Source organism: Agromyces badenianii (assembly GCF_003070885.1).
GTDB lineage: Bacteria > Actinomycetota > Actinomycetes > Actinomycetales > Microbacteriaceae > Agromyces > Agromyces badenianii.
Window position 1 is genome coordinate 1 of the sequence record NZ_CP028913.1, and the last position, 907352, is coordinate 907352.

The 907352-nt window shown below is 70.0% G+C and carries 860 protein-coding genes, 15 tRNA genes, 3 rRNA genes, 7 pseudogenes and 2 riboswitches (1 of these 887 running past the window's edge); of the genes and pseudogenes, 494 read left to right on the top strand and 391 right to left on the bottom strand.

Going from position 1 to position 907352, the window contains the following annotated elements; genetic code table 11:
* Positions 1-150: 150 nt before the first annotated feature.
* The 9 genes from dnaA (at position 151) to DCE93_RS00045 (ending at position 10580) form a co-directional block, all read left to right on the top strand.
* Complete coding sequence (gene dnaA / locus DCE93_RS00005; RefSeq protein ID WP_108594083.1) at positions 151-1572, top strand: chromosomal replication initiator protein DnaA; 1422 nt, start codon at positions 151-153, stop codon at positions 1570-1572.
* A 582-nt stretch (positions 1573-2154) separates the two neighbouring features.
* On the top strand, positions 2155-3303 hold the full coding sequence (dnaN, locus tag DCE93_RS00010; protein WP_108594084.1) for a DNA polymerase III subunit beta: 1149 nt from the start codon (positions 2155-2157) through the stop codon (positions 3301-3303).
* A 161-nt stretch (positions 3304-3464) separates the two neighbouring features.
* Positions 3465-4694 (top strand): DNA replication/repair protein RecF, encoded by a 1230-nt coding sequence (recF, locus tag DCE93_RS00015; protein WP_108594085.1) that lies wholly within the window; start codon positions 3465-3467, stop codon positions 4692-4694.
* Complete coding sequence (locus tag DCE93_RS00020) at positions 4687-5169, top strand: DciA family protein (protein WP_108594086.1); 483 nt, start codon at positions 4687-4689, stop codon at positions 5167-5169. The genes recF and DCE93_RS00020 overlap by 8 nt, the downstream gene beginning before the upstream one ends.
* A gap of 123 nt (positions 5170-5292) precedes the next feature.
* A complete protein-coding gene (gene gyrB / locus DCE93_RS00025) occupies positions 5293-7311 on the top strand; it encodes a DNA topoisomerase (ATP-hydrolyzing) subunit B (RefSeq protein WP_108594087.1) in 2019 nt (672 codons plus the stop codon).
* Positions 7301-9895: a DNA gyrase subunit A gene (gyrA, locus tag DCE93_RS00030; protein ID WP_108594088.1), complete on the top strand. Its 2595-nt coding sequence runs from the start codon at positions 7301-7303 to the stop codon at positions 9893-9895. Before gyrB ends, gyrA begins: the two co-directional genes overlap by 11 nt.
* A 6-nt stretch (positions 9896-9901) precedes the next feature.
* Positions 9902-10306, top strand: a complete 405-nt coding sequence (locus DCE93_RS00035; protein ID WP_108594089.1) for a DUF3566 domain-containing protein — start codon at positions 9902-9904, stop codon at positions 10304-10306.
* Positions 10307-10370: 64 nt separating this feature from the next.
* Positions 10371-10444, top strand: a tRNA-Ile gene (locus DCE93_RS00040).
* Positions 10445-10507: 63 nt separating this feature from the next.
* Positions 10508-10580 (top strand) — tRNA-Ala (locus DCE93_RS00045).
* A gap of 82 nt (positions 10581-10662) precedes the next feature.
* Here the strand turns inward: DCE93_RS00045 and DCE93_RS00050 are convergent.
* Positions 10663-11127 (bottom strand): hypothetical protein, encoded by a 465-nt coding sequence (locus DCE93_RS00050; RefSeq protein WP_146184894.1) that lies wholly within the window; start codon positions 11125-11127, stop codon positions 10663-10665.
* Between the two features lie 15 nt (positions 11128-11142).
* On the opposite strand from DCE93_RS00050, the gene DCE93_RS00055 reads away from it, so the two are divergent.
* Entirely contained in the window at positions 11143-11592 is a 450-nt protein-coding gene (locus tag DCE93_RS00055) for an NUDIX hydrolase (protein WP_108594091.1), read from the top strand.
* Between the two features lie 171 nt (positions 11593-11763).
* On the opposite strand, the gene DCE93_RS00060 is transcribed toward DCE93_RS00055, so the two are convergent.
* Positions 11764-12015, bottom strand: coding sequence for a hypothetical protein (locus DCE93_RS00060; RefSeq protein WP_108594092.1), 252 nt, complete (start codon positions 12013-12015; stop codon positions 11764-11766).
* 647 nt (positions 12016-12662) lie between these two features.
* Positions 12663-13181: a hypothetical protein gene (locus DCE93_RS00065; protein ID WP_108596477.1), complete on the bottom strand. Its 519-nt coding sequence runs from the start codon at positions 13179-13181 to the stop codon at positions 12663-12665.
* A gap of 118 nt (positions 13182-13299) precedes the next feature.
* Between DCE93_RS00065 and DCE93_RS00070 the strand changes: the two genes are divergently transcribed.
* A complete protein-coding gene (locus DCE93_RS00070; RefSeq protein WP_108596478.1) occupies positions 13300-13839 on the top strand; it encodes a peptidylprolyl isomerase in 540 nt (179 codons plus the stop codon).
* A gap of 238 nt (positions 13840-14077) precedes the next feature.
* On the top strand, positions 14078-14704 hold the full coding sequence (locus tag DCE93_RS00075; protein ID WP_244284194.1) for a rhomboid family intramembrane serine protease: 627 nt from the start codon (positions 14078-14080) through the stop codon (positions 14702-14704).
* Between the two features lie 185 nt (positions 14705-14889).
* On the opposite strand, the gene DCE93_RS00080 is transcribed toward DCE93_RS00075, so the two are convergent.
* Positions 14890-15129, bottom strand: a complete 240-nt coding sequence (locus tag DCE93_RS00080) for a cell division protein CrgA (protein WP_108594094.1) — start codon at positions 15127-15129, stop codon at positions 14890-14892.
* Positions 15130-15201: 72 nt separating this feature from the next.
* Between DCE93_RS00080 and DCE93_RS00085 the strand changes: the two genes are divergently transcribed.
* Genes DCE93_RS00085 through DCE93_RS00090 form a run of 3 tightly spaced genes read left to right on the top strand, consistent with a single transcriptional unit; the run spans position 15202 to position 16822 of the window.
* Positions 15202-15993 carry a class E sortase gene (locus tag DCE93_RS00085; protein ID WP_108594095.1) on the top strand — a complete coding sequence of 264 codons (792 nt, stop codon included), beginning with the start codon at positions 15202-15204 and terminating at the stop codon, positions 15991-15993.
* Between the two features lie 3 nt (positions 15994-15996).
* Positions 15997-16158 (top strand): hypothetical protein, encoded by a 162-nt coding sequence (locus DCE93_RS14470; protein WP_168186140.1) that lies wholly within the window; start codon positions 15997-15999, stop codon positions 16156-16158.
* A 1-nt stretch (position 16159) separates the two neighbouring features.
* Positions 16160-16822, top strand: coding sequence for an anthranilate synthase component II (locus DCE93_RS00090; RefSeq protein ID WP_108594096.1), 663 nt, complete (start codon positions 16160-16162; stop codon positions 16820-16822).
* A 91-nt stretch (positions 16823-16913) separates the two neighbouring features.
* Here DCE93_RS00090 and pknB read toward each other — a convergent pair whose 3' ends face one another.
* The 9 genes from pknB to DCE93_RS00135 form a co-directional block, all read right to left on the bottom strand.
* The gene (gene pknB, locus DCE93_RS00095) at positions 16914-18608 is read right to left on the bottom strand and encodes a Stk1 family PASTA domain-containing Ser/Thr kinase (protein WP_108594097.1); all 1695 of its coding nucleotides are present in this window, start codon (positions 18606-18608) and stop codon (positions 16914-16916) included.
* A 38-nt stretch (positions 18609-18646) separates the two neighbouring features.
* Positions 18647-20335: a protein kinase domain-containing protein gene (locus tag DCE93_RS00100; protein ID WP_108594098.1), complete on the bottom strand. Its 1689-nt coding sequence runs from the start codon at positions 20333-20335 to the stop codon at positions 18647-18649.
* Positions 20332-21786, bottom strand: coding sequence for a peptidoglycan D,D-transpeptidase FtsI family protein (locus DCE93_RS00105; RefSeq protein ID WP_108594099.1), 1455 nt, complete (start codon positions 21784-21786; stop codon positions 20332-20334). The genes DCE93_RS00100 and DCE93_RS00105 overlap by 4 nt, the downstream gene beginning before the upstream one ends.
* On the bottom strand, positions 21783-23117 hold the full coding sequence (locus tag DCE93_RS00110) for an FtsW/RodA/SpoVE family cell cycle protein (RefSeq protein WP_108594100.1): 1335 nt from the start codon (positions 23115-23117) through the stop codon (positions 21783-21785). The genes DCE93_RS00105 and DCE93_RS00110 overlap by 4 nt, the downstream gene beginning before the upstream one ends.
* 58 nt (positions 23118-23175) lie before the next feature.
* A complete protein-coding gene (locus tag DCE93_RS00115; RefSeq protein WP_108594101.1) occupies positions 23176-24408 on the bottom strand; it encodes a PP2C family protein-serine/threonine phosphatase in 1233 nt (410 codons plus the stop codon).
* A gap of 3 nt (positions 24409-24411) precedes the next feature.
* Complete coding sequence (locus DCE93_RS00120) at positions 24412-24963, bottom strand: FHA domain-containing protein FhaB/FipA (RefSeq protein ID WP_108594102.1); 552 nt, start codon at positions 24961-24963, stop codon at positions 24412-24414.
* Complete coding sequence (locus DCE93_RS00125) at positions 24960-25703, bottom strand: FhaA domain-containing protein (protein ID WP_108594103.1); 744 nt, start codon at positions 25701-25703, stop codon at positions 24960-24962. Before DCE93_RS00125 ends, DCE93_RS00120 begins: the two co-directional genes overlap by 4 nt.
* A 78-nt stretch (positions 25704-25781) precedes the next feature.
* The gene (locus DCE93_RS00130; protein WP_108594104.1) at positions 25782-28292 is read right to left on the bottom strand and encodes a glycoside hydrolase family 65 protein; all 2511 of its coding nucleotides are present in this window, start codon (positions 28290-28292) and stop codon (positions 25782-25784) included.
* Positions 28289-29029, bottom strand: a complete 741-nt coding sequence (locus tag DCE93_RS00135) for an HAD family hydrolase (protein WP_108596479.1) — start codon at positions 29027-29029, stop codon at positions 28289-28291. Before DCE93_RS00135 ends, DCE93_RS00130 begins: the two co-directional genes overlap by 4 nt.
* 327 nt (positions 29030-29356) lie before the next feature.
* Between DCE93_RS00135 and DCE93_RS00140 the strand changes: the two genes are divergently transcribed.
* Positions 29357-29443: transfer RNA gene (locus tag DCE93_RS00140), tRNA-Leu, on the top strand.
* A gap of 359 nt (positions 29444-29802) precedes the next feature.
* On the opposite strand, the gene DCE93_RS00145 is transcribed toward DCE93_RS00140, so the two are convergent.
* The gene (locus tag DCE93_RS00145) at positions 29803-30501 is read right to left on the bottom strand and encodes a helix-turn-helix transcriptional regulator (RefSeq protein ID WP_108594105.1); all 699 of its coding nucleotides are present in this window, start codon (positions 30499-30501) and stop codon (positions 29803-29805) included.
* A gap of 73 nt (positions 30502-30574) precedes the next feature.
* Here DCE93_RS00145 and DCE93_RS00150 point away from each other — a divergent pair, with 73 nt between their 5' ends.
* Positions 30575-31306, top strand: a complete 732-nt coding sequence (locus tag DCE93_RS00150; RefSeq protein ID WP_108594106.1) for an alpha/beta fold hydrolase — start codon at positions 30575-30577, stop codon at positions 31304-31306.
* 66 nt (positions 31307-31372) lie between these two features.
* Positions 31373-31480, top strand: a pseudogene (locus tag DCE93_RS00155) (IS481 family transposase); the annotation flags it as partial.
* Positions 31481-31620: 140 nt separating this feature from the next.
* Here the strand turns inward: DCE93_RS00155 and hxlA are convergent.
* Together hxlA and hxlB are read right to left on the bottom strand one after the other, a co-directional pair.
* Entirely contained in the window at positions 31621-32244 is a 624-nt protein-coding gene (gene hxlA, locus DCE93_RS00160; protein WP_108594107.1) for a 3-hexulose-6-phosphate synthase, read from the bottom strand.
* 53 nt (positions 32245-32297) lie between these two features.
* Positions 32298-32879, bottom strand: a complete 582-nt coding sequence (gene hxlB, locus DCE93_RS00165) for a 6-phospho-3-hexuloisomerase (protein WP_108594108.1) — start codon at positions 32877-32879, stop codon at positions 32298-32300.
* Positions 32880-32982: 103 nt separating this feature from the next.
* On the opposite strand from hxlB, the gene DCE93_RS00170 reads away from it, so the two are divergent.
* A complete protein-coding gene (locus tag DCE93_RS00170) occupies positions 32983-33822 on the top strand; it encodes a helix-turn-helix transcriptional regulator (RefSeq protein ID WP_108594109.1) in 840 nt (279 codons plus the stop codon).
* A gap of 26 nt (positions 33823-33848) precedes the next feature.
* Here the strand turns inward: DCE93_RS00170 and DCE93_RS00175 are convergent, their stop codons facing one another.
* Both DCE93_RS00175 and DCE93_RS00180 read right to left on the bottom strand, forming a co-directional pair.
* Complete coding sequence (locus tag DCE93_RS00175) at positions 33849-34703, bottom strand: SDR family oxidoreductase (RefSeq protein WP_108596480.1); 855 nt, start codon at positions 34701-34703, stop codon at positions 33849-33851.
* Positions 34700-35782 (bottom strand): SDR family NAD(P)-dependent oxidoreductase, encoded by a 1083-nt coding sequence (locus DCE93_RS00180; RefSeq protein WP_108594110.1) that lies wholly within the window; start codon positions 35780-35782, stop codon positions 34700-34702. The genes DCE93_RS00175 and DCE93_RS00180 overlap by 4 nt, the downstream gene beginning before the upstream one ends.
* Positions 35783-35870: 88 nt before the next feature.
* Between DCE93_RS00180 and DCE93_RS00185 the strand changes: the two genes are divergently transcribed.
* The 9 genes from DCE93_RS00185 (at position 35871) to DCE93_RS00225 (ending at position 44936) form a co-directional block, all read left to right on the top strand.
* On the top strand, positions 35871-36449 hold the full coding sequence (locus DCE93_RS00185; protein WP_244284196.1) for a TetR/AcrR family transcriptional regulator: 579 nt from the start codon (positions 35871-35873) through the stop codon (positions 36447-36449).
* Between the two features lie 129 nt (positions 36450-36578).
* The gene (locus DCE93_RS00190; RefSeq protein ID WP_108594112.1) at positions 36579-37496 is read left to right on the top strand and encodes a DNA-3-methyladenine glycosylase family protein; all 918 of its coding nucleotides are present in this window, start codon (positions 36579-36581) and stop codon (positions 37494-37496) included.
* Positions 37497-37641: 145 nt separating this feature from the next.
* The gene (locus DCE93_RS00195; protein WP_108594113.1) at positions 37642-38121 is read left to right on the top strand and encodes a hypothetical protein; all 480 of its coding nucleotides are present in this window, start codon (positions 37642-37644) and stop codon (positions 38119-38121) included.
* Positions 38122-38314: 193 nt separating this feature from the next.
* On the top strand, positions 38315-38992 hold the full coding sequence (locus DCE93_RS00200; protein WP_108594114.1) for an NADPH-dependent F420 reductase: 678 nt from the start codon (positions 38315-38317) through the stop codon (positions 38990-38992).
* Between the two features lie 297 nt (positions 38993-39289).
* Positions 39290-40291, top strand: coding sequence for a BMP family ABC transporter substrate-binding protein (locus DCE93_RS00205; RefSeq protein WP_168186142.1), 1002 nt, complete (start codon positions 39290-39292; stop codon positions 40289-40291).
* A 6-nt stretch (positions 40292-40297) separates the two neighbouring features.
* Positions 40298-41920 (top strand): ABC transporter ATP-binding protein, encoded by a 1623-nt coding sequence (locus DCE93_RS00210; protein ID WP_108594116.1) that lies wholly within the window; start codon positions 40298-40300, stop codon positions 41918-41920.
* On the top strand, positions 41917-43029 hold the full coding sequence (locus DCE93_RS00215; protein WP_108594117.1) for an ABC transporter permease: 1113 nt from the start codon (positions 41917-41919) through the stop codon (positions 43027-43029). Before DCE93_RS00210 ends, DCE93_RS00215 begins: the two co-directional genes overlap by 4 nt.
* On the top strand, positions 43026-43946 hold the full coding sequence (locus DCE93_RS00220; protein ID WP_108594118.1) for an ABC transporter permease: 921 nt from the start codon (positions 43026-43028) through the stop codon (positions 43944-43946). The genes DCE93_RS00215 and DCE93_RS00220 overlap by 4 nt, the downstream gene beginning before the upstream one ends.
* A gap of 3 nt (positions 43947-43949) precedes the next feature.
* The gene (locus tag DCE93_RS00225; RefSeq protein WP_108594119.1) at positions 43950-44936 is read left to right on the top strand and encodes an alpha/beta hydrolase; all 987 of its coding nucleotides are present in this window, start codon (positions 43950-43952) and stop codon (positions 44934-44936) included.
* On the opposite strand, the gene DCE93_RS00230 is transcribed toward DCE93_RS00225, so the two are convergent.
* From DCE93_RS00230 to DCE93_RS00240, 3 genes are all read right to left on the bottom strand, one after another.
* On the bottom strand, positions 44907-46040 hold the full coding sequence (locus DCE93_RS00230) for a DmpA family aminopeptidase (RefSeq protein WP_108594120.1): 1134 nt from the start codon (positions 46038-46040) through the stop codon (positions 44907-44909). The two genes, DCE93_RS00225 and DCE93_RS00230, sit on opposite strands and share 30 nt — an antisense overlap.
* 19 nt (positions 46041-46059) lie before the next feature.
* On the bottom strand, positions 46060-46485 hold the full coding sequence (gene rbsD / locus DCE93_RS00235) for a D-ribose pyranase (protein ID WP_108594121.1): 426 nt from the start codon (positions 46483-46485) through the stop codon (positions 46060-46062).
* A gap of 99 nt (positions 46486-46584) precedes the next feature.
* Positions 46585-47586, bottom strand: a complete 1002-nt coding sequence (locus tag DCE93_RS00240) for a LacI family DNA-binding transcriptional regulator (protein ID WP_108594122.1) — start codon at positions 47584-47586, stop codon at positions 46585-46587.
* Positions 47587-47681: 95 nt separating this feature from the next.
* Between DCE93_RS00240 and DCE93_RS00245 the strand changes: the two genes are divergently transcribed.
* The 5 genes from DCE93_RS00245 to DCE93_RS00265 are packed head-to-tail and all read left to right on the top strand — an operon-like array spanning position 47682 to position 52904.
* Positions 47682-48734, top strand: a complete 1053-nt coding sequence (locus DCE93_RS00245; protein WP_108594123.1) for an LLM class flavin-dependent oxidoreductase — start codon at positions 47682-47684, stop codon at positions 48732-48734.
* The gene (locus DCE93_RS00250) at positions 48727-50166 is read left to right on the top strand and encodes an amidohydrolase family protein (protein ID WP_108594124.1); all 1440 of its coding nucleotides are present in this window, start codon (positions 48727-48729) and stop codon (positions 50164-50166) included. Before DCE93_RS00245 ends, DCE93_RS00250 begins: the two co-directional genes overlap by 8 nt.
* A gap of 28 nt (positions 50167-50194) precedes the next feature.
* On the top strand, positions 50195-51208 hold the full coding sequence (locus DCE93_RS00255; RefSeq protein WP_108594125.1) for a zinc-dependent alcohol dehydrogenase family protein: 1014 nt from the start codon (positions 50195-50197) through the stop codon (positions 51206-51208).
* Positions 51205-52194: a ribokinase gene (locus DCE93_RS00260; protein WP_108594126.1), complete on the top strand. Its 990-nt coding sequence runs from the start codon at positions 51205-51207 to the stop codon at positions 52192-52194. Before DCE93_RS00255 ends, DCE93_RS00260 begins: the two co-directional genes overlap by 4 nt.
* A complete protein-coding gene (locus tag DCE93_RS00265; protein ID WP_108594127.1) occupies positions 52191-52904 on the top strand; it encodes a hypothetical protein in 714 nt (237 codons plus the stop codon). Before DCE93_RS00260 ends, DCE93_RS00265 begins: the two co-directional genes overlap by 4 nt.
* Before the next feature lie 32 nt (positions 52905-52936).
* Here the strand turns inward: DCE93_RS00265 and DCE93_RS00270 are convergent, their stop codons facing one another.
* Positions 52937-53833 (bottom strand): carbohydrate kinase family protein, encoded by an 897-nt coding sequence (locus DCE93_RS00270; protein WP_108594128.1) that lies wholly within the window; start codon positions 53831-53833, stop codon positions 52937-52939.
* 69 nt (positions 53834-53902) lie between these two features.
* Positions 53903-54127, bottom strand: coding sequence for a hypothetical protein (locus DCE93_RS00275; RefSeq protein ID WP_108594129.1), 225 nt, complete (start codon positions 54125-54127; stop codon positions 53903-53905).
* Between the two features lie 130 nt (positions 54128-54257).
* On the opposite strand from DCE93_RS00275, the gene arr reads away from it, so the two are divergent.
* The 3 genes from arr (at position 54258) to DCE93_RS00285 (ending at position 57070) form a co-directional block, all read left to right on the top strand.
* Entirely contained in the window at positions 54258-54692 is a 435-nt protein-coding gene (gene arr, locus DCE93_RS00280) for an NAD(+)--rifampin ADP-ribosyltransferase (protein ID WP_420836958.1), read from the top strand.
* Positions 54693-55139: 447 nt separating this feature from the next.
* Positions 55140-56099 carry a cupredoxin domain-containing protein gene (locus tag DCE93_RS14365; RefSeq protein WP_146184896.1) on the top strand — a complete coding sequence of 320 codons (960 nt, stop codon included), beginning with the start codon at positions 55140-55142 and terminating at the stop codon, positions 56097-56099.
* A gap of 548 nt (positions 56100-56647) precedes the next feature.
* Complete coding sequence (locus DCE93_RS00285) at positions 56648-57070, top strand: GntR family transcriptional regulator (protein ID WP_244284307.1); 423 nt, start codon at positions 56648-56650, stop codon at positions 57068-57070.
* Between the two features lie 291 nt (positions 57071-57361).
* On the opposite strand, the gene DCE93_RS00290 is transcribed toward DCE93_RS00285, so the two are convergent.
* Positions 57362-57559: a hypothetical protein gene (locus tag DCE93_RS00290; protein WP_146184897.1), complete on the bottom strand. Its 198-nt coding sequence runs from the start codon at positions 57557-57559 to the stop codon at positions 57362-57364.
* A gap of 154 nt (positions 57560-57713) precedes the next feature.
* Positions 57714-58007, bottom strand: a complete 294-nt coding sequence (locus DCE93_RS00295) for a hypothetical protein (protein WP_205647445.1) — start codon at positions 58005-58007, stop codon at positions 57714-57716.
* A 253-nt stretch (positions 58008-58260) separates the two neighbouring features.
* Between DCE93_RS00295 and DCE93_RS00300 the strand changes: the two genes are divergently transcribed.
* The gene (locus DCE93_RS00300; RefSeq protein WP_108594133.1) at positions 58261-59184 is read left to right on the top strand and encodes a BadF/BadG/BcrA/BcrD ATPase family protein; all 924 of its coding nucleotides are present in this window, start codon (positions 58261-58263) and stop codon (positions 59182-59184) included.
* Positions 59185-59238: 54 nt separating this feature from the next.
* On the opposite strand, the gene DCE93_RS00305 is transcribed toward DCE93_RS00300, so the two are convergent.
* Genes DCE93_RS00305 through DCE93_RS00315 form a run of 3 tightly spaced genes read right to left on the bottom strand, consistent with a single transcriptional unit; the run spans position 59239 to position 61470 of the window.
* Entirely contained in the window at positions 59239-59703 is a 465-nt protein-coding gene (locus DCE93_RS00305) for an SRPBCC family protein (RefSeq protein ID WP_108594134.1), read from the bottom strand.
* The gene (locus DCE93_RS00310; RefSeq protein WP_108594135.1) at positions 59700-60050 is read right to left on the bottom strand and encodes an ArsR/SmtB family transcription factor; all 351 of its coding nucleotides are present in this window, start codon (positions 60048-60050) and stop codon (positions 59700-59702) included. Before DCE93_RS00310 ends, DCE93_RS00305 begins: the two co-directional genes overlap by 4 nt.
* A 46-nt stretch (positions 60051-60096) precedes the next feature.
* Complete coding sequence (locus tag DCE93_RS00315) at positions 60097-61470, bottom strand: pyridoxal phosphate-dependent decarboxylase family protein (RefSeq protein WP_244284308.1); 1374 nt, start codon at positions 61468-61470, stop codon at positions 60097-60099.
* A gap of 348 nt (positions 61471-61818) precedes the next feature.
* Here DCE93_RS00315 and DCE93_RS14475 point away from each other — a divergent pair, with 348 nt between their 5' ends.
* From DCE93_RS14475 to DCE93_RS00355, 9 genes are all read left to right on the top strand, one after another.
* Positions 61819-65589 (top strand): SCO7613 C-terminal domain-containing membrane protein, encoded by a 3771-nt coding sequence (locus DCE93_RS14475; RefSeq protein ID WP_168186143.1) that lies wholly within the window; start codon positions 61819-61821, stop codon positions 65587-65589.
* A gap of 124 nt (positions 65590-65713) precedes the next feature.
* Complete coding sequence (locus DCE93_RS00320) at positions 65714-66448, top strand: ATP-binding cassette domain-containing protein (protein ID WP_165906058.1); 735 nt, start codon at positions 65714-65716, stop codon at positions 66446-66448.
* Positions 66448-68619 carry a YhgE/Pip family protein gene (locus tag DCE93_RS00325; RefSeq protein WP_108594138.1) on the top strand — a complete coding sequence of 724 codons (2172 nt, stop codon included), beginning with the start codon at positions 66448-66450 and terminating at the stop codon, positions 68617-68619. The genes DCE93_RS00320 and DCE93_RS00325 overlap by 1 nt, the downstream gene beginning before the upstream one ends.
* 40 nt (positions 68620-68659) lie before the next feature.
* A complete protein-coding gene (locus DCE93_RS00330; protein ID WP_108594139.1) occupies positions 68660-69214 on the top strand; it encodes a TetR/AcrR family transcriptional regulator in 555 nt (184 codons plus the stop codon).
* 110 nt (positions 69215-69324) lie between these two features.
* Positions 69325-70077, top strand: coding sequence for a GAP family protein (locus DCE93_RS00335; protein WP_244284197.1), 753 nt, complete (start codon positions 69325-69327; stop codon positions 70075-70077).
* Positions 70078-70122: 45 nt separating this feature from the next.
* Positions 70123-70923 carry a DNA/RNA non-specific endonuclease gene (locus tag DCE93_RS00340; RefSeq protein WP_338027584.1) on the top strand — a complete coding sequence of 267 codons (801 nt, stop codon included), beginning with the start codon at positions 70123-70125 and terminating at the stop codon, positions 70921-70923.
* 98 nt (positions 70924-71021) lie between these two features.
* Entirely contained in the window at positions 71022-72596 is a 1575-nt protein-coding gene (locus tag DCE93_RS00345; protein WP_108594140.1) for an FAD-dependent monooxygenase, read from the top strand.
* A 30-nt stretch (positions 72597-72626) separates the two neighbouring features.
* Positions 72627-73616: an EamA family transporter gene (locus tag DCE93_RS00350; RefSeq protein WP_108594141.1), complete on the top strand. Its 990-nt coding sequence runs from the start codon at positions 72627-72629 to the stop codon at positions 73614-73616.
* Between the two features lie 88 nt (positions 73617-73704).
* Positions 73705-74625: an NAD(P)-dependent oxidoreductase gene (locus tag DCE93_RS00355; RefSeq protein WP_108594142.1), complete on the top strand. Its 921-nt coding sequence runs from the start codon at positions 73705-73707 to the stop codon at positions 74623-74625.
* Between the two features lie 33 nt (positions 74626-74658).
* Here the strand turns inward: DCE93_RS00355 and DCE93_RS00360 are convergent, their stop codons facing one another.
* The gene (locus DCE93_RS00360; protein ID WP_108594143.1) at positions 74659-75141 is read right to left on the bottom strand and encodes a MarR family winged helix-turn-helix transcriptional regulator; all 483 of its coding nucleotides are present in this window, start codon (positions 75139-75141) and stop codon (positions 74659-74661) included.
* A 47-nt stretch (positions 75142-75188) separates the two neighbouring features.
* Between DCE93_RS00360 and DCE93_RS00365 the strand changes: the two genes are divergently transcribed.
* The 3 genes from DCE93_RS00365 to DCE93_RS00375 all read left to right on the top strand — a co-directional run bounded on the left by DCE93_RS00365 (position 75189) and on the right by DCE93_RS00375 (position 76591).
* The gene (locus DCE93_RS00365; RefSeq protein ID WP_235825180.1) at positions 75189-75416 is read left to right on the top strand and encodes a hypothetical protein; all 228 of its coding nucleotides are present in this window, start codon (positions 75189-75191) and stop codon (positions 75414-75416) included.
* An 87-nt stretch (positions 75417-75503) separates the two neighbouring features.
* Entirely contained in the window at positions 75504-75932 is a 429-nt protein-coding gene (locus DCE93_RS00370) for a cupin domain-containing protein (protein ID WP_108596484.1), read from the top strand.
* Between the two features lie 32 nt (positions 75933-75964).
* On the top strand, positions 75965-76591 hold the full coding sequence (locus DCE93_RS00375; protein WP_205647446.1) for a class I SAM-dependent DNA methyltransferase: 627 nt from the start codon (positions 75965-75967) through the stop codon (positions 76589-76591).
* A 42-nt stretch (positions 76592-76633) separates the two neighbouring features.
* On the opposite strand, the gene DCE93_RS00380 is transcribed toward DCE93_RS00375, so the two are convergent.
* A complete protein-coding gene (locus tag DCE93_RS00380) occupies positions 76634-77212 on the bottom strand; it encodes a GIY-YIG nuclease family protein (protein ID WP_108594145.1) in 579 nt (192 codons plus the stop codon).
* Positions 77213-77327: 115 nt separating this feature from the next.
* On the opposite strand from DCE93_RS00380, the gene DCE93_RS00385 reads away from it, so the two are divergent.
* From DCE93_RS00385 to DCE93_RS00410, 6 genes are all read left to right on the top strand, one after another.
* A complete protein-coding gene (locus tag DCE93_RS00385) occupies positions 77328-77993 on the top strand; it encodes a hypothetical protein (RefSeq protein WP_108594146.1) in 666 nt (221 codons plus the stop codon).
* A 97-nt stretch (positions 77994-78090) separates the two neighbouring features.
* Entirely contained in the window at positions 78091-78978 is an 888-nt protein-coding gene (locus DCE93_RS00390; protein WP_108594147.1) for a metalloregulator ArsR/SmtB family transcription factor, read from the top strand.
* Between the two features lie 14 nt (positions 78979-78992).
* Positions 78993-79754 (top strand): MIP/aquaporin family protein, encoded by a 762-nt coding sequence (locus DCE93_RS00395; protein ID WP_108594148.1) that lies wholly within the window; start codon positions 78993-78995, stop codon positions 79752-79754.
* Positions 79755-79776: 22 nt separating this feature from the next.
* Positions 79777-80190, top strand: coding sequence for an arsenate reductase ArsC (locus tag DCE93_RS00400; protein WP_108596486.1), 414 nt, complete (start codon positions 79777-79779; stop codon positions 80188-80190).
* 2 nt (positions 80191-80192) lie between these two features.
* On the top strand, positions 80193-81209 hold the full coding sequence (trxB, locus tag DCE93_RS00405; RefSeq protein ID WP_108594149.1) for a thioredoxin-disulfide reductase: 1017 nt from the start codon (positions 80193-80195) through the stop codon (positions 81207-81209).
* 76 nt (positions 81210-81285) lie between these two features.
* Entirely contained in the window at positions 81286-82218 is a 933-nt protein-coding gene (locus DCE93_RS00410) for an alpha/beta fold hydrolase (RefSeq protein WP_108594150.1), read from the top strand.
* A 25-nt stretch (positions 82219-82243) separates the two neighbouring features.
* Here DCE93_RS00410 and DCE93_RS00415 read toward each other — a convergent pair whose 3' ends face one another.
* The gene (locus DCE93_RS00415) at positions 82244-83605 is read right to left on the bottom strand and encodes an NAD(P)/FAD-dependent oxidoreductase (protein WP_108596487.1); all 1362 of its coding nucleotides are present in this window, start codon (positions 83603-83605) and stop codon (positions 82244-82246) included.
* Between the two features lie 93 nt (positions 83606-83698).
* Here DCE93_RS00415 and DCE93_RS00420 point away from each other — a divergent pair, with 93 nt between their 5' ends.
* Positions 83699-84067, top strand: a complete 369-nt coding sequence (locus DCE93_RS00420; protein ID WP_235825222.1) for an ArsR/SmtB family transcription factor — start codon at positions 83699-83701, stop codon at positions 84065-84067.
* Between the two features lie 98 nt (positions 84068-84165).
* On the opposite strand, the gene DCE93_RS00425 is transcribed toward DCE93_RS00420, so the two are convergent.
* Positions 84166-85485 carry an FAD-binding oxidoreductase gene (locus DCE93_RS00425; protein ID WP_108594151.1) on the bottom strand — a complete coding sequence of 440 codons (1320 nt, stop codon included), beginning with the start codon at positions 85483-85485 and terminating at the stop codon, positions 84166-84168.
* A gap of 112 nt (positions 85486-85597) precedes the next feature.
* Between DCE93_RS00425 and DCE93_RS00430 the strand changes: the two genes are divergently transcribed.
* Positions 85598-86203, top strand: a complete 606-nt coding sequence (locus DCE93_RS00430; protein ID WP_108594152.1) for a dihydrofolate reductase family protein — start codon at positions 85598-85600, stop codon at positions 86201-86203.
* Between the two features lie 60 nt (positions 86204-86263).
* Here DCE93_RS00430 and DCE93_RS00435 read toward each other — a convergent pair whose 3' ends face one another.
* Positions 86264-88414, bottom strand: coding sequence for a S9 family peptidase (locus DCE93_RS00435; RefSeq protein ID WP_108594153.1), 2151 nt, complete (start codon positions 88412-88414; stop codon positions 86264-86266).
* Positions 88415-88524: 110 nt separating this feature from the next.
* Here DCE93_RS00435 and DCE93_RS00440 point away from each other — a divergent pair, with 110 nt between their 5' ends.
* A complete protein-coding gene (locus DCE93_RS00440; RefSeq protein ID WP_108594154.1) occupies positions 88525-91215 on the top strand; it encodes an AMP-binding protein in 2691 nt (896 codons plus the stop codon).
* Positions 91216-91261: 46 nt separating this feature from the next.
* Here DCE93_RS00440 and DCE93_RS00445 read toward each other — a convergent pair whose 3' ends face one another.
* Genes DCE93_RS00445 through DCE93_RS00455 form a run of 3 tightly spaced genes read right to left on the bottom strand, consistent with a single transcriptional unit; the run spans position 91262 to position 94997 of the window.
* Entirely contained in the window at positions 91262-92371 is a 1110-nt protein-coding gene (locus tag DCE93_RS00445) for an ABC transporter ATP-binding protein (protein WP_108594155.1), read from the bottom strand.
* A complete protein-coding gene (locus DCE93_RS00450; protein ID WP_244284198.1) occupies positions 92368-93894 on the bottom strand; it encodes an ABC transporter permease in 1527 nt (508 codons plus the stop codon). The genes DCE93_RS00445 and DCE93_RS00450 overlap by 4 nt, the downstream gene beginning before the upstream one ends.
* Before the next feature lie 59 nt (positions 93895-93953).
* Positions 93954-94997, bottom strand: coding sequence for an iron ABC transporter substrate-binding protein (locus tag DCE93_RS00455; protein ID WP_108594156.1), 1044 nt, complete (start codon positions 94995-94997; stop codon positions 93954-93956).
* Between the two features lie 146 nt (positions 94998-95143).
* On the opposite strand from DCE93_RS00455, the gene efeU reads away from it, so the two are divergent.
* The 4 genes from efeU to DCE93_RS00475 all read left to right on the top strand — a co-directional run bounded on the left by efeU (position 95144) and on the right by DCE93_RS00475 (position 99450).
* Positions 95144-96052 (top strand): iron uptake transporter permease EfeU, encoded by a 909-nt coding sequence (gene efeU / locus DCE93_RS00460; RefSeq protein WP_108594157.1) that lies wholly within the window; start codon positions 95144-95146, stop codon positions 96050-96052.
* A gap of 40 nt (positions 96053-96092) precedes the next feature.
* Positions 96093-97301 (top strand): iron uptake system protein EfeO, encoded by a 1209-nt coding sequence (gene efeO, locus DCE93_RS00465; RefSeq protein WP_108594158.1) that lies wholly within the window; start codon positions 96093-96095, stop codon positions 97299-97301.
* On the top strand, positions 97301-98593 hold the full coding sequence (efeB, locus tag DCE93_RS00470; protein ID WP_108594159.1) for an iron uptake transporter deferrochelatase/peroxidase subunit: 1293 nt from the start codon (positions 97301-97303) through the stop codon (positions 98591-98593). The genes efeO and efeB overlap by 1 nt, the downstream gene beginning before the upstream one ends.
* Before the next feature lie 122 nt (positions 98594-98715).
* Positions 98716-99450: an alpha/beta fold hydrolase gene (locus DCE93_RS00475; protein ID WP_108594160.1), complete on the top strand. Its 735-nt coding sequence runs from the start codon at positions 98716-98718 to the stop codon at positions 99448-99450.
* A gap of 27 nt (positions 99451-99477) precedes the next feature.
* Here DCE93_RS00475 and DCE93_RS00480 read toward each other — a convergent pair whose 3' ends face one another.
* Both DCE93_RS00480 and pdxR read right to left on the bottom strand, forming a co-directional pair.
* Positions 99478-99951: a LysM peptidoglycan-binding domain-containing protein gene (locus tag DCE93_RS00480; protein WP_146184898.1), complete on the bottom strand. Its 474-nt coding sequence runs from the start codon at positions 99949-99951 to the stop codon at positions 99478-99480.
* A 126-nt stretch (positions 99952-100077) separates the two neighbouring features.
* On the bottom strand, positions 100078-101661 hold the full coding sequence (gene pdxR / locus DCE93_RS00485; RefSeq protein ID WP_108594162.1) for a MocR-like pyridoxine biosynthesis transcription factor PdxR: 1584 nt from the start codon (positions 101659-101661) through the stop codon (positions 100078-100080).
* Positions 101662-101737: 76 nt separating this feature from the next.
* On the opposite strand from pdxR, the gene DCE93_RS00490 reads away from it, so the two are divergent.
* From DCE93_RS00490 to DCE93_RS00500, 3 genes are all read left to right on the top strand, one after another.
* Positions 101738-102436, top strand: a complete 699-nt coding sequence (locus DCE93_RS00490; protein ID WP_205647448.1) for a pyridoxamine 5'-phosphate oxidase family protein — start codon at positions 101738-101740, stop codon at positions 102434-102436.
* A 292-nt stretch (positions 102437-102728) separates the two neighbouring features.
* Complete coding sequence (locus DCE93_RS00495; RefSeq protein WP_108594164.1) at positions 102729-102917, top strand: hypothetical protein; 189 nt, start codon at positions 102729-102731, stop codon at positions 102915-102917.
* Positions 102918-103009: 92 nt separating this feature from the next.
* Entirely contained in the window at positions 103010-106009 is a 3000-nt protein-coding gene (locus DCE93_RS00500; RefSeq protein WP_244284199.1) for a helix-turn-helix transcriptional regulator, read from the top strand.
* A 24-nt stretch (positions 106010-106033) separates the two neighbouring features.
* On the opposite strand, the gene DCE93_RS00505 is transcribed toward DCE93_RS00500, so the two are convergent.
* Both DCE93_RS00505 and DCE93_RS00510 read right to left on the bottom strand, forming a co-directional pair.
* Positions 106034-107557, bottom strand: a complete 1524-nt coding sequence (locus DCE93_RS00505; RefSeq protein WP_108594165.1) for a leucyl aminopeptidase — start codon at positions 107555-107557, stop codon at positions 106034-106036.
* The gene (locus DCE93_RS00510; protein ID WP_108594166.1) at positions 107554-109290 is read right to left on the bottom strand and encodes an MFS transporter; all 1737 of its coding nucleotides are present in this window, start codon (positions 109288-109290) and stop codon (positions 107554-107556) included. The genes DCE93_RS00505 and DCE93_RS00510 overlap by 4 nt, the downstream gene beginning before the upstream one ends.
* Positions 109291-109433: 143 nt before the next feature.
* Between DCE93_RS00510 and DCE93_RS00515 the strand changes: the two genes are divergently transcribed.
* Complete coding sequence (locus DCE93_RS00515; protein ID WP_108594167.1) at positions 109434-111014, top strand: SLC13 family permease; 1581 nt, start codon at positions 109434-109436, stop codon at positions 111012-111014.
* Positions 111015-111060: 46 nt separating this feature from the next.
* On the opposite strand, the gene DCE93_RS00520 is transcribed toward DCE93_RS00515, so the two are convergent.
* On the bottom strand, positions 111061-112014 hold the full coding sequence (locus DCE93_RS00520) for a carbohydrate kinase family protein (protein WP_108594168.1): 954 nt from the start codon (positions 112012-112014) through the stop codon (positions 111061-111063).
* 93 nt (positions 112015-112107) lie between these two features.
* Between DCE93_RS00520 and DCE93_RS00525 the strand changes: the two genes are divergently transcribed.
* Entirely contained in the window at positions 112108-112845 is a 738-nt protein-coding gene (locus DCE93_RS00525; RefSeq protein WP_108594169.1) for a TetR/AcrR family transcriptional regulator, read from the top strand.
* Between the two features lie 4 nt (positions 112846-112849).
* On the opposite strand, the gene DCE93_RS00530 is transcribed toward DCE93_RS00525, so the two are convergent.
* The 5 genes from DCE93_RS00530 to DCE93_RS00550 form a co-directional block, all read right to left on the bottom strand.
* Positions 112850-113878, bottom strand: a complete 1029-nt coding sequence (locus DCE93_RS00530; RefSeq protein WP_108594170.1) for a DUF2804 domain-containing protein — start codon at positions 113876-113878, stop codon at positions 112850-112852.
* Between the two features lie 113 nt (positions 113879-113991).
* Positions 113992-116868: an immune inhibitor A domain-containing protein gene (locus tag DCE93_RS00535; RefSeq protein ID WP_108594171.1), complete on the bottom strand. Its 2877-nt coding sequence runs from the start codon at positions 116866-116868 to the stop codon at positions 113992-113994.
* Between the two features lie 213 nt (positions 116869-117081).
* On the bottom strand, positions 117082-117774 hold the full coding sequence (locus DCE93_RS00540) for an HAD hydrolase-like protein (RefSeq protein WP_338027585.1): 693 nt from the start codon (positions 117772-117774) through the stop codon (positions 117082-117084).
* Positions 117775-117945: 171 nt separating this feature from the next.
* Entirely contained in the window at positions 117946-118641 is a 696-nt protein-coding gene (gene nucS, locus DCE93_RS00545; protein ID WP_108594172.1) for an endonuclease NucS, read from the bottom strand.
* A 20-nt stretch (positions 118642-118661) separates the two neighbouring features.
* Positions 118662-119912 (bottom strand): MFS transporter, encoded by a 1251-nt coding sequence (locus DCE93_RS00550; protein ID WP_108596492.1) that lies wholly within the window; start codon positions 119910-119912, stop codon positions 118662-118664.
* 260 nt (positions 119913-120172) lie between these two features.
* On the opposite strand from DCE93_RS00550, the gene tdh reads away from it, so the two are divergent.
* The 4 genes from tdh to DCE93_RS00570 all read left to right on the top strand — a co-directional run bounded on the left by tdh (position 120173) and on the right by DCE93_RS00570 (position 124626).
* On the top strand, positions 120173-121216 hold the full coding sequence (gene tdh / locus DCE93_RS00555; RefSeq protein ID WP_108594173.1) for an L-threonine 3-dehydrogenase: 1044 nt from the start codon (positions 120173-120175) through the stop codon (positions 121214-121216).
* Positions 121216-122412, top strand: coding sequence for a glycine C-acetyltransferase (locus DCE93_RS00560; RefSeq protein ID WP_108594174.1), 1197 nt, complete (start codon positions 121216-121218; stop codon positions 122410-122412). The genes tdh and DCE93_RS00560 overlap by 1 nt, the downstream gene beginning before the upstream one ends.
* Before the next feature lie 57 nt (positions 122413-122469).
* Positions 122470-123546, top strand: a complete 1077-nt coding sequence (locus tag DCE93_RS00565) for a LacI family DNA-binding transcriptional regulator (RefSeq protein WP_108594175.1) — start codon at positions 122470-122472, stop codon at positions 123544-123546.
* A gap of 141 nt (positions 123547-123687) precedes the next feature.
* Complete coding sequence (locus DCE93_RS00570) at positions 123688-124626, top strand: phosphotransferase (RefSeq protein ID WP_108594176.1); 939 nt, start codon at positions 123688-123690, stop codon at positions 124624-124626.
* A 32-nt stretch (positions 124627-124658) separates the two neighbouring features.
* Here the strand turns inward: DCE93_RS00570 and DCE93_RS00575 are convergent, their stop codons facing one another.
* Together DCE93_RS00575 and DCE93_RS00580 are read right to left on the bottom strand one after the other, a co-directional pair.
* Positions 124659-125417 carry an SDR family oxidoreductase gene (locus DCE93_RS00575; protein ID WP_108594177.1) on the bottom strand — a complete coding sequence of 253 codons (759 nt, stop codon included), beginning with the start codon at positions 125415-125417 and terminating at the stop codon, positions 124659-124661.
* A gap of 274 nt (positions 125418-125691) precedes the next feature.
* Positions 125692-127038 (bottom strand): MATE family efflux transporter, encoded by a 1347-nt coding sequence (locus DCE93_RS00580; protein WP_108594178.1) that lies wholly within the window; start codon positions 127036-127038, stop codon positions 125692-125694.
* A gap of 171 nt (positions 127039-127209) precedes the next feature.
* Here DCE93_RS00580 and DCE93_RS00585 point away from each other — a divergent pair, with 171 nt between their 5' ends.
* Both DCE93_RS00585 and DCE93_RS00590 read left to right on the top strand, forming a co-directional pair.
* Positions 127210-129267, top strand: coding sequence for a M13 family metallopeptidase (locus tag DCE93_RS00585; protein WP_108594179.1), 2058 nt, complete (start codon positions 127210-127212; stop codon positions 129265-129267).
* Positions 129268-129362: 95 nt separating this feature from the next.
* The gene (locus DCE93_RS00590; RefSeq protein ID WP_108594180.1) at positions 129363-130271 is read left to right on the top strand and encodes a serine hydrolase; all 909 of its coding nucleotides are present in this window, start codon (positions 129363-129365) and stop codon (positions 130269-130271) included.
* A 16-nt stretch (positions 130272-130287) separates the two neighbouring features.
* On the opposite strand, the gene DCE93_RS00595 is transcribed toward DCE93_RS00590, so the two are convergent.
* The 3 genes from DCE93_RS00595 to DCE93_RS00605 all read right to left on the bottom strand — a co-directional run bounded on the left by DCE93_RS00595 (position 130288) and on the right by DCE93_RS00605 (position 133712).
* Positions 130288-131913, bottom strand: coding sequence for an alpha/beta hydrolase (locus DCE93_RS00595; protein ID WP_108594181.1), 1626 nt, complete (start codon positions 131911-131913; stop codon positions 130288-130290).
* Positions 131914-131933: 20 nt separating this feature from the next.
* Complete coding sequence (locus DCE93_RS00600; protein WP_108594182.1) at positions 131934-132341, bottom strand: NUDIX domain-containing protein; 408 nt, start codon at positions 132339-132341, stop codon at positions 131934-131936.
* Positions 132342-132410: 69 nt separating this feature from the next.
* Complete coding sequence (locus tag DCE93_RS00605; RefSeq protein WP_108594183.1) at positions 132411-133712, bottom strand: alpha/beta hydrolase; 1302 nt, start codon at positions 133710-133712, stop codon at positions 132411-132413.
* A 137-nt stretch (positions 133713-133849) separates the two neighbouring features.
* Between DCE93_RS00605 and DCE93_RS00610 the strand changes: the two genes are divergently transcribed.
* Positions 133850-135235 (top strand): glycine--tRNA ligase, encoded by a 1386-nt coding sequence (locus tag DCE93_RS00610; protein WP_108594184.1) that lies wholly within the window; start codon positions 133850-133852, stop codon positions 135233-135235.
* A gap of 162 nt (positions 135236-135397) precedes the next feature.
* On the opposite strand, the gene DCE93_RS00615 is transcribed toward DCE93_RS00610, so the two are convergent.
* The 3 genes from DCE93_RS00615 to DCE93_RS00625 form a co-directional block, all read right to left on the bottom strand.
* Positions 135398-136084, bottom strand: coding sequence for a GNAT family N-acetyltransferase (locus tag DCE93_RS00615; RefSeq protein ID WP_165906060.1), 687 nt, complete (start codon positions 136082-136084; stop codon positions 135398-135400).
* 82 nt (positions 136085-136166) lie between these two features.
* A complete protein-coding gene (locus tag DCE93_RS00620; protein ID WP_108594186.1) occupies positions 136167-137594 on the bottom strand; it encodes a glutamyl-tRNA reductase in 1428 nt (475 codons plus the stop codon).
* 57 nt (positions 137595-137651) lie between these two features.
* Positions 137652-138374 carry a hypothetical protein gene (locus DCE93_RS00625; protein WP_108594187.1) on the bottom strand — a complete coding sequence of 241 codons (723 nt, stop codon included), beginning with the start codon at positions 138372-138374 and terminating at the stop codon, positions 137652-137654.
* A gap of 262 nt (positions 138375-138636) precedes the next feature.
* Here DCE93_RS00625 and hemE point away from each other — a divergent pair, with 262 nt between their 5' ends.
* The 6 genes from hemE (at position 138637) to DCE93_RS14480 (ending at position 143575) form a co-directional block, all read left to right on the top strand.
* Positions 138637-139788: a uroporphyrinogen decarboxylase gene (gene hemE, locus DCE93_RS00630; protein ID WP_108594188.1), complete on the top strand. Its 1152-nt coding sequence runs from the start codon at positions 138637-138639 to the stop codon at positions 139786-139788.
* On the top strand, positions 139785-141305 hold the full coding sequence (gene hemG / locus DCE93_RS00635; RefSeq protein ID WP_108594189.1) for a protoporphyrinogen oxidase: 1521 nt from the start codon (positions 139785-139787) through the stop codon (positions 141303-141305). Before hemE ends, hemG begins: the two co-directional genes overlap by 4 nt.
* A gap of 98 nt (positions 141306-141403) precedes the next feature.
* A complete protein-coding gene (locus DCE93_RS00640) occupies positions 141404-141892 on the top strand; it encodes a hypothetical protein (RefSeq protein ID WP_108594190.1) in 489 nt (162 codons plus the stop codon).
* Positions 141893-141911: 19 nt separating this feature from the next.
* Entirely contained in the window at positions 141912-142322 is a 411-nt protein-coding gene (locus tag DCE93_RS00645; protein WP_108594191.1) for a phage holin family protein, read from the top strand.
* Complete coding sequence (locus DCE93_RS00650; protein ID WP_108594192.1) at positions 142306-142617, top strand: DUF3618 domain-containing protein; 312 nt, start codon at positions 142306-142308, stop codon at positions 142615-142617. The genes DCE93_RS00645 and DCE93_RS00650 overlap by 17 nt, the downstream gene beginning before the upstream one ends.
* 43 nt (positions 142618-142660) lie before the next feature.
* Positions 142661-143575 (top strand): GntR family transcriptional regulator, encoded by a 915-nt coding sequence (locus tag DCE93_RS14480; RefSeq protein ID WP_168186144.1) that lies wholly within the window; start codon positions 142661-142663, stop codon positions 143573-143575.
* A gap of 24 nt (positions 143576-143599) precedes the next feature.
* On the opposite strand, the gene DCE93_RS00660 is transcribed toward DCE93_RS14480, so the two are convergent.
* Genes DCE93_RS00660 through idi form a run of 7 tightly spaced genes read right to left on the bottom strand, consistent with a single transcriptional unit; the run spans position 143600 to position 149220 of the window.
* Positions 143600-144484 carry a prenyltransferase gene (locus tag DCE93_RS00660; protein WP_108594193.1) on the bottom strand — a complete coding sequence of 295 codons (885 nt, stop codon included), beginning with the start codon at positions 144482-144484 and terminating at the stop codon, positions 143600-143602.
* On the bottom strand, positions 144474-144779 hold the full coding sequence (locus DCE93_RS00665) for a lycopene cyclase domain-containing protein (RefSeq protein WP_108594194.1): 306 nt from the start codon (positions 144777-144779) through the stop codon (positions 144474-144476). Before DCE93_RS00665 ends, DCE93_RS00660 begins: the two co-directional genes overlap by 11 nt.
* Positions 144776-145108, bottom strand: coding sequence for a lycopene cyclase domain-containing protein (locus DCE93_RS00670; protein ID WP_108594195.1), 333 nt, complete (start codon positions 145106-145108; stop codon positions 144776-144778). The genes DCE93_RS00665 and DCE93_RS00670 overlap by 4 nt, the downstream gene beginning before the upstream one ends.
* Positions 145105-146670, bottom strand: coding sequence for a phytoene desaturase family protein (gene crtI, locus DCE93_RS14485; RefSeq protein WP_165906061.1), 1566 nt, complete (start codon positions 146668-146670; stop codon positions 145105-145107). The genes DCE93_RS00670 and crtI overlap by 4 nt, the downstream gene beginning before the upstream one ends.
* Complete coding sequence (locus DCE93_RS14490; protein WP_168186145.1) at positions 146667-147587, bottom strand: phytoene/squalene synthase family protein; 921 nt, start codon at positions 147585-147587, stop codon at positions 146667-146669. The genes crtI and DCE93_RS14490 overlap by 4 nt, the downstream gene beginning before the upstream one ends.
* Positions 147584-148660: a polyprenyl synthetase family protein gene (locus tag DCE93_RS00680; RefSeq protein WP_108594196.1), complete on the bottom strand. Its 1077-nt coding sequence runs from the start codon at positions 148658-148660 to the stop codon at positions 147584-147586. Before DCE93_RS00680 ends, DCE93_RS14490 begins: the two co-directional genes overlap by 4 nt.
* Positions 148657-149220, bottom strand: a complete 564-nt coding sequence (gene idi / locus DCE93_RS00685; RefSeq protein WP_108594197.1) for an isopentenyl-diphosphate Delta-isomerase — start codon at positions 149218-149220, stop codon at positions 148657-148659. The genes DCE93_RS00680 and idi overlap by 4 nt, the downstream gene beginning before the upstream one ends.
* A gap of 76 nt (positions 149221-149296) precedes the next feature.
* Here idi and DCE93_RS00690 point away from each other — a divergent pair, with 76 nt between their 5' ends.
* Positions 149297-149848 carry a MarR family winged helix-turn-helix transcriptional regulator gene (locus DCE93_RS00690; protein ID WP_244284200.1) on the top strand — a complete coding sequence of 184 codons (552 nt, stop codon included), beginning with the start codon at positions 149297-149299 and terminating at the stop codon, positions 149846-149848.
* Here the strand turns inward: DCE93_RS00690 and DCE93_RS00695 are convergent.
* The gene (locus DCE93_RS00695) at positions 149839-150306 is read right to left on the bottom strand and encodes a pyrimidine dimer DNA glycosylase/endonuclease V (protein WP_108594199.1); all 468 of its coding nucleotides are present in this window, start codon (positions 150304-150306) and stop codon (positions 149839-149841) included. The two genes, DCE93_RS00690 and DCE93_RS00695, sit on opposite strands and share 10 nt — an antisense overlap.
* A 116-nt stretch (positions 150307-150422) precedes the next feature.
* Here DCE93_RS00695 and hemQ point away from each other — a divergent pair, with 116 nt between their 5' ends.
* The 7 genes from hemQ to DCE93_RS00730 all read left to right on the top strand — a co-directional run bounded on the left by hemQ (position 150423) and on the right by DCE93_RS00730 (position 157058).
* Entirely contained in the window at positions 150423-151160 is a 738-nt protein-coding gene (gene hemQ, locus DCE93_RS00700; protein WP_108594200.1) for a hydrogen peroxide-dependent heme synthase, read from the top strand.
* Positions 151160-152428 (top strand): ferrochelatase, encoded by a 1269-nt coding sequence (locus tag DCE93_RS00705; RefSeq protein WP_108594201.1) that lies wholly within the window; start codon positions 151160-151162, stop codon positions 152426-152428. The genes hemQ and DCE93_RS00705 overlap by 1 nt, the downstream gene beginning before the upstream one ends.
* Positions 152425-153378 (top strand): hydroxymethylbilane synthase, encoded by a 954-nt coding sequence (hemC, locus tag DCE93_RS00710; RefSeq protein ID WP_108594202.1) that lies wholly within the window; start codon positions 152425-152427, stop codon positions 153376-153378. Before DCE93_RS00705 ends, hemC begins: the two co-directional genes overlap by 4 nt.
* 14 nt (positions 153379-153392) lie before the next feature.
* Positions 153393-154187: a uroporphyrinogen-III synthase gene (locus tag DCE93_RS00715; RefSeq protein ID WP_108596493.1), complete on the top strand. Its 795-nt coding sequence runs from the start codon at positions 153393-153395 to the stop codon at positions 154185-154187.
* Between the two features lie 53 nt (positions 154188-154240).
* On the top strand, positions 154241-155239 hold the full coding sequence (hemB, locus tag DCE93_RS00720) for a porphobilinogen synthase (protein ID WP_108594203.1): 999 nt from the start codon (positions 154241-154243) through the stop codon (positions 155237-155239).
* The gene (gene hemL / locus DCE93_RS00725) at positions 155236-156588 is read left to right on the top strand and encodes a glutamate-1-semialdehyde 2,1-aminomutase (protein WP_108594204.1); all 1353 of its coding nucleotides are present in this window, start codon (positions 155236-155238) and stop codon (positions 156586-156588) included. Before hemB ends, hemL begins: the two co-directional genes overlap by 4 nt.
* A 98-nt stretch (positions 156589-156686) precedes the next feature.
* Positions 156687-157058 carry a hypothetical protein gene (locus DCE93_RS00730; RefSeq protein ID WP_108594205.1) on the top strand — a complete coding sequence of 124 codons (372 nt, stop codon included), beginning with the start codon at positions 156687-156689 and terminating at the stop codon, positions 157056-157058.
* A 68-nt stretch (positions 157059-157126) separates the two neighbouring features.
* On the opposite strand, the gene DCE93_RS00735 is transcribed toward DCE93_RS00730, so the two are convergent.
* The 5 genes from DCE93_RS00735 to DCE93_RS00755 all read right to left on the bottom strand — a co-directional run bounded on the left by DCE93_RS00735 (position 157127) and on the right by DCE93_RS00755 (position 161801).
* Positions 157127-157507 (bottom strand): DUF1304 domain-containing protein, encoded by a 381-nt coding sequence (locus tag DCE93_RS00735; protein WP_108594206.1) that lies wholly within the window; start codon positions 157505-157507, stop codon positions 157127-157129.
* A 67-nt stretch (positions 157508-157574) separates the two neighbouring features.
* Positions 157575-158699: a winged helix DNA-binding domain-containing protein gene (locus tag DCE93_RS00740; protein WP_108594207.1), complete on the bottom strand. Its 1125-nt coding sequence runs from the start codon at positions 158697-158699 to the stop codon at positions 157575-157577.
* Positions 158700-158714: 15 nt separating this feature from the next.
* Positions 158715-159545, bottom strand: coding sequence for an ABC transporter permease (locus DCE93_RS00745; protein WP_108594208.1), 831 nt, complete (start codon positions 159543-159545; stop codon positions 158715-158717).
* Positions 159542-160441 (bottom strand): ATP-binding cassette domain-containing protein, encoded by a 900-nt coding sequence (locus DCE93_RS00750; RefSeq protein WP_108594209.1) that lies wholly within the window; start codon positions 160439-160441, stop codon positions 159542-159544. The genes DCE93_RS00745 and DCE93_RS00750 overlap by 4 nt, the downstream gene beginning before the upstream one ends.
* A 151-nt stretch (positions 160442-160592) precedes the next feature.
* Positions 160593-161801, bottom strand: coding sequence for a cysteine desulfurase-like protein (locus tag DCE93_RS00755; protein WP_108594210.1), 1209 nt, complete (start codon positions 161799-161801; stop codon positions 160593-160595).
* Between the two features lie 83 nt (positions 161802-161884).
* Between DCE93_RS00755 and DCE93_RS00760 the strand changes: the two genes are divergently transcribed.
* Positions 161885-162841 (top strand): LssY C-terminal domain-containing protein, encoded by a 957-nt coding sequence (locus tag DCE93_RS00760; protein ID WP_108594211.1) that lies wholly within the window; start codon positions 161885-161887, stop codon positions 162839-162841.
* Positions 162838-163380 carry a hypothetical protein gene (locus tag DCE93_RS00765; RefSeq protein ID WP_108594212.1) on the top strand — a complete coding sequence of 181 codons (543 nt, stop codon included), beginning with the start codon at positions 162838-162840 and terminating at the stop codon, positions 163378-163380. The genes DCE93_RS00760 and DCE93_RS00765 overlap by 4 nt, the downstream gene beginning before the upstream one ends.
* A 65-nt stretch (positions 163381-163445) precedes the next feature.
* On the opposite strand, the gene trhO is transcribed toward DCE93_RS00765, so the two are convergent.
* The 3 genes from trhO to DCE93_RS00785 form a co-directional block, all read right to left on the bottom strand.
* Complete coding sequence (gene trhO / locus DCE93_RS00770) at positions 163446-164345, bottom strand: oxygen-dependent tRNA uridine(34) hydroxylase TrhO (protein ID WP_108594213.1); 900 nt, start codon at positions 164343-164345, stop codon at positions 163446-163448.
* Between the two features lie 437 nt (positions 164346-164782).
* A complete protein-coding gene (locus DCE93_RS00780; protein ID WP_108594214.1) occupies positions 164783-165217 on the bottom strand; it encodes an ArsR/SmtB family transcription factor in 435 nt (144 codons plus the stop codon).
* Between the two features lie 51 nt (positions 165218-165268).
* Positions 165269-165907: a LysE family translocator gene (locus tag DCE93_RS00785; protein ID WP_108594215.1), complete on the bottom strand. Its 639-nt coding sequence runs from the start codon at positions 165905-165907 to the stop codon at positions 165269-165271.
* A 49-nt stretch (positions 165908-165956) separates the two neighbouring features.
* On the opposite strand from DCE93_RS00785, the gene DCE93_RS00790 reads away from it, so the two are divergent.
* The 6 genes from DCE93_RS00790 (at position 165957) to DCE93_RS00815 (ending at position 172282) form a co-directional block, all read left to right on the top strand.
* On the top strand, positions 165957-167081 hold the full coding sequence (locus DCE93_RS00790) for an enoyl-CoA hydratase/isomerase family protein (RefSeq protein ID WP_168186146.1): 1125 nt from the start codon (positions 165957-165959) through the stop codon (positions 167079-167081).
* Positions 167082-167196: 115 nt separating this feature from the next.
* On the top strand, positions 167197-167862 hold the full coding sequence (locus tag DCE93_RS00795) for a GntR family transcriptional regulator (protein ID WP_108594217.1): 666 nt from the start codon (positions 167197-167199) through the stop codon (positions 167860-167862).
* A gap of 27 nt (positions 167863-167889) precedes the next feature.
* The gene (locus DCE93_RS00800; RefSeq protein WP_108594218.1) at positions 167890-169428 is read left to right on the top strand and encodes an MmgE/PrpD family protein; all 1539 of its coding nucleotides are present in this window, start codon (positions 167890-167892) and stop codon (positions 169426-169428) included.
* Entirely contained in the window at positions 169428-170327 is a 900-nt protein-coding gene (prpB, locus tag DCE93_RS00805) for a methylisocitrate lyase (RefSeq protein WP_108594219.1), read from the top strand. Before DCE93_RS00800 ends, prpB begins: the two co-directional genes overlap by 1 nt.
* Positions 170328-170384: 57 nt before the next feature.
* A complete protein-coding gene (locus DCE93_RS00810) occupies positions 170385-171509 on the top strand; it encodes a bifunctional 2-methylcitrate synthase/citrate synthase (RefSeq protein WP_108596494.1) in 1125 nt (374 codons plus the stop codon).
* 209 nt (positions 171510-171718) lie between these two features.
* Positions 171719-172282 carry an acyl-CoA thioesterase gene (locus DCE93_RS00815; protein WP_108596495.1) on the top strand — a complete coding sequence of 188 codons (564 nt, stop codon included), beginning with the start codon at positions 171719-171721 and terminating at the stop codon, positions 172280-172282.
* Positions 172283-172292: 10 nt separating this feature from the next.
* Here DCE93_RS00815 and DCE93_RS00820 read toward each other — a convergent pair whose 3' ends face one another.
* Positions 172293-173393 carry an AI-2E family transporter gene (locus DCE93_RS00820; protein ID WP_108594220.1) on the bottom strand — a complete coding sequence of 367 codons (1101 nt, stop codon included), beginning with the start codon at positions 173391-173393 and terminating at the stop codon, positions 172293-172295.
* 85 nt (positions 173394-173478) lie between these two features.
* Positions 173479-173985: an SRPBCC domain-containing protein gene (locus tag DCE93_RS00825; protein WP_108594221.1), complete on the bottom strand. Its 507-nt coding sequence runs from the start codon at positions 173983-173985 to the stop codon at positions 173479-173481.
* 87 nt (positions 173986-174072) lie between these two features.
* Here DCE93_RS00825 and DCE93_RS00830 point away from each other — a divergent pair, with 87 nt between their 5' ends.
* Positions 174073-174432, top strand: coding sequence for a hypothetical protein (locus DCE93_RS00830; protein WP_108594222.1), 360 nt, complete (start codon positions 174073-174075; stop codon positions 174430-174432).
* Here DCE93_RS00830 and DCE93_RS00835 read toward each other — a convergent pair.
* Positions 174429-174884, bottom strand: coding sequence for a winged helix-turn-helix transcriptional regulator (locus tag DCE93_RS00835; RefSeq protein WP_108594223.1), 456 nt, complete (start codon positions 174882-174884; stop codon positions 174429-174431). The genes DCE93_RS00830 and DCE93_RS00835 overlap by 4 nt on opposite strands.
* A 118-nt stretch (positions 174885-175002) precedes the next feature.
* Between DCE93_RS00835 and DCE93_RS00840 the strand changes: the two genes are divergently transcribed.
* Complete coding sequence (locus tag DCE93_RS00840; RefSeq protein WP_108596496.1) at positions 175003-175362, top strand: DoxX family protein; 360 nt, start codon at positions 175003-175005, stop codon at positions 175360-175362.
* 70 nt (positions 175363-175432) lie between these two features.
* On the opposite strand, the gene DCE93_RS00845 is transcribed toward DCE93_RS00840, so the two are convergent.
* The 4 genes from DCE93_RS00845 to DCE93_RS00860 all read right to left on the bottom strand — a co-directional run bounded on the left by DCE93_RS00845 (position 175433) and on the right by DCE93_RS00860 (position 180129).
* Positions 175433-177040 carry a phytoene desaturase family protein gene (locus DCE93_RS00845; protein ID WP_108594224.1) on the bottom strand — a complete coding sequence of 536 codons (1608 nt, stop codon included), beginning with the start codon at positions 177038-177040 and terminating at the stop codon, positions 175433-175435.
* Positions 177041-177104: 64 nt separating this feature from the next.
* Complete coding sequence (locus tag DCE93_RS00850) at positions 177105-178058, bottom strand: septum formation family protein (RefSeq protein WP_168186147.1); 954 nt, start codon at positions 178056-178058, stop codon at positions 177105-177107.
* 209 nt (positions 178059-178267) lie between these two features.
* Entirely contained in the window at positions 178268-179050 is a 783-nt protein-coding gene (locus tag DCE93_RS00855) for an ABC transporter permease (RefSeq protein WP_108594226.1), read from the bottom strand.
* Between the two features lie 95 nt (positions 179051-179145).
* Positions 179146-180129 (bottom strand): ATP-binding cassette domain-containing protein, encoded by a 984-nt coding sequence (locus DCE93_RS00860; RefSeq protein WP_205647449.1) that lies wholly within the window; start codon positions 180127-180129, stop codon positions 179146-179148.
* 60 nt (positions 180130-180189) lie between these two features.
* Here DCE93_RS00860 and DCE93_RS00865 point away from each other — a divergent pair, with 60 nt between their 5' ends.
* On the top strand, positions 180190-181182 hold the full coding sequence (locus DCE93_RS00865) for a helix-turn-helix transcriptional regulator (protein WP_108594227.1): 993 nt from the start codon (positions 180190-180192) through the stop codon (positions 181180-181182).
* Positions 181183-181185: 3 nt separating this feature from the next.
* Here the strand turns inward: DCE93_RS00865 and DCE93_RS00870 are convergent, their stop codons facing one another.
* Together DCE93_RS00870 and DCE93_RS00875 are read right to left on the bottom strand one after the other, a co-directional pair.
* The gene (locus tag DCE93_RS00870) at positions 181186-181575 is read right to left on the bottom strand and encodes an META domain-containing protein (RefSeq protein WP_244284201.1); all 390 of its coding nucleotides are present in this window, start codon (positions 181573-181575) and stop codon (positions 181186-181188) included.
* Positions 181576-181600: 25 nt separating this feature from the next.
* The gene (locus DCE93_RS00875; RefSeq protein ID WP_108594228.1) at positions 181601-182617 is read right to left on the bottom strand and encodes a LysR family transcriptional regulator; all 1017 of its coding nucleotides are present in this window, start codon (positions 182615-182617) and stop codon (positions 181601-181603) included.
* A gap of 156 nt (positions 182618-182773) precedes the next feature.
* Here DCE93_RS00875 and DCE93_RS00880 point away from each other — a divergent pair, with 156 nt between their 5' ends.
* Entirely contained in the window at positions 182774-186406 is a 3633-nt protein-coding gene (locus tag DCE93_RS00880) for a proline dehydrogenase family protein (protein WP_108594229.1), read from the top strand.
* A 13-nt stretch (positions 186407-186419) separates the two neighbouring features.
* Here DCE93_RS00880 and DCE93_RS00885 read toward each other — a convergent pair whose 3' ends face one another.
* Entirely contained in the window at positions 186420-186920 is a 501-nt protein-coding gene (locus DCE93_RS00885) for an ATP-dependent zinc protease family protein (protein WP_108594230.1), read from the bottom strand.
* 25 nt (positions 186921-186945) lie between these two features.
* Here DCE93_RS00885 and rimK point away from each other — a divergent pair, with 25 nt between their 5' ends.
* A complete protein-coding gene (gene rimK / locus DCE93_RS00890; protein ID WP_108594231.1) occupies positions 186946-188136 on the top strand; it encodes a 30S ribosomal protein S6--L-glutamate ligase in 1191 nt (396 codons plus the stop codon).
* A 116-nt stretch (positions 188137-188252) separates the two neighbouring features.
* Here rimK and DCE93_RS00895 read toward each other — a convergent pair whose 3' ends face one another.
* A complete protein-coding gene (locus tag DCE93_RS00895; RefSeq protein WP_108594232.1) occupies positions 188253-188615 on the bottom strand; it encodes a GntR family transcriptional regulator in 363 nt (120 codons plus the stop codon).
* Between the two features lie 2 nt (positions 188616-188617).
* Positions 188618-189055: an Lrp/AsnC family transcriptional regulator gene (locus tag DCE93_RS00900; RefSeq protein ID WP_022890985.1), complete on the bottom strand. Its 438-nt coding sequence runs from the start codon at positions 189053-189055 to the stop codon at positions 188618-188620.
* On the opposite strand from DCE93_RS00900, the gene DCE93_RS14370 reads away from it, so the two are divergent.
* The 3 genes from DCE93_RS14370 to rocD are packed head-to-tail and all read left to right on the top strand — an operon-like array spanning position 189054 to position 191708.
* The gene (locus tag DCE93_RS14370; protein WP_146184900.1) at positions 189054-189566 is read left to right on the top strand and encodes a hypothetical protein; all 513 of its coding nucleotides are present in this window, start codon (positions 189054-189056) and stop codon (positions 189564-189566) included. The genes DCE93_RS00900 and DCE93_RS14370 overlap by 2 nt on opposite strands.
* 1 nt (position 189567) lies before the next feature.
* Positions 189568-190464: a dimethylargininase gene (ddaH, locus tag DCE93_RS00905; RefSeq protein ID WP_108594233.1), complete on the top strand. Its 897-nt coding sequence runs from the start codon at positions 189568-189570 to the stop codon at positions 190462-190464.
* Entirely contained in the window at positions 190461-191708 is a 1248-nt protein-coding gene (gene rocD / locus DCE93_RS00910; protein ID WP_108594234.1) for an ornithine--oxo-acid transaminase, read from the top strand. The genes ddaH and rocD overlap by 4 nt, the downstream gene beginning before the upstream one ends.
* Here the strand turns inward: rocD and DCE93_RS00915 are convergent.
* Positions 191695-192444 carry a DUF4097 family beta strand repeat-containing protein gene (locus DCE93_RS00915; protein WP_168186148.1) on the bottom strand — a complete coding sequence of 250 codons (750 nt, stop codon included), beginning with the start codon at positions 192442-192444 and terminating at the stop codon, positions 191695-191697. The two genes, rocD and DCE93_RS00915, sit on opposite strands and share 14 nt — an antisense overlap.
* A 41-nt stretch (positions 192445-192485) precedes the next feature.
* Positions 192486-193499 carry a hypothetical protein gene (locus DCE93_RS14495; RefSeq protein WP_168186137.1) on the bottom strand — a complete coding sequence of 338 codons (1014 nt, stop codon included), beginning with the start codon at positions 193497-193499 and terminating at the stop codon, positions 192486-192488.
* A gap of 4 nt (positions 193500-193503) precedes the next feature.
* On the opposite strand from DCE93_RS14495, the gene DCE93_RS14970 reads away from it, so the two are divergent.
* The 3 genes from DCE93_RS14970 (at position 193504) to DCE93_RS00930 (ending at position 198978) form a co-directional block, all read left to right on the top strand.
* Positions 193504-193593, top strand: a complete 90-nt coding sequence (locus tag DCE93_RS14970; RefSeq protein ID WP_165906065.1) for a Rho termination factor N-terminal domain-containing protein — start codon at positions 193504-193506, stop codon at positions 193591-193593.
* 73 nt (positions 193594-193666) lie between these two features.
* The gene (locus tag DCE93_RS00925) at positions 193667-197608 is read left to right on the top strand and encodes a Pls/PosA family non-ribosomal peptide synthetase (RefSeq protein WP_235825188.1); all 3942 of its coding nucleotides are present in this window, start codon (positions 193667-193669) and stop codon (positions 197606-197608) included.
* The gene (locus DCE93_RS00930) at positions 197608-198978 is read left to right on the top strand and encodes a M1 family metallopeptidase (protein ID WP_108594237.1); all 1371 of its coding nucleotides are present in this window, start codon (positions 197608-197610) and stop codon (positions 198976-198978) included. The genes DCE93_RS00925 and DCE93_RS00930 overlap by 1 nt, the downstream gene beginning before the upstream one ends.
* Here the strand turns inward: DCE93_RS00930 and DCE93_RS00935 are convergent.
* Complete coding sequence (locus DCE93_RS00935) at positions 198950-199615, bottom strand: 4'-phosphopantetheinyl transferase family protein (protein WP_108594238.1); 666 nt, start codon at positions 199613-199615, stop codon at positions 198950-198952. The two genes, DCE93_RS00930 and DCE93_RS00935, sit on opposite strands and share 29 nt — an antisense overlap.
* A 7-nt stretch (positions 199616-199622) precedes the next feature.
* Positions 199623-200456 (bottom strand): alpha/beta fold hydrolase, encoded by an 834-nt coding sequence (locus DCE93_RS00940; RefSeq protein ID WP_108596500.1) that lies wholly within the window; start codon positions 200454-200456, stop codon positions 199623-199625.
* A 139-nt stretch (positions 200457-200595) separates the two neighbouring features.
* Here DCE93_RS00940 and DCE93_RS00945 point away from each other — a divergent pair, with 139 nt between their 5' ends.
* The 3 genes from DCE93_RS00945 to DCE93_RS00955 all read left to right on the top strand — a co-directional run bounded on the left by DCE93_RS00945 (position 200596) and on the right by DCE93_RS00955 (position 203504).
* The gene (locus tag DCE93_RS00945; RefSeq protein ID WP_108594239.1) at positions 200596-201096 is read left to right on the top strand and encodes a CGNR zinc finger domain-containing protein; all 501 of its coding nucleotides are present in this window, start codon (positions 200596-200598) and stop codon (positions 201094-201096) included.
* A 5-nt stretch (positions 201097-201101) separates the two neighbouring features.
* Positions 201102-202625 carry a peptide MFS transporter gene (locus DCE93_RS00950; protein WP_108594240.1) on the top strand — a complete coding sequence of 508 codons (1524 nt, stop codon included), beginning with the start codon at positions 201102-201104 and terminating at the stop codon, positions 202623-202625.
* Positions 202626-202688: 63 nt separating this feature from the next.
* A complete protein-coding gene (locus DCE93_RS00955; protein WP_108594241.1) occupies positions 202689-203504 on the top strand; it encodes a glycosyltransferase in 816 nt (271 codons plus the stop codon).
* On the opposite strand, the gene DCE93_RS00960 is transcribed toward DCE93_RS00955, so the two are convergent.
* Complete coding sequence (locus DCE93_RS00960; protein ID WP_108594242.1) at positions 203456-204742, bottom strand: ROK family protein; 1287 nt, start codon at positions 204740-204742, stop codon at positions 203456-203458. The two genes, DCE93_RS00955 and DCE93_RS00960, sit on opposite strands and share 49 nt — an antisense overlap.
* A 70-nt stretch (positions 204743-204812) precedes the next feature.
* Positions 204813-205391 (bottom strand): TetR/AcrR family transcriptional regulator, encoded by a 579-nt coding sequence (locus tag DCE93_RS00965; RefSeq protein WP_108594243.1) that lies wholly within the window; start codon positions 205389-205391, stop codon positions 204813-204815.
* 289 nt (positions 205392-205680) lie between these two features.
* On the opposite strand from DCE93_RS00965, the gene DCE93_RS00970 reads away from it, so the two are divergent.
* The 4 genes from DCE93_RS00970 to DCE93_RS00985 all read left to right on the top strand — a co-directional run bounded on the left by DCE93_RS00970 (position 205681) and on the right by DCE93_RS00985 (position 207999).
* Positions 205681-206172 carry a hypothetical protein gene (locus tag DCE93_RS00970; RefSeq protein ID WP_108594244.1) on the top strand — a complete coding sequence of 164 codons (492 nt, stop codon included), beginning with the start codon at positions 205681-205683 and terminating at the stop codon, positions 206170-206172.
* Between the two features lie 114 nt (positions 206173-206286).
* Positions 206287-206619 carry a hypothetical protein gene (locus DCE93_RS00975; protein ID WP_244284203.1) on the top strand — a complete coding sequence of 111 codons (333 nt, stop codon included), beginning with the start codon at positions 206287-206289 and terminating at the stop codon, positions 206617-206619.
* Between the two features lie 35 nt (positions 206620-206654).
* Positions 206655-207215, top strand: coding sequence for a methyltransferase family protein (locus DCE93_RS00980; protein ID WP_168186150.1), 561 nt, complete (start codon positions 206655-206657; stop codon positions 207213-207215).
* 85 nt (positions 207216-207300) lie between these two features.
* Positions 207301-207999: an RraA family protein gene (locus DCE93_RS00985; RefSeq protein ID WP_108596501.1), complete on the top strand. Its 699-nt coding sequence runs from the start codon at positions 207301-207303 to the stop codon at positions 207997-207999.
* Positions 208000-208026: 27 nt separating this feature from the next.
* On the opposite strand, the gene DCE93_RS00990 is transcribed toward DCE93_RS00985, so the two are convergent.
* The 4 genes from DCE93_RS00990 to DCE93_RS01005 all read right to left on the bottom strand — a co-directional run bounded on the left by DCE93_RS00990 (position 208027) and on the right by DCE93_RS01005 (position 212350).
* On the bottom strand, positions 208027-209427 hold the full coding sequence (locus tag DCE93_RS00990; RefSeq protein ID WP_108596502.1) for an alpha-hydroxy acid oxidase: 1401 nt from the start codon (positions 209425-209427) through the stop codon (positions 208027-208029).
* A 71-nt stretch (positions 209428-209498) separates the two neighbouring features.
* Positions 209499-210290 carry a FadR/GntR family transcriptional regulator gene (locus DCE93_RS00995; protein ID WP_108594246.1) on the bottom strand — a complete coding sequence of 264 codons (792 nt, stop codon included), beginning with the start codon at positions 210288-210290 and terminating at the stop codon, positions 209499-209501.
* 98 nt (positions 210291-210388) lie between these two features.
* Positions 210389-211117, bottom strand: coding sequence for a CAP domain-containing protein (locus tag DCE93_RS01000; protein ID WP_108594247.1), 729 nt, complete (start codon positions 211115-211117; stop codon positions 210389-210391).
* Between the two features lie 120 nt (positions 211118-211237).
* Positions 211238-212350 carry an NYN domain-containing protein gene (locus tag DCE93_RS01005; RefSeq protein ID WP_108594248.1) on the bottom strand — a complete coding sequence of 371 codons (1113 nt, stop codon included), beginning with the start codon at positions 212348-212350 and terminating at the stop codon, positions 211238-211240.
* Positions 212351-212524: 174 nt separating this feature from the next.
* On the opposite strand from DCE93_RS01005, the gene DCE93_RS01010 reads away from it, so the two are divergent.
* The gene (locus DCE93_RS01010) at positions 212525-213493 is read left to right on the top strand and encodes an aldo/keto reductase (RefSeq protein ID WP_108594249.1); all 969 of its coding nucleotides are present in this window, start codon (positions 212525-212527) and stop codon (positions 213491-213493) included.
* A gap of 58 nt (positions 213494-213551) precedes the next feature.
* On the opposite strand, the gene DCE93_RS01015 is transcribed toward DCE93_RS01010, so the two are convergent.
* From DCE93_RS01015 to DCE93_RS01025, 3 genes are read right to left on the bottom strand one after another with little or no spacing between them, the layout of a single operon-like run.
* Positions 213552-214535, bottom strand: coding sequence for a serine hydrolase domain-containing protein (locus DCE93_RS01015; protein WP_108594250.1), 984 nt, complete (start codon positions 214533-214535; stop codon positions 213552-213554).
* 54 nt (positions 214536-214589) lie between these two features.
* The gene (locus DCE93_RS01020; protein ID WP_108594251.1) at positions 214590-215516 is read right to left on the bottom strand and encodes a 2-hydroxyacid dehydrogenase; all 927 of its coding nucleotides are present in this window, start codon (positions 215514-215516) and stop codon (positions 214590-214592) included.
* Positions 215517-215573: 57 nt separating this feature from the next.
* Complete coding sequence (locus DCE93_RS01025) at positions 215574-216215, bottom strand: TetR/AcrR family transcriptional regulator (RefSeq protein ID WP_146184901.1); 642 nt, start codon at positions 216213-216215, stop codon at positions 215574-215576.
* Positions 216216-216325: 110 nt separating this feature from the next.
* Here DCE93_RS01025 and DCE93_RS01030 point away from each other — a divergent pair, with 110 nt between their 5' ends.
* Complete coding sequence (locus DCE93_RS01030) at positions 216326-216826, top strand: pyridoxamine 5'-phosphate oxidase family protein (protein ID WP_108594253.1); 501 nt, start codon at positions 216326-216328, stop codon at positions 216824-216826.
* Positions 216827-216882: 56 nt separating this feature from the next.
* On the opposite strand, the gene DCE93_RS01035 is transcribed toward DCE93_RS01030, so the two are convergent.
* The 8 genes from DCE93_RS01035 to DCE93_RS01070 all read right to left on the bottom strand — a co-directional run bounded on the left by DCE93_RS01035 (position 216883) and on the right by DCE93_RS01070 (position 227021).
* On the bottom strand, positions 216883-218358 hold the full coding sequence (locus DCE93_RS01035) for a rhamnulokinase (RefSeq protein WP_108594254.1): 1476 nt from the start codon (positions 218356-218358) through the stop codon (positions 216883-216885).
* Positions 218355-220391, bottom strand: coding sequence for a bifunctional aldolase/short-chain dehydrogenase (locus DCE93_RS01040; RefSeq protein ID WP_108594255.1), 2037 nt, complete (start codon positions 220389-220391; stop codon positions 218355-218357). The genes DCE93_RS01035 and DCE93_RS01040 overlap by 4 nt, the downstream gene beginning before the upstream one ends.
* A gap of 155 nt (positions 220392-220546) precedes the next feature.
* Positions 220547-221713, bottom strand: coding sequence for an L-rhamnose isomerase (gene rhaI, locus DCE93_RS01045; protein WP_108594256.1), 1167 nt, complete (start codon positions 221711-221713; stop codon positions 220547-220549).
* Between the two features lie 48 nt (positions 221714-221761).
* Entirely contained in the window at positions 221762-222127 is a 366-nt protein-coding gene (locus DCE93_RS01050) for an L-rhamnose mutarotase (protein WP_108594257.1), read from the bottom strand.
* A gap of 160 nt (positions 222128-222287) precedes the next feature.
* A complete protein-coding gene (rhaS, locus tag DCE93_RS01055; RefSeq protein WP_108594258.1) occupies positions 222288-223322 on the bottom strand; it encodes a rhamnose ABC transporter substrate-binding protein in 1035 nt (344 codons plus the stop codon).
* Between the two features lie 65 nt (positions 223323-223387).
* Positions 223388-224464: an ABC transporter permease gene (locus tag DCE93_RS01060; protein WP_108594259.1), complete on the bottom strand. Its 1077-nt coding sequence runs from the start codon at positions 224462-224464 to the stop codon at positions 223388-223390.
* Positions 224464-225489 (bottom strand): ABC transporter permease, encoded by a 1026-nt coding sequence (locus tag DCE93_RS01065; RefSeq protein WP_108594260.1) that lies wholly within the window; start codon positions 225487-225489, stop codon positions 224464-224466. The genes DCE93_RS01060 and DCE93_RS01065 overlap by 1 nt, the downstream gene beginning before the upstream one ends.
* Positions 225486-227021: a sugar ABC transporter ATP-binding protein gene (locus DCE93_RS01070; RefSeq protein ID WP_108594261.1), complete on the bottom strand. Its 1536-nt coding sequence runs from the start codon at positions 227019-227021 to the stop codon at positions 225486-225488. Before DCE93_RS01070 ends, DCE93_RS01065 begins: the two co-directional genes overlap by 4 nt.
* A gap of 165 nt (positions 227022-227186) precedes the next feature.
* Here DCE93_RS01070 and DCE93_RS01075 point away from each other — a divergent pair, with 165 nt between their 5' ends.
* Together DCE93_RS01075 and gdhA are read left to right on the top strand one after the other, a co-directional pair.
* The gene (locus tag DCE93_RS01075) at positions 227187-228194 is read left to right on the top strand and encodes a LacI family DNA-binding transcriptional regulator (protein ID WP_108596503.1); all 1008 of its coding nucleotides are present in this window, start codon (positions 227187-227189) and stop codon (positions 228192-228194) included.
* A 100-nt stretch (positions 228195-228294) separates the two neighbouring features.
* Complete coding sequence (gene gdhA, locus DCE93_RS01080) at positions 228295-229653, top strand: NADP-specific glutamate dehydrogenase (RefSeq protein WP_244284204.1); 1359 nt, start codon at positions 228295-228297, stop codon at positions 229651-229653.
* 19 nt (positions 229654-229672) lie between these two features.
* On the opposite strand, the gene DCE93_RS01085 is transcribed toward gdhA, so the two are convergent.
* Together DCE93_RS01085 and DCE93_RS01090 are read right to left on the bottom strand one after the other, a co-directional pair.
* The gene (locus DCE93_RS01085) at positions 229673-231199 is read right to left on the bottom strand and encodes an MFS transporter (RefSeq protein WP_205647450.1); all 1527 of its coding nucleotides are present in this window, start codon (positions 231197-231199) and stop codon (positions 229673-229675) included.
* A gap of 67 nt (positions 231200-231266) precedes the next feature.
* Positions 231267-231689 (bottom strand): MarR family winged helix-turn-helix transcriptional regulator, encoded by a 423-nt coding sequence (locus tag DCE93_RS01090; protein ID WP_108594264.1) that lies wholly within the window; start codon positions 231687-231689, stop codon positions 231267-231269.
* 105 nt (positions 231690-231794) lie between these two features.
* On the opposite strand from DCE93_RS01090, the gene DCE93_RS01095 reads away from it, so the two are divergent.
* Positions 231795-232643 (top strand): alpha/beta hydrolase, encoded by an 849-nt coding sequence (locus DCE93_RS01095; RefSeq protein ID WP_108594265.1) that lies wholly within the window; start codon positions 231795-231797, stop codon positions 232641-232643.
* Positions 232644-232670: 27 nt separating this feature from the next.
* On the opposite strand, the gene DCE93_RS01100 is transcribed toward DCE93_RS01095, so the two are convergent.
* Entirely contained in the window at positions 232671-233315 is a 645-nt protein-coding gene (locus tag DCE93_RS01100; protein WP_108594266.1) for a histidine phosphatase family protein, read from the bottom strand.
* Between the two features lie 67 nt (positions 233316-233382).
* On the opposite strand from DCE93_RS01100, the gene DCE93_RS01105 reads away from it, so the two are divergent.
* Genes DCE93_RS01105 through DCE93_RS01115 form a run of 3 tightly spaced genes read left to right on the top strand, consistent with a single transcriptional unit; the run spans position 233383 to position 235730 of the window.
* Entirely contained in the window at positions 233383-234432 is a 1050-nt protein-coding gene (locus DCE93_RS01105) for a lipoate-protein ligase LplAB (RefSeq protein ID WP_108594267.1), read from the top strand.
* Between the two features lie 55 nt (positions 234433-234487).
* Positions 234488-234823, top strand: a complete 336-nt coding sequence (locus DCE93_RS01110) for a hypothetical protein (protein ID WP_108594268.1) — start codon at positions 234488-234490, stop codon at positions 234821-234823.
* A 22-nt stretch (positions 234824-234845) separates the two neighbouring features.
* Positions 234846-235730 carry a DNA-methyltransferase gene (locus DCE93_RS01115; RefSeq protein WP_244284205.1) on the top strand — a complete coding sequence of 295 codons (885 nt, stop codon included), beginning with the start codon at positions 234846-234848 and terminating at the stop codon, positions 235728-235730.
* Positions 235731-235914: 184 nt separating this feature from the next.
* Here the strand turns inward: DCE93_RS01115 and DCE93_RS01120 are convergent, their stop codons facing one another.
* The 5 genes from DCE93_RS01120 to DCE93_RS01140 form a co-directional block, all read right to left on the bottom strand.
* Positions 235915-236934 (bottom strand): LacI family DNA-binding transcriptional regulator, encoded by a 1020-nt coding sequence (locus tag DCE93_RS01120; RefSeq protein WP_108594270.1) that lies wholly within the window; start codon positions 236932-236934, stop codon positions 235915-235917.
* Between the two features lie 25 nt (positions 236935-236959).
* Positions 236960-238411, bottom strand: coding sequence for a glycoside hydrolase family 1 protein (locus DCE93_RS01125; protein WP_108594271.1), 1452 nt, complete (start codon positions 238409-238411; stop codon positions 236960-236962).
* A gap of 2 nt (positions 238412-238413) precedes the next feature.
* On the bottom strand, positions 238414-239244 hold the full coding sequence (locus DCE93_RS01130; protein ID WP_108596504.1) for a carbohydrate ABC transporter permease: 831 nt from the start codon (positions 239242-239244) through the stop codon (positions 238414-238416).
* Positions 239245-239363: 119 nt separating this feature from the next.
* Positions 239364-240407, bottom strand: coding sequence for a carbohydrate ABC transporter permease (locus DCE93_RS01135; protein WP_108594272.1), 1044 nt, complete (start codon positions 240405-240407; stop codon positions 239364-239366).
* Between the two features lie 79 nt (positions 240408-240486).
* Positions 240487-241788, bottom strand: coding sequence for an ABC transporter substrate-binding protein (locus DCE93_RS01140; RefSeq protein WP_108596505.1), 1302 nt, complete (start codon positions 241786-241788; stop codon positions 240487-240489).
* Positions 241789-242018: 230 nt separating this feature from the next.
* On the opposite strand from DCE93_RS01140, the gene DCE93_RS01145 reads away from it, so the two are divergent.
* The 3 genes from DCE93_RS01145 to DCE93_RS01155 all read left to right on the top strand — a co-directional run bounded on the left by DCE93_RS01145 (position 242019) and on the right by DCE93_RS01155 (position 245448).
* Entirely contained in the window at positions 242019-242843 is an 825-nt protein-coding gene (locus DCE93_RS01145) for a M15 family metallopeptidase (RefSeq protein WP_244284206.1), read from the top strand.
* 4 nt (positions 242844-242847) lie between these two features.
* Positions 242848-244173: an MFS transporter gene (locus DCE93_RS01150; protein ID WP_108594274.1), complete on the top strand. Its 1326-nt coding sequence runs from the start codon at positions 242848-242850 to the stop codon at positions 244171-244173.
* Positions 244174-244290: 117 nt separating this feature from the next.
* The gene (locus DCE93_RS01155; RefSeq protein ID WP_108594275.1) at positions 244291-245448 is read left to right on the top strand and encodes an amidase domain-containing protein; all 1158 of its coding nucleotides are present in this window, start codon (positions 244291-244293) and stop codon (positions 245446-245448) included.
* Here DCE93_RS01155 and pgm read toward each other — a convergent pair.
* Together pgm and DCE93_RS01165 are read right to left on the bottom strand one after the other, a co-directional pair.
* On the bottom strand, positions 245426-247066 hold the full coding sequence (gene pgm / locus DCE93_RS01160) for a phosphoglucomutase (alpha-D-glucose-1,6-bisphosphate-dependent) (protein ID WP_108594276.1): 1641 nt from the start codon (positions 247064-247066) through the stop codon (positions 245426-245428). The two genes, DCE93_RS01155 and pgm, sit on opposite strands and share 23 nt — an antisense overlap.
* A gap of 28 nt (positions 247067-247094) precedes the next feature.
* Complete coding sequence (locus DCE93_RS01165; protein WP_108594277.1) at positions 247095-248372, bottom strand: DUF445 domain-containing protein; 1278 nt, start codon at positions 248370-248372, stop codon at positions 247095-247097.
* 80 nt (positions 248373-248452) lie between these two features.
* Here DCE93_RS01165 and pheA point away from each other — a divergent pair, with 80 nt between their 5' ends.
* Complete coding sequence (gene pheA, locus DCE93_RS01170) at positions 248453-249406, top strand: prephenate dehydratase (protein ID WP_108594278.1); 954 nt, start codon at positions 248453-248455, stop codon at positions 249404-249406.
* Positions 249407-249434: 28 nt separating this feature from the next.
* Entirely contained in the window at positions 249435-250247 is an 813-nt protein-coding gene (locus tag DCE93_RS01175) for a hypothetical protein (RefSeq protein ID WP_108594279.1), read from the top strand.
* Here the strand turns inward: DCE93_RS01175 and DCE93_RS01180 are convergent.
* Positions 250204-251211 (bottom strand): diacylglycerol/lipid kinase family protein, encoded by a 1008-nt coding sequence (locus tag DCE93_RS01180; protein WP_244284207.1) that lies wholly within the window; start codon positions 251209-251211, stop codon positions 250204-250206. The genes DCE93_RS01175 and DCE93_RS01180 overlap by 44 nt on opposite strands.
* Before the next feature lie 94 nt (positions 251212-251305).
* On the opposite strand from DCE93_RS01180, the gene serS reads away from it, so the two are divergent.
* The 6 genes from serS to DCE93_RS01210 all read left to right on the top strand — a co-directional run bounded on the left by serS (position 251306) and on the right by DCE93_RS01210 (position 256468).
* A complete protein-coding gene (gene serS, locus DCE93_RS01185; RefSeq protein ID WP_108594280.1) occupies positions 251306-252571 on the top strand; it encodes a serine--tRNA ligase in 1266 nt (421 codons plus the stop codon).
* An 11-nt stretch (positions 252572-252582) separates the two neighbouring features.
* Positions 252583-253410, top strand: coding sequence for an HAD family hydrolase (locus DCE93_RS01190; protein ID WP_108596507.1), 828 nt, complete (start codon positions 252583-252585; stop codon positions 253408-253410).
* 74 nt (positions 253411-253484) lie between these two features.
* Positions 253485-254744 carry an LCP family protein gene (locus tag DCE93_RS01195; protein ID WP_108594281.1) on the top strand — a complete coding sequence of 420 codons (1260 nt, stop codon included), beginning with the start codon at positions 253485-253487 and terminating at the stop codon, positions 254742-254744.
* Between the two features lie 136 nt (positions 254745-254880).
* A tRNA-Ser gene (locus DCE93_RS01200) sits at positions 254881-254965 on the top strand.
* 127 nt (positions 254966-255092) lie between these two features.
* Positions 255093-256301, top strand: coding sequence for an LCP family protein (locus DCE93_RS01205; RefSeq protein WP_244284208.1), 1209 nt, complete (start codon positions 255093-255095; stop codon positions 256299-256301).
* 78 nt (positions 256302-256379) lie between these two features.
* A tRNA-Ser gene (locus tag DCE93_RS01210) sits at positions 256380-256468 on the top strand.
* A gap of 240 nt (positions 256469-256708) precedes the next feature.
* Here DCE93_RS01210 and DCE93_RS01215 read toward each other — a convergent pair.
* Positions 256709-258583 (bottom strand): hypothetical protein, encoded by a 1875-nt coding sequence (locus tag DCE93_RS01215; protein WP_146184902.1) that lies wholly within the window; start codon positions 258581-258583, stop codon positions 256709-256711.
* Complete coding sequence (locus tag DCE93_RS01220; RefSeq protein ID WP_108594284.1) at positions 258580-259479, bottom strand: hypothetical protein; 900 nt, start codon at positions 259477-259479, stop codon at positions 258580-258582. Before DCE93_RS01220 ends, DCE93_RS01215 begins: the two co-directional genes overlap by 4 nt.
* A 344-nt stretch (positions 259480-259823) precedes the next feature.
* On the opposite strand from DCE93_RS01220, the gene DCE93_RS14505 reads away from it, so the two are divergent.
* The 3 genes from DCE93_RS14505 (at position 259824) to DCE93_RS01235 (ending at position 262059) form a co-directional block, all read left to right on the top strand.
* Positions 259824-259964 carry a hypothetical protein gene (locus DCE93_RS14505; protein ID WP_168186151.1) on the top strand — a complete coding sequence of 47 codons (141 nt, stop codon included), beginning with the start codon at positions 259824-259826 and terminating at the stop codon, positions 259962-259964.
* Positions 259965-261109: 1145 nt separating this feature from the next.
* Positions 261110-261682: a hypothetical protein gene (locus DCE93_RS01230; RefSeq protein WP_146184903.1), complete on the top strand. Its 573-nt coding sequence runs from the start codon at positions 261110-261112 to the stop codon at positions 261680-261682.
* The gene (locus DCE93_RS01235; RefSeq protein ID WP_108594287.1) at positions 261682-262059 is read left to right on the top strand and encodes a hypothetical protein; all 378 of its coding nucleotides are present in this window, start codon (positions 261682-261684) and stop codon (positions 262057-262059) included. Before DCE93_RS01230 ends, DCE93_RS01235 begins: the two co-directional genes overlap by 1 nt.
* Before the next feature lie 328 nt (positions 262060-262387).
* On the opposite strand, the gene DCE93_RS01240 is transcribed toward DCE93_RS01235, so the two are convergent.
* From DCE93_RS01240 to DCE93_RS01250, 3 genes are all read right to left on the bottom strand, one after another.
* Positions 262388-262780: a hypothetical protein gene (locus DCE93_RS01240; RefSeq protein WP_108594288.1), complete on the bottom strand. Its 393-nt coding sequence runs from the start codon at positions 262778-262780 to the stop codon at positions 262388-262390.
* 16 nt (positions 262781-262796) lie between these two features.
* Positions 262797-263627, bottom strand: a complete 831-nt coding sequence (locus DCE93_RS01245) for a hypothetical protein (RefSeq protein ID WP_108594289.1) — start codon at positions 263625-263627, stop codon at positions 262797-262799.
* 78 nt (positions 263628-263705) lie between these two features.
* On the bottom strand, positions 263706-264029 hold the full coding sequence (locus DCE93_RS01250) for a hypothetical protein (RefSeq protein WP_108594290.1): 324 nt from the start codon (positions 264027-264029) through the stop codon (positions 263706-263708).
* 415 nt (positions 264030-264444) lie between these two features.
* Between DCE93_RS01250 and DCE93_RS01255 the strand changes: the two genes are divergently transcribed.
* A complete protein-coding gene (locus DCE93_RS01255) occupies positions 264445-264726 on the top strand; it encodes a hypothetical protein (protein ID WP_146184904.1) in 282 nt (93 codons plus the stop codon).
* A gap of 18 nt (positions 264727-264744) precedes the next feature.
* On the opposite strand, the gene DCE93_RS14375 is transcribed toward DCE93_RS01255, so the two are convergent.
* Together DCE93_RS14375 and DCE93_RS01260 are read right to left on the bottom strand one after the other, a co-directional pair.
* A complete protein-coding gene (locus DCE93_RS14375; protein WP_146184905.1) occupies positions 264745-265632 on the bottom strand; it encodes a hypothetical protein in 888 nt (295 codons plus the stop codon).
* Positions 265629-266165, bottom strand: coding sequence for a hypothetical protein (locus DCE93_RS01260; protein WP_108594292.1), 537 nt, complete (start codon positions 266163-266165; stop codon positions 265629-265631). The genes DCE93_RS14375 and DCE93_RS01260 overlap by 4 nt, the downstream gene beginning before the upstream one ends.
* A gap of 683 nt (positions 266166-266848) precedes the next feature.
* On the opposite strand from DCE93_RS01260, the gene DCE93_RS01265 reads away from it, so the two are divergent.
* A complete protein-coding gene (locus tag DCE93_RS01265) occupies positions 266849-267307 on the top strand; it encodes a hypothetical protein (protein ID WP_108594293.1) in 459 nt (152 codons plus the stop codon).
* A 52-nt stretch (positions 267308-267359) separates the two neighbouring features.
* Here the strand turns inward: DCE93_RS01265 and DCE93_RS01270 are convergent, their stop codons facing one another.
* Positions 267360-267632: a hypothetical protein gene (locus DCE93_RS01270; protein WP_146184906.1), complete on the bottom strand. Its 273-nt coding sequence runs from the start codon at positions 267630-267632 to the stop codon at positions 267360-267362.
* Positions 267633-267745: 113 nt separating this feature from the next.
* Positions 267746-268072, bottom strand: a complete 327-nt coding sequence (locus DCE93_RS01275) for a PadR family transcriptional regulator (protein ID WP_108594295.1) — start codon at positions 268070-268072, stop codon at positions 267746-267748.
* Between the two features lie 731 nt (positions 268073-268803).
* On the opposite strand from DCE93_RS01275, the gene DCE93_RS01280 reads away from it, so the two are divergent.
* The 3 genes from DCE93_RS01280 to DCE93_RS01290 all read left to right on the top strand — a co-directional run bounded on the left by DCE93_RS01280 (position 268804) and on the right by DCE93_RS01290 (position 272859).
* Complete coding sequence (locus DCE93_RS01280; RefSeq protein ID WP_146184907.1) at positions 268804-269835, top strand: hypothetical protein; 1032 nt, start codon at positions 268804-268806, stop codon at positions 269833-269835.
* 4 nt (positions 269836-269839) lie between these two features.
* Complete coding sequence (locus DCE93_RS01285; protein WP_146184908.1) at positions 269840-270133, top strand: hypothetical protein; 294 nt, start codon at positions 269840-269842, stop codon at positions 270131-270133.
* Between the two features lie 1388 nt (positions 270134-271521).
* Positions 271522-272859 carry a hypothetical protein gene (locus DCE93_RS01290; protein WP_146184909.1) on the top strand — a complete coding sequence of 446 codons (1338 nt, stop codon included), beginning with the start codon at positions 271522-271524 and terminating at the stop codon, positions 272857-272859.
* Positions 272860-273873: 1014 nt separating this feature from the next.
* Here the strand turns inward: DCE93_RS01290 and DCE93_RS01295 are convergent.
* The gene (locus tag DCE93_RS01295; RefSeq protein ID WP_108594299.1) at positions 273874-274740 is read right to left on the bottom strand and encodes a hypothetical protein; all 867 of its coding nucleotides are present in this window, start codon (positions 274738-274740) and stop codon (positions 273874-273876) included.
* Between the two features lie 163 nt (positions 274741-274903).
* On the opposite strand from DCE93_RS01295, the gene DCE93_RS01300 reads away from it, so the two are divergent.
* From DCE93_RS01300 to DCE93_RS01315, 5 genes are all read left to right on the top strand, one after another.
* Complete coding sequence (locus DCE93_RS01300) at positions 274904-276517, top strand: SIR2 family protein (RefSeq protein WP_108594300.1); 1614 nt, start codon at positions 274904-274906, stop codon at positions 276515-276517.
* Between the two features lie 315 nt (positions 276518-276832).
* Positions 276833-278176 (top strand): hypothetical protein, encoded by a 1344-nt coding sequence (locus DCE93_RS14380; protein ID WP_146184910.1) that lies wholly within the window; start codon positions 276833-276835, stop codon positions 278174-278176.
* A 454-nt stretch (positions 278177-278630) separates the two neighbouring features.
* Entirely contained in the window at positions 278631-279593 is a 963-nt protein-coding gene (locus DCE93_RS01305; RefSeq protein ID WP_108594301.1) for a manganese catalase family protein, read from the top strand.
* A 150-nt stretch (positions 279594-279743) separates the two neighbouring features.
* Positions 279744-281006, top strand: coding sequence for a hypothetical protein (locus DCE93_RS01310; protein ID WP_108594302.1), 1263 nt, complete (start codon positions 279744-279746; stop codon positions 281004-281006).
* 205 nt (positions 281007-281211) lie between these two features.
* Positions 281212-281649, top strand: a complete 438-nt coding sequence (locus DCE93_RS01315) for a hypothetical protein (protein WP_108594303.1) — start codon at positions 281212-281214, stop codon at positions 281647-281649.
* 81 nt (positions 281650-281730) lie between these two features.
* Here the strand turns inward: DCE93_RS01315 and ku are convergent, their stop codons facing one another.
* Complete coding sequence (gene ku / locus DCE93_RS01320; protein WP_108594304.1) at positions 281731-282621, bottom strand: non-homologous end joining protein Ku; 891 nt, start codon at positions 282619-282621, stop codon at positions 281731-281733.
* Positions 282622-282731: 110 nt separating this feature from the next.
* On the opposite strand from ku, the gene DCE93_RS01325 reads away from it, so the two are divergent.
* Positions 282732-285197: an ATP-dependent DNA ligase gene (locus DCE93_RS01325; protein WP_108594305.1), complete on the top strand. Its 2466-nt coding sequence runs from the start codon at positions 282732-282734 to the stop codon at positions 285195-285197.
* A gap of 24 nt (positions 285198-285221) precedes the next feature.
* Here the strand turns inward: DCE93_RS01325 and DCE93_RS01330 are convergent, their stop codons facing one another.
* From DCE93_RS01330 to DCE93_RS01340, 3 genes are read right to left on the bottom strand one after another with little or no spacing between them, the layout of a single operon-like run.
* Entirely contained in the window at positions 285222-286205 is a 984-nt protein-coding gene (locus DCE93_RS01330; RefSeq protein WP_108594306.1) for a DNA topoisomerase IB, read from the bottom strand.
* 13 nt (positions 286206-286218) lie between these two features.
* The gene (locus tag DCE93_RS01335; protein ID WP_108594307.1) at positions 286219-286485 is read right to left on the bottom strand and encodes a DUF7218 family protein; all 267 of its coding nucleotides are present in this window, start codon (positions 286483-286485) and stop codon (positions 286219-286221) included.
* A gap of 46 nt (positions 286486-286531) precedes the next feature.
* Complete coding sequence (locus DCE93_RS01340; RefSeq protein WP_108594308.1) at positions 286532-287416, bottom strand: SDR family oxidoreductase; 885 nt, start codon at positions 287414-287416, stop codon at positions 286532-286534.
* A gap of 267 nt (positions 287417-287683) precedes the next feature.
* Here DCE93_RS01340 and DCE93_RS14510 point away from each other — a divergent pair, with 267 nt between their 5' ends.
* The gene (locus DCE93_RS14510; RefSeq protein WP_165906132.1) at positions 287684-287848 is read left to right on the top strand and encodes a hypothetical protein; all 165 of its coding nucleotides are present in this window, start codon (positions 287684-287686) and stop codon (positions 287846-287848) included.
* Between the two features lie 152 nt (positions 287849-288000).
* A complete protein-coding gene (locus DCE93_RS01345) occupies positions 288001-288393 on the top strand; it encodes a DUF7882 family protein (protein ID WP_235825333.1) in 393 nt (130 codons plus the stop codon).
* 51 nt (positions 288394-288444) lie between these two features.
* Here DCE93_RS01345 and DCE93_RS01350 read toward each other — a convergent pair whose 3' ends face one another.
* A complete protein-coding gene (locus tag DCE93_RS01350; protein ID WP_108594309.1) occupies positions 288445-288768 on the bottom strand; it encodes a DUF7882 family protein in 324 nt (107 codons plus the stop codon).
* A gap of 61 nt (positions 288769-288829) precedes the next feature.
* Positions 288830-289084 (bottom strand): hypothetical protein, encoded by a 255-nt coding sequence (locus tag DCE93_RS01355; RefSeq protein WP_108594310.1) that lies wholly within the window; start codon positions 289082-289084, stop codon positions 288830-288832.
* A 205-nt stretch (positions 289085-289289) separates the two neighbouring features.
* Here DCE93_RS01355 and DCE93_RS01360 point away from each other — a divergent pair.
* The 3 genes from DCE93_RS01360 (at position 289290) to DCE93_RS01370 (ending at position 291356) form a co-directional block, all read left to right on the top strand.
* A tRNA-Arg gene (locus tag DCE93_RS01360) sits at positions 289290-289362 on the top strand.
* Positions 289363-289759: 397 nt separating this feature from the next.
* Positions 289760-291082, top strand: coding sequence for a hypothetical protein (locus tag DCE93_RS01365; protein ID WP_108594311.1), 1323 nt, complete (start codon positions 289760-289762; stop codon positions 291080-291082).
* A complete protein-coding gene (locus DCE93_RS01370) occupies positions 291063-291356 on the top strand; it encodes a GNAT family N-acetyltransferase (RefSeq protein WP_108594312.1) in 294 nt (97 codons plus the stop codon). The genes DCE93_RS01365 and DCE93_RS01370 overlap by 20 nt, the downstream gene beginning before the upstream one ends.
* Before the next feature lie 287 nt (positions 291357-291643).
* Here the strand turns inward: DCE93_RS01370 and DCE93_RS01375 are convergent, their stop codons facing one another.
* The 3 genes from DCE93_RS01375 to upp form a co-directional block, all read right to left on the bottom strand.
* Positions 291644-292108, bottom strand: a complete 465-nt coding sequence (locus DCE93_RS01375; protein WP_108594313.1) for a MarR family winged helix-turn-helix transcriptional regulator — start codon at positions 292106-292108, stop codon at positions 291644-291646.
* A 368-nt stretch (positions 292109-292476) separates the two neighbouring features.
* Positions 292477-293268 carry a winged helix-turn-helix domain-containing protein gene (locus tag DCE93_RS01380; RefSeq protein WP_108594314.1) on the bottom strand — a complete coding sequence of 264 codons (792 nt, stop codon included), beginning with the start codon at positions 293266-293268 and terminating at the stop codon, positions 292477-292479.
* Between the two features lie 501 nt (positions 293269-293769).
* Positions 293770-294402: a uracil phosphoribosyltransferase gene (upp, locus tag DCE93_RS01385; protein WP_108594315.1), complete on the bottom strand. Its 633-nt coding sequence runs from the start codon at positions 294400-294402 to the stop codon at positions 293770-293772.
* Between the two features lie 43 nt (positions 294403-294445).
* On the opposite strand from upp, the gene tadA reads away from it, so the two are divergent.
* The gene (tadA, locus tag DCE93_RS01390; protein WP_420836980.1) at positions 294446-294913 is read left to right on the top strand and encodes a tRNA adenosine(34) deaminase TadA; all 468 of its coding nucleotides are present in this window, start codon (positions 294446-294448) and stop codon (positions 294911-294913) included.
* Positions 294914-295004: 91 nt separating this feature from the next.
* Here tadA and DCE93_RS01395 read toward each other — a convergent pair whose 3' ends face one another.
* Complete coding sequence (locus DCE93_RS01395) at positions 295005-295778, bottom strand: glutamine amidotransferase-related protein (protein WP_108594316.1); 774 nt, start codon at positions 295776-295778, stop codon at positions 295005-295007.
* Positions 295775-296737 carry a cation diffusion facilitator family transporter gene (locus DCE93_RS01400; RefSeq protein WP_108594317.1) on the bottom strand — a complete coding sequence of 321 codons (963 nt, stop codon included), beginning with the start codon at positions 296735-296737 and terminating at the stop codon, positions 295775-295777. The genes DCE93_RS01395 and DCE93_RS01400 overlap by 4 nt, the downstream gene beginning before the upstream one ends.
* Before the next feature lie 81 nt (positions 296738-296818).
* Here DCE93_RS01400 and proC point away from each other — a divergent pair, with 81 nt between their 5' ends.
* Both proC and DCE93_RS01410 read left to right on the top strand, forming a co-directional pair.
* Positions 296819-297670: a pyrroline-5-carboxylate reductase gene (gene proC, locus DCE93_RS01405; RefSeq protein ID WP_108594318.1), complete on the top strand. Its 852-nt coding sequence runs from the start codon at positions 296819-296821 to the stop codon at positions 297668-297670.
* The gene (locus tag DCE93_RS01410) at positions 297667-299292 is read left to right on the top strand and encodes a beta-N-acetylhexosaminidase (RefSeq protein ID WP_108594319.1); all 1626 of its coding nucleotides are present in this window, start codon (positions 297667-297669) and stop codon (positions 299290-299292) included. Before proC ends, DCE93_RS01410 begins: the two co-directional genes overlap by 4 nt.
* On the opposite strand, the gene rlmC is transcribed toward DCE93_RS01410, so the two are convergent.
* The 8 genes from rlmC to DCE93_RS01450 form a co-directional block, all read right to left on the bottom strand.
* Positions 299270-300427 carry a 23S rRNA (uracil(747)-C(5))-methyltransferase RlmC gene (gene rlmC / locus DCE93_RS01415; RefSeq protein WP_108594320.1) on the bottom strand — a complete coding sequence of 386 codons (1158 nt, stop codon included), beginning with the start codon at positions 300425-300427 and terminating at the stop codon, positions 299270-299272. The genes DCE93_RS01410 and rlmC overlap by 23 nt on opposite strands.
* A 120-nt stretch (positions 300428-300547) precedes the next feature.
* Positions 300548-301234, bottom strand: a complete 687-nt coding sequence (locus tag DCE93_RS01420; RefSeq protein ID WP_108594321.1) for a response regulator — start codon at positions 301232-301234, stop codon at positions 300548-300550.
* Positions 301231-303723 carry an ATP-binding protein gene (locus DCE93_RS01425; protein WP_108594322.1) on the bottom strand — a complete coding sequence of 831 codons (2493 nt, stop codon included), beginning with the start codon at positions 303721-303723 and terminating at the stop codon, positions 301231-301233. Before DCE93_RS01425 ends, DCE93_RS01420 begins: the two co-directional genes overlap by 4 nt.
* A 14-nt stretch (positions 303724-303737) precedes the next feature.
* Positions 303738-304343 carry a potassium-transporting ATPase subunit KdpC gene (kdpC, locus tag DCE93_RS01430; protein WP_108594323.1) on the bottom strand — a complete coding sequence of 202 codons (606 nt, stop codon included), beginning with the start codon at positions 304341-304343 and terminating at the stop codon, positions 303738-303740.
* 25 nt (positions 304344-304368) lie between these two features.
* Positions 304369-306549, bottom strand: a complete 2181-nt coding sequence (kdpB, locus tag DCE93_RS01435; protein WP_108594324.1) for a potassium-transporting ATPase subunit KdpB — start codon at positions 306547-306549, stop codon at positions 304369-304371.
* 2 nt (positions 306550-306551) lie between these two features.
* Positions 306552-308225 (bottom strand): potassium-transporting ATPase subunit KdpA, encoded by a 1674-nt coding sequence (gene kdpA, locus DCE93_RS01440; protein WP_108594325.1) that lies wholly within the window; start codon positions 308223-308225, stop codon positions 306552-306554.
* A complete protein-coding gene (locus DCE93_RS01445) occupies positions 308225-308314 on the bottom strand; it encodes a potassium-transporting ATPase subunit F (protein WP_022891167.1) in 90 nt (29 codons plus the stop codon). Before DCE93_RS01445 ends, kdpA begins: the two co-directional genes overlap by 1 nt.
* On the bottom strand, positions 308311-308502 hold the full coding sequence (locus DCE93_RS01450; RefSeq protein WP_108594326.1) for a hypothetical protein: 192 nt from the start codon (positions 308500-308502) through the stop codon (positions 308311-308313). Before DCE93_RS01450 ends, DCE93_RS01445 begins: the two co-directional genes overlap by 4 nt.
* Before the next feature lie 129 nt (positions 308503-308631).
* On the opposite strand from DCE93_RS01450, the gene DCE93_RS01455 reads away from it, so the two are divergent.
* Positions 308632-309027: a hypothetical protein gene (locus tag DCE93_RS01455; RefSeq protein ID WP_108594327.1), complete on the top strand. Its 396-nt coding sequence runs from the start codon at positions 308632-308634 to the stop codon at positions 309025-309027.
* Between the two features lie 58 nt (positions 309028-309085).
* On the opposite strand, the gene DCE93_RS01460 is transcribed toward DCE93_RS01455, so the two are convergent.
* Positions 309086-309754 (bottom strand): potassium channel family protein, encoded by a 669-nt coding sequence (locus tag DCE93_RS01460; protein ID WP_108594328.1) that lies wholly within the window; start codon positions 309752-309754, stop codon positions 309086-309088.
* Entirely contained in the window at positions 309747-311189 is a 1443-nt protein-coding gene (locus DCE93_RS01465) for a TrkH family potassium uptake protein (protein WP_235825332.1), read from the bottom strand. Before DCE93_RS01465 ends, DCE93_RS01460 begins: the two co-directional genes overlap by 8 nt.
* Before the next feature lie 71 nt (positions 311190-311260).
* Here DCE93_RS01465 and DCE93_RS01470 point away from each other — a divergent pair, with 71 nt between their 5' ends.
* Positions 311261-311701, top strand: a complete 441-nt coding sequence (locus DCE93_RS01470; protein ID WP_108594330.1) for an ArsR/SmtB family transcription factor — start codon at positions 311261-311263, stop codon at positions 311699-311701.
* 6 nt (positions 311702-311707) lie between these two features.
* Here DCE93_RS01470 and DCE93_RS14735 read toward each other — a convergent pair whose 3' ends face one another.
* Positions 311708-315253: an efflux RND transporter permease subunit gene (locus DCE93_RS14735; RefSeq protein WP_108594331.1), complete on the bottom strand. Its 3546-nt coding sequence runs from the start codon at positions 315251-315253 to the stop codon at positions 311708-311710.
* Positions 315254-315484: 231 nt separating this feature from the next.
* The gene (locus DCE93_RS01480; RefSeq protein ID WP_108594332.1) at positions 315485-315994 is read right to left on the bottom strand and encodes a GNAT family N-acetyltransferase; all 510 of its coding nucleotides are present in this window, start codon (positions 315992-315994) and stop codon (positions 315485-315487) included.
* Positions 315995-316112: 118 nt separating this feature from the next.
* Here DCE93_RS01480 and DCE93_RS01485 point away from each other — a divergent pair, with 118 nt between their 5' ends.
* The 3 genes from DCE93_RS01485 to DCE93_RS01495 all read left to right on the top strand — a co-directional run bounded on the left by DCE93_RS01485 (position 316113) and on the right by DCE93_RS01495 (position 318187).
* Complete coding sequence (locus DCE93_RS01485; protein ID WP_003792170.1) at positions 316113-316211, top strand: 30S ribosomal protein bS22; 99 nt, start codon at positions 316113-316115, stop codon at positions 316209-316211.
* Between the two features lie 82 nt (positions 316212-316293).
* Positions 316294-316563: a glutaredoxin family protein gene (locus tag DCE93_RS01490; RefSeq protein WP_108594333.1), complete on the top strand. Its 270-nt coding sequence runs from the start codon at positions 316294-316296 to the stop codon at positions 316561-316563.
* A 76-nt stretch (positions 316564-316639) separates the two neighbouring features.
* Positions 316640-318187 (top strand): FAD-dependent oxidoreductase, encoded by a 1548-nt coding sequence (locus tag DCE93_RS01495; protein WP_108594334.1) that lies wholly within the window; start codon positions 316640-316642, stop codon positions 318185-318187.
* 345 nt (positions 318188-318532) lie between these two features.
* Here the strand turns inward: DCE93_RS01495 and DCE93_RS01500 are convergent, their stop codons facing one another.
* The gene (locus DCE93_RS01500; protein WP_108596509.1) at positions 318533-319438 is read right to left on the bottom strand and encodes a formylglycine-generating enzyme family protein; all 906 of its coding nucleotides are present in this window, start codon (positions 319436-319438) and stop codon (positions 318533-318535) included.
* A gap of 32 nt (positions 319439-319470) precedes the next feature.
* The gene (gene aspS / locus DCE93_RS01505) at positions 319471-320814 is read right to left on the bottom strand and encodes an aspartate--tRNA(Asn) ligase (protein ID WP_168186152.1); all 1344 of its coding nucleotides are present in this window, start codon (positions 320812-320814) and stop codon (positions 319471-319473) included.
* Between the two features lie 89 nt (positions 320815-320903).
* On the opposite strand from aspS, the gene DCE93_RS01510 reads away from it, so the two are divergent.
* From DCE93_RS01510 to DCE93_RS01540, 7 genes are all read left to right on the top strand, one after another.
* Entirely contained in the window at positions 320904-321548 is a 645-nt protein-coding gene (locus DCE93_RS01510) for a histidine phosphatase family protein (protein WP_108594335.1), read from the top strand.
* 17 nt (positions 321549-321565) lie between these two features.
* Positions 321566-322141: a TlpA family protein disulfide reductase gene (locus DCE93_RS01515; protein ID WP_235825330.1), complete on the top strand. Its 576-nt coding sequence runs from the start codon at positions 321566-321568 to the stop codon at positions 322139-322141.
* A gap of 3 nt (positions 322142-322144) precedes the next feature.
* Positions 322145-322897: a cytochrome c biogenesis CcdA family protein gene (locus DCE93_RS01520; protein ID WP_108594337.1), complete on the top strand. Its 753-nt coding sequence runs from the start codon at positions 322145-322147 to the stop codon at positions 322895-322897.
* On the top strand, positions 322881-324629 hold the full coding sequence (resB, locus tag DCE93_RS01525) for a cytochrome c biogenesis protein ResB (protein ID WP_108594338.1): 1749 nt from the start codon (positions 322881-322883) through the stop codon (positions 324627-324629). The genes DCE93_RS01520 and resB overlap by 17 nt, the downstream gene beginning before the upstream one ends.
* Before the next feature lie 57 nt (positions 324630-324686).
* Positions 324687-325634 carry a c-type cytochrome biogenesis protein CcsB gene (gene ccsB / locus DCE93_RS01530; RefSeq protein ID WP_108596511.1) on the top strand — a complete coding sequence of 316 codons (948 nt, stop codon included), beginning with the start codon at positions 324687-324689 and terminating at the stop codon, positions 325632-325634.
* An 81-nt stretch (positions 325635-325715) separates the two neighbouring features.
* Entirely contained in the window at positions 325716-328298 is a 2583-nt protein-coding gene (locus DCE93_RS01535) for a LuxR family transcriptional regulator (protein ID WP_108594339.1), read from the top strand.
* Between the two features lie 137 nt (positions 328299-328435).
* Entirely contained in the window at positions 328436-328666 is a 231-nt protein-coding gene (locus DCE93_RS01540) for a hypothetical protein (RefSeq protein WP_108594340.1), read from the top strand.
* A gap of 79 nt (positions 328667-328745) precedes the next feature.
* Here DCE93_RS01540 and DCE93_RS01545 read toward each other — a convergent pair whose 3' ends face one another.
* Entirely contained in the window at positions 328746-329966 is a 1221-nt protein-coding gene (locus DCE93_RS01545; RefSeq protein ID WP_108594341.1) for an MFS transporter, read from the bottom strand.
* 69 nt (positions 329967-330035) lie between these two features.
* Here DCE93_RS01545 and DCE93_RS01550 point away from each other — a divergent pair, with 69 nt between their 5' ends.
* The gene (locus tag DCE93_RS01550) at positions 330036-330398 is read left to right on the top strand and encodes a MerR family transcriptional regulator (protein ID WP_108594342.1); all 363 of its coding nucleotides are present in this window, start codon (positions 330036-330038) and stop codon (positions 330396-330398) included.
* Here DCE93_RS01550 and DCE93_RS01555 read toward each other — a convergent pair.
* On the bottom strand, positions 330388-331380 hold the full coding sequence (locus DCE93_RS01555) for an o-succinylbenzoate synthase (RefSeq protein ID WP_108594343.1): 993 nt from the start codon (positions 331378-331380) through the stop codon (positions 330388-330390). The two genes, DCE93_RS01550 and DCE93_RS01555, sit on opposite strands and share 11 nt — an antisense overlap.
* A 187-nt stretch (positions 331381-331567) precedes the next feature.
* On the opposite strand from DCE93_RS01555, the gene DCE93_RS01560 reads away from it, so the two are divergent.
* The 3 genes from DCE93_RS01560 to DCE93_RS01570 are packed head-to-tail and all read left to right on the top strand — an operon-like array spanning position 331568 to position 334822.
* Positions 331568-332536: a 1,4-dihydroxy-2-naphthoyl-CoA synthase gene (locus DCE93_RS01560; protein ID WP_108594344.1), complete on the top strand. Its 969-nt coding sequence runs from the start codon at positions 331568-331570 to the stop codon at positions 332534-332536.
* Between the two features lie 16 nt (positions 332537-332552).
* Complete coding sequence (locus DCE93_RS01565) at positions 332553-333731, top strand: AMP-binding protein (protein ID WP_108594345.1); 1179 nt, start codon at positions 332553-332555, stop codon at positions 333729-333731.
* A gap of 38 nt (positions 333732-333769) precedes the next feature.
* Positions 333770-334822, top strand: coding sequence for a 1,4-dihydroxy-2-naphthoate polyprenyltransferase (locus DCE93_RS01570; RefSeq protein ID WP_244284209.1), 1053 nt, complete (start codon positions 333770-333772; stop codon positions 334820-334822).
* A 54-nt stretch (positions 334823-334876) separates the two neighbouring features.
* Here the strand turns inward: DCE93_RS01570 and DCE93_RS01575 are convergent, their stop codons facing one another.
* Positions 334877-335152 carry a DUF4229 domain-containing protein gene (locus tag DCE93_RS01575; RefSeq protein ID WP_108594347.1) on the bottom strand — a complete coding sequence of 92 codons (276 nt, stop codon included), beginning with the start codon at positions 335150-335152 and terminating at the stop codon, positions 334877-334879.
* 73 nt (positions 335153-335225) lie between these two features.
* On the opposite strand from DCE93_RS01575, the gene DCE93_RS01580 reads away from it, so the two are divergent.
* The 3 genes from DCE93_RS01580 to DCE93_RS01590 all read left to right on the top strand — a co-directional run bounded on the left by DCE93_RS01580 (position 335226) and on the right by DCE93_RS01590 (position 338495).
* Positions 335226-335663, top strand: a complete 438-nt coding sequence (locus tag DCE93_RS01580; protein ID WP_108594348.1) for a PLDc N-terminal domain-containing protein — start codon at positions 335226-335228, stop codon at positions 335661-335663.
* Positions 335656-337536, top strand: a complete 1881-nt coding sequence (gene menD / locus DCE93_RS01585; protein ID WP_108594349.1) for a 2-succinyl-5-enolpyruvyl-6-hydroxy-3-cyclohexene-1-carboxylic-acid synthase — start codon at positions 335656-335658, stop codon at positions 337534-337536. The genes DCE93_RS01580 and menD overlap by 8 nt, the downstream gene beginning before the upstream one ends.
* 104 nt (positions 337537-337640) lie before the next feature.
* Positions 337641-338495: a PPK2 family polyphosphate kinase gene (locus DCE93_RS01590; protein WP_108594350.1), complete on the top strand. Its 855-nt coding sequence runs from the start codon at positions 337641-337643 to the stop codon at positions 338493-338495.
* A 27-nt stretch (positions 338496-338522) separates the two neighbouring features.
* Here DCE93_RS01590 and DCE93_RS01595 read toward each other — a convergent pair whose 3' ends face one another.
* Positions 338523-339812: an isochorismate synthase gene (locus tag DCE93_RS01595; protein ID WP_244284210.1), complete on the bottom strand. Its 1290-nt coding sequence runs from the start codon at positions 339810-339812 to the stop codon at positions 338523-338525.
* A 41-nt stretch (positions 339813-339853) separates the two neighbouring features.
* On the opposite strand from DCE93_RS01595, the gene DCE93_RS01600 reads away from it, so the two are divergent.
* The 6 genes from DCE93_RS01600 to DCE93_RS01625 all read left to right on the top strand — a co-directional run bounded on the left by DCE93_RS01600 (position 339854) and on the right by DCE93_RS01625 (position 346272).
* Complete coding sequence (locus DCE93_RS01600) at positions 339854-340561, top strand: class I SAM-dependent methyltransferase (RefSeq protein ID WP_108594351.1); 708 nt, start codon at positions 339854-339856, stop codon at positions 340559-340561.
* 74 nt (positions 340562-340635) lie between these two features.
* Positions 340636-341760: a polyprenyl synthetase family protein gene (locus DCE93_RS01605; RefSeq protein ID WP_108596513.1), complete on the top strand. Its 1125-nt coding sequence runs from the start codon at positions 340636-340638 to the stop codon at positions 341758-341760.
* A 16-nt stretch (positions 341761-341776) separates the two neighbouring features.
* A complete protein-coding gene (locus DCE93_RS01610; RefSeq protein WP_108594352.1) occupies positions 341777-343159 on the top strand; it encodes an FAD-dependent oxidoreductase in 1383 nt (460 codons plus the stop codon).
* 67 nt (positions 343160-343226) lie between these two features.
* On the top strand, positions 343227-343877 hold the full coding sequence (locus tag DCE93_RS01615) for a prepilin peptidase (protein ID WP_108594353.1): 651 nt from the start codon (positions 343227-343229) through the stop codon (positions 343875-343877).
* Between the two features lie 73 nt (positions 343878-343950).
* Complete coding sequence (locus DCE93_RS01620; protein ID WP_108594354.1) at positions 343951-344979, top strand: alpha/beta hydrolase; 1029 nt, start codon at positions 343951-343953, stop codon at positions 344977-344979.
* Between the two features lie 240 nt (positions 344980-345219).
* The gene (locus DCE93_RS01625; protein ID WP_108594355.1) at positions 345220-346272 is read left to right on the top strand and encodes a type IV toxin-antitoxin system AbiEi family antitoxin domain-containing protein; all 1053 of its coding nucleotides are present in this window, start codon (positions 345220-345222) and stop codon (positions 346270-346272) included.
* Positions 346273-346416: 144 nt separating this feature from the next.
* Here the strand turns inward: DCE93_RS01625 and DCE93_RS01630 are convergent, their stop codons facing one another.
* The 3 genes from DCE93_RS01630 to DCE93_RS01640 all read right to left on the bottom strand — a co-directional run bounded on the left by DCE93_RS01630 (position 346417) and on the right by DCE93_RS01640 (position 348783).
* Positions 346417-347190 carry an NUDIX domain-containing protein gene (locus DCE93_RS01630; RefSeq protein ID WP_244284211.1) on the bottom strand — a complete coding sequence of 258 codons (774 nt, stop codon included), beginning with the start codon at positions 347188-347190 and terminating at the stop codon, positions 346417-346419.
* A gap of 14 nt (positions 347191-347204) precedes the next feature.
* Complete coding sequence (locus tag DCE93_RS01635; protein ID WP_108594356.1) at positions 347205-347693, bottom strand: YajQ family cyclic di-GMP-binding protein; 489 nt, start codon at positions 347691-347693, stop codon at positions 347205-347207.
* 70 nt (positions 347694-347763) lie between these two features.
* A complete protein-coding gene (locus DCE93_RS01640) occupies positions 347764-348783 on the bottom strand; it encodes a LacI family DNA-binding transcriptional regulator (protein ID WP_108594357.1) in 1020 nt (339 codons plus the stop codon).
* 185 nt (positions 348784-348968) lie between these two features.
* Between DCE93_RS01640 and DCE93_RS14515 the strand changes: the two genes are divergently transcribed.
* The 6 genes from DCE93_RS14515 to DCE93_RS01665 all read left to right on the top strand — a co-directional run bounded on the left by DCE93_RS14515 (position 348969) and on the right by DCE93_RS01665 (position 353966).
* Positions 348969-349133, top strand: a complete 165-nt coding sequence (locus DCE93_RS14515; protein ID WP_022891221.1) for a hypothetical protein — start codon at positions 348969-348971, stop codon at positions 349131-349133.
* A gap of 4 nt (positions 349134-349137) precedes the next feature.
* The gene (locus DCE93_RS01645; RefSeq protein WP_108594358.1) at positions 349138-349788 is read left to right on the top strand and encodes a PH domain-containing protein; all 651 of its coding nucleotides are present in this window, start codon (positions 349138-349140) and stop codon (positions 349786-349788) included.
* 133 nt (positions 349789-349921) lie between these two features.
* Positions 349922-350006: transfer RNA gene (locus tag DCE93_RS01650), tRNA-Tyr, on the top strand.
* Positions 350007-350117: 111 nt separating this feature from the next.
* On the top strand, positions 350118-350990 hold the full coding sequence (locus DCE93_RS01655) for an inositol monophosphatase family protein (RefSeq protein ID WP_108594359.1): 873 nt from the start codon (positions 350118-350120) through the stop codon (positions 350988-350990).
* Positions 350991-351394: 404 nt separating this feature from the next.
* A complete protein-coding gene (locus DCE93_RS01660) occupies positions 351395-352810 on the top strand; it encodes a M23 family metallopeptidase (RefSeq protein WP_146184911.1) in 1416 nt (471 codons plus the stop codon).
* Between the two features lie 328 nt (positions 352811-353138).
* On the top strand, positions 353139-353966 hold the full coding sequence (locus DCE93_RS01665) for an endonuclease domain-containing protein (protein WP_146184912.1): 828 nt from the start codon (positions 353139-353141) through the stop codon (positions 353964-353966).
* Between the two features lie 220 nt (positions 353967-354186).
* Here the strand turns inward: DCE93_RS01665 and DCE93_RS01670 are convergent, their stop codons facing one another.
* Positions 354187-355869: a glycoside hydrolase family 13 protein gene (locus tag DCE93_RS01670; RefSeq protein ID WP_108594362.1), complete on the bottom strand. Its 1683-nt coding sequence runs from the start codon at positions 355867-355869 to the stop codon at positions 354187-354189.
* Between the two features lie 264 nt (positions 355870-356133).
* Here DCE93_RS01670 and DCE93_RS01675 point away from each other — a divergent pair, with 264 nt between their 5' ends.
* From DCE93_RS01675 to DCE93_RS01710, 8 genes are all read left to right on the top strand, one after another.
* Positions 356134-357366, top strand: a complete 1233-nt coding sequence (locus DCE93_RS01675; protein ID WP_108594363.1) for a sugar ABC transporter substrate-binding protein — start codon at positions 356134-356136, stop codon at positions 357364-357366.
* A 78-nt stretch (positions 357367-357444) separates the two neighbouring features.
* Entirely contained in the window at positions 357445-359064 is a 1620-nt protein-coding gene (locus tag DCE93_RS01680) for an ABC transporter permease subunit (RefSeq protein ID WP_108594364.1), read from the top strand.
* Positions 359064-360056, top strand: a complete 993-nt coding sequence (locus tag DCE93_RS01685) for a sugar ABC transporter permease (protein WP_108594365.1) — start codon at positions 359064-359066, stop codon at positions 360054-360056. The genes DCE93_RS01680 and DCE93_RS01685 overlap by 1 nt, the downstream gene beginning before the upstream one ends.
* 66 nt (positions 360057-360122) lie before the next feature.
* Positions 360123-362027: a glycoside hydrolase family 13 protein gene (locus DCE93_RS01690; RefSeq protein ID WP_108594366.1), complete on the top strand. Its 1905-nt coding sequence runs from the start codon at positions 360123-360125 to the stop codon at positions 362025-362027.
* 96 nt (positions 362028-362123) lie between these two features.
* Positions 362124-362195: transfer RNA gene (locus DCE93_RS01695), tRNA-Thr, on the top strand.
* Between the two features lie 35 nt (positions 362196-362230).
* Positions 362231-362304: transfer RNA gene (locus DCE93_RS01700), tRNA-Met, on the top strand.
* Between the two features lie 479 nt (positions 362305-362783).
* A complete protein-coding gene (locus DCE93_RS01705) occupies positions 362784-363089 on the top strand; it encodes a hypothetical protein (protein WP_146184913.1) in 306 nt (101 codons plus the stop codon).
* A gap of 228 nt (positions 363090-363317) precedes the next feature.
* The gene (locus DCE93_RS01710; RefSeq protein ID WP_168186153.1) at positions 363318-364811 is read left to right on the top strand and encodes an excalibur calcium-binding domain-containing protein; all 1494 of its coding nucleotides are present in this window, start codon (positions 363318-363320) and stop codon (positions 364809-364811) included.
* Positions 364812-364995: 184 nt separating this feature from the next.
* Here the strand turns inward: DCE93_RS01710 and DCE93_RS01715 are convergent, their stop codons facing one another.
* Entirely contained in the window at positions 364996-365544 is a 549-nt protein-coding gene (locus DCE93_RS01715; protein ID WP_168186154.1) for a HutD/Ves family protein, read from the bottom strand.
* The gene (locus tag DCE93_RS14860; RefSeq protein WP_276329508.1) at positions 365541-365675 is read right to left on the bottom strand and encodes a hypothetical protein; all 135 of its coding nucleotides are present in this window, start codon (positions 365673-365675) and stop codon (positions 365541-365543) included. The genes DCE93_RS01715 and DCE93_RS14860 overlap by 4 nt, the downstream gene beginning before the upstream one ends.
* Positions 365676-366036: 361 nt before the next feature.
* Between DCE93_RS14860 and DCE93_RS01720 the strand changes: the two genes are divergently transcribed.
* From DCE93_RS01720 to DCE93_RS01735, 4 genes are all read left to right on the top strand, one after another.
* Positions 366037-367431, top strand: a complete 1395-nt coding sequence (locus DCE93_RS01720) for a tryptophanase (RefSeq protein ID WP_108596516.1) — start codon at positions 366037-366039, stop codon at positions 367429-367431.
* A gap of 50 nt (positions 367432-367481) precedes the next feature.
* Positions 367482-368987: an amino acid permease gene (locus DCE93_RS01725; protein WP_205647451.1), complete on the top strand. Its 1506-nt coding sequence runs from the start codon at positions 367482-367484 to the stop codon at positions 368985-368987.
* Complete coding sequence (locus DCE93_RS01730; RefSeq protein ID WP_338027588.1) at positions 368984-369394, top strand: Rid family detoxifying hydrolase; 411 nt, start codon at positions 368984-368986, stop codon at positions 369392-369394. Before DCE93_RS01725 ends, DCE93_RS01730 begins: the two co-directional genes overlap by 4 nt.
* A 134-nt stretch (positions 369395-369528) precedes the next feature.
* Entirely contained in the window at positions 369529-370029 is a 501-nt protein-coding gene (locus DCE93_RS01735; RefSeq protein WP_108594370.1) for an aminoacyl-tRNA deacylase, read from the top strand.
* 109 nt (positions 370030-370138) lie between these two features.
* On the opposite strand, the gene DCE93_RS01740 is transcribed toward DCE93_RS01735, so the two are convergent.
* Positions 370139-370909 (bottom strand): helix-turn-helix transcriptional regulator, encoded by a 771-nt coding sequence (locus DCE93_RS01740; protein WP_146184914.1) that lies wholly within the window; start codon positions 370907-370909, stop codon positions 370139-370141.
* A gap of 353 nt (positions 370910-371262) precedes the next feature.
* Between DCE93_RS01740 and DCE93_RS01745 the strand changes: the two genes are divergently transcribed.
* Genes DCE93_RS01745 through DCE93_RS01755 form a run of 3 tightly spaced genes read left to right on the top strand, consistent with a single transcriptional unit; the run spans position 371263 to position 373922 of the window.
* A complete protein-coding gene (locus DCE93_RS01745) occupies positions 371263-371667 on the top strand; it encodes a hypothetical protein (RefSeq protein WP_108594372.1) in 405 nt (134 codons plus the stop codon).
* Positions 371664-373481: a DEAD/DEAH box helicase gene (locus DCE93_RS01750; RefSeq protein WP_108594373.1), complete on the top strand. Its 1818-nt coding sequence runs from the start codon at positions 371664-371666 to the stop codon at positions 373479-373481. The genes DCE93_RS01745 and DCE93_RS01750 overlap by 4 nt, the downstream gene beginning before the upstream one ends.
* Positions 373482-373487: 6 nt before the next feature.
* Complete coding sequence (locus DCE93_RS01755) at positions 373488-373922, top strand: ribosomal maturation YjgA family protein (RefSeq protein ID WP_108594374.1); 435 nt, start codon at positions 373488-373490, stop codon at positions 373920-373922.
* 11 nt (positions 373923-373933) lie between these two features.
* Here DCE93_RS01755 and DCE93_RS01760 read toward each other — a convergent pair whose 3' ends face one another.
* Positions 373934-375487, bottom strand: coding sequence for a glycosyltransferase (locus DCE93_RS01760; protein WP_108594375.1), 1554 nt, complete (start codon positions 375485-375487; stop codon positions 373934-373936).
* Complete coding sequence (locus DCE93_RS01765) at positions 375484-376551, bottom strand: alpha/beta hydrolase (RefSeq protein ID WP_244284212.1); 1068 nt, start codon at positions 376549-376551, stop codon at positions 375484-375486. Before DCE93_RS01765 ends, DCE93_RS01760 begins: the two co-directional genes overlap by 4 nt.
* 191 nt (positions 376552-376742) lie before the next feature.
* Between DCE93_RS01765 and DCE93_RS01770 the strand changes: the two genes are divergently transcribed.
* Both DCE93_RS01770 and cls read left to right on the top strand, forming a co-directional pair.
* Positions 376743-377699 (top strand): metallophosphoesterase, encoded by a 957-nt coding sequence (locus DCE93_RS01770; protein WP_108594376.1) that lies wholly within the window; start codon positions 376743-376745, stop codon positions 377697-377699.
* Between the two features lie 124 nt (positions 377700-377823).
* On the top strand, positions 377824-379293 hold the full coding sequence (gene cls / locus DCE93_RS01775; protein ID WP_108594377.1) for a cardiolipin synthase: 1470 nt from the start codon (positions 377824-377826) through the stop codon (positions 379291-379293).
* Positions 379294-379324: 31 nt separating this feature from the next.
* Here the strand turns inward: cls and DCE93_RS01780 are convergent, their stop codons facing one another.
* Positions 379325-380914, bottom strand: coding sequence for a stealth family protein (locus DCE93_RS01780; RefSeq protein ID WP_108594378.1), 1590 nt, complete (start codon positions 380912-380914; stop codon positions 379325-379327).
* 225 nt (positions 380915-381139) lie between these two features.
* Here DCE93_RS01780 and DCE93_RS01785 point away from each other — a divergent pair, with 225 nt between their 5' ends.
* From DCE93_RS01785 to DCE93_RS01860, 16 genes are all read left to right on the top strand, one after another.
* Positions 381140-381760: a DJ-1/PfpI family protein gene (locus tag DCE93_RS01785; RefSeq protein WP_108594379.1), complete on the top strand. Its 621-nt coding sequence runs from the start codon at positions 381140-381142 to the stop codon at positions 381758-381760.
* A complete protein-coding gene (locus tag DCE93_RS01790; RefSeq protein ID WP_108594380.1) occupies positions 381760-382224 on the top strand; it encodes a MarR family winged helix-turn-helix transcriptional regulator in 465 nt (154 codons plus the stop codon). The genes DCE93_RS01785 and DCE93_RS01790 overlap by 1 nt, the downstream gene beginning before the upstream one ends.
* Positions 382225-382363: 139 nt before the next feature.
* A complete protein-coding gene (locus DCE93_RS01795) occupies positions 382364-383464 on the top strand; it encodes a fatty acid desaturase family protein (protein ID WP_108594381.1) in 1101 nt (366 codons plus the stop codon).
* A gap of 142 nt (positions 383465-383606) precedes the next feature.
* Entirely contained in the window at positions 383607-385061 is a 1455-nt protein-coding gene (locus DCE93_RS01800; protein WP_108594382.1) for an NtaA/DmoA family FMN-dependent monooxygenase, read from the top strand.
* A gap of 65 nt (positions 385062-385126) precedes the next feature.
* Positions 385127-386770, top strand: a complete 1644-nt coding sequence (locus DCE93_RS01805) for a TIGR04028 family ABC transporter substrate-binding protein (protein ID WP_108594383.1) — start codon at positions 385127-385129, stop codon at positions 386768-386770.
* Between the two features lie 115 nt (positions 386771-386885).
* Complete coding sequence (locus DCE93_RS01810) at positions 386886-387824, top strand: ABC transporter permease (RefSeq protein WP_108594384.1); 939 nt, start codon at positions 386886-386888, stop codon at positions 387822-387824.
* Positions 387821-388756 carry an ABC transporter permease gene (locus DCE93_RS01815; protein ID WP_108594385.1) on the top strand — a complete coding sequence of 312 codons (936 nt, stop codon included), beginning with the start codon at positions 387821-387823 and terminating at the stop codon, positions 388754-388756. Before DCE93_RS01810 ends, DCE93_RS01815 begins: the two co-directional genes overlap by 4 nt.
* Positions 388753-390405: a dipeptide ABC transporter ATP-binding protein gene (locus tag DCE93_RS01820; protein WP_108594386.1), complete on the top strand. Its 1653-nt coding sequence runs from the start codon at positions 388753-388755 to the stop codon at positions 390403-390405. The genes DCE93_RS01815 and DCE93_RS01820 overlap by 4 nt, the downstream gene beginning before the upstream one ends.
* Positions 390402-391430 (top strand): putative FMN-dependent luciferase-like monooxygenase, encoded by a 1029-nt coding sequence (locus DCE93_RS01825; protein WP_108594387.1) that lies wholly within the window; start codon positions 390402-390404, stop codon positions 391428-391430. Before DCE93_RS01820 ends, DCE93_RS01825 begins: the two co-directional genes overlap by 4 nt.
* An 80-nt stretch (positions 391431-391510) precedes the next feature.
* On the top strand, positions 391511-392107 hold the full coding sequence (locus DCE93_RS01830) for a CMD domain protein (protein WP_108594388.1): 597 nt from the start codon (positions 391511-391513) through the stop codon (positions 392105-392107).
* Positions 392104-392778 carry an alkylhydroperoxidase domain protein gene (locus DCE93_RS01835; RefSeq protein ID WP_108594389.1) on the top strand — a complete coding sequence of 225 codons (675 nt, stop codon included), beginning with the start codon at positions 392104-392106 and terminating at the stop codon, positions 392776-392778. The genes DCE93_RS01830 and DCE93_RS01835 overlap by 4 nt, the downstream gene beginning before the upstream one ends.
* Before the next feature lie 122 nt (positions 392779-392900).
* Entirely contained in the window at positions 392901-394361 is a 1461-nt protein-coding gene (locus DCE93_RS01840; protein ID WP_205647452.1) for an aminotransferase class V-fold PLP-dependent enzyme, read from the top strand.
* A gap of 87 nt (positions 394362-394448) precedes the next feature.
* Positions 394449-395318 carry a hypothetical protein gene (locus DCE93_RS01845; RefSeq protein ID WP_108594390.1) on the top strand — a complete coding sequence of 290 codons (870 nt, stop codon included), beginning with the start codon at positions 394449-394451 and terminating at the stop codon, positions 395316-395318.
* A gap of 61 nt (positions 395319-395379) precedes the next feature.
* On the top strand, positions 395380-396294 hold the full coding sequence (locus tag DCE93_RS01850) for a bile acid:sodium symporter family protein (protein ID WP_244284213.1): 915 nt from the start codon (positions 395380-395382) through the stop codon (positions 396292-396294).
* A 16-nt stretch (positions 396295-396310) separates the two neighbouring features.
* Entirely contained in the window at positions 396311-397186 is an 876-nt protein-coding gene (locus DCE93_RS01855) for a hypothetical protein (RefSeq protein WP_146184915.1), read from the top strand.
* A 35-nt stretch (positions 397187-397221) separates the two neighbouring features.
* Positions 397222-397719, top strand: coding sequence for an FBP domain-containing protein (locus tag DCE93_RS01860; protein ID WP_108594393.1), 498 nt, complete (start codon positions 397222-397224; stop codon positions 397717-397719).
* A 65-nt stretch (positions 397720-397784) separates the two neighbouring features.
* On the opposite strand, the gene DCE93_RS01865 is transcribed toward DCE93_RS01860, so the two are convergent.
* Both DCE93_RS01865 and DCE93_RS01870 read right to left on the bottom strand, forming a co-directional pair.
* Positions 397785-398555, bottom strand: a complete 771-nt coding sequence (locus DCE93_RS01865) for an SGNH/GDSL hydrolase family protein (RefSeq protein WP_108594394.1) — start codon at positions 398553-398555, stop codon at positions 397785-397787.
* 113 nt (positions 398556-398668) lie between these two features.
* On the bottom strand, positions 398669-398863 hold the full coding sequence (locus tag DCE93_RS01870; RefSeq protein ID WP_108594395.1) for a DUF1918 domain-containing protein: 195 nt from the start codon (positions 398861-398863) through the stop codon (positions 398669-398671).
* A 111-nt stretch (positions 398864-398974) separates the two neighbouring features.
* On the opposite strand from DCE93_RS01870, the gene DCE93_RS01875 reads away from it, so the two are divergent.
* A complete protein-coding gene (locus DCE93_RS01875) occupies positions 398975-400441 on the top strand; it encodes a GH1 family beta-glucosidase (RefSeq protein ID WP_244284214.1) in 1467 nt (488 codons plus the stop codon).
* A gap of 51 nt (positions 400442-400492) precedes the next feature.
* On the opposite strand, the gene DCE93_RS01880 is transcribed toward DCE93_RS01875, so the two are convergent.
* Positions 400493-402076 carry a PucR family transcriptional regulator gene (locus tag DCE93_RS01880; RefSeq protein ID WP_235825323.1) on the bottom strand — a complete coding sequence of 528 codons (1584 nt, stop codon included), beginning with the start codon at positions 402074-402076 and terminating at the stop codon, positions 400493-400495.
* Positions 402077-402167: 91 nt separating this feature from the next.
* On the opposite strand from DCE93_RS01880, the gene gabT reads away from it, so the two are divergent.
* The 8 genes from gabT to DCE93_RS01920 all read left to right on the top strand — a co-directional run bounded on the left by gabT (position 402168) and on the right by DCE93_RS01920 (position 411412).
* Positions 402168-403526: a 4-aminobutyrate--2-oxoglutarate transaminase gene (gene gabT, locus DCE93_RS01885; protein WP_108594397.1), complete on the top strand. Its 1359-nt coding sequence runs from the start codon at positions 402168-402170 to the stop codon at positions 403524-403526.
* Between the two features lie 182 nt (positions 403527-403708).
* Entirely contained in the window at positions 403709-405178 is a 1470-nt protein-coding gene (locus DCE93_RS01890) for an NAD-dependent succinate-semialdehyde dehydrogenase (RefSeq protein ID WP_108594398.1), read from the top strand.
* 83 nt (positions 405179-405261) lie between these two features.
* Positions 405262-406626 carry a flavin monoamine oxidase family protein gene (locus DCE93_RS01895; RefSeq protein WP_108594399.1) on the top strand — a complete coding sequence of 455 codons (1365 nt, stop codon included), beginning with the start codon at positions 405262-405264 and terminating at the stop codon, positions 406624-406626.
* The gene (locus DCE93_RS01900) at positions 406626-407525 is read left to right on the top strand and encodes a universal stress protein (protein ID WP_108594400.1); all 900 of its coding nucleotides are present in this window, start codon (positions 406626-406628) and stop codon (positions 407523-407525) included. The genes DCE93_RS01895 and DCE93_RS01900 overlap by 1 nt, the downstream gene beginning before the upstream one ends.
* A gap of 11 nt (positions 407526-407536) precedes the next feature.
* A complete protein-coding gene (locus DCE93_RS01905; protein ID WP_108594401.1) occupies positions 407537-409090 on the top strand; it encodes an APC family permease in 1554 nt (517 codons plus the stop codon).
* 249 nt (positions 409091-409339) lie between these two features.
* Positions 409340-409786 (top strand): MaoC family dehydratase N-terminal domain-containing protein, encoded by a 447-nt coding sequence (locus tag DCE93_RS01910; protein ID WP_108594402.1) that lies wholly within the window; start codon positions 409340-409342, stop codon positions 409784-409786.
* Positions 409786-410211 (top strand): MaoC family dehydratase, encoded by a 426-nt coding sequence (locus DCE93_RS01915; protein WP_108594403.1) that lies wholly within the window; start codon positions 409786-409788, stop codon positions 410209-410211. Before DCE93_RS01910 ends, DCE93_RS01915 begins: the two co-directional genes overlap by 1 nt.
* Position 410212: 1 nt before the next feature.
* Complete coding sequence (locus tag DCE93_RS01920; RefSeq protein ID WP_108594404.1) at positions 410213-411412, top strand: UDP-N-acetylmuramate dehydrogenase; 1200 nt, start codon at positions 410213-410215, stop codon at positions 411410-411412.
* Between the two features lie 25 nt (positions 411413-411437).
* Here DCE93_RS01920 and DCE93_RS01925 read toward each other — a convergent pair whose 3' ends face one another.
* Together DCE93_RS01925 and DCE93_RS01930 are read right to left on the bottom strand one after the other, a co-directional pair.
* Complete coding sequence (locus tag DCE93_RS01925; RefSeq protein WP_146184916.1) at positions 411438-411818, bottom strand: hypothetical protein; 381 nt, start codon at positions 411816-411818, stop codon at positions 411438-411440.
* Between the two features lie 2 nt (positions 411819-411820).
* The gene (locus DCE93_RS01930) at positions 411821-413431 is read right to left on the bottom strand and encodes a PspC domain-containing protein (protein ID WP_168186155.1); all 1611 of its coding nucleotides are present in this window, start codon (positions 413429-413431) and stop codon (positions 411821-411823) included.
* A 115-nt stretch (positions 413432-413546) separates the two neighbouring features.
* Here DCE93_RS01930 and DCE93_RS01935 point away from each other — a divergent pair, with 115 nt between their 5' ends.
* Positions 413547-414791: an ATP-binding protein gene (locus DCE93_RS01935; RefSeq protein WP_108594406.1), complete on the top strand. Its 1245-nt coding sequence runs from the start codon at positions 413547-413549 to the stop codon at positions 414789-414791.
* The gene (locus tag DCE93_RS01940; protein WP_108594407.1) at positions 414784-415452 is read left to right on the top strand and encodes a LuxR C-terminal-related transcriptional regulator; all 669 of its coding nucleotides are present in this window, start codon (positions 414784-414786) and stop codon (positions 415450-415452) included. Before DCE93_RS01935 ends, DCE93_RS01940 begins: the two co-directional genes overlap by 8 nt.
* Here DCE93_RS01940 and DCE93_RS01945 read toward each other — a convergent pair.
* From DCE93_RS01945 to DCE93_RS01975, 7 genes are all read right to left on the bottom strand, one after another.
* Complete coding sequence (locus tag DCE93_RS01945; RefSeq protein ID WP_244284215.1) at positions 415418-417064, bottom strand: bifunctional phosphatase PAP2/diacylglycerol kinase family protein; 1647 nt, start codon at positions 417062-417064, stop codon at positions 415418-415420. The genes DCE93_RS01940 and DCE93_RS01945 overlap by 35 nt on opposite strands.
* A gap of 61 nt (positions 417065-417125) precedes the next feature.
* Positions 417126-418829 (bottom strand): long-chain-fatty-acid--CoA ligase, encoded by a 1704-nt coding sequence (locus DCE93_RS01950; protein ID WP_108594409.1) that lies wholly within the window; start codon positions 418827-418829, stop codon positions 417126-417128.
* Positions 418830-418971: 142 nt separating this feature from the next.
* A complete protein-coding gene (locus tag DCE93_RS01955) occupies positions 418972-419604 on the bottom strand; it encodes a response regulator (protein ID WP_108594410.1) in 633 nt (210 codons plus the stop codon).
* A 61-nt stretch (positions 419605-419665) separates the two neighbouring features.
* Positions 419666-420856: a sensor histidine kinase gene (locus DCE93_RS01960; RefSeq protein ID WP_108594411.1), complete on the bottom strand. Its 1191-nt coding sequence runs from the start codon at positions 420854-420856 to the stop codon at positions 419666-419668.
* A 21-nt stretch (positions 420857-420877) separates the two neighbouring features.
* Positions 420878-421687 carry an ABC transporter permease gene (locus tag DCE93_RS01965; RefSeq protein WP_108594412.1) on the bottom strand — a complete coding sequence of 270 codons (810 nt, stop codon included), beginning with the start codon at positions 421685-421687 and terminating at the stop codon, positions 420878-420880.
* Positions 421684-422574, bottom strand: coding sequence for an ABC transporter ATP-binding protein (locus DCE93_RS01970; RefSeq protein ID WP_205647453.1), 891 nt, complete (start codon positions 422572-422574; stop codon positions 421684-421686). Before DCE93_RS01970 ends, DCE93_RS01965 begins: the two co-directional genes overlap by 4 nt.
* A 105-nt stretch (positions 422575-422679) precedes the next feature.
* Entirely contained in the window at positions 422680-423294 is a 615-nt protein-coding gene (locus tag DCE93_RS01975) for a LysE/ArgO family amino acid transporter (RefSeq protein WP_108596523.1), read from the bottom strand.
* 78 nt (positions 423295-423372) lie between these two features.
* Between DCE93_RS01975 and DCE93_RS01980 the strand changes: the two genes are divergently transcribed.
* Positions 423373-424278: a LysR family transcriptional regulator ArgP gene (locus DCE93_RS01980; protein ID WP_108594413.1), complete on the top strand. Its 906-nt coding sequence runs from the start codon at positions 423373-423375 to the stop codon at positions 424276-424278.
* Positions 424279-424318: 40 nt separating this feature from the next.
* Here the strand turns inward: DCE93_RS01980 and DCE93_RS01985 are convergent, their stop codons facing one another.
* Both DCE93_RS01985 and DCE93_RS01990 read right to left on the bottom strand, forming a co-directional pair.
* Positions 424319-425536, bottom strand: a complete 1218-nt coding sequence (locus tag DCE93_RS01985) for a pyridoxal phosphate-dependent aminotransferase (RefSeq protein ID WP_108596524.1) — start codon at positions 425534-425536, stop codon at positions 424319-424321.
* Between the two features lie 80 nt (positions 425537-425616).
* Positions 425617-427134 (bottom strand): deoxyguanosinetriphosphate triphosphohydrolase family protein, encoded by a 1518-nt coding sequence (locus DCE93_RS01990; protein WP_108594414.1) that lies wholly within the window; start codon positions 427132-427134, stop codon positions 425617-425619.
* A 243-nt stretch (positions 427135-427377) separates the two neighbouring features.
* Between DCE93_RS01990 and DCE93_RS01995 the strand changes: the two genes are divergently transcribed.
* The 6 genes from DCE93_RS01995 to DCE93_RS02020 all read left to right on the top strand — a co-directional run bounded on the left by DCE93_RS01995 (position 427378) and on the right by DCE93_RS02020 (position 430896).
* A tRNA-Trp gene (locus tag DCE93_RS01995) sits at positions 427378-427450 on the top strand.
* A gap of 40 nt (positions 427451-427490) precedes the next feature.
* Positions 427491-427766 carry a preprotein translocase subunit SecE gene (secE, locus tag DCE93_RS02000; RefSeq protein WP_108596525.1) on the top strand — a complete coding sequence of 92 codons (276 nt, stop codon included), beginning with the start codon at positions 427491-427493 and terminating at the stop codon, positions 427764-427766.
* A gap of 64 nt (positions 427767-427830) precedes the next feature.
* Positions 427831-428757 carry a transcription termination/antitermination protein NusG gene (nusG, locus tag DCE93_RS02005; RefSeq protein WP_108594415.1) on the top strand — a complete coding sequence of 309 codons (927 nt, stop codon included), beginning with the start codon at positions 427831-427833 and terminating at the stop codon, positions 428755-428757.
* A gap of 156 nt (positions 428758-428913) precedes the next feature.
* The gene (gene rplK, locus DCE93_RS02010) at positions 428914-429342 is read left to right on the top strand and encodes a 50S ribosomal protein L11 (protein WP_108594416.1); all 429 of its coding nucleotides are present in this window, start codon (positions 428914-428916) and stop codon (positions 429340-429342) included.
* Between the two features lie 146 nt (positions 429343-429488).
* Entirely contained in the window at positions 429489-430178 is a 690-nt protein-coding gene (gene rplA / locus DCE93_RS02015; protein WP_108594417.1) for a 50S ribosomal protein L1, read from the top strand.
* Positions 430179-430575: 397 nt separating this feature from the next.
* Positions 430576-430896, top strand: coding sequence for a hypothetical protein (locus DCE93_RS02020; RefSeq protein WP_133411868.1), 321 nt, complete (start codon positions 430576-430578; stop codon positions 430894-430896).
* A gap of 3 nt (positions 430897-430899) precedes the next feature.
* Here DCE93_RS02020 and DCE93_RS02025 read toward each other — a convergent pair whose 3' ends face one another.
* Positions 430900-431169 (bottom strand): acylphosphatase, encoded by a 270-nt coding sequence (locus tag DCE93_RS02025; RefSeq protein ID WP_108594419.1) that lies wholly within the window; start codon positions 431167-431169, stop codon positions 430900-430902.
* 114 nt (positions 431170-431283) lie between these two features.
* Between DCE93_RS02025 and DCE93_RS02030 the strand changes: the two genes are divergently transcribed.
* Entirely contained in the window at positions 431284-431640 is a 357-nt protein-coding gene (locus DCE93_RS02030) for an iron chaperone (RefSeq protein ID WP_108594420.1), read from the top strand.
* Between the two features lie 62 nt (positions 431641-431702).
* On the opposite strand, the gene DCE93_RS02035 is transcribed toward DCE93_RS02030, so the two are convergent.
* From DCE93_RS02035 to DCE93_RS02045, 3 genes are all read right to left on the bottom strand, one after another.
* Positions 431703-433067 (bottom strand): NAD-dependent succinate-semialdehyde dehydrogenase, encoded by a 1365-nt coding sequence (locus tag DCE93_RS02035; RefSeq protein ID WP_108596526.1) that lies wholly within the window; start codon positions 433065-433067, stop codon positions 431703-431705.
* Positions 433068-433153: 86 nt separating this feature from the next.
* Positions 433154-433906, bottom strand: coding sequence for a PDC sensor domain-containing protein (locus tag DCE93_RS02040; RefSeq protein ID WP_146184917.1), 753 nt, complete (start codon positions 433904-433906; stop codon positions 433154-433156).
* Entirely contained in the window at positions 433887-434648 is a 762-nt protein-coding gene (locus tag DCE93_RS02045; RefSeq protein ID WP_108594422.1) for a FadR/GntR family transcriptional regulator, read from the bottom strand. The genes DCE93_RS02040 and DCE93_RS02045 overlap by 20 nt, the downstream gene beginning before the upstream one ends.
* Positions 434649-434759: 111 nt before the next feature.
* Here DCE93_RS02045 and DCE93_RS02050 point away from each other — a divergent pair, with 111 nt between their 5' ends.
* The 3 genes from DCE93_RS02050 (at position 434760) to DCE93_RS02060 (ending at position 438880) form a co-directional block, all read left to right on the top strand.
* Positions 434760-435962, top strand: coding sequence for a CaiB/BaiF CoA transferase family protein (locus tag DCE93_RS02050; RefSeq protein ID WP_205647454.1), 1203 nt, complete (start codon positions 434760-434762; stop codon positions 435960-435962).
* Positions 435959-437155 carry an acyl-CoA dehydrogenase family protein gene (locus DCE93_RS02055; protein ID WP_205647455.1) on the top strand — a complete coding sequence of 399 codons (1197 nt, stop codon included), beginning with the start codon at positions 435959-435961 and terminating at the stop codon, positions 437153-437155. Before DCE93_RS02050 ends, DCE93_RS02055 begins: the two co-directional genes overlap by 4 nt.
* Before the next feature lie 189 nt (positions 437156-437344).
* Positions 437345-438880 carry an aldehyde dehydrogenase family protein gene (locus DCE93_RS02060; protein ID WP_108594423.1) on the top strand — a complete coding sequence of 512 codons (1536 nt, stop codon included), beginning with the start codon at positions 437345-437347 and terminating at the stop codon, positions 438878-438880.
* Positions 438881-438948: 68 nt separating this feature from the next.
* Here DCE93_RS02060 and DCE93_RS02065 read toward each other — a convergent pair whose 3' ends face one another.
* Entirely contained in the window at positions 438949-439278 is a 330-nt protein-coding gene (locus tag DCE93_RS02065) for a hypothetical protein (RefSeq protein WP_108594424.1), read from the bottom strand.
* Between the two features lie 287 nt (positions 439279-439565).
* On the opposite strand from DCE93_RS02065, the gene DCE93_RS02070 reads away from it, so the two are divergent.
* From DCE93_RS02070 to DCE93_RS02085, 4 genes are all read left to right on the top strand, one after another.
* Positions 439566-440384, top strand: a complete 819-nt coding sequence (locus DCE93_RS02070) for a transporter substrate-binding domain-containing protein (RefSeq protein ID WP_244284216.1) — start codon at positions 439566-439568, stop codon at positions 440382-440384.
* A 33-nt stretch (positions 440385-440417) separates the two neighbouring features.
* Positions 440418-441080, top strand: coding sequence for an amino acid ABC transporter permease (locus DCE93_RS02075; protein WP_205647456.1), 663 nt, complete (start codon positions 440418-440420; stop codon positions 441078-441080).
* The gene (locus DCE93_RS02080; RefSeq protein ID WP_108594425.1) at positions 441067-441867 is read left to right on the top strand and encodes an amino acid ABC transporter ATP-binding protein; all 801 of its coding nucleotides are present in this window, start codon (positions 441067-441069) and stop codon (positions 441865-441867) included. Before DCE93_RS02075 ends, DCE93_RS02080 begins: the two co-directional genes overlap by 14 nt.
* A 71-nt stretch (positions 441868-441938) precedes the next feature.
* Complete coding sequence (locus DCE93_RS02085) at positions 441939-442694, top strand: Pr6Pr family membrane protein (protein WP_108594426.1); 756 nt, start codon at positions 441939-441941, stop codon at positions 442692-442694.
* On the opposite strand, the gene DCE93_RS02090 is transcribed toward DCE93_RS02085, so the two are convergent.
* From DCE93_RS02090 to DCE93_RS02105, 4 genes are all read right to left on the bottom strand, one after another.
* Entirely contained in the window at positions 442591-444114 is a 1524-nt protein-coding gene (locus tag DCE93_RS02090) for a flavin monoamine oxidase family protein (RefSeq protein WP_108594427.1), read from the bottom strand. The two genes, DCE93_RS02085 and DCE93_RS02090, sit on opposite strands and share 104 nt — an antisense overlap.
* A gap of 30 nt (positions 444115-444144) precedes the next feature.
* A complete protein-coding gene (locus tag DCE93_RS02095; RefSeq protein ID WP_108594428.1) occupies positions 444145-445350 on the bottom strand; it encodes an aminotransferase class I/II-fold pyridoxal phosphate-dependent enzyme in 1206 nt (401 codons plus the stop codon).
* Between the two features lie 135 nt (positions 445351-445485).
* Positions 445486-446901 (bottom strand): aspartate aminotransferase family protein, encoded by a 1416-nt coding sequence (locus tag DCE93_RS02100; RefSeq protein ID WP_108594429.1) that lies wholly within the window; start codon positions 446899-446901, stop codon positions 445486-445488.
* 32 nt (positions 446902-446933) lie between these two features.
* Positions 446934-448499 carry a CoA-acylating methylmalonate-semialdehyde dehydrogenase gene (locus DCE93_RS02105; RefSeq protein ID WP_108594430.1) on the bottom strand — a complete coding sequence of 522 codons (1566 nt, stop codon included), beginning with the start codon at positions 448497-448499 and terminating at the stop codon, positions 446934-446936.
* 139 nt (positions 448500-448638) lie between these two features.
* On the opposite strand from DCE93_RS02105, the gene DCE93_RS02110 reads away from it, so the two are divergent.
* The 4 genes from DCE93_RS02110 (at position 448639) to DCE93_RS02125 (ending at position 452286) form a co-directional block, all read left to right on the top strand.
* A complete protein-coding gene (locus DCE93_RS02110; RefSeq protein WP_244284217.1) occupies positions 448639-450279 on the top strand; it encodes a PucR family transcriptional regulator in 1641 nt (546 codons plus the stop codon).
* A 96-nt stretch (positions 450280-450375) separates the two neighbouring features.
* Complete coding sequence (locus tag DCE93_RS02115) at positions 450376-450828, top strand: VOC family protein (RefSeq protein WP_108594431.1); 453 nt, start codon at positions 450376-450378, stop codon at positions 450826-450828.
* Positions 450829-450839: 11 nt separating this feature from the next.
* A complete protein-coding gene (locus DCE93_RS02120) occupies positions 450840-451547 on the top strand; it encodes a winged helix-turn-helix transcriptional regulator (RefSeq protein WP_108594432.1) in 708 nt (235 codons plus the stop codon).
* A gap of 100 nt (positions 451548-451647) precedes the next feature.
* Positions 451648-452286 (top strand): hypothetical protein, encoded by a 639-nt coding sequence (locus DCE93_RS02125; RefSeq protein WP_146184918.1) that lies wholly within the window; start codon positions 451648-451650, stop codon positions 452284-452286.
* 59 nt (positions 452287-452345) lie between these two features.
* Here the strand turns inward: DCE93_RS02125 and DCE93_RS02130 are convergent, their stop codons facing one another.
* On the bottom strand, positions 452346-453794 hold the full coding sequence (locus DCE93_RS02130) for an NAD(P)/FAD-dependent oxidoreductase (RefSeq protein ID WP_108594434.1): 1449 nt from the start codon (positions 453792-453794) through the stop codon (positions 452346-452348).
* 149 nt (positions 453795-453943) lie between these two features.
* On the opposite strand from DCE93_RS02130, the gene DCE93_RS02135 reads away from it, so the two are divergent.
* Complete coding sequence (locus tag DCE93_RS02135) at positions 453944-454732, top strand: glycoside hydrolase family 16 protein (protein WP_168186156.1); 789 nt, start codon at positions 453944-453946, stop codon at positions 454730-454732.
* A 36-nt stretch (positions 454733-454768) separates the two neighbouring features.
* Here the strand turns inward: DCE93_RS02135 and DCE93_RS02140 are convergent, their stop codons facing one another.
* The gene (locus DCE93_RS02140; protein ID WP_108594436.1) at positions 454769-456286 is read right to left on the bottom strand and encodes a helix-turn-helix transcriptional regulator; all 1518 of its coding nucleotides are present in this window, start codon (positions 456284-456286) and stop codon (positions 454769-454771) included.
* Positions 456287-456470: 184 nt separating this feature from the next.
* Between DCE93_RS02140 and DCE93_RS02145 the strand changes: the two genes are divergently transcribed.
* From DCE93_RS02145 to aceB, 3 genes are all read left to right on the top strand, one after another.
* On the top strand, positions 456471-457331 hold the full coding sequence (locus DCE93_RS02145) for an NAD-dependent epimerase/dehydratase family protein (RefSeq protein WP_108596532.1): 861 nt from the start codon (positions 456471-456473) through the stop codon (positions 457329-457331).
* A gap of 184 nt (positions 457332-457515) precedes the next feature.
* Entirely contained in the window at positions 457516-458835 is a 1320-nt protein-coding gene (gene aceA / locus DCE93_RS02150) for an isocitrate lyase (RefSeq protein WP_108594437.1), read from the top strand.
* A gap of 63 nt (positions 458836-458898) precedes the next feature.
* Positions 458899-460590, top strand: a complete 1692-nt coding sequence (gene aceB, locus DCE93_RS02155; protein ID WP_244284218.1) for a malate synthase A — start codon at positions 458899-458901, stop codon at positions 460588-460590.
* A 108-nt stretch (positions 460591-460698) separates the two neighbouring features.
* Here aceB and DCE93_RS02160 read toward each other — a convergent pair whose 3' ends face one another.
* Positions 460699-462087, bottom strand: coding sequence for an ATP-binding protein (locus DCE93_RS02160; protein ID WP_108594439.1), 1389 nt, complete (start codon positions 462085-462087; stop codon positions 460699-460701).
* Positions 462088-462178: 91 nt separating this feature from the next.
* A complete protein-coding gene (locus DCE93_RS02165) occupies positions 462179-463552 on the bottom strand; it encodes an MFS transporter (protein WP_244284219.1) in 1374 nt (457 codons plus the stop codon).
* A 56-nt stretch (positions 463553-463608) separates the two neighbouring features.
* Here DCE93_RS02165 and DCE93_RS02170 point away from each other — a divergent pair, with 56 nt between their 5' ends.
* On the top strand, positions 463609-464568 hold the full coding sequence (locus DCE93_RS02170; protein WP_108594440.1) for an ArsR/SmtB family transcription factor: 960 nt from the start codon (positions 463609-463611) through the stop codon (positions 464566-464568).
* 50 nt (positions 464569-464618) lie between these two features.
* On the opposite strand, the gene DCE93_RS02175 is transcribed toward DCE93_RS02170, so the two are convergent.
* The 4 genes from DCE93_RS02175 to DCE93_RS02190 form a co-directional block, all read right to left on the bottom strand.
* Complete coding sequence (locus DCE93_RS02175; protein WP_108596534.1) at positions 464619-465581, bottom strand: NADP-dependent oxidoreductase; 963 nt, start codon at positions 465579-465581, stop codon at positions 464619-464621.
* Between the two features lie 185 nt (positions 465582-465766).
* On the bottom strand, positions 465767-466567 hold the full coding sequence (locus tag DCE93_RS02180) for an alpha/beta fold hydrolase (RefSeq protein WP_108594441.1): 801 nt from the start codon (positions 466565-466567) through the stop codon (positions 465767-465769).
* Between the two features lie 59 nt (positions 466568-466626).
* Positions 466627-467232: a YqaJ viral recombinase family protein gene (locus DCE93_RS02185; RefSeq protein ID WP_108596535.1), complete on the bottom strand. Its 606-nt coding sequence runs from the start codon at positions 467230-467232 to the stop codon at positions 466627-466629.
* A gap of 101 nt (positions 467233-467333) precedes the next feature.
* A complete protein-coding gene (locus DCE93_RS02190; protein ID WP_205647457.1) occupies positions 467334-468521 on the bottom strand; it encodes an ROK family transcriptional regulator in 1188 nt (395 codons plus the stop codon).
* 116 nt (positions 468522-468637) lie between these two features.
* On the opposite strand from DCE93_RS02190, the gene DCE93_RS02195 reads away from it, so the two are divergent.
* The 7 genes from DCE93_RS02195 to DCE93_RS02225 all read left to right on the top strand — a co-directional run bounded on the left by DCE93_RS02195 (position 468638) and on the right by DCE93_RS02225 (position 476882).
* On the top strand, positions 468638-469744 hold the full coding sequence (locus DCE93_RS02195) for a Gfo/Idh/MocA family protein (RefSeq protein WP_108596537.1): 1107 nt from the start codon (positions 468638-468640) through the stop codon (positions 469742-469744).
* Positions 469741-471408: a sugar ABC transporter ATP-binding protein gene (locus DCE93_RS02200; protein WP_108594442.1), complete on the top strand. Its 1668-nt coding sequence runs from the start codon at positions 469741-469743 to the stop codon at positions 471406-471408. Before DCE93_RS02195 ends, DCE93_RS02200 begins: the two co-directional genes overlap by 4 nt.
* Positions 471405-472478, top strand: a complete 1074-nt coding sequence (locus DCE93_RS02205) for an ABC transporter permease (RefSeq protein ID WP_108594443.1) — start codon at positions 471405-471407, stop codon at positions 472476-472478. Before DCE93_RS02200 ends, DCE93_RS02205 begins: the two co-directional genes overlap by 4 nt.
* Entirely contained in the window at positions 472475-473674 is a 1200-nt protein-coding gene (locus DCE93_RS02210; protein WP_205647458.1) for an ABC transporter permease, read from the top strand. The genes DCE93_RS02205 and DCE93_RS02210 overlap by 4 nt, the downstream gene beginning before the upstream one ends.
* Positions 473674-474879: a substrate-binding domain-containing protein gene (locus tag DCE93_RS02215; RefSeq protein WP_108594444.1), complete on the top strand. Its 1206-nt coding sequence runs from the start codon at positions 473674-473676 to the stop codon at positions 474877-474879. The genes DCE93_RS02210 and DCE93_RS02215 overlap by 1 nt, the downstream gene beginning before the upstream one ends.
* An 87-nt stretch (positions 474880-474966) precedes the next feature.
* On the top strand, positions 474967-475836 hold the full coding sequence (locus tag DCE93_RS02220) for a sugar phosphate isomerase/epimerase family protein (RefSeq protein ID WP_108594445.1): 870 nt from the start codon (positions 474967-474969) through the stop codon (positions 475834-475836).
* Positions 475833-476882: a sugar phosphate isomerase/epimerase family protein gene (locus tag DCE93_RS02225; RefSeq protein ID WP_108594446.1), complete on the top strand. Its 1050-nt coding sequence runs from the start codon at positions 475833-475835 to the stop codon at positions 476880-476882. The genes DCE93_RS02220 and DCE93_RS02225 overlap by 4 nt, the downstream gene beginning before the upstream one ends.
* Positions 476883-476892: 10 nt before the next feature.
* On the opposite strand, the gene DCE93_RS02230 is transcribed toward DCE93_RS02225, so the two are convergent.
* Positions 476893-477612 (bottom strand): amidase domain-containing protein, encoded by a 720-nt coding sequence (locus tag DCE93_RS02230; protein WP_168186157.1) that lies wholly within the window; start codon positions 477610-477612, stop codon positions 476893-476895.
* A 194-nt stretch (positions 477613-477806) separates the two neighbouring features.
* On the opposite strand from DCE93_RS02230, the gene DCE93_RS02235 reads away from it, so the two are divergent.
* The 4 genes from DCE93_RS02235 to DCE93_RS02255 all read left to right on the top strand — a co-directional run bounded on the left by DCE93_RS02235 (position 477807) and on the right by DCE93_RS02255 (position 482152).
* Positions 477807-478160, top strand: a complete 354-nt coding sequence (locus DCE93_RS02235) for a hypothetical protein (protein ID WP_108594448.1) — start codon at positions 477807-477809, stop codon at positions 478158-478160.
* Between the two features lie 26 nt (positions 478161-478186).
* Positions 478187-479275, top strand: coding sequence for an alpha/beta fold hydrolase (locus tag DCE93_RS14740; RefSeq protein ID WP_108594449.1), 1089 nt, complete (start codon positions 478187-478189; stop codon positions 479273-479275).
* Between the two features lie 472 nt (positions 479276-479747).
* On the top strand, positions 479748-480497 hold the full coding sequence (locus DCE93_RS02250) for a response regulator transcription factor (RefSeq protein WP_108594450.1): 750 nt from the start codon (positions 479748-479750) through the stop codon (positions 480495-480497).
* The gene (locus DCE93_RS02255; RefSeq protein ID WP_108594451.1) at positions 480494-482152 is read left to right on the top strand and encodes a sensor histidine kinase; all 1659 of its coding nucleotides are present in this window, start codon (positions 480494-480496) and stop codon (positions 482150-482152) included. Before DCE93_RS02250 ends, DCE93_RS02255 begins: the two co-directional genes overlap by 4 nt.
* A gap of 143 nt (positions 482153-482295) precedes the next feature.
* Here DCE93_RS02255 and DCE93_RS02260 read toward each other — a convergent pair whose 3' ends face one another.
* The 3 genes from DCE93_RS02260 to DCE93_RS02270 all read right to left on the bottom strand — a co-directional run bounded on the left by DCE93_RS02260 (position 482296) and on the right by DCE93_RS02270 (position 485021).
* Positions 482296-482781, bottom strand: coding sequence for a MarR family winged helix-turn-helix transcriptional regulator (locus tag DCE93_RS02260; protein WP_146184919.1), 486 nt, complete (start codon positions 482779-482781; stop codon positions 482296-482298).
* 10 nt (positions 482782-482791) lie between these two features.
* Positions 482792-484552: an MDR family MFS transporter gene (locus DCE93_RS02265; protein ID WP_420836959.1), complete on the bottom strand. Its 1761-nt coding sequence runs from the start codon at positions 484550-484552 to the stop codon at positions 482792-482794.
* Positions 484553-484631: 79 nt separating this feature from the next.
* Complete coding sequence (locus DCE93_RS02270; RefSeq protein ID WP_108594453.1) at positions 484632-485021, bottom strand: RidA family protein; 390 nt, start codon at positions 485019-485021, stop codon at positions 484632-484634.
* Between the two features lie 309 nt (positions 485022-485330).
* Here DCE93_RS02270 and rplJ point away from each other — a divergent pair, with 309 nt between their 5' ends.
* Positions 485331-485846, top strand: coding sequence for a 50S ribosomal protein L10 (gene rplJ, locus DCE93_RS02275; RefSeq protein WP_108594454.1), 516 nt, complete (start codon positions 485331-485333; stop codon positions 485844-485846).
* Positions 485847-485896: 50 nt separating this feature from the next.
* Positions 485897-486286, top strand: a complete 390-nt coding sequence (gene rplL / locus DCE93_RS02280; RefSeq protein ID WP_108594455.1) for a 50S ribosomal protein L7/L12 — start codon at positions 485897-485899, stop codon at positions 486284-486286.
* A gap of 104 nt (positions 486287-486390) precedes the next feature.
* Here rplL and DCE93_RS02285 read toward each other — a convergent pair whose 3' ends face one another.
* On the bottom strand, positions 486391-486837 hold the full coding sequence (locus DCE93_RS02285; protein WP_108594456.1) for a DUF805 domain-containing protein: 447 nt from the start codon (positions 486835-486837) through the stop codon (positions 486391-486393).
* Positions 486838-487040: 203 nt separating this feature from the next.
* Here DCE93_RS02285 and DCE93_RS02290 point away from each other — a divergent pair, with 203 nt between their 5' ends.
* Positions 487041-487499, top strand: coding sequence for a MarR family winged helix-turn-helix transcriptional regulator (locus DCE93_RS02290; RefSeq protein ID WP_108594457.1), 459 nt, complete (start codon positions 487041-487043; stop codon positions 487497-487499).
* Positions 487496-488743 (top strand): MFS transporter, encoded by a 1248-nt coding sequence (locus DCE93_RS02295; protein WP_244284220.1) that lies wholly within the window; start codon positions 487496-487498, stop codon positions 488741-488743. Before DCE93_RS02290 ends, DCE93_RS02295 begins: the two co-directional genes overlap by 4 nt.
* A gap of 87 nt (positions 488744-488830) precedes the next feature.
* Here DCE93_RS02295 and DCE93_RS02300 read toward each other — a convergent pair whose 3' ends face one another.
* Positions 488831-489853 carry a LacI family DNA-binding transcriptional regulator gene (locus DCE93_RS02300; protein WP_165906124.1) on the bottom strand — a complete coding sequence of 341 codons (1023 nt, stop codon included), beginning with the start codon at positions 489851-489853 and terminating at the stop codon, positions 488831-488833.
* A 269-nt stretch (positions 489854-490122) separates the two neighbouring features.
* Between DCE93_RS02300 and DCE93_RS02305 the strand changes: the two genes are divergently transcribed.
* The 5 genes from DCE93_RS02305 (at position 490123) to DCE93_RS02325 (ending at position 497386) form a co-directional block, all read left to right on the top strand.
* A complete protein-coding gene (locus DCE93_RS02305; protein WP_108594459.1) occupies positions 490123-491481 on the top strand; it encodes an ABC transporter substrate-binding protein in 1359 nt (452 codons plus the stop codon).
* Between the two features lie 114 nt (positions 491482-491595).
* Positions 491596-492561: a carbohydrate ABC transporter permease gene (locus DCE93_RS02310; RefSeq protein ID WP_108594460.1), complete on the top strand. Its 966-nt coding sequence runs from the start codon at positions 491596-491598 to the stop codon at positions 492559-492561.
* On the top strand, positions 492558-493553 hold the full coding sequence (locus DCE93_RS02315; protein ID WP_108594461.1) for a carbohydrate ABC transporter permease: 996 nt from the start codon (positions 492558-492560) through the stop codon (positions 493551-493553). The genes DCE93_RS02310 and DCE93_RS02315 overlap by 4 nt, the downstream gene beginning before the upstream one ends.
* Before the next feature lie 110 nt (positions 493554-493663).
* A complete protein-coding gene (locus DCE93_RS02320; protein ID WP_108594462.1) occupies positions 493664-495388 on the top strand; it encodes an alkaline phosphatase D family protein in 1725 nt (574 codons plus the stop codon).
* 66 nt (positions 495389-495454) lie between these two features.
* Positions 495455-497386, top strand: a complete 1932-nt coding sequence (locus tag DCE93_RS02325) for an ABC transporter ATP-binding protein (RefSeq protein WP_244284221.1) — start codon at positions 495455-495457, stop codon at positions 497384-497386.
* Positions 497387-497413: 27 nt separating this feature from the next.
* On the opposite strand, the gene DCE93_RS02330 is transcribed toward DCE93_RS02325, so the two are convergent.
* Together DCE93_RS02330 and DCE93_RS02335 are read right to left on the bottom strand one after the other, a co-directional pair.
* Positions 497414-498166 carry a DUF305 domain-containing protein gene (locus tag DCE93_RS02330; protein WP_244284222.1) on the bottom strand — a complete coding sequence of 251 codons (753 nt, stop codon included), beginning with the start codon at positions 498164-498166 and terminating at the stop codon, positions 497414-497416.
* Positions 498163-498846 (bottom strand): DUF3105 domain-containing protein, encoded by a 684-nt coding sequence (locus DCE93_RS02335; protein ID WP_108594463.1) that lies wholly within the window; start codon positions 498844-498846, stop codon positions 498163-498165. The genes DCE93_RS02330 and DCE93_RS02335 overlap by 4 nt, the downstream gene beginning before the upstream one ends.
* Before the next feature lie 234 nt (positions 498847-499080).
* On the opposite strand from DCE93_RS02335, the gene DCE93_RS02340 reads away from it, so the two are divergent.
* The 12 genes from DCE93_RS02340 (at position 499081) to DCE93_RS02395 (ending at position 514386) form a co-directional block, all read left to right on the top strand.
* Entirely contained in the window at positions 499081-500448 is a 1368-nt protein-coding gene (locus DCE93_RS02340) for a cystathionine beta-synthase (protein ID WP_108596542.1), read from the top strand.
* Positions 500449-500511: 63 nt separating this feature from the next.
* Positions 500512-501720, top strand: coding sequence for a cystathionine gamma-synthase (locus tag DCE93_RS02345; RefSeq protein ID WP_108594464.1), 1209 nt, complete (start codon positions 500512-500514; stop codon positions 501718-501720).
* Positions 501721-501858: 138 nt separating this feature from the next.
* Positions 501859-502668, top strand: a complete 810-nt coding sequence (locus DCE93_RS02350) for a slipin family protein (protein WP_108594465.1) — start codon at positions 501859-501861, stop codon at positions 502666-502668.
* Between the two features lie 57 nt (positions 502669-502725).
* Positions 502726-504153 carry an APC family permease gene (locus DCE93_RS02355; RefSeq protein ID WP_244284223.1) on the top strand — a complete coding sequence of 476 codons (1428 nt, stop codon included), beginning with the start codon at positions 502726-502728 and terminating at the stop codon, positions 504151-504153.
* Positions 504150-505136 (top strand): cyclase family protein, encoded by a 987-nt coding sequence (locus tag DCE93_RS02360; RefSeq protein ID WP_108594467.1) that lies wholly within the window; start codon positions 504150-504152, stop codon positions 505134-505136. The genes DCE93_RS02355 and DCE93_RS02360 overlap by 4 nt, the downstream gene beginning before the upstream one ends.
* 114 nt (positions 505137-505250) lie before the next feature.
* Positions 505251-506081 carry an aldo/keto reductase gene (locus DCE93_RS02365; RefSeq protein ID WP_108596543.1) on the top strand — a complete coding sequence of 277 codons (831 nt, stop codon included), beginning with the start codon at positions 505251-505253 and terminating at the stop codon, positions 506079-506081.
* A gap of 69 nt (positions 506082-506150) precedes the next feature.
* Positions 506151-507641 (top strand): MFS transporter, encoded by a 1491-nt coding sequence (locus DCE93_RS02370; RefSeq protein ID WP_108594468.1) that lies wholly within the window; start codon positions 506151-506153, stop codon positions 507639-507641.
* Positions 507642-507790: 149 nt separating this feature from the next.
* Positions 507791-508852 (top strand): LacI family DNA-binding transcriptional regulator, encoded by a 1062-nt coding sequence (locus tag DCE93_RS02375; RefSeq protein WP_108594469.1) that lies wholly within the window; start codon positions 507791-507793, stop codon positions 508850-508852.
* Positions 508853-509006: 154 nt separating this feature from the next.
* Positions 509007-510551, top strand: coding sequence for a multiple monosaccharide ABC transporter ATP-binding protein (mmsA, locus tag DCE93_RS02380; RefSeq protein ID WP_108594470.1), 1545 nt, complete (start codon positions 509007-509009; stop codon positions 510549-510551).
* Positions 510548-511903 (top strand): multiple monosaccharide ABC transporter permease, encoded by a 1356-nt coding sequence (mmsB, locus tag DCE93_RS02385; protein WP_108594471.1) that lies wholly within the window; start codon positions 510548-510550, stop codon positions 511901-511903. The genes mmsA and mmsB overlap by 4 nt, the downstream gene beginning before the upstream one ends.
* A gap of 77 nt (positions 511904-511980) precedes the next feature.
* Positions 511981-513099: a substrate-binding domain-containing protein gene (locus tag DCE93_RS02390; RefSeq protein WP_108594472.1), complete on the top strand. Its 1119-nt coding sequence runs from the start codon at positions 511981-511983 to the stop codon at positions 513097-513099.
* 342 nt (positions 513100-513441) lie between these two features.
* Positions 513442-514386: a type IV toxin-antitoxin system AbiEi family antitoxin domain-containing protein gene (locus DCE93_RS02395; protein ID WP_108594473.1), complete on the top strand. Its 945-nt coding sequence runs from the start codon at positions 513442-513444 to the stop codon at positions 514384-514386.
* Positions 514387-514504: 118 nt separating this feature from the next.
* Here DCE93_RS02395 and DCE93_RS02400 read toward each other — a convergent pair whose 3' ends face one another.
* A complete protein-coding gene (locus DCE93_RS02400; protein WP_108594474.1) occupies positions 514505-514888 on the bottom strand; it encodes a glyoxalase superfamily protein in 384 nt (127 codons plus the stop codon).
* A 168-nt stretch (positions 514889-515056) separates the two neighbouring features.
* Between DCE93_RS02400 and DCE93_RS02405 the strand changes: the two genes are divergently transcribed.
* Positions 515057-515632, top strand: a complete 576-nt coding sequence (locus DCE93_RS02405) for an HhH-GPD-type base excision DNA repair protein (protein ID WP_108594475.1) — start codon at positions 515057-515059, stop codon at positions 515630-515632.
* Between the two features lie 12 nt (positions 515633-515644).
* Here the strand turns inward: DCE93_RS02405 and DCE93_RS02410 are convergent, their stop codons facing one another.
* Positions 515645-516442, bottom strand: a complete 798-nt coding sequence (locus tag DCE93_RS02410; RefSeq protein ID WP_108594476.1) for an alpha/beta fold hydrolase — start codon at positions 516440-516442, stop codon at positions 515645-515647.
* 487 nt (positions 516443-516929) lie between these two features.
* Here DCE93_RS02410 and nrdH point away from each other — a divergent pair, with 487 nt between their 5' ends.
* From nrdH to DCE93_RS02440, 6 genes are all read left to right on the top strand, one after another.
* On the top strand, positions 516930-517163 hold the full coding sequence (nrdH, locus tag DCE93_RS02415; RefSeq protein ID WP_056005481.1) for a glutaredoxin-like protein NrdH: 234 nt from the start codon (positions 516930-516932) through the stop codon (positions 517161-517163).
* 60 nt (positions 517164-517223) lie between these two features.
* Positions 517224-517640, top strand: coding sequence for a class Ib ribonucleoside-diphosphate reductase assembly flavoprotein NrdI (gene nrdI / locus DCE93_RS02420; protein ID WP_108594477.1), 417 nt, complete (start codon positions 517224-517226; stop codon positions 517638-517640).
* A gap of 5 nt (positions 517641-517645) precedes the next feature.
* Positions 517646-519778: a class 1b ribonucleoside-diphosphate reductase subunit alpha gene (gene nrdE, locus DCE93_RS02425; protein ID WP_108594478.1), complete on the top strand. Its 2133-nt coding sequence runs from the start codon at positions 517646-517648 to the stop codon at positions 519776-519778.
* Between the two features lie 259 nt (positions 519779-520037).
* Positions 520038-521060 (top strand): class 1b ribonucleoside-diphosphate reductase subunit beta, encoded by a 1023-nt coding sequence (nrdF, locus tag DCE93_RS02430; protein WP_074262001.1) that lies wholly within the window; start codon positions 520038-520040, stop codon positions 521058-521060.
* Between the two features lie 10 nt (positions 521061-521070).
* Positions 521071-521955, top strand: coding sequence for a hypothetical protein (locus DCE93_RS14395; RefSeq protein WP_146184921.1), 885 nt, complete (start codon positions 521071-521073; stop codon positions 521953-521955).
* Positions 521956-522358: 403 nt separating this feature from the next.
* Positions 522359-524149, top strand: coding sequence for a hypothetical protein (locus tag DCE93_RS02440; protein ID WP_146184922.1), 1791 nt, complete (start codon positions 522359-522361; stop codon positions 524147-524149).
* Between the two features lie 302 nt (positions 524150-524451).
* On the opposite strand, the gene DCE93_RS02445 is transcribed toward DCE93_RS02440, so the two are convergent.
* Positions 524452-524859 (bottom strand): VOC family protein, encoded by a 408-nt coding sequence (locus DCE93_RS02445; protein WP_108594480.1) that lies wholly within the window; start codon positions 524857-524859, stop codon positions 524452-524454.
* A gap of 35 nt (positions 524860-524894) precedes the next feature.
* Here DCE93_RS02445 and DCE93_RS02450 point away from each other — a divergent pair, with 35 nt between their 5' ends.
* Positions 524895-525368, top strand: coding sequence for a DNA alkylation repair protein (locus tag DCE93_RS02450; RefSeq protein WP_108596544.1), 474 nt, complete (start codon positions 524895-524897; stop codon positions 525366-525368).
* A gap of 31 nt (positions 525369-525399) precedes the next feature.
* Complete coding sequence (locus DCE93_RS02455) at positions 525400-526143, top strand: formylglycine-generating enzyme family protein (protein WP_205647459.1); 744 nt, start codon at positions 525400-525402, stop codon at positions 526141-526143.
* A 42-nt stretch (positions 526144-526185) separates the two neighbouring features.
* Here DCE93_RS02455 and DCE93_RS02460 read toward each other — a convergent pair whose 3' ends face one another.
* From DCE93_RS02460 to DCE93_RS02480, 5 genes are all read right to left on the bottom strand, one after another.
* Complete coding sequence (locus DCE93_RS02460; protein WP_108594481.1) at positions 526186-526659, bottom strand: GNAT family N-acetyltransferase; 474 nt, start codon at positions 526657-526659, stop codon at positions 526186-526188.
* 45 nt (positions 526660-526704) lie between these two features.
* Positions 526705-527094: an MmcQ/YjbR family DNA-binding protein gene (locus DCE93_RS02465; RefSeq protein WP_108594482.1), complete on the bottom strand. Its 390-nt coding sequence runs from the start codon at positions 527092-527094 to the stop codon at positions 526705-526707.
* 173 nt (positions 527095-527267) lie between these two features.
* The gene (locus DCE93_RS02470) at positions 527268-527609 is read right to left on the bottom strand and encodes a RidA family protein (RefSeq protein ID WP_108594483.1); all 342 of its coding nucleotides are present in this window, start codon (positions 527607-527609) and stop codon (positions 527268-527270) included.
* Positions 527610-527784: 175 nt separating this feature from the next.
* Positions 527785-528093 carry a pyridoxamine 5'-phosphate oxidase family protein gene (locus DCE93_RS02475; protein WP_338027590.1) on the bottom strand — a complete coding sequence of 103 codons (309 nt, stop codon included), beginning with the start codon at positions 528091-528093 and terminating at the stop codon, positions 527785-527787.
* 118 nt (positions 528094-528211) lie between these two features.
* The gene (locus DCE93_RS02480) at positions 528212-529960 is read right to left on the bottom strand and encodes an L-aspartate oxidase (RefSeq protein ID WP_108594484.1); all 1749 of its coding nucleotides are present in this window, start codon (positions 529958-529960) and stop codon (positions 528212-528214) included.
* A gap of 77 nt (positions 529961-530037) precedes the next feature.
* Here DCE93_RS02480 and DCE93_RS02485 point away from each other — a divergent pair, with 77 nt between their 5' ends.
* Positions 530038-530973, top strand: a complete 936-nt coding sequence (locus DCE93_RS02485; RefSeq protein ID WP_108594485.1) for a LysR family transcriptional regulator — start codon at positions 530038-530040, stop codon at positions 530971-530973.
* A gap of 39 nt (positions 530974-531012) precedes the next feature.
* On the opposite strand, the gene DCE93_RS02490 is transcribed toward DCE93_RS02485, so the two are convergent.
* On the bottom strand, positions 531013-531399 hold the full coding sequence (locus DCE93_RS02490; protein WP_108596546.1) for an SHOCT domain-containing protein: 387 nt from the start codon (positions 531397-531399) through the stop codon (positions 531013-531015).
* Between the two features lie 321 nt (positions 531400-531720).
* On the opposite strand from DCE93_RS02490, the gene DCE93_RS02495 reads away from it, so the two are divergent.
* The 4 genes from DCE93_RS02495 (at position 531721) to DCE93_RS02510 (ending at position 535331) form a co-directional block, all read left to right on the top strand.
* The gene (locus DCE93_RS02495) at positions 531721-532797 is read left to right on the top strand and encodes an ice-binding family protein (protein WP_108594486.1); all 1077 of its coding nucleotides are present in this window, start codon (positions 531721-531723) and stop codon (positions 532795-532797) included.
* A 210-nt stretch (positions 532798-533007) separates the two neighbouring features.
* Positions 533008-533652: a hypothetical protein gene (locus tag DCE93_RS02500; RefSeq protein ID WP_108594487.1), complete on the top strand. Its 645-nt coding sequence runs from the start codon at positions 533008-533010 to the stop codon at positions 533650-533652.
* Positions 533649-534422, top strand: coding sequence for a PspA/IM30 family protein (locus DCE93_RS02505; RefSeq protein ID WP_108594488.1), 774 nt, complete (start codon positions 533649-533651; stop codon positions 534420-534422). Before DCE93_RS02500 ends, DCE93_RS02505 begins: the two co-directional genes overlap by 4 nt.
* 108 nt (positions 534423-534530) lie before the next feature.
* A complete protein-coding gene (locus DCE93_RS02510; RefSeq protein WP_108594489.1) occupies positions 534531-535331 on the top strand; it encodes an alpha/beta fold hydrolase in 801 nt (266 codons plus the stop codon).
* Positions 535332-535339: 8 nt separating this feature from the next.
* On the opposite strand, the gene DCE93_RS02515 is transcribed toward DCE93_RS02510, so the two are convergent.
* A complete protein-coding gene (locus tag DCE93_RS02515; RefSeq protein WP_108594490.1) occupies positions 535340-536032 on the bottom strand; it encodes a YdeI/OmpD-associated family protein in 693 nt (230 codons plus the stop codon).
* Between the two features lie 94 nt (positions 536033-536126).
* Here DCE93_RS02515 and DCE93_RS02520 point away from each other — a divergent pair, with 94 nt between their 5' ends.
* From DCE93_RS02520 to DCE93_RS02540, 5 genes and pseudogenes are all read left to right on the top strand, one after another.
* Complete coding sequence (locus tag DCE93_RS02520; RefSeq protein ID WP_108594491.1) at positions 536127-537110, top strand: oxygenase MpaB family protein; 984 nt, start codon at positions 536127-536129, stop codon at positions 537108-537110.
* 9 nt (positions 537111-537119) lie between these two features.
* Complete coding sequence (locus tag DCE93_RS02525) at positions 537120-538499, top strand: FAD-binding oxidoreductase (protein ID WP_108594492.1); 1380 nt, start codon at positions 537120-537122, stop codon at positions 538497-538499.
* Positions 538496-539851 carry a class I SAM-dependent methyltransferase gene (locus tag DCE93_RS02530; RefSeq protein WP_108594493.1) on the top strand — a complete coding sequence of 452 codons (1356 nt, stop codon included), beginning with the start codon at positions 538496-538498 and terminating at the stop codon, positions 539849-539851. The genes DCE93_RS02525 and DCE93_RS02530 overlap by 4 nt, the downstream gene beginning before the upstream one ends.
* Positions 539852-540014: 163 nt before the next feature.
* Positions 540015-540755: an RHS repeat-associated core domain-containing protein gene (locus tag DCE93_RS02535; protein ID WP_205647460.1), complete on the top strand. Its 741-nt coding sequence runs from the start codon at positions 540015-540017 to the stop codon at positions 540753-540755.
* A gap of 834 nt (positions 540756-541589) precedes the next feature.
* Positions 541590-541766, top strand: a pseudogene (locus tag DCE93_RS02540) (IS481 family transposase); the annotation flags it as partial.
* Positions 541767-542151: 385 nt separating this feature from the next.
* Here the strand turns inward: DCE93_RS02540 and sufU are convergent.
* Together sufU and DCE93_RS02550 are read right to left on the bottom strand one after the other, a co-directional pair.
* Positions 542152-542640 carry a Fe-S cluster assembly sulfur transfer protein SufU gene (sufU, locus tag DCE93_RS02545; protein ID WP_108594495.1) on the bottom strand — a complete coding sequence of 163 codons (489 nt, stop codon included), beginning with the start codon at positions 542638-542640 and terminating at the stop codon, positions 542152-542154.
* Positions 542637-543932, bottom strand: a complete 1296-nt coding sequence (locus DCE93_RS02550; protein WP_244284224.1) for a SufS family cysteine desulfurase — start codon at positions 543930-543932, stop codon at positions 542637-542639. The genes sufU and DCE93_RS02550 overlap by 4 nt, the downstream gene beginning before the upstream one ends.
* A 152-nt stretch (positions 543933-544084) precedes the next feature.
* Here DCE93_RS02550 and DCE93_RS02555 point away from each other — a divergent pair, with 152 nt between their 5' ends.
* Together DCE93_RS02555 and DCE93_RS02560 are read left to right on the top strand one after the other, a co-directional pair.
* Entirely contained in the window at positions 544085-544597 is a 513-nt protein-coding gene (locus DCE93_RS02555; RefSeq protein WP_108594496.1) for a MarR family winged helix-turn-helix transcriptional regulator, read from the top strand.
* A gap of 90 nt (positions 544598-544687) precedes the next feature.
* Positions 544688-545707: a CPBP family intramembrane glutamic endopeptidase gene (locus DCE93_RS02560; protein ID WP_244284225.1), complete on the top strand. Its 1020-nt coding sequence runs from the start codon at positions 544688-544690 to the stop codon at positions 545705-545707.
* Between the two features lie 3 nt (positions 545708-545710).
* Here DCE93_RS02560 and DCE93_RS02565 read toward each other — a convergent pair whose 3' ends face one another.
* The 5 genes from DCE93_RS02565 to DCE93_RS02585 are packed head-to-tail and all read right to left on the bottom strand — an operon-like array spanning position 545711 to position 550572.
* Positions 545711-546637 (bottom strand): prenyltransferase/squalene oxidase repeat-containing protein, encoded by a 927-nt coding sequence (locus DCE93_RS02565; protein WP_108594497.1) that lies wholly within the window; start codon positions 546635-546637, stop codon positions 545711-545713.
* Positions 546638-546697: 60 nt separating this feature from the next.
* On the bottom strand, positions 546698-546901 hold the full coding sequence (locus DCE93_RS02570; RefSeq protein ID WP_108594498.1) for a hypothetical protein: 204 nt from the start codon (positions 546899-546901) through the stop codon (positions 546698-546700).
* Entirely contained in the window at positions 546894-548231 is a 1338-nt protein-coding gene (locus tag DCE93_RS02575) for an LLM class flavin-dependent oxidoreductase (RefSeq protein ID WP_108594499.1), read from the bottom strand. Before DCE93_RS02575 ends, DCE93_RS02570 begins: the two co-directional genes overlap by 8 nt.
* The gene (locus DCE93_RS02580) at positions 548228-549556 is read right to left on the bottom strand and encodes an LLM class flavin-dependent oxidoreductase (protein WP_108594500.1); all 1329 of its coding nucleotides are present in this window, start codon (positions 549554-549556) and stop codon (positions 548228-548230) included. Before DCE93_RS02580 ends, DCE93_RS02575 begins: the two co-directional genes overlap by 4 nt.
* The gene (locus DCE93_RS02585; protein WP_108594501.1) at positions 549553-550572 is read right to left on the bottom strand and encodes an LLM class flavin-dependent oxidoreductase; all 1020 of its coding nucleotides are present in this window, start codon (positions 550570-550572) and stop codon (positions 549553-549555) included. The genes DCE93_RS02580 and DCE93_RS02585 overlap by 4 nt, the downstream gene beginning before the upstream one ends.
* Before the next feature lie 282 nt (positions 550573-550854).
* Here DCE93_RS02585 and DCE93_RS02590 point away from each other — a divergent pair, with 282 nt between their 5' ends.
* The 7 genes from DCE93_RS02590 to DCE93_RS02620 all read left to right on the top strand — a co-directional run bounded on the left by DCE93_RS02590 (position 550855) and on the right by DCE93_RS02620 (position 559515).
* Entirely contained in the window at positions 550855-551646 is a 792-nt protein-coding gene (locus DCE93_RS02590; RefSeq protein WP_108594502.1) for a DUF427 domain-containing protein, read from the top strand.
* A 44-nt stretch (positions 551647-551690) separates the two neighbouring features.
* Positions 551691-553229 carry an ABC transporter substrate-binding protein gene (locus DCE93_RS02595; RefSeq protein WP_108594503.1) on the top strand — a complete coding sequence of 513 codons (1539 nt, stop codon included), beginning with the start codon at positions 551691-551693 and terminating at the stop codon, positions 553227-553229.
* A 2-nt stretch (positions 553230-553231) separates the two neighbouring features.
* The gene (locus DCE93_RS02600; RefSeq protein WP_108594504.1) at positions 553232-554281 is read left to right on the top strand and encodes an ABC transporter permease; all 1050 of its coding nucleotides are present in this window, start codon (positions 553232-553234) and stop codon (positions 554279-554281) included.
* A 2-nt stretch (positions 554282-554283) separates the two neighbouring features.
* Positions 554284-555138 (top strand): ABC transporter permease, encoded by an 855-nt coding sequence (locus DCE93_RS02605; protein ID WP_108594505.1) that lies wholly within the window; start codon positions 554284-554286, stop codon positions 555136-555138.
* Positions 555135-556760, top strand: coding sequence for an ATP-binding cassette domain-containing protein (locus tag DCE93_RS02610; protein WP_108594506.1), 1626 nt, complete (start codon positions 555135-555137; stop codon positions 556758-556760). The genes DCE93_RS02605 and DCE93_RS02610 overlap by 4 nt, the downstream gene beginning before the upstream one ends.
* An 86-nt stretch (positions 556761-556846) precedes the next feature.
* The gene (locus DCE93_RS02615; protein ID WP_108594507.1) at positions 556847-558199 is read left to right on the top strand and encodes an O-acetylhomoserine aminocarboxypropyltransferase/cysteine synthase family protein; all 1353 of its coding nucleotides are present in this window, start codon (positions 556847-556849) and stop codon (positions 558197-558199) included.
* Positions 558196-559515 carry an LLM class flavin-dependent oxidoreductase gene (locus DCE93_RS02620; RefSeq protein WP_108594508.1) on the top strand — a complete coding sequence of 440 codons (1320 nt, stop codon included), beginning with the start codon at positions 558196-558198 and terminating at the stop codon, positions 559513-559515. The genes DCE93_RS02615 and DCE93_RS02620 overlap by 4 nt, the downstream gene beginning before the upstream one ends.
* 145 nt (positions 559516-559660) lie before the next feature.
* Here the strand turns inward: DCE93_RS02620 and msuE are convergent, their stop codons facing one another.
* The 5 genes from msuE to DCE93_RS02645 all read right to left on the bottom strand — a co-directional run bounded on the left by msuE (position 559661) and on the right by DCE93_RS02645 (position 563846).
* A complete protein-coding gene (msuE, locus tag DCE93_RS02625; RefSeq protein WP_108594509.1) occupies positions 559661-560248 on the bottom strand; it encodes an FMN reductase in 588 nt (195 codons plus the stop codon).
* Between the two features lie 218 nt (positions 560249-560466).
* Positions 560467-561828 carry an FAD-binding oxidoreductase gene (locus tag DCE93_RS02630; protein ID WP_108594510.1) on the bottom strand — a complete coding sequence of 454 codons (1362 nt, stop codon included), beginning with the start codon at positions 561826-561828 and terminating at the stop codon, positions 560467-560469.
* 74 nt (positions 561829-561902) lie between these two features.
* Entirely contained in the window at positions 561903-562478 is a 576-nt protein-coding gene (locus DCE93_RS02635) for a GNAT family N-acetyltransferase (protein WP_108594511.1), read from the bottom strand.
* A 66-nt stretch (positions 562479-562544) separates the two neighbouring features.
* Positions 562545-562916, bottom strand: coding sequence for a hypothetical protein (locus DCE93_RS02640; RefSeq protein WP_108594512.1), 372 nt, complete (start codon positions 562914-562916; stop codon positions 562545-562547).
* A 51-nt stretch (positions 562917-562967) separates the two neighbouring features.
* A complete protein-coding gene (locus DCE93_RS02645; RefSeq protein WP_108594513.1) occupies positions 562968-563846 on the bottom strand; it encodes an aldo/keto reductase in 879 nt (292 codons plus the stop codon).
* A 147-nt stretch (positions 563847-563993) separates the two neighbouring features.
* Between DCE93_RS02645 and DCE93_RS02650 the strand changes: the two genes are divergently transcribed.
* Together DCE93_RS02650 and DCE93_RS02655 are read left to right on the top strand one after the other, a co-directional pair.
* On the top strand, positions 563994-564491 hold the full coding sequence (locus DCE93_RS02650) for a DUF2975 domain-containing protein (protein WP_108594514.1): 498 nt from the start codon (positions 563994-563996) through the stop codon (positions 564489-564491).
* Positions 564491-564772 carry a helix-turn-helix domain-containing protein gene (locus DCE93_RS02655; protein ID WP_108594515.1) on the top strand — a complete coding sequence of 94 codons (282 nt, stop codon included), beginning with the start codon at positions 564491-564493 and terminating at the stop codon, positions 564770-564772. Before DCE93_RS02650 ends, DCE93_RS02655 begins: the two co-directional genes overlap by 1 nt.
* A gap of 54 nt (positions 564773-564826) precedes the next feature.
* Here the strand turns inward: DCE93_RS02655 and ectB are convergent, their stop codons facing one another.
* The 3 genes from ectB to DCE93_RS02670 form a co-directional block, all read right to left on the bottom strand.
* Positions 564827-566101: a diaminobutyrate--2-oxoglutarate transaminase gene (gene ectB / locus DCE93_RS02660; RefSeq protein ID WP_108594516.1), complete on the bottom strand. Its 1275-nt coding sequence runs from the start codon at positions 566099-566101 to the stop codon at positions 564827-564829.
* A 70-nt stretch (positions 566102-566171) separates the two neighbouring features.
* Positions 566172-566846 carry a VOC family protein gene (locus DCE93_RS02665; RefSeq protein ID WP_244284226.1) on the bottom strand — a complete coding sequence of 225 codons (675 nt, stop codon included), beginning with the start codon at positions 566844-566846 and terminating at the stop codon, positions 566172-566174.
* A 57-nt stretch (positions 566847-566903) separates the two neighbouring features.
* Positions 566904-567371, bottom strand: coding sequence for a VOC family protein (locus tag DCE93_RS02670; RefSeq protein ID WP_108594517.1), 468 nt, complete (start codon positions 567369-567371; stop codon positions 566904-566906).
* Positions 567372-567537: 166 nt separating this feature from the next.
* Between DCE93_RS02670 and DCE93_RS02675 the strand changes: the two genes are divergently transcribed.
* Positions 567538-569130, top strand: a complete 1593-nt coding sequence (locus DCE93_RS02675) for an ABC-F family ATP-binding cassette domain-containing protein (RefSeq protein WP_108594518.1) — start codon at positions 567538-567540, stop codon at positions 569128-569130.
* 57 nt (positions 569131-569187) lie between these two features.
* Here the strand turns inward: DCE93_RS02675 and DCE93_RS02680 are convergent, their stop codons facing one another.
* Positions 569188-570795, bottom strand: a complete 1608-nt coding sequence (locus DCE93_RS02680; RefSeq protein ID WP_108594519.1) for a PucR family transcriptional regulator — start codon at positions 570793-570795, stop codon at positions 569188-569190.
* Positions 570796-570893: 98 nt separating this feature from the next.
* Between DCE93_RS02680 and lysA the strand changes: the two genes are divergently transcribed.
* From lysA to DCE93_RS02700, 4 genes are read left to right on the top strand one after another with little or no spacing between them, the layout of a single operon-like run.
* Entirely contained in the window at positions 570894-572204 is a 1311-nt protein-coding gene (gene lysA, locus DCE93_RS02685) for a diaminopimelate decarboxylase (RefSeq protein ID WP_108594520.1), read from the top strand.
* A 39-nt stretch (positions 572205-572243) separates the two neighbouring features.
* The gene (locus DCE93_RS02690; protein ID WP_108594521.1) at positions 572244-573182 is read left to right on the top strand and encodes a transporter substrate-binding domain-containing protein; all 939 of its coding nucleotides are present in this window, start codon (positions 572244-572246) and stop codon (positions 573180-573182) included.
* A complete protein-coding gene (locus tag DCE93_RS02695) occupies positions 573179-574156 on the top strand; it encodes an amino acid ABC transporter permease (protein ID WP_244284227.1) in 978 nt (325 codons plus the stop codon). Before DCE93_RS02690 ends, DCE93_RS02695 begins: the two co-directional genes overlap by 4 nt.
* Positions 574153-574956: an amino acid ABC transporter ATP-binding protein gene (locus tag DCE93_RS02700; RefSeq protein WP_108594523.1), complete on the top strand. Its 804-nt coding sequence runs from the start codon at positions 574153-574155 to the stop codon at positions 574954-574956. The genes DCE93_RS02695 and DCE93_RS02700 overlap by 4 nt, the downstream gene beginning before the upstream one ends.
* A 45-nt stretch (positions 574957-575001) precedes the next feature.
* Here the strand turns inward: DCE93_RS02700 and DCE93_RS02705 are convergent, their stop codons facing one another.
* Positions 575002-575658, bottom strand: a complete 657-nt coding sequence (locus DCE93_RS02705) for a winged helix-turn-helix transcriptional regulator (RefSeq protein WP_205647461.1) — start codon at positions 575656-575658, stop codon at positions 575002-575004.
* Between the two features lie 80 nt (positions 575659-575738).
* On the opposite strand from DCE93_RS02705, the gene DCE93_RS02710 reads away from it, so the two are divergent.
* Together DCE93_RS02710 and DCE93_RS02715 are read left to right on the top strand one after the other, a co-directional pair.
* Entirely contained in the window at positions 575739-576710 is a 972-nt protein-coding gene (locus DCE93_RS02710; protein ID WP_108594524.1) for an alpha/beta fold hydrolase, read from the top strand.
* Between the two features lie 81 nt (positions 576711-576791).
* Entirely contained in the window at positions 576792-578003 is a 1212-nt protein-coding gene (locus tag DCE93_RS02715; protein ID WP_108594525.1) for an MFS transporter, read from the top strand.
* 43 nt (positions 578004-578046) lie between these two features.
* On the opposite strand, the gene DCE93_RS02720 is transcribed toward DCE93_RS02715, so the two are convergent.
* The 4 genes from DCE93_RS02720 to DCE93_RS02730 all read right to left on the bottom strand — a co-directional run bounded on the left by DCE93_RS02720 (position 578047) and on the right by DCE93_RS02730 (position 581605).
* Complete coding sequence (locus tag DCE93_RS02720) at positions 578047-579210, bottom strand: hypothetical protein (RefSeq protein WP_108594526.1); 1164 nt, start codon at positions 579208-579210, stop codon at positions 578047-578049.
* Entirely contained in the window at positions 579207-579335 is a 129-nt protein-coding gene (locus DCE93_RS14865) for a hypothetical protein (RefSeq protein ID WP_276329509.1), read from the bottom strand. The genes DCE93_RS02720 and DCE93_RS14865 overlap by 4 nt, the downstream gene beginning before the upstream one ends.
* Before the next feature lie 187 nt (positions 579336-579522).
* Positions 579523-580458 carry an NADP-dependent oxidoreductase gene (locus DCE93_RS02725; protein WP_108594527.1) on the bottom strand — a complete coding sequence of 312 codons (936 nt, stop codon included), beginning with the start codon at positions 580456-580458 and terminating at the stop codon, positions 579523-579525.
* Between the two features lie 64 nt (positions 580459-580522).
* Positions 580523-581605 carry an alkene reductase gene (locus DCE93_RS02730; protein ID WP_108594528.1) on the bottom strand — a complete coding sequence of 361 codons (1083 nt, stop codon included), beginning with the start codon at positions 581603-581605 and terminating at the stop codon, positions 580523-580525.
* Positions 581606-581703: 98 nt separating this feature from the next.
* On the opposite strand from DCE93_RS02730, the gene DCE93_RS02735 reads away from it, so the two are divergent.
* Positions 581704-582210 (top strand): MarR family winged helix-turn-helix transcriptional regulator, encoded by a 507-nt coding sequence (locus DCE93_RS02735; protein WP_108594529.1) that lies wholly within the window; start codon positions 581704-581706, stop codon positions 582208-582210.
* Positions 582211-582216: 6 nt separating this feature from the next.
* Here the strand turns inward: DCE93_RS02735 and DCE93_RS02740 are convergent, their stop codons facing one another.
* The 4 genes from DCE93_RS02740 to DCE93_RS02755 all read right to left on the bottom strand — a co-directional run bounded on the left by DCE93_RS02740 (position 582217) and on the right by DCE93_RS02755 (position 585226).
* Positions 582217-582639: an acyl-CoA thioesterase gene (locus DCE93_RS02740; protein WP_165906123.1), complete on the bottom strand. Its 423-nt coding sequence runs from the start codon at positions 582637-582639 to the stop codon at positions 582217-582219.
* Positions 582640-582699: 60 nt separating this feature from the next.
* A complete protein-coding gene (locus DCE93_RS02745) occupies positions 582700-583104 on the bottom strand; it encodes a DUF6855 family protein (RefSeq protein WP_108594531.1) in 405 nt (134 codons plus the stop codon).
* 105 nt (positions 583105-583209) lie between these two features.
* Complete coding sequence (locus tag DCE93_RS02750; protein ID WP_108594532.1) at positions 583210-584727, bottom strand: multicopper oxidase family protein; 1518 nt, start codon at positions 584725-584727, stop codon at positions 583210-583212.
* Positions 584711-585226 carry a hypothetical protein gene (locus DCE93_RS02755; protein WP_108594533.1) on the bottom strand — a complete coding sequence of 172 codons (516 nt, stop codon included), beginning with the start codon at positions 585224-585226 and terminating at the stop codon, positions 584711-584713. Before DCE93_RS02755 ends, DCE93_RS02750 begins: the two co-directional genes overlap by 17 nt.
* A gap of 197 nt (positions 585227-585423) precedes the next feature.
* On the opposite strand from DCE93_RS02755, the gene DCE93_RS02760 reads away from it, so the two are divergent.
* The 4 genes from DCE93_RS02760 to DCE93_RS02775 all read left to right on the top strand — a co-directional run bounded on the left by DCE93_RS02760 (position 585424) and on the right by DCE93_RS02775 (position 589285).
* Positions 585424-587571 (top strand): GAF domain-containing sensor histidine kinase, encoded by a 2148-nt coding sequence (locus DCE93_RS02760; RefSeq protein ID WP_146184924.1) that lies wholly within the window; start codon positions 585424-585426, stop codon positions 587569-587571.
* Positions 587564-588256 carry a response regulator transcription factor gene (locus tag DCE93_RS02765; RefSeq protein WP_168186138.1) on the top strand — a complete coding sequence of 231 codons (693 nt, stop codon included), beginning with the start codon at positions 587564-587566 and terminating at the stop codon, positions 588254-588256. The genes DCE93_RS02760 and DCE93_RS02765 overlap by 8 nt, the downstream gene beginning before the upstream one ends.
* Complete coding sequence (locus DCE93_RS02770) at positions 588253-588711, top strand: nitroreductase/quinone reductase family protein (RefSeq protein ID WP_108594536.1); 459 nt, start codon at positions 588253-588255, stop codon at positions 588709-588711. The genes DCE93_RS02765 and DCE93_RS02770 overlap by 4 nt, the downstream gene beginning before the upstream one ends.
* 88 nt (positions 588712-588799) lie before the next feature.
* On the top strand, positions 588800-589285 hold the full coding sequence (locus tag DCE93_RS02775; protein WP_108596550.1) for a recombinase family protein: 486 nt from the start codon (positions 588800-588802) through the stop codon (positions 589283-589285).
* Positions 589286-589510: 225 nt separating this feature from the next.
* Here the strand turns inward: DCE93_RS02775 and DCE93_RS02780 are convergent, their stop codons facing one another.
* Together DCE93_RS02780 and DCE93_RS02785 are read right to left on the bottom strand one after the other, a co-directional pair.
* Positions 589511-590083, bottom strand: a complete 573-nt coding sequence (locus DCE93_RS02780; protein WP_108594537.1) for a DUF6036 family nucleotidyltransferase — start codon at positions 590081-590083, stop codon at positions 589511-589513.
* Positions 590080-590655, bottom strand: a complete 576-nt coding sequence (locus tag DCE93_RS02785) for a helix-turn-helix domain-containing protein (RefSeq protein WP_108594538.1) — start codon at positions 590653-590655, stop codon at positions 590080-590082. The genes DCE93_RS02780 and DCE93_RS02785 overlap by 4 nt, the downstream gene beginning before the upstream one ends.
* Before the next feature lie 172 nt (positions 590656-590827).
* On the opposite strand from DCE93_RS02785, the gene DCE93_RS02790 reads away from it, so the two are divergent.
* From DCE93_RS02790 to DCE93_RS14520, 3 genes are all read left to right on the top strand, one after another.
* Positions 590828-591421, top strand: coding sequence for a carboxymuconolactone decarboxylase family protein (locus DCE93_RS02790; RefSeq protein WP_108594539.1), 594 nt, complete (start codon positions 590828-590830; stop codon positions 591419-591421).
* The gene (locus DCE93_RS02795) at positions 591418-592293 is read left to right on the top strand and encodes an RNA polymerase sigma-70 factor (RefSeq protein ID WP_108596551.1); all 876 of its coding nucleotides are present in this window, start codon (positions 591418-591420) and stop codon (positions 592291-592293) included. Before DCE93_RS02790 ends, DCE93_RS02795 begins: the two co-directional genes overlap by 4 nt.
* A gap of 106 nt (positions 592294-592399) precedes the next feature.
* Positions 592400-592573: a dihydrofolate reductase family protein gene (locus DCE93_RS14520; protein ID WP_168186158.1), complete on the top strand. Its 174-nt coding sequence runs from the start codon at positions 592400-592402 to the stop codon at positions 592571-592573.
* A gap of 23 nt (positions 592574-592596) precedes the next feature.
* On the opposite strand, the gene DCE93_RS02805 is transcribed toward DCE93_RS14520, so the two are convergent.
* From DCE93_RS02805 to DCE93_RS02815, 3 genes are all read right to left on the bottom strand, one after another.
* Positions 592597-593307, bottom strand: coding sequence for a hypothetical protein (locus tag DCE93_RS02805; protein WP_108594541.1), 711 nt, complete (start codon positions 593305-593307; stop codon positions 592597-592599).
* Between the two features lie 71 nt (positions 593308-593378).
* The gene (locus DCE93_RS02810) at positions 593379-593789 is read right to left on the bottom strand and encodes a hypothetical protein (protein ID WP_108596552.1); all 411 of its coding nucleotides are present in this window, start codon (positions 593787-593789) and stop codon (positions 593379-593381) included.
* A gap of 96 nt (positions 593790-593885) precedes the next feature.
* Positions 593886-594281 (bottom strand): hypothetical protein, encoded by a 396-nt coding sequence (locus DCE93_RS02815; RefSeq protein ID WP_146184925.1) that lies wholly within the window; start codon positions 594279-594281, stop codon positions 593886-593888.
* A 249-nt stretch (positions 594282-594530) separates the two neighbouring features.
* Between DCE93_RS02815 and DCE93_RS02820 the strand changes: the two are divergent.
* A pseudogene (locus tag DCE93_RS02820) lies at positions 594531-594967 on the top strand (VOC family protein).
* A 120-nt stretch (positions 594968-595087) separates the two neighbouring features.
* Positions 595088-595888, top strand: a complete 801-nt coding sequence (locus DCE93_RS02825) for a bestrophin-like domain (RefSeq protein ID WP_108594543.1) — start codon at positions 595088-595090, stop codon at positions 595886-595888.
* Positions 595889-595981: 93 nt separating this feature from the next.
* Here the strand turns inward: DCE93_RS02825 and DCE93_RS02830 are convergent, their stop codons facing one another.
* The 4 genes from DCE93_RS02830 to DCE93_RS02845 all read right to left on the bottom strand — a co-directional run bounded on the left by DCE93_RS02830 (position 595982) and on the right by DCE93_RS02845 (position 600019).
* On the bottom strand, positions 595982-596377 hold the full coding sequence (locus DCE93_RS02830) for an amino acid-binding protein (RefSeq protein ID WP_108594544.1): 396 nt from the start codon (positions 596375-596377) through the stop codon (positions 595982-595984).
* Between the two features lie 283 nt (positions 596378-596660).
* On the bottom strand, positions 596661-598433 hold the full coding sequence (locus DCE93_RS02835) for an ABC1 kinase family protein (protein ID WP_108594545.1): 1773 nt from the start codon (positions 598431-598433) through the stop codon (positions 596661-596663).
* 5 nt (positions 598434-598438) lie between these two features.
* Positions 598439-599008, bottom strand: coding sequence for a PadR family transcriptional regulator (locus DCE93_RS02840; protein ID WP_205647462.1), 570 nt, complete (start codon positions 599006-599008; stop codon positions 598439-598441).
* A 105-nt stretch (positions 599009-599113) separates the two neighbouring features.
* The gene (locus tag DCE93_RS02845) at positions 599114-600019 is read right to left on the bottom strand and encodes an SDR family oxidoreductase (RefSeq protein ID WP_108594546.1); all 906 of its coding nucleotides are present in this window, start codon (positions 600017-600019) and stop codon (positions 599114-599116) included.
* A 99-nt stretch (positions 600020-600118) separates the two neighbouring features.
* Between DCE93_RS02845 and DCE93_RS14400 the strand changes: the two genes are divergently transcribed.
* The gene (locus DCE93_RS14400; RefSeq protein WP_146184926.1) at positions 600119-600379 is read left to right on the top strand and encodes a hypothetical protein; all 261 of its coding nucleotides are present in this window, start codon (positions 600119-600121) and stop codon (positions 600377-600379) included.
* Positions 600380-600502: 123 nt separating this feature from the next.
* Positions 600503-601549: a DUF4062 domain-containing protein gene (locus DCE93_RS02850; RefSeq protein WP_108594547.1), complete on the top strand. Its 1047-nt coding sequence runs from the start codon at positions 600503-600505 to the stop codon at positions 601547-601549.
* Between the two features lie 103 nt (positions 601550-601652).
* Here DCE93_RS02850 and DCE93_RS02855 read toward each other — a convergent pair whose 3' ends face one another.
* Together DCE93_RS02855 and DCE93_RS14405 are read right to left on the bottom strand one after the other, a co-directional pair.
* The gene (locus DCE93_RS02855) at positions 601653-602228 is read right to left on the bottom strand and encodes a hypothetical protein (protein ID WP_146184927.1); all 576 of its coding nucleotides are present in this window, start codon (positions 602226-602228) and stop codon (positions 601653-601655) included.
* Between the two features lie 46 nt (positions 602229-602274).
* On the bottom strand, positions 602275-603267 hold the full coding sequence (locus DCE93_RS14405) for a hypothetical protein (RefSeq protein WP_146184928.1): 993 nt from the start codon (positions 603265-603267) through the stop codon (positions 602275-602277).
* Between the two features lie 211 nt (positions 603268-603478).
* Between DCE93_RS14405 and DCE93_RS02870 the strand changes: the two genes are divergently transcribed.
* Positions 603479-606085 (top strand): ATP-dependent Clp protease ATP-binding subunit, encoded by a 2607-nt coding sequence (locus DCE93_RS02870; protein WP_108596554.1) that lies wholly within the window; start codon positions 603479-603481, stop codon positions 606083-606085.
* Between the two features lie 132 nt (positions 606086-606217).
* On the opposite strand, the gene DCE93_RS02875 is transcribed toward DCE93_RS02870, so the two are convergent.
* A complete protein-coding gene (locus DCE93_RS02875; protein WP_108594551.1) occupies positions 606218-606832 on the bottom strand; it encodes a TetR family transcriptional regulator in 615 nt (204 codons plus the stop codon).
* Positions 606833-606875: 43 nt separating this feature from the next.
* Here DCE93_RS02875 and DCE93_RS02880 point away from each other — a divergent pair, with 43 nt between their 5' ends.
* Positions 606876-607820 (top strand): SDR family NAD(P)-dependent oxidoreductase, encoded by a 945-nt coding sequence (locus DCE93_RS02880; RefSeq protein WP_108594552.1) that lies wholly within the window; start codon positions 606876-606878, stop codon positions 607818-607820.
* A 279-nt stretch (positions 607821-608099) separates the two neighbouring features.
* Entirely contained in the window at positions 608100-609164 is a 1065-nt protein-coding gene (locus DCE93_RS02885) for a hypothetical protein (protein ID WP_108594553.1), read from the top strand.
* Positions 609165-609384: 220 nt separating this feature from the next.
* On the opposite strand, the gene DCE93_RS02890 is transcribed toward DCE93_RS02885, so the two are convergent.
* Together DCE93_RS02890 and DCE93_RS02895 are read right to left on the bottom strand one after the other, a co-directional pair.
* On the bottom strand, positions 609385-609897 hold the full coding sequence (locus tag DCE93_RS02890; RefSeq protein ID WP_108594554.1) for a hypothetical protein: 513 nt from the start codon (positions 609895-609897) through the stop codon (positions 609385-609387).
* 9 nt (positions 609898-609906) lie between these two features.
* Complete coding sequence (locus DCE93_RS02895) at positions 609907-610308, bottom strand: nuclear transport factor 2 family protein (protein WP_108594555.1); 402 nt, start codon at positions 610306-610308, stop codon at positions 609907-609909.
* A 166-nt stretch (positions 610309-610474) separates the two neighbouring features.
* Between DCE93_RS02895 and DCE93_RS02900 the strand changes: the two genes are divergently transcribed.
* From DCE93_RS02900 to DCE93_RS02915, 4 genes are all read left to right on the top strand, one after another.
* Entirely contained in the window at positions 610475-611833 is a 1359-nt protein-coding gene (locus DCE93_RS02900) for a serine hydrolase domain-containing protein (protein ID WP_108594556.1), read from the top strand.
* 73 nt (positions 611834-611906) lie between these two features.
* Entirely contained in the window at positions 611907-612719 is an 813-nt protein-coding gene (locus DCE93_RS02905) for a CPBP family intramembrane glutamic endopeptidase (protein ID WP_108594557.1), read from the top strand.
* 113 nt (positions 612720-612832) lie between these two features.
* Positions 612833-613243: a DoxX family protein gene (locus DCE93_RS02910; RefSeq protein ID WP_108594558.1), complete on the top strand. Its 411-nt coding sequence runs from the start codon at positions 612833-612835 to the stop codon at positions 613241-613243.
* A 20-nt stretch (positions 613244-613263) separates the two neighbouring features.
* Positions 613264-613941, top strand: coding sequence for an NUDIX hydrolase (locus DCE93_RS02915; RefSeq protein WP_108596555.1), 678 nt, complete (start codon positions 613264-613266; stop codon positions 613939-613941).
* Between the two features lie 48 nt (positions 613942-613989).
* On the opposite strand, the gene DCE93_RS02920 is transcribed toward DCE93_RS02915, so the two are convergent.
* Complete coding sequence (locus tag DCE93_RS02920; protein WP_108594559.1) at positions 613990-614280, bottom strand: DUF4287 domain-containing protein; 291 nt, start codon at positions 614278-614280, stop codon at positions 613990-613992.
* A 159-nt stretch (positions 614281-614439) separates the two neighbouring features.
* Here DCE93_RS02920 and DCE93_RS02925 point away from each other — a divergent pair, with 159 nt between their 5' ends.
* From DCE93_RS02925 to DCE93_RS14525, 3 genes are all read left to right on the top strand, one after another.
* On the top strand, positions 614440-615315 hold the full coding sequence (locus DCE93_RS02925) for an LLM class flavin-dependent oxidoreductase (RefSeq protein WP_108594560.1): 876 nt from the start codon (positions 614440-614442) through the stop codon (positions 615313-615315).
* A 64-nt stretch (positions 615316-615379) separates the two neighbouring features.
* Complete coding sequence (locus tag DCE93_RS02930) at positions 615380-616903, top strand: ATP-dependent DNA ligase (protein WP_108594561.1); 1524 nt, start codon at positions 615380-615382, stop codon at positions 616901-616903.
* Between the two features lie 66 nt (positions 616904-616969).
* Positions 616970-617107: a hypothetical protein gene (locus DCE93_RS14525; RefSeq protein WP_168186159.1), complete on the top strand. Its 138-nt coding sequence runs from the start codon at positions 616970-616972 to the stop codon at positions 617105-617107.
* Here the strand turns inward: DCE93_RS14525 and DCE93_RS02935 are convergent.
* Entirely contained in the window at positions 617070-617783 is a 714-nt protein-coding gene (locus tag DCE93_RS02935) for a TetR/AcrR family transcriptional regulator C-terminal domain-containing protein (RefSeq protein ID WP_108594562.1), read from the bottom strand. The genes DCE93_RS14525 and DCE93_RS02935 overlap by 38 nt on opposite strands.
* Before the next feature lie 124 nt (positions 617784-617907).
* Here DCE93_RS02935 and DCE93_RS02940 point away from each other — a divergent pair, with 124 nt between their 5' ends.
* A complete protein-coding gene (locus DCE93_RS02940; RefSeq protein ID WP_244284228.1) occupies positions 617908-618912 on the top strand; it encodes an NAD(P)-dependent alcohol dehydrogenase in 1005 nt (334 codons plus the stop codon).
* 61 nt (positions 618913-618973) lie between these two features.
* Here the strand turns inward: DCE93_RS02940 and DCE93_RS02945 are convergent, their stop codons facing one another.
* Positions 618974-619594 (bottom strand): dihydrofolate reductase family protein, encoded by a 621-nt coding sequence (locus DCE93_RS02945; protein ID WP_108596557.1) that lies wholly within the window; start codon positions 619592-619594, stop codon positions 618974-618976.
* Between the two features lie 137 nt (positions 619595-619731).
* On the bottom strand, positions 619732-620253 hold the full coding sequence (locus tag DCE93_RS02950; protein ID WP_108594563.1) for a gluconokinase: 522 nt from the start codon (positions 620251-620253) through the stop codon (positions 619732-619734).
* A 113-nt stretch (positions 620254-620366) separates the two neighbouring features.
* Here DCE93_RS02950 and DCE93_RS02955 point away from each other — a divergent pair, with 113 nt between their 5' ends.
* Positions 620367-620798: a VOC family protein gene (locus DCE93_RS02955; protein ID WP_108594564.1), complete on the top strand. Its 432-nt coding sequence runs from the start codon at positions 620367-620369 to the stop codon at positions 620796-620798.
* 100 nt (positions 620799-620898) lie between these two features.
* On the opposite strand, the gene DCE93_RS02960 is transcribed toward DCE93_RS02955, so the two are convergent.
* The 6 genes from DCE93_RS02960 to DCE93_RS02985 all read right to left on the bottom strand — a co-directional run bounded on the left by DCE93_RS02960 (position 620899) and on the right by DCE93_RS02985 (position 626242).
* Entirely contained in the window at positions 620899-621159 is a 261-nt protein-coding gene (locus DCE93_RS02960; RefSeq protein WP_108594565.1) for a hypothetical protein, read from the bottom strand.
* 31 nt (positions 621160-621190) lie between these two features.
* Positions 621191-622075, bottom strand: coding sequence for a class I SAM-dependent methyltransferase (locus tag DCE93_RS02965; protein WP_108594566.1), 885 nt, complete (start codon positions 622073-622075; stop codon positions 621191-621193).
* Positions 622076-622297: 222 nt separating this feature from the next.
* Positions 622298-623377 (bottom strand): ABC transporter ATP-binding protein, encoded by a 1080-nt coding sequence (locus DCE93_RS02970; RefSeq protein WP_108594567.1) that lies wholly within the window; start codon positions 623375-623377, stop codon positions 622298-622300.
* A complete protein-coding gene (locus tag DCE93_RS02975; protein ID WP_108594568.1) occupies positions 623374-624204 on the bottom strand; it encodes an ABC transporter permease in 831 nt (276 codons plus the stop codon). The genes DCE93_RS02970 and DCE93_RS02975 overlap by 4 nt, the downstream gene beginning before the upstream one ends.
* Entirely contained in the window at positions 624201-625118 is a 918-nt protein-coding gene (locus tag DCE93_RS02980; RefSeq protein ID WP_205647463.1) for an ABC transporter permease, read from the bottom strand. The genes DCE93_RS02975 and DCE93_RS02980 overlap by 4 nt, the downstream gene beginning before the upstream one ends.
* Positions 625118-626242, bottom strand: a complete 1125-nt coding sequence (locus tag DCE93_RS02985; protein ID WP_420836960.1) for an ABC transporter substrate-binding protein — start codon at positions 626240-626242, stop codon at positions 625118-625120. The genes DCE93_RS02980 and DCE93_RS02985 overlap by 1 nt, the downstream gene beginning before the upstream one ends.
* Positions 626243-626444: 202 nt before the next feature.
* Between DCE93_RS02985 and DCE93_RS02990 the strand changes: the two genes are divergently transcribed.
* On the top strand, positions 626445-627629 hold the full coding sequence (locus DCE93_RS02990) for a hypothetical protein (RefSeq protein ID WP_108594570.1): 1185 nt from the start codon (positions 626445-626447) through the stop codon (positions 627627-627629).
* Positions 627630-627650: 21 nt separating this feature from the next.
* Here the strand turns inward: DCE93_RS02990 and DCE93_RS02995 are convergent, their stop codons facing one another.
* Complete coding sequence (locus DCE93_RS02995; protein ID WP_476723705.1) at positions 627651-628367, bottom strand: helix-turn-helix transcriptional regulator; 717 nt, start codon at positions 628365-628367, stop codon at positions 627651-627653.
* Between the two features lie 69 nt (positions 628368-628436).
* Positions 628437-628661: pseudogene (locus DCE93_RS15000) on the bottom strand (helix-turn-helix domain-containing protein); the annotation flags it as partial.
* Between the two features lie 41 nt (positions 628662-628702).
* Between DCE93_RS15000 and DCE93_RS03000 the strand changes: the two are divergent.
* Positions 628703-629845: an epoxide hydrolase family protein gene (locus tag DCE93_RS03000; protein WP_108594572.1), complete on the top strand. Its 1143-nt coding sequence runs from the start codon at positions 628703-628705 to the stop codon at positions 629843-629845.
* Between the two features lie 69 nt (positions 629846-629914).
* On the opposite strand, the gene DCE93_RS03005 is transcribed toward DCE93_RS03000, so the two are convergent.
* Positions 629915-630685 carry an EI24 domain-containing protein gene (locus DCE93_RS03005; protein ID WP_108594573.1) on the bottom strand — a complete coding sequence of 257 codons (771 nt, stop codon included), beginning with the start codon at positions 630683-630685 and terminating at the stop codon, positions 629915-629917.
* 97 nt (positions 630686-630782) lie between these two features.
* Here DCE93_RS03005 and DCE93_RS03010 point away from each other — a divergent pair, with 97 nt between their 5' ends.
* Together DCE93_RS03010 and DCE93_RS03015 are read left to right on the top strand one after the other, a co-directional pair.
* On the top strand, positions 630783-631388 hold the full coding sequence (locus tag DCE93_RS03010) for a class I SAM-dependent methyltransferase (RefSeq protein ID WP_168186160.1): 606 nt from the start codon (positions 630783-630785) through the stop codon (positions 631386-631388).
* 62 nt (positions 631389-631450) lie between these two features.
* Positions 631451-631645, top strand: coding sequence for a hypothetical protein (locus tag DCE93_RS03015; protein WP_108594574.1), 195 nt, complete (start codon positions 631451-631453; stop codon positions 631643-631645).
* A 94-nt stretch (positions 631646-631739) separates the two neighbouring features.
* On the opposite strand, the gene DCE93_RS03020 is transcribed toward DCE93_RS03015, so the two are convergent.
* Positions 631740-632570: an alpha/beta hydrolase gene (locus DCE93_RS03020; RefSeq protein WP_108594575.1), complete on the bottom strand. Its 831-nt coding sequence runs from the start codon at positions 632568-632570 to the stop codon at positions 631740-631742.
* A 122-nt stretch (positions 632571-632692) separates the two neighbouring features.
* Between DCE93_RS03020 and DCE93_RS03025 the strand changes: the two genes are divergently transcribed.
* Both DCE93_RS03025 and DCE93_RS03030 read left to right on the top strand, forming a co-directional pair.
* Positions 632693-633280 (top strand): TetR/AcrR family transcriptional regulator, encoded by a 588-nt coding sequence (locus tag DCE93_RS03025; RefSeq protein ID WP_108594576.1) that lies wholly within the window; start codon positions 632693-632695, stop codon positions 633278-633280.
* A 193-nt stretch (positions 633281-633473) separates the two neighbouring features.
* Positions 633474-634310, top strand: coding sequence for an alpha/beta fold hydrolase (locus DCE93_RS03030; RefSeq protein ID WP_108594577.1), 837 nt, complete (start codon positions 633474-633476; stop codon positions 634308-634310).
* 112 nt (positions 634311-634422) lie between these two features.
* Here the strand turns inward: DCE93_RS03030 and DCE93_RS03035 are convergent, their stop codons facing one another.
* The gene (locus DCE93_RS03035; RefSeq protein WP_108594578.1) at positions 634423-635415 is read right to left on the bottom strand and encodes a transposase; all 993 of its coding nucleotides are present in this window, start codon (positions 635413-635415) and stop codon (positions 634423-634425) included.
* Between the two features lie 153 nt (positions 635416-635568).
* On the opposite strand from DCE93_RS03035, the gene DCE93_RS03040 reads away from it, so the two are divergent.
* A complete protein-coding gene (locus DCE93_RS03040; protein WP_108594579.1) occupies positions 635569-636264 on the top strand; it encodes an NAD-dependent deacylase in 696 nt (231 codons plus the stop codon).
* A gap of 112 nt (positions 636265-636376) precedes the next feature.
* Here DCE93_RS03040 and DCE93_RS03045 read toward each other — a convergent pair whose 3' ends face one another.
* Positions 636377-636850, bottom strand: a complete 474-nt coding sequence (locus DCE93_RS03045; protein WP_108594580.1) for an NUDIX hydrolase — start codon at positions 636848-636850, stop codon at positions 636377-636379.
* Positions 636851-636918: 68 nt separating this feature from the next.
* On the opposite strand from DCE93_RS03045, the gene DCE93_RS03050 reads away from it, so the two are divergent.
* From DCE93_RS03050 to DCE93_RS03065, 4 genes are all read left to right on the top strand, one after another.
* Entirely contained in the window at positions 636919-637557 is a 639-nt protein-coding gene (locus DCE93_RS03050) for an NAD(P)H-binding protein (RefSeq protein ID WP_108594581.1), read from the top strand.
* Between the two features lie 321 nt (positions 637558-637878).
* Complete coding sequence (locus tag DCE93_RS03055; RefSeq protein ID WP_108594582.1) at positions 637879-638106, top strand: hypothetical protein; 228 nt, start codon at positions 637879-637881, stop codon at positions 638104-638106.
* A gap of 165 nt (positions 638107-638271) precedes the next feature.
* A complete protein-coding gene (locus DCE93_RS03060) occupies positions 638272-639207 on the top strand; it encodes a cytochrome b/b6 domain-containing protein (protein ID WP_108596560.1) in 936 nt (311 codons plus the stop codon).
* Between the two features lie 136 nt (positions 639208-639343).
* Complete coding sequence (locus tag DCE93_RS03065; protein ID WP_108594583.1) at positions 639344-639646, top strand: DUF1540 domain-containing protein; 303 nt, start codon at positions 639344-639346, stop codon at positions 639644-639646.
* A 5-nt stretch (positions 639647-639651) separates the two neighbouring features.
* Here DCE93_RS03065 and DCE93_RS03070 read toward each other — a convergent pair whose 3' ends face one another.
* On the bottom strand, positions 639652-640170 hold the full coding sequence (locus DCE93_RS03070; protein WP_108594584.1) for a MarR family winged helix-turn-helix transcriptional regulator: 519 nt from the start codon (positions 640168-640170) through the stop codon (positions 639652-639654).
* A 100-nt stretch (positions 640171-640270) separates the two neighbouring features.
* On the opposite strand from DCE93_RS03070, the gene DCE93_RS03075 reads away from it, so the two are divergent.
* Positions 640271-640843 (top strand): NADPH-dependent F420 reductase, encoded by a 573-nt coding sequence (locus tag DCE93_RS03075; RefSeq protein WP_108594585.1) that lies wholly within the window; start codon positions 640271-640273, stop codon positions 640841-640843.
* An 86-nt stretch (positions 640844-640929) separates the two neighbouring features.
* Here DCE93_RS03075 and DCE93_RS03080 read toward each other — a convergent pair whose 3' ends face one another.
* Positions 640930-641796, bottom strand: a complete 867-nt coding sequence (locus tag DCE93_RS03080) for an MBL fold metallo-hydrolase (protein ID WP_108594586.1) — start codon at positions 641794-641796, stop codon at positions 640930-640932.
* A gap of 58 nt (positions 641797-641854) precedes the next feature.
* On the opposite strand from DCE93_RS03080, the gene DCE93_RS03085 reads away from it, so the two are divergent.
* Genes DCE93_RS03085 through DCE93_RS03095 form a run of 3 tightly spaced genes read left to right on the top strand, consistent with a single transcriptional unit; the run spans position 641855 to position 645537 of the window.
* Positions 641855-642583: an NUDIX domain-containing protein gene (locus DCE93_RS03085; RefSeq protein WP_108594587.1), complete on the top strand. Its 729-nt coding sequence runs from the start codon at positions 641855-641857 to the stop codon at positions 642581-642583.
* A 38-nt stretch (positions 642584-642621) separates the two neighbouring features.
* On the top strand, positions 642622-644064 hold the full coding sequence (locus tag DCE93_RS03090) for a phytoene desaturase family protein (protein WP_108594588.1): 1443 nt from the start codon (positions 642622-642624) through the stop codon (positions 644062-644064).
* A gap of 33 nt (positions 644065-644097) precedes the next feature.
* On the top strand, positions 644098-645537 hold the full coding sequence (locus DCE93_RS03095; protein WP_108594589.1) for a lipase maturation factor family protein: 1440 nt from the start codon (positions 644098-644100) through the stop codon (positions 645535-645537).
* A gap of 3 nt (positions 645538-645540) precedes the next feature.
* Here DCE93_RS03095 and DCE93_RS03100 read toward each other — a convergent pair whose 3' ends face one another.
* Positions 645541-646917: an MDR family MFS transporter gene (locus DCE93_RS03100; protein ID WP_244284313.1), complete on the bottom strand. Its 1377-nt coding sequence runs from the start codon at positions 646915-646917 to the stop codon at positions 645541-645543.
* Between the two features lie 238 nt (positions 646918-647155).
* Between DCE93_RS03100 and DCE93_RS03105 the strand changes: the two genes are divergently transcribed.
* Positions 647156-648283, top strand: coding sequence for an AI-2E family transporter (locus tag DCE93_RS03105; protein WP_108594591.1), 1128 nt, complete (start codon positions 647156-647158; stop codon positions 648281-648283).
* 49 nt (positions 648284-648332) lie between these two features.
* Here the strand turns inward: DCE93_RS03105 and DCE93_RS03110 are convergent, their stop codons facing one another.
* Both DCE93_RS03110 and DCE93_RS03115 read right to left on the bottom strand, forming a co-directional pair.
* On the bottom strand, positions 648333-649664 hold the full coding sequence (locus DCE93_RS03110; RefSeq protein ID WP_108594592.1) for a GNAT family N-acetyltransferase: 1332 nt from the start codon (positions 649662-649664) through the stop codon (positions 648333-648335).
* Between the two features lie 95 nt (positions 649665-649759).
* A complete protein-coding gene (locus tag DCE93_RS03115) occupies positions 649760-650812 on the bottom strand; it encodes a LacI family DNA-binding transcriptional regulator (protein WP_108594593.1) in 1053 nt (350 codons plus the stop codon).
* A 252-nt stretch (positions 650813-651064) separates the two neighbouring features.
* Here DCE93_RS03115 and DCE93_RS03120 point away from each other — a divergent pair, with 252 nt between their 5' ends.
* The gene (locus tag DCE93_RS03120) at positions 651065-652213 is read left to right on the top strand and encodes a glycerate kinase (RefSeq protein ID WP_108594594.1); all 1149 of its coding nucleotides are present in this window, start codon (positions 651065-651067) and stop codon (positions 652211-652213) included.
* A gap of 72 nt (positions 652214-652285) precedes the next feature.
* Here DCE93_RS03120 and DCE93_RS03125 read toward each other — a convergent pair whose 3' ends face one another.
* From DCE93_RS03125 to DCE93_RS03140, 4 genes are all read right to left on the bottom strand, one after another.
* The gene (locus DCE93_RS03125) at positions 652286-652588 is read right to left on the bottom strand and encodes a hypothetical protein (RefSeq protein WP_146184930.1); all 303 of its coding nucleotides are present in this window, start codon (positions 652586-652588) and stop codon (positions 652286-652288) included.
* A 175-nt stretch (positions 652589-652763) separates the two neighbouring features.
* Entirely contained in the window at positions 652764-653054 is a 291-nt protein-coding gene (locus DCE93_RS03130) for a WXG100 family type VII secretion target (protein WP_108594596.1), read from the bottom strand.
* Between the two features lie 133 nt (positions 653055-653187).
* A complete protein-coding gene (locus DCE93_RS03135; RefSeq protein ID WP_108594597.1) occupies positions 653188-655020 on the bottom strand; it encodes a sensor histidine kinase in 1833 nt (610 codons plus the stop codon).
* Between the two features lie 31 nt (positions 655021-655051).
* A complete protein-coding gene (locus DCE93_RS03140; protein WP_022894322.1) occupies positions 655052-655744 on the bottom strand; it encodes a response regulator transcription factor in 693 nt (230 codons plus the stop codon).
* Between the two features lie 119 nt (positions 655745-655863).
* Between DCE93_RS03140 and folP the strand changes: the two genes are divergently transcribed.
* Entirely contained in the window at positions 655864-656736 is an 873-nt protein-coding gene (gene folP, locus DCE93_RS03145) for a dihydropteroate synthase (RefSeq protein WP_108594598.1), read from the top strand.
* Positions 656733-657455, top strand: a complete 723-nt coding sequence (locus tag DCE93_RS03150; protein WP_108594599.1) for a pyrimidine reductase family protein — start codon at positions 656733-656735, stop codon at positions 657453-657455. Before folP ends, DCE93_RS03150 begins: the two co-directional genes overlap by 4 nt.
* Before the next feature lie 13 nt (positions 657456-657468).
* Here the strand turns inward: DCE93_RS03150 and DCE93_RS03155 are convergent, their stop codons facing one another.
* The 3 genes from DCE93_RS03155 to DCE93_RS03165 form a co-directional block, all read right to left on the bottom strand.
* Positions 657469-659112, bottom strand: coding sequence for a DNA repair helicase XPB (locus DCE93_RS03155; protein WP_108594600.1), 1644 nt, complete (start codon positions 659110-659112; stop codon positions 657469-657471).
* Between the two features lie 121 nt (positions 659113-659233).
* Positions 659234-661096 carry a helicase-associated domain-containing protein gene (locus DCE93_RS03160; protein WP_108594601.1) on the bottom strand — a complete coding sequence of 621 codons (1863 nt, stop codon included), beginning with the start codon at positions 661094-661096 and terminating at the stop codon, positions 659234-659236.
* Positions 661097-661105: 9 nt separating this feature from the next.
* On the bottom strand, positions 661106-661378 hold the full coding sequence (locus DCE93_RS03165; protein WP_108594602.1) for a multidrug ABC transporter ATPase: 273 nt from the start codon (positions 661376-661378) through the stop codon (positions 661106-661108).
* 109 nt (positions 661379-661487) lie between these two features.
* Here DCE93_RS03165 and DCE93_RS03170 point away from each other — a divergent pair, with 109 nt between their 5' ends.
* Positions 661488-661868: a cold-shock protein gene (locus tag DCE93_RS03170; RefSeq protein WP_108596561.1), complete on the top strand. Its 381-nt coding sequence runs from the start codon at positions 661488-661490 to the stop codon at positions 661866-661868.
* A complete protein-coding gene (locus DCE93_RS03175; RefSeq protein ID WP_108594603.1) occupies positions 661861-662577 on the top strand; it encodes a DUF3027 domain-containing protein in 717 nt (238 codons plus the stop codon). Before DCE93_RS03170 ends, DCE93_RS03175 begins: the two co-directional genes overlap by 8 nt.
* Here the strand turns inward: DCE93_RS03175 and DCE93_RS03180 are convergent.
* A complete protein-coding gene (locus tag DCE93_RS03180; protein WP_108594604.1) occupies positions 662550-662816 on the bottom strand; it encodes a DUF2530 domain-containing protein in 267 nt (88 codons plus the stop codon). The genes DCE93_RS03175 and DCE93_RS03180 overlap by 28 nt on opposite strands.
* A gap of 5 nt (positions 662817-662821) precedes the next feature.
* Positions 662822-663937, bottom strand: a complete 1116-nt coding sequence (serC, locus tag DCE93_RS03185) for a phosphoserine transaminase (RefSeq protein ID WP_108594605.1) — start codon at positions 663935-663937, stop codon at positions 662822-662824.
* A gap of 71 nt (positions 663938-664008) precedes the next feature.
* Here serC and DCE93_RS03190 point away from each other — a divergent pair, with 71 nt between their 5' ends.
* The 4 genes from DCE93_RS03190 to DCE93_RS03205 all read left to right on the top strand — a co-directional run bounded on the left by DCE93_RS03190 (position 664009) and on the right by DCE93_RS03205 (position 667724).
* Positions 664009-664701 (top strand): iron-dependent transcriptional repressor DtxR, encoded by a 693-nt coding sequence (locus tag DCE93_RS03190; RefSeq protein ID WP_108594606.1) that lies wholly within the window; start codon positions 664009-664011, stop codon positions 664699-664701.
* Between the two features lie 204 nt (positions 664702-664905).
* Positions 664906-665763 (top strand): C40 family peptidase, encoded by an 858-nt coding sequence (locus DCE93_RS14680; protein ID WP_235825303.1) that lies wholly within the window; start codon positions 664906-664908, stop codon positions 665761-665763.
* Between the two features lie 360 nt (positions 665764-666123).
* Positions 666124-666621, top strand: a complete 498-nt coding sequence (locus tag DCE93_RS03200) for an HNH endonuclease (protein ID WP_108594607.1) — start codon at positions 666124-666126, stop codon at positions 666619-666621.
* Between the two features lie 239 nt (positions 666622-666860).
* Positions 666861-667724 carry a CHAP domain-containing protein gene (locus tag DCE93_RS03205; protein WP_108594608.1) on the top strand — a complete coding sequence of 288 codons (864 nt, stop codon included), beginning with the start codon at positions 666861-666863 and terminating at the stop codon, positions 667722-667724.
* Between the two features lie 49 nt (positions 667725-667773).
* Here DCE93_RS03205 and DCE93_RS03210 read toward each other — a convergent pair whose 3' ends face one another.
* Entirely contained in the window at positions 667774-668814 is a 1041-nt protein-coding gene (locus DCE93_RS03210) for a lactonase family protein (protein ID WP_108594609.1), read from the bottom strand.
* 133 nt (positions 668815-668947) lie between these two features.
* On the opposite strand from DCE93_RS03210, the gene DCE93_RS03215 reads away from it, so the two are divergent.
* Positions 668948-669019: transfer RNA gene (locus DCE93_RS03215), tRNA-Arg, on the top strand.
* Positions 669020-669096: 77 nt separating this feature from the next.
* On the opposite strand, the gene DCE93_RS03220 is transcribed toward DCE93_RS03215, so the two are convergent.
* The 6 genes from DCE93_RS03220 to DCE93_RS03240 form a co-directional block, all read right to left on the bottom strand.
* Complete coding sequence (locus DCE93_RS03220) at positions 669097-672438, bottom strand: DEAD/DEAH box helicase (RefSeq protein ID WP_108594610.1); 3342 nt, start codon at positions 672436-672438, stop codon at positions 669097-669099.
* 108 nt (positions 672439-672546) lie between these two features.
* On the bottom strand, positions 672547-673242 hold the full coding sequence (locus DCE93_RS03225; protein ID WP_108594611.1) for a TMEM175 family protein: 696 nt from the start codon (positions 673240-673242) through the stop codon (positions 672547-672549).
* 73 nt (positions 673243-673315) lie between these two features.
* Positions 673316-673588, bottom strand: a complete 273-nt coding sequence (locus tag DCE93_RS03230; protein ID WP_108594612.1) for a hypothetical protein — start codon at positions 673586-673588, stop codon at positions 673316-673318.
* Positions 673585-673749 (bottom strand): hypothetical protein, encoded by a 165-nt coding sequence (locus DCE93_RS14530; protein ID WP_165906118.1) that lies wholly within the window; start codon positions 673747-673749, stop codon positions 673585-673587. The genes DCE93_RS03230 and DCE93_RS14530 overlap by 4 nt, the downstream gene beginning before the upstream one ends.
* Positions 673750-673877: 128 nt before the next feature.
* Positions 673878-674924 carry an ATP-dependent DNA ligase gene (locus tag DCE93_RS03235; protein ID WP_244284229.1) on the bottom strand — a complete coding sequence of 349 codons (1047 nt, stop codon included), beginning with the start codon at positions 674922-674924 and terminating at the stop codon, positions 673878-673880.
* 81 nt (positions 674925-675005) lie between these two features.
* The gene (locus tag DCE93_RS03240; protein WP_108594613.1) at positions 675006-675521 is read right to left on the bottom strand and encodes an Lrp/AsnC family transcriptional regulator; all 516 of its coding nucleotides are present in this window, start codon (positions 675519-675521) and stop codon (positions 675006-675008) included.
* A gap of 145 nt (positions 675522-675666) precedes the next feature.
* Here DCE93_RS03240 and ald point away from each other — a divergent pair, with 145 nt between their 5' ends.
* Positions 675667-676764, top strand: a complete 1098-nt coding sequence (ald, locus tag DCE93_RS03245; RefSeq protein ID WP_108594614.1) for an alanine dehydrogenase — start codon at positions 675667-675669, stop codon at positions 676762-676764.
* A 27-nt stretch (positions 676765-676791) separates the two neighbouring features.
* Here ald and DCE93_RS03250 read toward each other — a convergent pair whose 3' ends face one another.
* Positions 676792-677085: a metal-sensitive transcriptional regulator gene (locus DCE93_RS03250; protein ID WP_205647464.1), complete on the bottom strand. Its 294-nt coding sequence runs from the start codon at positions 677083-677085 to the stop codon at positions 676792-676794.
* Entirely contained in the window at positions 677082-677390 is a 309-nt protein-coding gene (locus DCE93_RS03255; protein ID WP_108594615.1) for a rhodanese-like domain-containing protein, read from the bottom strand. The genes DCE93_RS03250 and DCE93_RS03255 overlap by 4 nt, the downstream gene beginning before the upstream one ends.
* Before the next feature lie 173 nt (positions 677391-677563).
* Here DCE93_RS03255 and DCE93_RS03260 point away from each other — a divergent pair, with 173 nt between their 5' ends.
* Together DCE93_RS03260 and DCE93_RS03265 are read left to right on the top strand one after the other, a co-directional pair.
* Complete coding sequence (locus tag DCE93_RS03260; protein ID WP_420836961.1) at positions 677564-681337, top strand: AAA family ATPase; 3774 nt, start codon at positions 677564-677566, stop codon at positions 681335-681337.
* Complete coding sequence (locus DCE93_RS03265) at positions 681334-681534, top strand: hypothetical protein (RefSeq protein WP_108594617.1); 201 nt, start codon at positions 681334-681336, stop codon at positions 681532-681534. Before DCE93_RS03260 ends, DCE93_RS03265 begins: the two co-directional genes overlap by 4 nt.
* 9 nt (positions 681535-681543) lie before the next feature.
* On the opposite strand, the gene mscL is transcribed toward DCE93_RS03265, so the two are convergent.
* Complete coding sequence (mscL, locus tag DCE93_RS03270) at positions 681544-681978, bottom strand: large conductance mechanosensitive channel protein MscL (RefSeq protein WP_420836962.1); 435 nt, start codon at positions 681976-681978, stop codon at positions 681544-681546.
* A gap of 144 nt (positions 681979-682122) precedes the next feature.
* Between mscL and DCE93_RS14960 the strand changes: the two genes are divergently transcribed.
* Entirely contained in the window at positions 682123-682263 is a 141-nt protein-coding gene (locus tag DCE93_RS14960) for a hypothetical protein (protein WP_338027626.1), read from the top strand.
* A 62-nt stretch (positions 682264-682325) separates the two neighbouring features.
* Here the strand turns inward: DCE93_RS14960 and DCE93_RS14965 are convergent.
* Both DCE93_RS14965 and DCE93_RS03280 read right to left on the bottom strand, forming a co-directional pair.
* Positions 682326-682418: pseudogene (locus tag DCE93_RS14965) on the bottom strand (FmdB family zinc ribbon protein); the annotation flags it as partial.
* Between the two features lie 42 nt (positions 682419-682460).
* Positions 682461-683039: a 5-formyltetrahydrofolate cyclo-ligase gene (locus DCE93_RS03280; RefSeq protein ID WP_108594620.1), complete on the bottom strand. Its 579-nt coding sequence runs from the start codon at positions 683037-683039 to the stop codon at positions 682461-682463.
* 80 nt (positions 683040-683119) lie between these two features.
* Between DCE93_RS03280 and galU the strand changes: the two genes are divergently transcribed.
* From galU to DCE93_RS03300, 4 genes are all read left to right on the top strand, one after another.
* Entirely contained in the window at positions 683120-684019 is a 900-nt protein-coding gene (galU, locus tag DCE93_RS03285) for a UTP--glucose-1-phosphate uridylyltransferase GalU (RefSeq protein WP_108594621.1), read from the top strand.
* 2 nt (positions 684020-684021) lie between these two features.
* The gene (locus tag DCE93_RS03290) at positions 684022-684684 is read left to right on the top strand and encodes a GNAT family N-acetyltransferase (RefSeq protein ID WP_108594622.1); all 663 of its coding nucleotides are present in this window, start codon (positions 684022-684024) and stop codon (positions 684682-684684) included.
* 52 nt (positions 684685-684736) lie between these two features.
* Positions 684737-685777 carry a hypothetical protein gene (locus tag DCE93_RS03295; RefSeq protein WP_108594623.1) on the top strand — a complete coding sequence of 347 codons (1041 nt, stop codon included), beginning with the start codon at positions 684737-684739 and terminating at the stop codon, positions 685775-685777.
* Positions 685778-685830: 53 nt separating this feature from the next.
* Positions 685831-685906: transfer RNA gene (locus tag DCE93_RS03300), tRNA-Ala, on the top strand.
* Between the two features lie 178 nt (positions 685907-686084).
* Here the strand turns inward: DCE93_RS03300 and DCE93_RS03305 are convergent.
* The 12 genes from DCE93_RS03305 to DCE93_RS03360 all read right to left on the bottom strand — a co-directional run bounded on the left by DCE93_RS03305 (position 686085) and on the right by DCE93_RS03360 (position 696589).
* Positions 686085-686816, bottom strand: coding sequence for a DUF981 domain-containing protein (locus tag DCE93_RS03305; protein WP_235825301.1), 732 nt, complete (start codon positions 686814-686816; stop codon positions 686085-686087).
* An 86-nt stretch (positions 686817-686902) separates the two neighbouring features.
* Positions 686903-687868, bottom strand: coding sequence for an amidohydrolase family protein (locus DCE93_RS03310; protein WP_108594625.1), 966 nt, complete (start codon positions 687866-687868; stop codon positions 686903-686905).
* The gene (locus DCE93_RS03315) at positions 687865-688767 is read right to left on the bottom strand and encodes a fumarylacetoacetate hydrolase family protein (RefSeq protein WP_108594626.1); all 903 of its coding nucleotides are present in this window, start codon (positions 688765-688767) and stop codon (positions 687865-687867) included. The genes DCE93_RS03310 and DCE93_RS03315 overlap by 4 nt, the downstream gene beginning before the upstream one ends.
* Positions 688764-689171, bottom strand: a complete 408-nt coding sequence (locus tag DCE93_RS03320) for a RidA family protein (protein ID WP_108594627.1) — start codon at positions 689169-689171, stop codon at positions 688764-688766. The genes DCE93_RS03315 and DCE93_RS03320 overlap by 4 nt, the downstream gene beginning before the upstream one ends.
* A 23-nt stretch (positions 689172-689194) precedes the next feature.
* Complete coding sequence (locus tag DCE93_RS03325; RefSeq protein ID WP_108594628.1) at positions 689195-689737, bottom strand: cupin domain-containing protein; 543 nt, start codon at positions 689735-689737, stop codon at positions 689195-689197.
* Positions 689734-690450 (bottom strand): cupin domain-containing protein, encoded by a 717-nt coding sequence (locus DCE93_RS03330; protein WP_108594629.1) that lies wholly within the window; start codon positions 690448-690450, stop codon positions 689734-689736. Before DCE93_RS03330 ends, DCE93_RS03325 begins: the two co-directional genes overlap by 4 nt.
* A 3-nt stretch (positions 690451-690453) precedes the next feature.
* On the bottom strand, positions 690454-692100 hold the full coding sequence (locus DCE93_RS03335) for an FAD-dependent monooxygenase (RefSeq protein ID WP_108594630.1): 1647 nt from the start codon (positions 692098-692100) through the stop codon (positions 690454-690456).
* Positions 692101-692177: 77 nt separating this feature from the next.
* A complete protein-coding gene (locus DCE93_RS03340; RefSeq protein ID WP_108594631.1) occupies positions 692178-693245 on the bottom strand; it encodes an Ldh family oxidoreductase in 1068 nt (355 codons plus the stop codon).
* Between the two features lie 62 nt (positions 693246-693307).
* Positions 693308-694006, bottom strand: coding sequence for a GntR family transcriptional regulator (locus DCE93_RS03345; protein WP_108594632.1), 699 nt, complete (start codon positions 694004-694006; stop codon positions 693308-693310).
* Positions 694003-694812, bottom strand: a complete 810-nt coding sequence (locus tag DCE93_RS03350) for an ABC transporter permease (protein ID WP_108594633.1) — start codon at positions 694810-694812, stop codon at positions 694003-694005. The genes DCE93_RS03345 and DCE93_RS03350 overlap by 4 nt, the downstream gene beginning before the upstream one ends.
* On the bottom strand, positions 694809-695579 hold the full coding sequence (locus DCE93_RS03355; RefSeq protein ID WP_108594634.1) for an ABC transporter ATP-binding protein: 771 nt from the start codon (positions 695577-695579) through the stop codon (positions 694809-694811). Before DCE93_RS03355 ends, DCE93_RS03350 begins: the two co-directional genes overlap by 4 nt.
* The gene (locus DCE93_RS03360) at positions 695576-696589 is read right to left on the bottom strand and encodes an ABC transporter substrate-binding protein (protein WP_108594635.1); all 1014 of its coding nucleotides are present in this window, start codon (positions 696587-696589) and stop codon (positions 695576-695578) included. Before DCE93_RS03360 ends, DCE93_RS03355 begins: the two co-directional genes overlap by 4 nt.
* 152 nt (positions 696590-696741) lie before the next feature.
* Between DCE93_RS03360 and DCE93_RS03365 the strand changes: the two genes are divergently transcribed.
* Positions 696742-698235 carry an MFS transporter gene (locus DCE93_RS03365; RefSeq protein ID WP_108594636.1) on the top strand — a complete coding sequence of 498 codons (1494 nt, stop codon included), beginning with the start codon at positions 696742-696744 and terminating at the stop codon, positions 698233-698235.
* Positions 698236-698247: 12 nt separating this feature from the next.
* Here the strand turns inward: DCE93_RS03365 and DCE93_RS03370 are convergent, their stop codons facing one another.
* Both DCE93_RS03370 and DCE93_RS03375 read right to left on the bottom strand, forming a co-directional pair.
* Entirely contained in the window at positions 698248-698943 is a 696-nt protein-coding gene (locus DCE93_RS03370) for a DNA alkylation repair protein (protein ID WP_108594637.1), read from the bottom strand.
* Positions 698944-698947: 4 nt separating this feature from the next.
* On the bottom strand, positions 698948-699601 hold the full coding sequence (locus tag DCE93_RS03375) for an NADPH-dependent F420 reductase (protein ID WP_205647465.1): 654 nt from the start codon (positions 699599-699601) through the stop codon (positions 698948-698950).
* Between the two features lie 201 nt (positions 699602-699802).
* On the opposite strand from DCE93_RS03375, the gene DCE93_RS03380 reads away from it, so the two are divergent.
* Complete coding sequence (locus DCE93_RS03380; RefSeq protein WP_108594639.1) at positions 699803-700933, top strand: LLM class flavin-dependent oxidoreductase; 1131 nt, start codon at positions 699803-699805, stop codon at positions 700931-700933.
* 15 nt (positions 700934-700948) lie between these two features.
* Here the strand turns inward: DCE93_RS03380 and DCE93_RS03385 are convergent, their stop codons facing one another.
* The 9 genes from DCE93_RS03385 to hrpA form a co-directional block, all read right to left on the bottom strand.
* Positions 700949-702151: a cation:proton antiporter gene (locus DCE93_RS03385; protein ID WP_108594640.1), complete on the bottom strand. Its 1203-nt coding sequence runs from the start codon at positions 702149-702151 to the stop codon at positions 700949-700951.
* A 10-nt stretch (positions 702152-702161) separates the two neighbouring features.
* Complete coding sequence (locus DCE93_RS03390; RefSeq protein WP_108594641.1) at positions 702162-702656, bottom strand: cation:proton antiporter regulatory subunit; 495 nt, start codon at positions 702654-702656, stop codon at positions 702162-702164.
* A 44-nt stretch (positions 702657-702700) separates the two neighbouring features.
* Positions 702701-703516, bottom strand: coding sequence for an alanyl-tRNA editing protein (locus DCE93_RS03395; protein WP_244284230.1), 816 nt, complete (start codon positions 703514-703516; stop codon positions 702701-702703).
* A 72-nt stretch (positions 703517-703588) separates the two neighbouring features.
* The gene (locus DCE93_RS14535) at positions 703589-703765 is read right to left on the bottom strand and encodes a hypothetical protein (RefSeq protein ID WP_165906117.1); all 177 of its coding nucleotides are present in this window, start codon (positions 703763-703765) and stop codon (positions 703589-703591) included.
* A gap of 109 nt (positions 703766-703874) precedes the next feature.
* Positions 703875-705053 carry an acyl-CoA dehydrogenase family protein gene (locus DCE93_RS03400; RefSeq protein ID WP_108594643.1) on the bottom strand — a complete coding sequence of 393 codons (1179 nt, stop codon included), beginning with the start codon at positions 705051-705053 and terminating at the stop codon, positions 703875-703877.
* 9 nt (positions 705054-705062) lie between these two features.
* Positions 705063-706058: a DUF4349 domain-containing protein gene (locus DCE93_RS03405; protein ID WP_108594644.1), complete on the bottom strand. Its 996-nt coding sequence runs from the start codon at positions 706056-706058 to the stop codon at positions 705063-705065.
* 173 nt (positions 706059-706231) lie between these two features.
* Positions 706232-707065 carry an aldo/keto reductase gene (locus DCE93_RS03410; RefSeq protein WP_205647466.1) on the bottom strand — a complete coding sequence of 278 codons (834 nt, stop codon included), beginning with the start codon at positions 707063-707065 and terminating at the stop codon, positions 706232-706234.
* Positions 707066-707115: 50 nt separating this feature from the next.
* A complete protein-coding gene (locus DCE93_RS03415; RefSeq protein WP_108594645.1) occupies positions 707116-708324 on the bottom strand; it encodes an MFS transporter in 1209 nt (402 codons plus the stop codon).
* 7 nt (positions 708325-708331) lie between these two features.
* Positions 708332-712348 (bottom strand): ATP-dependent RNA helicase HrpA, encoded by a 4017-nt coding sequence (gene hrpA, locus DCE93_RS03420; RefSeq protein ID WP_108594646.1) that lies wholly within the window; start codon positions 712346-712348, stop codon positions 708332-708334.
* Positions 712349-712469: 121 nt separating this feature from the next.
* On the opposite strand from hrpA, the gene DCE93_RS03425 reads away from it, so the two are divergent.
* The 8 genes from DCE93_RS03425 to pnuC all read left to right on the top strand — a co-directional run bounded on the left by DCE93_RS03425 (position 712470) and on the right by pnuC (position 723307).
* A complete protein-coding gene (locus DCE93_RS03425; protein ID WP_168186161.1) occupies positions 712470-713258 on the top strand; it encodes a DUF1684 domain-containing protein in 789 nt (262 codons plus the stop codon).
* 55 nt (positions 713259-713313) lie between these two features.
* Positions 713314-714144, top strand: coding sequence for an aldo/keto reductase (locus DCE93_RS03430; protein WP_108594648.1), 831 nt, complete (start codon positions 713314-713316; stop codon positions 714142-714144).
* Between the two features lie 537 nt (positions 714145-714681).
* Positions 714682-716210 (top strand): 16S ribosomal RNA (locus DCE93_RS03435).
* A gap of 471 nt (positions 716211-716681) precedes the next feature.
* Positions 716682-719785: ribosomal RNA gene (locus DCE93_RS03440) — 23S ribosomal RNA — on the top strand.
* A 213-nt stretch (positions 719786-719998) separates the two neighbouring features.
* Positions 719999-720115, top strand: a 5S ribosomal RNA gene (rrf, locus tag DCE93_RS03445).
* Together the 16S, 23S and 5S rRNA genes form the textbook arrangement of a ribosomal RNA operon.
* 148 nt (positions 720116-720263) lie before the next feature.
* Positions 720264-722153 carry a thioredoxin domain-containing protein gene (locus DCE93_RS03450; RefSeq protein WP_108594649.1) on the top strand — a complete coding sequence of 630 codons (1890 nt, stop codon included), beginning with the start codon at positions 720264-720266 and terminating at the stop codon, positions 722151-722153.
* 54 nt (positions 722154-722207) lie between these two features.
* Entirely contained in the window at positions 722208-722627 is a 420-nt protein-coding gene (locus DCE93_RS03455; protein WP_108594650.1) for a DUF3054 domain-containing protein, read from the top strand.
* Positions 722624-723307 (top strand): nicotinamide riboside transporter PnuC, encoded by a 684-nt coding sequence (gene pnuC / locus DCE93_RS03460; RefSeq protein ID WP_108594651.1) that lies wholly within the window; start codon positions 722624-722626, stop codon positions 723305-723307. Before DCE93_RS03455 ends, pnuC begins: the two co-directional genes overlap by 4 nt.
* Here the strand turns inward: pnuC and DCE93_RS03465 are convergent.
* The gene (locus DCE93_RS03465; protein WP_108594652.1) at positions 723258-723590 is read right to left on the bottom strand and encodes a hypothetical protein; all 333 of its coding nucleotides are present in this window, start codon (positions 723588-723590) and stop codon (positions 723258-723260) included. The two genes, pnuC and DCE93_RS03465, sit on opposite strands and share 50 nt — an antisense overlap.
* 237 nt (positions 723591-723827) lie before the next feature.
* Between DCE93_RS03465 and DCE93_RS03470 the strand changes: the two genes are divergently transcribed.
* Entirely contained in the window at positions 723828-725489 is a 1662-nt protein-coding gene (locus DCE93_RS03470; protein ID WP_108594653.1) for a DUF7059 domain-containing protein, read from the top strand.
* Positions 725490-725512: 23 nt separating this feature from the next.
* On the opposite strand, the gene DCE93_RS03475 is transcribed toward DCE93_RS03470, so the two are convergent.
* Positions 725513-725941, bottom strand: coding sequence for a DUF1761 domain-containing protein (locus tag DCE93_RS03475; protein WP_108594654.1), 429 nt, complete (start codon positions 725939-725941; stop codon positions 725513-725515).
* 104 nt (positions 725942-726045) lie between these two features.
* Here DCE93_RS03475 and DCE93_RS03480 point away from each other — a divergent pair, with 104 nt between their 5' ends.
* Together DCE93_RS03480 and DCE93_RS03485 are read left to right on the top strand one after the other, a co-directional pair.
* Positions 726046-726984, top strand: a complete 939-nt coding sequence (locus DCE93_RS03480; RefSeq protein WP_108594655.1) for a DnaJ domain-containing protein — start codon at positions 726046-726048, stop codon at positions 726982-726984.
* A 50-nt stretch (positions 726985-727034) separates the two neighbouring features.
* Positions 727035-728306 (top strand): M18 family aminopeptidase, encoded by a 1272-nt coding sequence (locus tag DCE93_RS03485; RefSeq protein ID WP_108594656.1) that lies wholly within the window; start codon positions 727035-727037, stop codon positions 728304-728306.
* A gap of 27 nt (positions 728307-728333) precedes the next feature.
* On the opposite strand, the gene DCE93_RS03490 is transcribed toward DCE93_RS03485, so the two are convergent.
* Positions 728334-729998, bottom strand: a complete 1665-nt coding sequence (locus DCE93_RS03490) for a cation:proton antiporter (RefSeq protein ID WP_108594657.1) — start codon at positions 729996-729998, stop codon at positions 728334-728336.
* A gap of 125 nt (positions 729999-730123) precedes the next feature.
* On the opposite strand from DCE93_RS03490, the gene DCE93_RS03495 reads away from it, so the two are divergent.
* The gene (locus tag DCE93_RS03495; RefSeq protein WP_108594658.1) at positions 730124-730648 is read left to right on the top strand and encodes a rhodanese-like domain-containing protein; all 525 of its coding nucleotides are present in this window, start codon (positions 730124-730126) and stop codon (positions 730646-730648) included.
* A 123-nt stretch (positions 730649-730771) separates the two neighbouring features.
* Here DCE93_RS03495 and DCE93_RS03500 read toward each other — a convergent pair whose 3' ends face one another.
* Both DCE93_RS03500 and DCE93_RS03505 read right to left on the bottom strand, forming a co-directional pair.
* On the bottom strand, positions 730772-731659 hold the full coding sequence (locus DCE93_RS03500) for a sulfurtransferase (protein WP_108594659.1): 888 nt from the start codon (positions 731657-731659) through the stop codon (positions 730772-730774).
* A 99-nt stretch (positions 731660-731758) separates the two neighbouring features.
* Positions 731759-733132: an L-serine ammonia-lyase gene (locus DCE93_RS03505; RefSeq protein ID WP_108594660.1), complete on the bottom strand. Its 1374-nt coding sequence runs from the start codon at positions 733130-733132 to the stop codon at positions 731759-731761.
* 173 nt (positions 733133-733305) lie between these two features.
* Here DCE93_RS03505 and DCE93_RS03510 point away from each other — a divergent pair, with 173 nt between their 5' ends.
* A complete protein-coding gene (locus tag DCE93_RS03510; protein ID WP_108594661.1) occupies positions 733306-734358 on the top strand; it encodes a GNAT family N-acetyltransferase in 1053 nt (350 codons plus the stop codon).
* 4 nt (positions 734359-734362) lie between these two features.
* Here the strand turns inward: DCE93_RS03510 and DCE93_RS03515 are convergent, their stop codons facing one another.
* The 4 genes from DCE93_RS03515 to DCE93_RS03530 form a co-directional block, all read right to left on the bottom strand.
* Positions 734363-736456: a glycoside hydrolase family 9 protein gene (locus tag DCE93_RS03515; protein ID WP_168186162.1), complete on the bottom strand. Its 2094-nt coding sequence runs from the start codon at positions 736454-736456 to the stop codon at positions 734363-734365.
* A 154-nt stretch (positions 736457-736610) separates the two neighbouring features.
* Entirely contained in the window at positions 736611-737231 is a 621-nt protein-coding gene (locus DCE93_RS03520; protein WP_108594663.1) for a CoA-binding protein, read from the bottom strand.
* Positions 737228-738523 carry an O-acetylhomoserine aminocarboxypropyltransferase/cysteine synthase family protein gene (locus DCE93_RS03525; RefSeq protein WP_108594664.1) on the bottom strand — a complete coding sequence of 432 codons (1296 nt, stop codon included), beginning with the start codon at positions 738521-738523 and terminating at the stop codon, positions 737228-737230. Before DCE93_RS03525 ends, DCE93_RS03520 begins: the two co-directional genes overlap by 4 nt.
* 96 nt (positions 738524-738619) lie before the next feature.
* On the bottom strand, positions 738620-739183 hold the full coding sequence (locus DCE93_RS03530; RefSeq protein WP_108594665.1) for a cysteine hydrolase family protein: 564 nt from the start codon (positions 739181-739183) through the stop codon (positions 738620-738622).
* 109 nt (positions 739184-739292) lie between these two features.
* On the opposite strand from DCE93_RS03530, the gene DCE93_RS03535 reads away from it, so the two are divergent.
* From DCE93_RS03535 to DCE93_RS03560, 6 genes are all read left to right on the top strand, one after another.
* Complete coding sequence (locus tag DCE93_RS03535) at positions 739293-739592, top strand: antibiotic biosynthesis monooxygenase family protein (protein ID WP_108594666.1); 300 nt, start codon at positions 739293-739295, stop codon at positions 739590-739592.
* Positions 739593-739681: 89 nt separating this feature from the next.
* Positions 739682-739747, top strand: a riboswitch (guanidine-III (ykkC-III) riboswitch).
* Positions 739748-739760: 13 nt separating this feature from the next.
* A complete protein-coding gene (locus tag DCE93_RS03540; RefSeq protein WP_108594667.1) occupies positions 739761-740087 on the top strand; it encodes a DMT family transporter in 327 nt (108 codons plus the stop codon).
* A gap of 131 nt (positions 740088-740218) precedes the next feature.
* Entirely contained in the window at positions 740219-740650 is a 432-nt protein-coding gene (locus tag DCE93_RS03545) for a hypothetical protein (protein ID WP_108596566.1), read from the top strand.
* Positions 740644-740883 carry a helix-turn-helix transcriptional regulator gene (locus DCE93_RS03550; RefSeq protein WP_108594668.1) on the top strand — a complete coding sequence of 80 codons (240 nt, stop codon included), beginning with the start codon at positions 740644-740646 and terminating at the stop codon, positions 740881-740883. Before DCE93_RS03545 ends, DCE93_RS03550 begins: the two co-directional genes overlap by 7 nt.
* A complete protein-coding gene (locus tag DCE93_RS03555; RefSeq protein ID WP_108594669.1) occupies positions 740880-741944 on the top strand; it encodes an NAD(P)-dependent alcohol dehydrogenase in 1065 nt (354 codons plus the stop codon). The genes DCE93_RS03550 and DCE93_RS03555 overlap by 4 nt, the downstream gene beginning before the upstream one ends.
* Positions 741941-742906, top strand: a complete 966-nt coding sequence (locus tag DCE93_RS03560) for an NAD(P)-dependent alcohol dehydrogenase (RefSeq protein ID WP_108594670.1) — start codon at positions 741941-741943, stop codon at positions 742904-742906. Before DCE93_RS03555 ends, DCE93_RS03560 begins: the two co-directional genes overlap by 4 nt.
* A 67-nt stretch (positions 742907-742973) precedes the next feature.
* Here DCE93_RS03560 and DCE93_RS03565 read toward each other — a convergent pair whose 3' ends face one another.
* Both DCE93_RS03565 and DCE93_RS03570 read right to left on the bottom strand, forming a co-directional pair.
* Positions 742974-743942, bottom strand: coding sequence for a YeiH family protein (locus DCE93_RS03565; RefSeq protein ID WP_108594671.1), 969 nt, complete (start codon positions 743940-743942; stop codon positions 742974-742976).
* Positions 743943-743997: 55 nt separating this feature from the next.
* Positions 743998-745677, bottom strand: a complete 1680-nt coding sequence (locus DCE93_RS03570; RefSeq protein WP_108594672.1) for a dolichyl-phosphate-mannose--protein mannosyltransferase — start codon at positions 745675-745677, stop codon at positions 743998-744000.
* A gap of 51 nt (positions 745678-745728) precedes the next feature.
* Here DCE93_RS03570 and rsmI point away from each other — a divergent pair, with 51 nt between their 5' ends.
* The 11 genes from rsmI (at position 745729) to DCE93_RS03625 (ending at position 757535) form a co-directional block, all read left to right on the top strand.
* Positions 745729-746553, top strand: coding sequence for a 16S rRNA (cytidine(1402)-2'-O)-methyltransferase (gene rsmI, locus DCE93_RS03575; protein ID WP_108594673.1), 825 nt, complete (start codon positions 745729-745731; stop codon positions 746551-746553).
* Positions 746554-746672: 119 nt separating this feature from the next.
* Positions 746673-747785 (top strand): NADP-dependent oxidoreductase, encoded by a 1113-nt coding sequence (locus DCE93_RS03580; protein ID WP_108594674.1) that lies wholly within the window; start codon positions 746673-746675, stop codon positions 747783-747785.
* 10 nt (positions 747786-747795) lie between these two features.
* Positions 747796-749355: a methionine--tRNA ligase gene (gene metG, locus DCE93_RS03585; RefSeq protein ID WP_108594675.1), complete on the top strand. Its 1560-nt coding sequence runs from the start codon at positions 747796-747798 to the stop codon at positions 749353-749355.
* A gap of 22 nt (positions 749356-749377) precedes the next feature.
* Positions 749378-750343 (top strand): TatD family hydrolase, encoded by a 966-nt coding sequence (locus tag DCE93_RS03590; protein ID WP_205647467.1) that lies wholly within the window; start codon positions 749378-749380, stop codon positions 750341-750343.
* The gene (gene rsmA, locus DCE93_RS03595; RefSeq protein WP_108594676.1) at positions 750340-751212 is read left to right on the top strand and encodes a 16S rRNA (adenine(1518)-N(6)/adenine(1519)-N(6))-dimethyltransferase RsmA; all 873 of its coding nucleotides are present in this window, start codon (positions 750340-750342) and stop codon (positions 751210-751212) included. Before DCE93_RS03590 ends, rsmA begins: the two co-directional genes overlap by 4 nt.
* 20 nt (positions 751213-751232) lie before the next feature.
* Positions 751233-751802, top strand: coding sequence for a DUF4287 domain-containing protein (locus tag DCE93_RS03600; protein ID WP_205647468.1), 570 nt, complete (start codon positions 751233-751235; stop codon positions 751800-751802).
* Between the two features lie 9 nt (positions 751803-751811).
* Positions 751812-752744 carry a 4-(cytidine 5'-diphospho)-2-C-methyl-D-erythritol kinase gene (locus DCE93_RS03605; protein WP_108594678.1) on the top strand — a complete coding sequence of 311 codons (933 nt, stop codon included), beginning with the start codon at positions 751812-751814 and terminating at the stop codon, positions 752742-752744.
* Positions 752745-752770: 26 nt separating this feature from the next.
* A complete protein-coding gene (locus tag DCE93_RS03610) occupies positions 752771-754618 on the top strand; it encodes an ABC-F family ATP-binding cassette domain-containing protein (protein WP_108594679.1) in 1848 nt (615 codons plus the stop codon).
* 181 nt (positions 754619-754799) lie between these two features.
* Positions 754800-755711, top strand: coding sequence for a MetQ/NlpA family ABC transporter substrate-binding protein (locus tag DCE93_RS03615; RefSeq protein ID WP_108594680.1), 912 nt, complete (start codon positions 754800-754802; stop codon positions 755709-755711).
* Between the two features lie 136 nt (positions 755712-755847).
* Positions 755848-756876 (top strand): methionine ABC transporter ATP-binding protein, encoded by a 1029-nt coding sequence (locus DCE93_RS03620; RefSeq protein WP_108596568.1) that lies wholly within the window; start codon positions 755848-755850, stop codon positions 756874-756876.
* On the top strand, positions 756876-757535 hold the full coding sequence (locus tag DCE93_RS03625) for a methionine ABC transporter permease (RefSeq protein ID WP_108594681.1): 660 nt from the start codon (positions 756876-756878) through the stop codon (positions 757533-757535). Before DCE93_RS03620 ends, DCE93_RS03625 begins: the two co-directional genes overlap by 1 nt.
* 9 nt (positions 757536-757544) lie before the next feature.
* Here DCE93_RS03625 and DCE93_RS03630 read toward each other — a convergent pair whose 3' ends face one another.
* On the bottom strand, positions 757545-758036 hold the full coding sequence (locus DCE93_RS03630) for a MarR family winged helix-turn-helix transcriptional regulator (RefSeq protein WP_108594682.1): 492 nt from the start codon (positions 758034-758036) through the stop codon (positions 757545-757547).
* 116 nt (positions 758037-758152) lie between these two features.
* On the opposite strand from DCE93_RS03630, the gene DCE93_RS03635 reads away from it, so the two are divergent.
* From DCE93_RS03635 to DCE93_RS03655, 5 genes are all read left to right on the top strand, one after another.
* Positions 758153-758224, top strand: a tRNA-Gln gene (locus tag DCE93_RS03635).
* A 42-nt stretch (positions 758225-758266) separates the two neighbouring features.
* A complete protein-coding gene (gene glmU / locus DCE93_RS03640; RefSeq protein WP_108594683.1) occupies positions 758267-759712 on the top strand; it encodes a bifunctional UDP-N-acetylglucosamine diphosphorylase/glucosamine-1-phosphate N-acetyltransferase GlmU in 1446 nt (481 codons plus the stop codon).
* Positions 759713-759746: 34 nt separating this feature from the next.
* Positions 759747-760724, top strand: a complete 978-nt coding sequence (locus DCE93_RS03645) for a ribose-phosphate diphosphokinase (protein WP_108594684.1) — start codon at positions 759747-759749, stop codon at positions 760722-760724.
* Between the two features lie 10 nt (positions 760725-760734).
* Positions 760735-762435, top strand: a complete 1701-nt coding sequence (locus DCE93_RS03650) for a long-chain-fatty-acid--CoA ligase (protein WP_108594685.1) — start codon at positions 760735-760737, stop codon at positions 762433-762435.
* A 3-nt stretch (positions 762436-762438) separates the two neighbouring features.
* A complete protein-coding gene (locus DCE93_RS03655; protein WP_108594686.1) occupies positions 762439-762972 on the top strand; it encodes a hypothetical protein in 534 nt (177 codons plus the stop codon).
* A 24-nt stretch (positions 762973-762996) separates the two neighbouring features.
* On the opposite strand, the gene DCE93_RS03660 is transcribed toward DCE93_RS03655, so the two are convergent.
* From DCE93_RS03660 to gndA, 4 genes are all read right to left on the bottom strand, one after another.
* A complete protein-coding gene (locus DCE93_RS03660; RefSeq protein ID WP_108594687.1) occupies positions 762997-763365 on the bottom strand; it encodes a hypothetical protein in 369 nt (122 codons plus the stop codon).
* Positions 763362-763700 (bottom strand): DUF202 domain-containing protein, encoded by a 339-nt coding sequence (locus DCE93_RS03665; RefSeq protein WP_108594688.1) that lies wholly within the window; start codon positions 763698-763700, stop codon positions 763362-763364. Before DCE93_RS03665 ends, DCE93_RS03660 begins: the two co-directional genes overlap by 4 nt.
* A 24-nt stretch (positions 763701-763724) precedes the next feature.
* Positions 763725-764078 carry a YidH family protein gene (locus tag DCE93_RS03670; protein ID WP_108594689.1) on the bottom strand — a complete coding sequence of 118 codons (354 nt, stop codon included), beginning with the start codon at positions 764076-764078 and terminating at the stop codon, positions 763725-763727.
* Between the two features lie 96 nt (positions 764079-764174).
* Positions 764175-765635 (bottom strand): NADP-dependent phosphogluconate dehydrogenase, encoded by a 1461-nt coding sequence (gndA, locus tag DCE93_RS03675; RefSeq protein ID WP_276329510.1) that lies wholly within the window; start codon positions 765633-765635, stop codon positions 764175-764177.
* Positions 765636-765976: 341 nt separating this feature from the next.
* Here gndA and DCE93_RS03680 point away from each other — a divergent pair, with 341 nt between their 5' ends.
* Both DCE93_RS03680 and pth read left to right on the top strand, forming a co-directional pair.
* Entirely contained in the window at positions 765977-766609 is a 633-nt protein-coding gene (locus DCE93_RS03680) for a 50S ribosomal protein L25/general stress protein Ctc (protein WP_205647469.1), read from the top strand.
* Between the two features lie 100 nt (positions 766610-766709).
* The gene (pth, locus tag DCE93_RS03685) at positions 766710-767339 is read left to right on the top strand and encodes an aminoacyl-tRNA hydrolase (RefSeq protein ID WP_108594691.1); all 630 of its coding nucleotides are present in this window, start codon (positions 766710-766712) and stop codon (positions 767337-767339) included.
* A 10-nt stretch (positions 767340-767349) separates the two neighbouring features.
* On the opposite strand, the gene DCE93_RS03690 is transcribed toward pth, so the two are convergent.
* Positions 767350-768090: an RNase H family protein gene (locus DCE93_RS03690; RefSeq protein ID WP_108594692.1), complete on the bottom strand. Its 741-nt coding sequence runs from the start codon at positions 768088-768090 to the stop codon at positions 767350-767352.
* A gap of 137 nt (positions 768091-768227) precedes the next feature.
* On the opposite strand from DCE93_RS03690, the gene mfd reads away from it, so the two are divergent.
* Positions 768228-771941: a transcription-repair coupling factor gene (mfd, locus tag DCE93_RS03695; protein ID WP_108594693.1), complete on the top strand. Its 3714-nt coding sequence runs from the start codon at positions 768228-768230 to the stop codon at positions 771939-771941.
* Between the two features lie 38 nt (positions 771942-771979).
* On the opposite strand, the gene DCE93_RS03700 is transcribed toward mfd, so the two are convergent.
* Both DCE93_RS03700 and DCE93_RS03705 read right to left on the bottom strand, forming a co-directional pair.
* Positions 771980-772276, bottom strand: a complete 297-nt coding sequence (locus tag DCE93_RS03700) for a hypothetical protein (protein WP_108594694.1) — start codon at positions 772274-772276, stop codon at positions 771980-771982.
* A gap of 20 nt (positions 772277-772296) precedes the next feature.
* Entirely contained in the window at positions 772297-773496 is a 1200-nt protein-coding gene (locus DCE93_RS03705) for a Na+/H+ antiporter NhaA (RefSeq protein WP_108594695.1), read from the bottom strand.
* A 179-nt stretch (positions 773497-773675) separates the two neighbouring features.
* Here DCE93_RS03705 and DCE93_RS03710 point away from each other — a divergent pair, with 179 nt between their 5' ends.
* The 9 genes from DCE93_RS03710 (at position 773676) to DCE93_RS03750 (ending at position 782637) form a co-directional block, all read left to right on the top strand.
* Complete coding sequence (locus DCE93_RS03710; protein ID WP_108594696.1) at positions 773676-774371, top strand: nucleoside triphosphate pyrophosphohydrolase; 696 nt, start codon at positions 773676-773678, stop codon at positions 774369-774371.
* Positions 774372-774415: 44 nt separating this feature from the next.
* Positions 774416-775681, top strand: a complete 1266-nt coding sequence (hisS, locus tag DCE93_RS03715) for a histidine--tRNA ligase (RefSeq protein WP_108596570.1) — start codon at positions 774416-774418, stop codon at positions 775679-775681.
* A gap of 258 nt (positions 775682-775939) precedes the next feature.
* Entirely contained in the window at positions 775940-776860 is a 921-nt protein-coding gene (locus DCE93_RS03720) for an endonuclease domain-containing protein (protein ID WP_146184931.1), read from the top strand.
* 261 nt (positions 776861-777121) lie between these two features.
* Positions 777122-778402 carry a phosphopyruvate hydratase gene (gene eno / locus DCE93_RS03725; protein ID WP_108594698.1) on the top strand — a complete coding sequence of 427 codons (1281 nt, stop codon included), beginning with the start codon at positions 777122-777124 and terminating at the stop codon, positions 778400-778402.
* A gap of 77 nt (positions 778403-778479) precedes the next feature.
* Entirely contained in the window at positions 778480-779202 is a 723-nt protein-coding gene (locus DCE93_RS14745; RefSeq protein ID WP_244284231.1) for an FtsB family cell division protein, read from the top strand.
* Positions 779202-779738 carry a DUF501 domain-containing protein gene (locus tag DCE93_RS03735; RefSeq protein WP_108594699.1) on the top strand — a complete coding sequence of 179 codons (537 nt, stop codon included), beginning with the start codon at positions 779202-779204 and terminating at the stop codon, positions 779736-779738. The genes DCE93_RS14745 and DCE93_RS03735 overlap by 1 nt, the downstream gene beginning before the upstream one ends.
* Positions 779735-781066, top strand: coding sequence for a S8 family serine peptidase (locus DCE93_RS03740; protein WP_338027601.1), 1332 nt, complete (start codon positions 779735-779737; stop codon positions 781064-781066). Before DCE93_RS03735 ends, DCE93_RS03740 begins: the two co-directional genes overlap by 4 nt.
* A gap of 46 nt (positions 781067-781112) precedes the next feature.
* Positions 781113-782510 carry an NAD(P)/FAD-dependent oxidoreductase gene (locus DCE93_RS03745; protein WP_108594700.1) on the top strand — a complete coding sequence of 466 codons (1398 nt, stop codon included), beginning with the start codon at positions 781113-781115 and terminating at the stop codon, positions 782508-782510.
* A 53-nt stretch (positions 782511-782563) separates the two neighbouring features.
* Positions 782564-782637, top strand: a tRNA-Leu gene (locus tag DCE93_RS03750).
* A 58-nt stretch (positions 782638-782695) separates the two neighbouring features.
* On the opposite strand, the gene DCE93_RS03755 is transcribed toward DCE93_RS03750, so the two are convergent.
* Entirely contained in the window at positions 782696-783136 is a 441-nt protein-coding gene (locus DCE93_RS03755) for an iron chaperone (RefSeq protein WP_108594701.1), read from the bottom strand.
* Between the two features lie 116 nt (positions 783137-783252).
* On the bottom strand, positions 783253-784179 hold the full coding sequence (locus DCE93_RS03760) for a Ppx/GppA phosphatase family protein (protein WP_108594702.1): 927 nt from the start codon (positions 784177-784179) through the stop codon (positions 783253-783255).
* Positions 784180-784264: 85 nt separating this feature from the next.
* Between DCE93_RS03760 and DCE93_RS03765 the strand changes: the two genes are divergently transcribed.
* The 4 genes from DCE93_RS03765 to DCE93_RS03780 are packed head-to-tail and all read left to right on the top strand — an operon-like array spanning position 784265 to position 788769.
* Positions 784265-784861 (top strand): TetR/AcrR family transcriptional regulator, encoded by a 597-nt coding sequence (locus tag DCE93_RS03765; RefSeq protein ID WP_165906157.1) that lies wholly within the window; start codon positions 784265-784267, stop codon positions 784859-784861.
* Positions 784858-786150: an MFS transporter gene (locus DCE93_RS03770; RefSeq protein WP_108594704.1), complete on the top strand. Its 1293-nt coding sequence runs from the start codon at positions 784858-784860 to the stop codon at positions 786148-786150. The genes DCE93_RS03765 and DCE93_RS03770 overlap by 4 nt, the downstream gene beginning before the upstream one ends.
* Positions 786150-787397, top strand: a complete 1248-nt coding sequence (locus tag DCE93_RS03775; RefSeq protein ID WP_108594705.1) for an alanine racemase — start codon at positions 786150-786152, stop codon at positions 787395-787397. Before DCE93_RS03770 ends, DCE93_RS03775 begins: the two co-directional genes overlap by 1 nt.
* Positions 787398-787455: 58 nt before the next feature.
* Positions 787456-788769: a D-arabinono-1,4-lactone oxidase gene (locus DCE93_RS03780; protein ID WP_108594706.1), complete on the top strand. Its 1314-nt coding sequence runs from the start codon at positions 787456-787458 to the stop codon at positions 788767-788769.
* A gap of 33 nt (positions 788770-788802) precedes the next feature.
* On the opposite strand, the gene DCE93_RS03785 is transcribed toward DCE93_RS03780, so the two are convergent.
* Genes DCE93_RS03785 through DCE93_RS03795 form a run of 3 tightly spaced genes read right to left on the bottom strand, consistent with a single transcriptional unit; the run spans position 788803 to position 790971 of the window.
* The gene (locus tag DCE93_RS03785; protein ID WP_108594707.1) at positions 788803-789537 is read right to left on the bottom strand and encodes an ABC transporter permease; all 735 of its coding nucleotides are present in this window, start codon (positions 789535-789537) and stop codon (positions 788803-788805) included.
* A complete protein-coding gene (locus DCE93_RS03790) occupies positions 789534-790319 on the bottom strand; it encodes an ABC transporter ATP-binding protein (protein ID WP_108594708.1) in 786 nt (261 codons plus the stop codon). Before DCE93_RS03790 ends, DCE93_RS03785 begins: the two co-directional genes overlap by 4 nt.
* Complete coding sequence (locus tag DCE93_RS03795; protein ID WP_108594709.1) at positions 790309-790971, bottom strand: TetR/AcrR family transcriptional regulator; 663 nt, start codon at positions 790969-790971, stop codon at positions 790309-790311. Before DCE93_RS03795 ends, DCE93_RS03790 begins: the two co-directional genes overlap by 11 nt.
* Positions 790972-791123: 152 nt before the next feature.
* On the opposite strand from DCE93_RS03795, the gene DCE93_RS03800 reads away from it, so the two are divergent.
* Both DCE93_RS03800 and DCE93_RS03805 read left to right on the top strand, forming a co-directional pair.
* A complete protein-coding gene (locus tag DCE93_RS03800; RefSeq protein ID WP_108594710.1) occupies positions 791124-791690 on the top strand; it encodes a LemA family protein in 567 nt (188 codons plus the stop codon).
* Between the two features lie 9 nt (positions 791691-791699).
* Positions 791700-792575 (top strand): M48 family metalloprotease, encoded by an 876-nt coding sequence (locus DCE93_RS03805; RefSeq protein ID WP_108594711.1) that lies wholly within the window; start codon positions 791700-791702, stop codon positions 792573-792575.
* A gap of 10 nt (positions 792576-792585) precedes the next feature.
* Here DCE93_RS03805 and DCE93_RS03810 read toward each other — a convergent pair whose 3' ends face one another.
* Positions 792586-793881: a winged helix-turn-helix domain-containing protein gene (locus tag DCE93_RS03810; RefSeq protein WP_338027602.1), complete on the bottom strand. Its 1296-nt coding sequence runs from the start codon at positions 793879-793881 to the stop codon at positions 792586-792588.
* A gap of 22 nt (positions 793882-793903) precedes the next feature.
* On the opposite strand from DCE93_RS03810, the gene DCE93_RS03815 reads away from it, so the two are divergent.
* On the top strand, positions 793904-795130 hold the full coding sequence (locus DCE93_RS03815) for an AI-2E family transporter (RefSeq protein WP_108594713.1): 1227 nt from the start codon (positions 793904-793906) through the stop codon (positions 795128-795130).
* A 5-nt stretch (positions 795131-795135) separates the two neighbouring features.
* A complete protein-coding gene (gene ilvA, locus DCE93_RS03820) occupies positions 795136-796374 on the top strand; it encodes a threonine ammonia-lyase (protein ID WP_420836963.1) in 1239 nt (412 codons plus the stop codon).
* Positions 796375-796412: 38 nt separating this feature from the next.
* Here the strand turns inward: ilvA and greA are convergent, their stop codons facing one another.
* Both greA and DCE93_RS03830 read right to left on the bottom strand, forming a co-directional pair.
* Positions 796413-796904, bottom strand: coding sequence for a transcription elongation factor GreA (greA, locus tag DCE93_RS03825; RefSeq protein ID WP_108594715.1), 492 nt, complete (start codon positions 796902-796904; stop codon positions 796413-796415).
* Between the two features lie 107 nt (positions 796905-797011).
* Positions 797012-797422: a DUF4307 domain-containing protein gene (locus DCE93_RS03830; protein ID WP_165906158.1), complete on the bottom strand. Its 411-nt coding sequence runs from the start codon at positions 797420-797422 to the stop codon at positions 797012-797014.
* 56 nt (positions 797423-797478) lie between these two features.
* Between DCE93_RS03830 and DCE93_RS03835 the strand changes: the two genes are divergently transcribed.
* The gene (locus DCE93_RS03835; RefSeq protein ID WP_244284232.1) at positions 797479-797832 is read left to right on the top strand and encodes a hypothetical protein; all 354 of its coding nucleotides are present in this window, start codon (positions 797479-797481) and stop codon (positions 797830-797832) included.
* 58 nt (positions 797833-797890) lie between these two features.
* Here DCE93_RS03835 and trhA read toward each other — a convergent pair whose 3' ends face one another.
* Entirely contained in the window at positions 797891-798694 is an 804-nt protein-coding gene (trhA, locus tag DCE93_RS03840; protein WP_338027603.1) for a PAQR family membrane homeostasis protein TrhA, read from the bottom strand.
* A gap of 73 nt (positions 798695-798767) precedes the next feature.
* On the opposite strand from trhA, the gene DCE93_RS03845 reads away from it, so the two are divergent.
* From DCE93_RS03845 to DCE93_RS03855, 3 genes are all read left to right on the top strand, one after another.
* Positions 798768-799553 (top strand): isoprenyl transferase, encoded by a 786-nt coding sequence (locus tag DCE93_RS03845; RefSeq protein WP_108594718.1) that lies wholly within the window; start codon positions 798768-798770, stop codon positions 799551-799553.
* A gap of 69 nt (positions 799554-799622) precedes the next feature.
* Positions 799623-800741, top strand: coding sequence for an aminotransferase class V-fold PLP-dependent enzyme (locus tag DCE93_RS03850; protein ID WP_108594719.1), 1119 nt, complete (start codon positions 799623-799625; stop codon positions 800739-800741).
* Between the two features lie 178 nt (positions 800742-800919).
* Positions 800920-802287 (top strand): PhoH family protein, encoded by a 1368-nt coding sequence (locus tag DCE93_RS03855; RefSeq protein WP_108596574.1) that lies wholly within the window; start codon positions 800920-800922, stop codon positions 802285-802287.
* 134 nt (positions 802288-802421) lie between these two features.
* On the opposite strand, the gene DCE93_RS03860 is transcribed toward DCE93_RS03855, so the two are convergent.
* From DCE93_RS03860 to xseA, 5 genes are read right to left on the bottom strand one after another with little or no spacing between them, the layout of a single operon-like run.
* Positions 802422-803834, bottom strand: a complete 1413-nt coding sequence (locus tag DCE93_RS03860) for a class II fumarate hydratase (RefSeq protein WP_108594720.1) — start codon at positions 803832-803834, stop codon at positions 802422-802424.
* A gap of 59 nt (positions 803835-803893) precedes the next feature.
* The gene (locus tag DCE93_RS03865; protein ID WP_108594721.1) at positions 803894-804550 is read right to left on the bottom strand and encodes a carbonic anhydrase; all 657 of its coding nucleotides are present in this window, start codon (positions 804548-804550) and stop codon (positions 803894-803896) included.
* Positions 804551-804560: 10 nt separating this feature from the next.
* Positions 804561-805202 (bottom strand): DUF4245 domain-containing protein, encoded by a 642-nt coding sequence (locus tag DCE93_RS03870; RefSeq protein WP_108594722.1) that lies wholly within the window; start codon positions 805200-805202, stop codon positions 804561-804563.
* Positions 805202-805450: an exodeoxyribonuclease VII small subunit gene (locus tag DCE93_RS03875; protein WP_108594723.1), complete on the bottom strand. Its 249-nt coding sequence runs from the start codon at positions 805448-805450 to the stop codon at positions 805202-805204. The genes DCE93_RS03870 and DCE93_RS03875 overlap by 1 nt, the downstream gene beginning before the upstream one ends.
* A gap of 1 nt (position 805451) precedes the next feature.
* The gene (gene xseA, locus DCE93_RS03880) at positions 805452-806729 is read right to left on the bottom strand and encodes an exodeoxyribonuclease VII large subunit (protein WP_420836964.1); all 1278 of its coding nucleotides are present in this window, start codon (positions 806727-806729) and stop codon (positions 805452-805454) included.
* Between the two features lie 88 nt (positions 806730-806817).
* Here xseA and DCE93_RS03885 point away from each other — a divergent pair, with 88 nt between their 5' ends.
* Complete coding sequence (locus DCE93_RS03885) at positions 806818-807858, top strand: 4-hydroxy-3-methylbut-2-enyl diphosphate reductase (protein WP_108594724.1); 1041 nt, start codon at positions 806818-806820, stop codon at positions 807856-807858.
* Positions 807859-807894: 36 nt separating this feature from the next.
* Here DCE93_RS03885 and DCE93_RS03890 read toward each other — a convergent pair whose 3' ends face one another.
* Entirely contained in the window at positions 807895-808539 is a 645-nt protein-coding gene (locus tag DCE93_RS03890; RefSeq protein WP_108594725.1) for a DUF6264 family protein, read from the bottom strand.
* Positions 808540-808546: 7 nt separating this feature from the next.
* On the bottom strand, positions 808547-809575 hold the full coding sequence (fbaA, locus tag DCE93_RS03895; protein ID WP_108594726.1) for a class II fructose-bisphosphate aldolase: 1029 nt from the start codon (positions 809573-809575) through the stop codon (positions 808547-808549).
* Positions 809576-809680: 105 nt separating this feature from the next.
* Here fbaA and DCE93_RS03900 point away from each other — a divergent pair, with 105 nt between their 5' ends.
* The 4 genes from DCE93_RS03900 to DCE93_RS03915 all read left to right on the top strand — a co-directional run bounded on the left by DCE93_RS03900 (position 809681) and on the right by DCE93_RS03915 (position 814139).
* Positions 809681-810694 carry a fructose-bisphosphatase class II gene (locus DCE93_RS03900; RefSeq protein ID WP_108594727.1) on the top strand — a complete coding sequence of 338 codons (1014 nt, stop codon included), beginning with the start codon at positions 809681-809683 and terminating at the stop codon, positions 810692-810694.
* 143 nt (positions 810695-810837) lie between these two features.
* A complete protein-coding gene (gene glpX / locus DCE93_RS03905; protein ID WP_108594728.1) occupies positions 810838-811839 on the top strand; it encodes a class II fructose-bisphosphatase in 1002 nt (333 codons plus the stop codon).
* Between the two features lie 123 nt (positions 811840-811962).
* Positions 811963-813342, top strand: coding sequence for an MFS transporter (locus tag DCE93_RS03910; RefSeq protein ID WP_108594729.1), 1380 nt, complete (start codon positions 811963-811965; stop codon positions 813340-813342).
* A gap of 164 nt (positions 813343-813506) precedes the next feature.
* Positions 813507-814139 carry a MurR/RpiR family transcriptional regulator gene (locus DCE93_RS03915; RefSeq protein ID WP_108594730.1) on the top strand — a complete coding sequence of 211 codons (633 nt, stop codon included), beginning with the start codon at positions 813507-813509 and terminating at the stop codon, positions 814137-814139.
* Positions 814140-814163: 24 nt separating this feature from the next.
* Here DCE93_RS03915 and DCE93_RS03920 read toward each other — a convergent pair whose 3' ends face one another.
* Both DCE93_RS03920 and DCE93_RS03925 read right to left on the bottom strand, forming a co-directional pair.
* Positions 814164-815525 carry a DNA recombination protein RmuC gene (locus DCE93_RS03920; RefSeq protein WP_108594731.1) on the bottom strand — a complete coding sequence of 454 codons (1362 nt, stop codon included), beginning with the start codon at positions 815523-815525 and terminating at the stop codon, positions 814164-814166.
* A 55-nt stretch (positions 815526-815580) separates the two neighbouring features.
* The gene (locus DCE93_RS03925) at positions 815581-816198 is read right to left on the bottom strand and encodes a 3'-5' exonuclease (RefSeq protein WP_108594732.1); all 618 of its coding nucleotides are present in this window, start codon (positions 816196-816198) and stop codon (positions 815581-815583) included.
* A 158-nt stretch (positions 816199-816356) separates the two neighbouring features.
* Here DCE93_RS03925 and DCE93_RS03930 point away from each other — a divergent pair, with 158 nt between their 5' ends.
* The 3 genes from DCE93_RS03930 to ychF are packed head-to-tail and all read left to right on the top strand — an operon-like array spanning position 816357 to position 818411.
* Positions 816357-817154, top strand: a complete 798-nt coding sequence (locus DCE93_RS03930) for a class I SAM-dependent methyltransferase (protein ID WP_108594733.1) — start codon at positions 816357-816359, stop codon at positions 817152-817154.
* A gap of 45 nt (positions 817155-817199) precedes the next feature.
* A complete protein-coding gene (locus DCE93_RS14870) occupies positions 817200-817331 on the top strand; it encodes a hypothetical protein (protein WP_268876783.1) in 132 nt (43 codons plus the stop codon).
* A gap of 6 nt (positions 817332-817337) precedes the next feature.
* Complete coding sequence (gene ychF / locus DCE93_RS03935) at positions 817338-818411, top strand: redox-regulated ATPase YchF (protein WP_108594734.1); 1074 nt, start codon at positions 817338-817340, stop codon at positions 818409-818411.
* An 11-nt stretch (positions 818412-818422) separates the two neighbouring features.
* Here the strand turns inward: ychF and DCE93_RS03940 are convergent, their stop codons facing one another.
* Entirely contained in the window at positions 818423-818767 is a 345-nt protein-coding gene (locus DCE93_RS03940; protein WP_108594735.1) for a LysR family transcriptional regulator, read from the bottom strand.
* Positions 818768-818937: 170 nt separating this feature from the next.
* Here DCE93_RS03940 and DCE93_RS03945 point away from each other — a divergent pair, with 170 nt between their 5' ends.
* Positions 818938-819243 carry an NIPSNAP family protein gene (locus DCE93_RS03945; protein ID WP_108594736.1) on the top strand — a complete coding sequence of 102 codons (306 nt, stop codon included), beginning with the start codon at positions 818938-818940 and terminating at the stop codon, positions 819241-819243.
* Between the two features lie 20 nt (positions 819244-819263).
* Here the strand turns inward: DCE93_RS03945 and DCE93_RS03950 are convergent, their stop codons facing one another.
* Complete coding sequence (locus DCE93_RS03950; RefSeq protein WP_108594737.1) at positions 819264-819491, bottom strand: hypothetical protein; 228 nt, start codon at positions 819489-819491, stop codon at positions 819264-819266.
* Between the two features lie 96 nt (positions 819492-819587).
* The gene (locus DCE93_RS03955; protein WP_108594738.1) at positions 819588-820463 is read right to left on the bottom strand and encodes a hypothetical protein; all 876 of its coding nucleotides are present in this window, start codon (positions 820461-820463) and stop codon (positions 819588-819590) included.
* Between the two features lie 245 nt (positions 820464-820708).
* Here DCE93_RS03955 and DCE93_RS03960 point away from each other — a divergent pair, with 245 nt between their 5' ends.
* The 5 genes from DCE93_RS03960 to DCE93_RS03980 all read left to right on the top strand — a co-directional run bounded on the left by DCE93_RS03960 (position 820709) and on the right by DCE93_RS03980 (position 824758).
* The gene (locus DCE93_RS03960) at positions 820709-820891 is read left to right on the top strand and encodes a CsbD family protein (protein ID WP_108594739.1); all 183 of its coding nucleotides are present in this window, start codon (positions 820709-820711) and stop codon (positions 820889-820891) included.
* 34 nt (positions 820892-820925) lie between these two features.
* Complete coding sequence (locus DCE93_RS03965; protein ID WP_108594740.1) at positions 820926-821183, top strand: DUF6458 family protein; 258 nt, start codon at positions 820926-820928, stop codon at positions 821181-821183.
* 92 nt (positions 821184-821275) lie between these two features.
* Positions 821276-822133 carry a DNA-formamidopyrimidine glycosylase family protein gene (locus tag DCE93_RS03970; protein WP_108596576.1) on the top strand — a complete coding sequence of 286 codons (858 nt, stop codon included), beginning with the start codon at positions 821276-821278 and terminating at the stop codon, positions 822131-822133.
* A gap of 58 nt (positions 822134-822191) precedes the next feature.
* Positions 822192-823052 (top strand): Fpg/Nei family DNA glycosylase, encoded by an 861-nt coding sequence (locus DCE93_RS03975; RefSeq protein WP_108594741.1) that lies wholly within the window; start codon positions 822192-822194, stop codon positions 823050-823052.
* Between the two features lie 29 nt (positions 823053-823081).
* Positions 823082-824758 carry an ABC-F family ATP-binding cassette domain-containing protein gene (locus tag DCE93_RS03980; protein ID WP_108594742.1) on the top strand — a complete coding sequence of 559 codons (1677 nt, stop codon included), beginning with the start codon at positions 823082-823084 and terminating at the stop codon, positions 824756-824758.
* Positions 824759-824830: 72 nt separating this feature from the next.
* Here the strand turns inward: DCE93_RS03980 and DCE93_RS03985 are convergent, their stop codons facing one another.
* Entirely contained in the window at positions 824831-825289 is a 459-nt protein-coding gene (locus tag DCE93_RS03985) for a hypothetical protein (protein WP_146184932.1), read from the bottom strand.
* An 89-nt stretch (positions 825290-825378) separates the two neighbouring features.
* A complete protein-coding gene (locus tag DCE93_RS03990; protein ID WP_108594744.1) occupies positions 825379-827337 on the bottom strand; it encodes an anthranilate synthase family protein in 1959 nt (652 codons plus the stop codon).
* Between the two features lie 184 nt (positions 827338-827521).
* Between DCE93_RS03990 and DCE93_RS03995 the strand changes: the two genes are divergently transcribed.
* Positions 827522-828361 (top strand): putative protein N(5)-glutamine methyltransferase, encoded by an 840-nt coding sequence (locus DCE93_RS03995; protein ID WP_108594745.1) that lies wholly within the window; start codon positions 827522-827524, stop codon positions 828359-828361.
* Positions 828362-828388: 27 nt separating this feature from the next.
* Here DCE93_RS03995 and DCE93_RS04000 read toward each other — a convergent pair whose 3' ends face one another.
* A complete protein-coding gene (locus DCE93_RS04000) occupies positions 828389-829039 on the bottom strand; it encodes a phosphoribosyltransferase (protein WP_108594746.1) in 651 nt (216 codons plus the stop codon).
* A 266-nt stretch (positions 829040-829305) separates the two neighbouring features.
* Here DCE93_RS04000 and DCE93_RS04005 point away from each other — a divergent pair, with 266 nt between their 5' ends.
* A complete protein-coding gene (locus tag DCE93_RS04005) occupies positions 829306-830994 on the top strand; it encodes a substrate-binding domain-containing protein (protein WP_146184933.1) in 1689 nt (562 codons plus the stop codon).
* Between the two features lie 65 nt (positions 830995-831059).
* On the opposite strand, the gene DCE93_RS04010 is transcribed toward DCE93_RS04005, so the two are convergent.
* From DCE93_RS04010 to DCE93_RS04040, 8 genes are all read right to left on the bottom strand, one after another.
* Positions 831060-832517, bottom strand: a complete 1458-nt coding sequence (locus DCE93_RS04010) for an MDR family MFS transporter (RefSeq protein WP_108596577.1) — start codon at positions 832515-832517, stop codon at positions 831060-831062.
* Positions 832518-832756: 239 nt separating this feature from the next.
* Positions 832757-832897, bottom strand: a complete 141-nt coding sequence (locus tag DCE93_RS14540) for a hypothetical protein (RefSeq protein WP_168186163.1) — start codon at positions 832895-832897, stop codon at positions 832757-832759.
* Positions 832894-834039 (bottom strand): cysteine desulfurase family protein, encoded by a 1146-nt coding sequence (locus DCE93_RS04015; protein ID WP_108594748.1) that lies wholly within the window; start codon positions 834037-834039, stop codon positions 832894-832896. Before DCE93_RS04015 ends, DCE93_RS14540 begins: the two co-directional genes overlap by 4 nt.
* Positions 834036-834890, bottom strand: coding sequence for a carboxylating nicotinate-nucleotide diphosphorylase (gene nadC / locus DCE93_RS04020; protein WP_108594749.1), 855 nt, complete (start codon positions 834888-834890; stop codon positions 834036-834038). Before nadC ends, DCE93_RS04015 begins: the two co-directional genes overlap by 4 nt.
* Before the next feature lie 123 nt (positions 834891-835013).
* Positions 835014-836525, bottom strand: a complete 1512-nt coding sequence (gene nadB, locus DCE93_RS04025) for an L-aspartate oxidase (protein ID WP_108594750.1) — start codon at positions 836523-836525, stop codon at positions 835014-835016.
* A gap of 1 nt (position 836526) precedes the next feature.
* Positions 836527-837870 (bottom strand): quinolinate synthase NadA, encoded by a 1344-nt coding sequence (nadA, locus tag DCE93_RS04030; protein WP_108594751.1) that lies wholly within the window; start codon positions 837868-837870, stop codon positions 836527-836529.
* Complete coding sequence (locus tag DCE93_RS04035; RefSeq protein ID WP_108594752.1) at positions 837867-838583, bottom strand: NUDIX hydrolase; 717 nt, start codon at positions 838581-838583, stop codon at positions 837867-837869. Before DCE93_RS04035 ends, nadA begins: the two co-directional genes overlap by 4 nt.
* 288 nt (positions 838584-838871) lie before the next feature.
* Complete coding sequence (locus tag DCE93_RS04040; RefSeq protein WP_146184934.1) at positions 838872-839819, bottom strand: endonuclease domain-containing protein; 948 nt, start codon at positions 839817-839819, stop codon at positions 838872-838874.
* Between the two features lie 266 nt (positions 839820-840085).
* Positions 840086-840207: riboswitch (glycine riboswitch) on the top strand.
* Between the two features lie 170 nt (positions 840208-840377).
* On the opposite strand from DCE93_RS04040, the gene gcvT reads away from it, so the two are divergent.
* From gcvT to gcvP, 3 genes are all read left to right on the top strand, one after another.
* Positions 840378-841547: a glycine cleavage system aminomethyltransferase GcvT gene (gene gcvT / locus DCE93_RS04045; protein WP_244284233.1), complete on the top strand. Its 1170-nt coding sequence runs from the start codon at positions 840378-840380 to the stop codon at positions 841545-841547.
* Positions 841548-841608: 61 nt separating this feature from the next.
* Positions 841609-841980, top strand: coding sequence for a glycine cleavage system protein GcvH (gcvH, locus tag DCE93_RS04050; RefSeq protein WP_108594755.1), 372 nt, complete (start codon positions 841609-841611; stop codon positions 841978-841980).
* An 8-nt stretch (positions 841981-841988) separates the two neighbouring features.
* Entirely contained in the window at positions 841989-844886 is a 2898-nt protein-coding gene (gene gcvP / locus DCE93_RS04055) for an aminomethyl-transferring glycine dehydrogenase (protein ID WP_108594756.1), read from the top strand.
* Between the two features lie 18 nt (positions 844887-844904).
* Here gcvP and DCE93_RS04060 read toward each other — a convergent pair whose 3' ends face one another.
* Positions 844905-845420, bottom strand: coding sequence for a DUF2231 domain-containing protein (locus DCE93_RS04060; RefSeq protein WP_108594757.1), 516 nt, complete (start codon positions 845418-845420; stop codon positions 844905-844907).
* Positions 845421-845536: 116 nt separating this feature from the next.
* Between DCE93_RS04060 and DCE93_RS04065 the strand changes: the two genes are divergently transcribed.
* The 3 genes from DCE93_RS04065 to DCE93_RS04075 all read left to right on the top strand — a co-directional run bounded on the left by DCE93_RS04065 (position 845537) and on the right by DCE93_RS04075 (position 847355).
* Positions 845537-846043 carry a sigma-70 family RNA polymerase sigma factor gene (locus DCE93_RS04065; RefSeq protein WP_108594758.1) on the top strand — a complete coding sequence of 169 codons (507 nt, stop codon included), beginning with the start codon at positions 845537-845539 and terminating at the stop codon, positions 846041-846043.
* Positions 846040-846741 (top strand): anti-sigma factor family protein, encoded by a 702-nt coding sequence (locus tag DCE93_RS04070; protein ID WP_108594759.1) that lies wholly within the window; start codon positions 846040-846042, stop codon positions 846739-846741. Before DCE93_RS04065 ends, DCE93_RS04070 begins: the two co-directional genes overlap by 4 nt.
* A 113-nt stretch (positions 846742-846854) precedes the next feature.
* Positions 846855-847355, top strand: a complete 501-nt coding sequence (locus tag DCE93_RS04075; RefSeq protein WP_108594760.1) for a COG4315 family predicted lipoprotein — start codon at positions 846855-846857, stop codon at positions 847353-847355.
* Positions 847356-847366: 11 nt separating this feature from the next.
* On the opposite strand, the gene DCE93_RS04080 is transcribed toward DCE93_RS04075, so the two are convergent.
* Complete coding sequence (locus DCE93_RS04080; protein ID WP_133411897.1) at positions 847367-847558, bottom strand: hypothetical protein; 192 nt, start codon at positions 847556-847558, stop codon at positions 847367-847369.
* 180 nt (positions 847559-847738) lie between these two features.
* On the opposite strand from DCE93_RS04080, the gene DCE93_RS04085 reads away from it, so the two are divergent.
* Complete coding sequence (locus DCE93_RS04085; protein WP_108594762.1) at positions 847739-848194, top strand: hypothetical protein; 456 nt, start codon at positions 847739-847741, stop codon at positions 848192-848194.
* On the opposite strand, the gene DCE93_RS04090 is transcribed toward DCE93_RS04085, so the two are convergent.
* Positions 848140-848904 carry a CPBP family intramembrane glutamic endopeptidase gene (locus DCE93_RS04090; protein ID WP_108594763.1) on the bottom strand — a complete coding sequence of 255 codons (765 nt, stop codon included), beginning with the start codon at positions 848902-848904 and terminating at the stop codon, positions 848140-848142. The genes DCE93_RS04085 and DCE93_RS04090 overlap by 55 nt on opposite strands.
* 205 nt (positions 848905-849109) lie before the next feature.
* Here DCE93_RS04090 and DCE93_RS04095 point away from each other — a divergent pair, with 205 nt between their 5' ends.
* The 6 genes and pseudogenes from DCE93_RS04095 (at position 849110) to DCE93_RS04120 (ending at position 857718) form a co-directional block, all read left to right on the top strand.
* Positions 849110-850732 carry a peptide ABC transporter substrate-binding protein gene (locus tag DCE93_RS04095; protein ID WP_108594764.1) on the top strand — a complete coding sequence of 541 codons (1623 nt, stop codon included), beginning with the start codon at positions 849110-849112 and terminating at the stop codon, positions 850730-850732.
* A gap of 188 nt (positions 850733-850920) precedes the next feature.
* Positions 850921-851852 (top strand): annotated as a pseudogene (locus DCE93_RS04100) (ABC transporter permease).
* A complete protein-coding gene (locus tag DCE93_RS04105; protein WP_108594765.1) occupies positions 851842-852795 on the top strand; it encodes an ABC transporter permease in 954 nt (317 codons plus the stop codon). The pseudogene DCE93_RS04100 and the gene DCE93_RS04105 overlap by 11 nt, the downstream one beginning before the upstream one ends.
* Complete coding sequence (locus DCE93_RS04110; protein ID WP_108594766.1) at positions 852792-854561, top strand: dipeptide ABC transporter ATP-binding protein; 1770 nt, start codon at positions 852792-852794, stop codon at positions 854559-854561. The genes DCE93_RS04105 and DCE93_RS04110 overlap by 4 nt, the downstream gene beginning before the upstream one ends.
* A gap of 232 nt (positions 854562-854793) precedes the next feature.
* Positions 854794-856698 carry a translational GTPase TypA gene (gene typA / locus DCE93_RS04115; RefSeq protein ID WP_108594767.1) on the top strand — a complete coding sequence of 635 codons (1905 nt, stop codon included), beginning with the start codon at positions 854794-854796 and terminating at the stop codon, positions 856696-856698.
* A 204-nt stretch (positions 856699-856902) separates the two neighbouring features.
* Entirely contained in the window at positions 856903-857718 is an 816-nt protein-coding gene (locus tag DCE93_RS04120; RefSeq protein ID WP_168186164.1) for a M23 family metallopeptidase, read from the top strand.
* A gap of 61 nt (positions 857719-857779) precedes the next feature.
* Here the strand turns inward: DCE93_RS04120 and DCE93_RS04125 are convergent, their stop codons facing one another.
* Positions 857780-858586, bottom strand: coding sequence for an enoyl-CoA hydratase/isomerase family protein (locus tag DCE93_RS04125; protein WP_108594769.1), 807 nt, complete (start codon positions 858584-858586; stop codon positions 857780-857782).
* A gap of 156 nt (positions 858587-858742) precedes the next feature.
* Between DCE93_RS04125 and DCE93_RS04130 the strand changes: the two genes are divergently transcribed.
* The 5 genes and pseudogenes from DCE93_RS04130 (at position 858743) to DCE93_RS04150 (ending at position 862547) form a co-directional block, all read left to right on the top strand.
* Positions 858743-859189 carry a hypothetical protein gene (locus DCE93_RS04130; protein ID WP_133411898.1) on the top strand — a complete coding sequence of 149 codons (447 nt, stop codon included), beginning with the start codon at positions 858743-858745 and terminating at the stop codon, positions 859187-859189.
* Positions 859186-859569 (top strand): hypothetical protein, encoded by a 384-nt coding sequence (locus DCE93_RS04135; protein WP_108594771.1) that lies wholly within the window; start codon positions 859186-859188, stop codon positions 859567-859569. The genes DCE93_RS04130 and DCE93_RS04135 overlap by 4 nt, the downstream gene beginning before the upstream one ends.
* A gap of 38 nt (positions 859570-859607) precedes the next feature.
* Positions 859608-859928: a ferredoxin gene (gene fdxA, locus DCE93_RS04140; RefSeq protein ID WP_108594772.1), complete on the top strand. Its 321-nt coding sequence runs from the start codon at positions 859608-859610 to the stop codon at positions 859926-859928.
* Between the two features lie 2 nt (positions 859929-859930).
* Entirely contained in the window at positions 859931-861046 is a 1116-nt protein-coding gene (dapC, locus tag DCE93_RS04145; protein ID WP_108594773.1) for a succinyldiaminopimelate transaminase, read from the top strand.
* Between the two features lie 201 nt (positions 861047-861247).
* Positions 861248-862547: pseudogene (locus DCE93_RS04150) on the top strand (citrate synthase).
* A gap of 72 nt (positions 862548-862619) precedes the next feature.
* Here DCE93_RS04150 and DCE93_RS14875 read toward each other — a convergent pair.
* From DCE93_RS14875 to dapD, 3 genes are all read right to left on the bottom strand, one after another.
* Positions 862620-863366: a penicillin acylase family protein gene (locus tag DCE93_RS14875; RefSeq protein ID WP_276329511.1), complete on the bottom strand. Its 747-nt coding sequence runs from the start codon at positions 863364-863366 to the stop codon at positions 862620-862622.
* On the bottom strand, positions 863342-865216 hold the full coding sequence (locus DCE93_RS04155; RefSeq protein ID WP_276329512.1) for a penicillin acylase family protein: 1875 nt from the start codon (positions 865214-865216) through the stop codon (positions 863342-863344). The genes DCE93_RS14875 and DCE93_RS04155 overlap by 25 nt, the downstream gene beginning before the upstream one ends.
* A gap of 124 nt (positions 865217-865340) precedes the next feature.
* Positions 865341-866294, bottom strand: a complete 954-nt coding sequence (dapD, locus tag DCE93_RS04160) for a 2,3,4,5-tetrahydropyridine-2,6-dicarboxylate N-succinyltransferase (protein ID WP_108594774.1) — start codon at positions 866292-866294, stop codon at positions 865341-865343.
* A 74-nt stretch (positions 866295-866368) separates the two neighbouring features.
* Here dapD and dapE point away from each other — a divergent pair, with 74 nt between their 5' ends.
* The 3 genes from dapE (at position 866369) to DCE93_RS04175 (ending at position 869041) form a co-directional block, all read left to right on the top strand.
* Positions 866369-867469 carry a succinyl-diaminopimelate desuccinylase gene (gene dapE, locus DCE93_RS04165; RefSeq protein ID WP_108594775.1) on the top strand — a complete coding sequence of 367 codons (1101 nt, stop codon included), beginning with the start codon at positions 866369-866371 and terminating at the stop codon, positions 867467-867469.
* A 25-nt stretch (positions 867470-867494) separates the two neighbouring features.
* Positions 867495-868727: a hypothetical protein gene (locus DCE93_RS04170; RefSeq protein ID WP_235825384.1), complete on the top strand. Its 1233-nt coding sequence runs from the start codon at positions 867495-867497 to the stop codon at positions 868725-868727.
* A gap of 140 nt (positions 868728-868867) precedes the next feature.
* Positions 868868-869041: a DUF3117 domain-containing protein gene (locus DCE93_RS04175; RefSeq protein ID WP_108594776.1), complete on the top strand. Its 174-nt coding sequence runs from the start codon at positions 868868-868870 to the stop codon at positions 869039-869041.
* 70 nt (positions 869042-869111) lie between these two features.
* Here DCE93_RS04175 and DCE93_RS04180 read toward each other — a convergent pair whose 3' ends face one another.
* A complete protein-coding gene (locus DCE93_RS04180; RefSeq protein ID WP_108594777.1) occupies positions 869112-869744 on the bottom strand; it encodes an O-methyltransferase in 633 nt (210 codons plus the stop codon).
* A gap of 52 nt (positions 869745-869796) precedes the next feature.
* Here DCE93_RS04180 and DCE93_RS04185 point away from each other — a divergent pair, with 52 nt between their 5' ends.
* The gene (locus tag DCE93_RS04185) at positions 869797-870228 is read left to right on the top strand and encodes a twin-arginine translocase TatA/TatE family subunit (RefSeq protein WP_205647470.1); all 432 of its coding nucleotides are present in this window, start codon (positions 869797-869799) and stop codon (positions 870226-870228) included.
* Positions 870229-870262: 34 nt separating this feature from the next.
* Here DCE93_RS04185 and DCE93_RS04190 read toward each other — a convergent pair whose 3' ends face one another.
* Complete coding sequence (locus tag DCE93_RS04190; protein ID WP_108594778.1) at positions 870263-871813, bottom strand: succinic semialdehyde dehydrogenase; 1551 nt, start codon at positions 871811-871813, stop codon at positions 870263-870265.
* Positions 871814-871868: 55 nt separating this feature from the next.
* Here DCE93_RS04190 and DCE93_RS04195 point away from each other — a divergent pair, with 55 nt between their 5' ends.
* Both DCE93_RS04195 and DCE93_RS04200 read left to right on the top strand, forming a co-directional pair.
* Positions 871869-873248: an MFS transporter gene (locus DCE93_RS04195; RefSeq protein ID WP_108594779.1), complete on the top strand. Its 1380-nt coding sequence runs from the start codon at positions 871869-871871 to the stop codon at positions 873246-873248.
* A complete protein-coding gene (locus tag DCE93_RS04200) occupies positions 873245-874780 on the top strand; it encodes a pyridoxal phosphate-dependent decarboxylase family protein (protein WP_108594780.1) in 1536 nt (511 codons plus the stop codon). Before DCE93_RS04195 ends, DCE93_RS04200 begins: the two co-directional genes overlap by 4 nt.
* Before the next feature lie 57 nt (positions 874781-874837).
* Here the strand turns inward: DCE93_RS04200 and DCE93_RS04205 are convergent, their stop codons facing one another.
* The 5 genes from DCE93_RS04205 to DCE93_RS04225 are packed head-to-tail and all read right to left on the bottom strand — an operon-like array spanning position 874838 to position 879081.
* Positions 874838-875125 (bottom strand): hypothetical protein, encoded by a 288-nt coding sequence (locus tag DCE93_RS04205; RefSeq protein ID WP_146184936.1) that lies wholly within the window; start codon positions 875123-875125, stop codon positions 874838-874840.
* Between the two features lie 47 nt (positions 875126-875172).
* Complete coding sequence (locus DCE93_RS04210) at positions 875173-876063, bottom strand: hypothetical protein (protein ID WP_108594782.1); 891 nt, start codon at positions 876061-876063, stop codon at positions 875173-875175.
* A 4-nt stretch (positions 876064-876067) separates the two neighbouring features.
* The gene (locus DCE93_RS04215) at positions 876068-877246 is read right to left on the bottom strand and encodes an Mrp/NBP35 family ATP-binding protein (protein ID WP_108594783.1); all 1179 of its coding nucleotides are present in this window, start codon (positions 877244-877246) and stop codon (positions 876068-876070) included.
* A complete protein-coding gene (locus DCE93_RS04220; protein ID WP_108594784.1) occupies positions 877233-877766 on the bottom strand; it encodes a DUF1003 domain-containing protein in 534 nt (177 codons plus the stop codon). The genes DCE93_RS04215 and DCE93_RS04220 overlap by 14 nt, the downstream gene beginning before the upstream one ends.
* Entirely contained in the window at positions 877753-879081 is a 1329-nt protein-coding gene (locus DCE93_RS04225) for a magnesium transporter MgtE N-terminal domain-containing protein (RefSeq protein WP_108594785.1), read from the bottom strand. Before DCE93_RS04225 ends, DCE93_RS04220 begins: the two co-directional genes overlap by 14 nt.
* A 102-nt stretch (positions 879082-879183) precedes the next feature.
* Between DCE93_RS04225 and DCE93_RS14685 the strand changes: the two genes are divergently transcribed.
* The gene (locus DCE93_RS14685) at positions 879184-879918 is read left to right on the top strand and encodes a YflT domain-containing protein (RefSeq protein ID WP_205647471.1); all 735 of its coding nucleotides are present in this window, start codon (positions 879184-879186) and stop codon (positions 879916-879918) included.
* Positions 879919-879987: 69 nt separating this feature from the next.
* On the opposite strand, the gene DCE93_RS04235 is transcribed toward DCE93_RS14685, so the two are convergent.
* On the bottom strand, positions 879988-881556 hold the full coding sequence (locus DCE93_RS04235; RefSeq protein ID WP_205647472.1) for an aminopeptidase P family protein: 1569 nt from the start codon (positions 881554-881556) through the stop codon (positions 879988-879990).
* 90 nt (positions 881557-881646) lie between these two features.
* The gene (locus tag DCE93_RS04240; RefSeq protein ID WP_108594787.1) at positions 881647-882669 is read right to left on the bottom strand and encodes an endonuclease/exonuclease/phosphatase family protein; all 1023 of its coding nucleotides are present in this window, start codon (positions 882667-882669) and stop codon (positions 881647-881649) included.
* 97 nt (positions 882670-882766) lie between these two features.
* Here DCE93_RS04240 and DCE93_RS04245 point away from each other — a divergent pair, with 97 nt between their 5' ends.
* Positions 882767-883636 carry a PHP domain-containing protein gene (locus tag DCE93_RS04245; RefSeq protein ID WP_108594788.1) on the top strand — a complete coding sequence of 290 codons (870 nt, stop codon included), beginning with the start codon at positions 882767-882769 and terminating at the stop codon, positions 883634-883636.
* A 158-nt stretch (positions 883637-883794) separates the two neighbouring features.
* Here the strand turns inward: DCE93_RS04245 and DCE93_RS04250 are convergent, their stop codons facing one another.
* On the bottom strand, positions 883795-885336 hold the full coding sequence (locus DCE93_RS04250) for a DEAD/DEAH box helicase (RefSeq protein WP_108594789.1): 1542 nt from the start codon (positions 885334-885336) through the stop codon (positions 883795-883797).
* Between the two features lie 143 nt (positions 885337-885479).
* Here DCE93_RS04250 and DCE93_RS04255 point away from each other — a divergent pair, with 143 nt between their 5' ends.
* Positions 885480-886193, top strand: coding sequence for a ferritin-like fold-containing protein (locus tag DCE93_RS04255; RefSeq protein ID WP_235825341.1), 714 nt, complete (start codon positions 885480-885482; stop codon positions 886191-886193).
* Positions 886194-886244: 51 nt separating this feature from the next.
* Here the strand turns inward: DCE93_RS04255 and DCE93_RS04260 are convergent, their stop codons facing one another.
* Both DCE93_RS04260 and DCE93_RS04265 read right to left on the bottom strand, forming a co-directional pair.
* Positions 886245-886550, bottom strand: coding sequence for a hypothetical protein (locus DCE93_RS04260; RefSeq protein ID WP_108594791.1), 306 nt, complete (start codon positions 886548-886550; stop codon positions 886245-886247).
* 1 nt (position 886551) lies between these two features.
* Positions 886552-886776, bottom strand: a complete 225-nt coding sequence (locus DCE93_RS04265) for a DUF3107 domain-containing protein (protein WP_108594792.1) — start codon at positions 886774-886776, stop codon at positions 886552-886554.
* Positions 886777-886869: 93 nt separating this feature from the next.
* Between DCE93_RS04265 and DCE93_RS04270 the strand changes: the two genes are divergently transcribed.
* Both DCE93_RS04270 and DCE93_RS04275 read left to right on the top strand, forming a co-directional pair.
* Complete coding sequence (locus DCE93_RS04270) at positions 886870-889977, top strand: UrvD/REP family ATP-dependent DNA helicase (RefSeq protein WP_108594793.1); 3108 nt, start codon at positions 886870-886872, stop codon at positions 889975-889977.
* Positions 889974-893252 (top strand): ATP-dependent DNA helicase, encoded by a 3279-nt coding sequence (locus DCE93_RS04275; RefSeq protein WP_108594794.1) that lies wholly within the window; start codon positions 889974-889976, stop codon positions 893250-893252. Before DCE93_RS04270 ends, DCE93_RS04275 begins: the two co-directional genes overlap by 4 nt.
* Here the strand turns inward: DCE93_RS04275 and DCE93_RS04280 are convergent.
* The gene (locus tag DCE93_RS04280; RefSeq protein ID WP_146184937.1) at positions 893174-894475 is read right to left on the bottom strand and encodes a phosphotransferase; all 1302 of its coding nucleotides are present in this window, start codon (positions 894473-894475) and stop codon (positions 893174-893176) included. The two genes, DCE93_RS04275 and DCE93_RS04280, sit on opposite strands and share 79 nt — an antisense overlap.
* Before the next feature lie 93 nt (positions 894476-894568).
* Here DCE93_RS04280 and nudC point away from each other — a divergent pair, with 93 nt between their 5' ends.
* On the top strand, positions 894569-895522 hold the full coding sequence (gene nudC / locus DCE93_RS04285; RefSeq protein WP_108594796.1) for an NAD(+) diphosphatase: 954 nt from the start codon (positions 894569-894571) through the stop codon (positions 895520-895522).
* Positions 895507-897369 (top strand): ATP-dependent helicase, encoded by a 1863-nt coding sequence (locus tag DCE93_RS04290; RefSeq protein WP_108594797.1) that lies wholly within the window; start codon positions 895507-895509, stop codon positions 897367-897369. Before nudC ends, DCE93_RS04290 begins: the two co-directional genes overlap by 16 nt.
* 855 nt (positions 897370-898224) lie before the next feature.
* Here DCE93_RS04290 and DCE93_RS04305 read toward each other — a convergent pair.
* On the bottom strand, positions 898225-899595 hold the full coding sequence (locus tag DCE93_RS04305) for a zinc-dependent metalloprotease (RefSeq protein WP_108594800.1): 1371 nt from the start codon (positions 899593-899595) through the stop codon (positions 898225-898227).
* 168 nt (positions 899596-899763) lie between these two features.
* Between DCE93_RS04305 and DCE93_RS04310 the strand changes: the two genes are divergently transcribed.
* The 3 genes from DCE93_RS04310 to DCE93_RS04320 all read left to right on the top strand — a co-directional run bounded on the left by DCE93_RS04310 (position 899764) and on the right by DCE93_RS04320 (position 904206).
* Positions 899764-900879 carry a YlbL family protein gene (locus DCE93_RS04310; RefSeq protein ID WP_108594801.1) on the top strand — a complete coding sequence of 372 codons (1116 nt, stop codon included), beginning with the start codon at positions 899764-899766 and terminating at the stop codon, positions 900877-900879.
* 58 nt (positions 900880-900937) lie between these two features.
* A complete protein-coding gene (locus DCE93_RS04315; protein ID WP_108594802.1) occupies positions 900938-903841 on the top strand; it encodes a UPF0182 family membrane protein in 2904 nt (967 codons plus the stop codon).
* An 83-nt stretch (positions 903842-903924) separates the two neighbouring features.
* Positions 903925-904206 (top strand): hypothetical protein, encoded by a 282-nt coding sequence (locus tag DCE93_RS04320; protein WP_108594803.1) that lies wholly within the window; start codon positions 903925-903927, stop codon positions 904204-904206.
* Positions 904207-904239: 33 nt separating this feature from the next.
* Here DCE93_RS04320 and DCE93_RS04325 read toward each other — a convergent pair whose 3' ends face one another.
* Positions 904240-905604, bottom strand: a complete 1365-nt coding sequence (locus tag DCE93_RS04325) for a glycoside hydrolase family 18 protein (protein WP_108594804.1) — start codon at positions 905602-905604, stop codon at positions 904240-904242.
* A 286-nt stretch (positions 905605-905890) separates the two neighbouring features.
* On the opposite strand from DCE93_RS04325, the gene DCE93_RS04330 reads away from it, so the two are divergent.
* Positions 905891-905967, top strand: a tRNA-Met gene (locus tag DCE93_RS04330).
* 140 nt (positions 905968-906107) lie between these two features.
* On the opposite strand, the gene DCE93_RS04335 is transcribed toward DCE93_RS04330, so the two are convergent.
* Entirely contained in the window at positions 906108-906383 is a 276-nt protein-coding gene (locus tag DCE93_RS04335) for a hypothetical protein (protein ID WP_205647473.1), read from the bottom strand.
* Between the two features lie 84 nt (positions 906384-906467).
* Complete coding sequence (locus DCE93_RS04340) at positions 906468-907040, bottom strand: SRPBCC family protein (RefSeq protein WP_108594805.1); 573 nt, start codon at positions 907038-907040, stop codon at positions 906468-906470.
* A 128-nt stretch (positions 907041-907168) separates the two neighbouring features.
* Here DCE93_RS04340 and DCE93_RS04345 point away from each other — a divergent pair, with 128 nt between their 5' ends.
* On the top strand, positions 907169-907352 hold the 5' portion of the coding sequence (locus tag DCE93_RS04345) for a hypothetical protein (protein WP_108594806.1). Its footprint extends 44 nt past the window's final position; 184 of the gene's 228 nt are visible here — the first part of the coding sequence; it begins with the start codon at positions 907169-907171; its stop codon lies off the right edge, out of view.

Consider the following 907352-nt stretch of genomic DNA (forward strand, 5'->3'; position numbering starts at 1 on the left):
CCCAGCTTGGTGCGCGGAATCTCGGGCTTCTTCCGAATTCTCCCCACAGGGCGTGGAGAACACAGACAACACTCGCCTCGCGCCGCTTGCTCAGTCGATCGGGGGATCGATGAGCGGCAGACGACGGCACCGGATTGAATGCGGGGAACAATGACAGAACAGCCCATCTCGGATACGTGGGCGACGATCCTCGATCGGCTGTCAGACGACGACGCGATCACCCCGATGCTCCAGGGATTCCTCAATCTCGTCGAGCCGAAGGGCATTGCGGCCGGCACCTTCTACCTCGAGGTGCCGAACGATTTCACCGCGAGCATGCTGAACCAGCGCATGCGGGTCTCGCTGCTCTCGGCGATGAGCGTGGTCGAGGCTCCGGCGCCGGTGACCTCGTTCTACGTCGTCGTCAATCCCGAGCTCGAAGAAGCCAGGGCACCCGAGCCGCAGTCGCCGTTCGTCGACGAGATGCTCGATCCGGTGGAGATGCCCGCGTCTCCGCAGTCGGTCTTCGAGAACACGAACCCCGTCGCGTCGCGCGACACGCGACTGAACCCGAAGTACGCGTTCGAGAGCTTCGTGATCGGTCAGTCCAACCGCTTCGCCCATGCGGCGGCGGTCGCGGTGGCCGAGGCGCCGGCGAAGGCCTACAACCCGCTCTTCATCTACGGCGACTCGGGCCTCGGCAAGACCCACCTCCTGCACGCGATCGGCCACTACGCGATGAGCCTGTATCCGGGCATCCGCGTGCGGTACGTTTCGTCCGAGGAGTTCACGAACGACTTCATCAACTCGATCGCCAACAACCGCGGCTCGCTCTTCCAGCAGCGATACCGCAACATCGACATCCTGCTGATCGACGACATCCAGTTCCTGCAGGGCAAGGCCGAGACGCAAGAGGCGTTCTTCCACACCTTCAACACCCTGCACGATCACAACAAGCAGGTCGTGATCACGAGCGACGTGCCGCCGAAGCACCTCACCGGCTTCGAAGACCGCATGCGCAGCCGCTTCGAGTGGGGCCTCATCACCGACGTGCAGGCGCCCGACCTCGAGACCCGCATCGCGATCCTCCGCAAGAAGGCGCAGTCCGAGCGCCTCCAGGTGCCCGACGACATCCTCGAGTACATGGCCTCGAAGGTCTCGAGCAACATCCGCGAGCTCGAGGGCACCCTGATCCGCGTCACCGCGTTCGCGAGCCTCAACCGCACGCCGGTCGACATGCCGCTCGTGCAGACGGTCTTGAAAGACCTCATCACGGATGACTCGGACAACGTCGTCTCGCCGGTCGACATCATCACCGCGACCGCCGACTACTTCAAGCTCACCGTCGACGATCTCTACGGGTCCAGCCGATCGCAGGCCGTGGCGACCGCGCGCCAGATCGCGATGTACCTCTGCCGCGAGCTCACGAGCCTGTCGCTGCCGAAGATCGGACAGCTGTTCGGCAACCGCGATCACACGACCGTCATGTATGCGAACAAGAAGATCTCGGAGCTCATGAAGGAGCGGCGCTCGATCTACAACCAGGTGACCGAACTCACCGCGCGCATCAAGCAGGTCAGCCGCTACCGCTGAGCACGGCGGTGCGAAGGGTCGAGTGAACCGTGCACCGGGGTCTCGACACGGCACAGGCGCCACGGCACGCCTGCTCGACCGACCGGGCGGATTCTCGATACGGCGCCGGCCCGCCGACTCGACCAGCAAGCGAGGGTGATCGGCGCGCCCGCACCCTCGGAATCGGGGTCTGCACGGCCACTGCAGATCGTTTCAACGCAATTCCCACAGTTGTGGAGAACCTGTGGATTGTTAACGAGCAACCGCGCCACGCCTGTTGAGACCGGCCCCTCGCCTGTGCAGAACAGTGTCATGCGTTCGGCACCGCGCCGGGACATCCGCTCGCGAACCCACACACTGTGCACAGATCGGATGCCCCGAGATCGGCGTCGTTCCGCGGGTCTCCGAACACCATCCACAGTTTCCACAGCGGTTAACACTGTTAAGAGTTAAGGGTTTAAGGGGGGATTCCCACAACCTCGAGATCGGCGGGCTTCGGTCGACGCCTGGCGCGCCTGCACGTCGTGATCGATTCGCCCCGCGACGCGGTCGGCTCTGCGGATAACATGGGACGCACCCAGCGCCATCCACGACGGGAGAACCGTGAAGTTCCAGGTCAACCGCGACGTCTTCAGTGAGGCCGTTTCCTTCGCCGTCAAACTGCTGCCGCAGCGCACCACGCTGCCGATCCTCTCGGGCGTACTGATCCAGGCGAATGCCGACGGTCTCGTGCTCTCCTCCTTCGACTACGAGGTCTCATCGCAGACCGAGATCCAGGCCGACGTCGAAGAGCAGGGCACCGTGCTCGTCTCGGGCCGACTCCTCGCCGAGATCGCCGGCCGCCTGCCGAATGCCCCGGTGCGCGTCGCGACCGAAGAGAGCCGCATCTCCGTGAGCTGCGGCTCGGCGAGCTTCACACTCCTGTCGATGCCGGTGGAGGAATATCCCTCGATCCCCGAGATCGGCCCCGAGTCCGGCGTCGTGCCGGCCGAGGAGTTCGCGGCCGCAGTGGCGCAGGTCGCCGTCGCAGCATCGCGCGACGACGTGACGCCGGTCATCACGGGTGTGCAGCTCGAGGTGCGCGAGAACAACCTGAGCCTCGTCGCCACCGACCGCTACCGCGTCGCGGTGCGCGAACTCGATTGGGACGGCGGCGGCGTCGCGAGCGAAGAGACCGTCACGGCGCTCGTGCCCGCGCGCACCCTGCAAGAGGTCGGCAAGACCTTCGGTCACTCCGGCACGATCTCGGTCTCGATCACGAACCGCGACGACCGCGAGCTGATCGCCTTCAGCGCCGAGAAGAAGACTGTCACCTCGCTGCTCATCAAGGGCAACTTCCCGCCCGTGCGGCGGCTCTTCCCCGAGACGGTCGACAACTACGCGGTGGTCAACACGGCCGAGCTGATCGAGGCCACCCGCCGTGTCGCCCTGGTGCTCGAGCGCGAGGCGGCCCTGCGCTACAGCTTCACGGCAGACGGTCTCACCCTCGAAGCCATCGGCAGCGAACAGGCCCAGGCGTCGGAGTCGATCGACGCGATCCTCACCGGCGACGACACCGTGGTGTCGCTGAAACCGCAGTTCCTGCTCGACGGCCTCGGCGCCGTGCACTCGGAGTACGTGCGCGTGTCGTTCACGAAGACCGAGAACCCCAACAAGCCGGGCCCGGTGCTCATCACGAGCCAGTCGTCACGCGAGCAGGCCGGCGCCGACAGCTACCGCTACCTGCTGCAACCCAACCTCCTGCTTCGCTGAGCGGTTCCGGGCGCCGGTCGGGCGCGGCCGCGGTGCCGTGGGCCCGCAAGTGCTCGGAGACTCCGACCCGCGTGGAGGTCAGTGGTGCGGGGTAGCGTTGTGAATTGCGATTCCGGCGGCCACGGGGCATCCGGATGCCTCGTCGTGGAAGGGAGCCCAACGTGCACGTCGCCCGGCTCTCACTGACCGACTATCGCAACTATGAGCGCGCCGAGCTCGAACTCGGCCCGGGGGCGACCGTGCTCGTCGGCCGCAACGGCCAGGGCAAGACCAACCTCGTCGAAGCGATCGGCTACCTGGCCACCCTCGGGTCGCACCGGGTCTCGGGCGATCAGGCCCTCATCCGGGCCGGCGCCGACGCGGCGATCGTGCGGGCACTGCTCTCGCACGGCGACCGCGAGCTACTCGTCGAGCTGCAACTGAACCGGCAGGGCGCCAATCGCGCACAGCTGAACCGTTCGCCGGTCAAGACGCGGGAGCTTCCGCGTTATGCGCACAGCGTGCTCTTCGCACCCGAAGACCTCGCCATCGTGCGCGGCGAACCCTCGGTGCGCCGGCGGGTGCTCGACGAACTGCTCGTGCAGCGCACTCCGCGGCTCGCGGGAGTGATGGCCGACTACGAGCGCGTGCTGAAGCAACGCAACTCCCTGCTGAAGAGCGCTCGGGCACGAGGGCTGGCCGTCGACAAGCTGACGACCCTCGACATCTGGGACGAACGACTCGTCGCGCTCGGCTCGGAGCTCATCGACCAGCGTCTCGCGCTCGTCGCCGAGCTCCGCGAGCCGCTCGCCGCCGCGTACCGCTCGATCGTCGATGCCGATCACGCCCCGGGCATGACGTCCCTGCTCTCGATCGACGGCGCCGACCCCGATGCCGAGCCCGAGGCATCCGCTGCCGTGTCAGAGCAGGTATCGGGCACGCGTGAGCGATTCGCCGAGGCCCTGCGGGTGCTGCGGCCGAAAGAGCTCGAACGCGGTGTCACGCTCGTCGGTCCGCATCGCGACGACGTCGTGCTGCTGCTCAACGGTCTGCCGGCGAAGGGCTATGCGAGCCACGGCGAATCCTGGTCGTTCGCCCTCGCCCTGCGACTGGCCTCGGCCGAACTGCTCCGCCGCGACTCGATGACCGGCGACCCGGTGCTCGTGCTCGACGACGTCTTCGCCGAGCTCGACCGCCTGCGGCGCGATCGCCTGGCCAGTGCGATCGCCGGCTTCGAACAGGTGCTCGTGACGGCCGCGGTGCTCGAAGACGTGCCGCGTCCGCTCATCGCGCGCATCGTGCACATCGAGGCGGGGCACATCGTCGACGAGGCAGCGGCCGAGCCCGACGCCGAGCCCGAGCCCGACCCTGACGCACCGTCGACTTCAGAGCCCGAGGCCGCCGATGTCTGAGGCCTCCCGCGTCTACCAGCACTTCCGCGAGATCTTCGGGGGCGAGCCGCGCACGCGCACCGGCCGCCCGGGTCGGGTGCGCACCCGCGACACCTCCGGCAGCGAGCCGTTCACCCCCGGCCGCGATCCGAAGCCGCTCGCCGACTCGATCGACTCGCTGAGCACGCAGCTCGGCTGGAACGGCCCGCTGTCGCAGCACGACGTGCTCGCGTCGTGGGCCGACATCGCCGGCGACGAGACGGCGCGGCACTCCGAACCGATCGCCATCGAGGGCGGCGTGCTCCAGGTGCGCTGCGAGTCGACCGCGTGGGCGACGCAGCTGCGCATGATGCGCACGCAGATCCTCACCGAGATCACGACGAGATTCCCCGGAGCCGGGGTCGACATGATCCGTTTCCAAGGGCCGGATGCCCCCACCTGGAAAAGGGGCCCCAGATCGGTTCCAGGGCGCGGTCCGCGCGATACCTACGGGTAGGCAGGCAAATTCGGTCACTTCGCAGTTGATATCGCCCCAGATCGGCGCTTCAAGCCTTGCGTCGACCCTCGATTTGATAGGATCGAGAGTCGCCAGAATGACGGTCAGGAGCCCGATTCACACATGACAGCGGAACCGACGAAGGCCCAGCAGACACCGGCATACGGTGCTGATGAGATCCAAGTCCTCGAGGGCCTCGAAGCGGTTCGCAAGCGGCCGGGTATGTACATCGGCTCGACGGGTCCCCGAGGCCTGCACCATCTCGTCTCCGAGATCGTCGACAACTCGGTCGACGAGGCGCTTGCGGGCCATGCCACCACCATCGATGTCACGATCCTGCCCGACGGCGGTGTGCGGGTCATCGACGACGGTCGCGGCATCCCCGTCGACATCCACAAGACCGAAGGCCGCTCGACGGTCGAGGTGGTGCTCACGGTGCTGCACGCCGGCGGCAAGTTCGGCGGTGGCGGCTACGCCGTCTCGGGCGGGCTGCACGGCGTCGGGTCGTCCGTCGTCAACGCGCTCTCGACCAAGCTCGACGTCGAGGTGCGCCGGCAGGGCCATGTCTGGCGGCAGTCGTTCACCGTCGGTGTTCCCGACGCGCCGCTGTCGCAAGACGAGCCGAGCGACGAGACCGGCACGACCATCACGTTCTGGCCGAACGCCGACATCTTCGAGACCGTCGAGTTCGACTACGAGACGCTCCGCAGCCGCTTCCAGCAGATGGCCTTCCTCAACAAGGGCCTGCGCATCACGCTCACCGATGAGCGCAGCGGCCACGTCGAGATCGATCCCGACGACACCGCGGCGAGCGAAACGGATGACGCGGCTCCTGCTCCCCGTACCAACACGTTCCTCTACGAGCGCGGGCTCGTCGACTACGTCGAGTATCTGAATCGTTCGAAGAAGTCCGACCTGGTCAACGAAGAGATCATCTCCTTCGAGTCCGAAGACACCGACCGCAAGATCGCGCTCGAGGTCGCGATGCAGTGGACGACGTCGTACACCGAGTCGGTGCACACCTACGCGAACACCATCAACACCCACGAGGGCGGCACGCACGAAGAGGGTTTCCGTGCTGCGCTCACGACGCTCGTGAACAAGTACGCCCGTGAGAAGGGCATCATCAAGGAGAAGGACGACAACCTCTCCGGCGACGATGTACGCGAGGGTCTCACCGCGGTCATCTCGGTCAAGCTCTCCGAGCCGCAGTTCGAGGGTCAGACGAAGACCAAGCTCGGCAACACCGAGGCGAAGTCGTTCGTGCAGAAGGTCACGGCCGATCAGCTCGGCGACTGGTTCGAGCGCAACCCGGCCGTAGCCCGCGACATCATCCGCAAGGCGATCCAGGCCGCAACCGCGCGCATCGCGGCACGGAAGGCGCGAGAGGCGACCCGGCGCAAGGGCCTGCTCGAGTCGGGCGGCATGCCCGGCAAGCTGAAGGACTGCTCGTCGAAAGACCCCTCGGTCTCCGAGATCTTCATCGTCGAGGGCGACTCGGCCGGCGGCTCGGCCGTGCAGGGCCGCAACCCCGAGACGCAGGCGATTCTCCCGCTTCGCGGCAAGATCCTGAACGTCGAGAAGGCCCGACTCGACCGCGCCCTCGCCAACAACGAGGTGCAGGCCATGATCACGGCGTTCGGCGCCGGCATCGGCGAGGACTTCAACACCGAGAAGGCCAGGTACCACAAGATCGTGCTCATGGCCGACGCCGATGTCGACGGCCAGCACATCACGACCCTGCTGCTCACGCTGCTGTTCCGCTACATGCGCCCGCTCATCGAGCTCGGCTACGTGTACCTCGCGCAGCCGCCGCTCTACCGGCTCAAGTGGACGAACGCCGAGCACGAGTACGTCTACTCCGACAAGGAGCGCGATGCGCTGCTCACGGCCGGTGTCGCCGCCGGCAAGCGCATCCCGAAAGACAACGGCGTGCAGCGCTACAAAGGTCTCGGCGAGATGAACCACCAAGAGCTGTGGGAGACCACGATGAACCCCGAGACCCGCACGCTGCTGCAGGTCACCATGGACGACGCGGCCGCCGCCGACGAGATCTTCTCCACCCTGATGGGCGAAGACGTCGAGAGCCGCCGCAACTTCATCCAGAAGAACGCGAAGGACGTGCGTTTCCTTGACATCTGATGTGATCAACCCCGGCGGCGACGAGACCGTCGAGGGGCCCGGCATCCACGGCAGGATCGACCAGGTCGACCTGCAGCTCGAGATGCAGCGCTCGTACCTCGACTACGCGATGAGCGTCATCGTCGGCCGCGCCCTGCCCGACGTGCGCGACGGACTCAAGCCGGTGCACCGGCGCGTCATCTACGCGATGTACGACGGCGGCTACCGACCCGACCGGGCGTTCTCGAAGTGCGCCCGCGTCGTCGGCGACGTCATGGGCCAGTTCCACCCGCACGGCGACACCGCGATCTACGACGCGCTCGTGCGCCTCGTGCAGCCGTGGAGCCTGCGCTACCCGCTCGCGCTCGGTCAGGGCAACTTCGGCTCGCCCGGCAACGACGGCGCGGCCGCTCCCCGATACACCGAGACGAAGATGGCTCCGCTCGCGCTCGAGATGGTGCGCGACATCGAGAAGGAGACCGTCGACTTCCAGGACAACTACGACGGTCGCACGCAGGAGCCGTCGATCCTGCCGTCGAGGTTCCCGAACCTGCTCGTCAACGGCTCGGTCGGCATCGCGGTCGGCATGGCCACGAACATCCCGCCGCACAACCTCCGCGAAGTGGCATCCGGTGCCCAGTGGTACCTCGAGCACCCGACGGCGTCCCGCGAAGAGCTGCAAGAGGCGCTGATCCAGCGCATCAAGGGCCCCGACTTCCCGACGGGCGCGCAGATCCTCGGCGTCAAGGGCATCAACGACGCTTACCGCACGGGTCGTGGCTCGATCACGATGCGCGCGGTCGTGTCGGTCGAAGAGCTGCAGGGGCGCACCTGCCTCGTCGTCACCGAGCTGCCGTACCAGGTCAACCCCGACAACCTCGCGATCAAGATCGCCGACCTCGTGAAAGACGGCAAGGTCGGCGGCATCGCCGACATCCGCGACGAGACCTCGGGTCGCACCGGCCAGCGCCTCGTGATCGTGCTGAAGCGCGACGCGGTCGCGAAGGTCGTGCTCAACAACCTGTACAAGCACACGCAGCTGCAAGAGAACTTCGGCGCGAACATGCTCGCGATCGTCGACGGCGTGCCGCGCACGCTCTCGATCGACGGGTTCATCGCCCACTGGGTCGACCACCAGATCGAAGTCATCGTGCGGCGCACGCAGTTCCTGCTGCGCGAGGCCGAGGCCCGCATGCACATCCTGCGCGCCTACCTGAAGGCGCTCGACGCCCTCGACGAGGTGATCGCCCTGATCCGGCGATCGCCCACCGTCGAAGACGCCCGCGACGGGCTCATCGAGCTCCTCGACATCGACGAGCTGCAGGCCCGAGCCATCCTCGAGCTGCAGCTGCGCCGCCTCGCCGCGCTCGAGCGGCAGAAGATCAACGAGGAAGCGCAGCGGCTCGCCGAGGAGATCGCCGATTACCAGTCGATCCTCGCGTCGCCCGAGCGGCAGCGCACGATCGTCTCCGACGAGCTCGCCGAGATCGTCGCGAAGTACGGCGACGATCGCCGCACGCACATCATGCCCGGCTACGACGGCGACATGTCGGTCGAGGACCTCATCCCCGAAGAGGAGATGGTCGTCACCGTCACCCGCGGCGGCTACGTCAAGCGCACGCGCAGCGACAACTACCGCTCGCAGCACCGCGGTGGCAAGGGCGTGAAGGGCGCGCAGCTGCGCGCCGACGACGTCGTCGAGCACTTCTTCGTCACGACGACTCACCACTGGCTCCTGTTCTTCACGAACATGGGGCGCGTGTACCGGGCGAAGGCCTACGAGATCCAGGAGGCCGGTCGCGACGCGAAGGGCCAGCACGTCGCGAACCTGCTCGAGATGCAGCCCGACGAGCAGATCGCCGAGATCCTCGACATCCGCGACTACAGCGTCGCGCAGTACCTCGTGCTCGCGACGCGAGACGGACTGGTCAAGAAGACCGAACTGACCGCCTACGACACGAACCGCTCGCGGGGCGTCATCGCGATCAACCTGCGTGAGGGCGACGAGCTCGTTTCGGCGATGCTCGCCGACGAGCACGACGAGATCCTCCTCGTCTCGAAGAAGGGCATGTCGCTGCGCTTCGAGGCGACCGACGAGGCGTTGCGGCCGATGGGCCGGTCGACCTCGGGCGTGAAGGGCATGTCGTTCCGTGCGGGCGACCAGCTGCTCGAGGCATCCGTCGTCGCCGGCTCGCAGCACGAGGCCGCGCCGGCCGACGACGACGACTCGAGCGACGACGACGCCAGATACGTCTTCGTCGTCACCGAGGGCGGCTACGCCAAGCGCACCGCTGTCGACCAGTATCGACTGCAGAATCGCGGCGGTCTCGGCATCAAGGTGGCCAAGCTGAGCGATGATCGAGGCGACCTCGCGGGCGCCCTGATCGTCGGCCGCGACGACGAGGTGCTTGTGGTTCTTGCCAGTGGCAAGGTGGTACGCTCTGACGTCGCCGAGGTTCCCGCCAAGGGCAGGGACACGATGGGAGTGGTGTTCGCGAAATTCGCGGACGACGACAAGATCATCGCCATCGCGAAGAATTCCGAACGGAATCTCGTGGAGGAGGCCGCAGAGTCCGAAGCGGCCGAGCCCGCGCGAGAGGAGTAACCCTACATGAGTAGCGTCGCCGAGAAGCTGGCCCGCAAGTCCAATCGCAAGACCCCTGCCAAGCAGGTGCGGCTGCGACTCGTCTACATCGACTTCTGGTCGGCGGTGAAGCTGTCGTTCCTCGTCGCCGTGTGCCTCGCGGTCGTCAGCATCGTCGCCACGTTCCTCATCTACACGGTGCTGAACTCGACCGGAATCTTCGAAAAGCTCAACGAGCTGGTGCAAGACGTGGCCGGTGCGGGCGGCGACCTCACGTCGATCCTCTCGCTCGGCAACGTCATGGGCTTCGCCGTCGTCGCGGCACTGCTGAACCTCGTCGTCACGACGGCTCTCGGTGCGATCCTCGCGGTGCTCTACAACCTGAGCGTCAAGATCACGGGCGGCATCCTCGTCGGCTTCACCAACAACTGACGCCGCGCTCGGCCGATTCGGAGATTCCTGCCACGTCCGGTAGTCTTTCCTTCGGCCGAAATTCGGGGATATAGCTCAGGCGGTTAGAGCGCTTCGCTGATAACGAAGAGGTCCGAGGTTCAAGTCCTCGTATCCCCACTCTGAAAATTCCATACATATATAAATTCCATACATATATATAGGATGCCTCGGCATCCGCCCGGGGCCTTAGCTCAGTTGGTAGAGCGCCTGCTTTGCAAGCAGGATGTCAGGAGTTCGAATCTCCTAGGCTCCACAGTTTCCCACCTCGGGCGTCTGATCGCCGATGCGTTCGCGCCGTCGCTCCACTGTCGCGCGGGTGGCCGTCGGGCCACCGCTCACAGGCGAAGCCAACGGTCGATCAGGCTCACGATGGACGCGAGATGCCGGTCGATCTCGTCTGCGGGCAGGGTGATCACGCCGCGATCGGCAGCCGCCCAGCGCACGAGTCCGGTGTCGTCGTCGAAGCTGAACCCCTCGGCGTCGACGATCTTCACGCCACGGTGCATCACGACCCGCACCTTGCCGCGGGGATCGATGCCGAGGGTCACGCGATCGGTGCCGTCGAGTGCGTAGTTCGGCCCGTTCCACTTGATGTTCTCGATCGTCCCGGCAGGGGCGATGCCGCGGATGCCGCCGCACAGGCGCGAGAGCGGACCGCCCTGCTCAGGCGCGAGGCCGGCGAGATAACGGTCGACGTCGGGCGATGCCGGAACCGGCGTCGTCGCATCGGTCATCGGGTTGCTCCGTTCGAATGAGGATGCCTCGACCATAGCCGCCCCCGGCTCGTTCGTCGATGCCACGGCTACAGTGTCCGAATGGACATCCGCATCGCTGCCTACGGGGTCATCATCGCCGACGGCCGGATCCTGCTCTCGCACTGGAACGAGCACGGCCGGTCGGGATGGACGCTGCCCGGCGGAGGAATCGAGGGATCCGAGCACCCGGTCGAGGCCGCGCGGCGCGAGATTCGCGAGGAGACGGGGTACGAGGCATCCGTCGACCGACTGCTCGGCATCGACACGATAGTGGTGCCGCTCTCGAAGCGCCACTCGGGCTCGTCGCCGCTGTACGCGATGCGCGTCGTCTACCGGGCGAGCGTGCTGGGCGGTGAACTCCGCAACGAGATCGGCGGCTCGAGCGATGAGGCTCGCTGGTTCCCGCTCCGCGACGTGCCGCGACTGAAGAGAGTGAGCCTGCTCGACGTCGCGCTCAGGTTGAACGAGGCCGAGCCGCCCGACGGCGTGCCGCCGGCCGCCTCGGCCTAGCTCGCGGACTCGATCCCGCGGCCGTGACGCCGACGTTCCGGCCATGCCGGCCGAACCGTTCGCGACACGGCCGCGGGGTGCCGAGCTCCCCGAGGGTCGACGTCGTCGCGTGGGCGATGACCTCGACCCGCGGGGGCCGGTCTCGGGTGCTGGTGATGGTCTGCATGACGCTCAGATCATCGGGGTGGCGATGAGCGCCATGCGCTGGAACTCGGCGGCCTGCAGCCGTGCCGCGAGCAGTTCGTTGCGACGACGCTCGGAGTTCGCCGAGTGGGTGCGCCGCTCGTCTTGGCGACGGCCCCACGCGATGAGGGCGAGGCCCGTCCGGCGCGCGATGCGCTCGCGCAGCAGTCGTGCGTCGGCCCGGAGAGCGACGGCCTGGCCCTGTGGGCTTCGACCGGCGGTGAGGGTACTCGTATTCACGGTGATTCCTTCGTGTGTGTTGTGTGTGTGTGTTGCGTGTTGTGCGGTGTTGCGATGTGTACGTCGTGGTCGGCGCGCACTTGCCGAGCCGTCGGACGGACGACTCGGGGCCTCGGCGGGCGAGCGTGCGCGCCGGCGGCTCTCGGTGCGGTGCGGTGCGGTGCGGCCGGCGTGCGGCCATCGAGCGGCTGGCCCCGAGAGGCCCGGACGATGTTCCCGGGGCATCCGCCCGTCACGGTCGTGACGATGGCGATGAGGTCGCCGACGGATGCACGGCTGGCGCCGCGGGGATCACGCCCGAGGGGCGGAGTCGACGATCAGGCGCGAGTGCGCGTGACGTCGGGGTGAACCGCTAGCAGGCCCGAGATGCGAGGAGGACTCCCGTGTGGGCCGCAGCGAATGCTGTCGTGAAGATGTGCTTCATCATGGGTATCAACTCCTCTCTCTTGGCGTGTTGGACACCGGTTGTAGACGTTAGCGGGACTTTCGCGTCGACCGCAAGGTGAATTCTCAGATTCGTCGAGAATCAGGGGCAGCACTGAGCGGCGTGCGCTCAGCTCGAAGGATGCGCGCACGCCGAAACGGAGCCGGCATCCCGGGGTGACCCGGGGGAGTGCCGACTCCGTCAGGAGTGGATCAGGCGTGTATCAGACGCCGGCGGGCGTCGGGGGCGTCGGCTCGTCGTCGGCGACCCAGAGCTCGTCGTCGGCGCGGAAGGTCTGCCAGACGGCGTAGGCGACGCCCGCTGCGGCGATGATGCCGGCCCCGATCGCGAGATAGGTGCCCACGCCGGGGCCCCTCTTCTGGTTCACGACGGCGGCGGCACGAGGCGACAAGCGCCCGATGGCACGACGGACCCGCGCGTCGTTGGCGATGTCGCCGATCGAGAGCACCGACCCGAGCGCGGTGCCCACGGTGCGCTCCACGGTGTCGCCTGCGGTGCGGGCGACGCGGCCGGCCTGCTCAACCCCCGGCCGGACATAGCTCTCGTACCCGGTGCGAACCCGCGGAACGACCTCTTCTCGCGTGAGTTGACCGAGTTGGCGGCTGGCTTCGCGGGCGACGGCGTTGGCGTGCTCGAGCACATGCTGCTGGTTCTCCCACAGCTCCCCCGCGTGGCTCTGCAGTCGCTTGAGTTCCTTGCGGCGCTTGCGTGACAGGCTCATCTCGACCTCCATCGTTGTGAGCGAACTCCTCCATCTTGCCATCGATACGGCTGGAAGCGAGGTGGGAGTCCGAATCCGGCATGCGGGTTGACGAATCCACCCGTGACAGAATATGAAGATGCCGATTCACACCGCAGTCGCGACGCTCAACACCAACCACGGACCCATCAAGGTCGACCTCTACGGCGATCACGCGCCCAAGACGGTCAAGAACTTCGTCGGCCTCGCCACGGGCGAGATCGAGTGGACGCACCCCGCCACCGGCGAGAAGTCGACCGCACCCCTCTACGACGGCGTCATCTTCCACCGCATCATCCCCGGCTTCATGATCCAGGGCGGCGACCCGCTCGGCCAGGGCGTCGGCGGCCCCGGCTACCAGTTCGACGACGAGATCACCTCAGAGCTCGACTTCACCGAGCCTTACGTGCTCGCCATGGCGAACGCCGGCATCCAGATGGGCCGGGGCACCAACGGCTCGCAGTTCTTCATCACGGTCGGACCCACCACGTGGCTGCAGGGCAAGCACTCCATCTTCGGCAAGGTGACCGACCCCGCGAGCCAGGCCGTCGTCGACAAGCTCGCCGCCGTCGCGACCGACGGGCGCGACAAGCCTCTCGAGGACATCGTCATCGAGAGCATCTCCGTCGAGCCCGTCTGACCCGCAGGTGAGCGACTCGGGGCCTGATCGGGCGAACTTCTGCTATCGGCATCCCGACCGGCCGAGCTACATCCTGTGCCAACGGTGCGGGCGCACGGTCTGCCCCGAGTGCCAGACCCAGGCTCCGGTCGGAGTCATCTGCCCCGAGTGCATGCGCGAGCAGCGGGCCTCGGCGCCTCGCACGAAGCCGGCCGCACTGACCCGCATGCGCTCGGCGGCGGGGCGAGGCGCCCCCGTGGTGACGTATTCCCTGATCGGCATCACCCTGGCCGTCTTCGTCTTGCAGCTCATTCCCGGGCTCGGCGTCACGAACCTGCTGTACTTCACGCCGATCGCGGTGAGCGACATCGCCCTCCATCCGTGGCGGCTCATCACCACGGTGTTCGTGCACTCCACCGGGCTGATCTTCCACGTGCTGCTCAACATGTACACGCTGTGGATCTTCGGTCAGCTCCTCGAAGGGCTTCTGGGGCGCTGGCGCTTCCTCGCGCTTTACCTGCTGTCGGGTCTCGCCGGTTCCGTCGGCGTGGTGTGGTTGTCGGATCAGAGCGCGGGTGTCGTCGGCGCATCCGGGGCGATCTTCGGGTTGATGGGCGCCTTCCTCGTCATCCAGCGGCGCCTGGGCGGTCAGACGACCCAGTTGTTCGTGCTGCTCGGCATCAACCTCGTGATCGGCTTCGTGCCGGGTCTCAACATCGCCTGGCAGGCGCACCTCGGCGGACTCCTCGGCGGAGCGCTCATCGGGTTCATCTTCGTCGAGACCCGCAAACGCTCGCAGCAGACCCTTCAGACCTGGCTCCTGGTCGCCGTCGGCATCGTGCTCCTGCTGCTCAGCATGCGCTACGTCTTCCTGCCCATCGGCTGACGGCGTTCGAAGTTATCCACAGCACTCTCCACAGCTGGGGAGAGTTACACCGGTGTAATTGTCGTCGTTTCGGGGGACGCGGCGTCATTCCGTTCTCCACAGGCTGTGGGGAACCACGTGAACGCAGACGAAAGAGGGGCGGATGCCGCAGCATCCGCCCCTCTTCGCGTGTGTCGTGACGCCGGCTACCGCCAGCGAGTGGTCATGAGGAAGCCGATGAAGGCGATGCCGAAGCCGATGAGGATGTTCCATGAGCCGAGGTCGGCGATCGGAAAGCGGCCCTGGCTGACGTAGAACACGATGATCCAGGCGAGCCCGACGAGCATGAAGCCGAACATGACCGGCTTGAACCACACCGGGTTCGGAGCCTCTTCGCCGCTCACCTGTTCTGCGCGCGCGGGCTTCGGAGATTTCGTACGTGCCATGCGGGTGATTCTAGCCGAGCCCGGGGCCGCAGGCACATTCGGTTCCCCGTCGCGCGGGCTAGAATCGCCCCTGTGTCCGAGTCGCAGCCCGAAGCCGGGCGCTCGCGCCGCTCCGCGGGTGGCCAGCGCCCCCGTGTGAGCGTCATCGGCGTGCTCGGTGAACTGCTGCTCACGGCCGGCGTGCTGATCCTGCTGTTCCTCGGATGGCAGCTGTGGTGGAACGACGCGATCATGGCCGGGCAGCAGTCCTCCGCGGCATCCGAGCGAAGCAGCCAATGGCTGGAGCAATCGCGCGCGACACGCGACGATGCGCCGCAACCGGAGCCGGCCGACTACGGCGACCCGGTGGTCGACACGACCGAGTACGGCAACGGCGAGGCATTCGCGGTGATGTACGTGCCGCGGTTCGGCGAGGACTCCCAGCGCAACATCGCCGAGGGCTACGGACTCGACGTGCTGAACAGCTTCGACCTCGGCGTCGGCCACTACCCGCAGACGCAGATGCCCGGCGAGGTCGGCAACTTCGCGATCGCCGCGCACCGCAGCGCCTACGGCGGGGGCATGCACGAGATCGAGCAGTTGCAGCTCGGCGATGCCATCTACATCCAGACCGAAGACGGCTGGTACACGTACCGATTCCGCGACTTCGAGTACGTCACCCCCGAGACGGTCGACGTGCTCGCGCCGGTGCCGCACCGCCCCGAACTCGCGCCGACCGACCGCATCGTCACGCTCACGAGCTGCAACCCGCTCTACTCGACCGCCGAACGCATCATCGCCTACGGCGTGCTCGAGTCGTGGCAGCCGAGCGCGGCCGGACCGCCTGCGGAGATCGCCCCGATCGTCGCGACCTGGGGGAGCTGAGACATGTACGGCGCACTCTGGCGCATCCTTCCCGGGCCCGTGTGGCTCCGCATCATCCTGCTGCTCCTCCTCGTCGTCGCCGTCGTGTTCGCCCTCTTCACGTGGGTGTTCCCGTGGGCCGACGGCATCCTCAATCCGATCAACGTCACGGTGGAGCCGAACTGACATGGAAAGCACCGGGACCCGCGTCCTCGTCATCGACAACTACGACAGCTTCGTCTACACGCTGGGCGGGTACCTTCAGGAACTCGGCGCGGAGACCGAGGTCGTGCGGAACGACTCGTTCGACGTCGCCGAAGCTCCCGCTCGCATCGCCGAGTACGACGCGGTGCTCATCTCCCCGGGGCCGGGCAAGCCATCGGATGCCGGTGTGTCGATCCCGATCGTCGAGGCCGCCCTCGCCTCGGGGCAGCCGCTGCTCGGCGTGTGCCTCGGGCACCAGGCGATCGCCGAGGCCTTCGGCGCGGTCGTGACGAACGCCGAGGAGCTCATGCACGGCAAGACCTCCCGCATCACGCATGATGGGAGCGACTTCTACGACGGCGTGCCACAGCCGTTCACCGCGACGCGCTACCACTCGCTCGCGGTCGTCGACGGCACCGTGCCGGCCGAGCTCATCCTGACGAGTCGCACGCAGGGCGGAGTGATCATGGGATTGCGTCACGAGCGTGCGCCGATCTTCGGCGTGCAGTTCCACCCAGAGTCGGTGCTGACCGAGGGCGGATACCGCATGCTCGGCAACTGGCTCGCGGTGGCCGGACTGCCCGAGGCCCGCCAACGCGCTGTCGGCCTCGGCCCGCTGGTGCGGTCGACGGCCACGACGGCGTGATGAGCCGGGGTTCGCTCGGCTGAGGGGCGGGCGGGTCTCGATGCGCGCTTCGGTCGATGCGCTCGCTACTCGACCGGCGAGGGCGGGCGGATCAGCCCGCGCAGTAGGTGAGCTCGACCGAGGAGTGCTGCGGCACGTCGCCGGGCGCCAACGACTGCTGGGTGACCGGTGAGCCCGGCTGCGACTCGCACGACGGATCGGGCTTGGGAACCGCGCTCAGCTGCAGGTTCTCGGCCGAGAGGTACGACGAGGCCGCCGCGAGCGCCTGCCCGGTGAGGTCGGTGAGCGTCACCATGCCGCTGGAGATGCGGAAGTCCACCGTGGAACCGGCCTCGACCGATGAGCCGGCTTCGGGCGTGGTGCCGAGCACGGTGTCTCCGGGCACGGTGGGGGATGCCTCCCGCGTCTCGGTGCCCGGCACGAGCCCGACGGCCTGCAGGTCGGCCTTCGCCTGTTCGAGCGTCTTGTTGCGCACGTCGGGCACGGCGACCGCCTGCCTGCCGGTCGAGACGTAGACGGTGACCGCGGTATTGGAATCCACGATCTCGCCCGCGGGCGGGTCGCTCCTGGTCACCTCACCCGCCGGCACGGTGTCGCTCGTCTCATCGATGCGGGTCGCGGGGAGGCCGAGCTCTTGCAGTTTGGCCACGGCGTCTTCGTAGGTGCCGCCCGTCAGCACCGGGATCTCGCGGGCGTTCGACGGCAACTCGCTCGTCGGCTGCAGGTTGAACGCCCAATACATGACGGCGATCACGATGACGATCACGCCGATGATGCCCGACCAGATCCAGATCGCCGGCGGGCGGCGCTGGGTGCGGGTCATCGTCTCGTCTTCGGCGAGCTGTCGGAGTGCAAGCTCGGAGCTCGACAGCGAGGCCGTGGGGGCGCCGAAGAGCATCGTCGCCTGATCGGGCTCGCGGTGCACCGGCACGCGGCCTGCTGCGGCGGTGTCGACGTCGGCTCGGAACTCCGCCGCCGTCTGGTATCGCTGGTCGCGGTTCTTCGCGAGGGCGTGCAGCACGACGGAGTCGAGTGCCGGCGACACCTTCGGGTTGATGACGCTCGGCTTGATCGGCCGCTCGCTGACGTGCTGGTAGGCCACCGCGACCGGCGTGTCGCCGCGGAACGGCGGACGACCGGTGAGCATCTCGAAGAGCACCACGCCGGTGGAGTACAGGTCGGTGCGGGCGTCGACGACCTCGCCCTTCGCCTGCTCGGGCGAGAAGTACGCCGCCGTGCCGAGGATGGCCGTGGTCTGGGCGACGGTCGTCGACGAGTCCGAGACGGCACGGGCGATGCCGAAGTCCATGACCTTCACCTGGCCGGCGGTCGTGATCATGATGTTGCCGGGCTTGATGTCGCGGTGCACGACGCCGGCCCGGTGCGAGTACTCGAGCGCCGTGAGCACGCCGTCGATGACGCGAACCGCGGCGGAGGCCTCGAGCGGCCCGTCGTGGATGATGTCTTTCAGGAGTCGCCCCTCGACGAACTCCATGACGATGAAGGGCAGCTGCACCTCTTGGCCGGCCGCGTCGACGACGGTCTCCTCGCCGGCATCGAACACGCGCACGATCGTGGGGTGGGCCATGCGTGCTGCCGACTGCGCCTCCTGTCGGAAGCGCATGCGGAAGGCAGGATCGGTCGCCAGCTGCGGCTTCAGCAGCTTGATCGCGACCTGGCGGCCCAGCCTGGTGTCGGTGCCGACGTGCACGTCGGACATGCCGCCTCGCCCGATGAGGGCGCCGACGCGGTACCGACCCGCGAGCACTCGTCCTTCATCGTTCACCGTGCGGCTCCATCCCTTCTCGTGTCGCGAACTGAACTCTAGTCGTTGGAGGCGACCGTCACGGTGAGAGAGGGCGATGCCGGCGAGCTGACCTGGCCGCAGAAGTACTGGAACGTGACCTGGAACTCCTGCTGGCCCGCCATGACCTGCGCCGAGGTCGTGCCGGCGCCGACCGGCGCGGGAGCCGTCGCGTCACCGGTCACCTGCACCGCGTAGCCCGACAGAGTCTGCCCGGCGGGGCACGACTGCGTCTGCCACGACACGTTCACGGGAACCTTCGCGTTGGGGTCGCTCGAGGGCGTGAACGGGTTCGGGGTCGCCGTGGGCGCCGTCGACGGAGCACTCGGAGCGACCGGGGCGGCGTAGTAGGTGATCGTCACTTCGGAGCCGATGCTCATGTTGCCGGTCGGGTTCACGTCGTAGACGCGGCCGGCCTCGTCGGCGGTTGCTGCGGGGTTGCCCTCGGCGGCGTTCACGACCATGCCGAGGCCCTGGAGCTTCGCGCGCGCCTCGTCGACCGTGAGGCCGAGGTAGTCTTCGCGGGTCACCTGTGCGGTCGTCGGGGCTGCCGGGGTCGACGGCGGTGCGCTCGACGGCGAGGCTGATGGCGTGCTCGGGGTCGACGGCGCCGTCGACGGAGCGTCATTGTCGCCGTTGCTCAGCGCGAGCGCGATGATCGTGCCGATGAGCACGATCGCGAGCAGCGCGATGAGCACGATGAGCGGCCACGTCCACGGGCTGCGCTTCTTCTTCTCTTCGACGGGCTCTTCGCCCTCGGGTGCGGCACCCGCGGCAGACGGCAGCACCGTCGTGGCCGCGGTGGCACCCGACTGCGGCATGAGCATCGTGGCGGCGGTCGCACCGGCGGCGCCGAGCACGGCGGGCACCGCGGCAGCGGCGGCCTGCACGTCGCCCCGGCGGAGCGCCGTGGCGGCGCGGGCGAGGTGCGCGGCGGACTGCGGACGATCGGCCGGGTTCTTCGCGATGCACGCGTAGACCAGGTTGCGCACCGGCTCGGAGACGGTGACCGGCAGGTCGGGCGGAGTCTCGTTGATCTGCGCCATGGCGATCGCCACCTGCGACTCGCCCGTGAAGGGGCGGCGGCCGGCGAGCGCCTCGTAGGCGACGATGCCGAGCGAGTAGATGTCGGTGGTCGGCGACGCGGGGTGACCCGACGCCTGCTCGGGCGAGAGGTACTGCACGGTGCCCATGACCTGACCGGTCGCGGTCAACGGCACCTGGTCGGCGATGCGGGCGATGCCGAAGTCGGTGATCTTCACCCGGCCGTCGGGCGTGATGAGCAGGTTGCCGGGCTTGATGTCGCGGTGCACGAGGCCCGCCGCGTGCGCGGCCTGGAGCGCCGCCGCGGTCTGCGCGACGATGTCGAGCACCTTGTCGGTGGAGAGCACGTGCTCGCGCTCGAGGATCGTGGACAGCGCCTCACCGGGCACGAGCTCCATGACGAGGTACGCGCTGCCGTCTTCTTCGCCGTAGTCGAAGACGTTGGCGATGCCCTCGTGGTTCACGAGTGCGGCGTGACGGGCCTCGGCGCGGAACCGCTCGAGGAAGCCCGGGTCGCCGAGGTACTCGTCTTTCAGAATCTTGATCGCGACCTGGCGACCGATGACGAGGTCGGTGGCCTGCCACACCTCGCCCATCCCGCCGATCGCGATGCGGGATTGCAGTTCGTAGCGCCCCCCGAAGGTGAGCCCTGCGCTCGGTCTCATTTGTTCAGCACCGCCTCTAGTACCTGCTTTGCGATGGGTGCGGCGATGAGATTGCCGTACCCCTCCTGACCAAGTCCCCCGCCATCCTCAACGAGCACTGTGATCGCATACTGAGGATTGTCGGCGGGGGCAAAACCGGTGAACCAGAGAGTGTAGGGGTCACTCTCGCCGTTCTCCGCTGTACCCGTTTTACCGGCCACGCTGACGCCGTCTATTCTTGCATTACTCGCGGCCCCGTTCTCGACGCCGTTGATCATCATCTGCACCATCGTGCTCGCCGTCGCCTCGCTGATCGCGCGGCCGAACTCGCGGGGTTCGAACTCCTGCAGCGGAGTGAAGTCGGGGGCCGTGATCTGTTCGATGAGGTTGGGGTCCATCACGATGCCGCCGTTCGCGATCGCGGCCGACACCATCGCCATCTGCATCGGCGTGGCACGCACCTCGTACTGGCCGAACGCCGACAGTCCGGTCTGCGCGTCGTCGAGCACGCGCGGATAGGTGCTGACCTCGGTGGCGGTCGGAATCTCGAACTCCGAGTTGAACCCGAACTTCTCGGCCTGCTCGCGGATCGCCGCGTCGCCCAGCTCGATGCCGAGCTCGGCGAAGGGGATGTTACACGAGAGTCGCAGGGCGGTCGCGAGGCTGACGGTGGCACCGCCGCCGCAGTTGCCGCCCTCGGTGTTGCGCACGACCGAATCGGTGCCGGGCAGCGTGAAGGTGGCGGGGTTCGGCAGCTGGCTGTCGGGCGTGTAGTTGCCCGATTCGAGCGCCGCCGCGGTGACGACGAGCTTGAACACCGAGCCGGGCGGGTTCATGTCTCCGCCGGTGGCCCGGTTGAAGAGCGGGTCTTTGGGGTCGGCGAGCAGTCCCTCGTAGGTGGCGGTGGCCTCGGCGCTGTCGTGCACGACGAGCGCGTTCGGGTCGAAGCTCGGCTTGGAGACCATCGCGAGGATGCGCCCCGTCGCCGGTTCGGTGACGATGACGGCGCCCGTCTGGTCGCCGAGCGCGTCCCATGCGGCCTGCTGCGCCACCCCGTCGATCGCCACCTCGACGGATGCGCCCATCGGGTCCTGCCCGGAGATCAGGCGATTGAGCGAGTCGAAGAACTGGCTCGACGACTGGCCGCTGAGGTAGTCGTTGACGGAGCGCTCGAGGCCGGTGGCCTCGCCGTTGACGGGGATGTACCCGGTGATCGGCACGTACAGCGCCCCGTTCGAGTAGACGCGCTGGAACCGGTAGTTGTCGTCGGAGGGCTGCGAGTAGGCGATCGGCTCGCCGTCGAGGAGGATCGGCCCGCGCTCGATCGAGTAGCTCTCGTAGAGGGTGCGCGAGTTGCGCGGGTCTGCTGCGAGAGCCTCGGCCTGCACGTACTGGATGATCGTCGACGAGACGAGCAGGGTGAGGAACATGATGAGCGCGACGATCGAGACGCGCTTGAGTTCGCGGTTCATCCGTCGATCACCAGCCTCGGGTGGTTGCGCACGGTATCGGACAGTCGCAGCAGCAGCGCGACGATGATCCAGTTCGCGACGAGCGAGGAACCACCCGCCGCGAGGAAGGGCGTCGTGAGGCCGGTCAGCGGGATGACCCGGGTGACGCCGCCGACGACGATGAAGACCTGCAGCGCGACGACGAACGCGAGGCCGACGCCGAGGAGCTTGCCGAAATCGTCTTGACCGGCGAACCCGATGCGGAACCCGCGTGCCACGAAGAGCAGGTACAGCGCGAGGATCGCGAAGATGCCGGCGAGGCCGAGCTCCTCGCCGAGGCTCGCGATGATGTAGTCGCTCTGCGGCACGGGCGTGATGTCGGGCCGCCCCTGACCGAGTCCGGTGCCGATGAGCCCGCCGTTGGCGAGCCCGAAGAGCCCTTGCACGAGTTGGTAGCTGCCGCCGAACTCCTGGTCGAAGCGCTCGGGGTTGAAGGGGTCGAGCCAGTTCGCGAAGCGGTTGCCGACGTAGTCGAGCGTCTGGCTCGCGATGATCGCGCCGCCGATGAAGAGGCTGAGCCCGAGCACCACCCACGACAGCCGGCTCGTCGCGACGTAGAGCATGACGAGGAAGAGGCCGAAGTACAGGAGCGCCGTTCCGAGGTCGCGCTGGAAGACGATGACGGCCATCGACAGGGCCCACACGATGAGGAGCGGACCGAGGTCGCGAGCGCGCGGGAACTGCATGCCGAGGAACTTCGTGCCGACCATCGACAACGAGTCGCGGTTGCGCACGAGGTAGCCGGCGAAGAAGACCGCCAGCGCGATCTTCGCGATCTCACCCGGCTGGAAGGTCGCGATGTCGCCGATGCCGATCCACACCTGGGCGCCGCCGCGGGCCTGGCCGAGGCCCGGCACGAGCGGCAGGATGAGCAGGATGATCGCGACGAGCCCCGCGAGGTAGGTGTAGCGGAAGAGCACGCGGTGGTTGCGGATGACGAGGATCGTCGCGATCGCGCAGATGATCGCGATCGCGCTCCACACGATCTGTCGCACGGCGGCGCTCTCCCAGCCCGTATCGCCCTCGGCGATGTCGATGCGGTAGATCATCGCGATGCCGAGGCCGTTGAGCACGGTGGCGATCGGCAGCAGGAACGGGTCGGCGTCGCGGGCGACGAAGCGCATCGAGATGTGCAGGCCGAACACGAGGGCCGAGAGCCCCGCGCCGAGCAGCACGAGCTGCGTATCGACGCGCCCGAGTGCGCCGAGCTGCACGAGCACGATCGCCGCCGCGTTGATGCCGCACGCCACGAGGAGCAGCCAGAATTCGAGGTTGCGCAGCTTCTGGGGCATCCGGATGCGCCGGATGCCCTCTGGGGGCGTCTCGGTGCGTGCCGCGGCCGGGCGTGCGTCACTCAACGGAGTCCTCCAACCGCTGCACGATGCGAGAGGCCTCTGAGAAGGAGCCCGCGCTGATGGTCTGCCCGACGCGCTGCTGGTCGTAGGTGCGCAGCTCGGCGACGTCGAGGTCGGTCTCGGTGTGCAGTTCGTGCAGCGAGATCGGCCCCAGGTCTTGCTGGATGCCCTGGAAGATCGCCACCCGGCCGTTGGACTCGCCGACGTAGTAGCGGGTCTGCGTCCACTGGTAGCCGAGGGCGAACGCCGCCACGATCGCGGCGATGAGCAGCACGATCCAGAAGCCCCACGTCCAATGGCGGCGACGGCGACGACGAGCATCCTCTTCGATGATCTCGTCGAAGTAGTCGGCCGAGTCGGGCTCGAAGTGCGTCTCTTGCACGGGATGCGGCCGGAACGTCGTGAGACGGATGCCGCGGGGCCGCGCCTGCTCGGAGGGCTGGCCGAAGGCGAGAGGGGCGGCAGCCGAGCCGACGACGAGCGGCGGTGTCGCCGGTGCCGGGGGCTCGCCGATGTCGAGCACGACCACGGTGACGTTGTCGGGCGCGCCGCCGTCGAGCGAGGCCTTCACGAGACGATCGGCGACCTGCTTCGCGCCCGCATCGGCCGACATGAGCTCGTGGATCTCGTCGAACGAGACGACGCCCGAGAGGCCGTCTGAGCAGAGCATCCACCGATCGCCGGAACGGGTGTCGAGCACCATCGCGTCGATCTCGGGGGAGACCTCGACATCGCCGAGCACCCGCATGAGCACCGAGCGTCGCGGGTGCACCATCGCCTCCTCGGCGGTGATGCGGCCCGCGTCGACGAGGCGCTGCACGAAGGTGTGGTCGGTGGAGATCTGGCTGAGCTCGCCCGAGCGCAGCAGGTAGATGCGGGAGTCGCCGATGTGCGAGATCACGACCCGGTCGCCGACGAGCAGCAGCGCGCTCACGGTCGTGCCCATGCCGGTGAGCTCGGAGTGGTCGGCGACGGTCGCGGCGAGCTGGCGGTTGGCGGCGATCAGGGCGCCCTCGAGGGATGCCCCGGCCTCTGCCGTGTTGCCGTAGTCGACGTCGGCCTCGGCGATGCGCCGGGTGGCGATCGCACTCGCGACGTCACCGCCGGCGTGGCCGCCCATGCCGTCGGCGACCATGAACAGCCGGCGCCCGGCGTATCCGGAGTCCTGGTTGTTCGAGCGGATCCGCCCGACGTGCGAGACCGCAGCGCTCGCCTTGACCGTGGCCATGGGCTACCGCCGCAGCTCGAACGTCGTCGCTCCGACTTTGACGGTGGCTCCGAGCGGAATCGGTGTGGGCACGGTCACTCGGGAGCCGTTGAGGAGGGTGCCGTTGGTCGAGTCGAGGTCTTGGATCATCCAGCGCCCGTTCCACTGCATGAGCCGGGCGTGGTGGGTCGAGGTGTAGTCGTCGCGGATGATGATCGCCGAATCGCTCGAGCGGCCGATCGTGATCTCGTCGTGGCCGAGCGGGAACTCCGCGCCGGCCTTCGCGCCGCTCGTGATGACGAGCCGCGTGGCATTGTCGCCCGAGGCGAGCTCGCCGTTGCCGCCGCCGGATGGTGCGGGCGCGTGCGCCACGGGGGCGGTGGCCGCCGCCGCTGCGGCCGGCGAACTCGGGAACGCCGCAGCCGCCACCGGCACGCTCGCCGCCGCCTCGGGCTGCAGCTTGCGCACCCGCTGGCCGAACAGGTCGCTGCGCAGCGCGTAGACGATCGAGAAGATGAACACCCAGAGCAGCAGCAGGAAGCCGAGCTGGAGCACGAGCAGGGTCAGTTCGCTCATTCGCCGGGCCCCCAGAACCCGCCCATGTCATGGCGCTCGGTGGCCGGATCGGCGCGCCGGCCGGCGTCGCCGCCCGAGGCCTGCGCGAGCACCCGGAAGACGATGCGGGAGCGGCCGATGGTGATGACCGAGTCGGGTTCGAGGATGGCGTCTTTCACGGGCGATCCGCCGAGCTGGGTGCCGTTCGTGGAGCCGAGGTCGCGCACGCGTGCGCGACTGCCGTCCCACTGCACCTCGGCGTGCCGACGTGAAGCCCCGGAGTCGTCGAGGGTGATGTCGGCCTCACTGCCGCGGCCGATCACCGTGCGACCCTTCATGATCGGGTAGCGCTTGCCGTTCACGTCGAGCACCGGGGTCCAGGCGACCTGGCCCTTGACGTTCTGCGAGTCGACCTGCACCATGCCCTCGGCGAGGCTCTGGTCGGGCTGCAGCGTGATCGTGATGCCGCCCGCGAACTGGAAGCGCTGGCTCGCGGCGTGCTTCTGCACGAGGTCGATGAGTTCGTCGATGAGTGCCGGGCCGAGGCCCGTCATGCGCGCGTAGTCGGCGGGCGCCATGCGCACGACGAAGCTGTTCGGCACGAGTACGCGATCGCGTGAGACGACTGCAGCCTTCGTGTCGATCTCCCGCTTCAGGGCGGAGGTGATCTCGACGGGTTGCAGCCCCGAGCGAAAAGTCTTCGCGAACGCGCCGTTGACCGCGCGCTCGAGACCCTTCTCGAAGTTGTCCAGTAGGCCCACAGGTCTCCCGCTCCAGAATATGCACCGACGCTCTCGTGACTGTGACATGGTAGCCCGAAGGGCTGGGAAGACTCGTGATCAGTCGATCTGGATCGCCGAGTCCGCTTCGTCGACATCGAGCGAGAGCGTCGGGATCGACGCCGTCAGCAGGGTACCGTCGGCGCGGCGCGAGCCCGTGACGTCGCGCATCGTCGGCGCGCCGTAGAGGCGCGGCCCCTGGCCCTCGAGCGGCACCGAGACATCCGTGCCGGTCGTCACGAGCACTTCGGCGCCCCGCACCCGCACGCGTGCCTCGACCCCGTCTTCGACCGAGAACGAGATCGAATCGGCTTCGAGCGTCACCCGCAGCCGCGTGCCGCGGAGGGTGATGCGGAACGTCAGCCGCTGCCACCCGTCGGGCAGTCGCGGATCGAAGCTGAAGACGCCGTTGTGGTCGCGGAAGCCGCCGAATCCCGAGACGAGCGCGCTCCACACGCCGCCCGTCGAGGCGACGTGCACGCCGTCGGACGCATTGTGGTGGAGGTCGGCGAGGTCGACGAAGAGCGCAGCACGGAAGTACCGCATCGCGAGCTCGTGGTAGCCGACCTCGGCGGCGATGATCGACTGCACGACCGCCGAGAGCGTCGAATCGCCGGTGGTCAGCGGGTCGTAGTACTCGAAGTTCGCCCGTTTCGCCTCGGTCGAGAACCGGTCGCCCTGCAGGTAGAGCGCGAGCACGACATCCGCCTGCTTGAGCACCTGGAAGCGGTAGATGACGAGCGGGTGGTAGTGCAGCAGGAGCGGGCGGCGGTCTTCGGGGGTGTTCTCGAGGTCCCACAGCTCCTTCTGCAGGAACGCGCTGTCTTGCGGGTGGATGCCGAGCTGCTCGTCGAACGGGATGTGCATGTGCGCGGCCGCGCGGCGCCAGCCCGCGACCTCGGCGGGCGTCACCCCGAGCCGCTCGACGAGCCGGTGGTACGCCACCGGATCGAGCACCTGCAGGTTGTCGACGGCGGATGCCGCGGAGGCGAGGTTCGCCCGGGCCATCACGTTCGTGTACAGGTTGTCGTTGACGACGGTCGTGTACTCGTCGGGGCCGGTGACGCCGTGGATGTGGAACACGTCGTCGGCGTTCGAGCGCCAGAAGCCCAGGTCTTCCCACATGCGGGCCGTCTCGACGAGGATGTCGATCGCACCCCGGCCGAGGAAGTCCTGGTCGCCGGTGGCCGTGACGTACTGGCAGAGCGCATACGCGATGTCGGCGTCGATGTGGTACTGCGCCGTGCCCGCCGCGTAGTACGCGCTCGACTCCTGCCCGTTGATCGTGCGCCACGGGAACAGTGCCCCGAGCTGGTTCAGCTCGAGCGCCCGGGCGCGGGCGGCAGGAAGCATCCGCTGCCGGAATCGGATCACGTTTCTCGCGACGATCGGGGCCGTGTAGCTGAGGAACGGGAGGACGTAGACCTCGCTGTCCCAGAAGTAGTGGCCGCCGTAGCCGGAGCCCGAGACGCCCTTCGCGGCGACGCCGTCGCCGTCGGTGCGCGCGGTCGCCTGCGCGAGCTGGAAGAGGTTCCACCGGGTCGCCTGCTGGATCGCGGCCTGGCCGGCGATCTCGACGTCGGAGCGGGCCCAGAAGTCGTCGAGCCAGGAACGCTGCTGTGCGAACAGCCCCGCGACCCCCTGCTCTGCGGCGCGGTCGAGCGTGCGATCGGCGCGGTCGACGAGTTCGCGCGTCGGCACCGTGCGCGCCGTGTGGTAGCTGACGGTCTTCGTCACCCGGATCGGCCGGCCCCGCTTGGCCTGCACCCGGTAGGTGTGCTTCGCGAGGTCGTCGCCGATCGAGCTCGACTCGCTGAACTGGTTCTCGGTCGCGATCTGGTGCTCGGCATTCACGGCGATCGTCATGCCCGAGTTCGTGGTCTGGTAGCCGAGCACGTATCGGCCGTTCTCGGCGCGCTTCACCCGCGGTTGCAGCACCCGCTCGTTGAACATCTCGGCCTTGCGCGGGTCGAACGCGCCCACCGGTTCGAGCACGCCCGAGCGGTACTCGTCTCGCCCGTCTTGACGGTTCAGGATCTGGCTCGAGATCGTCACCGCGGCATCCGCGTCGAGCATCTCGACCTCGTAGTCGAGCACGGCGAGGTGCCGGTCGGTGAAGCTCACCATGCGCCGGCTCGTGATGAGCACGCGCTTGCCCGACGGCGTGCGCCACACGATGGAGCGGCTGAGCGCGCCCAGTCGGAAATCGAGGCGGCGCTCGTACGAGAGGATCTCGGCGACCGTGAGCACGAGCGGCTCGTCGTCGACGTAGAGGCGGATGACCTTCGCATCGGGCGCATTCACGATCGTCTGCCCGACCCGGGCGAAGCCGAACGCCTCTTCGGCGTGCCGGATCGGCCAGGTCTCGTGGAAGCCGTTCACGAACGTGCCGTGCATGTGGCCGTCGCGGCCCTCTTCGACGTTGCCGCGGAGACCCAGGTAGCCGTTGCCGACGGCGAACAGCGTCTCGGTGCGGCCCATGTCGGACTCGTTGAACTCGGTCTCGACGAGCGCCCACTCGTCGATGGGGAACCGGGTGCGGTTCAGCGGGTCGTGGTCGGCGAACCTCATGCACGTTCCTCTCGCGGGGTGTCGTCGGGTGTCGGTCGCAGCAGCGGGATCAGTTCATCGAGCTCGTCGACCACGATGTCGGCGCCGAGTGCTTCGAGCACCTCGCGGCCGACGCCCCGATCGACGCCGATGACGACCCCGAACTCGCCGGCTGCGCCGGCCTTCACGCCCGACTCGGCGTCTTCGACGACCGCGCACGCCGTGGTCGGCAGCCCGAGCAGCTCGGCGGCGCGCTCGAAGGTATCGGGGGCGGGCTTGCCCGGGATGCCGTCTCGCGCGGCGACCGCGCCGTCGACGACGACCCCGAAGCGATCGGCGAGCCCCGCGGCCGCCAGCACCGAGGGGGCGTTCTTCGAGCTCGAGACGACCGCCACGCGGCATCCGCTCGCCTGCACCGCGTCGAGGAACGCGACGCTCGCCGGATACGCCGCAACGCCCTCGTCGGCGAGGGTCTCGTTGAAGGCCTCGTTCTTGCGGTTGCCGAGCCCGTGCACGGTGTCGGCCGTCGGGGGGTCGGTCACCTCGCCCTCGGGCACGTGGATGCCCCGGCTCTCGAGCAGGCTGCGCACGCCGTCGTAGCGGGGCTTGCCGTCGATGTACGAGAAGTAGTCGCCCTCTTCATACGGCGCGGCGCCGTGCTGCGCGAGATACGGAGTGAACAGACGCGCCCAGGCGTGCATGTGCACGGTGGCGGTGGGCGTCAGCACGCCGTCGAGGTCGAAAAGGTAGCCGCGGATGCCGCTGAGCGTCGCCGCCGCGGATGCAGTGCGCGTGGCCGCGCCGCGGTCGTGGTTGCCGGGGGTCGGAGTGGACTCGCTGAGCGAGGTCACGGACGGTCCTTTCGTCGCATCGGTCGGGGCACACAACCCGCTGAACGATGGTATTCCTGCGCGGCGGCGCAGCGCGAGATGCGGGCCAGACTCGGAGGAATCGTGGAGGCGCGAGTCAGGGTTCGGGCGGCTCGTGCTGCGCGTCGCTGACGGGGCATCCGGTGGCCGAATGGCTTTGCCGGGCGCGAGATGTTAGTCTCGCGTGGTTGGACGCACCACGGTGCGACCACACGTGCGCGAGTGGCGGAATTGGCAGACGCGCTGGCTTCAGGTGCCAGTACTCGCAAGGGTGTGGGGGTTCAAGTCCCCCCTCGCGCACCACCACCACGGGGAATTAGCGAAGTTCCCGTGAACAGTTAGCGATATCGAGTCGGCCCGGGCCTCAAATGAGGATTCGGGCCGTTTTCATAAACGCACGCTGAGCCGGTGGCGGGCCGGCGGCAAAAGGGCGACGCATCGGTATGGTTCACGTGTGGACTCCCCGGTAACGGTGCGCCCCGCTCGACCCGAGGACGCCGCCGCCATGGCGCGGGCGCACGTCCGTATTCTCAATATCAGATATGTCTCGAAACGACCGATCAACCGAGGGATGTTCTGATGGCTGACACCAAGGAGCGGGAGCGCCCTCGTCGGCGAAAGGGTGATCTAGTTGTACTGACCGGAGCGGTTGATTGAGTGGCTCACTCGCCACGACCGTGTACCGGTCTGGCGTTCGCGGGGGGTTCTCCGACCTCGTGGATGGTATGGCCGCTGCAGGCCGCCTTAGTTACGGTGGCCTGCTCGATGCGCGACACGGCAAACCATCGCATTGCGTCGCGCATTCGGCACCATCCAATTAAGTACCACTGGCCGTTCGTGGAGCCGAACAGCACGGGCTCGACGTCACGAGTGGTCGTGGTCCCGTCTCTCGATGTGTAGCGAATACGGATTACTCGCTGCTCGGCCATCGCCTCCTCCAGTGCCGACTTAATCGCGCGCGAGGACGAGGGAAGCGCGTTGACCCATACACGGCGGGCCAGCTCGTCAGCTCTTGCTCGGGTTCTGGGATCGAGGACGTCCAGGATCTTCTGGACACCGGCTGCCGCCAGATCAGCGTAGGGGGCATCAGACGCTGCGGACACAGCCGCCATGAGCGCCACAGCCTGCGCCGGAGACAGGCTGACGGGTGGCAGGGACGCGCCGAGAGCCAATCCGTAGCCACCGCCCGGACCCGGGCGCGACCATAGAGGCGCACCGCTGTTCTCCAGCGCATCGAGGTCTCTTTTGATTGTGCGCACGGACACCTCGAACTCTCTCGCCAACCGTTCGGCGGAGACCCCCCGCACGCCGCTGCGGCGCAACATCTCTGATAGAGCATGGAGCCGTTCTGCTCGCTTCACTGCTCAGACCCAGGCAAATTCATGACATAAATAGTGACACACCATTGTCCGTAGGGCCTGCGAGATTTGTGACATGGCAACCACTACGAGCAGCCCGACCATCATTCTCATCGCCGGCCACTGGCTGGGCGCTTGGGCCTGGGATGAGGTTCTTGAACACTTGAAAAGCGACCACCCTCGTGCCATCGCGATGACACTGCCCGGTCTCGACGCGCACGATCCTGAGCGTGCGACGAGAACCCTCGACGCCCAGGCTGAAGCAATCCTGGGCGTCATTACTCAGCACGGTGGTCAGCCTGCAATTCTCGTCGCCCACAGTGGGGCCAACGCTCCCGTCAGCCTCGTCATGGACCGATACCCTGAGCTTGTCCACCGGGTAGTGTGGGTCGACTCCGGCCCTGTAGCGACGGGAAGTGTCTTCGCCCCAGACCTCCCGGAGGAGTTGGAGGAGCTTCCGCTGCCGCCCTTCGACGTCCTTGCACAGCAGGCGAGCCTCGAAGGCCTGAGCGCAGAGGTCCTCGAGCAGTTTCGGGCCCGAGCCGTCCCCGAGCCCGGCCCCGTGCTTCGTCAGCCCATCGAGCTCACCAACGACGCCCGCCGCAAGGTCCGGACGTCCTTGGTCTGTTGCTCAATCCCTAGTGCGCAGGTGCTAGAGCTGGCCCAAACCGGTCATCCCATGTTCACCGAAGTCGCGCAGCTTGAACACCTCGACGTCGTTGACCTCCCGACGGGCCATTGGCCTATGTGGAGCAGTCCCCGCGACCTCGCCAAGGCCATTCAGTCAGAGGCTTCTCGAAACAACTGAACTGCACGCACAACCTGAAGGGGTCAGCCGAATCCGGCTGGCCCCTTTCCGTCTCCGAGGGAATTCATGACCCACCCTAACGCTGCTCTCACACCGCGCCACCGGCTAAAGGTCGCCCACCTCGTCGTCGATGACGGTTGGCCGATCAGCGAAGTTGCCGCCCGATTCCAGGTTGACCCACTTCTGGAGCACAAAGCGAACCTCGGCGTGTGCGGGGCGAGGAGGCCACCTTCGAGGGATGTCGACACCGGGAACGCAGCGTGCCCGCCGACCGGGTGGTCGACGGGCACGTGGAGTTCGCGGCGGTCGGGTGATCAGACGATCGCGGCGCGGAGCGCTGCTGCTGCGGCGCCCACGTCGGGTGCGCCGTAGATCGCGCCGCCGGCCACGGCAATCTGGGCGCCAGACTCCTGAACGGCGGCGATGGTGGCGGCGTTGATGCCGCCCGCGACCGAGAAGGGCACGCCCGCGGTCGCGCCGTCGCGAAGGAGGGTGTCGAGCGTGAAGCCGTCTTCGGCCTGTTCGTCGAGACCCGCGTGCATCTCGACGAACTCGACGCCGAGTGCGACGACCTCCTTGGCGCGCTTGGGCTTGTCGGCGACGCCGATGAGGTCGACGACCACGCCCTTGCCGTGCTTCTGCGCGGCCTTCACGGCGCCGACGATGGTGCTGTCGCCCGCCGAGCCGAGCACGGTCACGAGGTCGGCGCCCGCGGCGAAGGCGATCTCGGCCTCGAGCTCGCCGGCGTCCATGGTCTTGAGGTCGGCGAAGACGATCTTGTCGGGGTGCGCGGCCTTCACCGCGGTGATGGCCGAGAGGCCCGCGCTCTTGATGAGCGGGGTGCCGAGCTCGAGGATGTCCACGTGCGGCGCGGCCGCCGCGGCGAGTTCGAGCGCCGCCTCGGTGGTGAGCGTGTCCATGGCGAACTGCAGTTTCATCGTGTGCCTTTCATCGTGTGGGTGGGAGGGTGGAACACAGGTGGAGGCGAGCGTCACTCGAGGTTCGCGTGACGGGGCCAGAGTTCTTCGGCGCTCGCGCCGGAACGTTTCCAGAGCGCATGGAAGACGGCGTCGCCGAGCAGCACGACCATCTGTTCGAAGAGGCTGCCGGCGTACTGCCCCGAGGCGGCGCCGGTGCGGTCGAGCTTGGCGGCGGCCGGCACGACGACGGTGACGGATGCCAGTTCGGCCAGTGGGGAAGTCGGCGCGGTCGTGATCGCGGCGATGCCCGCTCCGACCGAGTGCGCGGTCTGCGCGGCCCTGACGATGTTGCCGGTCGTGCCGGAGCCGCTCGCCGTGAGCAGCAGGTCACCGGCGCGGATCGCCGGTGCGGTGACCTCGCCGACGACGTGCACCTCGAGGCCGAGGTGCATCAGCCGCATGGCGGTCATGCGCAACGCGAGTCCTGAACGGCCGGCGGCGAGCACGAAGATGCGCGGTGCATCGTCGATCGCGTCGGCCAACGCCGAGAGCGCCGCGGCGTCGTCGCCGGCGATGCGATCGATGAGGGTCGAGAGTTCACGGCCGATGTTCGTCAGGGCGGAACCGACTCCATCGTCGTCCAGTGCGTTCATGCCTCAATGGTGGATCTCCCGAATCGCGGAGCAGCCCACCCGAACATTCAGTTCTTCCTACTCCAAAGAATGGGATTGCGGACCGGCGGGTAGCGTGTCGGGCATGAGCGCCAGTACCCACTCGCCCGCGGAGCTGTCGACGCCCGCCTCACGCCGCACCGTCAGTGAGCACGCCCGCACCGTCGCGGAACAGGCCGATCGCCATGCCGTCACGCTCGAATCGCTGCTCGCGATCCTCCGCTCCCCGCGCCTCGACGACCGCATCGCCCGGAACATGGCGATCGACGTTGCCGCGAACGCGCTCGTCGGCTTGCGAATGGCCACGGATCAGCAGCGCAGCGGCTTGCTCGAGCCGGTCGTCGGTGCCTTCGCCCGGCTGCGCAACGACCTTCGGCCCCTCGTGCGATTCGGCGATCTCGACGTGCAGTTCGTGGAGCCGCCCGCCACGGGCCGGGCGCTGCCCGGCGACGTCGCCCACGCGGCGCGTGCCATCGTGCGCAATGCGGTGCTCGCCTTCGTCGATGCCGGCGAGACGCGTCGCGTGCGAATCCAGTGGGACTGCGACGGGCTCAACCTCCTGATCGGCATCAGGGACGACGGGCTCGGCCAGCTCTCGGCCCATGACGATTCGCTTCGCCCGATCGTCGAGCGCGTCGCGGTGCTCGACGGTTCGCTGAGCGTCGCGTCGACGCCCGGCTGGGGCTCCTCGCTCAACATCCGGATCCCGCTCGACCCGCCGGTCGAACCCGAGCCGATCGTGTCGGCGGCGGAACTCTCGATCCGCGAGCGGGAGGTGCTGCGCCTGGTCGCGAGCGGTGCCCGGAATCACGACATCGCACGAGAGCTCGGCATCAGCCTCAACACGGTGAAGTTCCACGTGTCGAACCTGCTGAAGAAGGCCGGTGCCCGGTCGCGCGCGGAGCTGGGCGCGCTGACGCGCTGACGTGATCGGCCCCTCTGGGTCTCGTGCTACTGCCCGCCGCGCAGGTCGAGCCGGCCCGTGCTGACCGCGGCGACCACGCCGCCGTCGACCAGCAGGTCGGTGCCCGTGATGAAGCTCGCATCGGGGCCGAGCAGGAACGCCGCGGCATCCGCGATGTCGTAGGGAGTGCCGACCCGGCCGGTGCCGGAGGCGGCGATCATGGCGCGCATCTGGCCGCCCGACTCGCCGGCGAGCTCCTGCTGGCCCATCGGCGTGGAGATCACGCCGGGGCTGATGCTGTTGACGCGCGCGCCACGAGCACCCCATGCCGAGCTCGCCGCTCGCACCCGCAGGTGGTTGGCGTGCTTGGCGAACGGGTAGGCCGCGGCGGCCTCGGTGATCGAGGCGAACACCGGCAACGACAGGAGCTCGTCGCTCGGCGTCGTCGCGAGGGCGTGCGCGACCTCGGGCGGCAGCGGCGGCATGAAGTGGCCGGCCATGCTCGCGATGACGAGGCCGGCGCCGCCAGGGGCGATCACCCGCTCGAACTCGTCGAGCACGAGCGCCGTGCCCAGCAGGTCGACGGCGAGGATCGCATCGCGCGGCGCCTGCACGGGGGAGAGCCCCGCCGTGTGCACCACCTGGGTCACCCGGCCGAGTGCCGCCGCGGCGTCGGCGAGCTCGGCGACCGAGGCGCGCGATGAGACGTCGACCGTGCGGGTGACGACCTCGAAGCCGTCGCCGCGCAGCGCGCCGCCGACGCGCTCGAGCGCCTGCTCGCTGAAGTCGGCGAGCACGACGGTGCGACCCGTCGCCTGGCGCCGGGCGATCGCCTCGCCCATGCCGCCGACGCCGATGACGACGAGCACCTTGCGCACGCCGCCCTCCGCTCCGGCCGTCATGCCGCGGACCATCCGCCGTCGCTCGCGAGCACGACGCCGTTGATGTTCACGCCGTCGTCGCTCAGGAGGAAGGTGATGGATGCCGCGAGCGCCTCGGCCTCGGCGGCATCCGGCAGGATCGCCATGGCCTGGCGCACCCGCTGGGCGCCGAGCGGGGAGGCGAAGGTGGCCTCGATGTTCGTGATGGTCGCGCCGGGGGCGACCGCGTTGACGCGGAGGCCGCTCGGGCCGTACATGAACGCCGTCGACTTCGTGAGGCCGACCACCGCGTGCTTCGAGGCCGTGTAGGCCACGCCCGCTGCCGAACCGCGGAGCGCGGCCTCGGAGGCGGTGTTCACGATCGAGCCGGTGCCGCGTGCGAGCATCACGGGCACGACGGCGCGCATGAGCTTCATCGTGCCGTCGACGTTGACCGAGAAGACGCGCTTCCACACGGCGTCGGTGAGCTCGCCGATCGGCGTCATGTCGTCCATGATGCCTGCGATGTTCGCGAGGCCGTCGATGCGGTCGCCCGCAGCCGCGACGATCTCGGCGACCTTGGCGTCGTCGGTGATGTCGGCCACGAGGGTCACGACGTCGGCGCCGTCGTGCTCGGACACGAAGTCGTCGAGGCGCTCCTGCGAGACGTCGACGGCGATGACCCGGCCGCCCTCGCGGGCGATGCGCGATGCCGTCGCGCGGCCGATGCCCGAGCCTGCACCCGTGACGATGACGGTCTTGCCGGCGAATCGGCCCTGGTCGAGGCGTTCGACCCACTCGGGGCGCTCGACCACGGGGGCATCGTCGACGGCGTCGGCCGACTCGGTCGTCGGCTCGGGGGCCTTGGCTGCGACATCCGCTGCGCCACCGGGAACGTCGCCGGCCGCCGCGCGCGCGACGAGCTCGTCGACCATCTCCTGGCTGAACTGACCCTTGCTGAGCTTGACCAGTCGCTTGATCGCGAGGCGCTGCACGGGGCGCAGCACCTCGGGGCTCTGGCCGGACTGCGCCAGCAGGTCGCGAATGATCGGGCCGCCGACGGGGTGCTCGAGCCAGGTCTTGATCGAGTCGTCGCCCGAGAGGGGCTTTGGGGTGCTCATGCCAGTGCTTCCTTCTGTTCGTCGTGCCGCGCTCGTGGTGCAGCGAATCACACACCGGACATCGTTGTCCGGTAGTAAGGTTACACCCGTGCGAGAGCGTGGGGAGGGGTCGTCGGAGACGCGGAAGGCCAACCGCGGCCCCAGCGCCGGCCCCGAGAATCGGCGCGCGATCATCGCCGCCGCGCGCGAGGTGTTCGCCGTCGACGGGCTTCAGGCGCCGTTCAACGCGATCGCCAAGAAGGCCGGCGTCGGGCAGGGCAGCCTCTACCGGCACTTCCCCGATCGACTGGCGCTCGCCGTCGCCGTCTTCGACGAGAACATCGACGAGCTCGAGACATCCGTCGAGCCCGAGACGGCGACGCTCGACGACCTGCTCGACGCGATCATCGAGCAGGCGGTCGTCTCCACCGCGCTCATCGACCTGATCTGGCGCAACCAGCACGACGAGCGCGTGACGCACCTCGGCGAACGACTCTCGCGCGTCGCCGGCACCGTGCTCGACCGCGAACGCAGCGCCGGTCGCATCGGCGGGCACATCGCCGTCGAAGACGTGCTGCTCGCCGTGACGATGCTCGCCGACGTGGTCGCTCGCACCGACCCGGCCGATCGCGCGCGCGTCGCGCAGCGCGCGTGGTCGCTCTTCCACGCGGCGTTCGCGCCGCGCTGATCCGTTCCGGCCGAAGTGCCAGCGCCGGCCGTCCTGGCCGCGCCGGTCGTCCTGCACGCGCCGATCCTCCTGCCCGTGCCGGCCGGACCTTCCGCCCGCGCTGTCAGGCGCGTGAGGCACACTGGAGCCGTGCTCGCCGACCACGCCCTCAGCTGGCGGCCGCGGCATCCGACCGATCTGCGGCAGACGATCGGGGTGCTGCGCCGCGGCGGCGGCGACCCGTCGTTCCACCTCGACTCGAGCGGCGCGGTGTGGCGCGCGACCCGCACCCCCGACGGGGACGCGACGCTGCGACTGACCCAGCCGGAGGCCGACGAGCTGCGCTGCGAGGCCTGGGGGCCTGGTGCCGCGGCGGCGGTCGCGCAGGCGCCCGAACTGCTCGGCGCGGGCGACGATCCGACCGGGTTCGTGCCTGGGTTGCGGCTGCTCGACGACGCGCATCGCGGAAACCCCGGACTCCGCATCCCGCGCACCGCGCAGGTCTTCGAGGCGCTGGCGGCTGCGATCCTCGAGCAGAAGGTCATCACGCTGCAGGCGCACGACTCGTGGCGCCGGCTGCTGACCCGGTTCGGCAGCCCGGCGCCGGGCCCGACTCCGCGGCCGATGCGCGTCGCGCCGTCGCCCGAGGCGTGGCGGTCGATCCCGAGCTGGGAGTGGCACCGGGCCGGCGTCGACCCCAAGCGGGCCCGCACCCTGCAGAACGCCGCACGGTACGCACCGAAGCTCGAGGCGGTCGTCGAGATGAGCCCAGAGGATGCCGCGGCTCGCCTCACCCTCATGCCCGGCATCGGCCCGTGGACCGTCGCCGAGGTGGCCCAGCGCGCGCTCGGCGATGCCGACGCCCTCTCGGTGGGCGACTACCACCTCTCGAACTACGTCGGCCACGCCCTCGCGGGGCGCGACATGACCGACGACGAGATGCTCGAGACGCTCGAGCCCTGGCGCGGCCACCGGCACCGCGTGGTGCGGTTGCTCGGCGCTGCCGGCGTGCGCGGCCGACCGCGACGCGGGCCGCGCATGACGTTCGTCGACCACCGGGCGATCTGACGCATCGCTGCTCGCGCCGCGCGCTTCGCCGGCCCTTCGGCTCGCACGGAATCTCCCCGCGACTCATAGGACAGGCATAGGCTCACCCAATAGCTTGCCCTGAGGTCGATCCTGGCCCATCCCGACAGCGAAGGACGTCATCACCGTGAACACAACCGCCAACTCCAAGGTCAACGTGCCGCTGATCCTGCTCTGGGTCGCGGCGGTGGCCCTGATCGGCGGGGGCTTCTGGCTCCTGACCTCCTCGAATGCCAACCAGATCGATCTCTACTCGACCGGTTCGCAAGACGTCGCCGCCCTCCTCAGTGCGCAGACGGCCACGACGATCGCCGGCCTGCTGCTCGCCGTCGGCGCACTCGCCGTGGTCATCGCCCTCGCCGTGCACGCCCTCGCACACGTGAGCGCCCGTGCCGCTGCGACGACGGCGACGGATGCCGCGGCGTTCGCCGCCGAGGAGAACGCCGTGTTCGACGAGGCCTACGCCGGCGACGACGCGACCGTCGCGCCGATCGTGCCCGCGCCCGCCGCCGCCGTGCCGGCTAAGCCCGCCGCGTCCGCTGAGCCCGCCGCGCCGGCTGAGCCCGCCGCGCCGGCTGAGCCCGCAACTGAGACCGACCCCAAGTAACCCCTACGGGCCTTCACCAGCGCGAACGCGTCACTTCGCGACGTTTCCACGTCGATGCGCGCCGAATTCGGCGGGAAGTGACGCGTTCGCGCTGTCCGGGGCCTGTGCGGGCGTCAAGCTGCACGTCCGTGCAGATCGGCAACGCGAGCGGCCTGTCGCGGAATCGATCCGCCGCGGCCGCGTTGCATCGACCATGACAAACATCGCACCCACAGACATCGGAATCATCGGCGCCGGCCACATCGGCGGCACGCTCGCACGAGGGCTCGTGGCACTCGGCCACCGGGTGACCATCGCCAACTCGCGCGGCCCCGAGACGCTCGCCGAGCTCGTCGCCGAACTCGGCCCGAACGCGAAGGCCGGCACGCCGACCGAGGCGGCCGAAGCCGGGGAGTTCGTCATCGTGACGGTGCCCTTGAAGGCGTACCGGGACATCCCGGCCGAGCCGCTCGCCGGCAAGATCGTGATCGACACGAACAACTACTACTGGGAACGCGACGGCCACGTGGCCGAGCTCGACGCCGGAGAGGCCACGGTGTCGGGGCTGCTGCAGGCGCACCTGCCCCAGTCGAAGGTCGCGAAGGGCTTCAACCACATCACCTCGACGTCGATCCTCACCGACGGCACGCCGGCCGGTACGCCCGAGCGCCGGGCCCTCGCCACGGCGAGCGACTTCGAGGAGGCGGCGGCGCTCGTGACCGCACTCTACGACGACCTCGGGTACGACACGGTCGTCATCGGCCCGCTCGAGGAGAGCTGGCGCGCCGAGCGCGACCAGCCCGCCTACGTGTCGTCGCAGAACCGCGACGAGCTCGTCGCGAACCTCGCGCGAGCGGAGCGCGCCGGAGCGGAGCGCGTCACCGCGGAGTAGGCGCCACAGCACATCGAGAGCCGGTCGGGCGGATCATCGCCCGGCCGGCTCTCGTCGTGCCCGGGCAGGCCGTTCATCGGTGCGAAAAGGCTTTGCATCGATTCAATTGTTTCGGGCGTGGAACGAATGACGATTGGCTCTAGACGGGGCCGAGAATTGGTCCTACTCTTGCAAAAACGTTTTTGGGAACCTTCTCACGACGTTCCGCAACGCCGCGGGGCATCACGCGGCCTACCCCCAGGAGTGACCATGCGAGCTCGCCGTTCCACAGCTATCGCCGCAGCCGCGGTATCCATCATGTTCCTCGCCGCGTGTTCGGGAGCAGGGGGAGGTGGTGAGGAGACGGCCGCAGCCGACGCGCAACGCGTGCTGCTCGTCTCGAACCAGCCGCTCGACCCCGGCACCTCGGGCGGCGAGATCGTCGCCGACGGCCTCGACGTCTGCGCGGAGGAGGGCTGGGAGACCCAGTCGATCGTCGTGGCCGACGTCAACCAGTACGAGTCGACGCTGCGCACCGCGGCGCGCGACGGGTACGACCTCATCGCGACGACCTTCCCGCCGATGAGCGACGCCACCGTCGCCGTCGCCGACGAGAGCGCCGACACCGACTTCGTCGCGATCTACCAGTTCACGAACATCGAGTCCGACGACGTGCACCCCAACATCGCCAGCAGCAGCTTCTCGTACGAGCAGACCGGCTACCTCTGGGGCGTCGCCGCGGCGACCCTCAGCGAGTCCGGCCTCGTCGGCGTCGTGAACGGCATGGCGGAGCCCGGCAGCAACACGGTCATCAACGGCGCCATCCAGGGCGCTGCGAGCGTGCGGCCCGACCTCGAGTTCACGGTGACCTACACGAACTCGTACACCGACCCGGCCAAGGGCAGCGAGAACGCGGCGGCCCTGCTCAACGAGGGTGCCGACGTGCTGTTCGCGATGGCCGACCAGTCGAACATCGGTGTGATCGACACCGCGAAGGACGCGAGCACGATCGTGATCGGCGACACGGCGCAGCGCATCGAGAGCTACCCCGAGGGCATCGTCGCGACCCAGCCGCTGACCTTCGGCGAGCCGCTCGCCGACGCCTGCCGCGGTGACTTCGCCGGTGGCGAGCACACCGTGTACGAGTTGAGCACCAAGGGCGCGCAGCAGATCCTCGACGAGGTCGCGGCCTGGGCCGAGGCATCCGGTTCGCCGAAGGGCGCCGACGTGGTCGAGGCCGTCAACGCGGCCTGGGCGGCGATCGAGTCCGGCGACGTCGTCGTCGAAGCCGACCCCGCCGAACCCGGCACCGGGAACTGATCCGACGTGACGAACACCCGAACCCGACCCGAGACCATGCGCGACACGATGGCGGTGGAACTGAGCGGCGTCACCAAGCGGTATGGCGAGCTCACCGCCCTCGACGATGTCTCGCTCGTCGTGCGACCCGGCACGGTGCACGGACTGATCGGTGAGAACGGCGCAGGCAAGTCGACGCTCTCGAAGATCATGTTCGGCATGGTGGCGCCGGATCGCGGGTCGGTGAGGGTGCTCGGCACCGACACCACGTCCACCTCGGCGGCTCGCGCCGCCGGGGTGGGCATGGTGCACCAGCACTTCGCGCAGGCTCCGTCGATGAGCGTGCTCGAGAACCTGGCGCTCGCGGCGCGCGCGAGCGACGAACGGAGGATCCTGAGCCTTCGCGAGGTCGGCCGACGGGCACAGGATGTCGCGGGCCGCCTCGGCTTCGACCTCGACCTCCGAGCGCGCGTCGAGAAGCTCTCGGTCGGCGCCCGCCAGCGCATCGAGATCGTGAAGGCCCTGCAGCACGGTGCCCGCGTGCTGCTCCTCGACGAGCCGACCGCGGTGCTCGCCCCCGCCGAGATCGCCGAGCTCGTCGAGCTCATGCGCGGACTCGCCGAGACCGGCACCGCCGTCGTGTTCGTCTCCCACAAGCTCGAGGAGGTGCGAGCCGCCTGCGACGAGGTGACCGTGCTGCGGCGCGGCCGCGTCGCCGCGCGCCTCGACGGCGCCGGGCTCAGCGCCCGAGCGCTCGCCCGGGCGATGACGGGCGACGACCCCGTGCGTGCGCCCAAGGCTGCAGTCGACCCGGGGCCGGCGGCTCTCCTCGTGCGCGAGCTGCACGCGCGGGACGACCGCGGCCGCCCCGCGGTGACCGGCGCGGGACTCTCGATTCACGAGGGCGAGATCGTCGGCATCGCCGGCATCGACGGCAACGGGCAGGAGGAGTTCGTCGAGGCGATCGCAGGTCTCCGCGGCGTCGAATCCGGAGGCATCGAGCTTCACGGAACTTCCCTCGCCGGGCGCAAGCCGCGCGAGATCCGCGGTCTGGGGGTCGCGCACATCGCTTCGGATCGACTCGAGACGGGCGTCGCGCCGACGCTCAGCATCCAGGACAACGTCGTCGCGGCCCGCTACTGCGACCCCGAGCACGCGCGATTCGGGTTCACCCGCCCCCGCCCAGCTCGCGAGGCCGTCGAGCAGGCGATCGCCGACTACGACATCCGCGGCGCGTCGCCGGCACTGCCGATCGGTGCACTCTCGGGCGGCAACATGCAGAAGGTCGTCGTCGCTCGAGAGCTCGCCAACTCGCCCGCGGTGCTGCTCGCGGCGCATCCGACCCGCGGCGTCGACCTCAAGGCCATCGAGCGCATCCACGCCGCGATCCTCGGAGCGAGGGCGCGGGGCTGCGCCATCATGCTCCTGTCGACCGAGCTCGACGAACTGCTCGCCCTCTCCGACCGGATCGTCGTGTTCTCGCGGGGCCGCATCGTCGCCGAGCTCGATCCGGCGAAGACCGACCCGGCCGAGATCGGCGTCTACATGACCGGTGCCACGCCGACCGCCGTGACGCCGGCTATCCCACCCACCCCACCGGCCGCACCAGACGCCGGTCACCTCACCGAGCGAACGGCAGTGCCATCGTGAACACCAGGATCCTCCGCTCAGTCGCACTTCGCCTGGTCGGGCTCGCAGCCGGGCTCGCGGCATCCACCCTCGTCATGCTCGTGACCGGCAACGACGTCGGCGGATTCATCGACGCGATCGGTGCCGGCTTCGGCTCGAACCTCGACTCGACCCTGCGCTGGTTCGCCCCGCTGCTGCTCGCCGGCGTCGCCGGAGTGATCGCGTTCCGCGACGGCGCCTTCAACCTCGGCCTCGACGGCCAGATCTACCTCGGCGCCGCGGCGAGCAGCGTCGTCGCACTCGGGGTCGGCCGTGATCTCGACCCCTTCCTCGGCGTCAGCCTCGCGATCGTCGCGGCGATTGCCGCGGGAGCGGCCGTCGCCGGGGTGTGCGCACTGCTCCGCCTGCTCTTCGGCACCCCCGAGGTCATCACGACCCTCGTCATGAACCCGCTCTGCGCGATCGTCGTGACCCTGCTCGTGACCGGTCCGCTCGCGCCGGGCGGCGCCGCGGGCAACACCGAGTCGAGCGAGGTCATCCCCGAGCAGCTGTGGCTGCCGTCACTCTCGCCGCACTCGCTCGCCACGGCGGCCGTCTCGATCGCGCTCGCCGTCGTCGCCATCGTCGCCGTGTACTACCGCTTCACGATCTGGGGCTTCGAGTCCCGGCTCTTCGGTGCGGCCCCGACGTTCTCGTTCTACGCCGGGGTTCCGAACGTGCGGGTCTTCCTCCGCGCGATGCTCGTGAGCGGCGGCATCGCGGGTCTCGTGGGCGCGACCGAGGTGCTCGGCGTGCAGCACCGCCTGGCGAAGGGCTTCAACCCGGGCCTCGGGTTCGACGGCATCGCGGTCGCCCTCGTGGGCGACCTCTCCGTCGTCGCGCTCGTCGGTGTCGCGTTCCTCTTCGCCTTGCTCCGACAGGCCGGGGAGGTCTCGCAGATCACCCTCGGCATCCCCTCGGAGCTCGTCGACGTCATGATCGCGCTCATCATCCTGACGACGAGCGCGCACGTCGTGATCCGCTGGACGGCGCGTCGACGCTTCGCGCCCCCGCCCCCGCCTCAGCCGTCAGCCGGCGACGCACCACCCGCGGACCGCCACGAGAAGACATCGGAGCCGGCACAGCCATGACCATCGACGCACAGTTCTTCGGCTCGGTGCTCACCACCATGACGCCGCTCGTGCTCGCCGCCCTCGGCGCGCTGCTCTGCTTCCGTTCCGGGTTCTTCAACATCGCCATCGAGGGCCAGATGCTGGTCGCCGCGTTCGCCGCGGCGGCCACCGCCGTCGCCACCGGCAACGTCATGCTCGCGGTGCTGGCCGGCGTCGCGGCATCCATCGCGCTCGTCGGGGTGGTCGCGCTCGCCACGTACTGGGCCGGCGTCGACGCGATCGTCGCAGGCATCGCGGCGAACCTGCTGGCCGCCGGTCTCACCGCGCTGCTGACCCGCGAGATGACGGGCGGAAGCAGCTCGATCGTGGTGACCGACGGCCGGCTTCCCCGGGTCGAGACCGGCTGGGTCGCCGGCTGGGGCGTGTTCGGCGACCTCTTCCGCGGGCAGACGCCCCTCGTGCTCGTCGCCTTCCTCGCGATCCCCGCCACCTGGTGGTTCCTGACGCGCACCCGCACGGGCCTCGGCATCCGGGCGCTCGGCGAGAGCGAGCTCGCGGTGCGCTCCTCGGGCCTCTCGGTGCTCCGGGTTCGCGTGATGACCACGCTGCTCTGCGGGGCGTTGAGCGGCCTCGCCGGGGTCCAGCTCTCACTGGGGCCCGCGACGAGCTTCTCGGTCGGCATGACCAACGGCCGCGGGTTCACCGCGATCATCGCCGCGATGATCGGCACGACGGTGCTCGCCGCCGTGCTCGGCTGCGCCCTCTTCGGCATCGTCGAGGCGCTCGGGCTGCGCATCCAACTCGGCGACACCGGTCTTCCCCAAGTCGTCGTGCAGGCGATCCCGTACCTGCTCGCGCTCGTGGTGCTCTCGGCGGCCTCCGCCGTGCAGCAGCGCAGGGTCGACCCGGTGCGACGACGCGTCCTGCGGCACTGAGCCATGGTCGAGCGACGAGTTCACGGCGTGCCGCCGAGCGACGAGTTCCTGCGGCTGCGGCGCACCCTCGAGGTGCCGACGCCCACGCCGACGCCCATGCCTTCGCCCCCGACGCAGTTGGGCGACGAGCGCTGGTCGTTCCGAGTGTGGGCGGCCCGGCTGCCGGTCGCGCGCGAGGTCGTCGTCGAGCCGACGACCGAGATGCCGGAGCCCGGGTCGGAGTGGATCCGCCCGACACGGCCGGCATCGCGCCGGGACGTGATCCTCTACCTGCACGGCGGTGGCTTCCGCGTGGGTTCGCCTGCGACCGCGCGCTCGATCACCAGTCACCTCGCGGTCGCGAGCGGCCTCGAAATCGCGAGCGCCGCCTATCCGCTCGCCCCCGAGGCCACGATGGACGAGATGGTCGCGAGCGTGACCCGCAGCTACCGCGCACTTCGCACCCTGCGACCCGACGCGCGCGTCGTGCTCGCGGGCGATTCGGCCGGCGGATACCTCGCGCTCGCGCTGCTCGACCAGCTCGCCCTGCAGGGTGAGCCGAGGCCGGCGGCCGTCGTGCTGTTCTGCCCGCTGACGACGCTCGACGCGCGCGCCGACGAACGCCGCGAGGTGCGCGACCCCATGCTGAGCGAGGCGATGCTGACGTCGGTGCGCCGCGATGTGCGCCGGCCCCGTCGCCCCCGTCAGGCCCGGCCCGGCGCGCCTGCATTGCTGCCGCCCTGGCCTGGGCGGGCGGTGCCGCGGAGGACGGCGGCGACCGTCGGCGCCGCCTCACTCTCGGGCGTGCCGCTGCTCGTGCAGTACGGCGGTCACGAGCTGCTCGCCTCGTCGATCGAGGCCTTCGCCGAGCAGGCCCCCGACCACGCCCCGGTGGTGGTCGAGGAGTGGCGCCACGCGTTCCACGTCTGGCAGTTGTTCGCCGGGCTGCTGCCCGAGTCGGATGCGGCGATCGCCTCGGCGTCAGCGTTCCTGCGGGATGCGCTCGGGTGAGGCATCCGTGTCGAAGATCTCGCGCAGGCGGTCGTGGGGCATGGCATGGGCGGTCGCACCGTCGCGACCGGTCATCGTGGTCGCGCCGAGCATGGCGTTGACGACGGCCTCTTCGGTGGCGTCGACGACGGCGTCGAAGAGCTGGCCGACGGCTCGGTTCGCGAGCGCATCGAGCGTGAGCCGGTCGGCCCGGCCATCGTGCCCGTCGTCGGGCGGAATGCTGCCGCGGGAAGCCGTCGAGAAGGCGAGGAAGAGGTCGCCGCTCGAGTGCTCGCCGACCGCGCCGCAGCGCGCGATGCCGAGGCCCGCGCGTTGCGCGAGGCGACGGCACTGGTGGGGGAGCAGGGGTGCGTCGGTCGCGATGACGCCGATCACCGATCCGGCGCCCTGGCCCGGAGCCGAGTGGGGCACGGGCACCTCGGCGTCGGGGATGAGCCGGCCGACCGGCACGCCGGCGATGGTGAGGCGCTCACGGCGGCCGTGGTTGGCCTGGAGCAGCACGCCGACGGTGTACTCGGTGCCGCCGATGGCGACGACCCGCGAACTCGTGCCGATGCCGCCCTTGAATCCGTGGCAGATCATGCCGGTGCCGCCGCCGACCGATCCCTCGGCCACCGGGCCGCTGTGGGCGTACCCCCACGCCTCGCGCACGTGGCGCGGGGTGACGTGCTGCCCGACGATGTCGTTCAGCACGCCGTCCCACGTCTCGCCGACGAGCGGCAGGAACCACTCGTCGCCGCGCGAACCGAGGCGCGTGGCGGTCATGTCGACGAGGGTGTCGCGCACGACGCCCACCGAGTGGGTGTTCGTCAGCGCGATGTCGCCGGTGACGAGGCCCGACTCTTCGACCCAGTGGATGCCGGTGAACTCGCCGTTGCCGTTCAGTCGGTGGAAGCCGCCGAAGACCGGCTCGCTGAAGGGCTCGCCGTCGTGCGGCCGGATCACGGTGACGCCGGTGCGCACCGGACCGCGGCCGACGTGCAAGTCGCCGTCGCCCTCGATCACGGTGCTGTGCCCGACGAGCACGCCCGGTACGTCGGTGATCGCGTTCAGCCGCCCGCGCTCGAGGCTGCCGAACTGCAGACCGAGCTCTGACGCCCTCATGTGCCGGTCTCCTCGCCGATCAGTCGCCGTCGGCCATGCCGAGTGCGAAGAAGTCGAGCCCGCCGACCAGGAGCACGTTGCCGTACGGCGTCGTCTCACCCGTCTGCACGATGAGCCGGGCGGTCGGCAGCAGCTCCTCGATGTCGTCGTGCGGCAGTTCGCGCACGCGCGTGCCGGTGAACACCTCGTCGACCGTGGCGCTCACGGTGGGGTTGACCTTGCGCATCTCGGCCGCGATGATCACCTCTTCGATGACGAGCTCCTCCTTGAGCACGCGCACGACGGCGTCGACCGAGGGGATGCCGTTCGTGAGGGCCAGGTCGAGGGTGGCCACGCCGGCGGGCACGGGCAATCCGGCGTCGGCGATGACGATGATCTCACCGAAGCGCAGGCCGGTGACGGCGGCACTCAGCTGCTGGTTGAGAAGGGCACTGCCACGCTGCATGATCTCTCCTTTTTGCTAAAACGTTATTGCACGAGTACAGCGCGCGCAGGGCTCGTCTGTCAAGCGCGTGACACGAGGAGCGGATGCCGCGGCGACGGGTCAGCCGGTCGCCTTCGTCGATTCGCGCACGATGAGCTCGGGCTGCAGCAGCACGTGCCGGCCCGGGCCGACGTTGCGCTCGAGCAGCAGACGCGTCGCCTCGATCGCGATGCGGTCGACCGGCTGGCGCACGGTGGTGAGCGGCGGCCACGAGATGCCCGAGTACGAGATGTCGTCGAAGCCGACGATGCTGAGGTCGTCGGGCAGTGCGATGCCCTTGCGATGCGCTTCGGCGAGAGCGGCCAGGGCGAGCAGGTCGTCACCGGCGCACAGAGCGGAGAAGGTCGACGCGCGGTTGATGATGCGCTCGGCCTGGTCGACGGCGTCTTCGATCGTGAAGCTGCTGAAGCCCTCGGTCACGACGGCGAGTCCGTGTTCGGCCATGCGGGCGCGCACGGCGGCGTGGCGGGCGCGGGCGCTCGAGAGCTCCTGGTCGCCCGCGAGCTGGGCGATGCGGGTGTGGCCGAGGGAGACGAGGTGGTCGACCATCATCTCGCCGCCGCGCCGGTGGTCGCAGCTGACGAAGTCGCCCGTCCAGCCGTAGACCTCGCGATCGACGACCACGGTCGGCACGGCGTCGGCGAGCGTGTTGAGCCGGGCGAGCTTCGTGCCCGCGGTGGGAATCAGCAGGAGTCCGTCGACGCGGCGATCCTCGAACGCGCGCAGGTAGTGCTCTTCGCGGCCGGCATCGTTGCCGCTGTCGCCGATCAGGAGCGAGAGGCACTCTTCGGCGACCGCGCGCTCGACGCCCCGCACGAGTTCGGTGAGGAACAGGTCGGTGACGTCGGGCACGATGATGCCGATCATGCCCGAGCGCTTGCTCGCGAGCGAGCGGGCCACGAGGTTCGGTTCGTAGCCGAGCTCGTCGGCGATGCGACGCACCTTGGCCCGCGTATCGGCATTGACCCGGCGCACGCCCGTCAGCGCATTGGAGGCCGTGGAGACCGACACGCCTGCAGCCTTCGCCACGTCGACGATCGTCGGTCGCTGCGACTTCGCCATCAACCCTCCAGCGCCCGTTGAGGAGTCATTCCGTAACCGACCCTAGACCAACGGCCGCTCCGGGCGTATGGTTGCAAAAACGTTTTAGGAGCAGCGTGGACCTGAAATTCGGATTCAGCATGAACCCCAGCGACCTCAGCGAGGTGCGCGACGTCGGTCGCGCCGCCGAGCGCGCCGGGTACGACCGTGTCGGAGTGTGGGACTCGCCCGCGCTCTTCCATGACCCCTGGGTCACCCTCGCCTCGCTCGCCGAGCACACCGAGCGGATCCGCATCGGCACGTGGGTCACCAACCCGCTCACGCGCCATCCGGTCGTGACGGCGAGTGCCGCGGCCGCGCTCGACGAGCTCGCGCCCGGCCGAGTCGTGCTCGGCATCGGCACCGGCGACAGCGGCGTGTACAACCTCGCGCGCACGGCGGCCCCGCTCGAGGCGCTGCGGGAGTACGTCGAGGCGGTGCGGAGCCTGCTCACCGACGGCGTCGCCACGTGGCAGGGCGGCACACTCCGCATGCGCCCGGCGGCCAACCCGGTTCCGATCTGGGTCTCGGCGCACGGCGCACGATCCATCCGCATGGCGGGGCGCATCGGCGACGGGGTCATCTTCGGCCTCGGCGTCAGCCCCGAGGTGGTCACCGAGTGCCGAGCCATGCTCGCACGCGGCGCCGACGAGGCCGGACGCGATGCCGCAGAGCTCGAGCAGTGGTACACCGCGCCGTGGTACGTCGACACGGATCGCGTGAAGGCCCGCGAGGGCGCCCTGTGGCACGTCGCGAGCCTCGCCCACCACATCGCCCGCAGCGGCGTCGTCGGCAAGTTCATCCCCGAGCAGATGGTCGAGGGCGTGCTCGAACTCGGCAACGCCTACGACCTCATGTCGCACGGCGACCCCTCCGAGTCGCTGCGCGCCGAGTACCGGGCGCTCGCCCGCTCGTCGGGCGTCGCCGACTACCTCATCGACCGGTTCACCATCTCGGGCACCCCCGAGGAATGCGCCGGCCGAGTGCTCGCCGCCGCCGAAGCCGGCGCCGAGCGCCACGACTGCGCGAACGACTCACCCCCCGGCTCGCTCGGCGACCGGCCCGACGCCTGGGCCAACGCCGTCATGCCGCTGCTCACCCCCCACATCGAGAGGACCCTCCATGCTTGACCTCGCCATCCGCAACGGCCATGCCGTCACCCCCGAGACCGAAGGGCCGATCGACATCGGCGTGCGCGACGGCCGGATCGTCGAGCTCGCCGCCGCGGGCACCCTCGGCCCCGCCCGCACCGACATCGACGCCACCGGCCTGCTCGTGCTGCCCGGCGGGGTCGAGGCGCACGCCCACATCCTCGAACCCGCCCACCGTGGCTGGACCAAGGGCGAGGAGGTGTGGCTGCAGGGTCCCGAGGGCGCCAGCCGCGCCGCGGCCTTCGGCGGCACCACGACCGTCGCCTCCTTCGCCTTCCTCGGCGTGCACGACCTGAACAGCGACGACCCCGTCGAAGCCGTGGCCCGCCGCCGCGAGCTCTTCGAGGGCAAGTCCTACGTCGACTTCACCTTCCACCCCGGCATCGTCGGCAATCCGTCGGCGAAGCTGCTCGAGAACGTCGGGCGCGCCGTCGAGGCCGGCATCCCCACCTTCAAGGCCTTCACCACCTGCGTGACCACCGCGCAGGAAGGCGTGAAGATGGACGACGGGCCGCTGCTCGAACTCATGGAGGTGCTGAGCGCCTCGGGCGGCATGCTGCTCGTGCACGCCGAGTCCGACGAGCTGGTGACCCACATGGAGGCCAAGCTCAAGCACGACCACCACGACGAGTGGTACAACCTCCACCTCGTGCACTCCTCGCTCTCGGAGGAGCTCGCCTTCCACAAGGTCTGCCGCCTCGCCCGCGAGCACGGCACGGCCGTCTACTTCGTGCACGTCACCGGCGAGAGCGGCGCGCAGGTCATCGCCGCCGCTCGTGCGGGCGGCCAGCCGATCTACGGCGAGGTGCTGCACAACTACCTCTGCTTCACGGCCGAGGACTACAAGCAGCCAGACGGGGGCAAAATCCAGACCTACCCCGCGCTCAAAGAGGACCGCGACCGCGACGCGCTCTGGAACGGCCTGATCGACGGATCGCTGACGACCGTCGCGACCGACGAGTACACCACCGACTACGCCACGAAGGTGGGCGGCAAGACGATCGAGACCGCCTGCGGCGGGCACGCGGGCATCGAGACGCGCGGCATCATCACCTACACCGAGGGGGTCGCGACCGGGCGCATGTCGTTGCGGCAGTTCGTCGACGTCTTCTCGACGAGGCCGGCGAAGGTGCTCGGCTTGTACCCGAGGAAGGGTGCGATCGCGATCGGCTCCGACGCCGACTTCGCGATCTGGGACCCGTCGGTCGAGCGCACGATCACGATCGACGACCTGCACCACGACGGCGACTACAGCATCTGGGAGGGCTGGGACGCCCGCGGATGGCCGCTCACCACGATCGTGCGCGGCGAGGTCGTCGTCGACCGCGGTCAGCTCGCCGGCTCGCCCGAGCACGGTGAATGGCTGACCCGGAGGCTGACAGCCGAGGTCCTCCAGGGCCCCGGTGCCTGAACCGATCACGACACGAGAGAGACGAACCATGAAAGCAGTGGTCTACAGCGCCCCGACCGAGTTCGAGGTGACCGACATCCCCGACCCCGTTCCCGGACCCGGGGAGATCCGCTTCCGCGTGGAGCTGGCCGGAGTCTGCGGCACCGACCTGCACGTGCACGACGGCACCTTCTTCGCCGAGTTCCCGCTCACCCCGGGGCACGAGCCCGTCGGTATCGTCGATGCGATCGGCGAAGGGGTCGAGGGCTTCGAGATCGGCCAGCGCATCGTCGCGACCGGCGTCGGCGGCTGCGGTGAGTGCGAGAACTGCCGGCGCGGCAAACGCCTGCTGTGCACCTCGCTCACCGCGCTCGGCGTCACCGGGCCGGGCGGATTCGCCGAGTACATGATCGCCCCGGCGCGCTGGTGCTTCGATGCCTCCGACCTCGACCCCGAACAGGCCGTGCTCGCCGAACCGACGGCGTGCGCGATCCACGGCGTCGAACGGCTCGCGCCGCGGCCCGGTTCGAGCGCCCTCGTGATCGGCGCCGGCCCGACCGGGCTGATCCTCGCCCAGCTCCTCGCGCACGGCAACGCGGCGACCGTCACCGTGGCCGCGCCGTCGGCGCACAAGCTCGAGCTCGCGGCCAGGTTCGGCGCCGACGAGGTCGTGCGCATCGGCCGCGACGGCTCGGGCTACGACGAGCTGCGCAGGATCGCCCCGAACGGCTTCGACATCGTCGTCGACGCGACCGGTGCGGCATCCGTCACCCAGCGTGCGCTCGGCCACGTGCGCGACGGGGGCACGCTGCTCGTCTACGGCGTCACCGACCCCTCGGACACGGTTGAGTTCAGCCCGTTCGACGTGTACCGCCGTGAGATCACGATCACCGGGTCGTTCGCCCAGATCGACTCCTTCCCGGCGGCGCTCGCGGCGCTGCGCTCGGGCCGGGTGGCGACCGAAGGCCTGATCAGCCACGTCTTCGCCATCGAGGACTTCGAGCAGGCGCTCTCGACGCTGCGCTCCGACCCGACGGCGCACAAGGTGGTGATCCGTCCGTGAGTGACGGGCCGCACCTCGTCGTGGCCGGGAGCTACGGCTGGAGCACGCGGTACGTGCTCGCCGCCGCGCCCGGCCCCGGCGAGACCCTGCTCGCCGACGAGGTGCAGTTCGAGCACGGCGGAAAGGGGTCGAACCAGGCCGTCGCGGCGGCTCGGCTCGGGGCATCCGTCGACTTCGTGACGGCCGTGGGCCACGACCACCCGGGTGAAGCGGCCATCGCGCTCTGGCAGGGCGAGGGCGTGCGGGCCGATCCGGTGCGGCCCGCGGGCCTGCCCACGATGACCGGCACGATACTCGTCGAGCGCGACGGCGAGAACCGCATCGTGGTGGCGCTCGGCGCCATGCTCGCGCTCGGCGCCACCGACGCGCACCTCGTCGGTCGGCTGGTCACCGCGGACTCCACCGTGGTCGTGCAGAACGAGGCGCCCTACGCCTTCACCCGCGCCGTGCTCGAACGCGCCGCCGCGGCGGGTGCGCGCACCGTCTACAACCCGGCACCGGTCAGCGCCGCGCTCGACCACCGCGACCCCGTGTGGCAGGCCGTCGACGTGCTCGTGCCCAATCAGCACGAGGCGCGTTCACTGCTCGGCGATTCCGACCTCGCACCGGATGCCTCGGCTGAGGAGCTCGCCCGCGAGCTCGCCGAGCGCACCGGATGCCGCGTAGTGCTCACCCTCGGAGCTGAGGGAGCGGTCTTCGTGGCGGGCGGGGCGGTCGAACGCGTGCCCGCCGTGCCGGCGACGGCCGTCGACACGACGGGCGCCGGCGACTGCTTCACCGCGGCGCTCTCCGTCGCGCTCGCCGAGGGCGCCGTCATGCGCGATGCGGTGCGGTTCGCGTGCCTCGCCGCGTCGCGAGCCGTGCAGCAGCCCGGCGTGATCGACGGGCTGCCCCGCCGTGCCGAGCTGGCCGAGGAAGTCGTGGGGCACCAGCGCGAGTGGATCACGGAGTTCGGTCGCAGCGTCATCCCGCGGTTGCGACGTTGAGCGGCGCATCAGCGCGCGCCTGGACCGTCATCGTGCCGCTCTTCGGGCCGGAACCCGAGCAGCGACCCGCCTGGCAGTCGCCGGCACTCGTCTCGGCGATCGCGCTCGACACGATCGAGGCGGTCGCGTCGGCCGCATCGGTGGGCCGCATCGTGCTCGTGACGGATGCCGCGGCGCACCGCCGGCTCGGAACGCTGAGTGAGCACGCGGCAGCCGTGAGCCAGGTGCTCCTGACCACGCCGCTCGCACGCAGCGGCGCGATCGAGCTCGCGCGCCGACACATCCATCGCACCTGGGGGTCATGCTCGGTGGCGGTCATGCCCGCCGCCGTGCCGTTCCTGCGGCCGGCGGAGCTCGACGCGGCGCTCGCCGAGGCGGCGCGCTACCCGCGTGCCGTGCTGGCGGCGGCCGACGAGCGCGGGCCGGCGCTGCTCACCGCGAGGGAGCACAGCCTGCTGCCGAACGGCGAGCCCGACTCCTACCGCGGCCACCTCGCGCTCGGCTTCACCGAACTCACGCGCGCGGGCAGCCGCTCGCTGCAACGTGACGTGGGCACGCTCGACCGACTCGCCGCGGCGGTGGCGGCGGAGGCGGCGGAACTCGCGGATGAGCCCGGGGGAGTCGCGCCCGCTCCGCGCACCAGGGCGGTGCTCCGAACGCTCGCGAGCGCCGGAGTGGCACCGATGAGCGGGTGGCGCGCGCTCGGCTGAGGTGCGCCCGCGGCGCGGCGCGTCGCCGGGCGTCAGGCCGGCTGGGCCGGGCCGTCCAGCACCCGGTCGAGCACCGGGTGCAGGTGCCGGGTCGTCAGCACCGTTGCCGCGTGCCGCGCCCCGGCGCCGAGCGCGTCGACGAGCGAGGCGCCGGCCAGGTGCGCGTCGAGCACGCCGGCCATGAACGCGTCGCCGGCCCCGTTGGTGTCGAGCACGTCGACGGGAACGGAGGCGACCTCGGTCAGCCGCAGCCGGCGGTCGGGGTCGGCGTCGCGATCGATCGCGATCGCGCCCCGCGCACCGAGGGTGCAGACGACGACGGATGCCCCGCCCCGCACGCACTCCTCCATGAACGGCTTGGGGTCTGCGCCGATGCGGTCGGCGTTCATGAAGATCCAGTCGGCCGCCTCGATGAACGGCCGGTGGAACTCGGCGCTGCCGTCGTAGTCGTGGATGTCGGTCCAGATCGGCGACCCGGCCCTGCGCGCCGCGTCGATGAGCCCGCGGGAACGCTCCGAGAGGTCGAGCACGATCGCCGGGGCATCCGCCATCGCCTGCGCCAGGTCGGCCGACGGCGGCGTGCCTGGGTCGGCGGGCGCGCTGAGGTAGAGCGAGACCCGCTCGCCCTGCCGCGTCATGAGGTTCAGATGGCTCTCGGTGCGCGCGGCCGGCAGGCTCGCGAGCCCGACACCGGATGCCTCGAGCGCGCCTCGCACGCGGCGCCCCTCGTCATCACCGGCGATGAGCGTGTGCAGCAGCACGGGCCGGCCGAGGCTCGCGAGACCGAGCGCCTTGCCGGCCGAGGTGCCGCCGACGGTCTCGTAATCGTCGAGCGCGAACTGCATGTGCGGCACGGGCTCGGGCAGGTGCTCGAGGTAGACGATGCGATTCCAGGCCGCCGGGCCCGAGATGACGATGGGTGCGCTCATGGTGGTGTCAGCGTAGGCAGACCACGCCGTGATTCGGCACCCATCGATCGGCTTCGAGCACTCAGCGACCTACCGGCTGAAGAGCTGGGGGAGGAGAATGACCGCGAGTACCACCACAGGAATGAGCGCGATGACGGCAAGCGCGCGATTGATGCGCTGGCGACTGACCGTGCCTTTTCTGAACGATGATGACGAGATGTGGTCCAGGTTCGGAAAGAGGGCCTGATACGGCGGCTCCTTCTCAGGGGCAACGTCGGGTTCGCGTTGGGGCGGGTCGTCATTGAGGTTCCCCATTTTCTGATCGTACGCAGCGCCCGGCAGTGACGCGAGGCGCGATCGTCTCGCGCTGCCCGCGCCATCAATCGATCCTTCAAGGCGACGAGGAATATCTGCAGATCCGGTTCGGTGGCCGCTGTGCTGACGGATGTCGTCTGCTTACACTGTCGCAGTGAGCCAAACGCTGGACGAGGGGCCGTTCTTCCACGGCACGAAAGCCCATCTCCGAGACGGTGATTTCCTGACGGCCGGCTTCCGGTCGAACTATCGTCCCGAAGTCGTGATGAATCACATCTATTTCACCGCTCTCCTCGACGGTGCCGGACTCGCTGCGGAACTCGCGGCCGGTGACGGTGCCCCGCGCGTCTACGCCGTCGAGCCGACCGGGCCGTTCGAGGACGACCCGAACGTGACCGACAAGAGGTTCCCCGGCAACCCCACCCGCTCGTACCGCAGCAGTGCCCCGCTCAAGGTCGTTGGCGAGATCACCGATTGGACGCGTCAGACTCCCGAGGCGCTGCAGGCGTGGAGAGAACGGCTGGCAGCGCTCCGCGCCGACGAGCGAGGCGAGATCATCAACTAACAGGCAGTACTCCATTGAGGCGAGAATCCGTCCCGCGCTGCATATGGGTATCGATGGCGAGCACCTCATCGTCTGCCCTTCGGGGAAGGAACGTCGACCGGGGCGATTGCGTGACTAAGCGGGCTGTTTGACGGTCAGAAACGAAGGCGGTCTCAATGGGCCAGTGCATTACTCGGGTCGCGTCGATCGTAGCGACGAGCGACTCAACCGACTACTCGCCGGGCGCGCCAATTGGTAGCACTGGAGCACGCACACCATGACGTCCGGCGTCGGGGCTCGTTTGTTGCATGGAACGCCGTTGCGTGCCAAGGAACCGCTCGGCAACGTCTGGCAACGACGGCTAGGGGCCAGGTGACTTCTCGGCGTTGTGGAGGATGACCTCAGTCCCGGGGTTGGTCATTGTTTAGCAGTTGAGGCCCACGATATTGGTCGCGCTCGCAATCCGTGGTGCTGACGCTCGACGTATGTGTGCTTTCGGCCGATCCGTCGATCCACAGGATCGAAACACGGGATACATGCAGCCAATGCGGGTTGGCTGAGCGAATGAGAACGGGCAGACTGCATCAGCGGCGTTTGGTTGTTGCCGCGACGTGCCTCATTTTGGCCACTTTCACCCTCGCAGCCTGCTCGTTCCGCACGGAACCTCCACAAGCATCACAGCAAACGGCGGCGGACCTCGCCGCATCTGTGGAGGAACTTCGCGGCGTCCATTCGGCGAAAGCGACGGTCAACGATGTTGATTTGAAAGACAAGCCAGGCGAGTGGTACGTCCAGCTGACGGTCGACGCCGATTCAGCCGCTGACATCAATGGCTTGCCGTTCGCACTCGCCCCAGTCCTCGACGACGCACAGTTGCACGGTCAGAGGATACGGCTCGCTCTTCGTATACCAGGTGGCCCTGGCATCGCCTCAACCACGCTCGGTGCGATTTCGGGCGGCAATGTCCGCACTGCGATCGCGCTTCGGTCGGTCCCCGGGGTTCTCTCTGTAGATGGGGCGTCATACTCACCGAAATTGCTTGCATCAATGGCTCCGTCAACAACGCTCACGACCATCCTGCCCACGCTGCGAGACGCGTTGCGTGCCGGCGGCGACGAGGTCCCCTCGGTGATGGCGGCCTGGACCGGCGAGGTGAACACTCGCTTTTCCGTCGATGTCTCCTCAGCTTGGCCGTCAGAAGAGTTGGTCACCGCATTGGAGAAAGTCGGTCGCATGAGCTCGTTGAGATACCTCGCCGCGTTGCAGCGCACCGAGTCGATGCCAATGATTACTGCTGATCTGACGAAGTCAGCAGACGTGACCGTTGTTGCCGATTTGCTTCGAGAAGTGACAGACAGCGGCAGCCCTGCCGGAACACACTTTTCGGTCAACGGCCCTAATGGCGAGCAACTCACAGGAACGATCTGAACGCGTATCCAAACCGCAGTGAGGGATCCCTATGTGCGTTGGTGAGCTGTTCTGAGTTCTGGGCGGAAGCGGTCCGCTGCGGTGTCCCACCCGAGGACGCGTTGCGGTCGGGTCTTGATCCGTTCGGCGATGTCGTCGAGCTGCCGGAGCGAGAACCGGTTCAGGTCTTCACCGTTCGCGAGGTACTGGCGCAGGAGGCGGTTGGTGTTCTCATGCGACCCACGCTGCCATGGGCTCCGTGGGTCGCAGAAGCAGACCTGGCCGAGCTCGGCGGCCAGTTCTTGTGCTCTGCCATCTCGCGGCCGCGGTCCCAGGTCAGCGACAACCGCAGCGTTGGCGGTACGCCCCGGAGGTCCTCGACGATGGCCCGGTGTACAGCGTCGGCTTTTATCCGTGCGGGAGGGGCACGATCCGCACGAACCGGGTCTGCCGCTCAACCAGAGTCGCCACCGCCGAGGGGCGACGACCCATGACCATGTCGCCTTCCCAGTGCCCGAGCGCACGATGCGAGTCCAGCACTGGATATCTATCGGCAGTTCCGTGGTCTGATCGTCTCAGGCCAGCTCGGCGCCGGCGAACGATTGCCGACCATGCGACAGACCGCAAGTGACCTCGGAGTTGCGCCCGGCACCGCGGCGAAGGCATACAAGATGCTCGAGCGAGACAGGCTCGTCGTCACCCGCACTGCAGCGGGCACCCGTGTGGCGAGTTCGGCAGCGGTCCTCCCTCGGTCGGTGGTCCGGCGCATTCGCGATCTCGTCGCGGAGGCAGAGGCGGCCAGCGCTGACACTGACGATGTGATCGATGTGCTGCGCGTCATCTGGCAAGCCGAGGTCGGTACACCGGCACCGCCCCACACCGGCGAGAACCGTCACCGAATGCGTGTCCTGCGTGAACTCGACATCGTGTTTCAAGTGCGGGTGGAACGCACCGCCTCTTCGGCGTCAGCCGAAGAGAAGCCTTCGTCTTGAAGCTCTTCAACGAGTTGTCTCTCGCGCTGAGCCCGGGCCAGTGCCTGGCGTGCGGCCCGATTCACGGTTACGAGGGTGGATAAGAGTCGGTAGCTCAGGTACGCGATCAGCATGAGCGCACCGAGAAGTGCGGCCACGAGAACCGCTGAGCCGAACGCCGCGATACTCTCCATGAGATCACGCTAGAGCCTCATGGATTTCCCTCCTAGTCGCAGCCGGCAGAGACGTGTGTCACCACCGATCGTTCCGACTCTCGAACATCAGCGTGAGGACCGGTCGGGCAGGTCTGGTTCAGCCGGCCGGTGTGTGGCCCGGGGCGATGAGATCGTCAGCGGCGGCCTCAGCGAGGAGCAGCGCCGTGCGCGCGCGCTGGCCGTCGGTGTAGGCGTTGAGTGCCCGGATCGCCGCGATGACGAGCCAGGCGAGCGCGACGACCGCCGCGAGCGCGACCACGATGTAGATGACACTGAAGAGGCTGAACATATCCATGCCCCGAAGGTATCGGGCAGGCGCGCGTCTGTGCGTCGGCCGGTTGCTGACATCCTTCGAGGCGCCGACTTTGGGTCGCCGCCAGAATCGACAGCGAGTAGTCGCCGCCAGAATCGACAGTGCGTAAGCGTCGTCGGTACCGATCGTTTGAGGTCTACCCAGCCGGAGAAGCATTCGGGTCGGTTCCCGCGAGACGCACCAAAGTCGTCTCGCGCGGATGGTTGCCAGCGGGCTCAGGTTCCACCTCCGCGAATAGCTCGAATCGTCGCTCTTTTGCGTGGTCCTCGGCCCACCGGATGGCCTCCAAAACGTCGGCGGTGCCGCTAAGAGTCCACGCATCGAGATTCCATCCGAAGCCAGGAGCAGGCCGCTCCCAGTAGTTCACCCGGTACACCGGATCATTCACTTCTTGTCGGGACTCGCTATGCGTCGTCTGGCGGGCGTCCATGGTCGCCAGCGTAGGCCCAAGTGCCCAATGGCGACGCGCGTTTCAAACGACCGGTTCTGAATATGCAGGGTTCGGCACCCGCCGCCATCGAACGTCTGGTCGTGCGCACTGAACATGAGTGTTCGTCCGAGTTCACGCGACACCAACCCCGAGGGATGGACGGATTATTACCAGCACCGAGCTGGCGGCGACCCCGGGTGACCGCGGCGCCCGGTCGGTTCCACGACGCGACCCAGCTGGTAGCGTCGCACGCGTGAATCCGACGAGCACGCTCGCGATCGACGCGGGCCAGTCCGGCATCAAGGTCAGGCACACGGATGCCGCGGGCTCGAGCGAATGGTCGGCTCCGGGCATTCGCACCGACCTGCCGCTGCTGCCGCAGCTCGCCCGCATCGTCGCGCAGGCGCATGAGGGCGGTCGCACGGCCGAACGCATCGGGCTGGGTGTCTCGGGGCTCACCGAAGACGAGACCGACGCCGGGTACCTGCTCGCCGCCGCGACGCCGATCGGCGCCCGCAGCGTGCACCTCGCCCACGACTCGATCACCGCCTACCTCGGTGCGCTCGGCGACGAACGCGGAGTCGTCGTCGCGGCCGGCACCGGTGTCGTGACGCTCGCCGTCGGCGCCACCGAGATCGCCAGGGTCGACGGGTGGGGCTACATCATGGGCGACGCCGGCAGCGGGTACTGGCTTGGTCGGGCCGGACTCGAGGCGGTCATGCGCGCCCACGACGGCCGCGGCGACGCGACCGCACTGAGCGATGTCGTGCGCGCGGATTTTCCCGACCTCGAGGCGGCCTACATCGAGCTCCAGGGCGACCCGGGGCGGGTGCAGCGCGTCGCGTCGTACGCGCGTGCGGTGGCTGACGCGGCTGCGGCCGGTGACGCGGTCGCCGAGGCGATCGTGACCGATGGGGCGCGCGAGCTCGCGGCATCCGCAACCGCCGGGCTTCGCCGCGTCGGCGAACTGGGCGTGCCCGACTCGCGGGTTCGCGGGGTCGGCGGCCTGTTCCTCGGTGAGGTGCTCGGGCGAGAGTTCGTCGCCGCGATTCGCGCCAGGCTCCCCGGTGCCGAGGTCCGGCTCGGCGAGGCGCACCCGCTCGACGGTGCCGCGGCGCTCGCCGATGTCGCGCCGACGAGCGCGCTCGCGGCCCACATCGCCGTCGCGCACGTCTGAGACGGCGGCGCGGGCGCCCGCGGTGCACCCGCGCGACGCCCGCTGCCCGGGTGTTCAGCCGCGGGTGAGGTACGCCTCGATGCGGTCGAACGCGCCGATCCAGGCCTGGGTCTGGAAGAAGTCGCGCAGTTCGGGTGTCGGGAAGCCGGTCTGCTCGACCGTCATGAGGGTGCCGCCGTCGTTCGGCTCGAAGGTGACGACGACGTGCGTCGTCATGGCGGCGCCGTCGGGCCCGCTGCCGGTCGACTCGGTGACGAGCCGGTGCGGGCGATCGATCTCGAGGAAGGTCTGCACCTCGCGGAACAGGGTGTCGCGGTCGGGCCCCCAGACGGCGGTCTGCGTGCCGCCGACACGAAGATCGACCTCGATCTCGACGACGCCGGGCTCGTCGTCGAGGATGGAGTACCAGATCTTCTGCTTCCCGGCGTCGGTGTAGGCGTCGAAGACCTCGCCGGGTGACGCGGGGAGCTGTCGCTGGAGCCGGAGCCCGATCGTCTCGTTGGTGTCGGTGTCGCTCATGATTCCGTTCCTTTCGTGAGGGTGAAGTAGGCATCGAGACCGTCGAGGCGACGCTCCCAGAGCCGCTGGTAGAAGGTGATCCACGCCATGGCGTCGTCCAATCGCTCGGTGCCGAGGCTGACCTGCCGCGCACGGCCGACCTTCTCGGTCGTGACGAGGCCGGCGGCTTCGAGCACGTCGACGTGCTTGCGGATGCCGGTGAGCGTCATGCCGCTCGGTGCGGCGAGCTCGGTGATCGTGGCTGCGCCGGAGCCGAGCCTGGTCAGGACGCCGCGCCGCGTCTCATCGGCGAGGGCCGCGAAGGCCCGGTCGAGGAGCGCCGGATCGGATGTCTGTTGCTGAACCATGTGGTTCAGTGTACGACACTGAACCGAAGAGTTCAATGATGTGGTCTCACATCGTGTCGAGGATCGCCACCAGGTGCTCGAACGTCGTGTTGGGGTTCACGATCGCGAACCGCGTGTTCGGCCGCCCGGCGTGCGAGCTCGGCGTCACGAACGCACGCTGCTCGTCGAGCAGCCGCGCCGACCACGCGTCGTAGTCGGCCTTCGTCCAGCCCTCGCGCTCGAACACCACGACCGACAGTTGCGGCGCCCGCACGAGGCTGAGGCCCGCACGCGACTCGATCTCGTCGGCGATGCGCTGCGCGAGCGCGAGCGAACTCGAGATCGCCTCGCGGTACGCGGCGCCGCCGTAGCTCGCGAGCGAGAACCAGAGCGGCAGCCCGCGCGCACGCCGCGTGAGGTGCGCGGCGTAGTCCGACGGGCTCCAGTCGCCGCCCTCGGTGAGCGTGTCGAGGTACTCCGCGTGCTGGGTGTGCGCACGCCGGCCCATCTCGGGGTCGCGGTAGATGAGCGCGCACGCGTCGAACGGAGCGAAGAGCCACTTGTGCGGGTCGACGATCACCGAGTCGGCGTGCTCGACGCCCGCGAAGCGGTGCCGCGCGAGCGGGGAGAGCATGCCCGCGAGCCCGTAGGCGCCGTCGACGTGGAACCAGAACTCGAAGTCGCGCTTCAGCTCGGCGATCGAGGCGAGGTCGTCGACGATGCCGAAGTTCGTCGAGCCGGCGGTCGCGACCACGGCGAAGACGGATGCCCCGTGCTCCTCGAGTGCCGCCCGCACGTCGTCGCCCCGCAGCATCCCATCACCGGCCGGGGTCACGGGCACCACGTCGACGTCCATCACGCGCGCGGCCGACGCGATCGAGGAGTGGGCCTCGGCGCTGCACACGATCTTCCAGCGACCACCGGGCGGGGCGGGCACCGGGGCATCCGTCTCGCCCTGGCTCAGCCGGTGCCGCGCGTGCTCGCGCGCCGCGACGAGGGCGGAGAGGTTGCCGAGCGTGCCGCCCTGCACGAACACGCCGCCCGAGCCGGCGGGCAGGCCGAACTCGCGGCCGAGCCACGAGAGCACCTCGTTCTCGGCGTGCACGGCGCCGGCGCCCTCGAGCCACGAGCCGCCGTAGAGGGCGCTCGCCGAGACCACGAGGTCGAACGCCGTCGCCGCCTTCGTGGGCGCCGTCGGAATGAAGGAGAGGTACTGCGGGTGGTCGGTCGTGATGCACGCCGGGGCGAGCACGTGCTCGAAGAGGGCGAGGGCGCGGGCCGCCCCGATGCCCTGCTCGTCGATCGTGCGCCCGGCGAGGCGGCGCAGCTCGGCCTCGGACACGGGCTTGTCGAGCGGGGTGTCGTCGCTCAGGATGCGCCGGCGCGAGTAGGCGAGCACGAGGTCGACGAGGTGCGAAGTCTCGTCGGAGGTGGAGTGCATGCGCGTCGCGGGGTCGCGGGGTTCGCGCTCGGCGGTGAGGTCGGCGTTGGACCCGCGGGCGGGTTCGTTGCGGTGCATCCGGATGTCCCTTTCGACTCGGCGCGGCCGGGACGCCGGCGGGCCAGAGGAGAGTTTCACATACCGCGGCCGAACTGCAAAAAAACCTCACGATTCCTGCGTCATGCGCGGCTTCCGTGTGCAAAACGGCGACGGCGCGCAATGGATGCCGCGGTCGACGCAACGCCGCCGGCAGGTGTTCCCCGGGGCACACGACTCGTCTCGGTCTTCGGCGCCGAGCGCGACCCCGAAGCCGGGCGTGTCGGTGGCCGGCGTGAATAGACTTCGCCAATGGTGAGCGCATGGAACCAGCAGGCGGCCCGATACCTGCTGGCCTCGACGATCTGCCCGCGGTGCGACGCCGAGATGCGCGACAGCGCGATCTGCCCGTCGTGCCGCGCCGACCTGCGCGGCGCCGAAGGTGCGCTCGTGTGGGGTGCCTCGCAGCGCGCCGCCGAGGCGGTGCTCGAACGGCAGCGGCTCATCGCGGCGCTGCCGACGGCGTCACCGGCCACGGCCGCGCAGGTGCGGGCGGCGGCCGGAGCGTCCGTGCCGTCGCCCGCAGGTTCCGAGCGCCGCACCGGGGCCCGCGTGGCGCCCGTGCCGCGAGCGGATGCCGCGGTGCCGACCGCGACCTCGCAGCTGAGCGTGCAGTCCGTGCTCGCCGTCGCCGGCGCGGGCCTGTTCGCGGTCGCGGCGATCGTCTTCACGTTCCTGAACCCCGACGTCGGATTCGGAATGCGCACGGCGGTGATCGCCGTCGTCACGGCGGTCTTCCTCGGCGGCGCCTGGGTGCTCCGGCGCCGCGGCGTGCGGTTCTCGGCGGAGGCGATCGGTGCGCTCGGCATGGTCTTCGTCGCCCTCGACGTGTGGGCCTTCTCGGAGCTCGCGCCCGCTGCGGTGAGCGGTTGGGCGTTCGCGGCGCTCGGCACGTTCGTCGCCGCCGTCGTGATGCTCGTGGTCGGGTGGCGTGCACGCATCCGAAGCTGGTGGTGGACGGCGCTCGTCGGCCTCACCCTCGTGCCGGCGTTCTTGGGCTACGCCGCCGGCGGGTGGGCGACTGCGTGGGGCCATCTCGGCCTGATCGCGGTCGCTCTGGGTGCCCAGCAGCTCGTGCGGGTCGCAGCTCCTCGCTTCGGCACGGTGCTGCGAACCGATCGCGTGACGCTCACGGTCGTGCAGGTGCTGGCAACCGTCGTGGTGCTCGCGCAACTGGCCGTCCTCCCATTGGCTGAGGTGCAGAGCCCGGTGCTCGTGCGTGCGGCGATCCTCGCGCTGCTCGCCGTGCTGGCCGCCCTCGCGGCCCGCAACGGACTGCCGAGATTCTGGAGTTTCGCCGCGGGCGCGCTCGGCACGGCGGCCCTCGTCGTGCTTCCGCTCGCGCCGGTGAACCTCGATGCGGTGTGGCTCACGACGCTCATGCCCCTCGCCGCAGCGCTCGCAGTGGGGGCGTCGGGGCTCCTCGGAGCCGGGGGAGTCGTGCGCGCTCGCGCCCTGCAGGCCGGAACCCTGACCGTGGGCCTCGCCGCTGCGCTGCCCGCCGTCATGATCTCCCTCGGCGCACTCGGCTCGGTGGCCGTGGCGTTCCTCGACGACGGACTCGCGCCGTTCCGAGACAGGGTGACCGCCGACCTCACCGCTGCAGACGTGGCATCGTTCGCCCCGCCGGCCGATGCGGCGCTGGCCGCCGTGCTCGGACTCCTCGCGGCGGCGTTCGGCGTCGCCCTTCTCGCCGCGGGCGCCCGTCGCGTGGAGTGGGCCGGGACCCGCTCCGGCTTCCCCGTCGGCGTGCTCGAGCTCGCGCTCTGGATCGGCGCGCTCGCAGCCGCGGCCTTCGTCGGCTGGCCGGCGTTCGTGCCGCTCGCGGGCGCCGTGGTCGGCATCGCGGTGAGCGTCGCCGCCACCGCCGCGGTGCTCGTGGCGTGGTCGCCGTTCACCGGCGTGCGCGCGAGCATCCGCGCGCCGTTCATCGCGCTCGCCCACGTCGCACTGATCGGTGCCGCCCTGCTCAGTTGGGTCGACCCGGCCATCACCGTGCCGGTCGGGGTCGTCATCGTCGCTGCGATCCTCGTCATCGCCCGCCCGATCGCCGCGGGCGCGCGAGTGCTGCACGTCGGCGCGGCGTACGCCTACGCGCTCGTGATCTTCGCAACGGCGCTCGACCGGGTGGGTGTCGTGACGATCGCGGTGCTCTGTCTCACCACGACCGCCGCGGCGCTCTGCGCGCTCGCCGCGACGCTCGTGCGGCGGGTCGACGCGCGCTCCTGGTACGCGATCCTCGTCGTGACGGCCGTGCCGTTCCTCATCGGCGTCGCCACCGTGCTGCGCGAGCCGAACGGCTGGACCGCGCTGTCGACCGGGGTCACGTTCCTGCTCGCCCTCGCGCTCGTGCTCACCCGGCGCCCGGGCCTGAACCGCCTCGTGCGCTCCGCCGCGGCCGCGATCCTCGTGCCCTCGCTCGCCGTGGTCGCCGTCTGCCTCGGCTCGGAGTTCCTCGAGGTCAGCGGCTCACCCGTGGTGCTGCCGATCATCGCCGTGATCGTCGCGACCGTGCTGCCCGCGACGAAGGCCGTCGAGGCGGCGCTCGTGGCTCGTGGTCAGAACGCGGGCACCGCGGCATCCGTGCGCCTGTGGATCGAGATCTCCTCGCTCGTGACCGCGGCGATCGCGGTGCAGCTCGCGCTCGTGCGCGATGCCGCCGGACCGGGCACCGCGATGGCCGTGCTGGTCGTGCTCGGTCTCGGCTTCGCGGCGACCCGCATCGTCGCCGGCCGCCGCTACGGCTGGTGGCTCGCCGCCGCGAGCTGGACGGGCGCGCTCTGGTGCGTGTGGGCGATGCTCGACATCGACGTCGTGGAGCCCCACACCCTGCCGCCGGCGCTCGCCGCGGCGCTCGTCGGCGCGATCCTCGTCGCGCGTCGCGGGCGGGGGCTCGCGCTCGCCGCGACCGGGCTCGCGTGCGCTCTCGTGCCCTCGCTCGTGCTGCTCGCCGCATGGGGAACGGAGCCCGGGGCGTTCGCGTGGCGCACCGCGGCGCTCATCGCGGCATCCATCGCCCTGCTCGCGGCGGGTTGGGCCCTGGGCCGCTCTGCGACGGAATCGAAGGCGCGGATGCTTCGCGTACCCGTGCTCGCGGCGGCACTGCTCGCGGCGGCCGCGGCGCCGATCCAGGCGGTGCGCTGGGGTCTCGAGCGCGACGTGGTGGCGCTCGCCGATTCCGGCCTCGTCATGCTCCCGGTGCTCGGCCTCACGCTCGCGGGCGTCGTGCTCGCGGTCGCCGCGGTGTGGTTGCTGCACGATGGCGCGACGAGCGCCGGTGCGAGCTTCGACGCGTGGCTGCTCGGCACGAGGTGGTTGTTCGCCCCGGCGCTGCTGTTCCTCGTCGCGGGGCCGATCACGGCGATCAGGCGCGAGTGGTTCGCGATCTGGACCCTCTGGGTGCTCATGGCGCTGCTGCTCGCCCTCTCGCTCGCCGCAGTGGCCCTCGCGCGCCGGGCGCGACCCGTGCTGCCGCCGTTCTGGTTCATCTACGCGCTCGCCTGGGTGACCGGGGTCCAGGGCTGGAGTGAACGCGACCTTCGGGTCGAGGTGTTCTCGCTGCCGCTCGGGCTCGCCGTGCTCGCTGCGGGCATCATCGCCATGCGACCGGCGGCGCCGGCCGCGATGCCGGCGCGCCCCTCGCTCAACTCGTGGCCGATCGGCTTCAGCGGCAGCTGGTTCCTGCTCGCTCCCGGCATCGTGCTCACATTCCTGCCGTCGGTGCTCGCCACCGGCACCGACCCGCAGCTGTACCGGCCGATCCTCGTGATCGCGCTTGCCCTCGTCGCCATCCTCGTGGGCTCGTCACGCAAGCTCGCCGCCCCCTTCCTGCTCGGGCTCGCGGTGCTGCCGATCGAGAACATCGTCGTGTTCTCGGCGCAGGTCGACCGTGCCGTCGGAGCGATGCCGTGGTGGATCACGCTCGCGACGGCGGGCGCGGTGCTGCTCGCGATCGCGGTGGGATCGGAGCGCCGCACCAACCAGGGCGGCGGCGTCGCGGCGCGGCTGCGCGAGCTCGAGTAGGCCGCGACCGCCGAGTTGCCGAGCCGCCGAGCCGCCGAGCCGCCGAGTCGCCGAGTCGCCGAGTTGCCATTCTCTGCTTCTGCGTTCTAAACTGACTAGTCAGTACAAACGAGAAGGATGCATCGTGTCGATCATCGTGCGGGCGCACGACCTCGCCCTCCACTCCAAGCGCGGCGCCGTCTACGGCCCTGTGAACGTCGTCGCCGATGACGGACTCACCGTGCTCCACGGCCCGGCCGGCAGCGGCCGGACGAGCCTGCTGCTCACCCTCGCCGGGCGCATGAAGCCCACGAGCGGCGTGGCAGAGGTGCTCGGCCACGAGCTGCCCCGTCGCGCACGCCCCGTGCAGCGCGCGACGGCGATCGCCGGCTTCCAGGGCATCGACACCCTCGAGGAGTCCGTCACGGTCGGCGCCGCAATCCGCGAGCGGGCCGCCTGGCTCGCGCCCTGGTGGGCGATCGTTCGACGCACCGACGACGCCGAGCTCCGCCGCGTGCTGGCCCCCGTCTTCGGCCATGTGCCGCTGCCGACCGCCGACACCCTCATCTGGGACCTCGACGAGGTACAGACCGTGCTGCTCCGCATCGCCCTCGCGATGATGAGCGAGCCGAAGCTGCTCTTCTTCGACCAGATCGAACAGCTGCAAGCGCCCGCCGCCCGGCTCGTGCTCTGGCAGCGCCTCGACGCGATCACCCGTGCAGGCACCGCCGTCGTGGCATCCGCTGCCGCGCCCGACATCGAGCTCTGGAACGAGCTCGGCATCGCCCCCCTCGCCTTCGACATCTCCATCACCGCGCCAGAGGCCCCGGCGATCGCCGACCCCGATGACGCCATCGACCTCATTCTGGAGCACGCCTGATGTTCGCCTTCCTCTCCTCCGGCACCGAGCTGCGCCGCTTCCGCAAGGGCGTGCTGCCCAAGATCGCGCTCGTCGTGCTGCTCTTCATCCCCCTCATCTACGGCGCCCTGTACCTCTGGGCGTTCTGGGCCCCGACCGACGAGCTGAAGAACTTGCCCGTGGCCCTGGTGAACGAAGACACGGGCGCGAGCCGCGATGGTGAGGCGATCACCGCGGGCGATGACCTCGTCGACGAGCTCACGAGAGGCGGCGAGCTCGACTGGCGGGTCACCGATGCCGCGGATGCCACGACCGGCGTGACCGACGGCGACTACTACTTCGCGGTGACCATTCCGCGCGACTTCTCGACGAGCGCCGTCTCGGTGGGCACCGACGACCCGAAGCCCGCGACCGTCGAGGTCGAGTACAACGACTCCAACAGCTTCCTCGCCTCGACGCTCGGCAAGTCGGCGATGGTGCAGCTCCGCGACGCGGTCGCCGAGCAGGTCGGCCGGCAGACCGCCGATGCGATGCTCGTCGGCCTCAACGACGCCGGCGCGGGCATCCGCGCCGCCGCCGACGGCGCCGGCACCCTCGCCGACGGCTTGACGACCGCGAACGACGGCGCCGGGCGACTCGTCGTCGGCCTCGGCGACCTCTCGAGCGGCGCGAACGCCCTCGACGCGGGCGCGACGAAGCTCGCCGACGGCACCGGCACCCTCGCCGGCGGGCTCGACCAGCTCGCCTCGGGCGCAGGCACGCTCTCGGGCGGGGCCGGCACCCTGGCCACCGGGCTCGACCAGCTCGCCGCCGGGGCCGGGACCCTCTCGACCGGTGCGTCGAAGGTGGCGAACGGCGCGACCGAGCTCTCGGGCAAGGTGAACGACGCCGCGACCGGGTCGACCATGCTCGCGGGCGGCGCGCATCAGCTCGCCGACGGTGCGGGCTCGATCGCAGCCGGCACCCAGCAGGTCTCCGCCTCCGTGGCGGCACTGCTCGCCGCGATGCAGGCCCACCCCGAAGTGCCCGCGGCGGCGTACCTCGATTCGCTGCAGCAATTGAGCGATGGGGCCTCGACCCTGAATACGGGAGCGCAGAGCTTCGCCGACCAGAGCTCCGCCTATGCGGGCAAGGCCGACGAGCTCTCCGCCGGGCTGAACGCCGGAGCCCCGAAGGCGGCCGAACTCGCGGCGGGCGCCGCACAGGTGCGCGACGGCGCGGTGACCCTCGCGGGGAAGTCGGGCGAAGCGGCATCCGGCGGACGCACGCTCGCCAGCGGTGCGTCGACGCTCTCGGCCAAGTCGGGCGAGGCGGCATCCGGTGCCCGCACCATCGCGACCGGCGCGGCGACCCTGAGCGCCGGCACCGGCGACCTCGTGAGCGGCACCGGGCAGCTCGCCGACGGCGGCACCCAGCTCGCCTCGGGTGCGACCCAGCTCGCCGACGGCGCGGGCACGCTCGCCGACAAGCTCGACGAGGGCGCCGCCGAGGCGCCGCAGCTCACCACTGCCGACATCGAGGCGAAGGCCGACATCATGGCGGCGCCCGTGCAGCTCGACCAGAGCTGGCAGAACGAGTCGAAGAGCTTCGGCGAGGGGTTCGCCCCGTTCTTCATCGCGCTCGCGACCTTCGTCGGCGGCCTCATCACGTGGCTGATCCTGCGCGCCCTGCCGACCCGGGCGCTCGCCGCCTCGGCCAGCGGCCTGCGCGCCGTCATGACGGGTTTCCTCCCGGCCATGGCGATCGGCCTCGGCCAGGTGGTGATCATGGTGCTCGTGCTGGTCTACGGCATCGGCCTCGAACCTGCGTACTGGCTCGCGACCTCCGCCTTCATCTACCTCGTCACCCTGGCATTCCTGGCACTGCAGCAGATGTTCATCATCGTGCTCGGCACCGCCGCGGGCCGGGTGGTGAGCCTCGTGCTGCTCATGCTGCAGCTGAGCTCCTCGGGCGGCACCTACCCGGTCGAGACCACGCCGCAGTTCTTCCAGGTGCTGCACCCGTTCATGCCCGCCTCCTACGTGGTGAGCGGCCTGCGCGAGCTCATCACCGGCGGCGTGGACTCTAGACTGTGGCTTTCGGTGCTCGTGCTGGCCGGCATCCTCGTCGGTTCGCTCGCGATCAGCGCCTGGAGCGCGGGCAAGCAGCGCATGTGGAGCGTCAGCCGCCTGCACCCCGAGCTGGCGATCTAGGCCGCGGCCACCGACTCGAACGGAACGACGAGGAGACACCATGGCCCGCGCCAACACCACCAAGCGCGCCATCCTCGACGCCGCGCTCGAGCTGGCGGCCACGAAGGGCATCACCGGCACGACCATGGACGAGGTCGCCGAGCTCGCCGGCGTCGCCAAGGGCAGCCTGTACTACAACTTCAGCTCGAAGGATCAGCTCTTCGAGGCCCTGCTGCAAGAGGGGGTCGGCGCGCTCGCCGACTCCCTCCGCAGTGCGAAGGGTGAGTTGCGCGGCTGGGACGCGGTCGACGCCCTCGTGACCAGATTGCTCGACCTCATCGCCGCGAACGCCCCGCTCGCCAAGCTCATGGCGTCGGAGATCTTCCGCACCGACCGCGCCTGGCAGGAGACCCTCTTCGCGCTTCGGCACGACGCGCTCGCCGTGTTCGCCGAGGCGATCGACGAGACGGATGCCGCGGCCGGACGCAGCGGCATCATGGCCTCGGGCGTCTTCGGAGCGGTGCTCATGTCGGGGCTCGAGTGGCTCGTGTTCGAGCCCGAGCGCGACCGCGACGAGGTCGCTGCCGCGATTCTCGCGACGCTGCGGGTGCGCTGAGCCCGAGCGGGCCCACGGTGGCTCGCTCGACCAGCTCGCGAGGGTGACCGCCCCGCGACATCCGTCGCCGGGGGGATTCGCCGGCCCGCGGCATCCGACAGGCTGGGCGGGTGGAATTCGATCTTCTGAGCGGTGCCGCCCTCACCGGCCCCGCCCTCCTCGGCACGCTCGCGCTGCTGGCGCTCGTCGACTCGACGAGCTTCGGCACCCTGCTCATCCCGACCTGGCTGCTGCTCGCGCCCGGCAGGTTGCGGCCGGGGCGCATCCTCATCTACCTCGCGACGGTCGCCGGGTTCTACCTCGCGGTCGGCGTCGTGCTGCTCACGATCGCGGCGACGGCGGTGCCGCAGCTCATGGAGCTCTCGGCGACCCCGGCGTTCCTCTGGGCGCAGCTCGTCGTCGGCGCCGCATTGCTCGTGGGTTCCTTCTTCATCGGCGGCAAGCGCAAGCGATCCGGCCCGGGCCGATTCGCCCGCTGGCGCGAGCGCGCCGTCACCGATGTCGCCGACGAGGCGGGCAGCGTGCTGCCGCTCATGGGTCTCGCCGTCGCGGCCGCCGCCGTCGAGGTCGCGTCGATGCTGCCGTACCTCATCGGCATCGGCCTGCTCTCGACGTCGGAGTACGACGCCGGCACCCGCCTGCTGGTGCTCGTGGGCTACTGCGTCGTCATGGTGCTGCCCGCGCTCGTGCTGCTCGGGCTGCGGCTCGTCGCCGCTCGCGCGATGGAACGACCCCTCGCGAGCTTCGGCGCCTGGATGGAGAAGAACGCCGCCGAAGCGACGGGCTGGATCGTGGGCATCCTCGGCTTTCTGCTGGCCCGAGCGGCGGCCGTCGAACTCGGCCTCTTCGAGGGCGTTCTGTGACGAACTGAGATGCGCCGTGTCGGCGGATCATGGTCGACTCGGGGCATGGGCTTCGATGCGCAGTTCCTCGGTGTTTCAGCGGCGATGCCGCACGTGAGCGAGACGGATGCCGCGGCGACCGTCGAACTCGACTACCTCCACTTCTCGGTGCTGCTCGACACCGGCAGGCGCCTCGCCCGGGTCACGGGGGTCAACGTCGACGGGCCATCGCTGATCGACCTTCCGCGCGGCGACGACTGGCGTCTCGACGAGCGCATTCCCGCCGACTGGCAGGCCGGCCCCGAGATCTACGCCCGCAACGACTTCGATCGCGGCCACCTGGTGCGGCGCCGCGATCCCGTGTGGGGTGCACCCGAGGTGGCCGCCCGCGCCAACGCCGAGACCTTCCGCTACCCGAACGCCGCGCCGCAGGCCTCGGGGTTCAACCAGTCGAAAGAGCTCTGGCTCGGCCTCGAAGACCACGTGCTCGAGCACGCCGAGGCGCACCGGCTGCGACTCAGCGTGTTCACGGCGCCGGTGCTCGCCGCGGGCGACCCGCCCTATCGCGGCATCCGCGTGCCCGTGCGGTTCTGGAAGGTCGTCGCGTGGAACTCCGGCGGTGCACTCGCGACGACCGCCTTCGTGGTCGACCAGGCGCCACTCGTCGACACGAGCGAGGTCGCAGCCCCGCGGCCCGGGCAGGCACCACCGCTCGGTCCGTTCCGCACCTTCCAAGTGGCCGTGTCGGATGTCTCGGGCATCACCGGCCTCGTCATGCCCGAGCTCGTCTCGGCCGACGTGCTGCCGCGCACGGTCGTGGCCGCCGGGTGGCGCCGGCTCGAGTCATCCGACGACATCGTGCTCTGAGGTCGGGCGGCGGAGAAGAACCCACCGCCGCGAACAACCCCGCGCTCTTCCCCCGGTTCGGTCTGGCATCACGAGCTGCGCGGTGCGAGAGTTGAATCATGGGCGAGGGCGCCGAGGCACCGGTCACCGAGGCATCCGTCGGGCGTATCGACGCCGACGTGCTCATCGTCGGTGCGGGCCCGAGCGGACTCATGCTCGCGGTGTGCCTCGCGAAGCTCGGCGTCGACGCCGTCATCGTCGATGGCAAGAGCGGCCCCACCCGCGAGTCCCGTGCCCTCGCCGTGCAGGCGCGCTCGATGGAGATCTACGCCCAGCTCGGGCTCGTCGACCGGGTGCTCGCCGCGCGTTCCTCGGCCACGGCCGTCGTGCCGGGGGCGGGCCGGGGCCGCCGGCCGTTCGGGCGCATCGAACTGCGGGCGATCGGCGAGGGAGTCACGCCGTACCGCGAGATCACGATCTTCGAGCAGAGCCGCAACGAGCAGCTGCTCGTCGACGCGCTCGGCGAGCTGGGCCACGAGGTGCGGTGGGGGCATCGGCTCGACCACCTCGAGATCGACGGGGCGGATGCCGCGGCATCCGTCACCGCGACGCTCGCCGCGCCGAGCGGTGCCGTGACCGTGCACGCCCGCTACTGCGTCGGCGCCGACGGAGCGCACTCGCCGGTGCGCGACGCGCTGGGCATCCCGTTCGAGGGGGTGACGAACGAGCACACCTATTGCATCGTGGATGCCTCGGGCGTCACCGGTCTCGTCGGCGGCGCGATCAACGTGCGCATCACGGCCGAGCACTTCCTGCTCGCCTTTCCGATGGGCCCGGGGCGCATGCGACTGCTCGGGGTCGTGCGTGATCGCGATCGCGACGAAACGGGCGAACTGCCGGAGTCGCTCGTGCGCGGGCTGCTCGACCGGGAGTTCGGCGTGCGGTACGCGGCATCCTCGTGGTTCACCACCTATCGGCTGCACCACCGCCTCGCCGCGCGTTTCCGTGCGGGGCCGTGCTTTCTCGTCGGCGATGCCGCGCACATCCACTCGCCGGTCGGCGCCCAGGGCATGAACACCGGCCTGCAGGAGGCGCACGGTCTCGCCTGCGCGCTCGCCGACGTCGTGGTCGGCGGCATGCCCGATGCGCGACTCGACCACTACGAGGCCGAGCGGCGGCCCGTCGGCAGGGTGCTCGTCGCCACGACCGACCGGGCGTTCGCCGTCGTGACCTCGGCATCGCCGCTCGCGCGTTTCGTGCGCGGGCGCATCGTGCCGGTCATCGGGCCGATCGTCGTTCGCGTGCTGCCGCGCATCATCGGCGGCCGTCGGGTGTTCGGCTACGTCTCGCAGACGCGCATCCGGTATCCGGTGCCGGATGCCGCGGGCACCCGTCGCGACGGTGCCGTCGGCCTGCGGCTGCCGTGGACCGGCGGCAACTTCGACGCACTGCGCTCCGTGCAGTGGCAGGTGCACGGCTACGGCGTGCCCGGCCGTGCCGTGCGGCGCATCGCCGCGGAACTCGGCGTCGAGGCGCACGTCTTTGCGCGGCACACGAGCGGGCCGCGCAGCCGCCGCCTCCGCCGCGACCGGGTCTACCTCGTGCGCCGCGACGGCTTCGTCGTCGCCGAGGTGCTCGCGCCGGGAACCGGCGCTGCCCTCGACGCCGCGTTCGCCCGGCTCGCGGGGGCGTGAGGGTCGCCGCTCGGCGCGTATCGTCGGAGGGTGACTGACGAGACTGGTGCCGCCGCGTCGGATGCATCGTCGTCGGCGGCATCGACCGGGTCGCCGTCGTCGACCGCGTCGCAGGCGACGGATGCCGCGGCCCGGCGCCGCGGCCTCGCGGGCGCCGCGACGCAGCTCGGCACCGAGGTGTCGATCAACTTCGGCTCCTCGCTCGCGGGCCTCGTCATCCCGGTCGTCGGCTCGTTCGTCGTCGTCGCCGTGCGACAGCTCGTGATGGTCGTCGCCGTGCTGCCCTTCTACCGTCCCAAGCGGGCCGAGCTCACGTGGCGACGCCTCTGGCCGGCGATCGCGCTCGGTGTGGTGCTCGCCGTGATGAATCTCGCGTTCTACGAGTCCGTGCACCTGCTGGGTCTCGGCGTCGCGGCGACGATCGAGTTCCTCGGGCCGCTCGCCCTGGCCCTCGCGAGCTCGCGACGGGTGCTCGACGTGATCTGCGCGCTCGCCGCGGGCGCGGGTGTGTTCCTGCTCATCGGCCCCGGAGCGTCGGATGCCGCGGGCATCGACCCGTGGGGCGTCGCACTCGCGCTCACCGCGGCGGCGGCGTGGGCCGGGTACATCCTGCTCACCCGTCGCGTGGCGGTCGGGCTGCCCGGACTCGAAGGGCTCACCGTGGCCAGCCTCGTGAGCCTCGTGCTGCTCGTGCCCTTCGCCGCGGCGACGTTCGACCCCGCCGTCATCGACTGGTCGATCGTCGCGATCCTGCTCGGGGTCGGCGTGCTGTCGTCGGCGCTGCCCTACAGCCTCGACACGTTCATCCTGCGCCGCATCTCACCGCGCATCTACGCGATCATCACGAGCTTCGGGCCCGTCATCGCGGCGATCTTCGGATGGCTCGTGCTCTCGGAGACCTTCACGTTCATCGAGGTCGTCGCGATCGCCGTCGTCTGCGGAGCCGCGGGCACCGCGCTCGCGACGCAACGCGGGCGGCCGAAATCGCAGCTCGAGCAGACGGCCGAGGGCATGGCCTGAGCCGCCTCAGGCGTATCGCACGGTGACGTCTCGGACGTATCGTTGAAGCGGAGCGTGCTTCGCAGCGACGACGACGTCGGGAGGGACCATGGCCACCATCGCGTGGATCGGTCTGGGCAACATGGGCGGCCCGATGGCGGGTCACCTCGTCTCGGCGGGGCATGTCGTGCGCGGTGTCGATCCGGTGCCTGCGGCGCGCACCGCGGCCGCCGAGCGCGGCGTGCGAGTCGTCGCGACCGTGGCCGCGGCGGTGCTCGACGCCGACGCCGTGATCACGTCGCTGCCACGGAGCGAGCACGTGCGCGAAGTCTACGGCGGCGAGGACGGCGTGTGGGCGACGGCGTCGCGCGCCTCGCTGCTGCTCGACACCTCGACGGTCGACATCGCGACGTCGAGCTTCTGCCACGAGGCATCCGTCGACCATGGGTTCCGGTTCGTCGACTCGCCCGTCTCCGGGGGCATCGCGGGCGCCGAGGCGGCCACGCTGACGTTCATGCTCGGCGGTGCGCCGGCCGACGTCGCCGAGGCCACCGAGCTCGTGGCACCGCTCGCGGGGCACGTCTTCGACCTCGGCGGGCCGACGATGGGCATCGCCGCGAAGCTCGCGAACAACCTCATGCTCTTCGTCTCGCTGCTCGGCGTCGCCGAAGGCTCGCAGCTCGCCGAGGAGCTCGGGCTCGACCCGGCGAAGTTCTACGAGGTGGCATCCGTCTCGTCGGGGGAGTCGTGGCCGTTGCGCACGTGGTACCCGGTGCCCGGAGTCGTGCCGACGAGCCCGGCGAACCGCGGCTTCGACGCGACGTTCACGACCGTGCTCGCCGAGAAGGACCTGTCGTTCGCCGTCGCGGCCGGGGATGCGGCGGAGCTGCACCTGCCGGCGGCGCGCATCGCGCTCGAGCAGTTCAGGCGGCTCATCGACGAGGGCCTCGGCGGCAAGGACGCGAGCCTGATCGTGAAGTACGCCTCGGCCGACGGCCGAGTCGCGGGCTTCGAGCCCGACGAGGCGTGACCGGGCGCGGGTCGCGGGGCTCGCGCCGACTGGTCAGCCGTGCTGCACGGCGGCGATCACCTCGGTGAGGCGGTCGCGCAGGCGCCCGAGCTCGTCGAGGCTCATGCCGAGACGGTCGACGACCTGCGGCGGGATCGCGAGCGCCTGCTCGCGCAGCGCCCGGCCCGTGTCGGTCAGTGCGACGTCGAGCGCCCGCTCGTCTCGTGCGCTGCGCTCCCTCGTGAGGTAGCCCTGCGCCTCGAGTCTCTTGAGCAGCGGGGAGAGGGTGGCGGGCTCGAGTTGCAGGGCGTCGCCGAGGTCGCGCACGGTGCGGGGGCTGCGCTGCCAGAGGGCGAGCATCACGAGGTACTGCGGATGCGTGAGGCCGAGCGGTTCGAGGATCGGCCGGTAGACGCCGATGACGCCGCGCGCGGCGACGGCGAGGGCGAAGCACACCTGGTTCTCGAGGGCGAGCAGGTCTTCGGATGCCGCGGCGGTCGCTGCGGCGGAGCCGTGGGGTGCGCTTCGGGCGTTCATGGACTCCCAGTATGACGTGGTGGCTAATAGTTAGTACACTAATGATTGTGACACGAAGAAAGCGGGACACGCCACCCGGAGCCCAGCGCGGCTACGCCGGCTTCATCGACCGGTTGAACGCCAAGCTGCTGCCCTACATCGGCCCGCCGCCGCTCGGCCCCTACGACGAGGAGCCGGCGCAAGCCGCACCTCCCGTGTGCCCGCTGTGCGGCGCGCCGATGTCGGCCCACACCATCGACCGTTCGGGCGAGCGCACCCAGCTGTACTGCCCCTGAACGTTGGTGCGGGCATCCCTCGACGGGCCTCTCGCGATGCGCCGAAGGGGCCTGCCGTTCGCCGAGGCCTGCCGTTACAGTGACATCGTGAGCGACTACGAAGTGCTGGAAATGGGCGGGCTCGACGAATGGCGGGGGCACTACGGCGGCTTCCGGCCCGAGAGCTCGCGCGATGGTCGACGGGTCGTCGACCACGACCTCACGATGCAGTACATCGGCATGACCGCGAACGCGCTCGAGCCGGGTGAAGAGGCCGGGTACTGGCACACGCACTCGCGCGTCGAGGAGCTCTACGTGTTCCTCGCCGGCCGCGGGCAGATGGGCCTCGACGACGAGGTCGTCGACGTCGGGCCGGGCACGGTCGTGCGCGTCGGACAAGACGTCTGGCGCACCTGGCGCTGCGTGCCCGACAGCCCCGAGCAGCTGCGGTGGCTGTGCATCCGTGCGGGCGGCTCCGAGCTGCCGCACCTGCCCGACGACAGCCGGCGCGACAACGACCGCCCGTCGCCCTGGTAGTCGGCAACACAACGACTGAAGAGGAGGGTGACGTGTCGGTCGCCGAGGTGCGCGATGCGTACACGCGGCGAGCCGAGGAGTACGTCTCACTGCTCGGCTCGGTGGCCGACATGCATGAACTCGACCGCGAACTCATCTCCCGATGGGCCGAGCACCTCGATGGACCGTTGCTCGACGCCGGGTGCGGGCCGGGCCACTGGGCCGACCACCTCTGGCGGCTCGGCCACGAGGTTGAGGGCGCCGACCTCGTTCCCGCATTCGTCGCTCGTGCCGAGGAGCGATTCCCCGAGGTGCCGTTCCGAGTGGCGTCGTTCGACGACCTCGGCGTCCCCGATGCCGGGCTCGCCGGAATCCTCGCGTGGTACTCGCTGATCCATCTCGAACCGGAGCGGGTGCCGTCGGCACTCGACGAGTTCGCGCGGTGCATCGCCCCCGGCGGAAGCATGCTGCTCGGCTTCTTCGACGGAGTGAGCGTCGAGCCGTTCCCGCACAAGGTCGTGACTGCTTACCTCTGGCCGCCCAGCGAAATGGTGGAGCGCGTCGAAGCCGCGGGATTCACGGTCGAAGAGGTGCACACCCGCACCGACCCCGGCAGCAGGCCGCTTGCCGCGATCGTCGCGCGCCGCACCGGCGCCGAGCCGGCATCGCCGACCGGGTAGCTCGCCACGTGGCTGCCCGGGCGGCGACGAGGCATCGGCCTGTTAGTTCTGCGCCGCGAGGCGCCGGCTCACCCAGCGGTCGTACTGCTGCCACGGGTCGGCGACGCCGAGCCTCAGCTCGGCGATGTGCGCGAGCAGTTCGTCGTGCACGGCGAACCACTCGGTGCCCGCGAAGCGGCGGGCGGCGAATTGCGCGTGCCGTCGCTGCTCGACCAGCCGGTCGCCGAGCTCGAACGCGAGCACCTCGTCGTGCGGCAGGCTCGCAACCCGCAGACGCGGATTGCCCGAGGTGCCGATCTTGATCTGGTCGCGGTAGCGGAGGTAGTAGACGACGTCGACCCGAGGGTCGGCGACCTCGAGGTCGGGCACGTCGCCGACCCGCCACTCGCAGTTCGCGCAGATGCGACCCGACGGGTAGGCGACCCCCACCCATGAGCCGCACACCGGGCACGGCCCGGGCATCAGATCGGTCTCGCCGACTCCGCGGGCGACCCAGTCGTACGCCTCGAGCAGGTGCCGCGTGCAGAGGTCGAGCGGTGCGCCGGGCTCGACCGGTGCCGGGCACCGACCCTCGGCGAGGGTGATGCTGCACGCCCGCCCCGCGGCATCCACTCGGCTCATCTCAGCAGGCTAGCCGCGACCACCGACTCGTTACCGGCGTGACAGACGTGCGCGATAGGCTCGACCCCCGGCCGCTGAACGGCGGGCGCGCATCGAGGTTCGGAGGTCGACCGGCATGCCCCTGTGGCGCAGACGTTCGCGACGGCGATTCAAGCCGTTCGACCGCAGCGCGCTGCCCGAGGCGCCGTCACCCACCTTCGATGAGATGCTCGCCGAGGGTGTGCTCGTCGCCGAATCCGCCGGGCGCATGGCTTTGAAGAACCGGCTGATCGTCGAGGCGTTGCGCGGTGACGAGCCGTTCGCGCCTGAGCGGGCTGCGGCCGCCGCGCGCGCCGTGCTCTACGAACTCGTGCAAGAGGCCGACGAGGTGGCCGAACGCACCGGCGAGGCCCGCTCCGAGGCGGCGAGCCGCGACGGCCGGTCGGCGCACGAACACGACTACCGGCGAGCGGATGCCGCGAACCTGCGCCGACGCGAGCAGGTCTATGCCGCGGTGGCCAGAGAGCTGTGGCTGCGCCGAAGCGATCCCGACTACCTCAACGAGTTCGCCGAGCGGGCCCGTCGAGAGGCGTGGGAGGAGGTCTCGGGCGCCATCGAGACCCGACTCGAACGCGAGTGGGGCGAGTGGCCGCAGATCGAGGTCGACGAGACCTACGAGGCCGAGCGCGACGACCGGGTGCGCGAGCTGCTCGGCGACCTCGATCGTGGGGTGCGCGCCGCCGAGGCCGAGCGCGCTCGCCGCGAAGAGGAGAACGACCCCTTCCGGGGGTTCGTGGGCTGAGGGATGCGGCCGCGCGCGTGGTCACCGCGACGCGAAGTTCTTGCTCGGTGTCGTGGTGCTCGACGCTGGCCGGGCTCCGTGCCATAGACTTTGGTCTATGGGTGATGTCGCTGAGGCCACGCGCGAGCTCCGGCTCGTGGCCGATCCGACGCGCGCTCACATCCTCCGGAGCATCCTCGCCGCCCCCGACGGCCGGGTGCTCGTCGGTCGACTCGCCGAGGAGCTCGGGCTGCGGCAGCCGACCGTGAGCCACCACGTGAAGGCGCTGCTCGATGAAGGGCTGCTGCAGCGTGAGCCCGATGGGCGCCGCACCTGGTACTCCCTGGCGCCGGCTCATGCCGACCGGATCGCCGAGATGCTCGGCCGGCCCGAAACCGAGGTCGCCGTCGAGCCGATCCTCGACCGGGTCGTGCAGAATCTCAGCGAACGGTTCCGGGGCGTGTTCAGCTCCGAGACGGTCGAGCGGTACGTGCACGAGAGCTACGAGCTGCTCGCGGCACGGCCGACCCCTGGCCAGCGCGTCCCTTCGCTCGCGGCGCAGTTCGCGGCGGATCGCCTCGAGGCGCTCGCCCGGGATGACACGGCGCCGAGTACCGGCGCGCCGGAGGTGCTGTTCGTCTGCGTGCAGAACGCCGGCCGATCCCAGATGGCCTCGGCGATCCTCCGGCACCTGGCCGGTGACCGGGTGCACGTGCGCACCGCCGGCTCGGATCCCGCCGGCGAGGTGCGCAGCTCCGTCCTGACCGCGCTCGACGAGATCGGCGTGCCGCTGGCCGGCGAGTACTCGAAGCCGCTGACCGACGAGGTGGTCCGCGCGGCGGATGTCGTGATCACGATGGGGTGCGGCGACGCCTGTCCGATCTACCCGGGCCGCCGGTACCTCGACTGGGAACTCCCCGACCCGGTGGGCAAGCCCCTCGCTCAGGTGCGGGAGATCCGGGATGACATCGAGCGCCGCATCCGCGAGCTGCTCACCACCCTCTGAGATCGACAGGACCGATGACCGCCGACGTGTCACCCCAGCCCATCCCTGCCCCGCTCACCCGTCGCCTGGTCGCCGAGTTCCTGGGCACCGCCCTCCTCGTCGCGATCGTCGTCGGCTCCGGAATCGCCGCCTCGGAGCTCTCTCCGAACGACGTCGGACTCCAGCTGCTGCAGAACAGCATCGCCACGACCCTCGGTCTGGCGGTGCTCATCGCCGTGCTCGGGCCGCTGTCGGGCGCGCACTTCAACCCCGTCGTCTCCCTGGCGGACTGGTGGCTCTCGCGCCGTTCGGGCCAACCGGGATTCTCCGCTCGCGATGTCGCACCGTACGCCGTCGCGCAAGTGCTCGGCGCGATCGTCGGCGCACTGCTTGCGAACGCCATGTTCGACGTGCCCGCCGCGATCTCGTCGACCGAGCGCGCGGCGCCCGGCACCCTCCTCGCTGAGATCGTGGCGACCGCCGGGCTCGTGCTGGTGATCTTCGCGCTCGTGCGAAGCGGCAACGCGCGGATCATCCCGGCCGCTGTGGGTGCGTACATCGGCGCGGCCTACTGGTTCACCAGCTCGACCTCCTTCGCCAACCCGGCTGTGACCGTCGGTCGCATCTTCTCCGACACGTTCGCGGGCATCGCGCCGGCGTCGGTCGCACCGTTCCTCGGTGCGCAGCTCGTCGGAGGATTCCTCGGTGTGCTGCTCGTGAGCTTCCTCTTCCCGACCGCGGTCGCCGCCGCAGAGCCGGTCCGAACGAAAGTCTCGGTCGCAGTAGCCAAATCATAGATGTACGTCTATCATTGTGGTCATGAGCACTGAGAAGAAGCCCTCCGTCCTGTTCGTCTGCGTTCACAATGCCGGTCGCTCCCAGATGGCCGCGGGGTACCTCCGCGCGCTCGGCGGCGACGGTGTCGAGGTCCGCTCAGCCGGCTCGGAGCCGAAGGATCAGATCAATCCCGTCGCCATCGAGGCCATGGCCGAGGAGGGCATCGACATCACCGGCAACACCCCGACGATCCTCACCCTCGACGCCGTGAAGGAGTCGGACGTCGTGATCACGATGGGCTGCGGCGACGCATGCCCGATCTTCCCCGGCAAGCGCTACGAAGACTGGGTGCTCGAGGATCCGGCGGGCAAGGACCTCGAGACGGTGCGACGCGTCCGTGACGACATCCGACGCCGAGTCGAGGCGCTTCTCGCCGAGATCGCCCCGGCGGCGTAGCCATGGTCGAGCTCGACTCCGCCGGGCGACGCAGCCTCCCGGGTCCCACCGAGAACGTCGTCGTCATCGGCTCGGGCCCCTCGGGGTACACGGCCGCCGTCTACCTCGCCAGGGCCGGCCTCGCGCCGGTTGTGCTCGCGAGTTCGGTCGAGGCGGGCGGGGCGCTCGTCACGACGACCGAGGTCGAGAACTACCCCGGGTTCGCCGAGGGCATCATGGGGCCCGAACTCATGGAGCAGATGCGGCAGCAGGCAGAGCGATTCGGCGCCCGCATCGTCTACGACGACGCGACCGAGGTCGAGCTCACCGGCAATGTGAAGACGATCCGCACCATCAACGGCGTCGAATACCGGGCGCACTCCGTCGTGCTCGCCATGGGCTCGGCCTATCGCAAGCTCGGCGTCGAAGGCGAGGAGCGACTGACCGGCCGCGGCGTCTCCTGGTGCGCCACCTGCGACGGCTTCTTCTTCCGTGGCAAGGACATCGCGGTCGTCGGCGGCGGCGACTCGGCGCTCGAAGAGGCCATGTTCCTCACCCGGTTCGCCGACTCCGTCACCCTCGTGCACCGGCGCGACTCGCTGCGGGCGTCGCGCATCATGCAGGAGCGGGCGCTGTCCAACCCGAAGATCCGCCCGTACTGGAACGCCGAGGTCATCGCCGTCGAAGGCGCCGACGGCCTCGAGCGGCTGCAGCTGCGCGACACCGCAACCGGTGAGCAGAAGGCCATCGACGCGACGGGCCTGTTCATCGCGATCGGTCACGACCCGCGCAGCGAGATCGTCGCCGAGCAGGTCGAGCTCGACGCCGACGGGTACGTGAAGGTGGCGCATCCGTCGACCCGAACGAATCTCGAGGGCGTCTTCGCGTGCGGAGACCTCGTCGACAAGCGCTACCGCCAGGCCATCACGGCGGCGGGCACCGGTTGCGCCGCCGCCCTCGACGCCGAGCACTTCCTCGCCGAGCGAGGGCTTGCGACGCCGGTCGAGGAGCAGCCGGCGATCATCCTCGAAGCGTCCTAGTACCGAGGGAGCCTCCGGGCGTGGCTCGGAACCATAGGCTGGCAGGCGATCCCCGAGTCATCGACGAAAGAGGCAGATGTTGCGGTCGACATGCCCCCCGGCCGAAGCCGAGCCGCGGGTCCCGGTCGCCCGGTCGCTCCGAGGCGCCCTCGCCGACCTCGCGCGCACGATGCCGACCGACATCGCGACGGCAGTCGACATCGCCGCCTACCGGCGCGCGGGCGCGGCGCGCGGCACCACGGCCGAGGCGGTGGCGGCTCGACTGGGTCTGACCGCAGAGGGCCATGAGCTCGAGGATGGCTCGGCCGTCACCGTGTTCCGGGGTGAGCGGGTTGCCGCGCGCGTGGTGTTCCTGCACGGCGGGGGGCTCATCGCCGGCAACCGCTTCGACGGCGTCGATGTCGTCGCGCGTCACGCCGACGCGCTCGACCTCGAGGTGTGGACGGTCGAGTACCCGTTGGCTCCCGAGCACCGTCTCGAGCGCATGGTCGAGACGGTGATCGAGGCCGTCGTGGCGTGCGCAGACGATGGCTTGCCGGTCGTGCTCGCCGGGCAGAGCGGTGGCGGCGGGCTCGCCGCGGCCACCGCTATGGAGTGTCGAGACCGCGGCATCCCTCTCGTGGGCCAGCTGCTGATCTGCCCCATGCTCGGCCGTGAACCGACCCCGGCGATCCGCCAGTTCGCCCAAGACCCCTCGTGGAGCGAACTCAGCAACGCGACGGCCTGGGCGGCCGTCTTGGCGGGGAGCGAGCTGGTGCCGCCGGCTGAGCGCGACGACCTCGCCGGGCTCGCGCCGAGCTTTCTCGACACGGGTTCCGCCGAGCTCTTCCGCGACACGATCGTCGGCTACGCCGGCGGCCTCTGGGCGCACGGATGCCGCGCCGAACTGCATGTCTGGTCGGGCGCCTTCCACGGCTCCGACTGCGCCGCCGAGTCGCCCGTGGTCTCGATCGAAGCGCATCGCGCGCGGCGCGAGTGGTTGCGGCGACTGCTCACCGACGAGCTCTGAGTCATCCCGGCCCGAGCCGGTCGACTCAACTGCAGCAGGCGGTGCCCCCCGCGCCGGCTCGGCCGGGTTCGCCGGCTTCGCCGGGTTCGCCGGTCGAGCACACGCCGGTGGCGGGCAGCACGAGCTCGACGTTGCGCGCGGCTGCGGCGTCGCCGGCCAGCCAGGCCGAGACCGAGCGCACCTGCTCGTAGCCCGTCGCGAGCAGGAACGTCGGCGCCCGGCCGTAGCTCTTCATGCCGACGATGAAGAAGTCGCGCTCGGGCTGGGTGAGCTCGGCGAATCCGTGCGGCTCGACGGTGCCGCACGAGTGCAGGTTCGGGTCGATGAGGGGAGCGAGCCGCCGAGGGGCTTCGACGATCTCGTCGAGCTCGAGCCGGATCTCGCGCAGCATGTCGAGGTTCGGCCGGAACCCCGTGGCGTTCACGATGCGGTCGGCCGAGATCGTCTCGAGCCCGTCGCCGCGCCGGCCGGTGATGCGAACGACGGATGCCCCGTCGTCTCCGCCGCGAGCGAGGCGAACGATCTCGAAGCGGTCGACGAGCTCGATGCGGCCGGCCGCGACGAGTGCGTCGACGCGGGCGCCGATCGATGCCCGCGCCCGCAGTTCGTCATCGGGCGAGGTCGAGACGCGCGCGGCGGTGGCGTTGCGGATGACCCAGGTGATGCGGGTTCCGGCATCCTGCTCGGCGAGTTCCGCGAGCTGTAGGAGCGTATTGGCGGCGGAGTGTCCGGCACCGACGACGACCGTGTGGCGGCCGGCGAACGCGGCCCGATCGTGGCCGAGCGCGTCGGGCAGGGCGTGGCTCACGAGCTCGGCGACCTCGTCGAACCCGAGCGGGTCGAGGCCCGAGGAACCGAGGCTGTTGGGGCTGCGATAGGTGCCCGAGGCGTCGATGACGGCGCGGGCGGTGAGCTCCTCGACGCCGTCGGCGGTGCGAACGCGCAGGAGGAACGGCGCCTGCGCACGGGCGGCGGTGCGCGTGCGGTCCATGCCCTCGCGGGAGACGTCGGTGACGTCGACGCCGAGGCGGGTGCGGGCGGCGATCGCCGGAAGCGCGGCGAGCGGCGCGAGGAACCGCGCGACGAGTTCGGCGCCGGTGGGGAGCGAGTCGCCGGGCGGTGCCACCCAGTCGGTCTGGTCGAGGAGGAGTCGCTGCGCCGCCGGGTCGATGAGGTGCTTCCACGGCGAGAAGAGCCGGGTGTGGCCCCACTGCAGCACGCTCGCGCCGATGCGGTCGCCGGCTTCGAGCAGTACGAAGTCGAGCCCGCGCTCGGCGAGGTTCGCCGCGGCGGCGAGGCCGATCGGGCCCGCGCCGATGATGGCGACGGGCAGCGCTTGCAGCCGCGGGGCGAGGGTCGTCGGTGGGGTGAGGTCGATGAGGGTCATCCGAGTGCTCGCATTCATTGAAGTTCGTCGATATACCGAGTGTGGCGACTATATCGACGAATGTCAATATACGGGTAGACTCATCGTGTGACGATCGTCGAACTACCTCTCGTGAACCGCGACGCGGTCGCGCCCGCCGCCGCGCCGGTCGCCTGCTGCGCGCCGCTCACCCGCGAGACGATCACGCCCGGCGACGCCGAGCTCTTCGCGCGAAAGCTCAAGGCACTCGCCGACCCGGTGCGACTGCGGCTCGTCTCGATCGTCGCGGCATCCGAGGGTCAAGAGGCGTGCGTCTGCGATCTCATCGAGCCGGTCGGGCTCAGTCAGCCGACGGTCTCGCACCACCTGAAGATCCTCACCGAGGCGGGCTTCCTCACCCGTTCCAAGCGCGGCACCTGGGCCTACTTCCGTCTCGTTCCCGGGGCGCTCGAAGCGGTGGCCGCCCCGCTCGTCACCGTCTGACGCGCGCTGGCGCGGCCCGGCGCCGCGTCGATGCGATGCGATGCGGATGCCGCGAGCCGCCGCCAAGCCACAGCCCCGGGCACCCGCCCGCCGCGACATCAGCCCGCGGGCGTGATGTTGTGGTTCTGCCGGAACACGTTGCCCGGGTCGAGCTGTGCCTTGACCCGGCGCAGGCGCTCGAGCGTCGCGGGCGGATACATCGACGCGGTCACCTCGTCGCCGCGCTCTGGCGCGAAGTTGCCGTAGACCCCGCTCGTGAACGCGATGGCCGCGTCGCTGCCGACCTTCGTCGCTGCCACGAGTTCGGGCGCCGCGTCGAGCGCCAGCACTCCGTTGACGATCAGCAGTGCTTCGGCGTCGCGGTGGGCGATCGCCGTCGCCTCGGGCGCGACGCGGGAGAACGCGCCGCCGAGGGCCCGCAGCAGCACCATGGTGGGCACCTCGCGGTCGTAGGCGGTGGCGATCGCGTCGAGCGCCGCATCGGAGAGCTCGGGCACGAAGCCGTTGCCGCCGACGAACAGGAACGGCGGACGCCCGGGCGGGGCGTCTTCGAGCAGCTCGCCGTAGGCCACCGGGACCAGGGCGACCTCGAGCACCGACGGCAGCTCGAGGAGCGGCGCGAGCAGTTCACGCAATTGCTCTTCGCTTCCCTGCAGGGCGACGCCGAGTTGCGGGCCGCCGGGCATCTCGGGGCCGAACGGCGGCATCAGCACGAGCGACGAGTTCAGCTCGTCGGGGCCGGCCCGCATCACGTCGCGCCACGCCCGCAGCACGGCGGGCACATCGGACCGGTCGAACTGCACGTGCCCGCCGACGAGCCCTTCGGCGGGCATCGCCTGGAACGTGAAGCGCGTCGCCACGCCGAAGTTGCCGCCGCCGCCGCGGAGCGCCCAGAACGTCTCGGGGTGCAGGGTCTCGTTCACGATCAGCACCTCGCCGGCTGCAGTCACGAGCTGGATCTCGCGCAGGGCATCGACGGCGAGACCTTGCGCGCGCACCAGCCAGCCGATGCCGCCGCCGAGCGCGATGCCGCCGACGCCCACGTCACGGGTGTCGCCCGAGCTGATGCAGAGCCCGTGCGGGGCGAGGGCCGCCGCGACATCGCCCCAGCGCGCGCCGCCGCCGACGGTGACGAGGCCGTCGGCGCCGACTTCGATGGCGGTGAATTCGGCGAGGTCGACGACGAGTCCGTCGTCGACCGGGAGGAGGCCGTGGCCGCCGCTGCGCACGGCGATGGGAATGCCCGCCGCAGCGGCGAGGCCGACGGCGGACGCGACGTCGTCGGCGGTGTGCGGCCGCACGACCGCTTCTGGCTCGCCGATGCCGGCGAAGACGGTGCGGCCGGCGTCGTACTCGGTTGCGCCGGGACCATGCACCCGGCCTGGAATTCGCTCGCTCAGATCAGAGAGAAGAGACATTTCGTCAGTCTGGCACCGGCCCGCGACATCCGGAATCGTGCTCGCTCAGCGCTGAATCCGTGCGTTCGCATGCAGTGCTGCGCTGCTCGGGCGCTGGGCGTAGTGTGCCCTCATGACCCTCGACGACGGTCTCGTCACCGCCAACCTGACGATCTCGCTCGACGGCTTCGTCGCCGGACCTCACCAGTCGCTCGACGATCCGCTCGGCGAGGGCGGTGAGGACATGCATCGGTGGATGTTCGAGCAGCCCGATGAGAACCAGTCGATCGTCGACCAGATCCTCGCCCCGAGCGCCTACATCATGGGGCGCAACATGTTTGGCCCGATCCGGGGCGAGTGGCCCGACGACGAGTGGAAGGGATGGTGGGGCGACGATCCGCCCTACCACGGGCCGGTGTTCGTGCTCACGCATCATGCGCGCGACCCGATTCCGATGCAGGGCGGCACCACGTTCCACTTCGTCACGACCGGCATCGACGATGCGCTCGCCCGGGCGAAGGCCGCCGCCGGCACGGGCCGGGTCTCCATCGCCGGCGGCGCCAGCACGGTGCGTCAGTACCTCGCCGCGGGTCGCATCGACCGCATCATCCTCAGCATCGCGCCGATCATGCTCGGCGACGGCGAGCGACTCTTCGACGGGCTCCATGTCGAGATGACGCCCGTCGAGGTGCTGAACACCGAGCTCGCGACGCACATCACCTACGACGTGCGGCACTGACGCCGGACGTGCGGCACTGACGCCGAGCGGGCGGATGCCGCGGCATCCGCCCGCCCTCGATCACTCCCCGCTCGGGTGCGCTCCGGCCGCGTCGATGACCCAGGCGTAGGCGAACGCCCGCTCGCGCCACGCCGAGTACCGCCCGGAGACGCCGCCGTGCCCGGCCGCCATCTCGATCTTCAGCAGCGGGTCGGCGCCGGCGTCGCGCAGCTTCGCGACCCACTTCGCGGGCTCGACGTAGAGCACGCGGGTGTCGTTGAGCGAGGTCACCGCGAGGATCGGCGGGTAGTGCCGGCCGCCGTGGGCGCCGTCGTGCACGTTCTCGATGGGGGAGTACGACTTCATGTAGAAGTAGACCTCCTCGTCGTCGAGCGGGTTGCCCCACTCGTCCCACTCGATCACCGTGAGCGGCAGCGACGGGTCGAGGATCGAGGTCAGCGGGTCGACGAAGGGCACCTCGGCGAGGAACCCCGAGAAGTACTGCGGTGCGAGGTTCGCCACGGCGCCGATGAGGAGGCCGCCGGCGCTGCCGCCCTGCGCCACGAGCCGGTCGGCGGCGGTGATGTCTTGGTCGATGAGGTGCCGGGCGGCCGCGACGAAGTCGGTGAAGGTGTTGCGCTTCTCGAGCTTCTTGCCGTGCTCGTACCAGAGCCGGCCCATCTCGCCGCCGCCGCGCACGTGCGCGACCGCGAAGACCATGCCGCGATCGAGCAGCGACAGGCGCGGGATGCCGAAGCCGGGGTCGATCGAGTACTCGTACGAGCCGTAGCCGTAGAGCAGGGTCGGCGCGGGGGTGCCGAGGTCGACGAGGTCGTGCCGGTACACGAGGGAGATCGGCACGCGGGTGCCGTCGTCGGCGATCGCCCACTCGCGGCGCTGCGCGTACCTCGTGGCGTCGTAGTCGCCGAGCACGGCCTGGCGCTTGCGCAGCTTGCGCTCACCGGTGGCGACGACGACGTCGTACACGGTCGAGGGCGTCACGAAGCTCGTGTAGCCGATGCGCAGCGTCGGCTGCGTCCAGTCGGGGTTGCCCGAGAGACCCACCGAGAAGAGCGCCTCGTCGAAGTCGAGTTCGTGCAGCGTGTCATCGGGGGTCGCGGTTTCGGGCAGGCCGCTCTCGGGCACCTTCGCGATCGCCACACGCGACAGCCCCTCGCGCCGGTACTCGACGGCGACGAAGTCGCGGAACCCGTCGACTCCCTCGAGGCGCACGGCGGGATCGTGCGGCAGCAGCACCCGTCGCCGGCCCTGCGGGTCGGATGCCGCGACGCTCACGAGCTCGAAGTTGACGGCCCCGTCGTTGTGCACGATGAGGAGCCGGTCGATGCCGCCGGCCACGACGTGCTCGACGTCGTACTCCACTCCGTCTTTGCGCGGCCACACGACGGCGAACTCGCCGCTCGGATCCTCCGCGTCGAGCAGCCACGTCTCACTCGTGACGTTCGACCCGGCCTCGATGACGAGGAACCTGCGGCTGCGGGTGACGCCGACGCCGAGCCAGAAGCGCTCGTCGGGCTCGTGGAAGACCGAGACGTCGTCGGATGCCGCGGTGCCGACCTCGTGCCGCCAGATCGTGTCGGGCCGCCACGACTCGTCGACCGTCGCGTAGAAGACGTGGCGGCCGCTCGGATCGAACGTGGCACCGCCGGCCGTGCCCTCGATGACGTCGTCGTATTCGCGGCCCGAGCCGTCGAGCGAGCGGAGCCGGAGCGTGTAGCGCTCGTCGCCCTCGACGTCGATCGCGTACAGCAGGGTCGAGCCGTCGGGCGTCACGTCGAAGCTGCCGAGCGAGTAGAAGTCGTGGCCGGCGGCCTCGGCGTTGTCGTCGAGCAGCACCTGCTCACCGGGCAGCGGCGAGCCGGAGTCATCCGTCACCGGGGGCTCCCAGTCGTCGGGCCCGGCGGCCGGAACCCGGCAGTGGATGCCGTACTGCTTGCCCTCGATCGTGCGAGTGAAGTACCACCAGTCGCCCTCGCGCGTGGGCACGCTGAGGTCGGTCTCCTTGGTGCGGGTCTTGACCTCCTCGAAGATCTGCTCCTGCAGGATCGCGAGGTGCTCGGTTCTCGCCTTCGTGTAGGCGTTCTCCTCGTGCAGGTGCGCGACGACGGCGGGGTCGTCTTTCTCGCGCAACCACTCGTAGTCGTCGACGACGACGTCGCCGTGGTGCGTGCGTTCGATGGGTCGCTTGTCGGTGTTCGGCGGAGTCAGCACGTTCCAACGCTACGCCCAACGTGCGAGTTGCGTCGGTGGCGTCATGTGACGGTCAGGGAATGTAGGTGAGGCTACTCTTACCTGAGCTATCCACGACTTCCAGGAGTGCCATGTCCGCGCGATCTTCCGAGACGACCCGTCTCAGGCTGCTGCGCGGACGTGCGAGCGACGACGCGCTCGTCGTCGGCGGCGTGCCGCTCACGTACGGCGAGATTCAGGCGCGGGTCGATGCGCGACGCGATGAACTCGGCTCGACGCGCCGACTCGTGATGATCGAGGGTGGCAACGCGCTCGAGCCGGTCGTCACCTACCTCGCTGCGCTCGAGGGCGGGCACGTGGTGCTCTTCGTCGACGGCGACCCCGCGCGGTCGGCCGAACACCGGCGGGGGCTCATCGAGCGGTTCGATCCCGACATCGTCGCGACCGGTCCGAACGGGGCGGGCACCGCGGCATCCGTCGCCCCCTGGCACCTCGACGAGCGCCGCGAGGGCACGCGTCACGAGCTGCACCCCGAACTCGCGATGCTCGCGAGCACCTCGGGCTCGACCGGTTCGCCCAAACTCGTGCGGCTCTCGCGAGAGAACGTCGTGAGCAACGCCATCGCGATCGGCGACTCCCTCCAACTCGGACCGAGCGACCGCGCGATCACCACGCTGCCGCTGCATTACTGCTACGGACTCTCGGTCGTCAACAGCCATCTCGTGTCGGGTGCCGGTGTCGCGCTCACCGAGCGATCGGTCGTCGACGACGGCTTCTGGAACGAGTTCACGGCGTCGGCGGCGACCTCCTTCGCGGGCGTGCCCTACACGTTCGAGCTGCTCGAGGCGACGGGATTCGCCGGCCGCCACCTTCCGAACCTGCGCTACATCACGCAGGCAGGTGGACGCCTCGACCCCGAGCGGGTGCGCCGCTTCGCCCGGCTCGGCCGCGAGCGGCACTTCGACTTCATCGTGATGTACGGCCAGACCGAGGCCACCGCGCGCATGGCGTACCTGCCGCCGCACCTGGCCGAGGCGTCCGCCGGCGCGATCGGCATCCCGATCCCGGGCGGCCGGTTCACGATCGACGCACCCGCCGGCGAAGACGTGGGCGAGCTCGTCTACGGCGGGCCGAACGTGATGATGGGCTACGCCGAGCAGCCCGCCGACTTCGCCCTCGGCCGAGAGATCGAGGAGCTGCGCACCGGCGACCTCGCGCGCGTACGCGACGACGGGCTCTACGAGATCGTCGGCCGCAACAACCGTTTCGCGAAGATCTTCGGGCTGCGGCTCGACCTCGATCGCGTCGAGCGGCTCCTCGCCGACGAGGGCTCGAGTCACGCCGGGGGGCACGAGGTGAGGGCCGCCAGCTGCGACGAGCGTCTGCTGCTGTTCGTGCTCGCCGAGCGGTTCGCCGGGCCGGTGCGCGATCGCGCGGTGGCGTTGTTCGGGCTGCCGGCGCACGCGATCCGGGTGCACGCGGTCGCCGAGTTCCCGCGCACGTCGAGCGGCAAGCCCGACACCGGGGCGCTCCTGCGCCACGCGGCGCTGGCCGAGCAGCACGAGCAGCACAGCGCACCGGGTGGCGTCGCCGGGGCCACCGGCACCGACGCTCGCCGCACGCCCCTCGATGTCATCTTGGCCCTGTACGCCGAGGTGCTCGGGCGCCCGGACGCCACGCCCGAGGACTCGTTCGCCGGGCTCGGCGGCGACTCGCTGAGCTACGTCGAGGTCTCACTCCGGCTCGAACAGCTCGTCGGCGAACTGCCCCGCGGCTGGCCGAGCCTGTCGGTCGGGAAGCTCGCGGACGTTGCGGCCGGTGCAGCTGCGGCCGGTGCGGGTGCGACGGTTGCGCCAGGTGCGACGGGTGCAGGTGCGACGGGTTCGCGCTCACTCGACGCGCCCCGCCGCCGTCGACGGATGCCGCGGATCGAGACCCCCGCACTGCTTCGTGCCATCGCCATCGTGCTGATCGTCGGCACGCACGCGAACCTCTTCTTCGTGCAGGGCGGAGCCCACCTGCTGCTCGCGGTCGCCGGCTACAACCTCGCGCGCTTCCAGCTCGCCGACGCGCCCGGCCGACGGCGTGTGGCGGGGCTGCTCAAGAGCACCGCCCAGGTGGTCGTGCCCGCCGCCCTCTGGATCGGTGCGGTCGGCCTCGTCACGGGCGGCTACCGGCCGACCACGGCGCTGTTCGTGAACAACTTCCTCGGCGACGAATCGTGGAATCGACAGTGGCAGTTCTGGTTCCTCGAGGCGATCGTGTGGACGATGGTGGCACTCGCCGCGGTGTTCGCCGTGCCGAGGGTCGATCGGCTGGAGCGGCGGCATCCCTTCGCCTTCGCTCTCGGCGTGCTCGGCGTGGCGCTTGCGGCGCGTCTGCTCCTCACCGGCGGCGTCGAGGCTGAGGGCATACCGGCGTACATGACGCTCGGCGTCGTGTGGTGCATCGCTCTCGGATGGCTCGTGGCGCGGTCGTCGACCCTCGCCCAGCGGCTCACGGCCTCGGCGTTGACGCTCGTCACGGTGCCCGGGTTCTTCGGCGAGCCGGGCCGCGAGGCGATCGTCGTCGCCGGCGTGCTCGTGCTGCTGTGGCTGCCCGCCGTGCCGGTGCCGCGGCTGCTCGTGCCGGTGATCGGCCTGCTCGCCGGCGCTTCGATGTTCATCTACCTGACGCACTGGCAGGTGTACCCGCCGCTCGAGTACCACGTGCCCTGGCTCGCGACACTGCTGTCGCTCGTCATCGGGGTGCTCGTGTGGAAGGCGTACTCATTCGTCGTCGCGCGCGGCGCGGCGGTTCTCGCACGGCGGCGGCGGCGCTGAAGGCACCCCGCCCCGCGCTGCGCCGCTCTGCGCAGCTCAGCTCAGCTCACGCCCCGACCGGGTGCGGCGCCTCGTCGCCGACGCGGTCGAGCTCGAGGGGCTCGTCGGCCGGGTAGAAGACGGCTCCGCCGTCGACGCGCACCGCGACGCGCGACCCGGGCCGCAGTCCGTTGAGCTGGTGCAGGGGCACGCGCACGTCGATGAGCACGGGGTCGGTGTCGCCCGCGAGCAGCGAGACCTCGGCGATCGGTCCCATGGGGCGCACCTCGCGCACGAGGGCGTTCAGCTCCGCGGCATCCGCGCTGGTGCTCAGGTCGATCTGCGCGGGACGCACCATCGCGAACCCCACGACCGCCCCGTTGCTGCGGTCGTGGCGCAGTGGAATGCGGCCGATCGCGCAGTCGACGCATCCGTCGCCCGGGCTCGCGGGCAGCAGCACGGCCGGGCCGAGGAAGGCGGCGATCTCGGCGGTCTCGGGGTCGTCGAACACGGCGTCGGGGGCGCCGGCCTGGGCGAGGCGGCCGTCGACCATCACGCCGATGGCGTGGCCGAACGAGAGCGCCTCGTCTTGGTCGTGCGTGACGAGCACCGCGGTGATGCCGCTGCGTTCGAGCGCGTCGATGACGGCACGGCGGGTCTGCTCGCGCAGCCCCGTGTCGAGCGCGCTGAACGGCTCGTCGAGCAGGATGATGCCGGGCCGCGGCGCGAGGGCGCGGGCGAGGGCGACACGCTGCTGCTGCCCGCCCGAGAGCTGGTGGGGATAGCGGTCGGCAAGGTCGGGGCTGAGTGCTGAGAGCTCCATGACCTCGCGCACGCGGGCGTCGCGGGTGCGGCCGCGGCCGCGCGGGAGGCCGAACGCGATGTTGCCCGCGACGGTGAGATGGGGGAACAGTGCACCGTCTTGCGCGACGTACCCGATGTCGCGCCGATGCGCAGGCACTGACGTGCCCGGCGCCGCGAGCGTGCGGTCGCCGAGCCGGATGCTGCCGGCATCGGGCTGCTCGAAGCCCGCGATGAGCCGCAGCAGCGTGCTCTTGCCACTTCCGGATGCGCCGACGATCGCCGTGCGCGACCCCTGGGGCACGGCGAGCGAGACGCCCTCGAGCACGGGGGTGCGGCCGAACGACTTCGAGACGCCGGAGACGGTGAGCATCATCGGGCGCGACCTCCTCGCGTCTGTGCGAACATGAGCGCCACGGCGGGCACCGAGAGCAGGATCAGCAGCAGCGCGTACGGCGCGGCCCCCGGGTAGTCGATGGCCGACGCGGCCGACCAGAACTGGGTCGCGAGCGTGCGGGTGCCCGTTGGAGCGAGCAGCAGCGTGGCGGTCAGTTCGTTCGCCGCGCCGAGCGCGACGAGCGCCCCGCCGGCGGCGACGGCCGGGAGCAGCAGCGGGGCGGTGACGCGCAGCCGGGCCACGATCGGCGCCGATCCGAGCGAGCGCGCCGCCTCTTCGAGCGACTCGGGCACCTGGGCGATGCCGGCCCGCAGCGAGACGAGCGCGCGCGGCAGGAAGATCACGACGTACGCGGCCATCACTGTGGCAGCGGTCTGGTAGAGCGCAGGCACGAAGCGCAGCGTCACCGTGACGAGCGCGAGCGCGACGATGATCGCCGGCAGGCTGCTCGCCACGTAGTACGGCGCCTCGAGGCTGCGACTGAGCCGCCCCGGGAACCGCGCCGACAACCACCCGACCGGCAGCGCCACGAGCAGCGCACCGACGGCCCCACCGGTCGCGAGCAGCACGGTCTGCACGATGGCGGCGGGCATCGCTTCGAAGGCCGAGGGGTCGGATGCCGCGAGCCACCGCACCACGTTCACGAGCGGCACGACCGTGGCCGCCGCGCCCAGCACGACGAGCGCGGCGATCGCGAGCGGTGTCGCTCGGCCGAGCCGCGCGGGCACGGCAGGGTGCGGACTCCCGGTGCCGACCCGCGCATACCGCGCGCGCCCGCGCGCGCCGGCCTCGATCACGAGGAGCACGAGGCAGAGGGTGGCGAGCACCACGCCGAGCGCCGCGGCGGATGACCCGGCGAACGTCGACTGGTAGGCGACCACGATCGCCGTGGTGAACGTGTCGAACCGGATGAATGCGAACGCGCCGTACTCGGCGAGCAGATGCAGGGCGACGACCAGTCCGCCGCCGAGGATGGCGAGGCGCAGCTGCGGCAGGATGACGCGGCCGAACACCGCCCACGAACTCTGTCCGAGCGACCGGGCCGACTCCTCGAGCGCCGGGTCGAGACCGCGCAGCGTGGCCAGCGCGGGGAGGTAGACGAGGGGGGAGTAGGCGAGGGTCGCGACGAGCAGCCCGCCGGCGAGCCCGTTGATCGACGGGATCGCGCTCGCCCAGCCGTAGCTGCTCACGAACGCCGGAATGGCGAGCGGCGCGACGAGCAGCACCGCGAAGAACCGACGACCGGGCAGGTCGGTGCGCTCGACGAGCCAGGCGCCGCCGACACCGAGCACGATCGTCGCCGGCACGCCCAGCACGAGCAGCAGCACGGTGTTCACGAGCAGCTCGCCGACTCGCGGACGGAAGATCAGCGGCGCGAGCTCCGCCCAGCCGATCTCGACCGCCGTGGCGACGACGTAGCCGACCGGCACGAGCATGGCGACGGCGAGCACGGCGACGAGCGCGAGGAGCGTCGCCGACGGCGTGCGACCGTCGCCGGTCACCGCCCGGCCCGCGTCGCGGGTCGGCGCCGTTCGGCTCTCAGCCGGTGTCGCCGTGAAGGTCAGAGCAGCCCCGCCTCCGTCATGAGGTCGATGACCTCGGGGCCGTTGAGCGTCGACGGGTCGACGGCCGGGGCGTCGAGGGTGTCGAGGGCGGGCAGCGGCGGCTTCGCCGGGACATCGCCGATGACCGGGTACTCGAAGCTGTAGCCCTCGCCGAGGATCGTCTGGCCCTGCACGCCGGCGAGGAAGGCGAGGAACTGCTGCGCCTCTTCCTTGTGGGCGCTCGATTTCAGCACGCCGCCGCCGGAGACGCTCACGAAGGCGCCCGGGTCCTGGTTGCCGAAGTAGTGCAGCTCGGTGTTCGCGCTGTTCTCCTCGGTGCCGTCCTGGTCGCGGTACCAGTAGTAGTGGTAGATCACGCCTCCCGGAACCTCGCCGGCGTTCACGGCCTTCATGGTCGCGATGTTGTTCTGGTAGATCGTGGCGTTGCTCTTCATGCCCGCCAGCCAGTCGGCAGCGGCATCGGCGCCCGTGAGTTCGACGATCGCCGAGACGATGGCCTGGAAGTCCGCGCCGCCGGGCGCCCCACCCCAGCGGCCCTTCCACGAGGCGTCCGCGAGGTCGAGGATCGAGGCCGGAAGCTCCGACTCGTCGAGCAGCTCGGGGTTGTAGACGAACACCGTCGAGCGCGCGGCGATGCCGGTCCACAGGCCGCTCGACGGGCGGTACTCCTCGGGCACGAGGTCGAGCGTCGCCTGGTCGACGGGCGCGAGCAGGCCGGCGTTCTCGACGAGCGAGATCGCGGGCGAGTTCTCGGTGAGGAACACGTCGGCTCGAGAGGCCTCACCCTCTTCGACGAGCTGGTTGCCGAGTTCGCTGTCGTTGCCGTGGCGCACGACCACCTCGATGCCGGTCTCCTCGGTGAAGGCCGCGACCCATTCCTCGGTGAGCTGCTCGTGCTGGGCGTTGTAGACGACGAGCGCGTCGTCGGAGGCCTCGGCCTCGGAGCCGCCGTCGACGGCGCCGCCCGCCGCGCAGCCGCTGAGCACCATCGCCGCGAGTGCGACGGGCGCGAGGGTCAGGAGGAATCGACGAGGGGTCATGAGGCTCTCTCGGAATCGCTAGCAGGAAAGGCTAGCCTAACCCGGCGCAGCCGGGATGACGTTCTGCGTCGGCCGACCGCAGTGCGACGCTCCGAAATTAGGTTAGCCTTAGCTCAATCCCACTCGTTCGCATCCAGGAGACGCGTGTGCTCGCCAACTACCTGATCGGCCTCCGCGAAGGCCTCGAAGCAGGCCTCATCGTCGGCATCCTCATCGCGTACCTCGGCAAGATCGGGCGCCGCGACCTCTTCGGCCGGCTCTGGATCGGCATCGGCATCGCGATCGCCGTCTCGCTCGGTGTCGGCGCCCTGCTCACCTGGGGTCCGTACGCGATGACCTTCCAGGCCCAAGAGGTGCTCGGCGGCGTGCTCTCGCTCGTCGCGGTCGCGCTCGTCACCTGGATGATCTTCTGGATGGGCACCCACGGTGCCGGCCTCTCGAAAGAGCTGCGCGGCCAGGTGGATGCCGCGATCGACCGCTCCTGGTTCGCGATCGTGCTGCTCGGGGCCCTCTCGGTCGGCCGCGAGGGCATCGAGACCGCCCTCTTCGTCTGGGCGAACGTCTCGGGCGGCAGCGACCCCGTGCTCGGCACGGCCGGGGCCCTGCTCGGCATCCTCACCGCCGTCGTCATCTCGTGGGGCATCTCCCGCGGGCTCGTGCGCATCAACCTCTCGGTGTTCTTCACCTGGACGGGGCTCTTCCTGATCCTCGTCGCCGCCGGGGTGCTCGTGTACGGCATCGGCGACCTGCAGGAGGCCTCCGTCATCCCCGGCTGGGGCACCCACGCGTTCAGCCTCGTCGAGCTCGTGCCACCGGGCAGCTGGTACGGCACCCTGCTCGGCGGCATCTTCAACTTCACGCCCGAGCCGACCTGGGCCCAGGTCATCGGCTGGATCGTGTACGTCGCCATCACGAGCTCGCTCTACCTCGGCATGCTGCACCGGCGGCGACGCCGGGCCCCCGCCGGCCGAGAGGCGAGCACCCCCGAGCGTCTCGAGACTCCCGCACCGGGTCTCGGCACGGCGCTGCGCGCCCGCTCCGCCGGCGCATCCTGACCCGCAGTTCCACCGCAACACCGACAACCCAGGAGTCCCCATGACCCGACGTGCCCTCGCGGCATCCGCTGCCGTGACCGCACTGGCGCTGGCCCTGACGGGCTGCGTCGCGAAAGCCGACCTCGCCTCGGCGATCGCCGTCGACATCACCGATGACGGATGCGCCGTGGCCGCCGCGACCGCGCCGGCCGGCGCCGTGACGTTCGCGCTCGCCAACAACGGCTCCGACGTGAACGAGTTCGAGATCCTCGCCGACGACCAGCTGCGCATCGTGGGGGAGAAGGAGAACGTGACGCCCGGGCAGGAGGTCGAGTTCACCGCGCAGCTCGGCCCCGGCACCTACTACACGGCGTGCAAGTTCCAGCAGGTCGGCGCCCCGATCGGGCTCGCCGAGTTCACCGTGACCGGTGAGGCCTCCGCCGTCTCGGCCGACGAGCAGGAGCTCGCCGACCAGGCCGTCACCGAGTACCTCTCTTATGTGCGGTCGCAGTCGGCCGAACTGCTGCCGCTCGTCGAGGCGTTCACCGCCGCCTACGCCGCCGGCGACGACGACGAGACCGCACGGTCGCTGTTCGCCGCGACCCGCGTGCCGTACGAGCGCATCGAGCCGACCGCCGAGGCGTTCGGCGACCTCGACCCGAAGATCGACTTCCGCGAGGTCGACGCCGTCGCCGACGGCCTCGAGTGGACCGGGTTCCACCGCATCGAGAAGGACCTCTGGCCGCCGGCCGCCGGTGACCTCAACTCCGACGGGCAGGACGCCCTGAAGGACTGGGCGCCGTCGACGCCCGACGAGCGCCAGGTGTACGCCGACGGTCTCGTCGCGGATGTCGCCGAGCTGCACGAGCTCGTGACCGCAGACGACTTCACGGTGTCGCTCGCCGACATCTCCAACGGCGCGATCGCCCTGCTCGACGAGGTCGCCGCGGGCAAGATCACCGGTGAAGAGGACTGGTGGTCGGGCACCGACCTCTCGGACTTCGCCGCGAACGTGCAGGGCGCGGGCGTCGCATTCGGCGCGGTGCGCGCGCTCGCCGAGTCGAAGGGCGACGAGGGCACGGCGCTCGCGACCGAGATCGACGAGCAGTTCACGGCGCTCGAGGACGCGCTCAGCGAGTACGGCTCGCTGGAGTCGGGCTTCGTCGACTACGCGACCCTGACCGACGCCGACAAGAAGGCGCTCAGCGACCAGGTCAACGCGCTCGCCGAGCCGCTCTCGAAGCTCACCGCGACGGTGCTCGGGGTCTGATGAGCGCCGATCGTTCCAGCGGCGGCGGCGTGAGCCGTCGGCAGCTGTTCGGTGTCCTCGGCGCGGGCGCGGCCGGGGCGGTCGTCGGTGCCGCCGGCGGGGCAGGGGTCGCGCTCGCCGCGACCGGCGGTGGCACGACGGACGCCTCGGGCGCCGCGGCATCCGTCTACCCGTACTTCGGGGCGCACCAGGCCGGCATCGTGACCCCCGCTCAAGACCGCCTGCACTTCGCCGCCTTCGACGTCGCCGACGCGCTCGACCGCGAAGGCCTCATCGGGCTGCTCACCGAGTGGACGGATGCCGCGGCGCGCCTCAGCCAGGGCCTCGAGGTCGCCGAGGGCGGGGCGGTCGGCGGCTCCGACTACTCGCCGCCGACCGACACGGGCGAGGCGCTCGGCCTGCCCGCGAGCGGGTTGACGATCACCTTCGGGTTCGGGCCGGGCCTCTTCACCGATGAGTCGGGCGCCGATCGCTTCGGCCTCTCGGCACGCAGGCCCGCGATGCTCGAACCGCTGCCGCGGTTCCAGGGCGACGCGCTCGTGCCCGAGATGTCGGGCGGCGACCTCTGCATCCAGGCGTGCGCCGACGATCCGCAGGTCGCGGTGCACGCGATCCGCAACCTCAGCCGCATCGCGTTCGGCCGGGCGAGCCTGCGCTGGTCGCAGCTCGGATTCGGCCGCACCTCGTCGACGTCGACGACGCAGGCGACACCGCGCAACCTCTTCGGCTTCAAAGACGGCACCGCGAACGTCAAGGCCGAGGAGACGGCGATCGTCGACGATCACGTGTGGGTGCACGCGTCCGACGAGCCGGCGTGGCTCGCGGGCGGCTCCTACCTCGTGGCCCGCCGCATCCGCATGATCATCGAGAACTGGGATCGCGTGCAGCTCGGCGAGCAGGAGATGCTCGTCGGCCGCTCGAAGGGCGAGGGGGCACCGCTCTCGGGCGGCACCGAGTTCACCGAACCCGACTTCGACAAGACCGGGGCGACCGACGCGCCGCTCATCGACGCCGACGCGCACGTGCGACTCGCGCATCCCACGAGCAACGGCGGTGCACGGATGCTGCGGAGGGGATACAACTTCGTCGACGGCAACGACTCGCTCGGCCGGCTCGACGCCGGGCTCTTCTTCCTCTCGTTCCAGCGCTCGCCGCAGCAGTTCATCGACGTGCAGACGAGCCTCGCGCGAGACGGCCTGAACGAGTACCTGAAGCACGTCGGCTCCGCGATCTTCGCGGTGCCGGGCGGGGTGGCCGAGGGCGAATTCGTGGGGCAGGCGCTCTTCGCCTGAGCACCGTGGCCCGCGACGGTACCGGGAAGCGCCGGGCTTCGCTATCGTCGGAGCGGTCGGAGAACCGGTGCACGTCGCCGCACTCGACACCGACCGTCGTGGCAGAGAGAGGGCCGGCCCCCATGGACATCATCCTCGTTCCCGGAATGTGGCTCGACGCGTCCTCCTGGCACGACGTCGTTCCCGTGCTCGAAGCGGCCGGCCACCGCGCGCACCCGGTCACGCTGCCGGGCATGGAGTCGCGTGAGGCGGACCGCTCGAAGGTCGCCCTCGGCGATCACGTGAACGCCGTCGTCGAACGCATCGACGCGGCATCCGCGCCGGTCGTGCTCGTCGGCCACTCGGCCGGCGCCGACCTCGTCTGGGCTGCGGTCGATGCACGCCCCGACCGGGTGGCGCGGGCGATCCTCGTCGGGGGAATCCCGTCGGCCGCCGGTGCGGCGCTCGTGAGCGGCTACGACGCCGTCGACGGCGCGATCCCGCTGCCCGAGTGGTCGGCGTTCGACGACGCCGACCTCGCAGGCCTCGATGACGCGATGCGCGCCCGGTTCCGTGAGCGCGCCATCCCCTCGCCCGCGCAGGTGCTCGCCGGTCCGCAGCGCTACACCGACGAGCGCCGCCGCGACGTGCCCGTCACGGCAGTGAGCACCGAGTACTCGAGCGACGAGCTGCGCGGGTGGATGGTCGAGTACGCCGACGCCATGCGGGAGTTCACGTCGATCCGCGACGTCACGCTCGTCGATCTGCCGACCGGCCACTGGCCGCAGTTCTCCCGGCCGGTCGAGCTGGCCGAGCTCATCCTCGGTCAGCCGCCGCTCGCTGCGGGCGACTCGGGCGCCGCGGCATCCCGCCGCTGAGACGGTCGCGGCAACGCGGCCGCCCGTTCACCCCGTCTTGGTCCAGTCGAGGTTGACGACATCGCCGATGTAGACGTTCTCGCCGTAGTCGTGCACCTGCGGGTTCATGCGCAGCAACTGCTGCTGCGGCAGGTCGAACCGCTGGGCGATGTCGAAGAAGCTGTCGCCCGAGACGACGGTGTAGCTGATCGGCATGCCGCCGCCGTCGAGCACGGGGGAGCCGTTGGCCCCGTCGCGTGCGCCGAGGTCGTAGGCGGGCCCCGGCTCGTAGACGGGGGCCGGGGCGTTCGGCACGGGGTCGGGTGCCGGCGCCGGGGCGGGCTCGGGCGCCGCGGTCGGCGTCGGCGTGGGAGTCGGCTTCGGGGTCGCGGTGACGGTCGCGACGATCGTGACCGGAGGCGGGGCGGGGGCGCCGACGCACCCGCTCAGCACCAGCACGGCCGAGGCCGCGAGCACTCCGATGGCGATCGACGCCGCTCTCTCGCCAACCGCTCGCCGCACCGGGCCTCCAACCGTAGGGTGGCGCACCGCCCTCGGCGCGCCGGTCGGTTCACCCTACCGGGTCGTTCGACGGTTTCGACAGGTCGCGAATCGTCGCGTTCGCGCGGCGAGGAGCGCGTCGACCGGTCATCTCAGCCGATCGAGGATCGCCGCGCGAATGCGCGCGAGCCCCTCGACGAGCTGGGTGTCGCTCGGCGCGGCGTAGCCGAAGACGATGCCCGACCGCTCCTCGCCGGGCACCGCCGAGTAGTCGGAGAGCGGGGCCACGCCGATGCCCTCGGAACCGAGCCGGGCCACGACGGCAGCGGATGCCGCGGCATCACGCATCTCTACGACGGCGTGCAGTCCGCCGTCGAGGCCCGAGAGCGGCGCTCCGCGCAACCCGTCGAGCGCGGTCAGCACGAGGCGGCGCCGATGAGCGTACTCGCGGCGAGAGACGGCGATGTGCCGGCGCACGGCGCCGCTCGCGAGGAGGGCGGCGACCGCCTCCTGCGCGATGCCGGGCACGGGGCAGGTCTCGTCGGCACGGGTGCCGGCGATCGCTTCGCGCAGCGCCGGGTTCGCGCCGGCGGGCGGCAGCACGAGGTAGCCGAGCCGGAGCCAGGGGGTCAGCACCTTCGAGAAGCTGCCGACGAGCACGACCCGGCCGGCGTCGTCTCGCGAGGCGAGCGAGGCGAGCGCGGGCAGTGGCGGGCCGAGGTGGCGGAACTCGCTGTCGTAGTCGTCTTCGATCACGAGTGCGCCCGCGGCGCGCGCCCACGCGAGCAGTTCGAGTCGCGTCGCGACCGGCAGGCGCCCGCCGAGCGGGTACTGATGGCTCGGCGTCACCATGACCGCGTCGGGTGCTCGAGGCATCCGTCGCAGGGCGTCGACGACCAGCCCGTCGGCGTCGACCTCGACGGGAGCGGTGTCCGCGCCACGGCGTTCGAGGGTGCGTCGGGCGGAGGGATAGCCGGGGTGCTCGACCGCGACGACGGGCGGGCGGGCGGCGATCGTGGCGACCGCGAAGGCGGCGAGCCCGACCGCTTCGCTCGTGCCGGCGGTGACGACGATGTCGTCGGGCGAGCACGAGACGCCCCGCGCGAGCCGCAGGTGGTCGGCGATCTCCGAGCGCAGGCGCGGCACGCCGAACATGGGCGGGGCGTCGGCGGGGATGTCGAGGGCGGCGGCGTGCCGCCAGGCCGAGCGCCACGCGCGGGTGTCGATGCGCGAGGTCGAGGGCCGGCCCGGCAGCAGGTTGATGCGCGGCTCGTCGGGCGATGCGGGCGCTGCGGGCGACGCGGGCGCTCCCTGCACGGCTAGGGCAGCGAGCGATGCGGGCGCGGTGCGCGATGCGGGTGCGGCGGGGGTTGCCGACGCTGCCGGCGTCGAGGCCGCTGACGAACCGGATGCCGCGACCGCCGGCTCGCCGTCGTGCGCCGCCTCCCGGTGCCGGGCCTGCGCGGCGACCGACGTGGTCGCTCCCAGTTCGGCCACCCGGGTCGCCGCCCCCTGCCGCATCTCGAGGTAGCCCTCGCCGGCGAGCTGTTCGTACGCCGTCACGACGGCGCTGCGCGAGACGCCGAGCTCGCTCGCGAGTGCGCGCGTCGAGGGAACGGGGTCGCCGGGGCGGAGGGCGCCGCCGAGGATGCCGCGGCGCAGTCCTTCGACGAGCTGAACGCCGAGTGGCGTGCCGGCCTTCCGATCGATGGCGAGGATCGGTCCGTCCATGCTTCCCTTACTGGACTGGTCGAGTCTGCGGCAACTGGACTGCAAGTTGAACCAGTGTAACGCCGAGACTCGAATTGTGACCACGATCGAACCCGCCACTCCAGTCGCCTCCCGCGAGCCCCGCCGCATCCACCGCCTGTCGGAGCGTCAGACGACCGACCCCGATGCGCTCTACGAACTGCTCGACACCGAACTCGTCGGCCACCTCACGGCCGTCGTCGACGGCGTGCCGCTCGTCGTGCCCATGGGCTACGCCCGCGACGGCGATCACCTGCTCGTGCACGGCTCGAGCGGCGGCGGGTTCGCGTTGCGCGCGGCATCCGATCGCCAGACGGTGGCCTTCGCGGTGACCGCCCTCGACGGGCTCGTCTTCGCCCGCTCGCTCTTCGACAGCTCGATGAACTACCGCAGCGCCGTGGCCTACGGCGTGCTCGAACCGGTCGAGGGCGAGCGAGCGGATGCCGCGCTCGTCGCGTTGGCGGAACGGCTGATGCCGGGTCGCAGTGCCGAGGTGCGCGCGATGACCCGCAAGGAGATCGCCGCCACCCGGGTTTTGCGGCTGCGCCTCGACGACGTCGTCATGAAGACGCGGGCGGCCGGGGCATCCGAGGCGCCCGACGACGGCGAGGATCATTCCGTCTGGGCCGGCGTCGTGCCGCTCGGCAGGGTGTGGGGCACGCCCGAGCCCTCGGTGCTGACCCCGACGGGCACCCCGACACCCGATTCGGTGGTCGCCCTGACGAACCCGCCCGCCGAAACCGGCAAGCTTCCATGAGGTTTCGTCAGATTCCGTAGGACTCACACAGAAGGGAGGTGCGCGATGTTCGCGACCCTGTTCCTGCTCTCGCTCGCACTGATCGCCGTCGTGGCGGTCTCCGCCGCGGTCGTGCAGTTCGGCCGAGACGGCTACCGCCGTACCCCGACGCTCGCCCGCTGAGCACCCGCCCTAGGTCGCCGCAGGCCTCTCGCCGCGGGAAATAGGGCGATCACCCGATGAGCCTCAGGTGCCTCAGAGCGCACGCTGGAGGCATCCGGTCGACAGGATCGGAGACACCCCAGGAGGAATCATGCAGTTCTCGGCAGACTTCGTGGCATTGCACTCGCACCAGTCCGACGTGCAGCTCGCCGAGCGGGAGATCAGCCGGCAGCGCAGCGCCGACGAGAACGGCTCCGGCGATGCGGTCGCGTCGCCGGAGCCGGTCCGGCGCCACCGTCAGCACCGCGCGCACCGCGCTCTTCGACTCGCCCTGCGCTGACCGCGGCGGTGGCCGCAACGGTGATTCAGCCGAGCGCGATCACGGATGCCGCGACAGCCGCCGATGTCGGCGGTACGTGGCACGATGAGATCGTGACCACGTCAGCGGCGGCCATGGTCGGTCGCGACGCCGACCTCTCGAGACTCAACGAGCGACTCGACGAGGTGCGTGCCGGTGCGCCGTTCACGGTCGTCATCGGCGGCGAGGCGGGCATCGGCAAGACCCGGCTCATTCGCGAGTTCCAGCTCGGCCTGCCGTCCGACGTGCGCCTGCTCGCGGGGCAGTGCGTCGACCTCGGCAGTGTGGCTGCGCCGTACGCGCCAGTGAAGGCGGCGCTCCGCACGCTCGTCGCCGAGGTCGGGCCCGAGCGCGTGCTCGAAGCGGCGGGCCCCGGTCGCTCGGCGCTCGCCGCACTGCTTCCCGAACTCGCGGCCGCCGAGACCGCGATCACGGCGATGGCAGCCCCTGCCGGGGGCGGTGCGGCCACCGGCCAGCTGCACGAGGGCATCGCGGTGCTGCTCGAGACGTTCTCGCGTGAGCGGCCCATCGTCTTCGCCATCGAAGACCTGCACTGGGTCGACGCCGCGACGCTCGCACTGCTCCGCTTCCTCATGCGCGCGCTCGGCTCGAGTCGGGTGCTCACGGTGCTCACCTATCGCAGCGAAGACGTCACCCGGGGGCATCCGCTTCGCCCCTTCCTCTCCGAGGCCGAGCGCGACCGCTGGGTCGAGCGCCTCGATCTCTCGAGGCTCACCCGCGCGCAGGTGCGAAAGCTCACGAGGTCGCTCATCGGCGAGGCACCCACCGACAAGGTCATCGACACGGTCTTCAGCCGCAGCGACGGCGTTCCGTTCTTCGTCGAAGAACTCGTCGGGCTCGACGGCTGCCGTGACGAGAGCGGGTTGCCCGACACGCTCCGCGAACTTCTGCTCGCGCGGTACGAGCGACTCTCCGAGGGTGCGCAAGCACTGCTGCGCGTCGTCAGCGTCGGCGGTGTGCGCATCTCGCACGCACTGCTCGAGGCGGTCTTCGACGGCACTGCCGGTGAACTCGATCTCGCCGCGCGCGAGAGCGTGCTGGCCGGGGTGCTCACGATCGACGGCGACGACTACACGTTCCGGCACGCGCTCGTGCGCGAGGCGATCCTCGCCGACCTCCTGCCCGGTGAGCGGGCCCGCTTCCACGCGAGATACGCCGAGGCCTACGAGACCGCCGCCGCGGCCGGCACCCGCCGCCTCGCGGCCGAGATCTCCTTCCACTGGCTCGGGGCGCACGACGCGGCTCGCGCCTTCCCCGCCGCGATCCAGGCGATGCGCGAGGCGCGCGCCGCCGCCGCGTTCGCGACCGCCGCGCAGCTCGGGGAGCGCGCGCTCGGCCTCTGGGACGTGGTGCCCGACCCGGTAGGGGCCGCCGGCATGGTCAAGCTCGAGCTCATGGGCCGCACCGCCTCGCACCTGCGCAACGCCGGCGAGGGCGAGCGAAGCCTCGCGCTCGTGAAGGCCGCCCTCGCCGAGTGCCCGCGCGACGACCCGCAATACCCGCGGCTCCTGCGCGACAAGGCGGTGTACCTCGCCAACGTGGGGCGCCCGGGGTCGATCCCGGTGCTCGAAGACGCCCTCGAGGCGCTCGGCGAGCACGGGTCGAGCGAGCTCCGCATGACCGTGCTCACCGTGCTCGCCGGCAGGTTCATGATCGAGGGCCGGCTCGACGAGGCCGTCGACACCGCAGAGCGGGCGCTCGCCGCCGCGCTCGAGATCGATTCGCCGCGGTACGCCTCGATCGCCACCAACGTCGCCGCCGTCAGCCGCGCGAGCCGCGGCGAGGTCGAGGCCGGGCTCCGCGGTCTCGAACGGGCGCGTGAACTGGCCGAGGGCGACGGCTCCGCCCTGCTGCGCTACTGGGTGAACGCCTCCGACCTCCAGTTCCTCGTCGGCAATCACCACGAGGCGGTGCGCCTGGCCGAAGCGGGGCTCGAGCAGGCGCGTGCCCAGGGCGTCGAGCGCAGCTCCGGCGTGATCCTCGCGTCGAACGCCGTCGACCCGCTCTTCGCACTCGGCGAGTGGGACCGGGCCGCCGCGCTCATCGAACGCGCGCTCGCGCTCGACCCACCGGGGCCGTTCGGCGTCTACCTCCAGCGCGCCCGCATCTGGGCCATCCTCTGGCTCGGCGAACCGGTTCGGGCCGCCGAAGAGCTGCGCGGCGTGCGCTCCGTGATGACCGAGATCATGAAGGTCGAGACGCAGACGCGGCTGAGCGTGAGCCGCGTCACCGCCGAGATCGCACTCGCGAACGGCGACATCGCCGAGGCGTGGCGAGAGGCGAAGCGGGTGCTCGATCGCGGCGACGTGCCGCTGCCCGGCTACGGCCTGCCCCTGATCTGGGTGGCGGCACGGGTCATCGGCGCCGCCCGCGCAGGTGCCGTCGAGCGTGCGGGCGGGTTGCCCGATGTTCTCACGGCCGAGATCAGCGCCGCCGAGCCCGAGCTGCGCGCGGCGCTCGATCGCATGCACGGGTGGCCGACGCACGCGCTCTGGGCGGCGTTCTTCGACGCCGAGCTCGCCGAGGCGCCCGGCAGCACCGCCGGTTCGGATGCCGCGGCGTGGCAGGCGGCAGCCAAGGAGGCAGCCGCTCCCACCGCACCGGGCTACCTCGCACCGTACGCGCTGCTTCGCCAGGGCGAGGCCGAACTCGCCTGCGGCGATCGCGCCAGCGCCAAGGTGACGTTGCAGAGCGCCCTCGACCTGGCGCTGAGCGGCGGGGTCGGTGCGGTGCGCGATCGCGTCTCGCGGGTGGCCACCGCGGCCGGGCTCGCGCTCGAGGGCGGCATGGGCGCCGGCCGGGCGAAGACGGCGGGCGGCGGCGCTCCGGGCATCGCGGGCGCCGCGGCATCCGACGATCTCGCCACCGCCGAGCTCACCGCCCGTGAACGCCAGGTGCTCGAACTCATCGCCGAGGGGCTCAGCAATCGTCAGATCGGCGAGCGGCTCTTCATCAGCGGCAAGACGGCGAGCGTGCACGTCTCGGCGATCCTGCGCAAGCTCGGCGCGGCGACCCGCACCGAGGCCGCCTACCGCGCGGGCGTGCTGCGCTGACGTTCGCTCGGGGGTGCCGGGCGTTCAGCGCGCCGGCTGGAAGCCCCGGGCGACATCGATCAGGATGCGCGTGCCGAAGCCCGTCGCGCCCTTGGAGCGCCACGAGTCGTCGGCTTCCGTCTGCATCGTGCCGGCGATGTCGAGGTGGGCCCACGGGGTGGCGCCGACGAAGTGATCGAGGAAGAGCGCCGCCGTCGTGGCACCGGCGAACGGGCCGCCGAGGTTCGCGATGTCCGCGACCTCCGAGTCGAGCTGCTTGCGATACCGGCGCTCGAGCGGCAGCCGCCAGACCTGCTCGTCACTCGTCGCCGCGGCGCGTTCGACGGTCGCGAGCATCGTCTCGTCGTTGCCGAGCAGCGCCGCGATCGAGGGGCCGAGCGCCATGAGCGCGGCACCGGTGAGCGTCGCGATGTCGACGATCGCGTCGACTCCGTCTTCGTTCGCGAGGGCGATGGCGTCCATCATCACGAGCCGGCCCTCGGCGTCGGTGTTCTTCACCTCGACGGTCGTGCCGCCCCGCGCGGTGAGCACGTCGCCGAGCTGGTAGGCCGAGCCCGACGGCATGTTGTCGGTGCACATGAGCCAGCCGCTCACGGTCGCGGTGGCGCCGAGCGCGCGCAGGGCGGTGAAGGCGCCGAGCACGGATGCCGCGCCGCCCATGTCCATCTTCATGAGCAGGTGCATCGGGTCGGACGGCTTCAGGCTGATGCCGCCCGAGTCGTAGGTGATTCCCTTGCCGACGAGGCCGAGGTGCCCGGTCGACGTTCCCGGCGGGGTGTAGCGCAGCTTCACCATGCGCGGTTCCTCGGTCGAGCCGCGGTTCACGCCGAGCAGTCCTCCGCAGCCCAGCTCGATCAGCTGCTGCTTGTCGAAGACCTCGACGTCGAAGCCGAAGCGTGCGCCGAGCGCGACGGCGACCTCGGCCAGGTCGACCGCCGTGAGATGACCGGGAGGGGTGTTCGCGAGGTCCCTGGCGATGTTCGCCGCGCGCGAGGTGATGAGGCCCGCTTCGATGCCCGCCCTGAACTCCGCGGTGGCCGCGCGCGCCGGCTCGATGTCGCCGATGCGCACCGCGAGCCGCTCGAGCGGGGCATCGGGCCGCTTCGACGCGAGGCCGCTGTAGCGGTATCGGGCGAGCGCCGCCCCCTCGGCGATGGCCTGGCCGGCCGCCGCGGGGTCGAGCTCGCCGAGCGACGGGATCTCGAAGCCGAGTCGCCCCGTCTTCGAGGTCGCGCGCACGAACGCGGCAGTGGCATCGCGCAGGCCGTTCACCGTCAGCCCGGCAGCTGCGCCGCCGCCGACGAGCACGGTCGGCTCGTCGCCGGGGATGAGCAGGGTCTGGCCGGGCTCGGCCTCGAAACCGGCCCGCTGCCAGGCCGACGGTGAGAGGCCCGCGATCGGCGCCGCGTCGGCGACCGGCGTGAAGACGAGCACGCCGGTCGTCTCGACGCCGCCGAGCGCGTCGTCGAGCACGACCACGGGCGAGTCGGCGAGCGACGGGGTGGCGGTGAAGCCGTCGGGGATGAGCTTGCTCGGGCTGCGGGTCATGCGCGTGCTTCCGTTCCATCGGCGAGGCCGCCACCGGCGAGGCCTCGATCGGCGAGGTCTCGATCGGCGAGGTCGAGTGGGTCGTCGTGCTCGACCGGGTCGATGGGGTCGTCATCGTCGGGTTCGAGCTTCTCGGGCAGCTCGTCGCGCCGTCGCCCCGGCATGCGCGTCGCGGGCACGATCGCGAGCAACGACAGTGCGGCGAGGCCGAGCAGCGAGACCTTCAGCGCCTGCAACCGTGCTTCGGCGTTGACCGCGATGGCCGCGTCGAGCTCGGGGCCGGTGGCGCGTGACGCGAGCAGCGCGGCGAGCTGCTCGTTCGTGAGGAAGTCGGCTTCGTTGAGGTTCACCTGCGCGATGAGCTCATCGGAGATCTCGGGGTGATCTTCAGCCCCGCTCAGCAGCATCGTCGAGAGCATGCCGACCGCGAACGCGGTCGCGACGGCGATGCCGACACTGCCCGAGAGGTTGTGCACGAGCCCGCGCCAGGCGCCGACGTCGCCGGCGAGCTGCTTCGGCGCGGCGGAGAGCAGGGTGTTGAACACCAGGGCGACGATCGCCCCCTGGCCGAGGCCGAGCAGGATGAGACCCGCGACGACGAAGCCCTGGCTCCACTCGCCGCGCACCGTGAAGGCGAGCAGGGTGAGGGCGGCGGCGACGACCACGAACCCGGTGCTCGCGATCACCCGTGGCGCGAACCGGCCGTAGAGCGAGGCGACGAAGGTCGACGCGAGGAAGATCGACAGCGTGTAGGGGATGATCGAGAACGACGTCTCGATGCTCGACCGGCCCTGCACGACCTGGATGTAGAGCGGGATCAGGAAGTTCGCGGCGGTGCCGACGAAGAGCATGATGGCCATGCAGGCGGTGATCGCCCGCTCGGAGCCGGTGGCGAGCACCCGCAGGTCGAAGATGCGCGGCTTGCCCTCGCGCCCGCGGCGGCGCAGCCACGAGAAGAACACCTGGCCGACGACGAGTCCGGCGATGACGAGCAGCGGCGCGGGCGAGATGCCCAGGATGTCGAACGGCGCCTGGTCGGTGGCGAGCCAGACGCCCCACGTCGAGAGACCCGAGAACCCGAAGCTCAGCAGGATCACCGCGACGGCTGCGAGCACGGCGCCCGTCCAGTCGATCGAGAGGCCGGGCTGCGCTGGCACGCGCTTCAGCCGGAAGCTCAGCAGCAGGTTGATCACGGCGAGGCCGACCATGAGCGCGAACGACCAGCGCCAGCCGATCGTGGTCGCGAACCAGCCGGCGAGGATGAGCGCGAGCACTCCGGCAGCGGGGATCGCCGCGGCGAGCAGGCCGATCGCCCGGCCCTGCTGGGGGCCGTGATAGTTCGTGGCGATGAAGACCGTCAGTGCCGGTGCGATCAGGGCGATGACGGCACCCGACGAGGCCTGGGCGATGAAGAGCATGGCCGGTGAGACGCTGAGCGCGACGGCGAGCATCGCGACGCCGTGGATCGCGACGGCGATCTGGAAGACCCCGCGGCTGCCGAAGCGGGAACCCACCTTCGCGCCGAGCAGGATGAACGCGGCCATCGCGAAGGTGCCCGCGGTGATCGCGGTGCCGACCGAGCTCGCGGGGGTGTCGAGGTCGGTCGTGATGCCGGACATCGACACCGTCAGGGCGTTCACCGCGAACGACGCCTGGATCTGCGTCAGCACCACCACGGCCAGCGGCAGCCATGACGTTCGCACTCCGGTTGCCGCGACATCCGTTGCCGTCATCAACGCCCCCTGCCGATGTTCGACGCGCGACTCGCTCGTCTGTCTGGCTCTCACCCTAGGGCTGACGGCACGGCCGGTGGTAGACACGACCCGCCATTCGCGGAGTTCCGTGCCGGTGCGCGCCGCACCACTAGCCTGAGCGCATGGACCCGGTCGTGGTGACGTTCGTGATTCTCGGCCTCGCCGTGGTCGCGTTCGTGTCTGGGCGCATTCCGATCGCGGTCGTGGCGATCGGGGTCGCCCTCGCCCTCTGGGCGACCGGCGTGCTCACGCTCGAGCAGTCGCTCGCCGGGTTCGGCGACCCCACCGTGCTCTTCATCGCCTCGCTCTTCGTCGTGAGCGAGGGGCTCGACGCCACCGGCGTGACCGCGCGCCTCGGCCGGCTCGTGGTGGCCAGGGGCGGCGCGAGCCGCAACCGCGTGCTGCTGCTCGTGATGGCACTCGTCGCCCTGCTCACGGCCCTCATCAGCGTGAACGGCGCGGTCGCAGCGCTGCTGCCGATGGCCGTCGTCGTCGCCGTGCGCATCGGCCTGCCGCCCTCGCAGTTGCTGCTGCCGCTGGCGTTCTCGGCGCACGCGGGTTCGCTGCTGGCGCTGACCGGCACGCCCGTGAACGTCATCGTGTCGGAGTTCGCAGCCGAAGAGGCCGGCGGTCCGTTCGGGTACTTCGAGTTCGCGCTCGTGGGTGCGCCGCTCGTCGTCGGCACCCTGCTGCTCGCGATGCTTCTCGGCAAGCGGATGCTTCCGGCGCGGAGCGCCGACACCGTGCCCCGCGACCTCACCGATCACGCTCGCACCCTGCTCGCTGACTACTCGGGTCTCGCCGAGGCCGACGGCGGGGGCCGCGCGGTGCTCATCGATGCCGAGAACGGGGTGGCCGAGGTCATGGTGCCGCCCCGCTCGGAACTCGTGGGCATGCGGGTCTTCCCCGGCATGGCCACGCCGAGCGGCAAGCTCGTGATCCTCGCGCTGGCGCGCAACGGCCGTGAGCTGACGGGCCCCGCTGCCGAGGTCGAGGTCGGCGACGTGCTGCTGTTGCAGGGCACGTGGGACGACCTCGAGGCGAACACCGGGGGCGACGAGGTGCGGGTCGTCGACGCACCCTCGGCGGTGCGCGGACAGGCGGCGCCGATCGGCACGCGCGGCGTCGCGGCGATCGTGGTGCTCGCCGCGATGGTCGTGCTGCTCGCGACCGGGCTCGTGCCCGCGGTCGTGGCGGGCCTCCTGGCGGCGGGCGCGATGATCCTCACCCGGGTGGTCTCGATCGGCCGCGCGTACCGGGCGATCTCGTGGACGACCGTCATCCTCGTGGCCGGCATGATCCCCCTCTCGACGGCGTTCACCACGACGGGAGCCGCCGAGATCGTCGGCAACGCGCTCGTCGCGGCGGCCGGTCCGGGCGGGCCGCTCGTGGTGCTGCTCGCGGTGTGCGTGCTCGTCGTCGTGCTCGGGCAGTTGATCAGCAACATGGCGACGGCGCTCATCGTCGCCCCCATCGCGCTCTCGGCCGCGGCCGAGCTCGGCGTCTCGGGCAGGCCGTTCCTGATGGCGCTCACGGTGGTGGCCGCCGCGGCGTTCCTCACGCCGATCGCGACGCCCGTGAACCTCATGGTCATGGGGCCCGGCGGGTACCGCTTCGGCGACTACGCGCGGTTCGGATGGCCCTTCACCCTGCTGTTCCTCACGGTCGCGGTGCTGCTCGTGCCCCTCATCTGGCCCTTCTGACGCGGGGCGGTCGCCGCGGCCGACGGCGCGGCCGGTGACGCTCCGGTCAGCTTCCGCGCATGGGCGGGGATGCCTCGGGCGGCAGTCGCAGGAGCGCCCCCTCGTGGCGCACCGTGGCGGCGGCGATCGCCATCGCCGACTCGAGCGCGTCGGCCCATTCCTCGGTGCTTCCCGGCACCCCGTGCACTGCGAGGTGATGTACCACCGCCGACAGCGTCGCGTCGCCGGCGCCCATGGTGTCGACGACCGCACCGGGCAGTTCCACGATGCCCGCGCGCACCACCCGCTCGCCGTCGAAGAGGGTCGCGCCGTCGCGCCCGGCGGTCGCGAGCACCGCGGGGCCCGCGCCCGATGCGCCCGCTCCCGATGCACCCGCCGCGCGAACACGGTCGACGAGCTCCGGCAGCGGGGCGCCGATGAGGAGCTCGGCGTCTTCGTCACCGACCTTCGCGAGCAGCGCCCCGCCCGCGACGCGGGTGAACTGCTCGAGGAAGGCGTCGCGATCGTGCAGCATGCCCGCACGCGGATTGCCGTCGATCGCGAGCCGCTCGCCGGGCCGGGCGACGGCGTCGACGAGCTCGGCGACCTGCTCGTCGTCGTCGAAGGGGAAGCAGCTGACCACGACGAGGTCGGCCTCGTCGATCGCGGCCCTGGTGGTCTCGTCGAAGCGGATGCGGCGGCGCTGCGCAGCTTCGTTGAACTCGTAGCGCGGCTCGCCGTCGGCGCGATCCGAGATCGCCCGCGAGGTGCCGTGCGCCGAGGGGCTCTCGACGAGGCGCACGTCGTAGTCGCGGAGGTACGAGCGGATGCGGGTGGCCGGCTCGTCGTCGCCGAGCATCGCGACGAGGGTCACCTGCTCGCCGAGGAGGGCGAGCCCGACGGCCACGTTGAGGGCGGCGCCGCCGACGAACTCACGGGAGCCGTGCGGGTCGCGCAGCTCGTCGATGAGCGCGTCGCCGATGACGGTCACTCGGGCGGGTCGGGCTGATGCGGTCGTCATCGACGGTCCTCTCGACATGCGGCACTCCAGCGTGGCACACGGCTCGCGGCCGGTGCACCTGCGGGTACGGTGGTGAAGACCACGAGGAGCACCATGAAACCCGGACCGAGACGCAGTGTCAGCCAGGTCGACATCGTCGACGCCGCGTTCGAGATCCTCGAGCAGAAGGGCTTCGCCGCCGTCTCCGTGCGGGGCGTCGCCGCGGCGCTCGGGCTCACGCCCACCGCGATCTACACCTACTTCCCGTCGAAGAACGCGCTGCTGCGCGCGATGGTCGACGAGCTGCTGTCGAGCCTCGACCTCGCCGCGGCATCCGACCCCGCCGTCGACTGGCGGCAGCGCGTGCACGCGCTCGCCGCGGCCCTGCGCGCCCGGCTCGCCGAGCACACCGGCGCCATGGTGCTCGTGACGAGCGGACCGCTCGACGGACCGCACGCGCTGAGCCTCAACGAAGCGCTCATCGCGGGCTTCATGGGCGAGCGGATGCCGCTCGACGACGCCGCCCGCGCGGCGCACGCCGTGCTCGCCCATGTGCTCGGGGTCGCCGCGCTCGACGCCGCCGAGCGCGCGGGCGATGTCGAGGCATCCGCCGGCCGGACCTCGTCGGGTGCGCTCTGGTCGGATGCCGCGAGCCATCCGCTCACCGAGGCGACCGCGCACCTCGTGGCCGGCAGCGCCGGCGGTGCCGTTGGTGTCGTTGGTGCCGGCGGCGCAGACGCCGTCTCGGCGAGCGATGACGGCCGGGCCGATTCCGCCTTCGCCTGGGGCCTCGACCGCCTGCTCGACGGGGTGCTCGCGAGCGTCGCCGAGCCGGTCACGGCCGGAGCCTGACCCACTACCAGCGGTTCTTCACGAACTCCGCCCAGCCGGTGAGCGCGTCGATCGGCACCACGTCGCCCGAATCGTCGGTCACCGTGCCGCGGTAGGTGCCGAAGCACTGATGCGTCTCGGAGTGGATGACGCCGAACGCGCTCTTCGAGAAGCGATCGTGGAACGGCTCGAAGCGCAGTTCCACGCGGTCGCCGGTGATCGACCACGGCCGCAGCCAGTCGGTCGGATCGAAGCGCCATCGCAGCTCGGCGCCCAGCTTGTGCAGTCGGCCGTCGACCGAGAGCGCGTTCTCGGTGGAGCCGGTGCCGTCGGTCCAGAGGCCGCCGAGCTGCAGGCCGAGCCGGTGGCCGTGCTCCATGCCGGAGGCCGCGCCCCAGTGCCACGTCATGCTGTAGGGCCAGCGGCCGCGGCCGTGGTCGAGCACCGCCCAGCTCTCGCCGGCAGGCAGCTCGTGCGCGACCCCGTCGATCGTGATGGTGCCGCGGGCCGGGCGCGCGACATCCTTCACCGTGTACTGGAACCTCGTGTCGCTCCACGGCACGACCACGCCGAGCGCCTCGTGGCCATCGGGTCGCTCGGCGAAGACGTCGAGCGCGACGCGTTTCGTGGTCGCGACGATGCGGGTGCCGTCGCCCGATTCGGTGATCGCCGTCTCGATGCCGGGCACCCTCGCGGTCGCCGGAGCCGCGCCGAGCGTGCCGGGCAGGTCGACGCCGCGGGAGAGGGGGGTGATCGCGCCGGCGTCGACGTCGGTCGCGGTGCGCCGGTCGAACACCCACACCTGGTTCAGCGTCGCGTAGTCGAGCATCGCGACCGTCACGGCGACGATGTGGTCGGGAGTCGTGATGCCCCAGTACTCCCAGCGCTTGTTGCGGCCGCGGCCGAGCCGGCCGGTGCCGATGCCCGAGGTGTCGTGCAGCGGATGCCGCGTCCACCCCACGGCGGCGGGATTCAGTCGCCCGTTCGGCAGTGTGAGCGAGACGGGTTCGGTGATCTCCCGTTCGTGCGTGAGGGTGGTTCGCGCGTCGTTCACGGCACCTCCATGTGCGTCGAGAGTCAGTGTAGGGGCGCCGAGACGCGCCCGGACGCGGCGAGGCGCCGACTCCCCGAAAGAAGCCGACGCCTCGTCGTGTGCCTTGCCGTGAATCAACCCGCGGCGGGCGGGGTGATCTTGATCAGCGCGGCGATGTTGCCCTTCTCGGCCTTCTTGACCTCGATGACCGTGCCGTAGCCGACGCCGGCGTCAGCCGGGTTGCCGGTGCCGAGTACGCCAAGTTGAGTCTCGGAACCGTACAGCTCGGGCAGCGGGTTGCCGTCGAAGTCGACGATCCGCGTGGAGTACGGCGCGTTGCCGACCGAGGGAACGACCGCCGAGCCGTCGCGGAAGCGGCGGGCCAGGCGTCCGTCGGGGAGCACCTCGAGGCCCGACGTCCAGCCGAGGTCGTCGGTGAACGTCGAGACTCCCGCGCGAGCGGGCACCTTGGTGCAGTACTCGTCGGTCAGCTCGGCACCGGTGATGCACTCCGTGAACTTGTAGGTCTTGCCGAGGCCGAAGGCCACGTCGGACGACTGCGAACGCGACGGCAGGTTGTGCTGCAGCGTTCCGTCGGCCGCGGCCGCGTCACCGGTTCGGCGCAGCGGGTCGAAGTGACTGTCGACGAGCAGCAGCCCGCCCTTCGCCCCGTAGCTCGGCAGCGCCGTCTCGTTCGTGCGAACGTGGTTGGTATTGCCGTAGGTGGTGTCGCGGTACCAGATGAGCGCTCCGGGAGCGTTGTAGGCGATCTTCTCGACCTTCCACGCGCCGGTGCTGTACACCGAGTTGTAGCCGTACTTCAGGCCCTCGTCGAAGCCGTCGAAGTTGCGCCACTCGACCATGTAGTACTGCGCCTTGTTCGAAGTGCCGGTGTCGATGCGCCAGCCGGGGCCGGTCGTGTCGGTGAACGACTCGACCTCGGCGGTCCAGCCGTTGTCGCCGCTCTCGACGTCGTCGCTCCACACCGTGTCGGCCCCGCTCGTGAGAGCGAAGTCGTCGGAGAACCAGCCGCGCTCCTGGAACGCGGCATCGGTGGCCAGGCGCAGGCGCACGCCGACGGTCGTGCCCGAGTACTCCGCGAGGTCGATGTACTGTCGCGTCCAACCACCCGAGGTGCCGGTGAGCCCGAACTTCTTGTTGCCGAACGTCGCCAGGTTGCCGTTCGGGTCGGGGTAGCCGTCGGGCGTGGTCGCCTCACTGCCGTCTTCGTTGAAGACCTTCACGTCGGTCCAGGTGGTGCCGCCGTCGGTCGAGACCTCGACGAAGCCGTAGTCCCAGTCCTGCTCGATGACGAAGTTGTTGCTCATCCAGAACTTCGCATCGGCGGGCACGTCGACGCTCCGGGCGATGCGGATGTCGCCCCAGTCCTGATCGGAACCGCTGAACCACATGTTCTCGCCGCTGGCCGGCTCGGCGAGCGTGATCACCTTGTCGGGCAGGTTGATCTTCACGCCGTCTTCGGTGCCCTTCGGCGACCGAGACGTCTGGCCGATCTTCAGCGTCTTGGCGGCGTCACCCGGGTTCATCTCGACGGGGTCGACCCAGCCGAGCACCCACTTGTCCCAGATGCCCATGTGCGTGGGCATCGACTGGAAGATGGGGCCGGAGTGCGAGCCCGACGACATGAGGTCCCAGAAGTCGATGTCGGAGTTGCCCTGGTTCGACGTGTCGTAGAGGTCGGGCAGGCCGAGGTCGTGGCCGTACTCGTGTGCGAACACGCCGACGCCCGAGTCTTCGGGCTGCACGATGTAGTTCGACAGCTTGAGGTCGGTGCCGGGGATGTCGGCACCGCCGGCGACGGCCGAGGAGTGCGCCCAGAGGGCGTACGTGCCCTGCTCGCCGCCGCCGCCCGACTTGTCTTCGCCGGCGTGCACGAGCACGACGTGGTCGATCACGCCGTCGGGCTCGTTGAAGTCGCCGTCGCCGTCGCGGTCGCCCTGGTCTTCGATGTCGTAGTCGGCCCAGGGGAAGTCGGGCTGGGCCTCAGCGAGCGCCGCCACGGCGTCGATCGGGAGCTGGCCCGCGCCGAGGGGGTTGTCGGGGTGGCCCTGCTGGTCTTGGATCTCGCCGGCCTCGTAGACACCGTCGGCGTTCTGGAAGCAGAGGCTCGCGCCGTACCAGGCCTCGGAGTGGGGCACGGTGATCCACGGGGTGGCCTCGCCGGTCACCGTGTAGGCGCCGCGCGACATCTCCTCGTACATGTTCTTCATCGTGTAGCCCGAGATGTCGATGCCGCGGCGGCCGTCGGGACCCTTCAGGTCCTTGCGCACGCGCTCGGTGATGCCGCGCTCGGAGAACAGCATCTTGTTGAAGTGCTCCGAGGAGAAGTCGGACACCCACATCGTGTTGTTGTCTTCGAGCTCGTAGTCGGCGGGGTTCGGGATGTTGTTGTGCACGGGGCCGTTCTGCACGTCGCCGGGCTTGCACTCCGTGGCACCGAACTCGTTGGGCACGTACGATCCCGTGAAGTCGTCGTTCGCGTTCTGGTCGAACTCGACGAGGATCGTGAGGAGCTTCGCCTCCTGCGTCGTCTCGGCCTCCTTGTACTCGGGCTTCTTGTGGTGCCGGCCCTTGCCGTGGTGACCTTTGCGGTGCTCCTGCTTGAGCTGGCGCGGGCTCTTGCCCGTCGCGATCGAAGACGCTTCGAGCGAGGCCAGCCCCTTGGCTGCGACCGGGTTGCCCTGCGAGTACTTCTGATCGAATTCCTCGGCACGCTCGATCGCTTCGGCCTGCGCGGCTTCGGGCGTCGCTGCCCTGAGCTGGTTGCCGGAGTCGACCAGGACGTCGCCGTCGGTGTCGAACTGATCTTCAACTCGAGGCGCCACATAGTTCATGTAGTACTCGGAGTCGCTGATCACCGGTGGCGAGACCGGTGATTCAGCAGCGGCTGCCCCGCTCGCACCGAACGACACCAGACCGGTGGCGGCGAGCGCGAACACTGGGATGACCGCAACCGCGCGCCTGCGCGCGCGGCCCGTGAATCCAGACATGCTTCTCCCTTCGAGCGACCCTGCGGAGGTGACCACGGGGTCGCGTACGACGCTCGTCGGTGGGCGAACGTACTCGGAATCCTGCCGTGACAGGCGTCGTCTATGGAAGAGCTGTGCGCGGGTTGTGAGACACGACGCACGACTGTTGCGTCGCGGCGGGTTGTCGCGCCGATCGCGCGCGCGTGTCACCCGAATGGGGGGGATTGTTGCGGCTCAGCCGAGCAGCAGGCTCCGCAGCTGGTCGGCCGAGTGCACGACCGCCATCGCGTCGGCGGCCTCGGCGGGTGAGCCGTAGCCCCACTCGACGAGGATCGTCGGCACGCCGTTCGCGAGCGCGCCGAGCGTGTCGTAGCCGCGGTCGCCGACCATGACCGAGTGCTCGGTGCTGATGTCGAGGGCGTGCAGACGTCGCAGCGCTTCGGCGACGACATCGGCCTTCGTGCTGCGCTCCTCGTCGTCGCTCGCTCCGGCGATCACGGTGAAGTACTGGCTGAGCCCCGCGTGGTCGAGCACCCGGCGTGCCATCGACTCGGGCTTCGAGGTCGCGAGCGCGACGGGGATGCCGGCCGCGTGCAGGCGCTCCAGCACGCCGGCGACGCCGGGGAAGACTGGGGAGCGCAGCACGTGCTCGCCGTAGTGGTCGCGGTAGACGTTCAACGCCTCCCACGCCTCGGCGTCGTTGAACCCGGCCGTCATGCGCAGGCTGTCGAGCAGCGGCGGGCCGACGAAGGAGAGGAGCACCTCGTCGGTCGGCACGGGCAGGCCCAATTCGGTGAACATGTGCGCGAGCGACGCGGTGATGTCGGACGCCGAGTCGACGATCGTGCCGTCGAGGTCGAACAGCACGGCCGACCACGTGCGGGTCGGCGTGATCGGCGTCGGGCTCGTCATGGTCTCGGAGGTCACCGTGACATCCTAAGGCCCCGGAGTTCGAGCCTTACTCAGCTTATCGACAGCCGATTCTGCTTGCCGGTCGCGGGGCGGCTCGCTCAGACCAGCCGGGCAGGCCGCTCAGAACAGTCGGGCAGGCCGCTCAGAACAGCCGGGCAGGCCGCTCAGAACAGTCGGGCAGGCCGCTCAGAACAGTCGCGCGTGCCCGTCGTCGACCCCGCGCATCGCGTCGTAGTCGAGCACGACGCAGCGGATGCCGCGGTCCTCCGCGAGGGTGCGCGCCTGCGGCTTGATCTCCTGGGCGGCGAACACGCCGGTCACCGGGGCGAGGTGCGGGTCGCGATTCATGAGCTCGAGATAGCGGGTGAGCTGCTCGACGCCGTCGATGTCGCCGCGACGCTTGAGCTCGACGGCGACCGAGGCGCCCGAGGCATCCGTCGCCAGGATGTCGACCGGGCCGATCGCCGTCATGTACTCCCGGCGCACGAGCCGGTGGCCGTCGCCGAGGAGTTCGATCTGCTCGGCGAGCAGCTTCTGCAGGTGCGCCTCGACCCCGTCCTTCTGCAGGCCGGGGTCGATGCCGAGCTCGTGGGCGGAGTCGTGCAGCACCTCGTGGATCGACACGATCAGCTGGTCGGCGGTCTTCTGGTGCACGACCTTCCACAGCTCGACGATGCCGGCGGCGCGCTGGTCGTCGTCGGGCTCGAGGGTCGTGAGGGTGCAGGGCGGGCTCATCCAGTTGAGCGGCTTGTAGCTGCCGCCGTCGGAGTGCACGAGCAGGCTGCCGTCGCCCTTCACCATGAGCAGGCGGGTGGCGAGCGGGAGGTGGGCGGCGAGGCGTCCGGCGTAGTCGACGGAGCAGCGGGCGATGACGAGACGCACCCGGTGAGTCTACTTGCGGGTCAGGCCGTGGGGCGCGAGCGCTCGCGGGCGGCCGGCGCGGCGAGGGCGGAGAGCACGAGCAGGCCGAGGAGCACGAGCAACGCGTTCAGGATGCCGAACTGCTGGCCGAGGAACCCGAGCAGCGGCGGCCCCGCGAGGAAGGCGCAGTAGCCGATGATCGCGACGGCGCTCACCCGCGCGGCCGAGCGGTCGGGGTCGTCGGCCGCCGCCGACATGCCCACCGGGAAGCCGAGCGAGCAGCCGATGCCCCAGAGCGCGGTGCCGGCGATGAGCATCCACGGCTCGGTGCCGAAGATGAAGAGGCTGAGTCCGGCGATGCCGACGATCGCGAGGGTGCGCAGCACCGGCACGCGGCCGAAGCGGTCGAGCACCGGCCCGCCGATCACCCGGGCGGCGGTGATGGCGACCGTGAAGACGCCGAACACGATCGCACCGGTGGTCTCGTCGAACCCGTGGCCGTCGACCACGGCGAGGGCGAGCCAGTCGTTGGCCGATCCCTCGGCGAACGACATGCCGAGCATGATGACGCCGATGAGCAGCAGTCGCACGTCGCCCCACACCTCGAGGTTCGCGCGCAGGCGCTCGGTCCACGGCGGCCGCGGGGCATCCGTGTGCGTGTCGTCGCCGACCTCGGCGCGCAGCGGCACGTAGCGCACCGCGATGAAGACGGCGACGGCGATGGCGAGGGCGATGACACCGAGGTGCAGCGACACGGGCAGACGGGCAGCGGATGCCGCGGCGGCGAGTGCGGCCCCGGCGACCGTGCCGAACGAGAAGAAGGCGTGCATGAGCGGCATCACGGTCTTGCCGATCTCGCGCTCGGCCTCTGCGCCCTCGACGTTCATCATGACGTCGACCGCGCCGTTGCCGAAGCCGAAGAGCGCGAGCCCGATCACGACGATCGGCACGGAGGGCACGGCCGAACCGCCGATGCCGAGGAGCACGAGGCCGACCGAGACGGTCAGGAGCGCGAGGATCATGCCGGTGCGGGCGCCGAACCGCGCGAGGAACCACGGGGCGGCGACGAGACCGAGGATCGAACCGATCGACCCGGCGAGGATGACGAGGCCGACGCCCTGGGTGCTGAGCCCGGTGTCGTCGCGGATCGCGGGGAGGCGAGCGACCCAGCTCGCCATGCTGAGGCCGCTGAGGAAGAAGATCGCGAACACGGCGTTGCGCCACGAGATGAGCTCACGTGCCGCGCGGGCGGCCGTGGCGGAGGTTTCGGGCGTGTGCGGCGTCTCGTTCATCGTCTCTGTCTCGTCGTCGTCGCGGGGGGAGTCGAATCGATTCGACAACCCTGACCCGAGAACGATATCGGCGCGGCCGCCAGCCTGCAAGCGTGCCGGGACGCCCGCGATGCCCGTGGTGGGCGAAGTGGGCTGCGGATGCCGCGGCATCCGTGGCTACCATGAACTGACTGGCGCTCGGGGTGACCGGACACGACCCGGAATCCCGACCCAGAGCCGCACACCCCCGGCTCGAGTACCAGAGAACGACGAGGTCATCGATGAAGGCACTCTTCAAACCCGCCCCCGGCGCCGGCCTGGAGTACGTCGAACGCCCCGAGCCCGAGACGGGCCCGGCCGACGTGAAGATCCGGGTGCTGCGCACCGGCATCTGCGGCACCGACCTGCACATCGAGAAGTGGGACGACTGGGCTGCGTCGACCATCGCCGCTCCGCTCATCCCGGGCCACGAGTTCTTCGGCGAGGTCGTCGAGGTCGGGCCGCTCGTGCACGACGTCGCCGTCGGCGACCGGGTCTCCGGCGAGGGGCACATCGTCTGCGGCATGTGCCGCAACTGCCGCGCCGGACGCCGCCAGATGTGCATCCGCACGAAGGGCGTCGGGCTGCACCGCGACGGCGCCTTCGCCGAGTACGTCGTGCTGCCCGGCGAGAACGTCTGGGTGCACCACGCCGACATCGACCCGGAGGTCGGCGCGATCTTCGACCCCTTCGGCAACGCCGTGCACACGGCGCTCGCCTTCTCGGTCGTGGGTGAAGACGTGCTCGTCACCGGCTGCGGCCCGATCGGGCTGATGTCGATCGCCGTCGCACGCCACGTCGGCGCGCGGTTCATCGTGGCGTCGGATGTCTCGCCGGCACGTCTCGGGCTCGCGATGCGGATGGGCGCGGATGCCGCGGTCGACGTGTCGCGCGAACGCATCCGCGACGTGCAGCCGCGACTCGGCATGCGCGAGGGCTTCGACGTCGGATTCGAGATGTCGGGCTCGGCGAAGGCGCTCCCCGAGATGATCGAGAACATGAACCACGGCGGCCGACTGGCGCTGCTCGGCCTCCCCGCCGAGCCGTTCGCGATCGACTGGGGCAAGGTCGTCACCCACATGCTCACCATGAAGGGCATCTACGGGCGCGAGATGTTCGAGACGTGGAACTCGATGAGCGCGATGCTGCAGACGAGCGAGACCCTGCGCACGAGCATCGCCTCGATCATCAGCGACCGCTACCCGGCACGGGAGTGGCGTGCGGCGTTCGATGCGGCCGCCTCTGGCGGCGTCGGCAAGGTCATCCTCGATTGGACGGAGCTCTGATGTACGGAACGGTTCGGGAACAGCTGCGCGCGGAGCTCGACGAGATCGAGGCCGCGGGCCTCACGAAGCGCGAGCGCGGCATCCACGGTCCGCAGTCCTCCGAGATCGAGGTGGCCGGGCGCGAGGTGCTGAACTTCTGCGCCAACAACTACCTCGGGCTCGCCAACGACCCGCGCATCGTCGAGGCGGCGCATCGCGGGCTCGACGACTGGGGCTACGGCCTCGCGAGCGTGCGCTTCATCTGCGGCACGCAGGAGCTGCACCTCGAGCTCGAGCGACGGGTCTCCGACTTCCTCGGCTACGACGACACGATCCTCTTCTCCTCATGCTTCGACGCGAACGGCGGCGTCTTCGAGGTGCTCTTCGGCGCGGATGACGCGATCATCTCCGATGAGCTGAACCACGCCTCGATCATCGACGGCATCCGGCTCTCGAAGGCGCAGCGCTACCGGTACAAGAACCGCGACCTGGCCGATCTCGAGGCGCAGCTCGTCGCGGCATCCGGTGCGCGCCGCCGCGTGATCGTGACCGACGGCGTCTTCTCGATGGACGGCTACATCGCGCCGCTCGCCGAGATCTGCGACCTCGCCGACCGCTACGACGCGCTCGTCTTCGTCGACGACTCGCACGCGGTCGGCTTCGTCGGCGAGCACGGGCGCGGCACGCCCGAGCACTGCGGAGTCGAGGGCCGGGTCGACATCACGACCGGTACGTTCGGCAAGGCGCTCGGCGGGGCATCCGGCGGCTACGTGGCCGCCCGTCAGGAGATCGTCGACCTGCTGCGCCAGCGCGCGCGGCCGTACCTGTTCTCGAACACGCTCGCCCCGGCGATCGTGGCGGGCACGATCGAGGCGCTCTCGCTCGTCGCCGGCTCCGGCGAGCTGCGCGAGCGGCTGCGCGCGAACGCCGCGCTCTTCCGCTCGCTCATGACGGATGCCGGGTTCGAGCTGCTGCCCGGCGAGCACCCGATCGTGCCCGTGATGTTCGGCGACGCCGTCCTCACCGCGCGCATGGCCGATGCACTGCAACGGCACGGGGTCTACGTCACGGCGTTCAGCTTCCCGGTCGTGCCGCGCGGGGCCGCGCGCATCCGCGTGCAGCTCTCGGCGGCGCACTCCGAGGAGGAGATCCGTCGCTGCGTCGCCGCCTTCGAGGCGGCCCGCGACGAGGTCGCCGCGACTCCGCCGGCCGAGTAGCCGACCACTCGTCCGTCGACCGCGTCGCTCGAATCGATTCGGCCTAGAATCGGGCGCATGGAGCCCGATGCCGTGACACGAACGACGCTCGCCGATGTCGCGGCGCGGGCCGGCGTGTCGCCGTCGACGGCGTCGCTCGCCTTCAGCGGCTCGGGCCCCGTGTCGGATGCCACGAAGGAACGCGTGCTCGCCGCGGCATCCGAGCTCGGCTATGCGGGCCCCGACCCCCGCGCCCGCTCGCTCCGCCGCGGCCGCTCGGGCATCGTCGGCGTGGTGCTCGAGGAGCGCGTGCGCGCGGCGTTCCTCGATCCGGTGAAGATCCAGATGCTCGACGGCATCACCGAGGGCATCGCCCCGCTCGGTGCCGGCCTGCTGCTGCTCACCGACACCGGCGAGCCCGGCGAACACGCGGTGAGCATCGAGAGCGCGCCGGTCGATGCGGTCGTGCTCATCGGCTGCAGCCCTCGGCTCGGCGTCTCGATCGAGGCGCTGCGGCGCCGCGGCATCCCGGCCGTCGCGATCGAGGGCGCGACCGGCGAGGACATCCCCGAGATCTCGATCGACAACCGTCAGGCGACGAGGCGAGGTGCCGAGTACCTGCGAGAGCTGGGGCACGCGGATGTCGCGATCGTGACGCTGCCCCTCGACGCCGGCCGCACCCGGGGCCCGCTCACCGAGGCGCTCCTGCAGGCCGGCACGAACACCACGGCGCTGGAGCGACTGGCCGGTGCGCGTGAAGTCTTTCCGGCCGCGACCGGCCGTGTCGCCGGTGCGAGTTCGATCGAACAGGGCCTCGAGGCCGCGCGGGCGCTGCTGACCGACGCCGCCGGGCGCCCGACGGCGATCATCGCGCAGAGCGACCTGCTGGCCGCGGGCGTCATCCAGGCGGCCGAGGAGCTCGGGTTGCACGTGCCGGGCGACCTCAGCGTGCTGGGCTTCGACGGCATCAGGGTCGACGGCCTGCAGCACGACCTCACTACGCTCGCGCAGCCGTCGGTCGCGAAGGGCCGAGCCGCGGGCGAGGCCGTCGTGCAGTTGCTCTCCGGCGAACCGCCCGAGTCGCGGTGCTTCACGAGCACGCTGCATGTGGGCGACACGACGGCGTCGCCCGGTGTCGTCCGGCGTCGCCGTTAGGGTTCCGTCAGGGACATTCACAAATTTGTGCACGCCCAGCGCGCGAGGCGTGAGGGCCGGTGTCACGGTGCGTGCGCAGGTGCGGGCGCAGGCTCGACGTCGACGCGAGTCGCGCGCTGCTTCCGCGCCTACGATGAAACGATGGCGGCCCGAGAACAGCTGCGTCTGAGGTGGGACGCGCTTCCCCGCGCGGTGCGCGACGGCATCGAGAAGGTCCTGGGCGGCGATGTCGTCGAGGCGCGAAGTCAACCGAGCGGATTCTCCTCCGGAAGCGCTGATCGCGTGCGAACACGGCATGGCCGTCGCGCCTTCGTCAAGGCCGCGCACATCGGGCACAACGCCGGCACGGTGGCACTGCATCGCCGCGAGCTCGCGTTCATGAGTGAGATGCCGCCTTTCGTCCCGGCCCCTCGGCTGCTCGGCACGTACGAGCGGGACGGTTGGATCGCCTTGGTCTTCGAGGACATCGTCGGAACTCACCCGGGCGCGGCCCTGGACGGTTCGGACGTCCCCCTCGTCCTGAATGCCCTGCACGCCTTGCCGCGAGTTCGAGGGAACATCTCGATCCCGCTCTTTGAAGTCGCAAACGAGGTTGCGGCTGACGGCGGGAGTTGGGACGAGATAGTCCGAGACGATGCGCTCGCGTCGCTGCCGAAGTGGGCGCAGATGAACCTCGAGCGCCTCGCCGTCGCGTCGCGTCGCGCGGGTGCGGCAGTTGCCGGCGACCATCTCGTCCACTTCGACTGTCGCGCTGACAACATGCTCATCGATACCGACGGGCAGGTATGGATCATCGATTGGCCATGGGCCGCAGTCGGGGCGAGGTGGTTCGACGGCCTGACCTATCTGCTCGATGCACGGCTTCGAGGTGAAGCGATCGACGCAGAGGCGGTGATCACGTCGCACCCGATGTTCGGTGACGTCGCGCCCGAGGACATCGATGCAGCTCTGGCCGCGACGACCGGGGCATTCTTCAACACTGCCCGTCGCCCTGCGCCGGACAGCATGCCGACGCTCCGAGCGTTCCAGCGCTCTGAGGCACTCGCCGGCATGGAGTGGTTGCGCGAACGCTGGGCCTGACGAGCGAGGAGTAGGACGGCGACCGCGCGGGCTCAGGCAGGAGCGTCAGGAGTGCGTCTCGGGCCGGCCGCGAGGAACTCGGTGAAGGTCCGGGTGCCCCATCCCGGGCCGGGCACGAGGTTGCCGCCGGCGGCGAAGGCCGCGAACGTCTTGCCGGGCAGCGAGAGCGGCACGATCCTGCGGCGCACGGACTTCGCGGCGGCCCAGCGCTCGGCCAGTTCGCGCGCCGTGAGCCGTTCGGGTCCGCCGATGTCGGCGACGCGTCCGGCGGGCCCGCCCGCCACGAGCTCGGCGAGCCGCGCGGCGACGTCGTCGGTGCTGATCGGCTGGAACGAGATGGTCGGCGCGACCACGACCGGCAGCCACCGCTGCGCGTCGAACACCCCGGCGACGAGTTGGTGGAACTGCGTGGCGCGGAGGATGGTGTGCCCGGTTCCGGATGCCTCGAGCAGCTGCTCGGCGGCGAGCTTCTGCCGGTAGTACCCGAGCGGAATCCGGTCGACCCCCACGATCGAGACGAAGACGAGGTGCCGCACGCCGGCCTCCCGCGAGGCGTCGACGACGGTGCGCATGAGTCGGGCGTCGCCGCTCGTGCCCGTGGCCAGGTGCACCACGGTGTCGGTGTCGGCCACCGCATCGGCGACGCCCTCGCCCGAGCGGAGGTCGCCGACGACGCGCCCGGCGCCCGCGTGCCGGCTGAGCGCGCGAACGTCGTGGCCGGCCGAACGGAGCCGATCGACCGTGGGGGTTCCGAGTCGGCCGGTTCCACCGGTGACGAGGATCGAGGTCATGTGGGTCCCTTCCCTCCCGCACCCGCTCGCGTCGTTCGCGCCGCGATGGTCACCCTCAGTCTGCCCCGCCGCCCCGCCGCCCGCCGCCCGCCGCCCGGCCGCCCCCCCACCCGCCGCCGGTCCTGTCGGAGGAACGTTGTCGTGTCGGAGGAAACGAATCCACGACCTCCGACGCGATTCGTTGCCTCCGACGTGCGGGCGCCGGCGGGCGGGCGGCGGACGGGCGGGGAGGCCGGCGCGGGCCGGGCGGCCGGGCGGGGCGGCGGGCGCCGGGTCAGCGACCTGCGCCGAGCACCATCCACGCAGACCCTCGAGCCCTGAGCCCGAGCGTCACCGCGCGCGCCCCGAGGAAGCCGATCGCGAAGGCGGCCATGAGCCACGCCGGCCCGGCCGCGCCCGGGGGTGCGACGGCCACTACCCACAGGGCGAGCGGCACGAACACGACGAGGTTCACGATGCCGGTCCATGCGAGGTATCGGGCGTCGCCGGCGCCGATGAGCACCCCGTCGAGCACGAAGACGACGCCGCCGAGCGGCGCCGAGAGCGCGAGCACGACGAGCGTCGGGGGCAGCAGCGCCGCGACATCCGCTGAGCTCGTGAAGAGCGCGGGCAGCAGCCAGGCCGTCGCCAGCACGACGACGCCGACGACCACGCCGCTGCCGACGCCCCACTGCAGGCAGCGGCGCAGCACTGCACGCACGCCGGCGACGTCGCCCGAGCCGAGGTCGCGCCCGACGAGCGCCTGGGCGGCGATGGCGAGCGCGTCGAGGGCGAAGCCGATCGTGAAGTAGATCGTCATCGCGACCTGGAAGGCGGCGAGCTCGTCGGAGCCGAGCGAGGTCGCGCCCCACGTGGCGAGCAGCAGCGCGAGCCGCAGGCTCAGCGTGCGGAGGAACAGCCATCCGCCCGAGGTCGCGCCGCGCAGCACTCCGGCGTGGTGCGGCCAGGCGCTCGCTCCCACGCGCGCCGCGTGCCGGGCGACGACGACGAGGTAGACCGCCACCATGCCCCACTGCGCGAGCACGGTGCCGATGGCCGAGCCGGCGATGCCCCAGCCGGCGACGTAGATGAAGACGTAGTTGAGCGCGATGTTCACGCCGAAGCCGATGCCCGCGACCCACAGCGGGGTACGGGTGTCCTGGAGGCCCCGCAGCAGCCCGGTCGCGGCGAACACCACGAGCATGGCCGGGAGTCCGGCCATCGAGATCGTGAGGTAGACGGATGCCTCGGCGGCGACGTCGGCGCTCGCGCCGAAGAGTCCCACCAGCGTGGGCGCGGCGAACCACCCGGCGACCCCGAGCACCGCCCCGAGGCCGAGCGCGAGCCACAACCCGTCGATGCCGGAGGCGACCGCACCGCGCTCGTCGCCGAGCCCGACCCGGCGTGCCACGGCCGGCGTCGTGGCATAGGCGAGGAACACCATGAGCCCGATGATCGTCTGCAGCACCGCGCTCGCGAGGCCGAGGCCCGCGAGCGGCGTGACCCCGAGGTGCCCGATCATCGCCGTGTCGGCGAGCAGGAACAGCGGCTCCGCGATGAGCGCGCCGAGCGCCGGCACCGCGAGGCGGAGGATGTCGCGGTCGACGCCGGTTCGTGCAGCGATCGGCAGTGGTTCGTTCATGGGCCCCTCGAGCCTATGGTGGGCCGGCGGGGCTCGCGGCCGACGTGATCGACCCGTTCGTCGCGGGCACGCCCCTCGACGGGCGCGAGGTCGCCCGCCGCGAGCGCACCGCCGCGAGCGCACCGCCCCGAGCGGGGTGCCAACGTCGGCACCCGCGCATAGGCTGGGGTGATGACCGATGTCGCGCTGCCCTCCGGAATCAAGCAGGACGAACTCGACGCGGGCATCCGCCCGCAAGACGACCTCTTCCGTCACGTCAACGGCAAGTGGATCGAACGCACCGCCATCCCGGCAGACAAGGCGAGGTACGGTTCGTTCCTCGTGCTGCACGAGGAGGCCGAGCAGGCCGTGCGCGAGATCATCGAGGAGTCGCAGAACGCCGAGCCGGGCACCGAGGCGCGCAAGGTCGGCGACCTCTACGCGAGCTTCATGAACGAGGAGCGTGCGAACCTCCTGGGGGCGACGCCCATCGCCGGCCAGCTCGTCGAGGTCGAGCTGATCAGCTCGATCGATGCGTTCCTCGAGACCCTCGGCAAGCTCGAGCGACAGGGGGTGCCCGGCTTCCTGCAGCTCTACGTCGACAACGATCCCGGCGACCCCGAGCGCTACCTCGTCTTCGTCGAGCAGGGCGGCATCGGCCTGCCCGACGAGAGCTACTTCCGCGAAGAGCGGTTCGAGCCGGTGCGCGAGGCGTACCGCGCACACCTCGAGCGGATGCTGCGGCTCGCGCAGCTCGACGATCCCGACGCGCGCGCCGCCCGGGTCTTCGAGCTCGAGACCGCGATCGCCGCGGCGCACTGGAGCAACGTCGACACTCGCGACAGCGAGAAGACGTACAACCTGTTCACGTGGAACGACGCGGTGGCCGAGGCATCCGTCGACCTGAACATCTGGCGCGATGCGATGGGCGTGCCCGACGGCGCGTTCGACGAGATCGTGCTGCGCGAGCCGTCGTTCGTGCAGGGCCTCGGCGCGCTGCTGACCGAAGACCGCCTGCCCGCGTGGAAGGACTGGCTCGCCTGGCAGGTCGTCCGCGGCAGTGCCGCCTACCTCTCCGACGACTTCGTCGAGGCGAACTTCGACTTCTACGGCCGCACGCTCACCGGCACCCCGCAGATGCGCGAGCGGTGGAAGCGCGGGGTCTCGCTCGTCGAGGGCGCGATGGGCGAGGCCGTCGGCCGCATCTACGTCGAGCGGCACTTCCCGCCCGCGGCGAAAGAGGCGATGGACGACCTCGTCGCCAACCTCGTCGAGGCCTACCGCCAGTCGATCAGCGCGCTCGAGTGGATGGGCGAAGAGACGAGGGCCAAGGCCCTCGACAAGCTCGCGAAGTTCACGCCGAAGATCGGCTTCCCGGTGAAGTGGCGCGACTACTCGGCGCTCGAGATCACCGACGACCTCGTGGGCAACGTGCGGGCGACGGCCGAGTTCGAGTTCAACCGAGAGCTCGGCAAGATCGGCAAGCCGCTCGACCGCGACGAGTGGTTCATGACACCGCAGACGATCAACGCCTACTACAACCCGGGGTTCAACGAGATCGTCTTCCCCGCGGCGATCCTGCAGTATCCGTTCTTCGATGCGAGCCGGGATTCCGCGGCGAACTACGGCGCCATCGGGGCCGTGATCGGGCACGAGATCGGGCACGGCTTCGACGACCAGGGCTCCAAGTACGACGGCGACGGCCGGCTCACCGACTGGTGGACCGAGGCCGATCGCGCCGCGTTCGAAGAGCGCACCACGGCCCTCATCGACCAGTACGACGCGCTCGTGCCCGCGCAGCTCGACGGGGCCGGCGATGCCGAGACCGCGGATGCCTCGGGCCCCGACCCTGCGGTCGCGGAGGCCTCCGGTGCGGGCGGGGCGGATGCCTCGGCCACCGCGCCGCACGTCAACGGCGCACTCACCATCGGCGAGAACATCGGCGACCTCGGCGGCCTCGCGATCGCGTGGCGGGCCTACGTGCTCTCGCTCGGCGGCGACGTCGACGCGGCACCGGTGATCGACGGACACACCGCCGCGCAGCGCTTCTTCCTGTCGTGGGCGCAGGCCTGGCAGATGAAGGGCCGCGACGAAGAAGTCATCCGCCTGCTCGCGATCGATCCGCACTCGCCGAACGAGTTCCGGTGCAACCAGATCGTCAGGAACATCGACGAGTTCTACGCTAGCTTCAATGTGACTCCAGATGACGCTCTCTGGCTCGACCCAGCCGAGCGGGTGACGATCTGGTAGTCGAAGAACCGCATCCGCAAGAACACCGAATTTCGAGCGCGCCGCTGACCGCGGTGGGGGAGCGCCGACCGCCAGAGGAAGGCCGTGGAATCACCGTGGTGACGTCGTCGCAAGGTTCGGAGCGGCGTGCACGGCATAGCGACCTCCGGCGCGGCAAGCACCGCACCGAAGAGCCGGGCGAGAACTTCGCACGAGGGTTCGACGCGCTCGGCGAGCTCGCACTCGCGGGCGTGCAGGTCTCGGCGCGAGCCACCGATCTCGCGACCGGCAAGGTGCTGTTCTCCGTCGACGATCACGTGGTGATGCCGACCGCCTCGATCGGCAAGGTGCTGCTGCTCGTCGAGGTCGCGACGCGGCTCGCGAGCGACAGCAGCGAGGCGTTCACCGTGCTCGACCGCGCGCCGCGCGACGCCGTCGGCGACTCGGGCATCTGGCAGCACATGCAGTCGTCGTCGCTGCCGCTCGCCGACCTCGCGGCGCTCGTCGGCGCCACGAGCGACAACCTCGCCACGAACGTGCTCATCCGCCACGTCGGTCTCGAGGCGGTGCGTGCACGCACCGAGGCCCTCGGCCTCACCCGCACGGCGCTGCTCGACCTCGTGCGCGATCACCGCGGCCCCGACGACGCCCCGCAGCTCTCGATCGGTTCGGCGAAAGAGCTCACGTGGCTGTTCGCGTCACTCGCGCGCGGCGAGATCGTCTCGCCCGAGGTGTCGCAACGCGTCGTCGGCTGGCTCTCGCTGAACGCCGACCTGTCGATGGTGGCGAGCGCGTTCGGCCTCGACCCGCTCGCCCACCGCACGCCCGACCACAACGTGCTGCTCATGAACAAGACCGGCACCGACGGCGGCGTGCGCAGCGAGGTCGGCGTGCTCCGCGGCCCGCGCGCGAGCGTCTCGTACGCCGTGTCGATGTACTACGCCGACACGATGATCTCCTCGCGTCTCGCGGTGCTCGACGGCATGCGTCAGGTCGGACTCGACCTGCTCGAATACGTGCACTGAGCCCGATGCCGGTTCGCTACGCATCCCCGATCGACGAGCTCTGATCGGGCGCGGCACCCGCGCGAACCCGGGCGAGCGACTCGACGCCCGCGATGACGGCCGCCTTCGTCGCGGCGGCCGCGAGGATGCGGAAATGGCCCGCGACCGGCACCTGCACGTTCGTCGCACCGGCGAGCACGCTGCCCTCGGGCACGTGCGGGTCGAAGGTGCCGAACACCGACACGATGTGCGAGTTGACGGATGCCGCGTCCGAGAGTTCGACGATCGTCGCCCCGTCGGGCAGGAACTCCCGCAACCGCGGATCGATGAGGTAGCGCGCGAGACGTGAGCCGCCGAACGGCGTGGCGACGGCGACGACCCCGAGCAGGCCGAGCCGTCGCTCGGCGTCGCCCAGCAGCATCCGCTTGCCGACGAGACCGCCCTTCGAGTGCGCCACGAGGATGCGCCCGCCCGCCGGCGGCGGGATGCGCTCGAGCGCACGGGTGATGCGCTCCGCCGTGTCGAAGATGCCGAGCAGGTTCGCGCCGAGGCCGTGCACCACTTGAACGCGATACCCCTCCTTGTTGAGTGCATCGCCGAGCGGTGCCATGAACGACCAGTGCTCGTAGACGCCGGGCAGCAGGATGACGGTCGGCCGGTCGGCTTCGCCGCGGGCCCATCGCTCCGGCGGCCGCCGTGCGGTGAGCACCCGGGCGTGCCGCCGCGCCGCGTCGAGGTAGTCGAGCGCCCACCAGCCGGCGGCGGCGAGCGGCGACAGCGGAGCGGGGGCGTCCGCCACCGTCGCAGCGCTCGCGATCGGGGCATCCGGCGCGGTCGAGGAGGATGCCCCGGCGTGCGCGGCATCCGGCGCGGTCGAGGCGAGTGCCCCGGCGCCCGCGGTCTCCTCGACCTCGCGCCCGACCGGCTCGCCGCGCGCGTGGCGGGCGACGAGGTCGGCGACCAGCGGGCCCGCCGTGATCATGGTCTCGTGCCCGCGCCCCGGCACCTCGACGTACCTGGCGTGCGGCACGAGCAGGGCGACCTGCTCGGCCCAGTCGCGGGGCACGATGCGATCGCGTTCGGCGCGGATCACGAGCGTCTCGGCCGCGATGTGCGGCAATGTGCTTTCGATCTCGTGCTCCATCACGGGGCTGAGCGTCTCGAGGTACCAGCCGAGGCCCGCCTTGGCGTACGACACGATGCCGAGGCCGAGCACCTTCGGGTGGGCGAGCACGAGGTCTTGCGCGAGCCTGGCGGCCTGCTTCGCCACCGTGCGCTCGCGGGGGTTCACCGTCGGCGCGATGAGCACGATGCGCTCGAAGAGCTCGGGATGCCGCGCCGCAGCCTCGGCCACGACCTGCGCGCCGGCGGAGTGGCCGACGAGCACGGGCCGTTCGATGCCCTCGGTGCGAACGAGCTCGGCGAGCAGGTCGCCCGCATTCGGCATCGACGTCGGATGCTCGGGTTCGGGTGCCTCGCCGAACCCCGGCAGGTCGAGGGCGTAGACGGTGCCGGTGCGGCCGAGGGCCTCGGCGACATCCGACCAGTACTCGTGCGCCATGCCGATGCCGTGCACGAGCACGTAGCCCGGCCCGTCGTCGATGCCCGTGCGGGTGATGAGCGTGACCCATTCACCGCTGCGGAACTCGCGGGTCGTCGCCATTCCCGAAGTCTACGAGAGGGTCAGTCGATGAGCCCGGCCGCGGCGAGCCGCTGGAGCACCTCGGCTCCGGCCGGCGGGCAGCGATCGACGTCGGCCGTCGTCACCCAGTGCAGGCTCCCGACCTCGGCCGAGGCGAGCGGCGCGGCATCCGTCTCGGCGCGGAAGACCCGCATGCGCACGAGCCGGCCGTCGGGCTCGCCGTGGGCCGCCGCGACGACTTCGAAGAGCTCCTCGAGGGCGGCGGGGTCGAGCACGAGTGCGACTTCTTCGAGGGCCTCGCGGGCGGCGGCCTCTGCGGCCGTCTCGCCCTCGTCGATCTTGCCGCCCGGCATGTAGTACACGTCGCGGTCGCGCGCGGTGACCATGAGCACCCGGCGGTTTCGCAGCAGGGCGATGGCGGCGACGCGGAGGTCGGTGAGCTGAGGCATCCGTTCCAGCCTAGGTCGTCTCGTCGAGACCAAGTCTTGGTCGCTCCCGGTGCGGTTCGATCGGGCCGGTCACGGCGCGGTGAGCCCGAGCCTGGGGAAGAGCACCTCGAACCCCTTCTCGAGCCCGCCGCGCAGCGCCCGGGCGTCGTGGTCGGCGCCGGGCACGAGGAAGAGGGTCGTCTGCATGCCGGCGGCGATCGCGGCATCCGCGAGGCGCTCGGTTCCCGCGACGAACGCGCCGTCGTTCTCGCCCACCGTGAAGACGGCGACGGTGTCGGGGTACGGCGCCTTCGAGGCCATGATGTTCGCGGGCTTCACCGCGTCGTAGGCGGGCTGAACGTCGTGGAAGACGGTCGAGAGCACCTCGTCGGCCTGCTCGGCACCGGCGAATTCCAGGGGTGAGACGGCGAGGAGGTTGCCGAACACCTCGGGGTGCTTCGCGCCGAAGTACGCCGCGCACTGGCCGCCGTTCGAGTACCCGGCAACCGTGGTGTACTGGCGCCCCTGCAGCACGCCGAGGCGCTGCTTCGCCCACGGCACGACATCCTGCATGACGTAGCTCTCGACCCGGCCGAGCTCGCTGTCGAGGCAGAGCGGGTCGACGCCGGGGTCGCCCAGCTGGTCGATCACGAGCGCGATCGGGGCGAGTCCGTCGTGCTTCGCCGCGAACTCGTCGAGCACGCCGCCGATGAAGCTCGCGTCGGGGTCGCCCGGCTGCCCCATCATCATGACGACGAGGGGCAGGCGAGGGGCATCCGCCACGAGCGCTGCCGGTGGCAGGTAGATCTGTGCGGGCCGCGCAGCGAAGCCCGACTGCGTGTTCGGCACACCGCCCTGCACGACGCCGATCTCGCCCGTGGCCGGCATGTCGGCCGGGGGCGTCCAGGTCAGGTAGAGCGGCTCTGCGGGGTCGGCGGTCTCAGCCGGGTCGGGAACCGGGGGGTCGATCGGGTCGGCGGTCGAGATGTGCAGCATCGAGCCGAGCGTCGGACTCAGGCCGTAGGCGGCGTTCACGCCGAACGCCGCGGCCGCCGCGAACAGCGGGATCGCGAGCAGGGCGATGAGCTTGCGCCACCATCTCGAGTACCAGAGGTTCCAGATCGCGAGCGTGATGCCGGCGGATGCCGCCGGCACCCAGAGCCAGGCCGAATCGTCGACGGGCCCGCCGAATGCATCGAACATGTTCACGGCGAGCCAGAGCACCGCGACGCCGACGAGCGCGCCCACGATGAGCAGCACGACGACCGTGAGCACCCACGACCAGCCCGGCCCGCGGAAGAGCAGATACAGGAAGACCAGTGCGGCGATCGCGCACACCGCGATGATGAACGGACCGTCGACCACGTTCAGCTCGAGCACGAAATCCCACACCGTCGCCCCCTTGGCTCTGGTCGTGTTTGGCCACAGCGTACCGACCGCGCGCTCATTCGGGCTCGCGCCCGCCCGTAGGATGGTGACACCGTGTCGTTTTCCGGCATTCGCCCGATCCCAGGACCATTGGAGCCACCGTGGCCGCACCCAGCCGTCTCGAGTCCGTCATCGCCCTCGCCCAGCACCGGGGCTTCGTCTTCCAGGCCGGCGAGATCTACGGCGGATCCCGGTCCGCCTGGGACTACGGACCCCTCGGCGTGGAGCTGAAAGAGAACATCAAGCGGCAGTGGTGGCGGTACATGGTCACCGGTCGCGACGATGTCGTCGGCCTCGACTCGAGCGTCATCCTGCCGAAGCAGGTGTGGGTCGCCTCGGGTCACGTCGGCGTCTTCACCGACCCGCTCGTCGAGTGCCTGCACTGCCACAAGCGCTTCCGCGAAGACCACCTGCTCGAGGCCTTCGAAGAGAAGAAGGGCCGCGCCCCCGAGAACGGCATGGGCGACATCGCCTGCCCGAACTGCGGCACCCGCGGTCAGTGGACCCCGCCCCGCGACTTCAACATGATGCTGCAGACCTACCTGGGTCCGGTTCAGGATGAGTCGGGGTTGCACTACCTCCGCCCCGAGACGGCGCAGGGCATCTTCACGAACTTCGCCAACGTGCTGCAGGCCGCGCGCATGAAGCCGCCGTTCGGCATCGGCCAGATCGGCAAGTCGTTCCGCAACGAGATCACGCCCGGAAACTTCATCTTCCGCACCCGGGAGTTCGAGCAGATGGAGCTCGAGTACTTCGTCGAGCCCGGCACCGACGACCACTGGTTCGAGTACTGGCTCGACTACCGGTGGAACTGGTACGTCGACCTCGGCGTCGACCCCGAGAACCTGCGTCGCTTCGAGCACCCGCAGGAGAAGCTCTCGCACTACTCGAAGCGCACCGTCGACATCGAGTACCGCTTCGGTTTCACCGGCGGCGAGTGGGGCGAGCTCGAGGGCGTCGCCAACCGCACCGACTTCGACCTCACGACGCACTCGGAGCACTCGGGCAAGGAGCTGTCGTACTTCGACCAGTCGAAGAACGAGCGCTGGATCCCCTACGTGATCGAGCCCGCGGCGGGCCTCACCCGCTCGCTCATGGCCTTCCTCGTCGACGCGTACCACGTCGAAGAGGTGCCGAACGCGAAGGGCGGCGTCGACACCCGCACGGTGCTGCGTCTCGACCCGCGTCTCGCGCCGGTCAAGGCCGCCGTGCTGCCGCTCAGCCGCAACGAACGCCTCTCGCCGCTCGCGCGCGAGGTCGCGGCATCGCTGCGCAAGCACTGGAACGTCGACTTCGACGACGCCGGTGCGATCGGTCGTCGCTACCGTCGCCAAGACGAGATCGGCACGCCGTTCTGCATCACGGTCGACTTCGACTCGCTCGACGACAACGCCGTGACGGTGCGCGAGCGCGACAGCATGGAGCAGGTGCGGGTGCCGCTCGCCGAGCTCGAGGGCTACCTGGCGGCGCGCCTCATCGGCGCGTAACCGCCCGGGTGGGGTGAGCCCAGAGCTCGCCCCGCGGCGCTGCACGCCCACTCTGCGGGACATTCGAACGTACGTTCCCCAGGCTGTGGATAACTCTGTGGAGACGTGGAATAGGAGGATCGTCTCCGGTGCGCGCAATCGACGCGCCGCGGAACGCCCCGACTACCCCCGCGCCGCCGCCCACTCCCGGCGGAGTACGCCGTAGACCGCGGTGTCCTGCCACTCGCCGTCGTTGTACTGCTCTTCGAGGATCGTCGCCTCGCGGCGCATGCCGAGCCGCTCGCACAGGGCGGCGGACGACCCGTTGCGCGCGTCTAGGAATGCCTGCACGCGGTGCGGATCGAGCGTCTCGAACACGAAGTCCCGCACCGCGAGACCGGCTTCGCGCGCGTAGCCGCGGCCCTGGAAGTCGGGGTGCACCACCCAGCCCAGCTCGAGCTGCGCGTGCGCGAGGCTCGAGACGCGCACCATCATGTCGCCGATCACGCGGTCGCTCGCGCCGTTCCCGGTCGACGGGGTGCCGAGCAGCGTCACCGCGAGCACGAAGAAGTCGCCGTCGGCCGCGAGCACACGGCCGGCCGCGCGGGTCGCGGTGTGCGCGTAGCCCTGGGCTCGGTCGCGCTCGGGCCACGGCAAGTAGCGGAGCACCTCGGGAATGCGCTGGTACTCGAAGACGTCGGGGGCATCGGATGCCTCGAGCGGGCGCAGCACGAGTCGTTCCGTGCTGATCGGCGACTCGGTCAGCACGGTCGCGTCGAACGGAACGCGCAGCGCCGGCGGCCCGTCAGCTGCGGCAGCGGCTGCGCGATCGGCGGGAGTCGGCTTCGCGGCCGTGGAGTTCTCGTGCATGGTCATGCAGCGTATCGCGCACCCCTGATGCGACGGATCCGGCCTGTGGTCCGGCCATCGGCAGCGGTCGAAGGGCCGTCAGTCAGCCGAGTCGGCGTTCCGTCGACCCTGCCCCGCCGGCGTCTGTTGCACCATCTGCGGCCGCACCGTCCAGGGCTGCTCCATCCGCGGGAGCGACACCGAAGATCGCCGCGATGCCGTCGATCCAGGCCTGCTGCTCACCGGCGCGCGCGAGTTCGCGCGAGCGCACCATGGGGGTGTGCAGCAGCACCCCCGCCATGTGCCGCAAGGCCTCCTCGGTGCGTCCGTCGGCATCGCCGCGGGTGCGGGCGCGCTCGATCTCGCCGTCGAGCAGATCGAAGACGTGGCGTCGCAGGGCGACGACGGCGGGCGCGAGATCCTGCTCTTCACGGGCCTCGCCGAAGGCGCGGGCGGCTCCGTCGACGATCGCGCGCGCGGCATCCGTCGCACCGAACTCTTCGAGCGGGGCGTGGATGCGGATGGTCTCGAGGTCGAGCAGCTCGACGCCGGGGAGCTCTACGACATCGGGGTCGACGTTGCGGGGCAGGCCGAGGTCGATCACGAGCTGGCGTGCGGCCGGTGCATCGACCGGCTGCGCGACGAGGCGGAGCGATGCCGGAGCGGCAGCGTCGGCACCGGCGTCGCCGCCCGCAGGGGCGCGGTCGGCACCGGATGCCTCGAAACCGGCCCGTCCGGACTCGAGCAGTGCGCGGTCGACCACGTGGTGCTCGGCCGTGGTGCAGGTCACGATGACGTCGGCGCTCGCCGCGGCCGCAGCGACCGTGCCGCGGGTGACCGCCTCGATTCCGTGGTTCGCGGCGAACTTGGTCGCGCGCCCCGACGGGGAGAAGACCCGCACATCGGTGACGCCCCGATCGCGCAGTGCCGCGAGCGAGGCGCCGGCGAACTGGCCCGTGCCGACGAGCAGCACTCGAGTGCCCGCCCAGTCGGTGATGCGGCTCTCGGCGAGTTCGAGCGCGAGGCGCACGACGGAGCGACCCTCGCTGCCGATGCCGGTCTCGTTCTTCACGCGGCGCGAGATCTGCGAGGCGCGCTGGAAGAGGCGATCGAGGTCGGGCGTCGTGGTGCCCTCGGTGCGGGCTCGTTCGAGCGAGCGGCGAACCTGGCCCGCGATCTCGCCCTCGCCGACGACGACCGATTCGAGGCCGGATGCCACCGCGAACAGGTGTCCGGCGACGGCGTTGCCGTGCACGAAGCCGAAGGTCGCACGGAGCTCGCCGGGTTCGAGTCCGGCGACGGAGCCCACCGCGCGGATCGCCTCGTGCACCGCCGGCACCGGCGACTCGCCGTCGGCGGCGTCGAGGTCGAGGTACGCCTCGAACCGGTTGCAGGTGGCGACGACGACGGCGCCCTGCACGGCGGAATGTCCGTTGCGAATGCGGGGGCCGGCGGCATCCGCGGTCGCTGAAAGCCGCTCGAGCATGTCGAAGCCGGCGTTCTTGTGACTCGCGGTGAGGCAGATGAGCACGAAGGGATTCTACTCGCGGTCGAATGCGGGTTCGCCCAGTGCCGTTCCTGAGCGAGGTCAGCGCGGGGCGAGCGCCGGGGTCTGCCGCATGATCTGGATCGGCGCGGTGAGCGGCGGCACTTCGAGCCCCTCGGCCGCGAGCGCGAGGCGGTGCTCGGCCTTCCAGCTGCGCACCACGGCGAAGAAGGGGGCGTCGGAGAGCGCGTAGCGACCGGGTCGCTCGGCCGCGAGCACGATCGGCAGTTCGACGCTCACACCGCCGCGGCGCACGCGCAGCACGAGCACGGAGAGCACCGAATCGCCCGCGATCATCGAGTCGCTGCGGATGCCGCGAACCTCCTGCCACGGGAAGTGCACCGCGCGCCGGGGGCGTCGCCCGCCGTTCCAGAACGACACGCCGAGCTCGTCGACCACGATCGAGTAGCGGGCCGCGAGCTTGACCGGGCGCGGGTCATCCGCCGTCAGTTCGTTCAGGCTCGCCACCAGTTCACGGCGACGGATGCCGCAGCTCACCTCGCCGCGCACGCCGGCCTCGAGTGCGCGACGGCGCGAGCGGGCCCTCGCGAGTCCGCCGAGTTGCACGAACATCCAGATGAACGCGACGAGCACCGCGGCGGCGGAGAGGCCCATGGCGACGCGTTCGAGGTCTGGAACCTCCGGGAGGCGGAACATGACGCGTTCGAGGGCTGCCGAACCGGCGACGAGCGCGCCGATGACGATCGCGGCAGCAGCGGCGACCACGAAGGTGATGCCCGTGCGATGCGGCGTGGCCGCGTTCATCGGGCGACTCGAACTGATCGGGTGGGCGGGGTGCAGCACGACAGTGGGGGCATGGGTTCTCCGTGGGTGCGGAGGCGCACGAGCCGGGACACGCGCGTCGTCGTGCTCGGGGGGCGCACAACGTCTCGACCATAGCGCCGATGGGAGCGGAAATGTAAGGGTTCCGAACGAATTACTGCGGCGGTGCAGCGCGCCGGGCGCGGAACCCGGGAGATGGCGCCGGCGTTCAGGTCGGGCGAGTTCCTCAGGCCGATACGCGACAATGTCAGGCGTGATCCTCTCCCCGCAGCATCCGCTCTCCGCCGGCCTGACCTCCGACTCGCGTCTCGTGCGCGCATACCGAGGAGAGCGCTCCGACGCGACCCCCGTGTGGTTCATGCGGCAGGCGGGGCGCTCGCTGCCCGAATACCGCGACCTCCGCGTCGGCACGCGCATGCTCGACGCGTGCCTCGACCCGGCGATGGCGAGCGAGATCACGCTCCAGCCGGTGCGCCGGCACCGGGTCGACGCGGGCATCTTCTTCAGCGACATCGTCGTGCCGCTGAAGCTCGTCGGCGTCGACGTTGAGATCCAGCCGGGCCGCGGCCCGGTCTTCAGCAGGGGCTACGCGGATGCCGCGGGCGTCGCCGAGCTCACGGCGATCGACCCGGCGCGGCTCGACGAGGCATCCGGGCCCATCAGCGAGGCCGTCACGCTCACGGTCGCCGAGCTGAACACGACCGACCACGGCGCCGGAACGGCGACCCCGCTCATCGGCTTCGCGGGCGCGCCGTTCACGCTCGCGGCCTACCTCGCCGAGGGCGGCCCGTCGAAGGACCACCTCGCCGCCCGCACCCTCATGCACGCCGACCCCGGCGCGTGGCGCGCCCTCATGGACTGGACCGCAGAGCTCACCGGCCGCTTCCTGCGCACGCAGGTGCTCGCCGGGGCATCCGCCGCCCAGCTCTTCGACTCGTGGGCGGGCGCCCTCTCGCTCACCGACTACGAGACCCACGTGGCGCCCGCCTCGGCGGCGGCTCTCGCGCACGTGCACGACCTCGCCTACGAGACGACGGATGCCTCGGGCGCCGCGGCGCCCGCCCGCAGCGTGCCCGTCGTGCACTTCGGCGTCGGCACCGGCGAGCTGCTCGGCGCGATGCACGCCATCGGCGTCGACACGGTCGGGGTCGACTACCGCATCCCGCTCGACGTCGCCGCCCGGCGCGTCGGCGAGGGCGTGCCGCTGCAGGGCAACCTCGACCCCGCGCTGCTCGCCGCCCCCTGGCCCGTGCTCGAGGCGGCCGTGCGCGAGGTGCTGCGCCGCGGCGAGGTTGCCCCCGCCCACGTCTTCAACCTCGGCCACGGCGTGCCGCCCGAAACCGATCCCACCGTGCTGACGCGCGTCGTCGAGCTCGTGCACGAGGCGTCGGCATGACCGAGCCGACGCACCCCGCTGCCCCTGCCGAACCCGCCGTCGAGCGATCGAGCGCCGATGTCGTCGTGGTGGGCGGCGGCGTCGCCGGCCTCGTCGCCGCACTCGAGTGCGCGAAGGTGGGCCTGCGAGTCACCGTGCTCGAGCGGCGCGACGAGCTGGGCGGATGCGTCGGCCGCATTGAGCTCGACGGGCTCACGCTCGACAGCGGCGCCGAGTCCTTCGCGACCCGCGGCGGCGCCGTCGCCGAGCTGCTCGGCTCGCTCGGCCTCGACGGCGACATCGAGAACCCCAACCCCGCCGGCGCGTGGCTCGTCATGCCCGGCAAACCCGGCCGCCCCGACGCGGCCCCACTGCCGAAGACGGGCATCCTCGGCATCCCGGCGAACCCGCTCGGCGACGACGTGCGCCGCATCATCGGCTGGAGCGGGGCGATCCGCGCCTACGGCGACCGCCTCATACCGATCCTCCGCATCGGCCGCGCCCGCAGCCTCGGCCAGCTCGTGCGCTCGCGCATGGGCCAGGCCGTGCTCGACCGGCTCGTCACGCCCATCTCGGCCGGCGTCTACTCGACCGACCCCGATGAGCTCGACCTCGATGTCGTCGCCCCCGGCCTCAACGAGGCGATGACCCGCACCGGCTCGCTCTCTGGCGGCGTCGGGCAGCTCGTCGAGGAGCGAAAGGCCGGGGGAGCCGTGCGCGGCATCCGCGGCGGCATGCACACCCTCATCGACGCACTCGAGCGCGAACTCGGGCGCTTCGGCGCCACGGTCGTGCGCGGGGCCGAGGTCACGGGGCTCGAGCGCGAGTCCGCGCCGTCGTCGGGCGAGGCATCCGGATGGCTCGTCACCGCCGCCGCTGCGAGCGGCGAGCTGCTCGTGAGCGCCCCCGACGTCGTGCTCGCCGCCTCGGGCCACGCCGCACTCGACCTCGTCGACGCCGCGCTCGACGGCTGGGCCCCAGTCGCCGACACCGCACGGGCCGAGTGGCCCGCCGCAGCATCCGTCGAGCTCGTCACCCTCGTGCTCGACGCGCCGGCTCTCGACGCCGCGCCCCGGGGCACCGGCGTGCTCGTCGCCGCCGACACCCCCGAGGTGCAGGCGAAGGCGCTCACGCATTCGACCGCGAAGTGGAACTGGCTCGCCGAGGCGGCCGGCGGCCGTCACGTCGTGCGCCTCTCCTACGGTCGGGCGGGAGCGCCGAATCCGCTCGACGGACGATCGGACGCCGAGGTCGCCGTACTCGCGCTCGCCGACGCCTCCCTCCTGTTCGGAGTGCCGCTCGACGGGCGGATGCTGCGCGCCTCGGGCCGCACCGCCTGGCGCGACGCCCTCTCGCAGGCGGCCATCGGCCAGCGCGACCGGGTGCGGGCACTCGAAGACGCGCTCGCCGCGGAGACCGGCATCGAGGCCACCGGTTCGTGGATCGCCGGTACGGGCCTCGCCTCGGTCGTACCCCACGCGCTCGAGGCGGCACGCCGCATCCGGCACCGCCGGGTGCACCCCGACGGCGTCGCATAGCCCGAACGGAATATTTCAGCGCAACCCCCTTGCGCGTCTTCGTGCTGGGTCTACGCTGGAACAGTCGCTGTGATGAATCACAGGGAGATGGGGTGCACATGAAAGGCAAGATCCTCTTCGTCGTGGGGCTCGGAACCGGCTACGTGCTCGGCACGCGAGCCGGTCGTGAGCGCTACGAGCAGATCCGCAAGGCGGCCGAGGGTGTGTGGAACACGCCGGCCGTGCAGCAGGGCGTCGACACCGTCAAGGGGTTCGCGGCCGACAAGGTCGGCGACCTCTCCGGCACCGTGCTCGATGGGGTGAAGTCGCTCATCGGCAACGCCACGCGCGGCTCCGGCGCCACGAAGCACGACGTCAGCAGTGCGGCGAGGGCTGCCAAGCAGAACGTCTCGAAGACGGCTGCGGCTGCGAAGTCCGCGCTCGATGACGCGGCATCAGCGCTCGACGAGGTGATCGACGACGCGGCCGATGTGGCGGCGTCGTCGGCCCGCCCGAAGAGCACCGCGGCTGCGACGAGCAGCGCGAAGCGCCCGCCGGTGACGCGCAACGGGGCGGGCTCGTCGAAGCCCGCCGCATCCGATTCATGACGGTGGAGGTGACGACGCGATGACCGCACCGTCGAACGACGACGACCGCTCACTGTTCACGCTGATCGGCGAGCTGCCCGACACGATCTCGTCGCTCGTGCGAGCCGAGATCGACCAGATCAAGGCCGAGGTCTCGTACAAGGTCAAGCACTTCGGCATCGGCTCGGGGCTCGTCGCCGGCGCCGCGGTGGTCGGCATCTTCCTGCTCTTCACCCTGATCATCACCGGCATCTTCGCGCTCGCGCTCGTGATGCCCGCGTGGGCGGCCGCCCTGACCGTGTCTGGCGCGCTGCTGTTGATCATCGTGATCCTGCTCTGGATCGCCTACATCAACTTCAAGCGGGGCGCCGAGCCCCTCGAGTCGATCGACAGCTTGAAGGCCGACCTCGACGCACTGAAGGGAACGGGTGACTATGACCGTCGTTACTGATGCCACCGGCCCCAGCCCCTCCAAGCGCGACAGTGCCACGCGCGAGCGAAACCTCACCCGCGTGCAGGCGAGAATCGCGTCGCAGCAGGCGCGGGCCGACTTCGCCGAGACGCTCAACGCGCTCGAAGACAAGCTCAATGTGCCGAAGCAGGTGGGCAGGCGGGCCGCCCGCGCGAAGGTGAAGCTGCGCCGGTTCGCCGACGAGCAGCCGGCCGTCGCGTTCGCCGCAGCGGTCGGTCTGGTCGCCGCCGTCGGGGCCACGGTGTGGCTGGTCGTGCGAGCGAACCTCGACTGATCGCCGCGTCGATCAGGGCGAACCAGAGCGAGCGGATGCCTCCGTGCCGACGACCCGACGCGGGGTGAGCGCCCGGGCGGCGGCCGAGACCACCGTCGACCGCGTGGCGGCCTCGGTGCGCGCCGACATCTTGAGCGGGGTGCTTCCGCCCGGCGCGCCGCTGCGGGAGGAAGCCGCAGCGGAACAGCACGGGGTGTCGCGGCACACGGTGCGCGCCGCGTTCCAGCGGCTCGTGGCCGAGCGGCTCGCCGTCGCCGAGGCCTACCGCGGGGTGCGCGTGGCGAGCTTCGATCGGGCACATGTGATCGCGCTGCAGCAACTGCGTGCCGCGCTCGAGGTCGAGGCCGTGCGCATCGCGGGCGAGCGCCTCGGCGACGCGTGGCCCGACGAGGTGCTCGCGCCGGCGCGCGCGGCCCTCGACCGGCTCGACGTGCTCGCACGCACCGCACGCGACGCCGCGCGTCACGAGCACGACGCCGAGCGTCACGCGCACGACGCCGCGCGCGACGCCGAGCGTCACTCGCACGACGCCGCGCGCGACTCCGAGCGTCAGAGGGACACTGTCGCGTCAGAGGCAACGGATTCCCTTCCTCCGACGCGACAGCGTTCCTCTGACGGCGGCGGCGGGGGCATCGGCGGGAGCGACGGCGGCGACGACGGGGGCGGCGGCTCCGACGGCGGCGGCGGCGGGCGAGACGAGGGGTGGCTCGAGGTCGAGCGCATCCACGCCGACTTCCACCGGGCGATCGTCGCGGCATCCGCGAGCCCCCGCATCATCGAGGCGCACGTCGCCCTCGGCAGCGAGCTGCTCCTCTTCCTCCTGCACGTGCGCCCGCACTACACGCTCGAGAGCCTCATCGCCGAGCACCGGGCGCTCCTCGACGAGGTGCAGCACCGAGGTCCGGCCGCGATGCGCGAGCACCTCGAGCACTCCACGCGACTGCTCGTCGGCGGCTGAGCGTTCGCCCCGAGCGGGCAGCGCTCAGGCCGTGATCGCCGCGTACCAGATCAGCAGCATCGTCACGAGGAATCCGACGACGTAGTTGATGCCGAGGAATCGCCTCCAGCCGGCGTTCGCCGAGCCCGATTCGGCGTCGGTCACGCCCGTGAAGGGCGCCGCCGCGACGATGTACGGCACCACGAGCACCGCCGCGAGCGGACCGGGCCACGACGTCGCGAGCATGAGCACGCCGGCCAGCGCCCACATGCCGATCGCGAACCACACCGTGCGGCGCGCCCCCAGCACGGTCGCGATCGAGGCGATGCCGCCGGCGCGGTCGGGCACGACGTCTTGCACGGCGCCGAACGCATGGCTCGCGATGCCCCACGCGAGGAACGCGAGGAGCAACGCGAAGAGCTGCGGCGTGAACGCCGCACCGGCGAGCACCAGTCCGTAGACCGCGGGGCTCACGAAGTGCACGCTCGAGGTGAGCGAGTCGAGGAACGGCACCTCCTTGAACCGCAGGCCCGGCACCGAGTACGCCGCGACCGCGAAGAGGCTGACCGCGAGCACCGCCCACGACGCCGGTCCGCCGAGCACGACGAGCGCCGCGACGAACGGCATGCACGTCGCGATCGCGGCGATGATCGTGAGCCGGTGGCGGCCCGGCACGAGCAACGCGCCCTCGACGCCGCCCTTGCGCGGGTTCGCGGCATCCGATGCGTAGTCGAAGACGTCGTTCACGCCGTACATCGCGAGGTTGTACGGCACGAGGAAGAAGAGCGTGCCGATGACGAGCGCGGCATCGATCTCACGGGTTGTGAGCAGGTACGCTGCGGCGAAGGGGAACGCGGTGTTCACCCAGCTCAGCGGGCGAGAGGCGGTGACCAGGTCGGCGACCGCGCTGCGGCGGGCGTCAGTCGGCATCGGTCCGCCCTCCGAGGAGATTCCAGAGCCCGCTGAGCAGCAGGATGCCGGCGATCGGGTACGCGAGGTCTTCGATGGGGGCGAGGCCGAGGCGCACCCCCCAGATGTGCGCGTCGGCGTAGTCGAAGAGGCCCGTGGCGATCATGATCGAGTCGAAGGCGATGGTCAGCGCCACGAGCACGAGCGCCGAGATCAGCACCGCCCGCCCGTGGCCCCTCGGCGCGCGTCGCCAGCCGAGCGCCGCGACGACGACGGCGACCGCGAGGAACACCGCGGAGAGCAGCAGGTAGGTCACCGGCGGGCCTCCTTCGCCGCGATCAGGCGCAGCACTCCCGTGTAGAGCACGAGCGTGAGGTAGCAGAGGAACGCCAGGAACACGAGCTCCTCGAGCGGCAGCTCGGGCGCCAGCAGGATGCCGGTGCTCACCGTGTTCTCGGCGCGGTGGAAGATGCCGAGGCCGATGCCGGCGAGGTCCCACACGAGGAAGAAGACGAGACCGATGACGAGCACGACCGCTGCGCGCCAGCGCCGGCGGGCCGCGGCGAACACGAGCCGGAAGCGAACGTCGAGCAGCACCATGCACGCGATGCCGCCGAGCAGCACGCCGAGGTAGACGAAGGTCATGCCGGCACGCTCCGCACCTCGGGCTCGGCGAGCGGGCCGGCGCCGCGGTCGCCGCGCAGGGCCTTCGCCACGAGCTCGGCGCTGATGAGGCACATCGGCAGTCCGATGCCGGGCACCGTGGTCGCGCCGGCGAAGTACAGGTCGCTCACCGTCCGCGAGGCGGTGCGGCCGCGCAGGAAGGCGCTCTGGCGCAGCACGTGCGCCGGCCCGAGCGCCGAGCCGCGCCACGAGTTGAACTCCGAGGCGAAGTCGCCCGGCCCCACGGTTCGGCGCACGACCACGCGGTCGGCGAGGTCGGCGACGCCCGTCCAGGCCGAGATCTGCTCGATCGCGGCGTCGGCGATGCGCTCGACGGTCGCGTCGCCGGCACCGTCGACCCCGCCGTGCCCGATGCCCGGGTCGGCCGGCACCGGCACGAGCACGAAGAGGTTCTCGTGCCCGGGCGGCGCCGCCGTCGGGTCGGTCGCGCTCGGCTTGCACACGTACAGCGACGCCGGGTCGGGCACCGACGGGTTCCGACCGAAGATGCGGTCGAAGTTCTCGCCCCAGTCCTCGGTGAACAACAGGTTGTGGTGCAGCAGCTGCGGCAGCCCGCCGCGCACGCCGAGCATCACGAGCACGGCGCCCGGCCCGGGATCGGCTCGGCGCCACGAGGCATCCGACCTGCTTCGCAGCTCTGGCGGCAGCAGCGCCGTCTCGGTGTGGTGCACGTCGGCCGCCGAGACGACGAGGTCAGCGTCGACCAGGTGGGCGGTGCCGTCGCGATCGAGGTAGCGGATGCCGCGGGCCGCCCCCGACTCGACCCGAATCTCGGTGACCCGGGCGTTCGTCACGATCTGCGCGCCGGCCCGCTGCGCCAGCCGGGCGACGCTGTCGATGACCTCGCGGAAGCCGCCCTGGGGGTAGTAGACGCCGTCATCGAGGTCGAAGTGGCTCATCAGGTGGTACATGCTCGGCGCCGCCGACGGCGAGGTGCCGAGGAAGACCGCGGGGTAGCCGAGCACCTGCCGAAGCCGCTCGTCGCGGAATCCGCGCGCGACGAAGCGGTCAAGCGGCTGCAGGAGCAGTCGGCCGAGCCGGCCGAGCCGCCGCAGCACCGGCGGCACGAGCAGCGAGCGCGGCGACGAGAAGTCGTTGTAGAGGAAGTGGTCGAGCGCCAGCTGCGTCGTCTCCTCGGCCGAGTCGAGGTGGCGCTCGAGCGCCCGGCCGGCACCCGGCTCGATCGCCTCGAACGTCGCGGCGGCGCGTGCCCGGTCGGCGACCACGTCGAGGGGCTCGTCGTGGCGCTCGAAGAACACGCGGTAGCCCGGTTCGAGTCGCACGAGGTCGAGCTCGGCGTCGGCGCTCGTGCCCATCAGCCGGAAGAAGTGCTCGAACACCTCGGGCATGAGGTACCACGACGGGCCGGTGTCGAAGCTGAAGCCCTCGGCATCCCACCGTCCGGCGCGACCCCCGACGGTGTCGTGCGCCTCGTAGACCGTGACCTCGTGCCCGTCGCGAGCGAGGAGTGCGGCCGTCGCGAGGCCGGCGATGCCGCCTCCGACGACGGCGACCCGGCTCATGCCGTCGCCTCGGGCACCGGCGCAGCTGCCGGGGCGTGCGCCGGGCCGCGCGACCGCGACCCGGCGGCGCGCGCGAGCAGCAGGAGCTTCTGCGGCGTCGGCACGCTGACCCTGACCGTGAGCAGTTCGCTCGCCGGGGTGCGGCGCAGCCGCTCGGAGAGGGCGGAAAACAGGGCGTGCGCGGCGGCGACGGCCCTGCGGCATCCGCTCGGAAGTTCGGGAATCACCTCGCCCGCGATCCGGAGGTCTCGATCGATGTCGTCGAGCAGCCGCGCCTTCTCGGCCTCGCTGAGGTGCGCCGGGTCGATTCCGGGAAAGTAGCGGCGCCCGAGCGACTCGTAGTCGTCGGCGAGATCGCGCAGGAAGTTGACCTTCTGGAATGCGGCGCCCAGATGACGGGCACCGCGCTGCCACCGCTCGTCGCGGGCGGCGTCGGCGGGCAGCCCCTCGCTGAACGCGCGCAGGCACATGAGCCCGACGACCTCGGCCGAGCCGTGGATGTAGTCGCGCAACTCGTCGTCGTCGAACTCGACCGGGTCGAGATCGCGACGCATCGACGCGAAGAACGGGCGGGTCAGCTCGCTCCCGAACCCCGTGGCGCGTGCGGTCTGCGCGAAGGCGTGCACGACGAGGTTCGAGCTGTACCCGCGGGCGATCGCCTGCTCGGTCTCCACCTCGAGCGCGTCGAGCATCGCACGGCGTTCCTCGAGCCCGAGCCCGGCTTCTTCGGCCGGACCGTCGACGATCTCGTCGGCGATGCGCACGAGCGCGTAGATGTCGGCGACGTGGACGCGAACCGTTCGCGAGCACAACCGGCTCGCGAGGCCGAACGAGGTCGAGTAGTGCGAGATCACCTGCGCTGAGCCGAGGCGCGCTGCGCGGTCGTAGAGGGCGAGGCCGGTCGTCGGCGCGGTCATCGCGCACGCTCCACGCACGCGCGGGCCGTGAGCGTCAGCGCCTCGTGCAGGCCTTGGGGCAGGTCCGACCCGGTGATGGCGTCGACGGCGGCGGCGCAGCGCTCGTCGATGAGTCGCTCGACGCGTTCCCTGGCGCCGCTCGACTCGATCGCCGAGCGAAGCCGGGCCGCCTCGGCGTCATCGAGCTCGGGCGTGCCGAACCCCGCAGCGGCCTGCGCCCAGTCGGGATGCTCCCGGGCATACGCGATGAGCAGGGTCTCCTTGCCCTCGCGCAGGTCGCTGAGCGCCGACTTGCCGGTGACCTCCACGGAACCGTAGACGCCGAGCACGTCGTCTCGCAGCTGGAACGCGACGCCGAGATGGCGGCCGATCTCGCCGAGGCGCGCGACGGATGCGGCGGAGGCTCCGCCGAGCATCGCCCCGGCCTGGAGCGGTGCGCTGAACGAGTACGACGCGGTCTTGTTCTCGATCATGGCGAGGATGTCGCGCTCGCCGGGTGCATCGCCGGCATGACGGACGGCGTGGCGCACGTCGGCGTGCTCGCCGGCGGCCGCGAGGAAGACGCACTCGTCGACGATCTCGAGCACCGCCCTGCGCACCGCCCGCGGTGCCTCGAGTTCGGCGACCACCCGCAGCGCACCGCTGATGAGCAGGTCGCCCGCGAGGATCGCGGATGCCTCGCCGTACTCGTGCGCCCAGTCGGCGGGCAGCCCGCGGTCGATGCTCTCGAGGGCGAAGCGCCCGGCGACGTTCGGCGCTCCCCGGCGCACGAGGTCGTGATCGATCACGTCGTCGTGCATGAGGAAGGCGGTGTGCAGGAGCTCGAAGGCGGCGGCGAGTCGCACGGCCTCGGTCGTGCTCGAACCCGCGTACGCGGCATGGGCGGCGAGCACGAGCTCGGGCCGGATGCGCTTGCCCCCCGCGGCGCCGTCGCGCGCGGACTCCCAGAGCCGCACATAGTCGTCGCCGTGCCGGGCGGCCCGTTCGAGGCGTTCGGCGAAGAACTCGTCGATGAACTCGCCGACCGCGGCGGTGCCGGCTTGGAGCGGGCGGGCGAGGGTTGCGCCGATCATGACGCCAAGGCCGCGCGCTGATCGAGGGAACCGCCGAGGAACGGCAGCAACTGCGCCTGCAGCACGAGCCACGGGCTGAACACCCAGGGCGCATGCTCGATGGCCGGAGCGAGGCGATCGGGATGCACCCAGGCGAAGTCCATCACCTCGCCGGGGTGCGGTTCGAGGTCGGATGTCGCACGCGCCGTGTAGACGGGGCAGAGCTCGTTCTCGACGAGCCCCGAGGCATCCGTCGCCCGGTAGTGGAAGAAGGGAAGCACCGGCTCGATGGCGTCGAGCGAGAGGCCGAGCTCGAACTCGCCGCGGCGGCGGATCGCATGCACGAGGGTCTCTGCTGGCGCCGGATGGCCGCAGAACGAGTTGGTCCAGACGCCGGGCCACGTCTGCTTCGACAGCGCGCGACGGGTCACGAGGAGTTCGTCGCGCTCGTTGAAGACGTGGCAGGAGAAGGCCAGATGCCGGGCGGTGTCTGCGCCGTGCACGCTCGACTTCGGCGCCCGGCCGATGGGACGGTCGTCAGCGTCGAGTAGGACGACCTCTTCGATGTCACTGAGGGTCATGCTGACTCCAGACATTCACTGAATAGGATAATAATTAGCTTAGCTAGAAATATACTAGATTGGCTAGAATCACACCATGGCAACTGAGCGGGAGGGGCGGCACGACATCGCGGCCGCGATGCACGACCCCCGCATCTCCGACCACGACGAGCAGCTCGTGGATCGGCACGGACTCGACGACGAAGCCGTCGACCAGATCGTGCGCGTGATGCAGAGCCTGCGCGGCTGGCACGACGCCGAGCGTCGCATGAGCGAGGCGTCGAGCCGGTACATGAAGCTCAACACCACCGACATGCGCGCCCTGCGCTTTCTCATCGCCGCGCGCAACCAGCGCGAGATCGTCACCCCCGGCGCTCTCAGCGAGTACCTCGGCATCTCGAGCGCGTCGACCACGAAGCTCCTCGACCGGCTCGAGCACGGCGCACACCTCGTGCGCGCACCGCACCCGACCGACCGGCGGGCGCTCGCCATCTCGGTGACCGACGCAACCCGCATCGTCGCCCGCGAGACCGTGGGCCGGCAGCACGCCCGGCGGTTCGCCGCCGCCGCCGCGCTCGCGCCGGCGGAGCGCGAGGTCGTCATCCGGTTCCTCGACGCGCTCAGCGCGACCGAACTCGATCAGGACTGAGGCGATGCGCTCTCCGCGGCAGGCAGGGTCGCGCGCTCCCACGAGGCGACGGCCCCTGCGGTCACCGTGAAGAGCGGGTGCGGTGCCGGCAGCTCCACGCCGGCCCAGCGCAGCGCCAACTCGGGACTGCGGGTCGCCAGCTTCCGCCGCAGGTGCTCCCACTCGAGCGCCAGCTGCCCGCTCGTGACCTCGAGCAGCACCGGCGTCTCGCTGCGCCGATGCACCTTGCCGCCGTCGAAGCGGTAGCCGCGCGCCGTCGCCTCATCGGCCACCCCGGCGAGGTAGTCGCCGATCGCGCCGAGCGGGTCGGGCAGGTCGCGGAACCGCTCGAGCTGCGGGTGACGCGTGTAGCCGCGGGTCGCCCCCTCGAGCACCGCCTGCGCGAGCAAGGTCTCACGCCAGCAGGCGGTCAGCCCCTGGCGATCGAGGTAGCGCGGATGCAGCGACCAGATCCTCATCCGACGAGCGTACGTGCTGGCGGCACCCGACGAGCGTCCGTCGTGCCGGCACGCACCGGCCACGGGCCGGCCGACTCCCTTTTGGCCGATCACTGAGAAAGAGAGAGACTGGAGGCATGTCTTCCCCCGCTGCCGAAGCGGCAGCCGACGCGCTCCGTCCCCAGTCCGAAACCGGCGATTCTCCCGAGGGGTTCACGGTGTTCGCCGTGTTCCGCCGCGACCCGGCGAGGCCCGATGACTACGACGGCCACGACGTGCGCCGCATCGTCGACGAGCTCGACGGCGTCATCGCGCTCGTCGAGAACGAAGGGGTGACCCTTCGCGGCATCTACGACGTCTCCGGCCTGCGCGCCGACGCCGACGTCATGCTGTGGCTGCACGGACCGAACGCCGAAGGGCTGCAGTGGGCGCTCCGAGAGCTGCGCCGCGCCCGCATCCTGAAGCACCTCCTGCCGACGTGGAACGCCATGGGCGTGCACCGCGACGCCGAGTTCAACAAGGCGCACGTGCCCGGGTTCCTCCGCGGCGTCGAGCCCAAGGCCTGGCTCACGGTCTACCCGTTCGTGCGCAGCTACGAGTGGTACCTCCTGCCCGGCGAGGAGCGCAGCCGCATGCTCGCCGAGCACGGCCGCAAGGGCGCCGCGTTCCGCGGCGCGATCGCCAACACCGTGAGCGCCTTCGCGCTCGGCGACTACGAGTGGCTGCTGCCCATCGAGTCCGACGAGCTCACCGAGCTCGTCGACCTGATGCGCGATCTGCGTGCCACCGACGCCCGCCGTCACGTGCGCGAAGAGGTGCCCTTCTACACGGGTCGCCGCATCACCACGGCCGAGCTCGTGGAGGTGCTGCAGTAATGGCGGCGGTCAACCTCGGCTCGACCGGCGCCGGCGCGGCGGATGCCACGGAGACGCGGGCCCGCGGCCACAAGCCGGCCCCGGCGGCATCCGCTCCCTGCGCTCCCGGCGCGATCGTGCCCGGTGCCACGCCGGCGGCGCAGAGCGGCCCTGCGCACGTCACCGAGCCCGTCGCCTACGACGCGATCCTGCTCGCCGGCTTCGGCGGACCCGAGGGTCAAGACGACGTCATCCCGTTCCTGCGGAACGTGACGAGCGGTCGGGGCATCCCCGACGAGCGTCTCGAAGAGGTCGCGCACCACTACCGGCACTTCGGCGGCACGAGCCCGATCAACGCGCAGAATCGCCGGCTCAAGGCGTCGCTCGAGGCCGAGCTCGCGATCCGGGGCATCGACCTGCCCGTCTACTGGGGCAACCGCAACTGGGACCCGTACCTCAACGACGCGCTCGCCGAGGCGAAGGCCGCGGGCCACTCGAAGCTCATCGCGATCGCCACGAGCGCCTACAGCTCGTACTCGAGCTGCCGCCAGTACCGCGAGGACTTCGCCGACGCGCTCGCCGACACCGGGCTCGGCGACGAGATCCAGATCGACAAGGTGCGTCAGTTCTTCGATCACCCCGGTTTCGTCACCCCCTTCGTCGAGGGCGTGCGCGACGGGCTTCAGGGGCTCGAGGCATCCGCCGGCCTCGACCGCACGACCGAGATCGAGGTGCTCTTCGCGACCCACTCGATCCCGTCGACCGACGCCGCGAAGTCCGGGCCGGCCGAACGCGGCTTCGGCGAGGGCGGCGCCTACGCCGCGCAGCACCGCGCGGTCGCCGAGGTCGTCATGGCCAAGGCGGGGGCAGCGGATGTCCCGTGGCAGCTCGTGTACCAGTCGCGCAGCGGCCCCCCGTCGATGCCGTGGCTCGAGCCCGACATCAACGACGCCATCGAAGAGCTGCCCGCGGCCGGCCGCAAGGCCGTCGTCATCGTGCCGCTCGGCTTCGTGAGCGACCACATGGAGGTGCTCTGGGACCTCGACAACGAGGCGCTGGAGACCGCCGAGCAGCACGGCCTCGCCGCAGTGCGGGTTCCGACGCCCGGCACACACCCCGCCTATGTCACCGGGCTCGTCGACCTCGTGCTCGAGCGGGTCAACGGCACTCCGGTCGCCGAGCGGCCCGCCGAGACCGAGCTCGGCCCGTGGTACGACGTCTGCCGCCCGGGCTGCTGCGAGAACGTGCGCCTCGGCTTCCGCCCCGCGCTCGCCGGGATCGCGCCATGAGCCAGGTCATCCGCGTCGGCACCCGGGGCAGCGCGCTCGCGATGGCCCAGACCCGCCAGATCTCCGAGAGACTCGGCACGGCCGCGAACGCCGAGATCGAGCTCGTGCCGATCACGACGCAGGGCGACACCTCGCGGGCGTCGCTCGCGACGATCGGCGGCACCGGCGTGTTCGCGGCCGCGCTCCGCGAAGCGCTCCTCGCCGGCGAGTGCGACGTCGTCGTGCACTCGCTGAAAGACCTGCCGACGGCCGAGCACGAGGGGCTGCGCCTCGGCGCGGTGCCGAAGCGCGCTGACGCCCGCGACGCGATCTGCGCGCGCGACGGGCTCACCCTCGCGACGCTGCCCGAGGGCGCCCGGGTCGGCACCGGCTCGCCGCGCCGCATCGCACAGCTCGGTGCGGCCCGCCCCGACATCGTCGCCGTCGACATTCGCGGCAACGTCGACACTCGCCTCGGCAAGGTCGAATCGGGCGAGCTCGACGCCGTGCTGCTGGCGGCGGCCGGTCTCGGCCGGCTCGGGCTGGCAGATGCGGCGACCGAGCTGCTGCCGCTCGCCGAGTGGCCGACCGCACCGGGTCAGGGTGCGCTCGCGATCGAGGTGCGGCGCGAGAAGGGCGACCGATCGCTCGAGCGGGCGCTCGAGGCGATCGACCACAACACGACCCGGGCGACGGTGCTCGCCGAGCGGCTCGTGCTCGCCGGACTCGAGGCAGGGTGCTCCGCTCCCATCGGTGCCACGGCATTCATGGAGGACGAACTTCTCTTCCTGACGGCGACCGTGTACAGTGCCGACGGAGCCCGGCGAATCGTGAGTTCGCACGCGGCCACCCCCGACAGCCGCTCGGCCGCCGACTTGGCGGATGCGGCGCGCGACGTCGCCGAACGTGCCGTCGCGGAACTCCTCGGCAACGGCGCCGCCGAACTTGCACCACCTGAGGAGTCGCCGTGAGCGAATTCGAATCGATGACGGGTGCCGTCAACCTGCCCGCTTCGGTGGGCAAACCACTCGCCGGCTGGCGAGTGCTCGTGCCGCGCGGCGGGCCCTGGGGCGACGGCGTCGCCGCGGCGCTGCGCGCTCGCGGCGCCTCGCCGCTGGTCGCCCCGCTCATCAACTTCGCACCCACCGACGACCAGCCCGCCCTCGAGGCGGCACTCGCGAAGCTCGCTGCCGGCGGGTTCGACTGGCTCACCATCACGAGCGCGACGACCGTCGACGTGCTGTCGTCGTACGACGCGGTGATCCCTGAGACGACGAAAGTCGCAGCGGTCGGCGAGACCACCGCTGCCGCTCTCGTCGCAGCCGGGTACCACGTCGACATCGTGCCCTCCGAAGACAACTCCGCCCGTGGCCTCCTCGAGGAGTGGGAGGCGGCGACCGAGGGCCGAAAGGGCCTCCGGGTGCTGGCCCTGCGCTCGGCGATCGCGAAGCAGGTGCTCTCGATCGGCCTCGCCCGGGCCGGGCACCACGTCGAGGCGGTCGTCGCCTATCGAACCATCGGCGTGCCCGTGTCGTCGAAGGTCGCCGACGATGTGCGGTCGGGCCGGGTCGATGCCGTGCTCGTGACGTCGGGCAGCGTCGCCGAGCAGGTGCAGCAGCAGCTCGGCCCGATCCCCGAGTCGATCCTCGTCGCCGCCATCGGCCCGCAGACGAAGATGGATGCCGCGCAGGTCGGCCTCCGGGTCGACGTCGTGGCCCGCGAGCGCACCGCCGAGTCGCTCATCGACGCGGTGGTCGACGCCGCGACGGCGAAGGCCTGATCGAGCCCATCGCGCCCGGCGCTCGCACAGACGCCGCGACGTAGGCTTGACGGGTGAGTTCCACGCCCGTTCCCCGTGTCCGCCCGCGCCGTCTGCGCGAGACGCCTGCGCTTCGCCGGCTCGTCTCCGAGACCCGGCTGCACCCCGCCGAGCTCGTGCTCCCGATCTTCGTGCGCGAGGGCGTCACCGCCCCGGTGCCGATCGGCTCGATGCCGGGTGTCGTGCAGCACTCGCTCGACAGCCTGCCGCGAGCGGTGTCGGATGCCGCGGCCGCGGGCGTCGGCGGCGTGATGCTCTTCGGCGTGCCCGAGGTGCGCGACGCGCGCGGTTCGGGAGCCACCGATCCCGACGGGATCCTCAACCTCGCCACCCGGGTCGCGGTCGAGGCATCCGCCGGACGGCTCGTCGTGCAGACCGACCTCTGCCTCGACGAATTCACCGACCACGGCCACTGCGGCGTGCTCGACGAGCGCGGCCGGGTCGACAACGACGCGACCCTCGAGCGGTACGCGGCGATGGCGCTCGAGCAGGCGCGGGCGGGCTCCGAGCTGCTCGGCCTCTCGGGCATGATGGACGGCCAGGTCGCCGCGGTGCGCGACGCACTCGACGACGCCGGGCATGCCGACACCGCGATCCTCGCCTATTCGGCCAAGTACTCGAGCGCGTACTACGGCCCGTTCCGCGAGGCCGTCGAGTCGACGCTCGAGGGCGACCGACGCTCGTACCAGCTCGACCCCGGCAACCGCCGCGAGGGGTTGCGCGAGGCGATGATCGACATCGACGAGGGCGCCGACGTCGTCATGGTCAAGCCCGCGGGCGGCTACCTCGACGTGCTCGCCGACGTCGCCGCGGCATCCGAGGTGCCCGTCTGGGCCTACCAGGTGTCGGGGGAGTACGCGATGATCGAGGCCGCCGCCGCACACGGTTGGATCGACCGCAAGCGCGCCGTGATCGAGTCGGTGCGCGGCATCCGCCGTGCCGGCGCAGACGCCGTGCTCACCTACTGGGCCGTCGAGCTCGCCGACTGGATCCGCAACGGAGACCTCGCATGACCGCCGCGAACACGACCGCCGCAAGCACCACCGCCACGAACGCCGAGCTCTTCGCCCGCGCCCAGGCCGCGATCCCGGGCGGGGTCAATTCGCCCGTGCGGGCGTTCCGCTCGGTCGGCGGCACGCCGCGCTTCTTCGTCTCGGCGAAGGGCCCGTACGTCACCGACGCCGAGGGCCGCGAGTACGTCGACCTCGTCGCGGGCTGGGGTCCCGCGATCCTCGGCCACGCCGACCCCCGCGTCATCGCGGCGGTGACGGATGCCGCGGCCCGCGGACTCTCGTTCGGCGCATCGACTCCCGCAGAGACCGAGCTCGCCGAGCTCGTCGAGCAGCGCATCGGCCCCGTCGAGAAGCTGCGCCTCGTCTCCACTGGCACCGAGGCGACGATGAGCGCGATCCGTCTCGCCCGCGGCTTCACCGGGCGCGACCTGCTCGTGAAGTTCGCCGGGCACTACCACGGTCACTCCGACGGCCTGCTCGCCGAGGCCGGCTCGGGCCTCGCGACGTTCGCGCTGCCGGGTTCCGCCGGCGTGCCGGCCGACATCGCGGCACTCACGCTCGTGGTGCCCTACAACGACCTCGACGCACTGCGCGCGGTGTTCGCCGAGCACGGCGACCGCATCGCCGCCGTGATCACCGAGGCGGCGGCGGCGAACATGGGCGTCGTGCCGCCGGCACCCTGGTTCAACCGGGCCGTCGTCGAGCTCGCGCACGCCAACGGCGCGCTCGTCATCTCCGACGAGGTGCTCACGGGCTTCCGCGTCTCGGCCGCCGGCTGGTGGGGGCTCGAGGCCGGCACCGACGGCGACTACACGCCCGACCTGATGACCTTCGGCAAGGTCATCGGCGGCGGCATGCCGGTCGCGGCACTCGGCGGTCGCGCCGAGATCATGGAGCAGCTCGCCCCGCTCGGCCCCGTGTACCAGGCGGGCACCCTCTCAGGAAACCCCGTCGCGGTCGCGGCGGGCGTGGCAACGCTCCGGGCAGCGGATGCCTCGGTGTACGCGCAGCTCGACGCCGCGGCCGAGACGATCGGCGACGCGGTCTCGGCGGCGCTCGACGCCGAGGGGGTGGCGCACCGCGTGCAGCGGGCGGGCAGCCTCTTCAGCTTCGTGTTCGGCGCGGAGGCGGCGTCGGCCGAGGTGCGCGACTACGCCACGGTGCAGCGGCAGGAGTCGTGGCGCTATGCCCCGTTCTTCCACGCGATGCTCGACGCGGGGGTCTCGCTGCCGCCGAGCGTGTTCGAGGCGTGGTTCGTCACCGCCGCCCACGACGACGACGCGATCGCCCGCGTGTTCGAGGCGCTCCCGGCCGCGGCGCGCGCCGCGGCATCCGCTCGCCCGTCGTAACCGGCAGAGCCGGTACCGAACGATTCCTGCAGCAATCCGTTCTTCGTTTGTGGGGCGTCGACACGACACCGGGCGCTCGACTCGGGCAGGATGGAAGCATGGCGAAACTGCGCGTGCACACCGACCGGATCGAGGTACACCTCACTCCGGCCGAGAAGTCGCTCGCGCTCCGCGCCGACGACCTCGTGGTGCAGCGCGACGACATCCGCTCGGCGACCATCACCGACGACCCGTGGATCTGGATCCGCGGCATCCGTCGTCGCGGCACCGAGATTCCGCTCGTCGTCGCCGTCGGTGTGTGGAAATACCACGGCGGCAGCGACTTCGTCATCGTCAAGGGCAAGCGTCCGGCGGTCGTGCTCGAGCTCGCCGGGGGCGAGTTCGCGCGCATCATCCTGAGCACGAACCATGCCGCAGAGCTCATCGACCGGTTGAAGCTCGGCGCGGCGCCCGACGAGACTCAGGACTGATCGGCCCGGTCGCGCCGATCCTCCCGGTCGCGCCGATCCTCTCCCGAGGCGCCGATGCATCCGCTCGCTCAGGCGAACGCGAAGAGCACGAAGCCGATGAGCGGCAGCGTGCCCTGCACCAGGGCCGGCCGCAGGTAGCCGCGGCCCGTCGTCGTGAGCACCGCGGCGGCGAGCACCATGCACGCCGTCGTGAACAGCACGAGGGTCTTGCCGACCGGCATCGCGCCCGCCCAGTAGAGCGCGAGCCCGACCGCGGCGCCGATGCCGAGGAAGAGGTTGTAGAAGCCCTGGTTGTAGGCCATGGGCTTCGTCACGTCGGCAGCGGCCTGGTCGGCGACGCCGAAGCGCTTCCAGGTGGAGGGGCGCGTCCACCACACGCTCTCCATCAGGAAGATGTAGCCGTGCAGCAGCGCGGCGAGAGCGACGAACACGCTTCCGATGACGGCCATGCCGCGATCGTACGGCCATGCCGGTGCGATTCCCGAGATCCCACGCGGCCCGCCGGGGCCACGTGCGTCACTCGGTTAGCGCCTCGCGCTCGACCGTGACGGGCAGGCCGAGAAACCGCTCGACCTCGGCGACGGATGCCGCGAGCGCCTGCTCCTCGCGGGGCGTGAACGCCCGCCATGGCACGAGCTTGACCACCGCGCGTCGTCCGTTCGACGTCGGCGCCCAGCGCCCGGCCATCACGCCGTCGAGCATCAGGGCGTGCAGCGGGAACTCGGGGTGCACCGGGGTGGCCCGGCCCGCGGGTTGCAGGTACGCGCGGGGCGCGGCGTAGCCCATGATGTACTCGTCGTACGCCTGCAGCAGGTCGACGACGCCGGCAGCCGGTGAGCCGCCGAACGCACGGGCCTCCGAGGTCGCCTCGGCGTCGTGCCAGTGCGTGGCTCCCTCGACCTCGACCGTTTCGATGCGGCCGCCGCTCGCATCGCCGACCGCGGCGAACGCCTGGCGCGTGTCGCCGAGCGTGAACCCCGACCACGCCGAGAAGTCGCGGTCGGTCACCGGCCCGCGGGAGCGGATGAATCGTGCGGCGAGTTCGCCGAGTGCCGCCTCGCGCGTCTTCGGCGCCGAGGGCGGCACTCGTTCATTGAAGGCCGCGTAGGTGCGCTGCTTACCGGCCCCTGCGCCGGAGATCGCGACCCGTTCGAGCTCGGCGAGCATGAGCAGGTAGGTGAAGGCGAGACCGGTGAACGGCTGCCCGGCCGCCTCGAGTGCGGCGGAGAGTTCGGCCCGCGTGCAATGCGCCCCGGCGAGCGCCTCGGCCACGATGTCGAGTCCGCGGGTGGCGGCATCGCCGTCGACACCGGTGCGCCGGTAGTAGGTGGCGTTGGCCCGATGCACACGCTCGGCCGAGAGCTCCATCAGCCATCGGGCATCCGCCGGGTCGACGAAGTGCCAGGTCGGGCGCAGCACGTGCGTGCGCAGGATCTCGCCCCGGTCGAGTGCCGCCCCGACCTCGGCGAGGTCGGGCCTGCGTTCGGCGGGCACCCGCATCGCGAGACCCCACTGGGCGGGCACGAACTCCTGCGACTGCACGGCGACGAAGCCGCGCACGACCTCGGCGGCCGAGGCGGCGCGCACCTGCCGCAGCCCTTGGACGTGCAGCCGCACCCGGCGCAGTTCGGCGAGTTCCACGCCTACGCCACGCTCCTACGCCACGTCCCGGCGCCACGTGGTGGCGCCGCCGATCACGGTGGCGACCACCGCGATGCCGAGCAGCACGAGCCCGCCCTGCCACCAATCGAGCGTCTGGGTCGACCCGAGCGAGGCGATGTTGTAGAAGGATGCCCCGACGAGCGCGTCGCTCGCCGCGCCCGGCAGGAACCGGCCGATCGAGGCCGTGACGTCGCTGAGCGAGGCGACGATCCGCAGGATCGGCTCGAGGAACTGGGTGAACGCGATCACGATCACGATCGCCGCCACCTGGTTGACCACGAGCACGCCGAGGCCGACGCCGATCGCGCCCCACAGGGCCATGGCGAGCACGCCGCGGCCGACGAGCGCCCAGGTGTCGCTCGAGTCGAGTCCGGTGTCGAGGCCGAAGCCGGCGAGGGCGGCTGCACCGGCACCGACCGAGACGGCGAAGGCGATGACGCCGAGGCCGGCGCCGACGACGAGCTGAGACAGGAACTTGGCGCTGAGAACGACGGTGCGGTGCGGTTCGGCGAGGAAGGTCGGCGTGAGGGTCTTGTGCCGGAACTCCCCGGTCACGGCGAGCGCACCGAGCAGCACCGGGAACACGTAGCCGACCGACGACGCGAAGCTGTAGATCAGCAGCGCCAGATCGGCACCGGGCGGCACCGTGGTCGTGCCGCCGGTGGCCGCAGCGGCATCCGGATTCTGGGTCGCCCAGCCGAGGAAGGCGCCGAATCCGCCCGACATGAAGGCGACGTATGCCGCGAGGAGGATGGCGAGGAGCCACCACATGCGGGTCGTGAAGACCTTCTGGAACTCGGAGCCGATCGCACGCACGACGCTCACGCCTCCTCACCTCCGCCGACGAGGGAGAGGAAGGACTCCTCGAGCCCCGATCTCAAGCGATGCAGGGCCGCGAGCTCGACGCCGCCGACGAACGCGGCATGCCCGACCCGGGCGGGGTCGGGCTCGGTGACGATGAAGCCGTTCCGACCCTCGGTGTACTCGAGCCCCGCGGCCTCGAGCGCTGCGGCGAGGGCCGGCCGGTCGGGCGAGTCCGCGATCGTGCGCGGCGCCGAATCGAGTTCGAGGCTCGCGAGCGTGCCGGTCTTCATGAGCCGGCCCTTCGCGATGATCACGACCTCGTCGACGCTCTGCTGCACCTCGCTGAGCAGGTGGGAGGAGACGAGCACGGTGCGGCCCTCACGGGCGAGGCTCTGCAGGAACCCGCGGATCCACTTGATGCCCTCGGGGTCGAGACCGTTGATCGGCTCGTCGAGCACGAAGACGCCGGGGTCGCCGAGCAGGGTGTAGGCCAGCGCGAGCCGCTGCCGCATGCCGAGCGAATATCCGCCGACCCGGCGGTCGGCGTAGTCCGCGATGCCGACCTGCTCGAGCACCGCCTGCACGCGAGCCGTCGGCAGGCCGGCGGCCGTCGCGTACACCTTGAGGTGATTGCGAGCGCTGCGCCCCGGGTGGAAGTTCGCGTCGAGCGCGGCACCGACCGTCTCGATGGGCTTCTCGAGCGCCGAGTACGGCGTGCCGCCGAACGTGGCGGTGCCGGCGCTCGCGCGCTCGAGCCCGAGCAGCACCCGTAGGGTCGTCGTCTTGCCGGCGCCGTTGGGGCCGAGGAACCCGGTGACCTTTCCCGGTTGCACGGTGAAGCTGAGATCGTCGACCGCGGTCACCGGCCCGAAGTGCTTGCTGAGCCCCGAGATCTGGATGGGGATGCCGCTCGCCATGCGCTCTCCTCACGTGGGGGGCGAACTCGGCCGCGCAGGCCGCACCCCCGCACGACCCGGGCGGCACGCCGCCTCACGCTCACACTAGCGAGCAAGCGGAGCGCAGGGCATCCGTCTCGCGGGGGATTCGCGGATTCGCGGGGTTCCCGCGTCAGCCGAGCGCGCTCGCGAGGCCGGCGAGCAACCGCTCGACGTCATCGTCGTCGGTGTAGGGCGCGAGCCCGACCCGCAGGCCGCCGGCGTCGCCGAGGCCGAGGTGCCGCGACGCCTCGAGGGCGTAGAAGTTGCCACTCGGCGCGAGCACCCGGTGCTCGGCCAGGCGCTTCGTGACCTCGGATGCCTCGTGGCCGGCGAAGGTCATGAGCAGCGTCGGCGTGCGCCGCGATGCCCTCGACCACACGGTGACGCCGGGCAGGGCGGCGAGTCCCGACTCGATGCGGGTTCGGAGTCCCTCCTCATGCCCGTGCAGTGCCGTGTACGACGCGGCGAGCCGCGCGCGGCGGGAGCTCGCGGCATCGGGCGACCCGTCGAGGCCGGCGAGCGCATCGACCGCCGCCGTGGCGCTGGCGAGCAGCTCGTAGGGCAGGGTGCCGAACTCGAACCGCTCGGGCACGACGTTCGTCGACGGCAGCAGCTTGTCGGGTGCGATGGTCTCGAGCAGTTCGGGCGCCGCCGCGAGCACGCCGAAGTGGGGGCCGAGGAACTTGTACGGCGAACAGGTGAAGAAGTCGGCGCCGAGGGCCTCGATGTCGGGCAGTTCGTGTGCCGTGGAGTGGACCCCGTCGACGTAGACGAGCGCGCCGACTCCGTGCGCAGCGGCGGCGATCGCCGGAATGTCGGGCTTCGTGCCGATCAGGTTCGACGCCGCTGTGACCGCGACGATCCGGGTGCGGTCGGTGAGCAACGCGGTGACCGCCTCGACGGGCAGCTCACCCGTGGCGGGGTCGAAGTCGGCCCAGCGCACCGTCGCGCCGACCCGCTCGGCCGCCTGCACCCACGGGCGCACGTTCGAGTCATGGTCGAGCCGGGTCACGACGACCTCATCGCCCGCGCCCCATTGCTTCGAGAGGTGCCGCGAGAAGTCGTAGGCGAGCTGCGTGGCGCTGCGCCCCTGCACGATGCCGCGCGGGTGGCCGTTGACGAGGTCGGCCATCGCGAGCCGGAAACCGTGCACCGCCGCTTCGGCGCGTTCCTCGGAGACCCCGATGGTGCCGCGGTTCGAGAGCGGGCCGGTGAGCACGGATGCCACGGCGTCGCCGACCGACCTCGGCGTCTGCGTGCCCCCCGGCCCGTCGAACTGGGCCCAGCCGCTCTCGAGCGAGGGGAACTCCGACCGAATGCGTGCGACGTCGTAGGCCATGCAGCGAGACTAACGAGTCGGCGCATTCGTCGGCAGTGGCTCGTGTCGGTCGGGTCGCGGCCCGTCGTCGCTAGCATGGGCACATGTCGGAGGTGGGGGCCGGGGCATCCGGTGACAGGATCGGGAGCGCTGCCGTCGACCCTGCTCCCGCGCGCAGGGTCTCCTTTACCGTGCTGCTCGACGGCTTCTTCTTCATCTATGCGGGCATCGCAGCCGTCTGGCTCGCCTGGCTGGTGCTCACCGAGTCGTTCGCGTTCGGCTGGTTCGGCATCGCCTTCTTCGTGGTGTTCTGGCTCGTGCTCGCCTATCTCGTGCTGCCTCGGCTGCACCGCATCCTGACGGCCGTCTACGTGCCCGACTACTTCATCGGGCGGGCCCGCACGAGCGATGGACTGCTCGGCGACCCGGTGAACCTCGCCTTCGACGGCGAGGAGGCGTCGCTGCATGCGGCGATGCGCGCGGCCGGCTGGACCCGGGCCGACGACGTGACGGGCGCGTCGAGCTGGCGCATCGTGGCGTCGACCATCACCCGTCGCAGCTACGACGAGGCGCCGGTCAGCCCGCTCTTCCTCTTCGGGCGTCAGCAGGACTTCGCCTACCAGCAGGAGGTCGAGGGCAATCCCGCCCGCCGTCACCACGTGCGGTTCTGGCGCACCCCCGAGAGCTGGCTGCTGCCGGGCGGGCGCCGGGTCGACTGGCTCGCGGCGGGCACCTTCGACCGCGCGGTCGGCTTCTCGTTGTTCACGCTGCAGATCACGCACAAGATCGACGCCGACATCGACATCGAGCGCGACCACATCGTCGACACCGTCATCGCGGCGAACCCCGCAGCGCGGGTCGATGTGCTCGCCGACTTCTCGACGGGCTACCACTCCCGCAACGGCGGCGGCGACACGATCCGCACCGACGGAGATCTGCCGGTCGTCGACGTCAGCGCGGTGCCGGTCGAGGCGGTCGACGCGGTCGAGGCAGCGGATGCCGCTGAGCCGCGGTTGCCCGTCGAGACCCGCGTCGCGCGCGAGACGGGGGCGGCGCGATGAGCGTCGAGAAGCGCCCGGCGTTCGAGTCGCCGGCGGTGCTCGTGGCCCCGGCGCCGGTCGCGCCAGTGATGAAGCGGCCGACGGCGACCGTGTTCGGCGCGATCCTCGTGGTCTGCCGGGTGGTCGCCGGCATCGTCTGGCTCATCTCGCTCGCGGTGCTGTGGCGGCGGGTGCTCATCGACGACCTCGGGCTCGCGCTCGACTTCGACGCGCAAGCCGAGGCCGGCTCGAATTTCGCCCTCCTGGTCGTGCTCGTCGTGGGCGGCATCGTGCTCGCCGTGCAACTCGTGCTCGCACTGCTCATCTACCGCGGCAGCAATTGGGCGCGCATCACCGTGATGGTCTTCGCGACGCTCAGCATCACGTGGTCGGCATTCGACTACTTCGCAACCGACACCGAGATCACGCTGCGCACGACGCTCATCACGCTCGCGCTCGACATCCTGGTGCTGCTCGCGCTCTCGAGCCGGGCCGCCCGCGCGTACGCCCGGCGCCCGCGGTCACGGCCGCGCGACGTCTCGGCCCGCGCGACGGGGTGACGTGAATCGACCCTCGCGAGGGTGGGCCGGCCACTCGGTCGGCAGCGGTCACGCGGCGGCGGAGGTCACGCGGCGGCGGAGGCATGCGCCGGGCAGGCGCCCGCCCCGCACGCTTCGCACCGCACGAACTCGACGTCGCACCCGGCATCCGTGCAGTTGGCGGTGCGGTTCGTGGGATCGCCGCAGCTCGAGCACGTGCCGATGACGGCGGCGTGATCGCTGAAGTCGAGCGAGCCGCGTCCGTCGAAGACATAGAGCGAGCCCTGCCAGAGGCCGTCGTCGCCGAAGCGCTCGCCGTATCGCACGATGCCGCCGTCGAGTTGGTAGACCTCGCCGAAGCCGCGGCTCGTCATGAGGCTCGAGAGCACCTCGCAGCGGATGCCGCCGGTGCAGTACGTGACGACGGGGCGACCCTTCAGCTCGTCGTACTTTCCGGACTCGAGCTCGTCGACGAAGTCGCGGGTCGTCTCGACATCGGGCACGACGGCGCCGGCGAAACGGCCGATCGCCGCCTCGAGCGCGTTGCGACCGTCGAAGAAGACGACCTCGTCACCGCGTTCAGCGATGAGCTCGTGCAACGCGTCGGGGCTCAGCTTCGTGCCGCCGCCGACGACGCCCTGCCCGTCGACACTCAGCTCACCGGGCGCGCCGAACGAGACGATCTCCTCGCGCACCTTGACGCTGAGCTTCGGGAAGTCGAGGCTCGCGCCGGTGTCGTCGAGTCCGCTGCCGCCGCTCCACTTGAAGTCGATGTGCTTGAACGCGGGGTAGTCGCGGGTCTTGCGCACGTAGCGCTTGAGGGCGGCCATCTCGCCACCGAGGGTGCCGTTCAGGCCGTGCTCGGAGATCAGGATGCGACCGCGGAGCCCGAGCGACTCGGCGAGGTCGCGCTGCCACAGCCGCACGGCGTCGGGGTCGGCGAGCGGCGTGAAGGCGTAGTAGAGGAGGATCTTGGCGACGGCCACCCGTCGATGCTACGTCGTGTCGCCTGAGCGCGGCCTCCCCGTCCGCCCCGGCCTCCCCGACCGCCCGACTTTCCCGGCCGCCCGGCCGCCCGACTTTCCCGGCCGCCCGGCCGCCCGGCTCTCCCGGCCGCCCGGCTTCCCGGCCTTCCTGGCCGCCCACTCCCGCATCTCCGCCGCGGGTTCAGATTCTGCACGATGTTTCCCGAAAACGGCATGCCAGTTCCGCCTCAGTCGATGAGGCGGAACTGGCATGCCGATTTCGCAGAACTTGTCGCGGCGATGTACAGAGCGGTCGTGTCGAGAAGTGGTCGTCCCAGGGTTAGAGGGTGAAGAGGGTGGTTGTCTCGGGGTTCGAGGGTGAAGTGGGTGGTCGTCTCGGGGTTCGAGGGTGAAGTGGGTGGTTGTCTCAGGGTTCGAGGGTGAAGTGGGTGGTTGTCTCAGGGGTTCTGGCCGAGGGGCTCGTCGAAGCCGGGGGAGCGGCGCCCGCGCATGCCCTTCCGACCGGCGCGGTGCGAGTGCGGAGCTCGGGTGGGCGGCAACGGTCGGGCCGGGAACTCGGGAGCCCGGCGCACGCCGGTGCCGTACCGCTGATCCCAGAGGGCGAAGAGCGCCCCGACGGCGTCGTCGAGACGTTCGAGGAAGTCGCCGTCGAGCACGTACAGCCGCGATTGCGGCAACCCCTGATCCTGCGCGACCGTGACGACGCCCTCGTCGCGCAGGATCCGCAGGTGATGCGACACCGCCGACCGCGAGATGCAGAACTCCATCGCGATGACGTCGTTGAGCACGCCGACGGGGTGTTCACCCACCGCGAGCACCTCGATGAGCCGCCGTCGCACGGGGTCGGCGACGAGCTCGAACGGATGCATCATCGCGGCAGCGTACCGAGTACGGCACGCCGTCGGCTCTCGCCATCCACAGGCTCAGTGCTTGTTGCCGCTGAGCGCCAGCACTCCGCCGAGACCGATCATCATCACGCCGCCCGTCGCCGAGAGGTGGGCGAGCCGCTTCGGCGAGCGGGCGAACCAGCCGCGCGCGGCACTCGCGGCGAGCGCCCAGACCGAGTCGCACGCCAGCGCGAGCACAATGAACACCACACCGAGCTCGAAGAGCTGCAGCGGGATCGACCCCGCCGTGAACGACACGAACTGCGGCAGCACGGCCACGAAGAACGCGATCGTCTTGGGATTCGTGACGCCGACGACGAAGCCCTCGCCGAGCTGGCGCCAGTGCGAGTTCGGTGCCGCCTTGCGATCGACGGATGCCGCGGCATCCGCTCGGTGCCTGATCGCCTGCACGCCGAGGTAGACGAGGTACGCCGCGCCGGCGAACTTGATGATCGTGAACAGCACCACCGACTGGGCCACGATCGCGCCGACGCCGAGCGCCACGGCGGCGACGAGCGGCAGCATGCCGAGGGCGTTGCCGATGACGCTGAGGAGCCCGCCGAGACGACCGAGTGCGAGCGAGCGGCCGATGACGAACAGCACGCTCGGTCCGGGGATCACGATGAGCACGACCGACGCGACGACGAACGCCCAGAGGTTCTCAGCGGGGACCATTCCCGAATGCTACGCGTTCGACGTCGCGGATGCCGCTACGGTGTCACTCGTGAGCGACCACATCTCCGCGAGCGTCGCCGACGGTGTCGGCCACGTGACGCTCGACCGCCCCCAGGCGCTGAACGCGCTCAGCTACGAGATGATCCGCGCGCTCACGGCGGTGTTCGACGCCTGGCGCGACGACACCGAGGTCGGCCTCGTCGTGATCGACGGCGCGGGGGAGCGGGGCTTCTGCGCGGGAGGCGACATCCGCGAGCTCTACCACTACGCGTCGAACGACGATCACGCCGAGGCCCGTCGGTTCTTCCGCGCCGAGTACCGGCTCGATGCCACGATCGCCCGCTACCCGAAGCCCGTCGTGGCGATCATGGACGGCATCACGATGGGCGGCGGCATCGGCCTCGCCGGCCACGCCTCGGTGCGCGTCGTCACCGAACGATCGCGCGTCGCGATGCCGGAGACCCGCATCGGCTTCACCCCCGACGTCGGCGGCTCCTGGCTGCTGGCGAACGCGCCGGGCGAGCTCGGCGTGCACCTCGCCCTGAACTCCCGCACGATGGATGCCGCCGACGCCCTGCACGCGGGCTTCGCCGACTCGTTCGTGCCCTCCGAACGGCTGCCGCACCTGCTGCAGGCGCTCGCCGAACGCGCCGACCCCGGCACCCCGGCCGAGATCGTCATGCTCTTCGACGAGACACCCGGCCCGTCCGCCCTGGCGCTCGCCCGCGATTGGGTCGACGCCTGCTACTCGGCGCCCTCGGTCGGCGAGATCATCCGTCGCCTCCGTGCCTTCGCCGAGGGGCGAGTGACGGTGCCGGCTGACGGGAACCCGTCGGGCTCGTTCCCGCTGCATCCACTCGACCCGGCCGCCTCCGCTTATGCCGCATCGGCCGCCGACGAGCTCGAGACCCTGTCGCCGACGGCGCTCGCCGTGACCCTCGAATCGGTGCGCCGCGCCCGCACGCTGCCGAGCCTTGAAGCCGCCCTCGAGCAGGAGTTCCGTGCGGTGTCGTGGTTCATCGAGCAGCACGACCTGCGCGAGGGAATCCGCGCGCAGGTCATCGACAAGGACCGGCAGCCGCGGTGGAATCCACCCGAGCTCGGCGACCTCCCGCCGGGTCTCGCGGCACGCGTGCTCGACGAGGCCCGCTACGACCCGGTGTCGCCCGCGTAGCGTTCGCCGTGCACTGGCGATGATCGCCGCCCGTATGTATACAAAAGCTCGGAAACGATCGCGGATTTGCGGGATTGCGGACTGAAGCGTATACATAAGTCGGGGAGGTGAGACGATGCGAGCCAGCGAGCGAGCCTACGAGATCCTCCGCGAGGAGATCCTCGACGGAGTGCTCGAGCCCGGTGCCGCGCTCGCCGAGGTCGAGCAGGCCACCCGTCTCGGCGTCTCCCGAACCCCCGTGCGCGAAGCACTCGCCCGGCTCGAGGCCGATGGCCTGGCGACCGCCGCGTCGGCACGCGTGCTGCAGGTGAGCGAGCTGACGGCCGCGAGCATCACAGCGCTCTACGAGCTTCGCGAGGCACTCGAGGAGCGGGCCGCCCGCCTCGCGGCGATGCGACGCGATCCGGCGCGGTTCGAGGGGCTCCGCCGGCGGCTGCAGCAGACCCCGGCCCAACTCGCCTCGGGCGACGCCGGGCTTCGCGACTACTACGACACCGTCGACGCGTTCGACCGCGAGATCGACGCCGCGGTCGCGAATCCGCTGCTCACGGGCGCCCTCCGCAGCGCGCGTCTCCACTCGGCACGGGTGCGGCGGCTGGCCCGTCACAATCCCGAACGACTGCGCGCCGCGGCATCCGAGCACCTTCTGATCGTCGAGGCGATCGTCGCCGGCGACGCGTCGCTCGCGGCCCATGCCAGCCATGTGCACCTGCACCTGAGTCTTCGCCACGCACTCGCTTCGGTCGAGGCTCGTCAGCCCGACGGGCACCGCGTAGCCTGACCGATGGAACAGTCAGAAAGGTCCACCATGCACCTCCACCACGTCCGCACGCACCGCAGTGACGAGAACCTCGACCGTGAGGGCCAGCTCGCCTGGAAGCTCGCGGGCGTCGCGACCGACCCGGTCGAGCTCGACGACGACGTCGTCGACATGGTGGTGAACCGGGTCATCGACAACGCCGCCGTCGCGGCCGCGTCGATCGCCCGCGGCCCGGTCGTCTCGGCGCGCAGCCAGGCCCTCGCGCATCCGGTCTCGATCGGCGGCGACGGCGCCACGGTCTTCGGTGCGGATGCCGCGCGGCGCACCTCGCCCGAGTGGGCGGCGTGGGCCAACGGGGTCGCCGTGCGCGAACTCGACTTCCACGACACCTTCCTCGCGGCGGAGTACTCGCACCCCGGCGACAACATCCCCCCGATCGTCGCCGTGGCCCAGCACCTCGCGGCCAGCCGCGGGCTCACCGGGCGCGACGTCGTGCGGGCGATCGCCACGGGCTACGAGATCCAGATCGACCTCGTGAAGGCGATCTCGCTGCACAAGCACAAGATCGACCACGTCGCCCACCTCGGCCCCTCGGCCGCTGCCGGCATCGGCACCCTGCTCGGCCTCGACCAGGAGACGATCTTCCAGGCCATCGGCCAGGCCCTGCACACCACCACCGCGACCCGGCAGTCCCGCAAGGGCGAGATCTCGACCTGGAAGGCGCACGCTCCCGCGTTCGCCGGAAAGATGGCCGTCGAGGCGGTCGACCGGGCGATGCGCGGCCAGACGAGCCCCGTGCCGATCTACGAGGGTGAGGACGGCGTCATCGCCTGGCTCCTCGACGGACCGGATGCCTCCTACGACGTGCCGCTGCCCGGCGCGGGCGAGGCCAAGCGCGCGATCCTCGACTCGTACACGAAGGAGCACTCGGCGGAGTACCAGGCGCAGGCCTGGATCGACCTCGCCCGCAAGCTCCACGACGAGTACCCGCTGATCCTCGACGACCCCGAGCGCATCGAGTCGATCACCCTGCACACCTCGCACCACACGCACTTCGTCATCGGCTCGGGCGCGAACGACCCGCAGAAGTACGACCCGGATGCCTCGCGCGAGACCCTCGACCACTCGATCCCCTACATCTTCACCGTCGCCCTGCAAGACGGCGCCTGGGACCACGCAGAGTCGTACTCGCCCGAGCGTGCGCACCGGCCCGACACCGTGGCGCTCTGGAGGAAGGTCTCGACCGTCGAAGACCCGGAGTGGACCCGTCGCTACCACTCCGACGACATCGCCGAGAAGGCGTTCGGCGGACGGGTGGTCATCAAGCTCGCCGACGGCGGCGAGATCGTCGACGAGATCGCCGTCGCCGACGCGCATCCGCTCGGGGCCCGGCCGTTCGCCCGCGAGCAGTACGTGCAGAAGTTCCGCACGCTCGCCGAGTGGGCGCTCACGCCCGACGAGATCGAGCGCTTCCTCGACGTCGCGCAGCGCCTGCCCGAGCTCGGCCCCGACGAGCTCGGCGGCCTCACCTTCACCGTCGCGCCGGGCGCGCTCGTCGGCGTCGAGATCCCCGAGGGGCTGTTCTGATGCTGTACGCCACGACCCCGCCCGCCGAGAAGCGCCGGCTCTTCCGCGAACGGCTCGCGGGCGGCGAGCTGCTCCGGTTCCCGGGAGCGTTCAACCCGCTCTCGGCGCGACTCATCGAGCAGAAGGGCTTCGAGGGCGTCTACATCTCGGGTGCCGTGCTCTCGGCCGACCTCGGCCTGCCCGACATCGGCCTGACGACGCTCACCGAGGTCGCCGGGCGCGGCAGGCAGATCACCCGGATGACCGAGCTGCCCGCGATCATCGACGCCGACACGGGTTTCGGCGAGCCGATGAACGTGGCCCGCACCGTGCAGGAGATGGAGGATGCCGGGCTCGCCGGCCTGCACATCGAAGACCAGGTGAACCCGAAGCGCTGCGGGCACCTCGACGGCAAGCAGGTCGTCGACGAGTCCACGGCGCTGCAGCGCATCCGCGCTGCGGTCGACGCCCGCCGCGACCCGAACTTCCTGATCATGGCGCGCACCGACATCGCCGCGGTCGACGGGCTCGCCGCCGCGGTCGACCGCGCGAAGGCGCTCGTCGACGCGGGTGCCGATGCGATCTTCCCCGAGGCGATGCGTTCGCTCGCCGAGTTCGAAGCGGTGCGCGACGCCGTCGACGTGCCCCTGCTCGCCAACATGACCGAGTTCGGCAAGAGCGAGCTCTTCACCGTCGAGCAGCTCTCGAGCGTCGGCATGAACATCGTCATCTGGCCGGTGTCGCTGCTGCGCCTCGCGATGGGCGCGGCGGTGCGCGGCCTCGACGAACTGACGGATGCCGGTGCGCTCACCGGCAGGCTCGACGAGATGCAGCACCGCGCCGAGCTCTACGAACTGATCGACTACGAGGGCTACAACCACTTCGACACGAGTATCTTCAACTTCACCGTCGACCGCTGACGCGTGAACCGCACGAGCACGACTACGAGCACGAGCAACGAGCAGAGGAGCACGTCCATGGCAGAGCAGCCCGAGATCTTCAAGGGACTGGCCGGCGTGCCGGTCGACTACACCGCGATCTCGAAGGTGAACCCCGAGTCGAACTCGCTGCTGTACCGCGGGTACCCCGTGCAGGAGCTCGCGGCGTCGGCCACCTTCGAGGAGGTCGCCTACCTGCTCTGGTACGGCGAGCTGCCGGATGACGTGCAGCTGGCCGCCTTCGAGGAACGCGAGCGCTCGTTCCGCGGCCTCGACCACGAGGTCAAGCGCATCGTCGACGAGCTGCCGCTCACCGCCCACCCGATGGACGTCGTGCGCACCGCCGTCTCCGTCATCGGCGCGAGCGACCCGGCGACCCCCGACGACAGCGTCGAGGCGAACCTCGACAAGTCGATCCGGTTGCTCGCGAAGCTGCCCTCGATCATCTCGTACGACCAGCGCCGTCGACACGAGCTCGAGTTCATCGAGCCCCGCGACGACCTCGGCTTCTCGGCGAACTTCCTCTGGCAGACCTTCGGCGAGGCCCCCGAGCTCGCGGTCGTCAACGCGTTCGACGTGTCGATGATCCTCTACGCCGAGCACTCGTTCAACGCCTCGACGTTCACCGCCCGGGTGATCACGTCGACGCTCGCCGACCTCTATTCGGCGGTCACCGGTGCGATCGGCGCGCTCAAGGGGGCGCTGCACGGCGGCGCCAACGAGGCCGTCATGCACACCTTCGCCGAGATCGGCTCGGCCGATGCCGCGGAGGGCTGGCTCGATGCCGCGCTCGCCGAGAAGCGCAAGATCATGGGCTTCGGGCACCGCGTCTACAAGAACGGCGACTCGCGCGTGCCGACCATGCGCGATGCGCTCGAGCGCATGGTCGAGCACTACGAGCGGCCCGACCTGCTCGAGCTCTACCTCGCGCTCGAGACGGCCATGGCCGAGCGCAAGGGCATCAAGCCGAACCTCGACTATCCGGCCGGTCCCGTCTACCACCTGATGGGCTTCGACACTCCCACGTTCACGCCGCTCTTCGTCGCGAGCCGCATCACCGGCTGGACGGCGCACATCATGGAGCAGGCCGCCTCGAACGCGCTCATCCGCCCGCTGTCGGTGTACCGCGGCGTCGACGAGCGGCACGTTCCCGTGAAGGGGTGACCGTGTGGGGCACGCCTTCATCGAGATGACGATGACGCTCGACGGCTTCACGGCCGCGCCGGCGACGCATCTGCGCTCTCGGCTCCTCGCGGTCGCCGAGTAGGCGATCGCGGCCTCGCACAACGGGAGCCGCGGCATCCGTCGCCCTGACTGTGGCGACCCACCAACCTTCGATGACCCACCACGATCTCGGCATACAGTCGTTGATCATGCACATGTTCTTCCGCACCCTGCTCCACGTGCTGTTCCTCTCGCGGCGCAAGCCCGAGCTCGGGCACTTCGAGGTCGCCCGCACGAACTTCATCACCCTGCCGACCGACCTCGACATCAACCGGCACATGAACAACGGCGTCTACTTCTCGATCATGGACGTCGCCCGCTTCGACATGCTCGTGCGCAACGGCGTCTGGGCGATGATGCGCGAGAAGGGGTGGTACCCGGTCGTCGCGAGCGAGACGATCACGTTCCGGAAGTCCTTGCAGCTCTGGGATCGCTTCACGATCGAGTCCCGCCTCGTCGGCCACGACGACAAGGCCGTCTACATGGAGCAGCGCTACGTGCGCCCCGGCGCCGACGGCGAGCCCGAGATCTACGCGCAGGGCTTCATCCGCGCCCGGTTCCTCAAGAAGGCGGGCGGCACGGTGCCGATGTCCGAGATCGTCGAGGCGCTCGGCGTCTCGGGCGCCGACGAGATTCCCGACTGGATGGAGCAGTGGGGCACCGATGTCGCGCTGCCGCCCACGCGCGCGGCGGCGCCGTCGGTCTGGCACTGATCGCCGGTCGTCAGGAGCGGGCCTTCTGCGGGATCACGACCTCGCGGATGATGAGCAGGATGCCGGCCGAGATCGGGATCGCGACGAGCGCGCCGAGCAGCCCGAGCAGGGTGCCGCCGGCGAGGGCCGAGATGAGCACGATCGTGCCCGGCACCTGCACCGCCTTGCCCATGACCTTCGGGGTCAGGATGTAGGCCTCGACCTGCATGTAGACGAGCATCACGAGCAGCACGATGAGCCCTGCCGCGGGTGAGGTGAAGAGGGCGATGATCGTCATCAGCGTGGTCGTCAGCACCGTGCCGATGAGCGGGATGAGCGTCACGAAGAGGGCGATCACGCCGATGATGAGCGCGTACGGCACCCCGACGAGCGTCAGCAGGATGGTCGAGAACACCGCGTTGAGGAACGCCAGCACGACCATTCCGCTGAGGTAGCGCCCGACGGAGTTCATGATGCGCTCGGCGTAGTCGACGACCCGGCTGCGGTGCGATGCCGAGATCAGCAGGTAGCAGGCGCGCTTCGTCGTGTCGAGCGTGGCGATGAAGTAGATCGAGAGCACGACGACGAAGACGCTCGTCGAGACGGCGTTCACCAGGGATGCGCCGAGCTGCAGCGCCCCGCCGCCGATCGTGGCCCAGGTGTTGGGGTCGCCGAGCAGCTTGCCGACCCAGGCGATGGCCGCGGAGGCGAAGCCGTTGGTCGTCTCGTCGACCTGCTCGAACCAGTCCGAGCCCTGCAGCTTCGTGATCTGCGAGGGGAGGTTCTTGATGAGGGCGGTCGCCTGCTCGATGACGGGCGGCACCACGATCCAGACGATGCCGAGCACCACGACGATGAAGAGGATGATCACCGTCACGATCGCGCCGCCGCGGGAGAGCCCGCGACGCTGGAACCAGCGGATGAGCGGGTCGAGCCCCAGCGCGACGAACGCGGCGATGAAGACCGAGAGCAGCACGCTCTGCAGGTTCACGACGATCATGGCGAGCAGCACCGCGAGCAGCACACCGAGGGTGACGATGAATCCCCACCGGAACGGGTTGTTCGCGAAGAGCCCGGTGGTGCGCGTCTCGGAGTCTGCGGAGCGACGCCGCAGTCGTTCAGTCGTGTTCACTGGCACAGTCTAGGGTTCGGGATGCGGCGGAATCGGGACATCCGTCGCCCGTCGCCGGCGGTGCGCGCGTGGGGGAACGGCTCGATCACCGCACCGCGCCGGGAACGGCGAGTTCCCGGTAGTGCGGCGAGAACGAGGGGTAGTAGGTCTCCCAATCGGGCAGCGGCGCTCGCGCCCGGGTGGCGGCGAGGCTGTCGAGGTAGTAGTCCCAGCCGGGGCCCATGTCGGCGGCTTCCGCCGGGCTGTGCAGTCGCTGGCCGAGCGTGAGCGTGGTCATGCCGCCGCCCTCGACCAGGTGGCAGAAGAGCCGGATGCCGGTCGGGCCGGGCCCCGAGTCGGCGGTGAACCGGTGCGGCGGCGCGCACTCGAGGATGCTGACGTTCTGCCACTCGGCCTCGCCTTCCGACCCCATGCGGAAGCGCACCCCCCCCGTGGCGGGCCTGCCGGTGTAGGTGCCGATCCAGGCCTGCATGGCCGTCGGATTCGTGAGGCTGAACCACACGTCTTCGATGGGAGCGTAGAACAGGCGGTCGAACTGCAGGTACAGACCGTCTTCTTTCAGGACGTAGTGCCCGGTCGGTCTCGCGGTCATCTTCGGCCCCCGTTCGCTCGTTCCCTCAGGCTAATCCCGTCGGTGTCGATCTACCAGAGCGCCGCGGCTCGACACTAGAGTGAGCGAATGAATTCCAAGGGTGCGACGCACGAGCAGGCGATGGACATCACCGAGGGCAAGTCCGGGCTGTGGGGTGCGCTCGCCGGCCTCATCGTCGCGGCGCTCATCGCGGTGCCGCTTTCAGCGGCCTTCGCCTTCGCGACCCACCCGGGCACCGAGCAGTTGTTCGGCGGGCGTCTCGGCGATGCATCCCCGGCCGGGTACTCGGCCTTCTGGTGGATCGTGACGGTCTTCCTCGTGGCGCTGCCGTTCCTCGTCGGCTTCGGCGTCGCCAAGCTGTCGGTGAAGTCGCTCACGATCGTCGGCGCCGTCGTCGTGCTCTTCATCATCGCGATCATGGTGCTCGGGCAGCTCTTCGTCTTCTAGCGAGGCTGCGGCGCAGGGCCGTCGGCGTCGTCGTCGAAGGCGTCGCGTGCCGCCGTGATCTGTTCGTGATTCGCCGCGGCCCAGCCGACGAGGCCGAGCACGGGCTCGGCGAGCGAGCGGCCGAGCGGGGTCGCGGCGTACTCGACCCGCGGCGGGATCTCGGGATAGCTCGTGCGCGACACGAGTCCGTCGCGTTCGAGGTTGCGCAGGGTCTGCGTGAGCATGCGGTGCGAGATGCCGTCGACCTTGCGGTGCAGTGCGGTGAACCGCAGCGGCCGGTCGTGCAGCAGGCCGACGACGAGCAGGCTCCACTTGTCTCCGACCCTCGACAGCACGTCGCGGATGACGGCGCTCGCCGGGTGATCGGTGCTGCAGGTCGACGAACCGACATGCGGATGGTCGACGATCGGCACATCGTCGGCGATGCGGAGCGTGGCATCCGTCGCGCCCATGGGGCTCCTTCCGTTACGCACTTCGAGGTGCGTGACGCACGGTAAAGTGCGCGGGACCTCTCGGTTACAGTCACGAATCGTGCGTCACGCACTCATCGTAACCGAAGTGGAGAACCCCATGATCATCGCCCTGTGGATCGTCACCGTGCTGCTCGCCCTCGTCTTCCTCGCCGCCGGCGTCACGAAGTCGGCCACCCCGCGCGAGAAGCTTCTGCCCAAGATGGCGTACATGGAGGACCTCTCCGACGGCCAGGCGCGCGCGGTCGGAATCCTCGAGTTCCTCGGGGCGCTCGGGCTCGTGCTGCCCGCGGCCACCGGCATCCTGCCCTGGCTCACGCCCGTCGCCGCCTTCGCCCTCGCCGTCACGATGGGCGCCGCCATCGCGCTGCACGTGAAGCGCAAGGAGCCCGTCGTGCCGGCGGTCGTACTGGGAGTGCTCGCCCTCGTCGTCGGCATCGGCTGGGTCGTGCTCGGCTGAGGTCGGCTCGGGGGTCGGCTCGAGGGTCGGGCCGGGGTCGGCTCGGGGTCGGGCCGGCGAGGCGCGCGCCTCAGCCGACGGATGCCTCGAGCACCGCCATCGCCGCATTGTGCCCGCCGATGCCGCTGACCGCGCCGCCGCGCACCGCGCCCGAACCGCAGAGCAGGATGCCGGGGTGCGCCGTCGCGACGCCCCACCGCTCGGCCGGAGTCGCGAGCGGTGCGCCCGGCTCGGCCCACGGCCACGAGAGCGGCCCGTGGAAGATGTTGCCACCGGGCATCGCGAGCGACTCTTCGATGTCGCGCGTCGTCTTCGTCTCGATGCAGGGCCGGCCGGCGGCATCCGTCGCGATGACGCCCTCGATCGGCTCGGCGAGCACCGAGTTCAGCGAGGCGAGCACGGCCGCCTGCAGCTCGGTGCGCAACTCCTCGTTGCCGTAGCGCTCGAGCAGGCGGTGCGGCACGTGCAGGCCGAAGACCGTCAGGGTGTGGGCGCCGGATGCCGCGAGCTCGGGGGAGAGGATCGACGGGTCGCTCAGGGTGTGGCAGTAGATCTCGCACGGCAACGGCGATGGGATGCGCCCGCGGGCGGCGTCGCCGTAGGCTGAGGCCAGCTGCGACTCGAGCTCGTTGATGTGGAAGGTGCCCGCGAACGCCGCCTCGGGTGCGACGTCGGCATCGCGGAGCCGCGGCAGGCGGGTGAGCAGCAGGTTCACCTTCACCTGGGCGCCCTCGGGGGCGTTCAACTCGCGCAGGCGTTCGCGCACGACCGCGGGCACCGAGTGCGCTGGCCCGGCGGAGACGAGCCGGTCGAGCACTGCGGGCGCGACGTTCGCGAGCACGACGCCGGCCTGCGACATCCGCTCGCTCGCATCGCCGCGCTCTCGCCACCGCACCTCGCCCGACGGATCGACGGCGATCACTTCTGCGCCCGTCACGAGTTCGGCGCCGGCCTCGCGCGCGGCCCGCGCGAGCTCGCCAGTCACAGCGCCCATGCCACCGACGGGCACGTCCCAATCGCCGGTGCCGCCGCCGATCACGTGGTACAGGAAGCAGCGGTTGGCGTCGAGTGCCGGGTCGTCGAGCTCGGTGAAGGTGCCGATCAGGCCGTCGGTCGCGACGACGCCGCGCACGAGGTCGTTCGTGAAGCGCGCGTCGATCGCGGCGCCGAGCGGCTGCTCGATGAGATCGCGCCAGATGCGGTCGTCGCCGACCAGCATGCGGGCCTCGTCGCGCGTCGGAAGGGGCTCGGTCAGCGTCGGGAAGAGCCGCTCGGCGAGGCGTGCGGTGTCGGCGGAGAGATCGTTCCAGGCGGCGAAGTCGGCGTCGGCGCCGACCCGTGCGAAGGCCGCGAGTGCAGCGTCGGGGTCGGCCTCGCGGTCGACGAGCAATCCGCGCGCGGGATCGGACGGGTCGGGGGTGTACGAGGAGAAGCGCCGCCGCACGAGCTGAATGTCGAGGCCGAGATCGTCGATGATGCGCTGCGGCAGCAGGCTGACGAGATACGAGTACCGCGAGAGGCGCGCGTCGACCCCGTCGAACGCCTGCGCCGAGACGGCGGCACCGCCGAGCTGGTCGCTGCGTTCGAGCAGCAGCACCCGCTGGCCTGCGCGAGCGAGGTAGGCGGCTGCGGTGAGGCCGTTGTGGCCACCGCCGATGATCACGACGTCGTGGGGCATTCCATGAGCGTACGTGATCCAACGGATGTCACGCCCGGCGCCCGAATGGGGCGAGTGAGCCGACCTAGCGCGCGGCGGCGCGGAGCGTGCCGACCGTGTCGCCGGCGCTGTCGTACACGATGCAGACGAGATGGCGCTCGCCGGCGGTCCACTGCGCCTCGGTGGGGAACACGACCAATCGCGAGAGGCTGCTCTGCTCCATGGGGACTCCGACGTAGGCCCCGAACGGGTCCGTGCACTGCACCTGAGACTCGAGGGAGAGCCATTCCGCGCCCGGGAAGAGTCCGTCGCCGTTTCGACCGTGCGTCGTGCCGACGTGCACGACCTCGCCGAAGTGCGGGTCCGAACATGGGACGAGCCGAGCGGTGCTTTCCTGCACGACTCCCTGGACCGCCACCTCGCCTGAGGCGCAGTCTCCGACCGCGAAACCGTATCCGAGGCGAGCTTCGGCCGTCGCCGGAGTGAGCGCCGGAACGAATGCCTGAGCGGCGATCGCGAGCGCGAGGCCGAGCACGGAGATCCCCAGCTCGGCCGCCCGCGAGAACGTGCGACCGGTCGTCGCCGACCACAATGCGGGCACCATCGCGGTCAGTCCCAGCGCCAGACCGACGAGCGCGGTCGTCAGCCAGGCGTTCCAATCGGCGAGAGCGACGAGGATGTCGCCGCCGCCACGTGCGGCGTGGAAGGCGACTGCGGCAGCGATGCCGATCGGCACAGTGAGCGTCGCGACGACGGTGACCGCGATGGCCCCGCGCCGGGACACGGGTCCGGCCGAGCCGAGGCGAAACAGCCACAGCGCCCCGACTGACGCGAGTACCGCGACGATGCTCGAGATCACCCCGTACTGCCAGAGGAACACCCAAGCCGCGGTCGCGGCCGGCACGACGAGCAGGCTGAGCGCGAGACCGCGCCGGAATCCGCCGACTCGGCGCCGACGAGGACGCTTCATCCGAAGCGAGACGACCGGTGCCGGATGCCGCGACGGCGGCACCCAATCCCGGGGGCCGGTACCTGCCATCATCGAATCCTCCCGATTCGGCGGCTCGGGCATCCACCTGCTCGGGGATCACTCTGCCGCGCTTCGCTTCGCAACGGCCAGCGCACGGATCCCGAGGCAGGTTGCGGCGGCATCCTAGCGCGCGGCGCGGAACGGAATGTGACCTCGTCGCGAGCGCGGTGCGCGGTGCGCGGGCGACCCGGGCCCGCGCACCGCTCTGGCGTTCGCGGTCAGCTGGCCCGGCGCATCGCCCGGACGCCGATGAGCACGCCGATCGCGCAGGTGACGACCGCGGCGATGATGCCGCCGACGACCGCGGGTGCGCCGAAGTCGCCCGCGAGCAGCGCACGCTCGGCGCCCACGAGGTAGCTCAGCGGGTTGATCGCGGCGGCGACCTGCATCCAGGCCGGACCGTCGTCGAGCGGCAGCAGCATGCCCGAGAGGATCATGAGGGGGAAGAGCAGCGTCTGGTGCACCATCCAGAACATCCAGTCGCGATTGCGGCAGGCGAGTGCGAGCGTGTAGCTCAGCGCCCCGAAGCCGATGCCGAAGACGGCGAGCACCACGAGGCCCGCGATGAGGCCCGGTACATCGAGCGAGAAGCCGAACGGCACCGCGACGAGCACGACGATCGTGCCCTGGACGACGAGCGGCACGACCTCCTTGAGGGCGCGGCCGACGAGGAGCGCGCTGCGCGAGAGCGGGGCGACGAGCGTGCGCTCGTGCGATCCGGTCTGCATCTCGAAGAGCAGGTTCGCGCCGGTCGAGGCCGTGCCGAAGAGCGCGACCATGACGAGGATGCCCGGCACGAACCACTGCAGGGTGCCCGCGACGTCGCCGCCGGCCGCGCCGACCAGTAACGGGCCGAACAGGCCGAGGAAGACGAGCGGCTGCACGAGCGAGAACATCACGCTGAACGGGTCGCGCACGAGCGGACGGGACTCGCGCACGAAGACGGAGGCGGTGTCGCGGAAGAAGCCGGTGGGGCGGGCGGTGGTGTCGATGGTGGTCATGAGGGTGATCCTTCGTGTCATGAGAACAGGGGTTCTCGGTCGTCGGGTGCGGCAGGCGCCTGTACTCGAAGCGGATGCCGCGTGTCTGCCTGTTCTCAGGCGGCGGCGGCCGCGGCGGCGGCGGCGGCCGTGGGGGCGTGCGCCTCGCGGAGGCTGCGGCCCGTGAGGGCGAGGAACACGTCGTCGAGGGTCGGCTGGCGATGCGTCGCGGCGACGACGTCGAGGCCGGCGTCGGCGAGCGAGCGGATGTAGCGGGGGAGTGCCCGGTCGCCGCCGGGAGCGGTCACCGTGACGACCTGCCCCGAGGCCTCGCCGCCGATGCGTGCTGCGGCGGCCGCGGCATCCGTCGCCGAATCGAAGGTGAGGCTCACCCGGTCGCCGGCGAGCGACTCCTTCAGCGCCCACGCCGTGTCGTCGGCGATGACCCGGCCGTGGTCCATCACCATGACCCGCTCGGCGAGCTGGTCGGCCTCGTCGAGGTAGTGCGTCGTGAGGAAGATCGTCGTGCCCGTCTCGCGGCGGAGCTCGACGATGTGCTCCCACAGATTCGCCCGGCTGTGCGGGTCGAGGCCCGTCGACGGTTCGTCGAGGAAGAGCAGTTCGGGGCGGTGGATGAGGCCGAGCGCGATGTCGAGCCGGCGCTTCTGCCCGCCCGAGAGCGACTGCACCTGCCGACCCGCGACCTGGCCGAGCTCGAGCGACTCGATGAGCTCATCTGCGCGCGCCCGGGTCTCACGGCGACCCATGCCGTAGAAGGCGCCCTGCGCGTGCAGCTCGTCGCGCACACGCTGGGTGTGCCCGCCCGAATTGCCCTGGCCGACGTAGCCGATGCGGCGGCGCACGCCGGCGGGATCGCGGCGGATGTCGCAGCCGGCGACGACCGCCTCGCCGCTCGTCGGCGGCAGCAGTGTGGTGAGCATGCGAAGCGTCGTCGACTTGCCGGCGCCGTTCGGGCCGAGGAAGGCGACGAGCTCGCCGGCGTCGACGGAAAGGTCGACGGAACGGACGGCCTCCACGACCTTCCCCTTGGCGGGGAACGTCTTCGTGAGGCCCTGAGCGGAGATCATCTGGTTCGTCATATCTGCAGTCTCTCGAGGCATCCGGACAGTTTCTGTCCTCATGGATGGGAAACTTGGAACATGGCCGCAACGACCTCGAGAACCCTCGAACTCCTCTCCCTGCTGCAGAGTCACCGGCACTGGGCCGCGCACGAACTCGTCGATCGGCTCGGCGTCTCGGAGCGCACCCTGCGCCGCGACGTCGAGCGGCTGCGCGACCTCGGGTACGGCATCGAGTCGGCGCGCGGCTCGACCGGGGGCTACCGGCTCGAGGCCGGCACCGGGTTGCCGCCGCTGCTGCTCACCGACGACGAGGGGGTTGCGATCGCCGTCGGGCTGCGCTCCCAGGCCACCGCTGCGCTGCGCGGCGCCGAGCACACGACGCTCAGCGCCCTCGCGAAGATCGAGCAGGTGCTGCCGCCGGCGCTGCGCCGCCGCATCGAGGCGCTGCAGTCGCACGCCGCCGCCGGGGCCGGCGGCCCGGGCTCGGCCCGCACCGGCCGGCCGTCGCCCGAGATCGACGCCGAGCTGCTCGGGCTGCTCGCGCTCGGCTGCCGCGACTCGGAGCGGTTGCGATTCACCTACACGGATGCCTCGGGCGAGGCGTCATCCCGAGTGATCGAGCCGTACCGGCTCGTGCCGGTCGCCCGCCGCTGGTACCTGCTCGCCTGGGACCGGCAGCGCGAGGACTGGCGCACGTTCCGGCTCGACCGCATCAGCGAGGTGTTCCCCACCCGCGTGCACTTCGAGCCGCGCCCGATGACCGACGACGACGCACGGGCGAGGGTCGAGGCCGCGGTGCGCTGGCGCGATCGGAGCGTGAAGGTGCGGGCGATCGTCGAGATGCCGCAGGCGGCACTCGTCGAGCACCTCGGCTGGTACGGCCGCGACGTCGTGGCGGTCGATGCCGAGCACTGCGCCTGGCCGCTCGAGGCCGAGGCGGCCGAGAGCCTCTTGATGGCGTTGATCTGGATTCCGCGCGGGGTGCGGTACCACGTCGAAGGGCCGCCCGAGGTGCTCGAGCAGCTCGCCGAGCACGGGCAGCGGCTCGCCGCGGCATCCGCTCGGCGGTAGCGACTACTCGGCGCGCGGCAGCGTGCCGATCTCGGCGCCGTCGGCATCGAGCACGGTGAGGGTCTCGCCCGCGATCGTGCCGGTCGCGAGGTTCGAGAGCCACGTGTCGACGCCCTCACAGGCCATGCGCGTCGAGGCGACGTCGGTGAAGGCGATCGCGTCGTCTTCTGCCGTCCACGTGCCCATGAGCCGGTTGCAGCCGTCGGTGCCGGTCAGCTTGCCGTCGCCGGCGAGGGCGAGCGACGGTTCGCCCGCAGCGACGGCATCGCCCCAGGTGCCGACGGGATCGGCGGGCTCTGCCGACCCGCCGGGGTTGCCGGCGCAGGCGGTGAGCGCCGACGCGGTGAGCAGGACGGTTGCGGAGAGGGCGAGGCGCTGCATCGTTCGCGACATGGGCACAGCGTATCGATCGGGTGGCTCAGCGCCCTGACGGGGTCGCCATCGCGCGTGCCGCGCGAGCGAGGGCGTCGCGGCACGCGACGACCGCCGGGCGGGCCGCGGCAGCCTGCCTCGTCGAGGTGAAGACCTCGCGTTCGGGATGCCCCGGAAGGTCGACCAGCGCGACGCTCGGCGCCTCGCCCGCCCACACGAGGTCGGGCAGCAGGCCGACCGCGTTGCCCGAGCGGATCAGCCGGATGTGCGCCATCAGGTCGGCCGTCTCGAAGCGCACGTCGGGCTCGAAGCCTGCCTCACGGCAGAGCTGCTCGGCCCAGTCGCGCGACGCCGTGCCCTCGGGCTCGAGCACCCACGGCATGGTCGCGGCGGCGGCGAGGGCGTGCTCGCGCGAGGCATCCCTGTCGCCCCGCCTGCCGTGCACATCTGCGGATATACGATCCGCCACCCCGGCCCATGCGCCCGATTCGTCGGCGCGCCGGATCGTATATCCGCTGGAATGAGCGGGATGCGGCGGCAGCGCGAGCCGGATCGAGTCGGCGACGAGGTGCACGCGGTCGAGCTCCTCACGGTGGGCGCGGGTGTGGCCCGGGTACTGCTCGGCGATCACGAGGTCGAAGTCGCGCGCCGATACCTCGAAGAGCCCGACGTCGGGTTCGCGTTCGGTGACCTCGACCCTCAGGGCGGGATGCTCGGCGCGCAGCAGCGTGAGCGCCTGCGGCACCACGGCGTGCGCCGCCGACTGGAACACCGCGATGCGCACCGTGCCGCCCACGGCGGTGAGTGAGCGGGCGACCTCCGACTCCGCCTCCTCGAGCCGGTCGAGCACCGCACGGGCATGCCCGACGAGCACCACGGCCTGCGGGGTCAGCTGCACGCGCCGCCCGACCTGCACGAGCAACGGCACCCCCGCCTCGCGTTCGAGCTGGCTGAGCTGCTGCGACACCGACGACGGGCTGTACGAGAGGGCTTCGGCGACCGCCGAGAGGGTGCCGCGGTCGCTGAGCTCGACGAGCAGTCGCAGGCGTCGCACGTCGAGCATGGCGCACCTCCGGGGCATCCACCTATCGTTCGGTTCTTCCGAACAGTATCGTTCAGATTCATTCGCTGTACCGAATGGATGCCGCGGGCGCACACTTAACCCGACAGGCGCGCGACCCCCGGCGCGCCCGAAGAAAAGGACACTACCCTCGTGACCATGTCGAACGCCGCCACGGACGCCCGGCCGAACACCGATCACGTCGTCGCCCTCGTGCGCCGCTGGCTCGCCGAGAGCGCGGAGCACCCCGCAGATCCCGCCGCCGAGCGCCTCGCGGGGGTGCTGAAGGACCCGCGCGGCCTCGACTTCACCGTCGGCTTCGTCGACGGGGTCATGCGCCCCGAAGACCTCGGCGTCGCCGGGCGCAATCTCGAGCAGGTCGCGAAGCTCACGCCGAAGTTCCTGCCGTGGTACCTGCGCGCCGCGATCAGGGTCGGGGGCGTCTTCGCCCCGGTGCTGCCGTGGGTCGTCATCCCGATCGCGCGCCGGGTGCTGCGCGCCATGGTCGGCCACCTCGTGCTCGACGCGACGCCCGACAAGCTCGGTCCGGCCATCGCGGCCCTGCGCGAGTCGGGCAACCGCCTGAACCTCAACCTGCTCGGCGAGGCCGTGCTCGGCGAGGAGGAGGCCGACCGCAGGCTCGCCGGCACCTTCGAGTTCCTCGCCCGCGACGACGTCGACTACGTGTCGATCAAGGTCTCGAGCGTCGTCAGCCAGCTCTCGATGTGGTCGTTCGACGAGGCCGTCGCCAAGGTCGTGGCGAAGCTCACCCCGCTCTACGAGCTCGCCGCCGCGGGCGCTGCGCGCGGCAAGGCCAAGTTCATCAACCTCGACATGGAGGAGTACCGCGACCTCGACCTCACGATCGCGGTGTTCACGACCCTGCTCGACCAGCCCCAGCTGCGGGGGCTCGAGGCGGGCATCGTGTTGCAGACCTACCTGCCCGACGCGCTCGGCGCGATGCAGGAGCTCACGGCGTGGGCGAAGAACCGCCGGGCCGCGGGCGGCGCCCCGGTCAAGGTGCGCGTCGTGAAGGGCGCGAACCTCGCGATGGAGCACGTCGACGCCGCCGTGCACGGCTGGCCCCTCGCGAGCTACGACACCAAGCAGGACTCCGACACCAACTACAAGCGCGTGCTCGACTGGTCGATGACGCCAGAGCGCGTCGATGCCGTGAAGCTCGGCGTCGCCGGCCACAATCTCTTCGACGTCGCCCACGCGTGGCTCACCGCTCGCGAGCGCGGCGTCGACTCGCGCGTCGACTTCGAGATGCTCCTCGGCATGGCGACCGGCCAGGCCGAGGCCGTGCGCCGTGACGTCGGCAACCTGCTGCTCTACACGCCCGTCGTGAACCCGAGCGAGTTCGACGTCGCGATCGCGTACCTGATCCGCCGGCTCGAAGAGAACGCTAGCCACGACAACTTCATGTCGGCCGTGTTCGAGCTGGCCACGAGCGAGCCGCTCTTCCAGCGCGAGCAGGCCCGCTACCTCGCCTCCCTCGCGGCGCTCGAGCCCGAGGTCGGCGTCGCGCCCGCGCCCAACCGCACCCAGAACCGCCACACCGAGTGGACCGACGAGACCCTCGCCGCCGCGATGACGGTGCCCGATGCCCCGGCGCCCGGCGCCGAGCACGAGCACGACCCCTCGCTCACGAGCGTCGTGCTCGGCATCACCCGCGGCTCCGAGGGCGACGGCGATTCCGAACTGGGGGATGCCGCGGCATCCGCCTCGCTCGTCGCAGGCGGCCCCTCGGCGACGCCCGGCTTCCGCAACGAGCCCGACACCGACCCGGCCCTCGCCCCGAACCGCGAGTGGGGCCGGCGCATCCTCGAGCGGGTGCCGGGCTCCCGCCTCGGCATCGACACGATCGCGGGGGCACGCATCGACGACGCCACCACGCTCGAGCGGATCATCCAGACCGTCGCCGCACGCGGCCGCGCCTGGGGTGAGCTGCCGGGTGCCGAGCGCGCCGCGGTGCTGCACCGCGCCGGCTACGCGCTCGCCGCCAACCGCGACCGCCTGATCGAGGTGATGGCCGCAGAGACCGGCAAGACCATCGCCGAGGCCGATCCCGAGATCAGCGAGGCGATCGACTTCGCGCACTACTACGCCGAGCGCGCACGCGAGCTCGACCACGTGCAGGGGGCGATCTTCGTGCCGTCGCGCCTGACCGTCGTCACGCCGCCGTGGAACTTCCCGGTCGCGATTCCCGCGGGCGGCGTGCTCTCCGCGCTCGCCGCTGGATCGGGCGTCATCATCAAGCCCGCGAAGCTCGCGCAGCGCTCGGGCGCGGTCATGGTCGAGGCGCTGTGGGAGGCCGGCATTCCGCGGGAGCTGCTCACCCTCGTCGACATCGGCGAACGCGAGCTCGGCAAGGAGCTCGTCTCGCACCCCGCGGTCGACCGGGTCATCCTCACGGGTGCCTACGAGACGGCGCAGCTGTTCCGCTCGTTCCGCAACGACCTGCCGCTGCTCGCCGAGACGAGCGGCAAGAACGCGATCATCGTCACGCCGTCGGCCGACCTCGACCTCGCGGCATCCGACGTCGTGAAGAGCGCCTTCGGCCACGCCGGCCAGAAGTGCTCGGCGGCCTCGCTCGTGATCCTCGTCGGATCCGTCGCGAAGTCCGAGCGATTCCGCCGCCAGCTCGTCGACGCCACGCGGTCGCTGCGCGTCGGCTGGCCCGAGCAGGCGACGAGCCAGATGGGCCCCATCGTCGAGCCCGCGAACGGCAAGCTGCTGCACGCGCTCACCCAGCTCGGCATCGGCGAGGAGTGGCTCGTCGAGCCGCAGCAGCTCGACGACACCGGGCGCCTCTGGTCGCCCGGCATCCGCACCGGCGTCGCCGGTGGCTCCTACTTCCACCTCACCGAGTTCTTCGGCCCCGTGCTCGGCATCATGCACGCGAAAGACCTCGACGAGGCGATCCGCCTGCAGAACGCCGTCGACTACGGGCTGACCGCGGGCCTGCACTCGCTCGACCCGCACGAGCTCGCGACGTGGTTCGACCGCGTCGAGGCCGGCAACCTCTACGTCAACCGCGGCATCACCGGCGCGATCGTCGAGCGCCAGCCGTTCGGCGGCTGGAAGCGATCGGCCGTGGGCGCGGGCGCCAAGGCGGGCGGACCGAACTACCTCTTCGGCCTCGGCGAGTGGCTGCCGCAGCACGGCACCTCCTCGACCACGCTGCACCTGCGCGGACTCGAGAAGCGCGTCGCCGAACTCATCGAGGCATCGCAGCCGGCCCTCGACTACGAGTCGTTCGACGTGCTGCGCCGCTCGGCGCTCTCCGACGAGCTCTCCTGGGCCGAGGAGTACGGCGTCGTGAAAGACGTCTCGGGCGTCGGCGTCGAGCGCAACCTCTTCCGCTACCGGCCGTTGCCGGTGACGGTGCGCATCGGCGAGCAGGCGACCCTCGCCGAAGGGCTCCGCGTCATCGCCGCGGGCCTGCTGGCGAAGTCGGCGCTGTCGGTCTCGACCGCCGTCGAGCTGCCGAAGGGCGTGCGCACGCTGCTCTCCGCGCGCGACGTGAAGGTCGTGCGCGAGGGCGACGCGGCCTGGCTCGGCCGGGCGGCCAAGCGCGGCATCACGACGCCGCGCGTGCGACTCGTCGGCGGCGGGGCATCCGCTCTCGCCGAAGCGCTCGGCGGCACGCCGGATGTCGCGGTGTGGTCGCACCCCGTGACGCCATCGGGCCGCGTCGAGATGCTGCCGTTCCTGCACGAGCAGGCGATCTCGATCACGAACCACCGCTTCGGCAACCCGACGACGCTCTCGCAGGGCGTGATCTGAGGGGAGCGGTCGATCAGGCGCGCGGCGCGGGCGCCGAGTCGCGACCCCGATTGCGGCGACGGATGCCCCGCGGCGCGCGCCCCCCGACGAAGGAGCGAGCCGAGTCGACGATGAAGCCCTGACGCAGCGCCTCGCGGCCGACGAGCATGCGGAAGCCCATCTCGTCGCGGTTCGTGAGGGTCACTTCGGCGGTCATGGTGCGGTCGAGCAGCACGATGTCCATGAGCACCACGATGCGCTCCTCGGTGTGGCCCGACGAGCTTCGCACCGAGCGGCGGTCGTGCACGGGGCTTTCGACGACGACGGCGTCTTCGTCGGAGTTCTGCCACGGGTGCACGCCGAACCGCACGACCGCGACGCCGTCGCGATCGTGCTCCTCGACGTCGAAGGCGTGCAGGGATGACGTGCGTGCACCGGTGTCGAGCTTCGCCTTGATCCAGGGCACACCGGCTCCGGACAGGCTCACCCATTCGCGCCACCCCGCGATGGTGTTTGAATAGACGGGCTCTCTCACTCCACCATCTTCGCAGGGGCACACGATGAAACTGGCGATCCTCTCGCGCGCCCCGCAGGCGTATTCCACACAACGGCTCCGTACGGCCGCCCAACAGCGTGGTCACGAGGTCAAGGTGCTCGACACCCTGCGCTTCGCGATCGACCTCTCGGGGCCCGAGCCCGACCTGCAATATCGCGGGCGACGGCTCTCCGACTACGACGCGGTGCTGCCGCGCATCGGCAACTCGGTCACGTACTTCGGCACCGCCGTGGTGCGGCAGTTCGAGCAGATGGACGTGTACACGCCGAACACCGCCAACGGCATCACGAACTCGCGCGACAAGCTGCGGGCCAACCAGATCCTCTCGCGCCACAACATCGGCATGCCCGCGACCGCGTTCGTGCGCAACCGCGCCGATGTGCGCCCGGCGATCGAGCGAGTCGGCGGCGCGCCCGTCGTCATCAAGCTCCTCGAGGGCACCCAGGGCATCGGCGTCATCCTCGCGCCCGAGGTCAAGGTGGCCGAGGCGATCATCGAGACGCTGCACTCGACGAAGCAGAACGTGCTCATCCAGCGCTTCATCAAAGAGAGCCGCGGCCGCGACATCCGTGCCCTCGTCGTGGGCGACCGCGTCGTGGCCGCGATGCGGCGAAGCGCGAGCGGCGACGAGTTCCGTTCGAACGTGCACCGCGGCGGCACGGTCGAAGCCGTCGAACTCTCGCCCGAATACGAGCAGGCCGCGGTGCGCTCGGCGCAGATCATGGGCCTGCGGGTCGCCGGCGTCGACATGCTCGAGGGCGACGACGGCCCGCTCGTGATGGAGGTCAACTCCTCGCCCGGCCTCGAGGGCATCGAGTCGGCCACGAAGCTCGACGTGGCCGGTGCCATCATCGACTTCATCGCGAACCAGGTCGGCTTTCCCGAGATCGACGTGCGGCAGCGTCTCACCGTCTCGACGGGCTACGGCGTGGCCGAGCTCATGGTGCACGGCGGCGCCGACCTCGTCGGCAAGACGCTCGGCGAATCGGGGCTCTGGGAGCGCGACATCACGGTGCTCACGCTGCACCGCGGCACGACCGTCATCCCGAATCCCCGCAAGGGCGTGGTGCTCGAGGGCGAAGACCGCCTGCTCTGCTTCGGCAAGCTCGAGGAGATGCGCTCGATGATCCCCGAGCGGCGGCGGCGCCGGTCGAAGGTGCGCAAGCTCCCGAAGCAGCCGATCCCCGAGGAGTGAGGGGCGCCGGGCGGCTCGGGCGCGAGGCATCCGCCGCACCCTGCAGGGGATTTCGGCTCATGCACGCCCCCAGCGGGGCGAAGGCCTGAATCCCCTGCAACGGGCCGCCGAAGCGGTCAGCTGCTGCCGCGAAGGGCGGCGCGCACGATCGCGAGGGCCTGCTCGGCATCGAGGCCGAGTTGCGCGATGCGATCGGCGTAGGCGGATGCCGCGAGCTGCGCCTGCTGCTCGGTCGGGTCCCCGGTCGCCGAGACGAACGATCCGTTGCGACCGCGGGTTTCGATCACGCCGTCGCGCTCGAGTTCGCGGTACGCGCGGGCCACGGTGTTGGCGGCGAGGCCCAGCTCTTCTGCGAACTTGCGCACGGTCGGCATGCGGGTGCCGGGTACGAGCTCGCCATTGCGAACCGCCGCGATCACCTGCGCGCGGATCTGCTCGTACGGGGGAGCGGCGTCGTGGGGGTCGACGGTGATCGGCATCGTCAGTCCCGGTTGCGGTTGACCAATCGCGACAGCACGATCGCGCTGCGGGTGTGGTCGACGTTGGGCGCGACGCGAACGCGTTCGAGCGCGTCTTCGAGTGAGGCGATGTCGCGGGCGCGCATGTGCACGATCGCGTCGGCGCTGCCCGTGACCGTGCCCGCGTAGACCACCTCGGGCACCCCCTGCAGGATGCGCTGCAGCTCGTCGGGGGCGACGGTGCCCCGGCAGAAGAGTTCGACGTACGCCTCCGTAGACATGCCGTCGACGGCGGGGTCGACCTGGATCGTGAACGAACGGATCACTCCGTCGGCGACGAGCCGGTCGACGCGCCGCTTCACTGCCGACGCCGACAGGCCCACCGACGACCCGATGTCGCCGTAGCCCGCCCGGGAGTTCTGCCGAAGCAGGTCGAGGATGGCGCGATCGAGGTTGTCCATGATCGGATTGTATGTCGATCCATTGCGTTCCCCCACGTCGTGCGCATTATTCATGCGCCTCGCGCAGGATCGCGCCTTGGCTGACGGAATTCCGCTCGACTCCGCTGTGCGCCTGGGCGTGCAGGGCACCAGCACGCCCGAGCGCTGCCGCGCATCGAGGCCCGCTGGGCGGAGCTCACCCCCGCCGCCGACCCACGACATCCCGATCATGATCGGCGGCAAGGGCGAACAGAAGAACGAGCTCGACCGTTGGTCGCATACGAGCCGGTGCATCCATCGGCCTGATCATGCAGAGAATCCGCACAGGGGGTGCCGAAAACGCGTGAATATTGCGCAGAACGCCGCCCACCGCGCGGTATTTCCGTCCACACTTGAACTGGCGTCTCGACGGCGGCGCAACCCGAACGTCGTCGTCGAGGCTCGTGAGAGCGACCCGGTCCGCCTGCCGTGCACCCCAGCGGATGCTGTGAGTTCACCGGCATCCGCAGCGCCGCAGCTTTCGAAGGAGTGAGATGTCGACCGTGATCGAAACGGATACGCAGCCCGGCGAGCAACCAGGCGAGCAACCAGGCGAGCAGCACGCAGCCCGGCCGGAGCGCCGCCCGACCGCCCGCACCGTGCTCATGTGCCGGCCCGAGCACTTCACCGTGGTCTATCGCATCAACCCGTGGATGAACCCGGCCGCGCCGACGGACACGGGCCTCGCGCTCGCGCAGTGGCAGGTGCTCCACGACACCTACGTCGCGCTCGGCTACGAGGTGCTGCTCATCGACCCGGTCGCCGGCCTGCCCGACATGGTCTACGCCGCCAACGGCGGATTCGTCGTCGACGGCATCGCCTACGGCGCGAAGTTCGCCCACGCCGAGCGCCAGCCCGAGGGGCCGGCCTACATGCAGTGGTTCCGCGAGGCCGGCTTCGACGTGCGGGTGCCCGACGAGATCAACGAGGGCGAGGGCGATTTCCTGCTCGTCGGCGACGTCATCCTCGCGGGCACGGGATTCCGCAGCGACTCGCGCTCGCACGACGAGCTCGCTCGCATCTTCGGCCGCGAGGTGGTGACCCTGCGGCTCGTCGACCCGAGCTTCTACCACCTCGACACGGCGGTCGCGGTGCTCGATGCCACCCCCGGCCGGGAACACATCGCCTACCTGCCGAGCGCGTTCGACGCGGCATCCGTCGCGGTGCTGCAGGAGCGCTTCCCCGACGCCGTCATCGTCACCGAGGCGGATGCCGCGGTGCTCGGCCTCAACTCCTTCAGCGACGGCTTCAACGTGGTGATCGCCTCGCGGGCGACCGACTTCGAGCGCCAGCTTCGCGAGCACGGATACCACCCGATCGGCGTCGACCTCTCCGAGCTGCTGCTCGGCGGTGGCGGCGTCAAATGCGCCACCCTGGAGCTGCGCCGATGACCCTGAATCGACACGACGTGGCGACCGATCTCACGAACGACGCGATCGCGCTCGAAGAGGAGCACGCCGCGCACACCTACCACCCGCTGCCCGTGGTCGTCGCCTCGGGAGACGGCGCGTGGGTGACGGATGTCGAGGGGCGTCGCTACCTCGACTGCCTCGCCGCGTACTCGGCGGTGAACTTCGGGCACGGCAACCCGCGACTCGTCGAGGCCGCGCGCGAGCAGCTCGGGCGCATCACCCTCACGAGCCGCGCGTTCCACAACGACCGGCTCGCCCCGTTCGTCACGGAGCTCGCAGCGCTCTGCGGCAAGCACATGGTGCTGCCGATGAACACCGGTGCCGAGGCGGTCGAGTCGGCCGTCAAGGTGGCGCGCGCCTGGGGCTACCGGGTGAAGGGCGTCGAAGCGGATGCCGCGAACATCGTCGTCATGGCCGGGAACTTCCACGGCCGCACGACGACGATCATCTCGTTCAGCGACGACCCCGATGCCCGCGACGACTTCGGGCCGTACACGCCGGGATTCCGCTCGGTGCCCTACGGCGACGCCGCCGCGCTCGAGGCCGCGATCGACGAGAACACCGTGGCGGTGCTCGTCGAGCCGATCCAGGGCGAGGCGGGCGTCCTCGTGCCGCCGGCCGACTACCTGCCGTCGGTGCGGGCGATCTGCACGGCGCGAAACGTGCTCATGATCGCCGACGAGATCCAGTCGGGGCTCGGCCGCGTCGGGGCGACGTTCGCGTGCGACCTCGTCGGCGTCGTGCCCGACCTGTACCTCCTCGGCAAGGCGCTCGGCGGCGGCATCGTGCCGGTCTCCGCGGTCGTCGGCGACCGCGAGGTGCTCGGTGTGCTGCGGCCGGGGGAGCACGGTTCGACGTTCGGCGGCAATCCGCTCGCGGCATCCGTGGGCCTCGAAGTGGTGCGCATGCTCGCGACCGGCGAACCGCAGGAACGCGCCCGAGTGCTCGGCGCCCACCTGCACGAGCGGCTGCGCGCGCTGCTCGGTCACGGGGTCGTGGCGGTGCGCGGTGCGGGCCTCTGGGCCGGCATCGACATCGACCCCGCGCTCGCGACCGGCCGGCAGGCGTGCGAGGCGCTCATGCGACGCGGCGTGCTCGCGAAGGACACGCACGGGTCGACGATCCGGCTGGCACCGCCGATCGTGATCGAGCAGGCGGATCTCGATTGGGCCGTCGACCAGCTCGCCGCCGTGCTCGCCGAGTTCTCGATCAGCGACCGGTGATCGTGATCGCCCCGTTCGAGGTGGCGAGGTCGAGCACGTACTCGCCGTCGGAGTCCTCGTCGATGCCGACATCGACCGGGCCGTTCGAGGTGTCGGTCTTCACCCGGTAGCCGGAGCCGTCGGTCGGCACCGTGAGCTCGATCGCGCCGTTCGACGTGCGAGCCTCGACGTCTTGGGCGGCCGCGAGCCGCAGGTCGATCCCCCCGTTGGAGGTGGAGACGCGCACGCCGGTGCCGGCGAGCCCGCGTCCTTCGATGCGTCCGTTGCTCGTCTCGACGTCGACTGCGCCCGAGACGTCGTCGAGTTCTATGCGGCCGTTGTTCGTCGAGATCTCGACGTCGCCGACGCCCGTGAGATCGATAGTCCCGTTCGAGGTGGCGCCGCGCACATCGACGCCCGCCGGCAGCTCGACCGTGTAGTCGACCGAGCAGCGCCGGCCGCACCCGCTGAGAACGAGCACGCCGTCGTCGACTTCGAACGTCGTGCCGATCTTTCGATCACCCCGGTACGAGACCGTGCGGGAGAGCTCGACCGAGGTGGCGTCCTCGTCGGTCTCGACCGTGATGCTGCCCTCGGGATGGTCGATCTCGATCGTGTGCACCTGCTCGTCGAGGGTGGCGTCGTCACTGAATCGCTGGGGCGGGGTGAGGAATGCGCAGCCGCCGAGCAACAGGGTCGCTGCAGCCGTGATCGCGCCGACCCCCAGCGCGCGTCTCGTGCGTGCTGTGCCAATCATCGTGTTCCCTCCGTGGCGCGGCCGTTCCGCACCTGCTTCCTTCAACCGACTGTAAAACGATGACGCGCATCCCGCACGGGGGAAGACCCCCGTCCGCGCCTCGTCGTCGCGCCTGCTCCCTGCACGACGCTTGGTCGAATGCTGCGGGTTTCCGGCGGCATCCGGGGCCGCGCGGTACCATGCTGGCATCGCACCGATTCGTCCGGCGGAGCCGGAGTCAGGGGTGGGGCCATGGCACGGAGGAAAGCCGAGAAGGCTGCGGCACGGGCACTCGACGACGCGAAGGATGCCGTCGCCGAGGCGAAACGTCTCGCGAAGAAGGTCGACAAGAAAGCCAAGCGACGAGCCGCGAAAGTCGAGGCGCGCCTCGAAGCCGTTGCGAAGCGCGTGCGCGAAGACACCGCGTCGAGGCGCGAGGCGACGAGTGATTCGGTGTCGGATGCGCGCGCGGGCAGGGATGCCGGGAAGCGGGCGACATCTGCGACGCCCTCGAAGTCTGCGAAACCCGCGAAGTCGGCGAAGGCTGCGAAGTCTGCGAAGGCTGCGAAGTCTGCGAAACCCGCGAAGTCTGCGAAGTCGGAGACATCTGCGAAGCCCGCGAAGTCGGAGAAACTCGCGAAGTCGGCGAAGTCGGCGAAGTCTGGGAAGCCGGCGAGGTCCGCTGCTGAACAGGCCAGGCCGGCGAGCGCCGCGAATCCGACGGTCGCCAAGGCCGCGCCGCCGAAGACCGCAGCGCAACCTGCGCAATCCGCGACTCCGGTGAAATCCGCGAGTCCGGTGAGGCCGGTGAGTCCGGTGAGATCGGCGAGTCCGGTGAGATCCGCGAGTCCGGTGAGATCCGCGAGTCCGGTGAAATCCGCGAGTCCGGTGAAATCCGCGAGTCGGGTGAAATCCGCGAGTCCGGTGAGTTCAGCGACTCCGGGGAGTTCGGCGAGTCGGGTGAAATCCGCGAGTCCGGTAAGATCGGGGAGTTCGGCAAGGTCGACGAAACCCGCGAGGACCACGAGTTCGGCGAGTTCAGCGAAGCCCGCGTCGACCGACCTCGACTCGCTCAAGGTCGTGCAACTCCGTGAGCTTGCCCGGGAACGAGGGGTCCCCGGTTACTCGCGGTTCACCAAGACGCAACTGCTGGTTTCCCTCCGCGGCTGAAGCTTGAGGCGTCGTGTCGACGGTCGCGCTCAGCGCGGTCGGCATCCGGCATCCGTTTCGAGCAGGAGGTCACGTGACCGCTGACGCACCCGGCATCCTCGACAGCTCGACGCTCGCGGCGCCACCACGCACGCTGCTCGACGTGCTCCGCGCCACGACCCAGGCGCATCCCGACGCCTCCGCACTCGAGGACGCGGACGGCGCCCTCAGCTACCGGGAGCTCATGGCACGCGTCGTGCGCACGGCAGCTCGCCTGTACGAGGCCGGGGTGCGCCGGGGTGATCGTGTCGGGGTCCGGATGCCCTCGGGTTCGCGAGAGCTCTACATCGCCATCCTCGGCGTGATCGCCGCCGGCGCCGCCTACGTTCCCGTCGATGCCGACGACCCCGAGGAGCGGGCCCGGCTCGTCTTCGGCGAAGCCGGCGTGCGCGGAGTGATCACCGGCCGCGGGGCCTTCGAACCGATCGGCGATCCGGCACCGGATGCCGCGACGCCCGAGCTCTTCGACGGGCACCCGCCGCACCCGAGCACGCACGCGACCCCCGTCGCGGCACCGCCCGGCCTCGACGACGACGCGTGGATCATCTTCACCTCGGGTTCGACCGGCACGCCGAAGGGCGTCGCCGTGACCCATCGCTCCGCGGCGGCGTTCGTCGACGCCGAGGCGCGGATCTTCCTGCAGGACGCACCGCTCGGCCCCGGCGATCGGGTGCTCGCGGGGCTCTCGGTCGCCTTCGACGCCTCCTGCGAAGAGATGTGGCTCGCCTGGCGGCACGGCGCCTGCCTCGTGCCGGCGCCGCGGAGCCTCGTGCGCAGCGGCATGGACCTCGGCCCGTGGATGGTCTCGCACTCGATCACGGTCGTCTCGACGGTGCCGACACTCGCCGCGTTGTGGCCCGCCGAGGCGATCGAGAACGTGCGGTTGCTGATCTTCGGCGGCGAGGCCTGCCCGCCCGAGCTCGTGGCCCGCCTCGCCTCGGCCGAGCGCGAGGTGTGGAACACCTATGGTCCGACCGAGGCCACGGTCGTCGCCTGCGCGGCGCTGCTCGACGGCACGTCGCCCGTGCGCATCGGCCTGCCGCTCGACGGCTGGTCGCTCGCCGTCGTCGACCCCGAGGGCCGGCCGGTCGGCGACGGCGAGGTGGGCGAGCTCATCATCGGCGGTGCCGGTCTCGCCCGCTACCTCGATCCCGAGAAGGATGCCGCGAAGTACTCGCCGATGCCGACCCTCGGCTGGGAACGTGCCTACCGCTCGGGCGACCTCGTCGTCTTCGATCGAGCCGGCCTCCTGTTTCAGGGGCGCGCCGACGACCAGGTGAAGGTCGGCGGTCGACGCATCGAGCTCGGTGAGATCGAGTCGGCGCTCCAGGCCCTTCCGGGTGTCACGGGCGCGGCCGCCGCCGTGCGGCACACCGAAGCGGGCAACCAGGTGATCGTCGGATATCTCGCCGCCGCCGACGGATTCGACCGGGTCGCGGGCCGTGCGCTGCTGGCCGAGCAGTTGCCGGCAGCCCTGGTGCCCCTGCTCGCGCTCGTCGCCGAACTGCCGACGCGCACCTCGGGCAAGGTCGACCGCGCCGCCCTGCCGTGGCCGCTGGAGGGCGTGGAACCGGATGCCGCCGGCCTCGACCCATCCGCCGCCTGGCTCGCCGAGCAGTGGCAGGCGGTGCTCGGCGTGCCGGTCACCGAACTCGCCGCGAGCTTCTTCGACCTGGGCGGCGGATCGCTCGCGGCCGCCCAGCTCGTCAGCCGCATCCGCAGCCGCGATCCCGAGTTCGCCGTCGCGGACATCTACGACCACCCGCGCCTCGGAGCCATGGCCGCCGAGATCGAGGCGCGCACGTCGCGTGAGCCGGTCGGCGCCCCGTCGTTCCGCCAGTCGGTGCCGACCCCTCGCGCGACGCAATGGCTGCAGACGCTCGTCGGCATCCCGCTCTTCATCCTGAGCGGTGCGCGATGGCTGCTGTACCTGCTCACGGCGACGACCATCCTCACGGCGATGAGCGATGGGTTCGCGTTCCTGCCGACGGTGCCCCTCTGGGTGCTCATCGTCGGGCTCGTCCTCTTCGCCACGCCGTTCGGCCGCATGGCCATCGCGGTCGCCGGCGCGCGCCTGCTCCTCGCCGGTCTCGAACCGGGCGACTATCCCCGCGGCGGCTCCGTGCACATGCGCATGTGGCTGGCCGACCAGATCGCGCACCAGGTCGATCCGGTCGGGCTCTCGGGCGCACCGTGGGTGTCGAACTACGCGCGAGCGCTCGGCGCGAAGATCGGCCAGGACGTCGACCTCCACACGCTGCCGCCCGTCACGGGAATGCTCACGATCGGCGACCGCGCCGCGATCGAGCCCGAGGTCGATCTCGCCGGCACCTGGATCGACGGCGACGTGGTGCGCATCGGCCGGGTGCGCATCGGTGCCGGCTCGACGATCGGCACCCGCAGCACCCTGCTCCCCGGAGCGCGAATCGGGAAGGGCGCCGAGATCGCCCCGGGGTCCGCGGTCTTCGGGGGTGTGCCGGCGGGCCAGCACTGGGCCGGTTCCCCCGCCCGGCGCGTCGGCCCGGCCCGCCTCACGACCGACGAACCGCCTCGGCCGCGGCGCTGGCTCGTGGCGTACGGTGCCTCCTCGCTCTTCCTCTCTCTGCTGCCGATCGTCGCATTCTCGGCCGGGGGTGCGGTGATCGCCGTGGCGATCGACGGTGCGGCGACGCTCGGCGATGCCGCGCTGCGTGCGCTCGCCTGGGTGGTGCCGGCGACGCTCGTCGCCGGCATCGTGTTCGCCTCCCTCGTCGCGATCGCCGTGCGACTGCTCGCCATCGGGTTGCACGAGGGGCGGCATCCCGTGCGGAGCCGGGCCGGCTGGCAGGCATGGACCACCGAGCGGTTGATGGATGCCTCGCGCACGATCCTGTTCCCGCTGTACTCGAGCCTCTTCACCCCGGTGTGGCTGCGACTGCTCGGCGCCGAGGTGGGCCGCGGCGTCGAGGCATCCACCGTGCTCCTGATCCCCTCGATGGCCACGATCGACGACGACGCCTTCCTCGCCGACGACACCATGGTCGCCTCGTACGAGCTCCAGCGCGGCTGGATGCGACTCGAGCGGGCGCGCATCGGCAAGCGGGCGTTCCTCGGCAACTCGGGCATCGCCTCCCCGGGGCACAAGCTCGCCCGCGACGCGCTCGTGGCGGTGCTCTCGGTGGCGCCGGTCAAGTCGAAGGCGGGCACCTCGTGGCTCGGCTCGCCGCCTGTCAGGCTGCGTCGCGCCCCGCTCGACGGCGACGAGAGCCGCACCTACCAGCCGCCGTACCGGCTGCGGATCGCGCGCACCCTGTGGGAGCTCTGCCGCATCGTGCCCGTGATCGTGACCTGCGTCATGGGTCTCCTGGTGCTCTTCGCCCTCGCGGCGCTCGTCTCGGAGTTCGGGGTGTTCGTCGCGCTGCTGCTCAGCGGCGTCGTGATGCTCGCGGCCGGAGCCGTGGCCGCCGTCGTGAGCTCGATCGCGAAATGGGTGTTCGTCGGTCGCATCCGCGCGGGCGAGCAGCCGCTCTGGTCGAGCTTCGTCTGGCGCACCGAGGTGTCCGACACCTTCGTCGAGATGGTCGCCGCGCCCTGGTTCGCCCGGGCGGCGGCCGGCACGCCCGCGCTCGCCATGTGGCTCCGCACGCTCGGGGCCCGCATCGGACGGGGCGTCTGGTGCGACAGCTACTGGCTGCCCGAGGCCGACCTGGTGGAGCTCGGCGACGGTTCGACGGTGAACCGCGGCTGCGTGGTGCAGACCCACCTGTTCCATGATCGAATCATGAGCATGGACCAGGTGACCCTCGAGGCGGGCGCGACGCTCGGGCCGCACAGCGTGATCCTGCCGGCAGCCCGCATCGGCGCCCACGCGACCGTCGGACCGGCGTCGCTCGTGATGCGGGGCGAGGAGGTGCCGGTCGGCAGTCGTTGGAGCGGCAACCCCATCGGGCCATGGCGTGCCGTTCGCGTGGCCGACTACCACCGGCGTGTGCGGTGATGGATCCCGCCGCAATCGGCGCCGACACCGCCGGAGACGCCTACCTGCCCGCCAGCGGAAACGGCGGGTACCGCACCGTGTCGAGCGAGCTCTCGCTGAAGTACCGCATCGCGCGGAATCGACTCGACGGGGTGGCGGTGCTGCGCCTGCAGGCGACGCAGCGGCTCGCGCGGTTCAGCCTCGACCTCGTGGGGCTCGCCGCCTCGCGGGTCCGGGTCGACGGGCGGAAGGCGGAGTTCCGGCATTCCCGGGGCAAGCTCAAGATCACGCCGTCGCAGCCCATCGCGCCGGGTTCGATCGTCGACGTCGAGGTGGTGTACGGCGGCGCTCCGAAGCCGCGTCGTTCACGGTGGGGCTCCATCGGCTGGGAGGAGCTCGATGACGGGGTGCTCGTCGCCTCGCAGCCGTCGGGCGCCCCGACCTGGTTCCCCTGCAACGATCACCCCTCCGACAAGGCGAGTCATCGTCTGCGATTCGAGACGGATGCCGCGTACACCGTCATCGGCAACGGCGAGCTCGTCGAGCACCGAGTGGCCGCCGGCCAGGGGATCTGGGTCTTCGAGCAGCTCGAGCCGACCGCGAGCTACCTGCTCACGGTGCAGATCGGCCGGTACGCCAGACGTGCGCTCTCGTTCGACGGTGCGCAGTGCGAGGTCTTCTTCCCCCGTGAGCTCGAACGGCAGGTGCGAGCCGACTTCGGCCGCCTGCCTCAGATGCTCGCGGCGTTCGAGGAGCGGTTCGGGCCGTATCCCTTCGGGCAGTACTCGGTCGTGGTGACTCCCGACGAACTGGAGATCCCCCTCGAGGCGCAGGGCCTGGCCGTCTTCGGCGCGAACCACGTCGACGGCCGCGGCGGCGAGGAGCGACTCATCGCGCACGAGCTCGCGCACCAGTGGTTCGGCAACAGCGTCGGTCTCGCGCGCTGGCAGGACATCTGGCTCAACGAGGGCTTCTGCTGCTACGCCGAGTGGTTGTGGTCGGAAGCCTCGGGCAGGGAGTCGGCCGACGAGCTCGCTCGCCGACATCACGCGCTGGTCGCGCAGTCGCCGGCCGACCTGCTGATCGGCGATCCCGGGCCGGTGCACATGTTCGACGACCGGGTCTACAAGCGCGGTGCACTCACGCTGCACGCGTTGCGACTCGAGATGGGCGACGCCGGCTTCTTCGAGCTGTTGCGCACCTGGACCGACGAGCACCGGCACGCCACGGCCACGACCTCGGAGTTCATCGAGCTGGTCGCCTCTCGAGCCGACGGGGCGGTCGGCGAGTTCTTCGAGGCGTGGCTCTTCCATCCGGTGCTCCCGGCGTTGCCGGCCGCCCCCTCGGTCGCGACCGACCCCCTCAACCCGGGTCGGCGACGGCGACACTGACGAGGCATCCCTCGACGCGAAGGTCGATGATGCGGTACCGGGTCGACCCGTCTTCGATTCGCGCGACCCCACGTTCGAAGCTCACCGCGCCCGGCTCCACCCGGAGGCCCCGGCCGTCGGCCTTCAGCACGGCCTCGGTGCGCACCCAGCGGCGGATCGCCGATCTGCTCGACCCGCCGATGAGTCGGGTGACGGCTCGGCGGCGTTCGTTCTCGGCGTCGCGAGACGCCTCCGCGCGCCCGCGCTCGATGTCGACGCCGACGTGGCTGCCGGCCGGGGCGACGGCCGCGATCACGAGCTCGGCGCACGATGCCAGGCTCGCGAGGGGCGGCGGCCCGGCGGCATCCGGCCAGACGATGCTCGGCCGACCGTGCTCTGCACCGCAGCGCTCGCAGCTCGCCCTGATCTCGATCTCGCCCGGCCCGATGTCGCCGGTCTCGGCGACATCGGCGGCCAGCTCGCGCAGGAGCATGCGGCCGAGCAGGAAGCGATCGCGCTGCGCACCGTTCACCGTGCCGGCCGCGCGGGCACGCTCGGCGCCGCCGAGCAGGTGGAGTGCCCGCTCGCGGTCGAAGTCGTCGGGGTGCGCCCACCGGACGCGCACCCCGCCTTCGATCGTCTTCGCTCCGGCAGCCACGATCGTGCTACTTCGCGAGGAAGGCGAGCAGCGCTTCGTTGACCTCGGCGCCGTGGGTCCAGAGCAGGCCGTGCGGCGCGCCCTCGATCTCGACGTAGTCGGCGTCGGGCAGTCGCTTCGTGAACTCGCGCGCGGTCGCGTCGATCGGCAGGATGCGATCGGCGGTGCCGTGCAGGATGAGAGCGGGCACGTCGATCTTCTCGATGTCACCGCGGAAGTCGGTGAGCCATGACTGCACGACCGCCGACGAGGCGAACCACGACGCGCCCGCCGCGACGTTCCAGCTGCCGCGCACGGCGGCCTCGCTGATGCGCGAGCCCAGGTTCTCGTCGAGGTTGTAGAAGTTCTGGTAGAAGTCGTCGAACCAGGCGTAGCGGTCGGCCTTCGCGGCCTGCTCGATGCCCTCGAAGACGTTCGCGGGAACGCCCGTCGGGTTGTCGTCGGCCTGCAGCAGGTAGGGCTCGAGCGAGGCGAGGAAGGCGGCCTTCGCGACCCGCTCGCTGCCGTAGGTGCCGAGGTAGCGGCCGACCTCGCCGGTGCCCATCGAGAAGCCGACGAGCACGGCGTCGCGCAGGTCGAGGGTCTCGAGGATCGTGTTCAGGTCGGCGGCGAAGGTGTCGTAGTCGTAGCCGGTGGTCGGCTGGCTCGAGTGCCCGAACCCGCGGCGGTCGTAGGTGATGACGCGGTAGCCCGCGTCGAGGAGGGCGGCCGTCTGCTTCTCCCATGAGCGACCGTCGAGGGGGTAGCCGTGGATGAGCACGACGGGCTGGCCGCTGCCGTGGTCTTCGTAGTGCAGTTCGATGGGGGTGCTGTTCTCGGTTCCGACGGTGATGGTCGACATGTGATCGTGCTCCTCGTGTTTCGAGTACATCTAACCGGATTGGTTCGGTGTGTTGGTTATAACGTAACCATAGCGAGATCATTCCAACCTGTCTAGCGCGTTATGATGGTTATAACCTCCCGTTCAGAATCGAGTCCCGATGTCCACCTCGCTGTTGCTCGACCTCGTGAACTCGCGGCTCGTGCTGGGCCCCGAGGTCAGCGACGAACTCGGCGACGACGCCGAGGCCGCCGCCTGGTTGCGCGAGCACGGGCTCGACGGCTCGCCGGCAGAGGTCGCCGACGCGCGAGCAGTGCGCAATGCGCTCGTTCCGTTTCTTCGAGGCGAGACGGATGCCGCTGCGCTCGAGGCGTGGGCAGGCGCGATGCGCAAGCGCGCCCGGCTCCACGCCGATGGGCTCGACTGGGTCGACGACATCGATGGCGATCGTGCCGTCGGTGCGCGCGTCATCGAGGAGTGGGCGGCACTGCAGGGCGAGCAGGGCTCGCGCATCCGGCCGTGTGCAGCTGAAGACTGCCAGCACTTCCTCATCGACGAGAGCCGCGCGAACGCCCGCAAGTGGCACTCGATGGAAACCTGCGGCAATCGCGCGAAGGCGCGCCGCCACTACGCGAGGTCGAAGGTGGGCGGAGTAGGGTGACCAGCATGGGCAGCGTCACCGAATCTGCCCCGGGGGAGTACGGGTCGCCTGAGCCGAGGGGAACCGGCGCAGGCGACTCGTCGCGCGACACTCGGGGCGACCACGGCTTCTTCGGGCAACCGCGATCACTCGTGCACGTCTTCGGCGTCGAGATGTGGGAGCGCTTCAGCTTCTACGGCATGCAGGGAATCCTGCTCATCTACCTGTACTTCTCGGCCGCCGAGGGTGGTCTTGGCCTCGAGGAGACCGCAGCGGCCGGCATCGTCGGGGCCTACGGCGGCGGCGTCTACCTCTCGACGATCCTCGGCGCGTGGATCGCCGACCGGTTGCTCGGCAGCGAGAAGGTGCTGTTCTTCAGCGCCATCGTCATCATGGCCGGGCACATCGCGCTCGCGCTCATTCCCGGCTTCTTCGGCGTGGGCGTCGGCCTGATCCTCGTGGCCTTCGGCTCCGGCGGACTGAAGGCCAACGCCACGAGCGTCGTCGGCACGCTCTACTCCGACAACGACCCGCGGCGCGACGCCGGGTTCTCGATCTTCTACCTCGGCATCAACCTCGGCGCATTCCTCGGACCCATCCTCACCGGGCTGCTGCAATCGACCCTCGGCTTCCACTGGGGCTTCGCGCTCGCCGCACTCGGCATGGCGTTCGGGCTCATCCAGTACTCGTTCGGGCGAAAGGCGCTGCCGCCCGAGGCATCCGTGGTGCCGAACCCGCTGCCCCGCGACCGCATCGGCCTCGTGATCGGCGTCGCAGCGGCATCCGTCGTGGTCGTCGTCGTGCTCGTCGCCACCGGTCTCATCACCGCGACGAACCTCGTCACCTGGGTGATCGGGGCGGTGATCGCGGCCGCGGTCTCGTACTTCGTGGTGATCCTGTCGAGCCATCGCATCAGCACGGTCGAACGCAGCCGGGTCGTCGGGTTCATCCCGCTGTTCATCGCGAGCGTCGCGTTCTGGTCGCTCTACCAGCAGCAGTTCACGGTGCTCACGATCTACTCCGACAAGCAGTTGAACCGAGACCTCTTCGGCTGGGAGATGCCGGTCTCGTGGGTGCAGTCGATCAACCCGGTCTTCATCATCATCCTCTCGGGCGTCTTCGCCGCGATCTGGACGAAGCTCGGCGACCGGCAGCCGTCGACCCCGGTCAAGTTCGCGCTCGGCACGACGATCATGGGTGTGGCGTTCCTGCTCTTCATCCCGTTCGCCGGCGGCGCGGCGAACTCGACGCCGCTGCTCGCGATCGTCGGCATCCTCTTCGTCTTCACGGTCGCCGAGCTGCTGCTCTCCCCGGTGGGCCTCTCGGTCACGACGAAGCTCGCGCCGAAGGTGTTCCACACGCAGATGGTGGCGCTGTTCTTCCTGTCGGTCTCGCTCGGCACGGCCATCTCGGGCCAGCTCGCGACGTTCTACTCGGCCGAGACCGAGGTGGCCTACTTCGGGGTGCTCGGCGGCATCGCGATCGTGCTCGGCGTGGCGCTCGCCGTCGGCAGCCGCGGCGTGCTGAAGCTCATGTCGGGCGTGCGCTGACCCGTCGCCCGCGCGATGAGTCCGTGAGACGGGCGATGCCTGCGGGCGGCTACGATTCGAGTGATGACCCGAGCCCTGGTGGTGATGCCCACCTACAACGAGCGCGAGAACCTCGCCGCGATCGTGGCCCGCGTGCGAGCGGCGGCGCCTGCGGCATCCGTGCTCGTCGTCGACGACTCCTCGCCCGACGGCACCGGTGTGCTCGCCGATGAGCTGGCGGCGGCGGATGCCTCGGTGCGGGTGCTGCATCGCATCGAGAAGAACGGGCTCGGCGCCGCATACCTCGACGCGTTCGCCTGGGCGCTCGCCGAGGGCTTCGACCCCATCGTGCAGATGGATGCCGACGGATCGCACCTGCCAGAGCAGCTCGATCGGCTGCTCGCGCCGCTCGGCATCAGCGGCGACGCTGTCGGCGGCGACGGGGGTGGCGGCGGTGACGGCCCGGCCGACCTCGTGATCGGCTCGCGATGGATTCCGGGCGGCTCGATCGAGAACTGGCCGCGCCATCGCCAATGGCTCTCGCGTGGCGGCAGCGCCTACGCGCGATGGGCGCTTCGGCTGCCAACCCGTGACGCGACGGCGGGCTACCGGGCGTTCCGTGCCGAGGCGCTGCGCCGCATCCGGCTCGACGATGTCAGCACGCGCGGCTACGGATTCCAGGTCGACATGCTCTGGCATGCGCACGAGGCCGGGCTCGTGGTCGTCGAAGTGCCCGTGACCTTCGTCGAGCGCGAGCGAGGCCGGTCGAAGATGAGTGCCGGCATCGTCGTTGAGGCGATGCTTCGCGTCACCGGGTGGGGCATCCGCAGTCGGCTCGGCCGGCGGCGTCGTCAGCCGACGAGCAACAACGGTTCCGACACCAGGCGTTCACGCGCCTGACGGCGTGCGCCCACGACGGCGGCCTCGGTGCCGTGCCGCGACGCCACGAGTTCGGGGATCGACTCGAGCGCACCCCCGCCGAGGGTCGGCCGGTTGTCACGGAATGCCGTCTCGATGTCGCCGATGAGCGCCGCCCAGTAGCCGCCGACGACGATGTAGGCCGGATCGAGCGTCGGCGCCACGACCTGCAACGACCGCCCGATCCACAGGGCGGCGTCGAGCCACGACCAGCGGGCGCGGTCGTCGGCGGCGTCGACGCGTTCGATGAGCTCGGCGAGGGCCGCGGTGCGACCGTGCTCGGCCGCGAACTCGGCGAGGCCGGCTCGCGCGAGCACGACCTCCGGGGCGGCGACGGTGGCGAGGCATCCGCGCTGTCCGCAGCTGCATCGCACGCCGCCCTGCACGATCGGCAGGTGCGCGAGAGTCGCGGCGAGTCCGTGGGCGCCGCGCATCGCCCGGCCGTCGGCGAAGGCCGCGGCGACGATGCTCGTGTCGCCCGCGAGGTAGAGCAGGTCGCGGGCGTCGAGCTGCGCCTGCTCGACGGATGCCGCGGCCACCGCCGTGGGCACGAGCGCGATCGGCAGCGGCAGCGCCGCCTCGACCTCGGCGAGGCCGGGCGTGCGTGCACGGAGCTCGCCGATGACGTCGATCGGCTCGACGCCGAGTCGCTCGTCGGCGAGCACCACCGAGGGGCGCCCGGCGACGGCACCGTCGACGAGCACCGTGACGTCGGCGATCGGATGCACCGCGCGGTCGGCCCGCGCGATGGCGCGGCCCAGCACGATCGCGAGGAGCTCGAGCGGCGCCGGAGCGGAGGTCTGCGCCGCCGCGTCGTCGGTGTCGGCAGTGCCGCCAGGCCGGCGCCCGGATGCGTCGTCGAGCGGCGCGCTGAATCTGACCAGCTCGTCGCCGCCGAGCGAGGAGATGGTGGCGATGGCGTCGCCGGGCCCGAGCTGGGCGGTGACCAGCACGTGATCCGCCGCGGCGAGCGAGAGCGGTGCGGTGCGGCCGTCGCCCGCGGCATCCGCTGCCTCGGCTCGCAGCACGCCGGCGTCGAGCAGGCGTGCGGTGAGTCCGGCGATCGTGCCTCGGCCGAGTCCGGTCGCGGCCGCCAGCTCGCTGCGGGTGGCCGGGCCGTGGTCGACCAGGTGATCGACGAGACGAGCCGACTGCTCGCGATGCACCTCGTCGAGTGGGCCGGTCGTCGTGGGAACGGATGTCTCTCCGACCGTAGTCATGTGAGAAGCATGCTGTGCCGGGACGCCCCGGGTCACGTACCCCGTTCGGGTGACACGACCCGGCGCCGACTCAGTCCCGACGCGCGACCAGATGCCAGAGGTAGGCGATGTGCTCGGCCATGTCGATCGAGCGGTCGAGCATCCACTGCGTCTGCAGGCCGTCGGCGGCGGCGAGGAACAGGTTGCCGATGCGGTCGAGGTCGAGGTCGGGATCGAGCCTCCCGGCGGCCTGCTCGTCGCGGAGCATGCCCACGAACAAGGTGCGGAACTGCGCATAGCGCTCCACGAAGAATGCGTGGGACGGGTGCTCGGGGTCGCCGGCCTCGGTCGAGAGCTGGGCGTAGAGCTGCACGAGCCCCGGTACCTCGCTGTTGTGCCGGATCACGCCGAGGAACGCCTCGATCGGCTCCGCGGTGTCGAGGTTGAACGCCGCGGTGTCGACCTCGTCGCGCTTGCGGAGGATCTCCTGGAAGAGCTCCTCCTTCGAGCTGAAGTAGTGCAGCAGTCCGGCCTGGCTGAGCCCGACGGCATGGGCGAGTTCGCGCACCGAAGTGCGCCGGTAGCCGTTTCGCGCGATCACGTCGAGCGCGGCGGTGAGGATCTCCTCGCGCTTCGCGACGCCCTTCGCGTATGAACCCCTGCGTGCCATACCTGAAATGGTACGGAAAGAACCCGTGCCCACCATCGAAGCCGACGTCACAGATGGAACACGACCGTCGTGAACGGGCACGCGGCCCGATCGCGGCGTGGCGTCGAACTCGGCGCCCGGGCAGGAGACACGGGTGCTGACCGACCCGGGCGGGATGCGCAACCCCTTGCCGGAGCATCCGCCGTCACGTAGACCGGGAGGCGACCCATCCGCGTTTCCGCAGCGGGCGGAGGAGAAGAGGAGAGCACCGATGGACGACGAACTCGACCTGATCGACGGGGAGTGAACCATGGCCACCACGATCCGTACGCAACGTGCAGAGGCCAAGCGCGCCATCGGGCACGCGAAGCACGCCGAAGCCGAGGCCCGAAAGCTCGTGAAGACGCTCCCGCAGGGCCCCGCGCGCTCGAGGCTCGACGGCCTCGTCGCCGAGGCGCACGCCACGCGCAAGGCGGCTGAGGCCGAACGCAAGGTCGACCCGCGCCTCGCGGCACGACGCGCGGCGCATGCCGCGACGAAGCTCGAACGCGCCTCTCTCAGGGTCGCGCCCGGTGGTGCGAGGCGGGCGCAGAGGGCGGCGCCGGCGAATGCCACCGGCGCCGAACAACGTGCGAAGGCGAGGGCGAAGACGCTCAAACGTCGACGCAAGCAGGCCAAGAGCGCGCAGAAGATGGCCAAAGCCGTGGCGCGGCGCACGATCATGGCGTCGATCTCGACGCCGACCGACGAGAAGCGGCGAAAGGTCGACGCCAAGCGCGCTCGCCCCCAGGGCGTGCACTGACCCCGGATTCGGGCACTGCCTGCCGATCGGTGAACCCGGCGGCTCCATATGGCATCGCAGAAATGGGTATTTCTCCGGATGCCGCGGCCGAGCGGCATCCGTAACTTCGATGCCATGGACCTCGCCGTGCTCGCCGGCATCCTCTCGACCGGCCTCTTCACCATGAGCTACCTGCCCATGCTGGTGAAGGCGGCGCGGACCCGGGATCTCTCGTCGTACAGCTTCGGCAATCTGGCGATCACGAACGTGGGCAACGCGGTGCACTCCGTCTACGTGTTCAGCCTGCCGCTCGGCCCGATCTGGTTCCTGCACACGTTCTACCTCGTCGCGTCGGCCCTGATGCTGATCTGGTTCTACCGTTTCCGCACGGTGAGGCGCGAACCGTCGTCGGCTTCGCTCCGACGACCCGCTCCGCGGCTTCCGTCATCGGTTCCGGCAGCGCACTGATGCGGCGCCGCGGCGGTGGGCGTAGCGTCACTGCCATGTGCTCGGCATCGACGCGCCGCCCGGTGCGCGACCCGGTGCGCCACCCGGTCGTGCGCCGGATCGCGGCAGCGGCGGCGAACCTCCCGCTGCCGCCGGGGCATTCCATCGGCATCGTGGTGATCGTCGTGCTCGATCGGGTGCACCGGGTCGGGATCCCCGGCCCGCGGTGGGCGCATCGCGCCGCGGGTGCGGCCGCGATCGTCGCGGGCGGCGCGGCGAACGCGTGGGCGCTGGCCGAGCGCCGCCGACGCTCCGGCGGAGCATTCCGGCTCGACCGGCCGCAGTCGCTCGTCACGACCGGTCCGTACGCGCTCAGTCGACACCCGATGTACGTCGGGTGGTGGCTCATCCACCTCGGCATCGGCGTCTTCCGCGGCTCCGCCTGGCTCGCGGCCACGCTGCCCCTCGCGACGCTCGCCGAGCACCGCGGCGTGCTGGGCGAGGAGCGTACCCTCGACCGCGACTTCGGCGCCGAGTACGCCGCCTACAGTGCGCGGGTGCCGCGCTACGTGCGCTGGCCGGTGCGTGCGCGTGGGTCGCGGCGGCTCCGGGGCTGAGTCACCCGGGTTCGGCGCCCCGTTCGTCGCGTGGCCGAGTTCGTCGCGTGCCAGACTCGAGCCGAACGACACCGGGAGGTCGACCATGCACGCCGCCGCAGCATCCGTTTCCGCTCCGCCGACCGCGGCCGTCGCCGACGCGGCCATGCGGCTCGGCTTCGACGCACGCCTCGCGCCGGTCGCGTTGCGGCCGCTCGTCGCGGGGGTGCCCCTCAGCGGTCGTGCCCGGCCCGTCACGCATCTCGGCAGCGTCGACGTGCTGCTCGAGACGATCGACGACGCCTCGCCCGGTGAGGTGATGGTGATCGACAACGGCGGGCGCCTCGACGAGGCGTGCGTCGGCGACCTGATGGTGCTCGAGGCCGAACGCGCCGGGCTGGCAGGCCTCGTCATCTGGGGTCTGCACCGCGATTCGTCGCAGCTGCGCGAGATCGGCCTGCCGGTCTTCAGCCTCGGCGCCTGCCCTTACGGACCCCGGCGCGTGCCGCCGGCCGGCCGCCGCATGCCGAGCGCCGTGCTCGACGGCGTCGCCGTGACCGAAGCCGACCACGTGTTCGCCGATGACGACGGCGTGCTCCTCGTCGCCGCCGATCGGGTGGGCGAGCTCGTCGAACTCGCCCGCGCGATCCAGCTCACCGAGACCGCGCAGGCGGAGCAGATGCGCGATGGCACGAGCCTGCGCGAGCAGCTCGACTTCTCGGGCTATCGAGCCCGCCAAGCGGCCGAGCCCGAGCTCACGCTGCGGCGATACCTGCAGGAGCGGGGCGGCGCCATCGAGGTGTGAGACCGCCGTCGAGATCGGTTCGCCGGCCTACTTCGCGACCGAGCTGCGACCGGTCGCGGGCTTGGCGGCGGCCGCCGTCTTGGGCTTCGCCGACGTGGTCGACTTCGCGACCGAGACGGCCGAGCCGGCCGCACGCGGGGCGCGCACCGTCTTCGGCTTCGCCTCGACGGCCTGCTCCGCGGCATCCGTCATCGGCTTCGGCAGGGCGGTGAAGCGCGAGAGCTGCGTGACGTGCTGCGGGCCGAGCTCGTCGAGGGTCGAGACCTCGAGCAGCTTCATGGTGCGGGCGATCTGCGTCGACAGGATCGAGATCGCCTTGTCGACGCCCTCGCGCCCGCCGGCCATGAGCCCGTAGAGGTAGGCGCGACCGATGAGCGTGAAGCGCGCACCGAGGGCGACGGATGCCACGATGTCGGCGCCCGACATGATGCCGGTGTCGAGGTGCACCTCCATGTCGGCGCCCACCTCGCGCACGACGTGCGGCAGCAGGTGGAAGGGGATCGGCGCACGGTCGAGCTGGCGCCCGCCGTGGTTCGAGAGCACGATGCCGTCGACGCCCCTGCCCGCGAGGATCTTCGCGTCCTGCACGGTCTGCACGCCCTTGACCACGATCTTGCCGGGCCACATGTCGCGGATGACGTTGAGGTCGTCGAACGAGATCGTCGGGTCGAACATGCCGTCGATGAGCTCGCCGACGGTGCCGCCGGTCGAGGAGAGCGAGGCGAACTCGAGCTTCGGGGTCGTGAGGAAGTTGATCCACCACTCGGGTCGCGGAATCGCGTTGACGACCGTGGCGGGGGTGAGCTGCGGCGGGATCGAGAAGCCGTTGCGCACGTCGCGCAGGCGAGCGCCGGCGACCGGGGTGTCGACCGTGAAGAAGAGCGTGTCGAAGCCCGCGGCCGCGGCCCGGCGCACGAGCTCGTAGGAGCGTTCACGGTCGCGCATGACGTAGAGCTGGAACCAGTTGCGCCCGGTGGGGTTCGCGGCCTTCACGTCTTCGATCGAGGTCGTGCCCATGGTCGACAGCGTGAACGGGATGCCCGCCGCGCCGGCGGCGCCCGCGCCGGCGGTCTCGCCCTCGGTCTGCATCATGCGGGTGAAGCCCGTGGGGGCGATGCCGAACGGCAGGGCCGTCGGGCCGCCGAGCACCTCGCGGCTCAGGTCGACCTCGGGCACGTTGCGCAGGATCGCCGGGTGGAACTCGATGTCCTCGAACGCCTGGCGGGCACGCGCGAGTGAGATCTCGCCCTCGGCGGCGCCCTCGGTGTAGTCGAACGGCGCCTTCGGCGTGCGGCGCTTCGCGATGTCGCGCAGGTCGGAGATCGTGAGGGCCTTGTCGAGATGGCGCTGCTTCGCGTTCAGGGTCGGCGCCTTGAAGCGCATGAGCTCGGCGAGCTCTTTCGGGTTCGGGAACTGACGCTGGACCATGATGCTGCTCTCTTTCGTGGCCGGCGAGATGACGCGGATCGACCTTCGCGGTGGCGGAAGGTCGACGGGCGTCACCTCGGTGAGGTGTCGATGAAGGTCTCGGCGTAGTAGCCCGAGATGTGGTCGTGGGTTCGGGTGCGGGCGGTCGCGGCATCCAACGCCCTGATCGCCTCGAGGATGCCGCGGTGCTCGGTGCGGAGGCGGGCGCAGGTCGCCGGCCAGTCGGCGATCGCGGCGAGGCCCTCGAGCGCGTACCCCTCGATGCCGCTGCGGAGCCCGGCCATCGTGGCGGTGATGACCTGGTTGCCGGATGCCTCGGCGAGCGCCAGATGGAAGGCCGCGTCGAGCGCGAGGAACTCGGTGGGCGCGAGGTTGGGGGAGTCCATCGCGTCGAGCAGTCGTTGGGCCGGGGCGAGGTCGGGCGCGGCGGGTGCGTCGCTCTCGGCGGACGCCCTTCGACCTGCCTCGGCGAGGTCGCCCGCGACCGAGGTCTCGAGGATGAGCCGGGTGCGCACGATGTCGGAGACCGGGAAGCCGCTCGCCGCGACCTGCAGTCGCATGAGTGCCGACATGCCGCCGCCGGGCGTCGCGATGATGATCGCGCCCGAGCTCGGGCCCGATCCCGCGGCCGTGCGGATGAGTCCGAGCACCTCGAGCACGCGCAGCGCCTCGCGCACGCTCGAGCGGCCGACCCCGAGTTCGGCGGAGAGGGCGCGTTCGCCGGGCAGGCGGTCGCCGGGGCGCAGGGCGCCCTCGAGCAGCTGCGTCTCGATGTGCTCGAGCACCGTGCGCCAGGCGCGGGGGGCGTCGGATGCCGCGGCGGGCGCAGGTGCTGCGTCGAGCGCCGTCGTGTCGTGCGCCATGCCGCCCCCTGGCCGCTCTCGAATGCTCCGACCGAGTCGTCGGGTCATGTGGTCTGTCCACAGTAGCAGATGTGGTCAGACCACACCCGGCACTCGCCTCAGTATCCGAACAGCTGGGTCCACCACGGCCCGCCCGGGCCCTCGTGCACGCCGACGCCGAGCGTCGTGAAGTCGCAGTTCAGGATGTTGGCGCGGTGACCTGGGCTGTTCATCCACGACTGCATGACGGATGCCGCGTCGGCCTGCCCGCGCGCGATGTTCTCGCCGCCCGCATGCGAGATGCCGGCCGCGCCCGCCCGGTCCCAAGGGGTCTGCCCGTCGGGGTTCGTGTGGTCGAAGAATCCGCGGGCCGCCATGTCGCCGGAATGGGCGCGGGCGACCGAGCGGAGCCCGGCATCGTCGGAGACCGGTCCGCAACCCGTTGCCGCACGCTCGCGGTTGACGATCGCCAGCACCTCGGCTTCCACCGACGACGCGCCCGATGACGGGGCGGGCGCCGGAGCGGGCGGCGGGTCGGCCGGTGCCGGCGCCTCCGGTGCGGGCGCGGGAGCGGGTGCGGGCTCTGGTGCCGGGGCGGGTGCGGGCGCCGCAACCGCGGCCGGCTCGGCGGGCGCCGCCGTCGGCATCGGCCGGCTGGAGGCGGTTTCGTTCTCGCGCTCGGAACCCGCGGCCGCGGCCGCGGTGTCGGTCGCCGTCGCCCGTTCGCCATCTGCGTTGCCGAGCGCGACGGCGGAGACCGAGACGCTGCCGACGAGGAGAACGGCACCCGCGCCGATCAGCCAGAGGCGGGAGGGAGGCCACGAAGCCCGGTTCCGGTGCTGACCCATGCGTTCACTCTCCTCGCCTCGACGGATGCGCCCGCGACCGAAGCAGACCCTTCGGTCACCCCCGAACGGGGGACGCGCTGGAGCGACTCTACGTGTTCGAGGCCGTGACGGTGCTGTGAGTCAGTCCTTCTTCGGGCGGATGCGCACGCGCCCGCGGCCGGCCTCGTCGAGTTCGACGACGCCGCCGCGTGACTTCAGGAAGTCGGTGAACGACGCGAAGCCGAGTCGGCGTTCCTGGAAGGTCGGGTCCATGCGCATCATCTGGTTCTTGACCGCGCTCGACGACTGCCACTCCTCGTCGTTCTTCGCTCGCATCAGCTCGAGTGCCTTGAGGAGCAACCGGCCCGGGTTCCGCGGGCTGCCGGTGGCGGCGTCATCGGCGGGAGCCGGCTCGACGGGGGCGACGAATTGCAGCGCCCGCGACGACGGGCCCGTCGCGGCGGCGCCCTTCGTCTCGTCGGCGAACTTCGTGTCGATCGAGACATCCGACCCCGCCTCGGTGGGCTTCCTCGTCGAGGCGCGGCGGCGACGGCTCGGTGCGGGCTCTGCGACGGGCTCTGCCAGGGGCTCTGCCGCGGCCTCCGTGTCGGGCTCGGTGCCGGAAGTATCGCCCCTGCGGCCGCGACCGGTCGATGGTGCCGGGGCCGCCACCTCGTCGTCGCCGACCGCGGCGTCGGTGGCGAGCAGGGTGTCGTAGTCGGCGTACTCGTCGCACGCGGCGGTGAGCGCCCTGCTCGTGCCGCCCGCGACGCCGATGCCGACGACGTAGCGACCGAGTCGCTTCGCCTTCTGCGCGAGGGCCACGTAGTCGGAATCGCCCGCGACGATGACGATGTGCGAGAGATCGTCGATGCGGAACATGTCTTCGACCGCGTCGACGGCGAGGCGGATGTCGGCGCCGTTCTTGGTCGCCGAGAGCGGGAAGAGCTGCACGAGGTCGACGGCGCGGTCGATGAGCTGACCGCGGTAGCTCGCGTTGATCGGGGTCGACCAGTCGGCGTAGGCGCGTGCGATGGCGATCGTGCCGAAGGTGGCGGCGAAGTCGAGCACCGCGTCGATGTCGACGGTGGCCTCGGCGAGCTTCTTCGCCGTCTGGGTTCCGGCGGCGGGCGCCTTGCCGCGCGAGGTGTCTTTGCGGTAGGCGCTGTCACCGTGCAGCTGGTCATATCGTGAGATGACGATGTTGTCGAAGTCGAAGTACAGGGCGACGCGTGGTTCTGCCGAAATGGCCATGCATCGACCCTACGCCCCACGCCTCGGTGGAGGCTGAGGCGACGCTGAGGAGGCTGAGGGCGACGCGCGACGTCATCGTGCGCAACGCTGGAATACGGGCGGGCGCCCGTCGTTGCCCCTCTGTAGCGCGCCGGCCTTCCGCCGGGTCCACCACTTCCGAGATCCAGGAGCAGCATGACCGAGACCACGACCGCCACCCGCCAGCGCATCGCCGACTCCGAGCTCGAGGTCTTCCCGCTCGTGCTCGGCGGCAACGTCTTCGGCTGGACGGCCGATGAGGCCGAATCGTTCGCCGTGCTCGACCGCTTCACCGCGGGCGGCGGTGACTTCATCGACACCGCCGACGGGTACTCGCACTGGGTGCCGGGCAACTCGGGCGGCGAGAGCGAGACGATCATCGGCCGCTGGATCGCCGCTCGCGGCAACCGCGACGAACTCGTCATCGCCACGAAGGTCTCGACGCACCCGCAGTTCCCCGGCCTCTCGGCGGCGAACATCGCGGCGGCGGCGGATGCCTCGCTGCAGCGACTCGGCACCGATCGCATCGATCTCTACTACGCGCACTTCGACGACGAGTCGGTGCCGCTCGAGGAGACGATCGGCGCGCTCTCCGAGCTGGTCGACGCGGGCAAGGTGCGCACGATCGGCATCTCGAACTACTCGCCCGAGCGCATCGACGAGTGGTTCGACGTCACCGCAGCCAACGGATTCCACCGCCCGGTCGCGCTGCAGCCGCACTACAACCTCGTCGAACGCGGCTTCGAGCACGGCCTGCGCGAGCGCGCCGAGCGCGAGGGACTCGCGGTGCTTCCCTACTTCTCGCTCGCGAAGGGCTTCCTCGCCGGCACGTATCGAGGCGAAGCGGATGTCGCGGCGGCCACGAGCCCCCGGGCGGGAGCGGCCGCCGCCTACCTCGACGCGCGCGGACAGCGGGTGCTCGCGGCGCTCGACACGATCGCGGCGGCGCACGGGGTCGACGTGGCATCCGTCTCGCTCGCCTGGCTGCGCCATCAGCCCACCGTGCTCGCACCGATCGCGAGCGCCCGCACGACGTCGCAGCTGCCCGCGCTGCTCGCCTCGGCGTCGCTCGAGCTCGCACCCGAAGAGCTCGCGGCGCTCGACGCCGCCTCGGCCGCCGACTGAGCGGCCTGGTCGCCGGTGCGCCTGCCCGGGCCAGGCTCGGGTCCGGGCTCGGGCGGGGTCAGGCCCCGGCGACCACCGCGTTGTGCAGCTCGTCGCCGTCGACGCCGAGGCGGCCGTACCCGCCGGCGATGTTGGTGAGCAGCACGAAGCACACCCCGCGCGACGGGGTGACCCAGAACTCGCAGCCGCCCCACCCGCCGTGCCCGTAGGTGTCGCGTGCGAGCAGGCCGGGGGCGTTGTTGCGCAGGTTCCACGTGAAGCCCCAGTCCTGACCGCGCTCGGCACGGTAGGGCTCGAGCTTCGTCATGCCGGTGGTCAGCGGGCGCAGCATCGCCTCGGCCGTGACGGGCGCGACGAGCGATCCGTCGTCGCGCAGCAGGGCGCTGCCGACGGCGAGCAGGTCGCTCGCGCGCCCGAGCAGTCCGGCGCCGGGGTGGTCGAGGCCGGCGAAGCGCTCGTAGTCAAGACCCTGAGCGGATGCCTCGATGATCTCGTGCTGCGACGAGCCGGCGTCGAGGGTGAAGCCGTCGGCGCCCGCCCGTGCCGCGACCGCGGTGACGGCGTCGAACCACGACGCCCCGCCCGCGTGCTCGATGAGGGCCGCGACCCCCTCGAAGCCGATGGTCGAATAGCGCGTGGCGGTGCCGGCGGTGAAGTCGCGCCCGGGCGTGAGCAGCAAGGTGCGCAGGCCCGGCGTGTCCATCGGCGGTTCGACGATGCCCGAACTGTGGCTGACGAGGTGGCGAAGCCGCACGACGTCGTCACGGCCCGCACCGAACTCGGGCACCGCGGTCGAGAGCGGGGTGTCGGGCGTGAGCCGCCCCTGCTCGACGAGGCGCAGGGCGGCGAGGCCGACGAGCGGCTTCGTCACCGAGAAGAGCGGGTAGTGGTCGTCGACCGATGCCGCGCGCCCGCGCTCGGTGCCGAACGCCTCGAGTGCCGCGACGCCGTCGCGCGTGGCGATGCCGAGCACGGCGGTGGGCAGCGCTCCGCCGTCGACGTGGCGTCGCACCCAGTCGACGGCGTGGTCGAATCGGGGCATGGGGGTCCTCCCTGCGGGTCGCGACGGTCGCGCGGGTCGCGCGGTTCGGGCGGTTCAGCTGCGGTACACGACGTTCAGTGGAGCGTCGCCGCGCAGCATCCGCTCGATCTGCTCACGCAGGAGCCTCGCCATGCGGGGCATCATCGCCGTCGAGGCGCCGCCCACGTGCGGCGAGATGAGCACGTTCGGCAGCGCGAAGAGCGGATGCCCCGCCGGCAGCGGTTCGGGCTCGGTGACGTCGAGGGCGAAGCGGAGCCGGCCGCGTTCGGCCTCGGCGAGGATCGCCTCGGTGTCGGCGACCTTGCCGCGCGCGATGTTCACCACGAGGGCGCCGTCGGGCAGTGCGGCGAGGAAGGCCGCGTCGACGAGACCGGTCGTCGCTGCGGTGAGCGGCACGCCGATGACGACGATGTCGGCGTTCGGCAGCAGGCCCGGCAGCTCGTCGATGCCGCGGATGAAGCCCTGCTCGTCGGAGCGCGCGCGGCTCGCGACGCGGGTGAGCTCGACCTCGAACGGCGCGAGCCGCGCCTCGATCGCGCGCCCCACGCCGCCGTAGCCGATGAGCAGCACCCGGCGGTCGGCGAGGCTCGCGTGCCGGGCCGGGGCCCACCGGCCCTCGCCGGCGGCGCGGACGAAGTCGGGGATGCCGCGCTGGGCGGCGAGGATGAGCGCGAGTGCGAGCTCGGCGGTCGACGTCTCGTGCACGCTCGCCGCGTTGGCGAAGACGTGCCCGGGCGGCAGCGCGGCCGGCACGTCGTCGTAGCCGATGGACTGCGACTGCACGAGCCGGGTCGTGACTCCCTCGAGCGCCCCGAGTCGCCCAGCGGCGCCCATGTACGGCGGCACCACGAGGTCGATGCGCTCGGCGGGTGCGGGCCCCGACATGTCCCACTGCACGATCTCCGCGCCGTCGGGCGCGGCGCCCAGCGCGTCGCGCAGTGCGTTGCCGGGCAGGGAGACGAGCAGGGGGGCGTCGGTCATACGACGATCCTTCCAGACGGATGTCGCGACTCGCCGGTGCCGCGGGCCGTCGTGCCGTCAGGGCAGTTGCGCGACCTGGGCCCGGATGATGCGCTCGGCCACGTCGTCGGCCGCGGCGTAGGCGTCGAAACCGTGGAGCAGACCGTCGACGGCGAGCGAGGCGATGCCGTGGCTCATGGCGCAGAGCTGCAAAAACGTCGTCTCGACGTCGCCGTCGATCGCGCCGGAGTCGTGCACCTGGATGACGAGGGCGCGCAGTCCGTCGAGGGCCGCGAGTCGTGCCCGATCGAGCAGTTCGTCGCCCTGCGCGGAGGAGGGCGTGCGGAACATCGCGTCGAAGTGCGCGGGGTGCCGGAGTGCGAAGGCCACGAACTCGACGGAATCGGCGACCAGTCGCTCTCGACCGGGCAGGTGCGCGGCACGCTCCTGAGCGGTGCAGAGCTCGTCGTCGAGGAGCGCGAGGCCTTCGAAGGCGAGGGCCCTGATCATGCCCTCGCGGCTGCCGAAGAAGTGGGTGGGTGCAGCGTGCGAGAGTCCGGCGTGGCGCGCGACCTCGCGGAGTCCCACGTTGTTCACGCCCTGTTCGCGGGCGAGCTCCTCCATCGCGCGGAGCAGGGCGGCGCGGCCCGGGGCGCCAGGTGGGCCCGGGGCGCTCCCCACCGAGGAAGCTCCGCCGCCCGGTGTCGTCGTCTCGCTCACAGCGCTCCCTCCTTCGCCACATCCTCCACCCTACTTGACATCGTAAAGTCAGGTGCCGTAGCGTCGAATCAAGAGAACTTGACAATGTAAAGTTAGAGGGAGTGGTGAAAATGGTCGACATCACGAACGCCGAGGTCTGGAAGGCGATCGAGAGCGTGAACTTCATGGTCATCGGCATGGTGTCGGCGAGGGGCGAGGCGCGCACGGCCGGCGTCATGCACGTCGTCGACGACGGCCGGCTCTGGTTCACGACGAACGAGCGCGAGTTCAAGGCACGCCACATCGCCGCCAACCCCGGCGTCTCGGTCACGGTGCCCATCGCGAAGCGCATCCCGTTCGTGCCGTGGGTGAAGATTCCGGCCGCCACGATCACCTTCTCGGGGGTGGCCGAGATCATGCCCGCCGAGCAGCTGCCGAGCGACGCGAAACGCGCCCTGCTGCACGGGCTCGAGCTGAGCGACGGCGAACGCGGCGACCTCATCGCGATCGGCGTGCGCCCGAGCGGCGACTTCGTCACCTACGGCGTGGGCGTCTCGCTGAGCGGGATGCGCGACACCGAGCTCGCACGTGGGCGCGTGGCGTCGGCGCCGAAGTCGCCGGCGATCGTCTGACCCGCCGCCGCCCTGTGCTGTGACAGCCAGTCGTCGCCCGGCTCGCCGGCGGCGGGCTAGCCCGCGACCGGCTCGTACCGGCGCGGAGGGAACGCGGTCGCCACGAGCGCACGCAGCGACTCGAGGCCGGCACCCGTGAAGCCCTGCGCCCGCGCCTGCACGAGCACGTTGCCGATCGCGGTCGCCTCGACCGGTCCGGCGAGCACCGGCAGGCCGGCGCGATCGGCGGTGCGCTGGCAGAGCAGCTCGTTGAGCGCGCCCCCGCCGACCAGGTGGATCGTCTCGACCTGCGTGCCAGAGAGGCGCGCGGCATCCACCACCGCCTCGGCGAAGGCCCGGGCGAGCGACTCGACGATCGAGCGGGCGAACTCGGCGGGCGTGCCCGGTGCCGGCTCGCCGTGCTCGCGGCACCACTCGGCGATGCGGGCGGGCAGGTCGCCGGACGCCATGAAGCGGGGGTCGTTCGCGTCGAACACAGTGACGGGCGCGGTGACGGATGCCGCAGCCGCGAGCAGTGCCGCGAGTTCGACGGTCTCGCCGTCGCGCTCCCACTGCCGCACCGACTCGCTCAGCAGCCAGAGGCCCATGACGTTGCGCAGGAAGCGCACGCGCCCGTCGACGCCGCCCTCGTTGGTGAAGTTCGCGGCTCGGGCGGCATCCGTCAGCACCGGGCGTTCGAGCTCGACGCCGACGAGCCCCCAGGTGCCGCACGAGATGTAGGCGGCCGACTCGGGTCGCATTGGCACGGCGACGACGGCGGATGCCGTGTCGTGCGAGCCGACGGCGACGACCTCGAGCGGATGCCGCGAGCCGATGCCGAACCCGGCCGCGACCTCGCCGCGCAGCGTGCCGATCGTCTCGCCCGGGTCGACGAGTCGAGGGAAGACCGAGCGAGGCAGGCCGAGCCGCTCGATGAGCTCGTCGTCCCACTCGCGGGAATCGATGCCGAGGAGCCCGGTCGTCGACGCGTTGGTGCGTTCGGCGACGCGTTCGCCCGTCAGCTGGAACGCGATGAGGTCGGGCACCAGCAGCAGGGAATCGGCGAGGCCGAGGCATCCGCCGCCGTCGCCCTGAGCGCCCTGCGCGCGCTCGGCCGCGAGTTGATAGAGCGTGTTGAACGGCAGGAACTGCAAGCCGTTGCGGCGATAGAGCTCGGCGAACGGGGCGATCGTGTGCACGGCCTCGACCCCCGCGGCCGAGCGCTCGTCGCGGTAGTGGAACGGCTCGCAGAGCATCCGGTCGCCCGCCAGCAGCGCGTAGTCGACCGCCCACGAGTCGACGCCGATCGAGGTGACGCCGGGTTCCTCGCGGAGCGCCTTCGCGAGGCCGCTGTCGACCCGGCGGGAGAGGCCGGAGAGATCCCAGTGCAGGCCGGAGGCGAGGCGCACGGGATCGTTCGCGAAGCGTGCGACCTGCCGGATCTCGAGCGTGCCGGCCCCGCGGCCGTCGACGCGGCCGAGGACGACCCGCCCGCTCGTGGCCCCGAGGTCGACCGCCGCGACGGTGCCCGCTCCGCGCCCGCCGCCGGTCATCGCAGGAAGGCGGCGGCGACGCCCGCGTCGACGGGGATGTGCAGGCCGGTCGTGTGCGAGAGCTCGGGCCCCGTGAGCACGATCACGGCATTCGCGACATGTTCGGGCAGCACCTCGCGCTTGAGGATCGTGCGCTGGGCGTAGAACGCGCCGAGCTCCTCCTCTTCGATGCCGTAGGTCTTGGCGCGGTTCGCGCCCCAGCCGCTCGCGAAGATCCCCGAGCCCCGCACGACGCCGTCGGGGTTGATCCCGTTGACCTTGATGCCGTACTCGCCGAGTTCGACGGCGAGCAGGCGCACCTGATGGGCCTGGTCGGCCTTCGTCGCCGAGTAGGCGATGTTGTTCGGGCCGGCGAACACCGAGTTCTTCGAGGAGATGTAGACGATGTCGCCGCCGAGACCCTGGTCGATGAGCACTCGCGCGGCGGCCTTCGAGACGAGGAACGAGCCCTTGGCCATGACGTCGTGCTGCAGGTCCCAGTCGGCCTCGGTGGTCTCGAGCAGCGGCTTCGAGAGCGACAGGCCCGCGTTGTTGACGACGAGGTCGAGGCCGCCGAAGGCGAGCACCGCCTCGTCGATCGCGGCCTGCACGGCCGCGGCATCCGTCACGTTCGCGGCCACGCCGATCGCGACATCCGCGGTGCCGAGCTCGGCGGCGGCGGCCTGCGCCTTCGAGGCGTCGAGGTCGGCGATGACGACGCACGCGCCCTCGGCGGCGAGGCGGGTGGCGATGGCCTTGCCGATGCCCGACGCCGCGCCGGTCACGAGTGCGATGCGCCCCGCGTGCGGCTTCGGCTTCGGCATGCGCTGGAGCTTCGCCTCCTCGAGCGCCCAGTACTCGATGCGGAACTTCTCGGCGTCGCTGATGGGGGAGTACGTCGAGAGCGCCTCGGCGCCGCGCATCACGTTGATCGCGTTGCGGTAGAACTCGCCGGCGACGCGGGCCGTCTGCGCGTTCGCGCCGTAGCTGAACATGCCGACGCCCGGGATGAGCACGATGAGGGGGTCGGCGCCGCGCATCGCGGGGCTCGAGGCATCCGCGTGCGCGTCGTAGTACGCCCGGTAGTCGGCGCGGTACGCCTCGTGCAGCTGCTTCAGGCGGGTGATGCTCTCGTCGACGCTCGCCGACGCGGGCAGGTCGAGCACCATCGGCTTGACCTTGGTGCGCAGGAAGTGGTCGGGGCAGCTCGTGCCGAGCGCGGCGAGTCGCGGGTGCTCGGCGCGGGCGAGGAAGTCGAGCACCTCGGGCGCGTCGGTGAAGCGGCCGACCATGGGCCGGTCGTGAGAGGCGAGCCCGCGGATCGTCGCGGCGAGGGCGGCGGCCTTCGTGCGGCGCTCGGATGCCTCGAGCGCACCGTAGCCCTCGAGTTCGGCGCCGAACGGCTCGGCCGCGCCGTGCTCGGCGATGTAGGCGGCGGCGGTGTCGATGATCCAGAGGGAGTTGCGCTCGCTCTCCTCCGAGGTGTCGCCCCACGCCGTGATGCCGTGCCCGCCGAGGATGCAGCCGATCGCCTGCGGGTTGGCCGTCTTGATCGCAGCGATGTCGAGCCCGAGCTGGAAGCCCGGGCGGCGCCACGGCACCCACACCACGCGCTCGCCGAAGATCTTGCCGGTGAGCGCTTCGCCGTCGGCGGCCGTCGCGATCGCGATGCCCGAGTCGGGGTGCAGGTGGTCGACGTGCGCGGCGTCGACGAGGCCGTGCATGGCCGTGTCGATCGACGGCGCCGCACCGCCCGTGCCGTGCAGCGTGTAGTCGAACGCGGCGACCATCTCGTCTTCGCGGTCGACGCCGGGGTAGACGCCCGTGAGCGCGCGCAGCCGGTCGAGGCGCAGCACCGCGAGACCGGCCTCGGTCAGCGTGCCGAGGTCGCCGCCCGAGCCCTTGACCCACATGAGTTCGACGGGCTCGCCGGTCACCGGGTCGGTCTCGGTGCCCTTGGCCGAGGTGTTGCCGCCGGCGTAGTTCGTGTTCTTCGGGTCGGCGCCGAGGCGGTTCGACCGGGCGATGAGCTCGGCGGCTGCCTGGTTCGTCATGAGGGGAGTCCTTCGTTGCTGCGGCGGGTGCTGCTGGTGGTGGTGTGGTGGTGGTGGTGGTGGTCTGGGAATCGGACGGTTCGTTTCGCATGGGATGGGGGATGTCGGTGATCCCGTGCGAAACGAGGGGTCCGGTCGTGCGCTCGATTCGCGGGTCAGGCGCCCCAGCCGGCCTGCACGCCGCCGACGCGGTCGGCGGCGATCTTCGCCAGGTAGCCGGATGCCGCGAAGGCGGCCATGGGGTCGGCGGGCAGGCCCCGCGACTCGCGCCACTCGGCGAGTGCCGGTCGCACGTCGGTGTAGAAGGCGTCCATGAAGATGCGGTTGGCCTCGAGCACGTCGCCCGCCTGCTGCGCCGCGCGCAGCGCGCCGGTGTCGACGAGCAGCGCGCGGGCGGTCATCTCCTGCACGTTGAGCACGGAACGGATCTGCCCCGGCACCTTGTCTTCGACGTTGTGGCACTGGTCGAGCATGAACGCGACGTCGGGGTGGTTGAAGCCGCCGCCGCGGATGACCTCGAAGAGGATGCGGAACAGCTGGTACGGGTCGGCGGCGCCGACGATGAGGTCGTCGTCGGCGTAGAAGCGCGAGTTGAAGTCGAAACTGCCGAGCCTGCCGAGGCGCAGTAGCTGCATGACGATGAACTCGATGTTCGTCCCGGGAGCGTGGTGACCGGTGTCGAGGCAGACCATCGCCCTGTCGCCGAGCGCGGCGACCTGCACGTAGCTCGTGCCCCAGTCGGGAACGTCGGTGTGGTAGAACGCCGGCTCGAAGAACTTGTACTCGAGCACGAGCCGCTGCTCGTCGCCGAGCCGGGCGTAGATCTCGGCGAGCGAGTCGTGCAGGCGGTCCTGCCGGCCGCGCAGGTCGGCCTGCCCGGGGTAGTTCGAGCCCTCGGCGAGCCAGATCTTCAGGTCGCGCGAGCCGGTGGCGTGCATGATGTCGATGCACTCGAGGTGGTGGTCGACGGCCTTTCGGCGCACGGCGGCGTCTTCGTGGGTGAGGGCACCGAACTTGAAGTCGTCGTCTTGGAAGGTGTTCGAGTTGACCGTGCCGAGCGAGACGCCGTGGTCTTCGGCGTGCCTGCGGAGCACGCCGTAGTCGTCGACCCGGTCCCACGGGATGTGCAGCGCCACGGTCGGCGCGAGTGCGGTGTACTCGTGCACCTGCGCGGCATCCGCGATCTTCTCGAACGGATCACGCGGGGTGCCCGGCGTCGCGAACACCTTGAATCGGGTGCCCGAGTTGCCGAACGCCCATGAGGGCAGCTCGATGGCCTGCTGCTCGAGCTGGTCGAGGATGTCGCTTGAGAGGTTGCTCACGAGTGGCTCTTTCCGGTTCTTCTGTGTGCATGTTCGGTCGTGCGATGCTCAACGCTCGGCATCGAGCGCGGCGAGTTGGTCTTCGAGGTGGAAGACCTCGGCGAGTCGCGGGGCGGACTGGTCTGGTCGTCCGCCGAGGGCGATGAAGAACCCCGCCATGTCGGCCTCCCACGCGGCGGTGCGCGGGTCGAGTTCGAGGGCCGCCTGTGAGGCGGCATCGTCGTCGGTCTCGTAGTAGCCGATGAGCAGGCCGTCGTCGCGGAGGAAGAGCGAGTAGTTGCGCCGACCGGATGCCTCGATCGCACGCAGCATCTCGGGCTGGACAGCCTCGTGGCGGGCGCGGTACTCGTCGAGGCGGGCGGGGTCGACCTGCAGTTGGAAGCAGATCCGCCCGGTGCCGTGAGCCTCGCCCATGGTCGTGCTCCCTCGCTCTGAATCGTTTCAATGGTAAATGTGAACCCGGTTTCCCGCAACCGCCGAGCCATGCCGCGTGCATCCGAATACTCCGGCGGGTCGCATGCCGCAGGCCGGTCGGGGCTCTGCCGGGCGACGCCCGGCAGAGCCCCGCGATCGACTAGAAGTCGAAGTCGCCGATGTTCTCCGCGTCGAAGACGAAGGGGTCCCCGAGCAGCACGACGCCGTCGGCGCCGACCGTGTACTCGCCGAGCTTGCCGGCGTCGAAGGTGTCGCCGTCGGCACCGGTGATGTCGCCCTCGATGAGCGCCTTCGCCGCGAAGGCCGCGAGGTAGCCGAGGTCGGCCGGGTTCCACAGCGCGAACGCGGTGACGGTGCCGTCTTCGACGTACTCGCGCATCTGGTTCGGGGTGCCGAGGCCGGTCAGTGCGACCTTGCCCTGGTACTCCGAGGTCTGCAGGTAGCGCGCAGCCGCCGCGATGCCGACGGTCGTCGGCGAGACGATGCCCTTGAGGTTCGGGTGCGTCTGCAGCAGCGCCGCGGTCTTGTCGAACGAGGTCTGGTCGTCGTCGTCGCCGTAGACGACCTCGACCAGCTCGATGTCGGGGTGGCTCGCGGCGAGCTCCTCTTCCATGAGCTCGATCCAGGCGTTCTGGTTCGTGGCGTTGGCCGAGGCCGACAGCACGGCGATCTCGCCCGCGTCGCCGATCTGCTCGGCGATGAGGTCGACCTGCACCTTGGCGATGCCCTCGGCGTCGGCCTGGTTCACGAACAGGTCGCGGCAGTCGGCATTGGTGTCGGAGTCGAAGGTGACGACCTTCACGCCGGCGTCGCGCGCCTCGTTCAGCGCGTCGCAGATCGCCTTCGGGTCGTTCGCCGAGACGGCGATCGCTCCGACCCCCTGCTGCGTGAGGGTGTTGATGTAGCTGACCTGTCCATCGGGCGTCGCCTCGGCCGGACCGACCTCGGCGTAGGTGCCGCCGAACTCCTCGATGGCCTCTTCGCCGCCCGCGTTCGAGGTGTCGAAGTACGGGTTGCCGAGGTTCTTCGGCAGGAAGGTGATCGACAGGTTGCCGCCGTCACCCTCGCCGCCGTCGGCGCCCGAGTCGCCGGCGGCACAGCCGGTCGCGACGAGCGCCACGCTCACCGCGAGCGCGGCGAGGGCCGCTGCCCTGGTCTTCTTCTGAAACAACATCGTTGTTCGTCCCTTCATCTGGATGGCGTCGATGACCTGGTCGCATCGACGATGGTGCGGTCTGGTTACCCTGCTGTGGAGACCTCGACGCGCGGTTCCCCTCCCGCCGACTGCCGCCGCGATCGTCGCCGTGTGCGCAGCCAGGCCAGGAAGCTCGAAGACACCACCGAGATCACGAGCAGTGCGCCGGTGATGATGTTGATGACATCGGAGGTGACGTTCGCGAGGCGCAGCGCACTGGCGAGCACCCCGATGAGCAGCACGCCGGCGATGACGCCGTGCAGCGCCCCGCGGCCGCCGAACACGCTCACGCCGCCGAGCACGACGGCGGCGATGACCTGCAGCTCCATGCCGGTCGCGTTGTCGCCGCGCGCACTGCCGAAGCGCAGCGTGTAATAGACGCCGGCGAGCGCAGAGACGAGGCCGGCGAGCACGAAGAGGATGAACTTCGTGCGTCCCACCTTGACGCCCGAGAACGCGGCCGTCTCCTTCGAGAGCCCGATCGCGTAGATGCCGCGGCCGAACGGGGTGAAGTGCAGCAGCACTGCGAAGATCGCGAGCAGCACGAGGAAGGGGATGATCACGAGCGGGATGCCGGTGGCCCCGAGCTTCGCCTTCGCGAGGTCGGTCCAGAACTCGGGGAATTCGGTCACTGCGGTCGTGCCGAGCAGGCCGACGGCGAGTCCGCGGAACAGCGCGAGCGTGCCGATCGTGACGGCGAGCGACGGCAGGCCCACCACCGTGACGAGGAATCCGTTGACGGCGCCGCCGACGCCGCCGACGAGGAGCGCGATGAGCGCGGCGAGCTCGAAGGGCATGCCGCCCTGGGCGAGCACGCCGGTGATCACGCTCGAGAGTCCGACGACGCTCGCGACCGAGAGGTCGATCTCGCCCGTGATCATGATGAGCGTCATCGGCAGTGCGATGAGCAGGATCGGTGCGACATCGAGGATCAGGTAGGTCAGAGTGATCGGCTGGCCGAAGCCGCGCACGGTCGTCGACGCGACGACGACGACGATGACGAGGAGCGCGATGATCGCCATCTCCCGCGTGAGCAGCACGCGCTTCCAGAGCGGCCGGTCGTAGTCGCGGTAGCCGCGCACCGATGCCGGGGCGGGCGTGGTCCGGGTGATGCTCGACATCAGCTGTCGTCCCTTGCCTCGATGAGCTTGCGTTTCTGTCGCACCGCGAGCACACGGTCGAGCACGATGGCGCCGATGATGAGCACGCCGACGACGGCGCGCTGCCAGAAGTCGGGGATGCCGAGGATCGGGAGCGCCCGGTTGATCGTGAGCAGCAGCACCGCCCCGATCGCGGCGCCCCAGACCGAGCCGACGCCGCCGACGATCGCGACGCCGCCGATGACGGCCGCCCCGACTGCGTCGAGCTCCCATCCCGAACCGGCCTGCGAGTTGATGGTGCCGTAGCGGGCCGCGTAGAGCACGCCGCCGAGCCCGGCCAGGGCGCCCGAGAGCACGAAGGCGTTGAGCAGTCGCCGGGTGACCCTGAGCCCGTAGAGCTCGGCCGCCGCCGGGTCGGAGCCGATCGCGTAGAACTCGCGCCCGCCGCGGGTGTTCTTCATGTACCAGCCGGCGATGACGAGCACGACGAGCGCGATGATCGTGAGGATCGGGATCATCAGGAACTGCTCGGTGCCGAGTGCGAGGAAGTCCTTCGGCAGGTCGGAGGCGTTCACGCGGTCGCCGCCGGTCCAGAGCACGTTGATGCCCCGGTAGGCGTAGAGGGTGCCGAGCGTGATGACCATCGCCGGCACCTTCGCGAAGGCCACGAGGGCGCCGTTGATCATGCCGAGGAGGCCGCCGAACGCCACGGCGATGACGAACACCGCGATGATCGGAATGCCCGGGAAGTCGATGAACAGCCGGCCGGTGAGATAGGCGGTGAGGCCGAGCACCGAGCCGACCGAGAGGTCGACGTTTCGCGTGATGAGCACGATCGCCTGGCCGACGGCCACGAGCACGAGGATCGACGGGGTCAGCAGCAGGTCGCGCCATCCGTCGGCGCTGAACAGGAAGTTCGGGTTCGCCGCCGTCGCCGCGATGACGACGAGCACGAGGGCGAGCAGGATGCCGAGTTCACGGGCCTTGCCGATGGCGCTGAGGCGCTTCGTCACGTTGGACGTCGGCGTGGTGGTCGCGGTGCTCACGAGTGCTGCTCCTCGGCGTGGGTCGCGGCGAACATGACGTTCTCGGATGTCGCATCGACGCGGTCGATCCCGGCGGTGATGCGACCCTCGCGCATGACGAGCACTCGATCGGCCATGCCCAGCACCTCTGGCAGCTCGGAGGAGATCATCAGGATGCCCATGCCCTGACCCGCGAGCTCGGAGAGCAGGCGGTGCACCTCGGCCTTGGTGCCGACGTCGATGCCGCGGGTCGGCTCGTCGATGATGAGCACCTTCGGCTCGGTCGCGAGCCACTTGCCGAGCACGACCTTCTGCTGGTTGCCGCCCGAGAGGGTGCCGGCCACCGTGCTGAGGGCAGTGGTCTTCACCTCGAGGCGGCTCGCCCAGACGCGGGCGGCACGGTTCTCGAAGCCCGAGGTGATGATGCCGAACCTCGCGAGCTGCTCCCGGATGGCGAGCGTCGTGTTTCGGGCGACGCTCGAGTCGAGCACGAGGCCCTGCTTCCGGCGATCCTCGGGAACGAGGGCGAGGCCGAGCCGCATCGCGGCGCTCGGGTTCTTCGCCGGCACCGCCGTGCCGTTCAGGCGCACGGTGCCGCTCTGGTAGTGGTCGATGCCGAAGATCGCGCGCGCCACCTCGCTGCGCCCGGCGCCGACGAGCCCGGCGAGTGCGACGATCTCACCGGCGCGCACCGTGAGCGCGATGTCGTGGAAGACGCCCGCGCTCGTGAGTCCGTCGACCTCGAGCAGTGCGTCGCCGATCGTGGTCGGCTGCTTCGGGAAGAGCTCGGTGATCTCGCGCCCGACCATCTGGTGCACGATCTCGTCGACGCTCGTGTCGGCGATGCGGCTCGTCGAGATGTAGGCGCCGTCGCGCATGACCGTGACGGTGTCGCACAGGTCGAACACCTCGTCGAAGCGGTGCGAGATGAAGACGAGGGCCCGGCCCTCGTCGCGCAGGCTCCGCGCGATCTGGAAGAGGCGATCGACCTCGACGCCCGAGAGCGCCGCCGTCGGCTCGTCCATGATGAGCACCTTCGCGTCGAGCGAGATGGCCTTGGCGATCTCGATGACCTGCTGGTCGGCGATCGAGAGGCCCTCGGCGGGTCGGTCGGGATCGATCCGCACACCGAGACGCTGGAAGAGCCCGTCGACTTCGGCGCGCATGGCCTTGCGGTCGATGCGGCCGAAGCGGCCGACCGGCTGGCGCCCCATGAACACGTTCTCGGTGACCGAGAGATCGGGGAAGAGCGTCGGCTCCTGGTAGATCACGGCGATGCCGGCCGCCTTGGATTCGGCGGTCGAGGTGAAGTCGACGTCGCTGCCGTCGAGGCGGAACGCCCCGGCGTCTCGCCGGTAGAGTCCGGCGACGATCTTCACGAGCGTCGACTTGCCGGCGCCGTTCTCGCCGACGAGGGCGTGGATCGAGCCGGAGTGCACCTCGATCGTGCCGGAGCGCAGGGCCACGACGGCGCCGAACGACTTTCGGATGTCGCGGAGCTCGAGCGCGGGAACCGCGCCGCGGGCGTCGGCAGCGCCAGGGGGAATCGTCATTGATCTGAACCTAAGCTGCGGGGACGACCCCGCGGAGTTGAATCGTTTTAATGCACCTGAACGTCAGCAATTTACGATGTGGGTCGAACGATGTCAAGTCGTGCATCCGTCGATGGTACGTTTCACAGCAGAGATCGCCGAATGCGCGACGGGAGGGGCGAGACCATGACGGTGAGTGTCCGGGATGTCGCGTCTGCGGCATCCGTCTCTGTGGGTACGGTCTCGAACGTTCTGAACCGCCCCGAGAAGGTCGCACCGGCCACCGTCGCACGGGTCACCGCCGCCATCGAGCAGCTCGGCTTCGTGCGCAACGACGCCGCTCGACAGCTTCGGGCCGGTCGCAGCCGGTGCATCGGGCTCGTCGTGCTCGACGTGCGCAACCCCTTCTTCACCGACGTCGCTCGCGGCGCAGAAGATCGCGCGGCCGAAGCGGGCATGACGATCCTGCTCGGCAACAGCGACGAGCGTGCCGACCGCGAGGGCGCCTATCTCGACCTGTTCGAAGAGCAGCGCGTCGCCGGCGTGCTGATCTCGCCGCTGGCCGACGACCTGCCGCGACTGCAGCGACTGCGCGGCCGGGGCACGAGGGTCGTGCTCGTCGACCGAGAGGTTTCCGACGAGGACTTCTCCTCGGTCGCCGTCGACGACGTCGTCGGCGGGTATCTCGCCGTGCGGCATCTCTGCGACACCGGTCGGCGGCGCATCGCGTTCGTCGGCGGGCCCGCGAGCATCCGCCAGGTCGCCGACCGGCTCGAAGGGGCCCGACGCGCCATCGACGAGACCCCGGGCGCGGTGCTCGAGGTCGTCGAGACCGAGTCCCTCACGGTGCTCACCGGCCGGGCCGCCGGTGAGCGCATTCGCGAGCGCGCGGCATCCGATCGACCCGATGCGGTCTTCGCGGCCAACGACCTGCTCGCCATGGGCGTGCTGCAGGCGCTCATGATGCAGGGCGGCATCGACGTGCCCGGCGAGATCGCGCTCATCGGCTATGACGACATCGACTTCGCCGCGGCCGCCGTCGTGCCGCTGTCGTCCATCCGGCAGCCCGCGTCGCTCATCGGCTACACGGCGGTCGACCTCATGCTGAAAGAGGCCGGCGGAGAGCACCCCCACGAACGTGTCGTCTTCCAGCCCGAGCTCGTGGTGCGCGAGTCCACCGGGCCGGCTGCCTGAGCCGCGTCATACGGCGAGGGGCTCTTCTCAGCACTGGGTAGTGTGGAGAAGCCGCGCGCGACAGGCACCTCGTGGCATCCGTTCGAGAGAGGGGCGCGTGTTGCTCGGTCGCACCACCATCGAAGACGTCTACGCCGAGACGCTGCGCCGAAACCCGGGCGAGCTCGAGTTCCACCAGGCGGTGCGCGAGGTGTTCGACTCGCTCGGGCGCGTGCTCGACAAGCATCCGCAGTACGTGCAGGCGTCCATTCTCGAGCGCATCTGCGAGCCCGAGCGGCAGATCATCTTCCGGGTGCCGTGGGTCGACGACGACGGGCGCGTGCGCATCAACCGCGGCTTCCGGGTGCAGTTCAACTCGGTACTCGGGCCGTACAAGGGCGGGCTCCGCTTCCACCCGACGGTGCTGCTCGGCACCGTGAAGTTCCTCGGCTTCGAGCAGGTGTTCAAGAACGCGCTCACCGGCATGCCCATCGGCGGCGGCAAGGGCGGCAGCGACTTCGACCCCAAGGGCCGCTCCGAGGGCGAGATCATGCGGTTCTGCCAGTCGTTCATGACCGAGGCGTACCGGCACATCGGCGAGTACACGGATGTGCCGGCCGGCGACATCGGCGTCGGCGCGCGTGAGATCGGCTATCTCTTCGGCCAGTACAAACGCATCACCAACCGCTACGAATCGGGTGTGCTCACCGGCAAGGGCGTCACCTGGGGCGGCTCGCTCGTGCGCACCGAGGCCACGGGGTACGGCGCCGTCTACTTCACCGAGCACATGCTCGCGACCCGCGGCCGCTCGTTCGACGGGGCGCGGGTGCTCGTGTCGGGGTCGGGCAACGTCGCCGTGCACGCGATCGAGAAGGTGCACGCCCTCGGTGGCCGAGTGGTCGGGGCCTCCGACTCGTCGGGCGCGATCCACGACCCCGAGGGCATCGACCTCGAGCTCCTGCGCGACGTCAAGGAGCGCCGCCGCGAGCGCATCTCGGTGTACGCCGACGAGCGCGGCGGGCGGGCGAGGTTCTTGCCCGGGGCATCCGTGTGGGACATCGAGAGCGACGAGCGCATCGACGTGGCGTTGCCGTGCGCGACGCAGAACGAGATCTCCGAGGCGCAGGCCGCGGGCCTCGTCGCCTCGGGGGTCGTCGCCGTCGCCGAGGGGGCGAACATGCCCACGACGCCGGGCGCCATCCGGGTGCTGCGTGACGCGGGCGTGCTCTTCGCACCGGGCAAGGCCGCGAACGCCGGCGGTGTCGCGACCTCGGCGCTCGAGATGCAGCAGAACGCGTCGCGCGACTCCTGGGGCTTCGAGCACACCGAGGAGCGATTGTCGGAGATCATGGCGGGCATCCACGAGCGCACCGCCGCGACCGCCGACGAATACGGCGTGCCGGGCGACTACGTGGTCGGCGCGAACATCGCCGGCTTCACGCGGGTCGCCGATGCCATGCTCGCCCTCGGCGTGATCTGACTGCCGGCGTCGGGCGCCCCTAGGAGTATTCGGGTCGGGCGGGCGCCTGCGCGGTCGCGTGCGCGGGCTCGCGATGCGGCGGCTTCGGCAGCGGGATCGGCGAGGTGAGCGCCACCTGCTCCGAGAAGTCGGCGGGCACGAGCTGGTCGTTCGGCACGGTCGGCACGAGTTCGCGCTCGGGCTCGAGTTCGAGTCGATCGACCGGCACCACTCGCACGACCGGCACGGCCGGCACGACCGGCACGGCCGGCACGACCGGCACGGCCTGCGTGGCCACCGACGCGATCGCCGCCGTCGGGGCATCCGCGAATCGCACCACCGGTCGCCAGGCGTACTCGGGATGCCGCGCGAGCCGCATGCCCCGAGAGATCACGAGCCAGCCGAGGCCGATGAGTGCGGCGACGACCGCCGCGATCGCCGCGAGCCCGAGCGCCCAGCGCGGGCCCATGCCGTCGGCGACCGCGCCGACGATCGGGGCGCCGATGGGCGTCCCGCCAGCGAGGATCGCCATGTACAGCGCCATCACGCGGCCGCGGAGTTCGGGTGCGGTGGTGGTCTGCACGTAGCCGTTCGCGGTCGTGAGGATCGTCACGGCGCCGAGGCCGATGAGGATCGTGGAGGCGGCGAAGGTCCAGTACGTCGGCATGAGCGCCGCGGTCAGGGTGGCGAAGCCGAGGAAGGCGCAGGCGAGGATGACCACGCGGATGCGTGCCCGCTCGCGGCGCGCCGCGAGGAGGGCGCCGGTCAGCGAACCGATCGCGAGGATCGAGGACAGCAGCCCGTACTCTCCGGCCCCGCGGCCGAATTCGACCGCCATCGTCGACGAGAAGATCGGGAAGTTCATGCCGAACGCGCCGATGAGGAACACCATGACGAAGACGACGACGAGATCGGGGCGCCCGGCCACGTAGCGGAACCCGGCGGCGAACTGCCCTCGGGCGCGTGGAGCGCGGGCCGTGCGCTTCAGTTGCCGGCTCTTCAGCATCGCGAGCGCGCAGAGCACCGCGAGGAACGTGAACGCGTTGATGATGAAGACCCAGCCCGAGCCGACGAGCACGATGAGGAAGCCTGCGACGGCGGGGCCGATCATGCGTGCCGTGTTGAACGACGCCGAGTTCAGGGCGACCGCGTTCGACATGTCGGAGTTCGAGACGAGGTCGGAGACGAAGGTCTGCCGGGCCGGGTTGTCGATCGCGTTCACGAGGCCGAGGGCGAGGGCGAAGAGGTAGAGGTGCCAGAGTTCGGCGTGGCCGAAGACGAGCAGCAGGCCGAGCGCGAGGCCGAGCAGCATGAGGGCGGTCTGTGTGACCATGAGGATCTTGCGGCGGTCGAAGCGATCGGCGATGAGGCCGGTGATCGGCACGAGCAGCAGCTGCGGCGCGAACTGCAGCGCCATGGTGATGCCGACGGCGAAGGCGTCGTTGTCGGTGAGTTCGGTGAGCACGACCCAGTTCTGGGCGGTGGCCTGCATCCAGGCGCCGACGTTCGAGACGAGGGCGCCGATGAACCAGATTCGGTAGTTGCGGTGGGCGAGGGAACGGAACATGGCACTCACTGGGTGGCGAGTCCTCCCATCAGTTCGGCGGCGCGGGCGAGGGAACGGAACATGGCACTCACTGGGTGGCGAGTCCTCCCATCAGTTCGGCGGCGCGGGCGAGGGTGGCGCGGTCGTCTTTCGACAGCTCGCGCAGGCGCGTCGTGAGCCACGCCTCTCGCTTCGACACCGTGGCCTTGACGACGTCGCGGCCGGCGTCGCTCAACGTGATGTTGGCTTTGCGGCGATCGACCTCGTCGGCGACGCGGGCGAGGTAGCCCGCCTCTTGGAGGCAATTGACCGTGCGATTCATCGACGGCGCAGAGACCCTCTCGCGCTCGGCGAGCTGGGTGAGGGTCTGGCTGCCGTGCCGGTAGAGCTCGCCGAGCACGGCGAACTGGGCGTCGGAGAGGCCCTGGTCGGCTTTCTGTGCGCGCAGGCGCCGGGCGAGCCGGAAGGTCGCCATGCGCAGCTCGGTGCTCTGCTCTGCGATCGTGGCCATAGGTTACTTAGCATAGCTCATTAGCCTTGCTAAGTACAGTGCGAGGGCGGTGCGCCGCACGGCGAGCGTCCGGCCGATGGATGCCGCGGCTGACACAATGGCCGGATGGGGACCTTCACCGATGCGCATGGGGTACGTATTCACTTCGAGTCGTGGCGGGTGCCCGACGCCCATGCCGTGATCCAGCTCGCCCACGGCGTCGGCGAGCACATCGGCCGGTACGGGGAGCTCGTCGAGGCCCTGAACGCCGCCGGGTACTCGGTGTGGGCCGACGACCACCGCGGCCACGGCAAGACTGGCTTCGAGCAGCACGGCGGCGACCTCACGCGCATGGGCCGCCTCGGCCCCGGCGGGCTGCGGGCGACGATCGACGCGGTCGAGCAGTTCAGCGGCATCATCCGCGAGGCCGAAGCGCCCGAGCTGCCGTTCGTGCTGCTCGGTCATTCGTGGGGCTCGCTCATGTCGCAGATCATCGTGAACCGGAGCGCGTCGAACTACGACGGCGTCGTGCTGACCGGCACGGCCTACCGCACCCTCTTCGACATGAACGGCGGCGACCTGAACGCGCGCCACCGCCACCTCGGGCCGACCCCGGTGGAGTGGCTGAGCCGCGACCCCGACGTCGCCGCGGCGTTCATGGCCGACCCGTACACGACCGACGTTCCGCTGCGGAAGCTCTTCGGCACCCTCGACGCACTGCGCCTGCTCGGCCGGCCGGCGCGCGGACTGCCCCCCGAGCTGCCGCTGCTCATCATGGTCGGCTCCGACGACTCGCTCGGCGGGGAGGAGAGCGCGGCGAAGCTCGCGAACGCCTACGTGCAGCGCTCCGGGCTCGTCGACGTCGAGCTCATCATCTACGAGGGTGCACGCCACGAGATCTTCAACGAGACGAATCGCGAAGAGGTGCGGGCCGACCTCATCCGCTGGCTCGACGAGCGCTTCGCGGTCGACTGACGGCGGGCCCGCTGGCGGGCGGGCTCGCTAGACCGCCGCGCGACCCGGCGGCACGTCGAACCCGAGCAGCCTGATGCGCGGGTGGCTCGTCAGCTGCGATTCCGTCGCCCACGGGTAGACGATCGTCGTGATGCTGCAGTTGCCGAGCACGGGCAGCAGGTCGCGGTAACCGTCGGGGTCCATGCCCGCCAGTTCGCAGAAGAGCAGCCTGATGAGCGTCGCGTGCGCCACGATCAGCACCCGGCCCTCGGGGAACTCCTCGACGAGTTCGTCGAAGACCGGGAGGGCGCGGGCGATGCCGTCGCGGCCGCTCTCGCCGCCGGGCAGCGGATTCGACGCGGGCGCGCGGCAGAACGCCGCCCACTCCTCGGGGAACCGCTCGACGAGCTCGTCGGGCGTGAGCCCCTCGCCGTCGCCGAAGTCGATCTCGACGAGCCGGTCGTCGACGCGCAGCGCGAGGCCGGTGGTCTCGACGGATGGCGCGGCGGAGCGCCGGGCGCGACTGAGCGGCGATGCCACGATCGCGTCGAGGTTCGCGTCGACCGCCCAGGCGCCGAGCGCGGCGGCCTGACCGAGACCGTGCCGCGTGAGCGGGACATCCGAGTTGCCCGCGTACCGGTGATCGGCATGCCAGGTCGTCTCACCGTGGCGTGCCAAGTAGAACGTCGTCATGCGTACTGCCCCCCTGCTTCCTCCTCGATCGTATGCCTGCGCCCACCGCATCCGTAGGCTGTACCGCATGCACGGTGAATACAAGGTGCCCGGTGGCAAGCTCGTGGTCGTCGATTTCGACGTGAACGACGGGGTGATCCGAAATCCGCGCGTCGCGGGCGACTTCTTCCTCGAGCCCGACGAGGCGCTGGGCGACATCGATGCCGCGCTCGACGGGCTCTCCGCGGCATCCGACGCCAAGCAGATCACCGCGGCGATCACCGCCGGCCTTCGCCATGACACGGTGATGCTCGGCTTCTCGGCCGAGGCGATCGCGGTGGCCGTGCGGCGGGCGATGACGGATGCCACGAGCTGGGCCGACTACGAATGGGAGATCGTGCACGACTCGGCCGTGCCGCCGCGTACGCATCTCGCCCTCGACGAGGTGCTCGCCACCCGTGTGGGCGAGGGACGACGCAAGCCCACGCTCCGGTTCTGGGAGTGGGACGAGTCGGCGGTCGTCATCGGCAGCTTCCAGTCGGTCAAGAACGAAGTCGACCCCGAGGGCGCCGAGAAGTACGGCTTCGACGTCGTGCGGCGCATATCGGGCGGCGGCGCGATGATGATGGAGCGGGGCAACGTCGTGACCTACTCGCTCTACGTGCCCGGTGAGCTCGTGCAGGGCATGAGCTTCGCCGATTCCTACGCCTACCTCGACGACTGGGTGCTGCAGGGGCTACGCGCGATCGGCATCGAGGCGACCTACCAGCCGCTGAACGACATCGCGAGTCCGCTCGGCAAGATCGGCGGCGCCGCGCAGAAGCGCCTCGGCTCGGGCGGCGTGCTGCACCACGTGACCATGGCGTACGACCTCGACAACGAGAAGATGCTCGAGGTGCTGCGCATCGGTCGCGAGAAGATCAGCGACAAGGGCATCGCCTCGGCCGCCAAGCGCGTCGACCCGCTGCGCTCGCAGACCGGCCTCAGCCGCGCGGCGATCATCGAGAGCCTGAAGCAGACCTTCACTTCGCTCTACGGCGCGACGCCGGGCACGGTGAGCGCCGACGAACTCGCCGAGGCCGAGGCGCTCGTCGAGTCGAAGTTCTCGACGCGGGAGTGGCTCGAGCGAGTGCCCTGACGGGCGCGTGCCCGGCCGAGCGCAAGTCCCAGCCGCGCCCCGTTAGACTCGCCGGATGGACTGGTGGATCTGGCTCGGCATCGCCGCGCTCGTCGTCGCCTTCGTGGCGGTCGCGGTGCGACGCGGCTGGATCGACCTCTCCGACAAGACCAAGCGCGGCGGTGGCGGGGGCGGCGTCATGATGATCGGCGACGAGGTCTTCGCACCGCGCAAGCACGAGGCGCAGGTCGAGCTCGATCGGCAGAGCCGCCTGCCCGCGCCGGCCCCGCTGCCGGGCGACGGCGACAAGGGCATCGCTTTCGCCGACGACGGCGCGGATGCCTCGCGGCCGGCGCCGGCGCGGGCCGACCGGTTCCGCGGCACGATCCGCCTCGACGTCGACAACGGCTGATCGTCGGCGACGGACCGAACGCGTGATCGACGACGAACCCGACCGCATCATCCATGCGGACAACCTCGCCGTGCTGCCGACCTTCCCCGACGGCCGGTTCACGCTCATCTACCTCGATCCGCCGTTCAACACCGGCCGTGCGCAGTCGCGGCAGTCGACCCGCCATGTGCGGGTCGAGCCGACGGATGACTCGCAGCCCGCGGCATCCGGAACCATCACCGGGTTCGCCGGAAAGCGCTACGAGCGCATCCGCGGCGACCTGCTGCGCTACGACGACCGCTTCGACGACTACTGGGCGTTCCTCGAGCCGCGGCTCGTCGAGGCGTGGCGGCTGCTCGCCGACGACGGCACCCTCTACCTGCACCTCGACTACCGCGAGGCGCACTATGCGAAGGTGCTGCTCGACGCGCTCTTCGGGCGCGAGTCGTTCCTCAACGAGCTGATCTGGGCCTACGACTACGGCGCGAAGGCGAAGCGCAAGTGGCCGACCAAGCACGACACGATCCTCGTGTACGTGAAGAACCCCACGGGCTACTGGTTCGACTCGACCGCCGTCGACCGCGAGCCCTACATGGCGCCGGGGCTCGTCACGCCCGAGAAGGCATCACTCGGAAAACTGCCGACCGATGTCTGGTGGCACACCATCGTCTCGCCGACGGGTCGCGAGAAGACGGGCTACCCGACGCAGAAGCCCGAGGGCATCCTCCGCCGCATCGTGCAGGCGTCGACGCGCGAGGGCGACTGGGTGCTCGACTTCTTCGCGGGGTCGGGCACGACCGGCGCCGTCGCCGCGACGCTCGGCCGCCGCTTCGTGCTCGTCGACGAGAACGCCGAGGCCATCGCCGTCATGAAGGGCCGGTTCACGGATGTCGCGGGCGTCGTGTTCGAGCAGGGGCCGACGGCCTGACGTCGTCGTCCCGTCCGCCAGAGCGAGCCGCCGCCGGAGGACGCGTGCCGTCGGAGGACGCGAATCGCGTCGGAGGACGCGGATCCGTTGCCTCCGACGCGACACCGTGCCTCCGACGATGTCGGCGGCCGCGGATGCCGCCCGCGGATGCCGCCGCGGACGCGACCGCGGATGCCGCCGGCGCTCAGCTCGACTGGCGCACCACGAGCTCGGTCGGCAGGATGGTCGCCGCTTCGACGTCTTCGCCGGCGAGCAGCCGTACGAGCTTGCGCGCCATCTCGGCGCCCATCTGCGACGAGGGCTGGCGCACGGTCGTGAGCGGCGGCATCGCGGTCGCGGCGTAGCGATCGTCGTCGAATCCGACGACCGCGACGTCGGCCGGCACCGACCGCCCGGCCTCGGCGAGGGCGGAGAGCGCGCCCATCGCCATCTGGTCGTTGGCGGCGAAGACGCCGTCGAGCTCGGGGGCGCGGGCCAGCAGCTTCCGCATCGCGGCGGCGCCCGAGGCCGCCGTGAAGTCGCCGTACTCGACGAGATCGTCGGCGAGACCGGCTCCGGCGACGACCGAGCTGAAGCCGTGCAATCGGTCGACGCCCGGCGGCATGTCCTGGGGGCCTGCGATCGTCGCGATTCGTCGTCGCCCGGTGTCGACGAGGTGCTGCGCGGCGGCGGCGGCGCCGTGCTCGTTGTCGACGTCGACCGTGCAGCCGCTCGACTCCTCGGGGTCGAGCGGGCGGCCGCCGAACACGAGCGGCAGTGAACGGGAGAGGTGCGCGAAGGAGTGGTCGCCCGTGTGATGCGAGACGACGAGCGCCCCGTCGACGTTGCCGCCGAGCAGGTACCGGCGGGTCTTGTCGGGGTCGAGCTCGGACTCGATCAGCAGGTTCAGCGTGTACTCCGTGCCCGCCAGCGTGAGCGCGGCGCCCTGCACGACCGAGGCGAAGAACGGATCGTCGAAGACGCGCGCCGCCGACTCGGGCACGATGAGCGCGATGGCCTGCGTGCGGCGGCTCGCGAGTGATCGGGCTGCGCGGTTCGGCACGTAGTTGAGCGCGGCGATGGCCGCCTGCACGGCCTCGACGACGTCGGGGCTCACCTTCGGCGACCCGTTGACGACTCGGGAGACCGTCGCGCGCGACACGCCCGCGCGGGCCGCGACCATCTCGAGGGTCGGCGCCTGGCCGGGCTGAACGCTCGCCATCATCGCGGCCTCCTTCCCGTGTCCCGATTCACCCCACGATAGTCGTCGTCGCGGCGTGCGTCTTCGACCTTGCGATCAGTGACGAGAAGGCGTGTGCGCTGTCCTTCGGCGTGCGCTCGAAGGTGTCGTAATCGACCCGCACGATGCCGAACCGCTTCTCGTACCCCCAGGCCCATTCGAAGTTGTCGAGCAGCGACCACACGAAGTAGCCGCGCACGTCGGCGCCCTGCTCGATCGCGTCCGCGATCGCATCGACGTGGTCGAGCACGTACGCCGTGCGTTCCGCATCGTGCACGGCTCCGTCGGCCGAGACGACATCGTCGTAGGCCGCGCCGTTCTCGGTCACGTAGAGCGGGGGCAGATTCGGGTATTCCGCCCCCAGCCGCACGAGCAGGCGGGTGAGGCCGCCGGGATTCACCTCCCAGTCCATCGACGTGCGCGGCAGCCCTCGCGACGGCGTCGAGACGTGCTCGCTGCCGGGGAACGGCGAGCGGCCGGGCCGATCGGTCGGGCGCAACGACGGCGCGGCGTCGGCGGGCAGCGGATGCCCCGACACGTTGTCGTCGTGGTAGTGGTTCACGCCGAGGAAGTCGATCGGCTGCGCGATCTGCTCGAGGTCGCCGGGCAGCACTCGCGAGTCCAGCCCGAACTCCCGCACATCGGCGAGCAGGTCGGCGGGATACGCCCCGAGCAGCAGGGGCTCGAGGTACATCCGGTTCCACAGCGCGTCGATGCGTCGGGCGGCTTCGAGGTCGACGGGGTCGGCCGCGTCGTTCGGCACCGCGTTCGTGAGGTTCAGCGTGATGCCGAGCCGGATGTCGCGCCCCGCTGCATCCGCGAGGCCCCTGAGCCTCTCGACGGCGAGGCCGTGCGCGAGGTGCTGGTGGTGCACGGCAGCGAGCCCCGCCTCGGGGTCGTTCAGGCCGGGTGCGTGCTCGCCGCCGACGTAGCCGATGAGCGAGGAGCAGAGCGGCTCGTTGAACGTCGTCCAGTGCGTCACCCGATCGCCGAGCACGTCGTAGACGGCCTCGGCGTACTCGACGAAGCGGAAGGCGGTGTCGCGGTTCGCCCACCCGCCCTGCTCCTGCAGGGCCTGCGGCAGGTCCCAGTGGTAGAGCGTGAGCCACGGCAGGATGCCGGCGCCGAGCAGTTCGTCGACGAGGCGCGAGTAGAAGTCGAGGCCCTCGCGGTTCACGGCGCGACCGCCCGGCACGACGCGGGCCCAACTCGTCGAGAAGCGGTAGGAGTCGAGGCCGAGCGAGCGCATGAGCGCGACGTCCTCGGGCATGCGGTGATAGTGGTCGACGGCGCGATCGGGGGTGTCGCCGCCGGCGATCGCGCCCGGAACGCGGGCGAACGCGTCCCAGATCGAATCCTCCTTGCCGCCTTCATGGGCAGCGCCCTCGATCTGGGCCGCGGCCGTCGCCGATCCCCAGATGAAGTCGGCGGGCCAGTCTCGACGAAACGACGGGTGGTTCACGTTCAACCCTTCACAGCTCCTTGCATGATTCCCGAGATGAGTTGCTTGCCCGCGATCACGAAGAGCACGAGCAGCGGGATGGTGGCCAGCACCGCACCGGTGAGCACGATCGAGTAGTCGACGTAGTAGCCCGATTGCAGCTGGCTGAGCGCCGTCTGCAGGGTGGGGTTCGTCGGGCTCAAGACGATGAGCGGCCAGAGGTAGTCGGTCCACGCCATCATGAACGTGAAGAGGCCGAGGATCGCCATCGCCGGTCGGGCGGCGGGCAGGGCGACGTTGAAGAAGGTGCGGATCTGGTTCGCGCCGTCGACCCTGGCCGCTTCGATCAGCTCGTCGGGGATGACGTCGACGAGGTACTGGCGCATGAAGAAGACGCCGAAGGCGGTCACGAGGGTCGGCACGATGACGGCGCCGATGGTGCCGGTCCAGCCGAGCTCGCGCATCACCATGAAGAGGGGGATGATGCCGAGCTGGGTCGGGATCGCCATGGTGGCGATGACGAACACCATGAGCCCGTCACGGCCGCGGAAGCGGAGTTTCGCGAACGCGTACCCCGCGAGCGTCGAGAACGTCACGACCGAGACCGTGATGACCGCCGAGATCACGATCGAGTTGCCGAGGGCGAGCCAGAACGGGATGGCGTCGAGCACCTTCGTCGCGTTGGCGAGGAAGTTGCCGCCCGGGATGAGCGGCAGGGTCTCGCCGCGGGTGGCGTTCGTGCCGCTGCCGACGACGACCGACCACCAGAGCGGGTAGGCGCCGCCGATGATGAACGCGGCGAGCAGCCCGTAGGTGAGGAAGCCGGGGCGGCTGCCGATGCCGGCGGTGCCCATCGCGCGTCGGGGGCGGCGGCCGGGGTTGCCGCTGCCGTCGTCGTAGCGGGGTCGCGCCGGGCGATCGGGTTCGACGTCGTCGACGAGTACGGCGGGGATGGGCTCGGGGGTCAGGGTGCTCATGCCGCTCCTCCTCGGGTGGCGCGCTCGCGTGCTCGGCGGGTGCGGCGGTCGGGTTTGTCGCCGCCGGTGGCGATGCGGCGGGAGATCAGGAAGTTCACGAGGCCGAACCCGACGATGAGGAGGAACAGCAGCCAGGCGACGGCTGCGGCCTCGCCGAAGTCGCGCCGGAAGAATGCGAGTTCCCACATGAACAGCACGGTGGTCTGGAACTGGCGGTCGCTGCCGCCGATGCCGCCTGCGGTCGAGACGTCGAAGAGGCGCGGCTCGGCGAAGATCTGCAGCCCGCCGATCGTGGCGGTGATGATGACGAAGATGAGCGTCGGGCGGATCGAGGGGATCGTGATGGAGAAGAACCGGCGCACGGCTCCGGCGCCGTCGATCGCGGCGGACTCGTAGAGGTCGCGCGGCACCGACTGCATCGCCGCGAGCAGGATGAGGGCGTTGTAGCCGGTCCAGCGGAAGTTCACCATGGTGGCGATCGCGATGTGGCTGAGGAAGGTGTCGTGCTTCCACTGCTGGTCGGGGATGCCGAAGACGTTGAGGAGGTTGTTGACGAGCCCGTCGGCCTCGTTGAAGGCGCTCGAGAAGATGATCGCCACGGCGACGGGGGTCACGATGTAGGGCAGCAGCACGCTCATGCGCCAGAAGGTCGGGGCGCGAAGGCCCTGGTCGAGCAGGTACGCGACGACGAGCGCGATGACGAGCTGCGGGATCGACGACAGCAGGAAGATGCTGATCGTGTTGCCGATGGAGTTCCAAAACATGCTGTCGCCGAGGATCTCGACGAAGTTGTCGAAGCCGACGAATGCGCCCTGCCCCTTCAGCAGATCCCACTCGTGCATCGACACGACGAGCGTGTAGCCGAGAGGGAAGAGCCCGACGAGCGCGAAGAGGACGAAGAAGGGCGAGACGTAGAAGTAGGGGCTCGCCTTGACGTCGAAGCGCGAGAGGCGCTGACGGAAGGTCAGGGGGTCGGATGCCGCGGCTCGGCGCTGCGGGCTGGTGGTCCCGCTCGCGGGGGGCCGGATGGTCGTGGTCATGCGATGTCCAGTCGTGGGGGAGTGACGGGGGAGAGCCCTCGGGCGGTGCGCCCGAGGGCTCTCCGTTCCTCAGGTGGGACTACTCGCCGACGAGCTCGTGGAGCAGCTCGATGGCCTGGTCCCAGGCCGACGTCGCGTCGGCTTCACCGCGGTCGAGCGCCGAGAGCGGCGGGCCGAAGACGTTCTCCTGGATGACGGAGTCGTCGGGGCCCTTGAACTGGGCCACGACGCCCTCGGCGCGCGCGGCGAGGATGGATCCGGTCGGGGCGCCGTTGAAGAACTCGTTCGGCGTCGCCTCCTCGGCGAGGGTCTCCTGCGCTCCGATGGTGCTCGGGAAGTTGCCGGCCGCGGCTGACTGCTTCACCTGTTGCTCGGGCTGCGTGAGCCAGTCGGCGAGCTTGGCTGCCGCTTCCTTGTGCTCTGACGTCTCGGGCACCGAGAGGAAGGCGCCGCCCCAGTTGGCTGCGCCGCCCGGGAAGACGTCGGCGAAGTCCCAACCGGTCGAGGCATCGCCGCCACCGGTCTCGACCTGTCCTTCGACGACGCCGAGCATCCAGCCGGGGCAGACGAAGGTCGCGAAGGCGCCGTCGACGAACGACTTGCCGCCGTTCCAGTCCCACGCGGTCTGTGCCGCCGAGAGGCCGTCGTCGACCGCGCCGGCAAGCAGGCCGAAGTTCGCCTTGAGGTCGGCGTTGTCCTCGACGTTCAGTTCGCCGTCGGTCGTGTAGTAGCCCTCGGGCATCTGGTTCACCATCGAGTTCCAGACGAAGCCGGAGTGGTCGAACCACGCCTTCCCGGTCGCCTGCTGGTACTGGCGGCCCACGTCGAAGTAGTGCGCCCAGTCGCCGTTCAGCAGCTCGGCGACGCTCTCGCGGTCGCTCGGCAGGCCCGCGGCTTCGAGCGCGGGGCCGTTGTAGCAGATGCCGGTCGGGCCGATGTCGGTGCCGTAGCCGATGACCCGGCCTTCGGGGTCGGTCGCCTGCTCGTACTTCCAGTCGACCCAGTCGCCCTTGCGGTCGGCGATGCCGTACTCGGTGAGGTCGGCGAACTGGTCGGAGACCTCCATGATGGCGCCGAGCCAGCCTTCCTCGATCGCCACGACGTCGGAGAGCCCCGAGCCGGCGGCGAGCTTGGTGAACGCGTCGGTGCGGGCGTTGCCGCCGGTGTCGATATTCGTCGCCTCGATGGTGACGCCCGGGTTGGCTTCCTCGTACTCCGTGTACAGGTCGTCGTAGCCGAACGTGCCGAACGTGGTCACGGTCAGTGTGATGTCGCCGTCGCTCTCTTCGCCGCCGCCTGTCGAACAGGCGGAGGCGAGGAGGGCGATGGTCGCCGCGCCGGCAACGGCCGCGGCAACCTTCGTATGGCGTGAGAACTTCACGGTCACTCCTTTGTGTGTGCGTGGACGGGAATGTGTCACAGTGCGTGAGCGCGCTCTCGTCGGGAATGGTGAGAGCGCTCTCACGATTCGAGGTGTGACTCTATGCAGTCCGTTCGGCGTTGTCAAGAGAGCGCTCTCACAGCGTCGTCCCGTGCGGCGGGGCACGGTCGGTCTCCTCGCTCCGAGCCGAACTCCCAGCTCGCTCCACGGCCCCGGCGTAGACTCGAACGGTGCCAGCGAGTGAACGTGCGGGGTCGTCCGACGAGGCGAGGCAGCAGCGACGACTCGTGATCGCGGGCTCGCTGAGCCTCGCCCTCGTCGCCGTCGCCGTCGTCGTGATCGGCGCCGTTTCGGGCGGCCCGGCAGCAGGCTCGACGTCGAACTCGACCGCCCACGGGGCATCCGCTTCGCCGGGCCCTGGCACCCCTCGACCGGTGCCCGGCGCGGCACCGGCGCCGGCGAGCGTCGACACCTTCGACCGCACCGCGCACTCCCTCGACGACCCGAACAGCATCTGGGTCGTCGTCAACAAGCTGCGGCCGCTGAACCCGCAGGACTTCGAACCCGAAGACCTCGTCGACGTGCCCGTGCCCCACACCTGGGAGCCCATGCTCCGCCAAGAGGCCGCCGACGCGGTCGTGGCGATGTTCGAGGCTGCCTCCGACGAGGCCGACCTCGCGCTCGCGTCGAACAGCGCCTTCCGCTCGTACTCCTCGCAGGAGTCGATCTACGACGGCGACGACCTGCTCACGGCGCGGCCCGGATTCAGCGAGCACCAGACCGGACTCGTCATGGACATCGGCGCCGAGAGCGGCGAGTGCTCGCTCGCCACCTGTTTCGCCGACACGGCCGAGGGCATCTGGCTTCGCGACAACGCGTGGCGGTTCGGCTTCATCCTGCGCTACCCGGCCGACAAGACCCCTGTGGCGGGGTACGAGTTCGAGCCGTGGCACTACCGCTACGTCGGCGTGCCGCTCGCAACCGAGATGCACGAGACCGGAGTGACGACGCTCGAGGAGTTCTTCGGCCTGCCTGCTGCGCCCGACTATGAATGAGCGGATGCCGCGGCGCGGCCTTTCGCTCACGGTGCTGGTCGTCAACCAGCTGCTCGCGGGCGTCGGGGTGGCATCGGGCATCGCCGTCGCGGCACTGCTCGTCGAGGAGCTGACGGGAGCCGTCGCGCTCGCCGGGCTCGCGCAGTCGTCGAGCGTGCTGGGCGCGGCCCTCGTCGCCATCCCGCTCGCCCGGCTCGCCGTGCGCTCCGGTCGCCACGTCGCGCTCGCCACCGGGTACGCGCTGGCGATGACCGGCGCGGTGCTCGTGATCGCGGCGGCCGCGAGCGGCTGGGTGCCGCTCGTCTTCCTCGGTCTCGCCGCATTCGGTGCCGGAGCCGCCGCAGGACTGCAGGCGCGGTTCGCCGCGACCGAGGTCGCCGCTGCCGGCTTCGAGGCACGTTCGATGTCGATCGTGCTGTGGGCGACGACGCTCGGTTCGGTGGCGGGGCCGCTGCTCGCCGCGACGGGCGATGCGGTGGGCATCGCGCTCGGGCTGCCGCCGCTCGTGGGTCCGTTCCTCTTCTCGGGAATCGCGTTCGGCCTGTCGACGCTGCTCGTCGCGACCCTGCTCCGGTTGCCGAAGCCCGGGTCGATGGCCACGGATGCCGCACCCGACGCACCTGACGAACCCGCCGCACCCGACGCACCCGAGGGCACCGAGACCGACGACGAGCTCGCGCCCGAGCGGGCCGCCGACGCCGGGGGACCGGCTCCCGCGGCCGAGCCGATCGGCGCATGGCGCGCCTTCAGCACGGCGGTGCGCGAGCCGCGGGCGCTGTTCGCGATCCTCGCGATCGTCTGCTCGCACACGGTCATGGTCGGCGTGATGGTGATGACCCCCGTGCACATGACCGCGCACGGCCTGTCGCTCTCGCTCGTCGGCGTCGTGATCAGCATCCACATCATCGGCATGTACGGTGCGAGCCCGATCGTCGGCTGGCTCGTCGACCGCATCGGTCCGCCGAGGGTGATCGCCATCGGTGCCGGCATCCTCGTCGCCGCCGCCCTCATCGGCATCCTCGCGCCCGCCGACGACATGCTGCTGGTGCCGCTCGCCCTCGGCCTGCTCGGCCTGGGCTGGTCGTGCGGACTCATCGGCGGATCGACCTTGCTGACGACGTCGGTCGACCCGGCGATGCGGGTGCCGTTGCAGGGGGCGACGGACGCGGCGATGAACCTCGCGGCCGCGGCATCCGCTGCGCTGTCGGGGGTTGTGCTGGGGGCCGCGGGATTCGCCGGCGTGAACGTCGTCGCGCTGCTCGTGCTGGTGCCGTTGGGCATCGCCGCAGTGCGCTCGATGGCCGCGAGCCGCGGGGTCGGGGTGTCGTAGTCCCGGCTTCCCGCCGAGAGCGCGCTCTCACCGGGTTCCCAGAGTTTGAGAGGGTTCCTCACAAATTCGCGTGATGGGGTGTCATGTTCCCCCCGCTTTCTACCCGGAATCCCGCCTGTGCTCTTCAGCTTCTTCACGCCTGCCTCCACGCCCGCCGAATCGCCCGCCGAACCACCCGTCGTCGAACGCCGCGCGGCGCGCCGTGCGCGACACCGCGCTGAGCCGGTGCGCAATCGCCGCCCGTCGAGCGGGGCGCCGCGCCGGTTCCTGGCTCTCACCTGTGCGGGTGCGATCCTGAGCGTCAGTGCGTTCGGCGCCGCGGCCGCAGCATCCGCCGGCGAGAAGTCGACGGTCGCCGCCGCAAGCGCCGCGAGCGCCGCCTCGACGCCGGCGAGCGCCGCCGCGAACGACGAGATCTCGACGAGCGCGTTCGCGGCACGGCCGACCGTCACGAGCGGGCTCTCGACGGCGGCGGCACCCTTCACCGGGGGTACCCAAGTGACCGTCACCGGCGAACAGCTCGACCAGGTCGGCCAGGTCGTCGTCGGCGGCGTCGCCGCGCCCATCGTCGCCGCGGCGCCCGGGCAACTCACCTTCGAGGTGCCCGCGGTCGCCGATTCCTCCCTCGGCGACGTGCCGGTGGCGTTCACGGATGCCGCGGGCGTGCCCGTCGCCGTCGCCGCGCCCGGCACGGCGACCGTCGCGGGCGCCGCCGCGCCGGTCTTGCTCGCCGCCCAGCTCACCGCGATCGACGAGGCGGTGGTTTACGCGGCGCCCCAGCCGCTTACGCTGACCTACACCTCGAACCCGGCGATCGACGCGCAGGTGGGCTACGTGCTCACCTACTGGAGCGGTTACAACACGGCCGAGTACACCGTCTTGGGCGGTGTCGACTGTGCGAACTTCACGAGCCAGTCGCTCGTCGCGCGCGGCTGGGCGATGGATGCCGGCTGGTACTACGACCGCGCGACCGGTGCGATGTCGCCGAGCTGGTCGAGCTCGACGGCGATGCGCGACTGGCTGAACACCCGCCCAGACCTCGCGACGCCGCTCGACGACTCGCAGCGCGGCCTCGTGAAGGTCGGCGACATCGCCCAGTTCGACTGGGACGGCTCTGGCGACCGCGACCACACCGCCGTCGTGACGCGCGTCGAGCACGGCCCCGGCGGCACGACGGTCTGGGTCGGCGGACACACGAAGGACGCCGACTACTGGAACGTCGACGAGGCGCTCGCCTCGGGCGGCGGCGGCGTCAGCTACTTCTCGCTGCGGTGAGCGCCGCGTCGACGATGGCCTTCGCGGCGGCCTGCACCTCGGCGAGGTGCTCGGGCCCCTTGAACGATTCGGCGTAGATCTTGTAGACGTCTTCGGTGCCGCTCGGTCGCGCCGCGAACCACGCGTCGGCGGTCTCGACCTTCACCCCGCCGATCGCCGCGCCGTTCCCCGGCGCGTGCGAGAGCTTGGCCGTGATGGGTTCGCCCGCGAGCTCGGTCGCCGTGATGGCGTCGCCGTCGAGCTTGCCGAGCGCGGCCTTCTGGGCAGCGGATGCCGCGGCATCCGTGCGCTCGTAGGCCGGGTCGCCGAAGCGGTCGACGAGGTCGCGATAGAGCTCCGACGGCGAGCGGCCCGTGACCGCGCGGATCTCGGACGCGAGCAGGCACAGCAGGATGCCGTCTTTGTCGGTCGTCCAGACGGTGCCGTCGAAGCGCAGGAACGAGGCGCCGGCACTCTCTTCGCCGCCGAAGCCGACCGAGCCGTCGACGAGGCCCGGCACGAACCACTTGAAGCCGACCGGCACCTCCCAGAGGCGCCGCCCGAGTGCGTCGGCGACGCGGTCGATCATCGAGCTCGAGACGAGGGTCTTGCCGATCGCGGCATCCGCCCGCCAGTTCGGTCGGTGCGCGAAGAGGTACTCGATCGCGACGGCGAGGTAGTGGTTGGGGTTCATGAGCCCGCCGTCGGGCGTGACGATGCCGTGCCGGTCGGCGTCGGCGTCGTTGCCGGTGAGGATGTCGTAGTCGCCCGCGTGCTCGAGCACCGACGCCATGGCGCTCGGCGACGACGGGTCCATGCGGATCTTGCCGTCCCAGTCGAGGGTCATGAACGCCCAGGCCGGGTCGACGCGTTCGTTGACGACCGTGAGGTCGAGGTCGTAGGCGTCGCGGATCGCGCCCCAGTACGAGACGGATGCCCCGCCGAGCGGATCGGCGCCGATCTTGACGCCTGCCGACCGGATCGCGTCGAAGTCGATGATGTTCGCGAGGTCGGCGACGTACTCGCCGCGGAAGTCGTAGGTCTCGACGCCGCTCGGCTCGGCCTGCCTGACGTCGGCGAGGCCGCCCGCGATGAGCTCGTTGGCGCGGTTCGCGATCCAGCTCGTGGCGTCGGAATCGGCCGGGCCGCCGTGCGGCGGGTTGTACTTGAAGCCGCCGTCCTGCGGCGGGTTGTGCGAGGGCGTGATGACGATGCCGTCGGCCTCGCCCTCTGCACGCCTGGCCGGGTCGTTGTTCCACTTCAGGATCGCGTGCGACAGCGCCGGCGTCGGCACGTAGTCGTCGAACTCGTCGGCGAGCACCCGCACCTTGTTGGCCACGAGCACGTCGAGCGCGGTCGTCTGCGCCGGGGCGCTGAGAGCGTGCGTGTCGGCGCCGATGAAGAGCGGGCCGGTGATGCCCTGCGCGGAGCGGTACTCGACGATCGCCTGCGTGATGGCGAGGATGTGGTCTTCGTTGAAGCTCGAGGTGAGCGCCGACCCGCGATGGCCCGAGGTGCCGAACGCGACGCGCTGCGCCGGCACCGAGGCATCCGGCTTTCGCTCGTAGTACGCCCTGACGAGCGCCTCCACGTCGATGAGGTCGGATGCGGTCGCCGGGGTGCCTGCTCGCTCGTGCATGAGACCCAGTCTGGCACCGAGCCGCGGCTCAGACGAGAGTGTGCAGCGCCGTGGCGATCGTGAAGATGGCGAGCCCGGCGAGCGCGCCGACGACGGTGCCGTTGATGCGGATGAACTGCAGGTCGCGGCCGACCTGCAGTTCGAGCTTCTCGGTCGTCTCCCGCGGGTCCCAGCGTTCGACGGTCTCGGTGATGACGCCGGCGATCTCGTGGCGGTAGCTGCGCACGACGTAGGCCGCGGCATCCGTCATCCAGGTGTCGACCTTCGCGGCGAGGCCCTCGTCGGCGACGAGCCGCGCACCGACCTCGACGACCGCCGAGCTGAGCCCGGCACGGAGCTCGCTCGTCGGGTCGGCGAGGGCCGTGTCGAGCGTCGACTTCACCGAGGCCCACACCTCGCCCGCGAACTCGCGCACCCGGGGGCTCTCGAGCAGCTCGACCTTGAGCGTCTCGACGCGCGCGATCATGGCCGGGTCGTGCTGCAGGGCGTCGGCGAGCTCTGCGAGGTAGCGGTCGATCGCGACACGCAGCGGATGCCCGTCATCGGTGCGCACCGCCCGCACGAGCCCGAGCACCTCGCGTGAGGCCCGGTCGTCGACGAGGCGGTCGACGAAGCCCGGCAGCCAGCGCGGCAGCCGGTCGGAGATCATGCTGCCGAACGCCTCGGGGTGCGCCTCGAGCCAGGCCTCGGTCTTCTCGAGCACCACGTCGACGGCGGCGCGCTGCTGGTCGGCCGCCACGAGCCGGGCGCCGACCCGGCCGATCGCGGGCGCCCACTCGGGCTCGAAGAGATGGCGACGGGCGAGCCGCTCGATGACGTCTTCGACGTCGTCGTCGCCGAGCAGGGTGAGCACGCCTCGTGCGGCGACGGATGCCTCGGCGGTGAGCCGCTCGGCGTTCGCGGGCGTCGCGAGCCAGCCGCCGAGCCGGCGGGCGATGCCGATCGAGCGGAGCTTGCCGAGCACGACCTCGTCGGAGAGGAACTCGTTCTCGACGAAGGCGCCGAGGCTCGCGCCGATCTCGTCCTTGCGGTTCGGAATGATCGCGGTGTGCGGAATCCGGATGCCGAGCGGGTACCGGAACAGCGCCGTCACCGCGAACCAGTCCGCGATCGCGCCGACCATCGCGCCCTCGGCCGCCGCGCGCACGTAGCCGAGCCACGGCACCTCGTCCTGCAGTGCGAACGACACCGCGAACACGACAGCGGCGACGAGCAGCAACCCGGCCGCGACCCGTTTCATGCGTCGGAGCGCCACGAGTCGCTCGGCATCGGTCGGCACGGCCCGGCGTTCATCGATCGTCGTCATCGTCCCCTCCTCGCCCTTCGGGGTTCGCACGCATTCGACGCTAGCCGCTCCGCGGCGAGCCGGTGGCTAGGCTGGCCTGCATGACGGATGCCGCAGCCACCCCGCCCGAGGAGACCTACTCCTACCTGGGGCCGGCCGGCACCTTCACCGAGGCCGCGCTCAAGCAGGTGCCCGCGGCATCCGGCAAGCACTGGCGGGCGGTGAACAACGTCGGCGAAGCGCTCGCGGATGTCACGAGCGGCCGTTCGACCGCCGCGATGATCGCGATCGAGAACTCAGTCGACGGCGGCGTCTCTGCCACGCAGGATGCGCTGGCCACCGTGCCGGGGCTCCGCATCGTCGGCGAGTACCTCGTGCCCGTGAACTTCGTGCTCGTCGCGAGGCCCGGCACCGCGCTCGCCGACGTGCGGGTCGTCAACGCGCACCCCGTCGCGTACGCGCAGTCGCGGGGCTGGCTCGAGCGCGAGCTGCCCGATCACGGTCACATCCCGGCGACGAGCAACGTGGCCGCCGCGGCATCCCTCTTCGAAGGCAGCCCGGCCGACGCAGCCGTGGCGCCGCCCGGCATCACCGACCATCTCGACGTCGACGTGCTCGCCCGCGACATCGGCGACAACCCCCGCGCCGTCACCCGCTTCGTGCTCGTGAGCCGCTCGCGCGAGCTGCCCGAGCCGACCGGAGCCGACAAGACGAGCCTCATCGTCGAGCTGCCCGACGATGAACCGGGTGCGCTGCTCGCGATGCTCGAGCAGTTCTCGACCCGCGGCGTGAACCTCTCGCTCATCCAGTCGCGACCGATCGGCGACGCCCTCGGCCGCTACCGCTTCGTCGTCGACATCGACGGGCACGCCGCCGACGAGCGGGTCGCCGACGCGCTGCTCGGCCTGCGCCGAACGAGCCCCAACGTGATCTTCCTCGGCTCGTATCCGCGCGCCGATCAGCGGGAGGTCGCGTACCACTCGAAGTACGATGACGGCATCTTCATCGAGGCCCGCGACTGGCTGCGCGGCCTGCTGAGCGGCGAACCCGAGTGATCGGGCGCCCCTGACCCGAGGAGTCCACGTGAGCGACGGCGCTACGACCGGCATCGACCCGCGGTTCGACCCGCGATTCCAGCGCGGGTACTCGGGTCATGGGGTGAGCGAGACGGATGCCGCGCCCGCGCGTTCCGTGGCGTCGCCGCCCACCCCGGCGCAGGTGCCCGCATTGCACCGCGTCCCCGATCCGCCGATGCCGGCTCCGGTGACGCAGGAGACCGCCGAAGAGGTCGAGGGGAGCGTCGAACAACTCGTTCGGGTGTTCGAGCCCGTGGAGCCGGAGCCGGAACCCGATCCGGCGGCCGGCGTCCTGCGACCGTGGTTGATCGTGGCATGGTCACTGCTCGGTGCATTCGTCGTAATCGGCCTCTCGATGATCTGGACGGTGAGCAGCGATCCGAGCAACTACACGGGAATGGGCTCGAACACCGTGCTCCGAGAGATCACGTGGATGTCTGCGCCGGCCCTCGTGAGGGTCGGCTTCCTCGGCGCCGTCGCGCTTCTCTCGGCGCTCGCCCTGCGCCGGGTGTGGTCGGTTCGAGAGTCGGCGCAGGTGCGGCCCTTGTCGGGCGGCCGGGCGTTTCTCGGGCTGGTCGGGGTGATCGCCGCCGCCATCGTGCTCGTGGCCTGGTACGTGAGCATCACGGGAGACGGGCGAAACGGCGGCTGGAGCGGCGCACCCGATGACGAGGAGGTGCGGCTGATGGCGCTCCAGTCGACCGCGCACACTCTCTCTTCCGCAGCGGTCGAGGCGGCGCTGTGGGCGGTGCTTGGTTTGCTCGTTCTCGCCGCGATCAGCGCGGCACGCGCACGATCAGCGCGGCCGGATCGACCCTGAAGCGGGCCGACACCACGAGCCCGAACTCGTCGCCGTCGATCTCGAACTCCTCCGCCGCACCCTCGATCTCGAGCTCGACCGACCGCCCGCGCAGGTAGAGGATCTCGGTGCGCTTGTTGCCGCCCGTGAGGTCGAGGAACTGCCGCCCGAGTGCAGACTTGCGCAGCACCCGGTTCTCCCAGGCGACCTTGCGCCAGATGAGCAGCCAGCCGAACGCGTTGCGCGGTTGCAGCACGACCACATCGAGCCGCCCGTCGTCGATCTCGGCATCGGGGATGAGCTCGATGTTGCCCGGCAGGTAGCCGAGATTCGCGACGAGGATGCTCGCCACCTTCGAGCGGTGCTGGCGGCCGGTGTCGACGCGGCGCAGAACCCGGTACGGCTTCGACGCGGGCAGCGCGCGAATGCCGGCATCGACGTAGGCGAGCCAGCCGACGCGCTTCTTCAGGTCGGCGTTCGTGTTCGAGATCATCGCGGCATCGACGCCGATGCCGCTCATCACGAGTGACACATGCGTCTCGTCGGAGCCGTCGGGCCGCGTGATATCGGCGACGATGACGTCGACGGCGCGATCGAGGCCGGCGAAGGCGAGCACGACCGCATCGGCCTGGTCGTTCACTGGGATGTCGAGATTGCGGGCGAAGAGGTTTCCGGTGCCGATGGGCACGAGTCCGAGCGGCACCCCGGTTCCACGCAGCGCTCCCGCGACCGAACGCACGGTGCCGTCGCCCCCCGCCGCGATCACGATATCGACGCCCGCATCGAGCGCCTCGCGGGCCATGCCCTTGCCCGGGTCGTCTTCCGTGGTCTCGATCCAGAGGGACGGGGCGAAGTGCTGTCGCTCCTCGGCCGCCCCGATGGCGGCGCGCAGCGCCTCGACGCCCTGCTTGGTCGGATTGAAGATCACGGCCGCGCGCGGACGCCGGCCCGCAGCATCCATCGCCCGCTGATCTTCTGCCGTCATTCAGCCCACGGTATTGCATCGCGCCCCCGAAGTCGCGATGAATACTCGCAGCCAGCCGATCGGCCGGTCGGATGCCCCGGCTAGACTTGCTCGGGTGATCGACCCCGTGCTGCTCCGCGAGAACCCAGACCTGATCAAGCGTTCGCAAGAGCTCCGCGGCGAGTCCGTGGCGCTGGTCGACTCGGCCGTCGACGCCGACGCTGCGCGGCGCACGGCGATCACGGTGTTCGAAGCGCTTCGCGCCGAGCAGAACGCCTTCGGCAAGCAGGTCGCGCAGGCGCCGAAAGACGCCAAGGCCGCGCTCGTCGCCGAGGCGCAAGAACTCGCCGCTCGGGTGAAGGCGGCGAACCAGGCCGTGAGCGACGCCGAGGCCGAGTTCACGCTCGCCGTGCAGCGACTCGGCAACATCGTCATCGACGGCGTGCCGGCCGGCGGTGAAGACGACTTCGTCGTGCTGCGCGAGGTCGGCGAGATCCCCGCCTTCGACTTCGAGCCGCGCGACCACCTCGAGATCGGCGAGCTGCTCGACGCCATCGACATGCAGCGCGGCGCGAAGGTCTCGGGCGCCCGGTTCCACTACCTCAAGGGCATCGGCGCCCGCCTCGAGCTCGCGCTCATGAACATGGGCCTCGACCGGGCGATCGCGGCGGACTTCACGCCGCTCATCACGCCGACGCTCGTGCGGCCCGAGATCATGCAGGGCACCGGATTCCTCGGCGCGCACTCCGACGAGGTCTACTACCTGCCCGAGCAGGAGCTCTACCTCACGGGCACGAGCGAGGTCGCGCTCGCCGGCTACCACGCCGACGAGATCATCGACGTGTCCAAGGGGCCCATCCGCTACGCGGGCTGGTCGACCTGCTATCGCAGCGAGGCGGGCAGCCACGGCAAAGACACCCGGGGCATCATCCGGGTGCACCAGTTCAACAAGCTCGAGATGTTCACCTACATCGACCCGGCCGACGCCGAGGCCGAGCACGAGCGCCTGCTCGGCTGGCAGGAGGGCATGCTGCAAGACCTCGGCCTCTCGTACCGCGTGATCGACACGGCCGCGGGCGACCTCGGCTCGAGCGCCGCGCGCAAGTACGACGTCGAGGCGTGGGTGCCCACCCAGCAGGCGTACCGCGAACTCACGTCCACCTCGAACTGCACGACGTTCCAGGCCCGTCGCCTCGACATCCGCCACCGCACCGAGACCGGCAAGACCGCGCCCGTCGCAACGCTCAACGGCACGCTCGCGACGACCCGCTGGCTCGTCGCGATCCTCGAGACGCACCAGCAGGCCGACGGCTCGGTCGTCGTGCCCGAGGCCCTGCGCGGGTACCTCGGCGGCCTCGAGGTGCTCGAGCCGATCGCATGAGCATCGAGCGGATGCCCCGGGCCGACGCCGACGTCGAAGCCGTCGAGCCGTGGTTCGTCGCCCTCGACGTCGACGGCACGATCATGCACGAAGACGGATCGATCGACCAGGTCGTCGTCGACGCGGTCGCCGCCGCGCGTGACCGCGGCCACGTCGTGACGCTCGCCACCGGGCGCTCGTGGGCGACGACGGCGCCCGTGCTCGAGCAGCTCGACCTCCGCCCCGAGTACGTCGTGTGCGCGAACGGCGCCATCACGATGCAGCGCGACGACGCAGCAGCCGACGGCTACACCAGACGTCATGTCGAGACGTTCGACCCGACGCCGGTGCTCGAACGCATCCGCGCCTTCCTGCCGGCCGGCAAGTTCATGGTCGAACTGCCCGACGGGTACCGCCTGTACACCGAGGGCATGTCCGAGTGGAACCTCGACAACGCCCGCGAGGTGCTCTTCGAAGAGCTGCTCGACCAGCGTGCGACCCGCGTCGTCGTGACGAGCCTCGAGCACGGGCTCGACGAGTTCTTCGAGATCGTCGACCGCATGGGCCTGCACCACGTGAGCTACGCCATCGGCTGGACGGCATGGCTCGACATCGCCCCCGACGGCGTCAACAAGGCGACCGCGCTCGAGCGTGTGCGCGGATGGCTCGAACTGCCGATCGACCGGGTTCTCGCCGCCGGCGACGGGCGCAACGACCTCGAGATGTTCGCCTGGGCGGGTGCGGCCGGCCGTGCCGTCGCGATGGGGCAGGCGCCAGTCGAGGTACGCGAGGCCGCGGGCGAAGTCGGCGGCTCGATCGACGACGCGGGGCTCGCGGCGGTGCTCGACTCGCTGCCGTGACGCGCCGCGCTGCACGCCCGTCACGGCGGGCTCGGAGGCTGTCGGCATAGAATCGCCCCGTCGGAGGGGGCGCGGTGAGCGATCCGGGCGAGCAGCACGAAGGCACGGCGCAGACGCCGGCGCCGAGGCACGGGCGGATGCCGAGGCGCGGTGCCGCCTCGACGTACCTGAAGCTCGCGGCATCCGTCGTCGCCGTGCTCGCGGTGAGCACCGCGGGGGTCGCCGCCTTCGCGGCGATCGATCTCTGGAACTCGTTCAAGCCCCCGCTCGAACTCGAGAACGAGGCGATCCTCGACGACGTTCCAGACATCGGAGCGATGGACGGCGGACTGAGCTTCGTGCTCGTCGGCAGCGACAAGCGGCCGGCGAGCGGTGCGTTCGGCGACCCCGAAGAGGAGTCCGGCGAGCTCAACGACGTCACGATGCTGCTGCACATCTCGCAGGATCACTCGCACGTGGAGGTCGTGAGCTTTCCCCGCGACCTGATCGTGTCGGTGCCCGAATGTCCCGACCCCGCAGACCCCGAGGGCGAGCCGCTCTCGGCGATGTCGGGAGTGAAGCTCAACTCCGTGCTCTCCCACGGCGGGTTCAACTGCGTCGCCTCGACGATCGAAGCGCTGACCGGCGTCACGATCCAAGCCGGCGGCATCGTCGAGTTCGACGGCGTGGCCGCGCTCTCGACGGCGGTCGGCGGCGTCGAGGTGTGTCTCGCCGAACGCATCGACGACGACTACTCCGGCCTCCACCTCGATGCCGGCACGCACAGCATCTCGGGCTACGACGCGCTCGCCTTCCTCCGCTCCCGCCACGGCGTCGGCGACGGCAGCGACCTCGGGCGCATCTCGAACCAGCAGATCTTCCTCGCTTCGCTCATGCGCACCGTGAAGTCCGGTGGCACGCTGCAGGACCCGGTGAAGCTCTACTCGATCGCGAAGGCGGTGACCTCGAACATGCAGCTGACGTCTGAGGTGCAGGACCCGGCGCGGCTCGTCTCGATCGCCAGGGCGCTGCAGGACATCGATCTGTCGAAGGTCGCATTCATCCAGTACCCGACGGGGTACAACGACGACAAGACGGCCGTGCTGCCCTCCGAGGCTGCGGCGCTCGTCAACGCGGCGCTGCAGGCCGACCGGCCCGTGCAGCTCGATCCGACGGCGAACGAGAACACCGAGTTCGGCACTGTCGCCGACCCCGCAGCTCCGCCGCCGGCCGAACCGGTGCCCGCTGACCCTGCTGACCCCCCTGCCACCTCGGCGCCGGTGGAGTCTCTCCCCCCGGACGTGCCCGGCCAAGACGGCGACGACGTTCGCTGTTCAACGGCGAACGCCGGCTGAATCGGAAGCGCGACGCCGCAGGCCAGCCGCTTCAGCACCCTTTCAGGGTCGCCTGCAAGGCTGTTCGAATCCCGCGTCGGCTAGAATCGGGGCCTGCCTGCACGTTCCGTGGTTCTCCGCGGCAGCGCACGGGCATGGAGGGCTGTCCGAGCGGCCGATGGAGCTGGTCTTGAAAACCAGTGGGCAGCAATGCCTCGTGGGTTCGAATCCCACGCCCTCCGCGCATACCCCGAACCTGAGAGGACAGCGGTGACAGAAGAGTTGCGGAGCAGTGCACGTCGCGCTGCCAACTCCGTTCCCGTCGTTCGGCACGGCCGTCTCAAGCGACGCGCGACCTGGAAGACAGTCGTGAAAGTCACCGCCTCCGTCGCCGCTGTCGCCCTCGTCTCGGGCTCGGCCGTCGCGGCGTATGCCGCGTGGGACCTCGCGCAGAGCGTGCAGCCGACCATCACCCTCGGCAACGAAGACGTGCTCGACGGCGTGCCCGACGTGGGCGCGATGGAGGGCGGCGTCAACATCCTCGTCGTCGGCAGCGACAGCCGTCAGGGTCAGGGCATGGCCTTCGGCGATCCCGACGAAGAGACCGCCGTGCTCAACGACGTCACCATGCTGCTGCACATCTCCGAAGATCACTCCAACGCATCAGTCGTGAGCTTTCCGCGCGACATGCTCGTCGACGTGCCCGAATGCGACGACCCCGACGACCCCGAAGAGCCGTTCTCCGAGCTGTATGGCGTGAAGATCAACTCGGTGCTCTCGCACGGCGGTCTCGGCTGCGTCGTCAAGACGGTCGAGAACCAGCTGGGTGTCACGATCCCCTTCGCCGGGGTCGTGCAGTTCATGGGTGTCGCGGGTCTCTCCGAAGCGGTCGGCGGCGTCGATGTCTGCGTGGCGGAGCCGATCGAAGACGAGTACACCGGCACCTTCCTCCCGGCCGGCACCCACAACCTCTCGGGCGTGGCCGCGCTCCAGTTCCTCCGCACCCGTCACGGCGTCGGCGACGGCAGCGACCTGGCCCGCATCTCGAACCAGCAGGTCTTCCTCTCCTCGCTCGCGCGAACCCTGCAGTCGAACGGCACGCTCGGCGATCCGGTGAAGCTCTACTCCATCGCCAAGGCCGCGCTCGCGAACATGCAGCTCTCCGACAGCCTCATGGACCCGACCCGCATGATCTCGATCGCGAAGGCCCTGAAAGACACCGACCTCAACAAGATCGCGTTCATCCAGTACCCGACCGCCTATGTCGACGGCGGCGGCGCGGTCGCGCCCACGAGTTCGGCGGAGTACGTGAACACCGCGCTGCAGAACGACCTGCCGGTGACCTTCGACGCAGCAGCGCAGGAGTCGGCGTTCGCGTCGGCCGGAGACCCCAACGCGATCGCTCCGCCGGCGGAGGTGCCCGCCGAAGCGGTGCCCGTCGAGGGTGAAGCCGAGGCGCCGGCCGATCCTGCCGCTCCCGCTCCCGCAGCCACCGTCGAGGCGCTGCCGAGCGACGTCGCGGGCCAGACCGCGGCCGAGACTCGGTGCTCCGCAGGCCGTACGCTCGACGACCAGTAGCGGTCACGATCGCCGAATCGTCATCCGCGGCATCCGCGGGTTATGATGGCTCTCGCGTGTGCGTGTGAACGCATACGAGGAGACGTCGCATAGTCCGGCCGAGTGCACCACCCTGCTAAGGTGGAGTCCCCGTAAGGGGACCAGGGGTTCAAATCCCCTCGTCTCCGCTCAATGGGGTGACCTGATTTCTTGATCGAAACGGTCTGAAATCTCACCCCAAATGAAAAAGCCCCCGCGTTCTGCGGGGGCTTTCGTGTTTCCTGGTGGTGTCTACGGCTCTGTTGAGTTACTGGCCGAGTGAGATTCTGCGAGGGAGCTGTCGGCTGGCTTCAGATTCTTGTTTCAGGGCGTGCTGAAGCGCTGTTGCGTGCGGGTGTGCGGGGTTTGTCAGATGTTGGTGAGCGCCCTCATGTTCGGAGAGGGTGCTGCGCTGGTGGACCAGCCGCGTCAGTAGCGGGTTTGGTGAACCAGTTCCGTGCGTAGTCGGAGATGTGAACGGCGCGGTTCTTCGTGACGCCGTATGCCTCGGCGAGGTAGCGGTCGTGGACGAAGGTATAGATCGCGCGGAGGTTAGCGGAGACGACAAGGAAGGTCGCGAGGAACTGCTGGGCCGCGAGCCCACGCATGCGCCGCCCGCCACGGGCCTCGAAAGCTTCGTGGCTGGGGTCTTTGATGTATGAGTTGAATCCCTCGGAGAGGTTTCGGTCGCGGTTGTACGTTTCGGCCCATTCTTCGGATCCGTAGCGGAGAACCTGCTTGTGCTTGAGGCCTTCGTCGCCCGTGAACGTTACCGACGTCTGGCTGCATACGGCCGGCAGTTGCCCGTCGATCGCAACTGGGACGTTCGCCGGGAGGACCTTTGCTTTCGGTTTGGAGGACGACTTGGGGTGGCGTTCCCGCAGCGGGCAGACGACGCGTGCTTGAGGGCCGTGCGCCGGGCACATCATGGGTTGCTTTCCGTTTTCGTCGGGGCGTTCTTTCGCGCGGAGTTCGAATGCTCGCCGCTTCTCGATGCGTTGGATGTAGGTGTCTTCGTCGAGAAGCCCGGATTCGGCGTCAACCGAAGCGTTCATGAGGTCAGGGCCCATGCCGGGGCAGTAGTGGCGTCCTTCGATTTGGACGGCGCCTGCGTGCCCGCCCTTCACGCCGAGCATGTCGCGCTTGTAGTCAGTGACCACATCAAACCCGAGTTCGCGGACTGGTTTGTGAAGCTTCTCGATGTCTTTGCCTGCGAAGAATTCGCGGTCGGCGGTGATGTGCGCCGGCTTATGGCCGCGGTCGACGACTGACTTCGCGAGCTTCACCAGCTCGCCTTCGGAGTCGACGAGTGGAGTGCTGAGGGAAAACCCGATCGCGATCGGCGGTACGGGTACCCCTTTGATCTCGGCAGTCAGGATGGCGAAGTTCGCGGCGGCACCCCACACTGATGACGATGTGTCCTTGCCTGGTCCGCCGCCCTCGCCGGGTCGCTGCTCCCGATCGTCGGGTCGTTTGTAGTACCAGTTCATCTCGGGCTCGAGGACCTTCGGGTTCTTACGCTCGGCCCCGTCCACGAGTCGGGACCGGCCGATGCGGCCGGCGGTCGGCATCGGTGTCTGATCAGCAGTCAGTCCGCTCTTCGTGAGTGCGCGGCGTGTGTCCCGGTTCATCGTCTGGTAGGTCGCTTCGAGGAAGGCGTTCGAGAACTGGTCGAGATGTTCCTTCTTTCGGCGCTCCAGGTTTCGTCGGCGGGGGTCGTGATCGAGGCGAGCACGGAACTCGGTGCGTTGGTCGCGGGTCGTTGGTCGACGCCGATCGAGGTCCGCGTATGGGTCCATGATCTTGATGAGTTTCTTCGCGGCGTATTCGGTGTTGTTCTTCCAATTCTTCGCGGCGACCGGGTCGTGCTTGTCGTCTGGCTGCGGGGGAACACCGAGGTACTCGCGGGCTTCGTCGTCGAGACGGTAGGCGAGGACGTCCCTCATTCGTTTCAGATGGAGCGAAGAGTGCTCGAGGGCGAGCACGGTCGCCGCGACGAGGACGTGCAGGTCCGTGATTGTTGATTTTGCGCCGCCCCGGTACTTCGGTGGCTCCTCCGCACGCCACTCCACCAGGTAGTCGAGGACCTGGGAGCTGCGGATGAGTTCGAGCGGAAGCTCGATCTCTTTCATGCCGACAGGAGTCCAACGTCCACGGCCGGCGCGCCGCTCGTCGGTGAGTACCGAGTAGTCGGTCGCGAGCCGTGTTAGCGCGTGGCGACGGTTGGGTGACTGTTTGATCGGTTTCACCGTTGGCCGGGTCATCGGGGATCCTCGAGCCCGGCGATGATCAGCAGATCGTCGATGCGGGTTTCCCGTTCGGGCACCATGTCGTAGTACGGCTTCAAACCTTGCAGGGTTCTGATGCGGGCGAGTTCGAGGCATCGGTCGATGGGGAGTCCGAGTGTGAGTAGCTGGACGATCCACGTCGTTCGGAGGCGTCCAAGGTCTGGGGCCTTGCCGCTGACTCGTTTGAGTAGTCCGCGGCTGAGCGTCGTTTGATCGCTACGCGTTCGCAGCGTCCATGCAACGTAGTCGTCAGGGCCACGATCGAGGACGAGCGGGTCGAGGGTGGAGATCCAGTCGTGCCTCAGGGGAATGGATCGCGCCTTGCGGCCTTTGACGTGGATGAGGTGGCCGAAGTCGGTCGGCTCGACATCGCCGACCTTCAGGTGCAGCATTTCGTGGGTCATGAGCCCGGCGCCGGCGCCGAGAGCGAGGGCCGCGGCCAGATCCCGTCGGGCCGATGGGGTCGGCTGGGAGTGCGCGACGTTGAGGAACGCGCGGAGCTCCGCCGGTCGGTACGGTGCCGGCACCGTGGGTGTGGTCCCGAGTTTCCTTTGGATCTTGACCCCGGTCAGGAGCTCCGCGTACGAGGTGAGGCAGAGCTCGACCCGGTACCGGTAGTACTTGTCCTTCCCCTTGTTGCGAAGGGTGTGCCGGACGTACATGTCGATGATGTCGGCGTCGAACGCTGAAACCGGTTCGAGCGGTGTCCCGTCCTGCCACAACCAGACGGCGTAGTCGGCGAGCTGTGTCAGATGCGCCCGAACCGTTCGGATCGAATCCGGCGCGCGGCGGCCGACGCACGCGACCACGAAGTCGCGGACGAGATGCCAGTAGTCGGCTGTGGGTGGGTGGGGTGTGTATTCCTCGATCACGGTCCGCGCCTCATCGCGAACATGATGGTTGTTTTCACCAGTTGTAGCGAGGATGGGATGGTTTGTCGAGTGGGAGCGGGTTTCTTGGGGCACGAGGAGTAGACATGTTGTGAAAGGTGTAGTCCCTTTGGGACTATGGTCCCATTGGGTATACTTTCGACATGCCCAATCCACGCTTCCGCCCGCGCGACTGGTGTCTGCCCAGAGCAGGATTCGGACGCTCGACTGACGTGACTTGGGTGCCCGCGAGCACGGAAAGAGACAGAGACCGTCTCGGAGTAGCTGAACTTCAGCACCGCGTCGCACTCGAGCTCCGCGCTCAACTTTCGTCGCGGGATCTCAGCGTGCGGGGGTACGCCGGACCCGAAGACAAGCACTACACGCGCCTCCGCCGACTGCTGGACGGTGAGATCATCATGCGCCTCGAAGACGTGGTCAGGTTCGAACGGACACTCGGGGTTGGTGTCGAGGTCAAGCAGATCTAGGCACGGTGCGGTTGGCTGAAGCCGACGGTTCGAGCTGAGCGGCCTGAGGGAGAAGGAGCGTGCTGTTCTCGCTGGCCGTCGCCAAATAGGTGTACACCGAGGTGTCAGCGTGTCTAGTCGCGTTCAGGCGTGCTGCGCTGTCGTTTTCGACAGTGAGGCGTGATGTCGGCCGCGAACGAGAAGTTCGGCGGCGGAGACTTCCCCGACACCGACGAGTGGTGACGCCGGCCACATCCTTAGGCACTCGGCGGTCCGTTCGACGGTGAACGGCGCAGTCGTCGCCTGGTGGCTAGGAGCTTTCCAACCAGAGCCCGTGAGCGACTTCGTCCCAATCCGACCCAGGTGCCGTCGTGGCGAGCCGGTAAGTCCCGCCTTCGAGCGCGATTTCAATCGGCAATGAGGTGCCGCAGTGCGCTGAGCCCTGGCTGTGCTTCACGACTACGAGGCAGAAGGATCCAGCGGGCTCCGTACCCCGTGCCACGAAAACGTCGGTAGCCCCGTCCTTGGCCAGCCAGCGACTCGACGTGGGATCGATGCCGTCGATTGATTCGATCTCCGCAGGCGCGTCTGTCGGAGTCGCCGCCTCTGACAATGCAGGGATCTCTTGGGCTATGCATCCTGTCATTGCAACCCCGACGAGCAGGAGTGATGTTGCCAAGAATCCGACCCTCATATGGAGGAGTGTAGGGGTTCGCGTGCTTGCAAGCCACCGTTGACAACATATGTCGGATAGGAGTAGCTTCGGCGAAAATCGGCAAAGGGCCGATATCTAAGGGGGATTCATGAGGAAACGAAGAGGTGTCCGCGTTGCCCTGACGGTAGGGGTGACAGCGGCGCTTGTAGCACTCGCTCCGGTGGCGGCTGAGGCCGCGGAGTACAACTATTTCGTCGGCAGCGCCACCATCAATCAGTGGTACTACAGCGGACACCGCGACATGAATGGCGCGCGTGCTCTCGCGACGAGCCCGTACCAGTGGCTCTCTCTCGTGAACACCGGGTTCACGGCCATGTCCGGCTGGGATGACATCACCGTGTCCCACTCCCTCACGTACACCTCGAGCCGCTGCGGGTGGTCAAACGGCAGCGTGGCCGCGGGGACCTCATTCTCACTCGTTTGCAAGTACTGGCGATAGGACGGTTGATCAATGCGTAAACGAACGAAGATCGTAGTTGGCGCTGGCGCCACATTGTGTGCCGCGGCCATGAGCGTTGGCTACGCCTCAGCAGCCTTCGCAGACCTCACACCGGCGGTTGAATCCGTCCACGCGACGGTCTCAGCGGAGCGCTCACCGGCCGATGACATTCCTTCGAGTATCAATCGGGGAGTCTTCGAAGGCTTCGACTTCCAGACGTCGCATCTCGTAGGGGAGTCTCAGAACGCTCGCTACTGGAGCGTCGCGAAGAACGACGGGGACATCTGCCTGGTGCTGGTTCCAACCGGACAGGAGGACTTCGCCGCGGCCACCTGTTCCGACACCAAGCGCTTCGCTCAGTACGGTCTGACCCTCGCAGTTGAGGGCACGGATGAAAGCGCATCGTTCGCTGCGTTCATGCTGCCCGACACCGCGGCAGGCCAAGCGATGCCGCCTGGTCTGCACGCCGTTTCGGCGGTCCTCGCCGAGTCAGACCTGGCAACCGCACAGAAGGGGGCATCGGTCGAGTCGAAGAGCCCGAACGCGCCGGCAGTTATACTTCGAGGCATTGGGCGTGTCGGCTGATGACGGTGAATGTCGCCGCACCCAGGCGAGGGCTGCGTGCAAGGATCCCGGCCGCCATCCTGGGCCTGCTTCTGGCGACCGGGTTCGCAGTCTCTGCTTCCACGCCTGCCGAGGCTGCGACGCGGGTCGTGTACTACGACGGGCAGATCGCTCAGAACACTTGGAAGTGGAGCGGTCATTCGTACAGTATCGGAGCACTCGCTGAGAGCAGAGAATTCTTCAGCTTCAACGTGAGCCTCATCATGAGTGGCTCTAGCACTGTCCACAGCGGCAACCAGCAGGTCTACATCTCCTACGCGTATCAGAACGTGTCCATTGGATGCGGTCATGGCGAGACCGGCAACAAGCCGGTCAGATGTAGCCGAGATTTTCTCTGACGAACTGCTGAAATAGCGGAGGGGCGCTGGCCGCCCCCTCCGCTTTTCAGTGGGCGGACGGCGGGCCGGAAGGAGCGGTGCCGGCGGCGGCGCGTTCTCGTGACATGCTGCCGCTGAGGAGTCGCCGGCGTACGCGCGGAGTATCTCCTTGGTCATTCGGCCCAGGCCTGCCGAGGAGAGCTCAGGCGCGGTCACATGCGTCGAGGAACGCCCGCATGGCCGCGAGGTCGGCGTCGAGCCCGTGGAACTCGTCCGTCTCGATGGGTAGGCCGGGCACAGACGTGAGCACGGGGTGGCGGAGTGTGGGATGTCCCGCCACCCCGTGTACTCACTCGACCGCGGACTCGAGTTCAGATTCGGTTGAGCCGAGTTCGGCTGCGATGCTCTGGACCACCGCCGAGTCCTCACCTGCGACCGCCCAGACGTCGTGCCCGACGGTGACCGGGTTTGTGCCGCTTGCAAGGCTGGCGGACCCGCTGCGCTGACTCGTCACCGAGTCGAAGACCGCGAACTGGAGTTCGGAGCCGTCGTCGTTCTGGCAGCTACGCAGTGCAAGGATCGACCCTTGCGACGGCACCGTCTCCACGCATTCGTACTCAGCCTGCTCGGCACTGGTCTCGAAATGCCCGACGAGCTCGTCGGTGGAAGCGCTGCATCCGGTCATGCCGAATACCGCAACCGCAGCGACCAGGACTGCGAGTGTCGTCTTGTAGCCTGCCATCGTGCTCTCCCTATCCCTAGCTCCCTGAGAGCCCAACCGTCACGTCCGAGTCGAGCTCGAGGACCTCATCCGAGGAACGCGTCCCGAACTCAGCATCCACGAACAGCGTGTCAGTCAGCTGCGTCAGGCCAGCAACCGGCTGGCCGTCAATCGTCGGGTTGGCGTCCGGAAGGATCGTGAACTGCTGTGCGACGCCAGCCGCTCCGACAATACCGACGGTCAGGCCGTGCTTACTGAACACATCGGCGGTCGCCGACGCACCCGTTGCATAGCCGTCGCCCGTGACGGTGAACAGGTAGGTCTTGGTCCCGTCGCTTGCGGTCCACACGTCCACGCCCTCGTGCGAAGCGAGGAAGGTCAGATCTGCGGGCGTGAGTGAGAACGCATCCGCGGCCGATGCAAGCGGGTCTGTCGCGGCTGCATCGCCGGGAACGTCACCGAGATCGTTCTCTGCACGGAGCATCCCGCCGACGTTCAGTGCGATCCCCAACATCTTGAGCTTGTCGCCGGACTGGCCACCAGGGTACGTCCATTCGAACGCTCCCTTGTTGTTGGTCCGTGGGCCGCTGATGGCACATTCCACCGCCCAGCACTGGTTGGAGTACGCGCCGTACCAGACGGTGATCCGAGCCTGTCCGACGGCCGTACTCTCGTTGAAGCCAGCCTTGATGCCGTCGCGTGTTTGGTAGGCGGTCCCCTCGGTGTACTTCTGGTTGATGTTGGCGGTGCCGTTGTACCAAGTCGTCTGGGCGGCGACGGCCGCTGATGCGGCCCCGAGGGCGAGCCCAGCCGCGAGCAGTGCACTGCCTGACCCTAGAATCAGGCGGCGACGCATCGTTTGCTTCATAGTTCCTCCTTGCTGACGCCACGCCGCGAATACGCGAGCGTGCGAGGCATTCACCTCGTGTTGTTCAACTTAGCTCGATTAGCGAGGGAGGTCGTCGCAATCCGTAACACGGTCGCGTCGGCTCCAGAAGTGCCGTTTCGCTGCCGCCAACGAGATGCGGGTGACGAACTGACGGCTGCCGTGGAAGTGGGCCCCGGTGAGCCCGTGGAACTCGTCCGTCTCGATGGGTAGGCCCGGCACAGTCGTGAGCACCGGCTCCATGTCCAACCCGGCGTAGCCGCGGGCGATGGCCGCCTCCTGGTCGTCGGCCCACACCCACGGCTGACCGGTCGTCTCGATGCGGGCGCGAAGACCGCGGAGCTTCCAGTCAGCGCGTCGATGCCCGCGAACGAGCGGCGGCATCTTCGTGAGGATGAACCCGCCTGCAAGGCGCGCCCATCGAATGCTGGCTCGATGACGGCCCGCATGTTTGGCCCCACGTCGTCAGTCACCCGAGCTCGAGCTTTCGTGAGCGGACGACGTCGTCCAGCTCTTTGGCTTTGCCAACTTGATTCAGGATCACGTGACGGCTTGAGCAAGGACCACCCTTCCCGATGATCTTGGCTCGGCGGTCGATGGCAGCGGGCGGAACCGCGCGGCGGCAATGACCGCGGTCGTGGTGTTCAGTAATGGGATTCCTCGAGGTAAGGTCGCGAGGCGGAGCCAGGCGGCCGCGGCGGGGAAGGATGAGCTGTTCCAACCGGCGTAGAAGTGGACGGGGGTGAGGCGCGCGTGAGCCGTAGCGAGGAGCTTCGGCGAGACGTCGTAGTCTGAGACCGTGGGTCGGGTGAAGCGTGCGAGTCCGTCTGAGCTGGTTTCCGACTGGCCGGATGGCCAGTCTGACGACCCGATCGCGCGCGTCGCGCAGCAGTTCGTCCTGAACCTCGTGGATGCGATCGGTGAGCAGTCGGTTCGCGCGGTCTCGAGGGAGGCGGGTATCGATCACGCGACGTTGCTCGCGGTCCTCGCCGGCCGGTCGTGGCCTGACATGGCGACTATCGGGAAGCTCGAGCGTGCGTTGAGCAGGAATCTCTGGCCGACCGGTGTGAGTTACCGGTAGGACGTGACGATCGACTCGTCACCGAAGTGCGCTGGCGATGTCGGTATCGGACCAAGGCGCTGCATGCGGAAGAAAACGGTCGACGGGTTCCAGTGTCCGGAGTCCGGCGGCAGTGAGTAACGGGAGGATCGGTGTTCCTCGGTTGAGGTGATGGACGATCCAGCTTGCGCGCATCCGTCGGACGAGAAGGGTCGGTCGACCGTCTGACTTCATGACGAACAGCCCGGTGAGGTTTGCTGACCGGTACCGGCGACCGGGGAGGAACACCCATTCATCGGAGCCGGCGACCTGGAGCTGGGTGAGCAGCGTGGCCCATTGTTCGAGGAACGGTACGTCGCGTTCGCGAGTACCCGCCACGTGCACCGTCGTGCCGGCGTCGCTGACGTCCAGGTCTCGTCGGCGCACGCGGATTAGCTCCTCGTTTGACAGCCCTGCTCCGAATCCGAGTGCGAGGAGCACCTCGGCATTGGTCCGGCGCAACAGGGTGCCTTGGGATCTTGCCCAGCTGAGAAACGCCGCTTGTTCTTGCAGCGTGTATGGGGCGGAGGCATCGGAGTTGCCGTACGGCCGCAGGCGCACAGGTGGTTGGTCGGGGGCCAGCACTTCGGCCAGTCGTAGGAGTCTTGAGCGGATTGTGTTGCGGCTCGCGTTGGTCCATCCGCTGAGGCCGGTGGTTACGAACATTTCGATGACGTCCCGGTCGAGAACCTCGCTCGTGTCCAGCGATGCTGACCCAGTCTGCCAGCACCAGATGCTGAGGGGCCCGAGTGCTGCCGTCAACTCTTTGAGGGAGTAACTCGTGCGACCTTCGGATTCGATGAGGCAGTTGTCGACGAACTCCTCGACGTGCGTCCAGTACTTCGCACCGTTTCGGGGCTCGTACTTGTAGCGGGCGCCTGTTGTCATTCGCCTGTGCGGTGTGTGTCGGTGGTCTGGGGAGCGGGTGGGATGGTGCTGCGGTAGATCGTGATCATGGTGTCCGCGAGGTTGGGACCGAACACGGTCACTGACCTCCACCAGTTGTTCAACGCAGTCGGGTTGCGCTGCTTGATGCGATCGGCCAGTTCGGTCGGCTGGATGACTTCGACCCGGGAGGTGCCGCTGAGCATTCGTGGAAGGACGCGGGCGAGGATCTCGGCGAGCTCCGTCGAGGATCCTTCGTCGCCGGCGCCGGTGATGATTAGTACCCCGAGGCCCTCTTCGTCGCCGGATCCGTAGACGGCGACCGTAGTGTAAGGCCCGACAGTCTCGGAGGCCAGCGCCTTGATTCGAGTGAATGCGTTCGGTCGTGCATCCAGTGCTTCCAAGAGCGGTGCGGTGAGTACGTGGCTATCGTTCAACCAGTAGACACTGCGGTCTGTATCCCGGGTGGCGAGTCCGATCGCAACGAGGTCGTCGAGCGTCTTCTTCACGCGCTGGCGGCTCAGTGTTGCGCGCATTGCGGCATCTTTGCTGGTGACCGGTTCGTATGAAGCGAGGATGCGAAGGATCAGTGCGCGGGTCCCGCCGATGAGGTCTGCGACCGGGTCGGCGACGAAGCGGTCGATAGACCAGCCAAGGTCTCGACGGTGCGAGCGACTACGTCTCACAAGGCCCCCCATTCTCGGATAATGGTGGAAAGAGTCACCACTTGATGGTACCGCAAATGGTGAATTCAATCATCAGTCGCAGGCATTGAGCTGCGACCCGACGGATAATCGAATAACCAAATGAGCTCGAGTCCGTTTCGACGAGCGTGGACGCGATCATCGAAGGCCAGCTCGGAAGCTTCGGCCGCACCCTTACCCTCGGCATCCTCGCCGTCACCGCGTTCTCGTCGCGGTGCTCCCTACGGCATGGTGATGCTCCGCCGGAAGGACTTCGGCCGACGAGCTCCCTCTCGCCTACGCGCGCCGTGGCCGCTGGCCCCGGTCCCCGTGCAGTTGTACGCAACGCCCCCCATTACGCTGGACTGAGGCGATCTTCCGCGGCCGGAGACCGAAGAAGTCGTCGCCGGACGTGCCGTGGTTCGAAGGGAAGACTCAAACGAATCGACGCCGGTCCGACCTATGTTGGATAGATCGCCATCATGGGTGATACTACCTCTCGACCCGAGGAATGTCCCTCGAGTATGAGAGGAACCATGATGTTGAGGAAGACCCTAATCGGCGCGGCGCTCATCGCCGGAATGACTGTGTTCGGCGCCGTCGCGCCAGCGACCGCTGCGCCCCAGACACCTGTGGCATTGACTGAGTCAGAAGCCGACGCTCCCCTTGAGAACGTCCACGTCACACTCGATCCCGCCACTGGCGCCGTCGTCGCCGTCACTGAGCTGATGGTCGCACCCGCCATCAGCTCAGTGACGTGCACGAGCGGCACTGTGTGCCTGCGCAGCAACTTCGGGACGGCAGTCGGGTTCCAGGGCGCCGGGACGACCACAGGCTCGTGGACTAACCGGACCTCCTACGACACCGGCTCCTGGACGGCGCAGCTGCGTTGGATTTACAGCGGCAGCACGGTGACCGGCCCGACTCTCGGCCCGGGTTCGAGCGCTGGCTGGGGAGGCTCGGCAGTGACCGTCACATCGGTCAAGATCTTCTAACTCGTGAGCGAGGCTGCGGCGCACCTACTGCTGCGGCCTCGCTTTCTTCGACCTACTTCGTCCCGATGATCGCACCGGTCGCCGGGTCGATGATGTAGGTGTTCTTCGTCGACTTCGGCGGCTCATTCGCAACGGCGGGGGGCTGGTTGGCGTTCACCGCGACGATGATGAGCATCGCGACGAACCCGGGCAGCAGCACCCCGACGACAAGCAGCCGCATCCGGTCGACGCCCGACCACATCGTGGCAGCCTCTGTGGTCGCCGCCGTCCAGCGGAGTGAGAGCGCCGCGCCCGCGAGCGAGGCGAGCAACGAACGCTTGGACATGCCGAGCTCCTCGCAGGAACTGAGGTCGGCCGACCACTCAGCCATCCAACGCTCTCGCCGCTCCCGGGGCACGAGGAGCGCTACAAGCGCGAGGAGCCGCCGGACCCGCGGAGTCATGCCTGCGCGCCGCCCAACACCGCGCCCCGGTCCGAGCTCCGCACTCGGCTTCCGGCACGTTCCAACAGCAGCTTGACCGCCGCCTTCCTGCCCTCGGCCGTCAACTCGTAGTAGTGACGGCGCGGACCGCTGCGCTCAGGCTCCGCCGGCCAGTCCGACGTCAACCAACCAAGGCTCTCGAGTCGCTCGAGGATCGGGTATACGGTCCCCGGGTTCCTCCCGGAGTCCTTGATGATCTGAAGACCCCACATCGGTGACGCCGATTCCACGAGTGCAACGAGCACATCGAGGGTCGGCGGTGTCACGCGTTGGATCGGCTCCATCCGCCAATGTTACCGAACGTCATCGCGATTCCCCATGCCGCGGCATCCGCTCGACCGCGCGCAGCCACGCACCAAGCAAGCACGGCTCGTCTCCCTCCACGCGGACGGTAGGACGGTCAGCCTCGCGACGCTCGACCGGACGAGGGATGAGCTCGTCGTTGAGAAGGTGTAGCACAACCTTCTGTAACGGTCCCTCGCCGCCGCCCCGCGAACACCACTCGGCCAGGCGGGAGAAAGGTTGTCCGACAGAGTGGAGGCACGTTGCCACTAGGCAGTACAGCCGAAGACACCGCTGGTGTAGGTCCCGGCGGTGCTCATGTTTATCGTCACCGGAATTTTCGCCTTGTAGAACCCCTTCAGGCTGGACACCCCCGGGGCGAACTCCTTGGTGATGATTGATGTGCCACCGGTGTGCGTGTGTGTGGTCGAGCCTCCCGGTCGAGTTGGCCCGGGTGTACGGGTACGAGTTGGCGCAGGTCGAGGTGCTCGACCCGCTCTGCGCCTGAGCCGCTGCCGCTGCGCCAATCGCCAACGCGAGGAGGGAGCTTCATCACGTCCCTTTCACCCCTAGATCAGTCGGTGGAAGATTTCACCCTGCCGCGCTACGATCAAGGTGAATGAAATCACCATATCTGTGAGGTGCAGACGAAATGGCTGCAGAGCACCCAGCTGTTCGGGTCGCCGAGAACGCTTGAAGCGATGCGCCGAGAACTCGCTCAGGAACGCGGTTCGTGAACATGCGATACGGCAATCGGGTTGGTGTGATCGGCACCGTGAACGGGGACTGGGCTTCGTTGACCGTGGCGAATGCAGGGCTCGCCCGACACGAAGTGCGCACCGTGTTCCAGCTCGGTGGCCTCGGCCTGATCCCGGACGACGTCGACTGGCGAAACCTGCCGGCGGAACCAGGGCGAGCGCTGGCCGCGTATGAACACAAGCTGTTGTTCCTCGACGGTCCCTCCGACCCGCTCCGTCTTCGATACGTCCCGTTCGACCACGACTCGGGGCTGCCGTGGTCGTGGCATCGGGAGGAAGTCCGGTTCGTGTCGAGCCGGATCGGATACCTGCCGCGCGGGTTCCGAGACGAGTTCGAAACCGCGCAGAAGTTCGCGGTCTTGGGCGGCGGGGAATCCGACCACGAAGATCGGAGGGTCGACGACCGCGATGTTGAGGCACTCGGCCGCGGCTACGCAGACGTTCTGTTCACGTGTTTGCCGCCGTTCGAACGACCGTCGGCCACTGACCTGAACGACAAGGACGCTCCGTCGCAAGCCGAAGTGCATCGGGCGTTCCTCGCGGTCCGACCCCGGCTCCTGCTGGCCACCGGCTCCGCGTTCGGAGCGAAGACGCTCGCCTACGCGACCGGGCTCCGGACGTGCAGACTGGTCGCTGCGATCCTCAACACGGAGACGCTCGACCTCGAGTTCATCGATGATCGGGGGACCCGGGTCGAGGCGCCCGATGATGTCACTGACTTGGCAACCCAGACGACCGGGCGATGGTTGCTCCGCACCCAGAGCTCGCAACATGTGGTCGACCTGGACCGCGGCACCTGGGAGCGAATCCCGGGATCCGGCGCCCACCGGTACGACGCACCGAACACCGGGCTTCTTCGCACGTTCGAAGACTGCGCGGTCGGGAAATCGGCGTTCATCACCACACGCTCCACCGACCTGCTCGTCGACTACTACTGGGCGAGGACGTCGCTGATCCTGAGCATCGACCGGCTGGCCCACGGCGAAGGGGTCGATGATGTTCGGTGACCTGATGACGCTCAACGGACTGACCGCCGGCGTCTACATCGTGACCACCGAAACCGGTTCCGAATACACGGTCGACCTCGACCAAATGGTCGTCACCCGGCACCGAGAGGAGCCCGACGTATACCACGAGCTCCGCCGAGACGAACAATCCGTCACCCTGCTCAAGCTCATCGACTGCCGGCTCGGATACGACATGCGACTGCTCATCGACCTGAAAGTCGAAGGGGTGCTGCACACGACGCGGGCCACGACACCGGTTGTGATGATCGATCGGCGCCCCATCAGCCGTCGGTCATGAACGAACCGGGGAAGGTTGCGTGGTGGCGGCGGAAGATCGGATCCGCTTCGAAACGGGCCGGGCGCTCGAGTGAATCGTTCCGTTGGCTCGCGCACCGATTCGTCGATCGAACTGAGAGAAGGATCCCCGCGGTGCAGTACCGTCAACTCGGGTGACTTCGAACCGATTTGGAACCAACCTCGCTCATCCGGACATCTCTGTTTTGGGAGATGTGGAAGTGGGGTGCGACGAGTATGTCGGCTGGCAAGACAGGCTCATGCGGGCAGCGGGCGCTTTGACGATCGTGGGTTTGGTTGGCACCCGCTTCTGCAGACGTCCAAGCAGCTCGCCGAGGCGGGGCGGCGTGGCGAGATCCGCAGCTCTCGACTCGGGAGTGGGAGGCTCCTGCATGTTTGAGAGTGCGCGCCGTGTCGCTAGGAGAATCGCTTCCGGCGAAGAACTTGTCGAGCTCGCCGAGGATCGCGCTCAGCTCTTCGTCTCGGACCCCACAGATAAAGCTCGGTCAGGAGGCGCGGCATCTGCGCTAGTTGACCGAAGCCTGCATCGAGGGTCTTCACCTCCGTCTTCACCGTCTTGGCTGTCGGTGATTGGCCGGCCAGGCTTGACCGGTGAATCTGTGCTTGAGAGAACAGCAAGGCCCATCCAGGCTGTGCCTCATGCGATGAGGTCTGCGGGGAGGAGATGGACCTGGGTTCGGTGAGCTTCCTGACGTGCGAGATCCGCTTCACAGGCAGTAGCTCGAAGCTGCTGCCGAGTGGCCGACGGCTGCACCGAGCAGCGAACCGAACAAGCCGGCGACCGCGGCGATTACCGCAAAGATCATTTCATCTGACACATCGCTGACCGTACAGGGCGCCGACGACGCTGACGTGTCGCTGTAAACAAAGCAAACAAGTAAACGGTAAGGGTGTTGTAAACCGGGCCCGGCAGCGCGTGTTCACTTGATGGCCAAGATACGCGTCGGCGACCCCTGGACGGCTTGTGCGATGTTCGCTGCCCATGGACAGACCGCGCCACGAATAATACGAGCCGAAAGGCTCGGCGCTGACCGGTGTGGAGCACACTGATGCAAGCCGTCGGAGTGGCCCGCTGACGATAGGACGAGGCAACTCTGAACGGTCCGGCGGGCTGAAGGAACCGGCGCGCGCAATGCGGTGGGCTGGGCTGATGGTACTGAGGTGATCGCGCCGTGGGCTCGGAATCGTCCTCGCAAGTCAGGACCACCCGCGTGCTGGGTGCTAGACCGGTGCAGGCGCACGCGGTAGTGTGGCCGCACCAGCACGCAGAGCAGACTTGCAAGTACCGAGTCAAGCAGCGTCGGTCCAACGTCACCACGTTCTGCGCGCCACTGATGCGCGGGACGGTTCCTACCCTCAAAGGGGATACCCATGTCTGAACCCACGTTTCCTGTACCGCCGCCGACGTTTGCCGCGATCACGACAGCGTCCCGAAGCCGGATCGTGCTCATCACGCCAGCCGCCCCGCTGGCAGCGCCAACCGTAACGGTCGTGACGACTCTCGCGTGCGATGCGGACGATGCCGCTGCCCTGGTCAGCGCACTTAACTGGGCTGCGTCCGGACAGGGCCAAGAGGAGTTGGAGACGCTGCTTGCCGGATTTCCGCCTGCGGTCGGCCGCTCATGCCGAGAATCGATTGCTGCCTGCCCACCGCTCTCCAGCGTCGCGTGGAGTCAGGACGGGTCCGCCATGACTGTCCTGAAGAAATTCTACTTCGAGTCTGAATCGGATGACCTTTTGGCGTGCGCGGACGCGGCCGTCGATCTTGGGCTCCAGCTACTCATCGAAGGAGAGATCGATGACGAGGACGGCCGATTCCGGATGGTCGGCACACTGCTCTCCGGGGAGGCGGAGACCGGCCCGAACTCCATCGACACTTGGTGGCCCGTCCCCGACGGAGCGACTCTTGACCGCCGAGTTCTGACCAACTCGGAGGAGCTTGCCACGGTGCTCGGGGATCCGCGCTGGGAGACCAACCTTGCGCGCGGCTACTGGCTTTGGATCCGCGACACAGAAGATGCCGACGCCGATTTTTACAGTGCCGCCGCAACGTGGGTCATTGAGTTCTTTGACAAGCCGCTGGCTCCCGACACCAACGTCCGGGTCTTTCTCGCGGACGCAGAACTCGATCAGAACGTCGAGACGGTACTCACGCCACGCAACCGGTTCACACTCTGGGTAAGCCTCTCCAACATCTCTGTTGACCTCGATGGCTGGTTGGCCGACCCAGTCGACGCAATCAGTTCCATCGTCGCGGACGATATGCCGGCCATGGTGCAATCTGAACCGCGTGACTGGTGGCTCGCACTCCGAGAATCCGCGGATCGGCTCCGCGAAGCGTCACGCCGAGGTGACTATGAGGGGATGGTCCCGCGGACACCCGCCGAAGAGGCGCTCCTCTCCCTCGCCACCCGACCCGACTACGTCGAGTGGGCTATGGACTCGTTCGAGCTTCACGATCGATCAGAAGTCTTCGGCCAACTACCCAACTCAACGTTTGACGGCGATCACGACGAGGTACTCCCCGAACTGACCGGAGATACTGACATCGAAATGATGTGGGTGGACGATGCACCCCATCGCAGCGACCCGAAGGACGCAATCAACCGGTTCCTCGGTCTCGGCGACTATCGATCATCCGAATGGCATGTGCCGTTCGACCGAGCCGTCGATAGCTTTGCCAATGAGCAAGATCCCGGTGATCAGTGACGAAGGACTGACGACGAGATCTGGGCTAGGGCGGTTTCGCATACTTCCTCGGGTTGATCACGCCACTCGTACTGTTTGGGCTGCTCCTCGCCCGTTTCGGCAAACAGCGTGCTGCCTCCTCGCCATCGGACTGCTGGTCTTGACAGGGGTTTGGGGCCCAGTGTCAGCATGGATCAGCCAGACGGCCGGTACCAGCCTTCCTAAGAGGTGCCGCCCGCCCATGCTCAAATGGCGCCTGGTCTAACGGGCGCACGCCGGGCTTGCGTTGGGTTCCCTTGTGTGACTATGGCAGCGTAAGTCGGACCCACCGGGGCAATCTAAGCGGGGACCACTTGCGGGTTGTCGGGGTGTTTGCGGCACTCTAAGCCGGACCCACCCCCACGGTTATCGGAACTGCGGTTTCCGATTGCTGAGGGTGGAGGACGGATGGAGTCTCGGGTGGACGTGTTTGCTCGGATCCGACGTGATGCGCGGGTAGAGGAACTGGGAATAAGGGCGTTGTCGGCCGGCAAATGGTCCGGCAGGCGCTGGCCTCGCCTGAGCCGCCGCCGAAGAAGACGAGGGTACGGTCAACACCGCGCCTTGACCGATTCAACCGATCATCGACGCGATGCTTCGTTAAGGATTATCTGGGTCCGGCTTCAATTGACCTTCTCACCGGTGTGTCCTTCACTCGCCAACGTTCGCCACGGATCACGAGTCGAGTTGGCGCACCGTTCTGCTCCCAGACGGTCGCCGACCCTGTGACGGTTGTTGCCATCACGCCTCCACAAATTCGAACACGTGGTCGAATGTTAGTCGACGGTGCGACGACATGCCGAATGTACGGTCCCTGCCTAGTTGGCAGGGATGAGCAGTAATGGCAGCGGTGATTCCTTAGAAGACCATTGAAAGCGAGACCGGCTCGTCCCACAAAAGTTCGCAGTGTCGTCTAGAGGCGATTCCTCTCGCTAGCGTTCGCCGCCATCCGCAGCTTCTACTGCGACGCAGGGGAAGAAGCACTCCTGAAAGCCCTCAACGCCGCTTTCGCAGCCAGGAAGGCGTTCGGCGGCGGCGGGTTGATGCCAGCCGCCCTCTGAGGTCCCGCCGGCCCAGAGCTTCGACAGCTTCGTCGCTGAGGGCGAGCTTCCTTGACACAACGCCCTTGATCGCTTCGAGCTTGCTGCCGACTATTTCGATGTCCCTGCCGATCCGGACGAGCGGGTCGACGGGCAGCTCAATACGCTTCTCAACATCAAGGTCAAGGATGAACTTCTCGCGGAACGGCTCGGAAGAAACGGTCCCCCCGTACTCGGCTTCGACCTCCCAGCGGCGCGGGATTCCCGACCTGTCGTCGAACAGGCCCGGGACCTGACCCAGAAACCAAACGTACGTGTTGCCCGGATGGAGCGTCCGGAAGCTTACCTCGCCGCCGAATGCGCCGTTAATCTCAGCGAAATGCGCCCCCATCCTTCCAGGCTTGAAGTACTTCTCTAACGAAGTGAAGGGCGGACTCACACGCAAACACACGTCGTGGGCCGGGCTTACCCCGATGTTTCGTACCGCGATATGGAGCGTGCCCTCTACCGGCGCCCCGCGATTATTCTGGACGAATCGAGTAGGTTCCAGAGCGACCTGCACCCTCGGACGGACGGCTTCGATGTTGACTTGGCGACCGAGCTCGTTAGAGGCGATTAGCGCCTTGTTCGACTGATCCACCTGTCGAATCTGGTACCAGGCGAATCCAAGCGCGACTAGGGCTGATGCCCCGAAGAAGGCGGACCATTCCTCGGCGGTCGGCATATCGAGAACCCGCCACCACGAACCCCACACCACGACGCTGGCAGAAAAGAGCCCGAAGACAACAACCACGATGGCGAGAACCGTCATGACGATGCGCATGGCTGGAGTGTTCACCTTCCGACACTATCGGCGACGGCGACGACGACTGGGCAGCGAAGCATCACGAGTGTGAGGGCCTTCCTGTTTCGTGTTGCTTCAGGATCGGTGGGCCTGGATAGGCTGAACGGGTCCGCACAAGGCATGAGCACGAAGCGAGGCGTTGATGGCGGGAAACAGGATCACCGTTCTGCTCGGAGCTGGGGCGTCGCGGGACGCAGGGCTACCACTCACCGAGGACCTCGCGAGAGCGCTCGTCGAATCGTTCGAGCAGGACCTTGGTCAGCTCCACTCAAGCCAGCGGGCCAGCCAACAACAGGTCGTTCGCGCGCTGCACATCGTCTACGGTGCGATGGTCGCACACGCAACAGAACAGGGCGACAGCCCGCTCCGCGCCGTGAACGTTGAACGCCTCGTCTCTGCCGTACGCCTACTCAGGGACCGCCGCATGCATGAAGCGGCGCCGTTCATTTCCGCGTGGCGTGGGTCAGTGGAAGAGGTGGACGGCCACCCTGTACCGTTCCGCGACAGCGACATCCGTCTGAAGGTCGACCTACACACCGGCCTAAACAAGAGGGGATTGGCTGCCGACATCGCTGCGATCGCGAGAGCAGCTGTCGCTCCTGGCGACGGGTCGACATTTGCGCGCCTCGAGGATCAGCTGTTGAGGCGAATCGTTGCACTGCTCTCCGTGCCTGTAAACGTCGACTACTTGCACCCGCTCGTCGAGCTAGCTCAAGCCCAGTCCGGTGGGGTAGACATCACGACGCTCAACTACGACCGGGCGATTGAGCTCGCAGCCGCAGAGCTCGGAACACCGATCGATACCGGCCTCGATGGGTGGCGACCCGGGAGCCCGGTTCCCTTTGAACAGGTCGATGGGCGAATCAACCTCATCAAACCTCACGGGTCCGTGGACTGGGTTCGTCAGTCCGGCGGGCATACCGACCCGATCCCGGACCACCCGCTCGTCCGGTACAGGTACAAGTCGGGCGTCACAGCAGAAGTCGTTGGGTCGCCCTATACGACAGACACCCCGCTGATCGTCATCGGGGACCGAGAAAAGCTTGCAACCGACGGGCCCACCCTGCCCCTGATGCGAGCATTCGAGGAAGCGCTCAGCCGGGCGACGAAACTCGTGGTGATCGGCTACTCGTTCGGCGACGATCACATCAACACGGTCGTGCGCAACTGGCTCGCCGCGGACAAGAGCCACGTGATTAGCATTCTCGACCCGGGATGGCCCAGACCGCAGCCGAAATCGATCGGGTATGACACGCAGCTCGGTCTTCGTGAAGCGCTCCAGTTCATGGCCGGTACCTCACCAGTTGCCGGGCCGAGTCGAGTTGTCGTCACCCGGGAAGGGGCCCGGACTGGCCTGACGACGGCGTTGGCAGCCGAACCTCTCGTGGAGCCTCCGGACGCGATCTCGGTGATCCTTTGTATTTCTGAGCAGCCGTTCATCCGCATCACCAACCACGGATACGACCTCGAAAGCATCCGAGTGTGGGCTTGGAGGGTTCACCAACGTCCTACGGGTCAGGCGATTGGCCGATTGCGACTCGATCCGAGCAGCGAGGGTGGCGCGCAGCTTTCGGTCGATCGTCTCGGCCGAGACGAACACCTGGTCGTCTTCGTCGATCTCACACCCGGCGCCGGCGCCGGGGATGTCCGCATCGATGCCGAGACCTGGGCGCGAGGCATTTCGGTCAGAACACTCTTCGACGACCTCGACATCACCACACCCGCGGAGGAACCATGCAGCTCCACCGGAGCTTGACGACAGCACCAACGGCTGTTGACCTCACGATAGCCCAGGCGGCAACGGCGACTGGTCTGAGCGAACGCTACTTCAGACGGTGGATCGATTGAGACCCGTCAGGTTCGCTTCGCCCAGACGCTCCGGTCACCCAACTGCGGCCAATGGCAGCGGACTCGAGGACTTTTCCGCCGTCGACTGTCGCGAAAATCAGTCCGCTCCCGCAACGAGGGTAGAGATCGACCCGTGAGCGTACGAAATACCGAGTTTCCGCCCAACCCACGTAGGGATGTGTGGTTACTGGGCGCAGGCTTCTCGCGAGCAGTCTCGTCCGCAATGCCGCTAACTGACGAACTCGGCAAAGAGGCCCTAGGGGAGTTGCGGAGACAACGCCCGTCTCTGAGCTTCACAGAGCCCCATTTCTCGGCCGACGGGCTTACCTTCGAGGCATGGCTGACGTGGCTCGCGGAGCGTCAACCCTACGAAGATGAGCCGGAGGCCTACGCACAGTTGGCGGTCTTCACCGCAGCCCAGGCGACGATCGCTGAAGTTCTGCAGCGAAGGGAAAAGGAGGCTGCCGCGGATCTGCCTGCATGGTTCGACGCCTTCATCGACCTTGCGCATCACGCTGAGACTCCGATCATCACACTCAACTACGACACGCTGGTGGAGGCAGGGGTGCGACAGCGGGGCTACCGCGACGAGCGCGACTTCTTGCAGCCCATGGACGCTGTCATCGGGTTCCCCAATGGGAGAGGCATGTTCATGGCGGTCCCACAGGGATTCGTTCGCCATGCCACTCTGCGCGTCTACAAGCTGCATGGCTCCACCGATTGGTACTACTTTCCAGGAGACGCCAGCGGTGCCACCCTGGACCGTCTCGAGGTGGGTCCGGGACGTGACATGACGGACCTCATCCCGGTAATCGGAGGACGCTCGCCATTCATCGTCCCGCCTACGTCCACCAAGAGTCGCTTCTTCGACAATCCAAAGACGCGATTTCTCTGGCGGGAATCGCGACGCGAGCTCGACAATGCTGATCGGGTTGTCCTTATCGGCTATTCATTACCACTGACCGATACGAATCTCGCGAGCTTGCTCGCAAGAACTTTGTCCAAATCCGGCTGCGATGTGCTGATCGTGAATCCGGCAGCGCCGGATGTTGCCCGCCGCCTAGAGGCTCTCGGCGTCGACTCTTCACGAATCAAGACTCTCGACGGCAACAGGTGTGTTGCAGATTTTGTGCACCAAGAATCGCAAGAGGTGAGTCGCCGCCTAGCGGCGAGCGTGTCGAGCGCCTACCAGCGCCGACTCGATTCGCCACTCGCGGTCGGCTGGCCGCATCCGGGTACATACGCGGCCGTTCAAGGCTATGAGCAAACGGACCGCGGCATGACTTTGCGTATCGCCAGTTTTGGCCCTCTGCAAACACTCGCAAGACGCGGGGCGGTGTTCCCCGAGGGGCAGCACTATCCGTCTGCAATCACGCTTGCCGATCTTCCGTCGCCTGATCCGACGAAGCCGCTCCACGCGACTGACGGGCGGGATACGTGGGTACTCGCCGGATACGTGGGACAACTCGGTGAAGCAGAGGCGGGAACGAGCCGCGTGGCCTACCAACACAGCACCGACGATGACTGGATCGTGTTTCGACCCTTTGGACGGGCCCCCGCAGTCTGAACTCGATGGGCGAGATGGCACGACGGCTCCACGCTGCTGTCGGTATGCCATTCATACACATGTATCCCATGTGGGAGTCGTCGCCTCGACATTTAGCTGCGCCCGAAGGACTAAGACAAGCGCCCGTGCGTCGCGGCCGCTCGCGACGGCTCAACCGTACGGAGGATTATTTCGCCCGCCGAAGAGGATTGTTTGGACCAAGTCTCCGATCGAGCCCTGAACTGACGACCGACTTCGAGTTTTCAGACCTCCCCCTCAATTTTCTCAGTCTCATCCGAACCTGTTCTGCGACATCGTCGCCAGTGTTCGTGAGCGAATTGCCGTGCCCTTTCCGGCGTCTGTCGCTCGTCACGTGGCCTGTCAACCCCGTTATGGCAGCGCGGGTACGCACGTAGCTTGAGCCCTCACGACGATTCGACGCCGACGACGAATGCCGGCATCAGGGGGTAATCGAATGTTCTTCCACGTTCAACGCATGATCAACGAAATCGTGTCCGACGAGCCGGATCCCGCCGCGGCGAACGCGCTGCAAGAGGGGCTCGGCGGCCAATTCGGCGAGATGCGCACGATGATGCAGTACCTGTTCCAAGCGATGAACTTCCGGGGGCCCGACGGGAAGCCGTACCGCGATCTTCTGCAGGGCATCGGCACTGAGGAGATCAGCCACGTCGAACTCATCGGCACGACGATCTCCCGACTGCTCGACGGCTCGCCGCAGTACCAGGGCAAGCCGACCGACCCGCTGGACAAGCCGGGGGCCGGCGGGGCCACGCCGCTGAGCATCGCGCTGGACGAGGGCAACATCCACCACTATCTCGTGGGCGCGCAGGGGGCCCTTCCGGTGGATGCCGCCGGCAACCCGTGGAGCGGCAGCTATGTCTACAACTCGGGCAACCTCCCGCTCGACCTCCTCTACAACCTCATGCTCGAGTCGACCGGGCGCCTGCAGAAATGCCGCATCTACGAGATGACCGCCAACGCCACTGCGCGCTCGACGATCGCCTACCTCATCGTGCGCGACCAGGCCCATGAGAACGCATACGCCAAGGCCCTCGAATCACTCGGCGTCAAGTGGAACACGCTGTTGCCGATTCCGAAGACTGATGCTGCGAGCTTCCCCGAGGTGAAGCGCCTGCTGGATCTCGGGCTGCAGAGCAAGCAGTACACGTTCGACCTCACCGGGCAATCCGAGGCGGGGAAGATCTTCCAGGGGATGTCACCGTCCAACGACGGAACGACACTCGACGCGAGCGAGCAAGCCCCTGAAGGCGTTCCGTCGACCATCGCACCGGAGCGACGGGAGGAGTTCGCGCCCGGTCTCGATCCGGAACTGCTCGAACTGATCCAGGCGACCGCTGAGATGGAGATGGCAGACGTCGACGCCCTCTTCGGGCCGGTTCCTCCCAGAAGTTCCTGAGACCCGGCACCCGCCGCGAACGGGCGGGCGCACGCCGATCGTGCTGTGCGCCCGCCTGGACGCCGGTCGCCCGTTCTGCGCGTGCCCTCCGCAGCGGCGGGCCTCGGCCTGCCAGAGTCGAGCGTCATGAGGAGAAGTCGGCGGGCGAGTGTGCAACTCAGGCGAATCGCTGCGGCGATCACGATCGGCATCGGGGCGGTCGCGATCGTCGCCGGCGGCACGAGCGCTCCATCGGCCTCGGCCGATGACGGGCAGGGATGGGCGACGATGCCGATCGCGATCCACAAGGAGCCGGGCGTCGGCCCGACCCCGATGGTCACGATCATCGTCGGCGGGAGTCCGGTGCAGGTCAACCTGGATACCGGGTCGAATGGTCTGGTGCTGGCCCCGGGGGTCGTCGTCGACGAGTGGACGCCTCGAGGCGAGCGCGCTTCGCAGGACTACGTGAGCGCGGTGATCGAAGGTGAGCTCGGCGTCGCCGACGTGACCTTCGGCACGAACACGCTGTCGGGCGTGACCTTCCTCAAGGGCGACACGATCGACTGCACTTCGCCGTCGACGCCGTGCCCGTCGCACTGGCCGTTGCACGGTGCCGCCGGCGGCGTGCTCGGTATCGGCCAGGCCCCGGGGCCGGAGTGGCACGGCAAGATCGAATCCCCCTTCATGTACGCGACGGGCGAGGCTGCTGCCGGCTTCCTGCTCGACATCCCGACGGATGCCGGCGGAACCCTGACGATCGGCGGCGTCGTGCCCGCACCCGGCGGCATCGTCGTGAACCAGGTGCCGACCGGCGGGCAGCACCCGCTCTACCCGAACGGTCAGACACGATACGACAAGGCGCCGCCCGTGTGCTGGACGGTCGGAACCGTCTCCGCCTGCCACGACACCACCTTCGACACCGACGAACCGCAGGGAACCGTGTACGACGACGCGTTCGACTGCGCGCAATACCCGCAGGGCAGGTTCACCGCCGGCCTTGCTGTCACGATGGCGGCCGCCATGGGCGCGACCCCGTTCGCGTCGTTCATCACGACGGATGACCCGCCCGACACGTTGCACTGCAGCGCCGTGCCCGACAACAACGGCCACTTCAACACGGGGTTCGCGTTCTTCATCGGCAAGACCGTCGGCTTCGACTCGGTGGGCGGACGGATCATCATGCAGGCGGCGCTCGCGCCCGCGGTTCCGACGCCGAGCGTCGACCCGTCGGGAGCCGCCGCCGCGTCGCCGAAGCTTGCGGAGAGCGGATCGAGCGAGGTGCTCCTGGTCGGCGGGGTCTCGACGGCGCTGGCCGTGGTCGTTCTCGGCGCCGCGCTCATGGTGCTCCCGAGGCGGGACCCGAGCGTGCGCCGTGCCTCGCAAGTAGAGCGGCCGGCCGAGTGGCAACCCATGGGGGATGGGGGAGCCTCGTAAGAGGCTGGCTGCGAACTCGACCGGCCATCGAGGCCGTACCGCCTCGATGCCTCGATACTGCCCCGACCGGCCCTCGCACGGAAGGGGGTTGACAGCCCGGATTCCGCGGAGACGAACCCGAGGGGTCGGGTCGATGGTGCCCCGGAACGGGTGTCTGGAGCCCTCGGTAGACTCGTGTGGTTACACGATCAGGGGGAATTGCACCATGCAACGAATCATCTCTTCCAGCGCGCTCGTCTTCGCCGGCGCCCTACTTCTCTCAGGCTGCGCAACGGGCGGCACCGGTGCCAGTGCATCGGCCGACTCGTGCGAGGTCGTCCGCGTCGAGGTGCGCGACATCTCGAACGGCGCCCAGAACTCGATCCTCACGGTGAGCGACCCCGCCGAGCTGGAGGCATACCTCGACCGGCTCTCCGAGCGCGTCGACGCACTCGACGAGCAGGCTGCTGACGACTCGGCGCTCGCCACGGCTCTCGACGGACTGCAAGAGAAGCTCGACGACGCGAGCGATTGGGCGGAGACCCTGCCCACCGCGGCCGAGATCGAGGCCGGCACCGAGATCGACGCCGACGCTCAGTCGCAGCAGACCGCAGACATCCAGGCCGCGGCCGTCAAGGTCACCGAGGTGTGCACCGCCGAATAGCGATCGTCGATCCGGTCGTCGCACGGCGGATCGCCGGGTCGCCCGGCACCTGCACGCACGCGAGGGGCGCGCGGTATCCGTTCACTCGGAGGCCGCGCGCTTTCTCGTGCCCGTCGACTTCGCCGGTGCCTTCGAGCCCGCCTTCTTCTTCGAGCTGCCCGTGCTCTTCGCGCCTGAGCCCGCGCCCGACTCGCGCTTGGCGGCGATCGACTGCCGCAGCGCCTCCATGAGATCGATGACCTCGCCGCCCTCCTCCTCGGGCTCCTCGCCGAAGGTCGCAGCGGTGTCGACGCCCTCGCCCTGCTCGAGCTTCGCCGTGATGAGGGTGCGCAGCTCCTGCTGGTACTCGTCGACGTACTGCTCGGGATCGAAGTCGGAGACGAGACTCTCGACGAGCTGCTTGGAGAGGTCGAGTTCTTTCGCCGAGATCTTCACCGGTTCGTCGAGCGAGGCGAACTCGGCGGCGCGCACCTCGTCGCTCCAGAGCAGGGTCTGCACCATGAGCACGTCGCCGTGCACGCGCAGCGCCGCGAGGCGAGTCTTCTGCCGCAGCGCCATCTGCACGATCGCGGTGCGATCGGTCGACTCGAGGGTCTCGCGCAGCAGCACGTACGCCTTCGACGACGCGGAGTCGGGCTCGAGGTAGTAGCTGCGGTCGAACATGATCGGGTCGATCTGCTCGCTCGGCACGAACTCCACCACCTCGATCTCACGGCTGCGTTCGGCCGGGAGCGACTTGAGGTCGTCGTCGGTGATGACGACGGTCTGCTCGCCGTCGTCGTAGGCCTTGTCGATGTTCTTGTAGTCGACGACCTTGCCGCAGACCTCGCACTTGCGCTGGTATCGGATGCGCCCGCCATCCTCGTCGTGCACCTGGTGCAGTGACACGTCGTGGTCTTCGGTGGCGGTGTACAACTTGACGGGCACATTGACCAGGCCGAATGTGACCGCGCCCTTCCAGACGGCTCGCATGCCTCAAGTACACACCCGGCGCGGGCTCGGGCGATAGCCCCGGCACGACGCGTCAGGGTCGGCGGGGGGCGATTCGCGCCATCCGGCCCGGGCACGGGCAAGATAGGGGCATGGCTGAGGGCGCGCGGCAGCTCGTCGAGGTCGATGGCCGACGCCTGCGGCTGACGAACCTCGACAAGGTCATGTATCCCGAGACGGGCATGACGAAGGGCGAGGTGATCTCGTACTACGCCGAGATCGCCCCCGTCATGGTGCCTCTCGTCGCCGGGCGTCCGGTCACGCGCAAACGCTGGGTGCACGGCGTCGGCACGGCGGATGCCCCGGAGACGGCGTTCTTCGAGAAGAACCTCGCCGAGCATGCACCCGAGTGGGTGCGCCGAGGCATCCAGCACCACTCCGACGGCGACAAGGCGTACCCGATCGCCGGCGATCGGGCGACGCTCGTGTGGCTGGCCCAGCAGGCCGCCCTCGAGTTGCACGTACCGCAATGGCGGTTCGACGCCCGCGGGGAGCCGGCGGGCCCCGACCGGATGGTCTTCGACCTCGACCCCGGTGAGGGCATGGGCCTCGCCGAGTGCGCAGAGGTCGCTCGCCACGTGCGCGCCCTCCTCGAGGGAATGGGCCTCGAGGCGATCCCCGTGACGAGCGGCAGCAAGGGCATCCACCTCTACGCGGCGCTCGACGGCTCGCAGACCTCCGACCAGGTGTCGGCGGTCGCGCACGAACTCGCGAGGGCGCTCGAGGCCGACCACCCCGAGCTCATCGTCTCGAGCATGCGCAAGACGCTGCGCACGGGGCGCGTGCTCATCGACTGGAGTCAGAACAACGGCAAGAAGACGACGATCGCGCCGTACTCCCTCCGCGGGCGGTCGCGCCCGACGGTCGCGGCGCCGCGCACCTGGCACGAGCTCGAGGCCCCCGATCTCCGTCAGCTCGAGGCATCCGACGTGCTCGCCCGCGTCGCGGAGTCGGGCGACCCGATGGGGACGTTCACCGAGCACTCGCACGCCGGCCCACTCTCGGCGTACCTCTCGATGCGCACGAGCGGCGCCACTCCCGAACCCATGCCCGCCTCGGCGTGGGGACAGGTCAGTGGCGGACCGCCGAGCGGCAGCGGGCCGCGTTTCGTGATTCAGGAGCATCACGCGCGGCGCCTGCACTACGACCTGCGACTCGAGCGAGACGGCGTCATGAAGAGCTGGGCCGTGCCGAAGGGAGTGCCCGAGACCTCCGGCACGAACCACCTCGCCGTGCAGACCGAAGACCACCCGATGGAGTATGCGACGTTCGAGGGCACGATCCCGAGGGGGGAGTACGGCGCGGGCTCGATGACGATCTGGGACACGGGCGTCTACGCCGCCGAGAAGTGGCGCGACGACGAGATCATCATCGACCTCGACGGGCAGGCGGGCGGCCCGCTGGGTGGACCGGCGCGACTCGCACTCATCCGCACCGACGGGCAGGGCGAGAAGAGCTCGTGGCTGCTGCATCGGATGAAGGATCAGGCTCCGGGCGCGGCTCGAGCGGCGGCGGCGGCATCGGCGGATGGCGGCGCCGGCGACCTCGATGCGCGCCCTCCTGCGACGGGCGCTCCTCGACCAGCGGGGAGGGTCGGCCCGATCTCGCAGCGTCCGATGCTCGCGACCGCCGCCTCACTCGGCATGCTCACGGGCGAGGAGTGGGCGCTCGAGTGGAAGTGGGACGGCATCCGGGTGCTCGCCCGCGTCGAAGCGGGCGGCATGCGGCTGCTCAGCCGCAACGGAGTCGACATCACCGCCCGCTACCCCGACCTCGCCTCCCTTCCGTCCGTCGTGCGCGGTGATGCGGTCGTCGACGGCGAGATCGTCGCGCTCGACACCGATGGCCGCCCCGACTTCGGTCGCCTGCAGCGCCGGATGAACCTCACCAAGCCGCGCGAGATCGAACGGGTCGCGGCATCCGTGCCCGTGCGCCTGCTGCTGTTCGACGTGCTCGAGGTCGACGGCCGGCCGGTCACCGACGAGCCCTACCGCCAGCGCCGGGCCCGACTCGCAGGCCTCATGCGGATGAAGCGCGGTGTGCCGGTCGAGGTGCCGGCGCCGGCGACCGGCACCCCCGAGGAGGCGCTCGCGGAGAGTCGACGGCTCGGCCTCGAGGGCATCGTCGCGAAGCGGCCCGACTCCCCGTATCGGCCCGGCGCCCGCAGCTCCGACTGGCTCAAGCACAAGCTCACGCTCACGCAGGAGGTCGTGATCGGCGGCTATCGGCGCGGCGCTGGCACGCGCACCGGCCGCATCCGCTCGCTGCTCGTCGGCATCCCCGGAGATCGCGGGCTCGAGTACGCCGGGCGCGTCGGCTCGGGACTCGGCGAGCTCGCCCTCGAGCGGCTGCTCGCGGCCCTGCGGCCGCTCGAACAGGCCGAATCCCCATTCGTCGAGGTGCCCGCAGCCGACATGAGCGACGCCGTCTGGGTTCGCCCCGAGCTCGTCGGCGAGATCGAGCTCAGCGACTGGACGAGCACCGGCGTCGCGCGGCATCCGCGCTGGCGGGGCCTGCGGCCCGACAAGGCGCCGGCCGAGGTCGAGCGCGAGACCTGAGCAGCAGCGCGGCGGCAGGCAGCCTCAGGCCGCGTCTTCGGCCGCCGGTCCGAGCAGCTCGAGCAGACGGCGTTCCCGATCGGGGCCGGATGCCACGACCACCCCGCGCTCGTAGGCGCTCAGCACGCGCGGGTCGACATAGCTGCCCTTCGCGATCGCGGGGGTGTTGCCGAGCACGCGCGACGCCTCCTCGATCGCCTCGCGGATCGCCGAGGTGCGCGCCCGCCCGGTGCCCGCGGGTCCGAGCTCGGCGAGTCGGTCGGCGGCGGCGATCGTTCCCCGCAACGTGCGGAAGTCCTTCGCGGTGAAGTCGCCGCCCGTGCGATCGCGGATGTCGTCGTTCACGTCGACGGGGGCCGCAGCGCGCATCGACCGTCCGCCCGACCAGGCGTAGAGCCGGGCGGCGGCCGAGCGCTCGCCGGCTCGCTCGACGAACGCGGCGAGCGAGGCATCCGTCACCCGCATGTCCTGTGGGATGCCGCCCTTCGCGCGGAAGCGGAACCGCACGGTCTCCACGTCGTCGAGCCGTGCGTTCCGCACGAGGAGCGTCGTGAGGCCGCGGCTGCGGAATCCGGCGAGCGATTCCTCCGAACCGATGCGGATCGCTCCGAGATCGAGGGTGCGGAACGCCGCGGCGAGCACGCGTTCCCGAGGCAGCTCGTCGAGCGCCAGGTCTCGGGCGACGGCGCGGCGGGCGCCCGGCAGCGCCTCGGCCAGGGCGGCCATGCGCAGGAACTTCTCGGCGTCCTGTCGTTCGCGCCAGACCGGGTGGTAGCGGTACTGGCGCCGGCCGGCGGCATCGACGCCGACGGCGAGGATGTGTGCATTCGGAGCATCCGAGATCCAGACCTCCTGCCATGCCGGCGGGATCGCGAGATCGGCGATGCGCGCCCGTTCGGCTCGACCGGCGGTGCCGCCGTCGCTGTGCACATACAGGAAGCCGCGCCCTCGTCTCACCCGGGTGAACCCGGGCGAGACGTAGGGCTCGACGCGTTTGAGGCGCGGCATCGGCGTCGAGCGTTCAGTGGTTGCGCAGGGTCGAGATGAGTTCGGCCTTGCGCTTGCCGCTGTACCCCGTGATGCCGAGCTCCTTCGCCCGCTTCTTCAGCGCGGCGACGGTCCACTCCTCGTAGTCGCCGTGCCGGCCGCCCTTGCGGCCGATGGCGCTACGGCCCTGCTTGGCCGCGGCGTTCGAGATGCGCGCCGCCTTCTCCTTCGAGGCACCGTCTTCACGGAGCTCCTCGTAGAGCTCGGGATCCTTCAGTGACGCGTTCTTGCGTCCGGGCATGGTGTGCTCCGTTCTTCTTCTCTCGTGTCACAGACCTTCTCTCGTGTCACAGACCGCGGCCGCCGGTGACCGGCAGCACCGCGCCTGACACGTACGACGCGTCATCCGACGCCAGATAGACGTAGGCTCCGGCGAGCTCCGCGGGCTGCCCCGCACGGCCGAGTGGGGTGTCGCGCCCGAAGCCCGGCAGCTTGTCGGGCCAGCCCGTCGCCGGGATGAGCGGCGTCCAGATCGGCCCGGGAGCGACGGCATTGACCCGGATGCCGCGGGGCCCGAGTTCCTCGGCGAGCGCCTTCGTGAACGCCACCAACGCCGCCTTCGTCATCGCGTAGTCGACGAGCGCCGACGACGGATCGAATCCCTGGATGGACGTCGTCGTGATGATGCTCGACCCGGGCTCCAAGAGGGGCACGGCCGCCCGCGCGAGGAAGACCGGCGCGAACAGGTTCACCCGCATCACCGTCTCGAAGTCGTCGGTCGGCAACTCGTCGATGCCACCGCGATTGCGCTGGTACGCCGCATTCAGCACCAGCAGGTCGAGGCCGCCGAACGCCTGCTCCGTGTGCTCGATGAGTTCTGCGCAGTGCGCCTCACTGCGCAGGTCGCCCGCCAGGAGCAGCGCGTCGGTGCCGGCATCCGAAACCCACTCGGCGGTCTCCTCCGCGTCGGCCTGCTCGCTCGGCAGGTACGAGATGGCGACCCTCGCCCCTTCCCTTGCGAAGGCGATGGCCACCGCGCGGCCGATGCCGGAGTCGCCGCCCGTGATGAGCGCCCTCCGCCCCTCGAGCCGGTGAGCCCCGCGGTAGCTCTGCTCGCCGTGGTCGGGCTGCGGTGACATCTGGTCGGTGAGCCCCGGCGGCGACTGCTCTTGCTTCGGGAATGGATCCGTCGTGTGCTTGGTGGTCGGGTCGATGAGTGATTCGTTGGTCATGTGACCTCCTGGCTTCCCGGCCACGGTACGCGCGCGTGTTATTGCACGGCAGGGGATTGACACGCCTGCGCGCATGCATCCCGGCCGCAACCGGCGTCGTCGCGACTAGCACGGGCCGAGAACGGGGGTCAACCCCTAGCCGCGCGGTCGCTCGCCCCAATAACGTCGAAGACACGAGGCGTACCCCCGTCTCGAGGTTCTGCCCGCTGGGCCTGAACCACCCTCCGCCCCGTCGATCACGGGTGCGGAAGAATTGAAGGAGAGATCATGAACATCCTCGTCGCCATTATCGCCATCGCTGCTGTCGTGCTGCTGATCACGGGCGGCGTCGTCCCCGCGCTGAACTTCCTGATCTGGGTCGGCATCGCACTGGCGGTCATCGCGGTCATCGTGTTCCTCGTGCGCTACATCGGCGGCAAGCGGACGGTCTGATCCGCGAAACTCTTGAGGAACGGGCGGCCTTCGGGCCGCCCGTTCCTTGTGAGCGGCGATCCGGGCCACCGAGACGGCGACATCGCGGCGCTGTTCGCGCCATTCGTCCGGTGATGTCAACGGCGCTCGCGGCGAACCCGTAAGCTTATCCTGTGGGAACCCTGTATTACGGAGACTCCGGCACCCCGATCGGCATCGAGGACCGCGCTCTCGCGCACCTGAAGATCGCCATCACGACCAAGCTCCGCCGTGGTGAGTCCTTCACGCTCTCCTGGCAGCACGCCGAAGATCAGCCGCGTGGCCGCAGCACGCTGTGGCTGCACGCTTCCATCCCGCTCCGTTTCGTCTTCGACGAGCCCGAGGCGCCAGAACTCAGCCGCCAGTGGATCGAAGATCTGATGCGGTCGGCGAACAGCACCGGCGGCATCCGGCTGGTGCCCGAGCACCTCGACACCGACCCGATCCCGACGATCGCCGGCCAGCCCGTGCAGGTCGGCGTCGACGTGCAAGAGGTCGATTCCCCGACTGAATCGCAGCCCGCCTGAGCCCTCGGGCCTCGCGATTCGTGTCGCTCAGCCGATGGCGGATGCCTCGGTCTACTCGTCTTCGAGCTGTGCGCTCTCGGCCGGCTCGGGCACGAAATGCAGTCCGGCCGTGCTGTTGGCCGACAGCAGCATCTGCTCGATCCAGAGACGGTTCAACACCGGCGGCCGGTTGCCGCTGAAGACGAACTGCAGCGGAATCGATTCGTGCAGCCAGATCGTCGTGCGACCGCTGCCGTTCTCGACTCCGTGTTCCCATGTCATGGCGAAGCTCTCGGAGCGACGGAGCTTGTTGAGGATCGCCACACGAAGATGGGCCAGGGTGCGATCGTCGATGTCGATCTCACGCGGCGAAGAGTTGTAGATGAACTTGCCCATGCCGGAACTCTAGTCCGCACGGTGCTCGCTTCGGCACCATGCGAGCCAGAGAGTCTGCCCCTCAGATCACGTGCCCGTCGGGGTCCAGCGGATCGTTCCGTTGGATGCCGGGCTTTCGCGCGTCGAGGGGGTCGGCGTCGAGCTGCTGCGCATCGGGGTCGCTGAGCGATGGGCCGTCGATGGTCGAGGGCGGCAGGTCGCGCATGCGTCGACGTGCCGCGTCGTCGTTCGGCGGAGCGCCGGTGTCGGCGTCGGGTCGAAGGTCGTTCTCGGGGTCGGTGAGGGCGTGGGGAGTCTGCCCTCGCGGGTCGCCCATGACTTGCTCCTTTCGGGCGTGCGGATGATTCGGGGGCATCCGCTCAGTACACGGTAGGCACAGCCCGGTCGCCGCCGCCAAGGGGTTGACCGAACCGGGCCAGTCGCTCGCGCAGGAGGAGCCCGTCTCGATTGGCGCGATCAGAGCGCGTGCGTTAGAGTTGCGTGGTTGCCTGATCGCGAAGATCGCGAGGGTGACATCCCATGCGCCCGTAGCTCAACGGATAGAGCATCTGACTACGGATCAGAAGGTTGGGGGTTCGAATCCCTCCGGGCGCACACTGGTTGAGACAGTATCTCTGTTCTTCAGAGGCGTGGCGGCTCGCGAAAGCGGGCCGTTTTCGTTGCGGCCAGTCCGCCCTTGCGGCATCGTCCGATACGCTTCGAAGCTATGGGCGCGCTTCGCAAGACCCCGCCGTCTGCTGAGAATCACCTGAGTATCGGCGTGTGCGCCGCGCCGGAAAGGTGACGCGGAGGCTATTCCCCGGTTAGGCTCGAGACACATCTGAGTCCCGTGATCGAGAGTTCGGATATGAAAGGTGCGCGCGCCGGGTCTGACCCGGCTACGTTCTACCGGGCGGTCTTTCTGCGGCAGCGCACGAGCAGTCCCGACTTCGCCGACCGTGAAGGACACGTTCGGCGCGAAGTCCTGCGTGCGAGAGGCCCGGCATCCCTAATGCGGCGAATTTACATCCTGCTCATCGCGTGCGCCGTGTCGATCGTGCTGTATCGCGCGCTCGACCCGCGGTTCTCGCCGACGAACGCCGACCAGGTGATCGACCTGCTGTGGATGGCGCTCGCGCTCGCGGGAGGTGTGGCCGTCGGGGCCTCGCTCTTCCTGGCGTCGGCATCGCGGGCCGGGCTCGCCGGAATGGTACGCCTCGGTCTGCCGACGCTTCGCACGGAGCCTCGGGCCATCGTCAACGGGCTCACCTGGGCCGCGATCGCGCTGCTCGCGGTGCACTTCACGGCCGCGGCCTTCGACGGGTTGCCCGGCGGCCACCGCTTGGCGGGCGTCGTGCTCGGCGCCGCCTTCGGAATCGGAACCTTCCGCCTGCATCGGCACGCGATCGAGCACGAGGTGTACCGCAACTTCAACCTCGTCGCGATGCTGCTCGCCGCTGGAAGCCTTGCGAGCATGAGCATCACCCCGACCGGCGAGTGGTGGACGCACAACTTCAGCACGCTCGGCACCTCGAACGACCTCGCCGCGGCCTGCTTCAATGGCGCGGTCATCGTGTCAGGGCTCGGCATGGCCGGGTTGTCGGCCTCGCTCACTCGAGCGCTCGCCCAGGGCCCGTTCGGCCTGCGCCGCGGCGCACGTTCCGTGATGCAGACGCTCATCGCCCTCGTCGGGGTGAGCCTCATGGGCGTCGGCGTGGTGCCGATCGACAGCGCCACCGACCTGCACAACATGTTCGCCATCGGGGCGGCCGCCTTCTTCGCGCTGCTGTGCCTCGGCGTGCAGTTCTTCGCCTCGCGCATGCCTCGGTCATTCGTGTTCTTCTCGTACGGCTCCCTCGCACTCGAGGTCGTCGCGATGGTGGCCTACGATCGGCTCAGCATCTTCAGCCTCACGGTGTTCGAGATCGTCGCCTTCGCGCTCATGTTCGCGTGGCTCATCGCCCTCGTCGTGGCCACGGTGCACGAGCACAGCGACAGCACGGCGGATGCCCCGGCGGCATCCCGATGCATCCCTCGCCGTTCTTCGCGCCCGATCTTGACGGTGCACCGCGACCGCACCGACGCCGCTGCAATCGCTCGGTTCGGTCCGAGTGTTCGGGTCACGAGCGCCTCGGGGCGCGGCTCAGCGGCGGTGTTGACTTCGAGCCGGCGCGACGGACAGCCCATGTGCCACGACGTGCCGCCGCGAACCGTGCGATTCCGCTCGCTCCGGCCGCAGCCCGGGCCTGCGCACCCTCGTCGCGGTGAGCGCCGATCACGGCGAGTCGGCCCTACCGGTCGAGTAGAGTCACGCCATGGCCACCGATATCGTTGACATCGTCCGCAACGATGACCGGCACCGCTATGAACTCTCATTCGCCGGCGAACGCGCCGGGTTCGCGCAGTACCGCCTTCATGACGGCACGATCGTCTTCACGCACACGGTGGTGCTGCCCGAGTTCGAGGGACGCGGCCTCGGCAGCAGGCTCGCGAAGTTCGTGCTCGACGACGCCGTGACGCGTGGGCAGCGCATCGTGCCGGAGTGCCCGTTCATCGCCGCCTACCTCCGGCGGCACGAGGAGTACGAAGCGTCGATCGACTGGCCCTGACGCCGCGTTCCGCGGCTCGGCCCGGTCCTGGCAGGCCCTCACCCCCCAATCGGGGAAGTATCCGCGCGCCGAACCGGCGACTACGATGCGAGCAGACCCGAGTCGGACCCGTACCGACCTGCTCGCGCTGCACCGGCGAGTCGCGTGATCGAGCGCTCGCACGATCGCCCGGGTGAAGCTCGCCGGGCTGTGTTCGGGTCGCTCGGCGGGAGGGGTCTCCCCTGGAGACCGCGGTGGGGCGGGAGGTAGGGTTCCCGCCCCGCCGTCCTCCAGGTGCCGTGGATCCGTCAGCTCGCGGCTTCGGCGGGCTGCGCCCCGTCGATGTCCCTGCGTAGCCGATCGCAGAGTGCGGCGAGGGTGCGCAGCTCGGACTCGCTGAGCGTGTCGCCGATCTGCCGGTTGATCGCGTCCATATGGATGATCGCGACGCGGCGGAAGAGCGTGAATCCCGACTCGGTGATGGCCACGATCGTGCCGCGCCCGTCGTTCGGGTCGGGGAGCTTCGAAACCAGCTCGCGCGCGGCGAGCCGGTCGACGAGACGGCTCACGCTGGGCTGCGTCAGGAGCACGTTCCGATTCAGCTCCTTGAGCCGCAGTCGGCGGTCGGGCGCCCGTGTGATGGTGAACAGCACGTCGTACTCGTTCAGCGAGATGACGTCGCTCGGGAACTCGGCGGCCAGTGCTCGCATGATCGTGACTTGCGCACGGAACAGCGACTCCCATGCGGCGACGGTGATCGCACGATCTGCCATGACCGTTCCCTTCGACGTGTGGATGCAACCCACAATAGGGAACTGCGGCAGGAATCGGTTGAGGGCCGGTCGTAGAGGCTGACGACCGGCCCTCTCCCTTGCACCAAGAGTGTCCTGCAATCACATTCCGCGCCGTCTGCCACAGCAAACATCCGACGCAGTACCGAATATATAACGGATCGGTAACAGGCGCTAGTTATCGTTCTGTTATTTTCGAGGCGATTTCTTTTCGAACACCTGTGTTCATGTGCCGGCAACCCATGCACCATCGTTCGAGCTGCACAGGAGTCATCCATCTCCGCATCGACCGTCCGGACCCCGGTGCAGACCAGTCGGCGAGCGAAGCTTTCGCCGGTGGGAACCCCTGCTCAGTACAGGTCGGGCGAGGGCGTCGAGGCCTGGCGGATCGAGACGTCGGCGTGACGGTCGAAGCGGTAGCCGACGCCGCGCACGGTGCGCACGATGTCCTGGTAGTGCGCGAGCTTCGAGCGCAGGCGACGCACGTGCACGTCGATCGTGCGCTCGCTCGGCGCCTCGTCGTCGGCGTCCCAGAGGTTGTCGATGAGCTCGTGGCGGTCGATCGTGCGACCCTCGCGGAGCACGAGGTACTGCAGCAGCTCGAACTCCTTGTAGGTCAGGCCGGCCGCCTCGCCGTCGAGCAGCACGCGCTTGCGGGAGATGTCGATGATGACGCCGTTGGGGTGGCGGTCGGAGTCGTCACGGGTGCGCTGCCCCTCGCGCTGCTTGGCGAGCGCGGAAGGATCTTGCAGGGCGAGTCGCACGACGTCGACGTCGCGGCCGCCGGCGCCCTCGGGTGCGAGTGCCACGGCGGCGTAGGTCTCGGCCGAGGGGGAGACCTCGGCGGTGAGGGCTCGAAGCGCCTCGACGATGCGGTGGAGCGTCGTGCCGTCGGCGATGGCCTTGGCTTCGTCGATTCCGACGTAGAGCACGAAGCCGCGGGCCTCGGTGCCTTCGGGCACCGCGCGAACCCGGGGCGAGCGGCCCGCGGCCTCGGCCGAGGCGTCGGTCGTCTCGGCGGCGACGCGAGAGGCGGTCGCGGCGAGCGAGCGGAGCGGAGTGGTCGAGGGAGCCGCCGTCAGCGAGGGGGCGGTGCGAGCCTGGACGGTGCGGACGGGGGTGGTTGCGAGTGCGAGAGACATGACGGGAGTCCTTGTGTGAAGGGTGCAGCGACGGACCCCGGAGGCGGGGTCGGATCGAATGGCCGATTCGGCCGGGCGAGCCCTCCGAAAGTCGGAGGGTTCAGAGGAGTCGGCGCCGATCTGGATGCGGATCGGCTGCAGAACTCGGCGGTCGGTTCGCGGGTCAGCGGCACATTCGACAACACATGGGTGCACGCGCCGACATCATCATGTCGGTCGTCCTGAGAGCGCCGTGGGCGGTCAGGTTGCGTGCGGTGTCAGTCATGACCGTCAGTCAAACCGAATGTCGAGCGTGTGTCAATTCATGACCATTGGGTGACGGGGTGTGACGTCGCACGCGGTGCGCGCAGCGCTGCGGCATCCGGCAGGATCAGTCAGTGGGCCGCAGTGACTGAAAGGATCTGCGGCAGATCAGCCGGAAAAGAAATCTTCCGCGTGGGAACCTCGCCACGGCGTGTCGTGGCTCGAAGATCCTTCACTGCGGGATGCTGCGAGTGGCCCTTATACCGTGCCGTACAGCCGGTCGCCCGCGTCGCCGAGGCCGGGCACGATGTAGCCCAGTTCGTTGAGTCGCTCGTCGACGGCCCCGAGCACCACGGTGACCTCCCGGCCCTCCAGAGCCCGCTCGACCGCCGCGAGACCCTCGGGGGCGGCGAGGATGCAGATCGCCGTGACATCCGTCGCGCCGCGCTTCAGCAGGAACTCGATCGCGGCGATGAGCGAGCCGCCCGTGGCGAGCATGGGGTCGAGCACGAAGCACTGGCGGTCGCTGAGGTCGTCGGGCAGGCGCTCGGCGTAGGTGGTCGGCTCGAGCGTCTCTTCGTTGCGAGCCATGCCGAGGAAGCCGACCTCTGCGGTCGGCAGCAGCTTCACCATGCCCTCGAGCATGCCGAGGCCCGCGCGCAGGATCGGCACGATGAGAGGCTTCGGCTCGGCGATGCGCACACCGGTCGCCGCAGCCACCGGGGTGATGATGTCGACGGGCTCGACGCGCACACCGCGAGTGCCCTCGTAGGCGAGCAGCGTCATGAGCTCTTCGACGAGCGAGCGGAAGACCGGCGACGGGGTCGTCTGGTCGCGGAGCACCGTCAGCTTGTGAGTGATGAGCGGGTGATCGGCAACGTGGACTCGCATAGGCTCGAGTCTAGTTCGCCGGGTCGGCGCGGAGGGAGTGACTGTGGAGCTGCCGCTGCACCGCGACTGGATGCGCCTCGCGCTCGCCGAAGCCGCGCAGGCGCCCGCCACGCGCGACGTGCCCGTGGGCGCGATCGTGGTCGACGCCGCGGGCGCGGTCATCGCCGCGCGCCGCAACGAGCGCGAGCTCCTCGGCGACCCCACCGCGCACGCCGAATTGCTCGCGCTCCGCTCGGCCGCCGAGGTGACGGGCGACTGGCGCCTGACCGAGTGCACGCTCGTCGTCACTCTCGAGCCCTGCGTCATGTGTGCCGGGGCGATCCTCGCGGCCCGCATCCCGACCGTGGTCTTCGGCGCATGGGATGAGAAGGCCGGCGCTGCCGGATCCCTCTACGACGTGCTCCGCGACCGGCGGCTCAACCACCGGGTCGAGGTGTTCGCGGGCGTCGAGGCGGATGCCGCGGCCGAGCTGCTCCTCGACTTCTTCGACGACCCCCTGCGTCGCCCCTGATCACCTCACCGGTGGAGGAGCATGGCGAGAGGGTCGCGAGACCCCGACTCGAGCAACGAGACGCCGTCGGGATGCTGTCGAGACGCCGTCGCTACCCGACCGCCGACTCCTCGACCGCCGCCGGCTCCCCGACCGCCGCGGACTGGGCCGCCGTGCGCACCGCGAGCCCGTCGAGGTACTCGCCGAGCAGGCGAGCGGATGCCGCCTCTGCGGCCGGCCCGAACGACGCCCGCTGCGCGCGCAACTGCTCGCGGCTGAGGCCGTACTCGGGCAGTTCGTCGCCCCACTCGCGCAGCCAGTCCTCGTGGATCTCGTCGGTGACCTCGGGGTGGAACTGCACCGCGAGCAACCAGTCGCCCTTCGCGAACGCCTGGTTCTCGTACTGGCCGGAGGCGGCCAGGCGGTCGACGCCCTCGGGCAGCTCGAAGGTGTCGCCATGCCACTGCACGGTGGGCACCCCGGCGAAGTGCCGCACGGGCGAGTTCGCGCCCGCCTCGGTCGGCTCGACCGTCAGCCAGCCGACCTCTTTCTTCGGCCCCTTGAAGACCTCGGCCCCGAGTGCGCTCGCGAGCAGCTGCGCTCCGAGGCACACGCCGAAGATCGGCGCCTCCGCTTCGATACGCGTGCGCAGCAGCCCGATCTCGTCGGCGAGATACGGGTAGCGGTCGATCTCGTACGCACCCTCGTCTCCGCCGAGCACCACCACGAGGTCGGGTTCGAGGGCATCGAGCGCCGCGACATCCGTCGACGGGGCGTCGACCGTGACGATCTCGTAGCCGTGCGCGTGGAGCGTCGGGCCGAGATTGCCGAGGCCGATGGCCGAGTCGTGCCGCAGCACGAGGGCGGTGCGGCGAGGTGCCGTCACTCGAGGCCCTTGATGACGATCGCGTCGGTGGGCGGTGCGGGCTGGTTCGGCTCGACGTACACGTCGGGCTCGATGTAGACGACCCGTGCGGCGGGCACGGCCTCGCGGATGCGCTGTTCGATCACGTTCGTGGCCGTCGACACCTCGAGCAGGCGCTGGTCGGCGGTGAAGCCCAGCTTCGCGGCGACGAGCAGTTCGTCGGGGCCGAGGTAGAGGGTCTTCATGTGGATGATGCGCTCGGCCTCGGGGCCGTCGAGGATCGCCTGCGCGATGCGCGCGACGTCGTCGTCGTTGGCGCCCTCGCCGACGAGGAGCGACTTCGTCTCGATGCCGAGCACGATCGCCACGATCACGAGGAGGGTACCGATCATGAGGGTGCCGATCGCGTCGAAGACCGGGTTGCCGGTGAGGATCGTGAGGCCCACGCCGAGGAACGCGAACACGAGGCCGAGCAGGGCCGCGACGTCTTCGAGCAGCACCACGGGCAGCTCGGGCGCCTTCGCCCGGCGCACGAACTGGACCCAGCTCTGGCGCCCGCGCACGTGGTTGGACTCCTTCACCGCGGTGCGCAGGGAGAACGACTCGAGCACGATGGCGATCGAGAGCACGAGGATCGGCAGCCACGCGTTCTCGAGCTCGTGCGGGTGCTGCAGCTTGTCGACTCCCTCGTAGATGGAGAAGATGCCACCGACCGAGAACAGGATGATCGCGACGACGAACGCGTAGACGTAGCGTTCGCGGCCGTAGCCGAACGGATGCTCCTTGTCGGCGGCCTTCCTGGCCTTGCGGCCGCCGAGGATGAGGAGCAACTGGTTGCCGGCATCGGCGACCGAGTGCACGGCCTCGGCGAGCATCGACGCGGAACCGGAGAAGAACCACGCGATGAACTTCGTGATCGCGATGCCCGTGTTCGCAAGGAATGCCGCGATGATGGCTTTCGTACCGCCCGATGCGCTCATGGAGCAATCCTAAACGGGGGTGCCGGGGCGAGGCATCAGCTCGCAGGCACAGTGTCGGGGCCCGAACTTAGGATGGTCGCTATGAGTGCCGAGGCCCCCGTCAGACTGCCCGCGATCGCGTTCCTGGGGGCGGGGTCGATGGCCCGCGCCATCCTCACCGGGCTGTTGGCGCCCGGCATCGAGATCGACGGCGGCATTCGCGCGACGAACCGCAGCGCAGAGAAGGCCGCCGAGCTCGCGAGCCTGCCCGGCGTCGTCTCCTCCGCCACCGAGACGGATGCCGCGGCGAACCGCACGGCCGTCGCCGGCGCGAAGCTCGTCGTGGTCGCCGTGAAGCCCGCGATGGTGCCGGCGCTCCTCGAGGAGATCGCCGACGCGCTCGAGCCCGGGGCGATCGTCGTGAGCGTCGCCGCCGGGGTCACCGTGTCGACGTTCGAGTCGCTGCTGCCCGAGTCGGTCGCCGTGATCCGCTCGATGCCGAACACGCCCGCGGTCGTCGGCCGCGCCGTCACGGGCGTGGCGGCGGGCACGCGCTCGACCGACGCCGACCTCGCGCTCGCCGTGGCGCTCTTCGAGACCGTGGGCGAGGTGCTCGTCGTGCCCGAAGAGCAGATCGACGCGCTCTCCACGATCTCGGGCTCCGGTCCGGCCTACCTCTTCTACCTGATCGAGCAGCTCACGGCGACGGCGATCGACAAGGGCTTCACGCCCGAGCAGGCGGCCGTGATGGTCGAGGGCACCTTCCGCGGCGCGAGCGAGTTGCTCGCGGCATCCGACGCCGGTCCTGCCGAGCTGCGCCGCCGGGTGACGAGCCCGAAGGGCACCACCGAACGGGCCGTCGCCGTGCTCGAAGAGGCCGCGCTCAAGCAGACCTTCGACCGGGCGACCGATGCCGCGCTCGCGCGCGCTCGCGAGCTGGCGGCGGGCGCGTGAGCGGGCTGATTCCGAAGCCCGCCTCGTTCGAGGCGCGGGCGGGCGAATTCGTGCTCGATGCCGACACCGAGATCACCGCATCGGATGCCGCGGCATCCGTCGCACGTCGCCTACAGGCCGATCTGGCCGCGGCGACCGGCTTCGCACTCCCCGTCGGCGGGGGAGTGCCCACCCGCGCGGGCATCGCGCTCGAGATCGATCCCGATTCGCCGGCTGAGGGGTTCCGCCTCGAGGTGGCGCCGGGCGGCGTGCGCATCGCGGGCGGCTCGGCGGCGGGCCTCTTCTACGGTGCGATGGCGTTCCGCCAGCAGCTCGGGCCCGACGCGTTCCGGCGGGCGGCGCTGCCGGGGCGGCGGTGGCGCGCCGAGGCATCCGTCACCGTCGACGCCCCGCGCTTCGCGTGGCGCGGCTTCCTGCTCGATGTCGCGCGCAGCTTCCGGCCGAAGCACGAGGTGCTGCGCCTCATCGACCTGCTCGCGCTGCACCGAGTCAACGTGCTGCAATTGCACCTGACCGACGACCAGGGCTGGCGCATGCAGATCCATCGCTACCCGCGTCTCACCGAGGTCGGCGCGTGGCGGCCCGAATCGCAGCTCGGTCACGGGCCGAAGTCAACGCTCGACGGGCGACCGGCGGGCGGCTTCTACACCCACGACGAGTTGCGCGAGATCGTCGCGTACGCCGCCGAACGGCACATCGAGGTCGTGCCCGAGATCGAGACGCCCGGGCATGTGCGCGCCGCGCTCGCCGCGTACCCCGAGCTCGGCGTGACCGGCGGGCCCCGCGACGTGTGGACGCGCTACGGCATCAACGACGACGTGCTGAACACCGAGGAGTCGACGGTCGAGTTCTTCCGCAACGTGCTCGACGAGGTCATGGAGGTCTTCCCGTCGCGCTACATCGGCGTCGGCGGCGACGAGGCGCGCAAGACCCAGTGGGCGGCCGACCCGCGTTCGCAGCAGCTCATGGCCGAACGCGGCCTCGAGACGCCGAACGAGCTGCAGGCGTGGTTCGTGCGCCAGCTCGATGCGCACCTGACCGCGGCGGGGCGACGTCTCTACGGCTGGGACGAAGTGCTCGAAGGCCCGCTCGATCCGGGCGCGACGATCGCCTCATGGCGAGGCATCCGCGGCGCCCAGGTGGCCGCGGCCCGCGGGCACGACGTCGTACTCTGCCCCGACGACTTCGCCTACCTCGACTACCCGCAATCGGATGCCGCCGCAGAGCCGATCCCGGTGGGCACCGTGCAGACCATCCGCGACGTCTACGACTACGAGCCGCTGCCCGCCGACGCCGCGGAGGCACTGCGTCGCCACCTGCTCGGGGTGCAGGCCAACGCCTGGAGCGAGCACATGGACACGGCCTCACGGGTCGACTACATGGTCTTCCCGCGGCTCGCGGCCTTCGCCGAGGTCGCCTGGAGCGCCCCGGGCAAAGACTGGCCCGACTTCTCGTCGCGTCTCGATGGCCAACTCGCGATCTACGACGCCATCGGAGTGGCGTACCGCCCGCTCAGCGGGCCGAACCCGTGGCAGCAGCGCCCCGGTGTGCCCGGTGTGCCGCGCGACAAGGCCGATCGTCAGGCCGAACTCGCGGCGCTCACCGCCGACCTGCTCGAATAGCGCCGACCGGCACGGCGCGCTCGAGCAGCACCATGACCTCGAAGTGCGTCGTCTGCGGGAACATGTCGAACACCCGCCCCCGCACCGGCCGCAGCGACGGCATCGCCTCGAGGTCGCGCGCGAGCGAGGCCGCGTTGCAGCTCGAGTACAGCACATGACGAACCGCGGATGCCTCGAGCCATCCGCTGAGCTCACGGCCGATGCCCCGGCGCGGCGGGTTCACGATCACGAGATCGGGGGCCGCCGCTTCGCCGAGCGCGAAGGCCGTGGCGTCGCCGGCCTCGAACCGCACGCGTGAGAGCGCGGCATCCGTGCGGCTGAGCTCGGCGCTCGCGACGGCCTCGACGCTCGTCTCGATGCCCGTGACCGATGCTGCGGCATCGGCGATGTGCAGGGCGAAGCCGCCGACGCCCGAGTACAGATCCCAGGCGGAGTCGGCCGCGAGCCCGCGCACCCAGTCGCGCGCCTCGACGTAGAGGGCGGCGGCGATCTCGGTGTTCGTCTGGAAGAAGCTCTGCGGGCGCAGGTGCATCGTCACGCCGTTCAGCCGCATCGGCAGCGTGGATGCCTCGGTGAAGACGATCTCGTGCTCGCCCTCGAGCACGGCCTTGTGCTCGGGCAGCACGTTCGCGGTGACCACCCGGGCGTGAGGCAGCTCGGCGAGGAGCCACGGCAGGTGCTTGCGGATGCGGCCGACCGGTTCGGTCGAGCGCACGACGAAGCGGATCATGAGCTCGCCGTCGGGCGACTCGGTGAGGATCAGGTGCTTCAGCTCGCCGGTGCGGCTCGGCACGTCGTAGGGGGTGAGGCCTGCGCGGGTGATGAACGCGGAGATCACGGGGAACGCGGCGCGATGGCCCGGGGAGCAGATGCCGCACGCCTCGAGATCGATGCCGTGGCCGTCGGCGTCGAGGATGCCGATCGTCGGGGCCGCCGTCGTGCCGCCGATCACCATCTTCGCCTTATTGCGGTAGCCGGCCTCGGGGCTCGCGACCGGCGGCAGCCAGTCGAGGCCGTCGTGCGCGGTGAGGAGGTCTTCGGCGTGACGCTGCTTGCCCGCGAGCTGCGCGGAGTAGGGCTGCCCCATGAGCGAGCACGAGGTGCAGCGCCCGGCGTCGAAGTAGGAGCAATCCACGGGTTCCAGCGTAGGCGCGCCTGCTGCTTCGCCGGGAACAGGACGACACGCCGTGGCGGCGCCGAGAACAGGCGGCTGGTGCCCGTCGCGGCGAACGGCTCCTGTTTCAGGCGCGAGCGGTCACGGCTCGAAGCGGTAGCCCATGCCCGGCTCGGTGAGGAAGAAGCGCGGCTCCGACGGCGTCGGCTCGAGCTTGCGGCGCAGCTGCGCGACGTAGAGGCGCAAGTACCCGGCGTCGTTCGCGTGGAACGGCCCCCACACCTCGCTCAGCAGCATCTGCCGGGTGAGCAGCTTGCCCGGGTTCTTCAGGAACAGCTCGAGCAGGCGCCACTCGGTCGGCGTCAGGCGCACGGATGTCGCGTGGCCCGAGGCATCCGTCGACCTGATGGTCTTCGCGGCGAGGTCGACGGTGAGCGAGCCGATGGCGAACGCCGCGGCATCCGCCTCGCCGGTGGTGGATCGCGCGCGGGCGCGGATGCGGGCCAGCAGCTCGTCCATGGCGAAGGGCTTCGTGACGTAGTCGTCGGCCCCGGCGTCGAGGGCGTCGACCTTCTCGGCCGAATCGGTGCGACCCGAGAGCACGAGGATCGGCACCTTCGACCAGGCGCGAACCGCCCGGATCACGTCGACCCCGTCGACCTTCGGCATGCCGAGGTCGAGGAGGATCAGGTCGGGGTGGGCGTTCGCGGCGAGGTCGATCGCCTCGGCGCCGTCGCGGGCGGCGATGACGTCGTAGCCGCGCGCGGCGAGCGTGATGCGCAGGGCCCGCTGCAGCTGGTCGTCGTCGTCGGCGAGGAGGATCCTCATCGCGCCTCCTCGGTGATCGGGGCCGACGGCAGCGTGACGACCATGGTGAGGCCGCCGCCGGGCGTGTCCTCGACCTCCAGTGTGCCGTCCATTCCCTCGACGAAGCCCTTCGACAGGGCGAGGCCGAGGCCGAGGCCCGTGTCGTTGTCGGTGTCGCCGAGGCGCTGGAACGGCGTGAACACCTCGTCGCGGCGCTCGGCGGGGATGCCGGGGCCGCGATCGACGACCCGCAGTTCGGTGCGCCCCTGGAACGAGCTCGCGGCGACGCGCACGCGCACGCCGGCCGGGCTGTGCCGCACGGCGTTCGCGAGCAGGTTCACGATCACCCGCTGCAGCAGCACGCCGTCGGCGAGCACCGGGGCGAGCTCATCGGCGAGGTCGAGCTCGACCTCTCCCGGCCCGAGCGCGAGTTCGTCGAGCGCCGGGAAGACGACGTCGGCGACCTCGGTCGGCGCGAGCGTGACCGCGAGTGCACCGGCCTGCACGCGGCTCACGTCGAGCAGGTTGGTGACGAGCTCGGCGAGGGCGTCGAGGCTCTCGGATGCGGTGGCGAGCAGCTCGTCGCGCTCGGCGGCGGGCAGCTCGACCTCGCGCGAGCGCAGCGCGCTCACCGCTGCCGACGCCGAGGTGAGCGGCCGGCGCAGGTCGTGCCCGACCGCGGCGAGCAGGGCCGACCGCACCCGGTCGGTCTCGGCGAGGGCGTCGGCCGCCGAGGCTGCAGTGGCGAGTGCGCCGTGCTCGATGGCCGCATCGATCTGCGCGGCGATCACCTGCAGCAGGCGGCGTTCGGATGCCTCGAGGTGCTGCCCGTGCAGCTCGAGCACGCCGCGGGAGCCGATCGGCACGTTCGTCACCCGGTCGTCGCGGGCGGGCTCGCCGTCGGCGACGCGGGTCTCGCCGTCGACCAGCAGGCGAACACCGGTGAGTCCGAACGCCTCGCGGGTGCGGGTGACCATGGCCTGCAGGGCGTCCTCGCCGCGCAGCACGCTGCCGGCGAGGGTCGCGAGCAGTTGCGATTCGGCCGCGGCGCGGCGGGCGAGGCGCGTGCGCCGTGCGGCCTGGTCGACGACGTAGCTCACGAGCAGCGCGTTGGCGACGTAGAACGCGAGTGCCATGAACTGGCGGGGGTCGCTGATGGTGAGCGTGAACGTCGGCTCGACGAACAGCACGTTCAGGGTGATTCCCGAGAGCACCGCCGCGAACAGTCCCGGCCAGATGCCGCCGATGAGGGCGACGATGATGACGAGCAGTTGGTAGGCGAGCACATCGCTCGTGATCGACGTCTCGGTGTGGAACGTGACGAGCAGCCAGCTGAGGAGCGGCCCCGCGACGAGCGCGACGATGAACCCGACGACGAGCCGGGTGCGGCTGAGCGCGCCGCCGAGCTTCGGCAGCGAGAACGCCGACCCGGCCGCGGCGTGGTTGACGATGTGCACGTCGATGTCGCCGGACTCCCGGATGACGGTGGCGCCGATGCCCGGACCCGAGAACGCTGCAGCGAGTCGGGAGCGGCGGCTGACGCCGATCACCAGCTGCGTGGCATCCGCCGACCGTGCGAACTCGACGAGGGCACGCGGCACGTCTTCGCCGACGACCTGGTGGAAGGTGCCGCCGAGCTGTTCGACGAGCGTGCGCTGGGCATCGAGGGCGCCCGGATGCCGCGCCCGCATGCCGTCGGGGTTCGTGACGTGCACGGCGATGAGCACTCCGCCCGACGAGCGAGAGGCGATTCGCGCGCCCCGGCGCAGCAGCGTCTCGCCCTCGGGGCCGCCGGTGAGGGCGACGACGACGCGCTCACGAGCCTCCCACTTGCGGTCGATGCCGTGCTCGGCGCGGTACGCCTTCAGCGCGGAGTCGACCTCGTCGGCGAGCCAGAGCAGAGCGAGTTCGCGGAGCGCGGTGAGGTTGCCGAGGCGGAAGTAGTTGGACAGCGCCGCATCGATGCGCTCGGCGGGGTAGACGAGCCCGCCCGAGAGCCGGTCGCGCAGCGCCTGCGGGGCGAGGTCGACGACCTCGATCTGGTCGGCACCGCGCAGCACCTGGTCGGGAATGGTCTCGCGCTGCGGCACACCCGTGATCTGCAGCACGACATGGCCGAGCGATTCGATGTGCTGCGTGTTGACGGTGGAGATGACGTCGATGCCCGCGTCAAGGAGCTCGTCGACGTCTTGCCAGCGCTTGGCGTGGCGCGAGCCCGGCGCGTTCGTGTGCGCGAGCTCGTCGACGAGGGCGATCTCGGGCTTGCGTGCGAGCACCCGGTCGAGGTCCATCTCGGTGAGCACCATGCCCCGGTGGGTCACGCTGTGGCGCGGAACGAGCTCGAGCCCCTCGACCATCGATGCCGTCGCCCGGCGCCCGTGCGTCTCCACGAACGCCGCGACCACGTCGTTGCCCTCCGCGGCGAGGCGCTTGCCCTCTTCGAGCATCGTGTAGGTCTTGCCGACGCCGGGGGCGGCGCCGAGCAGCACGCGAAGCCGCCCCCGTCTCATACCCTCTGCCCTTCTCAGCCGAGCTCGGCGAGAGCGAGATTCAGCTGCAGCACGTTCACGGTCGGTTCGCCCAGGTACCCGAGATCCCGTGCCTGAATCCTAGACTCCACGAGTTCGCGCACCGCCGATTCGGGCAGTCCGCGCTCGCCGGCGATGCGGGCCACCTGAAGCAGCGCGTACTCCGGGCTGATGTGCGGGTCGAGGCCCGACGCCGATGCGGTGACGGCGTCGGCCGGGACATCCGCTTCGGAGACGCCGTTGAACTCGGCGACCTGCGCCTTCCGCTCCTCGATCGCGGCGATGAGGTCGGCGTTCTCGGGGCCCTGATTGCTGCCGCTCGAGGCGCCGCCGTCGTAGCCGCCACCTGCCGCCGACGGGCGGGACTGGAACCACTCGGGAAGCGGGGTGCCGTCGGCGTCGGCGAACGACTGGCCGATGAGGCTCGAGCCGACGACCTCGCCGCCGCTCGTCACCCGCGAGCCGTCGGCCTGCGCCGGCAGCACGAGCTGGCCGATGCCGGTGACGACGAGCGTGTAGGCGATGCCGAGCACTGCGGTGAAGATGAGCATCGCGCGGAGTGCGACCCAGTAGGTGCGCACCGTGGTGCGAGTGGAGCTCATGGTGTGAATCCTTTCGTTCCCGGGTTCAGAACCCGGGGATGAGGCTGACGACGAGGTCGATCAGCTTGATGCCGATGAAGGGGGCGATGATGCCGCCGAGGCCGTAGACGAGCAGGTTGCGGCTGAGGATGGCGGAGGCGCCGCCCGGACGGTACTTCACCCCGCGCAGCGCGAGGGGGATCAGGATCACGATGATGATCGCGTTGAAGACGATCGCCGAGAGGATCGCCGAGGCGGGCGAGTGCAGCTGCATGATGTTCAGCACTGCGAGCCCCGGGAAGATCCCCGCGAACATCGCCGGGATGATCGCGAAGTACTTCGCGATGTCGTTGGCGATCGAGAACGTCGTGAGCGCGCCGCGCGTGATGAGCAGCTGCTTGCCGATGCGCACGATCTCGATGAGCTTCGTCGGGTCGCTGTCGAGGTCGACCATGTTGCCGGCCTCCTTCGCGGCCGAGGTGCCGGTGTTCATCGCGACCCCGACGTCGGCCTGCGCGAGCGCCGGGGCGTCGTTCGTGCCGTCGCCGGTCATGGCGACGAGGTTGCCGCCCGCCTGCTCGCGCTTGATGAGGGCCATCTTGTCTTCGGGGGTGGCCTCGGCGAGGTAGTCGTCGACGCCGGCCTCGGCCGCGATGGCCTTCGCGGTGAGCGGGTTGTCGCCCGTGATCATGACGGTGCGGATGCCCATCGCCCGCAGCTCGGCGAACCGCTCGGTCAGGCCGTCCTTGACGATGTCCTTCAGGTGCACGACGCCGAGCAGGCGCGCCTCGCCGTTCGCGTCCTTCGCCGCGACGACGAGCGGAGTGCCGCCGCTGTTCGAGATCACCTCGACGCGCTGCTCGAGCTCGTCGAGCGTGCTCGACGCGATGCCGCCGGATGCCTCGACCCAGGCGATGACCGCCGATCCTGCACCTTTTCGAATGCTCGAGCCGTCGGGCAGGTCGAGTCCCGACATGCGGGTCTGCGCGGTGAAGGGCACGATCTCTCCCGCCGGTGCCGCGTCGAAGTGGATGCCGTGCTCGGCCGCGAGTTCGACGATCGACGAGCCCTCGGGCGTCGGGTCTGCGAGCGACGACAGCGCTGCGGCGCGCTCGAGCTCGGCCGCATCGACACCCGGCATCGCGACGAACTCGCTCGCCCGCCGGTTGCCGTACGTGATGGTGCCCGTCTTGTCGAGGAGGAGCGTCGTGACGTCGCCCGCCGCCTCGACCGCGCGGCCCGACATCGCGAGCACGTTGCGCTGCACGAGTCGATCCATGCCGGCGATGCCGATCGCCGAGAGCAGCGCGCCGATCGTCGTCGGGATGAGGCAGACGAGCAGGGCGACGAGCACCGGAATGCTCGCCGGCGCCGCAGCGTACGAGGCGATCGGGTTCAGGGTCAGCGCCACCACGACGAAGACGATCGAGAGGCTCGCGAGCAGGATGTTCAGCGCGATCTCGTTGGGCGTCTTCTGGCGGGCCGCACCCTCGACGAGCGCGATCATGCGGTCGACGAAGGTCTCGCCGGGTTTCGAGGTGATGCGCACGACGATGCGGTCGGAGAGCACGCGGGTGCCGCCGGTGACCGCCGAGCGGTCGCCGCCCGACTCCCGCACGACGGGCGCGGACTCGCCCGTGATGGCCGACTCGTCGACCGAGGCGATGCCCCAGACGATGTCGCCGTCGCCCGGGATCAGCTGACCGGCCGTCACGACGACCACGTCGCCGAGCCTCAGTTCGGCCGAGGAGACCTTGGTCAGCGGGGTGCCCTCCGCCGAGGCATCCGACACCTCGTCGTAGTTGCCGACCAGCTGCGCCGCCGTCGAGGTGCGGGTCTGGCGCAGGGTGTCGGCCTGCGCCTTGCCGCGGCCCTCGGCGACCGACTCGGCGAGGTTCGCGAAGAGCACGGTCAGCCAGAGCCACACCGCGATGCCCCACGTGAAGCTCAGCGGCACCGCCGTGCCGCCCGACGACTGCGCGCCGCCGAGGAACGGCTCGGCGAGTGCGAGCACCGTGGTGAGTGCGGCGCCCACCTCGACGATGAACATGACGGGATTGCGCCACATCTGGCGCGGATCGAGCTTCGCGAACGCGCCGGGCAGGGCTTGCAGGATCTGCGCCGGGCCGAAGGCGCTCGTCGGGCGTTTCGACGGCGAACCCATCGGCCGAGGCGCGGGCCCATCGACCGGCTCGGGCGCCGCTTCGGTGGTGGTGATGGTGGACATGATCAGTTCAGCCCTTCCGCCAGGGGACCCAGCGTGAGAACGGGGAAGTAGGTGAGCGCGGTCACGATGACCGTCACGCCGACGAGGAGGCCGACGAACTGCGGCCGGTGGGTGGGCAGGGTGCCCGCGGTCTCGGGAACCCTCTCCTGCGCCGCGAGCGAGCCGGCGAGCGCCAGCACCAGCACGATCGGGATGAATCGGCCGAGCAGCATCGCGACGCCGAGAGCGGTGTTGAACCACGGCGTGTTCGCGGTGAGGCCGGCGAAGGCCGAGCCGTTGTTGTTCGACGCGCTCGTGAACGCGTAGAGCACCTCGCTCATGCCGTGGATGCCGGGGTTCCAGATCGAGACCGCCTCGACGTCGTCCCGGATTCCGGGGATCGCGAAGCTCAGGGCGGTGCCGGCCAGCACGAGCGTCGGCGTCACGAGGATGTAGAGGCTCGCGAGCTTGATCTCACGCGGCCCGATCTTCTTGCCGAGGTACTCGGGCGTGCGGCCGACGAGCAGGCCCGCGATGAACACGGCGATGACCGCGAGCACGAGCATGCCGTAGAGACCCGAGCCGACGCCGCCGGGCGCGACCTCGCCGAGCATCATGTTGAGCATCGGCATCATGCCGCCGAGGGCGGTGAACGAGTCGTGCATCGAGTTCACGGCACCCGTCGAGGTGAGCGTCGAGGTGGTGGCGAAGAGCGTCGAGCCGAGGATGCCGAAGCGCGACTCCTTGCCTTCCATCGCGCCGCCGGCGAGCTCGGGCGCGGTGCCGTCGCCGCCCGCTTCGAGCGCGCTGAGCGCCACGAGCGAGACGAGGTAGAGCGTCGCCATGACCGCGAGGATCGCGTAGCCCTGCTTGTTCGAGCCCACCATCCTGCCGAAGGTGCGCGGCAGGGCGAACGGGATCGCGAGCATGAGCACGTTCTGGAAGAGGTTCGTCCACGCGGTCGGATTCTCGAACGGGTGCGCGGAGTTCACGTTGAAGAACCCCCCGCCGTTCGTGCCGAGCAGCTTGATGGCCTCTTGCGAGGCGACGGGGCCACCCGGAACGCTCTGCGTGGCGCCGGCGAGCGTCGTGATCTCGGTGAAGCCGTTGAAGTTCTGCACGACGCCCCCGATGACGAGCACGATCGCGCCGATCACCGAGAGCGGCAGCAGCAGCCGGAACGAGCCGCGGAACAGGTCGACCCAGAAGTTGCCGATCGTGCCGGAGCCGCGGCGGGCGAACCCGCGCACCAGGGCGATCGCCACGGCGATGCCGACCGCGGCCGAGACGAAGTTCTGCACCGCGAGGCCGGCGAGCTGCACGGTGTAGCCCATGGTGAGTTCGGGGGAGTACGACTGCCAGTTCGTGTTCGCCACGAACGACGCGGCGGTGTTGAACGACAGCCCCTCGGGCACCGCGGGAAGGCCGAGCGAGAACGGCAGCACGGCCTGGGCCCGCTGCAGCACGTACACGAACAGCAGGCCGACGACCGAGAAGGCGAGCACGCCCCGGAGGTACGCCGGCCACGACTGCTCGGCGCGCGGGTCGACGCCGATGAGGCGGTAGAGGCCGCGTTCGAGCTTCCAGTCGCGGTCGCTCGTGTAGAGACGCGCCATGTAGTCGCCGAGGGGGCGGTAGAGCAGGGCGAGGATGAGGGCGAGGGTGGCCGCCTGCATGATGGCGAAGAGCGCCTCCATCAGAACCGCTCGGGTTTGACGAGGGCGTACACGAGGTACACCACGGCGGCGACACCCAACGCGGCGGCGAGGAGTTCGAAGAAGATCACAGCTTCTCGACCCCCCTGGCGATGAGGCCGACGAGTACGAACACGGCGATGATGCCGAGAAGGTAGACGACGTCGAGCACGAAGACTCCAGATTCACAGATGCCGCGGCCGCGAGCGCGGCGAGCGGGCAGCAGTTCGCTGCACCTGCGATGCAATACCCGAACGGATGCCTCGGCGCCGATCCTCATGGATCCCTAACGGGCCGCCCGTCGATCCGAATGCCTCGCTCACGGCGCACCCGCTGGCGTGATCGGAGGTCGAGACGACTCGAGGGCGACGTTTCGCGACGACGCCGCCGGGGACGGTACGTTTGCCCCATGGATGCAGCCGCGACCGTCTCGGTCATCGCCGAGGTGATCGCGTGGTTTGCGCTGGCCTCAGGGCTCGGATGCCTGCTGATCGCCCTGCTCATCCGCGTGGTCGACGGCCCGTGGCTCCGAACCGAGGCCGTCGTCGTCGACGGTGATGGCGGGAGCGTCGTGCGGTGGTTCGCCGACGGCGCGTTCTACTCCCGAGCGCTCAGCCCCGACGAGCGGGCCCATGTCACGAACCCCGACGAGGAGCTCGCGTACTACAAGCAGCGCGAACCCCGGCGGCTGCGGCTCCACGAACCGCCCACGGGGCGTCGCGTGGTCGGCATCGTCGGCATCGTGCTCGTCGGCATCGCCGTCGTCGCGACCGTCGTCGGCCTCGTGCTGATGTTCGTCGGCTGACCAGACCGCCGAAACGTCAGTTCACGACCGGCGGCCGCCCCGCGGCATCCGCTCGCAGTTATTCGAGCGCCGCGAACCGCTCGATGTCGCCCTCGGTGCCCGAGACGATGATGAGGTCGTGGTTTGAGACGACGGTGTTCTCGGTCGCATACGTGAACGGCTTGCCGGGGCTCTTCACGCCGACGACGGTGACGCGATACTTCGACCGCACCCCCGACTCGGTGAGGTTCTTGCCTCGGATCGGCTTCGGCGGGTACATCTTGACGAGGGCGAAGTCGTCGTCGAACTCGATGAAGTCGAGCATGCGCCCGCTCACGAGGTGCGCGGTGCGCTCGCCGGCTTCGCGCTCGGGGTAGATGACGTGGTTCGCGCCGATGCGCTGCAGGATCTTGCCGTGCGAGGCCGAGATCGCCTTCGCCCAGATCTGCGGGATCTTCAGGTCGACGAGGTTCGCGGTGATGAGCACGGATGCCTCGATCGACGACCCCACCGCGCAGACCGCGATGGAGAAGTCCTGTGCGCCGATCTGCTTGAGCGCGTCGATCGACTTCGCATCGGCGACGACGGCGTGGGTGACCCGCTCCGACCACTTCTGCACGAGCGATTCGTTCTCGTCGACGGCGAGCACCTCGCGGCCGAGGCGGTCGAGCTGGCCCGCGGTGGCCGCACCGAACCTGCCGAGGCCGATCACGAGCACCGGGGCGTCGTGCCTGATTCGATCAACCAACGATGGGCCTCTCTTCGGGACGCTTGAACAACTGCCGGCGCTGGCTCGCCGCCAGGGCGGCGGCGAGTGTCACTGTACCAACCCGGCCCATGAACATCGTGGCTGCCATGACGTAGACGCCCCCTGGCGGCAGCTCGGCCGTCAGGCCGGTCGACAGGCCGCAGGTGGCGAACGCCGAGATCACGTCGAAGAGCACGTAGTCGAACGGCTGCTTCGTGATCTGCAGGATCGCGATCGACGACACGGCCACGATCGTGGCGCCCCAGAGCACGACGCTGACCGACAGTCGCAGCATGTCGCGCGGGATGCGCCGGCCGAACGCCTCCATCGAGGGCGCGCCTCTCGCCTCGGCGAACGCGGCCAGGAAGAGCACCGCGAGCGTGGTGACCTTGATGCCGCCGGCCGTCGACGCCGAACCGCCACCGATGAACATGAGCATGTCGGAGACCAGCAGGCTGGATCCGTTGAGGTCGTGCATGTTGATGGTCGAGAAGCCGCCCGATCTCGTCATCATCGACATGAAGAACGACTGGAAGATCGTCGGCCCGGCGTCGAGCTGCCCGTAGGTCCTGGGGTTGCCGTACTCGAGCAGCAGGAACATCGCCGCGCCGGCCACGAAGAGGATCGTGGTCGTCGTGAGGGTGAGCTTGACGTGCACGCTCCAGCGATGCGGATGTCGCCAGGCCCGCGCCAGCGCGAAGATCACGGGGAAGCCGAGGCTGCCGAGGAAGACCCCGAGCATGAGCAGCGACTGGAACCAGTAGTCGCCGATGAGCGGTTCGAGGCCGCCGGGATTCGGGTTGAATCCCGTGTTCGTGAAGGCCATCGCCGAGTAGTAGAAGCTGTACCAGACCGAGTGCCACGCGTCGTAGCCCGCGGCGAGCAGGCTCGGGATCATGCCGAGCGCGATCGTCACCTCGATCACGAGGGCGCTGATCGCGACCGTGGCGAGCAGCCCGCCGACCTCGCCGAGGCGCACGGCCTGCCGCTCGGAGACCGGGCCGACGTGGATGCGCGAGGGGTTCGAGTCGCTCGCCGCGATGAGCTTGGCCCGGAGCCCCAGCCGCCGCGAGATGACGAGGCCGAGGATAGAGGCGAGCGTCAGCACGCCGACGCCGCCGATGTTGACGCCGATGAAGACGAGGGTGTTGCCGAACGGCGACCAGTGCGTCGCCATGTCGACCGTCGCGAGGCCGGTGACGCAGATGACCGACACCGCCGTGAACACGGCGTCGTGGAGCGGCGTGATCTGCCGATCGGCGGTCGCGATCGGCAGCGAGAAGAGCACCGTGAACACGAGGATCAGCGCGGCGAAGATGAGGATCGCGAACCGCGACGGCGAGTGCTTCACGAGCGCGTCGACCGCGTCGCGCGCGCGGCCGAGCCATGACCGGCGGTCGACTCGACCGAGGCGGCCCATCGCCTGTGCGCGCATCAAGCCCCCTCTGTGCCGTCACCGAACGCGTTGTCATGGTACTCCCCGCCGCGAATGACTAGCCTTGGGGCATGGCGGACATCTTCGACGTGGTGGCGGACTCGACGCGGCGCGACATCCTCGCCGTGCTCCTCGAGCGCGAGAACTCTGTGCCATCGTCGGGGGGCGAGATCAGCGTGTCCGAGATCGTGACCGCGCTCGGCGCGAGCCAGCCGACGGTCTCCAAGCACCTGAAGGTCTTGCGCGAGTCCGGTCTCGTGGCGGTGCGCGAAGAGGGCCAGCACCGCTACTACCGGCTCGACCGCACCCCGCTCGAGACCCTCGAAGACTGGCTGATCCCGTTCGTGTCGACGGATGCCGCGGCCGACGCCGCGACCCTCGCGGGCGTCGCCGCACGCGACGAGGCCCCACTCAACGAGGACCAGTTCGCGTTCGCATCCGCCATCGGCAAGGCCTTCGCCCAGACCGCCCACCAGGTCACCGCGGTGGTCGGGCCGAAGAAGCGCCGCTGACCGTTCTCACGCCGCCTCCGGAGTCGCGGCGCTCTTCGCGTGCCGCCGCTCGTTTCGACGTTCGTGCCGTCGCTCCGCGCGGCGCTCGAGCAGCGAGTAGAGCACCGGCACGAGCAGCAGCGTCAGCAGCGTCGAGGAGACGAGCCCGCCGATCACGACGATCGCGAGCGACTGCGAGATGAACACCCCGCCGCCGGTGAGGCCGAGCGACATGGGCAGCAGTGCGAACACCGTCGCGCACGCCGTCATGATGATGGGGCGCAGCCGCAGCCTCGAGCCGTGGATGACGGCGTCGAGCACGGAGTCCCCCCGCAGCCGGAACGCGTTGATCAGGTCGATGAGCACGATCGCATTCGTCACCACGATGCCGATCAGCATGAGCAGGCCGATCATCGCCGGGATTCCGAGCGGCGTGCCGGTGACGAGCAGGCCGGCCACGGCGCCCGTCGCGGCGAACGGCACCGACACGAGCAGGATCAACGGCTGCACGAGACTCCGGAACGTCGCGACCATGACGATGTAGACGAGCGCGATCGCCATGAGCATGGCGAGACCGAGCTGCGCGAACGACTCCTCCTGGGCCTGCGCGACGCCGCCGAGTTCGGCCGAGACGCCCGTCGGCAGTTCGAGGCCGTCGAGTCCGTTGCGGATCGCGACGGAGACGGCTCCGAGATCCTCGTCGGCGGGCTCGGCCGAGACGGTCACGGTGCGCACGCCGTCGACGCGGACGATCGTCGCCGGGGCGAGCTCGTCGACGACCCGGGCGACGTCCTGCACGAGGATCGGGGCGGCCCGCACCTCGGCGAGGTCCTCCTGCGCCTGCGTGAAACGCTCGCTCTCAGCCTCCTGGGATGCCGCGTCGGACCTCGCCGTCGTCATCGCGACGAGCTGCTCGTCGAACGAGGCGATCGCCGAACGGGCCTGGGCGACGGCACCCTCGAGTGCGGCGAGCTGCTCGGCGCGTTCGAGCGCAGCGCGTTCGAGCGCCTGTTCCTCCGGTGTCGCCGGCTCGGCCGTCGGCACCTCGAGCGGTGCCGATGACAGTGCGGCGAGCTGGTCGATCGATCGAGCGAGCTCCGCGGTGGCCTCGGCCCGCGCGGTGCGCAGCTCGGACTCCTGGCGTGTCGACTGCGAGCGGGCCTCGGCTCTGGCCCGCTCCGCTGCCGCCCTCTGGTCGGCCGTCAGCCGGTCAGACGCGGCCTTCTGCGCTGCGGCCTGCTGCAGCGCGCTCACGGGAAGCGGCAGGGCGGCGATCTCGGCCGGGGTCGTGCCGGCACGTTGGGTGCGCACGACGATCTCGCGGGTAGTGCCCTCGAGCACGACGGACCCGAGCGATGTGCCACGGAGCATGTCGGAGATCGCGGTGCCGACCTGCTCCTGGGTGAAGCCGTAGCCCGCAGCGGTCGTTCGATCGACGTCGACCTTCAGGATCGCCTGCTCCTCGGCGAGGTCGCTCGTGGCGGCGCCGACGCCGGGAAGCTCGGCGAGCATCGCCTCGACGGCGGCGGCACCCGTCGCGAGCGCCGCGGGGTCGTCTCCGCGCACCGCGACCTGGATGCCCCCCGCCGAGAACCCGGCGTCGGGTTCGCCGATGTCGACCGTGCCGACGTCGGCACGGTTCTTCACCGCTCGGGTGATCGATGCGGCGACGTCGTCGCTCACGGCATCGTCCTCGAGTGTGACGGTGATCGATGCGGTGCTCGACGAGCTTCCATCGCCGATCGTCGTGAGGTACGAGGCGACTCCTGGGGTGTCGGCGAGCACGCTCTCGACCCGTGCGGCGGCATCACTCGTGGTCTCGAGGCTCGAACCGGCGGGCAGCTCCTGCGACACCTGGAGGGTGTCCCCGCCGCCGAGGTCGCCAAGGTAGTCCATCTTGAGGAAGCCGCCGGCGACGATCGTGCCCGCGAAGATCACGGCGGCCGCGCCGAGCGAGATGAGCGGATGCCGCAGCGCCGCCATGAGCACCGGAAGGTAGCCGCGTTGCAGACGGGTGACCTCCTCGGCCCGCTCCGAATCGGGTGCGGGGGCTTCTGCGAGCGGCCTCGTCTGCGGGTCATCCGACGATGTCTCGGCACGGCTGCGTGCGCCCATGAACCAGTACGCCAGCACGGGCACGATCGTCAGCGACACCACGAGGGAGGCGAGGAGCGCGATGGTGACGGTCACGGCGAACGGGCGGAACAGCTCGCCAGTGGTTCCGCCGACGAAGGCGATCGGCAGGAACACGGCGACCGTCGTGATCGTGGAGGCCGTCACGGCCCCGGCGACCTCGCGAACGGCGGCGAGGGCGGAGTCCGTCGTCATCGGCACCCCGATGTGGCGCCGCTTGAGATTCTCGATCACGACGATCGAGTCGTCGACCACGCGGCCGACGGCGACGGTCAGCGCCGCGAGGGTGAAGATGTTCAGCGAGTAGTCGCCGATCCACAGCCCGATCATGGCGATGAGCAGCGACAGCGGGATCGAGACCGCCGTGATGATCGTCGATCGGAGCGAGAGCAGGAAGACGAGGATCACGAGCACCGCGAACAGAAGGCCGAGGCCGCCCTCGACTGAGAGGTCGTGAATCGACTGCTCCACCATCGGCGACTGGTCGAAGACGATCGTGAACGATGCGCCGTCGCCGAGCTCGCGCTCGAGCGCGGGCAGTGCGTCGCGGATCGTGTGCGCGAGCTGCACGGCGTTCGCGTCGGGGTTCTTCAGGAGGGAGAGGCTGAGCGACGGGAGTCCGTCGGCGCGCGCGATGGTGGTCATCGTCGCCGGTGCGAGCTCGACATCGGCGACCGCAGAGAGCGGGAACGGCCCGGCCCGGTGCTGCACGGGCAGCCCCGCCAGCTCCTCGACGGTGGCGACCGGACTCCCGACCTCGATGGAGAGGGCGAGCCCGTCACTGACGCTCGTGCCGGCGGCGACGACGGCGCTGCTCGCCTCGACCGCGGCGCCGACCTCCTCGGCCGAGACGCCCTTCGCGGCCAGATCGACCGGCCGCATGGTGATGACGAGCTGCGTCTCGTGCTGCCCGCTGAGCTGCACCTGGCGAACGCCCTCGATGCCGCGGAGCGCGGGCAGCACGACGGATTCGACCCGCTTCGCGAAGTCGGCCGGCTCGGTGTCGGCGGCGACGGCCAACGACATCACCGGCAGGTCGTCGCTGCCGCCGGCGTAGACCTCGCTCGTGCTGCCTGCGGGCAGCGTGCTCTCGGCCGCGCCGATCGCGGTGCGGATGTCGGCCACGACCTGCTCGGAATCGAGGCCGAAGTCCCACTTCACCTGGATGCTCGCGCTGCCGTTCCTCGAATCCGAGGTGATGCCCGTGACGCCCTCGACGCTTCGCACGAGCTGCTCGATGGGCGCCGTGAGCTCGCGCTCGACCGAGGTGGGCGACGCGCCGGGGTACGTCGCGACGACGACCGCGCCGGGCTGCTGCACCGAGGGGAGGAGCTCTTGCTTGAGGGAGCCCGTGGCGAAGAGGCCGAACGCGACGATCACGATGGTCACCAGCCCGACGATCACGCGGTTGGCAAGGCTCAGCTTGGTCAGAAGGGTCATCTGGCGGGTGCCTCTCGTGGGCTGCCGTGGCGGGAATGCAGGGCGAGCGCCCTCCTGCCCACGCTAGGCACGCGCCGCCGCCGGCGGATCGACGCCAGGCCTGATATCCGGGCTCGGCGACGTGGTCCCGCAGGGGGACGCCCCTGGTACCGCGGTACCAGGGGAACGAGATTCACCCGGCCGGATCGTGAGCGCGAAGCAGGCGCGCCGCGGCCGAGCGTGCGTGCCGGCTCAGCGCAGCGGCTTGATCATCTCCAGCTCGAGACCGCCGGGCTCGAGCTCGTACTCGCGGCTTCGACCCGTGCGGGTGAAGCCGAGCTTCTCGTAGAACCGGATCGCGCGGGGATTGTCTTCGTGCACCTCGAGCCGCAGGGTCGAGCCGAAATCGCGCGCCCACTCCTCGACCGCCTCGAGCAGCAGCCGTGAGATGCCCGCCGCGTCGCCGCGATGGTCGGGTGCCACGTAGACGCCGACGAGCAGCGGGCCCGACGCGGCATCCGGAATGTAGCCGCCCATCTGCCCGATCCAGCGCTCGCCGTCGATCGCGACGATCGAGGTCTGGCGGGGCGTCGTGCCGCGTGCCGCTCGCGCTCGCCACACCGTTTCGCCCGCGTCGAGCGCCGTCGACAGCGTCTCGCCGTAGGCGAGCGGGGTGTCGCGCAGCATCTCGAGGCGCAGTGCTCGCACCGCCTGCCAGTCGGCTTCCTCGGTGGTGCGGATGACGATGTCGCGGGGTGGCATCCCTCGACGCTAACGCATCGGGCGAGGGGGACCGCGCGGATCCGCTAGACTACTCCGAGGCTTTCTAGCCAACGGCCGCGGCACGCGCGACCGACTCGATCTTTTCTGTGAGGTTCTGATGGGTTCCGTCATCAAGAAGCGCCGCAAGCGCATGGCGAAGAAGAAGCACCGCAAGCTGCTTCGCAAGACGCGCCACCAGCGTCGCAACAAGAAGTAGTCCTTCGGCACTACCGGCTGAGCGTCAGGCCCTGCGGCCTGGCGCTTTTCGCTGTGCCCGAGCACCGGCGTACGATCGAGGCGTGCCACGCGACATCCGACTCACGCTCATCGGCAAGCCCGGCTGTCACCTCTGCGATGACGCGCGCGAGGTCGTGCAGGCCGTGCTCGCCGAGCTCGCGCTGACGGATGCTCCGCCGCGCATCGCCCTCGACGAGGTCTCCATCCTCGACGACGAGGAGCTGCGAGCCAGGTACGCCGAGGAGATCCCCGTGCTGCTCATCGACGGCGTCGTGCACAACTACTGGCGCATCGACCCGGCACGCCTGAAAACGGCGCTGATCGGCGGCTGACGCCGCGCGCCTATCGGTCGGGCGGTGACCGGTCAAGCCCATTGCCGCGGCAGGCCGTCGGGTCTTGACTGTCGGCATGAACTCGTTCTGGACGGCTGCGGCGACCGTGTCGGCAGATCAGGAGCCGATCATCGAGGCCGGCGAGCGAGTCGTTCCGGCCGGCCCGGTCGACGTCGCGATCGTCGGTGCCGGCATCACGGGGTTGTCCACCGCGCTCATGCTGCAACGCGCCGGCCGCTCGGTCGTGGTCGTCGAGGCGACGAAGGTCGCCGCGCTCGCCACCGGCGCGAACACGGGCAAGGCCAGCGTGCTGCAGGGCGCGAGACTGCAGCGCATCCGGCGCTCCCACTCGGCGAAGGTCGTCGGCGCCTACGTGCAGGCGAACCTCGACGGTCAGTCGTGGATCGCCGAGTTCGCGCACGAACGAAGCCTGCCGGTCGAGCTCGAGACGGCTTACAGCTATGCGCAATCCGACACGGGGCTCAAGACGGTCCTCGCCGAGTTCGACGTCGCCCGCGAGGCGGGCCTGCCCGTCGAGGTCGTCGAGCGGATGCCGGTGCCGTTCCCCTTCGCCGGGGCGGTGGCACTCGAACGGCAGCTCGCCCTCGACCCGTACCGGCTCGCCCTCGAGCTCGCCGACGCGTTCGTCGCCGAGGGCGGCGTGCTCGTGACCGGGGTGCGCGTGCAGGGAGTGCACGCGTCGGACCCGGTCGTGCTCGACACCGAGCAGGGCTCCCTGCGGGCCGACGACGTGGTGATCGCGACCGCCACGCCGATCCTCGATCGCGGACTCTCCTTCGCGAAGATCCGAGCTTCGCGCTCGTACCTGGCGTCGTTCCGCGTCGGCGATCCGCCGCCTCCCGGGCTCTACCTGTCGGTCGACGGGCCGAGCCGCTCGGTGCGCACCGCTCCCGATCCCGCTCCGGAATCCACGACGCGGCAGCTCCTCGTCGGCGGCAACGGGCATCCGGTGGGCCGCGTGGAGTCGACCGCCGAACTCGTCGACGACCTCGTCGCGTGGACCCGCCGGCACTTCGCCGACGTGGAACTCACGCACCGGTGGTCGGCGCAGGACTACGAATCACTGAACCAGATCCCGTTCGCCGGCCGGATGCCCCGCGGGCGGGGTCGCATCCGCTTCGCGACCGGCTATGCCAAGTGGGGTCTCACGAACGGGGTCGCCGCGGCGATCCGCATCTCGGCGGAGATCCTCGGCGAGCCCTGGCACGAGCACCGGCCGTGGATCCGGACGCTCGGCACCCGGGTGACGGTGCCCGCCGACCTCGGCCGGGGGATCGCCGAGAACGCGAAGGTCGCGGCGGCGCTCGCCGCCGGCTGGGTTCGGGCGGAAGCCGATTCCGCCCCCGTGCCGCGGCCGGCCGAAGGCGACGGCGTCGTGGCGTCGCGCCGGGGAGTGCCGGTCGGGGTGTCGACCGTCGATGGGCAGACCTGCGCGGTTCGCGCCGTCTGCACGCACCTCGGCGGCGTGCTGCGATGGAACGATGCCGAGTCGAGTTGGGACTGCCCGTTGCACGGCTCGCGCTTCGAGGCATCCGGTCGCCTCATCGAAGGGCCGGCGACCCGAGACCTGCGCTCGACCGCGCGATCCGACGGCCCGCTCTGATCGTCGGGCGACCACGTACCAGCGGTCGCCAACGACGGGGCGACTCGGGATATCGGCTTCCGCGATTCACGTGTGCCAGTTCCGCCTCAATGATGAGGGGGAACTGGCATGCGAGCGGCGAAGCGGGGTGCAGTCGGCCGATGAGGGGAACTGGCATACGAACGATGGGGCGGCGCTATAGTCGGCCGATGAGGGGGAACTGGCATACGAGGATGGGGCGGCGCTGCGGCCGATGAGGGGGAACTGGCATGCCGAATGACGCGAACAGGCATCGCGAATGAAGGGAACAGGCATCTGATGCCGAGGCGCGTGGCTTCGGCTACTCAGTCCGAGGGCAGGCGCGACTCAGGAGCGGGCGCAGCGGAAGCCGATGTGCGACGTCGCCGTGTCGTCGGACTGCGGTGAGCGGGCGGCGGGGCGGTAGCGCAGGCAGTAGTCGGGGGAGCACAGGTGCGAGCCGCCCTTGAGCACGCGGCGGGGAATGCGCGAGCCCGGTTCGGCGGATGCTGCGGCGAGCAGGTTCGGCCGCCGTTCGGCGTCGACCGCCTCCACGCCAGGCGGGGTGTGCCGGGCGGTGTAGAAGTCGGTGGTCCACTCCCACACGTTGCCGGTGACGTCGAAGAGGCCGTAGCCGTTGGCCGGGAACGTCATCACGGGCGAGGTGCCGACCCAGCCCTCGGCACCCGTGTTGCGGTACGGGAACGAACCCTGCCACCGGTTCACCATGAGCCGGCCGTCGGGGAACTCCTCGTCGCCCCACGCGAAGCGCGCGCCCTCGAGCCCGCCGCGGGCGGCGAACTCGAACTCGGCCTCGGTGGGCAGGCGCTTGCCGGCCCATTCGGCGTAGGCCGAGGCATCCTCGAAGCTCACCTGCACGACCGGGTGAGCGGGGCGGTCGGCGAGCGCGTCGACGGACGCCTCGGGGCCGAACGGATGCCGCCAGCTCGCGCCCGCACCCCAGCGCCACCACTGCCGCCACTCGCGCAGGTCGACGGGGCCCGACGTGGGCGTGAAGACGAGCCCGCCCGGCACGAGGTCGCCGGGGTCGGCACCCGGGAAGTCCGCCGGGTCGAGCGGCCGCTCGGCGACCGTGACGTACCCCGTCGCCTCGACGAACGCGGCGAACTGCTCGTTCGTGACCGGGTGCACGTCGATCTGGAACGACGCGACCGTGCGCTCGTGCACGGGCGTCTCGTCGGCGTAGAACTCGGACGAGCCCATGCGGAACGTGCCGCCCTCGACCCGGATCATGGGTGCGAGCTGGTCGAGACGGCCGGTCATGGCTACGGCAGCAGGCGCGTCGGCCCGCGGAACAGGTAGGTGGTCTCGCGGATCGACGACTCGCCGAGCATCAGCATGAGCACGCGAGCGAGGCCCATGCCGAAGCCGCCGTGCGGCGGCACGCCGTAGCGGAAGAAGTCGAGGTAGAACTCGAGCTCCTCGGGATCCATGCCCTTGTCGCGAGCCTGCTCGACGAGCACGTCGATGCGGTGCTCGCGCTGGGCGCCCGTCGAGATCTCGACGCCGTTGTAGATGAGGTCGTAGGAGTTCGTGAGGCTCGCGTCGCCCTCGTGGCGCATGTGGTAGAACGGCCGGATGCTCGCCGCGTAGTCGGTGAGGAAGACGAAGTCGTGGCCAAACGTCTCTTTGACGTAGGCCGAGATCTGACGCTCGCCCTCGGGGTCCATGTCGTCGTCGGCGCGGGGGATCACGTAGCCGCGGTCGGCGACGATCTGCTTCGCCTCGGCGAGCGGGATGCGCGGGAACGGCCGCGACGGCACCTGGAGCTCGATGCCGAACAGCTCGGCGATCTCGGCACCGTGGCGCTCGACCACCGCGGTGAAGCCCGCGACCATGAGCTCCTCGTGCAGGGCCATGACGTCTTCGTGCGAGTTGATCCAGCTGATCTCGGTGTCGATCGAGGTGAACTCGGTCGCGTGACGCGAGGTGAACGACGGGTCGGCGCGGAACGCGGGCCCGACCTCGAAGACGCCGCCGAAGCCGGCCGCCTGGGCCATCTGCTTGAAGAACTGGGGGCTCTGCGCGAGGTACGCCTTGCCCTCGAAGTACTCGACCTCGAAGAGCTCGGCGCGCGACTCCGACGCCGAGGCCATGAGCTTCGGGGTCTGGATCTCGATGAGACCCTTCTCGACCCACACGCCGCGCAGCGCGTGGAGGAACGTCGTCTGGATGCGGAAGATGAGGGCCTGCTTGGGGTGGCGCAGGTCGAGGAAGCGCCAGTCCATGCGCTTGTCGAGGCTCGAGTCGGCCGCGATGGGCGTCTCGGGGTTGGCCTCGGTGACGACGTCGAGCGAGGCGATCTTCACCTCGAGGCCGCCGAGCTTCACGCGCTCGTCGTGCTTCAGCTCACCGGTCACGGTGATGAACGAGCCGTGGGCGAGCGCCGAGATCGCCTCGGTCGTCGCGAGGCGAGCGGATGCCGCGGCATCCGCGCCCTCTTCGACCTCTCGCGTCGCGGGGTTCACGAGCTGCACGGCACCCGACTCGTCGCGAAGGATGACGAACTGCACCTTCTTCTGATCGCGCACGGTCTCCACCCATCCGGAGACGGTGACGGGGCCGTCGGGGAGGGCGGCGAGGGTCTTGACCAGGGTGCGTGTACTCACGATCGACCATCCTACCCGCGGGGGTTTCGCCGCTCGGCTGAATCAACGCTCGGCGGATTCAAAGGGTCTCGCTCTCTAGACTGGAAACCGTGCCCGCCGAGCAGATCCATCTCGTGCGCCATGGCGAGGTGTTCAACCCCCAGGGCGTGCTCTACGGGCGACTCCCCGGCTACGGGCTCTCCGATCTCGGTCGTCGCATGGCGCAGGCCGCCGCAGACGACCTCGTCGCGCGCGACCGCCACGTGAGCGCGCTCATCTCCTCCCCGCTGCAGCGCACGCAGCAGTCGGCTGAGCCGATCGCCGCAGCATTCGACCTCGAACCGGTGCTCGACGAACGGGTGATCGAGCCTGAGAACCGCTTCGAGGGCAGGCGCATGCGCGGCCCCGACGGAGCGCTCCGCGACATCCGCAGCTGGCCCCTGCTCGTGAATCCGTGGGAGCCCAGCTGGGGCGAGCCGTTCCGCTCGATCGCCGACCGCATGCTCGCCGCGATCGGCGACGCCTGGCAGCAGACCGACGTCGGCGACGTCGTCATCGTCAGTCACCAGCTGCCGATCTGGATGGTGCACCGGCGGCTCGCTCGCCTGTCGCTCTCGCACGATCCCCGTCGTCGCCGCTGCGGGCTCTCGAGCATCACGACGCTCGAGCGTCGCGGCGATCGATTCGTCGAGGTCGGATACGTCGACCCCGCGGCGGGGCTCGCGGCCGAGGCCACCGATGTAGGAGCAGTGTGATGAGGATGCGTCGGTCGATGACCGCGGTGGTCGTGGCAGCGGCCCTGCTGTTGACGGGCTGCACGAGCGACCCGCTCGCCGATCAGTTCCGCGAGGGCAGCGGCAAGAACTACATCGCCGGCGACGGCACGATCACGGTGTACGACCTCGACGGGCGCGGCGAGCCGATCGAGTTCTCGGGCGAGACCGTCGAGGGCGAGAGCTTCGACTCGGCGGATGCCGCAGGCAAGGTGCAGGTCGTCAACTTCTGGTACGCGGGCTGTGCGCCGTGCCGGGTCGAGGCGCCGATACTGCAAGAGGTCTACGAGGCCGTCGACCCCGACGAGGTGAGCTTCGTCGGCGTGAACGTGCGCGACCAGGCCGGCACCGCTGCGCCATTCGAGCAGGACTACGGCATCACCTACCCGTCGGTGCTCGACGTCGCGAGCGGCGAGGCGCAGCTCGCGTTCGCCGGCCGAGTGCCGCCCGCCGCCGTGCCCACCACCATCGTGCTCGACCAGCAGGGCAAGGTGGCCGCACGCGTGCTCGGCCAGCTGAAAGACGCCTCGATCCTCGAGACGATCATCGACGACCTCCTCGCAGAGCAGGCGTAGCGCATGGGCGCGGGCGAGATCGTGTTGAACGGGCAGTTGCTCGCGGCGATGCCCATCGCCGTCGCCGCCGGTCTCGTCTCGTTCCTCTCGCCGTGCGTGCTGCCGCTCGTGCCGGGCTACCTCGGGTACCTCGGCGGGTTCACGGACGCCTCGGCAGATGCCGCCACCGAGCGAAGCAACCGCCGCCGGCTGCTGCTCGGCGTGCTGCTCTTCATCACCGGCTTCACCGTGGTCTTCGTCACCTTCAACCTGGTCGCGGGCGTCGCCGGTGCGTGGCTCGCGCTGTACTCCGATCTCATCGTGCGCGTCGCCGGCGTGCTGCTGGTGATCATGGGGCTCGTCTTCATCGGCCAGTTCACGTTCCTGCAGCGCACGATCAAGCCGTCGTGGCGGCCCGCGACCGGGCTTGCGGGGGCGCCCCTGCTCGGCATCGTGTTCGGCCTCGGCTGGACGCCGTGCATCGGCCCGACCCTCGCGGTCGTGCTCGCGCTCAGCGCCGACTCCGCGTCGGCCGGCCGGGGTGTGCTGCTCGGCCTCGCGTACTGCGTCGGCCTCGGCATCCCGTTCCTCCTCGTCGCCGCCGGCTTCGGCTGGGTGACGGGCTCGCTCGCCTTCCTCCGCCGCCACATCCGTGCGATCAACATCGCCGGCGGCGCGCTGCTGATCCTCATCGGCGTGCTCATGGTGTCGGGAATATGGTCCATCTGGATGTACGAACTGCAGGCGGTGATCACGGGTTTTGTCCCCGCAATCTGACCCGGGCGCGCCGTCGCGGCCCGCCGACCACATCGACTCGGTCGAGCAGGATGCCGGCGAGGCATCCGTCACCCAGCCGAAGCTCGGCTTCACGGGCTGGGTGCGCTTCGCCTGGCGGCAGCTCACGAGCATGCGCACCGCGCTGCTGCTGTTGCTGCTGCTCGCGATCGCCGCGGTTCCCGGTTCGCTCGTGCCGCAGCGCTCGAGCGACCCGAACGGCGTCACCCAGTACTTCAGCGACAACCCGACGCTCGCGCCGATCCTCGACGGCTTCCAGATGTTCGACGTCTACGCCTCGGCGTGGTTCTCGGCGATCTACCTGCTGCTCTTCGTCTCGCTCATCGGCTGCATCATCCCGCGCACGAAGCATCACTTCGAGGCGCTGCGGGCTCGGCCGCCGCGCACGCCGGCGCGCCTGTCGAGGCTCGCGGGATACACCGAGCGCGAGCTGCTGCCCGCGGGCGACTCGGCCGGTGCCGGCAGCAGCGAGGCCGCGGATGCCGCGATCGACGCCGCCGCGAAGCAGCTGCGCCAGTCGGGCTACCGCGTCGAGCGCTACGAACTGCGCGGCGAACCCTCGGTCTCGGCCGAGCGCGGGTATCTGCGCGAGACCGGCAACCTCGTCTTCCACACGGCACTGCTCGGCGTGCTCATCGCGGTCGGCTTCGGCGGCGGATTCGGCTTCTCGGGCCAGCGCGTGATCGTCGAGGGGCAGACCTTCGTGAACACCCTCGCCGCCTACGACTCGTTCAACCCGGGGCGCTTCTTCAACGACACCCGGCTGACGCCGTACCGGCTCTCGCTCGAGAGCCTCGACGCCGTCTACGAGACGCGCAATCAGGAGGCGATCGGCCAGCCCATCGACTTCACGGCGCACGTCACCGTGCAGGGGCAGGGCGGTCAACCCGAAGAGCGCACCGTCAAGGTCAACGAGCCGCTCTACACGCACGGCACCGACGTGTACCTGCTCGGCAACGGCTACGCGCCCACGATCACGGTGAAGAACGCCGACGGCGAGGTCGTGTTCACCGACTCGGTGCCGTTCCTGCCGCAGGACGCGAACCTCACGTCCATCGGCGTCGTGAAGGTGCCCGACGGCCTGCCCGAGCAGCTCGGCATGGTGGGCTTCTTCTATCCGACGCAGAGCGAGCTCACCTCGGGCGCGTACACCTCGAGCTACCCCGACCTGGTCTTCCCGGTGCTGACGCTGAACGTCTACGAGGGCGACCTCGGCATCGACGAGGGCACGCCGACCTCGGTGTACACGCTCGACCCGTCGACCATGGAGCAGCTGACGGGCGGCAAGACCGGCGTCGACTCCATCGAGCTGATGCCGGGCGAGACGGCCGAGCTGCCGAACGGCCTCGGCACCGTGACCTTCGAGGATGCGACCCCCGAGACCGGGAGCGCGGATGCCGAGGGCGGGGACTACGCGAAGAGCGTGCCGCGCTTCGCGAGCTTCGACGTCCACCACGATCCGACGCAGATCTGGGTGCTCGCCTTCGCCGCGCTCATCCTCGGCGGGCTCCTCGTCTCGCTGTTCGTGCCGCGACGGCGCATGTGGGTCAAGGCCGTGACGAAGCCCGACGGACGCGTCGTGCTCGAGTACGCGGGGCTCGCGCGCGGCGACGACCCGGGTCTCGACGACGCGGTGACCGCGTTCGCCGACCGGCACGGCGGCCCGGCCGCGGCCGACGAAGGCGCCGGTTCCTCCGAGAAATCTTCGACGTAAGGTAGAACAGTGCAGTTGACGCTCGACGAGATCTCCATCCTCTGCGTGTACTCGGCAATGGTCGTGTACGCCATCGCGTTCATCGCGTTCTCGATCGACCTCGCGAAGCGATCCGCCGCCGCCACCGCGGCAGTGGATGCCTCGGCTCGCGTCGAGGCGAACGAGGCCGTCGCCGTGGGTGCGACGGGAGGCTCGCGCACCGCGGTCGCGGCGAAGCCCGCGGCATCCGTCGCCTACGGTCGTTCGCCGGCGCTGCGCGTGGGCGTCGCGATGACCGTGCTCGCGTGGCTGCTGCACCTCACGGCCGACGTGCTGCGCGGCCTCGCCGCCGGGCGGGTGCCGTGGGCCAACATGTACGAGTTCGCCCTCACCGGAACCCTCATCATCACCACGGTGTTCCTCATCGTGCTCGTCGTCTCCAAGCACGACCTGCGCTTCCTCGGCACCTTCATCACGGGCCTCGTGCTCGTGCTGCTCGGCGTCGCGGCGCTGAACTTCTACGTCAGCCCGGTGCCGCTGCCGCCGGCACTGCAGTCGGTGTGGCTCGTCATCCACGTGTTCGTCGCGAGCGCGTCGGTCGGTCTGTTCGCGCTCGGCTTCGCGCTCTCGGTCGTGCAGCTCATGCAGGCCCGCCGGGAGTCGATCGCGGCGACGGCGAAGGCGGCGAAGCTCACGTTCCTCGCGACGCTTCCCGACTCGGTCACGCTCGAGAACCTCGCCTACCGCATCAACATCATCGGCTTCATCCTCTGGACGTTCACGCTCATGGCCGGTTCGATCTGGGCCGAGAAGGCCTGGGGCCGCTACTGGGGCTGGGACACCAAGGAGGTGTGGACCTTCATCATCTGGGTGGTCTACGCCGGCTACATCCATGCTCGCGCGACGCGCGGCTGGCGGGGCTCCCGCTCCGCGTGGCTCGCGATCATCGGCTTCTCGACGGTGCTGTTCAACTTCACCGTCGTGAACCTCTTCTTCAAGGGACTGCACGCCTACTCGGGTCTCTGATCGCCGGCTGACCCGGGGTTCGCCCGCCGACTCGGGGTTCGCCCGCTTGCGTCGTCGACCCGCCGAGGGCACGATCGAGCCATGGGCAGAGACCTGCTCGAACGGGATCGCGAACTCGGCGAACTGCGCTCCGCGGCGTACGACGCCGCACTCGGGCGCGGCCGCGTGGTGCTGCTCCACGGTGAAGCGGGCATCGGCAAGACGAGCCTCGCGAACGCGCTTCGCGCGGATCCACCCGGCGGTGTGCGCGTGCTCCTCGGCTCCTGCGACGCGATGTCGACGCCGCGGCCGCTCGGGCCGTTGCGCGACCTCGCGGCGGAGGTCGGGCCGCGGCTGGGCGCGGCACTGCGAACGGGTGACCGCGAGGCGGTGCTCGACGCCCTCCGAGACGAGCTCTCGGATGCCTCGGGAACGGTGCTCATCGTCGAGGACGTGCACTGGGCCGACGAGGCGACGCTCGACGCGCTGCGGTTCCTCGCCCGCCGCATCGACGCCCTCCCCGCCCTCCTCGTTCTCACCTACCGCGACGAGCTCGACCGCGACCACCCGCTCGGCCGCCTGCTCGGCGACCTCGGCCACGGCGATCGGGTCGATCGCATCGCGCCGCGCCGTCTCTCCTCGGGCGCGGTCGGCGCGCTGACCGCCGGCAGCGGCCTCGACGCCGACCGGGTCTTCGCGGCCACCGAGGGCAATCCCTATTTCGTCAGCGAACTCGTCGCCTCCGCCGACGAGACCGGAGTGCCCCCGACGGTGGTCGATGCGGTGACCGGTCGGCTCCGGCGCCTCGACCCGTCGACGCAGGATCACGTCGAGCAACTCGCCGTCGTGCCGTCGACCGTCGACCGGGCACTGCTCGTGACCCTGGTTCCGGGATCCGAAGGCGCGTTGCGCGCGGCGGAGGAAGGCGGCCTGCTCGAAGTGCATCCCGAGGGCGTGCGGTTCCGTCACGAGTTGACTAGGCGGGCGATCGTCGACGCGCTGCCGGCCTCGCGTCGCATCGAACTCGAGCGCCGGGTGCTCGGCGAGCTGCTCGCCTCGGGCGTCGCCGACCCGTCGAGGCTCGTGCACCATGCCCTCGCCGCAGGAGACATCGACACGGTCGTCGCGTGGGCCCCGCGAGCCGCTCGCGACGCCGCGGCATCGGGTGCGCACCGGCAATCGGCCGCGCACTTCCATGCCGCGCTCGCCCACGCCGACCGGTACGGCCCGGCCGAGCTCGCCGAACTGCTGGAGGAGTTCGCGATCGAGGCGTACACGATCGGGTCGGCGCCCGACGCCGTGACCGCCCAGCGCCGGGCCGTCGAGTATCGCAGGCAGCTCGGCGATGCGCGGCGACTCGGGGCGAGCCTGCGCTGGCTCTCCCGCTTCCACTGGTTCGCCGGGCGCCGTGCCGATGCCGAGTCCGCCGCCCGCGAGGCATCCGCCGTGCTCGCCGACGCGGGCGACGAGAGCCTCTTCGCGATGGCGCTCAGCAACGAGGCGCAGCTCGCCCTGCTGGCGCACGATTCAGCTCGGGCCCTCGTCCTCGCCGGTCGCGCGATCACGATCGCGCGGGAGACCGGAGATCGCCGGGTGCTCTCGCACGCCCTGAACAACCACGGCAGCGCGCTCATGTTCCGCGGTGCCGACGAGGGCATCGGCGAGCTCCTCGAAGCCGCAGAGGCTGCGCTGTCGGTCGACGACATCGAGGATGCCGCGCGCGCCTCCGTCAATCTCGTGTGGGCGCTGCTCGACGAGTACCGGCTCGACCTCGCCGAGGAGCACCTCGTGCGCGCGATCGAGCTCACCGAACGGTCGGAGTTCATCGGCTTCGTCGTCTACCAGCGCATGGAACAGGCCCGGCTCGACCTCGCCAGGGCTCGCTGGGACGACGCACTCGCCGTGGTGGAGCCGCCGCCCGAGCCGCCGCACGCTCGCTGCGTCGCGCTGACGGTCGCAGGTGCGGCGCACCTGCGGCGGGGCGACGGGGGAGTGGAGGAGGCGCTCGACGAGGCTCGACGTCTCGCCGACGAGCTCGGTGAGCTGCAGCGGCGCGCGCCGGTCGCCGCCGTGCGGGCGGAGGCCGCCCTGCTCAGCGGCGACCTCGATGCGGCTCGTGCGATCGTTCGGCCCGAGTTCGACGAGGCCGACCGCCGGGAGGCTCGCGCACTGCGCGCCGAGCTGGCGTATCTCTTGCGCCGTGCCGGCGACGAGGTCGACGTGGCGGCCGACGACCCGCATCCCTTCGCCGTGCAGGCCCGCGGCGAGTGGCGTCGGGCCGCCGAACTGTGGCACACCGCAGGTGCGCCGTACCACGAGGCCGCGGCGCTCGCCGAGAGCCCCGATGACGTCGACCTCATCGACGCGCTCGCGATCCTCGACCGCATCGGCGCGGTGCCGCTCGCCCGGCGCGTCAGGGCTGGGCTTCGCGAACGAGGCGCGCGGAGCATTCCGCGCGGGCCGTCGAGCCCGACCAGGCGCAACCCCGAGGGGCTCACCGACCGGCAGGTCGACGTGCTGCGGCTCCTCGCAGGCGGTCTGACGAACGCCGAGATCGCCGAGCGGCTCGTCGTGTCGGTGCGCACCGTCGACAGTCACGTCGCCGCGGTGCTCGCCAAGCTCGGGGTGTCGTCGCGTCAGGACGCGGTGCGCGCCGCCGGAGATCTCGGCCCGCCCTCCGCGTGACCTCCGCGTTATGCCGGCGTGATCTCGGTAGTCCCGCCCGGTGATCTCGGTAGCGGTCGCCGATGATCCGGAGCGCGCTTCGAGCTGAGATGGTCTCACGGCCCGCAACCGACGGGTCGCACGGACAAAGGATCATCATGAACACCGCACTCATCGCATCCGGGGCTTCGTCAGTCGGCCAGCGCCGGCACTCGACGCTCATCGAGTGGATCGCCCGTCGCGCTGAGCTCTCCCGCGACGCGCGGACGCGCCGCGCCGAGCTGCGTCACAGTCGCGAGGAGCTGGCCGCGCTGCACGAGCGACGCCAGGAGGCCGCCCGGCTGCGGGAGGAGCGGTTCCGCGAGGTCACCTTCGCCCGCCTCATGTGACGGGTCGGGCGAGGCATACGGCGACTCGCGCTCGTTCCCCGTGCCGTTGCTCCTCTGGTGACCCGGGCGGGAGCCGAGCTCAGGCCTCGGCTCCCACCGGCCGGAAGGCCGCGCATGCCGTCGCGGCGATGAGCGCGGCGACGACGAGCAGCGCGAGGGCCAGCCACGGCAGCACCTCGACGCCCATCGCGTCGAGGGCGAGGCCGCCGAGGAACGCGCCGGCGGCGATCGAGCCGTTCCAGGTGGCGACGACCATCGACTGCGCGACGTCCGCCGCATCGCCCGCGATGCGGGCCGGGGCGGCCTGCAGCAGGGTCGGTGAGCTGCCGTAGGCGACGCCCCACGCGGCGAGGGCGAGGTAGACCGCGACGGGCTGGTCGGCGAAGAGTCCGATGGCGATCATCGCGAGGCCGAGCACGGTCGCCGCGAAGAGCACCATCGACCGCAGCCGCCGGTCGACGAGCGCTCCTGCGCCGATCACGCCGGCGACGGCGAACAGCCCGAAGACGAGCAGCGCCAGGTCGAGGTGGCGATCGATGCCGGACGCGACGGTGAGCGGGGCGACGTAGGTGTATGGCACGTTGTGGGCTAGCACGAAGAACGCGGTCGTGGCGAGCACGGCGGCGAGGCCGGGCAGCCGGAGCACCGACGACAGCGAGGGGCGCTGCCCGGAACGCTCGCCCGCGAACGAGGGGAGCGCCGCGGCGGCCCAGACGGCGAGACCGATGCCGACCACGGCGATGACGCCGAACGCCGCGCGCCAGCCGATCGCGGCACCGAGGGTGGTCGCGATCGGCAGGCCGAAGGCGAACGCGAGCGGGGTGCCGACCATCGCGACCGAGAGCGCGCGTCCGGCGTGCTCGGGTTCGACGGTGCGCATCGCGTAGCCGGCTGCCATAGCCCACAGCAGCCCGGCGAGCATGCCGCCGAACACGCGGGCGATGAGGATGACGGTGTAGGAATCGGCGATCGCGGTGATGCCGTTGACGAGGGCGAAGCCGATGACGAGGGCGACGAGCAGGGGCTTGCGCGGCAGGTTGCGGGTGACCGCCGTGAGCGGGATCACGGTGATCGCGGTGGTGACCGCGTAGATCGCCACGAGCTGGCCGATCTGCGATTCGGATGCCCCGAGGTCGGCACTCATCTGCGGCAGCAGCCCGGCCGGGAGGATCTCGGTGACGACCCCGGTGAACACGACGGCGGCGAGGGCGAGCAGTCCGTTCAGGGGGAGGCGTGCGCGAGCTCGGCGGGCGGCTGCGGGGATGGTCGGGGCGGACTGCTCGGTGATCGGTGAGGCCATGTCGACAGTGTCGAACCTTGACACTAGTGTGAAGGTCAAGCCAAGGGACGGCGACTCACAGGAGGCAGCATGCGAATCGGTGAACTCTCGGCGCGCACGGGTGTGCCGACGCGCCTGCTGCGCTACTACGAGGAGCAGGGCCTCGTGAGCTCGACGCGGGAGCACAACGGGTACCGCGACTACGCCGAACCCGCGATCGAACGGGTCACGCAGGTGCGGGGGCTCATCGAGGCCGGCATCCCGACCGCGGTGATCCGCGACATGCTGCCGTGCCTCGCGAGCACGTCCGTCGTCGAGGCGCCCGTCATCCAGCGCGAGCTCGCCGAGACCCTCGCCGAACGCCGTGCCCAGCTCGAGCAGCGCATCGGATGCCTCACGAAGAACCGCGACGCGATCTCGAGCTACCTGGAGCGCGCCACCGTCACGGGGTGACGCGGCCCGCGAGCACCGCGTGACAGCGCACGAGGCGCTCGAACCACCACTCGGTGCGCTCGGGCGACGCGGCGTACCGATCGAGCAGCGCGGGGTCGGGCAGCACCCGGCCCACCGGGATCGACCCCTGCTCGGGCAGCAACGGCGACCGCGTGACATCCGCCGCCAGCAGCGATGCGGTGCCGAGCCCGCAATCGAACTCGAGCGAGGTGACGGATGCCGCGAGCTGCGCTCCCATCGCGATGCCGACACTCGTGTCGAGGGCGCTCGAGACGACCACCGGCAGGCCGGTGCGGCCGATGAGCTCGAGTGCGCGGTGGATGCCGCCGAGCGGCTGCGCCTTGATCACGAGCAGGTCGGCGGCGCCCGCCTCGGCCACGGCGAGCGGGTCGTCGGCCCGGCGCACGCTCTCATCCGCCGCGATCGGCACGCCCATGTACTTCGTGCGCCGGCGGATCTCGACGAGCTCGGCGATGCTCGCGCAGGGCTGCTCGACGTATTCGAGGTCGAACGGTGCGAGCGCGTGGATCGCATGCTCGGCCTCGTCGACGTTCCAGCCGGCGTTGGCGTCGACGCGGATGCGGCCCTCTGGGCCGAGCGCCTCGCGCACGGCGCGCACGCGGGCGACATCCTGGGCGAGCGTCTGGTCGGGGCTCGCGACCTTGACCTTCGCCGTACGGCAACCGGGGAAGCGCGCGAGCACGGCGGCGACGCTGTCGGGGTCGACCGCCGGCACCGTCGCATTGACCGGGATGCGGTCGCGCAGCGCGGGCGGCGGGGTCGTCCAGCCGTAGTCGATGGCCGCCTCGAGCCATGCGGATGCCTCGTCGTCGTCGTATTCGGCGAAGGGCGAGAACTCGGTCCACCCCTCGGGCCCCTCGAAGAGCACGGCCTCACGCACGTCGATGCCGCGGAACCGCGTCACGAGGGGGAGGGCCACGACTCGGGCGGTGGCGAGCAGTTCGTTCGGCTCGGGCAGCATGTGCCCAGTCTCGCACCCCTGCCCGTCGCTCGCCGCGGAGACCCGCTCGCCCTCGCGCGACGCGATTGCAGGGGATCACTGCTCAGAGGTGCCGTGGCGGGGGCATGAGGGCGAATCCCCTGCATCCGTGTCAGGGCTCGACACCCAGGCGTTCGTCGCGCATGGCGGCGGGAATAGGCTGAGAGGCATGGTGCACGAGGTGTCAGAACTGTTCGATGCGAGCGAGTGGACCGACGCGGCATCCGCGATCGCGCGCCCTAGGGGCGATGGGTCGAGCGGCCTCACCGACATCACCTACCACCACTCGAACGACGGCCGCATCGCGCGCATCGCCTTCGACCGGCCCGAGGTGCGCAACGCCTTCCGCCCGCACACCGTCGACGAGCTCTACCGCGCCCTCGAAGACGCGCGCACGAACCCGCGCATCGGAGTGGTGCTGCTGACGGGCAACGGGCCGAGCGCGAAAGACGGCGGCTGGGCGTTCTGCTCGGGCGGCGACCAGCGCATCCGCGGGCGCGACGGCTACAAGTACTCAGACGCCGAGACGGCCATCGTCGACGGAGCGGGCGGTGATGCCGACGCGCCGGGCAGCCATGGCGCGGTCGGTCGCCTGCACATCCTCGAGGTGCAGCGGCTCATCCGCTTCATGCCGAAGGTCGTCATCGCTGTCGTGCCCGGCTGGGCGGCGGGCGGCGGGCACTCGTTGCATGTCGTCTGCGACCTGACGATCGCGAGCCGCGAGCACGGCCGCTTCAAGCAGACCGATGCCGATGTCGGCTCGTTCGACGCGGGCTACGGCAGCGCGTACTTCGCTCGGCAGATCGGGCAGAAGTTCGCCCGCGAGGTGTTCTTCCTCGCCGAGGAGTACTCGGCCGAACGCGCCTACGAGATGGGCGCCGTGAACCGCGTCGTGGGGCATGCCGAGCTCGAGCGCGAGGCGATCGCGATGGCCCGCACGATCCTCACGAAGTCGCCGACCGCGATCCGCATGCTGAAGTTCGCGTTCAACGCGGTCGACGACGGCATGGTCGGCCAGCAGGTCTTCGCCGGCGAGGCGACGCGCCTCGCCTACGGCACCGACGAGGCCGTCGAGGGGCGCGACGCCTTCCTCGAGAAGCGCGACCCCGACTGGGGTCCGTACCCGTGGCACTACTGAGACGGCGGCGCCGGCGATGAAACCGCTCAGACAGGTTTCGGCGGCGGATGTCGCGGAGCTGACCGAGGCGCTGCGCGGCGCGCTCGCCGGTGGCGACGCCGTCTGGCCGGTTCCGGCTGAGGTGACCGATTCGAGCGCGACCGGGTCGGCCGCGACCGAGTCGGCCGCCGACCCGGTTCCGGCCATCGTCGCCGACGACGTCGCACTCGTGGTCGAGACGAGCGGGTCGACGGATGCCCCGAAGCGGGTCATGCTCTCGGCCGAGGCCTTCATCGCGAGTGCCGACGCGACGGCCGACCGGCTCGACGGCCCGGGCCGGTGGCTGCTCGCGTTGCCCGGGCACTACATCGCCGGCGCGCAGGTGCTCGTTCGATCGATCCTCGCCGGCACGACGCCGGTGCTGCCGGGCGAGGGGCCGTTCACGCCGGAGAGGTTCGCCGAGGCATCCGCTCGCCTTGGCGCCGACGCGCCGCGGTACACCTCCCTCGTGCCGGTGCAGCTCGCCCGCATCGTCGACCGGGCCGAGCGCGACGCCTTCGTGGCCGCAGCGCTCATCGGCTACGACGCGGTGCTCGTCGGCGGTCAGGCGCTCGCCCCCGAACTCGCAGTTCGGGCCGAAACGCTCGGCGCGCGCATCGTGCGCACCTACGGATCGAGCGAGACCGCCGGCGGCTGCGTCTACGACGGTCGTGCACTCGACGGAGTGAGCGTGCGCATCGCCGACGGCCTCGTCGAACTCTCCGGGCCGATGCTCGCCGAGGGCTACCTCGGCGACCCCGGGCGCACCGCCGCGACGTTCACGACCGATGCCCGGGGCGTCCGCTGGTATCGCACGGGCGACCTCGGCGAACTCGGGCCCGACGGCACCCTCCGCGTCCGCGGGCGTGCCGACGACGTCATCATCTCGGGCGGAGTGAAGGTCGTGCTCGGCGAGGTCGAGCGCGCGATCCGCACGGTTCCCGGCTTCGCAGACGCGGTCGTCGTCGCGGTCGACGACGCCGAGTGGGGTCAGCGGCCGGCGGTCGCGGCGACGGGAGCCGCGGCATCCGCGACCCTCGCAGAGCTCGCAACGGCGACGGATGCCGCGGGGCTCTCGCCTGCCGCGCGCCCCGTGCGCATGCTGCGCCTCGACGCGCTGCCGTTGCTCGCGTCGGGCAAGCCCGACCGGCGTGCCGTGGCGGCGCTCGTCGGCTGACGGCCGGTTCGCACGCACGGCGAACTAGCATTGAGTGCGTGGCGCGCCCGAAACCCCAGAGGATGAACCCCGCCGACGAGATCGCGAAACGCGAGACCGCACGTGCGAAGGGCGGTGCCCCGAACTCGACCGGCCGCTCGACGTCGAGGCGCACCGTCGCGGCGAACCCCGGCTCGAAGGCCGGAAGCGGGAAGGCTCCCGGTCGCTCCGATCGCGCCACGGCCGCCGACTGGCTGTCGGGCGCACGCCTGCGCACGCTGCCGCTCGCCATCGCCCCGGTCGCGCTCGGCACGGGGGCGGGCATCGTCGCGATCCCCGACGGCCCGTGGCATCCGGCGCGAGCGCTGCTCGCCCTCGTCGTCGCCCTCGCGCTGCAGATCGGCGTCAACTACGCGAACGACTACTCCGACGGGGTGCGCGGCACCGACGAGCACCGGGTCGGCCCGGCCCGGCTCACCGGCTCGGGCGTCGCGAAGCCCAAGCAGGTGCTCGCCGTCGCGCTGAGCTTCTTCGCCCTCGCCGCAGTGGCGGGCCTCGCGCTCACCGTCGTGACCGGGCAGTGGTGGATGCTCGCCGTCGGCGCCGTGGCCATCGTCGCCGCCTGGTTCTACACCGGCGGCAAGCACCCCTACGGCTACTACGGTCTCGGCGAGCTGTTCGTGTTCGTGTTCTTCGGCATCGTCGCGACGGCCGGATCGGCCTTCGTGCAGGCACTCGACGTCAACCTCGAGGCCTGGCTCGGCGGCGTCGGGGTGGGCCTCATCGCCTGCGCGGTGCTCATGGCCAACAACCTGCGCGACGTCGCCCAAGACAAGGTCGCCGGCAAGCGCACCCTCGCGGTGCTCGTCGGGCCGCTCGCGGGGCGCATCCTGTTCGCGGTCTTCATGCTCGTACCGTTCGCGATCGTCGCGTTCTTCGCACTGCTCTACCCCACGGCGTGGCTCGTGATGTTCGCCCTGCTCGCGGCACTGCCGGCCTGCCTGATCGTGCTCACCGCGAGGACGCCGCGCGAGCTCATCATCGCGCTGCAGCTCGCGAGCCTCACGGCCCTCGTCTACGGCATCGGGCTCGGGCTGGCGTTCGCGCTCTGACTGGCGTTCGCGCTCTGACTGGCGTTCGCGCTCTGACTGGCGTTCGCGCTCTGACTAGCGGTCGCGTGAGTCGCGTTCGATCGCGGCGTCTTCGACCTCGTCGTCTTCGGCGACGAGCGGGGTCTCGCGGTGGCGCGCGGCGTACAGGTCGCTCGCCATCGACTCCCGCGGCCGGCGCAGGAAGAGCAGCGAAGCGCTGAGACCGAACACGGCCGCGACGATCGTCGAGACCAGCGGATCGACGCCCGCGATGAGGAGCACCGCGAGCGGAACGGCGAACAGCAGCACCCGCAGCACGGTGTACCAGATCCAGACGGGCAGGGACTTCACCCTGACAGTTTAGGTCGATGCGGCTGAGCGCACTCACAGCCGCATCGGGCCAGGACGTGCCTAGACTGGGGGCATGGCCCGGCTGCTTTTCGGACTCGGCGTCGCCGCCGTGATCTTCACGATCTACGCCGCCGCCGACTGCGCGTTCTTCGACCGATTGCGCATCCGCGGGCTGCGCCGCGGCTGGTGGATCGTCATCATCCTCTTCGTGCCGATCATCGGGGCGCTGCTCTGGTTCATCATCGGCCGGGGCCGTGCCGAACGACTGCCCGGCGGGCGTGCACGAACCGTCGCCCCCGACGACGACGTCGACTTCCTGCGCCGGCTCAACAACGACGCGGCGCAAGACGAGCGCATCCGCCGTCTCGAGCAGGAACTCGCCGAGCTGGACTCCGACGCCTCGAACGACGGCGCCGATGATGCCGATGGCACGCTCGGCACCGAGCGCAAACGACCCGACACCCCTGAGACGCCGGGTGAGCCCGGTCCGTCGGGCCGCCCGAATGGCTGAGCCGGCCCTCCGAATCCCCGGCACGAGTCCCGCGAGCGACAGCGCGCTGGCGCTGCTCGCCGGCCTCGTCGGCGCGGGCGTCGCCGATCTCGTCGTCGCACCCGGATCCCGCTCGCAGGCGCTCGCGCTCGCCGCCGCCGAGCTCGAACGCGTCGGCGCCGTTCGCCTGCACGTGCGCATCGACGAGCGCGGGGCCGGGTTCCTGGCGCTCGGCCTCGCCGTCGAGTCGGGGCGACCCGTGCCGATCATCACCACCTCGGGCACCGCGGTCGCGAACCTGCACCCGGCCGTGCTCGAGGCCCATCACTCGGGCGTTCCCCTCATCGTGCTCTCGGCCGATCGGCCGGCGGAGCTCCGCGGCATCCGCTCGAACCAGACGACCATGCAGCCCGGGATCTTCGCCGGGGCGGTGCGTCTCGAGCGCGATGTCGCCGCGCCCGAAGGGGCGATCGGCGAGTCGGATGCGGCGGCGCGCCTCGCCCGCGACGCCGTCGCTGCGGCACTCGGTCGCGACACCGACGGGGTGTTCGTGCCGCATCCCGGCCCGGGCCCGGTGCACCTGAACCTGCAGCTGCGCGAGCCGTTGTCGGCGGCGCGATCGATCGACGGCGCCGTTCCGCAGCTCGCGACGAGCGCGCTGCACTCGCCGCACGCGCTCGCCTCGTTCGCGGCCGACAGCGGCGCCCGCCCTGCGCTCATCCCGCGTGGACCGCGCACCGTCGTCGTCGCGGGCGCCGGAGCCGGGGCCGGCGCCGAGGAGTTCGCCCGCGACGGCGGCTGGCCGCTGCTGGCAGAGGTCGCGAGCGGCGCCCACTTCGGGCCGAACCTCGTCGTCGCCTACCGGGAACTGCTGCGCGAGCCGGGCTTCGGCGACCAGATCGAGCGGGTCGTCGTCTTCGGGCATCCCACCCTCTCGCGAGAGGTGCCCGCTCTCGTGCAACGCGAGGGCGTCGAGACGATCGTCGTCGAGCCGTGGGGCATCGAGTGGTTCAACCCGGGGCGTCACGTGCGGCGGTTCGAGCGTGCCGTGGTCGCCGAGCGTCATGAGCAGTCGGCCGACGAACGCGCGTGGGTCGGCCGGTGGGTGCACGCGAGCCGCACGCTCGTGCAGGCAGGGCTCCCCACCGCGGTCGTGCATCGCAGCGGCATCGACGAGACCGGTCATGTCTCGGACTTCGAGGCCCAGCGCGAGTACATGAAGGCGCAGCTCGCCGCGGTGCGCGCCCCCATCACCCGACGCATGCTCGTCGACGCCGTCTGGTCGGCGACCTGGCCGCACGACCGGTTGGTCTTCGGGGCGTCCCGCCTCATCCGAGACGCCGACCGCGCGGTGCCCGGGCGCCGCATCCCGGTGCACGCGAACCGCGGGCTCGCCGGCATCGACGGCACCGTGGCGACCGCCGTCGGCATCGCCCTCGCGAGCCAGTCGGCGCTTCCGGGCGAGCAGGTCGAGCACGGCGCCGCCGCGGATGCCACGGCGACGGCACCGGCGCGCACGCCGCCCACCCCGCCCGCTGCGGTGACCCCGCCCACTGCCCACGCCGGCGTGACCCGCGCCCTCATCGGCGACCTCACGCTGCTGCACGACGTCGGCTCGATGCTCATCGGCGAGGGCGAATCGCGGCCCCGCGTGCAGCTGATCGTCGGCAACGACGGCGGCGGAACCATCTTCGATTCGCTCGAGGTCGCGGCATCCGCCCCAGCCGAGGCGTTCGACCGGGTGCAGTTCACGCCGCAGCACGTCGACCTCGCGGCGCTCGCGACCGCGTACGGCTGGGCCTACGCCAAGGCGACCACGCGCGGCGAGCTCGACGAAGCGCTCGGCACACGGGTCGACGGGCCGTCGATCCTCGAGGTGCCGCTGCCGCGCTGAGCTGTCTCTGCCACAGGGTTCCGGCGGTCGGCACTTGCCGCGGCATCCGCTCGCTCGGCAGGATGGAAGCCGGTGCGGCACCTCGCCGCTCGAGGGAGCGAGACATGAGCCGAGAGTCGTACTGGATCACCGACCCCGCCGATCTGCTGCGGGTCCGCGACGGATTCGAGCTGTCGAAGGCCGATTCGCGTGCCTCGCCGGGCTTCGACGGCGACAAGCAGGCGGGGCAGGCCGCGCTCGCCGAGGGCGCCGTGATCCTCGCCGAGCTGCAGGAGCAGCTCTTCGCGATGAGCCGCATGGGCGACGAGCGCCGCATCCTGCTCGTGCTGCAGGCCATGGACACGGCGGGCAAGGGCGGCATCGTCAAGCACGTCATGGGTTCGGTCGACCCGCAAGGCGTGCATTTCGCCGCCTTCAAGAAGCCGACACCCGACGAACTGCAGCACGACTTCCTGTGGCGCATCCACCAGCAGGTGCCGGGCGCGGGCATGATCGGCGTCTTCGATCGCTCGCACTACGAAGACGTGCTGATCGGCCGGGTGCGCGCCCTCGCGTCGCCCGAAGAGATCGAACGCCGCTACGCCGCCATCAACGAGTTCGAAGCCGAACTCGCTGCGACCGGCACGACGATCATCAAGGTCATGCTCCACATCTCGCGCGACGAGCAGAAGGCGCGGCTCACCGAGCGGCTGGCACGCCCCGACAAACACTGGAAGTTCAACCCCGGCGACGTCGACGAACGATTGAGGTGGAACGACTACGCCGCCGCGTACCAGCTCGTCTTCGAGCGCACCGTGACACCGAACGCCCCGTGGTTCGTGGTTCCCGCCGACCGCAAATGGTATGCGCGGCTGGCCGTGCAGCACCTGCTGATCGATGCGCTCGAGGCGATGAATCTGGACTGGCCGAAGGCCGACTACGACGTCGCCGAGCAGCAGAGGCGGCTCGCCGCGAGCTGACCGGCTCGCGAGGCCTCGGGGGTCGACTCAGCCGCCGAAGGCCTCGACGATCGGGCGGAACTTCATGACGGTCTCGGCGAGTTCGTCGGCCGGCACCGAGTCGTGCACGATGCCGCACCCCGCGAACGCGGTGACGGTGCCGTCGGCGTCGACCTGCGCACACCGCAGGGCAATGGCCCACTCGCCGTCGCCGCCGCCGTCGATCCACCCGACGGGGCCGGCGTAGCGGCCGCGGTCGAAGCCCTCGAGCTCGGCGATCACCGGCAGCGCCACGCGCCGCGGCGTGCCGGCGACGGCGGCAGTGGGGTGCACCGCCCGCACGAGGTCGAGCGAGCTCGAACCATCGCCGAGCGTGCCCTTGAGATCGGTCGCGAGGTGCCACAGGTTCGGCAGCTGCAGGGTGAACGGCTCGGGGCTCGTGTCGAGGCGGGCCGTGTGCGGCGCGAGCCGCTTGACCGCGCTCTGCACGGCGAGGGCGTGTTCGGCGCGGTCCTTCTCGGACGCCGCGAGGGCGAGCGCCCGCTCGCGGTCGGAGGCCTCGCCCGCGCCGCGCGAGGCGGTGCCCGCGAGCACCCGCGCCGAGACGGTGCCGTGGTCGACCCGCACGAGCGTCTCGGGGCTCGCGCCGATGAGCCCGTCGACGGCGAAGACCCACGTGTCGGGGTAGTCCTCGGCGAGGCGGTTGATCGTGGCACGGAGTCCGGCGTCTTCGTGCAGTTCGCCGACGAGCTGCCGGGCGAGCACGACCTTCTCGAGTTCACCGGCGTCGATGCGGCGCACGGCCTCGGCGACGGCGGCCTCGTAGGCCTCTGGCGGCACCGAGCCCGGCGTGAATGCGACCCTCGGCACCTGCCGCTTCGGTGCCGGCTCGGGCAAGGCGACCTCGGCGGAGCCGGAGGCATCCGTCGCCTCGTCGTCGCCGGTGTCGAGCGAGATCCTCGTGACCCAGGCGCGGCCGTCGCGCCGGCCCATCACGAGCTCGGGCACGATGAGCACGCTCGTCGCCTCGGACTCGTCGGCGAAGGCGAAGGCGCCGAACGCCACGAGTCCGGTGCCGGGCAGGCCGACGCGGTCGTCGATCCGGGCGAGCTCGGCGAGCGAGGTCCAGGCCGCAGCGGCGTCTTCGACCCGGTGCGCGCCGCTCGTCTCGATGCGAACGACCTCGCCGAGGCCCACGATGCCCTCGCCGCGACGCATCCAGACGAGCGGATGCCGCGGGTCGGCGCGTGGGATCAACGGCTCCGTCTCGTCGACGGCGACGGTGCGGACGACGAGCCGAGCACTCGCGGCGTGCGCCGCGCCATCCGTCTGATTCACCGCCCCAGCCTACGCCCGGGTACGCGCTCTAGGATCGAGGGATGACCCGCGCAGACCTCGGCAAGCAGCCCGACCAGGTGTCGGCGATGTTCGATCGCGTCGCCGCGAGCTACGACCGCACCAACACCGTGCTCTCGGTCGGCAACGCCCCCCTGTGGCGGGCCGCCACCACGCGCGCGGTCGATCCGCGGCCCGGGCAGCGCATCCTCGACGTGGCAGCGGGCACCGGCACGTCGAGTGCGAGCCTCGCGAGGTCCGGGGCATCCGTCGTCGCCGCCGACTTCTCGCCCGGCATGATCGAGGTCGGCCGCAAGCGGCAGGCCGGGGTGCAGAACCTCGTGTTCGTCGAGGCAGACGCCACGAAGCTGCCGTTCGGCGACGACGAGTTCGACGCCGTCACCATCTCGTTCGGCCTGCGCAACGTCAACGAGCCCAAGACCGCCCTCGCCGAGTTCTTCCGCGTCACCAAGCCCGGCGGCCGTCTCGTGATCTGCGAGTTCTCGACCCCGCCGGCGCCCCTCGTGCGCACCGGCTACGGCCTCTACCAGCGCTACGTCATGCCCCCGCTCGTGAAGCTCTCGAGCTCGAACGACACGGCCTACGACTACCTCAACGAGTCCATCAACGCGTGGCCCGATCAGCGCACCCTCGCCGGGTGGATCCGAGAGGCCGGCTACACGGATGTCGCGTGGCGCAACCTCACCCTCGGTGTCGTGGCCTTGCACCGCGCGCGCAAGCCTCTCTCCTGAGCGGCGAGGCGCGCGCCGACCGTTCGCTGTCATCGACGTCGGAGCGGGGAACACACCCAGATAGGCTAGTGAGCGTGAAACCGAGTCACCCGGTCGCCCGTCGAGGCTCATCGCTCGCCGCGAATCTCGGCCTCAGCGAACGCGTCTTCGCGTCGTCAGCCGACAAGGCCATGGCCAAGGCGATCGACGCCGGACTCGACCGCGTCGAGGCCGGACTGCTCGACGAGGTGCGGTTCGCCGACACCATCGCGGATGTCTCCACCCGCTACCTGCTCGAAGCGGGCGGCAAGCGGGTGCGCCCGATGCTGACGCTGCTCACCGCGCAACTCGGCGCCGGCGTCACCGACGACGTCGTCACGGCCGCCGAGGCGATCGAGATCACGCACCTCGCGAGCCTCTACCACGACGACGTCATGGACGAGGCCGATCGCCGCCGCGGAGTGCCCAGCGCGCAGGCCGTGTGGGGCAATTCCGTCGCGATCCTCACCGGCGACCTGCTCTTCGCCCGCGCCAGCCAGCTCATGGCCGGCCTCGGCGAGGGCGCCATCCGCATGCAGGCGAACACCTTCGAGCGGCTCGTGCTCGGGCAGCTGCACGAGACCGTCGGGCCGCAGCCGGGCGACGACCCGATCGCGCACTACATCCAGGTGCTCGCCGACAAGACCGGCTCGCTCATCGCGGCCGCGGCCCAGTCGGGCATCATCTTCTCGGGCGCCGACCTCGGCCTCGAGGCCCCCATCATCGAGTTCGGCGAGAAGATCGGCGTGGCCTTCCAGCTCGTCGACGACGTCATCGACCTGTCGCCGCAACCCGCCGAGACCGGCAAGGTGCCCGGCACCGACCTTCGCGCGGGCGTCGTCACGCTGCCGATGCTCCGTCTCGCCGAGCACGCGAAGACCGACGAGGCATCCGCTGCCCTGCTCGAACGCATCGAGCGAGACGTCGTGGTCATCACCGACCCGGCCGCGCTCGGCGACCCGACCGACACGAACACGCTCGCCTCGCGCATCGTGCCCTCGCGCGAGACCGTCGACGCCATCGTCGCCGAACTGCGGGAACACGAAGCCACTCGCGCTACGCTCGCTGAGGCCCGACGTTGGGCGGGCGAGGCCGTCGCGGCCTTGGCGCCGCTGCCCGAGGGCAGCGTGAAGAAGGCGCTCACACGATTCGCCGAGACGGTCGTGGAGCGAGAGAGCTGATGGAGAGACCACGCACGTGACGAGGAACAAGCTGAGACTGGCGATCGTCGGGGCAGGCCCCGCGGGCATCTACGCCGCAGACATCCTGCTGAAGGCCGAGCGCAATTTCGACGTCTCGATCGACCTCTTCGATCACCTGCCCGCGCCGTACGGGCTCGTGCGGTACGGCGTGGCCCCCGATCACCCGCGCATCAAGGGCATCATCACGGCGCTTCGCGAGGTGCTCGACCGCGGCGACATCCGCATTTTCGGCAACGTGAAGTTCGGTGAAGACATCACGCTCGAAGACCTGAAGAAGCACTACAACGCCGTCATCTTCGCGACCGGTGCGGTGAAGGATGCCTCGCTGAACATCCCGGGCGCAGAGCTCGAGGGCTCGTTCGGCGCCGCCGAGTTCGTGAGCTGGTTCGACGGGCACCCCGACTTCCCGCGCACCTGGCCGCTCGACGCGAAAGAGGTCGCGGTCATCGGCAACGGCAACGTCGCGCTCGACGTGTCGCGCATCCTCGCCAAGCACGTCGAAGACCTCATGTCCACCGAGATCCCCGCGAACGTGGCCGCCGGCCTCGCGGCGTCGCCCGTGACCGACGTGCACGTGTTCGGGCGCCGCGGCCCCACCTCGGTGAAGTTCACGCCGCTCGAGCTGCGCGAGCTCGGCGAGCTGCGCGACGTCGACATGATCGTCTACGACGAGGACTTCGACTACGACGACGCCGCGCGCGCGGCGGTCGCCGGCAACAAGCAGGTCTTCGTCATCGACAAGGTGCTGAACCAGTGGCGCCAGCGCGAGGTCGGGCAGGCCTCGCGCCGCCTGCACCTGCACTTCTTCGCGAAGCCGATCGAGATCGTCGACGACGGCACCGGCAAGGTCGGCGCCATCCGCTGGGAGCGCACCGCTCCCGATGGCGAGGGCGGAGTGGTCGGCACCGGCGAGATCCGCGAGCTGCCCGTGCAGGCCGTCTACCGCGCCGTCGGCTACTTCGGCTCGCCGCTGTCCGGCATCCCCTTCGACAAGAAGTTCGGCGTCATCCCGAACCACGAGGGCCAGGTGCTGATCCGCGACAAAGAGTCGGGCGAGCCGCGACAGATGTACGGCGTCTATGCGACCGGCTGGATCAAGCGCGGCCCGGTGGGCCTCATCGGGCACACGAAGTCCGACGCCATGGAGACGATCAAGCACGTCATCAACGACCTCGGCAACTGGTGGACCCCCGAGTCCCCGTCCGAGGAGTCGGTCGTCGAGATGCTCGAGTCGCGCGGCATCCGCTGGACCGACCTCGACGGATGGCACCGCCTCGACGAGCACGAGCAGGCGCTCGGCTCGGCCGAGGGCCGCGTGCGGGTGAAGGTCGTGCCCCGCGACGAGATGGTCGACATCTCGCGCGGCGACGCCGCCTAGCGCCGCCCCGTCGCGGCCTGTTGAGAACCCGCGGCCGGCTCGTTCGCCTGCCGCTACGCTGCTCACCATGCCATCCGACTGGTCGACGCCGACGGTGACCGTCGTCGCCATGGGCCTCGGCTTCGCCCTCGGCTGGTGGCCGCTCGCGAACTGGGCCGCCCGGTCGATGCAGGGTGAGTGGATGCCGCGACAGCGCGTGATCACCGCCGTCGCCACCGCCGCGACCTTCGCCCTGCTCGCGTTCCGGTTCGGCGCGACGTGGACCCTGCCGCCGCTGCTCGCATTCGCCGTGGCGGCGACGGTGCTCTCGACCGTCGACCTCGCCGAGCAGCGCCTGCCGAACGCGGTCGTGTTCCCGGCCCTCGCCGCGGTGGGGCTGCTGCTCGTGCCGGCGAGCTGGGCCGCGAACGCCTGGATGTCGCTCGTGTGGGCGTTGGCCGGGGCGGGCGCGATGTTCGCCGTGTACCTGCTGCTCGCGTTGATCTCGCCGTCGTCGATGGGCTTCGGCGACGTGAAGCTCGCCCTCGTGATCGGGCTCCTCCTCGGCTGGTTCGGGCTCTCCGCCTGGCTGGGTGGACTCCTCGCAGCATTCATGATCGGGGGCGTGACCGCGATCGTCGCGCTCGCACTGCGACGGGTGACGCTGCGGGGGTCGATTCCGTTCGGTCCGTCGATGCTGGCCGGCGCCGTTCTCGCCGTGCTCGTGGTCGGTCCGTAGAAGACGACGCTTCGGGCTCCGCGGCTCCCAGGCATCCGCTCGATAGGCTGGCTCGCGATGGGGGAGGCGTGGGGTGAGCGAGAACGACCGCACTGAGTGGCGCCCCGATGTGCTCGGCGAGCACTTCGAGCAGCTCACTCTGCCGCTCGGACGCGACAGCGAGGGCGAGGTCGTCGCCACCCTCGTGCGGCACCGGCCGCCGTGGCGCCTGCGGATGAAGCCCGGCCCGGCATCGGGCGCCGACGTGCTCTACGTGCACGGCTGGAGCGACTACTTCTTCAACCCCGAGCTCGCCGAATACTGGTCGAACGCCGGCGCGCGCTTCTTCGCGCTCGACCTGCGCAAGTACGGCCGCAGCCTGCGCCCCGGCCAGACACCGGGGTTCATCACCGATCTCGCCGAGTACGACGCCGACATCGGTGCGGCGCTCGACGCGATGGGGCACGGGGCGCCCGATGCGGTGCTGCCCGCCTCGACGGCCAGCACCGGCCGCCCGCTGATCCTGCTCGGCCATTCGACCGGCGGCCTCACGCTCAGCCTGTGGGCCGCCCGGCACCGAGGGCGAGCCGCCGCGCTCGTGCTGAACAGTCCGTGGCTCGAGTTCCAGGCCAGCCGGGTCGGACGCGAGGCGCTGGCGCCCGTGATCGGCTGGGGTGCGAAGGTCACCCCGCTGGCACCGCTGCCGAACGTCGACCTCGGGTTCTACACCCGCACGGTGGCGAAGGAGCAGGACGGCGAGTGGGAGTACAACCACGAGTGGCGGCCCGCTCGCGGGTTCACGACGCATCCGGCATGGTTGACCGCCGTGCTCGCGGGACACGCCACCGTCGCCGCCCGCATCGACGTCGGTGCGCCGGTGCTCACCCTGCTGTCGAAGCGGTCGACCCTCCAGGCGCGCTGGGACCCGGCGATGGCGTCGAGCGACATCGTGCTCGTCGTCGACGAGGTCGCCGAACGCACGCTGCGACTCGGTCAGACGGGTGCCGTCACCCGCATCGACGGCGCGCTGCACGACGTCTTCCTCTCGCGGAAGCCGGTGCGCGCCGCGGCGTACGCCGCCATCACCCAGTGGCTCTGCGGCTACGCCCCGCACCGCCGCTGACGCGCCCGCCGCTGACGCCCCGCCGCCGCCCGCCGCCGCGCGCCGCTGATCGCCCGCCGCTGACCACCCGCGTCGGAGGCAACGAGTCGCGTCGGAGGACGCGGATTGGTTGCCTCCGACCGGATTCGTTGCCTCCGACTGCGGCACGACTCGTCCTCGACAGCGGCATCGCGACGTCGTCCATTCCCAAGCCGGGCGCCGGGCGAGGTGCGGAGCGGGGAGGGGCGGCAGACTCGCGGGATGCAGAGCCTGCCGACCACGCCGCACGGCCTCATCCGATTCGACGACGTTCGCACGATCGGTCGCGAGGCGGAGCTCGCCAGAGCGCTCGCGGCCGGCGAGGTCACGCGCATTCGCCGGGGGGTCTACGCGCGGGTCGCGGGCGAAGCCGCGGCAGGGTCGGCGGGCGAGCGCGACGCGCAGCGCTACCTGACCGCGGTGCTCGCGGCCGGGGAGACGATGCGGCATCCGGTCTTCACCGGCTTCTCGGCGCTCGCACTCGCCGGAATTCCGATCTTCGGCAGGTGGCCCGCCGACATCTCGGTGATGTCCACCGATGCGCATGGGCACAGGCGCGCCGGGGTCATCTCTGTGGCCGGCAGCTACGCGCCGACGCGCGCGACCGAGGGCGGACACCTCGTGACATCCCTCGAGTTCTCGCTCATCCAGCTCTGCCGCCAGGCGACCCTGGCAGCAGCACTCACGGCGACGGATGCCGCGTTGCGCGTGCGGCGCTTCAGGCCGGGACGCCCCCGCACGACCATTGCGGCGATTCGAGCCGAGCATCAGCGGTTGTTGCCGTACCGCGGCAGCAGACGAACCGAGGCGGTGCTCGCGCGTGCGACCGACAGCTCCGACACGCCGCTCGAGACGGTGGGGCGACTCGTCATGGAAGAGCTCGGATTCGAGGAGCCGGAACTCCAACACGAGCTGTGGCTTCCCGAACTCGCGAAACGGGCGTTCCTCGACTTCTACTGGCCGAGCGTCGATGCGGGCGGTGAGGCCGATGGGCAGGGCAAGTACCTCGGGTCGGCCCGGGCGTCGGCGACGGCCGCAGCGGTGGTCATCGCCGAGAAGGAACGCGAGAACGCCGTTCGGCGTCAGGTTCGGGCGTTCGACCGGTGGGACTGGTCGGAGACCCTGCGTCGAACACCGCTCGAGCGGCGGCTGGTTGCGATGGGCGTCCCGCAGACCCGGCGCCGGTCGACTCTCGTCGGCTCGCCGGAGGAGCCGGCCTCGATCACCCCGATCTCGCGTCGGCGGCCCGGCGCTTCACGCCCGGAGCGAGCGTGAGGTCGGAGGCAACGAGTCCCGTCGGAGGCAACGGATTCGGTACCTCCGACACGACTCGTTGCCTCCGGCGCACGAGCGGCGCGGCGCGCAACTGCACGAGCAGGGCCGGCGGGCGGGCGGGCCGGCGGGAGGGTGCGCGGCACGCTACCGCGCGAACGGCCCGCGCAGCGCCGCCCACTGCAGCAGCATGATCGTCTTCGCGTCGACGATGTCGCGGCCGATGCGGTCGAGGGCGTCGTCGAAGCCGAGTTCGAGCACCTCGATGTCCTCGCCCTCGTCGGCGAGGCCGCCCGCACCCGAGCGGGTTCCGCCGCCGTAGGGAGCCGCGAAGAAGTGCAGCTTCTCGGTGACCGAACCCGGACTCATGTACACGTCGAAGACGTGCTCGACGGCGCCGACGGTGTGCCCGGTCTCCTCCTCGGCTTCGCGGCGGATCGCCGTCTCGGGGTCGTCCTCGTCGAGCAGCCCCGCGGCCGTCTCGATGAGCATGCCGTCGACGTGGTCGTTGACGTAGGCCGGGAAGCGGAACTGACGGGTCAGCAGCACCGTGCGCTCGACGGCGTCGTAGAGCAGGATGCAGGCGCCGTCGCCCCGATCGTAGGTCTCGCGCTCCTCGGTCGTCCACCGGCCGTCGCGGTGCCGGAAGTCGAAGGTCGTCGCCCGCGTCACGTACCAGTTCGAGGTGAGCACGCGCACCTCGCGAACCCGCACGCGCGGGTTCGTCGCGAGATCGCGGCCGACCTGGTCGAGGCCCGTGCGGCCGCGCCGATCGGGCACGTCGACGCCCGGCTGCGACGCCCGCTCGCCGTCGGAGCCCGTGACCGAACCCGATCCCGTGCCGACTTCGGCCGCAGACATCCGCTCGCCCTCGGAGCCCGTGACCGAACCCGATCCCGTGCCGACGTCGGCCGCAGACATCCGCTCGCCCTCGCTCAGCGGAAGTTCACGAACTGCAGCGCCACCTCGAGGTCTTTGCCCTTCAGCAGCGCCATCGTGGCCTGCAGGTCGTCGCGGCTCTTCGACGAGACGCGCACCTCGTCGCCCTGCGTCTGGCTCTTGACGCTCTTCGGCGCCTCGTCGCGGATGATCTTGTTGATCTTCTTCGCGTTCTCGGAGTCGATGCCGGCCTTCATCGAGGTCTCGATGCGGAACTCCTTGCCCGACGCGAACGGCTCGCCGGCGTCGAGCGAGCGCAGCGAGATGCCGCGCTTGATGAGCTTCGCCTCGTAGACCTCGAGGATCGCCTTCGCGCGCTCTTCGCTGTTGGCCTTGATCAGCACCTTCTCGCCGGACTGCTCGATCGACGCGCCGACGTTCTTGAAGTCGTAGCGCTGCGCGACCTCTTTCTGCGCCTGGTGGAGGGCGTTGTCGGCCTCCATCTGGTCGACCTTGGAAACGATGTCGAACGTTGCATCTGCCATTCCGCCAGTGTAACGACGAGCGGATGCCGCGAGCAGGGTGTCGTGCGCTGCGCCGCGGTGCTCGGGGCGATCAGGCCGGCGGGCGGGCCGTCGAGGAGCGCACCCGCAACTCGTAGGGCAGGGGAGTGGCGGCGGGCGTCGCGGCATCCGTCGTGCTCGGCTCGAGCTCGTCCATCAGGATCTCGACCGCCATCTCGCCCTGCACGCGGGGGAACTGCGCGACGGTCGTGAGCCCGAAGAAGTCGGAGAGGTCGTGGTCGTCGATGCCGACGATCGAGACGTCGCGCGGCACGACGAGGCCGAGGTCGCGTGCGGCGAGCATCGAGCCGATCGCCATCTCGTCGGATGCCGCGTAGATCGCCGTCGGTCGGTCGTGCGGTGCGCCGAGCAGCTGCTTGGCGGCGTGGTACCCGCCGCGGATCGTGAAGTCGGCGGGAGCGAAGAGTCGAGGGTCGACCTCGATGGCGGCGTCGCGCAGGGCGCCTTCGTAGCCGATGCGACGGTTCGTCGGCAGGTGGAAGTCCATGTCGAACTCGAGGTGTCCGCCGATGTGGGCGATGCGGGTGTGGCCGAGGCCGATGAGGTGCTCGGTCGCGAGCCGGGCGACCGCGACGTCGTCGATCGTGAGGGTGCGCACCCCCGGGATCGGTCCGCCGACGCCGACGAGCGGCTTGCCGAGTTCGTGCAGGCGGGCGACCTCGGGCTCGGTGAGTTCGAGCGAGACCGCGATGACCGCGTCGACGCGTCGGCGCAGGAGGAAGTGCTCGAAGACGCTCGCGCGCTCCTGCCCGTCGCCCGAGAGGTTGTAGAGCGTGAGGTCGTAGCCGCTGCGGAGCAACGACTGCTGCGCGCCTTCGAGCACGGAGGAGAAGAACCAGCGGTTGAGGAAGGGGATGACCACGCCGATGTTGCGCGTGCGCCCCGAGGCCAGGCTCGAGGCGTTGGAGGAGACGACGTAGCCGAGCCGGGCGGCGGCCTCTTCGACCTTCGCCTTCGAGGTGGGCGACACGTGCCCGCGGCCGCTGAGTGCGCGCGAGACCGTCGCGGTGGACACCCCCGCGAGTCTCGCGACCTCTTCGATCCCGGCCATGGCTCCTCATTCCCGGCCTCGCCGAGTCGTTCCCGGCCTCGCCGAGTCAGGGGAATCCTATCGCCCGGTCTGCGACGCCCCGCGTGGCGGATTGTCTGGACAGATCGGGTGCGGTAGAAATGCGTGGCGGGGCCGGGTCGGGGGCGGCGGCTTGCCCCAGTCGCCGTCTTGAAGGGAAAGCACCCGTGAAGTGGCTCAAGGGCATCGCCGTGGCGTTGGTCGTGATCTTCGCCTTGTTCTACATGATCAGTCGACCTGAGGACGCCGCGAACGTCGTGCAGGGCGCCTTCGGCGCGGTCGTATCGGCATCCGAGGCAGTGGGCAGGTTCTTCACCTCCCTCGCCACATGACGCCATGAGCGTGTTCGGCTTCGACCCGCGCGTCGAGCGGCATCTCATCGCCGACGAGGGCGAGGTGATCGTCGACGAGGTGCGCAAGCACTGGGCCGCGATCGTCGGCGCGATGCTCGAGATGCTCGCGGCGATCCCGGCGCTGCTGCTCCTGGCGTGGGTGCCCTCGCAGCTGTACTGGTTGCCGTTGTTCCTCGCCCTCTTCCTCGCCGTGCACGGGCTGTGGCGCATCCTGCAGGCCCGCATGGACCGCTTCGTGATCACCAACATGCGGGTGTTCCGCGTGCACGGGATCCTCTCGCAGCGCATCGCCACGATGCCGATCTCGCGGATCCTCGACATCTCGGTGCACATGCCGATCATCGGCCGCATCTTCGGCTACGGCCACTTCGTGTTCGAGTCGGCGGCGCAAGACCAGGGGCTCCGCGAGATCCGCTTCGTCGGGTCGCCCGATCAGCGCGGGGCCACGATCCAGCGGGTCATCCAGCGCTCCGGCCTGCGCGGGCCCGCGCGACCTGTGCGCCGCGACGACGAGTACGACCGCAGCCGCACGCCCAGGTACGACCCCGCCCCGCGACCCGATCTCTACGACACGAGGCCGCAGCGAGACCAGAACGACACCGCCGAGATGCCGTGGTGGCGCGCGTCGAACTGACGTGGCCGAGTGGGATGCAACCGGCATCGCGCGGAATGCGGTGCGGCGGGCTCGCCGCCGATTTCACGCACCGGCCCTCGGCGGGTATTCTTGACAGGCCCCCGGTCGTGTGCAGAACGTGGTCGGGTGCAATGGCGAGTTACCCAAGCGGCCAAAGGGATCTGACTGTAAATCAGACTGCTCAGCATTCGGGGGTTCGAATCCCTCACTCGCCACCAGAGAAGCCCCGGTCAGCCGGGGCTTTCGTGGTTTCGGGCGCGGTCTTCGACGTCAGCAGCTGTGCTCGGTTCTCCTCGCTCGGCGCGGCGCGGTCGCACTAGTTTGAACGCATGAGTGAACACGAGTCGTCGACCGGTGACCACGAAGCGGCGCGTGCCCATGGCGCGAGGGATGCCGCGGCATCCGCTGCCCTGCTCGAGCTCGCTCGCCGCATCGCGCTGCAAGCGGCGGAGTTCGCGCTCGACGCGCGGCGCGGCGGGGTCAGCGTGGCCGCCACGAAGTCGTCGCCCGTCGACATCGTGACCGCGGTCGACCGGGACACCGAGGCGCTCATCCGCCGGCTCATCCTCGAGGCGAGGCCCGACGACGGCATCGTCGGCGAAGAGGACGACGCCCTCGTCGGTACGAGCGGCGTGAACTGGGTGGTCGACCCGATCGACGGCACCGTGAACTTCCTCTACGGCATTCCGGCCTGGGCGATCAGCATCGCGGTCGTCGAGGGCTCGGCCGACCCCGCAGCCTGGACCGCGATCGCCGGAGTCGTCGTCAACCCGAGCACGGGGGAGGTGTTCGAGGCCGCGGCCGGCGGCGGCGCGCGACTCGACGGGCGAAAGATCCGAGCGAATGCGGATGTCTCGCTCGCGCAGGCCCTCGTCGGCACCGGGTTCTCGTACTCGGCCGAGGGGCGACGCGCGCAGGCCGAGGTGCTCGTGACGCTGCTGCCGAAGGCGCGAGACGTCCGTCGCATCGGTTCCGCCGCGCTCGATCTCTGCGCGGTCGCCGCCGGTCGCCTCGACGCGTACTACGAGAGCGGGCTGCACCCGTGGGATCACGCGGCCGGAGCCCTGATCGCCCGAGAAGCCGGGGCCAGGGTCGGCGGCCCTGCCGGCGGTCCGGCAACCGTCGAGCTCGTGGTCGCTGCGGCGCCCTCGCTCTCCGACGAGCTCACCGAAGCACTGCGCGCCGCCGGAGTGGATGCCTGACCCGGGAGCGGCGCGCCGGTGCGCGGCGCACTGGTGCCGCGGCCGGCTTCGGCGGGTGACTCCCGTTCTCTTACGTAATCATGCGGATGTCGCGCGGGCCTGCCGCGCCGGCACCTGAGAATCTCCGGTTCGTATGGCATGCACAGCTGAGACCGGGGTAGTCTTCTTTATCAAGCTGTTATCTCGGCGTGATGTCGGGATGTCCACCTCCCCCCATCCTTGTTCGCTCCACGACGCCGAGAGTTCCCCCACACGTGCTCGAGTCCCCTCTCGTGCCCGACGGTTCATCGCCAGGCACCCAGGTCCCTTCGCGGCCTGAGCGACCCCTGACCCGTCGTGAGCTTCGTGAACGCGAGGCGGCAGCCGCGGTGCAGGCGGCGGCTCCCGCGGCCCCGGCAGCGCCGGTGACGACAGCGCCGGTGTCGACGGATGCCTCGTGGCAACCGCGTCTCGCGCCTGCGGCCGCACCCGCTGCCCTGTCCGACCAGGCGCTCCTTCGCCCCCGTCGTTCGGCGGCCAGCACCGCTCCCGCCCTCGCCGCTGGCGCACCTCGCATCCCGACCTCACCGGCCGAGCCGGTCGACCGCCCCGTCGGCAGGAACTCGGCCTTCGCTGTTTCCCGACCCGCGCCGGCGCCCGAGGTCGCCGTCGACGCGCTCTTCGCCGGGCTCGCCACCGACGCACCCGAGACGGAGTCGTCCGGCGACGCACCTCGTCGAGAGCGCGCCTCCGAAGCGCTGCGCGCCTCGCGCGCCGAGCGCAAGGCGGCGAAGTCCGTCGAGGGCACGACCGACACTCCTCGGAATTCGTTCCCTGCTGAGCCGGTGCGCGAGGCCGAAGCGGTGGTCGACGATTTCGCCGCCTTGATCGCGGCATCGGCCGGAGCCGCGCCCGTCGCCCCAGCGGTCGCGCAAGCGGGTGCCGTCGCACCGCCCGCGGTGCGGGTCGCTGCAGACTCGACGCCGGCCGCTCCCGCGGCGGAGGCGCCGACCGAGCGGCCGAGGCGCGCGGCCAGCACCGTGCCCCGGCGAAACCCGGCACGCACACCCGCCGCGGCGACTGCCCCGAGCGGTCCCGTCGGGCCCGCCGCCAAGAGCCGGGTGACGCGATCGAGCCGCATCGCTCGTGTGTCCAGCGGATTCGCGGCGATGGGCTTCGCCGCACTGCTCGCGGTCGCGACATCCGTGCCGGCGCTCTCGCTGCTCTCGCCCGCCGACGTGCAGGCCATGGCCCTCACCGGCGATGCGCTCGGCAGCGAACCCGGTCAGCAGGTCGAGATCACCGGCGGCACGCTCGCCCAGACGGTCGAGCGCGAGGCCTACGCCACGCAGACGATCGACGAGTACGCGCGTGCGGCCGGCATCCGGGCGGAGGCGACGTTCACGAACAACCCGGCGGGCACCGTCCAGTGGCCGTTCGCGGTCGGCGTGCACATCGGCGACCAGTTCGGCTACCGCGACTGCGCCGGCTGCTCGAGCGACCACGGTGGTCAGGACTTCAACCCCGGGCTGGGCGCCGAGATCCAGTCGATCGCCGACGGCACGGTGGCGAACTCGACCGACTCGGGCGGATCCCTCGGCGTCGTCATGATGATCGACCACGTCATCGACGGCGAACGCATCACGAGTGTCTACGCGCACATGGAGTACGGCTCGCGCCGCTTCGAGACCGGCGACACGGTGCGGGTCGGCGACGTCATCGGGCAGACGGGCGACACCGGCATGTCGACGGGCCCGCACCTGCACTTCGAGATCCGCCTCGGCGGCATGGGCGGCACCAAGGTCGACCCGCTCGTCTGGCTGTACGAGAACACGAACTGACCTGCGGCCGCGGTGTTGCGTTCGGCGGTTCGGTTCCTCGCCATCCCAGCCACATCGTCGGCACCTGTGGCTTGGCGCGAGTTGCAGGGGATTCCCGAGCTTGCCCCCTCTGAGCCGGCCATAGCCGCGATTCCCCTGCACGGGAGGGCCTGAGCTTATCCACAGGCAGCGGAGGTGAACCTGCCGCACGCGCGAGACTCTCGCTTTGACCTCAGTCCACGCCTCCGTGGTTCACCCGCCGCCGGCAGCTGCAGCGGCAGCGGCAGCGGCTACAGCGGTGCGAGCGCGCGGCGGCGTGGTTCCGGTGCGGGTGCTCGACGAGCTGGGAGTGACGAAGTCAGCCAGAGTCGCTGCGATCGGCGCCGGAGCGCTGATGAGCGTCCGGCAGGGCTGGTACAGCGTGCCCGATGCGCCGCCTGACGTCGTGAGCGCGGTGCGTGTCGGCGGTGCGCTGACTGCGGCATCCGTCGCGAGGCTGCACGGCCTCTGGCTCCTCGGCGATGCGCGACTGCACGTTCGGGTTCCAGGCAGTGCATCCCGACTGCGGTCGCCCGACGATCGAAGCGTTCCCCTCGCACCCTCGCACAGCGTCTGCGTGCACTACCGCGAGCGGCCAGGAGGTGCGGGAGACCTGCCGGCGCGCGACGGCCTGCCGCGTGCCCTCGCAGAGATGTTCAGTTGCGCCGGGCCGTTGCCGGCGATGATCGCGGTCGACTCGGCACTGAACTCGGGCGAGCTCGGGGCGGCGGGGAGAGCCGAGCTGCGCACACTCGTCGGAGGAGCGCACCGACGGCTCGTCGACGCCGCGGACGCCGGGTGCGACTCGGGGCTCGAGACCATCGCCCGGATGCTGCTGGTCTCGAGACGGGTGCGTCATCGCACGCAGGCGTGGATCGCAGGGGTCGGACGCGTCGACCTGCTGATCGGCGATCGGCTCGTCGTCGAGCTCGACGGTGCGGGATTCCACATCGATCGTCCCGACTTCGAGAAGGATCGCCGCAGAGGCCTCGAGCTCGCACGGCAGGGGTATCTGCTCGTGCGGCTCACCTATCGGATGGTCGTCAACGACGGGGAGACGACCCGCGCCACGCTGCTCGCGCTCATCGCACGCGGCGATCACCGGTGGGGTGTGCGAGCGCAGCATCACGTGCGGTGAGTGAGCGTGCGGTGAGCGAGGCTCCGTCGCCGGCCATGGACGGTGGAGTGAGGCGTCAGGATTGCAGGGGATTCCGGCTCGTAGGCCTCCCAGAAGGGCCAACAAAGGGAATCCCCTGCAGCGTGCGAGTCCCGGGTAGGGCGCGCGCTGCCCGAGCGCGGTGGGGCAGTGCGCGCGCAGCCCGCACCGCGCGCCGGCGCGCAGCGCGACCGAGCGCGGCCTACGCCGTGAGCCAGGCCGTGGTGTCGGCGGGCAGCACGCGCGCGTCGAGCGGCTCGCTCGACAGCAGCACCTCACCGTCGGGCAGCTCGACCGGCTCGCTGCCGGTGTTGGCGACCACGACGAGATCGCCGTTCCGGAACGCCACGACCGAGTCGGGGAAGCCGGGCAGCCATTCGAGGGTGCCGGCGCCGAGGTCGCGCGCGCGCCGTAGGGCGAGGGCATCACGGTAGAGCGACAGCGTCGACGTCGGGTCGCCGAGCTGGCGATCGCGCGCGAGCGACGCCCACTGTGCGGGTTGCGGCAGCCACGAGGCATCCGACGGCCCGAAGCCGTAGGAGGGAGCGGCGGATTCCCAGGGCAGGGGCACGCGGCATCCATCGCGCCCGTACCGCTCGCCCGCCGTGCGGAACCAGGTCGGGTCTTGACGGGCATCGTCGGGCAGGTCGATGACCTCGGGCAGGCCGAGCTCTTCACCCTGGTAGAGGTAGACCGAACCGGGCAGCGCGAGCATGAGCGCGGTCGCGGCACGGGCGCGGCGCAGGCCGGGCGCGTACTCGGGCAGGCCCTTCGAGCGGGGGCCGAGGCCGTGGCCCTGCGGGTTCGGCTCGGTGACCGACAGGCGGGTCGCGTGACGAACCACGTCGTGGTTCGAGAGCACCCAGGTCGACGGGGCGCCGACGGCGGAGAACGCGTCGAGCGAGTCGTCGATCACGCGGCGCAGCGCGTCGGCGTTCCACGGCGTCTCGAGGTAGGCGAAGTTGAACGCCTGGTGCATCTCGTCGGGGCGCACCCACTTCGCGACACGGGGCAGGGGGTCGACCCACGCCTCGGCGGCGAGGATGCGGTCGCCGGGGTACTCGTCGAGCAGCGCCCGCCAATCGCGGTAGATCTCGTGCACGCCGTCTTGGCCCCAGTAGGGCGCGCTGTCGCCGGGCTCGGCTGAGATCTGGGGTTCGAGGGGCACTCCGGATGCCGCGGGCGCGCCGCCGCCCATGCTGCCGCCCTCGGCCGGGGGCGTGTAGTCGGGCAGGCCCTCGGCCTTGATCATGCCGTGGGCGACATCGACGCGGAACCCGTCGACACCGCGGTCGAGCCAGAAGCGGAGGATGCGGCGGAACTCCTCGCGGACCTCTTCGTTGGTCCAGTCGAAGTCGGGCTGCGAGCTGTCGAAGAGGTGCAGGTACCACTGTCCGGGGGTGCCGTCGGCTTCGAGCACCCGCGACCAGGCGGGGCCGCCGAAGATGGACTCCCAGTTGTTCGGAGCCTCGCCGCCGTCGGCGCCGCGGCCGTCGCGGAAGAGGTAGCGGGCGCGCTCGGGGCTGCCCGGTGCGGCCGCGAGGGCGGCCTGGAACCACTCGTGCGCGTCTGAGGAGTGGTTCGGCACGAGGTCGACGATGACGCGGATGCCGCGGCCATGCGCTTCGGCGACCATCGCGTCGAAGTCGGTGAGCGTGCCGAAGAGCGGGTCGACGTCGCAGTAGTCGGCGACGTCGTAGCCTGCATCGCGCTGCGGCGAGGTGTAGAAGGGGGAGAGCCAGATCGCATCGATGCCGAGCTCCTGCAGCGCGCCGAGCCGCGAAGTGATGCCGGCGAGGTCGCCCATGCCGTCGCCGTTCGCGTCGGCGAACGACCGGGGGTAGATCTGGTAGATCGCGGCAGTGCGCCACCATTCGGAAGTCATGACCGAAACTGTACGACATCCCCACGACGGAGTGGAAACGCTTGCAGACCCAAAACGTCACATGTTGGTTACAAACCGGTATCAATGCACGCGTGAACATTTGGTAAAGCACGTCGCGCAAGGTATACCTGTAATCGCTTGCATAACGCGAGCATTCCAACGGAAGAACGGCCTTTCGGGCACGGTGCCCGTTTCGCACGCGGAACGGGATACCCATCCACCAGCGAAGGCGCCGATCTCACGCACACTGAGAAGGGCACACCAATGAGGGTGAACACGAAGAGCCTCCTCGCCGCCGGGGCCGTCGCAGTCATCGCGACGCTCGGCCTCGCGAGCTGCTCCGGCGGCGACAGCGGCTCCGACGGCGAGGCCTCGTCGAGCGGAACGCTGACGGTCTGGGTCGACGCCGAGCGGGTCGACGCGCTGCAGGCTGCGGCCGACGCGTACTCCGAGGAGAAGGGCGTCAAGGTCGAGCTCGTCGGCAAGGACAACGCCGACATCAAGGACGACTTCATCCAGCAGGTGCCGACCGGCAAGGGCCCCGACATCACCATGGGTGCGCACGACTGGCTGGGCGAGCTCTCGACGAACGGCGTCGTCGCCCCGCTCGAGCTCGGCGACTCCGCTGCCGACTACCTCCCGGTCGCCGTCGACGCGTCGAAGTACGAGGGCACCACCTACATGCTCCCCTACGCGGTCGAGAACATCGCCGTGCTCCGCAACGCCGACCTGGTTCCCGAAGCCGCGACGGGCTTCGACGACATGATCGCCAAGGGCCAGGCCGCAGGCCTCGCGCAGCCGTTCGTCGTCGAGCAGGGCGCAGAGGGCAACCCGTACCACCTGTACCCCTTCCAGACCGCATTCGGCGCTCCCGTCTTCGGCAGCACCGACGCGGGCTACGACCCCTCCGACCTGCAGCTCGGCAACGCCGGCGGCGACCAGTTCGCCACGTGGCTCGGCAGCCAGGGCAAGAACGGCACGGGCGTCTTCAACACCGACATCGACGGTGACATCGCCAAGCAGTCCTTCCTCGACGGCACGGCGGCCTTCTGGCTGACCGGCCCGTGGAACGTGGGCGCCGCGACCGAGGCCGGCATCAACGTCGCCATCGACACCGTGCCGAGCCCGACCGCCGAACCCGCGTCGCCCTTCGCCGGCGTCAAGGGCTTCTTCGTCTCGTCGGAGTCGAAGAACAAGGTCGCCGCGAACGACTTCCTCGTCAACTACATCGGCACCGAAGACGTGCAGCTCGAGCTCTTCAAGGCCGGCAACGTGCTTCCCGCGCTGACGGCAGCCGCTGAGGCCGCGTCGAGCGACCCGATCGTCGCCGGCTTCGCCGCCGTCGGCGCCGAGGCCGTGCCGATGCCCGCGATCCCCGCCATGGGTGCCGTGTGGCAGTACTGGGGCATCGCCGAGGCCGACATCATCAACGGTGCCGACCCGGTCGCCACGTGGCAGAAGCTGGCCGCCGACGTGCAGGCTGCGATCAACAAGTAACGATCGAGACGCTCCGGGTCGGATGCCGCTGAGGCATCCGGCCCGGAGCACTCACGTTCGACGAGAAGAGCGAGCAGGATGAGCACCACGATCGACGACGAGGTCACCCCGGCGACCGAGCCGAAGCCGACCAAACGGCAACGGCGCGCCGCGAACATCGCCGACGCGGCATCCGGGGGGCTGAAGGTTCTGCTGCTGAAGCTGCTGATGCTCGGCCTCGTCGACGCGATCGCGATCTACGCGGTCATCATCCTCGCGAGCGCAGGGCAATGGCTCGTCGCGGCGATCGTCGGCGTCGTGGCCGTCGTCGTGAACTGGATCTACTTCTCCCGGCGCAAGCTCCCCGCGAAGTACCTCGCACCCGGCGTGATCTTCCTCGTCGTGTTCCAGGTCTTCGTGCTCATCTACACGGGCTACATCGCCTTCACGAACTACGGTACCGGCCACAACGGCTCGCAGGAGCAGGCGGTCTCGTCGCTCATGGCCTCCTCGCTCCAGCGCGTCGAAGACTCGCCCACCTACCCCGTCACCGTCGTCGACCAGGGCGGCACGCTCGGCCTGCTCGTGACCGACCCCGACGGCGAAGCGCTGCTCGGCACCGACGAACAGCCGCTCGCCCCGGTCGACGCCGACGTCGAGGGCGACCGCGCCGTCGCCGTCGACGGCTGGACGACCCTGCAGTTCGCCGACGTGATCGCGCGCACCGACGAGATCACCGCCCTCGCCGTGCCGTTCTCCGACGACCCGAACGACGGGGCGCTGCGCACCCCCGACGGCTCGAGCGCCTATCTCTACCTCTCGAACCTCGAGTACGACGAGGCCGCCGGCACGATGACGAACCTCGACACCGGCACCGTCTACTCCGACATCGGCACGGGCGCCTTCACCTCCGACAGCGGCGAGGAGCTGCTGCCGGGCTGGCAGATCGTCGTCGGCTTCGACAACTTCGTGCGCGCCGTCACCGATGAGCGCCTCGCCGGTCCGCTCCTCTACGTCACCCTCTGGACCTTCGCGTTCGCGCTCATCTCGGTCGCGTCGACGTTCTTCCTCGGGCTCTTCCTCGCGATCGTCTTCAACGACATGCGCATGAAGGGACGCAAGTACTACCGCGTGCTCATGATCCTCCCGTACGCGATCCCGTCGTTCCTGTCGGCGCTGATCTGGGCCGGCATGATGAACGAGAGCTTCGGCTTCATCAACCAGGTGCTGTTCGGCGGGGCATCCATACCGTGGCTGACCGACCCGGTGCTCGCCAAGTTCTCGGTGCTCCTCGTGAATCTCTGGCTCGGCTTCCCGTACATGTTCCTCGTCTGCACGGGTGCGCTGCAGTCGATCCCCGAAGAGCTGCAGGAGGCCGCGACGGTCGACGGGGCGAAACCGTGGGCGGTGTTCCGCCTCATCAAGCTGCCGTTGCTGCTCGTCAGCGTGGCACCGCTGCTGATCGCGTCGTTCGCGTTCAACTTCAACAACTTCAACGTCATCTACATGCTCACCGACGGCGGGCCGAGGGACTCGAACGCGCCGATCCCCGTCGGCTTCACCGACATCCTGATCTCGATGGTCTACAAGGTGGCGTTCACCGGGCAGACGCGCGACTACGGTCTCGCGAGCGCGTACTCGATCATCATCTTCATCATCGTGGCCGTCATCTCGGTCATCGCCTTCCGCCGCACCAAGTCGCTTGAGGAGCTGAACTGATGGCCGCTCAGCAGCCCGTTCCCGGAACCCAGACCGGCCTCGCCGTAGGTGAGGTGGAGGATTTCGCGGATGCTTCGACGCGCGCGAGCGTCTCGCTCACGAACCCGGCCGACCGGGCTCCACTGCCGCGCAAGCCGTTCAAGTTCGGGCGCTGGTTCCGTGCCACCGGCTGGCGTCACGTCGTCGGCGTGGTGATGGTGATCTTCTCGCTCTTCCCGATCGTCTTCGTGATCTCGTCGTCGCTGAACCCGCAGGGCACCCTCACGGGCTCGAACGCGCTCTTCTCGAAGATCGGGCTCGACAGCTATGTGCGCATCCTCACCGACCCGAACGTGCCGTTCCTGACCTGGTTCGGCAACACGCTCATGATCGCCGGCATCACGGCCGTGCTGACGGTGTTCCTCGGAGCGCTCGCCGCGTATTCCTTCTCGCGCATGCGCTTCACCGGGCGCCGCTTCGGTCTCATCGCGATCGTCGTCGTGCAGATGTTCCCGCAGCTGCTCGCCGTCGTCGCGATCTTCCTGCTGATGAGCGCGATCGGCGACTGGTTCCCCGCGATCGGGCTGAACACGCACATCGGCCTCATCATGGTGTACCTCGGCGGCGCGCTGGGCGTGAACACCTACCTCATGTACGGCTTCTTCAACACGGTGCCCGCGTCGATCGACGAGGCGGCCAAGATCGACGGCGCCGGCCACGCGCGCATCTTCTTCACGATCATCCTGCGGCTCGTCGCGCCGATCCTCGCCGTGGTGGCCCTGCTGTCGTTCATCGCCTCGGTGAACGAGTTCGTCGTGGCATCCGTGCTGCTCATCGACACCGACAAGCAGACGCTCGCCGTCGGCCTCACGAAGCTCGTCTCCAACCCGCGCTACGCGGACTGGAGCGCCTTCTCGGCCGGCGCCGTCATCGCCGCCCTGCCGGTCGTCGCCCTGTTCCTCTTCCTGCAGAAGTACATCGTCGGCGGCCTCACCGCCGGCGCCGTGAAGTAAGCGAACGGATGCCGCGGGCAGCGGCGAGTTCTCCTGCGTGTCACACGCGGGTGGAAAGGTGATGGAATGCCAGAACCGCTGACGCCGCACCACGACGGATCCCCGCTGCACGTCTCGAGCCAGGCGCCCGGGCTCGGCGAGACGGTGCAGGTGCGCCTGCGGGTGCCCGAGTCGTTCGGGCCGCTCTCGTGGGTGGGCACCAGATCGAACCCGAACCGCGAGCCGCGGTTCGACGAGGCATCCCTCGTCGCGACCGTCGACGGCTGGCAGTGGTGGCAGGCCGCCGTCGAGGTCGAGAATCCCGTGCACGGCTACCGCTGGCTGCTCATCGGCGACGACGGCCGCCAGCACTGGCTGAACCAGCTCGGCCTGTCGTCGGTCGAGACCCGCGATCACGACGACTTCAAGCTCGTCGCGCACGAGCCCGCACCCGAGTGGGCGCCCGCGAGCGTCATGTACCAGATCTTCCCCGACCGGTTCGCGAGGTCGACAGCGGCCATCGGAGCCGGCGCGGCCACCCGCCCCGCGCCCGACTGGGCCATGCCGGCCGAATGGAACGATCCGGTCGACCCCGTGCCGCCGGGCCGTTCGGCACAGTACTACGGCGGCGACCTCGACGGGGTGCGCGAGCATCTCGACCACCTCGAGTCCCTCGGCATCGACCTGCTCTACCTGACGCCGGTGTTCCCCGCCCGATCGAACCACCGCTACGACGCGTCGACGTTCGACCTCGTCGACCCGCTGCTCGGCGGCGACGACGCCCTCGTGCGGCTCGTCGAGGCGGCGCACGCCCGCGGCATCCGGGTCATCGGCGATCTCACTTCCAACCACTCGGGCGACGCGCACGAGTGGTTTCGTGCAGCGCAGGCCGAGCCGTCGGCGCCCGAGCGCGACTTCTACTTCTTCAAGAGCGAGGCCGAGGGCGGCGGGTACGAGTCGTGGCTCGGGGTGCCGAGCCTGCCGAAGTTCGACTGGAGCTCGGCCGAACTGCGCCGGCGCTTCATCGCGGGCCCCGATTCGGTCGTCGCCCGCTTTCTCGCACCGCCGTTCGACCTCGACGGCTGGCGCATCGACGTCGCCAACATGACCGGTCGTCTCGGCTCGGCCGACCTCAACGCAGAGGTGCGACAGACGATCCGTCGCACGATGCTCGAGACGAAGCCCGACTCGATCCTGCTCGGCGAGTCGACGAACGATGCCGCAGGTGACTTCCAGGGCGACGCGTGGCACGGCGCGATGACGTACACGCCGTTCACCCGCCCGCTGTGGAGCTGGCTGCAGGAGCCCGGCAGCCCGGCCGGCGGCGGCATCGGCTTCGCGCTTGCCCGGGTGCCGACGTTCACGGGCGGCGACTTCCACGCCGCGCACACGACGTTCGCCGCCGGGTTCCCGTGGAGCACCCGGCTCGCGACCATGAACGCGCTCGACACCCACGACACCCCGCGATTCGCGACGCACGCGCGGCCCGGCACGCTGCCCGCCGCCCTCGGGCTCGCGGTGACGCTGCCCGGCATTCCCGTCGTCTGGGCGGGCGACGAGTTCGGCCTCACCGGCGAAGACGGCGAGGCGTCGCGCACGCCCATGCCGTGGGGGAGTGAGGCCTCGCCCGAGGTCGCCCCGGTGCTCGAGACGTATCGCGCACTGCTCCGGCTGCGCCGCGAGCACCCCGTGCTCGCGACCGGCGGCATCCGCTGGCTCGCGGTCGGTGACGAGGCGGTCGCGTTCGTGCGGGAGTCGGCCGCGGAGTCGGTGCTCGTGTTCGCCTCGCGGTCGGCGGCGCGCCTCGAATTCGATGCGGCGGCGCTGCCGGCGGTGGATGCCGCGGGGTCGCTCTTCGGCGCGGCCCGGCTCGCGGCATCCGCTGGTCGAATCACCCTCGAATCGGATGCCGCCGGCTTCGCCGCGTGGAGTCTGCCGGGCGCATCGGCTCCGGCGTGGCAGGGTGACTCGGCAGTGACTCGGCATGAATGACGTGTGCCCGACGACGCCGAACCATCGCATGTCGTATCGGTTCGGCGGCACGGCCCGGAGGTGATATCCTCGTACGGTTGCCGATTGCGGCAGCACGCCCCGATAGCTCAGTGGTAGAGCACTTCCATGGTAAGGAAGGGGTCGTCAGTTCAATCCTGACTCGGGGCTCTGGTTCTCTTCGGTTCTGCCGTCGAGGCCTACCCGGCGGGGTAGCTCAGGTGGTTAGAGCACACGGCTCATAATCGTGGTGTCGCGGGTTCGAGTCCCGCCCTCGCTACAACAGCAGATCCTGTTCAAACTGACCTGAGAGAGAAGTGATTCCCTCTCGATATCAAGATCCTCGGCGAATGCGCCGGGGATCTTCTTGTTTTTCCGTACAGCCTCGGTGATACCGACTCGACCTGGATTGATTCGTCACCGTCCTCAACCCAACTCGCGCCGCCGACGCCTACACTTGGCCTACCGCGTGCAGGAGCACAGCGGGAGATTCTTGAAGTGGGGCGCACGACTTGAATGGCCACTATTCGCGGGGCTTCCTGTCAACGAAGCTCCTCATTTCGATGACCGGCGGCTCGCGCGACATATGTTGAATCTTGAACGATGGCGAGTCGAGCGTGATGCGGGGCCGGACAACTGCGAACGGTGGAGGGGGCCGAGCGAATGACAACTCCGCCAGCTGCCCTCTCGATTGGAGGTGTACTCGGAGACTACGATCCCTATAACAAGGCGTGGCTCTCCACCATCCGAGAAGTGAGCATGCGCACTACGCCTATTGCAGAGCTGGTGGAAAGCCCGTTGGCACTCAACGTCGTCTTCCACGTGGATGGCAAGCTGGCAGCCAACGAGTTTACGGGTGTGCGGACTGGACATTTCAGCAAGAAGGACTCGCATCTGATGGTGCAGGCAGCTGTCCCATCCGGGCCGGTTGAGAATCGTCAGGCCGTGCTCTTGAGTCTGCTCCGTGACGCGGTTGCTGAGGCGGAGACCTTCGCCAAGAAGCGCGGGATTGCCGAGTCGCTCGACGAGATTCGAGCCATCATCAACCAGGTGGCCGCTGAGTGATGAGGCTGAACCTCGCCGATGAGGAGTGTCTGGTCAGCACGCCGTCCGACTTCCGCTCGACCGCGTCCGTCAACCATCTTTCCGAGGCGGCTTCATGAACTCCTCGCGCGCTCATTGAATGGCGTCTGAAGACTCCGCGAGACCCCCCGAAAGTGGGTGGTGACTTGGTCGAGACCCTGAGTTGGGCCGCGATAGCGTGATCGGCGGTCGACCCGATCAAGGAGAGCGATGAGCGACGCCCCCATGCCGCCTGCCGGATGGTATCCCGACCCTGACAATGCGACGGCGCAGCGGTACTGGGACGGTGCAGCCTGGACGGAACATCGGGCCAGCATCCTGCCCGCTGCTAAGCCCGCGTTCGGCGCAGCGGTTCTCGGCCATATACGCGGCTGGTTTGGTCGGCTCACGCCGCTCGGGTGGATCGCCTTCGTCGCGCTCGCGCTGCTCACTGTCATGGCGTTCGGGAGCAGTGGATTCGGCAGCGGGCTGATCATGCTCGGCCTGATCGCGTTGATCACCGGCGTGTACTCTCTCGCGACTCGGCGCCCGTCGTGGGCGGGGATCGCAAGTCGGAAGATCGCTGCGGGCGTCCTCGTCGGCGGTTTGCTCACAACGTTCATTGGAGGTGCCGCATCCAGCGCAACAAACCCGCGCGACGCGTCGTCGGCCGTAGCAGAGACGACCGAGCCCTCGGAGGAACCGACCTTCAAGACAACGCCTTCCCCCAGCCCGACCGCTGACGTCGAGCCAGACGCCCCAGAGAGCGTGATCGCGGCTGAAGATGGCCCGGCCGTCAAGATCGCCAACGGTTCTGCAACCCAAACGACGGCACTCGCCCTCCTCGACACCCTTCCCGTGAAGGGCCGGGCCCCGAAGACCGGCTACGAGCGCGAAGCGAAGTTCGGCACGGCTTGGCTCGACGTTGATCGGAACGGTTGCGACACCCGGAACGACATCCTCGCCCGCGACCTCGAGCCTGAGGTGAAGTCGGGGCCGTGCAAGGTGACATCGGGAACGATGCTCGACCCCTACACCGGCAAGACGATCGACTTCGTGCGCGGCAACACGACATCGCTCGCAGTGCAGATCGATCACGTCGTCTCACTCATGAATGCATGGGAGACCGGCGCACAGAAACTGACTCAAGCGCAGCGGATCAGCCTCGCAAACGACCCGATCAACCTCTTCGCTGTCGGTGGTCCCACCAACAGCCAGAAGGGCGCTGGCGACGCGGCGACCTGGCTCCCGCCGAAGAAGGACTTCCGCTGCACGTATGCCGCCCACCAGGTCTCCGTGAAGGCCACCTACGGGTTGTGGGTCACCCAGCCGGAACACGACGCCCTCACCCGGATCCTCAGCGGATGTCCTGACGAGCCTGCAGTCACATCTGCGTTTACCCCCGCGGCGCAGCCGGCTCCGGCTCCCGCTCCGGCCCCTGCATCGGAGCCGGCCCCTGCACCCGCACCGGCCCCTGCACCCGCACCGGCCCCTGCACCCGCACCGGCCCCTGCACCCGCACCCGCACCGGCCCCGGCCCCTGCGCCCGCACCGGCCCCTGCGCCCGCGCCAGCGCCGGAACCAGCGCCCGCACCCGCCCCTGCTCCGGTCTACTACGAGAACTGCGACGCGGTTCGCGCTGCCGGGGCCGCGCCGATCTACGCCGGCGACCCTGGGTACTCCCGCAAGCTCGACCGTGATGGAGACGGCATCGCCTGCGAATAGGCATTGATCGCTCCGAGGAGGCAAGCCGCCGATGCCGGGGCGTCGGGCCGGCGACGACCGGCGACGGTCGAGCCTGGTGGCATCGCACCCGCGGAGACGAGACTTGCAGTTTGGGTCCACCTCGACGACGTCAACAGCGCGATCCGTTTCCGCCACCGCGATGACATCTGATGATGGTGCTGCTCTATCGCTTCGAGACGGTGAGTACGCCGAGGCGGCCCAAGCCGCGCATCTCAACCCCTTCGCCGCCTTGCAGCGAAACGGCGTCTCCATATTCGAGCTCGACGCCGGAGCATGTCACGGGCCTGAGGAGATTGACCAACACAACTTGCTGGTTGGCTTCGGCCTGGATCCACTTCGCGTCGACGAACCTCACGTCCTGAAGAGTGATCGAGTGATCGACGCGCCTCGCCATGGCGTTGAGATCTCGGATGGCTGATCTGACGCCCACGACTTCAACGCTCGCCTCTCCCTCGAACGCAACGACTTCGTATTGAGAAACGCGGCGCTCTACTCCGTCGATCGACAGATTCAGCCCGTCAACGTCCAGTGGCATCAGGAGGCGGCTCACCCCCGGATAGCTCGAGAAGGGGCCGTTCTGCGAAATGGTCGCAACGCTTATCCGCCAGAGCTCTTCTCCGGCTTCGTCTTCCTCTGCGGCAATGACCTCGGTGACGCCGAGACCGTTCTTCCAGGGCTGAACATTGCGCGCGGACGCGGGTATGCGCTTCAAGCGACACGCTCGCCATGACGCCAAGCGGCCGCCGTCTGGCGCACGCCGAGTCGATAGGCAACGTGAGCTGCCGCAGCCTTCTCCAAAGTCATGCCCATCGGCAATACCGCGGAGGCGTCAGAGAACGGCATAGACGTATTGTACGAGCTTCCTGTGTTGCAGTTCGGTAGCGATCGCAACCGTGACGTCGGCTCTCGCGTTGAGATGTCACAAGCTCTCCGAAATGTTCGTGGGATGGGACGTCAACACGATGTTGATGCGCGGGTGGTGAGACTTCCTCGCGAGCCGCAGAGGCCTATGCGGCGTTGTGCATATTCTCGCTGATCGCCGCCCACGCCGCGTTGACTTCGAGCTCGTGCTGGCCGCAACGTTCAATCAACCGTGGCCTTCTGCTGTTGATCCCTGCAACAGACTGTTGTAAGGTTCGATTCATCGCCGTCAGCTCCAGGGCGATCGAAGACATTCGTACAGAACGGAATAAGGAAGATGACGATGCGGTACATTCCCGAGCCCTTCAAGATCAAGATGATCGAGCCCATCCGGATCACGACGAAGGAGGAGCGGCGCCAGGCTGTCGAGGCATCCGGCTACAACAACTTCGGTCTGCGATCCGACGACGTCTACATCGACCTCCTGACGGACTCGGGAACCAGCGCGCTCAGCGACCAGCAGTGGGCCGGCATGATCCTCGGTGATGAGGCGTACTCGGGCGGGCGCAGCTACTACCGACTGCTCGAGGTCGCCACCGGAATCTTCGGCTACGACTACATTCAGCCCGTGCACCAGGGGCGTGCGGCCGAGAAGGTTCTGTTCCCGCTGATCGTGACCCCAGGTCAGTACGTGGTGTCGAACACCTTCTTCGACACCACTCGCGGGCACACCATGATCGCTGGTGGCACCCCGATCGACCTCGTGTGCGAGGAGGGCAAGGACCCGGCGACCTACGCCGACTTCAAGGGCAACATGGACGTGCCCGCACTCGAGGCGTTCATCGCCGAGCACGGTGCACCCAACATCGGCGCAATCGTGATGACCATCACGAACAACTCCGTTGGTGGCCAGCCCGTTTCGGTCGCGAACCTGCGTGAGGTCTCACGCATCGGGCGTGAGCACGGCATCCTGGTCATCATCGACGCGGCCCGCTATGCGGAGAACGCCTACTTCGTGAAGCAGCGCGAGCCCGAGTTCGCCGACGCTTCGATTCGGGAGATCACCCGCGAGATCTTCGCACTCGGTGACGTGTTCACCATGAGTGCCAAGAAGGACGCGATTGTCAGCATGGGTGGTTTGATCGCGGTCCGCGACCAGACGACGCATGCCGATCTGATCGCCGGCATCAAGGGCCTGGTCGTGCCGAACGAGGGCTTCATCACCTACGGTGGGCTGTCCGGACGTGACCTGGAGGCTCTGGCGACCGGGCTCGAAGAGGGCCTGAACGAGGATTACCTGCGCTACCGGATCGGGCAGCACCAGTACCTGGCCTCGCGGCTGGACGAGTACGGCATCGGATACCAGAACCCGGTCGGCGGGCACGGCGTGTACATCGATGCCGCAGCCCTCCTGCCGCACATCCCGTGGTACCAGTTCCCTGGTCACGCACTCGCTGTCGAGCTGTATCTGGAAGCCGGAATCCGTTCCTGCGAGATCGGTTCGTACCTCCTGGATCCCGATCCGATCACGGGGGAGCAGCCGCGGGCGACGTCTGAATTCACGCGCCTCGCAGTGCCGCGCCGTGTCTACACCCAGGGGCACCTCGACGTCGTCGCCGAGGCGCTCCGAGCGATCAAGGAGCGCGCGCACACCGTGCCGGGCTACGAGATCGTCGAGCAGGGCAAGGTTTTGCGGCACTTCACCGCGAAGCTGCGTCCTGTGCAGCACGAGGCGTAAGCCGAAGTGGATCACAACGAAGTGGACTACACCATGAAAGGGAAACGTCGATGAGCCGGTTGAATGCACAAAAGGCCAGCGCACCCCCTCCTGCGGGGGTACAGGATGACGAAAGCAAAGGCTTCAAGCGAGCGCTGACAAGCCGCCACATCCAGATGATCGCTCTCGGTGGAGCGATCGGCACCGGATTGTTCTACGGCTCTTCCGATGCCATCGGACTGGCTGGGCCGGCGGTGCTGATCGCCTACATCATTGCTGGGGCGGCGATCTTCCTCGTCGTTCGCGCTCTCGGTGAGATGGCGGTCGACGAGCCGGTCTCCGGTGCCTTCAGCCACTACGCCTTCAAGAACTGGAGCCCGCGCGCGGGATTCGTCTCGGGATGGAACTACTGGTTCAACTACGTGGCAGTCGCCATGCTCGAGCTCGCCGTCGTGGGGATCTACGTGAACTACTGGTTCCCGGAGGTTCCAGGATGGCTGACGGCGGCGTTCTTCCTCGTCACCATCACGGCCATCAACCTCGTCGGCGTCAAGGGATTCGGTGAATTCGAGTTCTGGTTCGCGTTGATCAAGGTCGTGGCTGTCATCGCGATGATCGTGCTCGGCCTTGCAGTCGTCATCCTCGGAGTGAACAACAACCCGGATCTGCCCGATCCGACCTTCGCGCACTTGGTCGACGACGGCGGGTTCGCCCCGATGGGCTTGATGGGCATCGTTCTGGCGCTGCCGGTGGTCTTGATGTCGTTCGGTGGCGTCGAGCTGATCGGCGTCACCGCCGGCGAGGTTCAGAATCCGCGCAAGACCATCCCCAAGGCAGTCAATCAGGTCATCTACCGGATTCTGATCTTCTACGTCGGTGCACTGATCGTCGTGCTCGCGGTGATCCCGTGGCGGAGCATCACGGGAGAGATGAGCCCGTTCGTGCAGATCTTCGACAATGTCGGGATCGCGGGGGCGGCTCACGTCCTGAACCTCGTGATGATCACGGCTGTCTTGTCGGTGTACAACGCGGGTCTGTACTCCAACGGTCGGGTGCTGCATTCCCTCGCGCATCAAGGAAATGCACCGGCCTTCCTCAAGCGTCTCTCGCCGAGTGGTACCCCCGTTGGCGGCGTGATCGTCACGTCTGCGGCCACGGTGCTGGCGGTTGCCGTCATCCTGCTCTGGCCCGACTTCGCCTTCGGCTACCTGCTGTCGATCGCCGTGATCGCCGGAATCATCAACTGGTCGATGATCATGATCACTCAGCGCAAGTTCCGGCGTCGGATCGGGGCAGACGGTGCTGCTGCACTGTCGTTCCGACTGCCCGGCGGACGACTTGCCACCTATGCGGTGTTGGCGTTCTTCGCCGTCGTCGTCGTGATCATGGCAATGTCGCCCGCGTACCGCACCGCGGTGATCATCGGCCCCATCTGGATCGGGATCCTGCTGGTCGCGTTCGAGATCAAGACCCGGCGTCAGCGTCGGCGTCGGACGACGTATGGCGACGAGACCGAGAGCTCGTCAGATGTAGCTCCCACCCCTGAAATGACCGCTCCTGGAAGAGAGAACCTGTGATCACCGGCGACGAGACGAGCGTCCGCGCAATCTCGGTCCAATCGGCGCCCGCCGCCATCGGACCCTACTCCCAGGGAGTCGTAGCACCCCCGTACGTCTACGTCTCCGGCCAGCTGCCGATCGACCCCGCGACGGGCGAGCTCGACGGCTCCACGGCCGCGGTGCAGGCGAAGCGCGTTCTCGCCAACCTCGAGGCCGTGCTCGAAGCGGTCGGGTTGACGCTCGCTGACGTGGTGAAGACCACGGTGTTCCTCGCCGACCTCTCCGACTTCGCCGCCGTCAACGAGGTCTACGCCGACCGCTTCGTCGGGGCGGTTCTGCCGGCGCGCTCGACCATCGAGGTCGCTGGATTGCCCCGAGGCGCGCAGGTCGAGATCGAGGCGATCGCGGCGATCCGGGCGAGCTGAGTCCTGCTCAGCAGGGTGATCCCGTAAAGTCGCACCACAATTGGCGAGCCCTGGATTCGGCACGACTCCGAATCCAGGGCTCGCCGTCGTCTGACGATGGCTGACCTGTCCTCCCGAGTTGAATCCTGAAGGAAATGATGACTGAAGCAATCCACACCCCCGCTGCGAGCAGCACTGACCTCGTCGCGGTGAGTGTGCTCGACCGCGCCGAGGCCGAGTACACCTTGCACTCCCATCCGCCGGTGATGCGGGCGGAGGACCACGCGAACAGCGGACTGGCGCTGGACCGGTCAGCGAAGACGTTGGCGTTCCTCGTCAGCGGGGAATTCGTAGCGCTGGTCTGTCTCCCAGCGATGGCGAAGCTCTCGTACGGGCAGCTCGCCACTGTTCTGGGCCGCTCACGTTCGCAGATCAAGCCTGCGCCGGCGGAATACCTCGAGCGGCTGGAGATGAAGCCCGGTGGGGTTGGGCCGTTCACCACTGATCCTGACGTGAAGGTCGTCATCGACCAGCAGGTCCTCGAGTATCCGGTGGTCTATTGCGGGAGTGGCGACCCCTGCGTCACCGTAGAGCTGACTCCGGCCCAGCTCGAGCGGGCCTGCCCGACCGCGATCACGGCCGACGTCACGTCCTGACGCTGATGGCGCGGGCTGCTCGCCCCCTGCCCTGACGACCGACCCGACCGACCCGATCGGCCGGGGAAGACGTGAGTCGAGAAGCCGATCGAACTCGCCGGTGATCGAGTCAGATGTCGCTCGAGCTGACCCGGTCCGTGGCGGGCGCAGTCTCGTGCTCGATCTCGTTCAAGTAGTTGTAGACCGTGAAGCGGGTGACACCGAGTGCCTGCGCCGCGGTCTCGACGCTCTCTTTGAGCATGAAGAACCCTCGGTCCCTGAGTGCCTGGACAACGGCCAGCTTGTGACGCTTGTGCATGAGGTCGACCGGGACGTCGACCACACTGATGGCGCTCGCCAGAACATGCTGGGCAACCTCGTCGACATCTCCGACGAACTCCTCGGCTTCGTTGGCTCCGGAATCGGCGAGGCGGGTCTGCGGCATCATGGAGCCGGCCAGTTCGGCGAGGATGCGCCAAGCATGCGTGTCGTTGTTGACGCAGAGCGCAGCCACTGCGGTGCCGGCGCTATCGCGGAAGATGATCGTCGAGCTGCGCCACTCACGTCCGTAGGCGTTGCGGCCACCGTAGCCGAGCACGGTGCTGTAGGTGTCGGTGGCGCTGGCCCGAAGCAGCAGGTCGGTCGCCGAGCCGCCTTCGTCACGGCCCGAAAGGTCTCCTGCAACGGCCACGATCGAATTCGGCAACAGGCGCAGGTCGTGCAGCACGACCTCGCACTCGCCCGGAGTCAATGACGCCAGCGGCTCGACGAGGGTCCGCAACGTCCGCAGGATCAGGTCCGCCTCCGCAGCGATACTCTGCCCGGCGGGGCTGTGAATGGTTTCAGTCATCTTTTCATTCAGGATTGCACTCTCGCCGACACCATCGATCTGATGCGGCACGTCTTCGTGCGGAACGAGCTGCCCGCCGCATCCAGACTACCTAAGCTTCTGCTTAAATCTTAGCGAACAGCCGAGACAGGCCGTATGCCCCGCACGACCCGTCATCCATGCTGAGCGGGCCCAGCCCGGCATCACTCAGCGCCGCCCCCTGCGAGGTCGGCGGCAAGGCTCTCGAGTTCGGCGAGCAGCCCGGTCAGGCCGGGTTCTTCGATGGGGGGTGGCCGCACTATGAGCGGCGCGGCGCGCGTGTCAAGCCCTAGGACCGCCGCAGCGCGGCCTGTTAACGTGGCTGCGAACGGACCCCCGGGGCCTTCCGAACCGCGTTGACCACCACCGCGACCGGGTGCATGCATATGGAGCGAATCCTTTACGCCGGACACGACTTCGCCACCGCCACCGTGATCGCCGAAGCCGTGCTCGACTACGCCGGCGAGCTCGCCGCGGTCGGCCGATACGCCACCGTCGCCATCCCGATCATCGCGATGGATGGAGCGCCGTCCACCGCGAGACTCCTCCTCGGCCCGTCGCTGCCGATCGCGACGAAGCCCATCCAGGGGCCAGCGATCGAACTCGTCGACGACGGTGCGGTGGCAGAGCTGCGCGACGCGACGCGGCGGCTGCGCCCGTCCCACGACGTGCACTGGGCGGTCGATCCAGGCGGCGAGCAGCGCATGGCCGACGAGTTCGACTACGACCCATCGCCTCCGAAGGCGCGCGAACTGCGTTCTCCCAGCTCTACGGATTACCCTGAAGCGTGACTGCTGACGAAGCTCCGGTCGAGGTGGAGGCTCCCAAGGAGCCCGCCGCGACGACATTCTCCGACCTCGGGCTCGATGGCGCGGTACTGAAGGCGCTCGCCGATGTCGGCTACGAGACGCCCTCCGCGATCCAGGCCGCGACGATCCCGCCCCTCCTCGCCGGTCGCGACGTCGTCGGTCTCGCGCAGACGGGAACCGGCAAGACCGCCGCCTTCGCTCTGCCGATCCTCGCGCGCCTCGACCTCGCCCAGAAGACCCCGCAGGCGCTCGTGCTCGCGCCGACTCGTGAACTCGCGCTGCAGGTCTGCGAGGCGTTCGAGCGCTATGCCGCGCATCTCAAGGGGGTGCACATCCTTCCCGTCTACGGCGGTCAGGGCTACGGCGTGCAGCTGTCGGCGCTGCGCCGCGGTGTGCACATCGTCGTCGGCACCCCTGGCCGCATCATGGACCACCTCGACAAGGGCACCCTCGATCTCTCGGAGCTCAAGTACCTCGTGCTCGACGAGGCCGACGAGATGCTGAAGATGGGCTTCGCCGAAGACGTCGAGACGATCCTCGCCGACACTCCCGACGACAAGCAGGTCGCCCTGTTCTCGGCGACCATGCCGACCACGATCCGGCGCATGTCGAAGCAGTACCTGCACGACCCCGAAGAGATCACGGTCAAGACGAAGACCACCACCTCGGCGACGATCACCCAGCGCTACCTCGTGGTGTCGTACCAGCAGAAGGTCGACGCGCTGACCCGCATCCTCGAGATCGAGAACTTCGAGGGCATGATCGTCTTCGTTCGCACGAAGAACGCGACGGAGGAGCTCGCCGAGAAGCTCCGCGCCCGCGGGTACTCCGCCGCCGCCATCAACGGCGACGTGCCGCAGATCCAGCGTGAGCGCACGGTCAACCAGTTGAAGTCGGGCAAGCTCGACATCCTGGTGGCCACGGATGTCGCGGCGCGCGGCCTCGACGTCGAGCGCATCAGCCACGTGGTGAACTTCGACATCCCGACCGACCCCGAATCGTACGTGCACCGCATCGGCCGCACCGGCCGCGCCGGCAGAAGCGGCGATGCGATCAGCTTCGTCACCCCTCGGGAGCGCAACCTCGTCTCGTCGATCGAGCGGGCCACGCGTCAGCCGCTCACGCAGATGCAGTTGCCGAGCGTCGAAGACGTGAACGTCACGCGCCTCGCCCGCTTCGACGACCGCATCACGGCGGCGCTCGGCCAGAGCGAGCGCATCGACATCTTCCGTGACATCATCGCCCACTACGTGCGCAACCACGACGTGCCAGAGGTCGATGTCGCGGCGGCGCTCGCGGTCGTGGCGCAGGGCGAATCGCCGTTGCTGCTCGAGCCCGAGCCCGAGCGTCCGCGCCGAGCCGACCGTGAGCGCGGCGATCACGCCGAGCACGGCGATCGACCGGCTCGCGGCGAGCGCTTCGACCGTGCAGATCGCGGCGATCGCGGCGACCGAGGAGACCGCCCCGAGCGTCGTCAGCGGCCGAGCAGCGGCCCGATGGCGACGTACCGCATCGCCGTCGGCAAGCGTCACAAGGTCGAGCCGCGGCAGATCGTCGGTGCGCTCGCCAACGAGGGCGGCCTGAGCCGTGGTGACTTCGGCGCCATCCAGATCCGCCCGGAGTTCTCGCTCGTCGAGCTGCCCGCCGACCTCTCGCACGAGACGCTCGAGCGCCTCGACGGAACTCGCATCTCGGGCCGGCTGATCGAGCTGCGGCCCGATCGCGGGGGCCAGGCACGCCGTGCCGACGAGGGTGAGGGCGCGAAGCCCTTCCGGAAGCCGCGTCACAAGGGCTGATCCGGCGTGCAGGCACGGCGGCCCCGGTCACCGGGCGGTGCGCGCGGCATCCGCGTGCGCTGCGCGGCGGCCGCGGCGGCGACCCTCGCCGTCGGGGTCGCGCTGCAGGTGCCCGAACGCACGGTGCTGATCGATCTCCTCGGCAGCGTGCTCTACGTGTGCCTCTTCGCGTTCCTCGTGCGAGCGGTGTGGCCGGCGATGGGCGCCGCCGCGTCGGCGCTCTCGGCCCTCGTCATCGCGTGCGCCGTCGAGCTGCTCCAACTCGGCGACGTGCCACGGCGCATCGTCGAGGCCTTCCCGCCGGCGAGGCTCCTTCTCGGCAGCGCCTTCGACCCCGTCGATCTGTTCGGCTACGCGGGCGGCGCGATGCTCGCGTTCACCGTGCAGCTCGCTCTGGCCGGGCGCCCGGCGCGCCCGGCGCCGGAGCCCGGCTCGAGCTGACGGGGCGGGCTTCAGCCCTCGCGGCGGAGCGCCCGGCGAACGCGGTCGATCGCGGCTGCGACGCCCATGCCCATGGAACGCACCGGCCGGGGCAGGTCAAGCCGCGCTGCTGCGGCGCGTGCGCGCCGGAACCGGCCGCTGCTCCGTACCTGCCGCCGCACCGCGGCGTGATGCAGCTCCCGTGACCAGACACGCACCACCCGCTCCTCGTCGAAGGCACGGGCGCTGCGCACGGCACTCGCCCGCATGCGCGCGACACGTCGCGGCGACATCCTCTGCAGCCTGACGATCGCGTCGGCGAGCGCGTCGACGTCGCCGGCCGGCACCAGGAACCCGTTTCGTCCGTCGCGGATGAGGTCGGCGGGGCCGTACGGGATGTCGTAGGCGATCGGCAGGCAGCCGGCGGCCATGCTCTCGACGAGCACCAGCGGGAACCCCTCGGAGTGCGAGGTCAGCAGGAGGAAGGATGCCGCGAACAGGTGTCGCCGGGCGTCGGGATCGAACCCGTGCAGGCGCACCGCGGCCGGGTCGATGATGCGCTCCTCGAGCGCCGCACGGCTCTCACCGTCGCCGTAGACGTCGAGGTGCACACGGACTCCGGCGTACGTGTTCGCCGCCTGCACGGCATCGATCGCGTGCGAGACGCGCTTGCGCCGGGTCAGCGCCGCGAGCACGACGCCGCGGTCGGGCTCGCGCCGCACCGGGGTTCGCGGCGAGAGCATGGGTCGAGGGTTCGGGATCACGGCGATGTGGTCGTGTCGTCCGACGATCTGCTCGAGGTCGTCGCGCTGGCGCCGGGAGAGCAGGGCGACGAGGTCGAAGCCGTCGAGTTGCTCGAGGACCTCCCGCCGCGACTGCCGGATCGGGGATGACGCGTCGGCCTCCGTGGCCCGATGCGATGCGTGCACCACGTGGGCCGTGATCGCGTGCGGCCGCCGGTACGTGAGCATGAACGGCGCGATCGTCTTGCTGTCGACGATCAGGCAGCTCGGCCGGCCGCCGGTCACCGCGTCGAGCCACGCCCGGTACAGCGACCAGATGCGCCGCCAGGATCTGACCGGCCGCCCGTCGGCATCGCACAGCACGATGGATCGCCCGCCGGGCACACCCCGCTCCCGCGTGTCGCGCCGGTCGCTGACGAGCAGCGTGCCGTTCTCGCGGTAGTGATCGATCTGGAGCGTGCGCCCGTCGCCGTCGAGCCGCACACGACTCATGACGGCGTCGCCCCGGCGCCGCGTCTCGGCCGCGTCGTGTGCCGCGAGCGGTGTGAACTCGTCACCGTCCAGCTTCAGCGAACCGCCGGGCAGCGGATGCTCCCTGAGCCAGTCGTACAGGTTCGAGATGCGAACCCCGGGCGCGAGCACACCGCGTTCCCGGAGCTCCTGCTCGAGCTCGGGGGTGTCGGGGCGGTCGTCGAAGGTCAGCACCTCGACATCGACTCCGCCGACGCGATGGAATGCGGCGGAGCGTCGCAGCAGCGCGTCGGTCATGCCCCCGAATCGGTCGGGGATCGACCAGGTGACGGCGAAGTGACGGCCGGCCGGCAGCCGTGGCCCCACCGTCATCGGCTCACCTCCGCGAGGAACTCGAGGGTCTCGACGAGCGCCGCCTGCGCCGCTTCGTAGTCCAAGTGGAACTGGTACTCGTGCGGCAGCGCCGGCTCGTGCGCGGCCGGCCAGAACAGCGCGGTGACGTCGACGCCCTGCTCGACGAGACGGTCCCGCATGGGCAGCGACTGGATCCAGGTGAGCGCATCGCCGTTGCCGCCGGAGATGTACGTGGCCGGGAAGTCCGCCGTCACGAAATCGATCGTCGACATCGTCGTGCCCGATGGCCGCTGCGACCAGTCCTGTGCGCCGGTGTAGCCCCAGAGGGCGATCTTCAGCCCCCACGCGCCGATGCCGGTGAGCTCCGACATCGCGTCGAGGTCGTAGACGCCGCAGTTGAGCACGACCCCCGCGAGCTGGTCGGCGTCGAGGGCGGGATCGATGCTGAGGAGCTCGGCGTAGTCGGGGTTCGTCGAGAGCGTGGCGAGCTGGCTCGCCAGTTGCGCGCCGGCCGAATCGCCGGCCAGCACGATGCGCTCGGGGTCGATGCGGAACTCCTCGGCGCGGTCTTCGAGGCTTTGCAGGGCATCGTTCAGCTGGTGCACGGCCGTGGGATACGTCGCCTCGGGTCCGACCGTGTAGTTCAGACCGACGGTCGTGTATCCCTCGGCGGCGAGGATGCGCAGGTAGGGATCGACGTCCGACGAGTCGCCGGAGATCCAGGCCCCGCCGTGCACCCACACGACGGTCGGCAGCGGCTCTTCGCCGTCGGCGGGCGAGAAGACGTCGAAGGTGATGCCGCCGTCTTCAGCGCCGCCGTCGACCGGCACGTCGAGCCGAGCGGTGAGCGGGGCATCGGTCACGTACTCGTTCATCTCGGCCGCGGTCTCCCGACCGCCCTGCTCGAAGACCGCCCGGATCGCGAGCGCCGAAGGCCACGGGGTGAGGGTCAGCACCCAGGTGATCAGGAAGCTGATCACCGCGATCGAGGCGACCGTGCCGATGAAGCGCCGCTGCCCTCGAGTCAGCCAGACCTCGTTGCCCCACGACGGCAGCGCGTTGCGTGTATTCCTCGAGCCCACCCGTTCCCCCTCGGTCCCCTACAGGGCCATCCTGTCGGAGAATCGGCGGGCCGGAGGCCGGACGCACCGACGCCCGGAGTCTCGGCTTCCGCACATGCCGCGTTCATGATCCGTTCAGACGGGCGTGGTCGGCTAGTGTGCATGCCTGACGCCCGAGGTTGCGCGTCGATCACCGATCGATGGGATGAATCGTGACGAGCCGTACGGCCGAGTACCCTCGGCCGGACCACTTCCTCCTTCACATCAGCGACACGCACGTGCTCGCGGGCGGTGCCATGCTCTACGACCGGGTCGCGAGCGAGCGGCATCTGCAGACGCTCTTCGACGAGTTCGAGGCATCCGGTGCCCGGCCCGACGCCATCGTCTTCACCGGCGATCTCGCCGACAAGGGCGAGCCCGACGCGTACGATCGCATCCGCCGCATCGTCGACCCCGTCGCCGAGCGGCTCGGCGCGCAGGTCATCTGGGTCATGGGCAACCACGACGACCGGTCGGCGTTCCGCCGCGGCCTGCTCGGCGAGTCCGGCGCCGGCGGCATGGGCGGGGCACGGCCGGTCGACCGGGTCGACGACGTCGACGGACTGCGGGTGATCACCCTCGACTCGACCGTGCCCGGCCACCACCACGGCGAGATCGCACCGGCGCAGCTCGACTGGCTCGCCGAGGAGCTCGCCATCCCGGCGCCGCACGGCACGATCCTCGCGATGCATCACCCGCCGGTGCCGAGCGTGCTCGACCTCGCGGTCTCGGTGGAATTGCGCGATCAAGCCGGACTCGCCGAGGTGGTCGAGGGCAGCGACATCCGCTCGATCATCGCCGGTCACCTGCACTACTCCTCGACGGCGATGTTCGCGGGCGTTCCCGTCTCGGTGGCCTCGGCGAGCTGCTACACGCAAGATCTCAACGTGCCGGTCGGCGGCACTCGCGGGCGAGACGGCGCCCGGGCCTTCAACCTCGTGCACGTCTACCCGTCGACGGTGCTGCACTCGGTCGTGCCGCTCGGCGCGTTCCCGACGCTCGACTGGATCGACGCCGACGAGAGCGCACGGCGCCTCGGCACCTCGGGCATCAGCATCGCGGATGCCGCAGCGACGTCGGTGCCGAACGAACCTCCGTTCACCATGCCGATCCCGGTGCTCGTCGGCTGAAACGATGTCGCCGGTGTCGGGCGCGACCTTTCGGCCGACCCGAGGGGATGACATACTCGGTTCACTCCTGCCGACCGCAGCGCCCCTTCACGTCGCGTGAGGCGAGTCGACCATGGGAGGTCGCATGAGCACCGAGCTCGCCGCACTCATCGGAGTGGCCCTGATCCTCGCGGATCTCGCCATCCGCATCGCCGCGCTCATCATCGTGCCGCGGGAGCGCAAACCCACCGCGGCCATGGCGTGGCTGCTGGCGATCTTCCTCATTCCGTTCATCGGCATCCTCTTCTTCCTGCTGATCGGCAGCGCGAAGCTGCCGAAGCGGCGGCGCGAGCGGCAGCGCGAGATCAACGAGCTGATCGCCGCGAGGGCCGAGCGCGTCGACCTCGCCCCCGACCGGGAGAGCTGGCCCGACTGGTTCGTCTCGCTGACCGAGCAGAACCGGCGCCTCGGCGCGCTGCCCGCGATCGAGGGAAACTCCGCACAGCTCATCGGCGACTATCAGGCCTCGATCGACGCCATGACCGCCGAGATCGACACGGCCACCCGATACGTGCACGTGGAGTTCTACATCGTCTCGCACGACTCGACCACGAAGGACTTCTTCGCCGCGATGGAGCGCGCCGTGCTGCGCGGCGTCACGGTGCGGGTGCTGCTCGACTTCGTGGCCTCGAACCGCACCGCCGACCACGACGCGACCTACGCCGAGCTCGATCGCATCGGCGCCCAGTGGAGTTTCATGCTGCCGGTGCATCCGCTCAAGGGCCAGTACCAACGGCCCGATCTGCGCAATCACCGAAAGCTCGTCGTGGTCGACGGGCGGGTGGGGTTCACGGGCTCGCAGAACCTCATCGACCGCAGCTACAACTCGCCCAAGAACCTGAAGCGGGGCCTGCAGTGGCAGGAGCTCGTGGCCCGGGTCACCGGGCCGATCGTGACGGGCATCGACGCCGTGTTCCTCTCGGACTGGTATCTGGAGACCGACGAACTGATCGTCTCGGAGAGCGTGCCGGCCGCCGCGGTGCCCGCCGACCCGTCGCCCGAGGCGCTCGTCTGCCAGGTCGTGCCGAGCGGCCCGGGCTACGACGCCGAGAACAACCTGCGGCTCTTCCTCACGCTCATCAACTCGGCGCAGCGCCGGGCGATCATCACGAGTCCGTACTTCGTGCCCGACGAGGCGATGCTCTACGCGATCACTTCGGCGTGCTACCGAGGGCTCGACGTGCAGTTGTTCGTCTCGGAGATCGGCGACCAGGGCTCCGTCTGGCACGCGCAGCGTTCGTACTACCGGGACCTGTTGCGTGCGGGCGTGAAGATCTGGCTGTATCCGGGCCCGTACATCCTGCACTCGAAGCACTTGTCGATCGACGACGACGTCGCGGTGATCGGCTCGAGCAACATGGACATCCGCTCGTTCAGCCTCAACGCCGAGATCTCGCTGCTCGTGCGGGGGGCGTCGTTCACGGCGCAGATGCGGGAGGTCGAGCAGGGCTATCGCGATGTCGGCCGGCAGCTCACGCTCGAGGAGTGGGACCGCGAGCCCGGGTCGGCGACGTTCCTCGACGGGGTGGCGCGGCTCACCTCGGCGCTGCAGTAGCCGGCGGGCGTCGTGTTGGTCGCGGAGGCCGTCAGGCGGTGAGCTCCGCCGCGTCGGCCGCCTGCTTCTCCCACGGCGCCGGGAACGGGAGGTAGCGCTCGAGGAAGTCGATCACCGCCCCCGTGCGCTCCTCGACCGAGATCTCGGGGAAGCTCCCGTCGTTCAGGCAGAACATGTCGTGGTCGCGGCGCTTCAGGAGCTGCTTCATCGCGGGAAGCGACTGCCTGAGCGTGGTCTCGACGTACTTCACGCGGGCATCGGTCTGCACGACGGCGTGCCCGGCGAGCAGCGAGTAGTAGTGGTACAGCGAGTTCGTCACCGAGATGTCGGTGGCCGAGCGGAAGCGGCTCGCGGCGGTGCGCCGGAACTCCTCGGGGAAGGCGGCCTCGAGCTCGGCCATGACGCTCTTGCGCAGTGGTGCGGCGCAGTGCTCGAGGTGCCGGGTCGTGACCTTGCCGAACCGGTCGCGCAAGAGCGCCCGGTTGACCCGCGCGGCGTTCTCGAACCCGCTGCGGCCGGGATGCGTCGAGCCCAGCCCGATGCGCGTCGCGGCCTCGACGAACTTCGTGATGCCGCCGGGGGAGAAGAAGAGCGACGGGCTCACCGGACGGCCGAAGAACATGTCGTCGTTCGAGTAGAGGAAGTGCTCGGCGAGGCCCTCGATGTGGTGCAGCTGGCTCTCGACGGCGTGCGAGTTGTGCGTCGGCAGCACCGAGGTGTCGGCGAACATCTCGTGGCTGCGGACGATCGTGACCTTCGGGTGCTTGGCGAGCCAGGCGGGCGCGGGCGAGTCGGTCGCGATGAATATGCGTCGCACCCACGGGGCGAAGAGGTGCACGGAGCGCAGCGCGTACTTCAGCTCGTCGATCTGCCGGTATCGGGCCTCGGAGTCGTCGCCCTCGCCGACGACGTAGCTCTGCATGCGCTTCGCACGCTCGCGGATGAACTCGTCGCTCGAGCCGTCGACCCAGGAGAAGACCATGTCGATGTCGAAGTCGACATCGCTGGCGAGCGGCTCGAACATGTGCTCGAGCGTCGGCCAGTCGCGACCGTACAGGTGCACCACGTCGTCGGTGGTCTCGGAGCGCGGCAGTGTGCGGCGCATCAGGGCGTTCTCGAGCGGCGCCTCGATCGTGTCGTCGCCGAATCGCCAGAACTCGAGCTGCACGGCGGTGCCGCTGCCATAGCGGAGTCGCCCGATCGGTTCGACGCGCGGGCGGTAGATGCGAAGCACCGTCGGCTTTCGCCCGGCCGAGAGCCGGCCGTCGGCGAGCAGCACGGGGTGGGTGTGGGCGGCCTGTCGTGGGGAGAGCGTCGCCGCATAGAACGGCTCGTCGGCGAAGGCGTGGGCGAAGGCCCGTGCGACCGCCTTGCGCTCGGCGCGTTCGACGGCGATGACGGGCCGGTCGTCGTTACCGCGCACGAGCAGGAACGGGATCTCGGCGGCATCGAGGGCGCCGCCCACGGCGAGCAGGTCTTCGACCATCGACTCCTGCGGGGTCATGTGACCGTTGCGCAGCGCGTACTCGCCCTTGCGCAGCACGAGGTCGTCGCGGTCGAACCGGGATGCACGGTTCGCGGACGCCACGAGCACGAGCTCCGAGGCATCCGCCAGCCGCATCGGCGGCGTGGGCGACGCTTCCCTCCTCGCGAACGCATGTCCATCGTGCTGGTGCCGGTCAAGGGTTCGATCGCGGTCGGGTCTCGTCACGAAGCGGTGGCCTCCAGGGGTTGGGCGGAAGTGCGCGAATTGCGCGGTGCTCTGATTCTACGCAGCATCGACACCCGCACGGCCAGACCGACGATCGCTCTTGACAGCACACTGTCAATAGGCGAAAATGACAGCATGCTGACAAACACCGACCGGAACGATCGCCTCGTGGTGCTCTATGCGACCGACACCATGGCCGACTGGGAATACGGTTACGTCGTCGCCGGGCTGGGCATGACCGGGGGTGCGTTCCCGCTCGTCTGCGCGGGCGAGACCACTGCCGAGGTTCGCACCATGGGCGGGCTCAATCTCCGCCCCGACGCCGCCATCGCCGAACTCGATCCCGAGCGGATCGCACTGCTGGTGCTGCCCGGCGCCGACACCTGGGCCGAGGGGCACGAGCCGGTGCTCGCCCTCGCAGCACGCCTCGTCGAGGCCGGCACGCCCGTCGCTGCGATCTGCGGCGGCACGCTGGGACTCGCCCGGGCGGGTCTGCTCGACGAGCGGCGGCACACGAGCAATGCACCCGACTTCCTCCAGCAGGCGGTCGGATACACGGGGGTCGAGCACTACTCCGATGAGCGGGCGGTCGTCGACGGCGCCGTGATCACCGCGGGGGCGACCGCGCCGGTCGACTTCGCCAGGGCGGTCTTCGAAGCGCTCGACGCCATGCCGGCACCGGTGATCGACGCGTGGTACGGCCTCTACACGACGGGTGAGCGCCGCTACTACGATGCGCTCGTCGGAGGCGTGTGATGCCCGCTCGCACCCCGGCGGGCGACGCCCTCACCGCCCTCGTGCTGCCGGTGTTCGAGCTCAACGGCGAGTTCCTCGACGCCGCCCGCGACATCGCGGGACCTGCCGGTCTCACTCCGGCGCAATGGCAGGTGCTCGGCGCCACGCTCGACGAGGGGCTTCCCGTGGCCGAGATCGCGCGACGGGTCGGCCTCGGGCTCGCCAGGCAGAGCGTGCAGCGCACCGCCGACCTGCTCGTCGAGCGCGGATGGGCCGAGTACGCCGAGAATCCGCGGCACCGCAGGGCGAAGTTGCTGCGGCCGACGGTCGAGGGCCGCGCTGCCGTGAAGCGAAGCGCCGCCGCCCAGCACGCGTGGGCCGATGCGGTCGGCGATGCGGTCGGCGCCGAGGAGTTGCGTGCGGCCCGTGAAACGCTGCGCCGCGTCGTCGACGCTTCGCGTCGGGTTCGCGACCTCGTCGACTGATGCCCGGGCGGGGGGTGGCGTTCGGGTTTTTCCAGAGTTTTCCTCACATCGAAGGCGGATGCGCGTACAGTGATGGCATGCGGGCGGTCTTGCCGCCTCGCATTCGCTCCCGACCATCGCGGAGCGGGCAGGGACGATCATGACCCCCGAGCCGACGCCGACGTCGATTCGCATCACACCTCCTCAGGGAGATCGCGCGGGGTCGTCCAACAGCGACTTCACCGATCTCGCACGTCTCGTGAAGTCCGCGGGCCTGATGCGTCGTCGCTACGGCTACTACTGGACCAAGCTCATCGCCGTGCCCGTCGCCATCGGCGGCGCCATCGCACTCTTCGTGTGGATCGGCGACACCTGGTGGCAGATGTTCACCGCGGTCGCCTTCGCCTTCCTCTTCACCCAGACGGCGTTCCTCGGCCACGACGCCGCGCACCGCCAGATCTTCCGGTCGGGGCGCTGGAACGACTGGATCAGCCTCGTGCTCGGCGACCTCTTCGTCGGCATGAGCTACGGCTGGTGGCAGCACAAGCACACCAGGCATCACGCCAACCCCAACCAGATCGGCGTCGATCCCGACATCGACCTGCCGGTCGTCGCGTTCACGCCGGAGCAGGCGACCCGCGAGCGTGCGGCGTTCTTCCGGTGGGTGATCGCGCACCAGGGTGCGTTCTTCTTCCCGATCCTGCTGCTCGAGGGGCTCTCGTTGCACGCGTCGAGCGTGCACCGGGTGTTCGCCCGCGAGCACGTGGCGCGACGGCCCGTCGAGATCGCCTTCCTCACCGTTCGGGTGATCGGCTACCTCGCCCTCGTGTTCATCGTGCTCTCGCCCGACAAGGCGGTGGTCTTCCTGGCCGTCCAGCTCGGGCTGTTCGGCCTCTACATGGGCATGTCGTTCGCACCGAACCACAAGGGCATGCCGCTCGTGCCGAAGGGCATGAAGCTCGACTTCCTTCGACGTCAAGCGCTCATGAGCCGCAACATCCGGGGAAACCGCGTGCTCGACTTCGCGATGGGCGGACTGAACTACCAGATCGAGCACCACCTCTTCCCGTCGATGCCGCGGCCCCATCTCCGTCTCGCGGCGCCGCTCATCGCCGAATACCTTCGCGACCATGACGTGCCGTACACGCAGACGAGCCTGTGGCGTTCGTACGCCATCGTCTTCGACTACATCAATCGCGTCGGGCTCGGTGAGCGAGACCCGTTCGAGTGTCCGCTCGTGTCGGCGCGTTCGAGCATCTGACGTCGCGGGCAATGACGCCGTGTGACCCTCGGTTGACGCGTGTGACGGTCGGTTCCCTCGTGTGACGGCCGGTTCCCTCGTGTGACGGAGGCCCTCGCCACATCCGTTCGACCTCCCTAGCGTCGGGGCCAGGAGGTCGAACATGACACGACTCATCATCGGCGCAATGGTCAGGGCCATCGGCGCCTACCCTTCGGGGTGGCGGTATCCCGGCGCGCACCGCGACCCCCGCAGGGACGCTGCGGTGCTCCGGCGTACCGCCCAGGTCGCCGAGGCCGCCCGCCTCGACTACCTCTTCTTCGGCGACTGGCTCGCGACCGGGCACGACCTCGAGTTCCGCGACCCGTACCTCGTCGCACGCATCGACCCGATCTCGGCGATCACCTACCTCTCGGGCATCACCTCGCGCATCGGCCTCATCGCCACCGCGAACACGAGCTACGCCGACCCCTACACGCTCGCCCGGTCGACGGCGTCGATCGACCTGCTCTCCGGCGGGCGGGCGGGCCTGAACCTCGTGACCGGGGCCGAGCCGCGCGCCGCGGGCAACCACGGGCTCGACTTCCACGCCGCGAACGAGGCGCGGTACGACCGCGCCGTCGAGTTCGAGATCGTGCTGCGGCGTCTCTGGGACTCGTTCGAAGACGATGCATTCGTTGCGGATGCCGCGAGCGGCGCGTACCTCGACCCGCAGAAGCTGCACGCCACCGACTTCCACGGCGAGCACCTGAGCGTGACCGGTCCGCTGAACGTCGCGCGCCCGGTGCAGGGGCACCTGCCGATCGTGCACGCCGGCACCTCGCCGCGTTCGCGGCTCTTCGCCGCGCAGAGCGCCGACCTCGCACTCGTCGCGGTCGGCGGTCTCGAACACGCCGTCGGGATCCGCGAGGAGCTGCGCTCGCTCGCGTTCGAGTCGGGTCGCGATGACCGCACCCTGAAGGTGATCGCTCCGGTGCTGCCGATCGTCGGGGAGACCCGCGAACACGCCCAATCGATCGCCGACGAGCTCAGCGAGCTCGTGCAGATCGCGGAGGACTGGCCGGGCGGGCCCCCCTCCGCCTTTCCCGCGAACCGCTCGATCGCCCAGCTCTCGGCCCTCGTCGGGGTCGACCTCGCCGAGCTGTCGCCCGACCGGTCCGTGACCACCGAGCTCGTCGCCCAGTTCAACGCGCCCGGGCAGGAGCTCGTCGAGATCGTCGCCGAGCGCACGGGTCGCAGCCCCGGCGGCGACCGTCCGCCGACGCTGCGCCACCTCGTCGTCGCGGCGTCGGTGAACGCCTCGATGGTCGTCGGCACCGCCGACGACATCGCCGCCGAGTTCGAGGCGTGGGGCGATGCCGGCGCCGTCGACGGGTTCAACGTGCTCTCCGCCGTGCAGCCGCAGCAGTTCGAGGCGTTCGCGCTCCAGGTCGTTCCCGAACTGCAGCGACGCGGCGTCTTCCCCACCGAGTACGAGGGCGAGACGCTGCGCGATCACCTCGGTCTCGGCCGCCCCGGCAACGTGCACGTGACGCCCGGTGACGCTGCGTTGCAGGGCGCGTCACCGCGTGACCGTGCGGGTCGCGGCGCGGTTGAGACCGCCCCGCGGCATCCGTAACTTCAACCCAACAGCCTGCCAAGGGCTCTGCACGATCCCATCCCTGACCGAAGGAAGACCACCAGATGTCCACCCCACGCATCCGACGCCTCGCCGCAGCAGGCACCGCCGCGCTCGCCGCCGTCGCACTGCTCGCATCGTGCGCCGCACAGTCGGGCACGACGCAGACCGCAGAAGGCGGCGACCCCGTCGAGGGCGGCACGCTCACCTACCTCGAGTACCAGGCGCACACGACCCTCTACCCGCCGCAGGCCGGCTTCTACCCCAACGGCGGCATCGTGAACTCCATCACGGCCCGCCTGACCTGGCAGGACCCGGAGTCCCTCGAGATCGAGCCGTGGGTCGCGACCGAGTGGACGGTCAACGAGGATGCCACGGAGTACACCTTCGAGCTGCGCGACGACGTGACCTTCTCCGACGGCACGGTCGTCGACGCCGCGGCGGTCGCGAAGAACTTCGACACCTACGGCCTCGGCAACAAGGAGCTCGGCCTCACGATCTCCGAGGCGATCAACAACTACGCTTCGAGCGAGGTCGTCGACGACGACACCGTGACGTTCCGATTCTCGGCACCCGCCCCCGGCTTCCTGCAGGCCACCTCGACCATCAACTCGGGCCTCCTCTCGCCCGCGACCCTCGACCGCAAGCTCGAGGAGTTCGGCGCCGGCGCGTCGGCCGAGATCATCGGCGCCGGCCCCTTCGTCGTCACCGAAGAGGAGATCGGCACCTCGCTGCACCTCGAGGCACGTGAGGACTACGACTGGGCACCGCCGTCGTTCGAACACCAGGGTCGCGCCTACCTCGACGCGATCGACATCGTCGTGACGCCCGAAGACAGCGTGCGCATCGGCTCGCTGCTCGCCGGCCAGGCCGACGTGATCCGCTACGTGCAGGCCTTCGACGAGGCGCAGGTCGCCAGCGCCGGCTTCGAGATCGTGGCCGCCCCGACGCGTGGTGTGAACAACTCGCTCGGCCTGCGATTCACGAACCCGCTGCTGAGCGACGTGCGGGTGCGTCAGGCGCTCGTGCACGGTGTCGACGCACAAGAGGTCGTCGACACGATCTTCACCGAGAACTACCCGGTCGCGACCTCGCAGCTCGCCTCGACGGCCGCCGGCTACAAGGACGAGTCGAAGGCACTCGCCTTCGACCCCGAGCTCTCGGAGGAACTGCTCGACGAGGCCGGCTGGGCAGTCGGCGCCGACGGCATCCGCGAGAAGGACGGCGAGCGGCTCTCGCTCACCGTCTACGAGGCGAAGCCGCAGCCGCTCTCGAAGCAGACCCTCGAGCTCGTCAGCCAGCAGCTGGCGAAGATCGGCGTCGAACTGAACGTCAAGGCCGGCGACGCCGGCAGCTACGCCACCGACACCCTCGACCCGCTGAAGACCGCGCTGTACCACTCGATGGTCGGACGCGCCGACCACGACGTGATCAAGAGCCAGTACTTCACGAAGAACCGCAACACGCTGCTCTCGAACGACGCGAAGCTCGACGAGCTGCTGACCGCCGTGGCATCCGAGCCCGACGCCGCCGAGCGCGACAAGGCCTCCGCCGCCGTGCAGGACTACCTCACCGAGCAGGCCTACGTGATTCCGCTCTTCGAGGAGCCGCAGGTCTACGGCGCCGCGCCGTACGTGCACGGCTTCACGACCGAGGCCGTCGCGCGCCCGCTGTTCTACGACACCTGGGTCGAGAAGCAGAAGAAGTAGCGCACGCGCCGGTCGAGGAGCGGCTCCGCCGCTCCTCGACCAGCGGTTCCACGACCGGCATCTCGAACACGACCGACACCTCGAACACGACCGACACCTCGAAAGGAGCATGCCCATGCCGTACCTCGCACGCCGCGTCGGGCAAGCGCTCGTCGTGCTCGTCCTCGCCTTCACCGTGACGTTCGTGCTGTTGCAGGCACTGCCCGGCGACGCGGTCCTGATCAAGTTCGAAAGCCCCGAGCTCGGGCTGTCGCCGGAAGAGATCGACGACATCAGGGCGAGCTACGGCGCGGACGTGCCGCTCTGGCAGCAGTACCTGCACACGGTCTCGGGCTTCCTCGTCGGCGACTTCGGGTACTCCGTGCAGTACGGCACGCCGGTGCACGAGCTGCTCGGCGCAGCGCTGCCCGAGACACTCGCGCTCGCGGGGCTCGGCTTCCTCGTCGCGGTGCTCCTCGCCGTCGCGCTCGCGTTCCTCTCGACGCTCGCGCCGTTCGCGTGGCTGCGGCAGGCGCTCCGTTCGCTGCCCGGCGTGTTCGTCTCGGTGCCGGTCTTCTGGCTCGGCATCGTGCTGATCCAGGTCTTCTCCTTCCAGTTGAACCTCGTGCCGGTCATCGGGGCCGACCCCGTGCAGGCGCTCATCCTGCCGGTGCTGACGCTCGCGATCCCGATCTCGGCGCCGCTCGCGCAGGTGCTCGCCCGCTCGATCGACGACGTGCAGCTGTCGCCGTTCGTCGCAGTCGTGCGAGCCAAGGGCGCCGGTCCGGCGCGAGTGCTGTGGCGGGATGTCGCGCGCAACGCCCTGCTGCCGACGATCACGATCGCGGGCGTCCTGATCGGCGAGCTCATCGGCGGCGCCGTGGTCACCGAGACCGTCTTCGGTCGGGCGGGCGTCGGTCGCCTGACCGAGCAGGCGGTCACGAATCAGGATGTCGCGGTGCTGCAGGCCATCGTGATCCTCGCCGCGGTCGTGTTCGTCGTCGTGAACCTCGTCGTCGACCTCGTCTATCCCGTGCTCGACCCGAGACTGAAGCGGAAGGCGGTGGCGGCATGAGCGTCGACAGCGAACTGGTCGGCAGCGCGATCGTCAGGAAGGCGAAGGGTCTCGCGACTCGTCCTCGTTCGTCGGACGCTCCTCGACCGGCGGGGGCGACGGCGACGGACGTGCCTCGACCGGCGGCCGGGCACCGGCTCCGCGGCATCCGTGCCGGGCTCGTGCTCGCCTGGCTCGTCATCGCCGTCGTGATCGCGTGGGCGATCGTGCCGTGGCTCTTCACCGGACAGAACCCGATCAGCGGCGTTCCGGCCGAGAAGCTGCAGGCGCCGAGTCTCGCGCACCTCTTCGGAACCGACGCGATCGGCCGCGACCTCTTCACCCGCGTGGTCTACGGCGCGGTGAACTCACTGTCGGGCGCATTCGTCGCGGTGACGGTCGGCCTCGTCGGCGGCACCCTGCTCGGGGTGCTCGCGGGCTCGCTCGGCGGCGTGATCGATGCGATCGTCATGCGCGTCGTCGACGTGCTGCTGTCCATCCCCGGCCTGCTGCTCGCGCTCTCGATCATCATCCTGCTCGGCTTCGGCACCGTGACCGCGGCGATCGCCGTCGGCGTCGGCTCGATCGCGGCGTTCGCCCGCCTCTCCCGCTCCGAAGTGGTGCGAGTGCGGCAGAGCGACTACGTCGAGGCCGCGTTCGGTTCGGGTGCGAGGCTGCACACCGTGCTGTTCCGGCACGTGCTGCCCAACTCGCTCACCGCCGTCATCGGGCTCGCCGCCCTGCAGTTCGGCGCAGCGATCCTCGCGATCTCGACGCTCGGCTTCCTCGGCTACGGCGCACCGCCGCCGACGCCCGAATGGGGTCTGCTCATCGCCGAGGGCCGCAACTACGTCGCGACCTCGTGGTGGCTCACCGTGCTGCCGGGGCTCGTGGTCGTCGCCGTCGTGCTCTCGGCCAACCGCATCAGTCACGGACTCGGGAGGAACCGATGAGCGCACCGCTGCTCGCGATCGAGCACCTCGACGTCGCCTACCGCACCTCGGACGGGCCTCGCCGCGTCGTGCACGACGTCTCGTTCGACGTGCTCCCGGGCGAGGTCGTCGCCCTCGTCGGCGAGTCCGGTTCAGGCAAGACGACCACTTCGAGCGCCGTGCTCGGGCTGCTGCCGGGTGGCGGACGCATCGAATCCGGAGCCATCCGGCTCTCGGGCACCGACATCTCGGGATGGAACGACCGGCGACTGCAGAGCGTGCGCGGCGCCCGCATCGGCTACATCCCGCAGGACCCGGTGTCGTCGCTGAACCCGGTGCGCCCCATCGGCGTGCAGCTCGCCGACGCGTTCCGCATCCACCGTCGCGGCGACCGCCGCGACCACCGCGGCCGCGTGCTCGAACTGCTCGAGCGCGTCGGCCTCGACGACCCGGCGCTCCGCGCGAGGCAGTACCCCCATGAACTCTCGGGCGGCATGCGGCAGCGCGTGCTCATCGCGGGCGCCGTGGCCCTCGAGCCCGAGCTCGTGATCGCCGACGAGCCCACGAGCGCCCTCGACGTGACCGTGCAGCGGCGCATCCTCGACCTGATCGACGAGCTGCGCAGCGAGCACGGCACGGCGGTGCTGTTCGTCACCCACGACCTCGGCGTGGCGGCCGAGCGCGCCGAGCGCGTCGTCGTCATGCAGAACGGCCGAGTCGTCGAGCACGGAGAGACCGGGGCGGTGCTCGACGCTCCCGCGCAGGAGTACACGAAGCAGTTGCTGGCGGATGCCCCGGGGCTCGCCGAGCACGCGTTCCGCCACCCCCGCCCACCGCTGTACCTTCGCGACGCGAGCGTCGCGGCGGCCGAGAACCCCTTCGTGCTCGAGGCATCCGGGCTCGTGAAGGAGTACTCGCTCGGCCGCGGCCGTGAGCCGTTCCGAGCCGTCGACGAGGTGTCGTTCAACGTGCTGCGCGGAACCACGCACGCGATCGTGGGGGAGTCGGGCTCGGGCAAGACGACGACCGCGCGCATCATCGCGCGATTCGTGACGCCCGACTCGGGTGACGTCAGGCTCGGCGGCGAGTCCGTGACCGCGCTCGCGGGGGCGGCCAAGCGCGCGTTCCGGCGCCGGGTGCAGCTCGTCTACCAGAACCCGTTCGCCTCGCTCGACCCGCGTCAGTCGGTCGAGGAGATCATCGCCGAGCCGCTGCGCAACTTCGGCGTCGGCGACCGACGTTCGCGGGCGGAATCCGCTCGACGGCTCATCGACCGGGTCGCGCTGCCCGAGGGAGTCGCTTCGCGCCGCCCGTCGGAGCTGTCGGGCGGGCAGCGTCAGCGCGTGGCGATCGCGCGCGCCCTCGCCCTCGAACCCGAGCTCGTCATCCTCGACGAGGCCGTGTCGGCGCTCGACGTCACCGTGCAGGCGCGCATCCTCGAGCTGCTCGAGGAGCTGCAGGGCGAACTCGGCCTCAGCTACCTCTTCATCTCGCACGACCTCTCGGTCGTCGCCCGCCTCAGCCACTCGGTGTCGGTGATGCGCCGCGGCCGCATCGTCGAGACCGGGCCGACGGAGCGGGTCTTCCGGGCACCGCAGCACGACTACACCCGGGAACTGCTCGATGCGGTTCCCCGAAGAGCAGCACCCACAGGAAAGGCCATCGCATGACCCGGATCGGATTCTTCACCAGGCTGCTCGACGACGCCGGTCCCGCCGAGCGATACCGCATCGCGACCGAGCAGATCGTCGCCGCCGAGCGCCACGGCTTCGACTCGGCCTGGGTCGCGCAGCATCACTTCCACGCCGCGGAGGGCGGGCTGCCCTCGCCGTTCGTGTTCCTCGCGCACGCGGCAGCGGCGACCACGCGGATCCGGCTCGGCACCGCCGTGGTGACGCTGCCGCTCGAAGACCCCGTGCGCGTCGCCGAGGACGCGGTCGTGCTCGACCTGCTCTCGGGCGGGCGGGCCGAACTCGGCGTCGGCTCGGGCTCGACGCCCGCGTCGTTCCTCGCGTTCGGCGAGCGCTTCGAGGATCGCTCCGAGGTGTTCGCCGAGAAGCTCGACGCCCTCGTGGCAGCGTTCGCCGGCGGCGCGCTCGCCGACGAGGCGAACCGTCTGCACCCTTCGGGCCGCGACCTGCTCGGCCATGTCTGGCAGGCCACGTTCTCGGCCTCGGGCGGTGCCCGCGCCGGGCGTGCCGGTCACGGCCTGATGCTCTCGCGCACGCAGCCGAGGCCGGCGGCCGCGCCTGGCGGGCCCGGGCGGCGCGCATCGATCGCGGAGCTGCAGCAGCCGATCGTCGACGCCTATCTCGAGGCGCTGCCGCACGGAGCGACCCCGCGCATCCTCGCCTCGCGCACCCTCTTCGTCGCCGACTCCCGCGATGAGGCGCGTCGCCACGCGGAGCTCGGGATCAGGCGGGCCGCGGTGATGTTCGCGCGCGCCGGGCAGCCGCCGATCGGCGACACGCTCGACGAACTCATCGCCTCGTACGACGCGCACGTGGGCACCGTCGAGGAGGTCATCGAATCGCTCGCCGCCGACACCGTCGCCGCGCAGGCGACCGAGGTGGCGTTCCAGGTGCACTCGGTGGACCCGCCGCATGAGCTCGTGCTCCGCTCGATCGAGCTCATCGCGAGCGAGGTCGCCCCCGCGCTCGGATGGGGAAGCCGCGTCTCCGCCGACGCCGCCTGAACCCGACCGCCAGCAGAGCCACCACCAGACCGCACGACCGAACGCACGACCAAACGCACGACCTCGAAAGGACGACCATCATGACCGACATCATCGACCGGCTCGCGGGGGTGACACCGGGCGGGACCGTCGACGCACTGCGCCGGCACCGACCCGCCACGCGTGACAACGCGCAGGCGAGCTACCACGCCCTGTTCGAGAACATCGAAGCGGCGAGCGCGACGCTCGCCGAACGTGCGGCCGTCGCCCAGTTCGTCGCGATCCTGCACGACGACGAGGTGGCCGCCGCCCACTACGCCGCCCTCACCCGCGAGTCCGGCGGCGAGGCGCTCGAGCGCGCCGTCACCGAGCTCGCCGAGGCCGGTCGCACCGAAGGGCCCTATGGCGAGTACCCGGCCGAGGGACCCCTCGTCGGCGAGAGCGTCGCGGGGCTCCGCTTCGCCGTCGACGATCACGCCCGCGAGATCTTGGGCGAGCGAACCGCAGCATCGCTCGAGCACGCACACCTGCTCGTCTTCCGCCCGCGGGAGTCCTCGGTCGCGGCGCTCACCGCGCTGGGCGCCGCGGGCTGGTCGACCGACGGCATCGTCACCCTCTCCCAGCTCGTGTCGTTCCTCGCGTTCCAACTGCGCGTCGCGGCCGGGCTCCGCCTGCTCGACACGGAGGACGCAGCATGACCGAACAGACGATCGACCGGGCCGAGGCGGCCACCACGTGCACGGCGGGTGCCCCGGCGCCCGCTGCCGCCGGCATCCTCAGCCACCCCGAGGCATCCGTGCCCCTGGCTTTCACGCAGGCCGAGATCGGCTGGCTGCCGTGGCTCGAGCCGGCGGAAGAGGCGACGCTCACCGAGCGTCAGTACGAGGGGCTCGTCGACCGCGGGCGTGCCAAGAGCGACTACTTCCGGCTGCTCGTGCGCGACCCCGACATCCTGAGGGCGCGCACGCTCACCGACAAGGACATCTTCTACAACGCGAACGACGGCCTGCCCCGCGCCGAGCGCGAGCTCGCTGCAGCCGCCACGAGCCGCTTCAACGGCTGCATCTTCTGCGCATCGGTGCACGCGCGCTTCGCGACGCACCACTCGAAGCGTCATGACGACGTGCAGCGCCTGCTCGACGACGGCATCGACGCGGTGCAGGATGCCGCGTGGCGCGCCATCATCGATGCGTCCGTCGCCCTCGCAGCGACGCCGTCGCGACTCGAGACGCGGCACCTCGACGCGCTGCGAGCAGCGGGCTTCGACGAGCAGGCGGTCTCCGACGTCATCCACTCGGCGGCGTTCTTCAACTGGGCGAACCGGCTCATGCTCTCGATCGGCCAGCCCGACAACCCGCCCGGCGAGTAGGCACCGCGGAGGCCGTGTGTCGTAATGCGTCGCGGTGTGACTCAGTGCGGCGGGCGACGGTTGAGCGGGGTGCCCCGCGAACCGTAGCCTCGTCGCCAACCACCGGCAACCGAGGAGCATCCGTGATCGTCAGCGAGCAGCGCGCGACGGCGACCCGTCTGGGCGCTCGCCGCGTCCAGACGGTGTCCGAAGTGCTCGACGCGCTGCCCGCTGCGGCGCAGAATGACGTCGCGATCGAGGTCGACGTGAGTGATGTGCCGGGGTCCGCACGCAGTGCGGGCCCCGGCCCCCTCGCCGCGCTCGCCGATGCCGGCCTCGAGGTTCCCGTGCTCGGCGGCGGGCTCGCGCGGCACGTGAACCTCGACATCGCAGCCTCCGCCCCGGCGTTCGACGTCGTGGCGGCGCACGTGGCCCGGGTGCTGCCGTACTACGCGAGCGTGCATCGCGGAACGGGGTACCCGTCGCAGGTGTCGACCTCGCTCGTGGAGGACGCCCGGCTCGTGGTCGCGCGGCACGTCGGCGCCCGAGACGACGACCTCGTCGTCTTCACCCGCAACACGACCGATGCGCTGAACCTGCTCGCCGGCGCGGTGCCGGGCGACACGGTGGTGCTTGACCTCGAGCACCACGCCAACCTGCTGCCGTGGCACTCGCGCCGGGTCGTCGAGGCGCAGGCGACGATCGCCGGCACGCTCGACGCCCTCGACGCCGAGCTCGCTCGGCGGCCCGCAGCACTGCTGTCGGTGACCGGCGCATCGAACGTCACCGGCGAGGTGCTGCCGATCGGATTGCTCGCCGGCATCGCGCATGCCCGCGGCGCACGCATCGCGGTCGACGCCGCGCAACTGCTTCCGCACCGTCGCGTCGACCTCGTGGCATCCGGCATCGACTACCTCGCGTTCTCGGGTCACAAGGCGTACGCGCCGTACGGGGCCGGAGCACTCGTCGGTCGCGCCGACTGGCTCGATTCCGCCCCCGCGTACCTCGCCGGCGGCGGAGCCGTCGACACGGTGCGCATCGACGGCGTCGATTGGAAGCGCGGTGTCGAACGCCATGAGGCGGGCACCCCGAACGTCGTCGGCATCGTTGCGCTGGCCCGCGCGCTCGCCGAACTCGAGCGGCTCGGCGACGACGCGCGCCGTGACCACGAGCACGCGCTCACCGTGCGCCTGCACGAAGGACTCGCCGCCCAGCCGGGCGTGCGGGTCATCCGCAGCTTCGCCGACACGGCGGCGGGGCTCACCGGCTCAGACGACGCAGGGCTCGGCGACCGCCTCGCGATCGCCACGATCGAACTCGAGCGCGGTTCGGTGGGCCTCCTCGCCGCGGCCCTCGGCGCGGAGCACGGCATCTCGGTGCGCGCCGGCCGATTCTGCGCGCACCCCTTCTTCGAACGCGCGGCGTCGCGCTCCAACGGACTGCGCGCGAGCCTCGGCGCAGGCAGTTCGGCCGACGACGTCGACCGATTCCTCGACGCGCTCGCCTCGCTCGTCGCCGACGGTCCGGCGCACGCCTACGAGCGTTCGCACGGCGGCTGGTGCCCGCGCGTCGACGACCGGCCTCGGCCGCACTTCGGCGACTGACGCCGAAGGCGGCGCATGTCGTCGCCCGTTCGCGTCACGACGTGCGGGTCGGGGCGGTGCGGCGTACCGTTGAAGGCGGAGCCGTCGATGGATCACGACCATGCACCTCTGACTGCCCGCCGCGACGAGTTGCGGCGCATCGTCTACGGTGCGCCCGGTGGCCACGAGTCGAACGCCGTGGCCGAACTGGCCGACGTCGAGCGGCGGCTCGAGCAACTCGAGCAACTCGAGCAGCTCGCGCAACTCCGAGCGATGCAGGAGAGCGCGGCCGGGTCGACTGAGGGCGATCGGGCTGCGGCGGGCGGGGTCGATGACGGGGTCGTCGCCGGCACTGGCCTGTCGAGGCCGCGACGAGGACGGCCGTGGTTCGCGCGTCCCGTGGTCGCGATCCTCGGGGCGGCCGTGGCCGTCGCGGTCGGCGGCGGCCTCGCCGTGGCGCTCGATCCGTGGTCGGGCGCCGGCGAACCGCCACGGGGACTCGAGGTGTTCGAACGCGCCGACGACGACGTCGATGCGGCCCCGCGTGCGTTCGTTGCGGCGCTCGGCAGGGAAGCCGTCGCGACCTTCCGGAACATCGGCCGTGCCGTCGGGCACGACGTGTGGGTCTTCCGCGACGGCCGCGATGTCTGCATGATCGCGCAACGACGGCCCTGGAGCAGTTGGGGCGCGAACTGCGTCAGCGAGACGAAGTTCATGCGCTCGGGCATCAGCCAGTTCATCACCTACGACGAGTTCAGCGGTCAGGCGCGACCCGCGGGCCTCGACTACTCGAGCGCCGTCGAGTTGACCTGGACCAACGGATCCGCCGAGGTCGAGTGGTCGATCGTGCCCGCGTCGCGCGCAGCGGTCGACGGCGTCTGGGTGTGGGTGCCCGCCTCCGCCGATGGCGGATCGGTGCCGATGACTTACGAGGAGTGGTCGACGGTCGGGCCCGGCGCCGGCCCGAACGGCTCGTAGGGGAGAATCCGCAGTACCCACGCCGCCCGCTTTGCGGCACACTGAGCGCATGGGATCAGCGTTGACCACCATCGGATTGCCCGTCGCCCTCGGCATCATCATGTTCGGACTCGGCCTCTCGCTCACGCCCGGCGACTTCGCGCGCGTGGCGAAGCATCCCAAGGCGGTGATCGTCGCACTGCTCTGCCAGCTGGTGGTGCTGCCCGCGGTATGCCTCGCCCTCGTGCTGCTCTTCCGTCTGCCGCCCGTGCTCGCCGTCGGCATGATGCTGCTGGCGGCGTCGCCCGGCGGCACGACCGCGAACCTCTACAGCCACCTCTTCCGCGGCGACGTCGCCCTGAACATCTCGCTCACCGCGATCAACTCGGTGCTCGCCGTCGTCACGCTGCCGCTCATCACGAACCTCGCGATCGGCTACTTCCTGCCGGGCGACGACACCCTCGGCCTGCAGCCGGCGAAGACCGTCGAGGTGTTCGTGATCGTGCTGCTGCCGGTCGTCGCCGGCATGCTCGTGCGCTGGGCGCGGCCCGGCTTCGCCGACCGCATGGACAAGCCCGTGCGCATCGCTTCCGTCGTGATCCTCGTGGTCGTCATCGCGGGTGCGATCGTGTCGAACCTGGGCCTGCTCCTCGAGCACGCCGGCAGCCTCGCCGGCATCACGGTGCTCTTCTGCCTGCTGAGTCTCTCCGTCGGCTACGTCGTGCCGCGGATGGTGCGGGTCGGCCCCGCCCAGTCGATCGCGAGCTCGTTCGAGATCGGCATCCACAACGCGACGCTCGCGATCGTGATCGCGCAAACCGTCGTCGGCAGCGTCGAGATGAGCCTGCCCGCCGCGGTCTACGGCGTGCTCATGTTCTTCGTGGCACTCGGGTTCGGCTTCCTGATCAGAGGGCGGGGCACGGCGCGCGATCGAGCGGATGCCGCGACCGCGGCGGTACCCGCGACGCGATCGGGCGGGCGAGCACCCGGGGACTGAGCCGCGCGGCGGCGGGATGCGCTCCGCCGCCGACGTCGTGGGGCGGGAGATGGCGAGCGAGAACGAGCTGGAACGTCGTCGGGACGAACTGCAGCGCATCGTCTACGGCTCGTCGGGTGAGCCGCCCGCCGCCGTCGTCGACGAGCTGGCCGAGGTGCAGCGGGCGCTCGCGGGTCGCGCCGGAGGCGAGCACTCGGGCCGCGCGGTGGACTCGGGCCGCGCGGCCTCGAACTCGTCGGACGGCTCGCCCGACGGCTCGGTCGGTGAATCCTCGCCCGACCCGGCGAGGGCCCGTTCGGTCGACGACTCGCGCGCTCGCCCCGAGGTGGCGGAGGCTCGATCCGACCGTCGCCGAGCGCGGCGCTTCAGCGGACTCGCGGTGGCCGTCGCCGCGCTCCTCCTCCTGGCGGGTGGGTGGGCGGTGCTCACGCCCGTGCGGGCCGTGCTCTCGCCGCCCGGCGGCCTCGGGATCTTCGAGCGAGCCCAGAGCGCCGAGGAGCAGGAGCTCGCCGAGGAGGTCGTCGTCGGAGTGCGGCTGAACGAGGTCGAACGCAGTGGGCTCCGCGCCGTCGGCACCGCCGTCGGCCACGAGTTCTGGGTGCTACGGCGCAACGAGCGCGTCTGCATGCTCTCGCGGCGCGAGTTCTTCTTCGATTGGGTCAGCACGTGCGTATCGCTCGAGGCCTTCCGGGAGCACGGCCTCGAGCGGCGCATCCCCGCCGACGAGATCCGAGGCGGGGCGAGGCCGCCCGACGTGCAACGCGGCGACGTCGTCATTGTGAGCTGGGGCCCGGGCTCGGTCGGCGTCGATTGGCGTGTCGAGCCTGTTGCACGGCGCTACGGCACGGCCGAGTATCACCGCCCGGTGCCCCGCGAGCACTTGCTGCAGTGATTCGTAGACTGGGAGGCACGCACGGAAGGGGAGGCATGCAGCCGCTGGTCGAGAACGACATCGTCTCGTCGCTCGGGAACGCGCACCCCGGCGAGCTCGAGCAGCTCTCGCTCCCGGTGCGGTTCTTCCTCACCGAGTGGGCCCCGCTCGATGCGTTCGCGTGGCGCGACCCGCGCATCCCCTCGCGCGGCTACCTCGTCACCGAGCTCGAGGGCGCACCGGCCGGGGTGGTGCTCCGGGCTTCCGACCGCACGGGCTCGCACCACCGCGCCGCCATCTGCAACCTCTGCCACACGCAGCAGCCCGGCGACCAGGTCGAGCTGTTCTCGGCGCGACGCGCGGGTGTCGCGGGCGAACGCGGCGACAGCGTCGGCACCTACATCTGCGCCGACCTCGCCTGCCAGGAGACGGTGCGGCTCGGCCGCCCGCCCGCGCCGTCGGAGGTGCAGCCGAGTGCGCAGGAACTCGAGCGCATCGAGGGTCTGGCCCGCCGCACGAGGGCGTTCGTGGCCGACGTGCTCGGGGTGCGCTGAGCGTGCGCCGAAGCGGAGCCCGCCGGGCTGGGCGACCATCGGCGTCGGCGCCGATGGATCAGGCGTCAGGCCGCGGCATCCGGAGCCACCGGATCGAGGGTCGGACGCTTCGCCGAGCGCCCGTCGCCCGATGAACGGCCGGTGAGTCGCCGCCCGATCCACGGCAGCACGAACTCGCGGTAGTAGGCCGCGGTGTTGCGGCTCCTCGGGCCGGTCGGTGCCGCGGCGACCTCGTCGACGCCCCACTCGGCGGGCACGGGCACGCCGAGGCCCGTCAGCACATTGCTCGCGACCCGCGCGTGGCCGAGGGCGTTCAGGTGCAGCTTGTCGGGCGACCAGTAGCGGATGTCGCGGAGTCCGCGATCGTTGAAGTTGTCGACGAAAGTGACGCCGGGGACCTCGGCGAGGTCGACGAGCGCTGCGGTGAGGCGCGCGCCGCGGGCGTCGAACAGCTTGCCCATCGGCAGGTGCTCGGTCGGATTCGCACCGCTCAGCATGAGCACGTGGATGCCCGCGGCGCGGATGCGCTCGATCGCGTCGCGGAAGCGCGAGGCCGTGACCTGTTCGTCCATGCGGGGGCGGAGCATGTCGTTGCCGCCGCCGTTGAAGCTCAGGAGGTCGGGGCGCAGGGCGATGGCGCGATCGAGTTGCTCGTCGATGATCGGCCCGAGCTTGCGGCCGCGGATCGCGAGATTGGCGTACCTGACCGGCTCGCGCGCCGCCGCGGCGAGGCCGAGTGCGACGAAGTCGGCCCAGCCGCGCACCGATCCGTTCGGCAACTCGTCGCCGACGCCCTCAGTGAAGCTGTCGCCGATCGCCGCGTAGGAATGGAACATGCGTCCACGGTAGCGCCACGTGCGGAACACGGGACCGGCCCGCACCGGCGATGCCGCACACGCGGTCGGATGCCGGAGTCAGCCGGCGTGCTGCACGCGGTCGGATGCCGGAGTCAGCCGGCGTGCTGCTGGTGCTCGAGCACGCAGTCGGCACCGGGATAGAGCAGGGTCTCGTGCCCGTCGTCGAATCGCACGAGATAGGGCGGGCCGCCGTCTTCACCGCGCACCTCGAGGATCTCGCCGCGGCGCGTGGCCTGGCCGACCTGCTTGCCATGGATGATGAGGTGTTCTCCGACGGTTGCATGCATCGCGTCCTCCTCCGGTTCTTCCAGCGTACGCCGGTGCCGAGGCGGGCGGTAGGCCTCGCAGACGGGCGCGCGGCGCTTCCCACGGCCGTCGTCGGCGGCTATGGTGGCCGAGTGGGTCAAACGTCCCACTTTGGACGATCGGATGCCGCGGCATCCGCTCACCGCGAGTTGCCGACGAACAGCGAGGTTCTCATGGGCGATGCCGCCACCCCCCATCACTCGGCCGAACCGGCGCCGTTCCCGCGGGGATTCCGCTGGGGTGCGGCGACCGCGGCGTTCCAGATCGAGGGCTCGACGAGCGCCGATGGCCGCGGCGAGTCGATCTGGGACGTCTTCACGCGCACGCCCGGCCTCGTGCTCGACGGGGCGAACGCCGAACTCGCGGCCGACAGCTACCGGCGCTACCGCGACGACGTGGCACTGCTCGCCGGGCTCGGCGCCGACGACTACCGCTTCTCGATCGCCTGGCCGCGAGTGCAGCCGGGCGGCACCGGGCCGGCGAACGAGGCCGGCCTCGACGCCTACGAACGTCTCGTCGACGCGCTGCTCGCCGCGGGAATCGCTCCCGTGCCGACGCTCTACCACTGGGACCTCCCGCAGCAGCTCGAAGACGCGGGCGGCTGGCTGAACCGCGACACCGCGTCGCGCTTCGCCGACTACGCGGCGCTCGTGGTCGACCGGCTCGGCGATCGCGTCGGCCGCTGGATCACCCTGAACGAGCCCGCCATGACGACCCTGCAGGGCTATGCGCTCGGCACCCAGGCGCCCGGCCGCGCCCTCATGCTGGGCGCGCTTCCCACCGCGCATCACCAGCTGCTCGCGCACGGGCTCGCCGTCGCCGCGATCCGGGCGCGCGGCGCCGGCGAGGTCGGCATCACGAACAACCACACCCTGGTCGTGCCGGCGACGGATGCCCCGGAGGACCGCCTGGCCGCGGGCGCCTTCGACCTCGTGGTCAACCGCATCTTCGCAGGCCCCGTGCTCGCCGGCGCCTACCCCGACCTCTCGGGATTCGGGCTCGACGCGATGCCCGGCCTCGAAGCGGGCGACCTCGACGTGATCGGCGCCCCGCTCGACTTCTACGGGGTCAACTTCTACAACCCGACGCGCGTCGCCGCGGCATCCGCCGGCTCGGAGTTCGCCGCCGCCGGCCTGCCGTTCGAGCCCGTCGACTTCGAGGGCGTGCCGACGACGGGCTTCGACTGGCCGATCGTGCCGGCGGCGTTCACCGAGCTGCTCGTGTCGCTCGGCGAGGACTACGGCGAGCGCCTGCCGCCCATCGTGATCACCGAGAACGGGGCGTCGTTCCCCGACGAGGTCGTGGGCGGCGAAGTGCACGACGCCCGGCGCATCGCCTACCTCGAGGAGCACATCGCCGCGGTGCGCCGGGCGATCGAGCTCGGCGCCGACGTGCGCGGCTACTACCTCTGGTCGCTGCTCGACAACTTCGAGTGGGCCGAGGGCTACACGCAGCGGTTCGGGCTCGTGCACGTCGACTTCGACTCGGGGGAGCGCGTGCCGAAGGACTCGTACGCCTGGTACCGGGAGTTCATCGCGGGGGCCCGCGGTCTGAGCTGACGCCCGGGCGCGCGGGCGGGAGGTGTCGGGCGACGGAGCCCGGATGCCGCGTCAGTCGACGGCGAGGAGCGCCGCCCACAGATCGGCCCGTGCGTGGAAGCCCGACAGGTCGCGGCCGAGGAGCCGCTCGGCGAGTGCGATGCGGCTGCGCACGGTGTGCCGGTGCACGCCGAGGGCCCGCGCGGCCCGGTCGAACTGCCCGCCGTGCTCGAGCCAGGTGCGCGTGGTCGCGAGCAACGCGGTGCCGGCCGCGGCGTCGTGCTCGGTGAGCGGGGCGAGCGTCGCGAGGGCGACGGCACGGGCATCGGTGCGGGCGAGGAACGCGAGCACCCCCTGGCGGCTGATCTCGTCGAACGGCACGACGCCCGAACCCGACTCGCGAGCGCGCTCGAGCGCCCGCAGCGCCTGCTCGTGCGCGAGCGCGATGCCGCCCGTGGCCACCGGGTCCGAGATGCCGACGGGCAACTCGAACTCCGTCGCGAGCTCGTCGGCGAGCCCCGCGTCGGACTCCTCGACGATGAGCACGAACTGCTCGTCGTCGCGCCCGAAGAAGAGTCGCCCGCCCCGCTCGTCGACGCGCAGTTCGAGCAGCTCGGTGAGGCGATCGGCGCTCGCGATCGGGACATCCGTCACCGCGATGCGAACCGGCGCCGCCGGGAGCGGCCCCCACATCTCGGTCGCGACCCGTTCGGCGAGCGAGAGCTCGCCCGCGAGGATGCCGCGCAGGAGCCCCGACCGGAGGTGACCCCTGGCCCGGTCGAGGTTGCGATTCTGCTCGAGCGCGAGACCCGCGAGGGCGATCACCGAGGTGACGACTTCGCGGCCGGCCTGGTCGAGCTCGGGGGAGTCGCCGATCGCGATGACCCCGCGCAGCGCTCCGCCCGTGCCGAGGGTCTGCAGCGTCATCCGCTGCGGGGCACCGGTCGACTCGCCCGCGAGCAGCGTGCGACCGGCGCGCTGGCCGCGGCGCAGCATCGACCGCGCCTCGCCGACGACCTCGCCGAGCAGCGGCTGGTCGAGCCCGCCCGACGGAGCCTCGCGGTCGAGCGACCCGGTCGCGTCGATGAGCCCGACCCAGGCGCCGATGCGGTGCGAGAGTTCGGCGAGGGTCGCCGACAGCCCGTCGGGGCGGAGCGCCGCGAGCGAGATCGCGCGCTGAGCGCTGAGCGCCCAGGCCTGGCGGGCGTTGGCGTCTTCGGCGATGAGGTCGGCGACCGTGCGCGCGATCGCGATGAACGGCACCCGGTAGGGCACCTCGAAGAGCGGCAGGCCCTGCGCGGCGCAGGCGTCGACGAGCGACTCGGGGGTGCCCTCGCGAATCACCTCGGTGCCGAAGCCGAGGGCTGCGACACCTGTCGCGCGGAGTCGCTGCACGTAGGCCGCGGCGAATGCGGCGTCGGCGTCGTCGCCGAACTGGGTGCCGGTCGTCAGCAGCACGTGACCGGCGTCGAGGAAGGGGGTGGGGTCGGCGAGGTCGGAGCTGTGCGCCCAGACGACGGGCGCGGCGAGCGCGCCGTCGGGCAGTTCGGGCGCCTGCGTGAGCAGGCCGAGCCCGAGCTCGGGGCGGTCGAGCAGGGTCTGCACGGTGGGCTGCACGGCGATCTCCCTGCTGTACGTGGTGTCGAAGAACTGCAAGCAGAGTGTACAGGCGGGCGCTCGGGCATCCGCTCCGCCCGACCTAGCATTACGGCACCAGCCACCGTCGTCAGCCTGCATCGGAGCACTCATGACTCTCGTCGACACCCCGGCCATCACGACCGGGGGACCTTCGCTCGCACAGGAGCGCCGTCTCGTCACCGCCATCCCAGGCCCGCGCTCGCAGGAGCTCATGGCCCGCAAGGCCGCGGCCGTCGCCTCGGGCGTCGGCACGACCATCCCCGTCTCGGTGGTCGCAGCAGGCGGCGGCGTCATCGTCGACGCCGACGGCAACTCGCTCATCGACCTCGGCTCGGGCATCGCGGTCACCGGTGTCGGCAACGCGAACCCCCGCGTCGTCGAGGCCGTCACCGCGCAGCTGAACGCCTTCACGCACACGTGCTTCACGGTCGCCCCGTACGACAACTACGTCGCGGTCGCCGAGAAGCTCAACGCCCTCACGCCCGGCGATCACGTCAAGCGCTCGGCCCTCTTCAACTCGGGCGCCGAGGCCGTCGAGAACGCGGTCAAGATCGCCCGCCACTACACCAAGAAGCAGGCCGTCGTCGCGTTCGACCACGCCTACCACGGACGCACGAACCTCACGATGGGGCTCACCGCGAGGAACATCCCGTACAAGAGCGGGTTCGGACCATTCGCCTCAGAGGTGTACCGCGCGCCGCTCAGCTATCCCTTCCGCGACGGCGGCCTCTCGGGCGCCGAGGCAGCGGCCCGCGCCATCTCGGTCATCGAGAAGCAGGTCGGCGCCGAGAACCTCGCCGCGATCATCATCGAGCCGATCCAGGGTGAGGGCGGGTTCATCGTTCCGGCGCAGGGCTTCCTCCCCGCGCTCGTCGAGTGGGCCCGCGCGAACGACGTCGTGTTCATCGCCGACGAGGTGCAGACCGGCTTCGCCCGCACCGGCGCCTGGTTCGCGAGCGAGCACGAGGGCATCGTGCCCGACCTCGTGGTCACGGCGAAGGGCATCGCCGGTGGCCTGCCGCTCTCGGCGGTCACGGGGCGCGCCGAGATCATGGACTCCGCGATGGCCGGCGGCCTCGGCGGCACCTACGGCGGCAACCCGCTCGCCTGCGCCGCGGCGCTCGCCACGATCGAGTCGTACGAGGAAGACGGCCTCATCGGGCGCGCTCGCGAGATCGGCGCCGTGCTGATCGGCCGGCTCAACGCCCTGCGCACGGCCGACCCCAGGATCGGCGACGTGCGCGGCCGCGGCGCGATGGTCGCGATCGAGCTCGTCGACCCCGAGACCGGCGCGCCCGACGCGGCGCTCACGAAGGCCGTCGCCGAGCACGCCCACGCGAACGGCGTCGTCGTGCTCACCTGCGGCACCTACGGCAACGTCATCCGCTTCCTGCCGCCGCTCACGATCTCCGACGAACTGCTCGTCGACGGCCTCGGCGTCGTCGCGGAAGGACTGAAGACCGCATGACCGGCCCCCTCGCGGCGAAGACGGTGCACCGGTGGCGCGCCGACGAGGCGAAGTCCAGACTGGAAGAACGGATGTGGAACGCGTCGCCGAAGCGCACGAGCTGCGCGGCCTCCACCCCTGATCGTCCGCACCGACCGAACCCCTGATCGCCACTCACGGAACATCGAACGGAAAGCACACGCATGACGAACGCAACTCTGGAAGCCACGGTGCTCGACAAGGTCGACGGCGGCCTCTTCATCGGCGGCGAGTGGGTCGGGGCCGAGGGCGGCAAGACCCTCGCCGTCGTCGACCCGTCGACCGGCGAGACCATCAAGGAGATCGCGGACGCCTCCGTCGCCGACGGCATCCGCGCACTCGACGCCGCGGTGGCCGCGCAGGATGCGTGGGCCGCGACCGCCCCTCGCGAACGCGGTGAGCTGCTGCGCCGCGCCTTCGACCTGCTGCAAGAGCGCAAGGAGGAGTTCGCGCTGCTCATGACGCTCGAGATGGGCAAGCCGCTCGCCGAGGCGCGCGGCGAGGTCGCCTACGGCGGCGAGTTCCTCCGCTGGTTCAGCGAAGAGGCCGTGCGCATCTCGGGCCGTTACGGCCTGAACCCCGAGGGCACCGGCCGCATGATCGTCTCGCAGCGCCCCGTCGGCCCGTCGTTCTTCATCACGCCGTGGAACTTCCCGCTCGCCATGGCGACGCGCAAGATCGCACCGGCACTGGCGGCGGGATGCACCGTGGTGATCAAGCCCCCGGCGCTCACGCCGCTCACGACCCTCGCGTTCGTGCAGCTGCTCGAAGAGGTCGGCCTGCCCGCCGGCGTCGTGAACGTCATCGCGACGTCGACCTCGTCGAAGGTCTCGGGCCCGATCATCGCCGACCCGCGCCTGCGCAAGCTGAGCTTCACGGGCTCGACCGAGGTGGGCCGCAGCCTCATGAAGGAGGCGGCGCAGGGCATCCTCCGCACCTCGATGGAACTCGGCGGCAATGCGCCGTTCGTGATCTTCGACGACGCCGACCTCGACAGGGCCGTCGACGGTGCGATGCTCGCGAAGTTCCGCAACATCGGGCAGGCCTGCACCGCCGCCAACCGCTTCATCGTGCACGAGTCGGTCGCTGACGAGTTCGGCACCCGGGTGGCCGAGCGCGTGCGTGCGATGCGCGTCGGGCGGGGCACCGAAGACGGCGTCGCGATCGGCCCGCTCATCGACGCGAAGGCGGTCGCCTCGACCGACGAGCTCGTCAGCGACGCGGTCGACAAGGGCGCGCGGGTGCTCGCCGGCGGCGCTCCCATCGACGGTGCCGGCACCTTCTACGCGCCGACCGTGCTCGGCTCCGTGCCGGCCGACGCCCGACTCCTCCGTGAAGAGATCTTCGGCCCGGTGCTCGGCATCACGACGTTCTCGACCGAAGACGAGGCCGTGCGCCTCGCCAACGCCACCGAATACGGCCTCGTCTCCTACGTGTTCACGCAAGACCTCGCGCGAGGTCACCGCATGATCGACCGTCTGGCCACGGGCATGATGGGCCTGAACACGGGCCTCGTCTCCAACGCGGCCGCGCCGTTCGGCGGCATCAAGCAGTCGGGCATCGGCCGCGAGGGCGGGCTCGAGGGCATCCACGAGTACCTCGACACGAAGTACACGCTCATCCCGGTGAGCTGAACCAGGCGAGCGGATGCCGCGGCCGCGCGCCGCGGCATCCGCTCGCCCATATCCAGACATCCGATTTCAGGAAAGCAGAGACCATGGAACGCATCGACTGCGACGTCGTCATCGTCGGCGCCGGGGCATCCGGCCTCACCGCCGCCAACACACTGAAGGATGCCGGCAGGAGCGTCGTCGTGCTCGAGGCGCGCGAGCGCATCGGTGGCCGCCTCTGGACCGACGACATCGACGGCGCGATGCTCGAGATCGGCGGCCAGTGGGTCTCGCCCGACCAGGATGCGCTCATCGAGACGCTCGCCGAGCTCGGCCTCGAGACGTACTCCCGCTATCGCGAGGGCGAGAACGTCTACATCGATGCGAGCGGCGAGCGCCGGCTCTTCGAGGGCGACATCTTCCCGGTGCCCGCGAAGACCGAGAACGAGATCGTCGGCCTCATCGAGAAGCTCGACGCGCTCGTCGCCGAGATCGACCCCGACGCACCCTGGGCGCACCCGCGCGCGAAGGAGCTCGACGAGATCTCGTTCGCGCACTGGCTCGAGACGCAGACCGACGACGAGGAGGCGCGGCTGAACATCGGCATGTTCATCGCCGGCGCCATGCTCACGAAGCCGGCGCACGCCTTCTCGGCGCTGCAGGCGCTGCTCATGGCGGCATCCGCTGGCTCGTTCTCGAACCTCGTCGACGCCGACTTCATCCTCGACCAGCGCGTCGTCGGCGGCCTGCAGCAGGTGCCGCTGCGCCTCGCCGAGCGGCTCGGCGACGCGGTGCGGCTCGGCCAGCCCGTGCGCACCGTGCGCTGGCAGCCGGATGCCCCGGCCTCGGGTGTCGTCGCGGTGACCGACTCGCTCGAGGTGCACGCCAAGCACATCGTGCTCGCGCTGCCGCCGATCCTCATCAGCCGCATCTCGTACGAGCCGCCGCTGCCGCGTCGCCAGCAGCAGCTGCACCAGCACCTGTCGATGGGGTTCGTGATCAAGGTGCACGCGGTCTACGAGACGCCGTTCTGGCGCGAGGCCGGGCTTTCGGGCACGGCGTTCAGCCCGTACGAGCTCTGCCACGAGGCCTACGACAACACCAACCACGGCGACCCGCGGGGCACGCTCGTCGGCTTCGTCTCCGACGAGGAGGCGGACGGCGTGTTCTCGCTCACGCCCGAGGAGCGGAAGGCCCGGATCCTCGAGTCGATGTCGCACTACTACGGCCCCGAGGCACTGAACCCGGTCGTGTACTACGAGAGCGACTGGGGCTCCGAGGAGTGGACTCGCGGCGCGTACGCCGCGAGCTTCGACATGGGCGGGCTCGCACGGTACGGAGCCGACCTGCGCACCCCGGTCGGGCCGATCCACTTCTCGTGCTCCGACATGGCGGGCAAGGGCTACCAGCACGTCGACGGGGCGATCCGGGTCGGCCGCGAGGTCGCCGCCGAGATCCTCGGGAGCAAGTGATGCCCACCCGCATCGTCGTCGGCTACATCGCCAACGAGAGCGGTGCCGACGCGCTCGCCCTCGCGACCCGCATCGCCCGCGCGAGCGAGGCCGTGCTCGAGGTCGTCATCGTGCTGCCGAGCGAGGCGCGCGGCAGCGTCGTTCCGCCGGATGCCGGATACGAGCGGTTCCTCAGGGAACGCTCGCGCACGTGGCTGGCCGAGGCCTCGGCCGCGCTCGGCGACGAGGTGGCCCAGTCGCTGCACATCCGCTACGCGGAGTCGTTCGCCGAGGGCCTGATCGCGGCCGCGCACGAGTTCGAGGCGATGCTCATCGTCGTCGGCGCGGCGCGCGGCGGCATCCTCGGACGCGTTCGCATCGGTTCGGTCGCGAACGAACTGCTGCACTCCTCCGACGTGCCGGTGGCGCTCGCCCCCGCGGGGTCGCGCGAAGTGCCGACCGGTCAGGGCGTGACCCGCATCACGGCCGCGGTCGGCACCAGGCCGGGGGCCGAGGGGCTGCTCGAGGCATCCGTGCGGCTGGCCCGGCTCACGCATGCGCCGTTGCGGCTGCTCTCCCTCGTCTCGATCGACCTGCCGGCCGGCATGGACGAGGAACTCGCCCAGCTCACGAGCACCGTGCACGCCGAGGAGGTGCTGCTGACAGCCCGGCGCGCCCTGCCCGAGAGCGTGGAGTCCACCGCGGTCACTGCGAAGGGCACGACCATCGAGGCCGCCGTGCAGTCACTCGACTGGCATGCGGGCGAGCTCGTGCTCGTCGGCTCGAACCGGCTCGCGACACCGAGCCACCTGTTCCTCGGCTCGACGGCGGCCAAGATGCTGCGCGAGCTGCCGGTGCCGATGATCGTGGTGCCGCGCACCGCGACGGCGCGCGCCACGACGCCGCGCACCACGACCTGAAAGAGACGGCAATGACGCATCCCTCCGACAACCCGGCGCCGATCACCGAGGCATCCCGCGCCATCGACGGCGCGGCCGGCGGTCTCTCGAAGAAGGGCCTCTCGGCCGGTTCGGTCGGCCTCATCGGCGCGATCGTCATCGGCATCTCGTGCATCGCCCCCGCCTACACGCTGACGGCCGCGCTCGGACCGACGGTGTCGGAGGTCGGCGTGCAAGTGCCGGCGATCATCCTCGTCGGCTTCATCCCGATGCTGCTCGTGGCGTTCGGCTATCGCGAACTCAATCGCCGCATGCCCGACTCGGGCACTTCGTTCACGTGGGCGACCCGCGCGTTCGGGCCGTGGGTGGGGTGGCTCGCCGGCTGGGGGCTCGTCGCCGCGACGATCCTCGTGCTGTCGAACCTCGCGGGCATCGCCGTGGACTTCCTCTTCCTCCTGATCTCGCAGATCGCGGGCAATCCCGACATCGCCGACATCGCCGCGAACCCGTTCGTCAACGTCGTCACGTGCCTGCTGTTCATGCTCGGCGCGACGTGGATCTCGTATCGCGACATGCAGACGACCCAGAAGCTGCAGTACTGGCTCGTCGGCTTCCAGGTCGCCGTGCTCGTCATCTTCTCGGTCGCGGCGCTCGTCGAGGTCGCGAACGGCAACGCCTTCGACGCGACCGCGATCGAGCTCTCGTGGTTCAACCCCTTCGCCGTCGAGTCGTTCTCGGCGTTCGCCGCGGGGCTCTCGCTCTCGATCTTCATCTTCTGGGGCTGGGACGTCACGCTCACGATGAACGAGGAGACGCGCGGTTCGGAGAAGACCCCGGGCCGGGCGGCGACCATCACCGTGGTCACGATCGTGGTGCTCTACCTGCTCATCGCGGTCTCGCTCATCGCCTTCGCGGGCGTCGGCACCGGCGAGTTCGGCCTCGGCAACCCCGACATTCAAGACAACGTGTTCTTCCACCTCGCGGGCCCGATCCTCGGCCCGCTTGCGGTGCTCGTCTCGCTCGCCGTGCTCACGAGCTCGGCGTCGAGCCTGCAGTCGACCTTCGTTTCGCCCGCGCGCACCCTGCTCGCGATGGGGCACTACGGCGCCCTGCCCGAGAAGTTCGCGAAGGTCAGCCCGCGCTTCTTCACGCCCGGCTACGCGACGATCGTCTCGGCGATCGTGGCCTCGGTCTTCTACGCGGTCATGCGCTTCGTGAGCGAGAACGTGCTGTGGGACACGATCACGGCGCTCGGCATGATGATCTGCTTCTACTACGGCATCACGGCGTTCGCGTGCGTCTGGTTCTTCCGAGCGGTGTGGTTCCGTTCGGTGCGCAACGTCTTCTTCACGCTGCTGTTCCCGCTCGTCGGCGGGGTCATCCTCGCGGTGCTGTTCTTCACGACGCTGATCGACAGCATGGACCCCGACTACGGTTCCGGCTCGTCGGTCGCGGGGCTCGGGCTCGTCTTCGTGCTCGGCGTGGTCGTGCTGCTCTCGGGCGTCGTCATCATGCTGTGGCAGTGGCGGAAGCGCCCGGCGTTCTTCCGCGGCGAGACCCTCTCGCGCGCGGTCGCTGAGGACTGAGCACGACCTCGAACCGCCACCGTGGGCGCGCACGATCGAACTGATCGACGCCTGGAGATCGTCCCGATCCGCGCATGCCAGTTCCCCCTCATCGACGAGGGAAAACTGGCATACGCCATTCGGAGAAATGCTCGCCCATCGGTCGAAGCGGGGAGACGGACAAGCGGGCGGCGCGAGGGAGCTCGGCGGGGACGGTGTCGAGACGTGCGGTCTCGAAGGTGTGCACGGGTCCGCACGTAGACTGGCGGGGTGCCAGTGAACCCCGAGCTGCAGGGGCGGGTCCTCCCGCCGACCGAGCCCTACCTCGTCGGTCGTGAGAAGGTGCGCGAGTTCGCCCGTGCCGTCTTCGCGACGAATCCGATCAACCTCGATCCCGAGGCCGCGCGCGCGGCCGGCTACGACGACGTGGTCGCTCCGCCGACCTTCCCGATCGTCGTGCAAGAGCTCACGCTCGCCCAATTGCTGGCCGAGCCCGACGCCGGCATCGACTTCTCCCGAGTCGTGCACGGCGATCAGCGCTTCAGCTACTCACGCCCCGTCGTCGCCGGCGACCTGCTCACCGCGACCCTGACGGTCTCGAGCGTCAAGACCCTCGGCGCGCACTCGATCGTCGTCGCCGAGTCGGTCATCGTCGATGCCGACGGCGCCCACGTGGTGACCGCCCTGTCGCAGCTCGTCGTGCGAGGAGAAGACTGATGCCCGCCCCCGACTTCGCCTCCCTCGCCGTCGGCGACATCGTCGCCGAGCAGTCGTTCCCGCTCACCCGTGACTCGCTCGTGCGTTACGCCGGCGCTTCGGGCGACTTCAACCCGATCCACTACCGCGACGACGTCGCGCACGCGGTGGGCCTTCCCGGTGTGCTCGCCCACGGCATGCTCACCATGGGGTTCGCGGTGCAGCCCGTCGTCGACTGGGCCGGCGACCCCGGCCGCGTCGTCGACTACCAGGTGCGCTTCACCCGCCCCGTCGTCGTCGACCCCGCGATCGGCGCCGTCGTCTCGGTGATCGCGAAGGTCGGCCAGCTCGACGAAGCCGAGACCGTGGCCCGCATCGACCTGACCGTGAAGGTCGGCGAAGAGACGGTGCTCGGCAAGGCGCAAGTGCGCGTCGCGCTCGGCTGACATGAGCGGCGACATCCGTTTCGCGGAGTACACGACCCTGCGGGTCGGCGGTCCGATCGATCGACTCCTCACGGCGACGACGCAGCGCGATCTCGTCGACCTCGCCGGTGAGACCTGGGCGACGGATGCCCCGTGGCTCGCGCTCGGCGGGGGCTCCAACCTGCTGGTCGGCGACGAGGGGTTCGACGGCACGGTGATCCGCGTCGCGACGCACGGCATCGAGGTGCTGCCGGGCTCCGGTGACGAGCACTCGGTGCGCGTGCGCGTGCAGGCCGGCGAGTCGTGGGACGACCTCGTCGCCTGGACGGTCGAGCACGGCTACTCGGGCATCGAGGCGCTCTCTGGCATTCCCGGCTCGGTCGGTGCGGCGCCGGTGCAGAACATCGGCGCCTACGGGCAGGAGCTCGCGTCGACGCTCGTCGCGATCGAGTTCCTCGACGAGGGGGCCGATGCCCCGCGACGCATGACGGCCGACGAGCTCGAGCTCGCCTATCGCACCTCGGTGCTGAAGCAGGGCCTGCGGGGCATCGTCGTGACGGTCGAGCTCGAACTGCACGACACCGCCGCCGAGCGCGAGGTGCTGGGAGAGGCACTCGGCCGGCCGATCGCCTACGGGCAGCTCGCTGCCGCGCTGCGCGTGCAGCAGGGCGACCGGGTGCCGATCGCGAAGGTTCGCGAGAGCGTGCTCGAGCTGCGCGCGTCGAAGGGCATGGTGCTCGATGCGGCCGACGCCGACTCGGTGAGCGCCGGCTCGTTCTTCACCAACCCGATCGTCGGCGAGCACGTCGCGCGCACGCTGCCCGCGGCGGCACCGCGATGGTACGTCGAACCCGAGGCGCCCGACGAGGTGATCCCGCTCGGTTCGCTCGGCTCGGAGTCGCCGCTCGACGCCTTCCTCGCGCACCAGGCCGAGCTCGAGGCATCCGACAGCGTCTCCGCCGACCGGAACGCGAGCGAGACGGGGCCGCTCGTGAAGCTCTCGGCCGCGTGGCTGATCGAGCAGTCGGGCATCGGCCGGGGGTTCGCGCTGCCCGGTTCCCGCGCCGCGATCTCGTCGAAGCACACCCTCGCCCTCACCAATCGGGGCGACGCCTCGGCCGACGAGATCGTGCAGCTCGCCAGATTCGTGCAGAGCCGGGTGCAGGCCGAGTTCGGCATCGTGCTGCGGCCCGAACCCGTGCTCGTCGGCGTCGAGCTCTAGCGCGGTCGGTGCCGCTCGTGTCGCGTCAGCGGCGGGTGCGCTCGCCGCGGCGGAGGAGGCCGACGATGCCGAACATCGCCACGACCACGCCGAGGGCGATGAACGCGTAGAGCACGGCGGCGAGCGGGCTCAAGCTGGTCAGCCACCCGCCGACGGCGTCGCGGCGAGCGGGGTCGACGACGACCCAGAGCGTCGTCGCGGCCGTCGCCCCGAAGATCAACGCCCAGACGAGTGCGCCCCAGCGCACCGTCGGCCGGGTCGTCCCACGCGCGGCGGGATCGCCGTTGTCGGGCGATATCGCCGCCGGGGCGCCTGCAGCGGGTGTGCCCCAGTCGGCCAGGATGGCGGTGACGGCGGCATCCGGTGCGGTCGTCGGCTGGCCGGAGTCCTGGTTGTTCGTGGTCATGGTCATGCTCCTTCGCGAATCTCGATGTGCACCATGCCGGACCCCTGCTCGAGCACGATCCGCGCGTCGGCATCGCCGGTGAGGTCCTCTGCGACCGCCGGCTCGCCGCCGAGCATCAGCACCCGGGAGTCCGCATCACCGAGTTGCGATGTCGACCGCACCGAGCCGTCGGGCGAGGTGATGAAGAGCTGGACGGGCCCGGCTTCGCGCGCGTCGAGCTCGATCTCGGCGCCCTCGTCGAGCGTGATCCACGTGTCTCCGGTGCCCTGTCGAAGCTCGATGACGGGGGTTGAATCACCGATGAGGGAAGGGGTCGCGTAGAGGTACGCGTCGCCGAACGGCTGCACGAGTCGTTGGGTACGGTCGAGCGAGACGCTGTGTCCGGGTGGTATGAGCACGCCCTGCGGCATGAACGACGACGCGAGCACGGCCACCATCATCGAGGCCGTGGCGAGCGTCGTCGTGAATGCGAGGGCGCCGCTTCGCCGGCGCCGGAGCGCGGCGATGACCATGCCGAGCGAGAGCAGCATCGTCACGGCCGCGAGGGCGATCGGGATCGCGAACCCGGCGACACTCGGTCGGCCGAGCGCCCAGACCGCCGCGATCGATCCGGCGACGAGGGCCAGACCGAGGAACGTGAACACGAACGCGGCGCTCGCCCGGGGGCGGCTGGCCCGGCGCGCGGCCCGGGCCTCATCGGCCTGGGCGGTGAGTGCGATGGCCTTCGCCTTGTTCTCGGCGGCGGCCCTGGCTCGGGCGGCCCGCTCGGCGCTCTCCTGGCCCGACTTCCACTCGGCGTGCGAGAGTCGCCACGCCTCGTGCTGCGCGCGCCACTCGGCGATGGCCGCCGCATCGGCGCCGTTCGCCGGCACGGGCGGCTCGGTGCTCGCCGCGGTTCCCGTCGTCGCCGGCGCATCCGATGCCGCGAACGCGGTCGACGCGGGATACCCCGAAGCGGCGGCGGTCGCCGCGGAAGCCATTCGCGGCCCGCCGCCGTCCGGGGGGTTCTGGGAGGCTCGCCGTGCGAGCCAGACGACGAGGGCGATGACCGCCCCGACGATGAGGAGCACCCACAGCACGCGCAGCGGCCAGGTGAGGTTGAAGCCGAAGATCGGGTCGGAGATCGTCATGTCGGGCCACCAGCGCCAGCCGAGCCATCCGCCCTGCACGAGCGGCACGAGCCCGATCACTCCCATGACGGCGATACCGACGATCGCCGGGTCGACGATGCCGCGAGTCAGCCGTTCGAAGTGGATCTCGCCGTCGGTGTCGGGCAGCAGCAGCCACGCCACGGCGTAGAGCAGCACGAGCGGGGCGCCGAGCAGGGCGATCACCACGACGATGCCACGCACGATGATCGGGTCGATGCCGAGACGGGCGGCGACGCCCGCGCAGACGCCGCCGAGCCAGCCCGAGCGACGCGGTACGCCGAGTCGGCGCAACCACGGGGAGAACCCGGTGCCGGTGCCCGGCGCGGGTGTCGCCGCGCCGGGTCCGCCGGAGGATGGAGGCGATCCCGCCGCCTCCGGGGTGGTCGGGCCGGACGCCGCGGAGTCCCCCTTCGCGTCGTCCTGCACTGGGTCCGCCTCAGGGGCGGTCGGGTTCGTCTCCATGCTTCGATGCTGGCAGCAACGACGGATGCCCCGCCATGGGGTGAATCCCTGATTCGACCCTGAGCGGGCCACCGGGGCCGGGGCGATTTCGCCCCGGTCTGCTTGGATGGCAGGCATGGACACGCGGGCGATCGGAACGACGGATGCCGCGGCATCCGTGCCGGCCGGCGGCGTGCACCCCGGCACGGCACCGCGCATGACCCGACCCCGCGCGTGCGTTGCGACCGGGGTCTCGGCCGGGCTCGCGCGGCACCTCGGCTGGCCGGTCTGGGTCGTGCGTGCGGCATTCGTCGCGACGAGTTTCGCCAGCGGCGCCGGACTCCTGCTCTACCTCTGGCTCTGGGTGCTCACCCCGTGGGCGCCGGGCGAGTCACGGCCGACCCGGCGTGCTCCGGTCGCGTGGGTGCTCGTCGTCGCTTCGGCCGTGTCGCTCCTCGCCGCGTGGGCGACGAGCGGGCTCGTCGTGGAGACGGACGGCACGGGGCTCGACCGGTGGATCTTCGCGGTGCTCGCGGGCGTCGGCCTCGCCGTGGCATCCGGAGCCTGGGCGACCTTCATCGATCGACCCGACCCCGACCGCGGCCCCCGCAACGAATTCGCGATCAGGGTCGTGGCGACGTCGCTGCTCGCGATCACCGCGCTGGCCCTCGTCTTCGGTCCGAGCGCGTACCGGTATCCCGTGCCCACGTTCGTCGCCGCGCTCGCCGCGGTCATCGGCATCGCCCTCGTCTACGTGCCGACGCTCATCGCCTCGTGGCGCGAGCTCACCGCCGAACGCACGAGGCGCATTCGCGAGGAGCAGCGCAGCGAGATCGCCGCGCACCTGCACGACTCGGTGCTCCAGACGCTCGCGCTCATCCAGAACCGGGCCGGCGCCACGAGCGAGGTCGCCCGCATCGCCCGCGCACAGGAGCGCGAGCTGCGCGACTGGCTCTTCGCCGGCGACACGCCCGCCGACAGCGATCTCGGCACCGACCTGCGCGACTTCGCGGCGGCACTGGAGATCGACTACCCGGTGACGGTCGACGTCGTCGTTGTGGGGGAGTCGCGCGAGCGCGCGAGCGGCGAGGTCGCCGCGGCGGCACGCGAGGCGATGCTCAACGCCGCCAGGCATGCGGGCGGGGAGGTGTCGGTGTACGTGGAGTCGACCCCCGAGACCGTCGAGGTGTTCGTGCGCGATCGCGGCCCGGGCTTCGCGCTCGCCGACGTGCCGCGCGACCGGCTCGGGGTGCGCGAGTCGATCATCGGCCGCATGCGCCGCGCCGGCGGATCGGGCGAGGTGCGCCCGGGGGCAGGCGGTGTCGGCACCGAGGTGCGGCTGCGGTTCCCGGCAGAGCGCGGGGAGCCGGTTCGTGGCTGAGCGCGTGCGGGTCGTCATCGTCGACGACCACTCGATCTTCCGGTCGGGCCTGAAGGCCGACCTCGACGACTCGATCGAGGTCGTCGGCGAGGCGCACGATGTCGAGTCGGCGGTCGCGGCGGTGACGGATGCCGCACCCGACGTCGTGCTCCTCGACGTGCACCTGCCCGGGCTCGCGGTGCCGGCGGGCACGAGCGGCGGCGCCGAGGTGATCCGGCGCGCTGCGGCATCCGTGCCTTCGACGCGCTTTCTCGCGCTCTCGGTCTCGGACAAGGCCGAAGACGTCGTCGGCGTGATCCGTGCCGGCGCCCGCGGATACATCACGAAGGGCTCTTCGGGCACCGACGTCAGCCGTGCCGTGCACGCCGTGGCGGGCGGCGACGCGGTGTTCTCGCCGAAGCTCGCCGGCTTCGTGCTCGACGCCTTCGGCGCGGCGGTCGGGGAGACGGCGGCGGCGAGCGACGAGCTCGACCGGCTCTCGGCGCGAGAGCAGGAGGTCATGCGGCTGATCGCCCGCGGTTACGCCTACAAGGAGGTGGCGGCCGAGCTCTTCATCTCGACGAAGACGGTCGAGACGCACGTCTCCGCGGTGCTGCGCAAGCTCCAGCTCTCGAGCCGGCACGAGCTCACGGCGTGGGCGAATGCCCGGCGGTTGCTGTGAGCGACGTGCCGCCGGATGCATCCGGGAGTTCAGTGCTCGCCGGCCGATAGACGTCGAGTGCCGCCGGCACGATGCGCACCGTCGTGCGGTAGCCGGGCACTGCGGTGCGCGCGGATGCCTCGGCGGGCGCCTCGATCGACACCTCGCCGTCGTGCGCGAAGCCGGGCGGCTGCCCCTGCCGAGGGCGGACGATCACCTCGATCGACTCCGTCGTGAACGATTCGAGCCGCTCCGGCAGCAGTCGTACGCGGCGGAGCACGGCACTGGTGCGCCGACCGAAGGCGAGGGCGCCGGCAGCGCGCACCCGAGATCCGGCGTGCAGCACGCGCACGTCGAGCTCCCCGCCGTCGAGCCGACGTCGCTGCATCGGAGCGGGGATGCCCGCGTCGTTGACTCCGACCCCCACGTACAGGGTCCAGACCCGGGCCCTGCGTCCGTCGACGACGACGGTCACCGGAGCCGATCGCCGCAGCACCCGCGCCGCGGCGAGGATCGCGGCGAGCCACTTGCCCCAGTGTTCCTCGTGCCGCTCCCGCTCGGCCACGAAGTCGGGATAGAGGCCCACCGAGGCGGTGTTCAGCACCGTGATCGGCGGGCCGTCGGCGAAGCGGAGCTCCGCGACATCCGCACGCACGCCCTCGCCTCGCTGCAGGGCATCGACGGCGAGGTCGACGGATGCCGCGCCCGCCGTGCGCGCGAAGTGGTTGAACGTGCCGCCGGGCACGACGAAGAGCGGCACCCCGGCGAGTCGTGCCTCGTGCGCTACGGCGGCGACGGAACCGTCTCCGCCGCAGACTCCGACGATGGCTGGAGGGTCGTCACGGGAGAGCGCGGCACGCGCAGCCGCCTGAGGGTCTTCACCGTCGTCGAGCAGGTGGATCTCGGCGCGCGGCAGACGTCGTTCGAGCACGCGCAACGGGTCGCTGCGCAGCACGCTCGTGCCCGAGGAGCGGTTCACGACGATATAGACGCCCTCGCCGTCGGGCGACGCGGGCAGGCGGCGGTCGGTGCCGCTCGGAGCCGAGCCGTCGTCGGCGGGGGTCGTGCCGGGGCGGGCGACGAGGGCGCTGAGTCCGGCGACGCCGGCACCGAGCGCGAGTCCGCCGACGACGTCCGACAGCCAGTGCGCCCCGGTGTGCAACCGCGAGTAGCCGACGCCCAACGCGGCCGGCACGAGCGCGGCGCCGAGGCGTGGCGACTCGATCGCGATGCCGGTCGCGAAGGCGGCCGCGCTCGCCGAGTGGCCAGAGGGGAAGGACGGCGTGATCGGCGGCTTCGGCAGGTGCCGTCCGACCGGCACGTCGGCGAGCAGCGGACGGTCGCCGCCGAAGACCCGCTTGGCGATGACGTTGGTGAGCGCGCTCGCGACGAGCAGCGATCCGAGCCCGCGCGCCGCCGCGCGGCGGCGTCCGGTGACGGCGAGCACACCCGCGATCGTCCACCAGAGCACGCCCTTGTCGGCGAATCCCGAGACCCGAGACCAGAACCGGTCGACAGCGGGATGGCTGCGGCGGGCGTTCACCGCGCGGGCCGCCGCGGCATCCGCTTTTCGAACCCAGGAGGGCAGGATCCTCGTGCGCTGTACGGCGACTCGCACGTTCTGGAAGGGCACCCCGACATCGTAGGCGCGTGGCGTCGGCAGGCTCAACCGCGAGCCTCGGCCGGTCGCGAGGTCACTTCGCGGCAGCCCGGTCGAGCAGCACGTCGCGCACCTGGCGGCGCAGCACCTTGCCGATGAGCGAGCGGGGCAGCTCGTCGAACGGCTCGATGCGTCGCGGCACCTTGTACGGCGTCAGGCTCGTGCGGCAGAACTCGCGGAGCGCGGCTTCGTCGAAGACGGCTCCCTCGCGCAGCTCGACGCCGGCGGCGACGGCCTCGCCGCCCGAGCCGCGAGGCAGGCCGACGACGGCGGCGCCGCGCACGTCGGGGTGGGCGAGCAGCGCGGCCTCGACCTCCGACGGCGAGACGTTGAAGCCGCCCGTGATGATGAGCTCCTTCACGCGGTCGACGATCGTCACGAAGCCGTCTTCGGAGACGCGCACGATGTCGCCCGTGCGCAGCCAGCCGCCGGGAAGGAGGGTCTCGGTGGTCTCCGCCGGGCGTCGCCAGTACCCCTGGAAGACCTGCGGTCCGCGCACGAGCAGCTCGCCCGGTTCGCCGACCGGCCGATCGACCTCGGGGTCGTCGGGGTCGACCACGCGGATGTCGGTGCTCGGGAACGGCACTCCGACGGTGCCGGGTCGCCGGGTCGGGCCCATCGGGTTGCCGAGGGCCACCGGCGACGACTCGGTCATGCCGTACCCCTCGACGAGCAGCCCGCCGGTTGCGCTCTCCCAGCGGTCGACGGTCGCGATCGGCAGGCTCATCGCGCCCGAGATGGCGAAGCGGATGCTCCGGAGCGCTCGCGGCTGTCGCACGGCCGCGCGCACCAGCTGGTCGTAGATCGGCGGCACCGCGGGCAGGAACGTCGGCGGCGAGTGGCGTGCCGCGTCGAGCACGAGGCCCGAGTCGAACTTCGGGAACAGCACGAGGCGCGCGCCGATGCTCATCGCGAACGTCAGGCAGAGGGTCATGCCATAGGCGTGGAAGAGCGGCAGCACCGCGTAGAAGACTTCCTCGCCCTCGACGAGGCCCGGCACCCAGGCGCGGCCCTGCATCGCGTTGGCGCGCAGGTTGCGGTGGCTGAGCACTGCGCCCTTCGGGGAACCGGTGGTGCCGCTCGTGTACTGCAGCACGGCCGTGTCGTCGAGGGTGGGCCGTGGATGCCGCCTGGCGAGTGCTCTCCGCGAGGTGAGGTGCTCCCAGTCGACCAGGCCGCGGGCGCGCGGCGTCGTCGTCAGTGCGGCGCGGGAGCGCCGGGCCTTCGGGATCGGGAGGCGCAGGGCCATCCGCTTGCCGAACGGCAGGGCACGGGTCAGGTCGACCGCGACGATGTGCTCGGGGCGGATGTCGCTCGGGAACTCCGCGACCGTGTCGGCCACGCTGTTCCAGACGATCGCGACGCGGGCGCCATGGTCTTCGAACTGGTGCCGCAGCTCGGGCGGCGTGTAGAGCGGGTTGTGCTCGACGACGATCGCGCCGAGCCGCAGCACGGCGTAGAACGCGACGACGTGCTGGGGGCAGTTCGGCAGCACGAGTGCGACCCGGTCGCCCGCCCGCACCCCGAGACGCCGCAGCCCCTCCGCGGCCGAGGCGATCTGCTCGCCGAGCTCTCGGTAGCTCGTCTCGGCACCGAAGAACTCGAGCGCGGTGCGCCGTCGGAATCGGCGGACGGCGTCGTCGATCATGTCGACGAGCGTCTGGCTCGGTTCGTCGATCTCGGGCGGCACGCCCTCGGCGTAGTGGGCGAGCCACGGTCGATGCTCGTACGCGTTCATGCGTTCCCCTCGAAGTCACCGCGAGTCGACCGCCGGAGCGGCCGGCCGCTGCCACGGCGTGTGCGGATGCCTCTCCAGCGTAGGCGGCGCCCGCCGTGCCCGAGCTGAGTCGCTCGCTCCCGACCACCGCCGCCCGGCGTGTTCAGAGAATGCCGAGTTCCATCGCCCGGGTCACGGCGCGGGTGCGATCGCGCACTTCGAGCTTCTCGAACACGTGCAGCAGGTGCGTCTTGACCGTCGCCTCGCCGATGAAGAGCGCCGCGGCGATCTCGGGGTTCGAGCGGCCCTCGGCGACGAGTCGCAGCACGTCGAGCTCGCGCGGCGAGAGCGACGGCGGGGCGACGGATGCCGCTTCGGCGCGAACCCTCGACACGAGCTTCGCCGCGATCGACGGGGCGAGCACGGTCTCGCCCGCGGCGACCGCGCGGATGCCCGCCAGGATCTCCGCCTGCGGGGCCGCCTTGAGCAGGTACCCGCTCGCGCCCGCCTCGATCGCCGCGAGGATGTGGTCGTCGGTCTCGTATGTCGTGAGCACGAGCACCCGGGTCCCCGGCACCTCGGCGAGGATGCGGGCAGTCGCTGTGGCGCCGTCGAGCTGCGGCATCCGCAGGTCCATGAGCACGAGGTCGGGGCGTTCGGATGCCGCGACGGTCACGGCCTCCGCGCCGTCGGCGGCCTCGCCGACGACCGCGAGTCCGGGCTCGGCCTCGAGCAGGCCGACGATGCCGGCGCGCACGATCGGGTGGTCATCGGCGACGACGATGCGGATGCTCATGCGGTGTCCTCCAGCGGCAGGGTGGTCGCGGCATCTGCTCGAGCGACGACGATGCGGATGCTCATGCGGATCCCTCCTCTTCGGCGCCGGCCGCGGCATCCGCTCGGGGGATGCCGACGCGCAGCACGGTGCCGCCCGCGGATCCTGGTTCGATCGCGAACGAGCCGCCGACGAGTGCGGTGCGGTCGCGGATGCCGGTGAGCCCGAAGCCCGAGGCGCCGGGCGTCGCAGCTCCCGGACCGACGCCGTCGTCGGAGACGGTGAGCACGACCTCGCCGTCGACAGATTCGACCGTCACCGCTGCGTGCCGGGCGCGGGCGTGCTTGCGCACGTTCGCGAGCCCCTCCTGCGCCGAGCGCAGCAGCACGACCTCGTGTTCGCGGCTGAGGCCGGTCGCACTCGCAGACACCGTCACGACGACGCCGGTCTCGCGCTCGAAGCTCGTCGCGAGCCGCGCGAGCGCGTCGGCGAGGCCTGCCCCGGGTTCGACCGGCGCGAGCGAGGCGACGAGACCGCGCGCTTCGGTGAGCGCCTCACGCGCCATCTGCTCCATGAGCTCGAGGTCGGAGCGAGCGGATGCCGCGTCCGCCCCGTCGACGCCGTCGAGCCGTGTGCCGGTGCGCTGCGCGACCATGACGAGCCCGGTGAGGCTCTGCGCGATCGTGTCGTGGATCTCGCGGGCGAGTCGTGCGCGCTCTTCGAGGACACCGGCATCGCGGTGCATCGCGGCGAGCTGCCCCTGCGCGGCCTGCAACTCCTCGAGGAGGCGGCCTCGCTCCTGACCGTAGACGGCGATGTTCGTGATCCAGAGCCCGAGCGCGATGCTGAAGCCGACCGAGACCGCCGCGCTGACGAGTCCGGTCACGATGCCGCTCGGGCCGAAGTGCACGGCGTACCCCGCCGCTAGCGCGACGCCGATGAGCACGTTCGACACGAGCGCGCTGCGGATCGACGGCGCGGTCGTCCAGATGAACGGATAGACGAACACCTGCACGATCGCGAACGAGGGTTCGAACGAGGCGCCGACGCCGACGAGCACCGCGAACGCGATCGAGATCACGAGGTGCGGCGCAAGCCGGTCGTTGCCGAGCTGGGCCCTGGCGTAAGCGAAGTAGAAGGCGAGGAATGCGCCCGCCGTCGCCCAGACGCCCCAATCGTTCGGTCCGTACGGCGGCGGGTCGAACAGGGTGAAGAGCACGAGGACGGATGCCACGGCGATCGCCGCGACATCCCACCATCGTCTGTTCAGCATGTTGCGAGTCTGGCACGCGCCCTAGGCGTCGCGCCGGATCCAGCGGAAGGTGAGGCGAGACAGCACGAACCCGACGACGAGCCAGATGCCGAGCGCGATCGCGACGCCCGCGAGGTTCCACGTGCCGCCCTGCTCCGCAGCCTCCCACCCGTCGGGCAGGAACACCGAGCGCATCCCCTGGGCGATCCACTTGAGCGGGAAGAGGCTCGCGATGTTCTGCAGCCACTCCGGCAGCATGTCCCACTGCAGGTAGACGCCCGAGATGAACTGCAGCAGCAGCACGACGGGGATGACGACGGCGCTGGCACTCTTGCCCGAGCGCGGCAATGCCGACAGGGCGATGCCGAGGAGCGCGCACGTCGTGAGGCCGAGCACGAACACCCACGCGAACGTGAGCCACTTCGCCGGGTCGGTCGGCAGGTCGATGCCGAGCACGAGCCACCCGGCGAGTATCAGCAGCGCCGCCTGCAGCCCGCCAGTCACGAACACCTGGCCGATCTTTCCGAGGAAGTAGCCGACGGGGGAGAGGGGCGTGCCGCCGAGCCGCTTCAGGGTGCCGTTCGACTTCTCCAGCGCGATGTCGATCGCGAGGTTCTGCACGCCCGAGAGCAGGATGCCGGCGGCGATCATGCCGGGCAGGTACAACGCGCCGATGGAGATCTCGTTGCCGGGAGGGCCGACCTCGCCCGAGGCGCTGAACGCCGCGGTGAAGATCGCGAGCATCACGAACGGGAAGAAGAACGTGAAGAAGAGCGTGTCGGGCGCCCGGAAGTAGATCTTGGTCTCGAGGCCGAGGCGCGACGCGCCCTGTGCCATCAGGTTGGTGGTCATGCGAAGGCCTCCTCGGTGGTCGCGGCCGGTGCCGTGTTCCGCACGAGCTGCAGGTAGATGTCTTCGAGCGTGGGGCGGATCACTTCGAGGCCCGCGGGCTCACCGCCGAGTTCGGCGACGACGGATGCCACGACGAGACCCGGTTCCTCGGTGCGCACCTCGCGGGGCGCACCGCCGGCATCCACCCAGCGCACGATCGGCACCCGCGCTTCGGCGCCGCCGATCTCGTGGATGCCGCCGACGTCGACGAGCCGCCCGCCGGCGATGACGCCGGCGCGATCGGCGAGCTGAGCGGCCTCGTCGAGGTAGTGGGTGGTGAGCACGATGGTCGTGCCGTCGGCCTTCAGCGAGCGGATGAGCTGCCAGAACTGCCGGCGAGCCTCGGGGTCGAAGCCCGTCGTCGGCTCATCGAGGAAGAGCAGCTCGGGCCGGCCGACGATGCCGAGCGCGACGTCGACGCGCCGCTGCTGGCCGCCCGAGAGCTTGGCGATGCGCGTCTTCGCCTTCGCCTCGAGCCCGACGGCGGCGATGACCTCGTCGATGTCGCGGGGGTTCGGGTAGAGCGAGGCGAAGTTCCGCAGGATCTCGGTCACCGTCAGAAGCCCCGTCTCGCCGGTCGACTGCAGCACGATGCCGATCCGCGACTTCCAGTCGAGGCCGCCGCGGGCCGGATCGACGCCGAGCACGCTCACCTCGCCTTCGGTGCGCACGCGGTACCCCTCCAGGATCTCGACCGTGGTCGACTTGCCCGCGCCGTTGGGCCCGAGCAGGGCGAAGGTCTCGCCGTGGGCGATGTCGAGGTCGATGCCGTCGACGGCGGCGACCGTGCCGTAGAGCTTGCGGAGCCCGCGGATGTGCACCGCGGCATCCGTGCCTGTCATGTTCATGTGACCAGCTTCGCGCTCGCAGGCCCGGCGCGGCAGCCCCCGGCCGTTCGATTCCGGCATCCACCGGTCGGTGGATGGGCCGGAACCGAACGCGGACTCGGCGCCTCAGTGCGGCAGCACGAGCAGCACGCCGAGGGTGACCATGACGAGCGCGATCAGCCCGTCGAGCACCCGCCACGCCCGCGGACTCGCGAGCACGCGGCCGAGCAGCCGGGCCCCGTAGGCGAGGCCGAAGAACCAGACGAGGCTCGCGAGCCCCGCCCCGGCGGCGAACGCCCACCGTTCATCGCCGTGGCCGTTCGCGACCGAGCCGAGCAGGAACACGGTGTCGAGGTACACGTGCGGGTTCAGCCAGGTCAGGGCGAGGCAGGTCAGCGCCGCTGCCGCGAGGGTCCCGGCGCCCGCGCCGGGGCTCGCCCCCGCGTCGAGGGCCGCCCCGCTCGGCCGGATCGCCCGCCGTGCCGCGAGAGCTCCGTACCCGACGAGGAACGCCGCGCCGGCCCAGCGGATGACGCCGACGAGCCACGGCACCGCCGCGAGCACGGCGCCGATGCCCGAGACGCCGACGAGGATGAGCGCGAGGTCGCTCAGGGCGCAGATCGCGGCGACGGTGAAGACGTGCTCGCGGCGGATGCCCTGTCGCAGTACGAAGACGTTCTGGGCGCCGATCGCGACGATGAGCGAGAGGCCGAGACCGAGGCCGGCCAGCGCGGAGGAGATGGGCACGGGTCGACGCTATGCGGCCTTCCGATCATGAACCCAGCTCAAGATCCTTCAGACGCATTAGCATCGCTTCAGATGGAGATCCCGCTCGACCTCGCTCGCACGCTCGCCGTCGTCATCGACGAGGGGACCTTCGACGCGGCGGCGCGTCGGCTGCGCATCACGCCCTCGGCCGTCTCGCAGCGGGTCAAGACGCTCGAGCAGCAACTCGGCCGCGTGCTCGTGGTGCGCTCGAAACCGGCCCGGGCCACCGAGGCAGGCGCGCCGATCGTGCGGCTCGCCCGCCAGATCGCGCTGCTCGAACACGATGCGCTCGCCGAGTTCGGGCCGCACGAGGCATCCGCTCGACCGATCTCGGTGCCGCTCGCCGTCAATGCCGACTCGCTCGCGACCTGGTTCCTCCCGGCGCTCGCCCGAGTCGGCGAGCACCACCCCGTGGTCTTCGACCTGCACCGCGACGATCAGGACTTCACCGCCGGCCTGCTCGAGTCGGGCACCGTCATGGGCGCCGTGACCTCTCAGGCCGCACCGGTCGCCGGATGCCTCGTGCGCCCCCTCGGCGTGATGCGCTACGAAGCCGTGGCGACGCCCGCCTTCGCCGCGCGCTGGGCGCTCGCCGATCGCGACGAGGCTCGATCGGCCGCCGCGCTCGCCTCGGCACCGCTCGTCGACTTCGACCGACGCGACGACCTGCAGCGCGAGTACCTGTCGGCGATCGGAGTCGACCCCGATGCGCCGCCGCGTCACTACGTGCCGGCCTCGCACGACTTCGCCACGGCGATCAAGCTCGGGCTCGGCTGGGGCATGCTGCCGGCGTTCCAGTCGGCCGGTGAAATAGAGCGGGGCGAGCTCGTGCGACTCGGCGGGGCGCCGATCGACGTGCCGCTCCACTGGCAGCAGTGGAACCTGCGGTCGACACTGCTCACCGCGATCGCCGACGAGCTCGCCGCAGAGGCGCGCACCGCGCTCGCGCGATCTTGAGGCCTGAGGCTCGAGGCCGCTTCGCGCCTTGCGCCTCGCGCTAGGCGAAGAGCCGCTGCAGGCGCTGCACGCCCTCGAGCAGCGGCGCGTCGCCGAGCGCGTAGCTGAGGCGCAGGTAGCCCGAGGGGCCGAACGCCTCGCCGGGCACGGCCGCGACCTCGGCCTGCTCGAGGATCAGGTCGGCGAGCTCGAGCGAGGTGGTCGGCGTGACGCCGCCCCACTCGCGGCCGAGCAGCCCCGAGACATCGGGGTACACGTAGAACGCGCCCTGCGGAACCGGCACCGTCATGCCCTCGATCTTCGAGAGCTCGGCGACGATGGTGCGGCGGCGGCGGTCGAAGGCACGGCGCATCTCTTCGACGGCGTCTTGCGGACCGGTGAGGGCGGCGATCGCGGCGCGCTGCGAGATGTTCGCGACGTTCGACGAGAGGTGGGACTGCAGGTTCGCGGCGCCCTTGATGATGTCGGCGGGGCCGACCATCCAGCCGAGTCGCCAGCCCGTCATCGCGTAGGTCTTCGCGACCCCGTTCACGAGGATCGTCTGGTTCGCGAGCTCGGGCACGGCCTCGACGATCGACAGTGCGCGCGGCGGCACGCCGTCGGGCTCCTCGGCGTAGGTGAGGTTCTGGTAGATCTCGTCGGAGACGACCCAGATGCCGTGCTCGAGCGCCCACTGGCCGATGGCGCGCACCTCGTCGGCCGGGTACACCGCGCCGGTCGGGTTCGACGGCGAGACGAAGAGCAGCACCTTCGTGCGGTCGGTGCGTGCGGCCTCGAGCTGGTCGACCGTGACCAGGTAGCCCTGGTCGGCGCCCGCGAACACGTCGACCTGGCGGCCGCCCGCGAGCTTGATGACCTCGGGGTAGGTGGTCCAGTAGGGCGTCGGCACGAGCACTTCGTCGCCCGGGTCGAGCAGCGTCTGGAACGCCTGGTACACGGCCTGCTTGCCGCCGTTGGTCACGACGACCCTGCCGGGCGAGACCTCGAGGCCCGAGTCGCGCAGCGTCTTCGCGGCGATCGCCTCGCGCAGCTCGGGCAGGCCGGCCGCGGGGGTGTAGCGGTAGTTCTTCGGATCGTGCGTGGCCGCGAGCGCTGCCTCGACGATGTACTCGGGCGTCGCGAAGTCGGGCTCGCCCGCGGCGTAGGAGATGACGGGGCGACCCTCGGCCTGCAAGGCCTTCGCCTTGGCATCGACCTTCAGGGTGGCGGACTCGGCGATGGTGGCGATGCGGGCGGAAAGGCGCGGCTTCTCTGTCACCTTCAACAGCCTAGAGCGAAGCGGATGCCCCGTGGGGCATTCGATCTCCGATCGTCACATCGTGAAACGACTCATCTGCTTCAGAGGTTCTGGCCGATGTCCCACAGCCGGTCGGGTCGACCGTCGAGGGCCTCCGACACCGCGAGCGCCTGGTCGTCGGAGAGCGAGGCGACGTAGTCGATCACGCCGCGGCCGACGCCGAGCCGACGCACATCGCCGGCGGCGGGGATCGGCAGGGAGTCGGGCCGCGAATCGCGGAGGTGCGCGTAGCCATCGGTGGCGATCTCGACGAGTTCCTTCAGCCGTTGCGGCACCCGGTCGCGGTCGTGCTCGTCGGTCGCCCAGGCGGTGAGTCCCTTGACGGCGCGGGCGAGCACCCGGCTGAGACCGCGCTGGTACATCACGATGTCGGCGCGGTCGAGGATGAAGTGCCGGTGCACGAACTTCAGGATCTCGACCTCATGCCACGCGCGGCGATCGAGGGTCACGAGGCCCGACCGCACGACGTCGCGCGGGGCCGGCACGACGGAGGACTGGAGGTGGCTGATCCAGCGGTTCGTGAACGACGAGAGTGCGCGTTCGGAGGAGATCGACCCGTCGAACGGGATGGCGAGCAGGCCGTCGACGAGGTCGTCGGCGACGACGTCGACCGCGTCGGCGAAGGCGTCGTCGTCGGCGACCCACGCATCGCTGCGCCAGAGCTTGCGCCGCAGCGCCTCGAGCGCGCTGCCGGGCGGCGCCGTGCGGGCGGCGAGCGCCTCGTCGTCGAGTTCGCGCAGCGACGCACCGGCCTCGACCCAGCCGCGGAACTCGCGGGCCACGGCGCCCTGACTGAGCACTCCGGCGCGGTAGAAGTCGTCGACGTCGTGGATCGAGTACGCGATGTCGTCGGCGATGTCCATGATCGAGCACTCGAGCGACTGCTGCATGGGCGGCTGCCCGGCCCTGGCCTGATCGAGGTCGGGGGCGTCGATGTCGTAGGCCGAGAACTTCAGGACGTCGATGCCGTGTTCGCTGCGACGCAGGCCCCGCGGCAGCGGGCCCCCGCCCATCGAGGCGTCGTCGATGGAACGCGTCCACGGGTACTTGGCGACCGCCGTGCGCACGGCTGCGGTGAGGTTGAGCCCCCGGGGCGCCGCCTCGCTCACGTCGAGCGCAGTGAGGATCCGGTAGCTCTGCGCGTTGCCCTCGAAGCCGTCGACGAGGCCGAGCGTCTCGCGCGAGAGCCGGTCGAGCACGCGTTCGCCGAGGTGTCCGAACGGCGGATGCCCGAGGTCGTGCGCGCTCGCGGCCGCCTGCACGACCACGGCGTCGCAGCCGTGCTCGAGTGCGAACGCGCGGGTCGGCGCCGCGGCATCCGTCAGCTTGACGGCGATCGCGCGCGCGACGGCGGTCACCTTGATCGAGTGGGTGAGGCGGTTGTGGATGAGGGGACCGGCACCGGGTTGCGCGATCACCTGGGTGACGGCCGACAACCGCGAGAAGTAGGGCGAGAACCGGATGCGCTCGAGGTCGAGCCGGAACTGCGAGTGCTCGCCGATGACCTCAGCGCTGCTGCGCGGCTCCGGCACCAGGCGCGACGCGCGATCGATGGGCATACCGCCAATCTATGCCGGTCGCGCCTGCATCGCTCGCATCGAGGGGGCGCCGTGCGGCGGGTGTCGGCGGCGGCATCCGCTCGGCTTTACTCTGCCTTCCGCGTCGCATACACTTGGTGAGGTTGTTGAACTCAGCCAAGATTTTCTGCGCCTGTTTTCGGGCTCTCACCTGGTGAAGAAACGCAGTTGATCGTGGTGCACTCAGCAACCGGTGGAACAGCCCCGGTCACCCGGTCGTTCCATAGGGCGGTGGCTCAATTGGTAGAGCAGCGGTCTCCAAAACCGCAGGTTGCAGGTTCGAGTCCTGTCCGCCCTGCGAGCCGGCAGTGAATGCCGGCCCACGAAAGGTGTACGAGGTGGCACGGAAAGTAATCGACGAACCGAGTGAAGACGTCGTCGCCAACGCGAAGCGCGATCGCGCGGCGCGTCGGAACCCCTTTTCGCGCGTCGCCCTGTTCATCCGGCAGGTCATCGCCGAACTCAGGAAGGTCGTCACACCGACCCGCAAAGAGCTTCTCAGTTTCACGACTGTGGTGCTCGTGTTCGTCGTCATCATGATGGCGATCGTGTGGGCGTTCGACCAGGTGTTCGGCTGGGTCGTGCTGTACGTCTTCGGAACACCGGGGGTCTGATCGGACCTTCGGGTTCGACGGATCCGGTTCGCCGCTGGCGCACCGGAGAAAAGGATTGAGAGAAGTGTCAAGGACTGAGCACGACGACGTCGACTGGGCCACGGCCGCCGAGCAGTCGGCTGAAGACGACGAGGCGCAGACCGGCAGCGTGCTCGAGCACGAAGAGGAATCGGTCGAGCCGGCCGAGCAGCGGGCCGTGCACATCGTCGACGACGAAGGAAACGACGTCGACCTCGACGCCGTGCTCGACGCGATGGCCGAGTCGAGCGACCCCGAGGCAGACGCCGTGATCGACGACGCCCTCGACATCGACTCCGTCGAAGAGGCCGAGGCTGCGGCCGAAGCCGTCATCGAAGAAGAAGAGGAGCAGGCCGACCCGTACGCGGAGTTCCGCGCCGAGCTCCGCTTCCTTCCGGGCAAGTGGTACGTCATCCACTCCTACGCGGGCTTCGAGCGCCGCGTGAAGGCGAACATCGAGCAGCGACGCGAGTCGATGGCGATGGCCGACTACATCTACCAGGTCGAAGTGCCCATGGAAGACGTCGTCGAGATCAAGAACGGCCAGCGCAAGATGGTCACCCGAGTGCGCATCCCCGGTTACGTGCTCGTGCGCATGGACCTCAACGAGGAGAGCTGGTCGGTCATCCGCCACACTCCGGGCGTCACGGGCTTCGTCGGCAACGCGCACAACCCGACCCCCCTCCGCTTCGAAGAGGCCTTCGGCATGCTGAAGAGCCTCGTCGAGATCAAGGATGTCGCCCCCGTCAAGGGTGCGAAGGCCGGCGCCGCCACGGGTGCCGCCCGCGCGATCCCCGCCGAGGTCGACTTCGAGGTCGGCGAGACGATCACCATCAAGGACGGCTCGTTCGCGGGCCTGCCCGGCACGATCAGCGAGATCAAGCCCGAGAGCGGCAAGCTCATCGTGCTCGTCTCGCTCTTCGAGCGCGAGACCCCGGTCGAGCTCAGCTTCGACCAGGTCACCAAGCTCTAACCTCCCAGACAGCACGCAGCGGCCCTCCGGTATCATCGGAGGGTTGTGCTGCGTCAGCAGGGTTGAAACAGTACACAGATCACCGCATCCCGGAACGGCCGGGCGTGCGGGAGAGTGCCCCGGCAACCGGGGCGTTCGAACAGAAAGAGAGAAATCATGGCACCGAAGAAGAAGGTCACCGGTCTGATCAAGCTTCAGATCAAGGCCGGCGCCGCGAACCCGGCCCCGCCCATCGGCCCGGCCCTGGGTCAGCACGGCGTGAACATCATGGAGTTCTGCAAGGCCTACAACGCGGCGACCGAAGCCCAGCGCGGCAACGTCATCCCCGTTGAGATCACGGTCTACGAAGACCGTTCGTTCACCTTCGTCCTGAAGACCCCGCCCGCCGCCGAGCTCATCAAGAAGGCCGCCGGCGTCGCCAAGGGCTCGGGCGTTCCGCACACCACCAAGGTCGGCAAGCTGACCCAGGCGCAGGTGCGCGAGATCGCCGAGGCGAAGATGGTAGACCTCAACGCCAACGACCTCGACGCCGCGTCGAAGATCATCGCGGGCACCGCTCGCTCGATGGGCATCACGGTCGAATAGGCCTCCGTCTCGCCGGTCGAGGTGCGCGAAGCGCGCGTCGAGACCCGAGACCGGCGGATGCCACGCGGCATCCGCTCACCAGAACTCAGCATCAGTGGCAGCGCCCGCCAGGCGCAGATGACCACACTCTCTCAAGGAGAAGCAACATGGCACAGAAGTCCAAGGCCTACCGCGCCGCGGCCGAGAAGATCGAAGACGGCAAGTTCTACACCCCGAGCGAGGCCGTGGCCCTCGCGAAGGAGACTGGCTCGGCGAAGTTCGACTCGACCGTCGAGGTCGCGCTGAAGCTCGGCGTCGACCCCCGCAAGGCCGACCAGATGGTGCGCGGCACCGTCATCCTCCCGCACGGCACCGGCAAGACCGCCCGCGTCATCGTGTTCGCGACCGGCCCCGCGGCCGAGGCTGCGATCGCGGCGGGCGCCGACGAGGTCGGCGGCGCCGAGCTCATCGAGAAGGTCGCCGGCGGTTACACCGCGTTCGACTCGGCGGTCTCGACCCCCGAGCTCATGGGCCAGGTCGGCCGTCTCGGCAAGGTGCTCGGCCCCCGCGGCCTCATGCCGAACCCGAAGACCGGCACCGTGACCCCGAACGTGGGCCAGGCCGTCTCCGACATCAAGGGCGGAAAGATCGAGTTCCGCGTCGACAAGCACGCCAACGTGCACTTCGTCGTCGGCAAGGCCTCCTTCACGCAGGAGCAGCTCGAGGAGAACGCCAAGGCCGCCCTCGAAGAGGTGCTGCGGCTGAAGCCGTCGAGCTCGAAGGGTCGCTACATCCAGAAGGGCGCCGTGTCGACCACGTTCGGCCCCGGCATCCCGCTGGACGTCAACGCCATCTAGTCTCGAAGCAGACTGCACGAAGGGCCCGCCGGTTCGCCGGCGGGCCCTTCGTCGTCGTCGGCGGTCGCATCGCCCCGATGGGCTCGCGCCCTTGCGCCGACAGCGGGGCGGCGTACGCTGGCGGCATGAGTGAACGAACCACAGCGGTCTTCGCGTCGGTCGCCACCCTCACCGTCGCCACGGCGTACTGGACCTGACCGACACATGGCGTCACGATCGAGTACCGAACGTCCCGAAACCGTCGATGCGGGCGGCAGGACGCCGATTTCACATCGGCCGGCGTCGCGCATCTGAGAGGATTGCTGCATGATCGGCACCCCCCTGATTCGAGACCGGGTTGCGCCGGGTGCGATGCGGCCGGCAGGCGCGGCGCACCTTCGTGGTGGAGCGTGCCCTCGTGCGTAAGAGCACCCTCGACCGCATCGTCGCCGCCATCGAGGGGCCCGGTTTCCAGCACGGGATCGTCACCTCGGCCGCGCATGGGCGTCTGGTTCCGGTGTGCGCCGAGATCGACGCCGAGCTCGCCGGTCGCGGCGATTCCCGCGACGGCGGGGGGCCGCTCGACCCGGCCGTCGAACCGCTCGCCGCGACGGCTCGGGAGTGGGCCGAGCGGTTGCAGCGCGGCGCCGTCGTCGAAGCGGCAGAGGCGCGCGCACTCGCGGCGCTGCTCAGCGAACTCGCCGACGTCGTGAGCCCGATCGACGCACCTCGGCACTGACGTTCAGTCCGCCACGTCGAACGCGCCTTCGCCGACCGGCTCGCGCTCCGCGACATCCATGCCCTCGACGATCGATTCGGGCGGGCCGCTCGCGAGCCATGCGAGCATCGCCTCGACAGATGCGTCGTCGCCCTCGATCTCGGCCTCGACCGTGCCGTCGGCGCGGTTTCGCACCCAGCCGCCGATGCCGAGGCGGGCGGCCTCGAGCCTGGCCGAGTAGCGGAAGCCCACGCCCTGCACCATGCCGCGCACGACGACGTGTCTGCGGATCATGCGTCAAGCGTAGGCCTCAGCTCCCCGGGCGGCCGCGACAGGCTCGCTCGACGACGGCCCGGATTCGCGGGGCGATCGGATGCCTCGGCAGCCGCTCGGCGTAGCATGGCGGCCATGGGGGAGATGAGCGACTACATCGCCGGGCTCGAGGAGCCCGATCGTGACGTCATCGAGCGCATCAGGGCCCGCGCGGTCGCGCTCGTGCCCGACGCCGTCGAGGGGGTCAGCTACGGCATGCCGGCGCTGCGCTACCGGGACTCGCCGCTGCTCAGCGTCATGAAGGCCAAGGAGCACATCGGGCTCTACCCGTACAGCCCGCCCGTGATCGAGGCGGTCTCGTCGGAGCTCGACGGGTACTCGTGGGCGAAGGGCACGATCAGGTTCACGCCGGAGCATCCGCTGCCCGACTCGCTCGTCGATCGCATCATCCTGCTGCGACGCGACGAGATCGACGAGAAGAAGAAGCGCTAGCGCCGCCGAGACGACGGATGCCCCGGGGCACGAGCCCCGGGGCATCCGCTCTGCTTCGGCCCTCAGCCGATGCGGATCATCTTCTTGTTGACGAACTCGTCGGCACCGAAGCGGCCGAGCTCGCGGCCCGAGCCCGAGCGCTTGATGCCGCCGAAGGGCAGCTCGGCGCCGTCGGCGCCGACGACGTTCACGAAGACCATGCCGGCCTCGATCGAGTCGGCCACGCGCAGCGCCTGCTCGGCGTCGGTCGTGAAGACGTAGGAGCCGAGCCCGAACGGGGTGTCGTTGGCGAGCTGCACGGCCTCGGCCTCATCGGCGACCTTGAAGACCTGCGCGACCGGGCCGAAGAACTCCTCGTGGAACGCGTCGGAGCCGGGCTTCACATCGGTGAGCACGGTGCCCGCGTAGAAGTTGCCCTCGGCGGTGCCGCCCGTGACGAGGGTCGCGCCCTGGGCGACGGCCCGCTCGACCTGCTCGGTGAGCGTCTCGGTCGCCTTCGCCGACGAGAGCGGGCCGAGGCCGGTGCCCTCCTTGCTCGGGTCGCCGGTCTCGACCGCGCTGATCGCTGCGCTGAACTTGTCGAGGAACGGCTGGTAGAGCTCCTCGACGACGATGAAGCGCTTGGCGGCGTTGCAGGCCTGCCCGTTGTTGTCGAGTCGCGCGGCGACGGCCGCCTCGACGGTCGCGTCGAGGTCGTCGGTCGAGAGCAGGATGAAGGGGTCGGAGCCGCCGAGTTCGAGCACGACCTTCTTCAGGTGGCGCCCGGCGACCTCGGCGATCGCGGCGCCCGCGCGCTCGGAGCCCGTGAGCGAGACGCCCTGCACGCGCTTGTCGGCGATGACGGCGGCGATCTGGTCGTGCGAGGCGTAGATGTTGACGTAGGCGCCCTCGGGGAAGCCCGCGTCGCGGAAGATCTGCTCGATGGCCGCGGCCGACTCGGGGCACTGCTCGGCGTGCTTCAGGAGGATCGTGTTGCCGATCACGAGGTTCGGGCCGGCGAAGCGGGCGACCTGGTAGTACGGGAAGTTCCACGGCATGATGCCGAGCAGCACACCGAGCGAGCTCCGGCGGATGAGCGCCGAGCCCTCGCCCGCGAGCAGCTCGATCGACTCGTCTTTCAGCAGCGACTCGGCATTGTCGGCGTAGTACGCGTAGATGTCGGCGCTGAAATCGACCTCGGCGTAGGCCTGCTCGATCGGCTTGCCCATCTCGCGCACGATGATCGCGGCGAGCTCGTCGCGGCGCTCGAGGTGCAGTTCGCCGACGCGGCGGATGAGCGCGGCGCGCTCGCCCACGCTGGTCGAACGCGACCAGGTGCGGTGCGTCTCGTCGGCCGAGGCGATGGCGGCCTCGAGCTCGGCGTCGGTGATCGTCGGATACGTCTTGACGGTCTCTCCGGTCGCAGGATTGGTCACGGCATAGCTCATGGAGTTCTCCTTCTCGGGTGCGCACACGCCAGAGCCTCGTCTGCCGCGATGCATACGCTCACTTCAAACATATAACAGCGGATGATTCAAAACGACCCGGATGCCACGGGGTGAGCGACGGGTTCGACGAGCACCCGGAACGGGGTGCCCTGGCACGCCTCGGTGAGCGCCGCGCCGCCGGTGAGCTGGCCGACCGGCAGCGCCGGATCGGTCGAGAGCACGATGCGCCCGGCCGCATTCACGAGTGCGAGCCGCTCGGGCACGTCGAGGAAGGCGGCGAGCAGCTCTCGTTCGAGGCGGCGCACCGTGATGTCGGCGCCGACGACCCCGACCATGCCGGTGCCGGCGCCGGTGCCGGGCCTCGCGTGCACGGGCATCGTGAGCGTCAGGATGTAGTCGCACGTGCACAGGTGGTCGACGTAGGGCCCGGTCACGTGGGTGCGGCGCGTGCTCGCCGGAATCGAGTACCACTCGAGCGCCCTGAAGTCGCGCAGGTACTCGGTGTACCCGCGGGTGGAGAGGTCGAGGCGCGTCGGCGCGGTCGTCGAGCCGAGCACCGGATTCGCCTCGAGCGCGCCGAGCCACCATGCGAAGTGCACGTCGCGGTCGCGCACGATCTCGCCGTCGGCGATGAATCCGGCGCCGACGAGCAGCGGGTCGGGCTCGGTCAGGCGGGGCAGCACGAGTTCGGCGACGACCGCGTCGAGCTCGGCGGGTCGCACCTCGGGCGAGGCGTCGACGACCGACTCGATGGGGCGGCGCCAGTCGGCGAGCTGGTCGAACACCCCCGCGAACACCTCGCCGACCCTGGCGGCCACCTCAGGCGCTGATCGGCTCATCGAGTGCACCTCCCCGCTCGATGCGGGCCTTGGCCGCGAGGAGGTGCTCCGAGAGGCCCCGCACGAGTCGGCCGGCCGCCTCGCGTGCGCGCGCCTGGCGGTGCGCCGCGACGGCGCGCATGATCGCCAGGTCGTGCGCCGCGACATCCGCCCGCGCCTGCTCGCCGTCGAGACCGAGCAGCAGCAGCGGGCCGAACTCGGCCTGCAGGCGGATCTGCTCGTGCACGAGCCTGGCCGACTGGCTGAGCACGGCCAGCTCGAGGAAGAAGCCGCCCTGATTGGTGCGAGCGGATGCCGCTGCGCCGAAGTCGGCGGCGGCGAGCCAGCTCGTGAGCCGCTCGGCGTCGGAGTCCGAGGCGCGCTCGGCGGCCCGCTCGACGATGCCCGCGAGGATCACCCCGAAGTACACGGCCATGTCGCTGAGTTCGACCTGGGCGAGGCCGCGCAGTCGCGTCGTGATGAGCGAGCGGTGGTCGGCGTCGTCGGCGACGACGAAGCTGCCGCCGTCGCGGCCCCGGCGGGTCTCGACGAGTCCGGCCTCGCGCAGTATGCCGAGTCCCTCGCGCACGGTGATGAGGGCGACGCCGAAGCGACGGGCGAGGTCGGGTTCGCTCGGCAGGCGCTCACCCGCGCCGAGCACGATGCCGTCGGTGAGGCGCTGCGCGACCTGCTCGGCTCGGCCTGTGTCGGAGAGCTGGGCGAACACGGCTTCGCGTGCCCCTGGTCCCACCCTCGATTCCATGCGTTCAGGCTAGTCGAGCGGGCGGGCCGGGATGGCGGCGCACGCGGAAATCATTCAAGATAGGATGAATCGGAGCGGCGAAGCGGCCGCCGACATGCGAAGGCGGATGGGATGCACGCGCGGCGTAGCGACGACGAGGCAGCCGTCTCCTCCGGCGCGTCGGCCGGGGTGCTCGCCGGAGTGCGCGTCGCCGACTTCTCGAGGGTGCTCGCCGGCCCCTACGCCACGATGATGCTCGCCGACTTCGGCGCCGACGTCGTGAAGATCGAGTCGCCCGCGGGCGACGACACCCGGCACTGGCGCCCGCCCGTCGACGCGAGCGGCCGGGCCACGTACTTCGGCAGCGTCAACCGCAACAAACGGTCGGTCGCACTCGACCTGACGGACGCGGCGGGGCTCGCCGAGGCGCGTCGGCTCGCGGCATCCGCAGATGTCGTCATCGAGAACTTCCGGCCCGGAGTGATGGATCGCTTCGGACTCTCGTACGACGAGGTCCGGGCGTCGAACCCGGGCGTCGTCTACTGCTCGATCACGGGCTTCGGCACGGGGGAGGGCGCCGCGCTCGCCGGCTACGACCTGCTCGTGCAGGCCGTCGGCGGGCTGATGTCGATCACGGGCGCCCCCGGCGGTGAGCCCGCGAAGGCTGGCGTCGCGCTCGTCGACGTGCTCACGGGGCAGAACGCGGTGACCGGCATCCTGCTCGCGCTCCGCGAGTGCGAACGCACCGGGCACGGCCAGCGCGTCGAGGTGAACCTCTTGCACGGGCTGCTCTCGGCGCTCACGAACCAGGCCGCATCGACGCTCGCGACCGGCACCCCGCCCCCGCGCCTCGGCAACGCGCACCCGAGCATCGCGCCCTACGCGGTCTTCCACGCGGACGACCGCGAGCTCGTGATCGCCGTGGGCAACGACAAGCAGTTCCGGGCGCTCGCGGGGGTGCTCGGCGTCCCGACGCTCGCCGACGACGCGCGGTTCGCGGGCAACGTCGACCGCGTCGCGCATCGCGCCGAGCTCACGGCGCTCATCGAGGAGCGGCTCGCCGGGGCATCCGCTGCGCACTGGGTCGAGGCGCTCAGCAGCGCCGGCGTGCCCGCGGGCCTCGTGAACGACGTCGCCGAGGCGATCGCGTTCGGCGAGGCGCTCGGCCTCGAGCCCGTCGCCGAGATCGGGGCAGGCGCCGCCACGAGCCGCACGATCGCGAATCCGATCGGCCTCTCGGCGAGCCCCGCCGTCTACCGCACCCCGCCGCCCGCGCTCGACGAGCATGCGGGGGCAGACTGGCATCCGACCCCTTCGAAAGGACCGCACCCGTGACCCACGCTCCCACGATCGACGCCGTGTTCGACCTCGACGCGCTGCTCAGCGCCGAGGAGCGCGAGTGGCAGCAGCGGGCCCGCGCGTTCGCGCAGGAGCGACTGCTGCCGGTCATCGAGGAGGACTTCGAGGCCGGGCACTTCCGCCGCGAGTTCGTGAAGGAGCTCGGCGACTCCGGCTTTCTCGGCATGCACCTGCAGGGCTACGGATGCGCCGGCGCCGGCGCCGTCTCGTACGGCCTCGTGTGCCTCGAGCTCGAGGCCGCCGACTCGGGCTGGCGCACCTTCGTCTCGGTGCAGGGCTCGCTCGCGATGAGCGCGATCCACAAGTACGGCTCGGAGGAGCAGAAGCAGCAGTGGCTGCCCGGCATGGCCGCGGGCGACCTCGTCGGATGCTTCGCGCTCACCGAGCCGCAGGGCGGCTCGGACCCCGCGGGCATGACGACGACCGCGCGCCGCGACGGCGACGGCTGGGTGATCGACGGCGCGAAACGCTGGATCGGCCTCGCGTCGCTCGCCGACGTCGCCGTCGTCTGGGCGAAGGTCGACGACCCGTCGTTCGCGGGCGGCGACGGCGGGCGCGCGGTGCGCGGGTTCCTCGTGCCGACCTCGACGCCGGGCTTCACGGCGACGCCGATCGACGGCAAGCTCTCGATGCGCGCCTCGGTGCAGTGCGACGTCGCACTCGAGGGCGTGCGGGTCGGCGACGACGCGATCCTGCCGGGTGCGAAGGGCCTCTCGGGGCCGTTCGGCTGCCTGAACGAGGCCCGCTACGGCATCGTCTGGGGGGCGATGGGCGCCGCGCGGTCGTGCCTCGAGGCGGCGATCTCGCGTTCGGTCGACCGCGAGGTGTTCGGCAAGCCGATCGGCGCGAACCAGCTCATCCAGGCGAAGCTCGCCGACATGTTCCTCGAGGTCGAGAAGGGCATCCTCCTCGCCCTGCACCTCGGCCGGCTCAAGGAGCGCGGCGCGCTCACCCCGGCGCAGATCTCGGTCGGCAAGCTCAACAGCGTGCGCGAGGCCCTCGCGATCGCGCACGAGGCGCGTGCGATCCTCGGCGGCGACGGCATCACGAACGCGTGGCCGGTCATGCGGCACGCGGCGAACCTCGAGTCGGTGCGCACCTACGAGGGCACCGACGAGATCCACCAGTTGATCCTCGGCCGCGAGCTCACGGGATTGAATGCGTTCTGAAGCCGTTCCCGCTCTCGACGTCCTTCCCGAGTCTCGACTCGCCCCGACTCTCGGTCTCAATTACGAGTCGATCCGTCGATCTTCGCCCTTCGATGGCGCGCATGGGGCGAAGATCGACGGATCGCGGGTGGTGGGACTCTGATGGACGGGTGGGGTTCCGAATGAACGGCGCCGACGTGGGAGGACGACATGGCTGAGACGAACAGGGCAGCGGATGCCGCGGGCATCGCGCCGCGCGATGAGGCGCGACGCGCCGACGACCCGATCGTGACGGATGCCGCGACCGACGTCGACATCGCGGTGCGGCTCGCCGCGGCATCCGGCTTCGAGCGCTCGCTACGCGCCGACCGCGCTCGCTGGCTGACCGCGCTCGCGGAGGCCCTCGAGGCGCACCGCCAGGAGCTCGTCGCCCTCGCCGCCGAGGAGACGCAGCTCAGCGCGGCACGCCTGACCGGCGAGGTGACGCGCACCGTCTCCCAGCTCCGGTTCTTCGCGGGCGTCGCCGTCGAGGGCTCCTACGTCGAGGCGACGCTCGACTCCCCAGACGACTCCCTCACCCCGCCGCGCCCCGATCTGCGGCGCATGCTCCGCCCGCTCGGAGTCGTCGCGGTCTTTGCGGCCTCGAACTTCCCGTTCGCGTTCTCGGTGCTCGGCACCGACACCGCCTCGGCGCTCGCCGCGGGCTGCCCGGTCGTGGTGAAGGCGCATCCCGGGCATCCGCGGCTGTCGCGGCGGGTCGCCGAACTCGGCCGCGCGGCTCTCGCGGCGGTGGGCGCCCCGGCGTCGGCGCTCGCCCTGGTCGACGGGTTCGACGCGGGCGCCGAGCTCGTGCGGCATCCGCTCGTCTCGGCCGTCGGGTTCACCGGCTCGACCCGCGGCGGGCGAGCGCTCTTCGACCTCGCCGCGGCTCGGCCGGCACCGATCCCGTTCTACGGCGAACTCGGCTCGATCAACCCCGTCGTGGTGACCGCGGCAGCGGCGGCAGCGGATGCCTCGGGCATCGCGTCGGGCCTCGCCGGCTCGTTCACCCGCGACGGCGGCCAGTACTGCACGAAGCCCGGGCTCGTGTTCGTGCCCGAGGTCGCGGGCTTCGAGGCCGCCCTCGTCGGCGCGCTCGCCGAGGCGCCGAGCCAGGCGCTGCTCACCGACGGCATCGCGAGCGCCTTCGACGCGGGGTCGGCGGCGCTCGTCGCGCGCGATGACGTCGAACTCGTCTTCGCAGGCGAGCGGGCCCCGGATGCCGCGGTAGTCGCGGCTCCCGTCGTCGTCGCGACGTCGATCGAGGCCTTCACGGCCGCCCGGGAGGTGTTCCTCGAGGAGTGCTTCGGGCCGCTCACCGTGCTCGTGCGCTACGCCGACGAGGGCGCGCTCGCCGTGGCGCTCGCGGCGATCGAGGGCTCCCTGACCGGCACGATCCAGCACGCGCCGGGCGAGGACGTGGCCGAGCTGACGGCCGCGCTCGGCCGTGTGGCCGGCCGCGTCGTGTTCAACGGCTGGCCGACGGGCGTCGCCATCGCGTGGGCGCAGCATCACGGCGGCTCGTGGCCGGCGACCACCGCGTCGGTGCACAGCTCGGTGGGCGCGACCGCGATCCGGCGCTGGCTCACGCCCATCGCCTACCAGGACGCACCGGCCGGAGTGCTGCCGCCCGAACTCGCCGACGGCAACCCGCTCGGCATCCCGCGCCGCGAAGACGGCCTGCTCGTCACCGGGCCGACCGGGTAGCCGGGCTCAGTACACGATGAAGGGGCGGCCCGCACGGGCCGCCCCTTCATGTGAATGCCTCAGAACGCTCAGTTGATGCCGGGGATGACGAGCCAGCGGTTGACGAGGATCAGCCACACGGCGACGAGCACGATCGCGGCGATCGTCAGCGACACTCCGGTGCGGCCGCGGGTGATGAGGGCGACCACCAGCACTACGAGCGTCGCGATGCCGAGCACGATCGAACCGAACGGGATACCCGGCAGGAACAGCGACAACACGAACAGTGCGGCGACGATCACCTCGATGATGCCGACGACCGTCGAGCCGCCGCGGCCGCGCAGCCGCCGGATGCCGTCGATGAGGGCGAGGGCGCCGCCGATGAGGGCGATGAAGAGGAGCCAGGACAGGGTGATCACGGCTGGGGGAGTCCTTCCGATCGGTGTGGGTGCACCACGGCGACGGAGCGGGTCTCCATCGCCGCGGCCAGCCTATCGACGGCAACACCGGGAGCGGGAGGGCTTGCGCGAGGCGCCTTCGGCACGGTATGCCGCGAACGGCATGCAACCGGGGCCCGGCGAATCCGCCGGCTCCGGAATGAAGCGCGGGGTAACTCCGTTCTCATCACGGGCGGGCCCGTGATGGACTCGACCCGGCGCACACGACGTCGCCGCACAGCCGCACCTCCCCACGAACGGAGCTTCACTTGTCTCGTACACCCCGGGTTCGCACCCTGCTCGGCCTCGCCGCGGCATCCGTCACGGTCGTCGCCCTCGCCGCCTGCTCGAGCGGGGCTCCGGCCTCGAGCGACGCCGCGGCCGAGGACGAGTACGGGCTCGTGAAGGCCGGGACGCTCACGGTCGCGACCGAGGGCACGTACCGTCCGTTCAGCTTCCACGACGGCGGCGCGGGCGAGCTCGTGGGCTACGACGTCGAGGTCGCCGAGGCGGTCGCCGAGAAGCTCGGCCTCGAGATCGAGTTCCAGGAGACCCAGTGGGATGCGATCTTCGCCGGTCTCGACGCGGGGCGCTTCGACGTCATCGCGAACCAGGTGTCGATCAACCCCGAGCGCGAGGAGCAGTACCTCTTCAGTGAGGCGTACACGGTCTCGCCGGGCGTCATCGTCGTCAAGGAGGGTGACACCTCGATCTCGGGATTCGGCGACCTCGCCGGCAAGACGACCGCTCAGTCGCTCACGAGCAACTGGTACACCCTCGCCCAGGAGTCGGGCGCGAACGTCGAGGCCGTCGAGGGGTGGGCCCAGGCCGTCGCACTGCTCCAGCAGGGCCGCGTCGACGCGACCATCAACGACAAGCTCACCTACCTCGACGACGTGAAGACCAACGGCCAGTCGGGCATCGAGGTCGCCGCGGAGACCGACGACCCCTCGCTCAGCGCGCTCGCCTTCACGAAGGACAAGACCGACCTCGCCGCCGCGGTCGACGCCGCGCTCGCCGAGCTCCGCGCCGAGGGCGTGCTCGCCGAGCTCGGCGAAAAGTACTTCGGCGAAGACGTCTCCGAGTAGCGTCGTCCTGCAACGGACGAAGGCGGTGAGGCGTTGAGCGGCTGGCAGCTGTTCCTCGAATCCTTCTGGCCGATCGTGTGGGGCGGGGTGAGCGGCACCATCCCGCTCGCCCTCGCCTCCTTCGCGATCGGCCTCGTGCTCGCGCTCGGCGTGGCACTCATGAGGCTGTCGACCAACCGCGTGCTCTCGAACGTCGCGCGGTTCTACATCTCGGTGATCCGCGGTACGCCGCTGCTCGTGCAGCTCTTCGTGATCTTCTACGGGCTGCCCTCCCTCGGCCTCACCATCGACCCGTGGCCGAGCGCGATCATCGCGTTCTCGCTCAACGTCGGCGGCTACGCCGCCGAGGTGATCCGGGCCGCGATCCTCTCGGTGCCGAAGGGGCAGTGGGAGGCCGGGTACACGATCGGCATGTCGCACGCCACGACACTGCGCCGAGTCATCCTGCCGCAGGCCGCTCGGGTGTCGGTGCCGCCGCTCTCGAACACCTTCATCTCGCTCGTGAAGGACACCTCGCTCGCCTCGCTCATCCTCGTGACCGAGTTGTTCCGCGTCGCGCAGCAGATCGCCGCGTTCAGTCAGGAGTTCATGCTGCTCTACCTCGAGGCTGCGCTCGTCTACTGGCTCTTCTGCCTCGTGCTCTCGAGCGGGCAGGGCCTTCTGGAGAAGAGGTTGGATCGCTATGTCGCACACTGACCCGCTCGCCCCGGCGGGGGAGCCCGACGACACGGTGCTGCTCGCGTCGCGGGGCATCCGCAAGTCGTTCGGCGACAACGAGGTGCTGCGCTCGATCGACCTCGAAGTGCGGCGCGGCGAGGTCGTCGTGCTCATCGGCCCGAGCGGCTCGGGCAAGACCACGGTGCTTCGCTCGCTGAACGGACTCGAGACGCCCGACGGCGGCACGATCGACTTCGCGGGCGGTCCGTCGCTCGACTTCGCCGAGCCGGTCTCGAAGGCCCAGCGTTTCGCACTGCGCGACCGCTCGGCGATGGTCTTCCAGCAGCACAACCTGTTCCCGCACATGACGGTCATCGAGAACGTCATCGAGGGGCCGGTGCGTGTGCAACGCGTGCCGAAGGCGCGGGCGATCGCCGAGGCATCCGCTCTGCTCGACCGCGTCGGACTCGCCGAGAAGCGCGACGCGTACCCGTTCGAGCTCTCGGGCGGGCAGCAGCAGCGGGTCGGCATCGTGCGCGCCCTCGCGCTGAAGCCGCAGTTGCTGCTCTTCGACGAACCGACGAGCGCACTCGACCCCGAGCTCGTGGGCGAGGTGCTGCAGGTCATCAAGGAGCTCGCCGACGAGGGCTGGACCATGGTCGTCGTCACCCACGAGCTGAGCTTCGCGCGGCAGGCCGCCGACGAGGTGCTCTTCATGGACGACGGCGTCGTCGTCGAACGCGGTGCGCCGGGCGCGATCTTCACGAACCCGACGCACGAGCGCACCCGCCGGTTCCTCGATCGGATTCTTCGGCCGCTCGACTGAGGCGGCGCGCATCTCGGGTGCGCGCGCCGACGCTCGGCTCCTCGACCCGTGCGGGCGGCTAGCGTTGAAGCATGCCCGGCTCGCGACGCACCAGCGCTGACGACGCGCAGCAGGTGCGGGCCCGGCGGGCGCTCGGCGTCTTCCGGCTGCTGATCGCGGCACTCGAGATCGTCGCGCTGATCGGCAACTTCCAGTACGTGCTCGGCTTCCGGCTCTTCGCGACGGCCAATTTCTTCAGCTACTTCACCGTGCAGTCGGCCTTCGCGGCGGTCGTGACGCTCGGCATCGCGGCGGCGTTCGCGCTCTTCGCACCGCGCGACCCGGCTTGGCTCGGCATCATCCGCACCATGGTCACGGTGTACGTGCTCGTCTCGGGCATCGTGTTCGCGATCATCGTCGCGCAGGCCTCGACGCGCGACTACCGCATGGAGGTGCCGTGGTCGGACACCGTGCTGCACTTCGTGGTGCCGGCGCTCGCCGCGATCGCCTGGACGGCCGACAGCGTCATGGCCGTGAACCCTCGAGTGCCGTGGTCGACGATCGGCTGGGTGCTCGTGTTCCCCTCGATCTGGCTCGTCTACACGCTCTTCCGCGGCGCCGACATCGGCTGGTACCCGTACTTCTTCCTCGACGAGGCGCAGGTCGGCGGCATGCTCGGGGTCGGACTGTACTGCCTGCTCGTGCTCGTGATCTTCGTCGCCGTGACGGCCGGACTCGTCGCCGTCAACCGGGCGTTGTGGCGAAGGGCACGAGGGCGTCGAGCACGGCGGCCTGGAACGCCTGATCGTCGAGCGCCTCGAGTCGAATCGCCTGCGCTGCAGCGATGATGCCGACGAGGATCGGCTCGCCGGAGTCGATCCCGGCGTCGATCCAGGCGGCGACCGGCGAGAGCTCGCCGACGACCGTCAGCACGTTCGCAGCGGGGGCCGGCTCGGTGCCGGGTGCCACGCCCGGGGCATCCGCATCATCCGGGGCATCCGCATCATCCGGTGCATCCGCTCGCCAGAACGCCTCCTCGAACCGCAGCCACACGGTGTCGACGACCCCCATGCCGAGCAGCGAGATCGCGCGCTGGTGCATGAGCGGCAGCGCCGGGCTGAACCGCACGGTGTCGGTCTTCAGCACGCCGAGCGGCACGGTGACGATCGCCCGGTCGGCGTTGAGCGATTCGCCGGAGTCGAGCCGCAGGCTCACCCGCCGGTCGTTGTAGGCGATGCTCGTGACCACGCTCGACACGGCGATGTCGAGCGGCTCGGCGAGCTCGTCGATGTAGTCGGAGAGCCGACCGGTGATGAGCTCGCCGAGATGTTCGAGACGCGTGGGGTCGTACTGGATGGCAGAGATGACCGCGGTCGCCGCACCCGTCGACGGCGCGACGCCGCTGTTGATGGTGTGCGCGAGCCAGTCGGCGGGGCTCACGCCGTCGGCACCGGGTTCGGCCGGGAGGGGCGCCGCGCCCGAATCCGCGAGCGCCGCCGCGAGCGAGACGTCGCGGGGCTGGGTGCTCGCCCAGTGCTTCGCCGTCGCGATCGCCTCGGCGCCGGTCGGCGGGATCGGCACCCGAAGCCCGGCCGTGGTCGCCGCCGCGACCTCGGCGGCGAACGGCACGGTGTCGACGGATGCCTCGTGCAGCGCGTCGATCATGGCCTCATCGTCGCCCGTGAACACGGCGCCGAGCTCGACGGGGCGCTCGAACCCCGTCGCCGCCACGGAGTGGGCTCGCCCGCCCAGCCGATCGCGCGCTTCGATCACCACGACCTCGAACCCGGCGTCGACGAGATCTCGGGCCGCGGTGAGCCCGGCGACGCCGGCGCCGATGACGGCGACCCGTTCGCCGGCCTCGCCGAGCCGCGCGATGTCGGCGGCGGCGCGCGTTCCCGAGGCGCGAGCGCCTGCGAGGCTTCCCGGATTCTCGGCGTCGGTCGCCTCGCCGGCGATGACGAGACGACCGCCGACCGGCTGCCCGAGCGCCCGGCGCAGCTCGGGTGTGGTGCCGACGGCATCGAAGCTGAAGGCGCCGCGGGAGAACGGGTCGGCGCCCCACCGCGAGCGGCGCATCGCCGTCGGCGCCGGCACGCCGTTCGTCGGCGCGGGCGGCGCCGTGGTCGCGGGGGCCGAACTCGGCACCGGGCTCGGGCTCGGCTCGGGCCAGGTGCAACTCGCGAGCACGACCGTCGCGATGCCCGAGAGCGAGGCGGCGAGGAAGGTTCGCCGGGCCATGCCGCCCGGCGCTCCCCGTGATTCCATGGGATCAGGCTAGCCGACGGCCCGGCGCGCTCACCCGGTTCCCGGCGCGCCTGCCGCGCGGAAGGCGGCCGCGAAGCGGGGCAGGCTCGCCTCGATCGTCTCCATCGTCGCGGTCAGGCAGATGCGGAAGAACCCCGGGGTCTCGAACATGCGCCCGGGCAGCACGAGCACGCCCTCGCGGTCGAGCGCTGCGGCGAACGCGGCGTCGTCGGCGATCGGCGACTCGGGGAAGAGGTAGAACGTGGCCTCCGGCACCGTGACGCGGTACCCGATCTCCCTGAGGCCCGCGACCATGACGTCGCGCTTGCGCTGGAAGAGCGGGATGTCGAACTCCAACGTCTCGAGACGGGGCAGCGCGTACTGCATCGACGCGTTGGGGAAGAGCCATCCACCGGTGATCTGGATCGCCTCGATCGCATCGCGGAGCGGCTCGCGGTCGGGCATCGTCGGGGGCACCGCGAGGTAGCCGATGCGCTCGCCCGGCGAGAGCAGGGTCTTGCCGTAGCTGTAGGCGAGGAAGCTCCAGGGGTAGAACTCGACCGGGCTGCGGAACCGAGCACCGTCGAACACGATGCGGTTGTAGGCCTCGTCGGAGATGAGGAAGATGCGCCGTCCGTTCCGGGTCGACGCCTCATCGAGCAGGGCGGCGAGGCGTTCGAGCGTCGACACTGGGTAGATGCGGCCGGTGGGGTTGTTCGGGCTGTTGACGATCACGATGCGGGTGCGCGGCGTGATGGCCGCTGCGATCGCATCGAGGTCGAGGTCGAACGTCGTGCGGTCGATCGACACCTTCACCGGCAGCAGGCCCGCCTCGCGGATGAGTCCTTCGTACAGGAACCACGGCGGGAGGCTGTAGACGACCTCGTCGCCGGCGTCGCCGACGATCTTCAGGGCGGTCGAGATCGCCGCGAACCCGCCCGTGGTGAGGTGCACGTCGGCCGTCTCGAACGGGATGCCGACATGCCGTCGCAGTGCCTCGGTCGCGGCCGCGATCGCCGTCGCGTCGCCGAAGTTGTAGGCGAACCAGAGCTCGTGCTGCGGGATCAGCGAGTCGCGGAGGATCTCGACGTAGGCGCTCGACGGCGGGTCGTGCGGGTCGCCGAAGGTGAAGTCGAGCACGCCTGGTTCATGGCGTCGCCGCTCGTAGCCCGAGAGCCGGTAGAACTCGTAGAGCAGGTGGAACGGCGTCGCGTCTTGCACGTCCGCGACGCGATCGGAAGTGAGTCGGTCATCCATGAGCGCTTCCCTCGGGATCTGGGACGCTCCGTCGACACGGAGATCCCGTGAATGCCGCCATGGTACTCCGCAGCGGGGGCCCGCGCCTCGGGCAATTCCCGGACGCGGCCCCCGACTGCGGTTCGCTCGGTGTCGCTACGCGGCGACGTGCCCATCGGCGATCGTGAGCGCCGCGTCGATGATGTCGAGCCCGCGCACGAGCTCGTCTTCGGTGATGACGAGCGGCGGTGCCACGTGCATGCGGTTGAAGTGCACGAACGGCCAGAGGCCGGCCTGCTTGCAGGCGGCGGCGACGGCGGCCATCGGCGCGGCATCCGCCCCGCTCGCATTGAACGGCACGAGGGGTTCGCGGGTCTCGGCGTCGCGCACGAGCTCGATCGCCCAGAAGAGCCCGCGACCGCGAACCTCGCCGACCGAGGGGTGCGTCGCCGCGATCTCGCGAAGCCGCGGCTCGACGACGCGCTCGCCGAGGTCGCGCACTCGCTCGAGGATGCCGTCGCGTTCGAACACCTCGAACGTCGCGACCCCGGCGGCGCAGGCGAGCGGATGTCCCGAATACGTGAGCCCGCCGGCGAACGCCACCGTGTCGAAGTGCGCGGCGATGCGCTGCGAGATGACGACGCCGCCGAGCGGCACGTAGCCCGAGTTCACGCCCTTCGCGAAGGTGATCAGGTCGGGCACGACGTCGAAGGCGTTGACCGCGAACCATTCGCCGACCCGGCCGAAGCCGACCATGACCTCGTCGGCGATGTAGACGATGCCGTAGCGGTCGCAGAGCTCGCGCACGCCGGCGAGGTAGCCGGGCGGCGGCACGAGCACGCCGTTGGTGCCGACGATCGTCTCGATGATGATCGCCGCGATCGTGCCGGCGCCTTCGAGCGTGATGACCTGTTCGAGGTGGGCGAGCGCCCGCACGGTCTCCTGCTCGGCGGAGTCGGCGTGGAACGACGAACGGTACGGGTAGGGCCCGAGGAAGTGGGCGACGCTGCCGTCGCTCGGCTCGTTGGGCCAGCGTCGCGGGTCGCCCGTCAGCGAGATCGCGGTCGCCGTGCCGCCGTGGTAGCTGCGGTACATCGACAGCACCTTGCGTCGTCCGGTGACCGCGCGGGCGAGACGCACGGCGTACTCGTTGGCGTCGGCGCCGCCGTTGGTGAAGAACACCTTGTCGAGGTCGCCGGGTGCGACATCGGCGATGCGCCGGGCGAGTTCGCCGCGCACGTCGCTCGCCATCGAGGGCTGGATCGTCGCGAGCCGCCCGGCCTGCTGCTGGATCGCCGCGACGAGGTCGGGGTGCTGATGCCCGAGGTTCAGGTTCACGAGCTGGCTCGAGAAATCGAGGTAGGCGTTGCCCTGGTAGTCCCAGAACGTCGAGCCCCGGCCGGCCGCGATGGGCAGCGGGTCGATGAGCGCCTGCGCGCTCCACGAGTGGAACACATGGGCTCGGTCGTCGGCGCGCACCTGCGCCTCGGCAGCGGCATCGGGCAGCGGATGCCGCGTGCCGAAGCGGTCGGCGAAGACCGCTTCGGTTCCGGTGGTGATGGTGTCGGTCATGTCGGATGCCTCCTTCAAGTGGTTGCCGGGACTCAGTGGTTCTGGGGGAAGCCCAAGTTGATGCCGCCGTGCGCGGCGTCGTTGCGCGTGGCCGGGTCGATCCAGCGGCTGGTGACGGCCTTCTCGCGGGTGAAGAAATCGAAGCCGTGTGCGCCGTAGGCCTTCGCATCGCCGAACAGCGACTGCTTCCACCCGCCGAACGAGTGGTAGGCGACGGGCACCGGAATCGGCACGTTGATGCCGATCATGCCGACCTGCACCTCGTTCTGGAAGCGGCGTGCGGCGCCGCCGTCGTTGGTGAAGATCGCGGTGCCGTTGCCGAACTGGCCCCCGTTGATGAGGTCGAGACCCTCGTCGTAGGTGCTCACGCGAACGACCGAGAGCACCGGGCCGAAGATCTCCTCCGTGTACGCCCGCGAGGTGGTGGGCACGCCGTCGATCAGGGTCGGACCGAAGAAGAAGCCGCTTTCGTGGTCGTCGACGGTGAACCCGCGGCCGTCGACCACGATCGTCGCCCCGTCTGCCTCGGCGATGTCGACGTAGGAGGCGACCTTGTCGCGGTGCGCGCCGGTGATGAGCGGGCCCATGTCGGGCTCGACTCCGTCGACGCCTGCGCCGTTGCCGATCTTCAGCTTCGCGATGCGCTCGCTGATCTTGCCGATGAGCTCGTCGGCGACCGGCTCGACCGCGAGCACGACCGAGATCGCCATGCACCGCTCGCCGGCGGCGCCGTACCCGGCGTTCACCGCCTGGTCGGCGACGAGGTCGAGGTCGGCGTCGGGCAGCACGAGCATGTGGTTCTTGGCCCCGCCGAGCGCCTGAACGCGCTTGCCGTGCTTCGACGCGGTCTCGTAGATGTACTGGGCGATCGGGGTCGATCCGACGAACGAGATCGACTGCACCACCGGCGAGGTGAGGAGACCGTCGACGGCGAGCTTGTCACCCTGCAGCACGGTGAACACGCCGTCGGGCAGGCCGGCCTCCTTCCAGAGCTGGGCGAGCCAGAGCGCCGCCGAGGGGTCCTTCTCGCTCGGCTTCAAGACGACGGCGTTGCCGGCGGCGATCGCGATGGGGAAGAACCACATCGGAACCATGGCCGGGAAGTTGAACGGGCTGATGATGCCGACCACGCCGAGCGGCTGCTTCAGCGAGTACACGTCGATGCCGGTCGAGACGTTCTCGGAGAAGGCGCCCTTGATCAGGTTCGGGAACCCGGTGGCGAGTTCGACCACCTCCTGGCCGCGCAGGATCTCGCCCATCGAGTCGGAGACGACCTTGCCGTGCTCGGCGGTGATGATGGCCGCGAGCTCGCCCTTGCGCGAGTTCAGCAGCTCGCGGAACGCGAACAGCACGTTCTGCCGCTTCGCGATCGAGTAGCCGCTCCACACCTCGAAGCCGGCCTGCGCAGACGCGATCGCCGCGTCGATCTCGGCCTGGTCGGCCAGCGCGACGTCGGCCTGCACGGCGCCGGTGGCGGGGTTGTACACCGGGGCCGTGCGGCCCGAGGCCGACGGGCGCAGTGCGCCGTCGACCCAGTGTCCGATGAGTGGCACACCGGGGGCCGATGCGGAAGGGGAAGCGGTCTCGGTGATGCTCATTGGCAGTTCCTTCACTGGATGTGCGGCGGTCGCGTCGGTGTCGAGATCGGACAGAATGACCGAAGTCGGCTAGGCTTCGATTTCCGAGTGTGACAGAGGAAGAAGGGCGATTCCGGTGGCAGATCGTCGCGAAGATGACGTGAACCAGACGAACCGTCCGGCGCTCGATCCGGCCGATGACGGACTCCCGACCGTGCGCGAGATCCTGACGATCCCGGCCGTCGCGCAGGGGCTGCCCGAGGTGCTCTCCGGTGGTGATGCCCTCGATGCGCACGTGCGCTGGGCCCACGTCTCCGACAGTGCGGGCGTCGCCCGTCTGCTCAACGGCGGCGAGCTGCTGCTCACCACGGGATCGGGCTGGCCCACGGATCCGGCCGAGCTGACCTCGTTCATCGCCGGCCTCGTCGACGCGGGCCTGGCCGGCCTCGTGCTCGAGCTCGGCGTGCACTATCGGTACGTGCCGGCGGTCGTCGAATCGGCGGCACGCGAGCACGGGCTCGCCCTCGTCGCCCTGCACCGCGAGGTGAAGTTCGTCGCCCTCACCGAGGCCGTGCACGGTCGCATCATCTCGGAGCAGACGGCGGCGCTGCGCGCCCGCGACGAGGTGCGCGAGCGGTTCACGGCGCTCGCCCTGCGCGGGTCGCCGCCCGACTTCATCGTGGAGCAGCTGGCGCAGACCCTCGGTGCTGCCGTCGTGCTCGAGAACCTCGCCCACGAGGTCGTGGCCGCCGAGGTGCCGCTCGCCGCCGAAGGGGAGCTCTTCACGGGGTGGGAGGTGCGGTCGCGCCGCGCGCATCGGCAGCACGAGCAGCAGCGACGGGGACTCGGCGTCGCGCCGGACGAGTGGCTCATCGTGCCGGTCGAGGCCAGGGGCATCCGATGGGGCCATCTCATCGCCCTGCCGGGGCCGGCGCACCCGGCGGGGCGCACGAGCGTGCTCGAGCAGGGCGCGATCGCGCTCGCGCTGGGCCGGCTCGCCGACGGGGCTGTCGACGAGTGGGTACGCCTCGGTCGGCAGCGCCTCGTCGACGGCTTGCTCGACGGCAGGTTCGCGGGCCTCGCCGCAGCGTCGTCACGCGTCGAGGCGGCCGGGCTGCCGATCGACGGCGCGCGGCTCTTCGGGGTCGTCGTGACGGGGGCCCCGGTCGCGCCCGAGGCAGCGGATGCCGCGGCTCGCGGGCTCGGCGGGCGGGCCATCGCCGGCGGCATCCGCGACGGTGCCTTCGCCGTGCCGGCGACGCTCATGCTCCTCTCGCTGCCGGCCTCGCGAGCGTTCGACGACGCCACGGCGCGACGGTTCGCCCGCGCCCTCGTCGCGGTCGACTCCGCGGTGCTCGATAGGATCGTGCTGTCGGTCGGCTCCGAGGCAGACGGCCTCAATGCCCTGCTCGGCTCGGCGCAGGAGGCGATCGACCTGGCTCGCGGTCCGGCGCGCGCGACCCGCGGCCCCGTCGTGCAACGATCCGACGATCGACCCCTCATGCGGCTCGTCACCTCGCTGCGCGACGACCACCGCCTGCTCGAGCACGGCGAGCGCATGCTCGAGCCGCTCATCGACTACGACCTCGCGCGCCGGGGCGATCTGCTCGACGTGCTCGGTGCGGTGCTCGCGCATCCGGGCAATCGCACGGCCGCGGCATCCGCTTCGCACCTCTCTCGTTCGGTCTTCTATCAGCGGCTCGGCCTCATCGGCGACCTGCTCGGCACCGACCTCGACGACGGCGAGACCCTCACGGCCCTGCACCTGGCGCTCCTCGTGCGGCGGAGCGTCGTGCGGTAGGCGAGCTCGTGTCTACTTGCTATTGACAAGTGCACTTGCAAAGAGCAAGCTGACATACAACATCCGAAGACCAGTGACGATCCCTCGGAGGCGATCATGACCGCAACCAGCATTTTCGTAAACCTGCCCACCACCGACCTCGAGCGCTCGAAGAGCTTCTACGAGGCGCTCGGGTTCAGCATCAACCCGCTCTTCACCGACGAGAACGCCGCGTGCGTCGTGCTCAGCGACACCATCTACTTCATGGTGCTCACGCGCGAGTACCTCGGCACGTTCACCGACAAGCAGATCATCGACCCGAAGACGCAGGCGCAGGTGTCCATCGCGCTGAGCCGCGACTCCCGTGAATCGGTCGACGACGTGCTTGCGAAGGGCCTCGCCGCAGGCGGCAGCGAGCCGCGCGAGGCGCAGGACTACGGCTTCATGTACTCGCGCGACCTCGACGACCCCGACGGCAACAACCTCTCCTTCCTCTTCATGGAGCCCGCCGCAGCCGAGAAGGGCCCCGAGGCGTACATGGCCGAGCAGGGCGCCGCTGCGACGGCCTGACCCGCGACCGCATGGCCTCACGCGGCGTGCGCGGCTTCGGCCAGTACGGCGGAGCGGCCCGGGCACTCGAGCGGGTCGGGGATCGATGGGCGCTGCTCATCGTCCGCGACCTGCTCGTCGGCCCCCGCCGCTACGGCGACCTGAAGGCCTCGTTGCCCAGAATCCCGACCAACATCCTGAGCGACCGGCTCAAGGAGCTGCAGGAGTCCGGCGTGCTGCGCCGGGTGCCCACCGTGCGCGGCGGGTACGAACTCACCGCGCTCGGTCGCGGGCTCGAGCCGGTCGTGCTCGCCCTCGAACGCTGGGGCTGGTCGGTGCTCGGCGAGCCCGGCATCGGCGAGACGGTCGGCGCCGATGCGCTCGCGGTCTCGTTGCGTGCGGCATTCCGGCCGGATGCCGCGGCGTCGCTGCCGCCGACCGAGTACGTGCTGCACGTGGGTGACGTCTCACTCTCGGCGATCGTGGTGGGCGGCACGCTCGACATCGTGCCGATCGGGGCGGGAGCGTTGCCGCAACCGAGGCGGCGTTCGGCGTTCGAGCCGGTGCCGGAGGCGGTGCTCGAACTCGAGCTGACGCCCGTCGCGCTCCGCGAGCTGCTGTCGGGTGACGTGGGCACGCACTTCGACGGCGACCAGGAGCTGCTCGACCGCTTCACGCGGACCTTCCGCATCGAGCCAGGGGAACCCGAATCCGGCGCGGCGGGCGCGGCGGTCGCCTAGGGCTGTTACACAAGCGAGACGCAGAAGTCGTCCCCGGGGTGGCTCCGGGCGTTAGCGTGGTGACCGCGGTTCCCCCGCACATTCTCAAACGGAGGAGACCATGTCCCGGATCCGCCTGCTCGCCGCGAAGTCCGCCGTCCTTGGTTTGGCGTCGCTCACCGTTCTCGGCTTCGCCGGGTGCGCGTCGCCCGGAGGTGCCGTCACGAACGCACCGACCACGGCGGCGTCGCAATCGCCCACGCCCTCACCGACGCCGACGGCGGTCGCCGCTGATCCCGACGACGTGAGCACATGGGTGATCACCACCGACGGCATCGGGCCGATCGAGCGCGGCGCCCCTTACCAGGAGGTGGTCGCGGGGCTGCCGGCGTTCGAGACGTCGGAATGGTGCCCGTGGGTGGTCGAGCTCTCGACCGAGGGGGCGGCGTCGTTGCTCCTGACGCATCCGGAGGGCGGCGATGAGGTCGCCTCGGTGTGGGTCATGGGGCGCGCCGACGAAGCAGGGGTTGTTCCGGCGTCACCGACGACCGAGGCGGGCATTCGGCTCGGGTCTGCGCTCGACGAGCTCACTGCCGCATACCCCGGCCTGCAGCAGGTGAACCAGACCGCAGCGGACTCGTTCGGCTACGCCGTCGGAGACGATACCGAAGGGTACGTCGACTTCGTCGTCGAAGACGACGTCGTCGTGCTCATCGGCGTGCAGGAGGTCGCCGGCGTTCCGAAGGAGTTCTGCGGCTGATCGTGGCACGGGCCGCTGCAGCTTCGACGTCTGCATGAGACCGTGAGCACGCTACTCGCTCACGAGTCGAACCCCAGTCCGAGGGCGTCGAGGGTCTTCAGCAGCAGGTTGCGCCTGCCGCGGTTGTGGTCGGCGCGGTCGAGCGACCAGCGCGTCGCGTTGATGCCGATCGATGCGGCGGGCTCGGGCGGGAAGGGCAGCGGGCGCTTGCGCACCATCTCGAGCGAGGTGCGCTCGTTGTCGCGGCCCTCGAGCAGGTCGAGCATGACCTCGGCCGCGAATCGGGTCGATCCGACGCCGAGCCCCGTGAACCCTGCCGCGTAGGCGACGCGGTCGTCGCGCGCGGTGCCGAAGAACGCCGTGAACTGCGTGCTCGTGTCGATCGCACCCGCCCACTGGTGGCTGAACCGCAGGCCCTCGAGCTGCGGGAAGGTCGTGAAGAAGTGGCTCGCGAGCCGCTGCCAGGTCTCGGGGCGGTTCTCGTACTCCGAACGCACCTTGCGGCCGTAGTGGTAGATCGCGTCGTACCCGCCGAACAGGATGCGGTGGTCTTTCGAGAGTCGGTAGTAGTGGAACTGGTTCGCCAGGTCGCCGATGCCCTGGCGATCGCCCCAGCCGATGTCGGCGAGCTGCCGTGGCGAGAGCGGCTCGGTCATGAGCACGTAGTCGTAGACCGGCACGGTCATCAGGCGATTGCGCTTCACGAGCGACGGGAAGACGTTCGTCGCGAGCACGGCGCGCTCCGCGTCGACCCTGCCGTCGTCGGTGATCATCGAGACGGCACCGGTCGAACCCGGGGTGTCGAGCCGCTTCACGGGGGAGTGCTCGAAGATCTCGACGCCGAGCTCTTCGGCGACCCGCGCGAGCTCCGACGCCAGGCGTGCCGGGTGCAGCATGCCGTTCGTGCGTTGCTCCCAGACCGCGGCGAGGTACGTCGGGGAGGCGACGGCCGCCTGCGCCTCGTGCTCGTCGAGGTAGACGACGCCTTCCTCGCCGCGTTCCGTCGCCTCTGCGTGCCACTCGCGCAACCACTCCACCTGGTGCTCTTCGACCGCCGGCGCCAGCTGGCCCGTGCGTTCGAAGTGGAAGTCCATGCCGTAGTCGGCCTCTGCCGCCTCGATCGCGTCGAGATTCGCCAGGCCGAGCCGGTCGAGCGTCGCCATCTCCTTCGGCCAGCGCGCCATGCCGTTCTCTTGCCCGTGCGTGAGGCTCGCCTCGCAGAAGCCGCCGTTGCGCCCGGACGCCGCCCAGCCGATCGACTTCGCCTCGACGAGCACGACTCGGGCGTTCGGATTGCGGCGCTTGGCGAGCACCGCGCTCCAGAGGCCGGTGTAGCCGCCGCCGACGATGACGAGGTCGGCGACACGGTGGCCCGCGAGCTTCGGACGCCCGCCCACTGCTCCCGCGGGCAGGTCGTCGAGCCAGAACACCGACCGCGCCGTGCGCTCGAGCGAATGGCTGACGACGGATGCCGGTGGCCGGCGTCGTTCGAAGACGGTCGTTCCCACGGGGATCACTCCGATGCGGTTGTGGTGGTCCCATCCTGCCGCGCAGGCATCGGCCGCCGCCAGAGGCGCCGCGTCCCGACATCCGCTCGCCGGCGGAACGGTCGGCGGGAGCAGAGCGGATGTCGGTGGGGCCGGGCAGTATCGGGAGCATGCCGTTCCTCACGCCGCTCCCGTCGGAGTCGCTCGAGTTCGACGCCGACTTCTCCGGCCCAGACCTCGACCCGAAGCAGTGGTTGCCGGTCTATCTGCCGCAATGGTCGAGCCGTGAGCGCACGCGCGCCCGGTACGACATCGGCGACGGGGTGCTGCGGTTGCGGGTCGATGCCGATCAGCCGGCGTGGTCGCCCGAGTTCGACGGCGTCACCCGGGTGTCGAACCTGCAGACGGCCGTGCGATCAGGGGCGGTCGGGTCGATGTCGGGGCAGCATCCGTTTCGCGATGGCCTCGTGGTGCGCGAGGCGCAGCCCGACGTGCGACTGTACACACCGAGGTTCGGGCGCATCGAGGTCGTCGCGGCGGTCGACGGCATCGACGAGCACGCCATGGCGGCGCTGTGGTTGATCGGCGTCGAAGACGAACCAGAGCAATCCGCCGAGATCTGCGTGTTCGAGATCTTCGGCCGTGACATTCGCGACGATGGCAGCGCCCTCGTCGGGCTGGGCGTCCACCCGTTCCGCGACCCCGCGATCGTCGACGATTTCGAGCGGGTGCCGTTCGCCGGCGACGTGCGCGAGCCGCACCGCTATGCGGTCGAGTGGCGGGCCGACGGCATCGTCTTCGCGATCGACGACGAGGTCGTGAAGCGCGTCGTGCAGTCACCGCAGTACCCGATGCAGCTCATGCTCGACGTGTTCGCCTTCCCGCCCGAGCAGCCCGAGCGAGCGGCGTATCCCGAATCGTTCGCGGTGCACGCCGTGCGCGGGTGGCGGCTCGACTGACCGAGAGCTCGTCGCAGCGACCGGTGCTCGCTGCGATCAGTGCGGCGCGTGCGCCTCGAGGAACTGGTACACCTCGGTCTGGTCAACGCCCGGGAAGGTGCCGGTAGGCAGCGCCGCGAGCAGGCTCGTCGGGGTGCGCGCGGCGGGCCACGAGGCATCCGCCCATCGCTCGGCGAGGCCGGCGGGCGCCTGGCAACAGGCGGGATCGGGGCAGCGCGACACCGCACGATGGGATGTCTCGCGGCCGCGGAACCACTTCACGTGCTCGAACGGCACGCCGACCGACACCGAGTACTCGCCCTCCTTCGCCTTCTCGATGCGGGAGGTGCACCAGAAGGTGCCCGATGGCGTGTCGGTGTACTGGTACCACGGGCTGAAGCGGTCCTCGACGTCGAAGACGGTGCGGGCGGTCCAGTTGCGGCAGACCGTGGTGCCCTCGACGGCGCCCAGCGCGTCGGAGGGGAATCGCACGCGGTCGTTCTCGTAGGCCTTGATGATGGTGCCCGACTCGTGCACCTTCATGAAGTGCACGGGGATGTCGAGGCGGGCCGTCGCGAGGTTCGTGAAGCGGTGCGCCGCGGTCTCGTACGAGACGGCGAACGCGTCGCGCAGCTCTTCCATCGAGATGCGGCGCAGGTTCTTCGCTTCGCTGAGGAAGCGCACCGCGGCCTGTTCGGGCAGCAGGATCGCGGCCGTGAGGTAGTTGGTCTCGATGCGCTGGCGCAGGAAGTCGGCGTAGCCGCGCGGCTCCTCGTGGCCGAGCAGGTGGCTCGCGAGCGCCTGCAGGATGGGCGAGCGCGAGTCGCGCGACGGCGACTGCTGGGTCGGCAGGTAGATGCGCCCGTTGCGCTTGTCGGTCACCGTGCGGGTCGAGTGCGGCAGGTCGCCGACGTAGTGCAGCGAATACCCGAGGTGGCTCGCCATGTCGGCCACGAGCTGGTGCGAGACCGGCCCTCCCGTGTGGCCCACCGCCTCGAGCAGCTCCGCTGCCTTCGTCTCGAGCTCGGCGTAGAAGTTGTCGCGACCGCGCATCTCGGCGCGCAGCTGGGCGTTGGCCCGGCGGGCCTCCTCGGGCGTCGCGGCACGCTCGCGGTGCAGCCGATCGATCTCGTTGTGCAGGCTCAGGATGGTCTGCAGGGTCTGGTCGTTCATGCCCTTCGCGACACGGAAGGGCGGGAGTCCGAGAGCGGCGAAGACCGGGCCGCGCTGGGCGCGTTCGACGGCGATCTCGAGGGCCGCGCGCTCCGACGGGGCATCCGTTCGGAGCAGTTCGTCGACGGTCGTGCCGAGCGCGAGGGCGATCGTGCGCAGCATCGAGAGCCGGGGCTCGCGCTTGCCGTTCTCGATCGCGGAGACCTGGGACGGCGCCCGGTCGATCGCCGAGGCGAGTTCGCCGAGGGTCATGCCGCGGGCGGTGCGGTGCTCGCGGATGCGGCGTCCGAGCGTGAGCGAGTCGACGTCGTCTGAAGCCGGCTCGACGGTGTCGGCGCCGGTGGCGGGCGCATCGAGTGCGGCGGTGCGTGCCGCCGAACCCGTTCGATCCGCGATGACCATGCTTCGATGGTCACACGAGAACCCGTTTGCGGCAAACGGAACAACCCAGATGTTTCCGTCGATTCCGCAAGGATCGCGAGCGTCGGGCCGGTCGTTCGCGGCTCCGTTTCCTTCGGTGAAGTTTCGTTTCCCTCGGTGAAGTGTCGTTGGAGCAACGGGTTCCGAATCCATGACGATTGCGCTCATGCGAATTCTCCTCACCGGTGGAACCGGGTACATCGGCTCGTCCCTGCTCGACACCCTGGTCGCCTCGGGGCATGAGGTCGTCGCCGTCGTGCGCAGCGCCGACGCGGCCGCCCGAGTTCGTGCACAGGGCGCCGCCCCGCTCGAAGGCGAGGTGACGGATGCCGCGTGGTTCGGTTCCGCGCTCGACGACGTCGACGCGGCGGTGCACACGGCGGCGCCCGAGACGGGTGCCGAGGCGTTCAACTCGGCCGTCGTCGACACGGTCATCGAGCACTTCGGCGGTACCGGCAAGCGATTCGTGCTCACGAGCGGCATCTGGGAGTTCGGGGCGGGTGAGGCGATCGACGACGACGGGCCGCTCGGCCCCACCGCGCTGGTCGTCTGGCGCCTGCCCATCGAGGAGCGGCTGCTCGCGTCATCCGTCGACGCGACGATCGTCGCGCCCGGGGTCGTCTACGGCCACGGCCGGGGTCTCGCGAGCCTCATCACCGACGCGCCCCGCACCGAGGCCGGCGAGCTGCGGCTCATCGGCGACGGCCGCCAGCACTGGACCTGGGTTCACGCCGACGACCTCGCGCGGCTCTTCGAGCTCGCCCTGACGCACGACTCCCCGCTCGGCCGCCTCATCGGCAGCGACGGCAACCCGACCGCCGTGCGCGCGCTCGCCGAAGCGGTCGCGGGCGGGGCAGGAGTCGCCGCCGAGCCCGTCGAGGCCACGCGCAACCGGTTCGGCGCCGCGTTCGCCGACGCGCTCCTGCTCGATCAGCGAGCCTTCGGCGGCAAGGCCCGCGCCCTCGGATGGGCGCCGGCGCACACGAGCGTGATCGAAGAGGAGCTCGCCCGGGCCTCCGCCGTGTGAACAGTCGGGTGCCGTAACCCGGGTTGTTCTGCGGTGCAGAAAGAGTGGGAAAGTTCACCCCCGAGATCGTCGTGGTGCAGGGGTCGGCCGGGCGCAGAGTGGATGTACAGACCACCGCACGGCGTCGAAGCAGACGCCGAACGGCCACACCGAAGCATCCGCTCAGCACCACTCGGAGGACACCATGAGCACCACGAACCGCCCCGGCGACCAGACCCAGACCGCAGCCGAGCTGCAGCTCGAGTGGGACGCGAACCCCCGGTGGAGCGACGTCAGCCGCGACTACACCGCCGAAGACGTCATCGCCCTCCGCGGCCCCGTTCGTGAGGAGCGCACGCTCGCGAAGCGCGGCGCCGAGAAGCTCTGGAACGACATCCAGCAGAACACCGGCACGGCCTTCGCCCCTCAGGCGGAGCCCCAGTGGTCGGCCGCCCTCGGCGCCCTCACCGGAAACCAGGCCGTGCAGCAGGTGCGCGCCGGCCTCAAGGCGATCTACCTCTCGGGCTGGCAGGTCGCGGCCGACGCGAACCTCTCGGGCCAGACCTACCCCGACCAGTCGCTCTACCCCGCGAACTCGGTGCCGGCGGTCGTGCGTCGCATCAACAACGCGCTGCTGCGCGCCGGCCAGATCGAGCAGGGCACCGACGACCGTGACTGGATGGCCCCGATCGTCGCCGACGCCGAGGCCGGCTTCGGCGGACCGCTGAACGCCTACGAGCTCATGCACCAGATGATCGAGGCCGGCGCGGCGGGCGTGCACTGGGAAGACCAGCTCGCGAGCGAGAAGAAGTGCGGCCACATGGGCGGCAAGGTGCTGGTTCCCACGGGCCAGCACATCCGCACCATCAACGCGGCCCGACTCGCGGCGGATGTCGCCGGCGTGCCGTCGATCATCATCGCCCGCACCGACGCGCTCGCCGCGACCCTGCTCACGAGCGACCACGACGAGCGCGACAAGCCCTTCGTCTCGGGGGAGCGCACCGCCGAGGGCTTCTACGAGGTGCAGAACGGCATCGAGCCGGTCATCGCCCGCGGCCTCGCCTACGCCGAGTACGCCGACCTGCTCTGGGTCGAGTCGGCCGAGCCCGACCTCGACCTCGCCCGCCGCTTCGCCGAGGCCGTGCACGAGAAGTTCCCGGGCAAGCGCCTGAGCTACAACTGCTCGCCCTCGTTCAACTGGAAGCGCCACCTCGACGACGACCAGATCGCGAAGTTCCAGCGCGAGCTCGCCTCGATGGGCTACGCGTTCCAGTTCATCACCCTCGCGGGCTTCCACGCCCTCAACCACTCCATGTTCACGCTCGCCAAGGACTACAACGAGCGGCACATGAGCGCCTACGTCGAACTCCAGGAGGCGGAATTCGCCTCGGAGAAGCACGGCTACACCGCAACGCGCCACCAGCGCGAGGTCGGCACCGGCTACTTCGACCAGATCGCCACGGCGCTGAACCCCAACAGCGCAACGCTCGCACTCGTCGGATCGACCGAGGAAGAACAGTTCTGACTCATCAGTCGGTCGAGGTGGCGCTCCGCGCCCCTCGACCGACCATCTGAAGGAGACACGATCATGAACACCACACCCAGCATGACGTTCGAGCGAGCGGATGCCGCGGCATCCGGATCCCAGTTCGAGCCGAAGCCCGCCACCGGCAGCTTCCAGACCGTCGAACCGCGCATCGAGATCACCGCGCCGCTCGGTGAGCGCTACGACGAGATCCTCACGCCCGAGGCGCTCGCGTTCCTCGCCGAGCTGCACGACCGCTTCGCCGGCACCCGGCACGAGCTGCTCGCCGCACGCCTGCAGACCCGGGTCGATGCCGCCAACGGTCGCGACCCGAAGTTCCTGCCCGAGACGGAGTGGATCCGCGACGACAGCAGCTGGCGCGTCGCCGGCGCCGGGCCCGGCCTCGAGGACCGCCGCGTGGAGATCACCGGACCGACCGACCGCAAGATGGCGATCAACGCGCTGAACTCGGGCGCGAAGGTCTGGCTCGCCGACCAGGAGGACGCGACGAGCCCGACCTGGCCGAACGTCATCGAGGGCCAGCTGAGCCTCTTCGACGCGCTGCGCGGCCGCCTCGAGTTCACGAGCCCCGAAGGCAAGCAGTACCGCGTCACCGCGGAGGAGACGCCGACGATCGTGATGCGACCGCGCGGCTGGCACCTCGTCGAGAAGCACCTGAAGTTCCACGACCGTGCGGGGCGCGCGATGCACGCCTCGGGCTCGCTCGTCGACTTCGGCCTGTACTTCTTCCACAACGCGCAGGCGCTCATCGCCGCGGGGCGCGGGCCGTACTTCTACCTGCCGAAGCTCGAGTCGCACCATGAGGCCCGGCTGTGGAACGACATCTTCGTCTTCGCCCAGACGCGGCTCGGCATCCCGCAGGGCACGGTGCGGGCGACGGTGCTGATCGAGACGATCCAGGCCGCGTTCGAGATGGACGAGATCCTCTACGAACTGCGCGACCACTGCGCGGGCCTGAACGCCGGCCGCTGGGACTACATCTTCTCGATCGTGAAGACGTTCCGTTCGCGCGGTCGCCGCTGGGTGCTGCCCGACCGCAAGGCGATCACGATGACGGTGCCGTTCATGCGGGCCTACACCGAGCTGCTCGTCGCGACGTGCCACAAGCGCGGCGCGCACGCCATCGGCGGCATGAGCGCGTTCATCCCGAACCGCCGCGACCCCGAGGTGACCGCCCGTGCGCTCGCCGCGGTGTCGGCCGACAAGCGCCGGGAGGCCGGCGACGGCTTCGACGGCACGTGGGTCGCGCACCCCGACCTGATCCCCACGGCTCGGGCGGAGTTCGACGCGGTGCTCGGCGACAAGCCGAACCAGCTCGACCGCTTGCGCGATGACGTGCACGTGACCGCGGCCGAGCTGCTCGACATCCCGTCGATCGGCGGCGAGGTCACCGAGGGCGGCGTGCAGGACAACATCTCGATCGGCATCCGCTACATCGAGTCGTGGCTGCGCGGCACGGGCGCCGCGGCGATCGACAACCTCATGGAGGATGCCGCGACGGCCGAGATCTCGCGTTCGCAGGTCTGGCAGTGGCTCAACGAGAACACGGTCACGGCCGAGGGCACCCGTATCGACCAGACGTCGATCGTTCGGCTCATGGCGGCCGCGGTCGCCGAACTGCCGCGCTTCGAGGGCGACCGGTTCGACGACGCGATCTCGGTGTTCCGCACCGTCGCCCTCGAGCCCGAGTTCCCGACGTTCCTCACGGTGGGCGCCTACGCGCGCTTCCTCTGAGGCCGAGCCCGAAGGGGCCGTCCCGACCGCATCCGGTGATCCCGGAAGGTGCACCGGTCGGGCGGCCCCTTCGTTGCGGGCAGCCCGCTCCTCGGCCGTCGCACGAGCTCAGCGCAGCGGCACGCCCACGTCGCTCCCGCCCTCGGGGGTGAGCCTCGCGTTCATCGCGAGCAGCGTCGGCGCGGGCACGAAGCCGCCGGCGAAGAGCGCCTCGCCCTGCCGGAACCACGGCGACCGCGCGATGAGCGCCGCCGGCGCGTAGCCGAAGTACGTCGCGAGCCCGTCGAGATCGACGGGCGAGCTCATCTTCATGAGGGCGAGGTTGTCGCACTGGGAGATGATGCCGGGGTGCACCTTCGACGGTCGCTGCGTCGAGAGCAGCAGCCACAGGCCGAACTTCCGCCCCTCGGCGGCGATCTGGATGATGCGCTCGCGTACCGCGACCGCGAGCGGTGACGACAGCTCGGGCGAACAGAGGTTGTGGGCCTCGTCGATCACGAGCAGCACCGGCCGCCGCTCCTCGCGTCGGGTCCAGAGCTCGTCGAGCACCGAGAGCGCGACGACGAGGTGCTGGTCGGGCGTCGAGAAGCCGCCGAGGTCGAGCACCGTGGCATCCGCTCGCTCGTCGATCACGAGCGTCGCCTCGCGATCGCGGCCCGCCCAGACCTCCCAGCTCAGCAGGCCCATGTTCTCGATGCGGAGTCCGAGGGCGCGCCGCACCGGGTCGTCGGAGCCGAGCAGTTCGGGCAGCAGCACTCCCGGATCGACCTCGCTGAGCGTCTCGCGGAGGTGCACGGCGGCGTTGAACTCCTCACGGTCGACGACCGGATCGAGTCGGAGCACTGCCGCCTTCGCCTCGGCCGTCATCGCCGTGAACCGGGCGCGAAGCGGGTCGGCGCCCGCCGTGTTCGGGCGCAGCACACGGATGTCGCGGTGCCGCAGCAGCTCGGCACCGGGCCCGCTCGCGTCGGGGTTCAGCTCGCCGAGTCGCACGAAGTCGGAGTTCGGGTCGAAGACGACCACGGGCAGCGCCGTGTGCGCGATGAGCTGCTCGAGCACCACGCCGAGCGCATACGTCTTGCCGGAGCCGCTCTGACCGCACCAGAAGGTGTGCCGGTTGAAGCGGTGGGCGAGCAGTCGCGCCGGCCTGATCGGCGGGCTGAGGTTCACCCCGACCTCGAGGGTGGCGCCGAGCGCCGCGTGCACGAGGTCGATCGTCTCGGCGTCGGCGGCCTCGACCGCTGCGTCCGCGAAGGGGTGGCTGGCTCGCGGGTCGAAACGGTCGCCCTCGATCGCACCGAGCAGGCGTCCGTGCAGCGCCTCGGGCGCACCGGGCGCAGCCGTCTCGCGAGCTTCGACGAGGGCGAGCTGGCGACCCTGCCCCGTGGTGACGAGCAGCAGGGTGCCCGCGATGAACGGCGTGCCCGCGGCATCCGGAACCGTGAACGATCGTCCGTCGTCGGAGTGGGCCGGAAGCGGCGTGCTGGGCTCGGTCATGCGCCGATCATGCCACGCAGGCCTCGCGGTGCGACAGGGTGGCGAGGGATGCGTCGGTGTGTCGCGCTATGCCGAGGCGGCCTCGGCGGCGCTATGCCGAGGCGGCCTCGGCGGTGCGCGCCGCACGCCGGGCGAGCCAGCGGATGCCGAGGCCCGAGGCGAGGAAGATCGCGGCGAGCGCGACCCAGCCCGAGAACCCGTGCGAGATCGCCGTGGCGTTGACGACGAGGGGCGCGGCGAGGGCTCCGACCGTGTAGCCCATGCCGAACACGCCCTGATAGCTGCCCGCCCGCGCCGGGTCGGCGAGCTCGAAGCTGAGCCCCCACCCGCCCGCCTGCGAGAGCACCTCGGCGAAGGCGTGGGTGATCGCGGCGACGACGAGCACCGCGATCGCGAAACCGACGGGCAGCCCGGCTGCCGAGGCGTACACGAGGCACGCGGCGGCCATCAGCCACGCGGCGATGCCCGAGACGCGGGCGGCGGCGCGCAGGTCGTGCGTGCCGCGCGAGAGCGGCACCTGGAAGATCACCACGATCACGGTGTTGAGGATGAGGAGCGCCGCGACGACGGCTTCGGGGGCGGCGGTCTCGCGCGCGATCCAGAGCGGCACCCCGAGCTCAGCGACGCCGAACTGCATGCCGAACACGGCGCTGAGGGCGGTGAGCACGAGGTAGCGCGGGTCGCGCCAGGGCGAGTGCCGGCGCCATGCGCGCCGTTCGGCGACGGCGGCTTCCGCGCTCGCCGCGGCGTCGACGGAGCCGGTCGCCGTCGTCACGGGGGCTGCAGCCGTGCGCGACTGGGCGTCGACCCGGGATGGAAGGCGCACGAGCTGGATGAGTCCGAGCAGGTAGAGCGCACCGGCCCCGGCGATGAGCGTGCGATACGCCTCCGCCGTGCCGAGGGCCAGGGCGAGCGCGCCGAGCCCCGAGCCCGCGGCGATGGCCACGTTCGTGACGGCGCGGAGCACGGCACGGGCGTGCACGCGTCCCTCGCCCTCGAAGCCGCGGGCGATGATCGCCGACCGGGTCGAGTTCGCGGCCTGCTCGAAGAAGCCGCAGACGACGGCGATCACGAGGGCGGTGACGAAGTCGCCGGCGAAGACGTAGGTGATGAGCGCGACGCCCTCGATGGCGGTGAAGACGATGAGGAGGCGTTTGGCGCTGAATCGGTCGGCGAGCCAGCCGCCCGCGAGGGAGGCGACCACGCCCGCCGCACTCGCGGCGGCGAGCACGATCGCGACCTCGTGCGGCGCGAGGCCGACGATGAAGGTGAAGTAGAGCACCGTCACGGTGAGGAAGATGCCGCGTCCCACGCGGGAGATGAGGGTCGCGCCGACGAGGATTCGCAGCACCGGATCGGAGACGGATGCCGCGAGGCGGGCGAAGAGCGACGGCGTGCCGGGCGTCTCTGGGGCGATCGTCGGCACGGTTCCCGTGTCGGGTGTCGTCGGGGAGGGAGGGCTCACTCGTACAGTTCTCGCAGACCCGTCGGTGCCGAGAAATTGATGTAGCGTTGCGCTTCATGTTGCGATACGTGCTCACCGAGGGCGACGTCGCGTCCGTGCGCTTCGGCATCTCGCCGCTCTGCGAACTCGGGCTGTCGCTGCGAGCCATCGACGATCCGGCACGGTTCCCCCTCCAGCTGCCGTGGCTGCGCCGCACCGAGGCGGCGCGCGCCGACCTCGACGTCGAGGCGCTGCACGGCCTCATCGATGACCGGCTGTGGACGCCCGACTTCCTGAACCCCCGCCCCGAGTCGCCGCTCACCCGGCTCGACGACGAGTTCGAGCAGCTGCTCGCGACACCCTCGCAGACCTTCATCCGCGACCTGGTGGCGGTGCACGGGCACGTGCCGGCGGTGTTCGCCGGTTCGCCGAAGACGGCCATCCGACGCATCGTGCGCGCGTTGCAAGAGCTCTGGGATGCCTCCTTCGCGCCCTACTGGCCGCGCATGCGGGCGGTGCTCGAGGCCGACGTCGTCTACCGTGGACGCCAGATCGCCCAGAGCGGGCTCTCGACCATGCTGAACGGCATCTCCTCGACGGTCGACTATGCCGACGGCGTCGTATCGGTGCGGCTGAGAGACCCGAACGACCGCCGGCACCGCATCGACGGTCTCGGGCTCACGCTCCTGCCGACGATGTTCACGCGGCGAGGCTCGGCACCGGTCGGCGACGGCCCGCCGATGATCATGTACCCGGCGCGCGGGCAGGGCGCGCTCTGGGAGACGGAGCAGGTGGCCAACCCCGCCGCGGTCGCCGCGATTCTCGGCGAGACCCGGGCGAGCCTGCTCTCAGCCCTCGGCGACCCGGCGTCGTCGACGGAACTCGGGGTGCGCTTCGGCGTCACGCCGTCGGCGGTGAACCAGCACCTGCGGGCGCTGCGCGATGCCGGCCTGCTCGTCTCGACGCGGTACGGCCACAGCGTGCTCTACCTGCGCAGCGAGCTGGGCAGCGCACTGCTCGACGCGCGGGCGGGGTGACGCGGGCCGTCGCCACTGCGGCGCCCGCGGCGCTCAGGCGGGGTGGGCGCTCAGGCAGGGTCGGGCGCGACCCGCAGCACCACCTTGCCGCGCACATGGCCGGCCTCGATCAGCCGGTGCGCCTCGGCACCGTCTTCGAGCGGCAGCTCTCGGTCGAGGTGCACGCGCACGGCGCCGTCGTCGATGAGACGGGTGATCACCGAGAGCGTGCGGGCATCGGGTGCGACCGAGTAGCCGGTGGCGCGGATGCCCCGGGCGGCCGCCTCCTCGTCCATCGTCGGCCATGACCCCGTTGGCACCGTCACGATCAGCCCGGCCGGACGCAGCGCTTCGAGCGAGCGCGTGCCCGTGTCATCCTTCGCATTGCCGATCAGGTCGATGACGACGTCTTGACCGGTGACGACCTCTTCGAAGCGCTCGCTCGTGTAGTCGATCACTCGGCGTGCACCGAGCCCGCGCACGAAGTCGGCGTTGCGGGCCGACGCGGTCGCGGTGACGACAGCGCCGAAGTAGGCGGCGAACTGCACCGCGAAGTGACCGACGCCGCCGGCGGCCGCGTGGATGAGCACGCGCTGCCCGTCGTGCACCCGGGCCGTGTCGACGACCGCTCCCCATGCCGTGAGCGCGGCGAGCGGCACGGCCGCCGCCTCGGCGAACGTCAGGGTGGCCGGCATGCGCGTGAGACTCAGCGAACTCACCGAGATGAGCTCGGCGTAGCTGCCGCCCGCCCGGGGCACTCGGCCCATGCCGTAGACCCGGTCGCCCGGCTGCAGCGGATGAGCCGAGTAGGGCACCGCCTCGACGACTCCGGCGAAGTCGCCGCCGAGCACGACCGGGAAAGCGGGGATCGCCTTCGCGACGCCCCGCCCGGCCCGGGTCTTCGCGTCGATCGGGTTCACGCCGGCCGCCATGACCCGCACGAGCACCTCGTCGCTGACGCGGATCGGATCGGGCACCTCGGCGATGTGCAGCTCTTCAGCCCCGCCCGTCTGATCGATCACCAATGCCCGCATCGACACACCCTCCCGAGATCGTCCATTGCACAGTATCCGTCCTCGCTATGATCGCACCGACCCCGGGTGGCCGGTGGTGTCGCCGACGAGGGGCTTCACGATCCTCTCTCCGGAGCGCGCCGACGCCGCCGACCCCATCGAGCGACCGCGCATCCAGTTGCGCCGCGCGCAGGAGTTCTTCGCGCTCAGGCCCGTGTGTGCTGCAGCCAGCGGGCCACACCCTCGCGCAGCAGCGCCGTCTGCGCGGGCAGCCCGTCGTCGCGAGCCGGAAGTTCGACGAGCGGCGCGTCGAGGGCGGCCGCCCACCGCTCGGCGAGCGGATAGGGGTGCACCGGGTCGCGCCGAGCGCCGATGACGAGCGAGCGGATGCCGCGGCCCGCGAGCCCGCCGAGTTCGGCGTCGGCCGTGAACGCGCGGTTGCGCGGGATCTCGACGAGGCGCATGGCCCGCCGCGCGGCATCGGGCGTCGTGAACTGGGCCAGGAGCGCCCGCCCGCCCGTCGGTGACTCCGAGACGATGCGCTGGAAGATCGCCCGCTCGCGGAATTCCTCGGTGCCCGCAGGGCCGGCGTCGGCGAGGATCTGCCCGATCACCGGGAAGACCCGCAGGTGCTCGGGCAGCGGGCGGTCGTCGAACGAGGGTCGCACGAAGATCGCGCGTTCGATCGGCAGCAGCTCGTCGAGCGCGAGCCGCAGTGCGAGCGCTGCGCCGAGCGAGATGCCGATCACGGTGAGCGGGGCGGATGCCTCGGGCGGCGGGCCGCCGGCCTCGGAGATCGTCTCCCGCACGCTCTGAGCGACCTCGGCGGCGAGCCGGTCGATGTCGAAGTCTGCGGGCTCGCCCACCGTGAGGAACCCGCCGTGGGCCCGGACGTCTGGCGCGACGATGAGCTCGTCGGCGCCGACTGCGGCGTGCACGGCGGGGGTGAGGAGATCGAGGGGCTGACGCCGGTCGGCGCCCAGACCGTGCAGGAGGACAGTCGTCATCTGGTGGTTCCTCCCGACAGTTGGGTGCTAAGCGAGTGGGTGAAGCGAGGTGAGGACCATCACGAGCGCCGCCCCGAGAGCTCGGCGATGAGCTCGTCGGCCAGTCTCACGAGGATCGCGATCTGGTCGTCGTCGCGATCGACCCAACGGTACTCGGGCTCGTCGCGAATCGGCACGAAGTCGTCGTGCTGCTCCCAGACGACGAGCGTGCGGTCGGCGCCGAGCACGTACTGCTGCCACCAGACCTGGCGCAGGTAGCTTCGGGGGATGCCGCGCCACGGCCGAGACGTGGTCTTGATCTCGCAAAGCTCGAGGGCGCCGACGGGGGTCACCCGCAGGCCGTCGGGGGTGGCGAGGTGCCGGTGCTCGGTCTCAGCGTGGAAGAGCAGGCTCGACGGTTCGATGTCGTGGCTTCGGCGCACCCAGTCGGCGATGACGGGTTCGCGGGCCTTGCCGTGGTCGGTGTACCGGCTGCCGCCGAACGAGCTGCCGTGCCGCTTCTCCCATGCGGCCGAGCGAACCGAGGCGAACGAGGCGAGCTTCGCGGCATCCGTCGCCGTGATGCCGCGGGAGCGGGCCCGGAGCCACGCGACCCGATCGCTCGAATCCGCCACGACGCGCGAGTGGCACGCATGCCGCGGGCGCTCGTCGACCGCGACCGCCATCGCCGCATCTTCGAGGTCGAAGAGGGCGAAGGGGGTGTCGGGCACCCTTCGAGCGTACCCTTCCCACCCGTCTTCCGGCCGAGGCCGTGCGCGCGCCCGCGTCAGCGCGCGGCGAGGGCGTCGATGCCCTCGGGCGAGAGCGCGTGGTGGATCGCGAGCATGCTCGCCCCGAGCACGGCGGCGTTCTCCGCGGCGGCGGACTGCACGATCGCGAGGTGCTCGGTGGCGAGTGGCATCGAGCGCGTGTAGACGACCTCTCGCACCCCGGCGATGAGGTGCTCGCCGGCCCGCGCCATCGATCCGCCGATCGCGACGACCGAGGGGTTCACGAGGCTGACGCAGGCGGTCAGCACCTCGCCGATGTCCCGGCCGGCCTGGCGCACGGCCTGGATCGCGTCGATGTCGCCGCGCTTGACGAGCTCGACGACGTCGTTGCCCGAGTTCGCCGCGACGCCCTGCTCGCGAAGCGCCCTGGCGATCGCGGGGCCCGAGGCGAGGGCCTCGAGGCATCCGCGGTTGCCGCAGTGGCAGGGCACGTCGCTGCCGCGCGCGACCCGCACGTGGCCGATGTCGCCGGCGATGCCCTGTGCACCCCGTTGCAGGAGCCCGCCCGAGATGATGCCGGAGCCGATGCCGGTGGCGACCTTCACGAACATGAGGTGCTCGACCTGCGGCCAGGCGAGGGCGCGTTCGCCGAGCGCCATGATGTTCACGTCGTTGTCGACGAGCACGGGCACCTCGAGGTGCTGCTGCACCCAGCCCGGCACGTCGAAGCGATCCCAGCCTGGCATGATCGGCGGGTTCACCGGGCGGCCACTGGAGTGCTCGACCGGGCCGGGCACGCCGATGCCGATCGCGGCGAGCTCGTGCCGATCGCGGCCGAGCCCGTCGATGAGGGCGAGGCCGGTGTCGACCATCCAGCCGAGCACGGACTCCGGCCCCTGGGCGATGTCCATGGGTTCACCGTGCTCGGCGAGCACGGTGCCCGAGAGATCGGTGACGGCGATCGTGGCGTGCGAGGCGCCGAGGTCGGCGGCGAGCACGATGCGGGCCGAGGGGTTCAGGGCGAACTGCGACGGCGGCCGGCCGCCGGTCGACGCGGCGTCGGCGACGGGGGAGACCAGCCCGAGCCGCATGAGCTCGTCGACGCGCGCCGCGATGGTCGATCGGGCGAGACCGGTGCTGGCCGCGAGTGAGGCGCGGGTGCGGGGGGCGCCGTCGCGAAGCAGCTGGAAGAGCTCACTCGCCCCCGAGCTGCCGAGTGCCGAGCCCCGGCTGATGTCGACCATGCACTGAGTAAAGCACACCAACTTCACCCGCAGATAAATCTCGAAGATGTAACGACTTCTGCAACTTTTGACGAAAGACTAGCAAAAGATGCTGCGACTGTGTCAGCATGGCGACCATGACAACGGACGTCATCGCCCCGGCCCGCACACTTCGTGCCGGCTTCGTCGGCGGCGGTTTCATGGCCGCCGTGCACTCCCGGGCTGCTCGCGCCGCTCGCGCCGATCTCACGGGCGGTGCGTCCTCCTCGGCTGATCGAGCTCGCGACGCCGCCCTACGGCTCGGGCTCTCGGCCGCATTCGACTCGGTCGACGAGCTGCTCGCCGACCCCGACATCGACGTCGTGCACATCTGCACGCCGAACACGACGCACGCGGCGATCGCGATGGCCGCGCTCGAAGCCGGCAAGCACGTCATCTGCGAGAAGCCGCTCGCGACCTCGGCGACGGATGCCGCGGCGCTGACCGCGCTCGCCGACGACCGGGGCCTCGTGGCCGCGGTGCCGTTCGTCTACCGCTTCCACCCCATGGCGCGCGAGGCCAGGGCCCGCATCGCCCGCGGCGAGACCGGCCGGCTGCTCAGCGTGCAGGGCGCCTACCTGCAGGACTGGCTCGCGGCACCGCACGACGACGACTGGCGCGTCGACGCGGCGCTCGGCGGTCCGTCGCGCGCGTTCGCCGACATCGGCTCGCACCTCGTCGACCTGCTCGAGTTCGTCTCGGGCGAGCGCATCGTTCGCCTCAGCGCCTCGACGCGCACCGTGTACGAGGCCCGCGCCCGGCACGACGACATCGCCACCGAAGACCTCGTCGCCGTCGTCGTCGAGCTCACCTCGGGCGCCGTCGGCACATTGCTCGTGTCGCAGGTGGCGCCCGGGCGCAAGAACGCCCTCTCGATCGAGCTCGCCGGCACGGCGGCGAGCGTGCGCTTCGAGCAGGAGCGGCCCGACACGCTCTGGCTCGGCCGCACCGATGCGTCGAGCGTCATCGTGCGCGACCCGGCACGGCTCGCCGGCGACGCGGCACGGCTATCGCTCGTGCCGGCGGGGCATCCGATGGGGTACCAAGACGCGTTCAACGCCTTCGTCGCCGATGCCTACGCCGCGATCGGCGGCGCGTCGCCCGAGGGGCTGCCGCGGTTCCGCGACGGCCTGCGCGCGGTGCGCGTGACCGAGGCGGTACTGGAGTCCGCGGCGAGCGGCACTTGGGTGGAGGTGGTGGCATGACCACGCAGCAGCCGCAGACCGGAGCCGGCCGCAGCGCCGTGCACGACGCCGAGCCGGTGCTCGTGGCCACCGGCCTCGAGAAGTCCTTCTTCGGCGTCACCGTGCTGCGCGGCGTGGGGCTCACGCTCCACCCCGGCGAGGTGCACGGCCTCGTCGGCGAGAACGGCGCAGGCAAGTCGACCTTCATGAAGATCCTCGCCGGCGTCTACGAGCGGGATGCCGGCACCATCGCCCTCGGCGGCACCGAGGTGGCGTTCAGCCACCCCGTCGAGGCCGCCCGCGCCGGCCTCGCCACCGTCTTCCAGGAGTTCAACCTGCTGCCCGAGCGCACCGTCGCGCAGAACGTCTTCCTCGGCCGTGAGCCGCGCCGCGGCGGCTTCGTCGACAAGAAGGCCATGCTCGCAGAGACGCGCGCACTGCTCGACGACCTCGGCATCGACACGATCGACGCGGATGCCCCGGTGCGCACGCTCACGGTCGCCGAGCAGCAGATCGTCGAGATCGTGAAGGCGCTGTCGGTCGACGCCCGGGTCATCCAGATGGACGAGCCCACCGCAGCGCTCGCCGACCACGAGGTCGAGCTGCTCTACACGATCGTGCGCCGGCTCGCCGAGCGCGGCGTCGCCATTCTCTACGTCTCGCACCGGCTGAAGGAGATCTTCGACCTCTGCGACACGATCACGGTGCTGAAAGACGGCGCACTCGTCTCGAGCGGGCCCGCGGGCGAGCTCGACACCGACGAGCTCGTGCGCCGCATGGTCGGCCGGCCGATCTCGGCCTACTTCCCGGCCGCCGACGAGGGCACGGTCGTGGGGGAGCCGAGGCTCGAACTGCACGGCGCGGGCAACGCCTACGTCGACGACATCGACCTCGAGCTCCGCGCCGGCGAGATCGTCGGCGTCGCGGGCCTGCAGGGTTCGGGGCGCACCGAGCTCGTCGAGGCGCTGTTCGGCATCGCGCCGTTCACCCGCGGCGAGTTGCGTCTCGACGGGCAGCCCGTGCACATGACCTCGGCGCGGCAGGCCGTCATGGCGGGCATCGCCCTCATCACCGAGGACCGCAAGGCCCAGGGCCTCGCCCTGAACCAGTCGGTCGGCGACAACGCGCTGCTCGTCATCCGCTCCGTCTTCGCGCGCCGCACGTCCGAGGCGCGGCGAGAGCTGCCGGGCGTGCTCTCTTCGCTCGAGGTCTCCTCGCGGGGTGTCGACCAAGAGGTGCAGTACCTCTCGGGCGGCAACCAGCAGAAGGTCGTGCTCGCGAAGTGGCTCGCCACGAAGCCGCGCGTGGTGCTGCTCGACGAGCCGACCCGCGGCATCGACGTCGGCGCGAAGGTCGCCGTCTACACGCTCATGCGACGGCTCGCGAGAGAAGGGGTCGCCATGCTCATGATCTCCTCCGAACTGCCCGAGGTGATCGGCATGTCCGACCGCATCATCGTCATGCACGACGGCCGGGCCTCGGCCGAGCTCCCCGCGCGCAGCGACGAGACCACGATCCTCTCGGCGGCGACCGGCACGCTCAAGATCGGCGGGGCGAAGGTCGTCGGCATGGCCGATCCTGAGCCCGCCGCTGCCGCGACGGAGGGCATCGCGAACTCGGATGCCTCCTCGAATGCCTCTTCGGATGCCTCTTCGGATGCCTCGGAAGAGGAGGCCGGCCGATGAGCGCCGTCACCGCGACATCCGCACGCCGGGGCCGGCGTCGCCGCCTTGACGCGAGTCTCATCGTGGGCATCGCCCTCGTCGGCGTGATCATCATCGGCGCCGTGCTCGTGGCGAGCGTCGGCCGCAACTTCTTCAGCGCCGGCAACATCCGCGACATCCTCACCGGCATGAGCGTGCTCGGGTTCGTCGCGATCGGCCAGACGCTCGTGATCCTGTGCGCCTCGCTCGACCTGTCGGTGCCCTACGTCGTGAGCCTGTCGAGCCTCATCGCCGCCGACCTGATGGCGGGCAACCCGGCGAACATCCCCGTCGCCGTGCTCGCGGTGCTCGTCGTCGCCGCCCTCATCGGCCTCGCCAACGGACTCATCGTCACGAAGCTCAAGGTCAACGGCTTCATCGCGACGCTCGGCACCGGGCTCATCATCAAGGGCTACCTCGACACGAACTACAAGGGCACGAGCGGCGAGGTGCCGTGGGAGTTCCAGCTCATCGGCGCGACCGGTGTGGGGCCAGTGCCCGTCTCGACCCTCATCATGCTCGTCGTCGCGCTCGCCGGGGCGTTCTTCCTCGCCCGCACCCGGGTCGGCAACCACATGTTCGCGGTCGGCGGCAACGAGCTGGTCGCGCGCCTCTCGGGCATCCGCACCGCCCGGCCGGTGATCGTCGCGCACATGCTGTGCTCCATCACGGCAGCGCTCGCCGGGCTCCTGCTCGCGAGCCGGCTCGGCGTCGGCAGCCCCACCGTGGGCACCCAGGGCGGCTACGACCTGCTCTCGATCGCCGCGGTCGTGCTCGGCGGCACCCTGCTCATGGGCGGCCGCGGCTCGATCTGGGGCACGATCGGCGGCGTCGCGATCTTCGCCGTGGTCGACAACGTGATGAGCGTCATGCAGGTGAACCCGTTCCTGAAAGACGTCGTTCGCGGGGTCGTCATCGTCGCCGCGGTCGCCGTGTACACGAGCCGCTCGCTCGACCGCAGGCGGCCGCGTTTCGGCACCGGGTCGCAGGCGCCCGGGTCGGATGCCGCCGGACCACCGATCGCCGAGCACGAGAAGGAGGCCTCGGCATGAGCACCGCGACATCCGTTCAGCCCACCGTCGGCCAGCGCCTCGCCGGACTCGGCCGCACGCTCGTCAGCCCCCGCGGCGCCGTGTTCCTGCTGCTCGTCGTGCTGCTCGTGGCGATCACCGTGCTGAACCCCGCGTTCGCCGAGCCCTCGCAGTTCATCCGCTTCATCCAGCGCGTCGCGCCCGTCGCGATCGTCGCGATCGGCCAGTACTTCGTGATCGTCGGCGGCGAGTTCGACCTCTCGATGGGCTCGGTCGTGACGGCACAGGTCGTGATCGCCGGCAACCTCATCGGCCAGGACGAGGCGAAGTCGCTGCCCGTGCTCGCGTTCATGCTCGCGTTCGGCGCCTTCATCGGGCTCATCAACGGCCTCATCGTCACCCTGCTCAAGGTGCCGAGCTTCATCGTGACGCTCGGCATGATGCTCGCCCTGCTCGGCGCCACCCTCTACTGGACCGGTGGCGCGGCGACCGGCAACCCGGCCGACGGCTTCCGCGAGATCGGCCGCGGCGGCATCCGGGGCCTCCCGGTCATCGAGATCCTGCCGTGGTCGGTCATCGTGCTCGCGGTGGTGCTCGCGATCGCGATCTGGTTCGCGCGCCGTCCGTTCGGGCGCACCATCATCGCCCTCGGCGACAACCCGACGACGGCGCGCTACTCGGGCGCCCGCAACTGGTGGGTGAAGACCTCGACCTTCATGATCTCCTCGCTCTCGGCGACCGTCGCCGGCGTGCTGCTCGTCGGATACGCGGGCGTGCACCCGAGCGTCGGGCGCGGCTACGAGTTCACCGCGATCACCGCGGTCGTGCTCGGCGGCGTCGTGCTCGGCGGCGGCCGGGGCTGGGTCGTCGCTGCGGCGGCCGGAGCCTTCGCCCTCGAAGCGCTCTTCACCCTGCTGAACTTCGCGGGGGTGCCCTCGACCTACCGTGATGCCGTGCAGGGCGCGATCATCATCCTCGCCGTCGCCTACGCGGCCACCACGATCCGGGCACGACGAAAGGGCCGGGCCCTCGAGGCGCCGGTCGCGCCGCTGTCACCTGCGCCCCACGCGCCGAACCCGGCGCCCACGATCTCGCCCGAGTCGGCGACCAAGACTTCGCCGGCACCGGCGGAGGAGCAGGATGCCGCGGCATCCGCTCGCCCTGCACCCATTCCCTCGACGCAGAGGGCTGACAACGAAACCAAGGGAGGTTCGTGATGCGACGCAGGTATGCAGTGGCATCCGCCATGGTCGGCGCTCTTGCGCTGTTCGCGCTGGCCGGATGTACCACCGACCCGAACGTGGCCGCGCCGTCGGATGACGCCGGAGCCACGGAAGAAGCGGTCGAGTGGTTCGACCAGGAGCTCTACGACAAGCAGTACGCCGAACGGTCCGTCGTGCCCGAGGGGCCCGAGGGGCAGCCGTGGTTGCAGTACATCAACGCCGAGATGACCGACACGGCGCAGTACGCAGGCACCGGAGCGAAGAAGGCGTGCTTCGCGAACGCCTCGATCTCCAACCCGTGGCGGCAGACCGGCTGGATCACCATGAACCAGCAGCTGAAGGTGCTGCAGGACGCGGGCGTCATCTCCGAGATGGAGACCCGCGACGCGCAGGACTCGGATGACACGCAGATCGCCGACATCGACTACTTCATCGGTGAGGGCGACTGCGACATCTTCATCATCTCGCCGAACTCCACGGCGGCCATGACCCCGGCCGTCGAGCGGGCGTGCGACACCGGCAAGCCCGTCGTGGTCTTCGACCGCGGCGTGCAGACCGACTGCCCCGTCACGTTCATCCATCCCATCGGCGGATTCGCGTGGGGCATCGACACCGCCGAGTTCCTGATCGAGGAGCTCGAACCGGGCTCGAAGGTCGTGGCACTGCGGATCCTCCCCGGTGTCGACGTGCTCGAGCAGCGCTGGGCCGCGGCCGAGAAGCTCTTCGAGGAGAACGACATCGAGGCGGTCGACTACTTCACGGGAGCCGACCCCGCCGAGATCAAGAAGATCATCTCCGACGAGCTCGCCAAGGGCGATGTCGACGGCATCTGGATGGACGCCGGTGACGGCGCCGTCGCCGCCATCGAGGCGTTCGAGGATGCCGGCGTCGATTACCCCGTGATGACGGGCGAAGACGAGATGAGCTTCCTGCGCAAGTGGAAGGAGACGGGGCTCACGGGTCTTGCACCGGTGTACTCCAACTTCCAGTGGCGCACGCCGCTGCTCGCCGCGCAGAAGATCTTCGCGGGCGAGCAGATCCCGAAGGAGTGGGTGCTGCCGCAGTCGCCGATCACTGCTGAAGAGGTCGACCAGTACCTCGAGGCGAACGACGGCATGCCCGACGGCCACTACGCGAAGTTCGGTGGCGAAGACCTGCCGGGCTACCCGCAGGTGTGGCAGGACCGAGTGATCCCGTAAGGGTGATCGAGCGAACGACGGCCTAATCTGGTCGGGCGGCGGCGGGTCTCCCTCCGCCGCCCGATCGCACGCTCGCAAGGAGGCAGCATGCGCCGCATCATCGGTGTGAACACCTGGGTCTGGACCTCGCCGCTCGACGACGAATCGCTCGCCGAGATCGCGGCGAAGGCTGCGGGACTAGGCTTCGGCGCGATCGAGCTGCCGGTCGAGAGCCCTGGCGACTGGTCGCCGGATGCCGCGGCGGAGATGCTGCGCGACCACCGGCTCGCCCCCGTGGTGATCGGCGCGATGGGCCCGGGCCGAAACCTCATCGCCGCTCCGGGCTCCGAGGTCGTGGCGACCCAGAACTACCTCGTGCACTGCGTCGGCGTCGCCGAGCGGCTGGGCGCCCGCATCGTCGCCGGCCCGTTCACCGCGGCCACCGGCCGTGCCTGGCGCATGGACGCCGAAGAGCGCGTCGCCCGCTACCGCGAACTGCAGGCGAGCCTCGGCCCGGTCGTGCGGGCGGCGGAGCGCAGCGGCATCCGGCTCGCGGTCGAACCGCTGAACCGCTACGAGACGAGCCTCGTCAACACCGTCGAGCAGGCGCTCGAGGCACTCGGGCCGTTGCTCGGGCCCGGCCTCGGCCTCGCGCTCGACAGCTACCACCTGAACATCGAGGAGAAGCACGTCGGCGACGCGATCCGCCTGGCGGGGGAGCACCTCGCCTACGTGCAGGTCTGCGGCAACGACCGCGGCGCGGTGGGCGACGACCACACCGACTGGCCGGCCTTCCTCGACGCCCTCGACGACGTGGGCTACAGCGGCCCCCTCGGCCTCGAGAGCTTCACCGGCGACAACGACACCATCGCGGTCGCCGCCTCGGTCTGGCGACCGCTCGCGGCATCGCAAGACGAACTCGCGGCACGGAGCATCCGCTACCTGACCGCCCTGCAAGACGAACGGGAGCGACGATGAGCGACCAGCAGCACGCGGGCGAGACGGATGCCGCGGCATCCGCGACCCGGCCCGTCACCCTCTTCACCGGTCAGTGGGCAGACCTGCCCTTCGCGGAGGTCGCGCGCCTCGCCGCGGAGTGGGGCTACGACGGCCTCGAGATCGCCTGCTCTGGAGACCACCTCGACCTGAAGCTCGCCGAGGAGGAGCCCGGCTACCTCGACGAACGGCGCGAGATCCTGAAGCGCCACGGCTTGCAGGTGCACGCGATCTCCAACCACCTCACGGGCCAGGCCGTGTGCGACGACCCCATCGACTTCCGGCACGAGGCCATCGTGCGGTCCTACACGTGGGGCGACGGAGACGCCGAGGGGGTCAGGCAGCGTGCCGCCGACGACATGAAGCGGGCGGCGAGGGTCGCCCGGTCGCTCGGCGTCGACACGGTGGTCGGGTTCACCGGCTCGGCCATCTGGCCGTTCGTGGCGATGTTCCCGCCCGTGCCCGGCTCGGTGATCGATGCCGGATACGAGGACTTCGCGACGCGGTGGAACCCCATCCTCGACGTGTTCGACGCCGAGGGCGTGCGGTTCGCGCACGAGGTGCACCCGGGCGAGATCGCCTACGACTACTGGAGCTCGGTGCGCGCACTCGAGGCGATCGGCCATCGGGAGGCCTTCGGCTTCAACTGGGATCCCTCGCACATGATGTGGCAGCAGATCGACCCGGTGGGATTCATCCTCGACTTCCAGGACCGCATCTACCACGTCGACTGCAAGGACATTCGCTTGCGTCCGGCCAACGGCCGGGCGGGCGTGCTCGGCTCGCACCTGCCGTGGGGCGACCCGCGCCGCGGCTGGGACTTCGTCTCCACCGGTCACGGCGACGTGCCGTGGGAGGATTCCTTCCGCGCGCTCGATGCGATCGGCTACACGGGGCCGATCTCGGTCGAGTGGGAGGATGCCGGCATGGACCGCCTGCACGGCGCGGCCGAGGCGGTCGGATTCATCCGCTCGCTGCTCTGGCCGAAGCCGACCGCGTCGTTCGACGCGGCGTTCTCGAACCAGTAGCCGGGCTCCGCTACTCGGGGATGCTCCAGTAGTACGCGACCCCGCCGGGGTGCAGCTCGGTGATCGCGTAGTCGACCGATCGGTCCCAGGTCGGGTCGGTGTGGCCGGCGTAGAGGATCGTGACCGAGCCGTCGGCATCCGTCTCGACCGACGTCACGACGCCGGTGTGGTCGCGGTCGCCCGAGTCGTCCCAGTCGAACTGCACGACGTCGCCGACCTTCACCGAGGCGCGCTCGGCGTCGGTCAGCGCCGTCGCCCGCTCGGGGTGCTCCTCGAGGTAGTCGCGCATCGCCGTCGAGCTGATCCAGGCGTCGGCGTGGCCGTAGGCGTCGCCCGACTCGTCGAACCACCACTCCTCGTCTTCGACCCACCCTCGCGCGAGCAGGGTCTGGCTCGTGAAGTTGACGCAGTCGTTCTCGTCGAGGTAGCCGTAGGTGTCGCTCTCGGTGTCGTCCCAGTGCTTGTGGGCGTAGGTGAGCTGCGCGGCGATGCCGGGGCTCAGTGAACTCGTGTCGAGCTCTGCGACCGGGGTGCCGTCGGCGCCGTCGCCCGCGGCACGCTCGTCGGCCGACGCCGAGTCGGCGGCTTCGTCCGTCACGGGCCCGCCGGCCCCTTGCCCAAGCGACCACGCGATGGTCGCCCCTCCGGTCACGAGCAGCACGGCGGCGATCGCACCGACGATCAGAGCGCGACGGCGGCGGAATACACGGGTCTCGACGGGATGGGGCATTCGATCCACCGTATGGACCCTGCCTGAGCATCTCCCGAACGGGGTGCGGCGTGGGAGGAACGGCCTCCGAAGATGGCCCGAACCGGCCATCCGAAGGTGGCCCGAACGCGCGATGCCCTCGGTCGGCGGTGGGGGTGGAATCGGAGGTGTCCGCTCGCCCCGCACGGGGCCGGAAATCCAATCAGGGAGTCATCATGTCGACGAACGCCAGAGCCTCGATCGCCTTCGGCCGCAAGCGCTGCCTCTACCGCGTGCTGTTCGACGCCGGCCCGGTGGATGCCGCGACCTTCGCCGCGCTGTCGGGAGTGTCCGAGAGCAGCGCGCGCGTCTGGCTCGATGAACAGCTCGATGCCGGAGTGCTGCGCGTCGTGCCTGCGCCCACGGGTGATCGCGAGGAGCTGCTGCTGCCGGGCGAGTACGTGCCGATCCTCCTCGGCGATCACGGCGAGGCCGAACTCGACGGTGCTCGGCGGCTCCTCGCCGAGCATCGCGGCGAGCTGCCGCAAGTGCTGGTGGAAGAGCGGGAGCCGGCCGCAGCCTTCCGTTGAGGTGGGCGGTGGATCAGACTTGGGGCGTGGAACCCGAGGACCAGATCGTCCGCTACACGGAGCACGGCGGGGCGTCCATCGCGTGGTCGGCCGTCGGCCGGGGCCCGCCGCTCGTCATCGGCGGCTGGTGGTCGAGCCACCTCGAGCTCGACTGGCGCAACGCCGGGTTCCGACGCTTCGTCGGGTCGCTCGCCCGGCATCGCACCGTCATCCGCTACGACCGGCCTGGCACGGGACTCTCCGATCGTGACGCGCCGCCCGCCCGCTCGCTCGATGAGGAGCTCACCACCCTCGAGGAGCTCGTCGCGGAGGCGACGCCGGGGGCCGCACCGATCGCGCTCTTCGGTGCATCCTCGGGCGGGGGAGTCGCGTCGCTCTTCGCCGCGCGGCATCCCGAACGTGTCGAGCGACTCGTCTTGTACGGCGCCTACGCCCGCGGCGTCGACCTCGCGCCGCCCGAGGCGCGAGCGGCGATGCTCGCGATCATCGACCGGCACTGGGGGCTCGGCTCGCGCGTGCTCGCCGAGCTGTTCCTGCCCGACGCGACCGCAGAGGAGCGCGCCGAGTTCGTCGAGTTCCAGCGACGATCGGCATCACGCGAGGTCGCCCTCGCCTCCCTCCGCGCCGTCTACGACTTCGACGCGACCGAGCATCTCGGCGAGGTGCTCGCGCCCGCGCTCGTGCTGCACCGCCGCGACGATCGCGCCATCCCGTTCGCCCTCGGCAAGGATCTGGCCGGCCGCATCCGCAATGCCCGGTTCGTCGCGCTCGACGGCGTCGATCACTTCCCGTGGCGGGGCGACTCGCGCGGGGTCGTGCGCGAGACCCTCGCCTTCCTCGGTGTTCCGGCCGAGGCGGCTGAGGCGGCCGAGGCCGGGAGCGCGTCGGGCGCGGTGAGCGCGGTGAGCGCGGTGAGCGGGCCGACCCGGCTCACCGACCGCGAGCGCGAGGTGCTGCGGCTCGTCGCCGCCGGTCGGACCGACGCTGAGATCGCCGCGCACCTCGTGCTCTCGCCGCACACCGTGCATCGGCACATCGCCAACATCCGTACGAAGCTCGGCGTGCCGTCGCGCGCCGCGGCCGCGGCACTGGCGCTTCGCAACGGCCTCATCTGAGCGCCCACTCGCTGCTCCTGTCCGCCCGAGAGCTCGCCGGGCACCTGCGCCGTGCCGATGTTCCGCTCATGCATGGCGCGGGCACTGCCGATGCCATCCCGGGGCGACGTCGTTGCGCGTTCTCCGTGCAGCCTGCAGGGGATTTCGGCCCATGGGGCTTCCTGGCCACTCATACTCGTGATTCCCCTGCATCGGGGCGAGGGGCGAGGGATGCAGGGTGAGGGGTGCAGGGCGAGGGAAGCAGGGTGAGGGGTGAGGGGTGAGGGGTGAGGGTGAGGGCGAGGGGCGAGGGGCGAGGGGCGAGGGGCGAGGGGCGAGGGGCGAAGGGCGAGGGGCGAGGGACGAACGGCGTGGGGGATGCATCGCGGATGCGATGGGCGCGATGCATCGTGCGGTGCGGTCGGCGAGGGACACGAGGCATCCGCTCATCGTTGTCATAGGAAACGCATAGCTCCGCGCGGATACTGGAGACATGAGCATGAGCACCACGCCACCACCGAACCGCGCGCCGGCGATCGCGAAGAGCGACGGTTCGATGGTGCGCGTGCTCGTGGTCGACGACGAGCACTCGCTCACCGAACTGCTCAGAATGGCCCTGAAGTACGAGGGGTGGGACGTGCGCACCGCGGGCGACGGCCTCTCGGCTGTGAAGATCGCCCGTGAGTTCCGCCCCGATGCGATCGTGCTCGACATCATGCTGCCCGACATCGACGGCCTCGAGGTGCTGCAGCGCGTTCGCGCCGACGGCACCGAGACACCCGTGCTCTTCCTCACCGCGAAGGATTCGCTCGACGACCGCATCGCCGGGCTCACCGCGGGCGGCGACGACTACGTCACCAAGCCGTTCAGCCTCGAGGAGGTCGTCGCTCGCCTGCGCGGCCTCATCCGTCGCTCGACCCTCACGCTCGCGCAGGCGAAGGACCCGGTGCTCGTCGTCGGCGACCTGACCCTCGACGAGGACTCCTATGAGGTGGCGCGCGGCGGCACCCCCATCGAGCTGACCGCCACCGAATTCGAGCTGCTGCGCTTCCTCATGCGCAACCCGCGGCGCGTGCTCTCGAAGGCGCAGATCCTCGACCGGGTCTGGTCGTACGACTTCGGCGGCAAGGAGTCGGTCGTCGAGCTCTACATCTCGTACCTGCGCAAGAAGATCGATGCTGGCCGCGAACCGATGATCCACACCGTTCGCGGCGCCGGCTACATGCTGAAGGCCGCCGGATGACCCGGCCGGGCGATCCCGGCCACGCGGCCTCGGCCCGGGCGGCGCGCACGGCATCCCGCACCGAACCGACTCATTCGGACGGCGACACGCCCCCGGCCGCGGACGCGCCCACCGCCTCGCCCACTGCCTCGGCCACGGCCCCGGCCGAGGGCGCCGAGCGCGCCGAGCCGCCCCGACGCACACCGAGGACCCTTCGCCGCCGACTGCTCGTGATCCTCACGACACTGCTCGTGGCCGTCTCGGCGCTCGTGGGCGTCGCGAGCATCGCGGTGTTCCACACCTCCTCGGTCGAGCGACTCGACGTGAGCCTGCGCTCGGCGGCCGATCGCGCGACGCTCGCCCAGGAGCAGTCCGAGGCGCAGGGGCTGCCGACCGACCCCGCCGCAGTTCCCGACCTCTTCCTCAGGGTGCCCGGCCAGCCGGCGGGCACGCTCGCGGCGATCATCACGCCCGACGATCGCGTCTTCGCGAGCTACATCGGGGCGAGCGGAGCCGTGCCGCGGCTCGATGCGAAGGCGCGCGCCGCGCTCGCCGAAGTGCCCCGCGACGCTTCACTGCACAGCATCACGGTCGGAGCGTTCGGCGACTACCGCGCGCTCGCCGTTCCGGTCGATCAGTACACCGCGGTGTTCGCGCTGCCGCTCGCCGACGTCAACGCCCAGACCTCGCAGCTCGCCTTCACGATCACCGCGATCGCACTCGCCGGGCTCGCCGTCGCCCTCGCCGCCGGCTGGATCGTGGTCACCCGCGCCCTGGCCCCGCTCGCCCGGGTCACCTCGACGGCGCAGCGCGTCTCAGAGCTGCCGCTCGATCGCGGCGAGGTCGACCTCACCGAGCGGGTCGCCGACGTCGACGAGCGCACCGAGGTCGGCCGGCTCGGCGGTGCCTTCAACCGCATGCTCGGCCATGTGGCATCCGCCCTGTCGGCGCGTGAGCAGAGCGAGCAGAAGGTGCGACGCTTCGTCGCCGATGCCTCGCACGAGCTCCGGACCCCGCTCGCCTCGATCCGCGGCTACGCGGAGCTCACTCGGATGCACGGCGGAGAGCTGCCGCCCGACGTCATGCACGCGATCGGCCGAATCGAGTCGGAGTCGGTGCGCATGACCGAACTCGTCGAGGACCTGCTGCTGCTCGCCCGGCTCGATGAAGGGCGGGAACTGGCCGCGCGTCCCGTCGACCTCGGCCGAGTCGTGGTCGAGGCGCTCGGCGATGCGCAGGCCGCCGGCCCCGATCACGAGTGGGAGGTGCGACTGCCGGATGCCCCGGTGATCGTCAGCGGCGACGAGTCGCGGCTGCGCCAGGTCGTGACGAACCTGCTCGCGAACGCCCGCGTGCACACACCGGCCGGCACCGCCGTGGTGGCGTCGCTCGAGCACGATGGCGACGACGTGGTGCTCACGGTGGACGACGACGGTCCCGGCATCCCGCCGGCACTCGCCGACTCCCTCTTCGAGCGCTTCGCACGAGGTGACTCCTCGCGTTCGCGCGTTGCGGGCAGCACCGGTCTCGGACTCGCGATCGTGCGCGCGGTGACGCTGGCGCATGGCGGCACGGTCGAGGTCGAGAGTGAGCCCGGTCGTACGCGGTTCGCCGTGCGGCTGCCCGCCGCGCCGCTGCCCGCCGTGCGGCCTGCGCCCGACGTGCCCGCCCGGTAGGGGCCGCCCGAGTCCACGTCGGAGTGAACGAATCGCGTCGGAGGGAGCGAATCCGCTGCCTCCGACACGATTCGTTCACTCCGACGGATGCCGCGGGGCGGTACCGCGTGGGATGCCGCGGGGGCGGCGTGGTGCCCGCGCGCTCAGTCGCTGAGGCGGCCGAGCAGTTCGGCGAACTGCCGGATCTCGTGCGGCTCCCAGGTGGCGAGCCGCTCGTAGAGCTCCGCCTGGCTCTCCGCCCGGATCTCGGCCACCCGTGCGGCCGCCTCGGGCGTCGCGGCGAGCACCCGCGCGCGGGCATCGTGTTCGTCGACGTGCGACTCGATGAGCTCGAGTTCTTCGAGCATGCGGATCTGGCGGCTCAACACGCTCTTGTCGACGTGCAGTTCCTCGGCGAGGGCGCCCGCATGTGCGGGCCCCCTCGCGGCGAGCGTCGAGACGACCTTGTAGCCGAGCGGGGGCAGATCGGGATGCAGCTTGGAGGCGTAGAGCTTCCAGTTCGCGCGCACCCGGTGGAAGAGCCGGCCGAACTGCAGCTCGACGGCGGCGATGGCGCTCGAGGCGTCGCTCGAAGCGGCGCTCGAGCCATCGTTCGCGGCCCGGTCGTCGAGCGCGGGTTCGGCGGTCATGCCGACCATTTTAAGCGCGGCCGCCCTTCGGGCCCGCATCGGCGTCGACCGTGGGCAGCGCCGCGGTGACGGGCACCGCGACGGAGCCCTCCGCCACCTCGAACAGCTCTTCGCCCGCCTGCTCGAGCTCGCGCTCGAGCGGGGAGCCCGAGCGCTGCTCGGCCTTCGCACGCTGGATCGCGCTCTGCGTGCCGAGGTCGGCGTTCGGAAGGAAGATCACCGCGATGAGCGTGATGATCGCGAGCGGAACCGCGGCCAGGAAGACGTTGCCGACACCCGTGCCGTAGGCCGATTCGACCACGACCCGCATGAAGTCGGGCAGTGCGCTGATCTGCGGGATCGACCCGGAGCCGAGGGACTGCACCGCTTCGGCCTGCTGCTCGGGCGGGAGCCCGGCGATGCCGGTCTTGATGTTCTCGGCCACGGCCGTGCCGAGGATCGAGCCCATCACCGAGACGCCGATCGTGCCGCCGAGGCTGCGGAAGAAGGTGACGGCGCTCGTGGCGACGCCCATGTTCTTCACCGCCGTGGTGTTCTGCACGACGAGCACGAGGTTCTGCATGACCATGCCGACGCCGGCGCCGAGCACGAACATCGAGATGCCCACGTACCAGAAGTCGGTGTCGTAGTGCAGGCGCGAGAGCAGCAGCACGCCGGCGGTCAGCATCACGCTGCCCACGATCATGAAGGACTTCCACTTGCCGTGACGGCTGATGAGCGCGCCGACGATGGTGGAGGAGATGAGCACGCCCGCCATCATCGGGATCGTCAGCAGGCCCGACTCGGTCGGCGTGGCGCCGCGTGCGAGCTGCATGTACTGGCTGAGGAACACCGAGGTGCCGAACATCGCGACGCCGACCGAGAGCGAGGCGACGACCGAGAGGGTGAAGGTGCGGCTCTTGAAGAGCGTGAGCGGAATCACCGGCTCCTTCACCTTCAGTTCGACGATGACCGCGACGACGAGCAGCAGCGCGGCCGCGCCCACCATGAGGAGGCTCGGTGCGGAGATCCACTCGAACTCGTTGCCCGCGAAGGTGACCCACAGCAGCAGCAGCGAGACGCCCGCCGAGATGAGCACGATGCCGAAGTAGTCGATCGAGACCTTGGTCTTCGGCCGCTTCGGGAGGTGGAGGGTGCGCTGCAGCAGGATGAGTGCGGCGACCGCGATCGGCAGTCCGACGAAGAAGTTCCAGCGCCAGCCGAGGGTGTCGGTGATGACGCCGCCGAGCAGAGGGCCGCCGACGGTCGCGACGGCCATCACCGCGCCGAACAGACCGGCGTACTTGCCGCGCTCGCGGGGGCTGATGATGTCGGCCATCACGATCTGGCTGAGGGCGGCGAGGCCACCCGCGCCGAGCCCCTGGAAGACGCGCATCGTGATGAGGGTGCCCGCATCTTGGGAGAAGCCGGCGAGCGCCGAGGCGACGACGAAGATCACGAGGGCGAGCTGCAGCAGCAGCTTGCGGTTGAAGAGGTCGGCGAGCTTGCCCCAGATGGGCGTGGAGACCGTCGTGGCGAGCAGGGTCGCCGTGACGACCCAGGTGAACGCCGACTGGTCGCCGCCGAGGTCGGAGATGATGACGGGCAACGAGCTGCCGACGACCGTGGAGGCGATCATCGAGACGAACATGCCGAGCAGCAGGCCGGAGAGGGCGGTGAGCACCTCGCGGTGGGTCATGCCGCTTTCGGTCAGTTCAGCGGATGCCGCGGTGCCGGAGCCCTTCTCCGGTGCGGACTTCTTGGGCGCGCGATTGCGCGAGGCGAGTGCCATGAGACTCCTGAAATTGATTGACTATTGTCAACTATAACAAGATAGTGGACATTCGTCAACTAATGTCAGCGTCGGCGCATCACTCGATGACCGCGGTCGCCTCGAGTTCGACGAGGGCGTCGGGTCGGCCGAGCGCGGCGACGATCAGCACTGTCAGTGCGGTCGGATGCGGCCCCCACACGCGCGCCGACGCGGCGTACCCGTCGTCGACCGATTGCCCCGCCGCCAGGTACACCGCCAGTCGCACCACGTTCCTCTGGTCGGCACCGACCTCGGCGAGCACGGCGAGCACGTTCTTCAGTGCCTGCTCGGTCTGCGGGCCGAGGCCGCCCGGAACGATCGCACCCAGGGCATCCGTGCCGTTCTGGCCGCCGATGTGCAGGGTGCGGTGCGCGCCGCTCACCAGCACTCCCTGGCTGAAGGCCGGATTGGAGTGCAGCGAATCGGGGTTCAGGTGTGTGATCTCCATGCTGCGAGTCTTCTCCTGTCCGCCGACATCGGCCAGCCCGCTTCGGCTGGGGGCCGCGATTTGCGAGGGGCCGGGGCATCCGTTAGCCTGTACGGAGCCGAAGACCGCTGGTTGTCGTGCGCCTCGCAAGAAGCTCACGACCGAAGTCTTGCGAAAGCAAGGGCCCGCGCAGGTGTGACGAAGACTTCCGAGTGATCGGGCCGAGCTCCGCGCAACTGCGCCGGAGCTTTTTTCTTTTCCCACGAACGTTCCAGCGCTCCAGGCCGTGCACCGCTTCCGCGATGCACGTTGAAGACACAAGGAGTGGCCATGGCGAACAAGGAAGCCTCGGTTGCCGAACTCACGAACCTGTTCGAGAGCTCGACCGCCGTTCTGCTGACCGAATACCGCGGCCTCACTGTTGCCCAGCTCAAGACGCTGCGCAAGTCCATCAGTGAGGACGCGAGCTACGCCGTGGTGAAGAACACGCTGACCAAGATCGCAGCGAACAAGGCCGGAATCTCGTCGTTCGACGACGAGCTCGCCGGTCCGTCCGCGATCGCATTCGTGCACGGTGACCCGGTCGCCGTCGCGAAGGCCCTGCGTGACTTCGCCAAGGCGAACCCCCTCCTCGTGGTCAAGGGCGGCTATTTCGATGGCAAGCCCCTGACCGCAGAAGAGGTAGGCAAGCTCGCCGACCTCGAGTCCCGCGAAGTGCTGCTGGCGAAGCTCGCCGGTGCCTTCAAGGCCTCGCTGTTCGGAGCCGCATATCTGTTCAACGCACCGCTGTCGAAGGCCGTTCGCACGGTCGACGCGCTGCGTGAGAAGCAGGAGTCCGCTGCGTAGGCGCGAGCCTCTCAAGCGGTGAGTAACCAAAGAATCTAAGGAGAAGAATCATGGCGAAGCTGTCCACTGAAGAGCTGCTCGAGCAGTTCAAGGGCCTGACCCTCATCGAGCTCTCGGAGTTCGTCAAGGCATTCGAGGAGACCTTCGAGGTCACCGCGGCTGCCCCCGTCGCCGTTGCCGGCCCCGCTGCCGCAGGCGGCGGCGCTGCTGCTGAAGAGGCCGAGGAGAAGGACTCCTTCGACGTCGTGCTCGAGGCTGCAGGCGAGAAGAAGATCCAGGTCATCAAGGTCGTCCGCGAGCTCACCTCGCTCGGCCTCGGCGAGGCCAAGGCCGTCGTCGACGGTGCTCCCAAGGCCGTGCTCGAGGGCGCGAACAAGGAGACCGCCGAGAAGGCGAAGGCTGCCCTCGAGGAAGCCGGCGCAACCGTCACCCTCAAGTAATCGCCGCCCTCGCGAGAGGGTCGCAGCTTGAGGTGACTCGCGTCACCTGAACACACGGATGCCCCGTGGCTCACGAGCCACGGGGCATCCGTCGTCTCACGCCGTCAGCGGTCGAAGCGCGCGCCCGCCGGGTCGGAGGGCAGCAGGAAGAACACGAGCAGGATGATGCCGCCGATGAACGGCACGAGGCCGATGAAGTACCACCCGCCCGAGCGGTTCGTGTCGTGCAGGCGACGCCAGGCGAGGGCCAGCCACGGAATGAACGTCGCGAGCGCCCAGATCGAATAGGGGATCACGGCGACTGCGAACCCCGGGCCCGGCACGATCATGCCGTTGTCCGAGACGGTCGAGCCCGCGGCCCCGGCCGCGGCTGCGATGCCGTAGAGCACGCCCGCGACGATCGTGTTGATGAGGAACCACCACCAGAACTCGCTGCGGCTGGCTCGGCCCGAGAACGTGGCGTACTTCTTGAAGAACCTGCTGATCGCCTGCCCGAAGGATGCTCCGTAGAGCGGTGCTGACAGGGGAGCTGCTGAGATGTTGACGGTCATGTGACTCCTTCGATGGATGGTTCCAGGTGCGGGGTGCGCCGGCGGGTGGCGGCGAGCCCGTTCGCCGTCTCGGTGCGCCGTCGAGGTGCGCCGTCGAGGTGCGCCTCGTCAGCGACATCCTGTCGGCGATCGCGGGATCGGCGCGGGGGGCGCGCCGATGCGTCGGACGAATATGTATAGCCGGGCTATGTATAATTCAACTCATGACGCAGCACGAACTCCCCACGGTGCTCGGAGACCTCGTCTTCGTGACCCACCGACTCACCCGCCTCGCCGCCGCCGTCACCGGAAGCACCGAGTCGCCCGCAGTGTGGCGCACACTCGGCGTGCTGCGCGACCTCGGGCCGATGCGCCTCGGCGAGCTCGCCCGGGTCAGCCGAGTCACCCAGCCGACCATGACGAAGATCGTGAACGCCCTCGACGAGCGGGGCTGGATCCGCCGCATCGCCGACTCGAGCGACGCCCGTGCCTGGCTCATCTCCGCCGACCAGCGAGGGCTCGCGGCGCTCGACGCCTGGCGCGCAGAGCTGGGCCGCGCCCTCGCCCCGACCTTCGCCGACCTCGACGACACCGAACTCGACACCCTCGCCGACGCCGTCGAGATCGTGCGCGCCCGCCTCGAGCGTGCGGGCGACGCCGCGAGCACCGGGGTCGTCGCGTGAGCGCCGGCCGCGGCGCGTCCCCCTCGATCCTGAAGCAGCCGAAAGCCGTCTGGGCGGTCGCGGCCGCGAGCGCGATCGCGTTCATGGGCATCGGTCTCGTCGACCCGATCCTGCCCGCGATCGCCGAGAGCCTCGAGGCCACGCCCACCGAGACCGAGATGCTCTTCACGAGCTACCTGCTCGTCACCGGGCTCGCGATGTTCGGCACGAGCTGGGTGTCGAGTCGCCTCGGCGCGAAGAAGACCCTGCTCATCGGTCTCGGCATCATCGTGGTGTTCGCGGCCGCGGCCGGCCTCTCGCAGAACGTCGAGTCGATCATCGGCTTCCGCGCGGGCTGGGGCCTCGGCAACGCGCTCTTCATCTCCACCGCACTCGCGACGATCGTCGGCGCGGCGGCCGGCGGATCCGCTTCGGCGATCATCCTCTACGAAGCGGCGCTCGGTCTCGGCATCGCGATCGGGCCGCTCCTCGGCGGGCTGCTCGGTCACCTCAGCTGGCGAGGGCCGTTCCTCGGCACGGCCGCGCTCATGGCGGTCGGGCTCATCGCCATCATCGTCTTCCTGAACGACGACGCGGATGCCTCGGGCGCCGGGCGACCCGAGCCCACGCGGCTCTCGGCGCCGCTGCGCGCCCTCCGCCAACCCGCTCTCGCCGTGCTCGCCGGTGCATCGCTCTTCTACAACATCGGCTTCTTCGTGCTGCTCGCCTACTCGCCGTTCCCGCTCGGCTTCGACGCCCTCGGCCTCGGCTTCACCTTCTTCGGGTGGGGCGTCGCGCTCGCGGTCACCTCGGTCTTCCTGGCGCCGGCGCTGACGGCACGAATGCGGCGCACCACCGTGCTGGGCATCGCGCTGCCGACCCTCGCCGCCGTGCTCGTGGCGGGCGGATTCGCGATCGACGAACCGGGCTGGCTCGTCGTGTGCATCGTGGTGGGCGGACTCGTGCTCGGCGTGCTCAACACCGTGCTGACCGAGTGCGTCATGGAGGCGACCGACCTGCAGCGCTCGGTCGCGTCGAGCGCCTACTCCGCGGTGCGGTTCCTCGGCGGGGCCGTCGCGCCGCCCGCCGCCGCCGAGCTCGCGCGGCTCATCGCGCCCTCGGCGCCGTACTTCGCGGCGGCCGGTTCGGTGCTCGTGGCGTTCCTCATCGTGCTGTTCGGGCACCGGGCGCTTCGCCGAGTGAACGGCGCACCCGAACCCGCGGCCGTCGAGGCAGAGGCGATCACGGTCGGCGACGCGGCCTGAGGCATCCGCTCCAACGCACGCCGCCGGCCGACACGCGCTCGACGGCGGCCTCGTCGATCGGGCTGTCGATCGGGCCCTCGATCGGGCTCAGCGCGGGGCGGCCGTGGAGCTCGCGCGCACCACGAGGCGCGTCGGCATCGGGGCGCCCGAGTCGGGCAGCGGGTCGGCCTCGGCGCCGTCGCCGAGCAGCCGCAGCACCACGTCGACCACCGCACGGCCCTGCTCGCCGGGGTACTGCTCGACGGTCGTGAGGTCGAACATCTCGGCGTACTCGTGCCCGTCGACGCCCACGATCGAGAGCTCGCGGGGCACTGCGATGCCGAGCCGTTCCGCCGCGCGCATCGCTCCGAAGGCCACCTCGTCGGATGCCGCGAACAGCGCCGTCGGGCGAGGCCCGGGATGCCCGAGCAACTGCAGCGCGGCGCGGTAGCCGCCCGGCATGCTCATCTCGGTCTCGACGACGTCGGCCGGTGAGGGGGTGAGTCCCGCGGCGGCCATGGCCTCGAAGAACCCGAGCTGCCGCCGGCCCGGTACCGTGGCCGGGGCCTCGCCCGCCCCGGTGCCGGCGAGGTGCGCGATGCGCGTGTGGCCGAGGTGCAGCAGGTGCTCGGTCGCGAGCTGGCCGACCGCCCGGTCGTCGACGGCGAGCCGTGCCGCAGCTCCGCCGCTGCCGCCGAGGCACACGAGCGGCTTCTCCCGGAGCTCGAGCGCGGACACCTCGTGCTCGGAGAGGTCGACGCCGACGGCGATCACGGCGTCGACCCGCTTGCGGGCGAGGAAGAACTCGAACACCCGATTGCGCTCCGGGCCCGAATGGGCGAGGTTGTAGAGCGTCAGGTCGTAGCCGGCGGCGAGGAGAGCGCGCTCGATGCCCTCGAGCACCTCTCCGAAGAACCACCGGTTCACGAAGGGGATCACCACGCCGACGTTCTTCGTGCGCCCGGTCACGAGGCCCGCGGCATCGGGTGAGGCGATGTAGCCGATCGTCGCCGCGGCGGCCACGACGCGCTCCCTCGTGTCGTCGGCCACGTACCCCCGGCCGCTGAGCGCCCGGGACGCCGTCGCCTTGGAGACGCCGGCGAGGCGCGCGACATCGCTGATGGCCGCCATCAGCGCCTCCCTTCGTCGGGCTGCTCCGAGCAGAGTGTACTGCCACGATCGGCGAATATGGAACCGGTTCCCGAATGACATCGCCGCGCGGACTCGCCGACACACGCCTCAATTGGGAGCGCTCTCCGCCAGTAGTGGCGGACTTCGATCCTCAGTGGCCGAACCGTGACCTCTCGTTACTTGTGAGGAGGGTCGCCGGTGTCATACCGTGGAGGCTGGAACCGGTTCCCGGCTTCGCCTGCACCACATTCACTCAACGAGGAGATGACATGAGAATCAGACGGCATCGCCGTTGGATGGCCCCCGTGGTGGCGGCCGCGGCGGTTGGACTCGCCCTCACGGGCTGTACCGGCGACATCGCCGGCGAAGACGCGGCCGACACCGACTGCGCCGACTACGAGGAGTACGGCACGTTCGACGACGCCGAGGTCACGGTGGCCGGAACGATCCTCGACCTCGAAGCCGATCGGCTGAGCGAGTCGTGGGCCGATTTCGAGACCTGCACCGGCATCTCGGTCGATTACCAGGGCTCGAGCGAGTTCGAGGCCCAGATCGCGGTGCTCGCCGAGGGCGGCAACGCTCCCGACGTCGGCATCGTCCCGCAGCCGGGTCTGCTGAACCGACTCGCCGCGGGCGGGTGGCTCATTCCCGCGTCGCAGCCGGTCGTCGACAACATCGATGAGTGGTGGGACCCCATCTGGAAGGAGTACGCCACCGTCGACGGCGAGGTGTACGCCGCTCCGCTGATGGCCAGCATCAAGGGCTACATCTGGTACTCGCCCGCCGAGTTCGAAGAGAACGGCTACGAGATTCCGGCGACGCTCGACGAGCTCACCGCCCTCTCCGAGCAGATCGCGTCCGACAGCGGTCGGCAGCCATGGTGCGTCGGGCTCGAGTCGGGTGACGCGACCGGATGGCCCGGCACCGACTGGATCGAGGACTACGTGCTGCGCCTGCACGGACCCGAGGTCTACGACCAGTGGGTCACGCACGGCATCCCGTTCAACGACCCGCAGATCGCTGAGGCCTTCGACGGCGTCGGCGCGTACCTGAAGAACGAAGAGATGGTCAACGCCGGCATCGGCAACGTGTCGACACTGGTCACCGAGGCCTTCCAAACCGGCGGGCTGCCGATTCTCGACGGCGAGTGCTCGCTGCATCACCAGGCCTCGTTCTACGAGACGTTCTGGAACCCCGATGGCGGTGACGCCAACACGGTCGCCTCCGACGGCACGGTCTTCGCGTTCCTGCTCCCGCCCGAAGAGGCAGGCGGCGGTCTGCAGGTCACCGGCGGCGGCGAGTTCCCGGTCGCGTTCCGCGACGCCGAAGAGGTCGAGGCGTTCCGCCACTACCTCTCGAGCGATCTCTGGGCGAACAACCGGGTCAGCCTCGGCGGCGTCATCAGCGCGAACAAGGGGCTCGACCCCGAGGTCGCGTCGAGTGAGCTGCTCGTGCAGTCGATCGAGATCCTGCAGAACCCCGAGACCACGTTCCGGTTCGACGGGTCCGACCTGATGCCCGGTGCCGTCGGCGCCGACTCCTTCTGGAAGGGCATCGTGGCCTGGGTCGGCGGTGAAGACACCGCTCAGGTGCTCGACACCATCGAAGCCAGCTGGCCGGCGAGCTAGTAGCGCGCAGCGCGCCGCACGCGGCATGATCGAGGGGCGGGGTTGCGAAACCCCGCCCCTCGTCACCCGGTTTGAACGACGACTCGGTTCAGTGAAGAACCTTTGGGAGGCACGATGACTACCCCCGATCTCCTCGGCAAGATCCTGCAGGTGGTGATGGGCCTCGTGGTGCTGGCCGCGGTCGTCGGCCTGCTCATCTTCTTCATCGACAAGGCACCCAAGAAGGGCCGCGACTACTGGCAGCTCGCGTTGTTCCTGCTCCCGGCGATGCTCTTCGTCGCGATCGGCCTGGTCTATCCCGCCATTCGCACGAGCTTCCTCGCGTTCCAGAACAATGCCGGCGAATGGTCGCTCGACAACTTCATCTGGATGTTCACCCAGCCCGCCGCCATCCGCACGCTCATCAACACGGTCCTCTGGGTGGCGCTCGCCCCGGTCATCTCGACGGTGATCGGCCTGGCCTACGCGGTGTTCATCGACAAGTCGCGCGGTGAGAAGTACTACAAGGTGATCCTGTTCATGCCGATCGCCATCTCGTTCGTCGGGGCGGGCGTCATCTGGGGCTTCGTCTACGACTACAACGGCGTCGGCGATCAGATCGGCTTGCTGAACGCGATCGTGGTCGCATTCGGCGGCGAACCGGTGCAATGGTTGCAGACCGACCCGATCAACACCATCCTGCTGATCGTCATCATGATCTGGATCCAGACCGGATTCGCGATGGTGCTGCTCAGCGCCGCCATCAAGGGCGTCCCCACCGAGCAGATCGAGGCGGCCGAACTCGACGGCACGAACGCCTGGCAACGGTTCATGAACGTGACCGTGCCGGGCATCCGAGGCTCACTCGTGGTGGTGTTCACGACCATCTCGATCGCCACGCTGAAGGTCTTCGACATCGTCAGAACGATGACGGCGGGCAACTTCAACACCAGCGTGGTCGCCAACGAGATGTACACCCAGGCCTTCCGCGCGAGCGAGATCGGGCGGGGGTCGGCCCTCGCGCTCATCCTGTTCGTATTCGTGCTCCCGATCGTCATCTACAACGTCAATGTGCTTCGCAAGCAGAGGGAGATCCGATGAGCAGCGTCGCCCCCGCCGACCTCCCGATCGACAAGGAACTCGCCGATGGTGAGGCGGCCGAGCTCGCCGAGAGAGAGCCCGGCACGAAGGCAGCGCGCGTCAAGAAGCGCCTCACGTCGCGCACCGCGACGATCGCGTCGCTCGTCATCGCCGTGGTCTGGACGATCCCGACGTTCGGCCTGCTGGTCTCGTCGTTCCGCCCCGCCGAGCTCATCCGCACGACGGGCTGGTGGACGATCTTCCAGAACCCCGGCTTCACGCTCGAGAACTACGCCACCGTGCTCTTCTCGACGTCGTCGTCATCACCGCAGCTCGGCTCGTACCTCGTGAACTCGATCGCGATCACCCTGCTCGGCACGCTGATCACGTTGGTCTTCGCGGCGATGGCGGCCTACGCGTTCGCGTGGATCAGGTTCAAATGGGTGAACTGGTTGTTCATCTTCGTGTTCGCGCTGCAGATCATCCCCCTGCAGATGTCGCTCGTGCCCCTGTTGCAGATCTTCTCCACGTGGCTGCGGCCGATGCAGGCATGGCTGCACGACATCGTGCCGATCATTCCCGAGCAGAACTACCTTCCGCTCTGGCTCGCTCACGCGATGTTCGGCCTGCCGCTCGCCATCTTCCTGCTGCACAACTTCATCTCCGATATCCCCGCCGACGTCATCGAAGCGGCGAAGGTCGACGGCGCGACGCACGGGCAGATCTTCTTCCGCATCGTGCTGCCGCTCGCGACCCCCGCGCTCGCGTCGTTCGCGATCTTCCAGTTCATCTGGGTCTGGAACGATCTGCTCGTCGCGCTCATCTTCTCGGGAGGCACGCAAGACGTCGCCCCGATCACCCAGCGATTGGCGGAGCTGGTCGGCACGAGAGGCCAGGAGTGGCAGTTGCTGACGGCCGCGGCATTCGTCTCGATCGTGATCCCGCTGATCGTGTTCTTCAGCCTGCAGAGATACTTCGTGCGCGGCCTGCTGGCCGGAGCCACGAAGGGGTAGGCCGCCCGCGCAGTAGACGGGCAGGGGGATGCGGATGCCGCAGGCGGGAGCCGCGGCATCCGCCATGCAACCCATGGCAGTGTGCGGCGCAACACGGTAGAACGGGATGCATGGCGGCCTCCCCACTGGTGCTCGGTCCGATGCTGCGGTTCGTCGACGAGACGTCCGCGAGCATCTGGGTCGAGACGCGAGCCGAGTGCCGCGTGACCGTCAACGCCGACGGTCGGTCCTGGCACTCCCGCAGCTTCGCCGTGCACGGTCATCACTATGCACTCGTCGAGGTCGACGGCCTCGAGCCGGGCGCGGCGCGACCCTACGACGTGCAGATCGACGGCCGGCGGGTCTGGCCCGAGGCGGATTCCGAATACCCGCCGCCGGTGATCGAGACACGCACGCCCGGGCGCCCGGTGCGGATCGCGTTCGGGTCGTGCCGCACGAGCATCTCCCACGATCGGCACGGGAACCGCAGGCACGGCGTCGACACGCTGCGCGCGTTCGCCCTCGCCGTCGCCGAAGGCCGGGCCGACCGTCCCGACCTGCTCCTCTTCCTCGGCGACCAGGTGTACGCGGACTCGACCTCGAAGGAGATGCAGGACTTCATCCGGAGCCGGCGCGACATCCACGAGGAGCCGGGGAAGGAGCTCAAGGACTACGAGGAGTACGGGCATCTCTACGAGCTCGCGTGGTCCGACCCGGCCAATCGCTGGCTTCTGTCGACCCTTCCCAGCGCCATGATCTTCGACGACCATGACATCCGCGACGACTGGAATGCCTCACTCGACTGGAAGCGGAAGATGGAGGCCACCTCGTGGTGGCACGGCCGCATCGTCGCCGGTCTGGCGTCGTACTGGGTGTACCAACACCTCGGCAACCTGTCGCCCCGAGCACGAGCGGCCGACGAGGTGTGGCGCCGCATCATCGGCCACGACGCGGCCGCCGAACTCGACCTCACCGACGTGCTCGACGAGTTCGCCGAGCGCTGCGACGCGGAGCCCGACGGCTACGGCTGGAGCTACTGCCGGGACTTCGACGACGTACGGCTGGTCGTCGTCGACTCGCGCGTCGCGAGGGACCTGACCCCGTCGGCTCGTGGACTGCTCGATGCCCAGGTGCTCGAATGGCTCGACGAACGCATGCGCGGTGGCTTCCGACACCTCCTCGTGGCAAGTTCGCTGCCATTCCTGTTGCCGATGGGTCTGCACCACGTCGAGGCCTGGGATGAGGCCGTCGCCCAGGGCGCGTGGGGCCGATCCGCCGCATGGGTCGGCGAACGCCTGCGCCAGGCGGTCGACCTCGAGCACTGGGCGGCCTTCCAGAACAGCTTCCAGGCCGTGGCCGGGATCGCGACGGCGGTCGCCGACGGTGAGCGCGGCCCAGCGCCGCAGACCGTGACGTTCCTCTCGGGTGACGTGCATTACTCCTTCCTGGCGGAGGTGGAACGCGAGACGGGAGGCCGCATCCTTCAAGCAGTCTGCTCGCCGGTGCGCAATCCGCTTCCGAGGCTGCTGCGTTGGTTCGCCGTCGTCATGTCGTACGGGGTGGTAACCCCGATCGGCGCGGCAGTTGCACGCTCGGCGAAGGTGCCCGACCCGCCGTTCCGTTGGCGCACCGTGAAGGGCCCCTGGTTCGACAACAATCTGGCGCTGCTCCGCGACGGTCCCGACGGGTTGACGATCACGTGGCACACGGGCGTGGTCGTCGACGGCGACGAGGCGCACCCCCGACTCGCGGACGTGGCATCCGTCGCCGTGCCGGCGAGGCGCGCGGCCGCACTGGTGTCGCACGGCGCGTTGTCGCGCCGGCCTCGACCATCGCGCAGGTCGATCACGCGCTGAGCGAACGCCCACGACAACGCCCTCGTCGGCGGGAGGCGGCGCCCGGGGGCGACGTAGGGTGAATCCATGAGCATGCATGGGGGAGCGCCTCGCGGCGGCGGCGCAGCCGTCGCCGGCGGCCGCGGCGGCGGAGGCGGCGCCCGCCGGGTGTTCGCGGCCGACGAGGATGCGCAGCGCGCGGCGAACGCCGAGGCGCCGCGCGTGCCCAACCTGCTGCGCCGCATCGGCGAGCTGTTCGCGCCGCACAAGGCCGCGCTCATCACGACCGTCGTGCTCGTGCTCATCGGCGCCGCGCTCAGCGTCATCCCGCCCCTGCTCACCCAGCGGGCGTTCGACGACGGCCTGTTCCCGGTCGATGCGAGCGGCGAGGCGACCGGCCCGAACCTGCCGGTGCTGGCGTCGCTCGTCATCGCGATGATCGCGGTGTTCATCGTCTCGGCCCTGCTCGGCGTCTGGCAGACCTGGCTCACCGCGACGATCGGCAACAAGGTCATGGGCGCCCTGCGAGTGCGCCTCTTCACGCACCTGCAGGCGATGGAGCTCAGCTTCTTCACCCGCACGAAGACCGGTGTCATCCAGTCGCGATTGCAGAACGACGTCGGCGGCGTCGCCGGCGTGCTGACGAACACGGTCTCGAGCGTGCTCGGCAACACCGTGACGGTGATCTCGGCGTTCATCGCGATGCTCATCCTGAACTGGCAGCTGACGATCATCGCGCTCGTGCTCATGCCGTTCATGGTCATCGCCCAGCGCCGGGTCGGCCAGGTGCGCGCCCGCATCGCGGGCAAGACGCAGGAGTCGCTGTCGGAGATGACCGCGATCACCCAGGAGACGCTGTCGGTCTCCGGCATCCTGCTGTCGAAGAGCTTCACCCGGCAGAAGAGCGAGATCGAGCGCTACGCCGACGAGAACCAGAACCAGATCGAGCTGCAGGTCAAGCAGCAGATGACCGGGCAGTGGTTCTTCGCGATGGTCAACATCTTCATGTCGTCGATCCCCGCGATCGTCTACCTGGTCGCGGGGTGGCTCGTCACCGGCGGCGCAGCGGATGTCACGGCGGGCACGATCGTCGCATTCACGACCGTGCAGGCGCGCCTGCTGTTCCCGCTCATGGGGCTCATGCGCGTCGCCCTCGACCTGCAGACCTCGAGTGCCCTGTTCGCCCGCATCTTCGAGTACCTCGACCTGAAGCCCGCGATCACCGACACGCCCGTTGCCCGGCCGGTACCGACGGGGCCGGCGCTCGGGCGGGTCGAGTTCGACGAGGTGTCGTTCCGCTACCCCGATGCCGAAGACGAGTCGCGTCCGACGCTCGACGCGGTGAGCTTCACGATCGAGCCGGGGCAGTTCGCGGCGTTCGTCGGGCCCTCGGGGGCCGGCAAGACGACGGTCTCGTACCTCGTGCCTCGGCTCTACGAGGCATCCGCCGGCGCCGTGCGCTTCGCGGGCGTCGACGTGCGCGACCTCGACCAGGAGTCGCTCATCTCGCACATCGGCATCGTGAGTCAAGAGACGTACCTCTTCCACGCCACGATCGGCGAGAACCTGCGGTACGCGAGGCCTGATGCCACCGACGCCGAGCTCGAGGCGGCGGCCCGCGCCGCGAACATCCACGAGACGATCGCCTCCTTCCCCGACGGCTACGACACGGTCGTTGGCGAACGCGGCTACCGGCTCTCGGGCGGCGAGAAGCAGCGCATCGCGATCGCGCGGGTGCTGCTGAAGGACCCGGCGGTGCTCGTGCTCGACGAGGCGACGAGCGCGCTCGACACGATCTCCGAGCGGGTCGTGCAGCAGGCGCTCGACGATGCCGCGCGCGGCCGCACCACGATCGCGATCGCGCACCGCCTCTCGACGGTGGTCGCCGCCGACGTCATCTTCGTGGTCGTCGCCGGGCGCATCGTCGAGCAGGGCACGCACGCCGAGCTCGTCGGAGCCGAGGGCGTCTATGCCTCGCTCTACCGGCAGCAGGAGGAACGCCCGGTGCTCGAGGGCTGAATCGGTGCGGGCGGTCGCGCTCGACGATCAGCCGGCAGGTGCGTTCGGCGACGAGTCGGCGGGGGCCCGCTCGGCGAGCATGCCGGTCATGAGCTCGATCTCCGAGTTCTGGCTGGCGACGATCGAGGTCGCGAGCGCGACGACGACGCCGTTCGAGGAGCGGGCGAGCACGGCGTCCGCCATCTCGACCGCGCCGCGGTGGTGGGCGATCATGAGCTCGAGGAAGCGACGCTCGGCCTCGACGCCGGTGAGGGCGCGCAGCTCCTCGACCTGGGCGGGCGTCGCGAGCCCGGGCATGGGGGCGCCGGGCGTATGGGTGCCGGGGGAGTGGCTGTCGGCGTCGGCGCCGTGCTCGCCGTGGGCGGCGGTGCCGTCGGATGCGGGCCGGGTCATCCACGTCATCGACGGCTCGGAGCCCGACTGCGAGAGGCCCCACTCGGCGAGCCAGCCGTACATCTGCCCGGCCTGCTGGGCCTGCGTCGTCGCGATGTCGTAGCCGAGCAGGCGCGCGGCGGGGTCGTCGGTCGCGTCGCGCACGATCATCGCGAGCTCGACGCCCTGCAGGTGGTGCACCTGCATGTCGCGGGCGAACCCGGCCTCGGCGCTCGTGTCGGTCGGGGTCGGTTCGGCGAGCGTCGAGAGCCGCCCGATCGAGAACGCGGCGATCGCCACGGCCACGAGGGCGAGGGATGCCACGACGATGGCGGCGACCCGACCGCCCCGGCGCCGCGCGGGGGCTGCCGCCCCGTCGCCGTCGGTGCTGGCGCTGCTGCCGGTCACGACACCTTGCCGGGCGCGTCGAACGCGCCGGTGCACATGGCGCCGGGCTCGGGCACGTTCTGGCTCTTCCAGAACTCCTCGAAGAATGCCGGGATGCGCGCGTCATCGACGTCGTCGACGGCGAGCTGCGTGTTCCAGCCGCTCAGCACGATCGGCGACGGGAGCCCCTCGAAGGGTGAGAGCACGACGTAGGTGGAGGGCAGGTGCTTCTTCAGCGACTCGAGCTCCGACGCCGACAGCGCGGGGTCGTAGGTCACCCAGATCGCACCGTGCTCGAGCGAGTGCACGGCGTTCTCGTTCGGCACCGGCTGCTCGTAGACGCCGCAGTTCAGCCACGCGGGGTTGTGCTCCCCGCCGGCGGGCGGGGTCTGGGCGTACTCGACGGCGCCCTCGACGTGACCGGCCTCGTTGTCGAACGTCTCGACGCCCTCGATCACGGTGCCGTCGCCGCCCGCGCCGTACGAGACCGGCTGCGGGGTCAAGACGATCGCGGTGATGATGAGCCCGACCACGGCGACGCCGCCGACGATGGCCGACCCGATGCCGATGCGCCGATTGCGCTTGGCCCTGGCCTCCCGCTTCTTGAACTCGGCGAGCTTCCGCTCGCGTTCAGCGGCGCGCTGCGCCTTCACGGAAAGCTGCTTCTTCACGGCGGGGGGAACGGGCGGGGTCGCGCTCACGCTTGGCCTCTCTCGATGGTTGTCGCTTCAATCATACGTACGCATACGCTGGGAGCACGCCGGGTCGAGGCATCCGCTCGCCCTTCGGCTCGGTGCGCCGAGCGGATAGAGTTGCCACGTGATCCTCGCGCTGTGTTGTCGCTGACGCCGACGTCGACCGACCCCGCACGCCCGATCGTTCGCCGCTCTCGTCCGCCGAGTGAGCGGCACGAGCCGACCAGCAAGGACACTGAGATGAAGTACGCAGAAACCATCGTCGATCTCATCGGCGACACCCCGCTCGTCAAGCTGCAGCACGTCACGAACGGCGTGACGGATGCCACGGTGCTGGTCAAGCTCGAATACCTGAACCCCGGCGGCTCCTCGAAAGACCGCATCGCCGGCCGCATCATCGACGCGGCCGAGCGCGACGGCAAGCTGAAGCCCGGCGGCACGATCGTCGAGCCCACCTCGGGCAACACCGGGGTCGGACTCGCGCTCATCGCGCAGCAGCGCGGGTACCACTGCATCTTCGTCTGCCCCGACAAGGTCGGCGAAGACAAGCGCAACGTGCTCACGGCCTACGGCGCCGAGGTCGTCGTGACGCCGACCGCGGTCGCGCCCGACAGCCCCGAGTCGTACTACGGCGTCTCCGACAAGCTCGCCCGCGAGATCCCCGGCGCGTTCAAGCCCGACCAGTACTCCAACCCCAACGGGCCGCGCTCGCACTACGAGACCACCGGTCCCGAGATCTGGCGCGACACCGACGGGAAGATCACCCACTTCGTCGCCGGCGTCGGCACCGGCGGCACGATCACCGGTACCGGGCGGTATCTGCGTGAGGTGTCCGAAGATCGCGTGCGCATCATCGGCGCCGACCCCGAGGGCTCGGTGTACTCGGGCGGCACGGGTCGCCCCTACCTCGTCGAGGGCGTCGGTGAAGACTTCTGGCCCACCGCCTACGACCCCGCAGTGCCGCACGAGATCATCGCGGTCTCCGACGCCGAGTCGTTCGAGATGACCCGGCGGCTCGCCCGCGAAGAGGGCATTCTCGTCGGCGGGTCGAGCGGCATGGCCGTGGTCGCGGCGCTCAAGGCCGCGGCATCCGCCGGCCCCGACGAGGTCTTCGTGGTGCTGCTGCCCGACGGCGGGCGCGGCTACCTCGGCAAGATCTTCAACGACAAGTGGATGCGCGCCTACGGCTTCTCGAACGCGCCCGCCGGTCACACGATCGCCGAGCTGCTCGCGGCGAAGGCCGACCGCACCGCACCGCTCGTCTACGTGCACCCCGCCGACACGGTGCGCGAGGCGATCGACCGCATGACCGAGACCGGCGTCTCCCAGCTGCTCGTGCTGACGGCCGAGCCGCCCGTGGTGCTCGGCGAGGTGCTCGGCGCGCTCGACGAGGAGACCCTGCTCGACCTGGTGTTCTCGGGCGAGGCCAAGCTCTCCGACGAGGTCTCGAGCGTGGTGGGCGAGTCGCTGCCGCTCATCGGGGTCAATGAGCCCGTGGCATCCGCTCGCTCGGCGTTCTCGACGACGTCGGCGATGCTCGTGACCGACGGCGGCAAGGCCCTCGGCGTGATCACCCGCACCGACCTGCTCAGCTACCTCTCGGCCTGACGGCCCGGCCGGCAGCGGCCCACATCTCTTCCTTCATCTCGACCGGAAAGGGGCTTCGCGCTCATGAACACTCCTGAGAACGCCGCATCGCGGGCTCGCTTCGACACGCTCGCGATCCACGCCGGGCAGGAGTTCGACCCGACCACCGGCGCGGTCATCCCGCCGATCTACCAGACCTCGACCTACGTGCAAGACGGCATCGGCGGGCTGCGCGGCGGCTACGAGTACTCGCGCGGCGGCAACCCCACGCGCACCGCCCTCGAGACCCAGCTGGCCGCGCTCGAGGGCGGCGAGCTCGGGCTCTCGTTCGCCTCGGGCCTCGCGGCGGAAGATGCGCTGCTGCGCACCGTGCTCGCGCCCGGCGACCACGTCGTCATCGGCAACGACGTCTACGGCGGCACGCACCGGCTCATCCGTCGCATCCACGGGGCGTGGGGCGTGCGGCACACGACGGTCGACACGAGCGACCTCGACGCGGTGCGTGCGGCGATCGAGCCGTCGACGAAGGTGCTCTGGGTCGAGACCCCGTCGAACCCCCTCATGAAGATCTCGAATGTCGCGGCGCTCGCCGAGCTCGGCCGGGCGGCCGGCGTGCTCGTGGTCGTCGACAACACCTTCGCCTCGCCCGCGCTGCAGCAGCCGCTCGCGCTCGGCGCCGACGTCGTCGTGCACTCGACGACGAAGTACCTCGGCGGGCACTCCGACGTCGTCGGCGGCGCGCTCGTGTTCGGCGCGGGCACCGGCGCCGGCGCGGGCTCTGCGCGACCCGAACTCGCCGATCTCGCCGAGCGCGTGACGTTCACCCAGTTCGCGGCGGGCGCGGTCTCGGGGCCGTTCGACGCCTTCCTCACCTCGCGGGGCATCAAGACGCTCGGGGTGCGCATGGAGCGGCACAGCCGCAACGCCATGGTGATCGCTCAGCGGCTCGACGAGCACGCGGGCATCGAGCGCGTCTACTACCCGGGCCTCGAGTCGCATCCGGGCCATGAGCTCGCCGCCCGGCAGATGTCGGGATTCGGCGGCATGCTCTCGATCGCCCTCGCCGGTGGCGGCGAGGCGGCCCGCCGGTTCGCGGAGTCGACCGAGCTGTTCCAGCTCGCCGAGTCGCTCGGCGGCGTCGAGTCGCTCGTCAACTACCCGTCGGAGATGACGCACGCCTCGGTGAAGGGCACCGACGCGGAGGTGCCCGAGTCGATCGTGCGTCTCTCGGTCGGCATCGAAGACGTCGACGATCTGCTCGCCGACATCGACGGGGCGCTCGCCCGCCTGTAGCCGCGGGGCGGCCCGCGCCCGCGCCCGCCGCCTCTCGTGCCCCTGCCGCCTCTCGTGCCCCTGCCGCGCATCGCCGGAGGAGTGGGACAATGGGAGGAGGCGCACGGCACGTCACCGGCGCCGAGGAGATGATCTCCCATGGTCTGGTTCTGGGTGACCCTGGTCATCGTCGTCATCCTCGCGATCGTGCTGTTCTTCATGTCGGTGAAGATCGTGAAGCAGTACGAGCGCGGCGTGGTGCTCCGGTTCGGGCGGCTGCACAGCGTCCGTGACCCGGGCATCCGGTTCATCATCCCGATCGTGGACGTGATGACGAAGGTCTCGCTGCGCATCGTGACCGTGCCGATCCAGTCGCAGGGCATCATCACCCGCGACAACGTGAGCGTCGGGGTCTCGGCGGTCGCGTACTACCGCATCGTCGACCCGGTCAAGTCGGTGATCGCCATCGAGAACGTGCGGTCGGCGATCGACCAGATCGCGCAGACCACGCTCCGCAAGGTCGTGGGGCAGCATCACCTCGACGAGACCCTCGCCGAGACGGCGAAGCTCAACATCAACATCCGCGAGATTCTCGACGTCGTCACGGTCGAGTGGGGCGCGCAGGTCACCCTCGTCGAGCTCAAGGACATCCTGCTGCCCGACTCGATGAAGCGGGCCATGGCACGGCAGGCCGAGGCCGAGCGCGAGAAGCGGGCGAAGATCATCGCGGCCGAGGGCGAGGCGCTCGCCGCGGCGAAGCTCGGCGTTGCGAGCGACACGATGATGTCGCATCCCCTCGCCCTGCAGCTGCGCACTTTGCAGACGCTCGTCGAGGTGGGGGTCGACAAGAACACGCTGGTGGTGTTCCCGGCGCCCTTGATGCACTCGATCAGCGAGGTCACCAACTTCATCGATCGGGAGGCCGCGACCGCGCAGGTGCGAGGCGGTGCTGGTCTGGCAGGATCTTGACGAAGACTGTCAACTCTGCCAGCAGCACCGGCAGAGCGGATGCCCCAGAATGAGCGGGTGACTTCGAACGACATCGCCGTGGCCGCCGGTACGACACCGGGGCAGGCGCCCGCGGCACCGCCCGCCGGCGACGACGCGCAGCCGCACCGCGGCAGCCTCGGGCTCGTGCAGGGCACCGCCCTGTACGTCGCGAGCGTGCTCGGCACCGGCATCCTCGTGCTGCCCGGTCTGGCCGCCGCTGCCGCGGGCCCGGCCTCGATCGTCGCGGTGGCCATCGTGCTCGTGCTCTCCATTCCGCTCGCCGGCACGTTCGCCGCCCTGGCCTCGCGCTACCCCGATGCGGGCGGCGTCGCGAGCTACGTGCGCCGCGCACTCGGCGACACCGCGGCCCGCATGGCCGGGTACTGGTTCTTCTTCGGCGTCTGCTTCGGCGCCCCCGTGCTCGCGGTGCTCGGCGGCGAGTACGTCGTGGCCGTGCTCGGCATCGACCGCGCCGCCGTGCCGATCATCGGCTTCGCGGTCTTCGTGCCGCCGTTCATCATCAACTGGTTCGGCGTGCGCGTCGCCGGGTGGGTGCAGTTCGTGCTCACCGGGCTGCTCGTCGCCGTCGTGGTCGGCGTGGTGGCGGTCACCTTCCCGGCGGTCGAGGCGTCGAACTTCGAACCGTTCCTGCCGAACGGCTGGGGCGGGGTCGGCGTCGCGGTCAGCCTCTTCGTGTGGGCGTTCGCCGGCTGGGAGGTCGGCACGCACATCGCGGGCGAGTTCAAGAACCCGCGCCGCGTCATCCCGCTCGCGACGGGGATCGCCATCGTCGTGGTCGGCGCGGGGTACCTCGCGCTGCAGTTCGTCACGGTCGCGGTGCTCGGCGACCGCGCCGGCGACGGGCAGGTTCCCCTGCTCGACCTCGTCGAGGCCACCGCGCCCGGCATCGGGCCCGTGCTCGTCGCGATCGTCGCGGCGATCGTCACGCTCGGGGTGATGAACGCCTACCTGCCGGCGTTCGGCAAGCTCGGGGCGGCCCTCGGCCGTGACGGCGACCTTCCGCGCTTCTTCGCGAAGGGAGCGGCCGACGGCGAGGTGCCGCGCCGCGCGCTCGCGCTCACGGGTGTGCTCATCCTCGTCTACTTCGGGCTCATGCTGCTCAACGACCTCGATCTCACGGGGTTCATCCTCATTCACACGAGCAGCATGGTGGCCATCTACGCCGCTGGCATGCTCGCCGCCACGCTGCTGCTGAAGCGCTGGTCGTTCGGCTGGTGGCTCGCCGTCGTCGCGACGGTCATGACGGCCGGGCTGCTCGTGCTCGCCTGGGCGAACCTTCTCGTGCCGCTCGTGCTCGCCGCTGCCGCCGTGCTCGTCACGATCGTGCGCCGGGTGCGCGGCCGTCGAGCGGTCGTCGGCGCGCCCGCCACCGTCGGCGCGCCCGCCACCTCGGGCACGCCCGCCACCGTCGGTGCGCCCGCCACCTCGGAGGAGAGCGAATGACCGAGTACCGGGCCCGATTCGACGCCGCCATCACCTTCGTCAACGGGGGCGGCCTGCGTGCCGAGGCCTTCCGGCTCGACCTGCCGTCGCCCAGCGTCTCGGAGGCGCAGATCGCCGAACTGCTCGTGCGACACCTCGGCCTCGCGCTCGTCGAAAGCGTCGAGCTCTCGAACCTCGAAGTGGTGGAAGAGGCGCACCGCGGCTCGCGCGGCGTCGGCGCCGAGCCGGCATCGGCAACGGCAGCGGCAGCGGCCGCGGCATCCGCTGGCACGAGCGGCCACGCGGCATCCGCTGGTCGTGCGAGCGCGCAGCGCGGCCGGCTCGTCGACCTCAGCCATGTGATCAGCGCCGGGCTCGTGACGTACCCGGGCATTCCGGTGCCGGCGATCACGCCGCACCTCACGCGCGAGGCCTCGCGGGAGCACTACGCGCCGGGCACCGAGTTCGAGATCGACGTCATCGCGATGGCGGGCAACACCGGCACCTACCTCGACAGTCCGTTCCACCGTTATGCCGACGGCGGCGATCTCGCGAGCCTGCCGCTCGAGACGCTCGTGGGCGTGCCGGCCGAGGTGTTCAGATTGACGGATGCCTCGGCGCGCGGCATCCCAGCAGAGGTCTTCTTCGACCGCGAGCTCGCCGGCACGGCGGTGCTGCTGCACACCGGGTGGAGCCGTCACTTCGGCCGGCCCGAGTATGCGCACGGATCGCCGTTCCTCACCGAGGCGGGTGCCAGGCACCTCGCCGATGCCGGCGTCGCGCTCGTCGGCATCGACGCGCTGAACATCGACGACACCGAGTCGGGTGGTGAACGCCCGGCGCACTCGATCCTGCTGGCGGCCGGGATCCACGTCGTCGAGCACCTCACCGCCCTCGGCGACGTGCCCGTGCGCGGGGCGAGCTTCACCGCGGTGCCGCCGCGGGTCGCGGGGTTCGGCACCTTCCCGGTGCGCGCGTTCGCGGAGCTGCCCGTTCCAGGATGACCCGTTCGACGCCGCATGACCGAGCCCATGCGCCGGCGCCGCAGGCCCGCGGAACATCCCGATCGATCGCGCTCGGCGGTGGCATCCGCCACCATCGTGGGTGAGGATGGACAGATGACCGCTCCCGTGTACCCCCTCCGCGACGGCAACTCGATGCCCGCGATCGGGCTCGGCACGTACGGGCTCAACGACCAGGCCGGCATCGACGCGGTCACCGCCGGCATCGCCGACGGGTACCGCCTGATCGACACGGCCTACAACTACGGCAACGAAGAGGTCGTCGGCGAGGCGATCCGCCGTACCGAGGTCGATCGCAGCGATCTCGTGATCACGACGAAGCTGCCCGGTCGACACCACGGCTTCGACGAGACGATCGCGAGCTTCGAGCAGTCGCGCTCCCGGCTCGACCTCGACTGGGTCGACCTCTACCTCATCCACTGGCCGCTGCCGCGCATCGACAAGTTCGTCGACAGCTGGCGGGCGATGATCTCGCTCCGCGAGAAGGGCCTCGTGCGCTCGATCGGCGTCTCGAACTTCACCTCCGCGATGCTCTCGAGGCTCATCGACGCGACAGGCGTCATCCCCGTCGTCAATCAGGTCGAGTTGCACCCGTACTTCCCGCAGGAGGAGCTTCGCGCCTTCCACGACGAGCACGACATCCGCACCGAGAGCTGGAGCCCGCTCGGCAAGGGCACGGAGTTGCTGCGGGAGCCGGTCGTCGTCGAGATCGCCGCCGCCCATGGCGTCACTCCGGCGCAGGCGGTGCTGCGCTGGCATGTCGAGCTCGAAGCGGTGCCGATTCCGAAGTCGTCGGATGCCGGGCGCCGACGTGAGAACTTCGACGTCTTCGATTTCGCGCTCACCACCGAAGAGGTCGACGCCATCTCGGCGCTCTCGCGCGGGCGCATCTGGGCCGGCGACCCCGACACGCACGAGGAGTTCTGAGGTGCCCTCGATGGAATTCCCGGCGGCGCGCTCGAGTTCACGTGCGCTCGACCTTCTGGGGTCGACCAGGTGACCGAATCCTCAGCCCCGACGCCTGCGCCGACCTCGACCGACGACGAGCCGGTGACGACGGGTGCTGCGCCGGTGGGTGCCGCGACGGCGGGTGCTGCGACGGCGGGTGCCGCCGGTGCTGCGCCGGCGGGTGCTGCGCCGGTGCGCGGCCCGCTCTCGAAGCCGTACCGCTGGCTCTCGATCGGCATGTTCTCGCTCATCTTCCTCGCGGCGTTCGAGGCGATGGCCGTGACGACGATCATGCCGCTCGTCGCCCGGCAGCTCGACGGCGAGTCGCTCTTCGCGCTCGCCTTCGCCGTGCCGCTCGCCGCGGGCATCATCGGCATGGTCATCGCGGGCAACTGGACCGACCGGTCGGGCCCGCTGCCGTCGCTGCTCACCTCGGCGGCGCTGTTCGTGGTCGGGCTCGTGATCGCCGGCACCGCGGTGAACATGGAGGTGTTCATCGTCGGGCGCTTCGTGCACGGTCTCTCGGGTGCCGCGGTCGTCGTGCCGCTCTACGTCATCGTCGGCCGGGTCTACCCCGAGGCGCTGCGGGCACGGGTCTTCGCGGGCTTCGCCGCGGCCTGGGTCATTCCCTCGATCGTGGGTCCGGCGCTCGCGGGCCTCGTCGCCGAGGCGATCAGCTGGCACTGGGTGTTCCTCGGCGTCATCGTGCTCGTGGTGCCCGCAGCGGCCATGATGCTGCCGCCGGTGCTGCGAGTGCGCGATCAGGTGCAGGGCGACCCCTCGGTGCCGTGGAGCGTCAGCCGCGTCGGGTGGTCGGTCGTCGTCGCCGGCGCGGCGCTCGCGGTCTCGCTCTCGAAGGAGCTCGGCGACCCCTGGCGCTGGGTGGTCGCGGTCGCGGCGATCGCGCTCGCCGCCTTCGCCGCCCGGCCCCTGCTGCCGCCGGGCGCCCTCCGGATGGCTCGCGGCATGCCCGCGACCGTGATGCTGAAGCTCATCGTCGCCGGCGCGTTCTTCGGCACCGAGATCTACCTGCCCTACCTCTTCATCGAGCGGTACGAGTTCTCACCGAGCCTCGCCGGTGCGGTGCTGACGGGAGCCGGCGTGACGTGGGCTGCGGCATCGTGGCTGCAGGGGCGACTCACCGATCGTGTCTCGAACACCCGGGCGGTCGTGCTCGGAACGATCACGCTCACGGTCGCCCTGGTCGTCGTGCTCGTCGTGGCGATCTTCACCCTGCCGCCCGCCATCGCCTTCGTCGCCTGGACGTTCGCGGGCGGGGCAATGGGATTCATGTACCCGAGGTTCTCGGTCGCGGTGCTCGCCCTGTCGCCGGTCTCCGCCCAGGGCTTCAACAGCGCCGCGCTGACGATCTCGGAGTCGCTCGGCGCCGCCATCGCGCTCGCGATCACGGCCCTCGTCTCGAGCGCCGTCGGCGCCGGCATGTTCGCCGCCGACTTCGCGGTGACGGTGGCGATCGCGTTCGTGGGAGTGCTGCTCGCGAGACGCGTGCGGCCGATCGGCGGCTCGCGCTCGAGCTGAATCCCCGGCGAATGCCCGGCGTTTGCCCGGCGATCGTCCGTCGACGCCCCGTCATGTGACTGTCACACGTCACACAGGCGCGAGAATCGGCGCGCGCGTGCATAATGGAAGCGCCGCTGATGTGAACGTGCACATCGGGGTGATCGGTCATGGCAGTGAATCCTGAGACTCCAAAAGGGCGGGCGCCCAGCATCCGCGATGTGGCGCGCCTCGCCGAGGTGTCCCACCAGACCGTCTCACGGGTGCTGAACGACCACCCGAGCATCCGGCCCGAGACCAAAGAGCGCGTGCTGCAGGCCATGGAGACGCTGCAGTACCGGCCGAACCGGGCGGCGCGGGCGCTCGTCACGAGCCGCTCGCACACGATCGGAGTGCTCGCCTCGACAGGCACCGCGTACGGCCCGGCGACGAGCATCGCCGCGATCGAAGACGCCGCCCGCGAGCACGGCTACTACGTCAACACCGCGAACCTCGCCGACGCTTCGCCCGCCGGCATCGCCGACGCCCTCGAGCACCTCATGCTGCAGGCGATCGAGGGGCTCGTCGTCATCGCGCCACAGGTGCGGGTCTTCGAGGTGCTCGCCGCCTCGCCCATCGGCGTGCCGTTCGTGAGCCTGCAGTCGACCGGGCGCAGCGATCACCTCGCCCTCTCGGTCGACCAGGTCACGGGTGCTCGCCGTGCCACGCAGCACCTCGTGAGCCTCGGCCACCGCGAGATCGTGCACATCGCGGGTCCGCAGGACTGGATCGAGGCCGAGGCGCGCATGCGCGGATTCCTCGACGCGATCGACGACGCCGACCTCAGCCTGCACCCGCCGATCCTCGGCGACTGGAGTGCGGACTTCGGGTACTTCGCCGGCCGCGAGCTCGCACGCCACCTCGACTTCACGGCCGTGTTCGCGGCGAACGACCAGATGGCGATCGGGCTCATGCACGCCTTCCGAGACGCGGGCCTCGACGTGCCCGGCGACCTCAGCGTGGTCGGCTTCGACGACATTCCCGTGGCGCGGCACGTGTGGCCGCCGCTCACGACGGTCTATCAGGACTTCCGCGAGATCGGCCGCCGTGCGGTCGCGCTGCTCCTCAACCAGGTGCACGGCCGCGAGGTGCTCGAGGTCGAGGAGATCGTGCCGAGGCTCGTCATCCGGGGCTCGTCGGCCGAGGCATCCGCCCGCCGCCCCCGTTATGCAAGCGTGACTGACTCGGCTTGACAGCGGAGAGTCACGGATGCACCATTGGTGTCGATGTGAACGGTCACACGTGACCACTCGCAGGAACCGCCCCGAACGATTTGACATCGAGGTCGCACGTGAACCAGTCGCCGACGACACCCCTCCGGCGCCGCGCCATCCCAGGAGGCCGGCGATGAGCCCCCAGCCCATCCTCGAGATGCGCTCCATCACCAAGGAGTTCCCGGGCGTCAAGGCGCTCGCGGATGTCTCGCTGACGGTGATGCCCGCCGAGATCCACGCGATCTGCGGCGAGAACGGCGCCGGCAAGTCGACGCTCATGAAGGTGCTCTCCGGGGTCTACCCCCACGGCACCTACACCGGGCAGATCATCTTCCGCGGCGAGGAGGTGCAGTTCCGCGACATCCGCCAGAGCGAGCAGGCCGGCATCGCGATCATCCACCAGGAGCTCGCGCTCATCCCCGAACTCTCGATCACCGAGAACATCTTCCTCGGCAACGAGATCAACCACGGCGGGCGCATCGACTGGCGTGCGGCGAAGGTGCGGGCCATCGACCTGCTCGCGCGCGTCGGACTCGACGAAGACCCCGACACGCAGATCAAGCACCTCGGCGTCGGCAAGCAGCAGCTCGTCGAGATCGCGAAGGCGCTCGTGAAAGACGTGAAGCTGCTCATCCTCGACGAGCCGACGGCCGCCCTCAACGAAGATGACTCGCAGCACCTGCTCGACCTCATCCGTGGCCTGAAGGGCAAGGGGATCACCTCGATCATGATCTCCCACAAGCTCAACGAGATCGAAGAGGTCGCCGACGAGATCACCATCATCCGCGACGGCCACACGATCGAGACGCTCAACGTGAGCGAGGGCGGCGTCGACGAAGACCGCATCATCCGCGGCATGGTCGGCCGCTCGCTCGAGAGCCGCTTCCCCGACCGCACGCCGCACATCGGCGACGTGTTCTTCGAGGTGAACGGCTGGACGATCCAGCACCCGCAGGTGCCCGAACGACTCGTCGTCAAGGGGTCGAGCCTCAATGTGCGACGCGGCGAGATCGTCGGCCTCGCGGGCCTCATGGGCGCCGGCCGCACCGAGCTCGCGATGAGCATCTTCGGGCGCTCCTACGGCAACTACCTCTCGGGCACGATCGTGAAAGACGGCAAGGAGATCGTGCTGAAAGACGTCGAGTCGGCGATCGATCACGGTCTCGCCTACGTGAGCGAAGACCGCAAGCAGCTCGGGCTCAACCTGCTCGATTCGATCAAGCGATCGGTCGTCTCGGCGAAGCTGTCGAAGATCGCCAAGCGAGGCGTGGTCGACGACTCGCAGGAGTTCGGCATCGCCGACGACTACCGCAAGCAGCTGCGCATCAAGACGCCGAGCGTCGACGCGGGCGTCTCGAAGCTCTCGGGCGGAAATCAGCAGAAAGTCGTGCTGGCGAAGTGGATGTTCACCGACCCCGACCTGCTCATCCTCGACGAACCCACCCGCGGCATCGACGTCGGCGCCAAGTACGAGATCTACACGATCATCCAGTCGCTCGCCGCGCAGGGCAAGGGCGTGATCCTCATCTCGAGCGAGCTGCCCGAACTGCTCGGCATCGCCGACCGCATCTACACGGTGTTCGAAGGCCAGATCACCGACAACATCCCGGCATCCGAAGCGAACCCGGAGGCGCTCATGCGCAGCATGACCTCCGCGAAGAAGAAGGCGAACGCATGAGCACGACGGCGAACGACCCGGCCGCCCAGAAGAAGGGCGGGCTCTCCGACATCCGCAAGATCTTCGGAGGCGGCCAGTCCAGCCTCCGCCAGTTCGGCATCCTCGGCAGCCTCATCGTCATCATCGTCATCTTCCAGATCTGGACGAACGGGCTGACGCTCTCGCCGACGAACCTCATCAACGTCGTCAACCAGTACTCCTACATCCTGATCCTCGCGATCGGCATGGTGATGGTCATCATCATGGGCCACATCGACCTGTCGGTCGGCTCGGTCGCGGCGTTCACCGGCATCATCGTGGCCAAGTCGATGGCGGAGTGGAACTTCCCGTGGCCGCTCGCGATCCTGCTCGGCATCGCGGTCGGCGTGGCGATCGGCGCCTGGCAGGGCTTCTGGGTCGCAGTCATCGGCGTGCCCGCGTTCATCGTGACCCTGGCCGGCATGCTGATCTTCCGCGGCGGCAACCAGTTCATCGGCCAGTCGACGACGACTCCCGTGCCCCAGGAGTTCGGCCTCATCGGCGCCGGATACCTGCCCGAGCTCGCCGTGCCGCTGAACTTCAACGTGTTGACGATGCTGCTCGGCGTGGTCGGCGCCGGCTGGATCATCTGGAACGAGATCCACCTGCGCCGCGTGCAGAAGAGGATGGGCTCCGACTCCGCGCCCGTCTGGGTGAGCGCCGTCAAGGTCGCCGTGCTCGCCGGCGTCATCCTCTGGGCGGCCTGGCTCTTCGCCACCGGCCGCCCGGGCACGAGCTTCCCGATCTCGGGCATCATCCTCGTGGTGCTGGTCATCCTGTACTCGTTCATCACCCGCAATACGATCTTCGGTCGCCACATCTACGCGGTCGGCGGCAACCGCCTCGCCGCCACGCTCTCGGGCGTGAAGGACCGCCGGGTCGACTTCTTCGTGATGATGAACATGTCGGTGCTCGCCGCCGTCGCGGGCATGATCTACGTCGCCCGGGCCACGGCCTCGGGCCCGCAAGACGGCAACGGCTGGGAGCTCGACGCGATCGCGGCCGTGTTCATCGGCGGCGCGGCGGTCTCGGGCGGCATCGGCACCGTCATCGGCTCTATCGTCGGTGGTCTCGTGATGGCCTTCCTCAACAACGGCCTGCAGCTCATCGGCGCCGGCGCCGACGTGGTGCAGATCATCAAGGGCCTCGTGCTCCTCCTCGCCGTCGGCGTCGACGTGTGGAGCAAGCGCCAGGGCCGCCCGTCGATCCTCGGCCTCTGGTCGGGTCGCCGGAAGTCGCGCCTCGAGACGCAGTCGCCCGAGGAGGCGCCGACCGTCGCTCCGACGTCGCAGTCCAACCTGTCGTCGCGGCCCGAAGACCTCACGCGGCGCTGAAGAGCTCGCCGTGGCATCCGCTCATTCGTCACCAACCAAGACAAGTCCCGCAATCCCAATCAGAAAGTGAATGATCAATGAAGAAAATCACTCTTGCGGCCACCGCCCTCGCTGCGGTCGCCGCACTCGCCCTCTCGGGCTGCGCGGGTGGCGACCGCGGTGGAGACACCGACGGCGAGTCCGGCGCCGCCGGCTTCGCGGCCGACTCGACGATCGGCATCGCCCTGCCCGACAAGACGTCGGAGAACTGGGTGCTCGCCGGTGCGCTGTTCGAAGAGGGTCTCTCCGAGGCCGGCTTCAAGGGCGACGTGCAGTACGCGCCCGCATCGAACACCGTCGCCGAGCAGCAGAACCAGATCTCGGCGATGGTCACCAACGGCGCCAAGGTCATCGTCATCGGCGCGAAGGACGGCAAGCAGCTCGGCACGCAGCTCCAGCAGGCTGCCGACGCGGGCGTCAAGATCATCGCCTACGACCGCCTGATCGAGAACACGCCGAACGTTGACTACTACGTCGCGTTCGACAACTTCAAGGTCGGCCAGCTGCAGGGTGAGGCGCTCCTCGACGGTCTCGAGCAGCGCTCGGGCCACGGCGCCCCGTGGAACGTCGAGCTCTTCTCGGGCTCGCCCGACGACGCCAACTCGGCCGTGTTCTTCAACGGCGCCATGGAGGTCCTGCAGCCGAAGATCGATGACGGCACGCTCGTCGTCGTCTCGGGCCAGACCGACATCGCCCAGACCGCGACCCAGGGCTGGGAGGCCGAGAACGCGCAGAGCCGCATGGACTCGCTGCTCGCCGCGAACTACGGCGACAAGAACATCGACGGCGTGCTCTCGCCGAACGACAACCTCGCCCGCGCGATCATCACCTCCACCAAGCAGGCCGGCAAGGACATCACGACGGTGACCGTCACCGGTCAGGACTCCGAGGTCGAATCGGTCAAGTCGATCATGGCGGGCGAGCAGTTCTCGACCATCAACAAGGACACGACCCTCCTCGTGGAGCAGACGATCAAGATGATCCAGCAGCTCCAGAAGGGCGAAGAGGCCGAGGTCAACGACACCGAGCAGTACGACAACGGCGTGAAGGTCGTTCCGGCATACCTGCTCGACCCGGTCATCGTGACCAAGGAGAACGCCGCTGAGGCGTACCAGAACAACCCGAACCTCCTCGAGATCGTGACCGCGGCGGGCTAGGTCTCGCCTCGCACCATCCGCACGTCGGCCCTCGCTCCTCCGGGAGCGGGGGCCTTCGTCGTGCGCGCCGCGCGCCGCGCCCGCGCCCGCCCGCTGCACGCCCAGCCGCCGCCCCCGCCGCACGCCGCGCCGCCGCGCGCGCCCGCCGCCTCCGCACGCCCCTCGCCCCCCCCGCCCCGCCGGTCGGGACCACTCTTGTCGCACCGGACACGGGATGTCGCGTGTCCGGTGCGAAAAGAGTGGTCCGGGCGCTTCTCCTCCACATGTCGACACTCGCTGCCGCTGCCCACAGTCGACGGTGCCGGCACCTCGAAGACGTGTCGGCCGCGACATCATCGCCGGATGGACGAACGTTTCGAACTCGCCGCCGCGATCGGTGGGGGCCTCATTCGCACGCGCGACCTGCGCGAACTCGGGGTTCACCCCGCGGCGGTGCAGCGACTCGAGCGCGCCGGATCGCTGGTGCGAGTGCGCACGGGTGTCTACGCGCTGCGTGAAGAGTGGCAACAGCTCACGGCAGATGAACGGTATCGACGACTCGTCGTCGCGACCGCCGGGGCCGCGAGGCATCCGCTCGTCGTCTCGCACCGTTCCGCCGCAGCCCTGCACCGGCTGCCGATGCTCGGCGCAGCGCCCACCATCGTCGAGGTCGCGGAGCCCGGTCGCGGCGGTGGCCGGCGCACCGAGCACGTCTCGACGCACCGAGCCGGTCCGGCTCCGGCTGTCGAGACGATCGACGGGGTGGTCTGCACGTCGCTCCTCCGCACGCTCGTCGACCTGGCGATCATCCGGCCGCTCGTGCACTCGGTGCCGATGCTGGATGCCGCGCTCTCACGCCCCGGCATCACCCGAACCGGGTTGGCGTGCGAACTCGAGCACGTCGATCCGACCCGGGGTCGCGCGAAGGCGGCGCACGCCATCGCGTTCGCCGATCACCGCTCGGGCAGCGCTGGTGAGTCCGTCAGCCGGGTGCGCATCCACGAGCTCGGCTTCGAGTCTCCCGAGCTGCAGGCGCGCTTCGAGGGGATCCTCGGCTCGGTCGCGCTCGTCGACTTCTACTGGCGGGGCATCCGGCTCATCGGCGAGTTCGACGGGCGCATGAAGTACCTGCGCAGTCTGGAGGTGAGCGGCCTCGACCCCGCGCGGGTCGTCTACGAGGAGAAGCGCCGCGAAGACGCGCTGCGCCGTATGGGCGAGCGGATGGTGCGCTGGGACTGGCAGACCGCGTGGGCGCCGCGTGACCTGCACCGGTTGCTCAGCGAGTTCGGCGTGCCCCGGCGGCGGTGAGGACCACTCGTTTCGCACTGGACGCGCGATATCGTGCGTCCGGTGCGAAATGAGTGGTCCCGAAGCCGTGCGCGGCGCGGGTGGCGCGGCGCGCGCGGCGGGCGCGGCGGGGCGCGGGCTAGGCCTGCTGGCTGTAGTCGGGCAGCTCCTGGAGGGTCCAGCGGTTGCCGTCGGGGTCTTTCAGGGTGACGAAGCGGCCCCACGCCTGCTCGTCGACGCCCTCGGCCTCGACGCCCTTCGCGCGGAGCTCGGCGAGCACCGCGTCGGCATCGGGGATGACGACCTGGATCGAGTCCTGCGAACCCGGCTCCATCGTGCCCCCGAGGCCCTCGCCGATCGCGATGGAGCATGCCGAGCCGGGCGGAGTGAGCTGCACGAATCGCAGGCCATCGTGCACGCGCTGGTCGTGGTCGGGGTTGAAGCCGAGCTTGTCGACGTAGAACTCCTTCGCGCGGTCGACGTCGGTGACGGGCACGAAGATGAGCTCGATCTTCCAGTCCATGGTGACTCCTCGGGGTTCGATGCGATCCGTCCCATCGAATCGCCTGCTCCGAGGCTAGACAACGATGCGGCCAGATACTGTCCGCATTCGATGGCGAGCGGATGCCGCGGGGCGCGGGTGCCGCGCCCGCCACGTGCCATCCGTTCGACCGGGTGGAAGGATGGTCGCATGGCATTGCACATCACGGGGGAGCAGGCCGCCGACGAGCTGCTCAGCGACGACGCGTTCGCGCTGCTCACGGGAATGCTCCTCGACCAACAGGTGTCCATGGAGTCGGCGTTCGCCGGGCCCGAGAAGATCCGTTCGCGCATCGGCTCGATCGATCCGGCGACGATCGCGGGCTACGACCCCGAGGCGTTCGCCGAGGTGTTCAAGCAGTCGCCGGCCGTGCACCGGTTCCCCGGATCGATGGCGGGGCGCGTGCAAGCGCTCGCCGAGGCCGTCGTCACCGACTGGGGCGGCGAGGCATCCGCGATCTGGACGCAGGGGGACCCCGACGGCGCCGAGGTGCTCGCGCGACTGAAGAAGCTGCCCGGCTTCGGCGACCAGAAGGCGAAGATCTTCCTCGCGCTGCTCGGCAAGCAGTGCGGGCTCACCGCGCCCGGCTGGCGCGAGGCCGCGGGTGCATACGGCGACGAGGGCGCGTTCCGCTCGGTGGCCGACATCGTCGACCCCGAGTCGCTCGCCAAGGTGCGCGCCACGAAGCAGGCCGCGAAAGCGGCGGCGAAGGCCGCGAAGGGCTGAGCCGCGCCGCCCTCAGCCGACGAGGAACCGTGCGATCGTGAGGGCCATCGCCTTCGGATCCCACGCGTGATCGCGCGCCGGCACCGTGCCGAGTTCGGCGTGCGGCAGGTTCGCGATGAGCGAGTCGGCCGCCGGGCGCATGAGGTCGAGCGTCTGCTCGCCGACGAGCACGAGGGTCGGCTGCATGATGCCGGCCCAGAGCGCTGCCCGCGACGCACTCTGGGTCCAGGCGAGCGCCTCGGCGTCGGGCTCGAGGCTCGGCCCCATCGCCGTCATGACCGGCCAGCTCGGGCCCGCCTTCGCGGCGGCGAGCCACTCGGGCGGCATGTCCTTCATGAAGTACTCGATGGTCGCGGCGCCGTCGCCGGCCGCGATGCGTTCGCGCAGCCCCGCCAGGAACTGCTCGCCGTCGGTGCCGAGCTCGGCGTCGAGCGGCACCTCCCACAGCACGAGCTTCGAGACCGGCAGAGCGGATGCCGCGGCCGCGAGTGCGATCGCTCCGCCCGAGGAGCTGCCGAACAGGGCGACGGCATCGTCGGCGCCCTCGGTGGCATCGGCGATGAGCGCGCGGAGGTCGTCGATCGTCTGCTCGAGGGTGATCGGCGCCTCGGCGGGGCTCTCGCCGCGCCCGCGCCGGTCGTAGTGCACGACCGAGAAGCCGTGCCCGGCGAGCTCCTTCGCCATCTCGGTGGTGGCCGGGTCGAAGGCCCGGAACTGCATCGCGCCGTCGACGAGGATCACCGGCGGACCGGAGCCCTGCCGGTCGTAGGCGATGCGGGTGCCGTCGGCTGAGGTCGCGAACTCGGTCATCTGGTGCTCCCTTCGTCTCGCTCGGGGTCAGGCTACGCCGTCGCCCGGAGCGCGACAACGGCGCGATCTCGAGGGGAAATGGGGGTCTCAGTGCGGCGCCGCGGCCGACCCCGAGATCGCCCCGCGCGTCGCGCCGCAGAAATGTCGGTGGGTGGTGGCATCGTTGGTCTCACAACACCATATGTAGGGGTCGGCCGGGCGAGACGCCCCCATGGGTTCCGATTCGCGACACGCCCGGCATCCGTCCACAGGCCAAGAGTTTTCGAAGTCACCGGGTGTGGATAACCCGGGTCGGAGCCGCGGAAATCCGCTGGTCGTCGAGGCATCCGCTGTTCATAAGCGGTGGATAACCCCGTGGATAACTACACGAATGTAACTACAGCATGTTGTGGCAGTCGAGTTCCGCGAACACAAGATGTAGTATTGAAGAACCAAATGCAACACCGGGGGACAGGCTCCTCCAGAGCCTGAGAACGAGGGGAAAACAATGACGGTCACGGTCTACACCAAGCCTTCTTGCGTGCAGTGCAACGCGACGTATCGCGCCCTCGACAGCAAAGGCATCGAGTACGAAGTGCTCGACCTGTCTGTCGATGAGAGTGCCCTCGCGCAGGTCAAGGAACTGGGGTACCTGCAAGCCCCCGTCGTCATCACCGATGAGGGCCACTGGTCGGGGTTCCGCCCCGACAAGATCGACGAGCTCGCCTCGCGCCTCGCATAGCGAGCGCCGGTGAACTCGGGGGAGTGAACCGGTGAGGAACGCAGTCGCGAAGGACGCACCATGACGAATCTGGTCTACTTCTCGAGCGTTTCGGGCAACACGAAGCGTTTCATCGAGAAGCTCGGCCGCCCTGCGGCCCGCATCCCGCTGCACGTTCGTGAAGAAGCCCTGCACGTCGACGAGCCCTATGTGCTCGTCGTGCCGACCTATGGCGGCGGCGACGGCAAAGGCGCCGTGCCGAAGCAGGTCATCCGCTTTCTGAACGACCCGCGCAATCGCGCACTCATCCGCGGCGTGATCAGCGCCGGCAACACCAACTTCGGTACGGCCTTCGGTCTCGCCGGCGACATCATCGCCGGCAAGACCGGGGTGCCGCACCTCTATCGCTTCGAAGTATTCGGAACCCCCGACGACGTTCGCGCCGTCAACGATGGATTGGACGCATTTTGGCAAACGCAGCAGCAACTGACGGCGTAGCGCTCATGGACGCACCGCGCACGGCGACCGGCATGGACTACCACTCGCTCAACGCGATGCTGAACCTCTACGGCGAGAACGGCGAGATCCAGTTCGACAAAGACCGCGAGGCGGCGCGCGAGTACTTCCTGCAGCACGTCAACCAGAACACCGTCTTCTTCCACTCGCTGAAAGAGCGCCTCGACTACCTCGTCGAGAAGGAGTACTACGAGCAGGCCGTGCTCGACCAGTACTCGTTCGAGTTCATCACCAAGCTCAATGACCTGGCGTACTCGAAGAAGTTCCGCTTCGAGACCTTCCTCGGTGCGTTCAAGTACTACACGAGCTACACGCTGAAGACCTTCGACGGCAAGCGCTACCTCGAGCGCTTCGAAGACCGCGTGGTCATGACCGCGCTCGGCCTGGCCCAGGGCGACGAGAAGCTCGCCGTCAACCTCGTCGAAGAGATCATCGGCGGCCGCTTCCAGCCGGCCACCCCCACCTTCCTCAACACGGGCAAGGCGCAGCGCGGCGAGCTCGTCTCCTGCTTCCTGCTGCGCATCGAAGACAACATGGAGTCGATCTCGCGCGGCATCAACTCCGCCCTGCAGCTCTCGAAGCGCGGCGGCGGCGTGGCGCTCTCGCTGAGCAACATCCGCGAGGCCGGCGCCCCGATCAAGCAGATCGAGAACCAGTCGAGCGGCATCATCCCTGTGATGAAGCTCCTCGAAGACTCCTTCAGCTACGCCAACCAGCTCGGTGCCCGCCAGGGCGCCGGCGCGGTGTACCTCAACGCGCACCACCCCGACATCATGCGGTTCCTCGACACCAAGCGCGAGAACGCCGACGAGAAGATCCGCATCAAGACGCTCTCGCTCGGCGTCGTCGTGCCCGACATCACCTTCGAGCTCGCCAAGAACGGCGAAGACATGTACCTCTTCTCGCCGTACGACGTCGAGCGCGTCTACGGCAAGCCGTTCGGCGACATCTCGGTCACCGAGAAGTACCGCGAGATGGTCGACGACCCCCGCATCAAGAAGACGAAGATCAACGCGCGCGAGTTCTTCCAGACCCTCGCCGAGATCCAGTTCGAGAGCGGCTACCCCTACATCGTGTTCGAAGACACGGTGAACAAGGCGAACCCCATCAAGGGCCGCATCAACATGTCGAACCTGTGCTCCGAGATCCTGCAGGTCAACACCCCCACGACCTACAACGAAGACCTGTCGTACAACGAGATCGGCAAGGACATCTCGTGCAACCTCGGCTCGCTGAACATCGCGCTCACGATGGACTCGCCCGACTTCGGCAAGACCGTCGACACCGCCATCCGCGGCCTCACCGCAGTGTCGAACATGAGCCACATCAGCTCGGTGCGTTCGATCGAAGACGGCAACGACAAGTCGCACGCCATCGGCCTCGGCCAGATGAACCTGCACGGCTACCTCGCCCGTGAGCGCATCTTCTACGGCAGCGAAGAGGGCATCGACTTCACGAACATCTACTTCTACACGGTGCTGTTCCACGCGCTGCGCGCGTCGAACGCCATCGCCAAGGAGCGCGGCGAGACTTTCGTCGGCTTTGAAGACTCGAAGTACGCCTCTGGTGAGTTCTTCGACAAGTACACGGATGCCGCGTGGGTGCCCGCGACCGCGAAGGTCACGCAGCTCTTCGCCGACTCCAACGTGCACATCCCGACGCAGGAGGACTGGAAGGCCCTGAAGGCCTCCATCCAGGAGCACGGCATCTACAACCAGAACCTGCAGGCCGTGCCGCCGACTGGCTCGATCTCGTACATCAACAACTCGACGGCCTCGATTCACCCGATCGCGTCGAAGATCGAGATCCGCAAAGAGGGCAAGCTCGGTCGCGTCTACTACCCGGCCGCGTTCATGACGAACGACAACCTCGAGTACTACCAAGACGCCTACGAGATCGGCTACGAGAAGGTCATCGACACCTATGCCGCGGCGACGCAGCACGTCGACCAGGGCCTCTCGCTCACGCTGTTCTTCAAGGACACGGCGACGACGCGCGACATCAACAAGGCGCAGATCTACGCATGGAAGAAGGGGATCAAGACGATCTACTACATCCGTTTGCGTCAGATGGCCCTCGAGGGCACGGAGCTGGAAATGTGCGTCTCGTGCGCGCTGTGAGCGAGCTGGGTGTTTCCTGAGAGAAAGCTGATAGACTTGGAACTCCGAAGCCCACCTGCGAAGGAGTTGCCATGGCCAAGTGTTCCAACAAGGACTGTGAGGAAGAGATCACCCCTGAATACGGATGTCCCCGGGGTTGGCATTATGAACTCGATGAGTTCACGCGTCGTCGACTCCGAGACAGCCTCGAACCACCGGAATTTCGACGCGAGGCAGCGTAGCGTCGCTAAATCACTGACTCATGAACATTGAGGATGATATGACTCTCACCGATCCTGTGAACTCGGCTCAGAACGACCCCGCGCACACGGGCGGCAAGCTGAAGCTGGTCAGCCACGTCAACGCGATCAACTGGAACAAGATCCAAGACGAGAAGGACCTCGAGGTCTGGAACCGTCTGGTCAACAACTTCTGGCTGCCCGAGAAGGTGCCGCTGTCGAACGACATCCAGTCGTGGAACACGCTGACGCCCGAAGAGCAGACGCTGACGATGCGCGTGTTCACCGGCCTCACGCTGCTCGACACGATCCAGGGCACGGTGGGTGCGGTCTCGCTGATTCCCGACGCGATCACCCCGCACGAAGAGGCCGTCTACACGAACATCGCGTTCATGGAGTCGGTGCACGCGAAGAGCTACTCGTCGATCTTCTCGACGCTGTGCTCGACGAAGGACATCGACGATGCCTTCCGCTGGTCGGTCGAGAACGAGAACCTTCAGAAGAAGGCCGCGATCGTCATGGAGTACTACCAGGGCGACTCGCCGCTGAAGCGCAAGGTCGCTTCGACGCTGCTCGAGTCGTTCCTCTTCTACTCGGGCTTCTACCTGCCGATGTACTGGTCGTCGCGGGCGAAGCTCACCAACACCGCTGACATGATCCGCCTCATCATCCGCGACGAGGCCGTGCACGGGTACTACATCGGCTACAAGTTCCAGAAGGGGCTCGAAGGGCTGTCGCAGGCCGAGCGCGACGACCTGAAGGACTACACGTTCTCGCTGCTCTACGAGCTCTACGACAACGAGGTGCAGTACACGCAAGACCTCTACGACGGCGTCGGCCTGACCGAAGACGTCAAGAAGTTCCTGCACTACAACGCCAACAAGGCCCTCATGAACCTCGGCTACGAGCCGATGTTCCCGAAGACCGTCACCGACGTGAACCCGGCGATACTCTCGGCGCTCTCACCCAATGCCGATGAGAACCACGACTTCTTCTCGGGGTCGGGTTCGTCGTATGTGATCGGCAAGGCCGTTGTCACTGAGGATGAGGACTGGGACTTCTAGATCGTCGATCGTGATCAACTTCAGCGACTATGAGCTGTTCACGTTTCCGGATCAGCTCGCTGGTGAACTGCAACAGCAGAGTGACCGCGGGCTCGCGGTGTTGGGTTCGGCCGGTCTTGAGTTCCTCCTTGAGCAGCTTCTCCGCGCTCGCATACTGGATCGTTCGGACACTAGTCAACTCTTTGGCGGCAGCGGCGCATTCTCGACGTTTTCTGCTCGCATTGCTGCCGTATTCGCGATGGGGCTTATCTCCCGCGATGAACACGGAGATCTTCAAACGATCCGGAAGATCCGTAATCGACTGACTCATTCAGTTGCGGACGCATCGTTGGACACTCAGCAGAACCGCGATCTGTGCCAAAAGCTGGTTCTTTGCGAGCGACTCTTTGCACCAAAGGTGATCCCATTCGCGGTTCTGCCGAACGGCCAACGCGGCGTTCCGTTGGACCCAACGGACTTCCCATTGCTTTCAGCAGAAGAACTGCAGCTGCCCGATAGCACCAATCCAAGAGTCAGATTTGCCGAGTCCATCCATGCCTTGGCACGAGCTCTGACCGCGAGGGTGACAGCGACTGAACGAGCGACGATGCCGCAAGAGTTCGAGTTTCCTGAAGAACCGCTAGCCCTCAGTCTCGAGAGGTTGATCGGTTCGCGGGAGACCCTTGCTGCAAAGCGGGAGGAGCTTGAGCAACGTATCGAATCGGAAAGGGCGAGGCTCGCGAAGGAAGGGAGAGCTCTGCCCGCCGAGTTGCTCGTTCCGATCGATAGAGATGACGATCGGATGGCGAATCGACAGCTCGACCTGTTCATCGCCATGGCGCGCTACTGCAATGACGTAGTCAGGCTCTCTCGCGAGAGCCACAGATCGAACGTACCGAATACTGCCGACGGGTAAGCAGTGAGGTGAGCTCCTCAACGTCGACTTGCTTGTGGGGCATCCCGCCGCGGACCACATTGTCGCTCGCGGTCATCAGCTCGATGCCGACCCCGCGTAGCTAAGCGTGAAGCAGCCCGGCGGGCGCGTACAGGCACTCGCCGCGCCACAGCCGCACCCGATTCATCAGGAGCGCGATGACGATGCCCAGGCGCCTCCGCCGACACATGAGGTCAAGGACACTCGTGGCTCTGGATCACCTCCGCGATACCGGAGGGAATCGGCGGTGGCGCCCACGGAGAGCATACGTGGACTGGGCAATGAGGCGAGCCCCGCATAGCGATTTGACACGAGCGAATTCGGACGGATGGGGTATCAGCGAGGCGAGAGTGAACCGCCGGAGAGCCCTGCGAGGATGAATGGTGTGGACGTCGAAGCATTGGCGGTGGCCAAAATACAAGGCATGGTCGGGCGCTGCCCCCATCTGAAACCGTTCCTTGCCTCGAACGACAAGACACCGTTCACAGATGGTCATATCGACGTCTACAACGGGGCGGGCCAGAAGAAGACGGATTGGATTGGCCGAGTTTCAGTGCAGGTCAAAGGTCGCACCCGCTCCGGAAAACAGCCACTCGAGCAGACGTTCAGCATTTCCCGAACTGACTTGCTCGCCTTCCAGAACGACTCGGGCGTGCTGTACATCTACGTCGCTGTCAGCAAGCAAGGCCGCTGTGCTCCTTACTACGCACTCCTGTCACCGTTCACCATCGAGCACTATCTCGGGCAAGTACCCGCAGATCAGAAGACGATTTCAGTCTTGTTCAAGAAGCTCAACAATGATCCACGCGAGATCGAGAGGATCGTTGGCGTCGCGCTCAAGACGAAGAATCAGAGCCTGTCACTGGGATTCGAACCTTCCCTCTTCGACAAGATGAAGAGCCTTACGTTGTACTCGGCAGCTGACCTGAACTTTGATGAACCGATTGTTCTCACGCCCGGCGAGGTTGACTACGCGCTGGAGATGACCACCGAGGGCGGGATGGCGGTGCAGCTCGGGGGCGTGCTTCACATCATTCCCCAGCAATACACCGAGCAAACGCTGGACGTAAGGATAGGCGCCGGCGGCGTGACGTTCGAACGGGCAACCGTGCGCCGAATCGACGCATTGACGGTTGAGGTTCGCCTCGGCGAGTGTCTCACTCTCGTTATGACTGATGCCGATCAAAAGAGGTTGTGGAATGTGAGCTTCGTGGCGCACAGCAACTTTGCTGCTCGCCTCAAGGCCGCAGAATTCCTCATTGGTCTCGTCGAAAGTGGAGCGATAGAAATCAATGGTGAAGTCACCCCGCTCGGGCGGGGGGCGACCGATAGGCGCCGCGAAATCGACGAGTTCCGAGGGCACCTCGCGTCCCTTTCGCAGCTGAGCGAGTTGTTCGAGCGACTAGGCGTCGACGGCAGTCTCGTGGACCTCGACGAGCTCCAGAATGAGCAGATCATCAATCTTCAGGCCTTACATCGCTCCTTCGTGGGGGGAGAGGAGATACGCAGCGATGACGGAGAAGTCTCTCGAAGCGTTCTTACTGTCGGTCGCTGGGCGCTCATGATCTTGACGGTGCCTGGAAGCAAGCCGAACATGTGGCGATACGTCGACCCATTCGACCCCGAGGCACCGCATATGTTCCGTTGGAGCGCCGACAGCGGTGACGAGAGCAGTGCCTTTCCGGTCACCGCCTACGACACTGTCGAGGCGGAATACCTCCCGATCCTCTTGAACCTCCACCTCGATTCAATCCTCGACGCGTATGAGGCGATTGCGGATCTAGAGCCGACGATGGGGCTAGCGAATCAACGCGTGCTCGCATTGATACTGGCTGCGGATGCCTCTGAACCTCGTCGCGATGAGTTCCTGCGCGCCGCTGACCTGGTAAACGAATGGGTCATATTCCACGTTGGAGAGAAGCCCGCACATCTGATCAATAGGTGGCAGATCCTATTGCGGAGGCATGAGCTGACGCCTACGGACCGAAACTCGATTCGAGCCCTGAAAAGCCAGATGTCGAGGCGGGTGGATCCGATGGCGGAGGAAGCTGAGCTTTCGTGCGCGCTGCTTCTCGGCGAAAACGATGAAGCCGACTATCTCGTTGGTCAGATGGCAGCGACGAAGCTGGAAGCGGTGCAGACTTGGCCGATCTGGAAGCTCCGACGCGGCAAATAAGCGTTGCGCCAGGCTGCACCAAAGCAATGAGAGCGGGCCGAGTCGGCAGTGGCGGTCGGAAATATCCGGCATCGTACGATGTCACCTTCGCGCACGGCGGGCCGCTAGGAGAACGAAGCGTCATGGCGCATAGATTGGTGCTGCACCGGAGGTGTTCCACCTACTCCACAGCCAAGGCGACGTCAGCTCGAACAGGAAGCGAAGAACCTGTAGCCAAGCCGCAAAGCAGCGCTTCATGCCAAGTATGAGCGTAGCGGAACGAAGTCGCGAGCAGAACTACGTGTTGCGGGACGACGACGGGGTCAGCCTGCGAGCGGTTCCTTCGGCGGGTTGAACATGAACTCGATGCGGATGCCGTTGTCGTCTTCGACGAACGACGCGTAGTAGCGGTCGCTGAACCTCGCGAACACCTTCGGGTCGCGCACGGCCGTCCAGCCGGCGTCGAGTGCGATCGCGTGCAGGCGATCGACATCCTCACGTGACTCGACGGCGAAGGCGAGGTGCTGCCATCCGACCCGGCCGTGCCGGTGCGGTCCGCTGTCCGATTCGCGGGCGGGGAAGAGGATCAGCTCCTCATCACCCTTGTGCCATGACACTGAGTTGTCGGCATCGAGCCGCGTGCAGCAGAGCGCCTGCATCACCGGATCGAACTGTGCGATCGAGCGAGGCAGGTCGTCGACGCTGATGCCGAGATGGTCGAAGAGAGGCATCCGGCCATCATATGGGGGAGCATTTCAGGGTGACCATGCCCGCCGCAGAGTTCATCGACCGCACCCTCCGGGCTGAGGGCGCGGAGGAGCGCGCGAGCGCGGATGCAGGGCGGATCGGTGGCGGACTGCGGTTCTACGGTGCATCGATCGGTGCAGTGCGGGGCGTTGTGCGCGACGCCCGCCGGCGGCATCCGGAACTGACGCATGACGAGGTCACCGCGCTCGCGTCGGAGCTGTGGTCCGAGCCGGTGTACGAGCGCCGGCGCGCCGCGGTCGTGCTCCTCCAGGGGCAGGTGCCGACGCTGCTCGTCGGCGACTTCACGCGTCTCGAGCAGTTGCTTCGATCGGCGGGGGTGCGAGAACTCGTCGATCCGCTCGTCGCCGATGTGGTGCGTCCGTTGCTCGAGCGGCTGGAGGGTGCCGACGCGGCGCGGGCTCTGCGCATCGTCGAACGGTGGGCCCACGAAGGCCTGGTCGAACCGTGGGGGCATGACACGACACACGACTGACGACGCAGCCGGAGCGTGCGAGACTGCCTCGGTGACGGACATCGAGATGGCGAGCATCGACGGCGGCACCGTCGCCCTGCACGACGCCCGCCGCAAGGTGCGCTGGAGCGTGGAGCTCGAGCCGTTCGAGATCGGGGTGTACCCGGTGACGCAGGAGCAGCTCGCCGAACTGCTCGGCGAGACGGCGAGGCATCCGCGGCGCCCGGCGACCGAGGTGAGCTGGCTGCGGGCGATCCGGTTCTGCAATGCGGCATCCGAGTGGGAGGGGCTCGAGCCCGCCTACACGTACGACGGTGAAGACGTCACCTGGCACGTCGATTCCGACGGGTACCGCCTGCCGACCGAGGCCGAGTGGGAGTTCGCCTGCCGCGCCGGGTCGACGCGCCCGCACTACGGCCCGCTCGACGAAGTCGCCTGGACGAGCGCCGACGGTGTGACCTCGCCGCAAGACGTCGGCGGGAAGCATCCGAACCTCAACGGGCTGTTCGACACCCTCGGCAACGTGTGGGAGTGGTGCTGGGACCTGCTCGACCCGGCTCGCTACGACGCGTACCGTGTGTTCCGGGGCGGCGGATTCGCCGACGATGCATGGAGCGTGCGGGCGTCGGTGCGTCGGGGCGGTGCGCCGCGCATGCACCACGAGGATGTCGGTTTCCGCGTCGCCCGCGGCGGCTTCGAAGCGACGGATGCCGCGCAGGGCTGGTCTGCGGCGGCGGACGTCGAACGCGCGGCGATCGATGGCCCTCTGCCGTCGGGGTGGACGCCGCGGGGCTGACACGGTCGCAGGTACCGCAACGACACCAGGATTTCGTCGTGGCTACAGTTCGAGCGAGTAGTAGAACGCGCGCTCGCCGGTGTCGGGGTCGACGCCGTTGAACCCGTGACGCTCGTAGAAACGCTGCGCATCGACGTCTTCCGCGTCGACGTTGATCTCGATCGCCGAGATGCCTTGCTCCTCGGCGTCTGCGATCAGCAGATGGATCATCGCCGTACCCAGGCCGTCGCCCCGGCGATCCGGCGCGACATAGAGTTCGTCGAGGAGGGCCACCGGGCCGTCGTACCAGACGTTGCTCCGCAGGGTCACGAGCGCGACTCCCGCCGCTGGCCGGCCGGCAAGGTATGCGATCGTGCTGGGTTCGGCGAGCAGTGACTGCAGCCGTCGGGTCAGAATCGCCGTACCGGGTGTGGGGGTGTCGAATTCGGTGTTGAAGTCGTGCAACAAGCGCGCCACGGTTTCGGCGTCGCCTGGTCCGGCGCGGCGAGGATCAAGATCCGCGGAATGCTCCGACATGACGGCAAGACTAGCCGCGCGAGTGCGTCGGTGACGAGCGATCCTCTAGGCGCCGACGTCGTCGAGCTCGCGTCGGAGATACTTCGGCGCCTGTAGGCGCCACGCCTCTGACACGAGCTCGGCGAGATGGTCATCGTCGATGCCCGCCATGCGGAATGCCACCTTCGGCTCGCCCCAGGTGGTCGTGGTGCGGAGGAAGATGTCGGGCCCCATTTCAACGAGGGCGAGTGCGTCCAGCGGTTCGGCGACCTTCACTCCGACGACGAGCTCGGCCGCGATGATCTCGCGCATGTCTGCGGGGATGCTCGGCCAGGGATGGCACTCCCACGCGTACAGCTTGCCGCGCACGAACCAGGCGGCGCCGCCCGTCGTCGCGCGCTCCTCGCTGCCGGGCAGCCCGATCGCGGTGCGGCGCAGGTCGTCGAGTGTCGGCACGGTGTGAGCCTATGCCGCACTACCGACAGGGAGGGCGATCGACCTCGAGCGCCACGCAGCGATGAATACCCGACGAGGCACGAGGTCAGTCGGTTGCAGACCGCCCGTGGGCGCCGCGGTCTCCACCGGGATGGGCGGGATCCGCTTGCAGGTCGCCCGCAGATCGAGGCCGATCAGATCGCAGCGATCGCAGAGAACTCCACGAGGTAGTCGGGGGTGGCGAGCTTCGCCTCGACCGTCGCTCGGGCGGGCGGGTTGGCGCCGTCGACCCAGGCGTCCCACACCGAGTTCATCTCGGCGAAGGTCGCCATGTCGGCCAGGTAGATGGTGACGCTGAGCAGCTTGGACTTGTCGCTGCCGACGCTCGCGAGCAGTTCGTCGATGCGCTGCAGGGCGGCACGGCTCTGCTCGGCGATCGAGGCGCCCTGGGCGACCTGGCCGGCGAGGTACACCGTGTTGCCGTGAACGACAGCCTGGCTCATGCGGGGGCCGGGCGCGACGCGTTGAATGCTCACAGAGTCTCCTTGAGTGGTGGGGCGAACGATGCACAGACTATCGAGCTGCGAGAACGGCGCGGGCCCGGGCCGACCACGAGAGACTCCGGATGCCGCAGTCAGCCCTCGCTCGTGCGCATGCCGGCCGAGCCCAGCACGCGCTCGACCGTGAGTTCGAGCACGACCCGCTGCGGATTCACGCGCGGTTGCCGGTAGCGGGCGGCATAGAGCGCGACGGCGAGGGCGACCGACTCGGGGTCGGTGCGAACGCGGGCCGGGCCTTCGAAGCTGTCCAGCGCCGCCCGTCGACGGTGTTGACGCTGGCTCGGCCGCTGCGCTCGGCGTTGACGAACTTCTGGGAGCCGCCGCTGCCGATGATGCGTACCACCTCGTCGAGGTAGGTGATGCCGACCGGCACCGAGTGGATGCGCCCGTGCCGGTCGAGGGTCGAGAGCGTCGCGAGATGGTATTCCGAGAGGAACTCGCGTGCGGTGTCGGTCAGCACTTCGCGCCTTTCGTGCAGAGATGTGGCGGTGGCGCCGAAATAGGGCCCGCTCACAGAGTCTAGGAAGGGCCGGATGCATCGAGGCGTCCGGCCCGTCATTGGTTGAAGAACTCGAGCCCTACTCGACGAGCTTGCCCGCCGTCGAGACCTCGCGCATGAGCGCCGCGATCTCCTCCGGGATCGGTGGGATCGCTTCACGCGTCACCCCGGTCGTCGGCGACCAGACGAGGTTCACCTGCAGCGAGGCATCCGTCTCGGGGTAGTCGCTGCGGTTGTGGCATCCGCGGGTCTCGCGACGCTCCAATGCAGCCGACAGGGTGGCGCGGGCGGCGAGCGCGGCCGACTTGAGGTCGAAGGCGTGCGCCAGGTCTTGGTAGCCGGCGATGTCGGGGTGCACGCCGATGTCGGCCATGCGGGCCTCGATCGCGTCGAGCTCGGCGAGGCCGGCGAGCAGGCCGGCCTCGTCGCGCACCACGCCCGCGTGCTCGGTCATGGTGTTGCGGATGGCGCGCTGCAGGGCGCGCACGTTCTCCGAGCCATCCGATGCCAGCAGCGAGGCGATCTCGTCTCGCGCGGTCTGCACCGCGGCCGCCGACCGCTGCTGCGCGGCGAGCGACGCAGAGTAGGAGGCAGCGGCCTGCCCCACGATGCGTCCGAACACGAGCAGTTCGATGAGCGAGTTGCCGCCCAGCCGATTGGCACCATGAAGACCACTGGATGCCTCGCCGATGGCGTAGAGGCCCGGGACATCCGTGCCGTGGTCGTCGGGGCGCACCCACACCCCGCCCATCGAGTAGTGCGCGGTGGGCGCGATCTCGATCGGCTCCTTGGTGATGTCGAGCATCTGCAGCTCGAGCATGGTCTGGTAGACGCGGGGCAGGCGCGTCATGATCGTCTCGCGGGGCAGGTGCGAGACATCCAGCCAGACACCGCCGTTGGGGGTGCCGCGCCCCTCCTTGATCTCGGTGTAGCAGGCGAGGGCCACGCGGTCGCGAGTCGAGAGCTCCATGCGCTCGGGGTCGTACTTGGCCATGAAGCGCTCGCCGAGGCCGTTGGTGAGGATGCCGCCTTCGCCGCGGGCCGCCTCGCTGATGAGGGTGCCGGCCGCGCTCTCGGGCTCGATGATGCCCGAGGGGTGGAACTGCACGAGCTCGGGGTCGCGGAGGCGCCCGCCCGCCTCGACGGCGAGGCGGAACGAGTCGCCCGTGTTCTCGTCGCGCCGCGACGAGGTGCGCCGCCAGATGCGGTTGTGGCCGCCGGCGGCGAGGATGACGGCGTCGGCGTGGATGAGGTAGCGCGTGCCGTCTTCGAGGTCGAAGCCGTAGGCGCCGAACACCGCGCCGTCGTCGTTGACGAGGATGCGCGTGACGTAGACCGTGTCGAGGATCGGCACGTCGAGCTGTGCGGCCCGGTTGATGAGCGTGCGCTGGATCTCGAGCCCGGTGTAGTCGCCCGCGAACGCCGTGCGGCGGTAGGTGTGGGCGCCGAAGAAGCGCTGCGAGATGCGGCCGTCGTCTTCGCGGGCGAAGGGCATGCCGTACCGCTCGAGGTCTTCGATGCCGCGGGCCGCGCCCGAGGTGACGATCTCGACCGTGTGCGGGTTCGCGAGCAGGTAGCTCTCTTTCAGCGTGTCGGCGGCGTGCTGCTGCCAGCTGTCGTCGGCATCCATCGTGGCGAGGGCGGCGTTGATGCCGCCGGCCGCGAGCGAGGTGTGGGCGTCGGATTTGGGTCGCTTGCCCAGGGCGAGCACGTCGACGCCCGCCTCGGCGAGCTCGATGGCGGCGCGCAGGCCCGATCCGCCGGTGCCGATCACGAGCACGGTCGTGGAGATCTGGCGCTCTGAAGGGGTGCTGCCTGTGGTGGTCATGCATTCAACGGTAGGTTCGGCGCTCTGATTACTCCAATGCATATATAACGTGATGATGATGCGCGTACGCTATCGATGTGAACCTCGAGCAACTGCGCAGCTTCGTTGAGGTGGCCCGGTTCGGCAACTTCACCCGCGCCGCCGAAGAGCTCTACCTCGCCCAGCCCTCGCTGAGCCGCCAGATCGCCGCCCTCGAGCACGATCTCGGCGCCGAGCTGTTCCACCGCGCCCGCGGTGGCAGCACGCTGACAGTCGCGGGGGAGTCGTTGCTGCCGCTCGCGCGGCGCATGCTCGCCGACGCCGAATCGGTCAGGCGAGAGCTCGCCGAGCTCGCCGGCCTCGAGCGCGGCCGGGTGCGGCTCGGCGCCACCCCCACGCTGTGCATCAGCCTCGTCGCCGAAGTGCTCAGCGCGTTCCACGCGGAGCATCCCGCCATCGAATTGCACCTCTCGGAACAGGGGTCGCGCCGACTGCTCGACGAACTCGGGAGCGGTGAGCTCGACCTGGCATTGATCACGACCTCGGACGGCTCGTCGGCTGAGCGGTTCACGGTGACGCCGCTGCTCGTCGAGGAGCTCGTGGTGATCTCGTCGGCCGGCGCCCCGCCGGTCACCACCCGCGACACCATCGGGCTCGAGGATGTCGCGGGGCTGCCGCAGATCGTCTTCAGCTCGAGCTACGACCTGCGCAGCGCCACCGATGCCGCCTTCCGTGCGGCTGACCTCACGCCCGAGGTGGTGCTCGAGGGGGCCGAGATGGACGCGGTGCTGCGGTTCGTGGAACGCGGGCTCGGGGTCGCGATCGTGCCGGCGATGGTGCTCATCGATCGCCCCGGACTGCGGTCGGTGCGACTCGCCGAGCCGACGCTCGAGCGCACGATCAGTGTCGCCCGCCCTGCCGACGTCGCACCGAACGCGGCGGTCGAGGTCATGCGGCGCACGATCACTGCCGGCGCCACGGCGTTCTCGGCGAGGGCGGGGGCGACGATGCGGCTCGCCGGCGCGAGCGTGTGACGCTCCGCGCGTCACCGCACTGGTTCATCGCAGCCGGTCTTACGCCGTCGTTTGGAGCGCCTTCGCTTTCAGCTGTTCGTACTCGGCCGGCGTGATCGCCCCCGAATCGAGCAGGCGCTTGGCCGACTCGATCTCGGATGCGCTCGACGGGGCGCTGGCGACCGAGCGGATGTACTCGTCCCGCTCCGAGCTGGCTCGGTTGGAGGCGGCCGCAGATCGTTGCGCCATGCTCGATCCCCTCGCGATGAGGTATATCAATGCGGCGAGGAAGGGCACGAAGACGAGGAAGAGCACCCAGAGGGCCTTGGCCCATCCATTGAGCGTCGGGTCCCGGAAGACGTCGAAGATGACGGTGATGAAGATCCAGATGCACGAGATCGCGATATAGAACCAGAAAGACCAGACGAGGAAGTCCCAGATGCTCACGTTCGCTCCGTTCGACGAGGACGTGTCGATCACGCCCGCCTGAGGTGAAGCTATTGCCAGGATGCCGGCTGCGCATCACCCGGATCGAATGATTCGGGCCGGAGATCGAGGGTCGACGGCGTCTCGGCAATGAGTGCCGTGCGGCCTTCTGCCCTCGACGGCAGCCCGAGACCGTGCTAGGCCTGCGAGTAGGAGTAGACGCTGTTGACCGAGGTTGACGGATTCGCCCCTCCCTATCGGAAGGCATCCACCTTGGTTCAAGGAAACGCTCGTGCCCGCCTGATCTCCCTCGCAATCGCCGCAATCGCGGCGATTGCTCTCATGCCCGGAAACGCCGCGAACGCGGCGACCAGCATCGACGGCCCCATCGGACTGGGCACCGCCGCCCCATTCGGAGTGCTCGGGGCATCGACCGTCACCAACACCGGCCCATCCGTCATCAATGGAGACCTCGGTCTCAGCCCCGGCACGTCGATCACGGGGTTCGGACCCGGGATCGTCAACGGCACGGTGCACGCCACCGATGCCGTCGCCGCACAGGCGCAAGTCGATCTGACGACCGCGTACAACACGGCCGCCAGTCTCACCCCGATGGCGACGGGTCTCGGCGACCTGACGGGGATGTCCCTGACGCCCGGTGTCTACGCGGGCGGCGAGCTCTCGGTCACCGGAGCGCTGAATCTCGCGGGCACCGCGGAATCGGTCTGGGTATTCCAAGCCGCTTCCACGTTGACCATCGGCTCGGGTGCGATCGTGACCGTGTCGGGCGGCGCCAGTGTCTGCAACGTCTTCTGGCAGGTCAGCAGCTCCGCGACGATCAACAGCGGTGCCCAGTTCGTCGGAACGGTGATGGCCAACGAGTCGATCACGGCGAACACCGCCGCGACGGTCACGGGCAGGCTCTTGGCCCGCACCGGTGCCGTCACCCTCGACACGAACACGATCACGGCGCCGACCGGCTGCGACGAGACGCCGGGCACGGTCACCACGAGCCCCGAGATCACGTCGCCGCCTCCGCCCGCGGGTGACACCGGCACGGACTACACGCACACCGTGACGGCATCGGGTACACCTTCGCCGACGTACACGGTCACGAGCGGCTCGCTGCCGCCCGGGCTGACGCTGGATTCCGTCACCGGCGTGATCTCGGGCCAACCGACGACGCCGGGCACCTACACCTTCGACATCACGGCGAGCAACGGCACCTCACCCGACGCGACGGAGAGCTATTCGATCACGATCGCGGGCGCTGCATCCGGCTCTCCGGCCACCGCAGCGCTGCCGCCCGCCGGGCTCGACACGTCGGCTCAACTGATCGCGGCCGGCTGCCTGGTGGGAACAGGTCTGCTGCTGACCCTGGTTCTGCGCCGACAGCGGATGCTCCGAAGAAACCAGTAGTGCGGTGACCTGCGGGGGAGCGCAATCGTGTCGCCACCCAGACGATCGCTTCGAGGCACCGTAGTTCACCGCGGTGTGGGGGCATCCCATCGCCGAGCTGCACTCCGCCTGCGAATCCGACTCGGGCACTCACGGTTCCGACGTTTCCGGGGTATCGTGGCGACACGCGTTATATCGCGTTGTTGACGAAGTCGTCGAAGAGGGCAGGTGGTGGTGCTCGTGACCGGCATCGAACTGGTGTTGATCCTTCTCGGTGCGATCGTGCTGCTCTCGATCGGCGTCATGGTCGTGTTCGTGCTCGTGCTGCGGGCGCTCGTGCGGCGCGTGCGCCGCAGCCCCGCCGTGGGCGGCACGGTCCTGCGCACCCGAGCGCGCCTCAGCCGCGGGCCGCAGCGCACGGTGCTGGCGATGCGCGTGCGACTCGATGAGGCGCTGCACAGCGGGCGCGCGGCCGTGCAACTCACCGCGGGCACCGGCAACAGCGGATCGCGCGGCGAGTTGCCGCGACTGTTCCGGCGCATCGACGAGGAGAGCTTGGTGCTCGACCTGCAGCTGCGATTGATGGAGTCCGAGACGGACTCCGCCGTGCTCGCCGACGAACTTCCCGCCGCCCGGCACCGCGTCGAACAGGTCGAAGGGCTCGTGAGACGAGTTCGTGCCGCCGTGGCATCCGGTCTCTCTGGCACGACCGACGACGCGCTGTCGGCGCTCGGCTCTGATGTCGACCGAGAAGTGGCCGCGCTGCAGGCGGGCATCGAAGAGCTCCAGGCACTCAACCGACGCGATGGTCGCTTCGCGCCGACGACGCGGCCACCCGCCGCGTCGACCGTTCGAGATGAGGGGAACCGACCATGAGCAACAGCAACGCGTCGCGGATGCGAACGATCTTCCGGAGCAAGACGTCGAAGACGCTCGACCGCATCGAGGACCCGAGGGAGACGCTCGACGACAGCTACGACCAGCAGGTGAAACTGTTGCAGCAGGTGCGCCTGGCGGTGGCGGAGGTCGCGACCGCGAAGAAGCGCATCGAGCTGCAAGGTGAAGAGATGGGCCGGCGCTATCAGCGCCTGGGTTCGCAGGCGGCCGAAGCGCTCGCTCAGGGCCGGGAGGATCTGGCCCGCGCCGCGCTGGAGCGCCGCGCGATGCTCGAGGGCCAGGTCGCGCAGCTCCAGCAGCAGTACACCGCTCTCGACCGTCAGACGGCGCAGCTGCAGGAACGCGAGCGTCGCCTCACCGACCAGGTCGCCGCGTTCCGCATCGAGAAGGAGACGATCAAGGCGACGTACACGGCTTCCGAGGCTCAGGTGCGGGCCAACGAGGCCGTGTCGGGCATCAGCTCCTCCATCCAGGATGTCGGCTCCAGCCTCGATCGTGCACGTGATCGCGTCCAGCAGATGCAGGCACGCGCCGCCGCGACCGACGAGCTGCTCGCCAGCGGTGCCCTGACAGACCTCACGGCGGCACCCGACGCCGACATCGAGCGGCAGCTCGCCGCGATCTCGGCGCAGGCCGAGATCGAGCGGCAATTGCAGGCCATGAAGGGCGGAGCCGGGCCGGCGCGCAGCGGCGACTCCGGCACCGGGTGGCTGAGCATCGGACAGCAGGGATCAGCGCCGCAGTCCTGAGTCCGCGGCTGCTGGACTCGGCGCTTGCCTCCGGCCGAGGCAAGACGCGCCGCGCTCGTCGAGCGCGCCGCACGGCGCGGCATCCACGAGCCCGCGAGAATAGCTGACATGGATGCCGCGCTCCCCGCCCTGACCGAGATGCCGACGCCGCAGTACGTGATGTCGGCCGACGGAATCCGCATCGCCACCTACCTTTGGGGCGACGAAGACGCCCCGACGGTGCTGTGCGTGCACGGCTTCGCCTCGAGCTGCCGCGACAACTGGGTCAACACGGGGTGGGTGCGCGACCTCACACGCGCGGGGTACCGCGTGCTCGGCGTCGACCAGCGCGGTCACGGCGCGAGCGACAAGCCGCAGGAGGCATCCGCCTACCGCATGGACGCCTTCGTCGGCGACATCGCCTCCGTGCTCGACACCTACCTGCTCGACACCGTCTTCTACGCCGGGTACTCGCTCGGCGCGCGGGTGGGCTGGCAGGTCGCCGTGCAGCTGCCCGACCGGGTCGACCGCGCCGTGCTCGGCGGCATCCCCGACGGGCGCCCGCTCGCGCGACTGCAGATCGAGCAGGCCCGCGCCTACGCGGATCACGGCACCCCGGTCGAAGACCGGGTGACCCTGAACTACGTGACGCTCGCCGAGCGGGTCGCCGGCAACGACCTGGGTGCGCTCGTCGCGCTCGCCGAGGGCATGCGGCTGGGCGACGCCGACCCCGACGTGGCGCACCCGCCGCGCCAGCCCGTGCTCTTCGCCACGGGCAGCGAAGACGCGATCCTCGCGCAATCGAAGCTGCTGGCGGGTGCCACGCCGAACGGCACCTTTCTCGAGCTGCCGGGGCGGCACCACTTCAACGCTCCCGGCTCCCGGGTGTTCCGCGAGGGGGCGCTCGGCTTCTTCGGCGAGCGGGGCTGAACGACCCGTCAGTCGGTCGACGTCTCGGTCGGTGAAGCGGATGCCGCGGCTCGCGCGGCCTCGGCGGCCCGCTCCGCCCATTTCGGCACCTCGCCATAGCGCTGGAACGACACCAGCCGGCCCGCCGCGCTGTCGTCGATGAGCTGAGCCAGCCGCCGTTCGCGGGTGGCCTCCTGCTTCGCGGAGAGCACCCAGTGCACGACCTGGCGACGGTAGGTCGGCGTGGCGGCCTGCCAGAACGCGGCGGCAGCGGGGTTCGCCGCCAGTCGTGCCGCGGACTCGGCCGGCAGCTCCTGCTCGGGGTTCTCGTGGGAGTAGACGCCCGATCGCTCTTCGCGCCGGCGTTCGAATGCGGCGATGCCGGCCTCGTGCATGCGCCCCTCGGCGGTGAGCTTCTCGACGAGGGCGATGTTGACGCTCGACCAGTTGCTCGATGGCTTGCGGGGGGTCCACCGTTGGCGCCTCGCGTCGTCGTCGATGCGCTGCGACACGGAGTCGATCCACCCGAAGCACAGGGCTTCGGGCACCGCCTGTTCCCACGTGAGCCCGCGGTCGGGCACGTGCATCTTGAAGAGGCCCATCCACAACTCGGTCTCGGTGGCGTGGTTGGCCGCAAGCCAGGCGCGGAACTCCTCGGGCCCCGAGAAGAAGAGTGCGGGCCGCTCGGGAGTGCCGCCCGGCGTGCCGATCCTCGTGGTCATGGCACGAGTCTGCCAGCAGCCACCGTCACGGGTCACGCGCGCGTTCGCAGCAGATCCGCAGGCGCCCGGCCGCCCGCCGGGTCTACCGTCGAGTATGGGCGATCAGAGCCGACGCACGGCCGGATCATCGGTCGGCGCGGCGCGCTGGCATCCTCTGCGACGGCGGCGACCGGAGCCTCCGGCGTGGACCGCCGCGCTCGCCGAGGGAGACGATGCCGGGTTCTTCGGGCCGGGCAGTGCGGTGTGGGCGGTCAACGGCGCGTTGCCCACCCTGGTCGCCGGCATTCGGGCACTGCTGCTGCAGACGCTGCATCCGGGTGCGATGGCGGGCGTGCACGACTGGTCGCGGTATCGCGAGGATCCGCTCGCGCGCCTCGACGGCACGGTGCGGTGGGTCGCCGTGACGACCTTCGGCGACCGGCGCAGCGCCGCCCGCGCCTCCGCGTTCGTGTCACGACTGCATGAGCACGTGACCGGCAGCTATGTCGACGCCGACGGGGTCGAGCGCGAGTACGCGGCCAACGACGAAGACCTGCTGCGCTGGGTGCACGATGCGTTCACCGAGGCGTTCCTCGGCGCGCACGAGATCTGGGGCGGGCCGATCCCCGGCGGACCCGACGCCTACGTTCGCGAATGGGCAGAGGCCGGGCGCCTGATGGGCGTGCCGGAACCGCCGACGACGGTCGACGCGCTGCGCGCCGAGATGACGGCGTTCCTCGCCGACGCCAAGCGCGACGAGCGGGTCGCCGAGACCGTGCACTTCCTTCGGCGGCCGGGCCTGCCGGGGCTCACGGGCCGGCTGTACCCGATCCTCTTCGGCGGGGCCGTGGCATCCCTCGAGCCTCGCTACCGCGAGCTGCTCGGCCTGCGGCGGCCGTGGTGGCCCGCGATCACGCTCACCCGCGCGCTGCTCGCCGCCGCCCGTCGTGTGCTGGGCGGAGTCTCGCCGAGCGAGCGCAACGCACGGGCCCGGGTCTCCCGGCTCGAGCGCTCGGAGCCCGCCCCGTCCCAGAGTGAGCACCGCACGCCCGACGGGCATCGAGGCCGCGGCGGTGCGGCCGAGCCCTCGTCGGACTAGCGTGGAGACGTGTCCGCTCCCGCGACCGACGCACGGACCGCTCACGCCGCCGGCGTGGAGCGCCTTCTCGAGAGCTACCGGGCCGTTCCGCCCGGCGCTCCGGTGCGACTCGCCAAGCGCACCTCGAACCTCTTCAGGTCGAGGGCGACGACGGATGCCCCGGGCCTCGACACCTCGGGACTGAGCCACGTCATCGCGGTCGATGCCGCCGCGCGCACCGCCGACGTCGCCGGCATGTGCACGTACGAGCAGCTCGTCGCCGCGACCCTGCCGCACGGGCTCGCGCCCCTCGTGGTGCCGCAGCTGAAGACCATCACCCTCGGCGGCGCCGTCACGGGCCTCGGCATCGAGTCGACCTCGTTCCGCAACGGCCTGCCGCACGAGTCGGTGCTCGAGCTGGACATCCTCACCGGTGCCGGCGAGGTGGTCACCGCATCGCCGACCGAGCACCCCGAGCTCTTCCGCGCCTTCCCGAACTCCTACGGCACGCTCGGCTACGCGGTGCGGCTGCGCATCGAGCTGGAGCCGGTCGCGCCGTACGTCGCGCTCACCCACGTGCGGTTCCATTCGCTCGCCGAACTCGTCGCCGCGATGGAGCGCATCGTCAACACCGGCCGGTTCGACGGCGTCGCCGTCGACTCCCTCGACGGCGTGGTGTTCAGCGCCGACGAGAGCTACCTGTGCGTCGGCAGGCAGACCGAGGCATCCGGCCCCGTCAGTGATTACACCGGCCAGCAGATCTACTACCGGTCCATCCAGCACGACGACGGCGTGACGCACGATCGCCTCACCGCACACGACTACCTGTGGCGGTGGGACGCCGACTGGTTCTGGTGCTCGCAGGCGTTCGGCGCGCAGCATCCGCTCGTTCGACGGCTCTGGCCGCGGCGCTTCAGGCGCAGTCGTTCCTACGCGAGGCTGATGCGCCTCGAGCGGCGCTTCGACTTCGGCGACCGCATCGAGCGGCTCAAGGGCAGGCCGCCGCGCGAGCGCGTCATCCAAGACGTCGAGGTGCCGATCGAGCGGTGTACGGAGTTTCTCGAGTGGTTTCTCGCCAACGTGCCGATCGAGCCGATCTGGCTCTGCCCGCTGCGCCTGCGGGGCGACGACGCCTGGCCGCTCTACCCGATCGAGCCGCGCCGCAGCTATGTCAACGTCGGCTTCTGGTCGACCGTGCCGGTCGGAGCGACCGAGGGCGAGACGAACCGCCGCATCGAGCGCGAGGTCAGCGAGCTCGACGGGCACAAGTCGCTGTACTCCGATGCCTTCTACTCCCGTGAGGAGTTCGACGAACTCTACGGCGGCGGCACCTATCGTGCCGTGAAGCAGGCCTACGACCCCGATTCACGACTCCTCGACCTCTATGCGAAGGCGGTGCAACGACGATGACCTCGATCAAGGGTTCAGCGCGACAGGCGGCGGAGACGCCCGAGACGCCCGAGAACGACGCGACACCGGATGCCTCGGGCAAGCTCAGCCTCGCGGCGATCCTCGAGATCTTCGCCGGGGGGCGACTGCCGCTGCGATTCACCGCCTACGACGGGAGCTCGGCCGGGCCGCCAGACGCCGCACTCGGCCTCGAGCTGAAGACTCCGCGCGGCACGACCTACCTCGCCACCGGACGCGGCGACCTCGGCCTCGCCCGCGCCTACATCGCCGGGGACCTCGAGATCCACGGCGTGCACCCCGGCGACCCCTACGAACTGCTGAAGGCCCTCGCCGACGAGCTCGTCTTCAAGCTGCCGCCGCCGCGCACGATGGCCCACGTCATCCGGTCGATCGGGCTCGAGCGCCTGCGCCCGATCGCGCCGCCCCCGCAGGAGGTGCCGCCCCGCTGGCGCCGAGTCGCCGAGGGCATCCGGCACAGCAAGTCGAGGGACGCCGAGGCGATCCATCACCACTACGACGTCTCGAACACCTTCTACGAGTGGGTGCTCGGCCCGTCGATGACCTACACCTGCGCGTGCTACCCGCGGCCCGATGCATCCCTCGACGAGGCGCAGGAGAACAAGTACCGCCTGGTGTTCGAGAAACTGCGGCTCGAGCCCGGCGACCGGCTGCTCGACGTCGGGTGCGGCTGGGGCGGAATGGTGCGCTACGCCGCCCGCCGCGGGGTTCGCGCGACAGGGGTGACCCTGTCGGCCGAGCAGACGGCGTGGGCGCAGCAGGCGATCGCCGCCGAAGGGCTGTCGGACCTCGCCGAGGTGCGGTACGGCGACTACCGCGACATCGCGGAGACCGGGTTCGACGCCGTCTCGTCGATCGGCCTGCTCGAGCACATCGGGGTGCGCAACTACGCCTCGTACTTCCGCTTCCTGCAGTCGCGGCTGCGGAGCGGCGGGCTGCTGCTGAACCACTGCATCACCCGCCCCGACAACCGCTCGGAACCGGCGGCGCACGGATTCATCGACCGCTACGTCTTTCCCGACGGGGAGCTCACGGGATCGGGCCGCATCATCACGGAGGCGCAGGATGTCGGCCTCGAGGTGCTGCACGAGGAGAACCTGCGCCCCCACTACGCGCTGACGCTGCGCGACTGGTGCGCGAACCTCGTCGAGCACTGGGACGAGGCGGTCGCCGAGGTCGGGCTGCCGACCGCGAAGGTGTGGGGGCTCTACATGGCCGGCTCGCGGCTCGCGTTCGAGTCGGGCGGCATCCAGTTGCACCAGGTGCTCGCCGTGCGCCCCGACGAACGCGGCGGCACGGGCGAGCTGCCGCTGCGGCCGTGGTGGACGCCCTAACAGAGTCGCCTGGGTTTGGTTCGGTTCCTATCGGGCGGCCCGGCCCCCAATCAGTGATCACACACAGGCCGACCGAGTTCGGTGCCAACACCCCCTGATCATGGCGGATGCCGCGGGGGTTCGGAGCGCCGGGGTATTCCGGTATGACCCGTTCGGTCAGCCCGTGGACCCGGTCACGGGTCGGATCGGGACCCTGGTCGCGGATGATGCGGGCCCGGACACGTTGCAGGGTGATGCTGACTGGGGTTGGCTTGGACAGCATCGCAAACTCGCCGAACACGCCGGTTCGATCCACACGATCGAGATGGGCGCCCGCCAGTACGTGCCCGCCCTGGGCCGGTTCCTCGAAGTCGACCCCGTCGAGGGCGGCGTCACCAACAACTACGACTATCCAGCAGACCCCATCAACCAATTGGATCTCAGCGGCGAGTGCATGTTCTGGTGCGGCGAAGATGGCAAGCTAGATTGGGGAATGGTCTTGGATGACTCTGCCTTCGTCCTGGGATTTTTTGCTCCGGTGTGCGCCGCGTGCTTGGTTATCTCTATTGGGATCACCGCGGGGAGGAGTTACTACAAGATGGCGACTGGGGACGTGGCGGGTGCTGCTCTCGGCGTGGTGGACATTGCATCCTTCGGCGTGGGGCGGGTCGTCACCCGTACGGTCAGGGCAGCTGGTGAATCCTTCAATAAGGGGATCAAGCTCAAGAACCTACCTGGAAGCACAAGGGCTGAGAAGAGTGCGGCCAGGGCGAACTTCAGGCGCTCACACGAAGCGATCTGGTCTGACCGCATTCGAACTGCCAAGGTAGCCGCCCGCGTGTATACCGTAGGTGCTGGCCTAAATTCGGCTTGGGATCGTTACAGTGCTCATTCGGGACGTCCAGTGAACTTTGGGTTGCGATGAGCCGCCGATTAGGGCGAAGAATTTGCCTCTACCTCTCCACGGATGTAGCGCTATACACGGTCATCGGGATGGTGATCACCTTATTCATGCCGTGGGAATGGTGGGCTCGTCTCTCATGCATGCTGCTGATTCCTCCGGTTCTCTATTTGAGGCTGAAGTTTGTCGGTAGGCCAATTCAGCTGTGGAAGTGGAAGTGCGCCGATTCCGGCGACAACGAAGGGCGACCCGGGCCGCGGGAGTAGGCGCGAAGGCGCAGTCGTGCCGGCAATGGGACTACAGACATCTGACAACTGCATTAGGCACGGTGGGTGCAGCTTGGAAAGGCTATGCAGGTCGGCTCTCGGCTGATCAAGATCAATAGGTTGACCCAGAACCCTGCCAGGTACCTGGAGCCCGGCGAATACGCCAACGCAGTCATAGCGAAGCACTTCAGTCCGTAAGGTCCGGATCGGGGTGCAAATGACCGCTCAACGCGCGGCCAGGGCCCTCGACCCGCGGACTGTGACGTCCGCGCGAATCTTGTCGATGGGTTCACCCGCGAGGTGCGCAGCGGTCCACGTCGTGGTGCGCCATGTCTGCTCAGCCGGCAGGTTAACGCGAGCCGCAGCCGAGGCGAGTCCGGCCCGGAGGTCGGGACGTCCGTCTGAGTTCACGGTGCGTAGAACTTCGCTCGCAAGGCCGCACAGTGATAATGCGCTACTCCGGCTGATTGAATTGCGCATCGCCGTCCGCCGTTCCTGGCGGTGCTGATTCCGACGCACCCGCGGCAACCCATCCCTCTTCCAGGGTGGTCCTGATTCGGACCGTCAAGTGGACCAGAGTCAAGTTGACATAGCCACCACTGCCGGCAAAGACCGCAATAAGTACCGTGGTGTGCTGATGCGGCACGCGTTTGTGCACACCGTGATCGATGACCACTCCCGGGTCGCGTACGCCGAGATCCACGACGACGAAACCGCCGCCACCGCGACCAGTGTGCTGCGCCGGGCGGTGTCCTGGTTCGCCGACCGCCCTCTGCGCGATTAAGGACGTGTGCTCGAACCGGATCGCAGGGTACTCGATCAGCGAGCTGGACCGAGCTGCCGCTCACCTCGGGGAAGGTGCGGGCGAGGGCGTCGAGCGCCTCCTGCGATTCGGTTCCGGGAATGCGGTACGTGTTGTCGGTGCCGACGCCGAGCAGCGCCGCGCCCGTGAAGAGCGCGGCGAGCACGATCAACCAGAGCGCGAGAACGAGGCGACGAGCCTTGTAGGCCCACCGGCCGAGTGCGTAGAGCGCCGAAGACACCGTCGTATCTCTTCCTCTGCAGTCGCAGAGGAATCCTCAGGACGGCTGGTGCTCCTCAACCTAGGGCGTTTCTCGCGAGCCGCGCAAGCGATCGTCGCCCGGTTACACCCGCTACTCCTGGGTCGTCGAGGGGTGCGAATCCGGCTCGCCCCGGGTGCCCGCGCGCGCCGCGGCGACGCAGGCCTCGAGCGCGACCCACGCGAGCATCGCGCACTTCACCCGCATGACGTACTTCGAGACGCCGTGGAAGGCGATCGCGTCGCCGAGCAGCTCCTCATCGGCCTCGCCGGCGCCCTGCGAGCGCATCATCGTGCGGAACGCGTCGACGAGCTGCCGCACCCGGTCGAGGTCGGCGCCGGCCGCGAGCTCGGTGAGGGCCGAGGCCGAGGCCATCGAGATGCTGCATCCGTCGCCGGTCCAGCCGATCGCCTCGATGGCGGTTCCGGATGCGTCGAGGCGGATGCCCATGGTGATCTCGTCGCCGCACGTGGGGTTCAGCTCGTGGTGCGTCGCGTGGGGCTCGGCGAGCTCGCCGTCGCCGAGCCGGCGACGCGAGTGGTCGAGGATGAGCTCCTGGTACAGGCCCGACAGGTCGCTCATGCGTCGACCCCGAAGAAGCCGCGCACCTCGGCGAGCGCCGCGGCGAAGCGGCGAACCTCGTCGGCCGTCGTGTAGACGTAGGCGCTCGCTCGCGTCGTGGCGCGCAGGCCGAGCCGCCGGTGCAGCGGCTGCGCGCAGTGGTGGCCGACCCGCACCGCGATGCCCTGCGAGTCGAGGAACTGGCCGACGTCGTGGGCGTGCACGCCGGGCACGTCGACGCTCGCGAGGGCTGCACGCGGACTGCCGGGGGGCGGGCCGACGAGCCGTACACCGGCGATGCGGGAGGTCTCCTCGACGAGCAGCTCGGCGAGCGCGGTCTCGTGCGCGTGCACGTTATGCATGCCGAGCGCCTCGAGATACCGCACGGCCTCGGCGAGGGCCACGGCCTGCGACACCGGTTGCGTGCCGGCCTCGAAGCGCTGCGGAGACGGCAGGAACGACGCCGACTCCATCGTCACGGTCGTGATCGTCGAGCCGCCGGTGCGCGCGGGCGGCAGCGCGTCGAGCAGGTGCTCGCGGCCGTAGAGCACGCCGATGCCGGTCGGTCCGAGCATCTTGTGCGCCGAGAAGGCGGCGAAGTCGACGCCGAGCTCGGCGAAGTCGGTCGGCCGGTGCGGCACCGACTGGCAGGCGTCGAGCAGCACGAGGGCGCCGTGGCGGTGGGCGAGCTCGACGACGTCGGTGACGGGGGCGAGATACCCGGTGACGTTCGAGACGTGTGCGAAGGCGACGAGCCGGGTGCGGTCTCCGATGACGGATGCCGCGTCGTCGATCGACCACGTGCCGTCGTCGTCGACGGGGATCCAGCGGAGCGTCGCACCGGTCTTCGCGGCGAGCCGCTGCCATGGGATGAGGTCGGCGTGGTGCTCGGCCTCGGTCACCACGATCTCGTCGCCCGGCGCGAGCCGGAAGATCTCCGCTTCGGCGCCGCCGAGGCCGGCCGCGGCATCCGCCATGCCGAGCGCGACCATGTTGATCGCGTCCGTCGCGTTCAGGGTCCACACGATCTCGCGGGAGCCGGCCCCGACGAAGCGGGCCACCGTCTCGCGGGCCTCCTCGAAGGCCGTCGTCGAGGTGCCGACGAGCGTCGACGCGCCGCGATGCACGGCGGCGTTCGCCCGCTCGAGGTAGGCGCGTTCGGTGTCGAGCACCACGAGCGGGCGCTGCGCGGTCGCCCCGGAGTCGAGATACGCGAGCGGATGCCCGTTGAGCTGCTGATCGAGGTACGGGAAGTCCCGCCGAAGGTCCGTCGGCAGCAGATCGTCGATGGTCGTCGTTCGGTCGAGGGTCACTGTTCCTCCCAGCGTGCCGAGGCGGGCGGATCCACTCGGCGGCTCACTACCAGTCTGACGCAGTTTCCGTCGGTCATCGCCGTCTGAGCGGTCAGCTGTCTTCGTCCGTCACGGGAGTGGGCGCGCGGTGCACGTGCGGGTACCGTGACGGTATGCCCCGCAGTGCGAGCCAGCGTGGCGACCGCGATGACGAGGTCGACCTCTTGATCGACGCGTGGTCCCGTCGCCTCCCCGACGTCGACCTGACACCGCTCGACGTGATGTCGCGCCTGCGGCGAGTGGCGAATCGGCTGAGCCGGCTGCGGGCGGACGCGTTCAGCGGCGCCGGGCTCGCGGCGTGGGAGTTCGATGTGCTCGCCGCGCTCCGCCGCGAGGAGCCGCCGCACGAGTTCAGTCCGGCGCAACTGATCGGGGCCACCATGATCGGCAGCGCGGCGATGACGAACCGGCTCGACAACCTCACGCGCCGCGGTCTCGTCGAGCGGCGCCCGAACCCGCGTGACGGGCGCAGCGTGCTCGTGCGCCTCACCGCCGAGGGGGCGACTCGCGTCGACCACGCCATGCGGCTGCTCGCCGAACGCGAGGCCGAGGAGCTGCGCGGCCTCACCCGTGAGGAGCAGGCGACGCTCGCAGCACTGCTGCGCCGCCTCGCGCACGAGGGGTGAGCGGATGCCGCGGCATCCGCATATCGCCGACGGCATATCTCCGTCGTGCGGCGGATTCGCGAGTCGTGGCGCGCCGATAGCGTGGGTCGCGTGAGCGACGAGCAGACCGGCCCGACCATCTCGACGACGCCCGATTCCGCGGCGATGCCCGAAGCGCCCGTGCCTGACGCGGCGGCGGAACGCCGGCACGTGCCGTGGGCCGCCGTCGCCGTGTTCGCGGTCGTCTCGTGCGGGCTGGCGTGGCTCGTCGCCGCGCCGCTCTGGGCGCGCGGCCTGGGCATGACCGATCCGCTGCTCCTCGTGCTCGCGACCGTGATGATGCTCACGCCGGCGATCGCCACGGTCGCGGCGCTGCTCGTGGAGCGGCGACAGCGCGGCGAGCGCGGCGCCCGGGGCATCCTGCGCGAGCTCGGCATGTGGCCCCTCAAACCGGTGGGCCGCACGCTCGGCATCTCGGCCGCCGCCATCGTCGCGCTGCCGCTGCTCATCGCCACCGGGCTGCTCGTCGTCGGGCTGCTCGGTCTTGCCGAGTTCGACCTCGTCGGATTCTCGGGCTTCGAGGCGCAAGTCGCCGCCCAGCTACCGCCGGGCACGCCCGCCCCGCCCATCGTGCTGCTCGTGGTCATGCAGCTCGTGATGATCCCGATCGGGGCGATCATCAATGCGCCGTTCGCCTTCGGTGAGGAGGTCGGCTGGCGCGGCTGGCTGCTGCCCGCGCTCCGGCCGCTCGGCGTCTGGCCGGCACTGCTGATCTCGGGCGCGTTCTGGGGCTTCTGGCACTCGCCGCTCATTCTGCTCGGCTACAACTTCGGCCTCACCGACATCACCGGCGTGCTGCTCATGATCCTCGCGTGCATGGTGCTCGGCGTGCTGCTCGGCTGGACCCGGCTGCGCACCGGCTCGGTGTGGCCGGCGGTGTTCGGGCACGGCGCCTTCAATGCGGCGGCGGGGCTCGGCCCGCTGCTCGTGGCCGCCGACTCCCCGGTGCCCCCGGCGTGGCTCGCGGGGCCGGCCGGCCTCATCACCTGCGCCGTGATGGCCGTGCTCGTCGCGGTGCTCGTCGCCGCGGGCCAATTCCGCCGCGACCGGCTCGACGCGCGTCTCGGCTGAGGGCTACCGCCCCTCGTACCAGCGCAGCACCCGCAGGGCGCGCACGGTGTTCCATCGGCTCGGCTCGCCCTCGGGCGCGTCGACGGCGAAGTGGACCTCGCCGCGCCATGGCGAGCCGGCGGGCCAGCGGCCGTCGCCGCCTCCCTGCGAGACCACGAGATCGATCGCGTCGGCGATGCGCGGATCGGGTCGCTCGTGGGCGGTGCGGAAGTAGTCGAGCGAGCGCAGCACGTCGTACACCCAGTACGGCGGGAAGATGAGGTTCGCATAGCGGGGCAACACGATCTCACCCGTCGAGCGACGGCGGAACAGACCGCGCTCGAGCAGGTACTCCTCACCGCGACGACGGGATGCCGCGATCTCGGGCGGTGCGCCGGGCACGGCCTGCTCGTAGGCCAGCAGCCCCTCGAGCACGCAGAGCGTCGAGTCGAACGAGGAGCGGTCCGACTCCTCGCGCGGCTCGCAGTTCCAGCCGTCGTCGTCGAGCTGCTCCTGCAACAGCCGGGGGATGATGCGGTCGCTGCCCGCACCGAGCTCGCCGAAGTAGGCCGCCAGGGCCAGCACCCCGCCGTTGACGCACTCCTCGACCTCGCCGTGGAAGTAGGGCAGATCGCCCCACTCCCTCCAGACCACCCCGTCGCGAACCCGAGCGATCGCCGACCGGGTCTGCGGGGCATCCGGGTCGATGCCCAGCCGCCGCAGCAGGTGCAGCGTCCAGGTGACGCTCGTGCGCGCCCCGTCGATGCCGTACTCATCGCCGCCCCAGTAGCCGTCGCCGGACTGCAGGGCGAGCAGCTTCGCGCCCCAGCCCTCGGTGGCGATGCGAGCGCGCTCAGCGGCGACCTCGCCGGGCGGGGCGTCGAGCAGGTCGCGCATGACCTGCCAGCGGATCGATGGGTCGGAGTCGAGCAGCCATTCGGTGACATCCATCCGCCCATCGTGGCGAACTTCGGCCGATGGGGCCAGTGGTCGTGCGGCCGCCCGACGGGTTCAAGGTGTTCGTCTGCGGCGGGCCCGGTCGAGCGCCGGCGTGAGGTCTTCGCCGTCGACGATGGCGGGCTCGCGGCCTGCGGCGCCGACGCGCGCCGAGGCATCCGCTCGCTGCCGTTCGCGCTCTGCGGAACGCACCGAGCGCACGATGCGGTAGGCGCGCGGGCCGTGGGCGCGGGCGTACCAGTGCAACAGGTCAGACACGGGTCTCTCCGATCGATGCGGCGACTCGGGGTCGCTCGAGGCCGAACCGCTCGCGGAGCGTGCGCTCCTCGTAACCGGTTCGAGTGAGGCCGCGCCGCTGGAGTTCGGGCACGACGAGGTCGACGAAACGGTGGATGCCGCTCGGCAGGGTGAGGAACTGCACGATGAAGCCGTCGGCGGCGCCGCCGCGGAAGCGCGCCTCCATCTCGTCGGCGACCCGCTGCGGGGTGCCGACGACCGTCTGCTCGCGGAACGCACGCGCGTAGAGCTCGCGTGCCGTCACCCGGTCGGCGGCTCGCGACCACTCGGCCAGCCGATTCGGCGACCGCGACTCGTTCGAGGTGTCGGTGTCGGGCCGGTACGTGAACGGCTCGTCGGCCGAACGCCCCGTGAGATCCTGGCCGACCGTGTGCGAGACGTCTTCGACGATGAGGGTGTCGGGCGTCGAGGCGAGCAGCTCCTCGGCGAGATCCTCGGCCTCGGCGCGCGACGACGCCACGACCGGGCGGATCGACGGGAGGATCGCGAACCGATCGGGGTCTCGGCCGTGGTCGACGACGCGCGCCTTCAGCCCGGCGTAGAAGGCCTGCGCCTCGCCGAGCGGCTGCCAGCGGGTGAAGACGGCATCGGCGGTCGATGCCGCGAGGTCTTGCCCGGCGGGCGAGCCGCCGGCCTGGAACTGCACCGGGTGCCCCTGCGGCGGACGCGTGATGTTGAGCGGCCCCCGCACCGTGAAGAATTCGCCCCGGTGGTCGGTCGTCGTGAGCTTCGAGGCATCCGCGAACCGGCCCGAGACCTTGTCGGCGAGGATCGCCTCGTCGCCCCAGCTGTCCCAGAGCCGCTCGACGACGCGCACGAACTCGGCGCCGCGCTCGTAGCGGCGCGAATGGTCGAGGTGCGCGTCGCCGCCGAAGTTGCGGGCCTCCTCGTCGTAGCGGGAGGTGACGAGGTTCCACCCGGCGCGGCCGCCGCTCAAGTGATCGAGCGAGGCGAGCGCACGGGCCACGTGGTACGGCTCGTTGTACGTCGTCGACACGGTCGCGGCGAGGCCGATGTGCCGAGTGTGCGCGACGAGCGCCGAGAGCAGCGTGAGCGGCTCGGGTCGCACCTGGCTGTAGTGGTCGATGCCCGAGGGGTAACGGTCCCAGAGGTAGAGCCCGTCGGCGAGGAAGATCGTGTCGAACACGCCGCGCTCGGCCGTGCGGGCGAAGTCCGCGTAGAAGTCGGGGTCGAGGTGCCGGTCGGGTTCGGCACTCGGATGCCGCCAGCCCGTGACGTGCGCACCGCCCGGGTGGAAGAGGAACGCGCCGAGCAGGAGTCGACGGGTCATGCGACGTACCGTCCTTCGGGTCGGGCGAGCCCGAGGTGCTCGCGCAGGGTGTCGCCGGCGTAGCCCGCCGGGTGGATGCCGGCATCGGTCAGCCGAGGGATGACGTCGGCGACGAAATCCTCGATCGTGTCGGGCAGGGTCGGGAACATGAGGATGAAGCCGTCGGCGGCCCGTCGTTGATAGCGCTCCGCGATCCACTCGGCGAGCGAGTCGGGCGTGCCGAGGCGGAAGCGACGTCGCAGCAGCTCGGTGTACAGCTCGCGCAACGTGTACGGCCGCTCGGCGAGGAGCGACGCGATCCACGCGTAGAACGACTGCGACTGGTTGAACCCCGCGACGTCGAAGTCGAACTCGAAGAGTTCGTCGGGGTCGCGCTCGCCGAGGTCGGCGCCGAGGTGGTGCGATAGCAGGTCGAGCGACACCCGGTCAGGCGTGAGCGAGGCGAGCTCGCGGAACTTCTCCTCGGCCTCGGCATCGGTGCGCCCGATGATCGGCGACAGCGCCGGCAGCACGAGCAGCGCGTCGGCCGCTCGGCCGGCGCGTCGCGCACGGAGCTTGTAGTCGGCGTAGAGGCGCCGCGCGCCGGTGAGGTCGTCGGGGCTCAGCGTGAACACCGCCTCGGCGGTGCGGCCCGCGAGGGCGCGACCGGCCTCGGATGCACCGGCCTGGAAGAGCGGCGGGTGCCCCTGCGGCGGCCTCGGGATGTTGAGCGGGCCGCGTACCGAGAGGAACTCCCCGGCGTGGTCGAGCACGTGCAGCTTGGCGCGGTCGGCGAAGACGCCGCTCGCGCGGTCGTAGCGGAACGCGTCGTCGTCCCAGCTGTCCCAGAGGCCAGTGACGACGTCGACGAACTCCTCGCCCCGCCGATAGCGCACGGGGTGGTCGAGGTTCGACTCCCGGCCGAAGTTGCGGGCCTCCTCGTCGCTCGCACTCGTGACGAGGTTCCACGCCGCCCGCCCGCGGCTGAGATGATCGAGCGAGGCGAGCTTGCGCGCCACGTGGTACGGCTCGTTGTACGTCGTCGACACGGTCGCCGCGAGCCCGATCTTCGTCGTGACCTGCGACAGCGCCGAGAGCAGGGTGAACGGCTCGAGCCGCACGTTGACGCCGTGGTCGATGCCCGAGGCGAAGCGGTCCCACACGTAGAGCTCGTCGGCCACGAAGACGGTCGCGAACCGCCCCGCCTCGGCGGTCTGCGCGAACCGCGTGTAGTAGTCGAGGTCGAAGAAGTCGCCCGGCCGCGCGGCGGGGCTGCGCCAGCTCGTGACGTGCTCGCCGCCGGGATAGAAGAATCCCGCGCCGAGCACGAGTTGACGACGGCTCATACGAGCGCCTCCTCACGGTGGTCGGCGCCGGCCCAGCCGAGCGCCGGCGCGACCTCGGTCACGAACGCCTCGAGGGCGTCGTGCCGGGCGGCGAACGAGGAGTAGAGCAGTTCCACCTGCACCTGCAGGTGCGTCGCGAAGGCGAAGGCCGGCTGGGTCGAGATCGACTCGATGAGATCGTCGGATGCCCCGTAGTGGATGTTCAGCGAAGCGGCCTTCTCTTCGAGCGTGGTCGCCGGGGGCAGGAACTCCCTGCCCCATTCCCACTTGCGGAGGATGCCCGCCTCGGCCTCGCGGAGCCCCGTCGCCCGGTCCTTCGCCGGGTAGATGAGCGCCGACAGGCCGACCCTGGGCGAGCGCCCGTCGGGCAGCGCCTCGTGGTAGGCCGCCGCCGTCACCTCGGCGGGGATCGTCTGCGTCGTGCCGATGAGCACGCCGTGGCCGGCGCGGGCGGCGAGGCGCGCGCTGCGGTCGGTCAGCGTCGCCTCCCAGAGCCGGTCGCCGAGCGACGTGCGCGGCGGAAACAGCGTGTCGCCGTTCGCGTTCAGGCCGGCGCCGCGCAGCGCGGCCTCGAGGATGGCGAGGTCGTGGCGGTAGAGCGTGCGCTGTTCGTCGGCGTCGCCGGCGATCGTGCGCCCGAAGGCCTCCGCGAGCCCGGGCATCCCGCCGCCGTTGGCGACACCGAGTTCGACGCGTCCGCCGCTCAGCACGTCGAGCACCGCGGCATCCTCTGCAACCCGCACGACGCTCTCGAGCGGCAGGGTCACCGCCGCAGTGCCGAGCCGCAGCGACCGGGTGCGTGAGGCGAGCGCGGCGAGGAACACGAAGGGCGACGGCAGGCCGCCGGCACGGCGGCCGTCGGCGCCCTGCAAGTGGAACTGCCGCACCCAGGCGTAGCCGAACCCGAGGCGCTCCGCGTGCACGAAGAGGTCGAGGAACTCGTCGTAGGCGCCGTCGCCGGCGTCGTCCTCCTCTGCGAAGTGCGCGAACAGGCCGAGCTGTAGACCGTGTGTCATTTCTCCTCCGGGTGATGGCTCACTCGTCGAGGTGTTCGAGGCGAGGTAGGACGAGACGCTAACCCCGCCGACGTCTCATCGGGCACGGATGACGGCAGATGACCGGTTCTCGAAACACCCGGTAACGGGCCGTCGACACATGCCGTCACCATGTGTCGAAATGCGTGGTCATCAGGCGTCTTCATGCGTGCATGCCGCAGCGGCCGCGCTAGCGTCGCCACCACTGCGACCGAACACGCCGGTCGTCGCGACCACCGACCACACCGACTCCAGGGGCCAGACATGACCGTGACCAGCACCACCGAGAACCTCGTTCGACGGTTCGCCGAATACCCGGCGACGTGGAGCTACGAGCCGAGCGCCCGCTGGGTGCGTGGCTTCGTCGGCGACACGGCGATCGTCGACAGCCGCGAGCAGATCCTCGTGTGGGAGCCCCGGCACAAGGTGCCCGAATACGGCTTCCCGATCGCCGACGTGCGCACCGAGCTGCTCACGCCCTCCGACGCTCCCGAACCCGACCTCGCCTACTACCGACCCCGCCGCCCGGTGCGCCAGTGGTTCGACCTGCGCGACGGCGACCGCGTCATCCGCCACGCCGCCTGGCAGTGGGACCTGCCCGAGCTCGAGGGCTACCTCGGCGTCACGTGGTTCCCCGGCGTGCTCGATCGCTGGCTCGAGGAGGACGAGGTGGTGTTCGCCCACCCCCGCGACCCGCACAACCGGGTCGACGCCTTGCCGAGCAGCCGGCACGTCGTCGTGCGCCATGGCGACCGGGTGCTCGCCGAGAGCACTTCGCCCGTCGTCGTGTACGAGACGGGACTGCCGCCCCGCTACTACCTGCCGCGTGAAGACGTGCGGCTCGAGCTGCTCACGCCGACGGACACCTGGAGCGAGTGCCCGTACAAGGGGTACGCGACCGACTACTGGAGCACGGAGCATCCCGAGCCGATCGCCGACATCGCCTGGTCGTATCCCGAGCCGTCGATTCCCGCCATCGCGGGCTTCATCGCCTTCTACAGCGAGCGACTCGAGGTCACCGTCGACGGGCAGCGGGTCACCCCGCCCGCCGCCTGACACCCATCCCGTCGGCAACACCCACCACCAAGAGGAGAACCCCCGTGAACCACCGCCAGACCCGATTGCGACGCATCCTGCTCGCCGTCACCACCGCAGCCCTCGTCGCGCCGCTCGCGGCGTGCGCCACCACCGCCACCACCGCCGGCGACGCCGGGGGCGACGAAGCGATCTACCGGATCCCGATCAGCGACCCCGGTGCCGAGATCGATCCGCTCACCGTGGCCGACTACAACGGCATGCTCATCGCCGGACTCGCGTCCGAGGGGCTCATCAGCCTCGACGCCGGGGGCGAGCTGATCCCGCGGCTCGCCACCGAGTGGCACGCCTCGGAGGACGGGCTCACCTGGACCATCGAGCTGCGCGAGGGAGCCGTCTTCAACGACGGCGAGCCGGTCACCGCCGATGACGTGGTCTCGACCTTCGAGACCATCACCGCCGACGACAGCGTCTCGCCGGGCAAGAGCAGCTTCGACGGCATCCTCGACACCATCACCACGGTCGACGAGGGCACCGTGGAGTTCGGCCTCGCCCGCCCATTCTCCGACTTCCCGCGTCTCCTGACGGGTGCGAACACGAGCATCCTGCCCGCCGGATACGTGGCGGGCGACTGGCTCGAGAACCCGATCGGCGCCGGGCAGTTCCTGCTCGAGGACTACACCGTCGGCGAGGCCGCCACTTTCGTGAAGAACCCCGACTACTGGAACGCCGACGAAATTCTCGTCGACGGGGTCGAGCTGAAGGTCTACGCCGACGAACAGGCGAAGGTGCTCGCCTTCCAGGCGGGCGAACTCGACCGCATCGCCGTCACGAGCGACGTGATCGCCTCGCTCGACGCCTCGAAGTACGACACGATCAGCTCGGGGTACAACAAGTTCGACGGCATCTTCCTGAACCACGAGGCGGCCCCGTTCGACGATCCGACCGTGCGTGAAGCGCTCGCGTGGGCCATCGACCGTGCGGCCCTCGTCGACGACGTCTACAGCGGCAACGCGGATGTCGCGAACGACGTGCTGTACTTCCCCGACTACCCGATCCAGCCCGAGGGCATCGAGCAGCGCGAACAGGACCTCGACCGGGTGGCCGAGCTGCTCGACGGCCGCACCGTGCAGTTCGCCATCACGACCGACAACCAGCTCTTCGGTGAGGTGCTGCAGCAGCAGCTCAACGCCGTCGAGGGCTTCGAGGTCGAACTCGATCTGCTCACGTCGGAGCAGTACTACGCCGACGGCGACGAGACGCCGTGGCTGAACGCGCCGCTCACCGTGACGAACTGGGCGCCCCGCACCCCCTCGCAGTACATCGGGCTGATCTTCGCCGACGGCGCCGCGTGGAACGCCTCGCACTACGCGAACCCCGCCATCGAAGCGGCATCCGAGGCCTTCGATGCGAGCACCGACGAGGCCGAGCGCCAGGCCCGGGTCGACGAGATCGCGGGCATCCAGTGGAGCGACCTCGCGGTGATCGTGCCGACCTTCACGAAGGCCGAGGTGCTGCAGAACCCGCGCGTGCACGGCGAGTTCGCCGGTGCGCTCGACTTCTACACCGGCGTCTCCTTCGCCGGCGTCTCCATCGGCGACTGATCATGACCACGACCTCCGGCCCCCGCCTCGACACCGAACCCGCTCGCGCTCGGTCGCCCTGGCGAGGGCCGGGGTCCGTGGCGGAGCGCCGCAGCGGCATCCCCGCCCTCATCGGGCAGCGCCTCATCCAGATTCCCGCAGTGCTCCTCGTCGTCTCGGTGCTCGTGTTCTGGCTCGTGCAAGTGGTGCCGGGCGACCCGGGGCGCAACGCCCTCGGGCCGCACGCCACCGCCGCGCAGGTGCAGCTCTGGAACGCGCAGCACGGCGTCGACGGATCGCTGCCCGAGCGCTACCTGGGCTGGCTCGCCGGCTTCGCGACCGGGCAGTGGGGCGAGAGTCTCGTCTACTCGCAGCCGGTCGCCGAGCTTGTTCTGCCGAGGCTCGCCAACTCGATGCTGCTCGGCGGGCTCGCCTTCGCGCTGCTCGTGCCCGCCGCGCTCGCCGTCGGCGGCCTGCAGGCCTATCGCGAGGGCACCCGCACCGACCGTGCGCTCACGACGGCGCTCATGTCGCTCGCCGCATTGCCCGAGTTCGTCATCGGCGTGCTGCTGCTCATCGTCTTCGCGGTCGTGCTCGCGTGGGTCCCGGTGCAGTCCGCCACCGACGCGACGGCCGATCCGCTGCTTCGCCTCCGGGCGATGATCCTCCCGGCGGTGACCCTCGCCGTCGGCTACTTCGCCGTCATCGCCAGGATGGTGCGCACCGGGGTCATCGACACCCTCGGCGCCCAGTACCACCGCACGGCCGTGCTCAAGGGCCTCCGTCGCGGGCAGGTGCTTCGCAGGCATGTCGCCCGCAACGCCCTGATCCCCACGATCTCGCTGCTCGGCATCTACCTCGGCACGCTGCTCGGCGGGAGCGCGATCGTTGAGACGCTCTTCGGCTACCCGGGGCTCGGCGCGCTGCTCGTCACCGCGACCGAGAAGAAGGACATCCTCCTGCTCGAGGCGGGGGTCATGGTCACCGGCGCGGTCTCGCTCATCGCGCTGCTCCTCACCGACCTCGCGTTCGTCATCGTCGATCCCCGCATCCGCTTCGAGAAGGCCGAGTGACCATGGCGACCGCACTCTTCAGCGCGCCCACCGCCGACCGCGCTCGCAACGGCACGGCGGCAGCACTGCTGCGTCGCCCGACGTTCGTCGTGAGCGTCGCGGTCGTGCTCTTCTGGGTGGTCGCGGCCGTCGGCTGGCAGTACTTCGATCTCGACCCGTTCGCCGACACCGGCGAACGGCTCGCGGCACCGAGCGCGGGGCATCCGTTCGGCACCGACCGCATCGGGCGCGACGTGTTCGCGCGGGTCATGGCCGGCGCGGAACCGGCGCTGCAGGTCGGCCCCGCCGGCACCCTGCTCGCGACGGTGCTCGGCAGCGTGCTCGGCCTCGTCGCCGGGTATTTCCGCGGCTGGACCGACACGGTGCTCATGCGCGTGTTCGACGTGTTCCTCGCCCTGCCGACGCTCATCCTGCTGCTCGTCATCGTCGGCGCGTTCGGCAGCAGCCCCGCCGTGCTCGCGTTCGCCGTCGGGCTGCTGTTCGCCCCGGGAATCGCCCGCATCGTGCGGGCGGGCACCCTCGCCGAGATGGGCAAGCAGTACGTGGTGAGCGCGCGGCTTCAGCGCGAGTCGCACGCCAGGATCATCTTCGCCGAGCTCGTGCCCAACCTCCTCCCGCTCATCGTCATCCAGGCGACGCTGAGCCTCGGGTCGGCGATCTTCATCTCCTCGTCGCTCTCGTTCCTCGGGCTCGCGGCTGCGCCTCCTTCGCCCGACTGGGGGCTCGCGATCAACGAGAACCGCAGCTACCTGCAGGGCGCCTGGTGGACCATCGTCTTCCCGGCATTCGCGATCGCGAGCCTCGTGATCGCCGTCAACCTCATCGCCGACAACCTGAAGGAGGTGTTCCGCCGATGACCAGCGCACTCGTGCACGTCGACGGACTCGAGGTGCGCTTCGGCGGGCCGCGACACGGGGGGCGTGTCGTCGACGACGTGAGCTTCGAGATCGCCCCGCACGAGTCGTTCGGGCTCGTGGGGGAGTCGGGCTCCGGCAAGAGCACGATCGCCCTCGCGCTCACCGGTCACCTCCCGGCCTCCGCGGCCATCGCCGCCCGGACGCTCCGCGTCGCGGGCGACGACGTGCTCGACCTCGACCCGACGGCACTGCGCCGGTACCGCGCCTCGCGGGTGAGCGTCGTCTACCAGGAGCCGGGGCTCGCCCTGAACCCGACCACCCCGGTCGGCGAGCAGGTCGCCGAAGTCTTCCGCATCGGGGGCGAACGGCGCGGCGAGGCGCGACGATCGGCCGTCGACGCGCTCGCCGCGGTGAGCCTGCCCGACCCGGCCCGGATCGCGCGCAGCTATCCGCACGAGCTCTCGGGCGGCCAGCAGCAGCGCGTCGTCATCGCGATGGCGCTCGCCGGGCGGCCGGAGCTGCTCATCCTCGACGAGCCCACGACCGGTCTCGACAGCAACGTCGAGGCCGAGATCCTCGAACTCGTCGACCGTCTCCAGCGCGAGCTCGGCTTCGCGACCCTGCTGATCAGCCACAACCTCCCGCTCGTGGCCGCGCACTGCGACCGCGTCGGCGTGCTGCGCGAGGGGCGGCTCGTCGAGACCACGACGGCCGATGCCCTCCTGACCGCGCCGCGCCACTCGTACTCGAAGGTGCTCATCGCCGCGGTGCCCGATTTCGACCACCCGGCACGTCAGGTGACGGATGCCGCGTCGCCCCGCACCCCGCTCGTCACGCTCGAGAACGTCGGCAAACGCTACGGCACACGCGTCGCGCTCGACGGCATCGACCTGACGATTGGCCGCGGCGAGGTGCTCGGCGTCGTGGGGGAGTCGGGCAGCGGCAAGAGCACCCTCGGCCGCGCGATCGCCGGCCTCACCCCGTTCCACGGGCGCATCGAGCTGCACGCCGAACGCACGGAGCAGCCGGTGCAGATGGTGTTCCAGCACCCCGACGGCTCGCTCAACCCCCGACGCTCCGTGCGGCAGACGCTGAGCCGCTCGATCCGGCTGCTCGCCGGCGACACCGATGCCGCGACCCTCGCCGAAACCGTCGGCCTGCCGCGCGACGCGCTCGAAAAGCTCCCGCACGAGCTCTCGGGCGGGCAGAAGCAGCGCGTGGCGATCGCGCGGGCGTTCGCCGGGCCGGTGCCGCTCGTCGTGTGCGACGAACCCACCTCCGCGCTCGACGTCTCGGTGCAGGCGCGCATCCTCGACCTGCTCGTCGAGCTGCAGGAGCGCACTGGCGTCTCGTACCTGTTCATCTCGCACGACCTCGCCGTCGTGCGGCAGCTCGCCGACCACGTCGCGGTGCTCCGGCAGGGTCGTCTCGTCGACCACGGCTCCGCCGAGCACATCTTCGGCGGTGGCGGCCACGAGTACACGGCGTCGCTCGTCGACGCCGCGCAGCGCATGCGCCGCCGGCGTCGCGGAGTGGAGCCCGCCGTCGAACCGCGCGCCGACTCGCCCCTCGGCATGCCCGTCATCGCCGATTCCATGCCCGCCGGGGCATCCGTCGCCTGACGGCACATGACCCATCGTGACGGCCGGTGACGGCAAGCGTCGCACGCCCCTTTCCGAATTCACACGAGCCGATCGAGGATGAACACATGCCACACGCAGCAGTGCCCTACCAGACGGGTTTCGCCACCCAGCAGGTCCATGCCGGCGAGCACGCCGACACCACCTACGGTGCGCGCATCACGCCCATCTACTTGAGCGCCGGGTTCCGTTTCGACGATTTCGCCCAGGCCCGCGACCGCTTCAGCGGCGACGACCAGGGCTTCGTGTACACCCGGGCGGGCAACCCCACGAACGCCGCCCTCGAACGCAAGCTCGCCGAGCTCGAACGCGGCCGCGACGCCGTGGTGGTCGCGAGCGGCCAGGCGGCGCTCGCGGTCGCCGTGCTCGCCGTCGCGAAAGCGGGCGACCACGTGCTGTCGGCGCAGAGCATCTACTCGGGCACCCGCAGCCTGTTCACGCAGGGCTTCGGCCGATTCGGCATCGAGGTCGAGTTCGTCGACGATGCGCGTGACCTCGACGAGTGGCGTCGGCGGATCAGGCCGAACACCCGTGCCGTCTACGCGGAGACGATCGCGAACCCGACGAACGAGGTCGTCGACCTCGCCGGCCTCGCGGGCGTCGCCCAAGCGGCGGGCGTGCCATTCATCGTCGACAACACGCTCGCGACGCCCTACCTGGTGCGGCCCATCGAACATGGCGCCGACATCGTGGTGCACTCGGCGAGCAAGTTCCTCTCGGGTCACGGTGCCGCGCTCGGCGGGGTGGTCATCGACGCCGGCACGTTCAACTGGTCGTCGCAGCCGTCGGCGTTCCCGCACCTCAACGAGCCCGACGAGGGCCTGCAGGGCCTCAGCTACCTCGAGGCCTACGGCGACGGCGCCTACACCGCGTACATCCGCGGGGTCACGGCGGCCCTGTTCGGCCCGGTGCTCTCGCCGTTCAACGCCTTCCTCATCCAGCAGGGCATCGAGACGCTGTCGCTGCGGGTGCAGCGCCAGGCATCCAGCGCCGCTGTGATCGCCGCCTGGCTCGAGGCGCAGCCCGAGGTGCTGACGGTGAACTACGCCGGCCTCGCCTCGAACGCCTCGCACGACCTCGCGCAGCGGTATCTCCCGCGTGGGCAGGGCGCGGTGCTCTCGTTCGTGCTCGGCGGCGGCGAGGCATCCGCTCAGCGCTTCTTCGACTCGGTCGAACTGTTCAGCCGCATGAGCCACATCGGCGACACCCGCTCGCTCATCCTGCATCCGGCGACGACGACGCACGCGCACCTCGATGCCCAGACGCGGGCGAAGGGGCGCATCTCCGCGGGCCTGCTGCGCCTCTCGATCGGTCTCGAAGAGCCCGACGACCTCATTCGCGACCTCGAACGCGGCTTCGCGGCCATTCGGGCGGCCGCCGCCGCCGCGCCCGTCATCGCGCACGAAAGGATCACCCCATGACGCGTCCTCAGCACTTCGGCTGGTTCTTCTCCCGCGGCTTCGGGCCGCAGGGATGGGGCCACCCGTACTACCAGTGGAACTACAAGTGGACGGAGCCGCACCTCTACCAGCAGTCGGTGCGCGAGCTCGAGCAGGCGGGTCTCGACCTCGTCATCATCGAGGATGCGCTCTCGATCGGCACCCCCGAGACGATCGACCTGCGGGTACGGCAGGCCTACGGCGGCCCGAAGCACGACCCGCTCGCGCTCACGCCGTTCCTGCTCGCCGCGACGTCGAACATCGGCATCGCGCCGACCGTGAACGCGGGCGGCCACCCGCCCTACCTCGCGGCGCGCCACTTCGCATCGCTGCATCACCTGAGCGGCCACCGGGTCGGCATCAACGTGGTCACCGATGTCGGCAGCACCCGGCACTTCCAGGTGCCCCGGGTCACCCACGACCAGGCCTACGACCGCGCGAGCGAGTGGCTGACGGCCGTGCGCGGGCTCTGGCAAAGCTGGGAGGACGGCGCGCTCATCGAGGATGCCGCGTCCGCCCACTTCGCCGACGGCTCGAAGATCCCGCCGTGGCGGTTCGAGGGCGAGTACTTCGACGTGACCGGGCCGCTCAACGCGCTGCCGTTCACCGATGGCGACCCGGCGATCGTCTCGCCCGGCGGCTCGCCCAAGGGCCTCGCCTTCGCGGGCACCCACTCGGATGTGCAGCTCGCCTACGCGCCGCTCGACCTCGACATCGTGCGGGCCTACCGCCAGAAGATCATCGACGCCGCGCTCGCACACGGTCGCGCCGCGAACGCCGTGAAGACGCTCTTCGTGTTCAAGCCCGAGATCGTCTCGAGCGAGGAGGAGGTCGACCGGGTCGTGCGCGCCTCGCTCGACCCCAGCGACGAGGTGATCGCCGCGGTGCTCGAGGGGCAGTCGAGCGACCTCGAGACCGACCTGTCGACCCAGCCGCTCGACCGGCCGCTCGACACCTCGATCTTCGGCGACCACGTGTCGCAGGGCACCATCAAGGGCCTGCTCGGCAAGTTCGACAGCTTCGAGTCGGTGACCCTGCGCGATCTGCTCGTGGCGAAGGGCCGCAAGGGGCGCATCAGCGACCACGAGGGATTCGTGGGCACGGCCGATCAGGTTGCCGACTTCATCGAGGAGTTCGGCGAGGAGGCCGACAACGACGGCTTCATCTTCTCGGGCGACCTGCACCCGGTCACGGTGCACCGCTACCTCGACGAGCTCGTGCCGATCCTGCGCCGCCGCGGCGTCCTGCGCAACGAGTACGGCGGCGGGGGCATCCAGGGCAATCTGCACGACTTCTGAGACGGATGCCGCTGCATCGGTGTGCGCCGCCGCGTGTGCGTGCGCCGGTGCGCGCCCCTGCGCCTGCGTGCGCCGCTGCGTGTGCGCCACGGATGCCGCTGCGCCGGTGCCCGCCCGATTCGTCGGGCGGGCACCGGCGTTGGCGTCACCAGGTGGCGACGTAGTCCGAGACCGAGTCGGGCAGGGCGCTGCGCACGATGGGCACGCCCCGCTGCACGGCCTGGTCGATTCGCGCCCGAAGCGAATCGGAATCGACGCGGTAGTCGACGAAGTCGGCGTCGCTCGCGTACACGCCGATCGGCAGGGTGAGCGCCTGGAAGAAGGAGAACAGCGGCCGGAACTGATGCTCGATGATGAGGGCGTGACGGTCGCTGCCGCCGGTCGCCGCGAGCTGCACGGGCTTGTCGATGAGCGCGTACTGGCCGACGAAGTCGAAGACGTGCTTGAACAACCCGGTGAAGCTCGCTCGGTACACCGGGCTCGCCACGATCAGCAGCGTCGCCGATTCGATGCGGCGGATCGCCTCCTGGGCGATCGGGCTGAGTTCGTCGCGGGTGAGCGCACCCGAGAACTCCCGGCCGATCTCGCTGAGCTCGATGAGGTGCGTCTCGACCGGCACGTGGCCGTCGAGTGCCGCCGAGAAGGCGTCGAGGATCTCTTTGGTCAGCACCGTGGTCTTCGACGGCGCATGCAGGCTGCCTGAGACGGCGACGATCGAAACTGGAACGGTCATGATTCGACCGTAGGCAGGCGTGCAGAATCCCACGACCCCTGCCGACGCGCGGGGTAAGACGGCGCAACGCGGCGCCACATCGGGTTCGATCGGGCGCACGGGCGCGATCGGACGGGCGCCGAGAGCGAATTCCGGCGGAGTGGTGACGGAAGAGATGGCCCTATCTGCGCTTGTCGGCGGGCTTGCATGCGGTCACGGTAACCGGCGGCCGCGACGGCTCAGACGAGCGGCCGATTGCTCCGGATGATCCCGCGCGGGTCGACGCGGCGCTTCACCGCCGCGAGCCGGTCGAGCACCGTGCGGTCGTAGGCGTCGGCGAGGGTCGCCCCCGAGCCGAGGAAGGTGGGCAGTGTGCCGCCGCCGGGATGGGCCGCCGCGAGCTCGCGGAGCGGTTCGAACGCGGCATGGGTGTCGATCGTCGGGTCGAAGAGCAGCACGCTCGAGCTCAACAGCCCCTCGGCGTGCACCGCGCCGACCGCGGCGAACTCCGCCCCGAGCTCGTCGGCGATCGCACCGCCAAGTGCACGGATGCTGGCGCGCATGAGGCCGTGGTCGGCGCCGCGCAGGAACGCGTCGACGAAGGAGGCGGCGAATGCCGCGTCGAACCCGACGAGCGCGGCACCGAAGTCGGCGGAGGGCATCGGATCGACCGGTTCGGCGGCGACGGCGGCGAGCGAACCGATCGTGAAGGGCACGAGCGTGTCGACGATCGGCTCGGCGACGGCGAGGAGCCGGGCGGCATGCGCGCGACCGGTCTCTTCGTCGCCGACGTGCACCAGACCGACCGTCGCGACCGTGCGACCGCGCAAGTGGGGCGGCAACTCCGGCGCGTCGGGGAAGCGCATCATGCCGATGTCGAGACCGAGTTCGGGCTCGTCACGGGCCAGGGCGAAGGCCGCGGCGATGACCGCTTCGGCGGACTCGGCCGCAAACGTGAGACTGCCGCCGTAGATGGCGTCGCCGGGGTAGAGGGCGAGTTCGATCTCGGTGACGACGCCGAACAGACCGCCGCCGCCGCGCAGCGCCCAGAGCAGTTCGGCGTCGTCGGCATCGGTCACCCGGCGCAGTTCGCCCGCCGCGTCGACGAGCTCGACCGAGATGATCGAACGGGCCGTGAGACCGAATCGTCGGCTGAACATCGACTGGCCCCCGGCGATGGCGAGCGCGACGACGTTGACCTCGGGATTCGACCCGGCAAGCGCCACGAGGCCGGTGCCGTCGAGTCGCTCGAGTGCTCGGCCCCAGTTGACGCCGGCGCCGACGCGCAGCACGTGGGCCTCGCTGTCGACCACGATCTCGTCGAACCGCGTCGGACGGATGAGGATGACCCCGGCCAGGTCGCCGGCGGCGCCGTGCCCGTTGGGCTGAACGGTGACGCCGAGTCCGGCATCGGCGGCGGTGCGGAGGATCGCCTGGATGTCGGCCACATCGGCCGGCTCGGCGATGGCCGCGGGGCGCTGGTCGACGCTGAGGTTCCACGGCGTGCGGGCCGTGTCGTAGTCGGCGTCGCCTGGCACGACGAGCCGGCCGGTGAGTTCGGAGCGGAGCTCGAGCAGAGCAGAGCCGGATGAGGAGGTCATCGTGTTCCTTTCGTCGGGGTCAACCTATCGCCGCCGACCGACGTCGTCACTCGCGTGCCGTCGCGCGCCAGAGGTCAATCGAGGTCGAGCCGCATGAGCACGCGCGGGAATCCGCTCACCACCGAGTCGGTGTCGGCCGCCTTCGTGAAGCCGGCCCGCTCGAAGAGCGCGCGGGTGCCGACGTAGGCCATGGTCAGGTCGACCTTCTCGCCCGCGTTGTCGACGGGGTAGCCCTCGATCGCGGGCGCGCCGTGCTCACGGGCGAAGTCGACCGCGCCGGCGAGCAGGTAGTGCGAGATGCCGGTCTTGCGATGCCCGGGCCGCACGCGGAAGCACCACACCGACCACACGTCGAGGTCATCGACGTGCGGGATCCTGCGGTTCGTCGCGAAGCTCGTATCGGCGCGCGGGTGCACCGCCGCCCAGCCGACCACCTCGTCGCCCTCGTAGGCGAGCACGCCGGGCGCCGGGTCGAGTGCGCAGAGCGCTCGCACGCGCTCGGCCCGCTCGGGCCCGCGCAACGCCAGATTCTCCTTCGATGAGAGCAGCCGGTAGCTGAGGCAGAAGCACACGTTCGACGTGGGCCGCTTCGGCCCGATGACCGCCGCCACGTCGTCGAAGGTCGTCGCGGGCCGCACCTCGATCGCCATGCCGCCACCCTGCCATGACCATGCGACACCGGCAATGCACGAAGAACCGCGCGGCGGTCGTGCCGCCTACCCGAGCGCGATCAGCAGGCTCAGCAGGGCGAGCACGATGACGACGGGCGTCATCGTGAACCGCTCGGCCCTGCTGCGCGAGATGGCGTTCATCGGGATGCCGAGCACGAAGTAGCCGAAGACGATCCACATGCCGACCGTCGAGACGGTGTCGGAGACGACATCGATGATGCCGACGCGATCGAGCGCGAGCGCGGCGATGATCGCGTAGATGACGATCGAGACGGCGCTGCCGATGCGCAGTCTCGGCGGGAGCACGCGGTGCTGCCCGCCCCACGCGAAGTGCCCGATCGGCGCGCCGAGCGCGAGGGCCAGTTGGAAGACCGCGAGCGCGGCGAGGATCACGCAGAGGGCGATGGCAGCGGGCACTCGCGAAGCATACCGAGTCGATGTGTCGCAGCGGGGGCGGCGACGCGGCGCCTACTCCTCGGGGATCGCGAGCTTGAACACGTCGGTCGTGATGTCGGCGGGGTCGGGGCCGCCGCGCACGCCGGTGTCGAGTCGGTCGATCGCCTCGAGCTCAGCGCCCGCGAGTTCGAAGTCGAACACGTCGAAGTTCTCGGCGATGCGGTGTTCGTGCACCGACTTCGGGATTGCTGAGCGGCCCCGCTGCAGGTGCCAGCGCAGCATCACCTGGGCGGGCGTCTTGCCGTGGTTGACCGCGATGCCGCCGATCACGTCGTCGTCGAGCGTGCTGTGGCCGGTGCCGCGGTAGAACGTGATGCCGCCGATCGGCGACCATGCCTGCGTGAGCACGCCGTGAGACGCGTTCGCGGCCTGCACCTCGGGTTGCGAGAAGTACGGATGCACCTCCACCTGGTTCACCGCCGGCACCACCGTGGTCTGCTCGAGCAGCGCTGCGAGGTGGTCGGGCATGAAGTTGCTGACGCCGATCGCGCGCACCCGGCCCTCGGCGAGCAGGGTCTCGAGCGCTCGGTACGCCTGCACGGTGGCATCGAATCGCTTCGGCATGGGCTGGTGCAGGATGAGCAGGTCGAGCTGGTCGATGCCGAGCTTGCGCGTGCTCTTCTCGAAGGCGTGCAGGGTCTCGTCGTAGCCGTAGTCGCTGATCCACACCTTGGTCTCGATGAAGAGCTCCGAACGGTCGAGTCCCGAGCTGCGGATGGCTTCGCCGACGCCGCGCTCGTTGAGGTACGCGCCGGCCGTGTCGATGAGGCGGTAGCCGATGCGAAGCGCGGATGCCACGGCCGCCGCGGTCTCGTCGGGAGGCGTCTGGTACACGCCGTAGCCGAGCGCCGGCATGGTGATTCCGTTGTTCAGGGTGAGCGTCTCCGTCATGCTTCGACGCTAGGTGCAGCCGCTCGCATTCGACCGGCACCGCCGGGGCCAGTCGCATCCGTATGCATCGAGTCGAGCCCGAGGCATCCGTCGCCCCATCGGTTAGTACCTATTGACAAACGATAGGTAATTCACGAGAGTCGATGCATGCAGAAGATCGATCGGGTCGTGGTGCCCCTCAGAGTCTTGCTCGTGCTCGTCTTCGCGGGCCTGCTCCTGGCGCAGCTCCTGAGCCTGCCCGGGCAGTTCTCGCACATGGCCGCCGAGAACCCCGAACTCGGGTTCATCCCGTGGCTGCTGCTGATCCTCGCGCTCCTCGAGGCGGTGTGCTTCCAGGTCGTGATCGTCTGCACGTGGCGGCTGCTCACGCTGGTCGGCTCGGATCGCATCTTCAGCGAGGAGGCCTTCGTGTGGGTCGACGCGATCGTGTGGGCGATGGTCGTCGCGTGGCTGCTGCTCGCGGGCGTGGCCGCCTACCTCGTCTCGGTCATCTACTTCACCCCCGAACTCCGAGACCCGGGCGTGCCGATCGCCTTGACCGGCATGGTGCTGATCGGCGGGGTCATGGTGCTGACGATGGTCGTGATGCGAGCGCTGCTGCGGCAGGCGACCGTCTTGCGCAGCGACCTGGAAGAAGTGATCTGATGCCGATCGTGGTGCGCATCGACCTCGAGCTCGCCAGGCGCAAGATGAGCGTCGGCGAGTTCGCCGAGCGCGTGGGGCTGACGCCCGCGAACGTGGCCGTGCTGAAGAACGGCCGCGCCAAGGCGGTGCGCTTCACGACCCTCGACGCGATGTGCCGCGTGCTCGAATGCCAGCCCGGCGACCTGCTCGAGTGGGTCGACGAAGAGGGCGAGGCGGGCGCGCTCGACGATGCGGCCGAGCGCGGGGGAGGCGGGCCCGGCGAGGCCGAGCACACCCCCTGAGCCGAGCTGCGGATGCCGCGGCGCCCGAGCTGTTCGAACGCCGCGAGCGCGGCGTCAGCCGGCGAGCACCGCGTCGAGGCTCTCGCGCACGATCGCGAGGCCGCGACGCAGCTCGTCGTCGGTGATCGTGAGCGCCGGGAGGAACTTCAGCACCTCGTCGAAGGCGCCCGAGGTCTCGATGATGAGTCCGCGCGTGAACGCCTCGGCCGAGATGCGGGCCGCGAGGGTGCGGTCGCCGTCGCAGGCGAGGCCGTACATCAGGCCGCGGCCGCGCGGGGCGAGGCCGAGCTCGGGGTGTTCGGCGGCGATGCGGTCGAGCTCGGCGCGCAGCAGCGCCGACTTCGCGGCCACGCCGTCGGTGAGCGCCGAGTCGGCCCAGTAGGTCTCGAGCGCGACGCGCGCCGACACGAACGCGAGGTTGTTGCCTCGGAACGTGCCGGTGTGAGCGCCGGGCTTCCACACGTCGACCTCGGGGCGCAGCAGCACGAGCGACATCGGCAGGCCCGAGCCCGAGATCGACTTCGAGACGGTGACGATGTCGGGCACGATGCCCGCTGCCTCGAAGGCGAAGAAGGCGCCGGTGCGGCCGACGCCCGCCTGGATCTCGTCGAGGATCAGCAGGATGCCTCGCGACTCGGTCAACGACCGAAGGCGCTGCAGCCACGGCACGCTCGCGACGTTGATGCCGCCCTCGCCCTGCACGGCTTCGACGATGACGGCGGCGGGCAGGTCGAGGCCCGATCCGGGGTCGTCGAGCATCTTCTCGAGCAGGTCGAGGGTGTCGACGTCGATGCCGAGGTAGCCGTCGAAGGGCAGGCGGGTGATGCCGTCGAGGGTGATGCCCGCAGCCTCGCGATACGTGCTGTTGCCCGTCGCGGCGAGCGCGCCGAGGCTCAGCCCGTGGAACCCGTTCGTGAACGCGACGACGTTGGAACGGCCCGTCGCCTGGCGGGCGACCTTCAGCGCCGCCTCGACCGCGTTCGCACCGGTCGGGCCGGTGAACTGCAGCTTGTGGTCGAGGCCTCGCGGCTCGAGCACGTACCGCTCGAACGCCTCGATGAAGGAGCGCTTGGCCGACGTCGCCATGTCGAGGCCGTGGATGATGCCGTCGCGCTCGAGGTACTCGATGAGCGCGCGCGTGAAGACGGGATTGTTGTGCCCGTAGTTCAGCACCCCCGCGCCGGCGAAGAAGTCGAGGTACTCGCGCCCGTCGGCATCGATGAGGGTCGAGCCGCTCGCGCGGTCGAAGACCGTGGGGAACGCGCGGATGTACCCGCGCACCTCGGACTCTCGGCGGTCGAAGACGTCCAGGGTCGCAGCGTCGCTCATGGCGTGCAGGCTCCTTCTCGGGTCAGGGGGTTCTTTCGAGCCTAGATCGTCAGTCTGTGTGCTTCGTGCGTCAGCCGTCGTCACGAGTGGATGCCTCGCCCGAGTCGTTCTGCGCCCGGATGATGGCGTAGCCGGCGTCGGCCAGGGCCCGCGTCATGTGCGCCGCGTACCAGGCGGGCCATTCCTCGTCGTAGACGCCGCCGAGATCGTCGGCCTCGTGCCGGCCGTGCGCGGCGGCGGCCTGCTCGAGCAGCTCGAGCACCACGGCGCCGGTGTCGACCTGCTCGGTGCTCCAGGTGCGCCCGGGGAGCCGTTCGGTGATCTCCTGCACGAGCCAGGAGTTGCCATCGGGATCGGCGAACGAGAGGAACGAACCGTACGACGCGCGGTCGGGGTCGGGGCCCGGCGCACGACCGGCGCCACCGGCGAGCGGGAAGCCCACCTCCGCGCCGTGGAACACGCCCGAGACGTCGGCGCCACCGGTCAGCAGCCCGGTGCGAGCGGCCTCGATGTCGGAGGTGACCAGCATGAGACTGTCGATCGACCCGGGAGCGGCCGCCGAGATGCCGGTGCCGAAGATGATCGAGGTGCCGGAACCGGGCGGCGTGACCTGGACGACGCGAACGGCGGGGCTGAGCTGGAAGTCGGCATCGAGCCGGAACCCGAGCTTCTCGTAGAAGCCCTTCGCCCGGTCGACGTCGCCCACCGGAATGATGACGACTTCGAGGTTGAGGGTGATGTCCATGATCGTTCTCCTTCGACGACGAGGGAGAACCCTGATCGCTGCTGTGCTATTCCGCCGTCACGCGTTCTCGAGCTCGGCGATCACGATCTTCTTCTGGCGCATCATCACCTGGATCTGCTCGGGGCGACGCGTCAGCTCGCCCATGTTGGAGGGGATGATCTGCCAGCTGACCCCGAACCGGTCTCTGCACCAGCCGCACTGCTCCGACTCGGGCACAGACGACAGCTTCGACCAGTAGTGGTCGATCTCGGCCTGGTCTGCGCACGACACGACGAACGAGATCGACTCGTTGAAGGTGAAGAGGGGCCCGCCGTCGAGGCACACGAAGGCGACCCCGTTCAGGGTGAACTGCCCGTTCAGCACTTTGCCCGACATGCCGGCGAAGTGCTCGTCGAGCGATTCGTCGGGATACTCGTCGATCCTCGTGATGCCGGAGTTCGGAAAGACGTCGACGTAGAACGCCATCGCTGCGCGTGCCTGGTCGTCGAACCACAGGCACGGCTGGATCGCTGAGAGCTCGGCCATCGTGAACCTCCTCGTTCGGGGTGTCGTTTCGGCGCCCACGCTACGCCGACGCGCGGCCGGCGGCATCCATGACCTGGACAGGAGGCATCCGTGCCCGCTCGCAGGGGCACCGGTGAACGCGGCAGTAGAGTCGGACCCGCCCCATACCCCGACCGCGAGGACACCCGTGAGCCTGATCCGCCTGAACGACGTGAGCATGGAGTTCGACGGGAGGCCCGTGCTGCGCGAGGCGTTCCTCAAGCTGCGGCAGGGCGACCGCATCGGCCTCATCGGCAAGAACGGCACGGGCAAGACGACGTTCCTCGAGCTCGTGCTCGGCCGGCGCGAGCCCTCGGGCGGCACCGTCGACGTGACCCTCGGCACGACGATCGGATACTTCTCCCAGTTCTCGGAGCTCGACGGCGAGCAGAGCGTGCAGCAGACGCTGAGCGACCACTTCGCCGCGGTGCACGAGACGCAGGCGCGTCTCGACGAGATCGGTGCGCGGCTGGCGGAGCCGATGACGGATGACGCGATGAACCGCCTGCTCGCCGAGCAGGGCGAGCTGTTCGAGCGCATGGACGCGATCGGCGGCTGGACCTACGAGAACACGATCGACACCGTGCTCACGAGCCTCGGCTTCGACGAGGAGCGGCGACACCTGCCGGTCGACCGCCTGTCGGGCGGATGGCGCAACCGCGCCGCGCTCGCGCTCATCCTCGTGCAGGCGCCCGACGTGCTGCTGCTCGACGAGCCGACGAACTTCCTCGACCTCGACGGGGTGCGCTGGATCGAGGGATGGCTCGGCGGCTTCACCGGCGCGGTGCTCGTGGTCTCGCACGACCGGCAGTTCCTCGACGGCGTGGTCACCCGCATCGTCGAGATCGAGAACTTCCGGCTGCAGGACTACGAGGGCAACTACTCCGCGTACGTGCATGCCAAGCAGTCGCGGCTGAAGATGCTCGAGCGCCAGTTCGCCCACGAAGAGGAGCTGCTCGCCTACGAGCAGGCCGCGTCGACCGCCCGCCGTGAGGCCGCGCGCAACCCCTCGAACGCGGTCGCGCGTCGCCTCGCCGACATCAAGAAGCGTCAGGCGCCGCGCCCGATCGACCAGATCATCACCGCCATCTACGACGGGCTGCGGGTCAGCAACGACCTGCTGACGGTCACAGGGCTCTCGAAGGGCTTCAACGGCTCGCTGCTCTTCGAAGGGCTCTCGTTCGACCTGCAACGCGGCGACCGGGTCGCGGTGCTCGGCTCGAACGGCTCGGGCAAGTCGACGCTGCTCGACGTGCTCACCGGTGAGACCGAAGCGGATGCCGGCACGGTGCGCTGGGCGAAGGGCGCCAGGTACGTCTCGTACAACCGGGTCTACGCCGAGCTCGACCTCGAGGACACCGTCGGGCATGCGGTGAACGCCTACCCCGACTCGCTCGCGTTCACGGCGACGAAGAAGAGCGTGAACCGGTTCCTCGCGATGCTGCAGTTCTCGGAGGCCGACCTGCAGCAGAAGATCGGCACCCTCTCGGGCGGTCAGCGCGCCCGCGTGGCGATCGCGCAGTGCCTGCTCTCGGGTGCCGCCGTGATCGTGCTCGACGAGCCGACGAACCACCTCGACATCACCTCGACGCAGGTGATGGAACGCGCCCTGACGCACTTCCCGGGCGCGGTCATCGTGGTCAGCCACGACCGGTTCTTCGTCGACAAGCTCGCCGACCGGCTGCTCGTGTTCGACGGGTCGCCGCGAGTGCTCGAGACGGCGGCCACCGGGGCGCTCTGACCAGAAGGCCCTCGGCACGACCCCCCTCACGGCGGCCGAGGGCACGATGCGCCGCGCTCAGGGTGCGTTCGCGCGCAACTGGAGCCATGCCGCGAGTCGCTCGTCGGCGAGTTCCAGCTTGATGCCGTGCGTCTCGCTCGCGCGGCGCAAGCGGTGCCGCACGGTGTTCTGGTGCACGTCGAGCCGCTCGGCGGTCTGCGCCACGTTGCCGAAGCACTCGAGCCACACCAGCAGCGTCTCCACGATCGGCCGGGTGCCCTCGGCCTCCGACAGCGCGTCGAGTGCCGGGTCCCGCAGCTCGGCGGCGGCGGCGAACAGCTCGGCGACTCGCTCGACGACGAGGCTGGGGCGCACATTGGCGGCCGTGACGATGCGCGGCATCGAGGAGCCGGCACCGCGCGCTGCCGCACCGAGCAGCCGGTCGGCGAGCTCGCGGGCACCGGCGACGTCGCCCGAGCGATGGGTGGGCCCGGCGACCGCGACCCTCGTGCCTTCGCCGACGAGTCGATCGATGAGCGGCAGCAGCGGACGCGCGACCGTGACGGCCTCGTCGACGTCGCCCGCGGCGAACAGCGTATAGACCCGCCCGCGGTGGGCGACGGCGACCGCATCGGGCCGATGCAGCACGAGGTGCCTGATGACGGTGGAGCGGAGCTGGGCGATCGCGGTCGGCCCCGCACCCGGCACGTCGAAGCCGAGCAGCACCGCGCCGCGCTCCTCGGGAATGCCGAGCTCGGCGAACTCGGTGCCCGTCAGGTCGATCCCGGTGAGCAAGGTGCGCAAGCGGTCTTCGCGCGGACGCTGATTGGTCGAGTGCGCCCGGAGATCGTCGAGCAGGTGGGCGCCGGCGAGGGCGCTCGCACGACGCATCCGCTCATCCTGTTCCGGCGTCACCGGCCCCTCGCCTGCGGCGTCGATCGCCCAGATGCTGCCGAGCGGCAGCGCACCGGCCTTGATCGCGACGGCGACCCTCGGCTCCTCCTCGCCGAGTCGCGGGTACTTGATCGCCCCCTCCGAACGGAGCACGGTGCGGTACTGGTCGTCGTTGTACGGCGAGGCCGGCACCTGCCGCGCGAGGATGCCGTGCGTGCGCAGCGCGTCGATCAGCTGGCCGGGCACCGAGGAGTAAGCGAGGATGTTGCGGCTGAGGTCTTCGATCGCGACCGAGCCGCCGAAGAACTCGGCGAGCTCGTTCGCGAGCGCGAAGAGCGGCTCTGCGCCGCGATCCTGCGGGCCTGCCAGCGGAGCCTCCGCCTCGCCCAGGAGGTGCGTGAGCTGAGCGTCGAGGAGGCGCCAGCTGATGCGGTCGGCGACGCGCAGCAGCGGCAGCCCGCTCGACTCGGCGATCGCCGCGAGCGCGGGAATCCGGTCGGAGCTGCACTTGACCGCGAGTCCCGCGGCGCCGCGCTCGGCGGCTCCGGCCGCGACGGCGGCGAGCCGGGCGGTGCTGAGCGAGGCGGTCGACGGCGCGAGCAGCAGCGTGCCCGGGGCATCCGGAACCTCGTCGGCGATGTCGAGGAACTCGGTGCCCGTGACGGCGACCCGTGTGCCCGGCGCACCGATCGAGGCGATCGTGCGGGGTCCGAGCTGCTCGATGAGCTCGCCGAGTGTCACGGGCGGCGCTGCAGAGCGAAGCGGCGGAGTTGGAGAGATCACTTCATCCATGACCCAAAGCTATCTGAAATCTCTCACCAAACGAGCGTGGGATCTTTCTAGGCTGTCCTCCGACGACGGCGATGACGCTGTCGCGCAGAGGAGGAACGATGACTGCGACTCGGCCCGCGCCTGACGGCACCCGCCTCGGCGAACTCTGGCGGATCCTGCCGGAGGAGGCGTCGGCGAGCGACGACGGCGTGCTCGAGATCGGCGGCGTCGCCGTCACCGAGCTGGCCGAACGGTTCGGCACTCCGCTGCACGTCTACGACGAGGCCGGGCTCCGTCGCCAGATCCGCCGGTTCGTCGACGGGCTGCACGAGCGCTGGCCGAACTCCGACGTGCTCTTCGCGTCGAAGTCGCTGCCTGCGGTCGGCATGTACCGTCTCGCGCAAGAGGAGGGACTCGCGGTCGACATCGCGGGCGGGGGAGAGCTGCAGCTCGCCCTCGCAGCCGGCGTCGACCCGGAGCGGCTCTACTTCCACGGCAACGCCAAGACCGACGCAGAGCTGCAGATGGCGCTCGACGCCCGGGTCGGCACGATCATCGTCGACAACGACGACGAACTCGACCGCCTCGAACGGCTGCTCGAGCGCCCGCAGAGACTGCTGCTGCGGGTCATCCCCGGCGTCGAGGCGAAGACGCACGCCTCGCAGGCGACCGGGGGCCTGAATTCGAAGTTCGGCCTGCCGATCGACCAGGCCGAGCGGGCGATCGCGCGAATGCGGGCGCACCGGTTGATGGAGTTCGAGGGCGTGCACCTGCACATCGGCTCCCAGATCCTCGACACCGAACAGTTCGCCGAGGCTGTGGCGAAGATCTCGACCGTCGGCAGCTTCGGCACCTACGACGTCGGCGGCGGGCTCGGCGTCAGCTACACCTATGCAGAGCAGGCCCCGAGCGTCGAGTCCTACCTCGACGCCATCGTCGCGGCCGCGACCGCGCATCTGCCGGCGGGCGCCCGGCTCCTGATCGAGCCGGGCCGATCGATCGTCGCGCGCGCCGGCGTGACGCTCTACCGGGTCACGACGGTCAAGCGCACGGGTCGCACGTTCGTCGCGGTCGACGGCGGGCTGGCCGACCAGATGGACATCGCCCTCACCCAGCAGCGCTACGAGGCGATCATCGCCGACCGGCTGCTCGAACCGTGGACCGAGACGGCGCAGCTCGTCGGGCGCCAGTGCGAGTCGGGAGACCTGCTCGTCGACGGCGCCCCGATGCCGCCGGCTCGCGTCGGCGACCTGGTCGTGATGCTGGCGACGGGCGCCTACGCCTACACGATGTCGAACAACTACAACGGGGCGCTGAAGCCCGCCATCGTCTTCGTCGCCGACGGCGAGGCCCGTCTCGTCACCCGCCGCGAGACCTATCTCGACCTGCTCGCCACGCATGCGCCGGCGACGGCCGACGTCTTCGTCTGACCTCGATTCCCCCACCACCCCACGACAAGGAAGTCACCCATGATCGCACGCACCACCACCCTGTTCAGCGCGACGGCGATCGCCGCCGCACTCGTTCTCACCGGATGCTCCGGCGCCGGCGGCTCGGGCGACGACGCCGCCGCGGCATCCGGCCCGAACCTGCCGACCGGCGACGAGATCTCGACCACCGCCGACCCGGCGCTCACCGCGCTGCTGCCCCAGGAGATCATCGACAAGGGGAGCATCGACATCGCCGTCGACATCCCCTTCCCGCCGATGGCGATGTACGACGACGCGAACCGCGAGATCGGGTTCGACCCCGAACTCGCACGCCTGCTCGGCCAGAAGCTCGACATCGACGTCTCGCTCAACAAGCAGGCCTTCGACTCGGTGATCCCCTCGCTGCAGGCGGGCAACAACGACATCATCATGAGCGGCATGAACGATACGCCGGAGCGCCAGGAGACCCTGACCTTCGTCGACTACACCCACGGCGGGTTCGCCATCCTCGTGCCGGCGGGCAACCCGAACGGCGTCACGACCCAGACCGACCTCTGCGGCAAGACCGTCTCGGTGCAGAAGGCCACCGTGCAGGGCGAGCTGCTGCGCGCGATGGACTGCGGCTCGACCCCCGTGACCGTGACCGAGCTGCCGTCGGACCTCGACGCGCAGACGGCGCTGCGGGCGGGCAAGAGCGACGCCTACGTCGCCGACGCGGTCGTCGCCGAGTACGTCGCGGCGACCACCGACGACGGCAAGGCCTTCGACGTGGTGCGCGACCCCGAGAACCCCGCCGGCTTCGACCCGGTGTACAGCGGCATCGGCATCCTCAAGGCCGACACCGAACTCATCGACGCGATCCAGCAGGCGCTGCAGGCGCTCATCGACGAGGGCGCCTACCAGGAGGTGCTCGAGCGCAACAACATCAGCGCCTACGCGGTCGAGTCGGCCGAGGTGAATCAGGGGGCCGGGCAATGATGACGGCGGCGACCGCGAGCCCCTCACTCGCACCGGATGCCACCGACGACGACGTCGTGGCGATCCCGCTGCGCCGACCGTGGCGCTGGATCAGCGCGGCCGTGGTGCTGCTGCTCGTCGCCGGCTTCGCCTACTCGGTGCTGACGAATCCGAACATCGACTTCGCGGCGATCGGCGAGTTCCTCTTCGACCCGCGAATCCTCGAGGGCGTCTGGCTGACCCTCCTCATCACCGCCATCTCGATGGTCGTCTCGACGGTGCTGGCGATCGTGGTCGCGGCGATGCGGCTGTCGTCGAACCCCGTGCTCTCGACGGTGGCGTGGTTCTACGTCTGGGCGTTCCGGGGCACGCCGCTGCTCGTGCAGATCGTGCTCTGGGGCTACCTCGGCCTCCTCTACGCGAAGCTCACCGTGGGAGTCCCGTTCACCGACGTGGTCTTCTGGCAGGTCGACACGAACCAGCTCATCAGCGCGTTCGTCGCGGGCCTGCTCGCCCTCACCCTGAACCAGGCGGCGTACTCGTCGGAGATCGTTCGCGCCGGCATGCTCTCGGTCGACGAGGGCCAGCACGAGGCCGCCTACTCGCTCGGCATGTCGCCGTTGTACACGTTCCGCCGGGTGCTGCTGCCGCAGGCGATGCGCGTGATCATCCCGCCGATGGGCAACGAGACGATCTCGATGCTGAAGAACACCTCGCTGCTCTCGGTGATCGCCGTGCTCGAGATCTACACGCAGGCGAGCATGATCTCGTCGCAGAACCTCAAGCAGGTCGAGCTGCTCATCGTCGCGAGCCTCTGGTACCTGCTCATGACGAGCGTGCTCTCGATTCCGCAGTACTACCTCGAACGCCGGTACGGTCGCGGCACCTCCCGCAACCTGCCGCCCACCCCATTGCAGCGGATGCGTCGGGCATTCGCGAAACGGCAGGCCGGCCCAGCGCCGGCACCCGAGACCAAGGCGGTCAGCGTCGCATGAGCATCACCGTTCCCCTCGACCCGGCCGCAGCGGCGGCCACTCGTTCGCTCGTCGAGATCCGCAGGGTCCGCAAGAGCTTCGGCGCCCATCAGGTGCTGCGCGACGTCTCGCTCGCCGTGCCCGAGGGCACGGTGACCGTGCTGCTCGGCCCGTCTGGCTCGGGCAAGTCGACCCTGCTGCGCTGCATCAACCACCTCGAGACCATCGACGGCGGCCGCATCATCGTCGACGGCGAGCTCATCGGCTACCGGCAGGCCGGGCACAACATCCACGAGATGACGCCGAAGCAGATCGCCAGGCAGCGGCGCAGCATCGGCATGGTCTTCCAGCGCTTCAACCTCTTTCCGCACCTGACGGCGCTTGAGAACATCATCGAAGCGCCGATCGGCGTCGGCGGAATGCCGCGGGCGCAGGCCAAGGCCCGGGCGCGGGAACTGCTCGACCGGGTCGGGCTCGCCCAGTTCGCGGGTCACTACCCGGCCCAGCTCTCGGGAGGCCAGCAGCAGCGCGTCGCGATCGCGCGGGCGCTCGCGATGGACCCGAAACTCATGCTGTTCGACGAGCCCACCTCGGCGCTCGACCCCGAACTCGTCGGCGACGTGCTCGATGTCATGCGCGAACTCGCGAAGGAGGGCATGACGATGATCGTCGTGACCCACGAGATCGGCTTCGCTCGCGGTGTCGCCGACCAGGTGGTGTTCATGGACGGCGGTGTCGTCGTCGAGGCCGGCCGGCCGGAAGACGTGCTCGACCGCCCGCAGCGGCAGCGCACGCGGAACTTCCTGGAGAGCGTGCGGTAGTCGCGGCGGCGGGTCGACGGCGCCGCGGCCTCGGGCTGAGGCGTCTCAGTGCGACGCGGGCTCCGGCAGGGCGAAGCGTTCGAGGAACGCCTCGGCCCGCCCGCGGTCGCCCGTGATCGCGAGCTCGCCCGCGGCGATCGCGTCGTCGAGCGTGCGCCGCTTGAAGATCACGGCTCGAAGCACCGACTCGGATGCCTCGAGGACGAGCGCCGGGTCGGCGCCCGAGGCGCGATCGATGTCGATCGCGCCGCCGCCGATCTCGACATCGAAGGCGTCGCGCACGAGCCTCAGGCGCACCCGCCCGCGGAACCCGCCCTTCGCCGCGGGCACGAAGAGCGCCTCGAGCGCGAGCGCGAAGGCGTCGTTGCTCATCTCCGCTCCGGGCGGCACCGGGGTGAGCGCTCCCCAGTGCGACATCGCCACGAGCACGGGTTCGAGCGCTCGACCGAGTGCGGTCAGCTCATAGGCCTGGGTACTGGCGGGCGGGCCGAGCACGGTGCGCTGCACCACTCCGGCGGCCTCGAGCTCGCGCAGGCGCTGGCTCAGCACGTTCTGGCTGATGCCGCGCAGTCCGGCCCGAAGATCGGTGAATCGCTTCGGCCCGAAGACGAGTTCGCGCACGACGAGCAGCGCCCAGCGCTCGCCGATGACATCGAGCGATCGGGCGATGCCGCACGCATCCTCATATTTTCTCGTCGTCATGGGAATAGAGTACGCCGTTCGCACGGTTGTCTCCTGCATCAGGACAATTCAGTCCTAACGTAGGAGTCAGGAAGACCACCATGAACGACGCACTCGCCACTTTCGCACTCGCCGACGGTCCCGGATCCGTGACCGGGGCGCCCGACCTGCCTGCCGGGTTCACCGACACCTTCACGAGTCGCTACGTCGACGCAGATGGCATTCGACTGCACGCCGTCATCGGCGGCGAAGGACCCGCCCTGCTCCTCGTGCACGGCTGGCCCGAGACCTGGTACGCCTGGCGCCTGCTGATGCCCGCCCTGGCGAAGGACTTCACGGTCATCGCCGTCGACCAGCGCGGCATCGGGCTCTCGGACAAGCCGGAGTCGGGCTACGACGCCGGCACGCTCGCCGCAGACCTGGTCGGCCTCATGGACGAACTCGGACACGAGCGGTTCGCGGTCGTCGGCCACGACACCGGCTTCGCGATCGGCTACGCGCTGGCCTCCGACCACCCCGAGCGCGTGAGCCGGCTGGTGCTCGCCGAGATCCCGGGCGCACCCGGCACGACGCCGGCTCCGCCGCTGTTCGTGCCCGCGCAGGTGAACAACACGCTGTGGCACATCCCGTTCAACCGCGTCGAGGGGCTGCCCGAGCAGCTCATCGCCGGCCGCGAAGACGTCTACTTCGGCTACGAGTTCGCCATCCAGGGCGGCGGAGTGCCCGCGGATGCCATCGAGTACTACGTCGGGCTGCTCGCGAACCCGGAATCGCTGACCGGCAGCCTCGGCTTCTATCGCGCGTTCGACGCGACGGTCGCGCAGAACATGGAGCGCGCCGGACGCAAGCTGCGGATGCCGGTGCTCGCCGTGGGCGGCGAGCGGAGCTACGGCGACCACGTCGCCGACGGGGTCCGCGTCGTCGCCGACGACGTCGAGGGCATCGTGATCGCGGGCGCCGGCCACTGGCTCGCAGAGGAGGCCCCGGAGCTTCTCCTCGAGGCCCTCGACCGGTTTCTCGCGCCCGACCGCGGCGCGGCCGAGACGGTGTCGCTCGAGGCATCCGTTCGCTGATCGCATTCATGCCGCCCGCCGTGCCGATGGACTCTCGAGCCCACGCGGCACGGCGAGCGGCCTCGTCTTGAAAGGACGACGATGAACCGAACCCTCCCGATGCCGGTCGCTCACGCACTGGCGGCCTTCATCATCGGACTCGGCCTCTTCGCCGCGGTGACGCCGTCGCCGCTGTACCAGGCGTACAGCACGGCGTGGCAGTTCTCACCGCTGACGCTGACCCTCGTCTACGCGACATACGCGGTCGGCGTGCTGGCGACCCTGCTCCTCGCGGGCTCGATCTCCGACCGCGTCGGTCGCCGGCCGGTGCTGCTCGTGGCCCTGGCCGGGCTCATGGCGTCGACGGTGCTCTTCGTCTTCGCGTCATCCGTCACCTCGCTCTTCGTCGCCAGGGGGCTGCAGGGGCTGGCGACGGGCGCGGCGATCAGCGCTGCGGGCGCAGCACTGCTCGATCTGCATCCACGTCGGGACCCGGGCAGTGCCGGACTCTCGAACGCCGTGGCCAGCAGCGCCGGCATCGCACTGGGCGTGCTCATCGCTTCGGTGCTCGTGCAGTTCGGCTGGCTGCCGCTGGCGCTGCCGTACCTCGTACAGCTCGCCCTGCTTCTGATCGCGTTCGCCGGCGTCATCTGGATGCCGGAGCCCGTCACGCGCGAGCGCGGCATCCGCTGGCGCGTCCAGACGCCTCGGGTGCCGGCGGCGGTTCGCGGGCCGTTCCTCCTCGCCGCCCTCACGGTGATCTCCTCGTGGTCGCTCGGCGGCCTGTTCTTCAGCCTCGGCCCGGCGCTCGGGGCGGCGCTCCTCGACTCGTCGAGCGCCGTGCTCTCTGGCCTCGGCATCGTCGCGCTCGCGGCATCGGCGACACTCTCGCAGCTCGTGCTGCGGCGCACCGCCACGTGGCTCGGCGCGCTCGTGGGTTCGGCGGCCCTAGCGGTCGGCGTGGCGCTCATCGTGGTCGCGACCGCGGCCGACTCGGGCGCGATCTTCCTGGTCGGCTCGGTCGTCAGTGGCGTCGGGTTCGGCATCGGCTTCCTCAGCGGCCTTCGAGCTCTCGTGGGCGCGATCCCGGCCGAGCACCGGGCGTCGGTGATGTCCGCGTATTACACCGTCGCGTACCTCGCCCTCTCGCTGCCGGCCGTGCTCGCCGGGCTCAGCGTCGGCCCGCTGGGGCTCGAGCGAACCTTCGAGGTATTCGGCGCCGTCGTGGTGCTCGTCGCACTCGCGACCGTCGTCGTGGCCTGGCGGGCGAGGCCGGTGCCCGTGGCGCTGACGGGAGCGACGACGGAGACGTGACCCGGGCTCAGCGGGGCCGTGTGCGTCGCGCTGCCCGATGGGGTCACCCCGTGCGGTTCCCCATGCCGGCCGGTCGGGTGATGCCGCGGCGAAGGGTCGACAGGGCGGCGATGACGAGGCAGAGCAGGGCCGTCACGGCGAAGGTGCCTGAGGCGGCCGGATCGCCGGTGATCTGGAGCACTGCTGCCGGCACGACGCTTCCGCCGATGACGCCGAAGGTGACGAGCAGGCCCGCCGCGCCCGCCGAGTCATCGGTGTCGAGGCGGTCGAGTGCGACGCCGACCACGAGCGCGTAGATCGGGGCGAGTGCGACGACGGCGAGGGCGACCGCGGCGAGCCCGAGCCCGGGCGCGGCCGGAACGAGGAGGGCGGCGAGGCCCAGCAGACCGGCGGCCGACAACAACGCGATCAGGAGGGCGCGCTGCGGCGTGACCCCGTACTGCTGCAGTGCGGCGGAGGCGAAGCGGCCGACGGCCATGAGCCCCCAGAACACGGAGGTGCCGAGCGCGGCCGCCGCGGCATCGAGCTGCAGCAGCTCGGCCGGGATCACGGCCGACCAGCCCGCGAACACGGACTCGACACCGACGTAGAGCGGGAGCGCGACCGCGAGCGGCAACAGCACGATCGCGGTGGCGCGGCGGATCCTGGGCGGATGTCGCGGCGGCGGCGGAGCGGGGGTGCCGCGAGCGCCCGCCACCAGGCCCGCGACGGCGACGAGCTGCACCGCCGCCACGAGGGACAGTACGAGCGCCGGCCGATCGAGGCCGGCCGCGACGGCGACGAGGAGCGGCGTCAGGGCTGCCGCGACGGCGACCGTGCCGGTGAGCGCGGTGAGCACGGTGGCGGTCGAGGTGGTCGAGGCGATCTTCGACGCGACGCTCGCCGACGACTCGGTGAGACCGAGGCCGGCGCCCGCGATGGCCGCGAAGACGATGAAGGCCGTGGCGGTTCCCGCGAAGGCGGCACCGGCGAGCGCGAGCGCCTGCAGGAGGCATCCGATCGCCGTCAGGTGCAGCGGGCGCAGGCGTCGCAGGCCCGGCTCCGAAGCGAGCAGGCCGACGAACGCACCGCCGAAGAGGGCCGGCACCGCGGCGACGACGGATGCCCCGATCGCCTGTTCGATGGCCGGAAGCACGGAGGGGATCACGGCGGCGGTCGCGCCGAGCCCGGCGAACGCCGCGCCGAGCCCTCGGATCGCCGGCGTCACGAGCGGTGCACGCGGAGGCGATGGACGGTGGCGTCGGCGACCGCCTCCACGGACTGGTCGCAGCCGGCCCGCGCGATGCCGATGACGACGTGGTCGACGATCGTGAGGGCCGCCGGTGCGGGCATGGGCTCTCCTCGTCAGAACGCTCGATGCCCTCGGGAGGGCGCGTCAGACCACCATAGGAGACGCTCAGCGACACGCCTAGCTCCTGCGTGGCAGGAGCTAGGCGAGTCGAGACCCGCGCGCGTCAGTCGTCGGACATCGTGCGGCGACCGAGGGGTCGTCGTCTGAGAGCCGCGCGGGTGCCGTCCGTCACACCCCGGCCGGCGTGAGGACGACCTTGCCGCGCAGGGCACCCGCCTCGCCCAGGGCGTGCACTCGTGCGAGGTCCTTCAGGTCGTAGCGGGCGCTCACGTCGACATGCAGTTCCCCAGCATCGACCAGCTTCGCGAGTCGAGCGAGCTGGGCCGCGTCGCTCCGCGCGAAGATGCTCGTCATGCGGATCTCGGCGCCCGCAGCGGGCACGCCCGGTGTCGTGGTCGAGACGAACGCACCGCCCGGCTTGACGAGCCCGACGAGCGCGGCCGTCTCATCGGGTGTCGTTCGCACGAGATTCACGACCGCGTCGACCGGCCCGGTCACCGCGTCGACCACGGAGACCGCGGTGTAGTCGATCACCTCGGCCGCACCGTGTGCGATGACGGCGTCGCGGCTGCGCGGTCCGGCCGTGGCGATCACGGTCGCCCCGGCTCGTGCGGCGAGCTGCACGACGAAGGCGCCGACCCCGCCGCCCGCGCCGTTCACGAGCACCGACTGGCCGCGGCGAACCCCCGCCTGCTCGACGGCCTGCAACGCGGTGAGCCCGCTCGACGCCAGCGCCGCGGCATCCGGAAGGGGAATGGAGCGGGGAGCCGGGGCGAGCAGCTCGGCCGGCACGGTGACGTACTCGGCCGCCGCGCCCGGCGCGGTCATCGGCAGGAACGCGATGACGTGCTGACCGATCAGTTCGTCGCGGACACCCGGGCCGACGTCGATGACGGTGCCGCTGAGGTCGATGCCGGGCGTGTGCGGCAGCTCGATCGGGAACGCGTCGGCGAGGAAACCGGCGCGGAGGGTCGCGTCGACCTGGTTGAACGTGGTGCCCGCGACTTTCACGAGGGCCTCGCCTGGGCCCGCGACGGGGCGGGGGACGTCGACGCTCTCGAGCACGGTCGGGTCGCCGTAGGTGGTGTAGTTGATGGCGCGCATGATGCGGTTCCTTTCGTCGGGGTGGTTCGTTGGGATGGTTCGTCGGGATGTTTCGGCGGGGTGGTCAGGCTGCGAGGCGCGGGTAGTCGGTGTATCCGCGCTCCCCGCCGCCGTAGAGGGTGGTCGGGTCGGGCTCGTTCATCGACGCCCCGGCCCGGATGCGGGCGGGGAGGTCGGGGTTCGCGAGCGCGAGTGCACCGACGCTCACGACGTCGGCGAGTCCATCGCGCACGTCCTGCGCGCGGCGTTCGATGTCGGCGCCGGCCCGGTTGAGCACGAGCCCGCCCGTCCAGCGATCGCGGATGCTGCGGAGCAGTGCCTCATCGCCGAGATGCACGACGTGCAGGTAGGCGAGCCCGAGCGGTGCGAGCGCGTCGACGAGTGCGCCGTAGACCTCGGCGACGTCGTCTTCGACGATGTCGCCGAGCGGGCTGCCGGGGCTGATCCGGTAGCCGACACGGTCGGCGCCGATCTCCTCGGCGACCGCCGTCACGACCTCGACCGGGAAGCGGATGCGGCCGGCGATGTCGCCGCCGTAGCCGTCGGTGCGGCGGTTGGCGTTGCTGCTCACGAACTGCTGCAGGAGATAGCCGTTCGCGCCGTGGATCTCGACGCCGTCGGCACCCGCATCGACGGCGAGGCGTGCGGCGCGACGGAAGTCGGCGATCGTCTGCTCGATGTCGGACTCGGTCATCTCGCGCGGCACCGGCATCGGCTGGGGTCCGGTCGCTGTGAACATGTCACCCGCGGCGGCGATCGCCGAGGGTGCGAGCGGAGCGCGGCCGTGCGGCGTGTTGGCGGGGTGGGCGACGCGGCCGACGTGCATGAGCTGGATGACGAGCGTCGAGCCGGCCTGGTGCACCGCCTCGGCGACCCCACGCCACGCCTCGGCCTGCGCCTCGCTGTGGATGCCGGGTGTCGCGAGGTAGCCCTGCCCGTCCTCCGACGGCTGGGTGCCCTCGGTGATGAGCATGGCGAGCGACCCGCGCTGGGCGTAGTAGCTCTGCGTGAGACCGGTCACGAGTCCGTCGGCCGTGGCCCGGCTTCGGGTCATCGGCGCCATCGCGAGGCGGTGAACGAGCGGGATGCCTCCGAGCCGTGCGGGTGCCCAGAGCACTTGCGTGGTCTCGGTGTCTGCGTGGGTCATGTTACTCCTTCGAATTCGAACTACTTGCTACGAATTCGAAACGACGACGCTCGGTGCTTTATTTCCAATTCGAATGAATTTCTTCATAGGATCTGGATATGTCCGACTCCGTCGTCCCGCCGACACTGCCTCCCGAGTTCGGCGTCTACTTCTCGCTCCTCGAGGTGAGCGCCCTCGTGCAGCACGGCGTGGCGCGACAGTTGCGCGACGAGGGCGGCCTGAGCTTCACGCAGTTCCAGATTCTCGCGATCCTCGGCGAGCACGCGTCGCGGCAGAGCACGATGACCGCGCTCGCCGACCGGCTGGTGCACAGTCGCAGCGGCCTGACCTATCAGGTGGGCCGGCTCGAAGAGGCCGGCCTCGTGGTGCGTGAGCCGTCATCCGACGACGAGCGAAGTGTCAACGTGACGCTCACCCCGCTGGGCGCCGCGCTGCTCGAACGCGTGCTTCCCGGGCACGTCGAGGTCGTTCGGGAGGTGCTGGTCGATGCGCTGGAGCCGTCGGACCGCGAGGAACTCACCCGATTGCTCGGGCGCGTCGCCGCGTTCATGCGGGCACGGCCGCCGCGCTCCGCGCGTCGCGCAGGCGGGAGCGCTCAAGGCTGAGGAGCCTCAGTCCTCGGGCTCGAAGAAGAGCGCCTGCAGTTCGCCGGGCCAGTCGGTGGCGCGCCGGGTTCGTGCATCGACGTGGGCCACGACCATGAGGCACGTGGAGACCGTCGTGCCCGCGGCATCCCTCATCAGGCACTCGATCATCGCGTCGGGGCCGCGGAATTCGCGCACGAACGAGGTGATCGACACCTCCTGGTCGGCGCTCACCGGTCTGATGAAGTCGATCTCCATGCGCCGCACCCACGTCATGAAGCCCAGCGTGCCGAGGGTGGGCAGATCCCAGCCGGCGTACTTCGCGAGGGCTTCCATGCGGTGGTCGGTGAAGTACCTGGCGTAGTTGCCGGTGCTCACGTGCTGGAACGGATCGAGCTCTGAGAACGCGATGCGGTGCGTCGTCCGGTAGACGACCGGTGTGCTCGTCATCGTGGCTCCTCGATGCATTCTGCTCGGTGTGCAGTGCCGCTGATCGGCGCGATCGTCGACTCAGACGGCCCGCATGCGGTTGTTGCGCTTCTCGTGGGTGAGCTCGGCGAGGCCGAGCGCCTCGAGCAGCGGCGGCAGGTACATCCCGAAGCGGCCCCGGTACCCCTTGCGCAGCCCGTACCAACCGCCGACCGGGTTCGCGGCGTCGCGGCCCCACGCCTCGACCGTGCCGGGCTGCGCCGGCTTCTGCTCGTCTGCGGCGCCGAGGTCGACCCAGTCGCCCTGCGCGCGCAGCCACTCGTGCAGCTCGTCGATGGCGCTGAGGTGGTACTTCAGCGTCGTCGATCCGACCTGGCACACGAGCGCCGGGGGATCAGCCGACTCGTCGCGGTACATCGTGTAGGCGCTCGTGCCGGGCGCCGTGGTCAGCTGCCACGGGTCGTCGGCGGTTCCGGTGCCGGTCATGGCGTTCCTCCAGTCGAGACGGTCGCTCGAGGTCGATGCTACGCCGGTCTCGGCGGTGCCACGGGGCGCGTTCAGTGCGCACCCGCAAGGCTGCGCGCCGACGGCTCACTCCGGGCGGTTGCCGGCCTCGCCGTTGATCGTGAACGGGGTCGTGACGCCCTCGTACATGACGTGGGCGACGAGCCCGTCGACCGCATGGGGGAGGGTGTGGCAGTGGTCGCTCCAGATGCCGGGGTTGTCGGCGACGAATGCGATGTCGTAGGCCTCGCCCGGGCGCACGTCGAGCGAGTCGACGACCCAGGGGCTGCCGGATGCCGCGACGCCGTCTCGTGACAGCACGACGACGTGGTGGCCGTGCAGGTGCATGGGATGCACGTCGCCCGAGTCGTTGCGCAGGTGCATCACGACGACATCGCCCTCGGCCACGTCGAACATCGGCACGTCGGGGAACATGCGGCCGTTGATGGTCCAGAAGTTGCCCGGGCGGCCGTCGATGACGCCGAAGCGGCGGGCGATGACGTAGTCGTAGGAGCGGTCGGGGGCGGCGGCGTCGAAGGCGAGCGGCGTCGGGGTGCCGTACGCGAGCAGGTCGAGGGTCTTCGGCGGTTGCGACACGGGCGGGGCGGATGCCTCGGGCGCCGAGGGGTCGCCGATCAGCATGCTGCGGGCGCCGCCCACGTGCAGCCGCACCGCACCGCGGGTCGGCGCCTGCACCGCGACATCCGCCCGCCCGCCCGCGGGGATGAGCACGCGCTGCCCGTCGACCTCGCCCGGTTCGTGCACCTCGTGCCCGTCGACGGCCACGACGCGGAACGGGGTGGCCGACCACACCGATGCGGTGCCCTGGTCGGTGTTGATCACGCGCACCCGCACCGTGGCGCCGGGCGGTGCGTCGACGCGCTCGTCGGCGACCCGGCCGTTGAGGGTGTGCTGCCCGCCGTAGACGTGCAGCAGTGCGGTGGCGTCGAGCTCCACGGCATCCGCGGGTTCGGTCGAGGCGGGCTCGACCACGATCGCGCCGAGCAGGCCGCGTTCGACCTGCACGTGCGACACCTGGTGCGAGTGGTACCAGTACGTGCCGGCATCCGTCGCCTCGAACCGGTAGACGTGGCGTCCGCCGACCGGCACGGCGTCCTGCGTGATGCCCGCGACGCCGTCGGCGGCATTCGGCACGTCGATGCCGTGCCAGTGCAGCGTCGCGCCATCGGTCACCGACTCGTTCGCGAACTCGACCTCGATGAGATCGCCCTGCCGCGCGCGGATCTCGGGACCGGGCGACACGCCGTTCACGGTGTAGCCCTCGATCGATCGCCCGCCCGGCACCTCGACGGTGCCCTGCCGGGCGACGAGTTCGACCCGCACGTCGGCGGGGCGTTCGGGGTCGGCGGTGAGCGAGGTCACGCTCGCGTCGCCGGTCGTGCCGGCGGTTCCGGATGCCTCGGCCGCGCCGGGCCCGTTCGCGCCGTGCTCGCCGTGGCTCATGGCATCGTGCCCGCCGCCCATCGTCATGACCGAGTACTCGCCGAGCAGCGTGGAATTCCAGGCGAGCGCGCCGGCGCCGAGCGCGGTCGTGACCGCGACGCCGACGACGGCGCACCGCAGGAGCTCACGCCGAGACGGCATCGGAATTCGCCTCCTCGGCGCCGGCGCCGGCGGCGGCGCCCGAGCCCCGGTTCGCACCCGGGACGGCCAGTGCCCGAGGCATCCGCCCGACCCGGAGTGCGGCGACGACCGCGGCCCCGAGCACCGCGAGGGCGTTCGCCCCGTGGATCAGCCCGAGGTAGGGCAGGTCGGTGAGCGAGAACCCGAGCACGACCTGCAGCACGATGAGGGCGAGCACGATCGCCGCCCAGAGACGCGCGCCCTTCGCGCGCACGAAGAACGAGACGATCAGCAGCACGACCGCGAGGAGCGGAAGCACCACGCCGCCGCCGATGCCGTGGATCCAGAAGCCGAGTTCGCCGGTGCCGCCGGCTCCGCCGCTCTCGAGCAGCGCCTTGTCGACGACGTCGCCCGACGACACGCGATTGAGCACGCCGCCGAACGCGAATGCGATGGCCGCCGCCTGCACGACGACGCCGACGGCGATCGTCCAGGCGAGGCCCGAGTAGAACTTGCGCATGATGTCACTCCTTGTTCGTGCGGGCCGTGAGTCGCGGCATCCGCTCGCCATCACGCTCGCGGACCGGTGGTGACGCCGGAACGCGGATGACCCGACTGCGCATGGCGGTCAGGGGCACATCGGCTGGGGGCCTGCTGCTAAGGGAGGTCGGGGCAGACCCTCTCCCGCGAAACGCCTGACAGGAGGAGCATGGAACCGTGGTTCGCAGGTGGGTGTGCCTCGCGACGCTCGGCCCGATCGGGGTCGCTGCGCTGGTGTACATCGTCGTCGTGCGCGGGTTCGTCGAGGGCGACGCCGATCACGGCCTCGCCTGGCCCCTGCTCGGGGCGCTGCCGTTGTTCGTGTTCGGCATGTGGCTGCTCACGGTGTCGGCGTCGCGCACCGCGGTGCTCGTCGCCCTCGCGTCGACCGCCATGCTCGTCGGGTCGGCGTACGAGACGTTCGTGCAGCGCAACATCGAGATCATGGTCGAGCCGTGGTTCCCGCTCTTCAACGTGATCGGCCTCACGGCTGATGCCACGGCGACCTCGGCGCTGCTCATCGTGTTCGCGACGTTCCCGACGGGGGTCGTGGAGCACCGGTGGCAGCGCATCTCCGTCGCCTTCCTCTGGACTCCGGTGCTCGTCGGGCCGCTGACACTGCTGACCACGCCGCACGTCGTGATGTCGCAGTACATCGGCATCAGCGGCGATGCGATCCCGAACCCGTTCGTCGTGCCGTGGCTCGAGTGGGCGGCGCCCGCGGTGCAGTACCTCGTGGTGCAGCCGTGGCCGGCCGTCGTGCTCGGCCTCGTCGTGCTCGGCTCCCGCGCGCTCTTCGGCGAACCCGAGGTGCGCGCCCGAACGCGGGTCATGGGCCTGACGGTCGCGGTGGCCATGGTGGCGTTCGTGCTCTGGGCGCTCTTCCCGGGCTACTGGCCCGTCGGGGTGTTCGTCTACGCATCGCTCCTCGCGCTGCCGGTCGCGGCGGTGCACGGCATCTTCCGCTCCGGCGCGTTCGACATCGCCCCCGACGACCGCGGTCGCATGGTGGCGCGCTCGTCGAACCTGCTCATCACGGTCGTCTACGCGGCCGGTGTCGCGATGCCGGCGATCCTGCTCTCGGGCCGGCTCAGGGTGGTTCCCGCGGTGCTCATCACGACGCTCGTCGCCGTGCTGCTGCTGCCGGTGCGCACGTGGATGCAGCGGTGGATCCACCGCGCACTCTTCGGCGACCGCGAGCGACAGCTGACCATGCTCAGCGATCTCGGCGTGCAGCTCGAGCGTGCCGCCGAGCCGCGCGAGGTGCTCACCCGGCTCGCCGAGGCGGTGCGCGATGGGCTCGACGCGTCGTGGGTGCGCATCCGGCTGGTGTCGTCGGATGGCGCGCTCGCCGCGATGCCCTTGGGTGTCGCGGGCGACGTGGTCGGCGAGCCGGTCGAGTCGTGCGATCTGCTGCACGGTGATGAGACGCTCGGATGCATCGAGCTCGGGCCGCGGCGACGCGGCGAGTACACCGACGCCGAGCGGGCGCTGCTGCGCACGGTCGCGGGTCAGGCCGCGGCATCCGTGGCCAATGCGCTGCTGACCGCGCAGCTCGCCGAGCAGCTCGACGAACTGACCGCCTCGCGCGAGCGACTCGTCGCCGTGCAAGACGACGAACGCCGGCGGCTCGAACGCGACCTGCACGACGGCATTCAGCAAGACGTCGTGGCGCAGATCGCCGGGCTCCGCCTCGCCCGAAACCGGTTGCAGCGCGGCGAGCTCACCCCCGCCGAACTCGAGGAGCTGCAGGAGCAGGCCCGCGAGACGCTCACCGACCTGCGCGAGCTCGCCCGCGGCATCCACCCGCCCGTGCTGAGCGACAACGGGCTCGTGGCCGCCGTCGAGTCGGGTGTGGCGCGGTTCCCGATTCCGCTCATGGTCGAGGCCGACGAGCGCGTGCGCGCCGAGCGGTTCCCCGACGACGTCGAGACGACCGCCTACTACGTGGTGCGCGAGGCGCTCGCGAACACCGCGAAGCACGCGAATGCGACGCACGCGTCGGTCGGGCTCGCGCGAAGCGAGGGGCGGCTTCGCATCGCGATCAGCGACGACGGATGCGGCATCGGCGCGGGGGTTCCGGGGGCCGGGGCCGGCGTGGTGCCAGTGCCCGGGGTCGGGCCGGTGCGCGGGTCGGCTGCTGGCGCCGGCTCGGTGCCCGTGTCGCATGGCGGGCTCGCGAACATCCGAGACCGGGTCGCCGCGCTGCGGGGCACGGTGCGGGTGTCGCCGAACGAGCCGTCGGGCACGACCGTGCTCGTCGAGCTGCCGCTCGACGGCGTCGCCTCCGCGGCATCCGCTCGGGAGGAGGCGCCCGTTGGATGAGCCGGAGGTGCTCCGCGTCGTGATCGCCGAAGACAACTACCTCGTGCGCGAGGGTGTGCGGCGACTGCTCGAGGACTCGGGCGAGGTCGACGTGGTGGCCTCGGTCGGCAACGGCACCGAGCTGCTCGACGCGGTGCGCCGGCTCGCGCCGCACGCGGTGCTCACCGACATCCGCATGCCGCCGGGCCACCACATGGAGGGCATCGAGGCCGCGCACGCGATTCGCGCCTCGTCGCCGTCGACGGGTGTGGTCGTGCTGTCGCAGCACGCCGATGAGAGCTACGCGCTCGCGCTGTTCGCCGACGGCTCGGCGGGCCTCGGCTACCTGCTGAAAGACCGCATCGGCGACCTTGAAGACCTCGTGCACGCCCTGCACGAGGTGCGCGCGGGCGGTTCGGTGATCGATCCGCAGATCGTCGACACCCTCGTGCGGCGCCGCAGTGCCGCGGGCCCGTCGAGCCCGCTCGCGACGCTGTCGCCCCGCGAGCTCGAGGTGCTGCGCGAGATGGCGGCCGGCAAGACGAACGCCGGCATCGAGCAGTCGTTGTTCCTGTCGACCTCGACGGTCGAGAAGCACGTGAACGCGATCTTCACGAAGCTGCGGCTGCCCGAGACCGGCGTGCACCGGCGAGTGGCGGCGGTGCTCGCGTTCCTGCAGAGCGACGGCAAGGAGGCGACGTCATGACGTTCGACACGCCGAACGGAACCCGAGGGGCCCGGCAGCCCGGTCGCAACCGGCTCGAGCAGTGGGGAAACCATCGGATGGTGGAGAGCATCCGCCGGAAGGGCGCGAAGCGCGGCGACAAGCTGGTGATCGTCACGATCGGCAAGAAGACCGGCGTCGAGCGGATGACGCCGGTGCGATGGTTCCCCGGCGAGGGCGGCACGAGGCTCATCGTGGCGTCGGCCAGCGGCGCCCCGCGAAACCCGTCGTGGTACTACAACCTCGCGGCGCACCCCGACCGGGTGCGCATCGAGTTCGCCGGCCAGCGCATCGAGGTCACGCCCGAGCAGCTGCACGGCGCCGAGCGCGACCGGGCCTGGCGGCAGATCGCGGCTCAGGCGTCGGGGTTCGCGAAGTACGAGCGCATCACCGACCGGCAGATCCCGGTCATCCGGCTCACGCCGCGGGCTCGGTGACGGGTGGCGCTGACGCGGCTGACGGGGAGGCACGTCGCAGCCGGCCGCGATGAGGGCGACAATGGAAGGCGACACGAAGGGGCACGGCATGAGTGAGCCGACGACAGATTCGACGACGGATGCTCCGGCGCAGACGCCGGTACTACCGGAGGCCTCGCGCACCCCGCACGGCCCCGGGCATCACGCCCTCGGGTGCCCCGAGTGCTTCGAGGAGCTGCAGCGCAACCGCGACTGGTGGAAGGCGCGCCCCGAGGGGGCACGGCTCGTCGGGCTCGTGGTCGCGCGCGACGACATGCCGTCGGTGGTCGAGCAGCGCAACGACCTGGCCGCCTTCGGCGTCGCGATCCTCGACTTCAAGCATCCGGCCGCGGAGGCGCCCGAGACCTGGGAGCAGCGGCTCGGCCGTCTGTTCGGCACCCTCCGGGCCGGCGACGTGCTCGTGGTGGCGAACGAGCACGCACTCGGCCGCGACCGCGACGAGGTCACGCGCACGATCCGAACCCTGCGCCGCCACAACCTCGTGGTGAAGGTGCTGAGCCACGGTGCACCGCACCTGGAGGATGCACGCGGCTGACCGCGTCTGGCTCGGCCTGATGCAGGTGAGCCGGTTGACATGACTGACCGCTCGACTTCTGCACCGATGGTGTTCGACAGCGGGTCGATCCGGTCCGGTACCCGCTCGAAGCGTTCGCTGCGCTTTCAAAAGCGGTACCGAAGTACCGAAGTACCGAAGTACCGAAGTACCGAAGTACCGAAGGTTCCGAAGCGAGCTGATTGTCGCGATCGCACAGTCGGGTTTTCACCCGAGGTCCGCGGCCGGCGGCCGAGGCGGAACCGCAGGTATCCCGACGGCGAGGATGTGCGTCACCATTCGGATGGCCCGATCGGGAAGGACCTCGCCGGCGTAGTAGGACTCGTAGAGTTCTTCGGCTTCGCTGACGGATGCAATCCCGCAGAGGGCCATGAGTTTCGCGATGTCCGTGTCGTCGCGGCCCGGCCGATTGGCCCGCAGCTTCATCACGAGCATGGCTTCGGCGGAGGCGACCTGAATGACGACCTCTCCGTCGTCGTAGATCGTCTCCCACTCCACTCGTGTGGCGCCGTACTCGGGGATGAACCCGGCTGCGAGATCGTTGAGCCAGTCGTCGGGCCAGCCATTTTCCAGTGAGACTGCGCGCCCGGCAGCGAGAACCTGCTTCGCGTCGCCGATCGGGTGGGCGTCGATGTCGACGGTCGACTCTCGGTCGAAGTAGCGGAGCGCCAGCGCTGCTCCGCCCACGATGCGGAGGCCGCTGCGACCACCCCGCGTCCGAAGCTTGGGGATGAGCTGGCGCAGGCCCTGCTCGAGACCGTCGCGATCGAATCGGGTCACGCGCTCGCCAGCGTGTCTTTGTCGATGAGCACTCGGCGGCGGGCGAACTCCACGGGCACGCGAGCCGGGTCGGGGGTCAGGGTGTAAGGCCCCTCGCCGAGAACCCAGGGTCGCTTCAGCGATCGGCTCGAGCTCGTCGCCCAATCGGGCACGGGCAGCCCTTCGGCGTTCAGCTGGTGCGCGACCAGGGCGGCGATCGCGGCATCCCATTGCTTGCTGCCAGTGGGCTCGGGTTCCGCGATCGCGAGCGCGAACCGAACCGCACCGTGCTCGGCGTGCAGATTGTCGTTGAGCTGGATGAATCGTCGCAACGCTCGATCTGCGCGATCGTCGAGCACCGCGATGCGGATATCGGCGGCGATCGCGGCAGCGTCGTCGCGAACTGTCGGCACAGCGACGAGTCGGTGCCCCGCACCGAGGAGGGCTCGCTCGACCGCCTCGAACGACGGGTTCTGGTGGCCGCGCTCGATGAGGGATAGGTGCGACTGCGACAGGTGGGCACGGCGACCGAGTGCCTGCTGGGTCAATCGTCGGCTCTTGCGTGCCGATCGAATCAGGGTGCCTGCGGTCATGGATTCGTCTCCAGATATTCGTTCTAGCTAATAAATCGTACCACTTTCCGCGCGCAAGAGGCCAGGAAGGCGAGCCCAGGCGCCGAGCGGATGTCACATCCTCCGCCCGGCCGGTGTCTCCATGTCGAGGGCAGAAACGCACAGCCCGTCGACGACAACTCTGGAGGACACGATGACCACCGACACCCGCATCCCGCCGACCGAGATCACCGGCCTGTACGGCGCGGTCGTGAAGATCGCCGCCCGCAAGATGATCGGCGAGGTGCCCGATTCGATCGGCGTGCTGTGGCACCACCCGGCCGTGATGAAAGACGCGATGAGCATCGGCCGCAAGGTCGAGGGCTGGAAGGAGCTCGACCGGAGCCTCGCGACCTACGCCGTCATGGCCTCGGCCGCATACGTCGGCTGCAGCGCCTGCCTCGACCTCAACTACTTCATGGCGCACAACCACAAGCTCGACGTGGCGAAGGCGCGCGAGGTGCCGCGCTGGCGCGAGGCATCCGTCTTCTCGCCGTTGGAGCGGCGCGTGATGGAGTATGCCGAGGCGATGAGCCAGACCTCGCCCGCGGTGACCGACGAGCTGTCGGCGGCGCTGCTCGACGAGCTCGGGCCGGCGGCGCTCATCGAGCTCACCGCGCGGGTCGCGTTCATCAACATGAGCGCACGCATGAACATCACGCTCGGCATCCGCTCCGAGGGGTTCGCGGACTCGTGCGGGCTGCCCCCGCTCGCGACGCGACCGGCGGGCGTAGGCTCGCCGGCATGACCGACGATCCGTTCGTCACCCACCGCAGCCTGCTCTTCACGGTCGCCTACGAGCTGCTCGGCTCGGCCGCCGACGCCGAAGACGTGCTGCAGGAATCCTGGCTGCGATGGGCGGATGTCGCCCACGACGAGGTGCGCGACCCGCGCGCGTACCTCGTGCGCATCGTCACGCGGCAGGCGCTGAACCAGCTGCGCACGGTGTCGCGCCGACGCGAGTCGTACGTGGGGGAGTGGCTGCCCGAGCCGCTGCTGACGAGTCCGGATGTCGCAGACGACGTCGAGTTGGCCGAGAGCGTCTCGATCGCGATGCTCACCGTGCTCGAGACGCTCGGTCCGACGGAGCGCGCGGTGTTCGTGCTGCGAGAGGTCTTCGACGTGCCGTACGACGAGATCGCCGACGCCGTCGACAAGTCGCCGGCCGCCGTGCGGCAGATCGCGCACCGGGCGAAGGATCACGTCGCCGCGCGTCGGCCGCGCATGGACGTGATGCGTTCGGAGCACGAGGAGGCCGTCGAGCGACTCGTGGCGGCGATGAACACGGGCGACGTGCAGGGGCTCATGGACGTGCTCGCACCCGACGTGGTGTCGGTCGCCGACGGCGGCGGCAAGGTGCGGGGTGCTGCGCTTCGGCCGATCGTCGGCGCCGACCGCATCGCGAGGTACCTGGTCGGCGGGCTCGCGAAGTTCCCCGGCGTGTTCGTCGCCATGCCGGCCTGGGTGAACGGTCAGCCGGGCATCCGGGTAGAGCTCGACGGGCAGCTCGCCGGGGTCGTGAGCCTGAGCGTCGAGGGCGGGCGGATCACGCGCATCTACTCGATGGCGAACCCCGACAAACTCGGGTGGGTGCAGGCCGAGGCCGAGCTGGCCCGGTGATGCGCTCGACGCGGCATCCGCTCGCCGCCTCGCCCGTCGCACCAGGACGACCTCGTGGGCCGTGACATCCGGCGGTGATCGGAGCATGCCGGAGGGCATGGGAAAGGTGACGATCTCATTCGAAATGACGCTCGACGGGGTGTTCGACCAGATGGAGCACTGGTTCGACATCGAGGATCCGGAGCTGGTGCGCCACTCCGACGAACTCGTGTTCGGCGCCGACGCGGTGCTGCTCGGCCACAAGAGATATGAGTTCTTCCGCGAGTACTCGCCGGCGTAGCGGGGGGATTCGTCGCCCGCCAGTCACACGTGTCCGATGCCAAAGTTCCACGGCGCGAGGACCGCTCCTGACGACCCGTACGCCTCCCACGCATTCACCGCGACCGAATACGCGTTCTCGTACTCGTCGAAATTCTGCTCGCCGATCGGCTCACCCGTCTCGACGCGCACCTGGTCGTATCCGCTGCCGTACCAGGGTTCACCGAGCTCCGCCGCGAGCGCCTGTACATCACTGCCGGGTGCGAAGCCGGTGGAGGTCCTTACCGTGATGCCGTCGCCGACCACCGGAGCGGTGAACAGAATGCTCACGTTCATGTCGATCGGGCCCCACCCATTGCTCTCGTCGTGATCGTCCCACACTCGAACGCCATCGCCCCACCAGTACGCGGTGGCGGGCGGGCCTTCCATGCCGCCGGGTGACTCGGTCTGCCCAGGCTCGGCCGCGAACACGGTCGATAACGTGCCGACGAACGTCGCAGTGTCGGCGTCGTACGAGAGCGTCGAGACGACGGTGTCGGCGGCATCGCGGAACTCGAGATGCTCGGGGCGAACCACGATCTCGGCGACTCGGGTGAGCGGGTCGACCGGCGCCGGCTCCGCTGTCGGCGTCGGCGTCGGCGTCGCGACCGCTTCGGGCGACGGCGTGGCCACCGGTGGGCCGAATGTGCAACCTGACAGCGCGAGGGCCGCGGCGACCGACGCGATGATGGAGAAGCGGCGGGCAACAGTGTTCATGGGGCTCCTTTTCGGGTGGTGAGCGACGCTGGCTCGGTGCTCACTGAGCGGGGGGGGGGGGGGGGGGGGGGCTACGCGGTTCCGTCGCGCGGCCATGTGCGGTCGATGAGCAGCCGGATGCCGAGGCGCGAGACCATGAGCACGACGATCAGCAGGGTGACGGAGAAGAACCCGCCGAGCTGCACCGCATCGCCGAACACGAGGTCGGTGAGCCACAGGATGACGAACTTGCTGCCCGCGCCGAGCACGATCAACAGGGCGCCGTTCAGCATTTTGCCCGCCACCGTTCGTGAGGCGCGCACCTGATCGAGAATGCGCGTCTTGAGCATCGCGATGACCTCGAGAGCGAGCTTGAACAACACGGCGGTCGCCAGTGAGACGATGAACGATTCGGTGATGACGTTCGGCAGGAACTGGGTGAACAGCCCGAGCACGACGAGGTAGACGAACACATCGACGATGTCGACGGCACGAAGACGCACGCTCACTCCCTCGATCGACTGGCCCGATGCGCCGGGCTGCGGCTGCAACGGTGATCGCAGGCTACACCGGCCGACGACCCCGCGGCCGGGCGAGCCTCAATCAGACACGCGCGCGCTGACGACGCGCATGGCGTCGCCCTCGTCACGGACGACGCAGCGGAGAGCAGCGTAGTCGGCGTGTCCCGAATCATCGACGGAGGTCACGGAGCCGGACACGCGCAGGGCGCCGTCGGCTCCGGTGACCCGCAATGACTGGGCCACATCGACGTCGGCGTGGCCGCGCGATTCCAGGGTGGATTCGATTGCCGACCGGCACATGGACTCCACGGTCGCTGGTGGCTGCGCGCCGGCCGCCACGACGCCCGCGACCACGCCCGCGGCGCCGGCGAGCACGACGACCGGCACTGCGACGCGCGCCCACAGCGGCGTTCGCGCGAACCGACTCGGTTGCGTGGCGGGCACCTCGCGGGGCCCGCTGGTTTCAGATGTCATGGGCAGCACGGTACGTCGCCCGAGTCGGCGCGGCATCGGTGCGCGCACGGATCATCTGCCGGGGCCAGCGCTGGGAGCCACGATCTACAGCTGGTGCACAGGCCGGGCCACTGGAGTCCGCCGGGCGATCGCCATTCCGATCCGGGCCGCGGTCGCCGCGGCAACCTGCACTGAGCCGGTCGGGGTTCACCCGATACGACAAGAACGCCGCCGTCGCCGGAATCGGCCAGGCTCGGTAGCATGCCACGCATGGCCATCAAGCTCGAGAATGTCGGCATCGCCGTTCGAGACCTCGAAGCAGCGATCTCCTTCTTCACCGACCTCGGTCTCACGGTCATCGGCCGTGACACGGTCAGCGGTGAGTGGACCGACACTGCCGTCGGCCTCGATGGCCACCACGCCAACATCGCGATGCTCCAGACGCCAGACGGTCACGGTCGCCTCGAGCTCTTCGAGTACATCCACCCCGAAGCGATCGAGTCGGAGCCCACACGTCCCAACGAGATCGGCATGACCGCGTCGCCTTCTCGGTGGACGACATCGATGAAGCCCTCGAGGTCGTCGCGAGGCACGGATACCGTCCGCTTCGCGGCGTGGCGACCTATCAAGACGTCTACAAGCTCACGTACGTGCGCGGTCCGAGCGGCATCCTCGTGATGCTCGCCGAGGAGCTGAAGAAGAGCTGACGGCCGATCAGCTCGATTCGCCGACCGGATGGGGGATGGTGCGCGACCGCGCGCCATCCGTAGGCTGGGCGGCATCGACGGGCGAAGTCGCCCGTCCTCCACCGGGGTGGAGGGGCGAGCATGCTGGACTGGTTCTACGACACGAGCATCCTGATCACGCTGCCGGTGTTCGTCGGCGGGTTCGTGGTGGTCTCCTGCCTGATCGTGGTCGCACTCCGTCCGGTCGTGAACCGGCTCGTCGCCGATTCGAAGGAGTGGGACCGCGCCCTCGCGCACGTCATCGGCACGTTCGGCGTATTCTTCGGAATCCTGCTCGCGCTCGTCGCGGTGTCGGTCTATGAGAACTTCGCCTCAACGCGCGAGGCCACGATCGAGGAGGCGGGTCGTGTCGGAGCCCTCTATCGTGCGACCACCGGCCTGCCCGAGGATCTGGGCGACGAGATGCGGCAGGTACTCGACGCGTACATGCACTCGGTCATCGAGGTCGACTTTCCCGAACAAGCGTCGGGGAACCTCCCGGAAGCGAGCGACACCCAAGTCGACGAGTTCGAGCGGCTCCTGCACGCCGTCGAAGCCGAAACCCGTGGCGATCAGGCGGAGTTCGAGCAGGCGCTCGCCACATTCGATGCCTTCATCGAGTCGCGGCGAGCGCGGATCGACGCCACCGCCCTCGCCCTGCCGCCGCTCTTCTGGCTCGTCATCTGGGTCGGTGCCGCCGTCAACGCGGTGCTGATCGCGTTCATCAACGTGTCGAACCGGCGCCTGCACCTGCTCATGGCGGGCCTGCTCGCGGTGTTCATCGGCTTGGTCATCTTCGTCACGGCCGACACTGACCACCCCTTCGCCGGGGCGATCTCGGTCGGCCCGGGAGCGTACGAGCGGGTGCTCGAACAGCTCATCGACGCGCGCGACTCCGACTAGTGCGGCATGCGTTGCGGGCGGTGGACCCCTCTGACGGTCGCGCTCCCGATCGCCCGGGCAGTCGCACTGCTCGGGCATCCCTCTATCGGCTCGCTACATCATCGACTGCAGCAGCTGCGTGGCGCGCTGGTTGTCGTCGGTTGCGAGCACGACGCGGTTTCTTGAGGCCACGTAGACGAGCGTGATGTTGATCCCGGCGTCGGCGAGCGCGCGCGCCATCCCACCGAAGACACCCGGCGTGTCCAGGTCAGGATCGGGCAATGCGGGACTGACGATGACGTCGGTCTCGGCCTCGACCGGGATGCCGGCGCCCTCGAGCGCCGCCCTGGCGCCCGCGACATCCTCGACGAGGATGTGCACGGTGCCCGTTCTGCCATCCATGATCGCGCAGAGGCCCTCGATGTTGACACCCGCATCGCCGAGCGCCTCGCCGAGGCGAGCTCCCTCGCCGGGCTGGTTCTCGAGGGTGACCAAGAGTTCTTTCGCCATGACGGCACCTCCTTCTCGGATGCCTCAGGTCTACGCCCGCGCCCGCGGCGCGTCAACGCTCGGTGACTGGCCGCGCTGCCCCGCGGAGCTCATCAGTGGCAACGTCGTCCGCGAAATCGATATGCCAGTTCCGCCTCATCGGAGCCGTTCGAGCTCGCAATGAGGCGGAACTGGCATGTGCGCTTCGATCCGGCCCTCCGCGCACGACAGCTGGCGCCGTCAGCGGGTGCGCGGGTGCTGGGTCACGTGGCGAGTCTCGGGTGACCCTGCGACCCGGCTCCGGTCACCCCCGCCCGCGACGGCGGAAGATCCCGGCGAACAGCGCGTGCAGCAGCGGGATCACCGACACCGCGATCAGTGCGGCGCCCCACATCGGCTCGTCGACGCGAAGCAGGATGCCGCCGATGAAGAGGCCGACGAACAGCACCGCCGAGACGATCCGCCGGGTCGTGCGCTCGAGCCTCGCCACCCGCTGCTCGAGCCGCGGCGAGTTCGCGACGAGGCGCCCCTCCTCGATGCGGTCCGCGAGCGCGTCGAGGCGCTGCGGCAGCCGTGCAACCGTGCTTGCGACCGACAGCGCCTGCTGCCCGAGCGCCTGCACGAGGTTGCCGCGCTCGTCGCGCAGGAGTTGGCCGGCGTAGGGCTCGACGGCGTCCCACATGTTGAAGTCGGGGTCGAGCGAGCTGCAGAGGCCCGAGGTCAGCGACATCGAACGGATGACGAGCAGGAAGTTCTCGGGCAGCTGGAACGGCAGCGCCCGCATCACCTCGCCGAACTCGATCGCGAAGCTGCGCAGCTCGCGCTCGTCGATCTGCCGCACCTCGGCGAGGCCCATGCCTCCGAAGCGCGCGAACAGCTCGGTCATCGCTCGCTCGAGCTCTGCCGTATCGGCCGACGGCAGCAGGATGCCGACACCACGGATGCTGTCGACCAGCCGCTTGCCGTCACGCGCGGCGACGGCGAGGATGACCTGCTGCAGCCCGCGGCGCAGTCCGTCGGGCACCTCGCCCATCATGCCGAAGTCGATGAAGGTGAGCCGCCAGGCGGGGGAAGCGGTCGCCCGCGCGGCATCCGTCACGCCCGAGGTCGGCGACGCGGCATCCGTCACCTGCTCGACCGGCGTGACGAAGATGTTGCCGGGGTGCGGGTCGGCGTGGAAGAAGCCGTCGCGGAAGAGCTGGTCGAACATGACGGTCGCGAACTGCTTCGCGACCGCCTTCGGGTCGATGCCCGCCGCAACCAAGGACTCGCGGTCGTTGATCTTGATCGCGGTCACGTCGGCGAGCGTCAGCACTCGGCGCGTCGTGCGCTCCCAGACGACTTCGGGTGCGGCGACCCGCGGGTCGCCGGCGAAGCTCGCGGCGAACCGCTCGGCGTTGGCAGCTTCCTGCAGGTAGTCGATCTCTTCGAGGCTCGTGGCGGCGAACTCCTCGACGAGGGAGGGGACGTCCACGCGGCTCGAGACGAGTCTCACGCGGCTGAGCCATCCGGCGACGCGGCGCAGTGCTGCCAGGTCGACGTCGACGATCGTCTCGATGCCCGGTCGCTGCACCTTGACGACGGCCTCGTCGTATCCCATGTCGACGGCGTCGATCGGCGAGAGCCGGGCGCGGTGCGCTTGACCGAGGGATGCCGCGGCCAGCGGTGTCGGGTCGAACCACGCGTACGCGCGCTCGAGCGGAACGCCCAGCTCGGCCTCGGCGAGGCGTCGGATCGCGTCGAACGGCACGGGCGGCACTTCATCTTGGAGTCCGGCGAGCTCGTGTGTGAGCTCGGGCGGCAGCACGTCGAGTCGCGACGAGAGGTATTGGCCGACCTTGATCATGAGGCCGCCGAGGTCGACCGCGAGCACGTGGAAGCGCTGGGCGATGCGAGTCAGCCGCGCCGTTCGCCCGCGCGCCGCGACCTTCGCCAGGCCGATGCGAGGCAGCACGAGCTCGAACCACCAGGTCTGCACGATGTGTCGCACGGCGAACCGCAGTATGCGCCGGTAGCGGGCGCGCGTGTTGCCGACATCGGGCGTCGAGTCTTCTCGACGCCGACGTGCCGAGGGCACCGAAGTCAGTCCTGAGCGAGGATCGAGTAGAGACGACGACGCGCGTCGTCGAGCACCTCGACCGCCTGCTTGATCTGCTCGGGGGTGCCCGTGCGCCCGACCTGCGCCGCCGCCTGTGCGAGCTCGATGCCGGCCTTCGGGAGTGCCCCGCCCGAGCCGGAGTCGCGCGCGCCCGAGGTCTGCCACGGCGCAGGGCGATCAGCGGATGCCTCGGCCTCGGCCCGCCCCGCTTCCGTGAGCGAGTAGGTCTTGCGGCCGTTCGACTCCTCGGCGCTGATGAGCCCTTCGTCGGCGAGCAGCTGCAGCGTCGGATACACCGAGCCCGCGCTCGGCTTCCATGCCCCGCCGCTGCGCTCGGCGATCTCGCTGATGATCTGGTAGCCATGCATCGGCCGCTCGGCGAGGAGCGAGAGCACCGCCGCGCGCACGTCGCCCCGACCCATCCGCGGTGCGACCTTCTGCTCGAACATGCCGCGAAGCTGCTCCATGGCCTCCCACAGTCCCTGCGGCGCGCGGCCTTGCCCCCACCCGCCCGAGGGGCCGGTGAATCCGTCGCCCATGTACGAACCGTTCATGATGTCCTCCCTGAACCGGGCGCTCGCCCGGGGCTCGACGATATATCAACGATATATCGTTCGGCCGCTCTGGGGTAGACCTTCGATTCGCATCGGCTGCGCGATTCAGGCGTGTCTGCAGATGCGAAGGTCGCGCCAGCCGAACCCGCCCGGCTCGGGCAGGCTCTCGCGGATCTGCTCGGCCGTGAACATGCGCCGGGGGAGCAGGTCGTCGGGCACGGATGCCGCAGGCGGCGCGGCATCCGTCACGCCCTCGGCGAGCATGCGCACCTGGGCCTTCGCGACGAGCGGCACTTTCATGGTCCACTCGGTCACCTGGGCGAGCGCGTACTGCGCCCACACCGGCCACGGCACCACGACCACGCGGCGGCCGAGCACGGATGCCACGCGCCGCACGGCCTTCGACAGCATGAGTTGCTCGGCGCCGACGACGGCGACGGTCTCGCGCGGCATCCGCCCGTCGATCGCGGCTTCGAGGATGTCGGTGAGGTCGTCGATCGGGATGGGCCGGATGGGTTTCTCGCGGAAGCCGACGGTCGCGAACACCGGCAGGGTCTGCACGGTGTGGCTGAGGTGGTCGATGAGGTGGTCGCCGCGGCCGTAGATCATGCCGGCCTTGAGGATCGTGTAGTCGAGGCCCGAGCCGCGGATCAGCTCTTCGGCCGCCCATTTCGACTCGTGGTACGCCGACCCGCAGTCGGGCCGCGCCCGCAGGAAGCTCAGCATGATGACCTTGCGCACCCCGGCGCGCTTGGCCGCCTCGATCACGTTCGTGGTGCCCTCGATGTGCACCCGCTGGTAGGTCTGGTCGCCGATCTCGCGGTTGATGCCCGCGCAGTGCGCGACGACCTCGCACCCCTCGAACGCCCGCGTCAGCACGTCGGCATCACTGGTGTCGACGCCGGTGCGGCGAGAGATGACGACGGATGCCTCGGGCCCGAGCCGTTCGGCCAGGTGGCGTCCGACGAATCCGGTGCCGCCGGTGATCGCGGTGCGGGGGTGATGGGTCATGACTGAGACCGTAGTCTGCGTGTGCGGTCGCGCCGTGCTCGATCCGTGTCGGAGGCGCGAGTGAGACTTGAAAGCTCGGGTTCGTCCCCCGATCGAAGAATGTCTGAAAATGCTGAAGTACGAGATCAACAAGCAGTACGACTCGCGGTCCACGGTCAGGTCGTGGATGCCAATCAATACGGGCAGGAGGGCGAGTTCTTTGTTTCTTATGATGCGAACAACGAGAAGGTGCTCACGATCGCATCAGCGCTGGTCAGGTGGATCGACCTTGTCAAGGCGGCATTGCTCGGCGAACGACGAAGCCCTCGCGCCTTCTGGCCGGGGGTTTGTTCTGGATACCTGTCCTGTGCGAGTCGTTGAGGCCCGAAGCGCGGGCGCGCTTGGAGGCTTCGATCACGTTCGTGGTGCCCTCGATCTGCACGCGTTGGTGGGTCTGGTCGCGGATCGCAGCCTGAAGTTGATGCTCACGGATACAGTCGGTGTGTGGATCGCAAGTATCAAGTCTTCGTTAGCTCTACCTATGTTGATCTCGTTGACGAACGTCGCGAAGTGATCCAAGCGCTCCTCGAGATGGACTGCCTCCCCGCAGGGATGGAGATGTTTCCCGCCGCTGATGAAGATCAGTGGACGCTCATCAAGAAGGTCATCGACGACTGCGACTTCTATGTGGTGATCGTCGGCGGGCGCTACGGGTCTGTCTCCTCCGAGGGCATCAGCTACACCGAGATGGAGTACGACTATGCGGTGACCAGCAAGATACCGGTATTGGGATTCGTCCATGCGAATCCGAGCGACATCCCTGTGGGCAAGTCCGAGCTTGCACCTGACGCCCGAGTCAAGCTTGACGCCTTCCGAACCAAGGTCATGTCACGAATGGTCAAGCAGTATTCGTCTCCCACGGAACTCGGCTCCGTCGTGTCCCGCGGACTAAACAGGGCGATCAAGAACAGCGATCGACCGGGATGGGTTCGCGGCGACCAAGCGATGACGCCCGAGGTTCGCACCGAGATCGCGGAGTTGCAGGCAGCTGTAGCGGACGCAAAGAGAGCCCAGGCCGAGGAAGCCGCAGAGAACGTGCGACACTTCGAGTTGGACCTTGACTACGAGCATGGTCACGATGAAGTGACTATTGAGTTCCAGCTTGAAGGATACGAGTCCAACTTTAGACCGTATAGCGCTGCTGCCGAACTGACTTACACATGGGATGACGTGTTCGAGACGCTTGGACCCTTCATGATCGATGAAGCTCCGGAACAAAGCGTGCGTGATCGATGGGATTCGCACATGCTGAATGACACCCATCGACTTGAAGGCTGGCCCGTCCTCACCAGGGATAGTGCAACGACAACCGACAGCGCTTGGGGCGCAATCATCGTGCAGCTTCGCGCGCTCGGCGCCATCACACTTGGTGAGAAGAAGCGACCACCCTCCGACAAGTCGATCTATTGGAAGCTCACGCCCGCGGGCGACGATTATCTCGTCAAGCTGCGCGCCGTGCGCCGGACGGCAGGAGAGGCTGCCGGCGATTAACTCTCCGTGATGGCTGGCCAACGAGTGGATCGGTTGACAGCGTACGTTCGCTCCTCTGAGGGTCCCAAATCGACGTCTCCACTGCCTGGGCCGTTAAGGATGCCTAGGTGCGAGCAGGAGGTTCGGCCCGAATGATGTCAGCAGTCCGCACAGTATTGCGCGTTCGTGCGTGGTCCTCGTCTTCGCTGTCGACGATTCCGGCGAGGCCCGCAAGTAGACACGTCAGGCGGATCGCCGCGTGAGCGGTAATCAGAATGCACAACTCGAGTATCCACATTCCGGGCTCCGCGCCGAACGCCACGACAATCACCGCAGAGATCAGGGCTCCGAATGCTCCGGTGAACGAACTCAGCACAACCGAAATCCAGTTCGCACGCAGGCGCTGTGAGCCCTTTTGCCGCAAGAGTCGAAAGCGGTCGTTTTCGCTTCCGAGTCCGAAGACAACAACGACCCCCGCGAAGCCGCCGACCATTGCACTGACGCCCGCAACGCCGAGCGCGAGTGACGTGAGCGTGTCCTGCGCGTCACCGGCCTCTGTATTTGCCAACGCGGCGGCGACGTTCACCACCGGCCACCGTTGCGAGACAAGGAAATGGGCCACCACGGCAGCAAGGATGAGCAAGCTAACGAACAGTGGATAGTTGGCGAACAAACCGCCGACTCTCTTCAGTGCTTTCATTGCCCTCTCCCTCTGAAGAGAATGACGCTACGCCGGCCCAACGACATTAACTTCCATCGCCGTCGCCGCCCGCCCCCAGCAAGACCTTCGCAGTACCGACCGTGCCAGCGGCTTGCAATCCGATTGTCGGGCCACCCTTGCTAAAGTCTCGAATCGCGTCGCCCACCGCAGCCAGAATGGCCTCATCGGTTGCGCGCTGCCCTGACACAGTTTGGAACGTCACGTTTTTTGTGATGCGATCCCTGAAGATGCTCCGCACCTCGTCGCGCACGAGGCGGCCATCATCGTCCACGTCTGCGAGTTTGACCTTCGCATTCGAGCTGAACGTATTTCGGACCACCCACAAAGCGCCTTTCCGCAGCGCATCCCGGACTGACTCTGTTCCCCCGGAACGATCGAGAGACCATCTAAAGACCATCCGCGCCTCGTCGAGAGAATGGTGTTGAGCACTTCGGAACGCGTCGCCGACATCTCCGCCACCGGTGGATGGAACATGCACGCCAGCATCTACATGAACCTCAAGCATGACAGCGCCCTCGGCATTCATGATCTTCTGGAGAACGTCGGGATCGACCACCGGAACGAGTTCCAGGGAGTAGCCCTGCGGGACGAGGCCCAGCACGAGCGTGAGCCAGCGGGAGAGAGTCTCGGACCGAGTTCCCTGCACTGCAGGGCTCATCACTGCAACGCGGCCGTGAGTACCGAATGGGACGATGTAGGTAGGCTCAGAGACCCGATCGTCCGGATCGTCAAAGTCCAGGGGTTCGACGTCACCGTTGGCAACGTTTGACCGATTGAGTTGTTCTGCGAGGTCGCGAATTCGCTCGACCTGAAGGTGCGGAAGGGGCGGCTGCTTCGGAGAAACGGAACGCCCGAAATAGTCGACCTCAAAGACCCTGCCACTACGTGCTTTAAGGTCCCAGTTAGCGAAGACGTCAATGACGGTCGTCCAGAAATCTGGTTCCACGCTCTTGCGGGCGTCTTTGCTGTCGATGAGCACCGCGTCGTAGAAGCGTACGGTCTTGCTGATGATCGCCATAGGGTTTACCTCTCTTTGAGCGAGGCTCATGCTATTGCTCGCGGTGCTCGATTCTGTGTAGGCACAGTCGGTCGCCCAATGCGTGTCTTACCTTCCTGCGCACGCTCGCCCACCGCCCGGTCTCGCCGGGCCCGGCTGCGACAGGTGGGGAATACCCACGCCCCCTCTGCGTTGAACTTGAGCGTACCCCACTCAAGTTCCAGGAGGATTGGTGCCCGAAGACTTCAACCCCGAAGCCGGCGCGAGCTCGTTCGACGAGTTTCTCGCCCGCTATCTCGCGGGTGAGCAGGCGCGTCAGGCTCGGTCGATCGACCTCAGCCGGTTCCTGACCGCCCGCACACAAGGCATCCTGCGTCAAGCAGGACGCTTCGCGCTCGAGCGCGGCCAGACCGAGCTCGACGCCCTGCACATCCTGCGCGTGATCGTCGAAGACGAGAGCGTCAAGCAGGCGATCGCCCGCATCGGCGTCGCCCCCGAGCGGCTCATCACCGCGACCGAGGCGCGCCTGCCCGCGGCATCCGATGCTGCCGACATCAACGCGGCCACGATCACCCCGAGCGCCTCCCGTGCGCTGTTCCACAGCTACCAGGTCGCACGCTCGGCCGGCTCGACCTACATCGACCCTGAGCACCTCTTCTTCGCGCTCGTGCTGGGGCAAGACGCCCCCGCCGGCCAAGTGCTCGCGCGCGCCGGTGTCACCGCCGAGGCCCTCACGCAGAGCATTCGCGAGACGGTCGAGGCCGGCATGCCGGGTGCCGATGGCGACACGGATGCCTCGGGCATGACGGGCGCCGGGGCATCCGACACCCCCATGCTCGACAAGTTCGGCACCGACCTCACGCAGCTCGCCGCCGACGGCGAGCTCGACCCCGTGATCGGCCGTGCCGACGAGATCGAGCAGACCATCGAGATCCTCAGCCGCCGCACGAAGAACAACCCGGTGCTGATCGGCGAGGCCGGCGTCGGCAAGACGGCGATCGTCGAGGGCCTCGCCCGCGCGATCGTCGAGGAGTCGGTGCCCGAGGCCCTGCTCGACAAGCGCGTCATCTCGCTCGACCTGCCCGGCATGCTCGCGGGCACCCGCTATCGCGGCGACTTCGAGGAGCGCCTCACCAAGACCATGGAGGAGATCGCCGCACACAAGGGCGAGCTCATCATCTTCATCGATGAGATCCACACCGTGGTCGGTGCCGGCGGCTCGGGCGACGGCGGCACCGACGCGGGCAACATCTTGAAGCCGCGCCTCGCGCGCGGCGAGCTGCACCTCGTGGGCGCGACCACACTCAAGGAGTACCGCGTCATCGAGAAGGATCCGGCCCTCGAGCGCCGGTTCCAGCCGGTGCGCGTGGGGGAGCCCTCCATCGAAGACGCCGTGCTGATTCTGCACGGGCTGAAGCCGGCCTACGAGGAGCACCACGGCGTGCAGTACACGGATGCCGCGCTGCGCGCCTCCGTCGAGCTGAGCGCCCGCTACCTCACCGACCGGGTGCTGCCCGACAAGGCCATCGATCTCATCGACCAGGCAGGCGCGCGTCTGCGCCTGAAGCTCGGCATGAAGACGGATGTCTCCGCGCTCATCGCGCGACTCGCCGACCTCGAAGCCGACAAGAACGCCGCCGTGAGCGCCGAGCACTACGAGGAGGCGTCGCGCATTCGCGACGAGATCTCGAAGGTGCAGGCTCGTCTGCATGCGGCCACCGCGAAGGGGCGCGCCGCGGCATCCGCTGGGCTCGGCTCTGACGGTGCCGAGCGTTCGACCGTGATCGACGAGGCCGAGATCGCCGCGGTGATCTCGCGGGCCACCGGCATTCCGGTGAACCGCCTCACCGAGAGCGAGCGCGAGCGCCTCGGCGACCTCGAGGGCGAGCTGCACGCGCGCGTCATCGGCCAAGACGACGCGGTCACCGCGGTCGCCAAGGCCGTGCGCCGCAGCCGCACCGGCATGGGCGACTCCAAGCGCCCGGTCGGGTCGTTCCTGTTCCTCGGGCCGACGGGAGTCGGCAAGACCGAGCTGGCGCGTGCGCTGGCGTCGTCGCTCTTCGACGACGAGCAGGCGATTGTGCGCTTCGACATGAGTGAGTTCGGCGAGCGGCACACGGTGTCGCGACTCGTCGGCGCCCCTCCCGGCTATGTCGGGTACGACGAGGCCGGGCAGCTCACCGAGCGCGTGCGGCGCAACCCGTACTCGATCGTGCTCTTCGACGAGATCGAGAAGGCGCACCCCGACGTGTTCAACCTGCTGCTGCAGGTGCTCGACGACGGACGCCTGACCGACGGCCAGGGTCGCACGGTCGACTTCCGCAACACGGTGATCGTGATGACCTCGAACCTCGGTTCGGAGTTCCTCGCGTCTCGCTCGGGTGCGCTCGGCTTCGTCGCGGGCTCTGATGCGTCGGGCTTCTCGTCGGCCGATGACGTGCGCAACCGCGTCATGGGCAAGGTGCGCGAGGCCATGCGCCCCGAGTTCCTGAACCGCATCGACGAGATCGTGCTGTTCCAGAAGCTCGACGAGCCGCAGCTCGCGCAGATCGTGCGCCTCATGCTCGGTGCGACCGCGAAGCGGCTCGCCTCACGCGAGGTCGCCTTCGAGGTGACGGATGCCGCGGTGACGCTCTTGGCCGAACGCGGCTACGAGCCCGAGTACGGTGCCCGCCCGCTGCGCCGCGTCATCCAGCGCGAGATCGACGACCGCATCAGCGACCTGTTCGTGAGCGGCGAGCTCGGCGACGGCGAGGGCGTGAAGGCGGATGCCGCGGACGGCGAGTTCGTCGTGGCATCCGTGCCCCGCGCGACCGTCTCGCTGCCAGTCGCGGCGTAACCGCCTCGCAGCGTCGCATGTAACCGTGCGAAGCAGCGGCCGTAACCGGTCGAACCACGAACGCCCGGCCCTCTCGAGGGTCGGGCGTTCGTCGTTCCGAGATGCGTTTCTGATCGGGAAGCGCGGCATCCTCTACGTCGCCCGGCGCACACCGTGCTCGAGCAGCTCGAGAGCTGATTCGAGGTGCGCGCCGAGGTCGCCGCCCTGCGTGAGCCATGCGCGGTACCCGGCCGCGAATGTCGCGAAGGCCACCCCGGCCCACCACTGGGCCTGCAGGTAGTCGACGTTGACGCCGAATCGAACCGCCAGGCGCTCGGCCACGAGTTCTTCCATTCCGGCGCGCTTGGCGAGGTCACGATCTCGCAGTGCCGGAGTCTCGCTGATCAGCCGTTCGCGGATCACCAGTTCGGCGTGCTGGTCGCCGAGGCGCTTCGCGACTGCCGCGAGCACGACCCGGATGACGACGACCGGGTCGGCGTCGACTGCCGTCTGGTCGAGCGCCGTGATCATGGTCTCGCGCAGCTCGTCGTCGCCGGCGAACAGCAGCTCGACCTTGTCGGGAAAGTAGCGATGGAACGTTCGTGGGGCCACGTCGGCCTCGGCGGCGATCTCCGCCACGGTGACGGCCGCAAAGCCGCGGGCGGCAAACAGACGCATTCCCGCGGCGAGCAAGGCGTCACGCGTCTGGGCCTTCTTCCGCTCGCGAAGCGATTCCGTGCGCCGGTGCGGGGGCGGTGGTTGATCCATTCAGACATTGTGGCACATCGCGACTTGTGGCAGAGTGTGCCACATGACACAGAGAGACAGAATTGTAATCGTCACCGGCGCAACGAGCGGTCTCGGCCTCCATCTGGCGCAACGCCTCGCCGGCAGGCCCGGGTACTCGGTGATCCTCACCAGCCGTTCAGCTGCCGGTGCGGATGCCGCGGCGCGCCCCATCGGCGCACGAGGCCTGCCGCTCGATCTCGGGTCGCTGGCGTCGGTGCGGGCATTCGCGGCCGAGATCGCAGCGCTCACCGACGGCCAGCCCGTGTACGCGGTGGTCTGCAACGCCGCCATACAGGTCGTGCAGGAGCGAACCACCACCGTCGACGGCTTCGAGACCACCATTGGCGTGAACCACATCGGCAACGTCGCGCTCATCGAGGCGCTGCTGAGCACCACTGGCGCCCCCGAGCGGCTCGTGCTCGTGGCATCCGGAGTGCACGACCCCGACCAGGCGACGGGCATGCCGCATCCTCTCGAAGATGCCACGGTCCGCGAACTCGCGTACCCGGGTGCGCGGCATCCGTCTGACGAATCGCTGCAGCGCGAAGGGCGCCGCCGATATGCCACCTCGAAGCTCCTGAACGTGCGCACCGCGATCGAACTCTCGCGTCGGCTGGCCGGTGCGACGGTCGTCAGCTCGTTCGATCCCGGGCTGATGCCGGGCACCGGCCTCGCTCGGGATGCCTCGTCGTGGCAGCGCGCACTCTGGGCGACGGTGTTCCGCCTGCTGGTCGTGATTCCGGGAGTGCAGAGTCCGCGGCGGTCGGCGGGCCAGCTCGAGCACCTGGTGACGGATGCCGCGACGGTACCCTCCGGCACGTACGTCGCGCGAGGTCGGCCTCGGCTGCCGTCGGTGGCGGCCCGCGACGTCGAGGCTCAGCGGGCGCTCTACGCCGACACGCTCGCGCTGATCGCCGAGGCGGAGGCGTCGGGCGCTCGCGGTGCATCCGTGACGAAAGCGGGGTAACCCGCGCTCTGGCGAGACTGGCGCCTTCAACCCGCTGTTGCAGGTGGTCGACGACGGACGCCGCATCGACGAGATCGTGCTGTTCAAGAAGCTCGGTGACGGATGCCTCGTAGCCGCGCTCCTCGCGGAGCGCGGCTCTGAGCCCGACGCTCGCGCGTCACCCCGATTTCACTTGAGAGCGGGAGGGATCGAGCCGGTGGTTCCTTCGCCTTGCGTTTGCTACGTTCTTGCCATGATCATCGCCCGCGGGTCCGAACCTCGTTCCGCTGTGGACCCTTCGTGACGGGAGTTGTCTCGCGTCTCGCGGCGATCGTGCGAGGAGTCACGAACCGGCGAGCGGCCCTGCTCGGTGCCATCGCGCTGGTCATGCTCGTGCTCGGCATCGCGGCATCCGTCGCAGTCTCGCTCGGCGTTCAGGAAGAGCACCGCCGGCAGCTTCTCGCAGAAGTCACGACGTCGGTCTCCGCACTCGAAACGAAGGTGGCGTCTCTCAGCGCGGCTGGTGCGCAGCATGAAGCAGATGTTTCGGCAGCCGCCGAGCTGGCGGCCGAGCTGTCCGCCACGTTGGAGCTGCCGCCGCAGCGATTCGACCCCTCCGCAAGGACGAAGGTCGAACGAGCACTCGCACAGCTCGCGAACGCGTCGTTGCCACTGCCCGCACCGAAGGAGAAGGTCGTCATGGTGCGCGATGAGGCTACTCTCGACGAGTTGCGCTCGGCCGAGAAGGCCCTGATCGACGCGATCGGCGATCTCGACGACAGAGCCGATGAACTCGAATCGCGCCGGACGGAGCTCGCCGACGCGATGGATCAGGCTCGATCCGCAGCGAAGACGCTCGTCGACGGCGTGATCGGCGGCACCGAGAGCCTTCTGGCGGCGAACGCCGCAGCATCCGTCGAATCGTCGGATCGAGTCCGTACGATCGTGGCTGTTCTCGGCGTCGCATGGGCCGCAGACGGCCTTCGTGAATGGATCGACGCGATCGCCGCCCTCGAAGCATCGTCGGCAGAGGCCGCTGCCCGACTCGCCCCGGAGGATCTCGGCGGTGACGAGGGCGTGCCGACCGCGAGGACGTCGGCCCCTGGGTGGGCGCCGACCTGGTCGACGCCCACAGTTCCGCCGTTGAGCAGTCCGCCGCCGTCGGCGTCGCCGTCGCCCGTCGACTTCTGGCCCCTCATCTGGAACGAGCATTGGCGACCATATGCGGAGTGCGCAGGGATCATGGGTCTCGTGAAGACGTTCCCCATGAACGACTTCGGCAACGGACTCGACTCGGGCATGTCGACCCCGTGGACCTACGACATGGGCGGGGACGGCGTCCACATCTACTCGTGCGGCTCCTGACGTCTTCTCGACTGCTTCGTGAGCGGTGAGCTCGGCGACGGCGAGGGCGTGAAGGTGGATGCCGCGGACGGCGAGTTCGTCGTGGCATCCGTGCCCCGCGCGACGGTGACGCTGCCGGTCGCGGCGTAACCGCCTCGCAGCGTCGCACGTAACCGTGTGAAGCAGCGGCCGTATCCGGTCGAACCACGAACGCCCGGCCCTCTCGAGGGCCGGGCGTTCGTCATTCCGGCGGTGGGGTGTCGAGGGGCACGAACCTCTGCTCGGTGCCAGGGATCACGGCGTACCACCCGCCCGTCTCACCCGATTCCCGGTGCTCCGCGGCCCGCCGCTCCAGATCGGCCCTCTCCGCCCTGGCCGCTTCGGCCCATGCGGCGAACACCGCTGCCGCCGCGGGATTCGTCGGCGGTTCGGTGGAGCGGTAGCTCGCCGTGCGCGGCCCGAACCCGACGTCGAACTCGACCTCGAATGCCGAGCCGAGCTCATCGCCGAGCCGGTGCGCGAGTTCCCGGCGCTCGCGGTCGACTCGGGCGGGCAGCTCGGGCGACCGCCACTGGAAGTCGCTGTCGAGGCCGTCTTCGAAGAGTTGGCCCCATGCCCGGAGGCCGGCGATCAGTGCGGGGCTCAGCCCGCTCTCCTCGTACGCGACCGGGTAGGGAAACCAGAGCACCGTCGTGGTGTAGTCGTAGAAGAGGCGAATGATCTCCTCCTCGTAGCGGGCGTAGTCGGGGCGCATGGCCCGATCCTACGAGCCCGCGACCTTGTCGGCGTGGCGGTGCACGATGCGCCACCCGTCGCGCTCGCGGCGGTACACCTGGGTGGCGCGCAACGTGAAGGTGCGGGGCTCCCCGTCGATCGAGGCCGAGACGCGCTCGTAGCCCACGGTATAGGCCATCTCGCCGAGCACGTTGAAGGCGATCAGGTCGAACGCGTAGTCGGCGCAGTCCGAGAAACTCGTCGAGAGCACCTCGAACGCCTCGACGAGTTCGGCGCGATTTGCGGCGTTGCGCCACGCGCCGAGCACGCTGACCGGCTCGTCTTGCGACCAGATCGCGCGGCGCGGGCCGTCGTCGCCGTTGAACATGGCGCGCTCGGCCCGCACGAACTCGCTCTGCAGCCACACCAGGAATTCCTCGCGCTCGCTCATGGTCTCAGGATGCTCCGGTCGGCGGGCGTGCACAATCACGAGGCGGGGTGGCGCTCGCCGTTCGGGTACCGAAGTACCGGGCGTTTCCGCAGAGACCGCACGGTGCCGGCACGTGAAAACCGAATGCGATTCGGCCGCGAGCGCGGGCACTTGCTAGCATCCGCTCGTGCACATCCTCCGCCGGGTGATCGTCATCGTCGCCGTCACCGCCCTCGTTCTCATCGCCGCATTCACCGGCGTCTACCTCTGGCAGCAGCCGATCCTGCTGACCGGCACCGGGTACGCCGCGCACAACGCGTGCGCCGTGACCGAGGTCGCCGGCCGCGACGACCCCGCCACCGACCTGCCGCCGAATCCGCTCGTGCCCTACCTGCAGGTCGACACCGACGCGGATGCCGGCACCACCACGGCGTCGATCGTCGGCGCGCTCGCGCACCAGACCGCCTGGTATGCCGAGGGCTTCGGCTGCACGCTCGCCGGCCAGCGACCCGAGCTCGGCGAGGCCACCGCCATCGACGCCGAGGGCAACCCGTTCACCGACGCGGCGGCGGCCGCCGCGACACCCGAGGCCGACGCGGCACTCGAGCAGGCGCTGAGCCGTGCGTTCGGCGACGAGCTCGCGGCATCCGGTGCCGACGCGCTCGGCACCCGCGCGGTCGTCGTCGTGAAGAACGGCGAGCTCGTCGCCGAGCGCTACGCCGACGGGTTCGACGCTTCGACGCCGCAGCTCGGCTGGTCGATGGCGAAGAGCGTCACCGGACTGATGACCGGCGTGCTCGTGAAGCAGGGCGTCGTCTCGCTCGACGACGACCACCTGCGACCCGAGTGGACCGACGAGCGCGCCGACATCACCGTCGAAGACCTGCTGCGCATGCAGAGCGGCCTCGAGTGGGATGAGACCTACGACCTCGGCACGCCGATCACCCGCATGCTCTACCTCGAGCCCGACATGGGCGCCTACGTCGCGAGCCTGCCCCTCGAGCACGAGCCGGGCACGTTCCAGGAGTATTCGAGCGGCAGCACGACCCTGCTCTGCTCGGTGCTGACCGAACGCACCGGCCTCGGCGCCGACCTGCCCCGACAGACGATCCTCGGCCCGCTCGGCCTCGCATCCGCCGTCTTCGAACCGGATGCCGCGGGCACGCCGGTCTGCTCGTCGTACGTGTGGGCGACCCCACGCGACTGGGCCGCGCTCGGGCAGTTCGCCCTGCAGAACGGCGAATGGAACGGCGAACAACTGCTGCCCGACGACTGGATGGAGCGGAGCCTCACCAATGTCGAGCACGAGGAGACCGACGACCCCGGGTACGCGATGGGCTTCCGCACCAATGTGCTTCCCGATGGCGGGCTGCGCTGGCCCGAGCTGCCCGAGGACACCTTCCACATGAGCGGGCACGACGGTCAGAAGGTCATCATGGTGCCGTCGGAGAACCTCGTCGTCGTGCGCATGGGCTTCACCCCTGCCGTCGACGACGAGGCCTCCGAGGTGCAGCTGGTCGCCGACGCGATCGCCGCGCTCGGCTGAGGCGACGCCATCCGTTCTGAAAGAATGTCGTGGCACGCCGTGCTGGCGTGCGAATTCTTCAGGGGAGCAAGAAATGACCGCCGACGCCACCGCAACGCCAGACCAGATCCGCCCGCTCGCCGAGCATGACCGCTTCGGGCGCTTCATCGAGCGCCGCGACGGCGCCGACTTCCCGTTCTACAACGGGGTGCCGGTCGAGCTCTCGGTCGCCAAGTGGGTGCTCGTCTGGGTGTCGGTCGCGGCCGGCTTTCTCGCCCTGATCTTCATCCCGCAGCCGAACGACTTCGTCGCGATCCTGCCGCGAGCCCTGTTCGTCGCCATCCCGCTGGCCGTGCTGGCCGTCGTGGCGGGTCGCCACTGGACGGCGATCTTCCGCCGGGTGCGGCTCGTCGACGTCGGCAACATGTTCTTCTTCGCGGCCCTCAACATCGCGCTGACCTTCGTCATCGGCGCGATCGTCTCGATGTTCTTCCCGATGGCGGCCAACGACACCATCGCGGCCGCCGGAGCGGCCGGGCCGGCCGACACGATCGCCCTCTACGTGGGCAGCGGCATCCAGCTCATCGGCGAAGAGGTGTTCGTCGTGTTGCCGTTCCTGGCCCTCATGTACTTCCTCTTCGCGAAGGCCGGGGTCTCCCGCAAGACGGCGATCATCCTCGCGTGGATCATTTCGTCGCTCTGGTTCGGTGCCGCGCACCTGCCCACCTACGACTGGAACTGGGTGCAGGCGATCGTCGTCATCGGCTCGGCGCGCATCGCGCTCACGCTTGCGTTCATCCGCACGAAGAACCTCTGGGTCTCGGCCGGTGCGCACATCATCAACGACTGGGTGTTCATCACGATCGCGGTGATCGCCGCGGGTGCGGCTGCGTCTGCGGCCGGCTGAGCGGTCGCACCAGCCTTCGGCGGTCGTCGCCCTGGGCGACGATGACGCGCGCACCTGCGGCGATGTCCGCGCGACCACGTAGGGTTGGCGTACCCACGGCTTCGGAGGTTGACATGACACGCAGCGGCGTTCCGCTGAGCACCGTACCGCGCACGATCGGCCGGTTCGCGCTCGCCGCGGCCCTCGTCTTCGCCGGGGTGAGCCACCTGTTCTGGGCGCGCAAGGAGTTCCGCGCCCAAGTGCCGTCATGGGTGCCGATGGATGCCGATGCCGTCGTCGTGGCATCCGGTGCCGTCGAGATCGCACTCGGCGGTGCGCTTGTCGCCCTGCCGCGCGAGCGTCGCCGCATCGGCTGGATCGTGGCGGCGTTCTTCACCGCCGTGTTCCCCGGCAACATCGCGCAGTTCACCGAGAAGCGCCCGGCGTTCGGCCTCGATTCCGATCGTGCACGAGGCGTCCGGCTGTTGTTCCAGCCGGTGCTCGTGGCGCTCGCGCTCTGGTCGACCTCCGAGCCCCGGCGCTGACGCCTCGCACTGGAGCACCCCTGAACGCCGTCATCGATGCTCGCGCCGAGCTCATCGGCCTCTGCGAGCGGGGCCTGAAGTGGTATCCCGAGACACCGGCGGGCCGAGTGGATGCATCGGCCGGGCGTCCGGCGGCGGTGCTCGTGCTGTTCGGCGTGCTCGACGCGGTGCCGGCCCGGAGCGGTGGCGCCGTGCCCCGGGATCTCGACGTGCTGCTGCTGCGCCGCGCGGCGACGCTCAGCAGCCACGCGGGGCAGATCGCCTTTCCGGGCGGGCGGCTCGAGGCATCCGATGACGGCCCGATCGCAGCAGCGATCCGCGAAGCCCGCGAGGAGACCGGCGTCGACCCCGCGGGCGTCGAGCCGCTCGGCACGCTGCCGCCGATGCCGGTGCCCGTGAGCAACCACCTCGTCACCCCGGTGCCGGCGTGGTGGACGCGCCCCTCAGAGGTGGCGGCCGTCGACCATGACGAGTCCGTCGACGTGTTCCGCGTGCCCGTGGGCGAGATGCTCGACCCCGCGAACCGGGCGAACACGCAGCACACCTTCGGCGGCGGCACCTACCGTTCGCCGGCGTTCATCGTCGGTGACCGTCTGGTGTGGGGATTCACCGCGCTCGTGCTCGCCCGCATGTTCGACGAGCTCGGGTGGGCCGAGCCGTGGAACCCCGAGCGCATCGTCGAACCCGACGACCTGTAGGCCGTGACGACCGGTAGGTCGTGACGACCGGTACCGGGTGCGCCGAGGCTAGCCATTCGGGTTCGTCGCCGCGCCGTCGAGCCAGAGCGTGTCGGTGGCGTCGCGGTGCACCCCGTCGGTGCCGACGTGCTTCGTGCTGATCTGGGGGCCCTTGGTGATGACGTGCACGAGCGCCATCGCGTGCCCCTGGCCGAGGCCGTACTCCTCTTTCAGCCACGCCACGATGGGCGTCGCCTTCGTGCCCTCGCCGAATCCCTTTTCGTGCGCCAGATCGACGAGCTGCCGGGGCGTGAGCCCGGTCTTCTTCTCGATGGTGTCGAGGTAAGCCTGAAACGACATGCGGTTCCCTTCGGGGCGGGGATGCCCCGTGGCATCCCGGTTCGACCAAACTCACGTGCGCGGCCAGCGTATCGATGCGGTACGACACGCCTGCCGGTGCTCGTCCTCGTACATCAGCATCCGCTCGCCGTCGACGGTGGGTGCTGCGAGAGTGGTGGCATGCCACGAATCGGAGCGATCTTCCAGCCCGCGTTCCCGCCCGAGCGGCTGCGGTCGGCCGTCGAGGCCGCCGAAGCCGGGGGAGTGCCCGAGCTGTGGCTCTGGGAGGACTGCTTTCAGGAGTCGGCGTTCGCGACGGCGGCCGCAGCGCTCGCCTGGTCGGAGCGCCTGCGCGTCGGCATCGGTGTCAGCCCCATGCCGCTTCGCAACGTCGCCGTCATCGCCATGGAGATCGCGACCATCGAGCGCATGTTCCCCGGCCGCCTGCTGCCGGGTGTCGGGCATGGGGTGCAGCGGTGGATGGCGCAGACGGGCAGCCGCGTCGCGTCACCGCTCACGCTCATGCGCGAGTATGCGCCGGCGCTCCGGCAGCTGCTCGCCGGCGACGAGGTCACGACGAGCGGCCGATACGTCACGCTCGACCGGGTGCGCCTCGACTGGCCGCCGGCCGTTGCGCCGCTCGTGTACGCAGCCGGTGAGGGGCCGAAGACCCTGAAGCTCACGGGCGAGGTCGCCGACGGCACCGTGCTGACGGGCGGCACCACGGTCGACCGTGCCGCAGAGGCCGTGGCGGCGATCGCCGCAGGGCGCACTGCCGCCGGGCGTGAGGGGCGCAACGAAGTCGTCGTCTACCTGCTGGCCGCGTTCGGGGGCGGCGACGCCGACGCCCGCGCGAAGGCCGAACTCACCCGATGGAACATGCCCGAAGACCAGCGCCTCGCCGCCGTCGGCGATGCGTCCGACGTCACCGAGCTCGCCGCACGGTTCTTCGACGTGGGCGTCGACGCCGTCGTGCTGCAACCGACCTCCGACGAGCCCGATCTCGAAGGATTCATGCGGCACGTCGGCGAGGTCGCGCGGCTCGTCGCGGGGTAGCCCGCCTTCGCCGGCGGTCGCGACGGCATGGATGGATGTCGGATGCCGGTGCGAGACTGACACCGTGCTGCTCGACGAACTCGCGCTGACCGCCGACACCGTCGCCTCGACCCGCTCGCGTCTCGCGAAGGTCGACGCGCTGGCCGAGCTGCTGCGCCGGCTCGAACCCGACGAGATCGCGCCCGCCGTCGGGTTCCTCGTCGGCAAGCCCCGCCAAGGGCGCGTCGGGGTCGGATGGCGCGGAGTCGCCGCCGCGACCGGCGAGCCCGCCACCGAGGCCGAGCTCACCGTCGACGAGCTCGACACGGTGCTCGACCGTCTGGCTGCGGCATCCGGTGCCGGATCATCGGGTGAGCGATCTCGCGAGTTGCGCGAGCTGATCGGCCGCGCCACCACTCGCGAGCAGGGTTTCATCGGGCGGGTGCTGCTCGGCGAGGTGGGCACCGGTGCGCTCGAGGGCGTCGTCACCGACGCCATCGCCCGCGCCGCCGACCGGCCCGTCGACCTCGTGCGCCGTGCCGCGATGCTCTCGGGCGACCTCGGCGAGACCGCACGTCTCGCGCTCACTGGCGCCGAAGCCGAGCTCGCAGCGGTGGGGCTCGAGGTCGGCCGGCCCGTGCTGCCGATGCTCGCGGCGACCGCGTCGAGCGCGGCCGCCGCCCTCGAGACCACCGGCGAGGCATCCGTCGAATTCAAGCTCGACGGGGCCCGCATCCAGGTGCACCGCTCCGGCGACGACGTGCGGGTGTTCACCCGCAACCTCGCCGACGTGACGCATCGCCTGCCCGAGGTCGTCGAGGTGGTTCGGGGTCTGCCGGTGCACGACGTCATCCTCGACGGCGAGACGCTCTCGCTCGACGAAGACGGCGCACCCAGGCCGTTCCAAGAGACGATGTCGCGGTTCGGCGCCGAGACCGCCCGCGAGTCGGTGCTGCATCCGTGGTTCTTCGACGTGCTGCACGTCGACGGGCGAGACCTGCTCGACGAACCGCTCTCGACGCGGCTCGTCGAGCTCGAGCGCATCGCGCCCGGGCATCGCATCCCCGGCGAGGTGACCGCCGACCCCGACGTCGCCGAGCGCGTGTCGCGCGACGCCCTCTCGGCCGGGCAGGAGGGCGTGGTCGTCAAGGCGATCGGCTCGCCGTATGCCGCCGGCCGGCGCGGGTCGAGCTGGATCAAGGTGAAGCCCGTGCTCACGTACGACCTCGTCGTGCTCGCGTGCGAGTGGGGCTCGGGGCGACGCACCGGCTGGCTGTCGAACCTGCACCTCGGCGCGCTCGACCCGATCGGCGAGTTCGGCAAGCCCGGCGCGTTCGTGATGGTCGGCAAGACGTTCAAGGGACTCACCGACGAGCTGCTCCGCTGGCAGACCGAGCGGTTCCCGCAGATCGAGACCCGGCGCACCGAGCACACCGTCTGGGTCGAGCCGAGCATCGTCGTCGAGATCGCGATCGACGGGGTGCAGCGCTCGAGCCGCTATCCCGGCGGCATCGCGTTGCGGTTCGCGCGGGTCAAGCGCTACCGCGACGACAAGTCGGCTGCCGAGGCCGACACGATCCAGACGCTGCGCGGGCTGCTGCGAGGGTGAGCCGTCACGTTCCGGCGGCGAGCCGCCGGAGTCTGGCACCTGCGCAACGCCGGCAGGCGAGCCCACGTGACCGTCGAGCCGGCGATCAACCTGTCGGCCCGGCGCACTCGTGCCCTCGAGCACGAGGTCGAGCGCCTCGGCGAGATCATCGAGAAGACCCCGAGCCTCACGATCGGGCCGGTCGAGGTCGGTCCGCACGCGTGAGCCGCTCGAGACCGTCGAGAATGAGGTCGAGCCCGAACTCGAACTCGAACTGGTCGTCGCACCAGCCGAGGGTCGAGTCGGGGTCGACATGGCGCACGACCGCGAGCATCGCGGCCAGATGCGGCACCTGCGCCGCCATCTGCTCCATGACGGCGGCATCGCCCGACTCGTCGTCGGGTTCGCCGAGCTCTTGCGTGAACCCGAACATGCGGCTTCCGAGGGCGTGCATCGCGTGGTGGATGAGGTCGTACGACAGGCCGCCCGACCGGAGCGTGCCGACGACGGAGTCGACGTAGCGGGCGGTGGCGAGGCCGAGATCGGTGCGCGAGTCGATCACGCCGGGGGCCCACGGGTGCCGGAGCATCACGGTGCGCGCCGCGAGGATGCGCGTTCGCAGGCTCGACTTCCACGCGGCATCCGTCTCGGGCACTGCGAAGCCGCCCGATGCCTGCTCGACCTCGGTGAAGACGAGCTCGACGGCGCCGTCGAGGATCGCCTCCTTGTTTCGCACGTGGTAGTAGAGCGACATGGGCTCGACGCCGAGGCGCTCGGCGATGCGGCGGATGGTGAGGGCGTCGATGCCGGCGGTGTCGGCGAGCTCGACCGCCGACTCCAGCACACGGCCGCGCGTGAGCGGTGCGCGGCGCTCGGCGCTGCGTTCAGCCGTCGATGACATGTGGTCGCCTCCTTCGTGACCACGGTACAAGTGGCGGTGGCAATTCGTCGTGGCAGCTCTCGACATCCCGTCGGATCCACGATACCTTACGTCGTAAGTCGTACAACGTAAGGTAAGGATTGCCATGAACAGCACAGAGATCGTGAACGGTACCCGCATGCGGGCCGCCGTCGCCCGACGCTTCGGCGGCCCCGAGGTCGTCGGGGTCGAAGTGGTGCGCAAGCCCGCGCCGAAGCGCGACGAGGTGCTCATCAGGGTGCACGCGAGCACCGTGAGCATCGCCGACCACCGCACCCGCATTCGCGACCTGCCGAAGGGCCTCGGCATCTACGGTCCGATCGCGCTCGGGGTGTTCCGGCCTCGCAAACCCGTGCTCGGCATGGATGCCGCGGGCGTCGTGGAGTCCGTCGGCGCCGACGTCACGCGGCTCGCGCCCGGCGACGAGGTCATCGCGATGCTCGGCGCACGGTTCGGCGGTCACGCCGAGTACGTGTGCGTCTCGGAGCAGAAGGCGGTGACGCGCAAGCCCGCGAACCTGAGCATGGAAGACGCGGTCACCCTCGTCTTCGGCGGTCACACGGCGCTCGCGTTCCTGAACCGCGCCGGCGTGGGGGAGGGCGACGAGGTGCTCGTGAACGGGGCATCCGGAGCCGTCGGCACCGCCGTCGTGCAGCTCGCGAAGCTGCGGGGCGCCGTCGTGACCGGCGTGTGCAGCGGCGCGAACGCCGAGCTCGTGAGGTCGCTCGGAGCCGACCGCGTCATCGACTACCACGTCGACGACTTCACCGCCGAGGGTGCCAGCTATGACGCGATCTTCGACTGCGTCGGCAACGCCGCATTCGCCCGGGTCGAGAAGTCGATCAAGCCCGGCGGCGCACTGCTCATGGTCGTCAGCGACCTCGCGGGCCTGCTCGGCGCCTCGCGCAACAGCCGGCGGAGCGGCAAGGTCGTGACGGCGGCGGGCGTGGATGTCTCGGCCGACGATCTCGCCACCATCGTGCAGCTCGCCGAGGCCGGGCGCTACCGCGCCGTCGTCGATCGCACCTACGGCCTCGACGAGATCGTCGAGGCGCATCGGTACGTCGACACGGGTCGCAAGCGGGGCAACGTGGTGCTGCGCATCCGGTAGCCCGGGAGGCGGGTGGCGGGCGGCGGCCGCCGTCGTCGGCCCCGCGGCATCCACCCGGGGGTCAGGCCTCGGGCAGATCGGTCGCCATGTCGAAGCCCGTGACGACCTCGCCGGCGGGTTCGTAGACGAGCTGCATGGCCCCCTTCGGAAAGACCTTCGGCGGCTCGGCGAGCCGGAAGGCGCCCGGGGCGCCGCCGCTCCAGAGCCGTTTGCCCGTGCCGAAGACCACCGGGTAGACCAAGAGGTTCAGCCGGTCGACGAGGCCCTCGTTCAGGAGCGTTCGCACGAGGTCACCGCTGCCGATGACATGGATCTCGTCGAATCGGTCGCGGATGGAGCGCACCTCGGTCGCGACATCCGTCACCACGGTCGTGCCGGCCCAGCTCGGGTCGGTCAGCGTGCGCGACGCCACGAACTTCGGCACGGCGTTGAACTTGACCGCGATCGGCTGATCGCCCTGGTTCGGCCAGTAGCCGGCGAAGATGTCGTAGGTCTTGCGGCCGAGCAGCAGCGCCTGGAGGCGATCGATGCCGGCGCCGATCGACTCACCGGACTCCTCGTCGAGGTACGGGCCCTGCCAGCCGCCGAACTCGAAGCCGCCCTCGGGATCCTCCTCAGGGCCGCCCGGTGCCTGGTAGACCCCGTCGAGCGTGATGAAGAGGTCGACGACGATGATTCCCATGATGTGCTCCTTCGCGTGATCCCGCCTGCACCATACGGCCGATCGCGCATCGCCGCGAGCCCCCACCGCCTGGCGAGCGCGCACCGCCTGCGAGCGCGCACCGCCTGCGAGCGCGACCTGCACCGGCACGGAGCCGGTCAGCGCGATGGGGGTGTGATCGTCTCGATGCCGGGGCGAAGCGCGACGAGCGCGCGCTCGACGATCTCGTCGGTGTCACCCGAGACGTCGATCGTGCACCCCGCCTCGTCGGGTGCAAGGAGCTCGAGCGTCGCCAGCTGCGAGTCGAGCAGGCTCAGCGGCATGAAGTGGCCGCTGCGAGCGGCCGCCCGGGCAGCGAGCAGTTCGGCGGAGCCGTGCAGGTGCAGGAACACCGTCGACGGTGCGACGTCGCGGAGACGATCGCGGTAGTCGCGCTTCAATGCCGAGCAGGCCATCACCATGCCGGTGTTCGCCGCCTGGAGCTCGGCGCCCACCAGGTCGAGCCACGGGCCGCGGTCGTGGTCGTCGAGGGCGATGCCCGACGTCATCTTGCGGAGATTCACCTCGGGATGCAGGTCGTCGGCATCACGGAACGGCACGCCGAGACGGTCGGCGAGCGCTCGGCCGACCGTCGACTTGCCGGCCGCTGAGACGCCCATGACGACGATGCGGAGAGCCATGCTCCGAGCCTAGCCACGCCGCCCGTGTCGTGCCCGGCGGAGTGCGCGAACGACGTGGACGCATCGACGGCCGAGGCGTAGCCTGAGCGCGAATCCATCGGCAAGGGGGCATCATGGCGAACTTCGTCGTGCACTTCGAGATCCATGCATCGGAACCCGAGCGGCTCATCGACTTCTACTCGCAGCTCTTCGGATGGTCGTTCCAGCAGTTCGGCGACGTGCCGTACTGGTCGATCACGACCGGTGACGGCGCCATCGTCGCGGGCGCCCCGGGGCTCGGCATCAACGGCGGCTTGACCCAGCGGCGGGGGCCGAGGCCCGCGACGGGGGCGCCGGTGAACGGCGCCAATCTCGTCGTCGGCGTCGACGACATCGACGCCAAGTTCCGGCAGGGGCTCGACCTCGGCGCCGCCGAGGCGCTGCCGCTCGAAGACATGCAGGGCGTCGGCCGGGTCGGCTACCTGCTCGATCCCGACGGCAACGTCTTCGGGCTGATCTCCCCGATGCTCTCCGACGGCACGAGCCAGATGGGCGCCGGCACCTGACGGGACGCCAGGTGTCGGCCCTCGGCGACTCGCGGCCCTCGGGTCGCGGGTCGCGCCGGGCCATCGGGGTCGATGGTGTCGGCGATGGTGTCGCTTCGGGTCACGAGGCGATCGGGGTGGGTCCGCCGCCGTGGGCGCCGAACGTGGGGCCGGCGAGTCGGCCGAGACGACGGCGCCAGCGCACGATGAACGGCGGGCGCGAGACATCCGTCACCTGCAGCTCGGCTGCCTCGGCGGCCCGCTCGGCGGCCCGCTCTGCGAGGCGCTCGGCGATGACGCGACGGCGCTCGAGCTCTTTCAAGAGTCGTTCCTCGCCGCGCTGGTGCAATTCGAAGACGAAGTAGTCCTCGCTCAGGTACATGACAGCTCCTTCGGGTGGGGCCTCGAGCGCGTCAGGTTCGACGAGCGGTGACGAGCAGGTATTCCCACCGCATCGTGTCGCCGGCCGCGCGGAGGCCGTGAGACCTGGCGAGCTCGACGAGGGCGTCGTCGAGGGCTCGAACCTGGTCTGGCTCGTCGGCGATGCGGCCGTACACCGCGATCGTCGGGCCGTAGTTCTGCTTGAAGTAGTCGCGGAACGCCTCGGGTGAGGCGAACCGGTCGATGGTGACGCTCTCGCGCCGTGCGCTGACCTCGTCGACATCGTCGCCGAGCAGCTCGCGCACGTGGCCTTCGTCGCCCCAGAGGGGTGCGGGTTCTGCGCCCTCGGGCAAGGGGGCGGCATACGGCTTCATGGTCGTGAACATCTGCCCGATGAAGCCGTCGGGTGTCCAGCTCAGCAGTCCGATGCGGCCGCCGGGGCGGGTGACGCGCAGCAGTTCGCCCGCGGCCTGCCGGTGGTGCGGCGCGAACATCACGCCCACGCAGGAGACGACCGCGTCGAACGCGGCGTTCTCGAACGGCAGCGCCTCGGCATCGGCCTCGCGCCACTCGAGCTCCACTCCTGCCTCGTGGGCGCGGCGCCGGCCGACGTCGAAGAGCTCGGGCGTGAGGTCGCTCGCCACGACGGTGCCGCCGCGCAGTGCGGCGGGGATCGCCGCATTGCCGGAGCCGGCCGCGACGTCGAGCACCCGGTCGCCCGGCTGCACGTCGACCGAGTCGACGACGACCGGGCCGAGAGTCCAGATCAGCTCGGAGGCCAGCGTCGGGTAATCGCCCGACGCCCACACGGCGCGGTGTTTCGTCTTGAGCGCCCGGTCTGCGGCGGCGACCGCGTCGGTCGCGGGTCGCGTGGCGGCGGGGTCGGCTGCGGGGGGAACTGCTGGTGAATCGGTCATGCTCGTCTCCTTGACACACTCGAATCGGATCGGGGTGCGTCAAGCGTGCGCGCCGACTGCCGCGGCCGCATCCGTGCAATGCACTGAGATTTCCTCAGTGGCAGCGCTGGGCTGGATCTCGGGGTGGTCGCGCGCGCCGACCACTCTCCAGAGAGGATCGCGGGCGATCGCCGGGCGATCGCCGGCAGATCGCTGCGGCATCCGCTCTCGTCGCGACCTCGTTCAGCCGACCGGGCGAACCGCCACCGCGACGCTGTCGAGCTCGACCGTCACGCGCTCGCCGAACTGCAGCTGCTCCCGCGCGGGATGCTGCATGCGCAGGAGCGCGCCGCCCTCCGTGCGCAGCAGCGTGCGGCGCATGCTGCCGAGGAAGGTGCTCTCCTGCACCACGGCCGCGATCGAACCGCCGAGCCGCACGTTCTCGGGGCGCACGAACACCTCGGCCGGGCCGTCGGCCGTCTCGCCGATCGTCGGCAGCGTGACGCCGAGCACCGAGGCCGCGCCGCCCGTGACCACGGCGGGCAGCACGCTCGACAGGCCCACGAATTCGGCGACGTGGGCCGTGGCCGGGCGCAGGTAGAGCTCTTCGGGGGTGCCGACCTGGTCGATGCGACCGGCGTCCATGACCGCGATGCGGTCGGAGACGGCGAGCGCCTCCTCCTGATCGTGCGTCACGAAGACCGTCGTGATGCCGAGGCGGAGCTGGATGCGACGGATTTCATCGCGGAGCTGCACCCGCACCTTCGCGTCGAGCGCCGAGAGCGGCTCGTCGAGGAGCAGCACGCGCGGCTCGGTGACGAGTGCCCGAGCGAGCGCGACGCGCTGCTGCTGTCCGCCCGAGAGCTCGTGCGGGTAACGCTCGGCGAGGTGGGCGAGGCCGACGAGGGCGAGGGCGTCGCGCACCCGATCGGATGCCTCGGACTTCGCCACCTTTCGCATGCGCAGCCCGAACGCGGTGTTGGCGGCGACATCGAGATGCGGGAACAGCGAGTACGCCTGGAACACCATGCCGAGGTCGCGGCGGTTCGTGGGCACGCCAGAGACATCCGCGCCGCCGATGCGCACCGTGCCGCCGTCGGCGTGCTCGAGCCCCGCGAGCACCCGCAGGGCGGTCGTCTTGCCGCAGCCCGAGGGGCCGAGGAGTGACACGAACTCGCCCGGCTTGATGGCGAGATCGACGCCGTGCAGCACTCGCGTGGCGCCGTAGTTCTTCACGACACCGTCGAACTCGACGGAGGTGCCTTCGCCGCGGGCGGCGAGGATCGAGTTGTCGGCGGTGTCGACGGTGGCGGAATCGGTCATGGGCGGGCTTCCTTCGACGAGTGGCGGGATGCCGCGTGGCGGCGAGTGGGGCCGCGGCCGGCGCGCCCGATCACGAGCAGCAGCACGAATGCGAACACGAGCGCGAGCAGCGAGAGGATCACCGAGGCGTACGGATCCTGCTTGCCGACGACCACGAGGGCGGTCTGCAGGTTCTGCCGGTTCAGGAGCGATGCGATGGTGTACTCGCCGAGCACGACGGCGACCGAGATGAGCGAGGCGGCGATGAGCCCGGGCCGGAGGTTCGGGGCCAGCACGCGGAGCAGCACGGTGGGCCAGCTCGCACCGAGCGACCGGGCCGCCTCGGCGAGCGTGCGCACGTCGGTCGCCTCCATCGAGGCCTGGATCGAACGGTAGGCGAACGGCAGCACCGTGATGCCGTAGGCGAAGGCGAGGGTCCAGACCCCGGTGCCGAAGGTGCGCCCGATCACGAGATAGATCGGCGCGAGCCCAACGACGAGCACGATCGCCGGGATCGTGATCGGCAGCAGCACGAGGAACTCGAACGGGCGCCGCAGCGCCGGGAATCGGAGCGCCACGAGCACCATCGTCGGTGCGAGCAGGAACAGCACGATCGCGACGGTGACGATCGCGAGCACGATCGAGTTGCCGAGTCCGACCCAGATCGGCCGGTACTTCGCCGCGTTCGCGGGGTCGAAGAGCGAGGCCCAGTGGGTGAGCGAGTGGCCGTCGAGATCGCGAAGCGTGTACTCGGCCATCGAGACGATCGGAATGGCGAAGAGGCCGACGATGACGATGCCGATCACCCAGCGCGTCGCCGGGTGCGGTGCCAGGCCCTGCCGGCTCATCGCTGCCACCGGGCGGCGCGCCGCTGCACGATCGAGTACAGCCACATGGTGACGGTCATCACGAGGATCATGCCGAGCGCGAGGGCGCCCGCGAGGTTCTCGCGGCCGAGCATGGTCTCGCTCGTCAGCGCGGTGCGGATCTGCAGCGGCACGATCTGCGAGCCCTGGCTCGCGAGCGCGGCGGCGGTGGCGTACGACGAGAAGGCGTTGGCGAAGAGCAGCAGCAGGCTCGCGAAGAACGAGGGCGCGAGCACGGGGATGCCGATGTGCAGCCAGAAGCCGGCTCGCGTACCGCCGAGCGTCAGGTTCGCCTCGGCCCACTGCGGCTTCAGCGCCCCCATCGCCGGCATGAAGGTGATGATCATGAGCGGCACCTGGAAGTAGATGTAGGGCAGCACGAGCCCCGGCAGGCCGTAGATCCACGCACCCTCGGCGAAGATGTCGATGCCGAAGGTGTCGCGGAGCCAGACGGTCACGAGCCCCTGGATGCCGATCGTCGCGATGAACGCGAACGCCAGCATGACGCCGCCGAATTGGGCGAGCACGCCGCTCGCGGCGTCGACGAGGCTGCGGGCCCGGCCCTGCTCGAGCCCGACGAGGGCGTAGCAGGCGAGCGCGCCGATCAGGGCGCCGACCACCGAGGTCAGCACCGAGAGCCAGGCGGAGTTCGCGAACGTGGCCACGATCACGGGATCGCCGAGCGCCATGACGTTTGCGAGGGTGAACGTTCCGTCGCCGTCGAAGAACCCGCTCGCCACGGCGAGCAGGGTCGGCAGGGCGAGGAACAGCAGCACATAGGCGGCGAACGGCGCGAGGCCGAGCGCCGCGGGAATGCCGGGGCGGGAGGACCGCCGAGGCGGAGCCGGGAATCCCGACTCCGCCTCAGCAGGCGCCGCAGAAGCGACGACGGTCATCAACCGACCGCCGCGGCCCACTTCTCGCCGAGCAGGGTGCCGGCGTTCGTGCTCTGCTCCTCGGTGGGAACGACCGTGTCTTCGGGGGCGGCGGGGAGCTTCTCGAAGAGGTCCTCGTCGATCGTGCCGGCCTCGGCCATGGCGTCGGCGCGCACCGGGCGGGCGCCGCCCTTCAGCCAGAGGTTCTGGGCCTCGTCGCTGTAGAGGAACTCCTGCCAGAGGCGGGCGGCGGCCGGGTGCGGGGCATCCGCGTTGATCGCCTGGTTGTAGTAGCCCGCGTAGCCGGTGCCCGGAAGGATCACGACCTCCCAGTTCGGGTTGGCGTCACGGTGCGAGGCGTTCAGGTAGTCCCAGTCGAACACGACGGGCGTCTCGCCCGAGGTGACCGTCGCCGTCGTGACGTCGACCTTCAGCAGGTTGCCGGCCGCGTTCAGCTCCGAGAAGAAGTCGATGCCCGGCTCGAAGTCGTCGAGCGTGCCGTCGGACTGCACGGTGGCAAGGCCCACCGCGGCGAACGCGGCACCGGCCTGCGTCGGGTCGCCGTTGATCGCGACCGAGCCCTTGTAGTCGGCACCGAGCAGGTCGTCGAGCGACTTGGGCGCCTCGAACTTCGAGGAGTCGTAGCCGATCGACATGTAGCCGCCGTAGTCGCCGACGAACAGGCCGCTCGGCTCCTTCAGCTCGGCGGGGATCTCGTCCCAGGTCGCGACCTGGTACGGGGCGAACAGGTCGGTGTTCTGCAGGGCGACCGTCAGGCCGATGTCGAAGACGTCGGGCGCGGTGTCGAGGCCCTCGTTCGTCTCGGCGGCCTGGATCTCCTCCGCGCTCGAGGCGTCGGGCGACGCCTCGTTGATCGTGATCTCGGGGTACTTCGCCGCGAAGGCGTCGAGCACCTCGCCGTAGTTCGCCCAGTCGCGCGGCAGCGCGATGACGTTCAGCTGGCCTTCGGCCTTCGCCGCTTCCTCGAGCGCAGCGAGGTCGCCGAAGGCGGCGAGGCTCGTCGCGGTCGCGGCATCCGCCTTCCCGTCGCCGGCATCGGCCGATCCGCCGGCGCAGCCGGTGAGGCCGAGCGCCACCGCGGTCGAGAGTCCGACCGCTGCGAGGGTGAGTTGCTTCTTCAACACGTGTCCTCCGTTTGGCTCGCCGGCCACCCGCGCTGTGGGGCGGGCGTGCAAAACCGGGGAGCCGAGGCCACAGTAGGGACGACGCCCGTCGGAAACGGTCCATGCGCGTGAATCGCACGTGAACCACGGGCGACGCTTCGGCGTCGCCGAGACGAGCGCCCCGAATTGCCCGATGCGACCGGGAACCGCGATACTGACACGGATGACTCCCGAGCCGCCCACGAGCGCGATTCCCGACACCGTCGAACCGGCCTCCGCTCCTGGGCGCCGCTCGCGGGGCACCGGCACGTGGCTCGTGCTCGGCCTCGCGCTCTTCCTGCTCGTCTCAGGCGCGGTCCTCGCCGTGCACGCGATCGCGAACCTGAGGTTCGACGCCGCGATCGCCGCGCATCGTGCGGCAGTCGCCGAGGCGACGGCGGTCGAGGAGTCGACGGCGGCCATCGAAGCGGATGCCGCCGCGACGGCCGGAATCGCGGCGTCGATGCTCGCCGCACCCGACGCCTTCGTCGACCCCGCGGCGAAGGCGACGCTGTCGACCGCGGCCGGTGAGCTCGGCGCCGAGGTCGCGGCCGCCCCCGCGTTCGAGATCGAATCGGCCGATGCTCCCGGGCCGATACGACGCCCGGTCTGGTTCGTCTCCCTCGACCGGGCATCGAGCGTGCTGACCGCGGAGACCGAGCGGCTGAACGGCGGCATCGCCGAGTCCGAGGCGCATGCCACCGCCCTCGTCGATCTCGACCAGAGCACCGCCGGCGCCGGGCTCGCCTACCTCGCGGGCATCGCGCCCGTCGCCGCCTCGATCGAAGCCGCGCACGGTTCCGCGCGCAATGTCGAGCGCATCGAGTACCGGCTCGCCATGGAGCAGCTCGCGGGCGCCACGTGGGGCTCCGACGCTTCGGCCCGCGTCGAGCAGTACGTCGCCGCGGCGACGGCCCTGCAATCGACGCACGCCGCCGAGGAGGCCGAGAAGGCGGGTCCGCTCTACGAGCGGCGGGTCGCCGTCGAGGCGTTCGCCCGCTCGATCGCCGGGGGCGTGCTGCTCGAGTTCGACTGGGCGCCGATGGTCATCGGCTACGGCGACAACGGCTCGGCCGGCGGTACGGCCACGTGGGACACCTGGGAGGGCGGGCTGTCGACGATCACCCTCTCGAACAGCATCGCCGAGCTGTGGGACGACCCGCGCATGCCCGCGCTCGTCGTGCACGAGGTCGGCCACGCGATCACCTCGAAGTGCTACGACCTCGTCGCCGAGTACGCCGACGACAACGAGCCGTGGGCGACCGCCTGGGCGATCGGCATGGGGTACACGAACGGCGACGGCAACGGCGAGTGGCTCTACGGCCGCCCCTCCGACGAACTCATCCAACGATCGATGTCGTGCCGCTGAGCCGGCCCGCGGGCCGGGCGCTCAGCTCGGAGGGATCGCCGCACGAGCGTACCGCTCGCTGAACGTCAGCAGCAGTGCTCGCAGTTCGGCGGGGGAGTCCACGGTGAAGTCCATGCCGAGCATGCCGATGTACGCCGCGATGGTGTCGAGCGTGTCGGCGCCGGTGACGAGCACCGACTCGGTGTCGGAGACCGCTTCGACCACCCCGACCGCATGGTGGATGCGCGCGAGCACGGCCTCCGCCGGGGCCGCGATGCGCAGACGCGCGTGCACCTTCCAGCCGCTCTCGGCGATCGAGCGCATCGCGAACGCGGTGTAGTCGCCCCCGGGAAGCGGCGCCGGCGCGAAGCGGCGACGGGTCGGCATCCGCGGTTCGATCCAGTCCGCCCGGAACGTGCCCCACTCATCGGTCGAGGGGTCGCGCCCCACGAGATACCACCGCCGCGCCCAGCTCAGCAGGCGATAGGGCTCGACGAGGCGCGACACCCCCTGGTACTCGAACCGGATCCACTCGACATCGCGGATCGCGCCGGCCACGGCGGTGAGCACCCCGGCGTCGACCTCGGGGTCGGGGGCATCCGTGTCGGTGTTCTCGGGCGCGCGATCGATGACGGTCGCGAGCGCCTCGACCGTCGGGCGCAGCCGTGACGGCAGCACCTGTTCGAGCTTCGTCAGTGCGCGGGAGCTCGACTCCTCGACGCCCGCGATGCCGGTGGCGGCGCGCAGGCCGATCGCCACGGCGACCGCCTCCTCGTCGTCGAGCAGCAGCGGTGGCAGTTTCGCGCCGGCGCCCAGCCGGTAGCCGCCCGCGGCGCCGCGGGTGGCATCGACCGGGTAGTCGAGTTCGCGCAGCCGATCGATGTCGTTCCGGATGGTGCGCGGGGTGACGCCGAGGCGGGAGCCGAGTTCGGTGCTCGTCCAATCGGGTCGCGTCTGCAGCAGGGCGAGCAGGGCGAGCAGTCGGGCTGCGGTGTCGGCGATGTGGAGCCTCTCAGGGGAGCCGTGGGAAAAAGTTCCCGCGGCTCTGATTATTAGGAAGTGATCGTACCTATATGCACCGTACCGTCGAAGACATGAACACCACCACCGAACCCAGCACCGAAGTCCGCCCCTTCCGCATCGAGGTCGCCCAGGCCGAGGTCGACGACCTCCAGGAGCGACTCGCTCGCACCCGCCTGCCGCAGCCCGCGCCGACCGACGACTGGGACGCGGGCACCCCGAACTCCTACCTCCGCGAAGCGCTCGACGCCTGGCGCGCCTTCGACTGGCGTGCCGCCGAGGCCCGCATCAACGCCGTGCCGCACTTCACGACCGAGATCGACGGGCAGCCGATCCACTTCATCCACGTGCGCTCGCCCCACCCCGGTGCGACGCCGCTGCTGCTGGCGCACACCTACCCCGGGTCATCCGTCGACTACCTCGGCCTCATCGACCTGCTCGTCGACCCGGTGGCCCATGGCGGCCGCGCCGAAGACGCCTTCGACGTCGTGATTCCGGATGCCCCGGGCTACGGCTTCTCGAACCCGGTCGCCGAGGCCGGCTGGACCACCGCTCGCGTCGCTCGCGCCTACGACGAGCTCATGCACCGGCTCGGGTACACAGAGTACGGCATCCACGGCTCCGACAACGGCGCACTCGTGGCCCGTGAGCTCGGCCTCGCGAACCCCGAGGGGTTCCTCGGCCTGCACGTGCTGCAGCTCTTCTCGTTCCCGAGCGGCGACCCCGCCGAGTTCGAGCAGCTCGAGCCGCAGGACTACGCGGGACTCGAGCACATGCAGTGGTTCCAGTCGGTCGGCGGCTACAACACCATGAACGCGAGCCGCCCCCAGACCGTGGCCGTGGGGCTCAGCGACTCGCCGATCGGACTGCTCGCCTACAGCGAGCTGTTCAACTCCTTCGGCAACGGCACGGCGCTCGTCACGCTCGAGCAGATCATCACCGAGGTGAGCGTCACCTGGTTCGCGAACGCCGCAGCCGGCATGAGCCGCAGCTACCTCGACAACGCGCGCGCCGAGGCCGAGCCGCAGGTGAACGCGGCGCCGACCGGCGTGGCCGTCTTCAGAGACGACTTCCAGACGATCAAGGTCTTCGCCGCGCGCGACAACTCGAACATCGTGCACTGGAGCCGGTTCGAGACCGGCGGCCACTACGCGGCCCTCGAGGTGCCCGAACTCGTCGCCGGCGACATCCGGGCCTTCTTCGCCGGACTGCGCTGAGCCGCGCGCCGGGGCGACCTGGCGAACCCGAGCGGATGCCGCAGGCGCGAGTCTGCGGCATCGGCTCGTTCAGCTGCCGGCCGCCGAGGCGCTCGACGACGATCGTGCGGCCGCGGCATCGAGCGCGCCGCGTGCGAGCATCGTCGACCCGGCCACCGCCGCGGGCATCGCGATCACGGCGCCGAGCGGCACCATGAAGCAGAGCTGGGTCGCGACGCCGAAGCCGAGCATCTGCGCCCGGTGCCCGCGAAGCACGGCCTTGCGGGCGGTCGACGTGATGCCGCGGGCCTCGAAGGCGCGGCTGGTGAGCTCCCTGGCGAGCAGCCACCCCGAGAGCACCACCCCCAGCACCGGAGCGGCGACCGAACCGACGAGCGGCACGAACCCGACGAGGCCGACGACGAGGGCCGAGACGATGCCGAGCGCGATGAGGGCGACGGCGTCGCCGGCGGCGCGCCAGAACCCGGCGCCGCGATCGGGCACCTGCCCGCCGAGCTCCACCTCGACGGCCCGCCAGATGCGTTCGTAGAACGGATCGCCGACGGCGAGCGTGAGGGCCGTGAACGTCACCGCCGCGAGCAGCACGGCGCCCGCGAAGGTCACCGCGGCGATGGCGATGCGCAGCGTCGCGGTCCAGAACGCATCCCACCGCTCGGCGAACGGCGTCGCCCACTCGACGATCGCCGGCAACTGGATGCCGAGCGCGACGAGCGCCGTGAGCACGAGCACGAACACGATCGCGGCGGGGATCAGCCCGAGCAGCATGACGCCCGGCCGGCGCCCCCAGAAGCCGAAGCCGCGCAGGAGCAGGGCGGCACCGGAGAGGAATCGCCTGAGCATCGCTCCAGCCTACGGCGCGGGGCCCGGCCCGGCCCGGGTGGCGGGTATCAGTGGCCCCAGGTTGACGCGCGCCCGCCGACGTGCTCGCATGGGCCGCATGGAAGAACGGCGGCAAGCCCCGGCATCCCGTCTCATCGACGACGACGAACTCGACGACCTCGAGCGGGAGTTCGTCGGGCGACTGCGGGGGCGGGTGCTCGAGATCGGCGCGGGCGAGGGTGAGAACTTCGGCGCGCTGCATTCCGACGTCGAGTGGGTGGGGCTCGAACCGGATGCCGCACGGCGGGCCGAACTCGCGACCCGCGCCCGCGAGTGGGGCCATCGCGCCGAACCGCTCGACGCCCGGGCCGAGGCGATTCCGCTGCCCGATCACTCCGTCGACGGCGTCGTCGCGACCTACGTGCTCTGCTCGGTCGACGACCCGGCGATCGCGCTCGCCGAGGTGCGGCGGGTGCTCGCGCCGGGCGGCAGGGTGGTGTTCATCGACCACGTCGTGGCGCCCCCGCACACGGCGAAGCGCGCCGTGCAGCGTGCCGCCACGCCGTTCACGGCGAAGTTCTGCCACGGCTGCCACTGGGACCGGGACAGCGCCCGCGCGCTCGCCGAGGCGGGGTTCCTCGGCGACGACGTGCGCCCGTTGCGGGTGCGATCGATGCCGTTCGGCCCCGTGCCGACCCTGCTCTTCGACGGCCACGCCCCCTGACCGCGGCTGGTCGAGTGGCATCGGCGGTGAGGCATCCCTCGCGCTTCGGCTAGCCTCGAATCATGAGCCGCACCGTTTGGACCGTCATCGGCGTGATCGTCGCCGTCGTGATCGCCTGGGTGCTCGTCGACGTGCTGTTCAGCCTGCTCTGGTTCATCGGCAAGCTCGCGATCGTCGCCGTGGTCGCGGTCATCGTGTTCTTCGTGCTGCGCAGCGTGTTCGGTCGCACCGGCGGGCAGGACTCGATCGAGCGCTGACCGCTCGCCCCCTCGCCTCAGGACCCTTCGTATCGCACCGGACCCGTGATATCCGTGGTCCGATGCGACACGAAGGGTCCCGTGACGGGGCCGGTCACGCCGTGCGGCTCGCCGCCTCGGCGTGCTCGGTCGCCCAGGTGAGGGCGTACTCGGCGACCTCCTGCCAGCCGTCTTGGCTGACGATTCGGTGCGTGCGACCGGGGAACTCCCGGTAGTCGACGACGGCGGGGCTGCCCGTGGCGCGGTACTTCTTCACGATCGCGCGGCCGATGGCGGGCGGCACGACGTGGTCGATCTCGCCGGTGATGACGAGCAGCGGTGCCCGGTCGGTGCGCCCGTAATCGACGTGGCTGACGCCGCCCTTCTCGTTGAACGCGCCGGCGACGCCCTCGAAGAACACCCGGTTGTAGGAGTTCACCGCGAAGTCCTGCCAGATGCGGTCGGATGCCTCGCGGTCGAGGTCGTTGCCGAAGGTGAAGTGGAAGTGCGCCTTCGAGATCGGCTTCGCACCGTTCTTGTCGAAGGGGTTCGCGAGGATGGGGAAGCCGGTGCGCAGCGTCGACGGCGGCAGCGTGGTGATGCCGGCGGGCTGGCCGGGTGTGACCCCGACGTAGGCGACGCCGAGGCCGCGGTCGGCGAGCATCTGGGTGAGCAAGCCGCCGAAGGAGTGGCCCATGATGATCGGCTTCTCGGGAAGGGCGCGGATGATGCGCTCGTAGTGATCGGCGATCTGCGCCAGGCCGATGCCCTTCAGTGCTTCGGGGTTCGAGCGGATGTCGGCGACCTCGCGGTCGTCGATGCCGGGCCAGCCGGGAACGATGACCTCGTGGCCGCGGGCCCGGAAGTACTCGGCCCAGGTGTTCCAGCTCGCGGGGGTCATCCAGAGGCCGTGGATGAGGACGATGGGGGTCTTGGTGGCGGTCATGTCTCTTCTCCTGGTATGTGCGATCTCGTAGTAGAACGATCGTTCTGTCCGTGTCTGAGAAGTTACCCCCAACCGCGCACCGTGTCAAGCAAAAGCAGAAAGATCGTTCTACTATCTTCTCTATGGCAACTCGAACGACTCCCGCCGGCACTTCGGAAGCGCGCGAGCGCCTGCTGCGCACCGCGTCCGAGCTCTTCTATCGCGAGGGCATCCACTCGGTGGGCGTCGACCGCATCATCGGCGAGGCGGGGGTCACTCGAGCGACGTTCTACCGGCACTTCCCCGGAAAGGAGGACCTCGTCGAGGCCTACCTCGGGGTCGAGGACGCCAGCATCCGCGGCGCCTTCGCCGACGCCGAGGCATCCGGAGCCGAACCCAAGCAGCTCGTGGGTCTCGTGATCGGCGGGCTCGCCGACGACATCGCCCGCCACCACACGCGCGGTTGCCCGTTCATCAACGCCGCCGCCGAGTATCCCGACGCCGACAGCGGCGTGCGGCAGACCGTCGCCCGGCATCGCGAGTGGTTCCGCTCCGAGCTCGAGTCGCTGCTCGCGGCGGCCGAGGTGGCGGATGCCGCAGACGCAGCCGCCCAACTGGTGCTGCTGCGCGACGCCGCCATGGTCGGCGGCTACCTCGACGGCTGGGAGCGAGTGCGCCCGGCGTTCGTCGCCGCGGCGACCCGCGCGGCCGGCCTCGACGGCCGACCCTGACCCACCCCCGCCCGCCCTGGCCGCGGCCCGGCCCGCTCGCCCCCGGAGCCCGCCGTTCGGGACCACTCGTGTCGCATCGGACCCGAGATGTCCGGTGTCCCGTGCGATACGAGTGGTCCGGAACGGTGCGGAGGCCGTGGTCGGAGGGTCGCCGTAAGCTCGGCGGCGTGAACCTCGCGAACCGACGCCGGCGATGATCACCGAGTTCGACGTGCGGCCGCCGGGTGACGGCCGAGTACTGCACGCCTTCGACACGGGCGCGGATGCCGCGGTGAGCCTCGTGCTCGTCTGGCACCACGGTTCGCCGCAGACGGGCGCCCCGCTCGACCCGGTGCTCGCCGCCGCGGCGGAGCGCGGCATCCGTCTCATCTCGTTTGCACGGCCGAGCTACGGCGGATCCTCGCCCCTGCCCGGGCGCGATGTCGCGTCGGCGGCGGCGGATGTCGCGGCGATCGCGGATGCCGTCGGCGTCGACCGGTTCGCGACGATGGGTGCGTCGGGCGGTGCTCCCCATGCGCTCGCGTGCGCGGCGCGGCTGCCCGAGCGGGTGGTCGGAGTGGTGACGCTCGCCGGCATCGCGCCGTACACCGAGGAGTTCGACTGGTTCGGGGGCATGGCCTCGCCCGATGCGATCCGCTCGGCCTTCGAGGGCCGCGATGCCCGGGCGCGGTTCGAAGCGACCGCCGAGTTCGACCCCGAGCAGTTCGTGCCGGGCGATTGGGCCGCCCTCGAGGGCAGGTGGTCGTCGCTCGGTGCCGATGTCGGGCGCTCCGAGGTCTACGGCCCCGACGGTCTCATCGACGACGATGTCGCATTCGCCTCGTCGTGGGGTTTCGATCTCGCCGAGGTCGCGGCACCCGTGCTGCTCGTGCAGGGCAGCCTCGATCGGGTCGTGCCGCCGGCGCACGCGCAATGGATGCGCGGCCGGCTGCCGGATTCCGAGCTCTGGATGCGAGCGGGTGACGGGCACATCTCGGTGCTCGACGCGATCCCCGCGGCGATGGACTGGCTGCTCGAGCGCACGCGTTGACGAGCTCGCGGCACTGACGATTCGGCACGGGACCGGTCGTGTCGCACAGGACCCGCGATGTCACCGGTCCCGTGCGACACGAGCGGTCCGGTGACGAGGCCTTCGCGCCGCGTCAGTCGAGGGCCGCGCGCGACTCGTCGGCCGCAGCTCTCGCCTCGCGCGCCGACCTCGCGGCGCGCTCGCGCTCGCGGCCCAGCGGACGCAGCTCGCGCTCGGCGTCGGCGAGTTCGACCTCCACCTTCGCGAGGCGCTCCTCGAGGTCGTCCCGCTCCTGCGTGCGTTCGTCGACGGTCCGGCGAAGCTCGGCGATGCGCGCGTCGAGTTCGTCGAGCACCCGCTCGGCCTCACCCGCGCGTGCCTCCGACTCCCGAGCCTCCCGTTCGGCGTGTTCGGCGCGCTCCCGAGCCTCCCGCGCCTCTGCGGCGGCCCGGGCGCGCTGCTCCGCCTTCGAGGCATCGGCATCTCCGCGGCGCGGAGCTCTCGCCCCCGGTGCCTGCGACCCGCTCTCCCCTGACGACCCGCGCGCCTCGCGCGCCTCGCGCGACCCGCTCGCCCCGCTCGCCGCACCGCCGCCCCGCGACGCCGGCACGGCCTGCCCGGCACCGCCCGCGACCGCGCCATCGAGGTCGACCTCGCGCCCGACGGCCTCGAGGCCGCGCACGAGCCGGCCGCTGCGCACGGCGTCGGCGGCAGCGGCATCCGACATCGCAGCCTGCATGGTCTGCGCGACCTCGTCGAGCACCGGGCCGCGCACCGGGTTGCCGAGCTCCTCGGCGAGTTCGCCGGCGTCGCGGGCGAGCGCCGCGACGAGCTGACGGCGCTGCCGGGCGAACTGCGCGAGCGTCTCGGCGTCGAGCCCGTCTTGCGCGTCGCGAAGCCGCGCGCCGAGCTCGACGATCGAGTCGACCTGCTCGGTGCGCCGGCGCGCGAGCTGATTGACGAGCCACGCGGCGGGCGAGGGCCGGCGCAGCGCCTGGACGGCCGCCGCGAGTTCGCGGTCATCGGCCTTCGCCGCCTTGGCCTCGTCGTTGCGCGCCGCGGTGAACTCGTCGGGGAGCAATGCGTACAACTCCTCGGCGACATCGATCAGGGTTCGCGCGGGCACGCACTCATCCTCGCCGATCGGATGCCGCCGAGGAAGGACCCCTGCTGCGGTGATCGAGCGCCCTCGGGCGGCGAGGAGAGGGGCGTGCCCGAGGGCCCGCCCCCAGGCGTAACCGTGCCCGAGACTGCCCCCGTGCCGCGATGTAATGGGTGCATGCGAATCGTCGTGCTCACGGGTGCCGGCATCTCGGCCGAGAGCGGGGTGCCGACGTTCCGCGACTCGGGCGGCCTCTGGGAGGGGCACCGCGTCGAGGACGTCGCCACGCCTGAGGGCTTCGCGCGCGACGCCGACACGGTGCAGCGCTTCTACGATGGGCGCCGGCACGCGGTCGCGGCCGTCGTGCCGAATCCGGCGCACGAGGCGCTCGCCCGCCTCGAGACACGACTCGGCGACGAGCTGTTGATCGTCACGCAGAACGTCGACGACCTGCACGAGCGCGCCGGCTCGAGCCGGGTCGTGCACATGCACGGCGAACTCGGGTCGGCGCTCTGCGCCGCGTGCGGCACGAGGTCGCCGGTCGCCGCCGATCTCGTCGAGCGGCCGCCGTGCGGTTCCTGCGGTGAGCGGATGCTGCGTCCCGACATCGTCTGGTTCGGCGAGATGCCCTACGAGCTCGATCGCATCGATGCCGCGCTCGCGGCCTGCGAGCGCTTCGTGGCCATCGGCACCTCGGGTGCGGTGTACCCGGCTGCGGGATTCGTGTGGACGGCAGCCGAGCGCGGCGCCGCCACGCTCGAGCTCAACCTCGCGCGGAGCGAGGTCTCGTCGCTCTTCGATGAGGTGCGGCTGGGTGCGGCGAGCGTGCTCGTGCCCGAGTGGGTCGACGAGGTGCTCGGCACGGCCTCCTGAGCCGCGTTCATCGCCGTAACCGAGGCGTTCGCCGCGGCCGTGAGGCCGTGTCCCCGGCGTCGAAGCGCACTCGAGCGCTCAGCCGCTCAAGCCGCTCAGCCGCTCAAGCCGCTCAGCCGCTCACCGCGCCGAGTGCCGTGACCAGCGCATCGAGCGCGGGTCGCTGGCCGGCCACGAGCAGCTCGCGGGCCTCGGCGACGGGCATCCAGCGCGCCTCGTCGACCTCGGGGAACTCCTGGCGGCGTCCTGATCGCGGCGGCCATTCGAGTTCGAAGGTGTTCGAGCGCACCTCGGCGACGTCGAACCCGGGTGCCCGGCCCGCGAACACCCGCACGAGCTTGCCCGACGAGTAACGGAAGTCGCCGAGATCGAGGTAGTCGGCGTCGGGCGGCCGCACGCCGATCTCCTCGGCGAACTCGCGCTGCGCAGCCGCGAGCGGTGCTTCACCGTCGGTGTACTCGCCCTTGGGGATCGACCACGCGCCCGCCTGCTTCCGCGCCCAGAACGGGCCGCCCATGTGCGCGACGAACACCTCCAACCCCGGCCGCTCACGGAAGAGCAGCAGCCCCGCACTCGTCACCGGCATCGTCCGCCTCCCGTGTCGATCGTGCCCCGGGGTAGCGTGGTGGGAGGCATCACGCGAAGGAGGAGCCCATGGCACACATCGTCATCATCGGCGGTCACGGCAAGGTCGCCCTGCGACTCGAGCAACTGCTCGCCGAGCGCGGCGACGAGGTCGACGCGATCATCCGCAATCCCGACCACGCCGCCGACGTGACGGCCGCCGGAGCGAATCCGGTCGTCGCCGACATCGAGCAGCTCGACGTCGACGGCCTCGCCGAGCTCCTGAGCGGGCACGACGCGGTGGTCTGGTCGGCGGGCGCGGGCGGCGGCAACCCCGAGCGCACCGACGCCGTCGACCGCGACGCCGCCATCAGGTCGATGACCGCGGCGGAGCGCGCGGGCGTGCGCCGATACGTCATGGTGTCGTACTTCGGATCGCCCGATCACACCGTGCCCGAGGGCCACTCCTTCCGCGCCTACGCCGAAGCGAAGGCGGCGGCCGACGAACACCTCGTGTCCACCGCGCTCGACTGGACCATCCTCGGACCCAGCGGCCTGACCGACGGCGAGGGCACGGGTCGCATCGACGTCGACGCGAGCGAGAGCGGCACGGTCGATCGAGCGGATGTCGCCGCGGTCGCGGCCGCGGTGCTCGATCGGCCGAACACGGTGCGCCGCACCATCCGGTTCAACGGCGGCGGGACGCCGATCGCCGAAGCGCTCGGCTGACCGCCCGCGTGCGGTCAGGGCTCGCGTGGTCGTCGCACCAATGACCACAGCGCGGCGAGCAGGAGCCCCCCGCCGACCACGCCGATCGCTCCGAGCATCGACCACAGTACGAATTCCGTCGACATCGCCCACCTCCGCGTCTCGGCTACATTCTGCCCGCGGCCCGGCTCGACCGCCAGCATCCAACGTGGGGTCGGCCTCGCCGGTGTCGGTCCTGCCGGTGTCGGCGGGCACCGCTCACGTGCGCGGGTGCCGCGTCAAGCGGTTGACGGATGTCGCGGCCGCCGCACACGCTGGAGGCATCCCTACCGCGGAGGCATCATGACCGACCCACGAGACACGACGCAGCGACACGACTCCGGGGGCATCGTCGACACCGGCGCCCACGCCGAGGAGCCGCACAACGCGGCCGACGACATGGAGACGGCCGAGAAGGATGCCGCCGAGGAGGCGGCATCGCACGACGACGACCCGAACGACCTCGAAGCCGACAACTCGGTCGAGGCCGACTCCATCGAGACCCTCGACCCCGACAACCCGCCGGCCTAGTCGTCGGCGCGGCGAACGAGTTGTGCGATGACTCGCGGCGATGCCGACCGCCCGCTGTCGGCAGTGCTGCCCTGAGCAGCGCGGCGCCGCGGCATCCGTGACTCTTCAGGTCGTTGCCGTCGGCGAGCGCACGGCTCGTCATGCCAAAATGTGTCGGTGACCCGCCTGACCGACCCGACCGCGCACCACGCGACTCGTCGGCGCAGTCGGTGGCTGCCGCTCGTGTGGGCGGTGCCGGCCGCGGTCGCCGTGCTCGCGGCGGTCGTGCTGTTCGCGATCTGGTTGCGCGCCCAGCCGCAGGTGCAGGAGTTCATCGCGCGATACCCCGGCACGACGCCGCTGCCCGAGGGCTCGCCGGTCGGCCTCCCGGCCTGGCTCGGCTGGCAGCACTTCCTGAACGCGTTCTTCCTCGTGCTGCTCGTGCGCTCCGGGCTGCTGCTGCGCAAGGGAGGCCGGCCCCCGGCCCGCTGGGTGCGAAACAACGACGGGCTCGTTCGCACCAAGAACCCGCCGTGGAAGATCAGCATCAACCTTTGGTTGCACTTCACCGTCGACGCGCTCTGGGTGCTCAACGGCATCGTCTTCATCGTGCTGCTCTTCGCGACCGGGCAGTGGGTGCGCATCGTGCCGACGAGCCCCGACATCTGGCCGAACGCACTGTCGGCGGCGCTGCAGTACGCCTCGCTCGACTGGCCGGTCGAGCATGCCTGGGTGAACTACAACAGCCTGCAGGTGCTCAGCTACTTCGCGATCGTCTTCGTCGTCGCTCCGCTCGCCGTGATCACGGGCCTGCGTCTCTCGTCGGTGTGGCCGCAACGCGCCGAACGGCTGAACCGCGTATACCCGTCGTCGCTCGCCAAGGCCGTGCACTACCCGGTGATGCTCGTCTTCGTGGCGTTCATCATCGTGCACGTCGCGCTCGTGTTCGCGACCGGCGCGCTGCGCAACCTCGATGCGATGTACGCGAGCCGCGACGATGCGTCGTGGCTCGGCTTCGCCGTCTTCGCGGTGTCGCTCGCGGTGATGGTCGCGGGCTGGTTCGCCGTGCGCCCCGAGGTTCTGAAGCCCATCGCGAGCCGCATGGGCACCGTCACTCGCTGAGCCGGGTAGGTAAGGCTCGCCTCAGAAAAAAGTGGCGATGATCTGCGAAAACCCGTCCGATTCCTGCTGCGCGATCGACGCCCGCGGGCGTACCATCGCCGATAACGCACGACCGCTCATCGCACTGGAGGTCACCATGAGCATGACGCTCGACGATCTGCCCGCCGTCGCCGAATGCTCGGTGGCCGGCTGTTCGTACAACGATCATTCGCACTGCCACGCGGCCGCGGTCACGATCGGCGGCTCGGTCGGCGATGCCGAGTGCGCCACGTTCATTCCGCTCGGCAGGAAGGGCGGCCTCGACAAGGTGCTCACGCACGTCGGGGCGTGTCAACGGGCCGAGTGCGTGCACAACTCCTCGCTCGAGTGCACGGCGCCCTCGGTGCGCATCGGCGCCGGTGCCGACGATGCCGACTGCCTCACCTACGAGCCGCGCTGAACCCCTCAACCCACGCGGTCGGCGGGTGCCTCGCTGAACTGGCACGACGTGGCTGAGAGCCGCCCGTCGGGATCGAGTCGCGCGAGCACGGCGCCGGCGATGTCGTAGAGCTGCTCGAGCTGCTCGGGGGCGAGCGCGTCGAGCACGTTCGCGCGCACGGTTTCGACGTGGCCCGGCGCTGCAGCCGAGATCACGTCGAGACCCGCCTCGGTGACCGTGGCGTTGGTCGCGCGGCGGTCTTCGGGGCAGGGGAAGCGCTCGATGAGCCCGCGTTCCTCGAGTCGCCGGGCGACGTGCGAGAGGCGAGGCAGCGTCGCATTCGTGCGTGATGCGAGCTCGGTCATGCGCATGGTGCGCGCCGGTGCCGCGGCGAGTGCCATGAGCGCGGCGTACTCGAAATGCGTCAGTCCGGCGTCGCGCAGCAACTGCGCGTCGAGCGCGCCGGGCAGCAGCTCGGTGAGCGCCACGAGGCGCACCCAGGCGGCCGACTCCTCAGGCGCGAGCCACCTCGTCTCATCCGTCATGTCAGCAGTCTATCGCAATGGTTGACGCAACAACTGAACGCGCGTAGGGTGATAGTTGTCGAAACAAGTAATCGCGTCGAATGGCGCGGGGAGGAATGACATGACGACCGTCAGCATCATCGGAAACGGCAACATGGGCACGGCCATCGGAGGCATCGTGGCCGCGGGCGGAAACACCGTCGAGTTCATCGGGCGCGACAGCGCCGAGCCGATCACGGGCGACATCGTGGTGCTCGCCGTGCCGCACCCCGCGCTCGCCGAGATCGTGGCATCCCGCGGTGCCGAGCTCGCCGGCAAGATCGTCGTCGACATCACGAACCCGCTCGACTTCGCGACCTTCGACGGGCTCGTGGTTCCCGCCGACGGGTCGGCTGCGAACGAGCTCGCCGATGCCCTGCCCGACTCGACGGTGCTGAAGGCGTTCAACACGAACTTCGCCGCGACCCTCGCTGCGAAGACCATCGGCTCGAACCCGACCACGGTGCTCATCGCCGGTGACGACGACGACGCGAAGCAGGCCCTCGCCGAGGTCGTGCGAGCGGGCGGCGTGGCCGCGGTCGACGCGGGCCGTCTCTCCCGGGCACGTGAGCTCGAGGCCATCGGCTTCCTGCAGCTTACGCTTGCCGTGCAGGAGAAGGTCGGCTGGAACGCCGGGCTCGCGCTCGTCGCCTGACCCGGACCGCGTCGGAGTGCGGGATCGCGTCGGAGTGCGCGAATCGTGTCGGAGGCACGCGATCCGCGTCCTCCGACACGAGCGGCTCACTCCGACGGGCTGGATTCCCGGCGCAGGTAGGCCAGCTGCGCCCGAACGGATGCCTCGGCGGCACCCCGCACCGAGGAGTGCGTGTCGGCGTAGACGAGGTCGGTGACCGCCTCGGGCGAGGCGTCGGCGCCGAGCGTGCGGAGCGCGGCGCGCACCTGCTCGAGCCGCTCGGCACGGTGCGCGAGGTAGGCGTCGCAGATGGCGGCGAGGTCGGGCAGCGTCGGCCCGTGCCCCGGCAGCACGCCGACCGGGCCGGGGGTGCCGACGGCGCGCAGCCGCTCGAGCGAATCGAGGTACGGGCCGAGGGCGCCGTCGGGGTCGGCGATGATCGTCGTTCCGCTGCCGAGGATCGTGTCGCCGGTGAGCACGGTGCCGGTGCCGCTGCCCGAACCCACGAGGCCGGCCGAGTCGCTGGGGCCAGTCGGCCCGCCCGCCGCCATCGCATCGCCCGGAAGCGAGAAGCACGCCGAGTCCGCGGTGTGACCCGGCGTCGCGATCACCTCGATCTCGAGTCCGGCGGCGCGGATGCGTTCGCCGCCGGCCAGGGGTTCCCCGCCGAGGCAGAGCGCCGGGTCGATCGCGCGCACCGGGGCATCCGTCATCGCATGGAACGCGGCGAGCGACTCGGTGTGGTCGGCGTGATGGTGCGAGACGAGCACGAGCTCGACCGGGCCGGCGCTCGCGAGCGCCGCAAGGTGCCGCGCCACGGCCGGGCCCGGGTCGACCACGACCACCCCGGCCGCGCCCGGCGCCCGCAGCACGTAGGAGTTGGTGCCGCCGAGTGTCATGGGCCCCGCATTCGGCGCGAGCACCAGACGGGCGAACCTCGACACGAGCACGCCGGGACCGGCACCGTCATCCATGCCGGAAGTGTACCGGCCACCCGATGCGCGGGCGCGAGTGCGGGCCTAGCATGAGGGCATGCAGAGCGATCTCGAATCACTGACGAGTCCCGTCGCGACCGGTGCCGCCGCGACCGTGGTGCTGCTGCGCGACGGCGAGCGAGGCCTCGAGGTGCTGCTCGCCGAGCGCCCGCGCGACCGTGGGTCGTTCCCCGGGGCCTGGGTCTTCCCGGGCGGCGCGGTCGATGCAGCGGATGCCGCGGGCCACCCGATCGACGGCATCGACGCCGCTCGACGGGCCGCGGTGCGCGAGACCCGCGAGGAGGTCGGCCTCGAGCTCGACCCCGACGAGCTCGTGCCGTTCTCGCACTGGACCCCGCCGAAGGGCTCGCCGAAGCAGCTGACCACGACGTTCTTCGCGGTTCGCATGCCCGACGGCGAGCTGCGGCTCGCGCCCGACGAGGTCGTCGCGGCCGAGTGGCTGCGCCCGGTCGACGCGCTCGAGCGCCACGCAGCCGGCTCGATGACGCTCTGGCCGCCCACGTGGGTGACGCTGCACGGCCTCGCGAGCGCGGCATCCGTCGACGAGGCCCTCGACGAGCTGCGTCGAGGCGAGGTGCGGCCGTTCGTCGCGAGGGTCGCCGACGGCGGATCGACCATCCTCTGGCAGGAGGACGACGAGTACGCCGATGCCGAGCGGATCCGCGAGCGCGAGCCCGCGGTGCCCGATGACGCCCCCGACGCCGAGGGCAACCGGCATCGGCTGATGATGGACCGCCTGCCGTGGGTCTACCTCGATTCGTTCTGAGTGAGTGAGCGAGCCGAGCGCATGACTGTCGAGCGCACATGACGGGCATCCCCGACGTCACCGTCGTCGGCAGCGGGCCCAACGGACTCGTCGCCGCGGTGCTCGCCGCCCGTGCCGGACTCTCGGTGCGGGTGCTCGAGGCCGCTCCCACGATCGGCGGCGGGTTGCGCACCGCCGAGCTCACGCTGCCCGGGTTCCGGCACGACGTGTGCTCGACGGTGCATCCGGCCGGCCTCGCGTCACCCGTCTTCAAGCGGCTCGGCCTGCTCGATCGGGTCGACTGGGTCGTGCCCGAGCTGTCGTACGCGCACCCGCTCGACGGCGGCCGGGCGGGGCTCGCCTGGCGCGACCTCGACCGCACCGTCGACGGGCTCGGCCGTGACGGCGAGGCGTGGCGACAGCTGCTCGCACCGCTCCTCGCGCGAAGCCGCGGCGTGGTCGACTTCACCGGTTCGCAGCTGCTGCGTGTGCCGCGCGACCCCGTCGCCGCGCTCCGGTTCGGGCTCCGCGCGCTCGAACAGGGCACCGCCGCGTGGAACGCGCGCTTCCGTGGCGACCTCGCCCCCGCACTCTTCACCGGCGTCGTCGCGCATGCCGCGGGCGGCATGCCGTCGCTCGCATCGGCCGGCGCCGGCCTGTTGATCGCGATGCACGCGCATGGCGTCGGATGGGGGCTGCCGCTCGGCGGCTCGCAGTCGATCGCCGACGCGCTCGCCGACGAGCTCCGGGCGCGCGGCGGCGAGATCGTGACGGATGCCGCGGTCGCCTCACTCTCCGAGGTCACGGGTTCCCGAGCGGTGCTGCTCGACACCTCGCCCGAACTGCTGTTCACCGCGGCGTTGCCCTCGGGCTACGCTCGCGCCCTGCGGCGGTACCGGTACGGCACGGGTGTGGCGAAGGTCGACTTCGCGCTGAGCGGGCCGGTGCCCTGGGCGAACCCCGAGGTGCGGCTCGCGCCGACCGTGCACCTCGGCGGCAGCCGGGCCGAGATCGCGGCGGCCGAGAACGCCGTCGCCCGCGGCTACCAGCCGGGTGCGGGCGGCGGGCTGCCGCAGCATCCCTACGTGCTCGCGGCGCAGCCGACCGTCGTCGACCCGAGCCGTGCACCTGCGGGGCGGCACGTGCTGTGGGCCTACACCCACGTGCCGGCGGGATCGACGCTCGACCCCACCGAGCTCGTGACGGCGGAGGTCGAGCGGTTCGCGCCCGGCTTCCGCGACGTCGTGCTCGGCTCGGCGGCGAGCTCCGCAGCGGAACTCGGCCGATACAACGCGAACTACATCGGCGGCGACATCTACTCCGGCGAGATCACGATGCGGCAGCTGGTGAAGCGTCCGGTCGTCTCGACGGCGCCGTGGCGCACGCCGATCGACGGCGTCTACCTGTGCTCGAGCGCGACGCCGCCCGGGCCGGCCGTGCACGGCCTGAACGGATGGTACGCGGCGAAGCTCGCCCTGAAGGAGCGCTTCGGGCTGCGCTGACGCCGTTCGCCGGCGGGGGCGTAGCGTGAGCACGTGGACTGGACCTCCTGGTTCGAGGCGCACGACTACGAGATCGCGCGGCAGGTGTTGCAGCGCGGCGTGGCGGCGCTCGCATTCGTGGCCTTCGCCTCGACGCTGAACCAGTTCCGGCCGCTCCTCGGCGAGCACGGCCTGCTGCCGGTGCCCGAACTGCTGCGGCTCGCTCCGCGCCTGCGCGGCCCGAGCGTCTTCCGCTGGGGGTACACCGACCGGCGTCTCGTGGCGGTGACGATCGTCGGGCTCGTGCTCGCGGCATCCGTCGTCATCGGGCTTCCGCAGCTCGGTCCGCCCTGGGTGCCCATGCTCGTCTTCCTCGCCCTCTGGATGCTCTACCTGTCGATCGTCAACGTCGGCCAGACGTTCTACGGCTTCGGCTGGGAGATGCTGCTCTGCGAGGCGCTCTTCACCGTCGCGTTCCTCGGGTCGAACGAGACGCCGCCGCCGCTGACGATCGTCATCGCGGTCTGGTGGCTCGTGTTCCGGCTCGAGTTCGGGGCCGGCATGATCAAGATCCGCGGCGGGCCCGAGTGGCGCGACCTCACCGCGCTCATGTACCACCACGAGACGCAGCCGATGCCGAACCCGCTGAGCCGCCAGGCGCACCTGCTGCCGAAGTGGTTCCACCGGGGCGAGGTGGTCGGCAACCACGTCGCGCAGCTCGTCGTGCCGTTCTTGCTGTTCGTACCGGGGCCGGTCGGCTCGACGGCCGTGACGATCGTGATCCTCACCCAGCTCTGGCTCATCGCGACGGGCAACTTCGCCTGGCTCAACTGGATCACCGTCGTGCTCGCGGCATCCGCGATCACCGACTCGGCCTGGCACCGGCTGATCCCGGCGATCCCCGCCGATCTGGGCACGGATGCCGCGGCGACCCCGCTCTGGTGGGGTGTCGTGGTGCTCGCGGCATCCGCCCTGCTCCTCGTGCTGAGTTTCTGGCCGGTGCGCAACCTGCTCTCGCGGCAGCAGCTCATGAACGCGTCGTTCAACCGCTGGATGCTCGTGAACGCCTACGGCGCCTTCGGCACGGTGACGAAGCGCCGCATCGAGATCGTCGTCGAGGGCACTCTCGCCGAGTCGCCCGACTCAGCCGCCGAGTGGCGGGAGTACGGGTTCAAGGGCAAGCCCGGCGAGGTGCGCGCCGTGCCGCGGCAGTGGGCGCCGTATCACCTGCGGCTCGACTGGCTGATGTGGTTCCTGCCGCTCGGGCGCATGTGGGAACCGTGGTTCGAGGTGTTCCTCGCGCGGCTGCTCGAAGCGGATGCCCCGACGCTCGCGCTCCTGCGCACCGACCCGTTCGGCGGCGCCGCCCCCCGCTGGGTGCGTGCCCGTGCCTACCACTACCGGTTCGCGACGCGGGCGGAGTTCCGCGAGACGGGCGAGCGGTGGGTGCGCACGCTGCAGGGCGAGATCGTGCCGCCGTCGGCGCTGCGGTGAAGCTCAGGCCGTCTCGGCCACCGGGCGGTGCTCGATGTCGTCGACGTGAGCGCTCGGCATCGCGATGGCGCCCGCGATCGTGACCACGGCAGCGACGAGCACCGCCACGAAGACGGCGGTCGAGGCGGCGTGGATCGCGACGGGGGAGTGCTCGCCGAGTCCCGACCGCGCGATCACGCCGTTCGCGACGGCGCCGAAGATCGCGACGCCGACCGCGCTGCCGATCGAGCGGAGGAACATGTTGGCGCCGGTGACGACGCCGCGCTCCGACCACGGCACCGACGATTGGGCGGCGATGAGGGTGGGCGAGGCCACGAGGCCGAGGCCGAGGCCGACGACGAAGCACGCGATCGCCGTGGTCCAGACGTTCGGCGTGACGGATGCCGCGACGAGACCGGCCGCGCCGAGCACCGTGACCGCGAGCCCGATGAGCGCGGTGCGGCGGAACCCGATGCGCAGGAACAGCCGCCCCGACTGGCTCGCCGCGATCGGCCAGCCGAGCGTCAGCGCGGCGACCGCGAGCCCCGACACGATGGGGGAGGCGCCGGCGGTCGCCTCGAGGAACGTCGGCACGTAGGAGGTCAGGCCGATGAGCACCGCACCGACGCCGAGCCCGATGAGCGAGGTCGTCACGATGAGCCGCCGCGAGAAGACCCAGAGCGGCAGCACGGGCTCGGCGGCGCGCCGCTCGATGAAGACGAACGCGACGAGGAGTACGGCGCCGACACCGAACGCGCCGATCGACTGCCACGAGAGCCACGCCCAGGCCTGGCCGCCCTCGAGCACCGCGAGGATCAGCAGGGTGAGCGCGATCGTGAGCACGCTCGCACCGGCGACGTCGATGCGGTGCCGTTCACGGCCGACCGACTCGTGGTAGGCGCGCACGAGCATCCACGCGGCGATGAGGCAGAGCGGGATGTTCACCAAGAAGATCCACCGCCACGAGGCGAACTCGGAGAACAGGCCGCCGAGCGTCGGACCGACGACCGAGGAGATCGCCCACACACTCGCGACGTAGCCTTGCACCCTGGCGCGTTCGCGCACGGTGTAGATGTCGCCCGTGATCGTGATCGCCACGGGCAGCACGGCGCCCGCGCCGAGCCCCTGCACCGCACGGAACACGATGAGCGAGGTCATGTCCCAGGCGAATCCGCAGAGCACCGAGCCGACGAGGAAGAGGCCGATGCCGATGAGCATGATGGGCTTTCGGCCCACGGTGTCGGCGAGCTTGGAGTACACCGGCACCGAGACGGCCTGGGCGAGCAGGTAGATCGAGAAGAGCCAGGGGAACTGGGTGAATCCGCCGATGTCGGCGACGATCGAGGGCACCGCGGTCGCGAGGATCGTGGAGTCGATCGCGATGAGCCCTGTGGCCAGCATCACGGCGATGAGCACCGGCCCGCGTTCGGACCGGAATCCCACGGCAGTCGTCTCGGTCACGTTCCCCCTCGGGTTTCGGGCGTGCTCGATCGCACACAGAGAGCAACGCCGTCGCGCCGGATTCATTCCGGGGATGCGGCGCGGCGGCGCTCTCGATCGTGCGATCGCGCGATCGCCGGATCGAACTCGCCGGGCCCGGCACGTGCCGTCGACCTCGTCGCCCGCTACGGTCTCAAGCATGCGGATCCGAACGAAACGAGTGCAGCCGGCGCCGCCCACCACGGCGGAGATCACGGGCTCGAGCGACTCGCACGCGCCAGAGCTGAAGGTCCACGCCTTCCGCATCGGCTTCGTCGGTGCCCTCGGCGTGCTGCTCGCCGTGCTCCTCGGCGGCATCATCGGCGAGCTCGGCACGGTCATCCTCTACGTCGCGCTCGCGCTCTTCCTCGCGCTCGGCCTCGACCCGATCGTGAGCTGGCTCCAGCGACGGGGGATGGCGCGGTGGGTCGCGATCGTCATCGTGTTCGCCGGGGTGATCGGCATCTTCGTCGGTCTCATCGCGACGATCGTGCCGATCATCGTCGAGCAGACCACGAACATCGTCGAGAACTGGGACGACATCGTCGTGAACGTGCAGAACAGCGGGTTCGTGGCGTGGCTGAACACCCTCGGCGGCAGCGACCACGCGATCCAGGACGCGATCGAGTCGGCCGGCGAGTGGCTCGCCGACCCCGCGAACCTCGGTTCGCTCGGCGGCGGCATCCTCGCGGTCGGCGCAGGCATCGCCGGCGGATTCACGGGCGCGACCATCGTGCTCATCCTCACCCTGTACTTCCTCGCCTCGCTCGACTCGATGAAGCGCTACGCGGCCCGCTTCGTGCCCGCGAGCTCGCGCCCCGCCTACCGCGACGTCTCCGAGGAGATCACGGGCTCCGTCGGTCGCTACGTCATCGGCCAGTTCGGGCTCGGCGCGATCAACGGCGTGCTGAGCCTCATCTACCTCTCGATCATCGGCGCCCCGGCGCCGATCCTGCTCGCGTTCATCGCCTTCCTCTTCTCGCTCGTGCCGCTCGTCGGAACGCTGACCGGCGCGGTCATCATCTCGCTCGTCTCGCTCGCCGCATCGCCGACGACCGCGCTCGCCGCGGCGATCTACTACCTGATCTACATGCAGGTCGAGGCCTACGTGCTGAGCCCGCGCATCATGAGCCGTGCGGTCGCCGTGCCCGGCGCGCTCGTCGTCATCGCGGCGGTCGCGGGCGGCACGCTCGGCGGGGTGCTCGGCGCGCTCGTCGCGATCCCCGTCGCGGCCTCGCTCATCATCATCGTGGAGAAGGTCGTCTTCCCCCGCCAGGACACCATCTAGCGAACGGGCGTCGTCGCGTGCCGCGTCGTGGGCGGTGCGAGGGTTGTCGTCAGAACCAGATGCTGAGGTGCGGTGTGCGCGTCGAGGCGAACATGCGCTCGGCGAGATCGATGGAGCGCGGTGCGGACTCCTCGATGCGCCCGGCCCGCGCGAGCACCGAGGGGCGTACGCCGCCGAGGTAGATCGCGCCGAGCTCGCGCACCCCGAGACGGATGCCACGGGCGCCCTTCACGGATGCCGCGGCATCCCTCGACTCGATCGCCGCGACCTCTGCGCGACCGCCGTCGTCGACGACGAGTTCGAACCGGCCCGCGGCGATGCCGACCGGGTCGTCAACCTCGACCACGAGCCGCCCGGGGCTGCTGTACCGGCGGGCCGAGAGCGCCGCGATCGGGTCGATGACGCGGAGCCAGAGGTGGTCGACGACATCGGTGACGGTGATCGCGCGCGGGTCATCGAGCAGCCACGGGAGCGGCTCGTCGACCGATCGCAGCAGTCCCCGGGTGCCCGACACGTAGTCCTGCTCGACGAGGAAGCGCCAGAGCGCGCGCTCGGCGTCGTCGGTGGCGGCGGCGAGGAAGTCGAACTCCGCGACGCCGGGCGCGTTCGGCTCGCGGGTCACGTGGAAGACGGCGAAGCCCTGCGGCTGGCCGCGCTCGTCGTCGTAGCGTGCCACGCGGCGCGACCGAGAGCGGTCGCTCTCGGGGTCGTGCAGTCCGAGCACGCGGTCGAGCAGGGCCGGCCAGCGATCGATCTCGCCGGGGGTGCGCGCGACGGCGCGTCGTGCGATCGCCGGGGCGATCTCGCGAATGGCCGCCGCATCGACGAACTGCACGCGACCCGGAACATCCGCGCCGATCCAGTGCGCCCGCCGCCGATCGACGTAGACCGTCGCGGCGCGCGCGGCCGGGGCGTAGCCGAATCGACCGTAGATCGTCGCCTCGGTGGCGGTGAGCATCGCGAGGGCCGCGCCGGCTGAGCGGGCGTTCTGCAGTTCGGCCAGCATGAGCGCCCGGGCGATGCCGCGACGCCGGTGCGTCGGCGAGACCGTGACCGAGCTCACCGCCCACGCGTCGACGCTGCGACCGCCGGGCACGCTGAGCCCGGTCGGCCAACTCGACACGGTCGCGACCGGCACGGCCGGCTCGGCGATGGTCGGGTCGTACACGCCGTGCACCCGGCGCTCGGCGAGAAGCCCGAAGTCGAAGTCGAGGTCGATCTGGCGCGGACGGGAGTGATGGAAGCCCCGGAAATCGGCCTCCACCCACTTTGAGGTCGCGGCGGCATCGCTCGTGTCGACGAGACGGTACGCGAGTCCTCTCGCGGCGAGCGTGGCCAGTGCCTCGGAATCGGCGGGGAAACCCTGCAGGTCGAACGACATCAATCCATCGTAGTCGGGGCGCTCGCGAGTGCAGCGGGAGGTCGGCGGGGGCTCAGCAGGCGTCGCTCGGCGTCACTCGGCGTCGCTCGGGCGGGTCACCGCGGGCGCACGGGCGTCGACTCGCGCAGCACGACCTCGATCGGCACGGGCAGCTCGTCGGTCTCGATCGCCTCGCCGAGCGCGAGGCGCAGCGCCCGGCGGCCGACCTCCTCGAGCGGGATGCGCACGGTCGTGAGCGGTGGCGTGACGTCGCGCGCGGTCGGGATGTCGTCGAACCCTGCGACGGCGACATCGCGGCCGGGCACGAGCCCGGCGTCCCGGATCGCCGACATCGCGCCCACCGCCATGACGTCGTTGACGGCGAAGACGACTTCGGTGTCGCCGAGTTCGCGCTCGATGAGGGTGCGCATGCCGTCGTAGCCGCCGTCGCGGGTGATGCCGGTGCGCACGATGCGGTCGGGATCGATCGCGAGACCGGAGGCCGCGAGGCCCGCCACGAACCCGGTCAGGCGATCGCCGGGCGTTCGGAGGTGAGCCGCGCCGGTGATCGCCGCGAACCGCCGGTAGCCGGCGCCGACGAGCGCGTGCGCCAGGGCTTCGCCGCCCGTGGTGTGATCGAGCCGCACCGTGCGGAACGGCAACTCGTCGGTGCTGATGAAGGCGACCCGGCCGCCGTTCGCCTCGAAGGCGCGCAGTTCGCCGGCGAGCGCATCCGAGGTGGGGCCGGCATCGCGACCGGATGCGGCGAGGATCATGACCCGGGGACGCTGGCCCCTGAGGCTGCGCACGAGATCCAGCTCCCGCACGGCGTCCCGCTCGGTCGCGGCCATCGTCACGAGAAGGCCCTCGTGGTCCGCCTCGCCCACGACGCCGGCGGCGATCTGGGAGTAGTACGGATCGGCGATGTCGGCGACGAGCAGTGCCACGGTCATCGACGTTCCGCGTGCGACGGCCTGGGCCGAGAGGTTCGGCGAGTAGTCGAGCTTCGACGCGGCGGTGAGCACGCGTTGCCGCAGCAGCTCATTGACCTTCCGGGTGCTGCCGTTGAGCGCCCGTGAGGCCGTCGCCAGAGAAACGCCCGCCTCGCGGGCGACATCGTGCAGCGTCGACGGCGGGCGCGGGCCGGCCGTCCTGCCGCTCTCGGTCATGGGCCCTCCCGCACTGTTCTCGCCTTTCGGGCGGCTCGACTCTATCGCGCGGCACGCCCGGCGGAGCTTCGACGGCTTCGCAGCGGCGAGGCGGATGCCGCGCCCGGCGGCCGCCGGCCGCGCGGTACCATGCCCGAGAACGCGAGGAGGCCGGATGCGTGCCGTGATCCTGGGCGATTCGGGCCGTGACACCGGCCCGGGAGCCGTTCGCCCGCTCGCCCGCCGAGTGCCCGTACCGACGGCGGACGCGCGGTGAGTCGCGTCGTCATCGCCCCCGACTCGTTCAAGGGCACGGCGAGCGCCGCGGATGCCGCGGCAGCCGTCGCCCGCGGCTGGCACGCCGTGCGACCTGATGACGAGCTGGTGCTCCGCCCGATGGCCGATGGCGGCGAGGGCACGCTCGACGCCTTCGAGGCTGCGGTGCCGGCATCCCGGCGCGTTCCCGTCACGGTGCGCGGGCCGTTGTCGCAGCCGGTCGACACGCACTGGCTGCGGCTGCCCGACGGCACGGGGGTCGTCGAGCTCGCCGCGACCTCGGGCATCACCCTCCTCGATCCGCTCGCGCCCCTCGACGCGCACACGGCAGGCTTCGGCGAGGCGATCGCCGCCGCACTCGACGCGGGCGTCGATCGACTGCTGCTCGGGCTCGGCGGCAGTGCCGGCACCGACGGCGGGGTCGGTGCGTTGTCGGTGCTCGGTGCTCGATTCCTCGATGCCGAGCGGCGGCCGGTGCGGCTCGGCAACCGAGGGCTCGGCAGGCTCGCGAGGGTCGATCTCTCCGGGCTCCGCCCATTGCCGGTCGGCGGCGCGCTGATCGTCGGTGACGTCACGAACCCGCTGCTCGGCGCCCTCGGTGCAGCGGCCGTGTTCGGTCCGCAGAAGGGAGCGGATGCAGCGGCCGTCGACGTGCTCGACGTCAACCTCGCGCGATTCGCGCGACTGGTTCCGGGGGTCTCGCCCGAGGCGCAGGGAGCCGGTGCCGCGGGCGGTACGGGTTTCGGCCTCCTCGCGTGGGGCGCCGAGATGGGCGGCGGTGCCGCGCTCGTCGCCGGTGCGATCGGACTCGCGCGCGATCTCGACGGTGCCGCCTTCGCGGTCACCGGCGAGGGCCGGTTCGACGGCCAATCCGAGGCCGGTAAGGCGCCGAGCGAGGTGGCCCGCCTCGCGGCGGAGGCCGGGGTGCCGGTCGCCCTCGTCGCCGGCGCCATCACGGCCGAGCCGCGAGGGTTCGCGGCATCCGTCGCGCTGGCAGAGCTTTCAGACGACGCAGCCGCGGCCATGGCGGATCCGCTCCGGTGGCTCGAGGCGGCGGGCGCCCGGCTCGCCAGGGACGCAGCTCGACCGACGAGGTCGGTCGGGCCGCGTTGCCCGGCACCCTGGGCCGATCGCACCTCGGGCTGATCGCACCTCGGGCTGATCGCGTCTCGGCCGATCGCGGTTCAGGCTGTTCGCGACTCGGCCGAGACGCCGCCGTCAGATGTGGTGCATTCCGGGGTGCGGCTTGCCCGGATCGTTGCGGATGAACTTGCCGTGACGTTCGGCCGCATCGTGTTCGTCGGGATGCTCCTCGGTCGAGGTGTAGTCGCCGACGACCGACTCGTCATCGGACACCCCGTCGGTGCGCGTGTACTCACCGGCCACCGTGCGCTCGTGCGGCTCTTCGCCGTCGACCTCGGTGTAGCTGCCCTCGAGGTCGTCGGTGGGTTCGACCGCGTCGGCGGGCAGGCCCGCCTCGTCTGGTGACTGCCGGTCAGCGGGTCGGTTCGATTCGGACATCATCGCTCCCTCACTCGTAGGTCGGGGCGCCGTCATCGGGGCGACGTCTCGCTTCCATGCTATGCGCCTGCGCGCCGAGGGTGAATGGCCGTTCTGCGCGTTCAGGCCGCTCTTCGTGCACGAGACCATCGAAACCGGGCTTCAGGAGGGCGCTGAGCGGCCGCGAACCGGCGTGTCAGCGCAAGAAGAGGCGGGCGTTCGACTGCTCGGCGTCGGAGTACTGCACGGCCGCGACTCCGAGGGCGCGATTCAGGCCGGCGAGGCTCTCCTCGACCTGGAGTTGGGTGGCGCGCCAATCGGCGACGGCGCCCTGGAAGGCGGCGGAGGCCTGACCCGACCAGGACGACTGCAGTCCGGTGAGCTGCCCGAGCAGCGAGGCCACTTCGGATTGGATGCGCCCGATCGTGCCCTGCACGGTCTGGGTCGCGGCGGACACCTGCTCGGCATCGACCTGGTAGACGGCCATCTCGGCCCCTTTCGTTCGGTGTGTGTTCACACGCTACGGAAGGGACGCGCGCGCCGACCTGGTCGGAGCCGCGGTCGGGGGAGGCAGCGGTCTCACGCCGCCTGTGGAGGCAGAGTGACCGGGCGGGACGGGTTCAGTCTGCGGCGACCGGTTGCGGCGCCGCGGCCGACCCGGCGAGCGGCAGCGAGACGCGGAACGTCGCCCCGCCGCCGGGTGTCTCCACGACGTCGACCGTGCCGTTGTGCGCCGAGACGATCGACGAGACGATCGCGAGGCCGAGTCCGGACCCGCCGGTCTCACGCGTGCGCGAGGTGTCGGCACGCCAGAAGCGCTGGAAGATCTTCTCCCGGACCTGCGGGGGGATGCCCTCGCCGTGGTCGACGACCTCGATCATCGCGCGCTCCGCCGACTCGTCGACGGAGATGCGGATCTCGATGGGGCTCTCGGGTGCCGTGAACCGGATCGCGTTGCCCATCAGGTTCGTGATCACCTGGCGGATCTTGTTCTCCTCGGCGAGCACCACCGTGCGGCGCACCGGCTTGCGCGTGACCTCCACGGCGGTCGTGCTCGCGGTCGGCACCGCCGCCGTCGGTGACGTGGCCGCCGAAGACGACGCCGACGCCGCTGCGCGGGCGGCGCGCTTCGACGTGGAGGGCGACCCGCCCCCCTTCGAAGCCGCGCGCCGGCTGCCCGTCGAGGTCGTGGCTTCACCCTTCGGGCGACGCCCGCGCAAGCGCGCGAGCGTGGCACCCGCGAACGAGATCGGACCGGTCAGCGTGGTGGGGCGGTCGGAGACGGCATCGAGCTCGACCTCGAGATCGGGGGCCGGCCCGCCCGTGGCAGCCGCTTCGCTCAGGTCTTCGGGCGCGATCACCGTGATGACACGGTCGGGGTGGGCGGCCATCGTGTCGAGGGCGGCGTCTCTGGCGAGCGGCACGAGGTCGACCTCGGTCAGTTCGAGCGGCTTCGCCTCATCGAGCCGGGCGAGTGCGAGCAGGTCTTCGACCAGGCCGCCCATGCGGATGGCCTCCTTCTCGATGCGCTCCATCGCCTGCCCGACCTCTTCGGGCGTCTGCAGGGCGCCCATGCGGTAGAGCTCGGCGTAGCCGCGCACCGAGACGAGCGGCGTGCGCAGCTCGTGCGAGGCGTCGCCGACGAAGCGACGCATCTGGTCGATCGTGCGTGCGCGATCGCGGAACGCCCGGTCGATGCGGTTCAGCATCGTGTTGAGGGAGCGGGTCAATCGCCCGACCTCCGTGTTCGGCGTGGCACCGCCGAGGCGCTGGCTGAAATCGCCGTCGGCGATGGCCGCGGCGGTGCGCTCGACCTCGCGGAGCGGCATGAACGTCGTAGTCACGAGCATTCGGGTGAGCAGGGCGCCGACGAGCACGACCCCGAACCCGAACCCGAAGAAGATCGTGAGGTACATCGCGAGCAGCTGCTCGTTGTCCTTCGAGGAGACTGCCACGATGATCGGCGCAAGGTTGCCGTGCTCGTCGGCGTACATGAGCGCGGTGACGGCCCGGAACGTCGGATTCCCGTCGCCGTCGCGCAGTGTGAAGACCTCGTACCCGTCGGCGTTCCTCGCATCGACGAGTGCCGTGGTGAGCGTCTCGGGCAGTTTCGGAAGCTCGGATTCGTCTCGATCGCCCCAGTTGCTGTTCTCGAGCTTGCCCGTCTGCTCGTCGTAGACGGCGACGAACACGTCGAGGTCGGGCCGGAACGTCAGGTCGTTGAGGTCGTCCTCGTCGCTCGGCACCCCGTTCTCGTCGGTCATGTACTTGCGGAGGTCGCCGGATGCGATGGCCTCGAGCTTGTCTTTGACCTGCGCGTCGACGTACGAGCGGAGCATCGCCGCGGTGCCGATTCCGGAGACCAGGAGCCCGAGCGTCAGCATGAGCACGGTGACACCCGTGATCTTGGTTCGCAGTGAGATGCGGTTCCACCGCTCGGAGATCTGATTCATGGCTGGCCGAGTCTAGGTGGCGGTTCCTGAGTCAGGGCTTTGAGGACTTCAGCATGTAGCCGAATCCGCGTTTCGTCTGGATCAGCGGCTCCGCCGAGTGCTGATCGAGCTTGCGGCGCAGGTACGAGATGTAGCTCTCGACGATGCCGGCGTCGCCGTTGAAGTCGTACTCCCAGACGTGGTCGAGGATCTGCGCCTTGGAGAGCACGCGGTTGGGGTTCAGCATGAGATAGCGAAGCAGCTTGAACTCCGTGGGGGAGAGCTCGACGGGCACGTCGCCGACGAGCACCTCGTGCGTGTCCTGGTCCATCGTGAGCTCGCCGGTGCGGATCACCGCGTCTTCTTCGGCGTGCATCGTGCGGCGGAGGATCGCCTTGATGCGTGCGACGATCTCGTCGAGGCTGAACGGCTTGGTGACGTAGTCGTCGCCGCCGACCGTGAGGCCGGTGATCTTGTCTTCGGTGTCGTCTTTCGCGGTGAGGAACAGGATCGGGGCGGTGTAGCCGGCAGAACGCAAGCGCTTGGTGACGCCGAAGCCGTTCATGTCGGGCAGCATGACGTCGAGGATGATGAGGTCGGGCTCTTCCTCGAGCACGGCCGAGATGGTCTGTGCGCCGTTGCCGACGGCGCGCACCGCGAATCCGGCGAAGCGGAGGCTGGTCGTGAGGAGGTCGCGGATGTTGGGCTCGTCGTCGACGATGAGAATGCGTGGTCCGTCGCTCATGTGACAATTCTCTGCGCATCAGCTGGAACTTGGCTGAATATTCTTCGAGGGTTGCGAAACACGGTGCGTCGGACGTCACGCGCTGGGCGCGTCGCAGCGGGCGTGGAAGACTCGGCAGCATGGCGAATGCTGCACACGTGATCCGGCGCATCGGCCCGCGCGAGTTCGACTTCGCGCGCGAGGTCGCCGTCATGGCGATCGTGAATCGGACCCCCGACTCGTTCTACGACCGGGGGCGCACCGAGGCGCTCGACGCCGCCGTCGACGCCGCGACCCTGGCGATCGAGCAGGGCGCCGACTGGATCGACGTCGGGGGTGCGAAGTTCGCACCGGGCCCGGCGATTCCGCCGGCCGAGGAGATCGATCGGGTGGTTCCGGTCGTCGCCGCGCTCGCCGGCTCGGGCGCCGTCATCTCGGTGGACACGTTCCATGCCGAGGTGGCCCGGGCGGCGATCGAGGCGGGCGCGCATGTCGTCAACGACACGACCGGCATCCACGACCCGGCCATGGCCGACGTCGTCGCCGAGACGGGGGCGACGATCGTCGTCACGCACAGCCTCGCGAAACCCCGTACACCGTACCCTTCTCCGCGGTACGACGATGTCGTCGCCGAGGTGTCGGCGTTCCTCGCCGAACGCGTCGCCCTCGCCGAGTCGCGGGGCGTGGCATCCGATCGCATCATCGTCGACCCGGGCCACGACCTCAACAAGCACACGCTGCACTCGCTCGAGCTGACCCGTCGACTCGGCGAGATCACGAGTCTCGGGTATCCGACCCTCGTGGCGCTCTCGAACAAGGACTTCGTCGGTGAGAGCCTCGGCCGGCCGCGGGAGCAGCGCATAGAGGGTTCGATCGCGGCCGCCGTGTACTGCGTCATGCGGGGCGCCCGCATCGTGCGGGTGCACAACGTGCGCGAGACCGTCGACGCGATGCGCATGGTCGCGGCGATCGAGGGCTGGCGCGAGCCGGCCTTCCTGGAGCACAACCGATGAGCGCCGAGCCGCAGGTGCTCGACCGCGATGACCTGCTCGCGGCCTACGCGCTGCCCGAAGACGAGGCGCGGCGGGTGCGCATGAACTTCGTCTCGAGCCTCGACGGCGCGGCGACCGTCGAGGGGCGCAGCGGAGGCCTCGGCGATGCGAACGACCGGCTCGCGATGCAGGTGCTGCGCACGCTCGCCGATCTCGTGCTGGTCGGTGCCGGCACCGTGCGCGCCGAAGGCTATGCCGGGCTGGCAGTGGGCGAGGCGGATGTCGCATGGCGGGTCGCCCGCGGACTGCCCGAGCAGCCCCGCTTCGCCGTGATCTCCTCATCGCTCGAGCTCGACCCCGAGTCGGCGCTCTTCACGGAGGCTGTGACGCGCCCCATCGTCGTGACCCACGCGGCGGCTCCCACCGCGCGACGTGCGGCGCTCGAGCAGGTGGCCGACGTCCTCGTCGTCGGTGAGCGTGCCGTCGACGTGAGCGGCATGCTCGACGTGTTCGCCGAGCGCGGGCTTCGCCGGGTGCTCTGCGAGGGCGGGCCGCACCTCTTCGGCTCGCTGCTCGAAGCCGACCTCGTCGACGAGCTCTGCCTCTCGCTCAGCCCGATGCTGGTCGCCGGTTCGGCCGGGCGCATCGTGCGCGGCGTTCCGGAGTTGCAGCGGAGGATGCGCCTCGTGCACGCGATCCCCGCCGGGGATCTGCTCCTGCTGCGCTATCTGCGCGACTGAGGGCGAGCGCGGGTCACGCCGCTTCGAGCGAGTGCGCGTCGAGGATCGTGTAGCTGTAGCCCTGCTCGGCGAGGAACCGCTGCCGGTTCTGCGCGAAGTCCTGGTCGACGGTGTCGCGGGCGACGAGCGTGTAGAAGTTCGCACTGAGGCCCGACTCCTTGGGTCGCAGGAGCCGCCCCAGTCGCTGCGCCTCCTCCTGGCGTGAGCCGAACGATCCGGAGACCTGGATCGCGACCGTCGCCTCGGGCAGGTCGACCGAGAAGTTCGCGACCTTCGAGACCACGAGCACGGGCGTGCGCCCGTCGCGGAACTCCTGGAACAGCCGCTCGCGCTCGTCGACGGGCGTCGAGCCGGTGAGCTGCGGGGCGCCGAGCGCCGTCGCGAGCTCGTCGATCTGGTCGAGGTACTGGCCGATCACGAGGATGCGCTCACCGGCGTGCTTGGCCACGAGCTCTTTCACGACGCCGAGCTTCGCCGGCGCGGTCGCGGCGAGCCGGTAGCGCTCGTCGTCGGCGGATGCCGCATAGCTGAGCCGCTCGGACTGCGGAAGGTCGATGCGCACCTCGTAACAGGCGGCGGGCGAGATGAAGCCCTGGGCCTCGATCTCCTTCCACGGCGCGTCGAACCGCTTCGGCCCGATGAGGCTGAAGACGTCGCCCTCTCGACCGTCTTCGCGCACGAGGGTCGCGGTCAGGCCGAGCCGGCGCCGCGCCTGCAACTCGGCGGTGAGCTTGAAGACCGGCGCGGGCAGCAGGTGCACCTCGTCGTAGACGACGAGCCCCCAGTCGAGTGCGTCGAGCAGGGCCAGGTGCGCGTACTCGCCCTTCCGCTTCGCGGTCAGGATCTGGTACGTCGCGATCGTGACGGGCTTGACCTCCTTCACCTGGCCCGAGTACTCGCCGATCTCGTCGGCGGTGAGGCTCGTGCGCTTCAGCAGTTCGTCGCGCCACTGGCGGGCCGAGACGGTGTTCGTCACGAGGATCAGCGTCGTGGTCTTCGCGGTGGCCATCGCGCCGGCGCCGACGAGCGTCTTGCCGGCGCCGCAGGGCAGCACGACGACCCCCGAGCCGCCGTCGAAGAAGTTGTCGATGGCCTTCTGCTGGTAGTCGCGCAGGTGCCAGTCGGCCTGCTCGAGGTCGATCTGGTGGGGCGTGCCGGGCGTGTAGCCGGCGAGGTCTTCGGCCGGCCAGCCGAGTTTCACGAGTTCCTGCTTGAGGGCGCCGCGGGCCCACGCGGCGACGAGGAAGCTCTGGTCGTCGAGGCGCTCGGCGAGCAACGGCGCGATGCGCTTCGCGGAGGCCACCTCGGTGAGCACTGCGATGTCGTCGCTGTGCAGGCGCAGGGCGCCGTCGTCGGTGCGGTCGACCACGAGGCGGCCGTAGCGGCCGACCGTCTCCCGCATGTCGACGGCGACCGTCTGCGGCACCGGGAACTTCGCGTACCGTTCGAGGGTCGCCAGCATGTCATCGGCGTCGTGACCGGCGGCCCGGGCGTTCCACAACCCGAGGCGGGTGATGCGGTACGTGTGCATGTGCTCGGGGGCCCGTTCGAGCTCGGCGAACACGGCGAGATCGTGCCGGGCGTCTTCGGCGAGCGGATGCGCGACCTCGAGGAGGACGGTTCGGTCGCTCTGCACGATGAGTGGGCCGTCTGACATAGCGGTCCAGTCTACGCCCGGTTCACCGGAGAGGGGCCGGGCCGGGCGCGAAGCCTCCGGGCCGGGCACGAATGCTCCCGGGTAGAGGCGCGAATCCGCCGGCTGCCCGACCTCGAATCCTCTAGCTGCCCGCCGGTGCAGGCGACACGGCCGCGATGGCCGACAGGGGGAGCGTGCGCTCGATGTCGGCCTTGCGGTCGCGGGCGCGGAGCCGCCCATTGGCCACGCTCGCCGGGGCCAGCAGGTAGTCGGCGGTGTCGCCGCTCGGCATTCGCACGGTGACCGTGAGCGTCTCCTTCGAACGAGCCGCCGCCTCGAGCTGCCGTGCCAGCCAGGCCTCTTCGGTCGGACCGCCCTCGCCCTCGGCGAGCACGAGGTCGAGTAGCGCTTCGATCGGGTCGGTCTTCGGGGCGGGCTCGGGTGCCGCCGCGAGGTGATGCCTGCGCAGCCGGATGATGTTGCCGGCCGCGTCTTCGGCGGCCACGGGGTACCGGGCGTCGGAGAGCGCCCAGAACACCACCTCGGGGGCGAACCGGGAGAGCAGCCGGTGCGGGCCGGTCTGCCGCAGGCCGATCGAGACGAGCGACTGGTCGACGGCGAGGGTGCGCACGAGCTGCTCGTCGTCGGAACGGACGGCGGCCCGCGCCGGGGCGTCCGCCGGATCGGCCAGGGCGACCCGGAGCGAACCGAACCTCGAGGCCGCTTCGCCCACGAGATAGGCGAGCGGCTGCGGGATGCCCGTGAGCGAGAGCCGGCCGAGGAAGTCGAGGATGGAGTCGGCCGTCTCGCCGGCCGCGAGTCCGCGGTTGAGGGATGCCGCGCTCACCCGATACGTCGAGGCGAGGTCTCGGCCCTCGACGTCGGCGAAGCTGCGCAGCCTGGCATCGAGCGCGGGTTCGAGCGGCCCGGGCGAGACGATCGAGAGGTCGTGCTGCAGGTAGACCTTGTCGACCTGGGCCGGGAACTGCGCCGACAGTCGTGCCGCGGCCTGATCGAGTTCGCCCGCCAGCACGAGCAGGGCGGTCGGCGCCGGCTCGCCCGCGACCGCGAGTCCGAGCGCTTCGGCCTCGTCGATGAGACGTTCGAGTCCCTCGTCGAGCCAGTGCCCGCCCGCGGGGTAGAACCAGCGCACGTCGTCGCGCAGGGTGCTCGCCGTGAGCGACTCGCTGCGGCGGGCCACGAGTTCGCGCAGGGCCTCGGGGATGCGGTCGCGCCAGCACTCGGCCAGGCGCCGCCACCGGCCCTCCGCCGACTCGAGCGACCACGCCGCCCCGGGCTCCGACTCGAGCCAGAATGCGCCTTCGCGCACCACGAGCCCGGCCTCTTCGGCGCGGTGGAAGAGCCGAGGCAGGCCTTCCAGCGCGATACCGCTCGCCTCGGCGAGTCGCTTCGAGTCGGGAAGCGCGAGGCCACCCTTGGCGAGCTCCCGTGCGGGCTGGGTGCCGAGCGCGGCGAGTACTTCGGCGGTCGCAGCGACCGTCGCGTACGCCGTCTCGGCGGCACGCCGATCGATCATGGTGCGATCGACGTCGTCGGCGGAGACGAGCACGGGCGGGGCGGGCGTCGCGAGTTCGGCCACGGTCGGCAGGTCGTCGCCGAGTCGCGGCGCGACCCGCGCGTTGACCGCCGTCGGAACGTGGATGCGGTCGTCGACGCGCACCACGAGCAGCAGATCGGTCAGTGCGTCGAGCAGTTCGCCCGCGGCATCCGACAGCTCGGCGGATGCCGCGTGCCGCTCCAGCTCGCGACGGACCGCCTCGACCGTGGTGTCGCCATCGGCCGTCAGCTCGACGGCGGTCGCGAGCACGGCGAGCCGGCGGCGGTCGAGACGGCTCACCGCCTGGTCGATGGAATCGGGCGCCAGCACGACCTCGGCGAGGTCGAAGAGGTCACGCACTCCGGAGGTCTCGAACTCGCGCGAATGCAGTGCTGCTGCGAGGGAGTCTCGCGACAGCCCGCGGAGTCGTGCGGCGAGCTCGAGCATCGTGTCGGGTCAGCTCGATCCGGCTCGGGTGGAGCGGGCTCGGCGGACGCCGTTGACGATGAGCAGTGTGATGAGGAGGAGGAAGGCGATCGGCAGGCCGAACCACGGCAGCATCGTGACGATCGGCCAGACGCCCGAGCCCATCTCTTCGCGGGTCACGCCGGAGAAGGTGCCGATCATCACCGCGAAGAAGCAGATGATCGAGAGACCCACGACGGCGGCGAACATGTAGGCGAGAACGCGCTCGGCGCGATTGTCGGTGATGGGGCCGGGATCGCTCACACCTCCAGAATAGGCCAGCCGACCGACTTGCGGGTGTTCGGGAGCCGTAGACTGGCGACGGACGGCGCAGCGGTTCAGCGCGCCTGCAGACATGAGCGAGGTTCATACGATGCCCACCGGCAAGGTCAAGTTCTACGACGAGGAAAAGGGATTCGGCTTCATCAGCTCCGATGACGGCCTGGAGGTCTTCCTCCACGCATCCGCACTCCCCGCCGGCGCGACCGTGCGTGCGGGCAGTCGCCTCGAGTTCGGCGTCGCCGAGGGCAAGCGCGGCGCGCAGGCCCTCTCGGTGCGTGTGCTCGATGCGCCGGTGAGCCTCACGAAGATCAACCGGAAGCCCGCCGACGACATGGCGATCATCGTCGAAGACGTCGTGAAGGTGCTCGACGGCATCGGAGCCGACCTCCGCCGCGGGCGGTACCCCGAGAAGTCGAAGGCACGCACCGTCGCCGCGGTGCTGCGCAAGGTGGCAGACGATCTGGATGCCTGAGCAGACGGAATCCGAGAACCCGTCGGTCGTCGTGGCCGACGAGGTGCTGCTGTCGTCGGTGGATCTCGCCCGGCGGGCGCTGCTCGAGGTCACGGCTCCCGAGACCGTCGGATCGGTCGTCGGTCACCTCGTCGAGGGTGAGCACGTGCTGACGCTGCTCTTCGCCTCCGATCTCGGCGGCTACCCCGGCTGGCGCTGGAGCGTCACGCTCTCGCGTGCCGACGACGACGCTGAGGCGACCGTGCTCGAGACCGAGCTCATGCCCGGCGAGACCGCGTTGCTCGCGCCCGACTGGGTGCCGTGGTCGGAGCGACTGGCCGACTACCGTGCCGCGCAGGATGCCGCCGCCGCCGGCGACGAGTCGAGCGACGGTGAAGACGGGGCCGAGGCCGTCGACGACGAGCACGACGACGATGATGACGAGCTCGACGACGAGCTCGACGATGACGACGACGACGACGATGACGACGACGACGACGACGATGACGACGAGCTCGATGACGTGCACGTCGACGATGTCGACGACGAGTTCAACGGCATCGACATCGACGCGCTCGACCTGTCGGGCCTCGACGAGGGCGAGACCGACGAGGGCGAGACCGGCGAGGGCGAGACCGGCGACGACGATTCAGTCGACGGGGAATCGGGCGGCGACGAGACCGACGAGGATTCGGGCGACGATCAGTCGATCGGCCGCGCCGGCGCCTGACGCGCCCGTCGTCTGATCACCTGCACGACCGCGAGACCGACGAGGCCGAACGCGATGCCGGTGACGGCGGCCGCCGCGAACCACCAGAGTCCGGCCGACTCGAGCGGTTCACGGGAGACGAAGCAGGCGACGAGCGCGACGACCCACGCGAGCGTGCCCGCGAGCACGGCCTTGCGGGCGTCAGCTCTGGCCGGCGCCGGGTCGGGGCGCCGTTCCTCTTCGCTCAGCCAGAGCCGCATCGCGGTCAGCCGATCTGCGACAGTACGTAGTCGATCGAGGCGGTGAGGGCCCGAACGTCATCGGGTTCGATCGCGGTGAAGGTCGCGACGCGCAACTGGTTGCGGCCGAGCTTGCGGTAGGGCTCGGTGTCGACGATGCCATTAGCACGAAGCACCGAGGCGAGCGCCGCGGCATCCGTCGTCTCGTCGAAGTCGATCGTGACGACGACCTGCGAGCGGTGCGCGGGGTCGGCGACGAACGGGGTGGCGATCGAGGTGCGCTCGGCCCAGTCGTAGAGCACCGACGACGACTCGCGCGTGCGAGCGTCAGCCCAGGCGAGCCCGCCGGAGGCGTTCATCCAGTCGAGCTGGTTCTCGAGCAGCAGCAGGGTCGCGAGCGCGGGGGTGTTCAGGGTCTGGTCGAGACGGGAATTGTCGACCGCGTTCTTCAGCGAGAGGAACTCGGGGATGTAGCGTCCGCTCGCCGCGATGCGCTCGACGCGCTCGATCGCCGCGGGGGAGAACAGGGCGAACCAGATGCCGCCGTCGGAGGCGAAGTTCTTCTGCGGGGCGAAGTAGTAGACGTCGAACTGCGACGGGTCGACCAGGATGCCACCCGCTGCGCTCGTGGCGTCGATGACGGTGAGCGCGCCCTCGTCGCCGGCGACACGGGCGACCGGGGCCATCACTCCCGTCGACGTCTCGTTCTGCGGCCACGCGTAGACGTCGATGCCGTCGAGGGGGGCGGGCTCGGCCCGCGAACCCGGCTCGGCCTTGCGCACGTCGGGGGCGGCGAGCCACGGTGCCGCTGCGGCCGCCGCGAACTTCGCACCGAACTCGCCGAACGACGCGAGCTGCGCGCGCTGCTCGATCAGGCCGAATGCGGCCGCGTCCCAGAACGCCGTCGAACCGCCGTTACCGAGCACGACCTCGTAGCCGTCGGGCAGCTCGAAGAGTTCGCCGAGCCCGCTTCGGACGCGGCCAACGAGCTGCTTCACGGGGGCCTGCCGGTGCGAGGTGCCGAGGAGCGAAGGTCCGACCTCGGCGAGGTGCGCGAGCTGCTCGGGGCGTACCTTGGAGGGTCCGCAGCCGAAGCGTCCGTCGACGGGCAGCAGGTCACGGGGAATCACGATGCTCGGCATGCGTCGAGTCTAGCGAGGGGGTGCCGCCCGCTAGGCTGGAAGACGGGCTGTGACAAACGGGAGGATGGCGCGTGACCGACTTGATCGACACCACGGAGATGTACCTCCGCACGATCCTCGATCTCGAGGAGGAGAACATCGTGCCGCTGCGGGCGCGCATCTCCGAGCGGCTCGGCCATTCCGGCCCCACCGTATCCCAGACCGTCGCCCGCATGGAGCGCGACGGCCTCGTGGTCGTCTCCGGCGACCGGCACCTCGAGCTCACCCCCGAAGGCCGTTCCAAGGCCGTGCACGTCATGCGCAAGCATCGACTCGCAGAGCGGCTCCTCGCCGACGTCATCGGCCTCGAGTGGGAGTTCGTGCACGACGAGGCATGTCGCTGGGAGCACGTCATGAGCGAGCAGGTCGAACGCCGCCTCATCGAGATCCTCGGCAGCCCCCGCGAGTCCCCGTACGGCAACCCGATCCCCGGCCTCGAAGAGCTCGGCCTTCCGCCGGCCGACCCGTTCATGTCGGGCGTGGTGAACGTCGTCGAAGCAGTCGATGCGAGCCAGGCGCCGGTTCGCGGCATCGTGCGGCGCCTCGGCGAGCCGGTGCAGTTCGACCCCGAGCTGCTCGCCCAGCTCAAGCATGCCGGCGTGATCCCCGGGGCCTCTGCCTCATTCAGTCGCGCCGGCGGCTACGTGCTCGTCGAGGTCGACGGCGTCGACGGCGGCCTCGAGCTGCCGAGCGAGGTTGCCGGCCACCTCTTCATCGCGAAATGACCTGATCATGGCCACGCCGTGACCAGAATGTGACATTTGGGCCTACCTCGCGTAGTCTCTTTCGAGTCCGCCGGCGAGAAGCCAGTCGGAGGACCAGGGTCGAGACGCCTCCCAAGCCCACCGCTCGATCAAGTACCCGTAAGCGCCGCTGCGCGCATCCGGTGGGGTGACATTCGTTGTCGTGGGGCGACGGAGGTACACATCTTGGCTCGATTCTCCCGGCGTCGTCTCACCAGAAACCACGCTCGCGGGGCTGCTACGAAGGCGATCATCGCCGCGAAGGCGCCCGTTTCCCCACGCATCGCCCAGCCCGACGCGGCAGCTCGCGTCACCGCACCGCTGCCGTCGTCTCGGCGTCTGCGTCGCGGCCCGCTCGCGAACGTGCTCGTCATGACGGTCGCCGCCGGCATCGTCGGCACCCTGGCGATCCCCGCCTACGCGTTCGCGCCGGGTTCGGCCGGTCCGCAGTTCGCCCAGACCGACGTGACGAAGCTCACCAAGGCCGAGGCGCAGTCCGTCGAGGTGACCGACGACGTCATCGCGGCGCCGGTGACGAAAGACGGCTACGCCGCCGTCACGGGCGCCGAGATCAACGCCGCTGCCGAGGCTGCCGCTGAGGCCGAGGCGGCCCGAGTCGCCGCCGAGTCCGCGATGACCTCGTACGCCGCCTCGTACTCGGGGCCGTCGGTCGGCGACTTCCTCGCGAACCCGCCGTACCCGAACTTCGACCTCGCGAGCGTCTACGGCGTCGCCACGCAGTACATCGGCACACCGTACGTCTACGGCGGCGCCACTCCGGCCGGTTTCGACTGCTCCGGCTTCGTGATGTACGTCTACGCGCAGTTCGGCGTGGGCATGCCGCACTCCTCGGCGGGTCAGGGAGCCATGGGCACCCGCATCTCCGAGGCCGACGCGCAGCCCGGCGACCTCGTCATCATGCCCGGCCACGACGGCTTCTACGCAGGCAACGGCATGATCCTGCACGCGCCCTACGAAGGGGCATCCGTTCGCGTGCAGCCCATCTGGACGAGCGACTACTACATCGTGCGCATCGGCATCTGATCGGTGAACATCGCGTAACACAAGACGTGAATGGCGCGCCGGAAGTTCCCGGCGCGCCATTCGTGTTCTAACCTGAGACCCTGACGATCCGAGAAACCGGGCAGGGGAAGCCGATGGTCAAGTCGCGCAGCATCCATTCCACGGGTGCGCGCGCGCTCTTCGATCAACGGCGCAGCAGTCAATCGAGCACGAACCGGGCGAACGCTCCGACGGGCACTGTCATCACGACGGTGCCCGTTCTCTGTTTTCCGGGCCTTTCGAGCCGACCGCCGATGCTGCCACTGCTCGCCCGGCACACGCTCGGACCGCCGATCCGTTCACGCGGCTGGAAGCCATCCAGCCCCGATCGAAAGGCACTCCATGCGCACACTGGTGCTCAATGCGGGGTATGAGCCGCTCGCCGTCGTCTCGTTCAAGCGGGCGCTGCTCCTCGTCATGAATCAGAAGGCCACCGTCATCCGGCACGACGAGGGCAACCCGGTGTGCGCGGCCAGCGGGTCGTGGCAACGGCCGAGCGTCATCCTCCTCACGCGGTACGTTCGCGCCCCGCACCTGAGCCAGGCGCCAGTGAGCCGACGGGGCGTGCTTCGCCGCGACGATCACCAGTGCGCCTACTGCGGCCGTTCCGCAGCGACGATCGACCATGTCCTGCCGCGTTCTCGCGGCGGCCGCGACACGTGGGAGAACCTCGTCGCCTGCTGCCTGCGATGCAACAACACGAAGAGCGACCGCACGCCGGCCGAGATGGGCTGGGAGCTGCGCTTCACGCCGGGCCGCCCGAACGGGCGCAACTGGGTGGTGCGCGGTTTCGAGCGGCCGCTGCCGCAGTGGGACGAGTACCTGGCGACCGCCGCCTAAACGAGTCGTGACAAGAGCCCGACCCGTGCCATAGGGTGGTACGAGTCGGGCGCCCCCAGAGTCGCCGACACCCGAGAAGCCACTCCGTTCCGGGCTGCACTGCGGCCTTCGAGCGGTGCCCGGAGGTTCAGCTGTTGAACGGTGACGAGACGAACGACGCAGACGATCGCCCGCGCTCCACGCGTCGTTCAGCTGACCGAGGTCGAGCGCGTCGAAGCGCCGCTCCGGCGCCGAGGCGGTTGAAGACGGGCAAGGGTCGAGCGGGAGCCGCGCCCTCCGCCGCCATCGATGCGCACGCCGTCGATGCCCATGCCGTCGATGCCCCTGCCGACATCGCGAAGGCAGTGGCGCGCGCTCCGCGCACCACCACGCGCCGCAACAGCCCGATGCGCGTCTTCGCGACCGTGATCGTCGTGCCGGCGATCGTCGGCACCGTTGCGCTGCCGGCCTACGCGTTCATGCCGGGCGGCGAGACGTTCGGGGCATCCGGTGCCTTCAGTCTCAGCAAGGCCGAGGCGCAGGACGTCGAGGTCTCCTCGCTCGCGAGCGGTGCCCCGCTGTCGAACGATGCCTACTCCGTCGAGACCAAGGCCGACATCGAAGCGGCCCGTCTCGATCAGGAGTCCAGGGACAAGGCGGCCTGGGCTGCGAACCTCGCCTCACGCGGTTCGGGAAGCTACGCCGTCTACACGGTCAAGGCCGAGGGCGACGACTACCCTTGGTGGGACCAGACGCCCGATGACTACGGCGGAGGGCTCTCGCCGCTGCGCTACTACTTCCGCGAGTGCGTCGACTTCGTCGCCTGGCGCTTGAACCGTGATGCGGGCGTGACGAGCGCGCCGTGGCGCTGGGACTGGGGCAACCTCGCGTCGGGCAGTGCGTACGCCTGGGCCGACGCCTGGGCGAGTCGCGGCTGGCCGACCTCGAGCGAGCCGGTCGTCGGCGCTGTCGCCTGGTTCCCCTACAACCACGTGGCCTACGTGCAGTCGATCAACAGCGACGGCACCGTGAACATCGAGGAGTACAACCAGAACTCCGACCACTCGTACCACCGCCGCACCATCCCGGCCGGTGATGCGTTGTACCTCTACCCACCCGGCTGAGTCGTGTACTCACCCGGCTGAGTCGCCGGTCGCGGTCGCGCGGTGCTGCTCAGACCCGCGCGAGGCAGGCGGGCGCCGGGGTTTCGACGACGCCCACGACCTCGGTCGGCACGCCGTCGGGGTCGAGCGCGACGACGGCGATCGAGTCGGAGCCCTGATCGGCGACGAGCGCGAACCGCTCGTCGTGCGTCACCTCGAGGTCGCGCGGGTGCCGCCCGCCGGTCGGGACGGTGGCCACGAGTTCGAGCGTGCGGGCCTCAGCGTCGAGGCGCAGGCCGCGCAGGGCCTCGGCGTCGCGATCGCCGATGAGCACGATGCCGCCCTGCGTCAGGCGGATCGCGGAGCAGCCGAGGCCGCGCGGCTCGACGTCGTCGCCGATGGAGAACCAGGCCACTTCGCGCCCCTCGGCCAGGTCGATGACGCTCGCGGTGCGGTCGAGCTCGTTCGCCGTGATCGCGAGGTCTCCGGCGATCACGAGGTGACGGGGACCGGCGCCGGCGTGCATCGCGATGTCGGCCGCATCATCGTGCGCGAGGGTCGCGGGCAGGCCATCGAGGGCGAGCACCCGAATGCGGTCGGCGCCGAGGTCGGGCACGAGCAGCCGGTGTCTCGCCGAGTCGACGACGGCCTGGTGCGGGTGCGAGGACTCCTGCCGCTCGTGGTTCGGACCGGTGCCCGTGAAGTCGGCCGCGAGCACGACGTCGGCTGCGGCATCCGGGCCGGATCGGTGCACTGAGAGCCGAGCGCCCGAGTAGTTCGCGGCGAAGATGAGCTCGCCCGCTTCGTCGAAGGCGAGATGACACGGGTCGGCCGCGCCGGTGACGCCCGGTCGGCCGAACGGTGCGACGGTGTCGCCTTCGAGGGTCCACGTGGAGACGAGACCGTCGGTGAGCTCGTGCACGATGCCGAGCAGGCCGCTTGCGGGGGAGATCGCGAGGAACATCGGGTTCGGTCCGACGTCGACCGGCTCGCCGAGCGCGACCGTGCCGTCGGCGGCGACATCCAGGGGGCGGATGCCTCGCGCCACCGATCCCAGAGCGCCCGTCGTCGACGCGCCCACCCAGAACCTCGTGCCCGTCGACTCGCTCATGCCGCCCCGTTCTGCGGCCGTGCCGCGGTTCGTCGTGGCGCACGTGCGCCGCAGAATACGCTACCGCGAGCCGGTACAGATGGGAGCCTCGAAGTACAGCGGCGACTATCGCAGGACGTAGACTCTTACGGCCGCCCCCGTAACTCAGGGGATAGAGTGCCGACCTCCTAAGTCGGAAGCGCAGGTTCGAATCCTGCCGGGGGCACCGTGATCTGCGAGTGAACGCGCGCCGCCGACGTCATCTGCGCGGCGAAGACGACGGTCGCGACGATGCCGAGCGGCTCACCCGTCGAGCAGGCCCCGGATGTCGTCGGCCGTGAGGGACTCGCTGAAGAGCTCGCCGTCGTCCATGAGGGAGGAGACGAGCTTCGCCTTGCGCGCCTTCAGTGCCATGACCTTCTCTTCGATCGTGCCCTCGGCGACCATGCGGTAGACGTTGACCGATTTGGACTGCCCGATGCGGTGCGCCCGGTCGACGGCCTGGGCTTCGCTCGCGGGGTTCCACCACGGGTCGAGGAGGAAGACGTAGTCGGCCTCGGTGAGGTTCAGGCCGAAGCCGCCCGCCTTCAGGCTGATCAGGAAGACCGGCGCGTCGCCCTCGCGGAACGTTCCGATGACCTCGGCCCGCCGCGTCGTCGATCCGTCGAGGTACGCGTACGGCACCCCCGCGGCCTCGAGCCGGGCGGCGGCCAGTTTCAGGAACGAGGTGAACTGGCTGAAGACGAGCGCCCGATGCCCTTCGGCGACCACTTCGTCGAGTTGATCGAAGAGCGCGTCGAGTTTCGCCGACGGCACCTCGGCGTACTGGTCGGCGTCGATGAGCCCGGCGTGCAGGCTCAGCATGCGCAGCAGGGTGAGCGAACGGAACACGGTGAACCGGTTGCGGTCGAGATCGTCGATGAGGCCGAGCAGCTTCTGGCGCTCGAGCTGCAGGAAGGCGTCGTAGATGCGCTGGTGCTCGGAGTCGAGCTGAACGGTCAGCACCTGCTCCTGCTTCGGCGGCAGCTCGGGCGCCACGACCTCCTTCGTGCGGCGCAGCATGAAGGGGCGGATGCGGCGGCGCAGCGTCGCGAGCCGCTCGGCGTTGTGGTCGTTCTCGATCGGCCGGGCGAATCGCTCGGCGAACCCCCGGCCCGAGGGGAACAGCCCCGGAGCGACGATCTTCAGCAGCGCCCACAACTCCATGAGGTTGTTCTCGACGGGCGTTCCGGTGACGGCGAGGCGGAACGGCGCACGGATGTCGCGGGCCGCGGCGTTCGCCTTCGATGACGCGTTCTTCACGAACTGCGCCTCGTCGAGCACGAGCCCGGCCCATTCGACGCCGGCGAACTCGGGGGCGTCGAGGCGGAGGATCGCGTAGCTCGTCACGATGATGTCGGCGCGCCCCGCGACATCCGCGAGTCGCGTGCGGCTGGCCGCTCGGGTGGCGGTCACCGATTCGACCCGCAGCCCCGGCACGAACCGCGCGGCCTCGCTCGCCCAGTTCGAGACGACGGAGGTCGGGGCGACGACGAGGAAGGGGCGACGCTCGGAGTCACCGGCGGTCTCGTGCGCGTGCGCGATGAGCGCGAGCGTCTGGGCGGTCTTGCCGAGGCCCATGTCGTCGGCGAGGATGCCGCCGAGCCCGTGCCGGTACAGGAACGCGAGCCAGCGGTAGCCCGCCAGCTGATAGGGGCGCAGCTCCATCGCCAGCCCTGACGGCGGCGCGATCTCTTCGACGCGGTCGGCCGCGCGGAGGCCGGCGACGGTCTCACGCCAGGCCACCGCGGTCTCGGACTGGTCGGCGAGGTCTTCGAACTCCGCCCAGAGGCTCGTCTGGTAGCGGCTGATGCGCAGCCCGACCTCCCATTCGCGCAGTGACCCGGCCTCTTCGATGAGCTCGCGGAGCGGGTCGAACACGGGCTGCTTGAGCGACAGGTAGCTGCCGTCGATGAGCAGGAGCTTCGCTCGGCCCTTGGCGAGCGCGCTGAACAGGGGCCCGAACGGCACCCGCTTTCCTTCGACGGTCACGACGACGCCGAGGTCGAACCAGTCGGTGCGCTCGCTCTCGACGGTCGAGACGGTGAGCTTCGGCGCCTCGACGAGTTCGCGATACGCGGGCGGGTCGCCGATGACCTCCACCCGCAGCCGATCGAGCTCCTGCAGGCGGGCGAGCAACCGGGCCGTGAACTCGGCACTCGCGAGGCCCCGGAGCGTCGCCTCCGCGCGCAGCTTCGGTTCCGTGCCGGGCATCACCGCGGGCAGCCCGGCCGGGTCGTCGGCGAGCAGGGCGGCAGCGGATGCCGCGACGAGCCGCTCGCGCTCGGGATCGTGGAACTCGGCGTCGGGCGAGTCGAGCGCGAAGCGGCGCCCGCCGTCGGCCTCCCACTCCCACTCGAGGCGCAGCACATGGTGGGGCTCGTGATGCATCGTGACGACGAGCGTCGCCGGCGGCAGCTCGGGCAGCGCGAAGCTGCTGTCGCCGCTCGTGAGTCGCAGCGAGCGTGCGATCGTGGCGTACTGCTCCTCGACGAAGGCCGCGACCTCGGTGGACGGCACCACGATCGGTGATCGACGTCGCACCGCTGCACGGCCGGCCGGAGTGAGCGGGGCGGCGAGCGGCGCGAGCGTGATCGTGCCGCGGGCGAAGTCGTACGCATAGACGCCGTGGTCGCCGATGAGCCGCACCTGCTCGGCCGAGTGCGCCGCCCCGCCGACGATGACCGACGGGGTGAGCACGAGGTCGGATTCGACGGGACCGGGCCTGCGGGCATCGAGCCCGATCACCGCGCCGCCCTCGATGCCGATCGTGGCGCGCGACGTGGTGCCGACGAGGGCGATGCCGAGGCGGGGCGCCGCATCGAGCAGTGCCCAGAGGGTGCGGCTCTCGTATTCGTCGAGCGAGATCCATGCGGAGCCGTACTCGGCGAACGCGGAGTGCCGGGTGCCCTTCAGCATCGAGAACTCGGCGAACCATCGGGCCTGCGCCGGATCAAACCCGCCGGCCCGGCCTTGGAAGCCGACGTTCTGCCAGGTGAGGTTCCCCTTGATCCAGCCGCCACGGGTGCCGCGGGTCACCGGGCGCACGGCGAGCCGGTCGACGGATGCCGCGGTCGAGGCCGGCTCGTCGCGCGCGGCCTGCCGTGCGCTGGCTCGACGGGCCACGCGCTCGCGCAGCTCGAACTGCAGCGCCAACGGCTTGCGCGCTGCCGTGGCATCCGCGTCGCCAGGCCCGTCGACGTTGCCGGCCAGAGCCGCCAACTCGCCTCGCCAACCGGCGACCGCCGCGCTCGCCGTATCGCGTGCCGCCGACTCGGCCTCTTCGGCGCGCTCACGTCGGTGCCGCTCGGCAGCCGCGAGCAGCGTCGCCGCGACATGCTTGCAATTGCGGCCGACGGGGCACGTGCACGCCCCGGCGAGGATCGTGGCCCGCCCGGGCATGCCGAAGTCGAGCTTCACGTTCGAGCGGTACGGCTCGGGCGCGGTGCCGCGAACATCGGCGCTCAGCCGGAAGTGGGCCGGGTCCCACATGAGCGAGACGACGGCGCCGGCGCGCTCCGCCGTACGGCCCCTGCTGAGGTTCAGCGGACCGACGAACCTCGCGATCGCGAGCTCCTCCACGAACGGGTACGTGTCGACGGTCATCCGTCAATCGTCGCACCCTGCGCCGACACGATCGCACACGTGACGGTCATGGCGGTGGCGGTGGCGGTGTCGCCGGGGGAGCGACCGGGTCGTACGGACGCGAGCGCGTCAGTCGCTCGCGCTGCCGGCCGGATGCGACTCGGCCGACGCACGGATGCGCGCGATGCGGCGCTCGGCCCACCGCCCGCTGAGCGGGCCGATGACGATGAGGAGCAACCAGGAGTAGCGCGCCCAGTCGGCGCCGAAGACGTAGGCGATCGGGATGGAGGCGAGGAAGATCGCGGGCGTCGTCAGCGTGTCGACGAACTTGACGGTGTCGGCCCGGCGCGGGAGGGGATCGCGCAGCACCCCGTCGCGGCGCGCGATGAAGAAGACCGCGGCCTGGGCGAACACGGCCGCGCTGATGTTCACGGCGTACACCGAGACGGCGAGCGGCTGGTCGGCCGTCTCGGCGTCGCTGATGCCCTGCGTCGAGAAGGGGATGAGCACGACGAAGGCGATCGCCACGAGGTTCGCGGTGATCACCGCGGGCGTGATCGCGCTGAAGCCCGCGACGATGCGGTGGTTGGCCCGCCAGAACACCGCGATCACGGCGAAGCTGATGCCGAAGCCGAGCAGCTGCCAACCGAGCCCGCTGTCGAAGAGGGTCGCGACGTTCGCCCAATCGGACGCCGGCGGGGGATCGATGTTCACGACGAGCAAGGTAAGTGCGATCGCGTAGACGGCGTCGAGGAAGGCGAACGTTCGTGCGAACTCGATGCTCTCGCGCTCGTACCGCCGCGCGTCGACGGTTGCCCTCGACATACCGCGATTCTGCGCCACGGCCGACTGCGACGGCGTCCGACCCGCCGCAGGTCGCCGCCGCCGCGGAATCGCGTCAGTGCCAGTCGACCGAGTGCATCCAGCCGGCGATGTACGCGCGCTCGTTCTCACCGAGCCGCACACCGAGGCGCGGGCCGTGACCCGGGTCGAGTTCGCAGAGTTCGAAGATGCGGCGCACGACGACGGCGCGAAGGGGCGCGTCGACGTTCTCCATCACTTCCATCTGCAGGGGACGTTCCAGCATCGGCCACCAGAGGCCGATCGGGGGGAGACCATGCATGCGCTGCGCGCTCGCGTCGTGTGCAGGGTCGTCGAGGACCGAGCTCATTGCGCATCCTCCTCGAACGTGCGCCCCGTCTCGGGATCGCGCACGACCGACCGTTCGTCGGCGTCGGCGTCTTCCTCGGCGCGTTGGTGCTGTTCGGCCGCGTCGACGGCCTGATCGAGTTCGTCTCCCGGGCTCGAGACCGACGGGTCGTTGTCGCTCATGGGTGTGCTCCTCGTTCGAATCGGCCGCAGCATCGGGGCCGGCATTATCGAACATACGCGCGACCTCATCGCGCTGGAAGGGATTGACTTTCGCGTCGCGCATGCTAGCGAACGGCGGTGCGAAGGACTCAGCCGAGCACGTCATCGAGGTCGTAGGCGATCGGGCGTTCGATCTGCTCGAAGGTGCACGAGCGCGGCTCTCGGTCGGGCCGCCAACGCTCGAATTGGGCCGTGTGCCGGAAGCGATCACCCTCCAACTGGTCGTAGCGAACCTCCGCGACGAGCTCGGGGCGCAACTGCACGAACGAGACGTCGCGGCCGGAGGAGAAGCGGCTGCGCTCGGTGTCGCCGGTGACCGCTCCGCCGTCGTCGTCGCGAACGATGTACGGCTCGAGTTCGTCGATGAGCTCGAGTCGCCGGGCATTGCTGAACGCCGACATGCCGCCGACATTGCGGAGCCGGCCCTCGTCGTCGTAGAGGCCGAGCAGGATCGAGCCGACGCCCGTTCCCGACGCGTGGATGCGATAGCCGATCGCCACCACATCGGCGGTGCGGTGGTGCTTGGCCTTCAGCATCACGCGCTTGCCCGGCGAGTACGGCGCAGCGAGCGGCTTCGCGACGACACCGTCGAGCCCGGCCCCCTCGAACTCCTCGAGCCAGCGCCGGGCGAGTGCGACGTCCGTCGTGATGCGGGTCAACCGGATCGGGTCGCCGATGCCGCCGACGAGCCGTTCGAGCGCGGCTCGGCGCTTCGAGAACGGTTCGTCGAGCAGCGAGACCCCCTCGGCCTCGATCAGGTCGAAGGCCACGAACATGGCGGGCGTCTCGCGGGAGAGCAGTTCGACCCGGCTCGCGGCCGGGTGGATGCGCTGGGCGAGCGCCTCCCAATCGAGGCGCGCCCGCCCGGTGCGCGCCGTCGAGATGACGATCTCCCCGTCGAGCACGCACGGCCCGGGCAGCAGCCTCGTGAACGCCTCCACGAGCTCCGGGAAATACCGGGTGAGGGGCTTCGCCCCGCGGCTGCCGATCTCGACGTGCTCGCCGTCGAAGACGACGATGCCGCGGAAGCCGTCCCATTTCGGTTCGTAGGCGAGGCCGCCGTCGACCGAGTCGGGGGCGGGCACGGTCGGCACGGCCTTGGCGAGCATGGGGGCGACGATCTCGTGGGGCGCCATGGCCACAACGATAGGGCGGGATGCCGCGACTGGCGAGGGCTCGAGGCATCCGTTGGCCCGGCGAATCGGCGCGGGCGACCCTCAGATCACGGCGCGCAGGCCGGCCGACAGCGCGGTGTGGTGCTCGAACACGAGGTTCGTCTCGGTGAGGGCGACGGCCGGGTTGGCCGAGAGGTTCTTCAGCACGAACTGGCGTACGTGGTCGCTGTCGCGCACGCGCACGTGGATGAGGAAGTCTTCAGAGCCGCCGAGGAAGAAGAGCTGGGCGACCTCGGGCTGGGTGCGCAGCTCGTCGGAGATCTGCTCCATCAGGTGCCGGGCGCCCGGCCGGATGCGCACGCTCACGAGCGCCTGCAGGTGGTAGCCGAGGGCCGCTGGGTCGATCTCGGCGGTGTAGCGCACGATGACGCCGCGTTCGCGGAGCGAGCGCACCCGGGCGAGGCAGGTCGACGGTGAGACGCCGACGGCGCGGGCGAGATCGATATTGGGGATGCGGGCGTTCTCGTGCAGTCGGGCGATGATCTGACGGTCGATCGCGTCGAGCACGACGGGCGTGGGCTCGGCGCCGGGTGCGCTGATCTGCGGTGCGTCGGACATCGGAGCATCCTTCATTCGAACGAGTGCAGCGGATCTTGCGATTCTACCGAATTTCATGCGGTTGATCTGTCGGATTCGCGCATACACGGCGAGAATGATGCCACTCATCACCACGAGATTCGGCCCACAGCAATCGGAGCAACCCATGCGCATCGGCGTGCCCGCAGAGATCAAGAACAACGAGTTCCGCGTCGCCATGACGCCGGCCGGGGTGCACGCGCTCGCCGGGCGCGGCCATGAGGTGGCGATCCAGGCCGGCGCGGGCACGGGAGCGGGCTACCTCGACGCCGAGTACGCAGCGGCCGGCGCCTCGATCGTCGCGACCGCCGCAGAGGCGTGGTCGGCCGATCTCGTGCTGAAGGTCAAGGAGCCGATCGCCGCCGAGTACGGCTTCCTCCGTGACGACCTGACCCTCTTCACCTACCTGCACCTCGCGGCCGACCTGCCGCTCACCCGGGCCATCCTCGACTCGGGGGTCACGGCGATCGCCTACGAGACCGTGCAGCTGGCCGACCGATCGCTGCCGCTGCTGACCCCGATGAGCGAGGTCGCCGGTCGGCTCGCGCCCCAGGTCGGCGCCGCCGAGCTGCTCGCGTCGCGGGGCGGGCGCGGCGTGCTCCTCGCGGGCGTGCCCGGCACCTCGCCCGCCAAGGTCGTCGTCATCGGCGGCGGTGTCGCCGGCGAGCAGGCCGCTGCGACCGCGCTCGGCCTCGGCGCCGACGTCACGGTGTTCGACATCTCCCTCCCCAAGCTGCGCGAGATCGACGCCCGATACGACCACCGCATCCACACCCTCGCCTCCTCGCCCTACGAGATCGCGCGGCAGCTGAAAGACGCCGACCTCGTCGTGGGCGCCGTGCTCGTTCCCGGCGCCGCCGCGCCGAAGGTCGTCAGCGACGAGATGGTCGCCGCCATGAAGCCGGGCGCCGTGCTCGTCGACATCGCGATCGACCAGGGCGGATGCTTCGAGGGCTCGCGACCGACCACCCACGCCGAACCGACGTTCCGCGTGCACGACGCCATCTACTACTGCGTCGCCAACATGCCCGGCGCCGTGCCCGCGACCTCGACGCCCGCGCTCACGAACGCGACCCTGCCGTACACGCTGAAGATCGCCGATCTCGGCTGGGAGGCCGCGCTCGCCGCCGACCCGGCGCTCGCCAAGGGACTCAACGCGACGGCCGGCCGTCTCACGAACGAGGGTGTCGCCGCCGCGCACGGCCTCGAACTCGCCGTGCACTGACGGCCGGTCGCGGCCCCGGCGCCTCGTTCAGGAGAGCGTGAGGAAGAGCTTCTCGAGTTCGTCGACGCTCAGTCGCTCCGGGCCATCCGTCGCCCTGGAGTGGTCGGGCGCGGCGAGGCAGTCGCGCATCGCGGTCGAGATGATCGCGAAGCCGGCCTTGTCGAGGGCGCTCGACACGGCCGAGAGCTGCGTCACGACCGTGCGGCAGTCGGCTCCGGACTCGACGGCCTCGATGACGGCGTTGAGCTGACCGCGGGCGCGCTTCAGCCGGTTCGCGATGCGCCGCTGCGTCTCGGCGGTCTCTGCGGTGACGGTCGTCACGATGCGCCGCCGAGGGTGACGGGAAGTCCCGCCCGGTACCACGCGATGATGCCGCCGTCGATGTTCACGGCGTCGATGCCCTGCGCTTCGAGGTACTGCGCGGCCTGCGCGCTGCGACCGCCCGCATGGCAGAGCACGAAGACGGTGGTGTCGCCCGGCACCTCGGCGACCCGTTCGACGAGATCGCCGAGCGGAATGTCGATGGTGCCCTCGATGCGGGCCTGGACGAGCTCGTGCGGCTCGCGCACATCGAGGATGACGGCGTCGGCGATCGCGTGGACGTCGTTCGGGGTGGTGGATCGCACTGAGGCTCCTGTCGGATCGGGTGATGCGGGCTGCTGCCGGGTGCGTCGCTCAGGCGGCCTCGGGTGCCGGAATCATCCCGGCGACGCTATCACGTATACCCTTGGGGTATCCCAACCCGCCCGCGCGCGGCGATGCTCCAAGGAATCCGCGCGATACCACGTATGGTGTCGATGTGCGGCGGCTCGATCGGAATCACGACGAGGAGGACATCCTCGACCCCGAGACCGACGCTGCCGCCGAACAACTGACACCGGATCACATGCGACACGACATCACGAGCCCCAACGGCCTCAGCCTCGGCGACCCGGACCTGGTCGCGGGCAACGTCGCCGAGCCCGCCTGGCGGCGCTGGCACGCCGAGCTCGCCGCCGTCGGGGGCCGCTCACCGCTCGCCCGCTTCGTCGACACCCCGCGCACGCGGATCGAACTCTCGACCACGCACCCCGGCGGACTGCCCCAGTTCATCACGGGCAAGTCCACGCTGCTCTCGAGCCTGATCCGCGACGAGCTCGCCCTCCGCAACGCCAGGCTCGCCGCCGCCGAGATCACCCAGAAGGGCATCGAGCTGCGCTCCGTGCGGGGCATCGAGTCGGTGCACCTCGCGATCGGCCTCGCCTCCTGGCGCAACGCCGGCGAGGAGTTCCTCGCCCCGGTGCTGCTGCGCCCGCTCGCCATCCGCCGCTACGGGCGCGATTTCGAGCTGAAGCTCAAGGGCCAGCCGTTCCTGAACCCCGCCCTCGCCCGCGAGCTCCGCGAGCAGTTCCAGATCACCCTCGACGCCGAGGCCTTCGTCGCGCTCGCGATCACGAACGGCGTCTTCAAGCCGCAACCGGTGATCGACCGGCTCCGCGGCCTCACGAGCCATCTGCCGTGGTTCCACGTGGCGCCGCGGCTCGTCGTCTCCTCGTTCGCCGAGGTCGGCCCGGCGATGGTGACGGATGCCGCGAGGCTCGACCACCCCGTGATCGATGCGATCGCCGGCAATCCGGCGTCACGGGCGGCCGTCCTCGCCGCGACCGGTGAGCGCGTCCGGCCGGTGTCGCAAGACGTGCGGCCGCCGTCGACCGACACGCTGCTGCTCGACGCCGACCCCGAGCAGGAGCAGGTCGTCGCCGAGATCGAGACCGGCACCTCGGTCGTCGTGAAGACGCTGCCCGGCACCGGCGGCACGCAGACGATCGTGAACGCGATCGGCGCGCTCGTCGCCAAAGACAAGCGCGTGCTCGTCGTCGGGGCGCGACGGGCGAGTCTCGACGGCATCGCGCACCGCCTCGGCCAGGTCGGGCTCGGCGGCGCCGCCGTGACGACCGCCGGCCTCCGCCGCGAACTCATCCAATCGATCTCGCGCAATGAGAAGGCCGAGCGCCCGCGGGTGGCCGATGTCGACGACGCGCTCGTGCGCCTCCGCAAGGTGCTGCTCGACTATCGCACGGCGCTCACCCGCCGAGACCCCGAGCTGCGCGTCTCGGTGCTCGACGCGCTCGGCGAACTCGCCCGGCTCGCGCTCGCGCCCGAGTCGCCCTCGACGACGGCGCGACTCGACCATGCGGCACTCGTGGCGCTCGCCGACGGCCGCGACGACGTCGCACGCGACCTCGCCCGCGCCGCCGAACTCGGCGAGTTCCGCTACGGCCCCGGCGATTCGCCGTGGTACGGCGCCTCGTTCACCTCCTCCGCCGAGGCGACGGGTGCGCACGACCTCGCGAAACGACTCTCGACGGCCGAACTGCCCCGACTGCTCGGCCGCGGCCGCGCCCTGATCGCCCAGACCCGCCTGCGCGAGTTCGAGTCGGTTGCCGAGCTCGGCGTGTTCCTGCGATTGCTGCTCGACGTGCGCGAGACGCTCGACCGCTTCCAGCCCTCCGTCTTCGACCGGCCGCTCGGCGAGCTCATCGCGGCGACCTCGTCGCGCCGTGACTCGCCCGGCATGTCGGGCGCCAACCGTCGTCGTCTGCGCCGGCACGCGCTCGAGTTCGTGCGGCCCGGCGTGCACGTCTCCGATCTCAACGCGGCGCTCCGCGGCATCCAGCAGCAGCGCACGCTCTGGCAGCGCTACTCCGAAGCGGGCGCGATCCCCGGCGTGCCGGTCGGCATCGACGACGTGCACGTCGCCTACCAGCACGTCGCGACCGACCTCGCCGCGCTCGACGCGCCGCTCGGCATCGTCGGCACGCCCCGGCAGCTCGCCGCGAGACCGGTTCGAGAGCTCACCTCGACGCTCGCCGGACTCGCCGCCGAGTCCGAGGTGCTCACCAACCTGCAGGAACGCACCGCGGTGCTCGGCCGACTCCGCGACCTCGGCCTCGACCCGCTGCTGCTCGACCTCGCCAAGCGCCACGTGCCCGAGCGCGCCGTCGCCGCCGAGCTCGAGCTCGCCTGGTGGCAGTCGGTGCTCGAGTCGGTGCTGGCGAGCGAGAAGGCGCTGCTCGGTGCCAACACGACCGTGCTCGACCGGCTCGAGGGCGACTTCCGGCTCGTCGACGAGGCGCATGCCTCGGCAGCGGGCCCTCAGCTCGCGTGGCGCCTCGCCGAGAACTGGAAGGTCGCGCTCGTCGACCACCCCGACGAGGCGGGCCGGCTGAAGCGGATGCTCCGTGGCGACCGCGTGCGCCCCGAGGCGCTGCACGCCGAGACGCCGCACCTCTTCCGTGCGCTTGCGCCGGTGTGGCTGGCCTCGCCCTACGACGTCGCCGCGATCGACGACTCGATCGTGTTCGACACCGTGATCCTCGTCGACGCCGGGGCCACGAGCATCGCCGAGAACCTCGGCGCGATCCGGCGGGCGAAGCAGGTCGTCGCGTTCGGCGATCCCGTCACCCAGACGCCGACGCTCTTCGAGGCCGGCATCGACGACGTCGAGCAGTCGGGGGCTCCGGTGACCGAGCACGGGGTCGACGCCCTGCACGCGGACTCTGCGCTCGCCCGTCTCGGCGAGCTGTTGCCGACGCTCACCCTGACGCGAAGCTATCGTGCGGGCGGCGAAGACCTCGCCGAGCTCGTCAACAACCGCTTCTACGCCGGCCGCATCGTCTCACTGCCGTGGGCTGGCAGCTTCCTCGGCCATGGCAGCCTCGGTCTGCACTACGTCACCGGCAACGGCCTGCCCGACTCCGTCACGGGCACCGTCGAGTCGATCGACTCCGAGGTCGCCAAGGTCGTCGAACTCGTCATGGAGCACGCCGTCAAGCGCCCGCGCGAGTCGCTCATGGTGATCACCGCGAGCACGAAGCACGCGGCCCGAGTGCACCAGTCGGTGCTCGCGGCCTTCGCCAAGCGCACCGACCTCTCCGACTTCATCCTGAAGGATCGCGCCGAGCCGTTCACGGTGCTCACGCTCGAGCAGGCCGTCGCCCAGAGCCGCGATCGGGTGATCTTCTCCGTCGGATACGGCCGCACCCCGCACGGACGCCTGCTCTCGAACTTCGGCTCGCTCGGCGAGCCCGGGGGCGATCGCCTGCTCGCCGTCGGCATGACCAGGGCCCGGCGTTCGATGGACCTCGTCTCGGCGTTCCGGCCCGAAGACATCGACGAAGACCGCCAGAGCCACGGCGTGCTCGCCCTCGCGAACGTGCTCTCGCAGACCGAGGAGCGCGCAGCAGGCCCAGGGGCGACCGGTGAGGCGAGCTCGATGCTGCACGACCTCGCCGCGCGGCTCGAGCGGCGCGGCATCCGGGTGAGCGTCGGGCACCGTGGCCGTCTCGCCCTCGCGGCAGCGAACGCCGGCAAGGCCGTCGTCGTCGAGACCGACGATTCGCTCGCCGGACTCAGCCTGCGCGAATCGCTGCGGCTGCGTCCCGACGTGCTGCGCCGGCTTGGCTGGCACTACCTGCGGGTGCACAGCTTCGAACTGTTCGGCGATCCCGATGCGGTGGCCTCGCGCGTCGCGTCACTGCTCGGCCGGCCCGAGGTCGATCGACCGGCGGATGCCGCGGCCGCACGCCGATGACCGAGGAACCACGTCAGCGCGTCGAACGCGCCGGGGGTCGGGCGCGCCGGGCGCGGCTCACGCCGGCACCGGGTTCCGACCCGTCACCGGAGCGGCCCGTGCCGGGCGACGACGAGGCCGCTCCGCCGAAGCGGAAGCGCGCGGCATCCGCCGACGATGACCGCATCAGCCGCGAACGGCCCCCGCACTGGGGCTGAGCTGCACGCTCAGAGTTGCTGGTGCTTGCCGCCCACGGGCTCGCCCACTGCGCCGCGCTGCTCGACGAGCAGGTCGCGGATCTGGCCGAGGAGCACGAGTTCGGTCTCGGCTTCGGGCTCGCCCGCATCGGCAGATCCGCCGCGCTTCAGACGATCTTCGGCGTGCTTCTTCATGGTGTTGATCGGCAGCACGAAGACGAAGTACACGACGGCGGCGACGATCACGAAGGTGAGGACCGCGCCGATGACCGCCCCGAACTTCACCTCGGCGAAGCTGCCGTCGACCGTCGGGATCTTCCACACGAACGCGCCGTCGAGGCTGTCGGCCTTGAAGATGGCGCCGATCAGCGGGTCGAAGATGTTGGTCACCAGCGAGTTGACGACCGCCGTGAACGCGGCGCCGATGACGACCGCGACGGCGAGATCGATGACGTTGCCCCGCATGATGAAATCCCGAAAACCCTTGAGCACTGCCCCTCCTCGGCTCGTGTCGCCCACTCGGCGACCTATGCCACGCTAGCCGACGAACTTCCGCCGGCTGAGGAACCGCCGCCGGATGATCCCGAACCGGAGGACTTCGACGACCCGGTGCTCGACGACCCCGAGCTCGACGACCCGGAGCTCGACGACCCGGAGCTCGACGACCCGGAGCTCGACGACCCGGAGGAGGAGCCCGAGTCGCTCGACTTCTTCGACTCCGGCGAGCCGCCGCGCGAGTCGGTGCGGTAGAAGCCGGAGCCGTTGAAGGTCACGCCGATCGTGTTGAAGAGCTTGCGCAGCTTGCCGCCGCACACCTCGCAGACCGTCAACGTGTCGTCGGTGAATGCCTGGTGGATGTCGAAGGCGTTGTCGCACTCGGTGCAACGGTACGAATAGGTGGGCATGGAGCTTCTTCCGATTTCGGGCGACGCGCCGGCAGGAGCCGGTCAGAACGCGATGATGCGCGTGGGTGTCACGACGCCGTTGACGGGCTGATCGTGCACCTCACGCGGCACGGTCTCGACGAACTCGCTGTCGAAGACCACGGCGTACACCGGAGGACATTTTCCCATCGAACCGAGGGTCTTGTCGAAATAGCCCCGTCCCCAGCCGAGCCGCATGCCCGTCGCGTCGATGGCCGCGGCCGGCACGACGATGAGGTCGACGTCGTTGATCGCCATCGGCCCGAGCAGCTCGCCCACCGCTTCGGGGGCGCCGAAGAGGCCGAGGGTCTCGGTCTCCTCTTCGCCGACGGTCCAGTCGAGCAGGCCGTCTTCACGCGTGACCGGGAACAGCACGCGGATGCCGCGGGCCTCCGCCCAGCTCACGAACGGCCGCGTGTCGGGCTCCGTCGGCATCGAGAGGTAGCACGACAGGCTCGTCGCCTCGGTCGAACCGATGAGCTCTTCAAGACGGGCTGTGATGCCCTCGGTCGCCAGTTCCCGTTCACGGGCCGACATGTTCTGCCGACGCTCGCGGAGCTCGGCGCGGAGCACGCGCTTCTGGACATCCGGATCCTCGGGCATGGCACACATCCTAGGCGGATGCGGCACCGCGCGTTCCGGCCTCCGCGTGCTCGGCCGCATCGACCGTTACGCTGAATCTCATGAGCCAACGGATCACTAAGGCAGTCATTCCCGCGGCCGGGCTCGGAACGCGATTCCTCCCGGCGACGAAGGCGATGCCGAAGGAGATGCTGCCGGTGGTCGACAAGCCGGCCATCCAGTACGTCGTCGAAGAGGCCGTGGAGGCGGGGCTCACCGACATCCTCATGGTGACCGGTCGCAACAAGAACGCGCTCGAGAACCACTTCGACCGCGTGGCCGAGCTCGAGGCCACGCTCGAGGCGAAGGGCGACACGGCCAAGCTCGCGAAGGTCAACGAGTCGACCCAGCTCGCCGACGTGCACTACGTGCGCCAGGGCGACCCGCTCGGTCTCGGCCACGCCGTGCACCGGGCGAAGATGCACGTCGGCCAGGAGCCCTTCGCCGTGCTGCTCGGCGACGACATCATCGACGCCCGCGACATCCTGCTCACTCGAATGCTCGACGAGCAGGGGGCGAGGGATGCCTCGATCGTCGCGCTGCTCGAGGTCGACCCCGATTCGATCCACCTCTACGGCGCCGCCGCGGTCGAGCCGACCGACGACCCCGATGTCGTGCGCATCACCGGCATGGTCGAGAAGCCGGCGAAAGAGGTCGCACCGTCCAACTACGCCGTCATCGGCCGGTACGTGCTGAAGCCCGAGGTCTTCGACATCCTCGAGCAGACCCCGCCCGGCAAGGGCGGCGAGATCCAGCTGACCGATGCCCTCATGACCATGGCGAGCGACGTCGAGGGCACGGGCGGCGTCTACGGGGTCATCTTCCGCGGTCGGCGCTACGACACGGGCGACAAGCTCGACTACATCAAGGCCGTCATCCAGCTCGCCGCCGACCGTGACGACCTCGGACCCGAACTGCGCCCGTGGCTCGTCGAGTACGCGGCAGGACTCGATACAGTCTGAGCATGCCCGCAGTCGCCGTTCCCACCCTGCGCGACGGCGACGTCACGCTGCGACCGATCCGAGTGCGCGACGCGAAACCCCTCGAGCGCGTGCTGCTCGCCAATCGCGGCTGGCTCCGCCAGTGGGAGGCGACGTATCCGGGCGGCGGGTCGGTCATCGACACCCGTTCCAGCATCCGCAACCTGCTGGCGCACGCCCGCACCGGCCATGCCCTTCCCTTCATCGTCGAGGTCGACGGTCGGCTCGTCGGTCAGCTGAACGTCTCGTCGATCACCTTCGGTTCGCTCTCCTCGGCGACGATCGGCTACTGGGTCGCGCACGACGTCGCGGGGCGAGGCATCATCCCGACCGCCGTCGCGCTCGCGACCGACTACTGCTTCGGCGTGCTGCGGTTGCACCGCATGGAGATCTGCATCCGTCCCGAGAACGGACCGTCGCTTCGGGTGGTCGAGAAGCTCGGCTTCCGGTACGAGGGGCTCCGGCGGCGCTTCATCCACATCAACGGTGCGTGGAGCGACCACTTCGCGTTCGCGCTGGTGTCCGAAGAGGTGCCTCAGGGGGTGCTCCGACGGTGGCAGGACGGCCGCGTGCCCGAGGGGCTCGCACGGGTCAACGCCGAAGACCGTGCGGCATCCGCGCACCCTCTCCCGCTGCCCGATCGGTGAACACGCGGGCGTCGAGCACGGCCAATGGCGGGCAGTGACCTAGCGTTGTCCCATGGACGTGATCGGTGGGGGGCTGCTGGTGGCTGTGGCCGCCGCGCTGTGGATCGCGTACCTCCTGCCGAACTGGCTGCGACGTCGTCAGTACCTCGCGACCGAGCGCAACGCCGTGCGACTCCAGCAGACCCTCCGCATCCTCGCGGAGACCGCCGAGACGCCCGAGCCGGTGCGGGTCGAGGCGACGGCTCGCGAGGTGGCCGCGCAGCAGCGCATCCTCCAGCAGCGCGAGGCGACGGCCCGCTTGGCGGCAGAGGCGGCCGAGCAGGAGGCGTACGCCGAGCGTCGCGCCGCTGAACATGCAGCGGATGCCGCACGCCAACGCGTGGCCGCGGTGCGCGCCACCGTCACCGAACCGATCGCCGTCGTGCACGGGGCCGCGGTCGGAGCGACCCGCCCTGCGGCTCGCACGGGCACCGCGGCATCCGCCACGTCGCGGCGCACCCTTCGACGCAAGCGCGCCCTCTGCTCGCTCGTGCTGCTCGTCTCACTGATCGCGGTCATCGCGGGTGGCATCGCCGCCGCGTTCGGCGCGCCGCTCATCGTGCCGGTGGCCGGGGCCCTCGGTGTCGTGGTGGCGATCGCCGGCGTGGCCAGGCTCGCTCGGGTGCGCCCGGTCGTGGCCTCGGCGGCGCTGCCCGCAGCTCCGGTCGAGGAGCGTCCGCTCGAGCCGATCGAGCTCGCCGAGGCCGACTCGCCGGCCGATGGCTGGATGCCGCGACCGCTGCCTCGGCCGCTGCACCTCTCGCGCGGCACGATCGCCGCCACGGCGATGGCCTCCATCGAAGCGGCGGCAGAGCTGAAGCGAGCCGAGATCGGCGACGACATCGCGCGACGGGCGGCTGAGCTCGAGCCCGAGGTGCCCGCCATCACACCGGCGGTGGCGACCGTGGCATCCGGCTACCGAGCTCGGCAGCCCGCGGCAGAGCGCGGTACCGCCGCTGCGAGCCCGTATTCCAGCATGGGGATCATCGACGATGCTCAGCCAGGCTTCGAGGATCTCGACGCCGTGCTGCGCCGTCGCCGCCAGGCCGGCTGACGGCGGCGCTGGTCTGAGCCACCGTTCGCGAGATGATAGGCTCGTTCTCGCTCGGGCCCATGGCGCAGTTGGTAGCGCGTCTCGTTCGCAATGAGAAGGTCGGGGGTTCGAATCCCCCTGGGTCCACCAAACGGTTCACGATCTCGCCGTGCCCGATGCGCGAAGCTTGATTCCCCCGCGCGGAGTCGCCTCGCTCGTCTCGCGCCGAAAACGACAGCGTCGAGTCGGGCGATCTCATCGCCCAACTCGACGCTCCTGAGGGTCCCGGCAGTGACTCGATTCCTCGGTCGCAGCCGGGTGCCGCGGGTCACCCCATGGTGTTGATGATGAGCCCGATGTGCGTGAAGAAGTTGAGGGCGCCGAAGAGCAGGAAGGCGAGGCCCGTGAGCGCCCAGACGAGTGCCACGACCCGCTGGAGCAGCGTGGTCGGGCGGCGGTCTTCGACCGAGCGGAGGGTGAAGGGGAACAGCACGGCACCGAGACCGACGCCCGCGAACAACGCCGACATGAACAACGTCTCGATCCACGGGTAGTTCGAGAGCGAACCCGAGATGGGCTCCTCCGGCGGGGCGGCGAAGAGCTGGAAGATGACGCCCGCGAACGCGATCGCGATCAGCGACAGACCCATTCCGATGATGAAGATCGAGAGGGGCCGGAACGCCGCCGCGACGGTACCCGCCGCGTTCCCGGAGTCGGCGATCTCGTCTCGCCGGCGCCAGAGGTAGAACGCCGCCGCGAGAAGGAGGACACCGAAGCCGAGGCTCGTCTCACCGAAGATGATGTTGTCGAAGGGGAAGTACGTCGCGAACGGCCACGTGAGCGTCATGTGGAGGCCGGTTGCGAACAGGATCACGCCCGGAACGGCGAACGAGAGCGACCATGCATCAGCCCGAATGGGTGCAGCGGTCCGGGTGAGGGACCAGCCGAACCAGACGATCGTCAGCAGGCCGGCACCCGCAGCGACCGACATGATGGTGTTGTAGGTGATCATGTGCGTCCAGTCGATCTGGAGCCCTGCCGGGACAGTGTTTGCCAGCATTTCCTTGCCTTTCAATTTGCTTGCCTTTCGGCGTTGGATCGCGCGCGGACACGCCCACCATCAGGTGGACGTGTTCGTGGCCCGGCTTACGCCGAGCCGCGCGACAGTCGGTGGCCGAGGTAGTCGTCGGCATTCGTCCCCGCGATGCGCGAGGCGTGCTCGGGGATCGCATCCCGAGCATGGGCGAGTGGATCGTCGTACCCCATCGGAAACGGCCAATCCGAACCCAGGAGCAGGTGGTCCGTTCCGAACACTCCGGCAGCCAGCCTGAGTGCGCCTTCGTCGTGCGTGAGGCAGTCGCTCCACAGCCCGCGCGCCTGCGCGCGGAGGTCGATGTCCTCGGGCACCCCCGGCCTGCGGGAGCGCACACCCTGCTGAAGCCTGCCGAGCAGCGCGGGCAGGGTGCCGCCGCCGTGGACGAGTGCGATCCGAAGTCCGGGGTACGACGAGAGCACCTCACCCAGAAGGAGCTGCGAGGCGGCGATGGCGGTCTCGTGGGGATTGCCGATGAGATTGTGAAGGTACGCGTCGTCCAACCGCGTGTCGGGGCTTCCTCCCGGGTGCAGCAGCAACGGAATGTCGAGCTCCACCAGTCGACTCCAGACGGGTCGCAGCCGAGGATCCGCGAGCGAGACCGACCTTCCGCCGGCGGCCGCGGTGAACCCGACAGGGTGTTCCGACGCCGCGAGGCGGTCGAGCTCTTCTCGAGCGACCTCGGGGTGCTCGAAGGGAAGGTATCCGAGTGCGTCCAGTCGCGGGTGTTCCACGAGTTGCGCGAAGAGGGCATCGTTCACCGATCGAGCCCACGAACGGGCCGAGGGTTCGTCGAGCCCCTGCCGGTAGAGGGGAGGCGGGATGGAGACGAGCGCACGATCCAGGCCGGCGGTGTCGAGCCACGCCGCGAGGGCGTCGGGCCGGTAGATGACGGCGGGCCCCGCGGCATGATCCGCCACGAGCAGACGGCCGTTCGCGTCGACCGAGAGCCCCGCCGCAGCGGCGTCCGCGGCGCCGACCGTGGGAACGAGGTGCGTGTGGACGTCGGTGCCCGTCACTGCACACCGCCCGTCACGTACTCGGTGAGCGACGCACGGGTGATCACGTTTCGCAGGGCGCCCAGTCCGCTCACCGACGACACGAGCACGTCGCCGTCCTTGAGGAAGATCTGGGGTTCGCGAGCGTTCCCGATTCCGGACGGCGTCCCGGTGAGGATGACGTCCCCGGCGCGGAGCGTCATGCCGCGGCTGAGCTCGCTGATGATCCGAGGAATGGAGAATGCCATCTGGCTCGTGCTCGCGGCCTGCAACCGCTCGCCGTTCAGCGAGAACTCGAGCTCCAGCCCTGCGTCGAGGTCGACTTCGTCGACCGTCGTCAGCCACGGCCCGAGGGGGAGCGAGCCGTCGATGCTCTTGCCCTTCAGCCACTGCCCGCCGTGCGCCCGCTGCAGGTCGCGCTGCGAGACGTCGTTGGCGACCAGGAGTCCCGCGATGTGATCGAGCGCGCGATCCTCGGGGATCGAGCGGCCGTCCGTGCCGATGACGAGGGCGAGTTCGACCTCGTAGTCCCACTTCTCGGAGAGCTCGGGATCCCACGGCACCGGATCCACCGGCCCGAGGACCGTGCCGGGTCCCTTCGTGAAGAAGGTCGGATGGAGCGGACGGTCGGCAGGGTCCTGTCCCTCGCGTTTGCCCTTCGATTCCTCGAAGTGGTCCCAGTAGTTCCATCCGGTGCAGAGGATGTCCCGGTTGAACCTGGTGATCGGGCTGAGGATCTCGAGGTCGTCCGAGTCGACCGGAACGCCCGCGGCGATCGCCTCGTCGAGCGCGGTGCGCACAGCAGGCAGACGCACGAGGTCGTCGGGTGTCGGCGCGCCGAGCGGCAGCAGGACGTACCCGTCCTCGGTGACGGCGAAGGTGCGCACGACGCCGTCGTGCCGCGCTCGACCGATTCTCATGCGCGGTTCTCTGAGATGACGGCGATCGCGTTGATCTCGATCAGATAGTCCTTGTTGACGAACTTCGAGACCTCGACCATCGTCGACGCCGGTGCCACACCCGTGAAGTACTGGCGACGCACGGCGTGGATCGCCTCGAAGTCCTCCATGTTGCGAACGTAGACGTCGACCCGTGCGATGTCGTCGAGCGTTCCGCCCGCGGCCTCGACGGCAGCCGAGAGGTTCTGGCACACCTGGTGCGTCTGGGCGGTGATGTCGCCGACCCCGGTGACGCCGCCGTGCACGTTGCGCGCCGTCATGCCCGAGATGAAGACGAGGGTTCCTTCGGCTCGTGCGCTCGTCGCCTGTGCGAAATGACCGTTGGGCTGCGCCAGTGCGGCTGAGCGGACTTCTGACTTCGACATGAGTGATCTCCTCTCGCTCGCGATCAGCGAGCGTCTTGTGGGTCGGTGTACCAGCTGGGCTGCGTCGGGTAGTGCGGCCCGTCGTAGACCTCGAGAAGCACGGTGTCCTCTTCCGCGAAGGTCGGTCCGTGCAGGCTGCCGCGGGGGTTCCAGTAGAAGGACCCGGGCGTCAGCGTGATGTCGGTCGGCAGGTACGTGTACCGCCCCGCCAGGCAGAACATGAACTGGTTCGATGCGTGCGAGTGCCGCGACGGGATGCCCGACCCCTTGAGGAACCGGACGAGCGTGATCGACGCGCCCGTGTCTTCGTTGCGCCAGAGCGCCTTCTGGCTGAGGCCTTCGAGCGTCTTGTCGACCCAGTCGAGGTCCCCGGTCTGAACGAGGATCTCGCGGAAGCGGTGGGCTGCCTCGCCATCGTCGGTCTGGGCTGTCCGCTCCCGTGAGCGGTCGGGCGCCTCGCCGCCGTAGCGGGCGGGCTCCGAGAGGTTCTCCTGCCATTCCGCCGCGTCGATCGACGGCGGTCGCGGCGGTGTCGGCACGAGCTGGTCGCCGGCGTCGTCGGTCATGACTGCTGCTCCTCCTGGGCCGGGATGTCACGGGTGGACGAGTCCGCCGCGAGATAGTCGAGCGCGACGACGAACCACGCGCGCGGGCGCGCGGCCTCGTTGACGATCGAGAACGTGCCGCTCTCCACCTCGCGGATCGACGTGGTGAGTGCGTCGTCCTCCAGGTCGCCGTCGAATTCCACGACCAGGTGCGGCGCGTCGTCGCCCGAGATCTGCGCGGTGTCGCCTCCTGCGATCTCGATCGTCCACACGCGAACGAAGTCGGTGACGAGCACCGGGCGGCGACCGTCGGTCGTCTCCGGCGCGTTCTCGGGGAGCACTCCCTCGACGCTGCGAGCACCGTCGCCGACGTCGACCAGGCCGGTCGCCGACGCCTCGCCGAGCGATTTCAGCTCGATGAGCCGGTTTCGATACCGTCCCGACCCGGTGTTGGTCAGGCAGTGCACCGGCGAGACCGGCCGGAACACCGCTCCACCGTCGTACTCCGAGATGTTCCGCGACGGACTGCCGTCGAGCCAGTCCATGCGGCCGGTGGATCCGATGATCGACAGGACCACATAGGGGTTGCGGTGCAGATGCCACGGGTGATGCCCCCCGGGCCCGAGACGCACGTCCCAGACGCGCAGGCGATCGGAATCGCGCAGCATGTGCGTGCCGATGCCGACGAGCGTCACTTCGGTGCCGTCGGGCGCCACGACTCTCTCTCCGTGCATGGTCTATTCCTCCTCGGTTCCGTTTCCGCTGTCGTCGTCGCCGCGGAGCGATCCCGGGCGCACGATGCTCCGATAGACGCGCTCGACCGAGCTGTCGCGCGGAAGGATCGCCGCGACGTGGCCGTCGGGTCGAACGAGCACGACGGTGTCGTTCGAGACGCCGAGGCGGTCGCGGTACGCGTCTCCCGGGTCGAACAGCGAACGGCCGCGGAGGCCGGAGTCGTGAGGGGCGTCCCAACGGCTGACGATCCAGTGCTTGAGCCCCGGTGTCGTCGGGGCGGGCAGCGTCGGGCGTCGCCGGGCGTCGGTGAAGGTCAGGGCGACGAAGGAGTCCGCCGCGAGGTCGTGCACGTAGACGTGTCCGCCTTCCGGGCCGAAGACCGTGCCGTCGGGGATGCGGTCGCCCACCCGGATCGGCGAGGGCTCCTCGCTGTCGGGTGACATCGACCATTCGCCGGTGCCGTTCACGTCGAGCCGAACCCCGAGCAGGGTCCGAGTCATCGCGTGGCCCCAATCGGCGCGAGTCCTCACGCCGTCGTCGGACCCTTCCATCGCTGCGCGGGCGAGCTCGGCCATCTGGGCGGATCCGCTCGAGGCGACGATCGACTGTTCGCGTTCGTAGGCGTCCAGCAGGCCCGGATCCGCCCATCCGCGCAGCACCCAGGCGAGGCGCCAGGCCATGTTCGACGCGTCGAGCACTCCGGTGTTCAGACCCAGTGCCCACATGGGCGTGATGAGGTGGGCGGCATCTCCCATGAGGAACACGCGGTCTTCACGCCAGCGCTGCGCCATGCGCAGGTGCACCGAGTAGATGTTCGTCCCGACCACGTCCACCTTGTCGACATCCCCGATGAAGTGCAGGGCCTTCTCGCGCAGCTCCTCGAGCGTCGGTTCGGTCTCGTCCTGCGGCAGCGGGAAGAGGAAGCGCCAGCAGTGCGGTTGACGAACCAGGATCATCCATTCCTGCGGATCCGAGAAGTAGGCCAGGTAGGGGTAGTCCCGGGGGTTGTCGACATCGAGGTCGACCTTCAGGTCGACGAGCATGTAGCGCACCTCGAGCGTCTTGCCCTCGACGGGGATGCCGAGGAGCGAGCGGATCGTCGAGCGTCCGCCGTCGCACGCGAGCACGTACCGCGCCTCCATCTCGTACGTGCCGCCGGGGCTCTCGATCTGCAGCGTGACGCTGTCCGCGTGCTGGTCGAATCCGACGACTCGGTGCCGCAGGCGAACCGCGTCGGGCACTCGCGAGCGGAGCTCCCCGTACAGCTGCTCTTCGAGCGCGTTCTGGGGGATGTTGATGACGAAGGGGAACCGCGTGTCCGCAGCGAGGGTGTCGGTTCGCACCGAGAATCGCGCGTCGCCGGTGGATCGCTCGATGTCGCCGATCTCGTCGATCCGCATGGACTCGCGCAGCACCGGAGTGAGGGCATCGTATCGATGCAGCACCTCGAGCGTACGGGTCAGCACGGTGCCGGCCTTGGTCTGGCGCGAGAGCTCGGCATCGTCCTCGAGCACCACGACGGGGATGCCGTGCGAGATCAGTCCGAGGGCCGTGATGAGCCCGACCGGCCCGGCACCCACGATGACGACGGGCTGGGCGGTGGGGGCGTCATCGAGAGGGGACGAGTCAGCGGAAGCGTGTGTGGGCATGTCAACTCCTTGAGTACGAAGGGTCACGGGACTGGAGGAGCCCGTCAGAGTGGTTGCATCGGATGCAGGAGCGGTGCTCATGCTCGTCCTCCTGACGGAGGGGCTGGGACGGTCGCCCCGACGGCGGTGGCGGTGGCGATGAGGTCATCGAGCACCCGGGCGCTCACGGCCACCCCGGCACCGTTGGCCCGACGGGCCGCAGCCCGTGCACCGTGGCCCGGCAGACGGGGCGGCGCGTCGGTGTGCACGCCGGCCGCCAGGATCGGATCGACGAGCCGGCTCAGGCCGTCGGTGAAGCTCGCGGCCGGGAGGAACCGGTTCACGTCGATGGCGAGGAAGAACTGCGCGGAGTCGTTCGGCGCGGCGGTGTCGGCGTACAACCCCCGCACCTCGTGGCTGACAGCGCCCCCCGAGAGCACCCCCGTGAGGATCTCCACGACCAGGGCGAGGCCGAAGCCCTTCGGGCCGCCTGCGGGCAGCAGCATCCCATCGATCGCCGCATGTGCGTCGGTGGTCGGATTGCCGTCGCGATCGGTGGCCCAATGTTCCGGGATGGCGGAACCAGAGGAGGCAGCCATCCGGATCTTGCCGAGTGCGACCTCGGAGAGCGCCATGTCGAGCGTGAAGCTCCGCTCGTCGTCACCCGGAACGGCGACGGCGAACGGGTTGTTTCCGACGACGGGTTCTGCGCCGCCGGGAGCCGGCATCATCGGGCGGGTGTTCGATGCGGCGATGCCGATCATCCCGCGTGCCGCAGCGCGATCCGCGTACTGCGACGCTCGGCCGAAATGGAACGCGTGGCGCACGGTGACCACGCCGATGCCGAAGCGCTCGGCCTTCTCGATGGCGAGGTCCATCGCGCGCCGGGCGCTGAGCTGCCCGAGCGAGTGACCGGCATCCAGCACCGCCGTGGCGCCGTCGTCGGCGACGACCGCGGTCACGTCGGTCGCCGCCACCGACCCCCGCCGCAGGCGGTCGACGTACATCGGAACGAGCATCACCCCGTGCGATGGCACGCCTGCTTCGTCGGCGGCGACGAGCGAGTCCGCGACGAACCGGGCGTCGTCGGGGGCGACTCCGGCCGCCTCGAAGACGGCCGCGGTCGTCTCCCGAAGCCAGATCGGATCTTGCGTAGAGGAAATCATGGTCACCAAATCTGATATGTGATCACGGAGGTGGTCGAAGCGGAGCCGGACTCGCGCTCGTGTCAGGAGCTCATCGCGGTGTTGATGCGCTGCATCGCCGCGTTGAGGTGCACCTGTACGGCCTGCTGTGCTCGCTCGACATCGTGCGAGGAACAGGCTTGAAGGATCTCGTCATGTTCTTCATGGGTCCGGCGGCGTGCGCCGGGATCGGTCGGAGACGCGAAGCGATACCGCTCGCTGTTCTGCCAGACCGGCTCGAGTGATCTCAGCAGCCACCGAGCTCCGGACGCGCGATAGATGGCGAAGTGGAAGGCCGTGTGCGCGCGTCTCGCCGCATCGACGTTGCCGGCTTCGATGAACCGTTCATGCTCTTCGAGCGCCTGCGCGGCCTCCTTCTCATGCGCGGCCGAGAACGTCTTGGCGGCTTCGGCCACCAGAGCCCTCTCGAGCACGAGACGGGTGCGGTAGGTGTCTTCGAGGTCGCTGACGGAGAGCTCGACGACGCGTGCCCCGCGATGCGGGACGACTTCGACCAGACCGAGGGCCGCGACCCGTCGAAGCGCCTCGCGAACCGGCATCGAACTCGTCTCGTAGGTCGAGGCGAGGTCTTGGATGCGAAGCCACGTGCCTGCTGGGTACTCTCCTCGGAGGATGGCCAGGTGAATGGCCTCGGCGACGGTATCGGCGAGCGTGCGGTGGCCGATCAGGTTCGATCCCGGAGGAGCGAAGCCGGGCGGTGTCGCACCAGGGAAGGTCGTCATCGGTTCTCCTCCGCCCACGGCAACAAGCGCTTCTCGATGAGCACCAAGATATAGAACAACGCGATGCTGATGATAGCGAGCAGCAGGATGGCCGAGAAGGCGAGCGCCATGTTCGCGCTCGCACCGGACTGCACGATGACGAATCCGAGACCCGACGACGCCCCGACGAACTCGCCGATCACCGCACCGATGACGGCGAGCGTGATCGCGTTCTTCAGGCCGACGAAGATCTGCGGCATCGCCCACCACAGGCGCACCTTGGTGAACTCCTGGATCGGTCGCGCCGAGAGCGATGCGGTCAACTCCACCAGGTCCGACGGGGTGGACCGAAGTCCCGAAACCGTCGAGAGCACGATCGGGAAGAAGCACAGGAGGACGACCATGACGATCTTCGGCGTGATGCCGAACCCCATCCAGACGAGCAGGATCGGGGCGATCGCCACCTTCGGCACGGAGTTGACCGCGAGCAGCAGGGGGTACAGCATCTGCTCGAGCACCTTGGAGCGCGCGATCGCCATGGCAAGCGGAACGCCGATCACGATCGCGATCAGGAAGCCGAGGACCGTCTCGAGGAGCGTCACCAGCGTCTGCTGCATCAAGAACGCGAAGTTCTCGAACAGCGTCTCGATGACGAGCTGCGGGCCGGGGACGATGAACGCCGGTACCGCGAAGATCTCGGTGGCGGCCCACCAGAGGCCGATCGCGATCACCACGGCGGCCAGCGGCAGGAGCACCGCCCGCACCGCGGCGCCGCGGTTGGGGACGACACGGCTGGGGACGACGGGGGTACGAGCTGTCACAGTCATGCTGCGGCCGTTTCATTCGTGGGGTGGAGCAGGTCGTGCAAGCGGGCGCTGATCCGAGCGACATCCTCGATGTGCGCGCCCTGCCCGAGTGTGCGGGGGCGCGGGATGTCGACCTTCACGATCTCCCGGATGCGCCCGGGACGCGGCGTCATGACGACGACGCGATCCGCGAGCAGCACGGCCTCGTCGATGGAGTGGGTGACGAACACGATGGTGGTGCTCTCGTCCGCGACGATGCGCTGCAACTCATTGGAGAGTTCGGCGCGCGTCAAGGCGTCGAGCGCCGAGAACGGCTCGTCCATCAGCAGCACCTGGGGGCGCTGCAGCAAGGACCGGCACAGCGAGACCCGCTGCTGCATTCCGCCCGAGAGCTCGTGCGGGAGCTTCTTCTCGAAGCCCGCCAGGCCGGCGAGCGTGAGCAGTTCCTCTGCGCGCACGCGGCTTTGACGCCGGTCGAGCTTCAAGATCTCGGCCGGCAGCAGCACGTTGTCGATGACGGAGCGCCACGGGAGAAGGGCGGGGCGCTGGAACATGAAGCTGACGTCGCGTCGCGGTCCGGAGACCGGGTCGCCGGCGACGGCGACCCTGCCTCCGGTTGGGGGGACCAGCCCCGAGATCGCCCTCAGCAGTGTCGACTTTCCGCAACCGGAACGGCCGACGAGGGTGACGAACTCGTTCTCCTCGACCGTGAGGTCGATCCCCTCGAGCGCGTGCACGGTGCCCGTGCGGGTCTCGAAGATCTGAGTGAGGTCGTGGATGTCAATCATGACCCGGCTCCTGGAAGCAGATCGAACGAGACCAGCTCCTCGGCCGTCACGTCGCCGGTGATCGCAGCGCTCAGGGTCTCGATGACCACGTCGACGCGGGCCGGATCCATGGATCCGAGCTCGCCCTCACCCGGTACGAACGGCGCCATGAGCTCGATCTCGGCTGCTGCCGCCTTCGCATCCTGGGTGGGGTGGTACTTCTTGAGGATCTCGCCGCTCTCTTCGGGGTGCTCGATGGAGTACTCGAGGCCCTTCAGCAGCGCCGTCCGGAAGCGCTCGACGAGTTCGGGGTTGGTGGTGGCGATCTCGTCGGACGTCATGAGCACGGTGCCGTAGAGGTCGGGCAGCTCGTCGCCGTACGGGAGGACCACGACGTCGCGTCCCTGTGCGACCGAGGCGATGAGCGGCTCACCGACGACGAACTGTCCGATCGCGTCCGCCTGGTGCGTCGCCAGCACCTGGGGAAGGGTCGGCGGCGCCGCCGGGACGTGCGAGACGGTGGAGGCGTCGATTCCCGCCTTCTCGGCGTACGCCGGGAAGATGACCTCGTTCGTCGAACCGGGCTGGTCGGCGATCGTCTTGCCCTCGAGGTCTTTCGGAGATTCGATGCCATAGCCCTCGAGCGTCACGATCGCGGCGAGCGTGCGCTGCTGGATCGCCGCGACGGCAGTGACGGGCAGATCTTCGTTGGCCACCGTCACGACGGCGGCCGAGAAGTCGACGGGACCGAAATCGGCGCTCCCGCTGGCGATGAGTTTCATGACGTCGACGGAGCCCGACCCGGGCTCGATCGTGATGTCGATGCCGACCTCGTCGAAGTACCCGAGCTCCTCGGCGACGTACACGTAGGCGTCACGGCCGAACGTGTTGAAGCCGGTGAGGTAGCGGACGGACTCTCGCTCACCTTCGAATGACGACGATTCGGCGGGCGCCGGCGCCTCTGAGGAGCACGCGGCGAGACCCAGGACGAGGGGGATGGACAGGGCGGCGAAGCACTTGCGGTACGACATTAGGCCTCCTAGGCGGTGGGCTGCTCGCCTATGAGCAGCTGCCACGAGTGAGTCTAATCAGATATTTGATCACATCTCAAGTGCAATTCGTCCCTGATTCATGGATCGTTGCACGGTCCGTGCATTCCGCGACCGGGCATAGGGTTGAACGGATGTCGCACGCGCCTGAGACCCGGTCGATCACCCTGCCCGAAGGCCACCGATGGCGCGCCTACTGGGTGTGTGTCGCCGTGGCCGCACTCACCATCCTCGACCTCTCGAAGGTCAATGTGGGGCTGCCCGCCATCGAGGACGCCTTCGGGGCCGGCTCGACCGAGCTGCAGCTCATCGTCGCCGGATACGTGCTGACCTTCGGCCTGACGCTCGTGCCGGCCGGGCGCATCGGCGACCAGCGCTCGCGCAAGACGCTCTTCATCGTCGGCCTCAGCCTCTTCGCGCTCACGAGCCTCGCGGCCGCACTCGCACCGAACGTCGGCGTCCTGCTCGTCGCCCGCCTGTTGCAGGGCGTCGCAGCCGGCATCCAGATGCCGCAGGTGCTCGGCATCATCCAGGAGCTCTTCACCGGCAAGGAGCGCGGCAAGGCCTTCGGGCTCTTCGGCGCGACGATCGGCCTGGCGACGGCCTTCGGGCCGACGCTCGGCGGGCTGATGATCGCGATCGGCGGCCCCGAAGACGGCTGGCGCGGGATCTTCTGGATGAACGTGCCGCTCGCCCTCGCCGCGATCGCACTCGCGATCTGGCTGCTGCCCGTGACGAGGCGTCCGTCGAAGAAGCCGCTCTCGCTCGACCCCGTCGGCGTCGGGCTCTTCGCGGTCACGGTGATCTCGCTCATGTGGCCCTTCCTCTTCACGACGGGCTCGCCGAGCGACAATCCCGCGCGCTGGTGGGTGCTCGTCGTCTTCGTGTTCGCGATCACCGCGTTCATCGCGTGGGAGCGGCGGTACGCGGCATCCGGAAAGCACCCGCTCGTGCCGATCGGCCTCTTCGGCGTGAGCTCGTTCCGCAACGGCACGGCCCTCGCGAGCGTGTACTTCGCCGCGATGCCCTCGATGTTTTTGCTCACGACCCTGTACCTGCAGCACGGCCTCGGCCTCGAGGCCGTCTTCGCCGGCATGGTGGGCATCGGCTTCGCGCTCATGAGCGCGGTCGGCTCGTGGGTCGGTGGCACGCTCGTGAACCGCATCGGCCGGCCGCTCGTCGTCTGGGGCCTCGCCTTGCTGCTCGTCGGCATCGGGCTGCTCGTGCTGTTCGCCCTCGTGACGCCGCCCGAGGTGACGCCGTGGGCGATGGCGGGCGCAATGGTGATCGGCGGTGCCGGCGGCGGTCTCGTCGTCTCGCCGAACCAGACGCTGACGCTCATGGACATCCCGGTGAAGCAGGGCGGGCTGGCCGGTTCCGTCGGGCAGCTCGGCCAGCGCATCGGCACCGCGATCGGCACGGCGGTCACGCTCTCCCTCTTCTACTCGACGATCTTCCGGGAATCCGACGGCAACCCCGATCTCGCGGTGTACCACCACGCGTACGGGATCGGCATGCTCGCCGTCGCAATCCTCGTCGCGATCGCCTTCGCGATCGGCGTGGCCGACCTCGGGCTGCGGCGCCGCCAGCGGAGCGCGCTCGGCGGCGCCGAGCCGGCGGTCGGCTGAGACGCCGCCGGGTCAGCGGATCGCGAGGATCCTCGCGCGCTCGGGCTTGTCGTAGTGTTCGATCGCCGCGCGCAGCGCGACCCGCGGCATCGTGGCGGCGTGCCGTTCGACGTACGCCGTGAGCCGCACGCGGTCGAGATCGCCCGCGGCGCGGAGCACCCAGCCGAGCGCCTTCTGCACGAACGGCTCGGGGTCGTCGGCGAGGGTTTCGGCGAGCTCGAACGCGTCGTCGAGCTCACCGCGACGAAGGAAGGCGAAGGTCGCCACGAGCGCGGTGCGCCGCTCGGGCCAGAACGAGGATGCCGCGAGCCGGGCGAGCGGGGAGCGATCACGGTCGAGCAGGTGACCGCCGACGACGTCGCGCGCGGCGAGGTCGACGAGGTCCCACTGGTCGATGCGGTCGTGCCGGCGGAGGTAGAGCTCGTAGAGTTCGGTGCGCCGGGTCTCGGCGGTCTTCGGCCGTGCGGCGCACTTGCCCATGATGCTGCAGGCGAGGGCGCGCACCTCGTGGGTGGGCTGAGCGAGCAGCACCTCGAGTTCGGCTGCCGGCAGTTCCAGCGCGGTCTTCGCGAGGTCGAAGACCGCGCCCATGCGCACCCCGATGAAGGGAGCATCGGGGTCGGTCGGGAAGTACTTCGTGTACTTCTCGCGCTCCTCATCGCTCGCGAGCCCTTCGAGCGTCGCGATCAGCCCCGCGGCATCCGTCATCGGCTCATGCGGCGAGGTGGGCGGCCGGGGTCAGGAGCGCCGCGAGCTCGGCGGCGGAGAGTTCGCGGCCGAAGGCGGGGTGACCTGGCTCGAGGGCGAGGCCGTGCCCGAGTTCGCCGCCGTCGACCGGGTCGAACCCGATGTCGTCGATGATCTCGGCCACCACGGCGCGGGCGTCGGGGTCGTCGCCCACGACGGCGAGCGCCCGGCGCAAGGGCGAACCGGCGACCATGCTGTCGTCTTCCATCTCGTGGTAGCCGAGGTGGTTGAGCGACTTCACGACGCGGGCGCGCGGGTTGCGCGCGGCGTTGATCTCGCTCGTGGTGCGCGGGTCGTCGTCGACCTCGGCGATGTTGCCGTCGACGGGTGGCCAGTAGTTCATCGCGTCGACGACGATGCGGCCGTCGAACGCGGGCCACGGCACCGTGCCGGCCTTGCCGAACGGCACGGCCACGACGATGACGTCGGCGGTGCTCGCGAGTGCGTCGGGCGAGGTCACCTCGGCGCCGGGGGCGACGACCCTGACGAGCAGGTCGAGGGCGGTCTGGCGCGGTGAGCCCGAGATGAGCACACGGTGCCCGGATGCGACGAGCAGCCGGGCGAGGGCCGTGCCCACCTTGCCCGCTCCGTAGATTCCGATGACCGGCCGATCCGTCACGCTTCGATTCTCCCATTCATCGGCGCATTCGATCGATGCGTCGTCATGCAGGGGAACGCGGGGCGCGGCGCGGGCATTCCCCGGATGCAGGTGACCGCGGGGCGGCGGGGGAATAGTCTCGATCTCACGGGGGTTCCGCCTTGTGCATGCAGACGCATGGAGTCGCATGCAGTCGCATGGTGTCGCGAGAGGGAAGCAAAGATGGCTGAGCGCTACGAATTCGGGCTCGACACGTTCGGCGACGTGACGATCGGGCCCGACGGCAGCCCGTTGTCTCACGCCCAGGTGCTGCGGAACGTCGTCGAGGAGGCGGTGCTCGCCGACCGGCTCGGCATCGACTTCTTCGGCATCGGCGAGCATCACCGCGAGGACTTCGCCGTCTCGGCGCCCGAGGTCGTGCTCGGCGCGATCGCCGGCCGCACCGAGCGCATCCATCTCGGATCCGCGGTCACCGTGCTGAGCTCCGACGACCCGGTGCGGGTCTTCCAGCGCTTCGCGACCCTCGACGCCCTCTCGAACGGGCGCGCAGAGGTCATCCTCGGACGCGGCTCGTTCATCGAGTCCTTCCCGCTCTTCGGCTTCGAACTGAACCAGTACCAGGAGCTGTTCGAGGAGAAGCTCGGCCTCTTCTCCGCCCTGCTCCCGCAGGAACCGGTCACCTGGACCGGTGCCCTCCGAGCCCCGCTCACCGATCAGCTCGTGTTCCCGCCGGTCGAACACGGCCGGCTGAAGACGTGGGTCGGTGTCGGCGGCAGCCCGGAATCCGTCGTGCGCGCCGCCCGCCACGGCCTGCCGCTCGTGCTCGCGATCATCGGCGGGAGCCCGGCCAGGTTCGCCCCGCTCGCCGACCTCTACCGCCGTGCGCTCGAGCAGTTCGGAAACCCGGTGCAGCCCATCGCCATCCACTCGCCCGGATTCATCGCCGACGACGATGCCGAGGCGCTCGACACGCTCTGGCCGCACTACAAGATCATCATCGACCGCATCGGACGCGAACGCGGCTGGGGCCCGGTCAGCAGGGAGCACTTCGAAGACGAGGCCGGCCCGAACGGCGCGCTCTACGCGGGCTCTCCCGACAAGGTCGCCGTGAAGATCGCGGCCGCGATGCGCTCGATCGGGGCGAGCCGTTTCGACCTCAAGTACTCGAACGGCGGGCTGCCGCACGAGGCGATGATGCGTTCGATCGAGCTGTACGCCACAGAGGTCGTGCCCCGGGTGCGCGAGCTGCTCGCAGAGGCCGACGCGGCAGACGCCGAGCTCGGGGCTGTCGCCGACCTCGGCGCCGCCGATCGAGCGGATGCCGCGGCATCCGCCGACCGATCGCTCGACTGAACCGCTCGCGCGCGATCACACGGCGGGCGGCGCCACACTCGTGTCGGCGACCGCCCGCCGTCTGCGCACGGCGGCGCGGAACCATGGCGCGTCGGGCAGGCGGGCGAGGAACGTGCCGGCGATGATCGTGGTGAGCACGTAGCCCGTTGCGAGCGGCGCGAGCTGCGGTGCGACTCCCGCGCCGACGGCGAGACCGGCGATGACGATCGAGAACTCGCCGCGCGGAGCGAGCGAGAGCCCCGCGCGCCACTGGCCGAGGGTGCCCACACCGGCCCGCCTCGCCGCGTAGGCGCCGGTGAGGAGCTTCGTGAAGATCGTCACGAGGGCGAGGGCGAGGGCGGCCGGCAGCATCGACAGGAGTTCCGAGGAGTCGGTCGTCAGCCCGAAGAACACGAAGAAGATCGCGGCGAAGAGGTCGCGCAGGGGAGTGAGCACCTGGCTCGCGTTCACGGCGACCCGGCCCGAGAGCGCGATGCCGACGAGGAACGCACCGACTGCCGCCGAGACGCTCACCTCGGCGGCGAGACCGGCGACGAGCATGGTCAGCCCCAGCACGCCGAGCAGCAACGGCTCGTGCTGGTCGGCTGGGAAGAGTCGCGAGACGAGGTGTCCGTGCCGCAGCGCGATGTAGAGGATCAGGGCGACGACGCCGACCGCGATCGCGACTCCGATGGCGCCCTGCCAGAGGCTGACCCCGACCACGAGGGCCGACAGCACCGGCAGGTAGAAGGCCATGGCGAGGTCTTCGATGACCAGCAGGGCGAGGATCGCCGGCGTCTCGCGGTTCGAGAGACGACCGAGGTCTCGCAGCAGCTTGGCGATCACCCCCGACGACGACACCCAGGTCACGCCCGCCAACGCGACGGCGGCGACCGGCCCCCAGCCGAGCAGCAGTGCGAGGGCGGCACCGGGCACGGCGTTCAGTGCGGCGTCGATGAGGCCGGCCATGCGCGCCGACTTCAGGCTCCCGAAGAGCTCGGACGCCGTGTACTCGAGGCCGAGCAGCGCGAGCAGGAGGATGACGCCGATCTCGGCGCCGGTCTGGAAGAACTCCTCGCTCGCGTCGAGCGCGATGAGGCCGCCGTCGCCGAACGCGAGGCCGAGTACGAGGTAGAACGGGATCGGCGAGATGCCGAGCACGAGCGCGAGGCGCCCGAGCAGACTCATACCGAGAAGCAGCGCGCCGACTTCGATGAGGAGCAGCGTGGTCTCGTGCATACGCCCGGCCTCAGTCGGGGCCGTTGGCGAGCAGCCGGGCTACTCCGTCGAGTCCTTCACGAGTGCCGACGACGACGATGACGTCACCCGCGCGCAGCGCCTCCGCCGGCGTGGGCGAGGGGATGATCGTGCCGTCGCGAACGATGGCGACGATCGAGGCGTGGGTGCGGGTGCGGGCCTTCGTCGCCCCGAGGGTGCGGTTGAGGAACGGCGAGTCGGTCGGCAGCGCGATCTGCTCGGTGTAGAGCCCCGCCGTCTCGTCGCTCAGGCTCGTGAGCCGGCTCAGCATGACGGAGGCGCCGAGCACATCGGCGAGCGCCGCAGCCTCGTCGTCGTTCAGCGGAATGGAGTCACGGCACGCATCGGGGTCGTCTTCGTCGAAGACGCCCAGGTCGCGCTCGCCGTCACGGTGCGAGACGACGCTGATGCGCCGGCCGCTCTCGGTGATGAGGTCGTGTCGAATGCCGATGCCCGGCAGGTCGACCTTCTCGATGCGAATTCCCACGTCGCCATCGTAACCCCGCCCGGGGGCGTCGCGGCCCGTCGGTCTCAGCGGGGCGGCGTCGCGTGGGTGCGCATCGTGAGCACAGGCGTGCCGGCGTCCTCGCCGGCCTCGAATTCGACCCGCACCGAACCCAGCTCGCCGAGCGAACCGGCGTGCGTACCGCCGCAGGGGATGCGGGCGGTGCCACCGGGCAGCTCGGCCACCCAGTATCGCCGATCGGTGAGCCCATCGCCGTCGCGATCGATGCGCACCTCGGCCTCGGCGGCCGCCCACTCGGCGATCGTGGCGGTCACGGATGCCGCGAGCTCGTCGAGTCGCTCGGCCGCGACCGCCGCCGTGTCGAACCCGGCGCGGCGCAGCGACTTGTTGAGTCGGTACACGTCGACCGAAGCGTTCGGCAGGATGCGACTCGAGGTGATGGCGATGCCGTCGAAGTCGGGGGCGCCGAGGGCGTCTTGCCTCGCCGGCTTCGACCAGTCGCCGGCAAGTGCCCGGTTCAATGCGAGCGAGGCGGCGTGGCACGCCGTGTGCCCGATAGAGAGGGCACGCCGCGCCGCGGCATCCGCTCGCACCGTGACCGGATCGCCCTCGGCGATGCCGGCGCCGTCGCGCACGAGGTGGGCGACGAGGAAGGCCCAGCCCTCGGTTCCCTTGCGCACCGGAACGTCTGCACCGAGATGGAGTGCCGAGCCGTCGCTCGCCGCGACCACCGCGTCGACGATCGGGTACTCGGTGCCGCCGACGAACAGGGAACCCGAATCGGCGGGCTGGTCGGGCCAGGCGGCGTCGACCGGGTGGAAGCTCGTGGTGTCGGTGATGACCGCGACGAGGCCGTCGCCGGCGCTCGCCGTGTGGAGCACGAGGCCGTCGGCTTCGAGGGCGCCGTCAGGGTAGGTGACGCGCGTGTCGTGCCCGGGATGCGTGATCGACGCTCAGACGCCGTCGCTGCGGCCCAGCAGGTGGAACGGGATCGCGAGGGAGACCGCGACGCTCACGATGCCGCCGAAGAACAACGGGGCCTGGAACGCGGCGGCCTCGGGTGCCGTGCCCATGAGCCACATGCCGAAGACGAAGAGCCCCATCGAGATGAAGAAAGCGACGACGTTCACAACGACCTCCAGTATTCCGGTGGCGGTCCGCGCCGCCCGGCCAAGTCTACCGTTCGAGCAGCGGCTCGCCCGGGTTCGTGATTCGCCCGGGTTCGTGATTCGAGCGGGTTCAGGATTCGAGCGGGCCGAGCCACGCGTTCGCGACCGTCGAGTGGGCGGACTCGTCGTCGGAGGGGTGGAAGATCCCCGCGAGCACGTCGCGATAGAGCCGGCCGAGCTCGGAGCCGGCGAAGTAGCTCGAGCCGCCCGACACCCGCACCGCCTGGTCGACGACGTGCTTCGCGGTCTCGGTGGCGCGCACCTTGACGCCGACGAGCTTCGCGAACCAGAAGGAGCCGTGGTCGACGAGCTCGTCGAGGTCGCGGGCGATCGCGAGCAGCTGCGGGGTGATGGCCTCCTGCGCGAGCGCCGCGTCGGCGATGCGCCAGCGGATGTCGGGATCCTGCGACAGGGCGGCCCCGCCGTTCTTCATCGAGGTGCGCCGGTGCGCCGCCGCGACGGCGAGCTCGAGTGCCCGGTCGCCGATGCCGGCGTAGACCGAGGCGAGCAGCAGCTCGAAGTTCGCGAAGATCCCGAAGATCAGGGGGTCGGCGTTCGGACCCGGGTCGAGCCGTCGCACGATGCGGTCGGCGGCCGCGAACGCCCCGTCGAGCACGGTCGTGCGGCTCTGGCTGGCCCGCATGCCCATGGTGTCCCAGTCGTCGAGGGAGCGCACGTCGGGGTCTTCACGATCGATGAAGCCGTAGACGATCTTCGGCGCATCGTCCGAGGCGGTGTCGAGCCCCATCGTGCCGAGCCTCGTCCACGCCGGCGACAGCGAGGTGAAGATCTTGCGTCCGGTGTACCGGTAGCCGCCGCCGGCCTGCGGCTCCGCGACCGTGCGCGAACCGAAGAGCATGAGGTCGTTGCCGGCCTCGCTGATGCCGAAACCGAAGATCTCGCCCGCACCCGCCTCGCGCAGCACGAAGTCGAGGGTGTCGTCGCCGCGGTCGCGCAGCACCTTCGCGACACCGGTCCACACGAGGTGCATGTTGACGGCGAGCGCGGTCGCGGGCGCCGCGGCCGCGAGGCGCATCTGCCCCCGCACGGCGTCTGCGAAGCTCCACCCGAGGCCGCCCAGCTCGGTCGGCACGAGCGCCCTCAGGTAGCCGGCCTCGCTGAGCTCGGCGAGGTCCTCGGTGAAGAACGCGTTGTCGCGGTCGTACCCGCAGGCCCGCTCCCGGATGCGTTCGAGCAGCTGATCGTGCAGGAGGGTCTCTGGCGTCGGATTCTCAGGCGTCGTGCTCACGCCGCCAGACTACGCCCGAGGGGAGCCGTCCTGCGGGGGCGAGGGCGGCGAGGCCGAGTCGCTCGGCGAGGGTTCCGACGCGTCGACGGATGCCGCGGCATCCAGTTGCCCTTCGCGGCGGCTTCGGCTCGCCAGCACGACGATCGTGACGACGATAGCGGCGACCACGAGCACGGCGACCAGCCAGGGCAGCAGCACGCCGAAGGCGACCCCGAGCCATCCGGCGAACGCGACGAGCGCCCCCCAACCGGCGATCAGTCCGCTCCAGAAATCGTCGGGTGCGGCGTCGGGGGCGACTTCTTCGGTGATGAGGTCGAGCGTGATCGACGAGTAGTCGACCTGGTCGACGAGCCAGTCGCGCTGCTGCGTGAGGCTGTCGAGCTCGGCCTGCCGGGTGGTGAGCTCCGATTCGATCGCGATGAGATCGGTGATCGATGTCGCGGTGGCGAGGAGTTCGCGCAGCCGGTCGACCGAGGCGGTGAGCGCGTCGATGCGGGCATCGAGGTCTTGGCGCTGCTGCGTGACGTCGGAGGCGTTCATCGACACGGAGTTCACGGTGCCGAGCTCCCGGAGCTTCGCGACCACAGCGTCGAGTTCGTCGGCGGGGACTCGCACGGTGAGGGAGGCGCTCGGCGGCTGCGAGTCGGTGCCCGGTGTCTCGTTTCGACTGTCGACCCGCCCGCCCGACTCCTCGACGAGGTCGGCGGCGTCCTCGGCCGTCGCGATGGGGTCGTCGACGGTGATCGAGATCCAGCCGGTCGTGATGACGCTGCGGTCGGCGTCGGCCTCCGCCTTGAACGCACCGTCGGACGCAGCACCGCCTTCGATCGACTGCGGCGCGTCGGGCGCGGGCACGTCGGGCGCGGGGGCGGGCGCGGGTGCCACCTCGCCGGTGGCGATGCCCGGCTGGCTCGAGGAGGTCTGATTGCCTGCCGTGCAACCGGCGAGGAGGAGAGCGGTGAGCGCGGCCGTTGCGGCCGCCGCCGGTGCGAGTCGTCGTCTCATGCGCTCACTGTATTCCGCGGCCGGAACCCGATGTCTGGAACCTCGCTGGGAGTCGGGTCACGATCGGATTGCGCTTCGCTGTGAGTCGTCGCGCGGCCACAACGTTCGGCCGCTCCCGCACGTTCAGTGCGAGGATCCAGTGCGAGGGTTCGGGCCGGGGAGGGTCGTCGACGTCAGTCGTCGTCGGGGTCGCGCCCGGTGCGTTCTCCGGTCTCGAGCGTCGCGATCGCGGCGAGGTCGGCGGCGTCGAGCTCGAAGCCGAACGCGTCGAGGTTCTCACGGATGCGCTGCGGCGACGAGGCCTTCGGAATCACGAGGTTGCCGAGCTGCACATGCCAGCGCAGCACGATCTGCGCGCTGCTGCGGCCGTGCTTGGCGGCGAGGGCCTCGAGCAGCGGCGTGCCGAGCACCCGCCCGCGCGCGAGCGGCGACCACGCCTCGGTGCGGATGCCGCGCGCCGCGTCGAACTCGCGCAGCGCCGTCTGCGGCAGCCACGGGTGCAGCTCGACCTGGTTCACGACGGGCGTCTCGCCGGTCTCATCGACGAGCCGCTCGATGTGGTGCGCGTGGAAGTTCGAGACGCCGATCGAGCGCACGCGGCCCTCGTCGCGCAGCCGCACCAGGGCACGCCACGTGTCGACATAACGGTCGGTGGAGGGCACCGGCCAGTGGATGAGGTACAGGTCGAGCCGTTCGAGGGCGAGCCGGCGCATCGATGCGTCGAAGGCGCGCAACGCCGAGTCGAAGCCGTTGTCGTCCTTCCAGACCTTGCTTGTCACGAAGAGCTCGTCGCGGGGCAGGCCCGAGGCGCGCACCGCCTCGCCGACCTCGCGCTCGTTGCCGTAGAAGGCGGCGGTGTCGAGGTGCCGGTAGCCCGCCCCGATCGCGTCGAGGCAGAGGCGGGCGGCATCCGCTGCAGGCACCTTGTAGAGCCCGTAGCCGAGCTGCGGGATGCTCGCGCCGTCGGCGAGCGGCACGCGGGGTGCGGGAGCGATCGGTTGCGGCATCCTGGCCTCTTCTCTTGCGGCGGATTCTCTTGCGGCGCGGTCGGCCGGGCTCAGCTGGGTTGCATCGGCACCGGTTCGGTGTCGGGAATGGGGCTCGCGTCACGGCCGCGCAGGTCGGGGTGCCAGCGCCGGCCGATCACCGGAACGATGAATCCGAAGAGGGCGAGCACCGCGGCGGCCCAGAACGCGCCCTGCGCGCCGTATCCGTCGATGAGGAAGCCTGCGAGCGCCGAGCCGAGCGCGGCGCCGATGAGCTGGCCCGTGCCCACCCAGCCGTACGCCTCGGCCGTGTCGGAGAACTTCACGCTCGCCGAGACGATCGCGAAGAGCACGGCGAGCGCCGGGGCGATGCCGATGCCCGCGATGAAGAGGGTGGCGGAGAGCCACCAGAAGTCCATGAGGCCGGCCGCGAGCGCCGTGCCGGCGAACACGATGAACATGCGGCGCGCGGTCGACCATGGCCCGATCGGCACGTGTCCGAGGAAGAGGCCGCCCGCGAGCGATCCCACCGAGAAGATCGCGAGCACGATGCCGGCCTCGGCCCCGTCGTGCCCGAACACGGCGACGACGCCCGCCTCGATCGCGGCGCACGCGCCGATCAGCAGGAAGCCGACGATGGTCGCGAGCAGCACCGGCGGCCGGCCGAGCACGACGCCGAGCCGTCGCTTCGACCGCGGGATGCGGACGCGCCCGAGCTCGGGCGAGGAGATGAACCAGATGCCGCCGATGACCATGAGCACGGCGGCGAGGAGGATCGCCCAGACGGTGCCGATCTGCGTCGCGACGAAGGTCGTGACGACGGGGCCGACGACCCAGATGATCTCCTGCGCCGAGGCGTCGAGCGAGAAGAGCGGGGTGAGCTGGCGCGAGTTCACCATCTTCGGATAGATCGTGCGCACGGCCGGCTGCACCGGCGGGGTCGAGAGTCCGGCGACGAGCCCGATCACCATGTAGAGGGGAACGGTCAGCGGCAGCACCGCGATCGCCACGATCGCCGCGACGCAGACGACGAGCGTCGTGATGAGCACGGGGCGCATGCCGAAGCGCCCCATGAGCCGGCTCGTCAAGGGGCCGGCGACGGCCTGGCCGATCGAGGTGGCCGCCAGCACGAGCCCCGCCGAACCGTATGAGCCCGTCTGCTGCTCGACGTGCAGCAGGAACGCGAGCGAGAGCATTCCCGAGGGGAACCGTGCCGTCAGTTGCGCGGCGATGATACGGGCGACGCCAGAGGTCTTGAGCAGATCGGAGTAGCTTGCCACGGTGGGTTCAGCCTATCGAGGCGGTCGGCTGCGCGAGAAGCTTCGTGATGCGCTGCAGCGACACGCTCTCTGCGGCGCGCAGCTCTTGGGCGAAGAGGCTGATGCGCAGCTCCTCGATCAGCCAGCGCGCGCGAACGAGGTTCGCCGGGGCATCCGGTGCCAGCGGAATCGTGCCGCCCGCATCGGCGAACCGCGAGAGCGCCGTCTGCACCTCGTTCATCCACACCCGGTCGCGCCCCGGGTTGTCGACGAGCTTGCCCACGCGCATTGTGACGCCCTCGAGGTAGCGCGGCACGTGCCGCAGTCGCTCGAGGCCGGTTCGCGAGACGAAGCCGGGGAAGACGAGCCCGGCGATCTGCTCCTTCGCGTCGCTGAGCGCGGGCAGCAGGGCCATGCTCGTCGCCGACTTGACCGCCTTCTCTGCCGCCCGCAACGCGGTGAGCGTGCGGGCCACGAGGCCGACGGTCTCGAACATCGTGTCCATCACGACGCCCGAGACACGGTCGCGAACGGTGTCGAACTCCAGCTTCGTGAAGAGCATGCCGTCGGCGGCGACGCGGTAGAGCACGTCGTTGATGCAGGCCACCAGGCAGTCGGCGAAGAGAGCCGTCGTGCTCGGGTACGGGCTCGTCGCGAGGATGAGCTTCTCATTGCCGGTCAGGTGCTGCTGCACGTAGTTGACGGGCGAGGGCGTTGCGAGCATGAGCAGGCGACGGATGCCCCCGGGCATCGCCCGCGCCTGCTCCTCGGGGGTCGCGAGCAGCCTGATGCTCACGGCCGTGCCGTCGTCGATGAGCGCGGGGTAGGCGCGCACCCGGTTGCCGCCGACGGTCGTGTCGACGAAGCGCGGCAGCTCGGCGAAGTCCCAGCTCGTGAGCCCGCTGCGCTCGATGCCGGCCCCTGGGCGTTCGCCCGACGCGGCGACCGCGCCGGGGGTGGGAGCTCCCGCGGCGTCGACCGACCGCGGGCCGCGGGGTCCGCGCTCGCCGCGGGCGGGCTTCGCGAAGGTGTCGGCGACGGCGTCGCGCGCCCGATCGGCGAGCTGTGCCTGCAGCGACCGCAGGTCCTTGCCCACCGCGAGCTGCTTGCCGCGGCCGTCGACGACACGGAACGACATCTGCAGGTGCGGCGGGATCCGATCCATCGCGAAGTCGGCGCCCGTCACGGGGGTGTGCGTCAGGCGCTTGATGACGGCGGCGACCTCGTCGGCGAACGACGCTCCCGCCGGGGCATCCGACTCGCCCAGCTCGGCCACGATCTTCGCGGCCCAGTCCGCCGCGGGAACGACGTTACGCCGGATCACCTTCGGCAGGGCCTTGATCATCGCGGTGACGAGTTCGGTGCGCAGGCCCGGCACCTGCCGGTCGAACCCCTCCGGGCGGAGCCGCGCGAGCAGCACGAGCGGCACCTGCACCGTGACGCCGTCGTCGGCTGCGCCGGGCTCGAAGCGGTAGCGCAGCGCGAGCGTCTGGTCGTCCTGCTGCCAGCTCGGCGGGAAGGCGTCCTCGTCGATCCCGGGGGCGTCCTCGGGACTGAGCGCCTCGGCGGTCATCGTGAGCAGTTCGGGCGACTGCTGCTTCGTCGCCCGCCACCAGGTCTCGAAGAGCCGGGTCGAGGTGACGTCGGCCGGGATGCGCGCATCGTAGAACTCGAAGACGGCCTCGTCGTCGAAGAGGATGTCGCGTCGCCGGCTCCGCTCCTCGACCGCCTCGAGCTCGGCGCGGAGCGCGCGGTTCCTGCGGTCGAAGTCGAAGAGCCGGTCGCGGCGGATGTCGTTCGGCCAGTCGCCGTCGACGAGCGCGTGCCGGATGAAGAGCTCGCGGGCGTACGCCTGGTCGATGCGGGCGAGCTGGATGCGCCGACGGGCGACGATCGGCACGCCGTAGAGCGTGACCTTCTCGTAGGCGACGGCGGAGCCCTGCCGCTTCTCCCAGTGGGGCTCGCTGTGGCTGCGCTTGACGAGGGATCCGGCGAGCGGTTCCGCCCAGGCCGGGTCGATCGCGGCGTTCATGCGGGCGAAGAGGCGACTCGTCTCGACGAGCTCGGCGCTCATGATCGCGTCGGGCTGCTTCTTCGCGAGCGCAGAGCCGGGGAAGATCAGGAATCGGGACTGCCGGGCGCCGAGGTACTCGCCCTTGGGCTTCCGGCCGCCGGATGCCCCGCTGCCGCCGCGTGCGGCCGGCTGTTGCGAGCTCGCCGGGGCGTCCTTCAGGCCGATGTGGCTGAGCAGGCCCGCGAGGAGCGATTTGTGGATGCGGTCGGCATCGGGCGCGGTCCCGCCGCCGGGCGCCTGGTCGTCGACCGTGAGGCCGAGCGGCCGCGCCATCTGCCGCAGCTGGCGGTACACGTCGTTCCACTCGCGCACGCGCAGGTAGTTCAGGAACTCGTTCTTGCACATGCGCCGGAATGCGCTCGAGCCGAGTTCGCGCTGCTGCGTCTCGAGGTGGTTCCAGAGGTTCAGGAGCGTGATGAAGTCGCTCGTCGGGTCGACGAAACGGGCATGCCGCTCGTCGGCCTGCTGGCGTCGCTCGAGCGGTCGCTCGCGCGGATCCTGGATCGTGAGCCCCGCGACGATCGCGAGCACCTCCCGGCTGACGCCGTGCTGCTTCGACTCGACGACCATGCGGCCGAATCGGGGTTCGATCGGCAGTTTCGCGAGCGCCCGCCCGACTCTCGTCAAGCGGTTGCCGGCTGCTGCGCCCGCAGCAGCGTCGACGGCGCCGAGTTCGCGCAGCAGCTCGACGCCGTCCTTCACGCCGCGCGCGTCAGGCGGCGTGAGGAACGGGAACGCCTCGATGTCGCCGAGACCGAGGGAGATCATCTGCAGGATGACGGCGGCGAGGTTGGTGCGCAGCACCTCGGGCTCGGTGAACTCGGGGCGCCGGGCGAAGTCGTCTTCGGAGTAGAGGCGGATCGCGATGCCGTCGCTCGTGCGGCCCGAGCGACCGGAGCGCTGGTTCGCCGAGGCCTGCGAGATCGCCTCGATCGGCAGCCGCTGCACCTTCGATCGCACCGAGTAGCGGCTGATGCGCGCGGTGCCCGCATCGATCACGTACTTGATGCCCGGCACCGTGAGGCTCGTCTCGGCGACGTTCGTCGCGAGCACGACGCGGCGGCGCACGCCGGCCACCTTCGACGGCTGGAACACCCGGTGCTGATCGGCTGCCGAGAGGCGGCCGTAGAGGGGCAGCACCTCGGTGACGGATGCCCCGCGGCCGGCGTAGTGGCCGCGCACCGCCTCTTCGGCGTCGCGGATCTCGTTCTCGCCCGAGAGGAAGACGAGCACGTCGCCGCGGGACTCGCGGTCGAGTTCGTCGAGCGCCTCGATGATGCCCTGCAGGTAGTCCTTGTCGTCGGCCGCGGCCCGGCCGCCCGCGGCCGATCCGGTCGGCTCATCTGGATCGTCGCTCGCCGATTCCTCCGCGACGAGCGGTCGGTACCGGATCTCGACCGGGTAGGTGCGCCCCGAGACCTCGATGATCGGGGCCGGCGCGCCGGTGGCATCCGCGAAGTGCCGCGCGAAGCTCTCGGGGTCGATCGTCGCACTCGTGACGATGACCTTGAGGTCGGGGCGCTTCGGCAGCAGCTGCTTGAGGTAGCCGAGGAGGAAGTCGATGTTGAGGCTGCGTTCGTGCGCCTCGTCGATGATGATCGTGTCGTACCGACGCAGCATCCGGTCGTGGTGCATCTCGTTCAGCAGGATGCCGTCGGTCATCAGCTTGATGCGCGTCGACGCCGTGGCCTTGTCGGTGAAGCGCACCTGGTAGCCGACGAGCCCGCCGACCTCCTCGCCGAGTTCCTCGGCGATGCGCTCGGCGATCGTGCGTGCGGCGAGCCGCCGCGGCTGGGTGTGGCCGATGGACTCCCGGCCGAGCTCGAGGCAGATCTTCGGCAGCTGCGTGGTCTTGCCGGAGCCCGTCGCCCCGGCGACGATCACGACCTGGTTCTCGCGGATGGCGCGCGCGATCTCCTCTCGCTGCCGGGAGACCGGCAGCTCGGCGGGGTAGGTGATCGCGTCAGGCACAGCCCTCCATCGTATGCGCCGCGAGCCCGATCACGGGAGGGCTCTGCGTCCGCTCCGACATGTCGCGCCTCACGGCGTCACGCGACGACGACCGGCCGAAACCGGTGGATACGGTGTCGGTATGAGCGAGAGTGACTTCGAGACCGAGTGGCGGCAGTGGCAAGAGACGCGTTGGCAGGCGGCGTCGGCGCCGCACGGCACGGCCGCCCTCCTGCACACCCACTGGCTCGCCGCGGAGGCGACCGAGTTCGATGGCGCACCCGGTCGATGGCGGGCCGACGGCGCCCGGATCATCGGGGACTCGCTGCCCGATCGCGACACCGTGCACCTCGCCCCTGGTGAGGAGGTCGAGATCGACGGCGTCCGCCTGCGCGGGTTGGATCGCGACGGTTCCCTCGCCCTTCGCGTGATCGATCCGGATGCCCCGAGCCGCGCGAGCCTCGCCGGCATCGAGGCCTACCCGCCCTCCCTCGACCGTGTCGTGAGCGGCCGGTTCACACCGGCCGCAGCCGGATCGACGCTCGACGTCACCTCCGTCGACGGACACGAGTCGAGCGCCGAGTTGGGCGGAACGATCGACCTCGAGATCGACGGCGTCGCGGTCGCCCTGACCGTCACTCGCGATGCGTTCGGCCTCTCGGCGGTGCTCGCAGATGCCACGAGCGGTGACGAGAGCTACCGATTCCGGTTCCTCCGAGTGCCGGAGCCCGATGCCGACGGCCTCGTCGCCGTCGACTTCAACCGCGCCTTCCTGCCTCCCTGCGCCTTTTCCGACCAGTACGTCTGCCCGTTGCCGCCCGTCGGCAACCGCTGGCCGGTCGCGCTGCGCGCGGGGGAGCGGCGCGCCACGCGGCATCCCGTGGCCGGTACCGGTGCTGGCGCCGACGAACTCGGCGAGAGCGCGGCATGATTCGCGTGCAGCGAACGGTCTGCCGCAGCACGCGAACGACATGGTGGGATGAGGCATGACCTCTGTTCCTCGCATTCAGCTCAACGACGGCCACTCGATCCCGCAGCTCGGTTTCGGTGTGTTCAAGGTCGATCCGAACGAGACGGTGCGCATCGTCAGCGATGCGCTCGAGATCGGGTACCGCCATATCGACACCGCGCGCATCTATGGCAACGAGGCCGGGGTGGGCGCCGCGCTCGCCGAGTCCGGCATCCCGCGCGAAGAGCTCTTCATCACGACCAAGCTGTGGAACGACGACCAGGGCACGCAGTCGGTGCTCGACGCATTCGACGCGAGCCTCGAACGGCTGGGGCTCGAGTACCTCGACCTCTACCTGATCCACTGGCCGACTCCGGCCAACGACCGGTACGTCGAGACGTGGAAGACCTTCGAGCAGCTGCGCGAGAGCGGCCGGGTGCGATCGATCGGCGTGTCGAACTTCCTGGTGCCGCACCTCGAGCGGCTGCTCGCCGAGACCGACGTGGTGCCCGCCGTCGACCAGATCGAACTGCACCCGGCCCATCAGCAGCCGGCGACCACGGCATTCGCCGAGGAGCACGGCATCGCGATCGAGGCATGGGGGCCGCTGGGCCAGGGCAAGTACCCGCTCTTCGAGCTGCCCGAGGTGGCAGACGCGGCGGCCGCGCACGGCAAGAGCCCCGCGCAGATCGTGATCCGCTGGCACCTGCAGCGCGGTCACATCGTCTTCCCGAAGTCGAATCGTCGCGAGCGCATGGCCGAGAACTTCGACGTCTTCGACTTCGAGCTGAGCGCCTCCGAGGTGGAGGCGATCACGGCGCTCGAGCGCGAGGGACGGGTGAGCTCGCACCCCGACGAGGTGAACTGAGCCGACCGGATCCCCGTGTTTCGGCGCGACACGCCCGGGATGCACGGCTGATTTGCCGGGGTGCGGGGATCCGCGTAAATTCTTACTCATCGCCACGGCGGTGCGGGAAGCGGCTGAGAGATCAGAGCTTCCCGGCCGAGACGGCGAGATTCTTAGCCAAATAGCCTCGAAGTCGCATTGCGACTCGGTGATTTCAAGCCTAAGATGAAACCCCCACTTCAGAACGAACATGACTCTCGGGTCGTGTTCTTGTTGTGTGAACGACAGCCGTGTGACACCGAGTGATCGGGTCCGGCGCAATGAAGTGGTACGGTAGGTAGGTTGCCCTGAGGGCAGGCCGCGAGGCTGAAACTCGGGTGCGTCCGTTCCTTGAGAACTCAACAGCGTGCACTATGTTCAATGCCAATTTTTGAACCCTGTCCTGGTCTTTTGGCCGGGTGGGATTCCTTTGATTGATGGACAATTTGATTCTAAGTAGTCAGTTGTTTCTCTGTCAGTGATTGATACTCTCAATGCCTTCGGGTGTTGGAACCAGTTTTTTTGGAGAGTTTGATCCTGGCTCAGGACGAACGCTGGCGGCGTGCTTAACACATGCAAGTCGAACGATGAAGCCCAGCTTGCTGGGTGGATTAGTGGCGAACGGGTGAGTAACACGTGAGTAACCTGCCCTGGACTCTGGGATAACTCCGAGAAATCGGTGCTAATACCGGATAGGACCTGGAACCGCATGGTTTTGGGTGGAAAGTTTTTCGGTCTGGGATGGACTCGCGGCCTATCAGCTTGTTGGTGAGGTAATGGCTCACCAAGGCGTCGACGGGTAGCCGGCCTGAGAGGGTGACCGGCCACACTGGGACTGAGACACGGCCCAGACTCCTACGGGAGGCAGCAGTGGGGAATATTGCACAATGGGCGCAAGCCTGATGCAGCAACGCCGCGTGAGGGATGACGGCCTTCGGGTTGTAAACCTCTTTTAGTAAGGAAGAAGGGGAGCTTGCTCCTTGACGGTACTTGCAGAAAAAGCACCGGCTAACTACGTGCCAGCAGCCGCGGTAATACGTAGGGTGCGAGCGTTGTCCGGAATTATTGGGCGTAAAGAGCTCGTAGGCGGTTTGTCACGTCTGCTGTGAAATCCCGAGGCTCAACCTCGGGCCTGCAGTGGGTACGGGCAGACTGGAGTGCGGTAGGGGAGAATGGAATTCCTGGTGTAGCGGTGGAATGCGCAGATATCAGGAGGAACACCGATGGCGAAGGCAGTTCTCTGGGCCGTAACTGACGCTGAGGAGCGAAAGCGTGGGGAGCGAACAGGATTAGATACCCTGGTAGTCCACGCCGTAAACGTTGGGCGCTAGATGTGGGGACCTTTCCACGGTTTCCGTGTCGTAGCTAACGCATTAAGCGCCCCGCCTGGGGAGTACGGCCGCAAGGCTAAAACTCAAAGGAATTGACGGGGGCCCGCACAAGCGGCGGAGCATGCGGATTAATTCGATGCAACGCGAAGAACCTTACCAAGGCTTGACATATACGAGAACGCCGCAGAAATGTGGAACTCTTTGGACACTCGTATACAGGTGGTGCATGGTTGTCGTCAGCTCGTGTCGTGAGATGTTGGGTTAAGTCCCGCAACGAGCGCAACCCTCGTCGTATGTTGCCAGCACGTAATGGTGGGAACTCATATGAGACTGCCGGGGTCAACTCGGAGGAAGGTGGGGATGACGTCAAATCATCATGCCCCTTATGTCTTGGGCTTCACGCATGCTACAATGGCCGGTACAAAGGGCTGCGATGTCGTAAGGCGGAGCGAATCCCAAAAAGCCGGTCTCAGTTCGGATTGAGGTCTGCAACTCGACCTCATGAAGTCGGAGTCGCTAGTAATCGCAGATCAGCAACGCTGCGGTGAATACGTTCCCGGGCCTTGTACACACCGCCCGTCAAGTCATGAAAGTCGGTAACACCCGAAGCCGGTGGCCTAACCCTTGTGGAGGGAGCCGTCGAAGGTGGGATCGGTGATTAGGACTAAGTCGTAACAAGGTAGCCGTACCGGAAGGTGCGGCTGGATCACCTCCTTTCTAAGGAGCAACTCGGAGTCTTCGGGCTTCGCAGTGCAGACCAGATCGGGTCCTTTGTGGCTCGCTGGTTGCTCATGGGTGGAACATTGACATAGGTGCTCGTCTGAATGGTTCAGACCTAGTACGCCGCTTCTTCGGGAGTGGTTGGAAGGGTCGGGGCCGGCCGGTCGGGCACGTGCACGCTGTTGGGTCCTGAGGGACCGGACAACTCTGCGCCCCTTTCGGGGTGTGGGGGTGATGGTTTCTTCAGGCCTTCACTGATGCCGATGGTTTTGATTCGGTAGGTGGTGGGGGTTCTGGCCGTCTGTTGAGAACTACATAGTGGACGCGAGCATCTTAGAAGCAGCCTTCGGGCTGTTTCACAAAAGGTGAGTCGCCAAGGGGCATCCTTCGGGGTGTTGTTTGGCGTATTCACTGGTCAATTTCGTAGCACTTTCGGGTGCTGCACGAATTCGATCGAAACTCATGTGATTTCAAGTTTCTAAGAGCAAACGGTGGATGCCTTGGCATCTGGAGCCGAAGAAGGACGTCGTAATCTGCGATAAGCCTCGGGGAGCTGATAAACGAGCTGTGATCCGAGGATTTCCGAATGGGGAAACCCCGCCAGGCCCTTTGGGTGACCTGGTGACTCCCGCCTGAATATATAGGGCGGGTAGAGGGAACGTGGGGAAGTGAAACATCTCAGTACCCACAGGAAGAGAAAACAACCGTGATTCCGTTAGTAGTGGCGAGCGAACGCGGAAGAGGCTAAACCGAGCCATGTGTGATACCCGGCAGGGGTTGCATGGTCGGGGTTGTGGGACCTTTCGGACTGTACTGCCGTGCAGTCACGGTGACGCGTCAGGTATAGACGAACCGGATTGAAAGCCGGACCGGAGTGGGTGTGAGTCCCGTAGTCGAAATGCCTGGCGGCCCGGAGAGGTATCCCAAGTAGCGCGGGGCCCGAGAAATCCCGCGTGAATCTGTCAGGACCACCTGATAAGCCTAAATACTCCCAGATGACCGATAGCGGACAAGTACCGTGAGGGAAAGGTGAAAAGTACCCCGGGAGGGGAGTGAAATAGTACCTGAAACCGTTTGCTTACAAACCGTTGGAGCCTCCTTGTAGGGGTGACAGCGTGCCTTTTGAAGAATGAGCCTGCGAGTTAGTGATCTGTGGCGAGGTTAACCCGTGAGGGGCAGCCGTAGCGAAAGCGAGTCTGAATAGGGCGATTCAGTCGCAGGTCCTAGACCCGAAGCGAAGTGATCTATCCATGGCCAGGTTGAAGCGACGGTAAGACGTCGTGGAGGACCGAACCCACTTCAGTTGAAAATGGAGGGGATGAGCTGTGGATAGGGGTGAAAGGCCAATCAAACTTCGTGATAGCTGGTTCTCTCCGAAATGCATTTAGGTGCAGCGTTGCGTGTTTCTTGCCGGAGGTAGAGCTACTGGATGGCCGATGGGCCCTAAAAGGTTACTGACGTCAGCCAAACTCCGAATGCCGGTAAGTGAGAGCGCAGCAGTGAGACGGTGGGGGATAAGCTTCATCGTCGAGAGGGAAACAACCCAGACCACCAACTAAGGTCCCTAAGCGCGTGCTAAGTGGGAAAGGATGTGGAGTTGCACAGACAACCAGGAGGTTGGCTTAGAAGCAGCCACCCTTGAAAGAGTGCGTAATAGCTCACTGGTCAAGTGATTCCGCGCCGACAATGTAACGGGGCTCAAGCACGCCACCGAAGTTGTGGCATTGACATTAATGGTAGGCCTTCGTGGTCCAGCCGTGTTGATGGGTAGGAGAGCGTCGTGTGGGCAGTGAAGCGGCGGTGTGAACCAGCCGTGGAGGCCACACGAGTGAGAATGCAGGCATGAGTAGCGAAAGACGGGTGAGAAACCCGTCCTCCGGAAGACCAAGGGTTCCAGGGTCAAGCTAATCTGCCCTGGGTAAGTCGGGACCTAAGGCGAGGCCGACAGGCGTAGTCGATGGACAACGGGTTGATATTCCCGTACCGGCGAAGAACCGCCCACATGAAATCAGGAGTGCTAAGCATCCCAAGCCGCACGGATCCCTTCGGGGTGATGCGCGGGGCGGCATGCGACCCCATCTGGTGGAGTGAGCGTATTAACAGGTGTGACGCAGGAAGGTAGCCCAACCCGGGCGATGGTTGACCCGGGGCAAGCGTGTAGGCCGAGCGATAGGCAAATCCGTCGCTCATGATGGCTGAGACGCGATGCGGATGAAAAGTGGGTGATCCTATGCTGCCGAGAAAAGCATCGACGCGAGGTTCAAGCCGCCCGTACCCCAAACCGACTCAGGTGGTCAGGTAGAGAATACCAAGGAGATCGAGAGAATCGTGGTTAAGGAACTCGGCAAAATGCCCCCGTAACTTCGGGAGAAGGGGGGCCTAAGGCGTGAACGGACTTGCTCCGGGAAGCGCTGCAGGGCCGCAGAGACCAGTGGGAAGCGACTGTTTACTAAAAACACAGGTCCGTGCTAAGTCGCAAGACGATGTATACGGACTGACGCCTGCCCGGTGCTGGAAGGTTAAGAGGACCGGTTAGCCGCAAGGCGAAGCTGAGAATTTAAGCCCCAGTAAACGGCGGTGGTAACTATAACCATCCTAAGGTAGCGAAATTCCTTGTCGGGTAAGTTCCGACCTGCACGAATGGCGTAACGACTTCCCAGCTGTCTCAACCGCGAACTCGGCGAAATTGCATTACGAGTAAAGATGCTCGTTACGCGCAGCAGGACGGAAAGACCCCGTGACCTTTACTACAGCTTGGTATTGGTGTTCGGTGTGGCTTGTGTAGGATAGGTGGGAGACTGTGAAGCTGGCACGCTAGTGTCGGTGGAGTCATTGTTGAAATACCACTCTGGTCACTCTGGATATCTAACTTCGAACCGTAATCCGGTTCAGGGACAGTGCCTGGTGGGTAGTTTAACTGGGGCGGTTGCCTCCCAAAAAGTAACGGAGGCGCCCAAAGGTTCCCTCAACCTGGTTGGCAATCAGGTGGCGAGTGTAAGTGCACAAGGGAGCTTGACTGTGAGACTGACAGGTCGAGCAGGGACGAAAGTCGGGACTAGTGATCCGGCAGTGGCTTGTGGAAGCGCTGTCGCTCAACGGATAAAAGGTACCTCGGGGATAACAGGCTGATCTTGCCCAAGAGTCCATATCGACGGCATGGTTTGGCACCTCGATGTCGGCTCGTCGCATCCTGGGGCTGGAGTAGGTCCCAAGGGTTGGGCTGTTCGCCCATTAAAGCGGTACGCGAGCTGGGTTTAGAACGTCGTGAGACAGTTCGGTCCCTATCCGCTGCGCGCGTAGGAAATTTGAGAGGATCTGACCCTAGTACGAGAGGACCGGGTTGGACGAACCTCTGGTGTGCCAGTTGTTCCGCCAGGAGCACCGCTGGTTAGCTACGTTCGGGATGGATAACCGCTGAAAGCATCTAAGCGGGAAGCCGGCCTCGAGATGAGATTTCCATCCCTTCGGGGAGAGGCTCCCAGCCAGACGACTGGGTTGATAGGCCGGATGTGGAAGACAGGACTAACGACTGTCGCAGCTGACCGGTACTAATAAGCCGATAACTTGATAATCACTACACTCACACGATTTGAACTCATTCAAGTAAAGGCCGTGTGTGTGGCCCAAGATACGCTCGCGTCCACTCTGTGGTTCCCTTCAGACGGAAACCCAACACAACACAACACAGACACCTGTGCACCCCCAACCCGTGTGGTTGGTGGTGTCAGGCAACCGAGACCACACACCCACCCCACAACATGTGGCGGGCGAGGTGTGGCAAGAGTTTCGGCGGCCATAGCGCGAGGGAAACGCCCGGACACATTCCGAACCCGGAAGCTAAGACTCGCAGCGCCGATGGTACTGCAGGGGCGACCCTGTGGGAGAGTAGGACACCGCCGGACATAAATTCGAAGAGAGCCGCCCAAGGTTGGGCGGCTCTCTTTGGTTTAACGCTCCATTCCGATCGCAGAGCCGCAAGCCCTGAGCCGCCCCACGGGGCGGCTTTTCGCGTTTCGGGAGGGGCGCGACGCGGCGAACTAGTCTGGGGAGATGGCCAGCCGTCTCGCCGAAGCCGTGAGCCCGTATCTGCGCGCTCATGCGGGCAATCCGGTCGATTGGTACCCATGGGGCGAGGAGGCGTTCGCGGCGGCCCGCGAGCGCGATGTGCCAGTACTCATCTCGATCGGCTACGCCACGTGCCATTGGTGTCACGTCATGGCCCGCGAGAGTTTCAGCGACCCGGCGATCGCCCGCGTGCTGAACGAGGGCTTCGTCGCGATCAAGGTCGATCGCGAGGAGCACCCCGACGTCGACTCGAGCTACCTCGCAGCCGCCTCGGCGTTCACCCGTCAGCTGGGCTGGCCGCTGACCGTGTTCGCGACCTCCGACGGCCGCACCTTCTATGCCGGCACCTACTTTCCTCCCCGAGAGATGCAGGGGATGCCCTCGTTCGGGCAGGTCCTGGCGGCGGTGACGGACGCCTGGCGAGAGCGCCGGGTGCAGCTCGACGAAACGGCCGATGCCGTCGCAGCAGCATTGGCCGCGGCATCCACCGCCCAGACCGCCGGTGCGTTGCCGAGCCGCGAACAGTTGCATGGCGCCGTCGCCGAGCTCGCGGCCGAGGAGGATCGGCTGCACGGCGGTTTCGGGGGCGCGCCGAAGTTCCCGGTCGCGCCGGTGCTCGCCTTCCTCGTCGCAGCCGGCGAACCGGGGCGATCGCTCGCGGCGCGCACCATGCGACTCATGGGCGCCTCGCCGCTCCGCGACCCGGTGGACGGCGGGTTCTTCCGTTACGCGACGAAGGCGGACTGGAGCGACCCTCACTACGAGCGGATGCTGACCGACAACGCCCTGCTCCTCCGCGTCGCCGCAGAACTCGCACGGGCCGAACCCGCCGACACGGCAGCGGCGGCGATCTCCGACGGCGTTGCGAAGTTCCTCGTCGGGCGGATGCAACTGCCCGACGGCGGCTTCGCCAGCGCGCAGGACTCGGAGAGCGACATCGACGGTGAGCGCAACGAAGGCGGGTACTACCGGCGGGATGCCGGGGCCCGCGTGTCACTCGATCCGCCCGCTCTCGATCAGAAGGTGCTCACGGGGTGGAACGGGCTCGCCATCGGGGCGTTGGCCAGACGCGGCTTCATCGACGGCGACGAGGTGTCGTTCGCTGCCGCGAGGCGGGCTGCCGAGCTGCTATTGGCCCAGCATGTGCGTTGCGACGGTTCGCTCGTGCGCGCGTCGCTCGGCGGGCGGGCCTCGGCGGCCGTCGCGACACTCGAGGACACCGGCATGTTCGCCGGAGGGCTGCTCGAGCTCGCCGCCGCGTCCGGCGAGTCGAAGTACGCCGTGGCGGCGCGTTCCCTCATCGATGCGGCGATGGCGGCATCGAGCGATGAGCCGGTTCCCTTCGCTGCGCCGGGCGGCGGTGATCCGGTGCTGCGTGCCAGCGGCCTCGAACTGCCCGACGACCCCGCAGAGGGTGCCACGCCGTCGGGCGTCACGGCGTGCGCGGATGCCGCCTGGCGGCTGTACCTGCTGGGGGCGGGCGAGGGGTACCGCACAGCCGCCGAGCAGGCGATGTCGTCGGTCGCCGGTCTCGCGCTGGCCAGGCCTCTCGCCTTCGGCGGGGCGCTCGAGCTGATGGCTCGGCTCGCCGCGCCCGTCGTGCAACTCGTCACCGTCATCGCGCGTCGCAGTGCACAGGGCGATTCGGATGACGCGGAGCCAGGTCTCATCGCGGCGACGCGTCTGCACGAGGCATCCCTCATCGCGGTCGTCGACGACCGGCAGGCCCAGGAGTTCGCCGATGCCGGATTCATGCTGTTCGAGGGGCGCACCACGCGCGCCGGCGCTGCGGCGGCCTATCGGTGCGAGGCGTTCGTCTGCGCGCTGCCCGTTCACGATGCCTCATCACTTCGTGCGCTCGGCGAGCAGGCGTGAGCCCCGTCGGGCGTTCGATTCCGAGCTGCGCCGGCAGATCCGTACGATGAGAGCATGAGCGGTCGAGCACGAAGCGGAGCGGGCGTCGTCGCGACCGCGGCCATCCTCGACGCGGTGCTCGTGGTGCTCTTCGTCTCGATCGGCCGACGAAGCCACGCCGAGGGACTGGACGTCGTGGGCATCGCCGGCACCGCATGGCCGTTCCTCATCGCACTCGCGGCGGGCTGGGCCGCGGCGCGCGCCTGGCGGCACCCACTCGACGTGTGGCCGAGCGGCGTCGTCGTGTGGGCGGTGACAGTGGCCGGCGGCATGCTGCTGCGGGTCGTGAGCGGCCAGGGCACGGCCTTCGCGTTCGTGGTGGTTGCGACGCTGACGCTCGCCGCGCTCCTTCTCGGCTGGCGACTCATCGCGCGGCTCGTGACGCGCCGTTCCCGTGCGCGCAGCGGCCACACGGCCGGGGCCGACTCGGCATGAATCCGATCGAGTGGCTGTTCGACGCCCAGCTCGTGATCGGCGACCAGGTGATCCTGTGGCGCGAGATCGTCGGCAACCTCTTCGGACTCGCGAGCGCGCTCGGCGGACTGCGGCGCAAGGTCTGGGCGTGGCCCGTCGGCATCGTGGGCAATGCGCTGCTCTTCACGGTCTTCCTCGGAGCGGTCTTCGACACCCCGAACCCCGTGAACCTGCTCGGCCAGGCCGGGCGGCAGCTGATGTTCATCGGCGTCTCGATCTACGGCTGGGTGCGATGGTCGCAGCACCGTCACGTGAGCTCGTCGGCGGTCGAACCGCGGTGGGCGAGCGCCCGGGCCCGCATCCTGCTCGGCGTCGCACTGCTCGGCGGCACGGTCGTCTTGACCCCCGTCTTCCGCGCTCTCGGCTCGTTCGAACCGGTGTGGGCCGACGCGTGGATCTTCATGGGCTCGTTGCTCGCCACCTGGGGCATGGCGAAGGGGTGGACCGAGTTCTGGCTCATCTGGGTCGCCGTCGACATCGTGGGGGTGCCGCTGCTCGTCAGCGCGGGCTACTACGCGTCTGCCCTGCTCTACGTCTTCTACGGCATCTTCACGATCTTCGGCTTCATCACCTGGATGCGCGTGCAACGTCTCACCAGCGAGACGGGACCCGATCGAGTACCGACCACACCGCCGAGCTGAGCTCGGGATGGTCGAGCGCGATCTCGCGCAGCACCTCGAACTCGAACTTCGCGACGTCGCCGTCGCGTGCTGCCGGGTGGTAGGCGCGAGCACGCGCGGAGCGCCAGCGCTCGGTGTGCAACCGATCTTCACGGAGGGTCGCAACGACCTGTTCATCGACCGACGGAAGGTCGGGGAGAAACACCCAAGGGTCTTCGCCGAGGCGGCACCGCAGCTCGATGAGGGCCGAAAGCTCGTCGCGCGCGTCTCGACGCAGACGCTCGAGCGTCGTCGACTCCGCCATGCGCGCCTCCCCTCGCCTCAACTTGAATCGTCATCAACGCTAAACGCAAAGTGTGACGTTCGGGTTACAAATGCCGATCTGGCGTGTACGTCAGATGACGGCTCGATGTCAGTCCGGCTCGTCTCCTGCGCAATCGGTTCACCGTGCCCGCGCTGTCGGCCGGCCCGCTCGGCCCGGTCAGCACCATAGCGCGCGCACGGTCATCCGACCACCGCGGCGGTGCGCTTGAATGGTCGGATGAGCACCGAACCCGCACAGGGGCCCATCGCCGCCGTCGACCTCGTCCGAACGGCCGAGCTGCTCGGTCGGCTCCGCGCCGACCTCGGCGCCGCCGAGTTCACGGTCTCGGCGCTGGATGGGCTGTGGGGTCCGGATGCCGCGGCAGCACTCCACCGCGGTGAGCGGGTGCCCGCGCGGCGGGCGCTCGCGGCGCGACGGGCCGGGCGCGGGACATCCGGGGGGCACGGGGCATCTGCCGGCCCTGCCGTGCTCGCGGAGCTCTTCGTGCTCGGCGACGCCGTGCCGCGATCCGACCTCGACCGAGTGCTTCCGGCCCTCGGCGTCGCCGGTGCGGTGGAACTGGGGCTCGTGGGCGACGCGGGCGAGGTGGGCGCCGGGGGCGATGGGGCATCCGTTCGGGCGCGGCTCGACCTGCGGCCCTACGCGTTCACCGACGCGCTCGGCGGCGGCGAATGGTGGGTCCTCTCCGACCTCGGCGAGCTTGCACTCGGTCATGCGCTCGGCGAACACCACGTGCTCGGCGTGGGCGGAGCGTCGATGACCCTGTCTGGGCTCATGCTCCCGACGCCGGCGGCGAGCGTACTCGACCTCGGCACCGGGTGCGGCATTCAGGCGATGCACGCCTCGCGCTTCGCGGAACGCGTCGTGGCGACCGACATCTCAGAGCGCGCGCTCGAGATCGCCGGGATGAATTTCACCCTGAACGGCATCGAGGGCGTCGAGCTGCGGCTCGGGAGCCTGTTCGACCCGGTCGCGGGGGAGCGCTTCGATCGCATCGTCTCGAACCCGCCGTTCGTGATCACCCCCCGCGTCGAGGGCGTGCCCGAATACGACTACCGCGACGGCGGCATGGTCGGCGACGCGCTCGTCGAAGCGGTCATCAGTGGCGCCCGCGACCATCTCGAGCCGGGCGGGGTCGCCCAGCTGCTCGGCAACTGGGAGTATCGCGACGGCGACGGCGACGGCGACGGACTCGATCGGGTCGGACGATGGGCCGGCGACCTCGAGCACTGGGTCATCGAGCGCGAGGTGCAGCATGTCACCGAGTACGCCGAGACGTGGATCCGCGACGGCGGCACGAGGCCGGGCACGGCCGAGTTCGACCGGCTCTACGACGCCTGGCTCGACGACTTCGCCGCGCGCGGGGTCGACCGCGTGGGCTTCGGCTACGTGCTGCTTCGCCGGGCGGATGCCGCGGCATCCGGGAACGCGGCGGGCGGTGCCGCAGCCCGTGGGAGTGGGCGCCTCGCCCGCCTCGAACGGCTGCACGGCGCGCTCGGATCGAACGGCGCCGGGCTCGGCGCCCACCTCGCCGAGTGCCTCGCCGAGCACGACCGCCAGGCGGCGCTCGATGACGCCGCACTCTCAGCGGCTCGGCTCGTGACGGCCGGCGATGTCACCGAGGAGCGCCACTACTGGCCGGGTGACGAGGATCCCACTGCGATGCTGTTGCGCCAGGGCGGCGGCTTCGGTCGGGCGATCAGTCTCGACACGAGCCTCGCGGCGCTCGTCGGCGCGAGCGACGGCGAGCTCGCCGTCGGTGCGATCGTCGCGGCCCTCGCCCAGCTGCTCGAGGTCGACGAGTCGGCACTCGCCGCAGAGCTGCTGCCCGCGGTGCGCACGCTCGTCGACGACGGGATGCTGAGCTTCGCCGAGTAGGAGGTCTCGGCGATGCCGGAAGCTCAGACGGTGCCGGCGGGCGGCCACGCCCCGATGATGAGCGCCATGACCAGCACGGTCACGAACTCGTGCGCGATGTTCAGGATGGTGAGACCGGGCGGGCGGCCCTCGAACGCGTCGTGCGTGATGAAGCGTGCTGCGGTGAAGCCGGCCCAGAGCATGAGGCCCGTCGTGATCGCCATGAGCAGGTAGTTTCCGCCGAGCGCCGTCCACGCGACCTGGGTGGCGATCGCCAGCACCCACGCCGAGATGAAGCTCACGATGAGTGTCGTGACGATCGGCCCGACCGCTCCGCGATCGCCGGAGTCGTCGACCTTCGCGACCCGCATCCAGTAGTTGCCGAACACCTTGGGCGTGTACCAGATCGAGCCGACCAGCATCGTCGACAACGTCGCGACGACAACGGCCCAGTAGTTCACGTCGACGAGCATGCCAGCCTCCCGTGCGGGCCCGCGCGGGCCTCTCTGATCCGCAGTCTAATCCCGCGTTCAGCCGGGCCGCGGTATTCTCGTGGTCGCATATCGAAAGCGAGCCCATGCCCGACAGTCCGCTCTCCGCATCCCCCTACGAGGTGCTCGGCGTCGCCTCCGATGCAGACGAGGCGACGCTTCGGCTCGCCTACCGTCGGGCGCTTCGAAGCGCCCACCCCGACACCGGCGGCGACGTGGCGCAGTTCCATGCCGTGCAGCTCGCCTGGGAGCTCGTCGGCACGCCCGATGCACGCGCCCTGTTCGACCGGGGTGCCCGCGGTGGAGCATCGGCAGCGAGCCAGAGCCACGAGGCGTGGGCGCCCGCGGCACCGAAGCCGAGGCGCGATTCACGGCCGCTTGCGCGCACCTACGGTCATCCGGGCGGCCTGTCGCGTGAGCGCTACCTCGGACTGATCCGCGAATGGGCCGGGCGGGGCGTCGAACTCGCCGACCCCTACGATCCAGCCCTCGTGCGGAGTGCGCCGCGCGACATCCGGCACGTGCTCGCCGATGCGCTCGCCGAGGAGGAGAGCGCCCGGGCGCTCTCGACGCTCGGCATCGCCTACACGGTGTGGCACGACCTGGCGACGGATGCCGCGGGGCGAGGCCTGCCGCCGAAGCTCGACCACCTCGTGCTCGGCCCCACGGGACTCTTCGCGATCCAGTCGGAGGACTGGGGCGGCCCCGTCGAGATGAAGCGCGGCGAACTCGTCGGCGAAGTGCTCGACGGTGAACGCCCGGTGCGTGCGCTCGCCGCACGGGCGAAGGCGATCGGACGTGCTGCCAGGGTCAAGCCGACGGCTCTGCTCATCGTCGTGCCCGACGAGCACGCGGCCGAATCGCTCGAACTCGGCGGAAGCAATCGCGGCGCGGTCGTCGCGCTCGTTCGTCGGTCGCGCCTTGCCAGCGCCATCCGTGAAGGGCTCGCGGGTTCGGCCCACCTCGGCGGCACCGAGGTCATGGAGGTGCGTTCGCGCCTGCAGGCGGTCGTGCGTTTCGCCTGACTCGGTCGGGTGAATTCGACCCGCGGTCGCGCGCGGTGTTGGATGGTGGCATGCCCGCTTCCAGCACCGACGCCTACATCACCGACTTCGCCGAGTTCGTCCAGGCGTCTCCGTCGTCGTACCATGCGGCCGCCGAGGTCGCTCGACGACTCGAAGCGGCGGGGTTCGCGCGGCTCGACGAGCGCGACGAATGGCCGGCCGGTGGGCGCCACGTGGTCGTGCGCGACGGCGCCGTCATCGCCTGGGCGGCTCCCGAGGGTGCCGGGCCTGCGACGCCGTACCGCATCGTTGGTGCGCACACGGATTCACCGTCGTTCAAGCTGAAGCCGCGAGCGACCTCGAGCTCCGAGGGACTGCTGCAGGCCGGTGTCGAGGTCTACGGCGGACCGCTCCTGAACTCCTGGCTCGACCGCGAACTCGAGCTCGCCGGCCGAATCGTCACCGACGACGGAGGGGAGCACCTCGTGCGCACCGGTCCGATGCTGCGCATTCCGCAGCTCGCGATCCACCTCGACCGCGAGGTGAACAAGGGGCTCACGCTCGACAAGCAACGCCACCTGCAGCCGATCTGGGGCGCGGGCGGCGACGGCGAGATCCTCGGCGAGCTCGCCGCGTCGGCGGGAGTGCCGGCCGAGCACGTCGTGGGGCACGACGTGCTGGTGGCCGACACCCAGGCGCCGGCCCGCTTCGGACTCGACGGCGCCCTGTTCGCGTCGGGCCGCATGGACAACCTGAGCTCCGTGTACGCGGGGCTCATGGCCCTGCTCGGCGCTCCGAACGATGCCGAGCACATCAGCGTGCTCGCCGCGTTCGACCACGAGGAGCTCGGCTCGGAGTCGCGGTCGGGTGCGAGCGGTCCCTTCCTCGACGACGTGCTCGTGCGCATCGGCGCGGGCCTCGGCGCAGGCGACGTCGAGCGCCGGCGTGCGTTCGCGGCTTCATGGGTCGTGTCGTCAGATGCTGGCCACGCCGTGCATCCGAACTACCCCGACCGGCACGACCCGGCGAACCGGCCCGTGCTCGGCGGCGGGCCGCTGTTGAAGCTGAACGCCAACCAGCGCTACGCGAGCGACGCGGCGGGTGCCGGCTTCTGGGCGGCGGTCTGCCGTCAGGCCGGGGTGCCGAGCCAGCCGTTCGTCTCGAACAACTCGATTCCCTGCGGCACGACGATCGGACCGCTGACTGCGACGCGCCTCGGCATCCGCACCGTCGATGTCGGGGTGCCCCTGCTGTCGATGCACTCCGCCCGTGAACTGGCCCATGTCGACGACCTCGCCGCCCTCGGGGCCGCGATGGCGGCGTTCCTCACGCCCGAGGTGTAACCGGGCCAAGACGGGCCGGTCGGGCGCTCACGGCAGTTCGCCGCGAGCGTCCGACCGCACCGCGGTGCGCGAATCCAGGGCGAGTTCCTCAGCGTCGAGGGCGAAGAAGAGCTCGCGCATGACCTCTTCGTTCAAGTTGCCGGCATCGCGTTCCTCGAGCACCACCGCGCGCCGCGCGGCGATCCACTGGCGCGAGAGCTCGGCGAGCTCGGCGTGCGACGCGGTGGTCGGGGCATCCTCGTCGCTCTCGAGTCGGCCGCTCTTCGCGGCATCCGCTCTGATGCGCTTCTCGAAACGATCGATGACGCCGTCGGCGAGCTCGGCGCCGAAGCGTTCGCGCCACTCCTCGCGACGGCTCTCGATGTACTCGAAGCCGGCCTCGTTGCTGCGCCGCAGCACCGCCTGGATCTCTTTTCGGTCCTGCTCCCGCTCGTCGTCGGCGACGACGCCGAGGCGGCGGATGAGCGCCGGCAGGGTGGTCGATTGCAGCAGGAGCGTGCCGATGGTGACCACGAAGGCGATCAGGAACACCGTGCTGCCCGCCGACGGGTCGCCCGCCATCGTCGGGATCGCGGTCGCCGTGGCCAAGGTGACGACGCCGCGCATGCCCGCCCACGAGATGACGGCGAGCTCCTTCGGCGCGAGGCGAGGCTCGACGCGATACCGTCGGCCCCGCCTCGCCCAGATCGGCGCGAGCCAGGTGCCGATGCGACGTGAGAGGGCGTAGCCGCCGAAGACCCAGACGATGCGCACGAGGATGACGGTCGCGAGCGCCGCCAGGGCGAGCGCGACGTTCACCCAGAGGCCGAGCGGACTCGATAGCACGTCGATGACCGCCGGGCTCAGCTGCAGCCCGATGAGCGCGAACACGAGGCCCTCGAGCATCACGTCGATCGACTGCCACAGCGGGCGCTCCTGCTGCCGCGTGGCGTAGCTCGTCTTCGGCGCGTTGTAGCCGATCAGGATGCCCGCGGCGACGACCGCGAGCACGCCCGAGCCGCCCAGTCGCTCGGCGATCGCGTACGCCGCGAATGGCACGAGCAGGCCGATCGTGCCGAGCACGACCGGATCGTCGAGGCGGGTGCGCACGATGGTCACGAGCCATCCGATGACGAGGCCGAGGCCGGTGCCGACCGCTACGGCGATGATGAAGGAGCCGATGCCGTCGAGCCAGGTGACCGTCGCACCGGCGACGATCGCGGCGAAGGTGCGGAAGAGGGTGATCGAGGTGGCGTCGTTGACGAGGCTCTCACCCGAGATCACCGTCATCACGCGGCGGGGCAGGCCCAGCTTGCGGCCGACGGCCGCCGCGGAGACGGCATCGGACGGCGCCACGATGGCGCCGATGAGCAGCGCCAGCGGCAGCCCGAGCGACGGGGCGATGAGCCACACCACGAGCCCGACGGCGACGGCCGTCGCGATCGGCAGGGAGATGCCGAGACGGCGGATCTGGCGGATGCTGCGCCGGAAGTTCAGGTAGGTCACGTCGAGCGCGGCCGAGTAGAGCAGCGGCGGCAGCACGACGGTGAGCACGAGCTCGCCGTCGACCTCGATCTCGGGCACCACCGGCACGACCGAGACGATGAACGCGACCCCCATGACGAGGAGCGGTGCCGGCCAGCCTCGCCATCTCGCGAAAGCGGTGACCGCGAGCGAGCCGCCGAGCAACAGGAAGACCTCGCCGATGTGCATGGGACTCAGGCTAGGCGGCGACGCACCGGAGCGAAACGGCGCCACTCTGAACCCTGTCCGGATGTCGCGCCACGACGGCGTGATTTCACCGGCGTCGCCGCGACCGTCGATGACAGGGTGAGTCCATGACCGAGACGATCTCCAGCACACCGCCCGCCGTCGTTTCCGCGCTCTTCGAGCACGTCGCGGACCGTGACGCGGCGATCGCTCACTTCCGGGGCCGGCTCGGCTTCGAGTCCGACGTCTCCGATGTCGCCGCCGCGCTCGCCGAGGCCGACCACGGGTTCGTGCTCGTCGACACCCGCAGCGACGCCGCGTGGGCGCAGGGCCATGTGCCGGGTGCGGTGCACCTGCCCGGCCGGCGCATCGCGGTCGAGGCGGCGGCGCGGATCCCCGCCGGCACGCCGGTCGTCGTGTACTGCTGGGGTCCGGGATGCAACGGCGCGACTCGTGCCGCCCTCGAATTCGCGCTGCTCGGACACCCCGTGAAGGAGATGCTCGGCGGGTTCGAGTACTGGGTGCGCGAAGGCTTCGCCTACGATACCGCCGACGGTGGGGCCGAGCTCGCGCCCGACGCGCTCACGAACGTCGCCGCGGCCGGACTCGGCGGCGGGGCCGTCGCCGACGGCGCCATCACCTGCGCCTGCTGACCCCGGCGCCTCCAGCTCGGGTGGGCGCCGGCAGGGACACCGGCGCTCATTCGGCCCGGCGGGAGTTCAGGACGATTCAGCCTGGTTCAGGCGGTTCAAGCGGTTCAGGCGGTTCAGGGCGCTTCAGGACTCGAGGGTGACGAGCGGCGCCTCGGGGTCGGCCGTCCACTCTTCGAGCGAGCCGTCGTAGACCGCGACATCCGTGTGGCCGGCGCGCCGGAGCGCGAACCCGGTGCCCGCCGCCGCGATGCCGGCGCCGCAGTAGACGACCACGCGGGCAGCGCCCGACGCGGTGGCCGGCGCGAGCCGCTCGGTCAGCGCGGGCCCGTGCAACTGGGTGCGCGAGTCCCGATCGACCACCGAGCCGACGGGCACGTTGACGCTGCGCGGGATGTGCCCTCGCCGTGCACGACGACCGGTCTCCCCGCTGAAGTCGCTCGGCGGAAGCGCGCAGACGAGCGCGGCCTCCGACTCGCCCTCGACGATGCGCCGCACCTCGTCGATGTCGGCCCAGTAGCCCTCGATCGGTGCCAGGGTGTTGACGCCGGCGGCTCGAGGCTCCTGGAAGCCCGTCTCGAGCGCCCCGCCGGCGGCACGCCATGCGGTGAGGCCGCCGTCGAGCACCGCGACGCGCGCGAACCCGGCGGAGGACAGCAGCCACCAGAGCCGTGCGGCCCAGTGGCCGATCGCGGTGTCGTAGACCACGACGGTCGCGGCGTCGTCGATGCCGACCGCCCGCGCGGCCTGCTCGAGCCGTTCGAGGTCGGGCCTCGTGAACGTGAACCGGCCCGCCGTGTCGGAGAACTCCTCGAGCAGCTCGGCGAAGACGGCACCCGGCACATGGCCGTCGATCAGGTAGTCGTCGAGCCCCGAGAGCCAGCTGAAGCCCGCCGGGGTCTCGACGCCGAGCACGCTCGCATCGACGACGACGAGGCGTTCATCGCCGAGGTGCTCGGCCAGCCAGGCCGCCGTGACGAGAGGCCCGGGCAGCTGCAGTGCGGGTGCGGTCATGGCGAAACGCTAGCCGCGGGCGGCCGAGCAACGCGCACGGTGCGACACACGCCGAAGCACGCCGCAATACGCGGTAACCGGCGCAGGTGGTTCGCGCGTTCAGCACTCGACGACGTTGACGGCGAGGCCGCCCTCGCTCGTCTCCTTGTACTTCGTCATCATGTCGAGCCCCGTCTGCCGCATCGTCTCGATGACGGTGTCGAGCGAGACGAGGTGAGTGCCGTCGCCGTGCAACGCGAGTCGTGCGGCCGACACGGCGGTCGACGAGGCGATCGCGTTGCGCTCGATGCAGGGCACCTGCACGAGACCGGCGACGGGATCGCAGGTGAGCCCGAGGTGGTGCTCCATGGCGATCTCGGCGGCGTTCTCGATCTGCCGGGGCGTTCCGCCGAGCACCGCGCAGAGCGCGCCGGCGGCCATCGCGCACGCGGAGCCGACCTCGGCCTGGCAGCCGCCCTCGGCGCCCGAGATCGAGGCGTTCTTCTTCACGAGCGACGCGATCGCCGCCGCGGTGAGCAGGTAGCGACGGATGCCGGCGGCATCCGCCCCCGGCACGAACTTCAGGTAGTAGTGGCCGACCGCCGGGATGATGCCCGCCGCGCCGTTCGTCGGCGCCGTGACGACCCGCCCGCCCGAGGCGTTCTCCTCGTTCACGGCGAGCGCGAACGCGTGCAGCCACTCGGTCGAGGTGTCGCGGAGGTGCTCGTCGCGGTCGTACTCCTCGAGGCGCCGGCGCACCTGCGGGGCGCGGCGCTTCACGCCGAGACCGCCGGGCAGCGTGCCCTCGGTCGACAGGCCGTGCGACACGCAGTCGGCCATCGCCGCCCAGATCGCGTCGAGTCCGGCGTCGATGCCCCGCTCGCCGTGCACGGCGACCTCGTTGTGCCGCGCGACGTCGCAGAACGAGACGCCATGCTCCTCGCAGAGCGCGAGCAGTTCGTCGGCGCTCGAATAGGGCAGCGGATGCAGCAGCGCCCCCGACTCCGACGCCGTCTCGCCCTCGCGGCGGATGAAGCCGCCGCCGACCGAGTAGTAGGTCTCCTCGGCGAGAGGGAGCGGGCCGTCGCCCCAGGCCTGCAGCGTCATGGCGTTGGGGTGGCCCGGCAGACGCGTGCGGGGTTCGAGTGCGACATCGCTGCGGTGCATCCGCACCGCCTGGCCGCCGGCGATGCGAACCTCGGCGCCCTCGTCGCCGAGGCGCGACCACGCTCCGCGCACCTGGTCGGGGTCGCAGCTCTGCGGCTCGAGGCCCGCGAGGCCGGCGACGACCGCATCGGGGGTGCCGTGCCCGAGACCCGTCGCGCCGAGCGATCCGTAGAGGGCGCAGCTGATGCGGGTCACCCGATCGAGCACGCCGTCGCTCGCGAGTCGTTCGGCGAACGCACGTGCCGCCCGCATCGGGCCGACGGTGTGCGAACTCGAGGGGCCGATCCCGATCGAGAAGAGATCGAGGGCTGAGACGAACGCTGTCACCCCTCAAGGCTACGCCGAGTGCCGCGCAGCGTTCTGGCGCTCACCTGCAGATTCGTGCGCCGGCGGCGGTCGTCGCGCGTGTTCGTCGCACGATCAGCGGCGCCCGCGCTCGATGCGGTGAACGGCCCGGCGCCCCGGCCGCGCGTGGGCGGCGTCTCCTAGGCTGGACGGCGATGAAGCAGACGGTCAGCGCCCCGGTCACCATTCGTGCGATCCGTGAGAGCGAGGCTGCCGCAGAACCCGCGCTCATCGAGCGAGCATTCGCCTCCGGGCCCTACGGCCACCTCCCCGTGAGTGCCGGGCGACGTGCCTTCGAACGGGACGTGCGCGGCCGCACGGCATCCGGAGCGGTGCTCGTCGCCGTCGACGGCGAGCGGCTGCTCGGAACGGCGAGCGTGTTGCGAGCAGGCACGCCGTACGCGCGCGTCGCGGTGCCCGGCGAGGCCGAGGTACGGCTCGTCGCCGTCGAACCCTCGGCACAGGGGGCCGGCGTGGGGGAGGCGCTCGTGCGGGCGAGCACGGAGGAGGCGCTCACCTGGGGCGTCGATGCACTGGTGCTCGACACCGGCGATCGCAATCTGCGGGCGCAGGCGCTCTACTCGAGGCTCGGGTTCGATCGGCGCCCCGAGCGCGACGTACCCGGCGATGACGTCGTCGCCCTCGCCTACCGTTTCGCGCTCCAGACACGCGACGACGTGCGCGTGCGGCTCATCCGCCCCGAGGAGGCCGACGCGGTCGCCGAACTCGTCGTGGGCGCCTACGCGAGCGACTTCGAGCTGAACGCCGCGTACCGGGCCGACATCGTCGCCGTCGCCGAGCGCGCCCGCGAGCACCAGGTCTGGGTGGCGGCGGATGCCTCGACCGGCGAGCTGCTCGGCACCGCATCGACGCCCGTGGCGGGGGCGGCGATCTCGCCGCTCGCGCGCGACGGCGAACTCGACTTCCGGTTTCTGGGGGTGGCTGCGGAGGCGCGCCGCCGCGGTGTCGGCGAGCTGCTCGTCGAGCACGTGCTGCGGCTCGCGCGCATCCGCGGGCTCGATCGCGTGGTGCTGAACACCGGCCCCGACATGGTGGCCGCCCAGCGGCTCTACGAACGGCTCGGCTTCGAGCGGCTGCACGAGCGGGAGTTCACGTTCGAGCGGCCAGACGGCTCGAGCTTCCTCATGCTGGCGTACGGGCGGGACGCAGGCCTCGAAGCCGTGCGGCGAGAGCCCGGCGCGGCCTGACGGGTCACGCCGCGTCGTCGACGCGCGAGGCGACGTTCTCGGAAGGTGCGCTCGCGTCGGCCGTCGCCTCGAGCGACAGTGCGAGCAGCGCGCTCGCCGTGAAGTCGATTGCGGGCTCAGAGGTCGACCACACCCCGCTCCAGTCGAGGAACCGGGTGCCGCGGTAGCCGTCGGACGGCCCGCGCTCGCCGTCGGCCGCGGGTGAGTGGAACGCGGCGAGCCGGTCGACACGGCCGGCGGGGCAGTCGTCGACGAAACCGGGGTTCCACCACTCCGGGTCCGCCGGGTCGGTCCATTCGCTCCCGTTCGGGCCGTTCACCACCGCGCCCTCGAGCGTCAGTCCGGCCTCGGGCCGGGCGAGCAGGTTGCCGATCTGGTGGTGCGGACACTGCGGGAAGTCCGCGCCGGTGCCGATCACGAAGGAGAGCCCCCACGCGTTCGCACCGAGCGCCCAGTTGCGCGCACCGCTCGCCACATCGGCGTAGCTCCGATCGCCCGTGAGCTGCTCGGCGAGGCGCACGACCGCGATGGAGCCGAAGGTGTGCGACACGACATCCCACTCGGCCGGGTCGGAGACTGCCGAGAACGGGTCGGAGCGGGCGAAGCTCTCGGCAGCGGCGAGCCCGCTGGCCTCCAGCTGCGCGAGGAGTTCCGCCTCGATCTCCGCTCCGCCCTCGACCGGTCGCCCGGCGGACTCGAGGGCGCGGATCGCGGTGACGAGTTCCGCGTTCGCGAGTGCCGAGGTGTCGTACAGGTTCAGCAGCGAGCCTTCGGCGGCGGCCGCATATCCGGCGGCCTCGACGACGAGTTCAGCCGCCAGATCGAGGTCGCCGAGCAGGATCGCGGCGCGAGCGAGCTCGGCTCCACCGAGTGCGAGGTCGTCGAGGTAGCTGTCTTCGGGGTAGTAGCTGCGTGGCTCGGTCGTGACGAGCGGTCGCTCCTCGACCGGCCAGTCGGAGTCGGCGAGTTCGTAGACGTGCTTGGCCTTCTCGAACCAGCCGGCCGCGGACTCGTGGAGACCGGCGTCGCTGTCGCGCTGCGCGGCGAGGGCGAAGCTCGCCGCCACGCGGCCCGCGAGGTTCGGGCTCAAGGGTTCGCCCGCCGTGTTCGCCGCGAACACGGGCCGGTACTTGAGGAAGTAGGACGCGGCACCCTCGGAGCCCGGCACGGCGTCGCGAGGGATGTCGAGTGCGTCGTCGGCTTCGGGGAGGCGCCACTCGTCGTGATCGCCGGTGAACTCGCCGTTGCCGGTGCCGAGGCCGACCTGGTGGTACAGCACGCGCTCGTCGTCATCCCACATCTTGTCGAGCCAGGTGAGCCCGTGGGCGATCTCGCCAGAGACCACCGGGGTGCGGCCGGCTCGCTGCTCGGCGATCGCGAGCATCGTCACCGCGTAGCTCGTCGTCTGGACGAACTTCAGGTAGTCGCCGGCATCGAACCAGCCGCCCTCGACATCTCGCCGCAGCTCGGCGCCGTTCGCATTGAGGCGGGGAATCAGCTCGCCGGGAACCTCGCTGTCGGGGTCGGGGAAGAGCCCGGCGGTCTCGTAGACCGTGGCGTCAACGTCGTCGAGGTGCGAGGGCCGGCGATCGAGATTGCCGGCGATGACGTCGCGGCCGTCGCGTTGCGAGGAGAAGAACGTCGCGACGCTGTCGAGCACCGGGGTGAAGAGCGTGGCGGCGGTCGCGATCGCGAACGGCACGCTCGCGACGGTATCGACACCGTCGTCGAGTTCCACCGTGTAACTGCCGCCCTGGGTCAGCCGGCTGAAATCGAGCTCGAAGACGTGGCCGTAGCTCGGGCTCCATCGGCCGCGGTCGTCGCCGGCGGCGATCGTGCCGCGATAGACGGCGCGGCCGCCGTCGTCGCGAACGACGAAGGCGCGGCCCGCGAGGTCGTGAGCCGTGAGGGCGTAGGCGCGTTTGGTCTCGGAGAGCGAGTAGCCGACCTGATCGACCCGGAGCACCGTCTTGGGTGCTGTCGATGCCGTCGAGGCGCCCGCGGAGCTGTTCGTGGCCGCAGCCCATGCGGCGCCGGCGAGCGCCGCAGCGGCGAGGAGCGAGCTCCCGGCCGCGACCGCGACCAGGGCACGTGTCATCGATCTCATGGGGTGATCCGTCCTCGCATCATGGACCCGCATACTGAAAGAAAGTTTCTAGTCAATATACGGCGTGGTGACGAGGTGAGGGAAGACTTCGAGGCGATCTCGCTTCAGCGCAGCGGCTCGCCGCGCAGGTCAGCGCCCGCGCAGGTCAGCGCAGCGTCTTGCGCGCCGTGATCTGCCCGGTGTCGAAGCCGAGCAGGTGCAGGCCGCCGTGGAAGCGGGCGTGCTCGACCTTGATGCAGCGATCCATGACGACCGTGAGCCCCTGCTCTTCGCCGGAGTAGGCGGCGTCTTGATTCCAGATGCCGAGCTGCACCCAGATGGTCTTCGCGCCCGACGCCACGACCTCGTCGATGACCTGCGGGATGTCGGAGCCGCGACGGAACACCACGACGATGTCGGGCACCTCGGGAAGGTCGGCGAGGCTCGCGTAGGCGGGCTGGCCGAGGATCTCGGTCTCCATGGGGTTCACGAAGTAGAGCCGGTAGTCGCTCGACTGCTGCAGGTAGGTGCCGACGAAATAGCTGGAGCGCTGCGGTTTCGGCGAGGCGCCGACGATCGCGACCGACTTCGCGGCGCGCAGGATCGCGAGCCGCTGCTTCGCATCGGGGCCGGTCCACGTGCGCTGCGACTTCAGGAGCTTCGCGAGCGGCGAGCTCGCGGGCAGCTCGCACGAGAGGCCGTTGACGAGGCGTACGGTCTCGAGGTCGGCGGATGCCGCGGCATCCGACTCGGGGGCCGTCGCCGCGGTCGTGGCGTTCGTCGTCATCGTGCTGCTCCCGTCGCGATCGTGAGGGCCTGGTCGAGGTCGTCGATGATGTCTTCAACATCTTCGATGCCCACCGAGAGCCGCACAACCCCCGGCAAGACGCCCGCGTCGACGAGCTGCTGCTCGGTGAGCTGTGCGTGCGTCGTTGAGGCGGGGTGGATGATGAGGGTCTTGGCATCGCCGATGTTGGCGAGGTGGCTCGCGAGGTTGACGTTCTCGATGAGCGCCTGGCCGACGCTCCGGCCGCCCTTGACCTCGAAGCTGAAGACCGAGCCGGGGCCCTTCGGCAGGTACTTCAGGGCGCGGTCATGGTGGGGGTGGCCGGGCAGGCCCGCCCAGAGCACGCGCTCGATGCGCGGGTCTGCGTCGAGCCATTCGGCGACGGCTCGCGCATTGTCGATGTGCGCCTGGATGCGGTACGGCAGGGTCTCGACGCCCTGCGCGAGGAGGAACGCCGAGTGCGGGGCCAGGGCGGGGCCGATGTCGCGCAGCTGCTCGGCACGGAGCCGGGTGAGGAACGCGTACTCGCCGAAGTTGCCCGACCACTGGAGTCCGCCGTAGCTCGGCACGGGCTGGCCGAAGAGCGGGAACTTCTCGGAGTGCCAGTCGAAGCGGCCGGACTCGACGACCACGCCGCCGAGGGTCGTGCCGTGCCCGCCGAGGAACTTCGTCGCCGAATGGGTGACGATGTCGGCGCCCCACTCGATCGGGCGGTTCAGGTAGGGGGTCGCGATCGTCGAGTCGACGATGAACGGGATGCCGTGGGCGTGCGCGACGTCGGCGAGGGCCTCGAGGTCGGCGATCTCACCCGAGGGGTTCGCGATCGTCTCGACGAAGAGCGCCTTGGTCTGCTCGGTGATGGCGGCGGCGTAGTCGTCGGCGTCGGCGGACTGCACGAAGGTGGTCTCGATGCCGAAGCGGCGGAGCGTGACATCCAGCTGCGTGATCGACCCGCCGTAGAGGTTCGCCGATGCCACGATGTGGTCGCCGCTGCCGGCGAGGCTCGCGAAGGTGATGTACTGCGCCGAGAGTCCGCTCGCAGTGGCGACGGCGCCGAGTCCGCCCTCGAGGCTCGCGACGCGCTCTTCGAAGCTCGCCACCGTCGGGTTCGCGAGGCGCGAGTAGATGTTGCCGTACTTCTGCAGGGCGAAGCGGGCGGCCGCGTCGGCGGTGTCGTCGAAGACGAACGCGCTCGACTGGTAGATCGGCAGGGCACGGGCGCCCGTCACCGGGTCGGGGATGTTGCCCGCGTGGATGGCGCGGGTCTTGAAGCCGTATTCGCGGTCTGCCATGCCGGCAACGCTACTGCGGGCCCCTGAGACATCCCCCCGGCGACGTAACGCGGGGCAACGGATGTCGCCCGGCGCCCGGCGCCTCGAGGCGAGGATTCACGCCGCCCCGATGACCTCGTCGGTCGTCAGCACCGCGGCGAAGCCGCCGCCCGCGAGGTTCACCGCGGTCGCGCGCGCGAGCTCGTCGGCGGTGAGCCGGATGCCGCCCGGGCCGTCGAGGTCGAAGGTGTGCGTGGCATCGAGCGGCACGGTCACGTCGTAGCCCAGGTTGCCGGCCATGCGCGCGGTCGTCTCGACGCACATGTTCGTCTGGATGCCGCAGATGACGAGCTGCCGGATGCCGCGGGCCTCGAGCCACGCGCCGAGGTCGGGTTCGCCGTAGAACGCCGAGTTCACGTGCTTCGTGACGAACAGCTCGTGCGGGGCGTCGGCCACGACGGGCTTCAGCGCGTTGCCGGGGGAGCCCGCGGCGAGCGGCGACCCCGGTGACACGGAGTCGTGGCGCACGAGCACGATCGGCCGCGAGGCATCCGACCAGGCCGCGACGAGGCGGCCGATGTTCGCCTCAGCGTCGGGGGTGTTGCGCTCGCCCCAGACGGGGTCGTCGAAGCCCTGTTGCACGTCGATGATGATGAGGGCGGCGTCGTCGTGGAGGTCCATTCCCTCATGATGCCGCGCGGCACGGAGCGCACCGACCGCTGCGGCTGCCAATTCCGGGCGAAGCGCTGCCATCGCCGGATGGCGCGGCGCGAGCCGCTACGGTGATGACGTGATCCTCGAACACGCGCTCCTGCCCGTCATCCCCGGCCGAGAGGCCGAGTTCGAAGCGGCCTTCGCCGAGGCGAAGGCGATCATCGCGAGCATGCCCGGCTTCGTCGACCTGCGGCTCTCGCGGTCGATCGAGACGCCCAACGCGTATCTGCTGCTCGTGCACTGGGAGAGCGTCGAGGCGCATGCCGTCGGGTTCCGCGGCTCGCCCGAGTACGAGCGGTGGCGCGAACTGCTGCACCGGTTCTACGAGCCGTTCCCGGTCGTCGAGCATTTCGCCGAGGTCGCCCGCGTCGAGTGAGGCGAGCGGATGCCGCGGCATCCGCAGCCCTGCGCCCGGCGTGCACAGGGCCTGCCCAGACCGCGTTGCTAGCCTGTCGACAGGTCGCCGCGGAGTTCGAATCGCGAGGCCCCGGACGAGGGATCAGTACCCGGAACGCGACAAGACTGGCCACGGGAGTGAACAGTCATGGCATGGGTCATCCTCATCGTCTCCGGCGTGCTCGAGGCCGTCTGGGCCACCGCGCTCGGCAAGTCCGAGGGCTTCACGAAGCTCTGGCCGTCGGTGATCTTCTTCGGCGCACTCGCCCTCTCGATGGGCGGCCTGGCGTGGGCGATGCGCGACATCTCGACCGGCACCGCCTATGCGGTGTGGGTCGGCATCGGCGCGGCGCTCACGGTCGTCTGGGCGATGATCTCGGGTGACACGGATGTCTCGTGGGTGAAGATCGCACTGCTCATCGGTCTCATCGGCTGCGTCATCGGCCTCAAGTTCGTCGACGGCGGCAGCCACTAGCCGCAGCGGCCCGTTCGCATCCGGCGATCGCCGCGATCGAGAATGTCAAGAATTCTTGACTTGGGGTCAAGAATGCCTTACCTTGACTGTGTCAAAGGTTTTTGACATCGATTCGACGCAACGGAGTGGTCATGTCATATGAGGAGAAGGGCACGTGGGTCTATCTCGTCGTCGCAGTCGCGGGGTACGGGGTCTACCTCTTCCTCGTGCTGCCGCAACTGCTGGGCGAGACCCCGGTCGGCGCGATCGACTACGTGCCGGCCATGCTCTGGACCATCGGCGGTGCGATCGTCGCGGCGATCGTGCTGCGCATCCTCGTCGAGATCGTGGCGCCGAGCGGCAGCACCCGCGGCGACGTGCGCGACAAGGAGATCGACCGGCTCGGTGAACGCGTCGGCAACGCGTTCCTCGTGATCGGCGCGCTCGCCGCGCTCGTGCTCGCGATGCTGCAGGGCGGCTACTTCTGGATCGCGAACGTGATCTACCTCTGCTTCGTGCTCTCGGCGATCCTGTCGAGCGTCACGAAGGTCATCGTCTATCGCAGGGGCGTGCCGACGTGGTGAAGCCGACGAGGGTCACGAACGACATCCGCGCACTGCGCTTCCGCCACGGCGAGATGACCCAGGCCGAACTCGCCGAGCGTCTGGGCGTGACCCGCCAGACCGTCATCGCCATCGAACAGGGCCGCTATTCGCCCTCGCTCGAGATGGCATTCCAGATCGCCGGGGTGTTCGGGGTGCCTCTCGACGACGTCTTCCAGTACCCCGAATCCCACTCGGAGGCATCGGCATCATGAGAACTGCAGTGTACGAACGGTACGGCCCGCCCGAGGTGATGCGCCTGCAGCAGGCCGCAGATCCCGTGGCCGGCGAGGGCGAGGTGCTCGTGCGCGTCGAGGCGAGCACGGTCGGCGCCTCAGACAGCGCCGGGCGCAGCGGCACCCCGCGCTTCGCCCGGCTCTTCTTCGGGCTCACGAAGCCGAAGCATCCCGTGCTCGGCTCCGACTTCGCCGGTGTCGTCGAGCGCATCGGCCCGGGAGCGAGCCGGTTCGCGCCGGGCGACCGGGTCTTCGGCACCCTGGCGCCCGCCATGGGCGCGCACGCCGAACTCGTGACGATCGCGGAGCACGGGCCGATCGCGCACCTGCCCGACAGGCTCGACGCCGCAGGCGCGGTCGCGACGGTCGACGGGTTCCTCACCGCGCTGCCCTTCCTCCGCGACGTGGGCCGGGTGCGGCCGGGCCAGCGGGTGCTCGTCAACGGGGCGTCCGGCACTGTGGGCTCGGCCGCGGTGCAGCTCGCGCGGCACTTCGGTGCGCACGTCGTCGGCGTGTGCAGTGCGGTGCACGAGCCCCTGGTGCGCTCGCTCGGCGCCGAGCACGTGATCGACTACACGCACGACGACTTCACCGACGCGCGGAACACCTACGACGTGATCTTCGACGCGGTCGGCAAGCGCTCGTTCGGCGCATGCCGCGCGGCCCTCACGCCGCACGGCATCTACCTCACGACCGTGCCGTCGGCCGCCATCATGCTGCAGTGGCCGCTCACTCGCTGGTTCAGCCGCGGGCGGCGAGCGGCGATCACCTTCACGGGCCTCCGCGACATCCGGCTCAAGGCCGCAGACCTGCCGTTGCTCGTCGAGCTCATCGAATCGGGGGCGTTCGTGCCGGTCATCGATCGCGTCGTGGCCTTCGACGACATCGCCGAGGCGCACCGCAGGGTCGACTCCGGCCACAAGGCGGGCAGCGTCGTCGTCGCCATCTCGCAGGTCCCGTCGGCGAAGCCCGCGTCGAGGCAGGTCGCTCCGGGCGATTTCGCCCCGAGCGATTCCGCCCCCGGCGAGGTGGCACCGTGAGAGCCGTCGTGCAGCACCGCTACGGCGGGCCCGAGACGCTCTCGCTCGCCGAGGTCGAGGCGCCCGTGCCGGCCGACGACGAGGTGCTCATCCGGGTTCACGCCGTCGCGGTCAGCAAGGGCGACGCCCTCGTGATGCGCGGCACGCCCCGCGCCGTGCGGCTCGCATTCGGGCTGCGACGGCCGAAGCGGCAGATCCTCGGTCGGGATGTCGCGGGCGAGGTCGCGTCCGTGGGCGCGAGGGTGACCCGCTTCCGCGTCGGCGACGCCGTCTACGCGGAGTCCGACCAGGGCGGGTACGCCGAGTTCGTCGCCGTGCAGGAGCGATTCGTCGCCCGGCGCCCGGCAACGGTCGACGCGGTCCATGCGGCCGCGGTTCCCGTGTCGGGCACGACCGCACTGCAGGGTCTGCGCCTCGCCGGCATCGGGCCGGGTGCGCACTTGCTCGTGAACGGGGCATCGGGCGGGGTCGGCGGGTTCGTCGTGCAGCTCGCGAAGGCGATGGGCGCCGAGGTGACGGGAGTGTGCAGCACGGCGAAAGCCGAGCACGTGCGCGCGATCGGTGCAGACCACATCGTCGACTACACGCGCGAGGACTTCACCGCGGGGGCCGCCCGGTACGACGCGATCTTCGACCTCGTCGCCGATCACCCGCTCGGCCGGGTGCGACGCGCCCTCGCACCGCGCGGCACGCTCGTGCTCTCGTCGGGCACGGGCGGCGCGGTGTTCGGCCCGTTCGGCCGCATCATCCGCGCCTCGGTCATGTCGGTGTTCGTCTCCCAACGGCTGCGCCCGCTGGCCGCCACGCGCAACGGCGACGACCTCGCCGAGCTCGCGCGCCGCATCGACGCGGGCGAGATCGTCCCCTTCGTCGACGAGGTGTTCCCGCTCGAACGCGCCGCCGAGGCCGTCGCGCGACTGGAATCGGGCGAGGTGCGCGGCAAGGTGGTCATCGAGGTCTGAGCGGGGCTCAGCCGAGCAGCGCAGCACTCAGCCGAGCAGCGCAGCCGTCAGCCGAGCAGCTCAGCAATCAGCCGAGCAGCACGGCGCCGTACGCGAGGGCTGCGACGAGCACCCACGAGGTGAGGCCGACGACGAGCGCCCGCCACCCGGTGCTCGCGAGCTCACCGAGCCGGATCGACGCGCCGAGCGCGAAGAGCGCCATCGTCAGCAGCACGGTCTGCAGCTGGTCGGCGCCGGTCAGCAGCCATTCGGGCAGCGGCACGAGCGTGTTCAGCAGCACCGCGGCGAGGAAGCCCGCCACGAAGAGCGGCACGATCGCAGGGTGCGGGCCCGCGGCATCGGTCGGCTTGCGACGCTCGACGGCCGCGGTGATCGCGACCATCGGCGCGAGCATGAGCACCCGGGTGAGCTTCACCACGACGGCGACGGCGAGGGCCGTGGTGCCCGCGATCTGGGCGGTCGCCACGACCTGGCCCACGTCGTGCACGCCGGCCCCGACCCAATGCCCGAACCCCGTGCTCGAGAGGCCGAGCGGACGCCACAGCGCCGGCAGCACCGCGATCGCGAGGGTGCCGCACAGGGTGACGAGGGCGACCGGCACGGCCTGCTCCTCGTCGCGTGCGCGCACGGCGGCGCCCATCGCGCCGATCGCCGAAGCCCCGCAGATCGAGAAGCCGCTCGCGATGAGGAGCGGCTGGTGACCGGGCAGCCCGAAGGCGCGGCCGAGCCCGATCGTGCCGACGAAGGTGAGCACGACGACGCCGATCGTGGTCGCGATCGACACCCAGCCGAGCGCGGCGATGTCGACGAGGCTGAGCTTCAGGCCGAGCAGCACGATGCCGAGTCGCAGCAGCCGGCGTGCGGCGATGCGCAGGCCCGGCGCGAGGCTGCCGGCGAGCGCCGGCCGCAGCGCCGGGATCTGCCCGACCACGATGCCGAGGGCGACCGCCGCGGTGAGCATCGGCACGGCCGGCAGCGCAAGGTGCGCGAGCCACGCGATGAGGGCCGCGGATGCCGCGACGAGCAGTCCCGGCATCCGTACACGCACCTCTCAACGCTAGCCGAAAGGCCGCCCGCCTGTTTCGGGCGCGCTAGCCCCAGCTCGGCAACCAGAAGTGGAGTTGCCGGAACGTCGGAGTGACCGGCACGCCCGACCAGATCGGGAAGAAGAAGGCCGAGACGAGCAGCACGAATCCGAGGAAGATGGCGACGACGGCGATGCCCCGCTCACGCCGCCACGTCGGATCGTCGCGCCGGCCGAGCACGAGGCCGACCACGAAGACGAGCGCGAGCACGGTGAACGGTTCGAAGGCGATCGAGTAGAACTGGAAGACCGTGCGGTTCAGGTACATGAGCCACGGCAGGTAGCCGGCCGCGAGCCCCATGAGGATCGCGCCGACCTGCCACTCGCGGTAGCGCACCAGCCGGTAGACGAGGTAGATGGATGCCGCGGCCGCCGCCCACCAGATGAGCGGGTTGCCCACCTCGATGATCGACGACCAGCAGGTGTCGGCGCCGCACCCGCCCGAGCCGTCGTCGCTCGCGGAGTAGTACATGTTCGTCGGGCGGATCATGAAGAGCCAGGTGAGCGGATTCGACTGCCACGGGTGGGGGTTGGCGACGCCCACGTGATAGCCGTAGGCCGCCTCGTGGTAGTGCCAGAGGTTCTGCAGGGCCAGCGGGATCCACGAGAACAGGCCGGTCGCGGCGTTGCCGGCCTCCTCGGCCCAGTGCCGGTAGTACCCGCCGTCGGTCACGAGCCAGCCCGTCCATGAGGCGAGGTAGACGACGGCGGCGACGGGCACGAGCAGCACGAAGGTGACCGGCCCCTGTTTCAGGAGCGCCGCGGTGAGCCAGAACGGCACGCCGGCGCGGCGACGGGCGACCGCATCGACGACGACGAGGTAGATGCCGAACGCGGCGAGGAACCAGAGTCCCGACCACTTCACCGCGCAGGCGGCGCCGAACGCGACACCGGCGGCGGCGACCCAGGGGCGCGCCCAGAGCGCCGGGCCGTAGTGCGGCTCGCGGCCCGCGGCGCGCGCCTCGCCGATCGCCGAGTCGAGCATTCGCCGCGTTCGCTCGCGATCGAGCAGCACGAACCAGAACCCGAGGAGGGCGAAGAGCATGAGCCAGTTGTCGAGCAGGGCGACGCGGGACATCACGATCGCGTTGCCGTCGACGGCGAACAGCAGGCCGGCGATGACCGCGAGGATCGTCGAGGCGAAGAGCCGGCGTGCGACGAGGGTCATCAGGAAGACCGCGATCGTGCCGGCGAGCGCCGTGGACGCGCGCCACCAGAACGCGTCGCCGGCGCCGAAGGCGGCCATGCCCAGCGAGATCATCCACTTGCCGAGCGGCGGGTGCACGACGTACGCGGGGGAGTCCTGGTAGATGCCCGTGTCGCCCTCGGCGAAGTCGGCGTCGGCGCCCTCGGGCCAGCTCGACTCGTAGCCGTTCTGCAGTAGCGTCCACGCGTCTTTCACGTAGTACGTCTCGTCGAAGACGATCGTGCTCGGATGACCCAGATTCCAGAACCGCAGCACCGCCGCGATGAGGGTGACGATGATCGGGCCGCCCCAGTACCAGAGCGCGCGTCGACGGGGGGTCGAGAGCACCCGCGCCCACCGGTCGTCGAGCCGGGTGCCCCGGCGCTCCTCGACGGGCGCGTGGGTTCGCTCATCGCTCGGCGCGTCGGTGCGCTCGTCGCGGGCGGATGCCCCGTCGGCGTGCTCCTCGCGCGTCTCGGCGGCGCCCGGCTCCACTCCCATGGGCCAACCCTAAACGAGTCGAGCCGACCGGCGGATGTCATGCTTGGGGCCATGATCATCCTCGCGGCGACGCCCATCGGCAACCTCGGCGACGCTTCAGCCCGGCTTCGAGACGCCCTCGAGACGGCCCCCGTCATCGCCTCGGAGGACACGAGGGTGACGCAGCGTCTGCTCGCGGGGCTCGGCATCGCCAATCGCCCGCGACTCATCGCGCTGCACGAGCACAACGAGCGGCAGAAGGCGGCCGAGCTCGTCGCTCTCGCCCGCGACGCCGACCTGCTCGTACTGAGCGACGCGGGAATGCCGACCGTCTCCGACCCGGGCTTTCCGCTCGTCGCCGCCGCGGCCGCCGCCGGGGTGCAGGTGACCGCGATCCCCGGCCCCTCTGCCGTGATCACCGCGCTCGCCGTCTCAGGGCTGCCGACGGATCGTTTCGCCTTCGAGGGGTTCCTGCCCCGCAAGCCGGGGGAGCGCAGTCGGCGACTCGCCGAGCTGGCCGGCGACCGCCGCACGCTGCTGTTCTTCGAGGCGCCGTCGCGGCTGGCGGCGAGCCTCTCGGCGCTCGCGGAGGCGTTCGGCGCCGACCGTCCGGCCGCGGTCTGCCGGGAACTCACGAAGCTCTACGAGGAGGTGCGCCGCGGTCCGCTCGGCGAACTCGCGACGTGGGCCGAGGGCGGGGTGCGTGGCGAGATCGTCATCGTCGTCGGTGGTGCGGCCGAACAGGAGGCGAACCCCGAGCGCGCGCTCGAACGGGTGCTCGAGCTCGCGGCATCCGGAACCCGGCTGAAGGAGGCCGCCGCCCTCGTCGCCGCCGAGAGCGGCCTCAGCACCCGCGACCTCTACGAGGCGGCACTGCAGGCTCGCAAGCGCGGCTGACGCGGGCACTCCGGCACCGGAGCGCAGACGCCCGGGAGTCGGTACGCCACCCGAACCCTGTCGGAATCCATGCCGCAGGCGGAGAATGGCACTGTCCCCCCGAGCGGTGGAGGTGCGAGATGTCTCACGACCCGTCTCACGACCTTGTTCATGCTGTTCGATTCGCCGAGTACGGCGGACCCGAGGTACTCGAGATCGTCGAGCTGCCGATGCCCGAACCGGGCGAGGGCGAGGTGCTCGTCGAGGTGTTCGCCACTGGGCTCAACCCCGTCGAGAGCGCGATCCGCCGCGGCGATCATCCCGAGCGGTGGCCGGTGAGCTTCCCCTCGCTGCAGGGCCGCGACCTGGCGGGCGTCGTCGTGGCGGCCGGCCCCGGTACCTCGGCGTTCGCGCGCGGCGACGAGGTCATGGGGTACGTCGACCGGGGCGCCCATGCCACCCACGTCGTGGTGCCCGAGCGGCAGCTGCTGCGCAAGCCGCCCGAGCTCACCTGGGAGGTGGCCGGTTCCCTCTATGTCGCGGGCACGACGGCGTGGACCGCGGTCGAAGGGCTCGCCCTCGGGCCGTCGGACACGATCATCGTCACCGCGGCAGCGGGCGGCGTCGGATGCCTCGCCGCCCAGTTCGCCCGGATGCGCGGGGCGACCGTGATCGGCACCAGCGCCGAGATGCGCTTCGACTTCCTCCGGCAGTTCGGCGTGCTGCCCGTGGTGTACGGTCCCGACCTCGCCGAACGGGTGCGGCCCGTCGCTCCCGGGCCGATCACGGCCTTCCTCGACTTCCTCGGCGGGCAGACCGACGAGGCGATCGCCCTCGGCGTTCCCCGATCGAGGATCCTCACGGTGCTCGACTGGGACGCCGTGGAGGCGCAGGAGGCGGTGAAGCTCTACGCCGGCGACGTCGTCGCCCTCAGCAGGGTGGCCGCCCTCGCCGCCGCTCGCCGCATCCGTCTCCCGATCGCCGACGTGTTCTCCCTCGACTCCGTCGCCGATGCGTATCGTGCCCTCGATCGCCGGGAGGCGCCGGGCAAGATCGTGCTCGGGCTGCGCATCGTCGGATATGCCGGCCAGCGCGTGCAGGAGCCGGCGTTCAAGGAGCAGGACGTGACGCTCGGCGTGCCCACGCCGCACGAGCACCTCGAGGTCGAGGAAGCGGTGCCGCCGGCCATCGGCGACGGGAGCGTACGTCGTCGCCGGCGTAACCGCGACATCGGCACATCCGCTCGCCCATAGGATTGGGGGCATGGCCGACGGCTCCTCGTTCTATATCACCACGCCCATTTTCTATGTGAATGACGTGCCCCACATCGGGCACGCCTACACGGAGGTGGCCGCCGACGTGCTCGCGCGCTGGCACCGCCAGGCGGGTGAAGACACGTGGATGCTCACGGGCACCGACGAGCACGGCCAGAAGATCCTGCGCACGGCGACCGCCAACGGCGTGACCCCGAAGGAGTGGGCCGACAAGCTCGTCGCCGAGGCATGGAAGCCCCTGCTCCAGACGGTCGACATCGCCAACGACGACTTCATCCGCACGACCGACGAGCGTCACGAACGTAATGTGCAGAAGTTCCTGCAGAAGCTCTACGACGACGGCCACATCTACACCGGTGAGTACGAGGGGTACTACTGCGTGGGCTGCGAGGAGTACAAGCAGGAGTCCGAGCTCGTGGCGGGCGCGGGGGAGTACGAGGGGCAGCTCGTCTGCGCGATCCACTCGAAGCCGGTCGAGCTGCTGCACGAGAAGAACTACTTCTTCCGCACCTCGGCGTTCGCCGATCGCCTGCTCGCCCTCTACGAGGAGCAGCCCGAGTTCGTGCAGCCAGAGTCGGCGCGCAACGAGGTGCTCGGCTGGGTTCGCTCTGGGCTCGCCGACCTCTCGATCTCGCGGTCGACGTTCGACTGGGGCGTCAAGGTGCCGTGGGACGAGACGCACGTCGTCTACGTCTGGTTCGACGCGCTGCTGAACTACATCACCGCGGTCGGGTACGGCCAAGACGAGGCGGAGTTCGCCCGCCGCTGGCCGGCTCAGCACGTCGTCGGCAAAGACATCCTCCGCTTCCACGCCGTGATCTGGCCGGCGATGCTGATGGCTGCGGGCCTCGAGGTTCCGCGCGGCGTGTTCGGCCACGGCTGGCTCCTCGTCGGCGGCGAGAAGATGTCGAAGTCCAAGCTCACCGGCATCGCCCCAGAGCAGATCACCGAGACGTTCGGCTCCGACGCGTTCCGGTACTATTTCCTTCGCGCCATCGCCTTCGGCCAAGACGGTTCCTTCTCGTGGGAGGACCTGGCGGCGCGCTACCAGGCCGAGCTCGCGAACGGCTTCGGCAACCTCGCCTCGCGCGTGGTCGCGATGATCACCCGGTACTGCGAGGGCGAGGTTCCCTCGGCGGGCACGCTGACGGCGGCCGACCTCGAGATCGCCGCGGTCGAGCGACGGGCGACGGATGCCTCGTGGGATGCCATCGGCCGTCTCGCGATCCACGACGCGATCGGCGCCGCCTGGGAACTCGTCGACGCGCTCAACGGCTACCTCACGATCGAGGAGCCGTGGACCCTCGCGAAGGACCCGGCGAAGCGCGACCGCCTCGAGACCGTGCTCGCCACGGCGTACCACGGGCTCGGCACGCTGGCCGTGCTGCTCTCGCCCGTGCTGCCGGTCGCGACGGCGAAGCTCTGGACCGCGCTCGGGGCCCCCGGCACCGTGCAGGAGCAGCGCATCGACCGTGCCGACGCCTGGACCCTCGGCACGCAGGTCGCGCCGCTCGAGGCGCTCTTCCCGCGCGTCGAGGTGGCCGAATGACGGTTCGCGAACCGAGGTCGGCGTGACGGCGGCGTCGCCCGATCACCTGCGCACGAGGTCCGACGGCGGCCGCGCCGCCGAGTATCCGCCGGCGCCCGAGCCGCTGCCGCTCGTCGTCTACGACAACCACACGCACCTCGAGATCGCCGACGGGGCGCTCCCGATCGACGTGCACGAGCACCTCGAGCGGGCGGCATCGGTCGGGGTCGCCGGGGCCGTGCAGGTCGGCACGGATGTCGCGACGAGCCGCTGGTCGGCCGAGGTCGCCGCTCGCGAGCCGAGACTCCTCGCCGCGGTCGCACTGCACCCGAACGAGGCGCCCGAGCTCGAGGCATCCGGCACCCTCGACGACGCGCTCGCGGTGATCGACGAACTCGCCGCCCAGCCGCGCGTGCGCGCGATCGGTGAGACCGGGCTCGACTTCTTCCGCACCGGGGAAGACGGCAGGAGCGCCCAGTTCCGGTCGTTCGAGGCGCACCTCGACATCGCGAAGCGGCACGGGCTGGCCCTGCAGATCCACGACCGCGACGCGCACGACGACGTCGTGGCGACGCTGCGCCGCGTCGGTGCGCCCGATCGCACGGTCTTCCACTGCTTCTCGGGGGGCGAGGAGCTCGCCCGGCTCGCGGCCGACGCGGGCTGGTACCTCTCCTTCGCCGGCAATGTCACGTTCAAGAACGCCGAGAATCTCCGTCAGGCGCTCAGGGTCGCCCCGCGCGAGCGGATCCTCGTCGAGACGGATGCCCCGTACCTCACGCCGGTGCCGCTCCGCGGACGCCCGAATGCGCCGTATCTCGTGCCGCACACCGTGCGATTCATGGCCGAGGCGCTCGGCACCGATCTGGACGGATTCTGCGAACAGCTTGCGGCCAACACCGAGCGCGTGTATGGCTCGTGGCATGATGAGCCCGTGGTGGGGCCAGCAGAAGCGAACGGGCGACGCAGCCGGGCAGTCGGCCGTGCGGCCGACGGGGGCGCAGAGGCGTGAACGCGCACCGGCATGAGGCCGAGGGCGTCGACGTCGCCCCGCGCCTGCTCGGCCCGGCCGAGATCCGCGATCTCGCCGAGCTGCTCGACGTCACGCCGACGAAGAAGCTCGGCCAGAACTTCGTGCACGACGGCAACACCGTGCGCCGCATCGTGCAGACCGCGGGCGTGCGACCCGGCGAGACGGTGCTCGAGATCGGTCCGGGCCTCGGGTCGTTGACGCTGGGCCTCCTCGAGGCCGGGGCATCCGTCGTCGCCGTCGAGATCGACAAGCGCCTCGCCGCCCAGCTGCCGCACACCGCCGACATCATGCAGCCGGGCACCTCGCTCACGGTCGTGACCGGCGACGCGATGCGCGTCACCGAGCTGCCCGGCATCCCGACCCGACTCGTCGCGAACCTCCCGTACAACATCTCGGTGCCCGTGCTCCTGCACCTGCTCGAGCACTTCGACTCGATGCAGTCGGGCATCGTGATGGTGCAGGCCGAGGTCGGCTACCGCCTCGCGGCAGAGCCCGGTTCGAAGGTCTACGGCGCCCCGAGCGTCAAGGCGGCCTGGTACGGCCGTTGGCGCACCGCGGGTCAGGTCTCCCGCATGGTGTTCTGGCCGGTGCCGAACGTCGACTCCGTGCTCGTCGGCTTTGAGCGAGGGGATGCCCCCGGCACCGAGGCCGAACGCGTCGCCACGTTCGCGCTCGTCGACGCGGCATTCCAGCAGCGGCGCAAGATGCTGCGTCAATCGCTGTCGACGGTGCTCGGCGGCGGCTCCGCGCGGGCCACGGCCGTGCTGGAGTCCGCCGGCGTCGATCCGCAGGCACGCGGCGAGCAGCTCACCGTCGCGGACTTCCTCCGCATCGCCCGCGCGGCCTGATCTCGCGCTAGCGTGGTGCCGTGGGGACGGACATGGGGAGCCGAGGGGTCGGGGCGCACGCCGACGGCGTCGGCGACGACGCCCTCGCGAGTGCGACGGGCCGATCGCGCGACGACTGGTTCGCGCTCCTCGATGCGGCCGGCGCGACCGGCTGGAAGCACCGGGCGACGGCCACCTGGCTCGTGGCCGAGCACGGCGTCGATCCGTGGTGGGCGCAGGCCGTCACCGTCGGGTACGAGCAGGCACGCGGCACCCGGCAGCCCGGCCAGCGTCAAGACGGCACGTTCGAGGTGAGCGTCAGCCGCACGGTCGCCGCCGAGGTCGAACCGGCATTGCGAGCGCTCGCCGAGGTCGTCACCGCTCGAACCGGGGTCGAACCCCTCGCCCTGAACCTCGCCGCGAAGCATCCGACCGCCAGGTTCCCGCTCGAGGGCGGCGAGTTCGTGCTCGCCTCGGCGACGGCGCGCGGGGCGGGCAAGACCTCGCTCAATCTCGTCCGCGGGCGGATGACGAGCGGCGACCGCCTGGCCGAGGCGAAGGCGACACTTCGGAGCTGGCTCGAATCGGTGGCCGTCGGGCCGGTCGGTTAGCGTGGACTCATGACGATCGCGGCGACCGACGAGGCAGTGCACGTTCGGGCGCCCGGCAAGATCAACCTCTTCATGCGTGTGGGCGCGGTTCAGCGCGACGGCTACCACGACGTGGCCACCGCGTACCAGGCCGTGTCGCTCTACGAAGACGTGCGGGCCTGGCCCGACGACGCGTTCAGCGTCTCGTTCGGCGGCAGCGTCGACACCTCGGGTCTGCCGACCGACCGTTCCAACCTCGCCATCAAGGCCGCGAAGCTCCTCGCGCGCACGGCCGGCGTGCCCGGCGGCGTGCACCTCGAGATCGACAAGCACGTGCCGATCGCGGGCGGCATGGGCGGCGGTTCGGCGGATGCCGCGGCCACCCTCGTCGCGTGCGACGCGCTGTGGGGCACGGCGCTCTCGAAAGAGGAGCTGCACGCCCTCGCGGCCAAGCTCGGCGCCGACGTGCCGTTCGCCCTCTCGGGCGGCACGGCGATCGGCACCGGCCGCGGCGACCGGCTGAGCCCCGCACTCGCGACCGGTTCGTTCCACTGGGTGCTCGCGGTCGCCGAGTTCGGCCTGTCGACACCGGCGGTCTACAACGAGCTCGATCGTCAGCGCGAGTCCCGGCTCGCCATCGTGGCCGACGACGCGCAACCCGTCGTCGACACGGCGGTGCTGCAGGCCCTGCGCGCCGGCGACCCGCGGCGGCTCGCCGCGGCGCTGCACAACGACCTGCAGGCCGCTGCGCTGAGCCTCGCGCCGGGGCTCGGCGGCATCCTCGAACTCGGCGAGGCGCACGGCGCGCTCGCCGGGCTCGTCTCGGGGTCTGGGCCGACCGTCGCCTTCCTCGTCGACGACACCGACTCCGCCCTCGAACTGCAGGTCGCCCTCTCCGCGGCCCGCCTGCACGCGGTGCACGTGCACGGGCCGGTGCACGGGGCCCGCATCATCTCGGGCTGAGCAACTGCAACTAGGCTCGTGAAGACATGGCACATCTTCTCGGCGCCGAGCGCCTGCACCTCGAATTCCCGACGCGCGTCGTCTTCGACGAGGTCACCCTCGGCATCGACGAGGGCGACCGCATCGGCGTCGTCGGCCGCAACGGCGACGGCAAGTCCACGCTCCTGAAGCTCCTCGACGGCCGCATGACCCCCGATGGCGGCCGGGTGACGCACCGCCGCGGCATCCGCATCGGCACGCTCGACCAGGCCGATGTCGTCGATCCCGGCAAGACGGTGGCGGAGTTCGTCGTCGGCGGCATCGAAGAGCACGTTTGGGCGGGCGACGCGAAGGTGCGCGATGTCATCGCCGGCCTCCTCGGCGACGTGCCGTGGCACGGGCAGATCGCGAACCTCTCGGGCGGGCAGCGCCGGCGCGTCGGGCTCGCATCGCTGCTCGTCGGCGACTGGGACGTCGTCCTCCTCGACGAGCCCACCAACCACCTCGACGTCGAGGGCATCGCCTGGCTCGCCGGGCACCTGAAGCGCCGGTGGCCGGCCGACTCCGGCGCGCTCGTCGTCGTGACCCACGACCGGTGGTTCCTCGACGAGGTGTGCACCGACACGTGGGAGGTGCACGACGGCATCGTCGAGCCCTTCGAGGGCGGCTACGCGGCCTACGTGCTGCAACGGGTCGAACGCGATCGCTCCGCCGCGGCATCCGAGGCGAAGCGCCAGAACCTCATGCGCAAGGAGCTCGCGTGGCTGCGCCGCGGCGCGCCGGCCCGCACCTCGAAGCCGAAGTTCCGCATCGACGCGGCGAACGAGCTCATCGCGAACGAGCCGCCGGTGCGCAACAAGGTCGAGCTCGACCGTCTCGCCGTCTCGAGGCTCGGCAAAGACGTCGTCGACCTGATCGACGTCACCGTCGAGTTCCCAGTGGCGGATGCCGCGGCCGGCGCCCCCGAGACGCGCACGGTGCTCCGTGACATCGAGTGGCGCATCGCCCCTGGTGAGCGCACCGGCATCCTCGGCGTCAACGGCGCCGGCAAGTCCACCCTGCTCGGGCTCGTGACCGGCGCGGTGCAGCCGACGAGCGGGCGGGTCAAGCGCGGCAAGACGGTGCGCATCGCCACCCTCAGCCAAGAGCTGAACGAACTCACCGAGTGGGCCGAGCAGCGGGTCTCGGCGGTCGTCGCCGAGCAGCGCACGAGCTATCAGGTCGGCGACAAGGAGATGACGCCCGGGCAGCTGCTCGAGCGGCTCGGTTTCACGACGGCGCAGCTGTCGACTCCCGTGAAGAACCTGTCGGGCGGGCAGAAGCGGCGCCTGCAGCTGCTCCTGATCCTGCTGCAGGAACCGAACGTGCTGATCCTCGACGAGCCGACGAACGACCTCGACACCGACATGCTCGCCGCGATCGAGGACCTGCTCGACTCGTGGCCGGGCACCCTCCTCGTCGTCTCGCACGACCGGTATCTCATCGAGCGCGTCACCGACCGCCAGTTCGCCATCCTCGACGGCCACCTGCGCGACCTCCCGCGGGGCGTCGAGCAGTATCTCGAGCTGCGCAGGGCGACGGATGCCGCTACGCCGACCTCTTCCGCGACCGGCGCGCCAGCTGCGCCCGCCGGGGCGAGCGCGCCCGTCGGCACCGGAGCGGCTCCACTCGCGGGAGCCGATCGTCGAGCCGCCGAGAAGGAGCTCGCCGCGATCGACCGCAAGCTCGAGAAGCTGTCGGCGCAGATCGCCGAGCAGCACGAGAAGCTCGCGCTCCACGACCAGGGCGACTATGTCGGGCTGGGGGCGCTCGGCGACGTACTGCGGGAGCTCGAGGCATCCGTCGCCGACCTCGAGACCCGCTGGCTCGAAGTTTCCGAGTCATTGGAGTCGTGACCTCGCAGAAGCTGTGACGCTCTGTGACCCAGTTGGCGAACAAGTAAAGAATCTTCGCCTAACGTGGTGATGCACCGCGATCGCGGCATCGAAGCCCCCACTGTCACCAACCGTGGCGGAGCCATGCCTGCTCCATCCATCAGCACTCGATCGCGTGCGCCGGAAGCGAAAGGGAATCCTCATGTCACAGCACTCGTCACGTCACACCAAGCTCATCGCCGCGCTCGCCGCAGTGCCGCTCATCTTCGGTCTCGCCGGGTGCGCCACGCCGGCCGCCGGTGAAGGCGGAGAGGCCTCGAACGAGGTCATCACGATCGGCGTCGTCGGCAAGGCCGACCCCCAGTGGACCGCCTTCGAGGAGGCCGCCGCTGACGAGGGCATCGAGATCGAGATCGTCGACTTCTCCGACTACGCGCAGCCGAACCCGGCGACGACGGAGGGCGAGCTCGACCTCAACCAGTTCCAGCACATCGTCTACCTCGCCGACTACAACGTCTCGAGCGGCGAAGACCTGACGCCGATCGGTGCGACCGCGATCTACCCGCTCGGCCTCTACTCGACGAAGTACGACTCGGTGAAGGACATTCCCGCCGGTGCGACCGTCGCCGTGCCGAACGACGCGTCGAACCAGGCGCGTGCGCTGCTCGTGCTGCAGTCGGCCGGCCTCATCGAGCTTTCGAGCGGCGGCACGATCTTCTCCGACCTCGCCGACATCGACGAGTCGGCGTCGAAGGTGAAGGTCACCGCGCTCGAGGCCTCGCTCACGCCGACCTCGCTGCCCGACCTCGCCGCTGCCGTCATCAACAACGACTTCGTCGAAGACGCGGGCCTCACCTTCGACGACGCGATCGCGAAAGACGACGCGAGCGACCCCAACGCCCTGCCGTACGTCAACATCTTCGCGACCCGCGCGGCCGACAAGGACAACGCGACCTACCTGAAGCTCGTCGAGATCTTCCAGACCGACCCCGAGGTGCAGGCAGGCCTCATCGAGTCGTCGGGCGGCACCGGCGTCGCGGTGCAGACCCCCGTCGCCGACCTCGAGAAGTCCCTCGCCAAGGTCGAGGCCGACACCAAGGCCGCCAAGGGCTGATCGCCCGGCCCTGCTCGGCGCGGCGCGATTCTGCGCGGCGTGCCCAGCGGTTCAGTGGATCGATCACCCGCCGCACGGGCGGCGAGCACCGATACCGGTGCTCGTCGCCCCGTTCGGCGTTGAAGAGGAGAAGAACATGGCGCTCGTCGCCCTGCGCAACGTCACCAAGACGTACCCGGCATCCGAGAAGGGCGGCGCGCCGGTCGTCGCGATCGACGGTGTGAGCCTCGAGGTGGAGCCCGGTGACGTCTACGGCATCATCGGCTACTCGGGGGCCGGCAAGTCCACGCTCGTGCGACTCGTGAACGCGCTCGAGCCCGCGACGTCGGGCTCGATCGAGGTCGACGGCCGCGAGATCACCACGATGCCCGAACGCGAACTGCGCGGCATCCGACTCGGCATCGGCATGATCTTCCAGCAGTTCAACCTCTTCAACTCGAAGACGGTGTGGGCCAACATCGCCTACCCGCTGACGGTCGCCGGGGCCACGAAGGCGGAGATCGCGGCGCGGGTCACCGAACTGCTCGAGTTCGTCGGCCTCGCCGACAAGGCGAAGAACTACCCCGACCAGCTCTCGGGCGGGCAGAAGCAGCGCGTCGGCATCGCCCGCGCGCTCGCCACCTCACCGCGGCTGTTGCTCGCCGACGAGGCCACGAGCGCACTCGACCCCGAGACCACGGGGGAGGTGCTCGAACTCCTGAAGCGCGTGAACCGCGAGTTCGGCGTGACGATCATCGTGATCACCCACGAGATGGACGTGATCCAGTCGATCGCGACGAAGGTCGCGGTCATGGACGGCGGCCGGGTCATCGAGCACGGCGACGTCTTCGACGTCTTCTCGAATCCGCAGAACCCGTCGTCGCAGCGCTTCGTCGCGACCGTCGTCAAGGGCATCCCGTCGCCGGCTGAGCTCGCGGTGCTGCGCGAGCGGCACGAGGGCCGCATCGTCACGATCTCGTTCCGCGACGGCGACGCATCGCAGGCCGCCGTCTTCGTGGCACTCGCGACCGCCGGCGTCGAGTTCGAGCTCGTCTACGGCGGCATCAACGACATCCAGGGCCGGGCCTTCGGTCACCTCACCCTCGCGATCAGGGGCGCGGATGCCGCGGTCGACACCGTGCTCGCCGAGATATCCGCCCGTGTCGACGTGACGGAGGTGTCGTGATGGATCGCCTCTTCGAACTCGGCAGCGAGTTCTGGGTCGCCGCAGCCGAGACCCTCTACATGGTGGGGCTCACTCTCGTCTTCGGCGGCATCGCCGGACTCCTCCTCGGCACGGTGCTCTACACGACGCGGCCCGGCAGCCTGCTGTCGAATCGCGCGGTGTTCAACGTCGTGAACGTCGTCATCAACTTCTTCCGGCCGATTCCGTTCATCATCTTCATCGCCGCGGTGCAACCGCTCTCGCGGATCGTGATCGGCACCGGCATCGGCAACGACGCCCTCGTGTTCGCGCTCTCGATCGCGGCGTCCTTCGCGATCGCCCGCATCGTCGAGCAGAACCTGCTCACGGTCACCCCGGGCGTCATCGAGGCGGCCCGCGCGATGGGGGCCGGCCCCTTCCGCATCCTGCGCACCGTCGTGCTGCCCGAGGCGCTCGGGCCGCTCATCCTCGGCTACACCTTCGTGCTCGTCGCGATCATCGACATGACGGCCGTCGCCGGCCTCATCGGCGGCGGCGGACTCGGCAACTTCGCCCAGGTCTACGGCTACCGCCAGTTCGAGCCGGTGATCACGTGGGCGGCCGTCATCCTGATCGTCGTGTTCGTGCAGTGCGCGCAGTTCCTCGGCAACTGGCTCGCCCGCAAGGTCATGCGGCGGTAGTCGCCGCGATCAGTCGAACCCGAGGCTGAGCTTCCTGAGCAGGTCGGCGAGCCGCTTCTGCTCCGCCGCGGGCAGGCTCCTGAGCAGCTCCGCCTCGGCGTCGACGAGGCGCGTGATCGCGGCATCGACGCGGGTGAGCCCCGCCGAGGTCATCTCGACGAGGATGCCGCGCCCGTCGTTCGGGTCGGTCTGCCGGTTGACGAGGCCCCGTTCGACCAGCCGGTCGATGCGGTTCGTCATCGTGCCGCTCGAGACGAGCGTCTGCTGCAGCAACTGCTTCGGTGAGAGGCGGTACGGCGTACCGGCGCGGCGGAGGGCCGAGAGCACGTCGAACTCCGACGACTCGAGTTCCGAACGGGCGAAGGCCTGCCGTCTCGCACGGTCGAGGTGCTTCGAGAGCCGCGCGACGCGCGAGAGCACCTGGAGCGGGGAGAAATCGAGGTCGGGGCGCTCGCGTTCCCAGTCGTCGACGATCCGGTCGACCTCGTCAGCATCCGTCATCCAGTCATTATCGCGTGGTCGATCAGAATGAGGCCGCGAGAGTTCGACGCATACCACGGGGTGCCCGCCAGCTCATGGCAGACTGGTTCTCGCAGACGGGCCTCGGCCCCGAGCGGTCCGCCATAGTGTAACGGCAGCACGGCAGCCTTTGGAGCTGTTCGGTCCAGGTTCGAATCCTGGTGGCGGAGCTGGAACCGCCGTGCCCTTTGCATCCCACCAGGAAGACGCGAATGACCGACCAGAACCTTGCCATCATCGTCCTCGCCGCCGGGCAGGGCACACGCATGAAGTCCGCGGTGCCGAAGCTCCTGCACCCGCTCGCCGGAGCGCCGATCGTCGCCCACGTGCTCGCCACGGCGCGCGCGCTCGACGCGGAGCACATCGTCGCCGTGGTGCGCCACGAACGCGACCTCGTCGCCGCGGTGATCGAGGCCGAACTGCCGGGCACCGTGATCGTCGACCAAGACGAGATTCCGGGCACGGGCCGCGCCGTCGAGCAGGCGATCGCCGCGATCCCCGCCGATTTCGGTGGTGAGGTGCTCGTGCTGAACGGCGACGTGCCGCTCCTGAACGCCGACACGCTCGCCGCGTTCCTCGAACAGCACCGGGCGGATGCTGCGGCGGCATCCGTGCTCTCCGCGGTCTACGACGACCCCTCCGGTTACGGCCGCATCGTGCGCGACACCGCCGGCCGCTTCGACCGCATCGTCGAGCAGAAGGACGCGAGCGACGACGAGCGCGCCATCGCCGAGATCAACGCGGGCATCTACGCCTTCGGTGCAGCGGCGCTCCGCGACCAGCTCGCGAACCTCACGACCGACAACGCGCAGGGCGAGAAGTACCTCACCGACGTGATCGGCCTGCTCCGCGCAGCGGGGTCCGAGGTCGAGGCGGTGCCGGTCTCCGAGCCGTGGCTCGTCGCCGGCATCAACGACCGGGCCCAGCTCTCCGAGACCGCGGCCCGGCTGAACGCCCTCATCGTGCGCGGCTGGCAGCTGAGCGGCGTCACCATCGAAGACCCCGCGACGACGTGGATCGATCTCGCCGTGCGCATCGAGCGCGATGTGACCATTCGCCCCGGCACGCAGCTGAAGGGGGCGACCGCCATCGCCACCGGAGCCATCATCGGGCCCGATACGACCCTCCGCGACTGCGAGATCGGCGAGAACGCCGACGTGAAGCGCACGGACGCCACCCTCGCGGTCGTCGGCCCCGGGGCATCCGTCGGCCCGTTCTCGTTCCTGCGGCCGGGCACCGTGCTCGGCGCCGACGGCAAGATCGGGGCCTTCGTCGAGACGAAGAACGCCGACATCGGCGCGGGCAGCAAGGTGCCGCACCTCTCGTACATCGGCGACACGACGATCGGCGAGCACTCGAACGTCGGCGCCGGTTCCATCACGGCCAACTACGACGGGGTGAGCAAGCACCGCACCGAGATCGGCTCGCACGTGCGCACCGGGTCGCACGGGGTGTTCGTCGCGCCCGTTAGGATTGCTGACGGGGTCTATACGGGCGCCGGAACCGTCGTCCGCAAAGACGTTCCCATGGGTGCGCTCGCCGTGAACGTGGCCCCGCAACGCAATATCGAGGGATGGGTCCAGAAGCACCGAGCAGGTACCGCGGCTGCAGAGGCAGCTGATGGCGCCGTCGTGGCCTCCGGCCCCGCCGCCGACTGACGCACCGGCTGAGGCGGGTGGAGAGGACAACCACATGTCGGGAATCGAGACCACCGGATCCAAACGCCTCGTCTTGGTGTCAGGGCGCGCGCACCCCGCGCTCGCCCAGGAGATCGCCGAGGAGCTCGGGTCCGAGCTCGTGCCGACCGATGCACGCACCTTCGCCAACGGCGAGATCTACGCTCGCTACGACGAGAGCGTGCGTGGCTCCGACGCCTTCGTCATCCAGTCGCACACCTCGCCCATCAACGAGTGGCTCATGGAGCAGCTCATCATGATCGACGCGCTCAAGCGCGCGTCGGCCAAGCGCATCACCGTCGTGGCGCCCTTCTACCCCTACGCCAGGCAAGACAAGAAGGGCCGCGGCCGCGAGCCGATCTCAGCCCGTCTCGTCGCCGACCTGTTCAAGGCGGCGGGCGCCAACCGCATCATGTCGATCGACCTGCACGCGGCGCAGATCCAGGGCTTCTTCGACGGCCCCGTCGACCACCTCTTCGCCATGCCGGTGCTGCTCGAGTACTTCAAGGAGAAGCTCGACCCGGCGACCCTCGCAGTGGTCTCGCCCGACATGGGCCGGGTGCGCGTCGCCGACATCTGGAGCGACAAGCTCGGCGCCCCGCTCGCCATCATCCACAAGCGCCGCGACCCCCTCGTGCCGAACCAGGTCTCGGTGCACGAGATCGTCGGAGAGGTCGAGGGCCGGGTGTGCCTGCTCGTCGACGACCTCATCGACACGGGTCGCACGATCGTGAGGGCCGCCGAGGCGCTCAAGGCCAACGGCGCGCTCGGCGTCGTCGTCGCGGCGACGCACGCGGTCTTCTCCGCTCCGGCCACGGAGATCCTGCAGAGCGAGTTCATCGACCGGGTCGTCGTCACCGACACCCTGCCGGTTCCCGAAGAGAAGCGCTGGGACCGCCTCACCATCCTGCCGATCGCGCCGCTGCTCGCGCGCGCCATCCACGAGGTGTTCGAAGACGGTTCGGTCACGAGCATGTTCGACGGCGCGGCGTAGCCGGCCGCCCATGGCGATCACGACGCCTCGCCCCTGGCTCACGAGCTACGCCGACGGCGTGCCGAGCGACCTCCCGGCCGAGACGGGGTCGCTCGCCGACCTCATCAGCGCCTCGGTCGAGGCGTACCCCGACCACGTCGCCCTCGAGTTCTTCGGGCGCACCACGAGCTACGCCGAGCTCGGCGAGCAGATCGAGCGCGCCGCCGAGGGGCTGCGGCTGCTCGGCGTGCAGAAGGGCGACCCGGTCGGGCTCGTGCTGCCCAACTGCCCGCAGCACATCGTCGCGTTCTACGCGGTGCTGCGCCTCGGGGCGATCGTCGTCGAGCACAACCCGCTGTACACGCCGCGCGAGCTGCGTCACCAGTTCGAAGACCACGGCGCGCGCGTCGTCATCGCGTGGAACAACGTCGTCGAGACGATTCAGGCGTTCCCGGCGGATGTCGCGGTGCAGACGATCGTCTCGGTCGACGTGACCCGGGCGATGCCCTTCTCGATGCGGGCGATGCTGCGCCTGCCGATCGCGAAGGCCCGCGAGTCGCGCGCGGCGCTCACGACGAGCGTGCGCGGCACGACGAACTGGGAGAAGATCGTCGGCGCCGAGCCGGTCGACGCGCACATCATCGGCCCGGTCGTCTCGGATGTCGCCGTGATCCAGTACACGAGCGGCACGACCGGCAGCCCGAAGGGCGCGGCGCTCACGCACGCGAACCTCGGTGCGAACGCCGCGCAGGCCCGCGCGTGGGTGCCCGAGATCGAGCGCGGCACGGCCGTCGTCTACGCGGTGCTGCCGATGTTCCACGCCTACGGCCTCACGCTCTGCCTCACCTTCGCGATGAGCATGGGCGCCCGGCTCGTGCTCTTCCCGAAGTTCGAGCCCGATCTCGTGCTGAAGGTCGTGAAGCGGCACCCGCCGACGTTCCTGCCGGCAGTGCCGCCGATCTACGAACGGCTCACGAAGGCCGCGGCCGCCGAGGGCGTCTCGCTCGACGGCATCCGCATCGCGATCTCGGGGGCGATGCCGCTCTCGGCCGACGTCGTCGAGCCGTGGGAGGCCGCGACGGGCGGCTACCTCGTCGAGGGCTACGGCCTCTCGGAGTGCTCGCCCGTGCTCATGGCGAATCCGGTCGCGCCGAACCGCAAGGCGGGCACGGTCGGCCTGCCGCTGCCGTCGACCGAGGTGCGCGTCGTCGACCCCGAGTCCCCGGGCACCGATGTCGCGACCGGCGCCGAGGGCGAGCTCATCGTGCGCGGCCCGCAGGTGTTCTCCGGGTACTGGCTGAAACCCGAAGAGACCGAGGCGGTCTTCGTGCCGGCGACCGACGGCGGCGCCGACTGGTTCCGCACCGGCGACATCGTCTCGATCGACGACGACGGCTTCGTGAGCATCGTCGACCGCATCAAGGAGCTCATCATCACGGGCGGCTTCAACGTCGCGCCGAGCGAGGTCGAAGAGGCGCTCCGGGCGCATCCCGACGTCGACGACGTCGCCGTGGTCGGCCTCCCCGATGCGCACTCGGGCGAGCAGGTCGTCGCGGTCGTCGTGCTTCGCGACGGAGCCGCGCTCGACGAGCGGGCGCTGCGCGACTTCGCCCGCGACGGGCTGACGCCCTACAAGGTGCCGAAGCGCATCGTGCAGGCCGACGAGCTGCCGAAGTCGCTCATCGGCAAGGTGCTGCGCCGAGAGGTGCGCAACGAGCTCCTGAACGGCTGAGACGTGCCGTTCCTCTCCGCCGACACCGCCCGCGCACTCGCCGAACTCGTAGCGCTCGATGCGCTCGACGGGCACGAAGGGCACGACGGGCACGCCTCGAATGCAGACGACGAAGCGGATGCCTCGGCGCTCGAGCGGCTCCGCGGCATCCGCTCGCTCGTCGCCGCCCTCGAAGCCGACCCCGCATCGCTCGCCTCGGTGCGCGAGTCGCTCCGGGCCGGGCGCAGCTGGGAGGAGATCGCGGATGCCGCGGGCCTCAGCCCCTCGGCGGCGAAGTACCGATGGGCGGGCGACGACGACGAGATCGCCGCGCGACACGAGGCGAGCCGCAAGCGCAAGCGCGAACGGCCCTCGAGCGTGCCGACCGACCTGCCCGGACTCTCGGTCGCCGAGGCCGCCGAGCGGCTCGGAGTGACGCCGCAGGCGATCTACCAGCGGGTCACCCGCGGGCTGCTGCGCGCCGAGACCGTGGAGCTGCCCGACGGGCGCAAGTACAAGCGGGTCTTCCCCGAGGAACCGAGACCCGACGAGCCGTGACCCGGTCGTCGCGCGCGCTCGCGCTCAGGCGTCGCGCTCGTCGTCGTCGATCGGGCGAGGCGCACCGGGCAGCAGCCCGAGTTCGGCGATGAGCGTCTCGCCCCCGCTCGCGGCGACCGAGTAGCACTGCCAACCCGCGCCGGTGCGGCCGAACAGCTCGAACGAGACCCGGGCGCCGGTGGCATCCGTGTCGAACTGCGCGACGTACACGGCGCAGGCGCGCTGCGCCGCCGAGTGCGCCGTGCCGTACACCGAGAGCACGAGCGGCAGCAGCAGGGCGCCGAGCGCGACGAGCACCGTGATGCGCAGGGCACGGCGGCGTCGCTCGCCGTAGACGGGACCCCGCGAGTCGTCGTCGTCGGCCCCATGCAACTCGGGGTGCGGCTCGATCACGACGTGCCGCCGGAGAAGATCGAGGCGATGCCGCCGATGCTCGCGAGCAGGGTGGCGACCGCGACGCCGATGAGCGCGCCGCGCGGGGGAGTGATCACGAGCCGGTGCCCCGTGAGCTGACGGCGCCGCACCGTGCCGACCGCCACGGCGGCACCGGATGCCGCGAACAGCAGCGCCCCGACCGCGACGAGCCCGGCGTCGCCGGCCACGAAGCCCGCCCGCATCGAGAGCAGGGCGTTGATCGCGATGGTCAGGGCGGTGCGGCTCCACGCGAGCGCGGTGCGCTCGGGCTGCAGCGCGGGATCGCCCGGGGCGGGGATGCTGTAGACGGCCATGTCAGTCGTTCACCGGATCGGCACTCAGGTCACGAGCAGCATCACGACGAGTACGGCGCTCGTCAGGAGGCACACCGCGGCCAGCGCCGGCAGCACCCAGCTGAACGGCAGCGGCCGACCGGTGCGGATCGCGATCTCGTTGCCGCGCCATCGCGTGTAGGAGACGACGCTGAGCACGGCGGCCACGACGCCGAGGCCGGTCGACAGCACCGTGACGACCAGACGCGGGTCGAGCTCGGTCGCGAACTGGTGCAGCAGCACCCCGCCCGCGAGGAGCGCCAGCGCCGTGCGGATCCAGGCGAGGAACGTGCGTTCGTTCGCGAGGGTGAACCGGTAATCGGGCTGATGGCCCTCTTCATGCCACTTCGGCTCGCGCATGCACCTGCTCCATCTCGCTCAGCTCGATCTCGTCAGCTCGCCTCGGTCGATCCCGGTCGGCCCCGCCGCGGTCGGCTCGACTCCGGCCAGCCCGCCTCAGTGCGAGGAGGGCGTCGTCTCGATCTCCGAGCGGTCGCCCGACCAGAGGGTGTGGAAGACGCCGGGCTTGTCGACCCGCATGTAGGTGTGGGCGCCGAAGAAGTCGCGCTGCCCCTGGATGAGCGCGGCGGGCAGCCGCGGTGCGCGCAGGCCGTCGTAGTACGCGAGCGACGACGAGAACGCGGGCGTCGGGATGCCGGCCTGCGCCGCGATCGCGACGACCCGGCGCCAGGCCTCCTGCGTGCCGGCGACGGCGTCGCGGAAGTACGGCGCGACGACGAGCGCGACGAGCGAGGGGTCATCGGCGTACGCCTCGGCGATGCGGTTCAGGAACCGGGCGCGGATGATGCATCCGGCACGCCAGATCTTGGCGATGTCGCCCTTCTTGACGTCCCAGCCGTACTGCTCGGCGCCCGCGACGATCTCGTCGAAGCCCTGCGAGTACGCGATGATCTTCGAGGCGTAGAGCGCACGGCGCACGTCTTCGATGAAGGCGTCGGCCTCGGCGCCCGCGACGCTCCACTCGGTCGACGGGCCCGGCAGGTCGACGGATGCCTCGCGCTGGGCGCGCTTCGAGGAGAGGCTGCGTGCGAACACCGCCTCGGCGATGCCGGAGGTCGGCACGCCGAGGTCGAGGGCGTTCTGCACGGTCCAGGCGCCGGTGCCCTTCGCGCCGGCCTCGTCGAGGATGACGTCGACGAGCGGAAGGCCCGTCGCGGCATCCGTCTGGCGGAGCACCTCGGCGGTGATCTCGATGAGGTAGCTCTCGAGCTCGCCCGTGTTCCACTCGGCGAAGATCTCGGCGATCTCGGCGGGGGACTTGCCGGTGCCCTGGCGGATGAGGTCGTAGGCCTCGGCGATGAGCTGCATGTCGGCGTACTCGATGCCGTTGTGCACCATCTTGACGAAGTGGCCGGCGCCGTCGGTGCCGACGTGGGTGACGCACGGCTCGCCCTCGGCTACCGCGGCGATCGACGCGAGGATCGGGCCCAGGGTCTCGTACGACTCGACCGAGCCGCCGGGCATGATCGAGGGGCCGTTCAACGCGCCCTCTTCGCCGCCCGAGATGCCGGTGCCGACGAAGTGGATGCCCGTGGGGCTGATCTCCGCCTCGCGGCGGATCGTGTCGTGGAAGTTCGCGTTGCCGCCGTCGACGATGATGTCGCCCGGCTCGAAGCGGGAGACGAGCTCGGAGATGACCGCGTCGGTGCCCTTGCCTGCCTGCACCATGATGATCGCCGTGCGGGGCTTCGCGAGCGAGGCCACGAAGTCGTCGTAGCTCTCGGAGGCGACGAAGCCGGCCTCGGGGTGCTCGCCCGTCAACGTCTGCGTGCGCTCGGGCGAGCGGTTGAACACGGCGACCGTGTTGCCCTCGCGGCTCGCGAGGTTGCGGGCGAGGTTCGAGCCCATGACCGCGAGTCCGACGACGCCGATGTTTGCTGATGGGGTGACAGGCACGAATGTTCTCCTCGACACGGGATGGGTTCGTCATCCAGCGTAGTGTGAGCGGCCCTCACCGTTGCGCGGTATTGCCGGGGAGCTCGGGCGCACTCCGCGCCCGCGGCGGGCTGGTAGACTTCATGGTCGGTCATGTGCTCCCTCGGGTGCGATGACCGTGGACTTCGGCGAGGGAGGCCCTGGTTCGTCCGCGAGAGCGGGCGCGAGGGGCATCCGTGATCGACGCGGTAGGAGCAGGCTCCACGGCTTTTCCTCACGCCTCTGCGCAGCTCGGCTGCGCGCGTTCGAGTCGAGAACAACAGACACACGATCTGGGCCGTGAGCCCGCAAGGAGAGACATCATGGACGAAGACAACAAGGTCATCGCAGACACGCGCGAATCCTTCGGCAAGGGCGCGGCCCGCAAGCTGCGCGCCACCGGCAAGATCCCCGCAGTGGTCTACGGCCACGGCACCGCCCCGAAGCACATCGCGCTGCCCTCGCACCAGATCGGCCTGCTGCTGCGCAAGGCGAACGCCGTGCTCGACCTGCAGATCGACGGCGAGAGCCAGCTCGCCCTCGTGAAGGACGTGCAGAAGGACCCGGTGCACCAGATCATCGAGCACCTCGACCTCATCGTCATCAAGCGCGGCGAGAAGGTCCAGGTCGAGGTTCCCGTGCACGTCGAGGGTGAGACCGCGGCCGGCACGATCGCCGACCTCGACCAGCACACGCTCTCGCTCGAGGCCGAGGCGACCCACATCCCCGAGCGCGTCGTCGTCAACGTCGAGGGCCTCGAAGAGGGCACCCAGATCCTCGCCGGCGCCGTCGAGCTGCCCAAGGGCTCGACGCTCCTCTCCGACCCCGAGGCGCTCGTCGTCAACGTGCACACGCCGCAGAAGGTCGACCTGGGCGAAGAGGCCGCTGAGGCCGCAGCCGAGGGCGAGGCCACCGAGGCTGCCGCCGAAGCGGCTGCGGAAGAGTCGGCCGAGTAGCACTCGCACCACCGCGTCGAGGCCCTGCCTCCCGCCACCCGGGTACGCTCGGAACGCGGGGTGCGGGGCCTCGCCCGTTCCACACTCGCTCGGAGGTCCGATGGGAATCCTCGATCTGCTGCGCCCGCGACGGAAGGACGACGCCGTGCCCCAGAACACCTGGCTCGTGGTCGGCCTCGGCAACCCCGGCGCGCAGTACGCCGGCAACCGGCACAACGTCGGCCAGATGGTCGCCGACGAGCTCGCCTCGCGCATCGGCGCGCCCTTCAAGAGCCACAAGACGCCGTCGCGCGTCGCAGAGGGCTTCCTCCGGCCCGGCGGCCCGAAGCTCGTCATCGCCAAGCCCAACAGCTTCATGAACACCTCGGGCGGGCCGGTGTCGGCCCTGCTGAAGTTCTACTCGCTCGACCCCGAGCACCTCATCGTCGTGCACGACGAGCTCGACCTGCCGTTCGACACCGTACGACTGAAGCAGGGCGGCGGACACGGCGGGCACAACGGGCTCCGCGACATCCAGAAGGCGACGGATGGCGCGCCCTTCGTGCGTGTGCGGGTCGGCATCGGCCGCCCGCCGGGCCGTCAGGATCCGGCGGACTTCGTGCTCAAGGACTTCTCGGGCGCCGAGCGCGAGACGCTGCCGAACCTGCTGTCGGATGCCGCGGACGCCGTCGAGACGGTCGCGGGCGATGGCCTGGTCGCCGCGCAGCAGCGCTTCCACGCGCCGAGCTGACGACGCCCGTTCAGATCAGTCCGCGGAGGAAGTCCTCGGGCGGCACGCCCTCGGCCTGGGCTCTGACACGGAGGCGGTCGAGCTCTTCGGTCGACAGCTCGAGGGTGATGCTGTGCCAGGCCTCGGGCTCGTCGTCGAGGCTGAACAGGGCGTCGTCGAGCCTGGGCTCGCTCACGAGCTCGGGTGCACTCACGAGCTCGGGCGCACTGACGTCGAGCTCGGGGGCGCCGAGGTCGACCGGTTCGAGCATGACCGCATCGAGCGGCGCTGCCGCCGAGCCCGTCTCGCAGGCGCCGCTCCATCCCGGACCTGACGGAATCTCGAGGCCGCGCTGGTACGCCTCGGCGACCGCGCGGGCACGCACGTCGGCGGCCTCGTTGAGCTCGTGGCCGACATGCCCCTTGACCCACTGGAAGCGGTAGCGGCGACCGGCCAGCTCCTCGTCGAGCTCCTGCAGCAGTTCGACGTTCATGACCGCCTTGCCATCGGCCTTGCGCCAGCCCTTGCGCTTCCAGCCGGGCATCCACTTCGTCACCGAGTTGATCACGTACTGGCTGTCGCAGAGCACGAGCAGCTCGTCGTCGAGGTGCGCCGTCGCACGGAAGAGCTCGAGCACGGCCTTCAGCTCGCCCTGGTTGTTGGTGGCGTGCTTCCAGCCGCCGGCACCCCAGCATGTGGCGTCGACGTACCAGGCCCAGCCGGCCGGGCCGGGGTTTCCGAGGGCCGATCCGTCGGCGGCTGCGGTGATCATTGCGGAGGGCCTCCTGGCGTTTCGTCTGCGGCGCCCATCGTATCGGCCGGTACCGACGTGCGCCCGGCGGCGGGACCACCGGTGCTGCCGCAGCGCGCCCCGGCCGCCGTGTCGGATGCGCCGCGTAGACTCGACGGGTGAACCTCCAGGGCTTTCTCACGGCGCTTTCGCGCGCCTCGACCGTCGATGCAGCGCTCGCCGAAGCCCTGAGAAACGCGGACTTCTCGGCTCCCGCAGGACTCGACGCCCCGCTCCTCGCCGGTCTGCTGCAGCGTCGCGCCGAAGCCGGCCTTCCGCCGGCGCTGCTCGTCATCACCGCCACGAGTCGCGAGGGCGAGTCGCTGAGGGCCTCCCTCGCGCCGTACCTGCCGGGCGGTGAGCTGCTCGAGTTCCCCGCGTGGGAGACGCTGCCGCACGAGCGGCTCAGCCCCTCGGCCGAGACCGTCGGCCGCCGGCTGCATGCGCTGCGGCGCATGCACGACTGGGCGGCGGCGGGCTCGCAGCATCCGCTCGTCGTCGTGGCCTCGGTGCGCGCGGCGCTGCAGCCGCTCGCCGACAACCTCGCCTCGCTCGAACCGGTCGAGCTCGTCGCCGGCGGGCGCGGTTACAACCTTGCCGAGCTCGCGGTCAAGCTCGTCGACCTCGCATATGCGCGAGTCGACATGGTCGCCCGTCGCGGTGAGTTCGCCGTGCGCGGCGGCATCCTCGATGTCTTCCCGCCCACCGCCGACCACCCCGTTCGCGTCGAGTTCTTCGGCGACGAGGTCGAAGAGCTGCGCGCGTTCTCGGTGGCCGACCAGCGTTCGCTGCCCGATCCGATCGAACGCGTGACCCTGCCGCCGAGTCGCGAGCTGCTGCTCACCGAGCCGGTGCGGCAGCGGGCCCGCGAGATGGTGCACGAGTTCCCGAGCCTCTCGGCGCTGCTCGAGAAGGTGTCGGAGGGCATCCCCGTCGAGGGCATGGAGTCGCTCGCGCCGGCGCTGCTCGACCGGCTCGTGCCGCTCAGCCACTATCTTCCCGAGGGTGCGGCCGTGGCGGTGCTCGAGCCCGAGCGGGTCGCCGGCCGGGCGGTCAGCCTCGGCGAGACGAACCGCGAGTTCCTCGGCGCTGCATGGAGCGCCGCGACGGCCGGCGCCGACGCGCCCATCGACCTCGCGGCCGGCGACTTCCTCACTGTTCGCCAGCTTCGGGATGCCGCGCTGTTCAGCGCTCCCGGCGAGCCCGATCCGCGACGCGTGTGGTGGAACTTCTCCGGCTTCGACATCGGCGACGCGGCCGAGGTGGTGGCCGCCGCCGGCGGTGAGGCCGCGGCTCACGTCGCCGGCGCATCCACGACCGTGCGGGTCGCCGCGAACGCAATGCCGAGCTTCCAGGGCAATGTGGCCGGCGCCGTCGACCACGCGGCCGAACGCCTGCGCGAGGGGTGGAGCCTCGTCGTGGCCGCCGCCGGTCACGGCCTCGTCGAGCGCGCACGCGACGTGCTCGCCGAGGCCGGGCTCGCCGCCCGCATCGTCGACGAGGTGCCGCCCGAGCTCGAGCCCGGCGTGGCGTACCTCGTGCAGGCCGACGCCGCGCACGGCTACGAGGTGCCCGAGGTGAAGCTCGGCCTGCTCGCCGAGGCCGAGTTCTACGGGCGCGCGGCCGGCTACGACGCCCGCCAGGGCAAGAAGCTCGCGAGCCGCCGCCGCAACGTCGTCGACCCGTTGCAACTGAAGGCCGGCGACTACGTCGTGCACCAGACGCACGGCATCGGCAAGTTCATCGAAATGGTCCAGCGCGAGGTGGCCACGGGCTCGCGGCCCACCGGCCCGAGCCGCACCGCCGGCATTCAGCAGCAGCCGACCGCGGTGCGCGAGTACCTCGTGATCGAGTACGCCCCGTCGAAACGCGGCCAGCCCGGCGACCGGCTCTTCGTACCGACCGACCAGCTCGACCTGCTCTCACGGTACGTCGGCGGCGAGGCGCCGTCGCTCTCGAAGATGGGCGGCAGCGACTGGTCGCAGACCAAGGGCCGTGCGCGCAAGGCGGTGCGCGACATCGCGGTCGAGCTCGTGAAGCTCTATTCGGCGCGCATGGCGTCGAAGGGCCACGCGTTCGGCCCCGACACCCCGTGGCAGCACGAGCTCGAAGAGGCCTTCCCGTTCACCGAGACGCCCGACCAGGTGCAGACCATCGACGAAGTGAAGGCCGACATGGAACGGTCGATCCCGATGGATCGCCTGCTCGCGGGCGACGTCGGCTTCGGCAAGACCGAGGTCGCGGTGCGCGCGGCGTTCAAGGCGATCCAAGACGGCAAGCAGGTCGCGATGCTCGTGCCGACGACCCTGCTCGTCAAGCAGCACCTCGAGACCTTCAGCGAGCGGTTCGCGGGCTTCCCCGTGCACGTGCGCGCCCTCAGCCGCTTCCAGTCCGACAAAGAGGCGCGCGAGACGATCGCAGGTCTGGCCGACGGCACGGTCGACATGGTCATCGGCACGCACCGCATCCTCACCGAGAAGGTGAAGTTCAAAGACGTCGGCCTCGTCATCATCGATGAGGAGCAGCGCTTCGGCGTCGAGCACAAAGACGCTCTGAAGAAGCTGAAGACCAACGTCGACATCCTCGCGATGAGCGCGACGCCGATCCCGCGGTCACTCGAGATGGCGGTCACGGGCATCCGCGAGATGTCGACGCTCGCGACACCGCCCGAAGACCGGCACCCGATCCTCACCTTCGTCGGGCCGTACTCCGAGCAGCAGGTCGCCGCGGCGATCCGCCGCGAGATGCTGCGCGAAGGCCAGGTCTTCTTCGTGCACAATCGTGTCTCGTCGATCAACCGGGCCGCGGCCCAGCTCGCCGAGCTCGTGCCCGAGGCGCGCATCGCGGTGGCGCACGGGCAGCTGAACGAACACGTGCTCGAGCAGATCGTGGTCGACTTCTGGGAGCGCAAGTTCGACGTGCTCGTCTCGACGACGATCATCGAGACCGGCCTCGACATCTCGAACGCCAACACGATCATCATCGACCGCGCCGACAAGTACGGGCTCTCGCAGCTGCACCAGTTGCGCGGTCGCGTCGGTCGCGGCCGCGAGCGGGCGTACGCGTACTTCCTCTACGATCCCGCCAAGCCGCTCTCCGAGACCGCCCACGACCGGCTGTCGACGATCGCCGCGAACAACGAGCTCGGCAGCGGCATGCAGGTCGCGCTGAAAGACCTCGAGATCCGCGGCGCCGGCAACCTGCTCGGAGCCGAGCAGGCCGGCCACATCGCAGGCGTCGGCTTCGACCTCTACCTGCGCATGATCGGCGAAGCCGTCTCGGCGTTCCGCGGCGACGTCGCCACCGGGCAGACCGAGCTGCGGCTCGAGCTGCCCGTCGACGCGCACATCCCCGAAGAGTACGTCGACTCCGAGCGGCTGCGCCTCGAGGCGTACCAGAAGCTCTCGGCCGCGAGCGGGCCCGCCGCGAAAGACGGGCAGATCGACCAGGTGCTCGACGAGCTCGTCGACCGGTACGGCGAGCCGCCCGAGCAGGTCGAGCACCTCGTTGCGATCTCGCGGCTGCGCCGCCTGGCGCAGCTCGCCGGCCTCTCCGACGTCATCGCCACTGGCTCGAAGCTGCGCATCGCACCCGCGCACATTCCCGACTCGCGCCGGGTGCGGCTCGAGCGCATGTACCCCGGCGCCAAGCACTTCGCCCAGAACGACGTGATCCTCGTGCCCTTCCCGACGACGAACGGCGAACTGCCGGGCGACGCCGACCTCATCGAGTGGGTGTCACGACTGATCACGGCGATCTTCCCGATGCCCGAGGCGACGGCGACGGATGCCCCGGCGGCTGCGTCATCCGCGGCGGTGGCCGCGAGCGACTGAGCTGCTCCGACGGGCGGGCGCCGTCGCCGCGGCATCCGCTACGACGCCAGGTGGCCCCACTCGGCGAGGAACTCCTCGACCGTCATCCGTTCGAGGTCGGCATTGATCGCGCGGAGCAGCGCGTCGGCCTCATCCAGCGTGCCCGCCTTCGTGCGGATCACCGGGGCGTCCGAGTCCCTGCGTACGACGACGAGGTCGGCGATCGACGGGCCCCCGAGACCGCTCGTCTCGCCGGCGAGCAGCAACGCCGTGTGCACCGCCTTTCGGATGCCGTGAAGTCGACGTTCCTGGAGTTCAGCGCGAAGGTAGCGGGCGGCGGGCGTGCTGTCGCTCATCCGGCAAGTCTGGCACGGGCTCAGCGGGAGAACGCCCCGCCGACGCCCGCATGCCCGCCGCGACGGCGGTACTGCGCCGAGCGCACGCTCACGACGATGCCGGAGGCGACGATCGCGATGCCCGAGCCGAGCAGCACGGCGAGCGTGCCCTCGTCGGCGACCTCGGGGAGCCCGGCGAACGCGAGCTCGTTCATGAGCAGCGACACCGTGAAGCCGATGCCGCCGAGCGTGCCCACGACGAACAGGTCGCCGAAGGTGAGCGGGATCCCGGAGCGTCGCCGCGCCACGAGCACCCCGAGTCCGCCGGCCACCATGATGCCGATGATCTTGCCCACCGGCAGTCCGATGAGGATGCCCCAGAACGCCGGGTCGAGCTCGCTCGGCCGCACTTGCGGAATCGCGACCATGGCCGCCGAGAACGCGAAGAGGGGCAGGATGATGCCGTTCGACCACGGCTCGAGCGCGTGCACCGCGCGGCCGCCCGGCCGACGGGCCATGACGAGCCCGAGCGCGACGCCGGCGATCGTCGCGTGCACGCCCGACCGGTAGACGAAGTACCAGGCGAGCACCGCGAGCACGGTGAGCACGACGGCGATCGGCCACTGCGGGCGGCGGGCGAGGATCCATGCGGACCGGGGCTTCAGCATGCGACTGACCGCGCCGAAGAGCGCGATCGCGATGCCCGCGAATCCGAGCGACGCGAGATCGGCATCGCTCGTGAAGAAGAAGGCGATGATCAGGATCGCGATGAGGTCGTCGAGCACGGCGAGCGCGAGCAGGAACACGCGCACCCGGGTCGGGATCCAGGTGCCGAACATCGCGAGCACTCCGAGCGCGAAGGCGATGTCGGTCGCCGTGGGGATGGGCCATCCGTTCGCCGTCTCGGTGCCCCCCGTGAAGGCGAGGAAGATGAGCGCCGGCGCGACGACGCCGCCGACCGCGGCGATCGCCGGAAGCAGCGCCTTCGAGAGCGAGTTGAGCTCGCCGATGACGAGCTCGCGTTTGAGCTCCACGGCGACGATGAAGAAGAAGACCGCGAGCAGCCCGTCGCTGATCCAGTGCCCGGCCGAGAGGTCGAGGCCGAGCCACGGCAGCTCGATGTGCTCGTTCTTCAGTTCGATGAGCGCGGGCCCGAACGACAGGTTCGCGATCACGAGGCCGAGCATCGCGGCGATGAGGAGGAGGGCTGCCGACCAGCGCTCCGAGCGGAGGAAGTTCATGTGGGACTCCAGGAAGTCTCGTGCACGAGCTCTGCGGAGAACGCGTGCGACGTCGGTTGGGCGATGACGGCGGTCTCCCGCCGGCCGACCAGACTTCCCGGCGCTCCTGAAGGAACTCTACCGGCCACGTGCGCCCGTGCCCCGGCGCATCGCGGCCGCGCCCGACGTAGGCTGGCCGCATGAGCGACGCCCGAGCCGACCGCGCATCCACCGACGCCGACGTCCGCGAGACGCACGACGGTCTCACCGAACTCATCGACACCGTGGCCCTGCTCCGTGCTCCGGGCGGCTGCCCGTGGGACGCCGAGCAGACGCATGAGAGCCTCGTGCAGTACCTCGTCGAGGAGAGCTGGGAGCTCATCGACGCGATCGAGTCGGGCAACCGCGAAGAGATGATCGAGGAGCTCGGCGACGTGCTCTACCAGGTGCTCTTCCACGCCGACATCGCGGCGCAGACGCCCCACGAGGCCTTCGACATCGACGATGTCGCGCGCCACATGACGGCGAAGATGGTGTCGCGGCATCCGCACGTCTTCGGCGATCGCGAGGCCGAGACCGCCGAAGACGTCGTGGCTTTCTGGGACGACCTCAAGGCCGACGAGAAGCCGCACCGCACGAGCGTGCTCGACGGTATCCCGCGCGGCATGCCCGCCCTCGCGCTCGCGCAGAAGGTGCTCGGCAAGGCCGAGAAGGTGGGCGTGACGGATGCCTCGGCGCAGGCGGCGCCCGCCACGGAGGACGAGCTCGGCCGGGTGCTGCTCGGGCTCGTGGCATCCGCTCGCTCGCAGGGGCTCGACGCCGAGCGCGCCCTGCGCGGCGCCGTGCGGAGCCTGGAAGACGAGGTGCGCACGGCCGAGCAGGCCCGCGCGGAGTAACCGGCGCACCGAGGGCGATGCCGCGTGCTGGAAGAATGGTCGGCATGGCCGCATCCGTCACCCCTCCGCGCGGTATGCGCGACTTCCTCCCCGCCGAGAAAGCCCGTCGCGAGCACGCCCTCGGCGTGATCCGCGGCGTGTACGCAGCGCACGGCTTCGACGAGATCGAGACGCCGGTCATGGAGGACTCCTCGCGGCTGCACGCCGGACTCGGCGGCGACAACGAGAAGCTCGCCTTCGCCGTCATGAAGCGCGGACTCGGCCCCCACGACCTGGCGCGCGCCGCGGCATCCGGCGATGCCCTCTCGCTCGCCGACCTCGGCCTGCGTTACGACCTCACGGTGCCGCTCGCCCGCTTCTACGCGACGCACCGGGCCGCCCTGCCGCCCGTGTTCCGTTCGATCCAGATCGCGCCGGTGTGGCGTGCCGAACGCCCGCAGAAGGGGCGGTACCGCCAGTTCGTGCAGTGCGACATCGACATCATCGGCGAGGCGGGGCAGCTCGCCGAGCTCGAGCTGCTCACCGCGACCGTCGCGACGCTCGACGCGCTCGGCCTCTCGGGGTGCACGATCCGGCTCAACGACCGGCGCATCCTCGCCGGCATCCTCGGCTCGTGGGGCGTGCCCGACGAACTCCGCGAACGCGCGCTCATCACGATCGACAAGCTCGACAAGATCGGCACCGGGGGAGTGGCGGCCGAACTCGCCGAGCTCGGCATCGTCACGGGCGATGCGGATGTCGCGGCCGAGCTCGAGGCGCTCACCGCAGCCGATTGGCACCTGGCCGACGGTGTCGTCGCGCCGCCCTCGTGGCTCGACGGCGAGGCGTACGCCGAGCTGCTCGCGCTGCGCGCGGCCCTGCCCGACGCCGCCATCGAATTCGACCCGACCCTCGTGCGCGGCATGGGCTACTACACCGGCACGATCTTCGAGATCGCCCACCCCGACTACGGCTACTCGCTCGGCGGCGGCGGCCGCTACGACCACATGATCGGGCGGTTCCTCGGCCAGGAGGTGCCGGCGTGCGGCTTCTCGATCGGGTTCGAGCGCATCGTCGACCTGCTCGCCGTGCGCGACGAGGAGCGCCCGCGCGCGGTCGTGCTCGTGTACGACGCGGATGTGGCGGCCGGTCGCCTGCTCGAGCTGAAGCGCGAGCTCGTGGCATCCGGTTCGCGGGTTCGGCTCGAGCGGCGGGTCAAGAACCTGCGCGCCCTGCTCGACCGGGTGACCGCCGACGGTTTCGACGCGTTCGCGCCGGTCGGCGCCGAGACCACGGATGCCGCGTCGCTCGAGTTCCGCGACCTCGGCTGACCGCGGCGCGCGCTCCGCGCCGCCCGCGTCTCGCCCGCGTCTCGCCCGCGCCGCCCGCGCCTCGCCCGCGCCTCGCCCGCGCCGAGCCCGTATGCGTTCCTCCCAAAAGGGAGTCGATCCGTCGATCTTCGCCCTTTGCGAAGGATCGTGGGGCGAAGATCGACGGATCAACGCGGCGCGTACGCGACTGAGTGGTGAGATCTCCGGGGGTGTGGAGAACGCGCGGCCTGAAACGCCGCGATCGCGCATCATGTGACGATGCCACGCCGCGTTCCGTTGCCCCAGCACGTGCACGGATCGGCCTTCCGCTCGAGCGATACGGAGTATCACGGGCTCGGTCCGAAACGATTGCGCTCGGCCGATGTCGATCACCCGTTCACCGGCGTGAGCGCCGTTCGCCTCGACCTCGAGTCGGTGGTCGACCTCTGCCGTGCTTACGAGCCGCTGCTCCGGCGAGGCGAGGCGTTCTCCCACTCGACGGCGGCTCGATTGCACGGACTCCCGTTGCCCCCGGGTGTCCCGTTGCGACCGCTCCACGTGCTCGCCCCGCACGGGGTCGCGCGGGCCCGAACCGTGGGAACGACGGGCCACGAGGCATCCCGAGCCTTCGAGACGGACCTTCTCTTCGGGGTACCGGTCGTCTCCGCGGTGATCGCGTGGTGCCAGCTCGGATCGATGCTCGCGGTCGACGAGCTCGTCGCGATCGGTGATGCACTCGTCACGGGTCGGCGGAACGGACGTCACCGCGAGCCGCCTCGCGCGACCTTCGAGGATCTCGAGGCGGCGCGGCGCCGGTGGGGCCGGCGGCGCGGGGCCCGCTCCCTCGCGGAAGCGCTGCCTCGCGTGCGGCAGGGCGCCGAGTCGCGGCCCGAGACCCTCACCCGGCTGCTGCTCGTCGATTCCGGCCTGCCGGAACCCGCCATCGCGCTGCCGATCACAGTGGAGGACGGGAGCGAGGTGCTGCACCCCGATCTCGCGTACCCCGATTGGCGGATCGTCATCGAGTACGAGGGCGGGCGGCATCGCGATCCGGTGCGGTGGAAGCGGGACATCACGCGGCGCGAGAAGTTCGAGGCGGCAGGATGGCGCGTCGTCCGGGTCACCTCGGACGACTTGTTCCGCGAACCCGACGCGTTCGTCGCCCGGTTGCGTCGTGTCATCCGTTCGCGATCGGTGTGAAGGCCGGGCACGGTCACGCACGCACGCCCGCACACACGCCCGCCCACGCCCGAACGCTGCGTCCCGCGCGCCCGCTCGACCATCCGCGAACCGTCGATCTTCGCCCTTCCCGGGCAATGCAAGGGCGAAGATCGACGGTTCGCGGGGAGAGGGCTCGAACTCCGTAACGGCGTGAGCGCCAGTCGTGAGCATTACTAGACTGACTGCGGATCACGACGGAGTCGTCCGCTGCTCACCCAACCCATCACAGAGGAGTTCACTGTGGCAATCATCGAAGCTGTAGGCGCACGCGAGATTCTCGACTCGCGCGGCAACCCGACCGTCGAGGTCGAGGTGCTGCTCGACGACGGCTCGCTCGCCCGCGCCGCGGTGCCCTCGGGTGCATCGACCGGTGCCTTCGAAGCGTACGAGCTGCGCGACGGCGACAAGGACCGCTACCTCGGCAAGGGCGTGCAGAAGGCCGTCGACGCCGTGCTCGACGACCTCGGCCCCGCCATCGAAGACCTCGACGCCGCCGACCAGCGCCTCGTCGACGCCGCCCTCATCGAGGCCGACGGCACCGACAACAAGAGCCGCCTCGGCGCCAACGCCATCCTCGGCGTGAGCCTCGCCGTCGCGAAGGCCGCCGCCGACTCGGCCGACCTGCCGCTCTTCCGCTACCTCGGCGGCCCGAACGCCCACGTGCTCCCCGTGCCGATGATGAACATCATCAACGGCGGCGCACACGCCGACACGGGCGTCGACATCCAGGAGTTCATGGTGCTGCCGATCGGCGCGCCGAGCTACTCCGAGGGCCTTCGCTGGGGCGTCGAGACCTACCACGCGCTGAAGAGCCTGCTGAAGGCCAAGGGCCTGTCGACCGGCCTCGGCGACGAGGGCGGCTTCGCGCCCGACTTCGCGTCGAACCGCGACGCGCTCGACTTCATCTCCGAGGCCGTGCAGAAGGCCGGCTTCACGCTCGGCACCGACATCGCACTCGGGCTGGATGTCGCGGCGAGCGAGTTCCACGAGAACGGCGTCTACCGCTTCGAGGGCAAAGACCGCACCTCGGCCGAGATGAGCGCGTACTACGCCGAGCTCGCCGCTGCGTACCCCCTCGTCTCCATCGAAGACCCGCTCGACGAGTCCGACTGGGACGGCTGGGCGCAGCTCACCGCCGAGCTCGGCACGAAGCTCCAGCTCGTCGGCGACGACCTCTTCGTCACCAACCCGAAGCGACTCGCCGAGGGCATCGCCAAGCACACCGGTAACTCGATCCTCGTCAAGGTGAACCAGATCGGCACCCTGACCGAGACGCTCGACGCCGTGAAGCTCGCGCAGCGCTCGGGCTACACCGCCGTCATGTCGCACCGCTCGGGCGAGACCGAAGACACGACGATCGCCGACCTCGCCGTCGCGACCGACTGCGGTCAGATCAAGACGGGCGCGCCCGCCCGGAGCGAGCGAGTCGCCAAGTACAATCAGCTTCTGAGGATCGAAGAGGAGCTCGGTGAGGCCGCGGTGTACGCCGGCCGCACGGCGTTCCCCCGCTACACGGCCTAGACAGTTCGGGTGTGACGGGGGCGGCCGAGTGGCCGCCCCCGTCATCGCATTTCCGGGTTCGAGGGTGAGGAGGGGCGATGGAAGACACAGGTCGCTCCCGACGCGCCCCACGGCGCCCGACGGTTCCGAGCCCCAAGCCGAAGCCGGCCTCGGCGGCGGCGCCGCGCAGCACCGGCAAGAGCACCGGCAAGGGCGCCGCGAAGAGCACGGGCGGCGGCACGGGCGCGGGCCCTGGCAGGAAGACCAGCGCGGGCGAGGCCGCCCCGTCCGCCGCCTCGGCCCAGACAACCGGTTCCGTGCGAGCGGGATGGCTCAGTGGCATCCGTTTCTCAGGTTTCTCCATCATCATGATGGGAGTGCTCGTGCTCGCCGTCGTCGTGCTGGCGCCGACGATCGCGGCGTTCGCGCAGCAGCGGCAGCAGATCGCGGAACTCCGCGCCGCCGTCTCCGCGCAGGAGGAGGAAGTGCAGCGATTGCGCGACGAACGCGAGCGCTGGAACGATGACACGTTCATCGTGACGCAGGCGCGCGAGCGCCTCTACTACGTGATGCCGGGCGAGGTGAGTTACCTCGTCATCGACGACCGAACTGCAGCGGCGAAGGCGGATGCCGCGGCCGAGGTCTCTGCCGATGTGACCGAATCGAAGGGCGACTGGATGGGCACGCTGCTCGACTCCGTGCTGACCGCCGGGTTGGCGCCCGAGGCCGTGCCGCCCGTGACCGATCCCGCGACGCCGACCGATCCGGCGACGCCGCCCGCCCCTGCCGACCCCGCGGCCCCCGCCGCCGAGGAGAACTGATGAGCCGCCCGCCCTTCGACCCGGTGATCGAGCGCGACGTGCGCATCGTCTCCGCGCAGCTCGGCCGCCCCGCCCGGAACGTCGTGGGCATCGCGGCGCGCTGCGTGTGCGGAGCGCCGACGGTCGTGGCGACGGCTCCGCGCCTCGACGACGGCACGCCGTTCCCCACCTTCTACTACCTCTCGCACCCCGTCGCGACGGCGGCGATGTCGTTCCTCGAGGCCGCGCAGCTGATGGTCGAGTGCAGTGAGCTCCTCGAGAGCGACCCGGCGGTCGCCGAGGCCTACGGGCGCGCCCACCGCGACTACCTCGCCGATCGCGAATCCATCGCGGTCGTCTCCGAGCTCGCCGGCATCTCCGCGGGCGGAATGCCGACGCGCGTCAAGTGCCTGCACGCGCTCGCCGCGCACGCCCTCGCCGCGGGCCCCGGGGCCAACCCGATGGGTGACATCGCGCTCGAGCGCTCGAGCTGGTCGCCCGCGGTGTGCCGCTGCCCCGACTACGGCGTCGACGCAGCCGGAGGATCGACGGCGTGAACCTCGCGCTCCGCACGCGACGCACCGAGCGCTCGACGCGTTCGGGTCGTTCCGGCCGCGCCCGCCGGCCGTTCGCGTTGCTCGCGCGGGCCACGGCGACGGTGGCGGCGGCGACGCTGCTCGCGCTCGCCGGTGCGGCACCCGCGCACGCCGATCTCGTGCGCGACTACGAGTACTGGCTCGGCGACTACGGCTTCACGACCGCGTGGAGCACCTCTCGCGGCAAGGGCGTCACGGTGGCGATCATCGACACCGGCGTCAACGGCAACGTCACCGAGCTTCGAGGTGCGGTCGTCGGCGGCACGGATGTCTCTGGCCTCGGCACTCCCGACGGGCAGACCCCGGTCGGCGAGGACTCGACGCACGGCACCATGGTCGCCGGCCTCCTCGCCGGTCGCGGAACGGGCGAGGGCAACGGCATGATCGGCACGGCGCCCGAGGCATCCCTGCTCAGCATCTCGGTGGCCTTCGGGCAGGAGACGGGCGCTGTGAAGTCGAACGACGACCAGATCGCCGAGGCCGTGCGCTGGGCGGTCGACAACGGCGCCGACGTCATCAACATGTCGCTGACCCGGAACACCCCCGATTGGCCCGAGAGCTGGGACGACGCGTTCATGTACGCGTTCGAGCACGATGTCGTCGTCGTGGCCGCGGCCGGCAACCGCGGCAGCGGCACGAGCCAGGTGGGGGCGCCGGCGACGATCCCGGGCGTGCTGACGGTCGCGGGCGTCGACAAGGCGAAGAACGCGAGCCTCGACGCGAGCTCCCAGGGCATCACGATCGCCGTTGCGGCGCCGAGCGAAGACCTCGTCGGCCTGCTGCCCGACGGCGGTTACGTGCGCTGGAACGGCACGAGCGGGGCTGCGCCCATCGTGTCGGGACTCGTCGCGCTGATCCGCGCCGAGTACCCCGAGCTCGACGCGGCGAACGTCATCAACCGACTCATCGCGACGGCCGACCCCAACGGGCAGGCGGTGCCGAGCGCGCTCTACGGGTACGGCCTCATCGACCCCGTGACCGCCCTCAAGGCGAACGTGTCGAAGGTCGACGAGAACCCGCTCGACAGCCTCGCCGATTGGATCACCCTGCATCGGCGTGCCGAGGTCGAGGCGCCCGAGCAGAGCGCTGAAGAGCAGCCGATCGTGCCGATCGCCGATCCGCCGTTGCCCCGCTCCGACGGCGCCCAGACGCTGCTGCCCACCCCGTGGACGCTGGCCTACATCACCGTGCCGCTCTCACTGGTCGCAGGGTTTGGTACGCTAGCAGCGCTGTTGGGCATCGGCGCCACTCGGCATACCAGGCGGACTGTCCGCACTCGCGAGCAGTGATCGCAGCGTCAGCCCGAACGTACAAAAACTGAGGAGTCCATTCACCGTGCCCAAGATTCTCATCGTCGGCGGGGGCTATGCGGGGTTCTACACGGCGTGGAAGCTCGAGAAGTGGCTGCGTCCCGGCGAGGCTGAGGTGACGATCGTCGACCCGCTGCCCTACATGACGTACCAGCCGTTCCTCCCCGAGGTCGCGGCAGGCTCGATCGAACCGCGTCACTCCGTGGTCGCGCAGCGTCGGCACCTGAAGAAGACGAACGTGGTGACCGCCAAGGTCACCCGCATCGATCACGCGGCCAAGACCGCGACGATCACGCCCGAGCTGGGCGAGCCGTGGCAGTTCGACTACGACGTCGTCGTGGTCACCGGCGGCGCGGTCTCGCGCACCTTCCCGATCCCGGGCATCGCCGACAACGCGATCGGCCTGAAGTCGATCGAAGAGGCCGTCGCGATCCGCGACCGCGTGCTCACGAACTTCGACAAGGCGTCGAACCTGCCCCCCGGCCCCGAGCGCGAGCGACTGCTCACCTTCGTCGTCGTCGGCGGCGGCTTCGCCGGCATCGAGGTCTTCGCCGAGCTCCGCTCGTTCGCGAGCTCGCTGCTCGAGTACTACCCGCAGCTCACCTTCGACGAGACGCACTTCCACCTCATCGAGGCCATGGGGCGCATCATGCCCGAGGTGTCGCTGCCCACGAGCCACTGGGTCATCAAGCACCTCGCCCAGCGCGGCGCCGAGATCCACCTCGACACGCAGCTCACGAGCGCCGTCGACGGCGTCATCGAGCTGTCGACGGGCGAGAGCTTCGAGACCGACCTCATCGTCTGGACCGCCGGCGTCATGGCGAACCCCGCCATCGTGCGATCGAGCGACCTGCCCGTCGAGGAGCGCGGCCGTCTTAAGACGCGCGCCGATCTGCGTATCGGCGATGACGAAGATGTCGTGGCCGACGCCTGGGCCGCCGGCGACATCGCCGCCGTGCCCGACCTCACCGGTGGGGGCGTCGGCGGCTACTGCGTGCCGAACGCCCAGCACGCGGTGCGCCAGGGCAAGCTGCTCGCGAAGAACATCGTCGCCGTGCTCCGCGGAGAAGAGCCCAAGCAGTACTTCCACAAGAACATGGGCGCGGTCGCCGGTCTCGGCGTCGGCTCGGGTGTCTTCCAGTCGGGCAAGCTCGCGCTCACGGGCCTCATCGCCTGGTTCGCCCACCGCGGCTACCACGGCCTCGCCATCCCGAGCTGGGAGCGCAAGTTCCGCGTGTTCTGGGGCTGGTGGAACAACTTCTGGCTCGGTCGCGACATCGTCTCGCTCGCCGCGGTGCAGCAGCCGCGTGCCCAGTTCGAGCTGTTCGCCGCACGCCCGAAGCCGCCGGTCATCGAGGCCCCCGTGCCGGCCGCGACGAATGCGAGCAAGACGACCAAGAAAGAGGCCGTCGCCGCCAAGTAGCGACCGCCCCTGACTATGCTGTGACGCGGCGCCGCCCTTCCGGGCGGCGCCGCGCTCCCGTAGCCCAATCGGCAGAGGCAGGCGACTTAAAATCGCCTCAGTCTGGGTTCGAATCCCAGCGGGAGCACCCGCTCTCCCAGCGGGAGCACCAGCTCAATCATCGAGCGCCGCGGCGTCGAGCAGAGTCAGCCGACGGCCTTGCGAACGAGCTCGGTGATCTTCTGCTCCACCGCCGGCGTCCAGTTGCGGATCGCGTAGCCGACCGGCCACAGCTCGCCGTCGTCGAGATGTGCCTTGTCTTCGAAGCCGATGGTCGCGTAGCGGGTGCCGAACTTCTTGGCGGGCTGGATGAAGAGCACGATCTTGCCCTCGGCGTTCGCGAAGCCGGGCATGCCGTAGTAGGTCTTGGGAACGAGGTCGGGCGCGACCTCGGTGACGACCGCGTAGAGACCCTCGGCGAGCACCTTGTCTTCGGGCTCCAGCTGCGCGATGGCGTCTTGCACCGCCTTCTCGCCGGCCGCGCGGCTCTTGCCGGCCTTCTCCTGCTCGCGAACCTCCTTGGCGCGCTGCTTGACCGCCTCGCGCTCCTCTTTGCTCAGCCCTCCGGACGTGTCGCTCGTGGCCATGCGTGTGTCTCCTTCCGGGATTGTCGTCGGTGACGCTGCGCTGGGCGAAGCATCGATCACAGGCTATGCGGGTGCATCCGTCGCGCGCTTCTCCGATCCTGATCGATTCGGGCTGATCAGCTCAGCCGATCGAGCCGGCGGAGGATGAGGCCTTCGCGCAGCGCCCACGGCGACACCTCGAGCTCGTCGACGTCGAATGCGCGCATCGCCTCGGAGAGCACGACGGCTCCCGCGACGATCTGGAAGGTGCGGTCGACGGTGATGCCGGGCAGCGCCGGCCGCGCGTCGGCTGGGATGCGAGCGAGTCGCGGTGTCCAGTCGTCGAGCCCCTCACGGGTGAGGATGCTGCGGTCGGAGTCGCCGTAGCCGTCTTCGATGCTGCCGGCGAGCCGCGCGAGCGAGCGGATCGTCTTCGATGAACCGACGACGTGGTTCGGGGCGGGGAGGTCGCGGAAGGCCTCGACGGCCTTCCCGAGCACCGCCCGCGCGTGGGCGCGGAGTCGCGCGACCTGTTCGGGCGAGGGCGGGTCGTCGGGCAGGAACGAGATCGTCGAGCGCCCGGCGCCGAGCGGCAGCGACCGCGCGACATCCGGAACCTCGTCGATGCCCTGCGCGATCTCGAGCGAACCGCCGCCGATGTCGAAGAGCAGCAGTCGCCCGGCCGACCAGCCGTACCAGCGCCGCACGGCGAGGTAGGTGAGTCGGGACTCGTCGTCTCCGGAGAGCACCTGGAGTCGCACGCCCGTGTCGCGTTCGACGAGGTCGAGCACCGCCTCGCCGTTCGCGGCCTCGCGGATCGCCGAGGTCGCGAAGGCGAGCAACTCCTCGATACCGGCCTGTCGAGCAGCGGATGCCGCGTCGCCGACGGCGGTCAGGATCGCGGCGACGCCCTCGGCGCTGATCGAGCCGTCGGGCTCGAGGTAGCGCATGAGCCGCAGCACGGACTTGTGCGAGGCTGTGGGAATGGGGCGCGCGCCGGGATGGGCCTCGACCACCAGCAGGTGCACCGTGTTGGAACCGACATCGAGGACTCCGAGGCGCATGCTGCGAGCGTAACGGTTTTCGTGCATACTGATGCGACTGGGACGATCGTCCCACTTCGTCGTCGATGGTGTCGAGAGGAGCAGCGTGGCTCGCATCCCCGCCTCCGAACGGCGCGCCGCGCTCGTGCAGGCGGCCCTCCGCGTCGTGTCACGGCGAGGCATCGCGCAGGCCACGACTCGAGCGATCGTCGCAGAGGCCGGAATGTCGCTCGCGAGCTTCCACTACGCCTTCGACTCGCGTGACGAGCTCATCGACGAACTCATCACCACGGTCGTCGCCCGCGAGCAGGAGGCGGTGCTGCCCGAGCACCTCGAAGGGCACGATCTGCGCGAGATGCTCGAGGCCGGGCTGCTGCGCTACTTCGATCACCTCAGGGCCGACCCCGAGCACGAGCAGGCGATGCTCGAGCTCACCCAGTACGCCCTGCGCTCGCCCGAGCGGCACCCGCTCGCCCTCGCGCAGTACGCCCGTTACGCCGAACTCGGCGCCCGTTCGCTCGAGGCCGCAGCCGAACGCGCCGGTGTCGTGTGGCGCACCCCCGTCGAGCAGGTCGCCCGCGTGCTCATCGCGTTCACCGACGGGCTCACCCTCACCTGGCTCGTCGCGCGCGACGACGACGATGCACGGGCGGTCGCGCACGCGGCCGCCGACGCCCTTTCGAGAATGGCCGACCCCCGATGACGAGCCTCGACTCCGCGCAGCCCCCGCAGCCCGTGCCGCCATCGAAGCCGTCGTCGGCGCTCGGGGAGCCGGTCGCCCGAGTCTCGGCGGGCTGGATCGCCTCGTTCGCTACCGTCTGGCTCGGCGTCTGGATGGCGCAGCTCACCCCCGTGCAACTGCTGCTGCCCGCGCAGATCGACGCGCAGCTGCACCCCGAGAACTGGGTCGACAGCGTCGTCGCGTTCGGCGCGATCTCGGGCGTCGCAGCGATCGCGACGATCATCGCCTACCCGCTGACCGGTGCCCTCTCCGACCGCACGATGTCGCGGTTCGGCCGCCGTCGGCCGTGGATCGTGATCGGCGCGCTCGTCTTCGCGCTCTCGCTCGTCTCACTCGGCTTCCAGACCGAGATCTGGGCGATCGGCGCCGCGTGGGTCGCGTCATCCATCGGCTTCTGCATCATGACCGCCGCCCTCACCGCGACGATCTCCGATCAGGTGCCTGTCAACCAGCGCGGGTTCGTCTCCGGCTGGATGTCGGCGCCGCAGGCGGCCGGCATCATCGTCGGGCTCGTGCTCGTCACCGAACTCGTGACCGACGCGTCGCTCGGCTACATCCTGCTCGCGGCGATCCTGCTCGTGCTCGCCGTGCCGTTCCTCACCCGCGCCGACCAGCCGCTCGCGCCGACCGAGCGATCGCGCGTCACGGCGCGGGGCATCATCGCCGGGTTCTGGATCAGCCCTCGCAAGCATCCCGACTTCGGCTGGACCCTGCTCAGCCGGGTGCTCGTCTCGGTCGGCAATGCGCTCGGCACGAGCCTGCTTCTGTACTTCCTGATGTTCCAGCTCGACGACGAGCACGCCGAAGACGACCTCATCGTGCTGACCCTCATCTACATGGTGTTCGTGATCGCCGCTTCGCTGCTGCTCGGCAAGCTCTCCGACCGGCTCGGCCGGCGCAAGGTGTTCGTCTTCGTCGCCTCCGCCCTCCAGGGCATCGCGGCACTGCTCCTCGCCCTCTTCCCCGACCTGACCGTCGCGATGTTCGCGGCGGGGCTTCTCGGGCTCGGCTACGGATGCTTCCTCTCGGTGGACCAGGCCCTGGCGACACAGGTGCTGCCCGATGCGGCATCCCGCGGCAAAGACCTCGGCATCATGAACATCGCCTCGGCCGTGCCGCAGGCCGTCGCGCCGATGATCGGCGCCGCCGCGGTGGTCGTCTCAGGGTCCTTCATGCTCGTCTTCCTGCTCGGCGCGGCGTTCTCGTTCGCCGGGGCCTTCGCCGTCGCTCGCGTGAGGAGCGTGCGCTGATGGCCCTCGATCTGCGAAAGACCGGCACGCCGGCAGCGGATGCCGCGGAGTGGCTGCGCCCCGAACGGTACTGGCCGGCCCTGACCGCCGCGACGGCGCATCTCGACGCTCCCGTTGGGGCGCTCCACCTCGGGGCGCTGCGGCACAACGCCCTCGACATGCTGCGCCGTGCGAACGGCACGCCCATTCGCGTGGCGTCGAAGTCTCTGCGGGTGCGCGGGGTCGTCGAGGCGCTCCTCGCGATGCCCGGCTACCACGGGGTGCTCGCATACACGCTCGCCGAGGCGCTCTGGCTCGCCGACACGGTCGACGACATCGTCGTCGGGTATCCGACCGCCGAGCGGGCGGGCATCCGCCGGCTCGCGAGCGACCCCGACTTCGCGGCGCGGGTGACCCTCATGGTCGATTCGCCCGCGCAGCTCGACCTCGTCGACTCGGTGCTGCCGCCCGGCAAGCGCGAGTCAATCCGGGTGTGCCTCGAACTCGACGCCTCGTGGAACGCGCCGGTGCTCGGCCACCTCGGGGTGCGCCGCTCTCCTGTGCACACGCCCGAAGACGCCGCCGCGCTCGCCGCGTACATCGTGAACCGCCCCGGGTTCGACCTCGTCGGCATGATGGCGTACGAGGCGCAGATCGCGGGCGTGGTCAATCGGCCGGCGGGCCGGCCGGTCGACGGCGCGGTCAATCGCTGGATGCAGTCGCGATCGATCCCCGAACTGCACGAACGTCGCGCGCGAGCGGTCGCCGCCGTGCGCGGGCTCGTCGATCTCGAGTTCGTGAACGGCGGCGGCACGGGGTCGCTCGAATCCACGGCGGCGGATGCCTCGGTGACCGAGATCGCGGCCGGCTCAGGCATCTTCGGCGGGCACCTCTTCGACGGGTACAAGCACTTCACGCCGGCACCCGCTGCGGCGTTCGCGCTCGACGTGGTGCGCCGCCCGAGCCGGGATCACGCGACGATCCTCGGTGGCGGCTGGGTCGCCTCGGGACCGCCCGCCGGCGACCGGCTGCCGAAGATCGCCTGGCCCGAGGGGCTCGTGATGGAGCCGCGGGAGATGGCCGGCGAAGTGCAGACCCCGGTGCGCGGCGCCGCGGCCCGCGGGCTCGCGATCGGCGACCGGGTCTGGTTCCGGCACACGAAGTCGGGCGAACTCGCCGAGCACCTGAACGAGTTCGCCGTGGTCGATGCCGGCGAAGTGGTCGAGACGATTCCGAGCTATCGAGGAGAAGGGAAGGCCTTCCTGTGACGGCGACCGGAGCGACGTGGCACGTGCCGACCGGGCAGTGTCGAGGAAAGGCTCTCCTGTGACGGCGACCGGAGCGACGTGGCGCAATTGGGGTCGTACGGAGTCGGTGCGGCCCCTGCGCGTGGAACGGCCGGCCACGGCTGACGCGGTGCAGCGGGCGGTCGTCTCCGCCGCGGCATCCGGCCTGCGCATCAAGCCCGTGGGCTCGGGGCACAGCTTCACGGGCATCGCCGTGGCGCCGGGCGTGCAGCTCGACATGACGGCGCTCTCGGGCGTCATCGATGCCGACATCGGCACCGCCCGGGTCACCCTCGGCGCGGGCACCCGGCTGCACGAGTTGCCGGCGCTGCTCGCGCCGTACGGACTCGCCCTCGCGAACATGGGCGACATCGACCGGCAGACGATCTCGGGGGCGACCTCGACGGGAACCCACGGCACGGGGCTCGGATTCGGCGGTCTCGCGACGCAGGTCGTCGGCGCACGGATCGTCAGCGGCACCGGCGAACTCATCACGGTGAGCGAGACCGAGCGCCCCGAGCTGCTGCCCGCGGTGCGTCTCGGTCTGGGCGCGCTCGGCGTGCTCGTCGAGGTGACGTTGCAGCTCGTGCCGCGGTACGTGCTGCACGCCGTCGAGAAGCCGGCGCCGCTCGGCGAGGTGCTCGACGGCTGGCTCGATCGGGTGCGGTCGGCCGATCACTTCGAGTTCTACTGGTTCCCGCACACCGAGGCGGCGCTCACGAAGACCAACACCCGGCTGCCCGGCGACGCCCCGAGGCATCCGCTCGGCCGCCTCTCGCGGTGGGTCGACGACGAGCTGCTCGCCAATGGCCTGTACCGGGGCGTGTGCGCGCTCGGCACGGCGACCCCGGGCGTGATTCCGGGTTTCGCTCGGCAGGTCGAGAAGCTCACGGGCGACCGCGACTTCGCGGACTTCTCACCGAAGGTGTTCGTGACGAACCGCACGGTGCGATTCCGCGAGATGGAGTACGCGGTGCCGCTCGAGGCGGTGCCCGACGCGGTGCGAGAGGTGCGCGCCCTCATCGAGCGCAAGGGATGGCGCATCAGCTTCCCGATCGAGGTGCGCGCCGCGGCATCCGACGACAACTGGCTGTCGACGGCGCACGGCCGTGCGACCGGGTACATCGCCGTGCACCGGTACTTCCGCGAAGATCCCGCCGAGTACTTCGCCGCGGTCGAGGCGATCATGCGCGGGTTCGGCGGTCGGCCGCACTGGGGCAAGATGCACTCGCGCGATGCCGAGTCGCTCCGCGAGGTGTATCCGCACTTCGACGACTTCCTGCGTGTGCGCGACGAGCTCGATCCCGAGCGGCGCTTCGGCAACCCGTACCTCGAGCGGGTGCTCGGACCGTAACCGGCCCAGGCCGGCCCGGCCCGGCACGGCCTGTTACGGCGTGCGCCGGCGCAGCGTCACCGAGCCGAGCACGATCGACCCGACGATCCAGGCGCAGATCACGAGGATCTTCGCGGTGATCCACTCGGCGCTCTCCGAGTCGGCCGCGACCGCCTGGAGGGCGTCGATCGCGAAGCTCAGCGGCAGCCACTCGCTGATCACCTCGAGCCCCTCGGGCAGCTGGTCGCGGGGGATGAAGATGCCGCCGAGGAGGATCTGCGGGAAGACGAGCAGCGGCATGAACTGCACGACCTGGAACTCGGAGCGGGCGAAGGCGCTCGCGAGGAGGCCGAGGGCGGTGCCGAGCAGGGCGTCGGCGACGGCGACGGCGAAGAGCAGCCAGATCGACCCCTCGATCTCGAGCCCGCACACCCACACCGCGAAGGAGACCGCGATCGCCGTCTGGAACACCGCGAGCAGGCCGAAGGCGAGGGCGTAGCCGAGGATGAAGTCGCCCTTGCCCGTCGGCATCGAGAGCAGCCGTTCGAGGGTGCCGCTGCGGCGCTCCCGCAGCGTCGAGATGCTCGTGACGAGGAACATCACGATGAACGGGAAGAGCGCGATCATCGCGGGGCCGATGTCGGAGAAGACGTCGGTGTCGGTGAAGATCCACGCGACGAGGCCGATGAGCAGGCTCGGCACCACGAGCAGCAGACCGACGGTGCGCGGGTCGTGGCGGATCTGGGTGAGCACGCGGCCCGCGGTCGCGAAGGTGCGCGTGATGGTCATCGTCGCGCCTCCCGCTCGGCCGTGGGCCGGAGGTCGGGCTCGCCGCGCTCGATGAGGCGCAGGAAGGCTTGCTCGACGTCGTCGGTGCCGGTGATCTCGAGCACGCCGCGCACCGTGTCGTCGGCGAGCAGCCGGCCGTCGCGCAGCAGCAGCAGGCGGTCGCAGCGCTTGGCCTCGTCCATGACGTGGCTGGAGATCAACAGCGTGGCGCCGTCGTCGGCGAGGCTGCGGAACAGGGCCCACAGTTCGACGCGGAGCACGGGGTCGAGCCCGACGGTGGGCTCGTCGAGCACGAGCACCTCGGGGTCGCCGAGCAGTGCCGCTGCGAGCGAGACGCGGCTGCGCTGCCCGCCCGAGAGCGAACCGGCGAGGCGGCCGGTGACGGACGCGAGGTCGGTGCGTTCGATGACGCGATCGATGTCGGATGCCGGTGCGCCGATGATGCGGCGGAAGTAGGCGAGGTTCTGGCGCACCGTGAGGTCGTCGTACACGCTCGCCTGCTGGGTGACGTAGCCCATGCGCGTGCGCAGCGAGCGGTTGCCGGCCGGCAGGCCGAGCACTTCGATGGTGCCCGACTTCACGAGCTGCACGCCGACGATGGCGCGCATGAGACTCGTCTTGCCGCTCCCGCTCGGGCCCAGGAGACCCACGATGCGGCCGCGCGGCACTGCGAGCGAGAGGTGATCGAGCGCGGTCACCCCGCCCCTGACGACCGTGAGGTCTTCGACGATGATCGCGGCGCCGGGCACAGCGTCTGCTGCGGCATCCGAGTTATTCATCATGTGCCGAATCATGCGCCGGTCGCACTTCGCTGTCAAGCGCAGCCGGACGCCCGGTCAGGTGCCATTGCACCGCGGGTGCGACCCGTCGCACGAGCTCGTCGACGTCGACGGAGGCGACCGGTTCGAACTCGAGCACGTACCGCACCATGATCACGCCCACGAGCTGCGACGCCGCGAGTTCCGCCCGAAGTTCGGCGTCGTCGGCGCCGCCGAGCGCCGACGCGATGCGCTGCATGATCTCTCGGCGCAAGAACTCGCGAAGCATGCGGGCGACGGGGCCCTGACCGATCGCCGAGCGGAGCGCCGCCACCGCGGCCGGTCGCACCGGGCCCGAATCCCACGCCCCCAGCACCGCCCGCACGAGGCGTTCGCCGAGCTCCTCGAGCGGGGCGTCGAGCGCTTCGCGCACCAGTCGATCGGGACGGAGCGGAACTTCGACGACCTCGGCGACGAGCGCCTGCTTGCCATCGAAGTAGTGGTGCACGAGGGCCGGATCGACACCCGCCCGCCTGGCGATCGCGCGCACCGATGCAGCTTCGTACCCGTGCTCGCCGAACTCGGCCGTTGCGGCCTCGAGGATGCGTGCCCGGGTGTCGCCGGCGGTGACGCCGCGCGGCCGGCCGCGACGCCGAGGTTCCGAGCGCTCCGTCACACGCCGAGCCTATGCCCGGAGACACGCACGGCCTATGCCCGAGACGGCGCACGGCTTCCTTTGAGTCTCATGAGAAGCACCGCGGACTCCGAACGTCGCTCGGTAAGATGGAGGACAGCAAACCGCCGCCCGAAGCGCTAGGAGTCCGTGCCATGGAATGGCTCATCCCCGTCATCATCGTCGTTGCGCTCGTGGTGATCATCGGCATCTACCTTTGGGCCACCTACAACTCCCTGGTCACGCTGAACGTGCGGGTCGACGAGGCCTGGAGCGACATCACGGTGCAGCTGAAGCGTCGTGCCGACCTGATTCCGAACCTCATCGAGGCGGTCAAGGGCTACGCCGCGCACGAGAAGTCGGTCTTCGAGTCCGTCACGCGGGCGCGCGCCGAGACGCTGTCGGCGCAGGGCCCCGCAGAGGCCGGTGCCGCTGAGAACCACATGCAGCAGGCGCTCAAGTCGATCTTCGCCGTCGCCGAGGCGTACCCGCAGCTGCAGGCCAGCCAGAACTTCCTGCAGCTGCAGTCCGAGCTCGTCGACACCGAAGACAAGATCCAGGCCTCGCGTCGGTTCTACAACGGCGGCGTCCGCGAGCTCAACACGAAGATCAAGGTCTTCCCGAACACCCTCTTCGTGCGCAGCCTCGGCTTCCACGAGCGCGACTTCTTCGAGGTCACCGAGCCGGCGGCGATCGCGGAGCCGCCGCGCGTGCAGTTCTAAGGGCCGGCGTTGTACCGCGCGATCGCGAAGAACAAACGCAACACCGTCTTCATCATCCTCTTCTTCCTCGCCATCATCGGCGGGCTCGGGTGGCTGGCGGCGTACATCTACGGCGATATCACGATCGTCATCGTGACCCTCGTCATCGCCAGCGCATACGCCCTGTTCCAGTACTTCACGGCCGACAAGCAGGCGATCTCGATGTCGGGGGCGATCGAACTGCAGTCCAAGGCCGACCACCCGAGGCTCTGGCGCACCGTCGAGAACCTCTCGATCACCACCGGCACCACCATGCCCCGGGTGTTCGTGATCTCCGACCCGGCGCCGAACGCGTTCGCGACCGGACGCGACCCTGAGCACGCCGTCGTCGCAGCGACCACGGGCCTGCTCGAGATCATGGACGACGCCGAGCTCGAGGGCGTCATGGCCCACGAACTCGGGCACGTGCGCAACTACGACATCCGCCTGTCGATGGTCGTCTTCGGCCTCGTCGTGGCCGTCGGCTTCATCTCCGACATGCTCGTGCGCATGGCGTTCTTCGGCCGGGGCAACAACAACAGCAACCCGATCGTCATGATCTTCGGTCTCGTGGCGATGCTCATCGCACCGCTCGTCGCGAGCCTCGTGCAGCTCGCCGTCTCGCGACAGCGCGAATACCTCGCGGATGCCACGGGCGCGATGACCACGCGTCATCCCGACGCCCTCGCGAGCGCCCTCGAGAAGCTCGAGGCCTACGGTCGACCGATGAAGCGCCAGAACTCCTCGATGGCCCACCTCTGGATCGCCGACCCGCTGAAGCCCGGCATCGTGGACAAGCTCTTCGCGACCCACCCCCCGATCGCCGAGCGGGTCAAGCGCCTCGAGCAGATGGGCGGCGCGTTCTAGCCGACGCCGCTCAGGCAGCGACCGAGAGTTCCGCCGCCAGGGCGGGGGAGAGGTCGCCGCGACCGGCGACGATCACCTCGCCCAGCCCCTGCCACGCGGCTGCCCGCCGCAGCACCGGCACGAGCCGCGCAGCGGTCTCGACTGGGGCCCCGGGCTCGCTCCACGCCGACTGCACCCGGAGCACTCCGGCCTGCCGGTCGCTCTTGAGGTCGACGCGGCCGACGACGCGGTCATCGACGAGCACCGGCAACGAGTAGTAGCCGAATTTGCGGTCGGGCTCGGGGGTGTAGATCTCGATGCGGTAATGGAAGTCGAAGAGCCGCTCCGTGCGCGGCCGGAACCACACCACGGGGTCGAACGGCGAAAGCACCGCCGCCGTCTCGATGCGCCGTGGCCGCTTCGCGTCGCGTTGCAGCCACGCGGGCGTCTGCCGTGCTCCGGTCGTCCAGCCCGGTACCTCGACGGGCAGGAGCACCCCCGCTTCTTCGAGCTCGAGGATCGCTCGTCGCACCGGCTGGCGCTTCATGCGCCAGTAGTCGGCGAGGTCGGCCTCGGTGGCGATGCCGAGCGCGGATGCCGCGAGGCCGACGAGCTCGCGCACGGCATCGGCCTCGACCGGCACCACGCCGAGCACCTCGTCGGGCAAGGCCTGCTCGGGCAGCGCGTAGACGCGCTCGAAGCGGCGCCGCTCGATGCACACGACCTCGCCCGTGCGAAACATCATCTCGAGCGTGCGCTTGACGTCGGACCAGCCCCACCACGGCCCGCGCCGCTCGTTGGAATCGTGCTCGATCTCGCCCGCCCGCATGGGCCCGTTGGCGGCGAGCTCGGCTCGGAGCCAGTCGGCGAGCGTGCGGTTCTCGGCGACCCAGCCGCCCCAGTCGCTGCCCGTGGCGCGGTACGCCTCACGCCGGAACTCGAAGAGCGGCCAGAGCTCGCGGGGGATGTACGCCGCCTGGTGCGCCCAGTACTCGACCATCCGGCCGCGACGGCCGGTCGTGATGCGGTCGAGCGCACCCCGGTCGTAGGCGCCGACCCGGCTGAACGCCGGCAGGTAGTGACTGCGCTCGAACACGTTGACCGAGTCGATCTGCAGCAGCGAGAGCCGATCGATGACGCCGTTGACGGCACGGGTGCCCGGCGCCTCGGGCAGCGGGCGGGCGAAACCCTGCGCGGCGAGTGCGATGCGGCGGGCGAGGGCGGGACTGACGACGTCGACCATGATGGAGTCGACGATAGCGGGAGCAACCGACACGGGAGCATGCCATCGGCGTGCGGCATCCGCACGCCATGCCGTTCGGTTCATGCGACCCGCCTAGACTGGAGCGATGACGGACTCCACGGGGCGGGAACGGGGCCGGACACCGCGGCGCACGACGGATGCGACGACACCCGTGCAGCAGGCGCAGGTCGCGCCGCACGAGGCCACCGACTCCATCCCGTTCGGGGTGCGGCTCGCGGCGGGGTGGTCGTGGCGGCTCCTGCTCATCGGCGGGGTGCTCGCGGTCGTCGTCTTCCTCATCATCCAGCTGCGACTCATCGTCATCCCGATTCTCGTCGCGGTCTTGATCGGCGCGCTGCTCGTGCCCTTCTCGAGCTTCCTGCAGAGGCACCGCTGGCCGAAGTGGCTCGCCGTCACGACCGCGATGCTCTCGGCGCTCGTCGTCGTGGGCGGACTCCTGACGCTCGGCATCACACAGATCGTGCGCGGCTCCGACGAGCTCGCCGCGCAGTCGCTCGTGGCGTGGGACAGGTTCCGCGAGTGGCTGCTCGAGGGGCCGTTCCACATCACCGAAACCCAACTGAACGACTGGGTCGCTCAGATCGTCGAGTCGGTGCAGCAGGACAGCGGCCTGCTCGTGAGCGGTGCCCTCTCGCTGAGCTCGAGCCTCGGGCACTTCCTCGCCGGCATGCTGCTCGCGCTGTTCGCGACGCTCTTCATCCTGATCGACGGCCGCGGCATCTGGAACTGGATCGTCGGCATCTTTCCGCGCCGGGGCAGGGTCGCCATCGACCATGCCGGTCAGGCCGGCTGGGCGACGCTCCAGAACTTCGTGAAGGTGCAGATCCTCGTCGCGACGATCGATGCCATCGGCATCGGGCTCGGCGCGTTCTTCCTCGGAGTTCCGCTCGCGGTGCCGATCGCGATCCTCGTCTTCCTCGGTTCCTTCATCCCGATCGTCGGTGCGGTCGCGACCGGCGCGCTCGCGGTGTTCGTCGCGCTCGTCTACAACGGCCCGGTCATCGCCCTCGTCATGCTCGGCATCGTGCTGCTCGTGCAGCAGGTCGAGGGCCACGTGCTGCAGCCGCTCATCATGGGAACGGCCGTGAAGGTGCATCCGCTCGGCGTGGTCGTGGCCGTGGCGACCGGATCCCTCCTCGCCGGCATCCCCGGAGCCCTGTTCGCCGTGCCGGTGGCCGCCGTCGTCAACGTCATGATCCTCTCGGTCGCGAGCGGGGCATGGAAGAACGAGGCGAATCCGCCGCCGGCCACCGCACGGGCGCCGCTCTGGCGCACCGTACCGAAACGCCCGGGTTACAAGCGAGGAGAATGAACGAGTTGACGACTGCGATCCCCGGGCCGGGGCTTGTCGATTTCGAGCGTGCGCGAGAGGTGGTCTCGGCCGTCGCCCGGCAGACCCCGATGGAGTCGTCGCGATTCCTCGCCGAGATGCTCGGCGTGCCCGTGCACCTCAAGTGCGAGAACCTGCAGCGCACGGGCTCCTACAAGCTCCGCGGCGCGTACCACCGCATCTCGGCGCTGACCGAGTCGGAACGCGCCCGCGGCGTCGTCGCCGCCTCGGCGGGCAACCACGCCCAGGGCGTCGCGTTCGCGGCCCGCGAGCTCGGCATCCGGGCGACGATCTTCATGCCGGTGGGCGTCGCGCTTCCGAAGCTCGAGGCGACCCGGGCGTACGGCGCCGACGTCGTGCTTCGGGGCGACTCGGTGGGCGAGACGCTCGAGGCCGCGGCCGCCTTCGCCGAAGAGACCGGCGCGGTCATCATCCCGCCCTTCGATCACCCCGATGTGATCGCGGGGCAGGGCACGCTCGGCCTCGAGATCATCGAACAGGCGCCCGATGTCGAGACCATCGTCGTGCCGATCGGCGGCGGCGGCCTCGCCGCGGGCATCGCGAGTGCCGTCAAGCAACGTGCCGCCGAACTCGGGCGCACCATCAGGGTGATCGGGGTGCAGGCCGAGAACGCCGCACCATACGTCGCCTCGCTCGCCGCGGGGTCGCCCCAGCGGGTGCCGGTCGTGCCGACGATCGCCGACGGCATCGCCGTCTACCGTCCGGGCGAGTTGAACTTCGAGATCATCCGCGATGCGGTCGACGAGGTGGTGACGGTCTCCGAAGACGACATCGCCCGGGCGCTGCTCGTGCTGCTCGAACGCGCCAAGCTCGTCGTCGAGCCCGCGGGCGCGGTCTCGGTGGCCGCGATCATGACCGGCCAGATCGCCTCCGACGGCCCGGTGGTCGCGCTGCTCTCGGGCGGCAACATCGACCCCCTGCTCATGCAGCGCGTGATCGCGCACGGCCTCGCGGCCTCCGACCGGTACCTCACGCTCGGCATCGGGCTGCCCGATCGTCCGGGCCAGCTCGCCCGCATCGCGGAACTCCTGGCCGAGGCGAACGCCAACGTGATCGAGGTGCTGCACACGCGGCACGGATCAGGACTGCAGATCTCCGAGGTCGAGCTGAAGCTCTCGGTCGAGACCCGCGGCCCCGATCATCGCGCCGAGGTCGTCGAGGTGCTGCGCCGTGCCGGCTACGAGCCGGTCGTCTACAACGAGTAGGCGGGGTCGGCGCGTCTCGGCGCCGTGATGGTGCTCGGCTACTCGCCGCCCCACGTCGCGACACCGGTGATCTCCACCGGGATCTCACGACCGTTGGGTGCGGTGTAGCTGGTCTTCTCACCGATCTTGAGGCCGAGGATCGCGGCGCCGAGCGGGCTCTGCTCGCTCCACACGTCGAGCTCGGAGTCTCCGGCGATCTCGCGGCTGCCGATGAGGAACGTCTCTTCGTCGCCCGCGATGATCGCGGTGATGACGGTGCCGGTCTCGACGACGCCTGAGGACTGCGGTGCTTCGCCGACCTCGGCGGTGCGGAGGAGCCCCTTCAGCTGACGGATGCGGGCCTCCTGCTTGCCCTGCTCGTCTTTGGCGGCGTGGTAGCCGCCGTTCTCCTTGAGGTCGCCCTCCTCGCGCGCGGCCTCGATGCGCTTCGCGATCTCCTCGCGGCCGTGGGTGGAGAGGTGCTCGAGCTCCGCCGCGAGGCGGTCGTAGGCCTCCTGGGTGAGCCAGGTGACGGTGGCGTCCTGCGCCATGATGCACACTCCCGTGTATGGGTACCCGTCTTGGCGGGTACACACTGTCTCAGATGCACGCCGTATAGACGTGTCGCCCCGACGACTGTCGGAGCGAATGTCCCATGTTAGGTGAGCCAGCAGCTGTAAATCAAACCCGTGTTGGCCTCTTGCGCGACCCGCACCGTTTCGGTGAGGCTGCGGATGTGGCGCGTCGATGCCGGCACTTCGACGACCTTCCAGCCGACGACCGTGAAATCCTCGTTGAGCGCCTGCACGATGCAGGCGGTGTCGTTGCCGGGCGGCACCGAGAGGTTCCAGCTGACCTCGACCAGGCGCTCCTCGTTGATCAGGCGGTGGCCCGTGTCGGTGGCCTCGACCTGCGGCTTCTGGCCGTCGAGGCCCGCCCAGACGACCCAGGCGACGAGCACGATCGCGAATGCCACCGCGCCGCCGGCGAGCAGCAGCCGGTCGCGCGTGCGATGGGTGCGAGTGCGCCCGTACCGCGCGTCGAGCGCGTCGGTCTCGGCCTCTGCCACCACGCGGCTCCTTCGGGTCGATCGTCTAGGCTTGAATTCAAGCTTAACGCGCCCCCGTGACGCCGAAGCCCGCCCGTGACAGCGTGAAAGAGAGTCCGATGCTCGTCGTGCCCGCCCTGACCTTCCTGGCAGAAGACGAGGAGTTCGACCCCAACACTGTGACCCCGGGCATCTGGGGCTTCCTCGTGACCTTCCTCATCATGGTCGTGGTGGTGCTCTTGATCCTCGACATGGTGCGGCGCATCCGGCGCACCAACTACCGGGCCGAGGTGCGCGAGCAGCTCGAGGCCGAGGCGCGCGATGCCGAGATCGCCGAGGCCGACGGCCAGGCGACGGATGCCTCGGGCGAGGCGCCGCGCGGCGACAACGACCCGAACGACGACGAACCCGACGGGGCATCCTCCCGCTAGCGGTCGCGCCGGACGCGGCGGTCGCCTCGAACCTCTTCGACGTGCGCCCGCCGCACGATCAGCCGAGGTGGTAGGCCGGGGCGATCGCGATGAGCAGCGTCGCCGTCCAGTGGCATATGAAGGCGAGCACCGTGCAGGCGTGGAAGATCTCGTGGAAGCCGAAGACGCCCGGCCAGGGGTTCGGCCGCTTGAGCCCGTAGACGACGGCGCCGGCCGTGTAGAAGAGTCCGCCGACGATGACGAGCACCATCATCGCGGCGTTGACGGCGAGCAGGTCGCCGAGGTACATCACGGCGGCCCAGCCGAGCAGCAGGTACAGCGCCACGTAGAGCCAGCGCGGTGCGGCGATCCAGAACACCCGGAACCCGATGCCCACGAGCGCGCCGCTCCAGACGATGCCGAGCAGCAGCCAGCCCTTGTCGGGCGGCAGGGCCAGGATCGCGAGCGGCGTGTAGGTGCCGGCGATCAGCAGGAAGATGTTGGCGTGGTCGACCCGCTTCAGCAGGAGCTTCGTCTTCGGCTCCCAGTCGAACCGGTGGTAGAGCGCCGAGTTGCCGAAGAGCAGCATCGACGAGAGCACGAACACGGCCGAGGCCCACTTCGCCGGCGCGCCCTCGGCGAGCACGATGAGCACGACGCCCGCCACGATCGTCGCGGGGAAGGTGCCGGCGTGGATCCAGCCGCGCCAGGTCGGCTTGACCTCGACGGGGTGCGCGAGCGAGTCGTCGAGCAGCGGGATGTTCGGCAGGTCGGGGCCGTGTTCGGCACGCGAGACCGCGGTATCGCCCGGGTCTTCCGCCGCGACGGGACGGGAGAGTTCTTCCATGGCGTCGTGCGGTCCCTGACGGGGCTTCGAGGTCATGCACACAGCGTAGGGCGTCACCGGTCACGAGCGGCTGTGAGTGTCGGATGCCTCGGAGCGGTAGCGTAGTCCCGTGCAGACGAGCGATCAGCCCCTCGGTCGCGGCCTCCTCTACCGCCTCTACCAGAACCGGCTCCGACGCGGCCTCGACCCGGCCGCGATGCCGCGCCATGTGGCCATGATCATCGACGGCAATCGCCGCTGGGCGAAGCAGCTCGGCTACGACACGGCCGCCCACGGTCACCGCGCCGGTGCCGCGAAGATGCGCGAATTCCTCGAGTGGTGCGACGACGCCGGCCTCTCCACCGTCACCCTCTACCTGCTCTCGAGCGACAACCTCGGCAATCGTCCGAGTGCCGAGCTCGCCGACCTCATCGAGATCATCGCCGAACTCGCCGAAGAGCTCTCGCACTACCGCGACTGGCGGGTGCAGCACGTCGGATCGGACGCCGGTCTTCCCGCCCCGCTCGTCGCGGCCCTCGACGCCGCAGAGCACCGCACCGCCGACAAGCGCGGACTGCACGTCAACCTCGCGGTCGGCTACGGCGGGCGCAAGGAGATCACCGATGCGATGCGCTCGATCGTCGCCGCCCATCACGCCGAGGGGCGCAGCCTCGACGACCTCGCCGAGCGACTGACGCCCGACCTCATCGGGCAGCACCTCTACACGGGCGGCCAGCCCGACCCCGACCTCGTCATCCGCACCTCGGGTGAGCAACGGCTCAGCGACTTCATGCTCTGGCAGGCCGCTCACAGCGAGTTCTACTTCGTCGAGGCCCTCGGCCCCGACCTTCGCAAGGTCGACTTCCTGCGGGCGCTTCGCGACTACGCGAAGCGCCACCGTCGTTTCGGCGGATGACCGCCACCATCGCTTACTGAAGGCCCGCCGGGTCTGCCAAACTATGCCTCGGAGAAGGGGGCCGCACACGTGACCATCGACGATTTCACCGCGGGGTTCACCGAAGAACCGGGCTACCTCGACTACGGCCGCGTGGGGCCCCTCTCGACCGCTGCCGCCGAAGAGGCCCTCGTGTTCACGCAGGTGCTGCAACGCGCCCGGCACGGCAGCCTCGACGCGTTCGCCGAACAAGACAGCCGGTTGCGCGAGGCGGCCTCGGCCGTCACCGGGTTCCCCGCAGACCAGATCGTCTTCCAGCCCAACACCACGACGGGCATCATGCACGCGATGTTCGGCCTGACGGGCGGCGTGCTGCTCTCGGCCGGGGAGTTCCCGAGCCTGCCCATCGCCGCGGTGCGCGCGCAAGAGGCCCTGCACACCGTGCAGCCGGTCTGGCTCGAGACCGATCACGGCAAGGTGACGCCCGGCCAGATCCGGGAGCAACTCGAGTCGAACGTCGCCGCCGTCGCGGTGAGCCTCGTCGACTCGCGCACGGGGTACCTCTGCGACATCGAGGGCATCAGGCAGGTCATCGGCGACCGCCTGCTGATCGTCGACGCCATCCAGGGCTTCGGCGTGGTCGACGCGCCGTGGGATGCCGCGGACGTCGTGCTGACCGGTGGGCAGAAGTGGTGCCGGGCCGGGTGGGGCACGGGCATGATGGCCCTGTCGGCGCGTGCGCTCGAACAGTTGACCCCCGTGTTCTCGGGCTTCAGCGGCACAGAGGAGCCCGAACCCTGGGGTGAGGTGCCGCCGCCCGCATCCGATGCCCGCGCATTCCGGGTCGCCAATCCCGACCCCCTCGCCGAAGCCCGGTTCGCCGCGAGCCTCGAGGAGATCGCCGACGTCGGCGTCGCCGCGATCAATGCGGTCGTCGCCGATCGGGTCAGCCAGACGATCGAGCTCGCCGACGAGTTCGCGATCGCCGTGGTCTCCTCGCGCGCCGAGCGCGAGCGGGCCGGCATCATCGTGCTCGAGCCGCCGACGGAACAGGTCACCCTGCTGTCGGCATCCCTGCACAACCACGGGGTCACGGCGACGACCAGGCTCGGGCAGGTGCGGTTGTCGGTGCACGCCGCAACCTCCGAGGAGACGCTCGAGATGCTCCGTGCGGCGTTCGTCTCGTACGGCACAGCGGCGACCTACTGAGCCGAGCGCGCGGCTGAGGCATCCGCTCGCGATGTGAACGGCACGTGTCGCACCGCGTGTCGGTCAAGCGGTTTCGGCGGTGCAGTCGTAGCGTCTGAGGCATCGGACAAGGTGTCTGATCGAGCCGGCTGATGAACCGCTCGTGGGAGGATCGCCGCCGGCCCGGAATGCCGAGCTGATGCTCGGGGCGGGAGCTGGCGTGTCACTCTCTACCTCCAAGTCGACCGATCTCGCGGCGGATGCCGCAGCAGCACAGCAGGAGCGCACGTACGTGCTCGACACCTCGGTGCTGCTCTCGGATCCCAAGGCCCTGTTCCGTTTCGACGAGCACGCGGTCGTGCTGCCCGTCGTGGTGATCACGGAACTCGAGGCCAAACGGAACGACCCCGAGATCGGCTACTTCGCCCGTCAGTCGCTGCGCATTCTCGACGAGCTGCGCGTCGAACACGAGCGACTCGACTTCCCGATCCCCGTCGGCGACGGCGGGTCGTTGCGAGTCGAGCTGAACCACAGCGACCAGAACGTGCTGCCGTCGGGACTTCGGCTCTCCGACAACGACTCCCGCATCCTCGCCTGTGCGCTCAACCTCGCCAACGACGGCCTTGCCGTCACGGTCGTCTCGAAAGACCTGCCGCTGCGCGTGAAGGCGGCCTCCGTCGGCCTCGACGCGCAGGAGTACCGGCACGAGCTCGCGATCGACTCGGGGTGGAACGGCATGGCCGAACTCGACCTCGGGTCCAACGACATGGCCAAGCTCTACGAACACGAGCACCTCACCTTGCCGGCCGACGTCGGGCAGCCGATCAACACCGGTCTCGTCATCCACTCCGATCGGGGCTCCGCACTCGCCCGGGTGGTCGGCGAGCGCGAGGTGCGGCTCGTGCGCGGCGACCGCGAGGTCTTCGGACTGCACGGGCGTTCGGCCGAGCAGCGGCTCGCGATCGACCTGCTGCTCGACCCCGAGATCGGCATCCTCTCGCTCGGCGGCCGGGCCGGCACCGGCAAGTCGGCGCTGGCGCTGTGCGCCGGCCTCGAGGCGGTGCTCGAGCGCCAGCAGCACAAGAAGATCATGGTGTTCCGCCCGCTGTACGCCGTCGGCGGCCAGGAGCTCGGCTACCTGCCGGGCGACCAGGGCGAGAAGATGAACCCCTGGGGCCAGGCCGTCTTCGACACCCTCGGCTCGGTCGTCTCCGACAACGTGCTCGAGGAGGTCGTCGACCGCGGCATCCTCGAGGTGCTGCCGCTCACCCACATCCGCGGGCGTTCCCTGCATGACGCGTTCGTGATCGTCGACGAGGCGCAGTCGCTCGAACGCAACGTGCTGCTCACGGTGCTCTCCCGCATCGGGCAGAACTCTCGGGTCGTGCTCACCCATGACGTCGCCCAGCGCGACAACCTGCGAGTCGGCCGCCACGACGGCGTCGCGAGTGTCATCGAGACGCTGAAGGGGCATGCGCTGTTCGCCCACATCACGCTCAACCGCTCGGAGCGCTCCGCGATCGCTGCGCTCGTCGCCGAGATGCTCGACGGGCACGAACTGGCGTAACGCCGCGATCGACGCCGGTGCGCGGGCCCCGGTGAACCGGGGCCCGCGTCACGACCTCGAGCACGAAGCCGGCCCCCCAGGAAGACGGAAGCGCCCCGCCGGATCGGCGGGGCGCTTCGTCACGTCGGCGAGGCTCAGGCCTGCGGCGGACGCGTCATCGAGAGCAGGTCGAGGGCCGTGTCGAGCTGCTCGATCGTGAGGTCGCCGCGCTCGACGTGACCCAGATCGATCACCGCTTCGCGCACCGTGATGCCCTTGGCCACCGAGTGCTTCGCGATCTTCGCGGCGGCCTCGTAGCCGATGAGCTTGTTGAGCGGCGTCACGATCGACGGCGACATGCCCGCGAGGGCCGTGGCGCGCTCGACGTCGGCCTCGAGGCCGTCGATGGTCTTGTCGGCGAGCACGCGCACGGAGCTTGCGAGCAGGCGGATCGACTCGAGCAACGCCGTACCCATGACGGGGATCTGCACGTTGAGCTCGAACGCGCCGGATGCCCCGGCCCACGCGATCGTCGCGTCGTTGCCGATGACCCGCGCGCAGACCATGAGCACGGCCTCGGGCACGACGGGGTTGACCTTGCCCGGCATGATCGAGGAGCCGGGCTGCAGGTCGGGGATGCGCAGCTCGCCGAGGCCGGTGTTCGGTCCGGAGCCCATCCAGCGCAGGTCGTTCGAGATCTTCGTGAGGCTCACGGCGATCGTGCGCAGCGCGCCTGACGCGTCGACGAGCCCGTCGCGGTTGGCCTGGGCCTCGAAGTGGTCGGCGGCTTCGGTGATCGGCAACTCGGTCTCGGCCTGCAGCAGCGAGATGACGAGCTGGGGGAACCCGGCCGGGGTGTTGATGCCGGTGCCGACGGCCGTGCCGCCGAGCGGGACCTCGGCGACGCGGGGGAGCGCCGTGCGGACGCGCTCGATGCCGAGGCGGATCTGGCGGGCGTAGCCGCCGAACTCCTGGCCGAGCGTGACCGGGGTGGCGTCCATGAGGTGGGTGCGGCCGGCCTTCACCACGCCCGCCCACTCGACGGACTTCGTCTCGAGGGCGACCGCGAGGTGGTCGAGCGCCGGGATCAGCTCGTCGATGAGCGCTGCGGTGACGGCGATGTGCACCGAGGTCGGGAAGACGTCGTTCGACGACTGCGACGCGTTCACGTGATCGTTCGGGTGCACGGGGCTGCCGAGCTTCGCGGTCGCGATCGTGGCGAGCACCTCGTTCATGTTCATGTTCGAGGAGGTGCCGGAGCCGGTCTGGTAGACGTCGACCGGGAAGTGCTCGGCGAAGTCGTGCACTCCCGAGATGACCTCGTCGGCAGCGTCTTCGATCGCCTTCGCGATCGCCGGGTCGAGCACGCCGAGCTGCGCGTTGGCCTGCGCGGCGGCCTTCTTGATGCGCGCGAGCGCCTGGATCTGCTGGGGCTCGAGGCCTGCACCCGAGATCGGGAAGTTCTCGACGGCGCGCTGCGTCTGCGCCCGGTAGAGCGCCGATGCGGGCACCCGCACCTCGCCCATCGTGTCGTGCTCGATACGGTAGTCGGCGGCGTTGTCCACCACGGTGTGATCCCTTTCGGTTGTCGCCGGGGCGCGCCCGGCAGATGCCGCGAACGCGGCGGTCAGATGCGACCGACGACGATGTCGGTCTCGGCACGACCTTCGAACAGTCGGTAGTTCGCGCCGACGATAGCCAGCGTACCCGCTGCGATCGCGTCGCTGATCATCTCGGAACTGTCGAGCAGCTCGGCCACGGTGTCGCGCAGGTGCTCACGGCCGACGAAGGCCGCGTCGACGTCGGACGGTTCGATGGGAGCGTCGGGGTTGCGGCCCGCCACGCGGCGCACGGCCGGCACGATGCGATCGACGATCGAGGTGATGTGCGCCGGCAGGGGCGCCGCGTCGGGGGCCTGCGAGTCGATCGCGGCGCGGACCGCACCGCACTCGTCGTGACCAAGCACGAGGATGAGCGGCACTCCGAGCACGCCGACGGCGTACTCGAGCGAGCCGAGCACCGACTCGGAGATGACCTGGCCGGCGTTGCGCACGACGAAGGCGTCGCCGAGGCCGACGTCGAAGATGATCTCTGCCGAGAGGCGGGAGTCGCTGCATCCGAAGATCGCGACGAGCGGCCGCTGGGAGTGCGCCAGCGACGCGCGGTGCTCGACGTCTTGTCGCGGATGCTGCGGCTCGCCCGCGATGAAGCGCTCGTTGCCGCGCCGTAGCTCGCGCCACGTCTCGGCCGGGGTCTGAGGACGATCGTTCGGCTGCGTGGTCACGGCATACCCCTCACTTCTGCGCCTCGATCGTCGGCGTGAGTGCCGACGCGAGCGTCTCGAATTCTTCCGGTGTCGCGGTGCCGAGCAGCACGAAGGTGCTGCCGCCCGCTTCGGCGGTGAGCCCGTATCGGGCGTTGCCCACGTCGTCGTCGGACTCGCGGTTGTCGTACACCGTCCACTCGATGCCGTCGATCGTGACGGTTCCCGCGGCGAGCGTGCGGGCGAGGAGCCCGGCCACCCAGGTCGGGTTCGCGTCGAGCCCCTGGTAGAACCCGACGAACTCGTCGCTCGGGGTGAGATAGCCCACGTACCACGCGGTGACCTCGTCGGCCTGGCTCGTGCGGAGCTCGGCGGCGTTGGCGCGCCAGCCCTCGGGCATGTCGGGAACCGCGAGGGGGTCGTCGCTCGCGATCTGAGCCTGCTCGGCGAGGGCGACCACGTCGACGTCGCGCTCGATGGGCGTGTCGCTGCGCGGAACGAGCAGCACGATGACGAGCACCAGGATGAGGCTCGCGCCGAGCGCGAGCAGCAGGTTGTTGAGCGTCTGTCGCTGGCGGTGCTTCAGCGAGTTCTCGGCCTTGCGCGCCGCGGTCTCTTCGGGGGTCTCGGGCCGGCCGAGTTCGGCGACCACGCGCGGCGACTGCTCGGCCATCAGCGGATGCCGGCGTCGCCGGAGGCTGCGCGCGAGGCGCCGGCACGCGCTGCGTCGAGGCGCGCCTTCGCGCCGATGAGCCACTCCTCGCAGCGCGCCGCGAGGGCCTCGCCGCGCTCCCAGAGCGCGAGTGACTGCTCGAGGGTCGCCGAGCCCTGCTCGAGTTCGCCGACGACCTGCACGAGTTCGTCTCGCGCCTGCTCGTAGCTCAGTTCGGCGACGTCGGTGGGGGTGGGCATGGCATCCATTCTATTCGCCGTCGTCGACCGCGCGGCTCGAACCCGACCCTGGTCGCGGCGCCGCATCGTGCACCGACGGCACCGCACCTCTGGAGACCGCAGCGAGAGCGCCCTCGGCGAGCGTCACGGTGAGTTCGGCGCCATCGGGTGCGTCGTTCGGACCGCGCACCACATGACCGTCGGCTCCCTGCACGATCGCGTAGCCGCGGTCGAGCGTCGCCTGCGGCGAGAGTGCGCGCAGATGCCCGCGCAGTTCGGCGATGCGATGCGTCTGCCGGTCGATCGTGCGCTCGACGAGCTCGGCGCCGCGGGCGACCCAGCGGGTGAGGTCTTCGGCGCGCCGGTCGACGATCCATGCCGTCTCGGCGAGGGCCGGCCGGGAACGCAGGTGACCGATGCGGTCGATCTCGCGGGAGAGGATCGTCTGGAGGCGCATGCCGAGCCGGGCCCTGGCCTGCTCGACGCGCACGAGCTCTTCGTTGACGTCTGGGACGACGCGCTTCGCGGCATCCGTCGGCGTCGAGGCGCGCAGGTCGGCGACCTCGTCGAGCAGCGGCCGGTCTGCCTCGTGGCCGATCGCCGAGACGATCGGCGTGGTCGCCGCTGCCGCCGCCCGCACGACGCGTTCATCGCTGAACCCCAGCAGGTTCTGGAAGTCGCCGCCGCCGCGAGCGACGACGATGACCTCGACCTGTGGGTCGGCGTCGAGGCGTTCGATCGCGGCCACGACCTCGGCGACCGTGCGTTCGCCCTGCACGGCGGCGTGCACGACGCGGAACTCGACGGCAGGCCAGCGCAGGCGGGCGTTGCGCAGCACGTCTTTCTCGGCATCGCTGTCTTTGCCGGTGATGAGGCCGACGACGCCCGGCAGGAACGGCAGCCGGCGCTTGCGTGCGGCATCGAAGAGCCCCTCGGCAGCGAGCTGGGTGCGCAGTCGCTCGAGCCGCTCGAGCAGGTCGCCGAGGCCGACGTGCTTCAGCTCGAACACCTGCATCGACAGCGAGCCGCCCTTGACCCACCAGTTGGGCTTGACGAGCGCGATCACCCGGTCGCCCTGCTTGAACTGCTCGTCGAAGCGCGCCCGCACCGAGGACCACACCTGGAACGACAGGGTCGCCTCGGCATCGAGGTCTTTCAGCTTGCCGTAGACGTTGCCCCCCGAGACGCCCCACTGGGTGATCTCACCCTCGACCCACACCGTGCCGAGGCGGTCGATGTACTGCTTGAGCTTGCCCGAGAGGAGCGCGACCGGCCACGGTGCATCTCGTGTCGCCGGTGCATCCGTCATCTGGGCCTCCCAGCCGCCCCCCGTCATTCGGCCGCGTAGGATGGGCACCGTGACGAGCACTACGGAAACCCCGCGAATCGGCCTCGGCATGCCCAGAGTTCCGGGCGTGCGCGGCCGGCTCAAGGATAACCCGGTCCCCGGACACAAGCGCGTGCTGCTCGCCGCCCCGCGCGGCTATTGCGCGGGCGTCGATCGTGCGGTGATCGCCGTCGAGAAGGCGCTCGAGCACTACGGAGCGCCGGTCTACGTGCGCAAGCAGATCGTGCACAACATCCACGTGGTCACCGAACTCGAAGCACAGGGTGCGATCTTCGTCGAAGAGGTCGACGAGGTGCCGGCCGGTGCCCACATCGTGTTCAGCGCGCACGGCGTCTCACCGGCCGTGGTGAACGCCGCCGCCGACCGGGGCCTGCATGCGATCGACGCGACGTGCCCGCTCGTCACGAAGGTGCACCGCGAGGCCGTGCGCTTCGCGCGCGACGACTTCGAGATCCTGCTTATCGGCCACGAGGGCCACGAAGAGGTCGAGGGCACCGCGGGCGAGGCGCCCGACCACGTCACGATCGTGAACAGCCCCGACGACGTCGACAACATCGAGGTGCAAGATCCCGACAAGGTCGTCTGGCTCTCGCAGACGACGCTCTCGGTCGACGAGACCATGGAGACGGTGCGACGGCTGCGCGAGCGATTCCCGAACCTGCAGGACCCGCCCTCCGACGACATCTGCTACGCCACCCAGAACCGTCAGGTCGCGATCAAGAAGGTCGCCCAAGACGCCGACCTCGTCATCGTGGTGGGCTCGGCCAACAGCTCGAACAGCGTGCGGCTCGTCGAGGTCGCCCTGGAGTACGGCGCGAAGGCCGCCTACCGGGTCGACTACGCGAGCGAGGTGCGGCAGGAGTGGCTCGACGGCGTCGAGACGGTCGGCGTGACGAGCGGGGCATCCGTGCCCGAAGGTCTCGTGAAGGAGCTGCTCGAGGCGCTCGCCGACGCCGGCTACGGCGAGGTCGCCGAGGTCAAGACGGCCGAGGAAGACCTGATGTTCTCGCTGCCGAAGGAGCTGCGCAAAGACCTCGCGGGCAAGCCCGACGCACGGGCGCTCGGCGGTCGCGGCAGCGCGCAGCGCTGACCCGCGACGGTTGGGCGCGCGAGCGTTCGACGCGCGCTATGGTCGGGCGGGGCTCAGCGACTGCAGGAACAAGGGGTCGCTCGAGAACACGATCATGCCGACGATCAACATCACGACGAACGCCGCGACGCCCGCGAGGAGCGGGATCCACCATGCCGAGCGGCCGGCGCGCAGGCGCGCACGTGACCAGAGGAGTGCTCCGACCCACAGTGCGAGCTGCAGGGCGATGCCGACGATGATGGCCGCGGGCGCGACCGGGCCGGGAGTGAACTCGGTTGGCGCGTCGACTCCGAGCATCGACGCCGACAGCTTCGCCGACTCGAGGGCCGTGGCAGGAAGCTGGAAGAGCACCAGGCTGTTGTAGAGGGCGCCGAACACGCCGATCACGAGCAGCGCGATGCTCCACATGCGGTCGATCGGGCGCGCCGTCGCGGCAACGGCGCCCTCGGCGGTGCCCGAAGCGGTGGCCTGCCCGGCGGCCGCGGGCTCGACCGGTGCATCGGGAACCGCGACGCGGTCGACCGGTGGCGTCCACGTCCAGCCCTCGGGGGCGTACTCGCCGTACTGCGGACGAGGCCGCTCGTCGCGCGGCGGCACGGCGGGCGGGTTGCCCGCCCCGCCGTGCGTCGACGCGGCGTCGCCCGAGTGGTTGGGCGTTCGAGCGGCCTCGTTCTGCGACATCCGTGCCTTACGCGCTGATCGACTGGGCGGCGGAGCCGAGCTGACGCGTCGACTCTGCGACGCGCACGGCCATGGCGGACTCGGCGACCTTGCCCCAGGCGCGCGGGTCGTACTGCTTCTTGTTGCCGACGCCGCCGTCGACCTTCAGCACGCCGTCGTAGTTGTCGAACATGTAGCCCGCGATCGAACGCGTGAACGCGTACTGCGTGTCGGTGTCGATGTTCATCTTCACGACGCCGTTGGCGACGGCCTCGGCGATCTCGGCATCGGTCGATCCCGAGCCGCCGTGGAAGACGAGGTCGAGCGGCTTGGCGTCGGTGCTGTACTTGGCGGCGAGCCCGTCTTGGATCTCTTTCAGGAGCTCGGGGCGCAGCTTCACGTTGCCGGGCGCGTAGACGCCGTGCACGTTGCCGAAGGTGAGGGCGGCCATGTACCGGCCCTGCTCGCCGAACCCGAGTGCGTCGACGGTCGCGATCGCGTCGTCGAGCGTCGTGTACAGGCTGTCGTTGATGTCGTGGCTGACGCCGTCCTCCTCGCCGCCGACGACGCCGATCTCGACCTCGAGGATGGCGTTGATGGCCTTCATGCGCGGCAGGATCTCTTTGGCGATCTCGAGGTTCTCGCCGAGCGGCACGGCCGAGCCGTCCCACATGTGCGACTGGAAGATCGGGTTGCGGCCGGCCTTGACCTCGGCCTCCGACGCCTCGATGAGCGGGAAGACGAAGTCGGCGAGGGCCGGCTTCGGGCAGTGGTCGGTGTGCAGGGCCACGATGATCGGGTAGCTCTTGGCGACCTCGTGCGCGAAGCGCGCGAAGGCGAGGGCTCCGGTCGCGCGGGCCTTCACGGTGTGGCCCGCGAAGTAGTCGGCGCCGCCCGTCGTGACCTGGATGATGCCGTCGGAGCCGGCTTCGGTGAGCCCCTGCAGCACCGCGTTGAGCGTTTGCGAGGAGGAGACGTTGAAGGCGGGGAACGCGAAGCCCTTGGCCTTCGCGGTGTCCAGCATCTCGGCGTACTGCTCAGGGGTTGCGATGGGCATGGTGCTCCTTCGGACGACTGTGGGGTTGGCGTCGAGTCTACCGACTTGGCGAGGGCGCCTCAGGTGTGGGATGTCACGGGCGCGACGTCGCGGCAGGATGGACGGATGCCGATCGATCCGCTGCGCCTCGTCGAACTCGGACTCGTCGACGGCTTCCGCCGTGCCGCGGCGCTCGCGGCGCACGCGGCGTCGCCCCTCGTCGGTTCGGGTGACGGCCACGGCCTCGACGGACTCGCGGTTCGGGCACTGCGCGCCGCACTCGGCGAACTCGACGTCAATGGGGTCGTCGTCGTCGGCGAGGGCGAGAAGGACGAAGCACCGATGCTCTGGGTGGGGGAGCGGTTCGGCCGAGGCATCCGGCCGGGCGGTGCCCCGGGTCTCGACTCGCGCGCCGACGCGGAGGCGGCCACCGCACCGCGGCTCGACCTCGCCGTCGACCCGATCGACGGAACCCGGCTCGCCGCGGCCGGAGCGCCCGGCGCGATGGTCGTGCTCGCCGTCGCGCCGCGCGGTTCGCTCGCCGCACTCGGCACGGCCCACTACCTCGAGAAGCACGTGACCTGGCTCCCGGATGCCCCGGCCGGCGCCTCGACCGGCGAACTCGTCGCCCGCATCGCGGCGGCTCGAGGCGTGCCGGCGCACGAGGTGCGCGTCGCCGTGCAGGAGCGGCCGAGGAACGCGCGATTCGTCGCCGAGGCGCGGGCTGCGGGGGCATCCGTCGAGCTCTTCGTGCACGGCGACGTGGAGCGGAGCCTGCGCGCCGCCGGGCGCGACCCGGGGCCCGACCTCGTCTCGGGCATCGGCGGGGCGCCCGAAGGAGTGCTGACCGCTGCGGCGGTGCGGGCGCTCGGCGGCTCGATGTGGGCACGACTCGCACCGCAGTCGGGTGCCGAGCGCGAGCGTCTCGTCGAGGGAGGCCTCGATCTCGACCGGGTCTGGCGGCTGACCGAGCTGTGCGGCGCACCAGCGTGGGTGTTCCTCGCCGCGCTGACCGGGTGTGCACCCGGCGGCGCGGCCATGCCGGGAGTCCGGGTCGCCGCCGATGGCGGTGCAGCGGTCAGCATCTGGCACGCCGGCCCGGGTGTCGACCCGAAGATCGGCGAGTGGCGACTCCCGTGAACGCCGGGTTAAGAATGCACATTCTTTCACCGCTTCGCCCCTGAAAGCGGGCGAGAATCGGGCGGACGCTGCCTAGGCTTGGAGATGATCGTTCAAGGCCGGTCTCGACTGACCGGCCGCACTAGCGTCCGGGAGGACCCTCGATGGTGAGCACCGATACGGCAGCCCTCTACCTGCACCCCGACCGCAACATCGCACTCGAACTCGTGCGGGCCACCGAGGCTGCGGCGATCAGGTCGTCCCCGTGGATCGGCCGCGGCGACAAGCTCGGCGCCGACGGTGCGGCCGTCGACGCCATGCGCGCCTTCCTCGGCACGGTGAACTTCGACGGTGTCGTCGTGATCGGCGAGGGCGAGAAAGATGCCGCGCCGATGCTCTTCAACGGCGAGCGGGTCGGCAACGGCCGGGGCCCCGCGTGCGACATCGCCGTCGATCCGATCGACGGCACCTCGCTGACGGCGGCCGGGCGTCAGAACGCCCTCTCGGTGATCGCCGTCTCCGACCGCGGCTCCATGCTCGACGCGTCATCCGTCTTCTACATGGACAAGATCGTGACGGATGCCTCGGGCATCGGCGTCGTCGACATCCGCAAGCCCATCGGCGAGAACCTGCGCGCACTCGCCGCGGCCAAGGGCAAGCAGATCGGCGAGATGCGCGTTGCCGTACTCAACCGCCCGCGCCACGAGCAGCTGATCGCCGACATCCGCGCCGCGGGCGCCGGTACCCGCCTGATCAGCGACGGCGACGTCGCGGGCGGCATCAACGCGGCGCGCTACGACTCGCGCATCGACATGTGCGTCGGCATCGGAGGCAGCCCCGAGGGCATCACCACCGCGTGTGCGATCAAGGCGCTCGGCGGGTTCATGCAGGGGCGCCTCGCGCCGAACGACGACGCCGAGCGGGCGCGCGGCGAGGCGGCCGGTCTCGACTGCGACCAGGTCTACGAACTCGACGACCTCGTGAAGGGCGACAACACCTTCTTCGTCGCGACGGGGGTCACCGACGGCGAGCTCGTCGACGGCGTCTCGCGCAAGGGGCCGATCATCCGCACGGAGTCGATCGTGCTGCGCGGCAAGTCGGGCACGATCCGGCGCGTGCTTGCCGATCACCTCGCCGAGAAGTGGCTCGTCGACGACCTGCTCTGAGACCGGCGGTGCCGTGACGCGCTTGCCGTGACGCGGTCGCCGTGACGTGGTCGCTGTACGCGCTTGCCGTGACGCGGCGCCTCGGGTGGTGCGCTTGTCGGTGGCCCGCGCCATGATGGACGGATGACCAGCGCCGACCGGTTGCCGCGCGCGCTCCGACCGTTCGGGTCGAGCCAGTACCGCCTGCTTACGGCGGCTCTCGCCGCGTCCCTCCTGAGCGCCGGCGCCTGGATCGTCTCCGCCGTCTGGCAGGTCGTCGAGCTCGGCGGCACGCCCGTCGACCTCTCGTTCGTCGCGGTCGGCTCGAGTCTCGGACTCGTGCTCGCGGTGCTCTTCGGCGGGGTCGCCGCCGACCGCATTCCCCAGCGCCGCATCCTGCTGACCGTCGAGATCGTGCGAGGGGTCGGGTTCTCGGTCGCGGCGATGCTCGCGGTCACGGGACTCATCGAGGTATGGCACATCGCCGTCATCTCGTTCGTGCTCGGCGTGGCCGACGGGTTCTTCTACCCCGCGTACTCCGCCTGGCTGCCCGCGATCCTGCCCGAGTCGCAGCTGCTGGCCGCCAACGGCATCGAGGGAGTGCTGCGGCCCTCGGTGATGAACGCGGCGGGCCCGGCCGTCGCGAGCGCACTCATCGCGGTGCAGGGGCCGTGGCTCGCGTTCGCCGCGGTCGCAGGGCTGCAGGTCGTCGCCGCGGTGGTGCTCGGCGTCATGCGCACGACGCCGGTGCGGCGAGTGCTCGACGGGCCGGCGGTGCATCCGGTGCGACAGACGTTCATCGACCTGCGCGACGGATTCGCCTACCTGCTGCGCACGAAGTGGCTCTTCGCGACGCTCGTGTTCTCGATCCTGCTGGTGTTCGTCATCATGGGGCCGATCGAGGTGCTCCTGCCGTTTGCGGTGAAAGACCAGACCGGCGGCGGGGCCGGTGCCTTCGCGCTCGCGCTCGCCGCGTTCGGCGTGGGCGGCGCGATCGGCTCGCTCGCCGTCGCCTCGATGCGGCTGCCACGCCGGTACCTCACGCTGATGATCCTGGCGTGGGGGTTCGGATGCCTCCCGCTCGCGATCATCGGGTTCACCTCGTGGCTCTGGGTGATGATCGTGGCCCTCTTCATCTGCGGACTCCTGTTCTCCGGCGCGAGCGTCGTGTGGGGCACGCTGCTGCAGCGGCGTGTGCCTCCTGCGATGCTCGGCCGGGTGTCGAGCCTCGACTTCTTCGTCTCGCTCGCGCTCATGCCGATCTCGATGGCCGTGGCCGGCCCCGTCGGCGAATGGATCGGCATCGCACCGGCCTTTCTCATCGCCGGCCTCGTCTCGCCGGTGCTCGCGATCGCGACACTCGCGTTCGCCCGCCTCGGCAGAGACGAGATCGCGCATCCGCTCGATGCGATGCTCGACGCCGAGCCGGTGACCGGAGCAGAGGCCGCAGCCGGATTCGATCCGCCGGTCGACGAGCCGCACGTGGCCGAGCTCGGCTCGCGCGAAGACCCCGAACCCCGATAGCCACTGCTCGACCCGTTTGGATGACGCTTCGGTTACCCATTCGGAACGGACTGGTGTTCTCCGAGTGAACGAGCTGAGAATGACCCCAAATCGGGGTCGTGCGTGGGGTGTCGCTGTCGTCGCCGCCGCCCACGACCGGGCACGATTGCATCGGAAGGGGTGACATGGCGACAGGCGCTCCCGGGAGTCCTCATGAGGGGTACGACGCGCGAGTTCAGCGGCGCTCGGCGCAGCTGCTGAAGCGGCGCGTCGTCGAGCAGGAGCGTGAGCGATATCTCGCCGCCCTCGACTGGGCTCGTGACGACGGTTCGTTCGAGCGGATCGCCGCGCTGATCGTGGCGTCGCGTCGCCGGTTCATCCTCGGCACGGCCAAGTCGTTCACCTACGCCTCATTGCTCGCGATCGAACTGAGCGCGGGGCTCGCGAACGTCTCGCTCATCGATGGCACCATCGTGAGGCCGCTCGACGTGCTGAGCGATGTGCGCTCGACGGACGTGCTCGTGGCGATCTCGCTCTCGCGCTACCGCAAGTACACGGTCGACATCGCACGGCGATTCGCCGAAGCCGGCGGCACGGTCATCGTCATCACCGATTCACCCGATGCGCCGCTCAGTTCCGTGGCGCAGGAGCGGTTGATCGTCAACACCGAGAGCGCGTCGTTCGCGAATTCGCCCACGACGGTCGCGCTCGTCATCCACCTGCTCGTCACCCTGACGACGGCCAGCGCGAAGGGCGCGGGTCGGCGCCTGCAGGAACGTGATCGGCTGAGCGAGAGCCTCGACCTGTACTACGACTGACCGAGCGGTCTCGATCGTGTCGGCTCAGTCGTCGGCGCCATCGGGCGTCTCGAGCTGCCGGCGCAGTTCGGGGTCGAGGTCGGCGCCCGTGGTGGAGACGAGCTCGAACGCCGTGAGTTCGCGCGGCGCCTCTTCGATGCCCTGGAGCGGCGCCAGCACCTTCGACTCGTCGAGCGCGCCGAGCTTGCGCGCCGTCGGCAGCACCTGACGTTCGAGGGAGCCGACGAAGGAATTGTAATCTTTCACGCTGCGCTCGATGGTGCGGCCGAGCTTCTCGATGTGGCTCGCCGTGGTCGACAGGCGCGAGTAGAGCTCGCGGCTGAGGTCGAACAGGGTCTTCGCCTCGTTGGTCAGCACGTCTTGCTGCCATGAGAACGCGACCGTCTTCAGCACCGACCACAGCGTGACCGGTGAAGCGAGGGCGACCCGCTTCGAGAAGGCGAACTCCATGAGGCTCGGGTCGGTCTCGAGCGCCGCCGAGACGAGCGACTCGCTCGGGATGAAGGCGATCACGAGCTCGGGGGAGGCGTCGAGGCCGTTCCAGTACCCCTTCGAGCCGAGCGCCGTGACGTGGGCGCGCACGGCCGCGACGTGCTGCTTGAGGAAATCGACCCGCTTCGCGGCATCTGCGCCGCTCGCCGTCGCAGGGATCTGGCTCGCCTCGAGGTACGCGGTGAACGGCACCTTCGCGTCGACCGCGATCGACTTGCCGCCGGGCAGGCGCACGACCATGTCGGGGCGGCCGGCGCCGGAATCGCTCGAGATGCTCGACTGCAGGTCGAAGTCGACTCGTTCGATGAGGCCGGCGGCCCCGACCACGCTGCGAAGCTGAGTCTCACCCCAGACACCTCGAGTGCTGTTGGAGCGCAGCGCCGACGCGAGCGACTCCGCCGTGGCCCGAAGCCGCTCTTCGGACTCGGCGGCGGACTTCAGCTGCTGGGCGAGCTCACCGTGCTGAAGGCTGCGCTGGGACTCGAGCTGGGTGACCTTGGACTGCATGTCGCTGAGCGTCTGCTTGACCGGGGCGAGCGCCTGCAGCACCCGGCTCTCGGCGGCATCGCGAGTCTCACGCGCCTGCACCTCGGCACGCTGGCGCTCGACCAGCTCGCGGTACTGCTGCTGCGCGAGCACGATCTGCTCGCGCAATGCCTCGGCCGTGGCCTGCGTCGAGGCGAGTTCTTCACGCAGCACCGCCTTGGCCGCCTCTTCGCCGACGCGCACCTCGGCGAGCCTCGCCTGCATGCGGGCTTCGACGAGCGCGGGGTCTTCGGCGACCGGCGCCTCGACGGAGGCCTGCGCGGCACGGCGCTGCAGCACGAGCGCCGCCACGAGCGCGCCGAGGGCGATGCCGACGAGGAGGCCGGTGACGAGGGCGAGGATGTCCATGCCGACAGTGTCGCAGGGGCCGCCGACATCGGCGGGTCGATGCGTCGGCGGGCCGCTACTGCAAGGCCATCGGGCCGTGCGCTGCACGGTCGTCGCGCGTGGCCACCGGTCCGATGGCGCCGATCTTCACCCGCGTGATGTGCGCCAGTCGTTCGAGGTCGTCGACCTCGTGCCGCTCGGCGGCGTGCACGATGATCGCCGCGCACGCCTCGGCGTCGGCGAGCGCGTCGTGGTGCGAGAAGCCCTCGAACCCCGCGGCCTTGGCGGCCACCGGCAGGCGATAGGAGTCGAGGTGGTAGGTGCGACGGGCCACCTGCAGGCTGCAGAGGTAGCGGAAGTCGGGCACCTCGAGGCCGAACGCGGCCGAGGTCTTCGCGATGACGCTCGTGTCGAAACCGGCGTTGTGCGCGACGAGCATGTCGTCGCCGGCGAACTCGCGCAGGGCCGGCAGGTGCACTCGCCAATCCGATGCACCGGCCACCATCTCTGGGGTGATGCCGTGGATGCGGATGTTCCACTCCGAGAACTCGTTGTGCGGGAACGGCGGGCGGATGTACCAGTGCTCGCGGTCGACGACGCGCCCGGCGCTCACCTTCACGAGTCCGACCGAACAGGCGGAGGCGCCAGAGGAGTTGGCGGTTTCGAAGTCGATCGCGGTGAAGTCCACTGGCACACAGGCATCGTCCCATGTTCGGCCGACACGACAGGCCGACCGACCCGCGCGTCGCTGAGGCAGAGGTTGACGGATGCCACGGGCAGGGCGTGGAATGGCCCTGACCCGAGCGTCGACCGGGTGTCACGGCACTGCACGAGTGCGAGAAGAGGATCCCGATGAACGAGCGAACCGTGGCCACGCCGGCGGGCCGGTACGGCCTCGTCGCCGACCCCGCCGACCCCGCGACACTCGAGAGTGCGCGATCCTTCGGCGCGGCGGCATCCGTCTACCGTGCGGCCCGGCCCGGCTACCCGGTGGAGGCGGTCGCATGGCTCATCGGGGATGCGACCCGCGTGCTCGACCTCGGTGCCGGCACGGGCAAGCTCACCGAGGCGCTCGTCGCGCTCGATCGCGAGGTGATCGCCGTCGATCCGGTCGAGGAGATGCTCGAAGAACTCGAGGTCGCGGTGCCGGGCGTCCCGCGCATCCTCGGCACCGCAGAGGACATCCCGATCGAAGACGACGCGGTCGACGCGGTGGTCGCCGGTCAGGCCTGGCACTGGTTCCAGCCGGCTCGTGCGATCCCCGAGATCGCGCGGGTGCTGAAGCCGGGTGGCGTGCTCGGTCTCGTCTGGAACAGCCGTGACACCCGCATCGACTGGGTGCGCGAGGCCGGCGAGATCATGCACGAACGGCACGACGCGAGCGCCACGTTCGAGAGCTACGCGAAGGTGGGCCGGCCGTTCGGCGAGATCGCGGAGCACACCGTCGAGTGGGGTGCACGGATGTCGCGTGAGGGGTTCCTCGACCTCGTGCGTTCGCGCAGTTACTTCATCACGGCCTCAGCAGAGGAGCAGCACGCGACGATCGCGGCGCTCGAGACGCTGCTCACCACGCACACCGAAGTCGCCGGTGCCGACGAACTCGTCGTGCCGTACATCACCCGGTGCTTCCGCACGCGACTGGCGAAGTGAGTTCGCGCCGGCCCCGCGCGAGCCGGCATCCTGAACCTCCTGCCGGTGCTGCTCGGCCAGACGCTCGAACCCGTCACGATGGCAGGCGGCGCGCTCGTGCTGCTTGGCGTCTACCTGACCCTCAGGGTCGGGCGGCAGAGCAGAGCGGATGCCGCGACCGGCGTGCCGGTACGATAGACCCCCGTGGCACTCACCATCGGAATCGTCGGTCTCCCGAATGTCGGCAAGTCGACCCTGTTCAACGCGCTGACCAAGAACCAGGTGCTCGCGGCCAACTACCCGTTCGCGACGATCGAACCGAACATCGGCGTGGTGAACCTGCCCGATCCGCGGCTCGAGACCCTCGCCGAGATCTTCGGCTCCGAGCGCATCCTGCCTGCGGCCGTGTCGTTCGTCGACATCGCCGGCATCGTGCGCGGCGCCTCCGAGGGTGAGGGGCTCGGCAACAAGTTCCTCGCGAACATTCGCGAAGCCGATGCGATCGCGCAGGTCGTTCGCGGCTTCACCGACGACGACGTCGTGCACGTCGAGGGCGCCGTCGACCCGAAGGCCGACATGGAGACGATCAACACCGAGCTGATCCTCGCCGACCTCGAGACGCTCGAGCGCGCCATCCCGCGCTTCGAGAAGGAACTCAAGGGCAAGAAGATCGACCCCTCGGTGCTCGAGGCTGCGAAGGCCGCGCAAGAGGTGCTGCAGAAGGGCACGCCGCTCTCCGCGGCATCCGTCGACCTGACCCCCATCAAGGAGCTCGGCCTGCTCACCGCCAAGCCGTTCATCTACGTCTTCAACGTCGATGAGGCGGTGCTGACGGATGACGCGAAGAAGGCGGAGCTCGCGGCGCTCGTCGCCCCCGCCGAGGCGGTCTTCCTCGACGCGAAGATCGAGTCGGAGCTCATCGACCTCGACCCGGCCGACGCGGCGGAACTGCTCGCCTCGACCGGGCAGGAGGAGTCGGGCCTCGACCAGCTCGCCCGCATCGGCTTCAAGACCCTCGGCCTGCAGACGTACCTGACGGCCGGCCCGAAGGAGTCGCGCGCCTGGACGATCCCCAAGGGCGCGAAGGCGCCGCAGGCGGCCGGCGTCATCCACACCGACTTCGAGCGCGGCTTCATCAAGGCCGAGGTCATCTCGTTCGACGACCTCGTCGAGACCGGCTCGGTGGCCGAGGCCCGCGCGAAGGGCAAGGCCCGCATGGAGGGCAAGGACTACGTCATGCAGGACGGCGACGTGGTGGAGTTCCGCTTCAACGTTTGACCCTGCTCGGGTCAGCGCCCCTGACGCTTCTTGTAGGGCTTCGGCTTCCCCTTCACGATGGGGGCACGGCCCTGGCCCTTCGAGGCTTTCGCCTTGCCGCCGGCCTTCGCCACGGGTTTCTCGGCGGGAGCGGGTGCCGCGGCGATCTCCTCCCTGGCCTCGTGGAGGAAGAGGATTCCGACCTTCGTCAGCTGCGTTTCGCCCTGCCGGGTGACGAGCGGGTGCCCGACCTCGGTTTCGAGTTTCTCGATCGACGAGTACAGAGAAGCGAGCGGGATGCCGAGGGTGTCTGCGGCACGCGGGAAGTGCAGCTCCTCAGCGACGGCGACGAAACGTCGAAGCAGGGTGATGTTCACGGGGAGCCTTTCGTCGGACCGCGCGAATCGCGGCCGGACTTCAGGCTACGTGAGTCGGTGCTCGACGCGGCGACATCGCGATTCGATTGGACTGGGCCGCATCGCCGCCGAGATACTCGTTGCGAGCTCCGCGCCGTGCGGAGCGTGCTGACAGAGACGAGTCGACCCTGATGATCACCGTGCACCTGCGTTACGAGATCGATGCCGACAAGCTCGCGGAGTTCCGTGAGTACGGCCAGCGCTGGATCCGACTGGTCAACCGCCTCGGCGGCGTGCACCACGGCTACTTCCTTCCCAGCGAAGGCGACAGCGATGAGGCGTTCGCGCTGTTCACCTTCCCGTCGCTCGCCGACTATGAGCAGTACCGGCTGGCCGCGGCGGACGACGCGGAGTGCATCGAGGCGTACCGGTTCGCGGTCGAGACGAAGTGCATCCGGCGCTACGAACGGCGTTTCGTCTCTCCGCTCTTCGACTGACTGAGGGAGCCGCGTCGGGATCAGGCGACGTGTGGCGCCGAAGCGCCAAGCCGGCCGCCGAGCACCCGGCTGACGGCTTCTGGGGCAGCGGTGAAGCGCCCGGCGCGGCCGTCGGTCGACAGGTAGTGAACCCGGATGCCGCGACCGATGCGCGTGAGCTTCGTGACCTCGTAGGTGCTGCCAGAGGTGCTGATCAAGGTGTCGCCGACCGCGAGCTGCCGGGTCTGTCGTAGTTCGATCGCCTCCATGATGAGAGTGTCTCAGTATCCACCGACATTCAGTGCTGCGTGGATTCGGATTCGGACGACGCCGATGTCCCAGGAATCGCCTCGCCGACGTGAGGCTCAGCTCACCGCCTCGTCGTGGCAGATCACGTCGGTGATCCAACCGAACGTGTAATCGTCGTTGCCGAAGACGACGACGGTCGCGGCGTTGCCCTCGACGTCGGATTCGTAGGTCGGCGTCGTCAGCTGCGGCGTGGGGCTGGCTTCGTCGTCGCTGAAGGCCAGGACGACCTCCATCGACGTGCAGCTCTGTTCGGTGAACAGGGCCATCTGCCAGCATCCTTGTGCGAAGTCACTGCTGCATCGGCCGCTGTACCGACCGTCGCCGTAGACCTCCAAGGCGGCGGGGAAGGTGAAGAGCGTCTCGCCCGAGTAATAACGATCGACGGCGGCATCCGAGGCTGCCGTCTCGAGTTCCTCGACTTCGGCCTGGATCGACTCGACGATGCGCGGCGCAGCGGCCGAGATGCCCCAAACGGCTCCCACGATCACGAGCAGCAACGCGACACCGCCGGCGACGAACCCGACGATCGCGCCGCGCGAGAGGCGGCGCCCGGGTTGAGCGTTCGACTCATCGGCTCTCGGCGGAGCGCTGGTGTGCACCTGGAGCGAAGACATCGTCGCGTGCGTCGGCGTGGCGCCGGGCGGCTGCCAGGTCTCAGGAGCGGTCGCCCCAGGCGGTTGCCCTGCGGGTGAGATGGTCTGTCCGGGCGGCTGCCAGGTCGGCGCGGCGGGCGCGACGAGCCGGAGCAGTTCCGTACGGGCCGAGCCGAGGGTCGCCGCCCACGCTTCGGCGGCGATGCGGTCGTCGGGGTCGGAATACAGAGACGGATGCCTCGCCCAGCTCTCGCGCGCGAACGATGCCTCGATGAGCTCGGAAGTGAGGGCTGCCTCAGGGCTGATGCGCAGAACGTGCCGCGCCGTGTTCGGTTCCACAGCGTGATCATAGGGTGACGATCACTCCGTGAACAGTGCCACCATGTGGGGTCATCTCGATGAGACCGCGGGCTCGGGTTCGTCGGCTCGGCCGGTTTCCCGGTGAGGCGTGCGGTCGCGCACGAATTGCCCGAACGGCGAGGCTTTGTCAACCCCTTGGCCGGCGCGATGCCCCCTGCTTACGGTGGATGTGTCGACGCGCTCAACCGGCGCGCCGACCGACACCGATTCCTGAGGAGGACGCCATGAGCGCCAAGGACGATATGGGCAACACGGCCGAACGACTGACCGGAAAAGCCAAAGAGGGCATCGGCAAGATGACCGACAACGAGCGCCTCGAAGCGGAGGGCAAGGCCGACCAGGTCAAGGCCGACGCGAAGCAGGCGGCCGAGAAGGTTAAGGACGCATTCGAGGACGGCACGAAGTAGACCCCACGATCGAGCAGGACCGGAGGCAACGGACATGAGTATCGGACTCGGAATTCTGCTCGTGGCGATCGGCGCGGTTCTCACCTTCGCGTTGAACGTCACGGTCGACTGGATCGACCTGGATCTCGTCGGCTACATCCTGATGATCGCGGGGGCGGTCGTCATCATCTTGGGCCTCATCTTCATGATGCGCCGTCGACGGAGCATCTCCACGACGAGCACGACCGCCGATCCGGTGGCAGGCCAGCGCGTCACGCGCACCGAAGACCAGGTGACGCCTCCCGAGGTGTGACCTGAGGGGGAAAAGAGCGGATGCCGCGGGGGCGCGGCATCCGCTCGACCCGTTCTGGGGCGCCGACGCGACCGATGTGGGAGGCTGGCGTCATGCCAGAGTCGCCTGAAGTGCAGGCCCTCGTCGAGGATCTCGGCGCCCGGCTGTCGGGCCACGAGCTCACTGGCGTGGACGTCGTCGAGTTCCGTGCGACGAAGACGCGCGCGAGGCCTCCGTCGTCGCTTCGCGGCGAGCGGGTGCGTGGCGTCGAGCGGCACGGCAAGCATGTCGACATCCGCGTCGGCGCCAGCGACGTCGACGCACAGCACCTGATCGTCTCACTCGGTCGGCATGGCTGGGCGCGATACTCGAGCCCTGAAGCGGATGCCCCGGCCGCAGATGCCCCGCCGACGCTCGTCGCCTTCACCTTCGACGACGGCGCGGTCGTCGAGTTCACGGATGCCGGTGATTGGGTGTCGCTCGGCTGCTGGGTCGTCGATGACCCGCGCGACGTTCCGGCGGTCGCCAAGCTCGGCCCTGATCCCGCCGATCCGGCGTTCTCGCGGGCGGACTTCGACCAGATGGTCGCCGGCCGCCGCAAGCAGGTGAAGGCCGTGCTGCAAGAACAGGAGTCGCTCGCCGGGATCGGCAACGCGTACTCCGACGAGATCCTGCACACGGCGAAGATCTCACCCGTCGCGCATGCCGCATCGCTGACGGATGCCGAGCTCGATCGCCTCTTCGAGGCGACGGTGGGCATCATCACCGCCGCGATCGACACGCAGCGCGGTGTGCCGATCGATCAGCTGAAGGCCGCCAAGGTCGCTGCCATGCGCGTGCACGGCAGGGCCGGCGAAGCATGCCCGGTCTGCGGCGACACCGTGCTCGACTTCTCGTTCGCGAGCACGACGGCGCAGTACTGCCCGACGTGCCAGACGGGCGGCGAACGCCTGCCGCTGCGCTCCGCGTAGCCGCAGATCCGGGCGCCGAACTGCTGCCGATGTCGGACGGCGGGTGCAGGATGGTCGTGTGCCGGAGCTTCCCGAAGTGCACGCGCTCGCCGCGTTCCTCGATGAGCGCGTGGCAGGGCATGCCTTCGCCTCGCTGCGGGTCGCGGCGATCTCGGCGCTCAAGACCTTCGATCCGCCGCTGTCGGCGCTCGAGGGCCAGCGCATCGAACGGGTGCTGCGCCACGGCAAGTTCATCGACTTCGACGCCGGCGAGGTGCACCTGATCTTCCATCTCGCGCGGGCGGGGTGGCTGCGATGGTACAACGAGGTGCCGGCGACGCCGGTGAAGCCCGGCCGGTCGCCACTCGCCCTGCGCGCGCGGCTCGACGACGGTTCGGGATTCGACCTGACCGAGGCCGGCACGAAGAAATCGCTCGCCGTGTACGTCGTTCGCGACCCAGCCGAGGTTCCGGGCATCGCGAGGCTCGGGCCCGACCCCACGGCGCCCGATTTCACCCTCGCCGACTTCGCTGGCATCCTCGACGGGCGCCGCACGCAGATCAAGGGGGTGCTGCGCGATCAGTCCGTGTTCGCGGGCATCGGCAACGCGTACTCCGACGAGATCCTGCACGCCGCGAAGATGTCGCCCTACGCCCTCGCGGCGAAGCTCACTCCCGAGCAGGTCGAACGACTGTACGGCGCGCTCCGCGACACCCTCGCCGAGGCGGTTGCCGAGGCATCCGGTCGCCCGCCCGCCGAGCTCAAAGACGCCAAGCGCCGGGCGATGCGCGTGCACGGGCGCACCGGCGAGACCTGCGAGGTGTGCGGCGACACGATTCGCCAGGTCATCTTCGCGGACTCCACCTTCCAGTACTGCCCCACCTGCCAGACCGGCGGCAAGCCGCTCGCCGACCGAGTGCTCTCACGACTCGTGAAGTAGCCTGCCCGCCGGCTGACTACAGTTGACCGGTGACCGCAACACTCGTGGCCCAGGGCCTCGCCGGAGGCTACGCCCACCGCACACTCTTCGACGACCTCGATCTCACAGTCGCCCCCGGCGATGTCGTGGGCATCGTCGGCGTCAACGGCGCGGGCAAGTCCACGCTGCTCCGCATCCTCGCCGACGAGCTCGAGCCGCAAGCCGGCTCCGTGCACCTGTCGCCGGCCGACGCCTTCGTCGGCTGGCTTCCGCAAGAGCACGAGCGCATCGAGGGCGAGACCATCGCGGCCTACGTCGCACGGCGCACTGGGGCGGCCGAGGCATCCGCTCGCCTCGATTCGGCCGCGATGGCGCTGGCTTCGACGGATGCCCCGGCGCCCGGCGCCCCCGACCCCGCCGACGAGTACTCCGTCGCCCTCGAACGCTGGCTCGCCTCGGGCGCGGCCGATCTCGACGAGCGGCTGCCGGCCGTGCTCGCTGAACTCGGGCTGAGCCTCGACGGCGGAGACGCCCACCTCTCGGCCGACTCGATGATGACCTCGCTCTCGGGCGGGCAGGCCGCCCGCGTCGGCCTCGCCGCCCTGCTCTGCTCTCGATTCGACCTCGTGCTGCTCGACGAGCCCACGAACGACCTCGACCTCGACGGACTCGAACGACTCGAGGCGTTCGTCCGCGGCATCCGCGGCGGGGTCGTGCTCGTGAGTCACGACCGCGAGTTCCTCGCCCGCTCGGTCACGAGGGTTCTCGAGCTCGATCTCGCCCAGCAGTCGAACCGCATCTACGGCGGCGGCTACGACGCCTACCTCGAGGAACGGGCCACGGCCCGGCGCCATCAACGCGACGACTACGACGAGTTCGCGGCGAAGAAGGCCGATCTGGTCGCGCGGGCACGCACCCAGCGCGAGTGGTCGAGCCAGGGTGTGCGCAATGCCATGAAGAAATCGCCCGACAACGACAAGATCCGCCGCAAGGCCGCGACCGAGTCGAGCGAGAAGCAGGCGCAGAAGGTGCGCCAGATGGAAAGCCGCATCGCGCGACTCGATGAGGTCGAGGAGCCGCGCAAGGAGTGGCAGCTCGAGTTCACGATCGGTGAGGCTCCCCGCTCGAGCTCGGTCGTCTCGACGCTGAACGAGGCAGTCGTCAGTCAGGGCGACTTCACGCTCGGCCCGGTCTCACTGCAGGTCGACGCGGGGGAGCGCATCGGCATCACCGGCCCCAACGGGGCTGGCAAGTCGACGCTGCTCGCACTGCTGCTCGGCCGGCGCGCAGCCGATGCCGGAACGGCGAGCCTCGGGGCATCCGTCGCCATCGGCGAGATCGACCAGGCGCGCACGCAGCTGACCGGTGAAGCGCCGCTCGCGGCGGCCTTCGAAGCCCTCGTGCCCGAGTTCTCGGCCGGGGAGGTGCGCACGCTGCTCGCGAAGTTCGGCCTGAAGGCCGATCACGTGCTGCGGCCGGTCGACGCACTCTCGCCGGGCGAGCGCACCCGAGCCGGGCTCGCCCTGCTGCAGGCGCGCGGCGTCAACGTGCTCGTGCTCGACGAACCGACGAACCACCTCGACCTCGCCGCGATCGAGCAGCTCGAAGAAGCGCTCGAGTCCTATGAGGGCACGCTGCTGCTCGTCACGCACGACCGCCGCATGCTCGAGCACGTGCGACTCGATCGCCGCTGGCACGTGGAGGCCGGGCGGGTCGCCGATCTCTGACCCGGGGGCCGCCCGCGGGAAGCAGGCGCCTCATTCCCGCCGAGCGCGGCGCGGCCACGGTCGATCAAGCGCTCAGGTCGCCCGAGACTCCCCGCGCCGAGGGTCGTCGTCGACACGAGGGTCGCCGTCGACACGGCGGTCGTCGTCGACACGACGGTCGTCCACGACCTTGACGTCGGGATCCAGCGTGTCGGCCTTCCGCAGCCGGTCATCGGCCTCCGTTCGGAGATCCGCGGCTGCGGACTGACGATCGGCGCTCTCGCGCGCGAGTCGCTCGGCGTCGAGACGGGCCTGCGCCGCTTCGGCGTCGGCCTGCTTGGCCGCAGCGGCGGCGCGAGCGGCATCCGCTTCACGCTGACGTGCCGCGGCGTCGGTCTCGGCGGCGCTCTGCCGCAGATCTGCCGCCTTCCTGCGGCCGGCCTCGACTTGCGCCTCCCGGCGTCGCCGACTCGTCATGATCATCACGATCACGATGATCGCGATGACGATGATGACGCCGATGACGATCCAGACGATGGTGCTGGTTTCCACGGTGATCCGCCTCCTCAGGTCGGTCACACCAAGCCAAGCCGGTCGAGCCCATCGTGGCAACGCCTTGCGGAACGCGGCGTTGTGCGCCATTATCCCGCCTGCGCGACCAATTTCTTCGGCTGGTGAATCGGCTCCGCGGCCGGGCTTGCCGCACCCAGCAGCTCGTCCAGCATCCGCTCGAGCGTGCGGAGCCCGTCGGGCGAGAGCACCGACTCGAGATGGCCCTGCACCGAGGCCACGCTCGGCCCGCGGAGTGCGTGCACGAAGCCCGTTGCGGCATCCGCCGCCACCTCGAGACCCAATCGCGGCGTCAGCGACCGGTTCGCGGCGGAGGCCGTGAACGTGTTGTAGAACCCGATCGCGGCGCGCTCGCCGAACAGCTCGACCGTGAGCTGCACGCCCTGGCGCGGGGCCGGCAGCGGGGCGAGCGGCAGCCCGGCGAGTGTCGCGAGCACCTGGTGGCTGAGGCACACGGCGAGCAGCGGCGCGCCACTCGCGAGGCGCGCCGCCATGAGCTCCCGCAGCCGGGCGATGCGGGCGTCCGACTCATCGCGGGGGTCGCCCGGGCCGGGACCGAAGACGACGAGGTCGTCGGATGCCGCGGGCTCGGCCTCGTTCCACGGCACGACGCGGGCCTCGACGCCGAGGTGTCGCAACTGGTGCGCGAGCATCGTCGTGAAGTCGTCGCCGGCGTCGATGACGAGCGCGGTGGCGCCGCGGGAGGGGTGGCTCGCCTGCGGCGTGCCCCAGAATGCCGCGAGGTGATCGTTGCGCGAGTCAAGGAGCGTGGCGATGCGCTCGCGCTCCCGCTGCACGGTGCCCCGCTGCACGGTGCCCCGCTGCACGGTGCCACCCGCAGGGGTTCCGGATGCGCCCGGCGCGGCGGAAGCGGCCGGCGCCGTCGGGCGCGGGATCGCGCCCAGCGCCGTCAGCACGCCGGCGGCCTTCGCATGGGTCTCGGCGACCTCGCCCGCGGGGTCGGAGTGGCGCACGAGGGTCGCTCCGACCGGCACTCGAACCCGGCCGGCGCCGTCGACGTACGCCGTGCGGATGAGGATCGGCGCATCGAGGTCGTATCCGCCGGCCGTCGGCGTGAAGCGCGCCAGCACGCCCGCGTAGTACCCGCGCGGCGTCGACTCGTGCCGCGCGATCACGGTGCAGGCGTTGCCCATCGGCGACCCCGTCACCGTCGGGGCGAACATGGTGCGGCGGAGCACTTCGCGCGGGTCGAGGTCGCTGCGCCCCTCGAGGAGATACTCGGTGTGGGTGAGCCGCGACATCCGCTTCAGGAACGGGCCGCGGATGCGCCCGCCGGTGGGGCAGACCGCGCTCATCATCTTCAGCTCTTCGTCGACGACCATCACGAGCTCTTCGCGTTCCTTGACGTCGCCGAGGAAGGTCACCAGCTCGTCGTCGTCGGGCGGCCCGTCGAGATGCCGGAAGGTGCCGCTGATCGGGTTCATCGACACGAGGCCGTCGATCGAGGAGACGTGCCGTTCGGGCGTCGCCCCGACGGCCGACAGGCCCGGCGTGTGCACGGCGAAGGTCCAGTACGCACCTATCTCGTGCTCGAGCAGCGACCGCAGCCAGCCGAGCACCGCACGGCCCGCCGGCGCATCGATGCCTCCCGTGAACTCCCGCCGGATCACGAAGTTCGCCCCCTCGCCGCGCCCGATCTCCTCGTCGATCACCCGGCGCACCCGAGCGGCGTACTCGGCGTCGCTCACGTCGACGTCGAGGCCGTCGACGGCGAGCGGATGCTCCGGCAGCATGCCGATGGCCTCATCGACGTCGATCGACTCGCGGTCGCGCACGACGAGACAGCGAAGGGGAGCCCCGTCGTCGTGTGCGACGAAGCCGCGCTCGCGCACCTGCCGGAACGGCACGAAGGCGAGCACTTCGGCGCCGTCGAGCGGGATGTCGGCGAGCCGGTCGACGTCGACCACGTCGCCCACGAGCACGTCGAGTCGTTGCTCGTGCTCTCGGCGCACGACGGCGAAGGGCACGGGATCGGCGGTGGCGAGCAGGGCGGCGAGCAGTCGCGTCATGGGGATTCTCCGGTCGGGCCCTCGGGCGCCGCCCCCGCCTACGCGAAAACGACCGCCCTCGGGCGGTCGTCAGTACGTCGAAACGCGTGGCCGCCTAGGAGGCGGGCCACCAGCTCTGGTTCGACGAGGTCATGCCATGGATTCTAACACCACGCACCCGTGCCGCGCCGATACTCTTCGAGGGATGCCTGCCGAGACCGAGATCGTCACCCGCCTGCGCGCCGCCGGTTGCGTCTTCGCCGAAGACGAAGCCCGGCTGCTCGTCGAGGCGAGCGACGACGATTCCGAGCTCGATCGCCTGGTCGCACGCCGCGCCGCGGGCGAACCGCTCGAGTACGTGCTCGGCTGGGCCGAGTTCGCGGGTCTTCGCATCCGGGTGCTGCCGGGCGTATTCGTGCCGCGTCGGCGCACCGAGTTGCTCGCGGCCGAGGCAGCGCGACTCGCGACGGTCGCGGTGCTCGCCGGCCATGACGGCCGGGCCGGTGCGGCCGCACGAGATGCTGCCGTCAGCGCACCGGTCGTCGTCGACCTCTGCTGCGGCACCGGCGCGATCGGTGCGGCGGTCATGGATGCCGCGGGCCCCGTGCACCTCGTCGCCGCCGACCTCGACCCGATCGCCGTGCAGGCGGCGCGCATGAACCTCGAACCGCAGGGCGGTCTCGTGTTCGAAGGCGACCTCTACGACGCGCTCCCGGTCGAGCTTCGCGCGCGCATCGACGTGCTCGCGGTGAACGCGCCCTACGTGCCGAGCGAGGCGATCGCCATGATGCCCCCCGAGGCGCGCGACCACGAGGCCCGGCTGGCGCTCGATGGGGGCAATGACGGACTCGACGTGCATCGCCGGGTCGCGGCATCCGCTCGCTCGTGGCTCGCGCCCGGCGGCTCCGTGCTCATCGAGACGAGCGAACGCCAGGCGCCGGTCGCGCGTGCGCTCTTCGAGGCGGGTGGTCTCGCGACACGAATCCTGCATGACGCCGACGCCGACGCGACCGTCGTGATCGGAGTGCGGAACCCGGTGGGGTGACGCGATCGCAGGTCTCAGCCGCTCGCCTCAATCGGCCGAGCGCGCCGCGGCGAGCAGCTCGGCGACCTCGTCGTCGGTGGTCTGTCTGAAGTCGAGATAGTGCATGCCGACGGCCATGAAGCCGCGCGGTGCCGAGAGGCAGATGATCTCGTCGACCTCGGGATCCGCCGCGAGCGAGCCGAGCGCGTCGGGAGCCCCGACCGGCATCGCGAGCACGACGCGAGCCGCGCCCCGGGCCTTCGCCACCTGCGCGGCGACGCGCGCCGTGGCGCCGGTGGCGATGCCGTCGTCGACGATCACCGCGGTGCGCCCGTCGAGGGAGACGGGTGGCAGACCGCCGCGGAAGCGCGCGATCCTGACCTCGAGTTCGGCGCGCTCGCCGCGCTCGATCGCGCGCAGTTCGCCGGGGGAGACGTAGGCGGAGTCGATGATGTCGTCGTTCAGCACCCGAGCCCCCTGCTCGCCGATCGCCCCCATCGCCACCTCGGGCTGACCAGGCACGCCGAGTTTTCGCACCACGAGCACGTCGAGCGGTGCGCCGAGGGCCTGAGCGATCGGCGCGGCGACGGGTACGCCGCCTCGTGGCAGGCCGAGCACGACCGGGCGTTCGAGGTCGACGCTCTCGAGTGCGGCGGCGAGACGCCGACCGGCGTCTACGCGATTGAGGAAGTGCTCCATGACGTGCGTCCAAGCTGCCGACGCCAGCTTGGCGGTGCTGACCCGCGCAGCTCCATCGTGCTCACCTCCAATGCTCGCACCATCACGAGACGGTGCCAAGCGCTCCGGCTCGGCGTCGGGTGCCCGATACCGGGTGAGGACGGGAAATCCGAGCGAAGTTCGCGTCTCCGGTCTCCTCGCCTACACTGAACGAAATCCTTCCCCGCGAGGGGAACCCGTACAAAGGATTCGGCGGGACCCCCACCCGTCGGTTTGGAGTGCCCCCCTTGGGACGTCATGCTGTCGTGGCACCGGTGAAGATGCCGGGCCGCAAGCTCATCCTGTCCATCATCGGTGCCGTTGTCGTGGTCGGTGTCGTCGCCTCAGGCGTCTTCCTCTGGGTGGGCGGGTACCTGAATCCGATCTTCGCCTCGGCCGACCCCGGGTGCGCCGAGACCGAGAAGGTCGTCGTCGTCGCCGACACGTCCATCGCGCCCGCGCTCACCGAGATCGCCGAGCAGTTCGACGAGGCCTCCGAGTTGTGCCTGTCGACCGAGATCATCGCGCAGGACTCGGCCGACACGGCCGCGGTCGTCGCCTCCGGCGGAGCCGAGGCAGACGTGTGGGTACCCGAATCGAGCGTCTGGCTCGACCGCATGAACGCCACGGCCGCTTCGCTCGGCCAGTCGCTGCCCGAGGTCGAAGTGGGCAGCTCGATCGCCTCCTCGCCCGTCGTCTTCGCCGGCGCCGCGACGAAGGCGACGGAGCTCGCGAGCGAACCGGTGAGCTGGGCGCGCGTGCTCGGCGGTGCGCTGCCGACGATCCTGCCCGACCCCGAGGCGTCCGCGGCGAGCCTCGCCGGCCTCCTCGCCCTGCGTGGCCACACCTCGCAAGACGACCCGCGTCAGTTCGCGGGGGCCATGATCGAGCTCGGCAAGTCCATTCCGGCATCGACGAGCGCCGCGTTCGGCACGCTCAGCGCCGCTCAGCAACCGGCAGTAGTGGTCACGAGCGAGGCCCAGGTGGCGGCCTACAACCTCGACGATCCCGCCGAAGGACTCGTGGCCGCGTACCCCGTCGACGGCACGGTCTCCCTCGACTATCCCTTCGTGCACTTGTCCGTGGCGGACGCCGAGTCCGGCGAATCTGCGCCGGCGACCCGGGCAGAATTCGTCGACGCATTCGAGGCAGAGGTGCGCGCGAGCGCGAAGACGTTCGCCGCCGAAGGATTCCGCAGCCCCGACGGCACGGGCAAGCTCGACATCGCCGGCCTCGGTGCCGAGGCCCCCGCGGCGACGGCGGCACTCGACGGCGCTGCCCAGCTCGAGATCCTCCGCGCCTGGTCGGTGCTCACGCTGCGCTCGCGCATGCTCGCGGTGATCGACGTGTCGGGCTCGATGGAAGAGCCCGCAGAGAACGGACTGCGCCGAATCGACATCTTCCAGCAGGCCGCCGTCGGGGCGATGCAGAAGTTCTCGGGCGAGGTCGAACTCGGCGTCTGGGTGTTCTCGACCGCACGCAACGGCGAGCTCGACTACGAGGACCTCTCGCCGATCGCACCGCTCGGCGATGCCGCGCACATGCAGGAGATCGCCGGCATCATCCAGTCGCTGCCGACCAGGCTCGGCGGGGCGACCGGACTCAACGACACCACGCTCGCCGCCGTGCAGCGGGTTCGCGAGACCTACGACCCCGAAAAGGTCAACTCGGTGCTGCTCTTCACCGACGGCAGGAACGAAGACGAGAACGGCATCGACCTCGACACGCTGCTCGGCGAACTCGCCAAGATCGACGACCCGGCGAAACCGGTGCCCGTCATCATGATCGGATTCGGCCCCGACACCGACCTCGCGGCGATGCAGCGCATCGCGCAGGCGACCAAGGGCGCCGCATACTCGGCGTCGAAGCCCGAAGATCTCGGCACCGTGCTCGTCGACGCGCTCTCGCAGCGCAGCTGCCGCCCCGACTGCGGCTGACCCCGTGCACGGCGAAGGGGCCCGGCATCGGCCGGGCCCCTTCGTTCGTGCTGCTCGGCACCCGATCAGTGGGCGACGGGTGCGCCCTCCATCATGTCGGCGGGCTTGCGCACGAAGAACGCGCCGACGATCGCCGCGAGCGAGAGGATCGCGCCGACCAGGAACGCCGCCCTGATGCCCGACGCGGCTGCGACCTCGGCCGTCGCCCCGGTCGACGCGCTCGTCAGGGACTGCGCCGCCATGATCGTCACGAAGAGCGCCGTTCCGGCGGCGCCGGCGACCTGCTGCACCGTGCCCACGATCGCCGAGCCGTGGGAGTAGAGCCTCGGCTCGACGGAGCCGAGGGCCGAGGTGAAGAGCGGCGTGAACATGAAGGCGAGACCCGCCGAGAGGGCGATGTGCGCGATCAGCAGGAGCCACGGCGACGTCTGGTCGGTCACGAGGGTGAGCGACCAGAGCACCGCGCTCACGACGATCGAGCCGGGCACGAGCAACGGCGTCGGCCCGAGCCGGTCGAAGAGCCGGCCGACCGTCGGCCCGAGGAGGCCCATGATGAGTCCGCCGGGCAGCAGCAGGAGGCCGGTCGTGATCGGCTCGAGGTGCAGCACGTTCTGCAGGTAGATCGGCAGCAGGATGATCGTGCCGAAGAGCGCCGCCATCATGATCGCCATCAGGCCGATCGAGACCGCGAAGTTGCCCGAGCGGAAGGTGCGCAGGTCGAGCAGGGCCCGATCGTCGGGCTGCAGGGCGATCTGCCGCCAGATGAATGCGGCGATGCCGAGCGCGCCCACGGTGAGTGCGATCCACATCGGCGCTGCGCCGAGCACGCTGCCGCCGGTCTCGCTGCCGATGAGGCTGAGCCCGTAGACCACGCCGCCGAACCCGAACGCCGAGAGCACCACCGAGAAGACGTCGATGGGGATCGCGCGCGGCTCGCTGACGTTCTCGACCCGGCGGATGCCGATGACGAGCATCACGAGCGCGATCGGCAGCACGAGCCAGAACATGAACCGCCACGACAGGGAGTTCAGGATGAGGCCCGAGATGGTCGGCCCGATCGCGGGCGCGACCGACATGACGATGGAGACGCGGCCCATGAGGCGGCCGCGATCGCTCGGTGCCACGAGCGTCATGAGGGTGGTCATGAGCAGCGGCATCATGATGGCCGTGCCGCTCGCCTGCACGACGCGAGCGAGCAGGAGCACCTCGAAGCCCGGCGAAAGGGCGGCGATGAGCGTGCCCGCCGAGAAGAGGCTCATGGCGGCGATGAAGATCGGCCGCGTCGCGAAGCGCTGAAGCAGGTAGCCGGTGATCGGAATCACGACGGCCATCGTGAGCATGAAGGCGGTCGTGAGCCACTGGGCGTCGGAGATGGAGATGTCGAGGTCGTCGACGAGGTGCGGGATCGCGACGCCCATGATCGTCTCGTTGAGGATGACGACGAAGGAGGCGGCGAGCAGGAGCCAGATCACCCGGTTGTTGCGGGCACCGTGCAGCGCCTCGACATCGGAGTGTTCATGCATCGTGGCGTCGCCTGCGGAGGCGACGCCGGGGTCTTGGAGTTCGGGAACGGCGCGTTCGGTCAAGGAAAATGCGTCCAATCGATGACGGCGCAAAGCTGCGCCGGGGAATTGCGTCGAATACGTGGATCAACCCGCGTCGGAAGACACACTATTCCCCGATTCCGACATCGATCGGAACGCATGGAACCGCGCCCGTCGAGGGGCGGTTCAGTTGGGAAACTCGGTCGTCGCGGGGCGGTCTACGGAGCCGGGGCCGGGCCGTCGGTCGGAGTCGCCTCGGGCAGCCAACCTTTCAGGAGCTGCTCTTCGGGAGAGAGCTCGTCTTCGACGCGGCGGTCGGACTCGTCGTCGGCCGGGGTCGGAGGTGTCGAATTGCTCATGTTTCCACGATAGCGCGTACGGCCGACACCGCACGAGCGATGGATGCCGCGGCATCCGCCACCTCGCGTTCCGTCGTCGTGGCGCCGAGCGTGAACCGCACGGCCGTCTGAGCGAGCTCGGCCGGCACGCCGATCGCCGTGAGCACGTGCGAGGGCTCGTCGCTGCCGGCCGCGCACGCGGAACCGCTCGAGCAGATGATGCCATCGGCCTCGAGTTCGAGCAGCACCGCCTCGCCGCTCGTGCCCGGGAAGACGAAGGAGACCGTGCCGGGCAGCCGGTGCTCGGCATCGCCGGTCGATCGTGCGCCGGGAACCGTCGCGCCGACCCGCGCCGCGAGCTCGGCACCGAGCGCGCCGACGCGGGCCGCGGCATCCGCTCGCTCGGCCTCGGCGAGGCGCAGCGCCGTGGCGAACGCGACCGCCCCCGCGACGTTCTCGGTGCCCGATCGGCGACCCCGCTCCTGCCCGCCGCCGTGCAGCACCGGCTCGATGGGCAACCGGCCGCGCACGATGAGCGCGCCGGTGCCCTTCGGCGCCCCGACCTTGTGGCCCGCGAGGGAGAGGGCGTCGACGCCGAGACCGGCGAGCGAGAGCGGCAGCCAGCCGGCCGCCTGCACGGCATCGCTGTGCATCAGGGCGCCGGCGGCGTGCGCCACCTCGGCGAGACGGGCGATCGGCTGCACCGTGCCGATCTCGTTGTTCGCGAGCTGCACCGACACGAGTGCGGTGTCCGGCCGGATGACGCGGGCGAGCGCCGAGGGCTCGACGACGCCGCCCGCATCGACGGCGACCTCCGACACCTCGAAGCCGTGCACACGGGCGAGGTACGCCGCCGACTCCAGCACCGCCTCGTGCTCGATCGGCGAGACCACGAGGTGCCGGCCGCGCGGGTTCGCGAGGGCGAGTCCCTTCACCGCGAGGTTGTCGGCCTCGGTGCCGCCGCTCGTGAAGACGACGTCGCCGGGTCGGCAGCCGACGACCGCCGCGACCGTCGCCCGTGCGTCCGCGAGTGCGCGGGCCGCCTCGTCGCCGAGCGAGTGGCGGCTCGACGGATTGCCGAACGCCCCCGAGAGGAACGGCCACATGGCCTCGAGCGCCTCCCGGCGCACGGGAGTCGTCGCAGCGTGGTCGAGGAAGATCACGTCTCGATCACCACATCGAGCCCGAGATCGAGCGAGCGCACCGAATGAGTGAGGGCGCCGACCGAGATGACGTCGACGCCCGTGGCCGCGATCTCGCGCACGGTCTCGAGGCGCACCCCGCCCGACGCCTCCACGACCGCGCGACCGGCGATGAGCGCGACGCCCGCCCGAAGCTCGTCGGGCGTGAAGTTGTCGAGCATGACCGTGTCGGCGCCGGCGGCCAGCACGGCCTCGACCTGATCGAGCCGGTCGACCTCGACCTCGAGGTGGGCGGTGTGCGGCATCCGCTCGCGGGCGGCCCGCAGCGCGGTCGCGAGATCGTGCCCGCCCGCCGTGAGCACGGCGAGGTGGTTGTCCTTCGCCATGACCGCGTCGGAGAGCGAGCGGCGGTGGTTGCGCCCGCCGCCGTCGCGCACCGCCTGCCGTTCGAGGCTGCGAAGCCCGGGCGTGGTCTTGCGGGTGTCGACGATGCGCGCACGGGTTCCGCTCGTCTCGGCCACGTAGCGCGCCGTCAGTGCCGCGATGCCCGACATGCGCTGCACGAGGTTCAGGCCGACTCGCTCGGCGCGCAGGATGCCGCGGGCCAGGCCGCTGACCCGAGCGAGCACCGCACCCGCCTCGAACGAGTCGCCGTCGTCGGCGAAGGTCTCGACGGTCACTCCCGGGTCGACGAGCCGGAAGGCCGCCGCGAACACCCGGATGCCGCTGAGCACGCCCGGCTCGCGGGCCACGAGCTCGGCCGCAGCGGCGGCATCGACCGGGATGAGCGTCTCGGAGGTGAGGTCGCCCCACGGCGCGTCCTCGTCGAGCGCGGCGCCGACGATGCGGTCGATCTCGCGAGCGTCGGTCATCAGTCGGCCTCTCCTAGGCGGCGGAACGGGTCGATACGGTTCCCGGCGATGCAGTCGGTCATCAGTCGGCCTTTCCAGAGAGTCGGAACCGGTCGATGCGGTTCCCGGCGGTGCAGTCGTTCATCAGGCGGCCTTTCGGTCGAGCGTCGTCGTCATGGCCGGAATCGACTGCGACTCGGGGGCATCGGTGCGGAAGTGCGCGCCGCAACTGGCCTGGCGTGCGAGTGCGGCGGCGACGGTGAGCCGGGCGAGATCGAGCAGGTTGCGGTCCTCCGCAGAGTGCCGGTTGCGGTGATCGGCGGCGCGCCAGGCATCGAGCCGAGCGGATGCCGCGAGGAGCCCGTCTTCGTCGCGCTCGAGTCCGACGTGGCGCCACATCAGGTCTTGCAGCTCGGCGCGGTCGACGACGTCGCCGGCCGCATCCGCGGACGGCCGCGTCGGATCTGCGTGCCCGAGCACCGCCGCCGGGCGGTCGGAGCCGATCGCCCGCACCGCCCGCTCGGCGAACACCGCGGCCTCGAGCAACGAGTTCGAGGCGAGGCGGTTGGCTCCGTGCACGCCCGTGCGTGCCACCTCTCCGACGGCGAAGAGGCCGGGCAGGCTCGTGCGGCCGTCGAGATCGACGTCGACGCCGCCCATGGCGTAGTGCGCGGCGGGCGTCACCGGCACCGGCTCGTGCGCCCAGTCGAACCCCGCAGCACGCACGACGGCGTCGAGCCCGGGGAAGCGCCGAGCGAGCCGGTCGCCGCCGAGCGCCGACGCGTCGAGGCGTACCGGAGCACCGCCCTGCTCGAGCGAACGGCGCCAGACGGCCCGCGCCACGACGTCACGCGGGGCCAGCTCGCCGCGCGGATCGATGTCGAGCATGAATCGGCGCCCGCGTAGGTCGCGGAGCACCGCGCCCTCGCCGCGCACCGCCTCGGAGATGAGCGGAGTGCCGGGCGCGTCGAGCGCGGTGGGGTGGAACTGGGTGAACTCGAGGTCGGCGACGTGTGCTCCGGCACGCCACGCGGCGGCCACCCCGTCGCCGGTCGCCACCGCCGGATTCGTCGTATGCCGGTAGAGGCATCCGCTGCCGCCCGTAGCGAGCACGACCGCGTCGGCTCGGCGCTCGATCAGCGCTCCGGATGCCCCGAGCAGCCGTGCGCCGACGGCGCGCCCGCCCTCGACGACGAGGTCGAGCAGCATCGTCCGCTCGTCGATGCGCACGCTGCGCCGGCGCACCGTGCCGACCAGCGCGCGCTCGATCGCCGCACCGGTGGCGTCGCCGCCCGCGTGCAGGATGCGTGCGCGGGAGTGCGCAGCCTCGAGTCCGCGCTCGAGGCCCGACTCGTCGCGATCGAAGGCGACGCCGAATCGGATCAGGTCGCGAACCCGGGCGGGGCCCTCGTCGACCAGCACCCGCACTGCGGCGGGGTCGGCAAGGCCCGCGCCCGCCTCGATCGTGTCGGCGAAGTGACGCTCCGCCGAGTCGTCGGGGAAGAGCGCCGCGGCGATGCCGCCCTGCGCGTAGCGGGTATTGCCCTCGGTGAGCTCGGCCTTGGTGACGAGCTCGACGGAGTGCCCGGCGTCGGCGGCCTTGACCGCGGACCAGAGGCCCGCGATGCCGCCGCCGATCACGAGCACGTGCGCCATGTCAGGCTCCTGCGGCCGCGACTGCGGGAGCCACGACGGGCGGCTTCGCCGCAAGCATTCGCTCGAGTGCCACGCGGGCCGGCTCGGCGACGTCGTCGGCCACCGTGATGCGGTTGACGACGCGCCCCGCGACGAGCTCTTCGAGCACCCAGGCGAGGTAGCCCGGGTGGATGCGGTACATCGTCGAGCACGGGCAGACGACCGGGTCGAGGCAGAAGATCGTGTGCTGCGGGTACTCCGCGGCGAGACGCTGCACGAGGTTGATCTCGGTGCCGATCGCGAAGGTCGAGCCGGCGGGGGCCGCCTGGATCGCCTTCACGATGAAATCGGTCGAGCCCGCGGCATCCGCTGCGTCGACGACGGGCATCGGGCACTCGGGGTGCACGATGACCTGCACGCCCGGGTGCGACTCCCGGGCGGCGGCGATCTGCTCGACCGTGAACCGCTTGTGCACTGAGCAGAATCCGTGCCAGAGGATGACCCGGGCGTCGTCGAGCCCGGCAGCGGAGTTGCCGCCGAGTGCCTTGCGCGGGTTCCACATCGGCATCTGCTCGAGGGGTACGCCCATGGCCTTCGCGGTGTTGCGGCCGAGGTGCTGGTCGGGGAAGAACAGCACGCGCCGCCCGCGCTCGAACGCCCACTCGAGCACCGTCTTCGCGTTCGACGAGGTGCAGACGATGCCGCCGTGCCGGCCGACGAAGCCCTTGAGCGCGGCGCTCGAGTTCATGTAGGTGACCGGAATGACGGGCACTCGTCCGTCGGCGTCGACGGCGTCGAGGTCGCCGTAGACCTCTTCGAGCTGCTCCCAGCACTCCTCGACGCTCGATTCGTCGGCCATGTCGGCCATCGAGCAGCCGGCGGCGAGGTTCGGCAGGATGACCGCCTGCTCGGGCGTCGAGAGCAGGTCGGCGGTCTCGGCCATGAAGTGCACGCCGCAGAAGACGATGGCCGCGGCATCCGGGCGGGTGAGCGCGGCGTTCGCGAGCTGGAACGAGTCGCCGACGAAATCGGCGTGCTCGATGACCTCGTCGCGCTGGTAGAAGTGGCCGAGCACCACGACGCGATCGCCGAGCGCGGCCTTCGCCGCGCGGATGCGCGCGTGCAGCTCGTCATTCGGCGCGGTGCGGTACGACTCGGGCAGCGCGCCCTGGCGCGGCGACCCGGTCGGGATCACGTCGCCCATCGAGGAGCCGGGACCGTAGCCGGCCGGACCGTCGTCGAACTGCCACGGTCCGTTCGCGAGCTCGGGTGCACAGGTCTCGCCCGCCGTCGCGCCCGTCGTGATGAGCCGGATGGCGCGATCGACGGATGCCGCGGCGCGGGTGCCGTCGATGGAGATGGTCATGATGCGGGTCGCTCCCTCGTGAATGGTTCGCGGGCCTCGGCCGTGCGGGCGGAGGAGTCGTAGCGGTAGAGCTTGGGTGGTCGGTGCGGTGCGCCGGCCAGGCGCTCGCCGGTCTCGCGCAGCGTGCCCGACGCGAGCAGGGTGCGACGGAAGTTCGCGGGGTCGAGCGGGCGCTGCAGCACGGCTTCGTACACCTCGCGCAGTTCGGCGAGCGTGAAGGTCTCGCCGAGGAAGGCGTGTGCGATCTCGGCGTACTCGACCTTCGTGCGCAGGCGCCACAGCGCGTAGTCGACGATGCGGTTGTGGTCGAAGGCGAGGCCCGGCAGGGTGTCGGCCGGCACCCAGCGCACGTTCGGGCCGACCGCTGCGCGGGCCGCCTCGTCGCTCTGCACGAGCGCCCAATAGACCACGGAGACGACGCGCCCGCCGGGGGAGCGGTCGACCTCGCCGAAGGTGTAGAGCTGCTCGAGGTACTTCGGCGCGAGGTCGGTGGTCAGCCGCAGGGTGCGTGCGGCAGCGGCCTCGAGTTCTTCGTTCGGCGGCAGCCATCCGCCGGGGAGCGCCCAGAGTCCGAGCTGCGGCTCGCGCGTGCGCCGCACGAGCGGGGTCCACAGCACGGGGCGGCCGGTGTGGTCGGGGCGGAGCGCGAAGATCACCGTCGACACGGCGAGGCGGGTCGACGCGTCGTTCTGCACTTCGTCGGCCTGCGGCATCCCTCGTCCCTCCGCTCTTCTGGTCAGTCTGACTTGAACTCGATTCGAGCACAGCTTACAGTCATCCTGACCCGAACCCCACTCGGGATGCTCCGCCGCTCCTGGTGCCCGTCATCCGCTCCCCGTGTGCCCGACATCCGCTCCCGTGTGCCAGACATCCGCTCCCGTCATCGAGTCAGCAGATATGCACCGAAAGGAGCCTCGAAAGCGTGCGTGTGTGCCGACTCGATCTCGGGCGTCTGCTGGCGCAGGTGCGAGCGAGCGGGTGTTCGCGCGAGCGGGCGCTCGCTACCCTCGCCATCCGTGCTGGCGCAGACGGGCCTCGATCCGGTCGGTCGTCTCTCTCGAGGCCGCGGTGTCATGGTCGGGCACGTCCACCGCGCTGACCCGCACCACTGCCCATCCGATGTCCTGCAGGCGCTCGTAGCGGCGGATGTCGCGGCGGAACTGCCCGCTCTTGCGATGGTGATCACCCTCGTACTCGATCGCCACGCGGTAGTCGGGATAGGCGAGATCGACGGTCGGGGCATACCAGCCCAGCCGCGGATCCCGCACCATGAAGCCGGCCACCGGTTCGGGCAGGCCCGCCCCGACGATGCGCAATCTGAGCAGGCTCTCGCGTCGCGAGAGCGGGCCGTGCCGCACGAGCGGGAGCGCGGTGCGAAGCCGGATCGCACCCGGACTTCCGCGATGGCCGGCGACGCCGGCCGCGAGCATCGCCACGGTCGCGGCCGGCCGTCGACCGCCGAGGGATTCACGCCCGGTGACGAGGTAGTCGCCGGCCGCGACGAGATCATCGACGCCGAGGAGCGTCGAGAGCTGGCACCACGTCGTCACCGCGTCGGTCATCGCGATGCCGCCGGCGGTGAGTGTCAGAGTCCGTGCGGGATCGAGCTGATGACCGATGACGCCGCGCACCCGCGGCTGCGGTGCGCCGGCGAACACCGAGACGTGCAGCCGCTGGTCGCGTTCGAGGGCGAGCGGCAGCGGAACCCCGTTCAGGAGCGCTGCCGTGGCGTGGCTGAAGAACTGCGTCGGCGGCATCCGTCGCGCATAGGCGGTGACGAGGTTCGGGATCGAGCGTTCTGCGCCCGCGTCGAGTCGTGCGCCGCGGTAGGGCGTGACGAGGTCGGATGCGGCGAGGCGGCGGCGGCTCGCTCCGTATCGCCGGGCGTCGGCCTCGGCGAATGCCATGAGGGCGGCGACCTCTTCGGGAAGCGGGGAGGGGCGACGCATCCGCTCAGCGTGCCGGAGTCGCGCCGCTCACCCGGTGAGTTGTCCACACCCCGCCGCACTCGATCGCGTCGGCGGAATCCGTACAGCAGAAATGCACGCTCTGGTCGCGCCAGAGCGTGCTTTTCTGCTGACTCGAACGCGAGCGCCAGGCGAGCGCCCGGCGAACGACGACGCAGCAGCCTCACCTCCCTGCGCGCCGAATCGCAATGGCGGGATGCCGTACGCCCCCGCTGATAGGATCAGGGCACAACCTCATACCGGGCCATCGACGCGTCGCGGGAGAGCCGGCAGTTCAGTCAACGCAGCACGCTGTTGGCCCAGCTTTGGCCGGCACCGAAGGAGCAAGCCTCCCCGCCAATCTCTCAGGTCACTACACCGCGATGACGAGGCCGCTCTGAAAAGTGGATTCCGCGACGCATCGCGGGCTCCCGCCCACGGTGAAAGCGCTTCGACCCGCGTGAAACTCTCAGGCTCATGACAGAGGGGGAGTTCCCACACGGCATCGCCGTGCGAATCGTGACCCGCCGGCGTCGACGCCGGCAAGTCTGGAGAACTCTCGTGACCAACGAACCCGGTACCGCAAGCTCCGAGCGGCGGAGTCCCCTCGACGCCGTCCACCGCGCCGCGGGCGCGAGCTTCACCGACTTCGCCGGCTGGCAGATGCCCGTGCGCTACTCGAGCGACCTCGCCGAGCACCACGCCGTGCGCACCACTGCGGGGCTGTTCGACCTGTCGCACATGGGCGAGATCGTGCTCATCGGCCCGGGGGCCGCTGCGGCACTCGACCACGCGCTCGCCGGAAGGCTCTCGGCCATCGAGATCGGGCAGGCGAAGTACTCGCTGCTGCTCGCCGACGACGGCGGCATCATCGACGACCTCGTCGTCTACCGCACGGGCGACGACCGGTACATGGTCGTCGCCAACGCATCGAACGCCTCCGTCGTCGCCGACGAGCTCCGCACCCGCGCCGCCGGCTTCGACGCGATCGTCTCCGACGAGAGCGACGACATCGCCCTCATCGCGCTGCAAGGGCCCGACGCCCGTGCGGTGCTACTCGAGACGCCGGGCTTCGGCGTCGACGGGCCGGGCAACGACGAAGAGGACTTCGACGCGAAGCTCGACGCCCTCAAGTACTACCACGCCTTCGCGGGCACGTTCGAGGGCGAGCCGGTGCTCGTCGCTCGCACCGGGTACACGGGCGAAGACGGCTTCGAGCTCTACCTCGCCCCCGAGCGGGCGACGCGGCTCTGGGAGGCGCTCGCCGAGACCGGCGGCCCGAGGGTGACCTCCTGCGGCCTCGCCAGCCGCGACACGCTCCGCCTCGAGGCGGGCATGCCGCTCTACGGTCACGAGCTCAGCCGCGACATCCTGCCGGTGCAGGCGGGGCTCGGCCGGGTGGTCGCCCTCGCCAAGCCCGACGACTTCGTCGGCCGCGCCGCCATCGAGCAGGGGCCGGCAGCGGATGCCCCGGTGCTCGTCGGTCTCGCCGCGGCCGGCCGTCGTGCGCCGCGCGCCGACTACGAGGTCTTCGACGGCGAGGGCGAGTCCGCCGCCCGCGTGGGGGTCGTCACGAGCGGGGCGCTCTCGCCGACGCTCGGCCACCCCATCGCCATGGCCTTCGTCGCCCCCGATGCCGCCGAAACCGGTCGCGAGCTCTACGTCGACGTGCGCGGCACGCGCATCCCGGCGTCCGTCGTCTCCCTCCCGTTCTACAAGCGCAACGCCTGATCCCTGCAGACCTGCACGACCGCACGATCGCACCCACCGCACGATTCTCGAGGAGCCTCCCATGACCGACCAGACCGCCCTGCAGTACACCGAAGAACACGAGTGGATCGCCCTCGACGGCGACGTCGCCACGATCGGCATCACCGACTACGCCGCCGACAAGCTCGGTGACGTCGTCTACGTCGACCTGCCCGCGGCCGGCACGACCGTGACCGAGGGCACCGTCGTCGGCGAGATCGAGTCGACCAAGTCGGTCGGCGAGCTCTTCGCACCGGTCAACGGCGAGGTCGTCGAAGCCAACCAGGCCGTCGTCGATTCGCCCGAGCTCGTCAACAGCGATCCCTTCGGCGACGGCTGGCTCATCAAGGTCTCGACCTCGAGCCTGCCCAAGCTCCTCACGCACGACGAGTACCGCGCACTGGTCGGAGAGTAACGAGCCGCATGAGCACCTCCGTCTCCTCCGCCTTCGACCTCGACGCGTTCGGCCGCCGTCACATCGGCACGAGCCCGAGCGACCACGCGCTGATGCTCGCCGAACTCGGCTACGACTCCCTCGACGCCCTCATGGCCGCCGCGGTGCCCACGTCGATCCGCATGGGGGAGGTGCTGGACTCGGCGATCCCCGCTGCAGCGACCGAGCGCGAGGCGCTCGCCGAACTCGCCGCGCTCGCCGAGCAGAACACCGTGCGCACCTCGATGATCGGACTCGGCTACTTCGGCACCATCACGCCGTCGGTCATCCAGCGGAACGTGCTCGAGAACCCGAGCTGGTACACCGCCTACACGCCGTACCAGCCCGAGATCTCCCAGGGCCGGCTCGAGGCGCTCATCAACTTCCAGACGATGGTCACCGACCTCACGGGCCTCGACACCGCCAACGCGTCGATGCTCGACGAGGGCACCGCGGTCGTCGAGGGCATGCTGCTCGCCCGACGCGCCTCGAAGTCGACCTCGAACCGCTTCGTCGTCGACGCCGACGTGCTGCCGCAGACGCTGGCCCTGCTCGAGTCGCGCTCCGTCGCGGTCGGCATCGAGCTCGTCGTCGCCGAGCTCGGCGAGCAGACGGATGTCGCCGCCTTCGGCGAGCACTTCGGCCTCTTCGTGCAGTACCCGGGCGCCTCGGGGCGCGTGTGGAACCCGGCATCCGTCATCGCGGCTTCGAAGGCGCAGGGCGCGCTCGTCGTCGCCGCGGCCGACCTGCTCGCCCTCGCCGTCATCACGAGCCCGGGCGAGCTCGGCGCCGACGTCGCCGTCGGCACCTCGCAGCGATTCGGCGTGCCCATGGGCTTCGGCGGACCGCACGCCGGGTACATGGCCGTGCGCGGAGGCCTCGAGCGCCAGCTGCCCGGACGCCTGGTCGGCGTCTCGAAGGACGCCGTCGGCGCTCCCGCGTACCGGCTCACCCTGCAAGCCCGCGAGCAGCACATCCGCCGCGAGAAGGCGACGTCGAACATCTGCACGGCGCAGGTGCTGCTCGCCGTGATGGCGTCGATGTACGCCGTGTACCACGGGCCCCGAGGCATCCGTCACATCGCGGTGTCGACCGCGGCGAAGGCGGCCGCGCTCGCCGAGGTGCTCACCGGCTTCGGCCTGACGCTCGCGCACGAGGCCTACTTCGACACGCTGCGCGTGCACGTGCCGGGGCTCGCCGGCAACGTCGTCGAGCGTGCCCGACAGCTCGGCGTGAACCTGTGGGAGGCCGACGAGGCGACCGTGCACGTCGCGGTCGACGAGACGACGACCGAAGCCGAGCTCTCGCTCGTCGCCCGGGCGTTCGGGCTGCCCGAGCGCACCGAGGTCGTGGTCGAGGCGACGAGCCTTCCGGCCGTCGCGACCGGTGCGCTGCGGCGCTCGAGCGGCTACCTCGAGCACCCGGTGTTCAACACGCACCACTCCGAGACGCAGATGATGCGCTACCTGAAGACGCTCGCCGACCGCGACTACGCACTCGACCGCGGCATGATCCCGCTCGGCTCGTGCACGATGAAGCTCAACGCCGCCACCGAGATGCAGTCGGTGACGTGGCCCGAGTTCGCGAACCTGCACCCCTTCGCCCCCGAGGCCGACGTCGTCGGCACGCTCGGGCTCATCGAGCAGCTCGAGAGCTGGCTCGCCGAGGTGACCGGCTACGACACCGTGTCGCTGCAGCCGAACGCGGGCAGCCAGGGCGAGCTCGCGGGCCTGCTCGCGATCCGCGGGTACCACCTCGCGAACGGCGACACCGAGCGCACCGTGTGCCTCATCCCGTCGAGCGCGCACGGCACCAACGCGGCATCCGCGGTGCTCGCCGGCATGCGCGTCGTGGTGGTCGCGACCGACGAACTCGGCAACGTCGACCTCGACGACCTCCGCGCGAGGATCGACGAGCACGCCGCGAACCTCGCCGCCCTCATGATCACCTACCCGTCGACGCACGGCGTGTACGAGCACGAGGTGAAGGACATCACCCAGGCCGTGCACGACGCCGGCGGCCAGGTCTACGTCGACGGCGCGAACCTCAACGCCCTGCTCGGCTTCGCCCGTTTCGGCGACTTCGGTGGCGACGTCTCGCACCTCAACCTGCACAAGACGTTCTGCATCCCGCACGGCGGCGGCGGCCCGGGCGTCGGCCCGGTCGCGGCGAAGGCGCACCTCGCGCCGCACCTGCCGGGGCACCCGATGGCGCAGCGCGTCGACCACTCGGGGGGCGTCACGCACGACGGCGGCCCCGTCTCGGCGGCGCCGTACGGCAGCCCGTCGATCCTGCCGATCTCGTGGGCGTACGTGCGCATGATGGGATCCGAAGGCCTGAAGCAGGCGACCGCGTCGGCGGTGCTCGCGGCGAACTTCGTGGCCTCGCGCCTGCGCGCGCACTTCCCGGTGCTCTACACGGGCGACAACGGGCTCGTCGCGCACGAGTGCATCCTCGACCTGCGGCCGCTCACGGCGGCGACGGGCGTGACGGTCGACGACGTGGCCAAGCGCCTCGTCGACTACGGCTTCCACGCGCCGACGATGTCGTTCCCCGTCGCGGGCACGCTCATGGTCGAGCCGACCGAGTCGGAGGATCTCGCCGAGCTCGAGCGATTCGTCGAGGCGATGGTCGCCATCAAGGCCGAAGCCGACGCGGTCGCCGCCGGGCAGTGGCCGGCCGACGACAACCCGCTCGTGAACGCGCCGCACACCGCGGAGTCGGTCATCGCGGGGGAGTGGGCCCACCCCTACACGCGCGAGCAGGCGGTGTACCCGGTGCACGCGCTCGTGCGGGGCAAGTACTGGGTGCCGGTGCGCCGCATCGACCAGGCCTACGGCGACCGCAATCTCGTGTGCGCCTGCCCGCCGGTCGAGGCCTTCGCGTAGCGAACGCCTCGAGTCGGGTCAGCTCGGGAGCCCGCCCCACACGGCGCGGGCTCCCGAGTCGCCGATGAGCAGCAGGAGCACCATGACTCCGGAGCCGACGACCACGGATGCCGCGGCGAGCCCGATCCGCATGGCTCGTGCCGCCCCGGGCGAGTCGCGTCGCACCCGCTCGTCGCCGTAGCGGAACCACGCCCACTGCCCCGCGGCGACGACGAAGAGCGCGATCACCCAGGGCAGCAGCATCTCGCCGAATGCCTGGTGACGCGCGACGGCGGGCACGGGGCCGATGCGCTCGGCGAGCGACTGCCCGGCGGCGACCGTGATCGGCACGAGCCCGAGCACGAGGAGCGCGCCGAGCGCTGTCACGATCCCGCTCCGACGCCGGGCCGCCGGCCAGAACGCGCCGAGCAGCAGGGCGAGTACCGTGAGCGGTGTGAGCACGACCACCGTGTGCACGATGAGCGGGTGGAGGGGCAGGCCCGCGATCTGGAGCAGCTCCTCCTGGGCGAGTGAGGCGAGTTCCGTGACATCCATGACGAGAACACGTTACGCGGCCCGTCGAGGTTCACCCGCGCGCGGAAGTGAAGGTGGATGCACGCGCGGATGAACCGAACGGCGCGTCGCTTCGTTGTTCGAGTAGGAGGTGACGGATGTCGGTCGACGACGACAGCAGATTGGCCGCGCTCTACGACGCGCACGGACCATCGGTGTGGCGGTACGTCGTGCATCTCACCGGCGACCCTGCCGCCGCCGACGACATCGTGCAGGAGGCGCTGCTGCTCGCCTGGCGCAGCCCGCACATTCTGGCGCAGGAGCCGGCATCGACGAGATCGTGGATGTTCACGGTCGCCCGCAACCTCGTGATCGACGAGGCGCGCAGCGCCCGGCGTCGCCACGAGATCGGCGTCGCCGAGATGCCCGAGCGGGTGCAGCACGATGCCACCGACGCACTCTTCGAGAGCCTGCTGGTGGAGGAGGCCCTGGTGACGCTGAGTCTGGAGCACCGCGCGGTGATCGTGCACGCCTATTACGGCGGATGCAGCATCGCGGAGGTCGCCCGACGGCTCGGCGTCCCCGAAGGTACCGTGAAGTCCCGGCTTCACTACGGGCTGCGAGCCCTCAGGCTCGCATTGCAGGAGAAGGGAGTGACGCGATGAACGAGGGCCACGCGCGTTTCGCCGACTGGGATTCCGCCTACGTGCTCGGCGCACTCTCGCCTGCCGAGCGGATCGAGTACGAACAGCACCTCGAGACGTGCCATGTGTGCCGGCAGTCCATCGCCGAACTCGCTCCGATGCCCGGCCTGCTCGCACGGCTCTCGCCCGAGCGTGCCGCGGCGCTCCTCGAGGATCCCGACGAGGCGTCCGCGCCGGGTCCCCGCGATGATCTGATCGAGGCCGTGCGCCTGACAGACCGGCGCCGGCGCACTCGGCGAACCCGCACCTGGTGGATCGCCGGGGCCGCGGCGGCCGTGATCGCGTTCGTCGCCATCGCGGTGCCGCTCGCGATCGTCGGACCGCGCGCCGGGGCGGAGACGGTCGCGTTCGAATCGTCGTCCGACGTGCCGCTCACCGCCTCGGCGACGCTCACTCCCGTCGGTTGGGGCACGCGGATCGAGCTCGACTGCAGGTACGCGGACTCGGCGACATCCGGCGCGCCCGCCGAGGGCTGGCCGTACGAGCTGGTGGTCGTCGATCGCGACGGCGTGCGCAGCGAGGTGTCGAGCTGGCGGGCGAGTCCCGGAAGCGCTGCTCGCGTATCCGCGGGCACGGCCGTCGACCTCGATGAGATCGCGTCGCTCGAGATCGTCGCGGTGAACAGCGGTGACGTGCTCATGCGCGGCCCGTTCGGTTGAGCTTCGCGGTGGAACCGCATCGGATCCGGCGAACGGGTGAACCCTCCGGTGTTCCGTCTCGTGGTTCATATGAGGCCGCAGCCGCGGCCGCGAGTACGAGAGAAGGACTTCGCATGAAGCTGCGCATTGCAACCGGACTGGCCGTCGTGACCCTCGCCGTCGCGCTCGCGGGCTGCTCCGCACCATCGGCTCAGGAGCCGATGTACTCGGAGGGCACGTCGGAGACGAGCGAGGCGCCCGACACGGGCGCGGAGTCGTCGCAAGGGGCACTCACGACCGCCGAGTCGTCGCTCGGCGAGATCGTGGTCGATGGCGAGGGCATGACCGTCTACATGTTCGACAACGACACCAAGGGAGCCGACGAGAGCGCCTGCGCCGGGGAGTGCGCGACGAACTGGCCCGCCGTGACCACGGAGTCGGGCGTCCCCGAGGTCGAGGGCGTCACCGGCGAGGTCGGCACCATCACGGGCGTCGACGGTTCGACCCAGGTGACACTGAACGGCTGGCCGCTGTACTCCTTCGCGGGCGACGGCGCCTCGGGCGACACGAACGGCCAGGGTGTCGGCGACGTCTGGTGGGTGCTCACCCCCGCGGGCGAGAAGATCGGCGGCTGACGCGCTCGCGGCTACGCGGGACGCGGTGCGGCATGGCGGCCGCGCTCCGCGTAGTCGCGCGGTGCCGGCGTCGCGACGAGCGCGGCGCGGCGCGCGGTGACACGGGCGTGCGCGGCACGGATCTCCGCCTCCGTCGTGCGGTGCCGGCGTTCCGTGCGCCGTGCCGCGAGGCCGGCCGCGGCGAATGCGTGAGCCAGGTCCATGGTCTCGTTCCCCTCTCGCGCCGCGATCGGTCGGCGCGACGTCTCCATGGTTCCGAGTCCCGCGATCGGATGCATCCGGGCCATCCCGAGCGCCGCCCCCGGGGGTACACTGAGGTTCTCTCGATTTGCCTGTGGGTTCTGTCGTAAGGCCCGGGTTCTCTCAACGAAGAGGGGGGCACGATGCTCTTCGATCTCATTCCGACCCTCGCGACCGTCGGCTTCGTCGGTTTCCTCGTCGGCACCTCGATGCTCGCCGGGCGAGGCCTGGGCCTCGAGCAGCGGGCGGGGCTCATCGAACGGCGTGATCCGGGAACTGCCGCGGCGCTCCGCCGAGCCCAGTCGATCACCGACTACGCGAGCGTGGGAGTCTTCGGCCACGAGGGCTTCTCCGCGGTCTGCACGCCGACTCGGCGCAGCGGACTCGAGATGGCGCGCGTGCGCGCGACCGACTCCGACCTGCGGGTCGAGGTGGCAGAGGAGAGCCTGCCGCCGATGCCGACGACCGTCGTGGCGCTCGGCCGCAGCGAGCACGTGCCGCGCACGCCGCACGGCTCGCGCACGCGGCATCCGGAGCGGGCCGGTCAGCCGGTCGACGCGGCGAAGAGCGCGGGCCACCACCCCACCGCGAGCGGGTAGCCGACGAACGACACGACGTCGAGGATCCAGTGCGCGATGACGAGCGGCATCGTGCGGCCCCAGCGCTGGTAGCACCAGCCGAAGACGATGCCCATCGCGGCGTTGCCGAAGAACGGGCCGATGCCCTGGTAGAGGTGGTAGCTGCCGCGGAGCAGCGCACTCGACAGGATCGTCGCCCATGGCCCGACACCGAGTTCCTTGAACCGGGTGAAGAGGTAGCCGACGACGATGACCTCTTCGGTCAGCGCGGCTTCGAGCGCCCGGAACACCAGGATCGGCACGGTCCACCACAGCCAATCGGCCGGTGAAGCCTGCACGGCGACGGTGAGTCCGAGTGCGCGGCCGATCGCGTAGAGGGCGAGCCCCGGCACGCCGACGGCGACGACGAGCAGCACGCCGGATGCCGCGTCGCGGCCGGGCCTCGACAGGTCGAGCCCGATGCGGCGGAACGGGTTCGTGCCGGGAGCCCAGAGCAGGTACAGCACGAGAGCGACAGCGAAGAGGCCGAAGAAGACGTCGAGGAACTGGTAGGTGAAGTCGAGCCACTCCCGCGGCGCCCGTGACGGGTTCAGGGCCACGGACTGCTCACCGAGCGGAGTCTCGGCCGTGAGCTTCGCCACGATCGAGACGATCGAGTAGACGGCGGATGCCCCGAGCGACAGGCCGAGCACGATCACGACCTCGAGTCGCAGCCGCCGTGCAGATGACATGCGGCAATCTTCGCATGAGCGCCTCAAGCGCAAGAATCGTGCGGATTGAGACGATTTTCGTCGAAGGGGATCTCGGTAGGTTGCGCGTCGGTAACGGTTTGGCCATCTGGTTTGCTTCGAGGTGACCGGATTCATAGTCTCGATCTACCAGCGCTCCAGCGCGGCCACGAGCCGTGCTGTCGTCGCACATCCCACAGGAGGAACATTGAAGATCAAGAGAATCGGCGTAGCCGCCATTGCTCTTGCCGCCGCGGGAGCGCTTACGCTCTCGGGTTGCACCAGCGGCGAGCCGGAGTCGACCGGAGGCGCCGGCAGCTCGACGGCAGTCATCTCGACGAACAGCACCGAGCCGCAGAACCCCTTGGTCCCCACCAACACCAACGAAGTCGGCGGCGGTCTCATCGTCGACCACGTCTTCGCCGGACTGGTGTTCTACGACGCCGAGGGCAATGTCGAGAACGATGTCGCCGAGTCCATCGAGACCGAAGACAGCCAGAACTACACCATCAAGCTCAAGGCCGACCAGACCTTCACCAACGACGAGCCGGTCACGGCAGAGTCGTTCGTGAACGCGTGGAACTACGGCGCAGCTCTCGAGAACGCCCAGCTGTCGAGCTACTTCTTCGACTCGATCGAGGGATACAGCGCAGAAGAGAACGTCGAAGAGATGTCGGGCCTCGCGGTCGTCGATGACCTGACGTTCACGGTCAAGCTTTCACAGCCCGAGTCCGACTTCCCGCTGCGTCTCGGCTACTCGGCCTTCTTCCCGCTGCCCGAGGCGGCGTACGAGGACATCGAGGCGTTCGGCGAGAGCCCCATCGGCAACGGCCCGTACATGTTCGACGGCGAAGACGCCTGGAAGCACAATGAGCGGATCGACCTCGTCGTGAACCCCGACTACGACGGCCCCCGCAAGGCGCAGAACGGTGGCCTCGACGTCATCCTCTACGCCAGCACGGATGCCGCGTACGCCGACCTGCAGGCCGGCAACGTCGATGTGCTCCAAGACCTCCCCGAGAGCGCCCTCGAGACGTTCGAGACGGAGTTCGAGGGTCGTTCGGTCAACCAGCCCGCCGCGGCGAACGCCACGATCACGATCCCCGAGCGCCTGGCGCACTTCAGCGGTGAAGAGGGCAAGCTGCGGCGCGCCGCGATCTCGCACGCCATCAACCGCGAAGAGATCACCGAGGTCATCTACAGCGGCACGCGCACTCCGGCCCACGACTTCACGTCGCCGGTCATCGCCGGTTACTCCGAGGAGATCCCCGGTTCCGAGGTTCTCGAGTTCGACGCCGACCTGGCGAAGGAACTCTGGGCCGAGGCCGACGCGATCGCACCGTGGAGCGGTTCCTTCCAGCTCGCGTACAACGCCGACGGCCCCAACCAGGGCTGGGTCGACGCTGTGGCGAACCAGTTGAAGAACAACCTCGGCATCGACGCATCCGGTGCACCGGTTCCCACGTTCGCCGAACTCCGCACGGCCGTCACCGACCGCGCGATCCAGACGTCGTTCCGCACCGGTTGGCAGGGTGACTACCCGTCGCTGTCGAACTTCCTCGGGCCGATCTTCTACACCGGCGCAGGCTCGAACGACGGCGACTACTCGAACCCCGCGTTCGACCAGCTCATCGACGAGGGACTCGGTGCCACCGACATCGAGGCCGGCATCGAGAGCTTCCAGCAGGCGCAGGAGATCCTCTTCGAGGACCTTCCCGCCATCCCGCTGTGGTACACCAACACCGCGGGTGCATGGGGCGAGCAGGTCGACAACGTCGAGTTCGGCTGGAACACCGTCCCGCTCTACTACCAGATCACGAAGAGCGAGTAGTCAGTTCTCGTTCCGGGTGAGTGGGGTTAGACTCTGACTCGCCCGTGGGGCGGCAGCCGACCGGCTGCCGCCCCACTCCCACGTTGTCCACGATGTCCTGCCGATCGGCGTCGCATCGAGTGGACGAACTCGCAAGCGGTGAGGTCCCCTTCAATATGTCAACATCCACGAACAGCGAGGCCTGATCGATGGCCGGCTATATCGTGCGCCGAATCCTTCAGGCGATCCCTGTGCTTCTCGGCACCACGTTCCTGATCTACTTCATGGTCTTCGCCATGCCCGGCGACCCGGTCGTCGCGCTCTTCGGCGAGAAGACGCCGCCCCCCGCGGTACTCGAACAGCTGCGTGAGCGCTACAACCTGGATGAGCCGTTCCTCGTCCAGTACTTCATCTTCCTCGGCAACATCTTCCGGGGCGACCTCGGCGTCTCGTTCTCCGGGCAGCCCGGTGTCGGAGATCCTCGCTCAGACCTTCCCGGTCACGCTGCGTCTCGCGCTGCTCCTCCACGGTCTTCCTGATGGTCGGCGGCATCACCGTCGGCCTCGTCTCGGGTCTGCGCAAGGGCGGCTTCTTCGATGCGAGCGCGCTCGTCGTCAGCCTCATCTTCATCTCGCTGCCGATCTTCGTCGTGGGCTTCGTTGCGCAATTCATCTTCGGTATCCAGCTCGGATGGTTCAGAACGACCGTCGGTGCAGGAGCACCATGGTCGGACCTCGTCTTGCCGGCGCTCGTGCTGGCGACGGGCAGCTTCGCACAGATCGTCCGACTGACCCGCGCGTCGGTCATCGAGACAGACGGTCAGGACTTCGTTCGCACCGCGGCGAGCAAGGGCCTCTCCCGGAGCCGCATCGTCCCCGTGCACATCCTGCGCAACTCGTTGATCCCCGTCGTCACCTATCTCGGGGTCGACTTCGGTGTTCTGATGGTCGGTGCCGTCGTCACCGAGGGCATCTTCAACGTTCCGGGCGTCGGCCGAACCGTCTACCAGGCGATCATCCGCGGAGAGAATCCCACGGTCGTCGCCTTCGTCACCGTCATGGTCCTGATCTATCTCGTGGTGAATCTGCTGATCGATCTGCTCTACGCCGTGCTCGACCCGAGGATCCGCTATGCCAAGTAACACCAGACCCGACCAGCAGCACTACGTTGCGCCACTCGAAGAGACCCAGCTCGTCGCCATCGACTCCATCAAGGCCGACGGCAAGCCCTCGAACCTCTGGCGCGACGCCTGGGCCGATGTGCGCAAGCGACCGATGTTCTGGATCTCCGCGGCGCTCATCCTGATCGTCGTCGTCGTGGCGCTGTTCCCCGGGTGGTTCACCCAGGTGCCGCCGAACAACGACTGCCAGCTCGCCAACAGCAACGGCGGCCCGACCGAGGGCCACCCGCTCGGCTTCACGAAACAGGGCTGCGACATCTACTCGCGGATCATTCACGGAACCTCGACGTCGCTCTCGGTCGGCCTCATCGTGACGTTCCTCGTGGCCTTCCTCGGCATCATCTTCGGTGCCTTCGCGGGCTTCTACGGTGGATGGATCGACGCGGTGCTCTCCCGTCTGGGTGACATCTTCTTCTCGATCCCCTACATCCTCGCCGCCGTCGTCGTCATGTCGGTGCTGTCCCAGTACGCGAACGTGTGGGTGATCTCGCTCGCGATCGGTGTGTTCGCGTGGCCGGCGACGGCTCGTGTGTTGCGAGCCGAGATATTCAGGGTGAAGAACGCCGACTTCGTCATGGCCGCCACCGCGCTCGGAGTGTCGCGTTTCCGCATTCTGCTGCGCCATGTTCTGCCGAACTCGATCGCACCGGTCATCGTCATCACGACGATCTCGCTCGCTTCGGCGATCGTGGCCGAGGCGACTCTGTCGTTCCTCGGTGTCGGACTCCCGTCTTCGACGATGTCGTGGGGCAATGACATCTCGGCCGCCCAGAACGACCTGCGCAGCGCCCCGCAGACGCTCATCCTTCCCTCGATCGCACTGTCGGTCACCGTGCTGAGCTTCATCATGCTCGGCGAGGTCGTGCGCGACGCGCTCGATCCGAAGGCGAGGGCACGGCGATGATCGAGACTTCGAACGGATCGAACGTGCAAACAGAACGCGCCGACGGCGCCGAACGCCCCCTGCTCGAGATCAAAGACCTGCAGGTCGGCTTCAACACCCAAGACGGTCTCGTGAAGGCCGTCGACGGTGTGAACATCACCCTCTACCGCGGGCAGAGCCTCGCGATCGTGGGGGAGTCGGGCTCCGGCAAGTCGACGACCGCGCACGCGATCATCAACCTCCTGCCCGGCACCGGTCACATCTCGGGCGGACAGATCCTCCTCGACGGCCAAGACTTGACGAAGGCCGGCAAGCGGGAGATGGAGGCCGTTCGCGGCCGCAAGATCGGGTTCGTGCCGCAGGACCCGATGTCGAACCTCAACCCCGTGTGGTCGATCGGATTCCAGGTCGAAGAGGCGATCAGGGCCAACGGCATCGCGACCGGGCGCAAAGAGGTCAAGAAGCGCGCGATCGAGGTGCTGAAACAGGCGGGCCTCGGCGATGCCGACCGTCGCATGAAGCAGTTCCCGCACCAGTTCTCGGGCGGCATGCGCCAGCGCGTGCTGATCGGCATGGGCCTCGCAGCCGACCCGCAGCTGCTCATCGCCGACGAGCCGACCTCGGCGCTCGACGTCACCGTGCAGCGGGTCATCCTCGACCACCTCGAGTCGCTCACCCGTGAGCTCGGCACGACCCTGCTCTTCATCACGCACGACCTCGGCCTCGCGGCCGAGCGTGCCGAGCAGCTCGTGGTCATGTACAAGGGACGGGTCGTCGAATCCGGTCCGTCGGCCGAGATCCTGCAGAACCCGCAGCACCCCTACACGCAGCGGCTCGTCGCCGCGGCGCCGAGCCTCGCTTCGCGTCGCATCCAGGCGACCGGCTCGATCGCGGCCGCCGAGTCGTCGATCGCCGAGGGTGCGGCGGCTGCGGCGGGCGACACGATCGACCTCATCGCCACGGCCGAGGCTCGGGCCGAGGCGCTTGCGGCGGCCCCTCCGGCTCCGCCGGCGATCGTGGTCGAAGACCTCACCAAGGTCTTCAAGATCCGCGGTTCGGGCGACTTCACCGCCGTCGACAAGGTGTCGTTCCAGATCGCGAAGGGCACCACCACGGCGCTCGTCGGCGAGTCGGGCTCCGGCAAGTCGACCGTGGCGAAGATGCTGCTGAAGCTCGAGGAAACGACGAGCGGCAGGATCGTCGTGGGCGGTGAAGACCTCGCGAGCGTGACCGGCAAGGAGCTCTTCAACCTCCGCAGCCGCATGCAACCGGTCTTCCAAGACCCGTACGGTTCGCTGAACCCGCTGCGCAACATCGGCAACACGATCGCGGAGCCGCTGTTCACGCACAAGATCGGCTCGAACGCCTCTCGTCGTGAGCGGGTGTACGAGCTGCTCGACCAGGTGTCGCTGCCGCGCACGCTCATCAGCCGCTATCCCAACGAGCTCTCGGGCGGTCAGCGCCAGCGCATCGCCATCGCGCGTGCGTTGGCGTTGAAGCCCGAGATCGTCGTGCTCGATGAGGCGGTCTCGGCCCTCGACGTGCTCGTGCAGGCGCAGATCCTGCGACTGCTCGCCGACCTGCAGGCCGAGCTCGGCCTGACGTATCTCTTCATCACCCACGACCTCGCGGTCGTGCGCGTCATCGCCGACAACGTCTGCGTGATGCAGAAGGGGCGCATCGTCGAGTCAGCGAGCACCGACGAGGTGTTCGACCGCCCGCAGGAGCAGTACACGAGAGATCTGCTCGCGGCGATCCCGGGCGCGAACATCGAGCTCGGCGCCTAGCGCAGAAGGCACCGCACGACGCGAGCGCCCGGCATCCGGTCATTCGGATGCCGGGCGCTCGCGCGTTCCCAGCGTCGTGGCCGTCGGGCAGGGTACGCTAGAGGGGCGCACGCCGTCACTGCGGCATCCCGCGCTCCCACAGACCTTCACCACAGTGCTTCCGCGCTGTCCCCGTACCGTGCTCATGGCGCTCGGACGGCGGCGCGGCGGCCGGCATCCACGAGGACCAAACATGGCGAACGCCACCCGGAACGATCTGCGCAACGTCGCGATCGTCGCACACGTCGACCACGGCAAGACCACGCTCGTCGACGCGATGCTCAATCAGACGCACTCGTTCGCCGAGCACGCGCACGTCGAAGAGCGCGCGATGGACTCCAACGAGCTCGAGCGCGAGAAGGGCATCACGATCCTCGCCAAGAACACGGCGATCTCGTACAAGGGCGTGCACGCCACCGACGGCCCGATCACGATCAACGTCATCGACACCCCGGGTCACGCCGACTTCGGCGGCGAGGTCGAGCGCGGCCTGTCGATGGTCGACGGCGTCGTGCTGCTCGTCGACTCGAGCGAGGGCCCGCTGCCGCAGACCCGCTTCGTGCTCCGCAAGGCGCTCGAGGCCCGCATGCCGGTGATCCTGCTCGTCAACAAGACCGACCGTCCCGACGCCCGCATCGACGAGGTCGTCGCCGAGAGCCAAGACCTCCTGCTCGGCCTCGCCTCCGACCTGGCCGACGACGTGCCCGACCTCGACCTCGATGCGATCCTCGACGTGCCGGTCGTCTACGCCTCGGGCCGCAACGGCGCAGCGAGCCACAACAAGCCCGGCAACGGCGAACTCCCCGACAACGACGACCTCGAGCCGCTCTTCGAGGCGATCCTGCAGCACATCCCGGCGCCGACCTACGACGACGAGCACCCCCTGCAGGCCCACGTCACGAACCTCGACGCCTCGCCGTTCCTCGGTCGTCTCGCACTGCTCCGCGTCTTCCACGGCACCATCAAGAAGGGCCAGACGGTCGCCTGGGTCAAGCACGACGGCACCGTGCAGAACGTGCGCGTGACCGAGCTCTTCCTCACGAAGGCACTCGACCGCTACCCCGCAGAGAGCGCCGGCCCCGGCGACATCGCCGTGGTCGCGGGCTTCGAGGACATCATGATCGGCGACACGCTCGCCGACCCCGAAGACGTGCGCCCGCTCCCGATCATCGCGGTCGACGAGCCGGCGATCTCGATGACGATCGGCACGAACACCTCGCCCCTCGTCGGCAAGGTCAAGGGGCACAAGCTCACCGCCCGCATGGTGAAAGACCGCCTCGACCGCGAACTCGTCGGCAACGTCTCCCTCAAGGTCGTCGACATCGGCCGCCCCGACGCGTGGGAGGTGCAGGGCCGCGGCGAGCTCGCGCTCGCGATCCTCGTCGAGCAGATGCGTCGCGAGGGCTACGAGCTCACGGTCGGCAAGCCGCAGGTGGTCACGAAGCTCGTCGACGGCAAGGTGCACGAGCCCTACGAGCACCTCACGATCGACGCCCCTGAAGAGTACCTCGGTGCGATCACGCAGCTGCTCGCCGCCCGCAAGGGCCGCATGGACAACATGTCGAACCACGGCACCGGCTGGGTGCGCATGGAGTTCATCGTGCCGAGCCGCGGGCTCATCGGCTTCCGCACCGAGTTCATGACGACCACGCGCGGCACCGGCATCGCGAACGCGATCTCGCACGGGTACGACGCGTGGGCTGGCCAGATCGTCACGCGCAACAACGGCTCGATCGTCGCCGACCGCTCGGGCGTCGTGACGCCGTTCGCGATCATCGCCCTGCAGGAGCGCATGACCTTCTTCGTGAACCCCACCGAAGAGGTCTACGAGGGCATGGTGATCGGCGAGAACTCGCGTGCCGACGACATGGACGTCAACATCACCAAAGAGAAGAAGCTGACGAACATGCGTCAGTCGACGGCCGACAACTTCGAGTCGATGACGCCTTCGCGCCAGCTCTCGCTCGAGGAGTGCCTCGAGTTCGCCCGCGAAGACGAGTGCGTCGAGGTCACCCCGACCGCGGTGCGCATCCGCAAGGTCGAGCTCGACGCGACGGCTCGCGCGCGCACGACGTCGCGCCTGAAGAAGCAGGGCTAGCCGCACCGGCGAGCAGCACGAGCGGATGCCGCGGGGTCGACGACCTCGCGGCATCCGCTCGTTCGCGTTCGCAGGGTTCGCGCATGCAGCGCGGAGGTTCCTCCCAGAGTCCGTGCGTACCGTAACTGAGGTTGCCTCGCCCCCAGGCATCTGAAGACCCGATACCCGACCCTGAGATACGTCACCCACCTGATGAGTTCCCCCATGCACGGCCGCCGCGCGGCCGCCCCAGCCCGTTCCCGCCCCGCCCGAACCGCGCCGGTCGCCAGCCTCTCGGAGGCACCGATCGCCGCGGAGGGCACTCGCCTGCGCACCCCGCTGCGCCCGCTCCTCTCGCTCATCGCGATGTCATTCGCGGGCGCCATGATGGTCGCCACGAGCGTTCCCGCCTTGGCGATCACCGCCACCGATGCAGAGCCGCGCGCCTCGGTGTACGCGCCCGTCGAAGACACCGTCGAATACGTGCCGCAGACCGTCGAGGTCGGCAGCGACGGGGTCATGACCACCCTCGCCGCCGAGCAGTATCACGTCGAGGCGGCGCCCCCGCCCATCGTCTCGCAGGTGGCGAGCGTCGGCAGCGTGGCGATCGTCGACACCGATGCGATCGTCTGGCCGGTGCTGACGCCCGACCGCCGCAGCTCGGGCTTCGGTCCGCGCTCGGCGCCGTGCGCGGGCTGCTCGACCAACCACGACGGGGTCGACTTCAACCCGGGCAACGGCACACCCGTGATGTCGATCGCCGACGGCGTGGTCGTGCTCGCGACCGAGAGCGGCGGCGGTCTCGGCGTCAACGTCGAGGTGCAGCACAACATCGGCGGCGAACTCGTCACGAGCTCCTACGGGCACATGCAGTACGGCTCGATCGCCGTCTCGGTCGGCCAGCAGGTCGCCGCCGGCCAGCAGCTCGGACTCGTGGGCACGACCGGCCAGTCGACCGGTCCGCACCTGCACCTCGAGATGTTCGGGGTCGACGGCGTGCGGTTCGACGGCTTCGCCTGGCTGGCGGCGCGCATCGGCTGACCGTGCGCCTGGCCGGTGGCGCGCCTCGCCCTACCGCGCCACTCGCCGAAGACAGCGCTGCTCAGGCGCCGGTGAACCCCGGTTCGCGCTTCTCGATGAAGGCCGCGACGCCCTCGCGCATGTCCTCGGTGCGGAACGCATCGCCGAAGCCCGCGATCTCGATCTCGGCCGCGCGATCGGTGCGCCGGCCGGCAGCGGCGACGAGCACCCGCTTGGCGATACCGACGGCCGGTGCCGCGTTCGCCTCGATCTCGGCGAGCGTCGCCCGGGCGCCCTCGAAGAGCGCATCCCGGTCGGCGAAGGTGCGGGAGACGAGCCCCATGGCGGCTGCCTCGGCCGCGTCGATGCGCCGAGCGGTGTAGATGAGTTCCTTCGCACGCGCGAGGCCGACAGCGCGGGGGAGGCGAACGGTGCCGCCGAATCCCGGGGTGAGCCCGAGGCGCACCTCGGGCTGACCGAAGGTCGAGGCATCCGTCGCATAGATGAAGTCGCAGGCGAGCGCGAGCTCGAGGCCGCCGCCGAGCGCGAAGCCGTCGACGCAGGCGATGACGGGAGCTGCGAGCCCTTCGATCGCGCCGGCGACGCGGTGGCCGAGTCGCGCCGACTCCTCGCCCTGCTCGGGGGTGAGGTCGGCCATGGCGCGAATGTCGGCGCCCGCGACGAACGCGCGTCCGCCGGCTCCGGTGAGGAGCACTCCGCGCACGGCGCTGCCGTCGGCGGCGAGCGACTCGAAGGCCGCGTGCAGCGCGCGGAGCACGTCGGGGGAGAGGGCGTTCAGCGCCGCGGGGCGATCGATCGTGACGATCGCGATGCCGCCATCGCGCTCGACACGCACATCGGGTCCGCTCGCCTGGGGGGTCTCGGCCATCATCGGTCCTCTCCGCACGGCGCGTCCCGTGTCCCCGTCCACGGTACGCCATCGTCGGCGGGCGCCCCGGCGGCTAGAATTCGAGCTGGGGTCATCGGATGCCGCGTGCGCCGTGCACCGTTCCCCTCCCCGACCGATGCGCACGAGGAGACGGCCATGCGACACTCCACCTTCAGCCGACTGGGCACCGCCGCGGTGCTCGCGGCGCTCACCGCGACGCTGCTCTCCGGGTGCTTCCCGAATCCCGCCGACCTCGTGAACCAGGGCGTCGAAGACGCCGTCGAAGACGCCACCGGCGGCGAGGTGAGCCTCGGCGGCGAGCTGCCGGCCGACTTCCCCGAATCGGTCGCCCTGATCGACGGCGAGATCGCCTTCGCCGCCGGCGCGGGGGGCAGCGAGGGGTGGATGGTCATGGTCACCTCGACCGCGGCCGACCCGGTCGCCGATGCCGCCGCGAAGCTCGAGGCCGCCGGGTTCACCGAGGACACCACCCTGTCCGGTGAGGGCGCGAGCGCCGTGGTGTATTCGAACGGCGAGTACCTCGTGCTCGTGGCCGGTGAGGGCGAGACCGTGTCGTACACGGTCACCCAGCAGCCGAAATGACGGGCCGCGGCAGTCGCCTCGGCAGCATCGTCGTCTCGTTCCTGATCGGCCTCGTCTACGGCGCCTTGGGCACGGTCGGCCACCGTGCCGCGATCCAGATCGGCGACATCTCGGTCCCTTGGGGTCTCGCCGCCGCGCTCGTGGGTGTGGCCGGGCTCCTCCTCGGGATCTGTCTGGTGGCCGGCGGCCGTGCCGCAGCCGCCGCCGCGGGCGCCGGGATCATCGTCGCCGTCGCCGTGCTCACCCTGCCCGGCCCCGGCGGATCGGTGCTCATCGTCGGCGATCTCACCGGCACGGTGTGGTCGATCGCGCCGGCCCTCATCGCGGTGCTCGTGGTCGCCTGGCCGGCGCTGCCCTCGACCCGGCCGCGCGACGCCTAGACTGGAGTTCCAGCCTTCCGAAGGGACAGCGAACCACCGTGACCTATGTCATCGCCCTTCCGTGTGTCGACGTCAAAGACCGTGCCTGCATCGACGAGTGCCCGGTCGACTGCATCTACGAGGGTGAGCGCTCGCTCTACATCCACCCCGACGAGTGCGTCGACTGCGGGGCCTGCGAACCGGTCTGCCCGGTCGAGGCCATCTACTACGAAGACGACCTGCCCGACGTGTGGGCCGACTACTACAAGGCCAACGTCGAGTTCTTCGACGACATCGGCTCGCCGGGCGGCGCAGCCAAGATCGGCGTCATCCCGAAAGACCACCCCGTGATCTCGGTGCTCCCTCCGCAGGCGCACTGAGCATGACGCGCGGCGAACTGCCCGACTACCCGTGGGACCTCATGGCCCCCTACCGGGAGCGGGCCGCGAGGCACCCGGGCGGAGTCGTCGACCTCTCGATCGGCTCTCCCGTCGACCCCACACCCGAGCTCGTACGTGAGGCCCTCGCCGAGGCGAGCGACGCGCACGCGTATCCCCAGACGACCGGCACCGACGAGCTCCGCAGCGAGATCGTCGCCTGGTTCGCCCGGCGTCGGGGCGTCCACGGGCTCACCACGGCGCACGTCTTGCCGACGGTGGGGTCCAAAGAACTCGTCGCGCTCCTGCCCTTCCTGCTCGGGCTCGGCGAGGGAGACGTCGTGGTGCACCCGTGCGCCGCGTACCCGAGCTACGAGATGGGCGCGGTGCTCGTCGGTGCCACCGCGATGGCCTCCGACGATCCTGCAGAATGGCCGGCCGCGACGAAGCTCGTCTGGCTGAACAGCCCGGGCAACCCCGACGGCAGGGTGCTCACGATCGAAGAGCTCCGCGCAGCCCACGAGCGGGCCGCCGAACTCGGCGCGATCATCGTCGGCGACGAATGCTACGCCGAGCTCGGCTGGGAGGGCGAGTGGGCGGATGCCCCGGTGCCGAGCCTGCTCGACCCGCGCGTGATCGGCGACAGCCGCCACAACACGCTCGTCGCCTATTCGCTGTCGAAGCAATCGAACATGGCAGGCTACCGCACCGCCTTCATCGCCGGTTGCAGCACCGTGATCGGCCGCCTCACCACGGTGCGCAAGCACGCCGGACTCATGGTTCCCCAGCCGCTGCAGGCGGCGATGCTCGCCGCGCTCCGCGACGACGTGCACGTCGCCGAGCAGAAGGAGCGCTACCGTGCCCGTCGTGCACTGCTGAAGCCGTCGCTCGAAGCCGCCGGGTTCCGAATCGATCGCAGCGAGGCCGGGCTCTACCTCTGGGCGACCGAGGGGCGTGACGCCTGGGAGTCGATCGGGCGCCTCGCCGACCTCGGCATCGTGGCGGGCCCCGGCCACTTCTACGGCGTGCACCACCCCGAGCACGTGCGCGTGTCGCTGACCGCGAGCGACGAGCGGGTTCAGGCTGCTTCCGAACGACTTCGGGCCGCCGCTGCGGCGTGACATCCACTCGTGCGCCTCATCGCTTCGCCCTGTACGGTTGTGATCTCCGCCAACGGATACAATGATCTGTTGGCGGATGCAACAGTGGGCTCGGAGCGCGTCTAGGCTGTACACGGACCGCGGCCGACCCCCCTACGGCCTTCGTCCGGAAAGCAGGTGACCGCGCAAGTGACGATCACAGGAGGCGCCGTGAGCGACGTCGTGAACAAGGCGGCCGGGGAGACTCCCCAGACCGCGACCCTCAGCTTCGGCGGCACCACCGCCGAGTTCCCCGTCCATCGTGCGGTGCAGGGCAACTCGAGCATCGACGTGTCGACGCTGACTCGGCAGACCGGCCTCACCGCGCTCGACTACGGGTTCGTGAACACCGCGTCGACGCGGTCGGCGATCACCTACATCGACGGCGAGCAGGGCATCCTCCGCTATCGCGGGTATCCGATCGAAGAGCTCGCGGCGAACTCGACGTTCCTCGAGGTCGCGTGGCTGCTCATCTACGGCGAGCTGCCGACCGCCGACCAGCTCGGCGAGTTCGACGAGAAGATCCGTCGCCACACGCTGCTGCACGAAGACCTCAAGCGGTTCTTCTCCTCGTTGCCGCACACGGCGCACCCGATGTCGGTGCTCTCGAGCGCGGTGTCGGCCACTGTCGACCTACTACGAGGACTCCTCGGACCCGAGCGATCCCGAGCAGGTCGAGCTCACGATGATCCGGCTGCTCGCGAAGCTCCCGGTCATCGCCGCGTACGCGCACAAGAAGTCGATCGGCCAGGCGTTCCTCTACCCCGACAACTCGCTCTCGTTCGTCGACAACTTCCTGAAGCTGAACTTCGGGAACATGGCCGAGCCGTTCCACATCGACCCGGTGCTCTCCACCGCGCTCGACCGCCTGCTGATCCTGCACGAAGACCACGAGCAGAACGCGTCGACGTCGACCGTGCGCCTCGTCGGCTCGACGGGTGCGAACCTCTACGCCTCGATCTCGGCGGGCATCCACGCCCTCTCGGGGCCGTTGCACGGCGGCGCCAACGAAGCGGTGCTGCAGATGCTGGCGCGCATCCGCGATTCCGGTGAGGGCGTCGAGAAGTTCGTCGAGCGCGTGAAGAACAAGGAAGACGGCGTGAAGCTCATGGGCTTCGGGCACCGCGTCTACAAGAACTACGACCCGCGTGCGACGATCGTCAAGCAGTCGGCCAACGAGGTGCTCGCCGGGCTCGGCGTCGCCGATCCGCTGCTCGACATCGCCACGGAGCTCGAGCAGTTCGCCCTGCAAGACGACTACTTCAAGGAGCGACGGCTCTACCCCAACGTCGACTTCTACACGGGCGTCATCTACAAGGCGATGGGCTTCCCCACGCGCATGTTCACCGTGCTCTTCGCGATCGGCCGCCTGCCGGGGTGGATGGCGCACTGGCGTGAGATGAACCTCGACCCGCAGACGAAGATCGGGCGCCCGCAGCAGCTCTACATCGGCGAGCCCGAGCGTCACTACCCCTCGCGCTGAGCATCGTGCGAAAACGCCGGTCACGCCTTCGGGCGGGGCCGGCGTTTTCGTCGTCGGTGGCGGAGGTCGCCGTCAGTCCGCGCCGGCGGGCCGCAGCCGCAGCGTGTCGTGCGCCGAGGCTTCGATCGCCTCGGCCGTGAACGCCCAGTCGCGCAGCTCACCGCGTTGCCAGAGCGAGGCCTGATCGGCGTAGTGGGGGTGGAAGGCGTGACCCGACGCGCCGGTGAGGTTGATCCAGCGGGATGCGTCGCGGTCGCCGAGATCGACGACCATGCGCATCGACGGCACCCAGTCGACGCCGTACCCGATGCTCGCGTCCCAGCCGATCGCGTTGACGATCGACGAGCCACCGCCGAGTTCGTACGGGCCGCGGTTGAAGAGCCACTCGATCGGTGCGATGCCCGACTCGCCGAAGCTCTGGTTCGTGAGCGTCAGGGTGTGCAGACGGCCCCAGCGCCAGGAGTCGGGGTTCGACCCCATGCGCTGCTCCGATTCCTCCCAGGCCGCACCGAGGGCGTGCGCGATCATCGCGTCGCGCCCCGTGACGCCGGCGTCGTCGTTGGCCCACCACATCGACTCGGGCTCGGCGAGCAGGGTGCCGACGACGTTGAACCAGCGGTCGCCGCCCTGGGGCCGCGTCGCCTCGGGAAGCTCGCCGAACATGTCGCCCAGCAGGCTGCGCCAGAAGACGGCGAAGTAGGCGGCCTCGGCGCTGTCGACGTCGGCACGGCCGTTCCAGCCGCCGAGGAGCGCGGCCCCCCGCTTCGCGTCGCCGTCGAGGTCGAGGGCGGCGATCACCCGGCAGGAACGCGGCGGCATTCGCGTCGCTCGTGTCGAGCTGGATCTCGGCGAGTAAACTCGGCGGTGAGCTTCTCGCCGGCGTCGAGCCGCTCGCGGAGCAACCGGTCGATGCCGGCGGCACGATAGCCGTAGTCCCAGTCCTCGGTGAGCATCGGCCCTTCGGGCCCGACTGCCGCGTTGTTGGCCGTGACGATGTAGCCGCTCGCGGGGTTGTACACCGAGGGCAACCGGCCGAAGGGCACTGCACCCTCCCACCCGTTCGCGCTCGTCCAGCCGGCCAGGGGCAGTGTGCCGTCGCCGGTCTTGCGCACCGGGATGCGGCCGGGCGCCTGATAGCCGATGTTGCCCGCGACATCCGCGTAGACGAGGTTCTGCGCCGGCACGTCGAAGATCGCTGCGGCGGCGCGGAACGCGTTCCAGTCGTGCGCGCGATCGAGCGCGAAGATCGCGCCGGCGGTGGTGCCCGCCGTCAGCGCGGTCCACTGCAGCGAGACCTCGTACTGCCCCTCGGCCTGACCGGATGCCGCGGGGAACTGCGTCGCGACCTCGCCGAAATCGTCGCCGATGCCGGTGACGAGCGGGCCGCGGGCGGTGGAGCGCACCGTGATGGTGACCGGATCGCCGCCGGCCACCTCGATCGTCTCCTCGCGGAGCGTGAGCGGAACGAGGGCACCGTCGAGCTCGTACGAGTCGCCGTCGATGCGCTCGAGGTAGAGGTCGGCGACGTCTGGCCCGAGGTTCGTGAAGCCCCAGGCGATGCTCTGGTTCTGCCCGATGACGATGCCCGGCAGGCCTGAGAACGAGTAGCCGGCCACGTCGAACGAGCACTCGTCGGTGATCTGAACGCAGTGCAGGCCCATCTGCGCCCAGATCGAGGGCATGGCGGGCCCGAGGTGCGGATCGTTCGCGAGCAGGGGCGAACCCGACTCGGTGAGCGCGCCCGAGACGACCCACGAGTTCGATCCGAGGTCGCCGCCCTCGGGGCCGAGGAGCTCCGGCACCGCCTCGATCGTCGACTGGAGTGAGCTGAGCGCGGCGGCGTGGCCGGGGCCGATGGGGGATTCCGCCGCGGCATCCGGACGGATCGGATCGTCGTCGGCCGGGATCGGCGTCACCGACAACGCGGCCGGCGCCGTCGCCGTCGCCGTCGGTTCGCCGGCGATCGTCGGCATGCGCCCCCACGGGTAGTCGGGATGCAGGCGCGCGACCTCCTCGGGCGGGAGCGCGGTGGAGAGCAGCGCGCGATCGATCTCGTCGCCGAGGTTCGAGCGCAGGTCCCACGCCATCGCCTTCAGCCACGCGATCGAGTCGACTCCCGACCACGGTTCGGGCGAGTAGCCGGGATTCTGCAGCCCGAGCACGGCGTACTCGAGTGAGAGGTCGGCTCCATTGCGATCGTCGAGGTAGGCGTTGACGCCCTCGGCGTAGGCGTCGTAGTGGGCCCTCGACGACTCGTCGAGCATGCCGTACTCCTGCTCGGCGATGCCGCGCCAGTCGAGCGTGCGGATGAAGGCATCGGTGCCGAGCTGGGACCTACCGAACAGCTCGGCGAGCCGGCCCGCGGTGACGTGCCGGCGGAAGTCCATCTCCCAGAACCGGTCTTGCGCGTGCACGAAGCCCTGGGCGAAGAAGAGGTCGTGGTCGGTCTCGGCGTAGAGCTGCGGCACACCGGCGTCGTCGCGGTGCACGGTGGCCGTGGCATCCAGACCGGACATCTGGATGCTGCCGTTCGAGGTGGGGAACGAGCGCTGCACGGTCCACCAGCCGAGTCCGGCAGCGACGACGGCGAGCACGAGCACGGCGACGAGGAGGCCGATGAGGAACCGTATTCCCCGATGCCGACCGGTTCTCGATGCGTCGGTACCCACGCCACTCCTTCGTGCTGCGCAAGACGAGGGCCGCCCCGCGGCGGCCAGAGCCACCACTGTAGCCGAGAAGCCGAGCGGTCGGCAGCGGCCGGGATCGCGTCGAGCAGCGCCGCCGGAGGGCGTCTCAGGCGTGCAGCGCGGCGTTCAGGCGCACACCCTCGCCGGTGCGGGAGAGCGCCTCGACCTGCCCGTTCAGCGAGTTGCGACGGAAGAGCAGGTTGGGCACGCCCGAGAGCACCACGGCCTTGACCGTGCTGGGGTGCTCACCCGCTCCGCCGAGCAGTACGACCTTCGTTCCCGCCGTGACGTAGAGGCCCGCCTCGACGACGCTGTCGTCGCCGATCGAGATGCCGATGCCCGAGTTCGCGCCGAGCAGCGCCCGCTCGCCGATGACGACGCGCTGGGTGCCGCCACCCGACAGCGTGCCCATGATCGATGCGCCGCCGCCGATGTCGGAGCCGTCGCCGACGACGACGCCCTGGGAGATGCGGCCCTCGACCATCGAGGTGCCGAGGGTGCCGGCGTTGAAGTTCACGAAGCCCTCGTGCATGACCGTCGTGCCGGGCGAGAGGTGCGCTCCGAGGCGCACTCGAGCGGCATCCGCGATGCGCACCCGCTCGGGGGTGACGTAGTCGAGCAGACGCGGGAACTTGTCGAGGCCGGTCGCGTGGATGCCGGCTCGCTGCAGCGCAGGGCGCAGCCGGTCGAAGTCGGTGGGATGCACCGGGCCCGCGTTCGTCCAGACGACGGCCGGGAGGTGCGCGAAGACGCCGTCGAGGTTCACGGTGTTCGGTGCGGCGAGGAGGTGCGAGAGCACGTGGAGCCGCAGGTAGGCGTCGGAGGTGCCCGCGGGCGGGGCGTCGAGGTCGATCGTGAGGTCGACGGCCTCGATCGTGACGTTGCGGCGCGCATCGGCACCGGTGAGCGCCAGGTGCTCGGGCGAGAGTGCAGCCGTCGTGTCGCCGAGTGCCGGCGCCGGGAACCAGGTGTCGAGCACGGTGCCGTCGGCCGCGATCGTGGCGAGCCCGGCGCCTCGGGCGGAGCGGTGCGAGGTGGCGGCGGCGGCGTTCTCTGGCATGTGTTCCAGCGTACCGAGCCGCGACCACCGGTGACGCGGTGCGTCGCGCGCCGGTGCGTTCGTAGACTGGGGGCATGCCGCCCGCCCCGATCGTGCCCGTACTCGACCTCACCGCCGACTCCGTCGCCATCACCCGGGCGATCTGCGACATCCCGAGCGTCTCGGGCGATGAGACACTGCTCGCCGACCTCGTCGAGCAGGCGCTCGCCGGGGCATCCCATCTCGAGGTGATCCGCGACGGCGACACCGTCGTTGCGCGCACGAACCTCGGCCGCGAACGCCGCGTCGTGATCGCCGGGCACCTCGACACGGTGCCGATCAACGAGAACCTGCCGACGCGCTTCGAGACCGTCGACGGCGTCGAGTACCTGTGGGGGCGCGGCACGGTCGACATGAAGGCGGGCGTCGCGGTGCAGCTGAAGCTCGCCCTCGAGCTCACCGACCCCGTCGTCGACCTCACCTGGATGTGGTACGACAACGAAGAGGTCGCCGCATCGCTCAACGGCCTCGGACGGCTCGCCGGCAGCCGGCCCGACCTCTTCACCGGCGACTTCGCGATCCTCGGCGAGCCGTCGAACGGACAGGTCGAGGGCGGCTGCAACGGCACGCTCCGCGCCGAGGTACGGGCAACCGGGCTGCGGGCGCACTCGGCGCGCAGCTGGGTCGGCGAGAACGCGATCCACAAGCTCGCACCGGCGCTCGCCCGCCTCGCCGAACACGAGGCCGAGACCGTCGAGGTCGACGGCCTCGCCTACCGCGAGGGCCTGAACGCCGTGCTGGTCTCGGGTGGCATCGCCGCCAACGTGATCCCCGACGAGGCGGTGCTCACCGTCAACTACCGGTTCGCGCCGAGCCGCAACGTCGCCGAGGCATCCGAGGTCGTTCGCGAGTTCTTCGACGGCTTCGACGTGACCGTCACCGACAGTGCCGAAGGCGCCCGGCCCGGCCTCGACGCCCCGCTCGCTCAGCAGTTCGTGCGCGCCGTCGGCGCCGAGGCGCGCCCCAAGTACGGCTGGACGGATGTCGCGCGCTTCAGCGCCCTCGGGATCCCCGCCGTGAACTTCGGCCCCGGCGACCCGCTCAAGGCGCACGCCGACGACGAGCGGGTCGCCACCTCGCAGATCAGGCACACCGAGATCGCGCTCCGCGACTGGCTGACCGGCGCCACCGCCTGAGCGGCTCGGTTCGAACGAGGCATCCATGACCACGCCGTCGGCCGCGATCCGCGAACCCGACCCCTTCCGCGTGAGGCGCTGGTCGCCTCGCGTGCGCTGGCGCCTCGCGCCGTGGTGGGCGCGGGTCGTCGTGATCTTCCTCGGCGCTCGCGCGATCACGACCCTCATGGTGCTCGGCCTCGCGAGCGTGCAGGGGGCGAACCCGTGGACGGGAGCGCGCCCCGGGTACTTCGAGTACGCGAACCTGTGGGATTCCAGGTGGTACCAGATCATCTGGCACGGCGGCTACCCGCTGGAGCTCCCGGTCACCGAGACCGGACAGGTCGCCGAGAACGCGTGGGCGTTCCTGCCCGTCTATCCGATGCTCGTCGGCGTCGTGACCTGGTTCGGGGTGCCTTGGAATGCGGCCTCCGTCGTCGTCGCCCTGGCCGCGGGGCTCGGCGCTGCGCTCGTCACGTACCGGTTGATGTCGCGGTTCCTCGAGCCCGACCGTGCGCTCTTCGCGGTCGTGCTCTTCTCGGTGGCGCCGGTGTCGCCGATCATGCAGTTCGGGTACGCCGAGTCCCTGGGGCTGCTCTGGCTCGCGCTCGCGCTGCTCCTGCTCGTCGACCGGCGGTACGGATGGCTCGTGCCGGTGCTCGCCGTGTGGGCGTTCACGCGCCCTGGCGCTCTGGCCTTCGCGCTCACCCTCGGGCTGCACTGGCTGTGGCGGTGGTTCTCGCGACGACGCGACCCGTTCCCGGTGCGGGAACGGGTGCTCGCGGCATCCGCCACCGTGTTCGCCGTGCTGGTCGGCTTCGCCTGGCCCGGAATCGTCTGGGCGGCCACCGGTGAGCTGCACGGGTACACGGCCACCGAGCTCGCGTGGCGGTCGGCCTACATCGGGTACCAGGAGCTCGTGCCCTTCACGGCCTGGTTCCAGTCGGGCGGCTGGTGGCTCGGGCAACCGCTCGGCACGATCGCGGTGCTCGCCCTCATCGCCGGCTTCGCGCTCACGCTGTTCCTGCCGGCGGTGCGCCGGCTCGGCGTCGACCTTCGGCTCTGGCTGGCGAGCTACGGGTTGTACCTCCTCGCGGTGTTCTTCCCGCAGTCGAGCACCTTCCGCATCCTCGCTCCGATGTTCCCGCTCGTGGGCGCCCTCGCCCAGCCGCGGGCCGCATGGTACCGGTGGAGCGTGGTCGCGCTCTCTCTCTTGCTGCAACTCGGTTGGCTGCTCATCGCATGGGGCGTCGACGGCCGCGACTGGACGCCTCCCTGATCGGAGCGGGAATCCGCTGTCTCGGCCTCGCCCACCAGTCGTCGAATCGGTTCAATCGGCTTGCCGACAGGCTCGCGGCGATTTCCCAGCACCGCCTGTGATAGCAGATAATGGAAACTCAGCCACGAAAGGGGAGTTCAATGGCGGCCATGAAGCCACGCACCGGAGACGGGCCTATGGAGGCTGTGAAGGAGGGTCGGCTCATCATCGTTCGAGTTCCGCTCGAAGGTGGGGGGCGCCTCGTCGTCTCGGTGAACGACGCTGAGGCCAAGGAACTCTACGACGTCCTCAGCGGCGTCGTGAATCCCGCCTGAGACACACTCCTCGAATCGAGCCCCGAGTCCACTCGGGGCTCGATTCGTTTGCCGGCGACGTGGCAGGGCGCTACGCCCCGAGCTTCACGATCTGCAGCAGTCCGTCGCCGGCGGGGGTGATCGCGGTCGCCACGGCCGTCGAGGTCGCGAGCTCGGCGATGAGGGTGCGGTAGGCGCTCGCCGACTCGTCGCGGCGCGCCGGATCGGCGACGCGGCCCTTCCACAGGGCGCGGGCGACGAGCACGATGCCGCCTGGCTTGGCGAGGCGCAGTCCGTGTTCGGCGTACTCGATCACCGACGGCGCATCGGCGTCGATGAAGACGATGTCGTAGGAGCTCTCGTTCATGCGCGGCAGCACCTCGCTCGCACGGCCGGCGATGAGCCGAACGCGTGCGGCGGCGATGCCGGCATCTGCGAAGTGCTGGCGCGCGTGCTGCTGGTACTCGGTCTCGGTGTCGATCGAGGTGAGCAGGGCCCGGCGCGCCGCCTGCAGCATCCAGAGCCCGGAGACGCCGACCCCGGTGCCCACCTCGATGATCGCTTGGGCGCGCGACGCGGCTGCGAGCACGGCGAGCTGAGCGCCGACGGCGGGGGAGACCGGTTCGACGCCGAGTTCGAGGGACTGCTGTCGGGCCTTGGCGATCGCCTCGGTCATGGCGACCGAGTCGTCGACGTACTTCCAGTTCAGATCGTGTTCGGACACGTGGCGGCTCCCGGGTGCATCTCTCAGCCCCTAAGCCTAGGGCGCTCGCAGCATGGCGTTCGCACGCCTCGCCGCCGACTATCCTGTAGGGGTGTTCGGTCTGACGTTCGAGAAGCTCCTCATCATCGGGGTGATCGCCGTCTTCCTGCTCGGCCCCGAGCGCCTGCCGCACTACGCGGCCCAGCTCGGCCGTCTCGTGCGCTCGCTGCGCGACATGGCGAACGGGGCGAAAGACCGCATGCGCGATGAGATGGGCCCCGACTTCGACGACGTCGACTGGAAGAAGCTCGATCCGCGGCAGTACGACCCGCGTCGCATCATCCGCGAGGCGCTCACCGACGTCGACCCCTTCGCCGATGAGGCGCCGGCGCCGGTCGTCGCGCGCGCGTCGGTGAATGAGAACTCCGCCTACCTGCAGCGCAAGCGCAAGCGGGAGCTGCTCGGCGCCGAGGAACTCGCCCCGTTCGACTCCGAAGCGACCTGAGCGGCCGGCGCAGGCGTCAGCGAGGCCGGGTGGCTCAGCGCAGGCGCAGCGCCTTCAGCGACTGCGCCAGCAGCATGAGGAGCGGTGCCTGCTGCTCGTACTCGCTCGCGGTGCGCGGAAGCTGGAGCAGGCCCGTCACCGAGGCGATCGTGACCGGTTCGACGAAGCGCAGGAGGCCCGCCTCGCCGTTGCGCCGGCCGAGGCCCGACTGCTTGACGCCGCCCATCGGCGCGGCCACCGAGGCGAACGAACCGCGGTAGCCCTCGTTGATGTTCACGCTGCCGGCCTCGAGGGCATCGGCGATGCGCCGCGCCCGGCCGGGTGAGCGGCTGAAGACGGCGGCGTTCAGCCCGTAGTCGCTCGCGTTCGCCGCGAGCACCGCCTCTTCGTCGCTGGCGACGAGGTAGAGCGAGGCGATCGCACCGAACGTCTCTTCGGCGTAGACGCGCATCTCGGGGGTGACGCCGGTGAGCACGGTCGGCTCGAAGAACCACGGTCCGATGTCGGGGCGGTGCCTGCCGCCGACCAGCACGGTCGCGCCCTTGGCGATCGCGTCGTCGAGGTGCGCCTGCACCCGGGCGAGCTGCGCGGCGCTCGCGAGGGATCCGAAATCGGCGTCGAACCCGAGCCCCGAGCCGAGCTTCGCGCCACGGAGGCGCTCGACGAGGGCACGCTGGAAGGGGCCCGCGACCTTCTGGTGCACGTAGATGCGCTCGATCGAGACGCAGAGCTGGCCCATCGCCGAGAACGCGGCGTGACCGGCGTTCGCCGCGGCCGTCTCGGGGTCGACGTCGTCGAGCACGATGAGGGCGTTCTTCCCCCCGAGTTCGAGTGAGGCGCCCACGAGCCGCCGTCCAGCCTTCTCGGCGATCGTGCGGCCGGTCGCCGTCGAACCCGTGAAGCAGATGTAGTCGGCGACATCGGTGAGCGCTTCGCCGACCTCGGCCGCCGGCCCGGCGACGACCGCCCACAACGCCGCGGGCACGCCCGCGTCGATGAACGCCCGTCGCAACGCGAGGATCGACAGCGCCCCCTGGTCGTCGGCCTTCTGCACGACACCGCACCCGGCGGCGAGGGCGGGCACGACGTCCATCGCGGCGAGGCTCAGCGCGAAGTTCCACGGAGTGATGACGCCGGCGACGCCCTTCGGACGGAAGCGCACTCGACCCGTCGTCACGGTCGGCAGCCCCGAACGCACCGGCCGGCCGCCGAGCACCCGCCGTGCGGCGAGGGCGTTGTACCGGGTGACCGACACCGCCGCGAAGATCTCCTCGAACGCCTGCCCGCGGGTCTTGCCGCTCTCGAGCTGGATGAGGTCGAGCAGCAGCTCGCGCCGCTCGAGGATGAGGTCGTGTGCGCGCAGCAGCACTCGCCGGCGCTCGGCGAATCCCGCGCGGGCCCAGGCGAGCTGCGCGAGGCGGGCGCGGGAGACCGCGTCGAGCACATCGTCGGCGCTCGAGCGCGGCAGATCGTGCAGCGTCTCGCCCGTCGAGGGAGTCGGGACGGCGATGGTCTCGGAGCCCGACGCGACGACGTCGTCGGTGAGGCTCGCGAACAGTTCGGAGGAGGCCGTGAGGGCGCGCATGCGCACAGTCTAGGACAGTTGACCCAGTTCGCCGCCGGGTGGGTACACTGCCCCCATGGCCGCATCGGAGCGAACCCTGTCCCGCGGTGTCGTCGCCCGCTATGCGATCGGATCCATCGGCACGGGCGGCTTCGCCACGCTGCCCGGTCTCGTGCTCGTGTACTACCTCACCGACACCCTCGGCGTCACCGCGCTCGTCGCCGGTCTCGTCGTCACGGCCGCGAAGGTGTGGGACGTCGTGATCGACCCGTGGATCGGGGAACGGAGCGACCGGGCGCTCGCCCGGACGGGCACACGTCGCACCTGGATGATCGTTGGCGCGCTCACCCTGCCCGTCGGCTTCGTGCTGACGTTCGCGGTGCCGTCGGGCCTCGACCCCGGGGCATCCGGCGTGTGGGTGTTCCTCGCCTTCCTCACGACGGCGACGGCGTTCAGCCTCTTCCAGGTGCCCTACATCGCGCTTCCCGCCGAGCTCACGGCCGACTACGATGCGCGCACGCGGCTCCTCACCTGGCGAGTGATGGTGCTCACGATCGCGATCCTGCTCTTCGGCGCCGGCGGACCCGAGCTGCGGTCGGCGTTCTCCGACGAGCACGCCGGCTACCTCGTGATGGCGCTCGTCGCCGGCCTCGTGATCGGGGCCGGCATGCTCGTCGCGACCTCGACGGCGGCGAGGGGAGCGAGATCGACGGATGCCCCGCCCGGCCGCGACATCCGGGCCGGCTACGCCGAGGGCTTCGCCGCGCTCCGGCGGAGTGCGGCGTTCCGCGCCCTGCTCGCGGCGTTCGTGCTGCAGGGCCTCGCCACGGGACTCATGCTCGCCGGCGCCCAGTTCGTGGCGACCTGGGTGCTCCGCGACGAGCGCGCGGTCACCCTGCTCTTCGTCGCGCTCATCGCGCCGGCCGTGCTCTGCGCCCCGGTGTGGCAGGTGGTGGCCGCGCGCGTCGGCAAAGAACGCGGCTTCGCGCTCGCGAGCTGCCTCTTCGGCGTCGCCGCCCTGAGCCTCGTCGGCATGATCTGGGCGCCCGGTGCGTGGGTCTACGCGCCCGTCGCCCTCGCCGGCGCGGGCTATGCCGGCATGCAGTCGCTGCCGATGGCCATGCTGCCCGACGTCATCTCGCACGACGCCCGTACCCACGGCATTGGCCGGGCCGGGAGCTTCGGCGGCGTCTGGACGGCGGGGGAGACCGCGGGCATGGCGCTCGGCGCGACGGCACTGACGATCGTGCTGGCGATCACCGGGTACGTCGAGTCGACGGGGTCGCAGACGGTCACCCAGACCCCGGTCGCCGTGGCGGGCATCGCGATCAGCTTCAGCGTGATCCCCGCACTGCTCGTCGCGGCGAGCCTCGTGGCACTGCGACGGTATCCGCTCAGGCGCAGCGACATCGAGGCGGATGCCGCGGCCACGACCACGGAGGCGGTGGCCTCATGACCGGCTTCCGCCGCGAGGCATCCGACATCCTCGCCGAACTCGAGGCGATGCGGGCCGCCGACGCCCCCACGCACGGCGGCCGCGTGCTCTCGTACGTGTACGACTCGGGGCTGCCCGAGCTCGACGAGCTCGCGGCCCGCGCCGCCCGCCTCGTGCAGCCCGTGAACGGCCTCGACCCGACGACGTTCACCTCGGTCGCCGCGATGGAGGCGGGGGTCGTCGGATTCGCTCGTCGGGTGCTCGGCGGCGCAGGCGACGACGAGATCGTCGGCTCGGTCACCTCCGGCGGCACCGAGAGCTGCCTGCTCGCGGTCAAGTCGGCGCGGGACCTGTGGCGGTCGCTGCGCGCGGGAAGCCCGCGTGTGCCCCGCATCGTCGCCCCGGTGACCGTTCACGCCGTGTTCCACAAGGCCGCCGAGTACTTCGGGCTCGGGCTCGACCTCGTGCCGGTCGACCCGGATACGGGCGTCGTGTCGGTCGCCGCGATCGAGGAGCGGCTCGGCGACGACGTCGCCCTCGTCGTCGTGAGCGCGCCCTCGTATCCGTTCGCCGGTCTCGACCCCGTGGCGGACGTCGCGGCGATCACGGGCCCGCGCGGCATCGCCCTACACGTCGACGCCTGCATCGGGGGCTTCGCCCTCGCCTTCTGGCCCGACGAGCTGCCGGCGTGGAATCTGTCGGTTCCCGGCGTCACGAGCCTCTCGGCCGACCTGCACAAGTACGGATACGCGCCGAAGGGCGTCTCGGTGCTGCTGACCCGGGGCCGCGACCGCCAGCGCCACCAGTACTTCGCGACGACCGGCTGGCCCGGTTACCCCGTCGTGAACCCGACGCTCACGGGGTCGAAGCCGGCGGGGCCGCTCGCCGCGGCCTGGGCGATCATCGAGGCGCTCGGCGAAGACGGATTCGCCGCGCTCACCGCTCAGGCGGCGCGCGCGACCGTTGCGCTGCGCGAGGTCGTCGGGGGCATCGAGGGGCTGAGGATCGTCGGTGCGCCGACCGGCCCGCTCTTCGCGGTCGCGACCGACGAGTCGTTGCCTGCCGAACTGCGGGTCGACCCGCACCACTGGGCGGATGCCGCGCGCGCGGCCGGTTGGCACCTGCAACTGCAACCCGCGCTCACCCAGGCCGACGGCACGCGACTGCCCCACACGACCCACCTCACGGTGACGCCGGTGACCGAGGCCGTGGTCGGCGAGCTGTCGACGGCACTGGTCGCGGCCGCCGATGCCGTGCGCGGTGTGCCGACCGTCGACGGGCGGGCGCTCGTCGCGGGCCTCGCCGAGACGCTGCCCGGTGGCCTCGACGCGCTCGCCGCGGCATCCGCCGGTCTCGACTCCGACGGCGCGGCGGCGCTGCTGCGCGCCCTCGGGCTTCTGGGCGGAGCAGACGCGACCCGAGCTGCGGGCGCCGACGGCGCACTGCCCGACCGGCTCGCCCCCGTGCTCGCGCTCGTCGGCGCGCTGCCGCCGCAGCTCACGGAGCGGTTGCTCGTCGAACTGCTCGCGCGGGTGGTCGAGCCGCGCGACTGACCGACGGCGGGGGCTCGATGCCGGGCGCCGGTGCGTTGGCCGCCGTTCGCCCGATGGTCAGCTCGTGCGGATCCTGCCGGTCGCGTCGACCGTGATGATGACCGTCTGCACTTTGCGGTTGAGGGCGCGGTAGACCACGTAGATCAACCACAGGCCGCCGGTGAGCAGCACGAGGATGAGGTTCCAGAACCAGCCGATGCGCTTGTTCTTCGACAGCACGGCCTGGCCGGCGGCGACCGATTGCACGTTCCACCCGCGCTGGGCGTACCGCGCCACCTCGGCGTTCAGCAACTGGGCGCGGGACACGTCGGACAGCGCAGCAGGGGCCGGGTTCGAATTGCTCATTCCGGGATGTTACCGACCGCCGCTGGGAGCGTGCCACCGCAGCCGCGTCACTGCAACGCGCACCGTTCGCCGTAGTAGGCGTAGAGCTCGGCCTTCAGCGTGTCACCCGATGAACGGTCGAGCCGTCCCTCGCGTCCGTCGCTCGTGCGGATCTCGAAGGGCAGGATCGTGCCGCGCTTGTCATCGGCGATCGCGTGGGCGTCGCAGCGGGCCGGCCGCACCGGCAGCGAGATCGTGACGGGGTCGCCGCCTGCCGCCACCTGCGTGCCGAGCGGCCAATCGACCCCGTCTTCGGCGTTCAGGAGCGTCGTGCCGTATACCCGGTCGATCGTGAACGAGCCATCGCCGGATGCCTCGGGCACGATATCGACATCGATGAACGCACGGCGAGCGATGCCGCTGCCGGTCGAGCGCAGGTGCTCGGGCATCTGCAGCGCAGCCACCCGGTCGACGGACTCGGCGAGGCACTCCGAGTTCGCGATGCGGGCGAGCGTGCCGTGGGGGTCGTCGGCGATGAGCTCGCTCGACGCCCGGCCGGACGTCGTCGCGACCTGGAGGAGGATCGTCGCTTCGGGCGCCGGAGTCTCGGAACCCGCGTCCGTGCCGCACTCGCTCGCCGAGAGCGGGAGCCGGATCTGCAGGGCATTGCCCGGGGCGACCTCGAAGGGCTCGTCGCGCACCATGCCAGGCGTGAGCGTGGGTGCGACGACCTCGAGCCGCTCGACCGTGACCGGCTCGTCACCGTCGTTCTCGAGGCGCACGACGAGTCGCTGCGCCTCGATGTCGAGCCTGCCCTGCTGAACCCGCACCGAGAGCCCGTCGGGCAGGCTCGCGGACGGCTGTGCAGTGCAGGCGGCGAGCCCGAAGGCGGTCGCCGCGAGAGCGAGGGGCAGGGCGAGGGCGATCGCGAACCGGCGGGTCAGGCGGGTGCGCGGCATCCGTTCACCGCACCGTCAGGTCGAGCCGCCGACCGCCGAGCGAGCGGGGCAGCGCCGCGATCTGCGCGGCGACCTGCTCGATCGCACGGGCCGCCGGATCATCGGGCTCGCCGAGCACCACCGGCATGCCGTCGTCGCCGCCGCGGCGCAGTGCCACGCTGAGCGGAACGCTCGCGAGGAGCGGCACCGGCTCGGGCTGGCCCGCCGACAGTCGTTCGGCGACGATCGCGCCACCGCCGGCGCCGAAGAGTTCGAGCACGTCGCCGCCGGGCTGGGCGAACCCGGCCATGTTCTCGACGACGCCCACGATCTTCTGGCCGGTCTGTCGCGCCACGACGCCCGAGCGCTCGGCCACGTCGGCCGCCGCGGGCTGCGGAGTGGTCACGACGACGACCTCGGCGTTCGGCAGCAGCTGGCCGAGCGAGATCGCGACGTCGCCGGTGCCGGGCGGCAGGTCGACGAGCAGCACGTCGAGGTCGCCGAAGTACACGTCGGTGAGGAACTGCGACAGCGTGCGGTGCAGCATCGGCCCGCGCCAGGCGACGGCGACGGATGAGGCGCGCCCGCCCTCTTCGGAGGGTTCGACGAACATGCCGATCGAGATCACCTTCACGCCGTGCGCGACGGGCGGGAGGATCATCTCGTCGACCCTGGTCGGCCGCGCGGCGAGCCCGGACGCGTCGACCAGTCCGAGCAGGCCGGGGATGGAGAACCCGTGCACGTCGGCGTCGACGAGGCCGACCGAGAGGCCGCGCGCCGCGAGGGCCACGGCGAGGTTCGCGGTGATCGTGGACTTGCCGACGCCGCCCTTGCCGCTCGTGACCGCGATCACGCGGGTGAGACTGCCGGGTCCGAAGGGGTTGCCGCGGGCGGCGCGGCCGCCGCGAAGTCGCTCGGTGAGGGCGGCGCGCTGCTCGGGGGTCATCACCGAGAGCACGACGTCGGCGTTGCCGGCCCCGGCGACCGATTCCGCGGCCTGTCGCACATCGCGTTCGATGCGGTCTGATGCGGGGCATCCGACGATCGTCAGGCGGATGCCGACCTCGACCCGGCCGTCGTCGCCCGCGACGACCCGGTCGACCATGTCGAGCTCGGTGACGGGCTTTCGGATCTCGGGGTCGATGACGCCGGTGAGCGCGGCGCGAACGGCGGCTTCGAGTGCGACCGGGTCAGCGGCTGGCATGCTCGGCGTCCTCCTCGTCGCGCTCGTCGTCGCGCCGATCGAGCTCTTCGATGATCGCGCGCAGCTCGGCGCGGATGAACTCCTTCGACGCCAGGTCTCTCATGGCCAGGCGCAGCGCCACGACCTCGCGGGCGAGGTACTCGGTGTCGGCGAGGTTGCGCTCTGCACGCTGGCGGTCCTGCTCGATCTGCACGCGGTCGCGGTCGTCTTGACGGTTCTGTGCGAGCAGGATGAGGGGTGCCGCGTACGAGGCCTGCAGCGAGAGCACGAGGGTGAGCGCGGTGAAGCCGATCGCGATGGAGTCGAAGCGCCATTCCACGGGCGCGAACGTGTTCCAGACCATCCAGCCGATCGCGAACACCGACAGGCCGAGCAGGAAGCCCGGGGTGCCCATGCCGCGAGCGACCCATTCGGTGAAGCGACCGAACCGGTCGCTGTCGCCAGATCCGCGGAAGGACGGAGCGCGGCGCGTGCCCTTCGGGGTGTCGAATCGCCGCTCGTCTGCGTCAGCGCGTGCCATCTCCTGCCCTCCTTCCGTGTGAAATGGGGATACTCCCCGTCGTCAGTTGGGCACGCGCGGCTGCGCGGCGCCCCACCTCGGCTTCTTCGGGATGACTTCGCCAGTCATCTGGCAGGAGGTAGTCGAGCACGTCGTCAATCGTCACCACCCCGACGAGTCGTTGCTTCTCGTCGACGACCGGCACCGAGACGAGGTCGTAGCTCGCGAGGATGCGGCTGACCTCGGCGGCCGAGGTGTCGGCGCGCACGGGCTCGAGGCCCTGGTCGATGAGCGTGCCGAGCCGTTCGTGCGGGGGATAGCGGAGCATGCGCTGGAAGTGCACGATGCCGAGGAACCGCCCCGTGGGAGGTTCGTACGGCGGCAGCGTGACGCACACCGCTGCGCCGAGGGCGGGCGGAAGGTCGTGCCGTCGGATGAGGGCGAGGCCCTCGGCGACGGTCGCGTCGGCCGAGACGATGATGGGCTCGGTCGTCATGAGGCCGCCGGCGGTTTCGGGCTCGTACGACAGGAGGAAGCGCACGTCGTCGGCCTCTTCGGGCTCCATGAGCTCGAGCAGGTGCTCGCCGCGCTCTTCGGGGAGCTGCGCGATGAGGTCGGCGGCGTCGTCGGGCTGCATGTGGTCGAGCACGTCGGCGGCCCGATCGTCGCCGAGGCCGGCGAGGATCACCACCTGATCGGACTCTGGCATCTCTTCGAGCACGTCGGCGAGCCGGTCGTCGGAGAGCTCTTCGGCGACCTCCTGGCGGCGCTGGGCCGGAAGATCGAGCAGCGTGCTCGCGAGGTCGGCCGGCTTCAGCTCGGAGTAGGCCGCGATGAGGTGCTCGGCCGACTGCGCCTCGCCGCTCGGGTTCGCCTCGCGCACCTCACGCCACGTGACGTACGCCGATTGCCCTTTCGAGAACGGCGATGCACCCTTCGGGCGACGCACGAAGAGCTGGTCGACCTGCCACTCGCCGGGCTCCTGCTCCTCGATCGCGACGTCTTCGATCGTCGCCTCGCCCGAGCCGTCGATGAAGGCCACCTTGCGGCCGATCATCTCGGCGATCACGCGCACTTCACCGCCGCGCTGCTCGAAGCGGCGCAGGTTGATGAGACCCGTGGTGATGATCTGGCCGCCGCCGATCGAGGTGACCCGGCCGATCGACACGAACACGCGGCGCTTGCCTGGAATCTCGACGATGAGGCCGACGACCCGTGGTGGGTCGCTCTTGCGGTACACGACGAGGACGTCGCGCACCTTGCCGACCCGATCGCCTGCGGGGTCGAAGACGGCGCACCCGGCGAGTCGGGCGACGAAGACTCTCGTGGCGCTCACGCCTACCAACTTAGTCCCGGATGCCGCGTGTGACCCGATTCCCGGCAGCTTCGCGGCTCGCTGCTCGGCCGTGCGCCGACGTCCACGTGGGAGAATGACCGGGTGAGCAATCAATCGCCGTTCGGCGGCCGCGTGGGCCGAGCATTCCCGACCCTGCCCAAGGGGGAGACGGTCGCGAGCTTCGAGACCTATGCCGAGGCGCAGGCCGCGGTCGACGCGCTGGCCAAGGCCGAGTTCCCCGTGAAGGAGCTCGCGATCGTCGGCACCGACCTGACGAGCGTCGAACGCATCACCGGCAAGCTCTCGTGGGGCCGAGCCGCGGGTGCCGGCGCACTGTCGGGTGCGTGGTTCGGAACGTTCCTCGGCCTGTTGTTCTTCATCTTCGCCCCAACCGGCGCCTCGATCGGCATCCTCATCTCCGCGGTGCTGATCGGTGCGGGTTTCGGCATGATCTTCAGCGTGGTCTCGTACTCACTGAACCGCCGCCGCCGTGACTTCACCTCGGTCATGCAGGTGCTCGCGACGCGCTACGCGATCATCGCCGAAACGGCGCACGTCGAACGTGCCCGCAGCGTGCTCGGCGTCGATGCGCCGGCCCCTCAGCGCCCGGTAGCGGCGCCGGCCCAGGCACCCGAGACCGGCGGGCGTCCGCTGAGCTACGGCGAGGCGACGGATGCCGCGCGGCGCGCCGCGGCCGAAGCGGCCCGTGCCGGTCAGGCCCCGGTCAGGCCCCGATACGGCGAGCTCGCACCGTCGAGCGACGCCGGCGCCGACGCATCCGCTTCGCCTGAGAGCGCGGATGCCGCTCCTGCGGACCCGCCCGCCACGGAGCGCTGAGCCCAGCCGACATCGGTTCGCGTGAGAGCGGACTCCCAGACGCGCGATACGCGACCGCCCGCTGACGGGTCAGCTGGCTCCGCGCACCCACGCCTCGACCTCGTCGGCCGTGCGCGGGATGCCGGCCGAGAGGTTCTCGGCGCCGCTCGACGTCACGACGATGTCGTCTTCGATGCGCACACCGATGCCGCGGAACTCGGCGGGCACCGTCAGGTCGTCGGGCTGGAAGTAGAGGCCGGGCTCGATGGTGAACACCATGCCGGGCTCGAGCACGCCGTCCATGTACATCTCGCGTCGCGCCTGGGCGCAGTCGTGCACGTCGAGGCCCAGGTGGTGGCTCGTGCCGTGCACCATGTAGCGGCGGTGGAACTGGTTGTCGGGCTCGAGCGACTCCTCGGCCGATACCGGCAGGAACCCCCACTCGGCGGTCTTGCGGGCGATGACCTGCATCGCGGCCGCGTGCACCTCGCGGAACACCGCTCCGGGCTTCACGACGGCGAAGGCGGCGTCCGCAGCCTCGAGCACGGCCTCGTAGACCTGCCGCTGCACGGCCGAGAACGTGCCGTTCACCGGGAAGGTGCGGGTGATGTCGGCGGTGTAGTAGCTGTCCATCTCGACGCCGGCGTCGAGCAGCACGAGGTCGCCGGGCACGACGGGGCCGTCGTTGCGGGTCCAGTGCAGCACGGTCGCGTGCGGACCGGCCGCGGCGATCGAGCCGTAGCCGACGTCATTGCCGTCGAGTCGGGCACGGGTCGCGAAGACGCCCTCGATGACGCGCTCGCCGCGCACCTCGGCCGTGATGCGCGGAAGCTCTTCGAGCACCTCGGTGAAGCCGCGCTGCGTCGCATCGATCGCGGCGCGCATCTCGGCGAGCTCGTACTCGTCTTTCACGAGCCGCAGCTCGGAGAGCACCCGGGCGAGCTCGGCGTCGGGCTCGTGCGAGCCGCCGATCTCGAGCGAGAACGGGGCATCCGAGGCGTTCGTCGACAGCGCCTGCTCGGCGGCGAAGCGGATGCGGGCGTGGTCGATGCGCTCGGTGACGGATGCGTCGGCCTCGCGCAGCACGAGGGTGGCCGTGTCGACGGCGTCGACGACGTGGTCGAACTCCTCGAGGCCGCGGGTCGCGATCGCGAGGTCGGCGGCGACGTGGGCGAGCGAGGGGCGAGCGCCGATCCAGAACTCGCCGATCGCCGCGTTCGCGTAGAACTCCTCGGAGTCGCGCCCGGCACGCTCACGGAAGTACACCGTCGTCTCGTGCCCGCCGGTCGTCGGCTCGAACACGAGCACCGCGCCCGGCTCGGAGTCGGAGCCCCATCCGGTGAGGTGGGCGAACGCCGAGTGCGCTCGGAACGGGTAGTCGGTGTCGTTCGCCCGCTGCTTCATGTCGCCCGCGGGCACGATGAGCCGCTGCCCGGTGAACGCGGCCGAGACCTTCGCGCGGCGTTCGGCGGCGAACGCCGCCTGCTCACGGGCCGGCGGGAGCGTCTCTTCGCGAGCGGCCCAGCCGCTGCCGATGAAACTCTTGAAGCCTTCGGAACCGGGCGTCGTCGAACGGTTCGTGTCGCGGATCGTCTCTTCACTCGCGCTCGTCGCGGGGGTCGCCGTCTCGGTCGTCGAGGTGTCGCTGGTGTTGGCCATGCGATCCATTCTCGCACCGCCGGCTGACCGTCGGGTCGGTCTCGAGACGAGGGCCCGTCGGCTCGGGGCCCGGTGCTCGGGGCTCGGGGCTCAGCCGGTCGCGACGAGCGTCGCCACGACGGGCCGGTGATCACTGCCCGCGTCGTCGTAGCCCTGCAGCACCTCGAACGCCGCGACATCCCAGTTCGGAGTCGCGAGCACGTGGTCGATGGGGCTGCCGAGGAACGGCGGTGCGTCGGTCGGCCAGGTGCCGACGCCCGCGGCACCCGCCTGCGCCGCGGCATCCGTGCATCGACCGAGGTCGGCGCCGTCGACGCCGCGCCCGGCGAAGTGATCGAGCGTCGCGTTGAAGTCGCCCGCCATGATGACGTCGTCGCCCGCGCACTGTTCGGCGAGCCACTCGAGGTCGCTGCGCCAGTTGCGCAGCTCCCAGCGGATGGGCGCCACCGCGTGCACCGCGACGATGCGGGGCCCGTCGCCGTCGACCGGGTCGGCGACGACGCTCGGCAGGGTGTTCGTGTTGCCGGGCGGGCCGGGCACCTCGGCCGAGACCACCTCGTAGTCGCCGAGATCGGGGCTGATCAGAATCGTCGTCGACCGGGCCTTCGCGATGTCGTCGTACGCGAGCGTGTGCACCCACATGGGGCTCCCTCCTTCGCGCATCGCGATCGCGACCTCCTCGCCGAGCGGGTCGGTGGTTTCGGGCAGCACCACGACGTCAGCACCCCGCTCGAGCGCCAGACCCGCGATCGTCGACGCCTCGGGCACCTCGCCGAGCGTGTTCCACGAGAGCACCGTCACCGAGTCGGGGCGCGTCGCCGAGGCATCCGAACCGCCGAAGCCCCTGGCCGTGAGCACGGCGACGTTGGCGACGGCGAAGAGGGCGAGCACCGCCGCCATCGCGAAGGCGAAGAAGCGCAACGGCCGCGCGAGGGCGAGCAGCAGGAACACGATCGTCGCGACCGCACCGCCCGCGGCCGCCGTGCCTCGGAGCGCCACGACATGCGCGGCGACCCATTGGTTCTGCAGGCCGAAGCCCTGCGGCCACACGAACACGAGCGCCACGACAGCGGTGCCGAGCACGATGGCCCAGCCGAGGATGCGGGGGAGCATTCCATCAACCCTAGGCGAGGACGCGGGCGAGCTGTCGGGCGCGGCGCTGCCGATCAGCTGGGAGTACTCGGTGAGATGCCGCGGCTAGCATTGCAGGATGCCCCACGCCCCCGTCGTCGCCGGCGAAGCCGACCTGCACACGCATTCGACGGTCTCAGACGGCACCGAGGCTCCGGCCGTACTCCTGCGGCAGGCGGCGCGAGCAGGGCTCTGGGGCGTCGCGCTGACCGACCACGATTCGACGAGCGGGTGGGCGGAGGCTTCCGCCGCCGTGGCGGAGACGGGTGTTGCACTCATTCCTGGAATGGAGCTCTCGACCCGCGAGGGCTACACGAGCGTGCACATGCTGGCGTACCTCATCGACCCGCTCGACGAAGCGCTGCTCGCCGAGACGTCGCGCATCCGCGAATCGCGGCTCGCTCGCGCCGAGGCGATCGTGCGCCGCATCGGGCGCGACTACGCCCTCACCTGGGACGACGTGCTCGCTCAGACCGTCGAGGGCACGACGATCGGCCGGCCGCACATCGCCGATGCACTCGTGGCCCGCGGCCACGTCGCCACGCGCTCGGCGGCCTTCGACGGCATACTCCACCCGCGTGCGGGCTACGCGCAGCCGCACTACGCGCCCGACCCGCTGACCGGCGTGCGACTCATCCGCGCCGCAGGCGGGGTGCCCGTGCTCGCGCATCCCGGCACCCGCGGCGCCGAGCGGGTCGTGCCGCCCGAACGGCTCGCGCAGCTCGTCGATGCGGGCCTCTTCGGACTCGAGGTCGACCACCCCGAGAACCGCGAAGACGCGAAGCCCCGGCTGCGCGAGCTCGCGGTGCGATTCGGCTTGCAGGTGACGGGGTCGAGCGACTACCACGGCTCCGGCAAGCCGAACCGGCTCGGCGAGTGCCGCACGGCGCCCGAGGTCGTCGAGCAGATCATCGCCGAGGGCCGGGGCAGCGCGCCGGTGCTGCCGTAGCGCGCTTCCGGCGCGTATCGATCCGTCGAAGTTCGCCCCTCCCGGCCTTCGGTAGGGCGAACATCGACGGATGATTCCGAGACCGGGAATGATGCGCCTCAGACCACGAAGAGCGGATGCCGCGTGGCATCCGCTCTTCGCGAAGTCGTTCGTGCGGGTTACGCCTGGGGCGTGGTGCCGCCGGTGCGCGGGCCGCGGCGACGGCGGCGACGCGGGGGAGCCGCGTTGCCGTCGTGGTGCTCGTGGCCCTTGCCGTCGTGCGTGCCCGTGCCGGGCTCCTTGACCGCGACGTCGGCAGACGAGTCGGACTTCGCGGAATCGGACGCTGTGGTCGACGCCTCACCCGAGGGACGGCCGCCGCGGGTGCGGTTGCGGGTGCGGTTGCGAGGTGCGCGCTCCGAACCGGCATCCGATCGCTCTGAGCGCCCCTCTGAACGGTCCTCGGAGCGCGCGCCGGACCGGCCCTCGTTGCGGCCGGCCGTGGCCGAGCGCGTCGGCGCGGCGACCGCGGACGACGGCTTCAGACGGCCCTTGGTGCCGGCGGGGATGTCGAGGTCGCTGAAGAGGTGCGGGCTCGACGAGTAGGTCTCGGTGGGCTCGGGCTGGCCGAACTCGAGGGCGCGGTTGATGAGTGCCCACTTGTGCAGGTCGTCCCAGTCGACGAACGTCACGGCGATGCCGGTCTTGCCTGCTCGGCCGGTGCGGCCTACGCGGTGCAGGTACGCCTTGTCGTCGTCGGGGATGGTGTGGTTGATCACGTGCGTCACGTCGTCGACGTCGATGCCGCGCGCCGCGACATCCGTGGCGATGAGCACGTCTTTCTTGCCGGCCTTGAAGGCGGCCATGGCGCGCTCGCGCTGGTCTTGGTTCAGGTCGCCGTGCACCGCGGCCGCGTTGAAGCCGCGGTCGTTGAGCTCTTCGACGAGCTTGGCCGCCGCGCGCTTCGTGCGCGTGAAGATGACGGTCTTGCCGCGACCCTCGGCCTGGAGGATGCGCGAGATGACCTCGTCTTTGTCGAGCGAGTGCGCCCGGTAGACGAGGTGCTTGATGTTCGCCTGCGTGAGGCCCTCGTCGGGGTCGGTCGCGCGGATGTGGATGGGGCGCACCATGAAGCGGCGGGCGAGCGCCACGATCGGGCCGGGCATGGTGGCCGAGAAGAGCATCGTGTGGCGGGTCGCGGGCGTCTGCGCCATGAGCTTCTCGATGTCGGCGAGGAAGCCGAGGTCGAGCATCTTGTCGGCCTCGTCGAGCACCATCTCTTGCACGTTCTTCAGTGAGAGGAGACGCTGCGAGGCGAGGTCGAGGAGGCGCCCGGGGGTGCCGACGACGATCTGCGCGCCGGCCTTGAGCTGCTCGATCTGGCCCTCGTAGGCCTTGCCGCCGTAGATCGACACGATCTTGGTCGGGCGGTTGGATGTCGCGAGCTCGAGGTCTTCGGTGACCTGCACGCACAGCTCGCGGGTCGGCACGACGACGAGCGCCTTGACGCCGGGCTCGGGGTCGTCGCCGAGGCGCTGGATGATCGGCAGGCCGAACCCGAAGGTCTTGCCGGTGCCGGTCTTGGCCTGGCCGATGATGTCCTGGCCTGCGAGGGCGAGGGGGATGGTCTGTTCCTGGATGGGGAAGGCATCGATGATGCCCTTCCCGGCGAGGGCGTCGACGATGTCGGACGCGATGCCGAGGTCGGTGAAAGTGGTCAAAAGTCTGCCTGTTCGTGGTGCTCGAGGTGGCGGTCGGAGGTGCGCCCTGATCTCAACCCCAGGCGCACGGCTGCGGATCCATCGCCCGCATGCACCCTCTACCCTATCCGAGACTGCCTGAACGCCTCGGATAGGCTGTCTGCGTGGTCTCCTGGTCGAAACGGCGCATCCCGCTCCCCGAGAGGTCGCGACTGCGCCCTCGCGTGGCGCCGACCGATCTCGCACGGGTCGATTTCACCGAACTCGTGCCCGAGCCCGTTCCGTTCCTCGGTCAGGCCGCCTACATCCAGCTCGAGTTCTTCGAGAGTCTCGCTCGGTCGGTGGCGACCGCGCCCACGCTGACCTCGAAAGAGGGGCTCAGCCGTGCGGCGGGCGTCGCGTTGCGCAAGCATCATGCGTTCATCGCCGAGCTCCGCCGGCTCGGTGTCGAACCAGTCGACGTGATGGCGCCGTTCGCGCCGGCCGCCGACCGATTCCGTCAGGCGAGCGCCGGCGCCGACTGGTACGAGCTGCTGCTCGGCATCCACGTCACGTCCGGCATGCTCGACGACTACTTCGCACGGTTGGCCGGAGGGCTGCCGGGAGAAATCGCGGCGCGCGTGCGAGGCATCCTCGCCGAGGATGCCTCGTCAGAGGTGCTGCACGACGAGCTCTTCGCAGCGATCGAGGCGCAGCCGGGCCTTGCCGACCGTCTCGCCCTGTGGGGGCGAAGCCTCGTGGGCGACACGCTGCTGATCGCCCGATCGGCGCTCCGCGCGTCGGACTCCGCTGATCGTGCCGGTGACGTCGAGCCGGTCTTCACCGAACTCATCGCCGCGCACACGCGACGAATGGATGCGCTCGGCCTCACAGCGTAAGACTGCGTCAGTCTGCGCGACGCCGCCGCAGTGGCAGCCCGCGCGACCGTGTCAGGCCCGCGCCGCTCCGGGGCGGGAGAGGCGCTCGAAGAGCGCGGCATCCGCTCGCTCGCGGCGCGGCGAGACGAGGATCAGCACCGCGGCGGGAACGAGCGCGGAGGCGACGAGCGAGACCACCCAGATCCAGCCGCCGTCCCACGGCCAGCCGAGCCAGGTCAGGCCGACCCAGACGAGTGCGGCGACGCCTGCGCCGATGGCCGGGCCGACCGCCACGCCTCGGAGGTGCCGGAGCGGCAGCACGAAGTGCGCAGCCAACCCGAGGATGGCACCGCCGACGACGATGAAGATGAGCTCCATGTCAGGCGACGAACCCCACGCGCCGCGACTCCTCCGAGCCGATCTCGACGTAGGCGAGTGCGGAAGCGGGCACCACGTACTTCGTGCCCTTGTCGTCGGTGAGCGACAACAGCGCAGACTGGCCGGCGAGCGCGGCAGCCACTGCCTGCTCGACCTCGACCGCCGGTTGCGAAGTCTCGAATCCGAGTTCACGGGGGGAGTTCTGGATGCCGATGCGAACGTCCACTGTGCGCCTTTCTCCTGTTGCGCCAACACTACGACACCGGCTGGCCGGGCCCGTGCCCGTTCACTGTCGGCGGAACCCGTTAGCGTTGCCATCATGCAGGCCCCCGCGACCACCGAAGCCCCCGTTTCACGGCTCGTGGCCGGTGAACACGCCGCCGTCTTCGGGGCGCCGGGCAGCGGCAAGACGACGTTCGCGGTCGAGCTGATCGCCGACCGCATCGAGCGCCTCGGCTACGCCACCGACGAGGTGCTCGTGATCTCGGCGACTCGTGCCGCCGCGACCACGCTCCGTGATCGCCTCGCGGTGCGGCTCGGCATCACGACGAGGGGTCCGCTCGCCCGAACGGCGAACTCACTCGCCTTCCAGCTGGTTCGGGCATTCACCGGCGCGCCGGTGACCCTGCTCACGGGCGCCGAGCACGACCAGATCATCGGCGAGCTGCTCGAGGGCGGCATCCGCGACGGATTCGGGCCCGAGTGGCCGGCGCCGCTCACCCCCGAGGTCCGGGTGCTCCGCGGGTTCCGGTCGGAGCTTCGCGACCTGCTCATGCGAGCCGTCGAACACGGCATCGACGCGCCCTCGCTCGCCGCGCTCGGCGAGCGCGCCGCCAGGCCCGAATGGGTCGCGGCCGCCGCGTTCCTCGAGGAGTACGACGAGGTGAAGGCGCAATTGCGGCCGAGTCAGTACGACTCCTCCGAGCTCGGCGCCTTCGCCGCGGCGATCGTGCGCCGCAGTTCGAGCGATGCCGCCGCCGCGGCGGCGCTCGGCCCGCTCGCGCGGCTGCGTCTCATCGTGGTCGATGACGCGCAAGAGGCCACCGAGACGACGGCGGCACTGCTCGGGGCGTTCGCGGCGCGCGGCGTCGCCGTCGTCGCGATCGGCGATCCCGATGTCGCGTCGAACGGATTCCGCGGCGGTCGCGCCGAACTGCTCGGGTCGCTCGGGGCCGTTCTCGGAGCGGCCGCCGTGCGCCGCATCGAACTGCCGGTCGTGCACCGCGGGCGCCCCGAGGTGCGCACGATCGTGCAGTCGGTCAGCGGGCACATCGGCACCGCGCTCGGCGGCACGCATCGCGCGGCCGCGCTCGAGGTGCCCGCGGAAACGACGCAGGAGCCGCTCACCGCGGTGCTCGGCATCGAGGCGCCGTCGCATGCGGCGGAGTGCGCGGCCGTCGCGGCCGTGCTGCGCGAGCGCCACCTGCTCGACGGCGTGCCGTGGTCGTCGATGGCCGTCGTGCTGCGCTCTGGAGGCGATGTGCCGGCATTCGAGCGCGGGCTCGCGCTCGCCGACGTGCCCACGGCGGGCAACGCTGCTCGCACCGCACTGCGCGATGCCCCGGCGGCCGCCGCGCTGCTCGCGGCGGCCTCGCTCGTGCTCGACCGGGAGCCGCTCACGCCCGAACTCGCGGTGACCATGCTCACCGGGCCGATCGGCCGGCTCGACAGCGTGGGCCTGCGCCGACTCCGCCTCGCCCTCCGGCACGAAGAGCTCGCCGTCGAGGGGTCGCGCACCGCCGACGAATTGCTCGTCGAGGCCCTCGGAGCACCCGGTGGATTCGAGACGATCGACGCGGCACCGGCCCGTCGGGCCACCAGACTCGCGAAGGTGCTCGCGACCTCACGCGGAGTCGCCCGGCGAAGCGGAACGATCGAAGAGGTGCTCTGGTCGCTCTGGGAGGGCAGCGGCCTGGCCGGTGAGTGGGCGGCACAGGCCACCGGCACCGGCGTGCTCGCCGAAGAGGCAAATCGCGCGCTCGATGCCGTGGTCGCACTGTTCGCCGCCGCCCAGCGCTTCGTCGAGCGCGAGCCCGACGCGCCGGCCGTGCGCTTCGTCGACGAGGTGCTCGCGAGCGAACTGCCCGAAGACTCGCTCGCACCGCAGCGTTCGGCCGAGACGGTGGTCGTGACGACGCCGCCCGCCGTCATCGGTCGCGAGTTCGAGGTCGTCGTCGTCGCGGGCCTGCAAGACGGGGTCTGGCCGAACCTCCGCCCCCGCGGCACGCTCCTGCACGCAGCGCTCCTGCCGCGCGTCGTGGCAGCGGCCCGTGCCGGTGCGCCGATCCCGGCGCCCGAGACGGTGGCCGAAGCGCGGGCGTCGGTGCGCGGCGACGAGCTGCGGCTCTTCGTGCTCGCCGCCTCGAGGGCGAGTCGGCAGCTCGTGCTCAGCTGCACCGCCAACGACGACGAGCAGCCGTCGATGCTCATGGGGTACGCGACCGAGCGCATCAGGGCGGGTCGCCGGCGACCATTGCACCTGCGCGGCCTCGTCGGTGCGCTGCGCGAAGAGGCGACGACCTCTGGCGCGACCGAGGCGGCGGCGGCACTCGCCCTGCTCGCCGAACAGGGCGTGCCCGGTGCCCACCCCGACGACTGGTACGGGCTCGCCGAGCCGTCGACCACTGCGCCGCTCGTCGACCTCGACGGCGACCCCGAGGCGCTCGTCGCCGTCTCGCCGTCGCAGATCGACCGTGCCGAGGAGTCGCCGCTCGGCTGGTTCATCGACCACGTCGCCTCACCGCCGTCCGGACTCGCCGCCTCGATCGGCACGATCGTGCACGCGGTCGTCGAAGAGGCCGGCGCCCGAGACGACGGCGACACGAGCATCGAGAAGATCTGGGCCGCGGTCGAGGCACGCTGGCGCGAACTGCGGTTCGAGGCCGGCTGGGTCGCCGAGCGCGAGCGCCGCGGTGCGCGGCGCATGGCCGAAGGGGCCTCTGACTACCTTGCGAACTTCGCCGACGACGGCAAGGTGCTGCTCGGCGCCGAGGGGCGGTTCACGCTCATCGTCGACCGGGTGCGCATCTCCGGAACGATCGACCGAGTCGAGGCCTCGGCCGACGGCACCACGGTGATCGTCGACCTGAAGACGGGGCGCACGCCGCCCTCAGCTGCCGAGACGGCCGCGCATCCCCAGCTCGCCGCGTACCAGTTGGCGGCACGGGCCGGCGAGGTGCCCGACGCCGGAACGCTCGGCGGCGCCAAGCTCGTCTACCTCGCGAAGCCGACCCGGGGCAACGCCTTCACCGAGCGCGCCCAGCAGCCGTTCGACGACGACGCCGCCGCCGAGTTCCGCGACCGGCTCGGGGCGGTGGCCCGCACCATGGCCGGCAGCGAGTTCGACGGCCCGGCCGAGCTGGGCTACCGCTCGCGGTTCGGCGGCTGGCAGTACCGCGTGCACCTGGTTCCGGCGGTGTCGGCATGATCGCCGCCGCAGACATCGCCGCACGGCTCGGCCTGCACGCGCCTACCGCAGAGCAGCGCGCCGTGATCGAGGCCGACCCGCGCGGGCAGGCCATCGTGGTGGCCGGTGCCGGCAGCGGCAAGACCGAGACGATGGCCAACCGCGTGGTGTGGCTTCTCGCGAACTCGCATGTCGCGGTCCCCGAGGTGCTCGGACTCACATTCACCCGCAAGGCCGCCGGCGAGCTCGCCGAGCGCATCCGCGAACGCATCGCCCAGCTCGTCTCGCTCGGCATCGCCGAGGTCTCCCTCGATCCGCTCGAGTCCGCCTCGGTGGGCACGTACAACGCCTTCGCGAGCGCCATCTACCGCGAGCACGCCATGCTCATCGGGCGTGAACCCGACGCGGCCGTGCTGGGCGAGGCATCCGCGTGGCAACTCGCCCGCTCGGTCGTGGCGGCCTCGGCCGACCCGCGTCTCGTCGAGCTCGACGCGTCGCTCGACAAGGTCACCGGAGCCGTGCTCTCGATCAGTCGCGCGCTCGCCGAGAACGTCGCCGACAGCCGCGACGTGCGCGCGATGGCTCGCGACTTCCTCGCCATGCAGGGCCTGCCGATCGAGGCGCCGCGCAAGCGCACCGATTTCACGTCGTTCGTCGACGCGCTCGGCGTCGTGGAAGCGCTGCCGCCGCTGCTCGAACTCGCCGATGCGTACTCCGCGGCCAAGCAGCAGCGCGGCTTCGTCGAGTTCTCCGATCAGGTCGCCCTCGCCCTCGCGATCTGCGAGCGGCACCCCGAGGTCGTCGCCGGGCACCGCGAGCGCTACCGCACCGTGCTCCTCGACGAGTACCAAGACACGAGTGTCGTGCAGACCCGGCTGCTCTCCGCCCTGTTCGGCGAGCAGGCGGTCATGGCGGTCGGCGACCCCGACCAGTCGATCTACGGATGGCGCGGGGCGAGCGCCGCGAACCTCGCCCGGTTCGGCCGTGACTTCGCGGCCGGCGGTGAGGCCGTTGTCTACGATCTCTCCACGAGCTGGCGCAATCCCGAGATCGTGCTCGAGGCGGCGAACACCCTCATCGAGCCGCTCGACGCCGGCATCCCGAAAGCGCCGCTCGGCGCGTCGCCGTTCGCGCAGCCGGGCCGGTTGGATGCCGCATGGGCGGAGACCATCGAACGCGAGGCCGAACTCGTGGCGGCGTGGTTCGCCGAGCGACTCGGTCGAGGCGGGCGAGGCGGGGTGCACGACGGCGCGCCGCGCAGTGGGGCGCTGCTCTGCCGCACCTTCGCCAACGTCGGGGTCTTCACGGCGGCGCTCCGGGCACGCGGCGTGCCGGTGCACGTGCTCGGCATGGCCGGGCTCCTCGATCAGCCCGTGATCGCCGACCTCGTGTGCGTGCTGCGGGTGCTGAACGACCCCACCGCGGGCTCCGAACTCGTGAGGGTGCTGGGCGGCGCGCGCTGGCGCATCGGGTCGGCCGATCTCGCCGCGCTGCACGGGCTGGCCAAATGGCTTGCCGACCGCGACCTGTCGACGAGGCGTCTCGGCGACGAGGTGCGGGCGGGGCTGCGCGCCTCGATCGCTCCCGACGAGTCGCCGTCGATCGTCGACGCCCTCGATTTCCTCCTCGTCGCCCCCGACTCGCATTCGGCGCTGTCGGCCTTCAGCGAGGTCGGCCTCGCCCGCATGCGACGCGCCGGGGCGCAACTCCAGTCACTGCGACGCCGTGCAGGGCTCGGCCTGGTCGATTTCGTCAGCCTCGTGCAGCAGGAGCTGCTGCTCGACATCGAGGTCGCGGCGAATGCCGCGCAGCCGCTCGGGGCGCCGAGTCTCGAGGCGTTCGACGAACTCCTCGCCGGCTTCGCCGAGGTCTCGGAGCACGCGACCCTCGGCGCGTTCCTCGGCTGGCTCACCGAGGCCGAACAGCGCGACCGGCTCGCGCCCCGCCAAGACGAGCCCGAGCCCGGGGCGGTGCAGGTGATCTCGATCCACGGGTCGAAGGGCCTCGAGTGGGACGTCGTGGCGATTCCGCGCATGGTCGACGAAGAGCTGCCGTCGAAGCCCCGTTCGTCGAAGGGCTGGCTCTCGTTCGGCGAACTGCCCAACGAGTTCAAGGGCGACGCCGACGAGCTGCCCGAGCTGGCCTGGCGCGGCTCGCAGAGCCAAGCCGAGTTCGATCGCGCGGTGAGTGCGTTCGCCGAAGAGAACAAAGAGCGCCACGCCGAAGAGGAGCGGCGCCTCGCCTACGTGGCGCTCACCCGCACACGCAGTGACCTGCTCCTGTCGGGTTCGTGGTGGGCGAGCCAGAAGGCCCCGCGCAAGCCGAGCCCGTTCCTGCGCGAACTCGTGACGACGGGTGTGCTCGATGCGGGCGTGCTTCCGGCGGCTCCTGAATCCGACGAGAACCCGAGGGCGGGTTCGACCGAACGCGTGCGGTGGCCCCTCGATCCGCTCGGCACGCGTCGGGTCGCCGTGACCGCCGCGGCGACCGCGGTGCGCGCCGCCGCCGAGCGACCGAGCGGTGAGGGCATCGGCCCGGTGCTCGCCGATCGCATCAGGCTGCTCCTCGAAGAGCGCCGCCGCCGCGCCGAGGGCGCCACGAGTGCCGAGGTGCCCGTGCGCGTGCCCGCCTCCCGCTTCAAGGACTACGTCGACGACCCCGCGGCCGTCGCCGCGCAGCTGCGGCGGCCGATGCCGCAACGGCCGTACCGGGCGACCCGCATCGGCACGCTGTTCCACCAGTGGGTCGAGCAACGCTCGACCGGCGAGCACGAAGCCGCCGCGATCGATGCACTCGATGGACTCGACGGTCTTGCTGATGCAGACGCTCGGCGAGACGAGACCGTGGCCGATGCCACGCCCGAGCGGCTCCGCGCGCTGCAGGCCACGTTCGAGGCATCCGAGTGGGGCGGGCGCAAGCCCTCAGCCGTCGAGATCGAGCTGCACCTGCCGATCGGCGACAACGTCTTCGTGTGCAAGCTCGATGCGGTCTACGAGGTCGAGCCGTCGAGCGAGCTCGGGCGGCGCGGCATCCGCTACCAGGTCGTCGACTGGAAGACGGGCAAGGCGCCGAGAGACGCGCACGACCTCGAGCTGAAGCAGACGCAGCTCGCGCTCTACCGGCTCGCCTATGCCAACTGGGCCGGCGTCGACCCGGCGCTCATCGACGCCGTCTTCTACTTCGTCGAAGACGACCGGGTGATCCGCCCCGACGCGATCTACGACGAAGCGGCGTTGCGCCGAGCGTGGGCATCGGTCGCGGCAGCCGGCCCGGTGCCGGCGGCGGCATCGCGCTGACCGGCATCGGTCTCATCGCCTCCGGTGACCGCATCGCCCGCGGGCGACGCGTCACCCGCCGGGGCTGCATCGCCCGTGGGCGCGGCGTCGCCCCAGTCGGAGAGGTCGAGGGGGATCGGCGCGGTCGCGTCGAACGGGGTTGCATCGCGCTCGCCGGCCTCGCGTCGCTCGAGCTCTGAGAAGTCGTAGCTGTCGGTGAGGAGGCTCGCACCGCCGTCGCGCGGCGCCGTCTCGCGCGGTGTCTCATCGAGCAACCGCTCGACGTCGCCGACCGTGAGGATCGGCCCGGTCTCGGGGGAGAGCGGCTCGCTCGATCGGTCGTGCACGCTCTCGACGAGCCCGTCGAGCAGGCCGACCGCATCGGAGATGATGGCGTCGTCGCGCGCATCGACGCCGTGCAGCAGCCACTTCGCGAGCTCGAGTTCGCCGTAGAGCAGCGCGCGTTGCGGCAGGTGAGCGTCGGCTCCGCCGTCGCGCGCGCTGAAGTACGCGTCGAGGGCCCGTTCGGCCGCGGCTCCTCGTGAGGTGAGCAGCCAGTGCAGGTCGATCGCCGGGTCGCCTTGGGCGAGCGCCGACCAGCCGATGATGCCGGTCACCGTCTCGCCGTCGACGAGCAGCGAGTCGGCGGCGAGTGCGCCGTTGACGACCGTCGGACGGAATCGCCAGAGTGCGGCGTCATCGGTGGCCTCCTCCCAGCGCCGCAGCAGGGCGGCGGGCAGGTGTCCGGTGTCGGAGGCCCGGTCGATGAGGTCGACGACGGCGTCGTGCGTCTCTTCGGCGCTCTGTCGCGGCAGGCCGGCGTCGGCGACGAATCCGGTCGGCAGTGCATGCACGGCGGCGAGGGCGAGCCCGACCGAGGTGGCGATGCCGTCGTGTTCGGTGAGTTCATCGGCCGTGCGCACCGCGCCGGGCACGAAGGTCGTGACGATCGCGCGGGTGCCGTCGATCGGCGCCTGGCCGACGGCTTCGGGAATGCCGAACGGCAGGCGCGAGCGGATGCCGGGGGTGAGCGCGCGGAGGGCGACGAGGTCGGCCGACTGCTCGGACTCGGCAGCCTGCGATCGCGGAACCCGCAGCACGAGCAGTCGATCGTCGGTGCTCTGCAGCAGCACTGCGTCGAATGCGCCGTGGCTCTTGCGGGTGTGCGAGCGTGCGGCTCGCACCTCGAGACCGGGCACCGCCGCCGTGGCCAACGCGGCTAGAGTGAGAGGAGGTCTGGCCATGGCATTCAGCTTAAGCAGGCATCTCGCGGCTGCGGGCGACCGCCACGCCTTCCGGCCGACTCCGACTCCGACCCGGGCATCGAGAGGTGGCACGTGACCGTTCCGACATCGCCGGTCTTCGCGCGCTCGACGATCGACCGGGATGCCGCAGCCCGAGTCGATCCCGGCCTCGAAGCGACCCTCGACAGCGACCCGGCGACCCGGATCATCGCCATGCATCGCGGGCGCGTCCTCCTCGCCGAGCGCATCGACGGTTCGGCGCCCGCCCTGCAGTTCTGCACCGCCGCCGACGGCCTTCCCCCCTCGCTCCTGCGCTGCTACCTCGGCCGCGAGGGCGGGTCGCGCTTCGAGCTGCGGGTCTTCGATCCGGATGCCGCGGCGGCGATCGAACCCGAAGAGGCCCGATGGCAGGGGCTCCGTGATGCCGCGCCACTGCTCGACGAACGCGACGCGTGCCTGGTCGCCGAGGCGCTCGCCCTGGCCAACTGGCACGAGCGTCACGTGCGCTGTCCGCGGTGCGGTGCCCCGACCGAGCCGGTGCAGGCCGGCTGGGCGAGGCGCTGCACTGCCGATGAGAGCCTGCACTTCCCGCGCACCGACCCGGCGGTCATCGTGCTCGTCACCGATGACGACGACCGGACGCTCCTCGGCTCGAACGCGTTGTGGGCGCAGCATCGCTTCTCATTGCTCGCGGGGTTCGTGGAGCCCGGTGAGACGCTCGAGGATGCCGTCGTCCGCGAGATCCGCGAAGAGGCCGGCATCGAGGTCGATCAGGTCTCCTACGTGGCATCGCAGCCGTGGCCCTTCCCGGCGAGCCTCATGCTCGGATTCACGGCACGCGTCGCGGCGTCGAACGCCCCGTCGTCGGCTGCCCCCGATGGCGAGGAGATCCTCGAGCTGCGCTGGTTCTCGCGCTCTGAGATCGCGGCCGCGCGCGCCGACATCGGGCTGCCGGGCGAGACGTCGATCGCGCGCTGGCTGCTCGAACGCTGGTACGGCGGCCCGATCGACCCCGACGGCAGCGGGCTGGCATGGTCGACGTCGTGACCGCGGCATCCGACCCCCTGCTCGATGCGCTCGACGACGAGCAGCGTGTCGCGGCCGAGGCGCTGCTCGGGCCCGTGTGCGTGCTCGCGGGTGCCGGCACCGGCAAGACGAGGGCCATCACGCACCGCATCGCCTACGGTGTGGCCTCCGGTGCGTACGACCCCGCCCGCGTGATGGCGCTGACCTTCACCTCGCGGGCGGCGGCCGAACTGCGGGCGAGGTTGCGCGCGCTCGGCGCCGGCGGGGTGCAGGCGCGCACCTTCCATGCCGCGGCGCTCGCCCAGCTCAACCACTTCTGGCCGATCGTGGTCGGCGGCAGCGCACCGCGCGTGCTCGAGTTCAAGGGGCGGCTGCTCGGCCAGGCCGCGGAGCGAGCACGGGTGCGGGTCGACGCGGCGACGCTTCGCGACGTCGCGGCCGAGATCGAGTGGCGGAAGGTCTCGGTCTCCGGGCCTGAGACGTATGCGGTGCGCCTCGCCGCCCGCGGGGCTCCGGGCAACCTCACCGCCGAGCAGTTCCTCGCCCTCGTCGATGCCTACGAGTCGCTGAAAGACGAGCGGCGCATGCTCGACTTCGAAGACGTGCTGCTCGCCACGGCGGGCATGATCGAGTCCGAGGCATCCGTCGCGATGCACGTGCGCGAGAGCTATCGGCACTTCATCGTCGACGAGTACCAGGACGTCTCGCCGGCGCAGCAGCAACTGCTCGATCTGTGGCTCGGCGGGCGCCGCGACCTCTGCGTCGTCGGTGACGCGAGCCAGACGATCTACTCCTTCGCGGGCGCGAGCGCCGACTACCTGCTCGACTTCGAGCGGCGATTCGAGGGCGCCACGGTCGTGCGCCTCGAGCGCAACTATCGTTCGACGGCACCCATCATCGACGTGGCGAACCGGCTGATGCGCGGCCGCGCGGGTGCGCTGCGGCTCGAGGCGGTCACTGACGAGGCAGAGGCGGATGCCGCGTCGACGCCGTCACCCGTCGCGGCGACGGCGTCGCGCACCGTCTCCGCCGCCCCGACCGCGGCGCGCACCGGTTCGGCGGCGTCGCGTGCCGCGTCGGCCGAGCCCGCCATCACCGAGTACGCCGACGACCTCGCCGAAGCGCGGGGCGTGGCGACCCGCGTCAGGGCTCGCATCGACGCCGGTGCCGCGCCCGAATCGATCGCCGTGCTGATGCGGGTGAACTCGCAGTCCGCGATCCTCGAACGTGCGCTCGAAGAGGTCGGCGTGGCATCGCGGGTGCGCGGTGCCGCCCGGTTCTTCGACCAGCCCGAGGTGCGCGAGGCGGTGCATGCGCTGCGCGCCGCCGCGCTCACGATCGCCGACGAGCCGCTCTTCAAGTCGGTCAGCGACGTGTTGCGCGCGATCGGCTGGAGCGCGCAGGCTCCGGAGGGGCCCGGCGCGGTGCGGGCTCGATGGGAGTCGCTGAACGCGATCGCCCGGCTCGTCGACGACGCGCCGCCGGGCACGACGTTCCGCGCGTTCGCCGATGAGCTGCGTGCCCGCGCCGAGGCTCAACACGAGCCCACGGTCGCGGCGGTGACCCTCGCGACGCTGCACTCGGCCAAGGGCCTCGAATGGAACGAGGTCTTCATCGTCGGCCTCACCGAGGGCATGCTGCCGATCGCATACGCGAAGGGCCTCGATGCGATCGACGAGGAACGACGGCTGCTCTACGTCGGCATCACGCGGGCACGGCGGCGTCTCGAGCTGAGCTGGCCGCGTCAGGGCGGCGGCTATCGAGGCGAGCGAGAGCCGTCGAGATTCCTGCAGGAACTCGGCACCCGCACTCGGGGTGCGGCTGGTGCTGCGTCCGCCGCACGGGGTCGCCGGGACGCCCCAGCCTGAGCGAGGCGTCGCGCAAGCGCTGCCGCCCGTGCGAGAGGCGGTCGTCGACCACCGAGACGGCGAGGGCTGCGGCGTCGTGCGCGGCTCGCGGCGTGCGGCTCGCTGCGGTGCGGCCGGCGAGCTGGGCGGCGATGACCGGCCACGCGGGGTCGTCGTCGCGCCGGGTCAGGTCGAGGCAGCGCAGGCACGGGCCGTGGCCCGGCTCGACGAGCGGGCCGATGCGAGTGCCGTGGTCGTCGAAGACGACCGCGAGATGCGCGACGTCGGCTCGGAGCCACGGCAGATGCCGACCGGGTGAGATCACCCAGTCGGCGAAGATGACGCACAGCGCGGTCTCACTCGGCTCGGCCTCGGCGGCCGGCACAGTCTCGTGGCCGAGCTCTCCGAGGTGTTCGGCGAGCCGGGCGGCGGTCGCGAGCGGTGCGTCGATCGCGATCAGTCGTCGCGAATGAGGGGATGCCGCGGCATCCGGAACCGCATCAGCCTGCTTCGTCTCGGAAGCCGGAGCCGCCTCGAACGCCGGGGCGAGCTGTTCGAGGAGCTGCCGCACCCGTTCGGGCGTGCCGCCGAGTCCCGTGCCGATCGTCTGCAGCGTCGTGGGGGAGGCGCCGTGCCTGAGCGCCGCGATCAGCCCGGTCTCGAGCTCACCGGGCGCGGTCAGCACCACGCGAGGCGTGGCACCGAGCTGCAGTTCGGTCGGGGTGCGCCACACGAGCGGAAGGAACGGATCGATGCGCGGTGACATGCCGAGAGCATGCCTGATTCCCGCCGAACGCCGCGGAATCCTTCCACAGCCCGCGCCCCTGATGCGGGCGAGGGCGCCCGGGCCGACGTGAGCTCAGCCGGGCGTGCAGCTCAGGCGGGCGGTTCCTCGCCGTCTTCGCCGGGCGCGGCGGGCGTCTCGCCGCGGAGCAGCTGCTCGAGCGCCTGGTCGAACTCGTCGTCGGCCTCGGCGGTGTCTGCGCCGGTGAGGCGTGCGACGAGCGATGCCGGGTCATCGAGGTCATCGGAGGTCGGCAGCAGATCGGGATGCGACCAGAGCGCGTCGCGTGCCTCGACGCCGACGGCCTCGGTGACCGCGCGCCACATGGCCGTGGCCTCGCGAAGACGGCGGGGCCGCAACTCGAGGCCGACGAGCGTGGCGAACGCGGACTCGGCCGGTCCGCCGGATGCCCGGCGCCGACGGATCGACTCCGCGATGGCGTCGGACTTCGGCAACCGCGCAGTGGCATCGGCGGTCGCAGCATCCACCCAGCCCTCGACGAGGGCGAGCATCGTCTCGAGCCGGGCGAGCGCGGCCTGCTGGCCCTCGCTCTTGGCCCGGATCAGGGCGCCGTTCACGACGGCGTTGCGGAGTTCTTCGGTGTTCGACGGGTCGAACCCCTCGGCGAGTTCTTCGAGGCGATCGGTGTCGATGTCGATGCCGCGTGCGAAGGCCGTGATCGCGGTGATGAGGTGCAGTCGCAGCCACCGCGCATGCCGGAAGAGCCGCGCGTGGGCGAGTTCGCGCACCGCGAGGTACAGCTCGATCTGGTCGGTCGGGATATCGAGGTCGTCGCCGAACTCGGCGGCGTTCTGCGGCAGGATCGCGGCGCGCCCGTCGTCGAGGAGCGGGATGCCCACGTCGCCGCCGGAGACCACCTCGGTGGCGAGCTGGCCGACGACCTGCCCGAGCTGCATCGCGAAGAGGGCGCCGCCGATGCCGCGCATCATGCGGCTCGCGCCCTCGATCATCTGGCGCATCTCTTCGGGCGCCTGCTCACTCATGACCCGCGTGAGCGCGTCGGAGATCGAGAGGGCGACGGGCTCGGCCAGTTGGGACCAGATCGGCATCGTGGCAGCGACCCATGCTCGACGGGTGAGCAGGTCAGGGGTGCTGGGCAGCGCGCCGAAGTCGACGGCCTCGTCGAGCCACAGCGAGGCCACCTGGAAGGCCTGGTCGAATCGCGCGCGCTCCTCGTCGGTGATCTGGTGCTGGCCGGTCGCGGCGCGCTCTTCGCCCTGTCGAAGGGCGACGGACCAATCGATGCCGTCGTCGGCTCGGTTCATCGCCTGCTGCAACTGACCGAACAGTGCCGCGAGGCTCGCCGGGTCGTTGGGCAGGCCCGCAGCGCCCGCGAGGCTCGCCGGGTCGATGCCGCCGGCGCCCGAGAGCATCTCGCGGAGCATCTCGCGGAACTCGTCTTCGGGGCTCCGGTCGTCGGGCTCGTCTTGCCGATCGGCCACTCTCGCCACCTCCCAGTCGCGTCCCCTCAACCGTAACGCCGGGGCACCGCCGTGTGTCTGGGAAATGGCCTAGGCTGGGCGTTCCGGGTGTCCGCCCTTCGCGAACAGCGCCGGCCCCGGCGCTCGCATTCGCAACAGCGACGATCCGTCGCCCCGGAAGGAACTCGGATGGCCCTCTTCACCGACGAGCCGTTGACGGCCCCGTCGCGTCGCGATCGCCGCTCGCTCGCCGAGCGCATCGGATGGAGCGCCCTCACCGTCGCGATCGTGGTCGGCATCCTCTTCGCGCTGATGCCGTCGCCGTACGTGATCGAGCAGCCCGGGCCCGTCTACGACACCCTCGGCGTGGCCGAGAATGCCGACGACGAAGAGGTGCCGCTCATCGAGATCCCCGATGAGACCACGTATCCGACCGACGGCGAACTCAACCTGCTCACCGTCTCGGTCTTGGGCAGGCCCGGGCAGACGCCGAACTGGCTCGAGGTGCTCGCCGCGTGGTTCGACCGCACGCGCTCGGTGATGCCGGTCGAGTCGATCTTCCCGCCCGGCATCAGCAACGAAGACCGCGACGCCCAGAACGAGGCGGCCATGGTCGATTCGCAGCAGGACGCGATCGCGGCGGCGCTCGCCGAGCTCGGCTACGAGTTCCCGCGCGAGGTGACGGTCGCGGGGCTGCTCGAGGGCTCGCCCGCCGACGGCATCATCGAAGACGGCGACGTGATCGTCTCGCTCGACGGCACCGAGGTGCACTCGATCCGCGAGCTCCAAGACGCGGTGCGCGAGCACGGATCGGATGCCCCGGCGCAGATCGGACTCCTCCGGGATGGCGCCCCGCTCACTGTCGAGGTGACGCCCATCTCCCGCAACGGCGTCGCCGTGCTGGGCGTGGGCGTGCGCATGCACTACGAGTTCCCCATCGATGTCGAGCTGCAACTCGACAACGTCGGCGGCCCGAGCGCCGGAATGATGTTCGCCCTCGGCATCGTCGACAAGCTCACCCCCGGCGCGATGACCGGCGGCGAGATCGTCGCAGGCACCGGCACGATCGACTCCGCCGGCGATGTGGGCGCCATCGGCGGCGTCCGCCAGAAGCTCTGGGGCGCCGAGCGCGCCGGAGCCGACTGGTTCCTCGCCCCCGAGGCGAACTGCGACGAGGTCACCGGCAACGTTCCCGATGGAATCACCGTCTTCGCCGTGTCGACCCTCGATCAGGCTCGCGTGATCGTCGAAGACCTCGCCGACGGCACCGTCACCGGCTCCTACGCGTCGTGCCCTGCCGCCTGAACAGGTGATTCAAAGGACTCGACCCTAGGATGGAGTCTCATTCCCAACCCGACCGAACATGAGGCCGAGAGTGTCAGCACAGCCGCAAGAACCGAGGGCACAGCGCAGGCGCGCCCCGATCGCCATCACGGTCGGCGCCGTCGCCGTGCTCGTGATCGCGTTCTTCGCCTTCGCCGGAATCTACGCCGATGTGCTCTGGTACGACCAGCTCGGCTTCCTCTCCGTGCTCACGACCGAGTGGGTCGCTCGCATCGTGCTCTTCCTGATCGGCTTCCTCGCCATGGCAGTGCCGGTCTGGGCATCGATCCAGATCGCGTACCGCACGCGGCCGGTCTACGCGAAGCTGAACTCGCAGCTCGACCGCTACCAAGAGGTCTTCGAGCCGCTGCGCCGGCTCGCGATGTACGGCATCCCGGCCGTGCTCGGCATCTTCGCCGGGGTCTCGGCCTCGAGCCGCTGGGAGCTCACCCTCGCGTGGCTCAACCGCACGCCGTTCGGCACCACTGATCCGCAGTTCGGGTTCGACGTCGGCTTCTTCGTGTTCGAGCTCCCCTTCTACCGATCCATCGTCGGCTTCGCCTCGGCGGTCGTGCTGCTCTCGGTGCTGCTCGTCATCGCCACGAACTACCTCTACGGGGCCCTTCGGGTCAGCGGCCGCGAGGTCGTCATCTCGAAGTCCGCCCGCATCCAGATCGCCGTCACCGCGGGCCTCTACCTGCTGCTCCAGGCGGTCAGCATCTGGCTCGACCAGTACGCGACCGTGACCGAGACCGGCTCGCTCATCACCGGCGCCTCCTACACCGACGTCAATGCGACGATTCCCGGCCGAGGCATCCTCGCGGCCATCGCCGCTGTCGTCGCCGTGCTCTTCTTCATCACCGCGATCATCGGCCGCTGGCGCCTGCCGCTCGTCGGCACGGCGCTGCTCGTGGTGTCGAGCCTGCTCATCGGCTCGCTGTACCCGTGGGTCGTGCAGCGGTTCCAGGTCGACCCGAGCGCCCGGTCGCTCGAAGAGCCCTACATCCAGCGCAACATCGACCTCACGCGCGACGCGTACGGCGTCGCCGATGTCGAGGAGATCCCGTTCGAGGCGAAGACCAACGCCGAACCGGGGGCACTGCGGGCCGATGCCGCGACGACCGCGAGCATCCGCCTCATGGACCCGCTCGTGATCGGGCCCGCCTTCCAGCAGCTCGAGCAGTTCCGGCAGTACTACCAGTTCCCGTCGGCACTCGACGTCGACCGCTACGAGATCGACGGCAACGTGCAAGACACCGTCGTCGCGGTGCGCGACGTCAACCTGTCGGGTCTGGGCGACGCGGAGACGTGGTTCAACTCGCACCTCGTCTACACGCACGGCTACGGGCTCGTCGCGGCGGCCGGCAACCAGCGCTCGGTCGACGGACAGCCGGTGTTCCTCCAGTCCGGCATCCCGTCGTCGGGCGCGCTCGGCGACTTCCAGCCGCGCGTGTACTTCGGCGAGAGCTCGCCGCCGTACTCGATCGTGGGCGCGCCGAAAGACGCGAAGCCGATCGAGCTCGACTACCCCTCGGGCACCGAGGGTGCCGACCAGACGCAGACGACCTTCGAGGGTCAGGGCGGCCCGAAGCTCGACAACGCGTTCACGAAGCTCGTCTACGCGCTGAAGTTCCAGTCCGAGCAGATCTTCCTCTCCGACCAGGTCACGACCGACTCGCAGATCCTCTACGACCGCGATCCCGTCGAGCGGGTGCAGAAGGTCGCGCCGTACCTGACGCTCGACTCCGACAGCTACCCGTCGGTCGTCGACGGCAAGATCGTCTGGATCGTCGACGGCTACACGCTCTCAGACCAGTACCCGTACTCCAACAAGGTCAGCATGAGCGACGCGATCGCCGACAGCGAGACCCAGGCTCCGACGCTCGCGTTCGACGAGGTCAACTACATCCGCAACTCGGTGAAGGCCACCGTCGACGCATACGACGGAACGGTGACGCTCTACGCCTGGGACGACGAGGATCCGATCCTGCAGACCTGGCAGAAGATCTTCCCGACGACGATCGAGCCGATGTCGAAGATGTCGGGCGACCTGATCAGCCACGTGCGCTATCCGTCCGACCTGTTCAAGGTGCAGCGCGAGGTGCTCGGTCGCTACCACGTGACCGAGGCGGTGCCGTTCTACTCGCGTGAAGACGCGTGGACGACCCCGAAGGACCCGACCGCCGAGGCCGGCAGCACGCTGTTGCAGCCGCCCTACTACCTGACGATGCAGATGCCCGGTCAAGACGACCCGAGCTACTCGCTGTACTCGACGTTCATCCCCGAGGCGCGGGGCGAGCAGAGCCGCAACGTACTGCGCGGATACCTCGCGGTCGACTCCGATGCGGGCAGCAGCAACGGCGAACGCGCCGATGGGTACGGCAAGCTCCGGCTGCTCACCCTGCCCGAAGACGACAACGTGCCCGGCCCCGGTCAGGTGCAGGCGAAGTTCAACTCCGACCCGACCGTGTCGCAGTCGCTCAACCTGTTGAAGCAGGGCCAGTCGAATGTCATCAACGGCAACCTGCTGACGGTGCCCGTCGGCGGCGGCCTGCTCTACGTGCAGCCCGTCTACGTGGAGTCCACCGGCAACACGAGTTACCCGTTGCTGCAGAAGGTGCTCGTCGCGTTCGGCGACCAGATCGCCTTCCAGGACACGCTCGATCTCGCGCTCGACGTGCTGTTCGGCGGCGACTCGGGTGCTGATGCCGGCGACAACGAGGTGGATCCGGGCGCCGAGCCCGCACCGCCCGCTGAGGGCGAGGAGCCGGCCACGCCCGAGACGCCGAGCGGCGAGGTGCAGGCGCTGCTCAACCAGGCGTCGCAGGCGCTGAAGAACAAGCAGGCGGCACTCGCCGAGGGCGATTGGGCCGCCTACGGCGCGGCCGATGCCCAGCTCGCCGAGATCATCGCGAAGCTGCTCCAGCTCACTTCAGATCAGTGAGGTGAGCGTCGACCCGATCGTTCGCCAGGCCCTCGACCGCCTCTACCCGGGCGGCCTCGAGGGCCTGCGGGTGCTGCACCGATGTGATCGACGACCCGAGCGATGACGCCGACCCCGAGGCGGTGCTCGCCAACGGGCGCACGCGGGAGTGGATGCATCCGCTCAGCGAGGTCTTCGGCGCGCTTCGCGACGCGGGGCTCGACATCGAGACGTTCACCGAGCATTACCGCGTGCCGTGGCGCATCTTTCCGGCCACGGTCGACCTCGGCGAGGGCATGTTCGGCTGGCCCGCCGAACGATGGCTGCCGCTCTCGTACGAGCGCGTCGCGGTGCCGCACGCCCAGACGGCCGCGACCGGCAGCTGAGGCTGCCGACCGCGGCCGTGGCGTCGCGGCCGATCAGTCGAGCGGGCCTGCTTCGGCCGCGCGCAGGGCGTCGCCGAGCGCGCCGCCGAGTTCGTTGCGGTAGTCACCCGAGAGGTCCCACCACATCGCGCCGCCGAAGCCCTGGGACGCGAGCCACTCGGCCTTCGCGGTGACCGAGTTCGGGTCGTCGAGGCTCCACCACTCGCCGCTCGTCGCGTCGAAGCGCCACGAGGCGCCGAGCGCGGGGTCGAAGTAGCCCTCGCCGACCTCGCGGATCTCGTAGTACGGCTTCGTGCCGAGCGAGCCGGTCGTCGCCTGCCATGCAGAGTCGCCGACGCTGACGCCGCCCCAGCCCTGGCCGTAGGCGGCGAGGCCGAGATTCAGCTGGTCGGCGCGAGCGCCTGCCGCCGTGTAGAGCCCGATGGCGTTGTCGAGGGCGAGACCCCAGTTGTGGTCGCCGTCGGGGTGCAGGTTGCCCTGGTGGCCCGTGGTGCCGGTCCAGCCGCCCGCGTAGTCGTAGCCCTGTACGTTCAGCCAGTCGACGACATCGAAGAGGCGAGGGTCGGTCCATCCGCCGGCGTTGGTGTTCCAGCCGCCCGCCGGGGCGAACGCGGTGAGCAGGTAGTCCTCGCCGGTCGCTGAGCCGTAGGCGTCGAGCTGGGCGCGGAACTCCTCCATGAGGGAGAGGAAGTTCTCGCGGTCTTCGGGCTTCGCGTTCGCCGTCTCGCCGCCGTTGACCGGCCACTCCCAGTCGACGTCGATGCCATCGAAGACCCCTGCCGCCGCGCCGGGCCCGCCGAGCGACCCGACCTGCGGCAGGTTGCCTTTGAGATAGACGTCGATGCACGAGGAGACGAGGGTGGCGCGGCTCTCGGGAGTCGATGCCGCGGCCGAGAAGTTGTCGGACCAGGTCCAGCCGCCGAGTGAGATGAGCACTTTCGTGTCGGGGCTCGCCTCCTTGAGCTTCTTCAGCTGATTGAAGTTGCCGGCAAGTCGCTGGTGCTTGTTCGACTTGTCCTTCTTGCCGTCGACGGAGTCGTCGGCGGAGACGAGTCGAAGGTAGTCGTTCCGGGCGTCGCCCTCACCCGGTGCATCCGTGATCTCGCACTTCAGGTTCGTCGTCACGTTGCCGAAGGCGTAGTTGATGTGGGTCACGTCTTCGATCGCGCCCGTGCGCAGGAGGTCTTTGATCTGGAAGTCGCGGGTGACCGGGGTGTCCGACATGAGGTAGCCGACCGATCGGTACCCGTTGATGTCGGTCGGCCCGGCCGGGTCGGAGCTGCCGTGATGGCCGTGGCCGTTTCCGTGGGCGAGGGCGGGGGAGACCGCCGAAGCGGCGAGGAGCGCAGTGGCTGCAGCGGTGATCGCGGCCCCGCGAAGCAGATGGCGTGGTGACATTGAATCCTCATCGATCGTCGTCGGGGGCCGTGCTGCGCCCCAGTGCGGAAGGGTTGGGGCGACAGTAGCAACGCTCGATCGGTTTAGAAAGAGTCCTAACAAAGTGTGGAGGATCGCGCGGGTGAGGGGCGGCGATCACTGTGCGCAGTCGACAGGCAATCGCGAGAGGTGTGCACTCCGTGCACCAGCTCGGCGCGGTGCTGGCATCGGAGATTCTGAGGCATCCGATGCCCCACCGGCTCGATTGGACGACGCTTTGTCGCCGTGCTAGTGTTATCTCTTGTGCCGCGGGGTGGAGCAGTTCGGTAGCTCGCTGGGCTCATAACCCAGAGGTCGTAGGTTCAAATCCTGCCCCCGCAACCAATACCGATGAAATCCCGGTCTCGTCAGAGGCCGGGATTTCTTCGTTTCGGCACGGATCCGCGTCGATGTCGTGGTGATCGCGCGCCCGGCTTCGACGGCTCGAAGCCCGAACGCGCGGATGTCTGGGGAGTCGCCGCGCTCTACGATCGCGGCATGTTCAGGTCGTCGGGGTCGACGTCCACGTCGCCCTCGTCGTCGGGCCCGCCCGTTCCGGGCACCGCACGCACGTCGTCCGGATCGATGTCGGGGTCGAGGTCCGTTGGATCCCCGTCATCCTGCTTCGCAGCCGTTTCCGCCTCGCTCGCCGGGCTGTAGGCGACGTCCTTACGGGTCTGCTGCGCGTCACCCAGCGGTGCCGGCTCCTCGCGGGCCGCTTCAGGATTCTCAGCGGATCGGTTCTCGTCCTGTGCTCGCATGGCGCGAGCATACGTCGAGGAGTGCACCATCGGCGCCCCCTTGACAGGCGCCTTCTCGACAGCCGATCGCGAGGCCGAACCCGCTCAGGGGCGTAGGTCCGGATCCGTTCCGAGGACGCCGGTATCGGAGGCCGGAGCCTCGAAGGCGCCGGGTTCGGATGCCCGAGCACCCGATCCGACGCCGCCGGTATCCGTCGTGTCGCCGCCGTGGATCTCGCCTCGCCACCCGCCGGTGGCCCGATGGTGTTCCTCGATGAAGTCCTTGAATCGGGCGAGGTCGCGCTTGACCTGCATGTCGTCCAGTTGCAGTGTCGCTCCCGCCGCTTCCACGAAGCCCTCGGGCTCCCATTCGATCTCGAGATCGATCCGCGTGCGCTCAGCACTCACCGGCGTGAACCGCACTCGTCCGCGGTGAACGACTTCGCCGACGCTCGACCACGAGACGTGGCCGTCAGGCACCTGATCGCCGATCTCGGCGTCGAACTCGCGCTTCACGCCGCCGATCGAGACGACCCAGTGGGTCATCACGTCATCGATCTGCCGGATCTCGACGACGCCGCTGAGGAACTCCGGGAAGGATTCGAACTGCGTCCACTGGTCGTACGCGACGCGCACGGGGACGCCGACCTCGGTTGATGCCGTCACGGTCGTGCTCATGTTGTCGCCTCCGGTTCTGGGCGCGGTTACGCCCGGCGGCCACGGTACGGCCAAGCCCGAACGGCCACGAGGGGCTTGCCGCCGCCAGATGCGGCTGCTAAACGGGAGGGAGACGAGAAGGAGCGGCGATGTCGAACACGGAAGACGGCGCAGGCGAGGCCGGCGCAGCGGGAATCGAACGATGGTGGCCGCATCTCTCGATCCCGGCGAAACACCGACTGCTCGCAGATCTCGACGCGGCGCTCGATGCACAGACCGTCGATGAGATCGAGACGATCACCGGCGGCACGGCGCCGACCCGTTTGTCACCGG

Coding starts and splice junctions, on each gene's coding strand:
- dnaA (WP_108594083.1), top strand. CDS start 151: ATGACAGAACAGCCCATCTCGGATACGTGGGCGACGATCCTCGATCGG.
- DCE93_RS00020 (WP_108594086.1), top strand. CDS start 4,687: ATGTCTGAGGCCTCCCGCGTCTACCAGCACTTCCGCGAGATCTTCGGG.
- gyrB (WP_108594087.1), top strand. CDS start 5,293: ATGACAGCGGAACCGACGAAGGCCCAGCAGACACCGGCATACGGTGCT.
- DCE93_RS00035 (WP_108594089.1), top strand. CDS start 9,902: ATGAGTAGCGTCGCCGAGAAGCTGGCCCGCAAGTCCAATCGCAAGACC.
- DCE93_RS00055 (WP_108594091.1), top strand. CDS start 11,143: ATGGACATCCGCATCGCTGCCTACGGGGTCATCATCGCCGACGGCCGG.
- DCE93_RS00065 (WP_108596477.1), bottom strand. CDS start 13,181: ATGAGCCTGTCACGCAAGCGCCGCAAGGAACTCAAGCGACTGCAGAGC.
- DCE93_RS00070 (WP_108596478.1), top strand. CDS start 13,300: ATGCCGATTCACACCGCAGTCGCGACGCTCAACACCAACCACGGACCC.
- DCE93_RS00080 (WP_108594094.1), bottom strand. CDS start 15,129: ATGGCACGTACGAAATCTCCGAAGCCCGCGCGCGCAGAACAGGTGAGC.
- DCE93_RS14470 (WP_168186140.1), top strand. CDS start 15,997: ATGTACGGCGCACTCTGGCGCATCCTTCCCGGGCCCGTGTGGCTCCGC.
- DCE93_RS00090 (WP_108594096.1), top strand. CDS start 16,160: ATGGAAAGCACCGGGACCCGCGTCCTCGTCATCGACAACTACGACAGC.
- DCE93_RS00100 (WP_108594098.1), bottom strand. CDS start 20,335: ATGAGACCGAGCGCAGGGCTCACCTTCGGGGGGCGCTACGAACTGCAA.
- DCE93_RS00105 (WP_108594099.1), bottom strand. CDS start 21,786: ATGAACCGCGAACTCAAGCGCGTCTCGATCGTCGCGCTCATCATGTTC.
- DCE93_RS00110 (WP_108594100.1), bottom strand. CDS start 23,117: ATGCCCCAGAAGCTGCGCAACCTCGAATTCTGGCTGCTCCTCGTGGCG.
- DCE93_RS00115 (WP_108594101.1), bottom strand. CDS start 24,408: ATGGCCACGGTCAAGGCGAGCGCTGCGGTCTCGCACGTCGGGCGGATC.
- DCE93_RS00120 (WP_108594102.1), bottom strand. CDS start 24,963: ATGAGCGAACTGACCCTGCTCGTGCTCCAGCTCGGCTTCCTGCTGCTG.
- DCE93_RS00130 (WP_108594104.1), bottom strand. CDS start 28,292: ATGAGGTTCGCCGACCACGACCCGCTGAACCGCACCCGGTTCCCCATC.
- DCE93_RS00150 (WP_108594106.1), top strand. CDS start 30,575: ATGGCAACCACTACGAGCAGCCCGACCATCATTCTCATCGCCGGCCAC.
- hxlA (WP_108594107.1), bottom strand. CDS start 32,244: ATGAAACTGCAGTTCGCCATGGACACGCTCACCACCGAGGCGGCGCTC.
- hxlB (WP_108594108.1), bottom strand. CDS start 32,879: ATGAACGCACTGGACGACGATGGAGTCGGTTCCGCCCTGACGAACATC.
- DCE93_RS00170 (WP_108594109.1), top strand. CDS start 32,983: ATGAGCGCCAGTACCCACTCGCCCGCGGAGCTGTCGACGCCCGCCTCA.
- DCE93_RS00175 (WP_108596480.1), bottom strand. CDS start 34,703: ATGACGGCCGGAGCGGAGGGCGGCGTGCGCAAGGTGCTCGTCGTCATC.
- DCE93_RS00180 (WP_108594110.1), bottom strand. CDS start 35,782: ATGAGCACCCCAAAGCCCCTCTCGGGCGACGACTCGATCAAGACCTGG.
- DCE93_RS00200 (WP_108594114.1), top strand. CDS start 38,315: ATGACAAACATCGCACCCACAGACATCGGAATCATCGGCGCCGGCCAC.
- DCE93_RS00205 (WP_168186142.1), top strand. CDS start 39,290: ATGTTCCTCGCCGCGTGTTCGGGAGCAGGGGGAGGTGGTGAGGAGACG.
- DCE93_RS00220 (WP_108594118.1), top strand. CDS start 43,026: ATGACCATCGACGCACAGTTCTTCGGCTCGGTGCTCACCACCATGACG.
- DCE93_RS00225 (WP_108594119.1), top strand. CDS start 43,950: ATGGTCGAGCGACGAGTTCACGGCGTGCCGCCGAGCGACGAGTTCCTG.
- DCE93_RS00230 (WP_108594120.1), bottom strand. CDS start 46,040: ATGAGGGCGTCAGAGCTCGGTCTGCAGTTCGGCAGCCTCGAGCGCGGG.
- rbsD (WP_108594121.1), bottom strand. CDS start 46,485: ATGCAGCGTGGCAGTGCCCTTCTCAACCAGCAGCTGAGTGCCGCCGTC.
- DCE93_RS00240 (WP_108594122.1), bottom strand. CDS start 47,586: ATGGCGAAGTCGCAGCGACCGACGATCGTCGACGTGGCGAAGGCTGCA.
- DCE93_RS00250 (WP_108594124.1), top strand. CDS start 48,727: ATGCTTGACCTCGCCATCCGCAACGGCCATGCCGTCACCCCCGAGACC.
- DCE93_RS00255 (WP_108594125.1), top strand. CDS start 50,195: ATGAAAGCAGTGGTCTACAGCGCCCCGACCGAGTTCGAGGTGACCGAC.
- DCE93_RS00270 (WP_108594128.1), bottom strand. CDS start 53,833: ATGAGCGCACCCATCGTCATCTCGGGCCCGGCGGCCTGGAATCGCATC.
- DCE93_RS00275 (WP_108594129.1), bottom strand. CDS start 54,127: ATGGGGAACCTCAATGACGACCCGCCCCAACGCGAACCCGACGTTGCC.
- arr (WP_420836958.1), top strand. CDS start 54,258: ATGTCGTCTGCTTACACTGTCGCAGTGAGCCAAACGCTGGACGAGGGG.
- DCE93_RS00290 (WP_146184897.1), bottom strand. CDS start 57,559: ATGGATATGTTCAGCCTCTTCAGTGTCATCTACATCGTGGTCGCGCTC.
- DCE93_RS00295 (WP_205647445.1), bottom strand. CDS start 58,007: ATGGACGCCCGCCAGACGACGCATAGCGAGTCCCGACAAGAAGTGAAT.
- DCE93_RS00305 (WP_108594134.1), bottom strand. CDS start 59,703: ATGAGCGACACCGACACCAACGAGACGATCGGGCTCCGGCTCCAGCGA.
- DCE93_RS00310 (WP_108594135.1), bottom strand. CDS start 60,050: ATGGTTCAGCAACAGACATCCGATCCGGCGCTCCTCGACCGGGCCTTC.
- DCE93_RS00315 (WP_244284308.1), bottom strand. CDS start 61,470: ATGCACTCCACCTCCGACGAGACTTCGCACCTCGTCGACCTCGTGCTC.
- DCE93_RS14475 (WP_168186143.1), top strand. CDS start 61,819: ATGGTGAGCGCATGGAACCAGCAGGCGGCCCGATACCTGCTGGCCTCG.
- DCE93_RS00325 (WP_108594138.1), top strand. CDS start 66,448: ATGTTCGCCTTCCTCTCCTCCGGCACCGAGCTGCGCCGCTTCCGCAAG.
- DCE93_RS00330 (WP_108594139.1), top strand. CDS start 68,660: ATGGCCCGCGCCAACACCACCAAGCGCGCCATCCTCGACGCCGCGCTC.
- DCE93_RS00340 (WP_338027584.1), top strand. CDS start 70,123: ATGGGCTTCGATGCGCAGTTCCTCGGTGTTTCAGCGGCGATGCCGCAC.
- DCE93_RS00345 (WP_108594140.1), top strand. CDS start 71,022: ATGGGCGAGGGCGCCGAGGCACCGGTCACCGAGGCATCCGTCGGGCGT.
- DCE93_RS00355 (WP_108594142.1), top strand. CDS start 73,705: ATGGCCACCATCGCGTGGATCGGTCTGGGCAACATGGGCGGCCCGATG.
- DCE93_RS00360 (WP_108594143.1), bottom strand. CDS start 75,141: ATGAACGCCCGAAGCGCACCCCACGGCTCCGCCGCAGCGACCGCCGCG.
- DCE93_RS00380 (WP_108594145.1), bottom strand. CDS start 77,212: ATGAGCCGAGTGGATGCCGCGGGGCGGGCGTGCAGCATCACCCTCGCC.
- DCE93_RS00385 (WP_108594146.1), top strand. CDS start 77,328: ATGCCCCTGTGGCGCAGACGTTCGCGACGGCGATTCAAGCCGTTCGAC.
- DCE93_RS00390 (WP_108594147.1), top strand. CDS start 78,091: ATGGGTGATGTCGCTGAGGCCACGCGCGAGCTCCGGCTCGTGGCCGAT.
- DCE93_RS00395 (WP_108594148.1), top strand. CDS start 78,993: ATGACCGCCGACGTGTCACCCCAGCCCATCCCTGCCCCGCTCACCCGT.
- DCE93_RS00400 (WP_108596486.1), top strand. CDS start 79,777: ATGAGCACTGAGAAGAAGCCCTCCGTCCTGTTCGTCTGCGTTCACAAT.
- trxB (WP_108594149.1), top strand. CDS start 80,193: ATGGTCGAGCTCGACTCCGCCGGGCGACGCAGCCTCCCGGGTCCCACC.
- DCE93_RS00410 (WP_108594150.1), top strand. CDS start 81,286: ATGTTGCGGTCGACATGCCCCCCGGCCGAAGCCGAGCCGCGGGTCCCG.
- DCE93_RS00415 (WP_108596487.1), bottom strand. CDS start 83,605: ATGACCCTCATCGACCTCACCCCACCGACGACCCTCGCCCCGCGGCTG.
- DCE93_RS00425 (WP_108594151.1), bottom strand. CDS start 85,485: ATGTCTCTTCTCTCTGATCTGAGCGAGCGAATTCCAGGCCGGGTGCAT.
- DCE93_RS00430 (WP_108594152.1), top strand. CDS start 85,598: ATGACCCTCGACGACGGTCTCGTCACCGCCAACCTGACGATCTCGCTC.
- DCE93_RS00440 (WP_108594154.1), top strand. CDS start 88,525: ATGTCCGCGCGATCTTCCGAGACGACCCGTCTCAGGCTGCTGCGCGGA.
- DCE93_RS00445 (WP_108594155.1), bottom strand. CDS start 92,371: ATGATGCTCACCGTCTCCGGCGTCTCGAAGTCGTTCGGCCGCACCCCC.
- DCE93_RS00455 (WP_108594156.1), bottom strand. CDS start 94,997: ATGACCCCTCGTCGATTCCTCCTGACCCTCGCGCCCGTCGCACTCGCG.
- efeO (WP_108594158.1), top strand. CDS start 96,093: ATGACCCGACGTGCCCTCGCGGCATCCGCTGCCGTGACCGCACTGGCG.
- efeB (WP_108594159.1), top strand. CDS start 97,301: ATGAGCGCCGATCGTTCCAGCGGCGGCGGCGTGAGCCGTCGGCAGCTG.
- DCE93_RS00475 (WP_108594160.1), top strand. CDS start 98,716: ATGGACATCATCCTCGTTCCCGGAATGTGGCTCGACGCGTCCTCCTGG.
- pdxR (WP_108594162.1), bottom strand. CDS start 101,661: ATGGACGGACCGATCCTCGCCATCGATCGGAAGGCCGGCACGCCACTC.
- DCE93_RS00495 (WP_108594164.1), top strand. CDS start 102,729: ATGCAGTTCTCGGCAGACTTCGTGGCATTGCACTCGCACCAGTCCGAC.
- DCE93_RS00505 (WP_108594165.1), bottom strand. CDS start 107,557: ATGACCCGCAGCCCGAGCAAGCTCATCCCCGACGGCTTCACCGCCACC.
- DCE93_RS00510 (WP_108594166.1), bottom strand. CDS start 109,290: ATGACGGCAACGGATGTCGCGGCAACCGGAGTGCGAACGTCATGGCTG.
- DCE93_RS00515 (WP_108594167.1), top strand. CDS start 109,434: ATGGACCCGGTCGTGGTGACGTTCGTGATTCTCGGCCTCGCCGTGGTC.
- DCE93_RS00520 (WP_108594168.1), bottom strand. CDS start 112,014: ATGACGACCGCATCAGCCCGACCCGCCCGAGTGACCGTCATCGGCGAC.
- DCE93_RS00525 (WP_108594169.1), top strand. CDS start 112,108: ATGAAACCCGGACCGAGACGCAGTGTCAGCCAGGTCGACATCGTCGAC.
- DCE93_RS00535 (WP_108594171.1), bottom strand. CDS start 116,868: ATGTCTGGATTCACGGGCCGCGCGCGCAGGCGCGCGGTTGCGGTCATC.
- DCE93_RS00550 (WP_108596492.1), bottom strand. CDS start 119,912: ATGAACGAGACGCCGCACACGCCCGAAACCTCCGCCACGGCCGCCCGC.
- tdh (WP_108594173.1), top strand. CDS start 120,173: ATGAAGGCACTCTTCAAACCCGCCCCCGGCGCCGGCCTGGAGTACGTC.
- DCE93_RS00560 (WP_108594174.1), top strand. CDS start 121,216: ATGTACGGAACGGTTCGGGAACAGCTGCGCGCGGAGCTCGACGAGATC.
- DCE93_RS00565 (WP_108594175.1), top strand. CDS start 122,470: ATGGAGCCCGATGCCGTGACACGAACGACGCTCGCCGATGTCGCGGCG.
- DCE93_RS00570 (WP_108594176.1), top strand. CDS start 123,688: ATGGCGGCCCGAGAACAGCTGCGTCTGAGGTGGGACGCGCTTCCCCGC.
- DCE93_RS00575 (WP_108594177.1), bottom strand. CDS start 125,417: ATGACCTCGATCCTCGTCACCGGTGGAACCGGCCGACTCGGAACCCCC.
- DCE93_RS00580 (WP_108594178.1), bottom strand. CDS start 127,038: ATGAACGAACCACTGCCGATCGCTGCACGAACCGGCGTCGACCGCGAC.
- DCE93_RS00585 (WP_108594179.1), top strand. CDS start 127,210: ATGACCGATGTCGCGCTGCCCTCCGGAATCAAGCAGGACGAACTCGAC.
- DCE93_RS00595 (WP_108594181.1), bottom strand. CDS start 131,913: ATGGCGACGACCCGCGAGTTCCGCAGCGGTGAATGGGTCACGCTCATC.
- DCE93_RS00600 (WP_108594182.1), bottom strand. CDS start 132,341: ATGCCTCAGCTCACCGACCTCCGCGTCGCCGCCATCGCCCTGCTGCGA.
- DCE93_RS00615 (WP_165906060.1), bottom strand. CDS start 136,084: ATGCACGAGAACTCCACGGCCGCGAAGCCGACTCCCGCCGATCGCGCA.
- DCE93_RS00625 (WP_108594187.1), bottom strand. CDS start 138,374: ATGAACGCGGCCACGCCGCATCGCACGGGCATCACCTTCGTGGTCGCC.
- hemE (WP_108594188.1), top strand. CDS start 138,637: ATGTCAGGCGTGATCCTCTCCCCGCAGCATCCGCTCTCCGCCGGCCTG.
- hemG (WP_108594189.1), top strand. CDS start 139,785: ATGACCGAGCCGACGCACCCCGCTGCCCCTGCCGAACCCGCCGTCGAG.
- DCE93_RS00640 (WP_108594190.1), top strand. CDS start 141,404: ATGAAAGGCAAGATCCTCTTCGTCGTGGGGCTCGGAACCGGCTACGTG.
- DCE93_RS00645 (WP_108594191.1), top strand. CDS start 141,912: ATGACCGCACCGTCGAACGACGACGACCGCTCACTGTTCACGCTGATC.
- DCE93_RS00650 (WP_108594192.1), top strand. CDS start 142,306: ATGACCGTCGTTACTGATGCCACCGGCCCCAGCCCCTCCAAGCGCGAC.
- DCE93_RS00660 (WP_108594193.1), bottom strand. CDS start 144,484: ATGCCGACTGACGCCCGCCGCAGCGCGGTCGCCGACCTGGTCACCGCC.
- DCE93_RS00670 (WP_108594195.1), bottom strand. CDS start 145,108: ATGACCTTCGTCTACCTCGGCGTGCTGCTCGGCGGCATCGCGTGCATG.
- crtI (WP_165906061.1), bottom strand. CDS start 146,670: ATGAGCCGGGTCGCCGTCGTCGGAGGCGGCATCGCCGGCCTCGCGACG.
- DCE93_RS14490 (WP_168186145.1), bottom strand. CDS start 147,587: ATGACCGCGCCGACGACCGGCCTCGCCCTCTACGACCGCGCAGCGCGC.
- DCE93_RS00680 (WP_108594196.1), bottom strand. CDS start 148,660: ATGATCGGCGCAACCCTCGCCCGCCCGCTCCAAGCCGGCACCGCCGCG.
- idi (WP_108594197.1), bottom strand. CDS start 149,220: ATGACCCTCAGTGACATCGAAGAGGTCGTCCTACTCGACGCTGACGAC.
- DCE93_RS00690 (WP_244284200.1), top strand. CDS start 149,297: ATGGCAACTGAGCGGGAGGGGCGGCACGACATCGCGGCCGCGATGCAC.
- DCE93_RS00695 (WP_108594199.1), bottom strand. CDS start 150,306: ATGAGGATCTGGTCGCTGCATCCGCGCTACCTCGATCGCCAGGGGCTG.
- hemQ (WP_108594200.1), top strand. CDS start 150,423: ATGTCTTCCCCCGCTGCCGAAGCGGCAGCCGACGCGCTCCGTCCCCAG.
- DCE93_RS00705 (WP_108594201.1), top strand. CDS start 151,160: ATGGCGGCGGTCAACCTCGGCTCGACCGGCGCCGGCGCGGCGGATGCC.
- hemC (WP_108594202.1), top strand. CDS start 152,425: ATGAGCCAGGTCATCCGCGTCGGCACCCGGGGCAGCGCGCTCGCGATG.
- DCE93_RS00715 (WP_108596493.1), top strand. CDS start 153,393: ATGACGGGTGCCGTCAACCTGCCCGCTTCGGTGGGCAAACCACTCGCC.
- hemL (WP_108594204.1), top strand. CDS start 155,236: ATGACCGCCGCGAACACGACCGCCGCAAGCACCACCGCCACGAACGCC.
- DCE93_RS00730 (WP_108594205.1), top strand. CDS start 156,687: ATGGCGAAACTGCGCGTGCACACCGACCGGATCGAGGTACACCTCACT.
- DCE93_RS00735 (WP_108594206.1), bottom strand. CDS start 157,507: ATGGCCGTCATCGGAAGCGTGTTCGTCGCTCTCGCCGCGCTGCTGCAC.
- DCE93_RS00750 (WP_108594209.1), bottom strand. CDS start 160,441: ATGGCGAGCGGCATCCCCATCCAGATCTCGGGGCTCAGCAAGCACTTC.
- DCE93_RS00755 (WP_108594210.1), bottom strand. CDS start 161,801: ATGGCCTACGACGTCGCACGCATTCGGTCGGAGTTCCCCTCGCTCGAG.
- DCE93_RS00760 (WP_108594211.1), top strand. CDS start 161,885: ATGTCGGAGGTGGGGGCCGGGGCATCCGGTGACAGGATCGGGAGCGCT.
- DCE93_RS00765 (WP_108594212.1), top strand. CDS start 162,838: ATGAGCGTCGAGAAGCGCCCGGCGTTCGAGTCGCCGGCGGTGCTCGTG.
- DCE93_RS00780 (WP_108594214.1), bottom strand. CDS start 165,217: ATGATGCATCCGTTCGAGCTCGTCGCCGACCCCGTGCGACGGCGGCTC.
- DCE93_RS00785 (WP_108594215.1), bottom strand. CDS start 165,907: ATGGTCCCCGCTGAGAACCTCTGGGCGTTCGTCGTCGCGTCGGTCGTG.
- DCE93_RS00795 (WP_108594217.1), top strand. CDS start 167,197: ATGCGAGCCAGCGAGCGAGCCTACGAGATCCTCCGCGAGGAGATCCTC.
- DCE93_RS00800 (WP_108594218.1), top strand. CDS start 167,890: ATGCACCTCCACCACGTCCGCACGCACCGCAGTGACGAGAACCTCGAC.
- prpB (WP_108594219.1), top strand. CDS start 169,428: ATGCTGTACGCCACGACCCCGCCCGCCGAGAAGCGCCGGCTCTTCCGC.
- DCE93_RS00810 (WP_108596494.1), top strand. CDS start 170,385: ATGGCAGAGCAGCCCGAGATCTTCAAGGGACTGGCCGGCGTGCCGGTC.
- DCE93_RS00815 (WP_108596495.1), top strand. CDS start 171,719: ATGCACATGTTCTTCCGCACCCTGCTCCACGTGCTGTTCCTCTCGCGG.
- DCE93_RS00825 (WP_108594221.1), bottom strand. CDS start 173,985: ATGACCGCGAGACCGACCGGGCACTACGTCCTGAAAGAAGACGGTCTG.
- DCE93_RS00830 (WP_108594222.1), top strand. CDS start 174,073: ATGAATTCCAAGGGTGCGACGCACGAGCAGGCGATGGACATCACCGAG.
- DCE93_RS00835 (WP_108594223.1), bottom strand. CDS start 174,884: ATGGGCGCGACGGATGCCACGCTCCGCATCGCCGACGATGTGCCGATC.
- DCE93_RS00840 (WP_108596496.1), top strand. CDS start 175,003: ATGATCATCGCCCTGTGGATCGTCACCGTGCTGCTCGCCCTCGTCTTC.
- DCE93_RS00845 (WP_108594224.1), bottom strand. CDS start 177,040: ATGCCCCACGACGTCGTGATCATCGGCGGTGGCCACAACGGCCTCACC.
- DCE93_RS00850 (WP_168186147.1), bottom strand. CDS start 178,058: ATGGCAGGTACCGGCCCCCGGGATTGGGTGCCGCCGTCGCGGCATCCG.
- DCE93_RS00855 (WP_108594226.1), bottom strand. CDS start 179,050: ATGACCACCATCGACACCACCGCCCGCCCCACCGGCTTCTTCCGCGAC.
- DCE93_RS00860 (WP_205647449.1), bottom strand. CDS start 180,129: ATGACGAACCAGATGATCTCCGCTCAGGGCCTCACGAAGACGTTCCCC.
- DCE93_RS00865 (WP_108594227.1), top strand. CDS start 180,190: ATGGCCGCAACGACCTCGAGAACCCTCGAACTCCTCTCCCTGCTGCAG.
- DCE93_RS00870 (WP_244284201.1), bottom strand. CDS start 181,575: ATGTCGCGAACGATGCAGCGCCTCGCCCTCTCCGCAACCGTCCTGCTC.
- DCE93_RS00875 (WP_108594228.1), bottom strand. CDS start 182,617: ATGCTCGACGTGCGACGCCTGCGACTGCTCGTCGAGCTCAGCGACCGC.
- DCE93_RS00880 (WP_108594229.1), top strand. CDS start 182,774: ATGTCGAACGCCGCCACGGACGCCCGGCCGAACACCGATCACGTCGTC.
- rimK (WP_108594231.1), top strand. CDS start 186,946: ATGAAACTGGCGATCCTCTCGCGCGCCCCGCAGGCGTATTCCACACAA.
- DCE93_RS00895 (WP_108594232.1), bottom strand. CDS start 188,615: ATGCCGATCACCGTCGACCCCCACGACGCCGCTCCCCCGTACGAGCAG.
- DCE93_RS14370 (WP_146184900.1), top strand. CDS start 189,054: ATGATCGGATTGTATGTCGATCCATTGCGTTCCCCCACGTCGTGCGCA.
- DCE93_RS00900 (WP_022890985.1), bottom strand. CDS start 189,055: ATGGACAACCTCGATCGCGCCATCCTCGACCTGCTTCGGCAGAACTCC.
- ddaH (WP_108594233.1), top strand. CDS start 189,568: ATGTCGACCGTGATCGAAACGGATACGCAGCCCGGCGAGCAACCAGGC.
- rocD (WP_108594234.1), top strand. CDS start 190,461: ATGACCCTGAATCGACACGACGTGGCGACCGATCTCACGAACGACGCG.
- DCE93_RS00915 (WP_168186148.1), bottom strand. CDS start 192,444: ATGATTGGCACAGCACGCACGAGACGCGCGCTGGGGGTCGGCGCGATC.
- DCE93_RS00930 (WP_108594237.1), top strand. CDS start 197,608: ATGGATCCCGCCGCAATCGGCGCCGACACCGCCGGAGACGCCTACCTG.
- DCE93_RS00940 (WP_108596500.1), bottom strand. CDS start 200,456: ATGTCGACCATCACCGTCGGAACCGAGAACAGCACCCCCATCGAACTG.
- DCE93_RS00945 (WP_108594239.1), top strand. CDS start 200,596: ATGTCCACCTCGCTGTTGCTCGACCTCGTGAACTCGCGGCTCGTGCTG.
- DCE93_RS00950 (WP_108594240.1), top strand. CDS start 201,102: ATGGGCAGCGTCACCGAATCTGCCCCGGGGGAGTACGGGTCGCCTGAG.
- DCE93_RS00955 (WP_108594241.1), top strand. CDS start 202,689: ATGACCCGAGCCCTGGTGGTGATGCCCACCTACAACGAGCGCGAGAAC.
- DCE93_RS00960 (WP_108594242.1), bottom strand. CDS start 204,742: ATGACTACGGTCGGAGAGACATCCGTTCCCACGACGACCGGCCCACTC.
- DCE93_RS00965 (WP_108594243.1), bottom strand. CDS start 205,391: ATGGCACGCAGGGGTTCATACGCGAAGGGCGTCGCGAAGCGCGAGGAG.
- DCE93_RS00970 (WP_108594244.1), top strand. CDS start 205,681: ATGGCCACCACGATCCGTACGCAACGTGCAGAGGCCAAGCGCGCCATC.
- DCE93_RS00975 (WP_244284203.1), top strand. CDS start 206,287: ATGGACCTCGCCGTGCTCGCCGGCATCCTCTCGACCGGCCTCTTCACC.
- DCE93_RS00980 (WP_168186150.1), top strand. CDS start 206,655: ATGTGCTCGGCATCGACGCGCCGCCCGGTGCGCGACCCGGTGCGCCAC.
- DCE93_RS00985 (WP_108596501.1), top strand. CDS start 207,301: ATGCACGCCGCCGCAGCATCCGTTTCCGCTCCGCCGACCGCGGCCGTC.
- DCE93_RS00990 (WP_108596502.1), bottom strand. CDS start 209,427: ATGGTCCAGCGTCAGTTCCCGAACCCGAAAGAGCTCGCCGAGCTCATG.
- DCE93_RS00995 (WP_108594246.1), bottom strand. CDS start 210,290: ATGGCGCACGACACGACGGCGCTCGACGCAGCACCTGCGCCCGCCGCG.
- DCE93_RS01000 (WP_108594247.1), bottom strand. CDS start 211,117: ATGGGTCAGCACCGGAACCGGGCTTCGTGGCCTCCCTCCCGCCTCTGG.
- DCE93_RS01005 (WP_108594248.1), bottom strand. CDS start 212,350: ATGGCCATTTCGGCAGAACCACGCGTCGCCCTGTACTTCGACTTCGAC.
- DCE93_RS01010 (WP_108594249.1), top strand. CDS start 212,525: ATGACCGAGACCACGACCGCCACCCGCCAGCGCATCGCCGACTCCGAG.
- DCE93_RS01015 (WP_108594250.1), bottom strand. CDS start 214,535: ATGCCCCGATTCGACCACGCCGTCGACTGGGTGCGACGCCACGTCGAC.
- DCE93_RS01020 (WP_108594251.1), bottom strand. CDS start 215,516: ATGACCGACGCCCCCCTGCTCGTCTCCCTGCCCGGCAACGCACTGCGC.
- DCE93_RS01030 (WP_108594253.1), top strand. CDS start 216,326: ATGGTCGACATCACGAACGCCGAGGTCTGGAAGGCGATCGAGAGCGTG.
- DCE93_RS01035 (WP_108594254.1), bottom strand. CDS start 218,358: ATGACCGGCGGCGGGCGCGGAGCGGGCACCGTCGCGGCGGTCGACCTC.
- DCE93_RS01040 (WP_108594255.1), bottom strand. CDS start 220,391: ATGACGAACCAGGCAGCCGCCGAGCTCATCGCCCGGTCGAACCGCCTC.
- DCE93_RS01050 (WP_108594257.1), bottom strand. CDS start 222,127: ATGGGCGAGGCTCACGGCACCGGGCGGATCTGCTTCCAACTGCAGGTC.
- rhaS (WP_108594258.1), bottom strand. CDS start 223,322: ATGTTGTTTCAGAAGAAGACCAGGGCAGCGGCCCTCGCCGCGCTCGCG.
- DCE93_RS01060 (WP_108594259.1), bottom strand. CDS start 224,464: ATGTCGAGCATCACCCGGACCACGCCCGCCCCGGCATCGGTGCGCGGC.
- DCE93_RS01070 (WP_108594261.1), bottom strand. CDS start 227,021: ATGACGATTCCCCCTGGCGCTGCCGACGCCCGCGGCGCGGTTCCCGCG.
- DCE93_RS01075 (WP_108596503.1), top strand. CDS start 227,187: ATGACGGTGAGTGTCCGGGATGTCGCGTCTGCGGCATCCGTCTCTGTG.
- DCE93_RS01085 (WP_205647450.1), bottom strand. CDS start 231,199: ATGTTCCGTTCCCTCGCCCACCGCAACTACCGAATCTGGTTCATCGGC.
- DCE93_RS01090 (WP_108594264.1), bottom strand. CDS start 231,689: ATGGCCACGATCGCAGAGCAGAGCACCGAGCTGCGCATGGCGACCTTC.
- DCE93_RS01095 (WP_108594265.1), top strand. CDS start 231,795: ATGGGGACCTTCACCGATGCGCATGGGGTACGTATTCACTTCGAGTCG.
- DCE93_RS01100 (WP_108594266.1), bottom strand. CDS start 233,315: ATGACGACGTTCTACTTGGCACGCCACGGTGAGACGACCTGGCATGCC.
- DCE93_RS01105 (WP_108594267.1), top strand. CDS start 233,383: ATGCACGGTGAATACAAGGTGCCCGGTGGCAAGCTCGTGGTCGTCGAT.
- DCE93_RS01110 (WP_108594268.1), top strand. CDS start 234,488: ATGGACTGGTGGATCTGGCTCGGCATCGCCGCGCTCGTCGTCGCCTTC.
- DCE93_RS01120 (WP_108594270.1), bottom strand. CDS start 236,934: ATGATGGCGAGCGTTCAGCCCGGCCAGGCGCCGACCCTCGAGATGGTC.
- DCE93_RS01130 (WP_108596504.1), bottom strand. CDS start 239,244: ATGGGCACCGCCGGCATCGGCAGCCGCCCCGGCTTCCTCACCTACGGG.
- DCE93_RS01135 (WP_108594272.1), bottom strand. CDS start 240,407: ATGACCACGACCATCCGGCCCCCCGCGAGCGGGACCACCAGCCCGCAG.
- DCE93_RS01150 (WP_108594274.1), top strand. CDS start 242,848: ATGCCGCGGCGCGGCCTTTCGCTCACGGTGCTGGTCGTCAACCAGCTG.
- pgm (WP_108594276.1), bottom strand. CDS start 247,066: ATGCACGAGCGAGCAGGCACCCCGGCGACCGCATCCGACCTCATCGAC.
- DCE93_RS01165 (WP_108594277.1), bottom strand. CDS start 248,372: ATGACGACGATCGATGAACGCCGGGCCGTGCCGACCGATGCCGAGCGA.
- pheA (WP_108594278.1), top strand. CDS start 248,453: ATGACGGATGCCGCAGCCACCCCGCCCGAGGAGACCTACTCCTACCTG.
- DCE93_RS01180 (WP_244284207.1), bottom strand. CDS start 251,211: ATGACGGCAGAAGATCAGCGGGCGATGGATGCTGCGGGCCGGCGTCCG.
- DCE93_RS01190 (WP_108596507.1), top strand. CDS start 252,583: ATGCCCCGGGCCGACGCCGACGTCGAAGCCGTCGAGCCGTGGTTCGTC.
- DCE93_RS01215 (WP_146184902.1), bottom strand. CDS start 258,583: ATGACCCGGCCAACGGTGAAACCGATCAAACAGTCACCCAACCGTCGC.
- DCE93_RS01230 (WP_146184903.1), top strand. CDS start 261,110: ATGCGTAAACGAACGAAGATCGTAGTTGGCGCTGGCGCCACATTGTGT.
- DCE93_RS01235 (WP_108594287.1), top strand. CDS start 261,682: ATGACGGTGAATGTCGCCGCACCCAGGCGAGGGCTGCGTGCAAGGATC.
- DCE93_RS01240 (WP_108594288.1), bottom strand. CDS start 262,780: ATGGCAGGCTACAAGACGACACTCGCAGTCCTGGTCGCTGCGGTTGCG.
- DCE93_RS01245 (WP_108594289.1), bottom strand. CDS start 263,627: ATGAAGCAAACGATGCGTCGCCGCCTGATTCTAGGGTCAGGCAGTGCA.
- DCE93_RS01250 (WP_108594290.1), bottom strand. CDS start 264,029: ATGCCGCCGCTCGTTCGCGGGCATCGACGCGCTGACTGGAAGCTCCGC.
- DCE93_RS14375 (WP_146184905.1), bottom strand. CDS start 265,632: ATGACAACAGGCGCCCGCTACAAGTACGAGCCCCGAAACGGTGCGAAG.
- DCE93_RS01260 (WP_108594292.1), bottom strand. CDS start 266,165: ATGCGCGCAACACTGAGCCGCCAGCGCGTGAAGAAGACGCTCGACGAC.
- DCE93_RS01265 (WP_108594293.1), top strand. CDS start 266,849: ATGATGTTGAGGAAGACCCTAATCGGCGCGGCGCTCATCGCCGGAATG.
- DCE93_RS01270 (WP_146184906.1), bottom strand. CDS start 267,632: ATGTCCAAGCGTTCGTTGCTCGCCTCGCTCGCGGGCGCGGCGCTCTCA.
- DCE93_RS01275 (WP_108594295.1), bottom strand. CDS start 268,072: ATGGAGCCGATCCAACGCGTGACACCGCCGACCCTCGATGTGCTCGTT.
- DCE93_RS01285 (WP_146184908.1), top strand. CDS start 269,840: ATGACGCTCAACGGACTGACCGCCGGCGTCTACATCGTGACCACCGAA.
- DCE93_RS01290 (WP_146184909.1), top strand. CDS start 271,522: ATGTCTGAACCCACGTTTCCTGTACCGCCGCCGACGTTTGCCGCGATC.
- DCE93_RS01295 (WP_108594299.1), bottom strand. CDS start 274,740: ATGCGCATCGTCATGACGGTTCTCGCCATCGTGGTTGTTGTCTTCGGG.
- DCE93_RS01300 (WP_108594300.1), top strand. CDS start 274,904: ATGGCGGGAAACAGGATCACCGTTCTGCTCGGAGCTGGGGCGTCGCGG.
- DCE93_RS14380 (WP_146184910.1), top strand. CDS start 276,833: ATGCCGCTAACTGACGAACTCGGCAAAGAGGCCCTAGGGGAGTTGCGG.
- DCE93_RS01305 (WP_108594301.1), top strand. CDS start 278,631: ATGTTCTTCCACGTTCAACGCATGATCAACGAAATCGTGTCCGACGAG.
- DCE93_RS01315 (WP_108594303.1), top strand. CDS start 281,212: ATGCAACGAATCATCTCTTCCAGCGCGCTCGTCTTCGCCGGCGCCCTA.
- ku (WP_108594304.1), bottom strand. CDS start 282,621: ATGCGAGCCGTCTGGAAGGGCGCGGTCACATTCGGCCTGGTCAATGTG.
- DCE93_RS01325 (WP_108594305.1), top strand. CDS start 282,732: ATGGCTGAGGGCGCGCGGCAGCTCGTCGAGGTCGATGGCCGACGCCTG.
- DCE93_RS01330 (WP_108594306.1), bottom strand. CDS start 286,205: ATGCCGCGCCTCAAACGCGTCGAGCCCTACGTCTCGCCCGGGTTCACC.
- DCE93_RS01335 (WP_108594307.1), bottom strand. CDS start 286,485: ATGCCCGGACGCAAGAACGCGTCACTGAAGGATCCCGAGCTCTACGAG.
- DCE93_RS01340 (WP_108594308.1), bottom strand. CDS start 287,416: ATGACCAACGAATCACTCATCGACCCGACCACCAAGCACACGACGGAT.
- DCE93_RS14510 (WP_165906132.1), top strand. CDS start 287,684: ATGAACATCCTCGTCGCCATTATCGCCATCGCTGCTGTCGTGCTGCTG.
- DCE93_RS01350 (WP_108594309.1), bottom strand. CDS start 288,768: ATGGGCAAGTTCATCTACAACTCTTCGCCGCGTGAGATCGACATCGAC.
- DCE93_RS01355 (WP_108594310.1), bottom strand. CDS start 289,084: ATGGGCGACCCGCGAGGGCAGACTCCCCACGCCCTCACCGACCCCGAG.
- DCE93_RS01365 (WP_108594311.1), top strand. CDS start 289,760: ATGCGGCGAATTTACATCCTGCTCATCGCGTGCGCCGTGTCGATCGTG.
- DCE93_RS01370 (WP_108594312.1), top strand. CDS start 291,063: ATGGCCACCGATATCGTTGACATCGTCCGCAACGATGACCGGCACCGC.
- DCE93_RS01375 (WP_108594313.1), bottom strand. CDS start 292,108: ATGGCAGATCGTGCGATCACCGTCGCCGCATGGGAGTCGCTGTTCCGT.
- DCE93_RS01380 (WP_108594314.1), bottom strand. CDS start 293,268: ATGTCTCTCGCACTCGCAACCACCCCCGTCCGCACCGTCCAGGCTCGC.
- upp (WP_108594315.1), bottom strand. CDS start 294,402: ATGCGAGTCCACGTTGCCGATCACCCGCTCATCACTCACAAGCTGACG.
- DCE93_RS01400 (WP_108594317.1), bottom strand. CDS start 296,737: ATGAGCGCATCGGGCGGTACGAAAGCCATCATCGCGGCATTCCTTGCG.
- proC (WP_108594318.1), top strand. CDS start 296,819: ATGAGTGCCGAGGCCCCCGTCAGACTGCCCGCGATCGCGTTCCTGGGG.
- DCE93_RS01420 (WP_108594321.1), bottom strand. CDS start 301,234: ATGAGGATCCTCCTCGCCGACGACGACGACCAGCTGCAGCGGGCCCTG.
- DCE93_RS01425 (WP_108594322.1), bottom strand. CDS start 303,723: ATGAGACGGGGGCGGCTTCGCGTGCTGCTCGGCGCCGCCCCCGGCGTC.
- kdpC (WP_108594323.1), bottom strand. CDS start 304,343: ATGAGCTCCACTCGCACCACGGTGCGCACCTACTGGGTCGCACTCCGC.
- kdpB (WP_108594324.1), bottom strand. CDS start 306,549: ATGTCCACCATCACCACCACCGAAGCGGCGCCCGAGCCGGTCGATGGG.
- kdpA (WP_108594325.1), bottom strand. CDS start 308,225: ATGGAGGCGCTCTTCGCCATCATGCAGGCGGCCACCCTCGCCCTCATC.
- DCE93_RS01450 (WP_108594326.1), bottom strand. CDS start 308,502: ATGAGGATCGGCGCCGAGGCATCCGTTCGGGTATTGCATCGCAGGTGC.
- DCE93_RS01455 (WP_108594327.1), top strand. CDS start 308,632: ATGGATGCAGCCGCGACCGTCTCGGTCATCGCCGAGGTGATCGCGTGG.
- DCE93_RS01465 (WP_235825332.1), bottom strand. CDS start 311,189: ATGCGCGCACAGGCGATGGGCCGCCTCGGTCGAGTCGACCGCCGGTCA.
- DCE93_RS01470 (WP_108594330.1), top strand. CDS start 311,261: ATGGCGGACATCTTCGACGTGGTGGCGGACTCGACGCGGCGCGACATC.
- DCE93_RS14735 (WP_108594331.1), bottom strand. CDS start 315,253: ATGACCCTTCTGACCAAGCTGAGCCTTGCCAACCGCGTGATCGTCGGG.
- DCE93_RS01480 (WP_108594332.1), bottom strand. CDS start 315,994: ATGCCACCCCGCGACATCGTCATCCGCACCACCGAGGAAGCCGACTGG.
- DCE93_RS01485 (WP_003792170.1), top strand. CDS start 316,113: ATGGGTTCCGTCATCAAGAAGCGCCGCAAGCGCATGGCGAAGAAGAAG.
- DCE93_RS01495 (WP_108594334.1), top strand. CDS start 316,640: ATGAACTCGTTCTGGACGGCTGCGGCGACCGTGTCGGCAGATCAGGAG.
- DCE93_RS01500 (WP_108596509.1), bottom strand. CDS start 319,438: ATGATCCGGGTCGAGGGCGGCACGTTCCGCATGGGCTCGTCCGAGTTC.
- DCE93_RS01515 (WP_235825330.1), top strand. CDS start 321,566: ATGACCGCGGTGGTCGTGGCAGCGGCCCTGCTGTTGACGGGCTGCACG.
- DCE93_RS01520 (WP_108594337.1), top strand. CDS start 322,145: ATGGGCGCGGGCGAGATCGTGTTGAACGGGCAGTTGCTCGCGGCGATG.
- ccsB (WP_108596511.1), top strand. CDS start 324,687: ATGGTCGTGTACGCCATCGCGTTCATCGCGTTCTCGATCGACCTCGCG.
- DCE93_RS01535 (WP_108594339.1), top strand. CDS start 325,716: ATGGGCAGAGACCTGCTCGAACGGGATCGCGAACTCGGCGAACTGCGC.
- DCE93_RS01540 (WP_108594340.1), top strand. CDS start 328,436: ATGAACACCGCACTCATCGCATCCGGGGCTTCGTCAGTCGGCCAGCGC.
- DCE93_RS01545 (WP_108594341.1), bottom strand. CDS start 329,966: ATGGCCTCACCGATCACCGAGCAGTCCGCCCCGACCATCCCCGCAGCC.
- DCE93_RS01550 (WP_108594342.1), top strand. CDS start 330,036: ATGCGAATCGGTGAACTCTCGGCGCGCACGGGTGTGCCGACGCGCCTG.
- DCE93_RS01555 (WP_108594343.1), bottom strand. CDS start 331,380: ATGCTGCCCGAGCCGAACGAACTGCTCGCCACCGCCCGAGTCGTGGCC.
- DCE93_RS01560 (WP_108594344.1), top strand. CDS start 331,568: ATGGTGCACGAGGTGTCAGAACTGTTCGATGCGAGCGAGTGGACCGAC.
- DCE93_RS01565 (WP_108594345.1), top strand. CDS start 332,553: ATGAAACCGCTCAGACAGGTTTCGGCGGCGGATGTCGCGGAGCTGACC.
- DCE93_RS01580 (WP_108594348.1), top strand. CDS start 335,226: ATGGCCCGGCTGCTTTTCGGACTCGGCGTCGCCGCCGTGATCTTCACG.
- menD (WP_108594349.1), top strand. CDS start 335,656: ATGGCTGAGCCGGCCCTCCGAATCCCCGGCACGAGTCCCGCGAGCGAC.
- DCE93_RS01590 (WP_108594350.1), top strand. CDS start 337,641: ATGAGCCGAGAGTCGTACTGGATCACCGACCCCGCCGATCTGCTGCGG.
- DCE93_RS01600 (WP_108594351.1), top strand. CDS start 339,854: ATGACCCGCGCAGACCTCGGCAAGCAGCCCGACCAGGTGTCGGCGATG.
- DCE93_RS01615 (WP_108594353.1), top strand. CDS start 343,227: ATGCCATCCGACTGGTCGACGCCGACGGTGACCGTCGTCGCCATGGGC.
- DCE93_RS01625 (WP_108594355.1), top strand. CDS start 345,220: ATGCAGAGCCTGCCGACCACGCCGCACGGCCTCATCCGATTCGACGAC.
- DCE93_RS01630 (WP_244284211.1), bottom strand. CDS start 347,190: ATGTCTGCGGCCGACGTCGGCACGGGATCGGGTTCGGTCACGGGCTCC.
- DCE93_RS01635 (WP_108594356.1), bottom strand. CDS start 347,693: ATGGCAGATGCAACGTTCGACATCGTTTCCAAGGTCGACCAGATGGAG.
- DCE93_RS01640 (WP_108594357.1), bottom strand. CDS start 348,783: ATGGCCGGGATCGAAGAGGTCGCGAGACTCGCGGGGGTGTCCACCGCG.
- DCE93_RS01645 (WP_108594358.1), top strand. CDS start 349,138: ATGAGCGTGTTCGGCTTCGACCCGCGCGTCGAGCGGCATCTCATCGCC.
- DCE93_RS01655 (WP_108594359.1), top strand. CDS start 350,118: ATGAGTGAACACGAGTCGTCGACCGGTGACCACGAAGCGGCGCGTGCC.
- DCE93_RS01670 (WP_108594362.1), bottom strand. CDS start 355,869: ATGACTTCCGAATGGTGGCGCACTGCCGCGATCTACCAGATCTACCCC.
- DCE93_RS01675 (WP_108594363.1), top strand. CDS start 356,134: ATGAGGGTGAACACGAAGAGCCTCCTCGCCGCCGGGGCCGTCGCAGTC.
- DCE93_RS01680 (WP_108594364.1), top strand. CDS start 357,445: ATGAGCACCACGATCGACGACGAGGTCACCCCGGCGACCGAGCCGAAG.
- DCE93_RS01685 (WP_108594365.1), top strand. CDS start 359,064: ATGGCCGCTCAGCAGCCCGTTCCCGGAACCCAGACCGGCCTCGCCGTA.
- DCE93_RS01690 (WP_108594366.1), top strand. CDS start 360,123: ATGCCAGAACCGCTGACGCCGCACCACGACGGATCCCCGCTGCACGTC.
- DCE93_RS01705 (WP_146184913.1), top strand. CDS start 362,784: ATGCGCACTACGCCTATTGCAGAGCTGGTGGAAAGCCCGTTGGCACTC.
- DCE93_RS01710 (WP_168186153.1), top strand. CDS start 363,318: ATGAGCGACGCCCCCATGCCGCCTGCCGGATGGTATCCCGACCCTGAC.
- DCE93_RS14860 (WP_276329508.1), bottom strand. CDS start 365,675: ATGCCGTTCTCTGACGCCTCCGCGGTATTGCCGATGGGCATGACTTTG.
- DCE93_RS01720 (WP_108596516.1), top strand. CDS start 366,037: ATGCGGTACATTCCCGAGCCCTTCAAGATCAAGATGATCGAGCCCATC.
- DCE93_RS01725 (WP_205647451.1), top strand. CDS start 367,482: ATGAGCCGGTTGAATGCACAAAAGGCCAGCGCACCCCCTCCTGCGGGG.
- DCE93_RS01735 (WP_108594370.1), top strand. CDS start 369,529: ATGATGACTGAAGCAATCCACACCCCCGCTGCGAGCAGCACTGACCTC.
- DCE93_RS01745 (WP_108594372.1), top strand. CDS start 371,263: ATGGAGCGAATCCTTTACGCCGGACACGACTTCGCCACCGCCACCGTG.
- DCE93_RS01760 (WP_108594375.1), bottom strand. CDS start 375,487: ATGACGGTGGGGCCACGGCTGCCGGCCGGCCGTCACTTCGCCGTCACC.
- cls (WP_108594377.1), top strand. CDS start 377,824: ATGAGCACCGAGCTCGCCGCACTCATCGGAGTGGCCCTGATCCTCGCG.
- DCE93_RS01780 (WP_108594378.1), bottom strand. CDS start 380,914: ATGCGGCTGGCGGATGCCTCGGAGCTCGTGCTCGTGGCGTCCGCGAAC.
- DCE93_RS01785 (WP_108594379.1), top strand. CDS start 381,140: ATGCTGACAAACACCGACCGGAACGATCGCCTCGTGGTGCTCTATGCG.
- DCE93_RS01790 (WP_108594380.1), top strand. CDS start 381,760: ATGCCCGCTCGCACCCCGGCGGGCGACGCCCTCACCGCCCTCGTGCTG.
- DCE93_RS01795 (WP_108594381.1), top strand. CDS start 382,364: ATGACCCCCGAGCCGACGCCGACGTCGATTCGCATCACACCTCCTCAG.
- DCE93_RS01800 (WP_108594382.1), top strand. CDS start 383,607: ATGACACGACTCATCATCGGCGCAATGGTCAGGGCCATCGGCGCCTAC.
- DCE93_RS01805 (WP_108594383.1), top strand. CDS start 385,127: ATGTCCACCCCACGCATCCGACGCCTCGCCGCAGCAGGCACCGCCGCG.
- DCE93_RS01810 (WP_108594384.1), top strand. CDS start 386,886: ATGCCGTACCTCGCACGCCGCGTCGGGCAAGCGCTCGTCGTGCTCGTC.
- DCE93_RS01815 (WP_108594385.1), top strand. CDS start 387,821: ATGAGCGTCGACAGCGAACTGGTCGGCAGCGCGATCGTCAGGAAGGCG.
- DCE93_RS01820 (WP_108594386.1), top strand. CDS start 388,753: ATGAGCGCACCGCTGCTCGCGATCGAGCACCTCGACGTCGCCTACCGC.
- DCE93_RS01825 (WP_108594387.1), top strand. CDS start 390,402: ATGACCCGGATCGGATTCTTCACCAGGCTGCTCGACGACGCCGGTCCC.
- DCE93_RS01830 (WP_108594388.1), top strand. CDS start 391,511: ATGACCGACATCATCGACCGGCTCGCGGGGGTGACACCGGGCGGGACC.
- DCE93_RS01835 (WP_108594389.1), top strand. CDS start 392,104: ATGACCGAACAGACGATCGACCGGGCCGAGGCGGCCACCACGTGCACG.
- DCE93_RS01845 (WP_108594390.1), top strand. CDS start 394,449: ATGGATCACGACCATGCACCTCTGACTGCCCGCCGCGACGAGTTGCGG.
- DCE93_RS01855 (WP_146184915.1), top strand. CDS start 396,311: ATGCGCTCCGCCGCCGACGTCGTGGGGCGGGAGATGGCGAGCGAGAAC.
- DCE93_RS01860 (WP_108594393.1), top strand. CDS start 397,222: ATGCAGCCGCTGGTCGAGAACGACATCGTCTCGTCGCTCGGGAACGCG.
- DCE93_RS01865 (WP_108594394.1), bottom strand. CDS start 398,555: ATGTTCCATTCCTACGCGGCGATCGGCGACAGCTTCACTGAGGGCGTC.
- DCE93_RS01870 (WP_108594395.1), bottom strand. CDS start 398,863: ATGCATGCAACCGTCGGAGAACACCTCATCATCCATGGCAAGCAGGTC.
- gabT (WP_108594397.1), top strand. CDS start 402,168: ATGACTCTCGTCGACACCCCGGCCATCACGACCGGGGGACCTTCGCTC.
- DCE93_RS01890 (WP_108594398.1), top strand. CDS start 403,709: ATGACGAACGCAACTCTGGAAGCCACGGTGCTCGACAAGGTCGACGGC.
- DCE93_RS01895 (WP_108594399.1), top strand. CDS start 405,262: ATGGAACGCATCGACTGCGACGTCGTCATCGTCGGCGCCGGGGCATCC.
- DCE93_RS01900 (WP_108594400.1), top strand. CDS start 406,626: ATGCCCACCCGCATCGTCGTCGGCTACATCGCCAACGAGAGCGGTGCC.
- DCE93_RS01905 (WP_108594401.1), top strand. CDS start 407,537: ATGACGCATCCCTCCGACAACCCGGCGCCGATCACCGAGGCATCCCGC.
- DCE93_RS01915 (WP_108594403.1), top strand. CDS start 409,786: ATGCCCGCCCCCGACTTCGCCTCCCTCGCCGTCGGCGACATCGTCGCC.
- DCE93_RS01920 (WP_108594404.1), top strand. CDS start 410,213: ATGAGCGGCGACATCCGTTTCGCGGAGTACACGACCCTGCGGGTCGGC.
- DCE93_RS01925 (WP_146184916.1), bottom strand. CDS start 411,818: ATGACCACGAACAACCAGGACTCCGGCCAGCCGACGACCGCACCGGAT.
- DCE93_RS01930 (WP_168186155.1), bottom strand. CDS start 413,431: ATGGAGACGAACCCGACCGCCCCTGAGGCGGACCCAGTGCAGGACGAC.
- DCE93_RS01935 (WP_108594406.1), top strand. CDS start 413,547: ATGGACACGCGGGCGATCGGAACGACGGATGCCGCGGCATCCGTGCCG.
- DCE93_RS01950 (WP_108594409.1), bottom strand. CDS start 418,829: ATGAACGCGTACGAGCATCGACCGTGGCTCGCCCACTACGCCGAGGGC.
- DCE93_RS01955 (WP_108594410.1), bottom strand. CDS start 419,604: ATGAGCATCCGCATCGTCGTCGCCGATGACCACCCGATCGTGCGCGCC.
- DCE93_RS01960 (WP_108594411.1), bottom strand. CDS start 420,856: ATGCTGAACAGACGATGGTGGGATGTCGCGGCGATCGCCGTGGCATCC.
- DCE93_RS01965 (WP_108594412.1), bottom strand. CDS start 421,687: ATGACCACCAACCTGATGGCACAGGGCGCGTCGCGCCTCGGCCTCGAG.
- DCE93_RS01970 (WP_205647453.1), bottom strand. CDS start 422,574: ATGAACATGACAGGCACGGATGCCGCGGTGCACATCCGCGGGCTCCGC.
- DCE93_RS01980 (WP_108594413.1), top strand. CDS start 423,373: ATGGAGATCCCGCTCGACCTCGCTCGCACGCTCGCCGTCGTCATCGAC.
- DCE93_RS01990 (WP_108594414.1), bottom strand. CDS start 427,134: ATGCCCATCGATCGCGCGTCGCGCCTGGTGCCGGAGCCGCGCAGCAGC.
- rplK (WP_108594416.1), top strand. CDS start 428,914: ATGGCACCGAAGAAGAAGGTCACCGGTCTGATCAAGCTTCAGATCAAG.
- rplA (WP_108594417.1), top strand. CDS start 429,489: ATGGCACAGAAGTCCAAGGCCTACCGCGCCGCGGCCGAGAAGATCGAA.
- DCE93_RS02025 (WP_108594419.1), bottom strand. CDS start 431,169: ATGATCCGCAGACACGTCGTCGTGCGCGGCATGGTGCAGGGCGTGGGC.
- DCE93_RS02030 (WP_108594420.1), top strand. CDS start 431,284: ATGGGGGAGATGAGCGACTACATCGCCGGGCTCGAGGAGCCCGATCGT.
- DCE93_RS02035 (WP_108596526.1), bottom strand. CDS start 433,067: ATGAGCTATGCCGTGACCAATCCTGCGACCGGAGAGACCGTCAAGACG.
- DCE93_RS02040 (WP_146184917.1), bottom strand. CDS start 433,906: ATGAGCCGATCAGCGCCTGAGGTGGCCGCCAGGGTCGGCGAGGTGTTC.
- DCE93_RS02045 (WP_108594422.1), bottom strand. CDS start 434,648: ATGGAATCGAGGGTGGGACCAGGGGCACGCGAAGCCGTGTTCGCCCAG.
- DCE93_RS02050 (WP_205647454.1), top strand. CDS start 434,760: ATGCACGCGCGGCGTAGCGACGACGAGGCAGCCGTCTCCTCCGGCGCG.
- DCE93_RS02060 (WP_108594423.1), top strand. CDS start 437,345: ATGGCTGAGACGAACAGGGCAGCGGATGCCGCGGGCATCGCGCCGCGC.
- DCE93_RS02080 (WP_108594425.1), top strand. CDS start 441,067: ATGTCGCACACTGACCCGCTCGCCCCGGCGGGGGAGCCCGACGACACG.
- DCE93_RS02085 (WP_108594426.1), top strand. CDS start 441,939: ATGCCCGGCTCGCGACGCACCAGCGCTGACGACGCGCAGCAGGTGCGG.
- DCE93_RS02090 (WP_108594427.1), bottom strand. CDS start 444,114: ATGGAATCACGGGGAGCGCCGGGCGGCATGGCCCGGCGAACCTTCCTC.
- DCE93_RS02095 (WP_108594428.1), bottom strand. CDS start 445,350: ATGGATGACCGACTCACTTCCGATCGCGTCGCGGACGTGCAAGACGCG.
- DCE93_RS02100 (WP_108594429.1), bottom strand. CDS start 446,901: ATGACCGACACCATCACCACCGGAACCGAAGCGGTCTTCGCCGACCGC.
- DCE93_RS02105 (WP_108594430.1), bottom strand. CDS start 448,499: ATGAGCATCACCGAGACCGCTTCCCCTTCCGCATCGGCCCCCGGTGTG.
- DCE93_RS02115 (WP_108594431.1), top strand. CDS start 450,376: ATGACCGCAACCAGCATTTTCGTAAACCTGCCCACCACCGACCTCGAG.
- DCE93_RS02120 (WP_108594432.1), top strand. CDS start 450,840: ATGGCCTCACGCGGCGTGCGCGGCTTCGGCCAGTACGGCGGAGCGGCC.
- DCE93_RS02125 (WP_146184918.1), top strand. CDS start 451,648: ATGTCCCGGATCCGCCTGCTCGCCGCGAAGTCCGCCGTCCTTGGTTTG.
- DCE93_RS02135 (WP_168186156.1), top strand. CDS start 453,944: ATGCCGTTCCTCACGCCGCTCCCGTCGGAGTCGCTCGAGTTCGACGCC.
- DCE93_RS02140 (WP_108594436.1), bottom strand. CDS start 456,286: ATGGTCATCGCGGATCGAACGGGTTCGGCGGCACGCACCGCCGCACTC.
- DCE93_RS02145 (WP_108596532.1), top strand. CDS start 456,471: ATGCGAATTCTCCTCACCGGTGGAACCGGGTACATCGGCTCGTCCCTG.
- aceA (WP_108594437.1), top strand. CDS start 457,516: ATGAGCACCACGAACCGCCCCGGCGACCAGACCCAGACCGCAGCCGAG.
- aceB (WP_244284218.1), top strand. CDS start 458,899: ATGAACACCACACCCAGCATGACGTTCGAGCGAGCGGATGCCGCGGCA.
- DCE93_RS02160 (WP_108594439.1), bottom strand. CDS start 462,087: ATGACCGAGCCCAGCACGCCGCTTCCGGCCCACTCCGACGACGGACGA.
- DCE93_RS02170 (WP_108594440.1), top strand. CDS start 463,609: ATGTTGCGATACGTGCTCACCGAGGGCGACGTCGCGTCCGTGCGCTTC.
- DCE93_RS02175 (WP_108596534.1), bottom strand. CDS start 465,581: ATGCGGGCATTGGTGATCGATCAGACGGGCGGGGCTGAAGAGCTGCAC.
- DCE93_RS02180 (WP_108594441.1), bottom strand. CDS start 466,567: ATGACGACTGTCCTCCTGCACGGTCTGGGCGCCGACCGGCGTCAGCCC.
- DCE93_RS02185 (WP_108596535.1), bottom strand. CDS start 467,232: ATGGCGGTCGCGGTCGACGAGCGCCCGCGGCATGCGTGCCACTCGCGC.
- DCE93_RS02190 (WP_205647457.1), bottom strand. CDS start 468,521: ATGGTCGACATCAGCCGGGGCTCGGCACTCGGCAGCTCGGGGGCGAGT.
- DCE93_RS02195 (WP_108596537.1), top strand. CDS start 468,638: ATGACAACGGACGTCATCGCCCCGGCCCGCACACTTCGTGCCGGCTTC.
- DCE93_RS02200 (WP_108594442.1), top strand. CDS start 469,741: ATGACCACGCAGCAGCCGCAGACCGGAGCCGGCCGCAGCGCCGTGCAC.
- DCE93_RS02205 (WP_108594443.1), top strand. CDS start 471,405: ATGAGCGCCGTCACCGCGACATCCGCACGCCGGGGCCGGCGTCGCCGC.
- DCE93_RS02210 (WP_205647458.1), top strand. CDS start 472,475: ATGAGCACCGCGACATCCGTTCAGCCCACCGTCGGCCAGCGCCTCGCC.
- DCE93_RS02215 (WP_108594444.1), top strand. CDS start 473,674: ATGCGACGCAGGTATGCAGTGGCATCCGCCATGGTCGGCGCTCTTGCG.
- DCE93_RS02220 (WP_108594445.1), top strand. CDS start 474,967: ATGCGCCGCATCATCGGTGTGAACACCTGGGTCTGGACCTCGCCGCTC.
- DCE93_RS02225 (WP_108594446.1), top strand. CDS start 475,833: ATGAGCGACCAGCAGCACGCGGGCGAGACGGATGCCGCGGCATCCGCG.
- DCE93_RS02230 (WP_168186157.1), bottom strand. CDS start 477,612: ATGCCCCATCCCGTCGAGACCCGTGTATTCCGCCGCCGTCGCGCTCTG.
- DCE93_RS02235 (WP_108594448.1), top strand. CDS start 477,807: ATGTCGACGAACGCCAGAGCCTCGATCGCCTTCGGCCGCAAGCGCTGC.
- DCE93_RS02250 (WP_108594450.1), top strand. CDS start 479,748: ATGAGCATGAGCACCACGCCACCACCGAACCGCGCGCCGGCGATCGCG.
- DCE93_RS02255 (WP_108594451.1), top strand. CDS start 480,494: ATGACCCGGCCGGGCGATCCCGGCCACGCGGCCTCGGCCCGGGCGGCG.
- DCE93_RS02260 (WP_146184919.1), bottom strand. CDS start 482,781: ATGACCGCCGAACCCGCGCTCGACGACCGGGCCGCGAACGATGGCTCG.
- DCE93_RS02265 (WP_420836959.1), bottom strand. CDS start 484,552: ATGGCACTCGCCTCGCGCAATCGCGCGCCCAAGAAGTCCGCACCGGAG.
- DCE93_RS02270 (WP_108594453.1), bottom strand. CDS start 485,021: ATGGAGATCACACACCTGAACCCCGATTCGCTGCACTCCAATCCGGCC.
- rplJ (WP_108594454.1), top strand. CDS start 485,331: ATGGCGAACAAGGAAGCCTCGGTTGCCGAACTCACGAACCTGTTCGAG.
- rplL (WP_108594455.1), top strand. CDS start 485,897: ATGGCGAAGCTGTCCACTGAAGAGCTGCTCGAGCAGTTCAAGGGCCTG.
- DCE93_RS02285 (WP_108594456.1), bottom strand. CDS start 486,837: ATGACCGTCAACATCTCAGCAGCTCCCCTGTCAGCACCGCTCTACGGA.
- DCE93_RS02290 (WP_108594457.1), top strand. CDS start 487,041: ATGACGCAGCACGAACTCCCCACGGTGCTCGGAGACCTCGTCTTCGTG.
- DCE93_RS02300 (WP_165906124.1), bottom strand. CDS start 489,853: ATGGCGGCCATCAGCGATGTCGCGCGCCTCGCCGGCGTCTCCAAGGCG.
- DCE93_RS02305 (WP_108594459.1), top strand. CDS start 490,123: ATGAGAATCAGACGGCATCGCCGTTGGATGGCCCCCGTGGTGGCGGCC.
- DCE93_RS02310 (WP_108594460.1), top strand. CDS start 491,596: ATGACTACCCCCGATCTCCTCGGCAAGATCCTGCAGGTGGTGATGGGC.
- DCE93_RS02315 (WP_108594461.1), top strand. CDS start 492,558: ATGAGCAGCGTCGCCCCCGCCGACCTCCCGATCGACAAGGAACTCGCC.
- DCE93_RS02320 (WP_108594462.1), top strand. CDS start 493,664: ATGGCGGCCTCCCCACTGGTGCTCGGTCCGATGCTGCGGTTCGTCGAC.
- DCE93_RS02325 (WP_244284221.1), top strand. CDS start 495,455: ATGAGCATGCATGGGGGAGCGCCTCGCGGCGGCGGCGCAGCCGTCGCC.
- DCE93_RS02340 (WP_108596542.1), top strand. CDS start 499,081: ATGAAGTACGCAGAAACCATCGTCGATCTCATCGGCGACACCCCGCTC.
- DCE93_RS02345 (WP_108594464.1), top strand. CDS start 500,512: ATGAACACTCCTGAGAACGCCGCATCGCGGGCTCGCTTCGACACGCTC.
- DCE93_RS02350 (WP_108594465.1), top strand. CDS start 501,859: ATGGTCTGGTTCTGGGTGACCCTGGTCATCGTCGTCATCCTCGCGATC.
- DCE93_RS02360 (WP_108594467.1), top strand. CDS start 504,150: ATGACCGAGTACCGGGCCCGATTCGACGCCGCCATCACCTTCGTCAAC.
- DCE93_RS02365 (WP_108596543.1), top strand. CDS start 505,251: ATGACCGCTCCCGTGTACCCCCTCCGCGACGGCAACTCGATGCCCGCG.
- DCE93_RS02375 (WP_108594469.1), top strand. CDS start 507,791: ATGGCAGTGAATCCTGAGACTCCAAAAGGGCGGGCGCCCAGCATCCGC.
- mmsA (WP_108594470.1), top strand. CDS start 509,007: ATGAGCCCCCAGCCCATCCTCGAGATGCGCTCCATCACCAAGGAGTTC.
- mmsB (WP_108594471.1), top strand. CDS start 510,548: ATGAGCACGACGGCGAACGACCCGGCCGCCCAGAAGAAGGGCGGGCTC.
- DCE93_RS02390 (WP_108594472.1), top strand. CDS start 511,981: ATGAAGAAAATCACTCTTGCGGCCACCGCCCTCGCTGCGGTCGCCGCA.
- DCE93_RS02395 (WP_108594473.1), top strand. CDS start 513,442: ATGGACGAACGTTTCGAACTCGCCGCCGCGATCGGTGGGGGCCTCATT.
- DCE93_RS02400 (WP_108594474.1), bottom strand. CDS start 514,888: ATGGACTGGAAGATCGAGCTCATCTTCGTGCCCGTCACCGACGTCGAC.
- DCE93_RS02405 (WP_108594475.1), top strand. CDS start 515,057: ATGGCATTGCACATCACGGGGGAGCAGGCCGCCGACGAGCTGCTCAGC.
- DCE93_RS02410 (WP_108594476.1), bottom strand. CDS start 516,442: ATGACCGAGTTCGCGACCTCAGCCGACGGCACCCGCATCGCCTACGAC.
- nrdH (WP_056005481.1), top strand. CDS start 516,930: ATGACGGTCACGGTCTACACCAAGCCTTCTTGCGTGCAGTGCAACGCG.
- nrdI (WP_108594477.1), top strand. CDS start 517,224: ATGACGAATCTGGTCTACTTCTCGAGCGTTTCGGGCAACACGAAGCGT.
- nrdE (WP_108594478.1), top strand. CDS start 517,646: ATGGACGCACCGCGCACGGCGACCGGCATGGACTACCACTCGCTCAAC.
- nrdF (WP_074262001.1), top strand. CDS start 520,038: ATGACTCTCACCGATCCTGTGAACTCGGCTCAGAACGACCCCGCGCAC.
- DCE93_RS02445 (WP_108594480.1), bottom strand. CDS start 524,859: ATGCCTCTCTTCGACCATCTCGGCATCAGCGTCGACGACCTGCCTCGC.
- DCE93_RS02450 (WP_108596544.1), top strand. CDS start 524,895: ATGCCCGCCGCAGAGTTCATCGACCGCACCCTCCGGGCTGAGGGCGCG.
- DCE93_RS02460 (WP_108594481.1), bottom strand. CDS start 526,659: ATGTCGGAGCATTCCGCGGATCTTGATCCTCGCCGCGCCGGACCAGGC.
- DCE93_RS02480 (WP_108594484.1), bottom strand. CDS start 529,960: ATGACCACCACAGGCAGCACCCCTTCAGAGCGCCAGATCTCCACGACC.
- DCE93_RS02495 (WP_108594486.1), top strand. CDS start 531,721: ATGCCCGGAAACGCCGCGAACGCGGCGACCAGCATCGACGGCCCCATC.
- DCE93_RS02505 (WP_108594488.1), top strand. CDS start 533,649: ATGAGCAACAGCAACGCGTCGCGGATGCGAACGATCTTCCGGAGCAAG.
- DCE93_RS02510 (WP_108594489.1), top strand. CDS start 534,531: ATGGATGCCGCGCTCCCCGCCCTGACCGAGATGCCGACGCCGCAGTAC.
- DCE93_RS02515 (WP_108594490.1), bottom strand. CDS start 536,032: ATGACCACGAGGATCGGCACGCCGGGCGGCACTCCCGAGCGGCCCGCA.
- DCE93_RS02520 (WP_108594491.1), top strand. CDS start 536,127: ATGGGCGATCAGAGCCGACGCACGGCCGGATCATCGGTCGGCGCGGCG.
- DCE93_RS02530 (WP_108594493.1), top strand. CDS start 538,496: ATGACCTCGATCAAGGGTTCAGCGCGACAGGCGGCGGAGACGCCCGAG.
- sufU (WP_108594495.1), bottom strand. CDS start 542,640: ATGAGCGACCTGTCGGGCCTGTACCAGGAGCTCATCCTCGACCACTCG.
- DCE93_RS02555 (WP_108594496.1), top strand. CDS start 544,085: ATGCCCCGCAGTGCGAGCCAGCGTGGCGACCGCGATGACGAGGTCGAC.
- DCE93_RS02565 (WP_108594497.1), bottom strand. CDS start 546,637: ATGGATGTCACCGAATGGCTGCTCGACTCCGACCCATCGATCCGCTGG.
- DCE93_RS02575 (WP_108594499.1), bottom strand. CDS start 548,231: ATGACCCGTCGACTCCTGCTCGGCGCGTTCCTCTTCCACCCGGGCGGT.
- DCE93_RS02580 (WP_108594500.1), bottom strand. CDS start 549,556: ATGAGCCGTCGTCAACTCGTGCTCGGCGCGGGATTCTTCTATCCCGGC.
- DCE93_RS02585 (WP_108594501.1), bottom strand. CDS start 550,572: ATGACACACGGTCTACAGCTCGGCCTGTTCGCGCACTTCGCAGAGGAG.
- DCE93_RS02590 (WP_108594502.1), top strand. CDS start 550,855: ATGACCGTGACCAGCACCACCGAGAACCTCGTTCGACGGTTCGCCGAA.
- DCE93_RS02600 (WP_108594504.1), top strand. CDS start 553,232: ATGACCACGACCTCCGGCCCCCGCCTCGACACCGAACCCGCTCGCGCT.
- DCE93_RS02605 (WP_108594505.1), top strand. CDS start 554,284: ATGGCGACCGCACTCTTCAGCGCGCCCACCGCCGACCGCGCTCGCAAC.
- DCE93_RS02610 (WP_108594506.1), top strand. CDS start 555,135: ATGACCAGCGCACTCGTGCACGTCGACGGACTCGAGGTGCGCTTCGGC.
- DCE93_RS02615 (WP_108594507.1), top strand. CDS start 556,847: ATGCCACACGCAGCAGTGCCCTACCAGACGGGTTTCGCCACCCAGCAG.
- DCE93_RS02620 (WP_108594508.1), top strand. CDS start 558,196: ATGACGCGTCCTCAGCACTTCGGCTGGTTCTTCTCCCGCGGCTTCGGG.
- msuE (WP_108594509.1), bottom strand. CDS start 560,248: ATGACCGTTCCAGTTTCGATCGTCGCCGTCTCAGGCAGCCTGCATGCG.
- DCE93_RS02630 (WP_108594510.1), bottom strand. CDS start 561,828: ATGACCTCCTCATCCGGCTCTGCTCTGCTCGAGCTCCGCTCCGAACTC.
- DCE93_RS02635 (WP_108594511.1), bottom strand. CDS start 562,478: ATGGCGATCGAGGTGCGGCCCGCGACGACCTTCGACGACGTGGCGGCG.
- DCE93_RS02645 (WP_108594513.1), bottom strand. CDS start 563,846: ATGACGGAGACGCTCACCCTGAACAACGGAATCACCATGCCGGCGCTC.
- DCE93_RS02650 (WP_108594514.1), top strand. CDS start 563,994: ATGCAGAAGATCGATCGGGTCGTGGTGCCCCTCAGAGTCTTGCTCGTG.
- DCE93_RS02655 (WP_108594515.1), top strand. CDS start 564,491: ATGCCGATCGTGGTGCGCATCGACCTCGAGCTCGCCAGGCGCAAGATG.
- ectB (WP_108594516.1), bottom strand. CDS start 566,101: ATGAGCGACGCTGCGACCCTGGACGTCTTCGACCGCCGAGAGTCCGAG.
- DCE93_RS02665 (WP_244284226.1), bottom strand. CDS start 566,846: ATGGACATCACCCTCAACCTCGAAGTCGTCATCATTCCGGTGGGCGAC.
- DCE93_RS02670 (WP_108594517.1), bottom strand. CDS start 567,371: ATGGCCGAGCTCTCAGCGATCCAGCCGTGCCTGTGGTTCGACGACCAG.
- DCE93_RS02680 (WP_108594519.1), bottom strand. CDS start 570,795: ATGGATGAAGTGATCTCTCCAACTCCGCCGCTTCGCTCTGCAGCGCCG.
- lysA (WP_108594520.1), top strand. CDS start 570,894: ATGACTGCGACTCGGCCCGCGCCTGACGGCACCCGCCTCGGCGAACTC.
- DCE93_RS02690 (WP_108594521.1), top strand. CDS start 572,244: ATGATCGCACGCACCACCACCCTGTTCAGCGCGACGGCGATCGCCGCC.
- DCE93_RS02695 (WP_244284227.1), top strand. CDS start 573,179: ATGATGACGGCGGCGACCGCGAGCCCCTCACTCGCACCGGATGCCACC.
- DCE93_RS02700 (WP_108594523.1), top strand. CDS start 574,153: ATGAGCATCACCGTTCCCCTCGACCCGGCCGCAGCGGCGGCCACTCGT.
- DCE93_RS02705 (WP_205647461.1), bottom strand. CDS start 575,658: ATGACGACGAGAAAATATGAGGATGCGTGCGGCATCGCCCGATCGCTC.
- DCE93_RS02710 (WP_108594524.1), top strand. CDS start 575,739: ATGAACGACGCACTCGCCACTTTCGCACTCGCCGACGGTCCCGGATCC.
- DCE93_RS02715 (WP_108594525.1), top strand. CDS start 576,792: ATGAACCGAACCCTCCCGATGCCGGTCGCTCACGCACTGGCGGCCTTC.
- DCE93_RS14865 (WP_276329509.1), bottom strand. CDS start 579,335: ATGCCCGCACCGGCGGCCCTCACGATCGTCGACCACGTCGTCATCGGC.
- DCE93_RS02725 (WP_108594527.1), bottom strand. CDS start 580,458: ATGCGCGCCATCAACTACACCACCTACGGCGACCCGACCGTGCTCGAG.
- DCE93_RS02730 (WP_108594528.1), bottom strand. CDS start 581,605: ATGACCCACGCAGACACCGAGACCACGCAAGTGCTCTGGGCACCCGCA.
- DCE93_RS02735 (WP_108594529.1), top strand. CDS start 581,704: ATGTCCGACTCCGTCGTCCCGCCGACACTGCCTCCCGAGTTCGGCGTC.
- DCE93_RS02740 (WP_165906123.1), bottom strand. CDS start 582,639: ATGACGAGCACACCGGTCGTCTACCGGACGACGCACCGCATCGCGTTC.
- DCE93_RS02745 (WP_108594531.1), bottom strand. CDS start 583,104: ATGACCGGCACCGGAACCGCCGACGACCCGTGGCAGCTGACCACGGCG.
- DCE93_RS02750 (WP_108594532.1), bottom strand. CDS start 584,727: ATGCCGTCTCGGCGTGAGCTCCTGCGGTGCGCCGTCGTCGGCGTCGCG.
- DCE93_RS02755 (WP_108594533.1), bottom strand. CDS start 585,226: ATGCGCAAGTTCTACTCGGGCCTCGCCTGGACGATCGCCGTCGGCGTC.
- DCE93_RS02770 (WP_108594536.1), top strand. CDS start 588,253: ATGACGTTCGACACGCCGAACGGAACCCGAGGGGCCCGGCAGCCCGGT.
- DCE93_RS02775 (WP_108596550.1), top strand. CDS start 588,800: ATGAGTGAGCCGACGACAGATTCGACGACGGATGCTCCGGCGCAGACG.
- DCE93_RS02785 (WP_108594538.1), bottom strand. CDS start 590,655: ATGACCGCAGGCACCCTGATTCGATCGGCACGCAAGAGCCGACGATTG.
- DCE93_RS02790 (WP_108594539.1), top strand. CDS start 590,828: ATGACCACCGACACCCGCATCCCGCCGACCGAGATCACCGGCCTGTAC.
- DCE93_RS02795 (WP_108596551.1), top strand. CDS start 591,418: ATGACCGACGATCCGTTCGTCACCCACCGCAGCCTGCTCTTCACGGTC.
- DCE93_RS02805 (WP_108594541.1), bottom strand. CDS start 593,307: ATGAACACTGTTGCCCGCCGCTTCTCCATCATCGCGTCGGTCGCCGCG.
- DCE93_RS02815 (WP_146184925.1), bottom strand. CDS start 594,281: ATGACATCTGAAACCAGCGGGCCCCGCGAGGTGCCCGCCACGCAACCG.
- DCE93_RS02825 (WP_108594543.1), top strand. CDS start 595,088: ATGCTGGACTGGTTCTACGACACGAGCATCCTGATCACGCTGCCGGTG.
- DCE93_RS02830 (WP_108594544.1), bottom strand. CDS start 596,377: ATGGCGAAAGAACTCTTGGTCACCCTCGAGAACCAGCCCGGCGAGGGA.
- DCE93_RS02840 (WP_205647462.1), bottom strand. CDS start 599,008: ATGAACGGTTCGTACATGGGCGACGGATTCACCGGCCCCTCGGGCGGG.
- DCE93_RS02845 (WP_108594546.1), bottom strand. CDS start 600,019: ATGACCCATCACCCCCGCACCGCGATCACCGGCGGCACCGGATTCGTC.
- DCE93_RS14400 (WP_146184926.1), top strand. CDS start 600,119: ATGTCTGAAAATGCTGAAGTACGAGATCAACAAGCAGTACGACTCGCG.
- DCE93_RS02855 (WP_146184927.1), bottom strand. CDS start 602,228: ATGAAAGCACTGAAGAGAGTCGGCGGTTTGTTCGCCAACTATCCACTG.
- DCE93_RS14405 (WP_146184928.1), bottom strand. CDS start 603,267: ATGGCGATCATCAGCAAGACCGTACGCTTCTACGACGCGGTGCTCATC.
- DCE93_RS02875 (WP_108594551.1), bottom strand. CDS start 606,832: ATGGATCAACCACCGCCCCCGCACCGGCGCACGGAATCGCTTCGCGAG.
- DCE93_RS02880 (WP_108594552.1), top strand. CDS start 606,876: ATGACACAGAGAGACAGAATTGTAATCGTCACCGGCGCAACGAGCGGT.
- DCE93_RS02890 (WP_108594554.1), bottom strand. CDS start 609,897: ATGCGCCCCGACTACGCCCGCTACGAGGAGGAGATCATTCGCCTCTTC.
- DCE93_RS02895 (WP_108594555.1), bottom strand. CDS start 610,308: ATGAGCGAGCGCGAGGAATTCCTGGTGTGGCTGCAGAGCGAGTTCGTG.
- DCE93_RS02905 (WP_108594557.1), top strand. CDS start 611,907: ATGACCGCCGACGCCACCGCAACGCCAGACCAGATCCGCCCGCTCGCC.
- DCE93_RS02910 (WP_108594558.1), top strand. CDS start 612,833: ATGACACGCAGCGGCGTTCCGCTGAGCACCGTACCGCGCACGATCGGC.
- DCE93_RS02920 (WP_108594559.1), bottom strand. CDS start 614,280: ATGTCGTTTCAGGCTTACCTCGACACCATCGAGAAGAAGACCGGGCTC.
- DCE93_RS02925 (WP_108594560.1), top strand. CDS start 614,440: ATGCCACGAATCGGAGCGATCTTCCAGCCCGCGTTCCCGCCCGAGCGG.
- DCE93_RS02935 (WP_108594562.1), bottom strand. CDS start 617,783: ATGTCATCGACGGCTGAACGCAGCGCCGAGCGCCGCGCACCGCTCACG.
- DCE93_RS02940 (WP_244284228.1), top strand. CDS start 617,908: ATGAACAGCACAGAGATCGTGAACGGTACCCGCATGCGGGCCGCCGTC.
- DCE93_RS02945 (WP_108596557.1), bottom strand. CDS start 619,594: ATGGGAATCATCGTCGTCGACCTCTTCATCACGCTCGACGGGGTCTAC.
- DCE93_RS02950 (WP_108594563.1), bottom strand. CDS start 620,253: ATGGCTCTCCGCATCGTCGTCATGGGCGTCTCAGCGGCCGGCAAGTCG.
- DCE93_RS02955 (WP_108594564.1), top strand. CDS start 620,367: ATGGCGAACTTCGTCGTGCACTTCGAGATCCATGCATCGGAACCCGAG.
- DCE93_RS02960 (WP_108594565.1), bottom strand. CDS start 621,159: ATGTACCTGAGCGAGGACTACTTCGTCTTCGAATTGCACCAGCGCGGC.
- DCE93_RS02965 (WP_108594566.1), bottom strand. CDS start 622,075: ATGACCGATTCACCAGCAGTTCCCCCCGCAGCCGACCCCGCCGCCACG.
- DCE93_RS02970 (WP_108594567.1), bottom strand. CDS start 623,377: ATGACCGATTCCGCCACCGTCGACACCGCCGACAACTCGATCCTCGCC.
- DCE93_RS02975 (WP_108594568.1), bottom strand. CDS start 624,204: ATGAGCCGGCAGGGCCTGGCACCGCACCCGGCGACGCGCTGGGTGATC.
- DCE93_RS02980 (WP_205647463.1), bottom strand. CDS start 625,118: ATGACCGTCGTCGCTTCTGCGGCGCCTGCTGAGGCGGAGTCGGGATTC.
- DCE93_RS02990 (WP_108594570.1), top strand. CDS start 626,445: ATGACTCCCGAGCCGCCCACGAGCGCGATTCCCGACACCGTCGAACCG.
- DCE93_RS03000 (WP_108594572.1), top strand. CDS start 628,703: ATGAACACCACCACCGAACCCAGCACCGAAGTCCGCCCCTTCCGCATC.
- DCE93_RS03005 (WP_108594573.1), bottom strand. CDS start 630,685: ATGCTCAGGCGATTCCTCTCCGGTGCCGCCCTGCTCCTGCGCGGCTTC.
- DCE93_RS03010 (WP_168186160.1), top strand. CDS start 630,783: ATGGAAGAACGGCGGCAAGCCCCGGCATCCCGTCTCATCGACGACGAC.
- DCE93_RS03015 (WP_108594574.1), top strand. CDS start 631,451: ATGAGCCGCACCGTTTGGACCGTCATCGGCGTGATCGTCGCCGTCGTG.
- DCE93_RS03020 (WP_108594575.1), bottom strand. CDS start 632,570: ATGACCGCCACCAAGACCCCCATCGTCCTCATCCACGGCCTCTGGATG.
- DCE93_RS03025 (WP_108594576.1), top strand. CDS start 632,693: ATGGCAACTCGAACGACTCCCGCCGGCACTTCGGAAGCGCGCGAGCGC.
- DCE93_RS03030 (WP_108594577.1), top strand. CDS start 633,474: ATGATCACCGAGTTCGACGTGCGGCCGCCGGGTGACGGCCGAGTACTG.
- DCE93_RS03040 (WP_108594579.1), top strand. CDS start 635,569: ATGCGAATCGTCGTGCTCACGGGTGCCGGCATCTCGGCCGAGAGCGGG.
- DCE93_RS03045 (WP_108594580.1), bottom strand. CDS start 636,850: ATGCCGGTGACGAGTGCGGGGCTGCTGCTCTTCCGTGAGCGGCCGGGG.
- DCE93_RS03050 (WP_108594581.1), top strand. CDS start 636,919: ATGGCACACATCGTCATCATCGGCGGTCACGGCAAGGTCGCCCTGCGA.
- DCE93_RS03055 (WP_108594582.1), top strand. CDS start 637,879: ATGACCGACCCACGAGACACGACGCAGCGACACGACTCCGGGGGCATC.
- DCE93_RS03065 (WP_108594583.1), top strand. CDS start 639,344: ATGAGCATGACGCTCGACGATCTGCCCGCCGTCGCCGAATGCTCGGTG.
- DCE93_RS03070 (WP_108594584.1), bottom strand. CDS start 640,170: ATGACGGATGAGACGAGGTGGCTCGCGCCTGAGGAGTCGGCCGCCTGG.
- DCE93_RS03075 (WP_108594585.1), top strand. CDS start 640,271: ATGACGACCGTCAGCATCATCGGAAACGGCAACATGGGCACGGCCATC.
- DCE93_RS03080 (WP_108594586.1), bottom strand. CDS start 641,796: ATGGATGACGGTGCCGGTCCCGGCGTGCTCGTGTCGAGGTTCGCCCGT.
- DCE93_RS03085 (WP_108594587.1), top strand. CDS start 641,855: ATGCAGAGCGATCTCGAATCACTGACGAGTCCCGTCGCGACCGGTGCC.
- DCE93_RS03090 (WP_108594588.1), top strand. CDS start 642,622: ATGACGGGCATCCCCGACGTCACCGTCGTCGGCAGCGGGCCCAACGGA.
- DCE93_RS03100 (WP_244284313.1), bottom strand. CDS start 646,917: ATGCTGGCCACAGGGCTCATCGCGATCGACTCCACGATCCTCGCGACC.
- DCE93_RS03105 (WP_108594591.1), top strand. CDS start 647,156: ATGCGGATCCGAACGAAACGAGTGCAGCCGGCGCCGCCCACCACGGCG.
- DCE93_RS03110 (WP_108594592.1), bottom strand. CDS start 649,664: ATGTCGTTCGACCTGCAGGGTTTCCCCGCCGATTCCGAGGCACTGGCC.
- DCE93_RS03115 (WP_108594593.1), bottom strand. CDS start 650,812: ATGACCGAGAGCGGCAGGACGGCCGGCCCGCGCCCGCCGTCGACGCTG.
- DCE93_RS03125 (WP_146184930.1), bottom strand. CDS start 652,588: ATGTCCGAATCGAACCGACCCGCTGACCGGCAGTCACCAGACGAGGCG.
- DCE93_RS03130 (WP_108594596.1), bottom strand. CDS start 653,054: ATGGCCGTCTACCAGGTCGATGCCGAGCAGGTGTCCGCCGCGACCCAG.
- DCE93_RS03135 (WP_108594597.1), bottom strand. CDS start 655,020: ATGAATCAGATCTCCGAGCGGTGGAACCGCATCTCACTGCGAACCAAG.
- DCE93_RS03140 (WP_022894322.1), bottom strand. CDS start 655,744: ATGAGCGACGGACCACGCATTCTCATCGTCGACGACGAGCCCAACATC.
- folP (WP_108594598.1), top strand. CDS start 655,864: ATGGCGAATGCTGCACACGTGATCCGGCGCATCGGCCCGCGCGAGTTC.
- DCE93_RS03150 (WP_108594599.1), top strand. CDS start 656,733: ATGAGCGCCGAGCCGCAGGTGCTCGACCGCGATGACCTGCTCGCGGCC.
- DCE93_RS03155 (WP_108594600.1), bottom strand. CDS start 659,112: ATGTCAGACGGCCCACTCATCGTGCAGAGCGACCGAACCGTCCTCCTC.
- DCE93_RS03160 (WP_108594601.1), bottom strand. CDS start 661,096: ATGCTCGAGCTCGCCGCACGACTCCGCGGGCTGTCGCGAGACTCCCTC.
- DCE93_RS03170 (WP_108596561.1), top strand. CDS start 661,488: ATGCCCACCGGCAAGGTCAAGTTCTACGACGAGGAAAAGGGATTCGGC.
- DCE93_RS03175 (WP_108594603.1), top strand. CDS start 661,861: ATGCCTGAGCAGACGGAATCCGAGAACCCGTCGGTCGTCGTGGCCGAC.
- DCE93_RS03180 (WP_108594604.1), bottom strand. CDS start 662,816: ATGCGGCTCTGGCTGAGCGAAGAGGAACGGCGCCCCGACCCGGCGCCG.
- serC (WP_108594605.1), bottom strand. CDS start 663,937: ATGCCGAGCATCGTGATTCCCCGTGACCTGCTGCCCGTCGACGGACGC.
- DCE93_RS03200 (WP_108594607.1), top strand. CDS start 666,124: ATGCGCACACTGGTGCTCAATGCGGGGTATGAGCCGCTCGCCGTCGTC.
- DCE93_RS03210 (WP_108594609.1), bottom strand. CDS start 668,814: ATGAGCGAGTCGACGGGCACGAGGTTCTGGGTGGGCGCGTCGACGACG.
- DCE93_RS03220 (WP_108594610.1), bottom strand. CDS start 672,438: ATGACCGTCGACACGTACCCGTTCGTGGAGGAGCTCGCGATCGCGAGG.
- DCE93_RS03225 (WP_108594611.1), bottom strand. CDS start 673,242: ATGTCGAGGGCAACCGTCGACGCGCGGCGGTACGAGCGCGAGAGCATC.
- DCE93_RS03230 (WP_108594612.1), bottom strand. CDS start 673,588: ATGAGCTCGGTCCTCGACGACCCTGCACACGACGCGAGCGCGCAGCGC.
- DCE93_RS14530 (WP_165906118.1), bottom strand. CDS start 673,749: ATGAGCGACAACGACCCGTCGGTCTCGAGCCCGGGAGACGAACTCGAT.
- DCE93_RS03235 (WP_244284229.1), bottom strand. CDS start 674,924: ATGGCGCCCCACGAGATCGTCGCCCCCATGCTCGCCAAGGCCGTGCCG.
- DCE93_RS03240 (WP_108594613.1), bottom strand. CDS start 675,521: ATGTCCGACGCACCGCAGATCAGCGCACCCGGCGCCGAGCCCACGCCC.
- ald (WP_108594614.1), top strand. CDS start 675,667: ATGCGCATCGGCGTGCCCGCAGAGATCAAGAACAACGAGTTCCGCGTC.
- DCE93_RS03265 (WP_108594617.1), top strand. CDS start 681,334: ATGACCGAGGAACCACGTCAGCGCGTCGAACGCGCCGGGGGTCGGGCG.
- mscL (WP_420836962.1), bottom strand. CDS start 681,978: ATGCGGGGCAACGTCATCGATCTCGCCGTCGCGGTCGTCATCGGCGCC.
- DCE93_RS03280 (WP_108594620.1), bottom strand. CDS start 683,039: ATGCCCGAGGATCCGGATGTCCAGAAGCGCGTGCTCCGCGCCGAGCTC.
- galU (WP_108594621.1), top strand. CDS start 683,120: ATGAGCCAACGGATCACTAAGGCAGTCATTCCCGCGGCCGGGCTCGGA.
- DCE93_RS03290 (WP_108594622.1), top strand. CDS start 684,022: ATGCCCGCAGTCGCCGTTCCCACCCTGCGCGACGGCGACGTCACGCTG.
- DCE93_RS03295 (WP_108594623.1), top strand. CDS start 684,737: ATGGACGTGATCGGTGGGGGGCTGCTGGTGGCTGTGGCCGCCGCGCTG.
- DCE93_RS03305 (WP_235825301.1), bottom strand. CDS start 686,816: ATGCTGGCAAACACTGTCCCGGCAGGGCTCCAGATCGACTGGACGCAC.
- DCE93_RS03315 (WP_108594626.1), bottom strand. CDS start 688,767: ATGAGAATCGGTCGAGCGCGGCACGACGGCGTCGTGCGCACCTTCGCC.
- DCE93_RS03320 (WP_108594627.1), bottom strand. CDS start 689,171: ATGTCGAAGTCAGAAGTCCGCTCAGCCGCACTGGCGCAGCCCAACGGT.
- DCE93_RS03325 (WP_108594628.1), bottom strand. CDS start 689,737: ATGACCGACGACGCCGGCGACCAGCTCGTGCCGACACCGCCGCGACCG.
- DCE93_RS03330 (WP_108594629.1), bottom strand. CDS start 690,450: ATGCACGGAGAGAGAGTCGTGGCGCCCGACGGCACCGAAGTGACGCTC.
- DCE93_RS03335 (WP_108594630.1), bottom strand. CDS start 692,100: ATGCCCACACACGCTTCCGCTGACTCGTCCCCTCTCGATGACGCCCCC.
- DCE93_RS03340 (WP_108594631.1), bottom strand. CDS start 693,245: ATGATTTCCTCTACGCAAGATCCGATCTGGCTTCGGGAGACGACCGCG.
- DCE93_RS03345 (WP_108594632.1), bottom strand. CDS start 694,006: ATGACGACCTTCCCTGGTGCGACACCGCCCGGCTTCGCTCCTCCGGGA.
- DCE93_RS03350 (WP_108594633.1), bottom strand. CDS start 694,812: ATGACTGTGACAGCTCGTACCCCCGTCGTCCCCAGCCGTGTCGTCCCC.
- DCE93_RS03355 (WP_108594634.1), bottom strand. CDS start 695,579: ATGATTGACATCCACGACCTCACTCAGATCTTCGAGACCCGCACGGGC.
- DCE93_RS03360 (WP_108594635.1), bottom strand. CDS start 696,589: ATGTCGTACCGCAAGTGCTTCGCCGCCCTGTCCATCCCCCTCGTCCTG.
- DCE93_RS03365 (WP_108594636.1), top strand. CDS start 696,742: ATGTCGCACGCGCCTGAGACCCGGTCGATCACCCTGCCCGAAGGCCAC.
- DCE93_RS03370 (WP_108594637.1), bottom strand. CDS start 698,943: ATGACGGATGCCGCGGGGCTGATCGCGACGCTCGAAGGGCTCGCGAGC.
- DCE93_RS03380 (WP_108594639.1), top strand. CDS start 699,803: ATGGCTGAGCGCTACGAATTCGGGCTCGACACGTTCGGCGACGTGACG.
- DCE93_RS03385 (WP_108594640.1), bottom strand. CDS start 702,151: ATGCACGAGACCACGCTGCTCCTCATCGAAGTCGGCGCGCTGCTTCTC.
- DCE93_RS03405 (WP_108594644.1), bottom strand. CDS start 706,058: ATGAGACGACGACTCGCACCGGCGGCGGCCGCAACGGCCGCGCTCACC.
- DCE93_RS03410 (WP_205647466.1), bottom strand. CDS start 707,065: ATGCCGCAACCGATCGCTCCCGCACCCCGCGTGCCGCTCGCCGACGGC.
- DCE93_RS03425 (WP_168186161.1), top strand. CDS start 712,470: ATGAGCGAGAGTGACTTCGAGACCGAGTGGCGGCAGTGGCAAGAGACG.
- DCE93_RS03430 (WP_108594648.1), top strand. CDS start 713,314: ATGACCTCTGTTCCTCGCATTCAGCTCAACGACGGCCACTCGATCCCG.
- DCE93_RS03450 (WP_108594649.1), top strand. CDS start 720,264: ATGGCCAGCCGTCTCGCCGAAGCCGTGAGCCCGTATCTGCGCGCTCAT.
- DCE93_RS03455 (WP_108594650.1), top strand. CDS start 722,208: ATGAGCGGTCGAGCACGAAGCGGAGCGGGCGTCGTCGCGACCGCGGCC.
- pnuC (WP_108594651.1), top strand. CDS start 722,624: ATGAATCCGATCGAGTGGCTGTTCGACGCCCAGCTCGTGATCGGCGAC.
- DCE93_RS03465 (WP_108594652.1), bottom strand. CDS start 723,590: ATGGCGGAGTCGACGACGCTCGAGCGTCTGCGTCGAGACGCGCGCGAC.
- DCE93_RS03470 (WP_108594653.1), top strand. CDS start 723,828: ATGAGCACCGAACCCGCACAGGGGCCCATCGCCGCCGTCGACCTCGTC.
- DCE93_RS03475 (WP_108594654.1), bottom strand. CDS start 725,941: ATGCTCGTCGACGTGAACTACTGGGCCGTTGTCGTCGCGACGTTGTCG.
- DCE93_RS03480 (WP_108594655.1), top strand. CDS start 726,046: ATGCCCGACAGTCCGCTCTCCGCATCCCCCTACGAGGTGCTCGGCGTC.
- DCE93_RS03485 (WP_108594656.1), top strand. CDS start 727,035: ATGCCCGCTTCCAGCACCGACGCCTACATCACCGACTTCGCCGAGTTC.
- DCE93_RS03490 (WP_108594657.1), bottom strand. CDS start 729,998: ATGCACATCGGCGAGGTCTTCCTGTTGCTCGGCGGCTCGCTCGCGGTC.
- DCE93_RS03495 (WP_108594658.1), top strand. CDS start 730,124: ATGACCGAGACGATCTCCAGCACACCGCCCGCCGTCGTTTCCGCGCTC.
- DCE93_RS03500 (WP_108594659.1), bottom strand. CDS start 731,659: ATGACCGCACCCGCACTGCAGCTGCCCGGGCCTCTCGTCACGGCGGCC.
- DCE93_RS03510 (WP_108594661.1), top strand. CDS start 733,306: ATGAAGCAGACGGTCAGCGCCCCGGTCACCATTCGTGCGATCCGTGAG.
- DCE93_RS03515 (WP_168186162.1), bottom strand. CDS start 736,456: ATGACACGTGCCCTGGTCGCGGTCGCGGCCGGGAGCTCGCTCCTCGCC.
- DCE93_RS03520 (WP_108594663.1), bottom strand. CDS start 737,231: ATGACGACGAACGCCACGACCGCGGCGACGGCCCCCGAGTCGGATGCC.
- DCE93_RS03525 (WP_108594664.1), bottom strand. CDS start 738,523: ATGGCAGACCGCGAATACGGCTTCAAGACCCGCGCCATCCACGCGGGC.
- DCE93_RS03530 (WP_108594665.1), bottom strand. CDS start 739,183: ATGGACCTCCACGACGACGCCGCCCTCATCATCATCGACGTGCAACAG.
- DCE93_RS03540 (WP_108594667.1), top strand. CDS start 739,761: ATGGCATGGGTCATCCTCATCGTCTCCGGCGTGCTCGAGGCCGTCTGG.
- DCE93_RS03545 (WP_108596566.1), top strand. CDS start 740,219: ATGTCATATGAGGAGAAGGGCACGTGGGTCTATCTCGTCGTCGCAGTC.
- DCE93_RS03555 (WP_108594669.1), top strand. CDS start 740,880: ATGAGAACTGCAGTGTACGAACGGTACGGCCCGCCCGAGGTGATGCGC.
- DCE93_RS03565 (WP_108594671.1), bottom strand. CDS start 743,942: ATGCCGGGACTGCTCGTCGCGGCATCCGCGGCCCTCATCGCGTGGCTC.
- DCE93_RS03570 (WP_108594672.1), bottom strand. CDS start 745,677: ATGGGAGTGGAGCCGGGCGCCGCCGAGACGCGCGAGGAGCACGCCGAC.
- rsmI (WP_108594673.1), top strand. CDS start 745,729: ATGATCATCCTCGCGGCGACGCCCATCGGCAACCTCGGCGACGCTTCA.
- DCE93_RS03580 (WP_108594674.1), top strand. CDS start 746,673: ATGTCTCACGACCCGTCTCACGACCTTGTTCATGCTGTTCGATTCGCC.
- metG (WP_108594675.1), top strand. CDS start 747,796: ATGGCCGACGGCTCCTCGTTCTATATCACCACGCCCATTTTCTATGTG.
- DCE93_RS03605 (WP_108594678.1), top strand. CDS start 751,812: ATGACGATCGCGGCGACCGACGAGGCAGTGCACGTTCGGGCGCCCGGC.
- DCE93_RS03610 (WP_108594679.1), top strand. CDS start 752,771: ATGGCACATCTTCTCGGCGCCGAGCGCCTGCACCTCGAATTCCCGACG.
- DCE93_RS03615 (WP_108594680.1), top strand. CDS start 754,800: ATGTCACAGCACTCGTCACGTCACACCAAGCTCATCGCCGCGCTCGCC.
- DCE93_RS03620 (WP_108596568.1), top strand. CDS start 755,848: ATGGCGCTCGTCGCCCTGCGCAACGTCACCAAGACGTACCCGGCATCC.
- DCE93_RS03625 (WP_108594681.1), top strand. CDS start 756,876: ATGGATCGCCTCTTCGAACTCGGCAGCGAGTTCTGGGTCGCCGCAGCC.
- DCE93_RS03630 (WP_108594682.1), bottom strand. CDS start 758,036: ATGACGGATGCTGACGAGGTCGACCGGATCGTCGACGACTGGGAACGC.
- glmU (WP_108594683.1), top strand. CDS start 758,267: ATGACCGACCAGAACCTTGCCATCATCGTCCTCGCCGCCGGGCAGGGC.
- DCE93_RS03645 (WP_108594684.1), top strand. CDS start 759,747: ATGTCGGGAATCGAGACCACCGGATCCAAACGCCTCGTCTTGGTGTCA.
- DCE93_RS03650 (WP_108594685.1), top strand. CDS start 760,735: ATGGCGATCACGACGCCTCGCCCCTGGCTCACGAGCTACGCCGACGGC.
- DCE93_RS03665 (WP_108594688.1), bottom strand. CDS start 763,700: ATGGCCGTCTACAGCATCCCCGCCCCGGGCGATCCCGCGCTGCAGCCC.
- DCE93_RS03670 (WP_108594689.1), bottom strand. CDS start 764,078: ATGCGCGAGCCGAAGTGGCATGAAGAGGGCCATCAGCCCGATTACCGG.
- DCE93_RS03680 (WP_205647469.1), top strand. CDS start 765,977: ATGGACGAAGACAACAAGGTCATCGCAGACACGCGCGAATCCTTCGGC.
- pth (WP_108594691.1), top strand. CDS start 766,710: ATGGGAATCCTCGATCTGCTGCGCCCGCGACGGAAGGACGACGCCGTG.
- DCE93_RS03690 (WP_108594692.1), bottom strand. CDS start 768,090: ATGATCACCGCAGCCGCCGACGGATCGGCCCTCGGAAACCCCGGCCCG.
- DCE93_RS03700 (WP_108594694.1), bottom strand. CDS start 772,276: ATGAGCGACAGCACGCCCGCCGCCCGCTACCTTCGCGCTGAACTCCAG.
- DCE93_RS03705 (WP_108594695.1), bottom strand. CDS start 773,496: ATGAACTTCCTCCGCTCGGAGCGCTGGTCGGCAGCCCTCCTCCTCATC.
- DCE93_RS03710 (WP_108594696.1), top strand. CDS start 773,676: ATGAGCGACGCCCGAGCCGACCGCGCATCCACCGACGCCGACGTCCGC.
- hisS (WP_108596570.1), top strand. CDS start 774,416: ATGGCCGCATCCGTCACCCCTCCGCGCGGTATGCGCGACTTCCTCCCC.
- DCE93_RS03720 (WP_146184931.1), top strand. CDS start 775,940: ATGCCACGCCGCGTTCCGTTGCCCCAGCACGTGCACGGATCGGCCTTC.
- DCE93_RS14745 (WP_244284231.1), top strand. CDS start 778,480: ATGGAAGACACAGGTCGCTCCCGACGCGCCCCACGGCGCCCGACGGTT.
- DCE93_RS03735 (WP_108594699.1), top strand. CDS start 779,202: ATGAGCCGCCCGCCCTTCGACCCGGTGATCGAGCGCGACGTGCGCATC.
- DCE93_RS03755 (WP_108594701.1), bottom strand. CDS start 783,136: ATGGCCACGAGCGACACGTCCGGAGGGCTGAGCAAAGAGGAGCGCGAG.
- DCE93_RS03760 (WP_108594702.1), bottom strand. CDS start 784,179: ATGCGCCTCGGAGTCCTCGATGTCGGTTCCAACACGGTGCACCTGCTG.
- DCE93_RS03770 (WP_108594704.1), top strand. CDS start 784,858: ATGACGAGCCTCGACTCCGCGCAGCCCCCGCAGCCCGTGCCGCCATCG.
- DCE93_RS03775 (WP_108594705.1), top strand. CDS start 786,150: ATGGCCCTCGATCTGCGAAAGACCGGCACGCCGGCAGCGGATGCCGCG.
- DCE93_RS03785 (WP_108594707.1), bottom strand. CDS start 789,537: ATGACCATCACGCGCACCTTCGCGACCGCGGGCCGCGTGCTCACCCAG.
- DCE93_RS03790 (WP_108594708.1), bottom strand. CDS start 790,319: ATGATGAATAACTCGGATGCCGCAGCAGACGCTGTGCCCGGCGCCGCG.
- DCE93_RS03800 (WP_108594710.1), top strand. CDS start 791,124: ATGGAATGGCTCATCCCCGTCATCATCGTCGTTGCGCTCGTGGTGATC.
- DCE93_RS03810 (WP_338027602.1), bottom strand. CDS start 793,881: ATGAACCGAACGGCATGGCGTGCGGATGCCGCACGCCGATGGCATGCT.
- DCE93_RS03815 (WP_108594713.1), top strand. CDS start 793,904: ATGACGGACTCCACGGGGCGGGAACGGGGCCGGACACCGCGGCGCACG.
- greA (WP_108594715.1), bottom strand. CDS start 796,904: ATGGCGCAGGACGCCACCGTCACCTGGCTCACCCAGGAGGCCTACGAC.
- trhA (WP_338027603.1), bottom strand. CDS start 798,694: ATGACCTCGAAGCCCCGTCAGGGACCGCACGACGCCATGGAAGAACTC.
- DCE93_RS03855 (WP_108596574.1), top strand. CDS start 800,920: ATGCTCGGGGCGGGAGCTGGCGTGTCACTCTCTACCTCCAAGTCGACC.
- DCE93_RS03870 (WP_108594722.1), bottom strand. CDS start 805,202: ATGGCCGAGCAGTCGCCGCGCGTGGTCGCCGAACTCGGCCGGCCCGAG.
- DCE93_RS03875 (WP_108594723.1), bottom strand. CDS start 805,450: ATGGATGCCATGCCCACCCCCACCGACGTCGCCGAACTGAGCTACGAG.
- xseA (WP_420836964.1), bottom strand. CDS start 806,729: ATGACGGATGCACCGGCGACACGAGATGCACCGTGGCCGGTCGCGCTC.
- DCE93_RS03885 (WP_108594724.1), top strand. CDS start 806,818: ATGCCCAGAGTTCCGGGCGTGCGCGGCCGGCTCAAGGATAACCCGGTC.
- DCE93_RS03890 (WP_108594725.1), bottom strand. CDS start 808,539: ATGTCGCAGAACGAGGCCGCTCGAACGCCCAACCACTCGGGCGACGCC.
- fbaA (WP_108594726.1), bottom strand. CDS start 809,575: ATGCCCATCGCAACCCCTGAGCAGTACGCCGAGATGCTGGACACCGCG.
- DCE93_RS03900 (WP_108594727.1), top strand. CDS start 809,681: ATGCCGATCGATCCGCTGCGCCTCGTCGAACTCGGACTCGTCGACGGC.
- glpX (WP_108594728.1), top strand. CDS start 810,838: ATGGTGAGCACCGATACGGCAGCCCTCTACCTGCACCCCGACCGCAAC.
- DCE93_RS03910 (WP_108594729.1), top strand. CDS start 811,963: ATGACCAGCGCCGACCGGTTGCCGCGCGCGCTCCGACCGTTCGGGTCG.
- DCE93_RS03915 (WP_108594730.1), top strand. CDS start 813,507: ATGGCGACAGGCGCTCCCGGGAGTCCTCATGAGGGGTACGACGCGCGA.
- DCE93_RS03920 (WP_108594731.1), bottom strand. CDS start 815,525: ATGGACATCCTCGCCCTCGTCACCGGCCTCCTCGTCGGCATCGCCCTC.
- DCE93_RS03930 (WP_108594733.1), top strand. CDS start 816,357: ATGAACGAGCGAACCGTGGCCACGCCGGCGGGCCGGTACGGCCTCGTC.
- DCE93_RS03945 (WP_108594736.1), top strand. CDS start 818,938: ATGATCACCGTGCACCTGCGTTACGAGATCGATGCCGACAAGCTCGCG.
- DCE93_RS03950 (WP_108594737.1), bottom strand. CDS start 819,491: ATGGAGGCGATCGAACTACGACAGACCCGGCAGCTCGCGGTCGGCGAC.
- DCE93_RS03960 (WP_108594739.1), top strand. CDS start 820,709: ATGAGCGCCAAGGACGATATGGGCAACACGGCCGAACGACTGACCGGA.
- DCE93_RS03965 (WP_108594740.1), top strand. CDS start 820,926: ATGAGTATCGGACTCGGAATTCTGCTCGTGGCGATCGGCGCGGTTCTC.
- DCE93_RS03970 (WP_108596576.1), top strand. CDS start 821,276: ATGCCAGAGTCGCCTGAAGTGCAGGCCCTCGTCGAGGATCTCGGCGCC.
- DCE93_RS03990 (WP_108594744.1), bottom strand. CDS start 827,337: ATGACGCGACTGCTCGCCGCCCTGCTCGCCACCGCCGATCCCGTGCCC.
- DCE93_RS03995 (WP_108594745.1), top strand. CDS start 827,522: ATGCCTGCCGAGACCGAGATCGTCACCCGCCTGCGCGCCGCCGGTTGC.
- DCE93_RS04000 (WP_108594746.1), bottom strand. CDS start 829,039: ATGGAGCACTTCCTCAATCGCGTAGACGCCGGTCGGCGTCTCGCCGCC.
- DCE93_RS04010 (WP_108596577.1), bottom strand. CDS start 832,517: ATGCATGAACACTCCGATGTCGAGGCGCTGCACGGTGCCCGCAACAAC.
- DCE93_RS14540 (WP_168186163.1), bottom strand. CDS start 832,897: ATGAGCAATTCGACACCTCCGACCCCGGCCGACGACGAGTCCGACCGC.
- nadC (WP_108594749.1), bottom strand. CDS start 834,890: ATGACCGACGCTCGCGAGATCGACCGCATCGTCGGCGCCGCGCTCGAC.
- nadB (WP_108594750.1), bottom strand. CDS start 836,525: ATGGCGCACGTGCTCGTGATCGGCGGCGGCATCGCGGGCCTCTGGTCC.
- nadA (WP_108594751.1), bottom strand. CDS start 837,870: ATGACCATCTCCATCGACGGCACCCGCGCCGCGGCATCCGTCGATCGC.
- DCE93_RS04035 (WP_108594752.1), bottom strand. CDS start 838,583: ATGCCGCAGGCCGACGAAGTGCAGAACGACGCGTCGACCCGCCTCGCC.
- DCE93_RS04040 (WP_146184934.1), bottom strand. CDS start 839,819: ATGCGTCGCCCCTCCCCGCTTCCCGAAGAGGTCGCCGCCCTCATGGCA.
- gcvH (WP_108594755.1), top strand. CDS start 841,609: ATGACCGACCAGACCGCCCTGCAGTACACCGAAGAACACGAGTGGATC.
- gcvP (WP_108594756.1), top strand. CDS start 841,989: ATGAGCACCTCCGTCTCCTCCGCCTTCGACCTCGACGCGTTCGGCCGC.
- DCE93_RS04060 (WP_108594757.1), bottom strand. CDS start 845,420: ATGGATGTCACGGAACTCGCCTCACTCGCCCAGGAGGAGCTGCTCCAG.
- DCE93_RS04065 (WP_108594758.1), top strand. CDS start 845,537: ATGTCGGTCGACGACGACAGCAGATTGGCCGCGCTCTACGACGCGCAC.
- DCE93_RS04070 (WP_108594759.1), top strand. CDS start 846,040: ATGAACGAGGGCCACGCGCGTTTCGCCGACTGGGATTCCGCCTACGTG.
- DCE93_RS04075 (WP_108594760.1), top strand. CDS start 846,855: ATGAAGCTGCGCATTGCAACCGGACTGGCCGTCGTGACCCTCGCCGTC.
- DCE93_RS04080 (WP_133411897.1), bottom strand. CDS start 847,558: ATGGACCTGGCTCACGCATTCGCCGCGGCCGGCCTCGCGGCACGGCGC.
- DCE93_RS04085 (WP_108594762.1), top strand. CDS start 847,739: ATGCTCTTCGATCTCATTCCGACCCTCGCGACCGTCGGCTTCGTCGGT.
- DCE93_RS04090 (WP_108594763.1), bottom strand. CDS start 848,904: ATGTCATCTGCACGGCGGCTGCGACTCGAGGTCGTGATCGTGCTCGGC.
- DCE93_RS04105 (WP_108594765.1), top strand. CDS start 851,842: ATGCCAAGTAACACCAGACCCGACCAGCAGCACTACGTTGCGCCACTC.
- DCE93_RS04110 (WP_108594766.1), top strand. CDS start 852,792: ATGATCGAGACTTCGAACGGATCGAACGTGCAAACAGAACGCGCCGAC.
- typA (WP_108594767.1), top strand. CDS start 854,794: ATGGCGAACGCCACCCGGAACGATCTGCGCAACGTCGCGATCGTCGCA.
- DCE93_RS04120 (WP_168186164.1), top strand. CDS start 856,903: ATGCACGGCCGCCGCGCGGCCGCCCCAGCCCGTTCCCGCCCCGCCCGA.
- DCE93_RS04125 (WP_108594769.1), bottom strand. CDS start 858,586: ATGGCCGAGACCCCCCAGGCGAGCGGACCCGATGTGCGTGTCGAGCGC.
- DCE93_RS04130 (WP_133411898.1), top strand. CDS start 858,743: ATGCGACACTCCACCTTCAGCCGACTGGGCACCGCCGCGGTGCTCGCG.
- DCE93_RS04135 (WP_108594771.1), top strand. CDS start 859,186: ATGACGGGCCGCGGCAGTCGCCTCGGCAGCATCGTCGTCTCGTTCCTG.
- dapC (WP_108594773.1), top strand. CDS start 859,931: ATGACGCGCGGCGAACTGCCCGACTACCCGTGGGACCTCATGGCCCCC.
- DCE93_RS14875 (WP_276329511.1), bottom strand. CDS start 863,366: ATGCCGCCGCGTTCCTGCCGGGTGATCGCCGCCCTCGACCTCGACGGC.
- dapD (WP_108594774.1), bottom strand. CDS start 866,294: ATGCCAGAGAACGCCGCCGCCGCCACCTCGCACCGCTCCGCCCGAGGC.
- dapE (WP_108594775.1), top strand. CDS start 866,369: ATGCCGCCCGCCCCGATCGTGCCCGTACTCGACCTCACCGCCGACTCC.
- DCE93_RS04170 (WP_235825384.1), top strand. CDS start 867,495: ATGACCACGCCGTCGGCCGCGATCCGCGAACCCGACCCCTTCCGCGTG.
- DCE93_RS04175 (WP_108594776.1), top strand. CDS start 868,868: ATGGCGGCCATGAAGCCACGCACCGGAGACGGGCCTATGGAGGCTGTG.
- DCE93_RS04185 (WP_205647470.1), top strand. CDS start 869,797: ATGGCGTTCGCACGCCTCGCCGCCGACTATCCTGTAGGGGTGTTCGGT.
- DCE93_RS04190 (WP_108594778.1), bottom strand. CDS start 871,813: ATGCGCGCCCTCACGGCCTCCTCCGAACTGTTCGCGAGCCTCACCGAC.
- DCE93_RS04195 (WP_108594779.1), top strand. CDS start 871,869: ATGGCCGCATCGGAGCGAACCCTGTCCCGCGGTGTCGTCGCCCGCTAT.
- DCE93_RS04200 (WP_108594780.1), top strand. CDS start 873,245: ATGACCGGCTTCCGCCGCGAGGCATCCGACATCCTCGCCGAACTCGAG.
- DCE93_RS04205 (WP_146184936.1), bottom strand. CDS start 875,125: ATGAGCAATTCGAACCCGGCCCCTGCTGCGCTGTCCGACGTGTCCCGC.
- DCE93_RS04210 (WP_108594782.1), bottom strand. CDS start 876,063: ATGCCGCGCACCCGCCTGACCCGCCGGTTCGCGATCGCCCTCGCCCTG.
- DCE93_RS04215 (WP_108594783.1), bottom strand. CDS start 877,246: ATGCCAGCCGCTGACCCGGTCGCACTCGAAGCCGCCGTTCGCGCCGCG.
- DCE93_RS04220 (WP_108594784.1), bottom strand. CDS start 877,766: ATGGCACGCGCTGACGCAGACGAGCGGCGATTCGACACCCCGAAGGGC.
- DCE93_RS04235 (WP_205647472.1), bottom strand. CDS start 881,556: ATGGCCAACACCAGCGACACCTCGACGACCGAGACGGCGACCCCCGCG.
- DCE93_RS04240 (WP_108594787.1), bottom strand. CDS start 882,669: ATGCTCCCCCGCATCCTCGGCTGGGCCATCGTGCTCGGCACCGCTGTC.
- DCE93_RS04245 (WP_108594788.1), top strand. CDS start 882,767: ATGCCCCACGCCCCCGTCGTCGCCGGCGAAGCCGACCTGCACACGCAT.
- DCE93_RS04260 (WP_108594791.1), bottom strand. CDS start 886,550: ATGGAGCTCATCTTCATCGTCGTCGGCGGTGCCATCCTCGGGTTGGCT.
- DCE93_RS04270 (WP_108594793.1), top strand. CDS start 886,870: ATGCAGGCCCCCGCGACCACCGAAGCCCCCGTTTCACGGCTCGTGGCC.
- DCE93_RS04275 (WP_108594794.1), top strand. CDS start 889,974: ATGATCGCCGCCGCAGACATCGCCGCACGGCTCGGCCTGCACGCGCCT.
- DCE93_RS04280 (WP_146184937.1), bottom strand. CDS start 894,475: ATGGCCAGACCTCCTCTCACTCTAGCCGCGTTGGCCACGGCGGCGGTG.
- DCE93_RS04290 (WP_108594797.1), top strand. CDS start 895,507: ATGGTCGACGTCGTGACCGCGGCATCCGACCCCCTGCTCGATGCGCTC.
- DCE93_RS04310 (WP_108594801.1), top strand. CDS start 899,764: ATGGCCCTCTTCACCGACGAGCCGTTGACGGCCCCGTCGCGTCGCGAT.
- DCE93_RS04315 (WP_108594802.1), top strand. CDS start 900,938: ATGAGGCCGAGAGTGTCAGCACAGCCGCAAGAACCGAGGGCACAGCGC.
- DCE93_RS04325 (WP_108594804.1), bottom strand. CDS start 905,604: ATGTCACCACGCCATCTGCTTCGCGGGGCCGCGATCACCGCTGCAGCC.
- DCE93_RS04335 (WP_205647473.1), bottom strand. CDS start 906,383: ATGCGAGCACAGGACGAGAACCGATCCGCTGAGAATCCTGAAGCGGCC.
- DCE93_RS04340 (WP_108594805.1), bottom strand. CDS start 907,040: ATGAGCACGACCGTGACGGCATCAACCGAGGTCGGCGTCCCCGTGCGC.